The sequence below is a fragment of the Halobacillus litoralis genome (genome assembly GCF_009856445.1).
GTDB lineage: Bacteria > Bacillota > Bacilli > Bacillales > Halobacillaceae > Halobacillus > Halobacillus litoralis.
Genome location: NZ_WMFA01000001.1, coordinates 230,687 through 1,094,658, shown reverse-complemented (window position 1 = coordinate 1,094,658; position 863,972 = coordinate 230,687). Strand labels below are relative to the sequence as shown.

Sequence of the window (863,972 nt, the reverse complement as noted above, 5' to 3'; positions counted from 1 at the left end):
CGCTCGACTTGCATGTATTAGGCACGCCGCCAGCGTTCGTCCTGAGCCAGGATCAAACTCTCCATAAAAGTTAAGTTTGACTTGCTCATTTGCACACCGAATGTGCTTTGTTTCAAATCTCTTCTATAAAGAAGAAATGTTTTGACGTACTGGTTGGTTCGTTCAGTTTTCAAAGATCAACTACTGCCTTACCCGACAGTAATCAAATTCTAGCATAATCAACTATATATCGTCAATAGCTTTAATAGAATTTGTTGAATTAAATCTCTAAAAGAGATGTTTTGCGTGCTGCCAAATAAGCAACGTTACCTATAATACATCGTGAGCTTCCTAACGTCAATAGTTTCATAGAATTTTTTTAATGTAATTGCGAAAACCAGGAAGAGTAATGAATAAAAGCCCCTCCTCTATAGAAGGGGCACATGATAGGTGTGCAGGATCATTTGACGTCCCATAATAACGAGGAGCGTGTGCAATCATAGAAAATAGCCAATCAAACAAGACCTCTCATTTTAAAAAACAAGCTCACCTTGCCATTTCAACATTCCGCCTTCCATGTTCTGTACGTTACCGAAACCTCTTTCTTTCATGAATTCAGCAGCGTTCATACTCCGGCGCCCGGAACGGCAGATCATCACATACTCTTGATCTTTAGGCAAATCTTCAATCTTCTCAGGAATATCACCGAGGCGTATATGCTTTGCGTTCGGCACCATACCTTGTGAAACCTCTTCATCTTCTCTGACATCAATTATAGTAAAATCATCATTATTGTTCATTTTCTCTTCCACTTGTTGAGGTGTGATTTCTTTAATTTGGCTCATTTTTATCCCTCCATATTAATCGTCACATTAATTTTAATTTACTGTTCATTAAAGTCAAGGCATACGGCCACTCATAAAAAAGCACCCTGCTTACAAAAACAGGGTGCTTATAACTCATTTAATTGGCTACAATATTAACTAACTTTCCTGGTACGGCAATGACTTTTCTAACTGTCTTTCCTTCCAGCCACTGCATTACATCGGCATTTTCAAGTGCCTGTTTTTCAAGATCTTCTTTGGATGCTTCCTTATTAACCATCATTTTCGCTCGCACTTTACCCATAACCTGGACTACGATTTCTACTTCATCTTCTACAAGTTTGGATTCGTCATACTCCGGCCACGGCTGATAGCTGATCGTTTCAGAGTGCCCAAGTTTCTGCCATAGTTCTTCTGCAAGGTGTGGAGCGACAGGAGATAGAAGTTTAACAAAACCTTCTACATACTCTTTCGGTAAAACGTCTGCTTTATAACCATCGTTAATAAAGACCATCATTTGAGAGATTCCCGTATTGAAACGAAGGGCTTCAAAGTTTTCGGTCACTTTTTTAACGGTTTCATGGTAGACCTTCTCTAACGAAGTATCCCCTGCATTCTCTTTAATTGCTTCAGACAATTTGTCTTCCACAACAAATAGTCGCCATACACGATCAAGGAAACGACGAGCCCCGTCCAAGCCGTTCTCAGACCATGCTACTGAAGCATCAAGCGGCCCCATAAACATTTCATAAAGTCTCAAAGTGTCTGCTCCGTGAGAGTAGACGATGTCATCAGGATTGACTACATTCCCTTTAGACTTACTCATTTTTTCATTATTTTCTCCAAGAATCATGCCTTGGTTGAATAGCTTTTGGAATGGTTCTTTGGTTGGAACGACTCCTGCATCATAAAGGACTTTGTGCCAGAAACGTGCATACAACAGGTGAAGAACTGCGTGCTCTGCACCACCAATATACACATCAACCGGAAGCCACTTTTTCAAGGCTTCATAATCAGCAAACGTTTCCTCATTGTTCGCATCAATATAACGAAGGTAATACCAGCAGCTACCTGCCCATTGTGGCATTGTATTCGTTTCCCTGCGTCCCTTCATCCCTGTTTCAGGATCTACAACATTAACCCATTCATCAATATTAGCAAGCGGGGATTCCCCGGTGCCGGATGGTTTGATTTCCGTCGTTTTCGGAAGTTTAACAGGAAGCTCTTCTTCCTTGACTGCGGTAATTGATCCATCTTCCCAATGGATGACAGGAATCGGCTCACCCCAATAACGCTGACGGCTGAAGAGCCAATCACGAAGGCGGTAAGTCGTTTGCTTCTTACCTTTCCCGTTTTCTTCAAGCCATTGGATCGCTTTTTCAATCGCTTCATCTTTCCCAAGTCCGTTCAAGAAGTCAGAGTTGATGTGCGGTCCATCTCCAGTGTACGCTTCTTCCTCGACACTTTCTCCCTCTACGACTGGTATAATGGGAAGGTCAAATTTCTGAGCGAATTCAAAATCTCTTTCATCGTGTGCAGGGACCGCCATAATGGCACCGCTGCCGTAGCTCATCAATACGTAATCAGCCACCCAGATGGGAAGTTTTTCTCCATTAATCGGATTGATCGCATACGAACCAGTGAAGACACCTGATTTATCCTTAGCCAAGTCTGTACGCTCAAGATCACTCTTGTTTTGTGCTTTTTCGATATACGTGGATACGGCATTCTTCTGTTCTGATGTGACGATTTCATCGACCAGCGGATGTTCTGGCGCGACAACGGCATAAGTTGCACCAAATAACGTATCCGGACGAGTGGTAAACACGTCAAAAGATTGGTCAAACCCATCAATTTCAAAAGTGACTTCTGCCCCTTCTGACTTGCCGATCCAATTTCTCTGCATATCTTTAATGCTTTCCGGCCAATCCAATTCTTCCAGATCTTCTAGAAGACGATCCGCATAAGCTGTGATCTTCAGCATCCACTGTTTCATCGGGCGACGTTCAACAGGGTGATCTCCTCGTTCACTACGACCATCGATAACTTCTTCGTTCGCAAGTACCGTCCCAAGAGCCGGACACCAGTTCACGGCTACTTCGTCAATATAGGCCAGACCCTTTTCATAAAGCTTCAAAAAGATCCATTGCGTCCATTTATAGTAATCAGGGTCTGTCGTGTTTACTTCTCGATCCCAATCATAGGAAAACCCAAGTTCCTGAATTTGCCTGCGGAAGGTATCTATGTTTTGTTTTGTGAATTCCTCAGGGTCATTTCCTGTATCCAGTGCATATTGTTCTGCCGGAAGTCCAAAAGCATCCCAACCAATTGGATGAAGCACTTCATACCCCTGCATACGCTTCATACGGGACAGGATGTCTGTAGCTGTGTATCCTTCCGGGTGCCCAACGTGTAGGCCTGCACCTGATGGGTATGGGAACATATCCAATGCATAGAATTTCTTTTTGTCTGAATAACTGTCTGTCTTGAACGTCTTTTCTTCAAGCCAGTATTTCTGCCATTTCTTTTCAATGGTCTTATGATCAAAAGCCATTTCATTGCCTCCTCATAATCTCTCTAAAAATATAAAAAGCCCCTCATCCCAGTATGGGACGAGAGGCTTGATTCCCGCGGTACCACCCAAATTAACACATCTGTGTTCAACTTGACGTCAATAACGGCGACCACACCGGCAGAAACTACTTGGTTTCACTTCTGCGACATCCAAGGCGAGTTCATGAATTTCAAGGACAGCTTCCACCAGCCGCTGCCTCTCTATCACTTGAAAGAATCACTACTACTCCTTTTCAACGTCATGCTACTATTATAACCGTATATTAATGAATGAAAACAGCTTTGTCAAGCGGGCCCTGCCTACCCGATCGTTCTTCTACAGGAAAGGGATGTTCGTGCTACAATACTAAAGAACAATACAATTGGAGGATGTTACATGACGATTGAACGAATTTTAGACTATGCCCATTCTTTGATAAAAAAAACGATAGAACCAGGAGATGCCGTAATAGATGGCACCTGCGGCAACGGTCACGATACTGCTTTTCTAGCTGAACTTGTAGGAGAGGAAGGACATGTATATGCCTTTGATGTGCAGGAAAAAGCCATCTCCAACACCAAGGAGCGTTTAGCAGAACACGGACTTGCAAACCATACAAGCCTTATCCATGATTCCCATGCAAATGTACAAAACTACCTAAAAGACAAACACCAACACAACATATCCGCTGCCATTTACAATCTAGGTTATTTGCCAGGCAGTGATAAAAGTGTGGTAACCAAGCCTGAAGGGACCATCCAGTCGGTCGAAAACGTACTGGAGACTTTAAAAAAAGGTGGACTGGTGGTTTTAGTCGTCTATCATGGACACCCCGGGGGTGCTGAAGAGAAAGAAGCCATCCTGGATTATGTTTCAGGGTTAGATTCAAAGCACTATCAAGTCCTCCATTACGGGTTTATCAATAAGAAGAGAACGCCACCCTTTATCTTAGCCATCGAGAAACTCTCATAATCCTATGTTTTCATCTTAGAAGTCTTAGTTTACCTATAAGAGAAAAAAGCCTGGTCGGTTAAATTTCACGACCAGGCTTTAATTTATGGTACATCTTTGTATTGTAATAAAAGAACGTCGCTTTCTTACCACTTACTTTTAACATTTCTTTCACGAAGCTTTTAGCATTTGAAAGTCTGCCCACTTTACGATCAGCTAGATACATGCCAACGAGCCCTTCATGTATCATTTGGTGAAAGGATGCATCTGGAAGCCTTTGAATTTCCTCATGTGTCCTTTCGACAAAATACCGGAAACGTGTCTTCATTTCTTCTTCATGATCGTAGTAAGCACAGAAATTCAAATCTCCCTCTTTTTCATCTTCTTCCTGATCAATATAATAATCAAGTAAGATATGTAATCCCTGCATATATGGAAAGTAACTTCTTTCAATTTGACGGGATAACGATGCATCCATCTTTCCACTCAACGTATAGGACACGAGGCAGAAAATTCCTAAAGTAGACCCTGTACACGCTGAAAATTCATACCAGCTAAGCTCTGGCCACTCTTTTTGATAATCCTTGAACCAATTCTGCAGTCTGGGAATCCTCTCATTTTCGATAACATGTTTATGAACTTGCAGATCACCATATAACTTACCTAACTTTATCGCCTGTTCCTTAACGGTTGGATAGTCGTCCGCTTGGGAAAGGACTTGCTGGCACGTTTTCACAAGTTCATGAAGGTATCCTCCATCATCCCGCTCCTCACGATAGATATAATAATCTTTTAATGAATTTCCTGGTGTCAGGGCATCGATCATAGATTCATGTAGCATTCTGAAATCGTCAGGGTTCATGGAGGTGCTCCGGTCACATAGGTTGTCCAGATAGTCACTGATGGTTTGGTAAGCAACAATGAAACGAATAGCCTGTTTATCGTTACCTCGGGAGAGAACCGAGTAAATAGATCCACCTTCACAGTGAAACGTCTTTTCTTCAATACTTGCTAAAGCTTGACTTCTAAGTTCTTCGTCAGGAATCGATTTCGCTCTTTGAATCCAATAAGACAATTCATCATGAACAGCAGGAAAAATATTTCGATACACCCTGTACATTAAAAGGATGGCGTTGCCTGGGACTGCACGTGTCAAAAGAAATCCTCCTTGCCGATTTACTTTATATGGTCTTCTAAAAAGGATTGCGTATGTTGATAGACATCTTTCCATTCAGGCTCATTAAAAATTTCATGATAAAGACCAGGCCACTGTTTGTACCTTTTTTCTTTCACCTGTACGCGGTCAAACCATTCCACTGTCTTCTCTATTCTCACCATATAATCATCTTCAGCCTGCATCAGTAATAAAGGGATATCAGGAAAGCGTTGAATATCAGAGAACGCTTCTCTCGTCGCTTTTTGAAATTCACGATACCAGCGAACAGAGACTTTATCAATAATCATAGGATCTTGTTGAAACTCTATAATTTTATCCTTATTACGTGTGATATATTCAGGATCTTGAGGTGCCTTGAGTCTTAATGATGGGACAAAAGTGTTTAAAATATACGACACCATTTCCAAAGGCAGACTCGCTTTTTTTAAAAGTCCCAGTGCAGGGGAAGAGAGAATGACGCCATCCACCTTTGGTTGAGCAACCTCCATTGTTCTTACAACCGCAAGACCTCCCATACTGTGACCCATTAAAAATATCTTTTTATCGGGGTCTGCCTCTTGGATCCACATCATTATGGTATTGACATAATCCTGAAAAGAACAGATATGTCCACTTTTCCCTGAAGAACGCCCCTGACCTGGAAGATCGCCGTAAATAACAGAGTATCCATCCTTTTGAAGTTGGTCGACCAGTTCATGGTACCGCCCTGAATGTTCAAAGGCTCCATGAACGAGCACAACCGTAGCGCGATCATTGACTGATTCTATTTTCTTCACAGCATCCCCCTCTTTTCTTCTGCTATACTATCAATAGTATTAGTATAAGGGGGTTTTTCATGATTTGCGAATATAAAGGAAAGATACCTGATATTCACCCAAGCGCCTATGTAGCTGAGGATGCTGTGATTACAGGGGATGTAACTATTCAAGAAAACGCCAGTGTTTGGTTTAAGACCGTAATTAGAGGAGATGTTGCTCCTGTACATATTGGTAAGAACTCAAATATTCAAGATTTGAGCCTTTTACATCAAAGCCCGGACAAACCTTTAATTATTGAAGATGGAGTTACCATCGGTCACCAAGTCACTCTTCATTCCGCCCATATAAAAGAAAATGCATTAATCGGCATGGGGTCGCTTATTCTGGATGGCGCTGTTATTGGTGAACAAGCTTTTATCGGCGCAGGGAGTCTTGTCCCCCCCGGGAAAGTGATTCCACCGAATACACTCGCTTTCGGACGTCCAGCCAAAGTCATAAGAGAACTGAATGAAGAAGACATAAAAGAACTCAATCGGATAAGGAAAAGTTACGTGGAAAAAGGGCAGTATTATAAAAAAATACGAGAATCATAATTCCATAAGTTATCTGAACAATAAAAAAGCCGTTCCAACAATGTTGGAACGGTTTTTTCTTATTGACAGCGTGCCTTCAATTCTTCCGCTTTATCTGTGCGCTCCCATGGGAACTCCACATCCGTACGTCCGAAATGACCATATGCGGCCGTTTGTCGGTAAATAGGGCGGCGCAAGTCTAACATCTTAATGATGCCAGCTGGACGCAGGTCGAATAGTTCACGTACAGCTTCAACTAACTTCTCCTCAGAAACTGTACCTGTTCCATTTGTGTTAATGGCAATGGAAACAGGTTGTGCTACTCCGATAGCATAAGCAAGCTGAACCTCTACTGAATCCGCAAGTCCAGCAGCTACGATGTTTTTTGCAACATAACGAGCAGCATAAGCAGCAGAACGGTCAACTTTCGTAGCGTCTTTACCACTGAAAGCTCCCCCTCCATGACGAGCATATCCACCATAGGTGTCGACGATAATTTTTCTTCCAGTCAGTCCGGCGTCCCCTTGTGGGCCTCCAATGACGAAGCGTCCGGTCGGGTTAATAAAATATTTCGTCTGTTCATCAATGTATCCTTCAGGTACGATCGGCTGGATCACGTGTTTTTTCAAGTCTTCCTGGATTTGTTGAAGCGTCACTTCTTCCGCATGCTGGGTAGAAATAACGATCGTGTCCACGCGCACTGGCTGGTCGTTTTCATCGTACTCTACCGTCACCTGCGTTTTTCCGTCTGGACGAAGATACTCAAGTGTACCATCATTTCTAACATCAGATAGACGCTTAGATAGTTTATGAGCCAGGGAGATTGGCAAAGGCATCAGTTCTTTGGTTTCATTATTAGCAAAGCCAAACATTAATCCCTGGTCTCCTGCACCTATCGATTCGATTTCATCATCGCTCATTTTCCCTTCACGGGATTCAAGAGCTACATCCACGCCTCCGGCAATATCAGGAGATTGCTCATCAATTGCTGTCAGAACAGCACATGTATCCGCATCAAACCCATACTTCGCACGAGTATAACCGATATCTTTAATCGTCTGACGGACGATGGATGGAATATCTACATAAGTATTTGTACTAATTTCACCAGAAACTAATACAAGTCCCGTTGTCACTGTTGTCTCACATGCAACCCTAGCGTTAGGGTCGTTTTTTAAAATTTCATCTAAAATCGCATCAGAAATCTGATCACAAATTTTGTCCGGATGTCCCTCCGTAACGGATTCTGATGTGAATAACCGGCGGTTTGCAGGCATTCTTAAAAACTCCTCCTTCTGTAAGTACAAAGTATTAGACGGAACTCTTTACCAGTATGTGCAGAAACTTTTATAAGTTTCATATATGTTCTTGTTGCCTCTTTTCACAACCAATGAAGCATTTACATAGGAATATATACAGGTTTTCCTATTCGAATATTTCTTCATTAAAGGCTACAGGCGATCAGTTGTGCTCATCCCCTGTTTGGAAAAAGCCTTATAAAAAGAAAAAAACCTTTCCTATTCGAGGAAAGGGGCTGCTTCCTTTCGCTCTTATCGTCCAAGGAGCATGTACTCCTTGCTTCAGGTTAGCACCGTGTCATGTCGATGACGGTTGCTGGGTTTCAAAGGGCCTGTCCCTCCACCAACTCTGGATAAGAGAGTATCCGTTCTCCGTTATCGTATCGAAAACCTCATTTATTGTCAATTGAATTCCACCTCATTCTAACGTATTCGCATTTAGTAAACGTTTGAATGAAATTCACATATATTATTAGATACTTTTTTCAAAGTAAGAAATAATTCACTCTTCCATATAAGCTCCCGATTGTGGAAGACTCAGTTTCGAGATGTTCGTGGGATTCTAGAGGCTCCGGGAAAGGTTGAGGGAAGTGGATGATTCGAACAGCTGTATTCATAAGTAAGGTTCCAATTCTTCTCCCCTAGGTGGGCATAAAGTGCTTCGTATTAAATATTTGCGTATGCTAAACGTTAATTAGGATAGAGTTTATATCATTAACTTCTCATAACTACACAAGGTGATTTTCTAAGTAGTGGTATAGAGAACCTTACTTGGTTAAGGGGCGGAGGGGAATGGCGAGACTCCTGCGGGAAAAGAGTGCTTGGTGAGACCCCACAGGACGCAGTCCGAGGAGGCTCACCGCACTCCCGCGGAAAGCGAGCTATTCCCCGCAGCCCCCTCCACTCAACAAAAGTCTCGTAACTGAGTCTTCCACAATCCTGCCAGATTGTTGAACAAAAGAGCAGGTTTTTCGTTTGATAATTCAGAATAAATAAAATGTAAGCTTTTTCACGTATAGTATGGACTAAAGAATTCAATGTGTTATACTAATCTCACATTAGGTTGATCATAATTAAATGCAAAGGCGGGTCGACACATATGAGTACCATAAATCAAATGTCTGAACTGAATCTTTTACTTGCACAAGAACATGTCCATCATCAGCTATCTGTTCCACACTTAGTGGAAAAGATTTTATACCGTAATGAAGGTACCCTGACAGAAAAAGGGGCCATCCAGGCAACGACGGGTACTTATACTGGTAGATCTCCGAAAGATAAATTCATCGTCCAGGATGATGTAACACAAGATAAAGTCCACTGGGGAACTGTCAACCAGCCCATAGATGATCAAACGTTTGTAAAACTCTATCATAAAGTGTTGGATTATTTAAAAGAAAAGAATGAACTGTTTGTCTTTAAAGGCTATGCCGGAGCAGACGAAAAATACCGTCTTCCTCTTCAAGTACTTACAGAGTTCGCCTGGCACAACTTATTTGCACAGCAAATGTTCATTCGACCGGATGAGCAGGAAATAGAAGATCATGAGGCGGAGTTTACAGTGGTATCAGCTCCAACCTTCAAAGCTAATCCTCAAACTGATGGAACAAATTCAGAAGCTTTTATCATGATTTCTTTCAAACACCGTATCGTTTTAATCGGTGGTACGGAGTATGCAGGAGAAATTAAAAAGTCCATCTTCTCTGTCATGAACTATCTCCTCCCTGAAAAGAACGTACTGCCTATGCACTGTTCAGCCAACGTAGGGAAAGAAGGGGACGTGGCTTTATTCTTCGGTCTCTCAGGAACAGGAAAGACGACATTATCCGCCGATCCAAAACGTAGGTTGATTGGTGATGATGAACACGCATGGTCAAACTATGGGGTCTTTAATATTGAGGGCGGGTGTTACGCGAAATGTATCAACCTTTCTCAAGAAAAGGAACCACAAATCTTTGATGCCATTCACTTTGGCTCTGTACTGGAAAACGTAGTACTGGACCCACAAACCCATCAGCCCGATTACAATGACACAAGTCTCACTGAAAATACACGAGCAGCTTATCCCTTAGAGCATATAGACAATACTGTTCAACCGAGTATTGCTGGTCATCCGAATGCTATCATCTTCTTAACAGCTGATGCAACAGGTGTCCTACCACCTATCAGCAAGTTGACGAAAGAACAGGCGATGTATCATTTCTTGAGTGGATATACTAGTAAACTAGCAGGGACTGAACGAGGAATTACAGAACCACAAGCTACTTTTTCTGCCTGCTTCGGTTCACCATTCCTACCTCTCCCGCCGTCCACTTATGCAGAAATGCTAGGTGAAAAGATTGACCAGTTCAATGCGGACGTTTATCTGGTGAACACAGGCTGGTCAGGAGGATCTTATGGGGAAGGACAGCGAATTAAATTGTCCTATACAAGATCCATGATTCATGCCGCATTGGAGGGAGAGTTAAGCTCTGCTGACACTTATCAAGATCCATTTTTCGGCTTGAATATTCCTACACACTGCCCAGGGGTTCCGGATGAAGTGTTATCTCCGAGAAAAACATGGGCAGACGCTGATGCATATGATGAAAATGCCAAGTCCTTGGCCAACAAGTTTCATGAAAACTTCAAGAAATTCACTTATGCTAGCGAAGAAATCAAAAAAGCAGGACCGACCTACCACAGGTCATAACACATGTTTCCTCATCTCCTCATATAAAGGAAGGCGCCGTTGGATATCCAACGGCGCCTTCTCTATATCATCCACCTAACTCCACAAAATCTCCCTTTTCTTGAAGAATCAGTTTCGAGACGATTGTTCGGTAGGTTAGGGCTGCGGGACTCCAGCGGGAGAAAGGAGATCGGCGAGATCCGCAGGGCCTAGCCCGATGAAAGCGAGTAGCTTCCCAACCACTCCTGGCGCACAAGCCACGTAACGAACCACGGAAACACCTCGAAACTGAGCCTTCATCTATCCTGACAGATAGTTAAATAAACATAAGAAAAAAGGCAGAAAAGTTCAGTTAAACTTTTCTACCTTTTTTAAGCACTCGGGCAACACTTCATCTTTCATCATGAAGCTGAAACGATCATTCGATTTTAAATTGCGCGGAAGATGACGGAACAAGACTGGTCCGTGCGTCTCAAAGTAATGATCCTGATCATCGATGGAATCAATCATAGCAAAATACACGTTTTTAATGACCGTCCCCCCTTTACCTTCTACATGGTACTGACCAATATAGGATAAATGAGAAATAACGGCTCCTGTCTCTTCTTTGACTTCTCGAACAGCGGCGTCTTCCGCTGATTCTCCCTCTTCAACTTTTCCACCCGGAAATTCGAGACCACGATCTTTATGCTTGGTGAGCAGCCATTGATCCTTGTATCGGCATATCACCCACACGTGTTTCGGCGTCTCGGAAAAAGGATGATCCTCAAAAGATAACCGGACAGGGTTGTGGTAATAATCATAAAATGTTTTCATGTCTGCTCAACTGCCTTTAATCCTTGATATACGTTCTGTCTTTCACCTGTTTAAATCGTACCACAAGCCACGCTAAATACAAACCGGTCAGCAGACAAACTTCTCTCTTTTCTGTAAAAATTGTAAAAATATACAGAAACATGAATCAATTGGTCCTTATCATGCCTACAAGAAAAAAAGCAAAAGAAGGGGAAGCGAACCTATGTAACAATAATGAGTCTTTTTTAATCCTTTACCTAAGTGCTTGCTGCAGTGAAAAAGGGTGGTAAAATTGCAATTCGAAGCTTCTGAGGTTAACCAAAACTTACTAAGTTATGCTGTTAAAATGGAAAATGAACAAATCATCAAGATGGACGAACACGGATACAACGAGCTCCCAGACGGTGGCATCCCTATTCAATCAACCATTGCGGCTTTTCACCAGACCATTGAAACTATGGGACAGGAAGCAGAGCAATTCTATTCAAAGAAAGGCTTGTACATGACAAATCCTACAGGGGATGGATGGGTGAAACACCAGTGCAAAAAATTGTGAACCCTCGGGACATTTTTAATCAAGCAGAGGAAATGGAAGATATGACCGATTTATTCTGATGCAGCATAGAGAACCGCTTCTTGTTTAAGAAGCGGTTTAATTATTCATTCAATACACCCATCTCAGTGATATGATGTTTAGTCGTTTCATCTCCAAGGTCATAAATCTTTTGAAACGCTTTTTTCATATCAAGATCCGCTTCATCGTTTGCATGATCATTATGATAGGGGTTAAATGGTACGTGCGACCGCCAGAAAGACTCTGCGTCTGCATTATAAATCTCATCAAAAACTTCTCTTAAAGCTTTCACTTCTTCTTCTGTCGCATAAATCGTGAAATCGTCATTGTTTGCATCATGATTAAGTGAGATTTCTCTAGTTCCAATGTTGATGTAATACTTATCCTTATCCATCGTTCACCCTCCTCTTCCCTAGTGTGAACCACAGAGAGGAAACCTATTACAAATAGGTGGATCAAGAAAACGTCTGGTATGTGAGCGTTACTTCATCCAAATATTCTACATCCACATTTAAACCCATCCCCGCTCTCTTAGGAACTTCGATGGTGCCTTCATGCATAACAATTTCAGGGTAAACAAGATCTTTATGAAAATACCTGGTAGAACCGGACAAATCGCCGGGAATCGTGAAATTTGGAAGGGAAGCCAAAGCAAGGTTATGCGCTTTGGATATACCGGATTCCACCATCCCTCCGCACCATACAGGTACTCCCCGCGATTGACAGAAGTCATGGATTCGAATCGCTGCTGTCAACCCGCCGACGCGACTAATTTTTATGTTGATGATTTGGCAGCTTCCAAGTTCAACTGCTTGGATGGCATCTTGATAGGACATGATGGACTCATCCAAACAAATGGGTGTCTTCATTTCCTTCTGCAACTTTCTGTGCCAGTAAAAATCTCCTGCCCTAAAAGGCTGCTCAATCATTGTTAACCCATAATCATCGATCGAACGCAAATGACTCATATCTTCGGGATTGTATTGACCGTTAGCATCAATCATGATTGGAAGTTCCGAATCGATTTGTCGAACTCTTTCTATCGCTTCCTTCTCTTTTCCTTTAACCACTTTCAATTTATACCTTTGAAAGCCATCTTCCTTCAGCCTGGCTACATCCTTTTCTAACGAATCCCCCAAGCTGATGACTGCCCCCGCCCTTACAGATGAGCGCGTCCCCCCAAGTAAATCGCCCATACTTCTGTCTGCTTGTTTCCCATACAAATCCCACAAAGCTGCTTCCAGACCTGCTTTTGCCATCGGATGACCTTTCACCCCGTCATTTTGTTCTGCAAAATTAGAAGGGTGGTCCGCTCCATTTTTCAAGAGAGATGGAATCAGGAAGTCTTCAAGAATATGCCAGGCTGTATTAATCGTTTCATAAGTGTAAAAAGGTTCCGGAAAGGCTGTTACTTCTCCATAACCTATGCGGCCTGCATCATCCTTCACCTCCACAATGATAAGTGGACGTTCTTTTAATTTAGCCTGGTGAGTGATGAAGGGAGTTTTGAGTGGTAAAGAAACTCTCCTTAAACGAACGGTATGGATTCTCATTCGTCTTCTCCTTGCATGGGGGAGGATGACAAGCGTCTACGTAATAGTTTGTTCGAAGCGTTTCTCGGAAGTTCATCGATCCAATGGATCTCTTTCGGGCATTTATATTTTGCCAAACGTTCTCTGCACCAGTCCAGCACTTCTGTTTCAGTCAAGCTGATTCCCTCTTCAGTTACAATGTATGCTGCAGGAACTTCTCCCCAATGTTCATCGGGGTGTCCGGCTACACCTGCTTCCCTTACGCCTGGCATGGAGGATAATACGCTTTCTACCTCTGCCGGATAAATGTTTTCCCCTCCTGAAATGATGACGTCTTTCACCCGATCCACGACATACAAAAATCCATCTTCATCTTCAAATCCGAGATCGCCCGTCCGCAAGTACTCGCCTTCCCTTTTCTTACGGTTGTAATACCCTTTCGACACCATGGGACCTCGAACGATGATTTCACCAACTTCTCCCCTCTCGTTACAGTCTATATAAAGGTGCGCAGAGCTTAAAGCCTTACCTGCTGATCCAAGCTTGGAGAAAGCGAATTCCGGGCTGAGGGTGGCAATTTGTGAGGAAGTTTCTGTCATTCCATAGGTTTGGAAAACAGGTATTCCTTTTGCTGATGTCTTTTCCAATATTCCCTTTGGAACAGGACCACCTCCAAGAAGCATACAGCGGAAGTGGTCTGGATATGTACCATGATCAAGCGTTTCTAGTAAACGCTGCAGCATGACCGTTACGACTGACACATGCGTAATCCCTTTATTCAGAATAGCCTCATGAACCATGCGGTCATCAAACTTTTCTAATAGCATGATCGGCATGCCGTAAATGACACTTTTCATCAGAATTGAAAAGCCACCCACATGAAATAAAGGTAAACAGTTCAGCCATTTGTCCTTCTCATAGACTCCTAAATTCAATGCCGACGCAACCGCACTGTGCCAATGATTACCGTACGTATGCATGACTGCTTTCGGCTTCCCTGTCGTCCCTGATGTGAACATCATGGTGTAAACGTCATCGAGATCAAGGTCCGTCTGAAGTTCTTGAAGTCCTTCTTTTTCCGTTTTTACATGCTCAAGGCTGTGGACGTCAAGATTCAGATCTTTTACCGCTTCTACAGCAATCGGCATATGGCTTCCTTCAGAATATAAGTGTGAAACATGAGCATCCGTAAGCTGGTACTCAATTTCAGCGGGCGTCAGCCTCGTATTCAAAAGAACAGCTACCGCTCCGATATAGCTTAACGCGTGAATGAAAACCGCGTACATCGTACTGTTGCTTGCTAATAAGGCTACGTGGTCATTCTGCTTCACCCCGCTTTCCATAAGAGCAAAGGCCATCCCCCGACTTTTTTCCCTTAGTTCGGAAAAACTGATGGTTCTACCGTTCGGTGTTTCTATCGCCGGACGCTGTGGATTTAATGACGCCTGTTTATCTAACCAATGTGGGATACGTTCGCCCATTTCAACCCTTCCTTTACTTTGTTCTGTTATCGTGACCCTTCAATCACAAAAGGGGCAATCCTTTCTACAGGATGCCCCTTCTTACATGATTTCATATATTTAGACGAATCAAGGGAAGCGAGGGAACTGATCGAAGTCAGGCTTTCTTTTCTCCTTGAAGGCGTCGCGTCCTTCTTTGGCTTCCTCTGTTGTGTAATACAACAAAGTAGCGTCTCCACCCATTTGTTGAAGACCAGCTAAACCATCTGTATCGGCATTGAAAGAAGCCTTCAGGAAACGCAAAGCCGTCGGTGACTTCTCAAGCATTTCACGACCCCATTGTACAGTCTCAGCTTCAAGATCTTCCAATGGTACTACTGTGTTGACTAGTCCCATTTCTTCCGCTTCTCTCGCAGAGTACTGACGGCACAAGTACCAAATTTCTCGGGCTTTCTTATGACCGACGATACGAGCAAGTAATCCTGCGCCATAACCAGCATCAAAGCTTCCTACTTTAGGACCTGTTTGTCCGAAGATGGCATTATCAGCAGCAATCGTTAGATCGCAGACGATATGTAAGACATGTCCACCACCGATTGCGTAACCGGAAACCATCGCTACTACTGGTTTCGGAATGACACGGATCAAACGTTGCAAATCAAGTACATTCAAACGAGGGATATGGTCATCACCCACATAACCACCATGGCCACGTACTTTCTGGTCTCCACCAGCACAGAAAGCGTCATCACCAGCTCCTGCAAGAACAATAACTCCGATTCGGGAGTCATCACGAGCATAAGCAAATGCATCAATTAACTCATGTACCGTTTGCGGACGGAAGGCATTACGAACTTCCGGACGGTTAATCGTAATCTTGGCAATTCCTTCAAATCTTTCATACATAATATCTTCGTATTCGCGTTCACTAACCCAATCAAAAGACATAGTATTTCCTCCTTTTTCTACATTCAGTTCGTATATTCCTCATGAAAAAACGCTTTCCTACAATTTTCATTTTATCATGAAGCCATCTACAATTTTAGCAAAAATCCCAGGATTCTCAAGGTGGACGGTGTGACCAGCATCTTTCACGACTCGATGAGAGGCATGAGCGAAACGTTGAGCCATTTCCTCATTGATGCTTCGGAACTTCTCATCTTCTTCCCCTGTGATTAATAAAACCGGGCAAATGAGCGAAGATAACTGATCCCACCATGATGGCTGGTGACCTGTCCCCATACCTAGAAGCGACTCAGATAGTCCTTTAGGCGTCTGATCCAGGCGTTCTTTTCTCAACCCTTCTTTCACATCATCCGAAAGATTCCGTTGTGAATTGAACAGGGAGAGGCTTTCCCAGAAGTCTACAAACGATTCGATTCCTTCTTCCATCAATTTTTCCGAGATTCCTTTATCTTTTGCTTGCCTAGACAATTGTTCATCGGTTGTAGGTAAACCTGGAGAAGCACTTTCGAGTATTAGCCGCTCGACATATTCCGGATAGAGCATAGCAAAGGATAGAGCTGTTCTACCTCCCAAGGAATACCCTAGCAAGGACACCTTTTCTAACCCCATATGATCCAGTATCACTTTAAGATCCCGGCAAAAGCGCTCCATTGTTACCAAACCGATGGCCCCTGTCTTTCCATGACCAGGCAAATCCACTTTTATTAACCGATAGGATCCTTCATAACGGGAGGTGACGGAGTCAAAAGTTGAAGTGCTGCCAGTAAAACCATGCAGCATAAGGAGTGCCTGTCCTTCCCCCTCATCCTCGACCCAGTATTCTCTATCGTTCACCCGCATTCTCATAAACTCTCGCTCCAATTCAAAACCGCTTTTTCTACATTAGCCCATCGCTCTCTGTGAAACGCTACGTGGTCCTCACGATTCGTGATCACTTCAACAATATTCAGTGCTGGATTGGCATAACTTTCAGCCAGAGCACGTTTATAAGACTCCCAGGTTGTTACTTTTCTGTGTGTGCCCCCATACATGTCGATGACTGGACCGAGATCCAGACCTAAAGGAGTGCCAAAGAGCTCTTCAAAGTGAGCGGTATGTTTGGATTGAGGGAGGTAAGAAAATATGCCACCTCCATCATTGTTAATCACAACGATGGTCAACGGGATTTTCTTATTCTTTGCCATCCATAGGCCGTTCAAGTCATGAAAGAAAGAGATATCCCCTAACAATAACGTCGTATGTTTGCCTGTGGCTGCTGTTCCAATTGCTGTACTCACCACACCATCAATTCCATTAGCTCCTCTGTTCGCCATTAGCTGAACATTCTTTGGTGAAGACATGAAGAAACTGTCAACATCCCTGATCGGCATACTATTACCTACAAAAAGGTTAGAATCATCCGGCATGGTTTCTGCCAAATAAACGACTGCATGCCCTTCATTGAGCGAATGCTCAGGATCGAGCAGCATTTCATTCTTTGCTAAAACGTTCATCCGCTGCCATCTTGAAAGCCACGATGTCTCCACGTTCCCGTCTGGCATAAAACTGGATAAGCTTTCACACAAATTAACGGGTTCACTCCAAATGAAAGTCGCTCCTATGCCTGCAGGCTCACGAAAACCCCGCTGATCATCAACCACATAGTGATCGATTTGTTCTTTATATTCCTTGATCCATTTCAAATAAGCTTTGGAAACAGGCATAGCTCCAAACCGAACGATGTAGTCGGGGACCACTTGACCTTTAATTGAAGGAGATTTAAGTAAAGCATCATAATTTTCAATGATATTCCTCTTATCATGACTCCCTGTACGAAGCTGTGATAAAGGATCGGCAAATACAGGAACACCTAGACGAGAGGCGAGTTCCGTAACGGCCTCAGCTAAGTGGGGATCCGTTTGCGGCCCTACAACAAGTAACCCCTTCTCCCCTTTAGCCAGATGTTCAAATAATTGCTTAACCTGATGGTCCGGCATCGCTAAACTTCCCCTTTGAGCTTTCGGAATTGGCCGGAGGCTACCACGCCAAGCCTCTTCCAGCTCGAAGTCCGGGATTAAGGGTTCCCGGAATGGAATATTCAGATGGACAGGACCTTGCCCGGAAACCGCCTCTTCCATTGCTCTAGCGGCTTGTTGCCTTGCATAAGGAAAGTTGTTCTCCTCTGGCAATGCTAAATCCTGGTACCATTTAACATAGTTGCCATACATCTGTATCTGATTAATGGCTTGAGGCGCCCCCACCTCTCTCAGCTCATGCGGCCTGTCAGCCGTTAACACAACGAGGGGGATCCGACTATAATAAGCTTCCACGATCGCTGGATAGTAGTTTGCAGCTGCCGTCCCAGACGTACAGACAAGCGCGACAGGCTTTCGTTCTTGCTTAGCGATTCCCAAAGCAAAAAAAGCAGCTGAGCGTTCATCAAGGTGAACCCAGTGATTCACCTCGGAATGCTCAGCGAAAGTCATGGCTAATGGAGTAGACCTGGAACCTGGTGATATAACGACATGCTCGACACCCGAGAACACGAGCTGGTCTACAAAATGAGTCACATATTTCGATAGAGCTTCTACATGTCCCATTCTGACCCTCCCAGTACATCCATCATGGGTTTTAGTTTAACAGCTGTTTCTGCATATTCTGCTTCAGGGTCTGAGTCTTCGACTACACCACACCCAGCAAACAAAGAAGCTTCCTTTTGCTGAATCAGAGCGGACCGGATCGCTACAGCAAACTCACCGTTATCCTGTGCGTCAAACCAACCGATCGGCCCCGCATACCATCCTCTGTTCAAGGTTTCATTTGTACGAATATACTCTACCGAAACTTGCTGGGGCATTCCCCCGAGAGCAGGAGTCGGATGCAGCCTTTCAATCACATCAAGCAAAGTATAGCCTTGATCCAATACGGCTTTCACTGGTGTGTACAAATGCTGCAGGTTCCGGAGCGGGTAAAGCACAGGTCTGCTAGGTACTTCTACATGGCTGCTACAGGCTTCTACCGCTTCTTTGATCATCTCCACTACAAATTGATGCTCTTGACGGTTTTTAGGGTCACCAAGCAATTCTTCACCTAGTTTTAGATCTTCTTGCTGGTTCTTACCACGTGGGACCGTCCCTGCGAGACATGTGGATACAAGTTCTCTGTCTTCGACTTTGGCAAGCCTTTCAGGGGTCGCCCCAATGAAGTAATCCCCTTCACTTTCATAACAGAAAATATAACTGTTTGGCTGGGTATCAGCCAAAGCTTTTAAAACAGCGGTGATATGAACGTCCTCTTTGAACGTAACGCGAAGCTCTCTTGCGAGGACAACTTTTTCCATCAAGCCTGCTGAAATATCATCCGTCGCTTTTTTCACTGATTCTTTCCAAGCCTCAGGAGCAACCTCAAAGGTCTGGTCGACGACAGGCAGCGAACCCGCCAACTCACCTTCCTTTAGAAGGTGGTCCCGATGCTCTTGTATTTGAGTAGTGATCTGTTGTTGATGATCTTCAGGAAAAATCAGGGCATTGATCGTTAAATAAGACTCTCCATCTACTTTCGTGAGGAGAAAAGCAGGAATCGTCATTTGGCTATCAGGAAAAGCTTCCCATGGTGTGGCCTCTTTTTGTTCAGGGTCAAAACTGAACCCACCCAGAGCGACCATTCCTGTGCCTTTTTTATTGTAATCATCATGCAGCATCGCATTTTCCTGCAGATGGTTCCACAAGGATTGGACTTCACGAAACCGTTGTTTACTTTTTGCATACAATTGACTGGCCTTGCCTATTCCGACCATAGTCAGATCATTTTCAGCACTCTGCCAAAATGAGCGGTGCTGAGCGATATGCAGACCCGTTTCAAAAAATTGAAAGGGATCTTGTTCATCTATATGTTCAACTATACTAATAAATAGAGGTTCCCCAAGATGATGTGCTTTCTGAAGAGCTTCCCCTATCATTTCTTCTATATGAGGGGCCTTCGTATGAAGCATATATATTCCTCCCATTCTTTAAGGGACGTTTTCTACTCTCTCCACACACAGCAAATTGACGCCTTTCTGTGCATGCATCACTCTCTATTTTATTCTCTTTTTTCTCTTGACTCAAGGAATCTTGCTTTAAAACCAACATTTTCTTACATTGATTGACACTCCAGGACGGTTTCCCTAAAATTAAACTGTTATAATAACGAGAGTATAGTGACAAGGGAGAGAACACCAATGAGCTCTGTTCAGAACCAAAACATAAAAGCTTCCTTGAATGAACGTGAAGGTTTCCAAGTATGGTGGCGCCTGTTGCGCCCCCACACACTGACGGCTGCCTTTGTCCCAGTTTTTGTCGGGACAATGCTTGCGGCTATGGAACAAACAATCAACTTCTGGTTGTTTGCCGCCATGTTGCTCGCCTCCATCCTCATTCAAGCAGCTACGAATATGTTTAATGAGTATTATGATTATAAACGCGGATTAGATAATGAACGTTCAGTGGGAATCGGCGGTACCATTGTCCGAGACGGTATTAACCCTAAGACGGTACTTTCATTAGCTTATCTTTTCTTTATAGTTGCAGGAGTACTAGGCGTTTATATTTGTGCCTCTTCAAGCTGGTGGATTGCTGTCATCGGATTGGTTTCCATGCTGTTCGGCTATCTTTACACTGGAGGGCCATTACCTATCGCCTATACGCCATTTGGTGAAATAACCGCAGGATTTTTCATGGGAACGATCATTATTGGAATCAGTTATTTCATTCAAACTTTATCGATTACCGCTGAAGTGATTATCGTTTCAGTTCCTGTAGCCATTTTTGTGGGGACCATCTTGTTAGCCAACAATATCAGAGACCGCGTTGGAGATGCCGAAAACGGAAGAAAAACGCTGGCCATTCTTTTCGGCCACAAAGGATCCATCATTTTCATGAGTTCACTTTTCCTTACAGCCTTTATCTGGACAGGTGTGTTGATCATTTTGGGCACACTGCCTTTATGGTCGATCATTACCTTCTTTAGTGTAATAAAAGCAACGAAAGCCATTCAGGGATTTATAGGAAAAACACAACCACTGGAAATGATGCCTGCCATGAAGGCAACGGCGCAGACGAACACCATTTATGGTTTTCTCCTGGGTCTATCCTTACTATTACACCTTAACTTCCCTCTTTCTTAAAAGAGAGAACCAAGAAAAACACATCAGGAGCAACAAAAAAGGATGGTCCCTACCATCCTTTTTTTATTTTTACTAAAGCTCCCTAGACTTGATGACTCAGTTTCGAGACTTTTGTGTGATTCTAGGGGCTCCGGGAAAAGGTTCGCTTTCCATGGGATGGGCGGTGAGTCTCCTCAGGTTACGCCTACTGGGGTCTCACCTGTCCCACACGTCCCATAGGAGTCTCACCGTTTCCCTCCGCCCCTTTACCTTATAAGTGTCTCGAAACCCCTTCTAAAAAGGGCAGCTTGAATGGTTGAAGGAAGTGGATGATTAGAACACCTGTAAGGTTCCAACCCTTCTCCCCTAGACTGGCATTTAGTGCGTTGTTTCAAGTATTTGCGTACGCTAAACGTCAACGGGGTAAAGTTTATATCATTCACTTCTCATAACCATACAAGGTGATTACTTAAGTAGTGGTTTCAAGACTCTGATATAGCAAAGGGGCGGAGGGGAATGGCGAGACTCCTGCGGGAAAAGAGTGCTAGGTGAGACCCCGGAAGGCGTCAGCCTGAGGAGGCTCATCGCGCTCCCGCGGAAAGCGAGCTATTCCCCGTAGCCCCATCCACTCAACAAACTTCTCGAAATTGAGTCTTCAAGAAACCTGCCAGATTGTTGAACAAGTCATTTATATTTTCAGTGTGTAACATGAAGGTTTGACCATTTTTACAATGGGAATAATACAAAAAGGACGGGATGAAAAATGAATCAATCTATGATGAAGAATACATTGATGGAAGCACTAGGGATGGAAGTTGTGACAGCAGATGCGACGAAGGTGCAGATTCGTATGCCTGTCGATCACCGTACTCATCAACCTATGGGGTTTCTACATGGTGGAGCAAGTGTGGCATTAGCCGAGAGCGCTGCCAGCATCGGGGCATTTCTGAACATTGATCCTGATCAACAGCAAGTATTCGGAGTAGAAATCAATGCCAACCATATAAAAAGTGCCCGCGATGGATATGTAACTGGAACAGCTACACCTGCTCATATCGGGAAAAATACGATGGTATGGGAAATACAAATTGTTAATGAAGCTGAAGAATTATTGTGTTTATCCCGATGTACTGTAGGAGTCGTCCCTAAAAAATAACCGAACAGTCCCGAAAGGAGTCACGTTACAATGTTGAATGATAAACAAAAACAAAAATTCAAGGACCGCCTTTTAGAAATGAAAGAAGAAGCAGAATCACAAATGGAAGAATACAGGGAAGACCAGGCTAAAGAAGATTACGAAAACGATCGAACCGGTGAAATATCAAGCGTGGCTGATCACCCTGGCGATCAGGGAACGGATCAATTCGAGAGAGCGAAAGAACAAACGTTTTATGAGCAGGCACGGGAAAAATTAATGGAAGTAGAAGATGCCTTGCAGCGTATGGAAGAGGGTCGGTACGGTCTGAGTGAAAAGTCAGGAGAACCCATTCCAGTTGAGCGTTTAGAAGCTATGCCGACAGCACGTTATAAAGTGGAAGAAATAGAAGACCAAAAAAATAGGTAAAAAAAAGCGAGGGGGTGATCCCCTCGCTTTTCTATGCGGCTGACTGTCTTCGCACAGTTTTTTGTTCAATCCAATCCTTCATTTTGACGAATAACATGATAAACAAGGAACCAGCTATAGCACCTTTAATTACATTAAAAGGAAGGATTCCTGCTACAATTGTCATCCACTTCACATCTGCGCTCATTGTTTCCCACCCCATAAACCAGCTGTACGCAGGAAGAATAAGGAAATAATTGAGTGCACTCATTGTAAGGGCCATAAAGACGGAACCAAAAATTAAACCGATCAGGAGTGATTTCATAGTCTTTCCTCTACGATAGATAACGGCAACCGGAACAATGAACAGGACTCCGGCCAGGAAATTCGCTCCGACCCCGATGGGATCAGAAACTCCTGTGAAAATCATATATAGACCATTTTTCAACGCTTCCACAACAATACCTGCGAGCGGCGAAAATAATATCGCAGCTAGAAGAGCAGGAATGTCACTGACATCCACTTTTAAATACGGTGGTAAAAAAGGAAGCGGAAATTTCAAAAACATTAATACCATGGATATCGTACCAAGTAACGCTAAAATGACTAACTTCTGCAGCTTAGATGATTGCCCTGTGTAAGAGTTCATCATCAATCTCCCCCTTCATCTGTACATCGATTCACATCCCAGATGAAGGTAAACGGCCTAAAAAACACATAAAAATAACCCTGTAGCACTTTTTTGGGCTAAGAGGGTCGTGTCCATAGGAAATAGAGGTAGTGTTTAAGCTACCAGTTCCGTTCGACATCTTCTCCCATCCAGACTTTAACTGTCGGTCCCGGACTTTCACCGGGTCCACCGCATGGCCAAACCATACGGGTCACGGACTTAAAGAATTCACTTCTTCTTACCGTCGGTCGGGAATTGCACCCTGCCCCGAAGATGGAATCGATATGTTATTGTAATTTCATTCTATACAAAACGTTATGAACGCGCAAGTTTAATGTTTAGTGACTGATTGTTGTTGATAGAGTTCACTCTGGTTTTTCTTAAAGAATAATGACAAAAAATAAACAAGGCGCAGTAATGCGCCTTGTTATTTAAGCTGAGGAGACTGCATTTTATCTGTAGCATCTATAAACAGACGGAGCGTTGAAGAAACCGTGGATACATCGACAAGACCATCTTCACTATCTTTCACCTTATCAAGCTGCATGAGCAGGTATTCATCATACCCATGCAATTGTAGCTGCCCAGCACAAATTTTCCCCTTCAACATCATAATTTGTTGATGCAGTAATTCCCGATCCATGCAGATCACTCCTTAATATAGAAGATTATATCTGCTATTCTTTCCAATTATGCGTTAAATAAACAAAACACCGAGGAGACTCCCCGGTGCTGTTAAGATTATTCTTCTAGCGGATTCAAACTTTCGTTTCCTGTCATGTTCTTAATCATTTCTACCATCAAGGAGATCTCTTCTTCGATGTCCTTTACACTAACCGTTTCTACAGGAGAATGCATATAGCGGAGCGGCAGAGAAACAAGACTGACCGGAACACCTTTACCAGTAAGCCTCATTTTATCCGCATCCGTCCCTGTCATTCGAGGCGTCAGCTCATACTGCACGTCCATATCAAGAGATTTGGCTGTGCTTTCGAGAAGCTTATTAATCTTCCTGTTGATCGGTGCACCTTTTGCCAGGACAGGCCCTCCATCTAAACGTACATCGCCATGTTTATTTTTATTGACCCCTGGATAATCAGTAGCAAACGTCACATCACATGCAATGGCCATCGTCGGCTCAAGGCCCGCTGCAGCGAAATAAGCCCCTCCCATGTTCGTCTCTTCATTAACGGTGCTTGCGGCATAGACCCCAACTTGAATATCCTCTTTAGAAAGCTTTCTCAATACTTCACCTACGATGAATTGTCCCGTACGGTTATCCAGACCACGTCCGGCTATGTATCGATCCATCAGCAGCTCAGGCTCTCTTTTATAAACAGCGAGATCGCCAATCTGGACAAACTGCTCCATCTCTTCCTTAGATTTAGCTCCACAATCAATAAAAAGTTCGTCTAAACCAAAATCACCTTTCAATCCACCATGGTGTTGAGCGTTCACTCCAATAACTCCGGTCAATTCCTTTGCATAGCCAAGGATGTTAACCTTCATTCCCACGGCTGCTTTCGGATTGATGCCTCCCATTTTGTCAAAATGAAGATACCCTTGCTCATCAATACGGTTGATGACGAGAGCAATTTCATCACAGTGCCCGGCTAACAGGATCTTGAATTCCGCTTCAGGATTCAATACAGCGATCGCATTCCCGGCATGGTCGGTTTTGATTTCATCCGCATATGGACGCATCTCTTTGATCCATCTTTTTTGTATCTCCATCTCCATGCTTGATGGAGAAGGTGTGTTCAGCAATTCCATTAAAAAATTCAATCGTTCTTTTTCCATAATCATCCCCCTTTTCTTTTATCATACCAAAAAAGAGGAATACCATTATAATTAGACGCTTATTCTAAGCCTAATGAGGGAACATGATCTTGTACGGAGTTTGTAGAGGAGGAATACGAATGAACTTAGAAAACTGGTTTAATAAGGGAATGACAGCACAGACCTACGTCGATCACATGCAAACACACCAAAAGGACTTTATTTATATATATGAAAATTTCCCGGTCCCCGTTGAAGATCAGCCCCTGTTTGAGAAAGTGCAAAACAAAAAATTACGTGCCATTGTCCTTACTGAGGACTGGTGTGGGGATGCGATGCTGAACCTGCCAATTTTCTTAAAAATTGCAGAGCAGGGTCACATTCCCGTTCACTTCCTTTTGCGGGATGAAAATTTAGAGTTGATGGATCAATATTTAACAAACGGACGATCAAGATCTATCCCTATCATTATTTTCATCGACACAAATGGGAATGAGGTGGGGACTTGGGGACCACGCGCTCCTGAGATCCAAGCGTTTATAGATGACTCATTAGCGAATCTGCCTGATCATAATACCGAAGATTTTAATGAAAAACGAAAGGAAATGCTTACATTCATTACTAAAGCTTATCGTGACAATCGTGATTTCTGGTCCTGTGTTTATAAAGATTTGAAAGAAAAAATTTCATAGCCCCATTTCCTAAGGATTTCCTTATACTAAGGAAGTCCTTTTATGTTTGAGGAAGGAGGGGAAGAGCCATACTGAAGATAAAAAAGGGGCGTATAGCATGCAATCCTTAATCCGCCTATACTTCCAAATGCCGCTGTTTTTACGGTTATTGACTACCGTTTTGTTTACCATGTCATTATTCGGTTTGATTATCCATATGATAGAGCCGCAGAACTTCCCTACTTTCTTTGATGGTCTCTGGTGGGCATTTGTAACAGGTGCTACCGTGGGTTATGGTGATTATGTCCCATTAAGTGCAACAGGTAAAATCATCGCAATCCTTCTCATTCTATCAGGGGGAGGCCTTGTGACCTTCTATATGGCAACACTTTCAGCCTCTACAGTTAAACATGAAACAGACTTAACAGAAGGAAAGGTCCCCTATAAAGGGAACAATCACTTAATCCTTGTTGGTTGGAATGAACGGACCCGCCACTTGCTGGACATGTTGGAAGAACAAAACCTTCAAGAAAGAATCGTTTTGATTGACCGGACGATGAACCAATTTTATCAGCGTTTATGCAGTGTTCATTTTATTAACGGGAGTGCCACAAATGAAGAAACGCTTGAACAAGCAAATGTAAGAGAAGCAAGAATGGCGATTATAACCGCTGATCCATCTATGGAAGAAGAACAGTCTGATCAGACCGTCATTCATCAGATTGTTTCACTGAAAGGACACCACCCAGGATTGTTCATCATCGCAGAAGTACTCACCGATAAGCAAAAGATTAATGCAGAACGGGCAGGAGCCAATACCATCATTCGTTCTAATGACTTTATGAGCAGCCTCTTTTACCAGGAGCTCTATCGCAACGATCCTGTCAAACCTTTTGAACTTCTTCTTCATTTGTTGACTGAACGACAATTTCATGAAGAGACCATTCGTGGTGAACTGATTGGGCAACCTATGCTCAAAGCTTTTGAACATTACTTGAAAGAACATTATCAAATTATCGGCATAATAAAAGGCGAAGATCTCTCTTTCGACCTTCACCCTGATATTGTATTGGAGGAAGGGGATGTCCTTGTCGTTTTTTCACCCCTTCGAAAGTAACACTTGTTCAACCTGAGCAAGCAGCTCTCTTCCCCTATTGATGTGTTCTTCAGGAAAAGAAGCGTCTTTATCCACCGGCTCCTGGAACTGATCGAAAATCGCACGAAAGTTCCCTTCTTTCACATTATCATCCAATCCTGGATTATATTTATGAGAAAGCAGGAAAGGTTCTTTCATTTCAATCATGGCATAATCACCAGGAGCATCCAACGAGCCAGATGTTACAACAAATGGAAGGCGGATAAATTGGTACCCTACATGGTCGTCAATTTTATAATCAAAATATCCATGTTCATAATCCCAGTTATCGGAAAGTTTAAAACCGAGAGCTTTCAGTTCACTCTCCACATCATTATAGGTGTACACTTGCCCTGTAATTGGTGAAGATAATGGTATCACTGTCATCACTCCTTTATTCCTTACTATGCCCAAACAAAAAAAGCTCAGGTCATCCATTTTTTGGAGGACCCGAGCTTTTCTTTTTATTTCAAACGTTTTTCAAGTTCTTCTTTTTCTTTTTCAAAACCTGGTTTACCAAGCAGGGCAAACATATTGACTTTATATGCCTCAACCCCTGGCTGATCGAAAGGATTCACACCCAATAGGTACCCACTGATGGCGCATGCTTTTTCGAAGAAGTACACGAGATAACCGAACGTATAAGCATCGCGTTTCGGCAGGTGCAAGATCAGGTTCGGCACATCCCCATCTGTGTGGGCAAGCATTGTTCCAAGGTAAGCTTTTTCATTTACCTCGTCCACTGTTGATCCAGCAAGGTAATTGAGTCCGTCCAAGTTCTGGCTGTCTTCCTCAATCGTAATGTCAGAAGACGGTGTTTCTACGTTCAAGACCGTTTCAAACAAATCACGGCGCCCTTCCTGTACATACTGTCCAAGAGAGTGCAAATCTGTAGAGAAATTCGCAGAAGCAGGGAAAATTCCTTTTTGGTCTTTTCCTTCACTTTCTCCAAACAATTGCTTCCACCACTCAGCAAAATATTGAAGAGATGGCTCGTAGTTCACAAGCATTTCAATCGTTTTTCCTTTGTTATAAAGGACGTTTCTGACAGCCGCATACTGATACGCCGGGTTATCAGATAGCTTATCCGTGCTCAACTCACTTTGAGCAGCCTGAGCACCTTTCATCATTTCATCAATGTCGATTCCACTTGCGGCAATAGGAAGAAGACCTACCGCAGTCAAAACAGAGTAACGCCCACCGACATCATCAGGAACGACGAAGGACTCATAGCCTTGTTCACTAGCCAGTGTCTTTAAAGCCCCTTTTTGCTTGTCTGTTGTCGCATAGATGCGTTTACGTGCTTCTTCTACGCCATACTTCTCTTCTAGGAACTTACGGAAGATACGGAAAGCAATCGCTGGTTCTGTCGTCGTTCCACTCTTAGAGATGACATTGACAGAAACATCTTTGTCTTTAAGTACATCAAATAGTTCATTCATGTATGGTGCGCTGATGCTGTTACCAACGAAGAACACTTGAGGGGTGTTTCGGTCTTCAGAAGATAACTCGTTGTAAAAACTGTGATTCAACATTTCAAGCGCAGCACGTGCTCCTAAGTATGATCCACCGATTCCGATGACCAACAAGACATCAGAGTCCGATTTTATCTTTTCAGCAGATTTTTTAATGCGGGCAAATTCCTCTTTATCGTAACCTTCAGGTAAATCCAACCACCCTAAGAAGTCACTTCCTGCTCCTGATTTTTCGTGCAGGGATTTATGTGCAAGAGATACTGCTCCTTGCATGTATTCAAGTTCATGCTCACCAAAGAAAGGCAAAGCTTTTTCGTAATCAAAACGAACATGTGTCATTTATGACCCTCCAAATCGTCATTTTTTGCTTGACCAATTTCACTTTATCGAAACCTTACCTTCAAATCAAGCAATCGCGAAATTGTAAACGGATACATGCGAAAGTTTCATACATCTGTAAAAATTCCGGAACATCATTCACCCAATAATAACCAATCAGCTAAACAAACACTCCTTTTACTTGAAGACTCAGTTTTAAGATGTTTTAGGGGACGTTACCCAGGTGGAGCGTTAGGTGCGGAGGGGAATGGCGAGACTCCTCGGGAAAAAGTGCAGGGTGAGACCCCACAGGATGCAGTCCGATGAGCCTCACCGCGCTCCGCGGAAAGCGATCTATTCCCGCAGCCCCCCACTCAATAAAATTCTCGAAACTGATTCTTCAAGTATCCTGGCATTCAGCTGAATAAATAGATAAAAAAATCGGAGGGGATCCCCTCCGATTTTTCACATCTTTTATTTGGACATCTCCAAGATTTTCTGAACGTCTTGTTCATGCAATTGATTGAAGTTTCCGAATGGTCCTCGTTTCATTGCACGGTCGACGATGATATCGAATTTATCGTCACCAATATCATAATCAGCCAATGTTTCAGGAGCTCCGATTGAACTCCAGAAGGCACGTAGAGCTTTAATTCCCTCTTCAGCGACTTCTTTATCTCCTTTTCCATCAGGATTTACACCGAAGACTTTCGTAGCCAAGCGAGCAAAACGTTCTTCGTTGACTTCCAAGTTGTGTTTCATCCAGTTCGGGAATAGGATAGCGAGGCCTCCTGCGTGTGGAATGTCATAAACAGCAGATACTGCATGTTCAATATTATGACTGGCCCAATCGCCTCGATATCCCATTTGAAGCATGCCATTGAGTGCAACGGTACCGGCATACAAAATGGTTTCTCTATGCTCAAGCGATTCTAAGTCCTCAAGCAGTTTAGGAGCTGTTTCCATGACAGCTCTCAATACCCCCTCCACCATCTCGTCTTGCACCGGAGACTGTGTTGGGTTGTGGAAGTACTGTTCAAACATGTGTGTCATCATATCCACAATTCCATAAATGGTTTGATCTCTCGGAACACTCACCGTGTAGGCAGGATCAAGAATAGAGAAAGTCGGGTTTGTTAGAGGCGCCGCTCCCCAACCATACTTTTCATTCGTTTCCCAATTCGTTATGACTGCACCTGCATTCATTTCGGACCCTGTAGCTGCCAGGGTCAGCACGGTTCCGAATGGAAGAGCTGATTCAGGCTTTGCTTCTCTTGTAACAAGATCCCATGGAGCTCCATCGTATTTCGCTCCGGCTGCAATGGTCTTGGTACAATCAATGACACTTCCTCCACCTACAGCAAGAAGGAAATCGATGTTATCTTCTTTGCAGATCTTGACTCCCTTTTCCACAGTGGTCAATTTCGGGTTAGGTTCTACACCAGATAGTTCCTGGATATCCACACCTGCCTCATTCAATTGACCCATGACTTGGTCATAGAGACCGTTCTTCTTTATACTTCCTCCACCATACACAACAAGTACTTTTTTAGTACCCGCTGGTAACTGGGAGGGTAACTGATTCAGTTGATCTTTACCGAAAATCAATTTCGTCGGATTATGAAACGTAAAAGCATCCATAATGAAATTCCCCTTTCTAAACTGAGCATACGTTGGTATTATCCCCGAAATCCAGTGGATTCTCAAAAGATATGCAATTCGTATAATATTTTTCCCCTGTGTTCAAGCTAATAAACAATAACGGAAAGGAGGTGTTTAGGATGAATTGGTTAAATCGTGTAGCACTTCTTTTAGTCATTGTTGGAGCAATCAACTGGGGATTGATTGGGTTGTTTCAATACGATCTTGTTGCTGGTCTTTTCGGAGGTGGTGAACAAGGAGCATGGCTGGCACGAGTAATCTATACACTTGTTGGTATTAGCGGACTTATCGTCATATCTCTTTATTTTTCACCGGTTGCCGAGCATGAAGACGCCCCGGCCTCTGATCCGGCGGAATAACCTTCAAATGGTATCTACAAAAAAAGGATCAGCCTTCTTAGGGCTGATCCTTTAAAACGTTCTTATTTACGGAATTTCTCGCGGTCGTCAGATTGTTTGATCCAATCTTCCAACTTGTCTTTCAGCGTGTTGAAACCAGCTGTTGACTCTTCTTGTTTAGGTGCTGCTTGCTTACGCGGACGGCGTGTAGCTGCTTTTGGAGCTTCTTGCGTCGCACGGATAGAAAGAGAATACTTATTGCTCTTTTCATCAATGTTCAAAATTTTAACTTGCACTTCATCGCCTTCAGAAAGATGCTCGTTGATATCCTTTACATAACCGTGAGTTACTTCTGAAATGTGTACAAGACCTTGTACTTTCTCATCTAGAGCAACGAACGCACCGTATGGCTGGATTCCTGTAACTTTACCTTCTAATACTTGACCTTCTTGAAACTTATCTGACATGCTATACAACTCCTGATTTATTTATTATTCGCTTCTTTTCACGCAATAAATGATTTTACCATAAAAGAGGCTATTTAGCAAAGTAAACTTAAACTTCTCAAAACGTTTGAAATTTCACCCTCATTAAAGTGGTATAATATAGGAAAGAACAGAGGAGGTATGTTTATGTCCACTGGTAACAATATCCGCAAATACCGCGAGTTGAAAAACTTCACAAAGGAAGAACTGGCAATGAAAGCAAGAATCGGGGTCCATACTCTCGAAAGTTATGAAACTGACGAACGTATTCCAGAATTGGATACCATCCTTAAGATTTCAACTGTCCTTGATATCCCTGCCTCTGAATTGTTGGAGAATCATGAGGAAAACTCATCTGAAATGGATGAAGAATTAATTAGCCTCATTCAGGAAATTGGCGTGAAACGTTCCAAGCTCTTACTGAAAAAGGCCCGTGACTTCTCAGAACAGGACGTCCTTCACGCAATGAACCTCCTCTATGATTTAAATCAACAAAAAAATTAAAGAAATAGGTTTATAATCTATGAAAGATGGTTATATTAAATAACGTAAGACTTTCTCGTATTCCCCCTGTGTAAGCAGAGCGAACGTTCGCTTTGCTTTTTTTTTGGATTTTTTTAGATTCTTTCCTTATTTATACAGTGAGTCTGAGTAATTACATACAAACAACATATTTTCATTCAACCTAATAATTCGGGTAAGATAGATAACAAAATGGAGTATTGGAGGAAAACGCTATGGAACGTTTTGAAGAAGTCGTTTCAAGAAAAGGAACAAGATCCGTCAAATGGGATATGGCGGAAGATCTTTACCAAGATAAAGAAGTACTGCCGATGTGGGTCGCCGATATGGACTTCAAGACTCCATCAGCCGTAACGAATGCAATAAAAGAAAGAGCAGAACACGGCATTTTTGGATATACAGTCCCTGATGATAAAGTCAAAGAAACGATCAAGCAATGGCTCGAAAACCGTCATCAATGGAAAATCGATCCAGAGTGGATCACTTATAGCCCTGGAGTTATTCCATCCTTGCACATGATTATCCAATCGCTCACTGAAATTGGGGATCACGTCATTATACAGACCCCTGTCTATCCTCCTTTTTACAGTGTCATTAAAGATCATGGAAGACATGTGGTGAAAAACCCTCTTCAAATGAACGAAGAGCAATACGAGATTGATTTCGCGGATTTTGAGCAGAAAATCAAAGATCATAACGTCTCCATGTTCATTCTCTGTAATCCTCATAACCCCGTAGGACGCGTGTGGAAAAAAGAAGAACTGCAAAGAATGATGGATATCTGCTTAAAATACGATGTCAAAGTGGTGGCGGATGAGATTCATGCAGATTTGATCTACCATGGAAACGTCCATGTTCCTATGGCGAGTTTGTCAGAAGATGCATCCAGCCAAACGATCACCTGCTTATCTCCAACTAAGACCTTCAACTTAGCAGGACTACAGGCTTCCTACGTCGTTATACCTGATGAATCAGCCAAGAAAAAAGTCGACCGTCACTTTAAAAACCAAGGGATGTTGATGCTGAATACTTTAGGTCTGACAGCCATGGAAGCGGCTTATGAACACGGGGAAGAATGGTTGGAAGAATTAATGGATGTTTTGGGAAATCACCGCGACTACGTCACCCAACGCTTTCATAACGAAACATCTTCAATACAGGTGTTTCCAGCAGAAGGCACCTATCTTCTATGGTTGGACTGCAGGAAGTTGAAGATGAGCCAAACAGAATTGAAGCGTTTTATGCAGAAAGAAGCGAAAGTGGGCTTGAATGATGGTGCTTCCTTCGGCGATGAAGGGGAAGGATTCATGCGCCTGAATATAGCTGCTCCAGAATCGATTATCGAAGACGGCGTCACACGCATCATCAATGCTGTGAAGGCCCTTGAACAATAAAAAAAAGTCTCCCTCTGAGGGAGACTTTTTTTATTCCTGCTTCTTATCCGGTTCTGTAGGATCACTCGTTTCATCTTCATCCGCTTTCAAAGTAATTTTCCCACAAGCGATACGTTCCCCTGAATCTCCTGCCGGCTGTGTCATTCCATCATCCTGACCGCTGTGAATCACGATGGATGTCCCCTCATCTCTAAGTAAAGACTTCTGACCTTCTTTCAGTTTGGCTTCAGGCAACATTAGTGTAGTATCCACCATACCACTTTGGTCTGCTTCTACATTCGGCATATCTCCTACGTGTGCTCCCTTCGGATTCATCAACCCATGATCTTTAGAGAGGGGGTTGAAGTGATTTCCGGCACTCTTGAAGTCAGGGGCTTCACATTTTGGAAACTCATGTATATGGACAGCATGCATGCCCGGCTCAAGACCTTCCACTTTTAATTGGACCTCCACCCCTTCAGGCTGCTCGGTCAGTGTGGCTGTGCCAATTTTATCGTTATCGGCATTATAAATCGACGTATTCAAAGGAGAACGTTCTTCCCCTGAACACCCAGCAAGAATGAACACTATGGCAATCGACAACCCGACTATCATTCTCATATTAATCCTCCGTTCCATGGAATACTCCATGGATAGTATCTCCTTCGATTTATAAAAATATAACAAAAGCCACGTAAGGCTCAGGCCCTAACGCGGCTTTTCAGTCTTTTTATCGGAAGATTCCTCTAATTTGTAGGCTTGATCTACTTTCTTTTCTTCTTTTTGGGAAATCTTAATGAACCAAATCATGGTGACCGCGGCAAATACAATAAAAAGCATCAGCATAATGATTGCTGGAATATACTCTGATTTATCCTGAGGAAAATATAGAAATTCCATCATAGGGCAACACATCCTTCTAACTAGCAGTATATCAAAAATTCACCTCCTCCATGAAGAGCTTCACGATATCTTCACAATTTCAATTTTTGTTACAATAGATGGAGAAAGTGAGAGGAGTGAGACTATGTCAGAGTTTCCAAACGGTTCAATCGTGAAAGCCCATTATAAGACAGGTATTTATATCGGGGAAGTCGTCGAAGACCGCAATCGCTTTTACCTTGTAAAAGTACTGGCCGTTGATAAACACCCGATGCAAGGAGATCTTCATAACCCCGGAAAGACAGAGGAAGTCTTTTTTCATCAGCGGAAAGCTTTAAGCTACAATGAAAAAGCGAATGTACAAAAAGAAGCGGTCAAGACTTTTGATGGAGAAATCCCTTCCTATGAAGACTCTTTAAGGGAAGCGGTGGATGTCCTTAAAACGAAGCTTGTAAGAAGAGAGACAGAATTCAATCAAAGTGCGAAGAAACAGTTGGAAGACCTAGAAAAGCAATACTTCGGATAACTGGAGGATGACAGCGCTTTTTTTCGTATTTGTTTTCTAATCGAGGGTATGGTAATTTTATATAGTCAAAAGTAATGGAGGAGGTCATATCCATGACAACACATATTGGAGCGAAACCTGGAGACATTGCAGACAAGATCCTTCTTCCTGGTGATCCGCTACGAGCGAAATACATTGCAGAAAACTTTTTAGAAGATGCGACATGCTATAACGAAGTGCGAGGCATGTACGGCTATACAGGTACTTATAAAGGTGAAAGAGTTTCCGTTCAGGGAACAGGCATGGGCGTTCCATCCATCTCGATTTATATCAATGAATTAATGGAAAGCTACGGCGTTCAAAAACTGATTCGTGTCGGTTCTTGCGGCGCATTGCAAAGCGACGTAAAAGTGCGTGACGTTATCCTTGCCTCTACTTCCACAACGGATTCACAGATGAACCGTATGGTCTTTGGTGGCATTGACTTTGCACCTACAGCAGACTTCAATCTCTTGAAAAATGCGTATGATGCGGGAACAGATAAAGGCTTGAAGCTAAAAGTCGGTAACGTATTTACCAGCGACAGCTTCTACCGTGATCAAGCGATGGACCTTTTCAACCTGCTCGCGAAATACAATGTGCTGGCAGTAGAAATGGAAACAACGGCGTTGTACACCCTGGCAGCAAAATACAATCGTCAGGCTCTATCCGTATTGACCGTAAGTGACCATATCCTTACAGGGGAAGAAACGACGGCAGAAGAACGCCAAACGACATTCAACGAAATGATCGAAGTCGCCCTGGAAGCAGCAATTCAAGACTAATGAATAAGCACCCCTACAGTGAATGTAGTGGGTGCTTTTATTTTGGTGCAATTTTCTCTATTTCATTAATATGGACCACATAGATTCGGTCACTAATACTGATAAGAACGGTCTCGCCCCACACTCTCTCCACTTTTCCAAAATAAGTACCATTCACCGTATGAACGATAAGGAAAGTCCCTAGATTCTTTTTTATCATTTTTAGGACTGTACGTCTGCGTGACGAGGGACGGATTTTCCGCCACAATGATGTGAGTTGGAACATCTTTAAGCCTCCCCGCTCATCTCCCTCCCTATATGTTATACGCTTGTGATCTTCGAGGTGCGAGGTCTGAACTTATAAACACATAAAAAACCTCCCGTTTCCGGGAGGTTTAAAGTTAATTCAAAATATACTGGGCTAACGTTTTGGACATCACACCTGTCGGACCTTTAGGACCCAGTTCGTGAGGACCTTCAGCAATGGATGTACCAGCAATATCTAAATGAACCCACGGTACCTTTTCCACGAAGGCACCGACAAACGCTCCACCCATGATGGGGTGGGCTTTTCTCGTAGGCGAGTTATTCAGATCAGCAATCGCACTTTTTCTCACTTGCGCTTTATAATCATCATTGTATGGTAAAAGCCAAATCGGCTCTCCTACAGTTTTCCCTGCTCCCTCAACATCTTTGTAAAAATGTTCATCATTTGTCATAGCGCCTGTCATCCAGGAACCTAATGCTGTTACGACACCTCCAGTTAAAGTAGCGACATCAATCACTCGATCCGCTCCCTGGCTTTGAGCATAAGTGACCCCATCAGCAAGAGCAAGGCGGCCTTCTGCATCTGTATTCAACACTTCAATCGTTAAGCCACTCATAGATGTAATCACATCATCCGGCTTGAAAGCATCCCCTGAAATCATATTGTCGGACGATGGGATTACAGCGATGACATTCTTTTTCGGCTTCAGTTGACCTATGGTTTCCATTGCGCCCAGAACAGCTGCCGCTCCTCCCATGTCCCCCTTCATACCTGGCATTCCGGTCTTCGGTTTAATCGAATAGCCACCTGTGTCATAAGTGATCCCTTTTCCAACGAGAGCTGTAACATCTTTCCATTCTTCGAGTCCCTGATATTTCAGCACAATCATTTTGGGTGGTTCTACAGATCCCTGATTAACGGCCAGTAAAGCTCCCATACCCAGCTCTTCCATGTCTTCTTTTTCAAGGATGCTCCATTCGAACTGGTAGTCTTCCGCCATCGTTGTAGCGAACTCTGCCATTTCAGATGCTGTCAGAATATTCGCAGGCAGATGAACCAAATACCTTGCCGTATTCACTCCATCCGCAAAAGCCTGCCCTCTATTTAAAGCTTCAAGTACAGTGTTTTCCTCTTGTTTTGTCCAAACCGTGAGTTCATCAATGTCCACCGGTTCTTTTTGATTGGTTTTAAAAGAAGGAAGACGATACGTGGATGTCAGCATAGCTTCTGAAAGAAGAGCCGAGTATCGTTCTACATCTTCCCCTCCAGGAATAAGACTCTCAAGTAAAATAGTTACAGACGAAACTTTGTCTTTAATTAAACTTTGAAATACACGACCAAATGTCTTACGATATTTGTCTTCATTTAGTTCTTGTGTTGATCCAAGACCAATGACATATATGTTCTTTAAATCACTTTCATTCATAACCAGGACCTTATCAAGTTTTTTACTTTCCGTAGACAAATGTCCAGCTTCTATGTACGCTTCAAGGTCAACTCCACATGAATTCTTCACCTTATCGATGGTATGCTTGTTAATCTCTTCTTCCTCAAAAAGACCAACAAGTAAAGATTTCGAATCTTTCCATTCATTTGTTACAGTAAACATATTGACGCACCTCCATATTAAGTATACACAATTTCACTATGTTTTCCTTCCTAAATGAGACTCCTCCTATTTTAACTTAACATGAATATAACTATCTCGCTGCATCGAACATATGGTATAATATCTTTGCTCCATCACCCTAGAAACACTTCAAAATGAATCTGCCCTTAAGCACTTGATTTGTTCACCCATTCTCTACTGTATGAATGAACAACTACATAGATTGTCGTTTCCATTCCCCGAAAGATAAGAAAGGATGTCAGCATGCTATTAGACTTAGTGCAAAACTTCCCCCTTTGGGCGTCGATTGCTGCTATTTTTTTCGCCCAAGTCATAAAAATTCCTATTCAATTCATAGCCTCCCGACAATTAAACACCAGCCTTGCCTTCAGTACAGGCGGCATGCCCAGCAGTCACTCCGCAGCTGTAACCGCGCTGGCTACAGGTGTCGGCATTGAACAAGGGTTCGGCTCATCCGTTTTCGCTATTGCCTGTGTTTTCAGCATCATCGTCATGTTCGACAGTACAGGAGTCAGGCGGCAAACCGGTGAACAAGCCATAATGTTGAACATCTTACTCAACGACTTCAACCGCTTCGTAAGTGAAGCCAAAAGCTGGCAACAAAAAGAAGGCTATCAAAAGAAAGAAGAACTTAAAGAACTGTTAGGCCACCAGCCGATAGAAGTGTTCTTCGGAGGATTGACAGGTATTCTGCTCACCTTCCTTCTCCATGCCTTGATTTACTAAAAAAAATCTCTTCCGCTATATATTTACGGAAGAGATTTTTTATTGACTCATTTGTGAACGGAAGACTTGTAAGGATTCATCCTCATTCAAGGTATTCAAATCTTCCTCAGAGAGTTGACCGCTGCCCTCTTCAACAACATATACATCAAGCGTTTGTTTTCCCCAATAATTGTAAACATCATTTACGGTTGGAAAATAGAGATCGAGCTTATTCCCTTTAATAGCTCCCCCAATATCTGCAACCACTCCATAACCATAGCCAGGAATAAACAGGACAGTCCCTAACGGAAACATTTCCAGATCAGCAGCAATGGTAGAATATAAATCACGCTTCACATTTACACCCGAATACGTAATGCCATACTCAGGGTGCTCCGGAGTTTTACCTGTTGACTCATAGCCCGCTGTATAACCTGTCGCAACAACTTCATGGCTTGGGTATTGACTGAAATCAATGGTGTCTTCCAACAATTCAACCGCTTCTATGACCGCACTGGACACATAGGTCTGTGGAGCGTTTTTCACTTTTAAGCTCTTCTCAGAAAAATCCCGCTCTTTTTGCAGAAGAGCCTCCCCATCTAGAGATTCCCCTCTAAATTTAGATGCCATCCATTCGTCAAAGTCTGAGAGCGATAGGTTTGTTACATTCGTAAAAGTACTATAAAGAGCAAAGCTGAACAATAGAATAAAAAAGATAGACTTCGTCCGCTTGTTCATGAAATCACCTCTAGGTGTAATCATGTCCAAGCTCCATTTTTTTATTCAACCGAGTCATCCGCAGCTTTTAACCAATATTAGAAAAAAAGACTGATGGCACATGGTGCCGTCAGTCTTTCCGTTTTAAAACATTTGGTAGCCACTTTTCCGTAATTTCCGAATCACCATTCCAGCCACTATGGTACCGACAAATCCACTCGCTAAGATGACGATATCCACTAATTTCAGGTTCATTAATTGTTCAAATACTGTAGGGAAGGCGTTTCCCGGATCTGAAAAATATTTTGTCCATGGGAAGTCATCAACGATGAATAGAACGATGATCGGATAAACAAAAGCCATCAACCATGAAGAGCGTAAAATCATATTCAATAAGAAAGAAATTCCGAAGAATAATACAAAAAATAACAACATTGACACGATGAACTGTACGATATTCACTAACGTTTCCCCCTATGTATGTTCAACGAAACACAAACAAATCCAAACCTCATTTTATAACGGTTACATAAAAAGCGCAAGAGCTCCTCCACCACGATACCGTTTGTTATTAAACAAACGGGCAGGGTTGTGAAAGGCTTGATTTCGAGACTTTTTTTGTGTTTAAGGACTCCGGGAAAAGGTTCGCTTTCCGTGGGCGACTAGAGCTAACGCTGAAGTGACCCCGTATCCATGGCCAGGTATGTTCATTCATTATTTCAACCAGACATCAGCCCATCCACACAACAAAAGTTTCGAAACTGTGTCTTAAAAAATAGAGAGCTATTCTAGGAGAAGGAAAGTTATTTTTTACAAAAAAGCGAAAGCAGTGGTTCTGCTTTCGCTTTTAATTATGATTATTGGAAGAAGTTTAGTTTTCCTTTTTTGAGAACCAGGGGTACGCCGCCTAGTTTTAGCAGATAGCGGTTATCGATGATTTTCTTCATTGCCGTTGCTGACCATCCGAACAATTTTTTATCATCAAACACTACGCCTATCGCGTCATTATGACCCAAGGAGGCTACAGTACCTTTCAAGTCCGGCTCGAATGGCTCAAGGTGGTCCTCTCCTCTAATAAGGCGGGTGAGGTTCGCCGCAGTCTGCTCAGCTTGCTGAATAGCGATTTGCGCCGTAGGAGGATAAGGACGGCCAGTCTCCTCGTTCATAATCAAGGCACAGTCACCTACGATGAAGACGTCCTCATATCCCTCTGGACGCAAGTCATCCCCAACTGGAATGCGTCCACGGTTTGCTTCGAACCCTGCTTTTTCAACAAGAGAGTTTCCACGTACACCAGCTGCCCAAACAACCGTATTCGTCTCGATTTCTTCACGCTGCTCATCTTTTTCGAAAACGAGCTTGTTTTCAGTAACTTCTTTGATCATCGCGCCGATTTTGAATTCGACACCTCGTGATTCCAGAGAGTTCATCGCGTACTCTACAAGCTCAGGATCGAACCCTGGGAGTGCCGTAGGAGCAGCTTCAACGTTGATGATACGGACTTTTTCCCGTGGAATGTCGTATTCTTTGCACAGTTCCGGTATACGATTAGCAAGCTCACCTACGAACTCCATACCTGTAAATCCAGCACCGCCGACGACGATGTTCAATCGCTCCTGCTTTTTCTCCATTTCATTATTATATTTTGCGAAGTTATATTCAATATGCTGACGAATCAAGCGCGCACTGTTAATGCTGTTAATAGTGAAAGCATTCTCTTTCAAGCCGGAAATTCCGAAAGTGGCAGCCTCAAACCCAAGTCCGATGACAAGGTAATCGTAGGAAAGCTCACCGTTCTCGAGCAATACTTTCTTATCTTCAGGTTTGATTTCAATTACGGTATCCTGTACGAAATTCACCTGACTCGTATTGATGACATCACTGATTTGAATGCGTGTGCGGTCATGATGTAAAGTTCCCGCAGCATTTTCATGCAGCCAAGTCGTTTGGTAATGGTAACTATGTTTATTCACCAGTGTCACGTTCGCATCATTTGCACCTAGGCTTTTCTGTAATTTCACTGCTGTCATGATTCCGCCATATCCGGCACCGAGAATCACAATGTTAGGGTTTCTCATGATTTAATCACTTCCATCTCGTAATAATGATCCGTTGACTAATACTTGTGACTAATTTCACACAAGAAAACATGAAAAAAACCTGAGTGGTTTCAGGTGAAAATTGTCACAAATTCTTACTATTTGATCTGATTTCATCTTAGACCTTTTCCAGTCCATTTTCAAGGCAAAAGACATTTATCGGAATTATTGATCAATTATCCATCTGTAAAGGTTTACATCCCCTCTTTGTTCCCATCAGAAATTTTTTTATGATAGAATGTACTTTAGTGAAATTTTCATCAGGAGGTTTATTATGAGTGAAAAAATATACGATATAACAGTAATCGGTGGTGGTCCAGTCGGTTTATTTACTGCATTCTATGGCGGAATGCGTGAAGCAAGTGTAAATATCATTGAAAGCCTTCCCCATCTTGGAGGCCAGCTGACTGCTCTCTACCCTGAAAAATACATTTTTGACGTAGCCGGATTTCCGAAAGTACGAGCACAAGAACTAGTAGACAACCTTGAGGAACAAGCAATGATGTTCAATCCTACCATTTCCTTGAACCAGGAAGTCGTTTCTGTAGAAAGAATGGAAGATGAAACCATCAAGCTGACTACAGACAAGGATGTCCATTATACAAAAACCATTATTATTACAGCAGGTAACGGAGCCTTCCAACCAAGAAAGTTGAAGATTGAAGATACCGAACGTTTTGAAGAAACAAACCTTCATTACCACGTCAGCAATATGGACAAGTTCCGTGACAAAAAAGTCATGATCGCTGGTGGCGGGGACTCTGCTGTCGACTGGGCCCTTATGCTCGAGCCAATCGCTGAACAAGTGACACTCGTCCATAGAAGAGATAATTTCAGAGCCCATGAACATAGTGTGTCACAGCTTAATGAATCCAACGTCCGAATTATGACTCCATTCACTCCTGAAAAAATGATTGGCGAAGAGCGTATTGAACAGGTGGAATTGAAAGAAGTCAAAGGAGATCGTGTAGAAACCATCGATGTGGATGATGTGATCGTGAATTACGGCTTTATCTCATCCCTTGGCCCGATCAAAAATTGGGAACTGGAAATTGAAAAGAACAGTATCGTTGTTAATTCCAAAATGGAAACCAACATCACAGGCATTTATGCAGCTGGTGATATTTGCACCTACCCTGGGAAAGTGAAGCTGATTGCTTCTGGTTTCGGTGAAGGTCCAACAGCCGTTAACAATGCGAAAGCCTATATCGATCCTGGTGCTCGTGTCCAACCTAAACACTCGACCAGCATGTTTTCATAAACACAAGGAAGAAGCCATCATCATGGCTTCTTCCTTTTTACTTTCAAAATAAAAAAACCTTTCTGTATAAACAGAAAGGTTTGTTATTAACAATTTGGATCTGGGGTTCCAGCATTGGTTGCTGTTTTGAATGAGGATCCACACCCACAGGAAACAATAGCGTTTGGGTTATCTATGGTAAATCCCCCGCCCATCATATTCTGTTTGAAGTCGATGGTCGTACCTTCAACAATAGCAGCGTCTTGACGGTTAATGACTACGGGTATTCCACTGGACTCCTCTACAAGATCAAGTTCCTCATTGATGTCATCTTCGAAGCCCATGGCATAAGACAATCCACTGCAGCCCCCACCTTTGACACCGAAGCGAAGGCGAACTTCTCCTTCTTCCTCTTTCATCATCTCTTTGATTTGGTGACTTGCGGCTTCTGTGATATTCAGAATCATACCAAGCCTCTCCTTTCTCTTCTTATCGTCAGTATACTAAATCGCAGAACTTTTTATCAAACATCCCGTATCCGCAAATCAAAAGGCACCCTTCTTCAAAGGATACCTTTTTTACTTTCATGGCTACACCAATCTATAGGGTTTCGTCCAGATGTTCATAAATCTTATCGACTAATTCATCAGGTGTATCAGCCATGACACGATCTCCTTCTACAACTGCATATAACGTCTGGGAACATAGTCCACAGTTTCTTAAACACCCATATTCGACAACATCAAGATCAGGATCCTTCTCAAGCCTTTCTTTTGCTTCCTGAGATCCACTGATCAAGTTATTGATACAAAATTCAATTAATGGATTCATCCGCTTCACCTCTATCTTGGATGAAACCCTATCTAATCCTAATCATATCATACCGTTATCAAAACCTGCTATGAATTTTCCTTAGCCTGAAGTCCATTCTTATCCAAGGCTTTATACACTTTTTTCAATCTAGGATCTCCCTCGCCTACAATTTCATTCTCTACGAGGACAAGAGGATAAAAAAGTTCGTCATCCAACAATTGTTGAATAATTGAAGGATCAGCACCATCCTGACCTTCTTCATGAATATCATAATAATTGTAACGAACCATTGAATCATTATACTTCCTTCCAATAGCCGCTTGCAGCCACTCATATGTTTCCCTTGATCCAGGTGCATTGACACAACTCGCACATTTTACATCAGCTCCATAGACCGCTACACTAACTGTTTGGTGTTCCCCCATCCTACTCTCTCCCTTTGCGTTACGTTTTTTCTATTTTACAAAAGAAAAGAAAAAAGATAAAATGATAATAGTTCTCAATATTAATGTACAGAGACTCAGACAACCATAGATTTTTTAGACGTTTCGTTTTATAATGATACTTAAGAAAGGGGAAGATTGAACATGCATGAACAGGTTCAAGAGGTACTCAATAAACTTCGCCCATTTTTACTACGTGACGGTGGGGACGTCGAGCTTGTCGATGTAGAAGACGGGATCGTCCGCCTGCGACTCATGGGTGCTTGCGGAAACTGCCCTAGTTCCACAATTACTTTGAAAGCAGGAATCGAAAGAGCTCTTGCACAAGAAGTACCGGGAATTTACGAAGTCGAGCAAGTATTTTAATACACCTAACCAAAAGAGCCACTCCATATGGAGCGGCTCTTTTTTTGTAATCCTTATCCCTATTTATATTCCACATAGGCTCCCTTTAGTTGAAGACTCAGTTTCGAGATGTTTGTGTGATTCTAGGGGCTCCGGGAAAAGGTTCGCTTTCCATGGGGCGGGCGGTGAGCCTCCTCAGGCTACGCCTTCCGGGGTCTCACCTGTCCCACACGTCCCATAGGAGTCTCACCGTTTCCCTCCGCCCCTTTACCTTATAAGTGTCTCGAAACTAATTCTAAAAGGGGTAGCATGAATGGTTGAGGGAAGTGGATGATTAGAACACCTGTATTCATTAGGAAGGTTCCAATTCTTCCCCCCTAGGCAGGCGTATAGTGTGTTGTATCAAGCATTTGCGTTTGCTAAACGTCAATGGGATAGAGTTTACATCATTCACTTCTCATAACCACACAAGCTGATTTTTCCAGTAGTGGTTTCGAGACTCTGATATAGCAAAGGGCGGAGGGGAATGGCGAGACTCCTGCGGGAAGAAAGTGCTTGGTGAGACCCCACAGGACGCAGTCCGAGGAGGCTCATCGCGCTCCCGCGGAAAGCGAGTTATTCCCCGCAGCCCCCATCCACTCAAAAAACATCTCGAAACTGAGTCTTCAAGAAACCTGCCATATACTTTAATAATCTGGCTGAGGATTAAAGATAAACAGGACTTTATGGAACAGGTGTGAGTAATGGCTTGCCTTGAAAATGATTGACGAGGTTATCGAGACTAAGCTTCATCATTTTATATCTTGTTTCTTTCGTTGCTGAACCGATATGGGGTAAACAGACCACTTCAGGTCGTGAAAGCAATGGATGCTGGGAGGAGATTGGTTCTTTTTCAAATACATCAAGACCGGCCCCTGCAATTTCTTTCTTTATGATTGCTTCATAAAGCGCTTGTTCATCTACCGTAGCCCCTCTGGATGCATTGATGAAAAAAGCTTCCGGTTTCATCCTTTGGAAAGCATCCTTATTAAACATATGTTTGGTTTCCTCTGTCAAAGGGGTCAAGCACACGACATAATCCGCTTGTGCAAGCAGTTCTTCGAAACCTTCGTATCTCACACCAAGGGTGTCTTCCACCTCAGATTTACGAGATCGATTATAATACAGCACACTCATACCGAAGCCTATCGCTCTTTTAGCAACTGCTTCTCCGATTCTCCCCATCCCGACAATTCCTATTGTTTTCCCGTGAATATCCGTACCGGCTAACATCAACGGAGACCAATGCTCCCACTTGTTTTGTTTTATGTATTGGCTTGCCTCCATCATCCTCCTCGCCGTGGCCATTAATAGTCCGAATGTGAGGTCTGCTGTTGTCTCTGTAAGCACATCTGGTGTATTTGTGACTGCAATACCTAGACGTTCCGCCGCTTTCACATCGATATTGTCATAACCGACTGCCATATTCGCAACGATAGAAAGGTTATCAGATTGCTTGAGGATTTGGTCATCTACGTTTTCCGTTAACATGGTCATTAAACCCTGAGACGATTGTGCTTGTTCTATCAAAACTTTGCGCTCTACTGGTTCATCTTCCTTTGACCACATCTCTATATCCAAGTACTCTTTATAAGCATTCACGACTTCATCAGGGAGACGACGAGTAATATAAACTTTTGGTTTTCTCAATGATCGAACCTCCATCCATTTTTTATCATTTTATCATAGCCAATGACTGTTAAGGCGATCCAACCTTCTACACATTTGCACCTTCAGGAAGAAGTTTTGATATAATGAACATAACACCACTCGTTTGTGCAATAATAAACGCGGGTATGGTACAGTGCAAGTCATGATGAGCAGGGAGGTTTTTCACTATGGCAGAAGAAAGAAAAGTATCCACTCTTGAAAAAACCGCAAGAGATTGGCTGGTGGAAAGAGGGGTCACCGTTGATGACATTGCTGATCTTGTCTATTACTTACAATCCAAATATCACGATGAATTATCCATGGACGACTGTCGCTTCAATGTAAATAAAGTCCTGACAAAGCGGGAAGTACAGAATGCAGTCATTACCGGGATTCAAATGGATCGTCTGGCAGAAAAGAAAATGCTTGAAGAGCCGTTACAATCGACCATTGAGGTAGACGAAAGTCTTTATGGAATTGATGAAATCATTGCCTTTTCCATCGTAAACGTTTATGGATCCATCGGTTTTACCAATTATGGTTATATCGATAAGCAGAAACCAGGAATCCTACAAAAACTGAATGATAAATCCTCAGGTGAATGCCACACATTCTTAGACGACATTGTCGGGGCCATTGCAGCCGCAGCATCCAGCAGACTCGCGCACACCATCGCTGGAGACAATGAAGTTTAATCAAGATGAATAATTCAAGGTTAAAGTAGTTCAATGAAGTGTACGATGTATCCGTACCTTCTCATTGAGCTGCTTTTTATTTTCCTCCATCTTCTTCAATAAAACTCCCGATTATAGAAGCGTAGGGCTGTGGGGCTCCCGCGGGAATGAACTGGCTGGCAAGCCCCCACGGGACGATAGCTGAGGAAACTTGCCGTCATCCCCGCAGGAAAGCGATTAGCTTCCCAGACACCCCTGACGCCCCCCAGGAAATGAAGCACAAAAGTCTCTATATTAATTCTTACACACTCCTCCATAAAGCTTACTAAGGTACATAAATAATAATTTGCTATGATTTTTCAGACTATTTTTCATATCGTATTTTTATTTTTCTGAAACCTTTATAATCTTAACTACGTACTACAAGAAGAGACAGAAAAAGGAAGGGGATACAATAGATGAAAAGTTGGAGAGGAAAGTTAATTTGGCTGCTTCCTACGATCATTGTTCTGGTCGCTGTAAGCTTGCTGTTTTCTCATAATTATCAAAAAGTCACAGAGCCTCCGGATGAGAATTGGAGCCGCGCTCTTGATATTGGGACCACGCCTGTTTTACGGACCCCCAATGTAGGCCTTTACGAAGGAAAACCCTCCGTTTCCTTTCTTACCGAAGATGGTATCCAACAAAACATTTACAATGAGCAATATGAAATACAGGAACAAAATTCTTATGATATTCCTGTCGATAAATTCACGCAATTCTACATAGGTGAAAACAAGGTAATTTACGCTGATTATTACAGTATGTATGATCAGGAGACAGGGGATAAGCTCTCTGACATTCAAGCCTTCTTCCCTCTTGAAAACAGTGTATTTTACAGAAGTGAGGATAAAATTTTTAATTTGGACGTCTCTGAATCCACTAGTGAAGAGCTTATATCATTGGATAATCCGAAAGCCTCTGTACATATGGCAGAGACAAACAGTGGTACTTATCTACTGACAGATGAAGTGACCTCATCAGGTAATTTACTGAAATACTACCAGGTGGAAAAAAACAGCATAAACCCACTCGGTGAAATCACCTTCTCAGTCAAACAATCCGAACAAGTCAATGATATTCAGTTTACGACCAAAGAAAACAGTTACCAGCTGCTTGTTACAACGATACAAAAACAAAGCCAATCCGGTAAAATCCAAAATCATTATTACTATGCTGAAGCTCCTTTTGGAGAAAAGCCTAATCTGAACAGAGTGAATTTTCAAGATCCTTTCTCTGCAAATGAGCTGAAAGAAGTAACAGACCTCAGTATTCATAATACAGAGAGTGGGTCAGTTCTCCTTTTTAAAGCAAACGGTTGGACTGAAACGCTTTTCCGGCCAGGGCCGCAATTTAACATATACCAGGCGACCATCAGTGATCGCAGCACGACAACAGTAACACGATTAAGCAATACGCCGTCTTTTTCTAACTTTCCGATTAGGATTAATGAACAAACAGTTGTGTGGGTAGACAATGGAGGAGAAGATCATAATTTATTATTAGCTTCAAGCAAACCTGAAGTCATCGAGCGGGCTGACAAGATCACAAAGGAAGCTTTACTCCTTGCTTCAGGAAAGACGATGGGGATGCTTTCTTCAGGATTATTCGCCCTAATCATCTCTATATTCTGGTTTTTATGGCCTTTGCTATTCATGATTTTTATCATGTTCTCCAAAGCCGAAGCTCTGGACCAGGACCGCTCCTGGGTTCTATATACAGGCATACTCATCTATCTGGTAGCAGCCATTGTGGTAAGAGACCCGATGTTTTCAGAAGCGCTTCTTGCGAGAGCTCCAGATTATTTAAGTTTTCCAGGCAGTCCGATTTTGTTCCTTCTTGGCTTTGCAGGCATTGCTTATGGAATATTACGGGCAGGAGCACGTTCAAAAGATTGGTCCAATCCCATTCAATTGACCTATTTCATAGGAATGCATGTCCTTTTCATCGCTGTATTTTTCGGACCCTACATGATGTAAAAAAACGACCAGAGAATTCTCTGGTCGTTCTTCTATTTCTTTTCATTTGCATTCAGCTGCATCCAATGGAAAAGATCATTACATTTGTAAGTGGGCTGATGTTCTTTATCCTTGATTTCATCAAAAGTACTCAATCCGGTTTCTACCATCAGAGTATCCATGCCAGCTGTCATTCCTGCTTTGATATCGGTATTGTAGTTGTCTCCAACCATTAATACATCTTCTTTACTATGTCCTAACCTTTTGAGTGCCCTCGCCATAATCAATGGCTCGGGTTTACCTACAAACACTGGATTCACCCCTGTACTCACAGAGATCACAGATGTCAAAGCTCCATTACCTGGCACAAGGCCACGCTCTGTAGGAATAGCAATGTCTCCATTGGTACTTATGAAAGCAGCTCCATTCCTCACTTCCAAACAAGCCAAAGCGAGCTTCTCATAATTAATTTCCCGGTCAATACCAATCACCACGTAGTCGGCGCCTTCTTCCACCAATTCCAAACCTTCTTGGCGCAATGCATCGAATAACCCTTCTTCCCCGATGGCAAATACGCGGACTTTTTGTTTTTGGCTGCTTATATATTCCGCTGTTGCCAGACTGCTCGTATAAACTTGCTCCGGCTTAGCATGGACTCCAATTTGATTGAGTTTCTCTGCAATTTGACCAACGGTTTTTGAAGAGTTATTTGTCAAATACATAAAGGGCAGGTCCTGTGATTTTAAATGTTCGACGAATTCTGATGCTCCTTCAATTCGTTCAGCACCTTTGTACATGGTTCCATCAAGATCAATAAGATAGCCTTTGTATTCCTTCTTACTCATACCTACACACACTCCTCAGCTTTTGGAAAAGGCAGAAACAGGGCCAAGCTCATTATCCAAGTAACGACGGACGCGACTTGGAAAGGTTTGTAATGAATGTTTTCGTTCCTGCCACACGTTAACGATTTTTTCATGATCGACGTTCGTATATTGTTGTACAATCATTTTTCTAAGCTGGATAAACTGCTTATAAGCTTCCTGCTCACTCTCAGGCAGTACTTTTTCATCTGTAAGGATATCGATTACGTCTTCATAACTTCCCGGGTCTCTCATGATAAAACCATCAATCATCATGTTCCCAACATCAATGATGGCTTCGATGTTCAATTGAGTCATTCGCTCTAAGAGAAGTTGGTTTGAAAAACGTTCATAAGAGTGTTCTGTCATTTCCTCTTGTATCTTTTCCATATATGATAAAATCTCTTCAATTTTCTCTCGATTCACAAAATACATTTGGTTAACCTCCCACAAAAAATGACCTTTTCCATTCATGATACCATAAAAGACGAATTCTCATGTTTCCTGATTTTCAGTTGTCTTATTTCCTAGAAATCGGGCATACTAATGCTAAAGTTTTTCGCAGCGGAATAGAAAATACAACGAACGGGAGATGATCACACCATGGCACAACGTCCGCTTCTTGAAGACGTCACCCAAAATACAAGCACTCGATTTGTTTCATTTACAGCAGGTAGTCACCGCTTTGAACTTGCACTCATGAAGGCTGATTATTTTCAAAACCAAACGATGGTCATCAATTTACCAAAAAATCGACAAGCTTTACTTGATCATGAAAATATCAACGAAATTGGTCATCTGGAACATATGTTTCAACTTAGTGCAATGGAAGCAGAAGAATTAAGGAATTACCTTCCTGATCTTCTTTGAGAAAGGGCATAAAAAAACCTCCTTCGACAAAAAATAATCAGGAAGGAGGTTTTTAATATGGGTAAAGAAAAACGTAAGTATTCGGATTTTGCCAATGTCGAAGCCCAGCGTAATTACTTGACTCCCGAACAACTTCCTGAAGGGCCTTACGGAGCACCTAGAAACAAATATGAGCCTGTTACGAATGATAAAAGTGCACCATGGACAGAAGAGCAGCGTTATTACAGCGCTTTTAACTATGAAAACAAGGGGTTACACCAGGATCTCCCTCGTCAAGAGGACGGTGCTCACCCTACGCATGATGAACCAGGCGAAAATGTAAAGCCCTCTGAAGAAACTCATTAAAAACGTAAAAAAACGGCGTGCGATCATTTGCGCGCCGTTTCTTATTGACGAATTCTTTTCAGTACAAAATAGGAACATCCGAAATTGCAGTATTCATACAAATAATCTTCCAGCGTACTGATTTTGGTATCAAACGTGGCTTTGGAATTTTGGTCATCATAAAATCCTTTTAAACGTAATTGACCATAACCCCAATCTCCAACGATAAAATCATATTTATTCAGGATATCACTAAATCGACTTTCCACCTCTTCTTGTTGAAAGCCTTCCTGATAGTCCTCCAGGATATCATATGTTTTCCCTGCCAGCTCAATCATTTGTATCACCTCTATCCATATTCAGTGTATCACATTTTTTCACATCTTAGGAAATACAACAAATGCAAAAAGTATGTTTCCTGCAAAACTGCTCAATCTAATATTAATAAACAGTATCATTAAGGAGGAACTATATTGAAACAAATCTGGAGAGTATTCACCCTTCTAGCTCTGGTTACACTCATGGTGGCCGGATGTCAGGAAACAAAGGAAGAACAAGCGAAAAATATGATGGATGATGACACATTGAATGGCAATGCCATGGATGGATATAACGAAAGTCCGAAAGATGGGCAAGTCGGTTATGTACGCTTTAACAAGGATCAATTAAATCAGGATACGGAAGAGCATCGTGAAATCAAAGTCAACCGTGAAGAAATGGCCGATATGATTTCCAGGATGATCCTACGGTATGATCAATTCGATGATGTAGCTACAGTAGTTACGGATAATGAGGTTCTCGTTGCCTACAAAAAAACAGATGACATAGATCGAGAGTTAGCTGCGGATATGGTCCAGAAGACAGCGTATTCTTTAGTCCCAAGCTTCTACCATGTGTATGTATCTGACAACCCCGCTTCCTTTGGAGATATCCAGAGTTTAAGTAATTCCACTGTGTATGATCAAGGGTATAACGATACCATCGACAGTATTATTAAAAAAATGAAGAAGTCACCACAAGGAAAAGTCGATGAATCCAATCCTAATCAACCGGATGTTGGGCCCAATATGAATACAGAAGAAGAAACAGGAATGGAAAACTGACCTCACCCCTATTTTTCCATTCATAACAAAAGCATGCCTGCCTCATGCTAAAGATATCAAAACATTGAAGGTGAGTTTATGAAATACATCGGTTCAATGATCGTATGTCTTAGTATGTGCGTACTTTTCTCTGCCGGGTTCATACATGCAGATGAAGAGAGCGATGCGCGAATGGCATTATATAAGAAAACCTCAGCCATCACCGATATTCCCTGGGAGTATCTGGCTGCTATCGATCAATATGAGAGACAAGTTCACGACGACCCTAAAGATGGACGTGTCACTGCAATTGAAGCGGATCCGATGTTTTGGACCGGTTCAGCTGGAGAAATGCCCTCAACATTTTTCCCTGACGGTTGGGGATTAGATGGAAATGGCGATCAAAAGGTTCAGTTGGAAAATGATGAAGATGTTTTATATTCAATAGGCACATACATGAAGTCCTATGGTACGACAAAGGATGACATTAAAATTGCCTTGTGGAATTATTACAAGAGAGACCTTACCGTACAAACCATTATGAACACAGCGAGAGTATTTAAGAAATTTGAAACCGTTAACCTTACCAACCGCGACTTTCCGCTCCCCCTTCAGGCGAATTACAGTTATAGAAGTACATGGGGAGACGCCCGGGGTTTTGGAGGAAGACGGGTCCATGAAGGCACGGACATTTTCGCTAACTATGGCGTTCCTGTTAAATCTACAACATACGGTGTTGTAGAAATGAAAGGCTGGAACAAGTTCGGTGGCTGGCGGATTGGAATTCGGGATATTTATAACATTTACCACTATTACGCCCATTTACACAGTTTCTCAGAAGATATAAAAGTGGGTGACATCGTACAGCCTGGTGATGTGATTGGTTCGGTCGGGGCTTCTGGGTATGGACCTCCAGGTACATCCGGAAAGTTTCCTCCCCACCTTCATTACGGCATGTATCAAGATAATGGAAAAAATGAATGGTCCTTTGATCCTTACCCATTCCTTAGGAAGTGGGAAAGGATGACAAAAAATTAAAAGCGCCGCACATTATTGTGCGACGCTTTTCCTATGATTTTGACTTTTTGACGGCATTCGTAATACTGGCAGCCAGGCCACCCCATATAACGACTATTCCGATAACCATCATTGTTACTGCACCAGCTGACATATTAGCTTACCTCCTTCTTAACTTCTTCAACGGCTTTGGAATCCCAGCGTTTCAAAGTCATCAAGAAGCCGGCTACAATGGCAAACGCAGCTACAAACCAGCCCCCGAATAAAATGAAACCATCTGTATACCCTTCATAGTTCCCTGTTGCTGTATCAAATTGTTTAAGAAGGTTCGTCTTAAATAGATCGAACATCATAAAACCAAGCACGATCGGCGTGATCACACCAAGACAAATCTTCCACCATCCTCCAAGATGGATATCAGAAATACCGTTAGCATGAGCCTGGAAATCATTAAGATTGCGTAAGAACCATGCTATGACAAGGACTTCTACAAGTCCGACAAATGCTACACCGAACTGGTTAATGAAGTAATCAGCCGCATCTAGGAGATAAAGTCCACCCTGCGTTGCGAAAAGCAGGGAAATGACGGCAGCAAGTCCTCCACCCAGCCCTACAGCAGCTTTCCTTGAAATACCAAATTTCTCACTCAAGGCAGCTACATAAGTTTCTGAAATGGAAATTAACGACGATAGTCCGGCTAAAACTAACGATGCAAAGAATAAGAAACCAAATAATCCATTCAATGCTGGAAACTCATTTATGATTTGTGGGAATACGACAAACGCAAGCCCCACTCCACCACTAACTACTTCATTCACTGGTACACCGCTTTGAGAAGCCATGAATCCTAAAGCCCCGAAAACACCGATACCAGCAAGTAGTTCGAAACTTGAGTTACCAAATCCAGCGATAAAAGCATTGTTCGTTAAGTCCGACTTCTTCGGTAGGTAGCTGGAGTACGTAATCATAATGGCAAAGGCAATGGATAAACTGAAGAAAATTTGCCCATAAGCGGCTACCCAGACAGAACTATCGGTAATAGCACTAAAGTCTGGAGCAAAGAACGTTTGCAGACCTTCAGCCGCACCCGGAAGAGTAATCGCCCGGATAACAATAATCATGAAAAGGACAATCAATGTTGGGATAAAGATTTTATTGGCTGCTTCAATCCCTTTCTTGACTCCTTTGAAAAGGACACCTAGTGTAATCAACCAAACGATGAGAAGCGGAATAAGGACACCAGGTACAAGGCTTCCTGTCTGACCAGGATCTACGGATAATTGCAAATAATCACTAAACAAAAAGCCTTCTGTGTCATCGCCCCATGAAAGATTGAATGCGAAGATACTGTATGAAATTGCCCAGGCAATAATGACAGCATAATATGTCGAAATAACAAATGATACAAGTACAGCCCACCAGCCCAGCCATTCTGTCTTACGATTCATTCTGAAGAATGAAAGTGGCGCTGAACCTCTGAATTTATGGCCGATGGTGAATTCCATAACAAGTAGCGGAATACCCGCTGTTAATAGAGCAAATAAATAAGGAATAAAAAATGCCCCACCACCATTTTCATAAGCTACTGCCGGGAAACGCCAGATGTTACCTAAACCGATGGCTGAACCGACGGCTGCCAGTATGAAACCAGCTCGTGTTCCCCATTGTGCACGATTTTCCATGCGAAAGACCTCCCTGAGTTAAACATCTTTAAAAGACGTTTTTCAATTTTTATTTTTCTGATTATTCTGCTTTAAATTATAACGAGCAACACACAGCTTGTCAAAATAATTTTTTAATTTTCAGAAATTGGAAGGTGAGTGAAAAGGCTTAAGCAAAAAGAACTACCATATTATTCCTTTGAGGCATCTTCAAACAACGGGTAGGCGCGACAGCCATATTCACTATGTCTTTTTTGAGACTTTGGTTAAGTGAATCGGCTCAAAATAAAAAGAGAGCAGAAACGGTGACCGTTCCCTGCTCTTCAATTAAAACAACTTTTTTTATTATTACTCCGTTGGTTGACCATGATTAAATTTGTGAATGATGAAAGCTGCAACTGTAACTATAATTAGCGTGAGCAACAGCGGAAGCCAAACTCCACCGGACAGTCCTAAAATGACATAACCTATGGAAGCAGCTCCTGCAGCGATAAGGGCATAAGGTAGCTGTGTGAGTACATGATCGATGTGGTTCGATCCTGCCCCAGTTGAGGAAAGAATCGTCGTATCGGATATCGGTGAACAGTGGTCACCAAACACAGATCCCGCAAGTACTGCTGACAGTGCCGGAAGAATCAGTGTAGGATCGGATACTGCTGCAATTTCCCCTGCAATTGGAAGCATAATGCCAAATGTTCCCCAGGATGTTCCTGTAGATAATGCCATGAAACCGGACAGTAAGAAAATAATCAAAGGCAGATAAGCAAGATTTATATCTGCTTGAGTGAACTGCTGTGCTAAATATTCTCCGGTTTGCAGCTGGCCGATGATATCACCGATCATCCAGGCGAAAACCAAGATGTAAATCGCTGGTAACATTGCTTTCATGCCTTGACCAAACACTAAAGGGGTTCCTGATTTAGGCTTTGGTTGACTGATATACAGCACAAGAGCAACCAGAACAGAAACAACTCCACCTGTGAACAAGGAGATGTTCACATTTGTGTTGGCAAAGATAGAGAGAAGGTCCACATTGCCTTCCGTGTTACGCATTCCTGTGATAATCATTGTTAGCACAGTTCCGACAACGAGTGCTACAATCGGCCAGATTAGATGAGAGATCTTCCCATGGTTATGCTCTTTGAATTCGTCATTCAAATCACCAGGTACATCCCCTTTTTCAGGATTGTTCAATTCTCCCGTTTCCAAGGCCCGCTTTTCGTGTACTTTCATTGGACCAAAATCCAATCTTAAGTAAATCGTCAGGAATACGAGCAATAGTGCTGCGAACACATATAAATTTGCAGGAATCATAAGGACGAATGCTTCAAAAGCCTGGTATTGCGTAATTTCATTAGCAGCCAGAATACTGCCAATTGTTCCAATTATATAAGCTCCCCAACTGGAAATCGGTGATATGACAGTAATCGGAGCTGACGTGGAATCAATATAATAAGCCAATTTAGCCCGTGATACTTTATATCGATCCGTTACAGGGCGCGCCACTTGTCCTACGGCCAGTGCATTGAAATAATCATCAATAAAAATGATGATGCCAAGCACAGCAGGGACGAGTGTCGCTCCTTTTCTCGTACGAATACGCTCAACAGCCCAGCGGCCAAAAGCCCTGCTTCCCCCAGAGGCTGTCATGAAGGCGGTCGTAATTCCTAATAAGAATAGAAATGATAACAAATAAATATTTCCCATATTCAGTGCGCCTTCACTGACAAAGATGTTTGCGAAAATTGACCAGATTAACGACAATCCTCCGCCAATATCCATTTGTGTGATCAGGAATGCTCCTACGATGATGCCAATTCCTAAAGATAGGATGACTTTCCTTGTCAATAGGACAAGGATTAACATTAATACTGCTGGAATTAAAGAATAGATGGTTCCTTCCATAATCGTTCCCCTCCGTAAATCTTGATGTAACGGGATTGGAAGGCTACTGCGGATAAAAATGAGGAATAAAAAAAGACAATGATAGAAAATAACCTACCATTGCCTTTGTAAGTGGCAATTTGATTATCCTCCATTTCGATCAGTAGCGCCCCATGCACCCAAAAGCATGCATGACAGTGTATCTCTTGTTCAGATATACACCAGCGTCGTATAGCTTGACGAACTACAAGACACTTCGGCAAACATCCCCTTCCACCAATTATCGTCGCTTGTCTGGCTCCAATTGATTACTGATGGTGTTTGCACCTCTACCTCACCGATCTGATAAGGTCACGCATATTCAATTCTCAGTAATTCTAACAATTCCAAGCATTTATTGCAAGGGGTCCATCGGATAGGAAAATGATGGATCTCCCTCTCCTCCCATACCACCATAAAAATTAGGAACTTTACCAAGAATGGTAGCTTGATCAATGGGAATGTTATTGGTTACCACCGTTGTTTCTGTAGAAAACGGAATAACAATACGGACATTTACTTCAAAATGAATCGTCAATTCAAACAGTGCAGCGTTAATTCCGTACTCAGTCATCTTGATATCGACTTCAGATTGAACGTCTCCAATTACTCTAAGTTGAACAGGAACCTTCGGCCCGAGGTTTGCAAGTAAACTATTGTTTGTCGCTACCCCAATAGGGAGTTCAATGAGTGTCGCTGGCTGTTCCCCTAACTCTTCCTGTGTACGGTCAGGGTCAATATTTGGCTCCAGAGAAGTATCCTCCATAGGAAGCTCGCCAAGCTCCATCCTCTTTAAAAAGTTTTGAACACGTATCGTCGTGTCACGCAGTGCACGGTTAACGACGACAGAGTTCCAACCCATATAAACGATGTTACCTTGGTTATCCTTCTCCATATTGACAAGGTCATTAAATTGTAGATCTTCTGCAATCGTTTTACTGACTGCTTCATTAATGGCATCCCTAGCCAGCTGTTGAGCTTTTGTTTCAGCAATTTCTACGAGAGCCGGTGTCACACCTCGGTTAATGAACCATAGACTTAACGCTGTGAAAAGGGCGAAAAACAGCAGACTAAGCACAATCCTTTTTCCGATCGTGGAACCAGTAGTCGCACTCTTTTTTGGCATAGAACAACCCTCCTCATCTATCTATATGAAAGAAAAGAAGGGTTTAAGCATCAACTTACCGAGGTCAGATGACAATTCGCTATCATAATATTTAATTCTTTAGACAAGTCGATGTCCCGCCCCCTTGTTCCATCTCTTTTAATTTCCCTTATTACCGGGCGATCACATAAGTATGAGTTCTGTTTTACAACGATCGCTTCACGTCCATCATCCAATTGAACAGATACCCCGTTGAGATAGACCGCAATACAACCATCCTAGGTGTAAAAGCGACACCTTGTTGGAGAAGTGCTCGACTATTTTCATTGTAAATGGTTTTAGCTAAAACAGCACCTGGTACTAGGGAATTTGTAGCAACGACTCTCATAATAAGCTCCTAACGATCCATTATGTAAGAGAGCTACCTATAAAGGTAGCTCTCAGTGTTATGATTTAAGTGCTTCAGACAAAAGATCACGCAATAGTTCAGGCATAAAGTATTTTTTTGACTTAGCATAGGCGATTTCAGGAAAGAACCGGCCAAATGTAAATGTGTCCGCTGTAGCAAATTGATAGGTCCGCTCGTAATCAATTGGTTCCCCTTCAAAGGTGACACGCTTTACATGTTCACCTCCATCATCATCTATCCCTATTTCTATCTCAATTCCCGCAAAAACCATCTTTCCGATTACTTCGCCCCTGAACCCAAAGCCTTTCAGCCTTATTTCTGTCAGTTCTTTCGTATGAGCCGCTCGAATCACTTCCAGAAGTTCATCCCCTTTCAATTCCACAAGACAGGGATTCATCGGGTGGGGACAAATACGATGAATATCTTCATAAGTAATTTCTCCAGCAGATAAATGATCTAAAAGGACCCCCGCATTTAACATCGCTATATCCGCCGATGTCCATAAGCGTAATTGCTCAGTCAAGCGGTTCATAAGAGGGGTGTCCTGAAACCATGCAATGTGGAGCGGTTCACGGAGATATGCCACGGGAGTTCCCAGTTCATGAACGGCCTTAGAACGAATCTCTTTCACTTTTTTTGTTACTCCATCATCTTTTTTCAACTGCTCCGTTGGTATAGCATAAGCCTCTTTCTTTTCCAGATGGCGAGTGTCGATGTTCCATTCCACAGAGACTTCACCGAGATGCGTCCCGTGTTTACCTGCTGCAGTCAACAAAGCGCCCTCAATATACTCCCCGTTCTTGAAAAGGTGGTGAGTGTGCCCGCCGATGATAATATCGATGTCCGAATAACGCCTCGCAATTTCTTCGTCTTCATTTATCCCAAGGTGTGATAATAAGATTATGATATCCGTTTGGTTTCTCAACTCTTCAATAATCCCATCCAAAATTTCAAAAGGAGAAAGCACATCCCATCCCAGCTGTCGGTAAAACGCTTGAAACGGGGCGGTCAAACCTAATACTCCGATTTTCGTCCCATATTTGGACTCCAGAATGTGATAGGGTTTTAACCAGGCAGGTGAAGAGGAGCTCTTACAATCCAAATTGGCACAAACGACACGAAAATTCGCATGATCGTATAAGGAATGAAGATCTTCACTCGCTAAAGTGATGCCCTCATTATTTCCGATCGTTGCCACATCATATCCAGCGTCATTCAACAGTTCAACATTGCCTTTTCCCATCAAACCTTCTGCAATAGGATGGAAACGATCAACATGGTCGCCATTATCGAAAAGCCAGCATTCTTCGCCCTTTTCTTCATGTTTCCTCTTCTGTTCATTAAAGTACCCGACGATTTGTGGCCAATTTTCAAAGTGACTGTGCAGATCGCTTGTATAGTAAAAGTATAATTTTTCCTTCATCATCAGTCTCCTCACCCTAAACCTTGCCAAATTAAACGAATGCCAATCAATACGAGCAGCACTCTCAGGAATCTTTCCACCACTTGTCCATCAAGTCGTCGATTCACCCATGCCCCAAGCGTTCCACCTAAATAAGCTCCTGGAATAAACCAGAGCGTATGACTCCATTCCACATGACCTAAAAGTACATGTGTCGCAGAACTTGTTATACTTGCAAAAAAAATCATGAACATAGAAGTTGCTGTCGCTATGTGAGGGGGAATGTTTAATAATAAAATCATGGCTGGGACCATTAAAGATCCTCCACCTATGCCTAATAAACCAGATAACATTCCTACGCAAAACGATAAGAAAAACCCAACCCAAAAAGGCATCCGGTACTTATAAACTTTCCCATCCACTGTTTTTTCTCTGGACATCCCTGTTTTAAACAAGGAATGACCTGATGGTCTTCTTGGTATGAAAAACAACAAAGAAACTGCAATCATCACAATCCCGAAGAAAAGCGAAAAACCATCCGTTTCAAAAAATTGGTTTAACCAAGATCCTAAAATACCTCCCGGAATACTGCCACTTAAAAAAACCAGTCCAATTTTTTTGTCCACTCGTTGGTGTTTCATGTAAGAAATGGCTGAAGACATTCCTGTAAAAATCATCACAACTAAAGATATTCCCACAATTGTCTGCGGGGTAACCCAATTGAAGGAAGCAAAATGATCACCTAAAAATAGGAGAACAGGAACTAAAATAACGCCTCCACCAAGACCTGCGACACTGCCGACCAGGGCTGTGATTAAACCGATAACAAACATAATCAAAAACATATCGAATCTTCCTTAACTCTTAATAGATAATATTATAGTATCATGTTTTGTATTCATAAAACATCTTGCCTACAATGGAGTACCAAACATCCCCTTTAATTATAGATAAGCTCCCTTTAGTAAGATTCAGTTTCGAGACTTTTGTTGAGTGACGGGGGCTGCGGGGAATAGCTCGCTTTCCGCGGGAGCGCGGTGAGCCTCCTCGGACTGCGTCCTGTGGGGTCTCACCAAGCACTTTTTTCCCGCAGGAGTCTCGCCATTCCCCTCCGCCCCTTTGCCAAGGAAGATTCTCGAAACCACTACTTGGAAAGTTAGCTTATATGTTTATAGGAAATGGATAATATGCACTCTATCCAGTGGACGTTTAGAAAGCGTAATTGCTTGATACAAAGCCCTTTATGCCTGCCTAGGTGGGAAGGATTAGAACCTCACTTATAAGTGTAGGGGTTCTATAATCTGCCTATCAAAATCATAAGAGCTGCCTTTTAGTGTTGGTTTCGAGAATCTATTCCATGGTAAAGGGGCGGAGGGAAACGGTGAGACTCCTATGGGACGTGTGGGACAGGTGAGACCCCGGAAGGCGTAGCCTGAGGAGGCTCACCGCCCACCCCATGGAAAGCGAACCTTTTCCCGGAGCCCTAAACTCTCACAAAAATCTCGAAACTGAGTCTTCAAGAAACCTGCCATATACTTTAATATCCATTAATCACCATCAGTTTACCAGATGACGATGAAAAAGCCGTGCAGATGATATCTGCACGGCTTTATATCTTTTATTAACCGATGGAACCTTCCATTTCAAATTTAATGAGACGGTTCATTTCTACGGCATACTCCATTGGGAGCTCTTTAGTGAACGGTTCAATGAAGCCCATGACGATCATTTCTGTAGCTTCTTCTTCAGAAAGACCACGACTCATCAGGTAGAACAACTGCTCTTCGGAGACTTTAGAAACTTTCGCTTCGTGCTCTAGAGAGATGTTCTCGTTCATGATTTCGTTATAAGGGATCGTATCGGATGTGGACTCATTATCCATGATAAGCGTATCACACTCAACATTGGAACGAGCACCTTCAGCTTTACGTCCGAATTGAACAATTCCGCGATACGTTACTTTACCACCATGTTTAGAGATGGATTTAGAAACGATTGTAGAAGATGTGTTCGGCGCAAGGTGGTGCATTTTAGCACCGGCATCCTGGTGCTGCCCTTTACCAGCGAGAGCGATGGAAAGTGTCATACCACGCGCTCCTTCACCTTTAAGAAGAACAGCAGGATACTTCATCGTCAGTTTGGAACCTAGGTTTCCATCAACCCATTCCATCGTAGCGTTTGACTCTGCAACCGCACGCTTCGTTACAAGGTTATACACGTTGTTCGCCCAGTTTTGGATCGTTGTATAACGGCAATAAGCGTTATCTTTAACGAAGATTTCTACAACGGCACTGTGCAGAGAGCTGGAAGAATAGGTTGGTGCTGTACAGCCTTCTACGTAGTGAACAGAAGATCCTTCGTCAGCAATGATCAACGTACGCTCGAATTGACCCATGTTCTCAGAGTTAATACGGAAGTATGCTTGCAAAGGCGTTTCTACTTTCGTATCTTTCGGTACATAGATGAAGGAACCTCCGGACCAAACCGCAGAGTTCAACGCTGCGAATTTGTTATCAGACGGTGGAATAACTTTACCGAAATACTCTTTGAAAAGATCTTCATTCTCTTTAAGCGCAGAGTCCGTGTCCTTGAAAATAACACCTAAATCTTCAAGGTCTTTTTCCATATTGTGATAAACGACCTCGGACTCATACTGAGCGGATACACCAGCAAGGTACTTCTGCTCGGCTTCCGGAATTCCAAGACGGTCGAATGTGTTCTTAATTTCTTCAGGGACTTCATCCCATGAACGCTCTGAACGTTCAGATGGCTTCACATAATACGTGATATCATCGAAATTAAGCTCAGATAGATCGCCGCCCCACTGAGGCATCGGCATTTTATAGAATTGTTCCAAGGATTTCAAACGGAAATCCAGCATCCATTTCGGTTCTTCTTTATAGTTGGAGATTTGTTCAACGACTTCTTTCGTCAAACCTTTTTGCGTACGGAAAATCGAAACATCTTTTTCGTGGAAACCGTATTGATACTCTCCCACTTCTGGCGCTTTTTTAGCCATGTTATATACCTCCTTTTGGTATAGAAAAGCTTAGTCTTCCTTCTCTACATCTACACCCTTTTCCATTGCTTTCCAAGCGAGCGTCGCACATTTAATACGAGCAGGGAACTTGGAAACTCCCTGCAGGGCTTCAATATCTCCAAGGTCTATATCTTCCTCGTCAATATCTTTTCCCTGCATCAGGTCAGAAAAGAGCTCAGACATCTTCAGTGCTTCGTCAACTGGCTTTCCTTTGATTGCCTGTGTCATCATGGAGGCTGAGGATAGACTGATAGAACAGCCTTCACCATCGAATTTTGCATCCTTCACAACGCCATCGTCGACCAGCAATTGCAGCTGAATGCGGTCCCCGCATGTAGGATTGTTCATATCTACAGTCATAGGGTTTCCTTCGATGGAACCACGGTTGCGCGGATTTTTATAATGATCCATGATGACTTGACGATAAAGTGTATCCAGGTTATTAAAAGACATCGCCAAAATACTCCTTTGTTGTTTTTAATCCTGCAACAAGTTTATCAATATCTTCTTCAGTATTATACAAGTAAAAGCTTGCTCTTGCCGTCGCTGAAACTTCCAGCCAACGCATCAATGGCTGAGCACAATGGTGTCCTGCACGCACAGCGATTCCCTCAGCGTCTAAAACCGTCGCAAGATCGTGAGGATGGACATCTGAGAGGTTGAAAGTAACAAGACCCGCCCGATGCTCTGGACCATAAATGGTCATGCCATCGACTTTATTCATTTCCTTCATTGCGTAGGAAGCAAGTTTTTCTTCATGCTCTTTGATTTCATCCAAACCGATATCTGTGAGGAAATCAATGGCTGCACCTAAGCCGACCGCTCCACCGATGATGGGGGTACCGCCTTCAAACTTCCAGGGCAGTTCTTTCCACGTCGAATCATAAAGGTTAACGAAATCAATCATTTCCCCACCAAACTCGACAGGCTCCATTTTTTCAAGAAGCGCCTTTTTACCGTACAGGACTCCGATTCCAGTCGGGCCACACATCTTATGCCCTGAAAACGCATAAAAATCAGCATCCAAATCTTGAACATCAATCTTCATGTGAGGAGCACTTTGCGCACCATCAACAAGCATAACAGCTCCTTGCTTATGAGCTATCTGTGCAATTTCTTTCACTGGATTGATCGTTCCAAGCACATTAGAAACATGCATGACGGCAACAATCTTGGTTTTCGATGTGACTGTCTTCTGCACATCTTCTAAAAGAATCGTGCCATCAGACTGCAATGGAATATACTTCAGAGTAGCTCCTGTTTCCTTAACAATCTGCTGCCATGGAATAATGTTACTGTGGTGTTCCATTGGAGTGATGACAACTTCATCACCTTCACTCAAATTAGCCCGGCCGTAGCTTGCTGCAACGGTATTAATCGCCGTTGTTGTCCCACGCGTAAAGATGACTTCCTGGGTACTGGACGCATGAATAAAGCGTCTTACTTTCTCCCGTGCGCCTTCATACTCGTCAGTAGCTTTCGTACCAAGCGTGTGTACACCTCTATGGACATTAGAGTTGTATCCTCGATAGTATTCATCAAGCTTTTCAATCACCTTAATCGGCTTTTGAGATGTCGCTGATGAATCCAAATACACGAGCGGATGTCCATTTACTTCCTGATGCAGAATAGGAAATTCGTCGCGTACCGCTTTTACATCCATTAATATACTTTCCTTTCAATCACTTGCTGCAACTGTCGTTTTACAGCTTCAACAGGCAATTGATTTACTACAGGAGCTAAGAATCCATGGATGATTAAACGCTCAGCTTCAAACTTGGAAATTCCACGGCTCATCAGGTAATACAATTGGATCGGATCTACACGTCCAACGGAAGCAGCGTGTCCCGCTGTTACGTCATCTTCATCAATGAGAAGGATCGGGTTCGCGTCACCGCGTGCGTCGCTGCTCAGCATAAGAACTCGTGATTCCTGTTCGGCATTAGACTTGCTTGCGCCATGTTCAATTTTACCGATTCCGTTGAAAATAGCAGATGCTTTATCCTTCATCACCCCGTGTTGAAGAATGTACCCGTCGGAGCCTTTTCCGAAGTGAGTGATGTTAGCTGTAAAGTTCTGCTTCTGTTTTCCACGTCCAATAGCAACTGTTTTCGCATTGGAGTGTGAATTATCACCAATCAAGTGTGTGATGTTTTCAGAAACCGTGTCGCCTTCGTTCATTTGTCCAAGAGCCCACTCAATGACGGAATCACGGTATGCAACTCCACGGCGATTGGCATAAACAGTTGTGCCTGCTTCAAAGTTGTCCACTGCACCGAAAGATACTTTTGCTCCATCTTTAGCGATGACTTCTGTCACGATGTTCGCGGAAGTTTTCTCTTCTTTATTGTGAGAAATATAGTTCTCTACGTATGTGACAGAACTATTCTCTTCAGCTACTACTAAGATGTGGTTGATCAAGGAAGCTTTCGGATCTTCCTGCCAGAAAATCGCTTGGATCGGATCTTCTATCTGAACGTTTTTTGGAATGTAAAGGAAAATTCCTCCGTTCATGAGAGCGGCGTGAAGAGCAGTCAAACGATGCTCATCCATGTGAACCGCATCGTTCATGTAATACTTCTCTACCAATTCACTGTGCTCTCTTAGAGCCGTCCCGATGTCTGTGAAAATAACACCTTGATCTTTCAGTTTCTGATCAATCGTTCCGTATGCCACTGTATGGTTACGCTGAATGACCAGGTTTTGCTGTTCTTTTTCTTCATCTAAGAAATCTTTGATTTCACCTGGAAGTTCATCAAGAGAATCAATGCGATCACCGGTTACATGGTGGTCGAACTCTGTGAAGTTCCATTTGGAAATATTCGTTTTATCTGGTTTCGGAAGTGGTAAAGATTCCGATTTCTCCAGGGCGCTAAGACGAAGGTTCTTCATCCATTCAGGCTCGTTCTGCCCTTGGGAGAATTGTGAGATGTACTCTTTGTCATATGGTAGTGAGACTTCTACTGTCATGATTACCCTCCTATCTTAATTACGCGTTAACGGTTTCGTCTTCGATGCCAAGTTCCTGTTTAATCCAGTCATAACCTTCCTCTTCCAGACGCTGGGAAAGTTCTGGCCCACCGGATTTGACAACACGTCCTTGCATCATAACGTGTACTTTATCAGGAGTGATGTAGTTCAATAGACGCTGGTAGTGAGTAATGATCAAGCAGCCGAAAGCGTCGTTGCGCATTTCGTTGATTCCTTTAGCAACTACTTTCAGGGCATCAATATCAAGTCCTGAATCAATTTCATCCAAAATGGCAATCGCCGGTTGGATCATCATCAATTGTAGGATTTCATTACGTTTTTTCTCACCGCCGGAGAAACCTTCATTAAGGTAACGCTGAGCCATGTTTTTATCCATATCAAGTGTGTCCATCTTCGCGTCCATCTCTTTAATAAATTTCATAAGAGAGATTTCGTCGCCTTCTTCACGGTGAGCGTTAACGGAAGAACGAAGGAAATCAGAATTTGTCACACCACTGATTTCACTAGGGTATTGCATTGCAAGGAATAGACCTGCTTGAGCTCGCTCGTCCACTTCCATTTCAAGAACGTTTTCGCCGTCAAGTAATACTTCACCTTTTGTCACTTCATATTTAGGGTGACCCATGATTGCGGAAGCCAGCGTGGATTTACCGGTTCCGTTCGGTCCCATAACAGCGTGGAATTCCCCACCGTTGATTGTTAAATTAACACCTTTAAGGATTTCCTGACCTTCAATTTCTACGTGAAGATCTTTGATTTCTAAAGTTGATCCTGCCATAAATGAATACCTCCAGTATCTATTTTTATCGAATGTCCAAGTTAATCGGAAACAAAGAACTATTCTCAATTTATTCTCATTATAATCTTATATCATTTAGTGCTTGTTATCAACTTTTTCCCATTAGTTGAAAACGTGGAAACGGACATATAACAAACAAATTTCTACAATTTTCATCTGTATTATAACATGAAAAAATCAGGTGGCTAAACACACCTGATTTTTTCATCTACTGTCATGAATTATCTATGCAATTGACGGTCGACTTGGGCAATCATTTTCTGACTCTCTTCGAATTCACGTTGGCGTTTCTCTTCTACTTTCAAGCGTGTATCCAACTTCCTGCTGTACTCCGCATAACTCATGTTATGAGACTGGTGCATGGCTTTTTCCATATCAGCAGTGTAATTCAAATTCAGATCGTCATTGATAACGAATCAATCCTTTCAGATTATTTACACAATTTAAAGTACCACAAATAATATACCCAAACAAAGCCCTTTGAAACTCTAAAATACACCAAATCAAACTCTTTTCTCTAATGTAAGCGGTTACTACGGGTGAGTGTTTAGAATACATCCGATTTTCTCGAATTTTCTAATAAGTGGATCAATTGACCGTTGACGTCAAGTCCATGTATGCATCCTGTACAAGTGTTACAGCCTGGCTCAAAGCTGCTCCTCCTCCAAATGCCGCAGCCACACCACAAGCTTCTAATATTTCCTTCTCTGTTGCTCCCTGATCGACACAGCCCTTCGTGTGGTAAATCATGCAATACACATCCTGTGCAACGATGCTGATTCCTAATGCCATCAATTGCTTATCTTTTTTAGATAATTCCCCTTCTTTAAAGCATTCTTGTGTAAATTCATCGAACTTATGAGAAACTTCCGGCATGTGCTCTCTGAAGGCTCCCATTCCTTCTTTATAATCATGTAAATACGTTTGCGTCCACGTCATATTTTGTTCCTGCATACGAAAACCTCCCAATAAAAATAAGTGACTGCGGTTAGTATAAACCGCAGCCACCCATTTTATCCGTTATTCAGCATCACTTGATACCGGCACAACAGCACCGTCATATTCTTCTTTTATGAAGTTTACGATCTCATCAGAACGAAGAACTTCTACAAGGGTATTCAATGCTTCATTGTCTTTATCTTCACTATTAGCAGCAACAACGTTTACATATGGAGAGTCAGATTCCTCGAGAATAATTGAATCTTCACTTGGAGACAAGTCAGCTTCAATCGCATAATTTGTATTAATAGCTACAAGCACGTTTTCTTCACGTTGATAAACCTGGGGAAGGTTTGCTGCATCTACACCTGTATCAAATTCGATGTTTTTAGGGTTTTCTACAATATCCTGTACCGTAGCTTCTACTTTTTCAACACTTTCATCCAATTTGATCAGCCCCTCTTTTTCTAAGAGAGAAAGAACTCGTCCGTGAGTGGATACGGAACGACTCATGACTAACGTCGTGCCCTCTTCCACATCTTCCAGGTTTTCATACTTTTGAGAATAAACTCCGATCGGCTCAATATGGATCCCGCCAAGGTTTGCAAAGTCATATCCTTTCTCTTCTTCTTGAGTCTCCATATAAGGAATCGTTTGGAAATAGTTTGCATCGATTCGACCTTCATCTAAGTCTTGGTTCGGTAAAATATAATCCTGATATTCTTCAATCTCTAATGTGATTCCTTTTTCTTCGAGCATAGGTTTTGCTTTTTCAAGAACTTCAGCGTGAGGAACACTAGTAGCTCCTACCTTAATCTCTTTGGCATCACCTTCACCTTCAGATCCTGATGAAGTTTCCTCCTCATTCGATGACCCGCAAGCTGCGAGCACTAGGATAAACAATACAGCGATTAAACTCGTCCAGATTTTTTTCATTTTTCATTCTCTCCCTTTTCTTTATTTTATCTTTATCTTTTATCCAATTTCCGTGAGATCGCATCTCCGATGAATTGGAATATAAACACAATCAAAATGATTAAAATGGTACAGATAAATACAACATCAAAATTACTTCTTTGGAAGCCGTAGAAATAAGCGAAGTCGCCAAGTCCACCTGATCCAATTGCACCTGCTACTGCGGTGTATCCAATCAATGCGATCGCTGTTACGGTAATCCCTGATATCAGAGCTGGCATCGATTCCGGAAGCAATACTTTGAAAACGATGGTCGAATACTTAGCTCCCATAGATTTTGCGGCTTCCACGACACCTTTATCGACTTCTTTCAAAGCAATTTCCACTAAACGGGCATAGAATGGAGCTCCACCAATAATTAGTGCAGGTAGCGCTGCTTGAGGCCCTCGAATAGTTCCAATCAGAAAATCAGTAAACGGGAACAACAATAAAATGAGAATGATAAAAGGAATCGCTCTAAATATGTTAACGATAGAGGCAGTGATCCAATTCAATGTTTTGTTTGCCCAAAGACCCCCAGGGCCGGTCAAATAAAGAAGTAGTCCCAATAGCAAACCTAAAACAAACGTACCCGCGACAGAAACCAGAGTCATGTAGAGGGTTTCATTTGTAGCTGTAATCATGTCTTCCATTCTTACGTTCGGGAACCATTCATTAAACATGTGGATTCACCTCCACTTCTACAGATGTTGACCCAATATAATCAATGGCACGCTCGACTTCTTTTTGATTTCCATCAAACTGTACAAACATTGTTCCATACGCACCCTTTTGCGTCTGGGTGATTTTCCCATGCAGAATGTTGACATCTACTTCAAACTTCCTGGATAAATCGCTGATGAGTGCTTGATTTGTACTATCTCCGACAAAATGAAGACGGATAATTTCTCCAGATCGGTAATTATCTTTGATCAACTGCAGGGAGGTCTCTTTTTCCGGATCTCCCATCACCTGATCCACAAACTTCTTCGTTACCGGTTTTTGAGGATGGAGAAAGACATCCAACACTTCCCCTTGCTCCACAATCTTCCCTTCTTCCATAACCGCCACCTGATGACAAATTTTGCGTATTACATGCATTTCATGTGTAATCAGAACGATTGTAAGGCCGAGTTTTTCATTAATATCCACAAGGAGATCAAGAATCGAATCAGTGGTCTCTGGGTCCAAGGCGGATGTAGCTTCATCACACAAAAGAACTTTAGGGTTGTTTGCAAGTGCTCTGGCTATCCCCACCCTCTGCTTTTGTCCGCCACTCAATTGGGATGGATAAGAACCTCCACGTCCTTTCAATCCCACCAATTCAATCAATTCATCGACTCGTTTCTGCCTTTCAGCTTTAGGGATACCGGCAATTTCCAATGGAAAAGCGATATTATCATGAACGGTTCGCGACCAAAGCAAGTTGAAATGTTGGAAGATCATTCCAATTTCTTGTCTTGCCAACCTTAATTTTCCTTTACTCAAAGAAGTGAGTTCCTGATCATCGACAAGAATGCTTCCTTCTGTGGGGTCTTCCAACCGGTTTAGTAAACGAATAAATGTACTTTTACCGGCACCGCTATAGCCGATCACCCCATAAATTTCCCCTTTGTTAATGTTAAGACTTAAGTCATCCACAGCTCGTACATCCTGATCTTTCGTGTGGAATATCTTTGATAGTCCTTTAATTGTAATCATGATGATTTCCCTCCACTTCCAAAAAAACGCCGCTCTGTTATGAGAACAGAGCGGCGTTTTTAATCATACCTAAAAATCTGTTCTCTCATCTGTCAAAGTTTTTTACTTTGCAGGAATTGGCACCTGAGCAAAATAGTTCTGCCGGTTGCCGGGCATCATCGGGCCAGTCCCTCCGCCACTCTGGATAAGAGATTTTAGTCTATTAAATTATTATTACTTTAACTCGTTTAAGTAGCACAAAGAGGATTGTAGCACCGTACGAATTTTGTGTCAACTCCAAAACAGATTGTTCAGAAAATAAAGTCGATCAATTATATACCAAAACAGCAAATATTCACGCGATTTACACAATAAAAAAATCCCTTCTTTAATAGAAGAGATTGATCGAGTTTACATTTCTCATCTATCAAAGTCAAAGACTTCGCAGGATTTAGCACCGTGCAGTCTACCTGCCGGTTGCCGGGCATCGTCGGGCCAGTCCCTCCGCCACTCTGGATAAGTGAAGATGTCGATATGAAATTAATAATTATGTTAGCATGGGACATAGATTAGCGTCAATCCATAACTTCGCCAGATACAAAGGAGAATGACATTGAGTGAACAAGCCCCTTTATTTGAACTGCCTTATATTAACAATCAATCTTCAATCTATAAACTGGAAGACGACCTAGGGAAAGTTATTGTCTTGACCTTCTGGGTCTCCTGGTGTCCAGATTGCGGGAAAGATTTACCTATGAAAGAACAACTGTTCAAAACGATGGATCATGAAAAAGTAACGATGCTGACGATCAATGTTTCTGGAAGAGAACGGAAGATAGAGGAAGGTCTCGAATTCACCGAAAAGTTTTTAACGCAGCCTACTCTTTCTGACGAAGGACGTTCCGTTTATGACATGTACAATTGTGATGGCGTTCCTTCCACCATCATCATCGATCAACAAGGTAATATCCATGCGAATTTTGGTGATCAGTCCTCCTTCTTAGATATTGTAAGCAAACTAGGAGAAATTGTATGATATTCAAGACTAGAAAAAACAGGGAAGACTCTGGAGAGTCTTCCCTGTTTTTTATTATAGAATAACTTCAAAACCATATTTAATAAGAGAAGTTTTCAATTCTACAGTAGTGGTCATTTCCTGGGAAATACATACACTATTCAACAAAACCAACGACTTTCTCATACATATAGGAGACAGATTGAAAAGCATATATCTTTTCCTCTACCTCCCCATCCCTCGTCACTAGCAGACACGGGACACTTTTAATCTTATAATACTGCATCCATTCAGGGTGCAGAGAAGCATTCATTTCCTTAAAAACTCCCCGATCAAAGACCGCTTCAAGTGTTGTAAGCATTTGACGTGCTAAATGACACGTTGCGCAAAAAGGGCTGTGAACGAAGGTGAGGGTCGTTTGTGGAGCATCAAAGTGCTTCTTTACTTCTGGTGATGTTTTTATTTCCTCCACAGCCATCCTCCTATATTAAATAAATCGATTTTACGTTGAAATGTCTACTAAGTAAGGCTCTTGCTAATTCAGCTTCCGGCGTAGCTGCTACTTCTCTGAAAGCCTTATCTATATAGATATGTTCGGCGTGAGGAAGCTCTTCCGTCAATTGTTTTCTTAATTTGTAGCCAGAGTCATCTTCGTCCACGAGAATATACACGGTCCGATCATCTAAATTGTGATCAAAAATCATTTCTTCCATCCGCTCGATTCCTAAAGTCCCATGGGTGCAGATGATTTCAATATCTTCATCAAGGACCTTGTTCAACTTCTTTTTATCCGTGATTCCTTCAACAATGACGATTCGTTCTCCATCCATCTTCATCACCTACTATATAGAAACAGACCATGCCTCTCAGGCATGGTCTGAACATGATTAAGATCAAACGTGATCATGTCAGACAAGGATTCTTAAAGCCCTGCCTGTCCAATGCACTATCCTTAGTCTTCATCAATCATTGCTTCATATTCTTCCGCAGTCATCAAATCATTGACCTTGGAGTTGTCACTTGGTTCAACAACAACCATCCAGGCTTTATCGTAAGGAGATTCATTAACAAATTCCGGACTGTCTTCCAAGTCTTCATTAACTTCGACAACCTTACCACTAAGAGGAGCATAAAGTTCAGAAACTGTCTTCACAGACTCTACACTGCCAAACGGCTCATCTGCTTCCAGCTCATCCCCGACTTCTGGAAGTTCTACGAATACGATATCTCCAAGTTCTGATTGCGCGAATTCAGTAATACCGACTCTAACTTTTTCCCCTTCTTCTTTCACCCATTCATGTTCTTCAGAATAACGCAGGTCTTTAGGTACGCTCATGTTAATTACCTCCAAAATAATAATTATAGTTCAACAACTAATATAAACATAAAAGCTATAGGCTTCTATTCCCAATAATGTGCTCACTGAGCCCAAACATTTTCAAACTCATCCTGCTTAAACCCTACGGTTGTTTTTTCACCATCAGTTAGGATAGGCCGCTTTATAAGCATTCCATCAGATGCCAACCACTCAATCATCTGTGCTTCATCTGCTTCTTTTAGCTTTTCCTTCATATTCAGTTCTCTATACTTTTTCCCACTAGTGTTAAAGAATTTCTTTGCAGGTTTGTCACTAGTAGAAATAAAGCTCTTCAACTGCTCTTCTGAAGGGGGATGATTGACAATATGTACAGATTCGTAGTCAATCCCTTCCTCATCCAACCACTTTTTAGCTTTTTTACATGTACCGCAATTTGGGTACCAATAGAAGGTTAAAGACATCTTCACACCCTCCTTCATTCTTGTTGTCTAATATTTTATCACAACGAAGGCGAAGATTTCATTTATTTCTAAGATTGTCTTCATATTCACCTCATGCTCTTCCATAATCCTCCCTTTAGTTGAAGACTCAGTTTCGAGGTGTTTGTGTGAGTTTAGGGGCTCCGGGAAAAGGTTCGTCTTGCTCCATCGTCCAGACACACGCGTCATAAGTCTCGAAACTGAGTCCTCCACAATCCTGCCATATTGTTTAAGATGAATAGAGCAAAACGAAGGCCTGCACCTTCGCGTTTCGAAAGTGCAGGCCCTGTGTGACATTCAATCTTATTTTTTAAACCGTGTACTTTTCAGCTTCAATCAATGCTTTTGCAATCTCACGCTTCTTAGGAATAACATTTGTAGGTGTATGACGTGTCAGTTTACGCATAGCACCAAGCATCATTCTTAAAGAATCCCCGGATTCCGCTGCAATCAATGTTTCTTTCGCATGTCCTTCGATTCGATTGAAGGCTTCCTGCACATACACTTGTGTATAGAGGAGTTTCTGTTTGTTCTTCTCTTCACCTGATTTATTGATTGCTTTTTCCGTACGAAGAACGGCAGATTCCATGTTATAAATCTCGCCTACTATATCCGCGATATTTACAAGAAGTTCTTGCTCATTTTCCAGTTTCTCTCCGTATTTCTGTGCGGCAAGACCAGCAGCAAGGAGACCAATCTTCTTCGCATTTTTCAATAAATATTTCTCTTGTTCCAGAACTTCCACACCCGGTTCTTCCGGCATCATCATCATAATTTCTTCTTGAAGGGCTTGTGCTTGCTGAAGGAGAGGCAACTCGCCTTTCATTGCTTTCTTCAACAGTGTACCTGGGACGATCATACGATTGATTTCGTTCGTACCTTCAAAGATTCTGTTGATGCGGGAATCACGGTACATTCTTTCTACTTCGTATTCGGCCATAAAACCGTATCCACCATGTATTTGTACAGCTTCGTCCACAGCAAAGTCCAGAAGTTCTGTTCCAAACACTTTGTTCAATGAACATTCAATTGCATATTCTGCAATGACTTTAGCAACGGCAGCGCCATCTTTCAGCTCTTCGTCAGACAATTTACCCATGCTTTGTTCGAATAAACCTACCGTACGATACACGGAGCTCTCATTTGCATAAGTGTTGGCTGCTACGGAACCGATCTTTTCCTGAATCAATGGAAAGCTTGCGATCGGAGTCTTGAACTGTTTGCGGTCCTTGGCATACTTGACCGAAAGCTCAATTGCTCGCTTAGAACCACCTACTCCACCAATCGCCAGTTTGTAGCGACCGACATTTAGAATGTTGAATGCAATGACATGCCCGCGGCCAACTTCTCCAAGAACATTCTCCACAGGGACTTCCGCATCTTCTAATATCAATGTACGAGTGGAAGAACTCTTAATTCCCATCTTTTTCTCTTCTGGACCTGTAGATACGCCTGGGTAGTCACGCTCCACTATAAACGCCGTGAACTTATCTCCATCGATCTTGGCGTATACGACGAACACATCAGCGAAGGCAGAGTTCGTAATCCACTGCTTTTCTCCATTTAATACATAATGAGTACCAGCATCATTTAACTTTGCTGTCGTTTTTGCTCCAAGAGCATCGGATCCTGAACCTGGCTCTGTTAAAGCATACGCAGCAATTTTCTCCCCTGTAGCAAGCAATGGAAGGTATTTTTGTTTCTGTTCTTCATTACCGAAGAAAACAATCGGTAGAGAGCCGATGCCCACGTGAGCACCATGGGTAACGGAAAAGCCTCCAGCACGGGAAAACTTTTCAGTAATCAATGAAGAGCTGATCTTATCTAACTGAAGTCCACCGTACTCTTCAGGTACATCAGCACCTAACAATCCCAACTCTCCCGCTTGCTTCAAAAGGGCTACGGAATGTTCAAATTCGTGGTTTTCAAGGTTGTCAATTTTTGGAACAACCTCGCCAAGAACAAAATCTTCCGCTGTTTTAGCAATCATTAAATGTTCATCTGTAAAATCTTCCGGTGTAATCACATCTTCTGCTGCCAAATCTTCGACAATGAATCCTCCGCCTTTAATCATCTCTTTCAAATCGCTCATCTTTCTGTTCCTCCCCGAGTTAAATTAATTCAAATACTCCAGCGGCTCCCATACCGCCACCAATACACATAGTCACAACACCGAATTGCTCATTCCGTCGTTTCATTTCATGGATCAAACTTAATGTAAGCTTTGTTCCTGTACATCCCAGCGGGTGACCCAAAGCGATCGCCCCACCGTTTACGTTTACTTTATCTTCATCTAATCCAAGTTCACGAATGACGCGAAGGGATTGAGATGCAAAGGCCTCATTCAATTCAAAGAGACCGATGTCGGATAAAGAAAGACCAGCCATCCGCAAAGCCTTTGGTACAGCTTCAATCGGTCCAACTCCCATGATCTCCGGCTCGACTCCGGCTACTGCGAAGGAGCGGAATTTGACTAGAGGTGTAAGACCCTCAGCTTCTGCTTTTTCGCGGTCCATAACCATAACAGCTGCTGCACCGTCACTCATCTGTGAAGAGTTTCCCGCTGTTACAGAACCTGTTGTTGAGAACGCCGGCTTCAACTTGCCAAGTACATCTTGTGTAGTACCCGCGCGAACTCCTTCATCCATAGAGAAGAAGCTTTTTCTTTCTTTTACTTTATTGTCTTCTCCAAGCTCACGGTTCGTCACTTCAACTGGAACGATTTCATCCTCAAATTTCCCTTCCTGAATCGCTCTCGCTGCACGTTCATGACTCTGTACCGCAAATGCATCCTGATCTGCTCTTGATATTTCAAAACGATTCGCCACTTCTTCAGCGGTATGCCCCATAGACATATAATACTCAGGAGCATTCTCGACCAATTGAATATTCGGCTTAATCACGTGACCTCCCATAGGGATGAGGCTCATAGACTCCGCACCACCTGCAATGGCTGTGTCACTGTGACCAAGCATGATTTTTTCTGCGGCATAAGCGATACTCTGCAAACCAGAGGAACAATATCGGTTAACTGTAATCGCCGGCACTTTATGATGAAGTCCGGCAAGGCCTGCGATATTCCTCGCCATGTTCATTCCTTGTTCTGCTTCAGGCATCGCACATCCAATGATGACATCATCGATGTTGCCCTCATAATTGTTGGCTCTTTTCAATGTTTCCCTAATTGTCAAAGCGGCCAGATCATCGGGACGTGTATGTGCAAGTGACCCTTTCTTCGCCCGACCGACTGGTGTACGAGCTCCTGATACGATAACTGCTTCTTTCACGGCTCTTCCCCCTCTTTTTATTAACTTAATTACGTAGCGGCTTGCCTTTCATAAGCATGTGCTGCATACGAGCTTGAGACTTCGGCTCCCCTACAAGACTTAAAAAGGCTTCACGTTCCAGATCTAATAGATACTGCTCATCTACGAGCGTTCCCTCTTTCAACTTTCCGCCTGATAGAACAAAAGCTAGTTTTTCTGCAATTTTAAGATCATGTTCACTGGCATATCCACTTAGCGCTAGTGATTTGGCACCTAGAAGCATTGTGGCATAGCCCTGCTCACCAACTACCGGTATTTTCGTACGTTTAGGTGCCTGGTAGCCTGACCTCGCCAGCCCGAGCACTTTTTGTTTCGCATCATGGAGGAGATGGTCGCCGTTGACACTAATGGCATCCTGCTGGTCTAAGAAACCATTCTCTTTCGCTTCCTCTCCTGAAGTAGAGACTTTAGCCATAGCTATTTTTTCAAACACACTGTTGGCAACCTTCTGCAGATCAAAATCAATGCCATTAGGTATGTTTCTTAAGTGCTTCATGTAGAGTTCTTTATTTCCACCACCACCAGGAATTAGACCGACACCAGCTTCCACGAGACCCATATAGGTTTCCTGTGAAGCCTGGATAGCATCAGCAGGCAGACAAACTTCCGCTCCCCCGCCAAGAGTCATTCCAAATGGCGCTGCAACAACAGGCTTATCTGAATATTTCATTTTCATCATACTGTCCTGGAAACTCTTTACGACCATTTCGATTTCAAAGAAGTTGTAATCCTGCGCTTCCATGAGAATCATTCCAAGGTTGGCACCAACACAGAAGTTTTTTGCCTGGTTGCCGATGACAAGGCCTTCGAAGTTCTCATCTACATGATCAACCGCAAAATTGATCATCTGAATAATATCAAGTCCAATGGCATTGCTTCTGGAATGAAACTCCAAACCAGCGACCCCATCGCCAAGATCAATTAAACTGGCACCAGCATTTTTCTTTATGACTTCACGCTCTTCTTTCAGGCGTTTAAGGTTGATGACTTTTTCATTAAAGGACTGCTGTTTGTATTCTCCTTCATGATAGAAGTAAACGTTTCCATTTTCCTTCTTATAAAATGTTTCGATTCCATCATCCAGCATCTTCTCTACCCACGTTGGAATCGTCTCTCCTTCTTTCTTCATACGCTCCACAGATGCTTTAAGGCCGATACTGTCCCACATTTCAAATGGACCAAGTTCCCAGCCGAATCCCCAGCGCATAGCTTCATCAATAGACGGTACATCATCAGCAATTTCACCATACAATTCTGCTGAATAGAGAAGGACTGGTTTTACAACGGACCACACTAAGTCGCCAGCACGGTCACCTTCTGCATGTACGAGCGTTTTCAATTTTCGCTGTGGACCTTTTTCCTGTTTCGCCATTTCAGTGGCTTTGGTCTTCAACTTGCCACGTTTTTCGTATTCAAGGGTTTCAGGGTTAAGCTGCAGGATTTCACTTCCCTTTTCGCCTTTCTGCTTAAGGAAGAAACCTTGCCCACTCTTCGATCCCAGCCAACCTTTATCAAGCATTTCTTTCATGAAGGAAGGAATTTCGAAAGCTTTTTTCTCTTTTCCTTCTACTTGGTCGTACACATTGTTGGCTACATGGATGAACGTATCTAAACCAACAACATCAAGCGTACGGAAGGTTGCGCTTTTTGGCCTTCCTATCATCGGTCCGGTGACTGAATCCACTTCACCGACGGAGTATCCTTTTTCAAGCATTTGCTGAACGGTCACTAATAGACCGTACGTTCCAATTCGGTTAGCAATGAAGTTAGGCGTGTCTTTCGCTTCAACAACACCTTTGCCAAGAACATCTTCTCCAAACTCTTTCATGAATTGAAGCACATCTGGACTTGTATGCTTCGTAGGAATCACTTCTAATAACTTCAAATAACGTGGCGGGTTGAAGAAGTGTGTACCTAGGAAATGAGATTTAAAATCCTCACTGCAATCTTCGGACATGGCTTCAATTGAAATTCCAGAAGTATTGGAACTGACAAACGAGCCTTTCTTACGGTGACGGTCTACGTCAGCTAATACTTTTTTCTTGATATCAAGGTTCTCCACGACTACTTCAATGACCCAGTCGACTTCTGATAAACGTTCCATATCATCTGTGAAGTTTCCGACTTCAATTAGATTAAGATTTTGTTTACTTGTTAGTGGTGAAGGTTTTTGTTTAAGCAGTCCTTTTTTATTTTCAGCAGCAATCCGGTTTCTCACGGCTGGATCTTCCAGCGTAAGCCCCTTTTTTGCCTCTGCATCAGTTAGTTCGCGAGGGGCGATATCCATCATCAATGTAGGAATACCTACATTCGCTAAATGGGCGGCGATTCCTGCGCCCATTACTCCAGATCCAAGGACGGCTGCCCGCTTGATTTTGTGATTCATTACATTTCCCCCTATCTCATTTGAATGAATGCTCATTCATTTTAAAGCCAAAAAAATAAGTACGGCTAATTCGTATCTATGTATAATATAAAATATTTTCAGACATTTCGCAATCCTTTTCTCCATAATTCTGTAAAATCTTCTCTTGAAATTCATTTGTTCCTGTATTTTATGCACAACCTCATAAAAGGATGCCCGCAAATATGCGGGCATCGAATTACTTTCCAAATACACCTTTTAGTACAAAGGCGACGTTCGCCGGTCTCTCAGCGAGCCTTCTCATAAAATACCCATACCAGTCATTTCCATAAGGAACATACACTCGCATTTTATACCCTTCTTTTACTAACTCTTCCTGTCTTTCCACTCTGATTCCATAGAGCATTTGAAATTCAAATTGTTCTTTTGAGATATCCTTTTCTTCTACAAGCGATTTCGTGTATTCGATCATTCGATCATCATGACTGGCCACAGCTGTGTAGTTCCCGTTCAGCAAATGAATCCGGATGATCTTCTTCAAATTCTCATCTACGTCTTTCTTCTCGGGAAAAGCGACTTTCGGTGACTCTTTATAAGCGCCTTTAACTAGTCGTAGATTCGGATGGTATTTGTCGAGTTCTTTTATATCATCAACGGTTCGGTATAAATATGACTGTAATACGGTTCCTATATGCTCATAATCCTCTCGCAGCTTTTTGAAGATTTCAAGTGTCTTTTCACATCTTTCATAATCCTCCATGTCTATGGTAACAAACACATCTTTTTCTTCAGCGACATCCAGAATCCTGCGCATATTCTCCATCACAAGGTCTTCCGATATATCAAGACCCATAGAAGTTAATTTTAAAGAAAGCTGTGAATCCAACTGATGGTCGGCAATTGCCTCGATTGCTTTTATACAGCCTTCCGCTGCTTCCCGTGCTTCGGATTCACTATCAATAAATTCCCCTAGATGGTCAATGGTTACAGCCATCCCCTTTTCGTTCAATTCTTTGATTGTTTTAACCGCATCCGGTACAGTTTCTCCCGCTACAAACTTCCCTGCCCCAAAGCGAAGTCCATATTTCTTTGCCAACTTGGTAAAAAAGCGGTTTTTTGATAAAAAAAGAAAAAAGTTTCTGAGTATACGTTCCATTCTCCAACCCCCTAAACCTTGTTCCCGTTTACAAAATCCGTTCTGATTTTTCTGTCATGTAATCGTTAACATACTACTATTTTATCATTTATTAGATGGAATGGGTAAAAATTATGTTTCCTTCGACAAACCCCCACCTTTTTCCACAAGTTATGACTACTAGTGGCTACTGTAATGATTTTTCTTATAGAAATGGCGATGAAGGTCATAATAAAAAATGAAAAAAGAAGGAGGAAACGTGATGCAACAACAAAATCAATCCATGCAGCAGTCCCAGCCCATGTCTCAAGTACCTAATATCGTGAGTACAAAAGATCAGCTTTATCTAGCTGACATGCTGTCCTGGAATTTGAATGCCTGTAAAAAAGCTCATTTCTTTGCACAAAATTGTCAAACACCAGAAATACAGGCCGCTTTAGAAGAGGCTGGCCAAATGCACCAGCGCCACTATGATAAGCTGCTTAATCATTTGAATTCTCAATCCCAAACAACCAACTGAGGAGGTATATCATGAATCAGACTCAAAAGATACAGAACCCTGAAACAAATGTTCCTAAAACTCCACAAATGAATGAGAGAGATTTTGTTAATGATCAGCTGACAACTGAAAAGTATATGACCGCTTCTTATAACATCGCCTTAAACGAAGCTAGCAATCAAAACCTTTATCAGGATCTTGCTACGATTTTCAAGGAAACCCAGGACTGCCAACGCAACTTATACAATCTCATGTTTAAAAATGGGTGGTATGCACTTGAACAGGCAGAGAAGCAGAAAATCGATCAGACGTATCAACAATTCACAGGTTATAAGACCCAATTGCCTTACAATGTCCAATAATTTTTAACGATCACAGAGCTAAAAAAGAAGCCCGTTTCCGGGCTTCTTTTTGTTTATCCTACAGGTTCATACCCTTGAGCCTCTACGGCTTCTTTCATCATTTTCTTACTTACAAAAGCTTCATCGTACGTGATGTTTACATTCCCGCTGTCCAGATCAACTTCTACACCATGTACCCCTTCCAATTCTTGAAGAGCGCCCTTTACGGATTGCTCGCAGTGATTACACGTCATTCCATTTACTTCTAATGTCATTTCCATAATTTCACAACCTTTCTCAAACTTAGCTCTTGGTAAACTATTCCACAAAAGATTCATTCTTTAACGTTTTTTTATGAAAGAATGATCTTTGCACATATAAAAACCCGCTTCCTATATATAGGAGCGGGTCATTCTAGTCATTGCAATATTTTTTTAAAGCCTGATGCAGAGAGTTCATAAACGTAATTTCTGATGAAAAATGAATCGACTGGATACGTTTCACCTGCTCCGGGCGAACCCCGGTGATAATGACTTCAGAACCCATATAACATAAAGATGTCATTAAGTTTTTCAATAATTGAGCTCCATCCCCGTCGATTTGGCCTACTGCCGTAAAATCAAAAAGAATTCTCTCAATATCCCCGTGTTGGGTAGCTTGCAGCAATGGCTCTTCAACTGTGTACATTTTATCAGCTGTAATATGGCCAAAGAGCGGAATTAATGCGGTTTCTTCTGTTAAGCGGATAAACGGAGCGGAAAGTCGGTTTCCATGCTGGATCGCATCTTCCAATTTCTCTTTTTCTTCAAGCAGCTGAAAGTTAGTATCGTTCAACCGGGACCGCAATTGATCCATGGTTTTAGTCACTTTTGATAGCTGTTCATCTTTTGGAATGATCAACACTTCTGCATACAAATCATTTTTCCACTTCACATGCATATCGCATGTGATTGGATTCTGCCCTTCACCTGAAGGTTTAATTGCGATTTCTATTGAGAGTTTATGAACATCAGGGGTGACCCATTTTTTAATCTTAGACAGGCTCCCTTCATCCATAACATCTAAAAGGTTGTCCACTTCGCCGAACATCTCAACAGCTTCATCCGATATGGATTCAACTTTAAAATTTTTATTGATTATGACGTGTGGCAAAGGAAAGCTGCGTTCAACTCGTTTCATTGATCGTTTCTTCCCTTCCTTCATTGAACCAACGTTTCAGATGATCCAGATCCTTAACCACCATCACTTGTTCAGATTCAAATTCTTTCAAGTCGTATTTTTTTACTATTCTGCCGCCAATCATAATCAGCGGATTCCATTCTAATTGAGAAAAACGTTCCAACAACCTCTTGATTGTTTTTAAGCGATAAGGCAATGCCGCTGATATCCCGATGACATCAGGCCGGTACCTTTCTATTTGAGTGAAAGAGTGGTCCAAAGGGAGGTCCGGTCCCAGATAACGCACTCTCCACCCATGGTCTTTAAACGTATCTGCCACCATTTTCAAACCTATATAATGCTGTTCTTCTTCTACACCGAATAACATAGCTTTGAAGTTCTTTTGGTGTCTTCTACTTACAGGACCACTTTCCGAGTCGATTTTCGAGAGCACGAAGTCGCAAATGGCTGTAGCCAGATGTTCGTCCGCAACGGATATTTCATTTCTCTCCCACAGTTCTCCAACATAATACATGGCGGGAGTAATAATATCTTCATACAAATAAGCCCTCGGATGCTTTTCTAATAAAGTTTTTATATAATCTTCTGCCCCTTGTTCATCTCCTTGAAGGAAATAATGAGCTAAAATTTCGTGTTGCACGTCCAAAGTATTCACCTCTTTGAAAGTGTATGCAAATGTTGTAAAGCCTCGTCCAAATATTTGATATAACACTGTTTTTCGTCCTCGTCCACAACTTCCATGTTTTTAAGAAGGCGCACGAGCCGTTCATAATTATCAATAATCAGTGAAGTAGGTACTTCCCTTGATGTAAGCACCGTATTCAGCCATTTCGTGTAATCCATAAAAAAATCGACACTATCCATCTCATAGGCCGCTTGTAAATGATCTAAATGATGGAAGTTATCTTCTTCGGTTCGATCTCTTCCGTTCTGACCGAATTTTTCCCAAAGGTATGGGTAAGCCTCATAAATTTCATCTGCTACTAATTGAACCAAGCGACTCTGCTCAGACTTATTCACGTGGCGACCACCTCATATTTAGATACCTTCGGCACGATCCCTTGAAGTTCCTGATCGGGATATTGCTTCTCTAATTCATGGATTTTCTTGAACTGCTCACTGCGAGCCCATTTGAGATAAGCTTCTTTAGACTCCCATTCCAAGTGCACCGTCAGTTCACCAGGTTTCCTGTCGTTCTGCAGCAATTGAAAGGAAATAAAACCATCCGCCTGGTCTACAAGACGGGATCGTTTTCTATATATATCAATTAAATCATCTGCTTTATGATCTGGTACCTTCACCATAGAATCTACGACGAACATGTGTCATTCCCCAATCTGATTTATTTTCATTAAATAATATTTTATCATACCTATTTCTTATATGTATAATGTTAAGATTCTCCTTGGATATGAAGAGAGATAAGGGATAGGTACACCGTAAGAGACCCCGTCTCATAAGAAAGCTCTAAGCAGTGAAGCCGGAGACATAAAAAAGGTGCCGGTCTTAAACCAGCACCCTTCTTTCTCATGCTATTGTACAACTTCTTCAAGAACATGCATCTCTTCATGGTCTAGAAGGTTTTTGTTAATCATTTCTTCCGCTTCTTTATTCATATGGTCCTGCAGGTCTTTCAGCTCCTCTTTATCACCCACAAGATAGAAGCGCTCCCAACCGTAATCTTTAGCTAGTTTATCAATCTTAGGAGCTACACTCTTGTACCAACGATAACGGTTGGCTTCGAAACGCTCTTGGAATTGATCTCTCTTGGAAGTTTTGGCTCCACCAGATCCCATGGAAGGCTGAGCACGGTGTGGACCTTGGTGCTGTCTCCAATCTTCCGTATCCAGATCAAGTTCAAACAATTGTGTATCATTCAACGACCCAAGTTGTGCATCAATCAATTTGATTTGGTTTTTCTGGGTTAGAACGATTCCTGTTTTAGGAAACTTGTTCTGCATCTCTTTCAGTTGATCCAGGACAGGGGTTTCTTCCCAGTAAAATTCTGTTTTTACAGGCATTTGGAAACGTTCAGCAAACCATACCGTTTCATCACCGGTAGCGAATAAAACAACACTTTTAGCAAAGTTTTGTTCATTTTCTTCTATGAATTGCTCAACTTTTTCTTTTACTGCCCAATAGTTTCTCTTTTCGTCAGAATCTCCATCCTTCTGAAGATAGGATTCAAAATTATTCAAACCGTTTTTCAAATGGATCTTCCATTCTCCCCCTTGTTGATCAGGGTCGGAAGGGTCGGTGTTTAGATACATCGTAAATACTTTTTGTGGTTTTTCTAAATGTACTGCCTCTAGTTTCTTTATTTCTTTATTTAAGTCCATAAAACAGCGACTCCTTTCAAGAATTGTAAATCGAATCTATACTGTATGTTTCCTGAAAAAGAAGTGCTTAAACTCATTTCCTGAAGGTCATTGCTTTTTCTCAATGATTTTTTGTCTTAGTTCTTTCAACTCAAGCTCAAATTGCTCTTTTTCATCGCCCGTTAACGATTGACCGCCATACCGCACTTTTTGATAAAGAACCGTAGACTCTATCTCAAGCCCAATTCTATGAAACCAGTCCTCCAGGGATTCGTTTGAATATCTGCCATATCCATTTCGTTCAGCAAAATGTTCAAATATGCGAAACTGCTTTCTTACCCATCCTTCTGTCCGGGATCTATGAAAAGGAAAGGAAGAGAAAGTTTTCTTTTTATCTCCTTCCTTATGCGCATAATACTGATAGTTGAGAGCATCAGAGCTCGTTTCCATATCCATAGCCGCCCTTTTTCTTAAGAAGAAAAAGATGACAATGGCTATTAGAAGGGCAACAACAATCAGGACAATGGATCCTGTTTCAATAGCACCAGCTACTTTTTGAATCGTTTCTTGGTTGCTGTCATTCATTCGCTGGAGGTCTTCCTGCCTTTCTTGAGAAGAAGTCTCGATTTCCGGCAGAGAACCTTCCTCCCTAGGCTCTATCTTGGAAACATCAAGACCTATTTTGGCAAGGAGTGTCAAAATCCCGTTGACCCCTACAAGAAAGGTGTACGAGATTCCACTCCAAAGCGCTCCCATCCATGATCGTAGAAAGGGAAAAAGAAGCAGTACAACGGAGGTACCGGAGATTAATGAGAGGAAGAGGACAAAGAGACTTTTCCCCGCTCCTTTTCTCTCCCTTTTGTCTACGTTGTAATAGTGGGAAAAAGCATACCCTACCCACGTGACAACATATAAGGTAATCAACGCGTAGACAAGGTCCCAGGACCGGAAGAAAAAAATCATAATAAAAGTAAGAATCGACGTGTACAAAATTAATGAGAGTTCATGATTCAAACCAGGATCAGTTTCGTGACGGTAATACCTCCAAGCTAGAAATGATCCGACAATGAAACCTAGTAATAAACTTGCTCCCCCCAAATAAGCAATGGCTACAATTGCAGTTATACTAATAAGATAAGGGGAAAAGCCTGGCGTCCACTTTCTAATAAGAAAAAACAGAACGATGCTAACGATCACATAGATGCAATAAAGAATATAGGAGAGAGATACAGACGTCCACTGAATCAAAGGAAAAAGTAGCACGAAGAAAAGCATGGATTCCCCAAAAGTCTGATATACAAAAATGATATTCCTTTTACCTTCTACCATATTCAAGCCCCCTTCCTTGTAATGCAGGGCGTAAATAGGCCGACGATCCATGCATCTGTACTTGAAGTACTTCAGTGCCTTTAGATTTCCAGTCTTTTAACTGATCTATGGCTCCATCGGGGATTTCTCCCACTATGAGAACAACTTTACTACTTAAGCCACGCGGCCCGAACCAATGGAAAAATTGGTCCATGGGCAGGAGCCGTTGTTCTTTATCAATCCGTGCCAACATTTCCAGGGATTGACGTAAATGAACGTTGCCCTCCCCTTTTTCTTGATAAAAATAAGGATGCCTTTGAGGTTTGCGCATGTTAATAAACATTTCATAGGGGTAACCTCGCTCTGTAGCTGTATAGCACAAGTAGCACGCGTAGGATAATAATGACTCAAGGCGGGTAGACAAGTGTTCATTGCCCAGTCTCGTTTGTTCAACTACGTTGACGATGATCGTCCAACTCGCATCCACCTGACGCTCCAAAACTTTCGTCTTCAAAGTTTGTGTTTTCGCACTCGCTTTCCAGTGAATTTTATGAAAGGGATCTCCTTGTTCATAATCACGTGTTCCAACAGGGGTAAGAACATCTTCATAGGGAGAAAAATTTGCACGTTGTTCCCCAATAGAAGGATGAATATATTCGTTGACACCGTGGACAACTTCCGGTGATGGATAAACGATAAACTCGGTGCGATGCGTTTTTTTATACCACATTTTGATAGGAGTGAAATTCAGTAAGTGGGGAAATCGGAACGAGATATTCCTTGCCTTAGTGACCCCGCGTGTTTCAGCTCTCATTGGAATCTGAATGATGGACTCTCCACCACTCATTAAGGAAAAGGGTAATTTATAAGAATAGGTATGATTCAATTCATTCATCCTTCCCCCTCTACTACTTACCATTTTTCCTGTTTCAAAGGACAACGTTCCGTTTAACATAGGAATCTTTGAATAATTGTTCACATGGATCTCCCATTCTGCCTCATCTCCCGGAAACAACCGAACGGAATGTTTAACGTTGTGCAGCTCAAAATTCGAACCACTGTAACGGTCGAAGATCTTACTCCCAAGTATAAATATAATGAGAAGCCCTGTAGGGAAATAAAAAATCGGCTGATTGATGATGAAGCCCACCAATCCGGTGAGGATTACCGCTGCCCAGACACCATCATAAAACCGTCTTCCCAATCCTAGTCGCTTTTCCCAATCAATCACTGGACCGAACCTTCTTCTACCGGAACAGGGACCTCCTGGATCACTTCCCGGACCACCTGGCTTTTAGTTTTTCGGATAGCTCCCTCCATGGAGAGAACAACACGGTGCTCTAATACATAAGGGGCCAAGAATTTCACATCTTCGGGGCGGACAAAATGATTCCCTAACAGTAACGCCCGGGCCTGACTCGCTCTCATGAAAGCGAGAGCTCCCCTCGTACTGACCCCTAAATCAATATTCTCATTTTCACGTGTCAAACGTACAAGATCCAAAAGGTAATTCAGAGTATCTTCAGCAATAGAGATATCTTTTGCTTGTTCACGGAGTTGTAAAATTTCTCCTAAGGTGATTTGCGGCGTGAGTGTTTCGAACGGTTCATCTTTTTGATAGGTTCTTAATATGTTTTTTTCTTCTTGCTGCGCCGGGTATCCCATATCAATTTTGAATAAAAATCGATCCAATTGGGCCTCTGGGAGAGGAAAAGTCCCATGGTTTCCTTCCACAGGGTTCTGAGTGGCAATAACAAAAAGTGGTGGGGCAATTTTTAACGTTTCTCCATCCACCGTCGTCTGCTTTTCCTCCATGACCTCAAGCAAACTGGACTGAGTCTTCGGAGTCGCTCGGTTAATCTCATCTGCGAGTAGAACATTCGTCATTACCGGACCTTCTCGCAGTTCGAATTCTTGTGTTTTAGGATTGAAAAATTTGATGCCTGTGACATCACTCGGGAGGACATCCGGCGTGAATTGGATCCTTGAAAATCGCCCATCCATCACTTTAGCGAAACTTTTAGCTAACTTCGTTTTCCCAGATCCAGGTACACTTTCGAGAAGTGCGTGTCCATCTGCAATAATAGAGACAAACAATAGTTCCAGAACCTCATCTTTACCGAGGATCACCCGGCCTATCGTTTCCTTCGCTTTTCTTATTTTCTCTATACTCATTATGTAAAGGGCTCCTTTGTACTAAAACTTCAGTTACCCATTATACCAAATTGTGTTAGATAATTCTTTCAATTCAGATGATTCCCTTTTCCTCTGTCTTTTCCAACTCGAGGATTGTGTTGCGAGGCTGATTCATGAGTCGCTGATCAATCTGGGTAGCTAAAAAAGCCCCACTCTTAGAGGAGCGGGGCTTTGGTGTATTATTCTTTTGTCCATTCATCGATAACGTCCTGGTGCTCATCAATCCACTTCTGCGCACCTTCCTGGGCATCGCCAGCTTCATTGATGCTGGCCATGAGACTGCCCAGTTCATCATCATTCAACATAAAGTTGTCAAACCACTTGACCACTTGAGGCTGATCCTCTTCCAACCCTTTACGGGCAGCATAAGAGATATTTTCGGAATCCCCATAAACGTTTTTAGGATCTTCAAGGAACTTCAGGTCCATTTCAGAGAATACCCAATGTGGCTTCCATAGAGTCGCAACGATTGGTTCTTCACTCTCAAGAGAACTCTTCAACTCTGTGATCATCGTCGGCTCTGAAGATGCTGCCAGCGTATAATCCAAATCATATTCGTTAATCGCGTCTTCTGTTAAAGACATAATACTTGCGCCTGCATCAATCCCTACGATCTGTTTGTCAGGAAATGCATCGGAACCTTTCAAATCTTCAATGGAATTAACATCTTCCATATAACTGGGTACAGCCAGGCCTAATTTTGTACCTTCATACCATGTTTCGCGCCAGTCGATATCTTCTTTATATTTTTCGTAAAACGCCTTGTCTGTGTTCGGGAGCCAGATTTCCATACCGATATCAAGATCTCCACTGGATAAGGCTTCATAAAGGAAACCTTTTTCTACTTGCTCCAGCTCAACAGTGTATCCTTTCTCTTCAAGTACAAGTTTCCACATATTCGATACGGCAACGTTCTCCGCCCAATTGTTCATACCAATTCTTACTGTTCCTTTTTCTTCAGATGTTTCAGCATTTTCTCCTTCGTCACCATTCGATGCATCTTCACCGGATTCTCCGCCACAAGCAGCTAATGTCAACAGAATTCCAAGAAATACAGCTGGTAACCATTTACGCCATTGTTTCATAACCAAATGACCTCCTCTAAGTATTTATACATTCAACTATGTGATTCCTGTTATAAGCACAACTCAGAATTATACCATGTAGTAATTTTAGTTCAAACATTTTAAACTGTACAAAATGTATTTATGCATGAATATTCCACACCAGGTCTTCCAAATTATGGATGACCTGGTGTGGCTATTTTTACCAATTATTGTTTTTTGTGAGCTCGGCGGTCTGCAGCTTCCGCTCTTTCTTGAGCGATTTTATCTTCACGATCCGCTAATTCTTCAGAGAACTCTACATCAATGTTCTTCTGATTTTTAGGAGTTTGAGGTAACTTACGCTTTTGTTTCCCTTTGTTCTTACGGTGTTCGTCTCTACCCATGTCATTCCCCTCCTTTTTAGTTGGAACAATGATAGTATTTTTCTATTCGCCCAAAAATATTCTTCAGATAAACCATCAGAATCCTTTTGTTCTTTCTAATCAACACATTTATGAGGTTCACACACTTTTTACAAAAAGTTACCACAAAGGAAATGAAACTCGGATAAACAAAAATCCCACCGTGTCCGGCGGGATTTTGTATTATTGTTATTATTGCTGCATGGCTTCCTGTTCATACGTTTGCCGCCCACGTGTAATGGAAAAATAGGCGGTGGCCAGTGCGACAAGCACGAAGAATCCTCCAACTGTAGCGTTATGAATAACGGAACTCTGCTCAATGACAATTCCACCGATGGAAGAACCAAAAGCAATTCCGAAATGTAACGCAGAATTGTTCAGGCTTTGCTGAATATCTGACGTTTCAGGCGCAGAGGAAATCAGATAGTTTTGTTGTGCAGGTGTTACTGCCCAGCTCAATGCACTCCAAATCACCATCACCATTAAGAATAAGGGAAGGGAGAAGGTAACATGTGGAATGGTGAAAATAGCGACCGCAAAGACGAGGATAATGCCTAGAATGCTTCTTTCAGATCCGAATTTGTCTGATAAGAAACCTCCGACTCCTCCCCCCATCACCGCAGCAACACCGAAGATGAAGTAAACGATACTCACCCAGGTCCCGTTCATCCCCATTTCCGATTTAAGAAATGGAGTCAGGTAAGCATACAAGGCAAGATGTCCGGTCAAAAATAAGAACGAGGTCAGCTGTGCAGAAAAGATTTTTTTATCTTTCAACGTCCGTAATTGCTCTTTCAAAGAAATAACGGGTTTTGGAGCAATATTCCCCAGAGAAAACCATACAGCTACAAAGGAGAGCATACTAAGTACACTAATCAGTAGAAAAGGAGCTCTCCAGCCAAAGCTATTGCCTATCGTCAGTCCAATGGGAACTCCAAGTACAAGAGAACCACTGATGCCCATAAAGATGGTACCTATCGCTCTCCCTCTATACTCTTTAGTCACAATGGCAGAAGCAATCGTCACAGCGAGAACCACAAGCAACGATCCGCTCGCTGCAGTTAAAACCCTAGCTAGCATGATTGTGGCATAATTCGGACTCAAGTAGGCAAGCATGTTTCCAAAAAAGAAAATAACCAGTGTGATCAGCATTAATTTTTTCCGGTCAAACCGAGCGGTAGCCGTAAGTAAAATCGGCGACGCCACCCCAAATACCAGAGAAAAAATAGTGATCAGCAGTCCTGCTTGACCAAGGGTAATACCAAGATCATCAGCCACAAGGTCTAAAATCCCACCGATAATCAATTCTACGGTTCCGACAACAAACGCAACAAGTGCTAACAAATATACTTTTTTATTCATAATTGCATGACCCTTTCTATTAGGTTACCACTATAATGGTAACCTAATAGAAAGGGATAAAACAAGAGGAAATGTTTACGTTTTTCATTCCTCCATGTATTCTAAATCTAAAGCATCAATAAAATGATTCCATTACACCATAGCTCCCATTTCTTGAAGACTCAGTTTCGAGATGTTCGTGTGATTCTAGGGGCTACGGCAAAAGGTTCGCTTTCCATAGCCCCATCCACTCAACAAACTTCTCGAAACTGAGTTTTCAACAATCCTGCCGTTATATTGAATAAGGTTATTTTACAACTAACCTAAAATCGTTCACAAAAAGCGAGGTACATGATGTTACAGAAATTCGGATTTACTCAGTATGAAAGCCAAGTTTTTGAAGTCCTTACAGCAAGTGAGGAACCGATGGATGCTACATCCATCGTCAAATACTCGCAAGTCCCTAAATCGAAGATCTATGAAGTCCTTCAGCGCCTTGTAGAAAAAGGGTTGATTCTCACTTCATTTCAAGAAAGGAAAAAACTCTACACGGCCCTCTCACTGGAAACGACGATCGAGAAGCTGACCACTGAATTTCAAGCCAACATCGACGAAATTAGAAATACGAACTTTAAACTTCACGATTCGGATGAACGGGTATGGACCATTCAGAATGATGCTTCCATCAAAGCTTTATTAAAAGAACGGATTCAAACCGCAAAGAAGGAAATACTCGTTACCGGATGGAGCGATGAATTAGCTTCCTTTCTCCCTCTCCTGGAAGAAAAAAAGAAAGAAGGCATCAAAGTAGAGCTTCTTTCTGTCGGTGAACTGGATTCAGGAAAGCTGCATGCCCATGTCCTTCTTCCTGATGAAAAACACGATGCCCTTGAAAGGCACAAGCTCATGATCATTGACCACGAGGAAATTTTATTTGCGGGCGTGGAGGGGGATGCGTTTCAAGGCATTCATACCTTGTCCAAACCATTAGTAAAATTCTTTACGGAATTCTTCTATCATGATGTCGCCTTGACTGAAATTACGAAGAAATACGAGAAAGTACTTATGGCCGATAAGGAAATCAAGGAAATCCTCATGAAACTAAGATACTGATTTTCCAACATAAAAAAGGCGCCCATCCTGGACGCCTTTTTTCTATACCTTTTCTACCACATAGGCTTTCTTTTCACGGAAATACTTCTCTCCGTCTTCAGAGGAATGTTCAAAAAAACCTTCAAATGCATCGACAACTTTATACTCCCTTTCAGGTTCTGTGAACAGTTGTGAATCATTGTTGGAAAGAACAAGTACATCAGTTGTGGATACAAAACTGTCTAACTCTTTTGCCTTGTAATTTTTACCGACTTCTACATCACTTAAACGATGTTGGGTCATGATTACATTCCACCTTTCTAGTTCAGGGTTTTCCCAGAAAAATGGATGATCAAACAACAGACCCTTCTAAATCGGCAACAACCGTTTGCGGTACAAACGGATGATGAACTCTATAAAAAATCTCGGGAATTTTTTCGGTACATAGCGGCGCTGGTAAAAAGTCTCATAAGCTTTTTTTAAGTCACGCCAATGCGGACAATCAAACTCCTGCGTGAAACGGACCACATCAATTACTTTCACTTCACCGTCAGTAGTGAGAAGGATGTTCTTCAAATGGGTATCAGATGGGTTAAAGCCTAAGCGGCAGGCAAATTCCAGCGCCTCATCTACACGTTGGACCATCTCTTCTGTGATAGCCACTCCATTGACGAGGCAGTCATAAAAAGTGATTCCTTCCACGTACTGCATGGTCAAATACCCTTCTCCTTTTTCATAAAAAGCTGGAAAAAACTCATGGTTATTCAGCTTCTCGTATACTTCCCCTTCAATGTGTGCCAGCTCTTCGTAACCAGGATAAAAAATTTTTATCGCTAAGTCTGTTCCTTTCAACCGGTAGACCACGGCACTTCTTCCCTGACCAATCCACAGGAACTCTGGGGGAACACCGATGACACGGTCCCCGTCAAACTGCACTTTTCCAACCAAATCTTTGATATTCCCCATAAAGATTCTCCTCTATGAAAAAGCCATTTTATTTATATCATTATACCAAAATTTCAGAAAAAGAAGCGTATTTTTGTTTGACATTGATAATCATTATCAATTATTATTGTTTTATCACCTTGAAAGGAGAATGGCTATGGAGAATACCTTAACCGTTCTACAAACGTTCACTTACGAAAAAGGCAATCAAGAATGCACGTGCCACGAAATTATTGAATTCAACCAAGGCGATCACCTTCACATCCTGGAGGATCCCTTTTATGTAGACCATGCAGGCTGGTATATCGCGGTTAAAAAAAATGATGCCGATCCTTTTTACATGTCCATTCCTTTTATCGATGAAAAATATGAAGACCGTTCCCTTTATACAGAAATGGACATGGAATTAGCGATTCTTGTGCATCAATACCAGATTGACCAGTCTCTTATAAATAAAAATAAATCTGCATTCCTAACCCATAAAAAAGAACTTGATCAATTAATGATGATGCATCCAAAACACCTATTAGCCAATAGATAATAACGAGTGTGAAAAAAGAGGCGCTGTTCGGCGCCTCTTACTTTTGATCTTGTTCCATTTGTTGTTGAGCTCTGCGAATCAATTCTTTTACCATACGGCCGCCAATCTGTCCTCCGATTTTACCTGCATCCCTCGTAGATAAATCACCATTGTCACCTTTTTTCAAAGGTATTCCTTGTTCCTCTGCTACTTCATATTTCGTTTGTTCTGGAGAGGATGAGTGTAGGAGATCGGCTTTCAGCTGATCGAGTCCTGCCCTTGCTTCTGGAACAAGCAGTTTATTTCTTCGGGCCATCATCAGTCACGCTTCTTTCCTTTTTTAATACCTTCACCCTTATGGCTGATCAACTGACCATTTTCATCCACTTCATCAATTTTAGCATCGTACGTACCCTCTGTGAGCGTGTCGGATACTTGCTCCTGGGTAATGGATAAGCCCTCGGAACTGAAGTCGTCGCTATTTTGATTACGATTACGTTTCATTTGATTTTTCTTCATACCTGAATCCTCCTTTTCGCTTAGCCTTTGCATGTTTGATCAGCCCATTCGTTGTAAGCTTTTGCCTGTTGAAAACATGGATAAAAACCGGGCTTTACTGCAAAATAAGCGTTAGGAGGTGTGCTTATGAGTAAGAAAAGCAATGCATTCAAACGAAATGCCGGCAACACAGTAAACCCACAGGGACTTTCTGAAGATGTGGCAGATCAGCAACCTCGCTCTCAGTTAGAACAAAAAGCAAAAAAAGCGAATGCTAAACGATAAAAAGCTGACATTTATTTGTCAGCTTTTTTTGTTAAGAAAGGTTGGATGGTTTCTAGTGCTTTGGTGTCATCATAAAGTTGATAAATGGTTTGCGAAAGCCGTACAGGATCACCGAAGAAGAATCGTTCATACAAGGTTTGCCTCGAACCAAAACTGCTCATCGTCAAATCCCAGGCTAACCGAAAAAGGGAGACACGGTCTTCTCCTTTCACTTCGACCCCTTGCAGATAATGATTAAGCTGTTCTCCGACTTCTCCTTCAAAATCCGCTTTTTGTGGAATGGACATCATGCCGCTGGCTCCAAGAACCTGAAGGATCTCAGCAAACCTTGGATACGATTCTTGAAATTGATTAACAGCCACATATAACGATTGTTTTGCAGGAACCATAATTCCTGAAGCATCAACGGCCGCTTCTTGTTCTGATTTGATGACAAGTGCCTTCATGACTTCTAACCCTTTGACTATTTCCACAACTTTACTTTGAACATGTTGGTAATCCCCAATTTGGATGGTATCAACAATTCCTTGAGCGATTCCTAAAAGAAATTCCGTTTTTATAATTTGCCGTGAAACAATTTGATGTAAGGTAAAAGGAACAAATTTCCCCTGCACATACATACGGGTAGCTGCCCTTATATTATCGTGTATGAAAACACGGTCCCATGGTACGAGAACATCATCAAAAATGACGATGGTATCCATCTCTTCGAAACGTGACGATAAAGGATAATCATAAGATGACCCTTGATTAGCAAAGGACTCTCTGCATACAAACTTTAATCCTTTCGTGTTGCTGGGGATAGAAAAGCAGTAGGCGTGTGCATTATCCTGAGCACCAGGAGCGGAAAAGACAATGATCTCATCCGTTATTCCTCCTTGCGTTGCCAGAAGTTTGGCTCCTTTAATGATCAGGCCTTGATCGGTCCGGTCCATGATCCGAGCATTGGTGACATCCTCTTCCAGGAACGCTAATTTCGACCGGTTGCTTTGAGGGTTAACAAAAGTATGGGTGAACGACAGATCCTTCTCTCGAGCATATTCATAAAATTGAAGAAGCCGCTCCGGATGACAATTCTCTTCTCCATCCAATACATCTATAGATGCAGCGAAAGCAGCAAGCACCGTGTTCATATAATCCGGGCTTCTTCCCATTACACCTCCTGAGTGAAGGGCCCACCGTTGAATCATTTTCCTCCTTCTTTCCAAATCACCCTTCGTTTTTGGAATTAAGTAAGACAACCCTAATCGGTTTCCTGTCGTTTCAGAGGAAAAAGTCATATCCTTTTGATTATCATATTGAAGATCGTAGAGTTCTGCCTGACTGCGGATAGCCCCTTTGAAAGCGGGATGTTCAGAAATATTGCCCGTCACTTTATTTCCACCCACCCAGACTTCCGCATTCATTGCATCCATTCGTTTTTTATATTCTTTTCCTGAAATCACCGGCATGATATCACTCCTGATTTTCACAATCACTGAAAATAACTGATATCATACCATATTAATTTGGTGGAGAATTGTGATTTATGGACAAAAAAAGAAACCCCCGGAGAGTCACACTCCAGACGTTTCTCCCTAGCATGCACGCTTTTTTTATGAAGGGCTGGCGGTTTCAGAATTGAATTGTTCAGTTTCTGTGGAACCTTTCAATGCCGTGGTTGATGATGTTCCACCTGAAATTACTTGAGCGACTTCATCAAAATATCCTGTTCCAACCTCACGCTGATGTCGTGTTGCTGAATACCCGTGAATTTCACTTGCGAACTCTGCCTGCTGAAGTTCCGAATAAGCTTCCATCCCACGATCTTTATATTGACGAGCAAGTTCGAACATGCCGTGATTCAAGGCATGGAACCCTGCCAATGTAACGAATTGGAACTTGTAGCCCATTTCCCCAAGCTCCCGCTGGAAATTTGCAATGGTCTCATCATCCAACTTCTTTTTCCAGTTGAAAGAAGGAGAGCAGTTGTAAGCCAGGAGCTTTCCAGGATATTGCTCATGAATGGCTTCCGCAAAACGACGAGCTTCATCCAGGTTAGGTTCTGATGTTTCACACCAAACAAGATCAGCATATGGCGCATAAGCCAAGCCACGTGCAATCGCCTGATCCAATCCAGACCTTGTTTTGAAGAAACCTTCAGCTGTTCTCTCTCCAGTAATGAATGGCGCGTCGTATGGGTCCACATCACTCGTGATAAGATCGGCTGCATTCGCATCGGTTCTTGCTATGATAATCGTTGGAGTGCCCATCACATCCGCAGCAAACCTTGCGGAAATCAAATTTCTAACCGCCGTCTGTGTCGGCAAAAGGACTTTTCCTCCTAGGTGACCACATTTTTTCTCTGAAGAAAGTTGATCTTCAAAGTGAACGGCTGCAGCACCCGCTTCAATCATTCCTTTCATCAACTCGAACACATTCAGCTGCCCGCCAAAGCCTGCTTCAGCGTCTGCAACTATAGGCGCAAACCAGTCAATGTCCTCTTTTCCTTCCATATGATGAATTTGATCCGCTCTTTGCAAGGCTTGATTAATCCTTTTCACCACTTGAGGTACGCTATTTGCCGGATATAAGCTTTGATCAGGATACATATGTCCTGAGAGGTTGGCATCAGCAGCCACTTGCCATCCACTCAAATAGATGGCTTTTAATCCTGCTTTCACCTGCTGCATCGCCTGGTTTCCTGTCAAAGCACCCAGCGCGTGGACATAATCTTCCTCGTTCATTAACTTCCACAGTTTTTCGGCACCTTTCTCCGCTAAGGTATGCTGAATATCCATGGACCCTCTTAACCGAATGACTTCTTCGGCTTCATATGGTCTTTGCACTCCGCTCCATCGACTCTCATCCTGCCACTGGTGATGCAACTTTTCTACACGCTCATTCATGTGAAATCCCCCTTAAGATATATGGTTATAGGCTTCTAATGTTAAAAATTCAGTAAAATCATCGTTACGGATCAATCGATCGAATAATTGTGCGGCCTCCATATAGGAACCGTTTTCGAAAACACTTTCTCCAACTTCCCAGCGAATCGCTTCGAGCTCTTCTTCTTTCAATGATGCGTAAAGCTCCATCGTAATCTCCCGACCATCTTTTAATATTCCTTTTGGGTGTCTGATCCATTGCCAAACTTGCGCTCTCGAGATTTCCGCTGTAGCTGCATCCTCCATCAAATGATGAATAGGTGCTGCTCCTCTTCCATCCAGCCAAGAGGCGATATACTGGATCCCTACGTTTATATTTGTTCTTAACCCCTGCTCTGTAATTGATCCATCAGGTACTTCAAGCAATTGCTCTGCACGATAGGAGACAGACGTTTGATCTCTTTGTATCTGATTCTCGTCAGGCATATGTTTGTTAAAAATCTCCATGGCTGTCTCTACCATGCCCGGGTGGGCGACCCACGTCCCGTCGTGGCCATCTTTCACTTCACCCTCCTTATCTGCACGGACCTTTTCAAAAGCAGCGTCGTTTTTCTCTTTATCGTTTTTTACAGGTATTTGGGCTGCCATTCCTCCCATGGCATGAGCCTTTCGTTTATGACAGGTTTGAATGGTTAACCGCGAATAAGCTCTCATAAATGGGACAGTCATCGTCACATCCGCCCGGTCAGGCAATAAAAAACGTTCATCATGACGGAATTTTTTCAAGTAGCTGAAGATATAATCCCAACGGCCACAATTCAATCCAGCCGAGTGATTTCTTAATTCATAAAGGATTTCATCCATCTCAAAGGCGGCTAAAATCGTTTCTATTAAGACTGTCGCTTTCACCGTTCCTTGTGGAATATCCAAATAATCTTGAGCAAAGACAAATACATCGTTCCACAGCTTCGCCTCTCGATGGTTTTCAAGCTTTGGTAAGTAAAAATAAGGTCCCGAACCATTTTCTATAAGCTTTTTAGCATTATGGAAAAAATAGAGCCCAAAGTCCACAAGACTGCCTGAAAGCCGCTCCTGATTGTAAGTCATGTGTTTTTCTTCTAAATGCCATCCACGAGGTCGTACTTTAAGGACAGCCGTCTTTTCATTTAACTTGTAGACCTTTCCGTTTGAATTCTCAAATCGAATGTTCCTTCTCACAGCATCCCTCAAGTTAATCTGGCCATGAATAGTGTTCAGCCATGTCGGAGCGTTCGCATCCTCAAAATCAGCCATGAATACCTTCGCTCCGGAATTGAGACCATTGATGACCATCTTCCGATCTACTGGGCCTGTAATTTCTACCCGACGATCCTTAAGATCGTCAGGTATAGGGGATATCGTCCAATCAGTATTTCTGATGTGCTCCGTCTCTTTCAGGAAATCCGGCCGCTCTCCTTGATCCAGTTTCTTCTGCGTCATTATTCGATCTGAAAGCAACTGTTTTCTTCTATCATTAAATTCTTCATGTAATTCAACAATGAACGATAAAGCTTCATCTGTTAGAATCTCTGCAAATCCTTCGTGCATTGTTCCATGAATTTGTATTCCAGACAATTTTGTTTCCATTGAATCGCCACCCTCTGTTGTATACTAACTACCAACAAATAAATTTGTTATATAACAGTTACCACAAAATTTATTCATCTTTTTTGGAAAGGCAACGATCACATTCCATCATGTAATTGTAAGTATGACCTTCGATTTGTGAACCACACTGCGGGCAAGGGACGTTTTGTTGTTTTTTCATACTAGCTCCTCCTTTGTTATAACAGAATTCATTTTGTTTATCTGTTATGGTACAGTTTACTGTGGAGGAAGGGGAATTGCAACCATTTTCTGAAAGTTTTTTAAATTTAGGCGGATGTTGGATACTAAAAAGGCGCTGTTAAAGGGTTTAGCGCCTTTTTTATTTTCCATTTCATTCTATCCCTTACAAATCCTAACCGTACTGTTCCAATACAGTTTACGCCGTTTTCATCTTCGCTCATAAAGTAATTGGATAAACTTTTCCAGCGATGGAGACAGCCACTTCTTTTGATGATGAATAATTTGAATGTATAATGCTAAGCCTTGATGGTCAAAGTCCAAAGCACGAAGACTCCCATTCTCAAGCTCCCCTGCTACCGTCATTTCCGGGAGCATCGCTATTCCCAGCTCGTCAATGACACATTGTTTGATCGCTTCAAGACTTGTAAATGAAATCACTGAGCGGGGTTCGACTGCTCTTTTCTTTAATATCCCCTCCAACATATTCCTATATGAACAATCTTTCTCTGTAAGAATGAGCGTTTCATCCTCTATCCGCCGTATATTAATCTGCTCCTGGCCAACAAGCGGGTGTTCATTAGCAGCAACAATGACCATTTTTTCCTTTCGTAAAAGTAAAGTTTCCAGAAGAGGGTGCTTCACTTCTTCATCGAGAACAACAGCGAGATCATAATGGCTTTCTAGCACACCTTCTTTAAGATTGGGACAGAGTCCGGATTCCAACTGGATTCGAAGGTCAGGATTCTGCTCTTTAAAAGCTTTCAAAGACTTGGATATAAAATAAGCAGCCAAGGATTCAACTGCTCCAATCCTAACAGTTCCCCGCATTTGTACATTTTTCGAAACCTTACTTTCCGCTTCTTCAAGTAAATCAATGACCTGGTCAACATAATGTAAAAGCTGTTCGCCAGACTGAGTTAAACGCATCGTCTGTCCAGCACGTTCAACAAGTCTCACCCCATAGTAATCTTCAAGCTTTTTGATTTGTGTTGTCACACTGGACTGAGCATAACCGAGTTCTTCCCCCGTACGGGTATAACTCCCCCACTTGGCCACTTCTTTAAATGTGTAAAAATAGGATATGTCCATACGTACACCTCTATCATTTTTTACAATAGTTAGTATCGATAAGTATAGATAACAATGATGAGATGTTCAATGATATACTTTTTGAAGAAGTAAAGGAGGCGGATACAATGAAAATATTGACGATCTTAGGGAGTTCAAGAGAGAACGGTAATTCTGAATACCTCGTCAACCAGGCCCTTGAAGGAATTGAACATAAACAAATACGTCTAAGTGATTATAAAATTAACCCTATCTCTGACAGGCGGCATACAGAAGGCGGGTTTCGCCGTGTCGATGACGATTATGAAACTGTACTGTCTGATTTCTTAACACATGATCTTATCATTTTTGTCACTCCTATCTATTGGTTTGGAATGACTTCTCATATGAAGTTGTTCTTCGACCGCTGGTCCCAATATATGCGTGATGATCGATTTGATTTTAAGAATCAGGTAAAAGGAAAGAGAGCCTATGTCATTACTACAGGTGGAAGCAACCCTTATGTCACGGGCCTGCCACTAATTCAACAGTTCGGCCATATCTTCGATTTTGTAGGGATGTCATTTGAAGATTATGTAATAGGAAATGCCGTCAAACCTGGAGAAATTAAAGAGGATTTGCTTGCCTTGGACAAAATGAGTGCCTGGAATCGCACCTTGAAGAAATGACGAACAAATGTTCTTGTTTTATTTCTCCCAACAGCTTATAATGATGGTGGATCAAAAAATTTCCAAAAGGAGTGTTTCACGGCTATGAAGCATCAAGCTACCCCTTATTTCACGTTCAACGGTAACGCAGGAGAAGCCCTGGACTATTACAAACAAATTTTTCATGGTGAGGTTATCAATTTACAAACCTTTGGCGAGGCAGATTTTGAAACCCCTGAGGAAATGGACCAGCGAGTCATGCATGCACAATTCAAAAAAGATGCTTTGTTCTTTATGGTTTCAGACTCATTCACAGATCAAAATGTTAAGACCGGGAGCAATATCGCCCTCGTATTAGAATGTGAAAGTACTGATGAAATTCAAACGTATTATGACCGTTTAAAAAATGATGGAAACGTCTTGATGGAACTTCAGGATACCTTTTGGGGTGCTACGTATGCCAAAGTGAAAGACCCTTATGGAATAACCTGGGATCTGAACTACACAAAAGAGCAATAAATAAAGCGGCTCATCCCTGAGCCGCTTCTCTCAATCCAAATGGATCGTACAATTAAAACGATCACAAAACCATTGTTCCTCTCTAAGATGAACTTCTGATAAAGAAGTATTTTTCATATGTTCATCTCTTACATTTTGACTATCCAGTTCCCTTAATAGGTGACTAATTAGAGCACCGTGACTAACTACGATTACTTTCTTCCCTGCATGTTTCTTTAAAACATCATCCATAAACGCCTTCCCCCTGGAAACAACACTGTGAGGCGTTTCAATACCCAAGTCCAAAGACCGCCAATCCTCTCCCCATTTTTCAATTCTTTCTGGTTCTGTCGTTCCTTCGATCTGGCCACCACTGGCTTCTTCTATTCGTGTATCAAATTGGATAGCCAATCCTACTTTTTCACTAATGATTTTCGCTGTCTGCTTTGCCCTCTTCAAAGGACTTGAATAAAGAATATCCCATGTTTCTTTATGTAAGCGCTCAGCTAATTTCAGAGCATCTGCCTTACCTTCTTCATCTAATGGAATATCAGAACTTCCCTGCGCTCTTTTTTCTTTATTCCACCGTGTACTTCCATGTCTAATCAATGCTACCTTTGTCATTTCCAACCAACCTCCCTCCTTCTTTTTCTATAAAAAGGTAACCATATCCTTTAATACAATACTTATTACACATAATGGCAAGATTGTGGAAGACTCAGTTTCGAGATGTTTGGGGGCTTCGTTTGCCATATTTGGAGTCAAGGGTGGCTGGGAAGCTACTCGCTTTTCTGTGGGGGAGTGCCGAGCTTCCTCGGGCTACGCCCTGCGGGATGTCGCCGATCTCCTTTCTCCCACGGGAGTCTCGCAGCTTCCCAGCCACCCCATACGATAAAAGTGAGAAACGAACCCCTTTGCCCAGTATGAGTGTCTTTCACAGATCCTGAATCTATAGTGATAAAGGGAGAATGGCGAGACTCCTGCGGGAAAAAAGTGCTTGGTGAGACCCCACAGGACGCAGTCCGAGGAGGCGCACCGCGCTCCCGCGGAAAGCGAGCTATTCCCCGCAGCCCCCGTAACTCAACAAAAGTCTCGAAACTGAGTCTTCCACTAAAGGGAGCTTTTGTGAAATATTGTTGGGACTACATAGAAAAGCCCGGAATGTAGTCCGGGCTTTAGTGGAATTTATTTTTATTCATCAAGATCCAAGTCGGTAACGGCACCTTTGGATGAGGAAGATACGAGTCTCGCATACTTCGCCAGTACGCCTCGTTTATGCTTAAGCTCAGGGCGTTTCCACTCGCTTTTTCTACGCTCATATTCTTCATCACTAACTTCAAAATTAATTTGCTGCGTATCACTGTCGATCGTGATGGTGTCCCCTTCTTTCAGCAGTCCGATGGGACCTCCAACGACTGCTTCAGGAGCAACGTGGCCGATTACGAATCCGTGGGATCCACCTGAGAAACGACCATCTGTAAGTAGAGCAACCTTTCCACCCAGTCCTTTTCCTACAATCATAGCTGTAATCGAAAGCATTTCCGGCATGCCAGGTCCTCCTTTTGGACCGACATTTCGTATGACCAGAACGTCTCCTTCTTTAATCTCATCGTTGACAATCGCTTCCGTCGCTTCATCTTCACTATTGTACACACGTGCAGGTCCTTCAAAACGGCTGATTTTCTGTCCGGACATTTTAGCAACGGCACCTTCTGGCGCCAGGTTTCCTTTCAGAACGACGAGTGGCCCTTTTTCTTTGATGGGCTGGTCAAACGGAACAATGACCTTCTGACCTTCTTTTAGAGAAGGAACTTCTGCCAAGTTTTCAGCGACCGTTTTCCCGGTAACGGTCAGGCAGTCCCCATGCAATAAACCTTCTTCAAGAAGTAATTTCATAACAGCTGGAACACCGCCGCTTTCATACAAGTCCTGCATGACATATTTACCACTAGGCTTCATATCTGCAATATGAGGGACTTCCTGTCTGATGCGCTCAAAGTCATCCAGAGTCAAATCCACTCCAGCAGAATGGGCCATGGCAAGGAGGTGAAGGAATGCATTCGTAGATCCACCAAGAGCCATTACTACGGTGATGGCATTTTCAAATGCTTCTTTTGTCATGATATCGCGAGGATAGATCTCTTTTTCCAGCAACTCGATGACGAGCTCACCCGCTTGTTTACATTCCGTTTCTTTGTAATCATTAATCGCTGGTGTAGAGGAAGAACCAGGAATACTCATCCCTAAAGCTTCCACAGCAGAAGCCATTGTGTTAGCAGTATACATTCCACCACAAGCACCTGCTCCAGGACATGCATGACATTCAACTCTGTGCAGCTGTTCGTCGTCGATCTGTCCTTCATGGTACTTTCCTACAGCTTCAAAAGACGAAACAATATCAATATCCTCTCCATCAAGCTTTCCTGGTTGAATCGTTCCTCCATATACGTACACCGAAGGAATGTTCAAACGTCCAATAGATATTAAGCAGCCAGGTGTCGTTTTGTCGCAGCCGCCGATGGCGACCAGACCATCCAGTCTTTCCGCATTTGTGACGGTTTCAATGGAGTCTGCAATCACTTCACGGCTTGGAAGGGAATAAAACATCCCCTCGTGGCCCATCGCAATTCCGTCAGCTACTGTAATTGTATTGAAAATCATAGGAGCTCCGCCATTTTCACCGGCTCCATTTTTCGCTTCTTGTGCTAGCTTATCGATATGTACATTACAAGGGGTAACCTCACTCCATGTACTCGCAATTCCAATCATAGGTTTTTGGAAATCTTCATCTGTAAATCCAACAGCTCTCAACATCGAGCGGTTCGGGACTCGATTGACGCCTTCACTGATGTCTTTACTTCTTATTCTTAAATCTTTTTTCGTTTTCTCCATCCCTAACACTCCTTTTATAAATGGCCGAATCATTTTGTAAATGAAATAACTTACCATGATGATACTAACAACTAAGAAGCATAGCAATGATTTTTCTGAATATAATAAACATTCCTTACAATTAAAACGCTTTCATTAAGAGAAAAAAATGAAAAAAAGGCCTGCTGAAAAGCAGACCCATATATATAGGGGGGACCTTATACATTTGCAGGTTCAAATGTTTTACAATCCGTTTCTTCGCTGTTGCTCGCTTTTTTACCTTTATGACTGACTACGAAAATTTCATCTGCTCCGCAGGAAATCCCGTCATTGTTATGAACACAGTTTCGGACTTCACATTTTACATCCAGCGCCACATCTAACACCTCCCTATAGCTGTTATTTTCTGCTGTCATGGCTTTGAATATTCTTTCCAGTCCTCCCCATAAAGGCCTGAGGCAAAATCACCCACAATGACATCTTCGATTTGTGATAGAATAGGAAGCGTGATTGTATAAGGTCAAAATGAAACTTTTCCCCCGTTATTTCATAAATTGTATGAAAGAGGTCGCTGGAAAAACTGATTGAGGTCCAATCAGATTATAATCAACTTAAAATAGGACTGGTGTTTATGGATAAGAAGCAAAAGATCTATAATAAATTGTTGGAAGTCGTGAAAGAGGAAAATGTTAAAGTGGATGAAATGTTGAAAGACCACTTGTACACAAAGCTTGGAGGAAAAGCCGATTTTTTCATTACTCCAACATCCTACGAAGAAATCCAAAATGTCGTTAAGCTTTCGAATGAAGACAACATTCCTTTCACTCTGCTTGGCAATGGATCAAACTTAATTATTAAAGACGGTGGTATACGTGGAATCGTCATCAACTTAAAACATCTGGATACCATCTATTCTGAAGGCAACACAGTGGTCGCCCAAAGTGGTGCCCGTATCATTGATACCTCCCGTTATGCTCTTGATAAGCATTTATCCGGATTAGAGTTCGCCTGTGGAATCCCCGGAACTGTCGGCGGTGCTTTATACATGAATGCAGGAGCTTATGGTGGAGAAATCAAAGATGTGCTTGATTATGCCTATGTGGTAGATAAACATGGAAACCTTGTAAAGCGGCTCGCTGCTGAACTTGATCTTGATTATCGAACCAGTAACATTTCAGCTAATGGAGATATCGTCGTAGAAGCCACCTTCCATCTGAAGCCTGCTAAGTATGAGGAAATTAGAGAAGTGATGGATGACTTGACGTACAAGCGTGAATCTAAACAACCACTGGAATACCCTTCATGTGGAAGTGTCTTTAAACGACCACCTGGATATTTTGCCGGTAAGCTGATACAGGACAGCGATCTTCAAGGAACCAATATCGGTGGTGCCGAAGTTTCTAAAAAGCATGCTGGGTTTATCGTCAATAAAGATAATGCAACAACTTCTGATTACATCTCTTTGATTGAACATGTTCAAAAAACAGTGAAAGAAAAATTCGGCGTCGATTTGGAAAGAGAAGTACGAATCATCGGTGATGACAAAGACTAAAAAAGAGCCTGCGCTAAGCGCAGGCTCTTTCTATTATCTCGCCAATATTTTTGTTTCTCAGTAAGCCCCACTGGAATAGGTCAATTCGTAACTGTGGGTGTAAATTTCGAAAACATTACCAAAAGGATCTTCTACGTAAACCATCTTATATGGTTTCTCACCAGGGTAATATTCGCGAATAGGCATGCGTTGTTTCCCACCCTTAGCCTTTACTTTCTCGACAACTTCTTCGATATTCGGGTCTTGAATACAGAAATGGAATATGCCTGTCTTCCAATATTCAAAGTTGTTTTCCGGCTCTTCCTGATGCGGGAATTCAAAAAGTTCAATCCCTATCTTATCTCCGGTGGATAGGTGAGCAATTCTGAATGTGTCCCAATCATTGCCGAAAACGTCCCGGCACATCTGACCGACTGGTGTATCATCGTTATGGACATCTGACGGTTCCATAATGACATACCACCCGAATAATTCTGTATAAAACTCAATCGCTTTTTCTAAATTTGGAACTGACAAACCGATGTGTGAAAAACTTCTTGGGTATGGGTACATAATAAAAAACTCCTTCTTTATGATTTTATTTTCGCTACGATTTTACCTTTCACATGACGTTCAGACAGACGCTCAAGGGCCTGCGGAACTTCCTCTAATGAGATGGTCTCTTCCAGTAGGGAAGAAAGTTTACCATCAGCCATCATTTCGAGTATTTCGTCTCCGATAACACCAAGGTCTTTTTGGGATTCTATATCCGCTCTATGGGCCGCTGCAAGGGCTATTTCGTGATACGACACAACGGTAGTAAAGGGTTTTATTTTAGTGAAATCAGGTGCACCAGCGATATATACCAAATGACCCATAAAGGCAAGGTAGTCGAGTGATGCTGTCGCATTATCACGGCTTACTGCATCCACGACTGCGTCCACCCCTTTACCTTCCGTGATTTCCTTGACCCTTTGATGTACATCTTCATTACGGTAATCAATAACGAAGTCTGCGCCTAACTGACGGACATGATCATGGTTATGAGCAGAAGCTGTGGTTATGACCGTCTTTCCTGCCGCTTTTGCAAGTTGAATAACGAAGCCTCCGACTCCTCCTGCTCCTGCATGAATTAGAATGGTGTCCACTTGATCGAGCGGAAGCTTACGATGAATGGCTTGATAAGCGGTATAGCCAGCTGTCGGGAGGGCCGCCGCCTCTTCGAAGGTGATTTTATCAGGGATTCGCGAAATCGTATGGGCCGTCGTTACTGCATATTGAGCATAAGCCCCACTTTTCAATAGATCACCATGGTAGACTACTCGATCCCCTTTTTCCCACTCGGTCACATCCTCCCCGAGCTCTACAACTGTTCCTGCACCATCCAGTCCCAGAATATGAGGATACGTCCAATTCGGGTTGCCATTCGTTGCGGTCTTATAATCAACAGGGTTCAATCCTGCCGCATGTACTTCAATTAGAACTTCTCCTTTTTGGGGGTGAGGTCTCTCTACTTCCTCTACTTTCATTTCTTTCCATTTATTTTTATCATGTAAAAGCAGTGCTTTCATCCGTCTTCATCTCCTTATTAAACAGTTTCCTTCAATTAGTGAAACGATATACTATATACTAACGAGAGGCACAGATAGAAACAAGAAGGCACTTTTCAGTAACTGAGTTACTAAAGGGTAACCTATCATTGGATAGAAATGAGGGACACACAATGAAACAGCTGCAATCGGAATACCAGTGTGCCATTAATTTAGTGATCGATTTAATCGGTGGCAAAGGGACATGGACTTGTAAAGCGGACGGTTTTTGAAGAAGTTCCTCCAAAAGTGGTTTATTCTACTACGGATTACGGACGCAATCTCCAGCCGGTTCTTTATGGAATGTGTCAATGGGGCGATGATTACGCTGAAAATGAAGGGATTCAGATGAACAGCTGTTGGACAGGCCGGGATTTTATGCAAAAATAAAAGCGACCTGTTATAAGGTCGCTTTCTTTGTTAGGACATCCACTTCGGTGGTGTGTTTTTTTCCCAATATATCTCGCCAAGTTCATGGTGTTTCATGAAGTTGTCCTCCTGCAAATGATAATGGAAGTTGAACCAGTATCCTTCACCCGGCCGCTTATCCCTGCGGACATGAAAACGGGCAACTTCTTCGTCTGTATGCTTGTTATGGATATTAAAAATTCTTTCACCGTATCCAGGGGACGGATCTTCAGTAATTTCATAATAAGGAACTTCGTTTTCATCAGCAGATGTAAGAATCTCTCCCATTACCTCTTCGATCTTAGGTAAAATCGTTGTAGTCATGTCTTCATCTACTTTTTCAATAATTCGTGGCCCCATCTTTGTAAGCGTCTGTGTTTTCGCTTGCTCCGTTATGGTTTCAATCCAATCATCAGTGGTCAAAGGTGCTGCAGATGATGGAGGTGCTATGTGTAATTCTTCTGTTTTTGTGGAATGAGGTGTTTCTTGCACATGCCGATCAGCCGACAGCTCTTTTTTATCAGCAGCATCTGTGTCGATCTGCATCGGTGGAACGTAAAGGCCTAAAGTCATGACAGATATAAGTACAACAAATACTTTTCTCATTAACGGCTTCATTACAGACAATCTCCCTCTACTTCAGGATGACTTCATTTTATCATTTTCTACGAAGTTGTCCATAAGTAAAAAGAAACCGTTTCCATATTGTCACATTTTTGTTGAATAATCATCGCATACCATTCGGGTCTTTAAAAATGCCTATAATACCCGGTCTTCCAGAATGCCAGCCAACTTTCCCCACTTATGAAAATCCCATATTCAAACCATACCTTTGAAATTCCTCATCTGCTTTTAAACAAGTTAACCATCTGGTTGGAGTCATCAGCTACCTTCATATCGACATCCTAGTACTTTTATCTGCCTGTCTTCTTTTTCTTCTGTTTTTTTACCATGTGGGATGTGGTTTTCTTTCCCTGTACATGAAACAAGAAAATAAGGAAAACTTAAAGGATGAAAAAGGAGGAGGAAAAGATATGAATCCCAATCAAGGACAAAATCAAAACCAGCAAGGTCAGCAAATGCCTCAAAACATGGTGAATAAAAACCACGGCGGTCATGAGTTATTTGATGCTCATGAAGTCATCGCAAGTTTAATCAATATGCTTGATCAGTACCAAATGTATGCCCAGCATATCCAGGACCCAGAGCTTCAAAGCATTCAGCAGCGCCAACATGCGTTTGTGACCCAAATGTACAATACTATTGTTCAGAGTTTCAGTACAGGGCAGGATCCTGCTCAAGAAACACAACAATACAAAATGCAGCAAAGTAACGAAGTCGTATACGGCATCAAACCCGGCCAACCAAAGAAACCGAACCAGTCCGTCAATGAACTTGCGGATAAAGGGCTTTCTGCTTATATGCTCGGACAAACAAAGACACTTGCAACTTTATTGTCCATGACTGCTCTGGAAATGACGAACCCTGTCTTGCGCCGAGTGGTTGCAGACAGTGTTCCGAACTTCATCGAGATGAGTTATGAGATTTTCCTTTATCAGAATAAGCATGGGTACTACCAGGTTCCTCAGTTGCAACAACAAGACATGAACCAAATGCTGCAAAGCTATACAACTGCTCCACAAGGAAATATGCCGCACTAAACAAACAAGGACGCCCGCTTCTCAGCAGGCGTCCTTGTTTAATACGTATACGATTCAACCTTAAACTTTATGGCAGGATTGTGGAAGACTCAGTTTCGAGACTTTCCAGGGTTCGTTGCCCGGGTTGAGCGTCAGGGGTGGCTGGGAAGCTACTCGCTTTCCTGTGGGGGAGCGCCGAGCTTCCTCGGACTGCGTCCTGCAGGATCTCGCCTATCTCCTTCTCCCACGGGAGTCTCGCAGCTTCCCAACCACCCCATTCGACGAAGGGGGAAAACGAACCCTTATACCAAGTTAGAAGGTCTCCCACTATCCTGATTGTTGTAGGCAGAAAACGCTGTGTATCAAGCTTTCAGGTTTCAAGTACCTCGACTTGGGAGTATTATCTTTATGCTCTCCTCACCCTGAATAGCTGATTATTCAGGAAGTGGTTTCGAGAACCTTCCACGGTAAAGGGGCGGAGGGGAATGGCGAGACTCCTGCGGGAAAAAAGTGCTTGGTGAGACCCCACAGGACGCAGTCCGAGGAGGCTCACCGCGCTCCCGCGGAAAGCGAGCTATTCCCCGCAGCCCCATCCACCCAACAGAAGTCTCGAAACTGAGTCTTCAAGTATAGGGAGCTATAGTGGAATTAGGGAATTTAGGATTTTATTAATACAAGGAGCAACGTTTTAATATAGTATAGGGACATGCACCTATAAAGGAGGCAGCTCATCTTGCTTTTCAGTTATATTCTTCTCGGCCTATCATTATCTGCTCCCATTGGTCCCATCAATGCTGCCCAGTTTGACAAGGGGATTCGGTATGGTTTTTGGCATGCCTGGCTTGTGGGAGTAGGAGCGATGTGTGCAGATGCCTTATTTATGCTCCTGATTTACTTTGGACTTGCTCAATACGTAGAACTGCCTTTAGTAAAAACGTTCCTTTGGTCTTTCGGTGCTTTCGTACTGATTTATACAGGCATAGAAAGTATGACTGCCTCCCATACAGAAGAAACGGATCGTTCCCTTTCTTCCACAAAAAAGAAAGCTTTTCGGACAGGGTTTCTTATGGCGTTATCCAATCCTTTGAATATTCTTTTCTGGATCGGTATTTATGGTTCCATTTTAGCTCAAATCTCTTCTCAATATGAACAAGCTCAACTTCTTGTTTACAGCGGGGGAATTTTTATTGGAATCATGTTGTGGGACCTGACAATGGCTGGAGCCGCTTCAGGTGCTAGAAGATGGATGACATCAAGATTGCTCCGAGGCGTTTCTGTACTTTCAGGACTTATGCTGATTGGCTTTGGGCTTTATTTTGGATATCAGGCAATCAAGATGTTTGTTGGATAGACAGTCACCTATATATGCTCTCTCCAATAGGATATGGATGTATCCTAGGAGGGAGATTTCTTATGTTGTACACCAAAGAAGATATAGAGAACCACGTGATCGATTTGAACCTTTGGCAGTATGAAGTTTACGAACAATTTTCGAGCATGATGAATCAGCGGGAAACCCCTTATCCGTGTGTACCCGGCATACAAGGGTTCATGAAAAATATGCTGCGTTTCGGATTCTTGGACGATCCACGTACAGATAATAGTACTGATCAGTTGGCTCGTTTATTAAAAGATTATGGGGAAGTTTCAAGAGACACAGGGAATTATGCTTCTCTTGTCATCTTTTGTGATACCCGAGCCTTGTTGGATGAACAAACAACCATCGATGGATATGAAGAGCTTTTCTGGACCATACTCAATGAAATACACAAAAAAGATCCTGCCCCCTGGCCTGAAGACATCCCGCGAGACCCTGAAGACCCTGCTTGGGAATTTTGTTTCAATGGGGAACCTTACTTCGCTTTCTGTGCAACACCTGTTCATGAAATAAGAAACAGCCGCCGCTTTCCTTGTCTGCTCCTCGCTTTCCAACCCCGTTGGGTTTTTGAGGAAATCAATGACTCTACTCCGTTTGGGAGAAAAATTAAAAAGGTGATTCGGAAGCGCCTGGTCGAGTATGACGGCGTCCCTTCACACCCTGCCTTAAAGTGGTATGGACAAAAAGATAACCATGAGTGGAAGCAGTACTTCTTAAAAGACGATGAGTCGACTTTGCCCCAATGTCCTTTTACAGCTTTGAAAAAAAAGTGGAAAAGTTTACGCCCCTGAATGGGGTGTTTTCTTTTGCTTCACCCATGTAGCTATTGCGATGAGGACCAAGAATGAAAGGCTTACTAAAAATCCGATTCGTGTCATGGCGTCCATCCATGTTCCCGTAATGGCAGCACCGATCAGGCCGATACCGAAGAATACGAGCGTCACTCCCTTTTTCCCTTTCACCATCAATTTCCGGTAAGACAATAGGATAAATACCCAGTTGTATAAGAGCATCAACCCTGCTGCAGTCGTTACATATTCAAAAATACGATCAGGAAGGAATACGGCAAGTAAAATAGAAAGAATGACGACGACAATCGTCAGAAGAAACGCAGGCTTTGAGACTTTCCCCTCTTCTTTTTCTGCAAATACCCCTGGTGCGTCCCCTTCCTCACTCAACGTCATCAACATCGTCGTCACAGCATAAAGGGAAGCGACCATCGTGGAGAATCCGGCAATAATTAAAACGCTGTTGAAAACATGTGGCACCCATGGAAGAGAATATTCCGTTAAGGCTGTGAGGAAAGGACTTTCGTCTGTAGATATGTTCTTCCATGAAGTGAGCTTAATCACAAAATAAAAGGCGGTCACGTAAACCACGGTGAGGACCATCAACATCAGTGTCCCTGATTTGGGTGCATCTTTTGGATCTTTCAATTCATTAGACATCAACCCCATGACTTCTATCCCTCCAAATGCATAAAACGCATAGAGCAGAGCGACCCAAAGACCAGACCAATCGCCATCAAAAAAAGAAGCCAGCGGACTTGTCAAAGGCCTCGGTGTTCCTCCACCGATATTTCCAGTCATAGCGAGGATCGCAATGATAATGAACATGATGATCGCAGAAATTTTTATCAGTCCGAAAACATTCTCCATCCGCTCTACTTGTCTCACACCTAGCCAAAGCACTAAGAGACCAAGAACGGCAAAAACACAAGCCAGCATCCACAGTGGGACCTTAGAAAACCAGAACTGCGCAAATATGGCGAGGGCTGTCAGCTGGCTCCCCATGATTAACATTTCCGAGGACCAGTAAACCCAGCCGTTACTAAATCCAGCCCATGGTCCAAAGGCTTGTTTGGCATAAGTACGAAATGACCCTTTTTCAGGATGGTTCGCCGTCATAGCTGCGAGCGAACGGAAAACAATATAAGTCCCAATCCCCGCCAATAAATAAGCTAACAGCACAGCAGGTCCTGCTTTTTCGATAGCAATGCTCGATCCTAGAAAGAAGCCTGTTCCAATAATGCACCCAATTCCAATGAATGAGAGCTGCCACCAGGATAGCTTTCCTTTTTTATGTACGTCCGTCATTCCCACCCCTCCTCCTGCAATTAGTTTGAAATGAATCGTCAGGATTATGTGCGGGAGAGCAAGAATGTTTTTTCGTGATGAGGAGAAAGTATCAAGAGATGAAAAAAGGAGCGTGATATTCATGATCTCATTGACCCCTCATTGCTGGAATGAATTCGACGAACTTAAAAGTGTCGTCGTTTGTAAACCTTCCGTCCTCCATGTCCCTGATAAACAAACGGCAACAGATCTTCGTTGGGAGAAGACAGCTGACAGCGATAAAACCAGACATTGTTTTAACAAAATGGTGGACGCCATGAGTAACGAAGGTGTGCAAGTCATTGATTATTCCACTTTTCTTAAGAGTGAGGAACGGGCGTTCCATGAACAATTGATTAACCGCGTTTTTGTCCGTGACCTCGCTTGCGTGTTCGGGAATCAGGTAATTCCCGGGGAAGCTGGTACTACCATGAGAAGGCCTGAGTACATTCATGCCCATAAAGTTTTTGAGCAGTGGTTTGATGAAAGACATTTCTCCATCCACCAAAATGATACAGTAAATGCACTTGAGAACGGGGATGTTTTCGTTTTAAACAAGGATGCGGTCTTTATCAATGTAGGAATGCGGTCAAGCTACGAGAGCGCAAAGGCATTAAAAGAGAAATTAATCCCTCTCGGTTTTTCTGAAGTGGGGATCATCGACCTTCCCCGTCGTGGAGATACGATGCACCTTGATATGAACTTCAATATTGCAGGATATGGACTAGCTTTGGCCAAAAGTTATATGCGCTATTTTCCTGTCGAGGTTTTATCTGCAAACGGATCCTCCTATGTCATGATGCACGAATTCCTTCACCGTCATGGGTTTGAAATCATTTGGACCGATGAAGTGAAACATACCGTGGCTGATATCAACTTTTTGAATTTGAATCCTGAAACGTTATTAATCAGCACGAAAGCCCATAAAAAGATTTTCCACAATGAACAATTGAAAAAGAAACGGCTGATTGAAGTGGATGTTGATGAATTAGAAGCGGGCGGAGGCGGAATTCGATGTATGACCTTGCCTATTGAACGACGATAGAAAGTGTTCTGAAGCAGGGTCAAAAGCTTACATGAAAGAGCTTTTCATTTAAATAGGAATGATGGACGATGGAGTGAGAAAGGATAGGACCAAGGAGGTGTGCATTTGGAACATGTAAAACTATTCGCAATGAAATTCATCATGACATTTGTCATCCTTTTCCTCATTTTAGGTGGAGGATTTAAGGTTTCGTTTGGAGATGTTTTTCTGATCAGCTTTGTCCTAAGTCTGGTGGGTTATGCCACCGGGGATCGTATCGTTCTTGACCGCGCAAAAAACATCACAACGACATTATTTGATCTTGTGTTCATTTTCATTTTCATTTACTTTATGACTGGCGCCATTTCCACAAGCCTGGACGTGTTCACGGCCTCCATTCTTTCCACTGTTTCTTTAGCCATATTTGAATACTTTTTCCATCAATCTGTCGTTAGAACCTTGGAAAGTGATGATGACCCAGAAGGCGAAGCATCGGTACCGAATGGAAATTTACGAACAGAAGCCTCTCAAGAACTAACGCCATATAAAAATAAAGATAGGAATTAATGTAAGACCTAGTCCCAACATCAAGGGGGCCAGGTCTTCTTTTTTTATGGACATTTGCTTGTCTTCTTCCTGTTTTGAATTATTTAACCATTGTGACTGGACAGGTAGCTACATGCAAAACATTAAAACTAACACTGCCCACAATCTTACTTTTGATTGCACCTAATCCTCGAGACCCCATAACGATACTATAGACATTTGATTCTTTTGCTTCTTTAGCAATTTCAAAGTCGGGTGAACCAATTCTCATTTTTGTGTGTACGGGAATCTCAGAATTACCGAATGCTTTTAAGGCTTCATCAATTACTTCTTTAGCGTTTTCCTGCTGGTATTGACGCACTTCTTCTCTGCTTACAAACCGATTAATATTAGGGGAATTATAATTATATTGAACATTTAAGAGAATAATCTCAGCCCCCATTGCTTTTGCTATCTCCATTGCATGTTGTAAAGCTCTAATCGAAAAATCCGAACCATCAATCGGCACTAGAATTTTTTCTGCCATTTACATTCTCTCCTTCATAGAAAATAATGAATAGATAGCTTCACCATAAAAAAGAAATCGCTTTCATTTTATGAAAAAAGCTCCTCAACCTTAGACGACTTTTGATGATTCAAGCGTTAGGCTAAAGGTTTACTTATAACTATTTTATCAAATCTACTCTCTTATAAATACAAAAAATTCATTGCTAAGGAATCCCTTTTTCTTAAGGAGTCTATTATGAATGAGAGGTGAAGAGGGCGCGAAAAACCCCTGTGGGGAAAATGAAGCATAAAAAAACCACCAATATATGTATTGGTGGAGACGGTGGGAGTCGAACCCACGTCCGGAGATATCGGCACTCGGGCTTCTACGGGCGTAGTTGATATATTATATTTCACTGCCTCTTCAGCCTACCAACAGGCTTCCGAGGAGCTAGCCTGATTGTTCTCTTCGTTTTTCCTCAGGCGGTGGAAAAACGCGTAGCCCACTTTAGTTTGAGACCCTTCATCTAGCACATGGGCGATACCAGGAAGGATCAGCTATAGACTACTTACGCAGCTACAGCTAGGTTTTCGTTAGATTCGCCAGTTATATTTAGGCAAATGACGGTTTTACGAGGCGTCGCTCGACTCGCAACCCGAGCTCGACCTATCCCCGTCGAATCCGTAACGTCCCCGTTAGGATTAAGGGATAACAGTCAAGCTGTTTATCCATGTCGTGTTGACGACAAATATTATTATAGCAGAAATATAATATTTTTCAAGGGGTAGGCGTCATCGAAGACTGTCCTTGATCGCACGGTCGATTTCACGCTTCTGCTGTTTACGTTTCAGATCTTCCCGCTTATCATATTTCTTCTTGCCTCGACCAACTCCAACCAGCACTTTAGCCACACCATTCTTTATATAGACCTTCAATGGAACTAAAGAATAGCCTTTCTGTTGTGTTTGGCCGATCAGTTGATTGATTTCCTTTCGGTGCAGCAACAGCTTACGTGCCCGAGTGGGTTCATGGTTGTAAATATTCCCCTGCTCGTATGGAGAAATGTGCATGTTGTGCAGATACACTTCACCTTTATTGATGCGGGCAAAGCTGTCTTTCAAGTTCAAACGGCCATTACGGATCGATTTGATTTCTGTGCCCTGTAAAACGATTCCTGCTTCAAACGTTTCTTCAATGGCAAAATCGTGACGGGCTTTTTTATTTTGAGCTAACGTTTTTCCATGTCCTCTTGGCATACCTTTTCCTCCTCTGTTGCGTCCCTTCATTGTACCAAATCTCTTAGTCATTTCCAATTGATAGCTTACGGATGAATTTTGACCTTTCTGAATAGACTTTTTCTGTCAGCGTGTGAGAATATAAAGTTGCATATGCTTGATAAAGGAGATACAACGTATGGAACAAGTCATGAATGTAAAACCCTTAACAATAGAAGACTACACGGCTCTCAAAGAAATGGAGACAGGCATTGAAGACGACTATGTGGTACGGATTTTCGATCGACTCGTCACGTCTGACAGTCACGAGCTCTTCGGGCTTTTTCAGCATGGACACATGCTCGCTGTCGGCGGTTACAGCCTCTTTGGTCAGGACAAATTCGCTATGCTTGGCAGGCTTCGAAGTGACCGCCGCTTTCATATGAAAGGGCACGCCACAGAACTGCTAAAACCTGTCGTAGATCAATTGAATAAAGACCCAAGAGTCAGCTGGATCGGGGCGAATACACACCTTGGCAATTTACCAGCAAGGCGCGTCCTTGAAAAACTCGAAATCAACCAAGGACCAATCATCCACTACCTCACTTTAAAACGCCCTGACTTGTTGACAGGCCACACGCCAGGAGCTGTATGGAAGCCTGTTCACACTCTAAAAAGGAAGCGCAGCCTGCTGAACAGTTTGCAAGAAAACGCCTTAGAAACATTCCCATACGAATGCTACTATCCATTTCCTTTTGACGAAGCTCTTTTTACCGATGATTATTTACAGGCTTGTTCCTTTTTTGAAAATGATGACCAAAGTCGGTTCGTCATTATTAAAAACGATACAAAAAAATACGATTATTCCCATGTTAAGTACTTCTGGGACGATCATTACAATCAACCAGGTTTTTTTGAAACCATTCTTGATCATTGGAAGAACAATTCGGATAATGTCGGCTGCTGGATCGATTTTTCAGACCAGGGATTTAAGAACATTCCTGAACTGACCGCCTATGATGTCCAGGAACCTTGGATCCTTTATGGCTCTTGGAAAAAGCCACAATTATGAAAATACTCCCGCATATATTGACAAGCTCCTTCATAGTATTTAGAATCCTCTAAGGAAAAATTTTAACGCAAGAAAGGATTAAAGACTATGAACTTTATGCAAGCCGTACAGCTGTTAGATGAAGGTCATGCTTTGGAACGTCATACATGGAAGAATTCTGGATATATTGTAAAAGATGGAAAAGGAAAAATTGTTTTCTTTGATCATAATGAACCTGCTTTTTATTCTTTAACAACAGAGGATGCTCTCGCTTCTGATTGGGAGAAAACAGACAAAGATCAGTGGACGATTGTTTCTGTCTCCCATGACCGCGAATTGATGCAGGGTAAACTTTTTGTTTCTTATCACATTTGCTCTGAAAACAAAGGCAGCATCATGAACAACCACCTCGTAGAAGAAGATGAATTGTCACAGTGGTCCCGTTTCGTAGATTTGGACCTTACCAATTCCGCACGCTATTTAAATGCACAGGATGTAGCCACTGTTCAAAGTACGATCAGTGCATAAAACGCCACTAAAAAACGCGCGAAATGATTTCGCGCGTTTTTCTTATTTCTTCTTTTTGCTTCCTTTTTTAGGAACACCTTTGTTCCTGTAAAAAGGTTTGTTCCCTTTTTGTTTGTTTTTCTTCTTCTCTTTTTTCCGGTCAGGACCCTTAGATTTAATCTGTTTCGGACGCTCTGGACGTTTCCGTTCTTTTCTCGGTTTCATGCCATCAATTTCAAAATCAACGACGCGCTCTTCAATATTGACATTGGTCACCTTGATGGTTACTTCATCACCGATTCGATAAACATTCCCTGTGCGTTCCCCGATCATGGCATACTGTTTTTCATGATAATGATAATAATCGTCGGTCAATGTACTGACGTGCACCAGGCCTTCTACCGTGTTCGGAAGTTCCACGAACATTCCGAAACTGGTCACAGAGCTGATGACACCCTCATATTCTTCTCCGATCTTATCCTGCATGAATTCTGCCTTTTTCAGGTCATCCGTTTCTCGTTCCGCATCCACAGCCGCACGTTCCATCTCAGAAGAATGGCGGGCAATTTCCGGCATTTGATCTTTCCAATGTTTCCGTGTCTTATAATCCAGTTTTTCTTCGACCAGGTAAGTCCGGATCAGACGGTGGACGATCAAGTCAGGGTATCGGCGGATCGGAGAAGTAAAGTGGGTATAGAAATCCGTTGCCAAACCGAAGTGACCTAGACCTTGAGGATCATACTTCGCCTGCTGCATGGAGCGCAGCATCAGCTTCGAGATAATCATATCTTCCTGTGTACCCTTCACTTCTTCTAACACCTTCTGCAAAGCCTGTGGATGAACATTGTCAGCTGTTCCTTTGACGGAATATCCCATATTAGCAACGAACTCAAAGAAGTTCTGCAGCTTATCTTCATCCGGATCCTGGTGAATACGGTGAATGAACGGAACATCCATCCAATGGAAGTGTTCTGCTACAGTTTCGTTTGCAGCCAGCATGAATTCTTCAATCAAACGCTCTGCCACAGAACGCTCACGCAGGCGGACGTCGACAGCTTTTCCTTCCTCGTCAACGACAACGCCGGCTTCTTTAAAGTCAAAATCAATGGCCCCGCGTCCCATTCTTTTTCCTCTCAAAATACTCGCAAGCTTCTCCATGTCTTTGAACATCGGCACAAGCTCTTCATATTTTTTCATCAATTCAAGATCTTCGTCCTGTAAAATGCTGTTCACATCTTTATAAGTCATTCGTTCATTGGTCTTGATTACACTTTGGAAAATTTCGTGGTTCACGACTTCTCCGCTACGGTTGATTTCCATTTCACATGTCAATGTAAGACGATCCACTTGCGGATTCAAGGAACAGATCCCGTTGGATAAACGGTGTGGAATCATAGGGATAACTCGATCCACCAGATACACACTCGTCGCGCGTTCTCTCGCTTCCTGATCAATAGGCGAACCTTCTTTTACATAATAGGTGACGTCGGCAATGGAAACACCCAGCTTGTAGTTTCCGTTTTCAAGCTTCTTGACCATGACAGCATCATCAAGGTCTTTAGCATCCGCTCCATCGATTGTCACAATCATTTCATCACGCAGATCGCGGCGGTTCTTGATTTCATCCGGGTGGATTTCATCCGGCGTGTCTGCCGCTTGCTGCAACACTTCCTCAGGAAAGTCCACTTTGATCCCATGCTTATAAATGATGGAGATGATATCAATGCCAGGATCATTTTTATGTCCAAGGATTTCTACGATTTCCCCTTCAGCGCTCATACGGTCTTCAGGGAACTTCGTAATATTCACGATAACTTTGTGTCCATCGATGGCGCCATTGTTCTGACTCTTCGGAATGAAGATATCATTAGGAATCCGCTTATCATCGGCAATAACAAAACCGAAATTGCGGCTGGATTCATATGTTCCAACAACACGTGTCGTAGCTCTTTCCAGTATACGGATGACCGTACCTTCCGGCCGCGTCCCATCCTCTTTCCGTTTCTCAATGCGAACAAGGACTTTATCATTGTTCATGGCCGAATGAAGGTCGGAATGGTGAATGTACACATCATCCTTATCCTCTTCATCAGGGATCAGAAAAGCGAACCCTTTCGCATGCATTTGAATACGTCCGCGAATTAGATTCATCTTCTCTGGAAGACCGAAGCGGTTTTTGCGCGTCCGCACAAGCTCTCCCTCTTCCTCAAGTTCATTCAGTACCTTCATGAGGTCCTTGAATTCATCAGAACTCCCAAGTTCCAATGTCTCTTCAAGCTCTTGTACAGATAGTGGTTTTGATGCTGTTTCTTTGAAAAAGTCTAAGATTTGTTGTTTTAACTCTATACTCAATTGTCTTACCTCCTTTTAAATGAAGGACAAGACTCCGGTATCATGACCAGTCCAGAGACTCCAGGAAAGCGAGGATATCTTCGTGCAGCTGCTCTTTTTCCTTATCCATCGTGATCACATGACCAGAGTTTTTGTACCATTTAATATCTTTTTGATCGGCTTCTACTTGTTCATAAATATAGTTTGCACTTTCTGTGTTAATCATTTCATCATTTTCTGCTTGTACAACAAAAGTAGGTGTGTAGATTTGATCGACTTCATCATGAACTTCCGTAATGAACCCGCCTAACTGCTTGAACATCTCTTCCGAGTCATTAAGAAGTTCCTGTACTTCACGATCAATGGTTTCTTTATCTTTTCCTTCGAGTTGCTTATACTGTCTCGCTTTGAATTCGAACCCTTGGGTCAATTGCTTCTCATTATCAAAGAACATCGGCGAGCACATGGTAATGATTCCTTTGATAGGCTCTGAATAAGCAAGCTTCAGGCCAAGTACACCTCCAAGGGATAATCCCGCGACAGCAATTTTCTTATAGCCGAGTCCGCGCAAATGGTTCAAGGCGTCCTGGACATCCGCCCACCAGTCCTCGGGTCTTGCTTCGATCAATGCTTCAAGCTCTTTACCATGCCCTGCATAAATGGGAGCATGTGAGGTATAGCCGTGCTTTTGCAAAAACCGGCCAAGCATCCGCACATCAGCAGAATGGCCAGTAAATCCATGTAGTAATAATACCGCACGTTCTCCTTCCTCAAACGTGAATGGCTGAGGTTGTTTAATTTTCATGTCATTCTCTCCTTACTTCATCTATGTCCTGTTTTTAAGATTTCATTCTAAAGGGCAATGTATTCTATTTTACCAAAATTAAGTTCCCCTGGCACATTTTGAACCTCAACAAGCTTTTCCCGCTGTTATTCAGCTATATGGCAGGATTGTGGAAGACTCGATTTCGAGATGTTTGTGTGGATTTAGGGGCTCCGGGAAAAGGTTCGCTTTCCGTGGGCGAGTGATGAGCCTCCTCGAGCTAACGCTCTGTGGGGTCTCATCTACCACGCACTTCCCACAGGACGTAGTCCGAGGAGGCTCACCGCGCTCCCGCGGAAAGCGAGTCATTCCCCGCAGCCCGATCCACTCAACAAAAGTCTCGAAACTGAGTCTTCAAGAAAAGGGAGCTATTGTGAAGGATTAAACTTGAAAAGGAGAACATAAAAAAACTGCGCTTCGTGTTCATGAAGCGCAGTTTTTGTTAATTAACCGAGGATATATGCAGTTAAGAAAGCTAATACAAAGAAAAGCACGCCTGTTACTACCGTTGCTTTGTGCAACACTGCGTCAATTCCTCGTGCTTTCTGCTTCCCAAATAATTGTTCCGCTCCGCCAGAAATCGCTCCTGAAAGACCGGCACTCTTTCCGGATTGCAATAGTACAAGGACGATCATTGCTATCGTGTTAATGGTTAATAAAGTAATTGCAAGTGTTTCCATGATGTGCCCACACCTCCTAAAAACGTACAGATAACTAGTTTAAATGTAGCATAAAAGCCTTACATCAGCAAGCTTATTCTAGATTCATTAAAAGTATGGACACGCGTATAGGAAAAGCTATAAGAAAGAGAATATCGATTATATAAAACTAAAGATGTCTATTGAAACAGAGGACAGTATTTTGGGTGGGCAACCACTTAGGCACGTAACGCTTTTTCATCGTGAGGTACAAAAAGCTGAACCTGCTCTCCACTCTTCCTTGAACAGTTTTGATTGTTTTTGAACGTTTTTGAAAGTTTATGGTTGATTTTTGTAAGGGTTTTCTTTTATTATAAATATAGATAACAAGCAGGGAGTGTAGGAACATGCTTACACCAGAACGCCATCAACTTATAATAAAAACAGTCAAAAACGATCATACATCAAAAATCAAACGTCTAGTTGAAGTAACAGGGGCGTCAGAATCAACCATCCGTCGTGATTTAGATCAGTTGGAAGACCAAGGACTCTTAAGGCGGGTGCATGGCGGAGCTTCATTAAGTAGCTCTGCAAGTGAAGAGCCGACTATGGTGGAAAAAGTCACAAAATTTCACAGTGAAAAACAAGCCATTGCTCAATACGCAGCCTCGCTCGTCCAGGAGGGGGATTGCATTTTCATTGATGCTGGTTCCACTACTTATGAGATGATTCCCTTCTTGAAAGAGAAAAACATCATTGTTGTAACGAACGGATTAAGTCACTTAGACGCGCTGAATAATCATCAAATTAAAACCTATGTCCTCGGTGGTCTTGTTAAACACCAGACAGGCGCCGTCGTCGGTTCAGGTGCGATTCAAAACCTTCAACAATACCGCTTCGACCAGTGTTTCATGGGAGCAAACGGAGTAACCCTCAAAGATGGATACACCACCCCCGACCCTGAAGAAGCGGCAATTAAAGAGATGACCTTGAATTTATCAAAGAATCGTTTTGTACTTGCTGACCATTCTAAATTTGAGAAAGTCGCTTTCATGAAATTCTCTGATCTTTCAGAAGCAGAAATCATTACCGATTTTAACGGAGCATCCATCGAAGAATACCGTAAGAAAACGAATATAAAGGTTGTGACAACATGATTTACACGTGTACATTAAACCCTTCCATCGACTACATCATGAACGTCGATGCGTTTGAGGCAGGAGCTTTGAACCGAGCCAGGGAAACCTTCTATTACCCAGGAGGAAAAGGCATCAACGTTTCCCGTGTTATGGGCCGGCTTGGTGTTAAAACAAAAGCACTTGGATATATTGGTGGCTTCACAGGTGCTTATGTCCAGCAGTTTTTAGACAGGGAAGCAGTTGATCACGCTTTTATTGAAACGTCTCAAACGACAAGAGTGAACGTCAAGCTGAAAAGTGACATGGAAACAGAGATCAACGGGCCTGGAGCTGAAATATCAAAACCATTACAAGAAGAGCTGTTGGAACAAGTGAGAAACCTTTCTACCAGTGACACCCTTGTTCTTGCTGGAAGTCTACCTTCTTCCCTGCCGTCCGACTTTTATATAACCATGGCGGCCATCTGCGCTGAAAATGGATCAAAAGTCGTGGCTGACACATCCGGCAAAGCATTGGAACAATTGCTCGGTCACCCGCTCTTCCTACTGAAGCCAAACCATCATGAGCTGGGCGAACTTTTCAATGTGGAGATTGATACAAAAGAATTAGCAGCTCACTACGGAAAGCGGTTGATTGATCAAGGTGTTGAACACGTCATTGTATCTATGGGCGGTAAAGGCGCTGTATATGTAGGCAGAGAACACGAAATGTTTGCCAATGTTCCTCGAGGTCACGTGAAAAACTCAGTCGGAGCAGGAGATTCCGTAGTCTCTGGTTTTCTAGCCGCTCTGGAAAATGAGGAATCCATCCAGGAAGCTTTCCGTTATGGAGTGGCATCAGGAAGTGCCACCGCTTTTCAGGATGACCTTTGTCAAAAAGAAGATGTTGAACGTTTACTGACAGAAATACACGTTTCCAATATAAACTAAGGGGAGTGAATCACCATGAAAATTACAGATTTACTGACGAAAGAAACCATCGTATTGAATATGTCTGCCTCTTCCAAGCCAGAGGCGATTGATGAGCTTGTTGGGCAATTGGACCATGCCGGTAAGCTGAATGATCGCGATGATTTCAAGCAAGCCATTGAAGCACGTGAACAGCAGAGTACCACAGGAATTGGGGACGGAATCGCCATCCCGCACGCAAAAACTTCTGCCGTAAAGGATCCTGCCATTGCTTTCGGAAGGTCACAGGATGGATTAGATTATGAATCCCTGGACGGTCAGCCGACGAATCTATTTTTTATGATTGCCGCTTCTGAAGGCGCTAACAATACACATTTAGAAACACTTTCCCGTCTTTCTTCCTTTTTAATGGATAACAACTTCCGCCAGCAGCTGGAAGAAGCGAAGACAGAAGCTGACGTGATTGAAGCGATCAATGCCAAAGAAGCCGAAGAAGACGATGAGGAAGAAACAGAAGAAACAAACACAGGTAAAATCCTTGCGGTTACTGCGTGCCCGACCGGTATTGCTCATACGTATATGGCAGCCGACAAACTTAAAGCTACAGCGAAAGAAATGGGTGTGAACATCAAAGTTCAGACCAATGGTTCCAGCGGAGTCAAAAACCGCCTGACAAGTGAGGATATTGCTGAGGCTGATGCGATTATCGTTGCCGCGGATACAAAAGTTGAAATGGAACCTTTCCAAGGAAAGCCGGTCATTGAGGTACCCGTCGCTAAGGCCATTCATGAACCGAAAGAATTGATTGAAAAAGCAACCAGGAAAGATGCGCCTATCTACCAAGGTACTGGAGAGAAAAAAGAAGGTTCTCAGGATAAAGGACAGCGCACAGGTTTTTACAAACATCTGATGAATGGTGTATCAAACATGCTGCCTTTCGTTGTTGGAGGAGGAATTTTAATTGCCCTTTCCTTCTTCTGGGGAATCAATTCTGCAGATCCATCAAATGAGGAATACAACCGCTTCGCAGAAATGTTGAATATCATAGGTGGCGGAAATGCTTTCTTCCTGCTTGTGCCAGTCCTTGCCGGTTTTATTGCTTCCAGTATTGCGGATCGACCTGGTTTTGCACCGGGAATGGTCGGTGGATTGATCGCTATCACGCAAACGGCCAATGAAAATGCAACGAACGGTTCTGGTTTCCTTGGCGGATTGATTGCAGGTTTCTTAGCCGGTTATTTGACACTCCTTGTTAAAAAGTGGCTGGAAGGTTTACCTGCTATATTGGATGGGATGAAGACCGTACTCTTCTATCCTGTTATCACGATCTTTGCTACTGGTATGATAATGTTACTGATCAACCCTACGCTGACAAGCGTTTATACAGCGTTATTCGGATTTCTTGAAAATATGAGTGGATCGAACCTCGCTCTTCTTGGTCTCATTGTCGGAGGTATGATGGCAGTCGATATGGGAGGCCCCGTGAACAAAGCGGCCTACACATTCGGAATTGCAGCCCTCGATGCAGGGAACTATACATTTATAGCAGCAGCGATGGCTGGTGGCATGGTTCCACCTCTTGCGATGGGCTTAGCTACGACCCTTTTCAAAAACAAATTCACGAAACAGGAGCGCGAAACAGGGAAAGCCGCTTATCCACTTGGAGCTTTCTTCATCACCGAAGGAGCCATCCCATTCGCAGCAGCTGACCCGGCCCGTGTGATTCCTTCAATGGTCGCAGGCAGTGCTTTGACAGGTATGCTGACGATGTTGTTCGGGATCGGTCTGCGCGCCCCGCACGGCGGTATTATCGTTGCCCCGCTCGTAGAAGGTGGGTTCATGCAGATCCTCCTTTATCTAGTGGCAATCATTGCCGGTACAATTCTTGCAGCAATTGTTGTAGGATTCTTGAAAAAAGACATCCAAAAGGCTTAAAATAATAAAGTTAGGGTAAGTCATAAACAATAGCATGTTTAAGGAGGAATTATAATGGTAGAGAAATCTTTTAAAATTACATCGTCTGACGGTGTTCACGCTCGTCCAGCAACAGTACTTGTACAAAATGCAGGAAAGTACGAGTCTGATATCAACCTACATTACAAAGAAAAATCCGTAAATCTTAAATCCATCATGGGAATCATGAGCCTTGGGATCCCTGCAAACGCTGAAGTTAAAATTACAGCGGAAGGCAGTGACGAACAGGAAGCGATTGACCATATGGAAACAACAATGAAGAACGAAGGCTTGGGGGAATAACAGCATGACACAGCTTCAAGGTATTGCAGCTTCCAGCGGAATTGCTATTGCAAAAGTTTACCGCTTGGAAGCTCCGGATCTTTCTTTCAATAAGAAAGATATTGAACAGCCGGAACAAGAAGTCAAGCGCCTGCATGAGGCTCTGGATATTTCAAAATCAGAGCTTGAGAAAATTAAAGAACATACAAGAAAATCTTTAGGTGACGAACACGCGGAAATCTTTTCTGCCCACCTATTGGTCTTAAGCGACCCAGAATTGATTCAACCGATTGAAGATAAAATCAAAAGCGAGAATGTTAACGCAGAAGCCGCTCTTTCTGAGACGGCCAACATGTTCATCGACATGTTCAAAGGCATGGATAATGAATACATGCGTGAACGAGCAGCAGACATCAATGATGTTACCAAGCGTGTAATGGCACACCTTTTAGGTGTAACATTCCCGGACCCTGCGTTGATTAACGAAGAAGTGGTCATCGTCGCAGACGATTTAACACCTTCGGATACCGCGCAATTGAACAAACAATACGTAAAAGGCTTCACGACAGATATCGGGGGCCGTACTTCTCACTCAGCGATCATGGCTCGTTCTCTTGAAATTCCAGCCGTTGTTGGAACGAAAAATATCACTTCCCAAGCTGGAAAGGATACCATGATTATTGTCGACGGAATCAGTGGGGATGTCATCATTGATCCAAGTGACGATCAGATTGCGGAGTATAAGCAGAAGCAGGACGATTTCGAGAAACAGAAACAAGAGTGGGCGAAGCTTAAGGATGAAGCCACTGTTACTTCTGAAGGCGACCACGTAGAGCTTGTTGCTAATATCGGAACCCCTGACGACGTTGAAGGTGTCTTGAACAACGGCGGCGAAGGTGTCGGCCTTTACCGTACAGAGTTCCTTTATATGGGCAAAAGCCAGCTGCCAACAGAGGAAGAGCAGTTTGATGCATACTCTTCAGTACTGAAGCAAATGGGAGACAAGCCTGTCGTCGTACGTACACTGGATATCGGTGGAGACAAAGAGCTTGACTACTTGGATCTTCCTGAAGAAATGAACCCATTCCTTGGATACCGTGCCATCCGCCTTTGCCTGGAGCGCGACGATATTTTCCGCGTTCAGCTTCGTGCATTGCTGCGTGCCAGCGTCCACGGAAACTTGAAGATCATGTTCCCAATGATCGCTACATTGGAAGAATTCCGTCAAGCGAAGGCAATTCTTGATGAAGAGCGCGCAAACCTTAAGGAAGAAGGTCAGGATGTTTCAGATGATATCGAAGTCGGAATGATGGTTGAAATTCCTGCAACAGCAGTAATTGCCCGTCAGTTCGCTAAAGAAGTCGATTTCTTCAGTATCGGTACCAATGACCTGATTCAATATACAATGGCCGCTGACCGTATGAACGAGCGCGTGTCATACTTGTACCAGCCTTACAACCCAGCGATTCTGAACCTGGTCAATAATGTGATTGAAGCCGCTCACGCCGAAGGTAAATGGGCTGGCATGTGTGGGGAAATGGCTGGCGATGAAATTGCTATCCCTCTCCTACTCGGACTTGGTTTGGATGAATTCAGTATGAGTGCAACATCTATTCTTCCTGCCCGTACACAGATCAGAGAACTATCCAGGAAGGAATGGACTTCTTATAAAGAAGAAATCCTTTCTATGGGTACAGCAGAAGAAGTTGTCGCATTTGTCAAAGAAAAAACACAAACGAAGTAGTATTTGTTGAATGAGTGTGGGACAATAGGTGTGTGCCGGTCTACATCCGGTTCTAGTTATAAACGAGAAAGAGATGTGTTTCCATGACATTTACTGTGATCATGATTGTATGTATCGCAATTGTTCTGGGGATTGCCGCCATGTTCGGCATGGCTGTCTCTAAAGGATACGATTACGAGCACACCGTTGACCCCTTACCAGACGACAAACGTCATAAAGATGAACATAAAAAAGCTGACGCTTAACAAGAGCGTCAGCTTTTTTCATTTCCATCATATAAATCGAGTTTATGGTGAATAGGTGTTCGCATTTTAGGCTTCGGAATTCGTTTTGGATAGCCCATCTGCAGTACAGATACCAATTTAAAGTGCTGGTTATCGAGCCCTATAGCTTCAGAAAATTGAACATCGTGTAAGTATGGGCTCGTGGTCCAAAGAACACCAACTCCCGCTTCCCACGCTAGTAGCTGCACATTTTGTATATAGGCACATACAGCAGCATAATCTTCTTCATATTTACGCACATCCTCATCCTTTTCCATATAGATCAAGGCATGATGTGGGATATTCATTAAAAAATCGCGAATTCCTTCCTGAAGTCGATTCGTCTTGTCTTCCTCATAACCATCAAAGAACCCCTGCCTTTGATAGCTTTCCATAACAGCCTGAGCATACCCTATCTTCCCATTATCCTGGTACAATCGTATCTGCCATGGTTCTTTCATCCGGTGGTTAGGTGCCCATGCGGATTCAGCGAAGATACGCTCCAGTACTCCCTTATCCACTTTCTCCTCTTTATACTCATGAACCGAACGTCGGCTTCTCATCGCTTCCAACAATTCCATCAGGTACACCTCACAACATAATCAACTTAGTTACAGGCTGCACCATCCAATAGCCCCATTCACGCAAGAAAAAAGGAACTTTCGTTTCCATGCTTTTATAAGCCGAATACTGCGTGGGCACACCTTCAACCTTCATACCCAGGTGCTTGGCCATAGCTACAGCCCTTTTTAAATGAAACTGGTCACTGACGATGAAAAAGGACCGAATTCCTTTTTCATCACTGACTTCTTTCGCGTTACTCAAGTTATCTTCTGTGATGAGTGATTGGTCCTCAAACAGAATATCTTCTTCATTTACTCCATGCTCCATCGCATATCCTTTCCCTACTTCTGCTTCGGAGGAGGCGGCTTGTTCACTTTTACCACCCGTAAGTATCAGGTATTCGACGTGTCCTTCTTTATATAATTCAATCCCCTGCTTCAAACGCCCCTCAAAGACAGGGCTTGGCTTTCCATTCCATTGTGCGGCCCCGAGAACGATAGCTGCATCCGCTTCTGATACTTTTTCATCCCCATAGGTCCACACAGAATAGCCCGTGTATAAGGCATAACTGATCATCAATAACAAAATGATTTGAACGAATCGTTTCATATCTCCTGGTTCTCCTACTCCCTGAATATATGTTCCATCATATCATAGAAAAAAGCCTCTCTGAATCATCAGAGAGGCTCATTTTAGAACTTATTTATTCAAGTTGTAGAATGCTTTCTCGCCAGCGTATGTCGCTGTTCCAAGCAGCTGGTCTTCAATACGAAGAAGCTGGTTGTACTTCGCAACACGGTCTGTACGGGAAGGAGCACCTGTTTTAATTTGACCTGCATTTGTAGCAACAGCGATGTCTGCGATTGTTGCATCTTCTGTTTCACCAGAACGGTGAGAGATGACAGCAGTATAACCGGCGCGCTTCGCCATTTCGATTGCTTCAAATGTTTCAGTCAGTGTACCGATTTGGTTCACTTTGATCAAGATGGAGTTACCCACGCCTTCTTCAATCGCGCGACCTAACTTCTCTGTGTTTGTTACGAACAAGTCGTCACCGACAAGCTGTACACGGTCTCCGATACGGTCTGTAAGAAGTTTCGTACCTTCCCAGTCGTTTTCATCAAGACCATCTTCAATAGAAACGATTGGATACTTGTTTACAAGCTCTTCGTACCAGTCAACCATTTCTTCAGACGTACGTACCACACCTTCACCTTTCAGGTTGTACTTACCGTCTTCATAAATTTCAGAAGAGGCAACGTCCATTGCAAGCTTCACTTCAGCGTCAGGCTTGTAGCCAGCAGCTTCGATTGCTTCGATGATTGTAGATAGAGCTTCTTCGTTAGAACCTAAGTCTGGAGCGAAGCCACCTTCATCACCTACACCAGTGTTGTAGCCTTTGCTGCCAAGAACTTTTTTCAGAGAGTGGAAAATTTCCGCACCCATACGTAGAGCTTCTTTGAATGTTGGCGCACCAACTGGCATAATCATGAATTCCTGAATATCTACGTTGTTATCTGCGTGCTCTCCACCGTTAAGGATGTTCATCATCGGTGTTGGAAGCGTAGCTGCTGTGAAGCCACCAAGATATTTGTAAAGTGGAAGACCAACAACGTCTGCAGCAGCGTGTGCTACAGCCATGGATACGCCAAGAATAGCGTTTGCACCTAGGTTACCTTTGTTTTCTGTACCATCAAGTTCTCTCATCATTTGGTCGATGATTACTTGTTGCGTTACGTCCATACCCAGAAGGTTTGGAGCAATCTTTTCGTTTACGTTATCTACAGCGTTTTGTACGCCTTTGCCAAGGTAACGTTCTTTGTCACCATCACGAAGTTCTACGGCTTCGTATTCACCAGTAGAAGCACCACTTGGAACAAGAGCTGTACCGAAAGCTCCGGATTCTGTATAAACTTCTACTTCAACAGTTGGGTTACCACGAGAGTCAAGGACTTCACGTGCATATACGTCAGTAATGTAAGGCATGAATATCTCTCCCTTATTTTTTAATTAGTGATTTACCTGTCATTTCTTCAGGTTGTTCAACGTTCAAGAGTTCTAACAATGTTGGTGATAGATCACCAAGAATTCCACCATCACGGAGTTCTGCCCCATCTTTTGTCACGATGACAGGTACAGGGTTTGTCGTATGAGCTGTCATAGCGTCTCCATCCAAGGTCGTCACCTCATCAGAGTTCCCATGGTCAGCTGTAATGATGGCATGTCCACCTTTTTCGTGGATCTTATCTACAATTTTACCTAGGCATTCATCTACGGCTTCAATCGCTTTAATCGTCGGCTCAAGCATTCCTGAGTGTCCAACCATATCAGGATTGGCGAAGTTTAGAATGATAGCATTGTGTTTCTCGGAGTCAATCGCCTCAAGAAGAGCATCTGTAACTTCATACGCACTCATCTCTGGCTTCTGATCATATGTCGCAACTTTAGGAGAATCGATGAGGATGCGCTCTTCCCCTTCGAATTCTTTCTCACGACCACCACTCATGAAGAAGGTCACGTGTGGATACTTCTCCGTTTCGGCGATGCGCAGCTGCTTCATATCATTGTCAGCAAGGACTTCTCCAACGGTATTTTTCAAGTCGTTCGGAGGGAAAGCAATCTTGCTTCGCACCTGATCGCTGTATTGCGTCATCCCTACAAAGTGTAGATTCTTCGGTGCGTTCTCTCCGCGCTCATAACCATCAAAGTCATCGTTTGCGAATGTACGGGAGAGTTGGATCGCACGGTCCGGACGGAAATTGAAGAAAATGATGCTATCTTCATCTTCCACTGATCCAATCGGGTTGTTGTCCTCATCTGTTAAAACGACAGGCTCAACAAACTCATCGTACACTTCCTGCTCATAAGAATCGTCGATGGCTTTAATTGGATCCTTGTACGTCGGGCCCTCACCATAAGCGATGGCATCATAAGCTTTCTTCACACGTTCCCAGCGATTGTCACGATCCATCGCATAGTAACGTCCGGAGAGAGTAGCGATTTGCCCTATGCCGACTTCTTCAATCGCTTCCTGAGTCTGTTTGATATAGGTCTTAGCTGATTGCTGACCAACATCACGTCCATCCAGGAAAGCGTGAATGAGAACTTTTTCGATTCCTTCTTCTTTCGCCAGCTTCAAGGTAGCGATCATATGGTCGATATGACTATGAATCCCGCCATCAGATAACAGGCCGAAAATGTGAAGAGCTTTATCTTTAGTCTTCGCCTCACGAACTGCGTTTAGCAGCACTTCATTCTCAAAGAAGTCCCCTTCACGAATGGAAAGGTTAATTCTCGTCAGACTTTGGTAAACGACACGGCCTGCGCCGATGTTCAAGTGCCCAACTTCTGAGTTCCCCATTTGACCTTCCGGCAGTCCGACAGCTTCCCCGCATGCCATTAATTGAGAATGCGGAAATTGGTTCCAGTAACGATCAAAGTTCGGCGTGTTCGCTTGTTTGACAGCATTACCTTTCTCTTCATCACGAAGAGCGTAGCCGTCAAGGATGATTAAGGCAGCCAGGTTTTTATTACTCATTCTTACCTGCCTCCACTAGTTTTAGGAAAGAATCAGCTTCAAGGCTGGCTCCTCCTACTAGAGCACCATCAATGTCGGACTGGGATAGGAGTTCATCAACGTTTGCAGGCTTCACGCTGCCTCCGTATTGAATGCGGACAGCTTCTGCTGCATCTGCACTTACGTATTCACTGACAACTTTACGGATGTGAGTACAAACTTCATTGGCTTGTTCAGATGTCGCTGTACGACCTGTGCCAATCGCCCAGATCGGCTCATAAGCAATGATTGTCTCTGCACATTGATCATTTGTCAGACCGTCCAATGCTTTTTTCACTTGTGTCTCTACAACGTTCATCGTTTCGTTCGCTTCCCGTTGTTCAAGAGATTCCCCTACACAAATGATCGGTGTCAAGCCATGGTTAAATGCAGCATGAACTTTCTTGTTCACCTCTTCATCGGTTTCCTTGAAAATTTCACGACGTTCGGAGTGACCAAGTACGACGTAAGATACGCCAAGCTCTTTCAGCATGACCGGGCTTACTTCACCTGTAAACGCACCATTTTCTTCAAAGTGCATGTTTTGAGCACCGATTTTAAGACTTGTACCTTCTGTTTCCTCTACGAGTTTTTGTAGAAAAGGAAATGGAGCACAAACAACCGACTCTACCTGCTCAGAGGAAGGAACTTCGTTCTTAGCTGTTTGAATAAAATCTTCCGCTTCACGGTGGTTTTTATTCATTTTCCAGTTACCAGCGATTACTTTTTTACGCATATGGTTTCACCTCTCCTTTTTATTTATCGTTCAACAAGGATACCCCTGGAAGATCTTTACCTTCCATGAATTCCAAGGAAGCACCGCCACCAGTGGAAACGTGGTCCATATCATTGGCATATCCGAATTTTTCTACGGCTGCTGCAGAGTCTCCTCCACCGATGACCGTGTAACCCTTTGTTTCAGAAAGAGCATTCGCTACGGCTTTTGTACCGTTAGCAAAAGATTCGATTTCAAAGACGCCCATTGGTCCGTTCCAGATGACCAATTTAGAATCTTTAATCACTTCTGCATATTTTTCTCTCGTCTTCGGACCGATATCCAGCGCTTCCCAGTCAGCTGGGATGCTATCGATTCCTACTTCTTCTTTGTTAGCAGAATCAGAGAAATCATCAGCAACGACGACATCATCTGGCATAAGGAAGTTTACGCCTTTCTCTTCTGCTTTTTTCATATATTCTTTAGCTAGATCAATTTTATCTTCTTCCAGCAGCGATTTACCGATCTCATGACCTTGGGCTTTTACGAATGTGTAAGCAAGACCTCCACCGATAATCAAGTTATCGACTTTATCGATCAAGTTGTCGATGACACCGATCTTATCTTTCACTTTCGCACCACCAATGATGGCTGTGAATGGACGCTCTGGATTAGACAGGGCTTTACCTAGAACATTGATTTCTTTTTCCATCAGGAAACCAGCAACAGCAGGAATATACTCTGCAATACCTGCTGTGGAAGCATGCGCACGGTGGGCAGCACCGAAAGCATCGTTTACGTAGAGGTCAGCCATGTCTGCAAATGCTTTGGCTAGTTCCGCATCATTCTTTTCTTCACCAGGATGGAAGCGCACGTTTTCAATTAGAAGAACATCGCCGTTTTCCATTTCAGAGATGGCTTTGTTCACTTCAGCTCCGTGTACTTCATCCGTTTTTGTAACCGTTTGTCCAAGAACATCACTTAGACGGTTGGCTACAGGATCAAGACGAAGATCTTCGACAACTTCCCCTTTAGGACGTCCAAGGTGACTGGCAAGAATGACTTTCGCACCGTTTCCAGTCAGGTGCTTGATTGTTGGGAGGGCAGCTTTGATTCGAGTGTCGTCTGTGACCTCTCCCTCACTCATCGGTACGTTGAAGTCAACACGACAGAAAACGGTTTTCCCGTTCACTTCAACATCGCGGATTGTTTTCTTATTCATAGAATGACAACCTCCTTGGTTTGTGGTCAGGTTCATCGCCTGCCCTTATGTACGTTTCCACAGAATCATGTTGCAGAAACGCCGATAAGCAGGATGCGAAAAAACATGGATAAAGGAGGAGGACCTGAGACCTCCTCCTTTCCAGCTTTTTCATAGTATTTTCTAAAACGGCTCAGATATTACAAGCCTTGGTTCTTAAGGTATACAGCCAAGTCTACACAACGGTTGGAGTAACCAGTTTCGTTGTCATACCAAGAAACGATTTTAACCATGTTGTTTTCAAGGATAAGTGTAGAAAGACCATCAATGATAGAAGAGTGAGTGTTGCCATTGTAGTCTGTAGAAACAAGTGGCTCGTCACTGTATCCAAGGATTCCTTTAAGGTTTCCTTCAGCTTCTGCGCGAAGTGCTTCGTTCACTTCTTCTGCAGTTACGTCTTTATCAAGCTCAGCAACCAAGTCTACGATGGATACGTTAGACGTTGGTACACGCATAGCCATACCGCTAAGCTTACCATCAAGGTGTGGAAGTACTTTTGCAACAGCTTGTGCCGCACCAGTTGTTGTTGGGATGATGTTTTCAGCAGCTGCACGAGCACGACGGTAATCTTTGTGTGGAAGATCAAGGATCTGCTGGTCGTTCGTGTAAGAGTGAACAGTTGTCATCATACCGCGCTTAAGACCGAATTTCTCGTCAAGAACTTTTGCGTATGGAGCAAGGCAGTTCGTTGTGCAAGACGCGTTTGAGATAACGTGGTGAGAATCTTTGTCATACTGATCTTCGTTTACACCCATAACGACTGTAAGGTCTTCTTGTTTCGCTGGAGCAGAGATGACTACTTTCTTAGCACCTGCATCCAAGTGTTTCTTAGCATCGTCACGCTGAGTGAAGCGACCTGTAGATTCGATCACGATATCTACGCCAAGATCTCCCCAACCAAGTTGAGCTGGATCTTTTTCAGAAAGTACTTTAACTTCTTTACCGCCGACAATCAGGTTGTCACCGTTTGTTGTCACTTCTTGATCAAGCTTGCCATGTACTGTATCGTATTGAAGCAAGTGTGCCAGCATGTTTGCATCTGTCAAATCGTTAACCGCTACTACCTCAACTTCATTGTTGTTCAAAGCAGCACGGAAAACATTACGTCCAATACGTCCAAATCCGTTAATACCAATTCTTACTGTCATGCAAAATTCCTCCTTAGGATGATTGAAATCATATTTATTTAAAGGGATAAACCCCTTATTAACTCTTGGGCTGCACCTTCATCAGTGATCAGGACATTACTCTGGCCCGGTTGGAAATAAGATGAGATGGCTTGCGCTTTCGAGCGACCTCCAGCAACAGCAATGACATGTTTCGCACGCTTAAGATCTTCTAACTGCAGACCTACCGTACGAACTTTGTGAACGATCTCACCCTCAACATTGAAATAATAACCAAAAGCCTCGCCTACAGCGTTGTGCTTTTTGATTAATTCCAACTGTTCAGGAGAAGTCTTTCTTCGTTCTGCCATCGTGAGTGCATCCCCGACACCGTGAATAACGATTTCAGCGTTACGGATGATATCCAACACTTCTTTAATTGAAGGTTCTTCTTTTATCGTCTGATACGATTCCTCACTGAGAGGATCGGGTACATATAAAAGACGATAGTCACCCCTGGCTTTTTTCGCCATTTCCGCGCAGATCGTGTTGGCCTGGTTTTCAACTCTTTCACCTAAACCTCCACGTGCAGGCACGTATAAGCATTGATCAGCTCCAGACAGCGGCGTCATCACTTGTGCGACGGATGCCATCGTTGTTCCGCCGGTAATGGCAATCACCTGATCCGGCGACATATGTTCTTTCAAATATTGGACACATGCTTTTCCCATCTCTTGTTTTACCCAATTAAGCTCATCACTATCACCCGGAACAACAACGACATAGTCTAAATTTAATTTATCCTTTAATTGTTGTTCTAAAACCTTTATCCCAGAGACCTCTTTAATAAATTCGGCTAACTGCTCAAGAATGTTCTGTCCCTCATAACTTAAATGCATACCTCGTGAGGTAATCTCTACAGCTCCTTGTTTATTCAGAAAGTCCACTTCACTTCGAACCGTGCGTTCAGCCAGCTCAACACTTTCAGCTAACGCTCTTCGGCCCACAGGCTGCATGATCTGGATATAATACAACAGCTGATAACGGCGCTGTATAACGTCCAGGACATCCGGGAATAATTTTTTTTGTAAGTCGATGAACGCTCTCATGGAAAAAGCCCCTTCTTTGAAATGGTACCAACCGGGATGTATTACGTCCCAGCTAGTCATATTATGTCCCGCTCGGAGCAAAAAAATATCTTATTTCAGTTTTATATTAACAGTGGGGTAGTCCTCGTGCAAGTGAAAACCTAGACGTTTTTCATTGTAAACGCTTCATTAGTTCGAAGTAATCAATATTCCGATAATCCAGCTCTTCCTCACCAATTTTCAATACCGGCACCTCAAGCATATACTTATCCAGCAGGACAGGGTCAGTACCAATATCCACCAATACCACTGCGACGTCAAAGAGAGACAAAAGACCCTTAACTTCCTCACATAACCCGCAGTTTTCTTTAACGTATAAAATAACTTCAGACATATACAGGCCTCCCTGAACTTCCTCTTCATCATACCAAAGGAAACCTGCCCCATCCATCCCTCACTATTGCTTATTCACAAAAAAGGACACGCTGTTAGGAAGCGTGTCCTTTTTTATCATAAAAACCATTATCGATTTTCAACTTCCGTTTATCCAAGAAATGTGCTAACTCTTCGCCTACATAACTTTCGGGTGTCCGTTTCAATAACTTATAGTTGAAGGATAACTTTTGCTGTTCCTGCATGTCGAACACGTGAATCCGCCTGTCTTCAGAAACCTCTTCAGTCGACAACATTTTGTAACGGATTAGGTTTGTCATAAATACCCCTCTTCTAAATAAAGCGAAAAGTCTGACTTTATTTCTTCAATAGTAACATAGAAAAACCCCGAAATAAACTACATTGCGATAATATACCCAAATAAACGTTCGTATAATTTCTGTGAGATTTCTGTTCAAATAATATTTAAATAACATTAATGTAACTGTTAGTGATTCGACAACATCACTATACTAATATAATGAATTTCTTGTAAAAAAAGGACCTTCCTTACATCTGAGGAAGGTCCATCTAGTTTAGCGCGCCCGAGAGGATTCGAACCCCCGACTGACGTAGAACCGGAATCTACCGCTCTATCCAACTGAGCTACGGGCGCAAAAGCGACATGCATTTAATATTATAAGTAGAATCAACAAAAAACGCAACCCATTTTTTGATCTTCAAGAAAAGCTTCCTATTTTGGAAGGCTTAGTTACCTGACATTTGCGTGAACGGTTCAAGGCGTCCACGGGAAGCGCAAGGTAGATGTGCCCCCCAGAACGTTAGCCCGAGGAGACTCACCAATCGCCTCGGAAAGCGAACCTTTTCCCGCAGTCCCTGAAATCCTACAAACATCTCGAAATAGAGTTTTCCACAGTCCTGTCATATCGCTAAAATGTATGTATGGACGTTTATATAGGTAAATTTAGGGTATGATGGTAGAAGGAATTGGAACACATCACATAGAACGAATAATAATAACCGTTTTTCATACTTAAAAGGCGCAGCAACCCTTGCTGAAATAAAGAATAAAAGGTCGATTGTTTTTGTTTGACCTTTATTGACCTTATAGGTATGATGAATGTATTCCATCATTATTAATTTGATGTTAAGGAGGAATTTCAAATGAATTTAGTCCCTACAGTTATTGAACAAACAAACCGCGGAGAACGTGCTTATGATATTTACTCCCGCTTACTTAAAGACCGCATCATCATGCTGGGAAGCCCGATTGATGATAACATCTCAAACTCTGTTGTTGCACAGCTGCTTTTCCTTGCTGCTGACGACCCAGACAAAGATATTTCCCTATACATCAACTCCCCTGGTGGATCGATCACAGCAGGTATGGCAATTTATGATACGATGCAGTTCATCAAACCGAACGTATCTACAATCTGCACAGGTATGGCCGCGTCAATGGGTGCATTCTTGCTGAACGCCGGTGAGCCTGGCAAACGTTATGCACTACCTAACAGTGAAGTCATGATTCACCAACCACTTGGAGGAACACAAGGTCAGGCTTCTGACATCGAAATCCACGCTAAGCGTATCATCAAAATGCGTGAGAAGCTGAATAAGATTCTTGCTGAGCGTACGGGACAACCGATGGAAGTCATCGAACGCGACACAGATCGTGATAACTTCATGTCTGCCCATGAAGCTGTAGACTATGGCTTGATTGACAAAGTCATGGAGAAAAACGAACAATAATAAAACACAAAATCCGCTGTGGAATCCACAGCGGATTTTTTTGTTCTGTATGAGAACGTTCCCTCACTGGAGAACGTTCATTTTTTCACATAAATACAGATTACTCATTCTTTACGAAGTCTGTCAGCACCTGCATCGCTTCTTCCTCATCAGAACCATCTGCAATCAATTTGATTTCTTCATCAGTTCCGACAGCAAGACTCATTAACCCCATTATACTTTTGGCATTCACCCGTTTTTCACCTTTTTCAATAAAAACGTCTGCGGTAAATTTGTTCGCTTCTTGTACGAATTGTGCCGCCGGCCTTGCCTGTAAACCTGTCTCTAACTCAATTACGATCGTCCTTTCAATCACCTGTCATTCTCCTCTCATTCTATATTTCAACTTCTTTGTAAGCGGATTCAATACTTAGAAAAAAGAACGCTCTCTTTTCGAAAGCGTTTATAATTGTATTTCATTATAGCATGAATTTGTTAAGGAAACATTAATTTCTTGTGTTTTCTGTCACTTCGCCTTTTCTAACTTTTTCGGCGAACTCATCGATTTTACGCAGCCGGTGATTGATGCCGGATTTACTTATCGACCCGCCGGAAACATACTCACCAAGCTCTTTCAAGGAAACTTCCTGGTGCTGCAATCTTAAGGATGCAATCTCCTGCAATTTATCTGGCAGCGCTTCTAAACCTACTGTCCGTTTAATGAATTTTATGTTCTCCACTTGGCGGAAAGCGGCCCCGATCGTTTTATTCAAATTCGCCGTCTCACAGTTGACGAGACGATTGACAGAGTTCCTCATATCCCGGACGATCCTTACATCCTCAAACTTGAAAAGCGCCTGGTGTGCTCCAATATTGCTAATGAGCTCCGTAATTTTATCCGCTTCTTTCAAATAAGTGATGAATCCTTTTTTACGGCTGAGTGTCCTTGCGTGCAACCCGAAACTATTCATAAGCTTACACAACGCCTCGTTGTGTTCCTCATCCGAAGAGTAAACCTCAAGATGATAGGAAGAGGTTTCCGGGTTATTGACGGAACCGCCTGCAAGAAATGCCCCTCGTAAATAAGCCCTTTTACAACACGTATCGTTCAAATACTTTTGAGGGATATCTGGATTAATGGATAGAGGACCTTTCAGAATTTCAAGATCTTCAAGAACGACTTTCGCTTTCTCCGTCATCCTCACAATATAAACATTGTTCTTTTTTAACCTCATTTTTTTCCGGACAAGGAGTTCTACCGGGTAGGGATAAAGCTTTTTGATTAACGTGTAGATCCTTCTGGCAATCGCTGCATTCTCTGTTTGTACATCCAGAATATATTCACGATTGGAAAGGGAAAAGGTTCCGTTCATGCGCACAAGGGCAGCCAGTTCTGATTCCATGCAGCAGGTATCTGCTTCTACGTTCGTTAATTCTTTTTTGATCTCTGATGCAAATGACATGATGTACACCCCCTTCTACCTACCAAGCAACACCTAAAGCATAGAGTGCAGTAACTTTGCTAATTTATCTGTGTCATGACGTAACATAGGCTTGCTATGGTCGATGATATCTTCTTCTATGACTTTCAATCCCATGGATTTAATTCTTTCAATATCGTAAACGACGGGTTCTGCATTTTCTTCTGCATACGCAGCCCTTACCCCTTGATCAATGGGTTGATTATGCACAATCACTGACTGTAACACACCCTCTCCAATATGATCAAATAAGGCCTGTATATGATCAGCAGCCGTGTAACCGGAAGTCTCCCCCTCCTGTGTCATCACGTTGCATATATAAGTGACCGTCGCTTTCGTTTCTTTCAATGCCTGACCGATTTCCGGAATGATGATATTCGGCAATATGCTGGTGTACAGACTTCCGGGTGAAATCACTATTAAATCTGCAGACTTAATGGCCTCTACGGCTTCTGGCAAAGGCTGAATCGGCGTAGGACTTACATACACCCTTTTTATTTTCTTGTTCTGTTTTGGAATACTTGACTCACCGGTAACGACCGTTCCATCCTCCATCTCCGCATGGAGGTTCATGGAATGATTGGCAATCGGATAAATATGACCACGCACATTCAGGACTCTGGAGATTTCCTTAATCCCTTTATAAAAGTCCCCCGTCATGGATGCCATCGCAGCCAGCAGAAGATTCCCCATAGAATGACCGGACAGGCCATTCCCTGCTGCAAACCGGTGTTGAAAAAGCTCCAGGAGCATAGGTTCAGCATCAGATAGGGCAGCAACGACATTCCGGATATCCCCCGGGGCGGGGATGGCCATCTCGTCCCGCAGGCGGCCGGAACTTCCACCGTCATCAGCAACCGTGACAATGGCTGAGAGGTCAATCGGTAAATTTTTTAATCCGCGCAACAGCACAGGCATTCCGGTCCCGCCACCTACAACGACGACACGCGGCTTGGTCTTATGATCCATCCGTTACAAACCCTTTCTTTTATCAATGTCTCTATGCGTGACATGGGTCACGAAGTCTGTAGAGAAGTATTCCGATAAATGCTCAGCAAGAGCTACAGAGCGGTGTTGACCGCCTGTACAACCGATAGCAATGACAAGCTGACTTTTTCCTTCTCGTTTATACTGAGGAAGCATGAAATGCAGCAGGTCCTTCAGTTTTTCAAGAAACTTCTGTGTATCTGTCCATTTAAAAACATAGGAGGAGACTTCTGTATTCAACCCTGTCAACGGCCGCATATGTTCAACATAGTGCGGGTTCGGCAGGAAACGCACATCAAACATTAAGTCTGCATCAATCGGAACGCCATACTTGAAACCGAAGGATACCATCTGAATGGAGAACACCTGTTGTTCCTGTTGACGGTACTTTTCAATGATCCGCTCTCTCAGTTCTTTCGGTTTCAACGATGTCGTATCAATAATCGTCTGCGAACGGCCTCTCAGCTCATCCAGCATTTTTCTCTCTCTACGAATACCTTCAAGGGGCAACCCTTCTTTTGCAAGTGGGTGAGATCTTCGTGTTTCTTTATAGCGGGAAACAAGCGCCTGATCTTCTGAATCAAGGAATAGAATGTGTTCCTGCAGCCATTCTTCTTTTCCAAGACGGTCAAGAGAATCAAAAAGCGCATCAAAGAATTCCCGCCCACGCAAATCCATCACTAGTGCTACATTTTGGATATTGTTGCTGGAATCTTTCATCAGTTCAAGAAATTTCGGAAGCAGGGCCGGTGGTAAGTTATCGACACAAAAAAAACCGAGATCTTCAAAACTCTGAACAGCTACGGTTTTTCCTGCTCCTGACATTCCTGTGATGATTACTAACTGAGTATCGTTGGCATTTACTGGCATCTTTCATCGCTCCCCATTAGTCAGGTCGTGACGGATCCAAATCTTCATCGATCAAGCGGAAGTCCGTCGTATATACAAATGTTCCATATACTTGCTCTTCACTGCTTAAGATGTGCTTGAAAATTCTCCGATCTCCCTCTGCCATCGGCTTTTGAAGAACTTCACTAACCGGAACCCACTCCAGTTCACCCTCTTCACTTTCATCAAGCAGATCTCCAGAATAGCTCGTACTGTAAAATGTAAACATCATCCATTCCTGAGCGGTTTTCTCCTCTTCCCGCATGACGAATGTAAAGGAACCACGAAGCTCTGGGTTTTCGATGGAAAGACCCGTTTCCTCTTTAAACTCACGGACGACAGAATCTTTAATATTCTCTCCGGCTTCCATCTTTCCGCCAGGGGCAACATACCAGCCTCTGCGTGGTTTTTTTAACATCAATACGGAACCATCAACTTTCAAAATACAATTCGCTACACGCTGCATCGTTATGGTCACCTCAATTTCTTTCTAGAGGGCATCTCCACCCATTATACAATGAATACACAGGTTGCTACAATATTATGTTCCACAGCCTGAATTGAAAACTATTTCCTTATACTTATCATGAATCTGAACAGGTCGCCCCGGAAGATCCGGTTTCAAATTTTATGTGGGAACGGATGCTTGCGGCGGGAAGGCGAGTCATACCCCGCCACACCTTTCCCATTCCTTCTCGAAATCAACCCATTAAAGTCCTTCTATTAAACATACCGATAACAGACCAAAACAAAAAAAGACACAGATGACGAGCACCTGTGCCTCATAGAGATTAATCTATTAAAAGGGGGTCAATTAATCATTCCCATCGTAACAGGAAAATATTTCATAGGTATTACACCCGAGTTAAGATGGTGTTTCTTTTTAATTGACGACCTTTAATTCCTCTAAAAGATTTTCAATATAGTGCTGGGCTGATTGTGCGGCGATACTTCCATCACCAGTTGCTGTCACAATTTGACGCAATTCTTTTTCACGGATATCCCCGGCAGCGAATACACCAGGTACTTTCGTTTCCATGTTTTCATCTGTTTCGATATATCCTTGTTCATTTGTAATGCCCAGGCTTTCGAAAGGTGTGGACAATGGAATCATACCGATATAAATGAACGTACCATTGGTATCGAAATCATATTCTTCATCTGTTTTTTTATTGTGAAGCGTGACGCTTCCTACTTTGCCATCTTTTTCATTGATGGTTTTGACAACGGTATCCCAGATGAAGTCGATCTTGTCGTTATCAAATGCGCGATCCTGAAGAATCTTCTGGGCGCGTAATTCATCACGACGGTGAACGATTGTCACTTTGCTTGCAAAGCGTGTAAGGTAGACCCCTTCTTCTACTGCAGAATCTCCTCCGCCTACAACAACCAGTTCTTTATCACGGAAGAATGCGCCATCACAAACCGCGCAATAGGAAACTCCGCGGCCTCCGAGTTCTTTTTCACCCTGTACACCAAGTTCTTTATATTGAGCACCTGTCGTTACGATGACAGCACGTGCTTTATATTCTTTATTACCAGCTTTGACTGTCTTGTATTCCTTGCCATCTACGACCTCTTTGATGTCGCCGTACGCATATTCTGCACCGAATTTCTTCGCGTGATCGAACATCTTGTTGGATAAGTCTGGTCCAAGAATACTTTCAAAGCCCGGATAGTTTTCAACATCTTCCGTATTAGCCATCTGACCACCCGGAATTCCACGCTCAATCATAAGCGTATCCAAGTTGGCACGGGAAGTGTAAACAGCTGCTGTCATACCAGCAGGACCTGCCCCGGCAATGATGACATCATAAATGCGATCTTCACTCATCAATCTTCACTCCTTATGAATCCGAATAATCTCAGTTGCATTTCCTGTACATATCATAGTAAATCATACGAAAACCGTCCATTAATGTGCTTACAGAGAAAAGAAATGCATGTTCACCTATTCCTGTTCCCAGGGTCCGCCTTCTTTTCCCATCTTCTGGAACTGTTTGCATCCCTGTTCCCAAAGCTGCAAGGCTTTAGATGGGTTACCTGTATGATAAACAGAGATGCTGTACCATTTGTAATACACTCTGCGTCGAGTGACCTGCTTATCGCGAAGCGACTTGAACCGTTCGACCGCTTCTTTATAATAGCCAGCTCTCGCTAGAGTCTCAGCTACGGCTAGTTTTTGCTGTTCATGCATGGGAAATACATTACGGAGCCGTTCAATGTGAAAATCCGCTTCTTCCTTCATGCCCTGTTTCAAATAAAAGGCAGCCAAATTCACGTCACAGTGGATGTTCGCTGGTTCCTTCTCCAGGGTCTCTTTTTCAAATTGAATCGCTTCGTCACGGTTTCCGTTCATGAATAACGCGTAGGCGTATCGGTGTTTGGCGATTTTAAATTCCGGGAAGAGCTCCATCATTTCATCAAGAACACTTAGAGCCTGACCCCATTCTTCGTGCTCTAAATGGTAAAAGGCGGTTTCCTGATAGATGATGAGCTCATCTTCATCCTCAAACGCCCAATCATCGTCTTCATCTTCTTCCTCTAAAGAATCCAGCATATCCCTCAATTGCTTAGCCGCTTCTTCAAATTCGCCGTCTCCGGGTTGTTCTAAATAGGTGTCTACATATTTTTTGGCATCATTAAGAAGACCGAGGTGTGCGTAATTATTTGCCATCAGATAGTAACAATCAACGTATTCTTTTCCGTGTTCAGCCAATACCTCAGTCAGTACCTGATTGGCGGCATGATAAGAGCCAACTTCTGTGTAAACAACAGAAAGTTGGCATGGATACAATGGTTCCTCGGGAGAAGCTTCAACCGCCTTTTTCAGCCACTTGACAGCAGCACTGAAACGACGCTTTTGAAAAGCCTGAATCCCATGAGAAAAATAAAATGAACCTGTAGGTACAAATGGGATGATGTTCGTATCCTGTTGTGCTGTAGTTCCTTTAAGTGTAGTCGTCATGACTGTCCCCCTGTTTCCGTTTCAAATCTCACTAATTATGCAGTATAACATAAATGTTTACAGAGAAATAGGAGAAAAATGTAATCCGTTTAGGAATGGCGTTTTTCAAGAACAGCGAGAACATCATCCAACGGAACTTGACGATCCGTAAGAATTAATAAGAGGTGGAACAATAGATCAGCAGATTCCAGAGCGATTTCTTCCGGATCATCATTTTTTGCAGCAATGATGACTTCCCCTGCTTCTTCACCGATTTTTTTAGCAATCCGGTCGACACCTTCCTGAAACAGAGTGGATGTGTAAGATCCTTCAGGAAGGGTCGCTTTTCGATCAGCCAGAACAGTTTGAAGTTCGTCCAGAATGTGATAACGATTTTCTTTCAGCTTCGTTTCCGAATCTGTGAGCTCTTCTGAGAAGCAGCTGTAATTCCCTTTGTGACAAGCTGGCCCCGATGGTACCACTTGAACAAGCAAAGCATCCTGATCACAATCGTAATGAATGCTTCTTACTTCCTGTGTATTTCCGGAAGTTTCCCCTTTGTGCCACAATTCCTGACGGGAACGGCTGTAAAATACCGTTTCACCGATCTCCAATGTTTTTTTCAAAGATTCTTCATTCATGTAGGCTAAGGTCAGTACAGCTTTCGACTTGGCATCTTGCACAATCGCCGGAACCAGACCTTGTTCATCAAATTGAATTTCATCGATATTCATCGCACAGGCACTCCCTTTTCCTTCAAATACGCTTTCACGTTTTGCACAGACGTTTCTTTATAGTGGAAAATCGATGCAGCAAGCGCAGCATCTGCATCAGCTTCCGTAAATACGTCATAAAAATGATCACTCGATCCTGCCCCTCCGGAAGCGATGACAGGAACATTCACAACTTCCTGCACGGCTTTTAATAAAGGAAGGTCAAAACCGGATTTTTCGCCATCTTTATTCATGGAGGTCAGCAGAATCTCTCCTGCTCCGAGCTTCACGGCTTCTTTTGCCCAGTCCGTTACAAGCCAATCGGTGGGTGTGCGCCCCCCATGCGTATAAACGCGCCAGTTCGCTGTCTCTTCATCATACTTGGCATCTATGGCCACCACGATGCACTGACTTCCGAAGTAATCCGCTCCTTCCGTAATCAGAGCCGGCCTTTTCACAGCGGAAGAATTCAAGGATACTTTATCTGCTCCATTTCGGAGAGTTTCCTTGATGTCTTCAAGTGTCCTTATGCCGCCCCCAACTGTAAAGGGAATTGCAAGTTCAGAAGCAACAGAACGGACGACATCGATCATCGTTTTCTTTCCCTCGTGACTGGCGGAGATATCGAGAAACACAAGCTCATCTGCCCCTTGTTCGTCATACACTTTCGCAAGTTCAACAGGGTCGCCGGCGTCACGGATATCAACAAACTGTATGCCTTTTACCACACGGCCTTCCTTTACATCCAGGCAGGGAATGATTCGTTTTGACAGCATTCAGTCCACCTCCACATTGAGGGCTTCTTTTAAGGTGAACTGGTTCGTGTATAAAGCTTTCCCAACAATCGAACCAATCACATTTCGATCCTTATACTCTTTCAGTTCGTTAAGGTCATCCAAACCTTTAATGCCTCCAGATGCAATCACGTCCACACCTGTTTCTTCAGCCAGGCGGACGATTTCCTTCGTATTCGGACCTGAAAGCATGCCATCTTTCGCAATATCTGTATATATGAACGTTTTCGCTCCAGCAGAAGCCAGGTCTTTCCCTAAATCCACCGCCTTCACTTCCGATTGTTCCAGCCATCCAGCTGTCGAAACAAAACCGTCACGCGCATCCAATCCAATGGCAATCCGTTCCCCATACTTGGATAGAAGCTGTTTGGTTGTTTCCACATCGCGGACAGCAAGAGAACCGATGATGACACGGTCGACACCTGCGTCCAAGTAAAAGCGGACATCTTCTTCTGATCGAATTCCTCCGCCAATCTGCACACGACAGCCCAGTTCCTTCGCCACTCGCAGCACATGCTCCGCATTTTGCTTGGAACCTTGTTTCGCACCATCAAGATCCACCATATGGATCCATGAGGCCCCTGCGTCTACAAATTCCTTTGCCACTTCAAAAGGGTTCTCCCCATAAACGGTTTCTTTATCAAAGTCACCTTGCTCAAGACGCACACACTTTCCGTCACGCATATCAATTGCAGGATAGATCGTAAAGCTCATCGTTAAAACTCCTCACTGTTTACACATTACTTTACAAAAGTTCTCTAATAGCTGCATGCCGGCTCTCCCGCTTTTTTCCGGGTGGAACTGACTCGCTACAAGGTTGCCTTTTCCAATGATTGCAGGCACTTCCATATGATAATCAGAGGTCGCATATAAAATAGAAGGATTGTTCGTCTTCACAACAAAAGAGTGAACGAAGTAAACATGGTCTTCCTTTACGTCTGTCATCAAAGGCTTGTCCGGCTGATGGATCTCAAGTTCGTTCCAGCCCATATGCGGAACTTTATAAGAACGTCCTTGGTCATCCATTCCTGGAAAACGGGAAATGGTGCCTGGGAACAATCCTAACCCTTCCGTAAGTCCACCTTCTTCACTACTCTCGAACAGCAGCTGCATGCCGAGACATATGCCGTAGACCGGTGTCCCCTCGGCCACTTTATCTTTTATAAAATCTATGAATCCATGCTCCTGAAGTGCTCTCATGGCATCCGGAAATGCGCCTACACCAGGGAGGATGTACCCATCACATTCTCCCAACGACTGGGGGCGGTCCCCGATTTTGTAATCCACGCCGAGTCGTTCAAGCGCTTTTGAAACACTGAATAAATTGCCCATTCCATAATCGATGATGCCTATCATTATAAACTTCCTTTCGTACTCGGAACTCCTTTGACGCGTGGATCGATTTGAGTCGCTTCATCCAAAGCACGTGCAAAGGCTTTGAACATCGCCTCAATAATGTGATGGGTGTTCTGCCCATGATGTAAGACGATATGTAAGTTCATCCGAGCTTCTACTGCAAGTTTCCAGAAGAATTCATGAACATTTTCCGTATCAAAGGTGCCGACACGATCCTTGGGAAGCTCTGCCCGCCATTCCAGGTGAGGACGGTCACTCAAATCTACGGCTACCGTGACAAGCGTCTCGTCCATCGGCAGAGTCATGGAGCCGTAACGTTTCATGCCATATTTATCGCCGACCGCTTCTCGTAACGCCTGTCCAAGACAAATCCCGATATCTTCCGTTAAGTGATGATCATCTACTTCCACATCGCCTCGACCGACAACGGATAAATCAAAGAGACCGTGTTTTGTGAACAATTCCAGCATGTGAGAAAGAAAAGGCACCTGAACATCCAAGTCCGCTTTTCCTCCTCCATCAATTCCAAGTTCAAGCTGAATATCTGTTTCTCTCGTTTTTCGTTCAATTCTAGCTGCTCTCGTTTCTGTCATTTCCATCGCTCCTTACGTGTCTCTACTGCGCGTGCGTGGGCTTCCAACCCTTCCAGCCGGGCGAACCGGGCAATTTTGTCGACGTTCGTTTCAAGAGCCTGTCTGCTGTATGAAATGACGCTCGATTTTTTTACGAAGTCATCGACATTGAGAGGACTTGAAAAACGCGCTGTTCCATTCGTAGGCAGTACATGATTAGGTCCTGCAAAATAGTCCCCGACAGGCTCACTGCTGTAAGGCCCTAGAAAAATCGCTCCCGCGTGCTTGATTTTCCCCAGTTCCTGAAAAGGATCTTCCGTCACAATTTCCAGGTGTTCGGGCGCTATTTCATTGATGGTGCTAATTACTTCTGCCCAAGTATCACACAGCACAATCATTCCATAGTCTTCCACGCTCTTTCTAGCGATATCAGCACGAGGCAGGGAATCCAGCTGTACCTGCACTTCTTTTTCCACTGCCTTCGCAAGACGCTCACTTGTTGTCACAAGGACGCTTGAAGAACGGGCGTCGTGCTCTGCCTGAGAAAGAAGATCGGCAGCGATTTCTTCCGCACGGGCGGTTTCATCAGCAAGAATGGCAATCTCACTTGGTCCGGCGATCATATCAATATCGACATCCCCGAACACTTCACGCTTTGCAAGCGCAACGAAAACATTTCCAGGACCTGTTATTTTATCCACAGAGGGAATCGTTTCTGTACCATAAGCAAGAGCGGCAATGGCCTGCGCTCCCCCTACTTTGAACACATCTTCCACGCCCAGGATCTGGGCAGCAAGAAGGACCCCGTCAGGTACTTTTCCATCCTCCCCTGGAGGAGTCACCATGACGACCCGCTCTACACCTGCCACTTGTGCCGGAATCACATTCATAAAAACAGAAGAAGGGTAAGCGGCCGTTCCGCCCGGCACGTAAACCCCTGCGGCATCAATCGGGGTGATTTTTTGTCCTAAGATGGTCCCGTCTTCCGAACTATCAAACCAGGAAGCGGTCTTCTGCTTTTCGTGAAAAGCACGGATGTTGTCCGCGGCCTCCTGCAGAATTTGGACAAACTCCCCATCGAGAGAGGCATACGCTTGTTCAAACTCTTCTTTTGTAACTTTGAACGTTTCCATAGTGGTCCTGTCAAAACGCTCGGTGTATTCTTTGACCGCTTCGTCTCCCCGGCTCTTCACCTGTGCAATAATCTCCTGAACAGATTTTCGCTGTTCCTCTGTTCCTTGGTCGACGGAACGCTTCAATGACTGTAAATCAGACTTGTTTATGATCTTCATCAGCGCTCCCCTTCCATCACTTCACTTAGTTTGCTTACCATTTCCTCAATTTCGTTACTCTTCAATCGGTAACTGACCGGGTTCACGATCAAACGCGACGTAATCTCTGTAATCTTCTCATACTCCACCAGCCCGTTTTCTTTCAACGTACGTCCTGTCGAGACGATGTCGACAATACGGTCTGCCAATCCGATCAAAGGCGCAAGTTCAATGGATCCATTCAATGGAATGATTTCAATCTGTTCGCCCTGCTCACGGAAATAATCAGAAGCGACTTTCGGATATTTCGTGGCGATCTTTGGTGCAATCCGGCTCAATGGCTGGTCAGGCAGTCCAGCTACAGCTACATAGCAGGGGCTGATTTTCAAATCAAGCACTTCATAAACATCCCGATCCTGTTCAAGCAGAACGTCTTTCCCGGCGATCCCGATATCCGCCGCTCCATACTCTACATAAGTGACGACATCCATCGGTTTGGCCATCATGACGCGGATGTTCTGTTCAGGAAATTCCAGGATTAACTTTCTTGACTCATCCATGTCCGCTTCCAGCTCATAGCCCGCTCTTTTCATCAGTTCCGCCGCTTCTTCGTATATACGGCCCTTCGGCATGGCAATGGTCAACGGCTTACTCATCACGCTCACCTCCGCCTTTCGTGAAATCGATCGTTTCTGATAATTCCGCTTTAAAAGCCTGCAAATCCGGGATTTGGTCCACGTGTTGTAAAAGAACCGCCTGACCATCCTCACGGTAGCGCTTCGCTTCCTTCAACCCTTGTCCGTAACTATCATCGTCAACGATGACACCTATACGCCCGTCACCTGACTCCTGCTCGTTCAATGCTTCTACCAGACGTTCCAGATGGACGGCAAATCCAGTTGCCGAGGCACTGAGCTGGAAAGAAGGAAGTAAGGTGTCATAGCGGCCTCCGTTACAAAGAAGGGCCCCAAGGTTCGGCGCATAGCCTTCAAACAAAATTCCCGTGTAATAGTCCATGTGACTGATTAAATTTAAATCAAAGTGAATGTATTTTTCGACCTCGTACTGCTGTAGCAGACGATACAACTGCTTCAGTTCATTTACAGCCTGCATGCAGGCTTGATTCCGAGCAAGTGAACGACTGCTCTCAAAGATTTCTTCGCCGCCTTTCAGAGCGAGGAGCTGAAGAAGGGCCTCTTTTTTATCTTTCGAAACAGAAAGCTCTTTTACCGCTTCCCTGTACCCGACGTAATTCTTTCGATATAAGTAATTTAAAAGGTATTCAATCGTATCCTCATCATCGCCAAGTAAATCTGTGAAAAAGGCTTTCACATAGCCAATGTGACCGACTGTAATCACAAAATCATCGAGTCCAGTCTGCTTTAAAGATTCAACGAGGAGAGCGATGACTTCTGCGTCTCCATAAGAGGAGTGGTCCCCAATCAATTCCGTTCCGACCTGCTCAAATTGAGCCGGTTTCCCTCCTTCGGTCTGTTGGGCACGGAATACCGGGCCTTCATAAGCCAGACGAAGCGGAAACTCAGCATCTTTCAGTTGAGACGCTGCCACCCTTGCGATCGGTGCAGTCATGTCCGGTCTCAATACAAGTGTGTGTCCCTGTTGATCCAAAAGCTTGAACAATTGCTGATCAAGTGTTGCACTTACTTTTCCTACCGTTTCGTGATATTCCATGATCGGAGTATCCATGAACGAATATCCGAACGAAAGAATGGCATTCGATAATTGTTGGCGCGCTTTCGATTTTTGGTTATAAAAAAAGGGAAGCGTGTCCCGCATTCCCAATGGCTTTTCAAACATCAGGCGTTTAACCAATGGTATTCATCCTTTCCCCAAATCCTTTAGCTTGCTAATATGCTAACATGATAAAGATAGAGCGTCAATGAAGAAACTCCTTAGCTTTGTTCCCCTTCTTATCATAGCAGAAACCGTTTCATAAATACGGGGCCTTGCTGGTAGAGTTCGCGGTTTTTCATGTAAAGGACGTTATACACCTGAACCATAATAAAACAGACGCACAAAACTGTGCGTCTGTTCATTCAGGAGAAAGCTTTATTCAAATGGAGGATTTCATCAGCGTAACGAAGAGCAAGTGGTTCTGCATTCGGTGACTCTTTCTGCATCTGTTGGTGTATGAAGAGTTTCCCAACCCTTTCAAACCTTGCTCCCTTTTCCATCATCTCAAGAGCAATGACGGATTCATAAAGCAAAGCCATTTTTCCGGCAAGAGATTTGCTGTAATAGGTTTGTACTTCCCCCGGCTGTTTTAATACCTCGTCTACATAAGCGATAAAATTCAGAATCGACTCCTTCACCAGCGTATACTCTTTCCCCTTATGGGCAACTTTGTCCAAGCGTTCTTGAATATGTTGGACAAACAACTCGTGTCCCTGGTATTTATTGAAAAGTTTTAAGACTTCCAGGCCGAGAATATTCGCTGTTCCTTCCCATACTGTCAATACTTGAGCATCACGCAAAAGACGAGGCGTAACAAAGTCTTCAATGTATCCATTACCTCCATGCATCTCAATCGCTTCATGTGTAAAATCCACCGCCTGTTCAGCTGTTTCTTTTTTCATGATCGCAATGCGGACACGGTTCAGGATATGTTCTTCTATTCTTGCATCTTCAGGCGCACGAGCCACTTTTTCAAAGGATTGGATTAAATCGAAAACCGCTCTCGTTTCCACTTCCTGCTTAACCGTCATAGAAACGAGAGTATCTTTCACCATCGGATATTCAATCAGCGAGTGCCCGAATGCATTTCTCTTACTGGCGTAATCCTGCGCTTCTGTTAAAGAACGACGCATAATACCAATAGAAGCGATTGCATTACAAACGCGGGAAAGGTTCAAGGCTTCCATCATATAATAGAATCCCCGCTCCGCTTCTCCGACCATAAATGCTTTCGCACCGGTAAATTCAACTTCAGCGGACGGTACAGCACGGACACCTAGTTTATCTTTCAGTCTTCGGATCTGAATACCATTCAATTCTCCATTTTCATTCCTCCAGGGAACAAGAAAAAGACTGAGACCTCTCGTCCCGGATGGTGCGCCTTCTGTCCGCGCAAGAATCATAGCCACCCCGCAGGCTCCCGCGTTGCTGGCAAAATATTTTTCCCCATGGATCCTGTAATGCCCGCCTTCTTTAATGGCTTTCACTTCGTTAGCACCCACATCTGACCCACCCTGGCGCTCCGTTAGAAAAGTCGCACCTTCATACAATTCAACCTCTCCCGTTGATAGCACGTGCGGTAAATATGTGGCTTTCAACTGTTCATCTGCGTAATGATCGATCAAATAAGCGGTAGCCATCGTCAACGTCACTGGACAGTAAAAACCAGGTTCTGCCTGAGAGAGAAGGTAACCTTGCGCGTACGAATACATGTAGTCACCTTTTTTTCCAAGCTCAGGAATATCCTTATGAAGATAACCAACGATTCCTTCCCCATACGTTTCTTCTATAGTTTTTTTGTACCCTTCATTTAACCATACTTCTGAAATATCGTTGCCCATCTTGTCATATTTGATCAATTTCGGCTGACCCTCACGATCAGTGTGAACCGCCCGTTCATCAATCTCCTGGGCACACTTCTCACCGAAAAACCGGAGTCGCTCATCAGCCCACTGATAAAAAGGTTCATCCCACGTTTCCTTCAGGAGATCCTGGAGGTTCTCGTCTCTTTCGTAAAAGTTCATTTCACAACCCCCTTAGGCTTGACGCGCCTGTTCTCGCAATCGATGTTTCAATAATTTACCCGTCGCGTTCCTCGGAAGCTCTTCCATTTCCTCATAGAGCTTAGGAATCTTGTAATCCGCCAATTGAACCTCCAAAAAGCGTCGGCATTCATTTTCCACATCTGTCATTTGCCCGTTTTGAACAATGTGCGCTTTGACCGTCTCGCCCCAGTCAGGATGAGGGACGCCTACGACAGCCACATCCTCAATGTGTGGATGCTGCAACAAGAGCTCTTCTACTTCACGCGGATAAACATTGACCCCACCCGAGATGATCATATCCTTTTTACGGTCAATGACCCACAAGTAGCCGTCTTCATCCTTTTCACCCATATCCCCTGTAAGGAGCCATCCGTCACGGAAGGTTGCGGCCGTTTTTTCCTCATCTTTATAGTAGCCTTTCATAATTCCTTCACCTTTAAGAGCGATTTCGCCCACCCGGCCGTATTCTACTTCATAGCCATCTTCATCTACTAGACACATTTCACAATGAAGGGCCGCACGTTTCCCGACACTGCCCGCTTTTTCATCATGCTCCTGTGGAAGCAGCAACGTTCCGCTAGGCCCTGCTTCCGTTAAGCCATACAAACAGCAAAGACTGTCCGTTTCAAACTGCTCTCTCACAAACTCCACTTCTTTTTTAGACAAAGGTGCGCCGCCATAAGTCCAATATTTTACCCAGCTCAAATCCGTTTCCCTCACTTTTGGATGCTTGGCTGTCATTAAATAAGCAACAGGTGCTCCGAAAAAGTGTGACGCCCGTTCAGTCGAAACAAGCTCAAGTAATAAGTCCGGAGTAAAAGTAGGAGCGATGATGTGTGTGGCACCGACAAACGTCCCCCCTGCTAAAAAGAGATGCAATGGTGCGGAATGACTGAAGGGCATCATATGAAGCAAACGGCTCGATGGTTTCATTTCCAGTTCTACGGCCATCATTGAAGAGACCGTCAAAATATTTTTATGGGTAAAGACAACCCCCTTCGGCTGCCCTGTTGTCCCTGAGGTATATAAAATCGAAGCTTCTTCATCTTCATGGGCTTCATTTACCATTTCCAGTGGCTCTTCTTTTACAAGCATATCCGAAAACGAGTGCCAGGCTCCGTCAGCCTCTCCAGTTTTGATAAATGTTCCCTGTCTTTCATCAGCAAGTCCTCTCACCTGATCGATGAGCAAATCATGAGTGAGCAAAGCGACTGCATCACTGTGATCGTATATATAAGTAATTTCTCCCTGTACCAAACGTGCATTAATAGGAACGACAATAGCCCCCAGTCGGTGGATCGCAAAGTAACTGATGACAAACTCTTTAGTATTCGGCATATGGATGATGACCTTGTCACCCGCCTGAATTCCTAACCTCATCAAACCTCTGGCACACTGATTGACCTGACTGTTCCACTCCTGATATGTCAAACGTTCTTCAGGTGTGACAATCCCTTCTTTTTCCGGATACTTACGAGACTGGTAAGCTAATAATTCAGAAAGATTCATACAGGATCTCCTCTCCGTTCCTTTAATTCTACTTCGAATTTGTCGAGCCACTGTCCCATTTCCGCTTTTAACTGTTCCAACTCCCGGATCCGATCGTCCACCTCCTGCATTTTTTCTTTTCCATAGGTAAGCGTCCGTTCAAGCTGACGGACCCCGGAAGGATCCTGGTCGAAAAGATGAATCATTTCTTTGATTTCTTCAAGCTGGAAACCATACTTTTTCCCACGAAAAACAAGCCCAAGACGTGTTAAATCCTTCGGAGAAAAAGAACGGTGCCCTCCCGAGCTGCGGGAAGGTTTGATCAGACCAAGCTCTTCATAGTATCGGATGGTCCGCTGAGTCACATCATATTTGTCGGCCACTTGCTGGATAGATAAACGTCCTTCCATTCGATCCCCTCTCATTGAATGAAAATTCTAACAATTCCACTATACCATTAACGTTAACGTTAAGTTCAACTATAAAAATTTGGAAATTACCAATAGAAAAAGCACCTTACTCAGAAGGTGCTTTCATAAAGTATAGCTCCCTTTAGTGGAAGACTCAGTTTCGAGTCTTTTGTTGGGTGGATGGGGCTACAGGGAATAGCTCGCTTTCCGCGGGAGCGCGGTGAGCCTCCTCGGACTGCGTCCTGTGGGGTCTCACCAAGCACTTTTATCCCGCAGGAGTCTCGCCATTCCCCTCCGCCCCTTTACCATAGAAGGTTCTCGAAACCACTTCTTTTATAATCAGCTATTCTGTGTGAAGAGAGTATAAGGATAATACTCCCAAGTCGAGGTACTTGAACCATGAAAGCTTGATACATAGCGTTTTCTGCCTACAACAAACAGGAAAGTGGGAGACCTTCCAACTTGGTATAAGGGTTCGCTATCCCCTTCATCGAATGGGGTGGTTGGGAAGCTGCGAGACTCCCGTGGGAGAAAGGAGATCGGCGAGATCCCGCAGGGCGTAGCCCGAGGAAGCTCGCCACTCCCCCACAGGAAAGCGAGTAGCTTCCCAGCCACCCCTGACGCTCAACCCGGGCAACGAACCCTGGAAAGTCTCGAAGCTGAGTCTTCAACAATCTTGCCATATTCTTTAGTAAGGCAAATGATTATCTTTCTTTAGATTGGAGGAGGAACAGGAAGGCGAGGAGAGAAGCTGGGATGTTGTCGCGGATGTTCCATTCGACCAAGTAACCAGGCATCTTTTCGAAACGCTCGGCCGCTTCGCGGGGGATGGCCCCTCTTTTAATGACAGCCCATACTCTTCCTTCATGATCCTTGATTTTATAATGTCCGATGAAGTCATCGCCTTCTGCACTCCAGCGGCATTGGTCCATTTCTATATAACGAGTGATGCGCTGGCCTGTCCCTTTATTTTTTGTTTGCTTCGTATAAGCGACATACCCTCCATCTTTGCGTTGGATATATCCTCTCCACTGAAAACCACCCTTCTTTTCTATCTGGTAGAGCGATTGACCACGCTGATTTTTAAATGTGTACACAGCTGGTCTTAACTGGTCATAGGAAAACATGGCTGTAAACATCGTTAAAATTTTATGTTTCCATTGGATCTTTTCTTGGATTTCACCGTAACTTTCACCTTCCATATCAAATAATCCAGCTTGGAAGGATTTGAGTGCTTTTTGCCCCATATACATACGCGCGGGTACTCTTGTTAATAAGTCCTGTGTACGATCCGATTCAAAATCCAATACGGTTTTGGATTTTTGAAGATCGGCATAACCGCCTTTTAAAAGCGCAGCTCCCGTGATGGCAAAAATCGCTGCATAAACCACAGAAATAATAAAACTACTCGGATTAACGGTGACCATCCCAAGGATAAAAACCATGGATATGAATGAAAGAAGGGTCCCAGTCCGTAGTTGCCTTCTTGCATCTTGGTAAATCATGTTCTGAACAAGCGACATCTTAGATCCTCCTTAAAAAAAGAAGCTTTATTATAAGTACGGATGAGAACGATGAAAGTTACAAAAATATGTAAAAAAAAGACTCCTCCGTGGAGGAGAAGTCTTTATGATTTATACGTATTCAATAGGTGTGACAGCTTCTTCTAATAATTGATCAAGCTCTTCCGTGTATTCTTGCTTTTGCTGTTCACTGTAATTCAAGGCTTTCGCCATATAATTGATGACGGATGTTTTATGATCACGTACCCATTGAATGTTAAAGAATAAGGCTGCTGTTCGGCGAATAAAGAAATCCACAGGCTTGTACGTCATTTCGTCTTCTAATGCATACACGAGCTGGGCAAAGACCACGGGGTCCACCCCTTCCTGTGCTGCTTCTTCTTTACGGTCCTTGAAGTTGTTGAAGACTTTGTCGACATTTGAACCATAGAGCTGGATCAATTTTTCTGCGTCTTCTTTCGTCACTCCCAGAGATTCACCGATTTGAACGCGCTCTTCTTTATATTTCTTGAACCCTTTGGAACCTCCGACATCGCCACCAGAGATCGGCATGTTTTTCGTTTCAGAGTCTGAATAACGAATGCCCTGCTCTTCCATCAATTGATCACGAACAAGATCGACGGCCGTTTGTGCCATTTTACGATATCCTGTAAGTTTTCCACCAGCCATGGAAATCAACCCAGAGTCTGAAACGAAGATTTCGTCTTTCCGAGAAATCTCAGACGGATCTTTCCCTTCTTCGTGGACCAGTGGACGCAGTCCTGCCCAGCTTGATTCTACATCGTCTGCTGTGACATCAACTGTTGGGAACATCGTCTTCATCGCATCAAGAATATAATCACGATCATCTTCCGTCATTGTGGGATGAGCGATTTCCTGATCATACGTCGTATCTGTCGTACCGACATAAGTTTTGCCGTCACGTGGAATGGCGAAGATCATGCGACCGTCCGGACTATCAAAATAGATCGCCTGTCTTAAAGGAAAGACCGATTGATCGAAAACGAGGTGGACGCCTTTCGTGAGCTGCAGGGTTTTCCCTTTTTTAGAGCCATCGATTTCACGCAATTCATCGACCCACGGCCCACCTGCATTGATGATTTTTTTCGCTTTGACATGATACTGCTCACCTGAAACGGTATCTTCTACTTTCGCTCCAACCATAGATCCATTGTCATCGTAAATGAAGTCTACGACCCTTGCGTAGTTCGTAGAACATGCACCGAACTCTACGGCTTTTTTCATCACTTCAAGTGTAAGACGCGCGTCATCGGTTTTATATTCTACATAGTACCCTGCGCCTTTCAATCCTTCTTTTTTCACAAGTGGTTCACGTTCAAGGGCTTCTTCTGCGCTCATCATCGTTCGACGCTCCGATTTTTTCACGCCGGCAAGGTAGTCATATACGCGAAGTCCGACATTTGTAGAAAACGGTCCAAAGTTTCCGCCTTCATGGAATGGTAGCATCATCCATTCAGGTGTCGTCACATGGGGGCCATTTTCATAAACGATTTCTCTTTCTTTCCCTACCTCGGCGACCATTTTCACTTCGAACTGTTTTAAGTATCTTAAACCGCCGTGCACCAATTTTGTGGAACGACTGGACGTACCCGCTGCATAATCCTGCATTTCGACGACTGCTGTTTTCATGCCACGGCTCGCAGCATCGAGAGCGATTCCAGAACCTGTGATTCCTCCACCTATAACGAGGACATCCCATTCTTCCTGAGTTAAACGGTTAAACTGATCTTGTCTTTCGTAACTAGAAAATGATTGCATACTATCTCTCCTTCTTCCGTTGTCTTCAAATTCATGGTCTGATACGGGTATTCCCTTTTTCAGCAAAGAATATGTGTCGGATTGCTCATCGAGTGCCCATTCAAAACATAAAAAAAAGAGACCACGAAAACACTTATGCGGATTGCATAAAGCTTCGTGGTCTCTCCGTATCTCCGACCGTTATCATTAACTTATAGCTTCATTATATCAGAGAGGGAGATGTTTTCAAGGAATTATTCTTCTTGTTTGAACACCCTTGTTGCTTCCACAGCTTTTTGCCAGCCTTTGTATAGTTTCTTACTTTTCTCTTCATTCATACTCGGCTCGAACTCTCTTTCTACTTTCCATTGGTTGGCAATATCTTTGCGGTCCTCCCAGAACCCTACAGCAAGACCGGCAAGGTAAGCCGCACCAAGAGCTGTCGTTTCATTAACCTCTGGACGCTCGACCGTCACATCAAGCAGATCACTTTGGAACTGCATTAACAGGTTGTTTTTAACTGCCCCTCCGTCAACTCGAAGTTTTTTCACTTCAATGCCTGAATCTTCAACCATCGCATCCACGACATCCTTCGTCTGATACGCAAGAGATTCAAGCGTTGCTCGTACAAAGTGTGCTTTCGTCGTGCCACGTGTAATACCGAAGACAGCTCCTCGTGCTTCGCTGTCCCAATAAGGCGTACCAAGACCAACAAAGGCAGGAACAACATAAACGCCGTCCGTGGATTTCACCTGACCAGCAATCTCTTCACTCTGCGGGGAGGATTCTACCATTTTTAAGCCGTCACGAAGCCATTGAATGGCTGACCCGGAAACGAAAATGCTTCCTTCCAGCGCGTATTCTACTTTTCCATCTAGCCCCCAGGCAATCGTTGTTAACAGACCATTTTCGGATTTGACTGCTTCTTCTCCGGTATTCAACAACATGAATCCACCAGTTCCGTAGGTGTTCTTACCCATCCCTTTATCGAAACATGCTTGTCCGAATAGAGCCGCCTGTTGATCTCCGGCGATCCCGGCAATTGGAACTTCTTTCCCATAAAAATGATAATCTACAGTATTCGCATAGACCTCTGAGGAAGGTTTCACTTCCGGCAGCATGCTCTTCGGTACACCTAAGATGTCAAGGAGTTCATCATCCCATTTCAAGTCGTGGATGTTGTACATCAATGTACGAGAAGCATTGGAATAGTCAGTCACATGCGTTTTTTGTCCAGAAAGCTTGTAAACAAGCCACGTATCAATCGTTCCAAACATGAGGTCACCGTTTTCGGCTTTTTCTCTCGCTCCGTCAACATTGTCTAAAATCCATTTCACCTTCGTTCCGGCAAAGTATGGATCAAGCAGGAGACCTGTTTTGTCCCGGAATGTTTCTTCCAATCCTTGTTTTTTCAACTCATTACAGATGCTTTGCGTTTGACGAGACTGCCAGACAATCGCTTTATAAATCGGTTTGCCCGTGTTTTTGTCCCAAACGACTGTAGTTTCACGTTGGTTTGTGATACCAATACCGGCAACCTGACTCGCTTCGATATCGGATTTTCTTAGAACATCCGCAATACAAGCTAGGACAGATGTCCAAATTTCGTTTGCATCATGCTCTACCCAGCCCGGCTTTGGAAAATGCTGTTCAAATTCTTTTTGAGCGGTTTCTACGATCTGTCCTTCGTGATTGAACAAAATCGCTCTTGAACTTGTTGTACCCTGATCGATTGATAAAATGTACTGTTTCATGATTCCACTCCTTCTTCAGATTGATGCACTTTTTTCAGCTCCACACGCATGGAGGAAAGTAAAATAAGTAAAATGATAATGGTGCCAACCCAGAACCAGCCGTTCGCATTTGCTTGGAATATGGCCTGATAAAACAATCCGCCATACACACCACCGATGATTGGACCAAGAACAGGGATCCAGGAATATCCCCAATCCGATCCCCCTTTTCCTGGAATCGGTAAGATAGCATGAGCCAGTCGAGGACCCAAATCACGGGCTGGATTGATTGCATACCCTGTTGTCGCACCGAGAGACATCCCGATGGCTACAATCAGCAAACCAACAATAAGAGGATTTAACCCCTGTGTGAAATCATTGGCTCCAATAAACAAGATGCCCATCACTAATACGAATGTTCCAATGATCTCACTGACAAGGTTTGAAATCGGGCTGCGGATGGCAGGGTCTGTACAAAAAATCGACTTGATCGCCAACTGATCTTCTGTATCCTTCCAGTGAGGAAGGTAGTGAAAGAAGACAATGACAGCTCCCATAAATGCACCCGCCATCTGGGCGGTAATATACATCGGGACTTTGCTCCAGGGGAAATCTCCGACCGTTGCCAGTCCAAGTGTAACGGCAGGGTTAATATGAGCCCCTGTTACTCTCCCTACAGCGTAAACACCCATAGCTACAGCAAGTCCCCAGGCGATGGTAATCAGCACCCAGTTTCCTTCTGCTTTTGTTGCTTTTAAATTTGCACCTGCGATGACGCCTCCCCCGAAAATGATGAGGATCATGGTGCCTATCAGCTCGCCCATGAATTCAGTCATGCTGTGATCTCCTTTCTGTGTACCACGATTGACGTACAAAAAACCACACAACATTAGTATGATCTAATTATTGTGTGGATCGTCAGCCTCTTCACGAAAGGTGTTATGTATTCTCGCTGTTAAAACGCCATAATTCAGAACGTGAAGTAGAGACTGCAGAAGCACCCGAAGCAAGCGCTTGATCCACTTCTTCCATAGAACGAATCAAGCCTCCTGCAATGACAGGAATGCCGATATGCTCCTTGATCTCTTTTATCATTCCCGGTAAGACCCCTGGTAAAACTTCAACAAAATCGGGAGCCGTTTTACGGATGATCTTCACATTATGTTCAATCGCCTGACTGTCTATTAAAAACAACCGCTGCACAGAAATAAGATGATACTTTTTTGCCTGCTGAATGACATGAGCTCTCGTAGAAATGACCCCATCCGGCTTCACTTCCTGCCCTATGTATTCCATGCCATAATCATCCGCTTTCAAACCTTGAATCAAGTCTACATGCACAAAAACTTTTTTTCCAGCTTTCTGCCCGATTTTGACAAGTTTTCGTAAAAGACCCAACCGGCTTTCCAAAAGGATGATATAATCGGTTTCACTCTCCAACAAAGCTTCAAATTCTTTGATTTTCTTTACTGCAGGCAGAACCGACTGTGTCAACGTCATTTTTCTCCCCCGTTCTGTGTCCGTTCTTCCATCTGTTCTTTCGTATAGATGAGCTGCATCGGGTTTCCTCCGACGAAAGCACCTGCGGGCACATCTTTATGCACCAGCGTACCAGCAGAAACAACGGCGCGGTCGCCGATGGTGACACCAGGAAGAATCGTCGTATTCGCTCCAATCAAAACTTCATCCCCGATCACAACATTACCGAGGCGGTACTCTTCAATCAAATATTCATGAGCAAGAATTGTGGTGTTGTAACCAATGACCGAATTCCGCCCGATCATAATTTTTTCAGGAAACATAATATCGACCATAACCATCAAGGCAAAAGCCGTTTGATCTCCGACCTTCATATGGAGAAAAGTCCGGTACAACCAATTTTTCATAGAAAGAAAAGGGGTGTACCGGGCCATTTGTATAATGATGAAGTTTTTGACCACTTTGAAAAACGGGACCGTCTTATAAATGTGCCAAAGTGAATTGGCTCCTTTGACTGGATAGCGTTCCGTTTTCCTCATAGAGTCATCCTCCTGTGATTTTTAATAGATCGCGCATATTATCAAGCATGTAATCAGGATTCAAGTCATCGAGTACTTTTCTACCTTTAACCGTCCAGGCGACCCCGGCCGTTTTCGTTCCGGCATTCTGCCCTGCTTCAATATCATGCGTATTGTCTCCGACCATCATCGCTTCCGATGCCTGCGAATCCAATTGGTTTAAAGCCTTCACAATCGGCTCCGGATGAGGTTTCGCATTCGTCACATCATCCAATGTAATGATTGTTTCGAATAATCCGTCCAAGTTTGTCAGTTCAAGTCCCATATGAACGGTATTCCTCATTTTGGTTGTCACAATACCTAATTTGTAACCTTGATCCTTCAGCGTCTCAATCGTTTCCACAACGCCCTCGTAGGCTTTCACGTAACGATTATGGTTTTCAATGTTATGTTTGCGATAGGTCTCGACCATTTCTTCCACTTTGTCAGGGTTCACTTTGTGCAGGCTCTCCCGTAAAGGCGGGCCGATAAAGTCGAGAATTTCTTCACGGTCATAAGAACGATCAGAATATTGTTCAATCGTATGGGTAAAGGAAGCGATGATCAATTCGTTGGTATCAATCAATGTTCCATCTAAATCAAAGAGAATGGTACGTATGCTCATTGGATGGGTCCTTTCTTTTCTGTTGTAGTCTGTTCCAAACGAAGCCGACGGCAGCGGTTAACACAATCGCCGTCAATAGACGGATCAAAAGCAGCGGCCATACAGGAATACCGAGCGGAATGAAAATCAGTGTATCCTCAACGACCGCGTGACAGGAAACAAGAAAGAGAATGGCTAAGTACATATCTTTTTTTGAAACGCCGTCCTCTTCCACAGCCTGAATCATTAAGCCGGCACCGTAAGCGAGCCCAATCGTCAGTCCTGCAACCAGGGTCATCGATGTGTTGCGTTCCATCCCAAGAAATCTAGTCGCAGGAGCGACCCAGCCTGAAAAGCGGTCAAGCCAGCCTCTTTCACGTAAATACTGCATGAAAATCATTAATGGAATGACAATCAACGCCAGCTGCACAATTCCCATGAAGGCGGTCTGTACGCCTTGGAAAATAATCTCTGACCATCCATTCGGATCGACTGTCTTCTCGGGAGCAAATCCATATTTCGCCGTTTCTCCTCCGCCTTTCCAAAAAACATTAATGATGGCGGCGGAAACCAAAGCGAGACTTAAGCGGACGCCAGCTACAAACCACCAGCTCACGCCTACCCTTTTAGCCACCGTCGATTCAATCAATAAGTTATGGGAAAAGGAAAGCATCACGGCAAGGATGAACACTTCTTTTACCGTAAACTGAAAAGAGATGATGGCCGCAATGCCCGCGTAAAGATTTAGAAAGTTACCTAAAACAAGAGGAACAGCAGCTTCACCGGAAAGTCCAAGCCACCCCATCAAAGGTTCCAACTTTTCCATAACCCAAGGGAGAACCGGCGTATACTGAAGGATTGTGACAATTAACGTTACGGGAAAAATGACTTTTCCGAGCGTCCACGTCAACTCCAGTCCCTTTTTACTTCCACGCTTTAGAATCCCTTTCATGCTACCTGCTCCCTTATTTTACTTTCTTTCCGTTATAATATTTATTCGCCATGCCATTCTTTCTCCGGTAAATAATCGCAATAACCGCACCAATGACAAGCACGATGGAGATAAATTGTGCTGTACGAATCTCACCGAATAGATAAAGGCTGTCTGTTCTCATGCCCTCAACAAAGAAACGTCCGACAGAATACCAGATGACATAACTTAAGAACACTTCTCCACGACGTGGATTAAATTTGTGGCGCAACACTAACAGCAAAACAAATCCGATGATGTTCCACACAGATTCATATAAGAATGTCGGATGATAGACTGTACCATCGATGCACATTTGCTGGTTGATGAACCCGGGCAAATACTGCATAAAGTTATTATAAAATGATTCGGATACCGGGCCGCCGTGGGCTTCCTGGTTCATAAAGTTTCCCCAGCGTCCAATCGCCTGTCCGAGAATAATACTCGGCGCAGCTATATCCGCCATCATCCAGAAGGACAATCCTTTAATTTTCGTATAAATATAGGCAGTCAGCACGGAACCAATCAGTGCCCCGTGAATGGCGATTCCGCCTTCCCACACGGCAAAAACTTTCCACCATGGTCCACCAACGTAACGATCCCATTCGAAAATGACATAATAAATCCTGGCACACACGATGGCTGCCGGAATTGCAAATACAACGATATCGACCATATAGTCTTTTTTCAAACCGAGACGTTCTGTCTCTCGTGTAGCAATCCAAAGCCCCAGAAAAGCTCCTGTGGCAATAATCAAGCCATACCAGTAAATCGAAAGCGGACCTAATTGGAGGAAGACCGGGTTCAACGGTTCAGGTGTACATGTCATCAGCGGTTCCCTCCTTTATTCTTGCGTTTGGTCTTGATCGATGACTTTTGTCAGACGCTCTGAAAATTCTTCAGCAGCATTGACGCCCATGCGTTTCAAACGGAAGTTCATCGCAGCCACTTCAATAATGACGGCAAGGTTACGACCAGGACGAACAGGAATCGTTGCTTTCGGAACTTGAACATCCATGATCTTCATCGTTTCTTCTTCCAAACCAAGACGGTCGTATTGTTTGTTCTTTTCCCACAATTCAAGGTTGATGACGAGTGTGATCCGTTTATAGCTTCGAACAGCACCCGCACCGAACAATGTCATCACATTGATAATGCCCAGTCCACGAATTTCCAACAGGTGCTCAATCAGCGGAGGGCTGTTTCCGATTAATGTATCATAATCCTCTTGTCGAATCTCCACACTATCATCAGCCACAAGACGATGCCCGCGCTTCACAAGCTCTAGGGCTGTCTCACTTTTACCGACACCACTTTGACCGGTGATCAACACACCAATTCCGTAAATGTCGACAAGCACACCATGGATGGCCGTAAACGGAGCAAACTTGGATTCCAAATAATTCGTCAGCCGACTAATCACTCTCGTCGTTTTATATGGGGACAACATGAGTGGAACGCCCGCCTCATTGGCTGCTTCACTAAGTTCATCAGGGATATCCATTCCCCGGGTAATAACAATTCCAGGTGTCACATCTGTACAAAGCTTTTCCGCTCGCTCTCTTCTTTGTTCTTTTGCCAGTTCATTAAAGTAAGAGAGTTCTGTCTTACCGAGCAGCTGCAGGCGATCTTTCGGATAAAACTTGAAATACCCTGTCATTTCTACGCCAGGACGAGAAATATCACTCATATGTATTTCACGGTGGACGCCGTCAGCACCGGCAACGAGTTCAAGTGCAAATTGTTCTAACAAATCTTGTGTACGGACCTTGCTCATTGTCCATCAACCTCCTCTTTCATCAATCACTGTCCCCTATTGTAGCATGTTTTCAATAAATCTTGGATAGGGAGGTTTTTTAGCAGTATTTCCCTTAAGTGCTCCTCCCTTATCATAGCGGAGTTATTCAACTATCTGGCAGAATTGTGGTATCGAGACTTTTGTTGAGTGGATGGGGCTGCGGGGAATAACTCGCTTTCCGCGGGAGCGCGATGAGCCTCCTCAGGCTTACGCCTTGCGGGGTCTCACCTAGCACTCTTTTCCCGCAGGAGTCTCGCCATTCCCCTCCGCCCCTTTGCTATATCAGAGTCTCGAAACCACTATTTAAAAAATCATCTTGTATGGTTATGAGAAGTGAATGATATAAACTCTACCCCCTTGACGTTTAGCATACGCATATGTTTGATACAACGCACTATATCCGCGCCTAGGGGATAAGAATTGAAACCTTACTTATTAATACAAGTGTTCTAATCACCCATTTCCCGCTACCATTTAAGCTGCCCCTTTAGTAAGGTTTCGAGACACTTATAAGGTAAAGGGGCGGAGGGAAACGGTGAGACTCCTATCCTTTAGTGTGGAGGTGCCTTGATCAGCGGCGTATAGACTGGACTGAGCTGGCGGAGATAAAGGAAACACGGCGAGCGTACCGATTCGATGTTGACTTATCGTACAGAAGCGAGGGAAGTCTCACTAGGCGCTGGAACCGGATAACCAAAAGGATGTGTGGGACAGGTGAGACCCCGGAAGGCATAGCCTGAGGAGGCTCACCGCCCGCCCCATGGAAAGCTTTCAAATGCGGAATCGTCCTGGTAGACACGACTGGCATAAGCAGAACAGCAAAGGAATGAGTTTTTCATTCCTTTGCTGTTCTGCTTATGACGCGAGTGTCTGGACGATGGAGCAAGACGAATCTTTTCCCGGAGCCCCTAGAATCACACGAACATCTCGAACCTGAGTCTTCCTCAATCGGGACCGTTTGTGAGGTAAGGGATGCAATAAAAATACCGTATGAGAAAACTCATACGGTAAAGGGGGGGTTATTTTTTCATATCCTTGATTAAGCTGTTCAACACAAGGTTGATCAGAGATATGATTATAGCGGCGATGATGGTCATACCGAAGCCGTCAATTTCAAAAGTACTGCCCAGGAAAGCATCGGTCAGCCACAAGGTAATGGCGTTGATGATGAACAGGAATAGACCGAGCGATAAAATTGTAATCGGTAAAGTGAGGATCACTAAGACCGGCCTCACGATAGCATTGAGTATCGATAAAATGAATGCCGCCAGCAATGCGCCTCCCACCCCGTCAATGATTACGGAATCAAAGAGTGCTCCAACCGCAATAATGGCGATGGCGTTGACGACAATATGGATCAACCAATTCTTCATAGTTTCATCCTGCCTTTCATGTGTCGTTCATTTTTCAAAGTTTCACAGGAGATTGTACAGTAACTGCCCCTGTCTTCGTCTCCGCTTCTATATGATATGCTTCTTCGAATTGTTCGTACGCTTCGAATTCCAACATTTTGTTGGCAACATCATTTCGGTCTTTCAAAATTTTATAATTATCCAACTCACATTTAATTTGACCGAATTTCGTTCTCAGGACGCCATCCACTTTCTTTTCTGTTGGTAGAGATACTTGTATTCTGCCAGTTGTTGTTTTGTAAAAGCCTGTGTGCGCTTTCGTACCTTTGTGATCGACCGTTATAGCGCTGCTGACTGAAGAAGCATCCGCTTTTCCAATATCTCCTGAAAGTGTAATGGCTCCATTGATCGTATCTGTTTCGCACTCATCAAAAGTGCCTTCCTGCAGGTGGACCTCTCCGTTGCCGGTCTGTATTTTACATGTCATTCCAGAGAGCTGCTTCGCTTGGACGGCTCCATTTGACGTTTTCATCTGGAAGTGATCACTCTTGATATTCTCAAAATCCAAATGACCATTCGTTAATTGTGATTTGATAAATTCATATTTTTTATTCGGAATGTATAAATCTACATTCATTTTTATCTTTTTCGAAGGGCTGGCTATGCGAAGGAGACCATTTTTAATCTCCACCTGGGTTTCATCATGAAATCTTTTCCTCGCCTCTTCCTCTGTTTCCACTTGATAGACTTTGACTTGATAAGAAGCTTTCACATCTTCCTGGTCCCAGGTATGGACTTTTAAAGAGCCGTTGGATATAGAAAGGTCGGCATCATGAAAAGTCTCATTAGGAAGAACCGTATCATCACTGAATTCAACGTATTCTCCAAAAGTTAAATCGAAGTCTGCATTTTTAATTTTCTCCATGGCGTCATCCAGGAAATTTCTAATTCCATACTTCGAAGATTTCTCGCGCTGCTCTGATTCCTTCGAAGAAGGTTCTTCTACAGCTTCTAATAATTTCGCACCTTCTTCTGCGGAAATAGTGCCTTTTTCAATCATTTGTAGAATTTTCATACGTTCTTCGTTCATAAGATCAGCTCCTTTTTATCTCTTACGTTTTTCCCTATTGAAAGGGTTCAAAAACTAAAAAACACCTGAGAAAACTTGGTTCGTTTCTCAGGTGTCCGGTCTCATTGGAAGTTATACTTGTAAAATCGTTCTGTTTTCAACCGCTCTAATTGCTCAGCAGTCTGATCATTATTTTCAATCAAGCTCATCATCCCATCAGCCTGAGAGAGGTGGGCTTTGATAGCCGCCAATTTCCTTTCCCAGTAAGGGCGTACATCTGTGATGATCTCCGGCTTTCCTAAATCTTGTTCGGCATCATTGGAAATCGCATGCATCCACACTTGCGGACGTTTCTCCTCCGAAATGTTTGTAACAGCCTCAATCACTGCTGCTCCGAGCGCATCATGATCCGGATGAACAGCATATCCAGGATAATGCGTAATAACAATGGTAGCTCCTAATGATTCGATACGTTCCTGCAAATGCTCAGCCACTTGCTGCCTAGGCTCAAATTCCAATGTTTTATCCCTATAGCCAAGCATTTCAACATCTATATCCAACTGTTTCGCTGCTTCAGCCAACTCCTTTTTCCGAAAAGAAGAGAGCGTCTCACGATTAGCGAATACAGGATTCCCCATGTTTCGGCCCATCTCCCCAAGCGTACCGCACAGGTAAGTTACCGGTACGCCTTCGTCACGGAACTTAGATATCGTTCCGGAGGCTCCGAACGATTCATCATCCGGATGCGGGAAGATGACCACCACTTTTTCATTACTCATCAGGATCCGCCTCATGTGAAAAAGGGGTCTCGCTGATTTCAAGAGCAACCATTAAACGGCCTTCACGGTCATGACCGGCCATGAGCAGGCGATCCTTCTCATCCACTTCGAAATCTGTCAAACCTTCGGCATAAACCCAGCCCAGGTCAAGTTTGAGACCTACGCGGTAGGACCCTCCCGTGCTGACAATTTTTCCGTGTTGATAAGTGACTTGTGCGTTTCGGATGAAAGCTCCTACGTTGTAGGCATTTTCATCGAAGTGACTTGCATAAGCCCCGTTTGTCGTTTCTAAGTGTACATAAACTTCTTTATTCGCTAGTTGGTCAATTTTTTCTTGAACAACTTTTTGTTGAATGGCATCCACTCGTATTCCTCCCGTCAAACGATTCTTGTTTAACGATACTCAATTTAGAGACAAGCGTCAAAACATCTACTTGTTCCCTACGGTTTCACGCGCGTTCATTTTCTTATCCATCCGCGCTCTGTCGCGTTCAAGAACCGGTTTTAAATAGCGTCCCGTGTAAGAAATCTCCTGCTCTGATACATGTTCCGGAGTGCCGCTTGCAATAATGCGTCCTCCGTTTTCTCCACCTTCTGGTCCGAGGTCAATGATATGATCGGCTTCTTTAATGACATCAAGATTATGCTCAATGATCAAGACCGAATCCCCATTGTCTACAAGTCGTTGCAACACCTTCAATAACCTTGATATGTCATCGACATGCAGTCCGGTTGTCGGCTCGTCCAAAATGTAAAAGGACTTTCCATTCGAGCGGCGGTGAAGTTCACTTGCGAGCTTCACACGCTGGGCCTCTCCTCCCGACAAAGTAGTGGCGGGCTGGCCGAGTTTGATATATTCCAGGCCTACATCAGCGACCGTTTGCAGCTTGCGTTTGATCTTAGGAATGTTAGCAAAGAAATCAAGCGCTTCTTCAATCGTCATTCCCAAAACATCGGCAATGCTCTTGCCCTTATACTTCACTTCCAGGGTTTCACGGTTATATCTTTTCCCATCACAAACTTCACAAGGGACATAAACGTCTGGGAGGAAGTGCATTTCAATCTTGATGATTCCATCCCCACGGCAGGCTTCACATCGCCCACCTTTTACGTTGAAACTGAACCGGCCTTTTTTATATCCTCTGATTTTCGCTTCGTTCGTTTGCGCGAATACGTCACGGATATCATCAAACACACCCGTATAAGTAGCCGGGTTGGAACGTGGAGTACGGCCGATCGGAGATTGATCGATATCAATCACTTTATCCAGATGTTCCATACCTTCAATCGTCTGATGCTTTCCTGGTTTTTGCTTGCCATTGTGAAGCTTCATAGAAAGGGACTTGTACAAGATCTCGTTAATAAGTGTACTTTTACCGGAACCGGAAACTCCTGTTACGGCAGTGAACACTCCAAGCGGGATTTCTGCATCCACTTTTTTAAGGTTGTTCTCTTCGGCTCCTTTAATTCGCAGGAAGCGGTCATCGGCCTTCCGGCGTTCCGCTGGAAGAGGAATGAACTTTTTGCCTGAAAGATATTGACCTGTCAAAGATTTACGACTTTTCATCACCTGTTTAGGAGTTCCCTGAGTGACTATATCTCCCCCGTGAGCCCCGGCTCCCGGGCCGATGTCAATCAAATAATCCGCTGCCAGCATCGTATCTTCATCATGCTCGACGACAATCAACGTATTATCAAGATCGCGCATCCGCTTCAGTGTATTGATTAATCGGTCATTGTCCCGCTGGTGAAGACCGATGGAAGGCTCATCGAGTACATATAAAACGCCGGTAAGGGCTGAACCGATTTGAGTGGCCAGACGAATACGCTGAGCCTCACCACCGGATAGGGTCCCTGCCGACCGAGAAAGGGTTAAATAATCAAGCCCCACATTCGCGAGGAAGCTGAGGCGTTCACAGATTTCTTTCAGGATCATCCGGGCAATCGTTTCTTCTTTCTCCGTCAACTCAAGAGCTTCGAAGAACTCTTTCGCTTCAGTCACAGAATAATCAGTCGTGATCCCGATATGCTTTCCATCGATTAAGACCGCGAGCGCTTCTTCATTCAGACGATTTCCTTTACATTTTGGACACGGCTTTTGAGCCATGTATTTTTCCATCTGTTCACGGATGTAATCCGAGCTCGTTTCACGGCATCGACGAGCAATGTTCGGAATGACACCCTCGAAGAAAATATCGTTCTCACGTACTTTTCCGAAGTCATTTTCATAGCGGAAGTAGATTTTATCTTCCCCGCTGCCATAAAGTACTTTTTCTTTATGTTCTTCCGGCAGGTCACGGAATGGTTTATCCATATCAATGCCGTAATGATCGGAAACACTTTTCAGAAGCTGTGGATAGTATTGAGAACTTTGTGGCTCCCATGCAGCAATCGCATGCTCATTCAAAGAGCGGCCCCAATCCGGGATAACCAGGTCAATGTCCACTTCAAGCTGTGTTCCTAAACCGTCACACCGGTTACAAGCTCCATAAGGGCTGTTGAATGAAAACATTCTTGGCTCTAATTCACTGACAGAGAACCCACAGATTGGACAAGCATGGTGTTCACTGAACATCAGCTCTTCTTCTCCGATTACATCCACAATGGTATGGCCGCCGCCAAGTTTAAGCGCTGTTTCAATAGAGTCAGATAGTCGGCCTTCCACACCATCTTTCACGACGATTCGGTCGATGACGACCTCAATCGAGTGCTTTTTATTTTTTTCGAGATTTATTTCCTCGGAAATTTCGCGCATTTCCCCATTGACACGAAGGCGGATATAACCTTCCTTCTGGAGCTGCTCAAAGACTTTGGCGTGTTCACCTTTCCTACCAGAAACCACAGGGGCAAGGATTTGGAGTTTCGTCCTTTCTGGATACTCCATCACCCGGTCAACCATCTGCTGAACCGTTTGTGAACTGATTTCCACGCCATGCTTCGGACAGGTCGGACGACCTATACGTGCGAACAACAAGCGCAGGTAGTCATAGATTTCTGTTACCGTACCTACGGTTGAACGGGGGTTTCGACTCGTTGTTTTTTGATCGATCGAGATTGCCGGGGACAAGCCTTCGATGGAATCCACATCGGGCTTGTCCATTTGGCCTAAAAATTGTCGGGCATAGGCACTTAATGATTCAACGTACCGTCTTTGTCCTTCCGCATAAATCGTATCGAAGGCCAAAGAAGACTTCCCCGAACCGGACAAACCGGTCATGACGACCAGTTTGTTTTTCGGGATGTCGATATCGATATTTTTCAAGTTGTGAGCACGTGCTCCTCTAATACTGATATGTTTGCTGACCATACTCTTCTCATCCCTCCGCTTTTAATTCCAACAGCACATCACGCAGTTCGGCTGCCCGTTCGAAATCGAGGTCGCGTGCGGCTTGTTTCATTTCGGTTTCCAAATTGTCGATCATTTCCAGACGTTCTTTCTTCGTCATTTCTGAAGGCTTCTTACCTGTATCATATCCAGCTTCGTCTTCGGCAACGTTCGTCGCTTTAATGACGTCACGCACTTCCTTCTTGATCGTTTTTGGTGTGACACCATGCTCTTCGTTATAAGCGATTTGTTTTTCACGGCGTCGGTAAGTTTCATCAATCGCAAACTGCATGGATTTTGTCATCTTATCCGCATACATAATCACTCGACCGTTTTCATTACGTGCCGCTCGACCAATCGTCTGGATAAGGGAGCGATCGGAACGTAGGAATCCTTCTTTGTCCGCATCCAGGATGGTGACGAGGGAAACTTCCGGAATGTCCAGCCCTTCACGAAGCAGGTTAATTCCTACAATAACATCGTATTTACCGACCCTGAGGTCACGTATGATTTCAATGCGTTCCAGTGTCTTGATTTCCGAGTGTAAATAAGCAACCTTAATCCCTAAGTCTTTAAGGTAAGCGGTCAGATCCTCAGACATTTTCTTCGTTAATGTCGTCACGAGGACGCGTTCATTCTTATCTTTTCGTTTATTGATTTCCCCGACAAGGTCATCAATCTGACCATGAATCGGACGGACGTCAATTTCAGGATCCAGCAGTCCGGTCGGTCGAATGATTTGTTCAATCATTTTCGGTGTATGCTCGATTTCATAAGGACCCGGGGTCGCAGAAACATAAGCAATCTGATTGATATGTTTTTCGAATTCAGGAAACATGAGCGGCCGGTTATCCATGGCTGAAGGCAGTCGGAAACCATGGTCCACCAGTACTTGTTTCCGTGCTCGGTCCCCGTTGTACATCCCCCTTACCTGAGGAAGAGTAACGTGTGACTCATCCACCATCATGAGGAAATCATCAGGAAAATAATCAAGCAGGGTATAAGGTGTGGCCCCTTCTTCTCTGAATGTCAGGTGTCTCGAATAGTTTTCGATTCCGGAACAGAAGCCCATTTCATTCATCATTTCGAGATCATAATTCGTCCGTTGTTCAAGGCGCTGGGCTTCCAGTAATTTATCTTGATCACGCAATTCCTTCAGACGGAATTCCAATTCTTTTTCTATATTTTTAATCGCTTTTTTCAATTTTTCTTCACGGGTGACGAAGTGTGATGCCGGGAATATCGCGACGTGGTCCCGATCACCGATCACTTCTCCAGTCAAAACATCGACTTCGCGGATGCGGTCGATTTCGTCTCCGAAAAATTCTACACGCATGGCATGTTCTTCTCTCGAGGCGGGGATGATTTCAACTGAATCCCCACGAACCCGGAATGTACCGCGCTGAAAATCGATATCATTCCTTGCATACTGGATATCTACAAGATTTCTTAATAACTCGTCACGGTCTTTTTCCATTCCCGATCTTATAGATAGCACCTGACTGCGGTATTCGTCGGGAGAACCGAGACCATAGATACAAGAAACACTAGCAACGATGATGACATCGTTCCGCTCAAAAAGAGCAGAGGTCGCTGAGTGACGTAATTTATCAATCTCATCATTGATGCTCGCATCTTTTTCGATAAACGTATCTGACGAAGGCACATAAGCTTCCGGCTGATAATAGTCATAGTAACTGACGAAATACTCGACAGCATTGTTCGGGAAAAACTCTTTGAACTCACTATATAACTGTCCAGCAAGCGTTTTGTTATGGGCGATGATCAGTGTCGGTTTATTCACCCGCTCAATGACATTGGACATCGTAAATGTCTTACCTGTACCTGTGGCCCCGAGCAATGTCTGATGCTTATCTCCTCGTTCAATTCCTTGAACAAGTTCTTCAATCGCTCGCGGTTGATCCCCTTGAGGTGAATACTGTGAAACTAATTCAAACTTCTCCTCCACGACGAAAACCTCCGTTCATTGTCTATACTCGTACTTTTTAGTTTACCACAACAGTTTACCATTCTAACATCGAACGAACAAACATTCGCATCCAAGTCGGCGCTGACAATTAATGGATGACCTGGTGTGGAATTATATTCCACACCAGGTCATCCAGTTTATCCCATTTCAATAATAAAAAGAAGCACTTTGCTTTTACGCAAAGTGCTTCGCTTATTAGGAATTCAACGTTTGGTTGTATTCGTTCACTTCGAACAGGTCGGTCAGTTCGATATCTGGATTTTTATCTTTGAACCAACGTAGAGAGAAGTCGTTTTTAAAGAGGACAAGCGGGTTGCCTTCGCGATCTTCTGCAAGCATGTTTCGTTCATCAAACAGCGATTCATCGACCTGGTCTTCCTGCAGCCAGCGAGGAATACGCTCACCTAGAGGTGTCAACTCAATGTCTACGTTGTACTCGTTCTTCATACGGTATTCAAAGACTTCGTATTGAAGCTCACCAACCGCTCCGATGATATAGTCTTCGAAACGATAGCGTTTGAACAACTGGATGGCGCCCTCTTGCACAAGCTGTTCCAACCCTTTTCTGAACTGCTTGGATTTCATGACGTTCTTCGCCGTTACTTTCTTAAATAGTTCAGGTGGGAATTGTGGAAGCTCATCGTACTCGAAGTTGGATTTACCAGTTACGATCGTATCTCCGATTCGGTAGACGTTCGGATCATAGATTCCGATAATATCCCCGGCATACCCTTCCTCTACGGTTCCACGGGAAGAAGCCACAAATTGCTGGGATTGAGCAAGCTTGAACGTTTTTCCTGTACGGGAGAGCGTCACGTTCATCCCACGCTCAAACTTTCCGGAGCATATTCTAACAAAAGCAATCCGGTCGCGGTGCTGCGGATTCATGTTCGCCTGAATTTTAAAGATGAAACCAGAGAATTCTTCATGATCTGGAGAAACAATACCTTCTGTCGATTTTCTTGGTGCCGGTTCAGGGGCCATATCAATGAATGAATTGAAGAAAGTTTCCACCCCGAATGGAGCAAGAGCACTTCCGAAGAAGACAGGCGTCTGATCGCCGCGCATCACTTTTTCCATATCGAAGGTATCTCCAGCTTCAGCGACCATTTCCATTTCCTCTTCCGATTCCTGGAACGTGGCATTCTCCGTCAACTCAGGGTGCTGGTCAAGTTCGCTGTAAGGAATATATTCTTCTGCCTCGTTCCCTGTGTAATGAACAAATTGTTCATTTTCACGGTCGAAAACGCCTAAGAAGCGCTTGCCCATACCTGCCGGCCAGGTCATTGGATACGTTTCGATGTTTAGGGTTTCTTCAATTTCTTCCATCAATTCCAACGGCTCACGGCCTTCGCGGTCCATTTTGTTGATAAAAGTGAAGATCGGGATGCCGCGCATTTTACAAACTTTAAAGAGCTTGAGCGTCTGCGCCTCAATCCCTTTTGTGCCATCAATAACCATGACAACACTGTCGACAGCCGTCAATGTGCGGTACGTGTCTTCACTGAAGTCTTCGTGTCCGGGTGTATCTAAAATATTTACTTGGTAATCTTTGTAAGGGAAGTTCATCACACTGGACGTGACAGAAATTCCACGCTGTTTTTCAATTTCCATCCAGTCGGATGTGGCAAACTTACCAGACTTTTTCCCTTTGACCGTACCTGCAGAGCGGATCAAGTTTCCGAATAACAGCATTTTCTCCGTCATCGTTGTTTTACCGGCGTCCGGGTGGGAGATAATAGCAAACGTACGGCGCTTTTTCATTTCATCTTGTATTTGACTCATCGTGATATCCTCCGTTTATTAAGAATTTCAATACATTAGGCTGGGTAGGATATACGTTTTACATTGGCAGATTCACTCCATAAAAAAAGCGCTCACACACTCAAGCGCCTTCGTCGAATTTTTTGATTATACTTTGAAAGTTAGCATAACCCACCTGTAAAATCAATCACAAATACGAACACCTTCCAAATATTGGTGTACCAGGTCATCCAGATTATGGATAACCCAGCCTTCCACTTCTTCCTAAACCCTCTCATTCTCTTTGGGTGTTGAAACCTGTTATAATAGGAAAAAAACGATAGTAAGGATGCCAGTTATGCAGAGTTACTTATTACAACCGAACGATATAAAGAAAATCACTGGTCAGACTTTTTACACACGCGGAAAGCAATATTTCGACCGGGGGAAAGTGTACGGCCTTTCTCATAATAGCGCGATCCGTTCATGGCGGGCGGTCGTTGCAGGTACACACGACTATGAAGTGCGTGTCTTCTTTTTTGAGGACGAAGATGTGGAAGCGACGTGCGAATGTGCGGCTTATTCCACCTATTATACCTGCAAACATATTGCTGCCGTCCTGATTGCCATCCGGGAAAAGACATTAGAGGATCTGGCACCGAAACTAGCAGAAAAGGGGCGGAAATCGCAGTCCGGTTTGACGAACCAGGACCGGATGTTTGCGGTCAGCTTGTTCGAAGCGTTCAGACAGCGTCAGGAAAATCGTGGCGGGGAGGATTTGAAGAAGCCTCTTCAAATCCAATATTACCTTCACCTTCAATCCATTCTCGGTTCTAAGAGTCTCGGCTTGGAAATGAAGCTCGGGGAAAACTATCCCTATGTGATTAAAAATATTCGCGAGCTGCTTGATCATATCCGCAAAAATCAAGCGTACCGCATTACTAAGAAGTTCACGTACGACCCGGCAGAACACTCCTTTTCTGCTGATGACAAAGAAATTTTAAGGCTTTTACAGCTTGCCTACGAACAAGAGCAATTTTATGAGCAGCAGTGGAATTCGGCCGAACCAAAAGTATTAAAAATTTCTCCCACACTTGCTGACCAACTGCTCCCTCTTTTAGAAAAGCAGCAGACAGAGGTCATGGAACGCGGGGAAAACGTGGGAATCATCCGTTTCGAAGAGGAGTTCCCTGACCTTTCTTTTTACGTTTCTGAAGAACGAGGCCACTTTCATATGCACATGAACCATTTGAAAGATTACGATTACCTGTCGGATTACCACCTTCTTTATAAGCAAGGAACTTTTTATCCCGTCGATGCTAAGCAGGAGGAAGTTATTCAAACGCTTTACACCATCCTTCCTTACAATTCCAATGGCAGCCACACCGTAAGCCATCATGATATGGAAGGGATTGTATCGTATGTCCTTCCTGAACTTGAAACCATAGCAGATGTCCAGCTTGATCGCTCCGCTCAGGAAAAAATTGTGCAGGAGTCGCTCGTTGCTAAAACCTATTTGGATTTTCAACAGTGGACACTCACGCTTGATGTGAACTTTCAATATGGTGACTTGACCATCGATCCCTTCAATGAACAGCCATTGAGCAATCAAACCATTGTCAGACGGGATCGACAGACAGAGCAGGAAATCATGCAGATCATTGAACTTGCCGAGTTCAAATTTGATGGAGAAATGGTCTATATAGAGGACGAAGACAAGCTTGATCAATTCCTTTATCACTACTTACCAAAGCTGAAAGAACATAGTGACGTTTACTTGTCGTCTTCGGTCCGTTCTCTTGTAGAAGATCGCCCCCTTGAACTGCAGACGTCGGTTGAACTGGAGAGCGACGGCAATTGGCTCGATATCAATTTTACTATCGAGGGCATTAGTGATGACGATGTTACAGAAGCACTTAAAGCCGTCATTGAACGGAAAAAGTATTACCGCCTGTCTGATGGTGCGCTCATGGCTTTAACCAGTGAATCCTTCGATCGTTTTCAAAAACTCGTCGATGATCTTGACTTAAGCACGAAAGATTTAGAAGACAACCATTTTCAAGTCTCAACAGCACGAAGCTTGCAGGTGGAAGATGCGCTGAATCCAAGTGAAGCAGAAAGAAATCAGCTTTTCCAAGAGCTTGTCGATCGGCTGAAATCACCTCAATCCTTTGAAATTGATCCACCGGAAGGTCTGCAGGCTGACTTACGCCCCTACCAATTGACCGGCTTCCGCTGGATGAAGATGCTCAGCCATTACGGCTTAGGCGGGGTACTCGCGGATGATATGGGGTTAGGGAAAACCATTCAAACGATTACTTTCCTGCTGGATGAAAAGTTGAAAGGGAAGATGACTGACCCAGCCATCATCATTGCTCCTGCCTCTCTTGTGTACAACTGGAAAAAGGAACTCGAGAAATTTGCTCCGCAATTGTCAGTGCAGATTTTGACCGGAGATCCTTCAGCGAGGCAGGAAGCGCTGAACGAAGCGGCAGCTAAGGATGTTTGGATTACCTCTTATCCATTGCTCAGGCAGGACATCACTTCCTATGAAGAGCAAAAGTTTCACGCGATGGTCCTTGATGAATCCCAGGCGATTAAAAATGAAACGACGAAAACAGCTGTAGCCGTTCGATCAATTAAATCGAGACACCGTTTCGCCTTAAGTGGCACACCTATTGAGAATTCGCTGCAGGAACTCTGGTCACTGTTCCGTACAATCATGCCAGGATTTTTCACCAGTAAGAAAAAGTTTTTGCAGTTGAAGCCGGAAAAAATCTCTCTGATGACGCGACCTTTCATCTTACGCCGGATGAAAACAGAAGTGCTCGATGAGCTGCCAGATAAGATTGATACGGTCCAATATTCAGAGCTGACACGGGAACAGAAAGAAGTGTACCTAGCGTACTTGGAGCGGATTCAAAACGACATCCAGGAGACGATTGCAACGAAGGGAATCCAGCGAGGCAAGCTTGAAATTCTTGCTGGGCTTACGAGACTGCGTCAAATTTGCTGTCACCCCGGTCTGTTCCTTGAGAACTACGAAGGACAGTCCGGAAAGCTTGAACAGTTGAAAGAACTGACGCGTGAGCTGAAAGAAAGTGGGCACCGACTGCTGATCTTCTCTCAGTTTTCAAGCATGCTGACCAAGATGCACGATGAACTGGCCAAAGATGGCTTACAGGCCTTCTACTTAGATGGCAGCACCAAATCAGAAAAACGAATGGAGATGGTCGAAGCTTTCAACGAAGGGGAAAAAGATGCGTTTTTCATCTCCCTGAAAGCGGGAGGAACCGGTCTGAACCTCACAGGCGCAGACACCGTCATCCTCTACGACCTCTGGTGGAACCCGGCCATCGAAGAACAGGCGGCCGGCCGTGCACACCGTATCGGCCAGGAAAAAGTCGTGCAGGTCATCCGAATGATATCCGAAGGGACAATCGAAGAGCGTATTTATCAACTTCAACAAAAGAAACGCGATCTCGTTGACCAAATTATCCAACCGGGCGAATCCATGCTGACTTCCCTGAGCGAAGAAGAAATCAAACAACTCTTCCAATAAAGAGCCGTTCCCAAACGGCTCTTTTTCTTTTGCTTATTTTTCAATTGGTATTTTCTGTATGACCTGGTCTGGAACAAAGTTCCAGACCAGGTCATACAGAAATTTCCATACAAACTCAAAAAAGAAAGCTGCCTTACACGGCAGCTTCCTTTTATGCTTTCATTGATTTCTTTTGCAGTTTGAACCAGTATCCTCCGAGGATGCACGCTCCGATGACCATTGTCACTGTGGAAATGAGCATGTGCATGGATGAAGCGAGGACGACGTTTCCTGTAACGACAATAATAAATCCTACCACTGCATTCAGCAGAAGTGAGATCAAATAGGCCCAGGATAACGCGATATGGTATTTGAACCTTGATGCATAAATGACGAACCAAATCGCTGCGACAATGACCACAAAGGTAGCCACCCAGTGTAAGGAATACACGGCATTCGCCACAGATTCACTTGTGATCAAGTACTCCATCGCTGGAATGTCCATCATGACGTTACTTGCACGACTGTGCTTAAAGAATGCTCCGAGAATGACTTGAGCAATATAGGCGATATAGCCGATCAAGAAAGCGCGGTAACTCATGGATACCGATGCCCAGCTCGTCCGGTTCAGCTCGATCTTCTTTTCATGCAGACTGTAACTCAACAAAACTAGAACGATTAACAGCAGCTGACTGAAAGTAACATCAAACGTCGTAAACCCAGGTGGTGTGCCAAGAAGGACGTTTAAACCACCTACGATAGACTGAAATATAAGCAGTGCCAAACTTAGAATAGCTAAAATAAATACAGATTTATTTTTGCGGTATTTATAGATCGCACCAACAGCGTTGAGGCCGGTTAGCATGATAAGCAATGGGACCATCAAACGGTGTGAATACTCTATAATGACGTGATAGTCCGTAATATCAGGAAAGATCTTTCCATTACAGACCGGCCACGTCGTCCCACACGAGTCCCCTGAATCTGTCGCAACGACCAGGTTTCCGAGGATCAACGCGAGAAACGTAACGAATGTTGTTAGAATTGAAAATTTCTTCATCGTCTTACCCTTTCTCTATCTATGATCATGGTGTTTATGAATATTGTTTGTTTCCTAAGTAAATCATATCATGAATTTTAGATGATAGAGAAAGGAAAGCGCCGTCATGAGTCATGAACTTTTTGTGAACGGCGTTTCTTCCTGATTTTACTAAAGAGCAAATAGAGGAGAGAAACCGCAATCAGCATGGTATTGACCATTGAAAAAACGTTCGCATAATGATCATCATCCCAGTAGGAAACAGGGCTTTTAAACGTATAGCTGCTAATCGGATAAAACATAGGAACCGCATCATCATGGTGGGTAAGAATATCAAGGATCACATGCCCAAGCCACCCATAAGAAAAAGCGGTCCACACCGAGAGACTTCTTCCTTTCCAAATTAAAACAAGTACAAAAAAGATTCCCCATATAAACAACGAATGCCCAGCATGACGCAAAATAAAAACGACCGGATGCTCAAACAAATCATGAACTAAACCAAATAAAGACCGCATCGGATCGGCGTCGTCCATCACCTGCCAGGCCTGTCTTCTTACACTTAAATAAAGGAACATGACATAATACACGATATCCGGTGATAGGCTCCCGAAAATAAACCAACCGGTGTACCTTTGTTTTCTTGTTGCAAAAAATGTCCAGTAGCCATGGTGCAGTGTATTCATTCTTCTCCCTCCCCTAACTTCTTGTTTACCCTGATTCACCAGGGGGAATCTAATCCATGGAAAGGAGTCTGAACCTATGACTTATAAAGCCTATGTTTTCGATGCGTATGGAACGTTGTTTGACGTTCATAGCGTCATGAAAAAGATCCATCAATTTTTCCCTGACCAAGGTCCCAAGGTGAGTGAAGAGTGGCGCAGCCGGCAGGTGCACTATTTCCTCGTCCGGCAGTTGATCCAAGGATACAAGCCATTCACCGACATTACCAGGTGGGCGCTTTTAGATGCCCTCGCTTATAGTAATGTGGATGTGAAACCCGATGTCGTGGAAGATCTGATGCACGAATATGAACAACTTCAGCCTTACGATGAGGTCCCTTCTTTGAAGCAAAATCATCAAGAGAAAGCCTTTACCATTTTCTCTAACGGGACACGTTCGATGTTAGAGCCTCTCTTAGAGAACAACCAGTTGAAAGACGACTTTGATTTACTCAGCGCTGATGATATTGAAGTGTTCAAGCCTCACCCGAATGCCTACAGCTACGCCCACGAACAGCTGGGATTTGAAAAAGAAGAGATCCTTTTCTTTTCAAGTAATCCATGGGACATTACGGGAGCAGCGTCCTACGGCTTCCATACGGCCTGGGTGAACCGAAAGCAGCAAAAATGGCCGGAACTAGGAATCAACCCAACGCACACCATTAACAACCTTAATGAAATTCCAGAATAAAAAAGACGGAGCCTCAAGGGGCTCCGCTTTTTATCGATGATTCTCATATAAACGCACCTGATTTTTTCCGTCCCGCTTCCCTTTATAAAGAGCCTTGTCTGCTGACCGGAAAAGGTCATCCAAGGTTTGTCCGCCTTCTGGATAACAGGCAACGCCTATGGAGAAAGAGGAACGGATTTCCTCTCCTTTAACCATATACGGTTCTCTCAATTTCTCGAGAGCTCTCATAGAGACTTCATACATTTGATCACGATCCGCCATGTCTTCCAGTAGAATCGCAAATTCATCGCCGCCGATTCGTCCGACCGAATCTCCCGACCGGATGCACTCTTTCATCCGCTGGCCGACACGGCACAAAAATTCGTCTCCGATTTCATGGCCGAATTCATCGTTGATGCACTTGAACCCGTCCCCATCTAAATAAAGGAGGGCGAATGACTCTCCCGACCGTTCTGCTTTTGCAATGGCCTGCTCGACCCGGTCTTCAAAAAGTCGCCGGTTCGGCAAACCTGTTAAATAGTCGTAAAAAGCAAAACGCTCAAGTTTCTCCTCATAATTTTTCTGCTCGGAAATATCCCGCGCCACAATGACGAAATGGCTGACATGATTCTGTTCACTGACTACCGGCGTCCCCCTGCATTCAAACCAGACAGGCTCTCCATTCTGACTTTTCAATGTCAGGGAAACCGTAAACGCTTCTTTGCTCTTCTCACTCCATTTAAAGGCATGAGTAAGGTTAGTTAAATCAGCAGGCTCGAGCTGCTGCTGCAGTTCTGTTGAAGTCATTTCATTCGGGGCCCTGCCTAAGAATTTCTCTTGTGATGGAGACGCGTAAACCAGTTCTCCCATCGGTGAGAAAACCGAGATTAAATCATTGGAATGATCCGCTATCAGACGGAACTTTTCCTCACTCTGCCTTAAAGCTTCATCGGCCCTCTCTTGTTCCGTCCGGTCCTCAAGAATGGCGTAAATTCCTTCTTTCTGCCCCTCGTTAATAATCGGAACGAGAGAGACTCTTAGAATACGTTCTTCACCATCCATCCAAAAACTCGTTTCAAACCGGGTTCCTTTATGGAAAAAGGATTCTAACAACTGCTTTCTCAACCAACTTCGCTGCTCTTCTGGCACCCATTCGATAATAGACGTTTGCGCCAGAGTTTCCTCCTTTGTTTTCAAAAGGCTCAATGTGGCACGGTTTGCTTTTTTAATCAGCCCCTGGAATGTAAGCGTCATAATAGGCTGCGGGTTATGTTTGAACAACGATCGATAGCGCGATCTGCTCGCTTCCAGCTTCCGCTGAGCGGCCTTATCTTTGGAAATGTCTCTTACAATGGAACTGAGTCCGATCGCCTCCCCGTCCTCGTTCTGAATCGGAGAAATGCTGATGGAAACATCCACGAGTGTCCCGTCTTTTCTTTGACGGACCGTTTCGTACCGGGCGATCGCTCTTTCCTTCCCTTTACGAACAAGTTCCTGCGCTTCTTCTCTCCTGTTCGAGGGTATAAAAGGAAAAGAAGAGGTTTGCATCTCTTCTTTCGTATATCCGTACAGTTCTTCTAATGCATGGTTCGCTTCCAAAATATTTCCCGCCGTATCGACAATTAAAATCGCATCTGTCGTATCCTTCATTAAGGAACGATACATGGCATTGATCCGGCTGAGGTCGCGCTCTTTTTCAATCACATCTGTAATGTTTCTCGTGATCGACACAATGTGCGTCACTTCTCCCGACTCGTCCATGGTCGGCGTCAGCACAGAATGCCCTCTGAACAGTTTTCCATTGACCAGAATTTCATCTTCGTAAGTCAGCGGCTCTTTTTTTCTGACGACCGCTTCATAGGCCTCAATTAAATCTTCGGCTTGTTCCTCACCTAGGAGGTCTTCTATGTATTTACCTTCCCATCCCGCACCTTTAATCGGGGAATGGTTTTTCGCAGAATCATTCATATATACATATTTAAACCGTCTCTCACCGACGACTTCCATAAAAAAGATATAGTCGGATATTCCATCCATAAGCATATGCAACAAGTGTTCATGGGGAATGCGGTCAGCAATCCCTGCTATGATCCCCTGATCCATCCAATCTTTCACCCGTTCCATGGATTATCCCCTCAATCATAAAATCGTATTTACACATGTATACCATGTTATCATGTTAGGTTCCTGCTTCTCTATGTATCTTTCTACCAAAAAAGTCAGAAATCCTTTCCAGATAAGAAAAAAAGCAATGTGCAGCGCACATTGCTTTTGATAGTTATACCGTTTGTTTTTGTTGAGCCTGAGCTTCCGCCTGCGCTTGTTTGATCAAACAGCGCCCTTTGCCATGGGGAATGCACATCGGTGTACCGAAAAGAGGATCCTCTCTTACATCACATAGCATTTCGAATACATGCTGCATCATGTCGCAAGTTACAACATCCTCAGGCTTTCCTTGTGCGAAGACCGTTTTATCTTTCACGGCGATGATATGATCGGCATAACGGCAGGCCAGGTTAATATCATGAAGCACCATAACTACTGTACGTCCATTGTCCTGATTCAAATCAAAGAGCAAATCAAGAATATCAATCTGGTGCGTCATATCTAAATAAGTCGTCGGTTCATCCAATAGAAGAATATCTGTATCCTGAGCAAGAGTCATCGCGATCCACGCACGTTGACGCTGACCGCCGGATAGAGAATCAACCGTTCTGTCTTTCAACTCCATCAAGTTTGTATCTTCAAGCGCACGCGTGACAGCTTTCTCATCTTCGTCCGACCAGCGTTTGGCGAACCCTTGATAAGGATAACGGCCTTGCTTTACAAGCTGATAGACGCTGAGACCTTCAGGAGTTGTCGGACTTTGCGGAAGAATGGCCATCTTTTTCGCCACATCTTTCGTACGCATTTTGGAAATATCTGCGCTATCCAGTACGACTTCTCCTGATTTTGGACGCAATAAACGAGCCATCGAACGAAGCAATGTGGACTTGCCGCAACCGTTTCCACCGATGAGTACAGTGACTTTGCCTTTCGGGATCGTAATATCTAATGAATCTATGATGATGGAATCTCCATAGCCTAAAGTTAAATTATTCGCCAACAGGGTATCCATAATCTGACCTCTCCTTTATGTCTCACGAAATCTATCGCTGTTGGAGCTACACGAAAAATCACGAATTCTATATTTTATCTACTATCTAGTTTATGGGCTCGTTTCCACTCTGTCAATGAATTTGAGAATCATTTTCATCACTGAACTGTGGAAATTGTATGCACGTCACCAGTAAATGAGAACATCTTCCTTCAATCAAAAAGAGGCTCCTTCACCGCTCAGAAGCTCTTACATTTCGGATCAACTGCATGTACTGGACGTCTCCCAGTCCAAATTCCTCAAAAGTTTCAATCATCCGATCTACAAGCTTATCCTCGGATAAATCAGGATGATGTTCGATGAATCTGACAAGCTCATTATCTCTGCCCTTGTATTTCAAGTACAATTCGATGCCCTTGCTAAGCGGGGGAAGAGAAACTTCAGCCGGAGTCGACCGGTTTATAAGGACCTGTTTATACATTGATAGATATCCATTTACATGAAGAGTATAGGTGGCGAGAGGATCGAACTGCTGAGTGACTATACGAAGTTCGACTTTTCCTTCATAACCGATTTGATCAAGCCAGGCCAGGAGAGTAAGAAGATTGATCTGGCAGAACATATCTTCATCAAACCATAACTGAAGATGATCTCGTCCTTCATGGAACACAGCCTCCAGTTTTTCTACAGTGATCCGTCTGTAGTCACTTTCAGAAACGCCATGAGTCAAAGCCCTTGTTTTTATAAATCGGTCTGAGAATATGGTTTCACAGGTCTCACCCGCACACATCGCTTCATTGAAAGGAATCATTGGGTCACCTTCTACAAGTCCCTTGCGTTGAAAAGCCTTTTCCATTTCTTCTCCATTCAAAATATGTAACGTCTGCACCGAAACTCCCCCTTTAAAAATAGAACGGTTATCTTCGAGGCCCAGATAACCGTTCCGATTCCAATTATTTAGAAAATGCCCAAAGATGCTTCATGGGTGGCAGGTTCCACAAACACAAGTCCAAGTTCATAGTGTTCACCTTCATACATCGCACGCTGCACGTAGCGGTTTTCTCCCCATTCATCGCGTACTTCCATTTTTGTAAACGCCCCTGAATTTTGCAGGGCTTCATAAAATTGATTTTCTGTCCTTACAGGGATTGCATTCACTCGTTCGATGACTTCCCCAGGTGTGAGTCCCATCTGATCAGCAGGACTCCTCGGTATGACACCCAGAATACGAATGCCCTTTTTCGTAGAAGAAAAGAACGGGGTTCTCTCTTCGCGCATACGGTGCAACACGAATATAAATTCACGGCCAATCAAGCCGATCATTACAGCTGCAAGGGACAGCACACCTATGAAAAAGCTTCCAATAGCTAGTCCAAGCACGAGGAGCGAGAGTAAGAAAACATGCCGCCCCATCGTTTTTGCCGCGACCACAGGAGACTGCCCGCGAGCTTTCCATTCCCATCCCATAACAAATGGAATAAGAATCAACCCATACGTTTCTCCACCAAATGAAACAAGCGGCCACCACGGGGCAAAAGGTTCAATCATGCCCCCTGGAAACAACGCGAGAAACGGAACGATCGTCATCCTTCTTGACCTGTGCTGGCCAATCCACATTCCACGCGTCCCTTTCAACCGTTCGGGATACGTAAGAGAGGCTGTTGTACGCAGCATCAGGATCGATTCGGTTAATAAAAGGACGGCCATTAAAACCGCCAATGTGTGAAGAGGCGTTTCCTGGAGAACACCGATCCATTCGTAACTACGCACAGATTCAGGGAGATAGGGGATGACAAGTAAGACCAGGTAACTTAACCCCAGCGTATAAGCAGACGAGTACCAGCTCAATCGTCCAGTTAAACTGACAAGGAGCAGAATCCCGGCTATGAGAAGAAGCAACGGGTAACTGAATACCACACCTCCACCAACCGCCAACACGGATAAAACCAAGCCGCTTATGAGGGCCGTTCCCCACGTTCCTTTCCATTCGGTAAAGCGGTCAAAGATTCGTGTGCCAAAAGCCGCTCGTTCCTCTTTGACTCGTTTTCCGGATACGATGAAAATCATCGCTAGTGCTATGTATAAAAATGGGAGAGTGACCATCATCCCCATCCCTTTTGCAAATTCCATCAACCAAACGTCCAACATGATTCTCCTTTCAGTCGTGCCGCACTCTGTTGTCTCTACCCAATAACGAAAAAATCCGCAGTCACAGACTACGGATATAATTCGTCATCCAGCGGCAAATTCCTGCCTATTGAAACAAGACCTCGACCGCTCTCTGCATTTGTTTGTCGTTTTTCTCGTCCCGCACTTCTTTTATAATCGCTTCTTCAAGCTTGCCGCCGGTCTTCTCATCAACAACACCGGTCGCTTCAAGTCCCGCTTCTTCCTGGAAGGCCTGGACAGCAGCTTCTGTATCTTTGCTGTAGTATCCATCTGTGCGGCCCGGATCATGCCCTAGACCTTTCAGCATAATTTGGATGTTTTTCACTTTTTCATCATTGTCATTGTATTGAAGGGATTCTTCCACTTCTACGGGATTCGTGTAAAAGTATTCCGGTTGTTTTACTTTCACTGTCGGTTCGATCCCTTTTTCATGAATCCAATTGCCATCAGGCGTCAACCACTTAAACAAGGTCAGTTTGATGGTACTGCCATCGCCCATCGGTAACGCCTGCTGAACGGTACCCTTACCGAAACTCTTCGTTCCGACAAGATCATAACCGCCCGCTTCCTGCATCGTCGCAGCTAAAATCTCCGAAGCGGATGCACTGCCTTCGTCCATTAAGACGGTAATGGGGTACGGCTTTTTCTCCTCGTTTTCAGAGAAATAACGCGTTTTCTCACCTTTACGGTCTTCCACCTGAACAATCGGCTTATCTTTCGGAATGAACTCTTTCAAAATTTCCTGAACGTCCGTGAACAAGCCTCCAGGATTTCCACGCACATCAATGACCAGCCCGTCCATGTCATCCTTTTCAAGCTTCTCTAAAGCTTCATGGAATTCATCCGAAGTTTTCTCAGAGAAGGAAGTGATTTCAATAATACCGGCTTTTTTGCCATTGATCTCCTTCGTATCGGTGTACACGGTTTCTAATGGAATATCATCACGGGTGATGTCGATGTTCAATGGTTCACTGACTCCTGGACGGTCAATTTGCAGCGTCACTTCTGACCCTTTTTCCCCGCGGATCTTCAGAACCGCTTCATAAAGGTCAAGGCCTTCCACACTGTCGCCATCCACTTTCAAGATCTGATCGTTCGGCTTCAAGCCGGCCTCTTCAGCGGGTGACCCTTTGATAGGTGCGACAATTGTCACCTTATCATTGACCATGCTCACTTCTGCACCAATCCCCTGGAAAGAGGATTCGATCGTCTGGTTGAACTGCTCCATCGTTTCTGGATCCATATACACGCTGTATGGATCCTCGAGCGTATCGAGCATCCCCTGAATCGCCCCTTCAACAAGGGTGTTTTTATCTACTTCTTCTACATAATTTTCCTGAATTGTACTAAATGCCTGTTCCACCTTTTTCAAATCGGCGTTCCCGGACATATTTTGTATGAATGCCTTTTGTTCCTCTTTGGACAAACTCCCGAAGTTCTCCGCATCTTTATCTGCATACTGTTCAGATTGTGCCTGTTCGTTCGTGCCGTCAGCGAAGTATTCTATTCCTATATACGAGCCTGCCGCTCCAAATAGGACCGCTAGCGCCATCAACAGCGCAACGTAGCGCGGTTTTATATTCATCGCATTCACCCTTCTATTGTGGATTTCATGTTCCCTCTATACTAGCAAAAAAGCGCCTTCAACGTAAATCAAGGATTGTTCTCTGAGTTAACATATGCCAAAAATAACGATAGCATGTCCATTTCATTATAGGACATCCCCACCTATCTATCTACCAGTAATTAAACCAGAAACGAGAATCATAGAAATTCGTGTGTGTTTTCAGCTACATAATTTAAAAGTGGGGTACCTGTTATCGGTGATTCATCGTTCGGTGCCAGGTTTGGAATAGGCTTTGTTTGGTGCCTGTCACCTTCTATCACTTTTTGGTGCCTGGCACCACAATCACCTTTCTAGTGCCTGGCACTAAAAAGAAGGAAGCAGGTGCCACACTTCCCAAAAAACAAAAGAAAAAGACCGTCTCCAAACTGAGACAGTCTCTATGCCTTTACATTTCGTAGCCATATTCTCCGTTGCTCTGGTCACGAACGACCATCCCGTCCTCAATGGCAATGACACGCTTACGAATCGTGTTCACAATTTCCTGGCTGTGGGTCGCCATCAATACAGTTGTCCCTGCTTCATTGATTTCTTCAAGGATGTGCATGATCTCCCAGGATGTCTCCGGGTCCAGGTTACCGGTCGGCTCATCAGCGATCAGCACTTTCGGATGGTTCACGATCGCACGGGCAATGGATACACGCTGCTGCTCTCCTCCAGAAAGTTCATCCGGAAGGAAGCGTGCTTTGTTTTTCAAACGCACCTGATCGAGCACGTCCATGACACGGCGACGGATGTTTTGTGGATTTTCTTCAATCACTTCAAGCGCAAAAGCAACGTTCTCATAAACCGTAAGTGTCGGCAACAGACGGAAATCCTGATACACGACACCAATTTGCCGGCGCAATGCCGGAATGCGGCGCTGTTTCATTGTGGAGGTGTCCATGTCGTTCACAAGAACTGTTCCTGTCGTTGGCTTTTCTTCCCTGTAGATCAGCTTCGTAAATGTTGATTTACCGGCACCACTTGGACCTACGACATAGACGAATTCTCCCTGGTCGATACGGATATCCAGTCCGTTCAACGCTGTGACTCCATTCGGATATGTTTTATATACTCCTTGCATATGAATCATGTTAAATCACCTGTATCTCTCATAATGTTAAGTCAGTTGTCTTCTCTCTTGTCTACAAACACATTTATTATAACATTAATTTTCGATTTATTTAGACATGAAATTATTACATTTGTTTTTCATAAGACAGTGATTCGCCTATAGAGCTATTTTTTATAATGAAATTTTTTGCTGCAGCAGACTTAGTTAAAAGCGTACAAAAAAAGTCTGGTGGATGACCAGACTTTTTCACCAGAATCTTATTTCATTGTCGCAAGCCAGCTTGCTACAAGCTGCGCATCGTCATCAGATACTTGCCCTTGAGCAGGCATGCCGCCTTTACCATTTTTAATGATGTCTACGATTTCATCCGCTGAATACTTGGTACCTACTTCAGTCAAGGCTGGTCCCATTCCACCGCCAAGCTCACCACCGTGGCAGGTGGCACAGTTGCTTTCGTACACTTTTTCTGCAGCTGCTGTGTCGACCGTCTCGCCGTCACCACTGTCTGCCGTTCCTTCATCTGTACCTTCACCGGATTCTTCACCAGTTTGTTCTTCTGTCGTTTCATCGTTCGCACTTTCATCTGACGTTCCTTCGTCTCCGCCGCCCCCACAGGCACTTAAGACGAGGATCAGCCCTAAAATTAAGGCAGATAATAGTTTTTTCATTCCAGTATCCCCTCTCGTATTTTGATGAGATATAGAGATATTATAACCGAGTCAGGAGGTTTTGAAACCCTCTCCAAGTACTTCAGTGGCATTCATGGCAACGACAAATGCCCCCGGGTCAACCGTTTTTACGGTTTGTGTCAATTTGATGAATTCATTCTGCTGGACGACACACATGACGACCCGGCGTTCCCGGTCTGTGTAGCCGCCAGCTCCACTTAGTACAGTAACACCGCGATCGATTTGTTCAAAAATAGCCGAACGCACTTCATCGACATCCTCCGTAATGATCATCACGTTCTTCGAAGTATTCAGTCCCACTTGGACAAAGTCGATGGTCCGACTGGTTGCGAATAACCCTATGAGTGCATACAAACCTTCTTCCAGTGAGAAGACAATTGCCGATGTCAGGACAATCATCCCGTCCAGTAAAGCGACACTGATGCCCAGCGGTAAATGTGTGAATTTGTGCAGGACTTGAGCAGCTAAGTCGATCCCGCCTGTTGAGGCCCGTCCTCGGAAAACGATGCCAAGTCCTAGTCCAACGCCCATTCCACCGAAAATCGCGCCAAGTAAAGGATTGGGTGTTGCCGGCGCCATCTCGCTCGTCATTAAGACGAAGAGCGGCAGGGTAACGGTCCCGACGAACGACTTCAGACCAAAGTTCTTTCCTAAGATGACAACGCCCATAATGAAAAGAGGGATATTCAACACCCACTGGACGACACCCGGTTCCCAGCCGAATACACCTTTCGTAATCGTACTGACGCCTGCTACTCCTCCAGAGGCGATGTTGTTCGGTAATAAAAATAAATTGAAGGCTAACGCTACAAAAAATGATCCAAGAATAACTAACCCGTAATCGAGTGCTTGTCTAAGTGCCGGTGGCATCGGCTCCCGACGATATTTTTTTGCCATCATCATCATGCTGTTCGACTCTCCCTATGTATCGTTCTCCATAAACCGTAAGGAGTATAACACTAGGGCATCCTCCTGTAAATGAGAGCAGAATAACGTGTTAACACGGTAAAGGAGCAAGATGTCGTATTCCTGTTAGTTTTTGCTTCCTCTCCCCTTCTATACAAAAAGCGACGGGCCTCAAGACCCGCCGCCTGCTTTTATGAATTCATCGATTCCTGTTTTTCCATAATCTCTGCTAGTAAGGCAAGAACATCGTCGCGCATGTTGTCCCTTTCCATTGCAATGGCGAGGGTCGTTTTTATAAAACCAAGCTGGTCCCCGACATCATACCGCTCACCTTCAAACTCATACCCGTACACAGGCTGATCAAGGTTCAAACGCTCAATGGCATCGGTTAACTGGATCTCTCCACCTCTTCCCTCTTCCTGAGTGGCAAGCAGATCCATGATTTCAGGCGCGAACACATAACGGCCGATGATTGCCAAGTTTGACGGCGCTTCACCGACAGCCGGCTTTTCAACAAAGTGCTTCACTTGATAGCGTCGGCCCTCTTGTTTTTCAGGCGCAATGATCCCGTAGCGATCGGTTTCATCTTCCGGCACTTGTTTGACACCGATGACTGATGATTGCGTTTCTTCATACTGGTCGATCAACTGCTTCAGGCAAGGTTCATCCGAACGGACGATGTCGTCTCCAAGCAGGACGGCAAACGGTTCGTCTCCGATAAACTTGCGGGCACACCAGACGGCATGTCCCAGCCCTTTCGGTTCTTTCTGGCGAATATAATGAATGTCAACTTCAGCCGATTGCTGAACTTCCTCAAGGAGATCAAGCTTTCCTTTTTTATAAAGATTATCCTCAAGTTCAAACGCATGATCGAAGTGATCCTCAATCGCACGCTTCCCTTTTCCTGTTACGATGATAATATCCTCAATACCTGACTGGATCGCTTCTTCTACGATATATTGAATCGTCGGCTTATCGACGACCGGAAGCATCTCTTTCGGCATCGCCTTTGTTGCGGGTAAAAAACGTGTGCCGAGTCCAGCTGCAGGAATGATTGCTTTTTTCACCTTCATTCTTTATTCGCTCCTTCGTATGTAAGATAACTTCATAGTAGCAAAAATAGTCATAGGTGAACAGAAAAAAGACGCTCACTATTGTGAGCGTCTTCCATATTAAGCATCCATTTTAGAACGGAGGTAAGAGTTGATGAATTTATCAAGGTCACCATCCATGACGCCTTGCGTGTTTCCGACCTCTTCATTCGTACGATGGTCTTTGACCATGGAATAAGGGTGGAACACGTAGGAACGGATTTGGCTTCCCCAACCGATTTCTTTTTGTTCGCCGCGGATATCATCAAGCTGCTGCTGTTGGCGCTCGATCTCAAGCTGATAAAGCTTCGCCTTCAACATCTTCATCGCTTGGTCACGGTTTTTGATTTGCGAACGTTCCGATTGACACGTCACGACTGTATTTGTAGGCAGGTGCGTGATACGAACGGCAGAGTCTGTCGTGTTGACGTGCTGTCCACCGGCACCACTGGAACGGTACGTATCGATCTTCAAATCTTCTGTACGGACATCAATTTCGATTTCATCGTTGAACTCAGGCATCACTTCACAAGACACGAAGGACGTGTGACGACGGCCGGAGGAATCGAAAGGAGAAATTCGGACAAGACGGTGTACGCCTTTTTCCGCTTTCAAATATCCGTACGCATTGTGCCCTTTGATCAGAAGGGTCACACTCTTCACGCCTGCTTCATCCCCAGGGAGATAGTCCATCGTGGAAACAGAAAAACCTTTCTTCTCTGCCCAGCGTGTGTACATACGAAGAAGCATGCTTGCCCAGTCCTGGGACTCCGTACCACCCGCACCCGGGTGAAGCTCAAGAATCGCGTTGTTCTTATCGTAGGGCTCACTCAAAAGAATGTTCAGTTCGAATTGGTCAAGGTCTTTCTTCAGCTGCTGGACTTCCTGTTCGAGGTCCTCGCGCAATTCTTCATCATCTTCTTCTTTGACAAGCTCATAAGAAACTTCCAGATTCTCATGCGTTTCTTCATGGTCTTCAAGTGTGTGGACAAGACCCTTCAGTCCGTTCACTTCATCAATGACTTTCTGCGCCGTGTTCTGGTCGTCCCAGAAGCCTGGTTCTGTCATTTGTTCTTCTAGTTCTGCAATCCGGGTTTTTCTTTGATCGACGTCAAAGAGACCCCCTGAAGTCCGCTAATCGCTTAGCTGTATTATCCAATGCATGGCGGATTTCTGCCATATCCATATCCATCACTCCTATATGATTCTTAAAACAAGGGAAGACACCCTCTAGAAAGAGAGTGCCTCAACCTCTTATTTTCCGTGACAATTTTTATATTTCTTCCCGCTTCCACAAGGACATGGGTCGTTACGACGGATATGATCCTTCTTCACGACCGGGGATTTTTTCTTCGGCTCTTTACTTTCACTGCCGCCGGAGACGGCCTGTGCCCCTTGAGCAACTTCCTGACGCTGCAGGTTGTTGCGGATCTGAGCCTTCATGACATAGCGGGAAACTTCTTCATCAATATTGGCAACCATCTGTTCAAACATACGGAAGCCTTCGAAATTATATTCACGAAGCGGATCGTTTTGACCGTAAGCGCGCAGGTGGATTCCCTGACGCAGCTGGTCCATCTGATCGATGTGATCCATCCACTTCTGGTCTACCGTACGCAGCAGAATGACTTTTTCGAACTCACGCATCTGATCTGGCGTCAATTCTTCTTCTTTCTCGTCATAACGCTGTTTCACTTTTTCAAGGATAAGCTCCTCCATTTCCTGAGGATCTTTTCCTTTCAAGTCATCCACCGTTACATCACCTTCATGCAGCAAGTTCGCACGCAGGTATTCTACAAGGCTTTCAAGCTCCCAGTTTTCCTCTTCTTCCTCACTTGTGTGAGTCGCCACCGTTTGGGAAACAGTACGCTGAATCATTTGTTCAATGATATCACGTAAGTTTTCGGAAGTGAGTACATCATAACGCTGCTTGTAGATGACTTCACGCTGCTGACGAAGGACATCATCATAAGAAAGAATCGTCTTACGCGCATCGAAGTTGTTTCCTTCCACACGTTTCTGTGCGGATTCGACTGCACGGGAGATCATCTTACTTTCAATCGGCTGAGAATCGTCCATTCCAAGACGATCCATCATGCTGCGAATATTGTCAGAAGCGAAACGGCGCATCAGTTCGTCATCTGTCGCCAGGTAGAACTGGGACATTCCCGGGTCTCCTTGACGACCGGAACGACCACGAAGCTGGTTATCGATTCGGCGGGATTCGTGACGTTCTGTACCGATAACCGCCAGCCCTCCAGCTTCTCTCACACCATCTCCAAGCTTGATGTCCGTACCACGACCGGCCATGTTCGTCGCGATCGTTACGGCGCCCTTCTGACCAGCGTTTTCTATGATTTCCGCTTCACGGAAGTGGTTTTTCGCGTTCAAGACGTTATGCGGAACTCCTGCTTTCGTCAAGTAACGGGAAATGATTTCGGACGTTTCAACCGCTACTGTACCGACAAGCACCGGCTGACCATTTTCATGGCGTTCCTTAATATCCTCAACCACCGCTTTGAACTTCCCGTCCATCGTCTTGTAAACAAGATCGGCCTTGTCATCACGAATGATGTCACGGTTCGTCGGAATCACGATAACACGCATGTTGTAGATGTTCAGGAATTCCTCTTCCTCGGTCTTCGCTGTACCGGTCATACCGGAAAGCTTTTCATACATACGGAAAAGGTTCTGGAACGTAATAGAAGCCAACGTCTGGCTCTCGTTCTGAATCTCGAGTCCTTCTTTCGCTTCAATGGCCTGGTGCAGTCCGTCACTATAACGGCGGCCTTTCATCAAACGCCCGGTGAACTGGTCGACGATGACCACTTCGCCCTCATCGACAACATAATCGGTATCCTTCTGCATCGACGTATGCGCCTTGAGCGCCTGGTTAATGTGGTGAATCAAGGATACGTTAGAAAGGTCGAACAAGTTTTCAATTTTGAAAAAGCGCTCGGCTTTGTTGATTCCTTCTTCTGTCAGCTGAACGTTCTTTGTTTTTTCGTCATAGGTATAATCTTCTTCATTCGCAAGCAAACGAACAAAAGAGTTTGCTCCCTGATAAAGATCTGCGGATTTAGAAGCAGAACCACTGATGATCAACGGTGTACGCGCTTCGTCAATCAGGATCGAGTCGACCTCGTCAATGATGGCGAAGTGAAGCGGACGCTGAACCATCTGCTCCTTGTAAAGCACCATGTTGTCACGTAGGTAGTCAAATCCGAACTCGTTGTTCGTACCATACGTAATATCCGCCAGGTACGCTTCACGCTTTTCATCCTTCGACATGCCGTTCGAGTTCAAGCCCACAGTCAGTCCAAGGAATTGGAAAAGTTCGCCCATCTCTGTCGCATCACGGCTCGCCAAATAATCGTTGACCGTGATGATGTGCACGCCTTTACCAGTAATCGCGTTCAAGTATGCCGGCATCGTAGACGCCAGTGTTTTACCTTCACCGGTTTTCATCTCTGCAATGTTACCTTCGTGAAGGGCAATCGCACCCAAGAGCTGTACACGGAACGGGCGCATTTCAAGCACACGTTTAGAAGCTTCACGTACAACCGCGAAAGCTTCAACCAGCATATTATCTAGATCTTCGCCATTTTGATAGCGTTCTTTAAATTCTTCTGTCTTATTTTTTAACTCATCATCAGACATTTTTTCGATTTGCGATTCCATCGCTTCGATGTCATCGGCGATTTTCTCCAATCGCTTCAATTGACGTGTATTCCCATCGCCAAAGATCTTCTTTAAAGTACCAAGCATCGCAACCGCTCCTCTGTTGATTTCCGAACTTCGGTTGAATAGTTTAATCCTCTATTATCATAACACTAAGAGAAGCGGCCTGACAATCAACTACATAGGACGAGAGACACCGATGAAAGATTTATGTAGAGGGAGTAAAAGAGAGGGGACGTTCGCGGATGATCTGGTGTTCAACGCCGAGCTGCCTGCGGTCCAGATCCGTAATGCGGCGATTAGTCGCACCGATGATCTCCACAAGCTGAGCGATCGTTTCTTCCTGCTGGTTCAAGCGCTTATAAATGTACTCAAACTCCTTGCCATTCATGCCTTCACCTCCTGTTGTATCCTTTATACTACTTTTCCTGAGAATGAGCGAACGCACAAAACTCCATTTTATGTTCCAAATAATGAGAAAAAATTGATTCTCTCTAGAGAAATATCTTTTTTTTAACCCATATACTTGTAAAAACAAAAAAACGCCCCTGCTGAAGCAGAGGCGTTTACTCTATGAAGCTATCAAGTTTCGATCAAACCATAACGGCCATCACGACGTTTATAAACAATGTTCGTTTCATCTGTATTTGCGTTTGTAAAGACGAAGAAGTTGTGACCAAGCATATCCATCTGCAATGCTGCTTCTTCACTATCCATCGGTTTCAAATCAAAACGCTTTGTTTTTACAATTTCAACATCAAATTCATCATCAATCGTTTGTGTTTGGTATTGCTGCGCCTCGCGTTCCAGCTCGGCAAAGACGTGTTTCGGAGCACCCTCTTGTCGGAACTTACGATTCACTTTCGTTTTATGCTTGCGAATTTGTCGTTCCAATTTATCTACCACAAGGTCGATGGCAGCGTATAGATCTGTGTTGTGTTCCTCAGCGCGAAGAAGTAGATTCTTCATCGGAATTGTGACCTCGATTGTCTGCTCATCATTATAGACACTTAAATTAACGTGTACCTCGGAAGACGGCGGAGTATCAAAGTAGCGTTCGAGCTTGCTCACCTTTTTCTCCACATATTCTTTAATAGAATCCGTCACTTCCAAGTTTTCACCACGAATGTTGTATTGTAGCATTAGAAGTGTCCTCCTTTCATCCTTATGTGATATATATTCTATCATACCCACACCCTTTCCTGCATAAACTTTCGAAATATTTTGTCTAATTTGTGTCAGTAATTGTTGGAAGATGTACCTTTGTATAAGAATACAGCCTTTATCTGGTTATTATTTTGTCATTTTACTAGATAAAAAAGGAGCCTATGTAGAATAGGCTCCTTCAACTTTATTCATATATGGACCAAATATCTTCTTCTACACCCTCACCAACGGCAGCTTCCCCGCCAAAGATTTGGAAGTAGGTTGTTTGATGATCGATAAAATACTGCTTCACTTCTTCATCCAGCTTACTTTTTGGTGTCAGCAGCAATGGCTCTTTCACTGCATGTACAGACCCGGCTAACGCATCTGCGAAGTTCGAGCCTGTGGCAAGACTTACGGACTGTGTCTCCATATCAAAGTACTTCGCAACGGCTAAGGAAGTGGCATAGCGATCTTTCCCTGATATACGATCCGCATCTGGAAGCTGACGGTACACCTGATCACTAACGACACCTGTCCCGCCAACGACATACGTCTGGTTGTAATTGTCGAGAACGTTCTCTGTCGCAGCTGGTATGCTTTCTTTCTTCGTTAAAAGAATCGGCATCGCTTTTCCGGCCGCTGCAGGAGCGATCGATAGAGCATCTGGAAAATTCCCACCATAAGCAACGACTGCTTCATCGGATGGAGGGAGATGTTCAGCAATGGCTACCGACGTTTCGTAACGATTCTTTCCAGAAATCCGTTCAACATCAAGGTTCAGTTCATCCTTGATATAATCTTCTACGTCTCCGGAAATCGCTCCTGTGCCTCCAAGGATGGTGACATGTTCAGCATCCAATGTCGATAAAACCTGTTCTGTTATATCCGGCAATCGTTCTTTTCGCGTTAACAAAATTGGAGCATCCAGGTGTTCCGCAAGTGGAGCACCTGCCAGTGCATCAGGGAAGTCCTGTCCGGTTGCCAGAACGACATTTTCAGAAGGGACCCGACTGCTATCCTGTCTCGCAATATTCGCAGCCGTCCAATAGCGGTCTACTCCCCAATAACGATTGATTCTTGGATATTTATCAGCCACATCGGAAGCTAACGTATAAGGAATCCCATTATCCACATTGGCTTCGTCAATAACTTTCACATAATAGATTCCTGGATCTAAAAAGAATGCACCATTATATCCATATTCACTGTTATATTCTGAGTAGCCAGCGACTACCTTTCCATTGGCATCATACAATTCCGCGTCTAAATCCATCTCTGTGTTATAAGCACCATCCACCATAGAATATAACATTAACTGGAATTCTATTCGATGATCCCCTTCTATTTCGAATGTGAAATAGTCTTCATCTTCATCAGTCAAATATCCCCGCGCCCACCTATTCTGTGCCAATGAATTTGCTGCATCGATAGAGTCATTGGGCTCTTCCTCCTCAAGATCTTCCATGTTACTCGCCTGTAAAGATACACGATCATTATGTATAGAACGCTTAGAATCATCGTCCACCTCTGCCGAAATTTCTCCTACAGGATTCATAAGTACACCAGCCGATAACAATAAGGTCGCGGCCATCCCTGTCACTTTCCACATCTATTCGTACCCCTTTCTTATGTAAAGACGGAGGGTAAACCTATCATCGATTCATTCACCCATCCACTGTGGGATTATATAGGAGATTTATCTCAAAATCTACCATAAAAAAGAAGCATCCGTCATGGATACTTCTTTTAATGAGCCGTATAGGGTTTCACAAATGCTTCCATACGCGTCCGCCAGCTTTCAAATGCTGGGACCACATGCTCCACTAACAAATGATGTTTTTCTTGTGCCGTGTCATGCTCGAACCACCCTTGCAGATGATTAACGATTCCGTGAAAATCAATAACTAAAGCCTGAAGCTCCTCGTTCCCTTTAAAAAAGACCTCCATTTGATCATGTGAACGGCTGATTTGTTCCAAGCTAAGGAGCACGTCCTGAAACACTTGCTGTGCCATTGGAGTCTCTTCTGTTTTCATATGGTCCTCTAAATATTTGAACCCTTCACTGATGGTACTTAACAGCTCATCATACCGCTCCAGCATTTCATGTTGTTCTGCTGTTAGTTCTGACAAAAAATCACCTATTCTATTTTTTATGGTCTAAATACATACCGTCATAGCCGGAAACACTTTGATAGGGATTGACGTAGCGCTGTTTGCTGGACTTTTGTTTTTTTGCATTACGTATGTCCCGCTTCAATCCGTCAAAGAGGCACTCGAGCTGTTGATTGATTTTTAAATCGCGTTTTTGCACTTCACTTACCAGTTGCTTCTCTTCTTGAGAAGGTTCTGATAATTGTTCAAGGAGGACTCCCCGCTTATTCAAAAGAGTCTCCACTTCCTCTATAACAGCTGTTCGGTTCATCTCATGCACCGGTTGATGGACGACCTCATCCAGGTTCGCTGTAATGGAGGCAAACTCAGTCCATACACCCATTAGGCATTTCCACCTTGACCAAATTGCGTTTTTCTCGACTCTAAAATGACCTGCTTCCAAGTGTCGCGAAACTCTACCACAAGTCCCTCGACTTCGTCCAAAATCCCGACATCATTCTTCGTGTTCGCTTCCACCAAACGACGGTTCATATAATCATACAGTGGCAAAATTTCCTGCGTCACTGTATATTGCTGGTCCATCGTAATCATAAGCTCTTGAATGATCTTTTGTGATTTTTGGATATTTGTATTTTTCTTCTCAATTTCATTATTCTCCATTGCTTTTCGAGCGATTCTAATGAACTTTATACATCCATTATAAAGCATTAAAGTGAGTTCCCCAGGGGAAGCTGTTTCTACTGAGTTATTTTGATAGGCTTGAATAGACATCTAGCCAGCACTCCTTTTATTGTTACATTCCACCGCTGAAGTTCTGCATAATAAAAGCGGATTGCGAATTCATTTTTTGTATAGCTTTTTCCATGGCCCCAAATTCACGCCAGTATCGATTCTCAATAGCATTCAAGCGATCCTGAAAGGAATCCATTTCATCATTAATACTTTCAATCTGCCTCCCTAACAGGAAGTTGTTATCTAAACTAGTTGGCTTGCCAGCTTTTCGCTCTATGGATTTGGTCGCGTTTTCTATAGAGGTCTCAAGGCGACGGGCAATGCCAGGATTGGCGTCTGACCCCGAAAAAAGTTTGGCTACAGAATTAGGATTGTCTCTCAATGCTTGACGCAATTGATCCTCATCGACTTCTAGCTTTCCGCCCTCACGGTAATTGGATGTGGTGGTAATTCCTATCTGAGAGGCCATGCTATATTCCCCATCATTCTCAACTGGAGTGTACCAATTTTGACGCATGCTGCTCAGGACACCACTGACTACTGAATCGCCTTTGAGCATACCACTTTTAGACTTTTCTTCCCAAAGCTCAATTTCTTCTTCTTCCATATCCTTTTTCTGTTCCGCAGTCAATGGTTGGAAGTCACGGTACCGTTTCTCTTCCGTTTTTCCATTCAAATCTTCAATTACTTCATTATATTTTTCTACGAACTTCATCACTTTTTCAAAGGAATCATCAACATTGTTTGAGACAGTGACAGTGGAAGTGCCGACTTCATTAAACGTAAAGTTCATACCGTTCAGGGAATAGTCATTGGTATGGGAGGTCATCTCGAAAGAATTGTTGTAAGTGAAACGGGCATCCGTCCCACCCTTTTCATTCAGTACCCAGCCTGTTCCATCATTCTTACCATTTTTTATATCGAGTGTATCAGCTAAGAAAGACGCTGATGTTCCATTGAAGCCAATCTCCGCTCCGAGAAATTTACTTTCATCTGTATTAAAATCCCCTGTTTCCGTACGTTCGAGCATCACTTTATCTGCTCCTTTATCATAGAAAGCACGGACACCTAGTTCAGAGTCGTTAATCTCACCCAGAATGTCATTAAGAGATTTATTACCAGTAACATTGAAAGAGACGGTTGTTTCTTCTCCTCCCTCACCATACGTGGTAAGGGAAAAAGTATCATCAAGAGTTATTCCATTAATTAGATTATCTTTCTGATTAGCCAGAGTATCATCCGGATCGAACTCACCGTTACTAATGCCATTTTGACTATAATTATAAGCAGCCTCTGCAAGTTCTAAAACTTCCATCTTGTAGCTGCCTTCATCAGAACTAGACAGCGCCGTCGCAGATACAGCTGCACCTGAAGAGCTGACATCTTTTGAGTTATAAGAACGCTCTAGTTTCATGTCAAAAGCAATCTTATCCAACTCTGCAAGTTGTTTATTTACATCACGGTAAGCGTCTCTTTTATATGTAAGCCATTCACGATCCTGCTCCATTTTATTTAGAGGTTGCTTCTCAGCATTCATCAAATCTTTAATAATCTGATCCGTATTCATACCTGAAGCAAGACCACCAATGCGCATATCACTCATTCTATCACCTGCTTATATTTTTTCATCAACAATAAATCCAAGTCGTTCCGCAATCGATGCATACATATCCAGCATCTTCTTTGGAGGAATTTCTTTCACAATTTCTTCTGTATCACTATCTACGATGGTTACATAGTATTCTTCTAATTTATCATGAAACTGAAATAGCAACGAGGTATTTACAGCTTTGAAAAACTCATTCATATCTTCTGTAGCCTGTTTCAGTTTTTCTTTTTGCTTATCGGTCGTGTCTTCTTTAAAGTATTCATTCATTCTCTCAGTCTTTTTTAATTCATTCTTCTGAACAGTTGAACGGACACCAGGTTGTAAGTTATTTCTCTGCAGAAGTTGTGATTGGGTAATAAGATTTCTTACATCCACCTTCAACAACTCCCTAACGCTATGTAGTTTCTTTTTATATCGGTTAGAGGTGACAATAATTAAACGTAATAATACAATTTACCTCTTATTATGGACCCAGTTTAATATGGGGGGGGACAATAGCACATACAGAACATCAGGTCTCATTGATATTCTTAGCTCATTAAGCTAATAAATCTAGACATAAAAAAAGACCCTCAGAAATGAGGGCCTTTTTATCTTTATTAACGTAGAAGTTGAAGAACTCCTTGTGGTTGTTGATTCGCTTTTGCAAGCATAGCTTGTGAAGCTTGAGAAAGAATACTTTGTTTCGTTTGGTTCATCATTTCCTTCGCCATCGTGCGAACATTTACTTTCATAAATGACCAGACTATATCTTCACCCTTTTACAGAAAGGGGTCGGGCACTTCGGATTCACAATGCTGATGACCATTGTTTCACCTACGGATTTCATCACCTTAAACGGTGGTCTATCCTAGTCGTTGAACCTTCTCCACTTTTTCAAGACAGGAGCTTGGCTGCTGATTGCCCAATCTCTTCTTTTTTTCAACCTTCACGCTTGTCGTTTCCAACTACGTTTTGGCAAGAAAAGTTCTAAGGGGTTTCCAGCAATTCACCCGATTATTATCGCTAGCCGTTACCAGCCAGGACGACTGCGCTTAGCTTATGCAGCTAAAGCATAATCAACGTCACGGATACGAGATTCCGCAGCAGTAAGGTTTTCAGACGATGCGCTTAAATTATTGATAGTGTGGTCTAAACGATTTTGCCAAGCACCCATTTTACTTCTTTCCTCAGAAACCTGTGTGATGGCATCATCAATTGCAGCTAAATCTGTATCAAACTGTGCTGAATCCCAATCTGCAGCCCCAACATCAATAGCATCTATTTTATGAGATGCACTTCCAAGAGCAGATGCCTGCATATCATTAATAGTAAGGCTCATTTGCTGCCCCCCGTTAGCACCCACCTGTAAATCGACACCGCCAGCACTCACTTCAAAACCATTAGAAGCAGAAATTGATGCATAATCACCATCAACTTTAGCCTCTAGTTTTATTCCAATCTTATCAAAATTAAAAGTATCTCCTTCTGATAGGGAAGCGATATCAGTTGCATCAATAGTTTGAGATACACCTAAGCTAGTACTACTAATTGTAATACCATGAGCACCGGAACCTGCTTCTGTAGTAATAGTATAATCAGTGGCAGCTGCTGCTCCATCATAACTCACTTTAAAATCACTTATATTAGTACCTTCATTTTCAACTTTAGCACCAAATGTACCTTTTAACAAATCTTGCTTATTAAACTGAGTTCTTTCAGCTGTTTTAGTAACTTCCGTTTGTAGGTTACTAATCTCATCTTGAATTTTTTCTCTATCATCCTGAGTGTTTGTACCATTATTAGCCTGTACTGTAAGTTCCCTCATGCGTTGTAGCATACTGTGAGTTTCATTTAAAGCACCTTCAGCCGTTTGAATCAAGGAAATCCCATCTTGAGCATTCGTTTGTGCTTGTTCAAGTCCACGAATTTGGCCACGCATTTTCTCAGAAATAGCTAAACCTGCAGCATCATCAGAAGCATTATTAATACGAAGACCTGAAGAAAGTTTCTCCATTGAATTTTGGTTTGCTTGGTTCGCTTGATTTAGTTGACGGTGCGTATTAAGCGCCGCGATATTGTGATTAATTCTCATTTAAAAAATTCCTCCTTGAAATAAGTAATCCCACATCCTTGTGCGATCCTCTAGTTACAAAACAAAAAGTCGGCCGACTTATGTAATGTTTTACATTACTTATATCGACCGACTTCCCATTCTTTTTAATCTTTTTTTGCATTTTTTAATAGATTCAACAAATCTCCAGACACATTAGCTGCTTCCTCATTCTCTTTTTCAATCGCCACATAAACTTCCTGGCGATGAATCCCCACATTTTTAGGGGCTTCTATCCCCAGTTTCACCTGTCCACCTTCGACACCGACGACGGTAATGGTGATATCATCTCCTACTCTAACAGTTTCTCCTTCTTTGCGATTAAGGACGAGCATGAGACTCACCACCTTTCCCGGAAGGAATCAACGGATGCTTCGTGTTGTATTCTGGTTGATTTAGAATCAACTGCTTGGCTTTCCCTACAGCCGTGTTCATAACTATGGGTGCCTGTAAATTCAACGTCGACGCATCAAATGGGTCTCGCAATGTCACCACATTATATACCGCGACATCTTCTGGACGTTTAATTTCCAACTTTTCTTCATTGATATCAAATTCATAGTCTTTATAAAAATGATAAGGGTTTGTAACAACGAGCGACAGACCTGCTTCTTCCACAGACTGTAACGCAAAATATGTACCTAGCTCATCCACAGGTAAAAGAACAAAAGTATGATAGCTTTCAAACCCTGGTAAACCCGCAGGGAATTCAATACAATCCTTCTTCTCGATCTCAATCTCACCAAAGTATTTCGTTTCAATCATCATGATTACACCTTCCAATCTATCTTCAAGTCTGGCATCTGTTCCATACTTACATTAACATTGCCGGGACGGTAGTGGTGTTCAGGCTCGCGTATCTTATTTTCGATCATTGGTTCACGACGTTGGATATCAATTTTTGCTTTTCCTGGTTGATAGTTCATTTGAATGAGTTCATATGTGGGACGGCCCCCTGGTGAAAAGGTAAAATCAAACACTGAATTCCGCTTCGCCTGGGTAGCAATGGGATTTCCTCCATTTTCGATGCGCATGAGCTCATCACCTTCACGGGAGACACGGGCAAGACCTTCCATCCATAGGTCTCTCGCAATCCCGACAAGTTCTTCTGTACGTACCAATACATTTTTTAAGTCAAGGTTATGCCAGGCTTTTGTCTGGTCTATCGTTAGCTTCCCAGGCTTTTGTTCAATTTTCATATCCGCTTTTGGTTGTTGAATCGATTGTTCTACTTGATGCTGCTTGATCGTTTGCTCTGGCTTATTAATCCTCAGCCCAATCCGTCCTGGAGTGGACTGCATCTGAAGCTTAGGAATATTCATCCTTGTCCCTCCTCATGAAGGTGCCTTGCAATGAAAGGCTTATTCAAAAAACAAGACTGTCTCAAATCGAGACAGCCTTATCTTAGAAAATCCATCAACGTGGGCTGGATGATTCGGGCCCCGACGCCCATCGCCGCTCTATGGACACTTTCCTGTGTTTTTAAATCCGTGATTACTTTTTCAATATCTGCATCCTCGTTGTCGGACATCATTCTTGTCGCACTTACTTTTTGTGATTCCAAACGATCCTCAATCAATTCCACACGGTTCATGCGGGCCCCCAAATCGGCACGTTCGTTAACGATATTTCCGATATGACCGTCGAATGATTCAATGAAATCCCCGAGCTCTCCCTGGGTTGTATCCCCTTCAAGTGCAGATGCGAAATTCTCGAGGTCTTCAAAAAGTTTTTGATTGAACACATTCCCAGGGGTAATATTCGTCTGAAGCTTAACGCCAGATGAAACCTCGATATTGACCGGATCGTTCCCAGGTGGTACAGAACCTTCTAAATCTTCCATATCAAAAGGAGCTTCCGTTGTATTCGATCCATTGAAAATATATTTATCATTCACTTTCGTATTAGCGATTGATCCGATATGTTCCTTCAGCTGACGAATTTCCTTAGCAATATTCTCACGTTGGCCTTCATCGTATGTATCATTGCTCGCCTGAACGGTCAGTTCACGAACTCGCTGCATTGCCTGTGTAGCTTTATCAAGAGCTGCATCACTATTGTCCATCCAATTATGGACTTCACCGATATTACGCTGGAATTGCTCCACTTCGGTTACTTGCTGGCGATAGTTGATCCCTTTCATAGCTACCACGGGATCCTGGGAAGGACGGGAAATTTTCTTCCCTGTCGATAATTGCTCCTGATAATTCCCCATGTTCCTATAACTATCGCTCAAGTTTCGCAGCATATTATTCGAAAGCATACTTTGAGTTACACGCATCAGTCATTCACCTACCTTCCTACTCGTCCCATTTGGTTGATGACACGGTCAAGCATTTCATCGACGACAGTAATGTTTCTCGCCGCTGCATTATACGCATGTTGGAACTTGATCATGTTCGACATTTCTTCATCCAATGACACAGAACTGACGGACTGCCTTTGTTCATCTACAGAGCTTTTAAGTGTACCTGCGTTTCTTGACATCCGTTCTGCTTCCTGTGTCTCAACAGCCATCGTACCAATCATCGATTCATAAAAGCTGTCCATAGAAGTTTCTTCACCAAATACTGCATTCGGTTCACTTTGGACATCTGCTAATTTCGAAGCATTCCCTCCGTCACCAGCTTTATCTGTTACAGCTGCGGCAATATTGTCTCCATCCGCTTTAATTTCGTCAGTCAGACCAATAGTACCCGCTACACCTTCAATGACTCCTTCTGCTTCCATATCAATATTGAAAAAGTTAGGAACCTCATCCCCGTTTTCAATACTATTTAAAGATCTTCCTTGAGTATGGACAGTGTTAAACTCGCGCGCAAATCCTGTCGCCATCTTATCTAGGTCCGAAAGCATTTGCGAATAGCTCCCTTTTTCCTCGTTGCCTTGCATGTAGCCTCCGGAATCAAGCAAGCCTTTCAATTTACCTTGGGATGAGAAGTCTTCTATAGTATAGGAAGCACTACCACCGACCTGGATACTACCGGCATGAACTTCATCTTCGTCATAATTGACTTTTAGAGGGTTCACTTCATTCGCAGCTCCATCTACAAGTTTGGCGGGTGGACTTAGAGGCTGCCCATTGTTACCCACAATTGAGATACTCGCCTTCCCCATAGCCAGTGGCTCAGCGGAAGAAGGTGTATCCTCGTATTTCACTTCGATATTCACATGTTGGGATAATTGATCGACCAATCGATCACGTTCATCATACAAATCGTTCGGAACCATGCCGTGTGGTTCCACTTCAGCGATTTGCTGATTAATGTTATTGATTTGGTTCGCCAATGAATTGATTTCTTTTTCTGTGACACCAATCTCTGTTTTAACATCTTTCTGCATCGATTGAATCGTGTTTGAAAGGTAGTTGAATGTTTCCGCTACAGCTTGCCCACGTTGACGCACAACAGAGCGCGCACCAGAGTCTTCCGGATTAACGGACAAGTCTTGTAAAGATTGCCAAAAACGGTCCATCGTCTTCGCGAGGCCATCTTCAGAAGGTTCGTTCATTACATTTTCCAACCTTCCTAATGCACCAGAGCGAGTATCATAATAGCCGGACTTGCTGCTTTCACCACGATACTGCTGATCAAGGAACCCGACTCTTACACGTTCGATTGATCCTGCTTCTACACCACTTCCGACCTGACCAGGAATCTCCGGGCGGTTTCGCGAAGCCGGTGGAAAGGGCCCTGTCTGTTCAAAATTGACACGCTGCCTCGTATATCCTTCTGTATTCGCATTAGCAATATTATGTCCTGTCGTATATAAAGCGGATTGTTGAGTGAAAAGCCCGCGCTTTGCTACTTCCAATCCGTGAAACGTTGATCCCATGATGGTTACTCCTCTGCTTTATGCTTTTGAATCAAAGATGGAACGTTTAGCTGTGCTCCCATCTTTTATTTCTTTTCCTCCATAATTCACAGACTGAAGGGAGGGTTGGAGAAGGTCGAGCGACATGTTGATGAACTGCAGAGATTGCTGTGTCAGTTCTGTGTTCAACTTTTCCTGTTGCTTCAAATCAGCTAAAACGAGGATGAGAGCTTCATAAACGTTCTGAAGCCTCTCTCTTTCTTCTCCATTAAGGATTTCAATAAGTTCGGATACGGTCTGTCTATGTGTAGCAAGCCCCTCTTCCGAAGCCCACTGAGCTACTGACCGTTCTCTTTGTTTTTCGATTTTTTCAATCGCCTGAACATGCTTCTTCTCCTGAATCAGCAGCTGTTGAATACCAGTGACATCGTTCGTTTTCAGTGCCTCTGTTTTCTTTTGCGACAAAGACAAAAGGCTTTCATGCAACTGCTGAAGCTGTTTCATATGATTGATGACCGGATCGATCGTCATGATGATTCTCCTCTATAATTACTTCGACCAAAAATCAAGCATCTTTTTAGCGGTCGCCTTGGCGTCCACCTGGTAATTTCCCTGCTGTACATCTGCTTTCACTTGTTCAACCAGTTTTTCACGTACAGAATCGTTCTTCCCGGATTCCTGCATCTGTTTGGCAGTTTCAGAAATTTCGATTTTGTCGGTCGCTTGCTTCTTCTGTCCGATTTCTGCCTGCTTGTTCATCTGCTTTTGATATGGATTTAAATTCGTATGATTCGGGCCATTAATTTTCAATTCTGTCACCTCATTTCTATCCGACTGTCTATTACTATTTATATCGACAACAGTCATGAAGATATAAATCATGCTTATGATTCATTTCACCATGAATAATAAGTCCTGTTTGCTTTTTCCCGTTCCTTCTCTTCTTTTCTAGCTTCCAAAGATTCATTACGTTCTTGTACATCGAGTCCTTTTTGGATCGATTCTTTACAGGCAGCACATAAACGGTCTTCTCGAATGGACGCTCCGCACTTTTCACAAGGATAGTTTACATTTGGAAAATGGGCGGGGTGAAGCCGCTTCTCTTTGACAAACTTACGGATCTGCCGTTCAGAAACCCCTGTCCCTGCCTCAATTTCATCTACCGTTGCTGTCCGGTTTTGTTTTCTTCTCAGAAAAGCGTAGACGGTTTGAAAGTCCTTTTCTTCCTGCTTCTTACACTCAGGACAAACGTTGCTCGATCCTTTCAAAAAAAGCCCATTACAACGTGAGCAATTCGCTAATTCCCCCATCTTCATCGTCCTCCATGTTCTCTATTTATCTATTATATCGGCACAGATGGAGAGATTCAAAAGTCCTATAGCCCATTCAGCGAAAAATAGTAAAAGATGATACGGATGGACATCCATGTTTTTTCAATAACGAAGCCATATGCCGGACCGTTCTCCCTGTCGTGTAAATATCATCAACAATAACTGCAGGGTCTGTAATTGGATGCAGAAGCCGGAAGGGGTTTACGGCTTGCATGCGGTCCCTCCGGCCTCTTTTGGACTGCTTCTCACTGTGGGACCGTTCAAATATAGATAAAGGCTCTTGCTCCAACGACTGGATAATCGCTTCTGATTGATTGAAACCACGCTCATCGAGACGCTTGCGACTAAGGGGCACATTCAATACCTGTCTCCCTTTAAATCCAGAAGCTAACCACGCATTTTGCAGATCTTCCTTAAAAGCACCCAAAACCGCATAGTCTCCCCTGTATTTCCAGCGTGCCACAAGGTCTTTATTGAAATCATTGTATGGGAAAGCTGCAACATTTCGTTCTAATAAACCAGGATTTGTTTTCTCCCATTTTTCACAGTCGTGACACACTCCCTCATGCCCTGGACGATGACATCGAGGGCATGAAGGAGCCGTTATTTTATCCATTTGTTCCTCACAATCCCGGCATATCTTTTTCTGAACAGGGGGCTTCCAGAACGTGCCCCACGTAACAGCAGGGATGGTTTCAGCATGACAGATGAGACACCTCATAGCTTCCGCCCCAGTTTATTCATATAACGAATCGACTCCACAGCATCCAGCATTTCATCCGTTTTCCCAATATGATAAAAAATCACATTTCCTTTAGGATCGTCCGGACTTCTTCCTGCTCTTCCTGAAATCTGAACGAGCGCGGCTTCATCGAAAACCACGTGCCCTGCGTCAATGACATAAACATCAACAGACGGAAACGTCACTCCCCTCTCCAAAATCGTCGTTGTAATGAGTACACGGTATTCTTTTTTCCGGAACGCCTGGATCTTCTCTGCCCGCTGACTGTCCTCCGCATGAACCGATCGCACCTCATAGTTCCGTTCCTTTAAGTGTTCAGCTATTTGTTCAGCCATTTTGATCGAAGGAAGAAAGAGAAGCAGTTGTCTCGGTGTCTGTTGCTGATGAACGATTTGCTGGAGAACCTTTGGTGGAAGCTCACCTTTTTGTAAATAACGGTGAAGTGTAGGAGTAAGTTTAAGTTGGGGAACAGGAAGAGGATGGCCGTGGAAACGTTGAGGGATGAATACGACAGGAAGGTCTTTGGAACGAATCCTTCGCTTCTGCTCCTTTCTTGGTGTGGCCGTTAAATAGATGATAGAAGCGTGCGGTTTGGACGCTCGTTCACTGGCATAATGGAGAGATGGATCATTATGAAAAGGGAAAGCATCGACTTCATCGATGATCATAACATCAAACGCATGAGCAAAGCGGAGCAACTGATGTGTAGTAGCGATAATAAAAGGGGCATCACCAGCTTTATCCGGACTATCGCCGTATAGAGCGTGGATGTTCACATCAGGAAATGACTTTTTTAAGCGAGGGAGCAGCTCTCGGACAACATCGGTTCTAGGTGTAGCCAGACAAATGCGCTTCCCCTTTTCCAGCGCTTCCGCCAAAGCAGGAAAGAGAATCTCTGTCTTTCCGGCTCCACAAACCGCCCATACTAGTTTTTCTCCGAATCCTGTTCGGACAAGTGCCACCAGTTCATCTGCCGCTTTTTGTTGATGTCGCGTCAATTCCCCATCCCACTGGCAGGGGTGTTCATGGACGGACCATTCATAACCAGAACTTCCATAGTATAAAGGTTCACAGTCTATCACTCTTCCCATTTGAATACAGGAGCGGCAGTACACACAAGTTTGACCACATGTCGCATGAGGCATTTTCGCAAAAAGGTAGGATTTCGTGTTTCCGCAACGCCTGCAGCGATAACCCCAAGGACAAGTCTCAATGCTTGTTACTTTTGTAAGGATCGATTGCGCTACTAAGTGATCTACTTTTTCATCTTCATAAGGGATTTCGTGACGAAGAAGGAGTTTTCCGGAGAGAGAAGAGAAGCTGTGGGTGGGATTTTCAGGAGGAATCCAGGAGAAGTCTTTTTGAAGATATTTCTTAACCGCTTTGAACATTTAACCACCATCCTATAGAAAATAGAGCCTGTTTGAGTCTCACAAACAGGCTCTATTTATTAGGATTGACGGTACCATCCAAGGCCCATCGCGCCTTCACCAAGGTGCGTGCCGATGACGGGACCGAAGTAACTGAGGACGACTTCGACGTTATCATGTTTTTCTTCCAATTCTTTTTTCAACTCTGCCGCCTCTTCCGGTCGATTGGCATGAATCAGGCAGGCTTTGTACGTTCCGCCTTCTTCTACCTTTTCTTCAAAAAGGGAAACAATCTTCTTAATCGCTTTTTTCCGTGTACGGATTTTTTCAAACGGCACGATTTTAGTATCCACAAAATGGAGAACAGGCTTTACTTGGAGAAGGCTGCCTACAAAGGCCTGGGCTCCATTCAGGCGGCCGCCTCTCTGCAGGTGACTGAGATCATCGACCATGAAGTAAGCGCTCATTGATTGCTTCATTTCATTTAATCGATGGATAATTTGATCAGGCGTTGCCCCGTTGTCTGCCAATTCAGCAGCTTCCAGTGCATAAAAGCCTTGCATGTGACAGCTGATTTCTGAATCAAACACGTGAACATCGATCTCTTCGACCATTTCGCCTGCGGTGACCATCGCTTGGTACGTGCCACTGATGCCGCTGGATAAGTGAATAGAGATGACCGCATCATAGTCTTGAGAAAGCTCCTCAAGTTTCTGTGTCATGATCCCGATCGAAGGCTGAGAAGTTTTCGGGAGTTCTCCTCCTTCTTTCACCATATCGTAAAAGTCATCTGCGTTGATATCTACTTCTTCCTGATAGGATTCATGACCAAAAATCACGTTCAACGGAACCATATGTATGTGGTTGGCTTTACGTACATCTCTCGGAAGGTAAGCTGTGCTGTCTGTAATTACGGCTGTTTTCATCCGATCCAACTCCTTGTATGCTTAGTCTTTTCTATGAATATATGTAAAATAATTTCCGATGTTCTCTCTATCTATTTTACATGAACCCCACCCACAATGCACCAACTAATACGAAAACAGTCATCCGTATGTCTATATTTGGTGTACCAGGTCATCCAGAATCTGGATGACCTGGTACACCAAATAATTCCAAATAACCTCTAATCAACCCCCAATTAAAAGCCAAATCTACACATCAAAAAGGACTGTTTTTTCAGGTATACATTTCTGCACCTTAAAAAAACAGCCCTAACAATTTTGTATATTCTTTTATTTAGATAACTTCGACCCAGCCGTTTTTAATGGCTGTGACGACAGCCTGCGTACGGTCGTTGACGTTCATTTTCTGCAGAATGTTACTTACGTGGTTTTTAACGGTTTTCTCACTGATATAGAGAGCTTCCGCTACGCCACGGTTGCTGTTTCCGTCCGCCAACAGTTGCAGCACTTCACATTCACGGCGTGTGAGAAGGTGCAATGGCTTACGATATTCGATCGTTCGATAAGCACTGCCGCCTTTGCTATCTGCCAGACGACGATATTCAGCGACTAGGTTGTGTGTGACTTTCGGATGCAGGTAAGAACCTCCAGCACCTACAACTTTGATGGCATCGATCAATGCATCAGAATCCATCTCTTTGAGAAGGTAACCTTGCGCCCCTGTCTTCAGTGCGTGTGTCACATAGTTCTCATCATCGTGAATCGACAGAATGATCACTTTCATTTCGGGATAGCGTTTCGTAATTTCAGCTGTCGCTTCAACCCCGTTCATGCTTGGCATGTTGATATCCATCAGAACAACATCAGGCATGTGCTCTTCAATAAGGTTCACCGCTGTATCCCCATCATCACCTTCGGCTACAACTTCGAAGCTCGTTTCAAAATCTAAAATTCTTTTTACGCCTTCACGGAATAATTTATGATCATCAATTAGGACTATTCTGGTCGTCATGGTCATTTCCTCCTGTTTCTCACACATAGAATGGTTTTTGGTTCCCCTAACCTATTCTTTATCTCTCTCTATCTTTGTTTTTGTCTATTTTTTAGAAGATTGAATCTACCCTAATCCTATTCCCTATTATAAACGATTCACGTCCATTTACATAGTTTTTCGAAAAATTATCAATTTATTGGTAAATGAATCGTGACAATCGTCCCTTCTCCAATACTTGAATCGATATTGAGCTCGCCATCGAGCATGTCGACGCGTTCCCTCATTCCGACCAAGCCGAAAGATTTCTCTTTTTTCTTCGTGGTGTCAAAACCTTTCCCATCATCCTTCACGATGATCAGAGCTGCGTTTGACTTCATTTCAACTTTCACTTTGATTTCAGATGGCTCTGCATGCTTCAATGCATTTTGCACGGCTTCTTGAACTAGGCGGAAGAGAGCTACTTCATACTTGGTCTCCAGACGTTTCTCTTCTCCAAAGGAGGCAAAAGAAAACTGGACATTTTTGTTGTAGTCCTCAATGGTGGCCAAATACTTCTTCAATGTAGGGATAAGCCCAAGGTCATCCAACGCCATCGGTCGAAGATCATAGATGATTCTCCGGACCTCATATAGCGCAGACCGTACTAAAGATCGTACGCTTTTAACCTCTTCCATGGCTTCCTCAATCCCACGCTCGCGATAAGTCCGGCCGACAAGGTCGGAACGTAACATGACATTTGCGAGCATTTGCGCAGGGCCATCATGGATTTCCCTGGACAAACGACGCCGCTCTTCTTCCTGAGCCTCAATGATCTGCAAGCCGAACTCCTGCTTTTCCTTCGCATCTTCAAGAGCATCACTGACATGCTTGAAATCTTCGGTCAAATAATTAAGCACGACCGAAATTTTCCCACTGAGCGCTTCCGCACGGCCAATCGTTTCTTCTAAGTTACGGAGACGGATCTCTATATCGTCCCGCCGTTCGCGGAGTTGTTTTTCCTTTTCACGCTTCATGGACAAATCCATTTGCAGTTCGTGGGTTTGTTCATAAACTTTTCGAATTTCTTCCTCTGAATACTTCTGGAAGTGCTTACTGACTTCTGATAAGCGCGTCCGTGAAAAACGGACTCTTTGTTCAAGCTTGTCCCCTTCATCGATATGAGACAACACTTGTTTCTTCGTTTCTGTCAGTTCTTTGTTCAGTTTTTCAAATTCACTTCGGGACTCTTCACCAATTTGAAAGATTTCATCTTTGCTATTCGTGACGGTCTCAACCATCTCATTGATGATATGGTCAAGGGCGATGTCCCCAGTTTTTTTAAAACTCATCATAAGTCCCTCCATCAATATTCACATACTCATTCGTAAGACCTATGTCCATTTATGGGGGTGATTCTCAGTAAAAATGTATAATAATGAACAATAGTCGAACCATTTGCCGATTTTTTTCCCCATCGATATAATTAAACCTCAGGAGGTTTTTGAGACGATGTTAGAAAGCTATTATACCGTAAAACCAGAAGGTTCAGAAGAAGTGACAATCCAGAAATCGCGTTTCATTGGTTATGTCAAACGCTGTGAAACCGAAGAGGAAGCGCAGGCCTTTATTTCGCAGATCAAAAAGAAACACCATGATGCCACCCATAACTGCTCGGCCTATATGATTGGTGAGCAGGACCTTATACAAAAGGCGAACGATGATGGAGAGCCAAGCGGCACGGCCGGCGTTCCCATTCTTGAAGTGTTGAAGAAAAGAGGGCTGAAAGACACAGCTGTCGTTGTGACTCGTTATTTCGGCGGGATTAAACTTGGCGCTGGAGGGCTCATTCGTGCTTATGGATCAACCGCTTCCGAAGCGATCAACACAACAGGGGTCGTCAGGCGGCAGCTCATGAAGGAAATGAAGGTCACCATTGATTATCATCTTCTCGGTAAAGTGGAAAATGAAGTAAGGAACTCAGATTACACATTAGAAAGGATTAATTACCTAGAAAATGTGGAATTAATAGTATATGTAGAAAGCGGACTGGAAAAGGAATGTGAAGACTGGATGACTAATCTGACAAGTGGTCAGGCATCCATCGAACAAGGAGACGCTTCCTATGTAGAATTTGATGTCACACCTGAGTAAAGGAGCTTATGGATATGAAGCGCCGGAAAAGATATGTCTTCATCTGGTCCTTCCTGTTTGTTTTTCTCGTTGGTGTTGGAGCGGCAACCGGTTATGCCGCCTACTTGACGGACCAAGTGAAACAAACAGCCCTAAATTCCCACCAAGGACTTGACCGTGGTGAGAAATCAGACAAACGAACAAAAGAAGTGACCCCAGCTAAAGATCACACCTCTGTCTTATTTGTAGGAATCGATGACAGTGACAAACGCGAAAGTTCACCTTCAAGATCTGATGCATTGGTCCTCGCCACTTTCAATGAGGATGATAAATCCATTAAGATGCTGAACATTCCTAGAGATTCTCTCACGTATATCCCTGAAGTTGGTTATGAAGATAAAATTGCTCACGCCCATGCTTTCGGCGGAATCGATGGAACGGTAGAAACGGTCGAACGGATGTTGGATGTGCCCGTTGATTATTATGTACGGCTGAATTTTAACTCATTCGTTGAAATTGTTGATTCGATCGGCGGAATTACTTATGATGTCCCTTTTGACATGCAGGAACAAAATAGTTCTGATCAGGCAGGAGCCATTGAATTAACGGAAGGAAAACAGCTAATTAACGGTGAAGAAGCCCTCGCTTTAGCCAGAACGAGAAAGTATGACAGCGACTTGGCTCGCGGGGAGCGACAGATGGAAATTATCCAACAGATTTTCAGGGAGACCGTCTCTGCTAAAGGGCTGAATAATATGGATGAGATTTTATCGTCCGTAAGTGCGAACATGAAAACCAACTTAACCTTTAGTGAAATGATTCAGTTTAAAGATTATTTCCTTCAAAAAGAGAATTTCACCTTTGACAAAATGCAACTGGAAGGTGAAGGTGGTTTCACAGGCCATGGATGGTACTATCAGCTCGCGAAGGACGATTTAACAGCTACGTCTGATGAACTGAAGAATCATCTTGAATTGCAGAATCCAATAGCCAGTGAAAATGAAGAAGAAAATTCCATGTAAAAAGCTGCTCCAAATCTGGAGCAGCTTTTTTTTTATTGCTTCGACTTTGTGCCGTTAATCATATTCAATAAAGGTCTGTACTCTTTCCCTACAAGTCCGGTTATCTCAACGATTAACTCAATCATAACCGCAAGTAGTGCAATAACCGATATAGCTCCGAAGATGGTGGCTTGTGAGAAAATCACCGCTGCTAAACTAAACAAGGCACTAACAGCATAAATCATGAGAACCGCTTCAGGATGACTGTAGCCAAGATTAATCAAGCAATGATGCAGGTGAGATTTATCAGGAGCAGATAAAGGTTTCCTTTGAATCACTCGGCGGACAATCGCAAATAACGTGTCCGATATAGGAACACCAAGAATAATGATCGGAATGACGAAAGAAAATAACGTGACGTTTTTAAAACCAAGCAGGGCAAGCACACTAATCATGAACCCTAAAAACAAGGCCCCTGTATCACCCATGAAGATCTTAGCAGGATAGAAGTTATACACCAGAAAACCAAGGGTACTTCCTAACATCATTAATCCTGCGAAAACAACGAATACATTCCCCATTGTAATCGCCATACCGGAAATCGTTAACAAAGCAATCGCCGAAACGCCTGCGGCCAATCCATCCAGTCCATCAATAAGGTTGATGGCATTCGTAATAGCAATGATCCACAAAATTGTAATCGGTATGCTTAAATACCCTAAGTCGAGCTGACCACCAAAAGGTAAATTGATGAAATCAACCTGAACTCCACCCATAACAACAATGACAGCGGCCAGTAACTGGCCAAAAAGTTTAAGTTTCGCTGATAGCTCCGTAAGATCATCGAGTACCCCGGTGATGATAATGACAGTAGCGCCTATAAGAACAGGCCAGGTGTAGTTACTTTCGGGAAAGAAAAATAAAATACCGAGAGCAAAGCTTATATAAATCGCCAGCCCACCAAGGCGTGGCATGATAATTTTGTGTACTTTACGGTGGTTCGGTTGATCCGTTGCACCGATTTTAATTGCTAATTTCTTGACTAACGGTGTGATGATGACCGCAACGATCAAGCAAAATAGCAAGGCCTTATACTCCATAAAGACCCTCCTCAGGTTTATTATATCCTCTCCGAATGAAATAACAGCTGATATTAAATACCATTTTCCCATGCATAGTTCTTATGGAAAAGCACCATATTAACCCTGAAAAATTATATCACATGAACAGCCAATTTCATGTAACGATTTGATTACTTTTTATTAGCCTTTTTTTAATAAGGTGAAACCTTTAAATGTAAAAAGATGGAGGGAGGAGAAGGATATGGCGGAAAGAGAAAGAAAAAAATTAGAAAAGTCATTAAAGCCTCACTGGGTATGGGCGATTGCGTTCGGTTCGGCTATTGGTTGGGGAGCTTTTGTCCTTCCCACCGATTGGATTGCTCAAGCAGGCCCTTTGGGTGTCGTTATAGGTTTATCGCTTGGAGCTGTATTGATGATGATCATTGGCGTCAGTTACGGGTTCTTGATTGAAAAGTTCCCCGTTACAGGCGGTGAATTCGCCTATGCCTATATCGGTTTTGGACGAATGTATGCATTTGTTGCCGGCTGGTTCCTTACGTTAGGTTACATCTGCATTGTTGCTTTAAACGCCTCCGCCCTGGCATTACTTGCTAAGTTTTTATTCCCTTCTTTTATCAAAATAGGAAATATGTATAACGTTGCCGGGTATGATGTTTCCATTATTCAAGTAGCGATTGCAAGCGCCGCCTTAATTGTCATCGCTTTATTAAACGTTCGAGGGGCGAGTTTTTCAGGACAAACACAATTTGTGTTCAGCATCATTTTAATTTTCGGGATTGTATTATTAGCGCTGGGAGCCTTATGGGCAGAAGGGCCAAGCCTTACCCATACCATACCTCCTTTTTCACCTGAAAAATCAGCCATCGCATCGATCGTCACCATATTAGCCATTGCACCATTCGCATATGTCGGCTTTGACAACATCCCCCAAGCCGCTGAAGAGTTCGATTTTGCTCCAAAAAAAGCCTTCCGCTTGATTATTTGGTCTCTTTTAGCAGCAGGCTTGGCATATAGCGCTATGATTCTGATTACTGCAAGCACTATGCCCTGGCAGGAGTTGTTGCAGCAGATTGAACGAACGCAATCGGTGTGGGGAACGGGGGATGCCATTCAAAGTTACATGGGGAGAATCGGTGTTTGGCTCATCGCTCTATCTGTTTGTATGGGCATTTTCACAGGCTTGAATGGCTTTTATATCTCGGCAAGTCGATTAACGTTTGCGATGGGCAGGGCTCGCATTCTTCCAGATATATTCAGGAAACTCCACCCTAAATACAAAACACCGTATGTCGGAATTCTATTTACGATGGGCGTCTGCCTGATCGCTCCGTGGTTCGGTCGGGAAGCTTTGCTATGGGTTGTCGATATGTCTTCTACAGGCGTAGCCATTGCTTACTTCTTCTGCACCGCTACCGCTTATAAGTTCTTTCACTGGAAGGAGAATTCGTCCACCTCTCAGAAAAGAGCAACCATCGATCCCTTAAGAAAACTTTTATCACTGATCGGGATGCTCAGCTCTTTGTGTTTCTTAGCTCTCCTCTTAATCCCTTGGTCCCCTGCTTCGCTCGGGAGAGAATCCTACATTGCTTTGGCTTTTTGGATTCTCATCGGTTTGGTTTTTTACCTTTTCAACTATAAGCGGTACCGCCATATTGATCGTAAAGAAATGAATTATCTGATTCTCGAAAAAGAAGAAATATAACCGATCCTTACGAGAGTGATACATGATACGTTTATGTCAATCGTTTTACATTTTCCACAACAAAAGAACGGGGTCCTTCGATTGTTTTCAAATGTGGTAGAATGAAAAGCTGAGAGGTTAAAATAGAGGTGACATACATTGGCAAAACGTATCATTCGCGTTCGCAGACGCAAAAAGAAACAGAAACGACGCATCGCACTGACGCTTTTTCTTTTGTTCGCAATGACCATAGGCGGAATTTTCTACTATGTGTCGCAAGTATATACAGCTTCATATGAAGATCTGGACCGAGGAAATAAATCTGATTTACGGGAGGAAGCGGTGGATATTGGAGATGAACCGATTTCCATACTTTTGCTCGGCGTTGAAGATTATTCTTCTGATGGGCAAGCAGGTAGAGCGGATACTCAAATTGTGCTGACCATCGACCCGGAAACGCAGGATATGACGATGACCAGTATTCCCAGGGACTTAAAAGTGGACATCCCTGCCAGTAAAGTCGGGGAAAAATATGGAGGAAGTCATAAAATTAACGCTGCCTACACGATCGGTGAAATTAGTGGGTATGGTGCTGAAAAATTGACGATTGAAACGGTGGAGGATTATTTAGACATCCCCATTGATAAATACGCTTCGGTCAACTTTGAAGGTTTCGCTGAAATCGTAGATGTGTTAGGCGGAGTAACCGTAGACGTCAAACAAGGTTTCTGGGAACGAAGCCACTTACAACACGATAAAAGAATTGAATTCACAGAAGGCGAAACGAAAATGGATGGAGAAGAAGCTCTTGCCTTTGTAAGAATGAGAAAAAGAGACGTTGCCATTGAATATCCAAGAGATGAAAGACAGCGTCAATTTATAAAAGCAAGTATTGAGGAAGCTCTCTCTCCAGGAAATATTTTCAAAGCCGATGAATTAGCGGATGCGGTCAGCAGCAACGTTCAAACCAACCTTTCCGTGAAAGAAGCTTTCGCACTCCAAAAAGCTTTTTCATCGAAAGATCCTTCAACAGAGACGTTTACACTTGAAGGACAAAATACACGCTTGGAAGACGGACTCTTTTACTTCGTCCCTTATGACGGAAGTGTCAGTGAACTGTCGAATAAAATAAGAACAGCTTTAAAAATTAACGAAGAACCATCGGAGGAGAGCTCCTATTCTTCTTCTGCATCTAAACAAGACACTCAGGAATCTAATTAAGAAAACACCAGCTTCCATGTGACACGGGAGCTGGTGTTTTATCATTGTTTAAGCTTTTTTATCAATTTCAATATGAACAGAGTGTAAAGATTAGCAGACCATTCATCCTTTCAAACTTATAGGGGCCTTCATAAGTTAAAAGAGATGGGGAGTCTGGATTATGTATGGAGATACAATCAATGACAGGTTTGTCATAAAAAAACCGGTTAAATGTATCTTCTGTAATTCGAATCAATGGCTCTACAACAATGGTTTTATCTATTCTAACACTATAACGTGCCTTAATGGAAAACTCCAGATGGTCTAAAATAATTTTAGTCAATCCCACGTAAATGCACCCTTTCTAAAATACCCACCCTGATCCTGTATACCTTTTCTTTTTCTTTCATGGTATAAGAAAAAAGAGTCACCGAAAACAGCATATCGGACTAGGTAGAAAGTAAAAAGCCCCTTTCGCAGTAGAAAGAGGCTTTACATTCATTCTTCAATAATACGATAATTGGTATGAGCCACAACCGTTCTGTCGTATTCGAAATCGATCTCATCTAAGTTGTCCATAATGGTCAAATCTACGATTACGGATTGTTGACATTGACTCGGAATGACTTTGCCCTTGAAAATGATGTCATTTCTCTCAAAAGTTACGATTTGCCCTGGAGTGGCAATGCGATCATCAGGTTGTACCATATCTCTCTACCCTTTCTCTTCCTCGTATTTTGAATAACCTTACAATAAATTAACAAACAATTCAAACAAAACTTTTACAATATATGTTACTAAATTCGACAAGATTATACAAGTAAAACAAAAGTGGGTTTATTAAATTTCTCAGGAGATATATACTAGATAGCAAAGGTATCCAAAATTTGGGGGTTTTTTATGGCGTCTCATATTACTAAAGCAAAAAAGATTATGCTTCTATCCTTCTTAGTATTTATTCTATTCCTTTCGGCAGCAGTGATAACCCCCCTTCTCTTAGGTCCAGAGTTTTTAATGGCAGAAGATTCCCTGGAACCCTCTAAAAAGTACGATGCGATTATCGTTTTAAGCGGAGGTGAAGAGCGTCTCGACCATGCGGCTGAACTCTATAACGAAGGATTGACGAGTCATATGATTTTGACCAATTCGACAGAGGACAGCACCACGCCTGAGAAAGCCATGGAACGAGGCATACCTCAAAGCGCCATTTACGAAGAACCTTCTGCCACCAGTACATATGAAAATGCCACACGATCAAAAGAAATTATGGAAGAAGAAGGTTTCGAATCTGCCCTTGTAGTCACGAGCGATTTCCATTCCCGGCGGACGAAAATGACATTTGACGATATTTACAACAGCCAAATAAAGCTTGACTACTCCTTCGCTTCAAATTTTTTTGATCCTTCTGATGGAATGACAGAAAATGAAAAAAGAATAACGTTCGGCGAATATGTAAAAATGAGTGTCTACTGGTTCCGTTTACTCTTCGAGTGAATGGAACTTTTCTTTGTTTTCTGACATTTAATTCTATTGCACTATAGACAATCCAAGTTGCTTCCTATATTATGAAAGCGGTTTCACTTATAAATTTGAAAGGACGGGATTCATTTGATTCAAAAACGTTGGATTTGGCTGATCGGTATCACGCTTTTATTTTTGTCATATGCGCAACCGGTTGCATCAACCTATGCAGATGCGAAAACGTATAATGATGTTGTATTGCGTGGTAGCGCGGAAACCTTAGATTGGAGTTCGAATAACAACCCCCTTACTTACAATGCCGAAGAAGGAGTCTGGCTCAGTCAGCCCATTTCTTTGGAAGGAGGAAAAGTGACAGAGTTCAAGTTTGTTTATGACGGAAATTGGATGCCTGGTGCAAACTTGACGTACACAGCCCCTCAAGATGCTGCGTACATTTTCGCTTTTCACCCGGAAGCCGAACGCAAAGTGGACATCCGCCTCGCTGATACTTATGAAGCAAGTGTAGAACTTGTACTCACCGTCCCTGAAGGAACGCCGGAATGGGTGACGCCGACAGTCGCTTCAAGCAAAAATGATTTCCATTATACAGCCGCACCTATGACGAAAACCTCTGAAAATACGTACACAACTAAGATTGTAGGACAAGCAGGCGAAGAAGTTTCCTATTTTTACAGCCTTGCAGGAGAATCTTACAAGGAAGATATTGAAGAACCACGGACAGTGACATTATCCACATCCGGCGGTACCAAAGAAGATTCGGTTTCCCAGTGGAAGAAAGTCCCTGTCGCTCAATCAGTCACTCACGACTATAACCATACCCCATACGTTCCCAATCATCGTGATGATGTAACGGTGAAAGTCGAAGTGCAGCACTTTGGCCCGATCGACAAAGGAGCTATTTATTACACGACAGATGGCACTACTCCTGATGGAAAACGAGGAGAAGCTGCAAATGGACAAACCGTTCCTTTACAGGTGACAGATACAACTGAAAATGCCGATGGACTGAAAACATCCATCATGGAAGGGGTTATTCCCTCTCAGAAAAAAGAAACACGCGTGAAATATAAACTCGATGTTTGGAACTCCAACAGTGAAGGTTCTCAATTTGCCGATAACAATGTGTTGAGTTCTGAAGATGCCACAGAGTTCGCTTATTATGTAGATACGTATGAATCTCCAGAGTGGGCGAAAGAAGCGGTCATTTATCAGGTGTTTGTCGATCGTTTCCGTGATGGCAGTTCAGAGAACAATACATCTGTAAACCCTGAACAGCCCTATGATGAACAGTTGAAAGGCTGGATGGGCGGCGATCTTCAAGGAGTGCTTGAAAAGATTGATTACATCGAGGATCTTGGTGTGAATACTCTATGGATTTCACCGATCTATGAAGGTCCCTATTCTCACGGGTATCACCCGACAGACTTCATGAACATCGACCCTCGTTTCGGCAGCAACCAGTTGATGAAGGAACTAGTCGAGGAAGCCCACAAACGTGATATGAAAGTCGTTTATGACCTGGTGCCTAACCACACATCCGACCAGCACGACTTTTTCCAGGATGCATTAGAAAAAGGGCCGGACAGTCCTTACTATGATTGGTACACATTTACGGATTATCCGAATGAATATGATACGTTTTATGGCATTCAAGAGCTTCCTGAGTTAAACAACGACAATCCGGAAACGCGCGCCTATATGCTTGATGAAGTCGTTCCGTTCTGGATGAATGAAATCGGCGTCGACGGCTTCCGCCTGGATTATGCCAAAGGTCCAAGTCAAAGCTTCTGGGTTGATTTCCGTCATCAAGTAAAATCACTTGATGACGATGCGTTCATCTTCGGAGAAGTGTGGGACAACCTTGATACCATCTCTTCCTACAAAGGGAAATTGGATGGAGCGATCGATTTTGAAACACATTCAGCGATTACGAATGCCTTCATTCAGGATGGTTCGGTAAACGCACTAGCCTCCTCTCTTGAGGAGACCTTCAGAACTTATGGCGATGAATTCGTTGCGGCTACCTTTTTAGACAGCCATGACATGCCGCGCTTTTTGTTTGAAGCTGATGGAAACGAAGAAACGTTGATGAACGCAGCAGCGTTACAGTTTACGTTACCTGGCGCACCGATCATTTACTATGGTGATGAGGTCGGCTTGTCTCAGAGTGGTGACCATAACCTTGTAGACGAGTGGAAAGACCGCTACTACCGTGAAATGATGATTTGGGAGGTAGAAGAGCAGAACGAGGAGATTCTCTCTCATTACAAAACGTTGATTGATGCAAGGAATGACCAGCCAGCCTTAACGCACGGCGATTTTAACATCATTTACTCGGATGATGACGTCCTCGTCTTTGAACGATCCGTGCCAAAGGATAAGGTTCTTGTCGTCATGAACCTGGGCGAAGAGGGCCGCAACCTGGATATCATTGACCTTTACAACCAGCAGACACCAAACAAAGTACAGCTCACTTCCCTTCTTGACAAGGAAAAGCTGAAGAGTCACAAAGGCGAACTTGAAATGACGAGCGAAGCGGGTTCTGTTGCGATTTATGATGTCAAAGGGAAACTGCGTTATGAAGCTCCATCGGAAGAAAAGAAATACAACAAAGTCGTGGTGCGTGGATCTGCTCCGTTCGACTGGTCCAGTGATGCCAACATGCTGATCTTCGATGAAAAAGATGCTTTTTGGAAGAGCCAACCGATTGAATTGACGGCAGGAGAAACCGTGGAATATAAATTTGTCCGTGACGGTGAATGGCTGGAAGGCGATAACCTCCGTTTCACACCAGAGACAGATGGAGAATACATCTTTATTTTTGACCCCCAAAATGAATTTCAAGTGACGGTGGAACGGATGCAAGCCATGAACGAAGCCGCCTGACAAAAAAGCTTCCTACTCTTAAGTAGGAAGCTTTTTGTTATTTATGATAATCCCATAGGATCTTCCACTCCCCTTTTTCTTCTGCCACATAAATATCCTGATGAAGGCGGAAAAGGCCGTACTTTCCTTTGTACGTTTGAATCACAGTCGTTTGGTAAACGGGCGAAAGAGGTTTCGATCCTTTTTCCATCGTCCATTGATCGAGCTTCTTCAAATCTCCTATCACAAATTCAAAACTCTCCACACCGAAGTGGTTCATAAACACGTGTGCACGATCTTGTATGTAAGCCCCTTTTGTAAACTTCTCTTTCATTTGAGAATGAAAAAGTTCCCACGATTCGGAAAACTTCCCTTGTTGTTCATGCACATAAAATCGCTCGATGGTACTTTCTGCACGCTGACCCGGTCGAGTCATGAAGAAAATGGTGAGGACAACCGCAAGGATAAGAACCACAATCAAAACAAAGATGAAGATCATAGGTGAACGGCTGCGCTTCATTATCATCCCTCCCCTACTTACCTTATGCATGGGGGGAGAAAAAAAGAAAAGCCTGACTCTTATTCGAGTCAAGCTTACACTATCAATACGGATCCGCTTCGTGTCCTTTATCCTGCGCTTGATCTACGGCATCCGCAGCTCCTGCACTTCCAATCGGAGAGCCTCCCCTTTTCGGAAGCTTTCCTTTAGTCGGAATGATTTCACTGGCTATTTCTTCGTTCATGTCCCCTGCATTCATGCCGAGTCCTTCCGCTACTCGTTTGCCATAATCCTCATCACATTGGGAGAAAAGAGAAATCATTTTCTTCTGGATGTGAGGGTGACAGGGTTTCAGGGAAGTAACGAGGTTCATGATTAAATCGTCCCGCTCCCAGTCTTTGAAAAGACGGTAGCGCTCGCCGGCTTGCTTGAAATTGTTTTCTCGATCGATCGGCTCTTTCTTCAACTTACCTTCTGTATAAGGCTGATGCGGTTTCGTTTTCGGTGTGGCTTCTTCCAAACCATTCAAAGTCGAAGGTTCATAGTTCACATGTGGATTCGCGTCTTTCGGGCGGTCTGTAAAGTAAGACATGCTGCCGCCTTCGTAGTTGGTCGCCACATGTTTTTTCGGTGCGTTTACCGGCAGCTGCTGATAGTTCGCACCAACCCGGTAACGCTGTGTATCGGAATAAGAGAACGTACGCCCTTGAAGCATTTTGTCATCGGAAAAGTCGAGCCCGTCCACAAGCACCCCTGTCCCGAAGGCTGCCTGCTCGATTTCGTTGAAGTGGTTGTCCGGATTTTTATTAAGCACCATTTTTCCTACTTTCAAAAATGGAAACTGATCTTCGGGCCAAATTTTCGTATCATCAAGTGGATCAAAATCGAGTTCCGGATGCTCATGATCCTCCATGATTTGAACACAAAGCTCCCACTCTGGGTAGTCACCACTTTCAATCGCTTCATACAAATCCTGTGTGGCATGATTGAAATTTTCACCCTGGATTTCGTTCGCCTCTTCCTGCGTCAAATTTTTGATTCCGTGCTTTAAAGGCTCCCAGTGGTATTTGACGAGCACCGCTTTCCCTTCTTCATTCACCCAGCGATACGTATTGACGCCAGATCCTTGCATCTGCCGGTAATTTGCCGGAATTCCCCACGGGGAGAAAAGGAATGTCACCATATGCATCGCCTCAGGTGTCTGACTGATGAAGTCAAAGATCCGCTCACTATCCTGGATGTTTGTGACAGGGTCCGGCTTGAAGGAGTGAATCAAATCAGGAAACTTCATCGCATCACGGATGAAGAACACCTTCAAGTTGTTTCCAACCAGATCCCAATTCCCGTCTTCTGTATAAAATTTCACCGCAAACCCGCGCGGGTCACGCAATGTCTCCGGAGACCCAGCTGAATGCGTCACAGTGGAAAAACGCACGAGGACAGGGGTTTGTTTTCCGGCACCAGAAAACACCTTCGCCCGCGTATATTTTTCCACTGGTTCCTCTCCTACTTTTCCATATGTCTCAAAATACCCGTGCGCCCCGGTACCACGTGCGTGGACCACACGTTCAGGAACCCGTTCACGGTCAAAGTGTGAAATCTTTTCTATAAAATCATAGTTCTCAAGTGTCGCCGGCCCGCGATTGCCGACCGTACGCAAATTTTGGTTGGTGCGGACAGGATGGCCCTGTCTTGTCGTTAGGGTCTTTTCATTCTCATCTTCAGAAAAGCGCTGATCCTCCGCTCCTCCTGGTCCTTGTTCCTGTTTATCCATACTCTTTCCTCCTCTTTTATATAGGAAGAGTGTTTGCTGAGTTCAGGCTTTTTATTCCAATGGAGGAAATGGAACTTTGGTGGAAGGATATTAGCAGCTTTCGAGGATTTATTGGCAGGTTTAGTGATTTTATAATTTATCGGTGACTTCTGGACTTTTATCAGTGGGTTTCAGTATTTTATCAGTAACTTTCAGACTTTTATCCCTACCCCTACAAAAGAAAGACTTAGAGCACTAAGCTCTAAGTCTTTAAATGATTAACCTTCGATATAATCCTTCAACTGAGTAATTCGTTTACTCATACTGCTCGGGCTAACATCATATTTCGTCGCTACGGCTTTCTTCGTCACCTTCTCAGGCTCTGTACGGAACTCTTCAGAAGTACGATAAATGTGTTCCAGCGCAGCAGAAACCACTTCCGGTTTACGGAATGTCGGATCTTCCGACTGTTTATAAGAGAGCCAAGCTTCACGGAGTCTCTCGAAAGTTGGTTCGGTTTTAAGGTTATCGTCGACAAGGTCGAGCACTTCATCTTCCCCGGTTCCTTGCGTTTCTTTTTCAAGTGACCCTTGTTCTTCTGAGGATTCTTCAGCAACATTCATATACATCCAGGTTCTCAACTGTTCAATAAGAGTTGCCTGCATGTAAGCATGAATCGATTCATATCCAGCCTGCTGGGATTTTTCCTCTACTGCCTGCTTGAAAGTTTGATAGGATTCCTCATAGTTTGGGATCGCAAGCGGGACGAAATTGTAGATCGGTCCCCATTTCAGAACAACTCCAATCGCATACGGCATGTGAGAATAATTTTCTTCCTTCAATGGAATACCGTCACGCTTCACTTCATATCTTAGACCGCTCCACACGTCTTCAACCGTGACGGTTTGGTCGTTCTGAACCTCCTGGATATGGAAAACACTAGCGAGTGGTGATTTCCACGCTTCCATTGATGCCAGGGTCGCTGGACGGACGATTTTGTCTTGTTTCTTTTCAAAGAATTCGTCGTAAAGCGTTGTGCCATCTTCCTGCTTTTCCATGAATACACCTTGAACCATACGGAAAGCCGCTTCTACTTCTTCCTCCTGTGTTTCACGCTCTTCGTTAGGCGTAACATTTGGATAGTTACGGTTCACATAGGCCATAAAGTGACTATAGTGGCTTTTCAGCTCTTCATGAAGGCTTGTGGATCCCACACCTTCCTCTGTTTTATTCATACAGCATTTCTTATATTTCTTCCCACTTCCACATGGACATGGGTCGTTTCTTTTTACCTTACTCATAAATATCCCTCTCTTAACTCTTAAACGTTCAACTCTACTAGAGTACCGAAGATTGAGCCAACATGCAAAAAATCAAGGAAAAAAGAAGGAGGAAATTATATACAGACCAGGTCATCCAGTATTTGGATGACCTGGTCTTACAGTATTTGGATATATATCCCCAACTTAAACATCTCTTCTTAATGCGCTTAGTACATCGATGCGCGTGGCTTTTTTGGCTGGTTTGAGCCCGGAGAGCATGGCTACACCGATACTGAGGGCTACACATATGAGCGCTAAGTAAGGAGGGATGTAAGACAATTGGATGGCTTCTTCAATCGTCTGGTCGAAAACTTGTTGAATAACGAAAGGAAGCAGCATGTTAATTCCTACGCTTACTAGATAGGCAATGACAACTCCAACAAACGCCCCCATTAACCCAATATAGCCACTTTCCATCAGGAAGATGCTGCGTATCATTTTAGGATGGCCACCGATAGCTTTCATGATGCCGATATCCTGCGTTCTTTCTGTAACTGCCATGGACATCGTATTGTAAATGCCAATCGAGGCAATCAATAAAGCGATTGTACCTACGACGATCAACCCGACTTTGACAACAGCAAATACAACATTGATCTGATCGAGTTCTTCCGTCACGGAGTAAATATGGTAGCCTTCATCTTTCAAGTTCTGGGAGAGCTGCTCCACCTGTTCCATGTTCCCTGCTATGACCTGGACATCACTATACACCCTGTCTTGGCCCTCGGACTGTAAGGTTGCCACCTCGTCTGTTTTCATATCGGGGTGGATGGCAGCACCATAAGCCGTTCCTGTAAAAGCTTCAATATCACCCAACACAGCTTCAGAAATGTAGACATCGTTACTCACCTGCCAATCCCTCGCAGGTTCTTCCATGATCCCCACCACTTCCACAGCAAAGGTTTCGGTCACCCATTCATCATCCTTGTATTGTTCCACTTCAATTTCAATCGTTTTATTTAGTAATTCCTCATCCATCCTGTACTCTTCTTTGACAAGACCATTTTGATTAAAGATCTGGTCCTCGGCTTCTTCCTCACTCTTTTTATATAAAAGTTGATCCAGGTGGTATCCGATCAGCACTTCATTCTCTTCCTGCGGCATTCGGCCGGAGGATAAGTTCAACCCGGCTTCTTTTTCTGATTGGAAATCTACAACACTAACTGTTGAACCGCCTGCGTAGGCATCATAAAGAATATCTGCTTCTGTCCTCAGCTGAATTTTGTGAGAGACAGCTTTGACGTTTTCCATCGATTGAAAAGTTTCAAGGTCCTCCTTAGTGATTTCAGGACTCTCCCCTTCATCCGCTGACTGTTTTCCATAAACCGTTACTTCCGTGATGGCCCGGTCCTGCATAAGGTCGTTAACAATGAACCGTTGGGCGCCGAATCCAACAGATGCAAGGACGATAAGAAAGGCACATCCGATCGCTGTAGCAAGAATCGTCATAAATACGCGCGATTTATTCTTCTTCATGTTCTGTCTTATAAAATTGAACCGGTCTTTCCACTTCATCGAAACGCCACCTCTCGATCTGCAGCTAAACGCCCATCCTCGAGACGGATCGTCCGATCAGCTATCTGCGCCACTTCTTCATCGTGAGTAATGATGACAAAGGTGATGTTCTCTTCTTTGTTCAATTTTTGAATAAAATCAAGCAGCTCCTTCTCTGTTTCCTGATCCAGGCTCCCCGTCGGTTCATCCGCTAGAATGATCGGTGGTTGGACAATGAGCGCTCTGGCAACGGATACACGCTGCTGCTGCCCGCCGGATAGTTCTGAGGGGTAGTGCTCCTGATATTCGTCCAGTCCGACTTTGATGAGCATTTCATGCACTCGTTTCTCCCGCTCCTTTTCAGAAACACCTTTCATAACCAGCGGAAGTTCGATATTTTGATAGGCGGTCATACTCGGAATCAGTTGAAAACTTTGAAAAATGAACCCCAGGTGATCGGATCGAAACTCTGCCCACTCAGACTCCTTGTATTCTGTCACCCTCTCATCAGCTATAAAAATATCGCCCTCCGTCGGTTTAATATAACCACTCATCAAGTTCAATAATGTCGATTTACCTGAACCACTGCGGCCTACAACCGATACAATCTCACCCTCTCTTACTTCAAGATTGATATCTCTTAATACCGATACTTCCTGTCTATTATTCTTTTTTCCTACAAAGAACGAATGAGACAACCTCTCCACTTTAATCATGATCATTTCTCCCTTCATGCTAACCTTTTACATACAAGACGAAAGAAACGCCCTAAACATTTCATCTTTTTTAATAGTAAGGAGAAAACCTGAAAGTCAGTCTCCCATTTTAGATCTTTCTATTAATAGGAAGACGGATGTGACTCTCAGTCACATGTTAAAAAATGTAAGACCTGGTCACCCATAAAATGGGTGACCAGGTCTTACATTTTCTTACACATCCTCACACTCCTGACACAAAAAAATCACAGCAGGAAGGTTAGCCTTCGAGCTGTGGTTTGATTTCTTTGGTGGAAGAGCGATATTTGATATCGAACGGGACGATGATCCGTTTCGCCGGTTCCTCTTTGTTTTTTACTTTTTCAATCAGACATTTGGCCGCCTGACTGCCGAGTCCATGAATGTGAATATCCACAGTGGTCAGTGGAGGGCGGGTGATCTCCGATAAGTACACATTGTTGAAACTAACGATCGAGATGTCGTCAGGTACACGTTTCCCGAATTCCTCCAGCATGTTCACCACACCGATACTCATGAGATCATCGGCGATCACAATGCCAGTCGGTGGTTTCGGAAGGGTGAACAATTCATGCACCGCCTGTCGACCGCCGGACTTTAAGAATTCTGTATGAATCCGGTACTCATCCAAGTATGGCAATTCAGCTTCTTGCAGCGCCAACTCATACCCGCGCATACGATCAATGGTTACAATACGATCCTCGGAACCGCCGATGAACGCAATGCATTCGTGTCCAATATCAATCAGGTGATTGGTGATTTCTTTGCCGGCCCGGATATTATCATTATCCACATGTGTAATTTCATCCACACGTGTCGCAGGTTTACCGACGATGACAAAAGGAAAATTCTGTTCCAGCAAGAATTCCATAATCGGGTCGTCCACCTGTGAATAAAGAAGGATGATGCCATCTGTCCGGTTGCTGTACACCATGCGTTTGACAGCCTCAAGCATTTCTTCATCGGTTTCTCCTGTACATAAAAGCATAGAGTAATCAAGTTCATGAGCAACCGCACTGATTCCCCGCAAAACCTCAGGGAAGAATGGGTTTTGGAGCGCTTTGTCTGCACTGGAGGGCATGACAACACCGAGCGATTGTGTCGAACGGTTCGCCAGGTTCCTCGCATTGGCATTCGGATGATACCCCATCTCTTTCATGGCTTTCTTTACTCGCTTTTTCGTAGCCGGGCTGATTCTGGGATGGTCTGCAATCACACGGGACACGGTGGAAGGAGCTACCCCTGCCGCTTTGGCCACTTCTTTAATGGTTACCGCCATAACTTTCACCTTCTATTTCCATACTATGATCATTGTATCATGAGCACGCTTTCATCGATCTTTTATTAAAAAAGGAGAACCGGAGGGCTGCTCCGCTTCTCCTTCCATACATATGTCTTCAAGGTTATCCCTTCGTACCCCCTGCTGTCAATCCAGTAACAAAATATTTCTGCAAGGATAAGAACAGCAAAGAAATCGGTACCGCAATCAATACAGAACCGGCAGCGAACAATGTAAATTCATTTCCGAACTGATCGGCAATCATTTCATAAAGTCCTACCGCAAGTGTGAATTTATCTTCCGAACGCAGCAGGATGCGGGCAAGGATAAAGTCTGTGAACGGTGTAATGAAGGTAAACAGGCAGATAACCGCAATCATCGGCTTGGCGAGAGGCATAACAATCTGCCAGAAAATACGGAAGTTTCCTGCACCGTCCATACGAGCGGACTCGTCCAGCTCTTTCGGAATAGTATCCAAATACCCTTTCATCAAATACGTATTCATCGGAATCGCTCCACCTGTGTAAACGAGAATCAACGCAAGGTGGGTATCGAGCAGACCCGTCAAGTTCGCTAGTGCATAAATGGCGATCAAGGCAGCAAAGTTCGGGATCATTTGCAGAATCAAGAAGGTCATCAAACCATTTTTACGTCCTACAAAACGGAACCTTGAAAAAGAATACGCCGTCATACACACGAGCGCGACAGAGAAGAGCATGGTCAGAACACAGATTTTAATCGTGTTCCAATACCAAATCAGATAGTCACTCTGGGCCGGGTCGAATAACTCTTTATAGTGTTTCAAAGTAGCATTTTCAGGAATGATCGAGGAACCTGATAAACTGTTCCCCGGGTTAAAGGAAGATCCGACAATCCATAGAATCGGGTATAGGATGATCGTGATCATGGCCAAAATCACAATGTACGAAAATGTCAGCTGTAACACGCGTTTATTATTTTTCATATTACATCATATCCTCTTCTTGGAATGATTTCGTTCTTCTGAACTGCCACAAGGCTACGGTAATGACGATCAAGGACAGGATCATCGTAATCGCTGCTGCTTTTCCGTACTGGGCAGAGGTCATCGTCAAGTTGTAGATCCAGGAAATCAAGATATCTGTTCCTCCCGCGTTCTGGTTAGGAACAGCTGGACCGCCTCCATTGAAGAGGAAGATGACATTAAAATTGTTGAAGTTGAATGTGTACTGCGTGATCATAATTGGTGCAGTTGCATACAGAACCAGCGGAAGTGTAATACCTCTGAACTTCTGGAAAATCGAAGCGCCATCGACATCCGCCGCTTCATACAATTCATTAGGAATCGACTGAAGCACACCGGTCACCATTGCAAAAATGAATGGGAACCCAAGCCACGTCTGGATCATGATCAAAGCGATTTTTGTATACGTCGGGTTTGTCAGCCATGGAATATCCCCAAGACCAAAGGCAGCCAGGATATCGCGGTTGATGGTTCCGAACGTTTCGTTGAACATTCCGGCAAAAACAAGAATGGAAACGAACGCCGGTACCGCCCAAGGTAAAATGAAAATGGTACGGATCGTTTTTTGAAGGATAATTCCCTTCTGGTTCATCAATACAGCTAGGAAAATGCCGAGGGCGATTTGCAGTGTGGTAGCTCCAAACGTCCAAATAACCGTCCAGGCCAGTACACTGAAGAACGTATCCCGCCAGATTGGGATATTGAAGATCTCAATAAAGTTCTGGAAACCGACCCAGTCAACAAGGTTTGCAGGCGGTGAGTGATACAAGTCGTAGTTTGTAAATGATAATAAAACAACGAATAAGATCGGAAAAATAACGACGAAGACAAGCAGTAGGAATCCTGGTGTCATCATCAGGTAAGGGAATCCTCCACCTATCAGATTTTGATACTGCTGCCTGACAGAGTTTGGTGCTTCGTTCAGGTCTCTTTGTTTTCCCACTTTAAAAGCATCTCTTAAGTTAAAGGCATAGACGCCTAATCCCAAGATCGTCACGATCAGAGTTAATATTCCTTCTACAAGCAACACGATGGAATGATCGTAATTGGGATCGGTTCCAAGCGTAAATAAACCCCAAAATCCGAACTGTAACAAGTCGGAAAAGGCTATGAAAAAAGAGGCCATTAAAATGAAAAAAGCAGAACCTTTCAGCCACTGTTTGTTATAGAACTGTCCAAAACCAGGAATGATCGAGAGCGCTAAAGCAATCTTACGATGGTTGGTCATCCCATGAGGATCTTGTTTCTTATTTTTCTTCGATGGACGATGGTTTCCCTCATAGTTGGACTTCGGTTGACGTTCCCCCATGTTCAATCTCCTTTCTAACTATCCAGCACTTAATAAGGAAAAGCCATACCCGACAGACGGGTATGGCTCTGCCCGATCTTAGTTACCTGAGTGATTCAACTCAATTTGTGTTTTGATGGTTTCCTGTGCTTCTGTCAACGCATCTTCCGGCTGAGCTTTACCCGTCGCTACAACTTGCAAGGCTTGTGCCATCGGCTCCCAAACTTCTCCCATTTGTGGAATGTTCGGCATTGGAACCGCGCGCTCAGATTGAACAGCAACCGCACGTGCTTTTTCGTTATCTGCAATGATTGGATCCTCAATCAATGATTTGACTGGAGGAATTTCATTGGTTTCTTCATAACGGATTTTCGCGTTTTCTTCGTTTGTGATCCACTCGATCAACTTTGTCGCCCACTCTTTATTTTCAGAAGCCGCAGACAAGTGCCAACCTTTCACACCTACAAATGTTTGTGGATATTCCCCATTCGGAAGCTTAGGTAGTGGAGCCACACCATAGTCGATTCCCGCTTCGTTCAATGCCTGGTACGCCCAAGGGCCGTCCATCATGGCAGCCACGTTACCTTCTTGGAAAAGACCGTCTTTCGCAGAACCGCCACTTTCACCAATGATTCCGGATGGGAAGACTTCCTCATACCATTTTTGGATGTACTGGGCACCTTCAACAGCGCCTTCGTTACTCAAACCAAGGTCTTGAGGATTCAAAGCTCCACCTTCTTCACCGAATACATATCCGCCGTAACCAGCCAGGATGGAGTTTCCGAAGTAGAAGTTATCCCATAGTGCTAAGAAACCGTATTGGTCACCATTATTGAATTCTTTCGAGAACTCGAATAGTTCATCAAAGTTTTCAGGTACTTCTGTCATATGTTCTTTGTTATAAATGAAAACCGGAGTTTCTGTAGATTTTGGAAGTCCGTAAAGGCTTCCGTCGTATGTTTGTGCCTGAATGGAAGCTTCTGTGTAAAGATCTGTCACAGAACTGTCCACTTCAATCGGAGAAAGTAGTCCTTCAATAGCCATTTGACCGATCTGATCATGTGGCAGTGTCAATACGTCTGGGCCTGTCCCAGCTGGTCCATCAAGACGAAGCTGTTCACCCATTTTTGTCGCCATATCCAACTCTTTGAATTCTACTTCAATGCCATGTTCCTCTTCGAAACTAGCAATCGCAGGCTCAAGACCGACACCTTTTTCTTTATCTTCCCAAACGACCAGCTTTTCAGGTTTTTCAGGCATGCCGTCTTCTGAGGATTCAGAAGATGTATCATCACTGCCAGATTCCCCTCCACTCGCTTCTTCTTCACGATCCGGCGCACACGCAGCCAGCATCGCAACCGTAAGAAAAGCGATAAACAATAAGCTCAACCACTTTTTCATACTTAACTCCCCCTAATAGTTTCCTAATGGATATGTTACGCAACCACAGTGAAACCGATTGCACACATCTTGATTCTAATTATACAAACTAGAAATAGATTTGCAAGCGTTTTCTTATAAAATATTAAAAATATGTTTCACTATCTATAATAGTAAGTTAACGCTTTCACATTTTCATTGACTTCCCTCTATTTCTTCTATAGTTTTATTTAATAGAAACGCATATTTAAGTGCAAACGATTGTTCAGAAAGGATGTAAAAACATGTTCAAAGAAGCTGTCTATCACAGACCGAAGAATAACTATGCATACGCTTATGATGAGAAGACCATCCACATACGTTTACGAACGAAGAAAGAAGATGTGGAGTCTGTCCAACTCATTCACGGAGACCCGTACAACTGGGCGGATGGACACTGGCAGGCCGAACAGAAACCGATGGAAAAGTCCGGTTCTGATGAACTTTTTGACTATTGGTTTGTAACGTTAGAGCCTCCCTATCGCAGACTCCGCTACTCCTTTTTACTAGAAGATGGAAAAGAGCAAACCGTCTTTACTGAAAAAGGCTTTTATGATGACGTTCCATTAGACGATACAGCCTACCACTTCTGCTTCCCGTTCCTGAACAGCATCGACGTCTTTCAAGCGCCTTCATGGGTGAAGGATACGATATGGTATCAAATTTTCTCCGAACGGTTTGCTAACGGAGATTCCTCTCTGGATCCTGAAGGGACCTTAGCATGGGGGAGCACAAAACCAACCCCAACAAACTTTTTCGGTGGAGATTTCCAAGGAGTGATCGATCACCTGGATCATCTGGAGAAGCTCGGTATCAACGGCATTTATTTCACTCCGATATTCAAAGCTCATTCCAACCATAAATATGACACGATCGATTATATGGAGATCGACCCCCAATTCGGTGATAAAGAAACCTTCCGTGAGCTCGTGAAAGAGTGTCACAAACGCGGCATCCGGGTCATGCTGGACGCTGTCTTCAATCACAGCGGTTATTACTTTGAACCCTTTCAGGACGTCTTGAAAAATGGGATCGATTCCGAGTATGCCGACTGGTTCCATTTAAGAGAAGACAAAGTCGTCACAGAGCCGCTCCCGAATTACGATACGTTCGCTTATGTATCAAGCATGCCGAAGCTCAATACGGAGAACCCTGAAGTCAAAGATTACCTCCTGAAAGTCGCTCGCTATTGGATTGAAGAGTTTGATATTGATGGATGGCGGCTTGATGTTGCGAATGAAGTGGATCATGCCTTTTGGAGAGAGTTCCGTCAAACCGTCAAGGAAGCAAAAGCGGATGCTTATATTCTTGGGGAAATATGGCACGACTCCATGCCATGGCTTCAGGGAGATCAGTTCGATGCCGTCATGAACTACCCGTTCACCAACGCCGTCATCGACTTTTTTGCCAAGAAGAAAATAGGAATGGAGCAATTCAAGAATGTGTTGTCCCATGTGCAGCATATGTATCCTGTATCGGTCAACGAAGTCGCGTTCAACCTGCTGGACAGCCACGACACCCCTAGAGTCCTGACCTATGCCGATGGAGATAAACAAGCGGCTCAATTGATGTATCTTTTCCAGCTCTCTTATGAAGGAACTCCATGCATCTATTATGGAGATGAAATCGGCATGACGGGCGGCGAAGATCCTGGCTGTCGTAAATGTATGATCTGGGATGAAGAGGATCAGGATGAGGAGTTGTTTGCCTTTATTCAGAAGTTGATCAGGCTTCGAAAATCCGAGCCTGCCTTTGGAAATGACGGGCGCTTTTCTTTTGTCGATTACGGAAAGAATCTCCTGGCTTACGAAAAGCATTCAGATGAGCAGTCCTTATTGTTCCTGATCAACCCTACAACCGATTCCATTTCGATAGAGTCTTCATCATCCAGAGTCGTAGACCAGGACCAGCAGACAACGGTAACTGCTGAAAAAGCCATGGTAAGTCCGTACGGTTATTTAATTGTAGAGAAAAAGTAATGTAGAGGAGTCTATTCATGACTCAAACTAAAAAAATGACGCTGTTCGCTCTCACATGGCCGATCTTCATTGAAGTTTTGCTTCATATGTTAATGGGCAACGCGGATACACTCATGCTCAGTCAGTACTCCGACGATGCTGTTGCGGCTGTCGGAGTTTCCAACCAAATCCTATCTGTCGTCATTGTCATGTTCGGATTCGTCGCGACGGGGGCCGCCATCTTAGTGGCACAAAATCTTGGTGCTGAACAAAAGAAAGAAGCAGGGAGTATATCCGTCACTTCCCTCAGTGTCAACTTATGGTTTTCTCTTTTTCTGAGCTTCGGCCTGTTTTTATTCAGTGAACAGATTTTGAATGTGATGGATTTGCCTCCCTCTTTGATGGGAGACGCCACTGAATACATGAACATTGTTGGCGGACTTATTTTTGTCCAGGCGATGCTGATGACGATTGGAGCCCTTTTAAGAAGTTATGGCCACACGAAAGACCCCATGTATGTCACGATTGGCATGAATATCTTAAATGTCATCGGCAACTACTTTGTCATTTTCGGCCCGTTCGGTCTTCCCGTATTTGGAGTAGAGGGTGTCGCCTATGTAACGGCGATTTCGAGAGCATTCGGCTTTCTCGTTCTCCTATTACTTCTCATTAAGCGTGTATCCGGTGACCTGCCATGGCGATCTCTTTATCACTATGAAAAAGCACATATAAAGAACCTGCTTCATATCGGTGTCCCGTCCGCCGGTGAACAGCTTTCCTACAATGCCAGTCAGATGGTCATCACCTATTTTGTTGCCCAAATGGGAGCGACTGCGATTACGACGAAAGTCTATGCTCAAAACCTGATGATGTTCATTTTTTTATGCTCCATTGCCATCGGGCAGGGAACGCAGATACTGATCGGCCATCATATCGGAGCTAAAGAGACGGAGAAAGCTTACCGGCAATGTATTCGGAGCTTGCAGTTAGCCATTGTCATCTCTCTATCCGTTGCGGTGGTCTTCTATTTTTCCAGTGACTTTTTGCTTGGGCTCTTTACTGAAGACAGAACCATTTTGGCTACAGGCGGAACCTTACTGCTGCTGACTGTTCTGCTGGAGCCTGGACGAGCCTTCAACCTCGTTGTCATCAACTCCCTAAGAGCTGCCGGCGACGTGCGCTTCCCTGTCATCGTCGGTATTTTATCCATGTGGGGCATTCAGGTGACGATTGCCTGGATTTTCGGCCTCCACTTTTCTTACGGACTGATTGGAATTTGGGTCGGGTTCATCGTCGATGAATGGTTGCGCGGTGTCCTTATGCTGCGAAGGTGGAAATCGAGAGTATGGCTGAAAAAATCTTTTGTCACACCAAATGAAAAAGCGCACAGTCAGGCCAATACAAGCTGACTGTGCGCTTTCTTATTTCTTAATTCATATAAATGGATATAATTGGTGTACCAGGTCATACATAAAATGGAAGTTCAGTTCATCTCGGTGCCTTTACTCCTTCACTCAGGTTGTTTGAGAAGGTTTTTAGTTTGTTCATATCGGAGACGTCTTCTTCAAATAGTGGGATTTGAATTAACTGCTGCTCTTTGAATTTATCTCTAATCTCCTCAAGATAGGTCCCTTCCTGTTTTCGCCTCTTTGCAAGAAATTCCCCGTCTGCGTAATCGGGCAGCACTTTATTGATGATGAGTGTTTGAACCATCAAGTCGTGCTGTTTCAATTTACGAATCGCCTGTTCGGTCTCAAGGATCGGAAGCCGCTCTGGAATCAAGACAAATACAAATCCCGTTTGAGCAGGATCGAGGATCACTTTCCTTACGGCAGCAAATTTCTCCTTCCTTCGCTGCAGCACATCGTAAATCGGGTCATCGACCGGATCGCCATCATTCAACAACTGCGTGTAGTTGTCGTTAATCTTTTTCCTACGTTCAAGCATTCCATCAATCCATACACTCATGAGCTCTGGCAGCGTCAATAGACGGATCGTATGCCCTGTTGGAGCTGTATCAAATACAATCTTGTCAAAATGCACGGATTCTTCAAGAATAATAGATATGAGGCGGTCAAACAGCGCGGCTTCATCCGCCCCCGGTGATGCACTCGCCATATCGATCTGCCTGTGAACCTCTTCTACCATTTTTGATTTCACAAGCCCTTCCAAATTGTCCTTCACACCTTTAATATATTGTTTGGACTCCCGAGCGGGATCGATTTCAATCCCCCAGAGGTTTTCTATTAAGGGTGTCTTCTCATGATTGACTTTCTCATGAAAGATATCCCCAAGGTTATGGGCAGGATCTGTAGATACCACAAGGGTGCGATAACCTTCTTTCGCAAATGCCACAGCCAGTGCAGCGGAGGAGGTTGACTTCCCTACTCCCCCTTTTCCTCCTACAAAAATCACTTTGTTCTTATGCAATCCTTCCATTCTACTTCCTCCTAACAACAACGAATGCCATCGAGCGGAGACTTTTCCATCCCCATACGCAAATGCCAGTCGTGGAACTTTTCAATGATGTGCGGGTATAACTCTAACGTATAATAAAAAGCTGGATTAGGGATCCCTAGCATATCTGAGTACACAAGGAGTAAGAAGAGATCATCCTCATCCCTCAGTTCCCTGGCAATTTCCTGTTTATGAGGGAGGCTTAACACTTCATCATAAAACTCAAATAACCGCTTTAACGAAAACTTTTTCTCCATGCCTCTCCCTCCTTATTTTCGATCCATTCTCCATTAATGAACAAGCTGTTGTATCGCATTCGAAAAAAGATCGACCGTAACGCACTCCAAATGGATACATGTCCCCGTTTTACGTGTTTCATAAAATAAACAAGAATGGCCAGGAGATTCCTTGGATCTACATAATCCACATGCACCCCTTCGCTCTGGTTCTCTCTATACCACTCCCCTAACTTTTCCCGGTCCGGGTCGTGGTGTTTAAACTCATCCTTCATGTTAATGAAACCATCGTCATCGCTGCATATCCCTCCGCAGCATCCCATACCAATTTCTTTTTCAGGACGAATGATCATGATTTCTTTCATGATGTTGATGCTCCTTTCAAGGAAAAAGAAAGCCGACAAATGCCGGCTTCCTTTTATGATTACGCACTTTTCTCAATAGAATCGTCACGATTCCCTGCTATGGCAGAAAACGCTGTAATGAGAATCCAGAAGGTAAAGACAAGAATGATGGCACCGAAAGTAAACAGCATCCAGTCACTTCCTTCATTCCATGGGGCCCACTCGGTCACCACCTGATCAATCATGGCCCACAACGTCATAAACATGAGGAATACCATCGGAATGATCGTTGGCAGATAGTTTCGTCCTTGACGTTTCAGCCAAATGGAAACGAGCAGCAAACTGATTCCTGCCAGAAGCTGGTTTGACGTCCCGAATAAAGGCCAAAGCAAGTATCCACCAGAACCGAACCCTTTAGGGCCCTGAGGAATTAACGTCAAAGCCGCACTGGAAACCACAGCGACTGTTGTTGCCACATGGGTTTTCGTAAGAGGCGTGACTTTATATTCCGTACCAAGTTCCGCGATGATATAACGCATTAAACGAACAGAAGAGTCTAAGGTCGTTGCGGCAAAACTGACGACGATGACGGAAACAATCGTTGCTGCGACAGATGCCGGAATACCAAGTCCGGAAGCAAGCTGGCCTGCGCCCTGGATAAAGACGCCCAGTCCCGCACCACTCGCCGCAGTAAACCCACTGTACGTCGCTGAAAATTCACCGGCTGTAGGGAAAAAGGTGACAACAGCGATAATCGCAACCAGCGCCAAAGCCCCTTCACCGACTGACCCTAAATAACCGACAAAACGCGCGTCTGTTTCCTTATTCAATTGTTTAGAAGACGTTCCTGACGACACAAGACCGTGAAAACCGGAGATCGCTCCACAGGCAATCGTAATGAAAAGTAACGGGAACCAGGACGTATCCGCCGAAGCGTTCGTCACAGGTGCCGTAATTTCAGGGTTTGTGAAAAGCAGTCCCAAGTATAGAAGACCAAGTCCAACAATTAGCTGATGCGAGTTGATATAGTCTCTCGGCTGCAACAGCTTCCAAACCGGCAAAGTGGACGCGATATACACGTACACCATCAGCACGACAATCCATACGAAGAAAGCCATGGACGTTGCATTCAAACCAAATAATGTCGATGCACCTTCGCCGCCAAAATAACGGACAAGGTCGATTTGCAGGGCAGGCACATAGCTCGCAACAATGGCTGCTAAGTACATGACCGCAAGCGCCACAATGGAAGGAAGCAGCATATTGCCCTGCTTTTTATACACACTGTAGCCGATCCAAACAGCCAGAGGAATTTGAATGAAAACAGATAATACACTCGCAGGGAATGAAATGAATAGATTCGCAATGACCCAGGCAAAGACCGCGTTTACCATTAAAACAAGAAGTAAAATGATAAATAAAAACAAGACTTTCGCTTTTTGACCGATCAACTTACTGGCGAGCGTTCCGATGGATTGTCCTTTATTTCTCACTGACAATACAAGTGTTCCGAAGTCATGAACTCCAGCAGCAAATACCGTTCCCAGCAATACCCAAAGCACAGCCGGCAGCCAGCCCCAGTAGACAGCAATCGCTGGTCCGACAATCGGAGCCGCTCCTGCGACAGAAGTGAAATGGTGTCCCCATAATACAAACTTATTCGTTGGGACAAAATCGACACCGTCCTTATACTGATGGGCGGGTGTGACATAATTCGGATCGAGACGATAGATCTTTTCGGCAATGAATTTTGAATAATACCGATAACCTAGAAAAAAGACGAGACCTCCAACAACAGCTAACCAAATCCCACTCACAAAAACCCTCCTCAATCTACAAAAATATGTATGCGTTTACATTTAAATGTATTATATATTACTTTCTATTCCGAATTCAATGCGATATACAGATTTTTCTGAAAATAATAAATATGAATGAGGTACGTACGCCCATTCTTTTTCTTACTATATATAGAAGAAATGAGGCAGGAGTATTAGTTGGATTAATGGTAAATATCCTCTTATTCCATTCGAATGCCCATTTTTATCCATTAAAGAAGGTCTAAATACCTTTTCAACACAAGGACTTGGGAATATCCGTTCGTAAAACCTCCTTAACAAGCCTCAAATCATAGCAACTATCCCAACCCGCATTTTGAAGGAAAACAGCAAAAATGACAGAATTATTAGAATATAAACTTTTAAGGAGGAATACATTTGAAGTTCAAAAAACTAGCAACATTATCACTGGCCGCTACACTGGCCTTCCTGCCAACAACAGGGCAGGTATTCGCTGATTCCCAGCCGGAGTCATTGAATAAAATCAACGTACAGGAAGACAAAGGGGAGTTCGTAAAAGGAGAAATTGTGGTTAAGTTTAAAAATGGGAAGTCTTTGAACAAGCAACAAATGAAGACGTTCGGAGCAAAAGAAGTGACAGCAGAGCGCTCTTTTGTAGATTCCAAAGTAAAAGTACTTAAAGTCGGAAACGTAGAAGCTGTAGCAAAAGCACTGAGCAAAAACCCAAACGTGGAATATGCAGAACCCAACTACGTTTTCGAAGCAACATGGACGCCAAATGATACTTACTATCGTGGATACCAGTATGGTCCGCAGAATACAGACACAGAAGCTGCATGGGATATTACCCGCGGAAGCAGCAGCCAGGAAATTGCCATCATCGATTCCGGTGTCGACTACAATCACCCGGACCTTGATGGAAAAACGATTAAAGGCTATGATTTCGTTGATAACGATTATGATCCAATGGACTTGAACAACCACGGAACACACGTGGCAGGAACGGCAGCTGCAGAAACGAATAACGGTTCAGGTGTTGCAGGTATGGCACCAAACACGAAAATCCTTGCCGTTCGTGCCCTTGATGCAAGTGGTAATGGATCCCTTTATGATATCGCTGATGCCATCCGCTACTCTGCTGATGTAGGTGCTGAAGTCATCAACCTCTCTCTTGGTTGTAACTGTGACACGCAAACACTTGAAGATGCCGTAAACTACGCCTGGAACAAAGGATCAGTAGTCATCGCCGCTGCAGGTAACGATGGCGTATCCACAACTTTCGAACCTGCATCCTATGACAACGTCATCGCTGTTGGTGCAGTAAATAGCAATAACAACAAGGCTTCCTTCTCAAACTATGGAACATGGGTCGATGTGACAGCTCCTGGTGTCAACATCGCTTCCACTGTACCTAACAGAGGATATGCCTACATGTCCGGTACATCCATGGCTTCCCCTCACGTAGCCGGACTAGCTGGATTGCTTGCGGCTCAAGGACGATCCAACAGCAACATCCGTGCAGCTATCGAACAAACAGCTGATCCTATTTCTGGTACAGGCTACTACTTCGAACACGGTGTCATCAACTCTTATGATGCTGTAAACTATTAATCTAAAAAAAAGCGGCCCCCGGCCGCTTTTTTGTTTTACAATAGCTCCCTTTAGTTGAAGACTCAGTTTCGAGATGTTTGTGTGATTCTATGGGCTCCGGGAAAAGGTTCGCTTTCCATGGGGCGGGCGGTGAGCCTCCTCAGGCTACGCCTTCCGGGGTCTCACCTGTCCCACACGTCCCATAGGAGTCTCACCGTTTCCCTCCGCCCCTTGACCTTATAAGTGTCTCGAAACCACTTCTGAAAGGGTCAGCTTGAATGGTTGAGGGAAGTGGATAATTCGAACACCTGTATTCATAAATAAGGTTCCAAACCTTCTCCCCTATTCGGCCATATAGTGCGTTCTATAAAGCATTTGCGTATGCTAAACGTCAACGAGGTAGAGTTTAAATCATTCACTTCTCATATCCATACAAGCTGATTTTAAAGTAGTGGTTTCGAGAGCCATACTTGGTTAAGGGGCGAAGGGGAATGGCGAGACTCCTGCGGGAAAAAAGTGCTTGGTGAGACCCCACAGGACGCAGTCCGAGGAGGCTCACCGCGCTCCCGCGGAAAGCGAGTCATTCCCCGCAGCCCCCCATCCACTCAACAAACGTCTCGAAAATGAGTCTTCAAGAAACCTGCCATATAGTTGAAGATCATTGTCATAGGTAAGAGACTATTTTATTGACGTTTTCACAGGAATTAGCTATATTAATAGTAACAAGGGGAGTAGCGACCGTATAATGCGGTTGGTGAATCGTCATTTCAGTGTGCAGACACTCGGTTCACCAAACTATGACCATAGTACGCAAGACCTTGGCCTGAACGAAACTAGGGCCAAGGTCTTTTTTTATTGGCTCAAAATCAAGGAGGAATACAATGAACTTTTTAATTTTCGCCATCTCAGCCGTTGTGGTCGTACTCGCTGCCGTACAGCTGAACCGTTATGGAGATGTCATCAGTCAAAAATCGAAATTGAGCGGAGCTGTTGTGGGAACCTTCCTTATAGCGGGGGCTACATCCTTACCGGAATTGACTACGAGTTTAACGGCCGTATATATCGACAACCCGGACATTGCCGTAGGGAATATGCTTGGTAGTAACGTATTTAATGTATTGATTCTGGCAGCGGTTGATCTTATGTATCGCAAACAGAAAATGTTCAACAGCATCGTGCCAAAGCATCACCTCCCTTCTGCCATTGCAGGGATTATCTTTACGCTGGTTGTTGTTTTCTCGCTATTGATGGGTTCAACACTCTCGCTTTTTAATATAGGAATCGAAATGTTCATTCTCGTCGGCTTGTATATCCTGACCGTCCGATTTTTCGAAAATGATGAAGCAGAAGAGATGGACGAAGCAGCAGCCACTGGCAAAACGGTTTCCTTAAAAGGGGCAAGCATCGGTTTTGCCATCAGCGCTATTGTCGTTTTCGCTGCCGGAAGTGCGCTTTCGATATCCGGGGATCAACTGGCCCAGCAAACGGGAATGAGCTCAAGCTTTGTTGGAAGCTTCTTGATTGCTGCTTCCACCTCTCTGCCTGAACTCGTCACCGTTCTTGTGGCATTCAAGATGGGAAATTACGATATGGCGGTAGGCTCGATTTTAGGGAGTAACTTGTTTAACCTGCAGCTTCTTGCCATCACAGACCTTTTCTATCAAAAAGGCCCGATCCTGAATGCGACATCAGGCAGCAACCTCCCGATTGCCCTTTTATTCATTGGCATGATGGTGCTGACGATCTTCATGATGGTAAGGAAAAATGTGGAGAGCTTCACGCGCTATGCCGCTCCTTCTCTCCTTATCGTAGTGACGTACTTCGTCTCTTCTTACTTCCTTTTCTAATTAAAAAATCCGCAGACTTCAATGTCTGCGGATTTTCTCTATAATACTTTACTTAAGAACTCCTGTGTTCTAGGATTTTGTGGATTCCCGAAAATATTATCAGGTACATCCTCTTCCATGATGATCCCTTCATCCATAAACAGAACCCGGTCGCCGACTTCGCGGGCAAATCCCATCTCGTGGGTGACGACCACCATCGTCATCCCTTCCTGCGCTAATTCCTTCATAACCGCAAGCACGTCCCCGACAAGTTCAGGGTCTAGCGCGGAGGTGGGCTCATCAAACAACATGATGCTTGGTTCCATCGCTAGCGAACGAGCGATGGCTACACGTTGTTTCTGACCGCCGGAAAGGCTTTCCGGGTAAGCGTCCGCTTTGTCACTCAGGCCGACTTTCTCAAGAAGCGGGCGGGCCACTTTTTCAGCTTCTGCTTTCTTCATTTTCTTCACTTTGATTGGACCGATCGTAATGTTATCAAGCACGGTTTTGTGCGGGAAAAGGTTAAAGTGCTGGAACACCATTCCGACACGGGAGCGGACATCATTGATATTGATTTTAGGGTCAGTCAAATTGTCTCCCTGAATGATGACCTCTCCGGAGGTGACTTCCTCAAGCAGGTTCAAACACCGTAAAAAAGTACTTTTACCGGAACCTGAGGGCCCGATCACACAGACCACTTCTTTTTCTTTGATTTCTGCATTGATTCCTTTCAACACTTCGTTGGAACCGAATGATTTATGCAAATCTTTGACGGTAATCATTACACATCCAGTCTCCTTTCAACTCGTCTCAAGTACACCGCTGTCGGTACCGTGATGATCAAGTACATCACACAAACCATCGTCAGTGCCTGGAAGGCCTGGAACGTCATTCCGTAATACTGTTGTCCCATATAAAGCAATTCCCCTACAGCAATGACGGAGAAAAGCGAGGTATCCTTCAAGCTGATGACAAATTGGTTTCCAAGCGGCGGAATCATCCTTCTGAACGCCTGTGGCCAGATAATGTACCGCATCGTCTGATTACGTGTGAGACCGATGGAGCGCCCAGCCTCTTCCTGTCCTTTATCAATCGAGTAAACCGCTCCCCTTACGATTTCCGCTATGTAAGCACCGGCATTAATGGCAATCGCTATGATGGAGGCCGTAATTTTATCAATGTTGATTCCGGTCAGGTCGGACAGACCAAAATAGATAAACAAAATTTGAGCAAGAATCGGGGTACCGCGGACCGCTTCTACATAGACCGTTGCAAGTCCGTATATGATCTTGTTTTTCGACAGTCGCGCAAAGCCAAAGACCGCCCCGAGCACAAATCCAAAAATCAATCCAACAAAGGTGATGAGTAGTGTCCATACCAATCCTTCAAGCAAAAAAGGCATGACACGAAAATAGTGCGATTCTGTAATGAACTCCATATATGTATTCGCTCCTTGTATTATGAATGGTGTGTGGGTTCATGCCAAGTATTCAATTCAAAAAGCGTAACAAGCCAATCACTTGCTACGCTTTTATGATCAGCTGCTTTATTACTCGGAAGATTCTGTGCCGTATTTACGCTCACCGAACCATTCTTCGTAGATATCATCGTACGTACCATTATCAATCAATGTCTTTAACGCTTCGTTCACATCACTTAAAAGTTCAGAATCCTTAGGAAAAGCAATACCATACTGCTCCCCCTGCAAAATGTCTCCCGCTGTTTTTAATCCTTCAGAATCATTGGCTACATAGTACTGGACGTTAGGAACGTCATACATCACCGCATCCAAACGACCAGACTCAAGGTCCATATAAGCTTCAACGATTCCAGGGAAAGTAATCAATTCGGCATCCGGGTGGTTTTCTCTGATATACGTTTCACTTGTCGTACCAGAACGAGTCCCCACTTTCTTACCTGCAAGATCATCTTCGGATTCAATTTCATCATTATCTGCGCTGACCGCAAGCATCAGACCAGCATCATAATAAGGATCAGAAAAATCGATGGTTTCTTTACGCTCATCCGTAATTGTCATACCAGCAATTCCGATGTCATAGCGGCCGGACTGCATACCAGCAACAACACCGTCAAACTTCATCGATTCGATCTCAATATTGAATCCTGCTTCATCAGCAATCGCCTTGATCAAATCAATATCAAAGCCTTCCATTTCTCCCGTTTCTTCGTTCATAAACTCAAATGGGACAAAGTTATTATCCGTTGCCACCGTGTAAGTTTCTCCACCTGAATCACCGGAGTCTCCTGATGAGCCTGTCTCACTATCACTGCCACAGGCAGCAAGAAACAGAGTTAAAGACATGACCATAATGAATAAGTACCATTTCGCTTTCATCCATTTTCCCCCTTTTATTCTATGGCCTCTATTATCTCAAATTTTACTACTCTTGCAAATTTTCTGAATAATTCTTTTGAAGGTCTTTTCAGCTGAAATCTGCTATTCTATTCAACTTTCCTATCGATTGCTCAAAATTTCATTGTTTTTCACCAATTAACTCGCGATTATGACTCATTTTTCTTAAAAAATAGGATTAACCTCAGATTCAAAGGGAAATAGGGTATAATAGGGTAAAGCTCCTAATTTTGTGAAAAGGAAGGTTTTTCATGTCTGAAGAACATCTCATGGACTCAGAAGGATATTATTCTTTAAAGTCAGCCGCTCAGAAAATGTTTGATGTGGTGACCCAAAGGTTAAATGTCCAGACCGCTTATGTAACGATGAGAGGTAAGAACGCGATGACCGTACTGAGTTCCTTAAATAAGAAAGAGGAAATCGTCCCTGAAGGGTTTACTATTGACTACGAGGAAAGCCACTGCCGCCTCATTATAAATGATCAAAACCATGTACTTAGAACAACCAACTTAATGGACGACCCACTCACTAACGAAATGAAAGCCTCAGCCCAACTGGAAGTTAAAGGGTACCTCGGTGTCACATTAAAAGATTTACGAGGGAATGTGTTCGGAACCCTCTGTGTGATGGACAAAGAAGAAAAACAATTCACCGATGAAGACATAGAATTTCTACAAACGATTGCAGCTGTACTTTCTCATATGATTGACCTTGATCAAACCCACTACAACATGAGATTAATGAATGTGCCGATCATACCAATCACAGAAGGTGTATCCGTCGTCCCTATCCAGGGGATCGTGGATGAAGAACGTGCGGACAAACTGATGCGGGACGTCCTTTTATACGGAAAAGAGCAGGATATTGATCATTTTGTATTAGATCTATCCGGTTTAGTAGTGCGCGATCAATTTTTCTCCGAAATGCTGCCTAAGCTCATTCACGCCTTGCAAGTAATGGGGATCAATACGATTTTAACAGGGATTACTCCGGAAGTTGCTCATAAAGAAATAGAAACGAATGTACTGTCCCCACACAAACCTAAAACGGTTTCTAATTTAAAGACAGCTCTTTCTACGATCGGTTTTCAATTAGTGGAAAGTCGTTAATCTTTTTCTTCATTCTATAAAAGTTTTCATAAGAAAAGCTCCACCATCTGTTGGCGGAGCTTTTTATTGTTTATTTCAACTTTTCTTTTTGAGAATCGGTGACTTCCCCTGTTTGACCATCAACCGTGATTTCGTATTCAAAGGAATCATCTTGAAATTCAAACTCGTAGTGCCCATCTTCGATTTCCATATTTTTCATTTCACTGCCCGAAGCTTCCTCTTTAGCAGCTTTCTCAGCTTCTTCTTCTGTAACTTTCATATCTTCAGCTGACGTTTCATTGGAATCGTCATCGCCACGCTCTACTTGTAAGACTTCTCCTGTGTTTGCGTCCACTTCCACTTCTGCCTCTTTGCCATCTTCTGTCTGGCCTTCAAACTCATAGACGGATACACCGTCTTCTTTATCTTTTTCTACTTTATCAATCGTCAAACCATCTACTTCTTTTTTAGCGGTAGTTTCTGCTTCTTTTTGGGAAATCTCTACTTCACTTTCAGAAAACTGATCATCTCCGGAGACAGCACTCACACCGAAAGCTCCGCCGCCCAATACAACAATACTCGCAATACCGCCGATCAACCATTTTTTCTTCATTTTATTTCCTCCTCTTTGTTGTTCTACTATGACTATATCCACCAGAGATGAGAACAAAGAAAGAGGAAAATGAGAATTTGATGAGAAGTCAATCGTCCCATGTGACGGACATGATTTCACCTGTAAGGGCATGGACTTGGACCGTGGCTTCCGCTCCACCCGATCGCTCAACTTCTACGAGGTAAAAGGCTGAATCTTCTTCTGATTCAAAATCGATATCATCCACTTCCCCCTCAATTTCATTCAGGGCCACAGCCTTTGCCTTTTCTTCAGTAATCGGCTCGGTTTGCGCGCTCTCAGACTTATCTTCCGGTGGTGAAGGTGAATCGTTGTCTTTGAAACTTTCAAGCGGCCTAATTTCAGAAATCCGGCCATCCGTTTTTATAACAACCACTTCATAAACACCTTCGTCCAATGCTATCGTTGCCAAGTAATGATCTTCCATCGAAGTGACATCCGTAATTTCACCATTGTATTGGGTTTGTATTTTTTCACGAACATCTGACTCTGATAATGGCTCAGCACTTAAGCTCTGGTGAACCCACTGCCAACCGAGGATAATCAAGAGAGTGAGCAAACCTATGGAAATCAACACCTTAAAACGGTTAGCCATAAAACTCCCTCCTTCGTATCATCCTACTCTCTAAAAATGAGAACCCTCTGAGAGTGGCATAAGAATCGTGGCCGTGGTCCCTTTCCCTTTCTCACTGGAAAGTTGAATGTCAGCCTTGAGAACATGAGCCAACTCTTCAGCCAGCGAAAGACCTAATCCATATCCTTCGGTCCTCGATTCCTCCACTTGGTAAAAGCGATCAAAGACTTTTTCAAGATCTTTTTGCGACATCCCCATTCCCCTGTCAATGACAAGGATAACCACGTGATCGTCTTTACTCTCTACGTTCACCTCGATCGGATCTACACTGTACTTTCGAGCATTATCCATAAAAATATAAAGCAGCTGCTTCAATTTCTGTTCATCGGTGGTTATATAAATTCCTTGCGGGCAGAAAAGATCAACTTTTCGCTGATAAGCTTTTTCAAAAGAAGAGACGGAGGTCTGTAGTAGATAAGGCAAGTCAACGGACTCAAACTGAACATCCCAGTGTTCCTCTTTTCTTGCAAGGAGAAGCAGCTGTTCCGTAAGTCCACGCATTCGCTTCGCCTCTGAATGAATGGCTTCCACAGATTCTTGAAAAAGTTCCTCATCCTGTGTGCCTCTTCTCTTTAAAAGGCTTGCATAAGACTCAATGACCGTTAAAGGAGTCTTCAACTCATGAGAAGCATTGGAAACAAACTGCTCCTGCTTCTGATAGTTTTCTTCGAGCTGCACCATCATCTTGTTGAACGTATGGGCCATTTGAGCTAACTCATCTTTAGACTCCCTTTCATAAGGAATATGTTTAAACTGGCCACTGCCTCTGATTTGCTGCATCGTCTGAATCAATGAGCGGATCGGATGAACAATTAACCGGCTTAAAAGTCTGGAAGACAGGAAAAATGGGATCATCGCAAGAAGAGCGACGCTCATAAGCACAATTCTAAGAATATTTAAATTCTGTGCCGTCGCCTCCAAACTTCTCGTCAACTGAAAAGAGACGACCTCACCATTCGTCCATATGATCGGGATAGATACAAAAGCATAAGGAACACCTTCGTACCTACGAACCTCCGTTTTTTCCCCTGCTTCATATGGATACGCTTGTTCAATGAGGTTCTCCTGGCTCCCTCCCGTCAAGCTGACCTCCGAAGTTCCATCAGGAAGGACCAGCCGGATCATGCCATTGGCAGGAACATACGCTCTCAGAACGTCTGTGGACAGGGCATCAGAACGCTCATTAACGCCCGTCACAATCCGCTCTGCTTCCATTCTGGTTTGGTCCACATCACTATCGTAAACAATTTTACTGAAAGAGAAATAAACGGCTGCACTGATCAGCACTAGAAGAAGAATAAACAGACCTGTGGTGTAAACTTGAATCCGATTCCCAAGCTTCATCGTGGATCCTTCAAGACGTAGCCGACTCCTCTGACGGTATGAATCAGCTTCGTCTCGTATCCTTTATCCAGTTTGTTTCGCAAATAACGGATATACACATCAACGATATTCGTATCTCCGTAATAGTCAAACCCCCATACCCCTTCTAAGAGCTGTTCACGGTTCAGCACTTGCCGCTTATTTTTCATTAAATAGACAAGAAGCGAGAACTCCTTGGCCGTCAACTCTATGGAATGTCCACCCCGGTGCACTTCATGAGTACCTACGTTCACGGTCAAATCTTCCATGCTCATGACTTGTTGGTCAGACTTTGTCCGTAAAGCTGCTCGTATCCTTGCAAGCAGCTCCTCAATCTCAAAAGGCTTCGTTACATAATCATTCGCCCCAAGATCCAGCCCTGTCACCTTATCACTCACAGCATCCTTCGCTGTCAGCATAATGACCGGGGTATCCCCATCACCAGAACGGATCCTTTTGAGGAGATCCGTGCCGCTTAAGCCAGGAAGCATAATATCAAGAAGAAGCAAGTCCCATTCTTGTTCGCGATAAAGACGTAATCCTTCCATACCATCATGAGCTTTCGTCACTTGATAACCTTCAAATTCGAGTTCCAACTCTAGTACACGAGCGATTTTTGTTTCATCTTCAACGACTAAAATATGTGGTTTACTCAATGCTCATCCCTCATTTGTTTTGTTGCATTCATTCTAGCATACGAAGGTCTTAGGAGTTGAAATATTTGCTAGGCTAGTGAACACCTTTTATCGTATGATTAAAAATAAAAAGGACGAATGCCATGATCATTAAGCAGCGAACATTTCCCCGAGACATCGAACAACTGCAAGCCATAGAACGGCGGCTCCCTGAAACCCACGCCCAAGTGCCAAAAGTCAAAGAACACCTCAAAACCCGCCTCTCCGGTCACAAAGGAGAACTCGCCCTCAACTTCCCTCTCACCTATATCCCCGAACACTACCACATCTTCCATCACCTGCGTCTCTATGACGGCACCCATTACTTTCAAATCGATTGCCTGATTTTAACGAGTCAATGGATATTGATTGTTGAAGCGAAGAACATTGGAGGAGAGTTGTTTTATAACCAAAGGTTCAACTTCCTCTCCAGAACATGGGATGAAGGACCACAAACATTTTCTGATCCTGTCCTTCAAGTGAGGAGGCATCGAAGACAGTTGCAGCAATGGCTTCATTTAAAAAGTTTTCCCGACATACCTATTTACTGCCTCGTGGCCAACAGTCATCCTGGAACTTCGATAAACACAGATGACCCTTCTCTCGATATTGTTATCCGTACGGAAGCTCTTCCGGAAAAGGTGGAAGTTATTCAAAATAATCATACAGGTGAAAGACTTTCGGCTTCTCTAACTGATAGGATCAGTAAAGAAATCTTAGAATCCGATTCACCCCGCAATTATGATTATATGAAAGACTTTTCTATTAAAAATTTAGAGATTAGAAATGGCGTATTCTGTACGAATTGTAACCGTTTAGGGATGGTTTGGAATTATGGTAAATGGATATGCTCTTGGTGCGGGCAAAAGGATAAGGAAGCTCATCACCCTGCTTTACGAGATTACTGTTTGTTGTACGGCCCTAAGATTACAAATAAAAGCATAAGAGATTTTCTTTTCATTGAATCCCCGACAGTCGCTCAAAGGATACTCAAAAAAGTGTGTTTGAGGTATGAAGGTACCAAAAAGTCTAGAGTCTATTTTTTAAGATACTGATAAATAAGCATAACCGACTGATAAATGCTCTAAAGTCACCGATAAAACACTAAAACCCGCCGATAAATCCTCCAAAGCCACTGATAAAATAGCCAAACCAACCGATAACCAAACAAAAAAGACGACCTCATCACGAGATCGCCTTACCACTTCGGCCCAGGATCAGCCTCCATCAGTAAATCTACCAAATGCACAGCTTCCATACCCAATCCTTCACGCTCTACCCCAAGCTTCATCTGAAGCTGACAACCAGGATTGGATGTCACCACACCACCAGCACCGGTACCACACACATCCTGCATTTTCACGTCCAGAATATCCATTGCATCTTCATAGTTTGTGATATTATAAACCCCAGCCGATCCGCAGCAAAACTCCGGCCGATCCAACTCGCGCAATTCCACCCCAGGAATGCGGCGAATTAGATCCAGCGGTTCACTCGTCACCTTCTGTACGTTGCGTAAATGACAGGAAGGTTGATAGGTAACAGTCCTCGACAATTCTTTTTCAAAAACAAGCCCGTCCATCTCAACCAGCACTTCAGAAATATCACGCACTCGTTCAACAAACCGTTCCGCACGCTCGTACCACTCTGTTCCCTCTTCAAACAAATGCGCATACTCGACCAACCGTGCACCACAGCCACCGGCATTGTTCACGATATAATCAAAGCCTTCTTCTTCAAAAGCTTCAATATTCTGCTTCGCAAGTTCCACCGACTGATCCACTTTGCCTGTATGCGCGTGAAGAGCCCCACAGCACGTCTGGGCTTCTGGAAAAACAACTTCCGCTCCACTCCGAAGCAAAAGCTCGACGGTATTTTGATTCGTTTCAAAAAAGACGCTGTCCATTACGCATCCTTTAAAAAATCCGATCTTCGCCACAGCCGGCCGCTTACGCACGTAACGATCCACTCGCTCCCGACGGCGATTACTCGGCGCAGGCATGTTCGGTAAAGCCGCTTCGAATTCGTGAATATGAAGCGGCGCTCTTTTCGTCAAACCAAAGCGTTGGGATACCTTCTGCAAACCGCTCTTCTGATAAAGCCAAGTGGCATTTCCCAACGTATTCATCCACTTCGAAGAAGGAAAGAATGACTGGAACAAGAAATCCTCCACGATCCCGCGCGGCCTCTCTTCATCAATCACCCGTTTCGCTCCTTCAAAGATTTCTCCATACTGGACGTTCGTTGGACACACCGTCGTACACGCCATGCAGCCAAGACACTTCTCAATTGGCTCCTTTAAATCCTCAACAGAAGCTTTCCCTTCCGCCACCATCCTCACGAGATTGATCCGCCCTCTCGGCGAATGGGTCTCTTTTTCCATCGTTTCATACGTTGGACAGGCCGGAAGACAGTAGCCGCACTGGACACAGTCGAACGTTTTGTCATAGTTCAATCGTTCCTTCAGTGAACTAGTCATGGTGCAGCACCAACTTCTGTCCTTTTTCAGGAAAAACTTTGCCCGGGTTCAAGATGCCGTTTGGGTCCCAGCTGTCTTTGATGCGCTTCATCATATCCAGTCCGACTTCTCCGAGTTCAAGCTCCATGAACGGGGCCTTCATCGTACCGATCCCGTGCTCACCGGATAGCGTGCCACCGAGATCAAGGGCCGCCTGGAACATGTCCTCCACCGCTTTTTCAACAAGCTTCATCTCTTCCACATTCCGCTTGTCACACAAAATATTCGGGTGCAGATTGCCGTCTCCCGCATGACCAAAAGCGACGACGTCGAGGCCGTACTTCTCTTTGATGAGTTCTAACCGGTCCATAAAGTCCGGGATTTTGCTTCTTGGAACGGTCGCGTCTTCGGAGACTTTCGTCGGCTTAATCTTCGCAATCGCAGGTGACACTTGCTTGCGCGCATGCCAGAGCTTAGCCGCTTCCTCATCACTTTTCGGAATGATGATTTCCTTAGCGCCCATATCTTCCATAATCTCCTCGATCAGACCCCGCTCCACACGCAGCGTTTCCGGATGTCCATCGAGTTCAATGATGATGACAGCAGCGGCATCGACAGGCAGACCGACCGGCTGAAAGTTTTCGACGGCGACGATACACGCTTGATCCATAAATTCCATTTTCGCTGGTAAAATTCCTGAAGTCAGCGTCTGGGAGATGGCTTCCCCTGCTTTTCGCACTTCGTCAAAAGCGACCATGATCGTTTGCACAGCGGGCGGCTTCGGCATCAGCTTCAACGTAGCTCCGACGATGACGCCTAGCGTTCCTTCCGATCCGACAATCAGCTTCGTCAGATCAATGCCTGTGACATTCTTAATCGTCTGACCACCCGTCTTAATGATTTCACCTTCAGGCGTCACGACTTCCAACCCGAGTACGTGGTCCTTGGTTACTCCATACTTCAACCCGCGGGGGCCGCCGGAGTTCTCGGCAAGGTTACCTCCGATCGTAGCCACATGGGCACTGCTAGGATCCGGGGCATACATCAGCCCGTGTTGTTCGGCCGCTTTATTGATGTTTCCGGTCAAGACACTCGGTGTCACTTTTACCGTCAAGTCGCGCGGACTAAGGTTGATGACTGCTGGATATTGAGACATATCCAAAACAATCCCGCCGTGAACGGGAAGGGGACCGCCGCTCAGGCAGGTGCCCGAACCGCGCGGATGAACCGGTACTTTATAACGATTGGCAAGCTTCAAAACATCAGCAACTTCCTGTTTTTCTTTCACCTGCACCACAGCATCCGGCAGGTGTTCCCCAAAAGAAGCATCAAAACTGTAACTGTGACGGTCGGCCAAGGATGTTAATACGTGTCCTTCCGGAAGCAAAGACTGCAGCTCTTCCAACCACTTTTCCATACGATGATTCCTCCTTATCCCTTTGTTTTCTTCCCTTTCAACAAATCCATCACGTCGGTAATTTCATGAAAGTACTCAGAAGCCTTGTCCCACTGTTCGGTGACGACATTGACGAACAAAATGTCGATCATATGTAACTGGGCAAGACGGGAAGATGTCGCTCCACTTCGGAACGGAGCAGGAATCTCCCTTGAGGCAGAAATGTACAGCGAAACATCGGCATGTTCTGTAACGGGAGACTGTCCATAACGGGTTAAACTGATGGTCCGCGCTCCCTTTTTCTTTGCAATCTCCATGATTTTTGCTGTTTCATAGGTTTCACCGGAAAAAGAGATGCCGAAGACCACATCATTTTCTGTGACGTTGGCAATGTTCATCGCCGCATTATGCATATCAGTAAAAGCAGAGGTCGGTTTGTTCATCCGTAAAAATTTCTGTTGAGCGTCCTGAGCAATAATCCCGGACGCACCCACACCGAAAAAGTGGATCGATCCTGCTTCATTTAACAGCTTCACCGCTTCCGACAGCGTCCGGTAGTCGACCATTTCCGTCGTTTCGCGAATCGCCTGCAGACTGTTGCTTGTTATTTTTTCTACGATTGAATCGGAAGGCTCTCCCGGTTGGATATCGCGGTACCGCGCCTCCGGTTTCTTTTGTAAATCACCGGAGATCCTCAATTTCAATTCCTGCAAACCTTTCAGACCAAGAGACTTGCATAAGCGAATGACAGCGGCACTGCTCGTCGAGCTCAGTTCACCGAGCTGTGTCGCTGTACAGTGGATCGCTTCATGAGGCTGATCCAGTATAAATTCGGCAATCTTTTTTTCAGAAGGCGGTAACTTATCTTTCATTTCATTAAGAATGACAAGTCCGCCGGTTAGAGAATTCTTCATTTGTTTCACCACACTTATCCTTTAATGGCTCCTTCAGTCATTCCTTTAACGATACGGCGTTGGAAAATCGCATACAACACGATGACAGGAACGATCGCAATGACAAGGCTCGCAAACAGCGTCCCCCATGCATTCGTGTACTGTGTTTCATTACTAATATAATCAATTGCGAGAGCAAGCGTATAGTTTTCCTCTGTTTGCAGGAAGATGAGCGCCATAAAATACTCATTCCAAAACTGGATCATATTCATAATCGTAACGGTAATAATCCCAGTTGTCGAAAGTGGCGTAATGATTTTCCACAGGATGCCATACGGCGACATCCCATCAATCGCTGCCGCTTCTTCCAATGATTTTGGAATCGTTGCCATGAAACTCGTCAAAACGAAAATGCTGAACGGTAACTGGCTGACCGCATACACGATACTGAGTCCGAAGATGTTATCCAGGAGATTCAATTGCATCAATAGGAAAAACAACGGAATCCAGCCAAGGACCATCGGAATCATCATCGCGGAAATATAAAGCGTGAACAACAGACGGTTTCCGCGGAAACGCATCCGCTCTAACGCATAAGACGTCGGAATCGCCATCGCAAGCGTCAGTGTCGCGCCAAGACCGGTGACGATAAAACTGTTGAATACACTTGCATCGATGTTGTAGTTGCTCCACGCATCGACGAAGTTACTGAAACTAAAGGATTCCGGCAGCCCCCATGGATTGGCGTAGATTTCCGCATTGGACTTGAATGCCCCAAGCACCATCCAGAAAATTGGATATAAGACGGCCAGAGACCAGATGATCAGTGGGATACGTACGATCGTTCTTGAAAAAATACTCCCTTTTTGCACTCTATTCCCCTCCTGTCTTTTAATACTCCACTTTCTCTCTTCTCATCAGGAATTGCATAATCAGTACGGTCACGAGAGACAGAATTAAAATCATAACCCCAATCGTTGCCCCGTATCCGAAGTTGTATTTAACGAAGGCCTGTTCATATAAGTAGGAACCCATCACGTGTGTGGAATTATTCGGTCCACCTTTGGTCATGACCTGGACGATAATGAAGGACCCATTCAACGTCGTAATAATAATGTACAAAATAGATATCTTGATTTGCGGCCAGATCAGCGGTAAGGTCACCTTCCAAAACTGCTGCCACTCGGTGGCCCCGTCGATTTCAGCTGCTTCATAATAACTCTTCGAAATGTTCGAAATCCCGCCCATCAGCATGAGCATAAACAATCCGATCCCTGCCCATACCGAGGGAAGCACTAAGCTTGGTAAAGCCCAGTCTTCACTCCCAAGCCACGGCTGCGTCCAGCTTTCAAGACCAATCAGTTCAAGACCTGAGTTCACAAGCCCGAGACTTGGATTATAGATGAACATCCACAAAATCCCGATGACGACGACGGACATGATATTCGGAAAGAAGAAGACAATCCGGTAAAAGGGAGCTTCTTTGATTTTCATTTGCGTTAAGGCTACCGCAAAAAAGGTCGACAGAATCATGATGCCGAACACTTTTGTAATGACAAGAAAGTAATCGTGCCAGATGGTTCTCGGGATAATATCATCGCTGAATAACCGGCGGTAATTATCAAAACCTACGAACTCGGCGAGTGAAGATGCCCCTGACCATTTGAAAAAGGAATAATAAAGACCATTGAACAAGGGGTACAACGTGAACACGGCAAACAAAATGAATGTCGGAACAAGACAAAAGGCAAGGAACAAGTTCCGCTGTCGTTTGGACTGGACCATTTACAACCACCTCTTTTTCTAGTTTGAATATGTTTGACAAGCATAAGTCAAGCAACAGCAGGATGGTTTTCCCGCGGTTGATTGGCTTATGCCTTTAAGAAAAATGGAATGTGAAGACGTCCGCCTCCACATTCCACTTGTCCTTTACTCCAAACTGCTGCGGTATTCCGCTGCCGCTTGTTCAGCTTCCTCGACGAACTCTTCGGCTGTAATGTTACCGAGCATCAGAGAAACGAGCGAGTTGCTGATCGGCGTCTCAAGCTCTGAACTCATCGGGTGAGGCTTTTGATAGATCTGGACCTGTTCAGGGTCATTGATCATCTCGTTGGCATCAATCAAGAAAGAAGGCACTTCCTCACTTGAAGCAAGATCCACCCCTTGCAAGTTCATGATGGCTCCCGTATGTTCAGAAAAACTCTTCGCATATTCTTTTGTGAACACGAACTCCACAAAAGCTTTCGCTGCTTCCGGGTTTTCTGCTTTTTCAGCAATCGCTAATGGACGAAGGTCTGGAACAATCGCCGCAGGTTCGCCTTCATCCTGCATAGGAGAAGGAATGAATCCATATTCGAAGTCTTCCGGCGTATCATTCGCCATTTCATTCGGCAGCCAGAAACCAACTGGAATGAACGCATTGTCATGAAGCAGGAAGTTCATTTGGGACTGCGTATGATTCAACGCACCAAAACCGGAATCAATCATACCTTCTTGCTGCATCTGTTCCACTTTTTTCATGACATTAAGGACAGGTTCACTCGTCCAGGCACCCTCTGCACCTGTAATCACATCATTAAGTAACTCGTCTCCACCGGCTGCACCAAAGGCAGGGTAAAGCATTCCGCGAAGGAAGTAATATGGATATTGTCCTGTCGTAACGAAAGGTTCAATGCCTTCATCTTCCTTAATCTGACTCATCGTATCCATGAAACTAGGGAAGTCTTTCGGTACATCCCAATTGTTTTCTTCGAACCAGGCATTGTCATACCATGTGCCCCATGTATCGAAGACAAGTGGTAAGCTGTAAATTTCTCCATCGTACTTAGCAGGATCAACAATGAAACTTTCACCTAAAGCGGAGCCATCCTCAAGCTCAACGCCGCTTAACCATTCCGACAAGTTCATAAGCTGACCATCTTCAACCATCTGGGTTTCACTGGAACCTGCACCATCAATGTAAACGACATCAGGTGGATCATCGGATACCCAGCGTGAACGCATTTCTTCATTAATATTAGGCCCCGCGTGTTCAGTGATTGAGACATCCGGATATTCTTCCTGGAAATCAGCAATGACTTCTTTCCACCAGGAATCACCATAACCACCGACAAAGTACTGAATTTCAAGCTCTCCCGAAACTTCACCGGATTCACCAGACTCTGAAGACCCTTCAGAACTAGACTCTTCTTCTGTGCCCTCGCTGTCTGTTTCTTCCGTCCCCGCTCCTGGTGCACAACCAACCAACAACAAGAAAGCGAACAAAACCGCCATCATCAACCAAGCAGATGTTTTCCGCCACATGCTCAACATAAGCTCCCCCTTTTTGATTGAAAAATTTATTTGAAACCATGCAAGATGGTCTTCAAATCATTAAGATTCATTCATGGCCTTGCGTAAATTCCCCTCATTCTCCTGAAGCATTTTCACTGCTTGTTCATAAGAAACATTTCGCTTCAGCATGACAATCGCCGGCTTCACTTGCAGCTTTGCTTTTTCCAACGTTTCCTCAGCTTCCTCGTAAGTCGCTGAGGTACACTCCATCAAAATGCTCTTCGCGCGTTCCCGCAGCTTGTGATTGCTTGCATGGACGTCCACCATCAAATTCTCATAAACCTTCCCGAGTTTGACCATGACAGTCGTACTCATCATGTTCAACACCATTTTGTGGGCGGTCGCTGCTTTCAAGCGCGTCGAACCTGTCAAAACTTCCGGCCCGACAACCACCTCGATCGGGCACTCGGCATAATCACTGATTTCGGAATGATTGTTGCAGGATAGAGAAATCGTATAAGCACCAATGGAACCTGCATGTTTGAGCGCACCAATCGGGTAAGGCGTCCGGCCACTGGCCGTAATTCCGACCACGACATCGTTTGAAGTGAGTGTTTTTGCTTTCAGATCGGCTTCCCCTTGAGCGGCATCATCTTCCGAATTCTCTTTCGCCTTTGTAAAGGCGTTGCCGCCCCCAGCCATGACCGCTTGAACAAGGTCGGGATCCACAAGGAAGGTCGGTGGACATTCGGACGCATCCAGAATGCCGAGCCTTCCGCTTGTCCCTGCTCCTACATAAAAAAGTCGGCCACCCTTTTTCAAAGAAGTGGAAATATGATCGACAGCTTTCGTAATCGCCGGCAAAACCTGTTTGACGGCTTCTGCGACTTTGTGATCCTCTTCATTCATGACTTTCAGTATTTCAGCAGTCGTCATTTCATCCATGTTTTTCGTTCGTTCATTTCGTTTCTCTGTTGTTAGGAACGTCAAGGAATTCGTCACTTTTGGCACCACCTTTTATTAATTATCCGGAATTGCTAACAGAGCTGCTCCAAACTCAGGTGGAGCATAGGGCTCTTTATATACGCCTAACTCTTTCGTTTCGATTTCTTGGATGAAATGCTGTTTCAGAATTTTAGAATGCTTGAAAATAGACCCTGCCGCTGTAATCACTGCATCTTTTCCAAAGCCGTGACAAGCGATACTTTCCACGTGTGAAACGAGCTGATCTGCAGCTTCTTTCAATATTTTCACTGCGACTTCATCCTGTCGTTCCGACGCTTCGATCACGCATGTCGCAAGCTTCGCTATTTCTTGTTTCTCATGAGTCCTGCCATAGATGTGACGGACAAGATCTTCAGGCTTATGTAGATTTAATTTCTCTAAGATAAAAGGAGTGAGGAGCGTTTCCTCTCCACGTCCATCGGCTGCTTTCGCCACTGATGATAACGCTTTCAAAGATAGATAATATCCACTTCCTTCATCACCAATTAAATGGCCCCAACCGCCACATTTATGAATTTCCCCTTCAAGGTTTACTCCAATAGCATTCGACCCCGTCCCTGAGATGACGAGAATCCCAGACTTGTCTGTCAGGGAAAGTGCCCCTTTCAAAGCGGCTAAGCTATCAGATCCAATAAATGAGTTTAAATTTTCAGATAATGATAGATTCCAAAAAATATTCCGCACAATCCCCCTCATTTGCTCTTCGTCCTCTGGTCTTCCAATACCAGCCAGTCCGAAGCCAATGCCTATGATCTGTGCAGAATCTACGTTGAATGTTTGTAATCCTTTTTTGATAAGAGCCGTTAAGCGGTGACCCGCTTCCTCAAAACCAATCTGATGAGGGTTGGTCCCTGGCCCCTGGATGACTTTTGGTTGTTCCGGGTATGTACATTGATTTGCTTCAAGGAACAGGCACGTCGTTTTCGTCCCGCCTCCATCTATTCCAATCACATAGTTCATGGACATCCTCCAAATCTTTGTTGGCTCTATTATAAAATTTATGAATTTTTATGTCAACATATGTTTTAAAATATTGTAATTATATTTCAAAAAGCTTTCTAATAGTCAAGCATTCTAAAAAAGGTCATCCAATATCTGGATGACCTGGTGTGGTTATTATTTCCATTATAGTTTATATACTGTTCCTTCATAAGGAGCTAATCTTCCGCGATTCGATGATTCTGTTTCATTTGTAATCACGACAGGCTTTCCTTCTATCTCTTTTACAATTTCCTCTTCTAACGCCACTTCTTCTTCCGAAAAGTTACAGACGATAAGAAGACATCCTTCATCACTTACACGCTTATAGGCAAAAACATTTGGATCTTCTCTCATCACTAGTTCAAAACGACCATCGGTGATAATATTGATTTCTTTTCTCAAGCGGATCAACTGTTGATAGAAATAGAATACAGAGTTTCTATCTTCCAACGCGCGCTCCGCATTAATTTCTTTATAATTCGGATTCACTTGTATCCATGGGGTTCCGTCCGTAAATCCGCCATTTTCCTTATCGTTCCACTGAATCGGCGTACGGGCATTGTCACGCCCTTTTACGTAGATGGCTTTCATAAGATCTTCATGAGACCATCCTTGTTCCTTTTTCTCTTTATACATATTCAGTAGTTCAATATCCTTGTATTCTTCGAGCGTTTCAAAGTGGACGTTCGTCATCCCCAGCTCTTCACCCTGGTAAATATAAGGCGTCCCCTGCATCATGTGCAGGCAGATCGCGAGCATTTTCGCCGACTTCTCTCGGTACTCTCCATCATCACCGAACCGGGAAACAATACGCGGCTGGTCATGATTGTTCCAGTATAAACTGTTCCAACCCACACCATGGAGCGCCGTCTGCCATTTTTCAAAGTTCTCCTTCAAGTCTACGAGGTTCAGATTCGTCCAGTTCCACTTATCCCCGTTCGAATCCAAATCCATGTGCTCAAATGTGAAAATCATGTTCAACTCTTCATTCTCTGGATCTGTGTATCGCTTGGCATCTTCCGGAGAAGCCCCTGGCATTTCCCCGACGGTCATCACATCATAGTTTGATAGAACTTCCTGATTCATCTCCTGCAAAAATTCGTGAACACGAGGGCCGTTCATAAAATAAGGACTGCCATCCCCATTGTCTCCATCTGGATAGTCAGGATCTTTAGAGATAAAGTTGATGACATCCATCCGGAACCCATCCATCCCCTTATCTAGCCAAAACTTCATCATATCGTACACATCTTCTCGAAGCTTCGGGTTTTCCCAGTTTAAATCAGGCTGCTTCTTCGCAAAAATGTGCAAGTAATATTGACCTGTCCTTTCATCATAAGTCCAAGCCGGGCCACTGAAAACAGAGCCCCAGTTTGTCGGTGGCTCTCCGTTTTCTTTGCCATCTTTCCATATGTAATAATCACGATACGGATTGTCCTTGCTTTTCGAAGACTCCACAAACCATGGGTGTTCATCAGAAGTGTGATTAACGACGAGGTCCATGACCAGCTTCAAGTCTCTCTTATGAACCTCTTCCAACAGTCGTTCCAAGTCTTCCATCTTTCCAAAAAGACTATCCACTTCCCGGTAGTTCCGAATATCATAGCCATTATCTGCTTGTGGAGAATCATAAATGGGGGACAGCCAAAGAACGTCCACACCAAGCTCCTTCAAGTAATCCAACTTCTCTATAATCCCAGGGATATCCCCTATTCCATCCCCATTTGTATCATTAAAGCTCTTCGGATAAATTTGATAGACGACACTCTTTTTCCACCATTCCTGATTACTCATCTCATCCACTCCCTTATGAAAACCTTCTCATATAACCATAACGCATAACCGCCGTGCACTTCCATTATTTGTTGTACCAGGTCATACAGATAATGGAAAAAAGACCACCTCTCAAAGGTGGTCTTTTGGTTTATGCGGACAGGCGTTCTGCATTTTTGTGTTCTTTTTTCAGTCGGAATGGTGCTGTGACCAGTGCAAGGATTAGGAACAGTCCCATATAGCCGATCAGTGGGTAGAAAAATGCGACAAGTTCTGTAAATCCTACGAAGCTGAGCCCGAAAGCGACGACTCCTGTAATGAGAACGAATTTCTTATGCTGGCTTGTCCCAACTTTCGTGTAACGGGCAGCAAAGGAGAAGAACATGCTGACGGCTGTATTGAAGACCATACCGAACAAAACAATCGAATAAAACGTTCCTAATACCGGAGACAGACCATCGACAAGCGCAAGAAGCGGCATGTCATACGAAGCAACAGTATCGACTTTTGAGAAAATGGCCAGATGGCTGATGACGATCATAATTCCGAGCCCTAATCCTCCAAGGAGCCCGCCGAGTGCGGACGTCCGTTCATCTTTCTCATTTCCTCCCATCAGCAAGGACATCGACGCCCCTACCGCCACGTTAAAGGAAACGTAATTGATGGCGGAAAGGAACCAGTTGGATAAAGCGGATGGCTGATCAACGGCAACAGCGTTCAAATCACTGAAGGGCTGGTCCATCGTAAACAAGCTGTAGCCGGATATAATTAAAACAGTAATGATTAAAAACGGTGTAATACTGCCAATGACATTGACGACTTTGTCCACATTCATCATTATTGTCGCCACCACGATCACACTCATGAGAATGACTCCGAGGACCGGAGGCAGACCGAATTGCTGACTTGGAATCGAACCAGCTCCAGCAATCATCACGACACCAACACCAAACAACGTCAGAATAATGACATAATCCACAATCAGTCCAAGCCATTTGTTTCCACTGACTTTATAGACCGCTCCCTTATGTGAAGTCGCCTGCGTTCTCGTTCCAAGCTTCACAAGCATCATCCCCATATAGGCGAACAATGCGGTCGATATGATGGTTCCGATCGTTCCTAAATAGCCGAAACTCGTAAAGTATTGAAGAATCTCCTGGCCGGAGGCAAAGCCCGCACCAACGATGATCCCTATAAAAGCGCTTGCAATTTTAAGTACTTTTTTCACGGAAAATCCTCCTTTAATCTAAGATGTCTCGTTCCTTCCCGGCATGATAAAACGCTTACACACCAAAGGGATAGGCCCAGTTTATCATGAATGCGCTTTCCATGATTGGGCAAAATCCACAAATCCCCTCATCTATATTCGTTCAATTTAACAAATACTTCAATAGGAAAATGGATGTTTCTCTAAGAGAATCAATGATAATATAAAGGTATTCACACCATAAGGAGTACCGCTATGAACCATTCATCACACATGAACTATTCATATAAAGATTACATCGATTCCCCCGAGGGGCTTGCTGACAGCATCGCGGAAACCTTAGGATGTCCGGTGACCATTGAGGATGCCAACCACCGTATCGTCTCTTACAGCAAACATGAGAAAAACGTGGATGAAGCAAGAACGGCAACCATCATGAGACGGAAAGTGCCCGAACATGTCATCAACGGGTTATGGAAACAAGGCATCATGGCCAAGCTTTTCGAAAGCGATCAGCCGCTCATTGTCAAAACGATTGATTCCATTGGACTCGGTCACAGGTTAGCTGTCTCTGTCCGCAAGAACAACGAAATCCTCGGTTTTATCTGGGCTCAGACGAACGATCTATCCGTAACTGCTGAGCATTTGGATGAGATGAAAGAAGCCGCCCAGTGGGTCAGCCATCATTTATTGAGACAACAGGCGAAAAAGAAAAAGACCGAAGAAAACCGGAAAGAGTTTTTCTGGCAGCTGCTGACAGGCTCTCTACAAAATCAGGCGGAAATCAAACGACTGGCGAAGAAGTTTCATATGAATCTGCAGGGGCAGCTTTGTGTAGCTGTGTTCGAATTCACCGAAGAAATGAGTCAGGCCGTGGAACGCCACGCCTATTACTTAACCGAAACCCTTCATCAAACCCGGATTGTAAACCGGATTTTCGATGACCAGCAGCTCATTCTTCTTGTCCGTACAGATAATAAGGAAGATGCGAATGAAATGAATCAGGCGTTCATTCGTGAATTCACACAAAAGATGAAGGAACGTCTTGATTTTGAGGATTTAAAAGGGGCTTTCGGTCTAATCTATGACTCCCCGACATTAATCAGCGACAGTTATAAGCAGGCCTTAAAAGTCCTTGAATTAAAAGAACAGTATTCCGCAGGGCTTGAGAACGTCGACAACTACCAGGATCTTGGGGTCTATCAATTCCTTAATGAACTGTCGGTCCTACAAAAACGGGAAAACTACAAAAACGCTGCCTTGACCAAGATCAAAGCTTACGATGAACGGAACAACTCTATGCTGCTTGAAACATTGAAGGTTTTTCTTGAGAAAAACAGTAACGTCCACCAGGCAGCCGCTCATATGCACATTCATACCAATACATTGAATTATCGACTGAAGCGGATTAAAGAGATCGGCAACGTCGACTTCAAAGATATGAACCAGAAGACAATGCTCTACCTGGATTTGCTGATTTATGAGAACGAACAGGAGGATTTGTGATTTTACACAAATCCTCCTGTTTATTTTTTCACTTTCACCTAAACAAAAATATCCGCAGGCGGGCTATACTTTGTTTACATTCAATTTGAAAGGTGGACGTTCCCCATGATTATCGGAATTCCAAAAGAAATTAAAAATAATGAAAACCGCGTAGCGATTACGCCTTCAGGTGTCATCAATCTCATGAAAGCCGGACACACGATCCGCATCGAAACTCAAGCCGGTACAGGAAGTAATTTTACCGACGAAGAATATCGTGATGCAGGTGCTGAGATTGTTGAAACCGCTTCCGATATTTGGTCGAATTCAGAAATGGTGATGAAAGTAAAAGAACCACTACCATCTGAATATGGATACTTCCGTAAAGGTCTTATTCTGTTCACATACCTTCACCTTGCAGCGGAACCTGAACTGACAAAAGCATTAGTTGAAAACGAAGTCACATCCATTGCTTATGAGACAGTGGCTGTTGATAACAAACTCCCTCTTCTTACTCCAATGAGTGAAGTAGCCGGACGTATGGCAACACAAGTCGGAGCTCAATACCTTGAGAAATCCTTCGGTGGAAAAGGAATCCTGTTGAGCGGCGTCCCTGGCGTTTCCCGCGGTAAAGTCGTCATCATTGGCGGAGGTATCGTTGGTACGAACGCAGCGAAAATTGCCATCGGCCTTGGTGCACATGTAACCGTACTGGACTTGAATCCTAACCGCCTTCGCGAGCTGGATGATCAGTTCGGCAAAGACATCCAAACCATGATGTCCAATCCATTCAACATTGCGGAAGCGGTCAAAGAAGCAGATCTTGTCATCGGAGCTGTTCTGATTCCGGGAGCAAAAGCACCGAAATTAGTAACCGAGGACATGGTCAAAGAAATGAAAGACGGCTCTGTCATCGTTGACGTCGCCATCGACCAGGGTGGAAACTTCGAAACGGTCGACCACATTACGACACACGATGATCCGATTTACGAAAAACACGGCGTCCTTCATTATGCGGTCGCAAACATCCCAGGAGCTGTTCCACGTACATCTACGATCGCTCTTACAAACGTAACGATTCCTTACGCTTTGCAAATCGCTTCCAAAGGGGTCAACAAAGCAGTCGAAGAGAATAAAGCGATTGAAGCAGGTGTGAACACAGCCAACGGCCACTTGACTTATGAAGCCGTTGCTCGTGATCTAGGCTATGATTACAAGCCTGTACAAGAAGCTCTTCAGTCTTTGGCACGGGTATAAAACAACAGGCTCCTCCACATTGATGGGGGAGCTTTTTTCATAGAAAGGAGAGAATCATCATGACCAACTATCGTCCGACATGGGCAGAAGTTTCCCTGCAAGCACTCAGAAATAATGTGCATGCTTTTAAAAACCATATCGATAAAAACTGTGAATTGATGGCAGTCGTCAAAGCGGATGCTTACGGCCATGGGCTTTTGGAATGTGCAGAAGTTATGATTGAAGCTGGAGCGGATCGGTTAGGTGTTGCCATTATTGAAGAAGCCCTGGAATTGCGAAAAGCAGGAATCACACTCCCGATCCTTGTTTTTGGCTACACGCCTAAAGAAGCCGTCCCGGATGCCATTGATCATGACCTTACATTGACCGTATTTACAGAAGCAGTCTTGGAAAAAATCAACCAAGAAGCCGAGCAGCGTCAGCGGTCTACAAATATTCATATCAAAGTCGATAGCGGGATGCATCGGATTGGTCTCAAAAAAGCTGAAGATATCATCCAGCTCTTAGAGCAAAATGTCTCGCCATTTGTCCATGTAGAAGGGATCTTCACTCACTTCTCTGACGCAGATAATGAAGACCCTGACTATACAGAGCAACAATTTGATCATTTTTTATCTGTTGTAGAAGCGGTGGAAAAGGCTCACGGGATGATTCCAACCAAGCACTGCTGCAACAGTGCGGCCACCATCAACTTTCCGCATATGCACATGGATATGGTGCGGGTGGGGGTAAGCTTGTACGGACTTTATCCAGCTGATTATATGCGGGAATCGATTTCACTTCACCAAGTGATGCGTTTAAAAACAAAACCTGTCATGGTGAAAACCGTCCATCCCGGCGAACCTATCAGTTATGGAAGATCATACGAACCAGCGGAACCAATACAAGTAGCCACAGTCCCCATCGGATATGGAGACGGCCTCCCCCGCGCCCTTTCAAATAAAGGGAATGTGGTCGTCCAAGGGAAGAGAGCGCCGATCGTAGGGAAAGTGTGTATGGACCAAACCATGGTGGATATCACAGCAGTCGGAGAAACGGGCGAAGAGACGGAATTCACGTTCTTCGGAGAGCGGACAGAAGGTCACATCCCTCTTCAGGAAATCGCCGATCAGCTCAACACCATCCACTACGAAATCACCTGCCAAATCGGCAGACGCGTTCCAAGGAAGTATGTTTGAGCACTTCTTACATTCCAGTTATCACCACACTAAGTTATACATTTATTGGAAATAGAGCGAAAAAAGCGAAAAGCCAACTTAGGCTCTTCGCTTTTTTCTTCTCAGGACTTATAAGGAAAGAATGATTTCCTTTACAGCACTCGTTAAATCCTCCTGCGACCAACTCGGTAAATTCCCATGCTGGACAGCTAAGTCATGAGAGGCCGGCAAGTGAATGAATCCTGAAGGAATTTCCATATTCTTTTTCTTAAAATGATTCAGCCCTCTGTACATCACATGATTACATAAGTACGTACCGGCAGTGTTAGAGACTTCAGCAGGATATTCCTTCTCATTCAACACCTCAACGAAGGTTCGAATAGGCAAAGAAGAAAACAATCCATCCGCGCCTTCCGCATCAATCAAATCTCCTTCAGGCTGATTCCCTTCATTATCTTCTTCCTTACTTTCATTACAGTTGATCGCAATTCTCTCCGGTGTCACTTTGTACCTTCCTGCAGCAAGACCAAGTGAAAGAACAGAATCGGGTCGAACTTCTTCAATCAAGGACACCAATTGATCGCCGGATTTGTTATAGTCGACGGGTAAGACTTTGGCGACAATTGTATAATTGTTGATCGTCTCTCCATCTAATGCACGGGCAATTTCCTCGGTCGGGTTCAATGAATAATTCAAAAAAGGTTCAAACCCAGTAAGCAGTAATTTTTTCATGTTTCCTCCCCCTCTTCTTTATAGCGCAGAATTCCCTCTATAAAACTTCCTTATCCTTTATTCTAAACTCTATGGAATAACTTCTCATCTCCCTTTAGGGAATCTCCCCATGTCCAATCTGATAGAATGATAAAAAAAGGAGTGATCCAACATGGAACTTACTGATCACCTGGGACAGGAAATCATCCATCGCCTCTCTAAATACATCGATGTAGCCATCAACCTAATGGATCCGACTGGAAAAATTGTGGCCAGCACAGACCACGCCCGCATCAATCAAGTCCATGGTGGAGCACAAAGAGTGATAGAAACGCTGGAAGCCCAGCAAATAACCAAAGACATCTCATCCCAATATTCCAATACAAAACCTGGGGTTAATCTGCCTATTTTTCATAGAGGAGAACTTGCAGGTGTCGTGGGTTTGACAGGAGATCCAGATCAAGTGTACCAAGCGGCTGGAATGACCCAAGGATCGGTCGAGATTGCGCTCGAACAACTCTATATCCAGAAACAGAGTTTCTATCAGGAAAGACAATGGAACCACTGGTTTCATCGGCTCATTTCAGATGAAGATATGGAAGAGCTGGAAAAAGAAGCCCGCTATTCTTTACGCGCAGACCTTAAAAAAGCATGGCAGGTGCTCGTTTTCCAGACAACCTCACCTTTTGATTTTACAGAGAGACTCCGAAGACAGGCAGAACAGCTACAATTACGTCCTCTTTTCATCCTCCCTTTTCAGGAAAATTCAGTGGTCATGCCTCTTCCATTCCAAGAGCATATTCCACCCTTCCAAACAGAAGGACCCGCCGCTGTTGGTGAACCAGGGTACAGTGCCAAAGGTATTTATACATCTTTCCAACAAGCATCACAGTCGATAGAGATTGCAGGAAAAGCTGGAGAGATGATTTACAGCGGAGCGTTTAAGGTTGAACGGCTACTTTCAAGCATTACAAAAGAGACGTACATAGAGATCACGGAACCTTTCGCCAATCGTTTGAACCGATTAGAAGCACCTTATTTAGAAACACTTGATTCTTTTTTCAAAAACGACTTAAAAATGAACCGGACTGCTGATGAATTGCATATCCACAGAAACACACTCCATTACCGTCTGGATCAAGTTCATAAAAAAGTAGGGTTGGATGCACGGTGTTTCAAAGATGCGATGATCTTACAAGCGATTTTAATCAACCGATGATTTGTGCATTTGCACAAGAATACGTTTACAATTTTCTGATATTTTGTAGATCCCATCAATTGTTATGGTTTCTTATTTCCTGTTGAATAGAAAGTAAGCAAATATAGTAAAGGAGGGTGAATGATGAAGGTCGTTTTTGCCCCTGATTCGTACAAAGGAAGTTTGTCTTCCATTCAAGTCGCCGAAATCATGGAAAAGGCTTTTCATTCGGTAAATCCAAATATAGAAACCATCAAGAAGCCAATGGCAGATGGCGGAGAAGGTACCTTAAACGTATTTTCCACTTCTGTGCGGCACGAAAAAGTTCAATTTTCATGCAAAGGACCTTTAGGAGAAGAGAGGGAAAGCTGGTATGTAAAACTGGACAATGATCGAGCGGTCATCGAGGGAGCAGAAATTGCCGGCTTACCACTCGTCCCGACAGAAAAACGTAATCCCGATTACACAACGAGCTATGGGATCGGCCAGGCAATCACGCATGCGTTGGATGAAGGATGCACGGACTTGATTGTCGCTATCGGGGGGAGCTCTACGAATGACGGTGGTCTCGGAATGTTACAGGCCCTGGGGATGAAAACCTATGATGAAAGCGGTCAGATAACGGGCATTCACGGGAAAGATCTACATACTGTGAAAAAAGTAGAATTGTCCGGATTAGACTCCCGCCTGAAGAATATTAAGATTCGTGTTGCTTCTGATGTAGACAATCCACTGACGGGAAATCGAGGAGCCAGTCATGTCTATGGCCCACAAAAAGGAGCGACCGAGCAGCAGGTCTATACTTATGACCAATCTCTAGACCACTATGGAAAACTCGTGGAAGAGGTGCTTGATAAAAACATCATGAACACGCCCGGTGCTGGTGCAGCCGGTGGTCTTGGTTTTGCTTTTCTCACCATTGGTGCGCAACTTGAATCTGGCGCAAAGTTAGTCGGTGAAGCCATCCAGCTCCAAGAGACCATCCGCGGGGCTGATTACGTCATCACTGGCGAAGGTCAAAGCGATGAACAGACTCTTTATGGGAAAGCACCCGGTTATGTAGCTGAACTTGCAAAAGAAAACCATACGCCTGTCCTGCTCATTTCAGGAAGTTTAGGCAATGACTACGGAGCATTAAATGAAAGGTTTACGAGTTGTTTTTCCATAACTCCAGGTCCTTCCTCACTAGAGGACTGCCTGAAGAACGCAGAAGAATATTTATTTGAGACAACAAGACAAATCGCAAGGTTGATCAACAAACAATAAAAAGGAGTGAGAAGTATATGGAAGGTTTCGGACTTGTACTTATTATTTTACTTGGTGTTTTATTTGTCATTGTAGCCACAGCGAAATTCAACCTCCACCCTTTCCTTTCTCTTTTGATTTCTGCTTTCGCTATCGGAATATTATCCGGTATGCCACTTGGAGATGTCGTAGAGGCCGTCAATGGCGGTTTCGGAGGATTGATGGGAGGAATCGGACTCGTCATTGTATTTGGTACAATCATCGGTGTCATTTTAGAAAAATCAGGCGCTGCCTTACGTATGGCTGAAGTCGTCTTACGAATCGTCGGGGAAAAAAGACCACAGCTTGCCATGAGCGCCATCGGCAGTATTGTCAGTATCCCGGTATTCTGTGATTCAGGCTATGTTATTTTATCCTCTTTAAAGAAAGCGCTTGCAAATAAAACAAAGGTGACCGTTGCATCCATGGCGATCGCTTTGTCAACAGGTCTGTTCGCCACGCACACTTTAGTCCCACCGACACCTGGACCTATCGCAGCGGCAGGGAATATCGGTGCGCAGAATTATCTAGGAACGGTCATTTTATTCGGTATCATCGTCGCGATCCCAGCTATCCTGGTTGGATACATCTGGGCGGTTAAAGCTGGTACTAAAATCCACATTGAACAAAGTGAAGATGATGCGCTGTATGATTACGACGAGGTCGTCAGCAGCTTTGGTGATATGCCTTCAGCTACTAAATCATTTGCTCCCATTTTAATTCCGATTCTTCTCATTGGATTCAGCTCTGTCATCACTTTCGCTGGATGGGAAGGTCCGCTATTTTCATTTTTCCTATTCCTAGGTTCACCTGTAGTCGCTCTTCTCGTCGGCGTCTTATTCGCTTTCACTCTTCTTCCAAAATATGATGAAGAAACGCTTACCCAATGGGTCGGAATCGGAATTAAGGAAGCTGCTCCTATCCTGTTGATTACAGGAGCAGGTGGCGCTTTCGGTTCTGTGATCAGCTCCACAAGTATCGCTGATCTTATTAAGGGGATTGCTGGAAATGAAGTAGCAGTCGGAGCGGTATTTATCTTCATCCCATTCATTATCGCAGCTGCATTAAAAAGTGCTCAAGGTTCATCTACTGCTGCGATCGTCATCACATCAACCTTAATCGCTCCCCTTCTTCCGCAAATCGGAATCGAAGGAGCAGTACCGCTGGCACTCGTTGTCATGTCCGTAGGTGCCGGTGCCATGGTCGTCTCCCACGTGAACGACAGCTATTTCTGGGTCGTTAAGGAATTCAGTGGGATGTCCATCACGCAAGCCTACAAGGCTCAAACGATGGGCACACTATTACAAGGAATAACGGCTATTATTGTCACATCATTTCTTTGGTTCATATTGGTATAACAAGAAGGGAGACTTCCATATTGGAAGTCTCCCTTTTTAACTTTTCCCTGCTTGCCCGTTGAAGTTTACCAAATGAAATAAACTCCTAAAGCAATCATTCCCCAAATCGGCAGAGACAGCAATCCAGCCCAGAATAATCCTTTGAAAAAGTTCCCCTCATCATGCTCCATACCATCACCTCTTTAGAAACAGTATGGACAACACCAATCGGATTCTTACTTTAAATGTTCTGCAAAGACCGATCCACTTTCAATCCAGGGTGAAGAAAAGACACCTCGGTTCAAATGGACTGTACTAGCATTATGTGGCTAAAAAAATTACAATAGGAATCGTAACTAAACTGAGCACTGTGGTTGCTAAAGTCGCACTCGTAACGGTTTGGGGTTCGGTTTGAAACTGAATGGCATACATCGTCGTATTTGCAGCTGTAGGTGTGGCCGCCATAATGATCATAATTTGCTTCATCAACGGATCGACAGGCATCGCCCACACTATAGCGGCCGCGATGGCAGGTGCAGCTACCAGTTTAATCATTAAGGCGATGGATACTTTTTTATATTCGAACCCCTTGACCTTGATGTTCGCGAGTTGCATGCCAAGAGTAAGCATGATCAAAGGAATCGCGGCACTTGCAATTAAATCTACGCCTCCTTTAAGCTCTCCGATAGATATGCCGAACGTTTGGAAAAGAAACCCGGCTATAGCCCCATAAACCATCGGCATCCGACGGACGGAGCGCAGGGCAGCTTTCATTCCATCTCCCTTGTCTCCTCCCCCTTTAGCCGCATAGTAAACGCCTAAGGTACTCATCAGCAGCTGTTGTAATACCATAAGGACAATCGCTGTTTCCATTCCTGCTGTTCCGAATAAGAACAATACGAGTGGTGTGCCGTAGTTTCCGTTATTAGTGAAAGCACAGGACAAGACCATCCCGCATCTTTCCTTTTCGGTATAGTTCTGTATCTTGGAAAGGATCGAAACGATGCCAATGATAATGATGCACAATCCCAGCATATAGATTGAAATATAAACATAGGAAAAGGTGATCTTTTCTTCGTAAAACGTCTGGAAGACAAGGAAAGGAACGAGAATATAAAGAGCTAGTTTTGAAAACGTAGAGGTATCGAATTGAAAGATCTTCTGAGCTCCATAACCAATACCAAATACTAAGAAAATTGGCAGTAAAATCGTGATAAACTCCATATGCTTTCTCCTATAAGTTAAATTAAGAAAAGGGAGCCGTATGGACTCCCTTCCTAGTTACAAGTTGAATACAACAATTTTCTCTTCTGTCATTTCCTCAATCGCATAGCGTGGACCTTCTTTTCCTGTTCCACTCTTCTTCACACCGCCATATGGCATATGATCGACTCTATAACCGGATGTATCGTTGACGATCAAGCCGCCAACATGGATCTGATCCATGGCTTTCATCGCAAACGCCAGGCTGTTGGTGAACAACCCTGCTTGAAGTCCATACTCAGAGTCATTGACGTAAGAAATGACTTCATCTTCATCAGCATAGGAATCAACCGCTACGACAGGTCCAAATACTTCCTGCTTGCAAACTTTCATTTCTGCGTTCACGTTTGTAAGAACGGTAGGCTGGTAGAAAACACCGTCACGCTTTCCTCCGGTTTCAATAACCGCCCCTTCTGCAACCGCTTCTTTAACCCATTCTTCCACTCGAACCGCTTCTTCTTCTGCAATCATTGGTCCCATTTGTGTGGAAGGATCCATAGGGTCTCCTAATTTGATTTGGGATGTCGCTTCTCTTACTTTTTCAAGAAACTGGTCATACACAGCATCGTGAACGTAGACGCGCTGGACGGAAATACATACCTGCCCTGCATTGTTAAAACTTTTTTGTGCGACCAATTGTGCCGCTTGTTCCACATCGGCATCTTTGTGAACAATCGTTGCCGAATTGTTGCCCAGCTCCAACGCGACATCACGTAGGCCTGCTTCTTTTCGAATCCGTTCTCCGACCTGCGGGCTCCCGGTAAATGTAAACATATTCACATCAGGATTGGATGTCAGCAGTGGCCCTACCTCATGACCTTCTCCAGTAAGTACATTCAGTCTCCCTTTTGGAAGTCCTGCTTCTTCAAACAGCTTCGTCAGTAACAAAGCCGTAAGCGGAGTCTGCTCAGCGGGTTTTAAAACAACACTGTTTCCAGCTGCAAGCGCTGGGCCAACTTTGTGGCAGACAAGGTTCAACGGGACATTGAACGGCGTAATGGCTGCAACCACACCGACAGGATAACGCCGTGTGAAAGCTTTACGATTTTCAGATCCCGGGGCTGCTTCGACAGGGATTTCTTCGCCGTGGATTCGTTTTGCTTCCTCCGCTGAATTCTCTAAAGTTAAAGCAGAACGACCTACTTCTCCTCTTGCTTCATTAATCGGTTTTCCGACTTCCTGCGCAATCACCGCTGCAAACTCTTCGGTGTTGTCTCTCAATAATTGAGCGACTTTCAGTAAAACTTGATAACGATCATATAAAGAGAAAGGCACTTTAAAAGCTTCTTTGGCGCTTTCCACAGCTTCCTTAACATCAGATTCATTGGTTACGGCTGTTTCACCAATTTTTTCTTGATTGTATTTGTTCAAGACAGGAGAGGTGTCTTCTTTTGTGCTCCATTCGCCATTGATAAATAAACCGAAAGAATAGTCTGTTGCTACTTTATTCATTACAACAACCTCCTTATATATTATAACGTTACGACCTTTTGGTCATTGCTAAATGCTTCCGACCGTCCAGCACTTCCGAAGACATCAATCTTCTCTTTGACTTTTTCCTTCATTCGCTCACGACCTGCACCTAAGGTATTAGCCAAAACAATGTCTTCTGGATTTGAAGCCAAATAATCCTGCAAGCCTTGCGTATAGGCCTGGCGAAGTTCTGTGTCTACATTGATTTTGGAGATCCCCAGTTTAATAGCTTCCTGTACTTGTTTATCCGGCACATCTGAACCGCCATGCAGAACGATTGGTCGAGCCACAGCTTCAGAGATTTCTTTCAACCTTTCGAAACGCAGGTTTGGTGTCTGTTTGTAAATGCCATGGGCGGTTCCTATGGATACCGCTAAATAGTCGACATCCGTTTCATTCACAAAGTCGACTGCTTCCTCAGTGGTCGTAATCAATGCATCTTTTTCGTCTACCGTAATATCATCTTCGGTTCCACCAATTTTACCGATTTCCCCTTCACTGCCGATGCCAAGTGCCCGGGCAGCATTGACCACCTGTTTCGTAATTCGTGTATTCTCTTCAAACGAATATCCCGAACCGTCAAACATCACGGATTGAAAACCGGACTGAATGGCTGCCATTGTCTGCTCATACTGGCGGCTATGGTCGAGATGGATACACACAGGGACTGTGAAATCCTTCGAAAAAGAATCGACCATATCTTTCATCGGCTGCAAGCCCAGCGTTTGAATCACCTTTTGTCCAATCTGGATCATCACAGGGGCTTGCTTTTCTTCCGCAGCTTCTAATATAGCTAAAATGGTTTCCGCATTATGAGCACTAAAGGCTCCGACTCCGTACTTGTTCTCATAAGCATGGGTTAGCAATGTTTTTCCATCCACAAATGGCATAGAGGACCTCTCCTTTTATCGTTTAAGTTCAAGACTATAATGGTATTGATCGTTACGGTATTTCGTTTTCGTGTATTCAATCGGTCGTTCATTGACACCGAAGCTCAGCCTCGTCATTTCAAGAAGAGCTTCGCCTCCCCGTATTCCGAGAGCATCTGCTTCATCAATGGTTGCATTAATGGCGGCGATCTTTTCGCTGGCTCTATTCAAATAAATGTTGTAGTTTTCAAGAATTTCGTAGTAACGCGCTTCATCTAAATTGTGCTTCATCAGGATTTCGCCGATCTCTTTCGGCCAGCATGTACGCTCAAGGGCCACCGGTACTTCATCCGCTAAACGAATCCGTTCGATTAACAAAATGGGTTCATCGTCTTTGACCTCAAGCATGGACTTTTCATGATGGAGATTGGATTTAAACTCTGCCCGGATCAACTTGCTTCGAGGAACTTGCCCGCGTTCCAGAACCTCTTCAGCGAACCCTTTCAATTGACTTAAGTTTCCGCTCAATTTTCTAGGTTTCACGATAGTTCCGCGCCCTTGTTTCTTTTCTACCAATCCTTCCTGCACGAGAATGGAAATGGCCTGACGGATCGTTGTGCGGCTGACGTCGAATTCCTTCATAAGTTCCTGCTCGGTCGGAATCAATTTATCTGCTTCCCATTGTCCATTATGGATACGATCAATGAATAATTCTTTCAATTGTAAGTAAAGGGCTAAATCTTTGTTGGGGTTCACTTTAGTGTTCACTATATTCGACTCTCCTTCTCGAAAGCGGAGGATAAGAAGGCCGGTCACCTCCTAACAGTGGAGTCAACCATTGGTAATAAGCCTTTAGATCTGTGATGAATTGAGCTGGTAACAGCCGTTCTCCCTCAGCAATCACTTTTTCAAGTTTTACAGGTTTTATCTCCATTGTATAATAGTTTGATGCTTTTCGCCCAACAGCGACCATTACTTCATCATACCCTTCCATCACCCATCGACCACCTTCTCTGCCAATTTGATAAGCTTCATAGGTATCGATGGGGGATAAAGCCGATGTGTCCGCCCGTTGATTCATCCCCAACAGTTCCGCCCTTGTATTTACATTTAATTCTTCCTTGATAAATTCACTGACTTCCTTGGAAATACCCCCAAGAATGGAGCGTCCGCCTACTTGATTGAGTTCAATTTGAGATCCTTGTTCCCACTGAACCCCTTCACTGACCACAACGATCGCGTAACCATAGGAACTCAAAGCTTCTTTGACTGTTGTTAACAAAGTTTCCTTATTCAATGGCTGTTCAGGAAGAGCTATATAATGGGGGCCTTCCTCCGCATACTCTCTCCAGGCTCCTGCAGCGGCAGCTAACCACCCGGCATTCCTGCCCATCGTTTCCAATATGCGGACCTGCTCAAAATTTTTCATTGAATATAAATCACGACTCAAATCCTTCGTCGTCTGCGCAATCGATCTTGCTGCACTTGCGAAACCAGGAGCGTGATCTGTGCCTCCCAAATCATTATCCACCGTTTTTGGAAGTCCGAGTACCTGTAGAGAATACCCCTGACGTTCGGCTTCTTTCTTCACCTTTAATAAAGCTTCCATCGTTCCATTCCCACCGATAAATACAAGGGTATCGATTTGGTGCTTCTTCAGGGAATGAACCGCTTCAACAATTGCCTGATCATTAAAAGGGTAACGCCCGGATTGTAAGCAGGCCCCTGGCACTGACTGATTTTCAAGAATCCAATCAATGACTTCCGAATCACCGTAAAGAAAGTTCTCTTCTACCAGACCTTGATAACCTCCTTCAACGAAGGTCAATTGACACTGTTCTTTTACACTTTCAACAAAACCAGCCAGGGTAGCGTTGATGACAGCTGTCGGTCCTCCTGCCTGCCCTACTGCGACATGTTTCATCAGGTGTCCTCCTTCAATCAATCTTTCGTATAAACGATGGTTTCAAGGTCCAGTTGACGCCCAAGTTCCACAAGCTCTTCAACGACATCTTCATAAACAAGAGCATAGTGAGGCTCAAACCCTTCTTCCATTAAACTGTAAAGCGTGTCATTGATCTCCGTCTCAAGTTCCACTTCTACAGACGTCCCGTTGAAACGTTTCGGAGTATCCAATGCGTTTCCTCTCATAACAAGCAGACGATACCCATCTGGTGTATAGCTGACGCGGAACATCGTCACCTGCCCTGGCTTAAGACCGAATTCCATCGTAAATCCGAGCTTACGGTTCGGGTGGACGCCAGGCTTCGCTCCCTGATCAGGGTGAGCCAGAGAATAGGCACCCGCACCGCAATGCCAGAAGACGACTGAATTACTAGCTTCATTCACATGAACCATATCTCCTAAGTAAGGGGCTTTTCCTCCACTCATCTGCTGCAAAATAAACATGGAAACAGAACCATGGATATCCGACTCACAAGAAGAGACGATCCCATCTTCGGTAAATTGGGAAAGGGTTGAACAGGCGGCTGCTCCTAATTCATTGAAAAACTCCGGCCAGCAACGGATGGCAAGTCCCGAAAGGTTTTCTTTATTAACGACAGACTCGACATAAGTCGTGAACTGAGCAAAGCGCTGGACTGTTTCATCATTTCTGTTCAAACCGATCACCTGCTGCTGAGCTCGGTCAATCGCATGTTCCCATTCTCCTTCTGATAGTTTCTTAGACTCTTCGAAGGCTTTCATCAAGTCCACACTTTTCACTTCAACCCCCAGTTGCTTGTGAAGCATCTCTTCGTCTGTTCCTGAGAAAAAGAAGCCAGGAGGGTGTTCCCCGATGACGCCAATTTTGAATTGCTTTAAATCTTGAATCATCTGCTGAACTTTTAAATATTTTTTTAAACGCCCGCGAATTTGAGCCTCTTCCGGATTCCCGAAAAGGAAGGAATAAGGATGCTTCGCACATTTCAACACGTGGCTGGTGCTGTTCCCACCCGTTAAGGAGTTTAAGCGCAAACGTCCGTTAATGCTCGGTTCACGAATGGACCACACCATGACAGGCGCTTCCACCTGCTTGATCAGTGTTTCAACAAATTCACCATCCGCGAACGTGACACTTTGATAAATGGAAACGCCGATGTCATCCTTAGCAATCGCTTTCAAAAAGTCGTTCAAGTCATCTGGTGAAGTAAGGATGCCCTCAGGTTCAATCACTTCAATGCCTAACTCGTTCAACATCTCCGAACTCTTTTTCCTTTGGATTTCTCCTGCTTCTAAATCAAATGTTTTTCTCCCAATTGGAAGATACAATACTTTCATACTCATTGATCCGTCCCACCTTTTTTCTTCATTTGAAAACATCATACCATACATACCTACCTTTTAACAAAGGTTATTACCTTTTTATTTTATAGGCATATGTTTTTCCCGAATCTTCTCAAAGAGATCGGAGTAGGCGGATTCTTTTTTATAAAAAACAGGAGGCTGACCGATAGGAGCGGAAACTTCTACATGGCCGCCGACAAATTCTTCACCGCTCCAGAGGTGAACCCATGTTTCATTCGGAAGATAAACATTCCACTGGCTCGCTGCTTCCTCGTAGACAGGTGCAACAAGCACATCGTCTCCCAACATGTATTGGTATTGAAGGTCATACGTCTGTGCGTCATCTTCAAATTCCATAAACAACGGTCTTTGAACCGGAACCCCTTTTTCCGCATTTTCTTTCACAAGATCTTTCAAATAAGGAGTCAATGTCACATGGACATCTGTCATTCTAATAAATGCATTCATCGTGTCTTCATCATGATCATACTGGTGACTATCGGTCGGGCGATTTCCTTCATGACTTCTCATTACTGGCGTGAAAGCAGCGAGTTCTACCCAGCGAAGTAGCAATTCTTTGGAACGCTTGTTTCCATGCAAACTCGTGTATCCACCGATGTCACTGTGGTGAAGCCCATTTCCGACAAGGCCCGCAGACAGTGCAGCAGGGATGACAGACGCGATCCCATCATCAAGATCCCAGTTGACGCTCTGATCTCCCGCCCACAACAAACGGCAGTACTTTTGGCTTCCTGTGTAGCCTGCACGCATGAAATAGACTATGTCATCTGTTTTACCAGCTTCATCAACAGCTTCGAAATTCACTTTTGCCCACAGCATCGGCCACGCATTGTGCATAAGCATCGCCGGCTCACCATTGTGGAGTTTGGCATCGGTCGGTAAGTATTCTCCGAAATCAGCCATCCAGCCATCTAGACCGAAATCAATCATGTACTTTTGAATGACGCGCTTATACCATTCAAAGGCTGCCGGATTTGTAAGATCGACAATTCCGCAGTCAAACTCACCGAAGTCAACTAAATAAACGTCTTCTTGTTGATTGAGGACAAAATAATGATTCGCCGCAGCTTCTTTATACAATGCTCCATCTAAAATCAAATATGGATTAATATAGCCTAAGAAACGGATGCCTTGTTCTTTCCATTCTTTCAATTTTTGGTCCAGTTCAGGATATTCATTCTCATCCCACTGCCAGTTCCAGTTCAAACGGCGGCCAAAAGAGGTCACTCTTTTCCCTTGCCAATCCTGAGCCCAGACAGCCCCTACCTTCATGCCTTTATCACGCGCAGCATCGATTTTCTTTTGAACCTCATCCGTGCCGCCTTGCATACCGAGCCAGATGCCATCATACGTCCATTCGGGAAGCTCCGGCTGTCTCCCTAGATGATGAGTCAGTCGAGACACTACCTCTTTGATGCTCGCTCCCGTTTCAAACATGATTTGCGACGGGACTTCCCACACTTGAAGTTCATGATAATGATCTTTTCGAAAATCAAAGTCGGCATAGGCAGTGGTATCGACATGACAGAAATACTTCTTCGAGGACAGGAATGTTGGCTGAGGGTAATTGGTATGATAATAGTCGCCCCCCGCCTTATCATGAAGGTCTGCTAGAAAAGTGGTGTACGTGTTTTTGTTCCGGCCAACACCTGGCTCAGAGGTCCAAAGTGGGAAATGCTTGCCCCGCAAATTCAGGTGAGACATCTGCTCCCCGCATCCGTACACCTTTTCTGTGGAATCAGCAGGGATACGAACCCAAAAACGATTGAAGACCTTTCGATCTCCTGAAAAATCCAGTTTCAGATTTTGATTTTCATAGCTGAAGGCTACAGATAGAGTTTCAGAATCCATGGAAGTCCGCTTAAAATCAATACGGAAACCCTGTGCGCTTTCTTCAATAACTTCAAAACTTCTCAGTCCGAAGCGTTCCACCACATAATCTTCGATCTCATAATTTCCACGGTACATCTCAATTTTTTCTTCTCCTTGACCGACAAATAAACACGGGGACGTCGGTGTATGTTCAAGGATCTTACGTCCATCGAGTACAACTTCGAACGTATTTCCCTGATATTGAATGGATAGCCCTTGTTTTTGTTTCGTCTGCATAGATGAAATCCTCCTTGAAAATTATAGATTAGCCGCTTTTTTCATTTGTTTTTCTACGACACGGTCATATTTCTTTTCCCATTTCTTCATAGCAAAGACCAGTGCTACAGAAGTTAAACCAATCAACACACCAGAAGCGATCCAGAACGACTGGGAAACCACCGCGTCCGGATATGCAAGCCCGATTGGAGAGAAGACGATGTAAGTAAATACAATCAAACTCAACAAAATAATCGCTGTCGGAATCGCATACTTCCACGGGACCATGTCCACTTTTGGAGCATGCTTGAACGAATAAGGTTTGGACAGTGGGCGAATATATCCGACTGCCAACATAATACCGACTTCGATAACAAAAAGGATGGCAGAAATATGGATGAAGTTCATCGTGATTTCAATGCCGAACATCTGGTTCAATCCCCATACAAGCATGTAGTACGTAATGACGTGAAAAATCACTGCAATCTTCGCGCCCAGTGGCGGAACAAACTTGGATGCAATTCCTACGAGCACAATCGCGATGATTGGGATGTTAAAGAATCCAGTAAACTTACGAATGATGTCCCAAAGGCCATCCGGTGCACTCATGAGCATCGGGGAAATAAAGAATGAAACGAGTGCCAAAATCGTACCGAAATATTTACTTACCCGAATCAACTGTTCATCAGAAGCATCGGGCTTAAAACCAGGCTTGTACACATCTAAAGCAAACATCGTTGCCGCTGAGTTCAAAAGTGAGTTAAAGCTTGAGAACACCGCTCCCAGAAGAACAGCTAAAAACAATCCAGAGAAGATCGTAGGCATCAAATTGGTCACCATGGTTGGATAAGCCAAATCGACCGTTTGGAACCCTGACCCATATAGATGGAAAGCAATAACTCCTGGAATCATCATGAGAATAGGTACAACAAGCTTATAAAAACCGGAGAACAAGACCCCTTTTTGACCTTCCGCCAGGTTCTTTGCTCCCAGGGCACGCTGAATCACGTACTGGTTCGTCCCCCAATAGAACATGTTCATGAAGATCATACCCGTGAATATAGCGGAAAATGGAACAGAATCATCTTTTCCACCAATCGCATTCAACTTGTCTGCATTATCAGTAGCCATCGTCTTGAACCCTTGAAAGAAGTTTCCGTCCCCTAGTACGAAAAGTCCGATCACAGGAATCATTAAACCAATCAACAGCAAACCAATTCCATTTAACGTATCAGATACTGCAACCGCTTTCAATCCGCCGAAAATCGCATAAATGGCACCGATAATACCAATCACCCAGATAACGAGCCAGACCGATGATTCGAAAGAAATACCTAAGAGACCTGGAACATCAAAGAGCTTCAGCACCGCTAGTGCGCCGGAATAAAGAACGGATGGTATGGTGACAAACGCATACCCGAGCATAAACAGGACCACTATGTAACGTCTGACACCATCATCAAATCGTGTACTTAAAAATTCCGGAAGAGTGGAAAATGCCCCACCTAAGTATTTAGGAAGCAGGATCAATGCCATAATGATGACAGCAATTGGTGCTGTCACTTCCCAAGCCATGTTGGACAAGTTCGTGCGATAAGCCTGTCCATTTAGACCAATCAATTGTTCTGCAGATAAGTTCGTCAGCAGCAAACTACCAGCAATAAACCCACCTGTTAATCCACGACCGGCCAGAAAATACCCATCAGAATCATTGACCTGCCCTTTCGCCTTCCGGTAAGACACCCATCCGACCAATCCCATAAACAAGATACACGTGACCAGTGTATATAGAATACTCATGATTGACTTCCTCCTTCTTTATCGTTCAAATATTGTACAAATACATTGGGACCTTTAATCCCGACATGTGCCCCTTGAGAGACAAACCTTTGATGTTCTTCATGGGCAATCAGCCATTTATTTCTCATAAAAAGTAAGGAGTCTTCCCCTTTTTCTTCATCCTTTAATGGAGTATTGGAACCTTCAGGTAAAATGACGATACATTTGAATCCTTCACCGGTCACTTTACAAGGAGCGAGGTGAAGGGTCGTTTGGAACATTTCGATCGCATACCCTTTCGGAATATAAAACGCTTTCAAATGATTTGTAGAAAAAGTACTCTCCTCCATGTCATTCAAATGCCCTAAAAGCAGGACCATATCCGTTGCAGCCACATTAATTTCACTGCCTTTATGATATTCCAGTCCACCTAAATTGGAATTGTTCCCATTACAGTAGCCAATTTGAATATCCATCCCACCGTAGTACCTTTTCTGAATGGTGCTTTTCAAACCTTTTAACTCCAAAGCAGGTTCAGAAGGGACATATACATTCCCACTCTCGGGAACCGGAAGATCTTCAATCAATGGAATGAGATCTTCATCAGGAAACCTTTCAAGTATTCGTCCGAAATTCTTAAAGGAACTATCCTCCACGTGTCGAATATTTAGAGAAACATTCATCTTTTGCAATTGGTCCAGCATATCATCCCTCCACATTAAAGATATCTACCTTTTATTAAACGTAGGTATCTTTGTTGTTATTCATTGTACTGGAAGCGCATTCAATCTGGCAAGAGGAAATTTTAATTACCTTCCACGAAACTGCATGAAACAGCGATTTAATCATATTTATACCTGATATAAAATTTTTAATTTTCTAAAAAGTGTTGAAATATTCAGGGTCTGTCCATATAATATTAGACAATGAAAGCGTTATCAATAGAGGAGGTGCGGAATTAAAGGTTGTAACGTTATTAATTAAGGTAGCAACGTTAGTATGTAAAACAAAAGGGGGACGAATTAGTGAATGTTAAGCATGTAATGCTTGCCGTTTTTATTCTAATGACAATGGTTCTAGGCGCTTGTTCATCGGAAAGCTCTGGTGAATCTGATAATGCTGATGGAAGTAAAACGATCAGTTTCATTCATTGGCGTGGGGAAGATAAAGAGGTTTTCGATCAGCTCATTGAAAAGTTTGAAAAGGAAAATGAAGGAATTAAAGTGGATATGACCATTTATCCATCCGAACAATATCAATCCACAGCACAGACACTCATTCGAGATGGGGAAGTCGGCGATGTATTCACATCCTTTCCAGGTTCTCAATTCGAAATTATGGATAAAGCAGGATTGATGACAGATCTATCTGGAGAAGAATTACTATCCAATTTTAATGAGAGTTTACTGGAAGCTGGTCAGAAAGACGGGAAACAGTGGGCCGTTCCTTATCAGTTGGTGTTCAACCAGCCCGTCTACAACAAAGGGATATTCGAGGAGTTGGGAATTGAAATCCCTGAGAGTTGGGAAGAGTTTTTAGCTATGAATGAAACGTTGAAGGAAAATGGATACGCCCCAATGGCCTTCCCTGGTGCAGACATTGGTCCAGGACAATTAATGAACAGTATGATGATGAATAATGCAACAGATGAAGATATCTTTACACAATTGGAAAATGGAGAAACAAAATTGACGGACGAGTGGTGGGTCAAAACACTAAGTCAATTCAAGGAACTAGCCGACAAAGGGTATTTCCAGGATGATTCCCTTGGAACAAAACACGACGGAGCGATCGCACTAATGGCTCAAGAAAAAGCAGCGATGCTCGGAAGTGGTTCGTATGCCATGGCTAGTATTAAAGAACAGAACCCAGACATGAAGCTTGGCCTTCTGGCACCGATCACGGTTCCTGCAGATGAAGCCGTCTATGAAGGGATTCACACCACGACATTCATGATGGCTGTTAATAAGAACTCTGACACACAAGACGAAGCGAAGAAATTCATTGAGTTCTTAAGCCAGCCTGAGAATGCCAGTACTTATGCAAACGAAACGGGACAGCACCTAACCGTAAACGATGTGAATTATGAGTCTGAAGTATTGAAAAACACGGCCGATTGGATGGATAAAGACACACGCTTCCAACCTCGCTACTTAATCAATAGTGCGGATATTGAAAAAGCGGTCATCGCTTCCATACAATCCGTCATCGGAGGAACAGACCCAGAAGAAGCTGCAGCTGAAGCACAAAAAGTGGTCGATCAATTTGTAAAATAACCAAGATTCCTTATAGGGGAAGAAAGCGCGGTTCATGAAAACAGACGCTTTCTTCTTCTATTTATGACTAAGGAGGCACTTATGAAAGCTGGAAAATCCATTTACCTATTTGTTGTTCCAGGATTGATCTTGTATTTGATCTTTTTTATTTACCCTACAATAAGTGCTCTTTTCTATTCCTTCACAAACTGGGATGGATTATCTACAGAGTACGATTTTGTAGGAGTCAGCAATTACGTGGAAATCTTCACGGCTGATGCTATTTTTCGTAAATCATTAGTGAATAATATTGAATTCATGCTGTTTGTCGTAATCTTTCAAACCTTGTTTTCTTTAGTTTTCGCCCTGTTTTTAACGAAGAACTCGAAACGCAGTGTGTTTTTAAGGGCGCTTTACTTCTTTCCAACGATTTTATCTTCCGTTTCTGTTGCTTTTATTTGGTCCTATATGTATGACCCGAACCTCGGACTGATCAACACGGTCATGCAGGCTATTAACCTGGATTCACTCGCATTGAATTGGATAGGCAATGAAGATATCGCTATTTACTCCATTTCCGCTGTTCAAGTCTGGTTCCATACGGGGCAGATGCTGATTATCTTCGTCGCTGGCCTGCAGGGGATTCCGAAAGATTTATATGAGGTGGCCAAAATGGAAGGAGCAAACAAATGGCAGACGTTCAAGAAAGTCACCTGGCCTCTGGTGGCACCTGCGGCTACGATTGTTGTGGCTTATACAACAATTCAATCGTTTAAGGCCTTCGATTTGATCTTTGCCATGACAAGGGGTGGCCCGAACTACTCGACAGAAATTTTAGCCACGCTAATTTACAATACGGCTTTTCGGAGCTACCGCTTTGGATATGCATCCGCTGAATCTGTCATTTTCATGATTGTCATTGCGATTATCACGATCGTTCAAATGAGAGTCTTAAGATCAAGAGCTACGTAAAAAGGAGGGAAAGAATTCATGGATCGATTAGGAAAAAGAGTGCTGCTCTTCATTTACGCAGCCATCATCATCATTCCCATGTTGACCGTCTTCTTCTCTACATTTAAAACCACATCGCAAATGTATGAGAATCCCATAGGCCTGCCTGAATCATTCAACTTCTCCAACTATGTACAAATATTTAATGAAACAGCGATGGCTACATATTTCAAGAACAGTGTCATCGTGACCCTTGTATCCGTAACGTTCACCTTGTTCTTTGCCAGTTTAATTGCCTATGCCATTACAAGAATGAACAAGTGGATGGGAGGATTACTTTTCGGCTTATTCACCCTAGGAATGATGGTCCCAGCCCAAGTAAATATGATTCCACTCTACTCATTGATTTACCGGTTGGACTTAACCAATACGCTCAGTGGGTTAATGATCGTCAATATATCCGTGACCTTACCCGTTGCGGTGTTCATTTTGACCGGATTCATGAAAACCATTCCGAAAGAATTATTTGAAGCCTGTACCATTGATGGAGCGAACAATTGGCAGGTGTACCGTAGAATTGCCCTGCCGTTATCTTTGCCTTCGATATCCGCAACGGCCATCTTTCTTTTTGTCATGCATTGGAATGACTTGTTATATCCTTTGCTGTTCATCACGAAAGACGAATATAAAACATTGCCGCTCGCTTTATTAGAATTCCAAGGGCAGTATATGACAAACTTCCCGATGCTGTTTACGGGTGTCATGATTGCTTCAGCACCCATGATAATTGCCTATGTGTTCCTGCAGAGATACTTCATAGCTGGAATGACAGCAGGATCAGTAAAAGGATAAGGAGCTGTGGAGATGACCATTTCGATTGGATTGATCGGTGCTGGGAATCGTTCAAAATCCTTACTTAAAGCCATGAAACATACCAACGAATTTTCAGTGGTAGGTTATGTCGATAAAGAATCAAAGGCGTTTGTTGAACACCTCTACCCGGAGGCTCATTTTTTTCACAACGAAGAAGAACTGTATAGGAATAAGAGGGTCGATGCTGTCGTCATTGCTACACCTAACGACCTCCACGCAAAAAATATTATTACAGCGATGAAAAACCAAGTAGCTATTTTCGCAGAAAAGCCTATGGTTGCTAGGTATGACCAATTCATAGACCTATATAAAAAAATAAAGGCGTACGAGAAAACTTTTATCATTGGAACAGAACTAAGACATGACCCTGGTTTCACTCGCTTAAAAAAACATGTGAACACAAGCACCCTTCTATCCATTTGGTGCCATGAGTTCAGACCTCCCTTTCGTTCTGGGAGTGAAAGTTGGCGACTGGAACGAACCCGGTCCGGTGGTACATTCTTAGAGAAAAACATCCACCATTTTGATCTTATGGTCAATCTCATAAAGTCCCCTCCTCGTTCTGTATTCGCTAAAGGAGACCATACTGAAGGAATGATCGAAAACGGCTGGGTCATTGTGGAATTTGAGGATGGAACCTTTGGAAACTTAGGGGTTTCCCTATCCTGTGAGCAACACCATCTTGAAGTGGGCGTCCTTCAAAAAGACAATCAATTTACGTACTATCCTAACCAGCAAAAACTGATGTCAGAGAACATAGAAAACCCTCCCCTCTTTGACCTTGGAGGAATTGACCAGACAGGTTTTGATCATCCAGGTGAAGTTGAACAAATGAAAGAATTCGCACGTCTTATCAAATCAGAAAAAACATTGGATGGGGTTCTTGAGGAAGCCTATTGGAGTCATAAGATTGCCTTTGCCGCTGAAAAGTCGGTTCGGTCAGGAAAAGAAGTTCTTTTAAATGACTTCACTCTTTCTTAAAGGAGGAAAAGTATGAGTGTCATTGATATGCACCACCACATTCTCAACGTCCCAAATTATATGGAGAGCTTAATAAAACAGATGGATGAGATCGGTATTGAGCGTGTCTGCTTAAGCGGTCTCGGTCTCCCCTCAGATAACTGGCTTGGAGACCTTTCACCTACAAATGAAGATGTCAGGAAAGCGATGAAAGAGTATCCTGACCGTGTGATTGGATTTGGGGTTATCCGTTTAGGGGAGTCGACAGTAGAAGACGTCGAACGCTTATATACCCAGGGTTTTAGAGGAATTAAAACGACGCGGCCTTTGCACAATTATGATGACCCCCGCTATGATCCCATCTATGCGAAGATTGAAGAACTGGGCATGCCTGTCCTTTTCCATACAGGCTTCATTCTGCAAACGAAAGTGGATCAGCAGGATGATGTTTCATCTGCCCGTATGCGTCCGGTGATGTTAGACCGTGTGGCGCGATCCTTCCCTAACTTGATTATGTTTATCGCTCATTTAGGAATGCCATGGCACGAGGAGGCAGCTATGATGGCTCGCTTTCATCCCAATGCTTATGTCGACCTATCCGGATCACCCATGGGTTGGAGGAACCGGAAATCTCCTTCTTTCTTTCAGGATCTATTCTATTGGGAGGGAGCTTTTGAAAAAATCTTGTTCGGTTCAGATGTTCATTACGATGACTTGCAATCTTCTTATAACGACCATAAAAAGCTATTTCAGCTCCTTAATCTGGACGAAAAGACTCAGCACCGTATTTTTTCTGAGAATATGAAATCTATCCTAAAATTGTAATTGGAGGGAAATGATGAAAAAACGAGACGTTTCCTACACTTTGACAGAAGGTCCAGAAGAATCAGCCCATCACTTCGCCCGTTATTTGGCTGATTTTATCCAGGAGCGTAATAGACAAAACTTACTTACCAGACTGATTTTGCCCGTAGGACCTGTTCGCCCGTACCCCATCCTAGCCCGCATCACGAATGACGAAGAAATTTCTTGGAAGAACGTTCATATCTTCAACATGGATGAATACCTGGATTGGCAGGGGCGTCCCATTGACGAAGATCACGCATACAGCTTCAAAAAGTTCATGAACGAATTTTACGAAAGCCTCCATCCTTCTCTCAGGCCCCCGAAAGATCAGCGTCATTTTCCTGATGTGTACAATATCGATGATATAAGCATCCAAATGGAGCAGGTTGGAGGCATTGATTTATGTTTGGGAGGAGTAGGGGTGCACGGGCATGTCGCTTTTAATGAACCTGTCATCTCCCGCTTCCATCAAGTGACCATCGAAGAATTCAGAAACTCCAAAACTCGAATTCTATCCTTAGCTCCCGAAACACAGGTGATGAATAGTATTCGGAACAATGGCGGAAGTTTTGATGAATTCCCCCCGATGGCCATTACCTTAGGAATGAAAGATATTATGAATGCAAGGAAAATCCGACTTTATTGTGATGGAGGAGCGTGGCAGCAAGAAGCCTTTTACCAAGCCACCTGCGGGAAAGAAGATGTCCGATATCCAGTCACCTTACTTCAAAACCATGCAGACCTGAAGTTTATAGCTACGAAAGAAACGGCCCGTAAAGTGATCAATTAGCCTTAGCAAGCCAAGGCCATTAAGAGTTAAAGACCTGAAGCGTGAAGGACTCCCCAGTCACGCTTCAGGTCTTTTCTAATTGAACCCCCCCCCATTCTTTTGCATTTCTTAATGAAAAATAGACAATAATTTCCCGGGTAATATTTATTTCGCCATTATTCTATTACCAAATCTAAGCAAAGAAAAAAAGCCGCTCTTATAAGAGCAGCTTTTAAAACTTATGAATTGTAATCCAGAATCATTTCCCGAACTTCCTGGACTTCCTGATCAGGCACTTCTAAATAATAGATTCCATTAATTTTGGTCCCACTACCTGTCATCTGGTAGGTAGAAAGATTTTCTCTCGCCCCACTATAGTTCTTCATTAAATCCTGCATCGTACTGAAGTCCATATTTGTGGAGACATTCTTTCCAAGTACGTCCATGACGTTACCGATTTTATTGATGGATCCGACATTCATCCCTTTATCAACAATCCCTTGAATAACTTTACGTTGACGTTCGTTACGACCAAGGTCACCTTTAGGATCGTCATAGCGCATACGCACATAGCCGAGAGCTTCTTCGCCATCCATGGTCAATTCACCTTTTTTATAATGGAAGTTATTCTTCCCGTACCATTCGATATCGTTTTGGATGGTGATTCCACCAACGGCATCCACCATTTCTTCCAAACCTTCCATGTTCACTTGGACATAATAGTCCAGGTTGATCTCCAGGAAGTTCTCTACCGTTTGGATAGCCATATCTGCTCCACCAAAGGCGTAAGCATGATTGATTTTATCCTGTTTTCCAGAATGAGAAGAATTGCCCACCATCTCTGTCCGTGTGTCACGTGGAATGCTGATGATTTGGCTGCGATTGTCATTTGGATCGACAGACAATACCATTAAAGCATCAGAACGCCCGGAATCTCCGGCTCTTTCATCGACGCCCATCAGCAAAATGTTAAGTGGTTCCTTTTCCTTACGCTTTTTCTCTGTCAGTTCATGATCGATGGATGCGACTTCTTTGTGCATTTTTGAATCCACCGTGTTTTTGGCCCCACTGTAAAGGGAGTAACTATATACTCCTGCCGGAATTAATAACATTACTAATAATACAAGGGAAACTTTCCACCATCGGCCTTTTTTCTTCTCGTGTTTTTTTGAACGACTCATCTTTCATTTCACTCCATCTTTATAGCAATCTAAACCTATTATATAATTTTCCAACTAAGATTACTAACCTTTTTTCAAGGTAATCAAATTGATTTCCGGAGTGTTAAACAAACGAAAGTTCAGAAGATTTATAGCATCACTACTACCTAAGCCCGCACTTACATATTGTTTTGTCCCTCTATATTCCCAAAGTCCTTTCACACGATTTCTTGGAGGGATAAACCCTCCATTTCTATAAAAAGGTTCCGGAATAAAAAGCGCACCCAAAAAAGGTAAGCGGATTTGTCCACCATGATAGTGGCCAGCAATAATTAGATCGTATTTCCCAAAACTATAATAAGAAGTCTTATTAATCTGATCGACTCGTGGGTCAGACACGGGATAGTGATTGAGCGCTATTGTAATCCCTTCATCATTCATTTGAGTTAATTCTTGCAATAATTGATTATGGTATTGGATATAAGGCTCTGTTTGAGAATACTTTGGCTTCACTCTCCCATTTGCTACAACAAACCCATTCTCAGGCTTCAGAATAGAAAGTTCGAAATCAAGGAGGTTCAGTCGTTCCCCTTTGTGCTCAATGATTTCAATTGACTCAAGGAGTTTCACCCCGCGTTTTTCCATTTTCTCAATAAAATCACTTTTAACCAATTGCCCTTGATCTATATCATAATTGGACGGGTCTGTATTACCAGCAACATAGTAAGCATATTCCTTATTTTTAACTCCTTCGATAAGTCTAAAATATGGTGCTGTATTTTCACTGTTTACACCATCCATCATGTCTCCAGTAAATAGAATCAGATCATACTCCAAGGAATTTATTTGATCTATTAATTTTTTTTGATTTTTACCAAACGACTTTTCATGAAGGTCAGACACCTGTAATATTTTAAAATCATGAAGTCCATCTGGTAATTCTTTTACAACAATTGCTTCATTAACTATTTTTACCCTCTTGTTATCCCAAATAGTATAAGGAATGACTAAAATGATTAAAAGTATAGTGGCTATCATAAATAAGATGATCATTCTTTTCACCCGTCATTCCCTCCGAAACTATAACTTAATGGCCTTAATCATATTGCGTACCTGCTGCTTCTGCCTTATATATAAGTAAATCAACCTACTCTTTATTTTTTTGAGTTTCAATTGACCATATTTCCTGCTTTCAGGAGAGAAAAACAACCTTCCTGTTTCTGTTATTCGGTGTTTCAACGAATCATAGCTTAACACTTGATAGTCGAAAAAAATCATTGCTTTACTCCAGTTGAATTTCTCGATTTTATGAAACCAAAGAGCTTTAACCTGAGGAGACGGATATCTTTCACGAAGAATAGGATAGCGTTCGTATAAAATGGCTAACGTCCGGGTTAGACGTTTATAGGTTTGATGACGTTTGGCTAATTGTAATACCGCTGCTAGATTCCTAGGCATATGTTTCATAGTCTGAATAACATCCAGGTCATGTTTTATTGAATCGAGATTGTGTCTCCAAGCATGGAGGCACATAAAATAAAAAGTGTGTGTAGGAGATAGCTTTTTTATATTGTCGTAACTTTTAAATGGTACAGATCGAGACCACAAAAAATCTGTATCCACAGAAGAAGTATCAGGTCTCATCAATTCCCAGTGAAGCTCTACCGTCAAAGGAATAGCTGAATGGGGCAGAGGTTTACTGAAAGAGCGATGAAAATGACCCGAAATATGGGTTTCTTCTTCCACGAATCCTAAATCTTTCACTAATTGAATAACATCATCCAGTCGTTCTTTTCTTATTAAAATGTCAATATCACTAGTCGTACGGTGGGAATAATCACCATAATAGTCTTCAGCAAAGTAAATACCCTTCAATGGAATGACCTCATATTGCTGTTTATCACACTCAGTAAGAATCCTGTCTGTTTCACATTTAATAAACACAGATGAATATCGATTATGTTTTACTTTCTCTAGCAAACGCACTTGAAAGAAATGAGGGGTTTCTTCCAGCCTCCCCTGTTCAACCAACAGTGCATAGATTTGAGGAGATACACCATCCTTATCAACCTCTTCAATTAAGATTCTAAAATCCACCCCACTAAAGGAGCAATTAGAATAAAGTTGGTTAACGAATGTGTAAATCACACCCATATCCCTCCTTATGCATGAACTTTCAAGGCATGGCCCTCTTTTAAGAAAAACTGCTTCTCATACAAATCCCGGTACAACCCGTCCTCATTAATCAATTGCTCATGATTTCCTTGCTGGATTACTTCCCCTTTGTCCATAACCACCATGTGAACAGCATGTCTTATCGTAGACAATCGATGGGCAATGACTAGAGTAGTTCTCCCTACCATCAAACGATCAAGAGCTTCTTTCACCAAAAACTCAGTTTCGTGATCTAATGACGATGTAGCTTCATCTAAAAGAAGAATAGGGGAATTTTTCAAAAAAGCTCTGGCAATGGCAACTCTCTGTTTTTGTCCACCAGAGAGTTTAACTCCCCGCTCACCTATCTCTGTGTCGTACCCATGGGGTAACGATTCTATGAAATCATGTATATTCGCAGCTTTAGCCGCCTGAATTATTTCCGTATGTGTTATAGCTGGACGGGCGTACATTAGATTCTCCTTTAGAGACCCACTAAATAAGAAGGATTCCTGGGGAACATAGGCGATCAATTGTCTCCTCGCTGCTAAATTCATCTGATTAATGGATTGTCCATTAAAAATTATGGATCCTGTAGTCGGTTTATAAAAACCTTGAAGAAGCTGAAACAATGTAGACTTCCCCGCTCCGCTTGGTCCGACAATCGCTGTCATTTTTCCCGTAGGTAAATCTAGATTCATATCTTTAATCACGTTCGACTTCCCATCATAACTGAAGACAACGTTATGAAAAGAAATAGGAGGAAGAGTTGAATGATTTATTAAAGGTTCGGCAGTTCCTGGAGTTTCTTGTGCCCGATCAAGCAGGTGAAAGACTCGTTCTAATGCTGATGCAGAGCGTTGATAACCAGCCCACGGCCGGCAAGCCCTGTCAAAGGATAAACTAAATGGTTCACCAAATTGATGAATGTTAGCAATGCACCAACCGTTAAGACTTGATCCGTCACAAAAAAAGCTCCTACAAGTACACTGACTAAAAATGTGATCGTTCCTACAGCTTCTCCTCCCGTGTAGAACCAACCTCGTAACTTAGCATCTTTCATTTCAAGGTCGTATAACTCATCATTTTTCTTTTTATAATTCTTCATAAATAAATGCTCCAAAGTAAATGAGCGTATAACCGTCATTCCTTGAAACGTTTCGTTTAAGCTTTTTGTGATTCCACCGATCAGTTCATGGATTTTACGGCTGTTATTTTTTAATAAGAACCCGAATAAAGCGCCTCCTATGAGGGCCAGAGGAACTACTAAAAGCACGAGCAGTGAAAGAATCCAATTAATATATAGAATATAAATAAGAGCGGCACAGGCAATTAAGGGAAGTCGAACAAGATTGATTAACCCTCTCCCTATGACACCGTCAATCTGGTGAAGGTTATTCGTAAAATGAGACATCAACTCACCTGAATGATAATGAGAAAAGTCTTTTCCATTCATTTTTAAAACATGGCTGTATAGGTCCACATTTAAATCTCTCTTCACCGCATTCAAGGCCTTCGTTTCAAATAAAGTATCAATGAAATTCACACTCATACTTACTACTGAGATTCCGATACCTGCAAGAACCATCGTTTGAAGGCGACTGAAATCACTTTGTACCGCAGCGTCTATGATATTCCCGAAGAACCAGGCGAAGGCTATTACAAGAGCAATATCTATGAACATCAGAATAAATAACCCAAGATAAGGACCTTTATGCCTTTTAATATAAGGAGCTAATAAATAAAACGTCCGCTTGATTTCGTATAATGAAAAGTATGATTTCAAATCCGTGATATTCAACATACTCACCGCTTCATCATGTAATTTGATTTCAATGCTAAGAACCTTTTCAATACTTTAGAAACTGAAGGAAATGTAAGGATAGACCAAGTCCATGTTTTCCCTAATAATCCGTTGAGGTGAATAACTTTATAGCTTTTACAAATGTACAACATTTTTCCTAAAAGCTGATCTGAATACACCCAATCATCCTTACCAAGATTAGAATCTCCTTTAAAAAGATAGGCATCGCCCGCCTTATGAATCAAACGATGAGCAGTCAACTGCCCATGGTTCGATTGATAAAGCAGAATATCACCTTTTTTAAGATTTTCACAATCTAAGGGTACAAAACGGCATACATCACCTTCACGGATTAAGGGATACATGCTAGTACCCGTAGCAGGCAGATCGATCCCACCTTTTGATAAAAGCACCTCCGCAATAACTAAACGGGTTGGAGAATCAAGAGACATGTTCAATCAATCCAACGTGCTTCATTTTGTTTATAAAGAGAGTTACATCATGTTCCACATCTCTTGGTTCCATTCGATACTCTTCGGCAACCATTTCAACCATATCTTCTAAGGATTTATCCTCATGAAGTATAGACCAACAAAAACTCCCTACTTCATTTAGAGTCGTGATGGTGTAAGCTTCTAAATCTAAAACCATCCACTCTTTGTCCATTTCCACTACTTCATACTGTTTTTTTCGTTTTAATAAAGGTCTCATGAAATCAACTCCCAAAACGTAGGATCTTTCTTAAAATAAAGGTTATATGCAGGAACCTGATTTACAGTTAACTTGATAAGTCTGATTAACGTTATTGTATAAATTGGGTCGGAATACCAAGAAAAAACTTTATCCATTAATCCCAAGAAGGACTCTCTCTCTTTAAGTGATTCCCTATGATTCGATTGAGCCTGAATCAAGAAGTCAATACTTGCTAATGGGAAAGATCTGCCCAGACCAGTCGATGGTTGATCACTTCTGAATGGTGAATCAAATACTTTGATTCCTGTCTCCTCTACTTTCAAAATTGCGGCTTCATCTGAAAGCAGGACTCTAGGAGATGACAAATGAGCAACCGTTGATTTGCCTGCTCCCGATTCCCCTGCAAATAGGTGAGCCGCCTCCCCCTCTGCCATACACGAAGAATGAACCAATAATCCCCATTCTATTTCTGTTATAAATGTGCTGTATAATGTCATAAAAGCGTGCTTCAAAGCTAATTCATCGAAGTATTGAATTTTGGCTGTTTTTAACTTTAGACTGAACTCTATGAGAAAATCTGTCCGCTTAAGATAATTCCAACCATTTTCCATGAAATGGGTGACTTCATAACTATCAAAGGATTTACCATAACCAGTCTCTAAAAGAACACCCATGTCATTTATGTGTGATTCTTTATGGATGAACGACCCATATAGCTTTTCTACCGTCTCCATATCTCCATAGAATTCAAATGTATGTTCGCCAACCTTAGTAAGCATACTCTCCATAAATATCACTCACTTATGCTTGTGTGGCTTTTTAGGTTGATATGGATCATGGGGATATTTTTGGCCATTACTGTTGCCGTTATCTCCGGATACAGGACCATGTCCTTTGTTCCAACTTTGAGATGTTTCAAATTTAATCGGGCGGTGGTCCAGAACTTTCGGTGCTTCATACACTTTTTTCATTTCTCTTCCTCCTTGTAATTCTTAATAAAGAACATACATGAAAAAATTTTTTAATGAACAACTTTCATCTGGTGGTTCAACAAATGACTGAAGACATTTTTCTTATCTTTAGCCAGTTGATGAAAATCCCCTTTTTGAACCACTTCTCCTTCTTCCAAAACGATAACCTGATCCGCATTTCGAATCGTCGACAACCGGTGCGCAATGACTATAATGGTCATTCTACCTTTCAACTGCTCGATTGCTTCTTGTATTTTTTTCTCATTTTCTGAATCCAACGCACTCGTAGCTTCATCCAAGATGAGAATGGAAGGTTTCCTCAAAATGGCGCGGGCTAACACTAAACGCTGTCTTTCTCCTCCAGACAACTTAATTCCTCGGTCGCCAATAAGCGTATCAAGTCCTTGAGGGAGCTCTCGAACAAATTCTGCTGCTGATGAAAATTCTAAGGCTTCCCAAATTGCTTCTTCATTCGCTTCAGGATCCACCAACAATAAATTGTCACGAATGCTCTCATTGAAAAGAAAAGGATCTTGAGGAACATAACTGATCGCTTTTCGTAGAGACCGAATCTTCTCTTCGGATATAGAATCACCATCAATAAGAACTTCTCCCTGGTCTGGATAATTTAATCCCATCAACATATCAATCAATGTACTCTTCCCTGCCCCGGAACGTCCAACGATAGCCGTCATCTGCTGAGAAGGAATAGTAATATTAATATTCTTCAGAGCATAACGACTTTCCTTTTTATATTGAAAAGAAAGATTATGACATTCGATGGCTTCATTAACCTTCAAGGGCTCATTCCGTTGACTTTCTTCCATAAATTCACGGTCCAGTTCACTTTCATGCCTTACACTGTTCACAGCTTCTAAAGAAGGTATGACTTTTGCAATTTGTTCCATAGACGCTTGAATGCCTGTCACTCGCGGCCACAACCTGGAAAAGATTACAATGACCAGCATCAATTGACCTGCTTGAGCATTGAATAACTGAATGGCAATGAATATAAAAGCGGCAATCAGAATAGACGAAGCAATTTTATAATAGAGCCTTGATGTAGCTTTTAATTTTGTGTATTCAACCTGCTCATCCTGCATCCCTTTTGTAATCGTGGCATGCCAATGGCCTCTGGATCCTTCCAGTGTATTGCTCTTTAAGTCTTTCATTCCATTCAACTGATCCGTGACCCCAGAAAGATACCTTCGATTCAGACTATAACTGCGATTGCCTAATTCAAGCGACCTCTTTAAGAACTTCCGATTAAAAAGAATAAGAATAAATCCGCATATAATAACGAAGGTCGTAATGTTTGGAGACAAAACAAAAGCGAGACCAACCTGGATCAAAGTAAAAACTAAGGATGCTGCAAACTGTAAGAAAGACTGTGTACCACTGGCTGCACGGGCAATTTCCCCGGTCATAATATTCACTAAATCTGACTTTCTCTTGTTCAAATAAAACTCCCACTTCGCGTGAAGGAGAGAATCGTACGTATTCATTCGTAAATGCCTCATAAATCCCTGATGAATGACTGCATTTCTTACTGTAATCCTCCGTTGAAGTAAATTTTGTGCAATAACAATTCCTACATAAAATAAAAGAATTGATGGAAGCCCGATTTCAGGTGGAATTTGCTCAACGAATTGAAAAGCCTCCATGAAAGGTAAACCCTGAGTTCCTAAATCCACGATTCCACTTAAGCTAATCAAAGGGACTAGCAATAGGATTCCGACCCCTTCCAGGAGCCCGATTACGGTCATGGCAAACAAATTGATATACAAGACTTTTCCTGAATAACTATTAATCTCTTTCAAAAAATAAAGGACATGCTTCATAACTTCGCGTCCCCCTATGTGATTGCGTGCTTTCTAGTCTTTCTCCACCCCCACAGAAAAGGGCGTAGAGGAAAATATAAAAAGTGAAGTCTTTTAGGCAATGGCAAAAGCTCCGCATCCTCCGGATAAGGATACAAAAAGCTCAGGATAAAAAAGAACTTTTGATTCCATGACATCAGAGAAAATAAATGACGTTTATGATAGTCCGCAACCTCCTGCGGCAAAGGCTCTGAGTGGAGGTTAATCATAGACTCTAAATAGAATATCGCTTGTTGTGCCAAAACACGGGACCTTTTATTAACTGGCATTTCCAATGGAACAGGCGTTTCCAAAAGGACAGAAGATAAGTAAAGAGCTTGAGCTCCAGCGAGGTGGAAGTGATTGTGAATCAATAATCGCTTAAGGGTCTTCCAATCAATGGACTGATCCACCAAACGGTCTACATCTACCAACCATCGTAACCTGGACCATCCGTGCCTCGCTCCATGTGCAGCTAAGAACAAAAATAAATCCTCTTTCCCCAGCATGTAGATAGGGGTTTTTGAAATTGAGCTAACCTCTTTTCGCTTCCATAAGTGCTCAAATCCTGGCTCTTTGCACGGACCGGGGTTCAAACGCCAATGCAGCTCGATTTTCACTTTCTTCCGGGGATGATAGTAAGTCACATGATGATGCCTCCACTTCCAATCTTCTAATACGGTTTCGATGTAATCATCTTTTTGATATCCGTGACTTGCTAGTAGATGTTCAGCTTTCTGCAGATCTTCAATCGAAATCATCACATCCAAATCACCCGAGGTTCTCAATGAAACATCGCCATAAAGTTCATGTGATAGCATGGGTCCTTTCAAAAAAAGCAACCGAATTTCATTAGAGGAGAACAAACGACTCATCCAATCCATCTCTCCACTCAATTGCAACATTTGAAAGGTATTACGCTTATATTCAAAACAAAGTTTTTCTTTGACAAACTTGGGAATTCGTCCGCTTTCGACCATTTTCACTTTGGAGTAGAGCAATGGGTAAACACGGTGATGTAACGATTGTTTAATAAACAAATTCCAGTCAATGTCCTCAAACGAACTTCTTGAAAGTGCATGAATATCTTGTTGTTTATCTGACTTCAGCAACTGAAGTATCAAGTGAACCTCTTTAGGTACGTTCGCTAATTGCAGGGTTGTAGCTCTGCTCATGTAACTCACCTCCTACAGGATACGCAAAGGTACTGACAACAGTAAACCTCTCCATTCCTTTAGCTCCAGTAACAATATAAGGACCGCTTCTCAACCAGGCATGAGCAACCATTTCACCGTTATCCTCTTTTGCCGTCCCAAAGTAAAGCGTATTTTCAACCTCTCGTTTTTCAAGCATCTTCTTTGCAGCAAGAGCCTGAACAAGGCAACGACTTTCCCAGAACGTGTATTTATTCATGATTTGAATAGCCTGAGAAACTTTCGCCACTATGCTACGATCTGTACATTCATCGTCCATCCCTGTTTCCTGCATATGTTTCCCTAACGAAGGAGCTAAATTAGAAAAAGGACGGCGCTTTTGAATTCTCGCCCAACCCAAATAAAAAAAAGACTCCAACAACAATCTTTTTGATTCCCTACTCAAGGTCAAAAAAGTCATCAACTTCCTCATGAGCTTAATTCCTTTCCAAGACTGTTCTTCTGAAGTCTATTTCTTCACTTCTATTAAATTCTCATCACGAAGGTGCTTAAGAAACGCTTGAACCTGGTCTTCACAAACATCCCGTTCCACTTCATAGACCTCAAGCAACTCATCAATCAATTCACTTACAGGCTTCGGGTTTTCGATCTTGTCCCATATCTCCCCGCCAAGCTCTCCTAAATTATAATACTTCCCATTTTCAATACTGAGCATCACACGCTCCCCATCCATATCACTCACAATATGTCCTTCTTTCTGCTGAACCATTTGTACTAAAGCTACCGATTGACTCATACTACAGATTCCTCCTTACCAATGGCCTGAAGAACCTTGTCTACTAACTCATTGGCTGTAAATTGTGAAACTGGTCTCCTCATGTGAAACATATCCACATGGGGCAAGATCTTTGTTGAAGTATTAAAATGCCAATCCATCAGCCCGGCACGTCGAATAATAAAATTCCGATACGTATGCTTGAATAAAGTGCTGAAACGATATAAATCCTGTATTGGTTCGATATGAACCTGTTCGTCATCTGTTTTTGTTAATTCAATGATGCCCGCTAAAGGTAACTGACGTTCTTCGAATTGGTCACCGACTGGAACTTTGAATTTAGTTTCACGATCAATGATTGGTTCGAACTCCCTTGATTCCAACCCAAAGTGATCGATGCTTTCCTGCCATAGTTTCTGTTGCGGATACGCTGGTGTCACCATCGGAACTCCTTCATCGGAAAATGAGACGGGGATGACGTCATCGCTTAATAGTTTGTAACCTCGTTTTAGGAATGCTGAGGCTAAGGTTGATTTTCCTGCTCCTGAATCTCCGACGATGGCATAGGCTTTTCCGTCGATGGAAATGGCGCTGCCATGTAAGGGGAGTATTCTTCTTTGCATGAGGATAATGCCCATGCAACTTCCTAAAATATACAACCGAACATGGCTTATAACAGAACCAGGAAGAGGAGTGAATAATATTTCATTGCCATTTCTAATGAGGCAAACACACACTTCTGTAACTTTAAACATACATAAATTCTCTTCTATATAAAAGGACTTGCCTTTGCCAGAGACCTTTTTCCATTGATCTTCTAAGTTTACTTGTCTAATAGTTACATCAGCATAAGTATTAGACAAGTTTATTTGAGGAACTTCAGGTAATGACATCTCACTAATTACATGTAACCCAAAAACATGGTAACCTTCTTTAAAATTTTTTCTCATACTCCACCTCTTCACCACTGAATGAACCTTGGAATATATTAGAGTCTAAAATTCCTAAACAAGGAATTTTAGACTCTTTCTAAGTACTTGCTTAGGAGACGTGATGATAACCAGTCTGACCATCATGAGGTAAATTTTCATTATAGCCTTCATCAAATTCACCCCATGCACCACTAGCCATTGTTTGATCTACATCCAAAGTTGACAATTCCGGTGTACTCCATTCCTTTTTCATTCGATTCACCTCCTTTCAATTGAACTTTTTAATAAACCGATATGAAATAATGCTTCTCATTAATATCCAGAAATCTGGGTCTAACGCTAATTCAGGATTTGGACCTTGATTTCTAATAGATAGAAGGGATGCATCAAGTTGTAGAATATTAAAAAAGGAGGGTGAAAGTGAGTCTCTTGAAATGGTTTCTACCTCTTCAAGGAAAGAATTCCAATAAGGTTTCATTCGATGAATAAATTCCACACCTTGTGCTCCCCTCACACGATTATTAAGTCTAACCTTATCTGGCAAGTATTCTTTTGTACCGTTTCTAATTAGTGCTCTATCCATACCATTTTTAACATACTGATCTTCAGGCAAAGATAAGCAGAATTCGATTACCCGCAAGTCATTTGTAGGATCTCTTTTCCAAAGCGAATGTCGAAGAGAAAGTTTCGTGCCCAGAGTTCCAGTTGCATTCCATGAGAACATTTCCTTAAAGTGCTGATTTCTGACTTTAATATCTGTCAGGTTGTATTTGCTTTTTGTAGTTTTGATACCATGCTTATTTAAGGAGTGATAGACATTTGTTCTTTTTGCTAATTCAGGACTTATTAACTCGGGAAAGTTGTAAACCTGGTCTGAATGTAATAGCTTATTTATAGTGGGAAAAGCCATCCGACTTAATAAAGGTAATAGCCGCATTCTATTTCCGTGTGTAATTTTACTGTAAGCATCCAACTCTGAAAGTAACTTAAATAACTTTATTTTTCTTAATAATGATGCGTAATAATTGATGGTTGCCCCCCATGAAATGCTCAAATTACCTCTTCCACCGTTTAATAAGATTCCTATATCTCTTGAATGAGCTTCTTCATATATCCCTTTAATCCAATTGGATGTCCCGAAAAATTTGTAAGGCATTTCCATGATGTCTAACCATTCGTCTATTTCATCAAGGGGTGAGACACTACCAAAATCCAAGTAGTAATCAGATACATTTCCAAGATGTTTTACAGTCGATTGAATGTAAGGCCTCTCATCTGCCACTCTGTTTGTAGGTGTCCAATCTTCAAAGTCCTTAGGCGGAACATGACTGAAGGTGTACAACTTACTAGACTTTTTTTTCAAAGAGTGAGAGGCAAAACTTGCCACGGCCCCTGAATCTAATCCTCCACTTAAGTGAGCTCCAATATTTTTATGGGTTCTTAAACGATCGTTTACAGCCCTCCCAAATATACTTTGGAATGCTTCTATATAATCTTGATCAGATTTATAATTAATGATTCTTCGTGGTGTTATCGTACAATATCTAGTTGTTTTCACTTTATTTTTTGAGACTGAAACCATATGAGATGGCGGAAGTTGATAGATTTCATAAAATGGGGTGATTGACATATCCACCGCCTCATTCATTCCTGGTATGGCCAAATATTCAGCCAGCCATCTTTCATCTAATTTTTTCTCTACCAAAGGTAAGGTTAGAAGAGATTGTATAGTTGTAGAGAAGGAGAATATCGAATGGTCTTTATAGTAATAGAGAGTGCGGCTTCCTGAAAAATCTCGAGCACCAAATAACTTATTATTTCTCTCATCCCATATCATATAAGCAAATTCACCGACTAAATATTTGGGGGACTCTTCTCCCCATTTTCTATATGCCATCAGAATCAACTGACTGTCTGGAATATATTCCCTCTTTTTCTTTGCTATTTGCAATTGGTCAAAAAGCTCTTTCCGGTTATCTATAATCGCATCAGCTGTTATGGTAAGTTGCCTTTCGGAGTCATAATACGGTAAAGGTTCATTTATAGATTCAGGTGTGATCCACTGCGCGTGAACACCTAATAAAACATTAGTATTCCTCCAAACACCGATGTCATCAGCCGGGTAATTTTCAAAACTATTCATCATATTAGTAAAGTATGTTTCTTCATCATGACAACTATCCAGTTGGTAAATTCCTGCTATCGCACTTATGGTTATCACCCCGCCCCACTCATATTCTTAATAAAGAACAATAAAATAAAAAATATAGATACCCTTTAAATTTACTGTTTTCCTATCTCGGTTGTTCTTTATATAGAACGTACTATATTTAACTACTCATTGCAAGGATATTCTATAATTTTATGATGATACGTTTGTACTACTTGTAGATATTTGAGTATTTTATCTCAGGAACGTTTTTATCATAAACGGTTTGTAGTATGAGAAACTTTAATTGTTCTAAATTTATAGAAAACCCTTTTACTTATAGAAAATATATACTTAAACTCATCAGACTTACAAAAAATCACCGTGTAAATTAGGCTCGGTATAATAATACAAAGTAAACCTTTCAGGAATAATGAAAAGTAACTATCAGCCAAAATAGTACTTGTAGAATATCTTGTTATAAAGTAGGCTACTACACCGATTAAAATATACAGTCCATATACAAAATAATATTTGAGGATATTAAGTTTGAAGACCTTTTTATAAACTAAATAAGGGGTTGTCCAAAAAGGAACGACTAGAGAACTTATTAAGGTTCCCAAAAACACACCAGCAATACCCCAAAATTGAACGAATGTAATAGACAACGTCAAATTTATAGCGGCCTGAATTAGCGGAGCATAACGATCCGGATGAAATATACCTGAAGTAGTCTTTACCGTTGTAATTGCATTTCTTATCCCTTTCTCGTAAAACAATAACATTAGCAAAAGCAAAACGGATTTATCCATAATAAAATCACTCCCTATCCAAAGAGTGATAAATGGTTCCAGCATAATATAAATGGCTATTGTGAATGTAGAATAAATCCAGAAATTTATGAGTCTGTACACTTTGTAAATCGAATAAATTTTTTCTTTGCTCTCATTGGCTACTAAATTTCCCACACTATGATAGATATTGTTGAAAATTTGGTTTATAAAAGTCCGGCTAATATCTATTAGCATTTTATAATTAGAGTAAATGCCAACAGCTGCAAGACCTATAAATGACGAAATAATAATATTATCAGTCCCTAATACGAGGTAGGCACCTATATTCTGTAGAACAATCGCTTTCACATTCTTAAAAATCCCTTTTTTCGTTTCAGGATCAAGATCTGTTGCGGGTTTATCTTTTAAAAATGGGTACATTTTATTAACAACTAACGCTAAGACAATGCTAGTGATGATTGTTATACTACTCTCAATGAGTAAATAAAGAATAAAGTTTTGAGTGTAATATAAAATAGCGATTTTCAATGTTGTTGTTAAAATCGAAGATACAGAATAAATTCCGGTCACTATATAGCCTTTTTGACAAACGTTTAAAAATGAATTCTTGTGCATGTAAAGGTACGGAGCCACTGTATTTAATAGGAAAATAAGATAGATGATGTGCACATGATCTATACTAGTATCACTAACAATGAATGAAAGAAAAGGTAATAAAGATAAGCCTAGTACCAGTACAACTCCGGCTATAATTAGATAGGCATTACGATACAACCTCATTAAGGCATTCATTTTATTTTTGTCATCTTCAGCCACTGGTTTATATAAGCTATACATAATACTGGCACCAATACCCGCTTCTGCTAGTGAGAGCATAGCTAAAATACTAGTGAATAAGCCATTTAAGCCTAAATATTCCACCCCAAGGTATGTGATAAAAACGGTCCTGGAAACAAAACTCAATAGTGTGATAATAAGTTGGTTCCCTAGTCCAGCCCCTATATTGAGAAGTGAGTGTTTTATTCTCATTTTATCCTCGTCCAAATATAATTTTTGGTTTGAAAGATTCCAACGGCTAATAGTAATGTAAGAGATTTAATTTCTAGTAATTTTGCAGCTTTATTGATTCCTAAAGTATCTTTCACATAACTATAATAAAGGTTATAATTAGCTAACCTTCCCTTTAAATTGTAATTATAGAACTTAATTTGTTGCCGAATGTAGTAGGCTGTTCCCTTAGGATTACTTGAGAATATTTTTATTTGGTTTCTAGTTAATCCATCCTCTAAATAATTACAAAGATAAATAACTTCATTGAACCATCTAATCTTATAGCCATCATGAGCCATCTTTTCCCACACAGTAGCTTCGGTTAAAAACTTCTCCCCTTCAAATTCCTTGAATTTGTAGTTCCGAAGAATACCCGTATAAAAAACCTCTGCTTTATCTCCCTTGATATTTTTATCATTTCTCTGTAAGGAAGTAGCATCAACGAACTCTCCATCAAATGTCTCCCCAATTAAGTTATTAATTTCTTTCCCTCTATTTCCTGACACACCACAAAATCCCTCTTTATCACTGATGCTCTCTTCCCAACCCACAATAGTTTGAAGAGCATTCGAAGTAAGGGTGTCATCCGAATCTACGATAAAAAATAATTCTCCCTTTGCTAAATCTGTGGCTTTATTTATAGCTCTATGCTTTCCGCCATTATCCACCTTATAATACCTAATAGTGATTTCATTTTCTTCCTTCCAGTTTTCAACTAACTCCTCTGTATGATCTGATGAACCATCATCAATAATTAACCATTCAAAGTTTCTGTAAGCCTGAATTACTAATGAATGATAAAGCTTTCCTAAAATATAAGCTCGGTTATAGGTAGGGGTGAACACTGTAATTTTCAAAATCATTCCTCCTTTCCTAATATTAGTAGATTTTGTTTTACATAACCGATATCATTGATTAGTTCATAAAACATTTGATCTTTTTTATGATGATTAATATTCCCCGAAATGGTATAGTCTTTTCATAAATTTTCTTTGTATTCATAAAATGTTCCTTCCTAACTGCTTCATATTGGGCAAGCGTTCCGATTTTTTTTGCTTGGATTCCACCGACGATGGTGTTTGGAGGCACGGATTTGGTGACTACACTTCCTCCAGCTACAATGGAGTTTTTTCCAATCGTTACCCCAGGCATAATTAAGGATCTCACTCCAATAAAGGCATTATCTTCTATCTTTATACTTCCTACCTTTGTATACTCAAAATCTTTCAGCCTTTTCGTACTAGCATCGTGTGCTAATAACATTACCTGATTAGTTATCGATACATTGTCGCCTATTTCTATCAACCAACAATGCGAGTAGTCTATGACAACCCCAGGTCCTATCTGACTATTCTTACCTACCTCAACCCCATTTTTTATAACCTTCCAACCAGAGTTCTTGAAGAAGAGCCTTTCTTAACCTTGAGACAGAAAAGTTATATAGCTTTTTCAACATGAATATTCACCTCTTTTTCTTTATTCAAAGTTCTAACACAAAAGCCTTGAGTGAAAGGAAGGATATTAAATTGAGTAGAATAGACTCCCAAATCCTTTGTATCCCCTTGAGAAAAGTCGATCTCCCCATTTCTTCGGGTCACTAACTTCAAATATTCCATGCCTTTATTCGAAGCACTTACATAAGCTTCGGAAGACCCGTTAATATTTGAAGCATTTTTCATAAACCATGCAAAGGTGGCGGTTGTCGAGGAGTCTGATGTGGCTTCACTTCTCAATAAAGACCATGTCCAGCTTCCATTGTTTTGTTGATAAGGTAAGATTGAATCAGCAAACCTCACGATAATTTTTTCTAAACTCGATTTATATTCATTTCCGTTTGGTAATTCAGCCCAAGTATCAATGACACCTATTGCAAACCAACCCGCTCCTCTTCCCCAGCCCCATAAACCCAGTGGTAACTTATTTTTTATGTGATAGGCATGAAACGGAATCATGGTTTTATGAAGCATTCCATATTGTTCGTAATGTTCAATCTGTTTTATGGAAAGTTCAATACATTCAGATTTATTAAATTCTGCTCCATACTTTACGAGGAAAGGACAAATAAAACCTATCGTATCCACGTACCGGTACTGCTCCATATTCTTTCTATATTTCACTGTTCCATCTTCACCAATGTGCTGTTTAATTAAGTTTTCGGTATAGTCCAGGGCAGACTTATATTGTTTGAAATCAATAAAGTCTAACTTCATGAGGGCGTATGCCAAAATAGCTGCATCAATATTGTGTGGCCTTTCCCTCCATTGTCCCTGTTCATCGAATTTATACTTCAGGAAATCTTCCACACTCTTTTTCGCTATTTTATCATTGCTATTTTTTATATACTCACCGACCCCTAATAAAAGAGAAGCCTCCTGCCAGTATTGAATAGTATCCTTTGAATAATTTCCTTTCAGCATATCCAAAAAAATCAATCTAGTATTGTCCGTGACTTTGATTTTTGGGGTTTTTCCTATCCATTGAAGACTCTTACGAATGATTAATTGATTCCACTGTGATTGAGTTTTACAACGCCCCATATGGATCCGTTTATACCAGTCGCTACACTTTGGAATTATGTCAATAAATACAATTGTGATAATCAATAATATAAATGAAGCCATTACATATTGAGCAATCATATAAAACTCCTTTCTGTAAAAAAAAGAGAAAGGCTCAATAAATATTTAAGCCCTTCCCTCATGCTAATATTTGATATAATTTATCAACTTCTCGTTCGTTACCTAAACTCTCTTTATTTAAATTCTTGATATACTCTTCTCTTAACTGTTCATCTTTGAACAATCTATATATCCCCTGAGCGATGTCATTTCCTGTCACATCCACCACCATCCCATTATAACCATTTTTAATTTGGTCTCTGGAAGAGTTAAAATTGGTTATAAGGATAGGCTTTGCTAATATTTTAGCTTCCTCAATAGCAATAGATTTCCCTTCATACCTTGAAGGTTGAACATAAATGTCAGCCATTCTTAAGTATGGATACGGATTTTCTTTTATTCCTAAAAAGACAAATGAGTCCTCTAGATTCAATTCTTTTACCATCTTTTCATACTCTACATTTTCCTCCATCGATCCTGTACCAATAACGTGCCACTTGATACTGACCCCTTTTTCCACTAACCGTTTACAAGCTTCTATGGCTAAATCAATACCCTTCACATGACAAAGTCTTGCTACAGTTATTATATTTAGAGTTGATTTATTAATTTGCAAATCTTTAAATGATTCGCTTGCCATCTTTTTTATAATATCCGGGGAAACAATGTTGTTAATAACAGTTATCTTAGATAATAATGGATTAAACTGTAAAGCTAATGAATTCTTGCACTCATCGGAAACAGTGACAATGTGGTCTAATTCCTTGAAGTACGGATGATCAATCATTTTATCCATTCCAGAATTAGTATAATGGGTATGAATCCACCCAATTTTCTTATGAGCATTCACCTTTTCAATAATAAAATAAATAGGTGAACGTTCTAAATAACCAATAGCTGCATCATACTCTTTATCCAATGTACCTAAAGCCTTCGATAAGTGCGGCCAAACTTTCTGGTCACATCTAGCACGATTTTTCTCAGTTTTAAACAAGTAACCCGCATGGATTCTGGGAAATATAAGGTGGAATTTGTTCTCCTTCAAGAAACTTTGTAACGCTCTTTTTATGGGCATATCAAAATAGGTGTAATCTTGTGGTGCTTCCAATATATTTATTTCGCTAGGTACCTTACTTAAAAAGGCCCCTTCACGTTTAAATAATAGTAAATCCACATCATACTTTGAGTAATCCAGACTTTCCAACAATGAAATTAATGACTTTTCTGCTCCACCACAATGCATGGATGGCATGACAAATAATAGTTTACTTTTCATGTTTATCACCTAATCACATAAGGCATAAATTTTATTAATCTCTGATTCAGTACCAAGGTTTTCATAGGATAAATTATACTGTAAACGGCTTTTCAACTCTTCATTAGTCAAAAGTTTTTCTAGTCCGCTTGCGATGTCTTCAGGTTTTTTGGCAACGATTATTCCTGTCACACCATTTTCAATTTGATCCCTGGCAGTACTGAAGTCAGTCACTACAATAGGTTTATTTAAAATCTTCGCTTCATCAATTGCTATAGATTTCCCTTCAAACATAGATGTTTGAACATAAATATCCGCTTGCTTCATATAAGGGTACGGATTTGATTTCAGTCCTAACAACTTGAAGTGATTCTCTAAATTATTTTCATGGATTAAATCTGTTAATCTTCCTCTCTCTTCACCTTCACCAATTATATGCCAGCAAATTGGGTAACCTTTGTCCACCAATCGCCTGCAGGCCTTTATAGATAAATCAAATCCCTTTTGATGGTGCAGCCTACCCACAGACAAAATATTTATTTTTTTGTATGGTCCATTTTCTAATACATCCTCTTCCATATCCGCCATCTTGGTAATGAGCTTTGGAGAAACAATATTATATATAACTTCAATTTTATTTTCATGAGTAGGAAACCTTCTCTTTAAAATAGCAGCACATTCTTCTGAGACTGTAACGATATGATCTAAACTTGCAAAATAACCGTTATCAAATTCGGGGTCCATTCCTAAATGGTCATAATCAATATGAATCCACCCTATTTTCTTTTTTGCCTTTACTTTATCCACACAAAAATAGGTAGAAGTTTTTTCTAAGAAACCTATAGCCACATCATACTCTTTGTCCAAAACCGGAATGGATTCTGATAAATGTCTCCAGTTCATTTGTTCTTTCACTGACGTGTTCTTAAACCCTCTGTTTTGCAAGGCATATTTGAATCTGTTGTACAATAAAGAGTAATTCCTATTTATACTCAAAGTACTTAACGATCGAAACAAGGGAAGGCTGAATTTTTCCAATGTATCGTTGATTGGCAAAATGTTAACTTTTTCTGGCAAAAGCTCAAGAAAAATCCCGTCATGATTAAACAAAAATAAATCAATCTCATATTTTTCATAATCCATTCGGGACAATAAATTGATTAGACTTTTTTCTCCACCACCAGCAGCTAAACTTGGCATAATAAAAAGTAAACGTTTCTTCATTTTATCCCACCTAAACTAAGGCGAACATATTTCTCAAATGTTCTGCCGCTTGATATGACATTTTTTTCAGTTCTGGAATATTTTGATTAAGTGTACTTTTTATCCATTCTTCCTGCTTTACCATTTGATCGAAAGAATTGTTTAATTTAACTGAGTTAGATAGATCTTTGATATCCATAACAAAATCTTGATTTCCAAAGATGTCTTTAGATATCCCCTTTGATTTCACACTATATCCTAGTACCATTGTAGGAACTAGACTGGAATAGGCAGCAATAGTTGCATGTGTTCTAGCCCCAATAAAAAATCTCATTCGGGAGATATACCCTTTGTATTCTATAGCATTTAAGTTATCAGGTAGCAAAAGCACCCGTCCTGTATCTTGAAATGTATGATAAATTTCTTTTAACACTTCATAATCATTGTTTCCATTCGCGATTACATGGGGAGTAAGTGCAATGGTGCTTTCTGTGGTTCCTAAGATATGAGAAACGAGTTCATGAATCGAACTCATAGAATCCTGATTCCTTTCTAATACTAAGGGGCTGAAGTTCAATCCAATCGTATCACCAATTTTCCAACCTTCAGGTAACGGTAACTCTTTCTTCTTTAACGTAAAGGCAGGATCTGCGCACATTTCTACGTTCTGCAACCCTTGGTTCCTTAAAAGATCATAAGTGATAGATTCCCTTGCGAGGATCAAATCGAATCTCTCTAAATCTTGCAGTTTTTCTTCTGACAAGTCCTCTTCACCAATGGAACATCCCCAAAGAACAAGTTTCTTCCCTTCAGATTTAATGACTTTATCCACTTCATAAATTCCTGGTTGTTCACCATAGCAATAATTATCTCCCCCGATGGATAAGCAGACATCGACATCTTTGATATGCTTAATAATATTGCCATGAATTTTTTGATAGGCATAGGATTCATCATTCATTAACTTCACTTTAAAAGAAGAAATAAACCATTTATAAGAATATTTATTTATCAAACGATTGGATCCATCATATATAGCATCCAATCCCTCAATTACTTTGTCTGTCTCAGGTTCTTTCGATACAAGATAAACCGATGCATCATGAATCGTATCTTTAATGATGTCTTTTGTCGTCCTGACGATTGCTTCACAACCGCGATTACGACTCCCTCCATGAAAAAAAAGTAAACATTTCATAAGTCATCCTCCTACATTTGATTGTTTTTCTTTAGACTATAGGTCATTAATACGTAAATCCCTATTATCGATTTAATTTTAATCATTATTAGTAATGCTTTTTCATATTTACTGACTTCTTTAAAATAGGAAGGAAAGCTTTTCGCTATTGCTTTTCTAACCCCTGGATGGGTAATCATTTGATATACATACTTATTCTTCTCTTTGAATCCATCAGTCTTAAAGAAGGAATAATAGAGATAAGTATAGGAAATCACGCTTTTAATCAGCTTTTTCGATTGGAGTAATTCCACCTGTGATTTACTAATGATATGAAAACACTTCTCTGGGACCGCATGGTGATATATGGATAATGCTTTCTTGAAATAATCATTGTGAACCATGTTTCTCGTTGCACTTCCTGGAACATCTCTGTAAAGGTATCCAGAAAAGTTGATATATTCAATAGCCACAGAATAGAGGGAAACATTTAAATTAAAAAAGCCATCTTCTCCATGTGAAAGATGACTTGGAAATTTAATATTGTATTCTTTAAGAAGGCTTCGTTTATAAAGTTTGTTACATACGGAGTTGCAATCTTCTTTTTCCAATAAGTAAGACACAACCATATGTTTACTTAACGGAACGGACTCAGGAAATGCATATTTCACGCATTTCATTGGGTTACTTAAATCTTCCCCACTTTCAAAATTTGATATTAGTAAATCAATGTCTCCAGTAACAGCTTTATTATATAGAGTTTCAAACATGCTATCTTTAACTTCGTCATCAGCGTCTACAAACCCGACATACTCCCCTCTGCATAAGGATAACCCTACGTTTCTTGCTGCACTTACCCCCTTATTGCTTTGGTTAATCAATAATATTCTCGAATCCAGTTTCTTATATCTATCTATTATTTGTTTACTTCTGTCGGTTGACCCATCGTTAATAAAAATAAATTCGCAATGATAAAGTTGTTGATTTAGCAGGGATTGGATACAACGTTCAATATAATTTTCCGAATTATAAACTGGGATTACTACACTTACCTTAACAGTCATTCTGTCACCTGCCTTATTTTAACCTTTCATCATCAATAAATCATTTTGATACGAAGATTTATCTTCTATAATTGCGTACAACTTTTCAACTTCGCTGGTATTTCCATAAGTGGTCGGGTCTATATTATTCTTTAACCTTATTCTTAAATAATCATCTTCGAATAAAAGTTGAATGCTATCTGCAATTTCCTCAGGAGTTTGACCGCAAATGATTCCATTGTAACCATCTATTACTTGACTGTTGGCTGTAGGATAATTTGTAAGGAGGATAGGCTTTTGCAAAATCATGGCTTCTGTAACAGTTACTGCTTTACCTTCGTATCTGGATGGTTGAACGTATAAATCGCAAAGTTTCATATAAGGATAAGGATTTATTTTTTTATCTAACAAAACAAAATGATTTTCTAGGTTATGTTCTTTTATGAGGTCCACCAGTTCTTTCCGATAACCTCCATAGCCAACAACATACCATTTAATTGTTGTGTAACCTCTGTCGTGAAGTATTTTCAAGGCTTTTACTGCTCGATCGTAGCCTTTCACGAATGATAACCTTCCTACTGATAGAATACTAAAATTACCTGAGTCCCATTCATTTATGGTGGCCTCAGCTCTTTTCATGATAAAGGATGGGGATGAAATATTCTCCATCAAGTGAACTCTTTTTTCTAAACTGGGATATTGGTCTATAAAAGTTCTTGTCACATCTTCAGATATGGATATGATGTGATCAAATTTAGCCCACTGTAATAAATCAAGTCTATGGTCAATTTCCAACTTGCTGTAATCTGTATGGATCCAGGCAATTTTCAAGTCAGCTGGAACCCTTTCTGCCACAATTTCATGAGGCCAAGCGTAACTAATAGCTACATCATATTTCGCCTTTAGTTTAGGCAGAAAATGAACGGCATTCTTCATTGCAAGCTGCATTTGGATATATCCTGATCCCTCAATTAACTTCATTCTTCTAGCCTTTATACCAGCCTGAAACTTACTTACTACCCTAATAAATGACGTGATCACATGACCTTCTTTCACACAATCCTTTATCGGTCTGCGAAAGACGGAATAACTCTTGATTTCAGGCAATACACGAACCTGTTCTGGAATTAGATCCATAAATTCCCCAGTATGTTCAAATACCAATAAATCAACTTCAAAGCGATTATAGTCGAAACTTTCCAATAAATTAATCAGACTACGTTCAATCCCACCTATTTCCATATTGTACACAGTAATCAATATACTCTTTTTCATAAAGCATCACGCATACCCGTTGGCTTAAGAATATTTTTATATTCATTTTCCCTTTTATTTATGAAAACCGTATTTTCTGGAACATGACCTTTAACAACACTCCCAGCCGCTATAACTGAATGATCTCCAATGAAAGTATCCTTTAAAATAACAACATTCGAACCAATCCAGACATTCTTTCCAATATGCACTTCACCAACCAAAAGATGATTACCTTCCGTTTTAAAGTTATGATCATGATCATTGATTGAAACACCGGAAGCTATTTTTGTTTTTTCGCCAATGGTTATTTTATTTACACAATTAATATTACAATTATCATTGAGGAATACTTTGTCTCCTATAGATAACTCACCCTTTAGGTCTACACGTAAACTTGCGTTTTTCCTTACATATACAAATTTACCTATTTTTATTTTAGCTTCTTTGTTATAAACTTCGAGTCTGCTGTTAGATTGAAGAGAGAATATCGTAGACTGTATATTTCTTAAATATATGAGCTTATAAAATAAAGCCCGTAAAATCCCCCAAGCATGGGAAATATTCATTAATAGTGCATAATATCCACCACGACTTCTTGAATCCTTTACTAATGTAGAAATTACTTTTTTTATCATGGTAAGATGACTCCTTAATTCTTTTGGATTAATTTCCTCACCCTATAAACATTCTCCCCACCAATTACTCTTGATAATGTTTTCTTAATATTCTTCTTTATTCGAGTGGATTTAGGCAACCAACTTTGATAAAACAAGTGCATCGCGTAGGTGTCGTTACTTTTTATTTCTCTACAATTGATATAGTCATATGGTGAAAAGTATTCCTGGGTATAAATAGTTCCTACTCCTTCAATACATTGTTTTTTACCATTACGAACAAGGCCTCTATCTGTCAGAAGTTTTGTAACCTTTGCTACGTTCGTGACATCATCAAATTCCCCATTGCTTTTAAGAAAATACCGCTGATGATAATCTTCCATGAATTCTTTAATAAATGGATGACCCTTTCTTGCACCAAAAGTACTGGTCGCAATATATTCTTCTTGTTCGAATCCCCAAAAAGCTTCACCTAGTAGCAGATCATCAAATGGTTTATAGACCATTACATCCGTATCTAAATAAATCCCACCTACATGGTAAAGAGCATAGAGTCTTACATAATCACTGACAAATGCAAACTTTTCAGCTTCATATGCCTCTTTAATATACTGGTTAGAATGGACATCGAAATTTGTTTCATTCCACTCTATGATTTTGTATTCAGAAAGGTGCGTTTGCCAACTATCTATACACTCTTTCACTATATAAGGTTTCTCTTTACCACCAAACCAGCAATAATGAATCACCTTAGGAATCTTTTTTGTAGTCTTCATTGCCCACCTCTATTTTTTGATAGGATCTCCTTTGGACCTCGTGTTGCCAATTGATAAAATCAATTAACAACTTGTACTCTTTTATTCTTTCTTTATCCACTCCAATTCTTTTTAATTCATGTATAAAATCCAACCATTCAGGTTCAATCTCATTTTCTTGTTCGAGTCCAAGAAGTTCTAAAGGGCTGACTTCTAATACGTCAGCGATTTTACCAACCATGTGCACGGATGGATTTTTGTTTAAATTCCTTTCAATATTGCTTAAATAAGACTTGGATATATCTGCGTATTCTGCTAATACCGTTAAGGACATCCCTCTTTGTTTTCGCAAGTTCTGTATGTTTTCCCCAATCATAAGGCATACCTCAATTTTCTATACAATTTCTTCGATCAAACTTTCTTTTCTTAGATTCTTAAGTAAGATATCAATAATTTTCCCTTGGTCTTCCTTAGATAAGTTCGATCCAGAAGGAAGGCACAAGCCAGAACGGAAAATTTCTTCTGATACGTTTTCTGAAATAGAGTGGGTATAATACATACATTTTTCAAACAAAGGTTGGAGGTGAAGAGGTTTCCAAATGGGCCGTGCTTCTATATTTTGCTCCCTTAAATGCTCTATGATTTCAAGCGGTTCTACACTATCAACACAAGTGAATGCTGTTAACCATCGATTTTCTCTACAAAGATTCCTTTCACTTTGGTAATTACATTGAAAGTCAACATATTCTGATAGTGCTCTTTTGTAGGATTCAAAAACTTCTTTTCGGCTTTGGACTCGGTCTTCAATTACCTCCATTTGCGCACGGCCAATGCCAGCCAGGATATTACTCAAACGGTAGTTAAACCCCAGTTGACTATGTTGATAATAAATAGCCGGGTCACGAGCTTGTGTGGCTAAAAATCTAGCACGGTCCAACGCTTCTAAATCGTCTGATACTAATGCTCCACCACCTGATGTGGTAATAATTTTATTCCCATTAAAAGAAAAAACTCCAAATTTTCCAAACGATCCGGTCATTTGATTCTGATAGGTAGAACCTAAGCTTTCCGCTGCATCTTCGACCACCGGAACATCATAAGCTTCACTCAACTCCATGATTTCCTCCATCTTTGCTGGCTGCCCATAAAGGTGAACGACAATGATTGCTTTGGGTAGTTTGCCTTTTTTCTTTGCTTCTACTAATGCTCGATTTAATGCTTGAGGGGACATATTCCAAGATTCTGGTTCTGAATCAATGAAAACAGGATCAGCACTTTGATAAAGGATAGGGTTGGCACTTGCCACGAACGTTAAACTTGAACAGAACACTGTATCTCCTTTTTTTACCCCTAATAAAGAAAGAGCTAAGTGAATCGCAGCTGTTCCTGAACTGACAGCGACAGCTCCCTTAGCTCCTACATAATGAGCGATATCCTGTTCAAATAAATCAATATTTCTCCCTACAGGGGCAATCCAATTTGAATCGAATGCCTCATTGATATACTTCTGTTCATTTCCAGTCATGTGTGGCGGCGACAAATATATTTTAGAATGACTCATTAACACACATCCTTTTAATTTACTGAAGCTTTTGAAATGACTTTTGCAGGGCATCCCACTGCCGTCTGGTTTGCATCAATATCTTCAACTACTGTCGCTCCCGCTCCAATAATTGACCAACTTCCAACTTTCAATCCTGGGATGATGGTGGCCGCAGCTCCTATGTCTACACCCTCTCCAAGGTACACCTGACCAGTCAATGTAGCCGATGGAGAAACATGTGTAAAATGATTAACAAAACAATTGTGTTCTACCGTTGACCCGGTATTTAAAATGCAGTGATCGCTAACTATTGCATTTGCATTAACCACGACTTTAGGCATAACAACAGTTCCTCGACCTATTGTGGCTGAAGGACTCACGATAGCTGTAGGATGAATCACCGAGATAAAACGCGTGGTATTGATTTGTAATTGTTCAACCAGATTTTTACGGATTCTATTATTCCCTATAGCTAGAACAAACCCTGCATTTTCTTGCATTCGTTCAAATACTGAATGGACAGGGCCACTTAATACCCCCTTCCTTATGGCTTCACTTTTATATTTATCATCGAACACCCCAATAACTTTATGCTTACCTTCGGCATGGATAATATCTTGAATAACTTTACTATGACCGCCATCACCAATCAAAAAGATGTCCACTCACATCACACCCCGGGTGCCTTTAAATTTTTCCATAGTCGCATGGCTATCCTGATGAATACCTTCTCTTTTTATTACTTTGAAAAATGTTATAAATAAAATTTTAAAATCAAGAAAAAGCGTTTGATTATTCACATACCAAACATCTAATTTAAATTTCTCTTCCCAGCTGATGGCATTCCTTCCATTGATTTGAGCCCATCCTGTAATTCCTGGTCTAACAAGATTCCTCAATATTTGTTCGTCATTGTATAAAGGTAGATATTCCAGCAATAATGGTCTTGGCCCGACGATACTCATCTCTCCCTTGATTACATTTAGCAGTTGTGGAATTTCATCTAAAGAATACCTTCTTAAGAAAAGACCAGTGGATGTCAATCGTTGTTTGTCGGAAAGTAAATTTCCACTATCATCTCTTCGATTATTCATCGTTCGAAATTTATAGAGTTCGAATGGTATTCCATCCAGCCCAATTCTTTTTTGTTTAAATAAGATAGGGGATCCCATTTTCACTCTCACTATTAAACTAACTAATAGGAAAATGAAAACTAGTAAGATAATTAATATCAAGGAAATGAGCAAATCTAATATCCTTTTCATCATATTTTTCACCCCTTTTATTTACATGATATGAAAGTCTCTTTATCATCTCTTTACTTGTTTAGGTCATCTACTTCAATTTATTTAAGAACCTTCTCTTGGTGTGGCTTAACAAAAAACTTCGTAGACTCTTTCTCCAACGAACTTTGGTGATCTGATTCTATAGGATTATAGCCTTCTGGATTTTTCCATTGCCATCTCCATGCGTCTTTACACATTTCACTAATACCTCTTTCTGCTCTCCAACTAAGTTCTTCAAAAGCTTTTCTCGTATCTGCAAAGCATACGGGAATATCACCTGGACGCCTTCCTAAAACGGTATAGGGAATTTCTTGACCAGAGGCTTTTTCAAACGCTTCAACCATCTCTAGAACGCTATATCCTCTACCTGTCCCTAAATTATAAGTATGAACCCCTCTTTCACTCTCTACCTTTTCTAAAGCTTTCACATGACCAATAGATAAGTCCACGACATGTATGTAGTCGCGCACCCCTGTCCCGTCTTGGGTTTCATAATCATTCCCAAAGACCTTTAATTCATTTAACTTCCCAACAGCAACTTGAGAAATATAAGGGAGTAAATTATTCGGTGTTCCTTGAGGTGCTTCTCCAATTTTCCCACTTATGTGAGCACCTATTGGATTGAAGTATCTTAACCGAGCTATGCTCCATTCAGGATCTGCGACATAAACATCCATAAGAATATCTTCTATCATATGCTTTGTTCTCCCATAAGGGTTGGTCGTTTCTAATAACGAATCCTCAGGTATAGGTACAGTATCTGGCTTACCATATACAGTTGCTGACGAACTAAATACTAGGTTCTTCACGTCATTTTTCTTCATCACTTCACATAAAATGATTGTTCCAATGACGTTGTTCCTATAGTACCAAAGAGGTTCCGAGACGGACTCGCCTACAGCTTTTAACCCAGCAAAATGAATGACAGAGGATATTTTATGCTCTAAGAAGATGCTTTCCAGCCCTTCCTTGTCCAATAAATCTATGGGGTACGTGTGAAAATTTTTCCCAGTAATTTCTTTTACTCTTCTCAGTGCTTCTGGATAACTATTAGAGAAATTATCAACTACTACGATCTCATAACCAGCCCTCAACAACTCCACACAGGTGTGACTACCAATGTAGCCCGCCCCCCCTGTAATAAGAACAGTCATTTATAATCCTCCTAACCGTACTACCAAACAAGATAGTCGCTTTCATATTGGAGATTCATGTTTAAGTCGTTTTCAAAATAAAAATAACCAAAATATAAAACAATAAGCGCAAAATAAATAAGCTTTTCATCCCTTGGGCGAAAAAGCTTAACAATCCACGATATGAGAATTAACTGATATAGTGTGAAATAAATAGAGAATCTAGCAAAAATCCAATTTTGAGTTGAAACAATCATAAAAACTAAACCAACTAGAGTTAAATTTACCATGTAATCACTATTTGGAAAGATCTCTCTCAATTTATCTTTACCAAAGAATGCCACAATTAAAGGAGCGCCATAAACGACAACTCGTAAGAAATTAGCTCCTCCTTCTTGAAAATCTTTATATTCTTCATACTGTGTCCCTTCGATAGTATTGAATAATAGATTTGAGAACTGCTCAAACCCCACTACGATTACAACAGAAAGAAGTAATAAAGCTACTGTAGCTTTAGACCAAGCTTTAAAGCGAACTAGAAAGTAAATGGGAATTAATATGAGGGCACTTTGATGGAACAGTGATGCTACCAGCACAACAGCTATATATCGTTTCATGTTTCCATTCATAATGTACTTTATTGCTGTGAAAGCTATTGCCGCAGCAAGAACTTGCCTAATCCCATTCATAGAAACAATAAATAACCCACCTGTAATATAAACATATAAACTCAATTCAAATAACTTGGAATAATTGTACAATACTAAAACAATTAATGTATTTGTTATTAGTGCAGTTGTAAACACTAACAACTGTGGATCACCTGAAATATTTTTAAGAAACATCTGCAACAGGCCGAAACCTATATCACTTTGAGCTTGAACTTGACTCCAAGTATATGTGGTTATCTCATACGAGTGCATATAGAAAAAAGTATCACCTATGTTTTTCCTTAGACCGCTGACACAAACAAAGACGACAATTGCTAAAAAGACTGCTACCCTCGCTGGTACAAGATAAGACACCCTTATTGAAGAGGATTGGACTTTTCTTGCAAACATAGAGAGCATATACACTAACCCTAAGTTCATATAGAGAATGGACATATTTCTTCCTCCCCAGCCATTACCGCCTAGCTTTCATGACAGTTGCTTTGTCTGTATTTTGAATATACAAATACAAAAGAAAACCAGCTGGTGTCATTAACATAGTCGTGACCTTACAGGGAGATTGCTTTATGAAAGAAAGGTTTTTTGCCATCAAACTGCTTGATACATAATGGATAGATTCTCTCAACCGATCTTTCAGACTAGGTGCATATTCCATTGCTACCTTTCTAAAGAAAGAAAACCCTTGAGGATTCTTTCTATATTGATGAATCATATTTAAGCTTGATCCATCTTCCCTATATTCCACATGGCAAATAACTTCATCCATAATTAACAAAGGGTATGCTTTATCTATCAATACATATTTATAACTTAGTGGACAATATTTTTCTCCTTTAAACAAAGGATAAGGAGGCACCTCTTTTGTGATCTCAGAACGATAGACTAGCTTTTTATCTCCTTTTACTTTATGTTTACTGTATAAATTAGTAAGAGTGGATTCTTTCAAATGAGGAGGAAAACCCGTCCCAATTACTCGTCCTTCTGGATCAGCATCGAGTCCAACGAGGCCTGCATAGTGAACTCCTCCATTATTTTTCCAAAATTTAATTATATTTTCCACCGCGTTATTTGCTAAGTAGTCATCCGAGTCAATGCAAACGTTCAACTCTGTCTCGATCAACTCATAGGCTTTATTATGAGCCCCATGCATCCCTTGGTTCTCTTGGAAGTGATATTTAATATTCATCGTACTGGAATTCATCCACTCTTGTACTAATTCGTGTGTATCATCATCAGAACCATCGTCAATAATCAACCATATAAAGTCTTTACATGTTTGCCTTTCAAGACTTTGAAAACACAAATGTAAAGTATGCGCCCTATTAAAGGTAGGAGTGAAGATTGTCAGTAATGGCTTCATTAATTTCCTCCTCACTTGGCCACGTAATATTTTTTATAATAGTCTGTCAGCCAGCCTGCCATGGACTCCGTATCATACCCTTTAGAACTGAGTTCTTCGGTTGTATCGACACGGGGTACATCCAAATCTAATATTTTCTCAGCCCATAGAGAGGGTGAACTTTCCAAACCCTCATATAAAAGTGTATCCGTAATTTTCGCCTCTGTCGTGATTGTGTCTGCCACTACACATGGCAAACCGGCTGCTTGTGCCTCAACTAAAACTACGGGCAGCCCTTCGTATAAAGAAGGAAATAGAAATAAGTCAAACCCTTGCATTAGGTTCGGTACATCTTTCCTGACTCCTAAGAATTTCACAAATGGTGTTAATCCAAGTTCCTCCACTTTCCTTTCAATTCTTCGCCTTAACACACCATCACCAGCTAAGATTAATACCGAATCCGGTCTCCTACGATGGACTTCTTGGAAAATGTCAATTAAGTACTCATGGTTTTTTTGAGGATTAAACCTTCCGATATGACCAATAACTAATTGATTTTCTTTGAGTCCTAGTTCTTTTCTTATTTTTGTCCTCCTTTTAAGGTCAAATCTAAATTCCTCTGTGTTTACAGCATTATTTAATACATGAACCCTGTCAGATTTCAATACATTTTTTCCGAATAACCATTCTCCCGCTTTATTTGAACAAGCAAAGTAGTGCGTCGGTTGATTCTTCATTGCTGTCTTAGCATAGATGCGGAAAGGGAATTTATAGTCTAAAGACAAATCACTTAGGTGACTGTGAGCAATTCTACAAGGGATATATGCTCGCTTTGCAGCTCTTAAAACAAAGCTACTGTTTTCATTAATGTGTGAATGTATAACTTTGTATTCCTTATGATCAATAAAAAACTGATCTAGAAGCTTGAAATACTTTCTATAATTGCCTGGCTTTATTTGTGGCATTCGATAGATCTTTCCACCTAAACTTCTAATTTCTTCATCATAATGTCCCTCTTCTCCCCTATGAACCATAAAATCAAATTGAATCTTACTTCTATCCATTTGTCGATAATAATTCATTAACATGGTCTCCAGACCACCACGATTCATAATTGTTGCTACTTGGAGAACTCTTATAGGCTTCACAATTTTCCCTTCACCTTACCTTCCTTAGGAAATTGATGGCTATTAATAAGGAATAGACCCCTGTCGCATGACGTTTCTTTGCTAGAAAATAAAAAAGCTTCCATACAATTGGGAAGTGTGTTAATTCGAAATGTTTAAAAGCATTCCTTATTCGAAAATCTTCTAAAGAATCTTTTATTGTTAGAATTTTTTTCATTATGGATTGTGGATTGTCTTTCCCTATGACATTTAAACCCAGGCCCAATGTATTAAGACAAATCCTATTCTTTAATGCTGTCTGATATACAGAATCATCATTCGTTCCTTCTGCCATTAATTGATATAAATAAAACCATTTTTCCAGTAAATCGGGTTTATATGTGGATGTAATTGAATTTTCATTTTCCCGCCAGTAATGGTAGAAAGGTTGATTTAAAAAAATGAATTTGCTCGTATATTTTAGGAATTGTATATTAAATAAGGAATCCTCATTTGTACCAATTTTATCCAGATCTTGAAACCTCACAGCATATTTTTGTAATATTTCATTTTTATACAATTTAGACCAAACGGTCCCCCAAGCATCTAATAATTCTGGTCGAGCTAACTCTTTATCTAAAGGACCGATCAGCTTTCTTTGAATGTGTTTATGCACTTCTTCCTTCTCATAACTAACCTTCCTGGGTAAATGGAAATCCTTTATTTTAGAATGAGTCCCAAACTCCCTTACATAAGAGCACATGACTACATCTGCTCGTTCTTCCATAGCTGCCTCATACATTTCTTTATACATCGTACTTTCTATCCAATCATCGGGATCGACAAAACCTACAAATTCGCCAGTGGCAATTTCAATACCGGCATTTCTAGCAGAAGAGACACCACCATTTTTCTTATGAAGTACTTTTACTCTCACGTCTCTTTCTTCATATTCATTTAAAATAAATTCCGAGGTGTCTGTCGATCCATCATTGACTAAAACTAGTTCTATGTCTTTTAAAGATTGAACTAAAATGCTATCTAAGCACCGATGGATATATTTTTCCATATTATATATAGGCACGATTATACTTACTTTTGCTACCATTTTGCTCCTCCATCATGTAGCTAAGATAAATTCTATTTAAGGATTTCTCTACTTGATTAATCGAGTATTTATTTACCCTGTTTAAACTTTCCTTGCTCATTGCTTTATAGGTCTCTCTAGACTGGTATATATCCAAGAGATGTCTCGAGAAACCCTCTATATCATGAACAGGAACAATATAACCGTTTCTATGATTCACTACCAATTCCGCATGCCCTCTGTTAAATGTAGCAACTACTGGTAGGCCACATGCCATTGCCTCCATAATATTGACAGGTAAACCTTCCCGTAAGCTTGACCCTACAGCTACATCACATACCGAGACAATTTTCTTAATATCCTTAACATAGCCAAGAAACCTAACATTCTCCCTTACTCCCAATTCTTCAGCTAGCTGTTTACACTTATCTTGAAGCTTACCTTTACCTGCTAATAAAAGCTTAATGTTCTGTCCGCTATTATTGATTCTTGCAAGTGCTTCTATTAAGAGTTTTTGGTTCTTATTTTTATTGAATTCTGCTGCATAAAACAATAGAAAGTCATCCGGTTTATAACCGTATGACTTTCTAGCTTTCGTCTTCTCATTAATGGATAACGGTTTAAATTCATCCGTATTCACGCCGACACCATTTACATGTTCAATATGTTTAGTTTTAAATCTTTTCTTCGCCAACTGAAAATCTTCCTGATTGATTGTAATCAGGCAATCCGTATACGAAGCCAACTTCCTTTCAATTGGATAATACAATAACCAATTAGGGAGGGGAGCTCCTTTGCAAAAATGAAAACCGTGAGCGGTATAGATCACTTTGGTGCCTCTTTTTCTAGCAGAGCGTGCTGCCAGCCGTGCCAATGTTCCCCCCATTGGTGTATGACAGTGAACGATTTGGTACTGGTTTTCCCTTATTAAATATCTTAATATTCTATATGCCTCTATGTTTTTATGGGCGAACGGAGAACGCTGAATCGGGATATCATACTTCACATCTACATAAGGGAGCTCCATATTTCCATTTGCTGCGACATGAACTTCCCATCCTTGTTTCTTAAACCACTGCATATATGGGATGTGAAACAGTTTAAAGTGGTAATCAACAGTAGCGCAAAAAAGAACTTTGTTTGACATGATTTTTTCCACCTTTATCAACTTGTAATAGATACCGGAGATTCAGGTCTGGACAACCCTTTTTTATTCGCTAAAAACAACAACTGCTTTCTTAACGTGTCTTTATCAAGGTGCTGATATTTATCTATCATTTCCTCGATATCATCCATGACTATATCCGCCGCTCTTCCCAAGTGAATTTTTGGATAGACTTGCTCCTTTTCGATTTCTTCATCTTTTAAAAGCTCTTCATATAATTTCTCTCCGGGACGAATGCCTGTAAATTCAACACCAATCTCGTCAATGCTATGCCCTGAAAGTTTAATTAAATTTTCAGCAAGGTCGACAATTTTTACAGGTTCACCCATATCAAGCACGAAAATTTCTCCACCTTTGGTCAGAGCACCTGCTTGTATAACGAGACTGGATGCCTCAGGGATAGTCATGAAAAAACGAACCATGTCAGGGTGGGTAACTTTTACTGGTCCCCCTTTTTCAATTTGTTTTGTGAAAATAGGAATTACACTTCCTCTACTTCCTAGCACATTACCAAAGCGCACAGCAACAAACTTCGTTTCACTCACTTTATTCATGTTTTGAATGATAATTTCAGCCAAGCGTTTAGTTGCTCCCATCACACTTGTTGGATTCACCGCTTTATCTGAAGAAATCATGACGAATCTTTCCGTATTACTCCAACTAGCTGCTTTAGCCAAATTAAAAGTACCAATGATATTATTCTTTACAGCTTCTTGTGGATTACGTTCCATTAGAGGTACGTGTTTATGTGCAGCAGCATGGTAGACGACATCAGGACGATAGAAATTAAAAATATCAATCATTCTTTGGTCATCTTGAATATCGGCAATTTCCGTTCGAATATCGATTCCTAGGTCCTTGTAGTTTTCCTTAAGTTCCATTTCAATGGCATGAATACTATTTTCTCCATGCCCAAGCAAGATCAACTGATTAGGTTTAAACTTAACGATCTGTCTGGAAATCTCGGAACCAATTGAACCACCTGCTCCTGTCACAAGAACCACCTGATTATTGACATAATCTGAAATTTGATTGATATCCAAATCAACAGGATCGCGACCTAATAAATCTTCCACATTCACATCTCGAAACTGTGTGACTGAGACCTTTCCTGTCACCAAATCCTCTAACATAGGTAAAATTTGCGTTTTGGCGTCAGTTTTAGCACATTCTTTAGAAATGTTTTGGATTCCTCTTCGACTTAATGATGGAATAGCAATAATGATGTTGTCGATGTCAAGTTTTTTTACATACTTTTGAATTTCATTCGTGCCTGCTACAACGGGAATACCAAGAATATCTAAGCGCTGCTTCTTAGCACTATCATCAATGAAAGCAACAGGCAATAGGTCCGTATCACGATTGTTTTGAAGCTGCCTTGCTATCATAGTTCCAGCAGCTCCTGCTCCTATTATCAATGTCCTTTTACTTATTTCTGATTGATTTAAATAATTGTCGCGATATATTCTCCAAACAAACCGCGAACCTCCAATGACCAGGAGGTTCATCATCCAAATAACCATCATCAACCTCGGATATATCGTCTGAAAAAAGAAGTAGTGGATCCCAGCTGTCGTCAGTGATGAATATGTTACAGTTTTTAAAATAAGGATTAATTCTCCGATACTGGCGTATTCCCATGCTTTTCGATAAAGATTCAGACGGTAAGAATAGAACAGATGACTGGTCATAATAGCCGACACCATTATTAAGGTTGGATATACTGGCACATTTATAGCTGAAGCAACCAATGACTGACCAATAAAAATTGAGCTTAGAATAATGCAAGAATCAATGAATATAAATAAAGACAACCTCTGTCGATAGGTCATACACTCACTCCCTTCGTTATTTTAAAATCCATTAGATGTACGCAATCATATTTAAGGGTTTTAAAATTTTTAGGAATAGGACCCAATCGTCCTACTCCTAAAAATTTTAAAAATGGGCATTCAACCCGCCCTCACGCCACACCATCGACGACTAGCGTCTAAGGTTACGCTTCTCGCACAACCCACAGCATGACCGAGTGCCTCCATTGATAATGGCAAGGAGACATCACCACGTTTTAACGAATTAATATTCTTTATTAAGAACGATAAATCATACGTTATTTATTATCATTCAATAAGAGTCCTAATACATTGGCATGAGCGAGATTCATGATTTTCTTTGATTCTTCCGCTTCCTCTATCTTCGTCTTGCCACGGTTCAAAAGGATAAAAACACCATCACAGAGGCTGGCCAAGATTCTTGTTTCCGTTGATTTTAAAACAGAAGGCGTGTCAATTAGGACAAGATCATAAATCCCTCCGACTTTCTCAAGTAATTCCTCCATCCGATAATCACCAAGAACATCTGACGGGTTAGGAGAAATGGTTCCGCTTGTCAATAAATGAAGTTGAGCAATTCCAGTTTGGTCTATGGCTTCATTTAATTCTGAACTTCCATTTATGACGTTAGTTAGACCAATATTATTAGAAGATTTAAATATTTGATGTAACGTAGGGCTTCTTAAGTTCGCGTCTATTAAGAGTACTTTTTCTCGATTTTGGGCCATTGAAACAGCTAAGTTTGCAATCGCTGTGGATGTTCCTTCTTGTTTATTGGGGGAAGTTATTAAGAACACTTTACGCTTATTCTGATCGGTTAAAAAATGTATATTTGTCCGAATAGTACGGAACTGTTCGGATATTATAGAGTTAGGATTCATGTACGTTACCAATGGTTTCTTATTTTTAGTTGACAGGTTCCTAATTTTGCTTAACATCGATGGATTCACCTCTGATCTCACTATTTTCTGAACCTTTTTTCACTTTTTTTGTTACTGAATTCCGCCGATTCATATAAGAAATCTCACCCAGAACAGGGAGTTCAAAGATATCTTCAATGTCTCTCCTGGATTTAACTGCTCCATCAATTGAGTCCAATAAATATGCGAGACCAATGCCGGTAATTAGCCCAAAAACAAAGGCAATGAAAATTGGTCGATTTTGGTTGCCGCTGATAGAAACAGGATTAACACTTGCCTCTGATAGGAGTTGAACTTGTTTATAATTCAAGATGTCGACAATTTTTTCTTTATAGACACTAGCTGTCATGTTCGCTATTTGCGCAGCACGTTCAGCTTCTGTATCAGTAACTGAAATTAATACGACTTGAGATTCATCAATTCTGGAAACTTGTATCCGGTTAGCTAACGCTTCAGGAGATCCTTCCAATCCTAAATTATTCTGGACTTCACCCATTATAAGAGGATCTTTTATCATAACCATCAAGGTATTCATATCCATATCTTGTTCACCGGCTCCAAGGATAATTCTCGTTGACGTTTGGTAGAGGGACATGCTATTCATCTGACCGTACCCGTATCCTAAAGCCGTCGACAACACAGTAATGATAAAGATAAGCCAAAAGCGGTCTCTCAATACATCGAAATACTCTTTGATGTTGATATCTTTGGACATTTGATCATCATAAATCATAGTTTTCTTTCTCATGAGACCCACCTTTTCTTATTAAGAATGAAAGTACTATATAACGAACGATACTCCAAAAAAATGCCTTAAATATTGAGCTTATGTTACTACACATTATAGTTCTGTATAAAGAACAAGTCAACATAATATTCGCAGAAACACGGACTTTATTCTCCAAGAAAATATATAAAATTCCTGAACTTAAATGTCTACTACATCATATGTATTATGAACAAATTTTTTAGTAACGATTTTTTCTTACACTAAGCATGAATCATTTCTTATTCCATATTGTATTTGAACCGACAATACTCGGTTATAACATTGGATGAGATCGTAAACCTTAAGTTCTTTTATAGTTTTTGTGTTTTTACACAGTCATTCTACTCCTCTTCTTCATTCCTTTGCATAAAGAGACAAATTTAATAGCTACTTGTCTATCTACTTGTCCTTCCCTCCCACAAATTCCAAAGAACTCTTGCCCCTCATACTCCACCATTTATGGCTTCAGTATCGTCCAGAACCTTTAACGTGTGGGGTGTTTCCAATCTTTTTCATAATTATCCTTCTCAATAAACGAAGTTGAGTACATAATGTCCTTACATCATTTATCCATTTTTTATATGTACAATCCTACTTTGTCCCTGGTAGTAATCGGTTTCAATGCATTTCAATAAATCCTCCAACCTCTCTCCGGTATATGTGAATATTCACTCTTCATCACCGTATATATAAAAGGGAACATCACCCAATTTAATTCCATCTTCCTACCCCAATTGAGGAAAAGTGCTCCCCTCTTTACACCATGAAATAAGGAGGATTATTTTGACGATTAATCTTGAAGAAACGTTTACCATTAGCAATAATCTTGTCCAACTTAGCGAAATACCTTTAAGTGACTCCCCCCTTATAGTCATTGAAGTAATAGATGGTAAAAGGCTTACCGAAGTCTTTACTGAACCAGGAGAAAATGAATTTTCCGTCAATTATGAGACAGGATCGATAACATTTAATCCAATCATGAACCAAAATGAAGTAAAAGTCAGGTACACATCAGACCCTGATCAGTATTTTCACTTTCAAAATATTGTTACAAAGTATGTGAACGGGGCAGCTTCCGAATCTTTCACTTACCAATACAACTATCCTGTTACTGATGAATCCCGTGACTCCATCCAGGAAAATTTCAATCCGTTTGGTGAACCACTACATCAGCACGAAATTGAAGATATTATTAACCTTCAAGAAGTACTAAACCAAAAATCCGACAAAAATCATGCCCATTTTGAGTACTATACTAAAGAAGAAGTGGACCAAAGAATCCTCGATGCAATCGGTAATCCCCCACCTAAAGAAGTTCCAGTAATAGGAATAAGTTTTAAAACCACAGATTTTTACCTGCAAGTGGGAAATACGATTAAACTTGAAGCAATTGTCCTTCCTGAGAATGCAGACAACAAAGCGGTAGAGTGGAATTCAAGTAATACAACCATTGCAACTGTCACAAGTGATGGTGAAGTAAAGGCAATAGTGGAAGGGCAAGTTACGATTACCGCAACAACTGTAGACGGAGGCTTTACAGCATCAGCAAACATTATTATTGAGTCTTCGCTATTGTATTATAATTTTAGAAACCGCAACGGATCTGTAGATAATATCATTCTTGATGAATATATGCAGTTACCAGCAACATTGAATAACGTAGCACATGATGAACAGAGTGGATTCGTTAATGACTTAGGAGTGATGCTTACTTCAAATAGTTTTGTCACCATCCCAACTTCAGACTCTTCCTTACCGTTTGATATAAATAATGGAGGCCTTACTCTCGTTGTAAGTCTTCACAATCCTATCGGGGCCTTTTATAAAACAAACTCCGGAAAAGTTGTTTCGTTCTTTCTGAACGGTATTATTTACGCTTATTTTAAGTATATCGATGGAACAGGTACAGAGAAGTCATTGTCTATGGCGGATGATACAGGTAAAAAGCTGAATAGCAACTTCACGGATGGCTATAGGGATGTCATTCTTGATGGTGAAGAGAATGTATTTATTGTTACGTTAAAAGAAAATGGTGAAGGACAGATGTACCTAAATGGGTATGTGTCTGAAATCTATAAAGCTAATGATTTTGTTGAATGGGTCAACACTCTTAAAAATGAAGATTTATTGTTAAGAAGAAACCATTTAAATGCAAACACTCCAATGACAATCCTTTCAAGTTTTGAAATGTACGATCGTGCGTTTACTGAAGAAGAAATGTTAAGAAAAGATCACGCAATTAAAATCGCCGAACCGTTCAGAAGATTCCAAGTCCTCCCGATTGATGTTTTACTACAAGTGGGAGAAAGTCAGGCTCTTGCTGTTCAAACGTATCCAGCCTATTATAAAGAACACGTTACCTTATCTTATGAAAGCGGAAACGAAGGATTCGTGAAAGTTAGTGAATCAGGTACTCTAACAGGAATATCATCAGGAGAAACTCAAGTCACAGTTAAACTTGAATATGATGGGGAAACTTATTACGAATATATCAATGTCAAAGTGGGTGGAAATACAGCTGAACCTCCCCAACCCAATAGGAGTATAAATGGAATATCATTGAACCGTCAGACTGAATCCCTTGACGTTGGGGAGGAGTTTCCACTAATGGCAACGACCTTACCCTTTGATGTTTACGATAGTAACTACATCATTTGGGAAACCTCGGATGCAACTGTTGCCACAGTACCTTATGGAGTACTGACTGGAAGAGGGGCAGGTACAGCTACGATTACAGCATACGATTCTTCAAAGGCATATTCAGCAAGTTTTGAAGTTACCGTAAAGGATGGACCTGAAGAAACCATAAGTGAAGAAGACACGTACATGATTGACATCCAGCAATTCCAAATCTATGCAGACAGGAGTAATCCAGTACAAACGACAAATGGCATTCAGGCGGTCTTTGATTACGCCATAGACCAAGAATTTAAAAAAATCGTTTTTCCAAAGGGGGATTACAGTATTACCCCGGATGCCCGTACCATTCTTCCCCCATCGCGTATGGTTGTAGATTGGAGCGAATCTAAGATATACATTGAACCCAGCACAAAGACTGCTTCTGGTTATACAATGTTTTATTATGATGGGGATGTCGAACAATGCATGTTTGAAAATGGACATTTTTTTGGAGAAGCGAAAAGCACAACCATTGAACAATCAAGTGAAGGTTGTTTAACCTTTGAAATTAAGGAGTCGTATAAATGTACTTGGAAAAACTGCACTTTTAATGAGTCCCCCGGGTTTAATGTCATCACCGGCACCAACTTAGTGAAGAAAGAAACCCGCTCCATTAGCGTCGGATTGAACTGGGAAGATGGATCCATTGGAGAAGACGGCCTTAACAATAATGACTCAACAAATGGGGTATGGAGGTATCAGGATTATCTGGATGTAAGAGGACTTGGGGATTATTACATGCTCGGATATAACCAAGGGTACTATTCCTACCCTCATCTCCGTTCAAGGTTATATTCCATTTATTTTTATGATATTAATAAAAATTTCATCAAACAACATGCCTATAACCTACAATTTTTCAATTATACTAAGCCATCGAACGCGTCCTTCGCTCGTGTAGTTATATATCAAGAAAACAAACCAAGTACGATGGATACAGACTTCAACGCATGTGCTTTCATTAGAACTGTTGGTATGCCCCGGTATTGTAAGTTCCTAAATTGTAAATTCGAAAATAATCTCAGTACGGGTTTAGCTTTAACCGGCGGCGAAGGATGGCTTGTAGATGGGTGCTCCTTTCGGGAAAACTCAAATGGAAGGACACCCGCTTGTGATGTAGATTGGGAAGATGGATGGGAGACGATGCAAGGAGATGTTTTTCGGAACAATACCGTTGCGTCGAGAAACGGCTTAATCATTAGTGCCGGAAACAGTTTAGCTATCCATGACAACATCATCGACCAATCACACCTACAAGTCTATAGCCGAACGAACAATTTTAGAATTTACAACAATACTTTTTACGGACGCGGGAACCGAAGGCACTTCTTAGCCGCACAAGCAGAATCTTATTTTGCTCGAAACATTCTTTTAAATGGGGCAAGTTTTACAACTTCTCTTCACCACCCTGAGGCTCACTATCGGGTGAATTCAGAGAACAATCTCATGATTTAAAGATTTAGTCATATCTAACATAGGTGGAACATTATATAAAATCCCAACAGCAAAAAAGGTCTATAGGCTATTCGCTATTAGACCTTTTTTTGCTGTTATATACTTCACAACATATTCCCACATCGTTAAAGGTTTGTTAGAAGAGTTATAATATCAACAACTGAATTATTTACATTTTTTCTAATAATTCAAATAAATTTGATATGCTAATGTCGAAAAGAAACATATAAAATATTTAACTTAGTTAATTTTACTTATTTTTCTGAATATTTTGTAGAAAGAATTGATTATTCCTTCTATTTTGATAAATTAGAAAATGTAGGATAAAAAAGGTTTCTAAAGGAAGGGGTCATTTTATTGAAGAAAACGTCAAAGATTGTAACATCTGCTTTAGCTCTAGCACTCGCTGTGGGTCCAATGAGCGCCAGTGCTTTCGAAATGCCGACGACCGGTCATGAGAACGTACATAAAACTCATTCACATTCTCATGGGGGCATGCCATTTGACGGAGCAATCGCCAATGACGAGCGGTTGATTGAGATGTTGAAAGAAAGTGGAAAAATCGCGAAAGATGCTTCACCTGCCGAGGCAGAGAAAGGCTTGAAGAAGTTCCTTGATTCTAAACAGGCTTCAGCTGAAAAAGCGAAAGGCCAGTTAGATAATGAAAAATCAGATACCAAAGCAAAATTAAAAGAAGCTATGGATAATAACAGCTTGACGAAAGGAAAAGGAAACAAACTTGGACAAGCGGACACTCCTGATGGTGCCGAGGAAGAAGCTTATGATGGGGAAATGCGTACCGACAAAGTTCTAGTTCTTCTGGTCGACTATCCTGATAAACCTCATAATTCTATGACTGCTGATGAGACAGATATGTATTATGAAGGTGAAGATCCCTACTCCCGTGAACATTACCAGGATATGCTGTTTGGTGAAGGCGGCTGGACAGGTCCGGACGGAGAAACCTATGTATCTATGAAACAATATTATGAGCAACAATCGGGTGGAAGTTATTCTGTGGAAGGTGATGTTGCCGGCTGGTACACAGCTAGTAAACCTGCTGCTGCCTATGGCGGGAACTATCCGACAGAAGATGGTAGTGATGTTAATGCTCGTGGTCTAGTTAAAGAAGCTCTTAAAGCTGCTGCAGCTGACCCTACCGTAAACATTGCTGACTATGACCAATGGGACCGCTATGACCTGGATGGTGATGGTGACTACTTAGAGCCTGACGGATTAGTCGACCACTTGATGGTCATCCACTCCGGTGTAGGTGAAGAAGCTGGTGGAGGATCTCTTGGTTCTGATGCGATTTGGTCTCACCGTTGGAATCTTGGAGGAGTAACACCAATCTCCGGAACAGAAGCCACTGTTGGCTACTGGGGCGGATCGATGGCAGCCTACGATTACACAATTGAGCCTGAAGATGGTGCTGTTGGAGTCATGGCCCACGAATTCGGACATGACCTTGGGCTTCCGGATGAGTATGATACTCAGTATACAGGTGCTGGTGAGCCAGTCAGCTACTGGTCCATCATGTCGAGCGGAAGCTGGGCTGGAGATATTCCTGGTACCATGCCTACAGGATTCAGTCCTTATATGAAAGAAATGCTACAAGCTTCAGCAGTAGTAGATAACGAAGGAACAGAAGGAAACTGGCTATCAGGTTCAGAAATTGATGTTGAAGATGTTGACGGGAATGGAATGGAGTTCCTTTTAGACGAAGCCATTACAAAAGGTACGAACAATGATGTCGTAAAGGTCAACTTGCCAGAGAAAGAAACGGTTATCAATGAACCGGCTAGTGGTGATTATCAATACTTCTCTGGAAGCGCTGATGATTTACACAACTACCTAACCAAAACAGTCGACTTGACCGATGCAACAAGTGCTGAATTCAATTTCAAGGCTTGGTATGACATTGAAAAAGACTGGGATTATGCATACGTAACAGTTAATGGTGAGCCAGTCGCAAGTCATATTACTACGAACACTAATCCTTATGACTCTAACCTCGGTAATGGAATCACTGGAAGCTCAGACGGTTGGATTGACGCTTCCTTCGATCTTTCTGCATACGCAGGACAAGAAGTTGAAGTAGCCATCGAATATGTAACAGATGGTGCTGTATCGAACCCAGGCCTTTACGCAGACGACCTTTCCATCGTCGTTGATGGAGAAGAAGTTGTCTTTGATGATGCAGAAGGTGATGCTAAATTTAATCTCGATGGTTTTACAAAGAATGATGGAATTAAACGTTCCGACCACTACTACCTCCTTGAATGGAGAAGTCACAATGGGGTCGATGAAGGTTTAGCAAACATCCGCCGTGGGGACAGCCTTATGACATTCGATGATGGACTTGTCGTCTGGTACGTGGATAAGCAATACTCTGAGAACTGGACAGGTATCCACCCAGGAGATGGTTTTGTAGGAGTCGTTGATGCAGACCAGCATATAAACAAGTGGAGCGATGGCAGCATTGGAGCCACTCGTTTCCAAGTACATGATGCCGCATTCAGCCTTGATAAAACCGAAAAAATGTATTTAGATTATACAAACCTTTTAGGTGTAACGATGAAAGATAATTACACGAAACGCACACCACTTTTTGATGACAGTGCAGATTACTCGAACAAAGGTCTTGTAGATGCGGGACGAAATGTTCCTGAGTATGGACTGAAGTTCAGAGTCACTGGTCAGAGTGAAGATGGTACAGTTGGTAAAGTGTTGATCTTTAAATAAGAGCTTCGAACTAAAAAAGTCATGGAAGAGGTATCTCTTCCATGACTTTTTTTTGCTGGATATACCTTATGTTAGCCTCCCTAATCATGAAGGGACTATTAAACAAAAGATTAACTGCAATACTATCAATCTACCATAGTGGGGCCTCATGGAGAGAAGCTTACAGATGAATCATTACCGAAAGATTAACATAGTAAGAGCGCAAGCCTAAAGTAGGCTTGCGCTCTTATTTTCAAAGGTTTTTTACAATCTGAGAGTGACTATCAACCTTAATTATTCAGTTACTTTCTTCTGAAGAGCTTCTCTCACTTCTGGGCTGACAGCTCCGTCGCCACCAAGTACAGTCACAGAAGAAATATCATTCGTGTACACGTACTTCGTAAGGTAAGCATCTACTTCTTTTGGAAGTCTTTCGTCATCTACCAATAGAAGTAGACCGTCATTTGCTGTTACCAGTGGGGCAGCAGCTAAGGCATCTGGATAGTTAGCTCCACTCGCTGCATAAAGTTGATCTGTGCTGTGACCAAACTCTTTGAGCAAGGCTACAAGCGTGCCGTAACGGTTGGCACCAGATAGTCTTTCCACAGACAAGGCTACTTCATCGGCCTGAGCTAAGACTTCATCAGATACGACTCCCGTACCACCAGCGACATAAACGTCTTCATTTTCCAGTATTTCAAGAGCTTCTTCAGAAAGTTCTTCACCATTTGTAAGAACAATCGGCATTCCGTTGGCACCAGCGATAGAAGCTGCACTCAACGCATCTGCATAGTTCTTACCTGTGGCTAAGAAAACGCCATTTCCTTCAAAGCCATATTCACTTTGCAATTCTTTGACAATCTTAAGGTTTGTTCCGTAACGTGTATCGTCGGACAAACGCTCGATATTATCGGAAGCGATACTGATGGTATTCAATTGAGAGAATACTTCCTTATCAACAGCACCTGTTCCACCTAATACATAAACATTCTTAGCTCCAAGTCGTTCAATTTCTTCAAGAGCTTTTTCATCTAAAGTACCTTTACTATTAACTGGGATGATTGGGGCATTGGTTGCAGACGCTAGTGGTCCAGCAGACAATGCATCCGGGAAGTCATATCCAGTTGTGACGATAACTGTATCCGCTCCACCATCAGGGTAAAGGTCTTTGGAAATTTCAATGGCTGTTTCTGTACGGGTCGCACCAGATAGCACATCTACTACATCGGCATCCGTTGTAACTGGTACAAGATCCAGTACTTCATCTGTATTCGCATCCAGCATATACAATGCTGCATATCCTTTAATCGGTTCATCCGGTGTCGTAATAGACACTGGAACATCTACAGATTCCCCTACACCGAGAGTCGTCGTGCCTGCATCAGTAGAAACAGAGCCCTTCGTTTCCTCAGTTGTATCATAGGACAACACTTTTTCTTCCGTCATGTTCAACGTGTAATTTACAGTACTTGAACCATCACCGAAATTATCAACAGCGATCTGATAGTTTCCATCTGGAAGACCTGTCACAGAGAATGCTTCGCTATCTGAACCTGTTGCACTTGAAGCAACAATATCCCCTTCTTCATTTAAAAGGAACAGATCCAAATCAGCAGGAGTTTCTGGGGAAACATCCACACTCAAGGAAACATTGTTCTCAATCTCGATATCAATTAAATCGCCATCATCTACAGCTTCAGCAAGGTTTTGTGTCACTTCACCTGTGATAGTTTTCGAAATAGGTCCAGAGAACCCGACTGTCTCGAATTTAACCTCAGCAGAATCCTTCAAGTAGTTCGTAAATGTAACCTCTTCGTTGAATTCCTGAGAAGTAGACACCTTACCAAGGTCAATACGTCCAGGACTTGCCACTACATCCTGCGCTACAGCTTCAAGGGTGTATTCATGGACTTCTTTACCTTCTTCTGGAGCGGTTGTTCCATAAACGTGAACTTCCCACACACCAGGTTCAGGAGATGGAACAACGAAGTCTTCTACATCCAGTCCACCTGATCCATATCCGGCATATCCAACGTACTCATTGACTTGTGTACCATTCGGATTAAAGATCATCATCCGGACGCGGCCTTCATAATCTCCACCTTCAGTAAGCGCGTTTAAAGAGAAACGCAATTCACTCAAGCCAGACTCAACATCAAATGTATAGCCTTTGGTTTGAGAAGACTGTACTTCATCATTGGCACGGAAGCGGTGTTTATTGTCTTCTGTGAACTCATACCCAGTCATAATCGTCTGAGCACTTCTTGCTTCCACATAATGAGTGGATGGGTCATTGAAGATCAGATTACCTGCGTTGACCCCTGTTTCCAATTTCGACGCATCATAGCTGACCGTGATGTATTCATGTTCACCCGCACCTAGTGTAAGTTCACTAACTGACGGTGTGAACCAATCGTGAGTCGCTGTGATTTCTAAGTTCTTCTCTTCATCAGAAGGATTCTCTACAAGAACTTCGACCGTTTCAGGAATGTCCTTGTTACGAACATATAGGCCAGGACCACCGGCTACTTTCTCACCATGGTAGACCGTTACGTCAACATCCTTAACTTCATTGACGAAATGTTCGCGCATATATTCGTAGGCTGCTGGTACATTGATCAGTCCAGCTCCCTGTTGAGCACGGTTATAACCATCAAGTTCTCTTGATGTTTGGACCAATGCTTCTTTAGCCAGTTCATAATCAAATGGCAGGCGGTCTTTCAAGGCCGCAGATTTCAACAGTGCTACTGCACCGGCGACATATGGAGCAGACATACTCGTTCCCTGCTTCACCCCATAGGCTGAATCTAAACCACCATGCTGATGGACAGGCTCAGCAGCAAATGCGGATCCTGGAGCTACAAGGTCCGGCTTCTGATCTCCTATTTCGTTAGGACCTACAGATGAGAAGTACCATAGACCTTCTCCAGGCAGAGGATTGCCTTCTGCATCCTTACCATACGGATAATCTCCGTACTCTTTGGCCCACATTTCAGAGTTGATATAGGCACCGACAGATATAACGCTTCCTACATCACCAGGGGATCCAACCGAATCTATACCAGGTCCATCGTTACCTGCAGATGTAACGAAGACGATGTCATAGTCATCGCTAAGAAGAGTCATAAGCTCTCCATAGCTTCCTTCACCGATATTCAAGTCTGGTAGAGAACCTAGACTCAAGTTGGCTACGTCTGCATCAAATCCGCCCATATCTTCAGGAAGAGCTGCATCGATCATGGCTTTCTGAATGCTCCAAGTGTAAGCTCCACCTGACTCCTCGAATACACGCATTCCAACAAGATCAGCTTCAGGTGCGACACCTTCTCCAGCTACGGCTCCCGTCTCACTATCACGTAACGGACCATTCGCAGCCGTAATACCTGCTACGTGTGAACCATGGCCATTGAAATCAGTGAACAAGTTGACTGTACGGATTCCAAACCGATCCTCAAGGTAATCAAGGTCATTGACACGGAAGTTCGCTCCTACCGTCTCATCGGTCACATCGACATCAAATGTCCCAGCTTCCTCATTTTCGTAAGCTGTCTCATCAGAGAAGTCTCCATCCATATCCGTATCGATATACAACTCATCCCCAATAAGAAGCACACCAAAGTTATCGGGATCCCCTTCGATTTCACCATCTACTTCTTCCGGGTGTTCCCCATCACCATTCAAATCTGCCAAAGCATTGAAGTGAGTCTGGCCATAGTAAACATCACCTTCTTCGGTGATTCCCATGTCATTTTTCTGGTCTTCATCTAAAGGCATGAAAACGACATCACCCTCGGAGAAATAATCGTATTCCACACCTTCTACAAATTTCTTATAGCGGTCTTCTACTGGAAATACCCCTGTTTCAGCGCGGTGATAATTCGAGACCGTATAATCTCTAACATTCACAATCTTAGAATCTCCGTATTTTCTCGTTTCCGCGAAAACTTCCTCAGCATCTTCTCCGTCTTCTACTTCAGGAAGATCTGTAAAAGATTCATGCCCAGGGTCTGGACCAGAGTCAATGATCGCAACGGTGGTGCCTTCCCCATCAAATTTACCGTGAAAATCGTCTACGCCAGCAGCCGGGTGAGTTTCCAGCTGATCCGGGCTTACGCTATCCTCTTTATTTACATCACTATTCCCTTTAGACTCAGAGTCTTCTGGAGTTGGTGCTAGTTGTACCTCGGCATTATCTCCTACCGTACGCACAGCATCCAGTTTTACAACATCAAAGATTTTATTTGTAGGAACATCAGCCAGGTAACCATAATTTCTATGGTTTTGTTTGACTTTGACTCCAAGCTTTTCAAGCTGCTTGGTAGCGTCAACTTTCCCGTTACCAATAATGACAAGTTCCTGTACATTCTCTTCATTATTAGCAAGAGAAACGACTTCCTTATAGTTTAATAGAGTATTAAATGTCTTCACTTCACTGGTTTCTGCTTGCACGGCTCCTGGATTGTATGTAGTTACTCCAGCGAAAGAAGAAGCTACAATAGCTGCACTGGCGAAAACACTTAAGGCTTTTTTCTTAGCATTCTTTTTGTTTGACACCAAAGTGTATAACCTCCCAAATTTTTCTGTGAATCGGTGTAAATCTACCTAATACTCCCCTCCCTTTATTAACAAACAATTTCAAAAAATTACAATTTTCATTGTAATGTAAAGAAGTGTATACGTCAATGAATATTCACTCAATTTTGATAATTGTAAACACATAGGCTGAAAATCCTGTTCGTAGGTTTTTAAACAAAACAAAGGTAGAAAGCCCTGTATCTATCAAGCTCTTTCTACCTTTCTCCTAGTTTTGCATTTTTTTTAAAGTATGCTTAAGTCCTGTCCTTAAACCAGGCTTAGAAATCAGGCTGTATTTCACCGGTAAAAAGTCTCATCAATCTCCCATGCGTACGGAGCCGGAATAGGGACCGTTCCCCCTACGATATGGTAATCTTCCCTATAGTCGAAGAGCTGTATATTTTTGCTTGTGATGACTTTTTGATTTTCGTGGGTGATCATCACAGGACTTTCCGATTGAACCGCAAGAGGAGCTGCTGCCATCGCATCCGGGAAGTTACGCCCCGTTACAAAATAAATAGTCCTGGCATCGTCATTTCCAAAGATACGATGCATTTGATAGTTTGTTTCGTAACGGTCATCTCCTGCTATCCTGAGAGGATTATCATCTGGCAGCTGATTTTCCACGTCTTCAGAAACAGGAACAGACCCGCCTACAATGTAGTTTTTCGTGATATTTTCAGCTTTCATATAATCGTTCACGACACCCGGGATACGGTCATGGCGCACATAAAGAACAGGGTATCCATTCATCGCACTATATCCGGAAGCAGAGAGAGCATCAGGGAATTCTTGTCCAGAAACAATGAAAGCTTTATTGGTATCAAAAGGTATCAACTGATTGACAGCCACAGCTGTCTTGTAGCGATCTTTCCCGGATATGCGGTGAGTGTTGTACCCATTTGATTTCAAAGAAGACTCCACTTCTGTCGACAAAGCGTTCGTCCCTCCAATTAGAAGCACATCAGACGCATCTAATCTTTTCAGTTCTTTTAATATCGAAGGTGAAATGTCCTTCTTCAATTCAAGCAGAACAGGACTGTTCAAATAAGAAGCGAGCGGAGACGCAGCTAAGCTGTCAGGGAAATCTCTTGCTGTGGCCAGGATCACAAATTTCCCTTTGATAGTTTGTCCATTGATGGTAAGCTCTTTTTCCTCTAAACGCTCCCATCCTTCATGAGAAACTTCCACAGAAGTTTCAACGGAGGTTGAACCTGATATTCGTTGATACTGTTTTACATTTTTCAAAGTATCGCCTGCATGAATCATTCCATTCCCTAACAAAAACTCGCCACTAAGCTTTGTAGAGGATGTTTGTATTAATTTCCCTACTTGTTTTCCTGTTAAATAGGGAGAGTTTTCCATCAACAAAGCAGCAAGAGAACTCACATGGCCTGTCGACATGCTGGTCCCATCCATAGCTTCGTATCCATTTTCTTTATATGTACTCCAGATGCCATCGCCCGGTGTCACTACATCTATCCCTGAACCGTAATTAGAGAAGGAGGACTTGGATTGTGTCTCCGGATTAATACTCCCAACAGCCAGAACCCCTTCGAGGGCCGCAGGATAAAGGGTTTCATTGCGATTATCATTCCCCGCAGCTGACACCACGAGCACTCCCTGATCCTGTGCATATTGAATGGCATCAGCTAATGCAAACTTATAGTTATATGTACCAAGGCTCAAATTAATAACATCCGCTCCCTGCTCAACGGCATAGGTAATGCCATCGATCAGATCTGATACATTCCCTTCGTTTTCTTCCATAATTTTCACAGGAAGGATCTTCGTTTTGCCGAGGGATACGGAAGCCACGCCTACATCATTATTTGTCAGTGCACTGATCAAACCAGCCACATGGGTGCCATGGCCATAATGATCTTCAGGCGACTGATCAGGGTTTACAAAGTTTTCTCCTTCCAACAGTTGTCCCTTCAGGTCCGGGTGATTCAATTGAACCCCGGAATCAATAACGGCTACCACTGTGTCTTCATCAAGCTTTTTCTCTTGGAATGCTCCCCAGCCTTCAGGTGCATGGATAGCTTCTAGCGTATCTTCTTGTTTATCGTAATAATTGTCGTTAGGTATTTCTCCTTGTGAGTAAACCTTCGTATCCATTTCTATGTATTCAATGTCAGGGTCATTTTTTAATGCAGCCACTTTATTTGCGACCTCTTCTTTTGGCGTCGAAATAATTTCTACAGGAAAAGAAGATGGTTTTGATGCTGCTGTAACTTTATCTTTATGTTTCACGATAATTTTAACTTCATTTGCCTCCGCTTGTGCCGTTTCAGCATGAGAGAAAAAAATAGATCCTATAAGGATCATCAGGATCGCTGTGTACTGATAATACTTCATGTTGTTTCTGCTCCTTTATCGTTCTTTGGACCTTCGACTTCAAATTTAACGATTTTTTTAAATTTGTTCTTATACTTCGATACAGACTCCACTTCTAATACATATAATCCTGGCGGTAGTGGTAAAAGTGTTATTTTTTCTGTGTACGTTTCTCCAGGATCAATGACCTTCTGCGTTACTTCCTGTGTAAACATTTTTCCTTTTGAATACGTCTCGATCAGTTCACCTTTACCGTTCCTTACATAGTACTCATATCTCTGACCTGATCGAAAAGGTAGAGTGACCGGCTCCGCCGTCTCGTTATGAATGGTGTATTCAAAATGGTTGGATTGTAATTCCGTCCCCTTCCGTTCAAGGGTTGCATAAACTTCTTGCTTACGATCCTTAGATACCACGGTCTCACTCCCTGATGTTTCTGTACTGGTGCGCGGTTGGTGATTAAAATAAGAGGCATTTACCCACCAGATCACTCCACCAAGCAATAGAAGGAGAGATAAAACACTCCAGAACTTTGCCAAGTTTCTTCCCCCTCTCATTTTCTTACAGTTTACACGCAATTCCATCAATTTTAAATATAGGAATCTACTTTTGTTACAAACTTCTAAGATCCCGCGGCTCCCTACCTCTAACTATAGTGGGGACATGATCATGAAAGACCACCCCTTATCAGGTGGTAAATACTTTTAATATAAATGTTCAACCGATAATCAATTATATTAAATTACTAAAAATAGGTTGGAATTTTATGTATACAGGGGAATATACTTTATAGGCTGACCAATCCCAATAGAAGAGAGGACGTAACGATGAAAAATCTTTTAAAGATCCTTGTCACAATGTTCTTCCTTTCCAGTCTCTCTATATTCCTTGATCCTTTCTATGTTTTGGCTGAAAAAGAACCTAAGAAAATTAAAAGCTTTCAACAAGAGGAAAATCAAGTAAGGTCACAATTTAAGCCTAAGATAGTTACGTCACAAACAAAAAAGTCCATTCCGCTGAACAAGATTAATGATAGACAAATCGTCATTAAAAAGAAAGATGGTGGGGATACTCTCAACTTACATAAATACGAGATTATAGACAACGATGTCTTAGAGAAGCTCGCCCCGGGAATATGGATGACCGTTCGTGTCCCTGAGTCGCTTCATTATGATGATGAACTTTCTTCTATTCATAAGCTGCCAGAAGTGGAGTCTGCCTCTCCTGATTTAATCTATCAACCTAGTTACATCCCGGGGGACCCCTATTATAAAAGTCAGCAGAATTACTTAAATAAAATCGATATGGAAAAAGCATGGGAAATCACTCAAGGAGCAAGTCAGGTAAAAGTAGCTGTTATCGACTCTGGGATTACAGCCTCTCACGAAGATTTGACCTCACGCTTAACCGATGGATTAGATGTCATCAATTCTGGGCCTGTACGGTCCGATGAAGTGGGGCATGGTACTCACGTAACAGGAATTATTGCTGCAAATGCGAACACAAAAGGAGTGATCGGTGTTTCTCCTAAAGTAAAGGTCGAACCGATCAAAGCCGGCACAACAAGAGGTATGTCGACAACTGCCATTATACGTGGCGTTCAACATGCGATCGATGAAGAGGTGGATGTTATAAATATGAGCTTTGGGGGATACACGGCCGATCCTCTTCTCCAGGATGTTCTATGGCAGGCCTATCAGGAAGGCATCGTTCTAGTTGCTGCATCAGGAAATGATGGGACGTCTGCCTTCTCCTTCCCTGCAGGTTATCCATGGGTGATTGCCGTAGGTGCAACCGATACGACCAGAAGCTCAACAACTGCCGCCTCCTTCAGTAATTATGGTCCCCATATTGATGTTGCAGCACCAGGTGTGGATATTGTAAGCACAGACCATTTTGGAGGTTATGGGAGTGGAGATGGAACTTCCTTCTCTGCACCAATTGTAAGTGGCCTTGCCGCACTACTCAAATCAAAATACCCGGAATGGGACCCAAGCCAGGTAGAATTCGCCCTGCAAAATGGTGCAGAACAGCTCTACGGGCAGGAGTCCCACCCCTATGTGGGCTTTGGCCAGGTCAATGGTTATCAGTCACTGACCACTTCTCTTTCCGTTATGGGACGAGATACTTCCACATGGTCGATGGATGGAGCAATGAATATTACGGCAGGAACTTATAACGAAAAGTTCAATTTTCCAAATGACAATGATCTGTATGCTTTTACGATGGAATATCCAGGAGAGCTTTCCCTCAACCTATCTCATCGCGGGAACCATATCGACCATGTGATGAACGTATATCAGGAAGTAAATGGTGTCATCTATGAACTTTACTCCATTGACAGCCGTTATGAAGGTCAACCAGAAACACTTTCCTTTTACGCTGAAAGAGGAAACTATTACATTGGTGTAAGTGATTATTATGCAAACTGGTCAAAAAATCCCTATGTGCTCGAGGTAAAACAAAAGTTGGATCAGCCTGAAAGAATCTATGGAGAAAACCGCTACGAAACAGCGGTTCAAATATCCAGAGAAGGCTTTAAAGATGGAACAGATACCATTGTACTCGCACAGGGTCAGGACTTCCCTGACGCCCTCTCAGGGTCTCCTCTCGCCTATGAGATGAATGCTCCGATATTATTGACACGTTCTCATACACTTGGAGATGAGACGAAAAACGAGATTGAAAGACTAGGAGCAAACGAAGTCTATATTCTAGGAGGAACTGTAGCCATCCATACAGATGTAGAAAAAGAACTAAAACAGATGGGGTTACAGGTGACAAGGATATCGGGGGAGAACCGGTATCAAACCTCAGCCGAAATAGCTAGAGAGCTTCTCCGCATTCAGGATCGATCGTCGTTTGATAAAGCTTTTGTATCGTACGGACACAATTTCCCCGACGCTCTTGCTTCCGCACCTTATGCGGCTCAAAATGGCTACCCAATTTTACTAACAAAACAGAAGGCCTTACCAGAAGAAATCCGTTCCATTGCAAGAGATGTGAATCAACCGTTTGTGGTCGGGGGACAAAATGTAGTCAGTGATCAAATCCTTCGGGACTTACCGAATGGCGTCCGTTTCTCTGGTAACAACCGTTATGCAACGGCTGTTGAAATCATTGAAGGATTAGATATGGATACTAATGAGGTTTTTGTAGTGACCGGTCAATCCTTTGCTGATGCCTTAACGGGTTCTGTTCTTGCAGCCATTCGTCAACAACCCATCCTCCTTGTCCGTACAAACGCAATCCCTGAAGAGATGGAAGCATTGATTCATCGAAACCAGCCAAAGGCCTACACCATCCTGGGTGGGTTTGGAGCGGTTAATGAGGAAGTCGGCGCCCGATTATTGCAATTGACCCTGGAATAATCTAGAGCTATGAGCTATTTACCCACCTCCTGCGTTTTAATTTAAATAAAAAAACAGCCCCAGCTCTATGAGCTGGGGCTGTTTACTTTCATTCTACACTCTTCTTATTCAAGCTCTTTCGCAACCTCTTCACTGACGGCTCCTGTTCCACCAAGTACATGGAAGTTACTAAGGCCCATCTCTTCAATCACATCTTTGGTAACTTGAGGAAGCTGGTCTTCTTTTACAAGAAGCATGGATGCATCGTGCTTCGCTGCAAGAACAGATCCTGCAAGTGCATCAGCAAAGTTTGTTCCCGTAGCAACAAAAGCATTCTCTTCACTTGCCATCAAATCTTTCGCAATCACAGCAGCTGTTTCGTAACGCGTCGCGCCTTTATACCTTGTAGGTTCAGGCAGCATAGATTCTACATTTTCTGAAATGGCATTCGTGCCACCGACCACGATACTCTGATCAAATCCACCAAGAGCAGTCTTTGTAATTCCAGGTAGTTTATCCGTTTGGGAAAGAAGAATCGGATATCCTTCTTTAGCCGCGTAGGAAGCTACAGCCAAAGCATCTGGATAATTACGCCCATCGGCAACAATTACGTTATCCGGATTACCGCCAAGACGTGCCGCGATACTTGCAGCTGTGGAGTAACGGTTCTTACCAGAAATACGTTCCACATCCAGGTCTAAACCTTCCAATTGATACTTCACATAGGAAGAAATTGCTCCCGTTCCACCTAGGATAATCGCATTTGTAGCACCAAGACGTTCAATTTCTTCTTTCACTCTTGAATCCAGTTTATTCGACTTCGTCAAGAGAATTGGCGCATCTTCTTTATAAGCTAAAGGTGCACCAGCAAGGGCATCTGCAAACTGATCTCCTCTCGCGATGACAACAGTATCCGCCTGATCCCAGCCTTTCTTAGAGATTTCAATAGCTGTTTCATAACGATCTTGTCCCTGAATTCGTTCCACATCATTCGTTTCTTCTGCTACTTGATCGATTATACGTCCTTCTACTTCTGGAGAAACGGTTCCCTGTTCCTCAAGGTATTCATTGAAAACTTCATAGTCAACAAAGAAAAGCTCTTTCATCTTTCCGTCAGCTTTCGCTTCAGCAAAGGATGTGTATCCGTCTCCGCCATCAGCAATGAAGGCGTTCGTTGCGACCGTGTAAGTGCCGTTCATATCCAAAGCTTTATAACCATCGTCTGTCTTTGTTTGAACTTCCACAACGCGGTCACCTGCAGGCTGGTTGCGGTCAAACGTGTACTTCAAACCAGAGACCTGAGCAAAACGTCCGCCCATATTTTCCAAATCGCTCACACCATTTTCAAGAGCTGCCATAAGCTGCTCACCCGTCAATTCTAGAGTGACAAGCTGGTTACCAAAAGGCATGGTTGTCAATACTTCGCCCATGGTAATCTCACCTTCATCAATGGACGCACGAATACCTCCACCATTCTGAATAGCAATCGTTGTTTCAGGAACGGCTTTTTGTGCTTTAGCAAGCATAGAATCCGTAATTAAGTTTCCAAGGTTTGTTTCTCCCTGGCGGACATCACTACGCTCTCCATTTAGGGCCACAGTCGTTTCACCGACCACTTGCTTCTTAAGGTCTTCAAGAGGCTCTTGATATTTTTCAAGCAATGCTTGCGCTTCTGCATTCGGTTCTACGTCAGAAGCCTCGATGTCAATCAGCTGGCCATCCCATTCTTGTAAGACACCTTGATCATCGAAAGTCACTTGAAGATCTCCTAAGTATTCGTTGTATTCTCCTGCCTGTACAACAAGGGTAGGTTCATCACCATCTCCATTATTGAAAACCTCAGTTTCTTCTACTGTAGTATGACTGTGAGCTCCTACAACGACATCAATGCCATCTACTGATTCAGCCAATGTCCGATCGTAAGTGACACCGATATGAGTAAGAGCCACAACCTTATTGACTCCTTCCCCTTCAAGCATCGTCACTGTATCTTCCGCTTTTTGTAAGTAATCCTGGAATTCAATGTCGTCTCCCGGGTTTGAAAGAAAAGCCGTTTCTTCTGTAGTTAATCCAAATACACCGATTTTCTCCCCATCAACTTCCAGAATAGTAGCAGGATAGATGTTGCCACCTTCTCCAGGCATTCCTATTTCGTTCTTGAACAAATCCTTCAGGTTCACATCTTGGCTATAGTCGATGTTTGCACTGACAATTGGGAACTCTGCATCGTTAATAAAATCAGCCAAAGGCTCGGTACCATCATCAAACTCGTGGTTTCCTGGAACCATGGCATCATATTCCATCATGTTCATGAATTGAAGGTCCGCAAGACCTTTGAACTCATTATAGAAAAGCGTGCCTGAAAATACGTCACCTGCATCCAGCAATACTGAATTTTCACGATCTGCACGCAATTGTTCCACCAAAGAAACTTTTTTAGGTACCTGATCCAAGTGAGCGTGTGTATCATTGCTGTGCATGATTGTCAGATCAAAATCTCCTTCAGCTGCTTTGACTTCCCCGGAAGGGAAAGCCAAAGTACCAAGAGCAATCGCCCCTGATGCAGCTACAGTTACAAGTGGTTTTACCATTTTCATTAAAATACATCCTTTCAAAGTTTCACAGTTTTTTATTTGTCATCAAGCTCATTCTTCACTTCATCACTCACGGCATTTGTTCCACCAAGAACATGGAAGTTTGTGTAATCCTTTTCCTGGATTAGTGCTTCGATTTCATCTGGAAGATCATCCGGCTTCACAAGAAGCATCGGCGCTTTCAATTTCGCTGCAAGTACAGATCCTGTTAATGCATCCGCAAAATCCCGTCCTGTCGCAACTAAAGCAGAGTCCGTATCGCCAACTAATTCCGCTGCAATCTCTGCAGATGTTCCGTAACGATCAGATCCTTTGTAGCGCATTGGATTTGGTAGATTTTCAAGTACTTTATCACTGACAGCATTTGTTCCACCAAGAACTACGGTTTCATCAATGTCAGACAAAGCCAATTTTGTTTCTGATGGCAGCTTTTTCGTTTTCGTCAATAAAACAGGATAGCCATGCTCTGCTGCATAAGAAGCACCGGACAACGCATCTGGATAGTTTCTTCCATCCGCAATGATTGCTTTTTCTGGTGATCCATCCAGGCGAGCAGCAATGTTAGCCGCCGTTTCATAACGGTCCTCTCCAGAAATACGTTCCACAGACAAGCCTTCTCCTTCTAATTGGTAACTGACATAATTAGAGATCGCTCCATCGCCACCAAGAATGACGGCATGTTTCGCTCCTAATCTATCAATCTCAGCTTTGACCTCGGATTTAAGCGTGTTGGTTTTCGTCAATAGGATGGGTGCATCAAGTTTATAAGCAAGAGGGGCCCCAGCCAAAGCATCCGGGAAGGAGTCTCCTCTGGCAATAACCACAGTATCTGCCTGATCCCAGCCTTTCTTAGAAACTTCGATGGCCGTTTCATAACGATTGACTCCTGAAATACGTTCCACATCTGTTCCAAATTCAATTTGAGCAAGCATCGGGTCGTGGTCACTTGCACGTCCATCTGCTTCTGAGAAGTCAGCATTGATATTGACACTATCAATCTTCGTCTGTTCGGCCAGAGAGTTATTGACCAAAATATGATCGAGAACCTGAGAATTCCCTTGATAGTTGTAGGAATAACGCTCTTCCAACGGAAGTTCTTCCGTCATGTTCGTCAGAACGTCCCCTTTCAATGTTTCGAGAGGATCAGAGAATTCAAAATCATTCAAGTCCCCTAAGACGACGATGTTCGCTCCATCCACGTTTTCTTCGTATTCATCGACAAAGTCATTAAGGACTTGTGCTTGTTTCAGGCGCTGGACCTGACTCCCCAGTTCTATTGGGTGACTGGCACCAAAGAGTGCATCATCTCCGCCTTTGGAATTGAAGTGGTTGGTTACGACAAGGACCTTTTGTCCTTTGAATTCAAATTCTGCAGCCAACGATTTACGTGAATCATCGAAAGCTTCATTCGTTGGATCGATACGCCCTGGGTTAAGGTTAAGCCCTTCTGCTGAAACTTCCACACCCGTAGTTGCATCACCGCTAGGCTTATCGACCATGGACACACGTTCAGGGTTGTAAATAAACCCGACACGAATGTTTCCTCCCGGCTGGCCTCCGTCCGTTTTATCCAAAGGGGCAATTTCTGCAAATTCATAAGTTGGTCCGCCCTGGTCTTCAATCGCAGCAATGAGCTTCTTATAAGACTCATCCGCCTTGACGGTGCCATCGTCTGTCGGACCATTATTGTCTTGAACCTCTACCAATCCGATGATATCCGGCTGCTTCAAGTTGTTCACCATAGATTCAGCAATACGATTAACTTTGTCCATAGAAGTTTCTGCTGAGAAGTTTTCCATGTTGTACGTAGCTACATTCAACTTTCCTTCTTCAACGGCAAGGTCAGTCGTTTCTCTTTCCGTACCACCATCAATAATGGCAGGGAAATCGCCGGTGGTGCGGACCTTGAAGTTGCTGTAGTCATAGCTGACGATACCCGTGACAGACCCATCAAGCTGATCTCCAACTTTGACATTGACGTCATATCCATCAACATCCAGCAGCACACGCTCAGGGTTCGCGTCTTCTTCTGTCAACAACAGGCCGCCGGCATCGGTCATGGCCTGATCCTCATTGGTATCTACGTAAACAGCGACTTCCTCATACTTCGGAGGAGATGTGACGTGAGCATCTTTCATCTCAATCCGCATGCCTTCAAGACTTTCATAGAAATCCAGCCCGTCCGTCTCAGGGTCAAAGCTTTCCATTCCATCGTCCTCGATGTTCACTTTCGGCTGGATACGATCTTCGACGATAACGACTGTGTCTGGTAAGGCATTGTCAGATGATAGAATCGTAGAATCAGAAGCTGTGATTTGTGTGGTTAGAAGATCATCCGCATCATCGTATCCATCTTCACGCCACTCTTTAACTTCACCATTCACCGAAACTTCATCTCCGACACTCACACCAGAGTTTCGATCATAAACATAGATCCCCTCTGATGTTGCGATATCTTCATCAGGGTTTGTCCCTTGAATATAATAGCCATAAGTACCATCCAGAGCTGTGACAACCCCGGTGACATTTTCTACATTCATATCGACGTATGGCGATGTATGGGAAGACCCTTGGATATCATGAATCTCCAATGAATCAACAGCCTTCAGCACTTCATAGGAGTAAGTAAATACCTCACTCGTTTCTCCACCCTCTTTGACTACGACCGCTTTGATCGTCATATCTTGATTGATGGTGATAGGAGAATCGTAAACTTGACTTTCCTTCGTAGGTTCCGATCCATCCGTTGTATAATGAATGGTTGCATCAGGTTGAGCCGTGGTGAGAGTGACGTCGGATCCTTCAGGAATGTTGCCGGAGTCCTTAGAAGCTATAACTGAGAAAATCTTTTCAATCACGTCACTCTGATTGCGTGGGATTAAACGATACTCATCAAAACTGTAGGTGACCACTCCGCGTAACAACTCATAGGTCTTCCCTACTTCAAAATCAACACTTCCCTCGTTTTGAGAGATAAGAAATTCATTACCGCTTTCCTCTGCTAAATAATCTCCGCCGTCACCTTCACCAACGATTTTCACATCGGTGAGTTCAACATATTCCCCTTCGAATTCTTCGCCTGACTCCTTACTGAAATCAGCTCCTTCTACTTGGAGAGCTGCGGGTACACCTTTCATTTCTTCTATAATTTCTATATTATCTGTCTGAATTTGTTCAAGACCATAATAAGAACCCAAAGGGCCCTCTGCTGTAAGTTCATCACCGATTGCGACTTTCTCGCCTGTACGAACGACAATGCCACCTGTTTCATCTTGTATGTACACGTTCGTTTTGTCACCAGCTACAAAGGTTGCAGTCGCAATTCCCTTCACTTTGACATCCGTACCCTCATCGGAGTTTCTGGCATCATATATACTGGATAGTTCAACGGGGTCTTCTGGTGCAGGGGGTTCTTCTGAGCCTTCGTCCGGGAATTGACCGAGATAGGAAAATACATCTTTCCCTTGATTGATATAGGAGTCTGTTGGATTAAACGCGTCCTCAAGATTCGTATCTCCTGCAAGGTCATCAGCTTTTCTCGTCAGGGTCACGTCTTTAGCAAAATCCGCATCGGTACCTATCTTACCAATCGAATCAATGACTTGTTCTCCTTTTTGCAGAACAATGACATCATTTCCATTAAAGCCGACCACTCTGTCTCCTGTGCTTAAATCTGCAGCATCCAGAATAGCCTGGTCTGCATTTTGGTTAGCCACTACGAATGTCTCACCATCTGCAAGTGTTCCTTCCAAAGGCAGCGTGTAAGTAGGTTCTGTACTTCCGTTGTTGTACTGAACAAGAGAGTACTGGGACAAGTCTAATGAACTCCCGGTACCATTGTATAATTCCAAAGCTTTATTATTAGAGCTTCCTTCAATGTACTCAGAAATGAGCATGGAATCGGCAGATGTTGACTCTGCATTTACTGGAAAAGCAGGGGCCGAATACATCCCAAGAACCAATGAACCAACCACGACAGAGCTGACTCCACGTACAAAGTTTTTCTTTCTCAAAAGAGATAACCTCCCAATATTGTTTATATTTCTACAAAACTCCTCAACAACCTCCATTATATAGGAAAATTTGTTCAATTTGTGTTAATTGTGTAAATCTTTGATAAACAGTTTGTAATCGCTTACAATTATAGATTAATAACTTCTTCATTTTTAATGCTTGAAAGCGACCCAGGTCCTTATACACCAACAGATAGAGATGAAAATTCATATAAAAGAACCCCGATACCGATCAACGGTTGTCGGGGTCATTCATCTTATTTTCTTTAGCAAAATTATCCTCAAATCTTCTTACTGTAAGACTTCCAATATATAAAATGAGCACTAGCCCAACATATCCATCAATAGAATAAAAAAACCGATCGATTAAATAGCATAACAGGAGAAATACAGAAGCAATGATCGTATTGATGATCACATGTTTTTTGTAAGAAATTGTAGATCTTCCTTTCACCGCTAATGACTCCGTCCGTGTTGCAAGACAGTCTCAACGATAATTTCTGAGGCTTCTCCTAATACACTTCGATCAAAGGTCATATCCGGATGATGCAAACCCGGCTGCAAATCGCAGCCAACAGCCAGCATTGTCGCTTTAAGGTCCGGCTGCATAATGGAATAGAAATGAAAGTCATCTCCACCTGTCGTTTCAATGACAGGTTTCAAATGCTCTTCACCTTTCACTTCTCTAATGGCATGTTCCATGTGCCTGACAGATACTTCATCCATAACTGCTGCTGGGACATCCGAAGTGATCTTCACTTTTATTCCAGAACCATGCAGCTTGGATATACAATCGGCAATGGCTTCAATTTTCGAAAACAGCTCTGACATCGCTTCGTTCGTCTGTGCCCGTAGATCGATCGAAAAAGCAGCGTTGCCCGGAATGATATTCGCACTGCTCCCACCACTCTGAAATGATGTCATTTTTGCCGAATGAGGGATCTTGGGATCTAAATGAATGGCATTCATCATGTGAACAAATACCGCCCCCAGCTCAATCGCATTTTTGTTAAGGTGCGGGCGTGCCCCGTGGGCATCTTCCCCCTTGATCTCCCCTTTTAAAAACCGGACCGCTCCATGCTGAATACCTGGAGCGAACTGACCAGTACGAAGCTCCTGCATCAGTCTGAGGTGCAGGCCATAAAGATATTCCACCGATTCGATGACACCTTCCTCCACCATTTTTAAGGCACCTTGAATCTTTTCTTCGGCCGGTTGGAAGATGAAGCGAATCGTCCCGTTCCATGAATCTTTTCGCTCTTCTAATTTATAAAGAGCATCCAGGACAATCGCCATATGGGCATCGTGACCGCAGGAGTGATTCGCTTGAAACGTTCCATCCACTTCCTGCCAAAGGGCATCTATATCCGCACGTACAGCAATCACCGGGGCTCCTTGGCCCAAATCAGCGATCAAGCCTGTACAATCATTGAATCGCCGGATTCTCGCATTTGTTTTCTCCAGCAAAGAGGCAATATAATCTGTTGTTTTTGTTTCCTTCCAGCTGACCTCTGGATTTTGATGAAGGTGATCAAAGATCTCTTGTACCGTCGGTCGAACATTCTTCTTCATAGCCACACTCCTGTACACAATAGATTGTATTACACACTTCCCTTTTTCCCTGTCTTTTCCTCCTGGGATTGTGAAATTTTCTAGTAGAAGTGATTTTCAAATAGGAACGAAAAAATGCACCATTAACTGGTGCACTTTTTTTAAACTTCCCTTATCTTTTTCGAATTTATTTGATAATGCTGAGTGAAAACTGTGAGAACAAGACTAAAGCCTATAATTGTGTACTTTAAAACAAAGAGGAGGGGACCATAAAATAAACAAACGTGTAGACCACCTCCCAGACTAGAAAAACACTCATGCTAATGAGGTTTTTCCATGTCCACGCCTATATTTAACGTTGATTGATGAATCCATTAACGGTAGACATTCACGAAAACACCTTGTCAATCTTCATCCATTCCTCTTTTGATAACTTAACATCCAACGTCTTCAAATTATCTACGACCTGTTCCGTGCGTTTAGCTCCAGGAATTACGGCGTCAATGGAGGGCTGGTTCAAGTACCACGCTAAAACAATGTGAGGGATTGCCACATTTTTCTCTTCCGCTATCGGTCTGAGCTGCTCCACCTTTTCTAAATTCCGCTTAAAATTCTCCCCCTGGAAAAGAGGGTTCTTCGCACGGAAGTCATCAAAGGTCGTGTTTTCATTATACTTTCCTGCGAGGAGACCAGAGGCAAATGGAAAGTACGGAATGAAAGAGATCTCATTTTCAGCTGTGTAAGGAAGCATCTCCTTCTCCGCTTCACGTTTGAACAGGTTATATTCACTCTGAATGACATCTACGTATCCGTCTTTATCCGCTTCTTTCAGTTGATCGACCGAAAAGTTCGATACACCGATGGATCGAATTTTCCCTTCGTCTTTCAACTCTTTCAAGGCACCTACGGCTTCATCTTTTGGTGTGGATTCATCAGGAAAATGAATGTAAAACAAATCAATATAATCCGTGCGGAGACGCTGCAGGCTATCCTCTACGGATTTTTTCAGAAAGTCCGGGGAGTTGTTGAAGACGACATCTTCGCCTTTGAACTGATGAGCACCTTTTGTAGCAAGAATAATATCTTCACGCTTGTATTCCTTCATCACTTCTCCGACCAGCTCTTCCGATCGTTCAGGACCATAGATAAACGCTGTATCCAGAAAGTTCATTCCATGATTCAAGGCTGTACGTACGACATCTTTTCCAGCTTCTTCATCAAGGTTCGGGTAAATATTGTGACCACCGACGGCATTGGTTCCCAGACCGATGGGATTAACATAGAGCTCTGATTTCCCTAGTCGTGTTTGTCTATCCATATAAACATGTCTCCTTTTAGTTGTTGGTGTTATGGTTATTTACATTCCACAACTTAGGAAGGAAGAAACCAAACAGTCGATCTCTAATGAGGGGAATCCACTCCCGTACTCTTACCACATTCATATAAAAAAAGATAAAAAACGTAATCAAGAAATTGTAAGCGGGAGGGTAATATTCGATATAATAGAAGTACTCTATGAATCAAAGGTGATGACTACCTATGCAGCCGAAATGGAAACAGCTTCTACAATTGATACGGGCGACCCACCCGCCCAAGCTCATTTTCTCGATCGCATTATTCTTAAGTTTACTTACAACGGTGGCAGGCCTTGCTATTCCTTTACTTGCCAGTCAGTTAATCGACAATTTTGATCTGAACGATTTAAATACAACTGTGATAGCAGGCATAGTTATTGCTTTCTTTGTCCAGGCCGTAGCTGGAGGTGTGTCTGTCTATTTCCTTGCCAAAGTCGGACAGCATATCATTGCTTCATTGCGGGAGCAGTTGTGGCAGAAACTCCTCGTCCTTCCGGTTTCCTACTATGATGAACATGAAACTGGAGATGCCGTCAGTCGTATGACAAACGATACAGGTGTTATCAAAAACCTGATTACCGAGCATTTCACCGGCTTCATTACTGGGATCATTTCTGTCGTCGGGGCGATTATCATCCTTTTTTATTTGGATTGGCCGTTGACGCTCGTCATGTTTTCCATTATTCCGTTAGCTCTCCTTTTTCTTATTCCCATTGGAAAGAAAATGGCTAATATCTCTCGGAACCTTCAAAAGGAAACCGCCGGATTTTCTGCTCATTTGACCCGGGTCATCTCAGAAATACGCCTCGTGAAAGCTTCCAATGCTGAAGATCGGGAATGGAACAAAGGGAAATCAGGAATTAAGAAATTGTATTCCTTAGGATTACGTGAAGGGGTCATCCAGTCTTTAATGTCGCCCCTTGTTTCTTCACTCATCATTGTTGTCCTTGTTCTAATCATCGGCTTCGGTGGTGTCCGGGTAACTTCAGGAGCCATGACACCAGGAGAGCTCGCTGCTTTCTTCATATATTTGTTCCAAATCATCATGCCAATCACACAAATTGTCGTATTCACCACCCAATTCCAAAAGACAGTAGGGGCGACAGAAAAAGTGCTATCGATTTTATCGTTGGACGGTGAAGATTTGCAGGATGGAACGGAGGTGAAGTCTTTTGACCACAACCTCGCCGTTCAGGGGATTTCTTTTGGCTACCAGCCTGAAGAACCTATTTTAGAAGATGTATCCTTTACAGCAAAAAAAGGTGCCGTAACAGCGATCGTCGGACCTAGTGGAAGTGGGAAAACAACGATGTTTTCTCTGATCGAACAGTTTTATTCCCCTTCTAAGGGGACGATTCTTTATGGCAAAGAACCGATTTCAACCTATAATCTTAAATCCTGGCGCACCATGATTGGATACGTTTCTCAGGAAAGTCCCCTTTATGCAGGTACGATCATGGACAACTTAACCTACGGCTTGGAAGGGGACATTCCTATAGAAAAAGTACACGCCGCCGCAGAAATGGCTTATGCGAATACGTTTATTCAATCATTGTCACACGGATACGATACAGAAGTCGGCGAACGAGGAATTAAATTATCAGGTGGGCAAAGACAGCGCATCGCAATTGCCCGCGCCCTTCTCAGGGATCCTGAAATTCTTATGCTGGACGAAGCCACTTCCAGTCTCGACAGTCAATCAGAAATCGTGGTTCAACAAGCGTTGAAAAACTTGATGAAAGGACGGACGACACTCGTCATCGCTCATCGTCTATCTACCATTGTCGATGCTGATCAAATTGTTTTCTTAGAGAAAGGAAAAGTGACAGGAATCGGCACTCATGAAGAGTTATTCCAAAAGCATAGGCTCTATCGTGATTTTGCAAGACAACAACTGAAAATTGATGCTTAAAAGCCACGCATATGTGGCTTTTTTCATAGGACACAAAAGATGACGGTGGTGGTTTCACTGCTTCTTTTTTAACGAAATGTGAAGTTAGAAAAAGAAATTAAGTGCATTCTCTTGAAGAGGGGGCCACAGGCTGAAAATAAACAAAAACTCAAACGAGGAAGATTCAATCATCACCGTTTGAGTTCGTATAACACTTATTCATTTAGGCACCCATTGTAGAAAGGGAGCGCTCTCTATCTTGATGTTCTTGTTCTTTCATCAACTGCTGCAGCTTGTTTCTCTCTGCTTCCAACTCTTCCTGAAGCCTCTGGTTTTCTTTAACGAGAAAATCTCTTTGGTCCAACACTCTCAGCATATCTTCTCTCATTTTCATTCTCCTTTCATAACATAGAAGATTTTATGGAAAATTGTTGAAAAATGACGTTTCATAATTATATAGGATATAAGTACCCACCCGTTTAATATCTCAAACATTGAATTCTAAGAAATTATAAAACTCACGACTCCTCTTTCAGCCGCAACAAATAGAAAAGCGCTCCAAATATAGGAATGATCCCCATCCAGTGTCGCTGGTTAGCTCTCCCTCTTCTATGTTCTTTCCAGTAGATGACGAAAATAGACAATCCAGTTAATACAATAAAATCAATGGTCATTACATGAACAAAATTAGATATTTGGAAGGCCTGACTATAGGAGATAAAATCCCCGTAGACGATTCCGTACCATAATAAAACGACAGTAACGATTATAAGAATAAAAATGAAAAAACGAGTATGAAAGACTTTCACCAACCAGCCCGGAACCCTTCCTTCTCTCATATTCCTTGCGTTTGATAAGAAAAAATAGGGCATTAGTGCAAAGGCACCAAGCATGAACATTCCCAAAAGAAATGGCCATAACGGTAGACGGCTGCGATCTTCTCCAATAAGCAGAGAAACGAAAACGAGTGGATAGATGCCAAGAAAGCTGAAAATCATCAATAGGAAAGGATCAGGATCATCCATGGTCATTAATTGTTGGAGGTATCCGTGACTACCTTCAGGAGCTAGAAAAATGGCGTACAATACAAAAGCAATCCAACCGATTACAAATATTCTTTGGCGCAAGCTCATTCACCTTCACCCGTCCTTCTTTTTAATGGAAAGAGCATTGAAATTTGTTCCCATACTTAGAAGTTAAAACAATTACTCTACGCATTACCCCGCTACAAAAATTCCAAAAAATGCGCAGCACCCATCTGCGAATGCTGCGCTGTTCTCTAATTATCCTAATAAGCGTTGGTTTGATCATCTTATCCGAAAAACAGGAGCCAACAGGTTCTGCTCGAAACCTGACTCCCTGCTAATTCTGCCAAGGCTCTCATCTAGTGTCTGAATCCATCTAAATAACTTTCTCCTAAGACGGATTTAGTATTTCAAATAAACTTTACACAAACAGGTTCCGGAACATGAACATCCGATTGAACGAGGGAAAGCTTCCCTGTCTCTTTGTCTCTTTCAAACAATGTCATCGTGTTTGATTTCTGATTCGTAGCAATTAAGAATTCTTCCGTAGGATCCAGCACAAAGTCACGCGGCCAGTTCCCTTCCGTGGACGTCCATTCAACAAAGGTCAACTGACCCGTGTCTTGATCGACTTTATAGGAAGCAATGGAGTTATGTCCGCGATTTCCGGCATACACGAATTGTCCATCTGAAGAAATATGGATGGCACTTCCGTCATTGGTTTCGTTAAAGCCATCCGGAATCGTTTTAATCGCCTGATGTTCTGTAAAGCTACCATCTTTCTCGTCATAATGAAGCACAAGCACTTCTGAACTCAGCTCGGTAATCACATAAGCGTATTTTTGATTCGGGTGGAACGTGATATGTCTAGGTCCACTTCCAGGAGCTGTGTTGAACACTTGGACTTGAGTTAAATCCCCTTGATCAGCGGCGTATGTGATGACGCGGTCACTTCCAAGGTCAATCGCGATCACATATTTTCCATCAGGCGTAAAACCTGCGTAATGCATGTGTGGTTTCTCCTGTCGTTCATGTGGGCCCGTACCCTCATGTTCCACTAAGGCAGTTGCTGGATTCAGAGATCCATCTTCCTTTGTTAAGTAAGAGACAATATTCGTTGTATGATAATTCGCTGTTACTACTGTGTTGTTCTCGTGATCGACACTGACATGACATGGAGGAGATCCTGCAGCCGTTTGCGTGTTTAATTTCGTTAACTCTCCCGTTGCCTCTTGAATGGAAAAAGCCGTCACGCCGCCATTTTCTCCTTCTTTGGTCACCGCATATAGCTTCTTATGATCGTCACTCACGGTTACGTATGTCGGGTTGCCCAGCTCAGCCGCTAATTTCACATCTTGCAATTCTTTGTTATCCGTATCCAGCGTAAATTGATAGACGCCTTTACTATCCTGTTTGGTATAGGTTCCTACATATCCAACAAACTTTGTCATTAAGAAAACTCCTTTATATCGGTTGTAGTAGACGGTCCTAACAGACCGCCGCTTCCTTTCATTATCTCATAAACGGCTTTGCTTCTAAATCACTGTCATCTCCCTCTTTTCTATACCCGGATTCTCATCCCTTTAATGATACATCCATATCTTGTCATTCCAGTAACGGGAACGTATGATGAACATACAAAGGTTCAACTGAACAACCAGGGAGGTTAGGAGCATGAGATATAAAAGGAAAGATTACTTCCGCTATGAGTTCAAAAAACCGATCGAGGCTTTCTTCCGCATACATAGAATAGGAAGAAAAGAGGTGCATACATCAAAAGGTGAAGCCCACATCATAGATATCAGCCCCCAGGGAATGAAGTTGAGCACAAACCTGGATCTTCCTCACCAGGATGGACACGAGGTCAAATTGTCCATCAGTTTCTACCTGAATAGCCAGCATTTCCTCCTACCTGGGACCATCGTTTGGAAGAAAAAAGTTGCCAAGTTTAATTATGGGATCTATATGGACTTGGATGAAACGGAAAGTAAAGGGCTGGTGGAAGCACTCAAAGTTTACGCCAACAATCATGATCATAGGAATGAAGTATAAATGATGACCACTTGGCCGAACAAAGTCCCCCCGTCTCAAGGGGACCATACCATTTCCTATCACACAGAATATCTTTCCCTACTCACTTTGAACAATCGTGAGAAACTCAAAAAAATCGAATGATAACTAGGACGAATAAGCGAAGGGCAAACGGATTACCGTTACCCTTCGTTTTTTATACCTTACATACAGGTAGACGTACGCTCATTTTAAATCACTACCCATTTATGTACAATTTTTGAACAAGAAATCGCTTACTTCTTATGTAAAATATTCTTTTGTGAAATATTTCACAAAAACTATTGCTTCTACTTCGGATATATTGCACAATAAATATGTGAAATGATTCACAAACATAATGCGATTGTATGGAGGAATTCAAATGACTACAAACCGTGTAAACCGTGTGGCCTTAATTGGAGCTGGAGCTGTGGGAAGCAGTTATGCTTTTGCAATGTTGAACCAATCTGTGACGCAGGAATTCGTCATTATCGATTTGGATGAAAACAAAGCCATGGGAGATGCCATGGACCTGAATCACGGAAAAGTATTTGCTCCAAACCCAACAAAAACCTGGTACGGAAATTATGAAGATTGTAAAGATGCAGATATTGTTTGTCTATGTGCAGGCGACAACCAAAAGCCCGGCGAAACTCGTTTGGACCTTGTGAAAAAGAACTTATCTATTTTTAAAACGATTGTGGATCAAGTGATGGCGAGTGGATTCAACGGCATTTTCCTTGTCGCAACGAACCCCGTGGATATTCTTACTTATGCAACATGGAAGTTCAGTGGACTTCCGAAAGAACGTGTGATTGGAAGTGGAACGATCCTTGATTCCGGAAGGTTCCGCTATTTGTTAGGTGAATATTTTGATGTCAATCCGACAAACGTTCATGCCAATATCATAGGAGAGCATGGAGACACAGAACTCCCTGTATGGAGTCAAGCGACGATCGGTGGAGTACCGGTACTTGAACTGGTCCGGCGCCACGAACCTTACACTATGGATGACCTTGAGGACATTTTCACAAATGTAAGGGATGCCGCGTATCAAATCATTGAGAAAAAAGGTGCCACTTATTATGGCATAGCTATGGGTCTGACACGGATTACGAAAGCCATCCTCCGTAATGAAAACAGTGTGATGACCGTCAGTGCTCACTTGAATGGGGAGTACAATCTTCAAGATGTTTATATCGGTGTCCCAGCCATCATCAATCGCCAGGGCATCCGTAATATCGTGGAGCTCAACTTAAGTGAAAAAGAACAAACGCAGCTGGAATACAGCGCGGATGTACTCCAGAATATCCTGGCCGATCATTTCGAAGTGAAACCTACTTACTAGACTGTACAGAAAGAGTGATAACGGATGTGGTTACAACAATATGATCCATTTTCAAACGTATGGCTGAGCGCTTTGGTCGCTGCGCTGCCGATTATTTTCTTCTTTTTAGCCTTGACGCGTTTCCAGATGAAGGGCATTCTCGCTGCCCTTCTCACCCTTATCTTAAGCGTCCTGTCTTCTGTACTATTCTTTGAGATGCCGGTTGGGAACGCGATAGCTGCTTCTTTTCATGGAATCGCCAATGGGCTGTGGCCCATCGGTTACATCGTCATCATGGCCGTTTGGTTATACAAAATCGCAGTGCGCACCGGAAAATTCACGGTCATCCGTTCAAGTATAGCCAACATCTCTCAGGACCAGCGCCTGCAGCTTTTGCTCATCGGATTCAGCTTTAATGCCTTTTTGGAAGGTGCAGCCGGGTTCGGTGTCCCTATTGCCATCAGTGCCGCTCTCCTTGTCGAGTTAGGTTTCCGACCTTTGAAAGCCGCCGCTTTATGTTTGATTGCAAACGCAGCTTCAGGAGCATTCGGAGCCATAGGTATTCCTGTCATTGTTGGTGCACAGATGGGGAACCTCGAAACGATGGAATTGTCCCGCACTCTTGCTTATCTTTTACCTTTGATTTCTTTCATCATTCCTTTTTTACTCGTGTTCCTTCTTAATGGAAGAAAAGGTGTCAAAGAAACCTTACCTGCCCTTTTCGTCGTGAGCGGAATTTACACAGGCGTTCAGATTTTTACCATCCTGTTCCTCGGCCCTGAACTTGCCAACATTCTTGCCGCTCTTGCAAGTATGGCTGGACTCGCCTTGTTCTTACGGAAATGGCAGCCGAAAAACATTCACAGAGAAGAGAATGCTCCAGCTGTCCAGCAGACGGAAACTTACAGTATCAAAGAGATCATTAAAGCCTGGTCTCCTTTTTATATTTTAACGGCTGTCATTACAGTTTGGAGCCTTCCTGCCTTTAAAGCCTTATTCAGTGAAGGCGGGTTACTGGCAAAAACAACACTCATGATTCCCGTTCCTTTTTTACATGAGGAAATCCAGAAGGCACCTCCGATTTCACCTGAAATCGTTCCCTTAGATGCCATCTTCCAATTAAATTTACTCTCTGCAACAGGAACGGCGATATTGGTTGCTGTTCTGCTTACCGGATGGTTCAGTTCCGCAATCACACTGCCGGAAGGAATGGATTCTCTAAGAACGACCATCCAAGAACTATGGATTCCTATCCTGACGATTTGCTTCGTGATGGGATTTGCCAATCTATCCAACTTTGCCGGCTTAAGCTCTTCTATTGGACTCGCATTAGCAAAAACCGGAGATTTATTTCCTCTTGTCAGCCCGGTCCTCGGCTGGCTGGGCGTGTTCATTACAGGATCTGTCGTCAGTAACAATGCTTTGTTCGGACATTTGCAAGTAGTGACAGCGAACCAGATTATGGCGAACCCAGCTCTCCTGCTTGCTGCGAACACCGCTGGCGGCGTGATGGCCAAACTCATTTCTCCGCAGTCCATCGCCATTGCGACAGCGGCTGTTAAACAGACTGGACAAGAGTCCGCTTTATTCAAAATGACATTGAAATACAGTTTGTGGTTATTGGCCTTCGTCTGCCTCGCTACCTTCGTATTATCTTTGTTTGGAATATAAGGTACGGCCATGAAGTGTTCACTTTATTTAACATACCTGACCTCCTATCGTTATGGGAGGTCAGGACAAAAAATGCCAGTGGGTCCAGCACTCTTAAATCCCCTTCTACAAAACTCCTAATGTCCGTTTATTAACATGTAAATCATTACCAAACATATATAAAAATTACTAAAAACTATTTAAATCGAACATTTAAGTGTATTTTCTTAATTAATGTTCGCTTTTTGCTTGTATGTTTAAAGCGTCTTTGTTATAGTTACACCACAACCAATTACATACCGTACTCGTATATTCTCAGTAATAAGGTCTGAGCGTTTCTACCTGGTTCCCATTGAAAGAACTGGACTACGAGTTGAAGCAAGTCCATCTGCACCTGAAATGCAACATTTTTTAGTGATGCCGTTCGCCCTTGTTTTAACTTTTTGTAGTCTGGAAGGTAGCCCGTTACTTTCCAGGCTTTTTTATTTGGAATCAACGATGTACAACTTGTGATTGAGTACTACATCAAGGGAGAGCTACTCATGAAAAACATTCGCAACTTCGCAATCTTACTATTCATCACTCTAACCTTTTCTCTTCTGGCAGGATGCCAGAGTTCAGCAGAGGGAGAAGCATCTGCTGAAGAAAACGAACAGCAGCCCATTCTCATCCAGGGCCCAATGCCTATTGAAGCCGAAAACTTCGCAGCAAAGCTTGAGGATGTAGAAGAAGAAACTTCCGGGAACTTCGTTTTTTATAAAGGGAAAGTCGATGATTATCCTGTGATTGTCATGAAAACAGGAAAAGGCATGGAAAATACAGCTGCCGCTACGGCCATTGCTATAGAAAAGTTTGAGCCAGCTGCCATCATCAACCAGGGAACATCCGGCGGTCACGACCCTGACTTGCATGTATTTGATATCGTCCTCGGAGAAAGAACGGTCAACATCGGTTCCATGAAAACAGGACATCTGGAAGATGGAGAAGGCATCGCTCCGAAAGAATGGATTCCTATGGATCTGATGGCTTCAGAAGGAAGTGCCGGAGAAGACCCTGATGCTGAAAACATCCGTTATTTTGAAGGAGACAAAGACCTGCTGAAAGCTGCCAAAGCCGTCAAAGATACGCATGAAGAAGGAAAAGTCGTCGAAGGTACGATTGGTTCTGCCGACGTCTGGAACAATGAAGTCGACCGCATCCAGTGGTTCCATGAAAACTTCGGAACTTCTGTCGAGGAGATGGAAGGCGCAGCCGGTGCGCAGATCGCCAAAGCCTACGATGTTCCTTACCTAGGCATTCGTACGTTATCGAATAATAAAACGAATGGTGGAGAGTATAATCCTGACACAGCTGAAGCGAACCAGGAGTATGTCTATGAAGTGGTGAAAGAGTATATTTCCAAATAAAAACTAAACACATTTATTGCCCTTAAAAAAGCGAAGCATCTCCGATTTAAATGGATGCTTCGCTTTTCTATCGTCTTTCATTATTTCTTTATGAAAGCACTGTCAAGACTCACATGGATATTCATGAACCATGGGTTTTCTCATACTGCTTTCCATATTCCTTCCTCATATGAAAATAATGAACAAGCCGGATCGTTGGACGAATGAGCAATTGAATACTTCCGAGGACAAAGAGCGTCACACCCCAGGTTTTCAAATGTTCAAAGTAAAAGAAGATACTACCGATCAAGAACCATAGTCCAAGCAACACATCATTGATGGTATAAAGAATATCGTATGTTTTCTTAAAAAGACATCATGTTTCCCTAAATGAAGATCGATGTATTTCTGTTTATCTGACTTTTGGTTAGACATCTTCACACCTCCTACTAAACCCCTTCCCCCTCCCTACTTGTGTTATAACGGAAAAATCCTGCATTTGTTCATTACACACAAATGTAAGCGCTTATATTTTGTTGTTTCAACGAATGTTTATGATTGAAAACGTGATAGGGTAGAACATGGACATTATCAAAGACCGCCCTACATAGACGGTTGCAACAGGATTAGGAGGGTAATCATGCTAGAGATATTGAACCAGATCAATGATGTTCTATGGGGAACTCCCAGTTTGGTCCTGTTATTCGGGACAGGGTTGTTTTTAACCATTATGTTAAAAGGGCTGCAGTTCAGTAAGCTGTTTTATGCCTTTAAACTCGCATTTACGAAAGAGGATAAAACCGAAACCTCCCAGGATTCCCAGGGGGATATCAGTAATTTCAAAACTTTAATGACAGCGCTATCAGCGACAATCGGAAACGGAAATATCGCAGGTGTCGCTACAGCTTTGACGCTTGGTGGACCCGGGGCGATTTTCTGGATGTGGATCGTCGGCTTGTTAGGAATGGCTACTAAATATTCCGAAGCCCTTCTTGCGATGAAATATCGAGTGAAAAATGAAAACGGAGAATATTCCGGTGGCCCGATGTATTACGTGGAACGAGGGATCGGCAAGAAGTGGAAGTGGCTTGCGGTCGCCTTCGCGTTATTCGGTGCCTTTGCTGCTTTAGGAATCGGAAACAGTGTGCAGTCCAATACCATCTCAGATGTTATGACGGAAAGCTTCCATATTAATGGTTGGTTTACAGGAGCTGTGCTCGCGATCTTAACGGGGTTGATTATTTTCGGGGGCATCCAGAGGATCAGTACAGTGGCCGGATTTTTTGTTCCGATCATGGCTTTTCTTTATATTGGTGGTGCTCTATTCATCATCATCGCCAATTACGAAGCGATCGTCCCTGCTTTTGAAATGATCTTCCAATACGCATTCAGCCCGGTTTCCGCCGCTGGTGGATTTGCCGGTGTTGTCGTGATGGAAGCCGTCAGAAGTGGTGTATCACGAGGGATTTTCTCAAACGAAGCTGGTTTAGGTACAGCCGCATTGATTGCTGGAAACGCTAAAACCGATCACCCAGTAAAACAAGCGCTCGTAGCCATGACAGGTACGTTCATCGTGACGATCGTCGTTTGTACTATGACCGGGCTTGTCCTGATTATGACAGGATTCTGGGATCCATCCGGTGGAGCGATCTCAGGTGTCCAACATGCAACTGGCCTTGACGGCGGTGCGCTGACAAGTGCAGCATTCGGACATGCGTTAGGAACCGTAGGCGAATATATCGTCGCCTTTTCCGTCATCTTCTTCGGCTTTTCAACAATTGTCGGCTGGTACATGTACGGAGAAAAGTGTTTCGAATATCTATTAGGTTTGCGCTACATCGTTCCCTATCGTTTTATCTACATTACCGCAACCTTTATGGGGGCCGTTATGCAGCTTGACCTTGTATGGGCGTTTGCGAATATGGCGAATGCCTTGATGATGATTCCGAACTTAATTGCGTTATTGCTTCTTTATAAAGTGATTGTGAGTGAAACAAATAATTACTTTAATGATTATATTCATCAGCACCACTACACGCGCTCGAAAGCGAGTTAATTTGTTTATGGAAACAACCTGTCTCAAGGCAGGTTGTTTTTTCACTAAATTAGACCAGGTTGTCCTTTCTTTTAGACCACAATAATGTGATAAATCATTACGCTTCCTTCTTAGCTGTAGAAGGAGTCGAAGCTTGCCCTCCAATATCTATCTCCCTGTTTTCGGCACCCTTCATGTAAAGTTCGAACCTTTTGGGATCGAGCGTCAACTCTTCCTTATAAAAATGTACCTTCCCTAAGACATCCACCACTTCTAAAAGCAGATCCGCGTTCGATTTCATCTCTGTCCTTAGTCCAGCAATGCTATAAAACAGAAGTACGTCCGCTCTACTTTTAGGTTTTTCTATTATTTTTCTTATCTGCAGCAATTCAGGACGTTGAAAGGGTGAACCTAAGTACCCTAAATCACTGAACCTTTTGAGGACATTTAATTTATTGGATGAACAGTAATCAAACAACACTTTATCCTGGTGGACAATGCGCTGGACTGGAGTCCATGAGTTTCCAAAGTTCATAGACTTCCTGTAATAGCAGAAAACACTTTTCATTATTCTCCACATCCCAAATAAACATATTTAATAGAAAACAAAAAAAGCATATGCATCCATTGATCTGGATTCATATGCTAGTATGGCCTCATTAGCCTCTAGCGTATTCATTTCAAACGGGGGTCACTGGAACCTATTTCTTTTGGAGATTCCCCTCTTTATAAATACATAACAAAGCAAACATAATAGATGCTTTAATCATTTCCTTGTGTTTTAACAATAAACTCCTAATGAATGTTAAACTGCTAAAAGACCAGCAGAAGAGGTGTATATATGAAAAAATACATATTAGGTACCCTTTTAGTGATAGCTTCACTAGGTTTGTCATCCATTTTCTTCTTAAATGAGGGGGAGGGAGAAGGAACTCAGGAGGGAGTCGATTGGAAGTGGTTAGTGCCTGAAGGTTTTAGTGGATGCGCGGTTATCCGCTATAATGTTGAGGGTGCGGAGCCTCTAACGATTAACGAAAACAACGAATTCGTTTTTGAAGTTCCTAGAGATCGAGTTATTGAGACATCCTCACCTCAGGATTACGGATGGGTCAACGAAGACCACGCAGGACCCTTCCAGATTTCTGCCTATTATGTGGATGAGGATGGCAAAATCATCGAGGAAATCCCATGGGAAGACATCGGGCCAGGTTCTAACGGTACATTTGTAGATGCTGATGGCACTGAATATCATCATGCCACCCAATATTTTAATGCGGATCGAAGTCCATTCACAAAGTGCCCGAAGATTGCACAGTAGAACGTAACCAATATAAAGAAGCAGAGGTAATTACCTCTGCTTCTTTATATTGTGTATTCAGATTACTTTGACGTGCTTGTTTTGTTCATAAACTTAAGTAAGTCTGTCAACAACGTACTGAACGTAGACAAATGCTCCTGAACGCGGCCAGGGAATTCCTCTTCAATAAAAGCCAGCGTATCTTTCTCTGTATGCCATATTTCCCCGTGTTTTACAGTCTGCTGATAACCGTCTAGATCTCCAATCTCCCAATTGGTCGCTTCCAGGTACCCATAAGGAATGCCCTTCGCCTTAAATGGGGCATGATCGCTCCAATCCCCTGTCGTACCCGCTGGGTAATAAGGATTCAAACCCGGGTTGGTTTCTACGTCTAATTTTTTCTTATCTGCTATAGCCAAAGCCTGATCACGGATGAATCCATCTTCTCCGGTATTGCCATACACATACATTTGATCACCCGCAGCCAGGCTGTCCAAGTTAATCATTCCAATCGTATTCTCAATCTCTTTTTCCGTCATCTGATCGGCGTAATAATTAGATCCTTGTAATCCCACTTCTTCCGCACCAAAAGCAATATATACGATGGAATACGGCGTTTTTATGTTCTTTAACACTTCAGCTGTTTCCAACAGGACACCTACACCTGACGCGTTATCATCCACTCCAACCCCAGTAGAGACGGAATCATAGTGGGCGCCTACAATGATCTGTTTTGTGGATTTTCCTTCTTTATAAGCGACCACATTAGACGAAGCCTTCGAACGAGAATAGTTAAACTCCTGAATGTCTGACTCTAAGCCCATCCGTTCAAACTGCCCTTGAATATATCGAGCCGCTTCTCTTTCATTTTCTGTCCCCGCCACTCTTGGGCCAATTTCATCAGCCAGGTACTGCATATGTTCATAAGCCATGGCCCCGTCCTTATGTACGAGTGAAGGATGGTAGGTAACTGGATCGGCCGATACACTCCCTACGAATGGAACCAACCCAAAGACGAATGCCATCATAATAAGTGAAATTTTCTTTTTCATTGCAAAACTCCTTTAGCCAAATTGGTTTATTTTGTCATATATTAATAGATGATCAGTGATAAAGGAATAGATTCGACAAAAACACAGAAAACTTTCACGGACTGATGTCGTTTAGATCATTAAAAAAAGAGCGCGATATCCAAACATGGATACCACGCTCACCTATTAATCTCGCATTGAAGGACGCTTAAAAAAGTAACTCTCCACGCCCTCCGTATCTTTATTTTACTTGTTCGAGCAATTCCTCTGAAACAGACTCATCAATGGCTCCTGTACCACCTAATAATGTGAAGTGGCGCACACCCAACATGTCCGCTGCGTCAGAAATAGAGTCATCTACTTTAGTAGGAGGAACCAGCAGGAACGTGCTCTTCGTTTTCGCTGCAAGGACGGATCCTGTAAGAGCATCAGCAAAATCTGCCCCTGTCGCGATAAATGCTTTGTCTGCAGGGTTTAACGTTGTCGCAACTTCCGAAGAAGTCTCGTAACGGTTCTTACCACTATAGCGAACAGCCTCGGGTAGTTGATCAAGAACTCCATCGGACACAACGCTGCTTCCGCCAACGACTATACTTGAATGGAAGTCAGATAAAACGGTCTCTGTAACTTCAGGAAGTTCGTTTGGACGGGTTAATAAAATGGGATAACCTTTCTCCGCAGCATGTGAAGCCATGGATAGAGCATCCGGGAAATTCAACCCGTTTGCGACAACCGCTTTCGCCGGATCTCCATCTAAAACCGCTGCAATGTAGGCGGCTGTCTCAAAGCGGTCTTTTCCGCCTATCCTCTCTGTTTTAAGACCCATGCCTTTTAGTTGGTCCGCCACATATGGGGTTACTGCCCCTTCTTCTCCCAGAATAACTGCCTTTTTCGCATTTAATCTATGAATCTCTTCTTTCACAGTTGAAGGAAGCGTAGAACCTGTTAGTAAGATCGGTGCATCCAACTTATAGGCTAGTGGCGCTCCTGCAAGCGCGTCAGGGAAGTTGTCTCCAACAGCGATGATGACTGTTTCGGCACTCTCCCATCCATGAGCGGATACTTTTACTGCGGTTTCGTATCGGTCCATGCCTGCAATCCGTTCAGATGAGATCGGAAGGATCGGTTTAATCGTTTGCCAGAACTCTTCCGCAATTCTCCTATAACCTTCTTGTCCCGGATGGACGTTCTCAGGATTCGGCAGGTATTCTGAATAGTTCTCAGCAATGGCATCGAATGTCGGGACATAACTGCTCCCAGACTGATTAGCAATCTTCTCAATGATCTGGTTTAAAGATTTCATCAACTGTACAAAAACTGTTTGCTGCTCTGCGGGGTAAGCATAGAAAGGGTTGTAATACCCCATCACAACAACTTTGGCTTCAGGATTCAAGGTATGTATAGCACCCATGATCCCAATATAATTATCTTTCACGCCTTCAAGCTTATCTTTAACAAATTCAGGATTCTGCAAATTCTCAGGGTTATTCCTAAGCACTTCGAGAAGGTCATTGGCTCCTACGCTCAACGTTATGAGGTCTCCGTTACTAACTGCAGCTTGTGTCTCTGTATCGTTTTGCAGCTGTGTCAATAAACCTTCGGATGTTAAACCCGGCACTGCGAACTCTTTCGTAAACGACGCTAGCCGATAAACGTTCTCTAAATCATCCGCAACGAAATCAGCATAGCCTAAACCTGCCGTATTATCCGATTGAATACCAAAAGCTAACGAGTCTCCAAGCGCGACATAGTTCCAATCTTTTACGGAATGATCATTTTCTTCTGCAAAAGCGAACGACGGGGCTAACATTATGAAAACGAGTGACAGAATAGCAAATAACTTTACCTTATTCCTCCACATAACTCTTTGATCCAACATGTCCCCTCCTTTTTGTGTTCTTTAACAAACACAAACAAAACCCAATAAAGAACACTACCTTATATAATTAGACCTTTTCTTGTTTATTCCTGCAAATTACTCATGATCAATCTCCTAATCTTTTTATTTTTAAGGATCCTACGATAATCCTTAAACCACAGCATTTGGTGGATAACCAAGCAGGCGAGGGGGTATAGGTTTATACATGATTCAACCCAAAACTTATTAGGATGTGTGAATATGGATAAACGTTCCATGAAGGAAAAGCTGAAATGGTACATCCCACCTCTATCCTTTGTGTCGTTTTTGGTGATTTTATGGTTTATAAACTATAAAATGGAAAGTAATCCATGGAGTTTTGTCTTATGGATTATTGCTTTTATAGTCCTCCTTCCGGCATACATGGATATAAACAAAGCAATGAGAAGAAATAAAGAAAAGTGAGCAGGCTCATTTAAGCCTTGCTACTTTCACAAGAAGAATTAAGAGGAAACATCTCGATGAATTTATGGAAGAGGGATTCTTTCTCCTATCTCCAGAGAAGAGCTACGACGCAAAGGGGCGATAAGCTAGTTTTTCTATAAAACAAAAGTTAAGAAAAGGAACAGGTGCTTTCATTTAAAAAAGCAATCATCAAAATAAGACTTCCATGGATGTGAAAGCCTTATTCCTTCGATACATATCAAAAGTAAACGTAAACAGTTTCTATACATTCAAAGGCGTTACAACAAGCACCATTCTTTCACTGTACTTCCTGCACTCATCGCTCTTCTCTTTTATTTCGTGCTTCTTTCAGAACATGCAATGCTTCATTGTAGTGATAGTTAATTTCTGCTTTTGATTTTGCTTTTTTCATTTTTTCTACGTGCATTTGGAATTTCAGAATAGCATCATCAAGCTTTTTATTTCCAGTCCGTCGAAAAGGAATTAAATCCCCCATATCACTCTCTCCCATCGTATTGGTTTACCTTCTACAATACGAATCGATATGGAAAAGGTGTGGATGCGGGCAATTGTACTCGGGAAAGAAGGACATAAGCTGAGAGATGGTTGAGTTTACCACGCGTAAAGGTTTTGTAGTCTGGCGTGTGTACACCTACGGACATTCACTCCCTTATACTTTACCCACTACAAGGAGAAAGAATTATTTACAACCTCTAAGACTAACTTTCTTCCCTTCATCCACCGCAGTTGAGATAATATGAGAACATCAAATAGAAAAATGAGGGGAAGTCTATGGATTTTCAAATATTACGAAAAACTATAATTAGAAAACTACTTAGCAGTTTATTTGTTTTTTTCTCTATACATGTGTATTTAGTAATGGCGTTCTTCTTATTTCATGGTCCACAGAGCGTCCATGATTATGTCATTGTTTTTTTAGGAATCAGTATCCCATCCATATTCATCTATGCTCCCCTATGGTCTTTACTAAGTGACTACTTCACATCTTTAGTTACAACACAAAGCAAAACCTCTGTAAGATCTCGGGGTTATTCCCTTTTATTTCACCTGTTAGGAGGTTTAGTCGTACTATTTTTTATCAGTCCAGTTTTCATCGTGTTTTCAATCATTGGTGCTCTTATTTTCTGGATTTTTGATTCCTATTTATTAGAGAGTACAAAAAAACGCTGTAATCCTGAGACTTGAAATTCCATCAAAAAAGCCTGGTAACAAACGTTAACCGTTGTTACCAGGCTATCTTTCCTGCACTGACCGACCGTGGGCAGGCACACCATATACTAAAGTATATAAAATAGACAAACTTAGGATAGGTTCGAACTAAACCCATATAAATACGCGACCAACTTATTAAATTCTTCATCAGAGGAACACTCAATCTGCAAATCAATAAAGGTCATCACGACTTCTTCATCCTCAAACGGAAAATGGCTATTATCTACATTAGTCAAGATCTGCCGCTTGGATAGCCCTTTTTGTAGTAATACATCTACAGCCTGCTTCATTGAAGATACTTCTGCCATTTGTGTATGCCCCCTTCATTTAAATCATCCATTTCTTATACTCACTCGTTGAAACGGTTTACACAGGACTCGTGACATGAACTAAAAGATATAGATTCCTATATGTATTTAATACTACACAACCCTATTAATTTCCTGCTTTTCTTACATAGAGCAACCACATGAAATACATTGGACACGCGAGCAAGCCCAGAAACAGATGAGAGGTCATCAATAAAAACAGCGCAACACCAATGGAATACCCTTGGTGTTGCGCTGCTTTTCATCTTTACAGAGGCCGTTCATATAAACTCAGACAGAAAACCTAAGGTTACCAATAGACTGATCACGCCGAAAAAACCAGAGGCAACTGAGAAAAACAGCGGCCGCTCCCTTCTCATCCAAAAGCTGAGACAATAAGCGAAGGCTGGAAATGGAAATAGAATGCTGGCAATCTCCCAACCGGTGAATAAAAAGGTAATAGCAAGAAACAAGGACAGGTATCCAGAAACTTTCCTAAGATCCAACAGTCCTTTTAGTTTATCGGCTTCCTTCACTTCCCAGGAACCAAGTGCTTCTTCTGTACGCTTCAACTTGTGTGGTTTTTCTGCTTGATAATAGAAATACATCGGCTGGAAGTAAGGAATGGTGCCATGAAGTGAGCTTTTCCCCCACGCAAACGATTCTCCAGCAAGTGGGAATGTTTCGTATGGATGACTCCCCTTCGTCTCGTCCTTTGGATAGAAAGGTGTCGGTACGTGCTCAGTATCAATGGAAAAAACAATTCGTTGGTTTTCCGTTTGCCCAAAGTATTTGCGCCAGCGTAAGGTTCGAATGGAGGAGAAAAAAAAGCGCCACAGTTGTTTACGTACCGTGTAAGCCATACTCGTATCAACAGGAATCCACCCTTCCCCTTCCAAGTAAACCTCATTCCAAACGTGCGCCTGATGTTTTCCCATCGCAAATGCACCCACCATTACGCGGCAGGGAATGTTTAAGGAGCGGCAAAGGGAAGCATACAGGAAAGAGTACTCGCCACAATCGCCTTTCTTCGCTTGAAGAAAATGAGCGACCCCACGGGCTTTGACTGGGAATTTGTATGTATAATGCTTGATCATGTGCTGGAACAATAACCAGGCTTTCTCTTTATCGTCAGAGGATTTTTTCGTGATACCCCATGCCATTTTCTCCATATCCTCATTCACAGGAATCATGGCTGTTGAGCGTGTGTACCTTTCTTTTTCCTCATTCGTCAAAGGGGAGCTTGCAGCTGCCCCTTCCTGTAACCCAACATGATAAGAAGCGTGGATCTCTTCACCCGGGGCTAACTCATAATAACTGATCCGGTTGCCGATATCATCCTTGAATTCCTGCTCAGGTGTCCGCTTCTCTTCAGAAAGGAGGGATTGTGCATATGTTTCAGGGGGATTGGCCAACCACACCTGGACATTGTCTGATGTTTGATTTTCGTATTTAAAAGAATAATGAACCTTTTTCACCACTTCACCTACTTTTCTGCTTTGGAATAGAACAGGAGTCTCCGTCGCAACCTCCAATCGGAAGAATCGTCCTGCGGTCAGCTAACCAGTCATAAAGCCCAGGCCCCGCTCCTGCCCAGATCGAAAGCTGGATAAAAGGGACCAAAACCCAGAAGAAAGGGATCTGTTTCATAATTCTTAGAACACTGAAGATCCCTGTTTCCATTTTTCGATCCTTGAGACGGATGGTGTGCATCCTTTTTTCAGCTTCCTCTTTATTTATATGATACCGCTCCAGGATTTGATTGTCTCTAATCGTTTCATACTGGAACTTATCTCCTGTATCGAGCTTTGCGAGGATCCGCATGCTTTTCGAACATACCGGACAATAGGAATCATAAAAAATTATGACTTTCGGCCGCTTACTGGACTTGTTTAGTCTCATAACTTTTCACCTTCCCGCCCTGGAATTTCGCTCTGACTTTAGTTGCTGTGCGCCCTACATAAGCAAAGACCTTTTCGTATTCCCGATCACTCAACATGAGGAACTGCATGGTGATCATAGCAGCTGAAAAAGTGAAGAGCCCCATAACGACAGCAATGCCTACATGTAATGCGACGATATTGAACATGGCCAAATACTTTGTGTATCGATTGAGCAGCAAAAATGGAAAAGACAGTTGAATAATAATGGCACTATACGCACCAATCATTAAAATAATGTCAGAAGATGAGATGATTGATTGGAACAATGGATGGGTGTACTCTCCGACTTGCAGGATATAGTAGAGTGCCGTACCATTCGTCCACATCTCCCCCATGACCTTGTGCAGGCCGGATGATAAATACATCAAGCATAATTGGAGGATAGATGCGAGAACGGCAAGGTTATGTAGCGCATTCGATAAGGGTTTGGGTTTCGATGATTTTCCTGCTTTGAGCTTGGAATCGATAGAAAAGTAACTTGCTGTATGCGCAAAAATCAAATACAACAGAACGATCCTCATGATGTTATCTCCACCGTCCAGAATGAGCACATTGGCATGCTGCAAAGACCATAAGAAAATGAAATTCAGTATAGACACCGTCCGGTTCATGAAGCCTACTGTAAACAAAAGCGCAAATAGGATTCCTAAATGGAAGATGATTTCAAAATAAACGGCGGAATTGGAAACCTGGTACAAAGAAAAGTTGCTTGTAAGCGTCATTTGGTCCAGCAAATTTTCGTGACTCTGCATGCCATTCGGGCCCCATAGGAATCTCCTCTGTGCATAATGAATCAGATACATATACAGGATTAATAATCCAAACGAAATTCTCAGGATACTTGTTCCAATCAACATGTATTTTTTATTTGTCAGTTTATTAAATAACAGATTCATGGACCTTCCCTCCTTGAAGTCATTAATCAAAGACAGGCGAAACGGCAGTGTAATTTTCCCACTCGAATTTGTGGAGGTTCACTTCTCTTTCATAATCTTCATTATCCTTTTTTGAGAAAGGCTTTGCCTTTGTTTCCTGCATGATGATTTGTGTTTTCTTAATATCCCGATTCGGATAGACGCTTCGGACATAAGACTGTGCATATCGATTCAATGCGTCCATGGCATATTCATCCTGTTTCTTCGTGCGTTCATTCTCAAGCATGTGTTCGTAATCTTCACGGTCTAAATTCTTCTCTTCGATCGTTTCAGAGATTTTCAATGTCACTTCGTCCGTCTGGTAGAGAGAAGTAAACGCGCCTCTTTGGATTCTTACTAAACGATTATATGGAGTGAATCGATTATCCTGGTTTTTTTCAATCATGAATGTCGTTAAATCAAGCCAGTCGGTCTTTTCTCCACCCTTGAATTCAGCCCGCACTAGGAATTTATTATTCGTCGAGGCAGGGTTCGGAGCAAACAACCGCCAGTTTTGTGAAAATACCGGCTCCATGTAACCATTAATGGCGAAACTGTATTTTGCTTTGACTGGGTTAAAAGGCGTGAGATAAAGGACGGTAAACATCAAATGCCCCGCAAACAGGAAAAGAGATAAGATAATGAGAACTTTTTTTATCATAAGGTCACCTCTTAAAAGGCCAAGCAACCCGCCCTCAAGGAGGGCGGTGCATGGCTTGCTTTATTTGTGAACATCTAAGTATGGATGATTATTGATCAAAGACGACCTTCACGTCTTCATAATTTTCATGAGAAGACTGGACTGAACTTCCTCCCAATTGAGCTTTAGCCCAATCGTAAGCATCTGCCCCAGCTTTAGCTGTGACACCAGCGACAAAGGCACCACCTGCAACCGCTGCCCCTTTCAGTGCGTATGCTCCGACTACCGCTGGAATCGCTTCAGGATTAGCGCCCTCTTCTGTTACCTGCTCTACGTCAATGGTAGACTGGGACTTGATATCATCTGTACTAGCCAGAGCTGATGTAGCGGTTGTTCCTCCTGTAAATAACCCCAACGCTAATGTACCTGCAATCAATTGTTTTTTCATAATGATTCTCCTCCTTCATTAATCTTCAAATAGCCTGGTTATCCCTAAACGACAAACACCATTCTTTTCCATCCATCCCCCCTTCCAAGTTGTCCTAATTTTTCAACATTTATTTCTAAATCAATGGTATCATTGAACTGTTAAAACCTGTATTTCGCATGTCACTGAATTTTTTTGACGATTTGTGCTTTCATTTTCTATATCTTGCGCAATATGAATGAAGGAAGTGAATGACTATGGAAATGGGAAAAATATTAAAATACTACCGATTGAAAAAGGGAATGAGTCAGGAGGAAACAGCCGAATCCATTGTTTCCCCGTCCTATCTTTCAAGGATCGAGAACAATAAAACCACTGTAGAAAAGGAAACACTTATCCTGCTGTTGCAAAGAGTAGGGGTAGATTATGAGGAAATTCAGGCAGATGAAGGAAGAATAAAAAAGCTCCTCCACCAATGGGAAGAGCCTCTGTTAGATAATAAAAAAGATGAATGCGAACGCATATATAAAGAATTACAGCCACTGATCCATCCCGTCACCCATACCCAGCTCCAAGCAGAGTTTCATATTAAAAAAATCCGAGCAGCCATCATTCTGGACTTCATAGACGAGGTCGATCATTCCCTCAGATTCATAGACGATTTCTTCGAGACATTATCATCAAGAAACCGCTTCTTTTACTATAAACATCTTGGAAACTACTATTGGGTTGTAAACGAACCAGATAAGGCTAAAGGCTACTTTGAGAAAGGTTTAGCCGAGTATTCTTCCATCCACCTTAGTGAGTTGGAACAAGCCGATCTATATTTCCTGTATGCCTTATCCTTATACGTGCATCAAAAAGAAACTGTAAGCTTTTCCTATGCGCAGTCCGCCCTTACGGTTTTTCAAAACAACTATAAACCCAGGCAGTGTTTGAAAATCCACATCCACATCGGGATCTGCTTCAGCAGCATCGGGGATGTGCATTCGGCCCTCTCCAACTTTGAAAAAGCGAAAACATTAGCAGAAGAAATCGATGATCGTGATCACCTCGGGGTCATCTACCATAATTTAGCGACCATGCATTTACGTAAAAAGGAAAGGGATCTTTCCATCACCCATTTAAAGAAAGCCATGTACTATAAAGAACAGACCAGCCTCAGTTACTTCAAATCGCTCGTGCTGTTGTTATTCGTATACATACAGGAGAAGAAAAATGAGGAATGCCTGCACGAACTAGACAGTCATACAAAGATTGCAGAACAACTCCCCAGTGACAATGTCTTAACCAAAGAGTTCTGGTTTTTCTATTCCTTTTTTAAGGCAGAGGAAAAGAAATGGGAGGAATATGTCAAAAAAGAGTTCATGCCGACACTAAAAAAATATCGAAAAATCCAGGAAGTGGAAAGGTATTCGAGATTTTTAGGAGAATACTATGAGGCGAAGGGAGGTTATAAAAAAGCAGCAAGCTATTACAAATTAGCGTTGGACTATACCAATGCCGTCGATCATTGACCAATACTATGAATTCTAAGAGGGGGATTATAGAATGAAAAAATGTGTCATCATGTTTGGTTTAGTTTTCTTAATATTGGGAGGTTCCGCTTCCGTTGTGGCCGCAGATGCAGGGAATAATAACAGTCAGAATGGAAAGGGAAATAGTGAGGAAGCCCAAAACGATCACCCGGCACCTCCTGCCACCAATCCGCACGGTGATGAATTACCTTTCAGTAACTAATACTTACAACGTCTTCCGGACTTCAAATAACACATAGATTCGAAGAAAGCAAATCGAATAGACAATTGATTATGAATCACTTGTTCTTAGACTCCCATTGATGACCTCGGTAATGGACCGGGGTCATTTTATTTGGACATTAAAAAAGGGGTTATAAATCATAAAGCTTTTGAAGTCGATATTTGTCATAAAAAATAGATAGCTTTACTTCGAGGACTGATTTATAATCCTTTTAGTGAACTCGAATGGAAGGTGATGAGAGAAGTATAGTAAGCGGTTGCACTGTTGCTTAAGTCCTAATGAAGTTAAAAGTAAAGGGGAAAATGAAACGAGTGAAAAAATTTGTTGGTTTTACAGTTGCTGCTCTATTAACGTCTACTTTATTCACTACTCCCGCCCTTGCAACAAGCGAAACACCATTTAAGAGTTTGGAAGATTTCAAGAAGCAGAAGCAGGTTCCCAATGCACAGGAAGTAGAATTGCTCGGTTACAATGATTGGGGTGCCTTTGAAGAAGAAGAACCGAATAACACCATGGCTCAAGCCAATCATATAACCACGGAGGATCTCGCCGTAGGTACATTCACTAAGGGTGATAAGGATTATTACAAGATTGAAATCAATGGAGATGAAGAAGTGGATCTCTCTGTCTCTCTCTTCTCTATGGATGTAGATGAAACCAACATGCAGCTGAATGTAAATGTTTATAACTCCACTGGTGAAGAAATGGATAGCTATTTTAAAGATAGCGACGAGTATGGATTTGCGGGTGGGTTTTATTTGAACCCGGGAGTCTATTATCTTGAGGTTTCTGATTTAGCTGACTTGAATAATGGGGAAACGTATATGTTGAGTCCTTTTGTTATTGAAGAGGAACCATACATTGACCGTATCGCCGGAGAAGACCGCTATCATACCGCAGCAGCGATCGCTGTACGTCGAAGTGGTGGGTATCCAAACGATCATATCATCCTGGCAACAGGAGCCGATTTCCCTGATGCGCTTGCAGGTGCACCACTGGCTTTCTACTATGATGCTCCGATTCTATTAACGAGGAAAAACGCTCTTCCGCAGATTACGAAATCAACGATTGATGTGTTAGGTGCCAAGCATGTCACGATCCTTGGTGGAACAGGGGCTATTTCCAAAGATGTTGAAAACTCCCTTGTGAAATTAGGATTGGATGTCGAAAGAATTTCAGGAGCTGACCGGTATGAAACCGCAACGGCCATTGCTGAAGTGCTTCCACCTAGTGAGGGAGCCGTGGTCGCATACGGAAGAAACTTCCCTGATGCCCTTTCCATTGCACCTGTAGCTGCGAGCAACATGATGCCGATTCTTTTAACAGAAAAAAGTAAACTTCCGGAAGCTACGAAGCAGGCCATGAATGATTACGACTTCACCTATGTCGTAGGAGGTTCCGGGGTTGTCGATCAAAAGGTTTTCTCTCAACTTCCTGATCCTGAGCGAATTTCAGGGAAGAACAGATACAGCACATCGATTGCTATCGCTGAGCATTTCGAACTGGAACCGCAGTTTGTGAATATCGCAACTGGAGCGGACTTTGCAGACGCTCTTGCAGGAGCAACTTATACGTATGGTGAACCGTTATTGTTGACTCCTACCAATTACCTCTCCCCTGAGGTGAAAGATTATTTTGTTAAGAACGAAACCTTCTACTTCACTATTTTTGGCGGCACGGCAGCTGTCAGTGAAAATGTTGAGGAAGAGATTCTGGAGTTATTTGAATAGTTAACGCTAAACACCCCTAAGTAGTCGATCACTTAGGGGTGTTTTTCTGTGGGGAACTTTTCAGTAGCCCCTTCGAACTCATTCGTAGTACGCCTTTTTCTTGCTGGGTCAGTAGTGGAACCGATTTTTTTATTTGTGTTCAACAAAAGAAACAGGTGAGATCAGAAAATACCTTTCTGATCTCACCATCTAATTCCTATAACTTTATGAACCTATTTCCTTAAAAAAGGTTTGGATTGATCATTTCTGGAACGAAAAATGCAACACTTGGGATAAATGCTACCACGATCAACACAACGACAACGACGGTGATGTAGGGAATAACCGCTTTAAAGGAGCGTTCAATAGGCAGCTTTCCTATCTTCGCTGCCAGGAGTAAACACAATCCGTAAGGCGGTGTAACGAGACCGACAGCAAGAGTCATGATCGTAATGATTCCAAGAAGAATTGGGCTGATGTCAAACGTAATCGCTACAGGCAGGACGACTGGAATGAATAAAATCATCGCCGGGATGGCATCCATGAACGTCCCTACAAATAAGAAGAAGGCTATGATAATCAATAAGAAAACCCACTTGCTATTGATGTTATTAGCAAAGAATTGTTCCGCCCATACAGACAGTTGGTAGTAACTCATCAGTTCGCCCAAGGCATTGGCAGCGGCTAGAGCGAAAAGGGAAAGGGAGCTCAATGTCAACGTATCAACAAGGATCTTTGGGAAGTCCTTCAGTTTCAGTGTTTTGTAATAGAACATACCGACAATGACTGTATAGATTGAGGCAAAGGCAGCAGCTTCAGTCGCAGTGAAGATGCCTGTAATGATTCCACCAATTAAGATGATCGGCGTGAACATAGCTGGAATAGTATCCAGGAACTTCTTAATGAAATTTGACATGGAGGCTTTTTGATAGACAGGGTAGCCTCGTTTCAAAGCGAGAATATAGACAATCACCATCATACTTAAACCGATCAGCACGCCGGGAATAATACCGACGAGGAACAGGGCTCCGACGGAAACATTGGTCAGTCCTGCATAGATGATCATCGGGATACTTGGCGGGATGATGACACCAATCGTTGAAGAAGCAGCGGTTACTCCGACAGCCGTACCCGTGTCATAGCCCTGCTTTTTCATGTTAGGGATCAAAATTTTCCCCACCCCAGCTGTATCTGCTTGAGAGGCCCCGGATACACCAGCGAACAACATCGAGACGAGAATGTTCGCATGAGCGAGTCCACCACGGATGTGGCCGACCATCGACAAGGCGAAGTCGATCAGTTTCTGCGAAATCTGCCCACTATTCATCAGGTTTGCGGCAAGGATGAATAACGGAACAGCCAGCAGGACGAATGAATCCAGTCCATTAAGCATTTTTACAGGAACGGTGACTTCCGGGATATAAGGAACATTGATAATACCAACCATTGCGATGATTCCTATGACAAATGCGATCGGAATGCCGATGAACATAAGCAGGACGAACATGATGACTAACAGTGGACCAATCATTCGGTGACCTCCTCGCTATTGAAGTTTTTGATATTACGGAAAATGTGGGCAATCGTGTAGATGGACATGGTCGCGCCCATAATAGGGATGGAGATCCAAACGTAACCCATTTTCATTTGCTCGAGGGAAGTCCAGGTGTAGCTCCAGAAATTCTGTACGGCTTGAATGCCGAAATAAAAGATAGCTAAGCTGAAGGCTAACAACAGGAGATCATTGAAGAGAAAGAGACTGTTTTTACTCTTTCCTTTCAGCTTTTTCAACAAGAAATCAAATTGAAAGTGTTCGCGGCGGTTCAGCATGACAGCTGCGCCCATGAAGACCGACCATATGAAGGAATAGGTGGCGACTTCCTCTGTCCAAATAGCGGAGACACCTGAGATACGGGTGATGACTTGAATCACGATCGTAACAAAAAAAGTGAGCAGGAACAGGACTCCGATGGTCAGCTGGATTCTTTCTAGCCATTTAATCATTGGTTGGTTACCTCCTTCTCAAAGAAGATATAAGGGAAGGGCATCCGTGAGATGCCCGCATCCTTCTATCTTTATTTCATATCATTGATTTTTTCCAGTAGATCCGTTGCTCCGATTTCTTCCGCGCGTTCTTGAAGAATCGGTTCAGCAAGGTCGATGAATGGCTGACGGTCAATTTCATTCACTTCCGCTCCATCTTCAATCGCTTGCTGCTTGTACTCTTCTTCCTGTGCATATACAGCTTCGCGTTCTTTTTCCACAGACGCTTCAGCGGCTTCAAGAATCGCTTGTTTCTGTTCCTCAGAATAGTTCTCAAACTTCTTCCCATTAATCAATAAGAAACGAGTAGTGTAATCGTGAGCCGTTTCGGTTACATATTTTCCGTTATCGGTTTTGTGATGGTTTTCTTGAACGAAGTATGGGTAAGAGTTTTCAGAAGCATCGACAACTCCCTGCTGGAGGCCTTGATACAGTTCACCCCAGGCCACAGATGTCGGTACAGCTCCCGTTTGTTCCCAATAGTTGGCGACCGCGCCAGACGTTTGGGTACGGAATTTCAGACCTTTCAAATCATCCATGGATTCCAATGGTTTCTTCCCGTAATAATGACGGACGCCAGCAGACCAGTAACCAAGCAGTTTGAAATCATTGTTGGATTCTTCCTTGACGATCTCCGCCATCTCTTCTCCGACTTCACCATCCACGACACTTTCCCAGTGGTCATAGCTGTCGAATACGTATGGAAGGGCGAACAGGTCGATGGGTTTGATTCCCGTACCAGACATGAACCCTGGGGATACAAGTACAACGTCAGCGGCTCCCAGTTTCAGCTTTTCAACAAGTTCAGATTCGCTGGTACCCAGTGTTCCGGCATGGACTTCGACTTCAATGTTAGCATCAGAGCTTTCTGCTGATTCTTTGAAGGCTTCCATACCAATCTGATATGGGTTTTCTGGTGACGTTTGATTATGTGCGGCAACAATTTTTAATTTACCATCCCCTGATTCTCCATTTGCCTCTTCTTCCCCGCTGCAACCGGCCAGTACGAATACCCCTGCAAACAACATAAACAATAAAAGTGATAGAGACTTCTTCATGTTCTGTTCCTCCTTCATTTGAATCCGCTTACAAATGCGCGGCAAGTTTCTCATTGATTCTTTCTGTTTTCTGGACATACGACATTGCCAATGACTGCAAAGCTGAGTAATCGGCTTCGGTTTTGAGAGCTTCCGGCTTGACCAACTGACTGCCGATCCCTACGACCTCAGCCCCTTTTTTAAAATAGTCCATCATATTATCCAAGTGGATTCCACCGGTGGCCATGATGGACGCCTGTGGCAGGGGACCGTGAACATTTTTAATATAATCAGGTCCGAGAATGCCTGCTGGGAACAGTTTTACCATTTGAGCTCCAGCATCAAGAGCTGTCTGGATTTCCGTTGGTGTAAAAACCCCGGGGATGCATGGCACTCCGTAACGATTGGAAAGTTGAATCGTTTCTACATTGAGCGTTGGAGCGACGATGAAGTCTGCGCCCGCTTCGATCATGTGTTTTGCGGTTTGAGAATCAAGAACGGTTCCTGCTCCAATAAGCGCTCTCCCTTGAACTTGTTCAGAAGCTTTAGAGATGAGTTCCGCTGCTTTTGGTGTTTCTGCGGTGATTTCAATGGCCTTGATCCCTCCGTCTACGAGTGCTTCAGTGATACAGAGAATATTGGCTTCATCTGCTTTCCGGATAACCGGAACGATGCGTGCCTGTTGAATGCGAGCTAATCTATTCATTGGCTTCCCCCTATTCTAAATTTGCATGACGCTCAACCATTTCGTTATTCGTCAACCCATTTTTCTGATCTAATGTATGGATGATGACAGCATCCAACAGGAGATGGACGGATTGGTCGAACTGATTGCCAAGCGGCTGAATGGTGGACGGCTCTCCTGGCAGCCTCTTTTTAGTCGCTGCAGGTACGGCGAGCACCCGATCGCTCAACTCAGCAATCGTTGAGGAGGGGTTTGTCGTGATCGCAGCGACAACCGCTCCGACCTCTTTTGCCTTTTCTGTAAAATGTTTGAGCGACTGTGTCGATCCTGAACCGGAAATTACAACAAGCAAATCTTCCGCTTCGATGCTCGGTGTGATTGTTTCACCTAATACAAAAACCTGGAAATCCGCATGCATGAGTCTCATAGCGAATGCTTTTCCCATCAATCCGGAACGTCCTTCTCCTGCTATAAAGATGCGTTTTGCTTGGATCAGCTGATTCGATAAAGCTTCTGCCTCGTTGACATTCACCTGTTTAAGCACATGGCTGATTTCATCGCTGACGGTTTGAATGGTCTGCTTCATGGTCCATCATCATTCCTTTCATTTGTAGTGCGGCGCTCCGTCGATCGTTCTGCTTGGTTATCGCGCTCCCGACAATCAGCGTGTCCGGGTTATTCTTCAGGATAGAAGGCAGGGTACCCGGGTTGATTCCTCCGGCAACCGCCACTTCCACATGCGATCCCTGAACCAGAGAGAAAAGGTCGTCACTCTGAATTTCCCCTGACGCCTGCATATCCTTCCCGAAATGAAGACTTACGAGGTCGACGCCTAAGGCGCACAATTCTTTGATCCGCTGTTCTTCCTGCACTCCCAACAGATCGATCATGACTCTTCTCTCATAGCGACGCGCAACTTCCAATGTATCCTTGATCGTCTGATCAGCTGAAAAAGCCATCACCGTTGTAATGTCCGCTCCTGCTTCAAAGGCCTGGGCGGCTTCATGCTTTCCTGCATCACATGTTTTCATATCCGCAACTAGTGTTTGATCCGGAAACGCTTTCTTTATTTCTCTGATCAACGACACCCCATATTCCTTGATGACCCCGGTGCCTATTTCAATCCAGTCAATGGCGCCTTTTGTATCTTCAAGGGCTTGGAAACACTCTTCTTTAGTCATGCGATCTAACGCCAGCTGAAGGTTCAAGATTCTCACCTTACCTTTCAATCAGTTCTTTTTCGCCAAGCTGGATAAGAACTTCCTCAAGCTCCGGCAGCCCTTCATTATCCCCGTAAACGCTGACGACCATTGACCCGATGGTATTGGCGAATTGTAAAATCCTTTCAAGTGACCATCCTTGCAGCACCCCATAAATAAATCCTGCATCAAACCCATCTCCTGCTCCAACCGTATCCACGACCTTCTTCACGGGAGCCGATGGCATGGTCACTGATAGGCCATCCATAAATCCGAATGACCCCTTCTCTCCTTGTTTGATAGCGACAGTCGAGATTCCATAACGTTCACATGCTTCTACAATTCGATTCGGCTGGCTGACTCCGAAAAGGAGTTCCGCTTCTTCTACACCTGTCAGCATGATGTCGACATAAGGGAGGAGCTGAGTAAGAGACTCGCGTGCTTTCTCCTTATTCCAAAGTTTAAGCCGGATGTTCGGATCGAAGGAAACGAGGGCGCCATGGTCTTTAGCAATCGTCACCGCCCGTTTTAATAACCGCAAATTCTTCTCCGGGTCGATCGCTGCGAAGACACCAGTAATGTGAAGGATCTTCGTCCGCATAATCGCTTCCACATCCAATGTCTGTTCAGTCAGTGTCTTCGTTGGTGATTGAGAACGATAATAAAACGTGCTCCCGCTCCCATCTTCCCGTATTTCTTTAAAATTGAGAGAGGTAGGATAGCCCTCAATCAGCTTGACAGTGGAAACATCCACCCCTTCTCCTCTGGCAAAGTTTCGTATGTATTTGCCGAATTCATCTTTACCAAGGCGGCTGATCCAGCCAGTATCAAGACCCAGACGAGAACAACCAATGGCAAAGTTTAGTTCTGCACCTCCCGCTTTACGTTCAAATGAGTGGACATTACGGAGTGGTCCAGTTTTCGTTGGATCGAATGTAATCATGGCATCTCCAATAGTCATGACGTCTTTCATTTCTTTTCCTCCTTTCTTCAAACCTCTTAAACAGAGTCCCGCACCATCAAGGTCGGTTGAAATCGATTGGGTTGATCGTCCGTATTTTCCTTAATTTTTTTCAGAAGAAGTTCTGCCCCTTTCTTTCCCATTTGGAAAGTCGGCTGAGCAACCGTTGTTAGCGTCGGTGTGTAAAAACTCGCAAATGAAACATCATCAATTCCGATAATAGCGAGGTCTTCCGGCACCCTAAGTCCCTTTTGTTTCACATATTTGAGAATTTCGATAAGAACTAAATCGTTCCCCGCAAGGATCGCTTCAGGGGGCGTGTCCAGTCTCAGCAGATCATCGAGTTCCTGTTGAAGGTCCTCGGTTTCGGAGCTGATGATCAAAGTCTCATCAATAGGGATTTCATGCTTCTTCAATGCCTGCTCATATCCTTGAATCCGTTCCATCCTTGGTGTTACATGATTTAGGATTGATGTCGTCATCATAGCGATTCTGCGCCGCCCTCTGTCAATGAAGTGGTCAACCGCCAGTTCAGATGCTTTCTCATTATCCAGCATGACAGCCGGTACGTTCATTCCTTTTACATCTCTGTCAAGAAAAACGACAGGGTAAGAACTGTCGATCATCTTTTGGTATAGATCCCGGTTATCCCCAGTCGGGAAAATGATTAATCCATCCACCTGCTTGGCTCGAAGCATTTCTATATAATGCTTCTCTTTAAGGGGATCATCATCCGCATTACAAATGATGGTATGAAAATCTGATTCATGACACACATCTTCAATAGCTCGTGTGACTTCGGTGGTGAAATTGTGCAAAATATTAGCGACAATCACCCCAATGGTTTTCGTTGATTTTTGTTTTAAGCTTCTCGCGACGATGTTCGGCTGGTAGCCTAGGACATCGATAGCTTCCTGAACGCGCTGTTTTGTTTTTTCTCCCATATAGTCATATCGTTTATTCAAATATTGGGAAACCGTACTCTTGGAAACTTGTGCTTGTTTGGCTACGTCAGCGATGGTTACGTTTTTCATAAATAATCTCCACATTTCTTTTTACTAAACCGATTTAGTAAAACGATTTAGTTGTATTGTAGATCAAGTGAAAGCGTTTTACAACAGGTTTTTAAAATTTTTAGATTTTTCTTCTTCACACATAAAAATATCTGTGCTTCATCACTATATCTAAAGGACTCAAATAAAATAAATTTTCACACTTTTCTACAAAATTCATTGACACCGATCCTTTCCCTTGCTAACATGGCACTTAACCAAATAACGAAAGAACATCTTATCCAGAGAGGTGGAGGGACTGGCCCTGTGAAACCCGGCAACCGCTATTTATATAGCATGGTGCCAAATCCTACTGAGTGAACGCTCAGGAAGATAAGAGATTCACATAATCTCTAACCTCTCTATCAGTGATAGAGAGGTTTTCTATTTTCCAACTGAATATTTATTTCTTATCCAGAGAGGCAGAGGGACTGGCCCGTTGACGCCCGGCAACCATCAAGCAGCCGCTTGAAAAGGTGCTAATTCCTGCAGGAGATGATCCTGGAAGATAAGAAGAGCCAAGAGCCCTCTTCTTATTTTTTTGTAAAGAGGGCTCTTTCTATTTCACAAAAAGGAGTGGCTACATAGATGAGTACTGTACTTTTAGATGGCATTCGTACCCCGTTCGGAAAATGGAAAGGGGCTTTGAAAAAGAAATCCGCAGCAGAACTCGGATCTCACGCGTTAAACGCTTTAATAAAGAGAAATCCAATAGCCAAACAGGCAGATGGCGCGCTGCTTGCCCAAGTCATCCAGGCTGGGGGTGGTCAAAATCCTGCCAGACAAGTCGCTTATAAAGCAGGGGTGGAGATCCATACACCTGCCATCACATTGAACAATGTCTGTTTAGGTGGAATCGCTACAATCGCGGATGCCTCCCGAAGACTGCAACTGAACGAAGGAGAGTTATACATCGTCGGTGGCTTCGACTCGATGACGAACGCTCCTCATACTGCTCCTGTAAGAGCTTCTTCAGGACTCGGCCATACCATCCTGAAAGACACCTTACTGAACGATGGTTTGTGGTGCGCCTTAACGGATGTATCGATGGGAGCTCTTACCGATGAGAAAAACCGCTCATTCGAAATTAGTCGAGAGGAGCAGGATGAATACGCCGCCCTTTCTCAACAACGAGCATCTCTTGCTCAGGAAAAAGGATGGTTTCAACCTGAACTCGCACCTTTTTCTGGATTACTCGAGGAAGATGAAGGCATCCGTAAAGGAACGACAGTTGAAAAGTTAGCCAACCTCTCCACCGCCTTTTCCAACGAAGGCACGATTACGGCAGGCAATGCGTCTCAAATGACAGACGGGGCGAGCGTTGGGATCGTTACCACGAAAGAGAAAGCAGAATCACTTGGACAGAACCCGCTCGCAGAAATTATCGATTGGTCAGAGATTGCCGGGCCGGATCCGAGCTTACAAACCAAACCATCGCAAGCGATCCAGGAACTATTAGATAGACACCAATTGACTACTGACGATATTGATCTGTTTGAAATCAACGAGGCTTTTGCCAGTGTGGTCATAGCCAGCTGCCGCGATCTTGGCATCGATTATGACCGGGTCAATGTGAACGGTGGAGCGGTTTCTCTTGGTCATCCTCTCGGAGGGACAGGATTCCGGCTCGTTTTGACCCTTGCCCATGAACTGAAACGGCGCGGCGGTGGAAAAGGCATAGCGTCCCTTTGTGGCGGTGGCGGACAGGGAATGGCCCTGTTGATTGAAGTTCCTCATACATAACTCGAAAGGAGATAAATCCAATGAATACAACAATTACAGCTCAGCGTTCCCCGTATCTTTGGGAGCCATCGAGCGAAAGAATAGAACAGTCGCATATCAAAGCTTTTGCCGAATCTACCGGCCAGCCGCTCTTTCCGTATGAACGGTTCCACCGTTGGTCCGTTTCTCACCTGGCTGTATTTTGGTCAGCCGTTTGGGATTATGCAGGAATTATCGGAGATAAAGGCGACCGTGTTTTTGTCCCTGGCCCGTCGATGCCGGATAGTACATGGTTTCCGGAAGCACGGTTGAATTTCGCTGAAAACCTGCTGCGCGGTTCTCTTGATCGGATCGCTGCCTATGAAGCGAATGAGACAGGCGTTCAAGGAAGCATCACTTTACAAGAGCTAAAACAATCCGTTGCCAAAGCCCAGGAAGGTTTAAAACAATTAGGTGTTCAAAAAGGCGATTGTGTCGCCGGGGTCACGAAGAACGATATCCAGGGATTAGTGGCCTTGATTGCGACCACTTCACTGGGGGCGACATGGACCTCCTGTTCCCCTGACTTCGGAACGAAAGGAATCGTCGACCGCATTGGTCAGGTGAAACCGAAAGTATTGATCGCTACTCTCTCTTATCAATATAAGCAGAAGCCATTCCAAATCGAGGACAAAATCAAGCAGACGACGGAACACCTGGAAGGACTATCCGCACTCGTCACGTTCGGAGGGGAAACGGATATTGAAGGGATCGAATCTCTTTCATGGAGCGAGCTTTGTAACAATGAAGCAGAAGAGCCCACGTTCGAACCCGTTCCTTTTAACCACCCTTTATATATTTTATATACATCCGGAACGACGGGACTGCCGAAAGCGATCGTTCACTCAGTCGGCGGGACACTCCTGCAACATGTGAAAGAGCATCAGCTCCATTGCGATGTCCAGCAAGGTGACGTGTTGTTCTGGTACACCAATACCGCCTGGATGATGTATCCATGGCTCGTTTCAGGGTTAGCCAGTGAAGCGGCGATTCTATTGTATGACGGCTCTCCCGTAAGACAGGATTCCCTTACCCATTTGTGGGACATTGCGGATGAAGTCGGCATCACCCATTTTGGTACAAGTCCTAAATACCTCGATACATTGATGAAAGCAGGCGTCGATCTGAAAAACACTCATTCACTCGACTCTTTGAAAAGTCTGCTCTCCTGCGGGGCTCCCTTAGCGCCTGAGCAATACAACTGGATCTATCAAACCATCAAACAAGATCTGTTTCTGGCTTCCATTTCCGGCGGAACAGAAATCATCGGCTGTTTTGTCATGGGATCACCGGTTCACCCTCTGAAGCAAGGCGAAATCGCATGCAAAGCGTTAGGTATGGCGGTCGATGTATTGGATGAGCGAGGAGCATCGGTCTACGAAGAAAAGGGCGACCTTGTTTGTACGAAACCATTCCCTAGCATGCCGCTCACATTCTTTGGCGAAGGTGGAGAGGAACGTTACCGGAAGAGCTACTTTTCCAAACGACCAGGGATCTGGACACATGGGGACTTGGCTGAACAGACCATCGACCAATCATTCATCATTTATGGACGTGCCGATACGACCTTGAATCCAGGTGGTGTCCGCATCGGTACGGCTGAAATATACGGTGTCGTCGATCATATCAAAGAAATCAAAGACAGCGTCGTATTCGGAGCACCAAAAGACCATGATGAAGAAATTGTCCTCTGTATCGTCACGGAACAACTGACGGAAGACTTAGCAAAAGAAATACGGCGACAGATCCGCACGAAAGCTTCTCCTCGTCATGTACCGAAGCGGATTTATCAAGTGGAGGAAATCCCTCATACCATCAATGGAAAAAGAGTCGAAGGAGCAGCGAAAACAGCCGCTTTAGGAAAAGAAGTGAAAAACGAAGCGTCCTTACGTAATCCATCCAGCTTACAAGCATTTCGTCAGCTTTCAGAAAAGGAGTTCGTGTAATGGCCAGCCAAATTCAAGGAGCGATCACCGGAATCGGTGAGCTGAAGCCCGTCCGTTATTCAGAAGGAAAAACCACATTAAGTTTGATTGCAGAATCCGTCCGCCTCGCCATCCAGGATGCCGGCATCTCCAAGGAAGACGTCGACGGTCTGCTCGTCGGACCCCAAGTCGGGGAGACGCCCCAACATGTGCCGGCGACGGTTTCTGAGTATCTAGGAATCGATCCCACGATGTCCAATACGGTTGATCTCGGCGGAGCGACCGGACCGGGGATGATCTGGAGAGCCGCCGCAGCCATTCAGGCAGGCATGTGCGAAACCGTCGTCTGTGTCCTAGCAAACAAAAATGAAAAAGGCGAAACATTACGATCCCCGAACCGTAATCCGATCCGCGAGTTTGATGTGCCTTTCGGTGCCTCTGGAGCGAATACTTCCTATGCCCTCTTAAAAAGACAGCACATGGAAGAACACGGATCCACCCAGGAAGACTTTGCAAGGATCGCCTACTGGCACAGGAAAAATGCCCAGTTGAACCCGGATGCGATTTTCTATGGAAAACCCGTGGAAGTCGAAGATATTCTCGCCTCTCCTTTGATCGCTGATCCGCTTCACCTTCTTGAGATCGTCATGCCTGTAGCCGGTGGAGCAGCCGTCGTCGTTACATCTGCGGAAAAAGCAGCACAAGGTAAGCATAAAGCGGTCTACCTGAAAGGAGCTGGAGAAAAGATCACCCACCGGGCGGTCAGCCAGGCGCCAAGTATAGACACCTTGCCATTTACCTATTCGATCCCAAGAGCGCTTGAACAAGCAGAGACGGACGTGGAAGACATCGACCTTTTCTCCCTGTATGACTGTTATACAAGTGTCGTTGCCACAACACTTGAGAGTGCGGGTCTTTGTAAGCCTGGAAAGTTCGGAGAGTTTGTTAAAAACCACAGCTTTGGCCATGACGGTGATTATCCATTGAACACGCATGGCGGCCAGTTAGGGTTCGGCCAGGCAGACTTGGCAGGCGGCATGTCGCATGTGGTGGAAGCCGTCCATCAATTGAGAGGCGAAGCTGGAAACCGACAAATCCCTGATGCTAAAAAAGCACTCGTGACAGGGAACGGAGCCACATTAAGCGAAACAACGGCGCTTGTGTTAGGAGGAGAACAATGAGCCAACAACCAAACATTTCTTTACCAGGTCCGACGATCACACCAATAAGTCATCCTTTTTGGGAAAGCATCCAAGCCGGTCATCTCAGTCTTCAACAATGTGACAAGTGTGAGCAATGGATCTTTTACCCTCGCGAACACTGTCCCCATTGTTTTAATGATTCGTTAACATGGAAAAAAGCCTCCGGTAAAGGAAGGCTGAAAACATGGAGCGTGATCCATCGTGCGGGACATCCCGTGTGGCAGGAACATACACCCTATGTGGTCGGCGTCGTCGCTCTTGAAGAAGGACCTTCTCTATTGACGCACGTATTGATAGACGAAACAGACTTAACTTATAACATGAAAGTCGAAATGGAAATCAGTGAAATCGGACCACACCCTTTGCCATTCTTCAAAAAAAAGGAGGAAACGATATGATCCTTACTTATTTCATCGCTGTCGCTTTATTCTGGTTGCTCGGACTATTCATATGGAAGAATTTTTACACGACGAAGAAAGGAGAACGATAAACGATGCTTACAAGTTCCGGTGTATTACTATGGACCGTCATCCTTTTATTAGCTGTATACTTTGCCGCTGTAACGTGGGTGGGTGAAAAAGGGCGGGCGCACAGCCAGTCGATGGCCGGCTTTGCTACGGCCCGGGGAAAAGTGAGCCCCTGGCTTGTCGGGGCAAGTTTCGCCACCTCTTACGCCAGTGCCAATCTTTTCATCGGGGTCCCAGGACTGGCCTACGAACACGGAACCGCTGTGCTCTGGTACACCCTTGGCTGCTTTGGCGTCTCCTGGGTAGGACTTCTTCTCTTCGCCAAAACGTTTTGGCGTTACGGTAAGAAATTCGGCCATGTGTCGACCCTTCCAGAGTGGCTTGGCAAGCGTTATAACTCGAAAGCCCTGCAAGCGATCGTCTCTTTACTGATCTTATTCAACGTCTACTATATCGTCGGGCAGAATGTCGGGCTTGCCACCATTTTTGAAACCGTCATCGGGATTCCCTATTTCTGGGGCATCATCATTGGTGTAGCCATCACGATTCTTTACATCGGTCTAGGCGGAGCCTTCGCACAAATCATTACCGACGGAATCCAAGGAGTTCTGATGGCGATCACCTCGATTTTCATCGTTGTCTCCTTTTTCTGGACCATCGGTGGAGGCTGGAACGTCTTCGGTGTGCTGACTGATCGCCTGCATAGCATCGACCCGAACCTGACCGCTGCCATTGCCGACGGTGGTCCGTACAATAGTGCGCTCGCCATCATGGCCGTTCAGTTCCTTCTATTCAGTTTCGTATTGATGCCACACCTGTTGAACAAAGTGCTGTCGATTGAAAAAGAGGAAGACCTGGCTCCATTCACATTGTCAGCAGGGTTGGTGCTATGTATCATTTCCACTCTAATGGTGCTCGGTGGACTCGCTGCCCGTGTCCTTTTCCCAAGCTTGCAAAGTGCTGATGCGGCCATTCCAACCTATGTCATTGAGGCTTTCCCAAGTGTAATCGCGGCCATCATGATCGTCGGAATCATCTCTGCGATCTTATCCAGTACGGACAGCTTATACTTAGGAATTACGACAAGTATCGGGAACGACTTGTACCGTGTTGTCGCACCGTTCCTTACTTCAAGGAAAATGTCTACGCAAGAACTGGACAATAAATCTTTGAAAGTCGCGAAAGGATCACTGATTATCGTCGGACTCCTGTCCCTCTACTTCTCGTTAGAACGACCAGAGTCGCTGGCCTTCCTGATCCAATTCAGCTTTTCCGCAATTATATCCGGGATCATCGCACCCATCACCCTCGGGTATTTCTGGAACCGGGCGAATCAATATGGTGGCATCGCCGCAGTCGTTACGGGTGCTTCCTTATATGTCGCCTTCACCTCACTCAACTTGATAGGAAATATCTTTATTGCGATGTTCTTTAGTGCAGCTGCAGCCTTTGTGATCATGGGCATTGTGAGTGTACTGACTGCTAGAACGAAGCAAGAGAATTTGGTGTTGGAAAAATCCAGTTAAACAAAGATACTAGACTTTAAACTTCACATTTATGTAATAGGTGTACGTGGATATGTTCGAGTAGTAAGTGCGTCATACCAGAGATCCCACTGGTATGACGCACTTTTTTTAATTTATTGCTTGTAGTAATAACGTAGATAAGGACAATACTTTTCAACCGTTGAACTTACAATCAGGGCGCCTTTCCCACTTGGTTTGTGTAGACACCTAAATTCCAGGAAATACAATATAAATCAATATATGCTCCCTTCATCCCCTGTAAATTCCAATAAAAGATCTATGGTTCGGAGATATTTAAAATATAAAAAATATATAATACCCTTTTCCTACAAAACTTACAAATTTGAAAAAATGAGATATTTATACCAATTACGTTCTATATATAGAATTGTTGTTCTTAAATACTAATTTTTGGATTTTTTGCCGGTTTTCAAACATTTACTTTTGTTCTTTATAAAGAATATAATCATCTTTGGAAAGAACAACATGCAAAAAAAGTCCTGAATCTAGGTTGAGTGTTCCGCCTCCACTAAGAGAAACAAACTACCTACATAGAAAAATTTGCTTGTTGGTCTTAACATCAAAAAAATGAATAGTAAAACGGAGGAATGTAAAATGGGTTTTTTATCAGCAAAAGCAACAATTGCAGGAGTCGTGGGAGCGTCTGCCATCGCTGGCGGCGTGATGTTTACAGGTGGGGAAACAGTCGATAACGTCAAAGATCAACTTGTTGATCTCAAGAATAAGGTCGTCCAGTATGAGGCAAATGAAGACAGTTTACTTCATAAAATAGGACTAATTAAAGCAGATGCAACGGCAAAATTGACAGATGCAAACGGAAAGATCGTCGATGCGAAAACAAAAATCAATGATCTGGAAGCAGAAAAAAGCTTCTTGCAAAAACAAGTGGAAAAACTGAGCGGTGAGGTTGCTCAATTGGAAGCTGATAACGAACAGCTTAGTTCAGACCTTGCAGATAAGATTGCTGAACTGGAAGCTAAACAAGCTCAACTTGATGCTGTAAATGCTGACCTGGAAATGACAAAAGCTGAGCTTGATCAATTACAAAAAGAGTACAATGCACTCGCCGAGCAAAATGCAGCCAATGAAAGTGAAATCAACCGCCTGACTGCTGAAGTGGAAAAGGCTAACAGTAAAGTAGCGGAACTTAAAGATGTCTCTGATAAAGTGAGTGAAGCTACAGAAGGTTCTGAACCACTTTCTCAAGAGGAGCTGGATGGTCTCGGTACAGATGTAGAACCCGATGTATTCACTGAAGAATTGGTTGTTGAAAATCTGAAGCTCACTTACATTCAAAACGGGCAATCAGAAGAATTCAAGTCCGAGCATCCTGAATTAGACATCAAAGAGGGAGACAGGGTTTGGAGAATCACAAACAACAATACTTTCAAAGTTTATGTAGAGTATAGAATGGCTGGCGGTGGAACTTCCGGGGAAGTCGTAGCTGAACCGGACAAGACGTTCTACATGACCGGTCAAGGTGGTACGATGATCATCAAGTGGCAGGATGAAAATGGTGAATGGCATCAATCAACAAAGGCCGGAGCATAATCCTATTCTATAATTAGATAAAGTAAGGCTGTCGAGACTTTCTCGGCAGTCTTATTTCATACTATGTTATTGTTCATTATATAAATTACTTCAAGGCTAGACTTGATGTTTTAACGTAGGAAATCAAAAAAGCGCTTTCTTTCACCACGTTACTATTTTATTAGAGTGGTTTAAGCACTAATCTGTTTTTCCCTGCCATGCTCATTTTTAATAAGATAACAAATAAGTTCGTAACACCAGAAGTCTAGGCTCTCTAACCTAGGTCATACCCTCCAAACCATCCTATTAGTTATTACTTTAAAGAATGAGCACAAGTTATTATGCTCATTCTAAAACAAGAAATTCACCGATTGCTTGTCAATCTATAGCAATTATCGTTTTTCCCTTGGCTGTTTCTCTTCTTTACGGTCATGAATTTTTGCATTTTTATTTGAAAGCTTTTTGTTTCCTTGTGCCATGATTAACCCTCCCTTCGCTTTTATTATTTCGAAAGGTAAATGTTTTATTAATGGAACGGAGAGACGGTTTTAACAAAGCTCGAGGGATAAGTAACTATTCAGCTGACGGCTGATGATCACTCTTCCCGATTCAAACGTCTCTCTTAACATGTCCAAGATTTTTCGGAAACTCACCATTTCATCGAGCCACCTCATAAGAGAGTTAAAAAAGTAGAGCCCTGGAACCATTAGATCCAGGGCTCTACTTTTTATGAGTTCAAGAAATTCAAAGCGGCTTGTCTATAGATTTCTGTCGTTTCTGCAAGTTCATCGAGATCCACATATTCATCAATCTGATGTGGTACTTCACGATCCCCTGCTCCAATTGTTACGATCGGCACGCCAGCTACATGTAAAAACGTACCATCTGTTGCACCTGGGACGCCGTTATACACCGGTTCTTTTTCCAAAACAGTACGTACCGCATCTGAAATGGCTTTTACCACAGGTTCATCTTTCTCGGTTGAGGTCCAAGGACGATCTTCAATAACAGAAAAATCTGCTTTGAAATCAGGATCATCCTTGGCAAGTCGATCAAGTATTTGCTGTAGTTCTTCTTTCAATACCTCATGGTCCTGACCAGGGACGGTCCGTATATCCAGTGTGGTCATGCACTGTTCTGGGATGACATTGATCTGGGCATCCCCTTTGGCCGGAGATTGTAAGATGGTTGGGGTGATACTGGGCCATCCCAAGGTTGAATGCTTTCCAAGTCGCTCCTGCTCCCGTTTCTCCAGTTTTTCTAATTCGACGATGATTTTCGCCATACGCCAGTTCGGGTTGATGCCACTCCATGAGATTGCTCCGTGTGCCATTTTTCCATAGGCATTCATAACCACTCTCATGGCTCCGCGCTGAGCGATGCACACCTGATTCTCTTCAGGTTCACAAATAATGGCTCCATCTACGTCATCTGCCCACCCCTGCTTGATAAAGTGTTTGATGCCAATCATCATTCCTTCTTCATCACAAGGGATACATAAAATCACCTTCCCGGACCATACCTCTTGATCTTCTAAAAGAGATTGGACAGCAGTAATCATGCAGGAAAGATTCCCTTTTGTATCGTTTGTTCCTCTCCCGTACATCCGGTTACCGGCAATCTCGGCTCCAAAAGGATCGTATGTCCATGATCCATGGTCTCCTTCCGTCACGACATCCGTATGTCCTTCAAACAAAAGCGTTGGTCCTGGCTTTCCAGAATCTATGACACCGATAACATTCGGACGCCCCGACTCCACTTCCTCCACATGAACTTCGATGCCAAGTTTTCCTAGATAGTCAGCAACGTAATGAGCCGCTTTTTCCTCATTACCACCCTCCACTCCAGGTCTGTAAACACTCGGGATACGAACAAGTTCTTGAGTCAAAGAAATGACGCGTTTGCGGTCACGAATTTTCCTTGTTTCGATTTGTGTATGGGACATAATTTACATGCTCCTCTCTAATTGGTCATGAGAAATGGATTGATTTTGAATGAGTGATTTGGTCAATAAACTAATGGTGACAAAGGCGACAAAGGAAAGGAGAATTGGGACGACCACGTTATGCATGCCGAGTATACTCGGGAAAAACTGGTCGACGATGATATAGGAAACAATACCGACAACCATCGAAGCCAAAGCCCCGTATTTATTTCCACCATCCCAATAAAGTCCAAGAACTACTGGCCAAATAAAGGTCGCTTCAAGTCCACCGAAGGCAAATAGGTTCAGCCAAATGAGTAAATCCGGTGGACTTAAGGCCATTAGAAAAACTAAAATCCCGAGAATTGCTGTAACACTAAAGCTCATCCGCTTCACTCGTGTATGCGAAGCATCCGGCTTAATATAATTTAAATACACATCCTTCACAACAGCAGAGCTGACAAGGAGCAGCAAGGAATCCACAGTGGACATGATGGCGGCCATCGGAGCAGCTAAAACAATGCCGGCAAGCCATGGCGTCAGCACTTCCTGAGCAATTAAAGGCATCACTTTGTCTCCCACTTCAATACCAGGAAGAATCGGACGTGCGAATACACCGATCAAATGCATGTTCAACATGATGAAACCTACAACAATCGTACCGATAATGAGCGCACGGTGCATGGAACGAGAGTTTTTATAGGCCATGGCACGAACGGTTACTTGAGGTAAACCGACGACAGCGACACCCACAAGAATCCAGAAGGAGGATACATAAGTCGGACTTAACCCACCATCCGCACCGTACGGAGTAACGAGGTTCGGGTTCTCTGCCGTAAGATCTGCCATAATGTTGTCGATTCCCCCACCTGCCATGATGGTCGCAATCAGCAAGATAAGTGTGCCTCCGAACATGACTACTCCCTGAACCGTATCGGTAAGAGCGACCGCTTTGAACCCACCGATGATGACGTAGACGAGAACGGAAACGGCAAAGATAAACAAGGCCGTCGTATAATTCAATCCAGTCAAAGATTCAATCAGACGCGCTCCACCGACCCACTGGGCAGCCATAGCGGAAAAAAGGAACACAATAATGCTGAAAGCAGCGGTCAATACGACCCACTTACTCTGGTAGCGACCTTTCAAATAATCGATGAGCGTGACCGCTTTATATCGACGGGCCATGATGGCAAACTTTTTACCGAGAATCATTAGTACAAAGTAACCGGTAGCTACCTGAGACATGGAAAGGAGCACCCAGCCGAAGCCTTGAGTATAGGCTACACCCGGACCGCCGATGAAACTGCTCGCACTTCCATATGTAGCGATCATCGTCATGGCGAGGATAAATCCCCCGAGCTGCCTGCCTCCGAGGAAGTACTCCTGAAGGAAAGAATCTCCCGTTGCATTCTTAAGAGAACGACTCGACCAAAAGCCAATGGCAAAAATCAAAACAAGGAAAATAGCGAGTGAAATGACGACTGGTGTGTTCATGTTCGTTCACCTTCCTCTTCATCGAAAGGAACTTCCACAAACCAGACCTTCACAACAAAAATGACGAGTATAGTCATGATGATGAATCCTAACACACAACTGTAAAAGAACCAGGAAGGTAACCCGAAGACGTATGAATAGTCTTCCGGTGTTCGATCTCCGAGACCATAAGCAAACGCAAACCACCAGATGAAGTTGAACACCGCAAGAGCGACTCCAATCAGGGCTTCCCTGTTGGCAATCCTGAACCGGTCATCCTGTTTTTTCTTCCTTTCTTTTTCCAAGACCCCATCTCCTTTTTTTTATAGAGTGGAAAACTTCAAGATAAAAGTTTTCATTAATTCATAGGGTGATCAAAGAAAAGTGCGATTACATCTTGACCGCGACATTTTTCAAAATCGTATAGTTTTTCAGCGCTTCAAGCCCTTTCTCTCTCCCAAAGCCACTTTTCTTGTATCCACCAAAAGGCATCTGGATGCCTCCTCCAGCGCCATAGTTATTGATGAATACCTGTCCGGCTCTTATTTTCCTGGCTAGACGGTGAGCGCGTCCGATGTTTTCTGTCCACACACCTGTCACCAATCCATAAGGAGTATCATTGGCAAGTTGTATGGCTTCTTGTTCTTCTTTAAAAGTGAACACGCTGAGCACTGGTCCGAATATTTCTTCCTGCGCCACTTCACTATGGGGGTCGAGTCCATCAATAATTGTCGGAGCAAGAAAATAACCATTTTCACATCCATCAACATGGACAAGTTCGCCCCCTGTTAAGAACGATGTGTTTTCCTTCTTCGCAATGTCCAAAAACATTTCTATCCGCTCGTATTGCTTCTGCGACAAAACAGGGCCCAAGTCAGGATCGTCCAACCCTCTACCCAGGCTTAAGCTCTCCATTTGTTTCTGAATTCGTTGTAAAAATTCTTCTTTTACCTCTTCTTCAATGAGAAGGCGTGAACCCGCCGAACACGTCTGGCCGGCATTCTGAACAATCGATTTGACGACCCACTTCGCAGCCTCGTCCAACTTGGCATCAGCAAAAACGATATTCGGGGACTTGCCGCCAAGTTCCAACGTGACAGGAACGATATTCTTTGAACCTGCTTCCATGACAAGTCTTCCCGTCTGGACAGATCCGGTGAAGGTGATATGGTTGACTTCGGGATGATGAATCAACGCATCCCCGGCTTCTTTTCCGTAGCCCGTAACGACATTGAAGACCCCTTTAGGCAAAGAAGTTTCATCAAAGAGTTCTGCAAGTTTAAGGGCTGTCAGAGGCGTATCCTCCGCCGGCTTAACGACAACGGTGTTCCCTGTCGCAATGGCAGCGGCCGTACTTCGTGAAGTGATCTGGATCGGATAGTTCCACGGGATGATATGGGCCGTCACTCCGACCGGTTCCCTCACCGTGTAATCCAATACATCCGCCTGGACAGGGATGGTTTCACCAAAAATTTTGTCAGCCATGCCTGCGTAATATTCAAAATAACGCGCGGCCGCTTCCACATCTCCTTGAGCTTGAGAAATCGGCTTTCCTGTATCCTTCGTTTCCAGTTGAGCCAACTCTTCAGCCGCCTCTCTTATTCTCCCTGCCATGTCAAAAAGAATCCTTCCGCGCTCTTCAGCGGCAAAGTCCTGCCATTCGTCCGATTCAAAGGTCTTCCGTGCGGTCAGCACAGCTCGATGAACATCCTCTTTGCCGCCTCTTGGTACTTCTGCAATGACTTCTTGTGTCGCTGGATCTTTCGTGGCTACCGTTCTTTGATCCTCACTCTCTATCCATTCACCACCAACATACATGTGCTTCATCCCTTCACCCCTCCCTCTTTATTAAAGGCCTCTTCCTCCGTCAACGTTCAAGACACTTCCCGTCACCATCCGTGCACCGTCAGAGCTTAAATACATTGCGGCTTCTGCGATATCTTCAGGTGTCACCAACTCACCTAGAGGAACACTTTTCTTAAAGGTATCTTCTTTCACCTGATCGACATCTCCACCTTCTGGACTGAATTTCCCCAGCATACTTGTATCCGATGGACCTGGGTTGATGGCATTCACGCGAATTTTATATTCGGCCACTTCAATGGCGAGCGCTTTTGTAAAAGCTAACGCGCCTCCTTTTGATGTAACATAGGCATTCAAACCCGGCCGCGGGCGCTCAGCAGCAATGGAAGCAACATTGGTGATCACACCACCAGCACGCTGCTCTTTCATTCCTTTTACCACTTCTTTGTTTATAAGGAATAAAGAAGTCGTGTTCACTGCCAATAAACGGTCCCAGTCGGCAACTTCCACTTCATCAATCGGTGTCGCAGGCTGAGCGATCCCCAAGGTATTCACTAATATGGAGATAGGCCCCAGAAATTCCGTCGCTTTCTCGATAGCTTCCCTCACTTCTATTTCCTCTGTAAGGTTAGCCGAAATGACTTCCAATTGATCGCCGTATTCGTTTCGCCACTTCTCCACCTCATCGACATTTAGATCAAGAGCCGCTACTTTCGCTCCTTCTTCTAAAAACCGCTTCGTAATAACTTGCCCCATTCCACCATTGGCCCCTGTCACGACAACATTCTTATTTCGAAAATTCATCGATTCCCCTCCTACATCTGATGGTAGATTTGTTTGACAATGGCCTCGCCGGTTTCAAACGTTTTCGCATTCCCTCCCATGTCAGGTGTCAAGAATTTGCCAGTTTCTATTACTTTTTCAATAGCAGTCATCACGATCAAAGCAAGATCCTCTCTCCCTAGATGTTCAAGCATCAAAGCTGCCGACCAAACTTGTGCAATCGGGTTCGCCATTTGTTTTCCAGTAATATCAGGAGCTGAACCATGAATTGGCTCAAACATGGATGGGTAATCCCCTTCCGGATTTAAGTTCGCGGACGGGGATAACCCTAATCCACCGACAAGCGCCGCTCCAAGGTCTGTTAGAATATCACCGAATAAATTAGAAGCGACGATGACGTCAAAGGATTCCGGACGCTGGACTAGATGGGCAACCAAGGCGTCAATGTAGACATCTTCTACGGCTATCCCTTCGTAATGCATGGCCATCTCTTTGACCGATTCGTCCCACAACCTCATTGAATGGACGATGGCATTAGACTTCGTTGCGTTCACGATGCTTTTCACATCGTTCTTCTGCGCGTAGTCGAACGCATAGCGAGCCAGGCGCTGAACCCCTTTCTTCGTAATCACTGTATTTTGTATCGCCAGTTCATCGGAAGTTTCCTGATACAACCGGCCACCGATGTTGGAGTACTCCCCTTCCGCGTTCTCTCTGAAAACGTAGAAGTCTATGGGCCCATCCGCTTGAATGGGACTCTGGACTCCAGGCAATTGCTTGATCGGGCGGAGGTTCACATATTGATGAAAATTTTTCCGAATCGGCATGATCAAGTCCCAGATGGGGATGTGTTCGGGAACACGACGGTCACCGATGGCTCCAAAGAAGATGGCATCATACTTTTTTAAAGTCAACAGACCGTCTTCCGGCATCATGCGGTTATGCTCTAGGTAATATTCAGAATTCCAGTTGAAGGTTCTGGTCTCTAATTGAAAGGACGAATCCGCTTTGGTTAAAGCATCCAAGACTTTCATCCCTTCGTCCACGACTTCAGGACCAATGCCGTCTCCTGGCAGTACAGCTAATCGATAAGTCTTCACATAATCCCTCCTCGTCTTTATTGAATAAACCATAGGCTTAAGAATGGTAAAAAGGAAACGATGAGAACATCGATCATTATAATAATGATGAACGGAATGACCATACAGACCAGCTTTTCAAATTTGGTCCCTGCAATATTCTCAGCGACGAACAAGTTGACGCTAACAGGAGACGTAATAAATTCGATCGCTAAATAGACAATCATAACGATGCCGAAATGCGTAGGGTCGATGCCTATTCAGACCCCTATAACCTGTAGAAAATCCTTCTTGGGTTCATGATTTGATTCGGAACAAGCACCAATTTAATTTGCCGCATCACTTCAATTGAATCTCCATGTTCCAACTTGCTGCTATTTCATTTTCCCGACTCCTACGCCATGTTCTCCCGTACATGCCCCTCCCCTTTGAAGGGCATGCTGGCCGATTGCTTCATTGAATAGATCCGCTTTCCATCTCTCTCCCACATTGTCAGGATCAATCATAAGTAACGCATGATAATTCCCATCCCCAACATAACGTCAAAGCACCACCTAGTGAAAGCGCCTTCATTTGTTCGCGTAAATGTTGCATTCCAAGGGGTAACTGAGAGATCTGCAGACAGACATCAGTGACCATCATTTTCTACCCGGGGTGTGCGTGAACGAAAGAATAAGCAAGGTTATGACGCGCTTCCCGCAACTCAATTCTTCCTTTCACACCTTTTTGAAACTCTATATCCATTCCATTTGCATCAGCTAATAACTATTTCAGCAAAAGAATTGTCAAGCTGTACACTCAATTCGATGAATAAAGTCGGCGCTTCCTTGTAATTCTTATCATTCGACTGGTTCACTTTTTTTGATCGATACTTCGTCAACGAGCTGCACCCTTGCAAGCTCAAACCCACCTTATAACAAGTGAATAACGTCCTCCATCGCTTGATTCAAATCACTGAAAGATACCGGCCAGCGACGATCGTTTCAGGAATTCCGTACACATGAAGCGTGAGTTTGGTGATGCAGCCGACGGTTCCTTCTGCCCCTTCAAACAGACTGTTCAAGTGATACCCAGAAGAAGACTTCGCGGCTTGTGTACCCGTATGGAAGATATTCCTATTCGGAAGCGCCACCTCTAAGCTCGTCACCTGTTCTTTCATCACTCCATACTTCACAGCGGGCGTTCCACTTGTATTCGTAGCCGCCATTCCACCAAGGGTAGCGTCCGCACCTGGATTAACAGAAAAGAAAAGACCATAAGACTTTAACTTCTTATTCAGCTGCGACCATGTAACACCAGGAATCATCCGGTCTAACTTCGATACGCTAGTTCATCGATGAAAAATCAAGGCTGATTCCACCATCATAAGGAGTCACATGTCCTTCCAGGCTTGTCCCCGATCCAAATGGAACAAGCGGAACTTGAAAATCGTTGACTATCTTGATGATTTCAAAAACTTCCTCACTTGATTCTGGAAAACGACTAAATCAGGGTTCTTTGGTTCCAAGTAGGCCTAATATTTACTTTGCTGAGCCAAAATTGTCTAATTGAGTGACACGATCTTTTGAAGTTATTGAATCAGTGCTTCACAAACTTCTATCACCTTTCTCCTCCTTTCCTGAATTTCTCCTGAACTTCAATGAAGATCGTCTTCCATACATGACCGAAAAAATAAAAGCTATTGACGTGTACATCATATGTATGATGTATTATATATAGTATATTATCTGAATATTTTAACGATGTAAACGGCTTTCTGTGAAAAATTCTGAAATATTAAAATACTTTTACGTGAGGATGTTTTTATTGAATCTTACATTTAACAGAATTCACCCGAATCAAACAAAGACAATGGGGATTGTTTCCTTGATTAAGGACTATTTAATTGAAGGGAAGCTGAAACCTGGAGATAAATTACCGACGGAAATGGAACTTATTGAACAATTAGGAGTGAGCCGGACACCTGTCCGGGAAGCAATCAAAATCCTTGAGTCGATCGGTGTTATTCAAATTAAACGTGGGGAGGGTATGTTCATCACGGATAACTCTTCCAAGCTGACGATGAACCCGCTGATCTTCAGTTTGATCATGCATAGTCATAACCTCGAGCAGCTCATCGAATTTCGCCAACATTTTGAAATGTTGCTGATGAACATGGTTATAACGAAAGAAAACAAAGATCTGGAGAAAATCGAAGCCGTTTATCACTCTCAAGTGGAAAGGATGACACCAGATTTGAGTCCGGAAGAGCTTGTCGATATCGATTTAGAATTCCACTATGCCATTTTAGAAGAAACAGAAAATCCATTCACAATGGAAATTGGACGCACCATCTATGAATTGATCCGTCCGAAAATGGTGCATTTCAAGGATCCAGAAGGGATTGAAAGAACCTTGGCTACCCATAAAGAACACTTGGAATTTTTGAAAGGAGAAAAACTTTTCGATCCGAAGGAAGCGGTCACTCAGATGATTAAGAATAATGAGGACATGATTAAAGACTAAAGAAAACATCTGTCTTTATGTCAAGGAGGGGATTGAAGGAAATAAATATACTTAAAAGACCTTTTTGAATAAATCATTATTCCTTAATCATCAATAACGCAACTTAAAGCTTGATTTAACAAATTATATGATAATCAACAGTAATGAAAAATTATGTAGTGAATTTCCTGATTCAATTAGTCATCTCAAATTACTTATTCTACAGAATTTTAAGGCCTCTATATAATACGGTAGTAATTAACAATGGAACAAATCTTAAAAAAATGCTTTTAATTTTATGTAATTGGCTAATATCTATCAAATTAGAGTATTAAAGTATAGCGGACGGTTGAGCGTGATACTACACTTAAGGAGATTGGAAATTCAATATATGCACACATGCACATGTAACGTGTTAAAAGAGACGCAACTTTTATTACAAAGTTGCGTCTCCTACAGCACGTCAGCGGAACAGGCTTTTTAATTATTTCTTATCATAATATTTAACGTACCAATCAGCAAATTTCCTTAATCCTTCTTGGATAGAAGTTTCAGGTTTGAAACCTACTGCTTCTTGCAGTTGATCTGTAGAAGCATACGTTGCAGGAACATCCCCTGGTTTAATCGGTTCATACTCTTTATTAAACTCTACTTCTCTTCCAAGTGCATCGGTTAGGGCAGCTTCAAGCGATTCAATGAACGTCATGAGTTTCTCAGGACTGTTATTGCCGATATTGAAAACTCTGTGAGGCGCCCCTTCTGTTTCCGGTTGATTACTCAACAGTCTTTCAATCCCGATAACTATGTCGTCAATATAAGTGAAGTCACGATACAAATCATTCTCAAAATCACCATTATTGAAGATCTTGATTGCATCGCCAGCAAAGTACTTATCAGTAAAACCGAAGTATGCCATATCTGGTCTTCCCATTGGTCCATACACCGTGAAGAATCGTAATCCTGTCGCAGGTATATCATACAAGTGGCTATAAGTGTGAGCCATTAACTCATTCGATTTCTTGGTTGAAGCATAGAGAGATACTGGATGATCTACAAAGTCAGACTCTTCAAATGGTACTTTCTTGTTTGCCCCATAGACTGAACTTGAAGATGCATACACAAGATGATCAACAGGATAATGACGACAAGCTTCTAATATATTATAGAAACCAATCATATTGCTCTGGATATATGCGTCTGGATTCTCTATTGAGTAACGAACTCCAGCCTGGGCAGCGAGGTTTACGACAATCTCGGGCTTATATTCTTCGAAAATACGTATTACTTCTTCCTTGTCAGAAATATCCCCTTTAATAAAAATGAAATTCTCATACGGCTCAAGCAACCCTAAACGCGTATGTTTAAGGTTAATATCATAATAATCATTAACGTTATCAATACCAATAACATAACATCCTTGGTCTAATAACTTTTTTGCAAGGTAATATCCGACAAAACCTGCTGCACCAGTAATCAAATATGTTTTTTCCGTATTAAGAGTTTTGTAGCTCATAAACAGGCTCCCTTGTTACTTCAACTTTTCCTTGTTCCCTACCGATTGAGTGATATTCTACTCTAGCCTCTTTCATTTCCTTGATATCGTAAACATTACGTCCATCATAGACAAGTGGCGTCCTCATCAGGTTTTTGTATTGCTTAGGTGTTAGTGCTTTCACTTCTCCCCATTCTGTGAACACGAAACAAACATTCGCTTCCTTTAGAGCATCCTCGACATTATTCACATAAGTAATCGTTCCTTGACGATTAGGCCCTTCCGGGTAAAGTTTCGCAAAATTATCAGCACCTACTGGATCGTAAGCATAAATATCTGCTCCCTGATCTAGTAACAAAGGAATATTGTCCAGAGAAGGAGACTCTCTCAAATCGTCCGTACCTGGTTTAAACGTAAGTCCAAGAACAGCCACTTTCAATCCACTAAAGGTAATTAATCGATTACTTGCTTTTTTATACAATACGGTCTTCTGATTTTTGTTTACGTCTATGGCTGCTTTGACTGTTTTCAAATCATAGCCGTTTTGTTTTGCTAAATAGTCGAGAGCTTGGGTATCTTTAGGGAAACAAGAACCTCCAAAACCAATTCCTGCATTTAAGAACTTAGATCCAATACGTTCATCGTAGCTCATTCCTTTTGCTACATCTTGAACATCAGCTCCTACGAGCTCACAAAGATTTGCAATATCGTTCATATACGAAATCTTCAAGGCAAGAAAATCGTTGGAAGCATATTTAATCATTTCCGCTGATCTTCTATTAACTGAAACTACAGGAAGATTAAAAGGCTCATAAATTCCCTTAAGGATATTCTCAGCCCATTGAGTTTCCGTACCAAGAATAATGCGCTCTGCATAAAGCGTATCACGGACAGCAGATCCTTGAGCAAGGAATTCTGGGTTAGAAGCTACTTCCACATTCACATCATTTACTAGGAAATCCTGAATAAATTGTTCAACTTTATCATTTGTCCCTACAGGTACAGTAGATTTAACTACTACCAAACAATCTTTCTCTACCGATTCAGCAATTTGTCTAGCAACTGTAGCTATGTATGAAAGGTTCGCGGAACCATCTGGTTTCTCTGGTGTCCCGACTCCAAGGAAGATAGCATCTGCATCCTTATACGCATCTTCATAATCTGTTGTGTAATCAATACGCCCTTCTGCATAGTTCTTTTTCATGAGCTCTTCTAATCCATCTTCATAGATTGGAGAGACCCCGGATTTCATAAGGTCTACTTTACTATCGTCAATGTCTACACAGGTTACCTGGTGTCCCATTTCGGCGAAGCACACACCTGCGACTAAACCAACATATCCTGTTCCTGCTACCGCTATTTTAAACATTAATCTACCTCCTATTATAATCAATCGATTTTTCTATTGCCTCCTCGCGAATTAATGAGGCGGCGCCATTCCGACTTTTGAGAGTTTTATTCATTTTAACTAATTTTAGGTAGAAGTTAAGTTACTTTGTTCAAATTGCTTATCCTTCATTTGCATAACTATATTGTGCACCTATTTTCAAAGTGCTTTTAGCTCTATATATAAGCGCAATTCGAATTAATTCGGCCGTAACTGTTGATATGATAGCCCCGTATATTCCAATGATAGGAATTAATAAAAAGTTTATTACTAAATTAATAACAGCTGCTACTGAACTGCTGGTTGCTATTGATTTAGTTTCTTTTATATAAAATAATCCTGCTACTGGCACATAATATAGCCCTTTTATTATTTGAGCAATTATTAGAAAAGGAATTAACCAAATCGCTCTATTATACGCATCACTAGAAAGTAAATATGCTCCTAACATCGCAATTGGTATAGAGAGGACACCGAAAGAGATTATGACAATAAGAAAGATCTTTAATAGTTTTTCAGCTTCCTTTTCTTTATTTTCTTTTCTTAACATTGTGTACCGAGGAACTAATGCGTTATTTACACTTTGATAAAATAAAGCTAGAACCATCGATACTTGTGCAGCAAGAGCATAGACACCAAGTTCTTCAAGCGCTACAAACTTCTCTAAAATAATTCTGTCCGATGATTTTATAATCCACCCACTAGCTACATGGGGTAACAAAGGCAAACTAAATAACAGACTATACTTTATATGTTTGACTTTCAAAGAAATCTTCAAATATTGGCTTTGTTTGATAAATAAAAATAATACAACTAGGGCCGTTACAATTAATTGAGAAAGTAATGCACTCTCTGCACCTAAACCTTTAAAAACTATTAAGTAAATACTTAGCAACATTATTAATACAGCTTTAGCAATATTCACTGTTACAAAAAAACCAGCTTTTTCTTGTGCTCTTATCAAAGCCATTGGTAATGCGAATAATGCACTTAACCAAGATAAACCTATCATATAAAAATAAAATGGATAGGTAGGAATTTCATTAAATAGCATTGCTCCTATGAATTGATTAAAAAGCAATAGTATTGACGCAGCTAATGTGGAAAAAAAAACGACAAATAGAAATATTGACCCTAAATATTCTTTTTGTTGTTTAAGATCTTCTAAATAATCATAATAGAATCTAGTAACTGCTCCATGGAGCGATAATAATAGAAAAACTTGTAACATACCTACGAGTGTTTGAACTGTGGTCATAACACCATATTCTGATGGAGATAAATAATTTGTATAGACTGGCAACATGATAAACCCTAATAAAGGTGTCATCATTGAACCAACTGTATATAAAACTGAGTTTTTAAGGAATTTATTTTTTTTAAACTTATAGAGCATACACTAGTGCTCCTTTATCTTGTATGTTCGACAATCAATTTTGCAAATTTGAAATCTAATTCATCATCAATGTCTATTGACTTTTTTTTGGACATCAAATATGCAAAGCTTTTCTCATTATATAGTGAATTTCCACTATAAAGATTTTTAACCTGCACAATATAAATAGCTCCATTTATACGATAATGTTTTGGTAATTCTTGACGTCTTGCTTGGAATAAGTCATTTTTAACAAAATTGTTCAGGGATAGACTAGGCGGTAAGGTATTAGTGAATAAAGGCGAATGGTCTACTTCACACACCGAAACCACCGTCTCTGCATCTTTCTTTTCCATTAGATTAAAAGCCCCTATGATTTCTTCTGCATCTCTCAAAGGGGAAGTTGGTTGAAGCAAAGTAACCTTATCAAAAATTTTCCCTTGTTTAGAATATTGATTGAGAACATCACGAACAGCATCCCATGAGGATGCCGTGTCACTTGCAAATTTATCATCTCTTAGAAAAGGGACATCGGCCCCCCATTTTTTTGCTGTTTCTGCATATTTAGGTGAATCAGTTGAAACCATAACCTCGTCAAACACCTTTGAATTAATAGCAGCTTCAATTGTATAAGCAATAAGAGGCTTCCCATTCAACAATTTAACGTTTTTATCTACTAACCCTTTTGAACCACTTCTTGCTGGAATGATTGCCAAGCAACTCATCACTTAACCTCCATAGTCGTAAAACTTTTTCTTTAGTGTAATTTCACTTTCTTTTAACTGTTCTTTTACTACGTCTAAGATTTTGATTGACGTATTTCCATCCCCATAAGGGTTAATTGTTTTCTCCGCAATGACCTTGAATTCTTCGCTTAATGCTAGTTCCATAGCTCTATTAATATCAGAGGTAGTAGGATAGCAATTTATGACACTAGCAGCTTGTATTCTCCCCTTTTGACGATCTCCTATGTTAATAGTTGGAATCCCGAAACTAGGGGCTTCTAATAATCCGCTGGACGAGTTACCTATAACACATGCAGCGTATTTCAGTCCACTTAAATAACGTTTTAACCCTAAAGAAGTAAATGCAACTGCATGGTCATGATCTTGAACATATTTATCAATCATTTGATTTATTATTCTTCCATGAGCATCAGCATTTGCCTTTGTGAATATAAATTTCATCTGAGGATATAATTTACATACATTTAAAAGCTCTTGAAATTGAATTTCTGCTTGATTATCTTCTAGAGTAACTGGGTGAAACGTAACCATAGCAAAAGGTTTATCAAGCTTAAAATTTATAGACTCTGCTAGATCATCTTTAGATAGGAACTTTGATTGCAATATGTTCTCTACGCCTAATCCACCAACAGTATGAACACGTTCAGGATGCTCTCCTAATTGAATAACACGGTTACGGTACTCTTCTGTACTTGTAAAATGTAAATAGCTTAACTTAGTAATAGCGTGGCGGACAGATTCATCAACAGCACCTTCAGTAGTCTCTCCTCCATATAAATGAGCAATAGGGATTCTTTCGTTCATAGCCGCAGTACATACCGCAAGGGTTTCGTATCGATCCCCTAATACAATAAGTAGATCAGGCTTTGACCTTGCAAAGTAGTCCGCAAAACTGATCATAGCTAAACCCATTGATTTCGAGATGGATGAAGGAGTATCAGCACTAACTAGTATTTCAATTTTTTCATCAATATCGAAGCCATCCGACTCAATGTCTTTATAAGTAAGTCCAAATTCCGGTGATAAATGTGCTCCAGTTACTACAATATTTTCTTTCACGAATGAATCGTTACTAATTCGAGATATCAAAGGTTTTAAAAGCCCATATTCTGCCCTGGTGGCTGTTAATACACAAACTTTTTTCACTGGTCAATCATCTCATCTTCCTGATAATCTCTGTTTGCTACTTCCCCAATTATCTCATACCATTTCATAGGGCTTACTCCATTACCAGGGCGTTTAACTGTAAGGTTATCATTATCGAAGTATTCTCCCTTTTGTATAGCCTTTTTAGCAACAATACTCTTTCTAGCAACACTCATATTTTTCATCTCTGACGGGGACGGAGCCTTGGTACCTGTGCCCATAGCTACTTCTATGTTTCGTATTGATTGAACCATCGCTTTTAATTCTTCCGGTTCTAAACTTGCATTATGGTCTGGACCTTCCATATTACGATCTAATGTGAAATGCTTTTCAATGACTTTCGCTCCAAGTGATACTGCCGCAATAGGTACTTCAATCCCCATAGTGTGATCTGAGTACCCTACTGGTACATTAAAAGTTTCCTTTAACGTTAACATAGCTCGTAAGTTCACTTCTTCAAACGGAGTTGGGTACTCTGTAGTACAGTGAAGAATTGTAAGATCATTTACATTATTATCAAGTAATACTTTAGTCGCATCTTGGATGTCCTTCATGGTAGCCATACCCGTTGAGAGGATTACAGGTTTACCTAAGGAGGACACTTTTTCTAGATATGGAAGATTAGTCAACTCTCCGGACGGCACTTTCCAAGTATCCATCCCCAAGCTATCAAGAAAATCTATACTATCAAAATCAAAACCTGTTGAGAGAAACTTAATCTCTTTTGAATGACAATAATCATACAGTTCTAAGAACTCTTCAAAGGATAGTTCCAATTTCTCCAACATTGATAATTGTTCTTCATCTGCATTAGATGTTTTTTGATACTTTGCTTTCTTGGCGTTCTTAGAAGCTAGGTTTTTGGAAACAAAAGTCTGAAATTTTATACAATCTGCTCCAGATTCTTTAGCCTTATCCACAAGCTTTTTAGCTGTTTGGAGACAACCATTATGATTTACTCCAGCTTCGGCTATAATAAATACACTCATTTTTGCTGTACTCCTTTACATGGGTTTCCAAATGCTATTACATTGGAATCAATATCTTCCAATACTACACTCCCCATACCTATAGTAGTATTTTTACCGATCGATATACCTTGCTTAATAACACTACTTGCACCTATATGAGAATTTGCTGAGACAGTTACTCCTCCACATACAACTGCGCCTGGAGAAATATGTACATAAGCTCCTATATTAGAGTCGTGCTCAACTGTGGAGTTAGTATTTAGTATAGTAGCTTTTCCTATATTAACGCCTGCATTTAAAATTGTTCTTTTCCCAACAAATATACCCTCAGCCAAGTTACTATAGTTACTAACAATAGCTGAAGGGTCAATTATATTTGGAAGTTTAAACCCTATATCTTCTACAAGGTGTGTTAATTTAACACGTAAACTAGAATCTCCTATACTACCTAATGTTATAAATGCTTCTTTATAACCTTGGTTAAGGAGGGTGTGCAAATCGGTATCTGAACCAATAATAGGAGTAGATAAAATGTATTTTCCAATATTTTCTTTTTTGTCAATTATACCAATACTATCATACTCATTTAGTTCATAAAGACTGTCTAATACTGACTTACAGTGGCCACCTCCACCAATAAGTAATAATTTACGCTTCATTTCTTTCTAGCCTTTTACGCATTTTTTCCATCTCATCTAGTTGCCCCATATCGAGCCACGAATTCTCACTAATAGGAAATACACCTACTTTTTCACCAGCTTTTTGATATTTTTCAATAATATCTGGAAAGCCTATTTCCTGATTATCTTCAAGCTCTTCAATTACTTTAGGTTCAACGATGTACATTCCTGTATTAGTGAAAAATGAAAATTCTGGTTTTTCCTTCATAGCTTCAATTTCGCCTTGATCTCCAATTTCAATTACACCATATGGAATTTTAACATTTTTTAATGAACAAACCATTGTCACTAAGTTGTTTTCTTTTTTATGGTATTCGTAAATTTTCTCGTAATCTTCTTCAATTAATATGTCACAATTAGTTAACACGAATGTGGAATCTATTTTACCTTTTAATAGACTTAATCCCCCACCAGTACCAAGTGGTTCATCTTCATCAGCATAATATACTTTATAATCACTATCTATTTCATTAAAATAAGCTTTAATCATATTTTTTTTGTGATTAACAATCAAATGAAATTCTTTACTTCCCATACTGTGAAACCTACTAATTATATGCTCAGCAATTGGAAGGTCACCTATAGGTATAAGAGGTTTAGGTAGTATTCTAGTATACGGATATAGACGAGTGCCGAACCCCCCTGCCATCATGACTACGGGGACAGGTAACTCTTTCTTAACAGTTATTTCATCATCGTTCCATAACACTACTGAAACGAGCTCTTCTTCTTTTGATAATATAGGTAATGCCTCAATTGATAATTCCCGCATCAAATTGTGGGCATTTTTTTTGTCTTTTTCGTATATATACTTTGGGTTATAATTTGCAAGTTCACTTACTTTTGCATCTAAGTCTCCCTTATTAAGGATCCAACGCCGAATGTCTCCATCTGTAAGAGAAGCGACTAACCTACCTTCTCTTTTCACAAATAAAACTTTTTTAGCTACTTTATCTAATAATGCCATAGCATCGAGCATACTTACGTTCTCATCTATTAAAAACTCTTTTACATCCATATAAGTAACCTCCCTTTTATTGCTTCTTAAGTGATTCAACAATATAGTGAACATCTTCACTAGATAGATTTGAACTACATGGAACATTTACAATTTTGTTTAAATAAACTTTAGCTTGATCGATTTCGTAAGCTTGGTTATCTCGATATGGTTTTTGTTGATGGATTAAATCCCATATTGGACGTGCTTGAATTTTTTTATTACCTAAGGATTCAATAAGTTGATGGCGATGCAACCCGTATGATTCTTTTATCGCTATACCATAAAACCAATAATTCGGTCTTGTTCCCTTTCGGAAGTTTAATAACTCTAGCCCATTAATTTCTTTAAGTTCTTGTTTATAGATATTATAGTTTTTAGATTTCGTTGCTATAAAGTTCTCTAATTGTTCTAATTGCGCTAAACCTAATGCCGCTTGCAAGTTAGTCATACGATAATTGTAACCAACTTCATCATGTATATAGTAAAGCGGATCACTCTTTGCTTGTGTAGTTAAATAACGGGCACGGTCGAGCAGGTTTGTATCATGTGAAACAATCATCCCCCCGCCACCAGTTGTCATTATTTTATTCCCATTGAATGAGTAGACACCGATGTTCCCTATGGTCCCTGCATATCTACCTTCAAAAATACCCTCTGTATAATAGGTGCCAATTGCTTCTGTAGCATCTTCAATAACAGGAACCTGATATTTCTCAGCAATTTCCATTATACTTTCCATATCAGCCATATTTCCGAAGACATGTACCACCACTATAGCTTTTATTGGTTTTAGAGTAACTTTATTTCTTAAAGCGCCATTAACGTTTTCACACTCTTCTTCAAAAAACTTCTTTAATTTGGATGGATCCATACCTAAAGAATCATCACAATCCATAAAAACAGGCTCAGCATTACAGTATTTAACTGGGTTGACCGCTGCAATAAATGTTAGAGTAGGGACAATTACTTCGTCCCCATCTGATACGTCCATAAGCTTCAAAGCAATGTGCAATCCAGATGATCCATTTTGAACTGCCACTGCTCCTCTAGCACCTACGTAATTCATTGTGTTTTCTTCAAATTCCTGTATATAAGATCCTGCTGATGATACCCATTCTGTTTCTATAGCCTGACTAACGTATTTTAGTTCATTTCCACGGAGGCTAGGAACAGAGAGGGGAATAAATCTTTCACTCATTCTACCCCTCCTAAATGTTGTAAATATCTGTCTTATATTTTTCTAAATTTTGTCTAAAGAATTCTATTGTTTCAGCTAAACCTTCCTCAAAAGAGTAACTAGGTTCCCAATTTGTCAATTCTTTTATTTTTCCATTTGAACCTAGAAGCCTGTTCACTTCACTATTCTCAGGGCGAAGGCGCTGTTCATCACAAATTATTCTAGCTTCAGGATTAATCTGACGAATTAATTCTTCAGCTAATTGTCCTATAGATATTTCATCTTGAGTAGCAATATTTATTTCTTCACCAATCGTTTTTTTAGTGTTAGCAATATCAATAAAACCATTTGCAGTATCTTTAACAAAGTTGAAATCTCTTGTAGGTGTCAAAGACCCTAATTCAATTTCCGTTTTACCTGCTAATAACTGAGTAATAATAGTAGGAATGACAGCACGAGCAGACTGCCGTGGACCATATGTATTAAACGGCCTTACAATTGAAATCGGCATATCAAAACTACGATAAAAGGATTCTGCTAATCGATCGGCCCCAATTTTTGTTGCTGAATAAGGTGACTGACCCTGATAAGGGTGATTTTCATCAATTGGGACATACTGAGCTGTTCCGTATACTTCGGAGGTAGAAGTCATTAATAAACGTTCAGTATTCAAATCTCTTCCAGCTTGTAACACATTTAAAGTTCCTTTTATGTTAGTGTCCACATAAGTATCAGGAGAGTGATAGCTAAAAGGAATCGCTATTAATGCAGCTAAATGATATACCTCATCTATTCCTTTCATTGCTTCTTTTACACCATTTGGATCGCGAATGTCTCCCGTAAAAACATCTACGCAGTCTATTGTTTCTTTGGAAAGGGTGTCCAACCACCCCCATGAATTAAATGAATTATAATAAGCAAAAGCCCTAACTTCATGCCCTTGTTTCACTAACTCCTCTGTTAGATGACTTCCTATAAACCCATCTGCTCCTGTAACTAAAACTTTTTTCATATTAAAATCTCCTTATTTTAAGTATTTTTTAATTTATATACTCTAAGTCAATGTATTTCTTTATTTCGGATAAATTATATAACATATCCATATTATACATTTTTTCTAATTTTTCTTTCAGTGATTCTTCCGGAAACACATCGAAAAACACCTTATATAGCGAGATTGCATTTATCCCATACCACTGATTAATGTAATAACAAGATGAAGAGTGAACTGTTAACACTAAGTCAATATTTACTTTAGCTGGAATAAGTTCTGCTGGTAAATAATAGTCTTCAATTAAGTGCACTCTATTATTACGTAGTAGTCGTTTATATTTTTTGATATCTTCGCTTGGGTGAGGTTTAATTATAACCTGTAAATTCTTAAACTTAGTCAACGCTTCAAATAGGCCTTCTATCTTAGCATTTTCCCTTTCAATAGAAATATAATTAAACTCTGAGAAGGGTTGCCCCATATAAAGTATTGTGTACAAACCATTATCATTTGGAAAATTAAAGTCAATGTCACTGACATTAAAATACCGATACAATTCATTTAAATCTCTAATATTCAAGTCATTAAAACTTAACACATTAATTCTTTTATTCTTCTTTTTTTCTTCGGGCAAGAATCCAGGTGAACTCGCTAGTATCTCATTTATATTTGGGCTCATACCTATATCTTTATATGTCTGCTTTGGGTATGAAAACAAGAACCTTTTTAATAAACTATGTTTTTTTACGGTTGGTTTACTTGGTGAATTATAAAGCCCCAAACCTTCTTCAATTAACGTAATCTTTATATCCTTTTGAGTAGCGCATCTGATTAAAGTTTGATTAATTAAATCATTATCTTTAAATATATATAAGTGATCACTCTCATTTTCCATAAAATATCTTTTTGCTTTTTGTATCTGCCTTTTATTTTTTTTTCCAATTTCTAATTTACTACTTGGGAATTCGCTTCGTTCAATAATAAGGACATCATATAAATCTGAATCCTTAGCAATAATTTCAGCAATAATTGAATTGATTGAGAAACAGATTATAATAGGTTTTTTTATATTGTGTTTTTTAATGAATAGTTTACAAATCATCAAATGAAAAATTGTATTTACAGAAAAAAAAGTTGGCTTCAATATAAATCAACTCTCTCTATTATGGCTTTGCTCTTAGACTCTTTCTTTAACTTATGTGAGATTTGTTTCAGTGAATCATACCTTTGATAAAAGATATAAGAATATAATAAAATCGCAATATATACATAATCAAACCTACCTGAAAATATTACTGTATCCGTCATACCTCTTAATAGGAATATTAAAAATAAAATTACAATGAAATATTTTTTTCTAATTGTTAATTTAATAAGAGATCCAATTATCAGCAAATATACTATTAACATAAAGAAACCAAAATTAAAAAGACCGTCTAAAAAACTATTATGTAAATTATGAAATCCAAAAAAGGATATATTGTTACTATCAAATCCTAAAAAGAATGATTTTACATCTAATTTATTAAAATAGTCTTTCCAAATTTCCAAACGTACATTGTTCGTAAAACCCTCTCTTGTCCCTCCCCTAGTAGCAAGATTTACTCTAAAAATCTCAATGTTCTTTAAGAGTGTATCAGTATAAAATAGAAGGATAGAGCCACAGATTATTAAAGAGATATACTTTATTTTAAAGTTAAGTTTAAAAATCAGTATTGTAATTAGAAGTAAAAGCGATGCTATAATACCAGCTCTCCCTGTAGTCCAAAAACTTACAATAGTGCTTATAATGGCTGGATGAACTAGGAACTTCTTCCCTTTTAGGTATCTTACTAAATATACGGAGATAGACAGAGAGAAAATAATGAAACTGACTATATTCTCACTCCAAATTATGACATTTGAAGGATTAACTCCCTTTTGGTATTGAATCAATAAATATAAAGAAGCTATATAAAATAAAATCAGCAATAACTTATCACTATGAGTTCCCCTAATTACAAAAAAGGCTAAACCTAATTGTGAGATCAGTATTAATGTTGAATATATCAGACTTATTGATATATCATTTATTACCAACATTCTAATACATATATACAAAATTAGAATACTATACATAAATAACAATCCTGTGAAATTATTATACTTTACAAAAACGTATCTAATTAGTATAGCTATACCCATTGAAATAGAGATATTCAGAAATATGTTGTTTTCTTCAATATAATAAACTAATAGTGACAAAATTGATATGAAGAACATAGCATGGTTCAATGTCTCATGAATTTTAATTTCTTTTTTCATTCAAATCACTACTTTATTTTAGATTCTTTTATCATCTAAAAATTTCTTAGAATTCCATTTAACCTTTTTGCAGATTTCCCCCAGTTATTTCTTTTTAAGAAGATTTTTGCATTATCGTCATTCCATTCTGTAAGACTTGCATACAATTCATTCAGATCATTGTAGTCGAATATTGTATATCCTAAACTGTACTCATGAACCATTTGTCCTAAAAAACCAATGTTCTTTGTTAAAACAGGTTTCCTAAGAGTAGCGGCATTGTAAACAGTGAAGGGTACAGATTGATCACTATAAACACGCCAGTAAAAATCGATGTAGGGAGCTAACTCCTCTTCATTAAGGGGGATCTTTTTATTTACTAGAAATACATCTGGATGGTTTTCTAATAATTTATATTTCTCCTCATCTCTTTCCCTCATACTTTCACTAATTTCACCAACGAATATCAAGACTATCTTATAATTCGATTCACTAGTGTTCGTTAACAAATCGATAGCTTCTTCATATGATAAATTTTTTTCATTTGGGGATGATACACATAATCCTACTAGTGTTTTCTCAGAACTTTCCTCTCTAATCCTTGCTATAAAATTCTTTATATTTAGAGTAATATCATCGTTACTTTTTTTTTGAGTATTAGGCAAATTAGGACCAAATGTAATATAATCAATCTTATTGGCATGCTTCGGAAACTGCTTACTTGCTGTTTTTATTAATAATTTATCGGTAACCAATATCTTTCTTGAAACTCTTGCGAAAAGGCCTCTTCTAAACTTTGTAATTATTGGATAATTTTCTTTCGACTCCTTATCAACATTATGACATATCCAAATAAGGTTTATATTAAAAACTTTAATTAGGAATACAGACATTATTTCAGATATTGCTCTTAAGAAAGTTTTAAATAAAGAGGGATAATCATTTAAATAACGATATATAACAGAATTAGGTTTACCCTTCTTTATTATATATAAAAATATTTTGACATGTGTTGTTAGTGGAGAGCCTTCAATAAATAAAAGAGTATTATTTTCCGTTTTAAATTCATGTGAAATTTTCTTTGACTTTATATCATTATATTGAATTAAGTTATATGACACGTTTTCATCCACTTCCAATTTTTATATTCATTCTATAAGTTTTTACATTTTAACTAAATTTTTTAACGACCTTAATTTTAATACAGTTTCAAACTTCAAAAAAGATAAGCCGAAAAAAGATATTGCAAAAAAACTTGGCTTTTGTCTAAAGTGTGCTAGAAGATACTTTCTTGCTTTTTTTGGTTCATTATTACGTAACGCTTTAGTAATAAGAATTTTATAACTAGCTTGATTATGGTCTCTTCTTATCTTTTCACTTGTATCTTTGTAAAGTTCCTTATACTTTAAGGATATATAATCTATTGATTCCTCATATTTCTTAAGGCTATCAGATATTTGTGTATTGTTTCCGTAATTATGATATATAAGCAATGGTTCCGACACAGCACCTACCATGAAGTTTTGGCAAACCCTTATCCATAAATCATAATCCTGTTGTGCTTTTAATTCCTCATCAAATCCTCCCACTTCTTCTAAAACACTTTTTTTCACCATTACACTCGAAGTGGATCCAATACAATTTGAAATAAGAATATCATCGGATAAGTCTCCAGTTTTTTGGGGAGTTGAAATGTAATTTATTCCTTTATCATCATATAAGATTTTAGCACCGGTATAAACTAACCCATACCTTGAATCTTTATTGAATTCTTGAACCTGTAGCTCTATCTTATTATAAACCCATTCATCATCATCATCTATAAAGGCAATATAATCTCCCTCGGCAGCTTTAATCCCTGTGTTCCTTGCATGGTTCCCACCTTTAGCCGGTTGATACGATATGTATTTAATTCTGCTATCCTTTTTTTCATATTCTTCTAAAAGAGAATCCGTGTTGTCAGTAGAACCATCGGACACTACAAGAACCTCTAAATTTTGATAGCTTTGTTTTAACACACTCTCTACCGCTTTAGTAAGTAGACTTGCTCTATTATGAGTCGGGATAACAACGCTTACTTTCATGTGAACTAACCTCCTTTATTGCAATTAGATATTAAAACTTTAGTTAAGTCTCTCCCGCAAGAAAGAGTTGGAAATCCATTTCAAAAGTTTCATAGGGGCTAAAAACATCACTATTTGTCCTATAGTTACTATGATTAAATCTAGAGTTGAACAATGCCCTCTTTTCCAAATAGTGTATATGACTTTTATATAGCTTTTACAGTTATCCCAACTTTTCCGTCGTTTAAAGCTATTCTCATTAGACCGAAACAATAATAACGATTTATTAATATTTGAAGCTTTACATCCACTATTAAGCATTCTCGAAAATAAATCGAGGTCTTGTTTTCTTCTTAGGAATCCATAACCTCCACTTTGCAGAACCTTAGACTTTTTAAACATCACGGTAGGATGATTGAATGGGCTTCTTCTTTTTATAAACCTCTTTATATCCTTATGCTTAGTAGGTACAATTCTAGACGAAACGACGTTAGTTGGCTCATCATAAAATTCATCTATATTGGTACCTATTATGCAAAGTTCAGGGTCATTTTGAAATACTTTAACTTGTTCTTTACATCTATCATGTAAAGAAATATCATCTGAATCCATCCTAGCTATCAGTTCATTCTTACAGTTTTCTAACCCAATATCCAACGCTTTGCCTAGACCAAGGTTATTATCTAGTTCTACAATATTAAATAACCCAGGGTGATTACTGGAAAAGTTTTCAATTACTATATTTAATTCTTTATTTAGCTCACCATCTTTTACAATCACAATTTCATCTGGTTTAAGTGTTTGTCGAACCATACTTTCAATACTTTCCTTTAAAAAATGAGGTGATTCTTTATAATAAACTGACATTAAAACGCTGTATTTTGCTTCCATTCTAATTCCCCCTTTCTGTTAGTGAGATTGATTGTTTAAAGTCCCTTACTCTATAGTTTTGTTTATATTCGCTAAGGTTCTTATCATATATAAGATTACCGAATACTTTATTTATCAACTTCACTCTAGGACATAAGAGCCGAATAAATGGATTGAACGCTTTAGTAAACCATATTTTATTTCCATGTACTTCAGCAATTTGAGATATCATTTTTCTAACCTGTACATATTTAGCGTTTTGAGGGAAAAAGACACCATTTTCATTATTAACTATTATAAGTCGAATAAGTTCACAAAGATTGTCTATATGAAGCATACTTCTTTGATTTATTATATTAGGAAAAACAGGAGTTTTTCTTGCTATTTTTGCTAATTTAGGGTAATTTCCTTTTGAATCTTTTCCATAAATCATTGGGGGTCTGATAACAACTACTTTAAAAGATTCATTTTCCAGTCGTTTAATCCCATTTTCTGCTTGAAGCTTACTATCTCCATAAAAGTTACTTGGGCTGGGGACAGTATTTAAGTCAATAACTTTCTCCACACTACTGCTGTCACCATAAACAATGATACTACTCATAAAGATAAATTGTTTTACACCTTCACTCTTAGCTTTTTCAGCCAATTTAATAGTAAGATCACGATTTACTTTGTAATATTTCTCTTTCATTCTAGGGTCAGTAGAAACGTGGGCAATGCCTGCTAAGTGAAGGATAACATCATATTTAGAGAAATCTAATTTATTCCAATCTTTATTCCTAACACTAATAGTATCTGTATCGTAAACTTCGGAACTATTTGCTAACCACTTCACTACATTTTCACCGATGTAACTAGTTGAACCTGTTATAAGTATTTTCTTCATTTAGACAAAAACTCCTGAGACCTTTTTTCTTCGTTACTCGGTACTTTTTTCCCCTCTACTACTCCATCACTCTTTATAACACTTAGTATGGTTCCTATGAAACAATTTATATCCATCCACAGGCCAAGCTTATTTACATATTCTCCATCAAGTTTTGCCTTAACATCTATAGGTAGTTCATCTCTGCCATTAATTTGAGCCCATCCTGTTAGGCCAGGGAGGATGTCATTTGCACCATATTTTTCTCGCTCCTTTATTAAATCATATTGATTCCATAAAGCAGGCCTAGGACCAATGATACTCATTTGTCCCGTGAAGATATTCCAAATCTGTGGAAGTTCATCTAAGCTTGTTTTCCTCAAGAATTTCCCCATACGAGTAATATACTGGTCAGGGTTCTCTAAAAGGTGGGTAGGTGTATCCTTGGGTGTATTAATTTTCATAGTCCTAAATTTCAGCATGTTAAAGTGTGAGGTGTGAACTCCTATACGTTTCTGTTTAAATAGAATCGGCCCCTTAGAATCTATCTTTATTGCGAAAATGAGACCAATAAATAAAGGAGTTAAAGCTATTAAACTTACTGCAGACAAAATAATGTCTACTGAGCGCTTTAATTTTAAATACATGTTTTCCCCCTAATTTCTCTTTTATATTATTGTGGGTTACTACATATTTTTGATAAATAAGTAACTGAATTGAAAAGCACCATCCAACTGAGAAGATGCTACTTGAATTCGCTTGAACATTGGACTTACTAATGAACTTGCACATAAGATTATTTTCTTATTATGAAAGGCTCATTTTGTATAATAGGATACGATCTATAATACAGAACCTCCTCTCTCTTTTCCCCACTATATTCGCTCCAACTAACAATTACCTATTTTTTTAGTTGAATTTGAATAAATCATATGGTCATCTTTCTTTTAACAAGTGATTCTAACAATTTTCCTACGTCTTCACCAATCTCATCATTCTTCAAAGCGAATTCTATTGTTGTTTTTACAAATCCATATTTTTCTCCAACGTCGTAACGATCACCTGCAAAATCATAAGCATACACATTTTGTAATTCATTTAACTCTTGAATAGCATCTGTTAATTGAATTTCTCCACCAGCTCCAGTTTTATGTTGATCTAACGAACCGAAAATTTCAGGATTTAATACATATCGTCCCATAATTGCTAAATTTGAAGGTGCTGTACCCTGCTTAGGTTTTTCCACAAAACGATTAACCTGATAAAGACGTTCATTTTTATCAGAGGGGTCAATAATTCCATATCTGTGGGTCTGGTTATCTTCGACTTGCTGTACCCCTATAATAGAAGATCCTGTAGCTTCATACTGTTCTATGAGTTGCTTTAAACACGGGGTATCAGACTCTACAATGTCATCCCCAAGCAATACAGCGAACGGTTCATTACCGATAAATTTACGAGCGCTCCAAACGGCGTGTCCTAGACCTTTAGGTTCCTTTTGACGAATATAATGTATATCCACTTTTGAGGTTTCATTTACTTTTTCTAGTAAGTCAAACTTTTCTTTCTTTTGAAGGTTATCTTCTAATTCAAAATTATTGTCAAAATGATCTTCAATTGCTCTTTTCCCTTTTCCTGTAACTATAATAATATCTTCAATTCCAGATTCAATTGCCTCTTCTATTATGTACTGAATAGTAGGTTTATCAACAATCGGTAACATTTCTTTCGGCATGGCTTTAGTAGCAGGAAGAAAACGGGTTCCTAATCCTGCAGCTGGAATAATGGCTTTTTTCACTTTTTTCATGTGAGTTCCCCCTATAATCTAGTTAACGTATTGAATTTCTTTCATTTTCTGAGGCAAACGATTATTTGCAAGATCAATAACATAATCACGCAATTCGTCATCATTACTTTCCGAATGATAGTCAACAATATGTTGTACGAGTTGATAATCAAATTGTACTGTTTTTCCTATAAATATTTTAGGAAAGACGGGCTCTTTATTCACTTCATTTTCACTTAGTAACTCTTCATACATTTTCTCGCCTGGACGAATGCCGTTAAAATGAATGGGAATCTGTTCTTCTGTAAATCCTGACAAATGAATCAAGTTCTTCGCAAGATCGACAATTCTTACAGGTTCACCCATATCAAGCACAAATACCTCTCCACCACGAGCAAGAGCCCCTGCTTGGAGCACCAGCCTCGAAGCTTCTGGAATCGTCATAAAGTAACGCGTCATATCTGGGTGAGTAACGGTAACCGGTCCACCTGCAGCAATTTGCGTCTTAAACAGTGGAATCACACTACCACGGCTTCCGAGCACATTACCAAAACGGACAGCAACAAACTTCGTCTGGCTTTTTCTGCCAAGATTCTGTACAACCATTTCTGCAATTCGTTTTGTGGAACCCATCACGTTAGGTGGGTTGACCGCTTTGTCTGTAGAAACGAGCACAAATGCTTTCACCCCTGAATGGTGGGCAGCTTCAGCAACATTCTTCGTTCCAATGACGTTGTTCTTCACAGCTTCTTTCGGATTCGCTTCCATTAATGGCACATGCTTGTGAGCGGCTGCGTGGTAAATGTAGGACGGTGCATAGTCTTGGATCACTTGAAAAATGCGCTCTTGATCCTGAACGTCGGCAATGACAGTCACAAGTTCGGTATCAATGTCGAACTTTTTTAATTCCAAATGGATCGTATAAATGCTGTTTTCTCCGTGACCAAGCAAAATAAGACGTTCTGGACCGAACTTAACAAGCTGGCGGCAAATTTCTGAACCTATACTTCCACCGGCCCCCGTAACCATGACTGTTCGTCCTTTAATTTCAGATTCTATGGAATCGATATCGAGTTCAACAGGCTCGCGACCGAGAAGGTCTTCAATTTGGACATCACGGATTTGATTGACTGATACATTCCCTAGTGCAATATCTTCAATCATCGGCAAGGTTTGAACATTTTTGACGGTTTTTTTCGACATTTGAATTAAATCTTTAATAACCTCTTGCTTGACAGATGGCATCGCCATGACGATATGATTAACTTGATGTTTAGCCGCTAATTCTTCTATGTTTTTTGTACTGCCCAACACAGGAAGTCCTGAGACGGTTAAATGGTGTAAAGTAAAGTCGTCATCAACAAAACCGACGAGGTCACCTTTGAATTCTTTGGAGTCCTTCATTTGTCTTGCAAGCATACGTCCAGCAGCTCCTGCACCCACAATTAATGTCCGCTGGCGGCTTGGGTCATTGACTTTAATTTTTGCTTTTTTCAGTTTAGGCTTCAGTGTCATGCCATAATTCCTATAATACTGCCACGCAAATCGCACCCCACCAATAAGCAATATATGTAACATCCACGTGATTGTTAAAGCCCGTTCATAAACGTTCCCGAATACGATGGCTTGAATCAACACAGCAGCAATAATTGATAAGGTCACCACACCGAAAATCCCTATAAGTTCTTCGGTACTTGCGTAGCGCCACTTCTTCTTATACATACCCGTCAGACTGGAAAATAGATGATGACTGATGAGTAATGTAGCTGAAAGTACGATCATGACATTGTCAAAGACAGCAACGTAAGGATTTAAAAAAAAGTGGGACATATAAACAGAAAAGAAAACGATGACGGAATCAACGAAAACTAATAAAAACAGCCGTTTCTTATATGCGGTGGTCACTTAGATTCCTCCTCTTTCTTTGATCAATGGCTTTATGTAATTCCTTTTCCAATACTGTAACTTTCCATTCGGGTGCTTGATACTTTATGTATCGAATGGTTTTGATTGCTGACTTTGGTAATTGCTTTTCTTCCTCCATTCATACATCTCCTTAATATCACTTGCGTTTTGTAACTTTTTTGTAACAATCCACATTGTACCAATATCTATGAATGCTTAAAAGGGAAAAATAGTAGAATTTTGAAGATTTATTATATTTTTTGCAAAAAAATATAATAAAGCGTTTTCTTTTGAAGAAACTAATATATTCATATAAAGAGGTAATCACAGTTTTTGATGATTACCTCTTTATACCTATTAGAACAAACCGAATATTTTCCTCTTTTTCACATGATGCGGTGGCTCTGCCTGCAAGGCTCTTCCAACCAGTACATCTTCCGCATTCTCTGATAAGAGGTAAACAAAATCAAGACCGAATGTACCCCTTATTTCACTATAAGCTTCTGTCATACAGAAGCCCCGGGAACCCGTATTATGAGCATCACTGGCAATCAGATGTGCCAGGTTCGCTTCCAGCAGCTGCTCCGAAAACTTTTTAATTTTCTTTCCAAACTTTCCGCATACACTAGCTGCTGTCAGCTGGACATAAGCTCCATGTTTGACGAACGAATACAGTAGATCCGGATTCTCCATGATGGCCTTGTTCCGCTCAGGATGAACAATGATCGGCGAATAACCGGATACCTGCAAATCAAAGAATAGTTGATTCGCATAACGGGGGACGCTGCCTGATGGAAATTCAATAAAGACGTAATTGCTTTCCTTATTTAATGATAAGACTTCTTCCTGTTGCAAGCCTTCAATCATCTCGCCATAGATTCTTGTTTCCTGGCCAGGCAGAACTTCGAGGTCAATGCCCCGCTCCTGAAACGTTCGATTCAATTCATTGACTTGGATGAGGATGTCGTTCTTATAGTTATCGTAAGCCCCATTTTTATGATGAGGGGTAGCTATGATGGTACGTATGCCGTCAGCGACCGCCGCTTCGGCCATTTGGATACTTTCTTCAATTGTTTGGGCCCCATCATCCACACCAGGTAAGATATGACTATGAATATCTATCAAAAGACCTATCCCCTTTCTATTATTTTACAGACAGTTTTTTTAATACTAAGCTGAATTATAGCAATATCTGACACATTTTTAAACACTAGCTTACTAGTTTTTTTAAATTTTACAGCTTGTTTTCATTTTTTTAACAAATTAGATAATTATTTTGAATATCAAAAAGAAGAGTCCGAAGACTCTTCTTTTTCTATTGACCGTAATAATAATAATAGTTGCTTGAAGATGTGACCTCCTGGTCGTTCAACACGACTCCAAGTACATTGGCTTTTGCCTGGTCCAGTTTTTCTTTGGCTTTCGCAGCCGCTTCTTTTTCGGTCTGCTTGCTTCGCACTACAAGGAGGACACCATCGACGTAGTTGGATAACACCTGTGAATCTGTTACAGCTAGAACCGGTGGTGTATCAAAAATAATCATGTCGTAATGCTGTTTCGCTTCTTTAATGAACTGCTCTATCTTATGAGAGCCCAGTAATTCCGACGGGTTCGGCGGGACCGGACCACTCGTAATGACATCCAGGTAATCCACGTGGGTCGTGTTGACGAGGTCTTTCACCCGCTGTGTTCCGGCTAGATAATTACTCAGCCCCAGCATATTTTGAATACGGAACGTGTACTGAACCGTCGGTTTCCGCATGTCTGCATCGACCAGCAGCGTTCTTTTCTGTTGTTGAGCAAATACAGCAGCTGTATTTGCCGTTGTCATGGACTTACCTTCAGAAGGTCCGGCGGAAGTCACGAGCATGGTTTCTAACTCGTTATCTACCGATGTGAATTGTAAGTTTGTACGGATTGTTCGATACTGCTCAGCAATCGGTGATTTGGGATTGTCTTCAGCAATCAAGTTTCTGGCTTTTGTATTCATGGTGTTCTTTTTCTTACGTACCAACGGATTCACCTCTGATTTCTGACACTTTCGCTCTTCCTCGTACCGGACTCTTATTCGGGAGATCTTTTTCAGAAATGGTTGAGACAACACCCAGAACTGGAAGCCCAAGGGTTTCTTCAATGTCTTCTTCTTGCTTGATCGTATTGTCCAAGTATTCCAATAGGAAGGCAAGACCGACACCGATCATTGTACCGATAACAAGGGCGATTGCAATATTAAGTACAGTGTTCGGACTTACAGGTGCTGGATTAGGACCTAACTCAGCTTCTGTTAAGATATTAATGTTGTCAACCCCATTCATAAGCTGAGGAACTTCCCCTTTGAATACATTGACAACGGTATTGGCAATGTCTACAGCGCGCTGTGGATTCGTATCGGTAGCGGTCACATTCACTACCTGGGATTCCTGCTCATTGCCTACTTGGATTTTGTCAGCCAGCTGCCCGGCTGTCATATTCAACCCTAATTCATCAGAGACTTCTGTCAAAATGCGTGGGCTCTTGATGATCACGTTATATGTATTGATCAATTCCACGTTTGTGCGGATATCGTTGATATCATAAGCGGCATTCTGCGACTGATCCTGGGACTGATTAACAATGAACTGAGAGGATGCTTCATAGGACGGGGTAAGAACAAAGAATGTAATAAGTGCACTAAGTGCAGCTGCCCCGACAGCTAGACTGATAATCATCCAGATTCGTTTCTTAAGGACCTCGAAAATTTCTTTCAAGGAAATCGTTTCTTCCATAGGTGTACCTCCATTTTTGTCGAAATTTACACAATAAGCACATTATAGCATAATGCTCTCTTTCGTTAAGGGGAAACATGACATTTTTTTCAATTGCTTTACAAAAAACAGTTCCATACTCCCCTTTTTCAAACATCGGATAATCTTGGAATCTATGAATAGTATAAAGTTTTTTTGATTCGAATGAACTACAAAAATAGGAGTAACCAACAAAATTCAACAGAAAATTATGGATTACGACCCAAATCATTCTCGGGACGTTGTATAATGATGGATGATAATCAAGATGAGAAAGGGATGTGGTCCATGAATAAAAAAGCGATCGCTATATTTGTGCTTGCTCTAGTCATCATAGGAGCAGGGACGTTTTTTACAATGAAAGCCGTTGGAGCGAACACACTGAATAGCTTATACTCGGAGGCGAAAGAAGCCTATGAAGCGAAAGACTACAAAAAAAGCATACCCCTCTATGAACAAGTGCTCCGAAAAGACGCAGGTCACACAGCAGCCATAACAGAATTGGCGCAGTCCCATGCAGCGCTTGAGCAGACAGAGCAAGCGATCAAAACTTTGCAGCAGGGAATCTACCAAAATCCAGAGGAATCTTCTCTCTACCTGTTCTTAACTGATCTTTTCTTAGAAATTGAAGATGTAGAAAATTCCTACGAAACGTTGGAAAAAGGAAAGTCCTATGCGGGGTCAGAAGGAATCAATGATGCTTTCCAGCAATTGACGGACAAGATTTACTTACATATGGAAAGAAGCCGAGTACAAAAGGAATTCGATCAAGAATTGTCACTGGTGTGGGAGAACGAAGAAGGTGACCGTGTCCCTCTTCAAGCTGATTATGATATAGAAGATGAGGCAGTAGGCACCCTCTCCAAGTTAGAGGATTCTCCTGCCGTGTTATTTACCGGAGAACAGTTGGGAGAAACTTCGGTCAAAGTGGAATGGAAAGCCATTGAAGAGAACGTGACGATGGAAGTCGTCGACCAGCTTCTTTCTGAAGTGGAACTCACCCCCGGCGATTTGGAACCGCTCGCCATTGGAGAAACATTGAATCTTGAAGTGACGGGTAAGGATGCTTCAGGAGAGGATATGAGTTTTGAGCCCGAATGGTCCACGAAAGAAGGAAATGTCGCCGTACAATTCACCGATGACCAAAAAGTAACTCTTGAAGCAACTGAAGCCGGCAAAGATGTCTTGACCCTTTCCTTTGAGGACTTTACTCAAGAATGGGAGATCATTGTCGAAGGAGATGGAGAGTCTTACGTTCAGACCAATGTTGAGGGAGAAGGCCGCATCCAGATATCTCCTGATAAAGAGGAATATGAGGAAGGCGAGGACATCCAATTAGAAGCGATTGGCGAAGAAGGCTGGGAGTTCGTCCGATGGGAAGGTGACCTTCAAGGAAGTGAGAACCCGGTCCAGCATACGATGGACGGGCACTTGAACGTAACCGCCGTCTTCGAATCCGGTACTCACGACCTCCGTCTGAGTATATCCGGAGAAGGGGAAGTTTATCGAGATTCCCTTGCTACCTCTTTCGCTCATAACGAAACGATTTCTCTACGAGCACGCCCGGAATCAGGCTGGACGTTTGAAGGCTGGGAAGGCGATGTTACGAGTTCACAAGAGGATATTGAACTGAAGATGGATGAGGAAAAGTCGTTACGTGCGATTTTTGTTAAAGATGAAGAGGATGAAGAACCAACAGAAGAGGAAACGGAAGAAGAATCATCTTCTGAAGCTGCCACCTATCGATTGAGCGTCCAGAAAAGCGGACAAGGCTCTGTTCAAAAAAGTAAATCCAGCAGCCGCTTCGACGAAGGAACCCTTGTCAACTTATCAGCCACACCTGCGGATGGTTATACTTTTGCAGGATGGAAAGGGGATGTGAGTGGCTCTTCAAGAAACATCACCCTAAGGATGAATAGCAACTATTCGGTACGGGCGGTCTTCGAGAAAAAAGCGTCTCCAGAGCCCGAACCAGAACCTGAGCCGACTCCTGAACCAGATCCCGAGCCGGAACCTGATCCTGAACCTGAGCCTAAACCAGAACCAGAGCCGGAAACATATTCTATAACGGTAGGAAAAACGGGGGAAGGAAGTTTACAAGTATCGAACAAGACGGTACAAGCTGGTCAGACGATTACGGTTACCGCGGTGCCAGCAGAGGGGTGGATATTCGCTCGTTGGGCCGGAGATGCCTCCGGAACAAGCCCAAGCACTTCCGTCACTATGAACCGCAATAAGTCTGTGACCGCCATTTTTAAAAAAGCATCTGAAGAATAAAGATGTTTTAAAATACGTAAAAAATCGCAAGCCCCGCCGGGTTTGCGATTTTTTAGTTTAGGCGTGCTCACCTTCCATGACCTGTTTTGAAGATGTCTCAGGAGCTTGATGCGTCACATAAGTACCCGCAATAAAATCGTGAATCGCCCGTTTATCCTCACGAATACCGACCATGAACGCACTGACGATAAGCGCAATTCCTAATGTAATGGCATAAACGAGTGCCCCGATAAGCTCTCTCAACAGCATCTGCTTGATCCCTACCTCTGAACCATCCTTCTTCACGATACGAACTCCGGCCGCTTTCTTCCCTACCGTATACCCGTACCATGCAATGGGAAGAACAATAAAATATACCGTACTCAGAGTATCCAAAGGGTTGGATTGTCTTAAGAATTCTCCGTAAATGACATAAGTAATCAGAGTAAAAATCACACCTAAAATAACGCCATCGAGTAACCGGGCAGCAAAGCGCGCCCAAAATCCTGCCGGTTGTTTAATATCCATACTTCCATCTCCTTTCGTTGTTATGTACTATATACCACATTTTGGAATTTGTAGTCCTTTGGATGCGGTCACTTTATAATGCCCCATAGGTATGGATTTTTTTATCGTCTAAGCCAGACCGTCGAGTCACTCTTGGCTCCCGTTCTTTCCTCAGACACATATTCTTTCGCACGATCTTCATTCTCTTATGTAGTCACTCTCCTTATGCGTACTACTAAAAAGAGCGCAAGCCATTTTATAGGCTTGCGCTCTTTCTTATAATCTTTAACCGTTAATCCAATCGGTATGGAACGTACCTTCTTTATCGACACGCTGATATGTGTGCGCACCGAAGTAGTCACGCTGTGCTTGCAGCAGGTTTGCTGGAAGCTTGGCTGTACGGTAGCTGTCGTAGTAAGCTAGGGCGCTTGAGAACGCAGGTACCGGTACCCCGTTTTGAATCGCAAGAGCGAGTGTTTCACGAAGCTCTTTTTGATAAGAAACCGCGATATCCTGGAAATAAGGATCTAGAAGCAGGTTCGTCAGATTCTCGTCTTTGTCGTAAGCGTCTTTGATCTTCTGCAGGAACTGGGCACGGATGATGCAGCCGCCGCGGAAGTTCATGGCGATGTCGCCGTACTGAAGGTCCCAGCCTTTTTCTTCGGACTGTGCACGCATCTGCGCGAAACCTTGCGCGTAAGAACAGATTTTACTCATGTACAACGCCTTACGAAGAGACTCGATCACTTCTTCTTTGTTTCCGTCAAAAGTAACTTCCGGGCCAGTCAGGTATTGGCTCGCTTTCTCGCGCTCTTCTTTCATTGCAGAGATGAAACGTGAGAACACAGATTCTGTGATGATTGGAAGAGGAACACCAAGATCAAGAGCACTCTTACTTGTCCATTTTCCTGTTCCTTTTTGACCGGCTGTATCAAGAATCACTTCAACAAGCGGCTTGCCTGTTTCTTCATCCATTTTTGTGAAGATGTCGGCAGTAATCTCAATCAGGTAGCTGTCGAGTTCGCCTTCGTTCCACTCTTTGAATACTTCGTGAAGCTCTTGTGCAGATAGGCCAAGAACATTTTTCATGATGAAGTAGGCTTCACAGATCAACTGCATATCACCATACTCGATGCCGTTGTGTACCATTTTCACGTAGTGGCCGGCACCGCCGCGGCCCATGTAAGCAGCACATGGTGTACCTTCAACGTTCGCTGCGATCGCATCAAAGATCGGCTTCACTTCTGCATAAGCTTCACTAGGTCCACCTGGCATGATGGAAGGTCCTTTACGCGCCCCTTCTTCACCGCCGGAGAATCCTGTACCGATGAAGTGAACACCTTTTTCTTCTAAGTAAGCGGCACGGCGTTCTGTATCTTCATAGTACGTGTTACCACCGTCGATCAGCATGTCGCCTTCTTCCAAGTGAGGGACAAGGCTTTCGATGACTTTGTCTGTTGTGTCGCCTGCTTTGACCATCATCAGGATTTTGCGTGGCTTTTCAAGGGAAGCGACGAATTCTTCGGCACTGTAGACACCAGAAATATTTCCTGTATTCTCATAATTTCCAACCAGTTCGTCTACACGGTCTGTCCAGTAATCATAAACAGACACGGTATAGCCGTTATCTTGAATGTTCAGGGCAAGATTCGCCCCCATAACTCCTAAACCGATGACTCCAATATTCTGCTGCTTATCCATGTTCCGATCAAATCCTTTCCATTCTATCTGTAAAAAGTTTTTACCACCATGTATAGCCGTCTTCGTTCAAGAGCTTCTCAGCTGCTTCCGGTCCTTCAGATCCTGCTTGATAGCCGTGAAGAGGAAGAGCGTCGTTTTCGAATGCTTCCAAGATCGGCTGGACCCACTTCCAGGATAGCTCCACCTCGCTCCAGTGAGCGAAATACGTGGAGTGCCCCTGCATGGCATCTTCCAATAGGTTTTCATAAGCCTCTGGCTGGGCATCCAGGTTTTTAGAAAAGTTGATGTACGCTGGTTCGAACTTCTCATTGGAATCATCTTTCAAGTTGATGCGAAGCCCAACGCTTTCGTTCGGATTGATTTCGATCATCAACAGGTTGGAAACAGCACCTGCTGCATCTTCATCATCTGCGACATCGTTTTTGAATTCGATGATGATCCGTGTCGATTTTTTCTCAAGGCGCTTCCCTGTACGGATGTAAAAAGGAATGCCTTTCCAGTAATCGTTGTCGATGTACAAACGAGCAGCGAAGTACGTGTCGTTATTCGAGTTTTCCGCCACACCGTCTTCTTCTAAGTAACCAGGAATCGGCTCAGCATTCATTTCACCCGCTTCGTATTGTCCACGCACGACATGCTGGGAGATTTCATTTTCCTCCACAGGGCGCAGCGATTCCATAATCGCTTTTTTCTTTTCTTCAATCTGTTTCGGTGTCAGTTTTTCCGGGTGATGAAGGGCAGTCATCATCACGAGCTGAAGCAAGTGGTTCTGCACCATATCACGAATGGCTCCAGCCTTATCATAATAACCCGCTCTCGTTCCAACACCGACGGTCTCACTCGCTGTAATCTGAACGTTCGCAATCTGTTCATGATTCCACAGGGCCTTCAAAATCGGGTTCGGACGAATCAACGATTCAAGATTCTGCACCATTGGTTTTCCGAGGTAGTGGTCGATACGGAAAATCTCATCCTCCTGGAACACTTTCGTCAGCTCTGCATTCAAATGACGCGCTGAGTGCAAGTCACTTCCGAATGGCTTTTCAACGATCAGACGCTTCCAGCCGTTCGTGTCCGTGATTCCATTTTCGTGAAGAGAGGCCGCGATCGGCTCAATCAACTTCGGTGCAACCGAAAGATAGAACAGACGATTTTCCGGAATGGAAAGCTCGCTTTCTCTTTCTTCAATAAAGGCTTTCAACCCTTGATACGATTCATCCTTCATCGCATCAAAAATGAAGTAACGGAAAGAAGCAAGGAACTCGTCCAGGTTCGATTCGTCTACATCTCTCCGTGAGAAAGATTCCAGAGACTCTTTAATGATGTTGTGGAAATCTTCCTGCGTATACGGTCTGCGTCCAAGGCCTACGACGGAAAGGGAATTCGGCATTTTCCCCTCGATATATAAATTATAGAGAGCGGGATAGATTTTACGTTTCGCCAAATCGCCGCTTGCTCCGAATAAAACAAAGGTCATGTCGTCCATCATTTCTGCGGTATCGATTCCATGACTTTTCGTGTTGAATTGGTCCATGATTCGTGTTACCTCCTGTACTTTTGCGCTTTTATTAGTATAAAGCATGAGTACCAAATATGTAAGTGAACAGGCTTACGCCAGGAACACTATTTTATTGTTTACCTCATCCATGACATTTATGAAACATGTCTTATATGTATGGTTTGCCATGAAAATTATTTTACTGAAAATTCGGCTGTTTTTAAAGAGGCAACAGGAGGCACACAGTCCGCATCAGGCTTAATTTCAGCGATGTGAGAAACGTGACGCTTTGTATGTCGGCTATACTCTTAGTGTGAGCGTTTTCACTCCGATTTGCAATAGATTGAAAAAAATTTTCATAAAATATTTCATTTATAAGTCCGTTTTCACTCTGAATGAGAGAGTGTTTTTCCTCTACTATTAGAGACAATCTTTACGATAAAAAGAAAAAAGCCGAACACTCCTTTTCAGGAAGCATTCGACTCTTCTTCTGTTTGATCCGCTTGCGAATTTTTTCGATTACGAATGATTGGAACAACGAACGATAGAATACTTACAATGTAAAGTCCGATGGATACCGAATCAGAAATAAGAATCATCATGTCTCCACCGGCCGCCGTCAGCGACTGTCTTAGTGACTGTTCCATCATGCCACCTAGGATGAAAGCTAAGATGAACGGAGCTGCCGGAAAGCTGAATAATCTCATTAGATAACCGACAAAACCAAAGATCAGCAATAAGTATAAATCGAATGTACTGAAGCTGATGGCATAAACACCGATCAAACTGAAAATGGCAACTAGCGAGATGAGCATCGGTCGTGCGATCTTCAATATTTTTGCGATGTATGGAATGAGTGGTAAATTCAGAATCAATAAAAAGATATTTCCGATATACATACTCGCGATGATCCCCCAGAAAACTTCCGGACGATCGGCCATCAGAAGTGGCCCGGGTTGAATTCCGAGAACGAGAAAAGCTCCTAACATGACGGCTGTCGTTCCGGACCCTGGTATACCAAGGCTGAGTAATGGAACGAAGGCACCACTAGTCGCTGCATTGTTGGCCGTTTCTGGAGCCGATAATCCTTTGATCGATCCTTTTCCGAATTCTTTTGGATTTTTAGCGATTTTCTTTTCTGAAATATAACCGATGAAAGAAGCAATTGTCGCACCTGCACCTGGTAGAACACCAAGAATGAAACCGAGGAATGACTGTCTGCTCATCGGGCCGCGCATCTCTTTAAAATCAGCTTTGCTGAGCTTCAAGCTTCCGATGTCCCCCTGATTTTGAAGCGATTGATCTTTTCTTTTTTTAACGAGAAAACAAATTTCAGCAAGTGCAAAGAGTCCGAGAGCGATGACTAGAAAATCAATGCCTTCCAATAAGTTTGGGTTGTTGAACGTAAAACGGCTCGTTCCCGTCTGCCCGTCGATTCCTATCGTCGCCACCATAAAACCGACGGTAGCTGTAATCAAAGCTTTGATCGTTGAGCCATCTGAGAGACTTGCGATGGCCGTCAGACCTAAAAACATGAGGGCAAAATATTGAGGCGGACCGAATGAAACAGCGACGGCAGATAAGGCGGGAGCGAACAACATCAGAAGAACGACGGAAACCGTTCCTCCGACAAATGAGGAAATCGCAGCTATCGCCAATGCTTTCCCTGCTTCTCCCCGCTGCGCCATCGGATAGCCGTCAAAGGATGTAGCGACCGTGCCTGATATTCCTGGTGCGTTCAAGAGAATCGAAGACGTCGATCCACCGAATACCGCCCCGTAATAGACACCCGCCATCATCACTAAAGCGACAGAGGGGTCCATCCCATATGTGATCGGAATCATGATCGCAATTGCACTGATTGGTCCAAGGCCCGGCATCATCCCGATAAGCGTGCCGGCAACAACACCGATCAGAACGAACAAAATCCCCTGCCAGCTAAATGCGACCTGAATTCCTTGCATTAATCCATCCATTGCACCCATGGTGACTCACCTCCTTTTAAAATGGTAAAACTCCTTGTGGTAGTCGGATTTGTAGTAAATAATTGAACGAAAGGTACATGATTAAAGGAAATAAAACCGCAACGAGGATGGTTGTGACGAGTTTTCTATACCCTAGGAACCAGGAGCAGGCAAAAATAAATAACATGGAACTCAAAACAAAACCGAGGATTTCTAATAGGAAGATGTAAAGAAAAATCATCCCACCTACCGCGAGTAGAACCAGCATTTCTTTTTTCGGTACCTGACGTTTTTCCTTTTCCTCTTTCGTTTCTGATGATTTATCGAAGAATAAAAAGACGGCCAGAATGATTAGTAAATAGCCGAGGATTTTTGGAACAAAATCCGAATCGACCGGAACATAAGGGTACTCCTTTAAGTTATAGCTCAAATAAAGATAACCAGCAGCGAACAAAATCAAAAAGATACTCACTTTCTGGTTCAACGTTTTCAGCAAAAACATCACCTTCGATCTAATAGAAAAGGGTCTGCGTACAGACCCTTCCTATCTATTATTGATTCAAACCAAGCTCTTCCATCAAGCTTCCGAGTTGATCCCTTTGTTCATCAAGGAACTGGCTGTACTCTTCACTATCCATGTACATTTCATCCCAGCCATAATTGGTACGAATCTCCGCAAATGCTTCTGAATCACTGACTTCTTTCAGTTTTTCCTCATAATAAGCGACTTGTCCTTCGGTCATATCTCCAGGTCCGAAGAATCCTCTCCAGTTCACGAATGTCGCATCAATGCCCTGCTCTTTCGCTGTCGGGAAGTCTTCCAGTACTTCACCTTCCAAGCGTTCTTCTGCTGTAATTCCGAGGACACGAACTTTTCCTGCTTTCACTTGTTCGACGGTTTCAGCGATCCCAGTAGAATAAACATCTGCACTTCCGTTCAGGATTTGTGTCATCCCACCGCCATCCTGAGCAGAAACGTACTTGATCTTCTGAATATCGACACCCGCTTCTTTAGCGATCGTCACGAACTGCATGTGGTCCATGGAACCAGGAGAAGACGTTCCCACGACCCTTACGCTGGAAGGATCATTCTTCATATCTTCAAAAAGCTCATTCAAATCCTGCCACTTGGCATCATCGGCGACAGCAAAAGCTGCATAGTCCGCAATCATGTTGGAAAGTGGAGTGAAGTCTTCATGAGACAGATCCGACTGTCCGTTCAATGGGACGAAGATCAATGGTGGTGAAGAAACGAAAATGTTGTGCGGGTTGTTCGTACTGTTGATGTAGGACCAGCCGACAGCTCCACCGCCCCCTTCTTTGTTGACAACCCCGACGTTCTGTTCCGTGATCTCTTCTTCTTCAAGGATCTTTCCAACAGAGCGAGCGGTCGTATCCCAGCCACCGCCAGCACCAGCAGGAGCGACAATCTCAATATTTTTATCCGGCGTCCATTCTCCATCGCCGCCATCCCCGCTCGTTTCCGAAGAGTCACCGCCACAAGCAGCTAAGAACAAAACAATCAATAAACTACCCATCATCCATAAATGCTTCTTCATAAGTATGAATCCCCTCTCTTCTTGCTATTTGATGATAGTTTATAAGATAGAACCCAAAATGTAACCGTTTTCAAAATAATCAAAATTAAAAGCATAAAATCAATTAACCAAATAAAATTTATGAGCGTTATAATGGATAAAACTGTAAGACCTGGTCACCCAAGAATTGGGTGACCAGGTCTTACAGTTTCTTACATTTGATCCTTTCCTCCATTCAAACCAAAAGAAGACTCGTCATTTCGACGAGTCTTCTCCGCGCTCTATCATTTATCTTTTATAGTATTTTCTCTGCGGGCGGCCGACTTTTCCGTAGTTCATCTCCGCCTTGCCTTTTCCTATGCTGATCAAATACTCCATGTACCTGCGTGCGGTGGTTTTTGATGCTCCCATCTGCCCGCTTGCCTGTTCTGCCGTCAATCCATGCTCCCCAGCATCTGAAAGCATCCGTTCCACTTTCTCAAGCGTCAGTGGGTCGATGCCTTTAGGTACCGACAGAGAAGCAGTAGAAGTTGTTTCGTTGGAGGATTTAATCAACTGGTCGACAGCCGCCTGGTCAAAGGTTTCAATCTGAGCCATCTGTTTTTTTCGTTCCTGATAGTTTTCAATCGTCTCCTGGAAACGCTCCATCGTAATCGGTTTAATGATATAGTCGAACACTCCATACTTCAGCGCTTTTTCCACGATTTCTTTTTCTCTCGCCGCCGTAACCATGATGACATCCGTTTGTGGCGCAATTGAACGAATGTCATGCAGGAGATCGACACCGAGTTGATCTGGCATATAGACATCTAACAGAAGAAGATCCGGCTGTTGTTCTTCAAGCATCCTTAAAGTCTCTTCGCCATTCAAAGCCTTCCCGACAACTTCGACTCCATCCACCACTCGTAGAAATTGTGCATGCAGTTCTGCCACCCTGAAATCATCTTCACTGACCATGACCTTCATCCGGTCCACCTCCTGTGTATTTCGGTAAAAAGATCGAAAATACAGCGCCGCCACCCTCGCTATTGTCCACTTCCATTGTGCCTGAGAGACCCTCGACAATCTCCCTCACATTGTGAAGACCGTATCCCCGATGATCTCCTTCTTTCGTAGAGAAACCTCGCACGAATAAAGATTTGTACACATCTTCAGGAATGCCCGGTCCGTTATCTGATACTTCAAAAACGATGTCATGTCCCACATCCGTCACAAAAAACTCGACTTTCTTCTCCTTTTGGCCACTCACCGCTTCGAAAGCATTATCAATCATGTTGCCTAACATGGTGATTAATTCCGTCCTTGTGATATGTCCGGGAACCCTTTGCAGTTCTGAATCTTCCTGAATGATGAAGTCCACTTTCTGCTCAGAAGCCGTACTCATTTTCCCCGTCAAAATGGCCTGGACCGTTTCATCTTGAATCCGGTCGAAAATCAAAGCTTGATGCTTTTGGGACATCTGGAAATCTTCTTCAATCATTCCCATCGCTTCTTCCTGTTTCCCTAACTGCAAAAGCCCGAGCAGCACATACATCTTGTTGGCGTGCTCATGCGTCTGGGAGCGCAGACTTTCCGAATGACTTTTCACTTCGGATAACGTCTGGACCATGTTCCTGACTTCTGTTTTATCACGAAAGCTGGAAACGACCCCGGCGACCTCCCCATCGTGGATGATCGGCGTTCGATTGACGATCACGACCTTATCCAGCAGAATCATCTCTTCATCTCTGATGGCTTTTCCTGTCTCCAACACCTTCAGCATTTGCGTGTTAGGAAAGACATCCGTAATGAACTGCCCCTCTGCTCCGCCGGATAAGTTTAACAACTCAATTGCCGACTGGTTGATCATCGTCACCCGGCCGTCGGCATCAATAGATATGATCCCTTCTTTAATCGAAGAAAGAATGGCTTCACGAGTTTGATAAAAAGAGGTAATCTCATAAGGTTCCAGCCCAAGTGTATCTTTCCTTATACTCCGCGCCAGTAAAAGGCTTCCGACAGCCCCGACCACTAATACTAGGACGGCGACACCAAAAACGTTCTCAAGCTTATTCCACACGATTGATCGGACGTCCTCTAACAAGAAACCTACCGAAACGATCCCTATAATATCCCCGTTCTCCCCGATAATCGGGGCTTTACCTCTTAAGGAAGGACCAAGTGTCCCTTCTGCTTTCGATATGTAATATTCGCCGTTCTTCAGGGCCTGCTCATTGTCACCACCGACCATCCGCCGGCCGATTTTCCACTCATCGGGATGGGCATACCGGATGCTGTCCTTATTTCCGATCACGACAAATTCAGCCCCGGACTCTTCCTGCACACTCAAAGCAATCGGCTGAATGACTTCAGACGGGTTCTCTGTGTCAAACGCTTCCTTGATGGAAGGCATAAACGAGACCGTACTCGCGACTTGAAGGGCGAGCTGACCCATTTGGTCTTCCACATCCTTCTTTTCCATATAAGCAAAAACGCCAGCCAGCAGTCCGATGACCAGAACAAGCAATGATAAAATCAGCACCATGATTTTTGTACGCAGGGAAACTTTCACCATCATCTCCACCTATGAAAACGTTATCTCCATTTATCGTAACATAGGAGAAGATTTAAGAGTTTGGTAATATCTGAATTTTTCATCATCGGATGTATAAAAAACACCTCCACAGGAGTCATTACAACTGTGAAGGTGTTCCTTTGGTTTCGTCTCTTTTTCACTTTTCATAAAGGGTAACAATGCGCTCAAGGAGGACGTGGCTATCATTCTCTTTCGCTGCCGCTTCCCCTTTTTCAATCATTGCTTCTCGTAAACCTGGTTCTGTGAGAACACGCTGAATGCCATCTCTTAATGAATCGGCGTCTTTTGGTTCAACAAGGACGCCTCTCCCATCATCAAGCAGGTAGGACAGGCCTCCCACATCTGATCCAACAACGGGTGTATGACAGGACATCGCCTCGAGAGCGACGAGTCCAAAGCCTTCAATATGAGAAGGCAGGACGAAAACGTCAGCCGCTGCTACCCATGTAGCCAGCTGTTCTTGATCTTTCGTCCCGTGGAAATGCACAGCTTCCTTATACTCGGGCTGAATGGACTGCTTCAACTCATGTAGGAAGCTTTCATCTTTCACACTGCCAATAAAATGAAGCTCGGCTTTCTCTACATTCAAGTCCTGAAACGCTTGTAAGAGTTCCTGAAGACCTTTGGCTTTAATGTGGTTCCCAACGAAAAGAATGTGCTTCTTTTCTGTGGAAAGCTGCAACTCTTTTTTCGCTTCATCGGCATTTCGCGGTTGGAAGACACTACGGTCGACTCCCATATTGATGACCGACACTTTTTTTTCTGGGATACCGAATTCACCTGTGACTTCAGATTTCAAGGCTTCTCCGACCACAATCACAGCGTCTGCTTCATGAAGAATCTTTTCTGTCGCTTTCCGGATCAGCCCGCCCTTTTTAGCCATTTGGTCCAAGTCACCACCGTGGGAAGTGACAATCAGCTTGGTTCCGAACAACTTTTTGAAAAAGAGGGCTGGAAGACCGCTTGGAAAAATATAATGCGCATGAACAACGTCATATTTCTTCCCTTTCGTAAGGAGAGCGAACAGGATCTTCACAAACCATAAACCGTATTTTCTTAAAAGGTTCAGCTTGCCTGATCGGTTGTCTTTATTCATCGCGATATCGATGTGAAGGCCTTTCTGTCTTAAAGCCTCGACCTGGTTCTTTACGAAAATGCCGTAGGTCGGTGTTCTCCTGCTTGGATACATGTTGCTTATGACCAGCACGCGTTTACTCATCTTCCTCCCCCTTACATGTCATGTTCATGCTCGGATCTCATGTTCAACAGATAGCCCAGCATAGCGAAGTAGAAGATCGTAAAGGAATCGCCTTCCCAAATGTTATACACCATTCCGGCTGCATACGCTCCGATGAGGACGGCAAGTAAAAATGGAGCAAGCAGCGTATCATTTTTGCGTTTCCAAATCAGATACAGCATGTTCAATAGGAAGGTCGCGAACAGAATGACACCTACGATTCCCGTTTGAGTGATGACCTGGATATATTGGTTGTCGGAATAAAATTCTCTGTCGATTCCGTATTCATCATAGATCGGAGAACCAAAGCTTAGCGTCGCCCCATCACCGAACGTGGCGAATCCGGTTCCGATAATCGGGTGATCAAGGAAGATTTCAAATCCTTTGCTTACAATCCATAACCTTCCGGACTGACTGCTTTGTTCACGTGTTTCTTTATCAAACGTCGATCCCATCCGATCACGGAAACTACCTTCACTATCATCATACTGAGACTGACGTTCCTTGCTTTCCTGGCCAAAGTTCGTATCTTCGACCATCGCTGTACCGACACTTACGGGTACGGCAACCAGCAGAATCCCTGCTACAAGTGCGAGGATCATCGGTTTCAGGAAGTACCATGTCCTTGTTGCCAGCAAGTAAATGAGCAAAGCGACACCGAAGGCAATCCACGTGCCTCGTGAGTATGTGAGAGACCACACGCCGAACATAAGCGCAATACACACGTACAGGAAGGTGCGCCATTTTCCTGTGAAAATCTTACGGAAATAAAGAATAAGAACCACGGCAAAACTCAAGTAATAAGAAAGAACGTTCGGGTTGCCGATCATGCCGTAGATACGGATTCTGTTTTTCGAAGACAGCGGCATGTTCTCCCAGCTCTCTGGAAGGAGCCAGCTTCTTAATGAAAGTTTCTCAATGATTCCGTGAATACTGACCATCACAGCGACAATCAAGGTCGTGAAGATGAACTTACGAATATCTTCCCTTGTGATGTGCAGTCTTCTTACAATATAGAAAACAAGATAGAATAAAAGAATTCCACGAATTTGGAAGATGATGGCGATTGGCGATACGCCTGTGATCAAGGCAGATACGGCTCCAACCGCGCAAAATGCGAAAAAGGCATATTCAAACCAGTAAAAGTCGAACAGCTTCTTCCAATCTTTCCGGTACATAATTAAAATCCGGAATAATAGAGCGAAAATAATGATGTCGCCGATTCCTTTCAATGTCGGGTTGAATTCCAATAAGAAAGGACGAATCGGGAAATACATGAATAAAATGATTAATGAATTCTTCGGCTTAAAGATCGCATAGGCGGCAAAAGCCAGCATAATCACTAGATCGAGAATCGTCACATCCACATAGGCGCCTCCGAGAAGGAGCAATAACGTCAATGGAACGAAATAAAGTTTTTTTATATCAATTGGCATGCTGTGCACCTCTTTTCTATGTTGAAGGAATTTTATGATTTTCTGTACAAATCTTTCTTCATGGCGTAATTTTTAAAAATCGCCCATAATAATGTATCGGTCCTGTTGACCTGCTTGAAGCTGCGCGGGAAATTGTACTCCATTTTCTCCAATGTTTCACAATGGTTGATGAAACCATTGCGGTCCCATTCGACAAAACCTTCCGCTGTTTGGACTTTCGGTTCAGCCAGCTTTCCTTTATATTCATTCAACCGGAGAAAACCGTCGAAAGCGATCGCTTGAGAGTCAAAGACCTCTGTTGCTTCGACTTTTTTCGCATGTTGGGCCGACGTATCGACAAGCACATTGATCGCACTGGGTGGGAACGCACAGTTGATTTCGTACATGCGGACCTTCCCGTGGAAGTCTTCCATCTCTTGAAGCGTATCGCTCAGCAGTTTTGCTGTTGCGGTATGATCCACATGCGCATCTATATAAGGAGTACAGTAGATCAAATCTGGCTGGATCGCGTTGATTTTTTCTTTCAACATTTCGATGCTTTCTCTCGTACTCTTCACCTGTCCGTCAGGCTGGTTCATGTAGGTGACACTCGATAGACCAAGGATTTCTTTGACCTTGTCGATTTCATCGCGTCTTAGCGCCATCAACTCTTCGGAACTATGGTCTGATACACTGCTTCCTCCATCAGTGATGAACAGGCAGTGGATGTTCGCTCCTTGTTCCGCATGCTGTCTAAGCGTCCCTCCAGGTCCGATAGTCTCATCATCCATGTGAGGAGCGAGGACAAGTACATTGTTCACTTTTTCATTCTTCACGGCTTCCATGTCCCCACTGTAATGCCGGCCGAGAATCACGTTCGTGACCGGAGCATTGACGGGGCGTACGGCGTTCATGAGAAGCTCTTTTTTATTCATGAGGCTCCTCCTTTCTTTTTGCGTCTTCGGACTTGATTTAATAAGAACAGAAAGGCATCGGCTTTTAATAGGAAAGCCGTTCCTGCAAAAGCGGCTGCACCAACGATAGCTACGAGGATGATCTGAACAAGGTTCGGCAGGTTGCCAATTCCTTGCTGCAGTCCGAGAACCGCACCGCTCATAACAAGTGCTGCTGCTGTAATTTTGGCATAATCGATGGTGATGTACTTAAAGTCGAGTCCACCCACAAGTTTTACAAACACAATCAGGCAGGCCCCTGTATAGAAAAGAGCCATCAGAGAAGCAGCAAGCGGAATACCTAAGTACCCGAGCCACTCAGCGAAAATAAAGTTGAACACGATGTTCAAAAGAATCGAACCGAGGCTGATCATCAGAATCAAGTGACCTTTTTTCATCGTATAAAAACCTTTGTTAATGATGTTATTCAAGCTGAAGAACAATACCGAACCAAAGTAAAAGTATGCCACCTGAGAAGTAGCCGCTGTCGCTGAATTGTTAAAGGCTCCTCGTTCATAGAAAAGCTCAATCAAATTCGGCATCAAAAGCATCATGCCGATAATGGCAGGCAGCAGAACGAGGTACATCGTCGTGAGACCTTTCTCAATCCCTTTTTTAAACTGCCCTGTATCGTTAGTCGTAATCGCTTTGGATAACATAGGGAAGATGATCGTCGCAATCGTCACGCCAAAGATCCCTTGAGGCATATGCACAAGGTTCTTCGCATAGTTGATGTACGTGACCGCCCCTTCGCCCTGGTAACTGGCGAATATCGAACCTACCATCAAGTTCACCTGGCCGACCGCAACCGTCAGTCCGACGGGAAGGAACACCCAGTAAAATTTCCTGACCTCAGGCCAATCCATCTTTGGTTTCAGTGACAGCGCCCTCTGCGGGATGACAATGAAGGACTTGAAGATCAAAGAAAAAATCGTTCCGGCCAGGTACCCGAAGGCCAGCGAATAAGCTCCGATTTGATTGGCAAATAAGAAAGCTCCGAGAATGGAACTTAAAATAACGATAATCTGAGAGACAATCGACAAGGCAAACCTGTTTTCCGCATCGAAAAAAGCTTCTAAAACGGAGTTCATCCCCACAAAAGCAATACAGGAGAAGAAAATTACGGTTACCCATGTCGCGATTTCAGTCGCCGGCTCACTGAAATCAGGGTAGAACAGACGGATCATGAGTGGAGCAAGGAGCATTCCGAGAATGGAAAAGACCAAGGCTAATCCAGCTGTTCCTTTAAACACTTGTCCCAAATGGGATTTGCCGCGCTTTTCGTCCTTGGCATCGATGTAACTTGGCACGAGCGCATTCTTCATACCGTTCTGCATGAACAAAATCAGCATATTCGGTATGATGAAGGCAGCCAAATACGCATCGGCGATGTAACTGTCACCGAAGTAATAGGCGATGACCATGTCACGGAGAAGTCCGGACACTTTCAGGATCAAGGTCGCACCGATAAATAGTATGCTTGCTAAGCCTAATTTAGATTTCAATTTCTAACCCTCTCTTAATGCATGTCAACTGGAGTAGAATGCTATGTATAACTATAGTCCATACTTTTCGATTTTACCATAACCTTAATAGAATCGTAATCGTTCGGTCATATCTTTTCCATTATCATACAAAACCACCACAACCTTGCACCCACTCCCTATTCCCAGCCCGATCTTTTCTTAACCTTCTATTCAATATTCTCCTTGTTAATTTCGCTAACAAGACTGGCATTTAATTTAATAAGAAAGAATCCCCAATCATTTACCACATCATCTATTAGAACAGCAAAACATAAGGAGATAATAAAAAACGGCCTTCGTGAGGAAGGCCGTTTTTGGTTCGTTAGCGGATTTTTAGGAGCTCAAAGGCTGTTTCATCTGAAATAGCTGCATCTCCGCCTAGGTAATATTGTTTCGGACTGATGGGCAGTCCTTGCATATACTTGCGAACACTTGATGGTACATTGTCCGTTCTTGTCAAAATAATCGGGGACTCATAGGAAGCTGCCATTGGAGAAGCTGCCAGGGCGTCTACGATCACTTGACCTCTTGCGAAAAAGACATCTTCAATCCTGCGGTTGTTGAAGTAACGTTCCGCAATTTGAACACTCGTGCTGTAGCGATCGTCGCCGGAGACACGTTCGACTTGGTTTACTACGGATTTCAGCTGTTCTTCCACTTTGTGATGGACAGCTCCTGTTCCACCGATAATCGTCGCTTTCTCCACTCCATGTTCCTGAATGAACTTCACGATGTTGTCCTCCAGTCGATATGGGAGTGTCAATAGGATCGGTGTATGCTCCTGCCCTGCGTAGGATGCAATGGACAACGCATCTGGAGATGTCTCTTCAGATGTCGTGATGAAAATTTCATCCACATCGATATTGCTGCTCAACTCATCAGCGACTTCATACGCTGTCTCGAATCGAGTTTGACCTGAAAGACGCACAACATTCCCTGCACCGTATTCATTCTCCAACTCTGTTTGGACAGTAGAGGACACGGCTGCCTCACTTCCAAGCAGGTAGATCTTCGAAGGGTCCATCCGCTTCAATTCTTTGTTCACCGTCTCAGGCAGTTCATCTGTCTGAGTCAAAAGAAGTGGGGCATCGTGATAAGATGCAAGCACGCTTCCTGTTAATGAATCAATCGGTAGATCCCCACGTCCGATGACGGCCACATCAGGGTTGTTCCAGTGCCACCCAAAGTTTGAAAGAGCTGCACTCGTTTCGTATCGATTGATGCCTGACAGGCGGTACGCGTTCGGTTCCTGTTTTTTGGACAAGTAGCTGGAAGCGACATACCCTTTCACGCCACCTGCGGTTTCAACCGGGTACCACATCCAGTGTTGGGTATTACTGTCTGACCCTACGGGAACGTCGGTGACGGTTAATGCATCACCCTGGGACAATCCGGTAAGAACCAGACCATTCGGAGATTGACGCAGGTTTAAACTACCGGCTGTTACATAGACCTTCTCTCCTGGACGAAAATAATGCTTGGATGTGTGCACAGGTCCATCTGTGTCTACATTCTCTACACCAAAAGAAAGGAGACCATCTGAATCAGGGTTCAGCTTGTGTGTCGGGAAAGGTGTCAGATTCAGCAATCCATAGCTCTTGATCCGGTTGAATATTTTCTCTTGATACGCAATATATCCGTTCGCAATCGGGTCGTTCCTTTGAGATAGACCATTATAAGCAAGAATGGCAAAGTACCAGTTCTCAATCGCCTCTCGATCTCCACTGTTTACGGTTGGAATTAAATCATGATCGGCATAATTCCACTTCGTTTCAAGAATTTTTAACCCTTCACGGATATTGTAACGAATGTCTGTGGCTAATTTCGTAATTTCTTCCTGACGTTCTTGGTCATCCGTGATGAAACGGTAATCAGACACCTGCATGATCCCGATACCGATGCAATCATAGCCAAGTTTCAGGTTGGTTCCATCCCAGGCCATGCCTCGTGTTTTCTCTTCGGTACACTGGTTTTCGTAATGGTCGACAGGTGTACGTCCTGTATCCCAATATTGCTGCCATCCGCTTTCCTGGAAGGCAATCGCTTTGACGATTTCAGGAGGGATATCGAAGTTCTTCGCTTCTTCCGTGAGCATACGATTGATCTCTGCATAGCTCGGGTTCTCATACTTTTCATCGACTTCTGTAGTGCTTTGGGTAGTGATGAGACTTTGCGCAGTCAACTTCTCCTGCGCTTCCTGCTTCGTCACCTCACCAGTTTCAATAGTAAAAACATCATTCAGCATGGCCGATGGCTCCGTACTGATGTCATCCTCATCATATTCTGGATAGGAGATATCCAGTTGGTCCTCCTGGATATCGATCGTTGCTCGATCATAGTTTTGAGACTCATAGACTTTTTCTATTCCATCCTGCTTGACTTGATAGACATCAAAATACAAGCTGCTGGCTGACCCTCCGGCTCTATAGATAACAACGAGAGATTCTTCACCGACATAATGCACATCAGTAACTTCTGCCAATTGTTCCGTTTCTTTTATTACCGGTTGTCCATTTTGTTCAATTTCGATCGACGTCTCCAGTTCATTCCTGACGACATTTACTTCCGTCGTTTCATTCAACTGGATAGATTTATTGCTCTCCTCTACGATCCATGTCTCCGATTGTTCTGCACTGATCGCAGCAGGAAGCAAAAGACTCGTGGCTAACAACGCTGATGTTGAAGTAATAAATTTTTTTAACATCCATACCGTCCTTTGCAATTTTACTTAATATCAATCAACTTGGAGTTCATGGTGTACCCATTCTCTCCTTTGTCCTCAATCTTTTCTTTAATCAGTCCATAGTCCGGGGCATAGTGGAACGTAGATCGGACTTCGGCTCCAGATGAATCCGCTTTTTCTATCTTCTGTACAACTAATACGTTCTCAAAGTCACGGACTGGTGTTGACGTTGTCTGTTTGTCATCAATGAGCTTAAATGAACTTTCGGATTGGCTTGATTGTGTGACATCGATGAGAACATCTACCGTTTCTACCGGCTTGAATCCATCCAGCATGCTTGCTGTATCTTCTGGGTTGAACTCCTCATAAACAACCGATACCGTACCTTCCGTCCACTGGAGCACTTGAAGTGTGACCATATCCCCGAATGTGATGACTTGCTGAACATAATTACCCTGGATATCTACAATCTCATAAACGGCTTCATATTCATCATTCTGCATAAATGTCTTCGTCATCGGCTTTTTAGGCATATAGGCTTTCAAACCGACGTTTGACGTTTGTTCCTCTTTTGTTTCTTCTTCAGAAACACCTTCATTCGCTGAAGCTTCAACCGTGTCTTCCTCTGGTTCTTCTGCTTCCACAGCTGGATCTTCGCTCGCTGCTTCTTCACCGGAGTCTGTGTTATCTTCCTCATCCTCTGGCTCTGTAGTAACCGCGCTCTCTTCTTCTTGTTCCTTACTTTCGCTTTCATTTTCTACGCTTTCAGGATCCTCGGTTTTCTCAGCCTCTGCCGGTTGTTCTTCAGACTCTGCAGACGCTTCAGATGTACCCTGATCGGCCTGGTCATTTTCCAAGCTTTCCGGATCCACATCTGCTGCACAGGCGCTTAAAATAAAAGCGACGGACAGCATGATGGTTAACAGTTTCTTCATCGACACCTCTCCTTTGCTGTATCCAGGATGCATTCTTATTTGAGGTAACCAGCGATTTCATCACGTTGAGCGTTGTCAACGACTCCTCCAATGACGCGGAGATCTTGAACAACATTTTCAGTTCCATACCAGCTCAATGTTTTTTGAAGCTCTGGGTTCAAGTCGTTTCCTACTAATACAAGTGGTGCTTTCGTGCGGGCTGAAATGGCGGATGCCGTCAAAGCATCAGGATAATTACGGCCAGTAGCTACAAGCATGGTGCCAGAACGCATATCATCCTTGAAGTAGTCAATCGTTGCCGCTACTGTTTCGTAACGGTTTATGCCGGACAGGCGGACCACGCGATCTCCACCGTTACGTTCAATCAATGTCTCTTCCACTTCTTCAGAAACAACCGCCGTTCCACCAAGAATGGCTACTTCTTTTCCATGAAGGAACTGTAGACTTTCTTCCGTGATTTTCTCCTGATCTGTCAAAACAATCGCCCATCCGTTGGCTGCTGCTACAGAAGATGCTTCAAGTGCATCAGGGAAGCTTGTACTTGAGGCCACAAATACTCCCTCTACATCAGACAAACGATTGTTGATTTCTAAATTGGACTGAATTCGATCCTTACCTGAAATACGTTCGACAGAAAAGAGATTGTTTAATTCATCTTGAACTTTTTCAGAGATGGCATTAGTTCCACCAAGAATGACCACTTTGTTTGCGTTCAGTCGTTTCAGTTCTTCCACGACAGCAGGATCGAGACGGTCGTCACGATTTAACAGGATAGGCGCATTGCCAAGTTCAGCTGCCAGCGGCCCTGCAGAAAGGGCGTCCGCAAACTCAAACGCAGTCGCTAGAACAACGGTCCGCTCTCCATCTTTATCAAAACCATTCGGGTAAAGGCTCTTAGAGACTTCAATAGCCGTCTTTATACGATCTTTCCCGGCGAGTTCCGTTGTGTTGAACATATACTGATAGTCTTTAGAGCTGTTGTCCCATAGAACTTCTTCTGTAGTCCGGTTTATGACCTTCGTATTCTTCCATTCTTTCGCATAGGCGATCGCTTTTTCCTCACGATAGAAAGTGTTCAGCACACCTTTTTCTGAGTGAACGACTTCGAAGTCTTCACTTAAATAATTACTCCAAATGACTTCATCGTTTTCTTTATCGATAACCGCTGTATTTCTCCAATCCCCCGCGTAATCCAGGGCTCCTTCTAAGCTGTGGGTCTCTTTCAATACTCCTTGAGAAGAGTGCTTGACCTCATAAGCTTTGGCTAAGTAATCCGACCAGATCACTTCTCCTTGTTCGTTATCTACAACTCTCACATCACTTGAATTCTTTGCAAACGCGACCGCTTCGTCTCGAGACATAAATAAACGGTCTTTCGATTGGTCCGTCTTATGGTAGACGCCATATCGTTTACTCGTATTTTCATAGATGACTTTTTGCTGATACTTGTCAAAAACATAAGCGTACTCCATGTTTTTCGCATGGCTGATCGCTTCTTCTTTTTCGCTTGTCAGTTTAACTTTCTCACCTTCGTGGTTGAATACTTCATAGACGCTGAAATAGCTATCGACCGCTTCAGTCACGGATTGGACTGCTTTTTCCTGAAAGCTATCCGTTTTGATGAGCTTTTCTTCTGTTGGGTTCGACATGTAGCCAAACTCCAACAAAGCTGCCGGCATGACAGCATTTCTTGTTACGTATAGGTTACTTGGAACCATACCACGACCTTCTCCCAGTGGCGTTCCGTCCAGAATATGCCGGTGCATCGTTTGTGCCAGACGTTTACTTTCCGGTGCATATTCAATTTGTTCTGGAGATGGTGCGTAGGTCGTGCTTATGTTGTTCATATCGAAGTAATAGGTTTCATACCCTCTCATGTAAGGGTTTGATGGTAGAGCATTTGAATGAAGAGAGAGAAATATCGCATTATCATGATCACCATTTGCCGATTGATCCGCGAAATCCACTCTTGCCTGCAGGTCATCATGCAAACCATAGGCGAAATGGCTGTCACTTGTGCGTGTTATATGTACGTTGTAACCTCTCGCTTCTAAAGCATCATATAGCTTTTTTCCGACTTCCAAGTTGAAGTGCTTTTCATAATAACCAGTAGATCCTCCAGAATAACCCGTTGTACCTGAGAATCTTCCACCGTGCCCCGGGTCAATAACAACAGTCTTCTCCGCACTCGCTTCCGCCGCCGGGTAAAGAACAAAAAGAGTAAAAAGCGCAAAAAACAGCAACATATACAGTCTTTTCATAATAGCCTCCTAATAGGGTTATATTTTCATAGTTTTCCTTGAAAACGATTAATCTGGAAAGTCATTTCCTTTAATTTTTCTTTTGCTAATCACCTCATCTTTTTTAAAGCATGCGATCGATGTTCTTCTCGGGTTGTTTTATGTAAGTTTTAGTTTACTTTAAATCGGGTAGTGTAATTGTAGGATAAGTATAGACAGGTATAGTTATAGATGAAATTGAACAAGCACCCAATGGAAACATCATAGATTCTTATCAAACGATCTCAAAGATTAGAAGAATCTCTTCCTATATGTAATATCGGACGATTCAAGAAGATTGTTGAACACACCCGGAAATTTTTATCAATTTATAAATGATTTGGGATAATTATGTCGAAATTAGTCATTCTAATTACAATATGTAATTATATATAACGCAAATGTAACTAACAACCGTTGCTTTGCCAACTTTTCCACTTTTTCCTTTATTCCGTACAAAAGTATCAGGTCTTTCCTGGAAAGATTGTACTAGATGTAGGAGGGATAAGGTCTAAAGATGTGGAGAGGAAGCAAGGGTGACTAGTAAATGTCTACACAAAAAAGAGCAGCTGCTTTTGCAGCTGCTCTTTTTTATTTATCTCGCCATACTTTCAATAGGAAGGCAGGAAGTTTAATCTGCCTTTTTATCCGCCACGGTTCAGCAATGAGCCTGTACAACCACTCCAAACCAAAGCGCAGGAAGAAATCCGGTGCTCTCTTGATTCTTCCTGAAATGACATCAAATGATCCACCCACACCCTGAAAGATGCTTACATTCAACTCATTCATATGATCCACAATCCAATATTCCTGCTTTGGACTGCCGAGGGCTACGAATAGAATATCCGCCTGTGATTCATTGATCGTCTGTATGACTTTTTGTTCATCTTTCTCATATCCGTCCAATACCCCGGCGATTTTCAACCCTGGGTATTTGCGAACCAGTTCGTCTTTCGCTTCTTCTGCGATCCCAGGCTTCGCCCCGTAAAGGAAAACTGATTTATCATGCTCCTTCGCCTGTTCACAAAGCGTCAACAGCATATCAATCCCCGTTACGCGTTCTTTAATGTTCCCTTTTTTCAAGCGGGAAGCAACAAGCACCCCAACACCATCAGGAATCTGGTAAGTCGCTTTGTTTAAGAGGTTCTTTAAACTCTCATCCTCCTGAGCTTTCAAAATCTTCTCCGGATTGATGGCTACGATGAATGACTGTCTTTTATGATTGATGTCATCTATGACATTTTTCTTTAACTGTTCGTATGAATGACTACTGACATCCACACCTAAAAACTGTTCCTTCATATCGTCACCTTTTTACACATTCTTGGAATCGCCGAGACGCTTCGTCACAAACCCGGCTTCTTTCCAGTGGTCAAGATTCAGGCAATTTTTTGTATCGAGCACGACGCGATTGCTCATTTTCTCCTTGATCGAGGCAGGGGTGAGAGCTTTGAATTCATCATGATCCGTCAACACTACAAGAATGTCGGCTCCTTCCAATGCTTCTTCCATATCCTGCGTCTGATTGGATGCGATGTTCTCTTTAATGTGAGGATCATAGGTTGTAAAGCTGATTCCCCGCTCTACCAGTTCCAGAATCACCTTCAAGGAAGGACTCTCACGATGATCATCAATGTTCGCTTTGAAAGACAGTCCGAAAAGGGCCACCTTCGGACCCTGGATGAATTGATCTTTCATCAATTTCTCCACTTGATCCGCTGTGTAGACAGGCATGTTATCGTTCGTATTGCGGGACAGTTGGATGATTTGTGAAAGATCGGGCTGAAGCTCTGCAAGGAACCAAGGATCAACGGCAATACAGTGTCCCCCTACACCAGGTCCAGGTGTATGAATATTGACACGCGGGTGATAATTGGCAAGCTTAATCGCTTCCCAGGAGTTCACTCCGATGCGGTCGCTGATCATCGCAAGCTCATTGGCAAAAGCAATATTCACATCGCGGTACGTGTTTTCAATCACCTTCGCCATTTCAGCCGTTGTAGCATCCGTCAAATGGATATTTCCTTTTACAAAGGACTCGTACAACTCTTTGGTCATTTGAGAGGACTCTTCATTAATACCGCCGACGATCCGGTCGTTATCTACGAGCTCCTGAAAGACCTTCCCTGGAATGACACGCTCCGGTGAATGCGAAACGAACAGCTGCTTCCCGATTTCAAGGCCGGTTTTCTCAAGTACAGGAAGCATTACGTCTTCAACGGTACGCGGAGGCACTGTGGATTCAAGAATAACTAAGTTCCCTTCTTTCACAAAAGGAACAATGGCTTCTGTTGCTTTGCGGACATAATCAAGGTTGGCTGTTTTATCTTCCTTGATCGGGGATGGAACAGCAATGACGAAAACATCCGCTTCCGTCGGTTCCATAGATGCTTTGAAATTCCCGGCATCCACCGCTTCCTCCAAGCGCTCCTGCAGTCCGTTCTCTTCTATATGAAGCTGTTTCGCATTGATCATTTCCACAGCTCTTTGATTGACATCCACTCCATGGACTTTATGACCGTGAATGGCAAACATGACGGAAGTCGGAAGACCGATATAGCCTAATCCAACCACACAAAGTGACTTTTTCATACAACATAACTCCCTTTCTCTTCCACCTACAACTTCGTAGACATCTATTTTCATAAAAGTTTTATTTATACATCTTTCCGTTCGTACTTTTCTTTATATCATTCGTTAAAATTGAAGCTTTATGACGTTTTGTTCCATTTATGATAGACCACGACAATTTTCATCCCTTTCCCTCTTCCCGTCCTGCTTGTTCCTTTAAACGTCATTTCAAGTAAAACAAGCAAACATAACTCGAACAGGAGAAGGCCTTCATTTCCCCTTCATGTAGGAATATCCGGAGGCATTGGGCGGGTATTGTCATCGTGGACCATTGAACGAATTAATGACATGGTCGACAAAGAAAGCCAATACTCTCCAACATTCATTATATCTGATTCATTTCAAGTGCGCTATTCCTGCGTTCAATCTTAAATGAAAAGTCAAAAACTTGTAATGAATTGGTCATGCGCGGGTGATCATTTTTTTTGATATACTCTTATGAAGTATGCTTTAACAAAGAAAGGACGACACATGATGACAGTTCGACGCTATCATAAGGGAGACGAAGACCAAATTCAGACCCTTTTCAGGAAAACATTCAACCATCCACGGCCATTGGCTGTGTGGAAATGGAAATTCATAGAGAATCCTAAACAGGAGCGCCCCTTTATTCTTGTATTCGAGGAAGACAATCAAATCCTCGGTCATATCAGCTTGTGGGTGACAGATGCTTACTTGAACGGTGAAAAGAAAAAGGTAGGCCTTCGTGTGGATACAATGGTAGACCCGGATGCGCGCGGAAAAGGAATTTATAAAAAGCTGAATGATGCGCTGTTAGTAGAAGCGAAGCAAGATGGAATTGACTATTTATATGGATTCCCAGCTCCCAAAGCGAAGGAGCTATTTTTACGATACACAGGGGCGAGTCATCTGACAGACATGCCACGCTGGATGTTGATCCAGAGACCGATCCATTTGCTCGCATCCAAGTTCTCCCCTCTTTCCATCTTTAAACCTTTGGACCGGATCTTTCAATCGTTTAAAAAATCGAAATATCATACAGATGGGTATGAAATGAAAGAAGTGAAGCGTTGCGAGCAAGAATTTGATCAGTTAGCTGAGAGGTCAAAGCACGCCGAACAAGGCTTGGTTGTCAGGGATGCCGCATATTTAAATTACCGTTACTTTGACCATCCCGAGCACCAGTACAAAATGATGGGAATCTATGAAGACCGCCGATTGGTCGGTTATGTGGTCACGCACCAAATTTCCGGTTCCTTTGAAAATGGTATGCTGGTGGATTGGCTCGCTGAAGATGAAAAGTTATGGCCGGTCCTTTTAGCTGCGGCCCGGACTGAATTAAAAGATACAGACGTGATTCAATCCTGGGCGTTGCCACACACGCTTGCCGCCAGCACTTTAAAACAAGACGGATTCATTCATAAAGATAGTCCTATGCCACTCGTCGGAAAGGCAATCAATCCTTCTCTAAGTTCGATGGACGATGCCGACCAATGGTTCATCACCCCGGGGGATGTGGACTCCTATTAAAAAAGAAGCTCGCTGACAATCCGCGTCAGCGAGCTTCTTTTTTTATGATTTATCTCGATCTTTCTCTCTTTGCGTCTTAGAAAACAGCCCGATCACAGGACGTTTCCCTCGATATACGACTCCTGTCATCTCCGCAAACAGATGGAGTAAGAAAAGAATGACAAAGGTAATAATCAACGAGATCCCAAACGATGTCAGCGAGAACAATAACGCAAGCAGGCCGAAAACGGCACTGAACGCATAGATGATCAAGACCGTAGCTCTATGACTGAATCCTGCTTCCAAGATTTGATAATGGATGTGTTTATTGTCCGGCATCATAATTTTCTGCTTATTGATCAGTCTCCTCACAATCGAGAACAACGTATCAAAAACAGGGATGGCTAACACAATGATTGGAATGACAAAACTGAATAAGGTCACATTTTTAAACAATCCGACCATCGAAATGACGGCCATGGAGTAACCGAGAAACAATGAACCCGTATCCCCCATATAAATAGAGGCAGGGTGAAAGTTGTGGAATAAGAAACCGATATTGCTTCCGATTAAAACAACGCACAAATATACAATGGCTACTTGAGGCTCAATCGCCAGTGCCATCACGGCAATACTAATTAATGAGATGGTGGAAACACCTGCAGCGAGCCCATCCAATCCATCAATCAGATTAATAGCGTTGGTGATTCCAATAATCCAAAGGAACGTAAAAATGATACTGATCGGATCACTGAAGGACACCATTCCGATAAACGGAATACTCAGCACATCAATCTTCAGGCCAGAAAAGATAAGAACACCTGCAGCCGAAACTTGACCCAAAAGTTTAAATAAAGGCCGGATCTGATAGCGGTCATCAAGAAGACCCGTCAGAACGATAATGAATGCACCAATACAAATAGGGACCAGATAAGGAAGGTCCGGGCGAATATAAAGCATACCAGCCGCAGCTCCTCCAAAGATGGCAAGACCACCCATCCGCGGAGTAATTTCCTTGTGGATCTTCCTCATTTCAGGGTAATCCATCATCTTCCATTTCACCGCAAGTTTCATAACTGGAAATACAAGAATGAAACTCACAGCCATTGATAATACGATTGCAATGATTATGTCTATATAAATATTCATATTAATCCTCACTTACATCTTAAGTTTCCTCTAGGCGGTTAAAATTATAACATAGATAGGTGGAGGTTAAGAGTTCCCTTATGTACATGTGCACACAAAAAACACCGCTCACCTTGTCCAATGTGGCGATGCTTTTCTTCTATTGCTGAAGTTGTTCAATCAAATGATCGATAACATCCCTTGAAGTAAGCAGTTCGGCGTCTTCCGTCTTTTGAATAATGTTCTGCAAAACATCCTTTAAATTATCCATGCTCCCCACCTTTTCTAATTGATTCTTTATATCTTCTATTTACTTAAATGTTCGTCACTAAACGACTTTTTCTGGCTGTACATCTATGTATCTCTTATCCTATTAGACGTTTCAGCATCAAAAAAGTTTCAAAATATGATTATTTCCGGGGAAATATGTTAAATAATTCAATCTTTCTCTTATACTATACTATTTTTCTACAAAATAAAATAAAATTTGTCAGAATATAATATGATTTACTCCTAACACCCGTGTGGGTAGTTGTACAGGAAGCGATAATACACAAAGAAAAACCTGACGGGCCGGGATCAGACGCTCGTCAGGTTCTGTTTTTCCTTATTCATTTGTCATCCATGTCTTGTGAAGAACTTTAAGTCTATAACTGCGTTTGCTGAAACGATGAATATGCTTTTGCAGGAACCTCTTTCCTTCCCGGTGAAAAGTAAAGAAAATCACAGCGGGATGATCCAGAGAGTCATAGAAAAAGATGGGGTTGAGACTTCTTTTGATGTCCCCGAAGTCCCATTGTCCAAGTAGATCCAAGCCCCTCACGTAGGCGTCATCTATGATTGCTTCTTCAATCACTGATGTTTTATGGATGCTGTATTCATTGAGATGATGATCGCATACAGCCGCCTGCAGATAAAAAAGCGGTGAATCATCCCCTATAATTCCATCCGTCCATTCCGCTCCTGCGATTTCTTTTTCCTGATTTTCTACGTATATATGACCCTCTTTTCTCAGCAAGTTCCACCCGGGTTTTAGACGTAGCTGTGAATAGTGAGATACGACGGCATTCAAATTCAGCCATTCATCAGACTGAGCGTGCAAAGGTGGAAGAGGAATGGAATAAATGTTCCTTCGAGCAGCTTCTCTTGTGAACATGATCTTATTTCTCACCATCCTCCTCCTCTCTTATCCATCCACTGGGTGGTTCTTTTATAAAAATGGAATCGCACTCTACTCACTTCACACCTTTTCCTCATCATCTTCCACACGGGCATACTTATGAGTTAATAATTCTTCCAATGAAACGTCAAGAGTTTTCGCCAGTTTCCCCATCACAATAAGCGAAGGATTGGCTTGGACGCCGCGCTCAATATTGCTAATGTAGGATTTCGACACCCCGGACTTTTTTGCAAACTCATTGACTGATAGATTTTTCCCCATTCTTAGCATGCGTATCTTCTCACCGATAGGGGTCATTGCTTTACCTCGCTTTCCTGGCCAATAATTGGTTTCCTATACCACAATTGTTCTCTATTAAGAATATTATAATGCTTTTATTCATTAAAAGAAACAGTTATATTTCCTTACCTTTATATTTTCTAATGAAACCTCTGTTACTCAAGCCTCATCTTTTCTTTAATGAGAACGTTCAAACAATGGGTTTAAGTAATAAGAAACCATCCTTGGAGCTTGCTGCCCTTCCTTGGCAGCAAACGAACATAAAAAAAAGACGAATGATGATCCGTCTTTTTATTCCTCATAAACTCTGTATTTATTTCTAAACTCTTTCGGCCCGATGCCTTCGATACTTTTAAACACTCGTGTAAAATAGCTCTGACTGTTATATCCGAGTAACGTACTGATATCCATAAGGGAATGATGAGTGATACATAGTAATTCTTTCGCCTCTTTTATCCGTTGTTGATTAATAAACTGAGTAATAGAAATCCCTTTTTCTTTTGTAAAGACTCCAGAGAGATAATTCGGATTAACATTAAGAGCTTCAGCGATTCCTTTCAAGGTCAAATCTTTGGTTAAGTTTTGGAAAATGTATTTCTGCGTTCTTTCCACCAAGGGAGAATACATCCTTCGTTCACCATTCTTCTGTATCCGCTCCAAAAACGATTTAAGGATGTTCATTTCTAAGGCTTTCAGATCTTCTTCTGTTCCCTGAGATTCTAAGAAATTGATATAAAAATCACTTAGAGAATCCACTTCATCCTGCTGGGCACCTTTTTCCATGCATACATGCCCTAGTTCAGAAATCCAACGAATCATTTGATTTTTATGATGGCGGAGGTCTTTTCCGTTTAATGTTTTCTCTCGGAGCTTTTCGTAAACTTCGATGGCTTCATCTTGACCATTTTTAAATAACTCGAAGAATTTTTGTTTGGTTGCTATCGTCTCAGGATACGAAGATAGCGTTTGGGTGAAGGACTGATACTGCTTATGGATTTTCGCCTGTTCCATACTCCCCGTCACCTTTTTTCTCTGCTTCGGTAATAGTTGGTTCATCAATCGTTTAAGCGCGCTTACCTGTGATTGATTCAGCATCGGAAGTTGAGCAAGATACTCGACAAATGGTTCCTCCAACCCAGCATCCAAATCGTTCATAATAAGGTTCATCCTTACATGTTTATGGCTTACTTCCTGTTGAACAAAGGGACCAATGCCAATCACCAGGCTCTTTTTATTTTCATCTACATAAGGGTATAAGAGAAGATGTTGATAATAATGATCTGTGTACACTTGCATGGTAAAGGGATGCTTTCTACACTCATTGATATAGGTTTTATGTATACTCCTAAGAGCTTTGGGTGGCTTTTGAAAATGTTCCGGATAATGGTAGATCATCTTATTTCTTTCATTAAACATTAACACAGGGATGTTCATAGTGATCGAACAATCTTTCAACAAGTTCATTAACTCATATTTTGTCATAAGGACCTCTCTTCCTGCCCCTTCTTTATGCTTAGTACTTCTCTATCATGGCAAAAAAAGAACACCCTTTCAAGTAAAGGATGTCAGACCGTTTTGGCTGATTTAGATTGTTGTTTTAAAAAGTTTTTAACCTCATCTTTACTTAACCCCATGGCTTTCGCTTCTTTCAATAAAAACACCCATTCTTCATCCAACTTCCGTTCTCTAGGCAGCGTTTCCATCCGGTCAACCTCCCCTAATGGTCAATTCGATGAGCAGAGCTTGAGGAATGGCCTTCGCCAGTACAATCAATGCTCGTAGAACTTTGTCCTTGTTATATGTATTATTATAATGGATAAATCTAGAATTCAATTGAACTATTATCACTTAAATTTCACATTTTTCAGATAGTTTTTGATAAGCCGAATAAAGATGTTGTATTTTTTTGACGAATAAAGTATAGAAATAAATACCCAGGCATGATTGAATTCACACCTGGGTGTTTTCATGTGTACATGTTATTCCATTTTTCAGTGAGAAGACGGAAGGCGTCTTCATCATGTTGATCGATCGCCTTGTCGATGAGGCGTCGAAGGTTATCTTTTTCTAATTCACGGATGATTTCCTTCACTTCTTTAGATGATTGCTGACTAATTTCGATCCCCTCTTCATAATACGGCGACACAATCGAATGAAGGTGCGAGATAAACTCAGGCAGTTGCAGTAAATCGGAGACAGAAACATAAACCATTTTCTTGCCCCGCTGGAAGACGAATATATCGAAAACGTTATGCACCCGTTGACGATTGCGGTCGATTATAATTTCTCTTGATTCCATCGGGATGAACTGATACAACTCGTTATCAATGAGTAGCGAAAAGTACTGGTAGGCTAGAACGACTCGAATGAAGCGTTTGTCTTCTTTAACATAGTATGGCTTAAGCATTTTTATGTTCAACATGGGCCCACCCCTTTTTCATTAAATCTGAATTTTCAGTATTTTATTCTATTATCGCGTATTTGTCAACAAAATGAAAGCGATTAATATGGAATGGGCTTTGGGGTTCGGCTTTTTGAAAGGTATTATTGCGGAGCGATTGTTCCTGGATGGATAACGACCCAGCTGAGCACAATGGCGACTTCATTTAAACCCATAATAAAAAACTCCATCCCGCAGGATGGAGTTTCAACAATTTAGATAAGCGCATGCAAGCGTTCGTTAACGGTTGCTTTTACAGCGGCCAGCAGCTCTTCACTTTCTTTTCTTGTACCGGATTTTACACCGTAATAAAACTTGATTTTCGGTTCTGTACCTGACGGGCGCAGGCAGAACCAGCAGTCGTCCTCAAGGATGAACTTGACGACATTGGACGTCGGAAGGTCGATTTCCTCTTCGGTTCCGTCCTGGACATGTTTACGAAGGGTCGTTGCATAATCTTCAATAGCCACGACTTTCTTTCCACCTGCTTCTTTAATTTCAGCGTTACGGAAGTCGTCCATAATTGCCTTGATTTGTTCAGTTCCTGACTTTCCTTCCAGCTTCATGGACTGAAGATCTTCAAGGAAGTAGCCGTGTTTTTCATATAACTCATCAAGGGCATCCAGTAACGTTTTGCCTTGATTCTTCCAGTGTGCGCCAACTTCTGCTGCAAGGACAGCCGCCTGGACAGCGTCTTTGTCACGAGCAAAGTCTTTAACCAGATACCCGTAACTTTCCTCATAACCGAACATGAACGTGTGCTCTCCACTTTGTTCATATTCACGGATTTTTTCCCCGATGAACTTGAAGCCTGTCAGCGTGTCGAGGGAACGGATGCCGTAGGAGTTAGCGATGACCCGGCCGAATTCAGAGGTTACGATCGTTTTGATCAAAAGTCCGTTTTTTGGCAGTTGTTCGGATTGACCAAGAATGTAATCCAATAAAAGGGCACCTGTCTGGTTCCCTGTGAGGACGACATATTCCCCTTTCTCGTTAGGGACAGCAATTCCGAGGCGGTCGGCATCCGGGTCTGTCGCCATCAGCAAGTCAGCTCCAATAGCTTTTCCTTGATCAATCGCCATCTCAAAAGCCTGATGCTCCTCAGGGTTCGGAGAGGCAACGGTAGAAAATTCAGGATCCGGCTTCGCTTGTTCCTCAACGATGTGAATGGACGTGAACCCACTCTGCTGCAGCCCTTTTTCAACAAGATCACGAGCCGTACCGTGCAGTGGCGTGAACACGAGGGATAGATCCTTTTGAATATCCGGCTGGACTGTAACACCTTTCAATGCTTCAAGATAAGCCTCATCGACTTCCTCATCAATCCAGCGAAGCAGTCCCTGTTCTTCCAGCTCTTGTTGATCAGCCGCTTCGACCTTCAATTCGTTTTCCACTTTGTTTACAAAATCGATCATGATTTCCGCCTGCTCAGGAGGAAGTTGACCGCCGTCTTCGTTGTAGGCTTTGAAACCATTGTATTCCGGAGGGTTGTGGCTCGCCGTTACGACAACGCCTGCTGCTGCGTTCAAGTGGCGGACAGCAAAGGATAATTCCGGCGTCGGTCTTAGGGACGTGAATACGTAAGAAGGAATGCCGTGGTGGCCAAGGACACGAGCAGTCTCTACTGCGAACTCCTTGGACATATAACGGGAGTCATAAGCAATCGCTACGCCCCTGTTGGACAAGCCCTGGTCATTGACATAGGTGGCCAGGCCTTCGGCCGCTTTTCTCACGGTGTAGATGTTCATGCGGTTTGTTCCTGGTCCGAGCTTTCCGCGCATTCCACCTGTCCCGAATTCCAGGTTCTTGTAGAAAGCATCTTCCAAAGATTGTTCATCTGATGTTAGTTCTTCCAGCTTTGATGCAAGATCAGCATCAAGTTCGGTAAATTCTTTCCAACGGTTGTAATCATTTTTCCACATGCACAACACTCCTTCGTGATTATTTTTCTCTAGCGATTTAGGGAAGCCATTTTGTATGAGTAGAAGTCTATCATTCACATTCCAACTCGTTCTTCTCTAGTTCTTTTCATTCGCCATTATTTGGTGGAAATCCTGTTTTTTCGGCGCATTTAGATAGAAATCTTTTACTTTTCTTCCCTTTTTACACCGAAAGCAAATAAACTATGTAACTTCATCTAATATTGTAACATTTAAGTAGGATGTTTCTATTATGGAAATATCTGTATGACCTGGTACACCTTTTATTTCCAATAAATGAATTCCACTTTTAATACTGTTCTCTTGCGGACTGTATGTTGGGAATATTTGTATGACCTGGTCATCCTATCACTTCCAAAAGAAAGAAGGCCGCTGTGGAAGCTAGCGGCCTTCTTTCTTTTGTTCCTTATAATGAGTTAATCTGAGGGAAAAAATTTTAGCAGATCTTTTCTTATCTCTATACATATATCTATATCCATCGTCTCTTTCTTCTCTTTATGGATGCGGTAGACGGTTTCTCTTCCTTCTCTTATAAATTCATCTTCGCGTCCATATATTCCCCATTCTTTCATAAGTCTCCTTACGTATTCATCATAGACTTCAAGATTCTTGGATAATAATAACACTCCTTGCATTCCCTGTTGTGTAAGAATAGTCACTGACTGTTTCACCTCCTCATCTGTCCCATTTAGTTATAATGTACCTTCCATTATTAGTCAATATATCCTATATTTTTCGCTTGTTTGCATTTCTATTTTTTTACAATGAATAGTTCGAAGAAAACGATTTTCCACTCAAAAGGTTTATAAAAACGCCCTTTTCTTTGTGAAAACAGCTTACAAAATGATTTTTTCTAGTTTTGTTAATTTATTGTAAAAGTTCATCTACTAACTGAAGAATCACGACTTTATCTATCCATTCAGCCGGTGGATTCTTTTAGATAGGAGGAATATTCAAAATACACCTTCCATTTTCTGGTGTACCAGGTCATACATTATATGGAAGGTTAAATCGTCGGATAATTCGGTCTTGTGCTTCAATTTCCTTTCCGTTACAATGTCCTTTATACAAAGAATAATGTTTATTTCAAGTAGACAAGGAGTGTGAACGATGAATAAAGCCATTACCGTAGGACTACTAGGACTTGGAACGGTCGGAAGTGGAGTGATTGAGATCCTCCGCGATCATAAAGAACGCATTGAACATAAGACAGGGTGTAATGTCACGATTAAGTCTGTGCTTGTCAGTGACATGTCAAAAACCCGCGAGGTTCCGGCTGAAACCCAGTTGACGGATCAGTACCAGGATATTACGAGAGATCCGGAGATTGATGTCATCGTAGAGGTGATGGGTGGGATCGATCACACGCTTACTATATTATTAGAAGCCATTGAACACGGAAAACACATCGTCACGGCGAACAAGGATCTTGTCGCCCAGCATGGTGAGCAGCTTTTCGAAGCGTGCCAGAAGCATAACTGTGACTTGTACTACGAAGCGAGTGTGGCCGGTGGTATTCCAATCATCCGCTCGATCATGGATGGCCTGTCCTCCGATCGTATTACAAAGATGATGGGAATCGTTAACGGCACGACAAACTATATTATGACGAAGATGGCCCAGGACGGGGTGGACTTTGACAGCGTCTTGAAGGAAGCACAGGATCTTGGTTTCGCAGAAGCCGACCCGACGGCTGACGTGGACGGTCTGGATGCGGCTAGAAAGATGACGATTCTATCAATCTTAGGTTTCTCTATGCCTTACAGTCTGGAAGATGTTGATATTAAAGGAATACGCGGCATTTCTTCTGATGATATTACCTACGCGGAAGAGCTGGGGTATCGCATCAAGCTGATCGGGATTGCGGAAAATAACCACAACGGTGTTTCGGTCAGTGTCGAGCCGACATTGCTTCCGATTCAACACCCGCTTTCTTCTGTTAATGATGAATTTAATGCCGTTTATGTGTACGGAGATGCCGTCGGCGAAACGATGTTTTACGGACCGGGTGCCGGTAAACTTCCGACAGCCACAGCCGTTGTTGCCGACTTGATCGCCGTATTGAAAAACATCCGCCTCGGGACAACAGGTACAGCCTATGTGCAGCCGCAGTTCCCTAAGCAAGTGAAAGCGAAAAAAGATCAGCTGACGAAGAAGTATATTCGTCTCCATGTTGATGACAAGGCAGGCATGTTGAACGACCTGACGAACATTTTTGCCCAATACGACCTCTCTTTCGATCAATTCACCCAGCGTTCGACTGATCAGGAAGGCGAACGTGAATTGATGATGGTCACTCATCAAGTAAGCGAGGAAGACTTTGAAAAAGCGATTCAGGACATTGAGTCGCTCGATTCTGTAAGAAATATCGACAGCATATTCCGTGTAGAAGGAGGAAACTGACATGTGGCGTGGATTGATTCATGAATATGGAGAGTTTTTACCCGTTTCCGAAAAAACACCAAAACTGACGTTGCATGAGGGGAATACTCCTCTCCTTCCGATTCCATCCATCTCCCAGGACCTTGGAATTGAGGGGTATGTCAAAATTGAAGGAGCGAACCCGACAGGCTCTTTCAAAGACCGCGGCATGGTGATGGCGATGGCAAAAGCGATTGAAGAAGGTTCAGAGGCTGTGATCTGTGCTTCTACAGGAAACACGTCCGCTTCTGCAGCTGCGTTTGCAGCACGCGCAGGCCTTCGTTGCATCGTCGTCATCCCTGACGGAAAAATTGCGGAAGGGAAATTAGCGCAGGCGGTTATGTACGGCGCGGAAATTTTTGCAATCAAAGGGAACTTCGATGACGCTCTTCGTATGGTACGGAAAATGGCGGAGAATGAGCCGGTCACTCTCGTAAACTCCGTGAACCCTTACCGTATCGAGGGACAGAAGACGGCTGCCTTTGAAGTTTGTGATGCGCTTGGCACTGCACCCGATATCTTAAGTATTCCTGTCGGTAATGCCGGAAACATTACGGCGTATTGGAAAGGGTTCAAAGAATACAACGAGCGACATGGTTCCGGACTTCCCCAGATGATGGGCTTTGAGGCGAGCGGTTCTGCCGCGATCGTCCGCAATCAGGTTATCGAAGATCCGGAAACATTGGCGACAGCGATCAGGATCGGGAACCCGGCAAGCTGGGATAAAGCGTTAAGCGTGCGTGCCGAATCGAATGGCCTGATTGATGAAGTGACAGATGAAGAAATCGTTGAAGCCTATCAGTATCTCGCGCAAAAAGAAGGCGTGTTCGCTGAGCCTGCCTCTTGTGCTTCCATCGCAGGTATGATTAAAAAAGTGAAAGACGGTACGATTCCACAAGGTTCTAAAATCGTTCATGTGTTAACAGGAAACGGGTTGAAGGATCCGACGACAGCCATGGACCAGAGCCCAGTCAAACCGACACGCATCGAAAATGATTACAACATCTTCGCTTCTGCTGTGACAGGTGTTCAATCATGAGCCGGTTTCAAATCCGAGTGCCTGCGACATCCGCGAACCTCGGCCCGGGATTTGATTCCGTCGGTATTGCACTATCGAAATATGTGACGCTTGACTGCCAGCCGGCCGATGAATGGTTTTTTTCCGTTCCTGAAGAAGACCAGCCTTATATCCCTTCGGGTAAAAACAATCTGATTTACAAGACGGCGTTATTCACAGCCGAAGCCATGGGGCATGAAGACCTCCCCCCCACCTATGTGCAGCTTGAGAATGATGTGCCAATCGCCCGAGGGCTTGGAAGTTCATCAACCGCAGTAGTTGGAGGGATTGAACTGGCTGATCATCTCCTTGACCTTGGCTTAAGTCGTTATGAAAAATTTAAAATCGCCTGCGAGATTGAGGGGCATCCTGACAATGTAGGACCGGCGATTTTCGGCGGTATTATGGTTTCTAATTATGATGGGGAGCATTTGGACTATGTCCATTTTACAGAAGGAATGGATGATTTGACCTGGCTCGCCATCATTCCCGACTATCATTTGGAAACGGAAAAAGCACGTGGATTGCTGCCTGTGGAAATAGAATACAAACAGGCGGTGAACAATAGCGGGAGCGCCAATGTGCTCGTCGCTGCCTTAGCTACAAAAAATTGGGCGCTTGCCGGAAAAATGATGCAGAGCGACCGCTGGCATCAGCCTTACCGGCAGATTCTCATTCCTGGATTCTCTTCTTTTAAAGATATTCTGGAAAAAGAACATTCGCTCGGCCACTACATCAGCGGGGCAGGACCGACCACTGTGGCCCTTTTTGATGAATGGGATGAAGATAAACGAGAACGACTTGAAGTAGCTCTTGAAGATTACCAGGTCGAACCGCTTCAGGTGAACCTGAGTGGTGCAGAAACATTGGTTTTGACCCCTGAAAAATGACAAAGAGAACCAGTACATGAAGTGCTGGTTCTCTTTTTGTTTTGGTGTGAATGGGCAAGCCTTTGGCGCGACTTGGCCCCTCTTTGGTGCGACTCGCTCTCCCTTTGGCGCGACTCGGCCCCTCTTTGGCGCGATTCGGCTTCCCTTTGGCGCGATTCGCTCTCCCTTTGGCGCGATTCGGCACCTCTTTGGCGCGATCCGGCACCTCTTTGGTGCGCTACTATAAAATATGGAGTCCAGGATCAACGTTTCTCCGTGCTTTTTCTAACATAAAAGAGGAGAATGAGTAAAACTCCCACCAAGCCTCCAATGCTGTCTAAAACGACATCCCCGGCATAAGGCGTACGGTTGGGGGTTAGCGACTGGTGATATTCATCCAAACAAGCATAGAGGACGGTGATCATGTAAGATACGATCAATTTTCCTTTTAATCCCCACCCCGTGTTGTGATGGAAAGCGAGAAATGTCGTGATCATGAGGAAGAAAAAAACGGTCAGGTGGGCTGCTTTACGAATAAGAAACTCCAGCATGCCATCAACCCCACGGCTTTCTATATTGATCGTCTCCCCGTAGTAAGTAAATTCGATGAGGGATAACACGGGTTTGATAAAATCTAAATTCATATAAAGATTCATCGTTGGACGCAGGTCCTGTTGTTCATAGGGCTGGGAAGAAAAGAAGAAAATTAAACCCATTACACCCAGGGGTAATAAACCATAAATAACTTTTTTACACAAAATCAGTCACACTTTCCTATTATCTTTTCATTTGCATATTTAATAGTTTACAACAACTGTAAATGATTTTAAAAGATTTAAAGAATTACTAACTCAGACTATTATTAAGGAGAAAATTTGTATACAATATTATTAGAAAATCAAAAGGGGGATTCGAAATGGCGAAGAAGAGTAAACAATACGACTATGACCTCAGCGAAGTAAAACGTCTAATCGGCGAGACAGATAAAAACTACCGAGAAATTGCTGCAGAGACAGGATGCCCGTATGCGAGCGTCGTGTATCACGGTCGTAAGATTCGCGGACGTGTCAATCGTATGCGTCAGGAAGAAATGATGGAAGAACAACCACAATCGTTTTTATCGATTAAAGAGGATCAACATACATCAGAGGAAGCGACGATGTTGTCTGGCGGGACGACGTTGAGCATTTCCAGAAATGACGTGCAAATCCAGGATGCAGAGCAAGAGGCGGCTAAGATGATTAAAGCTGCACGCGCGCTTGGATTGAGCAAAATAAATATAACCATTAATAAATAAGCGCACAGTCTCGGGGTCCCCTCCGAGGCTTTTTATATGGTCTTACCAAGTTCCTTCAGTTTCTTCCTTGCGTGTCTCCCCCAGTTTTTCACAGCATCCTGACTTACCCCTTCCAGACGAGCAATCTGTGAAATGGACCGGTCCCTAATGATATAGTGATAGACCCATTTCCACTGATTCGGTGTGAGCGCCTCTTTTACCTGGTTCCATAGGAGTTCGTCGGTAATTTTGTCCTCCCATTGATCGCGTCCCTCCTGTACCATCTGCTCGGCGATCCCCTCCTCCTGCTCATAGGTTCTTGAATCTTTACGGATTTTATCAATTAACGCATTGCGGACTTTCCAGTGCATGTATGAATGCAAGGTTCCCGCCTCAGGGTCATATGTACGGTAGGCATTCCACAGAGCGAAAAGACCTTCGGCATAGAAATCGCCGTTTCGATCTCTAATATTCAGCTTATGAATATGATAATGAATCAACTCTTCACTTTATGCTACTAATTTTTCAAACATATCATCGGTAACCATAAGACACCCTCCCTAAATAATCCTTCATACTATAATCGATAGAAAAAGGGATTTTGGTGTCATGTTTTTGCGAATTTTTCAATTTTATGTAGAAGAAAATTGAATTTTTCTTTTCATTCGTTAGGAAATACAGGATAATAGATGCATAGAAAGGAGTGTGTCATGAAAGATCATATTCTTGATTTCCCCGCTTATCAACGCCTTATCCATTCCTGCCTCCGCCGTTGGAAGCTCCCGGAGCCTTACGAAGACTGCCTGCAGGAGAGCTACCTCATTTATGTACGTTGTGTAGAAAAGTATGACTACAAACGCAGCAAGTTCTCCACGTTTTTCATTCAATCCTTGTACAGACACTTCCAAACGATGAACAGAAGAAACCATCAAAACAGGGAAGCCATTCACTTTTTCTCCATCCAACAAAACCCACACGAAAAAGACCCGCTGCACGAACCTCTTCTTCTTCTTGACATCTATCACTTTTCCTCTCTCACCCTTATAGAACAAGCCGTTTTTGAAAGATGTTATACCGGGTACACCGTGAATCAAATTTCTTCATTGATAGGAAAGAGCCCTTCTACTATTCTAAGAGCCCGAAGACAGATCAGGAGAAAAACAGCCGACTGTTTACCCACGTAGTAAATAGGGAAGATACAATTATCCCAATAAAAACGGAGGAATCCTCTTTGGAACAAACGTCCCGGTCCTTGTTCCCTCTTGCGAATATATGGCTCGATGATGCACCAACCACGTTCACCCATGCATTCCTCGAGCGTCTGGCTTACGAATGGATGGTTGAAATCGTCAACCCTTTTCCGCTGCCACTGTTAGAAGATCGAGAACTTGTACTCGACATCTCCATTGAACAAACCGACGGCACTCTATTTGCCCACCTCCCCATCCAGTCCTACAGCATCGAAGCCGGCAATGAATTCAGCGTCTATCGGTTTCACATGTACCCACCGGAGTAATCATGATTTTCCTCCACGTTCCTTAGAATGTTATAATGTCAGGGACGTTTTATGGAAAGGAAGAGACGATGCTCTATCTCGGATTTGCCGGATTTTTTCTCATTTATTTAATTCTGGGATGGTTCACGAATGTCGTCGAAATGTCGACCTTCAGCGCCATCTTCAGTGTCGCGTTTCTATGCCTGAACCTTTATATGTTCTGGAAAGATAAGAAAAACCAAAGCTCCACATAAAAAAAAGATCCGTCTATAGAGGCGGATCTTTTTTGTGTGGAGGCTTTTCTATAGTCGGCGGTGTTGTTGGAATTATTTGTATGACCTGGTACACCAGAAACTGTAAGACGTGGTACAACAATATTTGGAAATGGTGCAGGAGTTTGGACGCTTTTGTCGAATAAAGGAGAGGTGTGATTATTGAAGGAGAAAGGATTGATGTTATGCGTAAGCGTCGATGGTTTCCGAAGGCCTGGTACCATATAACGGCTAGAGGAAACCGAAAAGTAGATATTTTTTATGATGAGAAAGACAGGTATAAGTATTTAACCCTTTTACAGGAAGCAAAGCTTTCCCACCCGTTCCACCTTCACTCTTTTTGCCTCATGTCCAACCACGTACACCTCCTTATCGAAACCATTGAACTCCCACCAGGCACTTTCATGAAGGATCTTCACTCCCAATACGCGATGTATTTCAACAAGAAATACGGCTATGCTGGTCATCTCTTTGAAGGACCCTATAAAGCGAAGCTCGAGGATGATGTGAATGCCGTGCTCCAGGTCAGTCGTTATATTCACTTGAACCCTTGCCGGGCACTCATCACCTTTCAGCCTGAAGATTACAAATGGAGCAGTTACGCTCATTACTTATCCCCCTCTCCTTATTACTCCGAGTTCGTTTCCACCTCTACGATTCTTTCTTATTTCAAAGACGTGAAGCAGTATGAGTTTTTTGTTCAAATGGAAAATAAAGTAAGACCTAGTCATCCAAATAATGGGTAACCAGGTCTTACATAAAATCCCACACAGAACCTCTATCCTCTCACAATTTATGATAACTTAAGTTTATAATGATTATTCGACATCATATCTTTTTCTAAGGAAGTGCATAGGTATATGACTGAGAATATGTATTTAAGAAAGTTCTTGGTGGGCATGATTTTTTATTTCATTTTTCTCTTATTCATCCTTTTTTCGAGTTTCATCCTAGGATGGGAGGTCGTAGAGTTGGTGACTGCGGTTACGAACATCCATTTCCTTTTTGCATTTTTTGTTTACGCCCCGTTCTGGTCGCTCATTAGTGAAGGGTTAAGTGATGCACTTAGGAAAAAAGGAAGAATTAAATCAAAGAACGTACGAAACGTTTCTCTACTCTTCCATCTCGTAGTGGGACCTCTTTTTCTATTCTTTTTTCCGCTGCTTGAAAACAATCTAGAAGGTTTATTCACCAGGTTTTACCCGACGATACTTTTTCTATTTTTATCATCCATTCCGGCATTTTTTTACTGGTGTATAGAGGAAAGTTTGATGCGATATAGATTGGATTCCAAAGCTTAAAAGCCCTGCTAAAAAAAGACCTGGTCACCCATATAATGGGTGACCAGGTCTTACATAAAATCCCAATTAAGGCTGAAGGAAGGTTTCTACTTCTTCGAGGGCTTGGGCGGCGTCGGGGCCGATGCAGGTGACTTCGATTTCGTCGCCTTCGTGCAGTCTTAAGTTGATCAGTCCGAGAAAGCTTTTCAGGTTGGCTTCGTGTACGCTTCCCTGGACCACTTTCTTCAGAATGATTTCTGAATCATAGCTTTGGATGATCTGGGACAGTTCCATGATTGTTTGTGTTTCTTTCATGTGTACCTTCACATCTTTCGATACTTTTTCGCTCATTTCAATCTTCCTCCTTTATATGAATAAGTTCAATAGTATAGGGATGGTGACGATACTGAATAACGTCGTCACTAAAGTAATGCTTGAAACAAGGTCCGGCTTCGAATTGAACTGGACGGCATAAATCGTTGTCGTTGCTGCTGAAGGCATGGCCGCGGAAACGATCAGCACAGCAGCCATCATGTCACTCATCGGCAGCACTAATGTCAGAACGAAGGCGATAAGTGGTGAACCAATCAGACGAAGGGTCGTGGCATAGGAAACTTTCGGCCATTCCAGGTTTCTCAATGGGATGCCGGCAAGCTGCATGCCAAGTACGACCATTACCATCGGAACTGTTGCGGCAGCCAGCAAGTCGATGCTGTTCATAAGATTCTCCGGGACGGGTACTCCTCCAAGATTCATGGGAAGTGCCACAAGTACCGCATACGTCGGTGGCATTTTCAAAACAGAAAGCAGGGCCATTTTAAGTCCGGAAGTTCCTTTAGCCGCATAGTACACGCCGAAAAAGTTCATAATGATCGCCTGCAGAACCATGAAGGACACGGAGTAGACAAATCCTTCTTCCCCGAAAGCAAAAAGAATGATCGGTACGCCGTAGTTCCCGGAATTCATGAACGCTGTTGATAAAATCAACCCGCTCTCCATGCTCTGGTCGTAGTTTTTCACCTTACTGACAATCTTGTTGATTCCAAGAATGCTGAAAAGCAACAGTCCGGAGAAGACGAGCATCATCAAATATTCCCCGTTCAAATCCGCTTCGTAAAATGTCTGGAAAACTAAACAGGGCAGCATCACATACAGAGCGATCGTCGATACAGATTTCACATCTAATTTAGCGATTTTTTGTATGGTAAAGCCGGCTCCGAAAATGAGAATAACCGGCAATACGACTTGAATAAATACACTCATAACACATTTACCGTTCGGCTGCGTCCCGCCATCCAATAGACGGCGTCCGCACCGCCTTTCCTTTTAAACTGAGGGGTGTAACGCTTAAAACCGAAAAACCCCTTGCCTAAAAGCAAGGGATTCCGGGTGACGTACAAGGAGGGTCAGTCCTTTTTTCATCATTCAGCGAAGCTGATCAACCATAGAGATAATTCTGGAATAAACGTAATCATCAGTAACGAGAAGATCATCGCGAAAAAGTAAGGGATGATCGCACGGGACAGCTGCTCGATGGAGAGCCCGGATATTCCGGATCCGACGAACAAGTTGACGCCGAGTGGCGGTGTAATGAATCCGATCGCCAGGTTCACGACCATGATGATTCCGAAGTGGATCGGATCGTAACCAAGGTTTACGGCAATTGGTAGCAGGATCGGTGTCAAAATGATGATCGCTGCCAGTGTATCCATGAAACACCCGACGATAAGCAGAAGCAATGTGATCAATAGAATCAGAATGATCTCATTTTCTGATATGGACAACATGAAGTTGGCCACTTGCGTAGGGATCTGCTCGATCGTAAGTAGACGGCCGAAAGCTGTTGCGGAACCAACGATGATCAGGACGGTCGCCGTCGTCAAAGCTGAATCTGCGAAAATTTTCGGCATGTCTTTGATGCTGAGTTCACCGTAAAGGAACAAGCCGGCGATCATACCGTACACGACAGCAATAACGGCTGCTTCTGTCGGCGTGAAAATTCCGCCGTAAATCCCACCTAAGATAATGACAGGAATGACAAGGGCCCATTTGGCTTCCCAGAGTGTTTTTCCGATGTTTGCGAGGGACGTTTTTTCTGCCAGACCTTTATACCCTTGTTGTCTTGAATAAATGTACGCCCAAGCAAGAAGTGCTCCACCGACGATAAATCCTGGGATAATTCCTGCGATGAACATGTCTCCGATGGAGGCTCCACCAACGACACCGTAGATGACCATTGGAATACTTGGAGGGATGATGACACCAATGGAACCCGCTGCAGCTACCGTAGCTGTCGCGAATTTCTTGTCATATCCTTGTCTCACCATGGCAGGAATCATAATGCCACCAATGGCTGCAACGGTGGCTGGTCCTGAACCGGAAATCGCTGCAAAGAACATACATGTGACGATGGTCGCCATCGCAAATCCACCCGTTTTGTTACCAACAAGAGCGTTTGCGAAGTTGAACAATCTCTCGGATATGCCGCCTTTCCCCATGATTTCACCGGCTAGGATGAAAAAGGGAACGGCCATCAATGGGAATGAATCGACAGATGTGACGAGTTCCTTCATTAAAAACTGCACCGGAATGGCGCCCGTATAGAAGATGGTCGCAAGTGTCGATAATCCGAGAGCGATCCCGATCGGTACACTAAGCAATAGGAAGAGGGCGAATGTCCCGAATAATACGATTGTTGTCATGATTCATCCTCTCCTTCCTGCTGCTGCATACGATCGCGTTCATCGTCGACGTCGAGTTCTTTTTTACCAATTAGCATTTTGATCTGAACGATCAAGTTTTGTACGAGACGGATTGCTGTCAAAGCAAATCCGACTGGTGTCGCCATGTAAACAAGCCCCATCGGTATATGTAAGGCCGGTGACTGTTGGCCGAACGATAGCAACTGGGAAGCGATGCTGTATCCATTGACGACCACATACAAACTGAAAACTAAGAATAGTAGATTCGCAATGATGGCGAGCATCAATTTCGCTTTTCCTTTAAGTAACAGCAGCATGACGTCCACTTTGATGTGGCGCTGCTTCTTCACTCCGTAACTGATTCCGATATACACTAACCAAATGAAGCAGTACCGTCCGAGTTCCTCTGACCAGGACAATGAATTTCCCGACACACGCATCGCGACTTGCAGGAAAATGACACTGACCATGATGGTCGAGAAAATGACGAGCAATACTTCTTCAAATCTTCGGTCGATCGCTCGAATGATGTTCATTTTCTTCACCTCAACTGACCCTGAATGGAGAAGAATACGCTGCAGAACCGCTACAGCGTACCCTTTTGCATTCTATTATTTTTGCGCGTCTTCAATCGCTTTGTACACTTTGTCTACCGTTTCTTCACCAATCTTACTCTTGTAATCTTCAATGACAGGAGCTACCGCATCGACCATTTCCTGGCGAGCTTCATCTGAGATTTCTGTGTACTCCATGCCTTCTTCTTGAAGCTGTTTCAAATACTTTTCGTTCGCTTCACGGTTCAACTTACGCTCATGCTTACCTGCTTCTACTGCTGCATCTTTCACAATCTTCTGCTGATCTTCAGTCAATCCATCATAGAAAGATTTGCTCATCAAGAATACGAATGGGCTGTAGATGTGGTGCGTGTTGGATACGTGATCCTGAACTTCATAGAACTTTTGAAGATAGATTGTTGCATAAGGGTTTTCCTGACCGTCCACTGTACCTTGCTGCATTGCTGTGAATAATTCTGTGAATGCCATAGGTGTAGGGTTTGCTCCCAGTGCTTTGAAAGCATCCAGGTGCAGATCGTTTTCCATTGTACGGATTTTCAAACCATCGAAGTCATCAACAGATGCTACCGCACGCTCACTGTTTGTAAGGTCACGGAAACCATTTTCCCAATAAGCAAGGCCTACAAGGTTCTGTTCTTCTAGTTTCCCAAGCAATTCTTGTCCAACTTCACCGTCTAACACTTCGTCCGCCACTTGTTCGTTAGGGAAAAGGAACGGAATGTCGAAAACGCTGAATTCTGGTACGAAGTTCGCTAGTGGTGCTGTAGAAGGAACAACCACTTCCTGTGTACCAAGCTGAAGCGCTTCTGTCATGGAACGGTCGTCACCAAGCTGACCACTGTGATAGGTATCCACTTTGATCGCGCCATCAGTTTTCTCTTCCACAATTTCCTTAAACTTCAATAGACCTTTGTACTGAGGGTGGTCACTGTTCAGACCGATACCCGCTTTAATCGTTTTTGTTTCGCCGCTGTCGCCTGAAGCGCTTTCACCTTCACCACTGCTGGACTCTGCATCGCCGTTACCACAAGCGGCAAGGACCGTAATCAAAAGAACGATGGACAATAAACCAAATAATTTCTTCATGTTCAACCTCTCTCCTTTTATATGTAAAATTTTTTTCACAAAGCTTACGTACTATTCCTAAAACGGTAACCGCTTTCAATGAAGGGCCAACGAAACAGGAATCGATTCCATAGAAAATAGTTTCCGTATGTACATCTCCCTCTGCGTCTTGATTAGAAGCGCTTTCAAAGAACCTCTAAAAAAAAGCGTGTTGAAAAATGTGAAAATTATTTTCTGTAATTTCGATTATACAATAAATCTTTTTTAGTTCAATAGTTTTTCAGAAAAAAATTTCAACGAACCCAAACTTTCTTTTGAAATTAATTTCATATACAATAAGAGAAAGTGGAAATTCGAAGGAGGAATCCCTATGATTGAAGCTCCCACGAAACACGTCATCAGTCGAATCCGTTCTTCTTATACGCAGTTCAGTGAAAAAGAAAAACTGATCGCTGATTACATTTTAGAAAATACAGAAGAAATCGTTCACTCTACCATTAACCAGGTCGCTGATGATCTTATGGTCGCGGATGCAACCGTTTTCAGATTTTGTAAGCGCTTAGGTTTTAAAGGCTACCAAGCCATGAAAATTGCTTTAGCCTCAGAAATCGTCAATCCGATCCAGGATATCCATGAAAAGATATCTGAAGAAGATACCGATTTTGAAATTACTGAAAAAGTTTTTCAAGCGAATATCCGGGCACTCGAAACATCCCGGGATGTCCAGAACCCGCTTTCTTTGAAAAAAGCGATGGAATACTTGGTCGAAGCCGACCGGGTGTTCTTTTTCGGAAGTGGTGGATCCAATATCCTAGCCATGGACGCTCAGCACAAGTTTATGAGGACCGGAATGGAAGCGTATGCTTACCCGGATACACACTTACAGCTGATGTCCGCTTCGCAAATGAGAGAAACGGATGTAGCGGTCGTTATTTCCCATACCGGTTCGAATCAGGATATTCTCGATATTGTGGATGTCGCGAAAGAGAACCATGTGAAGATTATCGCTATAACGAACTTCGCTAAATCTCCACTGACAAAAGTGGTCGATTTGTCTTTGTATACCGTCGCAGAAGAAACGGAATTCCGTTCAGAAGCGCTCGCTTCAAGAATCGCCGGACTTTCGCTGATCGATTCTCTTTTTGTCAATTATAGTGTAAAAATGAAGGAACAAGCGCAGACCGCTACGCAGCGCATGCGTGATGCGATCTCAAGAAAGCGTGTGTAGAAAGGAAATTTAAGATGAGTTATGTGATTGGATTAGATCTTGGAACGACGAGCGCGAAATCCGTCGTTTTTCATAAAAATGGAGAGGTAGCCGCTGAATACGAAGTGGCTTACCCCCTCTCCCACCCTGTCGTCGGTCACGCCGAACAGGATCCGCTTCAAATGGAGCAGGCCGCACTAGAAGCGTTGGACTTAAGTACAGAAACCATTGAACGTCATGAGATTTTGGGGGTCGGAATCTCTGCTGCTATGCACTCCCTGATTTGTATGGATGAAAAAGGGGCTCCTCTTTCCCCGTCGATCATTTGGGCAGACGCGCGCAGTGCAGAGGAAGCGAACACCTTGAAGGAAAGCCACCCCGATGTGTATAGGCGCACAGGTACACCGCTGCATCCAATGTCTCCGTTATCGAAACTGTTATGGATGAAAAACAACGACTATGAACCATGGCAGAAAGCCGACTACTTTGTATCGGTGAAAGAATTTTTATTGTATCGCTGGTTCGGGGAAAAAGTGGTCGATTATTCGATTGCTGCAGCCACGGGGCTTTTCAACATTCTTGAACATACTTGGGATGAAGAAACGCTCACTATTGCAGGCATTGGTCGTGAACAGCTTTTCCAACCTGTGGAGCCTACGTATGCAATGAAAGGCATGAGTGCAGAAGCCGCTGAAAAGGCTGGTCTCGATGCAGGAACGCCATTTGTCATCGGTGGAAGTGATGGGCCTTTGGCGAACCTTGGAATTGGCGCGATTCAGCCTGGTGAGACAGCCATCACCATTGGTACAAGTGGAGCGATCCGACAATTTTCCAGTGAACCGCTTCTGGATGATCAACAGGAGGTGTTCTCCTATAGCTTTACCGATGATTTATGGATTACCGGCGGACCGTCCAATAACGGGGGCCTTGTGCTGCAATGGGTGCAGCGGCTCTTTTCCGGTGAGGAAGAAGTTTCAGTTGAAGAGTTGACTCGTCTAGCCAGTGAACTAGAAGCGGGTGCGGGAAATTTGATTTTCCTTCCTTATCTAAACGGGGAGCGCGCGCCGTTCTGGAACGCGGAAGCGAAAGGGTCTTTCATTGGACTGACACCTGCCCACGGCAAGGAACATATGACGAGAGCCGCGATGGAAGGCGTACTGTTTTCCATTTTACATATTGGAAGTGCCCTGGAGCGTCTTGGCAACAAGCATGACAAAATTTATGCGAGCGGCGGATTTGCCAGGTCAGAGACATGGGTCCAAATGCTTGCTGACATTTTCAACAAGCGCATCGATATTCCGGTAAGCCATCAAAGTTCCGCCTGGGGAGCGGCCTGGGTAGCCTTGTACAGTCTTGGTCACGTGGACAGCTTAGCATCGATTAAATATTCGATTCCTATGAAGGAACATTATGAACCGAATTCCGAGAACCATCAAAAATATAAAGCCCTCTTTGAAGTCTACGAATCCGTATCAGCCAAACTGCAAACCGACTTCGAAAAACTTCATCGTATGTAAGATGTAAATAAATGGTGTACCAGGTCATCCAAATATTGGATGACCTGGTACACCTATTTTTTCCATTTTTATTTGACGTTTTCTTTGAGCCAGTATTCTCCGTCTTTGTATTCGATTTGTTCAGGATAACGGAGATCTGTAACTTCGTCCTGGGTTTGTTTGGATGGTGGTGCGGTCGCGAGAGAGACAACGACGTTCGCTATGATAGCGGCTGATGCCCCGAAAACGCCGGCACCGGTATCAATGATTCCAAGGATTGTGAACCCTCCGTATTTCGCTGCAAAAATGTATCCGAGGGTCACGGAAAGGCCGACAAGCAAACCGGCAATAACCCCAGGTCCATTGGCCCGCTTCCACCATACGCCGAGAAGCAGGGCCGGGAAGAACGAGCCGGATGCTAAAGCAAAGGCCCAGGCGACGATTTGCGTGATGGCCCCTGGCGGATTCAAGGCAATCAAACCTGCGGCGACAGTAGCAAGGACGATCGACCAGCGTCCGACAGCCAGACGTTTTTTCTCACTCGCATTCGGATTGATGGAGCGGTAATAAATGTCGTGGGACAAGGCTGCGGAAATCGCGATCATCAATCCACCGGCTGTTGATAAGGCAGCCGCCATTGCACCGGCAGCCATCAAACCGATGACGAAGATGCCAAGATTTGCGATCTCTGGTGTTGCCATAACGACGATATCATTACTGATGACAAGTTCAGACCACTGAAGGACCCCGTCACTATTATTGTCCGCAAGGGAAAGCCGTCCGGTATCCACCCAGGCTTGTGTCCATGCGGGAAGATTATTCAATTGCGAACCTGCCACTTCCGTCATCAGGATGAAGCGGGAAAAAGCGGCGTACGCAGGAGCAGATAAATAGAGTAAACCGATGAATAGCAAAGCCCAGGCTCCACTCCAGCGAGCAGCTTTCATCGTCGCAACCGTATAGAATCGGACGATGACGTGTGGCAGACCGGCTGTTCCCGCTGTCAGTGTGAACATCAGAGCGATGAACTGCCATTTCGATCCTTCTGTAAATGGAATGATGTATTCAGAAATGCCCAACTCCTGATCGATCGTACGCATCTCCGAAATGACGTCCCCGTATGAAATCCAAGGGACAGGATTCTGCGTCAGCTGCAGCGACATGAAAATGACCGGAATCAAATACGCGATAATCAATACCAAGTACTGGGCGACCTGTGTCCAGGTGATTCCTTTCATTCCACCCATCGCTGAGTAAAAGGCGATCAGCACGACGCCAATCAACGTCCCAGTGACCGTGTTTATTTCAAACAGACGTCCAATAACAACCCCTGACCCAGATAATTGTCCGACCGAGTAGGTGAAGCTTATAATGATGGTTGCTACAGCAGCAATTAACCTGGCCGTATTGCTGCGATAGCGGTCTCCAATGAATTCCGGCACGGTGTACCGGCCATATTTTCTTAACTGTGGTGCTAAAAGGAACGTAAGCAGCAAATATCCGCCTGTCCATCCCATAATGTATGCGAGTCCATCGTATCCAAGAATCATGACCGTACCGGCGAGTCCGATGAATGAAGCTGCACTCATCCAATCTGCTCCAATGGCCATGCCATTGTAAACAGGCGGCACCCCGCGGCCGGCAACGTAGAAATCTGAAGTAGCCCTTGCTTTATTGTAGACAGCGATACCTATGTACAGAGCAAAAGTAGCGACAATCAAAGCAAGGGAGACTATAAACTGTGCGTCCATATTTCTCCCCCTATCCTATTGGTTAACCACTTGATTTTGATCGGAATCTTCTTTTGGTACCAGCCCGAATTTCTTATCGACGACGTCACTGATGATGGCATTAAAGAAAAGCAGTGCAATAAACGTAATAATAGCTCCCTGTGCTCCCATGTAATAGGGAAGAGGTATCCCCATCACTGTAAAGGACTGAAGACTTTCGGCAAAAAGAACAACTCCAAAAGATACGATTGCCCCGATAGCGAGATAGATGATGATCAAAGTCGTACGCAAACGGAAATACGCTTTCGCCTTCTGTGGATCCATTTTTTTCACAACGATTCACCTCCCTTTGCATTATCCTCTTAGGTTAAAAATGAACTGTACGGTTTCCCAGAACGGCATCGGCACCATGATGATCTTAGTAAGGGCGACACCGAAGAGCGCAATGAATGGTACAGCCAGTAGGAACGGCCGCTTCTTTTTCAGTGCGAAAACAACAGAAAGTACGGTTATAACGGAAAGAATAATCGGAATCAGCAACGAATCTACCCTCCTTTTGTGTAAGCGTTAACATAACAAGGTAAAAATTTTTGTGTGAATATTTAGATTTAACTGAATATTACAACTTTTATTATTATAAAATTCTCATAATTTGTCAACAGGTACGATATGACTAGACAAGTTTCGAGGATTTATGTAATTTCCTCTTATGCATCAGTGCGATTCTATTAAAAACCAGCATCCTATGAGGGATGCCGGTTTCCAAACATCTTCCGCCACGTCCGTGGTCCGACAACACCATCAACTTCAAGCCGGTGCTGTTGCTGGAATGTACATACAGCCGCTTCAGTTAATGGCCCGAAATGGCCGTCGTCTGCTATTCCGACTGCCCGCTGGATCCGTTTGACCACGGACCCTTTAGCGCCGAAGTAAATGGGATTTCCCGGATAGGTACGAGCGTTGAGCCTGTTTTTCGTCAACGGGCCGGCACTCCCATCCACTTCCAACCCTTCCTGGTGTTGAAAAGTTATAACTGCTTGTTTGGTCCGTGGCCCATACAGGCCATCGATGGGGCCTGGTTCGTAACCTAATCGGCGGAGCTTCGTTTGAAGATCACGGACATCCTGGGATTTTTCCGGCCATTCGAGATGGGCATAATCCTTGAAGCTAGACCAGTCTCCACCCCACTGAAAACCGAGTGACTTCGCAATATCCGCTACTTTACGCCAATCCTGATTCACCGTCCAGAGTGCTTTTCTCCCATCTGAACTGACCAGGAAAAAATCGACCGCGCGGCCGCTGTGGTGATTGCTTTTTCCAGGTGTGGCATAGGTGACGATGTTCCCGCTGTGGCCATATCTTTTCCCGTTCCAATAATAGTCCGGCCGTCCCTGTCCATACAAGCGGGCCTGCTCTTCATGCGTGCGATGTCCGGAGGAAATTTGTACAAATATTCCCTCTGTGTAGGATTGCTCGATCATTTTCCAAACCTTTTCTTGTACGATTGTTTGGACGTTCCCCATTTTATCCAGACTGCGCTGCTTCAAGGTTTCTATTGTAATCATAAAATCCCTCCCTGCTTCTATAATCGAAGCGGAGAGGGATTGGGTGTCAGGCTGCTTTCAAATTTTTCAACACATTGAACACGAAGAAGAAGATGCCGAGCGATGTGATGGTTGCGCCTGTCGCGACAAGGGGAAGCCACACGTCATTTTCGTAAAGGACGACTAAAAATAAGCCGAGTATCATGATCGGTAGACCGATGTTATGAAGCCAGAAATGAATTTTTCCAGATAAAGATTTCGCAAGGTCGGGAAAGAGATGATATAAAATACCCGCGAGTGTGAGGGCGGTCCACCCGAGCACATTGATATGGACGTGCACAGGTGTGAGTGCATAGTCGTGTGCACTCGACATGTAATATCCAATTGCAATGCCGATGGCAAAATAGACAGTTGAAATTTTAACCAACGTAATCCCCATAAAGTCCAACCTCCTTTTTCCCATATATACGTGGGACAGCTTCCAAACAGAATCATGGAATTCCGGTGATCAGCATCGTAAAATGGAGGAGAATCTAATGAAGAGGTGAACGCAATGAAAATAGAAATTTGGTCAGATTTCGTCTGTCCTTTTTGTTATATCGGAAAACGCAGACTAGAAGAAGCGCTGGAACATTTTCCAGGCAAACAAGTGGATGTCGTTTATAAGAGCTTTGAACTTGATCCGAATGCCGAGCGCAACACGGGAAGAAACATGCATGAGAAACTCGCGGCTAAATATGGCCGGTCAATGGAAGAAGCGCGTGAGATGACGCAGAACATGACCGAGCAGGCGAAGATGGTCGGCCTTGATTTCCACTTTGATTCGGTGGTACCGACAAACACGTTTGATGCCCATCGTGTCTCTCAATTGGCTAATGAAAAAGGATTAGGCAAAGCTTTTGCTGAACGCTTTTTCAAAGCCGTTCTGACAGATGGCAAAGATGTCGGGGATCATGAAACGATCACGGAGCTAGCCGTTGAGGTCGGACTTGATCGTGATGCGGTGGTTTCTGTTCTTGAAGGATCCGATTATACGGAAGCGGTTCGCCGTGAAGAAGCCGAAGCCCAGCAGATTGGTGTCCAGGGTGTACCGTTTTTCGTCATCAACCGGAAGTATGCCGTCTCTGGCGCACAGCCGACGGAGGTCTTCGTTCAGGGGCTTGAAAAAGCTTTTGCCGAAGAGGAACAGACGCCTGCATTTGAAGATTTATCAAGCGAGAGCGGAGCGGCTTGTAACGAAGATGGCTGTGAAGTACCTGGGGAAGAAAAGAAATAGGATGAGAGCCGTGGGGGATCCCACGGCTTTTTTTGTGCATTTATGTTCGTGGGGTGGCGATATCCACTACCGTTAGGACGCTATCCTTTTTTATAGAGAAGATTCCCCTTTCTCACCTCTCCCTGTATTGGTGAATAGCCTATATAAAAAAGAGGAGGCATTTTGATGGAATTGACAATGTCTCATTGGATTTATGGGCTGTTCACATTTCTCATCATCTTAACGATGATTTTCCGTAAAGGGGTCGTACTCCCCACTTTGCTTGGTACTTTTGTGGTCGCATGGATGTTTAATGGGAATTTAATCAGTGGCTTTGTGGGTGTCTTCAATGCCAACCTTGTGGCTGCGAAAGAATTGTTCAATATTTTCTTGATCATTACTTTTATGGTTGCCTTGTTACGTTCCTTAAAAGATCTCGGTGCGGATACCCGCATGATCCAGCCGATTCAAAAAGTGATGATCAACAGTCATGTATCGTTTTTTATTCTTGTCGGAGTCACCTATGTCGTGTCTCTTTTCTTCTGGCCGACTCCTGCTGTTCCGCTCATCTGCGCCCTTCTTGTCCCTGCGGCCATCCGTACGGGCCTGCCTGCGATGGTGGCGGCGATGACAGTGGCGCTTGCCGGCCAGGGGATGGCGTTATCGTCGGACTATATCATCCAGGTAGCACCAGAATTATCCGCAAAATCGGCAGGGATCGATACAGCGGGCGTCATGGATCAGGCTTTGATTTTATCGGTGGTTACAGGGATCGTTGCGATCGGTCTCGCTTATCTCTTCAATAGAAAAAGTTTCCGCTCCAAGGATGACCCTCATAACGAGCAGGAAATTGTTCAAATGCAGGGGCTCAAAGAACCAGGAGGAACGCCAAGTTCACGTGTTCATCTCTGGAGTAAAGTCTTTGCCATCCTCGTTCCTCTCTCCATGCTGGCTGTTATGATTTATATGGTTTCGACCAAGATTGGCTCGGGACGGATGGGTGGATTTGAAGGAGGAAGCGGAGCGGCTTTTATCGGAGGCGTTGCTGTCGTTTTATTGTTGCTTTCCAGTGTGGCCTTCGGAAAACATAAAGCACTCGATGATGTGAGTGAGCATATTACCGAAGGATTCGTTTTTGCCTTTAAAGCGATGGGACCTGTCATTCCGATTGCCGGTTTCTTCTTTCTCGGCAGTGGGGATTTTGCCAAAGATATTCTTGTGCTGCCTGCTGAAGCGGCCCCATCCTTTCTTTTCGACCTCGTCCAATCGAGCCAGGATTATCTGCCACAAAGCGCCTTTTTGACCGCTTTTAGCATTTTGATCATCGGAATCATTACAGGATTGGACGGCTCAGGTTTCTCAGGACTTCCGCTTACTGGTGCGCTATCCGCCTCACTCGCCAACGGAACGATTGACGCTTCAACCCTCGCTGCCATCGGACAGATGGGATCCATCTGGACAGGAGGCGGGACCATCATCGCCTGGTCGTCCTTGATTGCGATCGCAGGATTCTGCGGCGTCCCCGTCATGGAACTCGTCCGGAAAAACTTCATCCCCGTCATCCTAGGACTAATCATCTCCACCATCGTCGCATTACTCCTGTTTTAGTTTCCTTTATTTGGTGTACCAGGTCATCCATAATATGGATGACCTGGTACACCATTTTTTGGGAGGCTTTTATCAACCAAAAATCTCTTATATCAATTAAATTTTTGATATATCAATTAAATCTTTAATTTATCAATTAAATCTCGAATATATCAATCAAATCAACAATAGATCAAACAAACAAAAAAGTGCAGGAGCTTTCTCCTGCACTTTCCTTATCCCTTCACAATTCTACTTTCAAATGGCCCCAGCTTCTCCTTACCATACGACTTTTCCTTATCACTGTGATTCATCAAGAATAAATAGTAATCTCCACCGATATGACGGCGATACACTTCCACATCGCTCTCGGATTCGATTGTTTGAATGCCCTGGTCACTCGTCACATCAGAAGCAATTTTCTCCAAAGCCTCTTCACTCAAACCTCCACCGATGTAGTAGACGCTTCCTTTTCCAAACGTGTTCTTCGTCACGGCTGCATAGTCTTTGTAAAACTGATCCTGATACGAATAGAGGGTCTGTGCTTGTTCTGGTACAAGGAGGTCGCGCCAGACAGAAATAGACGCTGGTACCTCAGCAAACGCACCTTCCCCTTGCAATTCAAGCTGATGAGCGGCTGTCAGTGATTCGATTTCCTCTACTCGTGCACCGATCAAGTCGCGGACAGGTCCAGGCAGGACTTCTCCTATTCGCATGTTGTTGTCCTTGCCTTTCAGTCCGGCACGGTAGGAAAAGATGACCGTGCCGCCTTCTTCTGCAAAGGTACGAAGACGACTGGCAAGCGCATCGTCCATCAGCTGCATGACTGGGACCAGTACGACTTTGTATGTACTGAGATCACGGCTTGCCGGGATGACGTCGATGTTCGTATTCTTCCGGTAAAACGGGCGGTACAAACGCAGCAATTCTTCGTTGAAGTCGAAGTCTTTGCTCTGGATTTGTGAACGCCAGGACCAGATGTTGTCATAATCATAGAGTACCGCAACATCAGACTTGATTTCCGCATTCAACAGCTCTTCATGTTCTTTGATCTCGCTGAATAAGGATTGAACCTCTTTATATTTGCGGCCGTAGACGTTGTCATGATCAACGACACCGTAACAGAACTGTTCGGCGCCCTTCGTCATGCCGCGCCAGCGGAAGTAGAGCAGGTTGGAACAGCCGTGTGCGAATGCTTGATACGACCACATCTTCGCCTGATTCGGTCGTGGCAGATAACCGATGACATCGTGCCCCTGGGCTCCCATCAGTTCTTCGACGATCCAATAGTTTTGATCGAGCAAGCCACGATTGAAATCATGCGTCATCGCAATGGCCTCTGGAGGGATCGGTTTTTCGAGTCCGCCCCACACCGGATAGTTATCATACGAAACGAAGTCCATCGGCTTCACATTTTCTTCATGGTCAAACCATTTATCGAAAAATCCACCGGACACGTTGGTCGTAACGGTTTGATGGCTTCCCTTATGCTTCTTCACAATCTCGGTCATTTCGTGAGTGAATCCGTTGACGGAAGCAGAACGGAAGCGCGCCCACTCCAGTTTCAATGTCGGATTGTGAGTCGTTACCGTCGGTTTCGGAATCGGAATTTCTGAAAAGTCATTGTACGTCTGTCCCCAGAAAATCGTGCCCCATTCATCATTCAATTGCTCCACACTGTCGTATTTGTTTTCCAAATACTCATGAAACGCGGAATGACACTGATGACAGAAACACATGTCGCTTCCTTCATGGCCGAATTCGTTGTCAATCTGCCAGGAGACGATGGCTTCTTCGTCTTTATAGTGCTGGACGAGTTTTTCCGTGATCCCTGCCGCGTACTGACGGTACTTGTCCGAGTTGAAGCAGTACTGACGGCGGCCGCCGAATACTCTTGTGTTACCGTTTTCATTTTCAGACAAAATCGAAGGGTGTTTTTGGGCGAGCCAGGCTGGAAATGTCGCGGTCGGTGTCCCGAACATAACATCGAGGCCCTGCTGTTTCACTTTTTCAATCACACGGTCAAAGTAGGAAAAGTCGAACGCTCCTTCCTCTTTCTCCATGAGATGCCATGCAAATTCTCCGATCCGGACGATGTTTGCGCCCATGTCTTTGATGCCTTGAATATCTTCATCGATCATTTCTTCCGGCCAGTGTTCCGGATAGTAATCGACACCTAAATACGTCATTTATAAGCCTCCTGTCTCGATGTTCAACGTCCACGTGTACGAGCCGTGTGCTGGGATGTAGGAAACTTTGCCGATTTTTTCAGCAAGATACACATCATCGTAGACGCCTGTGCAAGGTTCCAATGCAATATTATGCTCTCCCCGGTAGCCGCCGCGCGTTTTCCAGACCCCAAGGTAAGGCACTTTCGTTTCAGGAAAGCGATACGTCAATTTTCTGTTTACGTCCGGTTGTACGAGCGAGCACCATCCTTTGGAAAGCGGCTCTGTGAAATAAAATTTCTCTGCCGTTCCCTCTTCCATAGGCTCGAGCTGACTCAGGTCAATCGTGTTTCCTGTTTTCGCTGACTTTGTCTCAGGATAAGCGTGTGGCGTTCCCCAGTCACCCAAATGCTGTGATCCTTTTTCCACATTCATTACTTGATTCAAATCTTCAGGTACTTCGATGGCTGTGTGTTCATTAAGATTGAGCAGTGCATGCGGCGTCCATATGAACGGAAACGGCTCATCACTCTTGTTGATCGCTTCATACTTGATTGTCACACCATGGCCGTGCAGGCAGATTTTCTTTTTCAAAGCATAAGGAAATTCAGGACTGTGAACCTCAAGCGAAACCCCATCGTGGGTCGCTTTATATTCCCACGGGAGCGTCCATACTTCTCCATGGTCGGGAATCTCCTTCCAGTCTGTCGGGTGAGGACCCTTGTCGATTCCAGGAAACATCTCGTCAAAACCGCTGGAATCATAGTTGGAAAAATCCGCTCCGTACGTGGGAATTTCGAGATTTGGACGATCGGTCTGATACAGCCATTCATAATCGGCTTCTTTATCAAAAAAACTGACCATTTTCCCTCCGTATCCCGGGAGGATCACCGCTCTTACACTCTCATTTTCCAATACAACGGCATCCAGACTCTTGAATTTTGTCTTCTGGTACGTACATACATCGACCATCGGTCACCGCCTCCTTAACCTAATTGTTTCATGAAACGCTGGAATGCTTCCTTCCCTTCTTCTGTACGTTTGAACACCCCTGCATGTTCCAAAACAGTGGAAAATCGTTTGCCGATTTCTTTCTGCATCTGTTCCCAGAGGGCTTGTTCTGATGTTGTGGTCCACTCGATCTGCTTCGCCCACGGCACATGTTTTCCGACCAATCCATCATTCACCGCAGCATCTAATTTTCCTTCTTTTATAAAACGGATCAACTGCTCCATTTCATCAACCAATCGTCCTGGTAGCACGGCAAGCCCCATCACTTCAATCAGACCGATGTTTTCTTTTTTAATATGATGGACTTCTTCATGAGGGTGGAAAATTCCCATCGGATGAGCTTCGTTCGTACGGTTATTCCTAAGGACGAGGTCAAGCTCATAGTGTCCCTTTCTATAACGGGCGATCGGCGTCACTGTGTTATGAGGTTCGCCCTCGGTTTCTGAGAAAACTTCTACTTTTTCATCCGAATACGTCCGCCACGATCGTAAAATGATGTCTCCGAGTTCAGATACACGGTCACGATCCTCGCCTTTCAGCCGAATCACGGACATCGGCCAGCGAACAATACCTGTCTCAACATCTTTGAATCGAGGAATCACAAACATTTCTTCCACTGGTGCTTTTGCCATCGGAAATTCATGGTGACCACCCTGGAAATGATCATGACTCAAAATGGACCCGCCGACGATCGGTAAATCAGCGTTGGATCCGACGAAATAGTGAGGCAGCTGATCTGTGAAATCGAGGAGGCGATCAAAGCCTTCTTTGGAGATCTTCATTGCCCGGTGTTCCCGTGATAAAACGATCGCATGCTCGTTGTAGTACACATACGGCGAATACTGCAGGAACCAGTGCTCCCCTTCGAGATCGACCGGGATGATGCGGTGGTTGTCTCTTGCTGGATGATCGAGCCTGCCTGCGTAGCCGACATTCTCTTTACAAAGTAAACACGCTGGATAAGAGGTTTGCTTTTTGGTTTTCGCCGCTGCAATGGCTTTAGGGTCTTTTTCCGGTTTTGATAGATTGATCGTAATCTCTAAATCTCCATATTCCGTCGGGCTGAACCAGTGCTTGTTTTTAGCGATACGGTCTGTACGGATGTAGTGGGAATCTTTCGATAGTTGATAAAAATGATCCGTAGCTGCCTGCGGTCCTTCTCTTTCAAACTTGTAATAAAAATCTCGTGTGATCTCCGATGGGCGCGGGACGAGGGTATCCATAATTTTCGCATCAAAAAGGTCCCGGTCCGTGATCGTATCTTCTTCGATGATCTTTTTTTCAACCGCATAGGAAAGCATGCGGTGTAAAATTACGACAGGAGTGGTGTAGTCCTCATCTTCAGGAGACACTTCTACGAAAGCGCCTTCAAGTTTGAACAAATGAAATAAACGGTTGCGGACATAATCCACATCCCATACCGAAATCATGCGTTTATGGAGTCCATAATGAATGAGATGTTCAATGTCTTGATAGATCGTCATATCCTCACCACCCTTTTAATCTTCGTACCCATTTGGGTGTTCCTGAAACCACTTCCATGCGGATTCAATCATCTTTTCGACCTCTGGATATTGTGGAGACCATCCGAGCTCTTTTCTCGCTTTTTCAGATGATGCGACAAGCTGCGCCGGATCTCCCGCTCGTTTCGGAGCGACTTCGGCAGGAATGCGGTGTCCCGTTACTTTGCGGACCGCGTCGATGATTTCTTTCACACTGAAACCCTGGCCGTTGCCGAGGTTGTAGATGGCGCTTGTGCCTCCTTTTTCCAAGCGATCGATTGCTTGCAGATGGGCAGCTACCAAATCTTCGACGTGAATATAATCGCGGATACATGTGCCGTCGGCGGTCGGATAGTCGTCTCCGAAAATCATGATTTTCTCCCTTTTATCGAGGGCGACTTGTAAAACAATCGGAATGAGATGCGTTTCCGGACGGTGATCCTCCCCGATCCGCCCTTTGATGTCTGCTCCGGCCACATTGAAATAACGGAGGACGGTGTACTGGATGCCGTACGCCTCTTCGGCCCACTTCAACATTTTTTCAATCGCGAGCTTCGTCTCCCCGTAAGGATTTGTCGGAAGTGTTGGATCGTTTTCCTGAATCGGAATCTGCTCAGGCTCTCCATAAACAGCGGCTGTTGAAGAAAACACAATCCGTTTTACGTCATGGGCAGCCATCGCTTTCAAAAGAGATATCGCCCCTCCAACGTTGTTATCATAATATTGAAGAGGTTTCTCTACACTTTCCCCGACCAGAGAGTCGGCGGCAAAATGGAGCACAGAGTCGATCTCATTTTCCTGGAAGATGTTGTGCAGGAAACTCTCATTCCGCAAGTCTCCGTCATAGAGTTTCGCTCCATCCAGTACAGCGGGATGATGACCTGTCTGGAGATTATCGACGACGATGACGCTCTCTCCCCTGTCCAGAAGCTGTGCGACAGCGTGACTTCCGATGTATCCTGCTCCTCCACATACGAGAACGGTCATATTCTCTCCCCCTCCAAACGTTTCGCTCCATCTCCAATTTCTACGACGTAAAAATCAGCTTCCAATCCTGTTTGTTCCTGGTAACGTCGTCCAACGGCTTCAATGAAGCCATCCACGTGCGTTCGTTTGACGATGCTGATCGTGCACCCACCAAATCCGGCTCCGGTCATGCGCGATCCGACAGCTCCTTTGTTCCAGGCTGCTTCCACGAGAGCATCCAGCTCTTTTCCTGTCACCTCGTAATCATCTCTCAGTGATACGTGGGAGGCATTCATCAACTTTCCAAACCCTTCAATATCACCGGCATTCAATTGATGGACCGCTTCGATCGTGCGTTCGTTTTCATAAACGGCATGTTTTGCGCGCTTCCGGACGGTCGCATCTTCTATGCTCGATTGGTGTGTTTCAAAATCTTCCACACTCAAATCTCCTAAACTATGAATAGAAACGACTTGTTTCAGCTGTGTCAGCGCTTGTTCGCATTCCTCTCTACGCTCGTTATACTTGGAATCAGCAAGACCGCGTCGTTTATTCGTATTCGCAATAATTAATGCATGGTTTTTGAGCTGGAGAGGTGTGTACTGATAGTCCAAGGTGTCACAGTTCAAAAGCATAGCGTGATCACTTTTCCCCAAGCCGATGGCAAACTGATCCATAATGCCGCAGTTGACGCCGACGAATTCGTTTTCCGCCTGTTGAGCAAGCTGAATCATCTTTACACGGTCCATCGATAAATCGAACAGTTCATCCAGCACGACCCCTGTGACAAGTTCAATGGATGCAGATGACGAGAGTCCGGCACCATTCGGGATATTGCCATAGAAAGCAAGATCAAGTCCTGTATCGATGTCATAGCCCGCTTTCCTGAAAACGTCCATGACGCCTTTCGGATAATTGGCCCAGTCATCCTCTACCTCATATACCAGTCCTTCCAGATGAGATTCGACAATTCCTTTGTCCGGAAAATTCATAGAGTAAAACCGGAGCTTCTGATCGTTTCTTTTTCTTGCAGCCACATACGTTCCTACACTTAACGCACATGGAAAAACATGTCCTCCGTTATAGTCCGTATGCTCCCCGATCAAATTCACCCGGCCTGGTGCAAAGAACATTTGCGCATCCTGTTCTCCGTTGAATTTCTCGTGAAAAACGGAAAGTAAATCTTCCATTTCGATTCCCTCCTTCTTCATTTTTTCTCTTTAATGACGAAAAGCTGAGACTGGTGGTCTCCGCTGCGCTCTGATTTTTCATGATTAGCCCCATTGAACTCCACACCAAGCGGCAGTCCGTGATACATGAGTTCGTCGCCATAAAACGTCCGCTCTGCTCCCTCTATTTCATACCGTTTCTCAGGATCCAGACCACGTAGTTTCACGACCTGGTCGTTCTTCGGATTCGGGAAATAGTGAGCCCGGTACCAGCCGACGACCGCATGATCTTTTTCCTCTGAGACGACTATCCAGGAGGTATCCTGATGTTTGAATGGGTTGGTCAGGCGATGAAATGTACCGGAATGAATCAAACCTCGGAGTGATTGAAACTGCTTGATTTGTTCTCTTATGATGACCTTTTCTTCCGCCGTTAACTGACTGGGATCGAATTCATACCCGAACGTGCCAAAATAGGCGACATCAGCACGGAACTTCAAAGGCGTGTTCCGGTACGTCTGGTGGTTGGGTACCGCGGAGACGTGCGATCCCATGCTGCATAACGGATACGCAAGGGAGGTGCCGTATTGAATCTTCAGCCGTTCTACAGCATCGGTATCATCACTCGTCCATGCCTGTGGAGCATAGTAGAGCAGGCCGGCATCAAACCGTCCACCTCCACCCGCACAGGATTCGAACAAGACATCCGGATACTTCGTCGTCAAACGCTCATACAACTCATAGACGCCGAGGATGTACTGGTGAAAAAAGTTGACCTGGTCATACAGATATTGGGAATAAGGTTCTGTGATGTTGCGGTTCATATCCCATTTGATGTAGTCGAGTCCGGTTTCTTCTATGAGAGAGCTCATGCGTTCGAACAAGTAGTCGACCACCTGAGGGTTGGCGAAGTCGAGCACCTTTTGATTCCGTTCGAGCGTCTGATGTCTGTGCGGTGGACCAACGGCCCATTCAGGATGCTGTTTGATCAGTTCACTTTCAGGACTGATCATTTCCGGTTCAAACCAGAGTCCGAACTGAAGTCCTTTATCTTTCACCGTTTTCGCAAGCGTCCCCATCCCGTTCGGCAGTTTCTTGCGGTCAACAAACCAGTCGCCAAGCGAAGTGGTATCATCATTGCGTTTTCCGAACCAGCCGTCATCGAGGACGAACAATTCGACTCCCAAATCCCTCGCTTCATCTGTAAAACGATCCAATTTTTCTTCATTGAAATCAAAATACGTCGCTTCCCAATTGTTAATCAGAATCGGACGTTCTTTTTCCATCCACCTTGGTGCAATTAAATGTTTGCGGTGCAAGTCATGAAACGTCTGACTCATTTCGTTCAGGCCGTTTTCCGTATATGTCAGAATCACTTCCGGGTTTTGAAAGCTTTCCTTATGTGCCAGTTTCCATTGAAAAGCCTGGGGATGGATTCCCATCGACAAGCGTGTCGCATCATAATGATCGACTTCAGCCTGAGCGAGGAAATTCCCACTGTAGACGAACTGCATCGCAATCGCCTCCCCGCTGTCTTCGGTCGTCTCTTCCCTTTTCAAAGCAAGAAAAGGGTTGTGCTGATGAGAGCTCGCCCCGCGCACGCTTCCGATGGACGAAATGCCGGGAGCGAGTGTTCTCGTTTCGATGTGACGTTCCCGGGCCCATGCGCCGGAAAGATGAATCATTTCATAATCCGCGTCAGGGAGGTCGATGGATGAAGACATCGAATGCTTCAACGTAACAGAACGTTCCCCGTTATTTGTGACCCGGTTACTTCTTGTGAGAACAGGCAGATCACGGAAGATCGTGTATAGGAGCTCCCACTCCACCTGCGCCTGGTCGTCTACGAGTGTGATCACGAGCGTTTCTGCTTCTGAATCTTCCGCAAAAGTCGCCGGTAGACCTTCTAGTTTTGGCTTTCCTTTTATAACCTGGTGATTTTTATATTGAAAATCAGAGACAGCTGCACCCTCTTGTTCTTCCAAAATGAGTGCTGGCGTACGGAAGTCTCCTTTTCCATAAACCGGAGCTTCCTGCCTGACCGTTTCTAATGAAAAACCAGGGTCCCCTTCGAACGGATGTGTCGTCGAAGGATTGGTATTTTCATAGTCTTGCAAATGACGGAAGTCCCGGTCACGGAGAGCTTTTCCATAGTAGAGATGACCGAGCTGCCCGTTTTTCATGACGTGGAAAATGTAGCTGATTTGTCCATTGGTGAGATGAAACTGTTGTGTTTTTTCATTAATAAAGATCAACGGCTGCGCCTCCTTCTACTCTTTGACAGACCCGCCAAGAATTCCGGAAATGAACTGCTTTTGCAGCAATAGGAAGAAAATCATGATCGGCAGGGTAGACAACGTCGTTCCCATCATGACCTGTCCATAGTCAATCCGTGACATCCCGACAAGACTGGAGAGAGCGACCGGCAACGTGTACATTTCCTGTGACTGCAGGACGACGAGTGGCCAAATGAAGTTGTTCCACTGGAACATGAACAAGAAAATCGCGACTGCGGCAAGCGCCGGACGCATGACGGGAAGTACGATGCGGAAGAAGATATGAAACTCTCCGGCACCATCGACACGCGCAGCTTCAAGCAGGGAATCCGGAATCGACTGCATGTTCTGTCTCATAAGGAAAATCGCGAATGGATAAGCGACTTGTGGAAGGATGACCGCCTGGAACGTGTTCAACCAACCGACATTTCCGAAGATTTCAAACAAAGGAATCAACGTTACGTGATATGGAATCATGATCGCTACCAGCAGCATGAAGAAAATCGCGTTCCGTCCTTTGAATTTGAACTTCGCAAACGCATAGCCCGCTGCCGTACAAACAATAGCGGAAATGGCTGTAAACGTGAGTGTAATGAATAAGGAGTTCCCCATGACGCGGATAATCCCGACGTTTTCATTCAGGTTCTTAAAGTTCTCCCAGCCATAGTCGCCTGGCAGGAAGTTCGGTGGAACCTTAAAAATTTCTCCGGACGGGTTCGTTGCCCCGACAAACATCCAATAGAACGGGAAGACGGAGATGATGACTCCAATGAATAAGAAAGCGTATAAAAGTGTTTTTTTAAGCGGACTGACCTGTTGATTCATTTATCTTCACCTGCCCATTTCATTTGTGCCCAGGAAAGGACCCCGATGATTAATACAAGAACGTATGCAATCGCGGATGCGTAACCGAAGTCAAAGTAACGGAAACCATTTTGATACAAGTAAAGGGTAATGGTCAGTGTGGCATTGTTCGGACCACCCTGCGTTAAAATGTAAGGCTCATCAAACAACTGCAGCGTCCCGATGGTTGATAATACGAATGTGAACAAGAAAATAGGCTTCAACTGAGGCACGGTAATGTAAAAGAACTGACGAACCTTTCCTGCCCCGTCCATCTCAGCCGCTTCATAAAGCGAGCCGGGAATGTTTTGGAGACCGGCAAGGAAAATGACCATGTTGTACCCGGTCCAGCGCCACGTGATTGCCGCCATCAAAGCGACTTTAGCCCAGAATGGATCGGACAACCAGGCAATCGCCTCAATACCGAAAAGGGAAAGCACATAGTTTGCAAGGCCGTAGTTTTCATCAAGAATGATCATGAAGATGATGGAAGAGGCGACCAATGCCGTAATGGCTGGCATGAAGAAAGCCACCCGGAAGAAGCTCTTCATTTTGACCAGTTGAGAATTAAGAGCCACCGCAATGACGACAGCTAGGAACAACTGGATCGGTACTTGAATGAGCAAAATGAGGAACGTATTCCCGAGCGCTTTGTAGAATAACGTGTCCTGGAACAATCGAATGTAATTATCCAGGCCGACAAATTCATACCCTGATCCTGCACGCGTCTGGAAACTTAATAATAATGACGAAATGACTGGATAAACGGTAAAGATCAAGAAGAAGGTAACGGCTGGAAGAATAAATAAGTACGGCACCGTTTTCGGTGTAATCCACTTCTTACGGGATTTAGGTTTTTGGCTGGACGGACCTGGTTTCTTAGATGGCTGCTTGTTCGTTTCGTGGTTGTCGTTTGCCATCTGTTCAGCATTCGTTTGACTCACAATGTTCTACCCCCTCAAAGATATTGGTCGATTCTAAAAGCGCTTACAAAATAGAGCGCTTAGACTTTGTTAATTAATTTAATTTACTTAATAGTAACATAGCCTCCTTCGTTTGTCTGCTCCATTTTCAGAAAAATCGCATTCATTTTTCCTTCTATAAATGCTCTTATTCTTAAAGGGCTTAGTTTGGAGACTTTTTTTTGGGGGGGATGGGGTGTTCGGGGAGCTGCAAAACTCCCGCGAGAAAGCGAGTAGCTTCCCAAGCACCCATGAGCTCAACCCTGGCAACGAACCCCGTAAAGTCTCGAGACTGAGTCTTTTCCAACCCTGCCATATACTTTAATAAAGACATGAAACAAAAAAGGTCGATCTCTGAAAGTGGAGATCGACCTTTTTTTCATTCTATTTCATATAGGGAGATCAGGGGGACGGATTAGTTCGTACTGCGTCCTGTCTCACTTTCCAGCTTGTCAGCAGCGTTTTGAAGCGCCTCCTCAATTGGCGTGCCATCAAGCAGGATGGATGCTTGAGTATCAGACATCGTATCGAACGCACGTGCATAATCAGCCGTGTAATTCGCTACAGGAATATCAGATACTTCATCCGCAAACAGTTGGAAAACAGGCTGATTGTTAAAGAATTCGGATTCCTGACTGAAGTAATCTTCTTCATATGTTGTTTCCAAGGATGGGAAGATTCCTTTTTCTTTAAGAGCCTTCATCTGCGGTTCTACTTCTGTAGTGAAGTACTCAACAAATGCATACGCTGTGCTTTGGTTATCTGTTGAAGATGGAATCATTAGATCAGATCCACCAAGGTTGGCTGCACGGTTGCCGCCTTCCTCAAACGCCGGCAGGTAGAAGACATCCCAGTTGCCGCTTTGGTCAGGAGCCTGGTCCATGATTGTACCGGAATACCATACGCCGAATGGAACAGTGGCCACTTCGCCGTTAACCGTTGCAGAAACGACACCGTCCCAACCGTTGTTGTTCAGGACAAGATCTTCATCATGCAAACGCTGGATTACATCAAAAGCTTTTTGTGATTCTTCAGAAGCGACATCAATGTTCCCTTCCTCGTCGAAGTAAAACGCTCCTTGTTGGTTCATCATCATACGGTAAAGCGCATCGTCCGCTGCCACATCGATAGGAACCATTTTAGTTCCTGTTGCTTCTTGAATGGTTTTACCTGCTTCAATGTAGTCATCCCACGTTTTGATATCATCCGGGTTGACGCCTGCTTCTTCGAAAATGTCTGTACGATAGAAGACACCGGCAGGTCCTACGTCCCAAGGAGCGGCAAAGAATTCACCGTCTTCATTTTGTGTGACGGACTTCTTATATTCCCCAAATTTATCTGCGTGCTCATCGTAACCGAGTTCGGAAAGATTAGCGATCGCATCCGGGAATTGATCCTGATAGTTGGCTAGACGATCGGACTCGACCATCACGACGTCCGGCAGTCCATTCCCACCGGAAGCTAGTCCTACAGTTAACTTTTCATAAACATCCAAACGTCCGATATCTTCCACGTTCACTTCCACATCCGGGTATTGTTCTTTAAACCCGTCAACAGCAAGTTCCATCGATTCAGCAGCTACGTTCCAGCCCCAAACGGTAATTTCACCGGCGGGCTCTCCACCTTCTCCACTTTCACTTGAGGATTCTCCTCCTGTTTCACCGGAACAAGCAGCCAGTCCACCAGCCACAAGGCCTACCAAAAGAAAACTCTTCAACCAATTTTTCATTCTGTCTTCCTCCCCCTTTTAATGATAGCGTTTTCAAAACTTAATAAAATAAATTAACTAACTAGTTATAAGGTAGCACAGAACCATATAAATGAAAAGAGTTTTTTCAAAATTAACTCTTTTAAAGGGAGGGCTGTTCTATAATAGATGCAGCGGAGACAGCATTTAAGCGAGTAACTTAGTAAAATAAATTTAATAAGTTACTTTTTGTGGTAAAATGGAAATAGTACAGCATAGTTGGAGGAATCGTATGAGCACGCACTATACTAGAGGCAGTTTTCAGTTGATGAAATCGATGAACCGCTCAATTATTTTAAATATGATTCGCGAGCATGGTCCGATCTCACGGGCGGATATCGCGAAGCAGTCGAGATTGACTCCACCTACAGTGAGCAATATCGTCAAAGAACTCATCCAGACACAATTTGTGATTGAAACGACCCAGGGCCAGTCCAAAGGTGGACGGAAACCGACATTACTTGAAATCAACGCCGATCATTTTTACATCATTGGTGTCGATGTAGGCACCTTTCATATGAACTTTGTCGTGACGAACTTATACGGAGAACTGAAGGATGTTGCGAAAAAAGACATCCCTCCTTATCCGTCAAAAGAAGATATTCTAGAAACGATGAAGAGCGGCATACGCGAATTTTTCACCTCCGGAAAGTGTGATCCGAAGAAATTCCTCGGCATTGGCATTGGGATGCACGGAATTGTGGATCCCGTGGAAGGAGTCTCTCGTTTCGCTCCATCTTTCCAGCTTTACGATATTCCCATTAAAGCAGAGCTTGAACACGAGTTTGATATGATTGTCAAAGTGGAAAACGACGCGAAAACAATGACGCTTGGGGAATATTGGTTCGGCAGTGGGAACGACGCCGATAACATGGTCGGCGTCAACGTCGGGAACGGGATCGGCGCTGGGATGATGATCAAAGGGCAGCTTTTTCATGGGGAAAACAATATCGCCGGAGAGATCGGTCACATCACGATTGACCTTTCCGGCCCGAAATGTACGTGTGGCAATTACGGCTGCCTGCAGACGCTTGCTGCCGGGCCGGCCATTGCGGAAAGAGCCCGCAAAGAATTGAAAACAGGGAAACCATCGATGATTCGCGACCTTGTGGATCACGATTTTGAGAAAGTGGATGGAAGGCTTGTCTATGATGCGGCCTGCGAGGGGGACGAGTTCAGCATTGAACTGCTGAATCAGACAGGAAGGTTCCTCGGCATCGGCTTGACCAACTTAATTCATACATTGAACCCGAAGCGGATCATTATCGGTGGAGGGGTTTCAAAGGCGGGGGACTTTCTGATGGATGGAATCAAAGAAACGATCCACTCCCGCGGGCTGACGAGTAAAGCAAAGGAAACACCGATCGTCTTATCCAAATTGGAAGAGCACGCATCAGCGATCGGGGCGTGTGTATTGATATTAGAAGAATTTTTCTCGAGGTAAGAAAAAGGGCCTCCCGGCAGTGTGAAGTTGTCGGCAGGCTTTTTTCATGGATTCGCTTGCATCTGCAGGACCATTCCTTCCAACACATGAATGTTCCTTGCGTTATACCGAATCCCTTTGTAATCAAAAACAAGAATCTGGCTATCTTTCACATCGAGAAGTTCCTGATAATTTTTTTCGGCCACGATCTTTTGATAGCTGATTGTGGCGATGACGTTCTTCCGGGCTAAATACACCTTCATTCCGTTCAATTGAGAGCGGATTTTTTTGTCTGGTGGTTCTTCATCATAAAAATAAACAAAATGCAGTTCATTCTCCATAGAAGATGTAAACTGTTGGATTGACCTCTCTGTCGCATTCTGTGCACATCCAACTAAAAGACCCAAAACGAGCAACAGCCCCAACCACTTTCTCAATTTACATTCCTCCAAAAGAATAGCTTATGCCACTATATGCCGAACCCCTCCCTCGTACCACACCTTCCAGAAAATAACGCACCAGGTCATCCATATTCTGGATGACCTGGTGCGTTAAAATTTACCAAAACCACCCTCTCTTTCTTTATGTATCAGTGTGTTTTTACATATATCTACAAAAATCGTATAATAGGATAGTAGTTTATAGAAAGAGGTGGGTGAATGGAACGCAGGGAACTGAAGAAAAAGAAAAGGCGTAAACGCAGACGTTGGAAAGTCCTCCTATTTGTAGTTGCACTCATATTTTTAATCGGAGGCGTTTATTTATATACCATCTATAATGAAGTACGTACCACAGTGAACCAGGATTTACACGAGGATGTAACGTCCATCGATACAGATCAAACGAAAGAAAAAGTAGATAATAAGGAACCGTTGAACATTCTCCTTCTCGGTGTGGATGAACGGGAGAACGATGTCGGCCGTTCTGATACGATGATTGTCATGACTCTTGATCCGAACAATGACCAAATGCAGATGGTCAGTATTCCGAGGGATACGTATGCAGAAATTGCAGGGGACGGACGTATGACACGAATCAACCATGCCTACGCCTATGGTGGGAGTGACATGGCTGTGAATACAGTCGAAAACTTCCTTGATATTGAACTGGATTATTACATCAGGGTCAATATGGAAGGGTTATCTCAAGTTGTTGATGCTGTGAATGGCATCACCGTCAATAACGACCGTGCGTTCACCTCAGGTAATTTCAATTTCGAAAAAGGTGAAATTAAACTGGATGGTCGTGAAGCGCTTGCTTTCGTGCGCATGCGTAAGAATGACCCGAATGGAGACTTAGGACGTAATGAACGACAACGCCAGGTCATCCAGGGAATCATTGATAAAGGCGCGCGTCTCGACGCTGTGAACAAAGTTGGTGACGTCATGGATGTACTCGGTGACAATGTAAGCACAAACATGCAGTTTGCAGATATGCGCAGACTCGTCACCAATTACAGCAGTGCCCGTAAAAATTCGACCACGTATCAAATGGAGGGCGACAACTTCCGGGAGAACGGCATGTATTTAATCGACATGTCTGATGAAGAAGTTCAAAAAACACATGACATGATTGTTAATTTCGGTTCTGAATAAAACGAAGCCCCCTTCTCTTCATGAGAAGGGGGCTTTTCATTTCAAAGACCAGCCGCCTGCTTAAGCCGCATCCTGGTCTTCCTTTTTAATAGCTGTATATTTTTTTATGGCTCTGATGATTCCAATGAAAACAAAATAAATGCCGCAAAACAGGAAAAAACCAAGGACACTGACAAGGGCATCCGCAAACTCCATGTTTCCACTGCCGGTTATTTTCTGCTGAATTTCCACCGCAAAAACAAACACAAGCACCATCGCAAACGTAAATAGAAACGAAATGGCGGTTATGCTCCATTTCGCTATGGCATGGAAAAGGATATCCACGAAAATAAGCCCGATGAGTCCCAGTACACCAATGACCCAAAAGTGAAGGTCCTTATCTGTAAGGTTCCACCCCATCATTTGCGTGAACTTCAAAATTACGTCATGCCAGACATTGACTACATCAGCCAATAATAAAATAACTTCTCTCATGGCTAATCTCTCATTCTCCCATCTCAAAAGCTAAAAACACATCACAAGATTAAACTAAAAATACCATAAGGAAGAACACTTGTATATGGTTTCTTACAAATACTGTTAGACCTGGTCATCCATTTCATGGATGACCAGGTCTAACAGTTATTTCCATATCACACATACATGTACCGCATCATAACATGAGCCGCAAGCCTGCTCGTCATATCCCTGAAATCTTTGGTTGGATCGACTTCTACGATATCCATGCCTTTGACTAGAGGGTGTCTGGAAGCAATAGATACACTGTTTAGCAGTTCTCTCGCCGTCAATCCTCCTGGTCCTATCGCTGGACAACCAGGTGCATACGCCTGATCCACCGAATCCATATCGACAGACAAATAGATGCAGTCACATTTGGTTTCCAATATCTGTATGACCTGGTCTGTTAGATTATGGATGCCTTTCTCCTCAACATCAGCCATGGTGTAGGTGTGGATGTTGTGGTTTCGGGCGTAATCGGCGTAGGCTTTGGCGTTGGAGAAGTCCCGGATGCCGATTTGGACGAGATCTTCACCACGGAGGACTCCTTCTTCGATTAAACTTCGAAAAGGGGTGCCGTTGGTCCGACCGCCATCATCCACGTTTCGCAGATCATGATGAGCGTCCCATTGGATGACTCCAACTCTCCCGTATTTTTCTTGAAAGGCGGAGATGCTGGGGAAACTCACGCCATGATCCCCACCAAGCATGACATACTTGGAACAAGCTTCGGTGTCGATCATTTCTTTCACACTCGTTCTAAGCCGCTTCCGCGTTTCTTCGTTATCCGTTGGATGCACCGGGACGTCCCCAAAGTCCAACACCTGCACATCCTCAAAACTCTTCTCTTTCTCCCCTGAATACGTACTGTAAGCCCCCAGCGCCTTTCTAATCGACCCAGGTGCTTCTGATGCGCCTGACAATGATATAGAAGTTTTAGATAAAGGCAGGCCGATGAGCCCTATATCCCCGGTTTTCCCAGGCTCGTAATACGAAACTGTTTCATCAACTTTCGTCGTATAACGATCTTTGAATCTAGCATCCCTGCCCGGGTTGAGGTACTGAAAAGACATGGGCGCCCCTCCTCTCCCATACCTTTCTTCCACTCTTCCATACCGCCTTCGCATGATTCGCCGCATAGTGATACGGGATGTATTTGTAATTCGGAACGTCCCACAAAACGACATCCGCTTTTCTTCCAACGCTCAAACACCCGGCCACATCCCCTCTTCCGATCGCATGCGCGGCATTCACTGTCACACTATTCCATATCTCTTCCGGGGTCATTTTCATTTTCAGCGCTGCGAGCGACATGATCATCTGCAGGTTGTAGGTGACACAACTTCCAGGGTTGAAATCAGTAGCCAAAGCGACGGCCGCTCCACGGTCGATCATTTTTCTGGCCTTTGCATAATGGTCTTTTCCTAAGTAAAAGGTCGTTCCCGGAAGTAGCACAGCCACCGTATCTCCCTCGGCAAGGTTGTCGATCCCTTCCTCAGAAGCGGCAACAAGATGATCCGCCGATGCGGCTCCCATAGAAACGGCGAGCTCTGTTCCTCCGAGTGGATCGATTTCATCGGCATGAATCTTCGTTTGGAATCCAAGTTCCTGTGAGGCTTTCATAAAACGACGGGACTGTTCAATGGTAAAGACCCCTGTTTCACAAAAAATATCCGTAAACTCTGCCAATCCTTCCGCACTGATTACAGGAAGCAGGCGGATCATTTCCTCAAGAAACGCTCCCTCCTTTCCCTTATACTCCGGCGGAATCGCATGAGGACCTAAAAAAGTCGACACTAAATCGAGGAGGCTTTCTTCATTCAATCGTTTGACGACACGAAGCTGCTTCAACTCTGCTTCCCGCTCAAGTCCGTAACCGCTCTTCGCTTCAAGCGTCGTCACTCCATGGGCAGCTATCTGTTCCAGCGTCTGTTTTGCTTTTTCGTAAAGGCCATCCTCACTCTCTGCCCTAGTGGCTTCCACCGTTGATAAAATCCCGCCTCCCTGCTTCAGAATCTCCAAATAAGGGACACCGGCCTGCTTCAACGCCAGCTCATTTTCCCGTGAACCTCCGAAAACGAGGTGGGTGTGCGGATCGACGAGACCAGGTGTTACAGTTTTTTCCATCGCATCGACTCGCTCGCTGGCTTTGAGTTTTTGCGCTTCTTCATTTGTGCCTATCCAGGCTACTTTACCCTCATGAAAAGCAATCGCCATGTTTTCCTTCACTTCCAACTGCTTCATCGCATCCCCTTTTAAAGGACCTTCTGCAGGCAGGATCAGCTGTCCGATATTTTCAATCAGCGTGTCGTACATCACTGTCCCCTCCTTTTCATCGGGATATCAATCTCATGCTTATCCGCTTCTTCGACCGCCTTCTCATAACCGGCGTCCGCGTGACGGAGTATGCCCATGCCTGGATCTGTCGTGAGGACACGTTCCAGTCTTTCTTTCGCAAGGTCGGTGCCATCGGCCACAACGACCATCCCCGCATGTAGCGAGTACCCCATACCAACACCGCCACCATGATGGAACGAAATCCATGAACCGCCGGCTGCTGTATTAATGAGTGCGTTCAGCACCGCCCAGTCCCCGACCGCATCACTGCCATCCAGCATCGATTCGGTTTCTCTGTTCGGTGAAGCGACGGATCCACAATCGAGATGATCCCTGCCGATGACCACCGGGGCACTCAACTCCCCTTTTTTCACAAGCTCATTGATCGCCAGCCCCATCTTCTTCCGCTCCCCGTATCCGAGCCAGCAAATCCTTGATGGAAGTCCTTGAAACTGGACTTTTTCCTGTGCCATGTCGATCCATCTCAACAGCTTCTCATTTTCAGGAAAAAGCTCTTTGATAAGCTGGTCGGTGCGGTAGATATCTTTCGGATCTCCAGACAAAGCGGCCCATCGGAACGGCCCTTTCCCTTCGCAGAACAACGGCCGGATGTAGGCGGGAACGAAACCGGGGAAATCGAACGCATCGTCTACCCCTTCTTCCAGTGCGACTTGACGGATGTTGTTGCCATAGTCAAAAACGACGCTGCCTTTTCTTTGAAACTGAAGCATGATCTCTACGTGTCTGGCCATGGATTTCGATGAGAGACGCACATATTCGTCTGGATCTTTTTTTCTCAAAACAGCTGCTTCTTCCAGCGAATATCCTACAGGTACATAGCCATTCAGGGGATCATGGGCAGATGTTTGGTCTGTGACAATATCGATCTCCAACCCACTTTGCAAAAGTCGTTCATGCATTTCTGCCGCATTACCTAAAAGAGCGATTGAAAGAGCCTCTCCGTTCGCCTTCGCTTCCTTCGCCCACATAACTGCCTCATCCATAGACGCTGTACTCACATCGCAGTAGCCGGAATCCAGGCGCTTGGAAATCCGGTCGGGATCCACTTCGACAGCGATGACGACTCCGCCGTTCATCGTGACTGCAAGCGGTTGAGCTCCTCCCATACCTCCAAGACCTGCCGTTAATGTAATCGTTCCTTTCATTGACCCTCCAAAATGTTTTTCAGCAAGGGATGCGAACGTTTCATACGTTCCTTGTAAAATGCCCTGGGATCCAATGTAGATCCAGCTGCCTGCCGTCATTTGACCGTACATCATCAGCCCCTTTTGATCGAGCTCATGGAAATGCTGCCAATTCGCCCACTTCGGAACCAGCACGGAATTTGAGAGCAGCACTCTCGGCGCGTTCTCATGCGTTTTAAAAATACCCACAGGTTTCCCGGATTGGACGAGCATTGTTTCATCTTTTTCCAAACGCTTCAATGTTGCTACGAGCGCATCAAAAGCTTCCCAATTCCTTGCCGCTTTACCGATACCCCCGTAGACAACAAGTTCCTCCGGGATTTCTGCGACCTCCGGATCAAGGTTGTTGCAGAGCATCCTTAAGACCGCTTCCTGTTCCCATCCTTTACATTCCAACTGAATGCCTGTTTTGGCTTTCACTTTACGTGTAATCGACATACGTTTCTCCTCCTTCATGAACGGATCTCCACTTTTTCCAGTCAAAAGCACTCTCCTTCAACCATTGCTCCACGTTTTCGATATCTTTGGAAAACACGCGGTCCTGCGTGACTTTCGGTACGACAGTCCTTGCCGATTTCCAAAGGTCCTGGGCCAGTACCGATGCGCGCTCAATCCCTCTCAGCTCCAGTGCCTGCAGACTGCAGATCAACTCGATCGCTACCACTTTTGTCGCGTTGTCGATGACCATGGCCGCGTGCCGGGCTGCCGTTGTCCCCATGCTCACATGATCTTCCTGATTCGCAGACGATGGAATCGAGTCGACACTTGCCGGATGGGCGAGCGTTTTATTTTCAGAAACTAACGATGCGGCCACATACTGTACGATCATCAACCCTGACTCCAATCCTGGATTCGCGCTGAGAAACGGGGGAAAGTCGTTTAACTGCGGATTGACAAGACGTTCGATCCGGCGCTCCGAAATATTGGCCAGTTCACTCATTGCTATTTTTAAAAAGTCCATCGCAAAAGCAATCGGCTGGCCATGGAAATTGCCACCGGATACGACCACTTTTCCACCCTCCAAAAGCAGCGGATTGTCTGTCGCAGCATTCATCTCAATCGTCAACTTTTCCCGTACGTAATGCAGCGTCTGCCACGTGGCTCCGTGCACTTGTGGAATGCATCGTAAAGAATAAGCGTCCTGCACCCTTTTTTCTCCTTGAAAAGTGACAAGATGACTGCCGTTGATCAAATGGCGCATACGCTCGGCGACAGCCATTTGTTCCGGGTAACCGCGCGCTTCATGGATGCTTGGATGAAAGGCGTCCCGAATGCCTTCGAGCGCTTGCAGTGTAAGACTTGCCACCCAGTCACACTGTAAGGCCAGCCGCTCCGCTTCGATGTAACTGATGACTCCGACTGCTGTCATCGCCTGGGTTCCGTTAATGAGCGCAAGGCCTTCTTTCGCCTTCAACGATAACGGCTTCAACGAAAGCCTCTGCAAAATATCTTTCGTTGCATGCCGGCCTCCTTCATAAAAAACTTCTCCTTCTCCCATAAGTACGAGCGCCAAATGGGCGAGTGGAGCCAAGTCGCCGGAAGCCCCGAGTGATCCTTGTGAGGGAATGACCGGGTGGACGTTAAGATTAACGAGCTCACACAGTCTCTGTACAAGCACTTCCCGGACGCCCGAATAACCTTTCATAAGAGCATTCAACCGGAGCACCATCATGGCGCGACTCACTTTTTCAGAAAAAGGTGCTCCCACCCCGCACGCATGTGAACGGATCAGGTGTTGCTGCAGGCTGTCAACGTCTTCAGCAGCAATTCGGACATCACTCAATTTTCCGAACCCTGTGTTGATGCCGTAGACCGAATGCCCTCTGGTCACGATTTCTTCGACGGTTTCCCTGCTTGCTCTGACGTCAATCAGACTCGTTTTTGCTAAGCTGATTTTGGCGTTTTCAAAACAAATCTCTTTCATCTGTTCAATCGATAAGTCTCTTCCATTTAATTCGATCATCCACAATCCCCCTTTCACACGAAAAGATTCTGGTGGATTTTCTACAAAAAGAGGCGACAATGGCATAGGAAATACCATTGTCGCCCCCTCATCGCTCATGACTATAGGCCACCTATTCTTTATATATGATTGATCCCGAGTCCAAATGTCTCATGTTCCAAACCTTTTACCGGCGCCCCGATCGTTCCGTAAAAAGCGACGGCGATCCATTCGCCTTCTTCTGATCGGTCATAAGGCTTTCCACGCACGACGGCAAAACGCAGTCCAACGGTCCGCATCATATTGCCGACACCGATCTGTCCCCGCGTCACGCCCTGCAAGGATTCTAAGATCGCATGATAAAGGGCATGCGTTTCCCTGTAGACGTTTTCTGCGATGATGCCATTCCGTTTAGCCGCTGTTTCGACGGCTGCAATCACTTTTTGAACTTCCATCGAACCCGCTTTCCCCTGGCAGTACTCCACCTGTTCGAAGGCGTCTGTAAAAAGCTCCCTCTCGCTCTCATCCAGAGATGCAAGCAGCATCGCAAGCTTTCCTATTTTCACCGTTTGGGTCATACCATCTCCACCCTGCTCATCACTAATAACTACTTAAATTGTAACCGCTTTCTTAAATGTCCGCAATACAAAAAAGATGACCTCATCCAAATGGACCAGGTCATACAGTATTTTCCATGTTATTCAGTTTCAAATAAAGCCTGTAGTAGGCGGAGAAGGCGAGAAAGGCAATGATGGATCCGGTGAAGATCGGGATGATCAGCGGAAAAATGTACAGACTGACGGCCAGGATGAATCCTGAGCTGATGGCGACTGTCAAAAACAGAACCGGACTGACAAACGTAAGCATAAACGCTTTTTTCAGCGCCGCTCCTACTTTTAAATCAAAATGAACAAGCGTACTGAACGTGTTAATGGTGTACACGAATAATAAGATTCCCAAGATGAGAAACAGATTCATGAGCAGCGAGCTCGTCGTTGAAAAATAATAGAGATCAGCGGCAAGTACACTCCACAAAATTGTAAGAACGATCCCAGCCTTCAGACTGTTTTTGTAATTCTCTTTGTAATAGCTGAGGTAAGACCGATCCGCCGTTTCTTTATGATCCTTCCTCACCCAGTCACGCGCTTTTGCAAACATGGCGGTCGTGGCAGGGAAGAAGATGAAAGGCAGCAAAAGGACAAGCGGCGGCAGCAAATACCACAATTCCTGTATATCTCCCACGTTCAATAAGCTCAACAATAATAGTGCGACGGGCAGATTGAACAACGCCCACTGAAGGTTGGTTAGAGCGAATTTACTGATCCACTCGCTGACGGCGTATAAACCGCCCCTGATTCCTGATGACTGTTTCATAATCTTCCCCTTCCTCAATAAAAAACCCCTCAATAGTCTGAGGGGTTTTGTCATTTCCTAGTTACGCCCACCACATCTCCGTTGCCGGTTCTTCAATCAGCACAGATTTCAAGTTTTTCACGGCTTGATTGAATCCTTCGTTGATCGACATGATCGGATCTTCGTGCTCGATACTGACGACATGATCATAGCCGTACGTACGGAGTGCACTGATGATGTTGGACCATTCTTCAATTCCGTGACCGTATCCGACGGAGCGGAAACTCCATGCGCGCGTCTGTACGTTTCCGTAATTCTGCATGTCTGTCAGACCGTACATGTTGACGTTATCCTGATCGATGTACGTGTCTTTCGCATGGAAATGGTGGATCGCATTTTCTTTACCCAAAATCTTGATAGCTGCAACAGGATCGATGCCCTGCCACCATAAGTGGCTTGGGTCAAGGTTCGCCCCGATGGCGTCGCTCGTCGCTTCACGAAGCTTCAACATTGTGTAAGGCGTGTGGACAAGGAACCCTGCGTGCAGTTCAAGACCGACTTTGACATTATGTTCTTCCGCAAACTTCCCTTGTTCTTTCCAATAAGGGATCAGTTTTTCGTTCCACTGCCATTCTAACACATCTGAATACTCCGGTGGCCATGGAGTAACCGGCCAGTTCGGAGCCGTATCGTTTTCGTGTCCACCTGGTGTACCTGAGAAGGTATTTACGACAGGTACATCCATCAAGCTTGCCAGTCTTACCGATTTTACAAACGCTTCATGTGACTCTTCGGCAAAAGCTTTATCCGGTGAGACCGGGTTGCCGTGACAGCTGAATGCACTGATGGTAAGCCCTCGGTCATGGACTTTCTTTAAGTACTCGTTTCGTTTCTCTTCACTTTCCAAAAGTTCATCAACGTTACAGTGAGCGTTGCCAGGGTAGCCGCCAGTTCCGATTTCGACCGCTTTCAAGCCTGCTTCTTTGGCATGGTCCAGCATTTCTTCAAAGGATTTATCGGAAAATAATACAGCAAAAACGCCTAATTTCATGAACAATCTCCTCCTGCTAAGTTTATAGTTTCACACTCGTACCTGTTTCACTGCTTTGATAGATCGCTTCCATCAGCTTCGTCACTTTCAACGCCTGTTCAGGCTTCACGACCAATTCGTCATTTCCTAAACAGCTGTCGATGAAGTTCTCTGCCTGAGCGAGACCAGGGGTCGGCTCGCCTTCACGGATTTTTGCTGTACTATCGAGCAGCGCTCCGTATTTGGCTTGATAAAGCTCAAAAGGATAGACGCTTAGACCACCGTCGACGCCAGAAATCGACAGCGATGTGTGGTCTTCCTTGATATTCGCTGCCCAGGAACATTCAAACTGCAAGGACTCTCCGTTTTCAAACGTAATGTAACTTGTCACATGGTCGTCGACGTTGAACGTTTCATGATCGAACGCTCCCCAGTCGTTTACCTGTCCTGGCGTTTTGCTCAATCGGTCGTAGGTGCGTCCCATCACCTCTACAGGTTTTGGATTATCCAGAAGCCAAAGCGCAAGATCAAGCAAGTGACATCCGAAATCAATCAAACTTCCGCCGCCCTGCAGATCTTTATTCGTGAATACGCCCCAGCCCGGAACCTTCCGGCGTCGCATCGCCTGGACCCTTGTTACGAGAGGATCGCCAATTTCATGATTAAGAATCGCTTTTTTAGCCAGCTGCGCTTCCGGTGTGTAGCGATAATGATAAGCAATGGACAAAAGACGCTCATTTTTCTCTGCCGCTTCCATCATCGCTTCGCATTCCTCTGTCGTAATCGCCATCGGCTTTTCACATAACACGTGCACGCCAGCTTCAAGAGCGGCAATGGAAATTTCCGCATGAAACTTATTCGGCGTACAAATCGTGACCGCATCGACTTCTGCGAACATATCCTTATAATCTTTGAAAACGTAGGGAATCTGATGGGCTTCGGCTACTTCTTCCGCTCGTTCTTCATTCACATCCTGAACAGCCGTCAGCTCCACTTTTTCTTTTAAATCAAGGAAAGAGGGAATATGCCGTCCCTGGGCAATTCCCCCTACTCCGATGATTCCCATTTTCAATCGTGTCATTTCGTGACTTTCTCCAGGCTGCTGATTTGTCTCGTTTCGCCTGAGCGGAGGGCACCGAGGATGACTTCCAATGATTTCATACCTTCTTCTCCAGTGATGAGCGGTTCGGTATCATTTAGAATGCTGTCAACGAAGTGGTCGATGACGTGGGAATTGCTTTGTCCGCCTTCTTCGTTGGATTGGATTTTTCCAAGTTGATAATTGACGATATCGCCATTTGTGTATTGAGCAATCAAGGAGTATTCAGGATCGTCTTCTAGACGAAGCGTTCCTTTTTCCCCATAGATCACGGTAGAGTTATCTTCGTTCGGGTTATACGCCCAGCTTGCTGCCATTGTGCCAACAACTCCGGATTGAGAACGTAGAATGCAGACCGCATTATCATCGACCGTGATGTCTTTCTTCGCATTGTTCTCGACAAAACCTGCGACATCCACGAATTCTTCACCAAGGATGTAGCGGAGCAAGTCTGCTTTATGTACTCCTAAATCACCCATGGCACCGATGAACGCCTGATCTTTCTTAAAGAACCAGCTGTCTTCTCCTTCTGCACTCCATCCTTCCGGTCCACCGTGGCCGAAAGCGGTACGGAAGCTGTACACCTTACCAATGGCGCCTGACTCGATCAGTTCTTTCGCCTTCACATGGGACGGTACGAAGCGCTGGTTGTGAGCGATCATCAATTTCTTGCCGTTCTTTTCAGCTGCCTGAATCATTTCCTCTGCTTCTTCTTTTGTAGTCGCCATCGGCTTTTCACAAAGAACATGTGCACCGGCATTCAGCGCAGCAATCGAAACGGGTGCATGCAGATAGTTCGGCAGGCAGACGCTCACCGCGTCCACTTCTTCGTTCTTCAATAGTTCTTCATAGTCTGTGTAAAGAGTCGCGCCTTGTACCTGTGCCACTTCTCTCGCACGTTCTTCAACAATGTCACAAACTGCTTTAACTTCTACATTTTTGTTAGCTTCGTATTCCGGCAGGTGTCGATTTTGAGCAATACTTCCGCATCCAATTATCGCGATTTTCAATTGTGTCATAGTGAAAGCTCCTTTATGATTTAGTTGAAATTTCTTCTAAAGGTTGAGCATTTCCGTAAACAGGTGTCGGCGTTTCTGTGTTGTTCACCCATTTCACACCATTACGGATGACGGTTTGTACTTCTTTGTTGTAGTAGGTCGGATACGTTTCATGTCCCGGGCGGAAGTAAAAGACTTTTCCTCTGCCACGACGGAAAGTGGCGCCGCTGCGGAACACTTCTCCACCTTCAAACCAGCTGACAAAAATCAATTCTTCAGGTGTTGGGATATCAAAGTGTTCGCCGTACATCTCTTCTTTTTCGATTTCAATGAATTCGCCGATGCCTTCCGTGATCGGGTGACTTGGATCAACGACCCAGATGCGCTCTTTCTCATCTGCTTCACGCCATTTCAAGTCACAGGACGTGCCCATCAATTTTTTGAACGGCTTCGAAAAGTGGGCAGAGTGAAGAACGACCAGTCCCATGCCTTCAAGGACGCGCTGCTTGACCTTCTCAGCAATTTCATCCTGCACTTCGTCATGAGCTTTGTGTCCCCACCAGACGAGTACGTCCGTTTCTGCAAGGACTTCATCGGTCAAACCATGCTCTTCCTCGTCCAATGTCGCTGTTTTCACATTTTCATGGTCTTCACCGAGAAAATCCGCGATCGCACTATGAATCCCCTCTGGATAAATATCAGCAACAACCTGGTTCTCTTTTTCATGGCGGTTTTCATTCCATACTAGTACGTTCATGTTCATTCCCCTTTTCTATAAAAATAAGCGCTCTCTTTCTGTGGAAAAAAATTAATCCGTTTGTTTGATTGTGTTTTTTGGGTGACAGGAATCCCTTTCAACGATGACCGTCGGGATGATCACACTTTTTTTGATCATGTCCGGCCGGTTCAATAAATCGATCAAGCTCCTGGCTGATTCATGACCCAATTGAAACGACTGGGTATCTACCGTTGTTAATGCAGGGTTTGATAAACGGGCAATCATGGTGTTGTTGAACCCGACGATACTCATATCCTCCGGCAGTTTCAAACCTTTGGAAGTCAACGCTCTCATCACGGTCAATGCATTATAATCATCAGTGATGACAAGGCCCGTGGGCGGGTCCTTTACCTGCAGGAGCTCCTCCACCACTTGATCGGCATCCGCCAGTCCGGATTGGATATTTTTTTGTAGGTTCTTGTCTTCCTCTATTTGACCATTCGCCAAAGCTTGTCGAAATCCTTCTAAACGGTCCCTGGCTACTTCGAAATGATAGTCTCCTCCGATAAAGCCGATCCTCTCATGACCAAGTTGAATCAAATAATCCGTCACTTCTTTACTTGCGAGGATATTGTCATTATCTACAAACATCGTTTCACCTGCCCGATTGACAGGTTTTCCGATCATCACGAAAGGAAAGTTGCATTCCCTTAGGTACGGGACGACTTGATCGTCTTCCCGAGAGTACAAGACGATCACCCCATCGACCCGCTTTCCCTGTACCATTTTGACGACTTCTTTGAAAATCGCTTCTTCTGTATTGCCTGTCGTCAAATAAATGCTGTAATCCTCTTCATGACATGCATCGCTGATTCCCCTCAACAATTCTGAGAAAAAGGGATTATCAAATGAGTGGACGGTAGAAACTTTCGTAACAATACCGATCGTCTGCGTCGATTGGCTGACGAGGACGCGGCCATTGTAATTGATGTGATAACCAAGTTCCTCCATCACTTTTCTCACTTTCCGTTTTGTCCGTTCACTGATCCGCGGACTATCGGAAATGACCCTGGATACCGTAGAAGGAGCGACATTCGCAACTCTCGCCACATCTTTAATCGTGACAGACACGCGCATCGACTCCTTTCTTCTATTTATCTTTTATTCTCTATTGATTCTTCATAAATGTACTGAAGCTAACCCCTATTTCACGGCCCCTTCAGATACACCGTTAATGATTTGTTTTTGAGCGAAGAAGTAGCCGATAATGACTGGCAGGATCGCGATGGTCAGACCCGCTAGTGCCAGGTGCCATTGTTTGGTGTATTGGCCAAAGAAGTAGAACATCTTCAATGGAATCGTCGCATTGGATTCACTCAACACAAGAGAAGGAAGGAGGTAATCGTTCCAAATCCAAATGACGTTCAGAATGGCTACGGTTACAGAAATCGGCTTCAACAATGGGAAAATGATGTACCAAAACGTTTGGAAACGGTTCGCTCCATCAATGATGGCCGCTTCGTCCATGGACTTCGAAATCCCTGTCATTGCTCCGTGATAAAGGAAGATCGACAAACTACAGCCGAAACCAAGGTACATGAAGATCAATCCACCAGCGTTCAGCATGTCCGCCTGCCCGAAAATAGAGACGAGTGGAATCATGACCGACTGGAACGGGATCAACATCGCTGCAACGAAAATGAAGAAGATGATGCCGCTGAGTTTACTTTTGTTCCTTGCTAAAGCGTATCCTGCCATGGAAGAGAACAGGATGATAATGGCGATACTCAAGCCTGTAATCAAAACTGAGTTGAACAGCGACTTCAGGAAGGCCAAATCAATAAATGCTTCGACAAAGTTCGAGAATACAGCTTCTTCAGGAAAACCGAGAACGCCGGAAAAGATGTCACGCTTGGTTTTGAACGCATTGACGATCATCAAATAGAAAGGCGCAATCCAGATCAGACCAAGCAGAAGGCCGAGAATTTCAATGGAAATTAAATTCCGTTTTTCTTTATTCTTTTTCATTACATCTCAACCTCCCGTTTCTTGTTGTAATACACTTGCGTCAATGCGATGACAGCAACGATCAAGAAGAAGATAACGGCTTTGGCCTGAGCGTAAGCCATTTGATTATCAGAGAACGCGGTACGGACAATTTCCATCGCTACCATTTGTGTGGAGTTGAACGGTCCGCCGTTTGTCAGGGACAAGTTCTGGTCATAGATCTTGAAGGCCATGGAAAGCGTCAAGAACATACTGACCGTGAATGCCGGTGCAACGAGCGGGAACGTAATGTTTTTGAAGCGTTGGAAGCTGCTTGCTCCGTCAATTTTCGCTGCTTCAATCAATTCTTTTGGAATGTTTTCAAGATAAGCAATGTAAATAATCATGATATACCCGGCCATTTGCCATGCGGTCAGGATAACAAGGCCCCAGAAACCGGTGTTCGTCGTAGACAGCCAGCCGTTTAAGCCTTCAATTCCAGTAAGACCAGCGATATCTCCAAACACACTAATGAAGATAAACTGCCAGATGAATCCCAAAATCAGACCACCGATCAAGTTCGGCATAAAGAATACGGTACGCAGAAGGTTGCCTGACTTGATGTTACGTGTAACTAGAAGAGCCAGTCCAAGCCCCATGATGTTCAACAGGATGACGGTTACAACAGCGAATTTAACCGTAAACCAGATCGAATCCATGAATTCACTTTCCTGGAAAAGGTTAATGTAATTCTCAAAACCTATGAATGCATTAGCTGTAATCCCGTTCCAATCCGTGAAGGAATAGAAGAGACCATATAAGAAAGGAATGACAACGACTATTCCAAGACCCATAATCACCGGCGTCAGGAACAGCCAGAAAGATAAACTTCGATTCTGCATGTATTACTCCTCCAATGCTTTAAGCGGTCTGAACCGCACATTATGATATCGATTTCATACGATTGGATAAAACATCCCATCTATTAACATACTTATCTATTTAAATATCCTAATAGAGGGGATCTTTTATAGTACCAGTAAGGGCCCAAAGCCCTTACTGGTTCCAATTCCACTAATTATTGACGAGCATCTTCCCAAGCTTTCGTTGCTCTTTGTTCGACTTCTTCCCAGCTGATGTCTCCAGCAAGGTATTCTTGTACAGCAACTCCGAATGCGTCTTCCGTCCAGCCAGTCGGCGCACCAAGGAATACCCATCCAAGAGTGTTGCCTTCATTTGCATACTCATAGATTTCCTGAGAAATCGGATCTGCGATTTCCTGATCTTCGTACCCTTCGTATGCAGGAATGAACTTAAATTCTTCGGTTACGAATTTCTTACCTTGATCAGACGTGTACATCCAATCTAGGAAATCTTTACTTGCTTGTACGACTTCATCATCAGACTCTTTGTTTACAACCCAGTAGTTTGGTACACCAACAGGGATGCTTCCTTCATAACCTTCTACAGGAATTGGAAGAAGGCCGACGTTGTTTTCAGCAAATTCGGGATCCATGGATTCAACTGTGTTATAAACCCAGTTACCCTGCTGAATCATAGCAACTTTTCCAAGAGAGAAGTTTTCCTCTACCTGTTGAGAATAGTCAAGGCTCAGTGTCGGCTGTACAGAGTACTCATTTTGAAGGTCGACGAAACGCTTCATCTGGTCACCCATCTGGAATTCAATCGTGTCCGCTTCATAAGCTTCCATGATGTCATTGTTGAATTCATCTGCGATATACGCATTAGCCAAGTGGTTACCGATGACCCATTTTTCTTTAGCAGGGAATGCAAATGGTGCTTCAATTCCAAGTTCGCCTTTTTGATCTTCCAACGTTTGGACAGCTTCTTCTAAAGCTTCAAATGTCGTAATTTCTTCAGCATTGATTCCTGCTTCTTCAAAAACTTTTTTGTTATAAAGGAGGCCGTATCCTTCCTGGTTGAAAGGGAGACCTAGCACTTGATCATTACGAGATACGCCGGAAAGTGTACCTTCAAGAGCTGCGTTTGCTGCATCTGTATCAGAAAGGTCAGCTAAGTATTTTTCATACTCATCGACGTCCGTCGGTCCACCGACGTTGAAGATATCAGGCTCTTCTCCAGAAGAGAATGATGTTTTCAAGGAAGCCCCGTAGTCGTTACCTCCACCAACGGTTTTTACATTGATGTTTACGTCCGGGTTTTCCTCTTCGTACATGGAAACAAGCTCTTCAAACTGGTCCTTGAACTCTACTTTAAACTGAAAGACATCGACGGTAACGGCATCGCCTGAAGCACTGTCATCTGAACTGCCGCTGTCGTCGGATCCAAATGAACAACCAGAAAGAGCTACCGTGGACGCCAACAATGCTGTGGCAATACCAGAATAAAATTTGTTTCTTTTCATCTCATCCACCCCTATTTTTTTATCAATCTTTGAATCCGCTTACATACCACACCTAAGAAAAGAGTTTTTCAACTTATGAAACCCTAAGCGCATACGTTTGCGCAAATGGTAGTTAAAAAACTCATCAGCTTGTCCACAATGAGTCGTAAAAGTGCTATTGATTATGATGTGAATACGTTTGCACAAAATTCATTGATTAATGAAGTTGAGTAAATCATAACATGGGGGTCATACAAATACAACACCATTTTTCAAATAATTCTCCAAATAGACAGCGTTTACATTTATTCGTTTCTATCCGTCTTTCAGCTGGCATGTCATGAACACACGCCCTTCCACATACTTTGTAAGAGTGAGGTGAAAGAAATGATGAAAAAGAACGGTCCGATAAATTGGGACGCCTTCTCAGAAAATGTGGAAAAGGTGCTAGGGGAGGATTTCTGGAACGACATGCATCATGTGATTCCAAAGCGCGGTCCTTCTTACGACTTTTTTGAAACAGAAGATCAGGCTGTCCTTGTGATTGAACTGCCAGGTTTAACGAAGAATGACCCGGTCTATCTGACCCAGGAGGGCACGTCCATTATTGTCAGGGGGGAGATTACTCCCGATTACCCCGTAGCACAAGAAGATTTAATCCATAACGAACGCATGAAGGGAAACTTTAAACGTGTGATTCCTGTCCCCTTCCATTTTACTGCGGAAGATATCGCGACGGCCTACAAAGATGGCTTGTTGATTGTCACTATTTTAAAACGTCAGAAAAACAGAGAAATCCCGATTGACCTCGAGGACCTTTAATAGTGCAGGAAGATCTCTTTTTCATCGGAGCTCTTTTTTTGTAAACGAACTTCAATTGCCCCATCCTGGTATTGGGCATACCCATTTCTTCTGCTCGTCTGAGCAGGCAGCGCAATCTCCATCCTTTCCACCCATATTCCGCTTACAAACAATTTCCCGCTTCCTACACTCAACCGGATCCCTTCTACATCTACATCCAATGGAACGGGGATGATAACGACAACTTCCTTCATCAGCTCCATCACTTTATAATCCCCGTTCGAATGTTTCGGTTTTTGTTGCTCTTTTGGCATCATAGCTTCCTGAATCGACTGTTGTACGAAGTCATTCATCTTCCCCATATCCATTAAATCGTCAGGAAGAAAAGAGCTGCTCTTTCCTAAAGGATTGAACCAATTCATAATGTCTTTCATGCTTATCTTTTCCTTTCATACATTAGTCATAGGAGGTGATGATATGAGTCACATTCAGTTTAAAAATTTGTCCGTGGACCAAATCAGTGCCACATCGGGGATCTTTTCAGGAACCAACCTCCAGTCCGGATTTAAGGCGGTGCAGCAGAGTTGGGAAGGAAACGGAAGAATCATCGGTGATAAAAACACCCTCCAGCACAGTAAACACCTAGTCATCAAACGGCCTTCTAAAAGAGTGTAGACGATATGTTCTTTAAAAAACGTCGCCAAAAGCAAACGGATATCGATGATCTTGTAAAAGAGATCCATGCACTAAAACAAGTGATCCAGGGAATGCAGGGGAAGCATGTGGAATACCATATCCATTTTGACCAGGTGGATATTCATGACCCCAATCTTGAACAGCTGACGTTCCAGTTGGACCATTTAGATATCGATGAATTAAGCGGAGCCCTCAACATGGGCAACAACTTCGGTGTGAACGTCAAACCTAAACCCTCTTCCCGTCCTGAATTGAGTCGAACGGACAACGGATTGAAGTTCAGCTTCAAATCAAAGGAGGATTCCTAATATGGCCGGTCTGTCTCCTTACTTTTTCATAGGAAACATTAGGATTGGAACGATTGAAAATGCCTCATGTTTGAACATGGGCAACAATATCCCCACAGGATTTGAGAGCCACCAGAAGCATAACCAGGGGTTCGGGAACGTTTTTGGTGATGGGAATACCCTGGAAGGGTTACGTTCTATTTTAAGTGACTCTGCCATCCTTGACCTGATGTCCCAGGAGAATGGCCAGGAAATTCCCGAGTGGGTTCAAAAACTCATGGAAAAGAAAATGGAGGATCATCCAGTAGAATGATCCGCTCCATTCTCCTTTTTTGATGGGCATGTAACTTTTGTAATCGGCATATCCACTTCATCGTTATCATGAATGACATTAACATTATGAGAAATGATGTTTCCATCCCCTACAACCGTACCAAGAGCTGCATTCTGCTTTTCCTGCGACTCCCAGTGGGTCTGCGTGTTCGGCCCTACGAATATACCTGAGTTACTTGTCATGTGATTGACATAGATGGAGTCAAATTTGATATCGATTGGAACTCCCCCTATACCTGGACGTTTGGTTGAGGGTTGTTGACGGTAGGCGTAATAATTGGTGTATCAGTGACATCATTATCAATAATGGTATTCACATTGTTGGTCGCGATGAAAAAGCCGACGGGAATTCCTGCAGCATTGTTATTCTTTCCTTGCCAGGACCAATCCGGCTGATTATTCTGCCCTGTGGATATCATTCCGTTTTCCGTAATGGAGTTGACAGCAATTTGATTGAAGACGACAGATACGGGCATTCTTATTCACCTCACCTTTTCTTCTGATATCCTATTCTAGAACACTTGGAATGTGTCTTTCTCGGACAAACCTGCATCTGCCCCTTGCATCCCATAACACTCAAAACACAAGTCAATATCAAGATTGCTTCCATCTGTAACCTTGCACACTTCATAGTCACGAAGCTCTTTTTTACAAATCCAGCAGAGGGTGTAAATTTCATTCAATTGCAGCATCATTTCTTTCAAATCCATTCGTATTCCACCTTTATATGTTTAGTTATAGCGTTATCTTAAGCGGTATCCAAGCTCTTTCAAAGTCGGCATAATGGAATGGATCCACCACTTTCGGCTTTCATTTTTCTACTTTCTTCAGGTTATTTTTCAATTTCGGAAGGGAATTCGACAATGGAAATCTAATTTTGATAAGTGTAGTAGAAAATGAAAAGGAAAGGAACGGGATCGATATGAATACACCTATACCTATCGCAGTGCAGCTTTATACCCTGCGAAATGAAACAGCAGCAGACTTTGCGGGAACATTAAAGAAAGTAGCAGACCTTGGCTTTGATGCTGTAGAGTTCGCCGGATTTGGCGACTTAACAGCTTCAGAAGTCAAAACATTGTTGGATGAACTTGGTTTGAAAGCCGCTTCCAGCCATGTCCCTTTGGAGCAACTGAAGAACAATCTTCCGCAGGTCATTGAAGATCAAAAAACAATTGGCAGCGAATATGTGGTCTGTCCGTACATCGAGGATCGAAGTGAAGCCGATTATATGAATTTAATTGAGGATTTGAAAGAAATCGGTGATGAATGCCGAGAACATGGCCTTACATTGTGTTATCATAATCATGATTTTGAATTAGAGCCGCTGCCGGATGGGAGAAAACCTCTGGATGCGATTCTAGAGGAAACAGATGAGAAACAGGTTCAGGCGGAGTTTGATATCTACTGGCTTCAAAAAGCAGGCGATCAACCCTCTGCATGGATCGACCGCTACCAGGGACGTACACCATTGATCCATTTGAAGGACATGACCCTTGACGAAGAACAATATTTCGCCGAGCTCGGAACTGGTGGAGTTGATTTAGATACCGTATTTGTTCTTGGAGAGAAGGCTGGGGTGAAGTACTGGATTGTCGAGCAGGATGAAAGCCGGCGCACACCTTTAGAAAGTCTGGAGATCAGTATGAATTACTTAAAAGAAAAGTTTCCACAGTTGAATAAATAAATGGAAGGGCGTGATGTTCTCACGCTCCTTCTTCAGGTGATGGCTCTCTTTTTGTCACCAACAACAAATTATTCAACCGCAAGCCGCGTTTCCCGCTGGAAAAAGAAAAAAGCCTGACCTCTTAAAAAAGAGTCAGGCTTTTATTTATTCTGGTGGATTCTCCATTTATTAAACTCCAGATATTCACGGAATTGTTCTTTAGAGATCCCTGAATTCATCGCTTCCTGAACTAAATTCATCCAATCCTTATCCAGCGTTTCATCATGAGGTTCGTTTTCTCCGTGGAGTAAAAAGTTGATTGAAACGTCTAATTCCTGAGAGATTTTAGTCAAGAACTGAATGGATGGATTGGTCTGGATATTACGCTCAATCGAACTCAAATAAGATTTTGCGACTCCTGCCCTTTCGGCCAATTCAGATAGCGACATATGTCGGTCTTTACGAATTTTTTGAATGCGCTCACCGATCATGATCTCACCTTCTTTCTTGTTGATATGAGTATAGCACAGATTGAACAACCGTTCTATTTAAAGCACGAAAAATCAGTACGGAGTCCTATGTATGCTTTCTTTTCTCTTCTGTGTATACTTCGTATTCCCCATCTTTTATATCGTACAATCATACAAATTATTTAGTAAAAAATATTACTTTAACGAACGTTTTTTAGCTATTGTTCAAGTATATGGCAGGATTGTGGAAGACTCAGTTTCGAGACTTTTGTGTGTTTCTAGGAGCTCCGGGAAAAGGTTCGCTTTCCATGGGGCGGGCGGTGAGCCTCCTCAGGCTAAGCCTTCCGGGGTCTCACCTGTCCCACACGTCCCATAGGAGTCTCACCGTTTCCCTCCGCCCCTTTGCCATGGATAGATTCTCAAAACCAATACTAAAAGGGCAGCTCTTATGATTTTGATAGGTGGATTATAGAACCCCTGCACTTATAAGTAAGGTTTAAATTTTTCTCACATAGGCAGGCGTAAAGGGCTTTGTATCAGTATTTACGTTTTCTAAACGACCATTGGGTAGAGTTTTAGGTCATCCACTTCCCCTAACCATACGAACTGATTTTTTAAGTAGTGGTTTCGAGATACTTATATGGCAAAGGGGCGGAGTGGAATGGCGAGACTCCTATTTTAAGTGTGGAGGCGCCTCGATCAGCGGCGTATGGACTGGACTGAGCTGGCGGAGATAAAGGAAACACGGAGAACGAAGTGATTCGATGTTGACTTATCGTACAGAAGCGAGGGAAGTCTCACTAGCCGCTAGGCGCCGGAACCGGATATCTAAGAGAAAAAAAGTGCTTGGTGAGACCCCACAGGACGCAGTCCGAGTTATCATGAACGAAACTAGCCCCTTACTCGTAAAATCGTAGGTTGACTTGGGTAGACTGTTTATTGTTAAAAACACTACCCAAATCAGAGCTACATTACGGAAGGAGCTAATTACTATGAAGGATACCATTAAATACGTAGGTTTAGACGTATCAAAAGAAAAAATTGCTGTTGCTATTGCGGAAGAAGGTCGAGAGAACCCAAGGAGGCTCACCGCGCTCCCGCGGAAAGCGAGTCATCCCCCGCAGCCCCAACCCACTGCACAAACGTCGAAACTGTGTCTTCAAGAAAAGGGAGCTATTCTTAAATATAAACCTTCTTCATTAAATTCCATATCGAATTGAGGTTAAGATGAATCACTTTTGTGCAGGATTCACACACTAACTGTAAAAACGAGTGAGAATGCTTAGGAAAAGGTGAATAAGATGAATGACATTGTGGAGCAGTTTGAAGTTACATTCAACCAGATCCATCAACATTTGAAAGAACTGAATGGTTTCCCGAAAAATGATAATTTTGTGGAGCTTCTTCAGCGTTCCAAACTGAAACATAGCGTCATCCGTATCCACTTCGATCAGTTGAAGCAGTATGCGAAACTCAGAAATGCCATCGTCCACGAAAGAATCAGTGGAGACTATTTCATCGCCACTCCTCATGAAGACGTTGTAATGGCCTTGAAACGAATTAAACGAACGCTTGACCAACCACCGGAAGCCCTGGAATTCGCCACTCGTCCCGTCCTCTATTTTAAAGAAGATACAGCGCTCAGCCATGTGATGGAGGCTTTCGACCAACACGGGATTTCACAATTCCCTATTTATACTAAGGACCGCGCTTTCTCCGGTTTACTTACGAATGACGGGATCGTCCGCTGGTTATCGCAAAATCATCCGAATGGAAGAATCGTTCTCGAAAATATTTGCGCTTCTGACGTCCTCCCCGTTGAAAAGGATCGTAGTGTAGAATTTTTAAAAGCGGGTGCGACTGTATTTGACTTGGAAGAGCGGTTCGAGAGAAGTTTAAATGAAAATCGTAAACTGAAAGCCGTTATTTTGACCGAAACGGGAAGCCCAGATGATATGCCGATGGGAATTGTAACAACATGGGATTTAATTAAAGTTGACAGACGTGAAACGGACGATGATTGAATTTTTTCGAAATGAAAAAGCTAATATTATTGAACGTTCCCCTTTGAGAGGATATGATTAAACTATCCTAGTTAAGGAAGAGGGATGTAAGCATGAATGAACGCAGACATGAACCCTTCCGATATCCATTCCAAACACCTCTCCCGGGTTTTTACAACAAGAAATTCACCAGCCATGTTTCAGGGCCTATGGAAGTGAAAGACATCAGTATGCACGGATTACGCTTTTCCTGTGATTCTCAACCTGGATTGTCGATGAAAGATGAGTTGATTCTCACCTTCATTTTTGAAAATAAGACCTTCACAGCTGAAGGCCGGCTCATTTGGATGAAAACGGAAGAGCAGCAGATGACGTGTGGTGTACACGTATTTGAATTTCCAGATCAACTAAAAGAGATCATTGAGGAGCTAGGGGATTCCCTTGAAGCTGTTCAAGATGATCCCATGGAAACAAAGTCTCCGTAAAGGAGGCTTTTTTATTTTGCCTCGAGTTGTACGTATTCTTCACTTTCACCAAAGAATAAGTTAAAGATTATATGTAAAAAAATGGTGTACCAGGCCATCCAATATCTGGATGACATGGTACACCAAAAAATGTAAGTTATTCTTTTTGGGCTCTTTTTTGGAAGAAGCCTGTGATTTTATTGGACAGGTCGTCAAAGTATGTGTAGACGACAGGAATGAGTACAAGCGTGAAGAAGCTCGATACGGTCAGGCCGAAAATGATGGTGACCGCCAGTGGCTGTTGCGCTTCAGCACCTCTGCCTATTCCAATCGCTAATGGGACCATTCCGAGCACTGTCGTCAAGGTCGTCATCAGGATGGGACGCAGACGGTTAGGTCCTGCCTCTAAAATGGCTTCGTAACGATCATACGATTTCCGTCTCAGGATGTTGATGTAGTCGACCAGTACGATGGCGTTGTTTACAACAATCCCTGCGAGCATAATGATTCCTACAAAGGCCGGCAAGCTGAATGGCAAACCGGTCACAAATAGACCCCCTGAAATTCCGATGATGGTTGCCGGTAAGGAGAACATGATGATAAATGGGAACAAAAAGTTCTCAAATTGTATCGCCATGACGGCGTAGACAAGGAAGATCGAGAAAATCAAAGCAAGAGACAAGTCGCCGAAAGCTTCCTGCATATCCTGCGCCTGTCCTCCAATGGTATAAGAGTAGCCATCAGGAAAGTTCAGACGCTCAAGCTCTGCCCGCACTTCTTCTGTTGCCGTACCCAAATCAATATTCGAAATCTCCGCTTCCACATTCACTTGCGGCTGTTGATTTTGACGGAGCAGAGATACAGGCCCCTGAACTTGGTTCAACTCTGCAATGGTGGCGAGTGGAATCAGTGTGCCATTCGGGGCCTGGACCGACATTCCTTCTAAATCTGCAATCGTCTGCCGCTCATCTTCCGGAAGGATAAAACGGACATCAATTTCATCTGTTCCATTTCGATACCGGGTCGCAACTTGACCACTGAAACCGATCTGCACCTGACTGATCACTTGTTGCTCGGTCAGGCCGTATTGAGATGCTTTGTCCTGGTCCACTTCAATCTGCATTTCAGGACGTCCTTCATCCGTCGATGACGTCGCATTCTGCACCCCGTCGATTTCATTCATCAAATAAGCGACTTGGCCAGCCAGTTCATCTAATACTTCATATTCTCCACCATTGATTTGCACTTGCAATGGTGCTCCCGTTCCAAGACCTGCATCCAACTCACTTACTTCTATTTCAGCACCTGGTATGCCCGAGAGGGAATCACTTAATTCCTCCATGACGGTCTGGGTCGTTTTTTCCCGCTTCGAAGGTTCGACAAGCTGAATCGTATAGGAAGCAAAGTCAGACGAGCCGTTTCCGATGCTCCCCATCGAACCTCCGCCAATAGAAAGATAGCTGACATCTATAATCTCACTATAGTCTTCAATCTTGACATCAATCTCTTCAGTGAGGGCTTCCGTTTCTTCAAGTGATGTCCCTTCAGGCATGTTCACTCGAACTTCCACCTGTCCTTGATCGGAAGGGGGAATGAACTCTGTTCCAATCAAAGGAATGAGGGCTACACTTCCTGCGATGAGGGCGAATGTTATGGCGATGGTCGTTTTTCTGAATTTCAATACCCATCTCAATATTGAGCGGTAGCCATCATTCACTTTTTCTAAAAAGCGGTTAAACCAGTACCGGCGTCCCTCTTCTTTCAAGGATTTCGTTAACAGTTTCGAAGAAAGCATAGGAATCAAAGTCACAGACACTGCTAAGGAAGCAATGAGCGCGAACATGATCGTCAACGCAAGCGGTGTGAACAATTCAGATGCGATACCTTCTACGAATATGATTGGTAGAAAGACGACGAGTGTCGTTGTTGCAGAGGCTACAACAGCTGGCGCCAGCTCTGACGCCCCCTGTTTAGCCGCTTCGACCATCGAATATCCCCGTTGTCGGTAGCTGACGATGTTTTCCAGAATGACGATAGAGCTGTCCACCATCATTCCAATCCCGAGAGCAAGTCCTCCCATCGTCAGGACATTCAATGTTTCACCGGTGAAGTACATGAGAGTAAATGTCGATATGATGGCAATCGGTATCGACAACCCGATCACGAGCGTCGCACGAATGCTTTTCAAAAACAGCAATAGGATCAAGACGGAAAAAATACCGCCGAGGATAATGTTCAATACGACACTGTTTATCGAGATTTTGATAAATTCTGATGTATCCAGAACGATGTTTGTGCCAACACCTTCCGGGAGGTCGGCATCCAGCTCATCCATCGCTTCCCGTACGTTATCGGCGGTTTCAACGGTATTCGCATCCGTCTTTTTCAAGATGGAAAGTACAACGGAAGATGAACCGTTGACCTTGCTGATCGTGTTGGAATTGGCAAGCGTTTCGTTCACCTCAGCAATTTGTCCAAGCGTCACCTGGGCACCTGTAGGAGATTGAATTCTTGTCTCTCTCACATCTTCCACAGAATTGAATTCTCCATCAATCCGGATTTGAAGATCCTTCTGTCCTTTCTCGATGGTTCCTGCTGAGGCTGACTGATTGGCTGCATTCAGCGCCTGAATCAACGTTTGAGAATCCAAGCCGTATGTAGCCATCTGTGCCCGATCCACCAGGACTTGAACTTCTTTTGTCTGACCGCCTTCTATGCTGACAGAGGCGACTCCTTCCTGCCGTTCAAGAAAAGGAACCAGCCGGTTTTCTGCTACTTTTTGGAGTTCATCCGGTGTATCTCCTGACAAGCCTACCGTCATGATCGGCAGCTGCTGCGGATCAAAACGGAGGACACTGGGATCAGAGGCGCCTTCTGGTAAAAGTCCGGTCACCTGATCGACATTTTCCCTGACCTGTAAAAGCGTACTGTCAAGGTTTACCCCTGTATTGAACTGCATAAGAACGAGCGAGGCCCCAGCCTGTGATTGAGACTGGAGCACTTCGAGCCCTTCAATACTGCTGACGGAAGACTCCACTGGCCGGCTGACGAGTTTTTCGACCTCCTGCGGGGCTGCTCCTTCATAGGACGTCGAGACCACTGCGATCGGCAGGTCAATTTCCGGATACAAATCAATGGTCAAACTGCGGAGGGATACAAACCCGAGACCAAGAATGGCAGCAACAATCATAATGACTCCCACAGGTCGTTTGACGGAAAGGTTAACAAGCTTCATCAGGAATCCTCCTCCATGATGGTCACTTGATCCCCGTCTTCCAAGGTGAGCTGTCCTGTCGTAATGACCGTCGCATCTTCAGGAAGGTTTCCAGACACTGCTGTGAAATCCGACTGAGACTCTAAAACGGAAACGAGAACCTGGACGGCTTTTTCATCCACTACTTGATAAACGAATGTTTCATCATTTTGTTCGATGAGGCTGTCTGTCGGGACAATGAGCGTATCTTCTACAACGTTTTCAGGAAGTAAGAACGTCGCCATCATCCCTGGTTTAATCTTTTCATCCCCATTACTAACGGTCGCTTCAACGGGGTAGAGTCCTGTATCATCCGGAACGGATGAAACGTAACTTACGGTTGAGGCGACCTGTTCTTCCAGGTAAGGAAGATCGACGGTCAGCTCCGCTCCTTTTTCAAAAAGGGAAAGTTGATCGGCCGTGACGGAAGCGGTAATCGTCATGGGATCAAGACTGACGATCGTGGCAAGTGGTTGTTGATTGCTGACCATGTCCCCTTCACTTGCATTCACTGTCGACACTTCGCCGGATGTAGGTGCAGTAATTGCTTCATTTTCGGCTTGTTCCTGAGCCTGGTTCAATTGAACATTGGCTTGTTCTACCTGAAGCTCTGCCTGCTCCACCGCTACACGGGCCTGCTCCAATTGTTGTTCTGCCTGATCGACTTGCGCTTCTGCTTGTGCTACTGCAGATGAAGACTGAGGCTGCTGCCCATTTAACTGCTGGTATTGCGCATACGCTTGATCTGCACGATTCTTCGCTTGCTGATAGAGCGCATCGGGAATCGTGCCTTCATCGGCTAATTTTTTCGTTTCATCCGCCAGTTGCTTGGCTTGTTCATATTGTTGCTTCGCTGCTTCCGCTGCCTGAGCCGTTTGACTTGCCTGCGATTGTGAGGCTTGTTTGGCCAGGTCAACCTGCTCCTTCGCATTTTCAACACCTTCAGATGCCTGCTCTTTGGATACTTGCGCATTTTCAAGCTGCGTTTGAGCTTGGCGAACGGCGATCTGCTGCAATTCCACCTGATTATCTACATTGCCTCCCGGACGAACGACGGCTACGGTTTCACCTTTTTCTACTCTGTCCCCTTTAGCAACATTCAAGGTCGCCAATTCTCCAGGGGTTTCAGGTAAAACAGGTGAAGTATCAGCAGCCGTTGCACGGGCCACCAGTTTACGTTCCACGACAAAATCCTCTTTTTTCACAGACTCCACTTTGACCGGTGTGATCCGCTCCTCTATTTCTTCATTGGCTTCTTCCTGATTACAAGCGGTTACAAAGAAGAGCACCATGAACATGAAAATCAAACGTTTCATCTAAGACTTCCTCTCCATATCAGACTCTCGTAAATCTCCCGGACTTTTATCTACTTCTATTATTTTTCCCCTTCGCGATCAAGAGGATACCCATTAAAAACGCACTGACCATGTAGTCATAATTACGATTAATGTTACTAAATCGCGATTTGTAATGCAACTTGTAGTATTCCTACGAAATTGACAAAATTGTGACTAATTTTGGTAATGAATTCATTTCATACTTGCCCCCGTCCTTGCTTTATCACAATAAACGAATGCATAAAAAAGTTCACAAAAAAAGCTGAACCTATGCAAGAGGTTCAGCTTTCTATTTTTCACTGCAGGTTATTACCAAGCTGGGCAACAATCAAATCCAGCTTTTTGACTTTCGGAAGCTCATAGCCTGGAAAACGTTCATCAAAGTGAGCAAAAACAGGCTCCAGTGCTTCATCTTCAAGTAGTTCTTCATAAGTCCGGAATGTATGTTGATACTGTCCGATATAACGCTTCATCTTTTTATCGAAGCCTGATAAATGGTATGTGGATGAGTAATCAAAGGCTTTCACGATATCACTATCATAGGTTGGGAAACTTGGATTAATGGTATGCAGCATAGAAGCAGCTAATGGAAACTGCATCGTTGGGTTCCCCTTGTGATTCTTCACCTCGTAAAGGCTTTTCGTAATGTGGACGATGTTCGGGCGTTCATATCCACGTTGTTCTTCCATCAGTTTGAAATAGTACGTCTCAAACTCCTTCGTCAGACTTGGGTTGTCCAGCCGGAAGAAATGCCGGAAGATGAATTGATATAGCGTGTCGTCAGGTACATAAGTATCCTGAAAGACGGAGTGCAGGTAAAGATACACATCCAGTTTTTCCAGTGGAATCCGGTTCACCACTTTTTCATAGTCTTCCAAGATCAAATCTTTCAGGTCGCTTGCCGTTCTGTATTTCATCAATAATCACCTCTATTCGCTTATTCCACACATGAGAAACCTGAAAACTCCTGATTGTAAAGTTTTTATGAATATTTCTACTTCTATTCTACATAAGATTTTAACGTTTTCCAAAGGTTTTCAAAGATCCGGACTAAGATCCAGTTCGTCCGTAATCTTGCTTGAGTTTATGAAGAACCGACCGATGGTATAAGAAAAGGAGGGATAAGATGGACATCGCCGCAATATCCATGGCTATGAGTACAGCAAGCCTTAAGCAACAATCCAGTCTGGCTTTGATGGATAAAGTAAAAGGGGATACCGAAGAGAAAGGGAACCAATTGGTCGAAATGCTTAAACAATCCGTTCCCCACCCTCACCTAGGCAGACAGATTGATTTGAAAGGATAAAAAGTGGAGAGAGTAAGGGAATTCTACTATCTTCACTTTAAGGAGTGGTTTACATCGAAAAACGCCTGGCTTTAAGCGGATTCACCTTATTTATGATTGGAGTAGGTCTCTACCTTCTCCAACCCATAGCCATTTTAAGGTTTCTCATCCCTACTTTTACCATTGGAGGAGTATGTATTATAGCCATTTCCACCTTTCTTTCCATGAAAAAAAGCCGCTGAATGCGGCTTTCTTTTATTCGTTATTATTTTCTTCGTCTGTTGTTGCTCCATCATCAGTCATGCCGTCTTCCCCATTTTCACCATCTGTCATATCATCTTGTTCTTTGTCTTTTTCTTTTTCTTCTTCATTCATGTCGCCTTCTTCATCCATACCGTCATCCATGTTGTCTTCTTCATCCATGTCGCCCTCTTCATCCATACCGTCATCCATATTGTCCTCTTCGTTGTTGTTTTCTTCTTCCATGTTGTTGTCTTCTTGAGGCTCTTCTTCAGAAGCACAAGCTCCTAATAGGGATACGGCAAAAAACGCGACCAAAAGTTTCATAAGTAATGCTTTCATCGGTGTTTCCTCCTTTTAATGATTTCCCAAACTAGTATGTCCATATTCTGTAAGTTCATCCATATAACTAATTTTTTTCTATCTTCTTATTCCAGTAAGGCTCCCGTTTGTGGAAGACTCAGTTTCGAGACGTTTGTGCGGTGGGTTGGGGCTGCGGGGGATGAATCGCTTTCCGCGGGAGCGCGCTGAGCCTCCTCGGACTGCGTCCTGTGGGGTCTCACCAAGCACTTTTTTCCCGCAGGAGTCTCGCCATTCCCCTCCGCCCTCTTGCTGGAAGAAACTCTCGAAACTACCTTCCAGCAAGAGGAGCTTTTATGGTTGAGAATCCTATATCAATGCGGTTTAAACAGGATTTATAACATTTTAGGCAAGGTAATATAAGAGGGGTTTCGAGAACCTCGTATGGCAAAGGGGCGGAGGGAAACGGTGAGACTCCTGTGGGAAGTGCGTGGTAGATGAGACCCCGCAGAGCGTCAGCTCGAGGAGGCTCATCACTCGCCCACGGAAAGCGAACCTTTTCCCGGAGCCCCTAAACTCCAACGAAAGTCTCGAAATCAAGTCTTCCACAATCCTGCCATATACTAAAAAAGAACGCAGCCGGCGCTGCGTTCTTTTTTATGATTATTTTAAAGCAAACATGATTTCCGCTTCACATGCAATTTCTCCATCGACAGAAGCTGTTGCTTTTCCTTTTCCTACAGGACCTTTCAAACGGACGATTTCTACTTCCAATTTCAAACGGTCACCAGGCTTGACTTGACGTTTGAAGCGGCATTTATCAATTCCTGTGAAAAATGCGAGTTTCCCCTGGTTTTCTTCTTTTTTCAGCATGGCCACAGCCCCCATTTGGGCCATCGCTTCTGTGATCAACACACCCGGCATGACAGGGTAGTCGGGGAAGTGCCCCTGGAAGAAGGGTTCGTTCATTGTGACATTCTTGTATCCGACCGCACGCTCACCTTCTACAATCTCTTCTACTTGGTCAATTAGTAGAAAGGGATAACGGTGTGGGATGATTTCTTTGATTTGTTGTATGTCTAGCATCATCAGGCTCCTTTCCTATCCATGCTTTTATTATAAAAGAAGCACAAGCCAGGAACAAAGTTTTTCTGAGTGCTCGTTTTAAATCAACCATTTAGGGAAAATATACAACTAAGTTCACCTATTACAAAGAGGAGGCCGATACAATGCTTTGGACGATATTAATTATCATCCTCGTTCTATGGCTATTGGGCTTACTCGGGGGTATCGCTGGAAATTTGATTCATATTTTACTTGTGGTCGCCCTCGTTGTACTCATCGTCCGTCTTGTGCAAGGCCGTGGGCGATTATAGCCAAATGAAAGAAACCGCTATGGACGTATCTGGAGTGACACAGTTAAATAAGACTCAATAAAACACCTAGGCTGCCATCACTCTGAATTCTATTGGAGTATGGCAGTTTAGTTTTTTAAAAGGTCGACAATAATTGTAGTAATACATGTACGTTTCTACTTTGTCACGTACTGTATGATTATCTAACTTCCCTCGATCTAGAGGGTTGAATTCTTCCGATTTTAACACGGAGTGGAAGGATTCAATGACGGCATTATCAAAGCAGTTCCCCCGCCGGGACATGCTTGTGATAATGCCTCTTTTTTTGGTCTCCTCCTGAAATTCATAAGAAGTGTACTGGGACCCTTGATCACTGTGAAGGATCACTTCATACACATCACGCCCTTCACACGCTTTCCTTAATGTATCCATTACCAAAGATTTCTCTTGGTTGTCACTGATGGAATAAGCAATAACCTCATTATTATACAGATCCATAATCGTTGATAAATATAACATCTTCTCTCCATAGGGAAGGTAGGTAATATCTGTCACCCACTTTTCATTAGGTTTGGATGCATGGAAATTTCGTTCTAAATAATTGGGGACGACAACTTTACTTTCACCGGCAATATAGGACTGTCTCTTCGGTTTCACACGACATTGAACTTGATATTTCTGCATTATTTTTTGAACTGTATTTCGATTCACCTTTATTTGATGTTCTTTACGTAAGAGATCTCGGACCATACGGTGACCTATTCGAAATTTTAATCCTTCACATATCTCAAGGATCTTGTCTTCTAACACCGTTGGTCCCCATTCCTTTCCCCGCCAACGGTAATACGTAGCTTTAGCTACGCCGAAACACTCACAAATATCTTTAATCTTGTACTTATGCTTAAAGACTTCTACGACTTGGATGAATACTTCTGGAACCACTTCCTTTCGATTTCCTGGTACTTTCCCAATAACTCTTCTCTCATTTCATAATAAGCAACCTTCTTCTTCAACAATGTTACTTCATTATCATCTTCCGGACCTAACCCGTTCGAATATTGTTTGCCTATGGGTTGAGCGAAACGATGACTCTCCCCGTTTTTGAACCATTTCATCCAAGTTTTAATTTGAGATTTATTCTTAATACCAAACATATCCATCAACTCTTGATTTGAATGATTTCCCTCTGACTTTAATTTTACAACTTTCTTCTTTACCTCTTCAGGATAATGAACTTTTTTACCCATAAGAAAAACACCTCCAAGTGTAAGTAGTATTACAACTTTGAAGGTGTTTTATTAAGTCTCATTTTATTAGGTCACTCTATATCCATAGCGGTTTTATTTATGAGCTCCGTGTCAGTTCATTTGTTGAGGAAGAGTTGGTAGAAAGAGTTTGTTCGCTGCTTCCTGCCATTTGCGTATGTTTCATTTCCCTTACTGGGCTCGTCGGGCTCAACCAAAAGGTGTACCACGAACCTTCTTTAATTATCGGATCAAGGTCGAACAGTTCATATTCACAGCTTTGAGAAATCTCTTTCAATTCTCCTTTGTTAGGCAAGGCAAAAAGGTTGGAGTGAGCGACAAAGAAGCTGTTAAAGGCTGAAGAAAATGCTTCTCCATGCTCCGTTTCATTGATTGGTGTAATAACTGAGATCAGCCCTTGATTACTCACGTAAGTGTGGAGGTGATTCAATAGACGCCTGCGATCTTCCGGATGAATATAGTGGAAGATGTTATGCAGGAGGACGACATCCACATTTTCCTCCTCACGAGGTTTCCACTCATTAATATCACCGACTTCAAAGGTGATGTTCGGATAACCTTCAGATAAGGTACGCGCTTTTTCAATGACCTTCTGATTGATGTCTACTCCGATCATTTCCAAATGCGGATATTCCATAGCCAGTTTTCTTAGGTATCCTCCATGTCCACAGCCTAAATCTACGACAGAAGTTACTTTTTTATCTTTGATCATCCGCTTAATCTTCTTAATAGCGAAATGCTCAAGCAGAGCAGACGTTTCTGCGACTACTTCTCCATGTCGCTCATGGTTGAATTCTGCTCTTTCGTGGGATTTCATGATGTCTGGGTACTTTAATAGTGTCGGCAGGTGCAATTCCATCATTTCTTTCAGTAAGGCTTTAACTCCAGGTGACTGGTCATCTCCCATCAAGCTGGCACATTTTCTTTTTGATGTTCGAAAGCGGTTGTTTGGGCGTTTTTTCATATGCTTAACCGCTACTCCCACATTCACCCAGGAAGCGAGCAGGTCATAGGGATAACCCGTTTTCTCACTGATTGCTTCAACTGTCCTCGCTGTCCTGAATTCATCAAAAAGACCGAGTTCTGATCCCACATAAGCGTGCCAGCTAGGCAGGAACGATTCGTTCTTTTTCATCCATTTCCTTGCCTGCATCGCCGTTACCCATTCATTCATGATATCCTTCCTTTCTCGTTTCTTTTCCAAGGATAATCTTCTTCTTCAGAAAAGAGATACTGACGCTGTTTTTGATCTGATACCCTTTTTTGTCTTGATGGAAGCATACTGCCTTGGACGGCTCTGTCCACCAAACTGAAATCCCATTTTCCAAGTCCTGATATATTCAGCATTTGTTTGACGTGAAGCTGATCATCATCATAGATTCTCTGGACGGCTTTCAAACGGAATTTCCTCCACCATTCGTATTGGAACGAATAAACAAGAGCCGACAAATGACTTAAGTTGAGTAAGAATTCTACACGAGGTCTGCGCACATCCTCATAATAATGAAGATAGTCCGTGTAGGTTTTCCCCTCTTCCTTACACCAGGCCAGAAGCTCACCTAATACATCAGCATCCTGGATGGCGAGATTCATCCCCTCCCCGGCCATGGGGTGAACGGTGTGCGCGGCGTCCCCCAGGATTGCTATATTTCCGGAATAATAACGGTCGACATGATACGTAAATGGAATCATCAATTGAACCGTTTTCCAATCTTCTATGGTCCGAACCCCCTCTGCAAGCTCTGGTTCCAGTTCACTGTAAGCTTGATAGAGGGACTCCAGCCCTTTTTCCTGAATGCGTTTATACTCTCCGGCTTTGATTAAAAACACAGTCCGTACTTCGTTATCCGGGAGAGGGAATAATCCTAGAAAGCAGCTGGATGTCGTAATGATTTTTCCTTTTGTAAATGATGCTGGACGGGGAATGGTCACCGTCAGAAAATGATGATTGTAGTCTTTCCTTTTCACATGGACATTCATGGCATCACGGGTAGGTGAGCTTCGTCCTTCTGCTCCTATGTACACTTGAGCCTGGACGTAGAATGTCTCCTTCTTGTGCTTCACCTTTGCCATCCCTTTTTCAAAACCCATGAACCTTGCCCCTGGAAGGTAATGAAAAAATTCATCATATTCTTTCCCCTTATTCCTTAGGATTTCTTTTGTTTTTTCATGGGGCACCATTAAAGCATGATCGTAAATGCTGGCGACACGACTGTAACTCAACTCTGTCAGGTTGATCTCTTCAGGAGTACTGCCACGGTTACGTTGAACTTCCTGAAAACGCAGTTGGTCGATAACATGACCGTTCTCTTCCACTTCGTCCAATACGCCCAACCTTTCGAGAATAGCCAGTGTCTTGGGTTGCAGAAGTTCACCTTTATATACAGGAGATTCTCTTTTGAGCTGCTCCGCTATGACCACATGAACACCACGGCTGGCAAGCTTCGCCGCAAGAGCAAGTCCTCCTACACCGCCGCCTGCAATAAATACATCTGTCTTCAAGATTATGATCCCTCCCCGCTTCTTTGTCCTCTGTACGGTTGTAATTCCCTATTCCATGGCTTGAAAACATCTGATGCGCCGCTTCATTGGTACGGAAAAGGAAGAGATACGTAACTGGAACCCTATAAGCCGTGAGCGGTGCCAGGCACCCTCAGCCATATACGCGGGGCCAGGCTTTGTGTTCAAAAAATCACAATTGGAACAAAAAGAACACGAGTCGTAACGACTCGTGTTCTGCATATTGAATAAGCTTATCTCATAGAATGAAGTACAAGCTAACGATTATTCTGTTTTTGTCACGATATCCCAAATATGGCGCCATGTATCCATTTCAAGCGCGTCTGTGGGGTTACCATCACCAATAACTCCATATCCGACCATTAATCCAATCAGTAAGGCCGCCGCACTGAAAAGAAGGACAAGGATGATCCGCAGCCATATCGGCAGGACTCGCCGTCGCCCTTTTCTCGGAGCTTTCTCTTCGGCTTCCGACTTCTGTTTGTTGGACGATGCTTTCGTCGGCTTCTGCTTCGTGGCTTCATCTAAAGCTTGACGCTTTTTTTCTCTTTCCTGATCTTTATTTAGCTTTTTGCCAGTTGATTTAGGATCTGTTGCCATGGTCCGTCAAACTCCTTACGTTTATGATCTCAGTTGACTCACAAGCCCCATCATTTGATCACCTGTGGATATGGATTTGGCGTTGAATTGATAGGCACGTTGAGACATCAGCATTTCTGTCATCTGCTTGGCTACATCCACATTCGATGTTTCAAGCGTCTGGGACTGCATTTTCACATCTCCAGAAAGCACATCTCCCATAATTCCATCCTCTTCTACATTGTCTGGAATACGGAAACGATTCGCCCCAATCGATTCTAACATACGTGGCCGGACAGCTTCACTAACATCCAACGTGCCTTCCACCACTTGGTTTTGATTTCTTGTGACTAGAATTCTTCCATTCGGATCGATATTGATGGCTTGAAAATTGTCTTCAAGGATAATATTTTCACCGTCCGCACCGATGACTGGGTGGCCATCCGCATCTGTCAGAAGCAATTGACCATCATCGATCGGATTCAAATAGAAGTTTCCTGCGCGGGTATAGTGAATTTCCTGGCCTTGTTCCGTCGTAACTCGGAGGCCGAACATATGGTGGTCTTCCAATAAAGCCACATCCAGTTCCCGGCCCGTATTTTTCAGGCTTCCCTGAGTCAGATCAAGGTTCGTGTGACCAAGCTTTGCACCTGAACCAACCCGGATGCCTTCCGGTGTCAGCCGGCCGACCTCTGCTTCAGAGTAAGACTGGTTGTCGATCTGTTGATACAGTAATGAAGAAAAATCGGCGTTGCGGCTTTTGTATCCTGTCGTTTCACTGTTAGACAAGTTGTTTCCGACAAGATCCAGCTTTTTCTGCAGCTGCCCCATCGTTACAGCCGATTGGATCATTGAACGATTCATGAACGTTGCCACACTCCTTAACTAATTCTTCCGATTTCCGTCACTGCTTTTTGCATGCTCTGATCATAAGCTTTTAAGACACGCTGGTTCATTTCGAATGAACGGTATGTATTCATCATTTCTGTCATGGTCTTGTTCGGATCGACATTTGATTGCTCCAGATGGTATTGATGAATAGAGAAACCGACTCCTTCTTCCATTCCGGGATTCAATAAAATGGTCCCCTCATCAGAAAGACGATAGAGATCGTTTCCTTCTTTAACCATTTGAGAAGCATCCGGTGTATAAGACACTCCGAGTGTGAGGGCCTGTCCATCTACGGTAAGCTCTCCATTTTGTGAGACATCAAATTCCATGCCGCCCGTATTGATTGGCTCTCCGTTTTCGTCCAAAACATAATACCCGAGATTTGTCGTCAAGAAACCTTCCCCATCTACAGTGAAGTTCCCATTACGTGTGTACCGCTCTTCTCCACCTTCATTCTGGACACGAAAGAAAAGAGAACCGGACTCCTCCGGCACCTCATTTTGTACAAGGGCAAGGTCTGTCCCCACCCCTGTTTCTTTCAGGTCTCCTTGAGCAAAAGAAGGAATCGCTTCCTGCATATAAACACCTGTGTTAAGGGATCCTACATGTCCGCCACCAGGTATTTTGAATCCATTCTTCGTCGGGATCGTTTTGCTTCCCATCCGCTCGATCAATAGCTCTGGAAAAGCACGCATCGTTCCCTGATCTGCTTTGTACCCGGGTGTGTACGCGTTCGCCATGTTATTCGACAACGTTTCCTGCATCCTCTGGTTGGCCATCATACCTGCTGCTGCTGTGTAAAATCCCCTTAACAAGGTGTCCTCACTCCTTCCGTCCCATCTAAACTATAGTTTCGTGGAAATACGCTTATCAATATTTTCAAGCATGATGCCTGTACCTGTAGCGACACAATCCATCGGAGATTCAGCTACAAGAACAGGAACCTTCAACTCTTCGGCGAGCAGTTGGTCAATGCCATGCAGAAGAGCTCCGCCGCCTGTCATGATCACTCCACGATCAATGATATCAGCAGATAGTTCAGGTGGTGTACGTTCCAGCACTTGTTTCGCTGCTTGAACGATGACCTGCACAGACTCGCGCAAAGATCTTTCAATTTCTTCAGAATTGACGGAGATCGTTCGTGGTAATCCGGACACCATGTCTCGCCCGCGAATTTCGATTTCCTCGTTTCTTGAACCGGGGAACACCGTAGCCACACTGATCTTAATATCTTCAGCTGTGCGCTCACCAATCAACAGTTTATATTCTTTTTTAATGTATTGTAGAATCTCATGGTCAAACTTGTCACCGGCCATTTTAATTGAAGAAGCCGTGACAATATCACCCATGGATAAAACAGCGACATCCGTTGTGCCACCTCCGATATCGACCACCATGTTTCCGCTTGGCTGGAAGATATCCATACCGGCACCAATCGCTGCTACCTTAGGCTCTTCTTCTAAATATACTTTTTTACCACCGGATTTCTCAGCCGCTTCTTTGATCGCTTTCTGCTCCACTTTCGTAATGTTCGTCGGGCAACAGATCAACATGCGCGGTTTTGATAAGAATCCTCTCACGTTTGTTTTTTGGATAAAGTGCTTCAGCATCGCCTCAGTAACGTCAAAATCTGCAATGACACCGTCCTTAAGCGGCCGGATAGCTTCAATGTTGCCTGGCGTACGTCCGACCATCCGGCGGGCTTCTTCACCTACCTCAAGCACTTTCCCAGTGTTACGGTCCATGGCAACCACAGACGGTTCGTTCAATACAATTCCTTTACCTTTTACGTGGATGAGTACGTTCGCTGTACCCAGGTCAATTCCTATATCTCTCGCAAACATGTTCTGTAGATCCTCCCTATTGTAAAAAACATAATCCAAGTAACGTGCAAGACCCTCGTAATCCGTTACGTTACACCGGCAATGGAGATCAATCTCCTTCAACTTATATTTCCCTATTGTTTCAAGTTCTATTTTCGATTTAAATCATGCACATCTAGTTCTTTATTCTATCACAAAATTACGACATCCGTCTCTTGAGAGATGAAAAAAGTTACCAAATATCGAGGAAATATGACAAAGGGAGGAGAACAGCGTTCAGGCGAGAGGTTGAACAGGTTGATCATCCACGAATTGAGACTTGTATTTTCTGCGGGTCGCTTCTCCACCTCTGAGATGGCGGATTTCTTTATGGTGATCAAGTATCTTCTTCACTTCCTTGGCAAGTTCAGGATTTACTTCCGGAAGCCTTTCGGTCAAGTCTTTGTGGACCGTACTTTTAGAAACTCCAAACTCTTTGGCAATCACTCTTACCGTTTTTTTCGTTTCAATAATGTGCTCACCGATCTTGATAGTCCTCTCTTTGATGTAATCATGCACTCCACTCGCCTCCTGTGATTGACTATCCAAGGGGGTGGGATTCTTAGGAAAGCGGTTCAATTGTTTGGTTAAGGGTGTTTACTCTGGAAGTTAAATCATGCTGGATCACCCTGGATGTTACCGAGTGCTCGGTTATCCTCATTGTATTAATAAAAGTTCTAAGATATGCCAGATGATGCATGGGGTGATGTGATTTCTTGTAATTTCATGCTTGATCTCAAACATTGAAAATCCGTGTCTTCATCTTATGTAACTCAAAAAGCTTCATACATGCTTAAACGCACTGCAGAAACAAATAGACACCAGCTTAGAAATAAACACAAAAAAAACGAGGGCAGAACCCTCATTTTTTAAGCTTGTGTGGTAGAGATGGAAGAGGCACTATCTTCATCTGGTGTTTGCTCTTCATCTTCAGAACCAGCTGGATCTTCATCCGTATTCAATTCTTCATCCGTAGACTGCTCGGCATCATCAGAAGATTGCTCTGTACCTTCAGAAGGCTCTTCGCCGTCTCCTTGTGGCTCTTCAGCAGGAGCTTCATCTTCTTTTTGAGCTTCTTCTCCTGCATTTTCAATGATTTTACTCATTGGCTGACCGAAAAACTCTTCAGGATTAACAGGCTGGCCATCACTGCGCACTTCAAAGTGTACATGGACACCACTTGCTTGACCGAAGGAGTTCTTACCTGCAGAACCAAGGACATCACCTTGTGCTACATCTGATCCTGCTAAAACATCGACATCTTCTAAACTAGCATACACAGTAGAAATGTTTTCATCATGTGTGATTTCAATTACATTGCCGTATAGCGGATCCTCTTTAACTTCTGTGACTGTTCCTGACAAAGCTGCTGTAACTTCGAAAGCTTCTCCATCTTCTCTAGTAATGTCTACGCCTTCGCTTTGGTAATACTTATTGTTGTATAGGACCAGTGCACTTTCTTGATCTTGCTCGGAAGCGTCGTAATCATAGAATTTAGTGACAATGGATGCTGTCTTTTCATCTGCTACAGGCATTTCCAAGTTTTCCTGGTGTTCCATGACTGGCACAGTATCTTTCTCATTATCTGCCGTCAAAAATTCGTCCTGGACTTTGGAATCCGGCTGCTCCGCGATTTGATCTTCCAAATCACTAGCTCCCTGCTGATACCAGAACACTCCGACAAGTACTAATGCAGCCACTGACAAATACAATGCTGGATACAACCACTTCTTGCGCATCAAGCGTTTGAACTTTAATTTAGTCACGCTTTTTTTACCTTCCTCTTTCATGTTCATCACCTCAAAAACCATTCTGAACACTTATTTGGAATTATATACATTCACAAGAAAAAATTTATATTTCATAGAGTACTTATACAAGATTGGCTCCCATTCTTAAAGACAATAAGTTAAAACAACGAAAAAAAGAGCTGCACAGGGCAGCTCTTTAGTTTACGGTGTCTTCTTTTTCAATGGTCAATGAAGCCGTTTGGGTACTGAGTGGAGCAATTTCTGTATCCTGGTAATAGTGGTGAATGATTTCTTTATAATCCTTGCCTGATTTGGCCATGCCATTGGCCCCATACTGACTCATTCCTACGCCGTGGCCATAGCCTTTCGTTGTGAAGATGACATGATCCCCTTTTTGTTTGATAGCAAAGTCACTGGATGGCAGCCCGATTTTTTCACGGATTTCTCTTCCAGAAAACGATTGATCCCCGAAATGAACTTCATCTACCCTGTTTCCTTCTGTCTTTGTCATCGTAGTCTGCTGGATCCCTGCCCCTATGCTAACTCCCAAGGCTTGCTCAAGCTCTGCAACGGTAATGATTTTTTGATCCACGAATTTCGGTGATTCCTGATCCCATGGACTTTCTACACTTTGAAGGTATGGAATGTCATGCTCCCAATAATCTCCTGCGTTTTCTGTGTAGCCGTTACTCGTTGAGAAGAAAGCGGCCGTTATGGGCTGTTGGTCATACGTAATAATTTCACCTTTCGTAGCGTTGACAGCCTCTGTGATTTTCTTCATGTTCTCTTCATAATTATCTTTCCATTGACTCCTTAGTTGGTCTTCATCCTTATACACTTGGTGACTGACTGTATCGGTAACATCTGCTTCTGAAGAAACCTTCTCCCCTTGGACCAGGTGGCGCGTAATATAAGTTCTGGCTGCAAGGGCCTGCGCTTTCAAAGCTTCCATTTCGAAATTCACGGGCATTTCAGAAGCGACGACTCGAGCAACATAACTTTCTAACGGAACCTCTTCCACCTCTTTTGTCGTGCTGCGTAATACTTTGACTGCAAAAGGTGAGTCCTCTACGCTCGCTACTTCTTCTGTTTGCGGAGTTTCCTTCACTTCTTCCGTACCCCCGGAATTCGTAAATGGAACGACAATCATCGTTGGTAAGATGAGTATTATTGTGAATAAACCACATACAGCAAGTATTCCAATTCCATTGTTTTTTTTCATCCGCATCCTCCTGGTTACATAGTAAATCCCTCTACTAAAAATGTATCCAGAAATAGAAGATGATAGAACTAAAAAAGCTTACCTATTTCAAAAATATTGAAACAGGCAAGCTATAAAGATGTATATATTATAATGTCGATACTGATTCGCTTGGTTCGTGATCTTCTGAATAAACTTCTTCTTCTCTAACACGCTCGATATCAGCGCCGAGTGTAGCTAATTTCTCAGCAAAATCCACATATCCGCGATCCAAGTGCTTAAGCTCCGTTACCCGTGTATATCCATCGGCAACTAAACCTGCCAGGATCAACGCTGCTCCCGCTCTAAGATCGGTTGCTGCAACTTCTGCACCCTGTAAGGATGACGGTCCTTCTACAATGACACTGCGACCCTCAATTTTCAAATTCGCGTTCATACGACGGAATTCTTCGACGTGCATGAAACGATTTTCAAAAACGGTTTCTGTAATGACGCTTGTGCCTGCTGCATTCAGCATCAGAGCCATCATTTGAGATTGCATGTCTGTCGGGAAACCAGGGTGTGGCATTGTTTTAATGTCGGTGGCTTGAAGAATATCCGGTCCAATTACACGTAGACCACTTTCTTCTTCTTGAATGGTGACGCCCATTTCCTCCATCTTGGAAACAAGAGGACGTAAATGTTCGTGCATGGCACCTTGTACGAGAACATTCCCTCCAGTAATTGCTGCAGCTACCATAAATGTACCTGCTTCAATACGGTCAGGGATGATTGTATGAGTCGTACCAACAAGCTTCTCTACACCTTCGATGCGAATGGTTTCTGTTCCTGCACCGACGATGTGTGCGCCCATTTTATTCAAATAGTTTGCCAGGTCGACAATTTCTGGTTCTTTCGCACAATTTTCAAGAATTGTCTTTCCTTCTGCAAGAGCTGCAGCCATCATGACGTTTTCTGTCGCACCAACACTTGGTACATCGAAGTAAATTTTCGCACCTTTCAGGCGGCCGTTAACTTCAGCTTCAACATAGCCATTACCAACGGTTACTTCAGCTCCCATTGCTTCAAAGCCTTTTAAGTGCTGATCAATCGGGCGTGAACCAATGGCACATCCTCCAGGCATAGCTACCTTAGCATGGCCATACCGGGCCAAAAGTGGTCCCAATACAAGAACAGAGGCGCGCATTTTCCTTACATATTCAATTGGTGCTTCCGTTTCCAGTTCACTAGAAGCATCTACCGTGACTGTGTTACCCACCATATTTACATCTGCATTCATATGTCGGATCACTTCATTGATCGTATATACATCAGCTAGTGCGGGTACTTCATGCAGTACGCTTTTTCCTTCACTTGCAATAATACTTGCTGCGATGACAGGCAGTACGGCATTCTTGGCACCTTCTGCTTTAACGGTACCATTCAGCTGCCTCCCACCACGGACGATGATTTTTTCCAAGGTTCATTCTCCTCCGCGTCCATATTCATTATTATTAATATTCAGCAGTTATTATGGGTGTGCCAATCGTGATGTTTGTCTCCCCGCCCAAAGTTCGGGTCGCGAATTGAACGTTCATCATTCGATCCCCAGCATCAATGGCCTGATCCCACTTTTGGGTGTATCCGGTCCTGCTCGTCCAACCGTTTTCGTCGATTTCATCTATTGTTGTTATGTCGAAAGCTTGTTTGAATTTTTTATACACTAAAACATCATCAATAATACCACTAAATTTGGTCTTAATACAAGAGAAATTAGTGACATTTTTTGAGAAAAATCGACGAGATATTTCATTCATGCTTGTTTGATTAATGTTTGTTAATGAAGGTGTTCCCTGTCCTTCTGTGGTATAAACCACTTCCACGTCGCTCCACGCATTTTTTGGAACAATCATGCTAAAACTTTCGATGATTTCTTCGTTTTTATGACTGTTTTTGACGTTATACTTCACGGCGTTCATCGTAATCTCTTCTGTTACGACAGAATCAGACCAGAACTCCAGGAGATCCACTTTCAAACGATCTGCCTTTTTTCTAGATACTTTTTCTTTCATCGTGATCGTCCAGCCATTCACTTCAAGCTGCTTATCCGCAGCAAATGACGAAAACTCCATGAGGGTTTCTTGAGCTCCTGTCATTTCCTGTGGATAAGCACCTGTTCCTATAATTAATAGAGCAATGATTCCAGCCAAAACACTTTTCATTTTGAATGCCTCCCCAAGCATTTTCTTACTATAAGTTTGACCTGAGAAGAGGACATTCATACGAAACATTTCCTAACAACTTTAGACATTTGTCCAACATCTTTAAAATAAATAAATCAGGCTGTTTGACCACTTAATAAAATCAAGAAAGAAGTTGCTGACCGTTGTTCCTAGTGCGATGGTTACTAAAATAAGCAAGGCCCTTGCTTCAAAGACTTTGTTTTTCCTGAAGAATGCATCAAAATTGATCGACTGCAAGACCCTCCAGGTGATGATGATGAAAATCAAGTGCGAAGTCATGCTGAGAATTGCTTCTTCTGCAAAGTATTGTTCCATAGGTGCTGCTCCTTCCCTGAGGAATGTCGAGATCTCTCATCTCTCCATCAATGGTTCAAGATAAACTGACAAAAGAGGGAATATTCCACTCCATTTCCCGGGCAATAATAGACATTTTACATCGTTTTGACGGGACTATCCAAAATTCGCTGGCGAAAAAAAGCTGTATAACTCACAAAAAAACTGCTCTCGTAAAGAAAGCAGTTTAGAAGTTGTTCTCATAAACATTCAAGCGATTCAAGGCACGCTTGAGTGCCATTTCAGCCCGTTGGAAATCAATGTCGGCTTGTTTGTCCTGAAGGCGACGTTCGGCACGTTCTTTAGCCATACGGGCACGATCGATATCAATATCCGCTGGTTTTTCAGCAGATTGAGCAAGAATCGTGACTTTATCTGGACGAACTTCCAAGAAACCGCCACTTACCGCGATACGATCTGATTTGCCTTCCCCTTTAAGACGAACAGCGCTGATCGTCAAAGGCGCGACCATCGGAATGTGACCTGGAAGGATCCCAAGTTCACCACTTTCCGCCTTACAGCTGACCATTTCAAATGCATCTTCCAACACCGGGCCATCAGGAGTGACTACACTCACCGTCAGTGTGCTCATTCGTATTCCTCCTTGGCTGATCATGAAGAGGAAGAGGAACTTTACTCAAGCCCCTCTATCCACCAGACCTGTTTATTGCATTTGTTTTGATTTTTCAACGACTTCTTCGATTCGTCCAACTAGACGGAACGCATCTTCCGGAATATCGTCGTATTTGCCGTCAAGGATTTCCTTGAAGCCTTTCACTGTTTCTGAAACAGGCACATAAGAACCAGGTTGGCCCGTGAACTGTTCTGCCACGTGGAAGTTCTGAGAAAGGAAGAACTGTACCCGACGTGCACGGGATACTGTCAATTTATCCTCATCAGAAAGTTCATCCATACCCAGGATTGCTATGATATCCTGAAGCTCTTTATAGCGTTGAAGTGTACGCTGAACTTCGCGGGCGATTTCGTAGTGCTCTTCGCCGACGATTTCAGGGTCAAGAGCGCGAGAAGTGGAAGCAAGCGGGTCCACGGCTGGGTAGATTCCTTGCTCAGATAGCTTACGCTCAAGGTTTGTCGTTGCATCCAAGTGGGCGAAAGTTGTGGCAGGAGCAGGGTCCGTATAGTCATCGGCAGGGACATAAATCGCCTGGATAGAAGTAACGGATCCTTTGTCTGTCGATGTGATTCGCTCCTGAAGCTGACCCATCTCTGTAGCAAGCGTCGGCTGATAACCAACAGCTGATGGCATACGTCCAAGCAGGGCAGAAACTTCAAGACCACCTTGGGTGAAACGGAATATGTTATCGATAAAGAATAGAACATCCTGTCCTTCTTCATCACGGAAGTATTCGGCCATCGTTAGTCCAGATAGGGCCACACGCATACGTGCACCAGGTGGCTCGTTCATCTGTCCGAATACCATGGCTGTCTTCTTGATAACTCCGGAATCAGTCATTTCATAGTAAAGGTCGTTTCCTTCACGTGTACGCTCACCAACACCTGCGAATACGGAAATACCACCGTGCTCTTGGGCGATGTTGTTGATCAATTCCTGGATCAGAACGGTTTTACCTACACCGGCACCACCGAACAAACCGATCTTACCACCTTTTACATAAGGGGCCAGAAGGTCTACTACTTTAATCCCTGTTTCAAGAATTTCAGTTTCTGTAGCCAGGTTTTCAAATTTAGGAGCTTCGCGGTGTATTGGGTCACGACGGACATCACCAAGTGGCTCATCAAGGTCGATCGTGTCGCCTTCTACGTTAAATACACGTCCAAGAGTTACTTCCCCTACAGGTACAGAAATCGGCTTACCTGTGTCCGTAACTGTCGTACCACGCATGACACCATCCGTAGATGACATGGCAACGGTACGAACGGTATTGTCACCCAGGTGAAGGGCAACTTCCAATGTAAGATCGACGCTCTTTTCGTTTTCGTTTTTCGCTTCGTAACTTACGTGCAATGCGTTATTAAGATCAGGGAGATGTCCATCATCGAACGTTACGTCAACAACGGGTCCCATGATTTGGGTCACGCGTCCATTACTCATCGATTTCCCTCCTAACTTACTGTTCAAAAATCCGAGAGATCCTATTCGAGGGCAGCTGCACCGCCGACAATTTCGGTGATCTCCTGGGTAATAGCAGCCTGACGGGCACGGTTGTAAGAAAGAGTAAGATCTCCGATCAAATCATCAGCATTATCTGTCGCACTCTTCATTGCCGTCATACGTGCTGCATGCTCACTGGCCTTACTGTCGAGTAAAGCACCATAAATCAAGCTCTCAGCGTATTGAGGAAGCAAGACTTCCAAAATCTCTTCTTGGTTCGGCTCATACTCATACGAACTTTGGTTGGCTTTACCCTCTTTATTCAAGTCTGTCAGTGGAAGAATTTTCTTCTCTGTCACTTCTTGAGTGATGGCACTGACATAATGGTTGTAATAGATAAACAGCTGATCGATTCTTTCATCTGTGTACAGCTGTACGGTATCTGAAGCAATATCTTTGATATCAGTGAAATCTGGTTGATCAGATATTCCCGTGATATCCATATCGACAGGCATGTTCCGTTTACGGAAAAAGTCACGCCCGATCCGTCCGATGGTAATAAGGGTGTATTCATCCGCTGACGTATGCTTGCTTCGGATTTGCTGGTACACCTTACGAAGAACGCTGCTGTTGAATGCTCCAGCGAGTCCACGATCGGAAGTGATGACGAGATACCCAGTCTTTTTGACATCACGGGCCTCAAGCATCGGGTGACTTGCATCTCCGCCACCTTGGGCGATGCTTGCCACAACTTCCTGGATCTTCTCACTATAAGGTACAAACTTCTTCGCATTCTGCTCGGCACGGTTCAGCTTGGAGGCAGATACCATCTCCATCGCTTTCGTGATTTGCTTCGTCTTTTTCGTTGACGTAATCCGACCTTTAATATCTCTAAGGGATGCCACGCTGTTTCACCACCCTTTCCAGCTATGATTCATTTATTCAGAAACGACAAACGTTTTCTTGAATTCTTTCACAGCACCACTCATATCTTCATCTTCTGCAAGCTTGCCTGTCTCACGGATTTGAGTCAGAAGCTCTTTACGGTTGTTATCCAACCAGTTATGGAACTCAGATTCGAAGCGAGTGATATCTTCGACTGGAATTTCATCTAAGAATCCTTTTGTCAGTGCGTAAATGATCATGACTTGCTTTTCGACGGCTAGTGGTTGGTGAAGACCTTGTTTCAAGACTTCAACTGTACGGGCACCACGGTTCAACTTGGCCTGAGTGGATTTATCCAGATCAGAACCGAACTGAGCGAATGCTTCCAACTCACGATAAGAAGCCAAGTCAAGTCTCAGTGTACCGGCAACCTTCTTCATCGCTTTGATTTGTGCGGAACCACCAACACGAGATACGGAAAGACCCGCGTTAATCGCTGGACGTACACCAGAGAAGAATAAATCAGACTGCAGGAATATTTGACCGTCGGTAATGGAAATTACGTTTGTCGGAATATATGCAGAGATATCTCCTGCTTGTGTTTCTACGAAAGGAAGAGCAGTCAAAGACCCGCCGCCTTTAGCATCACTAAGCTTCGCTGCACGCTCTAGCAAACGAGAGTGTAGGTAGAATACGTCTCCCGGGAAGGCTTCACGGCCTGGAGGACGACGTAGAAGTAGAGAAAGTTCACGGTAGGCAGCCGCCTGTTTAGAAAGATCATCATAAACGACCAATACGTGCTTGCCGTTGTACATGAAATCTTCACCCATGGATACACCTGCATATGGTGCAAGGTATAATAATGGTGCAGGCTGAGAAGCACTTGCGGTTACAACAATTGTGTAATCCAGTGCACCATGACGACGTAGAGTTTCTACTGTGCCACGAACGGTTGACTCTTTTTGACCGATCGCTACATAAATACAAACCATATCCTGATCGTGCTGGTTTATAATCGCATCAATGGCGACAGATGTTTTACCTGTCTGACGGTCACCGATGATCAATTCACGTTGTCCACGTCCAATTGGTACAAGAGCATCGATGGCTTTGATACCTGTTTGAAGTGGCTCATCAACGGATTTACGATCCATAACTCCTGGTGCCGGTGATTCGATTGGGCGTGTTTTTGTCGTTTCAATCGGACCGCGTCCATCGACTGGTTGTCCGAGTGGGTTTACGACACGACCAAGCATTTCTTCCCCGACGGGTACTTGCATGATTCGTCCTGTACGACGTACTTCGTCGCCTTCTTTAATATCTGTATATGGCCCTAGAATGACAAGACCAACGTTACTTTCTTCCAAGTTTTGTGCCAATCCCATGACACCATTAGAGAATTCAACGAGCTCACCAGCCATGACATTATCAAGACCATGAGCACGGGCAATACCGTCACCAACTTCGATTACGGTTCCCACATCATTGACTTCTATATCTGATTCATAGTTTTCAATTTGCTGCTTAATCAGCGCACTGATTTCTTCAGCTTTGATGCTCATGCCATTTCACCCCTATCATCTATTGTTCGCAGAAACTAACTTCCGCTCTATGCGGCGAAGTTTTCCACTGACAGAACCATCAAATATGCGATTACCGACTCTCAGGCGAAGCCCGCCAAGGATAGAAGGATCGACGATATTCGTAAGGTTCAAGGACCGTTTACCTACTTTCGGTGCAAATGTTTCTGATATGCGCTGTTTTTCAGCTTCAGAAAGTTCCCTCACAGAGTAAACATCCGCATCTGCAATGCCTTTAGCATCGTTCATCATTTCAATGTAAAAACCGATCATATCCACAATGATTTCTTCACGATGTCTTTCCACCAACAGCTTTAAAGTATTAACGATCTCGTCAGAAAAAGACTGAAAAGAATCGCCAACAAACTTTTCCTTCTGCTCCATGGAGAACCGTGGATGGTTCAGGAATGAGATGATTTCCTTATTGCCGCGAAAAACATCACGTAAAGTTACCAGTTCGGATTCAAATTGTTCTAGTTTCGACTTTTCTTTTCCAAGTTGGAAAAGGGCATCAGCATAACGTTTAGCAATGATGGATTGACTCATCGCTCTTCGCCTGCCTCATCGATATATTGGTTGATCAGCGCCTCTTGATCCTTTTGTGAAAGTTCTTTTTCAATGACTTTCGAAGCAATCATGACAGACATGGTAGCCACTTGATCTTTGAGGGCTTGGACAGCTTTTTCTTTCTCCTGCTCGATTTCTTGACGAGCAGATTCCTTGATGCGTTCAGCCTCAGCACGTGCTGACTCAAGAATATCTCTTTCTTGCTGGCCTGCTGTTTTACGAGCATCCTCAATAATACTCTGTGCATCCTGGCGTGTCGCTTTCAACTCTTCAGAAGCTTCACGCTGCATGCGCTGCGCTTCTTCACGGCTTTTCTCGGCCGTGTTTATTTCATTTGCTACATAATCTTCACGTTCTTTCATCATGTTCATCAATGGTCCCCATGCGAACTTACCTAAAAGAGCAAGTAAACCAAGGAAGAAAACAAGTTGAATGATCATGTCACCTATATTAAGCCCTCCAGCTCCGAGGACCAGACTCTCTGTGAATCCTTGCACAGTTTTCACTCCTCTCCACACCATCTCGTAACAGGTTTACACTTCAATAATTTCCGCAAGCCCTTTCATGATGCTAGGGCTAGACAAGCGAAAAACCCGGCTTCCGCTGTACATACAGCTTCCGTCGAAGTTTTCTTACCGTGACTTTCGGGTATAAAGTTTTCGTAAGGTATAAAGGAAAGGCGAAGATCGATGGAGTTGAACTTCGCCATAAGCGTATATGCTCGTCCTAATTATTGTCCCATTACGATGAATGCAATAACAACGCCGATGATAGGAATCGCCTCTACTAGGGCAACACCGATGAACATTGTTGTTTGAAGTGCACTGCGCAATTCTGGCTGACGCGCAATCCCTTCTACTGTACGACTAACAATCAAACCGTTACCAATACCAGCACCTAGTGCCGCTAAACCTACTGCAATTGCAGCTGCTAAAAGACCCATAATGAAAATCCTCCTCAATATTTTTAAAAAAGTTAATATAATGCTTTATATTAATGGTCTTCGCTCACCTTGTGAGACAAGTAAACCATCGTTAACATAACGAAAATAAACGCCTGGATAAAACCAATAAAAGTACTAAAGCCCATCCATGCAATCATCGGAACGGTCGCTCCGATAAACCCTCCAACGCCTGTCGCTGCTAATCCAACGAGCAAGCTTAGCAGAATTTCACCTGCGTAAATGTTCCCGTAAAGACGTAGACCAAGAGTCAACGTATTTGAGAACTCTTCAATAATTTTGAATGGTAGCAAGAATGGCAATGGACGTACAAATCCTTTTGCATATTCTCTACCGCCCCGCAGTTTCACTCCATAATAATGGGACAAGACGACAACTAAAGTCGCAAGTGTCAAAGTGATTCCCGGATCAGCTGTCGGTGATTTCCACCATAGTGTGTGTCCAACCACACCGTTGGTGACTACCCCGAGCATGTTCGCTACGAAAATGTAGGCGAATAATGTCAGTCCCAGCGGTAAAAAGAGCCTACCTGTTCTCCAATCCATGTTGGAACCGATAATTCCTTTAATGAAATCAATCAGCCATTCCATGAAATTTTGAAAACCTGTCGGATATCGCTGCATGTTTCTTGTCGCCGCTACGCCGAGGATGAATACGATCAATGACGCGACAAACATCATCAATACGTTTGACAAATTGAAATCCAACCAAGAGAGTCCAAACGCATCCTCCCACATCGGTGCTTCGTGATTCAAACTGTTCACCTACCTTCCATCATGCTAAACTGTTGATTTATTGAACAGATAATCTATTAAAATGACAATATAGGCTGCCATTAAGCCCAATACTACTGCAATCAAATGGAAATATTCTTCAAACTGAAGGGCTATGACTACGGCTAAAGCACCGGAAGCCAATCGCGTAAACGTACCTATTCCTCTAACGGAGCGGTTATCTGCGGAAGCTTCGCCAAGCTTGCGGATCTTTCTTTGCATGAGCCAGAGGTTGTAGAAGCTCAATGCACTTCCTAACAGAAGTCCGAGGAAAATCGGTTGCCAAGGGGTGATGCCCCAACCAAGTACAAATAAAGCCAGAAGGTAGAACATCCATTTTCGCTGACGGGTCATCATCTGTTGATATCCTTGCATGTCAATCGTCTCCCGTGTACGTGCGTACTAAATGAATGGTCCCATATGTACCTGCCCCTAACCCTAGGAGCAATCCTATGATTAAGAAAATGGGTTCTGTGGAATAGTGACTATCAATCCATTTCCCGAGGAAAACGCCGGCTAAAGGTCCGCCTGCGAGTTGGGATGTGATCATGCTGGTTAAAGCCATTGCTTTGAAGGGTGGTTCGGTCTGTTTCATCCGCTCTTCCTCCACAATTTTCTAGTGGCTGAAAACCTTGTATGTCACCTATGAAAACCTTATCATTCCACACTATGTAAGAATACAATAGGGGTGGTTTGATGTCAATGAGTTTGTGAGTAAAAGTACAAATGACAGACAAAATTCGATCACATTTTCGTCACATTTATGTCGTATTTACACAGCATTCAAATATATGGAACACAATACAAAAATTATCTATTTCAGCTCCCATTTACATAGCCCCCTCATCATCATTACAAAAGACGCTGCGCTTCAGTGCGCAGCGTCTTTTTACCGATTTCCTTCTATATAAATAGGAAACGGATAGATCGACTCTTTTTTATCTGTTACAACGGTTACTATGGCAAGATAACTACCATCCAAGTTCAAGTCATCTATATCCACTTCACCTTCAATCAGTCCGGATTTTAAATCTTTTATCTCCAATAGAGTACCTGCTGTTAACATTGTACCTGCACGATATAAATCCACTCTCAATTCATCCACATCTTCCGCTATGTGGAAACGATAATCACCCACTCGATCGTTTTGCCAGGACGTCTCCAGTTCAAAACCTGACACAATTTCATAACCTGAGGTCTCTTTCACAAACACATATGGGAGGGTATAAACTTTTTCTTTCTCTTTAACTTTAAGAAATCCTTCATGAACCCCATCTTCTAAAAATGCGGCAGACACACGCAATTCAACAGACAATTCCTTCGTTTGTCCGGGTTCTATGTTTTGTGACATGGGCACTGTCCATGAAACCCCACGTTGCGTACTCGGCTTTTCAATGGAAATAGTAACCGTTTCATCTTTTAAATTCTTTATCTTTAAAGGTAATTGTTTTCGATAGATCTGGTCATCGATTTTCCCAAAAGACAATGAACTTTGCCCAATGAGCAGATCAGGTTCAAGAGCTTCGTTGAGGTCTACATAACCTGCTCCTTGTTCAGTGGGTGGGAAAGGCTGTTTTCCTGTACCAATTAAATCTGCTGTAGTTGTCAGCGCCTGTTTGACTTCTGCTGGGCTCCAATCCGGATGCGCCTCTTTCATCAATGCTGCCATCCCGGCCACATGAGGGGCTGCCATACTTGTTCCTTGCAACGATTGATAACCTCCAGGAACAGTACTGTATATATCCACCCCTGGGGCGAGTATATCCGGTTTAATCTCCCAATTCGTAGTGACGGGTCCGCGCGAGCTAAAGGGTGCAACCTGGTCACCTAGCGAAACATTCACCGTTTCCACCCATTGATTTTGCCGGATGACCTTTTCCTTCAGCCATTCCCCAGCTTCGTTTGATAGAGACGCTACGGGAATGGGCAGTTTCACTCCATCCAATCCTCCTTGAAAGTTCCCTTCTTCGTTGTTGTAGATGAGTACAGCGACCGCGCCTTTTTGGTAGGCCTTGAGAGCTTTGTGACTAAAAGGAATGCCGCCTCTTTCAAACAAAACGATTCTTCCACGTACATTCCCATACTCAGCTTCACCTGTCCCCGCAAAAACGAGGGGATATTTTTTTGCTAATTCCCAAGGAACAGATCCAGACATTTTCTGAACCAGTACCGTTTCCCTTTCACCCGGGACTTTCAGCACAGGGGCCTTCATAGATAAAGCAGAAGCCCCTACCGTGATGGCATCAGAGGAAGTAGCTGGAGAACCGATCGTCCAGCCGTCCGGGCCAGAATTACCGGCCGCTACGACAACCACTGTCCCTAACTCTACGGCTTTATTGACAGCATGGGTCGTTGGCCAGTCCGGACCATTCACATCATTCCCTAAAGAAAGATTGATGACATCCATACCGTCATTCACAGCTTCTTCAATCGCTGCAATTACTTGCACAGACGAACCTACTCCTCCAGGTCCCAAAGCCCGGTACGCATAGAGGTCAGCATCTGGGGCAATGCCTTTCATTTCCCCATTCGCACCTACAACACCAGCGACATGCGTGCCATGAATTGTTGCGCCCTCCTCCTCTGTTTCCATAGGATCGTCGTCAAAGTCAACGGTGTCATAGCCACCTTTGAAATTGTCTTTTAAATCCGGGTGGTGGTAGTCCATGCCTGTATCTATAATCCCAACTTTAACGCCTTTCCCTGTCTGCGGCTTACTCAGTTGATTACGAATAAATTCCGTTGAAAAATCAGGAACTTCCTTTACCTCTAATGCTTCATAAGTACGTACGGGATGTTGATTTTTCACAGCTTCCATTCTTGCCACTTTTTCCAACTCTGCTGCCGTCCCTTTAATCGCTACTCCATAAAAAATCGTATCGTAACTCGTCACCACTTCAAGCCTCGGTAGTCTTCGTTCTAGTTCTTTTAAGAAACTCTCAGGTGGTTCATCTAATTCGACAATGATGGTTACTTCATCGTTCGGTTCAGGAGCACTGAATCCGGTCAATATAAATAGGCAAGTGAAAAAGACAATCCCATATCGCATAAGCTTGTGCTCCTTTTTCCATAGCATTTGTTTTAGCTGAACGTTTATGCGGAAGCATTTAAGGATCTTAAACAAAATCAACGCCTATTGTGTTTTCAAATACCTCTATATTTACATAAGAGAACGCCATATGATCCGTTACGAAATTTATCAGTGGATTCTAAGCTTTTATCGGTAGGTCCCTGGGGTTTATCGGTGACTTTTGCTCTTTTATCGGTGTCTTTCACATTTTTATCAGTGACTTTAATGATTTCACCAATCCCGGACCTCTAGGCGCTGACAAACAATAAGAAGCGCTATTAGGGGAGTATGTTCGTGGAGAATAAACAAAAGGGCGAGGTCTTGGTGACCTCGCCCTTTCATGTTCATCTTATTCGATTTCAAATGGTGCAGGTTTATCTTCACGATGTTTGAAGAAATAACGAATCGCCTCTGCGATACGGGCAGAAGCTTGTCCGTCTCCATACGGGTTGGAAGCTTTGGACATCGCTTCATGTTTTTTGTCATCCGATAACAATTCATGAGCGAGATGGAAGATGTGATCCTCTTCCGTTCCTGCAAGCTTCAATGTGCCTGCATCAATCCCCTCCGGACGTTCTGTCGTGTCACGAAGGACAAGGACAGGAACACCCAGTGAAGGTGCTTCTTCCTGTACGCCGCCTGAATCAGTCAAAATGAGGTGTGCTCTTGAAGCGAAATTGTGAAAGTCGATGACATCAAGCGGTTCGATCAGCTTGATTCGATCGTCATTCCCTAAGATTTCGTCCGCTGTTTCTTTAACCACCGGATTCAGGTGAACCGGATAGACGACTTGAATATCGTCGTGCTCCTGAACAAGACGCTTGATGGCGCGGAACATTTGCTTCATGTTGTTTCCGAGGTTTTCACGCCGGTGTGCTGTCATCAGAACAAGGCGTTTATCCCCTACTTCATCAAGCACTTCAGAGGCATAGTCTTCCGCTACCGTCGTCTGTAAAGCATCAATAGCTGTATTCCCGGTAACAAAGATATTGTCTTCCGACTTATTTTCAGCAAGAAGATTGTCTCTTGATTTATTCGTCGGTGCAAAATGAAGATCCGCCATAACACCGGTCAACTGGCGATTCATTTCTTCAGGAAACGGTGAGTACTTGTTCCAGGTACGAAGCCCAGCTTCCACATGCCCGACAGGAATTTGGTTATAGTAAGCAGCCAAGGAAGCGGCAAATGTTGTTGTTGTATCCCCATGGACAAGCACAACATCAGGCTTCGTTTCCTTCATCACTTCATCTAAACCTTCCAAAGCACGTGTCGTCACTTGAGCAAGTGACTGGCGGGCTTTCATGATATCAAGATCAAAATCCGGTTCAATATCAAATATACTCAACACCTGGTCCAGCATCTCTCTATGCTGAGCGGTTACTGCAACGATTGGTTCAAACTGTTCTGAACGTTTTTTCAACTCAAGGACGAGCGGTGCCATTTTTATAGCTTCCGGTCTTGTCCCAAATATCGTCATTACTTTAATGCGTTCTGTCATGAGTGCTCCTCCTTTAATGAGGAAGTGGTTTTATTTGGTTCCGTACAAACGGTCTCCCGCATCTCCTAAACCAGGTACAATGTATCCTTTTTCGTTCAATTTCTCATCAAGAGCTGCAAGGTAAATGTCCACGTCCGGATGTTCTTCCTGCACAGCTTCTACACCTTCAGGCGCAGCTACGAGACACATTAAACGAATTTGTTTTGCTCCACGTTTCTTCAAGGAGTGGATTGCTTCGTTGGCTGATCCGCCTGTCGCAAGCATCGGATCGATGACAATCAATTCACGTTCTTCAATATCACTTGGAAGCTTCACATAATATTCGACGGGCTGCAATGTTTCTGGATCGCGGTAAAGTCCGACGTGCCCAATTTTCGCAGCTGGAATCAATTGGATAATTCCATCTACCATACCAAGCCCAGCTCTTAGAATAGGAACAAGTCCGATCTTTTTACCTGTCAGTACTTTTGCCTTCGCATCCTGTACGACTGGTGTATCGATAGACACTTCTTCCAGCGGAAGATCTCGGGTGATTTCAAAGGCCATAAGTGCTGCTACTTCATCTACTAATTCACGGAAGTCTTTCGTCCCTGTCTCTTTTTTACGTATGTACGTCAACTTATGTTGAATCAATGGGTGATCCAGTACATAAACGTTTGCCATTGCCATTCACTCCTTCTGAAAATTTACATCCTTTAAATTGTACAGAAAAAGAAACCTCTCTGCAACCTATGATCAGATTACGAATTATTACAAAAATGCTCCTTACTCTGGAAGATTCAGTTTCAAGATGTTTGTTGGATTTTAGGGGCTCCGGGAAACAGTTCGCTTTCCACGGGGCGGGCGGTGAGCCTCCTCAGGCTACGCCTTCCGGGGTCTCACCTGTCCCGCACATCCCAAGAAAAGAACCGCGAAACATCCCGCTATCGAGTTTTCCATAATCCTGCCAGATTCTTAAATAAGAGCCACTAGATCAATCTAGTGGCTCTTGGTAGTTTCATTCATTAAATGGAAGAAAAGTTGAGTGTCTGGTATAACGGGAAGCGGGATGTTAATTCACGTACACGTTTTTCCGCTTCTTTCATTTTCGCCTCATCCTCGTGATTGTCCAGAGTGAAGGCGATCAGATCTGCAATTTCTTCCATTTCCGCTTCCTTGAAGCCACGGCTCGTAACAGCTGCTGTACCGATACGGATACCACTTGTCACAAACGGGCTTTCAGGATCGAACGGAATCGTATTTTTATTTGTCGTAATACCGATTTCATCTAAAGCTTTTTCGACTACTTTGCCGGTCAAGCCTTTGCTGCGTAAGTCAAGTAAAAGCAGGTGATTGTCTGTCCCATCAGAAACTAGATCTACCCCTTTTTCAATAAGGGATGCACCTAGTTGCTTTGCGTTGGCGATAATTTGCCGGGAATATTCTTTGAACTCTGGCTGCAAAGCTTCCTTGAAGGATACAGCTTTAGCTGCAATGATGTGCATTAAGGGACCGCCCTGCATTCCCGGGAACACTGTTTTATCGATCTTTTTAGCAAAAGATTCTTCACAAAGAATCATTCCACCACGAGGGCCACGCAATGTTTTATGGGTTGTGGTCGTAACGAAGTGAGCGTGTGGTACAGGGTTCGGATGTAGACCTGTAGCAACCAGCCCCGCGATATGGGCCATATCGACCATGAGGTAAGCTCCTACCTCATCAGCAATTTCACGGAATTTAGCAAAATCAATTTCTCGCGGATAGGCGCTGGCACCTGCAACAATCAGTTTAGGTTGCACTTCTTTGGCTTTCTGAAGCACAGCCTCATAATCAATTGTTTCATCGTTTTCGTCTACACCGTACTCCTCAAAATTATACAACTTCCCACTAAAGTTGACGGGGCTGCCATGGGTCAAGTGACCACCGTGATTCAAATTCATACCGAGGACTGTGTCTCCATGCTCAAGCACAGTGAAATACACGGCCATGTTCGCTTGCGCACCAGAGTGCGGCTGAACATTAGCGTGATCGGCTCCAAACAGTTCTTTCGCGCGGTCGCGGGCTAAGTTTTCCACAACGTCTACGTGTTCACAACCACCATAGTAACGACGGCCCGGATAGCCTTCCGCATATTTATTCGTAAGCACAGAACCCATCGTTTCCATAACGGCTTCTGAAACGAAGTTTTCTGAAGCAATCAATTCAATATTATCCTGCTGGCGTTGTCTTTCATCCTGGACGGCTGCAAAAATTTCTGCATCTGCTGATTTTACATGATTCATGGTCTAGCTTCCCCTTTCCATTCCTAATGATCACAAGAACCTGCTTCTTCTTGACTTACATAAACCGCACGTGCCCCACCGATGAGAGGAGGTCGGGTTTTCGCTGCCGTAATGTGGGCGTGACCGATGCTTTTTTGAGCGATACGAAGCGGTACGGCTACACGTTTTAAATGCATCCCGATGAGGGTGTCACCGATATCAAGCCCACCCTTAGCTTCAATCCTCTCCACAAGCACAGGATCTTTCATATGCTTATAAGCGAAGGATGCCATCGATCCGCCTGCTGCGGGCACAGGAATAGCCGATACTTCTGTTAAACGCTGATCTTCCATTACTGCACGGTCGACAACTAATGAACGATTCAAATGTTCACAGCACTGGAACGCAAGTGAAACGCCGGAGCGCTCTGAAAGATTTTGCAGCTCACTGAAAACTACTTCAGCAATAGCTTCACTTCCTGAAGTGCCGATTCTTTCCCCTGCAATCTCGCTTGTTGAACAGCCAATGACAAAAACACCTGGTTGTAGGCTGTCTGTTTCCATAAGCTGATCGACCACAGCGCGAACATCCGCTTGAATCCTTTTCACATCCGTCACTTTCCTACCTCCTCTATGTGTCAGCACAAATAGGGGAATAACTCCCTATAAGCGGTTTATTTACAAAAAAAGGAGAAGCATCAGGCTCCTCCTTCAATTGTCAGCATCAGCTATTAAAAAAGCTTCAGCTTTTCTATATCCCATTGTATTACTTATTTTCATATTCGGCAATCTTACTTACACGTCTTTTGTGACGACCTGCTTCGAAGTCAGTAGACACCCATGTTCTAGCAATTTCACGCGCTAAACCTGGGCCGATGATGCGTTCACCCATACATAACACATTCGAATCGTTATGTTCGCGAGTAACTTTGGCTGTGAAAAGGTCATGCACCAATGCGGCACGAATTCCCTTTACTTTATTAGCGGAGATCGACATCCCGATTCCTGTTCCACAGATGAGGATCGCTTTATCAAATTCTCCATTCGCTACACGTTCTGCTGCAGGGATTGCGTAGTCAGGATAGTCGACGGAATCTTCACAATCACAACCGATGTCTTCGAATTCTACTTCAAGTTCATTCAAAACGTCTGTTACTTCTTTTCGTAAGTTCACTCCGCCATGGTCGGAGGCAAGGATCACTTTCATCTATAGACACTCCCGTCTTCTAATATCAACCTTATCGTGACAGTTTCCCTCTCCCCTGTCAATGCTCTCCATCCGACTCCTTTCATCTAGTAGCCCTTCTGTATTTATTAAAAAATTTGGCAGGATTGCGGAAGTCTCCGTTTCGAGATGTTTGTTGAGTGGATGGGGGCTGCGGGGAATGACTCGCTTTCCGCGGGAGCGCGGTGAGCCTCCTCGGACTGCGTCCTGTGGGGTCTCACCAAGCACTTTTTTCCCGAAGGAGTCTCGCCATTCCCCTTTGCCCCTTAACCAAGTATGGTTCTCGAAACCACTACTTAAAAATCAGCTTGTATGGATATGAGAAGTGAATGATTTAAACTCTACCTCGTTGACGTTTAGCATACGCAAATGCTTGATAGAACGCACTATATGCCCGCATAGGGGAGAAGATTTGGAACCTTGCTTATGAATACAGGTGTTCGAATCATCCACTTCCCTTAATCATTCAAGCTGATCCTTTTAGAAGTGGTTTCGAGACACTTATAAGGTAAAGGGGCGGAGGGAAACGGTGAGACTCCTATGGGACGTGTGGGACAGGTGAGACCCCGGAAGGTGTAGCCTGAGGAGGCTCACCGCCCGCCCCATGGAAAGCGAACCTTTTCCCGGAGCCCCTAGAACCACACAATCGTCTCGAAACTGAGTCTTCAACTAAAGGGAGCTTTTCTGAAATAGGAGAAATAAAAAATCCCGGAGGGGGGTCTCTGGGATTTTTAGATATGTATAAATGTTGCCATAAAAACAGCGAGACGACGAGGATGGTACGTCTGATAGAAACCGGTTTATTCCTCGTCGCGAAGTTTTTCTACGAGACGTTCAATATAGTGATTGAGCTCATCACGGGTATTCCGGTAGATGGTGATGTTCCCGCCAAAGGGATCTATGATATTCAAATCAGGCAATTCTTTCTCCCGCTGATCGATTTCTTTAATTTCATCCTCTAGTTCATCGAACAATTTTTGCTCAAGATCCTGGTCATCGATCTTGCCTTTATATTCATTCAGGATAGACAAACGCTTCTCTTCAAAGGCTGCATAAAGGCTCTTTAAATGTCGCCATTGATTTTCATCAATGAGTACATATTCCTTCAGCGTATAGTATTTTCCTTGAGCGTCCGGGTACTGAAGAGCGAGGGTTTGTTTATGGCGGTCTGTCATGGTGAGCACAAGATCCGCCCATTCCAGAAGGTCACGATCGATAGGTTTGGTCTGGTGGTCCAGGTCCAAATCGATCTCCTTAAGAACAAGTTCTGAATTCTCTGCCAGAGGTTCCCCTTTCCCTGCGAAAATTCCTGCGGATTGAACATTTCCTTCTTCATACTTCGATTTTAGCAATGCTTCTGCCATCGGACTTCGGCATGTATTTCCTGTACAGACAAATAATATATTCATAGCCACTCTTCCCCTCATCAATAGTCCGTTTTCTCTATAGTACCATAGGTACAGATCGGGTGAAAAACATGTCAAAAAATAGCATTTAACCCTAAGGCACACAATATGCTTCCTCCAAGAAGTTCACTATATATACCCAGTAAACCTCCTGCCCGGCGACCTATGATGAAGCCTGTCCATGTCAAAGCCATACTGAATACTCCGAAAGATAGGACGGATATGAACATTTCCGCTTCTCTTAAGCCTAAGCTGAAACCCACGGGGAAACTGTCTATGCTGACGCTTAGTGCGAATAACCACAAGCCGATGCCCGTCATTCGATATGAAATCGAGTGCTTTTCCGTGAACGACGCAAAGACCGCATAAGCACCTAAGCCGAACAACATTACTCCTCCAGCCAATTCAGCCCATTCAGCTGCACTATCAGACAGCCATTTACCAAGCAGGATGCCCAACCCCGGCATGACCATATGAAAAACCCCGATGACAATCCCGGCAAAAAAAGCGTGCTTTAACCTAATTGCCTGTAATCCCATTCCTAATGAAACAGAGAATGCATCAAGACCTAAAGCAATCGATAACAAAATTAGTGAAGTCATATGCTCCAACTGAATCTTCCCCTCCCCGGACATGCTATATCATCGTATGCATGAGTGGAGGGGCGTATGTCAGAAGGTCTGGATTCTTTTTACAGCGGCTTTATTCAATCGGTTCATAATGGCCGCTCCTACACCTTCTTCAGAAAAAGTTTCACATAAAATAAGATCTACATCCGACTCTTTAAATTCTCTTAAGGCACCGTAAAGTTTTTCTGCTACTTGATGAAGCTGTGATCTTGAACCACAACGTATAAGAGGATAGTGATCAAGTTTTTCTGCTAGTTCATCACTTGCAATGACCCCGACTCTGTTTCCATCCTTCTTCAATTCATGAAGTTGCCTGGAAAAGAAGTCATCATTACCCTCCACCAGCCAAAGCGGCGATTCCGGTGCATAGTGGGTGTATTTCATCCCGGGTGATTTAGGCTTCTGCTTTTCATCAGCGAGAGCAGGATCCATCATGACTTGCTTTAGAACCCGTTCTAAATCTTCTTTCGTTACCCCGCCCGGTCTTAAAATAACAGGCATTTCCGTCGTGCAGTCCACAACAGTAGACTCCACACCAACACCTGTGGGGCCTCCGTCAAGTATGCCGGCAATTTTACCGTCCAGGTCCTGATAGACGTGCTCGGCCGTTGTAGGGCTGGGTCGACCTGAACGATTGGCACTTGGAGCTGCTAATGGTTTTCCTGTCTCCCGAAGCAAGGTTAGAGCAAGTGGATGATCAGGCATTCGAATGCCAATTGTGGATAATCCCGCCGTCACATTAACAGCAGCTGTTCCATTGCTCTTCAGAACAAGCGTCAACGGACCGGGCCAGAATTCGTCCATCAGTTTCCGCGCAACAGGGGGAATCTCTGCAACTAATTGACCCACCTGCTCCTCATCTGCCACATGAACAATTAAAGGATTGTCTGCTGGCCGGCCTTTGGCTTCAAAAATCCGCTGTACCGCTTCTTCTTCGGTTGCATCCGCACCTAAACCGTAGACCGTTTCGGTAGGAAAAGCGACAACCTGTTTATCTTTCAGAAGAGTCGAGGCTTCCTGGACTTGAGCATCCAAATCCCTTGTGTTTTCCGTTTGTTTCCACCATTTCGTTTCCATACTCATCGTACGAACCCCTTTATTCCGTATCTGCTGTCATTTTTATTATGATTAATTCTACAAAATATCGCAAATTTAGACATTATTCACAAGATGTCCTCAAGTTATCCACAATTTTACCCACATATCCAAAGAATCCGTTAGTAAATATGCGAATGAAATTTTTCTATTCACAACTTATTAACAATTAATACCCGTTTTGTGAATAACTAAGCGACTTATGCACAATTAACTGTGATTAACTTCATAAATCCACAACCTTTTTTCGACATCCTTTTTCTTGAACTGTTGATGCTGCAAAAGAAAGTCGAGTGTATCGGAATGACTTTCCACATGAAGCTCTCTTAAACCTACTTTCTCCACATAGGTCTGAATCACTTCAAACACCTCTAAAATTCTACCGGGAGAAATATGGTCTTTCACTTGGAGTTGTTCAAGCTTCCCCGCCCCCTTTGATAATCGGATCAGACGGAAGGATCCGATCGGCTGGTCGGCTTTTTTCAACTGATACAACTCATCTTCTATTTGTTCGATATACATAATAGAATCCACACCCCTTTGTTCTACTCTATGAAAAGGGGGGTGGATTCTATGCTAGGAAAAGATGCTTTCCCATATTTTCACGACAAAGAACTGTACTTCCTCTTCCTCTTCTTTCTCTACTTCTTCTTCTGTTACTTCTTCCGCTTCTGCTACACTCGTCCCATTAGAGAAATCAAGGAAACATAGTGGCGGGAACAGGACGCACCACCAGTTATCGCCCTCACCTTCTCCCAGGGTGATGAGAATGGCTTCATATTCCCCGGCTGGATAGATAAAGGAACCATACAACTTCGTCGGAAATTGAACATTGGAGTCGTAGTCGACCGTGTAATCCTGTTGGATCCCTTCCTTTTCAAGGGTTTGCCCTACAATCTCCTGAAGCTCGGGAAGACGCCCCTGAATCAATTCCCTAGCCGCTTCAATCGAAGTCAATTCAGCTACCCATTCGGTAATTTCAGCATTGACCTCGTCTCTTACCATACGTTTAACTTTCTGATCCGCTTGATCATTACTATCTGCTAATATGCGAAGACGAATGGCTTCATCCGGAATGACTTGAAATTCAGGTTGTGCTTGCGATTGTTGTCCCCATGGGAGGACCGCAATAATAATAGATAAGGATAAAAATAAGAGCCAACTGTTTTTCATTTTCATTTCCTCCCTGTCACTCTACTAGTCGCTAGTATGGACAGGGTGCCTACACTTTAAACCATAAATCTATCAATCTTCTATTTGGTTACTTAACAAAGGCAAAGACCATGCGGTCCTTCCCGTTTATATCTGGACGTATCTCCGTATGACATTCCGGCAGCATCTCTTGAATGAGCGTCGAAACCGAGCGTCCTTGCTCATGACCAATTTCGAATGCGATGCATTTGGGTTTTTGTTTCATATGTGAGATTTGAGTAAGGATGGTTTTGTAGGCAGCCAACCCTTCCTCCTCAGCAAATAGAGCAAGCGCCGGATCGAAATCCACCACAGTATCGTCCATTTTATCTTTTTCTGAAAAAGCAATATAAGGGGGATTGGAAACAATGATGTCGAACGGCTCTTCAAGCAGTGATTCCAGGAAGTTCCCTCGATAAAAGCGAACATCGGCCCCATGCTGAGCAGCATTTTTTTCAGCTATTTCAAGAGCTTCCTCTGAGAGATCTACACCACTAACCTCACTCCCCGGAAGTTCGGTAGCAAGGGTAATCGCAATGACACCACTACCTGTGCCAAGGTCAATAATTCTTGGTGTCTGCAAATTTTCATCACGGACATAATCCATAACGCCAAGGACCAGCTCTTCCGTCTCAGGCCTTGGAATCAGCACGTTTTCATTGACTTGAAATTCCCGTCCATAAAAGTGACCGACTCCTGTAAGGTGCTGGACAGGGATCCCTGTCTCCGCATGCTGTCTGACTGCCTGGGCGAAATCCTTCTCTGCTTCATCAGGTAACCGTTGATCGTCAAAAGCAAGAAGTTGGGAGGGTGTCCATTTCAAAAAATGTTCGAGTAATAAATCAGCCACCCTCGGTTCCCGTTGATGTTGTTGTAAAAAAAGAGAAGCCCAGCGGCGGGCTTCCCGAATCGACGTAAAAGTAGGCTGCATACTATTCACCAATCTGCTCCATTTTTTTCGTTTGCTCTTCAATCAATAGAGCATCAATGATTTCATCCATATTTCCCTGGAGAATCTGATCAAGCTTTTGTAACGTTAGACCGATTCGGTGATCCGTCACACGTGTTTGCGGGAAGTTGTACGTACGTATCCGCTCGGAACGGTCCCCTGTACCTACAGCAGACTTACGATTTTCATCGTATTCTGCCTGGGCTTCCTGTTGGAACTTATCATAAACACGAGCCCGAAGAACTTTCATCGCCTTTTCTTTGTTCTTAATTTGTGATTTTTCGTCCTGACACGATACAACGGTACCCGTCGGTTCGTGGGTCAGGCGTACAGCGGACATGGTCGTGTTGACACTCTGCCCTCCTGGTCCACTGGAAGCAAAGGTATCGACTCGAATATCCTTATCATGCAATTCCACCTCAACTTCTTCAGCTTCAGGCATGACAACGACAGTCGCAGTAGACGTATGAATACGTCCCCCCGATTCTGTTTCCGGTACACGTTGGACACGGTGAGCGCCATTTTCAAACTTCAGCTTGGAATAAGCCATATTCCCAGACACCATAAAGATGATTTCTTTATAACCACCGACGTCACTGGCATTCGCTTCAATGACTTCTGTTTTCCAGCCTTGCGCCTCAGCATACCGTGCGTACATCCGATATAGGTCACCAGCGAATAAAGCAGCTTCATCTCCGCCCGCTGCTCCGCGCACTTCCATGATGACGTTCTTATCATCATTCGGGTCTTTCGGAAGCATAAGAACCTTCAACCGTTCTTCAAGGTCTTGTTTGCGTGTGGAAAGTTCATGAATCTCTTCTTTGACCATTTCCACCATATCCGCATCCATTTTGTCGTCAAGCATCGCCTTCGCATCATCCAGCTGCTCTGCCACTTCTTTATACTCACGATAAGCTGTCACTGTTTCCTGCAGGCCGGATTGTTCTTTGGAATACTCACGCAGTTTATTCGTATCAGAAATAATTTCAGGATCACTAAGTAATTCGTTCAATTTTTCATAACGATCTTCTAATGTTTGTAAACGTTCGATCAATGGTATGCACCTCTTTCTCCATAACATTCTAATTATATTATAGAGAGGTCATGGATACAACCGCCCACCCCATTCCTCAAAAAAGATGTCTTCACGTACTTTACTTTGGTAACCGTATCTCCATAGAGGAAGAAAAAGGGAAACAACTTTGTTCCACGGAATTTCACGCAGACACTTAGTCATTCCCCTACCTAAAGGAAGGAAACCATCCAAAAGTTATTTGATTCTTACATGAATGTCATAGCGGGGAACAGCCTGGTAAACAGCTTCTTGAACTTGAGCTTTCCATTCGGCTTTTTCTTCTTTGGAAAGATCTTCATCCCCTTCGATGTGTACCGTCACCCATGCTTGGTTTGCTTCAAGCGTAACCCTCTTCACTTCGACTCCGGGTAGTTGTTGGGCTGCTGCTTTCATATTCTCCCTGTCCTGTTTCAGCCCCCATGTATATCCGACTTTGTTCATGGAACGCGGGCTCTCTTCTCCTCGAGTCACTTCATTATTGTAGCCCATGTTCTCTACATCATCACGACTGGTCATCCCTTGGTATTTATCTCCCTGCAACCCACATGCACTCAACAAAACGGCAGCCATTGCGGCCATTAGTAAGAAACTTCTCATCTCTAGCACCTCTTCTCTTTTTACCGTTATTGTCTCCGAAACCACCCCACTTATGCCCCATTCGTTATTCAATATAATGGCAGGTTTCTTTAAGACTCAGTTTCGAGATGTTTTTTGAGTGGATGGGGGCTGCGGGGAATGACTCGCTTTCCGCGGGAGCGCGGTGAGCCTCCTCGGACTGCGTCCTGTGGGGTCTCACCAAGCACTTTTTTCCCTCAGGAGTCTCGCCATTCCCCTCCTCCCCTTAACCAAGTATGATTCTCGAAACCACTTCTAAAAGATCAGCTTGAATAATGAAGCGAAATGAATCATATAAAATTTTCTACTGCTGGATGGCAGAACTTAAGGCTTGATATAGAGCGTTTTATGCCTACTTAGGATAGAGGAATAAGAGACACTCACTTTCTGTATAGGGGTTCGTTCCACTTCTCCACAAATGGGGTGGTTGGGAAGCTGCGAGACTCCCGTGGGAGAAAGGAGATCGGCGAGATCCCGCAGGACGTAGTCCGAGGAAGCTCGCCACTCCCCCACAGGAAAGCGAGTTGCTTCCCAGCCACCCCTAACGCTTAACCAGGCAACGAACCCTGGAAACATCTCGAAACTGAGTCTTCAACTAAAGGGAGCTTTAGTGAAAGAAGTATAAAAAAACCAAGCGGTAGGACCGCTTGGTTTGGTGGTTACTCCTGGATGAGTAACTGATATTTATTAGGAATGATATTTTCCTGTTTAATTTTCTTCAAATACTCTTCAGCATCTGCATATTTTTCAAAAACCAAATCCTTGTCATCTTTTCTAAACTCAATAACGACACGGTGGCTATCAAATCCAACTATACGATACAGAGCGCATACTCCTTTCGTTGAGCATAATCAGCTCAAAAAACGCAAAAAAGCCGAAAAGTATCTACTTGTGGAAAGAAAGATACTTTTCGGCTTTTGTCCAGCTCTATTGTCCAGATCAGTGTTACCGAATAATATATTAACATGTTATCAAAATTCAATGGTTAAGCACGAGTAAGGATCAAACGTCTTCGTTTCATCCCAAATACTATTATAGTACAGATTGGACGATATGAAAACAGGTCTGCCTAAACTGATTTCTTCATGTCCTCTTGTTCAATCCTTTGATACTTTTCAAGCTCTTCACACAACTGGACATATTCTAAACACATGAGGTAGATTTTGTCGTTTTCCATGGTACCGAGAGTCAAGCATTCTTCTGCAGCCTTTTTACAAACTTCCGCACATGAAGCAGCCATGTCCTCCACTAGCAGGCTTTTTTTCTGTGCAGTTTCTACAGCATACTTATAAGCATTCATGCATTCTTCGAGTAATAATGTCTTCTCCAGCAAGGTGGTATCCTTTTCGCCGATCATTCTATGTCCCCCTCTTTAAGGTTTCAATATCAGAACCATGTAACTACGGTCTTTATCGAAATCCCAGTCTATAAAGACATCTTCTATGCTTGTACCAAGGATTGTTTCGAAAGAGGCATGATTTAGAAGACGCTTTTCTAACCTTCTTTTGGAAATTTTCAAAGGCTGTTCATATCCTGCACTGATCATTTCTTTTTCAATAGCGACCAATATTCCATTACGCTCAATCAATAATGTTCGATTGTTCAGCAAAAACGACCGAATGGAGGCAGGTGCTTTTTCCGCTTTCTGGCTCAGTTTTTCCACTTCTTCGTGTACCGCATCTTTGTGTTCATAAGATATTAATTCTTCACCTTCATCAGGGGCATCCGTTGTAATGACTCCGACAAGCACACCCGTCCGCCTGGATAGAGACCAGTCATAATACAAATGGTCCACATGGATACCCGAAGTGGCCCGAAAGGTTGCTTTTATATCAGGAATTAATTCTCTCATCATGAGGTCCCGCGTTTCTTCTACTTTTTTATCATTTCTCTGACCGACTAAAACACGTTCCATGGGTGCAAGAAAATCTTTCAAATAGATGGTAAGAAATTTCCCTTCGATGGAGACGAAAACAGAGGAGGGTCCTTTTCCAAAGTGGTCACGTAACAGCTTACCAATATAGCTCGACATATCTGACTGAATGGAACGCTTATCCACTTCTATCCCTCCATACCAAACGTTGTTTATCTATATTTAAAGTATCACAAAATACAGGTATTTAAACGAAACCAAGCACATCGAGTATAAAAGAGAGCACATTCATTCAACTAACTGGCAGGTTTCTTGAAGACTCAGTTTCGAGAAGTTTGTTGAGTGGATGGGGCTATGGGGAATAGCTCGCTTTCCGCGGGAGCGCGATGAGCCTCCTCAGGCTGACGCCTTCCGGGGTCTCACCTAGCACTCTTTTCCCGCAGGAGTCTCGCCATTCCCCTCCGCCCCTTTATCATAGTAGGTTCTCGAAACCACTACTTAGAAAATTAGCTTATATGTTTATAGGAAATGGATAATATGTACTCTATCCAATGGATGTTTAGAAAGCGTAATCGCTTGATACAAAGCCTTTTTTGCCTGTGTGGGTGGGAAGGATTAGAACCTTACTTATAAGTGCAGGGGTTCTAAAATCCGCCTATCAAAATCATAAGAGCTGCCCTTTTAGTGTAGGTTTCGAGAATCTATTCCATGGTAAAGGGGCGGAGGGAAACGGTGAGACTCCTATGGGACGTGTGGGACAGGTGAGACCCCGGAAGGCGTAGCCTGAGGAGGCTCACCGCCCGCCCATGGAAAGTGTTCAAATGCGGAATCGTCCTGGTAGACACGACTGGCATAAGCAGAACAGCAACGGAATGAAAAGCACATTCCGTTGCTGTTCTGCTTATGACGCGAGTGTCTGGACGATGGAGCAAGACGAACCTTTTCCCAGAGCCCCTAGAATCACACAAACGTCTCGAAACTGAGTCTTCCACAAACGGGAGCTTCTATTTAAGAATAGTGAAAAAGAAAAAGACAGCTGGGGATCAGCTGTCTGAGTAGTGGTTTATGTTGTTTTTTCAGCGTAAACCTTTTTCACTTCGTGTTGCCTGGGCTTGTTAGGTACTTCGTGATGATGGCGGCAACGCGGTTCGTATGATTCCGATGCACCGACTAAGATGATTGGATCGTCATAGGAAGCGGGTGCTCCATCGATCAAGCGTTGAGTACGGCTGGCCGGTGAACCACAAATAGGGCAGATGGCGTTTAACTTTGTAACACTTTCACTTAATGCCATCATTTCCGGCATTTTGCCAAAAGGCTCACCTCTGAAGTCGGTATCCAGTCCAGCGACGATGACGCGTATGCCTTTGTCTGCCAAACACTCGACGACCTCTACGATATGCTCGTCAAAAAACTGCAATTCATCGATTCCTACGACATCCACTTCATCCGTCACATGCTGAAGGATATCCAACGAGCTTTTTACAGGACGAGCCATTACAGAAGTGCCGTTATGAGATACAACTGCATCTTCTTTGTACCGGTCATCAATCGCAGGTTTATAGACACGGACCGTCAAATTACCAAAAGTCGCACGCCTGACACGGCGGATCAACTCCTCTGATTTCCCGCTGAACATACTTCCGCAGATGAGTTCGACCCATCCACTCTGTTTCATTACATACACGTCTACTGTCGCTCCCTTCTCACTCAATCAAGCTTCAAAATACGGGGGGATCATCCGGTATCCTCCCCTTTATTTCAACAAAAAAGAGCTCCCTTGATGACGCCGGTATAACGGCGGCTTCAATCACCAAGGACAGCTCCCCTTATTGATAAGTCCTTTGAAGAGTATAATTAGCACCTTTCCAACAAAGGCTTTTATACCCCTATTTTTTGACAAAAAAACAGGCAAACATCTGAGACAATTTGCCTGTTTTTGTTCAAAATGATGAAGTTCCTCTCAGGAGAGAGGGTATCATAATTATGAAAGGTTATATTTCTTCTTGAAGCGATCCACACGGCCGCCAGCTTTGTCAGCTTTCTGCTTACCTGTGTAGAACGGGTGAGACGCAGAACTAATCTCTACGCGGATCAATGGATACGTGTTTCCATCTTCCCACTCGATTGTTTCTTCAGAAGACTGAGTAGACCCTGTTAGAAACTTGAAATTAGAACTTGTGTCTAGGAATACAACTTTACGGTATTCTGGATGAATTCCTGCTTTCATGTTCTTCCACTCCTTTTTGCCCTGAATCCTTTGGAAACAGAGTTATTGTAAGAGCCGTCGAAGGTTCGTGATAACACCTTGTACTGAAACTCACATAGAATGATTATAACAGGGGCTCCCCCCTGATGCAACATCCAGTTTCAAGAAACATACAATCGTTAAAACCATTTCCCCTTTTTAACGACGGGCGGCTGTTGCCTTCCCTTTCATATCTTTATCCATTAGATCGAAAAACTCTTCATTATTTTTCGATGCCCTCAAGCGACGCAGGAATCTGTCTGTGAAGTCCTGCGAATCAGACATCGATTTCCGAATGGCCCAGATTTTATCCAGGTGGGTTTGAGGAAGAAGCAATTCTTCTTTCCTTGTTCCTGAACGAAGAATATCAATCGCAGGGAAGATTCGACGCTCAGCAAGACTACGGTCAAGATGAAGCTCCATGTTTCCGGTTCCCTTGAACTCCTCATAAATGACGTCATCCATACGTGAACCTGTATCCACAAGGGCGGTAGCAAGAATCGTCAAGCTTCCTCCTTCTTCAATGTTACGAGCAGCACCGAAGAATCGTTTCGGACGGTGGAAGGCAGCCGGGTCGATTCCTCCTGATAATGTACGGCCACTTGGAGGAATGACGAGGTTGTAAGCGCGAGCTAAACGAGTGATGCTGTCCATGAGAACAATCACATCACGTTTATGTTCAACAAGACGCATCGCTCTTTCAAGCACCAGTTCAGAAACCTTGATGTGATTTTCAGGAACTTCATCAAACGTGGAACTGACAACATCCACATCTGGTGCTACTGAGCGCTCAATATCTGTTACCTCTTCCGGACGTTCATCAACAAGTAAAATGATGAGTTTCGCGTCTGGATGGTTTGTTGAGATGCTGTTGGCCATCTGTTTTAAAAGCATCGTCTTTCCTGCTTTTGGTGGAGCAACAATCAAACCACGCTGACCATAACCGACGGGCGCCATCAAATCCATGATTCTTGTAGAAAGCTTTTTCGTGTCCGTCTCAAGCTTCATTTGACGATCCGGATACAACGGGGTCAATGCCGGGAAGTGGACTCTTTCCTTTGCTGAGTCTGGATCTTCTCCGTTTACGGCATCGACGTGCAAGAGACCATAATAACGTTCGTTCTCTTTAGGCGGACGTACCTTACCAGATACCTTGTCCCCATTTCTCAAGTCAAAACGACGGATTTGAGAGGCAGAAATATAAATATCTTCTGCACTTGGAGAATAATTGATTGGTCTTAAAAAGCCGAAACCTTCTGAAGGAATAATTTCAAGGATTCCGTCCATGAACAGAAAACCATCTTTTTCAGCCTGAGCTTTCAAAATCGCAAATATTAATTCGCGCTTTGTCAGTTTTGCATAATAAGAGACTTTATATTGTCTCGCTTTCGCATAAAGCCCTTTCAATGTCATTGTCTCTAAATTGGAGATTGTTAAATCCGCCACGTGATCACCACTTTTTATTAGTTTTCTTTATTTTTTAAGTCATTCAGAGGCACGCATGAAAATCTTGGTGAGATATTTTTTCCCATTCTTAAAGATGGAAAGGCTGAAAAAACACCGCACATAACGCCCTTTTACATATAGAATTAAAAACTTCTCTAAAGGATTAATTGAATAGATCTGCTTGAATAGAAGATCTGCTCCCTCACAAAGGAGGCCTTTTCTTCAGCAGAACTTTTTTTGTTAGAAGGTTGAGAAGAAGTTAAGTTAAATGAAGTCAATAAATAGAAGCATTTGGAGACGTGTGTCATGATCTTCTATCCTAATCAAACAATCTTTATTGTACTCCTGTCTTTCTTTAGTTTCAATGTTAATTTGAGAAATGTTTAAGAAGGTGGGTTATTGTAGATGAAGAGGAAGCTGATTTTACTGCAGCTTCCTCTCTCTTTGATGAAGGATGTTTTCATTATGGTTTCATGACTAAGTTTGGCTTTTTCTTCAGGCTGTGGTCCCCGTCAATGAAACGGACGGTTCCGGATTTAGCTCTCATAACTAACGTTTGAGTTGTCGCTTTCTGTCCTTTAAATTGCACGCCTTTGAGGAGTTCGCCATCAGTGACACCGGTAGCGGCGAAAATGGCATCGTCCCCTCCACAGAAATCTTCCATATAAAGGACTTTGTCGACATCTTCAATCCCCATCTGTTCACAACGGAGACGTTCCTCGTCATTTGCAGGAAGAAGTTTGCCCTGGATTTCACCACCAAGACACTTCAGGGCGACGGCTGCGAGCACCCCCTCAGGGGCACCACCTATTCCGAACAGAATATCGACACCTGTATGATCGAAGGCTGTATTGATAGCAGCGGCGACATCACCGTCAGGGATCAGCTTGATTCTTGCACCAGCCTCGCGGATCTCCTCAATGATCCTTTGGTGGCGGTCACGATTCAAGACAACGGCAACGACATCTGCCACATCTTTCTCTTTGGCCTCAGCGACGGCCTGCAGGTTTTCAGCAATGGAGGCGTTGATATCCACTTTCCCTACAGCCTCTGGACCGACAGCTATTTTATTCATATACATGTCAGGGGCATGTAAAAGCTGCTTATGATCAGCAATTGCTAAGACAGCAAGGGCATTCCACGTTCCTTGAGCCACGATGTTTGTACCTTCGAGCGGATCGACAGCTACATCCACCCTGGCTCCGTACCCATTGCCGAGTTTCTCACCGATATAAAGCATAGGTGCTTCATCCATTTCCCCTTCTCCGATCACGACAGTCCCTTTCATCGGGATCGTATCAAACACATCGCGCATGGCTGAGGTTGCCGCATCATCGGCTTCCTCTTTCTTTCCTCTCCCCATCCAACGCGCTGATGATAATGCTGCTGCTTCTGTGACTCTAACTAATTCCATCGATAGACTTCTTTCCATGGTGATCTCCCCGATCAATCAAAGATTTTTCCTCATCTCCCCATGGAAATCATGAACTTACGAATTTTGGAATTGCTCAATCTCTTCGTCTGACATCTCCTCATACCAGACTTTTGCACCTAAATCGATCAGCTTGTTTGTAATATTTTCATACCCTCGTTCAATGTGATCGACTCCTGTGATCTCAGTCACACCATCAGCCATCAATCCAGCAATGACAAGGGCAGCCCCGGCACGAAGGTCTGTTGCTTTCACTTTTGCTCCCTGCAGCTTAGAAGGGCCTGTCACAATAGCAGAACCACCTTCGACTTTGATCGAAGCATTCATACGTCTCAATTCATCGACATGCTTGAAACGAGCCTGATAGATGGTATCTGTGACAACACCTGTACCCTGGGTCTGTGTAAGCAAGGAAGTGAACGGCTGTTGTAAATCTGTCGGGAAGCCTGGATAAACGAGTGTCTTAATATCAACACTCCTCAACTCTTTCCCTGGTTTGACGTACAACTGCTCATCATTTTCTTCAATCGTGACACCCATCTCTCTCAGTTTCGCTAACAGAGACTCCAAGTGTTGCGGGATGACGTTATCAATGATCATCTCCTCACCTTGTGCAGCAGCCATAATTGTGTAAGTGCCTGCTTCTATCCGGTCAGGGATAATCGTGTGAAGACAGCCTTTCAGTGTATCCACACCTTCAATACGGATGACGTCTGTTCCTGCCCCTTTGATTTTTGCTCCCATACTTGTCAAAAGGGTAGCCACATCAATGATTTCAGGTTCTTTCGCTGCATTTTCAATGACTGTCTTCCCTTTTGCACGAACGGCAGCCAGCATGATATTGATTGTAGCTCCAACACTGACAACGTCTAAATAGATGCGGGCACCCTTCAGTTCTTTGGCGCGAAGGTAAATCGCCCCCTGTTCATTTGTCACTTTAGCACCAAGAGCTTCGAACCCTTTAATGTGCTGATCGATTGGCCTCGGACCTAAGTGACAGCCTCCAGGCAAACCGATGACAGCTTTATTAAAGCGGCCTAGCATCGCCCCCATAAAATAATAGGAAGCTCTCAACTTTTTAACTTTCCCATTCGGCAAAGGCATGTCTACCATTTCAGAAGGATCGATATGTACGGTTCTTCCGTCTTTACGCACCGAGCCACCGATCTCTTCTAATAAGTCCGACAAGATCCCAACATCAGAAATGTCCGGAAGACCTTCAATCGTTACAGGGGTTTCCGCCAAGATTGCCGCCGGCAGCAGGGCTACAGCACTGTTTTTAGCACCACTCACCCGAACCTGTCCACGTAATGGTCTTCCGCCTTCCACTAATAGTTTATGCATGTGAAACTCCTCGCTTTAAGGTGAAGATTATGGTTTTTAGTATGTGCAATATTTTCCAAAACACACAACTATTTTTGATTATTCCAGTCATTCAGGAATTTTTCAATCCCCTGATCCGTCAACGGGTGTTTAACAATCTGGCTCAGAACTTTGAAAGGAATCGTAGCAATGTGCGCTCCGTGAATAGCCGCTTCCGTTACGTGAACAGGATGACGGACAGAAGCTGCGATGATTTCCGTGTCAATGGCATGACGGTCAAAGATTTCTGAAATCTGTGCCACGAGTTCCATTCCGTTATGACCGATATCATCCAGTCTACCAAGGAATGGTGATACGTAGGAGGCACCGGCACGGGCTGCCATCAACGCCTGATTGGCTGAGAAAACCAAGGTTACATTTGTTTTGATATTCAAATCACTGAAAGCTTTCACTGCTTTCAGGCCTTCCAGTGTCATCGGAACTTTCACTGTAATGTTCGGCGCAATCGCAGCAAGTTCCTTCCCTTCCCGAATCATTCCTTCTGAATCTTCAGAGATGACTTCTGCACTGACTGAACCATCCACTTCATCTGTGATTTCTTTCAGACGGTCATGGAAGGATACTCCTTCTTTCGCTACAAGGCTCGGGTTTGTCGTTACCCCAGCTAAAAGCCCTAGTGCATTTGCTTCCCGAATGTCTTCTATGTTTGCCGTATCAATAAAAAATTTCATATCCCCACTCCTCTTCGCTTCATTTTGTTGCTCCAAGTTGATGAAAATAGTCGAATGATGGCGTTTTCATACATGATGAAAAGGAAACCGCTACAGTGTAGCGGCTTCCTTCAAACTATTATTACGCTTTTTGAGAAGATCCGAATTCACGCATCTTGCCAATAACTGTTTCCTTGATCGCATCACGACCAGGTCCAAGATATTTACGTGGATCGTACTGCTCAGGTTGTTCAGCAAGAACCTGGCGAACGGCTTTACCTTGTGCCATTTGGTTCTCAGTGTTTACATTGATTTTAGCTGTACCGAAAGAAATTGCTTTCTTGATATCAGCTGTAGGGATGCCTGTACCACCGTGAAGAACAAGTGGCTTGTCAACAAGTCCCATGATTTCTTCCATGCGGTCAAAGCCAAGGTTCGGCTCACCTTTGTAAGGTCCGTGTACAGAACCAAGGGCTGGTGCGAATACATCAACGTTTGTTTCGTCAACCAATTGCTTACACTCAGATGGGATCGCGTATGCTGCTTCCGCATCGTCAACGATGATGTCATCTTCTTGTCCACCTACACGGCCAAGCTCTGCTTCAACAGATACACCGTGGATATGTGCAAGTTCAACAACTTTACGAGTGACTGCAATGTTGTCTTCAAGTGGATCGTGGGAAGCATCGATCATTACAGAAGTGAATCCAGCGTGGATCGCTTCTGCACATTTTTCAAAGCTTGAACCATGGTCCAAGTGAATCGCAACAGGTACCGTTGTACCATAAGACTTCATCAGTGCTTTTACCATGTCGACAACAACGTTGAAGCCGCCCATGTAACGTCCTGCACCTTCAGATACACCCAGGATTACTGGAGACTGCTCTTCTTCAGCAGCCTGAAGAATCGCTTGAGCATATTCTAAGTTATTAAGGTTGAACTGACCTACGCCGTAGCGTTCTTCCTTAGCTTTTTCTAGCATTTCTTTCATTGATACTAGTGGCATGAAAGAATCCTCCTTTAGTTAGCGTACTGCATTGTATTTACAAGTCTGTTTCCATACGAAAACACACCATGTAAGTTTGGTTACAGTATTAGAATACCAATACCCTTTCTATGGTGCAACAGCAGGAGGATTATATAGCGCTTACATCAAGAAAAAAGTCATGAACGGCTGTGAACAAGGGTTCCATTAACCATTTCTTTCAATTTATGGATGTCAAATGGCTTAGATATGATATCTGTGACAAAAGGAAAATCTGCTTCCTTTTCAATTGATTCCTTAGATGCCCCTGTAATGATGATGACAGGTGAATCAAAGTGCATTTCTTCTAAGTAGAGCAACACTTCTTTGCCGTGCATGACAGGAAGATTATAATCCATAATAATAAGATCCATGTCCTGTTCTTCCACAAGGTCACATGCTTCACGGCCGGTTTTTGCACTTACGGTTTCGTATCCTTCTGTTTTGAGAATCTCTTCTAACAGGAGTCGTATCCCTGGCTGGTCGTCCACGATGAGGATTCGATTTGCCATGCTTTTTACCTTCCCTTCTATCATCTTTAAAATTTTAATTTTTTAAATTCCTCTCACTATCTCTCTATCCCTGTATTTTCTATACCTTAACGATGTATTCCTGCGCACGTACGTTCTATTTGTCAAAATTTCTGTAAAAATTTCTCTTCCCACTAAAGCTCCCTTTAGTGGAAGACTCAGTTTCGAGACTATTATTGAGTGGATGGGGCTACGGGGAATAGCTCGCTTTCCGCGGGAGCGCGGTGAGCCACCTCGGACTGCGTCCTGTGGGGTCTCACCAAGCACTTTTTTCCCGCAGGAGTCTCGCCATTCCCCTCCGCCCACTTGCCGGAAGAAACTCTCGAAACTACCTTTCAGCAATAGGAGCATTTATGGTTGAGAATCCTATATCAACGCGGTTTAAGCAGGATTTATAACAGTTTTAGGCAGGTAATATAAGAGGGATTTCTAGAACCTCATATGGCAAAGGGGCGAAGGGAAACGGTGAGACTCCTGTGGGAAGTGCGTGGTAGATGAGACCCCGCAGAGCGTTAGCTCGAGGAGGCTCATCACTCGCCCACGGAAAGCGAACCTTTTCTCGGAGCCCCTAAATCCACACAAACATCTCGAAATCAAGTCTTCCACAATCCTGCCATATACTTAAAGAACTCTTAAAAAAAGAGCCGATCCCCCTTTCAGGGACATCGGCTCTTTTTTATTTATTATTGATTGGTTTTCATTGCTGCGCCGACGAAGCCGTGGAATAGTTCCTGTGGGCGGGTCGGGCGTGACTTGAATTCCGGGTGGAACTGGCTGGCTACGAACCATGGGTGATCTTCCACCTCGATGATTTCAACAAGACGGCCGTCCGGGCTTGTACCGGAGAATTTGAATCCTGCCGCTTCCATTTGTTCACGGTAATGGTTGTTGAATTCGAAACGGTGACGGTGACGCTCGTATACGACTTCTTCTCCGTATGCTTCCATCGCTTTGGTACCTGGCTGCAGGCGGGATGGATAGATTCCAAGACGAAGGGTACCACCAAGATCAGACACTTCTTTTTGTTCTGGAAGAAGGTCGATGATCGGGTGCTCCGTGGACGGATCGATTTCTGCTGAATGCGCACCTTTCAGGCCTAGGACGTTACGGGCAAATTCGACGGTTGCGAGCTGCATACCAAGGCAGATTCCAAGGAAAGGCACATGGTTTTCACGCGCATAACGAATCGCATCGATTTTCCCTTCGATTCCTCGGTCTCCAAAGCCTCCAGGAACAAGGATTCCATCTACACCCTGAAGTGCATCTGCAACATTTTGGGCGTTCAAGTGTTCAGAGTTCACCCATTTCACGTCTACATCGGAATCGTAGCTGTAACCGGCATGTTTTAATGCTTCTACTACGGAGATGTAAGCATCCGGAAGCTCTACATACTTACCGACAAGCGCAATGGTTGTTTTGTGCTGAAGGTTTTTCACTTGGTCAATCAGCTTGTTCCACTCTGTCATGTCCGCTGGTGGTAAATCTAAACCGAAGTGCTGACATGTCAGCTCATCCAGTTTTTGTTCCTGCAAAGTAATCGGTACATTGTATAGGGTATCAGCATCTCGAGCTTCAATCACTGCATCTTTATTAATGTCGCAGAACAGAGCGATTTTTTCTTTCATATCTTCAGAAATCGCCATTTCTGTACGAAGGACGATGACATCCGGCTGGATGCCCAGGGAGCGAAGTTCCTTCACACTATGCTGCGTCGGTTTTGTCTTCATTTCCCCTGCTGCATTCAAGTAAGGAACAAGCGTACAGTGCAGGTACATGACATGTTCACGGCCAATGTCACTTTTGATTTGGCGAATCGCTTCAAGGAATGGAAGGGACTCGATATCCCCGACCGTACCACCGATTTCCGTGATGACGACATCTGCGTTCGTTTCGTGACCCGCACGGAAGACACGTTCTTTGATTTCGTTCGTAATGTGAGGGATGACTTGGACCGTCCCTCCTAAATAATCACCACGACGCTCTTTTTTAATTACGTTGGAATAGACTTTACCTGTCGTCACGTTGCTGAATTTATTCAGATTGATATCAATGAAACGCTCATAGTGACCAAGGTCAAGGTCTGTTTCAGCTCCATCATCAGTTACGAATACTTCACCGTGTTGATAAGGGCTCATGGTCCCCGGGTCTACGTTGATGTACGGGTCGAATTTTTGGATCGTTACCTTCATGCCCCGATTTTTTAATAAACGACCTAGAGATGCTGCCGTAATTCCTTTACCCAAAGATGATACGACACCGCCAGTTACGAAAATGTATTTTGTTGCCACGTTGAATCCCTCTTTCTCTATTTGTCTTATTTAGTTATTCACTAATCCTTGCGATTTGATAAGGGGCATTTACATAAAACCACAAGCGCCCAGGATGAGCTCCATGGCGAAACTTCATGCCAGAAGGAGGAGCTTGGACGCTGAATGATACAAAAGCACAGGCGCCTTAGCCATAACCAAGGCGCCTCTTGTGATATCGTATATAAAAAACAAAAAACGCTCCCCTCTCTCGGGGAGCGTTTGGAAATTTCGTTTAAGGAAATTAAAGAGCCCAAATAAGATTCTACTGATTTGACTTTTAAAAGTCAACCACCTTATTTATCTTCTTCTTCTTCGTCGTCATCTCCGATGAAACTGATGTCATCTTCTACGATTTCTTCCTCTTCTTCATCCAGGTCATCCTCTTCATAATCACCTTCGAAGTCATCGTCATCATCAAGATCTAAATCTTCATCTGTCAGCTCAAGGTCATCCTCAAGCTCGTCCTCTTCTGCATCATCGAATTCGGATACACCCAACTCATCTTCAAGCAGCTTGGAAGGCTTTTTCTTCTTTTTCTTCTTCTTTTTACGTTTTTGTGGAAGGTTGGCAATCTCTTCTTCCATTTGCTCTACCGGGTACCACTTCTTCAAGCCCCAACGGTTCGTCCCGATAGTCATGAATTGACCGTCGATATTCATGTCCGTATAGAACTGGGCGATGTATTGTTCTCTCTGCGCATCAGTAAAACCTTTCATGTCTGCAATGCGCTTGAAGATTTCATTAAAGTCAATCGCTTCACGTTCTTCTTCTAGGATTTTAGTAGCCAGTACAATCATGGAAGTTTCTTCAATTTGCTCTCGGCTCATTTCTTTTAAGCTCACGGTCCAGCACTCCTTTATATAAACAAAATAGAATAAGTGACCTCATGGGCATACGAATCACATTTAATCATACCATCCATTATATGATTTGGCCTTATAAAAATCAAATAGAGTCTTCCTTACCTTTTCTAGCCAAACCTACATGAATTTAAACTTTCGATATAAAATAGAGGATAGACATATAGGTTGGTGTTCCAGCTATTTTAATTTAAAATAAAAGTAGAATTGATCGAGAGAAGGAGAGACGAACTGTGCAAAATCATCCTTTTAACTGGGTGGCCTCCATTATCGCCGCCTTAGCCATAGGCATTTGGCTATTTACAAGCTTCGGTATGATCCATGAGGAACATAAAGAAGAAGCAGAAATCACATCTAAAACTCATAATGATGAAGGTTATTTTGTAGAAGTGGATGACAAGAAAATCCACGTCAAAGATACGAGTACTTGGATGCTGTTAAAAGAAGGCGAAACATATAACCTTACTTATGAATGGTATGGAATGAAAAAACCTTATGTAACCGAAGTGAATCAGGCTCATGACGATGATCAGGTCGGTGGTCACTAAAAGAATGGCCCTCGCTAGCATTTTAGCGAGGGCTAATTTTTTTATTAGCAGGTTCAGACAATATATTAGCGACCTTCTACTATATATTAACTGGCTTCATCATTATTTTAGCGATTTCGCTACATATATTAGCAATCGCTACATATTCCTTCTGTACTGACCGCCAACTTCATAAAGTGCGTTCGTAATTTGACCAAGGCTCGCGACTTTGACGGTTTCCATTAATTCTTCAAAAATGTTTCCTCCACCTGAAGCCACTTGTTTCAAACGATTCAATGCTTCCCCGGCTTCACTTTCATGTGACGATTGGAAGTTGCGTAATTCTGTAATCTGGTGCTCTTTTTCTTCTTTGGATGCACGTGCAAGTTCCATGGAGTCGATTTCCTCTTCAGAAGGCGGGTTCGGATTCAAGTATGTGTTCACGCCGATGATCGGAAGTTCACCCGAATGCTTTTTCCCTTCATAATAAAGAGATTCTTCCTGGATTTTGCCTCTTTGATACTGGCGTTCCATCGCACCGAGAACGCCGCCGCGGTCATTGATGCGTTCAAACTCCTGCAATACCGCTTCTTCAACAAGATCGGTCAGCTCTCTAATGATATAGGAACCTTGCAGAGAGTTTTCGTTTTTCGTCAGCCCGAACTCTTTGCTGATAATCATCTGAATCGCCATCGCTCTTCGAACAGATTCCTCTGTCGGTGTCGTAATCGCTTCATCGTAGGAGTTCGTATGCAAGGAGTTACAGTTATCCTGGATGGCGATCAGCGCCTGCAATGTTGTACGGATGTCGTTAAAGTCAATTTCCTGCGCGTGCAGGGAACGGCCGGAGGTTTGAATGTGATACTTCAACTTCTGGCTTCGCTCGTTAGCTCCGTATTTATCCCGCATCACGATCGCCCAAATACGGCGTGCTACACGACCGAGGACCGTATATTCTGGATCCAAACCGTTGGAGAAGAAAAACGACAGGTTCGGTGCGAACTTGTTGATGTCCATACCTCGGCTCAAGTAATACTCGACATACGTGAACCCGTTGGCTAATGTGAAGGCCAACTGTGTAATCGGATTGGCACCTGCTTCCGCGATATGATAGCCGGAAATGGATACGGAATAATAGTTGCGTACTTCGTTGTCGATGAAGTACTGTTGAATATCGCCCATCATGCGAAGCGCGAACTCAGTGGAAAAGATGCATGTGTTCTGTCCTTGATCTTCTTTTAAAATATCTGCCTGTACCGTACCGCGGACAACATTGATGGTCTGATTCTTGATGGACGCCGCTTCTTCAGCATTCGGCTCACGGCCGTTTTCTTCCTTGAACTTTTCAAGTTGCTGATCGATGGCAGTATTGAAGAACATAGCAAGAATGATCGGTGCCGGACCGTTGATCGTCATGGAAACAGATGTGGAAGGGTCGACAAGGTCAAATCCGTCGTACAGTTTCTTCATATCTTCCAGCGTACAAATGTTGACACCGCTCTCTCCGACTTTTCCGTAGATATCCGGGCGCTCATCCGGATCCTCTCCATATAAGGTGACAGAATCGAAAGCTGTACTCAGACGTTTCGCTTCGTCTCCTTCCGATAAATAATGGAAGCGTCGGTTGGTCCGTTCCGGCGTTCCTTCCCCAGCGAACTGTCGCTTCGGATCTTCCCCTTTGCGCTTGAATGGAAAGACTCCGGCGGTAAACGGGAACGCACCTGGAACATTTTCACGTAGCAGCCACGACAGACGGTCGCCCCAGTCGGTATATTTCGGAAGCGCGACTTTCGGAACCTTCGTTCCACTCAGGCTCTCTGTCGTAATATCCATAGTAATTTCTTTATCACGCACTTTGAAGGTGTACGTATCTCCGCTATAACGCTCGTGAAGGGCATCCCAGTCTTCCAACTTTTCTTTTGCATCACGGGAAAGGTGGCGTTCGTAATCTTCAATCAAGCGCTGCAGACTTTCTTTTGTTGCCTCATCCTCTACGAGCTCAACCGTACCTTTCAGCTGATAGAGTTTGCGCGCTTTTTCTGCCTGGTCTTCTGTTTCGTTATGGTAATTGCGGACGGCCAAGGCAATATCCCGTAAATATTGTTTGCGCTCATTGGGAATGATGACGTTCTGCTTTTCTACCTTCTCAAGGCCGGAAAAAGAGGTTTCATCTTCCCAGGAGAATCTTTCGTTCAACTGATCGACGATCGCCGCAAACAATGTATTGGTTCCAGGGTCATTGAACTGGCTTGCAATCGTCCCATAAACCGGGAACTTGCTGTCGTCTTCATGGAAAAGCATATGGCTGCGCTGATACTGCTTTTTCACTTGATTAAAAGCGTCTTCCGATCCTTTTTGTTCAAATTTATTGATGACAATAAAATCAGCAAAGTCGATCATATCAATTTTCTCAAGCTGTGATGGCGCACCGAATTCTGCTGTCATGACATACATTGATAAGTCGGTGATGTCAGTAATCGCTGCATCCCCCTGGCCAATCCCGCTTGTTTCAACGATGATGAAATCGACACCAGCCGCTTTAACGACTTGAATCGCTTCTTCAACCGCTGTTGAAAGTTCGGAACGGGCATCTCTGGTTGCCAAAGAGCGCATATAAACGCGCGGGTTGAAGATCGCGTTCATACGGATACGGTCACCGAGTAAGGCCCCGCCTGTTTTCTTTTTCGTAGGATCGACAGATAAAATCGCGATTTTCTTATCGGGAATTTCATTGATGAAGCGGCGGATCAATTCATCTGTAAGTGAGCTCTTTCCTGCTCCCCCTGTACCTGTGATTCCAAGAACAGGAATCGTTTTTTCCTGTATTTTCTCAACAGCCGTCTCGAATGCCGCTACGGCTTCCCTTTCTTTCTTCGGCGTATTCTCAACATAGGTAATGAAACGGGCGATGGACTGATGATCTCCAGAGGAGAGGCCTTCCACACCTTTTTCTACATCAAGAGGTGGCAGGAAATCGCATTCTTCGATCATTAAATTGATCATGCCCTGAAGGCCTAGTGTACGACCATCTTCAGGCGAGAACACGCGCGCTACGCCGTACTCATGAAGTTCTTTAATTTCACGAGGGATGATGACACCTCCGCCACCACCGTAAACGCGAATGTGTCCTGCCCCCTTCTGCTCCAACAGGTCGACCATGTATTTAAAGTATTCCACATGTCCTCCCTGATACGAAGAGATCGCAATCCCTTGGGCGTCTTCCTGAATGGCCGCATTGACTACTTCCTCAACGGAACGGTTGTGACCAAGGTGAATGACCTCTGCCCCTGTCGCTTGAAGAATCCGCCTCATGATATTGATAGATGCATCATGACCGTCAAAGAGACTCGAGGACGTCACGAAACGGACAGGGTTTTTCGGCTTATAGACTGTCGGTTGTTCCATATCCGATCTTCCTTTCTATTGGAGTGTTTCTTCTTTATCGAGACCTTTTAACAACAATTGAATCTGTGTATCGGTGTAGCTTTCAATGGTGAACGTGCGTTGAAGAATCCAGCGGCGGAATCCCCACATCTGCCCTTGGACAAAGATATTGTTGGCGATCAGCTTGATTTCTTCCTCCGGGTGTTCTCCCGGAAGACTGTTGATGATGACTTGTTCGAGCATCGCCACCATATCGCGCTCTTTTTGCAACACGTAATCCTGAGCATCCCGTGGCAGGGACTTGACTTCCTGATACATGACGAGTACTTCATCCTGCATATCATCCATCAATTGAAAGTAGGAGCGAATGGCATGGACCAGGCTTTGTACGCTCGTCTGGTGAGGATCAATGGCATCCTCCATCCGCTCTTTGACCCGCTGATAAATGGAGTCACAGACGAGAAACAGAACATCCTCTTTCTTTCGAATGTATTCATAGAGGGTTCCGATACTGAATCCAGAAGCCTTGGCGATTTCGCGGGTCGTCGTCTTATGGAACCCTTTTTCTATAAAAAGAGTGACCGCACCCTTGATCATCTGGTTTCTACGCTTAGAAACGAGCGCTTCATCTTTAATGGTTGAAGGTACTTGTTTTTCAGCCAAACTTACTCCCCCTTCCTTACCCATTCACGAAACCAGGACCGGGCCAATTCATAAGGATCCGCATCCGGGTTTTGAAAAACTTCGAGCTTCTGTTCATCTTTTTCTATCTCACCCTTGACGTCCCGCCAGATCTCTTCCCGAATCAAATCATACACTTCGAGCTGAAGCTGCTGTTTGCGTCGTTCCGCCCCTTTGTTCGTCTCATACAGAAACTCACGGTGGTTTTTCATGCTTTCATAGAGTTCTTCCATCCCTTTGGCTTCGGTCGAAATCGTTTGAACGATGGGCGGTTCCCATCCTTCTGGTTGAACGATCATCATGTATTCTTCAAGGGTGGACTTAAGCTTCCTCACTCCTGGCAAGTCTGCTTTGTTGATGATGAAGAGGTCCGCGATTTCCATGATTCCCGCCTTGAAAATCTGAAGGACGTCTCCACTATTAGGAGTCAGCACCAGCCCTGTCGTATCCACAACTTTCATAATATCGAGCTCAGACTGACCGACACCGACCGTTTCAACGAGAACGACATCAAAACCGTAAGCATCACACACACGAATGCTGTCTTTAGTCGCCCGGGCTAAACCACCGAGGCTCCCTCTTGTCGCCATGCTTCTTATGAAGATGCCGGGGTCGAGGAAATGCTGGTTCATCCTCGTACGATCTCCAAGCAGTGCCCCTCCACTGAATGGACTGGTCGGATCGACCGCTATGACAGCGACGGTGAGATTCTGCTTTCTTAAAAAGGTGAGCAATTGATTGATCAGCGAGCTCTTACCTGCTCCCGGTGAACCTGTTATGCCAATGTAATGCGCTTGTTTTTGTATAGAAAAAACATCACTCATCAGTGAAAGTTTTTCTTCATCTTCGTTCTCGATCAACGTAATCGCTCGGGCAAGCGCCCTCATATCCTGCTTTTGGATTCGTTCAGCCAGTGGATGCATAACGCTGACCTTCTATTGAGTAACCATGCGGCCGACAACGAGCCTTTGGATTTCCTGTGTTCCTTCATAGATTTGGGTGATTTTCGCATCACGCATGTAACGCTCGACAGGATAATCTTTCGTGTAGCCATAACCTCCGTGGACCTGTACGGCTTCTGTCGTCACTTTCATCGCTGTGTCTCCAGCAAACAATTTAGCCATGGCCGATGCTTTTGAGTAAGGCAGTCCCTCTGATTCTAAATAAGCCGCCTGATAAGTAAGCAAACGAGAGGCTTCAATTTCTGTTGCCATATCGGCGAGCTTGAAAGAAATCCCCTGCAAATGAGCAATCGGCTTCCCGAACTGTTCACGCTCTTTCGCATAGTTTACAGATTCATCCAGCGCTCCTTGAGCAATTCCAACGGCCTGAGCAGCGATTCCGTTACGACCTCCATCGAGGGTCATCATCGCTACTTTGAATCCTTTACCTTCTTCACCGAGCAAGTTCTCTTTCGGAATCTTACAATCTTCGAAGATTAGTTCTGTCGTTGGTGACGAACGAATGCCGAGCTTTTTCTCTTTCTTGCCGGTCGTGAATCCTGGTGTATCTTTCTCTACGATAAACGCACTGATGCCACGATTGCCCTCATTCGGGTCTGTTTTTGCAAAGACGACATAGATGTCCGCGACTCCTCCATTGGTGATCCACACTTTACTTCCGTTCAGCACATAATGGTCTCCATCAAGTTTCGCTTGTGTCCTCATGGAAGAAACATCACTTCCTGCTCCTGGTTCAGACAAGGCATAAGCTCCAAGAGCTTCACCTGAAGCGAGTTGAGTCAAATACTTCTGCTTCTGTTCTTCTGTTCCGAATTTATAAATTGGCCAGCTCGCTAGAGAAATGTGCGCAGAAAGAGTGACCCCCGTGGAAGCACACACGCGTGAAAGTTCTTCAACCGCGATGACATAGCTGACAAAATCCGATCCAATACCGCCATATTCTTCAGGCCATGGAATTCCCGTCAAACCAAGCTCCGCCATCTTATCGAAAATTTCACGATCGAAGCGTTCCTCTTCATCCCTTTCTGCAGCTGTTGGTTCCACTTCATTTTTAGCAAAATCACGTACCATTTTTCTGAGCATTTCCTGTTCTTCTGTTAAAGTAAAATTCATTCTGTCATCCTCCTAGTCTCTGATCAGATGATTGCCTATGACGATTTTCTGGATCTCACTTGTACCTTCATAAATTTCACAAACTTTGGCGTCCCTGAAAAAGCGCTCGACGGCATAATCTTCGGTATAACCGTATCCGCCATGGACCTGCACAGCTTCAATCGACGCTTTCACTGCTGTTTTGGAAGCCATCAGTTTGGCCATTGACACTTCTTTCCCACACTTTTTCCCGGCCGCCTGAAGGGAAGCTGCGTTGTAGACGAGAAGCTTCGAAGCTTCTACTTCCGTCGCCATATCGGCGAGTTTGAAAGAAACACCTTGCAAATGCGCAATCGGACGCCCGAACTGCTCGCGCTCTTTGGCATAAGAGACCGCATGTTCAAGCGCTGCTTCCGCGATACCAAGGGACTGGGCGGCAATACCGATTCGTCCGATGTTCAAATTGGCAAGCGCAATTTTATATCCTTCCCCCTCTTCTCCAAGCCGCTGCGAAGCAGGAACCTTACATTGGTCAAAATTCAGGGAAACGGTACTGGACCCGTGAAGCCCCATCTTTTTCTCTGCCTTCCCTACGGAAAATCCGGGGGTCTCCCGCTCTACAATAAACGCACTCAATCCTCTCTTTGTTTCCACATCCGGATTCGTACGGGCGAAAACGATGAATGTATCTGCATTTCCTCCGTTGGTGATGAACACTTTAGAACCGTTGAGAATATAATGGTCCCCTTGCTTTACTGCTCGTGTTTTCAGACTGCTTGCATCAGAACCCGCACTGGGTTCTGTCAGGGCGAATGCTCCTAAATATTCACCTGATGCCAGTTTCGGAATGTATTTGTTTTTCTGTTCTTCTGTACCGAAGTATAAGATAGGGTTCGTACCGACAGATGTGTGGACAGATAAAATGACACCAAGCGTCGCACTCACCTTAGAAAGTTCGTGAATCGCGATGATATAGGAGATGTAATCCATCTCAGCTCCGCCATATTTTTCCGGAATCGGTACACCCATCAACCCGAGTTCGCCCATTTTCGGTAACAGCTCGGAAGGGAACCGATCCTCCCTCTCCATACGCTCAACAGCAGGAGCCACCTCTTTTTCCGCAAAATCGCGAACCATTTTTCTCATCATTTCCTGTTCATCCGTGAACTGCAAATTCATTCTCGTTCTCCCCTTTACACGTTAATCGTAGGTGTAAAAACCACGTCCAGATTTCTTCCCAAGCCATCCTGCTTTGACATACTTACGTAACAGCGGACATGGGCGGTATTTACTGTCACCAAATCCTTCATGAAGGACTTCCATAATGTATAAACACGTATCAAGTCCGATAAAGTCAGCAAGCGTAAGTGGTCCCATCGGGTGATTCATCCCGAGTTTCATGACCGCATCCACATCTTCAGGCGATGCTACTCCTTCGTGAACCGTATAGATTGCCTCGTTGATCATCGGCATTAAAATACGATTGGAGACAAACCCTGGAAAGTCCTCGACTTCGACAGGCGTTTTCTCAAGTTTCTTCGTCATATCTTCAATCGCCTGATATGTTTCATCACTCGTTTGGATGGCACGAATGATTTCCACTAACTTCATGACCGGTACAGGGTTCATAAAGTGCATACCGATGACCTGATCTGGACGTTTGGTCGCCGCAGCAATCTCTGTAATCGGTAAAGATGATGTATTCGTTGCCAAAATGGCATGTGAAGGGGTAATTTCATCTAGTTGTTGGAAAACGCTCACCTTCACATCCATGTTCTCAACGACAGCCTCCACAACTAGGTCACAGTCCGAGGCGTCCTTCAAGTTGGTCGTTGTCTCTAAGCGTCCATATGCTGCCTTTTGATCTTCTTCGGTCATCTTTCCTTTTTCAACCGCCCGCTTCAGGCGTTTTTCAATGCCTGCAAGGCCTTGATCCAAGGTATCCTGGCTCATGTCATTCATTTTTACGTGCAATCCGGCCTGAGCAAAAACCTGGGAAATCCCAGCCCCCATCTGGCCTGCTCCTATGACCATGACTTGATTGATTGTCATCCCGCATTCCCCCTTATTGTTTCGGTACTTCGATCAATACAGCGTCTCCTTGACCTCCACCTGAACAAATCGCTGCGATTCCAAGTCCACCGCCGCGGCGTTTTAATTCGTGAGCAAGGGTGAGAAGGATACGCGCACCACTGGCTCCAATCGGGTGTCCCAGCGCTACAGCTCCACCGTTGACGTTCACTTTCTCATGATCCAGCCCTGCAATTTTGCCACTGGCTAAGGAAACCGCAGCAAACGCTTCGTTTACTTCAAATAGATCGATTTCTTCAATGTCTTTCCCTGCTTTTTTCAGCAATTTATTAATGACAAGGCCAGGCGTCTGCGGGAAATCCTGAGCTTCAACAGCAATTTCATCGTGTGCAAGAATCGTAGCCAGTGTCTCCGCACCTAATTCTTGCGCTTTTTCATCAGACATGAGCAGCATGGCACAAGCTCCGTCGTTGACTCCTGGAGCATTTCCTGCCGTGATCGTTCCCGTCTTGTCGAAAACAGGACGAAGTTTTGCCAATGCTTCCACCGTTGTACCTTTACGTGGAGCCTCATCTGTATCAACGACTTTCGGATCGCCTTTTCTTTGTGGCACTTCGACTGCTGTAATTTCTTCACCAAGTGTTCCTTCTTCTATGGCTTTCACGGCTCTCTGATGGCTGCGATAAGCCCATTCATCCTGCGCTTCTCTTGTTAATTCAAATTCTTCAGCCGTCCGGTTACCGTAATTGCCCATATGGACATTCTCAAACGAACATGTCAACCCATCATGCACCATCATATCCTTGACGGCACCATCACCCATGCGAAATCCAAAGCGTGCTTTCGGCATGAAATAAGGAGCATTGCTCATGCTCTCCATACCACCTGCAACGATGATATCCTCTTCACCTAAACGGATGAACTGATCACCCATCGTCACACTTCGCATACCAGAGGCACAAACTTTATTGACGGTTTCTGTTTTTACATCCCAAGGGATACCTGCTTCTCTGGAGGCCTGTCGGGAAGGAAGCTGTCCCTGCCCGCCTTGAAGAACGGTCCCCATAATGACTTCATCCACATCTTCTGCTTTCACATTCGCACGTTCCAAAGCTGCCTTAATGGCGATTCCCCCAAGCTGTGCAGCTGTCAAAGGTGCAAGGGATCCTCCGAGTTTTCCAAAAGGGGTACGGGCTCCAGCAACAATTACAGTTTTACGCATGTTTATTCCTCCTCTAATTGATAACGCTTTCAAAATTGACGATTGAACGCTCGCTCAAAATCGTCCCATAAGGAAAGTGTACATAAAATGCTGTACACTTTCCACAATTTTCATACTATTATTTCTTTTAACGGGAGACTTCGACGGTCAAAATATTGGTCAAACGTTTGATTAAGCGGTTTTCTCTTCTGTTTTATCAAACATGGATTTTGCGAGGATTTCGGCGATGTCCATTGTGCTGACTTCCTCTTCCACTTCTTTCGCTTTCGTTCCATCGGAAAGCATCGTCAGACAGAACGGACATCCACTTGAGATCATTGTTGGCTCCACTTCTAGCGCCTGTTCGGTCCGGGCGACGTTGACACGGTTTCCGGATTTCTCTTCCATCCACATCATACCGCCTCCGGCTCCACAGCACATGCCGTTGGAACGGTTACGCTTCATTTCCACCACTTCGACACCAGGAATCATTTCAAGTACTTCACGCGGCGGCTGATACACTTCGTTGTAGCGGCCGAGGTAGCAGCTGTCGTGATAGGTGATCTTCTCTTTCACGACTCCTTCTGGTTTCAAGCGTCCCTCTTTCAACCATTCGGCAAGCATTTCCGTATGGTGATAAACCTCTGCTTCAAGTCCGAAGTCCGGGTACTCATTTTTGAAAATATTGTAGGCGTGTGGATCAATCGTAATGATTTTCTTCACGTTATGTTTTTCGAATTCTTTCATGTTCTTTTCAGCAAGCTCCTGGAAAAGGAATTCGTTCCCCATACGGCGAGCCGTGTCTCCGGAGTTTTGCTCTTTGTTACCAAGAATCGCGAATTTGATACCCGCGGCATTCATTAATTTCGCAAAAGCCATGGCGATTTTCTGGCTGCGGTTATCGTAAGAGCCCATCGAGCTGACCCAGAATAAGTATTCGAATTCTTCACCTGATTTTTTCAATTCTTTTACAGTAGGGATTTGAACATCCTCATCCAACTGTCTCCAGTCTTCACGTTCTTTCTTAGAAAGTCCCCACGGATTTCCTTGACGTTCGATGTTCATCATCGCACGCTGTCCATCGGCATCCATTTTTCCTTCTGTCAAAACCAAGTAACGGCGAAGGTCGATGATTTTATCGACGTGTTCGTTCATGACCGGGCAGGCATCTTCACAGTTACGACAAGTGGTACAAGCCCAAAGTTCTTCTTCTGTGATGACATCTCCAATCAAACTCTTATTGTTGACTGCATCAAGTGTAGCTGCCGCTTCATCTGACCCTTGGGAGCGTGACATCTGGGCGAGCGTATTTCCTTCTGTACCAGAAAACGCATAAGCAGGCACCCATGGAGATTGGCCGGTCACAGCCGCCCCTTTTTCCGTCAGATGATCTCTCAACTTAACGATCAAATCCATCGGTGAAAGCATTTTACCGGAGCCTGAAGCAGGACAAACATTCGTACAACGTCCACATTCGACACAGGCATAAAAATCAATCATCTGTAGTTGGTTGAAGTCTTCGATTTTTCCAACTCCGAAAGATACGTCTTCTTCATCCGCATCTTCGTCCATTTCAAAATCAATCGGTTTCAGTTTCCCTGGTGGTTCTTCACGGCTCAGAAACACGTTGACCGGTGCAGCAATCAGGTGTGCGTGCTTCGATTGAGGCACATAAACCATGAATGTAAGCAGGATGAGCAGGTGAATCCACCACATGATGAAGAACACAGTCGCTGCAGCTGCAGGCGGCAGCCAACCGAAAGCGCTTGCAATTCCGGACGCAACAGGTTCTGTCCATGCTCCTTCATGGCCATGCCAGATGAGACCCATACCATTTCCTACAAGTACAGTAACCATCAATGTTCCGATAAAAATAAGGACAAGTCCTGCTTTAAAGCCACGCTTCAAGCGAACCAATTTTTCAATGTAACGGCGGTAGAACGCCCATATGACAGCGACAAGGATGGTCAGTGTCACAATTTCCTGGAAGAATGTAAAACCTGGATAGAAAGGTCCTAAAGGCAGATGAGAATCTGGGGCCAGTCCCTTCCAAATAAAGTCGATCGCCCCGAATTGGACGAGGATGAAACCATAAAACATCATGACGTGAATGATGCCCGACTTCTTATCTTTCAATAGCTTTTTTTGTCCGAATACGTAAATCCAAATCTTCTGCAAACGCCTCTTCAGCTGTCTGTCATACTCGAATTTTTTCCCCAGTTTAATGTAAGCGACGCGGGTCTGAACGACACGGACGAATAAGTACAGGCCGTAGACAAGGACGCCAAGGAATAAAATCCAGTTTGCCACCAACAACGGATTCATTGGTTCTCCCCCTCTTTGTTGTTGTCGCTCGATGGCGACTTCCCTTTTCTCCGATCAGAAAATCGACAATTAATCTTATAATTTTCTGAATCTTATAGCTTTACTATAAATTATGAATGAGCATTCAGTCAACATCTTTTCTTGTTTTTCCTTTTGAAACCTGTAAAAACGGGGAAACTATCAGGAAGATATTTTTAGGAGGGAAGAAAGATGCTCGTCACAATCATTCTATTCATCATTTTGTTTATCTTATTCCTGTATATCGACTTCAAAATGGGACGGGCAAACCACGAAAAAAACCATAGGCCCCTACCTTTGCCGGAAACCAGCGGCAACTATAAATTATATAAAAATGGTTCGGTCTTGTATGAGCAGATGTTCCAGGAAATTTCTGAAGCGAAAGAACAGGTCGACGTTTATTTCTACTTAATCGATAACGATTATATTAGTGAAAACTTTTTAGATGTGTTGAAGAACAAGGCTCGAAACGGTGTTCCTGTCCGTCTGCTTGTCGACAGGCTCGGAGGGTACAAAATAAATAAGTCAGCCAGAAAGAAATTGAAGGATGCAGGTGTTGACTTCTATTTCGCCGAAACTCCCGGATTCCCCTTCTTTTTTTATCGATTAAATAGGAGAAACCATCGAAAAATTACAGTTATTGACGGAAAAATTGGTTATGTAGGTGGATTCAACATCGGAAAGAATTACATTGGAGAGTCAGCAAAATTCGGCGATTGGAGAGATTATCACCTCCGTCTGACGGGACCTGTCGTTTGTGAAATCCATAAAGTGATGCTGGATGACTGGTACCTGGCTTCAGGAGAAACACTGCCTCCTTGTGAGCCTTCCGGTGAAGGAGATTATAAGATGAACATGATGGCGACGGACGGGGTTGAGCTGGAAGAGGAATTTGCAAAAATGATCGATTCAGCTGGAAAAGAAATTTTGATCGGAACGCCTTATTTCATCCCGACAGAAAAGTTACAAACAGGCTTAAAACAGGCGATCGCAAGAGGGGTCGATCTTCACATTATGGTACCGATGAAGGCGGACCATCCATTTGTAAAACCAGCAGCCATTCCTTATTTAAAAGAATTATACGACTTGGGAGCTTCCGTTCGATTGTTTGATGCAGGATTTTACCATTCGAAGGTCGTCATGGTTGATGGAACATTTGCCGATATCGGCACCGCCAATTTCGACCGACGCAGCTTCTTCTTGAACAAAGAAATCAACACTTATGTGTATGATGAGGAGTTCATTGGTGATTTGAGAACGGCTTACTTTGAGGATGCCGCGGATGCCATTCCCTTCGATGACCACTGGTTAAAAAGGCGGTCATTCACTACCCGTCTGAATCAGAGAATCGCCGTATGGTTGAGGCCTTTCTTATAATGTATTCACTTGAAAAATTCAGCAAGCATCGGGCCCGCCCATGCCATGACTTTAAAACCAAGGTAGATCCCGATGATCCCTGCCACTCCGGCAAAAGCAGGCGGAGCTGGAATTGGTAACTTGAACCCTGCAAAAACAAGACCTACAATGAATCCTGTCATCAATGCGAAAATGACTTCTTTCATTTTTCCCACAACCTTTCAATATGTATGATACAGAAATAGTTTTTGCTTGCATGCGTCTTGTCATGCAAGCTTCTTTTTATGTTACGATACCCCTCCTCTATTAATTCACCTAAAAAGCCAACCGATTCTCATATAAGCTCCCTTTAGTGGAAGACTCAGTTTCGAGACTTTTGTTGTGTGGATGGGGGCTGCGGGGAATAGCTCGCTTTCCGCGGGAGCGCGGTGAGCCTCCTCGGACTGCGCCCTGCGGGGTCTCACCCTGCACTTTTTTCCTCGTAGATATCCGGTTCCGGTGCCTAGCGGCTAGTGAGACTTCCCTCGCTTCTGTACGATAAGTCAACATCGGATCACTTCGTTCTCCGTGTTTCCTTTATCTCCGCCAGCTCAGTCCAGTCCATACGCCGCTGATCGAGGCGCCTCCACACTTAAAATAGGAGTCTCGCCATTCCCCTCCGCCCCTTTGCCATATAAGTATCTCGAAACCACTACTTAAAAAATCAGCTCGTATGGTTATAGGAAGTGGATGAACTAAACTCTACCCAATGGACGTTTAGAAAACGTAAATACTTGATACAAAGCCCTTTACGCCTGCCTAGGTGGGAAGGATGAGATCCTTACTTATAAGTGCAGGGGTTCTATAATCCACCTATCAAAATCATAAGATCTGCCCTTTTAGTGTTGGTTTCGAGAATCTATTTCATGGGAAAGGGGCGGAGGGAAACGGTGAGACTCCTATGGGACGTGTGGGACAGGTGAGACCCCGGAAGGCGTAGCCTGAGGAGGCTCACCGCCCGCCCCATGGAAAGCGAACCTTTTCCCGGAGCTCCTAGAACCACACAAAAGTCTCGAAACTGAGTCTTCAAGAAACCTTCCATATACTTCAATAATATACTACCTCTATATCTAAATATAAAAAAAGAGCGCCCCTGCTCTATTAGCAAAGACACCCTTTTCCTAGTATATGGAATTACATTTGGTTTGGTGCAGAAACTCCGATCAATCGAAGTGCATTATTCAGCGTGATACGGACCGCTTTCATCAAGGCGATTCTCGCTGCTGTCCGCTCTGGATTTTCATCGTCAAGCACTTTGACAGCATTGTAAAAGCTGTGCAGGTTAGATGCGAGATCGAACGCATATTGTGTCACACGGTGTGGCGTGCGTTTTTCTGCAGCATCTGCTACCACTTGCGGGAATTCTCCAAGACGCTTGAGGAGGTCCTCTTCTTTCTCAGCTGTGAGATGGCTTCCGTCATAAGAATCATTTACCAGACCCTTTTCTTCTGCCTGCTTAAGCATCGTACAAATGCGGGCATGCGCGTACTGCACGTAATACACAGGGTTTTCATTCGACTCTGAACGGGCAAGGTCCATGTCAAAGTCCAGGTGGGAATCACTGGAACGCATGGAGAAGAAATAACGCATGGCGTCGATTCCGACCTCTTCCATCAGTTCACGAAGGGTGACCGCTTTACCTGTACGTTTACTCATCTTCACCTTTTCGCCGTCCTGGAACAGGTTCACCATTTGGATGATTTCTACTTCAAGTGTATCTTTCTCATAACCAAGTGCCTGGATGGCCGCTTTCATACGTGGAATATAACCATGGTGATCGGCTCCCCAGATGTTGATCAGCGTATCAAATCCACGGTCCAATTTATTTTTATGGTAAGCGATATCCGGCGTCAAGTACGTGTACGTACCGTCATTTTTTATGAGGACGCGATCCTTGTCGTCTCCGAACTTCGTCGTTTCAAACCATGTCGCATCATCTTTGTCGAATACATAGCCCTGATCTTTCAATACGGCAAGAGCGTCTGTAATCTGGTCGTCGTTATAAAGAGAAGTTTCAGAGAACCATTCATCAAATGGAACGCGGAATTCTTCCAGGTCTGTTTTGATTTTATCCAAAAGGAACTTCAATCCATACTCACGGAAGAACTGAAGGCGCTCTTCTTCCGCAACATCGACCCATTTCTCGCCATCTTCACTGACGAGCTTTTCAGCTAAACCGATAATATCCTGACCATGGTAGCCATCTTCCGGCATGCTCCACTCTTTTCCGAGATTCTGCATATAGCGGGCTTCCAAAGATTTCGCAAGGTTCGCCATTTGGTTACCGGCATCATTAATGTAATATTCACGGGAAACATCGTACCCTGCCGCATCCAAGACGTTGCATAGGGAATCCCCGACAGCGGCGCCTCGTGCATGACCTAGGTGAAGAGTCCCTGTCGGATTGGCAGATACGAACTCCACCTGGATTTTGTGGTCTTGCCCACTATTGCTGCGGCCATATTTTTCTCCCGTGTTCAGAATCGTGGGTACCAATTCGGTCAAATACTGATTGTTCATGTAAAAGTTTATGAATCCTGGTCCGGCAATTTCAATTTTCTCGATGGATGCTTTGGACTTATCGAACTGCTCCACGAGGTCTGTTGCAATGGCCCGTGGATTCTTCTTGGCTACACGCGCCAACTGCATCGCCATGTTTGTGGCATAATCTCCGTGCGCCTTGTCTTTTGGCTGCTCAAGGATCACTTCAGGCATTTCTTCTTCTGATGCCAGTTCGGCAGCAAGAACTGAGCGTACGATTTCATCCTTCAGTTTCTGTTCCATTTGTTCAACGATATTCATGAATCGCTCTCCTCCTCAAACGTCAACGTCAAGCGGTGGGCTTGAGTCACTTCATGGTTTAAAGTCATGGTATAACTCACATACAGTCGGCCTTGTGTGGATTCTTCCAAAGAACGGAATTCCACTTTATCTGTTTTTGTCTTCATATGAAAATCACCATACGTATGATGATACAAATTTTCCGTTTCCGTGGATGTCTGGAAAACCTGGCGCATTTCAACGCCTCCGCTTCGCTTGATGCTGACATGTTCCGGTTTGATTGTCACCATCGTACTGACCGGTTCACCATCTTCCGGGTGCTCGATAAAGGTGAGCACTTGCGTATCGCCTCGTTTAAAAAACTGTCCCGGTTCCTGGATCTTCATCGTCTCTTTACGATCCCCATCCTGTATTTCCGTTACAAGCTGCACCTGGACATCTTTTGCGTGACTCGGCATCTTTCCCCCACCTTTTCTATCGCCAATTTTACGTACAAGATATAACTAATATATTATAAGAATTCAAACAGAAAAACGCAAGCATCATTGTAGAAGAAGGTTGACGTACTCATGGACTTCCTTCACTTGAACGGCGTGATTCGGAATGGAATAAGCCGCGTATAGAACTAGGATAGCCAAAACAATCGTCAAGTACCACTTGAATGATAGATTTTTTTTGAACGGACGACGGTCCGGAACAATCGCGAAAAGTAAAAACGGCAGGAGAAGACCGATCGCCCATACGTCTGTCCTCCACTGTTTGTTTTCCATAGAGACAGCCAGAGTGAATTGCAGAAGGTCATTCATGCGGTCTTCCACATTCACTTCAGCCACCTCTTCTTTCCCTATCCCTTCAAGTATGACGAGTGTATCTCCATTCAGCTCATACGAGATGTTGGAAGGGTTCCAATTGGCTCCGTAAGTGAGAAGCAGCAGAGGAAGCATAATCAACACATAAATCCCCGCTACTCCCATGGTTTTTTTATTCAAAACAAAAGCTCCTTTGTATCTTGTCTTTTTTTATATCGCTCGATCCATATAGAAAAGCCACTATGAAGACCTCTCACAGTGGCTGGCTCTATTCTATCATTTATTTGACGAACCCTAAAAGCATTTCGCGGATAAACTTGCTCGCAGCAATCTGCGTCTTCTCTGTCGGGTCATACGCAGGAGCAACTTCAACGAGGTCCGCTCCTACGATATTTAACTCACTGCCGGCTATGGCGTGGATGCTTGCAAGCAGTTCTTTCGACGAGATGCCGCCCGCTTCTGCTGTGCCTGTTCCAGGTGCAAAGGCAGGATCGAGTACATCGATATCAATCGTGACATAGACCGGACGGCCGGCAAGCTCAGGCAGCACTTTTTTCAAAGGTTCCAACACTTCAAACCTCGACATATGCATACCGGATTCTTTGGCATATTGAAATTCTTCACGCATGCCCGAGCGGATGCCGAATGAAAAGACATTTTCTGCTCCCAGCAGTTCACACGATTTACGAATCGGTGTCGAGTGAGACAACACCTCTCCTTCATATTCCTCACGTAGATCTGCATGGGCATCGATATGAATAATGGCGAGGTCAGGATGTTTTTTGTACATGGCCTGAATGACCGGCCATGTGACGAGGTGCTCCCCTCCAAGACCGAGGGGGAATTTACCTTTTTCCAGCAATTCATCCAAATACCCTTCAATAATATCCAGACTCCGAGCTGCATTTCCAAAAGGCAGCATCAAGTCGCCAGCATCATGATAGTTCACTTCTTCCAGGTGACGGTCCAAGTATGGGCTGTACTCTTCCAGTCCGATGGAAGCTTCACGAATACGGTTCGGCCCGAAGCGCGATCCTGGGCGGAAGCTCACTGTCCAGTCCATCGGCATGCCGTAAATGACAGCATCCGCTTCCTCCTCCGTCGCACGGCTCATGATAAATACTTTTCCAGAGTAGGATTCATCAAAACGCATACGGGTCACTCCTTCGTGAGATCTTTGACGAATTTCGGCAAGGCAAAGCATGCCCGATGGATGTCGTCTGTGTAATATTTCGTATCGATATCCGTAAAGCGGTCCTCCGCGACTTGCAGGGGATCATGAACTTTACTTCCCATCGTGAAGGTCCACAGCCCACTTGGATAAGTCGGGATGTTCGCTGTATATACCTTTGTAATAGGGAATGTTTCTTTTACGTCGCTATACACTTGACGAATGAGATCTGCCTTAAACCATGGGTTATCCGTCTGGGCTACGAAGATGCCATCTTCTTTCAGAGCTTTAGCAATGCCTTCGTAGAACCCTTTTGAAAACAGATTGACAGCCGGCCCTACGGGTTCGGTGGAATCCACCATGATGACATCATACTCATTTTCACTCTGAGCGATGTGCATGAAACCGTCGTCCACCTTCACTTCCACTCGTTCATCTTCCAGCGCCCCTGCAATGGAAGGCAGGTACTTCTTCGAATACTCGATGACTTTTCCGTCGATCTCTACAAGTGTTGCTTTCTCAACACTGTCATGTTTCAAAACTTCACGAATGACCCCACCGTCACCGCCACCGACAACAAGAACGTTTTTCGGATCCGGGTGGGTAAACAATGGAACATGGGCTACCATTTCGTGATAGACGAATTCATCCTTCTCTGTTGTCATGACCATGTCATCAAGAACGAGCATATTCCCCCACTCCGCTGTTTCCAGCATCTCTAAATCTTGAAAGTCTGTTTTCTCACTATGCAGGGAGCGATTGACCTTCGCCGTAATCCCGAAATGATCGGTCTGTTTCTCCGTAAACCATGTACCCATGTTGCATTTCTCCTTTTTCATCTATGAAATATCTTTCCGCACATATGCGTTTGTTTTACTCAAGAAGTTTATTTTACTACGTATTCTCACATAATAATAGCAGTCTTTATACATTCGTAACAGTTAGGAGTATAAAAGAATGCGATCATTTTTCAGAACCACTTATAGATGGACGATCCGCGGGATGAAGCTCGCCGTCTTTGGCACAATCGTAGGGATTGTCGGAATAATCGGCGTGCTGATCTTCGCCATCACTCAAGGACCTCCATCGTTGATGACTGAACAGAATACCGTCTTTTATGGCACGGACGGAGAAATCATAGGTGAAGAACAAGGGGCGGAAGAACGCTACTGGATTAATATAGAGGAAATGCCCGAATCTATTAAAGACGCCACACTTGCCATTGAAGACAGGCGTTTCTACAACCACTTCGGTTTTGACTTAAAACGTATCGGGGCAGCTGTGCTTACGGACCTTAAGCAGATGCGAATGGCTGAAGGCGCCAGCACCATCACCCAACAGTATGCAAGAAACTTATACCTTTCCCATGATAAAACATGGAAGAGGAAACTCAACGAAGCACTCTATGCCTTACGGTTGGAGATTTTTTATAACAAAGATGAAATATTAGAAGGTTACTTGAACACGATCTACTATGGCCACGGGGCCTATGGAATTGAAGCGGCAAGCCGGCAGTATTTCAATAAACATGCAGGGGACCTCACTTTGACAGAAGCCTCCATGTTAGCCGGAATCCCAAAAGGACCCACCTATTACTCGCCTCTCGCCAATGCTGAACGAGCAGAAGCAAGACAACAGCAGATTTTAGTTGAAATGGAAGAGAACGGCTATATTACTTCCTCTGAAAAGAGAGCAGCCGTAGAAGCGAGCATCTCTTATGCAGACGATGAAGAAGAAGAAACCCAGGAGGTTGCTCCTTATTTCCAGGACCAAGTTGTTACAGAAGCCGCTCAACTGCTTGATGTAGACAGAGAAAGTATCCAGACAGGCGGCTACCATATTCACACTACTTTGATTGAAGAGCATCAACGGATTTTAGAAGAGCAAGTAAAGAGGAATATTCCAGCGAGTGAAGAGATCCAAGTCGCATCTGCTGTAATGGATGGCCATTCTGGCGCAATTACGGCTCTTGTCGGTGGTAAAGATTATCGGGAAAGCCCGTTCAATAGAGCTACACAAGCGAAACGCTCCGTCGGTTCAACCATCAAACCTTTTCTGTATTATGCAGCGCTCGCGGAAGGATACTCGCCTGTCACGATGAAAGAGACACAGCCTATTGAAATTGAAGTAAAAGGAAAAGCAGAACCATATATACCATCCAATTTCAACGACCAATATTCTGAAGAACCGATTACCATGGCTCAAGCGCTTGCTGTTTCCGATAATATTTATGCGGTGCAGACCCACATGGATATCGGACCAGAAAAACTAGGAAAAACGATGAAGACGTTCGGCGTTGAAGAAACCTTCAAACCTCATCCTTCCCTGGCTCTCGGGTACTCCTCCATATCCCTTTTCGATATGGTGAGTGCCTATGGAAAAATGGTGAAAGGAACGGAGTCCATTGAAGGCCATACAATCGCTAAAATCACAGATCGGCATGGGAATGTCTTGTATGAATACCAACCGGCATACAATGAAGACGATGCTGTCGATCGAGTACGAGCGTTCACCGTTACCCACATGATGACAGGGATGTTCGATCCGGTCTTAGATGCCGATTATGCCTCTGTCACAGGTACTCCGATTAAAGGAAAGCTGACACGCATGTATGGAGGAAAATCCGGAACCACTGACAACGACAGCTGGATGATCGGATTCAGCCCTCAATATGTCTCCGGGGTATGGGTCGGATATGATGAAGGCAGTAAGCCACTCGCAGATTTCAACGACCACCGGTATGCCAAAGCCATATGGGCCGATACGATGGAGAAAATACATGAGAATGAGCCTACCGCAGCCTTCATACCACCTCCAGGTGTGAAAGGGGTCTACATCGACCCGGAAACCGGCTATGTCGCAGGTCCCAACTGCCCACAGGAACGATTAGTGTACATGGAGGAATCCGATATTCCTAAGGATGTGTGCGGCGGCGACGAAAGCAAAGATGTTGATGATGAATTCAAAGATGATCCATGGTTCAAAGATGTAGTGGACTGGTTCTTCTAATGCATTATTGGTGGCCTTGGCGTGACTTCGGCTTCCTTTGGCGCGACTCACGTCTCCTTTGGCGCGAAAGGTCATCCTCACAACGGATGACCTTTCGCTTTTTCTTTACCAAACTATGGCCCCATTTTCAAAATAAAAAAAGACAGAGAAAACGACCGGGGGAACCGGTCGCTTTCTCTGTCCTAGTAAACATGTATAACCCATGTGTTACTTAATATATTACCCTTATCGCTGATTCGTCAAGATTGGGCGTCTGAATTCTTACACTTTTTTCATGAACATTTTGTGAACAAAAAGTGAACACCTTATAAAATGGCAAGGTCAGCGATGTCATCCAAAGGGATGCGGACCTTCTCCTTCGTCTGTCCATCAACCCCTGCTACCGTATGATTGCTTCGATTCACATGGGTCACCTTCATCCTTATGTCTTCATATTCGAAACCATTGTAAACCCTAACCTGGACAGTAAGATTGTCTGTTAGCGCCCTCTGCAAAAGAAAGTCAATTTCGACAGCTTTCTGTTCATCCATGATTCCCTTTTCTACCCGCTGATCTTCTTTCCAAAGTTTTTTCACCATCTCTACATGCTCCGGTAACATGAGCGATGTCCATTTGATCGTCCCGCGATCACGATTCCGGTTATCCATCATTGGTTCCCCCCACCACGAACATTTGTTCTTATTCTATCATAAAAGAGGAAATCGTAAACTGGAATTTTCATACTTAGTTAAACCGTCCCATATCCACATGCGTCTCTCTTATCCAGGTGAGCAGGGGGGTACGCTTCACCTACTCCTTTTCTTTGTTTCCTGCATTCGCCTTTTTTTGATTTCCGAATACGAATATACAACTCACATAGATCACGAAAGCACCTGAAACAAACCATAGACCTGATGTTAAATACTCATGATCTGCATAAAAAGACCATTTAAACAGGAAATGCAGAATTCCTGACACCAATCCCACAAGGGCAATCACAAAATGAAACACCACATCATCTTCTAAAATCCTTTTCATATGATCCCCTCCTTTCTTCTACAAAAAATCAAATGAGAAAGAGGGAAACCCTGCAGATTCCCCTCTCTCTGTAACGACGCTATAAACTTGCAAACATCAATTATTGTACATCTAGAGAGTCTTTCAATTCCTGAGCCGTGTTCTCCCATAACTCTGGTTTAAAGTCACGTAAATATCCACCGAGCAGCTTCTTCGACTTCTCATCAAGGTGATCGACCGCAAAGCGTCCCTTCAAGGACTTATCCATGTGGTTCACATGTTCAGGCATCGATTTATACCCGCGCTTGATGGACCTGTCCACGACAATCTCACTGGCAGCTACGCCATAATAACACGGTTTTCCTTCATGGTGACCGACCGTTACCCAAGCGATCCAATATTTCAGTCCGTTTTTAACGACTTCACGATCGGTAATGAATTTGATGCGTTTTTCCACTTTACTACGCGCGTGAAGAGCCCCCATATCGACATAGGCTTCGTCTTCATTAGGGTCCACAATAACCGGGGTCATATTCTCCAAACTGATGGAACCGACACCATAACCCCCGTGTCCATCCGTGGAATTATCTTTAATGATTGTGAATTGGTTCTTCTTTTTATCGCTGCTTTCGCCTTTGTTTTTAAATTGATCGAATTCTCTCATAAAGCGATCCTCCTCTTCAATCGTCCTCTTATTTTGTCCCATTTTAACATACAAAACAGTTCTTGTTAGAACAGACGCTTCATGATTGATCAAACGTTTGTTTAATCTTCTCATATTCCCTTTTCAACATGGAAAACACCACGGTATCCTGGAAGCTCTCCCCATCAAAATCTGTTTCCCTTAATACTCCCTCTTCCCGGAACCCAAATTTATTCAAGAGCCTTCGTGATCCCTCATTTTCAGCAAACATGTCTCCGACAATCCGATTGAGGTTCAGCGAATCAAATCCATAAGGGAGAAGTGTAAGAAGGACTTGTGTCATAACTCCTTTCTTTTGGTAATCCGGGTGAATGACGGCCCCCATTTCTGCTTTCCTATGCCAATGATTCAGTTTATGAAAACGGAACAGGCCCACACATTTCCCTCTTTCAGCCTCAATCACCCATGGAATTTCTTCTTGCTTATGAAACCCATCCAGTCTTTCTTCTATATAAGCTTCCATCTCCTCCAAAGACAACACAGGGCAGGGAGTGATGTACTTCATCGTATCCTGCCGGCTCATGAACTGGAACAAAGAAGGAGCGTCGGAAGTTTTCAGTTCTCGTAACTTTATCTTTTCCATTTTAAAGACAGGAATATGATTCATATCGACTTTCTCCTATACCCATGGTCATCCCGCGATTCATCAACTCTCTTCTGTTCTGGTACAAACTCAAAATCCGCTTCCTTAAGGGATGCAGGCTTTCCTCCGATCGTTTCTTTTCTACGGAAAATTTTCTTAAGCCATGTATTCTGCTCTACCGGTACACCGACACGCCGCTGTTGAACTTCCTTAATTCCCTGTACAATTAGCTGCATCGCGACAATCATCGCCATGAAACAGAAAAGTGTAGGGATTATGAGCCACCAACGCCCTGTCATCAACGAATCTTTGGCGGCCCCAATCATCCCGGACCATTCATAGGTGGTACTTGTTGGTGGGTCTGCCACAAAATCATAGCTTACTTTTGTCCCTCCAAAATATAGATCAAACACGCCCAGGTGGATGAAAATAAGCAGCGTTTGGATAAACTGCTGACCAAAAATAATCCCCATACGTGCACTTAAGTGCGGCATTAAGTGCTTCCACAACAAATGAACAGAGCTGCCACCAAGCACTTTTGTACTCGTTACGAATTCTTCTTTTATAATCAGCTTCATCTCGTTGCCGAACAATGTTATGACAAGCGGAACAGCTAAAAGTGTCAAAATGATCCCCTGATAAAGGATTCTCTCTGTTTCCGTCGTCGTAAACCCGCCAGGAGGCATCCATAACACCGGCTTCAATAGTAAAAACGCAATGATCGTCATCGGTAGAAAGTGCATGCTGTCCACCAGTTTTTCAAACACAAGCTGCACCTTTTTCGGAAGAAAGAAAGCATAGGGAATAGCTAAAAGGAACCCGAGAGCCATTCGCAGGAAAGCAATAACAAGACCGAAAATGATCGTGTATTTCGCACCGACAAGGATTTGGTCGATTACGCTAAAACCGAGAGCATCGGTCCCCAGAAACACATACTCAGGGGTGTGAGGCATCGAACTGACTAATTTCCCTTCATCATTATAGATCAGTCGAAACTGGTCGATCAGCGGCTCTGCGGTCATCGTATAAATGATACTTACGATAAGGGCTCCTGCAATAACCGTAAAACCTAAGAGAAACTTTATGTTCTTAAAATGAGCACCGATTTCTGATATTGCATGAGCAAGCCATCCACCGCCCCCTTTTAAGGAGACAGATCCTATAAAGCTGTTCATGCGGGTAGCGACTTCTTCCGACTTCTTCTCATCCTTAAACAGGAACAGTTCTGTTCCTTGATAGATGACATAAAAAGGGGTGAACAGCATGAGAAGAATAAAGCTTGACACAATCGGTCGAAAATCATTAAGAAAGGCTGTTGTAATCCCATTCATATTGAAAATATATTCAATGATCAACAGACTCGACAACGCGCCCCAAACAATGATTTTGGAATGGTAAAACGTGCTTTTTCCAATGTTCCGAAAGATATGTACACACAATATTCCGATTTTCTCCAACCCTTTCCCCCTGGCCATCTGTACATACGACTTCGTCCATTCTTCTTCAATCAAAGCGAGTAGGATTTTGTACATCGTCACCATAGGCAGGACAGCGATTGCCAACATTGGAAGCAGATAGACTTGATCACCCTGCCCAAGGGAAGCAAAGGAAATAAGCAGAATTTCCGTTTGTTTATAGAACCAAACAATGAACAACTGGATAGAGAAAGCCAGCAATAAATCAGGTACGCTCTCGAGCACTCCAAGAGTACGGTCAACGACCGACCGCAGCCACTTCGGTAAAAATACGGTAAAGAAGGCGCCTGCGAATGCAAGAACGAAACCTAATAAAATGCCACCAAAGAAAACAGTCATGGAGTATTGGTAAGGGTCCCACAGATGTTCAAAAATCGGCACAGGACGTCCTTTGTATAAGTAGTTCCAATCTCCCGGGTTCACGACAGACCCAAGCAGTTGACTCAACTCTTTTATGTAATTTCCTACATCTAAAAATGCTCCTCCCCTGAACAACGCGGGAGAAGTGCTGATCAATAGAATACCGACTATCCCGAACAGATAATAAGCAAAAAATTTAAGGACCCTCATATCTGTAGACCTCCACTCTACTTTCGGATTATGTTTTTTCAATTATCTGACATCACTACGCAATAAAAAAGGTGTACATCATCGTACACCTACTTTTTATCTTAATGAATGGAACGTAAATGTTCAATAAATTTCCATCCTTCATCGATATCATCCTGTGTGTAATTTTGAGCACTTTTTACCGTAAATACTTTTTCAGTAATTTCATCTTTCGGTAAATGTTCAAAGAAAAGCATGGTGGAAACAAGCTCAAGAAAACGCGAGCTGCGCCCGTTCATTTCTTCGATATGCAGATTCAATGGCGGTAGATCCATCTCATAGTGGGTCAGAAAATCTCTGCCGCTATCAGTCAATTGATAACGGTATTGATAATAATTCTTCTTTTCTTCTCTCGTTTCACTAATAAAACCAAGATTACACATTTCTTCGACTCTCAGTGTCAATTCCTCCGAATAAGGGCCGTAAAAATGGAACTGGTAACGCTCTTCAAAAGGGATTTCACACTTTTTCAGTATGTAAATCATCTTTTGCAACTTCTTTCGACCTACAACTTCATGGGTGCTTGAGAAAAACTGCATCAACTTCGCATGATTCTCCAACATGGAGGTTCACTCCTTATCCAAACAAAATTTCCATAATCCGCTTCTTCGTTTTACTTCGATTCGACATTTCCTCCAGCCGATCCAGAGGGATGTACAATTTATGATCCGTCCTTTTTTTACCAGAAATTGATTCGACAATATCAGAAAGCCTGGATAGTTCCTTCAGCTCGTCATTTGGCTGCAGCAGATGAATCGGCAGCCTCTCCCCTTCTTCACCCGGGCGGTAAAAGTCATAAGGAAGGTCTGAACTTGAATCAACGACTAAATAATAATCAGGATTCAAACCGGCTTTTGTGAACAGTTTATATAGCTCCATCCATTCATTCATCTGGGAATTCGGATTGAACTCGATGTATTTAAAAAGTTTACGGTTCACGAAACGGTGGCATAAATCACTCAACACCTCGTCTTCCTCTTTCATCCACGTTTGGAAGTAATAAAGGACGACCGCTTCATCCAGCGCCAAATATTCTTCAAGTGACGGCTCACCGGAAAAGAAGGACAAGAAATGCACTGGTTTCAACTTGAAGCTGTATCCTTCTTCGTACAATTCCTTGGCACGGTGAAGGATTTTAGTTAAGATGACTTCTGCACTTCGCGTTACAGGATGAAAATAGACCTGCCAGTACATTTGATAACGACTCATAATATAATCTTCGATGGCATGCATGCCGCTTTCTTTAACCACGACCTGATCTTCCATCGGCCGCATAACCCGAAGAATCCGTTCCATATCAAAATGTCCATAGCTGACCCCTGTAAAATAAGCATCCCTTTGCAGATAATCCATTCGATCTGCATCAATTTGACTAGAAATCAAGCTGACGACGAGCTTGTTTTCGTACGTCTTGTTGATGACGTCGGCTACTTTCTTAGGAAAGCCTTTTTCAACTTTACTGAGGACCTTGTTCACTTCAGTATCACCTAGCAAAATCGCCTGGGTGAAATCTTCATGATCAAGCTTGTACACTTTTTCAAAGGAATGCGAAAAAGGTCCATGACCAAGATCATGCAAAAGTGCAGCACAAAGACAAAGCAGTCGCTCCTCCTGATTCCAGTTCGGACGGTCTTTGAAGTTCTCGATGATCCTTCTTACAATCTCATAAACACCTAAGGAGTGGTTGAAGCGGCTGTGTTCAGCTCCATGAAACGTCAAATAAGAGGTGCCGAGCTGTTTGATTCTACGGAGCCTCTGAAATTCGGCCGTTCCGATCAAATCCCAAATCACCCGTTCTCGAACATGGACATAACGATGTACGGGGTCTTTAAAAACCTTTTCTTCACTTAACTTCTCATCACGATAGGCCATCATTTTGTCCTTTCTACACGACATTTTTATCTATTATATACCTTAAATTACGACAAAAAAACATCTTGACAGACAGAAATTGACAGGTACCCAATTTAAAACCTGTCTATAGCGCTCTAACATTTCCTATGAATTTTTTTATCCAACAGAGAATTTTACAAGCGATCCTCCATTCATGCAAGAGGCGAGTTTTGGTATAATGGACGTTGCTACCCAAAAAGGAGAACGAATGCTATGAATGAACTACATCCATTATTAAAACCAGATACGTATCGCTTCATAGACCAAAGCAATTTAGGTCCAGGTTTTTCTGCTCTACAGTCTTTTGCTATGGACGATGCGTTATCCATAAGTGTCGGTGAACGTATGAGCCCGACAACAGCCAGGCTCTGGGTCCACCACGATACGATCGTACTCGGAATTCCCGATGCCCGCCTTCCTTATATAAAAGAAGCCATCCAACATTTGAAATCGAACGGATATGATGTGATCGTCCGTAATTCCGGCGGGCTTGCCGTTGTGTTGGATGACGGCGTTTTGAACCTTTCCCTGATTTTCCCTGATTCTAAACAGGTAAACATCCATGACGGCTATGAAGCGATGGTTTCGTTTATACGCCAACTTTTTTCCGATTTGACGGACGGGATTGAAGCTTATGAAATCACGCAATCCTATTGTCCCGGAACCTATGATTTGAGTATTGATGGTAAAAAGTTCGCAGGTATTTCCCAACGCCGTGTCAAAAACGGCTCCGCAGTCCAAATTTATCTTGACGTAAGTGGCAGCGGGGCAGAACGCGCCGCTCTTTTGAAACGGTTCTATGAACTCGGCAGGCGCGGGGAAGAAACACGCTTCAGCTACCCTGATATCGATCCAGGCGTCATGGCATCTTTAAATGAATTACTGGGGACCAACCTCAGCGTTGCCGATGTACGTGACCGTATCCTGATAAAATTACATGAACTCTCCGGTCACCTTGTCACCCACGCTTTAGAAGGAGACGAAATCGACTGGTTTCATAAGCGGTTTGAGCAAATGATCAAACGAAACGAAAAAGCGCTCGACAACCTGGAATAAGGATGTCGAGCGCTTTTTTCTTTTAAATGGAACAGAAAAGCTTGCGGGTATTGTCCAGCGAGCTTTTTCAACTTTTATAGAGCTTGGGCAGCAGTAATGATGGCGAGCTTGTACACATCGTCAGAATTACAGCCGCGGGATAGATCATTCACCGGCTGGTTCAATCCTTGCAGAACCGGCCCAACGGCATCAAAGTTACCCAGACGCTGAGCAATTTTATAACCGATGTTTCCTGCTTCAAGGCTAGGGAAAACAAACGTGTTCGCTTCACCCATTAGTGGAGAATCCGGCGCTTTTTTCTCGGCTACTGATGGAACGAACGCCGCGTCAAATTGGAACTCGCCGTCTATTAATAAATCTTTGTTTTGCTCTTTGGCTATTTCAAGTGCTTGTGTCACTTTCTCTGTTTCAGGGGACTGAGCAGACCCTTTTGTTGAGAAACTCAACATGGCGACTTTTGGATGAATATCAAATAGCTGAGCCGTTTCTGCACTTGCCAATGCGATTTCTGCTAAGTCCTGGCTGTCAGGGTTAATGTTGATGGCACAGTCAGCAAAAACATATTTCTCTTCGTCACGAACCATGATGAATACACCGGACGTTTTCTTAATACCAGGCTTCGTTTTAATGATTTGAAGAGCTGGACGAACAGTATCTGCTGTTGAGTGAGCGGCACCACTGACCAGCCCGTCCGCTTTGCCCATGTAGACAAGCATAGTACCGAAGTAATTTCCACCTTGAAGAATTTCACGTGCTTTTTCTTCTGTTGCTTTTCCTTTACGGCGCTCAACAAAGCTTGCGACCATTTCATCAAACTCATCGTAGTTTGCAGGGTCGAGAATTTCCGCTGCAGAAATATCCAAACTTAATTCGGAAGCTTTCTGTTCTACTTTTTCTTTATTACCGACTAATACAGGTGTCAACATACCGTCAGCACCCAATTGACTTACTGCTGTCAGGATTCTTTCATCTAAGGCTTCTGGAAATACGACTTTCTTGCCTTTTCCATCAATTTTAGATTTCAACGTATCAAATAGGTTACTCATGATTAACCCTCCAATTTTTCATTCTGTTATACATGATAAGACCTTTTGTGTTTAAATGAAAGTGGTTCGAACCAAGTTTTCCGTGTGAAGCGATTTCATTTTATAACTTTACCCTATTTCTCAATAGATGATACTTCTTAAGCTGTTCACTCTTTTGTCATACCCGCATCGTTATCTATCCAAATGTAAATGTGTTATATTTATGGAGGATGTTTTATTAGTACAATACTTCAATGTAAAAGGAGCGATCGATCCCATGCCAGAAGCAGTAGTTACCATGGACGGCTGGTATTGTCTGCATGATTTTCGTTCTGTCGACTGGACAGCATGGAAGTATGCATCAACCGAAGACCGTGAAGAAGCGATCAATGAATTCAAAGAATTGATCGGTCTATGGGAAGAAACAGAACGCAGCAAAGAAGGTAGTCATGCTTTATATACAATTGTCGGTCAAAAAGCAGATTTCATGATGATGATTCTACGTCCGACAATGGAAGAGCTGAATGAAATCGAAACGGCCTTCAATAAATCTAAACTGGCAGAATTCACAAAGCCTTCCTATTCGTACGTCTCTGTCGTAGAGCTTTCCAATTACATGGGAAATGCGAACGAGGATGATCCTGAAATTCAAGCGCGTCTGCGCCCTACCCTTCCGAAGTGGAATCACATTTGTTTCTACCCTATGGACAAGCGCCGTCAGGGAAATGACAACTGGTATGTCCTCGAAAAAGATGAACGTGCCAAACTCATGTACGCCCACGGAATGACAGGCCGCCAATACGCTGGGAAAATCCGTCAGATCATTACCGGTTCCATCGGTTTTGATGACTGGGAATGGGGCGTTACATTATTTGCTCATGATATGCTTCAATTCAAAAAGCTCGTATACGAAATGCGCTTTGATGAAGTAACTTCACGTTATGGTGATTTTGGATCTTTCTATATCGGAAACATCCTCAAGCCAGACGCTGTCGAACAATTTTTACAAGTATAAAGAAGAAAGCTGCCAGCTCATCTGGCAGCTTTTTTTGTGCCCAATATCCCCCCCACTAACGCTCCCTTTAGTTGAAGACTCAGTTTCGAGATGTTTGTGTGACTCTAGAGGCTCCGGGAAACGGTTCGCTTTCCATGGGGCGGGCGGTGAGCCTCCTCAGGCTATGCCTTCCGGGGTCTCACCTGTCCCACACGTCCTTTGGGTTATCCAGTTCCGGCGCCTAGCGGCTAGTGAGACTTCCCTCGCTTCTGTACGATAAGTCAACATCGAATCGCTACGCTCTCCGTGTTTCCTTTATCTCCGCCAGCTCAGTCCAGTCCATACGCCCGCTGACCGAGGCACCTCCACACTAAAGGATAGGAGTCTCACCGTTTCCCTCCGCCCCTTGACCTTATAAGTGTCTCAAAACCACTTCTAAAAGGGTCAGCTTGAATGGTTGAAGGAAGTGGATAATTCGAACACTTGTATTCATAAGTAAGGTTCCAATTCTTTTCCCCTAGGCGGGTATATAGTGCGTTGTATCAAGCAATTGCGTTTGCTAAACGTCAATGGGGTAGCGTTTATATCATTCACTTCTCATAACCATACGAGCTGATTTTTTAAGTAGTGGTTTCGAGAATCATCCTTGGTAAGTGGGCGGAGGGGAATGGCGAGACTCCTGCGGGAAAAGAGTGCTAGGTGAGACCCCGGAAGGCGTCAGCCTGAGGAGGCTCAACGCGCTCCCGCGGAAAGCGAGTCATTCCCCGCAGCCCCATCCACTCAATAGAAGTCTCGAAACTGAGTCTTCCATAATCCTTCCATATTGTTGAAGAACAGTAAGAGGACGTCCCTTCTAGGGAGGTCCTTTTTTGTTGTCCATCAGAATATTTTTTTAATCATATCTCCCCGGGCGTCCAACATATAGTGTTAAAGAACATGCAATCATGCCTTTATTAAAGTGAGGTGACCGCATGGCTGTTGTCCCCTTCGAGCAGGCCGATGGGAGATTATTATCGATACTTATGAGGACAAAGGCTGAAGGAGAAGGTAAACGAGGCATGCTTATGGTCGGAAATACAGAAGTCAACCGTGTGCGAGGAGATGGCACTGCTTTTACGGAAATCGATACGGTTCGTAAGATGGCGTTCCAGATTCCCGGCTGCTTTAAGGCTGCTCACTAGGGCTAGTTCTACCACAGGGCACAGGAAAAAGACAAACGGCTTGCAAGAAGGACGATCAACGGGGAGCGGTTCCACCCTGCCACGAATTCACTTTGGTTTGTCAAGTCTTCTCTAGACTGCCGAGCTCAGTGGTTTGGGTCCAATCAATGGAATACGGGCAGGTTCAAACCCCACTGCTTCTATTCTCCGTCTCGGTCTGTCTGTCCTACTGTTTATTAATTCCAATAAGGAGTGATTGAATTGGCACAAAAGAAACCGCAAATGGGCGGGCAAGGTCAGGGACAGCCGATGTACGGCGGCCAATCTTCCCCCTATTACGGCCAAAACCCGTATATGAATTACTATCCGGTTTCACCAATGCAAGGACAGGGAACCCAGCCTCCGAGTCAACAAGGTGGCTTTCAATTTCCGCAAATGCAGCAAGGACAATCTAAAGGGGGCGTTAATCCTCCGAATATGTTACCTTCTGAAGAATCCTACATTGAGAATATTTTACGGCTGAATGCAGGAAAACCTGCAACCGTATATATGACTTTTGAAAACAATGACCAGTGGAACGCTAAGGTTTTCAAAGGCATTATCGAAGCCGCTGGAAGAGACCACATCATACTTAGCGATCCTCAAACCGGGAAACGTTATTTACTCTTGATGGTTTACCTTGATTACATTACATTCGACGAGGAAATCAACTACAATTACCCCTTTGGCACCGGCCAGGGTATGACCAATCCTCAATCCCGTTAATGAAGCAAAAAAACTCGCTATTTCGGTAGCGAGTTTTTCATTTCCATATTCATAATTAATGGCTAAACGCCAAAAGAAAAGGGTGTACAAATGCGACCTCCATATGAGAGTTACCAAAGAGCCCAGTTAGGTGCCCTTTTGTTAGCTGTAATCCTTGCCGTGGTCGGTTTATTTCAGCTCGAACACCAATGGATCATCTTACTCATGTTCTATGTTCTAGCCGGGAGCTTCGCCTTGGAGGGGATGCTCGAGATGAAACGCCAGCAAAAAGTAAATGCCATCATTCAACTTTTGAGGGCGGTTATTCTTCTATTTTTCACGACCATCCTTTACTTCTAGTATTAATGATTCTTAATAATCGCATACCCCAGCAAAATCCAGCCGATCAAAAATGAAAGGCCACCGAACGGAGTTATCATAGCAAATACTTTAATTCCAGATGTCGCATAGATGTAAAGACTTCCGGAAAACAGCAGAATTCCGATGAAAAAAAACCAACCTGCACCCGTCATAGCACCGGCCTGGATTTTGCTCATCAATAAAGCTGTGACAAACAAAGCCATCGTATGGAACATTTGGTAATCAACGGCTTTCCCCCATTGATCCAATCCCTTTTCGGAGACTTTCCCTTCGAGTCCATGAGCCCCGAAGGCACCTAAAGCGACGGCTAAAAATCCATTAATAACGGCTAAAATTAAAAATATCTTCATTTCTTCTCCCCCTTAAAAATCGAAAATGGAAGAGCCATTGGCCTCGTCATGGTCGATTTTTGTTTCTTTATTCTCTTTCTGGACGGGCTCAGGACTGCCTGCTCCCATCATCTTGCGTATTTCTTCAACGGTTGGTTCCTGGACTGCAGCCGGTGAACTTTGTGTACTTGCCTCTTCCTCTAATAGTAAGTCTGCAAGCAATTTCACCGAACGCACATGCTCCCTCACTTTTTGCTCATCTCCATGCTGGAGCATCGCTTCCTGTATCTCACTGGACATCTTTTTCAAGACCGTTTTGTTGGTGATTGCCATAAATCGTTTTCTCCTTTTCCATAAAAGATGGTTCTCTGTCGTAGTTTAACATGTTCCCCTCCCCCCTGTCCTTTTCTCTCCAGCAGTTTCATCAAATGTTAAAAAGTTACCTTCCAAAATCCCTCTAACCAATATTCCAAATAAGCTCCCTATAGTTGAAGACTCAGTTTCGAGATGTTTCCAGGGTTCGTTGCCTAGTTAAGCGTTAGGGGTGGCTGGGAAGCAACTCGCTTTCCTGTGGGGAGCGCCGAGCTTGCTCGGACTGCGTACTGCGGGAAAAAAGTGCTTGGTGAGCAGTCCGAGGAGGCTCACCGCGCTCCCGCGGAAAGCGAGCTATTCCCCGTAGACCCCGTCCACTCAGCATAAGTCTCGAAACTGAGTCTTCAGAAAACCTGCCATATTCTTTAGTAAGTAGCTATGATAATTCAAGCATGTAAAAAAGAACCCCGACGAGTGGTCGAGGTTCCTGGGTTTTGGAATTATAGGGAGATGACTCCGATTTGGTTTAAGAAGATGACAATGATCATGATGGGAGCAATGAACTTGATGATCGTAAACCATAGGTTGCCAAGCAGCCCATTTTTCATATCCGTAGCTTCCAATGCTTCGGATTTTTTGAAGTACCAGCCTACAAGAAGGGCCATGGATAGACCTCCAAGAGGAAGCAGGATGTTGGAGGCGATATAATCCATCGAGTCGAGGATATTCAAGTCTCCAATAGGGGTGACGCCGGACCATAAGCCAAAGCCTAGGGATACGCCAATTCCGAGCACAAACATAATCGAGCCTACCAACACACTCGTAGCAAACCGTGTCCAACCAAAAGCTCTCATAAAGTAAGCGGTCGGTACTTCCAGAATAGAGACAGATGATGATAAGGAGGCTAAAATCAAAGCGAAGAAGAACACCAGCCCGATAATTCCGCCAAACGGCATCTGCTCAAAAATACTTGGTAGTGTAATAAATACAAGCGGCGGGCCTGAACTTGGGTCAATTCCAAAAGCAAATACAGCTGGAAAAATCACCACACCTGATATCACGGCAAAAAATGTATCCATGATGCCGATGCCAAGCGTCGCACTTGGTAACTTGTTTTCTTTTTTTAAATAACTGCCATACGTCAGCATAGCTCCCATTCCAAGGCTTAAGGAGAAAAAAGCCTGCCCCAAAGCCGCTATATAAATGGAAGGATTACTAAACGCAGTCCAGTCCGGCTGGAATAAGAATTTCAAACCTTCTGATGCCCCATCCAAAGAAAGGCTGAAGAACGCAAGACCAATCAAAATGATAGCCAGTAAAGGCATGAAAATTTTGTTCGCCGCTTCGATCCCTTTCTTAACACCACTCAATACAATGACAATCGTCAGAATCATGAAGAGTGCCGTCCAGGCAATCGGATGCCATGAGTGGCTGATAAATTGACCAAAAGCGCCATCATAACCGACTTCAGGCGAAGTAAAGAATGAACCATTGATATAATTCCAGAAATAAAAGATCGCCCATCCAGCTACTACAGCATAAAATCCTAAAATCAAGAAAGCACTGGCTATACCAAAGAACCCAGTCAAATACCAGGGAGTCTTAGGTGCAAGCTTTTGGAATGAGCCGACAACGTCGCTCTCTGCTTTCCTTCCAATACTAACTTCAGTCAATAACAGGGGTACACCAATTAAGAGTACAAATAATAAATACAAGATTAAAAAGGCGCCTCCGCCATTATTTCCTGCTACGAAGGAGAATCTCCATATATTTCCGAGTCCGACAGCTGACCCCATCGCGGCAAGCATAAAGCCCAGCTTCGTCCCCCATTGTTCTCTCGCCATACTTTCTACACTCCTCTCACTCATTCACCTTTTTCAGCCGCTCTCTATTTTATTCGGCTTAGTGAAATATTCATCAGCATACCATAGAATAAGCGAGTGTACATACATATTCTGAAATTTCATTTAATTTACAGTCGGTAATCAATCATGGAGGGGTTCCCGGCTTTATTATTCTTCTTTTTTTGGTTCTTTTCAGCAAATTGCAAGCATTCGGATCCAGTCGATTTCAAAACAAATGCGGATGGCATTTCTTTCGTTTTGAAACCGTAAGCCTCGCAAGCTCTCGGAAATGCCGGGTTCCATGTTGTACGAAAGTGCTTGCAGCGAAAGCAATTGATCTTTTTCATATCGACCCTCTCTTCAGCCAAATGATATGGTAGAATCATAGCACAGCTAAAGCCCGTTCTCTAGGAGGCTATTATGGAAGCATGGTTCAGTGAACGAATTGACCAAACCTTTATTACATTCGGAACCAGCCATACATGGATGCTCTCCATTTACTTGGTGGTTTCTATCGGTATCCTTGTGATGCATCGATCTTTAAAGAATTCCAATGTACTACACAACCTTGTGCGTTTCAGTCTATTATTGTTGTTAATCCTTTCTGAGATCAGCTATCAAACCTGGACGATCATACACGGTCTCTGGATGGAAGGAAGCCATCTCCCCCTGCATTTATGCGGAATTGCATCTTTATTGGGGGTGGCCGCACTCCTTACCTATCACCCGAAACTTATTAAAATCACTTTTTTCATAGGTATTCTGCCAGCAGCCATTGCCTTAATCACTCCCGATATTCCTCATGGATATGAGCACTTCCGGTTTTGGAAGTTCTTTGTGCATCACATGGCTATCTCCTGGACCAGTCTATTTTTGATTGTATCGACAAAAGTCACGATCAGGGGTAAAGACTTGTTGGAAACCTTCTTCTACTTAATCATATACAGTGTATTCATCTTCATTTTCAATACTTTTTTCCAAACCAATTATCTGTACTTGAAGGGTCCTCCCATTGCCGGTACTCCTCTTGATTGGATGGGAGATGGGGTCCTGTATTATATCAGCCTGGTTTTAACAGCCTTCTTTGTTTTTTCCCTTATGTATTTCCTTTACAAGCTCATCAAAAAAAACAGATAGCCCCCACCATTCAATATAATGGCAGGATTGTGGAAGACTCAGCTTCGAGACTTTCCAGGTTTCGTTGCCCGGGTTGAGCGTCAGGGGCGGAGGGGAATGGCGAGACTCCTGCGGGATAAAAGTGCTTGGTGAGACCCCACAGGACGCAGTCCGAGGAGGCTCACCGCGCTCCCGCGGAAAGCGAGCTATTCCCCGCAGCCCCCATCCACCCAACAGAAGTCTCGAAACTGAGTCTTCAACTAAAGGGAGCTTATCTGTAAAAACACTTTAATATTAGAAAAGGTAAGGTGCGTAGACGATAAGGATGATGAGTACCCAGATGACATCGACGAAATGCCAGTAATAGTTGAAGATCTTGTGTTTTTCTTTGAACAAAGACTTCGGCATCGTCTGCTTGAGCTGGACCATTAAAAGAATCATCCATACCAGCCCAAATGCAACGTGTGACGCATGAAGCCCAACGAGTACATAAAAGGAAGCAAGGAAGTTGTTCATCGTAAGGGTGTAGCCTTCACTCCAGTACTTGTAAAATTCATGGATTTCCAACCCCATAAAAATGCTCCCGAGCAGAAAGGTCGTCCCCAGTCCAATCCAAATCTTAAGCCGGTTCCAATTTTCCAATCCACTCTCCGCTATTAGTAATGTACCGCTGCTTGAAAGGAGGAAAACGGATGTCAATATGACGGTTCGAAGCTCGTACACTTCTGTAGGATCCGCTCCCCTGGATGAAGGGGTGTAAAGGATATAGGTAGCGAACAATGTTGCAAACATGATGGCTTCGACAACTAAGTAGAGGAAAAAACCGAGTCGTTTGTCATTGAATAACACCTCCGACGTCTGTTTCATGACTCTTCCTCCTTTCGATACACAGCTTTTCTTTCATCATTAAACACACGGTAGATAAAGAAACCCAGTGCAGCGATTCCACCTATGATCTGCATCCAAACCCATCCATATATAAAACCGACGCTCATGACAATCAAAACACCTGCAAGCAGAACAGGAGCCACCGTTTGGATAGCGATCGGAGAAGGTCTGGCCTCTTCGGATTCTGGCAGCCTCTTTCTTTCTACTTTGCTGTACCAGTAAGCATCGATAGAATTGATTTGCGGAACAGGTTGAAACGGATGTTCAGGCGCTGGTGATCCGACGGTCCATTCCAATGTCCGGCCGTCCCACGGATCCGCACCCACAGGGTCAGTAAGTCGATGAGTCTTGTACAAATTCCATGCAACAAACAGCATACTCGCCCCCATCAAAAACGCTCCGATCGTACTGACGAAATTCAATAGGAATACACCATCTTCCCACGTATAGGTATATACGCGGCGCGGCATTCCATTTAAGCCTGCAAAGTGCTGAGGCATAAATGTTAAATGAAATCCGATGATAAAGAGCCAGAAATGCCATTTTCCCAGTTTTTCATCAAGCATCTTCCCGGTCATTTTCGGATACCAATAATAAATGCCTGCAAATGCCCCGAGAATCGTGCCGCCTATCATCGTATAGTGAAAATGGGCAACAACGAAATACGAATCATGATACTGGTAGTCTGCCGCTGCAACGGCCAGCATGACCCCTGTCACTCCTCCAATGACGAATGTAGGGATAAATCCTAATGAAAACAGCATAGGAGTCGTTATTCTCACCACGCCTTTTCGCATCGTAAACAACCAGTTGAATACTTTGATGCCGGTGGGAACGGCAATTAACATCGTTGTGATGGCAAAAATAGAATTGGCCAAAGCACCAAGTCCCACTGTAAACATGTGGTGTGCCCATACCATAAATCCTAGTAATCCAATCAACGCAATTGCAACCACCATGGATGTGTACCCATACACTCTTTTTCTTGAAAAAGTTGAGATGACATCCGAAAAGATTCCGAAGGCAGGCAGAATCAAAATATACACTTCCGGATGACCAAAAATCCAGAACAAGTGCTGCCAGTACACAGGATCTCCGTATTCCCCAAGAAAGAAGCTCGTTCCGTAAATCCGATCAAACATCAATAACAACAGCGCTATTGTTAAAACCGGGAAAGCAATCATGATAAGAAAGGATGTGATGAGGGTGGCCCACGAAAATAAGGGCATCCTTGTCATCTTCATCCCTGGTGCACGGAGACGGAAGATGGTGACAATCATATTGATGGCTGTAAAAATCGTACCCAAGCCTGAGACTTGAAGGCCGAATATGTAGTAGTTGTTATTAGGACCCGTCGTGAACGTATCCGTCGCGAGAGGCGCATAGGAAGTCCAACCCGCATTTGGGGCAGCATTAAAGAAGAAAGCCATATTGAAAATGACCCCGCCGGCCACAAACAACCAAAAACTGATCGCATTCAAATAAGGGAAAGCAAGATCATTGGCCCCCAATTGAAGAGGCACTGCGATATTCATTAAACCGATCAACAAAGGCATGGAGACGAAAAAAATCATGACTGTCCCATGCGTCGTAAAAACTTCGTTATACTTTTGAGATTGGAAGACCCAAAAATCATTTTCCGGTATAGCCAGCTGGGTCCGGATAAACATGGCATCAATGCCCCCACGGATAAAGAAAACCATGGAAAGCAAAATGTACATCGTTCCAATTTTCCGGTTGTCCGTCGTCGTCATATAATCCCAAACCAATGGCCATTTCCTTCTCGTCGTCAACCACCAAAACAAGGCTGCGCCCAAAAGAATGGTTACAATCCAGGACACCACGATATCTGAAGGAACTTCCCCTATAAAAGGTACGTTCATCCCATTCACCCCACCCTCTCCTATTTACTCTTCCTGCACCCAGTTCTCAAACGATTGCTGACTCATCACTTTCGTCTCAAACCTCATCAGCGTATGTTCCGCCCCGCAAAACTCTGCACATTTCCCCTGATACGTCCCCTCTTCGCGTGGCTCAAACGATAATTTCGTCATTTCACCCGGGAGAACATCGATTTTCCCTGATAAGTTCGGAATCCAGAAGGAGTGGATGACATCATTTGAGGTAAGACGGAACTGAACTTCCTGATCTACAGGTAAAACGAGTTCATCATAAGATTCTTTACCGTTCTCATAAGTGAATTTCCAATTGTATTGCTGGCCGACCACTTCGACAATCATAGCGTCGCCCTTTGACCCTCCCGCTGAACCTGACACTTTCGAGGTTAGGTCATATGTAGCCTTTACCGTTGGAACGGCTAAGATGGCAAGCAATAAAACAGGAACAATGGTCCATGTGATCTCCAGCCACTTGTTCTCCTTTTCATCTGGTGGAATATTAAATTTCGCCTTCCCTCTTTCCCGGAATTTCCTAAGAAAGTAGACGAATAAAACAAATACGACGATCAGCACAAGCATCATAATGCCAAAGCTCAGGTAGATTAAGTTCGTCAATGTATCAGCAGTATCACTTTTTGGATTGAGTACTCTCATTTGACACCCAGTTAAGAAAGCGATTACGAAAAAGGACAACACTCGTTTATTCACCGACTCTTCCCTCCCCTTCGGTTGGAAATCCGCATATATAGAACTGTCTAGTTATGCTCTATTACCTAATCTTTACAGAACAAAACTCCCCTCTCTGAAAAAACAGCTTCTCCCTTCAAGACTTCGTTTAAATAGGTGTATGAGAAGATAGTGGTCCGTAAAGCGAGTCACTCGTCAGAATCCTTTTTTCTATAAAGATAAGTTATCGCTGCGCTACAACCCTGCTATCATCCGTATTTACATAACCAAAAAGCCTCCGCATCTGATGAATTCAGAAACGGAGGCTTTTTGGTTATCTTCCATGAAGATTTTCAAGTCTTTCGATGCGGGCTTCCAGTTTTTCATACTCTTCTTTTGAGACAAAGCCCAGTTCCTTCATCTGATCCTGAAACCTGGCTTTCGCCTGTTCATTCCACTCTTTATCTTTGCTCTGACCTTTTGCAATCCACTGGTTCATCCAATTATTGACCATGGTCTTCGCTTGTGAAGGGCTGATTTCTCCGCGCTTCACCATTTCATTGACCATCTTTTCAAAACGTTCCTTGCCACTGATGGCAGCACCTAAACCAAGATGAAACCCTTTCTTCAATAAATCACTCATCCTTCATTCCTCCTATTATGATGGATGCGCTTCAACATCCTCAAATGATTGAACGAACTTACGAGAAACCCAAGTACACCTACTCCTGATACGATACTCCCGATCCATATCGTCGGGAGGACAGGAACAATCAGTGTGTAATATAAAGAAGCAGCACCGATTCCTGCAATCACGAGCGAAAGGAAAGTATAAAATAGATAATATTGATGGAATAAATGGTTTTTTTGATGATAACTCTTCCATTCCCTTTCTTTATCTCCATCCTCGAGATATTCCACCAGAGCTCGCGGCAGGGATAGAAGCGGCCGGGCTGTCTCTTTCGCGATTTCTTTGTATAAAGAAAAACTGGAAGCTTCCCCTGACATCCATTCCTTAATTACCGGTCTACCCCACTTAATTAAATCGATTTGAGGATACACACTTGTTAAAACTCCAACGATGATTGAAGTCGCACGTCCTAAAAAGGCATAATCAGCAGGAAGCTGAATCGGCTGTTCTTTCACAAACTCTTGTAAATCGCCCAGCATATCATTCATCATATGCGCATCCAACTTGTCAAAGTTCCCATCCAGGTACATGTCGGTTGTCTGCTTCAAGAGTTTTTTCACTTTCTCTGTGTCCGCATCAGGAAGCAGGAAGTCCATTTCCTGCAGCGATTCAATAACTCTGTCATAGTCATCTAATATGAAGCCTTGAATCATTTTACGAATCGAATTCGCATCTTCGTTCTTAATTTCCCCGACCATCCCGAAGTCAATGACAACCACTGTACCGTCTTCTTTTAACATCAAGTTTCCAGGGTGAGGATCGGAGTGAAACATTCCCGCATACAGAAACTGTTCCACACACAAATCGAACAGCGTCCGAGCAATCTTTTCCCGGTCAATGTTATTTTTCTTAATAAAAGATAAGTCCGTGATTTTTGTTCCTTCAATCCATTCCATGACAAGCACACGCTTTGTCGATAGATCGGAATAATAATCAGGGATGTAAACATCCTCAAAATCTGCAAATCTCTTTTTGAAATGATTGCCGTTCTGAAGTTCCATGGTGAAATCCAATTCGTTGCTGATCACTCGGACGACTTCCCGGTATAAAGCCGGCAGGTCCGCTTTCTTCCCATAAACGGTAAATTTATTGAGCATCCAGAAGACGATTTTCAATGCTTTGAAGTCCATCCGGAACGTGTCGCGAACCCGGTACCGCTGGACCTTAACCGCAACGGGGGTGCCGTCTTTCAAATGAGCTTTATAAACCTCGCCGATCGAAGCTGAAGCAATGGAATCTTCCTTGATGTTTGAAAGGTATTCATCAAGAGGTGCATTCCAATCCTCTTCCATGGTCTGTTTCGAATACTTAAATGGAACCGGTTCGACTCTGTCAACGAGCCCCTCTAATTCTTTAATGAAAGATTGCGGTAATAAATCTCCTCTGGAGCTTAAGAACTGGCCGAATTTAATGAGCAGACCACCTAATAGCACCGCCTTCCTGCGGTATTCTTCTGCTTGCTTTGCCAGCATTTCCTCCCATTTCCGTTTTGTGTCCTGATCCCAGATCCGGTGTCTTTTTTCAAACCAGAAGATTTGTATAAGAAATTTCAACGCCATCCAGACGATGATGGATATTCTATATATGGATATGTATTTCAACCGTTTTCCCATTTTCCTCCCCCTCCATACTTCTGTTCTTCATTCTTCCCTTCTCTTATTCTCGTCAATCATGAAAATCTCATATTCAAAAGGGATCATAGACCTAAAACTTATTTCTCATTGAATTTGTTTCGTGTTGCGAAATTCAATACAAAATAACTATTCTAATTTTTTTAGAATATTCTTCATAATAAAATATAGATATTTTTACAATTTTTTCATTAGGGGGATCTTATTTTGAAGAATAAGAAACTAACAGCTTTACTGTCAGCGGGTGCCTTGACCCTGTCATTGCTCTCTCCGGCTGCGGTAACAGAAGTAAGTGCAAGCAAAGTACAGGAAAATTGGAACGTCGAACGGTATAGCGAAAAAATAGATATCGATGGTCAATTGCAGCGCTTGGACGAAAGCGAAAGCTTCCAGCGAGAAGCGAAACAGACGATCAAGGATAATGCATCCAAAGTAAATTTTAATGGGGAAGAAGGAAGCGGATCAGAATCAAATGCAGAAGCTTCAAGAACTTCTGCCGCAGGTGAAACGAAACAATTCCTCACTCGGGATTTAGCATTTAAAGAGTTTACTCTTCAAAGTGTGGGAGATCATGCAGAAGTATGGGTGGCCAATGACCTTTCCTTCCCTGAAGGGGACGATCGTCCAGCTCATGTGGTCACACAAGAGCAAGCGGACATAATGGCCAATGAATTCGATGAAAACATGTATCCAGTAGCTACTGATTTCTTTGGTTCCCCCGATACATTGGACGGAACAAATGCTCAACTGGAGGACTTAGGAATTGTTCCGGAGGGTTACTATCAAGGGGATGGAGACAAAGTCATCATCCTTGTCGATAACGTTCAGGATGACAATTATGAAGACCCGACCTATCCTTTCTTTGTTGCTGGCTTCTTCTGGCAGACACTTGAAAACTATATGGATCGTAACATCATCACGATCGATTCAAGAGACTGGGATACACGTCTGGAAAGCACGTTCTTTGGAACGACAATACACGAATTACAGCACCTCATTCATGCGGATAATGACGGGGATGAGACTTCCTGGTTGAATGAAGGAATGTCCACTTTCTCTGAATACCTAGGTGGATACGGAATGGATTCCGGGTCTATCAACTTCCTGCTCGATCACCCGGAAAACTCGTTAACAAACTGGGACGAGCATGTAGACGCTGAAACCGGTCCTGAAACCATTGCTGACTATGGCCTGGTTCAACTTTTCACCCTATACAACTACGAGAGATTTGGACAAGAGTTCATCCGCCATGTGGCGAAAGATGAATTGAATAGTATTGAAAGTTTCGAAAGCGCCTATCAAGACTTTGGGTTTAACGTAACATTCAATGAAGTTTACCAAGACTTCTCTACAGCCTTAGTTGTGGATGATCCGAAGTTCAAAGGTGGAAAATATGGTTTTGAAAACATCGATCTACGTGAGCTTCCTGTTGGAGATGGAGAAACACGCGGGAAAACGGTCAATTTTGAAAAAGCGAAAGACTATGAAAAAGAGGGTGTCCCTGCTTGGGGTACAGACTTTAAAGAGTTCAACTTTGAACCAGGTGAAAACGTAGAGTCCTTCAAGTTTAATGGCGTAGATTTTGAAGATAACACGTGGGAAAGCGTAACGGATCCTTTAGGAAGCGATAATGAAGTGCTTTCTGCCGGCACAGGTGACGAATTGGACAACAATTTGATTTTCAAAGCGGACTTAACAGATGTTGAGAACGCCACATTGAATTTCGATCACTTTGTGGACATCGAAGAGAGCTGGGACTATGGTGTCGTACAAGTTTCCACAGACAATGGACAAACATGGACATCCCTCGAAAACGAAAACACGCGTTCAGATGTCGTTGACGAAGGTTATCCGAAAATCAAAGAAAATGTTCCTGGATTCACAGGACACTTTGAGGATTACCAGTCTGAAAGCTTCGATCTATCTGAGTTTGCAGGAGAGGAAGTCCACATCTCATTCCGTTACTTGACGGATTGGGGACACAATGACACGGGATGGTTCATTGATAACATCGAAATTCCAGAAGTCGGAATAAGTTATGATGGCACGACAAAAGAACCATTCATGTCTAAAGCGGAACTTCTCGGAAATTATGTAGACTATGGTGTTACATTCATTAAAGAGAAAAACAACGGGAAGTATCAAGTGGTTGAAGTCGACCCATTCAATGTTACAGATGAAGAGGCATTGGAGCTTCAACAAGTCTTCCGCCCTGGTAAGACGTACATGACGACTTACTACGCGGCTCCACAGGATAGCTTGAACCCTGTTGAATTCGAATATGAAGTGGATTACAAAGAAAAAGGTCCTGAAAAGAATAAGTAAGACTCTTTCCCCCAATCGGATGATTGGGGGTTTCTTTAATGATGTAATTAAGTGAAGTTTGACCGGTTTCCAACTGAATGGATGGGATCAACCGAAAGCCCCTCCCCTATTTCATCGATTTACCCTCACCTCTCCCTAACAGTTGCGCCTTCTATACCAACTGTGTGAAAATTTACTATACAAAGGAGTGTTGCTGATGCATATTCGTGAATTGGAAGTCAAAGAGTTACATACCGTTGCCGAATGGTTGTTCAAAATGAACGAACAAGACCACCATTACGTTGCCTGGATGGCTTCAGAACAAAATGAAATATTTGAACAGATTTGGACGTTGACCCAGTTCAAAGAACCTCTCGCCTATGTCGCCTGGGAAGGAGAAGAAATCATCGGATTCCTCGGCATCCTTCCTTTTTTTGAGCAGAAACTATGCCGGCTGCTGGGCCCTTTCGCTATTAAGGATCAGGAAGAGGTCATCGAACAATTATGGGACAAAGCTTCTCTAACGGCGCAGCTGCACTTTGATGTTGTAAAGGTAGCCTGTTTTGCTGCCAATCAGGCACTCGTTTCCTTTGCAGAAAGGCATCAGTTTCAGATGTACAACATTGAACGTACGTTAGCCGCTTTTAAAGCTTCCTATGAAACGAGTGAGAAAAAAAACACCTCTATCGTCGGGCTTAGTCAGGAAGACTACGCAACCTTGGATGACATTCACCCTTCGGCAGCTTACTACACGACAAAGGAAATGCTGCATTTATCCGGGGATAAGGGCAATTACCTTTGGGGTTACCAGCAAAACGGAGAGCTGATCGGGTACATTTATTTCGAAACCATTATCTCAGGACATGAAGGAGAAATTTGCTTTGTAAATGTAGCTGCTGATCACCGAAGCAGCGGTGTTGGCTCAGAGCTCATTCATCATGCGTTACAGTATGCCTTCTTTGCTCTTGAACTGGATGTGGTCACAATCTCGGTCAGAACAGAGAATCAGCAGGCAGAAGCCTTATATCAACAATTCGGGTTCAAAGAAATCCATACCATTTATGCGTATCAAAAAGAAATGAAACCAGAGCCACCTCTTTCCACTACCATTCATTAAAAGGAGGGATTCCATGGAACGTTTTATTCGGGAGACATTAGAAAAAGTCAACGACACTTCAACCGTACACTCCATCCAACCTGTAAGTGGAGGAGACATCAATCAGTCATTTTATGTAGAGACGGATCGTCGTCCTTATTTTATTAAAGTCAACGAAAAAGTTGCGAGTCATTTTTTCCAAGCAGAGGCAGAGGGCTTACGCCTTATAAAGGAAACAGAAGCTGTACGAGTGCCTGATGTCTATCATTACGACATCCCTGATGGTGATGAAAAAGCTGCACTTGTGATGGAATGGATCGAAAAAGGGGCTTCAGATGCTTCCCATTCCCTCGGAAAGAGCATAGCTCACATGCATCAGCATACATCAGAGAAGTACGGATATGGAAAGCCGACCTTTGTTGGTGAGCTAAATCAGACCAATGAGTGGTGCACAGCCTGGACAGATTATTACCGCCGTTATCGTTTAGGAGGACAGTTGGAAATAGGAGCGGCAAAAGGTTCAATCTCAGGTCTTCGTGAAGAACGCTTGATAAAACTGATGGACAGGGTCGATGAATTTATTCCCCAAAAACCAAAAGCCTCTCTCCTGCACGGCGATTTATGGGGTGGAAATTGGATGACCACAAGTGAGGGCGAACCTGTTTTAATCGATCCGTCCGTCCTATACGGAGACCACGCATTTGAACTTGCCTTCACTGAGCTGTTCGGGGGATTCCCGCCAAACTTTTTAAATCAGTACAACACACATTTCGAGCTACCCGAGAACTATCAGGATACAAAACCCATCTACCAGCTTTTTTATCTGCTCGTCCATCTGAATATCTTTGGGGAAATGTATGGATCACAGGTGGACCGGATTCTGAAACATTATGTCGGGTGATTCAGGAATAGGCCCTTCCCTTTCCTGAATCCGATATTTCAACCAGCTCCAGCGGATAGGGTTCAAAATAAGTCTGTTGCTTCAGGTATTCACTTTGGAAACGGGCGACCCAGCAATTTAATACACTCAACACAGCACTCAAGGGTACTTTCTCTTCTTTATATTGTTCCAGAAGGCTTTGAAAGCTTTCTTTCTCTTCTTTAGACAAATCCTTTTTGAAGTATCCTGCAATATGCTGGCATACGTTCACGTGGGCACTCGGTTTTGCCGGCTTCTCCATAAGTTCATGAAGCAAAGGTTCATAGCTTTCTATGACCTGTTCAAAATCAAGGTGATTATGATTCGCAACCGTTTGCCCCATTTTCTTGAGCGTTCCAGGGTGATAAGCCATGAAGAGATATTTGTTACGTGCGTGGAATTGCTGCAACCCTTTCATTCCATCAAACTTCTTCACCTCACGAAAGTCAGCGAGCGTAAACAATTTCGTTAAAAAATGGTGTCTTAGTGTATAGTTCTTAAGTCTCCCCTCTTCTTCAATCGCAAGCCCTCCATGACGATGAAGGATTTCCTTGGCAAAAAATCCTGATGTTTTTCCGACAACTTGAGAGTTTCCTTCACTGTGATAAACTTTCACATCATGCATGCCGCACGTTGGTGATCGGTTTTTCAATAAAAATCCATCCACGTCGGTCAAATGATCCAGAAAACCTTCGGAGAACTCTTTCATTGTATCCGTTAGATTTTCTCCCGTTTTCGGCTGGACGAGCTGTTCTTCTTCGCCATCAATAATACGAATGACTTCGCGTGGTACGCCGAGCCCGATTTCAACCTCTGGACATACGGGTATGAATTCCACATGCGCCTGCATACGCTGAACGGCCTTATCTGGGATCACGGCTCCATTATAGCGGACTTCTGCAAATTCCAAACAACGGCTGACCACGACTTTCGGTGTAGGGAAATGCCGCATTTTCTTCTCCCCTTTCTGACAAATACAAGTACTAGCAAACGTTCCTCAATTTCTACTTCCATAAACACAAACCGCATATCATCTACAAATTTCCTATTGGTTTTTGACGGAAAACGTAATAGAATAAATAGTGTTGCATAATTATTCTCAAGCATTTATAAATAAAAAAATCAGACAAGTCAGGAGAGATTTTGGATGAGAGCGAAAGACTTCCATGCATCATCACACTTAAAGTTCATAATTCCATCCTTGATCGGAATTTTCCTATTCATGTTTCCGATCTTCGGGGATGACGGCGCCGTCACCATTCCAATCGCGATTCTTGCCGGTTGGGTGGAAACGTGGCTTGCCGACTATTTATCCTTGATCATGACGATCATTATCACCATTACAGCTATAGGGACGGTTATAGCTAAGGCAGCAGGCAAAGAAGCCCTCAATGGATCACCATTTTTCCAGTCTTTATTTAATGTTCCACGGGTATGGGTCGTTACTCGCCTTTTAGGTATGATTTTCGCCATCATGGTTTACTTTCAAATTGGACCTGAGGCAATCACAAGTGAAAATACAGGCGGTTTGCTTCTTGATTCCCTTCTGCATGTTCTTTTCGCCGTTTTTCTATTTGCAGGACTGTTTTTACCACTGCTCTTGAACTACGGACTCCTTGAACTGTTCGGGGTAGTCTTAACAAAAATCATGCGTCCACTCTTCCGTTTGCCTGGGCGTTCTTCTATTGATTCCTTAGCCTCCTGGTTAGGAGATGGGACCATCGGTGTCCTTCTCACGAGTAAACAATATGAAGAAGGTTATTATACGAAGCGTGAAGCGGCTGTCATCGGGACAACCTTCTCTGTCGTATCCATCACCTTCAGCCTTGTAGTCATTCAGGAAGTGGGTCTTGGCGATATGTTCGGCCAGTTTTACTTAACTGTAGCTATTGCAGGTTTCATCGCTGCTTTGATCATGCCGAGAATTCCACCTCTTTCTAGGAAACCAGATACGTATGTAACAGAAGAGCCAAGCGATCAAAAAGAAGAAGTTCCGGAAAATCACAACTTGATTACCTACGGTTATACAAAAGCCGTAGAACGAGGCAGCAAAGCAAGCGGAATCGGCAATTTTCTGAAGCAGGGTACTCAGAACATCCTGGATATGTGGATGGGTGTAGCTCCGATTGTTATGGCGCTTGGTACTATTGCACTCGTAATTGCCGAATTCACTCCATTTTTCACATGGATCGGTATGCCGTTCATTCCACTTCTTGAGCTGATGCAGGTTCCTTATGCACAGGAAGCGTCTGAGACCATCCTTGTTGGTTTCGCGGACATGTTCCTTCCTGCGATTATCGGATCCTCTATTGAAAGTGAAATGACCCGATTTATCATCGCATCTCTATCTGTAACGCAGCTGATCTATATGTCTGAAGTTGGTGGTCTATTGCTCGGCTCTAAAGTTCCGGTCAACATCAAAGACCTATTCATTATCTTCCTTCTAAGGACTATCATTACGCTGCCAATCATCACTCTTATTGCTCATTTATTATTCTAAAACCAAAGCACTTCCTCCAACGAGGAAGTGCTTTTTTGTATCCTACTCCTTATTGAAGTAAATGGCAGGTTTCTTGAGAACTCAGTTTCGAGACGTTTGTGGAGTGGATGGGGGCTCCGGGGAATGACTCGCTTTCCGCGGGAGCGCGGTGAGCCTCCTCGGACTGCGTCCTGTGGGGTCTCACCAAGCACTTTTTTCCCGCAGGAGTCTCGCCATTCCCCTTCGCCCCTTAACCAAGTATGGTTCTCGAAACCACTACTTAAAAATCAGCTTGTATGGATATGAGAAGTGAATGATGTAAACTCTACCTCGTTGACGTTTAGCATGCGCAAATGCCTGATAGAACGCATTATATGCCCGCATAGGGGAGAAGATTTGGAACCTTACTTATGAATACAGGTGTTCGAATCATCCAATTCCCTCAACCATTCAAGCTGCCCCTTTTAGAAGTGGTTTCGAGACACTTATAAGGTCAAGGGGCGGGGGGAAACGGTGAGACTCCTATTCTTTAGTGTGGAGGTGCCTCGGTCAGCGGCGTATGGACTGGACTGAGCTGGCGGAGATAAAGGAAACACGGAGAGCGTAGCGATTCGATGTTGACTTATCGTACAGAAGCGAGGGAAGTCTCACTAGCCGCTAGGCGTCGGAACCGGATAACCAAAAGGACGTGTGGGACAGGTGAGACCCCGGAAGGCATAGCCTGAGGAGGCTCACCGCCCGCCCCATGGAAAGTGTACAAATGCGGAATCGTCCTGGTAGACACGACTGGCATAAGCAGAACAGCAACGGAATGTGTACTTTCATTCCGTTGCTGTTCTGCTTATGCCGCGAGTGTCTGGACGATGGAGCAAGACGAACCTTTTCCCGGAGCCCCTAGAACCACACAATCGTCTCGAAACTGAGTCTTCAACTAAAGGGAGCTTATATGAAAAAACCGCTAAGCTATTGGGGGCTTAGCGATTTTTTAGAAGTTCGAGCATTTTTTGTGCTGTTGAGAGGCTTGACTGTGGATTTTGTCCGGTGACGAAGGGATCATCACTGACGACGTGATCCGAGAAGGCACCGCCAGAGTCAAACTCTGCGCCCGCTTCCTTTAAGCGGTCCTCCAGCATAAAAGAAACAACGGAATCGAGACCCGTCTCTTTTTCTTCCTCATTCGTAAATCCGGTAATCGTTTTACCTTCTACGAGTGGCTGTCCATTATGATCCTCCACTCCTACAAATCCTGCAGGCCCATGACATACAGCCCCGATGACTTTACCTTCTGTCAGGAAGTGCCGGAGCAATTCTTCAAGCTCATCATTTTCCGGGAAGTCGACCATCGTTCCATGTCCTCCGCAAAGAAAGATACCGGCGAATTCTGTCGGGTCTACTTCGGCCAGCGGAACGGTTTTATCGATGGGCTTCATGACTCCGTCCCAAACTTTTGGCAGTCTATTGCTATAGCTGTTCGGGTCGATAGGTGGGCGCCCACCTTTGGGACTCGCCGCTACGACTTCATAACCCGCTTCCTGAAATTCTGTTGCAGGCTCGACAAATTCCTGAAGCCACAATCCTGTTTCATGTTTTCCGCCCAATTGGTCCGCATTCGTCACAATCATTAATATCTTTTGATCCATGATCAGCAACCTCCTTGTCCATATCCCTCCTATTATTTACAAAGGATAGCATTTCAATCACAATAGTTTTTTCATCCAAACCTGCTGCAATCGTGTTTCGAATCCTTCTTCCTTCAATGCTCTATAAGCTGGGCTTTTTTCAGGTATGTTGAAAGCAGTGATGACTGCATCCGGATATGTGGAACGAAGAGTTTTCAGGCACTCCTTTCCCTTGTTTTCAGAGTGTACCTGAAATAATGTAAGGTGTTCGTTATCATGTCGGGTGAAGAACACATGCCCAATGGTTGCTTCTCCATCTGTGACTTTGAAAAACTCTCCCTTCTCTATGGAGAAGGGTTGATTCTGCCATGGGTAATCCCCGTTGGACATTCGCTCCTTCCAATCGCCTTCATCCATGGACTCTAAATGGGGCATATTTTTTACTGTGTAACCTACGGGAGTGGATTTCATGATATGTAAATGATCCATAACCTGATATCCATATCGTTCGTACAAAGCGATCGCGCCGTGGTTATCTGAGATCGCTTCTAATGTAGCTACAGAGGCCTTTTCTTTTTCATACATAGATAAAGAGGAGTGAACAAGCAAGCGTCCCACTCCTCTTTTACGATACGAAGGATGTACAGCTGTCCCTCCGTTATAGGCTGTTTTTATTCCGTCTATTTCTTGAATACCATTTAGAACGATTCCTACAGGCTTCTCCCCATCATAAGCGAGAAATGAAAAAGCAGGAGACAGCCGTTTTGAACTCATCATTTGAATCAAACCATCCAAATCAAACTGCATCTGGACTTGATAATCTTGAAAACCTTCGTTTAAAGATGTCAGGGCATCCTTGAACGGACAGTCCTTCATGGGCAAAATTTTCATAACCATTCCCTCCTCTACCTTTCATAACTTTCTATACAAAGGAGGGAATCCCTGCTTAGGACTGAAAAGAAGAATCTTTATGATTTACCCGGTGCCACCATTTTTTTAAAAGCTGAATGCGTCCTTCAATAAAGGGCTGAGTAAGGGTGCGGATGATGCCGCTCGATAACACGTACACAATGGAAGCGGCTACGATAGCTAGACCTAAGACATCAAATACGTGGTCGACTTTGAACCAGTCGGCTTGACGGAAGAATTGAATGAAGAACCCGTGCAGCAAGTAAACGTATAACGTCCTTCCACCAAGGTAAGTCAAACGGTACTGCGTATTCGGGACCCACGCAAAGACACTGATGGTCATGACAGCAGCCAGTACATAGACACCTAATCGGAACACGCCGCCCATTTCGGGGCTTCCAAGCACTTCATACGATTTAGAGCCTAGCAGCCAGCCTGAACTGAACTCCGGAAATAGTGCGATGACGGAGGCAACGACAGCCATCACGACAAGGCTTGCTTCTTTCACTCGGCGAGTTCTCCATTTGTGGACATGCTCTTTCGTCAACCAATACCCCGCAAGGAAGAAGGGGAAGAAAACGAACGTCCGGGACAAGCTGAAATGATGCCCGATATCATTGAAATACCCGACAAGGACACCAATTTGCACGGCAATTGCCACTCCAAGGAATGGAGGGATTTTTTTGAACCAGTAAAGCAGGATGTGCCAGCAGAACAAACTGAACAAGAACCACAGAGACCAGTGAGGGTAGAAAATCCCACTTAAGGTCGCTCCTTTTCCAATGAAGAAGTAGTATCCTGTGTAAACAAGCTGAAAAATGAGATAAGGCAGGATCAATTTTTTAGCTAATTGTAAGATGTAGTCTTTTTCTCCAGACCCTTTCGCAAAGAACCCGGCAAGAAAAATAAATGCAGGCATGTGGAACGTATAAATCCAAGTATATAATGTGTACATCGGCCTTGATCCGTCTGTAAACGGCTGAATGATATGACCAAAGACGACGAGAAAAATAAGAACGAGTTTGGCATTATCAAAAAAGGCATCACGTTTCATGTTGTCTCACCCTTCTTTATCGATTAATCCTCTACCTCATGTTTACCACATTCCTGTACTTTTTAAGGCACTTTTATTCATTTTTAAACCATATGTAAACCAATTGTTATCTTCTGTTATGAATTGTTATGTCTAAAAAAGAGACACCCTCTACGGATGCCTCGCTGGAATCACTCAAAGTCGATGGCCCATGAGCCTTTACGGAAAATCGCTTCAAACTCCCCTTCTTTTGTTTCACCATCAATATCCAACTCCTCGGAACCCATCATGAAATCTTCATGAATCAAGCTGTCATTGACTCCATGGGAATCCATTTGATCTTTGTTAAAGGATGATCCTCCGCGGATATTGGTCGGGTAGGCTTTTCCTAAAGCCAGGTGACAGGAAGCATTTTCATCATAAAGCGTGTTATAGAAAATGTGCCCTGATTTAGAGATTGGAGATTCGTTTGGAACAAGTGCAACCTCTCCCAGACGTTTGGCTCCATCATCACTTTCAAGCAGATGTTTTAACGTCTCTTCTCCAGATTCCGCTTGATAATCAACGACTTTCCCATTTTCGAACGTCAGCGTGAAGTTCTCGATCAGGTTTCCGCCATAATTGAGAGGTTTCGTACTTGTGACTTTGCCTTGCACCCCTGTTTTGTGAGGCATGGTGAACACTTCTTCTGTAGGAATGTTCGGGTTGAATTCCGTCCCTTTCTCTGAAGTCGTTGAACCGCCATGCCAAATGTGGTTCTGGACGAGCTCGATCGACAACTCGGTGCCCGGGGCTTTATAGTGAAGTTTTTTATATTGCTTTTGATTCAAATACTCTCGAGCCTGACGAAGTTTTTCGTTATGCTCTTCCCATGCTTTAATCGGGTCTTCCTGATCGATTCGTGTAATTTGGAAAATTTGTTCCCACAACTTGTCCTGTGCTTTCTCAGGAGAATCGTCCGGAAATACCTTTTGAGCCCAGGCTTCCTGAGGATAGGCAATAATCGACCATGTGGTTTTATCATTCATTATATAGTCTCTATATTTGGTGAGAGCTTCGCCGCTTGCTTTATTCGCCTTGGCGATCCTTTCCGAATCGATGCCCTTGAATAAATCAGGATTAGGTCCGTAAATGGATAAAAGCGCATACCCATCTTTGACCATCTCTTCCAAGCCTTCCGCTTTCCATTTAGGGAAATTCTCGAGCACATCCATCGGAGCATTCTTCATCTTCATGTAACTGAGAACTTCATCATTCCATTCCAAGTGAACATTCTTCGCGCCCCTGCCATAAGCTTTCGCTGAAATCGTACGTACAAGCTCAGCCGCTTCAATTGGCGCATTGATAATCAGGCCCTGCCCTCTTTGTAGATTCACACCTTTTTTCAAAGCCAGATCTGCATACTTTTCCATTTGTTTCTGATGTTTATTCAATATCCAAACCTCCAACTTCTTCATTCTCTATCTATTATTTCATATCCCGACCATGTTTCCTAGAACGAACGCTGTTATGTTTTATCTTTGAACATTTCAATCGCTCGTTCTCTCATCGTTTTATGGTCGACAATCGGTTCAGGGTAGTCTTCCCCGATGATACACCCTGCTTCCTTCTGCTCTTCTTCTGTCATTTTGGATGGTTCATGAATGCGCTTCTTTTTCACATTTTCAAGTTCAGGAAGCCATTCTTTTATGAAACGGCCGTGGGGATCAAACCGCTCGGACTGCCGTATCGGATTGAAAACACGGAAGTACGGGACAGGATCGGTGCCTGTAGAGGCCGCCCATTGCCATCCCCCGATGTTTGAAGCAGGATCATAATCCACCAGCCGTTCAGAAAAGTACCTTTCCCCTTCACGCCAATCCATAAGCAGATCTTTCGTCAAGAAGGAAGCGACCGCCATGCGCAGTCGGTTATGCATCCACCCTGTTTCATTCAGCTGGCGCATCGCTGCATCAATCAGCGGAAACCCTGTCTGACCTTCTTTCCATTTCCCAAGTAAGTCGTCATCATTGTTCCACGGAATCCCTCGGTATTTTTCCACCATTTCTGTTGTATTAGCATCCGGGTAAAAATGATAAATCATGTTATAAAAATCCCGCCAGGCAAGCTCAGAAATGTACGTATCGACTCCAGAGGTGTTTTTTCTGAAATCGACATCCTCTTCAATTTTATGGTAGATGGTTCTGATGGATATCGCTCCTGTACGAAGAAAACGGGACATTAGACTCGTCCCATCGAGAGCAGGGAAATCCCGCCGATCATCGTAGTCATAAATATCCTCATCAAGAAAATGATTCAGTCGCTCCAGTGCATCTTTTTCTCCGACACCTTCATACGTGCCACCGGTTTTCTTGATCAAATCATCATATGCTCGCTGGCCATCAGAAAATGCCTTCCTCTCATCCAGGGCAGCAGAAGATAACAGATCCACATCGACTCTTTGAATGGCCGGCTTCTGAAGCTGCTTCCACTTCTTAAGATAGGGAGAGAAAACCTTGTAAAATCCACCGTCGTTCTTCTGCACTTCATCAGCCCCATGAAGATGGTGGTCGATGTAGGAATAGACGTCTACATCTTGACCGCTTAAGTACTCGATAATCGAAGCATCGCGCTCTTTCCCAAATCCGACTTCATCTCTGTTGAAATAAACCATCTCCACATTTAACTCCTCGATCAGATGCTGAAAAGCTTTTTCCGTTTCTCCATGAATGAAATGGACAGGGGCCTTTAATTCTTCCGCCCTGTCTACGACACTCTTTAATGTTTGGAAAAAATAATCATGCCTTGGTGTAAATGATTCATTTAATGATGGGTGGATATGGAAGAACAGTACGATTTGATCCTCGTTTTTTGTATCTTCTAACGCTTTAGCTAAAGCGGTGTGGTCGTTCAACCTTAAATCACGCCTAAACCATACAGCTCTCCTTGTCATCCTTCCCCCTCCTTCCTCCTTTACCCTTCCTTTTTACTTGTGGATATAAACTACGGAAAGCCACTTATCCACATGTGGACACTTCTTAATAATAGTTTTTCCTTTCATCAAGGAATTTTCATCGTCCAATAACAAAAAAAGAGCTGACCTGTACATGGTCAGCTCTTTATCATTATTCGAAGTTTTTAAGCAGGGTTGCCATTTCAATGGCCGCCGTAGCTGCTTCCCAGCCTTTGTTTCCTGCCTTTGTACCCGCGCGCTCAATCGCCTGTTCAATAGTATCTGTCGTAATGACGCCGAAGATGACCGGAATGCCGCTTTGTTGAGAGGCGTTCGATACACCTTTAGCCGCTTCACTACATACATAGTCGAAGTGAGGAGTAGAACCGCGAATAACCGCTCCAAGTGTAACGACAGCATCGTATTTTCCTGAGTTCGCCATTTTGCTTGCCACCAGTGGGATTTCAAAAGCTCCTGGTACATAAGCCACTTCAACGTCATTCAATTCAATGCCATGACGCTTGAACGCATCAACCGCGCCTTCATATAACTTTCCTGTAATGAAATCGTTGAAACGACCGACAACGATCCCGACTTTCAATCCTGTGCCTACGAGATTACCTTCTAACGTTTTTACCATGTTTCTTTCATCCCTTCTAATAGTGAAATAAGTGTCCCATTTTCGATTGTTTTGTTTTTAGGTATCTTTCGTTTTCTTCTCTTGATTCCATTTGGATCGGAACGCGATCAACAACTTCCAGCCCAAAACCTCCAAGACCTGAGATCTTTTTCGGATTGTTCGTAAGAAGTCGCAATTTAGTAATGCCGAGATCTTTAAGGATTTGGGCACCTACTCCGTAATCTCTTAAATCAGGCCCGAACCCAAGCTTCTCATTCGCTTCTACTGTATCCAAACCTTCTTCTTGAAGTTTGTATGCTTGAAGTTTATTCATGAGTCCGATTCCACGGCCTTCCTGTCTCATATAGAGAAGGACGCCGCTTCCGTTCTCCGAAATCTGTCTCAGCGCATTATGCAGCTGTGGACCACAGTCACAGCGGTAAGAACCGAACACATCTCCTGTCAAACACTCAGAGTGAACACGGACTAGCGTCGGTTCATCCGGATTGATTTCCCCTTTGACCAACGCGATGTGATCTTTGAAATCAATATCATTGGAAAATCCGATCGCACGGAAATCTCCGTATTCTGTCGGCATTTTCACTTCCACTTCGCGTTTGACGTGATTCTCCTTTTTATGACGGTATTGGATAAGATCTGCAATCGTGATCATAGGGAGGTCAAACTCATCCGCCATTTTTCTTAGGTCAGGCACACGCGCCATCGTTCCATCGTCTTTAATGATCTCGCAAATGACACCAGCCGGGCGTGCTCCAGCAAGCTCGGCAAGGTCTACAGATGCTTCCGTATGCCCTGCCCGGCGCAGGACGCCGCCTTCTTTCGCAATTAAAGGAAAAATATGCCCCGGCTTCTGGAAGTCTGCTGCTGTCGTTTCCGGGTTCAACATTTCCTTAATCGTCAATGCCCGTTCATCCGCAGATATTCCCGTCGTTGTATCTTTGTGATCGATACTTACAGTAAAGGCCGTCTGATTGGGATCCGAATTGTTATCGACCATCGGCGCAAGTTCTAAATTCTGAGCCAGATCATTCGTGATCGGGGCGCAGACAAGTCCGCGTCCGTGCTTGATCATGAAATTGATCATTTCAGAAGAAGCATACTCAGCAATCCCAATTAAATCTCCTTCATTTTCACGATCTTCGTCATCACATACAATGACAAGTTTCCCCTTTTTTAAATCTTCAATGGCTTTTTCAACTGAATCAAACATCATTTCACCCTCTTATGCAAAGCCGTTGTCAGAAAGAAACTGTTTGGACAGCCTCGACTTCGGCTCTTCTTTGTTTTGTCCGCTCAAAAAATGAGCCACATATTTTCCGATCATGTCGCACTCAATATTGACACTGTCACCAGGTCCCTTTGCGCCGAGCACCGTGTGCTCCATCGTATGAGGAATAAGGGAAATCGTCACTTTGGAGTCATCGACACCAAAAACCGTCAGAGAAGTCCCGTCCACAGCAATGGACCCTTTATATACGAAATATTGGATAAGTTCATCAGGTAGTTCAATTTCATAATAAACGGCATTGGATTCAGGCTTTTTCGAAACGATTTTACCCGTTCCATCAATATGTCCGGAAACTAAATGTCCTCCGAAACGTCCGCCTGCAGCCATCGCCCTTTCCAGGTTCACCGGGTCGCCCTGCTGAAGTTCATGAATGTTCGTAGCTCGGTATGTTTCAGGCATGACGTCAAAAGAAACCGTCTGCTCCGAAAAGTTTGTTACAGTCAGACACACGCCATTGACGGATATGCTGTCGCCTAATTTGACGTCTGTTAAAATTTCTTTGGCTGAAAGGTTCACTTCGAGTGCTTCGGTTTTATTTTTTACTGATTTTAATGTTCCTATTTCTTCAACGATCCCCGTAAACATTAAGATTCTCCTTTTCTAACGGAAACAATTTTAATGTCATCCCCTATTTTTTCAGTCGAAACGATTTCAAAGGAGCTTACATTCTTTAATTGTTGAATGCCTTTTCCGCCCACAGGTGTTAAGGCTTCTTTTCCTCCGATTAACTTCGGTGCCATATACGTCACGGTTTCATCCACTTTTCCCGCACGTACGAAGGCATCCGCAATCGTCGCTCCTCCTTCAACAAGCAAAGAAGTGACTTTTCGTTCTCCTAAATACCGCAGGACTTCTTCTATGGAAACCTCTTCACCGTGAAGTGGGATGATGGTGACATGTTCATAGTTTTCAAAGGTATCCATCGCTTCTTTTTTCACATGATTCCCTGTGAACACCCATGTTGGCGCTGAGTCGTCCTGGATCAACTGAGAGGAAGGCGGTATCCTGAGATGGGTATCAAGGACGATCCTTTTTGGATGACGGCCTTCTCCCTCTATTCGCGTTGTCAGCTTAGGGTTATCCATCAGCACTGTATTGATTCCAACTAAGATGCCATCAGAGCGATGGCGATAGTGGTGGCCATCACGGCGCGCTTCTTCACCCGTAATCCACTGGCTTTCTCCTGTGGATGTGGCGATCTTTCCATCCAAACTCATAGCCGTCTTCAAACGGACATAAGGTTCTTTCTTTTGGATGAAGTGAAAAAAGGAAGCATTGATTTCATCTGCCTCTTCTTTCAGCACCTCTGTCTTCACCTCAAGACCATGCTCTCTCATCATCCGAATACCTCTGCCGGATACTTTAGGATTGGGATCATTCGATGCAACCACCACTCTTTTTATGCCAGCTTCCATGATGGCTTCTACACATGGGGGGGTCTGCCCATAGTGGCTGCACGGTTCAAGTGTGACATAAATTTCTGCATCTCTCGCCTTCTCTCCTGCCATGCGGAGTGCATGAACTTCGGCATGAGGCTCTCCTGCCTTGACATGAACGCCTACGCCCACCATCTGATTATGCTTAACGACAATCGCAGCGACGGAGGGATTCGGACTTGTCTGACCAACCGTTTCCCGCGCCATATCTACAGCCATTCTCATATACCTTTCATCCCGATCCAAGACCTTCACCACCTTTTCCAACCGGCATGCTTTGCCGAAAAAATAAAAAAACCCTGAAGAAGACAGACTTCTCCAGGGTCGTTGAACGTAAATCGCATACACTTAAAAAAGGGTACCCGTATTGCTTTGATTTTAGTACCTTTACGTTTCTACAACCTTCTCCCATCCAGACTATAACTGTCGGCTTTGGAGTTTCACCAAATCAGGGAGAACCGTGCCTAACACTGATTCTCCGTCGCGGGCTCGGAGCATATGCTCATTACCGCCGGCTGGGATTTTCACCCGACCCCGAAGGTTTACGTTATTCAATTTTCCGTTACAATATAAATCATATCGGATTTATTTATAAAGTGCAATTCAAATGAACTCCTCTATTTTCATTTTTCACTACAATTCCTATTGTAAAAACAGATAAAATCGGATAAGATAGATTACATTAAGAAAACGTTTGCACAAAACTTGGAAGAATTTATAAAAATATTAATTCAGTAAAAGCTTGGAATGTGATCAGGTTTTTATTTTTTCACAAAATGCGCAATCGGTTGCATATAACTGTAATGAAATGAGGGGAATACTATGGAACGTGTATGGTGGAAGGAAGCGGTTGGATACCAAGTCTATCCTCGCAGTTTCCAAGATTCGAACGGTGACGGAATCGGGGATTTGCAAGGTATGATTGACAGGCTTGATTATTTGAAAGAAATGGGCATTGATTTTATTTGGATCTGCCCGATGTACAAGTCTCCCAAAGATGACAATGGCTACGATATCTCTGATTATCAGGACATTCTAGAAGAATTCGGAACGATGGCAGATTTCGATCGATTGCTTCAGGAAGTACACAAACGGGACATGAAACTGATCATTGATCTTGTGCTCAACCACACAAGCGATGAGCACCCATGGTTCATTGAATCTAGAAGATCCAAAGACAATCCGAAGCGTGACTGGTACATTTGGCGGGACGGAAAAAAAGGTGCCGAACCAAACAACTGGGAAAGTATCTTTGATGGTTCTGCCTGGCAGTACGATGAAAAAACAGAGCAATATTATTTGCACGTATTCTCCACCAAACAGCCGGATCTGAACTGGGAAAACCCCAAAGTTCGTGAAGCGTTATATGATACGGTCAACTGGTGGCTGGAAAAAGGGATTGATGGCTTCCGCATTGATGCCATCAGTCACATTAAAAAACGCCCGGACTTCCCTGATATGCCAAATCCGAAGAAAGAGAAATACGTATCTTCCTTTGATATGCATATGAATCAGGAAGGCATCCATAAATTTTTACAAGAATTCAAAGACGAAACGTACAGCAATTATGACGTCATGACCGTCGGCGAAGCGAATGGTGTTAGTGCCGACGAAGCCGATCTATGGGTTGGAGACAACGGGAAAATGGATATGATTTTCCAATTTGAACATTTGGATCTCTGGGATCAGGATGCAGAGCAACAGCTCGATATCCCAGGGTTGAAAGAAGTACTTACACGCTGGCAGAAAGCTTTGGAAGGTGACGGATGGAATGCTCTATTCGTAGAAAACCACGATAAAGCCCGTGTTGTATCTACGTGGGGAGACGACGAAGTCTACTGGCGGGAAAGTGCAACATCCATTGCAACGATGTATTTCTTCATGCAAGGAACACCGTACATCTATCAGGGACAGGAAATCGGTATGACAAATGTGGCCTTCCCTTCTATTGAAGATTATGATGATGTCGCAGCGAAGAATTTATACAAGGCGAAAAAAGAAAAAGGCATGTCTCACGAAGAAATCATACAGATTCTTTGGAATACCTCCAGGGATAACAGTCGGACCCCTATGCAATGGAGTCATGAGGAAAATGCTGGATTCACAAGCGGAACGCCTTGGATGAAAATCAATCCGAACTACAAGGTCATCAATGTCGCAGACCAGCAAGACGACCCCCATTCAATTCTGAATCACTATAAAGAAATGATTCGTCTAAAGAAACAATATGACCTCTTCACCTATGGGACGTATGAGTTGATTCTTCCAGACGACAAACAGATTTATGCTTATACGAGAACACTTGGCGATCAGACAGCTCTAGTGATTTCGAACCTGACGAAAAAGACAGCAGCATTTAAGTCTTCTTATACACTAAATTCGGACGACTTAATCCTCTCAAACCTGATTGTTGATAAACATGTGGATGAAAATAGTTTTACACTTAAACCTTTCGAAGCACGTGTCTATTTATTAACCCAATAACTCCTGGTCCTCCATCAGCTTGAGGAAAACAAAAAGGACGGCCTGTAAGGGGCCGTCCTTTTTGTCATTCAGCAATTCTTGTGTCTGCTTCCATTTCAAGTTCAACATTCCCTTGAATGGCTTTTGAGATCATACAGCTCTTTTCAGCCTTTTCAATGAGGCGGTTCAGTTTGGATAAATCTTTTTCGTCCGCTTCCGGGCGCAGGACTACTCTCGGTCTGTGAATGATCTTTTGATAGGTGAAAATTCCATCGGTCACATCCACGATCCCTTCGGACTCCATATCCATTTCTTCTAGAGGTAATTCCGCCCTTTCAATCAAAGCTGCGAGGCTGATGATGTAACAAGTGGACGCCGCTCCCAGAAGCATCTCGTCTGGGTTAGTTCCTACATCCGGTCCATCCATTTCTTTTGGTATGGATATTTTTGTTTTCAGCTTTTCGGATTCAATGTAGCCGACTTCATTCCTGCCTCCCGGCCAGTCGGCTTTCAAATGAAAATGATGCAAAGCCATGATGCCACTCTCCTTGTTTATTTCTCCATCGAAAGGAACTCATAATGTCCCCCATTTGTTGCCTGCGTAAACGTGTGCTTCTTTTTGAAGCCTAGACGTTCGTAAACAGAAATCGCACGTTCATTGAATGTAGCAACAGAAAGTGTGAAAGCTGTGGCTTCATACCTTTTTGCTGCAAATTCGAGACAGGCTTGCACGAAGCTTTCCCCTTCTCCTTTACCTGTTTCATCCGGGTGCATACCTAAACCAAGATCAACAGTGGGGTGGTTTTCTAAATCCACCGTCAGGAAACCGGTCAACTCTCCGTCCTTGTGACCACTAAACGTATGAGGACTCCGCTTTTCAGGATTAATGAACAGCTCTAAATCTTCTTCATCAGCCGTCATATCATAAAAATTATAGGGCTCAGGATATTTCCATGCTGCAATTTCTTCTGCGTCTTGCTGAGTGATAGGTGTCCAATGAATGTTCATGATTCCTGCTCCCAATCTTTTTTAAAGCGGGACATTTTCACCTGGAGCTGCTCAATCATATCCAAAACACGATTGAAATCCTGGATGTCCACATTTTCTGCATCCATACTGGATACGACCTGGTTGAGCATTTGTATCCTATTCTTTATATAATGAAACTGTTGTGAAGGATGCTGAGCTGCTTTGCCCATTAGTTAGCCCTCCTTTGTCTCCCTTTTCTTTATCTTAACTTTCTCATAAGGAAAGTAAAAGAATTTGCCCATAAGAAAAGCTGCGGCGAAGGCCACAGCTTTTTAGTTATTCTTCTTCCACTTCTTTTTTCTCTGATAAGAACCATCCCAATGCTGCGATCAGGACAAGGATAGAATAGAAAATAATTTTCCATAAGGTCGAATGAGCGAAGTGCTCATCCAAAATTTGTATGTTCGGGTGAGCAAGCGTAGAGACAACTAATTTGACACCGACCCAGCCGACAATAACAAATGCCGCTACTTCTAAACCTGGACGGGACTTCAGAAGTTTCACAAAGTAACCGGCCGCAAAACGCATGATGATAATACCGATCATACCACCGGTGAGGATGACGGCGAATTGTGCACCGTCCAAGCTTCCGACTTCCGGTAGATCTGTTTCAGGCAAAGCGACAGCAAGAGCGACGGCAGCTAATATAGAGTCCACGGCAAAAGCGAGGTCGGCAAGCTCTACTTTAAGGACAGTCGCCCAAAAGCCTTTACCACGCTGATCCCCTGCATCTTCTTCCATTTCTTCTTCATAATCATCCCCTTTGGTCCGCCACCGGTCAAAGAGGTGTTTTCCTGAAATGAAAAGTAAGTAAGCAGCTCCCAATGCTTGAACCTGCCACACGTCGACAAGGAAGGAAATGATAAATAGAGATCCGAATCTAAGTATAAATGCACCCGCTAAACCGTAAAATAAAGCCTTTTTCCTTTTTTCTTCCGGCAGGTGTTTGACCATGATTGCTAGTACAAGGGCGTTGTCAGCTGCAAGAATCCCTTCCAATCCGACAAGCACAATCAAAACCCAACCGTATTCAATCAATAATTGAGCATCCAATTCTATTCTCTCCTTTTCCATAAAAAATGGTCCCCACCACTATGGTAAGGACCAAAAGAATAGACCTTTACCACAGTGGGTAAAGGTCTCGCTAACAACTTCCGTTGCCAATAAAGCCGGGGAATGTTTCCCGAAATGACGACTTTATTGTCCCAGCTACTCCCCTTTAGGAATGCTACATCTACCCATAATCATAGCACGCAACCTTGTTTTGTCAACGACTTTCCTGCCCACTGTATAGAATAATTCTAGTATGAGGACAGGAAGGTTTCCTTATGCACTATTGAACGAACGTTTGAGCTATTCGCGTCTTCTCTTACTTATCTGCCTGATCTTCAAATAACCGGGCAATCTCGACAATGACCTCGGTCGCTTTTTCCATACTTTCAAGCGAAATATATTCATACTTCCCATGAAAATTCTCTCCACCTGTGAATAGGTTTGGAGTCGGCAGTCCCATATAGGAAAGTTGAGAGCCATCCGTTCCTCCCCTGATCGGTTTCACAAGGGGTTCCACACCTTTATTCAACATAGCAGCGTGAGCAATATCCACAATATGTTTCACCGGTTTGATTTTATCCCCCATGTTGTAATACTGGTCTTCGATGGTCAGTTCCACTCGTTTCCTGCCATGTTGTTCACGGATGGTTTCTGCTGTTTGCTCCATCTTTTCTTTTTTCTGTTGAAACGCATCTTTGTCATGGTCACGAATCAAATATGTCAATTCAGCTTTCTCAACGTCTCCCTGTATCGAGTGAAGGTGGAAAAAGCCTTCATATTCTTCCGTATGCTCAGGAGCTTCTTGTTCGGGTAAGGAATGGTGAAAAGCCATCGCAAGCTTCGCTGCATTCACCATTTTATTCTTGGCTGTCCCCGGGTGAACGCTATGACCATGGAAAACCACTTTAGCTGTTGCCGCATTGAAGCTTTCATATTGAAGTTCACCCAGCGGACCACCATCGACCGTATAAGCATAAGCCGCACCAAACCGCTCCACGTCAAATTTATGTGGGCCTCTTCCAATTTCCTCGTCCGGAGTAAAAGCTACCCGGATTTTCCCATGCTTAATATCCGGGTTCTTAATCAAATGATTCAGGGCTGTCATGATTTCCGAAATCCCCGCTTTGTTATCTGCTCCAAGAAGTGTCGTACCGTCTGTTGTAATTAAAGTCTGCCCTTTATATGTAGGTAGTTCCGGGAATTCATCTGGTGACAGCACCACATCCTTGTTCAATACAATCGTCCCACCGTCATAATCCTCGACGACTTGCGGGCTCACTCCAGCCCCTGTAAAGTCGGTGGCTGTATCGATGTGCGCAAGAAAACCGATGACCGGGACTTCTTTATCCGTATTGGCCGGGAGTGTTGCCATTACATACGCGTGATCATCCACTGTGACCTCCTGCATCCCAATCCCCTTCAGTTCATTCACCAGTTTATCAGCGAGCTCCCATTGTTTTTCGGTGGAAGGAGTGGCCGGGCTGTTTTCATTCGATTGCGTATCGATTTTCACATAAGAAGTAAAGCGTTCCAGTAGTTCATTCTTCATTCAAGTTCCTCCTTCAAATTCTTGCTTCTTTTTTCAGTTTATTCTTACTAAGATTAAAAGTAAATGTATTGCTTCACCGGCAAACTTTGGTATTCTTAACATAGTGATTAAACTCTTACAAAAAGGTGTGTCCGCTTTTGATTCATAAACGTTGGTTCCAAGTCATTGTAACCGCCATCCTTCTCTCCCTGTTGGTTTTATTATTAAACCAAATCCATTTTTTCTTTGAACCCATTCTGACCTATATTGCAGCCATCGCTGTTCCTCTCATTGGCGGAGGGATTCTTTTTTATATTTCCCGTCCGATGCTGCAGCTATTAGAAAAATACCGGGTGCCGCGTATTCTAGGAATACTGATCATCTTTCTTTTCTACATATTCATTGGATTCCTGATCACCCGTTTCATTGCTCCAATTGCGCAGGAGCAGTTCACAAAACTTGTGGATAACATCCCTGAGATGGCGGATATGCTGAGTGAAACCGTCACGTACTGGCAGCAAAATCAGGACATTATTCCAAGTGAATTCAACAGCACCATTGATAGTGTAGTCAATAACTTAGAAACCTCTTTACAAGGAGCACCAACGGTCATTATCAATGTCGTCAGTCAGCTGATTGGTTTTGTCTTTGCGCTTGTGCTTATTCCTTTCTTCCTTTTCTTCATGTTAAAAGATGGAGATAAGCTTGTACCCTTCATTAAGCAGTTTTTAAGTGATCGTGCTGCTAAGAGCTTCGAGAAGCTTGCCCGTTCTGTGGATTACACGCTGAATGCTTTCATCCTGGGTCAAATGACAGTCAGTATCGTCGTTGGCCTCCTGCTTTTGATCGGCTACATGATCATAGATTTAAGGTACGCCCTCACCCTGGCCTTATTCGCCATGGTCATGAATGTCATTCCATTTGTCGGTCCATTTTTAGCTGTGATTCCAGCCCTGCTCGTAGGACTGTTCCAGGACCCGATCCTTGCTGTCTGGGTAGCCGTAATCACAATTATCGCGCAACAGCTGGAAGGAAACTTTGTCTCCCCGAACGTCATGGGGAAAGCACTCAGCATCCACCCACTGACCATCATCACTTTAATTCTGGCAGCAGGAAGTCTCGCCGGATTCCTGGGATTGCTGTTCGCGATTCCGACCTATGCGGTACTGAAAGCCATCATCAGTCATTTTTACGAAGAATGGCTGGAAAGAAGAGAAACCACGAATCCAGAATAATAGTAGAGGAAACCCGCTATTTATAGTGGGTTTCCTTTTTTGGACATATGACGAATCATACTTGATATGAAAGCGGGGAAAAGAAATGCCAAAACCAAAACTTTGGACATGGCCGTTCATATTTTTGATCTTAGCCAACCTCTTCACATTCATGAGCTTTCAAATGCTTCTTCCAAACCTCCCTCCCTATATAGAATCCATTGGAGGGTCGGGTTTACAAGTAGGACTGATTACGACGACGTTTGCTTTTGCAGCCATCGCCATACGACCCTTCATCGGCCACCTGTTGATGACTCGTCCACGCAAAATCCTTGTATTGATCGGAGCCGTTTCCTTACTCGTCATGACCGCCCTTTACCCGATTACCCAAGTGGTTGTCATTCTCTTAATCATTCGTTTCATTCACGGGATCGCGTGGGGCTGGTCAACAACGGTAAACGGAACGGCTGCTGTCGATCTCGTTCCCAGAAGACGTGTTGGCGAAGGTATGGGGTATTTCGGCCTTTCCGTAACGGTCGGGATGATTATGGCCCCGAGCCTCGGTATCTACCTTTACCAGAATTATTCCTTCGACCTACTCGTTGGCATTGCTGCTGGCTTAGGTATGATTGCCATTGTACTCTTCTCTGTAACAAGTTTTGTAACACCGGATCAGGTATATAAGAACCAAGAAGATCCTCCACGCTTCTCTTTTACAGGTTCGCTCATTGAAAAAAGAAGCTGGTATCCGGCACTCGTTACGATTTTGAATACCTTCGGCTACGGTTCTGTCGTCACCTACATCGTCATTTTCGGTAATGAACAGGGACTTTCCGGAACCTTCCTTTTCTACTTTTTCAATGCTGTATTTGCAACCATAACGAGACCCATCACGGGCCGCTACTTTGATAAACACGGCCCGTGGAAATTGATCATGATTTGTTCTGTTCTTTCGTTTAGCGCGATGTGGGTGCTTGCTCTAGCCAGTTCGAACGTCCACCTGGTCATTGCAGGTGCTATATTCGGGATTGGGTTCGGGTCGATGATGCCGGCTCTTCAAGCATGGGTCATCTCTAAAACAACGACAGAGCGAAGCGGGATTGCTAACGGGATGTATTATTCATCCATTGATCTTGGTATCGGTTCAAGCGCATTCATTCTCGGGTTTATTTATCAATTCGTCGAAACAGCTACGTTATTCAAGCTGTCCAGCTTCCTTTTCCTACTTGTCCTACTACTCACGATTTTGGACTACAAAAAACAAACCGAACCCTGGTCAGCTCCCGAATAAGGTTTTACCCAACGTTTATTAAACACTATGGCAGGTTTCTTGAAGACTTAGTTTCGAGACTTTTGTTGAGTGGATGGGGGCTGCGGGGAATAGCTCGCTTTCCGCGGGAGCGCGATGAGCCTCCTCAGGCTGACGCCTTCCGGGGTCTCACCTAGCACTCTTTTCCCGCAGGAGTCTCGCCATTCCCCTCCGCCCCTTAACAAAGGAAGGTTCTCGAAACCACTACTTAAAAAATCAGCTTGTATGGTTAAGAGAAGTGAATGATATAATCTCTACCCCATTGACGTTTAGCATATACAAATGCTTGATACTACGCACTATATGCCCGCCTAGGGGAGAAGAATTGGAAACTTACTAATGAATACAGGTGTTCTAATCATACGCTTCCCTCAACCATTCAAGCTCACCCTTTTTAAAAGTGGTTTCGAGACACTTATAAGGTAAAGGGGCGGAGGGAAACGGTGAGACTCCTATCCTTTAGTGTGGAGGTGCCTTGGTCAGCGGCGTATGGACTGGACTGAGCTGGCGGAGATAAAGGAAACACGGAGAGCGTAGCGATTCGATGCTGACTTATCGTACAGAAGCGAGGGAAGTCTCACTAGCCGCTAGGCGCCGGAACTGGATAACCAAAAGGACGTGTGGGACAGGTGAGACCCCGGAAGGCAAAGCCTGAGGAGGCTCACCGCCCGCCCCATGGAAAGTGTTCAAATGCGGAACCGTCCTGGTAGACACGACTGGCATAAGCAGAACAGCAACGGAATGTGTTTTTCATTCCTTTGCTGTTCTGCTTATGACGCGAGTGTCTGGACGATGGAGCTAGACGAACCTTTTCCCGGAGCCCCTAGAACCACACAATCGTCTCGAAACTGAGTATTCAAAAAAAGGGAGCTTTAGTTGGAGTAAAGTGATTAAGAGCATAAAAAATGTCCAGAGCGCTAGGCTCTGGACATTTTTATGTTGATTATTCTCCTGATGCTTCGATTTCTTCAAGAAGCTTATCAAGGACTTGTCCGTCTACTGTAGATACATCACTACGGTAGAAGTCGCGGACAGGGAGCGCTTTTTCTTTGAACGCTTCGCGCTGTTCGTCAGTCAATTCGATAATTTCTGTTGGGGTTTCCTTATCATTCTTGATCGTTTCCAGGTACTCTTCATTTTGTTTCTTCTGTTCGTCGAATACCCAGTCCTGCATTTCTTTAACGGTCTCATCCACCATTGTTTTCATTTCTTCGTCGAGCTCAGCATACCAGTCTGTGTTGACTGTCGTCATGGCTACATAATTGTTGTGTTTAGACAGTGTCATGTAATCCTGTACCTCATTGAAAGATGCATCCCCAATGAAGAAGATCGGGTTTTCCTGCCCTTCCACTGTACCTCTATCCAATGCCGTATAAAGCTCTGACCAACTCATTGGAGTAGGATCTGCTCCGTACGCCTCGTAGGATTTAAGGATCAAAGGAGACGTTTGTGTACGCATTTTAAAGTTTTCAAAGTCTGCAGGTTTTTCAATCGGCTTGCTGGATGTCCACTGCATCGCACCCTCGGTCCAGTAAGCTAATGGCGAAATGCTGTGTTCTTCATACAATTCGCGTAGATCTGTATTCAGGGCTTCACTATCATTTAAGATTTGTTGTGTCTTTTCTACACTGTCAGGAAAAAGGAAATGCAAAGCAAAGATTTGCCCCTCTTTTACCATGTTCCCTGTAAAACCAGGAGACATAATCGCCATCTGTACGGTTCCGTTTTGAAGCTGCTCTACTTGGTCTGTCTCACTCCCAAGTCCACCAAATTCATAAACATCAATGTTTACGGCACCATCAGATTTTTCGTTCATACGTTTAGCGAATTCTTCTGCGTATTCATATTGGACCTGTCCATCCACTTCTTCCGTTACGAACTTCCAATTGTAGGTTTCTCCACCATCACCATCCGCACTGCCGTCATCACTTCCACCACAGGCAGCAAGAATCAGACTGAGCATGATTAGCGATAGGATTGTTAGTAAACTATTTTTTCTAAAGATAACAATGACCTCCCCTATTTTTGTATATCTGCTTCCACTCTCACTTTAAAGAAGGATGAGTGAAAGTTCCTCAAAGAATATTAATAATACTGAAATGGCAAACATCATCAGAATATATGGCGGTGTTCCTTTGATGACCTCTAAATACGGTTTGTTGAATACCGCACTGGCTGTGAAAATATCCACTCCGAATGGAGGCGTAGCTGAACCTAAAGCCGCTTGGAATGTAATTACAACACCCAAATGGATAGGGTCTACTCCGGCGCTCATAGCTGCAGGGTAGAAAATCGGAGTCAATATCAAAATAACCACGATAGGATCCACAAACATACATCCAATGAAGAAAAAGATCGTTACCATCAGGAGAACATAAACAGCACTAGGATCTGAGCCAAGAACTGTTTCTGTAATCATTTGCGGAATTCGCGCGAATGATATGACCCACGTAAAAGCTTGTCCACCGGCAACAAGTACAAAGACGGCAGATGTTACTAAACCAGTAGATCGAGCAATTTTGGGCAGTTCTTTTATATGTACAGAACGGTAAACCAGCACTTCCAGAACAAAAGCATAAAGTACAGACATACCCGCTGCCTCTGTCGGGCTAAATAAGCCCGTATAGATTCCACCGATAATTAAAACAGGGAACCCCAATGGAAGCAGGGCTTTTTTAGTCATTTGCAGCCTCTCGCTCCATGAGGCTTTGTTAGCCAGTGGAATATCCGCCATCTTTGCATAGATGACACTGTAGATGGAAAAACACAAGAAGACGATTACGCCCGGGATAATTCCTGCGATAAACAAATCCCCAACGGACGTTCCGGATACCAATCCGTATATAATCATCCCGATACTCGGGGGGACTAGTAAAGCGACATCACTGGAATTGATGATCAACGCCATCGCTGTCGGGTCTTTGTAGCCGATTTTCAGCAGGCGCTCTCTCATCGGTTTACCGATGGCTACCACAGTCGCCTGTGTAGATCCGGATATCGCACCGAACAGGGTACATGCAGCTGCCGTTGTAACTGCATAACCCCCTCGTATATGGCCAATAAAAGATCCGATAAAATCCAACAATCGATTGGAAGTTTTTCCTGTCGTCATAATATCCGCTGCAAAAATGAACAACGGTACTGCAAGAAGTACATAAGGTTCTATTCCTGTAGAAAACTGTTGCATTAAAATCATAGGATCCAAATTCGGAAAGTATATGAACATTATGACCAATGGTGCCACCATCAATGGAATCATCATTGGAAAGTTCAATAAAAGAAGGATCACCATAATTATGAGCATTGTCGCTATCATATCGTTACCCTTTCTTCATCATAATTTTTATTACAAGTGCGTTCCTTCTAGTTCATTTGTTTTTTCATCGTTATAATCCTTTGCATCCGTTCCTAAATACACTTCATCCCGGTGCTTAATATTGATCCATGCATTTCTCAGAAACTGAATGCCCCCAAGTAAAAATCCGATGGGGATGAAAAGATACAAATAATAAGCAGGCATTTCCAATGCCGATGTCACTCTGCCAGATTCATAGACATCGATGACGTACAACCCTGAATAATAGGCAAGTACAAATAGTACCGCTGCGGTCCCTAAAGGAATAAACACAGCTAATACCTTTCTCACTTTGAAAGGGGCCAGATCATAGAAAGCGGACATGCTTATATGGCGTCCTTTCCTTGCTGCGTAACTGATCCCCATGAATGTTGCTACTACAATCGCAATTTGACTTACTTCGTCTGCGAAAGGGGGTGAATAGCTGAACAGCGCCCTGCTCAACGCTTTCCCTACGACCATTAAAGCAATGATGATGACCGCATAACTTAATATAAATTCTTCGATTTTCAGAATGATTTTGTCTACTACCTTTAATACATTCAACTATGTAATCCTCCTAAATGATTGATGTAGTAGTTTTTGGGTCAATTACTAAACATAATACCGAAATCGACCCCTTTCACTCAAATCAGTTTACACAGAATTTTTCGTCTATTTTATGTAAATTTTACATTCTAAGGAAGTTGCAATAGCAGGATGCTTATATCTTCCATATAGCTCACTATTGATGCTGAATGCTCCAATTTCACTATTACATTTTCCTTATTTTGTAAAATTATATACAATCGAATCCCCGATTCTTTCATATCCAATTTTTTTATAAATCGAATTCGATGTAGAATTGGCGAGATCCGTGTACAAAGAACAAAAAGAGTAGCCACTCTTCAACAGTCGATCTGTCAGATGCCAAACTGCCTGGGAGGCATATCCATTCCTTTTGTACTGATCCGGTGTAAACACAGCATTGATTGTGGCTCCATTTTTCGTTGTTCGTGCCCGGCTTGCCATGGAAACAGCTTCTCCATCAACGATCCATAAGTGAAGACGTTGATCCTCAATCAGACTCTCAGCCAATTCTTTCGCGCGGCCGCCCACATGGGCCTCTCCTGTTTCCTTTCCATACTGCTCCAACCATTTTTCTACAAGAAACTGATGAGAGGCATCGGCTTCAATCAAGTGACCCCTTTGTCTTCGGATCATCTTCAACTGATCCAACCTGAATATTCCCTGCTCCATCTGCAGTTCCGCTTCCTGTCCAGTAAGTCGCTTCCATTCTCTTATGAAAAATTCCACCGCCTTCCGTTCGCCAAGTACTCCAGGGACCTCATGCCCTTCTTTAAGCAAATAACGGACAAAGGTAACAATATGATCAGGCTCCCAATGGTCGATCGAAGGAATAATCCATAAATGCGGCGGTGTTCTCATGGACATGAACGCAGGCTTTCCATTCTCCTGAAAGCTGATTAAATGACAAGCTTCTTTCCCTTGAGAATTTTTCAGGCGATCTAAAATTCCTAAAGGCAGGTTGTTTTCCGCCTCCTTTGCCAATAGCAATGGCTCCACTCGTTCAAGGAACTTGCCTGGGTCGTGTTCATACATTATAGTCATCTAAGAGTCCCCTTTTCTTTTTTGCTTCAAAACCTTTTTTTGATAAAATTCTGAATAAGATGAAATTTTCTTAACATTATACGTCTTTGGGACAAGGAGAACAACATAAAGAAAGGAAGATGGAACCATGACTAAAAAAGAAATCCAAGACCAAATTGCCTTCTTAAAATCTGATTATATTCGTATTCAAGGAGATTTAGATAAGCTTGAAGCTGCAGGAGGTAATATTCAAAATGCCGAGAAACAGCTGGCTAGGATGGAAGAAGAGTTAAAAGAACTAAATAAGCAATTAGCTCAGGCAGAGCAATAAAAAAGACGGAGGAAACTGTTTTCCTCCGTCTTTTCTTATTTAGATTTCTTTTGATTTTCTTTGTTTTCTTTATCTTTCCGCTGCCCTTCCAGTTTTTCCTGAATTTTTTCAAATTCTTTACTTGGAGGCATTAAAGAAACAATGACATCCCCGTTTTCAGCCTTATACTCCATGTCCGGAGTGAAAAACTCTACTTTTCCTGAGGCTCTTTTCGCAAATAGAAGCATCGCGTGTTGATCCATATTCTTCATATAGTCTTTAAAAGTGTACTGTTCTGTGATCGTCGTCTTTCGGAATACGTAGCCATTTTCTACTCTGGCGTTCAATTCTTCCCAGGAGGCCCCTTCTTCAAATAGGACCCTCCCTCCGATCGTATGCACAAGATCCTCCAAATCATCCCCTTCTCTATTACTTAAACTAAGTTGGAAGGAGTTGTTTCGCCCGAATTCCGGTACGAAAGTCGTGCAAACGAGAGCATTGTATGAATCTAATTCTGTAGCGGCAACGAGATACTCATAAGGTGTCATATCCAAATAATACTCGGTCTGTTCAGATAAGATTTCCCCGTGATAGGATTCAATGCCTCGGGAACGAGCACGAGAGAGTCTTTCCCAGGAAGAGTCCGTAAGAAGCACGGGAATTTTAAGCTCCTCCAAAGTCTTGGCAAGGCCTGTGGTGAACACACTTCCGCCTGCGATGAGGACTCCCGGCGGCCCCTCCATGGATAGTCCTAACTTTTTCGCCAGCCAGCCAATAGAGAAACCATGAGCCACAACGGTAGTGAATACAAGCGCGAAGGTCAATGAGATGAGAATTGAAGCATCCTCGAACCCTTCCTCCAAAAGCACACTCGCGAAATAACTGGCAACCGTAAGCGCGACAATCCCTCTTGGTGCAATCCATCCAACCAGAAGCTTCTCTGATTTAGATAAATCCGTTCCCATAGTGGATAGAAAAATCGACAATGGGCGAACGATAAACAGCATTAAAGCTACAAACCCTATAATTTGTATGTTGAAAATTTCTACCAAGGTCTCGACTGTCAGGGAAGCGGTCAACATGACAAAAATGGTAGAGATCAATAATAAGGATATATTCTCTTTAAAGTGTCGCATATCTGCAATGGACGAGATATGCATATTCGCAAGCGTCATCCCCATCGCTGTTACAGATAACAGACCTGTTTCATGCATAATTTCATCAGCAATCGTAAAACAAGCAATAACCACAGCAAAGACGGCTGGTGATTTAAGGAACTCAGGGATGTACCCTGTTTCGAACATCCAGCCAACGCCTTTTCCGCAAACCCACCCCAGGAATACAGCAAAGGCAGAAGCGGCAAAGAACATCAATAAAGCAGAAGGATCATTGTTAGTCAGGAACAGGATAATCTCGAATGCAAAAACTGCCAGCAAGGCGCCAATCGGATCGACAATAATCCCTTCCCATTTCAGGATTTTAGCTGGGCGCGGTTTTAACTTTGCCTGACGTAATAAAGGCAAAATCACTGTCGGACCGGTAACAATGAATAATCCCCCGATTGTAAAAGCCACAGCCCAGGACAAACCCGCCACATAATGAGCGGCCAACGAACCTAATATCCAGCTTAAAAATGCACCGAATGTGACAATCCTGAACACTGGCCGACCTAAGCCTTTCACTTCCTTCATATCCAGATTCAAACTTCCTTCAAAAAGGATGACGGCAACAGCTAGTGATATTATTGGTTTATAAAGTTCCCCGAAGTCCTGCTCAGGGTTCATGAGGCCAAGTACCGGTCCAGCTAAGAGACCGGCGATGGACATGACTACAATCGCAGGCAGTCGAAAGCGCCAGGCGACCCATTGAGAACCTACGCCGAGAAACCCCACTAACATCAGTTGTAATAGTAACGAATCTATCATTAAACAGTCTCCTTCTGTAAGGTGTATGTACGACCCTCAAGTAATATAGACATATTCTATATGCCTCTCCCTCATCTGTAAACTAAATTGTCTGTAAAATATTACCCTTACATTAAACCTTCTACCCATTTGCTCCTAATTGTGGAAGTGTCTGATTCAAGATATCTGGTTTTCGTCACCCGGGTGAGCGCAGGGGGGCCGGGAAGTTACTCGCTTACCTACCACCCCATTCGATATCGTGAGAAACGAACGCCTATACTAAAGTGGATTTTTTCCACCATTCAAGTATTAGAGCTAAAAACGCTGCATCAAGCTTTTACGTACTCTGGAGAAGTATGGTTTCGATAATCTTCCATAGCAAAGGGACGGAAGCCGAGGAGGATCAAAAGAATAAAGGAAGTTCGATTAAGTTCGACACGTCCTGTGCCAACATCGAACGACCTCACTTCCTGTTTCCCCGCGGAAAGCGAATTATTCCCTGAACCACCCATCCACATAACAAAAGTCTCGAAACCGGACCGTCAATAACCCCGCCATAGTGTTGAATAAATCCTTATTTTGTAAGGGAATCACACAAAAAATGGGATGGTAATCATAACCTTTTAAATTTTCTAAAAAAATAATTGACAGAAAGGTGTGACATTGATAGTATTACGGCGGTGCGTTAATCTCATTCACTTTTTAACAATGAAAATCATGCAAAATCCTAGATTATTGCCGCTCACCTTTTGGATAAGAGCGCTTTTTTTACGCAAAATATACAGACATCTATGAGGAGGAGCCAGTATGAAAGCAAGAGACACCATCTTTATTGGATTCACGTTGTTCGCTTTGTTTTTCGGTGCTGGAAACTTGATCTATCCTGTTTCCCTCGGTATTGAATCAGGAACATCCTACTTTCCTGCTATTTTCGGTTTTGTCATTACTGGTGTAGGGTTACCTATTGTAACAGTAGCAGCTATATCACTTGTACGTAACGGTGCTGTACAATTAGCTGGACGTGTACACCCGATGTTCGGAATATTATTTACATCGATGGTCTACCTTGTCATTGGACCTTTCTTTGCCATCCCAAGGGCAGCGAACGTCGCCTTTGAAACAGGCATCGTTCCATTTACGAACGGCAAATCGTTGACATTATTCATTTTTACGGTCTTATTTTTCATACTCGTTTATTGGCTCAGCCGCAATCCATCTAAACTCGTGGATCGCGTAGGACAAATTTTGACCCCAACTTTGTTCCTGGCTATCCTTGGTCTTGTCATTGGAAGCTTCTTTCTGCTTGATGGCCCCATCCAACCTGCAGGAGAAAAGTATCAGACACAACCTTTCTTTACGGGATTTATTGAAGGTTACTTGACCATGGACGCCATTGCTTCTCTTGCTTTCGGTATTATCGTTGTTTCATCCTTCCGTGATCGCGGAGTTACGGATCCTAAAACGTTAACCGCCCGCACATTAAAAGCAGGGTTAGTGACAGCTATCGGCCTGACCACTGTCTATGTAGCGATTGGTTGGATCGGTGCTAGAATGGCAACAGAAGGGTCTTATGATAATGGGAGTGCCATCCTTGCCGGCGCTGCACAAATCATGTATGGAGATATAGGTACGCTCTTACTTGGTTTAATTGTAGGACTTGCCTGTTTGACGACCTGTATCGGTTTGACTGTCGCCTGTGGGCAGTTCTTTTCAAAACGTGTACCAGGGCTTACTTATAAGCACGTCACCATTATAGTTACGCTGATCAGTTTCGCTATATCCAATATCGGATTGAATCAAATCATTGCTTATTCCGTCCCAGTGCTAGTGTTCGTTTATCCAATCACGATTGTTCTCGTTGCCCTTACTTTCATGAGCCCACTCTTTAACCACTCGCCTTATGTGTATAGAGGAGCTATTTTGTTGACTGCGGTCATAGGGGTATATGACGGACTCGTTGCTTTTGGAGCCGATGTTTCTGCCATCGAACCATTGATTAGTCAACTTCCTTTATTCGAATTGAATTTAAGCTGGATCCTCCCTGCCTTTATCGGAGGAGTCATTGGACTTCTTTTTGATTATTTTAAAGGACAGCCTCGTCATAAAGAAAGCTTTCAGAACGGTTAACGTATGAAAATCCCTCTCCAAGGTGGAGAGGGATTTTTTTAATGGTCCAGAAGCGTCACACTGACTTTCACATCAAGGTTCTGGCCACCGCCTCGATAGACTCCTTGAAGTGGACTGACATCAGCATAATCTCTTCCAGTACCAATTCTAATATGCTGTTCTAATGCTTCGACATTGTTGGTAGGGTCCAAACCAATCCATCCGATTCCGGGCACCATCACTTCCACCCACGCGTGCGTGGCCGCATCTCCAACAAGAGCTGAATCTTCCCCAACATAAAGATAACCACTCACATAACGTGCAGGTACTCCCTGCGACCTTAAGACCCCAATCATAATATGGGCAAAGTCCTGGCACACCCCAGACCTTAATGGCCATGATTCGTAGGCCTTAGTATTGACCTGGGTCGTGGTTGTATCATAGCGGATCAATTGATTGATATACTCCATCAACCTTAAAGAAAAGCGGATAGGGTCCTTTGCGTCTCCGACTTCATTGATAATCTCCTCATGTTGTTCTTTATACAGGAAAGTGTACGGGGTTTCGTTTAAGTAAGCCAGATAGTGATGACGAAAAAGCTCAGAATGAAAGATTGTCTGCATTTCCTCCGAACATTCAATCATACGAATAAATGGACTTTTTTGTATACTGACCGTCGATATTGTTTTTAATGTTAAATGTTCATGCTTCTCCGGTATAAAGAAGGTTTCCACATGGTTCCCCCAGAGATCAATATGTTCCTTCGTCATCGACCCTGGAGTAATTTCAGTCCGGTAAGCCAGGAGCCTCTGACATTCATCCGTCCTTGGTTTCAGGCGAATATGATTCATGCTCTGATCGACAAAATTTTCATAATAAAACGTATTCGTGTGCTCAATTTGAAATTTCACTGCTTATTCCTCCTGGATAGCCTTTACTTGACGTGAACAGGTTCAATCAAATAGTACGTTTGGGAGAACATGCGGCTGAGCGTCATGCACCGATCCTGGAAATGATCGAGAAATGACATCAGCTCATTCATATCCATTTCCTCTATATTCGTGCTCGTAATTTCATCTTGGATGAGCTCAAGCATTTGAAAAAGATCTTCAGAATAATGGGATATTTTCCCACTTTCCAGTTTGTTGACCGCTTCAAGTACATGGTTCATGCAATAACGAATGGACCTTGGGAACGTCCCTTCTTTAATCAAAAAGCTCAGGACGTGCTTGGATTCCATCGTAGGCGGGTGTTCCTTAATATAGGCATCATAACCGTTTAAGAACTGTAGAGCTGTCAGCCAATAATAATAGTGATCTGTTGGAACATCCGCCTCTTTTCTGTTTTTCTCACACGTCACATTCAATATTCTGGCCGTTTTTTCAGCTCGCTCCAGCCATTTCCCCACTTTAATGAACGTGTAGGGAGTGCCACGGCTCATACTGGACTCAATGACTCCTTGGGATGTCATCGAAGTTTTGATGACACGATCCAGGTAGTCCTGCGTATGCTGCCTCGTATTCGGAAGCTCCTGCCATTCTTTTTGATCCAAATGAAAAGCATTTAACACTTCCCAAAGTTCTTCAGGAAGAATATCTCTTGTCGAACGGGCATTTTCACGGGCAAAGTTCATGCAATTCATCAGAGAATTCACGTTAAATGGACTAATGGTCAAGTACTGAATCAAGGTCTCCCTGTCCATACGATCATACAGATTGTAGTAATCTTTTGCAGAAGCACACACTTCCACAATCTCTTCCCAATCACGATCTGCGGACTCCTGATTTTGAGCCTCCAGCATATGGATGAGCTGCACACGTAGTACCCTGGCATTGTTTTCGGCTCTTTCTATGTTTCGCGACATCCAGTAAAGAGAATCGGCTACACGACTAAGCATGTTGATCACCACTTTCTGTCAAAATCCACGTATCTTTTCCTCCTCCTCCTTGAGAGGAGTTCACTACAAGAGAGCCTTCTTTGAGGGCTACTCGGGATAATCCTCCAGGAAGGACATTCGTCTTTTCTCCATTCATTACAAACACACGTAAATCCACATGGCATGGATAAAATCTACCTTCCTGATAAGCAGGAGCCCTTGATAGTTTAATGGTCGGTTGAGCGATATATTGATGAGGGTTCTCTATGATTTTCTTTTTGAACGCCTCCCGTTCACTTTCGTCCGATTGTGGACCAATCAGCATATCATATCCACCTGAAGCACCAACATTTTTCACAACCAGTTCATGGATGTGCTCCAGCACATAATCCAGCCTTTCAGGATCACTGAGGAAGTAAGTTTCAACGTTCGGAATGATCGGATCCTCGTCAAGGTAGAAGCGAATCATGTCTGGAACATACACATACATCGCTTTATCATCCGCCACACCATTGCCTATCCCGTTAAGTATTGATACATTTCCTTTTCGATAAGCCCTTAGCAAACCCGAAACTCCGAGAGCAGAGTCAGGGCGGAACGCTTCCGGATCAAGGAAATCATCGTCGATTCTTCTATAAATGATATCTACCCGTTTCAACCCTTTGATGGTTTTCATGTAGACAACATCATCTTTAACAATTAAATCTCTTCCTTCTACCAGTTCAATCCCCATTTGTTGAGCAAGAAAGACATGATCATAATATGCAGAATTATAAATCCCCGGCGTTAATAAAACGGCCGTCGGCGACTTATGAGGGTCTGCGTTGTCCGGCAAGTGGCTGGTGACTGCCTGGTGAAGTTCTGACAACTGGTGCTCCAATGTCTCAATGGAGTGTTGGAAGAACAATTCCGGGTACACTTGTCTCATGACATAACGATTCTGAAAAACATAGGACATCCCTGATGGATTACGCAAATTATCTTCCAGAACACGATACTGACCTTTTTCATCTCTAATTAAATCGACTCCTGCTAGGAAAATATGATTCCTTAGAGGGATGTCTATCCCACTGACCTGCCTGTTGTAGTAATAAGGATTATTTTCAATCAACTCTCTTGGGATGATTCCCGCTTCTACAATTTCTTGGTCATGATAAATATCCTCTAAAAAATGATTGAGTGCAGTCATTCGCTGCTTCATCCCTTTTTCAATCTCATCCCAATCCTGTCTTGGGATAATGATCGGAACGAAGTCAAATGGCATCGTTCTCTCTGTGCCTCCTGTGTGGTTGTACACAGTAAATGTAATCCCTTGCCTAAGAAAATTCAGTTGAGCTGTTTCATGCTTATTCATCAAATCACGTTCTGTAAATTGATTGACCAGCTGATAAAACCATTGGTAGTGCCTTTTCGGAGCACCATCCTGTTTCATCATTTCATCAAAATAAACTCCCGTTTGATAATTAGTTAGCACGACCTCTCCTCCATTTCCTCTTACTACAAATCCTTTACCCTTAGTTTACTCCACTCACTCATAAATTGTAAGAAAATTTACACAACAATTGTCGATTCTTATGAGAGTTACTAAAGTAACTGGCAGGTTTCTTGAAGACTCAGTTTCGAGATGTTTGGGGGCTTCGTTTGCCATATTTGGAGTCAGGGGTGGCTGGGAAGCTACTCGCTTTCCTGTGGGGGAGTGCCGAGCTTCCTCGGGCTACGCCCTGCGGAATCTCGCCGATCTCCTTTCTCCCACGGGAGTCTCGCAGCTTCCCAGCCACCCCATACGATAAAAGTGAGAAACGAACCCCTTTGCCCAGTATGAGTGTCTTTCACAGATCCTGAGTCTATAGTGATAAAGCGCTCTATAACAGGCTTTATCATTCAAAATGTTGTAGGAGAATCCATGTTGCTTCACTTTCCTGGAAGTGGTTTCGAGATACTTATATGGCAAAGGGCGGAGGGGAATGGCGAGACTCCTGCGGGAAAAAAGTGCTTGGTGAGACCCCACAGGACGCAGTCCGAGGAGGCTCACCGCGCTCCCGCGGAAAGCGAGTCATCCCCCGCAGCCCCAACCCACTGCACAAACGTCTCGAAACCGAGTCTTCCACAAACGGGAGCTTTTGTGAAGGTCGTATTTGGGTAAAAAAAACGGACCAGGTCATCCTGTTTGGGGTGACCTGGTCCTGTGTGAAGGTGTAAATCCTATTTAATGTTGATGACAATTTTACCTTTGGCATGGTGAGTTTCGCTGACGCTGTGAGCTTCTTTCAATCCTTCTTCACTAAGGTCAAAGCGGTGTCCGATGACAGATACCAAATCTCCATCCTCCATCATGGAAGCAAGCTTGGCTAATTGATCTCCGCTCGGCTCAAGCCAGACAAATCCGCCTTTTACTCCATGTTTGGCAGCGAGGTCTTCATCCGGTGGCTGAACGATAGATGGAAGACGTCCGCCTTCTTTCAAGACAGAAAAGCTTTTTTCCTGGATTTCTCCACCAAGGGTATCGAGGACAATATCGTAGTCACTCAATACTTCTGAGAAATCCTCTTCTTTATAGTTGATAAAACGGTCAACACCCAGCTTCTCTACCCACTCCTGGTTCTTGCCGCTGGCTGTCGCTGCCACATAAGCCCCTTTTTGTTTTGCAATTTGAATGGCATAGTGGCCGACGCCTCCTGATCCTGCATGGATAAGTACATGATCCCCTTCTTGAATGTCACTAAAGTCCACTAAGCATTGCCATGCAGTAAGACCTGCCAATGGCACGGCAGCCGCTTCCTCAAAAGAGACATTCTCAGGAAGATGGGCCAGCAGGTGTTCATCCACTGCTGTGTATTCTGCATACGTTCCTTCTCGTGTTGTATCGGGACGGGCAAAAACACGATCGCCTACTTTGAATTTATCCACGGAGGAACCAACCTCTGCGACGATCCCTGCAGCATCCCATCCTAAAATGATAGGAAATTCAAAGTCCAGCATTTCTTTCAAGTAACCTTCCCGAAGCTTCCAGTCAATCGGGTTGATGGATGTGGCGTGCAATTCCACAATGACCTGGCTCTCCTTTGGAACCGGGCGCTTCACATCTTTTTCTACTAATTGTTCTTTATCTCCATATTGCTCAATAACAATGGCCTTCATCTTACAATCGCTCCTTTATTTAGAGGTATGACTTCTATAGTTTTCCCCACAGTTTTCACGTGAAACATGATAAGATGTGGGAGAAAGAAGATTATGTATAAAAGGATGATCACGATGATTCAACAGGCCGAAAAAATTCTCCAACAATACTACGGTTATCCCTCCTTCCGTCCTGGTCAAAAAGAGGCCATCACTCATGTGTTAGATCAAAAAAATACGTTGGCTGTCATGCCGACAGGAGGCGGAAAATCCCTCTGTTACCAAATCCCCGGACTCACTCTGCAAGGAACAGCGATCATCATATCCCCATTGATCTCTTTGATGAAAGACCAAGTGGATGCCCTCCTTTCCTATGGGGTAGCCGCTACTTATATCAACAGCTCCCTTTCTCATACAGAGCAGCAACAAAGGCTCAGAGATATGGAAAAAGGCCGCTATTCCTTCGTGTATGTCGCTCCTGAGCGGTTCGACTCACCTAATTTCCTGGCGGCAATCAACAGCATATCTCTTTCCTTAATTGCTTTTGATGAAGCCCATTGTATTTCCCAATGGGGGCATGACTTTCGTCCAAGCTACCGGTCGATTGTCCCTACCCTGAAGAAGGTCGCAAACCTCCCTGTCCTTATGGCACTAACGGCTACAGCCACCCAGGAGGTAATCAGAGACATTAAAGAGTTGATTGATGTCGAAGATGAAAATGTCATTAATACAGGTTTCGCAAGGGACAACTTGTCTTTCCGTATTATTAAAGGCCGTGACAAACGAGAATTCATCAGCGAATACTTGACCCAGATTCCCAATGAATCCGGCATTATTTATACGGCTACACGAAAAGATGCCGACCAGCTTCATTATCTTTTAACCAAAAAAGGGTTTGCGGCTGGAAAATATCACGCAGGGATGACAGAGAATCAAAGAAAACAGGCCCAGATGGATTTCGTTCAAGATGAAGTGACCACGATGATTGCCACCAATGCATTCGGGATGGGCATTGATAAATCAAACGTCCGTTACGTCATCCACTATTCCATGCCAATGAATATTGAGTCTTATTACCAGGAAGCTGGTCGTGCCGGCCGTGATGGAGAGCCTGGTGATTGCGTATTGCTTTTCTCCAGTCAGGATATCAACCTGCAACGTTTTTTGATCGACCAGTCACCCAATGAAGAAAAGAAAAAGGATGAGTACACAAAGCTACAGGCCATGGTGAATTACTGCCATACTCACTCCTGCCTGCAGCAATACATCCTCGACTACTTTGATGATCCGACAGACACTGAGCCATGTGGAAAGTGTACGAACTGCACCCACGATGGTGAAGAACAGGATATGACAAAAGAAGCGCAAATGGTATTGTCCTGTGTAAAACGTATGGGCGAAAGATTCGGAGCCGGTCTAACAGCTAAGGTGCTCAAAGGATCTGCTGATCAAAAGGTGAAGCAGTTCCGTTTCCAACAATTATCCACCTATGGCATTATGCCGAATTATACAGAAAAAGAATTGACTCGCTTCATTCAGTTTTTAACCGCAGAAGGCTATCTATCTACAGGCGAAGGACGTTATCCTTCATTAAAGCTGACAAATGAAGCCATTTCTGTCATTAAAGGGAGTCAGCCTGTCCTTATGCTTGTTGAATCCACAACGAAAAAACAGAAAACAGAATATAATGAACAATACTTCGAAGAGTTGCGACAGTTACGTAAAACGATTGCCGATGAAAGCAACCTTCCCCCTTACGTCATCTTTTCGGATGCCACACTTAAAGACTTGACCATCTATCTCCCGGAAAGCAAAGAAGAAATGATGAACATCAAAGGAATTGGAGAGCAGAAATTCGAGAAGTATGGGGAACCTTTCCTGGAGAAATTACGGCCGTGGGCCCAGGAAACAGAAAGAAAACCTAAGCCGGTTCGTTCGACCGAACCTTCTATTCAACAAAAGGATCCGTTTGATGACCGCCCCAGCCACATCATTTCTTACGACCTTTGGAAACAAGGACATGATGTACAAGACATCTCTAAAAAAAGAGGCATAGGCAAACAAACGATTGAGAACCATATATTCCGAGCTGGAAAAGAAGGAAATGAAATTGATTGGAATCGTTGGTTTGATGAAGAACAGGAAGGTAACATTTTGAAAGTCTATGATCAAATGGAGGAGCATAAATTGAAACCCTTGAAAGAGGCTCTCCCAGAAGGGTATTCCTACTCTATGATCAAGGCTGTCCTTGTGAAGCATAACTTAATTGATGAATGAGAGTTGAGGAGGAAGATTCATGACTAAACCTGTAATCTCAAGAGAAGATGTAAGAGCAATGGACCAGCAAGACACGCTTCAAGCGTTCAAACGTGAATTTTACCAGGAAGGTTTTTACTATATGGATGGAAATTCCCTCGGTTTGCTTTCAAGACGTTCCGAGGAAACGCTCTCCACGTCCCTGAACGATTGGAAAAAACATGCGATCGGCGGATGGACCGAAGGAAAAGAACCCTGGTTTTACATGTCAGAGAAAATCGGAGCTTTGACCGCTCCTCTCATCGGTGCGAAACCGGAAGAAGTGATTAATACCGGTTCTATTACATCAAATATCCACCAGTTGTTGGCAACCTTCTATAAGCCAGAAGGAAAACGCACGAAAATCCTTGCAGATGAACTAAACTTCCCGTCTGATATTCATGCGATCAAGAGCCAGATTCAGTGGCACGGGTTAGCGCCTGAAGAACACTTGATCCGTGTGCAAAGTGAAGATGGCTATACATTATCAGAAGATACCATCATTAAAGAAATGGACGAAGACATCGCTGTTCTTCTCCTGCCTTCCGTTTTGTATCGCAGTGGTCAACTACTCGATATTGAAAAAATAACAAAGGCCGCTCACGAATTTGGCATCATCGTCGGCTTTGATCTTGCCCACTCGATCGGTGCTCTTCCTCACCGTTTGAATGAATGGGGCGTCGACTTTGCCGTCTGGTGTACGTATAAGTATTTAAACAGTGGACCTGGAGGCGTCGGCGGACTGTATGTGAACGAAAAGCATCTCGGCAAGAGTCCAGGTCTTGCGGGGTGGTTCAGCTCAGACAAAGACAAACAGTTCGATATGAGCCATGAACTAACACCAGCAGAATCCGCAGGTGCTTTTCAAATCGGCACCCCTCATGTACTCAGTTCTGCACCTCTCTTAGGATCACTTGAGCTTTTTGAAGAAGCAGGGATCGAACGAATTAGAGAAAAATCATTGCAGCTTACCCGTTTGTTGATGGACCTTGTTCACCAGGAACTATCAGGGTACGGCTTCAAAATCGGTAATCCTTTGAATGATGAACACCGAGGTGGCCATATCTGTCTCATCCATGACGAGGCCGCAAGCATCTGTAAGGCTTTAAAACAAGAAACCATCATCCCGGACTTCCGTTCACCGAACGTCATCCGCCTTGCACCGATTGCTTTTTATACGTCATATGAAGATGTATATGAGGTGGTTTCACGCTTGAAAGACATCCTGGAGAATGACAAACAAAAGCAGTTTAAAAATGAAAGAGATACCATCGCCTAAGGAGGTTTTTTAATGATGAAATTCATTGATATTACCATGATATTGAACAACGAAACGCCTCCCTGGCCGGGAGACGAGCCCTTTGAATACAAGCTGACGTGGTCTATGGAGGATACGGGCTCTGTTAATGTTGGCCAATTCAAAGGCAGTAATCATATTGGAACCCATGTGGATGCCCCTTATCACTATGATTCCGCCGGCTTAAAAATTGCAGACCTACCCGTCGATCGATTTTCGGGCCAAGCGCTGGTTGTTCACCTAAAAGATAAACCGGCCATCACGAAAGAGCTCCTGGAAGGCGTCGACTTGAGTAAGGTAAGTAAAGTGTTATTCCGAACAGACAGTTGGACAGACCGTACCCGCTTCCCTGATCCATACACGGTCATCGGTGATGATATCGGTCCATTTTTAAAACAACATGGCATAGACCTCATCGGCATCGATACTCCTTCTGTTGACCCTGAAACGAGTAAAGAGTTAAAAGGACACCACACCCTGTACCGAAATGACATCTTGATTCTTGAAGGGATCGACCTTTCTGAAGTGTCATCAGGAGTTTATGAGCTTTTTGCTTTTCCATTGAAAATGGAGCAGGCTGATGGTAGCCCCGTCCGTGCCGTTCTGCGAACTGTTGAGGCTATCTAATCCCCCACTCCACTTGTGGGGCGGTTGTTTGGTTCTATATATAAAAAAATGCCCGGGAGGCTTTCCCGGGCATTTTTTTATGAGAAAATATTTATTTTTTGGTGATTCGTTGGTCAATAGCCATCTTCTTCGCTACTTTTGGTGCAAGCCAGATCATTGGCAGTAGAAGAATGGATACTGGAACAGCTGTAACAACAATGAAGTTTTGCAGCTGAGTAATACCACTGTCGCCTGTGATTAACAGAATGACAGCGATCGCGCCCATCAATACGGCCCAGAACACTCTAAGCCAGCTTTGCGGGTTCCCTTCTCCTGTGACGGCCATGGCAATCGTGTAAGACATGGAGTCACTCGTCGTTACAACGAAAAGAATCGTTAATAACAGGAATAACGGAGAAATGATACTTGCTAACGGGAATTGTTCAGTAATGGCGAACATCGCTGCTGGATTACCTGCTTCATTCAATGCGTTGGATACAGATCCAGGGTTGTTCAATTCAAAGAAGATTCCTGATCCGCCAAGGACCGTAAACCAAAACGTAGAAATAACTGGTGCAAAGACAGATACAGCAATGATAATCTCTCTGATCGTCCGACCTCTTGAAATACGGCTGACAAGAATCGCCATCATCGGTCCATACCCGATGAACCATCCCCAGAAGAATACTGTCCATAGAGACAGCCAGCCTTCATCGCCTCGATACGTACTCATCGGAATGAATTGATCGACATAATATCCGAAGCCTGCTAGGAAGTGGTCAATGATGAAACCACCAGGTCCAAAGATGACGATAAACGCCATCAACGCAATCGCCATTCGGACGTTGAAGCTACTTAAAATCTGAATTCCCTTATATAAACCTGTAACTGCTGAAATCGTCGATATAACTACAACAGCAAAAATAATGGAAAACTGTGTGCTGAACTGATTAGGGATTCCGAAAATTTCCTGAAGTCCGTAACTAGCCTGAAGACCAAGGAAGCCAATCGGTCCGATCGTCCCTGCTGCTACAGCAATAACAGAGAAAGCATCAATAATCGTACCTAACCAGCTGTGACGCAATTTTTCACCGAAGATCGGATAAAGCAAGGTTCTAGGTTTCATCGGCATGCCTTTATGATAGTGACCATACATCATGACGACCGCACTGATTGTGCCAAGAATGGCCCAAGCCAGGAAGCCCCAGTGCATAAAACTTTGTGCCAATGCCGGATTAATCGCTGCTTCTGTCCCAGCTTCAATTCCACCCGACTGGGATGGGGGCACAGTCAGGAAGTGCCACATCGGTTCAGCAGCAGCCCAGAAAACGCCTCCGCCGGCCAAGAGGGTTGCCATAATGATGGATAGCCATTTGTATAACCCTATTTCTGGCTTCTCCATATCCCCCATTCTGATTTTTCCATAACGTGAAAAAGCTAAATATAAACCAACAACGAACGTAGCAAGCATGAGCACTTGCCAGAAAGCACCGAAGTACTTGGCTGACCATGCAAAGCTGTCACTGACGATCATTTCAATCAAATCAATATCAATAAGTGCAAGAATAACGAAAAGGACCAATAATCCTCCGCTTATTACAAATACCGGCCAGTCGATACGGCCTGTGTTTTTATTTTCCATAGTTGTCTCCTTTAATTCATAGTGTGTTGGAATGCACAATGTACAACTTTATCACTCTTATTATTATGGTGTAAAGCTATATCCTTTATCCTTTAGTGTATTGTTTTTTAAAAGAAACGCATGAAAAAGGCGACCCCTTGAAAGAGATCGCTTCTCTTTAATCTTCTTTGGACTCGACTTTATGATCTTCCTGTCTGTTCTGGCATTCCTTGCAAAGATTGATCTCTCTCTCTTCTTTGATTTGAAGCGGTTTGCCACAGCGCTGACACTCATCGTAGTTATTCGGGTTGGCTTGGAATCCCGGCATTTCATTACTTCCATCGTTATACATACAATTTCATCTCCTTTATCTTTCACCTTTTCTTTTCTTATTCCCTAATCACTTTACATTAATCATCTCGTCATTTCCTTTGCGGCTGTCATCCCTGACAAGGTTACTCCAAGTGTTCCGGCCCCTGGAAAAACCGTATCCCCGCATTGATAAACGTCCGGAATGCCGGTGCGGATGGAGTAGCTGTTCAGCCAGCTATATTTCCCCGTCGGTGTGTACCCTCCTACTTTTCCACCTTTTCTTCTCAACCACTTTTGAAAAGTAACCGGCGTACCAGGAAGAACGATGTCTAACTTTTCTTCAAATCCCGGGAAGTAAAAATCCACTGTGTTGAGAAGGCGGTTTTTCATGTGTTCCTTATCCGCTTCATATTGATCAGAGTTCCACCAGTTAGAAAGAGAGGTGTGAGTAGAAATGGTCAATGACCGCTTTCCATAAGGCGCCATCTTCAAATCCTCGGGATGGGATAAGGACATTAAAAACTGTCCCCCATTATGGAGTTCGTCCGGGTGGTCAGGGTCAATAAACTGATGATACAAAACCTCAGACTCTTCAAAAACCGTCCCATCCACACCTCCATGAATGATAAAAGCTCCCCAAGTATCCCTTTTTTCTTCTTTTAATGATTGTATATAGGATTGTTCACCTAACTCGTCTGATACCGTATCATGGAAATTATGAACAGAATTGTTTAACAGCACCTTTTGAGCTCGAAAGACTTGATCACGCTTCGTATGAAATTCAAAATGCCTGCCGCTTTTCTCTACTTTGTGGATAGGGTGACGCATATAAATATCGTTCCCTGAATCCTTGATGAATGACGCCAAACGCTCGGCAACAGAAGCAAGACTTCCATGTACAGCATAAGCGCCTTTATGAAACGTTTGTAACGCAGCATAGCCTAAAAATGCAGGGCAATATTCAACGCTTGTTTGAACACTATCCATTAACTCCCCATTCAGAAACACTCGAAAAAGACGATGATTATGAAGCCCATACTTCTTCAGACGATCTTCTATCGTCTGGTTCATGAAGGGAAGAAGTTGCAATGAATTCTTGTTTATTAAAGGGACGACACGCGTCATGTCTTTTATTGTTCGTGGAGGAAATACTGGAAGGTCTTCCGTTAAACGATCAACCATTGCTCCCACTTTATACACTTCATCATAGAACGATTGGATGGCAGAAGATTGATCTGGAAAAATTCGTTGGATCTCTTCATACCAACGGCTTCGCTCACGATAATAATGGATGGTGCGGTCTGGCATGTGGATATCCATGATGGTATCTAACAAGGTCATGTCAGGAGGATCAATTTTTAATTGATCGAAGAGTTTGCGAAGAATCCCTCCTTCTTCAAATCCCATACCAAGGGTGGCACCGGACTGAAAACGGTACCCGTTTCGTTCAAATTTTCCTGCACTACCCCCAAGTTCATTAGAGGCTTCAAAGACGGCCACTTTCATTCCTTTTTCCGCGAGGGAAGCTGCAGCTGCCAGCCCTCCGAAGCCTGCACCTACAACTCCAACATCATAAATCATCCGCACACCTCCCTCCTCTTCTTTTCCCCCATCTCCATGATTTTAGGCGTGGCTGATGTTCTTGAAGTATATGGCGGGATTGTTGAAGACTCCGTTTCGAGATTTTTTTAAGTGGATGAGAGCAGCGGGATTGAAAAAGAGGTGCACTTCCACGAAGAAGAAATTCAGCTCGCTTATGCATAAGAAAACCGGCAGTTTCTTAGAAGCTGCCGGTTTTTGCTGTTTTATTCAAATGTAATAGCCCAGCTTCCTTGGCGCATGACGGGTTCTGTCGTTCCGTCAGCTCGTACACCATCGATGTCAAGCTCACCGGATCCCATCATGAAATCTACGTGAGATAGACTGTCATTTACACCATTCTGATCAAGTTCCTTGGCGCTCATGTCTGACCCGCCTGTCATGTTATTCGGATACGCTTTTCCGAGGGCAAGGTGACAAGAAGCATTTTCATCATAAAGGGTGTTATAAAAAATCAATCCGGATTGAGAAATCGGTGACTCATGCGGCACAAGTGCCAATTCTCCAAGTCTGCGAGAACCTTCGTCTGTTTCCAGAAGGTGCTTCAGCGTTTCTTCGCCTTCTTCTGCTGTGAAATCAACAACTTTCCCTTCTTTAAATGTCAACGTGAAGTTGTCGATGACGTTTCCCCCGTAGTTCAACGGTTTCGTACTGGAAACTTTCCCATCTACTCCATATTTATGAGGAGCTGTAAATACTTCTTCCGTCGGCATGTTCGGGTTGAATTGGATTTTTCCTTCAACGGTCTTCGAAGGTCCACCCTTCCAAATGTGTCCTTCAGGCAGCGCCACTTCAAGGTCCGTACCTGGAGCTTTATAAATCAACTTCTGGTACTGTTTTTCATTCAAGTATTCACGAGCTTTAATCAGCGTTTGATTATGCTCTTCCCATGCAGCAACCGGGTCTTCACGGTCGACACGGACGATGCTGAAGATTTGCTCCCAAAGCTTTTCAACCGCTGTATCTTCCTCTTCTCCAGGGAAGATCTTTTGTGCCCACTTAGGAATCGGGATGCTGACAATCGACCATTGGATGCGGTCATTCATCGTATAATCACGGAACTTGGACATCGCTTCTGATCTCGCTTTTGTAGCAGCTGCCACTTTGCTTGCATCGATACCTTTCAGAAGATCAGGGTCTGTGGAGCGAATGGAAAGAATGGCTGCCCCTTGCTCAGCAAAGTACGTGTATTGCTGTTTCTGCCATTCAGGGACGTCCGATAATGTCTCCTGATCTGCATGTTCATATTTCATGCGGGTCAGTTCATCGTCACCCCAGTTAATATGTACATCTTTCGCTCCCATTTCGAAAGCTTTTCGTGCGACAATGCGTGTGAATTCCGCTCCAGCAATCGTACAATTAATCATTAACAATTGATCCTTCTGCAAATTGACGCCTGTGCGCAAGGCTAACTCTGCGTATTTTTCCAAGTTTTCTTTGCTTGGCATTTTCATGATTACATTCCTCCTGTCAATGCTTGTATCCGTATTCATTATTCCATAAAACGCACGGGACTACAAAAATAAGGCGGTGATCTTTATATAAAAAAGAGTGGAAAGCAAACGCTCCCCACTCTCCTCGTCATTATTCATCCTCTACTCCCTCAACAATCAAGGAAAGCTCTTCCCACCGCTCCATTTTCGTTTCTAATTCTGTCTCAGCTTCTTGTTTTTCTTTAGAAAGTTCCTGGACACGGTCGTAGTTGGTCGCTTCTGCCGCAAGCTGTTCATCAAGAAGCTCTACCTTTTCCTCCAAAGCAGAAATTTCATCTTCAATCGTCTCCCATTCCTGCTTTTCCCGATAAGATAACTTTCGCTTTCGATTAGCACGCCGAGTATCTTCCTGAGTGGATGGCTTTTTGTTCACCTGGACCTCTTTTTTCTCATCTTTTCTCTTTTCAAGATATTCCGTGTAATTGCCGTAAAACTTCCGGACGTCTCCATCTCCTTCAAAGGCTATCAGGCGGTCAACTACACGATCCAGGAAATAACGGTCGTGGGAAACCGTGATGACCACACCTGGGAACTGATCCAAGTAGTCTTCCAACACACTAAGCGTCTCTGTGTCGAGGTCGTTGGTCGGTTCATCTAAGAAAAGAACATTCGGTTCACTCATGAGAACTCTAAGCAAATATAAACGACGGCGCTCTCCACCAGAAAGACGCTTAATATACGTCCACTGCTGCGGGCGTGGGAATAAGAAACGCTCCAGCATCTGTTCCGCAGTAATTTCATCTCCATCCGCTGTCGTGATGACTTCCGCTACTTCTTTAATATATTCAATGACTTTCAAATTCTCATCAAGCTCTCCATGATCCTGCGTGTAATAGCCTATTTTAACAGTGGAACCGATGTGGACATTTCCGGTATCCGGTTGAATACGTTCAGCCATAATGTTCAGCAACGTCGTTTTACCAGAGCCATTCGGGCCGATGATCCCGAGTCTTTCTCCCGGCACGACAAGATGATCCAGATGATCGATCAGCGGTTGATCCCCAAAACCGTGGGTAATCCCCTCTAACTCTATGACCTGATTTCCTAATCTTGTAGAACCGATCGCCATATCCACGTTTTCCTTCTTCGTATCAAAGGTCTCTTCCTTCATGGATTCCACACGTTGTTTACGAGCCTTCTGCTTTGTCGTTCTCGCTTTCACACCAGCCTTCAACCAGGCAAGCTCTCTACGGAGAGTATTTTGATGTTTTTGTTCAGCTTGACGCTCCCACTCTTCTCTTTCTGCTTTTTTCTCGAGGAATGTTTCATAGTTTCCTTCATAGATATACAAGCGGCTTTTATCCAGTTCATAGATCAAATTCGTCACACGATTCAGGAAGTACCTGTCGTGCGTGACGATGACGAGTGATCCTCTATAGGATGCCAAATATTCTTCCAGCCACTCAATGGTTTCATTGTCCAGATGGTTCGTTGGCTCATCCAGTAAAAGCAAATCCGCCGGCTGAATGAGAGCTTTAGCAATAGCGACCCTTTTTTTCTGTCCTCCAGAAAGTTCACTGATCTTCTTATCAAAAAACTCGATCCCTAACTTGGACAGAATCGTTTTGGCAACTGTGTTTGCTTCCCAGGCCCCTTTTTCATCCATCTTTTGCTGAAGGTCCAGCATACGTTCCTGGACTTTTGGATCCTCAGGGCGAGCAGCTAAGTCCAATAGAACTTTTTCATAGGCTCTCATAACGACCATAATCTCTGCGTCCCCATGGTAAATTTGCTCAAGAACGGTATTTCTCTCGTCTAATTCCGGTTCCTGCGGCAAATATTCCACCGTAAAGTCCTTCGCATGATCCATATCTCCTGAATCACCACTCTCTATGCCTGCGAGAATCTTCATAAGCGTGGATTTCCCCGTACCATTCACTCCAATCAGGCCGATTCGCTGTTGATTGGATATCGTGAAAGTAAGGTCATCGAACAGATCTTTATCTCCATAACTTTTACTCAATTGATTGACTGATAGTAAACTCATTCCGCTCATTCCTTTTACTAAATATCTCTGTCCATCATATCACATATGAAAGAGTGAGAACTGATGCAGCGATTCTGGCCTCGTTTGGCGCGATTCTGGCCTCGTTTGGCGCGATTCTGGCCTCGTTTGGCGCGATTCTGGCCTCGTTTGGCGCGATTCTGGCCTCGTTTGGCGCGATTCTGGCCTCGTTTGGCGCGAACGGCATCCTATAAATGGATGCCGTTCGCGCATAAAAGAAAAAACAGCCTCTGGAACGAAATCCTGAGGCTGTTTATGTTTGTTAACCATGTTCCTTTTCTGAAGTCTGATCTCTTCTCCAGTATTCCATCCCGTCGACACCCGGGAGGTGGTCTTGATAAAAGACCGGATCTTTCCCTGCTTTCTTCTGCTTACGATAGTCTTGCAGTGCAGCATATGCCACAGATGATAATCGGAAAATCGCATATAAGTTGATCAATGCCATGATCCCCATCGTCAAGTCGGCCAGTGACCATACAAGACCAAACTCAGCAATCGCACCGAACATGACCATAAACAGTACAGCTACTCTGTAAATAAAGATCGCTGGTTTACTTGTTTTGATGAATTCGATGTTCGTCTCTCCATAGTAATAGTTCCCGATGATTGAGCTGAATGCGAAAAGGAAGATAGCTATGGCAATGAAAACGGCCGCCCATGCGCCGAGTTCAGATTCAAATGCCTCCTGAGTCAGCTGAATTCCATCAAGGTCTGTTCCTACATAGTCTCCGGCAAAGAGAATAATGACAGCAGTCGCACTACAAATAAGCAAAGTATCTGTGAATACGCCCAATGTTTGAATCAACCCTTGTTTGACAGGGTGCGTGACCTCAGATGTAGCAGCTGCGTTTGGCGCACTCCCCATTCCTGCTTCGTTGGAGAATAATCCACGCTTAATCCCGATAAGAATCATACCGCCGAACGTACCCCCGGCAACTTCACGAAAGCCGAAAGCACCAGCGAAAATTTGTCCAAACATCGTCGGCACCTGTCCGATGTTCACAACCAATACGTAAGCTGCAAGAATGATATAGAAAATAGCCATAATCGGAATGATGAACTGGGTCACCTGAGCGATTCGTTTTAACCCACCAAAAATAATAATAGCTACAATAAAAGTAAGAATGCCGCCAAGCAACCATTTATCCATATCAAAGGAATTTTCAAAAGCTAGACGAATCGTATTGGATTGAACAGAACTGAAAACTAACCCGTACGTAAATGTAATGGTGATTGCGAAAACAATCCCAAGTCCTCTGTTCTTCAACCCTTTTTCAATATAATAGGCTGGACCGCCTCGATACTGTTTTTCTTCAGGGACTTTATAGATTTGTGCAAGTGTACTTTCAATAAAGCTTGAGGCTCCGCCAAGAATGGCTACAATCCACATCCAGAAAACAGCGCCGGGACCCCCGACCGTAATCGCAGCGGCTACTCCTGCTAAGTTACCCGTACCAACACGGGAGGCGGTACTAATAGCAAATGCCTGGAACGGAGACGTTCCTTTTTTGCCCTCTGCAGAAATGGATCGCTTATCAAAAAGGACCCGGAACATTTCTGGTATGTATGTAAACTGGGCAAAATTCAGTTTAATCGAAAACCATAAGCCTAAGCCGAGCAAGGCAGCAACGAGTATGGTTCCCCACATCCAGTCGTTGAGAAAAGTAAGTATATCTTCCACCATAACCTTCACCTCTTTAAGTTATATTTTCCATATAAAGTCAGTTCCCATAATTGCTTACAAACAAACCAACAACTATAAGAACTCAACTATTTTACCATACGTGCTCCCCACCCTCTACTCCTTATCCATCAAACAACCCAACCCCACTAACGCTCCCTTTAGTTGAAGACTCAGTTTCGAGACTTTTGTTGAGTGACGGGGGCTGCGGGGAATAGCTCGCTTTCCGCGGGAGCGCGGTGAGCCTCCTCGGACTGCGTCCTGTGGGGTCTCACCAAGCACTTTTTTCCCGCAGGAGTCTCGCCATTCCCTCCGCCCATTTGACATAGAAGTATCTCGAAACCACTTCCCGAATCATCAGCTATTCAGTTTGATAGAGTATCATTATAAAATCCCATGCAGAGACACTTGAACCCTGAAAGCTTGATACAGAGCGTTTTATGGTTACAACAATCGAGGTAGCGAGATACCATCCTACTTGGGAAAGGGGTTCGTTAGCCCCTTCATCTGATGGGGTGGTTGGGAAGCTGCGAGACTCCCGTGGGAGAAAGGAGATCGGCGAGATCCCGCAGGGCGTAGCCCGAGGAAGCTCGCCACTCCCCCCACTGGAAAGCGAGTAGCTTCCCAGCCACCCCTGACGCTCAACCCGGGCAACGGACCCTGGAAAGTCTCGAAGCTGAGTCTTCAACAATCCTGCCATATAGCGTAATAGAATATGAAACCTTATCATCATCTAAATGAAAAAAATTCTCAATATTCACTTGACTTCTTTCCTAAATCTATTAAAATTGAATCCGGAATGAAAATCATTATCAATGGTTGATAAAATTTTACATAAGAGGTGGAAAGAACATGAGAAACAAATGGTTTTTAATGAGCTTTATCCTTATCCTTTCTATGTTCGTACTTGCTGCTTGCGGCGGAGACGATCAGGAAGAAGCAACGGAATCGAATGAAGAAGAAACAACGAACACAGAAGAAAACAGCGAAGAGAACGCTTCAGAAGAAACTGGTGGAGAGGTGAACCTTTACACTGGGCGTCACTATGATACTGACCAGGAGCTTTACGACAAGTTCGAGGAAGAAACAGGCATTAAAGTCAACGTCATTGAAGGAAAAGACGATGAGTTGATTGCACGTCTTGACCGTGAAGGTGAAGCTTCGGAAGCCGATCTTTTAATCACAGCGGATGCTGGCCGCCTGCACCGTGCGAAGTCCCAAGAGCTTCTGCAGCCCATTGAAAGTGATGTATTAAGTGAAAACATTCCGGAGAAATTCCGCGATGAAGATAACAACTGGTTCGGATTGACGAAACGTGCTCGTGTCATTGCTTACCATAAAGAACGCGTAAATGAAGAAGACGTTCAAACTTATATGGACCTGACAAAAGATGAGTTCCAGGATAAAGTCCTGATCCGTTCATCTTCTAACATTTACAACCAGTCCCTTGTCGCTTCTATGATTGCTACTGAAGGTGAAGAAGCTGCGAAAGAATGGGCACAAGGCATTGTGGACAACATGGCCCGTGACCCTCAAGGTGGAGACCGTGACCAGGCAAAAGCTGTAGCTGCCGGTGAAGGTGATGTAGCCGTTATGAATACCTACTACATGGGTAAAATGTTGAATTCTGAAGATGAAGAAGAAGTTAAAGTTGCGGAACAGCTAGAAATCATGTTCCCGAACCAGGATACAACAGGTACTCACGTAAACATCAGTGGTGTTGGTGTGACAGCAAGCAGCCAAAACACGGAAAACGCGAAGAAGTTCATTGAGTTCCTTTCTAAAGAGGAAGCACAAAAACAATTTGCTGAAGCAAACTATGAATACCCGGTCAACCCTAATGTAGAGCCTTCTGAGCTTCTGCAAAGCTGGGGTGAGTTCAAAGAGCAGGACATTCGTCTGAATGAACTTGGAGAGAACAACGATCGTGCAATTCAAATCATGAATGAAGTTGGCTGGAAATAATAAGAGCCCACTCCCCGCATCATGCCTTCCATGATGCGGTTTTTTCTATACAAAACAGTTGAGAACTGTTATCATTAAAGCGGACTCAACCTTGAATGAAGAAAGTTCTCCGGCTTTTTTCATTCAAGGCTGAGCGATTGGTAGGATAAAGGACGTGTCACGCTTGAATTTGTTACGTAAGCTTCCTGGGTACATGAACATTTGGTCGATCCTCAGCCTGGCGATTGTCATTTTGATTCTCATTCCCAACATGACGATCCTCTTCAACTTCTTTACACAAAAGGCTGAAAACTGGAATCACATCCAGGAATACATCTTGCCGGATTTATTAAAAAATACCGGTTTGCTTATTGTTTTCACAGGATTTTTAACCATCATCATCGGTACGAGTTTAGCATGGATCGTGTCAGCCTATGAGTTTCCTATGAAAAAGTTCTTTAAATGGGCGCTGATCCTGCCACTGGCCATCCCGCCCTATATTGCGGGGTACACATATAACGGGATTTTGAATTATACAGGCGTCATCCAAACAACATTACGAAACAATTGGGGCATTGAGGTGGATCAAGTCTATTTCAATATTCTCAATCTGCCGGGGGCCGTCTTTATATTCACGCTCTTTCTCTTTCCCTATGTGTACACGATCACAAGAGCTTTTCTAGCGAATCAGTCCGCATCACTCATTGAAAATGCCAGAATCCTCGGCCGCTCTCCAGTAGATATCTTTTTCAGAGTAGTACTCCCTATATCACGTGGAGCGATTGTCGGTGGCGTAAGTCTTGTGCTTTTGGAAGTATTAAATGACTACGGAGTGGTTCAATATTTCGGTGTGCCGACGTTCAGTACAGCGATTTTCCAAACATGGTTCGGGATGAATGATCTCAATTCAGCCATCAAACTTTCGGCGACACTTATGTTTATTGTGTTTGCCATCCTTACTTTAGAAAAAGTGCTCCGTGGCCGTAAAAAATATGCATCCACAACAGCTAAAGCTCGACCCCTCCACCCTACTCAGTTAAAAGGATGGAAGGCATGGGGGGCTTTTGGATACTGTTTGTTTATTTTCTTATTAGGATTTCTCATTCCATTCGTACAGCTCGTCGACTGGATGTTATTGACTTTTGAAAAAATCGCATCTCCCGAATTTACGACACTCATTTGGAATTCACTTCTTGTCTCTTTCGTTGGTGCCTTATTGATTCTTTTGTTTGCTGTGATTATCGCCAACTTTTCCAGAATGCATCAGAGCGCCTTATCAAAGTCGGCAGCAAAAGTGACGATCTTAGGATATTCCATTCCGGGAGCCGTCATCGCTGTCGGGATCAGTACCGTTTTTATTGGTTTGGATAATGGTCTTTCTAACTTTTATGAAACTACTGGTATGGAAAGCCGCCTATTCCTGAGTACGAGTTTAGTCATCTTAATCTCTGCCTATATCATTCGCTTCCTTGCCATCGGGTATAATTCCATCGAATCCGGTTTTGATAAAATCGGCAATAAGTATACGGAAGCTTCAAGAATGCTGGGCATGAACATGACGCGTACCTTTTTCAAAGTCGATTTAAGAATGATCAAAGCTCCGCTCATCAGCGGGTTTCTGCTTGCTTTTATCGAAATCATAAAAGAACTGCCTCTCACCTTGATTTTGAGACCGTTTAACTTTGGAACGCTATCGACGAATGCTTTTAAATACGCGAGTGATGAACAAATTCATGAGGCGGCTCTCGCCTCCATCATTATCGTTGTCATCAGTGCCATTGCTGTTTTTGTTTTTCATCAAGTTTTAGAAAAGGAGTCGAATTGATATGTACGTTCAAATCAAAGATCTCTGTTTTGGATATAAAAACGCAAAGAATTTGACGATCCACCATTTCAACCTTGATATCGAACAAGGAGAGATCATCTCCATTCTTGGTGAAAGTGGCAGTGGAAAGAGTACCGTACTGCGTCTTCTCTGTGGTCTTGAAACACCTTCCAAGGGAACGATAAAAATTGGAAATCAGACGATGACCGATGAACGGACGTTTGTCCTACCTGAAAGAAGAGGAATTGGCATGGTCTTTCAAGATTATGCTCTATTCCCTCATATGACGGTTTATGAGAATGTGCAGTTCGGATTAAAGAATTGGAAACGGAAAGAACGGAAGAATCGCGTACACGAAGTACTGGAACTGGTGAACATGAGCAGCTATGCAAAGAGATACCCTCATGAATTAAGTGGCGGACAGCAGCAGCGAATAGCTCTGGCTCGTTCCCTGGCTCCTGAGCCTTCCCTTCTTCTTTTGGATGAACCATTTAGTAATTTGGATGCAGACCTGCAAATCAAAATCAGAAGTGAATTGAAAGACATCATCAAACAAACAGGCACGACTTCTATTTTCGTCACCCACGACCGCGAGGACTCGAGAGCGATCGCTGATCGCATCATTACTATGAGAGACGGAGCAGCCCACGATTGGGATTCTCTTTGTACAACGACCCGTCATGAAGAAGAACAGCGTCAACCTGAGCTCGTTCGGCTCAAATAAAAGAAAGCTCGGCTGCCGTTATAGGCAGCCGAGCTTTTTTTAACAGTCGCGTTTCCAAGGAAGGCTCGTACCAAACTTCTCAGCCAACTCCTTCGATTCTTTCCTTCTGTTTTTCCTGTGTTCATGACGCTTCTGCGCATTTTCATGCAGCCACTTTTCTTCATCAGATTCAGGGTAAACCCCTGGTACCGGGGATGGTTCGTTCTTTTCGTCCACGGCTACCATGGATAAGAAAGCGGTTGTGCAAACCTTTCTTTCTCCAGTCAGAAGGTTCTCTGTCGTTGCTTTGACGAACACTTCCATGGACGTATTATGTGTCCATGTGACGAATGCCTCCAGACAAATGGTATCTCCCTCAAAAACCGGCTGCAGAAAGTCGACGGAATCTGTAGATGCCGTCACCACCGGCTTTCTGGCATGTCTGACTGCTGCAATCGCTGCTACATCATCAATATGTGCCATCAGCTTTCCACCGAATAACGTTCCGTGACTATTCGTATCCGGAGGTAAAACGTGTGAACTTTTTACTGTTAATGAATCGATACAAGGTTTTGCTTCCATTGTGTATTTCCTCACTTCCATATGGAATCGTTCTCTGCCTTCTATTATACCATGTTTGGTATATCTCACTCTTTTTGACTGAATACAATTTCAAAAACTGCACCAGACGTGTCTTCCCTGTTGTAGGCATGGATCTCTCCACCACTCCGTTCAATGATTGCTCTGGATATGGCAAGCCCAAGCCCTGTTTCCCCTTCTTTTCCTTTAATAAAACGTTCGAAAAGCTGAGGTAGAAGTTCCTCTGGAATACCAGGACCATCGTCGATTACTTTTACTCGATACTGATCCTGCCCTTTCTCTGTAGTCATGATCACTGTACTCTCTGCATGTCTGACCCCATTGCTTAATATATTGATCATCGCCTGAAGGACTCGTTCCCTGTCAACGAATGTATGGTAAGAATGAATATCTTTCGTTCGCAATGCAATCCCTTTTTCCTTGGCAAGTGGATACAGCCTATCCCTCGCTTGACTAACCACTTCAGATATTTCCGTTCCTTCCGGGTTATACACATCTTCGCTGCTGTCAAGCTTGGCTAACAGGATCATTTCATTCACGATCTTTTTCAAGCGTTCGGTCTCACTCACCATGACATTCAAACCTTTTTCTGCCGCTTCTCCTTCAAACACTCCATCCCTGATCCCTTCTGCATACCCTTGAATCGACATCAAAGGCGTTTTAAGTTCATGGGATGCATTTTGAAAGAACTGCTTTTGGGAGTGGATATACCTGGAGAGCTCTGCAGCCATGTGCCTGAGGCTTTGCTCTACTTCACCAATTTCTCCGGAAGCATGAACTTTTTTCACATCAGAGAACTGACGCTTTTCGATCTTTTTCACTTCTTCCTTCAATTTTGTAAGAGGGGTTACGAGACGCCAGGTCAACACATAACTCACAAGGATCGCAAGGAATAAGCCGATGAGAAAAACAACAATCATACGTGAGGCAAATACGGATTGGACGGCTTGCAGGTCATTGAGCGGGGTTGCCATGACGAGGACTTGACGCTCATCTGCGCTCACAGGAAAGTCATAAGCTACGTATTTCTCCCCCATCGTTTCCCAAACTTCCTGATCGATCAGTTCCTCTTCATAACGTTCCACCCAGGCATACGCTACGACAGCAGGCATCGTACGGAATAATATCTCATCACTTTCCCTATCGAATAATACGATCGGATAATTTCTGTCCTGCAACAGTTGGGAGAGTTCAGGGCTCCGCTCAGGATCCTGATCATTGATAATGTCTACCAGAAGATCTGCTCTCCCCTTAAGTTGGCGCTGTTCATCCTGAATAAGCATGTCCATGAGCAGCGAGTAGATAAAAAATGCGGTGATCGACATAATGACGATAATTAACGTCGCAAAAGCGGCATTCAATTGATACAAAAGCTTCATGTACGCTTCTCCTTCAATCGATAGCCGTGTCCCCACACCGTTTCAATCGGCAGGTCTTTCATCTTCTTACGTAATCGCTTGATCAGGTCATCGACCGCACGATCACTGCCGTAATAATCCTCTCCCCATACTTTGATCAACAGTTCTTCACGGGCAAAGGCACGATTCTCTTGAGAAGCCAGGATTTTCAGCATCTCAAACTCTTTTGTTGTCACTTCGATCTCTTCACCTTGAAAATAGGCTTGTCTCTCCGCATCATTCAATTCAAGTTCACCAGCTACGATGGTTTCCTGTGCCTCATCTTCACTCGGCTTCATGGCTTGCCAACGTTTCAAGTGGCGCTTAGCCCTTGCCACTAACTCCCTCGGACTGAAAGGTTTGGTTAAGTAATCATCCCCACCCAGTTCCAGGCCGAGAATTTTATCTACCTCTTCATCTTTGGCTGATATAATAATTATCGGAACTTCTGAAATCTGACGTATTTTTTTACAAAACTCATAGCCATCCATTCCAGGAAGCATGATGTCCAGCACCCAAAGGTCAGGGGTCTGTTCCTGAAAAATATCCCAGGCCTTCTCTGCCGTATCTACAGCGATCACCTGATACCCTTCTTTATTTAAATAACCTTCTACAATATCTCGAATATTCGGATCGTCTTCTACCAGTCCAATCATCTGATTCATAGATGGCATCCTCCTCTATCCACATCTGCTCTTGCTTTATTCTCTCATATTTTTTTAGTTTACTCCTACATTCCACACTTTTTCCACATTTACACCAAAGTCATTCCATAACTCTGTCGTAGAATAAAAATTGTCAGAGGGAAACACCAAAGATCAACAGCGAATCTTATTGAAAGGGGCGTCGTTTCTCTAATGTTTGATGAACAGAAGCGAAATGATAAGAAACAATACAAACGTTCCGGTATAGCTTTCAGTGTTTTAGGAGCCATTGCAGCTGTTTTTCTAGTTACCACCGTTTTTCAGTGGCAGGGCATTTCTATAGATATCAATACAGAAAAGCCGACAGCACAAGCCAATGAACTGAATCTCGGGAAAAACCAGGAGGAAGTGACTCAAGCAGTCAACGAAGCTTCCGAAGCGGTTGTCGGTATTAGTAATGTCCAGAATACAGGACAAGGCGCTAAAAAAGCCGGTACAGGTTCCGGGGTCATTTATAAGGAAGAAGGCGGAAAAGCTTTTGTTGCCACCAACCATCACGTCATCGAAAATGCTTCCGAACTTGAAGTTATTCTGAGTGATGGAACAAAAGTGAAAGCCGAACTAAAAGGTAGTGACCCTTTAACAGACCTGGCCGTTTTACAAATAGATAGCGAACATGTGCAAAAGGTTGCTGAATTAGGTAAAGCCAGTGACGTAGAGGTCGGGCAAACAGCCATTGCCATCGGTAACCCGCTAGGCATGGAGTTCGCAGGATCCGTGACGAAAGGAATTGTCAGTGGATTGAACCGTAATATTCCAGTCGATATTAACGGTGATCAACAACCAGATTGGCAGACCGAAGTCCTTCAAACCGATGCAGCCATCAACCCAGGTAACAGTGGAGGTGCGCTCATCAATCTGCAAGGCGAAGTCATTGGAATCAACTCTATGAAAATCGCAAAAGCAGAAGTTGAAGGAATTGGCTTCTCTATCCCTATGGACGTTGCTAAACCTGTCATCGAAGACTTAGAGACAAACGGCGAAGTTGAACGTCCTTACATGGGAGTTTCCCTGCAAGACTTGAACCAAATCCCTAACCCTGTGTTACAACGTGAGCTAGGGTTGCCAGAAGAAGTAACCGAAGGCGTCCTTGTCCAAGGCGTCGAAAAAGGCTCCCCTGCTGATGAAGCAGGACTCGAAAAATACGATGTGATCACCGCCATCGACGGCAATGAAATCGAGTCTCTCATCAGCCTGCGACAATATCTCTACAACCAAGCACAAGACGGAGATACAGCAGAGCTTGAAGTTTACCGTGACGGCAAACCAACCACCGTCCAAATCACGCTAACCTCTCAATAATTGAACAGATATGAAGAATACGTGATGAAGAAAGATTGAAAAGTAGAAACGCTGATGGGGATTCGACATCCAATAGATACGATCGATCCCCCCTCCAGATAGCTATTAGATAAAAGAATTCCCTTCAGCCTTTCTCGTGCTACAAAGGAAAACCAATACCAAAACAACCTCTCTCAAAAAGCCCTGCGCAAGATGCGCAGGGCTTTTTAATTTATTCAATTACTTGGCAGGAAGACTTGATTTCGAGACTTTTGTTGAGTGGATGGGGACTACGGGTGATGACTCGCTTTCCGTGGGAGCTTGGTGAGCCTCCTCATCCCCCTCCGCCCCTTTGCTATATCAAGGTCTCGAAACCACTTATAGAAACCCCTCATTCCAACTTGGTTGAGGCGAGTAATTGAAACGCCCTGGGGCAGGTGTTTGTCATCCAACTGCTTGATATATAGCAAATTCTACGTACAGCCCAGGGTTAGTGGAGGACAGTCCTTGTGGGCGAAGGGGTTCGTTTCTCCCTTACATAGAAAGGGTGGTTGGAAAGCGAGTGGCTTCCCAACCACCCCTGGCGCTAAACTAAGTAACGAACCCCGAAAACGCCTCGAAACTGTGTCTTCTACCTTCTTGAAGAGTAAAATAATTATAGGATTGGTGATAATAGCCTTGAGATGGCTTCTTTAAAGCGGATCCATTTCGTCCTGGCATGATAAAGCTTAAATGTAAGCTCAGTCGACTCGACAATGTCCTCATGGAAACGGTCGGCTAATGACTGCGCCACTTCTGGATGATATAAAAAGGCGTTCACTTCAAAGTTCAGACGGAAGCTCCGCACATCAATGTTCGCTGTACCTACCGAAGCTATTTTTCCATCAACGACAATTGTCTTGGCGTGTAAGAATCCTTTTTGGTAGACGTAAATGCTTGCACCTGCTTTTAACATATCTCCAATGTTTGAAAATGTTGCCCAGTACACGAATGGATGATCCGGCTTATTAGGAATCATGATTCTCACATCCACTCCTGACAGGACCGCTACACGGAGCGCATCCAGTAAGCTGTCGTCAGGGATGAAGTATGGGGTTTGAATGTACACATACTTTTTCGCTGAAAGGATCATTTTCAAGTAGCCATGCTTGATTTGCTCCCACTCCGAATCAGGACCACTGGATACGATCTGCATGCCCACATCGCCTTTGGGTTTAGCCTGGTAATACCGCTGCTCATACACAATATCTCTGCGTGAAGCGTGATTCCAGTCGAGGATGAAGCGTGTCTGCATGTTGTTCACTGCTTCTCCTTCCACGCGCAAATGGGTGTCCCGCCAATATCCAAACCTTTTATTAAAGCCCAAATATTCGTCTCCGATGTTGAAACCACCAATATACCCGATTTCACCGTCGATAATTGCGAGTTTTCTGTGGTTTCGGTAATTGATTTTCATATTCACTTTAGGGATAAAGGAAGGGAAAAACGATTCCACTTGCACGCCCGCTTCTTTCAAGCTCCGTATATAGGAACGCTTCAATAATCTTGAACCCATGTCATCATACAAAAGCTTGACTTCCACACCTTCCATGGCTTTCCGCTTCAACACATCTGCCAGGCGGTGCCCTAAGTTATCATCTCTTAAAATATAATAGAGCAAATGAATATGATCTTCTGCTTTTTCAAGATCTTCAATAAGTGCATGAAACTTCTTTTGACCATCTGTAAAAATTTCAACTTGGTTGTTTTGCGATAATAGTGCATCGTTGTTTTTTAGATGCATATAAATTAAATCTTCATATGGAATGATATCTTCATGCTGGACTTTCAACTCGTTATTCTTAATGGCTGTCAATTGTTCCTGGACAGCGGCAAGAAGTCCAAGACGACTTTTTTTGTCCCAGGTGAATATTTCTTTATTGCTGAGCCGGCGCCCGAAGATCAAATAAAGAAAGAAACCTGCGACAGGGATAAATAGTAAAACCATCAACCACGCCCATGTTGCACTCGCATCTCTTCGTTCAAGGAAGATGATGGCTAAGGCAAGCAACACGTTCAAGGTAAGAATGATACTCACAAAAATCGGCAGGATGTTCAACGTGGCCACCTTCCTTTTTCTAACAAGAAATCATGATATAAATATATCATATTCCTTTCGTTCATTGATTAAGACATGCTTCCCATGTCGTCTTTATATGAAATAAGTAAAAAGAGATAAGCTTCCTTTTCAGAATGCCTATCTCTTCTCAAGATATCCCTGTTATTTCGTCATCAATATACCTGCTTCTTCCAATGCCGTCTCTGCCTCATCAAGGGCTTCCTGGCTGTCCGCTGCAATGGTATGCGTATGGATGCCGCCTGTCAATTCGAGTAAGTAAGAGGCTTTGGTGCTGTTCACTTTCTCGATGAATTTCTTTACATCACGGCGATTCGAAATGGTAAGTCTGGATGTTAAATCACCATAAATAGGGTGTTCGACAACGACATCCTGGACATGAACACCATGATCAACCAGAATATTGAGTTCCTGTTCTGTTTCGTCCCCCTGGTGCTTGCATACAATCGTACGTTGATAGGGCAGGTCATCTTTTCCATCCATCATATACATGTACCCTTGACTCGTGGCGACAATCGGCTCATTCTTTGCTTTCAGCAGGGAGACATCACCGACAATGACTTGCCGGGTCACGTTCATTTCCTCGGCAAGAGAACTACCTGTGACAGGCGCACCTTTTTGTTTTAATAAAGCGAGAATAAACTCTCTTCGTTCATTCGCTTTCATCTTTTTTGGAGATTGACTCATAAACATGACCCCTTCGTGCGATTTACATAAAGTTATCTTACCACAATAATAAGGAATTCAAAAAGCGAGCCCCTTTTCCTATTAAGAATACTCATACCCTTTCAAATTCCACTTTTCAACAGAGAAAGTAGTGGATCCTAATGAGGTAAAGAGAATATGCTCTTCCTCTGCTTGAGGATAAATCCTGGAAGTCAGTACCTCTTCCCCTCCATTAATGAAAATTTCCAGTGAAGACTGATCAATAAATAAACGGAGGTTCTTTAATCCGTCCTTCAGTTTCACGCGACGGAACTCTGTTTTGGAACGGTCTTCTAAATGCGGTCTTGATAATGTTATGACATGATCTTTGTAACTCAAAGAAGCATACTGAAAAAGTTCGATGGCGAACATATCCTCCAATGATTCAATATCGAGGTTCAGCTCAATCGATCTCCCCTGTACCCCTCTCACGCCTTTTTGATCATTTTCAATTGTAATGGATGAATGCATTAAAACTGGTCCTCGCATTGAGGCAAGCTCAGGCAGAGGGGTTTGTATGATTCTTTCGCCATCCCACTTCAATTCACGCGGGATCGTCAAGCAATGGACCCATCCATGTTCAACCGTGGGATGTGCTTGTTCATATTGCTCCGGGACCCCCATCCAGCCGACAAGGATCCTTCTTCCTTTTTCATCCGTTGTCGTTTGAGGAGCATAAAACTCGAAGCCTCGATCAAGCTCACGAAAATCTCCGTGTTGGAATGTTTCAGAGCTTTCATCCCATTGCCCAATAAAACACCCGCTCTGATATGTATTTGCATAGTTCATACCATCAGCCTCAAGTCCCTGGGGGCAGACCATAAGCACGTCTGCACCATCCAGTTCGAATAAATCCGGACACTCCCACATATACCCAAACTCACCCAGCTCCCCTTCATTACTTCCGGCAATAGGGCCTACGTGTTCCCATGAATGAAGGTCAGTCGAACGGAACAATACAGCCTTCCCCTGCTTATCCCCTGTTTGAGCTCCAACCACCATGTACCATAGGTCACCCTTCTTCCATACTTTCGGGTCTCTGAAATGAGCTGTGTACCCTTTTGGCGTTTCAATGATGACGCCTTTTTTCTCAAAATGGACACCATCCCTAGATACAGCAAGACATTGATATTCTGCCTCAGGTCCATGTTCCCCTTCCACATTTCCCGTATAGAAAAGGTGCAATTGATCATCATGCACGACAGCGCTTCCCGAATAGACCCCATCCTTGTCATACCATTCGGATGGAGTCAAAGCCACAGCCTCATGCTTCCATTTCACAAGATCTGCAGAAGTGTAATGTCCCCAGTATTTTGCCCCATGAGCTGTATCGAAAGGCATCCACTGATAAAAGAGATGATATGTCCCTTTCCATTGTATGAATCCATTTGGATCGTTCATCAGACCGACAGGCGGCATATGATGATAATTCTGACGGTACATATCCGCTTCTACGGTTTGTTTGTAATTTTGTACTTCTGTCTCCACTTTGTTTCGCAGCTCTGTATCACGCTTAGACATCACGCTTCTCCTCCCTTTTCTACTTATCCGTCTTCCTTCTTGCCCCATTATAAAACATCCCACTCTCCTCCGCCATGAAAACTCCCTTTTTCTGGATCATACATCCAGAAAAAGCCTGATGTACACGTTTGGTACATCAGGCCTTGGTCGTCTTTTATTTCGTTTTCAGTGTAGCGATGGTAGATTCACCGGCGTTTGCGCCATCGCTATAGGATGGATCGAAGTTTTCGACTACATCATCATAGTTTGTAATGACTACAGGTGTAATCGTGCTTTTCGCTTTTTCTTTAACAAGATCCATATCAAACGTAATCAAATGATCACCTGCGTTTACTTTGTCTCCAGTGGTGATATGCCCTTCAAAGCCTTCCCCTTCCATCGAAACCGTTTCAAGGCCGATGTGTACAAGGACTTCCACACCTGACTTCGTTTTTATCCCTACGGCATGGTTAGTAGGGAAGAGCTGGACGATTTCACCGGATACCGGGCTTACTACTTTTCCATCGGTCGGTTCAATAGCTACGCCGTCCCCCATCATTCGCTGACTAAATACAGGGTCGTCCACTTCATCAAGGGGAACCACTTTTCCATTTACCGGAGCGACAATTTGTTCCTCCACACTTTTGTTATTACCAAATAGTTTTTTTAACATAACTCCATCGTCCCTTCTATATTTTTTATGCGGCATGCTTGAACTTTTACTTCTCTTCACACTGGTATTACTTTTCCCGATGTGATGATGGATAAACACATATCCACTACCTATTGTTCCAATAAAATGTGCGGAAAGGGAAAGACAGCCAGGACGATGGAGCAAGACAAGTCAATACTCACAGCCTCTTAAAAACCACCATCCGCTTTAAAATGTGATAATCAAAAGAGCCCTATGTACCCATAGAGCTCTGGATGATGTATAGGCTCTTATCCTTCTTCCAAAGACTGATTCAGATCTTCCCAAATGTCCTCAACGGATTCAAGGCCGGCGGATAGGCGGATGAGTGTATCGGTAATGCCCATTTCCTGCCTCTTTTCTTCTGGAACGACTGCATGAGTCATGGTGGCCGGATGTTGGATGAGGGTTTCGGCATCCCCAAGGCTGACCGCAATTTGAATTAGATGGAGGCGGTCCATGAATTGCTGGGCTTCTTTTTTACCTCCTTCTATTTCAAAAGCAAGCACACCTCCGCCTGTTTTCATTTGCTTTTCAACGATGTTGAATTGCTCGTTCCCTTCCATTCCTGGGTAATATACGTGTTTTACTTTTGGGTGGTTATCCAGCCTTTTAGCCAGATCAAGAGCATTTATGCTGTGGCGATCCATACGTACATGAAGAGTCTTTAAGCCCCTGAGTAAAAGCCAGGCATCAAAGGGGGACAGGACACCGCCGATATCTTTCTGTTGAGCCATAGCCAAGTCATCCATAAATTCTTTTTTTCCTACGACCAGGCCTGCAATGACATCTCCGTGACCACCGATGTATTTGGTGGCACTGTGCAAAACAATATCACACCCAAGATCCAATGGTCGCTGGAGGTATGGTGTGCAGAAAGTGTTATCGACAACGACCGGGATGCCATGTTCTTTCGCCACCCGTGCCACCATAGCAAGATCGATGATTTTCATCGTCGGATTGATCGGCGTCTCAATAAAGATACAGCGGGTATCCGGAGTGATCTTCGCCTTCACATCTTCCTCTGTTTCCATATAGCTGAAATCATGAGTGATCGCATATTTTTCTTCAAACATCTTCAGTAAACCATAAGTACAACCATATAGACCGTTCGAACATAATACATGGTCACCAGCTTTAGTGAGTGCTATTAATACGGCAGATACAGCAGCCATGCCTGAAGCGAAAGCCAAACCACGATCGCCACCCTCAAGAGTGGCGATGCGGTTTTCCAACGTCCGCACTGTCGGGTTCCCGAGTCTCGTATAAATGTATCCTTCCTCTTCACCAGCGAACCTTCTTTCACCTTCCGCTGCAGAAGAAAAAGAAAAGGTGGAGGTTTGAAAAATCGGTGTCGTCAAGCTGCCGTCATACTTTCCTGTTTTTTCATCATTATGAATCATTGCTGTTTCTATCCGTTTCTCTTTATTTTTCAAAACGGCCTTCCCCCTTCATTTTGTAAGCGTTTTCAATTAATTGTAACAAAAGAAGGAGAAAAAGACCTCCTTCTTAACTACTATATTCAATCTTATGTTCAGCGTTCGAGCGGACCTTTCTTCCATGCAGAAGAATATAAAGGAAAACCGCACCCAATACGACAAAAGAACTATTGAAATAGAGCGAGGAAAATCCAATACCTGTAGCAACTGCTCCAACAACATAGGATCCTACTCCAATGCCAATATCAAAAATCGTAAAGAAAGTGGCTGTAGCTGAACCTGCTCTTTCCGGTACTTTTTTCAAAGCGATGGTCTGCATACTCGGAACGAGCGTACCCCACCCGAGACCGATCAATCCGCCAGCCAAAAGCAATACAAAAGCCGTGCTGGCAAAACTTAAAACCATCATCCCTGCACCAAAAACAAGAATCGATGGTATCACAATCACATTTTCACCATATTGATCAAACCACCTTCCGGTAAATGGTCGGGAGACAAGCAGTACAAGTGCATAGACGACGAAGAAATAACTAGCCGCCTCTGCAAGGCCGAGCTGGTTTGCATAGACGGAAACAAACGATAACACTCCCGCGTACGCAAGCGCCATAACGGCGCCGGTCAACGCAATAGGAAGCACAGGTTTTTCTAAAAGATTGTGCATGTTCGGGACTATACTTCTCTTCGCTGGTACAGGAAGAGGGTCGACACGAATCACAAGCCCAGTAAGCAAAGCCAGGACGGCCAGGGCGACACAAACGTAGAACATCACGGTGAACCCGGCCGTTTGAATTAAAGTAAGACCCAGGAAAGGACCAATCACCATCGCGAAATTCATCGACATCGCAAAATAACCGAGCCCCTCCCCCTTTCTTTGATCTGGAACAACATCGGCAGCAATAGCCCCTAGAGCTGTCGTTCCCATCCCGAAACCGATCCCTTGTATGAAACGAATGGTTAAAAGGGCAGAAAAAGAGTCGAACCATAGATACAAAAAGGAACTTCCTAAAAAAATGCTTAAAGCGATTACGACCACAGGCTTGCGTCCAAAGGATTCCACCCACTGCCCTGAAAGTGGACGTATAAGAATGGCTGCCAGCAGGAAGACCGTAATAATTAAGCCGGCTTCCCCTTCGGCCACTCCAATGGATTCCATCGAATAGATCGGCATCGTCACGAACAAAAGATAAAACACTAAAAAGACGAGAAAATTGCTCGCACAAACATTAAGAAAACTGGATGTCCATAAACGGGGTTCCCTTTTCATTCGCTTCTCCCCCTTTCCTCTTCAATCAGCCGGGAGAGTGTAAGGACATGCTCTTCCAATACCGCTTCCCTTTGACCACCGTAACGTTCTAATAAACGCGCTTCTGCTTTTTGTATGGCCTGCTGCCAAACTGGATAGCGCTCTCTTCCTGATTTCGTTAACGTTATATCATTCGTGCGTTGATCGATGCTCTTGTTTTTCGCGATATACCCAAGAGCCTCCAGTTTAGCGATGACCCTTGATAAAGGAGGTGCTTCGATATTCAAGCGGTCTTTGAGATCTGCCTGTGTCATCGATCCTCCATGGCTGTGCAATTGGAACAATACGGCCCAGTGAGACATATAAATATCTTCATCCCGCAATCCTTCATTCAAAAATTGATTCACATTTCTCGACAGTTGTTGGATATGGTGAAAAATTAAACTCATGATGTGTGCTCCTTTTCGTTACCTAGGTAACAATATTGACAAAAAAAGGGCTCTCTTGACGAGAGCATCTTCAGAAATCATAACATGGATTCAACCGTTCCGCTATCTTTCTACCTTCTCGGTGAAATGCTCATGATAGAGCTGTTCAGACCAGGCAATGGCCTGGCCGTACACTTCAAATACTTCCGAATAGGATAAATTCCATTCAGCCAAGTGTTTTTCAAGCCATTCAAAATCTGCCTTTTCCATCGCTACAGCCAAATCCAACACGAGCCGGTACGTATTCTGCTGTCCCTCTAATGCATTCTTTATCTCTTCATCAAGGGGCAGTGAGCCCACCACTTCATGCGAAGGTCGTTGGGTGATTACATCAATCAGCGACATGAATCCGGTCAGGAAATAACCGTCCGCCTTCTTTTCCGCCCTGATTCTGACGGCCATCTGTTCACAAAGTTTGGCACGGACAAGACTCGTTTTGATCACAAGCTGGGATTGGGTCGAGGTAACCGCCGTGGTTTGTTCCACTGATAATACGTACAGCCACTTTTTCAGGCCTTCGGTCCCTAACAGCATGACGGCTTGTCTGATGGATTGGATCGGTACTCTTGTCCGTTGCTGGGATGAATTGATCAAGCGGAGCAATTTGTAAGTAAGGGCTAGATCCTGTTCCATAATTTCCGTTACTTTTTCAATATTAATGTCGTCATTCGTAGCTGTAAGCTCTTGGATCATTTGAAAATAGGTCGAGGAAAGAAAAGGGATATCCGTCCCTTTTACGATCACCGGCTTACTGAAATAAAACCCCTGGAAGAGGGAGAAACCTTCTTCTATGCACCGTTGATGCTCTTCATGGGTTTCCACTTTTTCCGCTAACAACGTCACCCCATACTCTTTCCCTAACTGAATGATCCGGGCCCGGTTCTCGTCTGTCACTTCCCGAATGTCCACTTTTAAAATGTCCACATAATGAAGGAGTTCATACACCGAAGGCCTGTCGATATCGATGACATCATCCAGCGCGATTAAATATCCTTTTTCCTTCAAGGTTCTGCACACTCGGATAAGGTCAAGGCTGAAAGAAACGTGTTCAAGGATTTCCACGACCAGTTGTTCAGAATTAAAGTATTCAGGGACTTGTTCCAGCAGAAGATCCTCCGTGAAATTGATAAAACATGGCTTGTTTTGTGACAAACGCTCTAAGCCGATCGTAACGAAACTGTTCATCAATACTTCTGAGGTTGCCTGACTTCCATCCATAGGAACGAACCGGTTTTCTTCACTGTTCCGATACAGTAGTTCATAGGCAAATATATCATTCTCAACTGTCAAAATCGGCTGCCGCGCCACGAATACTTCCATCCTGCTTACCACCTTCATACGTTTCTTCCCATCTTGTTCAAGTATACTACAAAGCCTAAATGTTGTTAATTTTTCCATGGAAAAATACATGAAACCTTCAGACAGGGAAAGACTGAAAGAAACGAGTCACTCAGGAGGGAAAGTCATGGAACAACACGAGAAATGGACTCAGCCAGAACCCTTATGGCGTGAAAATATGTCACTGCCCACTTTTGAAGCTCTGAAAGAAGATACAACGACAGAGGTGGCTGTCGTTGGTGGAGGGATCACCGGGATTACGACCGCTTACCTTCTAGCGAAAGCAGGGAAAAAAGTAACTCTTATCGAAGCGGATGAGTTATTGAATGGTACGACAGGTCATACCACCGCAAAAGTAACTGCTCAACACGGATTGATCTACCACGAATTATTGAATCACTTTGGTGAAGAGGAGGCATCCCTCTATTACCAGGCCCAAATGAGTGCCTTGCAGTCCATGGAAGAATGGATTGATAAATATCAGATTGACTGCAACTGGGTGAAAGAGGATGCCTACCTTTTCTCAACCACTAAGCAAGGTGCGCGCAAATTGAAAAATGAGTATGAAGCTTATCAAAAGCTGGGCATTCCAGGCGGCACCATTGACGCCCTTCCTTTTGAAATGGAAGCTACCAAAGCGCTAAGCATGAAGGATCAGGCCCGCTTCCACCCGATCAAGTACTTAGCTGCTCTCATTGACGAATTTGTTAAAATGGGCGGGGAAATCTTTGAACATACCAAAGCGACAGATGTGAAAGAAAAAGACCGCATAGAGATTCAAACGGGGGATGGGCATACACTTGCCTGTGAGAAATTAGTTTCATGCAGCCACTTCCCTTTTTACGATGGAAAAGGGCTCTATTTCAGCCGCATGTATGCCGAACGTTCCTACCTTCTTGCCATAGAACCTGAGAAAGAAGTGCCTGAGGGGATGTACTTGTCGATCGATGAACCGAAACGTTCCATCCGTACGGCTGAATACAATGGGAAGCCGGTGTTGTTGATTGGTGGAGAAAGCCATAAGACAGGGCAAGGTGTGGATACATCATTCCATTACCATGCTCTCGAGGAATTTGCCGCTCAGACGTTCGGTATTAAAGAGAAACTGTTCCAATGGTCAGCTCAGGATCTAACCACACTTGATAAAGTCCCTTATATCGGACCGATTACACGGAACAACGATCGGGTATTCATCGCTACAGGTTTCCGTAAATGGGGCATGACGAACGGGACACTTGCAGCTAAACTGATTTGCGATTATGTCCTTGGTGAGGAATCTCTTTTTCACGAACTATTCAAACCTACACGCTTCAAATCAGACCCTAGCATGAAGCAGTTTTTATCCCAAAACTTCGATGTCGCTGTCCACTTGGTCGAAGGGAAACTGGAACTTGTAGCCGAGCGCCCGAATTCTCTCAAAAAAGGAGAAGGAATGGTCGTCCAGTGGCGCGGTGAAAGAGCCGGTGCGTACAGAGATGATGAAGGCAAGCTCCATGTCCTCGACACGACCTGCACACATCTGGGGTGTGAAGTCGAATGGAATAGTGGCGAACATACATGGGACTGTCCTTGCCACGGATCCCGTTTTTCCTATGATGGAACGGTGGTCGAAGGACCTGCCGACAAGCCTCTAATGAAGATTGCATTGGAAGGGGAACCGGATCACCACGCGCCACTAGGAGAAAGCAGTGAGGAAGAACACGGCGAACAACCTTAATGTGCATGGCCCCTCATACGGGCCATGCATTTTTCAAGCTTCCCCTTTCGAACGGTGATATAATGAATCGGATGAACAAATATCCCGATTTACGAAAGGGTCCTCACCATGATCAATGAACAAAAACTCGGTGTTACCTATACGGCCGGAGCCTACATATTGTGGGGAGTGCTCCCCATTTACTGGAAGATGATTCAAGAGATTCCTGCTTTTGAAATCCTGGCTCACCGCATCGTCTGGTCCTTCCTCTTCATGGGAATCATAATCATGATCACAAGAAAACAGAAAGAATTTATACGGGAATGCCGACAAATCGTAAAAAATAAAAAACAATTGATCGGCATCACCCTCGCCTCCATCACCATCAGCATCAACTGGGTTACCTATATCCTTGCGGTCAATACGGATCACGTCGTTGAAGCGAGTCTTGGTTATTACATCAATCCACTCGTGAGTATTCTACTCGGAATGATTGTCTTAAAAGAAAAATTTTCAAAAGCTCAATGGCTTGCTTTCTTACTAGCTGCACTCGGCGTCATTTATATGACGGTCAACTTTGGTTCTGTGCCGTGGCTTGCTCTGTTGCTTGCCTTCAGCTTTGGATCGTACGGACTCTTGAAAAAACTTGTTCCTTTAAATGCCATGTTCGGTTTGACGATCGAAACGTTGATTGTCACGCCAATCGCTATGGGCTTTCTTTTTCAGCAACAATCAGGCCAATGGTCCACCATAGAATTTTGGTCATGGACGACTGCCATAGTGTTCGGCGCCGGAATCGTTACTGCCATCCCCCTCCTTTTATTTTCAGCAGGGGCAAAAAGAATTCCCTTATCCATGGTAGGGTTCCTTCAGTATTTCGCGCCCACCATCATGCTCATCATAGGGATCTTCCTATATGATGAACCATTTACAGATGTACACGCTGTATCTTTCACCTTTATATGGGCAGGACTGGCGGTTTATACCGTCACGAGAGTGAAACGATTGAAAAGATACGAAGCAAAAGCAAGCTAAAAAAGGTTGGGCGGCATGTTACGAATGCCGCCCAACCTTTTTCTCGAATGTTTCGGGGCTCCTTTGGCGCGATTCGGGGCTCCTTTGGCGCGATTCGGGGCTCCTTTGGCGCGATTCGGGGCTCCTTTGGCGCGATTCGGGGCTCCTTTGGCGCGATTCGGGGCTCCTTTGGCGCGATTCGGGGCTCCTTTGGCGCGATTCGGGGCTCCTTTGGCGCGATTCGGGGCTCCTTTGGCGCGAAAGGTCATCCTCGAAACGGATGACCTTTCGCTTTGTTATGCGAGCTCACCAACTCAAGTAGGCTGCCGCATCTTTCCCAGATAGGTAGGCACTTTCAAACCGCGTGCGCCCCGCTTCATCATTCAGCCTTAAGAACGCGTCACCGGCAACCACCAGGCGTCCATCACCTGAAAGATCGACATAAGGCTGCCGCATCACTTTTTTGGCCTGCGCGTATCTCCAACGTTTCAATTGTTCGGACTCTAACTGCTTCCAATTCAAATGCCCTGCTGCTTTTTCTTTGATTAAAGACATCACGTAATCTTCACCATAATGCTTACGTGACCACTCTGCTTCCATATAGACACTCACAACCGTATCATCCGATATTCCTTTTTTCCGATGATCCACCATCCGTTCCATCCCTTCAGGAAGGCCCACATCTACATGGCCATCTTCCGGCAAATCCGTCTCTTCTCTGAAATGAAAAATGCCCACATACGTTGGTTCGAAATAAATGTCCTTCAGCTGCTTCAGTTCTTCTTCATCAACCTCCACTTCACTATTCTTCAATAGTTCAATGATTTGCGGAGAAGGCATCGTGAGCAGGACTTTATCTGACTGCCATTCCTTCCCGTCTTCGCTGTAAAGACGGTATCCTCCCTCTACTTCAAGCATTTTGACTACTTTCGTATGTAGGGCAGTTGGAAGGTCTGAGGCTAACTGCTTCGCAAGGCCGTTCATTCCTTGCACAGCGGTGTAACGAGGATACTTTTCCCCGAACCATTGTTTAATCCAGCCTTGTTCTAACCATTCCTGCACCTCATCTTCTAATTCATCTGTTCGTACAGTGAAAAATTGCGCCCCATGATCGGCCCGTCCATCTGCAACTCTCCTCGTTGCCAGCCGGCCACCGACACTTTTACTTTTATCTGTTAACAACAGGCTGCTTCTTCCCTGTTTCTTTAATCTCCTTGCTGCTGTTATGCCGGCCAGTCCAGCTCCTATGATCGTAATTTCATAATGCTCCATCCAAACCCCTCCATTAAGCGATTTATAGTCCATTCCCACAGCCATATAATTAAAAACGATAAACTTTCTACTAATGTATAAAAAAAGAACATCCCCGCCATGTGAGGATGTTCTTATTCTACCAAAATCTATTTCGTAGTTTGTGTCTTTTTCTGTCTACGGAACTTCATTAATATTTCGTACGCGAGCGGTACGATGAGTAGTGTTAGGAGTGTAGAACTCGCTAACCCTCCGATAACCGTAACTCCAAGACCTTTACTGATGATCGAACCACCTTCAAACCCAAGAGCCAGCGGAAGCAGAGCTCCAATAGTGGCAAGAGCTGTCATCAATATTGGACGAAGTCTTGTCATTCCTGCATCAAGTAAAGCTTCGCGTGTAGAGAAGCCTTCTTTTTCTCTATATATGACACGGTCGATGAGAACAATCGCATTGGTTACAACAATTCCGATCAGCATCAAGGCACCGATCATGGCAGAAATACTTAGGGTTTCTCCACTGATCAATAGTCCAAGAACCGCTCCGATAATGGTAAACGGCAAGGAGAATAGAATGGCTAATGGCGCCAGTCCTCCGCCGAAGAATACGACTAGGATCAAGTACACGATTGCGATTGCCGCAAGCATTGCAATACCTAATTGAGAGAAGGATTCATTGATATCCTCTGCCACCCCTCCTTGAGTAATTTCTACACCGGAAGGCGTATCAATCTCCTGTGCTTTTTCATTGATTTCCTGAGAGACAGCACCTACATCATCGACTGTAATCTCTGCACTGACACTTGCATACACGCGTCCATTTCTTCGTGTAATCGTATCAGCTGTTGTCCCCTCTTCAACTTCGACAAGTTCACTGATCGCCACTGTCTGACCCGTTGGAGAAGTGATTTCTTTCTCTGTTAAGTCCTCAATTCCAGCAATATCTTCTTTTTCTACTTCGAGATAGACATTCAATTCCTCTCCATCCCGTTCAATCGTCGTAATCACTGGCTCCTGACGATTTTGTCCAAGCTCCATACCGATTTGTGCAGCCGTTAGGCCTAGCTCACTTAAGCGTTCATGGTCGGCTACAAGCGTGTACTCTTCGTAGGATTCTGAAAGACTGGAATCGACGTTTCTCAACTTCTCTTCTTCTGCAAGAAGTTCTTCTAATTCAGTAACGACCGGTTTGATTTCGTCTGTATTATCTCCGTACACCCGCAGTTCAAGACCACTGCTTGATCCTGCTCCAGAGAAATCCTGACTCATCCATTCGCCATTTTCCGTTTGTTCATTCAGGCTGTCTATGACAGCTTGCGTTTCTTCCGAAAATTCTTCGGTATCATCCGCATATTCCACGTAGAACATCGCCTGGTTGGAAGCCCCAGGGTTCATCGGGTTTTCGCCTCCAACAGAGTATTGAACCGTTTCGGCTCCATCACGGTCCATAAAGAACTGCTGCGCATCTTCAGCAATACGTTCCACGTCTTCTGACGTCTGTCCCGGCTCAGGGCTGAAAGTTGCAATGACCATCTTCTGTTCTTGTTCAGGAAGGAAACTCGTTCCCACAAATGGGAGAAGAGCAATACTCCCGACCAGAACCAAGACAGCCACGATGCTTGAAATGACTTTATGATTCAACGTGCTGTTTAGGATTTTTTTGTAGAAGAGAGCGAGTTTCCCTGCCCCTTCTTCATGTGTACGTCCTTTTATTTTCGACTCTTTTAGTAGAGAGTGGGACAGCATCGGAACTATGGTAACAGCCACAAGTAGAGATGCTAACAAGGCAAAAACAACCGTTAGTGCAAACGGTAGGAATATTTGACCCACTGTACCTTCAACAAGGCCAAGCGGCAGGAATACAGCGATGGTTACAAGCGTCGAAGAAAGGATCGGCATGAACATTTCTCTCGTCGATTCACGAATCAGTGCTTTTCCTTTTAACTTCTCTTCCGATAACGACATCCGCCTGTATATATTCTCCACAACGACAATCGAGTCATCCACCACACGTCCAATCGCAACTGTCATGGCACCAAGGGTCATGATATTCAACGTGATGTCCATCCAGTTCAAGAATAGAATAGCGATCAATAAGGATAGCGGAATGGAAATGACCGAGATCAATGTCGTCTTGATGTTACGTAAGAACAACAAGATGACTAGGACAGCGAAAATCCCACCAAACAATGCCTTATTAAGCATCGTACTGACAGACTCTTCAATCGGCTCGCCCTGGTCGAAAGAATACACAAATTCTATCCCATCCAGGTCTTCCTGGAAAGAATCTGTTTCTTCTTTTACAAGATTTACAACATCAACGGTATTGGCTTCCTGAGATTTGACAATTTGCAGGGATATGGAATCTTCCCCATTCGTACGGGAGATGGATTCAGCTTCTCCAACGACCTCTACATCAGCAATTTCGCCAAGGGTAACCGTCGGGATTCCATCCATGGCCGGCATGTCAGCGGTCGCAGATCCCTGCCCTTGACCTCCTTGCTGAGCTTCAGGAGGAATTTGACCCGGTCCTTGTGAAGGCATTTGTTGACCAGGTTGACTTCCTCCCGCTGAAGGAATAGCAGGAATCTGCAATTCTCTCAACTCTTCCACACTTGTAAGGTTGCCATCAATGACGACAGATTTTTGAGTATCATCAAAAGTGTATAAGCCTAATGGGAAGGAAACGTCCGATCCTTGAATGAAACTCGTAATGGTTTCTTTATCAAGACCCCGCTCATTCAATACTTCTTCATTCAAATCAATGCGGATTTCTTCAAGCTGCTGCCCGGAAACCTGCACATCCGCGACACCTTCAAGACCCTCAAGAGATGGCACGATCTCTTCTTCTACTGTTTTCGTTAATTGTTCAAGTGATCCATCTCCATTGATGGCACTTAAACTCACGACAGGAAAGGCGTTAAAGTTCAAACGTGATACAGAAGGCTCTTCTGCTCCGTCCGGCAAAGCAACCTCATCGACTGCTTCTTGCAATTCATCCTCTGCTTCATCTAAACTTTTATCAAAGCTATATTCCAACTGAAGTGAGGAAGCATTTTGAAAAGAGGAAGAACTGACCGTTTTCACTCCACTCAAATTGCTTACTTGCTTTTCAAGTGGTTCTGATATTTGATCAGCCACCTCTTCTGGTGTAGCCCCTGGATACGTCGTGGTCACCGTAATGATCGGTGGCTCAATATCCGGTATGGTTTCAAGCTTCATATTCAATCCTGCATATAAACCTGCTGCGGTAATGAGGATTGTCATAAGCCAAATCGCAAATTTGTTATTCATCGAAAAATCGATGATTCGTTTCATACTCAACTCTCCCCTTTATTGACCAGTTAGTCACAACACTATAAAATATAAATGACCAACTGGTCAGAGGTCAAGGGAAAACATCAACTTCTCCAACTTTGAAGGAGCGACAACCATGGAACAAAAATCAATATATATTATCGAACAGTCCATCAAGCTGTTTGCTAAAAAAGGATTCAGCTCTACTTCCGTCCAGGAAATCGCAAGCGCATGCGGAATATCAAAAGGAGCTTTCTACCTCCATTTTAAATCGAAAGATGCTCTGCTGTTAGACATATTCAACTATTATTATCAACGGATTCAAACGCGCATTGATGAAATTCAAAAGCTCGATGCGGATGATCGTACGAAGTTTAAGAAACAACTGCAAGTCACTTTTGAAGAACTGGCCAACCACAGAGAATTCATTATTATGCAAATCCGGGAACAAGCCATCCCCTTCAATGAGAATATCGAACAATTTCTTACTCAAATGCGGGTGAACTCTTACCTTTTCTACAAAAGTCACTTGCAAAACATCTATCAGCATCAGGTGGATGAAACCGTATGGGAGGTCAGTCTGATTCTACAGGGGATGTTCAAAGGGTACATGGATCTCATTATTATCGAGGGGGCTGATTTAGACCTCGAGTCGCTGGCAGTCGCCATGTTACGTAGAACGGACTATATTGTAGAAGGTTTTCAAAAGAGTGGTGACCAACCAGTCATAACGGGAAGAACCATGCGGCAGCTCTTACCACCCATGTTCTACGGAGAAGAAAAAGAACAGTTGCTATTAAACTTAGAAGAACTAGCCAATGATGGGGATCAGGAAATGAAAGATACGGTGCATGTCCTGACGGAAGAAATGAAAAGGGACCAGCCCAGGTCTGCTATTCTAAAGGGAATGATGGCAAACCTTGAAGGGGAACCGCTTTTCAAAGAAACCATCGAAAGCATAAAAAAATACTACCAGTTATAAAATCATTTAATAATCATAGTAAAAAGCTCAGGCATAGCCTGAGCTTTTTTATTATACACGCTCTGCTTCCAGTACTTCATCGAGAATTGGATAGACAGCTTCTACGCCTTCTTCTGCTACTAAGCATGCTACACCAAGCGGAGTTTCCCAAAAGGAATCAGGAATATAAGGGTTTTTAAGCCCTGCCGGCTGATAAAGCGAACGATAGATGCGGTTCAAATGCTGTCTGGTTTCTTCAGGGTCTCTTTCTTTTTCACCCCGGGCAATTAAGAACACGTAACGCATGGACTGAAACAAGTTGTCTCCTGGCATGAACGTATATTCCTTGAAGAATTTCAGCTGTTCCTGCGCTTTTTCCTTCAGCCCAGATTGGACCGCAAGATCATCGAGATGCTGTTGTAAATGATTGTACACTTGTTGGAAGACTCTTCGTTTTTCATCCTGCATGACTTTATCATTATAGATTTCCTGCAATTTAGTAAATGCGGTTTCTTTCGTCCATTCCACCTTGATCACCTCATTACCTACATTCGACTTTTCTCCCTAAGATTCCTTTTTAAATCCGAACTGTTCTGCTTCCATTTGCATCGCTGTATGAAGAAGAGGAAAATCAGCCGCATCTTTTTCTAAATGACGGGATAAATTCGGAACAAGTTTGTTCCATACCATTGGATTTGCTGCCATCGATTGAAACAGTGCCACTTCATTATCTGACCACTTTCTTAGGGACTCGACGTAATGAAGAGTCATTTGAAAACCAGGGAGAAGCTGCTCGTCCCTTTTCCGTGCAAACTCTTTCATTGCCTCATCTCTCGGGACTCCCTCATCCATTTTCAAGCAGGCATCGGCAAGTAAAAATGACTGCATAAAGGCATCATTGATCCCCAACCCTGTACTCGGGTCTTTGCTGTGACCAGCGTCCCCGATTAATGCCCAGCCATCTCCATAGGCCGTTCGGAAGAAATTCGGCATGCCTGGTGTTCCTATCATCTTTCCTTGAAGCTTGGCACCTTTCATTCTTTCTCTCATTCTATACATTTGATCAAACGTTTGTTTAAACGAATCTTCCGGATTTTTCATCATCGTTTTGAATTCTTCTGGATGGATTTCGATGCCCAGGCAGTCCCGGTTGGGCTCCATCGGGAAAACAAAACCGATACGGCCTTCATGAAGGAAAATCTCTGTAGCAGGTTCTGATAAGGGGTCTACCCCCTCAAAGTAACCGTAGATGACCGGGCGCAATGGTTTCGTTTCTTCATACTTTTCTGAACCGGCCCAGTGAGCGATGTTTGAGTTTTTCCCATCCGCGCCAACGATCAAATCAGCATAGACATTCTGCGATGCCCCTTTTTCTATTAGACTGAGGCCGACGACCTTCCCTTCTTCCCATATCAACTCTCGTGCTGCCGTTTCAGGTTTAAATTGGACGGATGGGAAAGTAAGCGCTCGTTCAATCAACATGGAGTCGAGTTTGTCTCTTCTTGGAATGATAGTATAGGATGTTCGCGGTCCTTCTACGAAGCTGCTACCAATATGGGTCCGCATCCTTGTTACTTTTCTCAACCCCGACTCCTCCAGTTGCTTAAGCACGCCCAATTTTTCTAAAAACCCTGTGTGGGACATAAAATGAGTAGACAGTGTATCACTTGGAAAACTGGCTTTATCGACAAGGAGGACTTTCTTCCCCATCTCTCCTAGTAAAATAGCTAAACTTGCGCCGGCTACACGTGCACCGACGATAATGACATCATAATGATGTTTCATGATTGCACACACCTTCACGTAACGTATACCTCCATCATAACTGGAGCACCACAAAAACTCTAGAGTGGTTTGTTGTAGATAAGCTCCCTTTAGTGGAAGACTCAGTTTCGAGACTTCTGTTGGGTAGATGGGGCTGCGGGGAATAGCTCGCTTTCCGCGGGAGCGCGGTGAGCCTCCTCGGACTGCGTCCTGTGGGGTCTCACCCTGCACTTTTTTCCCGCAGGAGTCTCGCCATTCCCCTCCGCCCCTTTGCCATATAAGTATCTCGAAACCATTTCCAAAAAAACAAGCTTTTATCTTGCATGGAAAGTGAAGCATTACGCATATTCTTACCTCTTTTATGAATGGAAAAGCTTGTTATAGGCGAGTTATGACTATAGATCAGGATTTGTGAAGAGCACTCATACTTGGCAAAAGGGGTTCGTTATACCCTTTATGGGATGGGGTGGTTGGGAAGCTGCGAGACTCCCGCGGGAATGGATTGGCTGGCAAGACCCCACAGTGCGTAGCACGAGGAGGCTTGCCGTCATCCCCGCAGGAAAGCGAGTAGCTTCCCAGCCACCCCTGACGCCAAATACCGTAACGAACCCAAAAAACATCTCGGAACTGAGTCTTCCACAATCCTGCTATATACTTTAACAACTGATCATAGATAATTGCACATAAAAAAACTCCCGCGGTGGGGAGTTTTAATTAGTAAGTGCGCTCTTCTTCAACTTCATGGTTTTGATCCAAGATTTGAAGTTTGCTCGGTTTGTTTTCTTTTGCGATTTCCTCTGCTTTGGCAACCGCAGTATCACGCTCATCATAAAGGTCTGTTGGAGCGACATCTTCGATTTTTACAAACCAGCCAGTTACATCTTTATTAGGTACAACACTATATTGTTTCATGAACTTCACTCCTATCTCATAGACTTAATTATCCATTCCCACAGCTGGGAGGGTTCAAACGTATCAAAATTGTTTGACAATATGAAAAGACGCCTTTATAATTTCAAACAAGTCAGAAAAATTGAATAAAAACAACTCTTATCGAGAGCGGCAGAGGGACTAGGCCCTACGACGCCCGGCAACCTTCAAGGCAAAAACCTTGAAAAGGTGCTACATCCTACAGATCACATGATCTGAAAGATAAGGGGAGGTATGAGATACATAAAGCCCTCTTCTTACTTAAAGAAGAGGGCTTTTCTTTTTCACTCTTCAACAAAGTGAATGCCCTAGGAAAAAAATAGAGGAGGAATTTTCCCATGAGTTTACCATTCCACACGTTTGGTCCTGAAACAAATTTGCTTCACGGTGGTCAGGAACCTGACCCCACTACAGGTTCACGTGCTGTACCGATTTATCAGACGACATCGTATGTTTTTAATGATACGGAACACGCTCAAAATCTTTTTGCACTTGCCGAGCCCGGCAACATTTATTCACGAATCGGTAACCCAACCGTGGATGTATTCGAACAGCGCATCGCTCTTCTGGAGGACGGTGCCGCAGCGGTGGCGACAGCATCAGGCATGTCCGCGATTACGATGGCTATTCTGAACGTCGCTAAAGCTGGAGATGACATTGTGACTTCCACGAACCTTTATGGAGGAACGTACAATTTATTTGTCCACACCCTCCCTCGTTATGGAATCAATGTCCACTTTGTAGAAGGAGATGATCCTGAATCATTCGCCAAGGCGATTACTCCTCATACAAAAGCGATTTTTGCCGAGACCATTGGGAACCCTAGTTTGAATGTACTGGATATTGAAGCGATCGCAGATGTCGCGCATGATCACCACATCCCTTTCATCATCGATAACACATTCGCTACTCCTTATGTGTGCAGACCAATCGATTGGGGAGCAGACATCGTTGTGCACTCTGCCACGAAATGGATTGGCGGACATGGAACGGCCATTGGAGGTGTGGTGGTTGATAGTGGACGTTTTGACTGGAATCATGAGAAATTCCCAGGGTTCACTGAACCGGATGAAAGCTATAACGGGATTCGATTCGGGGTGGATGCCGGCCCTGCTGCTTTTGCCATAAAACTACGCGTACAGCTGCTTCGAGATATTGGGGCCTGTCTTAGCCCACAAAACGCATTCTTACTTTTGCAAGGTCTGGAAACTTTACACTTGCGAGTGAAAACACACGCGGATCAAGCTTTGGAAATCGCCGAATACTTAAAGGACCACGATGGTGTTGAATGGGTGAATTATCCAGGGTTGAAAGACCACCCTACTTATTCTTTAGCCCAAAAATATTTTCACTATGGGCATGGATCCATTGTTGTCTTTGGAATTAAAGGCGGGCGTGATGAAGGTCGTAAACTCATTGATCAAAGTACCATCTGGTCGCATGTAGCCAATGTCGGGGATGCCAAATCTTTAATCATCCATCCAGCTTCTACGACCCACCAGCAATTAAGCGACGAAAATTTGAGTAAATCGGGTGTAACAGAAGAACTTGTCCGCTTGTCTGTTGGCTTAGAGTCTGTAAAAGATTTAATCCAGGATCTGGACAATGCCATCTTCCACGCCACTGGATATAAGAAATCCTATGGTAAGAGCAAACATGTGGCAGAGCCTGTTTTATCATCATCCCTGGACCGTTCGAACGGGGAATTGAGGAAAAGAGTGATCGGGATCGCAGGCACAAGTACTCTTCTTATGGAGCAAAACAAGTTGGAAAGGTTAGGGTTTGAAGTTCTTACCTTCTCTCATCTTGAGGATCTGCGCAAAGAAACGAATGTCAACTGGGATATCGTCTATGTTGAAGAAGCCGATGAAGATGTCTTGAACATAGCAAAAGAAATAAAGCCAACATTACTCTGGTCAAGGAAACCGATCACTCACGAAGATGCAGCCATCATTTCCGGGGTAAGCCTTTATGAGGCTGTCGTGAATATCCGGTCAGGGAAAGATTTTTCTACTTCCCTCGTATCGGTCTAGTGAAAGAAAGGAGAATGAAAAGCATGTCATTAAGAAACCCCGCCAGCCACCCACGAACCAATCAATCGATCTCGATCGGCACTTTCACCTTTGAGTCTGGTGAAGTGCTATCAGATGTCGAACTTGCTTACGAAAGATACGGGCCGACGAATGCCCCCGTTATTCTCGTATGCCACGCATTAACGGGCAACCAGCTCGCCGTCGGTTCAAGGGATGAACGTGGCTGGTGGGCCGGTTTAATTGGGGAAGATTGTCCAATTGATACCAATCGCTATCAAGTGATCACCTTCAATGTTCTAGGTGGATGTCACGGATCAACAGGACCCGCAAGCGTTAACCCGGACACAGGCAAACCATACCGGCAAACCTTTCCAAAAGTCACGATTCGGGATATGGTGCATGCTCAATATGAGGCTTTACAACATTTAGGTATCACTCATGTCCATGCGATTGCAGGTGGATCACTTGGCGGTATGCAGACGTATGAATGGGGACTTCTTTACCCTGATTTCATGAAAAAACTATTCATTCTCGCCGCTACCCCTTATTTAAGTGATTATGGCATCGCATTTAACCATATCGGTGCCAGAGCCATAAAGAGTGACCCCCATTTCCTAAACGGGGACTATCATTCAAATGAGGACCTCAGGGGATTCGAAATTGCCCGTATGACCGGAATGGTCACGTACCGAAGCAGTACATTATTTGAAAAAAGGTTCGACCGGTCCTATAACACTGATACGTCGTATGAAATTCAATCCTATTTGGACTACCACGGGGATAAGATCAAAGAGCGCTTTGATGCCAACAGCTACCTTTACCTTCTTGAGGCGATGAACAATCATGACATTGGGCGAGGGAGAAATGGTTGGGCACAAGCAGCGAAGCAATACAAAGCAGAGGTCCACACCTTCAGTTTCGAACACGACCTCCTTTACCCAGAAGCCCTGATTCAACCATTCTCTACCTTCTGTAAAAAAGGAAAGCATCATCACATCCCCACTGACTATGGTCATGATGGATTTCTCGTAGAATTCGACCGTTGGGGCAAATGGGTGGAAGATCAATTAATCTAATATCCCACCAGGTACTTTCCCCTTGTACAAATCAAATAAAAAACCCGTTCCGTTTTAAATTTACAACGGAACGGGTTTTTTAATGATCACTCAAATGACTGACAGGAACGACTTTATACCCTTTAGCATACAGGTTTTCCAATAAAAGCTCTACGGTTTCCACTGTAGAAAGTTGAAGGTCATGAAGCAGAATAATGGAATCTCCTTCTACTTTTGAAAGAATATCCTCTGCTACTGCTTCCGGCGGGAGATCTTCCCACTTCTCAGAATAAATGGTCCACGGAACAACATGACCTTCTTCTTGATAGTTGGCAGAAGGCAGGTTTCCAAAAGGCAATCGCAGCAGGTCCACCTTTTGTCCGGTCACTTGTTCCAGAATCGTTTGAGTCGATGAGATCTGCTGATTGATCTGTTCGTCTGACATGCGACCCAAGCGAGGGTGATTCCATGTATGATTTCCAATTTCATGCCCGCGCTCACTCACTTCCCGAACCACCTCAGGATAGTAACCTACGCGCTTGCCAATCATGAAGAAAGAGGCCTTCGCTTCATACTGGTCCAGTACGTCAAGGATTTGCCTGGTGACTTCAGGATGAGGACCATCATCGAAGGTTAAAGCCACTTCTTTCCCCTCCTCATGTAAATGGTCATCTAAAGTAAAGTCCTGATATTTATTGTCACTTCCTTGATCCTCTGAATTTAGATTAGTCACTGCTTCAGGAGCCTCTTGGAAGGCTCCTTTATATTCTGAACGAAGAAGCTTAGATACTTTGCTTTTCTCGATTATCACACGGACCGGTTCCTCATTAGCTGGATCGTCTATAAATACAAGGACCCCTTCACCCGTCAAAGCGATGTCTTCGTAAAATTCAATTTTAGCCTCAAGCTTATCTATAAGCTTCGAGTTTTCTTCACCTGCATCAATCATTTTTTCTTTCGTCCAATCGTGAAGACGATCGACATAATAGATGTCTTCCTTGAATAATTCTTCCATCGACAAAGCTTTGCCATTTTTCTTATCGAAATTCATAATGGTTTGATTGGTAATGACTCCACCCCTACCAAGATCAATCGTTTCGATAAACCTCACAACAAAAAAACGTTGGTTTTGATGGATGACTTCAAAATCAATGTGCAGCTCGTGCGCCTGATCTCCATTATTTTTTTGTTTACTCTTATAACTTTCTTGTTTAAACAAAGCTTTCTGCTGATTCACATAATCTATAATAGTCTGGTCAATTTGGTTATTCGGTGTTTGTGGATAATGAGCGGTCATATGATACTCTTCAAATTCATTAATCTCTGTTTCTATACTTACGTCATACATTGCCGCCTGCTTACCCTTTTTCTTCCCCGACTCTTCATTAGCATTTGCAATGAAAGAACAGCCGGACGCCGTCAACAAAACAAACAAAATGGTATATATAATCGGTTGTCTCATGCTTTTCCCTCTTTATCTCATAGTCACACAATCTATTGTAACACAAATGTAACAATGACTTAATAACTTCGATATATTCAGTAAATTAAATTAATTCAACAAACCCTTTTTTCGTAAACACTCCTTATTCTTGAAGGTTCAGTTTCGAGACGTTTGTGTAGTGGGTTGGGGCTGCGGAGGATAATATAGCGGAATAAAAAAAGAACTTTCCCATAAGGAAAGTTCTAAATGTTGGTGCGGACGTCCCATAGCTCTGGAAAGAAGCGGTGGTCGAGTACTTTTTTTAAGTAGCCGACGCCCGAGGAGCCACCTGTGCCTTTTTTATGTCCTATGATTCGTTCGACTGTTTTCATATGACGGAAACGCCATTGTTGGAGACTGTCCTCGATGTCCACAAGCTTCTCCCCTAATTGGTACAGGTCCCAATACTGTTCCACATTTTTATAGACATTCGTCCAGGCAGCTTCTACGCTGGAGTCTTTTTCATACAGTTGTGTGTAATCCCGGTCCAACAGGTTTTCAGATATATGAAAACCTGAATCGGATAGCTTCTCAATAGCAGCATCGTAAAGGCTTGGTGCACGATAAGCCGTTTCAAGCCGCTGGTGCAGCTCAGGGTCTTTTTCGTAGATCTTCAACACGTGAGGCGTTTTATACCCCAGTGCAAATTCAATCATCCTATACTGATAGGATTGGAAGCCGGAAGCCTGTCCAAGCTGATCACGGAATTCCATATATTCGGACGGGGTCAATGTTGATAGCACATCCCACGCTTGAATGATTTGTTTCTGTATGCTTGAAACGCGTGCCAGCATCTTAAATGCCGACTGCATTTGATTTTCTCTGATGGCTTCTATCGCTGCGTGAAGTTCGTGTAAAGTTAATTTCATCCACAGTTCACTGACTTGATGAATGATAATAAAGAGCATTTCATCATGATGTGAGGATAGACGATTTTGCGCAGATAGCAGCTCATTCAAGTTCAAATATTCCCCGTAGGTCATCCGGCTTGAGAAATCAGTATGGATGTTCTCGTTGCCATCTTTTTTATGGTTAGTCACTGATGTCCCTCCTTCAGTCCAAAACGCCGCGTTCAGGAATGTTGTTAAAAGTCATCGGTAAAAATTCCGTATGAACTGTTCCTTCATACATAAGAAGCGTTCCTAAGAGTGGATGCTCTGCATGTACATGAACCCGAAAAGCACCTTCCTCTTCATCATAATGTTCGTACACGCTGGTTGTCGGATTCGTCATGGACAAGAGTCCATCTACATTCATTGCTTTTGACTCCATATAGAGCCCGCCTTCCGCTGTGACATGGAGATCCAGCTCGGTTTGTAAGAGGCCTGACTTTCCAAGATCATCAACGATACAACCTTTCTCTTCATCAAATCGCATCGCTGCATCAAAACCTCGAATAGAGTAAGGAAAGAAGAACCTCCGAATCCAACTGATCGTCTCACGTCCTCTTTCATCTTCATAGATATAATTCTCAAGAGTGAACGGCACGTCCTTTCCTCGTTCTGCGAACACAAGATGATCTTTTGTTCCCACTTGAAGAAAAGGGCGCAGCAATGGATGGGTTCCTCTGATTTCAGTCATTCTTCCTTGTCCAAGAATCATTAGATTTTGTTTGCTCGTCAATCCGTACTTCTTTTGAAGCTCCGGCTGAAGATTATGGAATTGCTCACCTAGCGCGCGATGAAAAATCGATTTCATGAAAAAAACTCCTCTCCAAAACAGGTTTCCATCCTTGCTTCATTGTGGATGGTTATGAATGTTTGTCCTTTACTCTTTATGTAATACTCCATATTTAAACAGGATTAATAAAAAAGGTATGAAATGTTCCAAAACAGAATATGGTTTTATTTAGTAACCTATTTCCTTTGATGTATGTAATGGCATTATAGCATAAGTAACCGCTTTCTATGATACCTAAAAGAAATAAGACCTGCCCTTCAGCAGGTCTTTATGATTGTATGTGTGAAATCGAGAGGAAGTTGCATAAGCTTTTGTCACCTTTTATTTGTGTTATGCCCGGGTGTATTCTTTTGACATCCCCCGCTAAAAGGTTCACTTACAAAAGTCAATTACATGACTTCTTCTGCATAGTCGCTAATGGAATAGCCTTTTTGCTGTTTCATCAGCCATCCTTGTTTTTCAAGCTGGTTGAAAAGTTTTTGAATATGTTTTTCAGGCCAACTTGAAAGAATACCAAACCAACGTGTTTCATGCAGGCGGAGCTGTCTAAGCTTATTAGTCGCCTTTCCAGCAAGCACTTGTACCAAGGTATGAGCCGGGTAATCTGTTCCGTAATAATAGATCAAGTCAAGCACTTGTTGAGTTTCTGCATACGTCAGCGATCTTCCTTTGACAGTAATGATCACATCATTCTCTTCATACCGAACCTCACTCAACTTATTTTTCAACTCTTCCAATACATGGCTTGTCATCGGGTAAACATTTTCCGGAACAATCTTTTGCCAATCACGTAGTTCTTTCAACATGCGAACGTCATCGAGCTCTATCTCGGAAAGCCACAACAGCTCCGATTCCGTCGTACGTTCCGGAATCCTGCTCCGATTTAATTTATCATACATGTAGAGGAGTGGATGCGATTCCATATCATCTGCTTTACGCTGATAACGGTGAATCTGTTTAACAACCTCCAGACTTTCATCCAACGTTTTTCTGGCGACAGTCAATTGTTTTTTCAATCCCCGTAATTGAAGCAGCTGTTCCAGGAGGCGCTGGTTCTGATCTGCAATTTCATTGAATTGCTTCTCAATCGTTATGACTCGTTTCGTCGCTCGCTCCACATCGAACTCCTCTTCAAGAGCCACTCGATCTTCATCCAGATAATAAAGCAGAGTATAGTCACATCTTTCGCAAGAACAGCAGATGCATCGCTCCTTTGAAAGAAAGGTGAGTGATTTTTGGTGTGAACAGCTTCCTTCCCTGCCTTCCAGCCAATCAGCAGGTAAAGTTCGGAATGGACGCATGACGATGCTGACTCTGTGGCGCCAATATGCCACATCCTCAGGGTAATTAAGAACCGAGATGAGAGCGGATTGATTCATGACTTCAACCGCATCGATGACCTCCCTTTTTTCATGGAATAATCGTACGAACGGGTGATTATGAAAAGCAGCCGATATTTTATCGATCCAGTGCTTACGGTCGTATTCACTTATATGTGATAAAAACAGATAATCCTCAAGTACTTCCCCGACATGTTCATAAAGTTGTTCCGAGGTGAGTTGAGTAAAATCTGTACTGTATAAATACTCTTCTTTTAAAGGTAGTCCATGTTCTTCAGACAAGGACCTCCATAAAAACAATTCTGGGCGCAACAAATGTGGGTGGATCGTTTCTTCTTTTTCAAAAGAAACCGGCAGGACAGCTCTTCCTGATAACCCCAGGTAGGGGCGAATATTCGCTACATCAAGAGCTTTGTCGTTGATTTGGTCCACGATTGCGTCATTAAGCCTGGATAATAACCCCCGTTCAAATTTATGTCCGATCGACCGGATTTGTTTGTTCTTCTTTCCGATCGGCGCAAGTACTACATACGGGTATCGTTGATCCTGGTAAGCAATCCTGTTTGGCAGTCCCATAATGATTCCCCTTTGAATAAGGATTTACTACTATTATAGAAAAAGTATTACGATGTACCAATAAATATAAGTAAAATGGGCGTCATACTGTTAAAATTTCCACGGAATACCCAATGAAAAGCCCTGTTTCTATGACACCTGGAATCGCACTCAACTCTTTTTCCAACGTATCGTGTATATCATGAAACCTTACGTCTATGAGCACATTGCCAGCTTCGGTCAGAACCGGGCCGTCCTTCGCTGCCGCCATACGCAGCTGGATGTCATGACACTCAAAATGTTGAAGAGCTGTTTCTACAAGATGAATGGCTCGCGGGTCCACTTCCAATGGAACGGCAAACTTCTCCCCAAGCCTTTCCACATGCTTGCTTTCGTCTACTAAAATATACGTTTTTGCAGCGCTTGCCATTACGAGCTTCTCGGCAAAAAGAGCGCCCCCTCTTCCTTTAATGAGGCGTTGTGCTCCATCCACCTCATCTGCCCCATCAAACCCCCAATCGGGTTGATGATTAAGAAGAGAAGTTGTGGTCAGTCCATAATAGCTGCAGTTCATTTCTGCCTCTTTAGAAGTAGGAACAGCGAGAATCTCCAGCTTTTCCTTTTCCACTCTTTCCGCAATCTTTTCGAGGGCAAGAAAAGATGTCGACCCTGAGCCGATGCCGATGACATCTCCGTCTTTCACATAGCGACTTACTTGTTGAGCGACTTTTTCTTTTCGGTCGCGATTTGAAATTTCTCCTGACCAGACCGGCTGACCAGCTAGATTATTCTTCCACTTCACAGATATCACCTCTTCCTTTGGTATTCCCGAATGATAAAAAAACAAGCATGGGTGGTAAACAAAGTGTATCAGATGAAGAAGCCGCTTCCTTTTCCCACAACAAAACTTTGTCATTCTTAACGTTCTCTTCACATAAATATAAGGTAATCCATTGTTCCACAGAAAGAAGGGGATGGCATTGAAACAAGTGTACTGGAAGTTGTTCATCTTCTATCTCATCCTCATCACCGCCATCGTACTCGTCACATTAAACCAATAAACCCGAAGACACTTCTCCATATTAGCTCTCTATTCTTAAAGACTGCGTTTCGAGTTCGTTTTCTATGAGTTGGTTGGGAAGCTGCGAGACTCCCGTGGTGGATAAGAGATCGGCAAGATCCCGCAGGACGTAGCCCGAGGAAGTTCCACACTCCCCACAGGAAAGTGAGTAACTTCACAGCACCCTAAGCAAACGAACACCGGTGAGTCTAGAACTGGGTATTCAACAACCCTGCCATAGTTGAACAAGCATTTAATTCATATGAGGGAATCAACAATATATCCAAAAAACCTCGACCGTTTTATGGTCGAGGTTTTATTGAATTAAATCATGTTTGAAGGCATAGATTACTGCCTGTGTACGGTCAGAAACTTGGAGTTTCCCAAGGATATTGCTTACGTGTACTTTTACGGTTTTCAGAGCAATGAACAATTGATCTGAGATTTCCTGGTTAGTCTTGCCTTCCGCCATTAGAAGAAGAACTTCTTTCTCCCTTCCTGTCAGCTGATCGTGAAGTTCTGCTCCATCCGGAGTACGCATTTTTGTCATGATTTTACCTGTCACTTCAGGTTCTAGGATGGACTGGCCTGCGTATGTAGAACGAATGGCTTTGGCAATTTCTTCGGCTTTTGACGTTTTGAGCATATAACTCGTCGCTCCGGCTTCGAGTGCCGGGTACACTTTTTCATCATCCAGAAAACTCGTGACGATAATGACTTTTGCCTCCGGCCATTCTCCAGTTATTCGTTTTGTTGCTTCGATACCATCCATTTCATCCATGACTAAGTCCATCAAGATAATATCAGGACGATGTTCCAATGCAAGGTCTACGGCTGCCTTTCCATCGTCTGCTTCCGCAACAACTTCGATATCCGGCTGTGCCGACAAATAGGCTGAGACGCCGATGCGCACCATTTCATGGTCGTCAGCAAATAATACAGTAATCATCCCTCTTCGCCTCCTTTAATCCGATGGGGAACTTTCACCTCTAACCGGGTGCCCTGTTCCTTCACGCTTACAATCTTTAATGTTCCTCCAACTTCAAACGCCCGCTCCTGCATGTTCTGCAAGCCATATGAACTGGTCTTCGCTTCTTCTACATCAAAACCGATGCCATCATCCACGATACGCAGGATGACGTTATGGTCCCTTTCAATCAGCATGACATTCAGCGAATGAGCCTTCGCATGTCTTAAGGTGTTTGATACCGATTCTTGGAGTATCCGGAAAAGCTGATCTTCAATCCCTTTTTCAAGATTCAAAGGTTCTACAGACCACTCAATTTCCATTGGTACTTTTTGTGTGAGTTCATAAAGCAGTTCCTCTGCTCCTTCTGACAAGGACTTATCCTTGAGAGCTACAGGTCTTAAATGAAGGAGCAGCGCTCTCATTTCAAGCTGAGACTGATGAATCATGCGTTCGACCATCTGCATTTGTTTTCTGGTGGCCTGCCAATCATCCGAATCGGTTTCATTTATCGCAGACATCATCATCGAAGCTGCAAATAATTGCTGACTGACGGAATCATGAAGCTCTCTTGCAAGCCGGTTCCTTTCCTGAATTACTACTTCCTGCAGACTTTTCTCACGTTCTTCAGCTCTTTCTGTAACCATTCGTTGAGCAAGCTCTGTTTGTTTGGTCATTTTTTCTTCCAATTGTTTAAGAGCTAGGTCGATCTGCTCCATCTCTTTCAAATCAACCTCTTCTTCCGAAAGCTCATTCCCCTTCGTCAACTCAGAGACACGGTGTTCGATAGTGTATAGCTGTCTCCTCCAAAACCATCCCTGGATGACGCCGAATACAAACCCAAAAGATAAAGAAATGAACAAAACAAAGAAAATATAAGGAAGATCAAAAACCTCTCTTTCCAGGAGATCCCCCCACGAGCCGAAAGGAAAGGCATAGAACGTAATGGCCAACAACAGAATGGTGAATCCCATAAAAGTCAGCGTACCTGACAACAATTGTCTCTGCCATACATTCATACGCGCTTCACCTCAAGCTCTCCGGACACCATGGACGTGATAATTTTCACGCGTGGCTTTTGTTTTCGGTATCCTTCGGTTTGATAGGAGAGAACCTGGTTGAGCACGTTCGATTTCTTATATTGGAAGATAGAAGCACGTCCAATGAGAGCACTATGATGAATGCTTACCTCTACTTCATAAGGGATGTAAACGGTGAGATTACCAATCCACTGGCGTATAGAAATGACGGCCTCATCGTGAGGAAGAACCGTTTGGCTCAAATCCACGATTCTGTCTCCGAACCCCCCATGAATGTTGATATCCTTCCATTCATAAGAAGTTTTCGGTGTAGCATCATCCCCAAAAAACTTCTGTCTTAGCAATGGTTCCTGATCAGGCATTTCCTGGTGGTAATCAATGATCTCAGGTTGGATGTGTTCCGGCTTTTCTCTTGATTTGAAGTAATCTCTTAAGAACATGAGAATGAGTGCTATGACGAGAAACCTCACAGCAATCATACTTAATACGGTGAAGATTAAACTGATCAATCCAATCCAGAAAAGGATTTTCCTCCATAATGGACGATAGTTTTTCCACCCGATATAGATAAGGACTCCGGAGAATACGAGAGAAAACACAAGTCCCCCGTTGAAGAAGACGATTTCTACAACGAGGAGGATCACCCCAATGATTAAAATCGTGTTGATCGTATCAGTCGAAAGCTTTTTAAGCATAAAGGTCATCCCCCTCTCTTGAATCGATAAAGACGCAGAAATCTACGCCTTTATCATACCATGTTTTCTATTTAGCGGGTACTTCCTCCCGCTTCTCCATTTCTTTTTCCAGGTGGGCCATTTTGCTGTCAAACGTATTATGGTAATAGGCACTGTTCACTTTGTACTCAAGATCCTCGATGTAGCGGTCCATTGCTGAAAATCTGGAATAAGGCTTGTCCGCTGTGTCCTCCATCACACGATTCATGCGGTGATGAGCACGAGCGGTATTTTCACGCCCCATCAATTCCATCCGCTTCAAATGCATGTCCTTCAATTTATGTTTCATTTCTTCATATTTGCGTTCAAGTGCCTCCAGCTGTTCGATGCTGTCTCTTCTCGATGCTTGAAGGCGTTCGGCTCTCGCCTCATATTCCTGCTGCTCTTTGAGGGCGAATTCATACATGTTGGACTCCCCTGCTTTTTCAGCAACTTCAGCCTGGCGCCTGCGCTTGTCTGCCATATCCTGTGCCTTTTGAAACTCACGGGAAAACTCATCTTTCAATCGGTACTGCCGTTCCACAAGCTGTCTAACCTTCTCCGTTTCTTTTTCACTTTCACGCAAATACTGATTCAACATCGCGATCGGATTCTTTTGTTCTTTTTGATCTAACGCCTCATGTAAGTCTGCGGTAATGGAATCTTTCAATCTTGTAAATAAATTAGCCATAAGTGTGTATCTCTCCTTTAGTTTATTTGTTCATTTCTGCCCATTGACGTTCGAAGTTTGTAAAAGGATCGTCGGACTTGGTAGAATGTACCGATCCGCTTTTGCTTGTCCAATTCTTATAGATCCAGTAAAGGGCAAAAGCAGCAGCGACACCAATGACGGCATAGACATTTGAGACGGCTATACTGAGGATGATCAATCCAACAACCACCCATCCGATTTTTCCGGCCGTAGAGTCACTTTTCATGAACTGTTTGAACACTACGTACAACAGCCAGACACTTACACCCAGGAGGATCATCGGTCCTAAATTGACAAGCAATACAGTAAGAGCGACTAATCCAGCCAGGAACAGTAAAAATTTCTTCATCGTTTTTTCCCTCCTTGCTGTTTTCTTGTCTTTATCATATCGAGAATAAAAGGGTGGCGTAATGAGCCAGAGATATATTTTCAACTAAGACCAGAGGCGTATGTGAAGGATACAGTGGAGACACAACACTTGCTTGAGGCTATGAGATACAGAAAAGGCCGCCCAAATAAGGCGGCCTTCCTTTTAGTCTATAATACGCAGTTCTTTCGGGGTTTTCGTCAATGTTACGTATCCGTCTTCTGTAACGAGCACATCATCTTCCAAGCGGACACCGCCCACTTCAGGGTCATAGATTCCAGGCTCTATCGTGTACGTCATCCCCTTTTTCAAGACGCCATCATTCAAATGGCTCATGGAAGGAAATTCGTGTACGTTGATTCCAAGACCGTGACCGATGCGGTGTGGGAACTTGTCTCCGTATCCTGCATCTGTGATGACGTCACGTGCGACTTGATCAAGATCACCGATCCGCGTTCCCGGCTTACTGATGGCAAGCGAAGCGTCCAGGGCTTCCTTTACTTTATTGTAAATTGCCTTTTGTTCTTCACTCACCGAACGGTAAGCAAACGTGCGGGTAATATCGGATGTATATCCTTTCCATACAACGCCAAGGTCAAATAAAACAAAGTCTCCCGGCTTCAAGCGACGGTCACCAGGGTTTCCATGAGGTTGACCGGATTTTTCACCGAACAGGACCATTGTGGAGAAGGACATTTCCGCAACGCCTTTTTTCTTCAGTTCATATTCAATCTTAGCGAGAACTTCCATTTCGGTAATTCCCTCTTCCAGGGCTTCAACTCCCACACTCACACCGAAATCTGCAAGCTCGGCCGCTTCTTTCATAATGCTGACTTCATTGTCGTCTTTGACGACACGCATGTTGTTCAATCGCCCTTCGATGTCCTCTACTTTCACATCTTCAAAGAGTTCGAAAAAGGATTCACTACGTCCATAAGAAAGGACTTGTTTTTCTATGCCTACCGTCTTCACATTCGCGATGCCCTTTTCTTTCATACTGTCCGCCATCATCTGCCACGGGTTTTCGTGATCGGCATAACCAATCACTTCCTTCGTCCACCCAGCATCACGGATTTGACCTTTTTCCATCCCTGGCAGGACAGCAATAGGATCCGCTTCAGGAAAAACGAGCAATCCTAAAAGCCTTTCATGAGGGTCGGTATGAAATCCGGTTAAATAAAAAAAGTTCTCTGTTGAATTAATAAACGCTGCATCCACGTTTGTATCTTTTAGGTATTGAGAAAATTGTTCCAATCGTTGTTCCAACATTCATCACTCCTCTTTGCTTCTTTTTTCATCATAGCTCAAACGATCGAGCAATCCAAATCACACAAAAGTCCGAAAACGGGAGTGAACGTTTAGCGACACTTTTACCTTTTCCATTCTCATTATGAGGAGCATTCGATATAATGGCGAAAGGTGATGAAAAAATTAGGAGGTGAACGATTATGGACCGTACTCGTTTTTTTGTGCGGGTAGCTGCGATTTACGCATTGATCGGCGCATTTATGGGTTCCCATATGGCCGGCGGAGGAGGACTGCAATTGAGCGCGATTCACGCTCACATCCTCGTTGTTGGATGGCTTTCTCTTTTCGCTTTCGGTGTTTATTATAGAGTATTCTCCATACCCAAAGATTCTAAGCTGGCGACAGCGCACGTGTGGACATCTTTCTTCGGTGTGTTCGGCTTAACTGTGGGTATGTGGCTGTATTATACCCAGCCGCTTCCGGGTTTGAATACATTTAACACAATCTTCTTCATCGTCGGAGGGACCGTTCTTCTTGTCGCTTTCGTCCTATTTGCGATTATGACTTTCGTTCATGGAAGACAAATTTCCGAAAACGTATAAAAAGAGATCCGCTGCTCATAGCGGATCTCTTTTCTTATGCAGCTTGTCTTAGCGGTGTACGCTGCAGCAATGTTTTCTCTAATCGTATCGCAAAATATGCGGCTACAATAGCTAAAGCTATATCTTTAATTAAAAATGGTACCATGCTTGACCAAGCCACAACGAATCCAATGCCTTCCCCTCCAACCCAAAAGTTCAGAGCGAGATAAAAAAGATTGACACCGATAAAATAATTCAACACAATGCCGACAAGAGCTGCGGTGATATAGGTCGGCAGGTTTCGGTTAGACTCCGCGATCTTGCCAACAAAGAAGGCTAAGATTACGTATGAAACAATAAACCCAAAAGTCGGGGATACCAAAACCGAAATCCCCCCAGAAAATCCAGCAAAAATCGGTGCACCTGCCAGCCCTAAAAGAGCATAAACAAGAACAGAGAATGAACCTAATCTGCTACCCAGAACAAGTCCTGCCAGGATAGCAAAGAATGTTTGAAGTGTGAGCGGTACGCCCATCACCTGTAAAAATGGCATGAAAGCGGTGATATTGGCTCCGATTGCCATGAGTGCAACGAATAAGCTTCCCAAAGTAATGTCGTAAGCCGAGAAACGAGATGACTTCATTACGGTGTCCCCCTACATATAAAATCTCTTTGACTACTATTAAGATACGAAAGTTCACCCAATAATGTCAACTTATTTTTTTAAGAGTTAACAAAAAGGAGTGCCGTATGAAGCGGCACTCCTTTTTGGGGTTTATAATCCCAACCCCATTGAGAGTTGGTTCGTATAACTTGTATAAGCAATGGTCTGATTCAACGCTGCTATTTTTTGGGCATCATAACCATGATCTTTCAGCCGTTCCACGTCTTCCTTCGTCACTTTTACTGGCTTATCAATCAAATGTTCCGCATACATGAGCACTGCTTTCCATTCCTCATTCATGTCAGATTCTTTATAATTGCTGACCCAATCCAGTACATCCTCTTTATCTACCAGTTCTTCTAGTAATTTGGAGTGACTATCCGTACAGTATTTACACCCATTCTTCATAGAAACGAACGTGATGACCGCTTCTCTTAAATCGTCAGGCATATTGGTCTCTTTTATAGCTTTTTGTAATGGAAGAAAAGCTTCATACAACTTTTCGTCATTCGCAAGAAGACGATCGAACAAAGGGGCTGGATGGGGAGCGTGGCTTTGAACATTTAGTTCCTTCATTTCTTTTTGTTTGACAGGTTTTATCCATGGCATTTTCACACCACTCCTTATAATTCTTTTTAACTAGTACATAATAACCCATTATATGGTGACTTTTTCCTATAATTGTAGTAGTATAGACTCAAAAAAGTAGGAGGGGGAGTATATGTTTTCTCCTCAAAGAAAGATGGGGCAATATACGACCCCGCAAGAAACCGTGCAATATATGACTCAGAAGCTTCTATTAGAACTTCCAAAAAAGAGCGGAGTGAAGATCCTCGACCCAGCCACTGGAGACGGTATTTTCATCCATACATTGTTGGAAGAAGGCTTCTCAGCAAATAGCCTCTATGCCTTGGATATCGATCGGAACATAGCGCCACCACACCCTGACGTTCACTTTTACTATGAAGATTTTTTAAAGGTAAATCAAAATGAACAATATGATGCAATCATAGGTAATCCTCCCTATAAATCTAAACGTCAAAGCCCTTACTTTTCCGAAAACCGAGAAAGAATCCAACGCGAGTTTGGTAAAATCGGCATTCATAACTTATACTCCCTCTTCATTCACAAAGGCATACAATGTCTAAAGCCCGGCGGAGTAATGACAATGATTGTACAAGACTCCTTTCTTACCAACGTCTACTACAAAAACTTTCGTGAATTCCTACTGAAAGAGACCGAAATTAAAGAAATCGTGCTTGCTCCCAGACGCCTTTTCCATAAAGGGAAAGCTGATGTACGTACAGCCATCATTACTCTTAAGAAAAGAAACAGCGAAAGACCCGCCTCCGAACAAATGAGGTTGGTAGATCGTTTAAAAGTCCAGGACTACGACCATCCACCAGAGGACACGGTCCAGTTTCTATCACAGCAAACATTTTGGCAGATGCCCTCATATAACTTTGCAATCAATGTCCCTGAAGATATCCTGAGGCATTTCGAGGCTTCTTATGAGCCGCTGGGAAATGTCCTTAAAGGGGGGACAGGCATATCTACCGGAGATGATCGTTCTTTCTTGCGAACATTCGAGGAGGGGCCTGTTCCTCCTGACTGGATCCCTTTTTATAAGAATGGCGGGAGAAAAGATGCTTGGTACTATGAACCAAAATACTACATCCATCAAGATTGGCCGGCCTATGTAGAGAGAGAGGGGAACTTCACGGTAAGGAACCGGGCCTATTTCTATAAAAGAGGGATTACCTGCTCTTCCATGGGAGTGGACTTCTCAGCTGCCTTACTTCCGGAGGGTTCCTTGTTCGGTGTGAACGCTAACCTTTTTCCAGAACATGAGGGAGATTTATACTATTTTCTTGGGCTGTTAAATAGTAAGCTGATCAAATACATGGTTAGAAAAGTCCTCAACCGCACCAACATGATCACGTCAGGCTACATCAAGAAGATCCCCTACATAGAACCTGATCCTTTTCAAAAGCAGGTAATGATTGAAACAGCGCGGAGTATCGTGGAAAAGAAGAAAGAAGACCCCTCTTTCCCTACCAGCGATTGGCAGACAATCGTTGACCAAACCGTGTATGACATTTATGGAATATCAAGTTCCAGTCGTTCAAAAGTCCATGATTTCTGCCATAATATTATGGAGAAGATTTGACTCTTCTCCACCTCCCCCCTCATTTTCCGGCACAATATTTCCTGGGAAATCAAATCATTTAAGAATTCGATAATTTCCCCAATCATCAGGAAGAAGCTGCAAATATTTCCTCGAAAGAAAGCGGTCATCGACAAGTTGGATCGATCCGTGATCTTCTTCTGAACGGATCAACCGTCCACCTGCCTGCAACACCTTATTCATACCCGGATAAACATAGGCGTAATCATAGCCGTTTCTTCCTTTTTGATTAAAGTATTCTTTGATCAATTCCTTTTCAAAGCTTCTGGGAGCAAGCCCTATACCTACCACCGCTACACCGTTCAAACGATCCCCGCGGAGATCTACACCTTCTGAGAATATTCCTCCCAGTACAGCGAAGCCGACGAGTCTCCCTCCTTCCTCGAATTGAGTAAGAAAATCTTCTCTTCTTTCTTCATCCATTCCCCGCTCCTGCATGACCGCATCCACAGAAGAGACGTTCTTGAATTCACGATAGACCATTGCCATATAGTGATAGGAAGGGAAAAAGAAAAGGTGATTCCCTTCATGAAGTTCGACCTGATCATTAAGGCGTTTAGTCAGCTCACCAACCGTCTTCTCCCTGCTCTTATACCTCGTAGACAAAGGAGTGATCATGACATCAATTTGCGAAGAGTCGTAAGGGGAAGGTAAATGTAAGATATAATCGTCTTTGGTTCCCCCAAGCATCTCTTTATAATAAGCAAACGGAGAAAGAGTCGCTGAAAAAAACACCCCTGACCTGAACGTTTTCGTCGTTTCCCGCAGGACATGTGATGGATCGAGACAAAACAGCTTCAATACGAAGTCTCCCTCTCTCGTACTCTCCCCCAACAAACGATAGTGTTCATCCACATATTCGAGTATTTTCAAAAACCTCTGAGACTGAAAATATACATCCACCAGCCGTTCAGATCTTTCCCCTTCCGTATTCTCTTGTAAAAGCGATTCTGCCTCTGACAGGAAGCGTTCTATGTTTTCTTCCAACTCTCCCGGCACCTGCTCCAGTTGGATGAATTCCTCCGTGGGAGAATAAAAACGCTCTAAATCTTTTCCAATTGCCTCAGCCACTTTAACTAAATGATCTTCTTCCCCCTCCCATTCAGCCGCAACGCTTTCGTAGGATCGCTTGGCAATGGAGGCTGAATACATCTCGCGAGCACGCTCGACAAGGTTATGGCTTTCATCCACGAGCAGCGCTGTTTTTTTCTTTCGATCAGGCATCAGCCGCTTCAACGAAACCCGAGGGTCAAAGATGTAATTGTAGTCACCGATGATCACATCAGACACATCGGTAAGGTCCAGTGAAAATTCAAAGGGGCAAACTTTATGTTTTCTTGCATAGGATTCAATAACCGCACGTGTCATTTGTGTTTCATGAAGCAGAATATCGACTATTGCTCCATTGATTCGGTCATAGTAGCCGTCAGCAAATTCGCAGTAGTCCGGCTGGCATATCGTTTCATCCTGAAAACAGATTTTATCTTTTGCTGTCAATGTAACCGATCGGAGCTTCAGTCCTGTCTCCCCCATCTTCAGTAAAGCTTCTTCTGCCGTCGCTCTTGTTATTGTCTTTGCCGTTAAATAATAAATTCTCTCCAAACCATCCAACTGTAAGGCTTTAATAGCTGGAAAAAGTGTGGATATCGTCTTACCAATCCCTGTCGGAGCTTGAGCAAACAGATTTCTCTTTTCCTCCATTGTGCGGTAAACACTTCCTGCCAATTTTCGCTGACCGTCACGATAACTAGGAAATGGAAAGTTCAAATCAGGGACTGTCTTTTCTTTTTGCTCTCGTATGTGAAGAAGAATCCGCGCATATGATGCGTATTCTCTTACTGTTTCTTCCATGAATTGATGCAATTCCTCGTATGTAAACGTACGTAGGATCTGCTTCTTGTCTTTTGTTCTTTTCTGCACATACGTCAACTGCACCTGGATATTGGGAAGCTTTTCTTGTGCTGCATAGATAAAGGCATATCCTTTGGCTTGAGCCCAATAAAGGGGATAAGTGGTATCATCAATTTCATCAAGATCCCTTGAAGTGGATTTGATTTCATCAATCACTGGGCCTTCTTCCGTGTCCAATAATCCATCGCACCGCCCTTGAACCTTAAGGTTTACACCTTCTTGATCAAACTCATATTCCAGGAATACTTCGGATTCGTCCTTTTCTTTATATTTCTTCTGAACTTCTTGATGGATGGCCGTTCCTTCTACAAGCGCTGTATTCGTTTGAAAACGTTCGTCAATACTCCCCGTCCTGTACACATAGGAGACAAGGTCTCGAACGGAAATCGTCATTTGTGTGTCCATCGATTCCCCTCCTGCTTAGCGGTTTTATTTTCTTACCCTCATCTTCTTACACTCTTTTCCGTATGTCTATTGTATAGGACCATGATATAATTGTGGTTAAAACTTTTCATTTCCCATTAGATGGGAAGCACATATAATAGAAGTGAGATTACCCTTCAGGAGGGATTCAGCCTTGAAAAAATGGAGATGGATGGCAGCCGTCGCACTCTCCTTCTTGATCGCCTTTTTTATCATAGCAGCTTTTATATATACCCCGGAAGAAGAACCGTCGACTGAATCGAAAGACTCACAGAACACCGCGGAAACCATCCCCGCTCAAGAAGAACAACGAGAAGCCGAAGAAGATGAACAGGAAAGTGAAGCAGAAGAAGGGAAACTTAGTGAAGGATTACGTGAGGTCTTTACTAGTGTGATTGAAAGTGCCCGGGATGTTTTTATTAAAGATGACCTGGACATCGTAGCAATTGGTGACTCTTTGACACAAGGTGTTGGAGACTCCACGGAAAACGGTGGATATATTGGAATTCTTGAAGAAACATTCAATGCCAATCCGAATACAGAAACCCTGAATATAACAAACTACGGAAAACGTGGAAATCGGACAGACCAGATGCTGGAACGGATGGAAGACGAAGAAATTGCCAATTCCCTGCGAGAAGCGGACTTGATTCTGATTACCATAGGGGCGAACGATGTTATGAAAGTGGTGAAGAATAACTTTACAAACTTGAATTATCAGGACTTTGTTGAGGAACAAGATGGGTATGAAAACCGGATGCGCGACATATTCAGTCGGATCCAGGAATTGAACCCAGATGCACCGGTGTACCTGGTGGGCCTCTATAACCCTTTCAACCAATACTTCACGAACATTCCTGAACTTGGGAAAATTATGGGGGATTGGAATGAGATCAGTCGTCGAGTAACTGACGATTACGAACAAGCCACCTTCATCCCTATCCGGGACCTGTTTGAAGGAAACGAAGAAGAACTCCTTTGGGAAGAAGACCTTTTCCATCCGAACGAAAGAGGTTATAAGAAGATGGCTGAGCGCGTGTTACAATACATTAGAGAAGACATCGAACAATAACAGGTGGAATGTATAAGATGAAACGACTATTGTTGAATAATAAATGGAGAACATCCTTTTGGCTTTTGGCTTTAATTAATATGGGGATTGTCATTTGGCTTGTCGCTTTAGTTTTCTTACCAAGCTCTTATACCATCGTAAATGTGGATCAGGAGAAAGAAAGCCCGGATGCAGAGTTCACCATCGTTTCTACAAAAGAAAATATGGAGCAGCTCGCCAATGAATACCTCTCAGAACTCTCAACCCAGACAGTTTTCGACTATTCGATCTCCTTAGATCGAAACGTTACGTTATCAGGGAACATCAAGGCCTTCGATCAGGTCATCCCGATTAATGTTGAGCTGCATCCTGAAGTGCAGAAAAATGGAGACCTCATTCTAAGACAAGAGAAAATCTCCTTAGGGAAACTCCCTCTCCCAAATAAAAAGGTATTGGAATTTGTGAAAGACAACTACAACTTACCAGAATGGGTCATAGTAAATCCAAATGAAGAAAATATTTATGTTGCTGTCACTCAAATGGACACGGCAAGTAACTTTAATGTGAAGGTCGACCGCTTCAATTTAAATTCCAATCAACTGGCTTTTAAAATTGCCGTACCAAGCAATACTTTCCAATTCGCTCAACGAGTTGTGAACGATCATATGCAGTAATAAGCAAAGCAGATGAATGCACACCTCCTACTATGATAAAATTGGACTATCATTCCCAACGATAAGGAAGTGACAAATATGCGTGTCGTTAACAATATAGCCGATCTCATCGGAGATACACCCTTAGTGAAGCTGAATCGTATTGCTCCTGAAGGCGGAGCCGATATTTATATGAAGCTGGAAAAATACAATCCAAGTGGAAGTGTCAAAGACCGCGCTGCTTTCAATATGATGGAACAGGCTGAGAAGGATGGACACCTTAAAAAAGGGGCAACGATCATTGAACCGACCAGCGGAAATACAGGCATCGGAATTGCAATGAACGCTGCTGCAAGAGGCTACAAAGCCATTCTTGTCATGCCGGATACGATGACTCAAGAACGGATTAACTTATTGAAAGCCTACGGGGCGGAGATCGTTCTCACACCTGGGGATGAAAAAATGCCAGGAGCTATCGCAAAAGCGAAAGAACTGGTTAACGAAATTGAAGGAAGCTTTATGCCTATGCAGTTTGAAAACATGGCTAACCCAGACGCCCACCGTCATACAACGGCTGCAGAAATTATAGAAGCTATGGAGGAACTCGGTAAACCTCTATCCGCTTTCGTATCTACTGCTGGGACAGGCGGTACCATAACAGGTACAGGGGAAGAGCTGAAAAAGCGTTACGAGGATTTGACCATCCATGTAGCAGAACCCGCGGGTTCCCCTGTACTTTCCGGTGGAAAGCCAGGGAAGCATAAGCTTGTAGGGACAAGCCCAGGTTTCGTTCCTTCCATCTTGAATCAGGAAGTGTATGACGAGATTTTCCAAGTGACAGATGAAGATGCCTATGAAATCACTCGCAGGCTTGCTCGTGAAGAGGGCTTGCTCCTAGGCACTTCCTGTGGAGCCGCCTGCTGGGCTGCCATTCAGGTCGCCAAAAAGAAAAAGCCGGGAGAAGTAATCGTATGTATCGCTCCCGACACCGGGGAACGTTATCTCTCAGGAGACTTATTCCGCTACTAAAAAAAAGCACTCAGAGTTCCCAAACTCTGAGTGCTTTTTTATATCCTTCTTTCACTATAGCTCTCTTTTCTTGAAGACTCAGTTTCGAGATGTTTGTGTGATTCTTGGGGCTCCAGGAAAAGGTTCGCTTTCCATGGGGCGGGCGGTGAGCCTCCTCAGGCTACACCTTACGGGGTCTCACCTGTCCCACACGTCCCATAGGAGTCTCACCGTTTCCCTCCGCCCCTTGACCTTATAAGTGTTTCGAAACCACTTCTAAAAGGGTCAGCTTGAATGGTTGAGGGAATTGGATGATTCGAACACCTGTATTCATAAGTAAGGTTCCAAATCTTCTCCCCTATGCGGGCATATAGTACGTTCTATCAAGCATTTGCGCATGCTAGAGGTCAACGAGGTAGAGTTTAAATCATTCACTTCTCATATCCATACAAGCTGATTTTTAAGTAGTGGTTTCGAGAACCATACTTGGTTAAGGGGCGAAGGGGAATGGCGAGACTACTGCGGGAAAAAAGTGCAGGGTGAGACCCCACAGGACGCAGTCCGAGGAGGCTCACCGCGCTCCCGCGGAAAGCGAGCTATTCCCCGCAGCCCCCATCCACTTAACAAAAGTCTCGAAACTGAGTCTTCAAGAAACCTGCCATTTAGCTTAAGACATACTTTAATGCTTTATAGGCGGTATAGGTCTCTGAAACGTAAATGCCAGCCAAGGTGGAAGGAGGCGACACGGCAGATGATGACGAGAAGGAAAATCATATAAGTTTGCCAGGCGCTTCCAATATCAATCCACCCCAGCCCTATAAGGAGCCCTGCCATCAATGCCCAAACGGCGTAAATTTCCTGGTGCATGACCATAGGACGCCGCTGAGCAAGGACATCCCTTGTCACCCCTCCCCCGACACCAGTCAGGATAGCAGCGAATATAATTCCTCCAAGAGGAAAATTATTTTCAATAGCAAAAGACGCACCTTGAAGAGCAAAAGCAGACAAGCCGACGGCATCGGGGTATATGTTCCACCGGTCCCAGGTCATGACCCACGTCTTAGGGAAGAAGTAAACAATGGCAATTGTACCGAGAGCTACATAAAAAAGGTAACCTTGTTCCCATACGTGGACGACAGGTACATCCAAGGCAATATTCCTGATGATCCCTCCAGCAAATGGTGTCGCAATACCAAGAATAAAGGTTCCAAAAATATCATACCTCTCATTTAAAGCTACAATCGCTCCACTAAAAGCAAAGGCTGAAACGGCTAGTATGTTCAATATTTCCCAAGTCATTGACTGCCTCCTCCCGATGTTCTTTTTCTGTGTGAATGTTATGTTTATCGCGGACTGATTGATTATAACAAATTCTTACTAGGTAATAGGATTTTTTTTATATTTTTGATAGAATGCCAGGGCAAAAAAGAGAATAGGTGAGGATCTGTTCCATGGCTGTGTTGCAATCTGCCACAAGGAATATCGCTAAGAAAATCGAACTAGTTATATGAAAAAGAAATCGGGATGTGAAAAAAATGAGGAGATGGCTAATCCAATTAAGAAAAGAACAACAATTAACTCAACAGGAAGTCGCATCAGGAGCGCATATTGATCGTGCCTATTATGCTCAAATTGAAAATGGCACGCGCAATCCCAGCATGACAGTCGCTTCTCGTATTGCTTACCATCTACATATTAACCCTTCACTTTTCTTTTCTGAGCAGTTGAGTGACCCCTTCGAAACAGCACTCACAGGGTCCCCGATTACGATTGCTCATTGCGATTTAGAACATCGCTATACTTGGCTTTTTAATAACCATTCTAACTTTATGCTGAAAAAAGTTATTGGGAAAAGGTTGGATGAAATCTTTAAGGATGAAACCTCAACTAAACTATTAGACATAAAGAAAACAGTGGTTTCAGAAAAGAAACCAGTAAGAAAAGTGGTATCATTCAAGCTTTCCGATGGAGCGATTGACTATGATATTTTTTGTAAACCGATCTATGATTCCAATAATAATGTCATAGGAACAGCAAGTGTTTCAATGGAAGGACAGAAACCGTTCCTGTAAGGGGAAAAAACATGATTATCGAAAAGCTCTCTTCATTACTGCTGAAAGATTCACTTCAAAAAGCCTTAGAATTAAAACTGGAAGAGGAGTTTATCTGCTTGTTAAAAGAAGAAATTACTAAGAGAGAGAAACTAAAAAAACTTAACAACAACATATAGAATGACTTCTTCCCCATCACCACATAGAGATGTATGATTCAATGATCCTAAGGGTAAACCATGACAGAGGTGATACACATGGAACGAAATCATTGGATTATGCATCAAGAGTGGAATGACCTGATTTTCATGCATTGGCCTGTACCTGCAGAAGTATTACGCCCTTTCATTCCGACTGCTTTTACAATCGACGAATACGACAATTCTGCCTGGATTGCCATCGTTCCCTTCCGCATGCAAAATATCCGCTTTCGCGCCCTCCCCTCTCTCCCATTCGGAAATCAACTTCTTGAATTAAATGTCCGTACATACGTGACGTTCAATGGAGAACCAGGAGTTTATTTCATCACTCTGGATGCCGATCATCCGCTTGGAGTATTTATAGCGCGCACGCTGTTTGGACTGCCTTATGTTCATGCAAAAATGAGACTGGACCAAACAGAGACGGGATATCAATTCAGCAGCAGACGCATTCATGGAGGATATCCTGAATCTCATTTTCACGCAAGCTTTCATACGGTATCAGAACCGATCCACGCGCAACCTGGCTCTCTTTTATATTGGTTAACAGAAAGATATGCCTTGTGGGTGATGAAAGGCCATTCTAAGGTTTACAAAGGCCCTATTCTCCATAAAAATTGGAGGCTGCAAAAGGCGGAAGCAGATATTCAAATCAATCAACTGGTAGATTTCCTTCCCCCTTCTGTTATAGAAGCCAAGCCGATTACTTATTTCTCAAAATCCCTGGAAACAAGAATATTCCCTTTTGAAAGAAAAGCGTAAAACAGAAGCTTTGACAGTTTTATGTAATGATTATATAATTATCTTGAATTCAAGATAATTGAACATAAGGAGGAATGACCATGCAACTGAAGGGCATTCATCACGTTTCAGCGATAACCGCCAATGCAAAAAACAATTATGATTTTTATACGAATATTATGGGCATGCGCTTAGTCAAAAAGACAGTAAACCAAGATTCACCATCAATGTACCATCTTTTCTATGCGGATGAGAAAGGGAGCCCGGGCACAGACTTAACTTTTTTCGAAATTCACCGAGCAGGTCACACGTATCCCGGCACACGAAGCATCTCCACAACATCACTTCGTGTAAAAAATGATGAAGCTCTAGAGTATTGGAAGAAACGCTTTGAAGAATATTCCGTTGAACAAGAGGATATAAAAGAAAGACTTGGCCGAAAGACCCTCTCTTTCCGAGACCCTGAAGGACAACGATTGATTCTCATATCTGATGAGAACAATAGCGGAGTGGAAGCCGGCCATCCATGGGAACATTCTTCCGTACCTCAGGAATACGGAGTTATCGGACTTGGACCCATTCATCTTACTGTGAACGAAGCAGCTAAAACAGAAAAAGTCCTTACTGACATCCTGGGTTTTCGAAAAAAAGGATCCTATGAACAATGGGTGGTTTATGAAACCGGTGAAGGAGGAACAGGTGCAGAAGTTCATGTGCAAGAAAAGCCTGATGGACAGCCCGAAAAACCCGGTCGCGGAAGCGTTCACCATGTAGCGTTCCGTGTAAATGATGAAGACGAACTACAGAAATGGCAGGAGGTTATCCAAGCCGCAGGTTATCCTAACTCAGGACTTGTGGATCGCTATTATTTCAAATCCCTTTATTTCCGGGAAGCCAATCACATCCTTTTTGAACTGGCTACAGATGGACCTGGATTCGCTACAGATGAGGAAGAAGATCATCTTGGAGAGAGTCTCGCTCTTCCCCCTTTCCTGGAACACAAGCGTCAGGATATTGAAGAAAGCCTGACTCCACTGGACACATCACAATCATAAATAGTTATATTAAAAAACTCCGGCGGGATAAACCCAGCCGGAGTTTTCTTATGATTCCAATCTATTTTTCACCCAGTTGATTAAACCGCCCATTTGCATGATTTCAATCTGCCGATCAGACAGAGCATGCTCAAGCTTGAGAGTTTTATCTTTTCCTTTCACTTCAACTTCCACTTGAGAAGACTGCTTGATCTTATCCCTCAGACCTTTGAAGACAAGGACGTCTCCTTGCTCTAAATCATTGAGGTCGGAAGGATCAGTAAAGGTCAATGGCAATACTCCAAAGTTGGCAAGGTTCTGCCAGTGGATACGTGCAAAGTCTTCGACAATAGCAACTTTCAAACCAAGATATTTAGGTGCAAGAGCCGCATGCTCACGACTGGATCCCTGCCCGTAGTTTGCACCGGCGACAACAGCGTGACCACCGTCCTCTCTTGATTCCATTGCTCGATCATAGTACGTTTCATCAACTATTTCGAACGTGAATTTACTGATTTCCGGTAAGTTGCTTCGATAAGGAAGCACCCGGGCACCACCTGCTAGAATTTCATCGGTGGAGATATCGTTCCCCATCTTCAATAAGATCGGTAGTTCCATGTCATCAGGGAGTTCACCCATCTCTGGGATGGAAGCTACATTCGGACCTTTGACTAATTCTACATCCTTCGCTTCCTCAAAAGGTAAAGGTTCATCAAGTAATCGTGTGTCCACCGTTGGTTTTTCCAAATCCTTCACCTTTGGAAAATCGAAGCCTGACTTTCTTGGGTCCGTAATTTTCCCTGTCAGAGCTGAAACGGCAGCTGTTTCAGGACTGGATAAAAATACACTATCCTCTTTTGTCCCGGATCGTCCCGGGAAGTTCCTTGGGGTGGTACGTAAACTGTTCCTGCCCGTCGCTGGTGCCTGCCCCATCCCTATACAACCGTTACAACCGGCCTGGTGCAATCGTCCTCCTGCTTGAAGGAAATTAGCAATATGACCTTCCTGAGACAAGTCGATGAGCATTTGACGTGAAGTAGGATTCAAGTCAAAAGATACCCCATCTGCAATGTGCCGTCCTTCTACAATTTTTGAAGCAATCGCAAAATCCCGATACCCAGGGTTCGCTGACGAACCGATATATGATTGGTAAATCGGTTCTCCTTCTACTTCCTCTACAGGAACAACATTACCCGGGCTGGATGGCTTGGCAACCATTGGACCCAATGCAGACAGATCAAGCTCATCATGAACATCATACGTCGCATCATCATCTGCAACTAGTTCCATCCACTCATCTTCTCGTCCTTGAAGCTTCATAAAACGCTTCGTTTCTTCGTCTGATGGAAAAACCGTGCCCGTGGCTCCAAGCTCAGCTCCCATGTTTGCAATCACGTGACGATCCATGGCTGTCAAGTTTTTCAAACCAGGACCATAATATTCAAAGACATGGTTGACGCCACCTTTCACCCCATGTCTTTTCAGCATTTCTAAAATGGCATCTTTTGCACTGACCCAGTCCGGGAGCTCTCCTGTTACTTTCACTCCCCAAACTTTCGGCATTTTCACGTAAAAAGGTTCACCCGCAATAGCCATAGCTACATCAATTCCGCCAGCACCCATAGCAAGCATTCCCATGCAGCCATTCGCGCATGTATGACTGTCCGAACCTAGTAATGTCTTCCCCGGCTTCGCTAATCGCTGCATATGAACAGGGTGACTCACACCATTTCCCGGCCTGCTGAAATGCAGTCCGAATCGCTTCGCGGCACTCTCAAGGAACAGGTGATCATCCGGATTCTTACTATCTTCCTGGATTAAGTTATGATCCACATATTGCGCGGAAGCTTCCGTTTTCGCCCGATCAATCCCCATCGCTTCCAGTTCGAGCATAACCATAGTACCGGTCGCATCCTGTGTAAGCGTTTGATCAATTTTCAATCCAATTTCCGATCCAGGGTTCATCTCCCCCTCTACCAAGTGATCCTTAATTAACTTTTGTGTGACATTATATCCCACATTTATTCCTCCTTCTCACTTGTAGTTGATGACGGTCCTGATGAAACTTTTTATAAATTTCCTATACCTTTTATACCCTTATTGTTGTATGATTACTCATAGGTTCCAAAAAGTTCCTTTATAAAAATCAACAACAGCCATTAAATGGTAATCTATGAAAGTCCCCCTTCCAAAGTCCCCTTAAAGCCACAAAATTTTCCCGACTTGGGAAACTAGTGAATTTTGTTGAAAATCCCAGAACGAACATGTATTCTAAATATAGATTTGAAAGAGCAAACACTCTGAAAAATCAACAGTTGATCAACTAGGTGTGAGAAAAAATGGAATATGGTAAAGTGCTTCGATTTCATCGCGTGAAGCAGGGTCTAACACAGAACCAGCTCGCAGATGGAATAATCTCGCCGGCGTATTTGTCTAAGATTGAGAACGATCAAACCGTTCCCGCGTTCGAGGTACTTGAACACCTCTACGAACGTTTAGGACTCGATTTCCACGACAATTCTTATCACCATCCTTCCAAGGAAAAGTTGAAGGAATGGTATGAGATGATCGTCTTCAAGCGGATCGAAGAGTCCAGGGAATTAAAAGAAAAACTCAAACAACAAAAAGATACGCTGAATAATCATCATTTGTATATATTTTTCGAGCTGTTCCGCATTCGCCATCTGCTGTTAGAAAACGAGGTGGAGGAGGCTTACGAAGTATGGAAAAATATTCGTCAGCATGAGGATACATTTGATGAGGAGATGAGGTATTACTTCCATTTAAACACAGGGTTATTAAAGTATTATCGCGGGGATTACGAAGAATCCTTTCAGCAACTAATGGAAGCAAAAAATTATAGTGTTTCTGTTGAAGTTAATGAGTGGGAAGAAAGCGATTTATACTATTTGCTGGCACTAAGTTCATCCCAATCCCATCATATTTCAGCATCTATATTTTACGCAGACCAGGCACTTTCCCTTTACCAAAAACAATATAATCTTGGTAAAAGTGCAGATTGCCATATCCTATTGGGAATTAATTATGGTCGATTAAAGAATTATGCAAAATCATTGGAGAATTATCACCTAGTTAGCAAAATAGCTACCCAAACTAATAACCACTATCAATTAGGTGTAATATACCACAATATTGGTGTAATAGAGGCGCGTAGAGGACAATATGAAACAGCTCTTTTAAACTATAAAAGAAGTCTACCCTATCGTGCTGACACAGCCTCTGATTTAGAAATCTTTGAAACTATCCACTGTTTAATCTTAGAAAATTTCAAATTACGCAATTATGAAGATTGTAAAGAGTGGATTCAAAAAGGATATACACATTTAAAATCCTCAGCTTTAGATACTAAGACGGATGAAATTCATCTCAACGTATATTCGAAGCTGATTGATAAAGACAATAATACCATTGATTATCTAGAAAACATTGTTATCCCTCACTTTCAAAATAAGAAATTGCCTAGATTTGTAATTAGATATTCAATCATAGTTTCTGAACTCCTAGAAGGAGAGAGGAGCTATAAGAAATCAACAAAATACCTAAGGTTAGCAATTGATTTGTTAAATAAATATTCTAATTTAGGAGGGACTGTTTTATGAAGAAGCTTCTAAGCTTAATTGCTATAGTTAGCCTTGCTGTTTCTATTTCAGCAGGTGTAAGCTACACTGATAGTGCTATGGATGAAACTTATCCTCGCCCACTAGTTGTGGATCAAATTTAAATTTTGTAACATTGTTTTTTAGTTTTAAGTTTTTTAATTTTGTGTGTTAATTCAATTTTTATATAATTAACACCTCCCCTAATCCTATACCTATACAAACTTTTGCCTCTATCTTTATGGTAGAGGTCTTTTTTTGCCTAAAAAACCTGCCCTTCATGTCTGGGCAGGTTTTTGCGTAATTAGGCGTTCACTTTTTCTTTATGCTCTTTCCAGGCTGAGAACCCGCCTTTCAAGTTCAACACATCCTTATATCCATAAGCCTGTAATAAACTTGCGGCGATCGCTGATCTCATGCCGGACTGACAATGGACAATCGGTGTTTTATCGGAAGGCACATCTTCCATACTTTCTTTTAGCTTCCCAAGCATGATGTGCTGGGCTTCTTCGATATGGTCATCGTCCCATTCGCTATCATTTCTTACATCGATGATGACATAATCTTCGTGTCCTCTGAATTTATTTTCGAGCTCTTCCGGTGTAATGCTTGTGTACGTTTCTAAACCACCATAGCCATTGATCTCAGCTTCCTCTACATAACCAACAAGGTCATCCAATCCGATCGATTCTAAGGATCGCTTAATCCCCGGGATGGAGTCTTTAGAGGCAATTACTACGATCTTTTGATCGTATTCAATTAACCAACCCGCCCAATTGGTAAAGGACTTATTAAATGGGATGTTGATGGTTCCTTTTAAATGACCGTTTGAGAATTCAGAGGATGGCCTTGTATCCACCACCATATATTCATCAGACATGTAACGGTCCATATCTGATACTGAAATTTCCGTAACCTCTCTTTCCTTTTGAAGAGACGGACCTTCTTTGTTTAGTTTTTTCATCATAGCGAAATATTTCGGTGGTTCAGGTTGACCATCCAGTAATTCTTCGGTAAATGCTTTTTCATCGGTGTGTTTTAACGCCCAGTTGTTTTCTTTTTCATAGCCTATCGTAGAAGAAGGGACGGCTCCTAATGACTTTCCGCAGGCACTACCTGCCCCGTGTCCCGGCCATACTTGTACGTAATCAGGAAGTTCTTTGAAGCGTTGGACGGACTGATACATTTCCGCCGCTCCCTTACTGGCCGTTCCTTCTGCCCCAGCCGCTTTTTCAAGTAAATCCGGACGCCCTACATCACCAACGAAGACAAAGTCCCCTGTAAAGATTCCCATAGGTACAGACGAACCTCCCCCTTCATCCGTCAATAAGAAAGAAAGACTTTCAGGGGTGTGTCCAGGGGTGTGGATCACATCGAGTCTAACATTCCCTACATAAATTTCATCGCCATCTTTTACAAGTGTATGGTTGATTTCGTTCAGGTACTGATACTTCCAATCATCATCACCTTCATCGGAAAGGTACAACCTTAATTCCTTTTCATTTGCCAGTTCTCTTGCACCTGAGAGGAAATCTGCGTGAATATGAGTTTCAGCAGCTGCAGACAGATGGAACCCTTCTTTTTCAGCCGTTTCATAATAAGGAGATAGGTTCCGGGCTGGATCGATGATCATGGCCTCCCCTGTCTTTTGACATCCAATCATGTAAGACATTTGTGCTAACTCTTCATCAAAAAAAGATTTAAAAAACATTTGATAACCCTCCATTTTATGAAATCCTTGTTATGTAATATACCCTCATGTGTATAAAAGAAACATACCCCCTCCCTATTATTATCCACATAAGATATAAAATCCTCCTTACACGAAACGCATGTAAAATATATGAATGAAAGTTTTTGAAAAAAGCAGCAGCGCCTGAGCACTACTGCTTTTCGAAGTAACGAATAAATTCTTTATAAGGAGTGATTTGATCCAAATTAGAAAATACAAGTTCTTTATTATTAAATTCATTGATTTCAGCAGCATCTATATCTTCATAAGCTTTGCCTGCTGCCTTATCCTCTGAGAAGAATTTAATCTCATTCAACATGCCGAGAACTTTCCGGCTTGTGGTTTTTGTATAAACGATTTCATCAGTTGCATCCAGCATTTGGTCGGCAATTTTTTTCTCTATCCCTAACAGTTGAAACAATTGCTTTAGTGAGCCTTTAATGACATTGTCGAGATGTTCAAATTGCTGCTTTCTCAATCCGAACAACGTCAAATTCAGGCCTGTTGCATTGTTCATAAGCAAGAGACATTTTCTTCGATTAATCGTGACGATGTTTGCATGCCATTGGTATATCTCGGGTACCTCCGTATATTCTTCTACCTTTTCAATCGGTTGACCGATTTCGTTTTGTAATTTTTTTGTTGCTCCAATTACGAACAATTTACCCACCTCGTCCTTACTATTCGATTATTTTCATTTTAACGTGTAACGATAAAAAAACAAAGAGGGACCACCACCTGGTCCCCCTTTCCCTTATACCTTTGTTCTCCGTGCAAAATCGACGAATTGAAATTTATCTGGTCTGTGTCTGGATTCTGTAAATTGAAGGGCCGTCGTATCTCCTAAATAGACATAACTGCGGATGACCACAACTTGATCATGTCCATTCAAATCCAGAAATTCTTCATCTTCAGCCGTTACCGGTTCGACGACGATTTCCTTCTTCGCAAAGCTGATATCAAGACCCAATTCATTTTCTATATACTGATAGAGCGATGTTTGAGCAATTTCTTTGGTAAGGTCATGCACAAGATCCTGTCTCAGAAAGTCTCGATCTAATATGATACGCTCGCCGCCAATTTCCCTTGAACGAACCACTTTCCAAAGATGAGAACCTTCCCTGCAATTAAGCTGCCGGCAGACTTCAGCCTCTTTTACAAGAGTAAGCTCATGCACATGCGTTTGGAAACTTTGCCCCAATCGCTCAGAGAGCTCCTTAAAACTCGTCAAACCGGATACAGGGAACTCGAATTTATCACGGTCAAGAACAACAGACCCTTTTCCTCGTACTTTCTGAATATAACCATTTTGGGAAAGTAGGTTTAAAGCTTTCCGAATCGTCTCCCTGGATGTCTCGAATCGTGCACACAGGTCATGTTCAGAAGGGAGAGTGTCCCCTGCTCTGTAATCGCCTTTGTGAATATCTTTGACCAGTTTATGATAAATTTCAACGTATTTATTCTTCATGCTGCGCCCCCTTACCTATTGATCGGTAAGATGATAAACGACCGACTCGTATGGGCGAAGGTTGATTTCTTGGTCATCCACTATAGAATCATCATAGTTGCTTAAAAGGATGTCCGCCTTACTAGAGAACTGGACGTCCTCTGGTAATGTGAATGTCGTTTCTTTGCCATAGAAGTTATTCACAACAAGCAAATATTCTCCATTCCATTCACGAAGATAAGCAAATACCTGATCGTGGTCTGGTGTCAACAAACGGTAATCACCATGGGTGATGATGTCGTGAGACTTACGTAATTCAATCAATTTCTGATAGTGATTAAAGATGGAATCTTCTTTGTTCATCACCACTTCTGCATTGATTTCTTTATAGTTGTCTGCTACATCAATCCAAGGGGTTCCTTCAGTAAAGCCGGCATTTTCTTCCCCATTCCATTGTACAGGAGTACGAGAGTTATCACGAGACTTCTGTTTTAATATCTCGATAATTTCCTCTTCACTGAACCCTTTTGCTTTGAATTCTTCATACATATTGAGGGATTCAACATCCCGGTAACGTTCAATGCTTTCGAACTTAGGGTTCGTCATCCCAAATTCTTCTCCTTGATAAATGTATGGAGTCCCCTGCATCATATGGATGGTAGTAGCAAGCATTTTACCGGATTTCTCCGGATAGTTCTCATCATCCCCGAATCGTGACAATACACGAGGCTGGTCGTGGTTGCACCAGAATAAAGCGTTCCAGCCATTTCCTTTATTCATTTCGCGCTGCCATTTCGAAAGGATCTGCTTTAACTCATGGAAATTAAAATCAGCGACTGTCCATTTTTCACCGTTTGGATAATCCACTTTAAGATGGTGGAAGTTGAACGTCATACTAAGTTCATCGCGCTCAGGAGCTGTGTACTTTATACAATGTTCAATGCTCGTCGAGGACATTTCACCGACAGTCATAAGATCATAAGGTTTAAAAACTTCACGATTCATTTCCTGCATGAATTCATGCACGCGTGGTCCATCTGTATAGTACTTACGCCCGTCTCCAGGTGCCACACTCCCATCGTCATTCGGGAACTCCTGATTTTTGGAAATCAGATTAATGACATCGAGACGGAAGCCATCCACACCTTTTTCACCCCAGAAACGCATCATTTCATAGATATCTTCACGCATCTGTTCGTTTTCCCAGTTTAAATCGGCTTGAGTGACGTCGAACAAGTGCAAGTAATACTGCCCTGTTTGTTCATCGTACTTCCACGCATTGCCCCCGAATTTAGACTGCCAATTCGTCGGCTCTTCCCCATTCACTGGGTCACGCCAGATATAATAATCACGATAAGGATTGTCTTTGGACTTTTTAGCCTCCTGGAACCATTGGTGTTCCGTAGACGTGTGATTGACAACGATGTCCATGATGAGCTTCATGCCACGGTTATGCGTTTCTTCAAGAAGCTTTTCGAAGTCCTGCATCGTCCCGTATTCATCATGGATATCGTAGTAGTCACTAATGTCATATCCATTATCGTTTTGAGGAGATTTATACATCGGGGTCAGCCAAAGGACATCGACCCCGAGTTCATGCAAGTAATCCAATTTCTGTATAATTCCCTGAATATCACCGACACCGTTTCCTGTCGTGTCATTAAAGCTTTTCGGATAAATTTGATAAACGACAGCTTTTTTCCACCAAGGTTGTTCAATCATTGTAGCACCACCGTTTTGAAATTTTTATACGTCTTTTTTACGCTTCGCATATAGATACGTTCCTACAAGCGGAAGGACAATGACAATCACCATACCGATCGTAAAGTCAAGCCAGTACTCCGCAACAATGGAGAAGATCCCCGGTACACCACCGACTCCAATGGAACTTGCCAATACACCTTGTGCAGAGATATAGAGACCTGCAAGGGCGGAAGAGCTGATCGCTATAATGAATGGATACTTAAAGCGCAGGTTCACCCCGAATAAGGCTGGTTCTGTAATCCCTAACCATGCAGAAATACCGGAAGAAACACTCAAACCTTTAAGTTTATCATCTTTAGAAGCTAACCAGATGGCGAATGCGGCGGAACCTTGAGCAATGTTGGATAGAGCAAGCATCGGCCACAAGAATGTTGTTCCTGTGCTCCCGACCAGCTGAATATCAACAGCAAGGAATGTATGGTGCATCCCAGTGATGACGAGCACACCATATAAACCACCGTAAATAAGACCGCCTAACCAAGCGAAAGTATCAAAAGTAGCAACAAGGCCATCTGTGATCCAGTTACCAATCGCAAATGTGATCGGTCCAATGATGATGAACGTCAAGAAACCTGTCACTAACAAGGAAATCGGACCGACAAACAATAGTTGTATGTTATCAGGGATACGGTTACGTAAAAACAGTTCAATTTTCGTCAATAAATAAGAAGCAACAAGGACAGGAAGTACTTGGCCCTGGTAACCGATTTTCTCAACGGTTAACCCGAATAAGTCCCAGGTTGGTACAGACCCTTCAGCTACGGCATCACCGTAAGACCAGGCGTTCAATAGGTCAGGGTGTACAAGCACGAGTCCTATGACAATACCTAATATCGGACTACCCCCGAACTTCTTAACCGCTGACCAACCAATGAGTCCGGGTAAGAACACGAAGGCGGTATTGGCTATAATAATGATCATGTTCGCTATTCCCGACCACTGTGGATACACATCAATGATGGACTGTTTGTCCCAGAAGATTCCTTCCGCTGTCAAAATATTATTGATACCAAGCAGCAGACCAGCGGTTACGATCGCTGGCAGAATCGGAATGAAAATATCAGCTAGCGTTTTAATTGCTCTTTGAAGAGGGTTCATGTTTCCTTTGGAAGCCTCTTTCACTTCTTCTTTAGAAGATTCACCGACACCAGCAAGAGCTACGAACTCTTTATAAACTTTATCAACAGTCCCTTGTCCAACAACGATTTGAAACTGACCATTGGTTGAAAAAGATCCTTTCACAGCATCAATATTGTTCAGTTTTTCCTGATCCACTATACCTTCATCATGTAACGCCAAACGCAGACGTGTGACACAGTGGGTAGCAGCAGACAAGTTTTCCTTTCCGCCGATGGCTTCTAAAATCTGCTCCGCCTGTTTTTTATGATCCATATTCTTTACCTCCCGGCGTGTGTTTTATTTTTTCTTCACAATCAATAAAGGGGTAGAACCAGCGTCCAAGTCGACATCGTCAGCCACTTCCACATCAAAGACGTCGCTGTTCGTGACAATAATTGGTGTTACTGTACTTTTTGCCTTTTCTTTTACTAGATCCAAGTCGAAGGAAATCAGTTTATCTCCTACTTTCACCTTGTCCCCTTGGGAGACAAAAGCTTCGAAGCCTTCTCCATCCATGGCTACGGTTTCAAGACCAATGTGAATCAGAATTTCCGCACCACTTTTCGTTTCCAAACCTACCGCATGCTTCGTTGGGAACAGTTGAACAATCGTTCCTTCTACAGGGCTGAGAACTTCGCCGTCCTTTGGTTCCACGGCAATCCCTCCCCCCATCATTTTCTGGGAAAACACCGGGTCCGGTACTTCCTCCAAAGCTACTTTCTTTCCAGTTAGTGGTGAAGCCACTCTTAAATCTGTCTCTTTATTTCCAAACAACTTCTTAAACATAAATTTCTCCTCCTCAAGCGCTTACATGAAAGCAAGCAAAACTTGTATATACATCAGTTACTTTTGATTATAATTTGTATATACAAGTTTTGCAACCGTTAACAACGAGGCGATATAATTGGAATTCCCTTCCTTAACAATAAAAAACTTATAAATGTAAAAAATTGTTGGAATGAAGTCATTTACGGTTCCCCTATTAATAAAACTGTGTTATATATTTAGGGTGTCGAAATAAATAGGAAGAAGGGATATTATCCTTACCAACGAATCTCAGGCCAAACGAAACCTGTGGATCATGTGGTTTGCCAATTTCTTTATCGCCGGAAGTATTACGATGGTTCTGCCGTTTTTATCCTTATATATAGAAGAACTCGGAAATTATACAGAGGCTTATGTCCAGACGTGGTCTGGCTGGGTTTTCGGCATCACGTTCGTATCTGCTTTTCTATGTTCGCCAATCTGGGGGAAAATTGGAGATAAATATGGAAGAAAGAATATTTTGATCATCTCTGCTACCGGTCTCGCGCTCTCCGTTTTTCTTATGGGGTTCGTCACCTCGGTGTGGCAGCTCTTTCTTCTACGATTATTCATGGGAATCTTCACAGGATTTATCCCCATGTCCCAGGCATTAATTTCTACCCAGACGCCTAAAAACATAGCCGGTCAAGTGCTCGGTTCTTTACAAACCGGCAGCATTACCGGAAGTTTAATGGGGCCGATGCTGGGAGGTTGGATTGCAGATTCTATTGGCTATGCGACCACTTTTCAATATGTATCTATTACAATCGTCCTGTCTGCGCTCATTGTCTTCTTTGGCATTCATGAACAACGAATAAAAAAAGAAGGGGACCATGAAAAAACAAGCTATCAATCCAAAGAGGTGCTTGCACATATCTTTAAACATCCTGTCTTATTAATGGTCATGATTGTTTCATTGTTTGTGCAAATCGCCCACTTCAGTATTCAACCCATTCTTTCGTTATTCGTCGGTGATTTACATGGGCCGGAAAATTTAGCCCTTTTCTCAGGAATCGCCTTTTCAGCTGCAGGGCTCGGGAACTTGATGATGGCGAAGCAATGGGGGAAAATCGCTGACCGACTCGGCTATGTGAAGATTCTCGTTTTCCTGTTGTTCATGGCAGGAATCGTCTACCTTCCTGCCGCCTTCGTTACGAACATTTGGCAGCTGGTTGTTCTTCGCTTTTTACTAGGTGTATCCATTGGGGGCATTATCCCTGTCCGGACCGCCTATATCCGTCAAGAGGCTCCGGTCGCTATGCAAGGTGAGGTACTGGGTTACAATACGAGCATACGTTTTCTGGGGAATATCATCGGTCCAGCTATGGGCGGAATGATTGCAGGGGCTTATGGCTTCTCTATGGTATTTTTCGTTACAAGTGCCCTCCTTGTTATCTCTGGATCCCTATTGTTCATGGCTGTAAATAAAAGCGTGACGTCCACGAAGCATATTCCCGGCTATTAATGGCGCGTTTCTGCTTTGCATCTGTTAAGATAAGTGTAAAGACACCGGGAGGGGATAGAATGAAACGTGCTTTAATCATCATTGACTATACGAACGACTTCGTAAAAAATGATGGGGCTTTGACCTGTGGACCACCTGCTCAAGCTCTGGAAAAGGACATTCACTATGTAACGGAAACATTCATAAATGAGGAAGACCTTGTCGTGTTCGGGGTGGACGTTCACGAAGAAGGAGATCCCTACCATCCCGAGACAGAGCTTTTTCCTCCCCATAACATCAGGGGAACGAAAGGACGGGAGTTGTACGGATCTCTGAAACAAATTTATGAAGAGAATAAGCATAAGCCTAACGTCCTTTACATGGATAAAACCCGTTACAGTGCTTTCGCAGGCACAGACTTGGACTTGAAACTTAGAGAACGCGGGGTTACTGACCTTCACCTTGTCGGAGTTTGTACCGATATCTGTGTCCTCCATACAGCCATCGATGCTTATAATCTTGGTTACTCCATCCATGTCCACAAGAATGGAGTCGCAAGCTTTAATGAAGCGGGCCACAAATGGGCTCTTTCACACTTCGAGTCCTCCCTGGGAGCGAACATCTTATAACTGCCTATGTCCTGACTGAATATCTAACAGGAAGTTGTCCAATTTTATACAATTATTTCAAAGGCCACAAATAAACTCCCGTTGATACGATCAACGGGAGTTCTTATGCTTGTCATTTTTCTCTCTAGTAAACTTGTGGTATAGTATTTCGAGTGTCTAATGAAATCACAGAAAGGAAGAAGAGACGATATGCCACTCACTTCTCGTCCTTCACAGGAACATTTTCGTACGGTATTCATTTTATCTGCAACGATTTTAATTGTTGTCATGAACACAACGATGTTCAACATCGCTTTACCAAATATATTAAGAGATTTTTCGCTTGCACCTTCTGAAGGCGCCTGGATCGTATCCGGCTATTCGATTGTCTTAGCGATTTTCACGATTACTTTTACACGCTTGTCTGACTACATGCCAATCCGGACATTATTAACTATAGGAATCTGCATTTTCAGCCTATCTTCCATCATCGGATTTTTAGCGGATAGTTATTTCTGGTTATTGCTTGCACGTCTATGTCAGGCGGCCGGCGCGGCAGCAATCCCCGGTTTATCTATGGTCTTCGCCGGCAGATACATTCCGATGGAAAGACGCGGAAGTGCCTATGCACTGATTGCTTCAGCCACCTCCTTAGGCTTTGGGCTTGGACCTGTTATCGGCGGAGTTATTACCGATTACCTTAGCTGGAACTACTTGTTCATTGTGACCATCATGGTTTTTATCGTCATCCCGATCCTGTACAAGTTTATGCCTGTTGAAAAAGCGGAGAAAGGGCGTTTTGATGTCATTGGGGCTCTGTTATCCGGCATCAGCGCCACCATGTTTTTGCTTTACATTTCATCATTGACTTCCTACTACTTGCTGGCCGGTCTCCTGTCTGCTTCTCTCCTATGGTGGAGAGTCAATCGGACAAGCGCTCCTTTCATACAACCTGAACTTGTAAAAAACAGCCATTATAGAAGAATTGTCTTTACAAGCTATATTGGCTTTACTTTGCATTTCGCTGTTCTGTTTTTAATGCCGATCATGTTAGAACAAGTGTATGGACGCGGCGCGGCCGCCATCGGATTTATCATTTTCCCTGGCGCTATGTTGTCAGCCGCAGCCGCGATTTACGTAGGACGCCTGATTGATGCCTATGGCAACATTAAAATTCTATTCTTATCTCAAGCTTTACTAATGATCTCAGCTTTTATCTTCTTTTTCCTGGCTGGAAAGAGTCCGTATATGATTATGATTGCTTATATGTTTACAAGTTTCGGGTTCTCAAGTTTATCTTCGAGTTCGACCAATGAAGTTTCACGAATACTGCCTAATGAGCAGATCGGTGCCGGAATCGGCCTCAAACAACAGATGCAATTCATCGGAAGTGCGACTGGTTCTGTTCTTGCAGGTATATTATTAGAGTTTAGTTCACAACCTTATACCGCCGGGAACTTTATCCTGCCGTTCGGTTCACTGATCGTTTTAATGACGGCTTCCATCCTGGTCTTATGGCTTTATTCATACAAGATCAGACGTGTGGAATTTGTTCAAAAAAATGACATTTGAAATCCGAATATAAATCGAATATGATGGAGTATGGACATTTCTGTTATTTACTACTGTATAGATATAAATATTAGGAGGAATCACTTATGAGCTCAAAAGATTACCGAGTTCTGCTGTATTATAAGTATGTCGACCTTCCTGACTATGAAGAATATTGCCAAAATCACCTGGAATTCTGTAAAAACCTTGGTTTGAAGGGACGAATCATCGTTTCTCACGAAGGGATGAACGGAACGGTTTCAGGTACTGTTGAACAAGTAGAAGAATATATGGATTATGTACGCTCTGATGAGCGTTTTGCAGATATCCACTTCAAAATTGATGAGCATGAAGGACACGCATTCAAGAAAATGCATTGCCGCGTGAAGCCTGAGCTTGTTAACTGGAGCATCGAAGAAGATGATATTGATCCGAAAACGTTCGGTGGTAAACATTTGAAACCAAAAGAATTTAATGAAATGCTGAAAGATGAAGATACCATCATTATTGACGGCCGTAATGAATATGAATACCGCATCGGTCATTTCCGTAATGCGATTCAGCCGGATGTCAACCACTCCCGTGAGTTCCCTGAATGGGTGGCTGAAAATGCCGATCAGTGGAAGGATAAGAAAGTCCTCACCTACTGCACAGGCGGAATCCGCTGTGAGAAACTGACAGGGATTCTTAAGAAAAATGGAGTCGAAGATGTCTATCAGCTTGAAGGTGGAATTACCACTTATGGCAAAGATCCAGAAGTCAAAGGTGAGCTCTTCGATGGAAAAATGTATGTATTTGACGAGCGTATCTCTGTTCCGATCAACCAAGTGGAAGAAAAGGTCATTGCCAAGTGCGAACATTGTGGGAAAGCAGAAGATCGTATGATCAACTGTAGTAACCCAGTATGTAACCGTCAGTATGTATGCTGTAAAGAGTGTGAAGAAGAGCAACATGCCGCATGTACAGCAGAATGTAAAGAACACCCAGAAAACCGCTGGGACGTTGTCCGCAAGAAGCAAATCGATAAATACGACCGTGTGAACGGTTAACACTTATCCCCTCTCTCACCATCCGTGAAGAGGGGATTTCTTATATCATACCTATGTTCTCTTTTATTCACAGGGAAAGTGGAGCAGTATGAATTTTCCAAACCACTATTCCGGATAGAAAAATCTTGCTATAGAGCGCATTATGACTATAGATCAGAAATTGGGAAAGGCATATACTTTAATCACTGATCATTCTATGAGCAGCGTGGTAAGTGGAGCCTATGCCACGGTCGAAGGATATAGCGTGGCGGATGGCACTGGTTACGAATGACTTTGCCCGTCTGACCGCGTCTTCGACAGAATACCCATTGGCAAGTTCTGCAGCGATGGCGGCAGAATACGTACAACCCGCCCCGCTCGTATGAATCGTATCTATTCTCTCGGTTTCAAGTTCTGTGATACTTGATCCGTCATAAAGCATGTCGACCGCCGGGTATCCTTTTAAACTGCCTCCTTTCACAAGCACATATTCCGCTCCAAGGGAATACAGGTCCCTGGCCACTACTTTCATATCTTCAGGAGTTTCAGGAACCTCACAACGAAGCATCCTGGCTGCTTCATGTAAATTTGGGGTTACGACTTTTGCCAGTGGGACAAGTTCTTTTGTCAGGGTTTCAATCGCCTCATCTTTTAATAACTGTGAACCCATTTTTCCAACCATGACAGGGTCGACCACTACATTCGTGACTTCAGATGCTTTAATAAGACCGGCCACTTTTTTTATAATATCCTCAGTGAACAGCATGCCCGTTTTAAGAGCATCAACTCCTACATGTTCAAATGATGCATAGATTTGGGCTTCTATGGCATCGAGTGGCTGTGTAAAAATCCCTCGTTCTGTTTGGTTATTATTCGCTACAATGGCAGTAACAGCACTCATGCCATAAACATTGAACTCTTGGAACGTTTTAAGATCTGCTTGAATTCCTGCACTCCCTTGTGCAGCAGAACCAGCAATTGTTAATACTTTTGATATGCTCATCCTAGTCGTCTCCTCTCTGTCATCTATAGAAATTGTATCAGTAATAGAGGATGGCTTCTAATCACAAAACCCTGCGATCTTGTAAAATTTAAGTAAGGAGGCCGATTTATGCAACCATTCACTGAACGCATTCTTCAAATCATCCATAGTATTCCAAAAGGTCGCGTCATGTCATACGGTCAAATTGCAGCTTGTGCTGGGAACCCCCGGGCGGCAAGACAAGTAGCCAGGGCGCTTCACAGTATGAGTGAAAAACATGACCTCCCCTGGCATCGTGTAGTCAATGCAAAAGGCCAAATTGCTGTGAAGGACCCTTCCAGGCAACGAGAACTTTTAGAAAACGAGGGTGTTATTGTGATTCATGATAAAATATCAATGAAAGATTACCAACACGATGACCCCCTCTGTTTTGAAGAATAGAGATTAGAAATGGAACATTAAATCTATGAAACTAACGAAGGATGTTACTCATGTTTGAAGTGAAACCCTACCCGGAACTATCCTGGTCTTTGTCCAGACATAAAACAATGTTAACCTGCTCAAGGAAATATGCATACGACTATTATGTATCCCATAATGGATGGCTCCGTTCAGCTGATACGTTAGCCAAACAAGCGTACCGATTGAAAAAAATGACCAACCTTGAAATGCATTTCGGAAGCGTAGTCCACGATTTAATTTATCAAACCATCCAACGCGTATTAAAAAACGAGTCGGTTATGACTGAACAAGAGTTCACGGATGAAGTACGCCATCATTTAAACCGAGGGTTCATCGAATCAACGAAGAAAGAACATTTATGGATGAACCGCCCGAAGCACTATACGATGCTTCACGAAATTTATTACAGTCAGACAGACACTCTCCCGGAAGCAAAAGTACGCAAAATAACGGACCGCCTCCAAAAAACGGTCGGCAATTTTTATTCCAGTAAAACTTTCAATGATGTACGTAACAAAGAACAGATGAAGTTTATGGAATCTGAGACCTTCCGCTTCCTAAAGACGGACGAAGCGAAAGTTTTTATTGTGATGGACCTCGTCTATAAAGACCTCGACAATGATCAATGGATTATTGTCGACTGGAAAACAGGAAAATCATCCGAAGAGGACAGAAACCAACTTGCCCTATACGCCCTTTATCTACAGCATAAGCACGGTATAGAGTCTCTTGATGATATCATCATTCGAAACGAATATCTGGTTGATGGCACGCATGTCGAACATCAGTTAACCGATCAGGACCTAATCAACGTCCAACACCTCTACCAGATCAGTATGGAACAGATGAAACTTTATTTAGAAGATACGGAAAAAAACAAACCCCTTCCTGTAGAGCAATTCCCGATGCAGGATGACCCAAGGGTCTGTGCGCGCTGTAACTACCAGGAGCTTTGTTTCCCTCCTTCCTAGCAGGTCCGTATGTTTATTACGTACGAAAACCGGCTAAATATGTACTGTAATCTTATTTCCCAGAAGGAGTCGTGATTATAGATGAAAGTACTCGTAGCAGGAGCTAACGGAAATACAGGACGACTACTTATCAAAAATTTAAAAGCCGATGGTCATGAGCCGTACGGCATGGTTCGTAAAGAAGAACAAAAAGCGAACGTTGAGAAATTAGGCGGCACCCCGGTACTTGCTGATCTAACCAAAGATGTCGGTTATGCGGTCAAAGGTATGGACGCAGTCATGTTCGCTGCCGGATCAGGCTCCAGCACAGGTGCTGAGCAAACAGAAGCCGTTGATCGTGATGGAGCCATCAACCTTGCTAAAGCTACTGAAAACCTTGGCATAAAGAAATTCATTATGTTGAGCGGCATGGGTGCTGGTGATCCAGAACGAGGACCTGAAGAATTAAAGCATTACCTTGAAATGAAAGGTGAAGCGGATGATTATCTGAAGACGACCGAGCTTGATTATACGATTGTACGTCCTGGTGGTTTAACGGACGACGAAGGGACAAGCAAAATCCAGGTCGGTGAAACGGTTGAAAGAGGCACAATTCCTCGCGAAGACGTGGCTAAGGCAATGATCGCTGCTCTTCAAGAACCAAACGCTTATCATAAAACATTCGAAATGATATCAGGGGATACTCAAATCGAAGAAGCCCTGAAGACATTATCTTGAACCATCAGCTCAACCACTTCGTGTGGTTGAGCTTTTTACATACACCCCCTTTCTATTCCTATAAAAACCTTAAAAGGGAATCATATACATTGAACAAACCGATATTTTGATATAATGTAAGTAATTGGCGCTTTAAAGGAGTAGTGAATATGAAAGGTTCCTTAATTAAACAACACCGCAAATTTAAGAGTATGACCTTAGAAGAACTTGCATCAGGAATTTGCTCTGTTTCTTATTTGAGTAAAATTGAACATGATACCATTAACGCCAGTGACGAAATATACCGTCTGCTAGGAGAACGGTTGAATATCAAGTTGACGGATATTAACCAGGAATTCGATGAATCTATTCACCAGCAACTGTTGGAATGGCATGAGGTCATTCAACGCCGGGACCTTCAATTAATGGAGGAATACTTCCGGAAATGTACAGATGCATTAAAATCCAATCAAAATACAGAACTCAACCATTTATATACCATCGTTAAAGCTCGCCACACCATGAAGTTGAATGAAGGACCTCTCTCCGATGAAGACTTCAAGGAAATCGATGATTTATATCCATATACGAAGGATGAATATAAATTTTTCTACCATAAAACGGTCGGAATCCATTTTCTATTGAAAAACCACCAACTAAAAAATGCCCTTCATCATTTCCACAAAACAGAAGAGCTATTAAAAAAACTTCCCTTCACCGACAGTGAAACCTACTTTCACTTAGCCCTTACTTATTCGCAGTCAAGAGCAGCGGTCGAGTCCAATTATTATGCTCAAACGGCTTTAGAGGGATATATTAAAGATTTTGATTACGAACGAATTGTGGATACGTATATGATTATTGCGCTAAATTACAGAGCTTTAGAAATCTATCCCATTGCTGAAGAATATTTCAAGAAACTAAAAAAGATTTCAAAGTATCACTTGAAATCCATGGATGAAAGAAGAATTTATCATAATCTCGGCTATATCTATGCAAACCAAGAAAAATATGAAGCCGCTCTCGAATTCTCCGAGAAAGCTCATAGCATGACCCTTGAAATCAAAGACCATTATTTTTACGTCAACACGATTTACTCTCTTGCCTCAACCCACTACTACGCAGGGAATACAGACAAAGCCTGGGAGTTTATCGAAAAAGGAGAAAAAAGCGCAGAAGAATACGAGATTCAATTCTTTAAATATAAATTTTTCGTACTCAGGAATACCGTTCTAGATAAGACATTGGAGGATTCTTTCATAGATACATTAGAAAATGAAATCATCCCCTATTTCAGAGAGCATAATGAATACGGAAGTTACAAAAATTATTGCGAAATGTTAGGCAACCTGTATTATGAAAAGCGTATGTACAAAAAAGCAGCCATCTACTTTAAAGAGGTAAACAACTATCGCAAAACCCAAAAAAAGGATTTATTATAAAGGAAGGTCGGAGGAATAATGCCTCCGACCTTTTTACATTCGTACGATATTTTTTTCCCAATTTTTAAATTCAAGTTCATCAAATTTTGCGCTCATCTTTTGATCATCAATATAAAATAGAGCCTCTTCTAACGAACAATCTACATCTGCTTCACAATGGATGGCAGCAAGCCTTCTGGATAGATACAGCATATCCAGGCTGTCCTCAATTTTCGTGCGCTGCCCCTTCGTCAGTTCTTCCATATTTTCAAGAATTCCCTCGATGGAGCCGTATTTAAGGAGCAGCTTAAGAGCGGTTTTCTCTCCGATTCCTTTCACACCAGGGTAGTTATCACTAGAATCTCCCATGAGGGCTTTCAAATCAATCATCTGTTGTGGCGTAATCCCTTTTTCTTCTGTAAAGGTCTCCTCCTGGTACTCCGCATAATTGCCATATCCTTTCTTTAATAAAACGACATGCACGTTCGGCTGTAACAGTTGAAGAAGATCCTGGTCCCCTGTTAGAAGGAAGACTTGGGAATGCTCACTGTACGCCCGACTCAGCGTCCCCATGCAATCATCCGCTTCATACCCCACTTGCCCAACGTTCGGAATATCTAGGGCCTCCACCACTTCTTTAGCTAAATCAAATTGAGGGATCAATTCTTCCGGAGGAGCACCCCGGTTGGCTTTATAGTCTGGAAAAAGATCATTACGGAACGTCTTACTCCCCATATCCCAACAGCAAATCACGTGCGTGGGCTGGTAGGTTTCTATAGCCGTAAACATGTGTTTCATCATGCCATAGACCCCATTAGTGGGAATACCTTTACTATTGATCATATAATAATTGCTCATCGCTGTGGCGTAAAACGCACGGAAAAGCAGCGCCATGCCATCAACGAGCATCACTCGATTAGTTGTTGTCATTAGTTAATAACTCCTTTTGCCTATGAATAGTTACATTATAACAATCTTTGTCCTTTGTTCGTACTAGAAATTTTCACATATTTATCTGTAAATTGACAATATTCTGTACAAGTGATAATTTAAAAAGTAAGCGCGCCTACTTACATATTCTTTTTTGTAAGCGGTTGCAAAAGAAAATTACTAGGAGGATGTTTTTATGGTATATGCTTTTCCTAATACGGAAGGATCTAACGTTCAGTTCAAGGAACGCTATAACAACTTCATTGGCGGAGAATGGACAGCACCAGTCAAAGGCCAATATTTCGATAATGTAACTCCCGTAACGGGGCAGACTTTTTGTCAGGTTGCACGCTCGACGGAGGAAGATATTGAGCTTGCCCTTGATGCCGCCCATAAAGCGAAAGACGCCTGGGGCAAAACATCCGTGGCGGAACGTTCTTTGGTCCTTAACCGCATTGCAGACCGCATGGAGGAGAACCTCGAGAATCTTGCCATTGCGGAAACGTGGGAAAACGGGAAAGCTGTCCGTGAAACTCTGAATGCTGACCTTCCGCTTGCTGTTGATCACTTCCGCTATTTCGCTTCAGTTATCCGTTCTCAAGAGGGATCGATTGGGGAAATTGATAACGATACAATTGCTTACCACTTTAACGAGCCCCTGGGAGTGGTCGGTCAAATCATTCCATGGAACTTCCCGCTGTTGATGGCAACGTGGAAGATAGCTCCTGCGCTCGCAGCTGGGAATGCGATTGTTCTGAAGCCCGCAGAACAGACACCTGCATCCATCATGTACTTGCTGGAATTAATCGAAGACTTGCTTCCTGCAGGGGTGTTGAATGTCGTGAACGGTTTTGGATTAGAAGCTGGGAAGCCGTTAGCACAAAGTCCTCGTATCAGTAAAATCGCTTTTACTGGAGAAACGACTACTGGACGGATGATCATGCAATATGCGTCTCAAAATATCATCCCTGTTACGCTCGAGCTTGGTGGGAAATCACCGAACATTATATTTGAGGATGTCATGCGTGAAGATGATGATTTCTTAGATAAGACCATTGAAGGAATGGTTATGTTTGCTCTAAACCAGGGTGAAGTATGTACATGCCCTTCTCGCGCCCTCATCCAGGAATCAATCTATGACGAGTTCATGGAACGTGCGATTAAACGCATCAAAGAAATCAAGACGGGTAATCCACTTGATCCTGAAGTGATGATGGGTGCTCAAGCTTCCTCCGAACAATTGGAGAAAATCTTGTCTTACCTTGAAGTCGGTAAAGAAGAAGGAGCTGAGTGCCTTACTGGAGGAGCGCGTAATCAAATGGAAGGCGACTTCAAAGATGGGTATTACGTGCAGCCGACGGTATTCAAAGGTGATAACAGCATGAGGATTTTCCAGGAAGAAATCTTTGGTCCTGTGCTATCTGTAACAACGTTCAAAGATAAAGAAGAAGCGATGGAGATCGCTAATGATACCCTTTATGGATTAGGCGCCGGTGTGTGGACACGTGATATGAATACAGCCTACCGCTTCGGGCGCGGAATCGAAGCCGGACGCGTTTGGACCAATTGTTATCACACCTACCCTGCTCATGCAGCCTTCGGCGGATACAAAATGTCCGGGGTTGGCCGCGAGAACCATAAGATGATGCTGAGCCATTATCAACAAACGAAAAATATGCTCGTCAGCTACAGCCCGCAGAAACTTGGATTCTTTTAATAGGAGAAGCTAAAAACTCCTTGATTTCGGCCATATGAAAGGAGCTGAAAAGATGGTTGAACGTGTAGAAGCGACGGACGCTGCTCTTGATCTCATTGAAATGCTGAAGGAAAAGCACGGTCCTCTTCTTTTCCACCAATCAGGCGGGTGCTGTGATGGGAGCTCTCCGATGTGTTACGAGGAGGGTGACCTTATGATCGGCAGTCAAGATGTGCTACTTGGAAAAATCGGCGAAACCCCTTTTTACATCAATAAAAAGCAATATGATTATTGGAAACATACACAGCTGATTATTGATGTCGTTGACGGCCGCGGAGGAATGTTTTCACTTGAAGGAGTCGAAGGAAAAAGATTTCTCACCCGCTCCCGCGCATTTACCAAGGAGGAGTACGAAGAATTAAAAGCAAGTATTGATTCCTAACTAAAAAACGTCCAGGCCTGTGCCTGGGCGTTTTCTTTTTTTTGCATGACCCTTAGCGAGGAGTTGGTTCATATCTGCCTATTTTAACTAAGAACAATATACCCCGTGACTGACATCCTGTCTTGTTTGTCGAGCTCCTCCACCTTCCCCTTACTATCAAATAAGCTTTGGTGATTGATATGGGTCCTGTGAATATTTATAGATCCCCACTTTTTCCGTCATGGCACAACCGCATTTCTCGAACACTTTCAACATTGGTTTGTTATGGATACTTGTGGCTCCAATACTATAGGTTGCTTTAAAATAATTTTTCAGTAAGTACAATCCCTCTTCATACAAAGCCGTGCTTTTATTTTTACCTCTTTCTTCCGGAACCAAACCAAAGTAAAAAATTCTCCCTTCGTTTTTCGTCCCCGGTTCAATGTGCGGCATGATCACTCCTATAGGGGTCCCATTTTCATAAACAGTCAAGCATGAATCCACATAGCCTGGACCTAATTCTTTTTTGACGCTTTTCATTTGTTCGTCCATGTTCAGGGACTGGGGAGCGTTCAAGGATCCTTCCATTGACCGGCGCCACGTCTCCTTAAAAACACCCTCCTCGCCCTGCTTTAGCGAAATGAGTTCAAAGGGTTGTGCTTCTCTTTTCCCCCTATCCTCCCCGAACAAGCGACAACGTACAAAATAAACATCGTCGTGATGCTTGAAACCGAGGTCTTTTATGTATTCGGTCGTCTCTTCTTTAAAGGTAGAAGGAACAAGGATTGTCCGATTTTTCACTCCAGCAAACTTAGAATCTTTTAAAAAAATGAGAGACAATGACTGAAGCTCTTCATCTGTAAGATGGCGGGTGTCTTCAATAGTCACGAAATTTTCTCCCTCCACGAATTTCACCTTTTCATAAAGCCTTTCCATCATACTTCCACCTCCTTTGTTCTATCGTACCTTACATCCACAAACATATCATTTCCCAATAAAGGATGAGACCCGTTATGATACAAGAAAGGAGAGTGATAAAAATGAACAAAGAAATTCAATTAGTCAAACGTCCAGAAGCCGCTCCTACACATGAGCATATTAAAATGGCAGAAACCGAGCGCCCTGTTCCATCTCAGGGGGAAGTACTCGTCAAATTGCTTTATGTTTCCGTGGATCCTTACATGAGAGGCAGAATGAGCGCCGCTAAATCGTATATCGCTCCCTTCCAATTGAACGAACCTATGGAAGGCGGAATCGTTGGGGAAGTTGTGGAATCGAAAGCAGATGCTTTACAAGAAGGTGACATTGTCACAGGCATGCTGCCGTGGAAAGAGTATGCAGCAGCTCCCGCAGACACGCTCAGAAAAGTTGATCCAAGTCTTGGCCCCGTCACTACATCTTTAGGAATCCTCGGCATGCCAGGATTGACAGCATATTTCGGCCTGATGGATATTGGACAGCCTAAAGAAGGCGAAACATTAGTCGTTTCCGGAGCTGCCGGTGCCGTCGGCTCCGCTGTTGTCCAAATCGGTAAGATCTCAGGCTGTCATGTGGTCGGCATTGCCGGTTCAGATGAAAAATTATCGTATTTGAAAAATGAACTTGGTGTTGACGAAGTCATCAACTACAAAACTGAAAATGTTCCTGCCCGCCTAGAAGAAACTTGTCCAAATGGCGTAGACGTCTACTTTGATAATGTCGGAGGTGACATTTCAGACGCGGTCTATCCATTGCTGAACAAATTCGCGCGCATCGCTCAGTGCGGAGCCATTGCATCCTACAACGTTCCAAACGATCAAGGACCAAGGATGCAGATGCATTTAATTAAATCCAGCGCACTTATTAAAGGATTCACAGTAGGGGATTATCAGGATCGATTCCAGGAAGGATTCTCCCACTTAGCTCAATGGCTTCAGGAAGGCCGTTTGAAATATGAGGAAACAATCACCGAAGGTTTTGAAAACATCCCGGATGCATTCTTTGGGTTATTTGAAGGAGCGAACCTTGGCAAACAGCTTGTCAAAGTTGCTGAACCTTCCCAAAAATAATCACAGGTAAAAAATCATACTAAAAAAGGACGGGAAATAAGAATTCCCCGTCCTTTTTTATTTCTATGATGTTACTCTTCACCATGATGAATGTAAATGCCGATCTCTTCTAAAGCCTGATGCAATCCAGCCTTCGTATGGACTTGAGTGAAATCTACACCCATGTCTACCAGGGATTTGGCTGTTTCCGGCCTCAATCCTGTGAGGGTCGCGTGAACACCAACCAGCTCAAGGGCATGAACAACCTGATAAATGTAATGAGCGATGACCGTGTCAATTACTGGGACACCAGATACATCAATAAAAATATAATCCAATTCATATTCAGAACTCTTATTTAAGGAGGTTTCCATGATTTGTTGAGCCCGATTGGTATCCACTTCTCCAATCAATGGAAGTACAGCCACTCCTTTTGTAATCGGTACAACAGGGACAGACAGTTCAGCCATCCGCAGTTCTTTTCTTTCCCACTCCCTGCGAATGTTTCTGGAGTACGTCTGACTAAAGTGTTTCGTAATTTCATCTAATACTTCATTAATGGTTTTACAGATATGCACAACCGTAGAAGAAGCGAATTCATCGTTGGACAATTCATCAGAAAATATCCCCCAGATAGCTCGACGAACAAAGTTCATCGTTCGAAGAGATTGATCCAGCTCGACTTCCGCCTCTACTTTCTGTTCCCCTTCACGATTGGCCCACATTTCAATGTGCTCCATCGAAGAAACACCGTCACCGGTAATCACTTCACCAATATAGGAGAATAGCTCCTCCCAATTCGCTGTCCGAATGGTAGCCTCTCCGAATTCCTCTGTTTTCAACTCACGTACTGTATTAGCTAATTGATTCGAGTTTTTCGAGATTTTTTCACCGATATATGTAATTTCTTCTCTCATCCTGGATACCCCTCAAGTCAAATTATTATCCAATAATAATGTAACACAGAACACTAGATAAAACGAACATCCTCCGGTATGATAAAGGAAGTTTACGCATAGGAGGTCACTATGAATAAAGTATCGTTGGTCCTATTTCTGATTTTATGTTTATTGTTTCTTTCTCATGGTATTTATCAAGGCGTCGCGAACGACCAGTGGACATCCCTGCCCTTCGCCATCATCGTCATCGCTCTTGGTTCCTACAGCATGCTAAGAAAAAAACGGAAATAACCCTTCCCCAGGAAAGCTTTCTTTAGTTGACGACTCGGCTTCGAGATGTCCGTTAGGTATGTTGGGGCTGCGGGGGATGACTCGCTTTCCGCGGGAGCGCGGTGACCCTCCTCAGACTGCGTCCTGTGGGGTCTCACCATGCACTTTTTTCCCGCAGGAGTCTCGCCATCCCCCTCCACCCCTTTAGCAGATAAGTATCTCGAAACCACTTCCAGGAAAGTGAAGCAACATGGATTCTCCAACCGCATTTTGAATGATAAAGACTGTTATAGTCCGCTTTATCACTATAGATTCAGGATTTGTGAAAGACACTCATACTGGGCAAAGGGGTTCGTTTCTCACCTTTATCGTATGGGGTGGTTGGGAAGCTGCGAGACTCCCGTGGGAGATAGGAGATAGGTGAGATCCCGCAGGACGTAAGTCCGAGGAAGCTCACCACTCCCCCACAGGAAAGCGAGTAGCTTCCCGGCCACCCCTGACGCTCATCCCAAGTAACGAACCCCGGAAACATCTCGAAACTGAGTCTTCAAGAAACCCTGCCATATAACGTAATAAAGACCCTCGCTGAGGAGGGTCTTTTATGCGTATCTGGGAAGGTCGTAGCGGCCGAACCATTGGTGTCTGTGATCAGAAAACCAGCGGTATAACGGAGATCCTACCCTGTCAACGCCCGGGAAGGAGAGAAGAATGCCGATAACAGTAAATAAAGGCAGAGAAAGCAGCAGTTTACGAATGGTTTCAAACCCTTCTTTTACCTCTCCTTCTTTTGTCAGCATATGAATTTCATCCAGCGTATTGCGTCCCTCCAGGTAAGGGTATTTGCCTGTCCCCTCTGTTTCCTGAACAGCCACCCATTTAATTTGATGAAGCCAGTCAAATGTTCGGAACGTTTTCTTCACATAAAAACAAAACGGACACTGGGCATCATAAAAAACGATATGTTTCTTCATAAACAAGACACTCCTTCACATCATTGAACGTTCTCCTGTAATTCAACTCTTACCCAGCCTCTTACGGCGTTAATCATCCATACTTCATCGAACTTGTGGATATCCTCTTTATAGAGAACCTTTTCTTTCAGTTTTCCACACCTTAATAAATCTTTCCTATACGTCCCAGCCAATAATCCACAATGAACGGGCGGGGTATAGTAGTGCCCGTCAATGTTTACGACGAGATTGGCTATTGTGAACTCCGTCAATTCACCTCTTCGATTCCAGAGCAGCGTCGATTCCGCTTCGGGGGATTGATGACGCTGATAAACATCCCGATGAGTGGTTTTATGAAAGAGAAAAGGATCCTCTTCGTTCACAGGATCTTCAGATAAGATGCCGCTTACACAAGAGGCGGGTGTCGATAAATCATACACTTCAATATCAGCTTTCCCTTCTTCGTCAACGAGCATGCGAGTTTTATAGAGACCTTCGGGATAAGCATTGGTTACTTGAGAGCATGTTTTTTCTAAATCACTTCTTTTGATGGGAAAAGCGAAATAAGAAGCCGATGCCATGATTCGATCCAGGTGATCGTCTATTAAATCAATCGATCCATTTTCAAGTTTCATCGTCTCTAAAAGTTGAAATTTTGGTCGATCCTCTGTCAGGAGTCGCGCCTTGGTCTTCAACTCCTCATATTCCCCTTCCGAAGTTGAATCCCATGTAATACCTCCGCCTGTGCCATAAACGGCTTTTTCCTGCTTTTGATCCACCATGACTGTACGAATAGGAACATTGAAAATGGCCTCTTTATCCGGAGTCATATAACCGATGGCCCCGCAATACACTTCACGTGGAGAGTCTTCTAATCGTTGAATGTATTCCATGGTTCTCACTTTAGGAGCTCCTGTAATTGAACCACACGGAAACAAGGATTGAAACAATTGATACATGGTGTAATTTTCAGGCAACCGGCCTTCCACAGTCGAAGTCATCTGGTGAACCGTTGGATAGGTTTCCACTTCGAATAGGTGGGGGACATGGACACTCCCGGGTACGGCGATTCTACCTAAATCATTTCTCAACAAATCAACAATCATAAGGTTCTCTGAGCGTTCCTTTTCTGATGTCTGAAGATGCCGGCGCTTGGACTCATCCTCTATGCCATCTCGCCCTCTTGCTGCCGTACCTTTCATTGGCTTTGTTTTCAATTGCTGGTTATCGACCCTGAAAAACAATTCCGGGGAAGCAGATAAAATCCGCCGTTCTCCCATATTCAAGTAGGCACTATAGGAAGACTGCTGATTCCTGACAAGCCTTCTGTAGAAAGTGTAATCATCACCAGAGAAAGAGGCTGCCATTCTGGTCGTAAAATTCACCTGATACGTATCGCCCCTTTCAATCCCGGCTTTGACTTCTTCTATTCCTTTCTGATAAGAAGCATAATCTCCACGCAAATCCCAGTCCGACACCTGAAAAGGATCAGAGTCTGAAAACTTCCCCGCTGTTTGATAACCATCGAACACTCCGAACCAAACTAGCGGCCATTCGGGACGAGAGTGAACGCGAAAGGCTTGATCAAAAGCAGGGGCTGCCTCGTAGGATACATAACCTGCTACATAGAGCCCCTCCTCAAGCCTCTTTTCCACTCGATCGAAGATTGTTTTCACCTCGTTCAAATCATCGGTCATGAGAATCTCCAGCGGCTGCTGAAATATTTTAGGGGACGGTTCCCCTTGCGCATTTGCGAATTCAAACTGTAAAAATGGTGAGGTTGTCATACGCCTACCCCCTCCTTTCTACTTGCCCTGTAGCGAACTGCCCGGTCATAAAAGTTACGAAGCAGATCATACCCGTGCTCTGTCAAAATGGATTCCGGATGGAATTGGATCCCTTCCATCATCTTATACCGGTGGCGGACACCCATCAGAACGCCATCTTCAGAGAGAGCGGTGACTTCAAGATCTTCCGGCAATGAAGCTAAATCTACCTGTAGAGAGTGATAACGGGTGACTCGGAAAGATCCAGGGAGCTTGTGAAACATGGTCCGGCCATCATTCGTAATCGTCGTTACTTTCCCGTGCATCGGCTGCCTTCCGTTGACGACCCTTCCACCAAAATATTCAACCATCAACTGATGGCCTAGGCATATACCTAATAGTGGAATATCTCCACCAAAGTGGTGCAGGACATCCTTGCATATCCCTGATTCTTCCGGCCTCCCGGGTCCTGGAGAAATCACGATAAGGCTCGGTTCGAGGGAACGAATCTCTTCCATTTGCCACTCATCGTTTCTTTTCACGATCACTTCCGGATCCATCTGTTTAAAATATTGAGCTAGATTATATGTGAATGAATCATAGTTATCAATGATTAAAATCATAGTTGCGGACACCTTTCATCCTTAAATATATGTCTATTATACTACCGCTTGCTGCGTTTTCCATAGAAGATAAGAATGGAAACTCAACACTTTGTAGTGCTTCAAAGGAAAAAAGCATCGAAAATATCAGTCTCATATATTAGAATATATAGAAAGATCTCGTCGTTAGGGTGACTGCCATGAAATCAGAATTGCTGAAGTCGAAGAGTATATGGATTAAAATCGTTCTCATATTGATTGGCATGACTATGCCGCTCTGGCTGAGTGTGGAGAGGTCCGGCCTGGCAGCTGTCATCGAGAGGCTTCAAGCTGCTCCCTCAGGTGCCACATTAATGATGGCTGCGTTCGGACTGGTCATGTTAAATACAGTTCGCGCCCTCCCTCATTACATTGGTGCTCTGCTGCTCGGAGATGAGCTCGGGGTAAAGTTGAACCGGCCCTGGTTGAAGGTTGCTGTCCCACTGATCATCATCCCATTGGTTTACGCCTTGATTAATGGGTACAACTCCATCAACTACCATTTCGGAGGTCCTGCGATTTTTCTTTTATTATCGATCGCTGTCCTTCACTTTTTAGGAAATGGGCAATTACGCCCTGTATTCAAAGCTTTCATTCTCGCCCAATTGCTATTCGGGTTCCAATGGCTGGATACGGTCCTTTTCCTAAGCGCTTTCGGGTTTGGTGGCGGACAAATTTCCATGGAAGTGAAAAGTATGGCTGCGGAGCTGGGTTTCGGGAGTACGTTAAGCTTTTACAGCCTCGTCTTTTTTGCGGTATTTATCGTAAATGCCACATTCCTCGCGGTGTACTTAACTGTTGCTGAACAAAAAGCAAAAATGAGACAGGACTTGGACATTGCCCGGCTCGACATGGTGGAATCACGTTCTGGAAGAGAGGCCTTACACCTCGTTCACGACTTGAAAACTCCATTATCCCTGATGGAGGGGCTGAACAGCCTCATCCAAATGAAAACGAAGGACGACGAAATCCTTCAGTACACCAATAAAATTTCCTCGTCCATTCAAGCAACCAGCGATATGGTATCTGAAATCTTGTATCACGAGAAGAAAAATTGGTGTACCTTAAAAACATTCATCGAATATGTACGCGCGAATAAATTATCAGATTCAGCCACCATTTATGCATTTGATTTAAGCGCTGATGAAAATATTGAAATTTATATTAATAAAATCAGAATGACACGAGCGCTGGTCAATTTGATTGATAATGCCAGCGATGCTGTTGAAGGAAAAAAAGACGCCAAAGTGACCATCGCTACCAAAGTAGAACAATCAGGCATTCTTATTGGTGTGAAAGACAATGGCCATGGCATCAGCCAATCCAATATCAATAAAATTTGGAATGCAGGATACAGTACGAAGTCCCATCCTGGTGTAGGACTGACATTCGTCAAAAACGTCGTCAATGAACACGGCGCGGAGCTATCCATTGAAAGCGAGCAAGGAGTCGGAACGACATTTTGGATCCATTTACCGAAGGAGAGAGTGCGAGATGAAAATACTGATCATGGATAATGATGAATCTTTACGTTACATGCTGACAGAGTTTTGTAAACATGCCGGGTGGGAATCAGACACGGCAGTGAACGGTCGCGAAGGGACCGATATGTTTCTAAAAGGAACGTATGATGTCATCCTTGTCGATTATCATATGCCGGAGATGGATGGACTCCAGACCGTCAGGGAAATCCGCAAACACAATACGGTCGTCCCCATTCTCGTGCTCACGGTAGATGAACGGCAGGAAGTGGCTGATCGCTTCCTGGAAGAAGGCGCCACCGACTTTGCCTTGAAACCAGTGAAGGCTCCTGATCTCATTTCCAGAATCAAGCTTCATGCACAGATTGCCAACATGAAAAACAAGCAGGAAGATGATGATGATGTGTTCACCGCTAAAGGAATCAGCAAAGGTACATTAGGTTCCATCTCCAGCTACTTGCAGGAAAATCGTGACGCCTATCCCGTAGACGTTATCTCAAAAGACATCGGCCTTGCCTACCCGACCGTGTACCGATACCTCATGCATTTACTAGAAGAAGGCAAAGTCAAACAAGTGGTGAGTCACCAGAAAATCGGACGACCGAAAAAGCTTTACAAATGGTATGCCCATTAAGTGTCTCTCGTGTTCACGAAGGGTATACCTTAAAGGAGATGCATAAAGAAGGAGTGGTACGATGAGATCGGGAAACCCCGTTTTAAAAGACGATACATTTCAGCGTTCTGCAGCAACTGGAAAGACGATGACTCTGGGTGGGACAACAGCAAAAATATCCCTCCTCTTTTTATTTTTACTAGGAACTGCGGCATACACATGGTACCAGTACTCATTGGGAGTCGATGTGACCCTCATGATGATCATTGGGGCTATTGGAGGTCTTATTTTCGCTTTGATCACCACCTTTTTCCCTAAAGCTGCACCCGTCACTGCCCCTATATACGCAGCACTGGAAGGCTTTTTCATCGGTGGTATTTCGGCCTTCGTCGAGGGAGCTTATTCCGGGATTGTCATTCAGGCTGTCAGCCTGACGCTAGCAGTGATGGGAGCTTTGTTGATTCTCTATGCAACAAGAGTCATTAAAGTCACAAGGAACTTCCGACTGATGGTTGTTTCAGCTACGTTAGGCATCTTCCTTGTGTATCTGGTAAATTTCATCTTGAACTTTTTCGGCATGACTGTTCCCTATCTCCATTCCAGTGGGCCTGTAGGGATCGGAATCAGCCTTTTCATCGTGGCCATTGCCGCCCTGAACCTCGTTCTTGATTTTGATTTCATTGAGAAAGGCGTCAACCGAGGTGCGCCCAAGCACATGGAATGGTACGGAGCATTCGGCTTGATTGTAACTCTTGTCTGGTTATACATTGAAATTCTCCGCCTTCTCCAAAAACTCAGACGCTAAACGAACTAAAAAGAGAGGGATTTCCTTTGTCAGGAAATCCCTCTCTTTTCTTTCTATTCAAGTTTCCTTATTACTAGAATAATTGTCCCTTGATGAGCACCTAATGAAAACCGTGCTGGTTCAGGAAATCGATGATACCCTCGACAAGTCCATCCGCAAGAGGCAGGTCAGGGTTCGTATAAGTCGCTAAGTTCTCATCCCTATTCTCAGGAGCTTCCTTGAGCACATGATTCATCCCTTCCACAAGCATCAGTTCCGCCTCCGGCTCTGCCTCTTTCAAAAGCTGTGCTTCTGACTCCGGCACCTGTATGTCATGCGTTCCATTTACAATTAATGTCGGGACATCAAGCTCACTTAACTGCTCGGAAGGGTCGTAAGCCATCCATGAAAGAAGAAAGGATTGAACATCCGGAGCAAACACACCTTGGAGAGACTGGCTGACGTCAGGAACCGTCTTACCTTCCCGCATCTGTCCAAGAATCGTTTGACTTTCTTCAAACAAATCTGCCGGTAAACTGTCACCGAGCTGCTTTTCTAAAACATAATCAATGGTTTGGCCGGCACCTGCTAAGGAAATGAATGCTTCTGTCGTTTCAGCACCTGCAGCCATCATTCCGACAAGGGACCCTTGACTGTGGCCAATCACTGCTATATCCGTAAAACGGTCATCATCCTCTAATGTTTCCAGCCATTGCTTGGCATCATCAATAAAGATTTCAAATCGCATCTCACTTTGATCCGTGACAGCATTTATATTTTTGCCTGCGCCTCGTTTATCGTATCTTAGGGAAGCAATCCCTTTGTCTGCTAAAGACTCTGCCAAAAGCTTGAGACTGTTGTTGTTTCCCGCACCTCCCTGAGAGTTCCCATTTCGATCGGTAGGTCCTGAGCCTGGGATAATTAATGCGACGGGATAGGGACCTTTTTTCTTAGGGAGCAACAACTCACCATATAATTGGCCTGTCGATGTTTCAATAGATAAGAAATCTCCCTCGTCATCCCCCTTATCCTCTTTCACGCCTTTTCTCAGTGAAAATGGGAACGTTTGTCCATTCTGTGTAAAAGTACCGCTCAATTGCTCTCCTTCCAGTTTTCCATCAAATTGAACAGACTGCCCAGGAAGAGGCATCTGAAAAGAGACACTTTCTTCATTGGCAACGATCTCGGTTAACGAAAAATCCGTAACATTTTGAGCAGGAATGGCGATTGTCCCTGTCCATTCTTCTCCAGACTGAAAATCGACCAGAATGTTCAAAGGTTGATTGGGGATTTGAATTTCACCCTCCCAGTGACCTTCCAACTCTTTATATTCTTTTCCTTCGGTTTCCTCATTCTTCTCGTTACAACCTGTAATAATAAAAAGTACGATTGCCAGCAAAAATAGCTTTTTCATCGTCACCCTCCCTCATATCTACCATTTTACAAGAGATGAAGGAAATTTATAACAAGATGTTAGGAAACCATTTCATTTGCGTTAGATCATCGCAGCTCACAAAAACACTCCGTCAAAAAAAGACGGAGTGCTTACATTTATGCTTGAGCTTGCGTTGACTTCTTACTATTGAGGAAGAATGTTGTGATAAACATAAGAGCAAGGAATACAATAACGATACTGAAACCACCGGCCATTCCGAAAACTTCAGAAGCTAGTCCGACGATGTAACCAGCAATACCGCCACCAATTCCTGCCGCGATATAAATGAGTCCAAGGGCTGAACCACCTGTTTTAGACAGCTGGGTACCAAAGGCGGTGGCAGTAGGGAACAATGTGGAGAAGAACAACCCTGCCCCTGCGAACAGGTAAGGGAAATTCTCAGCGACTAAGAAGCTGGCCCCTACCATTAACAAAGCCCCGGCAGAAAATGTAATTAAGATGATGCGCTCATTGATCCAATTGGTCAAATAGGCCACACCTAGACGTCCTGCCATGAAGAAGATGGAGAAGACAGAGAGGATGGTGGCCACCATGTCCTCTTTATTAGCCGTTGACATTCCGCCAAGATCCAGCGACTTCAAGTACGTCGGGAAGAAATTCATGAACGAGACTTCTGCCGATACTTGGAAGACGAGAAAGATCATGAGAAAAACAAACTGAGCGTCTTTCAGCATAGGAATGAATGCTTTTAAATCCATTTTTTCTGCTTTCCCTGATGGAAAAGCTACGCTGGTAATATAGATGATTACAGCTAGTAAACTGACGGCAATCCCTATATAAAAATAACGCCAGGAGGCAAATTGGAACATGTAGTTTAGAAATTGTGGAAATAGCACCATTCCTAACCCATACACTCCCATCGCAAGGTTGAACATCTGATTTTGTTTTTTCGGATAAGCGGCGGGAACGATCGCGTTGGAAGCGACACCGAGCGCTCCTAATCCGAACCCTACGATCATATAGAAACCTAAGAAGAACATGATATTAGGCGCAAGTCCCGTACCCAGAAATCCAAGACCCATAATGATGGAACCGATGATGGTCATCGTCCGCAAGCCTTTCTTATCGGTGTAGTAACCGATAACGGCACTGGCAAGCGTAAAGCCAAGTTGGAAAATGAGAACTACAAGACCGAATTGGCTCATATCCAACCCCAGGTCCTTCTCTACTTGATCCAGTACAATCCCCTTTGTATTGGTTACACCACCCGAAATGAATTGGGTAAACATAAGAATAATTAATGCATGTATACTTTTTCCCTTTGTCATGTGGGGTACCTCCTGAAAATGATTTGAAACGGAACATTTTCAGGAAATTCCCCGCTGAATCCAGGTTAAAACTGTATTTTTTCATGTAAACGTTTTTTTATGAAAATTTTTTTCTTCCTGTTGTTTAACCTAAAGAAACTGGCAGATCACCCCCATTTGAGGTCAGTCCAGGGTGCCGATCATGCCGAATTCTTCAACCTTTCTGTGGTCGTAGCTCCCATCTGTAATTTTCCTTACGTCTATTAGCATTGTTTTCATTGGAACATGAGTGCCTTTCATACCTGTAAAGGCTTCGGCTACAAAAAATGGTTGAGTTAAATAGGACTCCAATTTCTCTCCCCGCTTGAACAGCAGCGTGTCCGCCTCTGACAAGGGGTCCATCCCACTCGCCCGGACGATAGACTTCAGCTCACGATAACGGCGCAACAGCTTTTGTGCTCTTTGTTGGGTTAAAAGATGCTCCTGATCCAGGTTTGCCCCCTCTAAAACGGAAGATGTGGAATAGATCGGATGGATAGCCGGATACATATGTCGTGCAGATAAATCCATATCAAACTGCCATAAAGTCTCAAGAGGTCCATATGGCAAATCTTCGTCCACAGCTTCTCCTTTCAAATCGACGAGAAATGTAGTGACAGAAGCCTCCCCTACCCATTTTTCCTGCAGCTGATAGATACTTCCATTCTGCACATGAGAACGATCCGATACAAAAATGACTTCTTGCGTTTTCGATGCTTCAACAACAGCCTTTTCTGCTTCGTCTATGGTGAGGTGTATGGAATCTACATCACCTGTAATGTCCGAAACCTCCGGATGATCTCCTTCCGGCTGAAGCATGACGATGAAGTATCCTTCTTTTTTCAAACGATAAAAGATTTCCGCTAAAACGACCAGCTGTCCCATCCCTGGTCTTGCTACCAGGCCGGCTGTTCCACCTTTAGCCAATGGAGCAAACAAGTCGATCGTCTTAATTCCTGTTTCAATCATTTCGAATTTCTCCCCTCTGATAATCAGTTCATCTACACTGCATTCTGCCAAGCTCGCCAAAGCGACTAACGTTCGTACTTCCGTTCTTCCGAGCGCAATCTTACCAGTACAAAGATTCGAAACTGTTGCAGGTCGTAAACCGACCGATCTTGCTGCTTTCGTTAAGTTCGGCACACGCCTTCTTAAAAGTGCGACATTCAAGTGAATAGATTCCATCATCACCCTCCTTATTACCTTATATAGTAATCTTAATTACTTTCAAAAGCAATAATTTTTACTTTAAAAAGAAATTTAAATTACGTTTAAATTTAAAACCTTCACCCTCCATATTATGGTAGGCTAGTAGAATAAGCTTAGGGGGGAAGGCAATGGAAAGGATTACTTTTCGTAATATACAAGGATTGAAGATAAGAGGCGTCCTTCAGAAAGGGACAAATGACAAACTGATCATCATGTGCCACGGATTTCGTTCCAATCGCTCATCGCACGGTCGATTCGATCGATTTGCAGATTGCTTCCAAAACCTCGGGTACAATGTGATGCGATTCGATTTCGGGGGGTGTGGGGAAAGTGAAAACCGACCATTAAGCCTTGAAGATGAAGTGAACGACCTTATAGCTGCCATGGATCATGCTGTTTCCAAAGGGTTTACTCAGATTGCCCTTTACGGACACAGTTTAGGAGCACGCGTCTGCCTCGAAAGCTATCAACCCAATTACATTAAGACCATGATCCTTACAGGAGCAGGGACCGGCCCTGTTACATACGATTGGACAGAAGAATTCACTTCCGCTCAATTAAAGGAACTAAAAGAAACCGGTTATCTGAAACAACCCGTACAAGACCCTTACCGTAAAGAGATTGTGATATCAAAACAAATGTTAGTAGACTTTGAACAACTAGATCAGGAGAAGTTGCTGTCCTCCATCCAATGCCCTGTCTTGATTGTCCATGGTGATCAAGGAGAAGAAGAGATATTACTGCCTTTAACTGAAAAAGGAATGAAATGGCTCTCGCCTTCCTCACAATTGACTGTCATTAAGGGCGCACCCCACAGCTTTGAGGGATACCTGAACCACGTAGAAAAAACAGCCATAGATTGGCTCCACAAACACTTCTAAGTAACGTTCCTGATTGTGGAAGACTCCCACAATGTTCCATAAGGGACTTAGATAAACAACCCGTTGTCCCTTTGCGGGGACTACGGGTTCTCTTTAGACGATCTCGTTATATTTGTGCCACCATGGTCGTGCTTCTTCGAGCTGGGCGGCTAACTTTAACAGTGTACGTTCATCCCCAAACCTCCCAGTGAAGTGAGAACCAATTGGGATATTCTCTTCATTCCAGTAAAGAGGAACACTCATGGCAGGCTGGCCAGTTACGTTCGCCACTGGGGAAAGGTGAGCATATTGGGCAGATACAGCCAATATCTCATCAATTGTTTTTTCTTCTCCGTTATAGCATCCTAAAGGTAAAGCAGACTTAGAATTAACCGGGTGCAACAGCACATCATACTGATCAAAGAACGAGTGAAATTTCACACTCTCCGTCGCCAAAAACATGCGTGCCTGCTCGTATTCCATTGCGGTGTAGCCTTCCGCTTTTTTTATCAATGTCGAAAGCATTTTCTCCAAATGCTGATCATCAGGATTGACCCCATTCATTTTTGCTGCCCCTTTAACAGCTAAAGCGCCACCGACGACCCATACTGTAACAAACGCATCCATGAAACGATGGAGATCAAAATCGGGATAGGCGACTTCTACCTCATGCCCGAGCGATTCACAGAGATCCGCCGTATGACGAATGGCTTGTTGAACATCTTGCTGGATAGGCATCATTTCTCCAAAGTCTGCCATATACGCAATTTTCAATGACCCGAGATCTTCGTGAGAAATCCGATCATAAGGCTTCCCTTTGGCCGGGGTTGCAAAGAGATCTCCTTTTTGTGGTCCTTCCAGCAGGTCAAGGAGTGCAGCGCTGTCTCTTACTGATTTTGTTACCCCGTGACTGACGGCAAGGCTGTTCAGATGCATAGAAAAAGGCGTCCTCCCCCTCGTCGGTTTCAACCCGAACAAACCACAGTTGGAAGCAGGGATGCGGATCGATCCCCCTCCGTCACTGGCATGTGCAAAAGGGACCATACCGGATGCAACAGCTGCAGCTGCTCCTCCACTTGAACCTCCAGGTGAATATTTATTGTTCCATGGATTTTTCGTGAATCCCAAGTGAACAGACTCCGTAGCAGGCGTGAAGCCGAATTCAGGTGTATTACTTTTCCCAATAAAGGTAAGACCGCCCCTTCTGAAGCGTTTCACTATTTCATCATCCCCATTGGCTTCAAAACCTTTCATTATTTTTGACCCGTAGGATAACGGCTGCCCTTGGACAGCATTTAAATCTTTGATAAGAAAAGGAAGGCCCCGAAAATATCCGCCTTTATTAACAGGTTCATCTATGTAGTGCACCACAGCATTCAATTCAGGGTTCTTACGTTCCATGACTGATTTATAGTGATGAATCACATCTGATATGTTCAATTCTTTACTTTCTATTTTCTCTTTTAATGCGATGGCATCGAACTGATGAAGCTCTTGGATTTCCATGACTGTTTCTCCTTTCATGAACCATGAGTATAAACCGATACACAACTTCTTCCATTTTCTTTCGCTTTGTAGAGCGCCCGGTCAGCGTTTGTGAGAAGTTCTCCCTCATCTACCCCATGTTCAGGATAAATAGACACTCCAATCGACACACTGATTTCAATCTCACATCCCTGCAAGTGGATCGGGCGGAGTACACGATCCAGCATTCGATCGGCTACTTGACGCGGGTGGTTGATGTCAGCTAACCCTGATAAAAGAATAACAAATTCATCGCCACCCAGGCGAGAAAGCGTGTCCGTTTTTCTTAACCCACGGCTGAGCCGTTTCGTGAAGATGACAAGCAGTTCGTCACCGATTTGATGTCCATAGCGATCATTGATCTGTTTGAAATTATCCAAATCAAAGAATAGTAAGGCAAAGATCGAATCTCGGTGGTCCATCCGTTTCAGCTCATCCTCCAACTTTTCAAAAAAATACCGCCGGTTCGGGATTTTTGTCAGCTGGTCATGATAAGCCATTTCCTCTAGTTGATGCTGCTGCTTTCTTCGTTCCGATATGTTACGGCAAATCGTCTGGACCGCCTTGACTTGGTGGTATTCGACAAGACCTCCATGCAGCTCAACATCAATGATCGACCCATCCATTCTTTTAACTTGACGTTCAATCGGTCCTTTTACATATCCCCCTGACAATAAAGTATTCAGGCGGTGACGTACATCTTCAAGGGATTCATTGTAGAGGAAATTCTTTATATCCTGACCAAGTAATTCTATAGCTTTGTCCGCCCCAAGCAAGTCTATTCCTGCTCGGTTCACATAAATGATACGGTCTTCTTTATCATGGAGAAATATCGAGTCCGGCGATGCTTCGACTACCGATTCATAACGACTCTCACTCTCTATGCGTTGACGTTCTTTCTCTTCAATCAGTTCCCATGTTTGGGCATACCCCGACTTTATGTATAGAAGATAAGCATCCTCCACCTTTATCGATTGTATCCCGTATGAGATTTGAAATGGGTTTGGAGGACGGTCAGAGCTCTCAACGATCGTTTCAGGGAATTTATCCGCCTTTTCCATCGTCTCCGCGATATGTTTCCACTCAGCCTCACAATAAAGGTCATGTAATGCATCTCCCTGAAGATCCCCATACACCCGCTGCATCGTTGCATTGATATAGGTGAAGATCATCCTCCCTTTTACATTTTGTATAATAGCTACGGCATCACTTAAATGCTGAAATAAATTTTTAAATATCGATGGTTTTCGAATCAAGGACTGGATAGCATTCATATGTAAGCACTTCTTTCCTGTTGATAATAATGGGAAAAGAACGAAAAACTAATGTTTTAACTTCAAAATTATAACACTAGTTCATCTTTGCCTTCCATTTATATACAGACTTTTTCCATTTTTCTTAATTATTCACCATGTCCTGATCAGCGAATAATACTTTAACATTCTTAAATGGAATTATTTTTCTACATAGGTTTATTTGAAAATGGGGAGGGTAAATAAATCGAAAGCTTTCAGGAGATGAATTCCAATGAAGGTCTATAAAAATTCCATCCTCACACTTCTTCTTTATTCGCTGTTTATTATTACTGCTCTGGCCATCCACCACCTTTTATCATCCACTCCTTTTCAATATGTCAGGAGTACCATCTGCTTTGGACTAGCCCCTGCTTTCATTCTCTATGCTAATCACAAACAACTTTGGTTCCGTTCCAGCCTTCGCTGGATAATTAAATTAAGCCGCCGCCCCCTTTTAAGTTCAACCATCTTTGTGATGAGTGCACTCGTAAGCTTCGATTTAACCTTTCACTTTCCTATCCACGAGTTTGTTCACCTGTTTCTTTTAGGATTCGGGTCTTTTATTTACTGGGCCCCTCTACTGTTGCAATGTTCCTTCATCAAGCTCCAAAATTACATGAGACGTTTTTTATACTTAATGCTGACCTCTATATTATTTGTGCTCTATCATGAATCCTCTTTCTATTTCCGTGAAGGTACGGATACGGAGGCCTTTTTGTACACGGGTGTAATGATCATGATCATCCAGTTGTTTTCCTTGATTATAGAGTGGGCTGAGTCCGAGAGAGATACAGACCCTGTTAATGTCAAAGGGTATTTCAAATCCGTCTCCAAAAACTAATGAACTCCTACATCCTTCCTGCATCCCGGTATTTTAAAATCCTGCCTACACATTTAAAAAAAGCCGGATTCCTGTGCGTCGGAATCCGGCTTTCATTAATTAACGAGGGGTCATGAATAGTTGTGTCCAGTATCTTTTATATGGTCCTTCACCTTCCATGTACCCTACACCAATATGAGTGAAGTCTTCGTGTAGAATGTTGGCTCTATGGCCGTCACTGTTCATCCATCCCTCTACAACTTCTTCAGGTGACCGTTGGCCAGCGGCTATGTTTTCACCTGCTGCCCGATAACGGAAGTCGAATTCGTCCATCATATCAAAGGGCGAGCCGTAGGTTGGTGAAGTATGGCTGAAGTAGCGTTTGTCAGCCATGTCCTGCGACTTTACGTTGGCTAATGCGCTCAAACGATTATGGGTTTGTAATGGCTCAAGTCCCCGCTCTTCCCGTTCTTTATTGACCAGAGCCACAACCTCCTGTTCGAAATCTTTCAATTCATAGCCGGAGAGTGAATCCTCTGACACCCGTTCAGTCGTGCGATCTGAGGATTCTTGCTCTTCTGGAGGTGCATCCGGGTATTTCCATTCCACATCTTCAAGGAACTTAAAGAAAGACTGGACATCTACTGCAAAATTCTGAAACTCATTTTTTATATCTGTATTCTCTACTAAGCCCTGCACATGTTGCGATACCCTCTCATAGGAAGCCCGTGGACCTTCTTTCCAAAAATCCTGGGCAGAAACTGGTGTCGCAATGACGATGATGACAAACAAGGCCACAAGAAAGAGAAAGAACTTTTTAATCATGGCGATTCTCTCCTCACTTCAGGCTAGAAGTACTCTCTCCCAGTATTCCATGGCATCGCTTCAAAGGCAAACGGCAATATTTAACGCTTGGCGACTCTTAATTTCCCTTTATAAATCTCCGCTTTATGGAGGGGCAGCTCTAATTCACGCGCAAACTTCTTCAAACGTTTCTCTTCTACAGGATTCACAAGGGAAACAACGGTTCCTTCTTGAGAACCGATTCGTCCGGTTCGACCTGCACGATGGATATAGGATGTCATATCTTTAGGAACATCCAGGTTGATGATATGGTTAATTTCGATAATATCCAGTCCTCTGGCTGCCACATCTGTAGCAAGTAGTAATGGATATTCCCCTTTTCGGAATTCCTTAATCGCCTTCGCCCGTTGTTCTTTTTTCGCATCACTGTGTAACAATCCGATATCCAGGTGTTTGTATGTTAGTTTCTCAGCCATGACGTTCAGCTTGGCAATATCCTGCATGAAGGCAAGACCTTTGAATGCTTCCATCCGGGCCAGTTTTCTTAATGTCTCTATTTTATCTCTGTCTTCACAAACAATATACGTGTGAGTCACGTCTGGTTTCTTCAGTTCTTCTGTAACCCGAATCACCTCTGCCTCTTCATCCATGAATGTTTGAGCTATTTCAATAACCTCATCAGGCAGTGTGGCTGAAAACAACAACGTTTGCGTATCACGCATCGTACTTTTCAACACATCTTCAACCGTATGGATATGTTCTGGAACAAGCAGTTGATCGGCTTCGTCCATAATCACTGCTTTGATTTCATGTGCCTTCAGTTTTTTCTTCTGTATCAATTCGTACACACGGCCTGGTGTACCCACAACGATGTGCGGCTTTTTCTTCAACTTATCCATTTGGCGCTTAATATTCGCACCGCCAATCATCGTCATACTGGTAATGCCGCTTCCTTTTGTCCAAGTCTGGACCTCCTGATGAATTTGCATCACTAATTCATGAGAAGATGCCATAATCAACACTTGTGTATGTTTCTGTTCGGGATCCACCTTTTCAATCAGTGGTAGTAAATATGCCAAAGTTTTCCCGCTGCCTGTAGGAGCTTCCGCCACTACATCTTTGTCTTCTAAAATGAAAGGAATGGCCTGTTCTTGAACTTTCGTCAAGCTCTCATATCCTGAAACCTGCCATGCCTCTTTCGTAGAAGGGGCTAATTCCCCAAACCACGATGGATTACTATCTGTCATCTATAATCTTTCCTTTCCGTATATCATTAGATTCCCAATATTCTTCTATTACCCACCCCACCCTTCCACTAAAGCTCCCGTTTGTGGAAGGCTCAGTTTCGAGACGTTTGTGCGGTGGGTTGGGGCTGCGGGGGATGACTCGCTTTCCGCGGGAGCGCGGTGAGCCTCCTCGGACTGCGTCCTGTGGGGTCTCACCAAGCACTTTTTTCCCGCAGGAGTCTCGCCATTCCCCTCCGCCTCTTTGACATAGAAGTATCTCGAAACCACTTCCCGAATCATCAGCTATTCAGTTTGATGGAGTATCATTATAAACTCCCATGCAGAGACACTTGAACCCTGAAAGCTTGATACAGAGCGTTTTATGGTTACAACAATCGAGGTAGCGGGATACCATCCTACTTGGGAAAGGGGTTCGTTAGCCCCTTCATCTGATGGGGTGGTTGGGAAGCTGCGAGACTCCCGTGGGAGAAAGGAGATCGGCGAGATCCCGCAGGGCGTAGCCCGAGGAAGCTCGCCACTCCCCCACAGGAAAGCGAGTAGCTTCCCAGCCATCCCCGACGCCCAATAAGGTAACGAAACCCGAAAACATCTCGAAACTGAGTCTTCAAGAAACCTACCATTTAGTTGAAGAGGGATTTTTTTATATAAAAAATAGACCTCTTTCCATATTGGATAATGGAGAGGCCTTTCATACATGATCCATAGCTTATTCTTATTATACCACCTTTATGAAGAAGATTCGATAAACTTCTTCAAATGTTGTAGGTGGTCTTGATCTTCCTTTTTGATGATCTGCTTTATAAGTGGTTTCATCAATTTGTTTCGGAAGCCTTCCGTATAAAGCTCCCCTTGGAAGTCTACTCTCGTCCCTTCTGACGTTTGTACGAATTCATAATGGTACCGTAAGTCCAATCCATGCTGATGACTGCGGACAGAGTATTTTCGATTGGGGTCAAAGTCGGTAACCTCAATGATTGAACGAGCTTTTCTGCCTCTGATTTCCCGAGTTTCCTGGAACCTATATCCTTCCGTGACAGGTCCCTCACTCAATATTTGTACATCGATGACTGTTTCCATAATTTCAGGGCTGTTGTTGAAATCTGTCGCCATTTTAAAAACTTCTTCTACAGGTTTTTTGATGATGACGGACTGACTCATAAAAGACATAAGTATCCTCCTCTGTTAAATGCTCTACCCCCTATATTCGCTTTTCACGTCCAGAGTCCTTTTTCAAATGACAAGAATATCCTGGCAAAACACACACAAGATAAAGGAAGCACTCAAGAAAAGCGAGGGATCTGTTTATGGGTTGGCTTTCCGTCATTCCTTTCATCGTGGTCATTGTTACGGCTATATGGACCAAACAAGTCATTCCAAGTTTACTATTCGCTGTTGTCGTGGCCGGTTACATCATCGACCCACATTGGCTGGGAGGAATGATGACAGCCTTAGGTTTCATCATTGAAGGTTTGAGGGATGAAGCCAATTTGAAGATCATCCTCTTTCTATATGCCTTCTCCGCTTTAATAGGACTTGTAAAAATGTCGGGAGGTATCAAAGGATTCGTTAAAGAAGCAACGGAGAGGATTGACCACAAAAAGGGGGCGTTCATCCTCACCTGGTTGTCTTCATTAGGGACTTTCAGTGCACCGAGCTTCCGGATCGTTACCATCGGGCCTGTAATGAAAGCATTGAGAAGGAACATTCCAATGACCAAACAGGAGCTGGGTTTCGTCATCGAAACGACAGCCTCACCACTCGTCGTCTTGATTCCTATTGCGACAGCATTTGTTGGATATATGACTTCGGTCATTGAACTGTCCTTGCAGCAGGCAGGCACGGAAGGGGACGCATATTCCTTATATATCAGCAGCATTCCGTTCAATTTCTTCGCCTTTTCCATGCTAGCCGTCGGCTTTTATATGAGTTTTTTCCATAAGAACAAAAAGCCTGCGACTGACGCAGAGAACATGGATCAAGAAAAAAAAGAAGATGATGACCAATGGGAAGACTGTCATCCAGCTGTTACGAAAAACCTGCCAGCACAGCCTTGGCACTTGATTATTCCATTGTTCAGTGTGATCCTCCTTACTTTCTTCCTCATGTATATGGTCGGCGTCAGAGATGGAAAGTCCGGATTTGACGCCCTGATTAATGCCAATGTACTTGATGCTATGGTACTGGCCGTCGTACTTACCCTCATCGGTTTCGTCGTTTATTTGAAGTTCCGTAATGAGAAACTCAAGAAAATGATGGACACCCTGATTGATGGAGGAAACGAGATGATGAGTGTCATTGTTCTTCTGGCCATGGTATGGGGATTGAGCAGCGGATCCGAAGCATTGAATTTCGCGGATACCATTTCCAAGTCTTTTGACTGGATCCCTTCCGGATTTGTTGCCGTCATTTTATTCGTTGTTGGCTGCGGCCTCTCCTATTTCATCGGCTCTTCCTGGGGGACATGGGGGATTCTCATGCCTGTCGGGATATCGATTGCAACCGTAGCAGGAAGTTCCCTGCCCATTGTCATCGGAGCCGTTTTTGCCAGCGGTACATTCGGTGCTTTTGCATCCCCCTTGAGTGATGATACGAATACGACGGCCGGCATTCTAAATTTGAATCCGATTAAATATGCTCGGTTCAAATTGAAGCCCGCCCTTATTGCTGCTTCCTTTGCTGCTCTTCTTTACTTCGGTATGTCTTTCTTTTTATAGTTCAAACAAAAAGCCCCCTTCCTTATTTGGGGCTTTTTTCTTTTGTTTGTTTTTATTTCCTTAAATATTACAACTGTTCATTTTTGCAAATTTACGTTTTACAAAAACCATACACTGAAACCCCTTACATAACCCCTCATAAGCGTATATACTAGTCCCATAAGATGATCATCAATCAAAAGAATGTTTATATTTTTGCAAAAATGCACCAATAAAGTTGAACAAGGGGGACCCCGATGGTATTGGATAATAGACGTGCACACTTATTATCAATGATACAACAATCAACCAATCCCATTCCCACGAAGGATTTAGTCGACAGAATGAAAGTGTCCCAACGGACCATTTACTATGATATCGATCAAATCAATAGCTGGTTGCTTGCCAATCATCTTGAACCTATTCAAAGCGAGCATGGAGAGGGATTATTCTTACCTTCTTCATCTAAAGCGCATTTGAAGGATAACCAAGACAAGAGTTTTGATGACTGGCAGTATCAATTGTCCAGACAGGAACGCGAAATTCTCATCAAAGCTAAAATCCTATTGGAAGAAGAAAAAGCTTCTATGCAGCATTTCATAGACCTGACGAGCATGAGCCGAGGCACAATCGCTAAAATGATTAAAATGATCAAGCAGGAGTTTCGAGAGATGGGACTCGAGCTTTATTACAAGAAAAATATCGGCTACCGATTAAACGGGCCTGAGGATATGAAGAGAACCGTTCTTTCTAATATTCTGGCTACAATCTTTTCACAACCTGATTGGCAAAACGTCAGAAATAAAGTTCATCAGATGATTCAGCCCGAATCCGACACATGGTCACAGGAAACGGAACAGAGGCGCAAAGTGAAGAAAATTCTCTTTGAAGCTGAAAAGGAATTAGGGCTGACACTGACAGATGAAATGGTGGAAATCCTATCCTTCCAAGTGTTAATGATTACAAAACGGATCGCGGATGGGAAGTACATCACTGTCCAACCCGCAGAAAAGCATGTTCTTAAGCAGACCAAAGCTCACCAGGGATCTTTACTCATTACCACTGCCCTTGAAGAATGGTGGGAGATCGAATTCCCTGAGGATGAAGTTTGCTTCATTACCATGAACCTGCTGGGATCGAAAGTTCAACATGATGACTTCAGCCGCTATTCTGAACGGGAATTGTCCGGGTTGAAAGAAGTCGTCCATCAGATGATTGATGATTTCCAACTCTATTCCTGCGTTGTGTTTGACGATAAAGAAGGACTTTCAGAAAACCTGATCTCTCATATCAAGCCAACCTATTACCGGTTGAAATATGGAGTGAAAATCGCTAATGACTTAGCGGGCACGATTCAAGAAACCTATCCTGATATTTTTCACCTGACCAAACGGGTGATGAAGCACCTGGAGCTTTATGTCGGGAATAAGATTCCCGATGAGGAAGCCGCTTATATCACTTTACATTTCGGGGGATGGCTCAAGAAAGAAAAGAAGCAGGTAGAAACAAAACTTACCGCTGTCATCGTCTGCGAAAATGGGATTGGTACATCCAATATGTTGCGCACCCAACTCGAAAATTTAATTGCCGGATTGAACATCAAAGATACCCTCTCCATGAGAGAGTATCAAAGGAACAACCACAAGGCGGATGTCATTTTTTCAACAAAGTTCATAAAAACGAAAGATATACCCGTTGTCCATGTTCCCGCGATTTTAACGAATGTTGAAAAGGAGCGTGTCATTCAACGGATGAATGAACTTTTTGGTTCGAGTACGACAGAGCTCGATGCAGGCGACCCATTTATTCAAGTCATCGAACGCTACGCGACAATTCATCGTAAGGACGAATTGAAAAGAGAATTGTCATACCTTCTCGAACAAAAGACTCCGCATACAAAGGAGATGAGAAAGCCCATGCTCAACGAATTATTAACAGAACAAACGATACAGTTGAAAGACAAGGTCCAGAATTGGGAAGAAGCCATCAAAGTGGCATCCCAGCCACTCATTGATCAACAGGTTATTCGTCCGGATTACGTTCAGGCGATGATTGATAACGTAAACGAGTTAGGTCCTTATATTGTGATTGCGCCTGGCATTGCCATCCCCCACGCACGACCTGAAGCAGGCGTGGAACAACTTGGGATGAGCTTACTAAGACTAAAAGACTCTGTTTATTTTTCAGATAAAGAAAAACATAGGGCTCAACTTGTCATCGTACTGGCAGCTATTGATAACGAAACCCATTTGAAAGCCCTGGCACAACTCACAGAACTGTTGTCAGATGAAAAACATGTGGAGCGTTTGATCTCTGCAGAAGAAACTGAACAGGTCATTGACCTGATTAATCAAGCAGTAGAAGTTTAAAATCAAAGAGGAGGAATTAGAAATGAAAAAAGTATTAGTTGTATGTGGAAACGGTTTAGGAAGCAGCATGATTGTGGAGATGAATATTAAAGCAGCATTGAATGATATGGGGAAAGAAGCAGAAGTTTCTCACACGGATTTAACAACAGCCAAGACAGAACAAGCGGATGTCTATCTAGGATCTGAAGATATCGTAGAGAGCCTGGAAGACGGACAGAAAAATGTCGTGAAATTAAGGAACCTTATGGATAAAAACGAACTTCGTGCAGCGTTGGAAGAGCAGAATCTATAAAGTTTAGTCACCCAATTAAACTACAAAGGAGCGTCTCCCATGATTGATTTAATAATGAAAGACATCTTAGGTACACCTGCGATCCTTGTTGGTTTATTTGCTCTGATCGGACTCCTGGTACAGCGCAAAAATACAGGGGATGTTGTTTCTGGAACGCTTAAAACGGTAATGGGCTTTGTCATCCTCGGGGCTGGTGCGAATGTTCTCGTACAGTCCCTGGGCCAATTCAGCAGTATGTTCAATGAAGCCTTTGCTGTAGATGGAGTTATCCCAAATAATGAGGCCATTGTTGCCCTTGCTCAGGAAAGCTTTGGGACAGAAACGGCGATGATCATGTTATTCGGAATGGTCGTCAATATTATTCTTGCAAGAATCAGCCCTTTTAAGTATATCTTTCTAACCGGACACCATACGATGTTCATGGCCTGCCTGATTTCTGTCATTTTATCCACGGGTGGTTTCTCAGGCATCTCCCTGATTATCCTGGGTTCTATTATCCTTGGAGGATTAATGGTCCTTTTCCCTGCCATGCTTCAGCCTTTCACAAGAAAAGTCACCGGTTCCGATGATTTCGCCATCGGCCACTTCGGCTCCATCGGTTACCTGGTCGCTTCTTTCGTAGGGAAACGCGTTGGTAAAGGGTCAAAATCAACAGAAGAAATTAAGGTACCAAAATCACTCGGTTTTCTGAGAGACACCTCCGTTTCTGTGTCGCTAACAATGATCATTCTGTTCTTCGTTGTTGCAGGTGCAGCTGGGCCTGCGTTTGTTGAAGGTGAATTGAGTGCCGGCCAGAACTTTTTAGTCTTCGCATTCATGCAGGGACTTACGTTCGCAGCTGGGGTTTATATTATTTTAGCCGGGGTTCGCATGCTCCTTGGTGAAATCGTTCCTGCTTTCAAAGGGATTGCGGATAAAGTTGTCCCTAATGCTAAACCCGCTCTTGATGCTCCAGCCATCTTTCCTTTTGCAGGGAACGCCGTCATTATCGGATTTCTATCCAGCTTCATTGCCGGACTTGTAAGTATGTTATTCTTACCTTTACTCGGTTTGAAAGTCATCGTTCCAGGATTGGTCCCCCACTTCTTCACCGGGGCCGCTGCCGGAGTCTTCGGTAATGCTACCGGTGGTCGAAGAGGAGCAGTAATCGGTTCGATGGCCAATGGTGTCATGATCAGCTTCCTGCCGGCTCTATTGCTGCCGGTACTAGGATCTTTAGGCTTCCAGGGAACAACGTTTGGAGATGCTGACTTTAGTGTAGTTGGAGTCGTCTTAGGGAACATCATCAATCTTATTGATTCCAATATTGCTGTTTTTGCAGTCATCATTCTTCTCCTGGCCATTCCTTTCTTATGGGGCCTCAGGTCAAAGACAAGCGAGAAAAACTCTAATACAAATGTGGCTTAAACACAACGAAACACTCCCTGCCGAAGCAGGGAGTGTTTTTTTTCATCCACACCTTATTCCCACCCATAAACTATGATAGAGTTTGGCCGGAGGGTTCAAAAATGAAAGACTACTTTATATATCTTGGGTGTACGGTGTTTCTCAGTTCAATCATCAGCTGGATTCTATTCCATTTAGTAGGGGCCGGGGCTTTTGTCATACCTGTCATCGCTCTTTTAATCTTTATCTCTTATCAATTGAATCGATTGGAAGGTAAATGGGAGCAAGAGTAATTAATCATCCGCCTATTAAAAGCAGAAACATCCTAAAAACACTTAATCGGAGACCACAAAAAAAGGAGACACCATGAGGTGCCTCCTTTTTTTCATTATTTAATAGGCAGGAATAGACGGTAACTCGTTTCAGCACCTGTATAGGGTTTGTATTCTTCAAAACCGAATCCTTCCACCTCCTGATAACCTTCATCCTTTATCCACTTATGCAAGTAAGCGTACGGATTGAAGTCATGAACGGAAGGGTCATATTCAAGCATGGCATACGTATGAGCAGGGATGGTCTTTGTAATCATGTTTGGCGGAATTTTCTCGAAGCTATCGACCTCTACAGCAGCAATCCAATAAAAAGCATCAGTCATCTCATTCCAATTTGGCGGATCAACGAACATTCCGATGGAACGTGGTGCGTTGACTCTGTTTCTAACTTTCGGCAGATTGGTCGTATGGAACTGCTCCATCAACCTCGGAATTTTAATTTCCCGTTCATCCATCATAGTTTGACAAGAGACGCCGACGACCTTGATATTGGACCTGCGAACAACCTGGGGTTCCACAGCGGTTGTCAATTGCTTACTCATTGCATGGCCACTCCTTTTGGTTTTGAATATTCTCCCTAACTACTTCCACATCGATCCTAGATTTCCTTGTGAAATTTGTGTGTTCGATGAAATTCGTAGCCTTTCGACCTTCTTTTTGCATGATTTTATTTATGAGGTCCTATTCCTATATCCTATTGTTTGTTCGGGCTGAATTATGCTCATAAATTCACTTCCAACCGACGACCGCTTGTAATATGGCTTTTTGTACATGCATACGATTTTCAGCCTGCTGAAAAACTGCCGAATGGCTGCCGTCAATGACACCTGCTGTCACCTCTTCCCCTCGATGAGCTGGAAGACAGTGTAAAAAGGAGACATTTGACTGAGCTTTGTTTAATAAAGCTTCATTTACTTGATACCCTTTAAAATCCAACAGTCGTTTTTCACTCTCTTCCTCCTGGCCCATACTCGTCCAAACATCTGTGTAAATGACGTCCGCATGCTTCACAGCGTTTTCCGGGTTCTCTTCCAGTACAACCGATCCACCATATCGTTTTGCAAGCGCTTGTGACTTTTCGGTAATCAGAGGGTCGGGTTGATAGCCGTCCGGTGCAGATACGACCATATCCATTCCCATCATCGCGGCTAATATCATCAGCGAATGAGCGACATTGTTTCCGTCACCGATATAGACGACCTTCACCCCACACAAGCGCCCCTTCAACTCTAAAATGGTGAAGATATCAGCCAAAGCCTGACACGGGTGGTAAATATCACATAATCCATTGATCACAGGCACAGAGGCGTATTCAGCAAGCTCCTTCAACTTCCCATGCGATGTGGTTCTGAACATGATTGCATCAACGTATCCGGAAAGTACCTGAGCCGTATCGGCAATGGTTTCACCACGGCCAATCTGGATATCTCTCGTGTTTAAATATAGGGCATGGCCGCCCATTTGTACCATGCCAACCTCAAAAGAAACGCGGGTTCTTGTAGAAGATTTTTCAAAAATCATCGCCAGGTTTTTGCCTTTTAATGATTGAGAATAAGGATTTTCTTTTAAATGTTGTGCCTGCGCTAATAATTGAGAAACCTCGCCCTGATTATAATCAAGCCAAGTCAAGACGTCCTTTCCATGCATTGAACCATCTGTTGTGTACATTTGTTCCATCAAATTCATTACGATTGCACTCCTTCTCGTTTATTACCCGGCAGAGGGGCAGGATTGAAATCTTCACAGGATAACGATGCAATATAGGCGTTGAACGTTGCTTTCTCACTGAATACAGTCAATCCATTCTTAACCGCCTGTATTCTGCGTTCACTCGCTTGAGGACTGGAGTCCTCATTGACATAAATGGAAGCTTCCTCTACTTTGAGCCACTCCTTAAAATCCTTAGCTGAAAAAGTAGAATCCGATTCGACAAAACAAGAATTACTCACCTCATGCGCATTCGGTAAATGGGAGAAGACTTTCCGCAGGGCTTCCTCTGTTGTTCTTCCAAGGCACATTCCCTCCCCCGTCGATTTCATATTCGGGCCAAGCTTATGATCAACTTCCGTCAACGCATAGGAGGAAAATACAGGATACTTCACGGCCGTTTGGTCAAACTCAGGTTTTGGAATGGACAGTAAATCGACTTCATCTGAGGCCAATATACGAACGGCTAAATCCACAAGGGGAATGTCTGCCACTTTACTCACAATCGGCACTGTACGACTAGCTCTTGGGTTCACTTCCAGCACATACACGTTTTCTCCGCTCAGTAAAAACTGGATATTCATGATCCCTTTATAGCTAAAGTGACGTACGATTTTCCGTCCATAAAATTCAATGGTCTCTTTGACTTCACTTCCAAGATTCGAAGGAAAAAGCGCCATACTGTCCCCGGAATGAACGCCTCCCGGTTCTATATGTTCAATAATGTCAGGAAGGTAGAGATTTTCTCCATCCGCCACAAGGTCCACCTCTACCTCCTTCCCTTCCATAAAAGTATCCAGAACAATCGGGTAGTGATGATCATCTGCTTCCTGAAGCGACTGCTTCAACTCGTTCATATTTTTGACAATAACCATACCTTGGCCGCCAATGACATACGACGGACGACAAAGAATGGGAAATGAATAATGTTCCGCCGCTTTTAGTGCTTCATTTTTGGTATGGCAAGTGGTCCCTGACACATAAGGAATGTCCAAATCATTTAAAGCCGCATAGAATTTATCTCTGTCCTCCAGCGCATCCAGAACATCCGTACCGACTCCTGCAAGCGGCACCCCTTCTGCCTCTAGCTCAGCAGCTAAATTGATGGCTGTCTGCCCGCCAAATGATGTGAATACAAGGTCAATGTCTTCGTGATCAACGATGGATGTTATGATTTCTTTTTGAATCGGTTCGAAGTAGAGACGGTCCGCTGTTTCATAGTCCGTACTCACCGTTTCCGGGTTGTTGTTCACCATGATCGTCGTCCATCCTTGTTTTTGGAGACTTTGGATGGCTTTCACCGCACTATAATCAAATTCAACACCCTGCCCGATTCGTATCGGGCCGGATCCGAGGATCAACGCTTTCTTCTTCCCTGGCAGGGGAGAAATTTCATTCACACCTGCAAATGTGCTGTACACATAGTTCGTGGCCGCTTCGAATTCAGCTGCACATGTATCGACGAGCTTGAATTGACGAAGAATCCCAAGATCCTCTCTTCTTTTTTGTATTTCTTTTTCAGATACACCAACTAGATGAGCAATCTCCTGATCTGAAAACCCACAGACTTTGACTTTTCTCAAAAGCGCTTCATCCAAAGGGTCTGTTTGCAAACACTTCTCTAACTCCACAAGGTTTTTCAGTACCTGTAAAAAGAAACGATCAATCTTCGTATTACCGTGAATCACTTCAAGACTTTCTCCTTCTCTTAAAAGGTGGAGAATCGCGAAATACCGCAAGTCTGTTGGTTTCTCCAGGTGATCCCATGGATTCTGAATGTCAGGAATTTTTGTATCCAGGGAATGCACAGCTTTTTGAAAAGCCCCTTCCAACGTTCGATCGATAGCCATGACTTCCCCTGTTGCCCGCATCTTCGTCCCAAGCTTTCGATCGGCTTCTGAAAACTTATCGAACGGCCAGCGCGGGAATTTAACAACGACATAATCAAGCGCCGGTTCGAAGCTTGCGTACGTATATCCAGTAAGGGGATTTTCAAGCTGATCGAGCGTATAGCCGAGAGCCACCTTGGTCGCCATTTTTGCAATCGGATACCCCGTGGCTTTCGAAGCCAGGGCTGATGAACGACTGACGCGCGGATTAATCTCAATTACATAGTATTGGCGGCTATCTGTATCAAGCGCGAATTGAACATTACACCCTCCGATGACATCGAGTTCAGATACAATTTTGAACGCTGCTGTCCGAAGCATTTGGTAATCGTTATCCGACAGTGTCTGGGAAGGGGCCACGACAATCGAGTCTCCGGTATGCACCCCTACAGGATCGAAATTTTCCATATTACAAACAGAAATGCATGTTCCGTTGTGATCCCGCATGATTTCATACTCAATTTCCTTGAAACCTGCGATACTCTTTTCTACGATGACCTGATGGATCGGACTAGCTTTCAGTCCTGTCGCAATCAGTTCTCCCAGTTCCTCTGGTCTGTGAACGATTCCACCCCCGCGTCCTCCAAGCGTATAAGCAGGTCGACTGATGATCGGATACCCGACTTTTTCAGCAAAAGCTTCTGCCTGCTCGATCGTCGTAATCACTTCACTTTCAGGGACTGGCTGGGATAATTCATGCATCAACCCGCGGAACAATTCTCTGTCCTCCCCTTTTTGAATGGAATGCACACTGGTCCCCAATAACTCCAGGCCATACTCCTGCAAGACGCCTTCTCTTTCCAGTTCAACAGCTAGATTAAGAGCGGTCTGTCCCCCGAGCCCGGCAAGGAGTGCATCCGGTTTTTCCAAATCTATGATTTTTGTTAAGCTTTCTACCGTCAATGGCTCACAATACACGACATCCGCGACGTCATGGTCGGTCATGATGGTTGCCGGATTGTTATTGACGAGAACAACCTCACACCCTTCTTCTTTCAGCGCGAGACAACCTTGCGTCCCTGAGTAATCAAATTCTGCTGCCTGCCCAATCATGATCGGACCTGATCCGATGACTAATACTTTACGAGACATGTGTCTTCACTCCTTTGTTCTTCACCAGTGTAAGAAAATGATCAAACAACCATTCCGCATCTTTCGGCCCGGGATGTGCTTCCGGATGGAATTGAGCGGACAAGATCAGTTTCGAGTCATGCATCAAACCTTCAATGGAACCGTCATTAACGTTGTAAAACCTTGTTACGAGCGGCGTTCCATTCAGGCTGTCTTCTTTGACCACATAGTTATGATTTTGCGAGGACAGAAATACTTTCCCTGATACCACGTCTTTGACTGGATGGTTGGCACCTCGATGACCAAATGTCAACTTCGTCGTATCTCCTCCAAAAGCAAGAGCAATGACCTGATGTCCCATACAGATTCCAAAAGACGGGAACTTTTCTAAAGCCTTTTTCAAAAGGGGTAAAACGTCCACGGTATCCTTCGGGTCCCCCGGACCATTCGATAGGACGATAGCATCCGGTTGAAGCTTATCCAGCGTTTCAATTTTTGAAAAAGGAAGAACTGAAACCTCCACCCCTCTTTCCAGAAGGGCATTCAAAATCGATTTCTTCCAACCGAAGTCGATGAGCGCCACATGCACGTCCCCTTCTCCATACGTATGAATGTCATGACCACTCACCTGTTGAATTTGATGGGTCTTCGTCGGCTTGAATCGATAATCAGTCTCGAGAGAAAGGGCGGCTTGCTGGGTCCCTTCTGAGCGAATGGCCTTGGTCACTTCTCTCGTATCTACCTCTGTCATGTATGGAATGTTTTGTTCGTTCAAGTAAGTGCCTAAAGACTTCTTGCACTGAAAATGAGAAGGAATTTCTGCACATTGATACATGACCACCCCGCTCACTTGGATTTCGCGGCTTTCTCCGTCCTCATTGTTGACCCCGTAATTTCCTATCAATGGATACGTAAATACAACGATCTGCCCTTTATAAGAAGGATCGGTCAGCACTTCCTGGTATCCTGTCATGCCGGTGAAAAAAACGACCTCCCCCTGGACGCTGTGGTCAAAGGAAGGTGAAGCCTTCCCTTCAAATGTTGTTCCGTCTTGTAAACATAAATATCCTTTCATTCCATCACCCCATAAAATGAATAATTATTACTTAATACGTATTTTTATACATTAAACTTTTGAGAAAGACGGTGCTGAACACCACTGTGAACATCACCGCCTATACATTTTTTATGCTTTTTGCAAACTATCTTCATGCTGTTGGATGGCTTCGGTAATTAAAGCGACCGCCTGGTCCATCTCCTCATATCCCACGGTTAATGGAGGGAGCAGCCTCAAAACATTTGGACCAGCTACCACAGCCAGAAGTCCTTTTTCCCTTAATGAGTGAACGATTTGAATCGCTTCACTGGATATGGAAATCCCTAACATCAAACCTTTTCCACGTACTTCTTTCACACTTTTAAATCGGGCCAATGAATCTTCAAGCTTATCTTTGAATACCGTCCCTTTCTCCGTAACAGAAGCGAGGAAATCAGAAACAAAGATTTTTTCAAGGGTCGATTTCACTGCTGCTGAAGCTAACGGATTCCCACCGAACGTAGAACCGTGAGATCCAGCAGTGAAGGAATCTTTTAATTCAGCTTTCCCCACCATAGCCCCGACAGGGAACCCACTTCCTAATCCTTTAGCAGCTGTCACGATATCTGGGTCCAGTCCATGGTGTTGATAGGCGAAAGCTTTTCCTGTACGCCCGATTCCGGTTTGAACTTCATCGATAATCAAAAGGGCACCTAATTCCCGGCATTTATCTTCCACAGTCTTCAGAAATTCTTTGGTTCCCGGTACGACTCCACCCTCTCCCTGGATGACTTCGACCATGATTGCAGCCACATGACCGTCATGAACTTCCTCTATACTTTTCACATCGTTATAAGGGAAGTATTCAAACGTCGGAAGCAGGGAACCGAATCCATCATGAATCTTTTCCTGCCCTGTTGCACTCATCGTAGCAAAGGTCCGTCCATGGAAAGACTGCTTGAATGTAATGATTTTCTCTCTTCCTGTATGTTTACGGGCAAGTTTGATTGCCGCTTCATTCGCTTCTGCCCCGCTGTTACAGAAAAAAGCATACGGTAGTCCAGAGGCTTCACACAACAATTCCGCTGCCTCTTCCTGGACGGGAATTTGGTACAAGTTGGATACATGCCATACCTGATTCAACTGTTCTTCCAGTGCTTTCTGAACTTCTGGAGGTCGATGACCGAGATTACATACAGCAATCCCTGATACAAAGTCCAAATATTCTTTCCCTTGATCGTCGGTCACTGTCGTACCCTTTCCAGATACAATCGTTAAAGGAAAGCGGTTATACGTAGGAAATAAGCTCACTATACCGTCTCCTTTCTTTTTGCTCTAATGGAGGTGCCATTCAATGAATCGCCTTCCATCAAGGCTTGCTCTCCACTCACAATTAGCACTTCTTCTAAGTCTTCGGATAAGGCCTCCGTAGCAGAATGAACTTTCGGGATCATTCCACCATAGATAATTCCTTGATCGATCATCCCGTCGATTTCTTCGGGGGTTGTGTACGCCAGGACTTCACCTTCAACGAGGATGCCTGGGACATCCGTAACATAAAGAAGCTTTTCAGCACCGACAGCTGTAGCAATAGCTCCTGCAGCCACGTCGGCGTTAATATTCACCGTTTGATGATCATCGGTCCTCCCAAAAGGTGCAACCACTGGGAGGTATCCTTCGTCCAGAAGCTTATGAAGCAGCACCGGATTCACATCTCTTACCTCTCCTACAAGACCGAGATTTTCTTTATCCAGATAATTGGCTTGCAGCAACTCGGCTTCAGACCCTTTCACTCCAACGGCTGGGATTCCCTTTTCCATCAGGTGACCTGTAATCTTACCATTCACAGATCCCCCAAGAACCATTTCTACAACCTCGAGCGTCTCTGGAGGCGTCTTTCGTAATCCATCATAAAATTCACCATCAATATTCAATTGTTCCAGCAACTTTGTAATGGCAGGGCCTCCACCATGAACAATAATGATTTGATAGTGTTCCTTAAGGTTTTGGAAGCTGCTGTAAAAGTCTGCAGTGAGTTGATCAAGCATACTTCCACCGAGTTTTATGACAATATGAGGTTTAGGTTCTGTAACTTGCATTGATTTTGACATAGTCATAAGTCAAGTCGCACCCCCACGCCGTACCTTCCCCATCTCCTTCATGAAGGTGGATGGTCATTTTTACTTTTTCATTGTCAAGGTCTTCGGTTGCTTGTTCTTCAGAAAATGGACACGGTGTGCCGTTACTGAATACAAGTTGATCTTCAATGTAGATATCACACTGATTCGGATCTACTTCTGCATCACTATGGCCGATGGCGCCAACAATCCTTCCCCAGTTGGCATCCAACCCGTAGACAGCTGTCTTCACCAGGCTCGAACCGACCACTTTCTTTCCGATGACTCGCGCTTCTTCATTCGTGCGGGCACCAGTGACCTCGACTTCAATCAGCTTGGTAGCCCCTTCCCCATCTTTAGCGATTTGTTTGGCAAGATCTTCACAAACAAGTTGAAGAGCGGTTTGAAAAGCTTCCCAATCCGGGTGATCCTCTGTCAGTGGTTCGTGATCTATTTCTCCATTCGCAAGCGTCAGTACCATATCATTCGTTGAAGTCTCTCCATCAACGGTAATCTGATTGAAGGAATTATCAATAGATGGGCTTAATGCACGTTTTAAATCATCAGGTTCGATGTTGGCATCAGTCGTGATAAAACCAAGCATGGTCGCCATATTCGGATGAATCATCCCTGAGCCTTTTGCTGCTCCACCGATGGTGACAACTTTCCCTTCCACCTGTACCTGGTAGCACGCGTGCTTTTGACAAGTATCTGTCGTAAGGATCGCTTGCTGAAAATCTATATACCCTGCTTCTGTCGGTTCTACATTTTCGCAGCCGTGAGCGATTTTTTCCATCGGAAGCTGTTGTCCTATGACGCCCGTAGAGGCTACGGCTACGTATTCGTCCGGCATCCCGAACCTTTTTGCAATCATACGGCGCATCTCGTATGCATTAGCCAACCCTTCTTCTCCTGTGCATGCATTAGCGACTGCACTATTGATTACGACACTTTGAATTTTCCCCTGTTCCGCAATGCTTTCCTGCGTCACCTTTAGAGGAGGGGCCTGGAAATGGCTTTGAGTGTATACAGCCGCTGCAGAAGCCGGTCGGTCACTCATGAGCAGAGCGAAGTCCTTTTTTCGGTATCTTAATCCACTATGAATTCCACCTGCCTTGTACCCTTTCGGCGTAAGAATGGAACCATCCGCTACTTTTTCGATTGTTTGTGTGTTCTTCGCTTGTATCAAACCATCTCTCCCTCTCTTCTTTAAGGATAAACAGGCAGTGGTGCAAGCCCTGTTCTCTGTTCATATTGGAATACAAGATTCATATTTTGGACCGCCTGGCTGGCTGCCCCCTTCATTAAATTATCAATGACACTTACGATGGTGACCCGCTTTGTCCGGGCATCGATGGTAAGGCCGATGTCACAGTAATTAGAGCCGTACACATCTTTCGTGCAAGGAAACCCACCTGGCTCCCTGATCCTGACGAAAGGCTGCGCCTCATAATAGCTCTTAAACTTCTGCCGTAAATCTTCTTCACTCATCTCTTCTTTTAGATGAAGATAAATGGTCGCCATGATTCCTCTCGTCATCGGAACAAGATGAGTGGAAAAGGTGACAGCTCCCATTTGATCGTCCCAAATGGACAATTGTTGTTCAATTTCCGGAATGTGCTGGTGTTGATTCACTTTATAGATTTGAAAATTTTCCTGGGCATGAGCAAAATGGGTGATGGGATTTGGGTTTTTCCCTGCCCCTGAGACTCCTGACTTGGCGTCTATCACGATGGAGTCCGGCTTCGCCAACCCTTCTTTGATTACTGGTCCCAAACCAAGTAATGTCGCGGTTGGATAACACCCAGGATTGGCTATAAGATCCGCTTCCTGTATCCGCTCTTGATTCCACTCGGGAAGACCATAGACGGCTTTCTCCAACGTTTCCTCAGGAGCTGCTTCTTTTTTATACCACTGCTCATAAGATTCGGGATCGTTAATCCTTAAATCACCAGAAAGGTCTATGACTATGGCATGGCCACCCTGCAATTGAGGTGTCAATTTACTTGAAACCCCAGACGGCGTCGCTAAGAAAACGACGTCCAAGTCCTCCCTCATCTTCTCTGGCACTAAATCTTGTAACACATAGGATTCTGATCCTTGAAATTGAGGGTAAATGTCGTCAAATTTCTCCCCAGCCTGGGAAGATGAATATAAGGTTATCGCCTCTACTTGTGGATGATTTGTTAATAAGCGGAGCAATTCAATCCCGCCGTACCCGGTCGCGCCTACGATCCCTGCTTTCACTCTGAATCCACCTCTATGTATAATTATTATTTCATCTGTATATTTACAATATTATTAACCCTTAGCGACCAGATGTCAATAGATTACCATCACAATTTGTTAGTTTTACAGATTCTTAATGGTAACACTGCATAATCTCAATAATTCCTAATGAGATCGGATTGATTAATCTTTTAAAAAGGTCATTGTTTATACACATGTGGATAAGTGGTAATCCCTTCTCTTAATGTCTCTTCTTATTCACATATGCACAATTTTATACACATTATCAACAGTACCCTTACTCTATTACCTCCCAAATAAGCTCCTTGTTCTTGAAGACTCAACTTCGAGATGTTTGTTGAGTGGATGAGGTTGCAGGACTGTCCCCCTTTCCGAGTGAGCGCAATAAGCAAATACCGCGTATTCTTAAAGAAAGCCCTGCCTAGTTGAACGGCCATGGATACGGGATCAGTACACAGCTTGAGGAGGCTCATTACTAGTCCACAGTGCGCGAACCGTTTTCCGGAGCCCCTAAACACCCACAAAATTCTAAAAATCAAGTCTTCTACAAGATTGTAATGTTATTTAATAAAACCATGCAAAACACCCCAGCCATTAGTGGCTGGGGTGTGGATGATTAGACGTCGAAGGACTGGAATATGCTTTTTTCGTTCATTGAGAAAACTTCGCGTCCCACGAGGTGGTTGATGATCACTTTATTTCGATGGATCGACAGCCCAAGGTTGGTGGAACCGACACCGTGGGTATGGGAAATCCCACTATGCACATAGATTTCATTCGCTGTCTCCTCGGTTGTAACAAGCCGATAATCTGCAGTCACCTTGTACCTTCCTTCTTCATCCCATTCAAGAAAATCTTCCAAGTGGTGGATAAAGTCCGGAACAAAAGGCTTATAACCCGTGGCTGCAATGACAAGGTCCGTTTCGTGAGTGAACGTTTCCTTTTTCTGATAATGGTAACATTCGAGCTCATACCCCCCCGCTGCTTTTGGACGGACATCCTTCACTTCACTAAGTACCTGCAGTCCAACATTCAGGTCTTCCTGCCCGACTGAATATTCATAAAGAAGGTTATAGATATCATTGATTGTATGATTGCTGATACCTTTGTAATACAGTCCTTGATTAGCGAAGATCTCATCTTTCTGGTTTTGCGGAAGTTGATAGAAATATTTCACGTAATCCGGTGAAAAGTGCTCAAGGCTAAGCTTAGATTCTTCCATTGATTCAAAACTCGCCGACCGTGTAATCCAATCGAGTCGATAGCCGCAATCGCGCTGCTCTTTCAAAAGTTCGCGAAAAGTCTCAGCAGCACTTTGGCCGGAGCCTACAACGGTAATCGAGTCCGCTTTACGACAGCGGTCCTGATTCGGAAGGAAGTCCGCCGTATGGAAAACGTCCTCTGAAGAGGTATCTTGGAAAGATCGTGGCATGACAGGTACGCTGCCTGTTCCCATGACTAAATTCCTCGTGTGATAAATCTCCTTCTTCCCACTTTCCTCATTCGTCACTTCAACTTTGAAAAGTTCTTCATTATCCTTGTAATGCTTTATATTCGTAACTTTTCTCCCGAATCGGCAGCTATCCAGCTGATGGGCGGCCCACTGGCAGTAATCATTGTATTCTCTTCTCGGGATATCCAGCCGCTGCAAAAAGTAAAATTGATACATGCGCTCATTTTTACTGATGTAGTTCAAGAAACTATATTTGTTCGTAGGGTCTGCCATTGTTACCAAATCAGCGATAAAAGGGACTTGCATCTTTGTCCCTTCGATCAACATTCCCGGGTGCCAGTCGAAAGCCTCCTTCTGCTCAAAAAACAGGGATTCAACTTCGTCTATTTCATCCAGCAAAGCAGCCAAACTTAAATTGAAAGGTCCCACACCTACTCCAATCAAATCGTAAATCTTTTCTCTTTGTTCCATCATCGACGACTCCTTTATGTTACGTTGCTCAAATGTTAGGGAAAGGGTCTCCTCTTCCCGCATAAACCACCCTGAGCCTTCCACTCAATAGATGATATCTTTTCAGAAAAATGACCGATTTCTGAAAAAGATGTACTGACCTTATGTTATCATAACCACATCGTTACGATAATAGCCGAACACGAAGAGGAGGATCTTATGAACCCCATCCACTTAATGGAATCGAACAACCGCCGCCGTTTCATGGCAGACCTTCTGTTAGCCGATGAATCTGAAAGCATAATCGAAAGCTATATCGATGATGGTGTCTTCTATACCATTGATCTCGATGGTGTACATATTGGTGTCTGTTTGTTCGTTTTTCCTGAAGAGTACACGGTAGAAATTAAAAATATCGCCATACAGGAAGCCTTCCAAGGAAAAGGATTTGGGAAAAAAGTGATCCAGGCGTCCTGCACGCTTTTTCAAAAGCAAGGATACAAAGAAATGCGCGTCGGAACTTCTAATTCCAGTATTGAAAATATAGCCTTCTACCAGAAAGCAGGTTTCCGGTTCTACGAGATTCATCATGACTTCTTCTTACAATACTCAGATCCTTTTTATGAAAATGGGATAAGAGGGATGGACATGATCTATTTCCGCAAACCTTTAACCCCTTGATATAAAAGCTTCCACCTCCTACCACCAAGGTTAGCGCTTTTACTGCTCGCACGTCTGCAGACGATTCCCCTCCTTCCTATATGAAGCTGCATCCATTGACGGTGGGAGCAAATGGATGCAGTTTACGACCATTTCCCCAATCTATGATGCAGACCTATTTCCGTATCATCCTGCCGCTTGCGGTACCTGGTATTTTCACAACAGCATTCTTGTATTTATCGCCGCGTGGAATGAATTTCTTTTCGCACTCACTATCAATACCGAAGCCACAAAACCGTACCCGTCGGCATTGCGATGTTCCAGGGCCAGTACACCATTCCATGGGGAGAGATATCGGCCGCTACCGTCATTGTTACGGTCCCTCTTGTCATCATGGTGTTATTGTTCCAGCGCAGATATGTACCGGGACTGAATTCCGGTGCTGTAAAAGAATAAACCATAGCAAAAAGACTGCTCTTCTTTCGAGCAGTCTTTTTTTCAACCACATTTCTTTTACTCCATATTCCCCCCTACAGTCCCTGCCACTCAAAAAATCCTTTTGCAAAATGGATGTAGCACTAAAAAAGTTAATATACCTTTCATAAATTTCCAATATATGAACATGCTAATGAAAAACAACGGAGGTGTGAGCTTTTGAAGGGTAACAAAACAAATCATATAACTCCCCCTGATGCTCAGCCTCTTCATTCGTCATTGGATGATAATGTGAACGATCTCCGCACAACACTTGGAAACAGCTCAGACTTTGTGACCCGTCTTTTTTCCATTCATAAGACATCTGCCGCCATTCTTTATATGGATGGTCTCGTAGATAAGAATACCGTGCAAAACTTCATCTTGGAATCTCTTATGCTTGAGATCCCTGCAAAACGTCCTATAACACACCATCTATATGAGTCCATTAAAAAGGCTAACCTTCCCATTGGTGAATTGTCGGAAGTAGAAGACAAGCACGATCTATTGAAGAAGTTACTTTCTGGTGACACCATTCTGCTTCTGGATAAAGAAACAAAAGCTTTATCTATAAGTACAAAAGGATGGAGTGACAGGGGGGTTCAGGAGGCAACCTCAGAAAGCGTCATCCGCGGCCCGAAAGAAGCTTTCACTGAAACGATCCGGACCAATACGGCTCTGTTACGACGAAAAATCAAGGACCCTGACCTCAGAGTCGAAGCAAAAACCATCGGAAGGAAAACATGTACGGATGTTGCCATGGTTTATTTAGAAGGTACAGCTGAAAAAGAAGTCATTGAACAAGTGAATGAACGACTGGATCAAATTGATATCGATGCCGTTTTAGAAAGTGGTTATATAGAGGAATTCATTCAGGATGCACAATATTCCCCGTTTCCTACAGTCTATAATTCAGAAAAACCGGATGCCATTGCTGGGGGGATATTGGAAGGCAGAGTGGCTATCCTGATTGATGGTACGCCGAATGTCCTTTTAGTGCCTGCTCTCTTTGTGAATTTCATGCAGTCCAGTGAGGACTATTACCAAAGAGCAGATATCGGAACACTTGTGAGATTACTTCGATTGTTTTGTTTTTCAGTGGCCTTGTTTATGCCATCGTTATATATTGCATTTACAACGTTCCACCAGGAAATGATCCCCCCTCCTCTTTTGATCAGTCTTGCTTCTCAAAGGGAAGGGGTTCCTTTTCCAGCCTTTGTAGAAGCTTTAATGATGGAGTTGACCTTTGAAGTCCTTCGGGAAGCCGGGATCCGGCTGCCAAAACCCGTCGGTTCAGCTGTCTCTATTGTTGGGGCACTCGTACTCGGTCAATCAGCTGTCCAGGCGGGGCTTGTTTCTCCTGCCATGGTCATCGTAGTAGCCATCACAGCAATCAGCAGTTTCGTGTTCCCCGCTTACAATATGGCGATTTCGATCAGAATTCTTCGTTTTCCAATGATGATTCTGGCGGCTACTTTTGGGCTATTCGGTATCATATTAGGTATGATTGCCATCGTTTTTCATTTAAGCAGCTTAAAATCATTCGGAAAGCCTTATATGGCCCCTCTCGCACCTATGATAGGGAAAGACCAAAAAGATGTGTTGATCCGTTTACCCCATTGGGGCCTTCTTTCCCGACCAAGTTTCTTTACGAAAAGCGACCAAAAACGTGTCGATTCCACTTCAAAAGAGAGGTAGGAATGTAGATGAACCTATATAGTAAAGCGATCTTCCTGGCGGTTTGCCTCCTGCTTCTTTCAGGGTGTTGGAATAGTAAGGAGTTAGATGACCTTGGAATTGTCGTCGCTGTCGGAATCGATAAAACAGAAGATGACCAGTTCCTATTGGTCACGCAAGTCATCAACCCGTCAGAAATAGCGACTGATGCCCCGACAACAAGGCCGCCTGTTTCCATTTATGAATCTACAGGAGATTCCCTCTTCGAAGCTTTTCGGAATATGACAGAAAAGTCTCCGAGGAAAATGTATCTGTCACAACTACGCCTGCTTGTGATCGGAAGAGGATTGGCAGAGGAAGGCATCCTCCCATCTCTTGATGCTTTTTATAGAGACCATGAATTCCGTACCGCATTTTTTGTGACCATTGCCAAGGATACAGGAGTGAAAGATCTTTTGAAGGTCCTCACTCCATATGAAAAAATTCCTGCCAACAAACTCATGCATTCGATGGAAGCCGTACAAAGAAGTCTAGGAAGTTCAAAAGGGGTTGTCATTGATGAACTGATTGGTCAAATCCTTAGTAAAGGACAAAGCCCCGTTCTCCCAGGTCTGCTCATTGATGGGGATTCTGATATTGGTACTGCGATTGAGAATATAGAAAAAATAGACGCCCCTACACAATTACGCATTGATAACCTTGCCGTTATGGAAGAGGATCGATTGATCGGCTGGTTAACACCCGAGGAAAGCAAAGGCTTGAACTATATTACAGGCGACATGAAAAGTACAACCGTTTCATACCCTTGCGGTGATGAAGGACTTATTAGTGTAGAAGTGCTTCGGACAGACAAAAGTTCAAAAGCTAAGTTCGAGGATGGGGACCCTACCATATCCATTGAATTAGAATTGGAAGGTAATGTAGGAGAATTGGACTGCCCCATCGACCTTACGAAGGCAGAATCCATTGAAACCATTAATGGAGAAGTTGAAAAAAGGGTCAAGCAGAAGATGGAAGCTGCAATCAAGGCAGCGCAAGAAGACTTCGGGAGTGATATTTTCGGGTTCGGTAATCTCATCCACCGAAAAAATCCTGCCTACTGGAAGACCGTTGAAAAAAGTTGGAATAGCAAGTTCAAAGAGTTAAAGATCGACATTCAAGTCAAAGCCCAGATTCGAAGGAAAGGAAATTCCACCCAACCCATCACAAAAGAAGAATAGGTGTGATCAACATGTGGTCTATGGTCTCCATCATCGTTCTCGCCCTGGGTATTTTCTCCCTTGAATTTCCCAGGCTGCAAAAGAAAAACAGAAAAAAAGAGGCATGGTTTTTTACGATTTTCCTTCTTTCCTTCACAATCATTAGTGTGTTGGAAAGCTCGGAGGTTAATCTTCCGAACCCGCTCGACTTCATTCAAAGTTTCTATAAAATGATTGGATTCTAAACGATAAGAGGTGTAGATATGGATAATCAGACGATCAGCCCACGACAGTTTATGTTCTTAGTCATCTTGTTTTCTGTGGGAAGTTCCATTTTGATCGTCCCTACCCCGCTTACGGCGAACGCGAAACAGGATGCCTGGATGTCCATTTCCATTTCGGTTGCTGTTGGATTGATCCTTGTCGTTCTATACAATCACATCGCTACACTGATGAAAGGACAAACATTCGTCCAGGCCACAATTTCTGTTTTTGGAAACTGGCTGGGCCGGGTGTTGCTTTTTTTCTATCTCTCTTTCCTGTATATACTTGCCTCCCTTGTTTTAAGAAACATCGGCGATTTCATGACCACCCAAATCATTCCGGAAACACCCTTGCAGTTTACTCATATCCTTTTTCTGATCGTCGTCATATGGGGCGCTTATCTTGGACTAGAAGCCATTGGACGATCTTCAGAAATGTTTATGCCCTGGGTGGTACTTCTGTTGGTCTTTTTCACGATCTCATTGTCCCCGCAAATAAAAATGGAGAATTTACAACCGGTTCTTAGCAATGGAATCGTTCCTGTCCTGGAAACTTCTACATTTGTGATCGGCACACCATTATTAGAAATGGTCACTTTTCTTATGATCATCCCTTATGTCAAAGACGGGAAAACAAAGAAAAGAGCCTGGTTATTAGGTACTTTCATTGGTGGCGCTGTCTTAACGTTAATTACTCTCTTATGCATCCTCATTTTAGGCAGTGATTTGACGGCGTTGAACACCTATCCAAGCTACAAGTTAGCTCAAAAAATCAACATTGCCGGTTTTTTAGAAGGATTGGAGATTATCATCGCCATCATTTGGATGATTACAATCTTCTTCAAGATGGTCATCCTTTATTATTCAACCACTGTAGGAATTGCTCAATTTCTAACTATGGAAGACCACCGTCCTTTGTTGCTTCCCTTAGGCATGGGAATGGTTGTATTATCCATCATCGCCTACCCGGATGTTGCTTATTTTGAGACATTTATCAATGAAACATGGTTCCCCTATGCCATGACGCACGGCTTGATTATACCTTTAATTGTTTGGGCAGGATTGTTAGTCAAATCCAAGAAACAAACGAAACCCCAACATGACCGTTCGTAAAAAGCACCAAATCGAAATTCTGTTAAATGAAGAGCACAAATAAAAAAGCACAGGCATTTTTGCTGTGCTTTTTCGACGATCTTCTTAGCCGATTCAGTTCAAGGCCGCGAAGCCCTAAGCGTAAATTTGTATTCATCACTCTTGAAATAGTTTTCACTGTACTCAAAAATCGTTCCATCCACAAAGACACTATACAACTGAATCTTTAAAATCGGCATGGAATCCTCGACCGTAAGTGCTTCTGCAATATCCTTAGAAGGCAGAACCGGGATGACTTCCTGAAAGCTGTCTTTAATCTTCATCCCAACCTCCTCCTCAATATAATCATATTTCGACCCGGTCATAATCCCATAGGAAAGGTTCGGAAACATGGAAACAGGTAAATACGTATCCTCAACGACATAAGGAATATCATCGACAAGTCTCTGACGGCGGACGTAAAACACTTTATCCCCGTCCCCAAGCTTGAGCATTCGTTTCACATGATCATCCGCTTCTTTCAATTCAAAGTGAAGGATTTTGTTTACGGGTTCTTTATTTAAACGTCTCATTTCTTCTGTGAAACTCAACAGTTCGAAAATGTTGTGTTCAATCTTCTGCTCTTTCACATACGTACCGCTCCCCTGTACCTTCTCAAGAAGCCCCTCTTCGACAAGACCTTTGATGGCCTGTCTCACTGTTACACGGGAGGCTTCGTATCTTTCTGAAAGATGCATTTCTGTTGGGATTGCTTCTCCTTCTTTCCATATTCCCGATTGGATTTCCTCTTTGATTTGTTGAGCAATTCTACGATACAAAGGCGCAGCCATTTTTATTCCTCCTATAACTAGTGACCTGTGTGATGTGGGAATGTGGCGCCCCAACCCCACATTTCAAACCAGGCCAACACCTATCTCTACCATCATTATAACGAAATGTTGCAAAAAATACGATACAAATGTTGACGCTTTCAGTAATATGTATTATATTCATATTAAGTTAAAAATAAAACAAATATAATACCTTTATTGGAGGTCTAAAATATGAAAAAACAAAACCTTGTCGTCGTCGGTGGCGGCAGCACCTACACTATCGGGATGATCATGAGTCTTGTTGCAGAAAAAGAACAGTTTCCATTGAAAACGATTACTTTTTACGACACCAATGCTGAACGTCAAGAGAAGATTGCAAAAGCATCAGAAATCATCCTTCGTGAAAAGTACCCTGAACTGGAAAGCTTCCACTACACAACAGATAAAGAAGATGCTCTGACAAACGCAGATTTTGTTTTCGTTCAAATTCGGACAGGCGGTCTCGCGATGCGTGAGCAGGATGAGCAAATTCCTTTGAACCATGGAGCCGTCGGCCAGGAAACGTGCGGACCAGGTGGAATGGCATACGGACTGCGTTCCATCGGGGACATGATCGATCTTGTCAACGACATTCGTCATTATTCTCCTGATGCCTGGATTTTAAACTACACGAACCCGGCAGCGATTGTTGCAGAAGCACTTCGTCGCGAGTTCCCAGAAGATAAAAAGCTTTTGAACATTTGCGATATGCCTGCAGCGATCATGGTCAGTTACGCAGGGATCCTTGGAAAAGACGTCTTCGACCTTGTTCCTGAATACTTCGGCCTGAACCACTTCGGCTGGTTCACGAAAATTCTCGATAAGGATGGAAACGATCACACGGACACGATCAAACGTGCCATCACGGAGGACGGCTTTATTCCTGAAGATGCAGAGATCGCCAACGACCCTTCCTGGATCAAAACGTTCAAACAGGTAGAGCAAATGGTGACAGACTTCCCTGAATACCTGCCGAACACGTATTTGCAATATTATCTCTATCCTTCTCAAATGGTTGAAAAAGAAGACGTGGCCAATACACGTGCCCGCCAAGTCATCAATGGTCGTGAAAAACGCGTGCACACCCTCGCTGATCAAATCATTGCAGATGATACAACGGCTAACGTTGAACTTGAAGTGGACATTCATGGACGTTACATGATTCGTGTAGCCGCATCTATGGCTTACAATAACGGAGACATTTTTATCGTCATGGTTGAAAACAATGGTACAATCGCCAACCTTCCAGACGATGCGATGGTAGAAGTTCCTGCGATGATTACCAACCGCGGACCAAAGCCATTTGCCGTCGGAAACATTTCTACTTTCTATAAAGGGTTGATCGAAGGGCAGCTAGCATACGAGAAACTGGTCGTTGATGCCTACTATGAAAATAGCTATGAAAAAGCGCTGCAGGCGCTGACCTTGAACCGTACAGTTGTAGATGCACCTCGCGCCCGCAAAATTTTGGATGACATGATTGAAGCGAACCAACAGTACTGGCCTGAATTGCATGCCAACAAACAGCTTGTGACATCGAAATAAACCATAGGAACCCCGGCCCATTCCGGGGTCTCCTCTCCATCAAATAAGAAAGCGTTTCCCTATAAAGGAGGATCAGAAGTGAAGAAATACTTTGGAAGCTTACAGAAGTTCGGCAAATCACTGATGGTTCCCGTCGCCTTGCTCCCCGCCGCCGGTATATTGCTGGGATTCGGAGCTGCGTTGACAGGACCACTCGCTGATTCACTCACTTTTCTACAGAATGACATCATTCAACTCATTGGTAACGGAATGTCAGATATCGGAATCAGTATCTTTAACAACCTGGCTGTCATATTCGCTATCGGTGTGGCCATTGGTTTAACAGGGGGTTCGGGTATTGCTGCCTTAGCTGCCCTGCTCGGTTATATCATTATGAACAAAACGATTTCTTTCGCCTTAGGGATCACACCTGAAATGGTCAGTGAAAGTGGAGAATATGGCATGGCACTCGGTATTCCGACACTGGAAACAGGTGTCCTTGGCGGAATTGTCGTCGGGCTCTTAGCCGTTTGGATTTATAACAAGTTCCATGAGTTTGATCCTCCAGAAGTACTCGGCTTTTTTGCCGGTGACCGTTCTGTTGGGATCGCCATGGTCTTCTCGTCCATTTTCCTTGCACTGGCCATGATGATTGTATGGCCACCGATTCAAGGGGGCATCAACGCTGTTGCCAACGTCATCGCCAACGGGGCGACAAACCCCTTATACATCGGTCTATACGGTTTCTTAGAACGTGCATTGATCCCAACAGGCCTGCACCACATCTGGTATGCTCCCTTCCTATGGACCTCTCTAGGCGGGACGGCAGAAGTAGCTGGCAGTGCCGTGTCCGGTGACCAGTACATCTTCCTTGCACAGATTGCGGAAGGGGTCGAAGTTACAGCCGGCCGCTTCATGGCAGGTAAATTCCCTGTCATCATGTTCGGACTATTAGGAGCTGCGCTCGCGATGTACCGCCGCGCAGATAAGAAGAATCAGCCTGTCGTGAAAGGGATGCTCATTGCTGCTGCAGGTACTGCCTTTTTGACAGGAATCACAGAGCCGATCGAATTCACATTCTTATTCGTTGCACCATTGCTGTTCGTCTTTCACGCATTTCTTGCCGGGATTTCGTTTGCCGTGATGTACATGCTTGATGTTCACCTCGGCTGGGCAGGCGGTTCTGGATTGATCGACTTTATCCTCGTCAATGCGCTTCCGGGTACCGGAAACTGGTGGATAAACCTTGTTGCAGGTGCTGTATTCTTCGTCATCTATTATTTCTCTTTCTCCTTTGCTATTAAAAAGTGGGACCTCGCTACACCAGGTCGTGGAGGACAAGAGAACAAGCTTTACACACGTAAAGATTTCAACGAGCAGAAGAAAGGCGGCAAAGGTAGTCAAACAAAAGAGACAGCTGCTGCCATCATGGAAGCTCTTGGTGGAGAATCAAACTTGAAGCACGTCGACGCTTGCTTTACAAGATTGCGTGTGGAAGTTTCTGAAGTAGGTCAAATTAATGAAGACCGCTTAAAGGAACTTGGAGCGGCAGGGGTTGTTAAAGTAGACCACAATATCCAAGCTATCTTCGGAGGGCGCTCCGACCTTTACAAGAATGAAATCAATAGAATTATAAAAGAGTCGAATGCATCTTAGGTCTTTGATTAATATCCTGTGATTTTATTAATATATGACTCAAGCGACCATCGCCAATTTACATTCACTACTAAAAAAGGAGTCCCTAACTAGTTAGGGACTCCTTTTTCAACCTTACATTTATCCTTTTTCACATAATCTCCCGATTGTTGAAGACTCAGTTTCGAGACTTTTGTTAGGTGGATGGGGGCTGCGGGGAATAGCTCGCTTTCCGCGGGAGCGCGGTGAGCCTCCTCGGACTGCGTCCTGTGGGGTCTCACCAAGCACTTTTTTCCCGCAGGAGTCTCGCCATCCCCCTCCGCCCCTTTGCTATATAACTATCTCGAAACCACTTTCCAATCTTCAGCTTTTCAGTTTAATGGGAGTATAAGGATGAAACTCCCATGCTGAGGGGATTAAACCCTGTACGCTTGATACAGACCATTTTATGCCTACCACAATCGGGATAGAGGAAGACCTTCCAACTTGGCAAAGGGGTTCGTTATCACCTTTTATCGAATGGGGTGGTTGGGAAGCTGCGAGACTCCCGTGGGAGAAAGGAGATCGGCGAGATCCCACAGGGCGTAGCCCGAGGAAGCTTGCCACTCCCCCACAGGAAAGCGAGTTGCTTCCCAGCCACCCCTGGCGCACAATCCACGTAACGAACCCTGGAAAGTCTCGAAACTGAGTCTTCAACTTTCCTACCATTTTGTTTATTAAATTAGTAGTGGGTATTGTGTCTATTACATAGCTAAGCTTTTAAAAAGGACATTTACTCCAATCCAGCCGAATTTGAGTCCGTAATAGATAAGAATCAGGCTCGCTATCCCCTGGATCCATTTCAATAGTGAAGAATTTACGAGGTACCTCCCAAAATGAACAAAAAATGCTAAATTGGCATTCCACAAACCAATTCCAAGAAAAACCATGGAACTGATGATGAACGATCGAAACATGTTATCCTCCTGCAGAGCACCACTCAACACGGATCCATAGATACTGATCCAAAACAAAAGATTCATTGGATTCGTTCCTGCAATAATTACTCCTCTAACATAGGAGAGTAGAGCTTGACCTTTATGGCGACGTTCATAGTCTTCCTCCACTCTCCATTCTTCTCTAGCGGACAGGCTCGTCCAACCTGCATGAACCAAGACGATACAGCCAACGAGCATTAAAGCAACCTGCACCCATGTCCACGTCAAAAATATACCCATTCCAAAAAACATAGCCGCCATGAGCAACAAATCGGAAGACATTCCTCCAAGTCCTACACAAAAAGCAGACCAGAACCCATAGGTAAGACCTCTTCTCATGATTTCTATATTGATCGGCCCGACAGGTGCTGCTATGGATAGTCCTAGTAGAATAGAGCTTGCAATTAACCCAACCAAATCCTCCCCCCTTTTAATAACGAGTCTCAAAAAAGAGGAACGATAAGCTCGTCCCTCTGTGCTATTTTAATCAACAACAATATAGGCAATCATTGGACCATCCGAAGCGATTTCAGAATGAGTTGTGCAGATCAGACGATAAATGCCTTCTTTTTTGAATTGAAGATCTACGACCGTCTCTTTCCCTTGCTCCACCACGCCTTTGACATCCGTACCTTCAATGTAAAAAGGATGCTCTTTTCCATTCACTCCATAGATACTCAGTTTAAAAGGTTCATCTTTTTCCACAAAGATCGTTCCCGGATCCCAACGGTAAGCTTCAATTTCTTTTCCATCAGCCGTCTCCGCCTTAAATTCACCTGTCACCAGGTTGATGACCCTGGGTTCTCCATTCACAGGCTCTGTGGAGGTCGAGATGGCTCCTTTCCAGAAAAAGCTCCCAATAAAATAAGCAGCAAAAGCGATAATAATGGCACCTAAAAGCAGGCCGACTTTTCGTGCAGACAAAATCCACGCATCCATGCCATACCCCTCCTATCTTTCGTTAGTTCATTTATATGCAAAGGGACACCGAAAACTTGTCTACTTTTTAAAGAAAAGCTCCCGTTTGTGGAAAACTCATTTTCGAGATTTTTGTTGAGTGTATGGGGGCTGCGGGGAATGACTCGCTTTCCGCGGGAGCGCGGTGAGCCTCCTCGGACTACGTCCTGTGGGGTCTCACCATGCACTTTTTTCCCGCAGGAGTCTCGCCATTCCCCTCCGTCCCTTTGCCATGAAAGATTCTCAAAACCACTATTAAAAAGTCAGCTCGTATGATTATGGGAAGTGGATTATAGAATATCTCCATAGCACTTAAAAGCTGATCCAGAGCGCTTGATACCTCTAACAGTTGGACGGTGGAAGACCATCCAACTTTGTACAGGGGTTCGTTTCTCTCTTACATCGAAAGGGGTGGTTGGGAAGCTGCGAGACTCCCGTGGGAGAAAGGAGATCGGCGAGATCCCGCAGGGCGGTAGCCCGAGGAAGCTCGGCACTCCCCCACAGGAAAGCGAGTAGCTTCCCAACCACCCCTGACGCTCAACTTGGGCAACGAGCCCCGGAAAGTCTCGAAACTAAGTATTTTACAATCCTGCCATTATACAGAATAAAAGAACCACACCTGAGGCGTGGTTCTTTTGGTTAATAGAATATTTTCGGGTCGATCCATTCCGTGTAAGGCGAAGATTCTTCAGGGGTCGTTGAGTCAAGTAGTAAGGATCCGCATTTTTGGTCAAATTTAAAAGGGATAGCCTGCCTATAGTCGGAAGGGTGGATATCTGCATTTCGATATTCTGTAAACGGACGGTCAAGCGGTTGGTCTTCGATATAATCTTTCTTTAACTCTTCTATAACGATACGGCCGACTTGCCTGCCCAAGCGCAACCCCTCGTCATTGTCCACAGGGTAGTGTACGCCGGCGTATAGCCTTGAGCGAGCATTTTCTTCAGCAATTTCCCGTAGTTTTCTTCTTTCCGCAGGAAAGAAATAACTGAGGATAATTTCTGCAGCCCCGGAAATCGTTGCGTGGCCTGATGGATAAGAAGGATGTTTCGGTGTACAAATAACAGTCCGTAATTGAGGGTCCAACTGATTGGGGCGCGGTACCAGCCAGCGGTATTTCAATGACCAGCACACAACGAAGGCATCATTCATTCCGCTGAAAACAGCCCCTAAAATGCGAGCGGCTCTTGGGGCTTCTACACCATAAGTATCAATCAGACGGTCAACGATAGGGAGCCACTGTTTTGATGCTGCCCCCTCTCCCCAGTACATAGCTATTTTCCTTTGATCCGCTGTCAAATGAGCTAAAGTTTCTTTGACTACCTTCAGCTCCCTATGCCAGTCAATGGTTTCTGGATCTTTGATAGCTAACCGTATCGGAGTCCCATCCAACGTTTTAAACCCGTACCTGCGGCTGTGTTCAATAAAATAGGTCTTCCATTTCCCGGCTTCAAACTCCACCCCTTCGTTCGTTAATGGTGGGTGGCTTTCGCCCGCATAAGGCAGATCGGTCCAGTAAGGATACGGTTGATTTAGTGACATGGTCACCCCTCCCTTTTCCTCATCTTATGCGACTGGATGGGCGAAGGTGTGAGACTTAACCGTACCCTCTTTGATTTTTATCCGATGTTTGAGCTCGAATGAGAGCTGCATATTCTCCGCCATGCGCCATAAGTGTCCGATGGTCTCCTTTTTCAACGATCTTTCCACTCTTAAGTACGAGAATAACATCTGCTGAGCGTATGGTATGCAGACGGTGAGCAATGACAAAACTCGTCCGCCCTTTCATTAAATTGGTGAGTCCGGCATTTATCTTCATTTCTGTAACTGTATCGATGCTGCTTGTCGCTTCATCTAATATCAACAAGGAGGGGTCTGCAATCATGGCCCGAGCAATGGAAAGCAACTGTCTTTGTCCATGACTTACCCCTTTTCCATCTGAATCAAGGATCGTATCGTATCCGTTTGGTAGCTGAGTTATGAATTCATGGGCCATAGCAGACTTGGCAGCCTGTTCAACCTCAGCATCTGTAGCATCCAGTCGACCGTAACGGATGTTTTCCCTTATAGTCGTATGAAACATAGTGGCATCCTGCAGGACTACCCCCATCCTGCTCCTCAGACTGTCTCTTTTCACGCTTTTCAGGTCAACGCCATCCAGCAGGATCTTACCCGAGTCCGGGTCGTAGAACCGTGACAGCAATGAAATGATTGTCGTTTTCCCTGCACCTGTAGGGCCTACGAGTGCTACCGTTTGTCCAGCTCTTGCTTCAAAAGTGATATCCGAAAGCGTCTTCTGATCTTCTTCATAAGAAAAATCGACATGCTCAAACCGGATATTACCCTGGATATCTGAAACGTCTTGTGCCTTGTCTTCGTCCAGCCTCTCTTCTTTTTCATCAAGGACCTGAAATACTCTGTCTGCCCCGGCTACGGCTGATAAAATCATATTGAACTGGTTGGCAAGATCGTTTAACGGGCGTGTGAATTGGCGGGAATAGGTGGTAAACGTGACGATGATCCCTATGGATATCGAGCCATTGAGAGCAAGAATCCCACCTGCTCCGACGATGATCGCAAAACTTACATTATTCAACATGTTCATCAGCTTTGGAATAAAACCTGTGTACACTTGTGCATAGTATCCAGACGTTCGTAATGCTTTATTTTTTTCTCCGAACTCACTAATGACATCTTCTTCTTTGGAAAACATTTTTATGATGGACTGCCCAGAGAACATTTCCTCTACATAGCCATTCACTTCACCGAGGTCCTTTTGTTGCTTTTTAAAATAGGGACCCGTTCGGTTTGTAATCCATTTCATCCCAAAGTACATAACAGGAATGATGGTCAAGGTCAGCAGTGTAAGCATAGGACTTAACCAAAGCATAATGATCAATGTACCGGTAATCGTCAATAAACTCGTGAAGAATTGAACGATTGCTGTATTTAAGGTCCGACTTACGTTTTCAATATCGTTCGTAAGCCTGCTCATCAACTCCCCTTGCTGCATTTTTTGAAAGAAAAGAACAGGGAGCAGCTGAACATGCGAAAAAAGCTGCGACCTCATTGACTGGACCGCGTTTTGAGCAATCCCGATCATCCAATAGTTTTGCAGCCAGAGGAAAAGAGAATGAAACAAGTAGACAATCAATAAGCTCCCCAGCATGATAAGAAGGGTATCTGATTCAGGACTTTCTATGACCATGTCAACGGTAAGTCCCAGAAGATAAGGACCCAATAAAGACAAAGAGGAACTGATCAGGATCGCAGCCAATACGATGATAAACCTTACTCTTTCCTCCGCCATGTAAAACCAGATTCTCCTAAGTGTACCCCCGAGGTTTTCAACTTTCGGAGGTTTTGAACCAAGTCCGTGAGGATGGCCCATTTTCGGTTTAGAATGTCTACTCATGACGTAACCCCCTCTTGTTGGGATTGATGGATTTCAGCGTAATATTCACTTTGCTGAAGCAGTTCGTCATGCGTACCCTGGGCGATGATTTCCCCTTGGTGAAGGATTAGAATGAGATCTGCTTTTTGGATTGAACTGACTTTTTGAGCAACAAGAAACACGGTACATGGCTGGTCGTCCAAACTGCGTAAAAGCCTTTTTTCGGTATGAGCATCCAGAGCACTCGTACTATCGTCCAAGATCAAAATCCGCGGCTGGCGCACAAGGGCTCGTGCGATCGAGAGACGCTGTTTCTGTCCCCCAGAGAAGACGACCCCTTTTTGTCCGATTTGTGTCTCATAACCGTTTGGTAAGGCGGCGATGAAATCATGAATCTGCGCCTGCTTAGCCGCTTTCACAACCTCAGCGTATGTTGCATCCCGTTTTCCCCAGGAAATATTTTCCTTTACCGTCCCTGAAAACAAATGAACTTCTTGGGGGACAAGACTGATTTGCTTTCTTATCTTTTTCACATGGAGATTCTCGATATCCACTCCATCCAAAAAGAGTTGGCCTGCATTTTTTTCATACAATCGGGGTATTAAATGAAGCAAAGATGTTTTTCCGGCACCCGTTTCTCCGATAATACCGACAGTGGTTCCCGGCAACGCATGGAAGTTCAGATCTCTAAGTACAGTGTAACCACCTCTTTGAAGAGAGACATTGCGGAAGCGCACCGCGCCCTCCAACTCTTTGTCTTCGCCTGATGTATCCTCATCTGTGTGTTGATGCAGCACCTCTGTGATTCTCTCAGCAGAGGCCTGCCCCCGTGAGATGACCATGATCAAGAATGTAAAAACAGAAAAAGTAAACAGTATTCTTGTCGCGTAGTTAATGATGGCGACCAGTTCACCAGCATCCAAGCCTGCGTTCCTCAGTATTTGTGAGCCAGCAAAAAGGAGAACAAGGATGACGATATTCATTCCGAACATGACCACAGGCATAGCCACTTCCATGAGCCATAATGCTTTTTTATTTTGAAGAACCAACGATTCATTCGCCTGTTGAAATCTCTTCTCTTCCTGCTCTTTTCTATTGAAGCCTTTAATCAAGCGAATTCCAGCGATATTTTCCCGAATGATCGTATTGAGCCCATCGAGTCTCTGCTGAACTACCTTAAACCACTTGATTCCTTTTGTAAGAAGGAAGAATAAAAACAATAAAAACACAGGTACACTACTCAGTAGAAGGAGTGCAAGTTCTACATCAATTGTAAAGGCCATTACTAAAGCAAAAATGATAAAAAGCGGAGCCCTGAGCCCAATCCTCACAAACATGAACAGTAAATTTTGAATTTGGATCACATCATTGGTGATCCTTGTGACCAGGCTCGGAGTCGTAACGTTTTGGAAATGACGGGCTGAAAACTCCTGGACTTTAGCAAATAGATCGTTTCTCAAATCATAACCAACCCCCTGACTCAGGTCGGCAGCAAAGAAAGAATTGGTCACACCGGCGGTAAAAGCGATCAATGATAAACCTAAAAGCACGCAGCCCCATATTAAAACGGCATTAAAGTCTTCGGCTATGATTCCTTCATCAATGATTTTAGCCATGAGTATGGGCTGAGCCAGTTCAACCAATAATTCTATGAACATAAGAAGAAGGGCGATTGATGCAGACCTTTTATAAGGAAAGGTATAAGAAAAAATCGTACGCATACAAAATCCTCCAAACGTGGATCAAATCTATAGACCTGTTATACAGATCCAGAATGTCTTTCATTTATTAAAATGTGATGTTCTTGCATGGTTTGAGACTCTGGAAAGATTTCGTTATACAAAAAATAACAAGTCCAGCTATTTCAGTATAACTTTTGTATAATACTAACCCTTCTGCTGATGTGCGCCACTGAGCCAAAAACACGGACTTACATGTTGATTATTCACAATCGGTTAAGTCATAATAGGCAATGTACACGCACATTTATGTAAGTACTTGTTACCCGTATAAAAAGCAAATAGAATTATAGTAATAGTATTTTCCCGAACAAACAGGAAGGTGATCCATTAATGGACAACATAAAACCGATTTTCCCCATTTCTGAAGAATTGTTAGAACTCGTGGACTTGTTAAATCAAGTCTCGGAATCGGAAGAAGAAAACGTCATCCCTCAGACCATGACGGTATTGAACAAAGTTTATGCCCAGGGGATATTGGAAGGCTACGAAAAAGCCATGCAAAAACAAGGACAAATAACAAAAAAATAACGTGAGGTGAAAACAGATGAAGGAAGATGGGATCGGCCTTGATGTTACTCTTGAAGTGGTATGCGGAAAGTGGAAAGGGTTAATTCTTTGGAAACTCATCCACGAAAATCATCTGCGTTTTAATGCACTGCGGCGGTCCCTTGATGGAAACATCTCTTCCCGAATTCTTGCCAGAGAGTTAAAGAAGCTCATCCATGATGGCTTGGTCGAACGTATCGATTATGAAACCGTGCCTCCCAGAGTAGAGTATCGTGTGACACCTTATGGGCGGACAACAGCCTCTTTCCTGGAGAAGATGAACGAATGGGGCATCCACCATAAGCGAAGGGCGGACCAGCAAGAAAGTCTACCTGACGTAACGAATCAATTAAAAGAACAATAGAAAAAAGAGGCACATATGCCGGTGAGTGCCTCTTTCCGCAGGACCCTAAGAGCGGTCATTAGGATAAACCAGGCCGATTTGCCTCCGGGCTTCCTCCATGACTTTCGCTGTAATCAGCGTATGCTCCAACGAATTATTCTCCGACCGACTTTTTTCCTTCTTCACCAGACTAATAAATTCAGCCGCTTCATAATACATAGGTGAAAACTCATCTTCGAAAATAAGCTCTTCTATGGATCCATCTCTATACATGATTTTTATATCTTTCGGCTCCGAAATATTGGGAATGAGCATCGTACCTTTTTCCCCTTGAATTTCAGAAGGAGCATGAGAATCCACGATTTTGGAGTGCACCACCACTCCCTCCATGTCATCATACGCTGCAACCACACTCCCTTGACCATCAACACCAGAATCCAAAAACACGGCACTGGCCTGGACATGATTGGGCGCACCAAAAAGAGCGACCATCGGATAAATTCCATAAATACCAAGATCCATCAAGGAACCGTTCGACAGTTCAGGTTTAAAGGCATTCAAAACCTCACCTCTTTTGTATGCATCATAACGAGAGGAATACTTACTGAAGTTTCCTACAAAACGTCTCACTTTGCCGATTTTATGTAGATGTTCCTGTATGCTTAAAAAACCCGGCATGAGTGTAGACTTCACTGCTTCCATTAACACAACGCCTTCTTCTTTGGCTACTTCAATCATTGAAGCAATTTCCTGTTGATTAGAAGCCATCGGTTTTTCACATAAGATGTGCGTTCCTTTCCTCATGATCGTCTTCGCCTGCTCCGCATGAAAGGCATTCGGGCTCGCAATATAAATCGCATCCACATTCGAACTTGAGGCCATCTTTTCTATATCTGTATAAGTCTCCCGTGCATCGTGTTTGGATGCAAAAGCGGCTGCTTTGTCTTCTGTACGAGAATATACGGCCTGTAATATGAAATGGTCATGCTGTTTCGCTGCTTCTATGAATTTTTCTGTAATGGTATTGGTTCCTATAATTCCAAACTTAACCATGTAAGACACCTCCAAAATAACCTATCCTCATTATACATGAAATCGGTTAGAAACACCCACACCCAGCATTGGCTTAATCCATGTGTTTCAAGGCGATTTTAGCCAGTACCTGCTGACCTTTTGCTGTTGGATGGACATCCCCCTTAATGATGTACTCAGGGTGACCATGATAGGCTTTATAAGCATCAATAAGTGTAACGGAAGCAAAGTGTTTCAGCAGCTTGATTAAGGAAGCGTACTGTTGGTTAATATAAGCGAGCGGCGTGTTCAACTGATCACCGGCAGCTGGATAAGGATTGTAGATGTTGTAAACGAGGACCTTCCCGCTCGTTAATTCGTCAATCTCAAGAATGGTCGAATAGACATTATAAATGAGATCTCGAATAACCGGGGCAGCCTCCTCCATTTTTAAGCCATCCAGCCCCCCATTCTTTTTTACGACATTCAATAAATCGTTGCCACCGATATACACAATGACATAATCGGCGTTCTTAATACTCTTTCTGAAGATATCATTGGATTGCACAGCAGTTAACAATTCAGCAGATGTCAGGCCGGGAATGCTCAAATTGGTCACTTCTATATCCTTTTTCACTCCTATTAAAGATGGAAACGACTCTTTTGGAGGATTATTATTATCTTCATCCAAGTTGTAACCAAATGGAATAGAATCTCCGATGGCGACCAATCTCTTTTCTTTAAAAGCTGCTAGGTCCGAAGGTGCCAGAATGACAGCGAACACCATGACCAGGATCCAAATATTCTTCATTCTCTATCCCTGCCTTGATTTATATGTAAAACATGACGCCTGATGATAACCAAGCGTCACATCTACTTATTTTGCTATAAACATTTGTACCCAATAGTTGCCGTCTTTCGCATATCCAACCCCAATGTGCGTCACATTCTTATTCATAATGTTTTTACGGTGACCTGAACTGTTCAACCAGCCATCGACAACTGATTGCGGAGACTGCTGGCCTGCAGCAATGTTCTCAGCTGCTGTGGAGTAATCCACTCCAAATTCCCTCAGCATATCAAAAGGACTTCCGTAAGTTGGAGAAGTATGGGAAAAATAATCGTTCTTCGCCATATCTTCAGATTTCGTTTGAGCTACTTCTTCAACTTCATTGCTATTTTTAAGAGGTTTCAGGCCATTTTTCTCACGAGCTTTGTTCGTCAAATCAATGACCTGTTGTTGAAAGTCACCCGTTGCCTCATCGCTCTCTCGTGCAGTATTATCACGATTTTGCTCAGCTTGATCAGGGTTTTGTCGTTGCGCCTGGTCTCCACCTTGTGGATCTTGAGTGTAACGGCCCTCATGGTCAAAAAAGTATGGACCTTGAATGGATCTGTTTGTTCCACTTGGGTTCATGCCTTCAAAAGGAATGTTGGCATCAAAGCGGTTTTGACCGTATGCCCCTGGTTCCATTTCTCCCGGTTGATTTCCGTTCCCTTGCATGCCTTGGTCTTCTGGACCAAAACTGACTTGATTCAAGTTGTTACGCTGACTTTCACGCGCACGTTCTTCCGATGTATTACAAGCAGCTAACATGGCAATCATCATGAGCGCTGCGAATAGAATAAACCACTTTTTCTTCATCATGCATCCTCCTCAGGATTAATCTTCACGTTTACTATTTGCATCAAAGCAAACAATATCCCTGAGAAGAAGTACCAGTTCAGCACACCAATTCCTCTCTTTATTTCACATAAGCTCCTTTTAGTTGAAGACTCAGTTTCGAGACTTTTGTTAAGTGGATGGTGCAGCGGGGAGTAGCTCGCTTTCCGCGGGAACGCAAGGAGCACATACCGCGCCTCGTCCAAGGAAGCCTTATCTAGTTGAGATCATGAATGACAATTCCTGGACATGGATACAGGGTCAGTGAAACGACAATTTACAGTGCTCTGAATCGATCCGTAGAAAAACACACACGTCGTGTCCCCATTCGCTTATCATGCGGAGAGCTTTATTACAGAGCTCGGCAGGTTACTGGTAGACGGATTTCGAGAACCTCGTATGGTAAAGGGGCGGAGGGAAACGGTGAGACTCCTGTGGGAAGTGCGTGGTGGATGAGACCCCGCAGAGTGTTAGCTCGAGGAGGCTCATCACTCGCCCACGGAAAGCGAACCTTTTCCCGGAGCCCCTTAACTCCGACAAAAGTCTCGAAATCGAGTCTTCCACAATCCTGTCATATAGTGAAATCAATAAAAAACCTGAAGGTTCCTTTAAGGACCGTTCAGGTTTTGAGAAGGTTATTTGGTGTGACAGTCGGGGCAGCAATGTTTGCAGCCATTGACATCATCGTAAGTATTTCTGGCAACCTCAAGTGCGTTTGCGCAATCGTCGTGGCCGCCCAATTCCAATAAATTCTGCTCAAAAGGCATAAAATCACAGCCTTCAACATGCACTTCATGTTCGCCACCAGTCTGTTGGTTCTGATTCACGTAAAATTGTGCCATTCCATGACCTCCTTTGTGGAGGCATTCCCCTACCAGATGAATGACAAACACAAATGGACGGTCTCAAGCGGCTTTTCTAGTCATCAAGATGGAAGCATACGACTTTTTGTTCAGTCATGGATTCTATGCTGAAACGTACGCCCTCTCGTCCGATACCGGATCCCTTCGTACCTCCAAATGGCATTTCATCAATTCGATAATCGCTGCTGTCATTGATCATAATTCCGCCTACATCCATTTTTCTTATGGCTTTAAAAGCCTGATTGATATCGTTTGTAAAAATTCCTGCATGGAGACCATAATTAACAGCATTGGATTGATCAATGGCTTCCTCTAGATCAGCGACAGGGTTTACAATCACCACAGGGCCGAAGATTTCTTCTGTCATCACTTTCGCTTCTGACGGAACATGGCTAAGAATCGTTGGAGAATAGTATGCTCCATCACGGACCCCGCCTGTTTCTATTTGTGCTCCCTTTGCTAAAGCTTCTTCGACCCATTCGGATACACGGACCGCTTCTTTTTCATTAATCATCGGACCTATATCAGTTCTTTCATCCATTTTATCGCCGACCTTCAGTGCTTCAGCGGCTTCCACAAGTCCTTCGAGGAAACTTGCATAAAGTTCTCTTCCCACAAAGATTCTTTGAACACCGATGCAATTCTGCCCTGCCGCTGAAAAAGCACCCGAACAGCACGCATGAACAGCCTTGGAAAGGTCTGCATCATTAAGGACGATGACTGGTGAGTTCGATCCTAACTCCATGCTTATTTTCTTCGTTCCTGCTTTTCTCGTGATAGCTTCTCCGGCATCAGAGCCTCCCGTAAAAGAAACCATTTTGACGGCGGGGTGGGTAACCAGTGGATCTCCGACTTCCTTCCCTGCCCCAGTAACCACGGATAGATAACCTCCAGGTAATCCAGCCTCTACGAATGATTCCGCTAACTTCAACGCACTTAAAGGCGTAGCTGAGGCTGGTTTGACGACGATCGCATTCCCTGCAGCAATAGCTGGACCTATTTTATGTGCGACTAAATTGAGCGGATCATTAAAAGGAGTGATGGCTCCTACAACACCTACAGGAAAACGTTGATAATACCCGACTCGTTTTTCACTGCCTGGATTTTGATCGAAATTGATGGTCTCTCCTTTCAAACGTCTCGCTTCCTCGGCACTGATCCGAATGGTTTGAATGGCTCGTGAGACCTCTGAACGTGCTTCGGTAATTGTTTTACTTCCCTCACGTGCGATGGTTGCTGCAAACGCTTCGTGATCCCTCTCCATAAACTCAGATACTCTATTAAGTATATGGATGCGTTCATGGGTAGGGATGGGGTCTCTCATGCGAAAAGTGCGGTCTGCGGTTTCAATAGCTTCGATCATGTCCTCTTCCGTGGCAGAGGGGACCGTGGCCAGCACTTCACCGTTCTGCGGATTGCTTACTTCAAAACTGTGTAACCCTTCCCGCCATTCTCCCCCGATCAGCATTTTATAGCTTTTAACCTTCGTCGTCATGAGTGGCTCCCTCCTCCGATTTTGGCTACCTGCTTCTGTTTGTGGCAATGAATCAGATCGATTAACAAAGAAAACCCTGTTTCCTTCAACCCTGCTCCTGCACCTGTGAGCATGATGGGACCGGAAAGATCACATTCATAAACAATTGCATTGGTTGCACCATTCACACGAGCTAAGAGATCATCCTTTTTCACACGCTCTGGTCGGACAATCGCCTTCACTGATCCGTTATCCTGAGAAATCCGGGCAAGCAGCTTCCATTTTTCACCGGCCTTTTCCGCTTCTTTGATATCTTCTACTGTTAAACCGGTAATCCCGGCACAGAAAATGTCATCCGGGTCCAGATGAACCCCATACACATGGTTCGATAATATAGCCGCTTTATACCTGACATCGTAAGCTTCAATGTCACTCGTCGGATCGGCTTCGGCATAACCGAGTGCTTGTGCTTTTTCAAGCGCTTGATTCAATGTCATTCCACTTTCCATAGCGGTAAGGATATAGTTGGTTGTGCCATTCAATATCCCTCTGATTTCCTTGATTTCATTGCCAGCCAGAGTTTCCAGTGGGAGCCTTAGCGCAGGTGTTCCGCTCATAACCGTTCCTTCGAATCCGAAAAACACCTCATGTTCGTTTGCCTTTTCGGTCAATTCCTGATAGGCGAGAGCCACAGGACCTTTGTTAGTCGTTATGACACTTTTACCGGTTTCAAAAGCACGATGACAGTGAGTAAGCGCAGGTTCACCGGTTTTGACATCGGTATAAGTGACTTCAATGATGACATCCGCCTGTGATTTCTCTATTGTTTCGACACTGTTCCACCCTTTAACCGTTTGACTGGATGACGGATAAGTTTCTACAGAACCCGTTTGTTTCACACACTCCAGTACCTTTGTAATATTCAGTCCATCCGGCTGAAAAATGGATCCTTTCATGACATCCGAAATGGCCACGATTTCCACATCAAGTCCGTAGTTCTGCTGAAGTTCCTGATGCTTTTCCTCTACAATTTCCGCAAATGCCTGACCTACGCCTCCAAATCCAATCATAGCTATTTTCATACTCAATGGACCCCTCCTCGCACAAGTATTAAGTAAGCACTCTCCAAAAGCACACGCACACCCATCGTCATTGAACGTTCATCGATATCAAAATCCGATTGATGGAGGCTCCTTTCCCTTTTCAGACCGCAACCGAGAAAAAACATCGCCCCTGGTATCTTTCTAGTGAAATGACTGAAGTCTTCACTCCCCATACCAAAGGGCTCTTCATGCATATGGAGCCCGGATGCAGCTTCGTTTATGATCCGGTTTATTCTAGGATCGTTGATCAATGAGGGTTCGCCGTGATGGATGCGAAGGGAATATTTCCCGCCGAGCGCTGAGACGATTTTAGCCGCCTGACGGATTTCATTGCCTAACATTTCCCTTACATCATCTTTATAGGATCTTAGGGTTCCTTGGATCTCTACAATGCCTGGAATAACATTGCTGGCCTCTCCGGCATGCACCTGCCCAACACTGATGGTGCCGACGTCCATGGGGTTCACTTTCCGGCCATTTATGCTGTATAACGCCTGCAACACATAAGTCGACATCCATATTGGGTCTTTCACGTGCTGCGGATATCCCGCATGGCCGCCGCTTCCCTCAATTCTCAAATGAAATTCATCATTGTTCGCCATGCTTGGTCCATCATTCCATTGAATCTCTCCGAATTTCCTCCAAGGGCACATATGAAGGGACAAAATGGCGTCCATGTGTTGAAATTTTCCGGAAGCCAGCATTTTTAACGCTCCCGTTTCCCCTGCTTCATCACAACTTTCTTCTGCAGGCTGAAAAATCAGTTTGACCGTTCCTTGAAAACGGCCTGCCTTTGCATCCTCCGCCAACAACTTTGCAATGCCGAGCAAGATGGCCATATGTGCATCATGCCCGCACGCATGCATGACTCCAGGGTTATGTGAAGCCCAGGAAACACCCGTTGTTTCTGTGATCGGAAGGGCGTCCATATCTGCACGAATCCCGACAACAGGGCCCTCCCCGTGGCTGACGGTGGCAATGATCCCGTAGCCTCCGACATTCTTTTCGATCTCAAATTCCTGGAAGCTTTCTAATATTTCTTCTAACTTTTCACTTGTTCGCTTTTCTTGAAAGCTGAGTTCAGGGAAGCGGTGGAAGTCCCTCCGCCACCCCACCAAATCATCAAAAATCTGGTCTGAGCGCAAGGTGAGATCCGACTTTTCGGTCTTCACATCTTCCCTCCTCACTTCTTCACATAAGTGTGTAACGATTGGAAAGCCTGTGAAAGGTCATTTTTCAAGTCATCAATATCTTCAATGCCAGCGGAGTAACGAATCAAGCCTTCTGGAATGCCCATAGCTGCACGCTCTGCCGGGGTACATTCCACATGACTTGTCGTTCTTGAAGGTCCGACAACGGTTTCCACTGACCCTAGATTGGCAGCGCGGTTAGCGAACTGCAGCTTCGGTAAAAGGTCCCGTACAGTGGTTACTCCGCCTTTCACAGCAAAGCTGAGCATCCCTCCAAACCCTTTCATTTGTTGTTTTGCGATTTGATGATGCGGGTGAGAAGGCAGTCCTGGGTAAAAAACTTCTTCTACCAGGTCGAAGGTTTGTAAATGTTCTGCAATGGCTGCGGCATTTTGGTTTTGCTGTTCCACACGAAGCTTCAGTGTCTTCATGCCTCTCAAAAGCAAATAGGCAGCCATTGGATCGAGGGTGGCTCCGTTAATTTCCCTGTAGTGGTATACCGCGTCGACTAAGCTCTTTCTGCCACATAACGCCCCGCCTAAAGCATCGGCATGCCCGCCTAAAAATTTCGTTGCGCTATGGATCACAAGGTCCGCTCCAAGATCCAATGGGTTTTGATTCACGGGCGTAGCAAATGTATTATCAACAACAACCGTTGCCCCTACCGCTTTGCCGGCAGCAGCCATCCGCCTGATATCCGTAATTTTCACCGTCGGGTTCGTCGGGCTTTCCAAATAAAGCACTTTGCACCCTTTAGCCACCTCAGCTTCCAGCGCCTCATGATCTCCGGTTTCACACAATACGACTTCCACTTGCTGTTTGGGAAGGAATTCTGTAAAGATTTTATTGGTTCCTCCGTACGTATCCTTAATGGTTACCACCCGGTCACCAGGGAATAGCAACGTGCCAAGCGTATTACTGATTGCCGCCATCCCAGTGGAAAAGCTTGTAGCCGCTTCTGCATTTTCTAAAATGCGAATTTTTTCTTCGAACGCCTGAACGGTCGGATTTGTGTTCCGTCCATAAATATGGCCCGGCTTATTGCCAACCGCTACTTCATACCATTCATCCATGTCGTCATAACCAAAAGAAACACTATGGACGACAGGCACTTGCGTCGCTCCAAAAGCGAGTTGTTCTTTTTCACCGGCCCAAATTGATTTGGTACTAAACTTTGCGTCTTTCATCCGTAACGCCCTCCCGAACTAATAGTTGATGGTATACGTGTCTTGCAATAGCTGTATCCTGCACCCCCGTGCCTGTCAGATCACAAATCGTAATGTCCTCATCTGCTTGGCGGAACGATTGTTTTCCACTTGTGACTTCCCCAAGCTCTATCGCACGATCCAGTTGATTCGGTGACGCTCGCAGCTCTCCCAAACGGGCGGACTGAGCTTTCACATCACAGACGATGACATCCGCTCTTTCCAAAACTGTGGCATCCAGCTCCCGCTTTTGTTCTGCATCCGAACCCATAGCGGTGATGTGAAGTCCCGGTCTTATCCAATCGCCATAAATTAATGGTTCTTTGGACGGTGTCGTTGTTACCACGAGATCGCTTTTTCCTACCACTTGCTCCACTGAATCACAAACGATCAAATTAATTCCCAGTTTCTGCTCCATTTCTTGTTTATACTGCAGAGTTTTTTCAGGGCTCCTCCCATAAACGAACACATGCTCAATCGGACGAACCAGCATAAGTGCTTGGAGCTGGAGACGAGCTTGAGCTCCAGTACCAAGGATCCCTGCAATCCGGCTGTCTTTCCTGCTTCCATATTTTGCAGCCACAGCTCCCGCAGCTGCCGTTCGCAAATCTGTCAACCAGCCTTTATCGGCCAAGACCGCCAGTGGTTCTCCTGTATGACTATTGATGAGAATCATCAGCCCATTCGCACTCGGAAGTCCTAATGCAGGGTTATTAAAAAAACCAGAAGACAGCTTCACAGCAAAACTGTCTTCACCTTTAATATAGGCGGACTTAATATCTACTTCGCCATTATGGTCCGGCACATCCACACGCATGATGGGCGGCATCGTTGTTTCTTTTTCCACTAGTGAAGTGAAGGCTGTTTCGATTCTGTCTATAAGTTCGGTATCCAGACGAATCACTTTTTCAATGTCCTTCCGTTCATAGAGTCTAATTTCCCATCACTCCTTCAGCTGATTTGACCGCTCAAATCCATATGATCACGAATGATTAACTCCTGCGGATAGGTGGTGAACCGTTCACTGCCAGATTCCGTGACTCTAAAGGTTTCACTGATCTCAATTCCATCCGTATCGAACCATAGCGCCGGAATCAAATGGAACGTCATATTGGGTTCCAGGATCGTCGAATCTCCTTTACGAATGCTTGCTGTATGCTCTCCCCAATCCGGTGGATAATTGAGGCCAACGGAATAACCTAAGCGCGCCTCTTTTTCATACCCATGTTTCTTAATGCTCTTCCTCCACACTTCTTCCAATTCTCCACAAGTCACTCCAGGCTTTGCAAAGTCGAGGACATTCTGTATCCCTTCCAAAACGACCGGGGCGACTTGTTTCATTTTTTCATTCGGTTCTCCTATGGAAACCGTACGGGCAAGAGGGACATGGTAGCGCTTGTAGCACCCGGCCAGTTCGACGATGACAGCATTGCCTTTGACAAAAGGTCGGTCTGACCAGGTCAAATGAGGAATGGACGTATGATCCCCGGTCGGTAGCAGTGGAACAATCGCTGGGTATTCACCACCAAACTCCGGTGTCCCCCTTACCAGGTGATAGTAAATTTCGGCTGCCGTATCACACTCCCTGACGCCCGGATCAATGCTTTCCACCCCTTTGGTCATCGCTACGTCCGCAATTTGCGCTGCCCGTCTCATATACTCGATTTCCTGATCCGACTTGACGATACGGACGCTGTTCACAAGTAATGTCGCATCCTGAAAGGTCGCATTCGGCAGTCCTCTTTCCAATCTTTCAAAAGCCTTCGCTGTAAAATAGTAATGATCCTTCTCAACGCCTATTTTCCTATTTCCTTGACCGATTTGAAGCAGAATATCTGCCATAAAGTCCATCGGGTGATAAACATTTGAATGGACATAGTAATCCGGATAGGCAATGACATTCTCATCATAGATCCACGTCGTCACCCGAGCCCCATTCGCATCCTGGTAACGGCCGATCCACAGCGGTTGTGGTTCATCAATGATAACCACAAGCATTTGGTGTACATAAAAAGACCAGGCATCATAACCAGAAAGGTAATTCATGTTTGCCGGGTCTGTAATCAAAAGCACGTCAATTCCTTGGTCAGCCATTCGTTTCTTCGTTTTCTGCAAACGCTGCTGATACTCTAAAATGTCAAAAGGAAGAACCATTTCATCCCCTCCGCGCTATTTGTCTGAATATTTAAATTACTGTATATTCATTGTATTCAAAGAATTTTTTTCTTGTAATGTAAAAAGTGTATGAAGTTTTGGAGATGTCCTTAATACAATGTCGTCACAAACCTTTCCACTAACTTCTTATGTTAAGATACGAATAACCAGATAGAAGGAGGATAATGATGACATACAGTTACTTATCTCATTTGTACTGCCCGAAATGTGAGGAAACCTATAAAGCAGACGAACCTCAGCATCTATGTACATGCGGATCTCCTTTACTCGTAAGCTATGATTTAGACAAATTGAAAGAGTCGTGGTCTCCTGAGCAGTTGAAAGAAAGAGCCCCTGACCTTTGGCGTTACCATGAACTATTACCACTCCAGGACCCTACATACAAAACTTCTTTGGGGGAAGGCATGAGTCCGTTGATCCCCCTTCCTACTCTTCAGGCCGATATGAATATCCGCAAACTGCATATGAAAGATGAAGGGATTATCCCTACTGGATCGTTCAAAGCAAGAGGAGCTGCGGTCGGCGTATCAAAAGCGAAAGAACTGGGAGTGAAAGAACTTGCCATGCCGACCAATGGCAATGCCGGTGCCGCCTGGTCTTTATACGCTTCAAGAGCATCGATGGAATCAACTATCGTCATGCCCGTCGACGCACCGAAAATTACCAGGAACGAATGTGCCTTATCCGGCGCCAACCTCTTTCTCGTCGACGGCCTCATCAGCGATGCAGGTAAAATCGTGGCGGAAGCTGTAGAAAAATCAGGGCTCTATGATGTGTCCACACTAAAGGAACCATACAGAATTGAAGGAAAGAAAACGATGGGGCTTGAAATTGCCGAACAATTAGGATGGAACGTTCCAGATGTTATCCTCTATCCTACAGGTGGGGGTGTCGGATTGATCGGCATTCATAAAGCACTGAGAGAATTGCAGGAGCTTGGGTGGATTACCGAAGACCGGATGCCGAGACTGGTAGCTGTCCAATCCGAAGGCTGTGCGCCGATTGTGGAAGCATGGCAGCAAGGTCAAAAAGAATCATCCTTCTGGGAGGATTCTGAAACGATTGCATTCGGCATCAATGTCCCAAAAGCAATTGGAGATTTCCTTGTCCTCGACGCCCTTTATGATACAGAAGGGTGTGCGGTAGCCGTCAGCGACACTGAACTATTAGAGGAACAGAAAAGAATCGCTCAAAAAGAAGGGGCCTTCGTCTGCCCAGAAGGAGCTGCAGCATTTGCTGCTGCCAGAAAGTTAAGAGCAGAAAATTGGATTGCCGCAGAGGATGAAGTGGTCGTACTTAATACGGGTGCTGGCATTAAATATCCGGATACCGTTCAGATCGAAATTCCGGTTCTTCAACCAGGGGAAAGTTTAGGAATCACGAAAACCATCAGATAACAAAAAAGGAACTCATGACACGCATGAGTTCCTTTCTATTTTATAAGGATTTCACGGCAGAGGAAATGTCAGCTGCTTGTGTAATGGCTGATATGACGGCGACCCCGTCCGCTCCCGCTTCCATTACTTCCCCAGCATTTTCTGGATGAATGCCTCCGATCCCGACTACGGGCATGTCAGGAAACGCTTTTTTGACGACCTTCACCCATTCAGGCCCTGCTACAGGGCTGGCGTCTTTCTTCGTCATTGTCCTGAACATCGGACCTACACCTAAATAGTCGACAAGATGGACAGGACTCTCTTCTAATTCTGTCCGATCGGATACCGATAACCCTATGATTGTATCAGGGTATTTTGAACGAATTTCTTTCACACTTCGATCACTCTGCCCCACGTGTATTCCATCGGCTTGAAGCACATCAAAAAGTTCGATGTCATCGTTGACGATAAATAAAATACCCGCTTCAGCACAACGTTGGCGCAGCTTATGACCGAGACTGTACATCGCCTCTCCAGTTAGAGCGCCTTCTCCTTTTTCTCTATATTGAAAGCACGTGATTCCAGCTCCAATCGCTTCATCCAAAATACTCAAAGGATCTTTGGCACAGTTTTGGCTTCCCATGACGAAGTATTTTCGAAGGGTAGAAGCTTTCATGTCTCTTCACCCTTTGCTAAAGCATCGACAAACCGCGGTATGAATGTCCCTGGTCCTTTGACATCAGGTTGCCCTGCTGCTTGTTCCGCCGCCCGTCCATAATGGCTTAATGTTGCCAGCACCTTTTCTTTAGGATTGCCTTCTACTGCTAAGCTTGCTGTAAGCAAAGAACCAAGTAAACAGCCGGAACCCGTAATTTGAGCAAGGTGAGGGTGTCCTGTTTCATTAACAAAAACATCCCCATCCATACATCCGACATCCTGTTCTCCTGTACAGACGGCTCCAGTCTGATATTTCTCCGCTACTAAGCGGACGATGGCTTCGGAATCAGCTGCTCCTGTGGAGTCTACGCCTTGCGTTTCCACATTTAGACCGATGAGATGGGCAAGTTCTCCGGCATTCCCTTTCATAACCGTCGGAGTCACCTCCTGCAAGATCCTCTGACATGCCTCTGAACGATAACGAGTAGCAGGAGCGCCGACAGGATCGAAGACGATAGGAATGCCGATTTCATTGGCAGCTTTACCAGCAAGGATCATCGCTTTCACCTGTTCTTCATGAAGCGTTCCTATATTCAATAACAGTCCTTGAGACAATCGGGTAACATCCGCCACTTCCTGCGTGGCATTGGCCATGATTGGCGATCCTCCAAAAGCTAAAAGACCGTTCGCTGTAAAATTCATCACCACTGAATTCGTGATGTGATGAATCAGTGGGCGTTGTGTTCTTACTCTTTCGATAACACTTACAGCCATTTGTTGAAAACCTCCTCACGTAAAGCAAAATGATTGGTCGGTCCGCTTCCTTTTCCTAAGTCGAAGGAGTGGCGAATCGCTTCTGTTACGAAGTATTTGGCTTCTTTAACAGCTTGTGGCAAAGCGTGTCCCTGGCTCAGGTAAGCCGTAATGGCTGCTGAATATGTGCACCCTGTGCCATGCGTATTTGGAGAATCAATCCTTTCAGATTCAAATTCATAGACACGTCCACCATCATATAGAAAATCAACCGCTCTTCCATGTAGATGGCCCCCTTTGACAAGAGACGCTCCCGCACCTAAATCTTTCACAATCATTTCGGCTGCTTCTTTCATATCTGCTTCTGTTTTAATTTTTCCTCCGACAAGGACTTCAGTTTCAGGGATGTTCGGAGTGACGAGTGATGTCCTGGGCACAAGGTATTCTTTTAAATACCGTTGATCTTCTTTTTCAATCAAAGGGTCTCCGCTCTGGGCAACCATGACAGGGTCCATGATGTAAGGAGCAGCCACTTCATCCAACCATTCACTGATGACTCTCATCATCCCCTTATTGGTAATCATCCCAGTTTTCAGTGCATGAACAGGCATATCCTCAGAAATAGCTTCCAGTTGACTCTTAATGAAGTTTTCCGGGAGGTGATGAACATCCTTCACACCTGTCGTGTTTTGGGAAACGACTGAAGTTACAACACTCATCCCGTAACTCTTCAATTCCTGGAACGTCTTCAAGTCTGCCTGTATACCCGCGCCACCACTCGGATCAGTCCCTGCAATTGTCAGCGCACATGATACTTGTCTCATCTCACAACCTCCTTTTCACAAGGCCATTGTTCTTGTGTGTAAGCCATATCCCAAAAAGCATATTCCAACTGACAGCTTTTACGAAAAGCTTCTCTCATCCGCTGTTTTTCTAGTTCAGACGCTTGTACAGCATACTGATCAAGCCGCTCACATAACACCGCCGTCAGACTGTTCACCTCTGCATCGGCATAAAAATCGATCCAAGGGAGAAAAGGATGGTCAACCCCTGGCTGGTAGTGGTTCTTAAGCTCGACCCCGATTTCATAGTAGGTCCACGGGCATGGAAGCAAGGCCGCTAATATTTCACCGATCCCCCCATTATGGGCATGAAATAGCATATGCTTTATATAGTGATCAGCAGTCGGCGGCAACGGATACCCTTGAAGCTCTTCATAGGAAACGCCAATCTGTTCACAAAAATTGTTATGAGGATGGACCTCGCTGTTCAACACAAAATCGATTTGCTTATTAAACAGTTGAATGTCTTCTCTACAAGGGGACTTGGAAATAGCGATTCCATACACATGCATAAAAGCATTCAGATATTCATAATCAGCCTTGATATAATGAATCAACGCTTCTTTCGGGACCTCTCCTTTCCCGATCCCCTGGACAAAGGGATGAGTGAAGATTTCTTGATAAATATCCTGATTTTCATTTCTTAATTGTTTGGAAAAAGACATGATAGAGCCTCCTATTATTCTTGGAAGCTACTAGAGGACAGAAGGGGATTCTTACTACTTCCCTCCGCCGGCATGACCCGGATCAGGTATTGAGGGACCAAGGAATGTTTCCTTATCTCAGCGAATACTCGCGCCCCTAGCAGTTTCCGTGTATTATGGTTGTAAGATCATGTTTTCAACTTTCACTCGTGATAAAATGAAGGCAGCAATGAAAGCCCCCGAGACACTGCTTACGACAAAAGAAGGAACAAACGCAAAAACACCAGCTGAACTTCCCATCAAGACGTGTGCGATCGGGACAGATGCCAAAGCTCCGATGACTCCAGTGCCGAGCACTTCACCAATCACCGCAGAACTTTTTCTTTCAAACATCCGATAAAAAATCCCTGCCAATAATGCACCAAACATCCCGCCTGGGAAAGCAAGAAAGGTGCCGAGCCCTAATAAGAAACGTAAAAGCCCGATAACAAAAGCAATCATGACCGCCGGCACGGGGCCAAGCACCACCGCCGCAATCACATTAACCGCATGCTGGACAGGATAAGCTTTCGCAATACCGGCCGGGAACCAAAGGAATTGCGCCCCGAGCGTCCCGATTGCCACAAGCACAGCCATCGTTGTGAGTAACTTTGTGTTTTTCATATTTCACCACCTTTCTGAACGGGAGTAGAATGGAGGTAAATAAAAAAGCCAGATCCTTAGAGGACCTGGCCTGGTATGCAGTAAGCCGATACACGTATCGTCAGACTACTTCCCTCCGCTGGTATTAACCAGATCAGGTTTGTAAGAGTCAGAAAGCTCGCTCGCTTTCCTCTCAGCCCATTCAGGCTCCCCTAGTAGTTTCATAAACTTATTCGCTTGGTGATTTTCATCATAACAAAATTGGATGTTTCTGTCATGTGAAACTTTTGCTCCCGTTCAAACGTCATCATTAAGAAGATAAGGAGTGTGTGAATGATGAAAATGAGATGGATGCTTGGTATGTTCATGGTTTTATCTTTATGCCTTAGTGGATGTGGGCTGTCAGAAACGGAGGAAGTAGACCAGAAGGAAGTGGAAGCAGAAGTACCCGACCCGGACATAAGCGGGTTTGTCATGGATCAGGATGAGGACAGTATCCTTGTTGTCACACCGATGGATGATGGGTCAGGGGAGGAAGGAAGGGCTATGTGGGTGGCTGGAGCTCCTAAAGGTTTATGGGTCGGCAAACAGGTCGAGGTCTGGGTAGACGGGGATATCGCTGAATCCTACCCTGAACAAGCCACCGCTGAAAAAGTCCAGGAGCTTGAAATGAGTGAAGTAGAGGGAGCAGACTTAAAAGCTTCTGAAGCTCTTTCTACTGCATTATCTGAAAAAGAACCGGAAAAGTCCGATGTGCTGATTGTTTCTCTGCTTTCTTTTGACAAGGAATCCGACCAGTGGACTGTCGAGCTGGATCGACGCGGGACCAATCAGGGCGAATGGAAAACGACCGTCAAAGATAAAAAATAGAGCGCTACCCGAGGTAGCGCTCTATGCATCGACTTTTTTCAAAAGCCATAACCTTACGCTGAGCTCTAGCAAAAAGAGGTCATCGGCATTGAGAAGTGAAAGCCCGGTCAAATGTTCAATGTTTCTCAATCTGTGCAGCAAAGATTGGCGGTGCAAATTCAGCGCACGGGCCGTTTGGCTGACATTGCTGTTGTATTTATTGTAGACCATAAACGTATGAATCAGTTCTGTCTGCCGCTTCTGATCATAATCAATCAGCTTTTCTAATGTATCTGAAACAATCGCTCCGATTTCTTCTTCGTGGGACAGTGCCATGAGCAGGCGATTCATTCTTGTATCACTGAAAAATGTCCGCTCCCCTTCTTCATGCTGCTGACCGATTTTCAGTGCGGTTTCCGCCTCTTCATAACTTTTATGAAAAACCTGATAGCCCCCTTTATGGCAGGAGATCCCCCAGCTGATCGTAATCCCCTTCAACAACTCATGAAGTCTCCGCTCAATCAGGTCAAGAAACTGATTCGCGGTTTCTCCGTAGTCCGGCCGGTCTGTTTCCAAATAAACGATGACCTCCCCTTCATCAAAAGTGGTCATCGTCCTCCTATGCAGGGCATCACCCGCATGTGTGACTTCCTTCTGGATGTAATAATTCCGACTGTTGATTGATGACGACTTGACCTGAGGCATCGTTAAAGAGGTGCGCTCCTCCTCCGGCTGAACGAACCGGATGTGGCCGACGAGACAAATATAAGGCTTCTCCAGGTCATAACCAAGCAGCTGTGCTTTTGATAAAAGAGCTCTGTCCATCTCCCTCTCCCGCTTAGCTAAGTCCAGCAGGAAGTTGTCCTTAAGTCTGATTTCAGTCATTTCAATGGCATTCTCTTTTACGAAATATAAGGCACATGCGGTAAGCGCATGCTCAAGGATATGAAGGTTCACCCAGGTTAACTCCTTTTCTTCCTTCGGCTTAAAGAGAATATATCCTTGTTTTTTATAGTTCGATAAAATGGTAAGCTGGTAGCATTTCTGATCACCGATTTCATAGGTTTCAATGTAATGGCGGAGCGGGTGCTCACTGTCCATTTCGGTTTCTACCAGGATGCCTTCCTGCGACAGTTCGTGTCCATTCAAGACATCGATGAAATATCGATCAAAATACTGATTCGCCCGGATTTGTTTGTTGTGGTCACTGATCGCGGTTGGAATACCTGTGTTCTGATAGATGATGGATGTGATCTCCTGCAGCCCTTTTCCGTTCAGAACACAGTTGATCAACTCTTGGCGAATTTCTTCCGTCCTTTGCTGCTCCTGGCGGCTCTCCTCATTAATCAATCGTAAAACGTCCTGTAAAATATCTCCAAAACGGACCTCCCATGGAATTTCCATTACAATCAACTCATGTTTCTCCGCAAGTTTTAACACCCGGTCCGGGATTTTATAAAGATGCCGTCCTGTGGCAAACGCCAGCACAGATGCTTCCGAACGGATGACATCTCTCACATATTCTTCTAGTGCCAGCACATCTTCTCCGCACCCAACCCCTGTACTTAACACAAATTCATTGTTTCTTACAAAGTTCTCCACAGGTGTTTCAATTACGGAGATCCAGTCTACCTGGCGATGATACATCTCTGTCTGCACTTTCGCTTTTTCGAGAACGGAAAGTTTTAAGACTTCCTCCACGGCAACCCCCATCTCCACTCCTCCCCCACTTACGATTTAGCCAAAAGATCTGTAACCGCTTGATGATCGATATTGTTTCCTGTCATGACGACAACAACATTTTTACCTTGTAGATCATTACAATGAAGCAAGTGGCCAATCCCTGTGGCCGCTGCTCCTTCCACAACCATCTTATGGTGTTCGAGAGTGAAGATCAGCCCTTCTTCAATATGCGTCTCTTCCACAAGCACTCCTTTATCCATAAAAGCTTTCGTCATGGGAAAAGTGTAACGATTCTCTGTCCCGATTCCTCCAAGCAGACTGTCAGCCAGGGTATAAGACTCCTCGAGGATGACAGGTTTCCCCTTGGCGAGGCTTTCCTGCATGACCGCCCCCTTCTGCATCGTCACACCCGTTACGAGTATGGAAGGTTCAATAGATTTCATAACAAAAGCAACCCCGGACAGCAGTCCTCCTCCAGACAAGGGAATGATGACCTCATCGACATCCGGACACTGTTCCATAATCTCAAGCGCAATCGTGCCCTGGCCGGCGATAATTTCCCGATCGTCAAAAGGCTTGATCACGGTCATCCCTTCGTCTCTTTCCAACTCCGTACACCTTGCTTCTGCGTCATCTTGACTTTTCCCCACGATTTCAACCCCAGCTTGCAGCTTTTTCAACCGATTAACCTTAGCCTCCGGAACACGATTCGAAATACAAACTGTACAAGGAATCCCTAATTGTGCTGCTATATAGGCAACAGAGATCCCATGATTACCCGTTGAAAAGGTAGTTACCCCTTTCTTTAAGTCCTCCTCGGGAAGAGATAGAATTTTGTTAGCTGCTCCTCTGAGCTTGAATGACCCCGTAGGATGGGTATGTTCAAGTTTCAAGTGAACACGTGCGCCGGTACGCTCAGAAAGAGGCTCTGAATAAAGGATAGGAGTGGATTGGACAAACGAAGCTATGCGACTCTTCGCTTCCCATACCTCTCTGAAGGAAAGGCTGGTCATCATAACGTCCTCCTTCTAGAATTTAGATGAATCTAGGTTTTGAATTTTCAGTTATTTTTATTATAGTGGAACAACCTCTTATATTTAAAGAGATAAAATACTAGTTGGGTTCAAAGCCGTATTCTTTTGGTAAAAGGCCGCCGTTCTTTGGCGCGCGGCGTCCTCAATAAAAGATTAAACAAGTCAGATGGGTAAGCCACTATCCCCGATCCCTCAAAGACCACTTCCTATTCGAATCGTAGATCCAACTTTTAGCCCGGCTGTACTTTTTTTATTCAAGTGGACTCCTTTTCTTCATAAAAAAACCTTCAGCCTCGTTTCAGGCTGAAGGTTTCTGGTAGTTGGTTAAGGATTGACTGATAACCTGAGCAAGAGCGCTTACATCTTTGACAGATTGGACACTCGCTTTAAAGATGGCTTCTGGTGGTACTACGGACCAATCCAAACGATATCCTGCTTCCAAAGCTACGCATCGAATAAACTCTCGTAAACTTCTCCCGTTTCCTTCTCTAAAAGGATGGAGCACATTAATTTCTGACATGTAATAGACCAATTTCTCTACAATCAAAACCCTGTTCATACTTTTCCAATCTTCTCTCATCATCTGTTGAAATATAGGCTCTGCCGCATCGAGTATGAACCTGGCTTGAGCAAAAGAAAATCCGTCCTTTGTAATATTCTCTGTTCGAATTTCTCCAGCAAAAGGATAAAGATCTGAAAATAGGCGCGCATGGATCTTCTGTAAGTGGCGCAAGTCAAATTCCCCAGTAATCGGGGTTGATTGAAGCTCAGCAAGCCTTTGCGCCGTAAACATCGACTCCAAGGCTGCCAGTTGTTTCTCGTCCTTAATGTCAAAATGGTTGATTAATACATTTGACCCAGGATAACAATACTTCGACTTTTCATTCCCATACCTAGTGTTAGGCATGACGAGCCAGTTCCAACGCCCGGGTTACGAATTCCTCGTGAGAGATCTCCCCTGTCAGGCACTTTTTCACAAGCAGTTTCTGATTCTTGCTCAAGCGGTCCCCCTCGACAGCAAGAGAAGCCAGGGCCGGACGCATAAGTAATTCCACTTCTTCCTCAGAACGTACGGTCATCATATCCCTCCGATCTTTAATCCTATCCTCTACATTATACTACAGAAGGAGGTTTTATAGACGGTAAAACCCTGTCAGGACGTCTTTTTCTTACCGGATGTGGTCGTCTTTTTCTTCGTTGGTTTCTTCTTCTTGGAGCCTTTTGTTTTCTCCAACGATTTTTCCAATGCATCCATTAAATTCGTTACGTTATCCGGCTTCGGTTTGTCTTTGGCTGTTGTGACCTCTTCATTGTTTTTCTTCGCTTCAATCAGTTCCATCAGAGCCGTTCGGTATTCATCTTTATATTTCTCAGGGTCGAATTCTTCCGTCAACTGATCGATCAATGTCACCGCCGTACTCAACTCTTTTTTACTCAACTCTGTTTCTTCAGGAACATTCGGCACATCCTGGACAGACCTGACCTCATCAGGATAATGAATGGTTTCCATGACAAGTGTATTCTCATACACACGAACAATCGCCAGTTGTTCCTTGGAGCGGATGATGATTTTAGCAATTCCAATCTTCTCCGTATCACCAAGTGCCTGACGAAGGAGGCTGTATGCTTTTGATCCTCCCTCGCTTGGAGAAATAAAATAACTCCGCTCAAAATAAATCGGATCGATTTCTTCCAATTTAACAAAATCAATGATTTCGACCGCTTTATCTTCCTGTTCTTTCTTCAACTGTTCCAGGTCTTCTTTATCTAAAACGACAAATTTGTTCTTCGCATATTCATAAGCTTTGACAATCTCTTCACTCTCAATATCCCGATCACATACCGGGCAGCGTTTCTCATATTCGACTGGTGATTTACATTCTTCATGCAGCTGGCGCAGTTTGATGTCCTTATTCTCTGTTGCTGCATGCAGTTTCACCGGAATATTCACAAGTCCGAAGCTGATGGTCCCTTTCCACATCGTGTGCATCCCGCTCACTCCTTTTTCCTATAGGTTTCACGAGATCCATGAAAAATATGTTTCTTCTCTATGGATAAACTACATAAAAAACCTAACCTATTCAACTAAATGGCAGGGTTGTGAAAGAAAAGTGAATAGAAAGGAGATATGGAAATGAAGCCGATGCTTTTGACAGGGACGGCAGAACTCCCTGAGGGAGATGAGTGGGTATATGAAGTGAAGTATGATGGTTTCAGAGCTATTCTCGAAGCAAGCGTAGAAGGGGTCAAGCTTTGGAGCCGGAATGGAAAAGATATGAGCGAAAGATTTCCAGAAATCGTTCAGATGGACATTCCCAAAAACCTTCTCCCTTTTATTCTTGATGGCGAGTTAGTGATTTTGAACACTCCTTTTCAGGCAAACTTCGAAGCCTTACAAACAAGGGGAAGAATGCGTAATAAAGAAAAGATACAAACTTCTTCTAAACGAAGGCCTGCTACCTTCATAGCTTTTGACAAAATTGAAAAACGTGCTATTCCTCTATTAACAAGAAAAGAAAACTTGAAGAAGCTTATCGGAAAGCTAAGGCACCCCCAAATTAAATGTATTGATGTATATGAGGAAATAGAGGACATCCTATCCATCGCTGAGCTGCACTTAGCTGAGGGGATCATTGCAAAAATGAAAAAGAGCAAGTATCAGCCTGGTGACCGAGTAAGACAGTGGTTGAAATGGAAACAATGGAGGACAGTCTCTGGCTTTTTACAACAGTACGACTCTGAGAATGGAATTTACGATATAGGATTATATAAAGACGAGAGCCTTCTCCCTCTTGGAAAGTTTAAACATGGCCTGACAGATGAAGAGAGTGAGACACTTCGTATGTTCTTCAAAGAACATGGAAGAAAGAAAAAAGACACATGGCATTTAGACCCCGGCACGTGTGTAGATGTTCATTGTCTAAATGCAGAGGAAGGGGAACTTCGTGAACCCCTCTTCCACAAATTCCGGTTTGATCTTACTCCTGAAGATTGCACAGAAGCTAAGAAGCAGTGGGATCTATCCTTGTTTCCTGCTGATTTTGAGCCGACCAATCTGGATAAACCTTTATGGAAGGGTATTGCTAAACAGGATTTTCTCGTTTACATCCGTCAATTAGCACCTCACATGATCCCGTTCCTAGAGGAAAAGAAGTTAACATTGATCCGTTACCCTGATGGAATTTACGAAGAATCCTTTTACCAAAAACATTACCCCGACTATGCCCCGGATTTTCTGAAAATGTGGATGGAGGATGGAGAGCCGTTTATCATTTGCGACCACCTCCACTCTCTTCTTTGGCTTGCCAACCAGGGTGCACTGGAATACCATCTCCCCTTTGAAAAGGCTGGTGGTCAAAAGCCCGATGAAATAGTTCTGGATTTGGATCCAAAAGATCGAAGTCATTTCAGTAAGGCCATTACGGCTGCTCAATTATTAAAGCATCTCTTAGACGAGCTTGAAGTCAAAAGCTTTGTGAAAACTTCAGGAAATAAAGGGATGCAGATTCATATCCCTATTCGCGAGGGGGATTTAAGCTATGAGGAGACTAGGAAAATCACTGAAACGTTGGCGAAACTTCTTGTTAACGAAAACCCCGATCTTTTTACAATAGAACGGTTGAAGAAAAATCGCGGAGATCGTTTGTATATTGACTATGTTCAACATGCAGAAGGAAAAACGATCATTGCCCCGTATTCAACAAGAGCTACAGAAGCCGCAACTGTCGCTACCCCGCTTCATTGGAGAGAGGTGGGGGAAGGTTTGCAACCAGAATCGTTTACGATTCAAACAATACCTGACCGAATAGCTGAATATGGGTGCCCTTTTTCTATGTATGAACAGGCCAGAGACGAGCAGCCCATTCAAAAATTGAGACAATTGCTTCGATAGCTTGTCGAATATTGCCCGGGAAATGGTGAAATTAAAAAGCCAGTCAACTACAAATGAAAGGCTGCCGGTCGTCACCAGCAGCCTTTCTTAATATTTCTATTCGGATAATGTTTTACTTCGCTCACGCAGTTTGAACTTTTGTAATTTCCCACTCGCGTTACGAGGGAGTTCATCTACAAATTCATAACGTCTCGGCCGTTTGTAGCGGGCAAGCCTGTTTCCTGAAGTACAGAACTCATCCAGTTCTTGCTCGGTGACGCCACTGTCCTTTTTGACAATGTAGGCGACCACCCTTTCTCCCCACAAGTCATCTGGTTCACCAACAACGGCTGCATCCATGACTGCAGGATGATCGAACAAAGCATCTTCGACTTCTCTTGAGTAGATATTTTCACCGCCTGATATAATCATGTCTTTCACACGGTCACTGACCCAGAGGTATCCATCTTCATCGAACGATCCAATGTCACCTGTATGATACCAACCTTTGTACATAGCTTCTTCTGTCGCTTCCGGCCTATTGTAATATCCCTTCATCATGCTGGGCCCTCGTACAATAATTTCCCCGAGTTCTCGAGGTTTACATATCTCTTCGGGCTCGGCAGGACCATGCTCATTCGTTCTCACCACGCGCACTTCATGGTTCAGCAACGCTCTTCCTGCCGACCCTGCTTTCGTAACCTGTTCTTCTTCCGTAAGGGCGGTAATTGCCGGTCCCATCTCCGTCATACCATAGGCCTGTAAAAGTTGAACACCTAAAGACTCATGCAACTTCAACGTCAAAGCAGGGGCCATAGGTGCTCCTCCATAGAGACCTTGCCTCAACGTCTGGAAATCCTCTTTCGTGAATTCCTCTTGCAGCATCATGTTCCACATCGTCGGAGCTGCAAAGAACGAGGTAATCTGCTCCTCCCTGACCGTTCCAATCACTTCAGGCGCATCGAAGTGGTGCATCAGGACGTTTGTCGCTCCAATCATTACTCTCGGAAAGAACGCGCAATGGAGCTCAGCACAGTGGAAAATCGGGGCGACCGTCAGTCCCCGGTCTTCTTCTGTCAGTCTCAAACAAGCGGTCATGATGAGCGCTTGGTCGACCATATTTCTATGCGTATGGATGACCCCTTTCGGAAGCCCCGTCGTTCCGGAAGTGTACATGATGGCATAAGCGTCGTTCTCATCCAGTTCACACACAGGTCGTTCAGTTGTCACTCCATCAATTCGTTCATAATAGTTCATCGCATAAGGCAGGTTTTCTTCATCGATAGACCAGAACTCAATACTCGGCATCTCTTTTGCAACTGGAGCGATTTGAGCAGCCGTCGCTTTTTCAAACACAACCACCTTCGGATCAGCGTCTTTCAAAATGAACTCGATTTCCTTTTCCATAAGACGGAAGTTCACCGGATTAAATACCGCCCCAATCTTCATACAGGCAAACAGCACCGTCGCATATTCAGCTGTGTTAAAAAGGACCGTCGATACTTTATCCCCTTTTCCCACCCCCGAGGCCTTCAGCGCATTCGCAGTGCGGTTGACTTCCTGGTCCCATTCTCCGTATGTCCAGCGTGTACCAAGCCGTAGATCCACCAATCCTTCCTTATCTGCGTACTTCGCCACCGTATGCTCAAACATACTCTTAAGTGTTGGTCCCATTCCTCATCGACTCCTTTTGATTTTTAATAAAATCCTATTTGCCAACGTGCTCGATCCACCATGAGCTTCCTGAACGATCAACTATTGGAGTGCTTCATCCAGATTTTTCTGTGTAAAAATTAAAGCGTCCTTTCCTCACCTTCTAAGTACGGGAACCTTACCTGCCTGGGTAACATTTACTTGGGTTGTAACCGAATCGCTCCGTCTAGACGGATCACCTCCCCATTAAGCATCGGATTATCTAAAATGCTTAAAGCTAATTTCGCATACTCATAAGGCTTTCCTAATCGAGAGGGGAACGGTGTAGCTTTACCCAGGGTATCCCTCGCTTCTTCAGGGAGCTGTTCAAACATTGGAGTTTCAAACAACCCTGGTGCAATAGCCATTACGCGGATGCCATGACGGGCAAGTTCCCTTGAGAGCGGCATCGTCATCGCGGCGACGCCACCCTTAGACGCACTATAAGCCGCCTGACCGATTTGACCTTCATAAGCCGCAATCGATGCTGTGTTAATGATGACACCCCGCTCACCATATTCATTTGGCTCATTTTGCTGCATTTTTTCAGCAGCCAGACGGATGACATTGAATGTACCAATCAGGTTCACTTCAATGATCTTAGAAAAAGACTCCAGGCGGTGCGGGCCATTCCTTCCAACCACTTTTTCACCTGTTACGATGCCAGCACAGTTGATGACGGTGTTTACCTGACCAAAGGTTTCGACAGCCGTTTGGAGCATGTGTTCAATTTCATCAGCGGAAGTAACATCCACTTTGGCAAAGAGTACAGAAGAGCCTAATTCTTCTGCAAGTACCTCGCCTTTGTCTGTGTTTTGGTCTGCAACCACCACTTTCCCGCCACTTCTTGCAATCTTCCTCACCGTCGCTTCTCCAAGGCCCGATGCCCCGCCTGTCACAATGCCTATCACATTTTTAGCATCCATCGCTATCCCTCCAGCCTTTCAATGACCGTGCCGTTCGCCATTCCGTGTCCTTCACAGATGGCAAGCAGGCCGTACTTACCTGCTGTCCTTTCTAATTCATGAACGAGGGTGGTCATAAGCTTGGCTCCTGTAGCACCTAACGGGTGACCAAGCGCAATGGCTCCACCATTCACATTCAGCTTTTCATGTGACACACCCGTCTCTTTCATCCAAAACATAGGCACAGGGGCAAAGGCTTCATTCACTTCAAAAAGATCGATATCTTCAAGACTCAGCCCGGCTTTTTGTAAAGCTTTATATGTAGCAGGAACCGGACCTGTGAGCATTAATGTCGGGTCGGAACCAACGACAGCTCTCGAGACAATACGAAAGCGAGGCTTCAATCCAAGTTCTTCTGCTTTCTTCCGTGACATTAAAAGCACAGCTGCAGCTCCATCACTAATTTGACTCGCATTTCCTGCGGTGATTTTTCCGTTTTCCTGAAAAACGGTTTTCAGAGTGGCGAGGGTTTCAACTGACGTACCTGCTCTTGGCCCTTCATCTGTTTTGATGACATTGGAATCACCTGCGGTCACAGGCATGATTTCTTTTTCAAACCGGCCTTCATCGATGGCCATTAGCGCCCTACGATGACTTTCCGCTGCATAAGCATCAAGCTCTTCCTTACTCAACTGCCACTTGTCTGCAATTCTTTCTGCTGAATGACCTTGATTAATCATCTCGTACTTTGACGTCAACCGTTCGTTAAAAGATGTCCCTTGCATGTTTGAGAACATCGGCACTCGTGACATGCTTTCCACGCCGCCTGCAATGACGACATCCATGTCCCCACACGCAATAGCTTGTGAAGCGAAATGGATCGCCTGTTGACTCGATCCGCATTGTCGATCGAGTGTTACTCCAGGGACTTCCATTGGGAATCCAGCAGTCAAGGCAGCAATTCTTGCGATATCTCCCGCCTGCTCCCCCACCTGACTCACACAGCCAGCGATAACATCTTCCACCTCTACAGGGTCGAGAGAAGCTCGTTCTACCAGTTCTTTAAGTACATCTGCTAAAAGGATATCCGGCCTGATTTCGCTGAGACCTCCATTCCTTTTCCCCACAGGGGTTCTTACTGCTTCTACGATAACGACTTCATTCATATCTTTTCCTCCTATGCTAAGCCCATCTTTTTGGCGATAATTGTTTTCATAATTTCATTGGATCCTGCATAAATCGCAGTGACCGGTGCATCACGGAACCTTCTCGCAATTTCATACTCTTCCATATACCCATAGCCACCGTGAAGGTGCATACATTCCATTGCTACCTTTTTCACCAGGTCGGTCGTCCACCACTTGGACATCGACACCTCTTTGACAACGTCCTCCCCGTTCATATGCGCCTCGATTGTACGGTCCAGAAATGTCCTTCCAATCTCAACTTCCGTTTGTAGTTCAGCTAGTTTGAATTGAGTATTTTGAAAAGAGGCAATAGACTTCCCAAAAGCTTTGCGCTCCTTTACATAAGCAACCGTCAACTCAAGCATCCGTTCACATGCTGCAATGGCACCAATACCTACGATCAAGCGCTCCTGTTGCAGCTGGTTCATTAAATAATAGAAACCTTCGCCTTTTTTACCAAGAAGGTTATCCTTGGAAACGGCCGCATCTTCAAAGATTAATTCTGAAGTATCCTGACTGTTCAGGCCGATCTTGTCGAGCTTCCTCCCTCGTGAAAAACCGGAAGTGTCTCTCTCAACGACCATCAGACTGATTCCCTTATACGCTGGAGACGCATGGGGATCCGTTTTACACACCACCACTACCAAATCCGCATGAATTCCATTGGTAATGAACGTTTTTTCCCCATTCATTGTAAATCCTTGGTCAGATTCTATTGCTGTCGTCTTTATTGAAGCAAGATCCGATCCTGCTCCCGGTTCTGTCATCGCGATTGCGGTAATACATTCTCCTGTTGTACATTTTGGCAGCCATTTTTTCTTTTGTTCTTCTGTTCCATAAGCTTCCAAATAAGGAACGACTATATCGTTGTGTAAACCAACCCCAATCAATCCCGTCCCTACTTTTTCCATCTCTTCGTTGATGACAACGGAATAGCCGAAGTCTGCTCCAAAACCGCCATATTCCTCGTCGAGCCAAGGACATAGATACCCCTGTTCTCCAAGCTTTCTCCAGAAATCCCGGGGAACTTCTCCTGCCTTTTCCCAGTCATCATAATAGGGGTACGCTTCTTTTTCTAAAAACTTCCTTAAAGACTGACGGAGTATTTCATGTTCTTCTGTTATGTAAGATGCCTTCATTATCTTCCTCCCTGAACATTCTTCGCTCTATTGGATGTAATTCTCTCTTTATTCCTCCCTTTCCTGCCACAAACAGAAAACGCTTACATTTTTATGTATTTAGAAGGATTTCGACACTCTCTCTTACTGGTACTATTTATTACGGCGCGAAAAGTGGATAATAAACGATATCGTAGGGGGTTGAAAACTATCACTGGGGTTTATTTTCGTGACAGGAATGAGGGTTGGTTAGGAAGTCCAATTACAATACAAAACTTTTATCGGTGGGTTTTATACTCTTATCAGTAGGTTTCGGCTTTTTATCAGTGACTTAGGAGCTTTTATCGGTGAGTTTTGCACTTTTATCAGTGACTTCAGTGATTTTATCAGTATTTACGTAAAGCAGAGTGTTGAACAGTAGACGCAAAAAACCAGCCCGGTTCGGACTGGTTCTTTTTAAAATTAGTCTATGACTTTTTCAATGGCAAAAGCGACGCCGTCTTCTTTATTAGACGCTGTTACAAAGTCTGCTTCTTTTTTTACTGGCTCCTGGGCATTCCCCATCGCGACGCCGAAACCTGCTTCGCGAATCATTGCGATATCGTTCATGCTGTCGCCTACAGCCATCACCTGATCCATATCTAAATCAAGCCACTGGCAGACTTTCATGAGAGCCGCTGCTTTATTTACACCTACAGGATTGATTTCTATGTTAGTTGGACTGGAGTTGGTGACTTCCAGGTTTTCATTCGCATTGACTTCATCGAGAATGACTTGTCTTACTTCATCATCTTGTATATCAAAGCCGAACTTCAACCAATCGTAATCTACAACCTCTTGGTCGAATGGATTTTGGCTGTTGTACAAGCCTTGAACGGTTGAGGACCAAAAATAGAGGCCATGCTCTTTCTTCAATTCCCATAGACGTTCCACATGTTTATGTTCGAGCTTATTTTGCTCCACGAGGTTAAACTCGTGATCATAAATCTCTCCACCATTGATCGTAACGATATAGGAAGAACGGCCGAGGTCTTCAGCGATTTTACGGCATCGGGATAAAGATCTTCCTGTACTCAATACAACGTGGATGCCTTTTTCCTTCGCTTTTTTTATAGCTTCTTTATTTGCCTCGGATACTTCGCCTTCATGATTGACAGTGGTACCATCTAAGTCCAGAGCAATCAATTTGATGTCTTTTGTCATGTGATTCACGTCCTCTCTCTAATGTACCCATTTTAATATAAGGAACTTCCATACACAATTCAAAAGAATACCTGTGGAGGCTCGAGTAGTTTTACATTCAAAAACCTGTTTTTCCCCTCTTCCTCATAAAGGAAAAGAGCACTACGATCCGATGATTATTTTCATACCTTAATGGGTATGGATAAGAAGAACTTATTTTCAAGGAGGTATTTCATGTTTCACTACACGGTAGAAACGGACAAAGGTATGGATGAAGCGATCGAAAGCCTTGAGGCTAATTTGAAAGAGGCAAAGTTTGGCGTGTTATGGAACTTTGACATCAAAGATAAGCTTCATGAAAAAGGACTGGAATTTGAAAAAGAATTTAAAGTCTTGGAAGTCTGTAACCCTAAAGAGGCGCAGCGCGTGTTAAATGAAAACATTATGGCTGGCTATTTCCTCCCGTGTAAAATGGTTGTCTATCAAGATGGAAGCAAAACGAAAATCGGTATGCCTAAACCTACCTCTCTTACTCAAATGGTTGAGGATGATCATATCCAGGAGATGGCAAGTGACATCGAAGACCGTTTGAAAAAATGCATGGATCAAAGCGTGTAACCATCTCAAAGAGCTGCTCATTATAGCAGCTCTTTCTTAATTTTAATTAACAAGGATTCCGTTTAACCTTCATACCCAAAGTCTATCAATGTTCTATGGGAGGTAAAGGCTCTGTCTGTTTACCCTTTAATGTGAAATGGAATTCCCCCTGGCTCGTAAGCGCGCCATAAAAGACATCCGATACATTATGGGTACCCAGGTTCGTATGTAACCACTCCATGTCCCGACCTGTTCGAGTTAAAAGGTCTGGTTGCAGTTGACCATCCAAAATTAAAGGGATATCATAACCCCCGCCCCTATATGGTAAACCCATATCTGCACGAGTTACGGCTTCATTAGCGTTTTTTAGTTTAACGGATAGCTGTCCATTCGGTTCGATGATTCCAAGCTCGACACTACTAAGAGCAAATACTTTCTGTTCTCTGAGCATGTGAGTTATGTTATCAAGAGAATAATGGATACGAGAGATGTTCTCTTCCACCATTTCCCCTTCAAAAATTACAATTGTCGGCTCAAACGTCAGCATCTTTCCTATTTGTCTGTTCCAAAGCTTCAGCCATACAATGAACTTTTGTAAAAGCGCAATGGCAATAATTGCTGTAACCGTATGTATATGATTAATCTTTGGATCGGCAATATCTGCCCCGACAACAGAACCTAAAACAAGCACAACTAAAAAATCGAAGACAGGCAATTCTCCAATCGATCTTTTCCCCATGAACAGGCCAACCCCTAATAGTAAGGGCAAGATGGTCAATATCCTTCCCATCACTCTGAGTGTATCCATCCACATCTCCATATTCTTCACCTCCCACTTAGCTTTACACGGGATAGAGCCCCTTATCCAAAAAAATACGTGCCGGGGTGTTGACATTATACCTAATGGGGTATATTATTAGTCATGTACTGTTCAACAGCGACAGAAAAAAACTTCACAAGGGAGGTCAATTCGATGGAATACAATGACGCAATGAAGAACAGAGTGAAACGTCTAGAAGGTCAGTTGCGAGGCGTTTTAAAAATGATGGAAGAAAATAAAGACTGCAAAGATGTCATTACGCAGCTTTCCGCTTCCAGAAGCGCGATTGACCGTGCGATCGGGCTCGTGGTAAGCTCCAACCTTGTGGAGTGCATCCAGGATGCCGACGATCAAGAAAACAAAGAAGCTTCGATTAACGAAGCTGTTCAGTTGCTTGTCAAAAGCAGATAAATTTTTTTACAATATAATATACACATACGCGTATAACTATATACTATTAGGAGGATGAAACATGTCTGAAACAAAAAAGACGAATATTATTTTATTCAGCGGGGATTATGATAAAGCAATGGCTGCCTATATCATTGCAAACGGAGCAGCCGCCTACGATCACGAAGTTACGATTTTCCACACGTTCTGGGGGCTGAATGCTCTACGTAAGGATGAAAGCATTCAAGTAAAGAAAGGCTTCATGGAGAAAATGTTTGGTAAAATGATGCCGCGTGGAGCAGATAAGATGGGCATATCAAAAATGAACTTTGCAGGATTTGGTCCTAAGATGATCAAAGACGTCATGAAAAAACACAATGCGATGCCGTTGCCTGATCTTATTGATATGGCTCAAGAGCAGGAAATCAACTTGGTCGCATGTACAATGACGATGGACCTACTAGGATTGCAAAAAGAAGAATTGCTTGATGACATTCAATACGCAGGCGTTGCTGCCTACCTTGCAGATGCGGAAGACGGCAATGTTAACCTGTTTATCTAATTAGGAGGTATCATTTATGAAAACAATGACAGCTAAAGAAGTAGAAGAAAGACTATCTGAAGGTAAAGAACTAAACATTATCGATGTCCGTGAAGACGAGGAAGTCGCTGAAGGAATGATTCCTGGTGCGAAACACATCGCTCTAGGGACTGTCGAAGAGCGCGCAGATGAATTGGATAAGGATAAATCTTATATCATGGTTTGTCGTTCCGGTGGCCGCAGTGGCCGTGCATCACAAATTCTTGAAGATAAAGGTTTCGATGTGACGAACATGGAAGGCGGCATGATGAGCTGGGAAGGTCCAACGAAATAAATCCCCCTATAAGGGTAGAGGAGGAATGTAAGAATGGAACTGAAAACAGATCTTACGTTAGATGCCAAAGGATTAGCATGTCCTATGCCAATTGTGAAGACAAAGAAAACAATGAAGGACATTGAAGCTGGGCAGGTCCTTGAAATTCAAGCCACTGATAAAGGATCTAAAGCAGACCTTGAAGCATGGACGAAAAGTGCAGGTCATCAGTACTTGGGTACGATTGAAGAGGGAGATGTACTCAAGCACTATGTCCGCAAATCAAGCGGTGAAGAAGAACAGGAGAAGAAACATCCGAATGTTGCAAACAACGAAGATTTGAATAGTCTTCGCAAAAACGAGAACGTCCTTATCCTGGATGTGCGCGAATCTGCGGAATATGCGTTTGAGCATATCCCTGAAGCCACGTCTATCCCTCTTGGTGAACTTGAAGAACGTGCAGATGAACTGGATCGTACGAAAAACATTTATATCGTCTGCCGTACAGGAAGCAGAAGTGATCTTGCTGCACAGAAACTGACAGAAAAAGGTTTTGAGAATGTTTACAATGTTGTTCCAGGCATGAGTGGCTGGAATGGCGAAACGACGAAGCTTTAATTCTATATTTTTTTACTAAAATTAATACCCTGGGAGGTAATAAGATGACTGTTAAAAACATGACGGTAAAAGAAATTACTAATAAAGTGTTGAACAATGAAGAGCTATTCCTTCTTGATGTCCGAACAGAAGATGCGTACCAAGACTGGAAAATCGAAGGTGAAAACTTTTCTTACTTGAACGTTCCTTATTTCGATCTCCTTGATGGTGTCGAAGAGATCGCAGATCAGCTGCCAAAAGATAAAGAAATTGCTGTCGTTTGTGCCAAAGGCGGTTCTTCTCAAATGGTTGCTGAAATGCTTGTAGAAGAAGGATTCGAAAATGTTTACTCCGTAGAAGGCGGAATGAAAGCCTGGAGTGAGCACTTGGAGCCGATCAAAGTCAATGACCTGAAAGATGGCTGCGAGCTTTATCAGTTCGTACGTATCGGTAAAGGCTGCCTTTCCTACATGGTTGTATCTAACGGGGAAGCAGCAATCATTGACTCTACAAGAATGACAGATGTGTATGTTGATTTCGCTAAAGAAATAGGTGTAAAAATCACAAACGTTTTTGATACGCACTTGCATGCCGACCACATTTCTGGTGGACGCAAGATTGCAGAACAAACAGGTGCCACGTACTGGCTCCCTCCAGAAGATGCTGGTGAAGTGACATTCGATTACCAACCCCTTCGTGATGGAGACCATGTCACTGTAGGAAATACAAACATTGATATTCATGCGTTGTATTCTCCTGGCCACACGAAAGGATCTACTTCTTTCGTCGTGGATGATCAATACTTGATGACAGGTGACATCCTGTTCATCGACTCTATCGGACGTCCAGATCTTGCCGGGAAAGCCGATGACTGGGTCATGGACCTGAGAGAAACCCTTTATACACGTTATAAAGAGCTTTCTGACGAACTGATCGTCCTTCCAGCTCACTTCATGATCATGGATGAGTTGAACGAAGACGGTACCGTTGCCGAAAAACTAGGTACCCTATTTGAAAAGAACCACGGCTTGAACATCGATGATCAAGAAGAGTTTAGAAAATTGGTTACAGAGAATCTGCCCCCTCAACCAAACGCTTATCAGGAAATCCGTGAAACAAACATGGGTAAAATCAGCCCCGACAATGAAGAACAGCGTGAAATGGAAATCGGCCCAAACCGTTGTGCCGTAAGATAAAAACTCATGAGCCCGGGGAATGCGGGCTCTCCCTAATCAATCATTATTAACATTTGGAGGTATTCAATTATGAACGTAACAAAAACACTTGATGCAAAAGGACTGGCTTGCCCAATGCCAATCGTGAAAACAAAGAAAGCGATGAAAGACATCGAAGCTGGAGAAGTTCTTGAAATCCACGCAACAGACCAAGGAGCAAAAGCAGACTTGACCGCATGGGCGAAGTCCGGTGGCCATGAACTTCTACAAACAGAAGAAGACAATGGCGTATTCAAGTTCTGGATTAAAAAGGGCGAATAATCAAGAATCACCTGAAGAACATTATGGAATAAAGGGAACCTAGGACGGTTCCCTTTTTTATAGGAGGTAAACTAGACTATGGAATTCGGATTAATCATCACGATCTTTCTTATCGGCTTCATAGGATCTTATATATCCGGAATGCTCGGCATCGGGGGTTCCATCATCAAATATCCAATGCTGCTTTATATACCGCCGCTTGTTGGTTTTACAGCCTTCACCGCCCATGAAGTATCCGGCATCAGTGCCGTGCAGGTCTTTTTCGCGACCATCGGTGGTGTTTGGGCCTACCGTAAAGGCGGTTTCCTGAACAAAGAGCTCATTTTATATATGGGTGTCAGTATTTTGATCGGTAGCTTCATAGGTGGTTATGGATCAAGGTTCATGGCTGAAGACGGCATTAATATTGTTTACGGTGTTCTTGCTTTAATTGCGACGGTTATGATGTTCGTACCGAAAAAAGGTATTGATGACAAGCCATTGGATGAAGTCACCTTTAACAAACCTCTAGCTGCCATTCTCGCACTAATTGTAGGAATAGGAGCAGGGATTGTGGGTGCCGCAGGAGCTTTCTTATTGGTACCGATCATGCTTGTTGTGCTTAAGATCCCGACACGGATGACGATCGCATCATCTCTTGCTATTACGTTGATTTCATCCATCGGAGCGACAGTCGGAAAGGTGACGACAGGGCAGGTCGAATACTTCCCTGCAGCGATTATGGTTGTGGCAAGTTTAATTGCTGCACCACTTGGAGCGATGGCTGGTAAAAAAGTAAATACAAAGATTCTACAGACTGTACTCGCGCTATTGATTTTAGGAACAACAATCAAAGTATGGATGGATATCTTCTAATACTGAGTACACAGAAAGAGCAGGACCTTAAAGGGTCGCTGCTCTTTCTTTAGGTACATGCCTGTATGTTCCCCTTTTTAGATTGCCTGACTATCCTCCTGCTTTTCAGTCGATCCACACTTCTAATTACTTCCCATGACCTGGATTATTTTATAGGGGGAGGGTACCAATCAAAGAGTTAAGGGCTTCAGAACTGACAAATTCAACGTGGTCATCTTCACGAAAAGTGAAATGGACTGGATCCGTTTTGTCATGGGGGGTTAATCCTCATAGAAACATCTATGTATCATCCCATCAAAAAAACCTCTCTCCTTTTATCAGGAGAGAGGTTTTTGCTTATTTTTCTTGTTTATTTTGATTTGGTTCAGTACTCTCGCTTTGGACCATCTCTGTTTCATCCAGGTAACGCAGCAAGTCACCATAGATGATTGAATCAGACATCTCCAATTCCTCCTGGGCCTTCTCGAACCCTTCATTACAAAGGTCAGCTTCCAGCTCTTCCCCTGTCTCGCGATCATAACAGGTTCCTTGAATACCTACATATTCCTCGCTTGCAAAGTTACCATCACGAGTGATCATCAATTGACGGCGATCCTTATCAAGAAGGTCGTGTCCGAATTGTATAGGGTTATCATCTTGAATACCCAGCAAATTGGTCAATGTTGGGCGCAGGTCAACTTGACCCCCAACCGTATGGTTTTTCTCAGCGTCAATTCCTTTTCCGTAAATCAACATCGGAACACGCTGCAACTGGAATTGTTCGTAGTCGTTAATCTCTTTATCCAGGTACTCACCCATCGCTTCTTGGTGGTTTTCAGAAATTCCGAAGTGGTCCCCATACATGACGAGTATGGTATCATCATAAAGCTCTGAATTCTTGAATTCTTCAACGAACTTCTTCAAAGCTTCATCCTGATAACGGATGGTTTGGAAGTAACGGTTCAACGTACCACTCCCTGTCTCCCCTTCTTCGATGAACTTTTGCTCTTCAGGAAGTGTGAATGGATAATGGTTCGTCAACGTAATCATCTTCGAGTAGAAAGGTTTATCCATTTCTTTCATCATATTCAAAGAATCCTCGAAGAAATATTCATCCAAATAACCCCAGCCGTGTGATTTTTCCGGAGTGACAGCGTAATCTTCCTTGGAGAAATATTCATCATAGCCTAGCGAATCATACATCACATTACGGTTCCAGAACGTTTTATCATTCGCGTGCATGGAGCTGGTAAAATAGCCATTCTCGCCAAGTAAACTTGGAAGCCCTTCATATTCATTTGATGAATGAGTGAAGAAAACCGCACCACGGTTTAATGGATACATAGAGTTCGCAAGTAAAAACTCGGAGTCTGACGTACGTCCCTGCTTCACTTGGTGATAGAAGTTATCAAAGTAGATGCCTTCTTCTTTCAGGTCATTGAAGTAAGGAGTCAATTCTTCTCCGTGCAACGTATTGTCGACAACGAAGGTCTGTGTACTTTCCAGAGAAAGTACTATGACGTTTTTACCTTCTGCGACACCTTCTAAACGATCGCTGTCTTCCGATTTATTTTCGTTCAAGTAGTTGATGACCGGTACAAGTTCGTTACTGTCCGCCAGCGTCTTTTTCATCTCGGTTTTACCCTGCAACACCACATCATAGACATGGTAATTGATAACACCAATATACTTAACGAGCATATTACGATCAAACGTACGCTCTAAGAGATCTGTTCGTTCCTGCTCTGCCCACTGCAGGTTAATCATGAACAAAGGAATGGCAACAATAGCTAGAACGATACCTTCCCAGCGCTTTGGCTTGAATACCTGGAAGCGTGAGGGTTTCAAGTAGAATAATAGAAAAGCTGCAATGAGAACATCGACAAACAGCAAGGCATCGACCGGACTCATAATCGTCGTGATACTGCCTCCGAGGTCCGCGAGGTTTGCTACCTGGTTTAACATCGGGATCGTAATGAAATCATTGTATTCTCTATAAAAGAGAACATTTACGTATAAAAGAATGGAGCCTAAGATATAGGAAAAGAACATACCCCGACGTCCGGCAAGCAAAATCCCCAGTCCAAAGATGAGAAAGATACTGCTCAGTGGATTGAATGCCAGAATGTTTGCTTCATTAGAATTCTCCACATTCAGTGAAAAGATGCTTGTTTGTATATAATTCATTTTCAACCAAAAAAGACCGATTACAAATAAGTAGACTAGTAGTTTTAAACCAGTTTTTTTATTAATATATTTATTGTTTGTAAACATTGTAAAACCTCCGTTAATTTTACATTACCCTATTCTACCTCATCTCAAATCTTTTTTGTACCACCTTAGAGATAGTTTAAAAACTCTGACACATTTGGACCGTTTATATCAAGGAATAGTTAAGTGAAAATGAAGCTCAATACCTATGCTTCCGCCATTTTTACTATTATAAGGAAAAATGTTTCGAATTTTCTAATATACTCACCCGTTTTATGTTAACTTATATGTATAAAAGGTTAACGAAGGAGTGTAAAATATGTCACCAGAAAGTAAAAAATTGAGATTCATTGTAAACGGAGCATTATTTGCGGCACTGACAGCCATTATGGCTCAAATCGAAATCCCCCTTCCGGTTGTACCCATCAGTGGACAAACATTAGCTGTCGGGCTCACCGCTACCATTCTAGGAAGCAGGCAGGGAGCAGTTGCGATGGTTGGGTATGCAGCTTTAGGGGCTGTCGGACTTCCTGTTTTCGCAGGATTCAGTGGCGGAGCTCAAGTTTTGGCTGGGCCGACCGGGGGGTACATATTCGGTTTCATTTTAACAGCTTTCATCACCGGTTATATCTTAGAAAAGACGTCTTTCAACTTACCCATGGCGATTGTTGCAAATGTGACAGGTATGATCATTACTTTAATATGTGGAACAATTCAGTTGAGGTTTGTCCTCGATATGACTTGGGGGCAGGCGCTTGCCGCCGGCGTCTATCCGTTTATCGCTGTCGGACTCATTAAAGCATTTCTTGCGAGCTGGATTGGCATCATCGTCAGAAAACGACTGATTCAGGCAAGATACATTAAAGAAGACCGGCACCCAGTAGCTTCGTAATTTCATATTTCCTGGGAAATGAAAAGAACGCCGTGAGTAGTCACGACGTTCTCTTTTTATTCCTCCGTTTGTAAATCTACAAGAATCGTACTAACAATAATGAACAGCGGGATGCACGCGACTGTAAATGCAAATGCGAATGACATGGTATTCCCCCCCTCTCCTACCAGGTTTGGAATCTTCCTGAACCCGGTGGTGCATGTTGGATGAGATCCGCTAAAGGAATCGTGTAAGCAACAGCGATGAGTACAAAAGCGATTCCGATCCAAAGCTTCCAGTTTTCCAAAAATCTTGGTGTAGCCGTAGCATCGCTGGGTGCTAAAGGAAACGATTCTGCTTGATGAGCGTCAGCCTTAGGTGCTACCCACCACAATTGAATGACAATGAATATTAGCAGCGAGGCCGACAAGAAGAGAATAGATCCGCCGACAGCCATCGTCACATGATTGGATAAAATACCATCAAACCACGCAAGTGCATCATCATGAGCATAGCCTGTATAGGCGGTACGTCTCGGAGCGCCCATCAACCCCAATACATGCTGGGCTGTACTCATGAGAAGCATCCCCACTGACCATGAAATGATTTGAATAAAAGCGAGCTTTTGAAGAGCTTTCGTAAAACGTCTTCCAGTCAAGTACGGGATCAGCCAAAACGTCAGACCAAAGAATGTCATGGCTACAGGTGTCCCGACCGTGATATGAAAGTGGCCCACGACCCATAGTGTGTTGTGGATCACTTCATTCATCTGGAAACTTGCATTAATGATTCCGCCTGCTCCACCAGGAATAAAGAAAGCCATGGCGATAAAGATAGAGGTGAACCGAACATCCTTCCATGGCAGCTTCCGGAACCATCCAAACAAACCTTTTCCTCCAAGCTCCCTGCCCCGTAACTCAAACGTGGCAAACATAGAGAAGGCTGTCATCAAAGAAGGAATGATGACCATAAACGTCAATACTGTTTGTAGAAACTTCCAAAAACTTGCGATCCCTGGCTCTGTCAACTGATGGTGAAAACCGACAGGAATGGAGAAAAGAATAAACAGAACGAACGATAACCGTACAAGCGAATCACTGAAAACCTTCGTTCCGAGAATTTTCGGTACAATTACATACCATGCCATATACGCAGGAAGTAACCAGAAGTAAACGAGTGGATGACCGAAATACCAGAACAAAGAACGGCTCAATTCGACGTTGATTCCGTCCACCATCCCGAAGGCCCATGGGATAAACTGAAAGAGAACAGATGCTACAACCCCAAGACAGGCGATGACCCACAGAATAATCGTAGCCACCGTCATGAATGCAAATAACGGACTGAGTTCTCCTTTATTTTGCTTTCTCCATACCCGGTAGTGACCGATTAAAGCAAACCCCTGGATCCACGTACCGATGACAAATAAGGCAAGGCCTACATAAAACAGGCCGTGAGCCTGCAAAGGAGCATAAAAGGTATAGAGGACTGAAGCCTGGCCTCCGATCACCATGATGACAACTAAAAGGGTTCCTAATGACGTTACAACAAAACCAATCCAATTCCACAAAAGGACTTTAGGACCGAATGACCCAATTGACCGGCTCATCCCGGCCTGAAAAAAGGCAAAAATGAAGAATGTCGTAAAGACGATAGCAAGCAATAGTCCATGAGCCGTTAACACTTGGTAATAATCCAGCCACCCAGGCAACGTTAGAGCGTCATTTCTTATAAACACCTGAAGAAGACCACAAAGTGTCCCAATTAAGAAAGCCGCATAAGCGAAACCTAAGTTCGCAAGAGCCAGTTTCCGTTCTCCCTTTGCTATTTGTCCCATTATCATTGTTCAACCACCTCGATTTCTGTGCTCATAAAATGGTGGCCGGATCCACAATACTCATTACAAATGACCAGATACGTACCAGGCTCTTGGAACGTATGCTTTTTATGGTTGATCTCCCCCGGAACCACCATCATGTTCACATTTGTTCCGACGACGGAAAAGCTGTGAACGACATCTGAACTTGTAACGGTAAACATGACCTCTTTCCCTGCAGGTACTTGAATTTTCCCAGGGTCGTACCCGAAAGCTTTCCCCACCATTACCACTTCATAGGTACCATCTTCTTTCTCGTGCACCCCCGGCTGATCGAAGGGAGCTGTTTCAGAAACCTTATCGGGATCGATTTTCATATGACCTCCCGAAGGTGTATGTCCCTGATGGAAGGCGCTTACGCCAACGACAGATAAAAAGATAATGAGTGCCGTAATCCCGAAAATAAGCCAGATTTTTTCATATTTGTGTAAATGCATGACCTTCCCCTCCTATAACCTCTGGATATATAAAAAGTAGATGCTCACCCACATGACTATAATGATGGCCCCAACGGCCAGAACACTCACAAGGGTCCCCCTCAAATCTGTTTGATCCTCCTGTTTTTTCATAACCATTCCGCCCCCTCTTCCCTTCATTTGATCTAGTTCTATTGTATCGATCGGATGGGAAATAAAATATCGGGGAATCCCCTCATCTTAAAAAGCAAAATCCCCTATTCCATCTTTTTATGCTCAATAAAACGGAATTCAAAAAACGCTCCCTTTAGTGGAAAACTCAGTTTCGAGACTAGTGTGTGGTTCTAGGGGCTGCGGGAAAAGGTTCGTCTTGCTCCATCGTCCAGACACTCGCGTCATAAGCAGAACAGCAAAGGAATGAAAAGCACATTCCGTTGCTGTTCTGCTTATGCCAGTCGTGTCTACCAGGACGATTCCGCATTTGAACACTTTCCATGGGGCGGGCGGTGAGCCTCCTCAGGCTATGCCTTCCGGGGTCTCACCTGTCCCACACGTCCCATAGGAGTCTCACCGTTTCCCTCCGCCCCTTTACCTTATAAGTGTCTCGAAACCACTTCTAACAGGGGCAGTTTAAATGGTTGAGGGAAGTGGATGATTAGAACACCTGTATTCATAAGGAAGGTTCCAATTCATCTCCCCTAGGCTGGCATAAAGTGCCTTGTATCAAGCATTTGCCTATGCTAAACGTCAATTGGGCTAGAGTTTATATCATTCACTTCTCATAACCATACAAGTGATTTTTAAGTAGTAGTTTCGAGAACCTTCCTTGGTTAGGGGGCGTAGGGGAATGGCGAGACTCCTGCGGGAAAAAAGTGCAGGGTGAGACCCCACAGGACGCAGTCCGAGGAGGCTCACCGCGCTCCCGCGGAAAGCGAGTTATTCCCCGCAGCCCCATCCAATCAAAAAACATCTCGAAAATGAGTCTTCAAGAAACCTGCCAATGAGTTGAATAACTCATTAAAAGGAGCAGTATTAATAAAAAACTTAAAGGAAATAGACATAAAAAAAGAAGCCTGGTTTATTATCAGGCTTCTAAAGGGATTTTCACTTTGATTGTAGTTCCATTGTTTTCGGCAGATGTGATCGAGAGTGAGCCTCCGACGGCTCGAGCTCTTTCTTCCATGCTGAACAGTCCCACACCTTTATTGGAGCGCCCAACCGTGAATCCGTTTCCTTCATCCGATACCTCAATAAAAAGAACACCTCTTTCCTCTTTGATTGAAGCCTTCGCTTCCTCTACATCCGCGTATTTCCTTACATTAGTCAGCGCTTCCTGGATGATGCGGTAAATACTTGTTTCCACATCAGGCGATAACCGGCAGCGGACGTCTGACTGAAATGTCACATTCAAACCATACGATTTTTCTAGTCGATTAATAAACGAGCGTAATGCCGGCATTAACCCGAGTTCATCCAAAGCGGACGGCCTGAGTTCCCAGGACATATCCCTTACATTTTGAATCAATTGACTGATGTCTGTATTCATCTGGTCAATTAATGGGTGTGTGTATTCTTTTTCAAGTCTTTGAACAGTAATAAGCAGGCTATACAGCTCTTGGCCAATACCATCATGCAATTCTCTCGATACATGCTTCCGCTCATTTTCCTGCACATCAATGATTTTTGTCATCATATGTTGGAGCTCTTGTTCTACACGCTTGCGTTCCGTAATTTCATTACGTATGGCCAGATATTGATAGGGTTTTCCTTTTTCATCCAGAAAAGGAACAATGGTTGTATCTACCCAGTAAAAGGATCCATCCTTTGCTTTGTTTTGGATTTCCCCTTTCCAAACGGAGCCGGTGCCGATTGTACGCCACAGCTCTTTGAAAAAATCCTTTGAGTGATATCCGGAGTTTAAGATACGGTGGTCCTGCCCAATTAATTCTTCGACATTGTACTTCGATATCTCTGAAAATTTCTTGTTCACATGCCTTATTCTTCCCCTTTTGTCGGTAAGAGCGACAATGGAAGATTCGTCTAACGCATACTTAATATCAAGCAGCTCTTTGAATGGTTCATAACTTTCACGATCAAAGGTACTTCTTTCCGCAAGGTTTTGAATCGTAATATAAAAATAGCGGATTCCTGACACGACCGAATCGTGAACAACTAAGAAAACGGGCGAAGGGTTCTCCCCCTGAGGGGTGATGTAATGTTCAAGAAGAACACCTTTTTCACAATTATGTAGATCCTCGAGGGACAGGTGAAGAAACAAATCTTCCAGCACTGCCTCCTCCTGGTTCCGTTGAAATAAAACCTCCGCACGACCATTGAAAGACGTAACAACGCCGTCTTCCCTTACAATCAAAAATCCTTCCTTTCGGCCAGGCAGAATAGGTGAGAGCGTTTCTTTTTTCATTCCACCGCCTCCCTTTCTTGAAAATAAGCTTGTATAGTAGATGCCGACCGGTCACACAACTTCTTGTCTGGTAAAGGGTGGGATGAACGATAGGCGATGAAAAGAACGGCGCCAAAAAGAGAAGGGGTGATGACCGGAATGGCTACAAAAGCACGAATTCTCTCAGATAATACAATAGGATACTCTCTGAGCGGCAGAGGAAGATCTTCAACATTTTCACATCTGAAAACTGTGCCTGTTTGTAAAACCCTGCCTGCTACCCCTTTCCCGTACATGACACTCATCCGCTTATACCTTTCATTTACCGGGCGATCAGCATACGTCCACCTGATTCCCTTAGAAGGTGAATGAAACTCGGCAATAGCCACTAAGGACGCGTCTGTATCTGCAGAAACTTTTGCACATAGTTCTTCTAAAGATCGCCTCACACGTTCAGCCCCTTTATAGAGAATATCCAAGCAACCCTTTCTTCCATGCATACTCTACCAACTCAGGCCGGGTCTTAAGTTGTAATTTTTCCATCACATGCGCCTTATGAGCTTCGACCGTTTTGACACTGATGACCAGCTTTTCAGCGATGTCCTTATTAGCGAACCCTTTCGCAACCAATGCCAGCACTTCCCGTTCCCTATCCGTCAGTAAACGATAAGAGTCAGACGTTTTACCATTTTTCAGTGTGTTCATATAGTCTTCCATCAACCGCTTTGTGGCTGATGGATAAAGGTAAGCATCTCCTTCCGCTACTTGGCGGATGGCTTTTAAGAGTTCTTCATGAGGGGCATTCTTTAAAATACAACCGGATGCACCTAGTTCAATCGCCCGAAACAAATACTCTTCATCATCATGCATCGTTAAAATAAGGATATGTGTATCAGGGAATTGTTTCTTTATTTCTGAAGTCGCTGATAATCCGTCTTTTCCATGTGGCATCGACAAATCCATCAAGACGACGTTCGGATGTTTTTCCTCTACTTGAGCAAAAGCTTCATCCCCTTCTGAAGCTTCACCTGCGACTTCAAAGTCATCCACCGCATTCAAAAGCATCCGTAATCCAGAACGGACGACGGCATGGTCATCCACGATTACAATGGAGATCATCCTCATTCCCCCTCTTCTTGAAATAAATCCAGAACCACTGCCCTGACCTTTGTTCGATTTTTAATTCCATACCTGTTCTTTTCTGTATAAGACGCAGAAAACCCTTTTCATCCGCATCGATCCGGTCATGGGGGGACAGGAATTGGAAGGTTACCGACTCCTCTTCCATATGAATGTCGATGGTATCTGTATCCGCATTCTCAACAATTAAAAGGATGGTTTGTTGAATCAATCGGAATAAAATCCGATGATCTATAGAAAATAAGCTTCTTTCAGTCACAAGTCTTACCGTTACACCAAAACGATTTTCTATTTCTTTACTAAATTGCTTTATCGCAGGAACCACACCCCTTTTAGCAAGAGATAGAGGGGTGGACTCATTCGATTTACTTCTCATATCATCTATGATGTGAGTTAGTAAAAGCGCAGATTTTGATGAGCCTCCCTCCTGGTCCATTTGATGGAGCAGACCTGTTAAAAGGTGACTATACCTTTCATGAAGGTCATAAGATAAATCATATAACATCGTTTCATACATATGGATGATTTCATCCGCCGGAATTTTCATTGTCTTCTTCATCCTATTCCACCTCAATCACACGTAATCTTAGTATCATCATACCTTCAAAAGGACAGAACGGATATTAGGGCATTCCCTGATTTTCAGGGGGCCTGTTCATAATTCTTGAAAACATGGGAAACGTAAAAATGGAGGTGGACAAACATGCAGCCTTATTTATGTCCCAACTGTAAAACGAATCGTTCTCGTTTTAATTTGATTGAACAGGAAGCGAAAGCTGTAAAAATGAATCCAAGAACAGGTGAACAAGATGAGGGCTACTCCTCAGAAAACATGGACCCTTTTCATATGGCCTACAAAGGTCCTCATGTAAAAGTCCAATGCGGAGCTTGCGGATTAATTGAAGATGAAAAATCTTTTATTGCGTTCGCAGAGCATAACCGCTTGGATTGATCCTCTGTTATGAATCAGAGGATCTTTTTTATGAAATGATTGCTTTTCGAATCAATCTTCCCCGCTTTAATACAACAAGCGGAACTCCGATTAAGAACAAAGGGTGATAGACACCGGCCCCCAGGAATACCAAACCTGCCACTCTTCTCCAATCTTCACGGTAGAAGTTTTCTTTTTGGACCATCATCAAGCGTTCGCTGATCACCCGTCGAAGGTCTACATATACGAACAAGAGGATGGCGATCCATTGCATTCCCATCACCACCAATGATTCACCAAGAAGGATTTGGACACTGCCAAAGGAGATGAACACAGGCAGGAACCCGACATACGCCCATTTCACATAGCTGTTCTTACAGCTATCCTCCTCCAGCGGCAGGGAATGGAAAACATTTTCCACATCAGAAAAAAGTCCCCCAGCTACTTCATGGTAAACAACAATTGCTATAGGAAGCGTAAACACTAACATCCAATCGACCCTCAGCGGAATTACAAGAATAATCAAACAGACAGTCGGGACCGTTTTCCAGATTATATCTGCAGACTTTTGAAGATACCCGGTCCATATCCGTCCATACAGATGCTGTACAGAATAATGGCGCCCTCTCTTCTTTCTCCAAATCGACTTGGTGATCCCGAATCTTTTTGGTGGCTTAATATTCACCTCAGTGAAATAGCCGACCAACCACATATTCCACACGTGCGCATCATTAATATCAATGACTCTCCCCCAGTCCACCTCTTCTTTACGTATGATAATTACTAAAACCAGCACGGATAAGCCTAAGTAGAGGAACGGGGTAGGAAAGCCCAGCAAAAGTAAAATGGACAAAGCTGCACTGAATAAGAAAACGCTCATTTTATAAACGGAAGACATGGAAAACAGTTTCCACTGCATCCATAAAGACAATGGATAACTGAAAAGTAGAAGGGATAACCATAGAACGGCAGATTCCCACGACATTAATATAAGTGCAAATGGTAGAGGGACAACCATGATAATCAGGAGTTGAAAGATGTTCTTTTCTAAAAACAAATAGGTGAGCATCCACTTTCTTGAGTGAGGCAAGAAACTAAGCTGAAGTTCTGAAGATGTAAAACGGAGACCAGGATCTGTAAAAGAAGTAACAGACGCACTAATGATTGCCAAAAAAGGAAGAAAGAAAGCGTAAGGACCTATGAACGTCCCCCTTCCATCTAAAAGAGGGATTAACTGTTGCAGCCACTCATAACCGATGAACAAACAAAAAATGACGAACAATCCGCTATAAAAAACCATGACGGGATCAACAATCATATGGTAGGTCTGTTTATACAGATCGAACTTCTTCTTCCTTCTTTTCTTTCTCAGCCATTTATACACTGAATATGTCGTCATAGGCTCCATCATGTCGACCTTCTTTCCAACTCGTGAAATTCCGACACATCCCCTGAAGAAGAGACCTCCCCCTCGACCAGCATGACATAGCGGTCGGCAAGTTCAGACACCTTTTCCAGTTGATGAGTGGTCAATACGATACTGGCCCCCTGTGTTTTTTTTCTTACTAACTCTTCCTCAAGGAAGTGCCCTGCATAAACATCGAGGCCCATGAACGGCTCATCTATGAATAAGACAGGAACATCAGGGAGGAGAGCACAAATCGTCTGGACTTTCTGCCGCATCCCCTTGGATAATGCTTCTGGGTATTCATCCAACTTGTCCTCCAATTCAAACCCTTTTGTATAAGTGCGCACACGGTTCTCAAAGACGTCTTCAGGAACAGAATAACTCTTTTGATAAAGTTTAAAATGATGATAGACAGTTAATTCGTTGAACAAAAGCGGTTCTTCAGGTATGTATGTAAAATTCCTCTTATACGCTTTATAGTGCTTATCCTGATCATTTCCAGTTATAGATAAAGTACCAGAAAGTTTATCCCGCGAGCCGATCATCGTTTTCATCAATGTTGATTTTCCAGCCCCATTATGACCGACCAATGCCACAATTTCTTTTCTTCTCACATGAAAACTGATATCCTTCAATATTCTTTCTTTCTGGATATCGACACTGCAGTTTTTGACTTCCAGTACCATTTCCATACAAACACCCCCGGCTGTTTGGCTACATATACGATCAAAGCCAGGGAATCGTTTCAATTTTTATCCAATTAAATAGACCTTCGGAAATTTATCCAATAAAAATAAGCCCTCTCCGCTTATACGAGGGGCTTATGATCATTTATTCATTCTGGATAAAAAGTCACCAAGCAGATCATCGTCATCTTCTTCCTGAACCTCTTCTTCTCGTTGTTCCTGAAAATCAGCTTGGAGATTGTCCAAATCCAAATCATCCAGGTCATCATCTCCATCCAAATCGAGTGGGGTTTCAGGCAACACAGCTTTTTCCTTCTCAGGTTCAACCTCTGTTGGAAACTCTACTTCCTGAGGTTCTTCCTGTGTAGCCGCCTCTTCTTGAAGATATAGTGCATCATCAATGTGATAGGCATTGCTGTTTAGCGATGCAAGTAAAGTTGTTGCTCTGACAGGGTCCATCATAAGTTGATAAAGGATGCTGCCGATGAGAGCTTCTGAGTGCTCGTGCTTAATCCAATTTTTCTGCTCTTTCGTAAGTGCTTTCGGGAGTGGGATGGTTACGGTTTCCTTGTCTTTCGTTAAGGACTGATTGACGCCCTCAAGGACAAACTGAGCAATCTTACTTGAAAAATTTCTTCGTTCCTTCTCTTTTAACTGGGACAGCTGTTTTAATAAATGATCAGGTGTGTCCGAGGGGACCCGGAACGTAATCGACTGGCCCCTCTCCACACTTTTTCTAGAAGAACTCATCTAATCACCTTACTTAGAAGATCCAGCTTTTTGTTCTACTTTTTTATTAGACTTGTCTTCTAACTTCGAATTCTTACGAATGTAGTCAGAAATGAGCTTATAATAAGCATTGGCCATCATCCAGATGCTCTCATTCTCATCCTCAAAGAATTCAATGTTAAAGCCATCCAGTTTATTATTCAATGTCTTAATATAATCTTTCAAGACAGCAGAACCGCCACCTACGAAATAGCAGATTTCGGACTGGGAATTTTTCTGCCAGACATTTCTTAAATAGCGATATTGTTTTTTCGCCAGTTCAAGTAGAATACGGTCTGTAATATCGTGGACATTTGTACGGCTTCCCCGGACCATAATATGATGGCGATCATTCTTGCGCGTAATAATATCGACAACATCACGGCGACTGTCCAATTCTACTCCGTGCTTCGTAAGAATTTCGTCACGAATCATCTCCAAGGACTCAGATACTCCCAGGTTGAATCCCTGAGCTTTGTCATCATCCACGTTACGGTTTCTAATAACAGCGATATCCGTAGAAAGACCACCAATGTCCTGGATCAGAATTTGTTTATCCACTAACTCTTTATTAATAATGTTCAAATCATTGTCCATGACAAGGTTCACATACGCAGCAAATCCTTCTGGATAAACTTTGACCTCATCAAACTTGATGTTCACTTTCATCCCTTGATACTTAGGTGTGACTAAAAATTCAACCTGGTGTACTGAACCAAGAAGTTGAGAGCGGTAGCCCACATCCTTGCCTTCTTTTACTTCACGTAAAGGTAAACCTGTACCAAGTGTATAGTTTGCTTCGATCACATTGTTTTTTGCTGATTGCGCATCTTTTCCAGTAACAGCATCCATAGCAAGAGATGCAAACAGCATAATCAAAGTTTGATCTTCTTCTGATTTATAACTTCCAGGATCCAACTCCGCAGAGTTTGTCGTTTTCGTAGCTAAATTCCCTACACGATAGATAGCATTGTTCTCCCGTAAAGCGGGGGAATGCACTCGAATATGTAGATTATCGAGTGGATCCTTATCATCTAAGTCTTCAATCCCAATAACTGGACGGTCCTCAAGGTCTCTAGCGACCACGTTAGGAATATATAGAGAAGATTCCAATTTTCCAAAGTTCGCCTTCACGGCATCGTTACCAACATCAACAGCTGCAATTCTAGAGTTCGTCATTACACAGCTCTCCTTTTCTTTTGCTAGATTTGACCTCACCTTCCTTTAAATCTATTAAACAATCAGAAAATAGTCAATGCGCCTTTTTACGTGTTCATAATTGTGTACTTGCCTTTATTTTTGTATACATGCACACAATATTGCACACATCTTTATATGACGGTATATGTACATGTTTGTGTACATGAATACATAATTGCAAACATATTGTATTCAATTTTGTGTACAAATAAACATATATGTACACTTGTATTCATAATTGTACACATGTGATTTTCCAACATAAATATGCACAGTTTGACACAATATCACGGACTTAGTTTATTGCCGGTTTTCTACATAGTGGACTTAGGTTGCATAAAAAAAGAAGAGAGGTTTAGAACCTCTCTTCTGATCATAGGATTACGTGATATAGGAACTGAATAATTTTTCTAATTTCTTAGTTAGTGACAAGGTCATCAGGCCATTTCCTTCAGCGACTTTAGAATAGCCCAATGGAGTTGTCCGCTTTATAAGCTGTGAAAAGATTTCTGCTTCGGTCATCTTTCTCTGAAATTGTTTTTCTACTAAAGGGATGATTAAAGAAAGACCACCAGAAACATGAGGAGTTGCCATGGATGTGCCTGATAATCGGGCATATTTACCTTCAAGATAGGTAGAGAGGATGTTAACTCCAGGAGCCACAAGATCAATTTGGTCATTCGTGTTTGTAAATGAGGCTAAGCGACGTGATTCATTAACAGCTCCCACTTGGATGACTTCATTATAGGCACCAGGATAAGCATATTCCATCGTATCTTCACGTCCATCACCTTCATTACCTGCTGCACATACAACAGAAACCCCTTGAGAAACAGCATTCAAAATCGAATTCCTAAGGTCTGGTGTATCATCAGGTCCTCCAAGGGACATGGAGATTACTCGAACACGCTCGTTGTTTTCCCCTCTCCATTGAACAGCATAGTCAATGGCTTCTGTAATCCACTGATATTGCCCACTCCCCTCCTCTGAGAGCACCTTGAGGATAAGTAACTTCGCCTGAGGCGCAACGCCAACAACACCTTTGCCATCTTCTTTTGCAGCAATGGTACCTGCAACGTGAGTCCCGTGACCATTATTGTCCTCAAAATTTTCCGGATCTCCATCATGATCATTCGTAAAGTTGCGACCCCCGATTACTTGCCCCTGTAAGTCTGGATGATTACACTGACAGCCTGTATCAATAACAGCTACCACGCTGCCCTTCCCCTGGTCGGTCTCATCCCATAAACTTTGAGCCTCCACCATATGCACACCTTTGGGGACCTCATTAGTCGTGTCCAGAATTGCATCCATTCTGTAAGGAATCAGCTTCATTCTATTCATCCTCTTCCTCCTTCATATATATACGATAAACTGGAAGACTGGTCATGAAGAATGATCTTCTTTAATTATAACACCGAACGTATGTTACGGTCATGATATCAAAAAAAAGAGGACTAATATACGATATTTCGTAATCTATAATGAACAATTGTTCTTAATAGTACTTGTTATATAACATATAAGCAGTATAATAGAGTATATGAATTCTTTATAAAGAACAAAAGGCCTAGTAAAGGAGACCTCTTCATGATAAAAAAGTTGTGCATTCGATGTCATAGATCCTCATTCAGCAGTAGTAGTAATGGAACATGGCATTGTCCTCTATGCAACGAAGACCTCACACATTCAGCTCCTCTTCCCATACACACAAGAGACCCTAACTTACACAAAAAAAAGATGATTCAAACGTATATTAAATATAAGTCAACCTTATGAAGTAATGCACTGGCTTTCTCACTCTCACCCGGTCAGCTTTCTACTTCATGCTTTGTATATCTCCTACCAACCAGAAAAAAATGATAGAAAGCTTTAAGAGAAGAAAAACTGCGGATATAATCTCCGGTCAAATTTTAAAGAGTTATACACATGTGAATAACTCTTTAAAAAAAGCACTCCATATTCGCTATAAACAAGATTTCCACGAACCTACCACCTTTGGAATTCATGAGGTCCAACTTGTGCTTCCCGTGTCTGCAGGAAGCAAGAAAATCTGTCTTAAGGTGTTAAAATGATAAACAAATCAGTTTAGTTAACCTTAGGACATGGCAACACAGCTCTTACAGCTCACAGGGGCTAGAGAAGGCATTGGACTTAGATTAGAGGGAGATATTCCTTAGAAGCTACTTTTCATCATACATTTCCTGTAACGCATGAAACTCGTTCCATGGCTACACCAATTAACTGGGAGCAGATCTAATTTTCCATCCATCGAATAGAATTCCTGCTGTACCTCCATAGATTCTCTTTTGAATAAATCCATGATCAACGATTTAGGAAATTTGTTAAGGGTAGACATACAAAAGACCGATGGAAAATCCTAAGGATTCTCCATCGGTCTTTCTTACGCTTTATTTTTATGGCAAGTATTTACGCGGGTTTACGGAATTAGAACGTGCTCCGTTCCAGCTTCCTTCATGGATCTCAAAGTGAAGATGCTGTCCGGTCGATGCCCCTGTAGTACCCATATTACCAAGGAATTGACCTCTTGAAACAGACTGTCCTGCAGAAACGGCAGGCGTACTTCTCAAATGGGCATATACCGTCGTGAAGGTTTGTCCATTGATACGGTGGGAAATCATTACCACATTCCCGTAGCTAGATGAGTAATTGGCACGGATGACCGTTCCATCTGCTGCGGCGCTAATTGGAACCGTACCTCCGGCAGCCAAATCAATTCCAGAGTGCAACTTTGGAACACCTGTAATTGGGTGGATACGGTTACGGTCAAATTCAGATGTGACTGGAGCACTTGACGGCCAACTGAATAAGGATCCACCACTATTGGAAGAGGATGACTCGTTGGACGAGCTTGTGTTAGAACTTGATTTAGAACTAGAACTTGAGTCACTGCTGCTTGTGTTTGAAACACTCGCTTCCTTCTCAGCAGCTGCTTTTTCAGCGGCTGCTTTTTCAGCGGCTCTCCTTCTAGCTTCTTCTTCCGCTTTACGTTTTCTCTCACGCTCACGTTCAATTTCTTTCTGGATGGCAGCTTCCTGCGCAGCAAGTGTATCCTGCTCTTCTTCAATATCCATTACATGGTTATGCGCAAGTTCTTCGTCTCGTTCAAGACTTTCCATCAATTCATTTTTCTTTTGCTTCTTCTGATCGAGTTCCTGTTTCAACGCTTCTAATTCTTGGAGCTTATCCTCAAGAGAAGCTAATTCTTCTTCAACTTGTGCTTTTTTCTTTTCTACTTCTTCTTTATCGGCTTTATGCTGTTCCAAAATTTCTTTATCCTGAGTAGCGATGGTGTTCAAGCTCATAACACGCTCTAAAAAGTTTCCGAAACTTTCAGCGCCCATAAGAACATCCAGGTAATCAATCGCTCCACCGTTTTGGTGCATGGATTTAACGCGGTCCTTTAATAGTTCATCTCGTTCAGCAATTCTTTTTTCAAGTTCTGCAATATCAGCTTTTAATTGCTCGATGTTTTCTCTCGTTGTGGCAATTTCCTTCTCTTTCGTTTCGATCTTATTCATCGCTTCCATCACTTGCTTGTCCAACTGTGCGATTTCTGCGTTGACTTTTTCCTGCTGTTGTTTAAGCTTTTCAATTTCTTCCTGCTTTTCTTGTTTCTCTTTTTCAATTTCTTCCTGCTTGGAACGGTTCTCCTCTAATTTCTCCTGATTTGTTTCTGCGTTAACTGTTTGAGAATAGAGTGGAAAACCGGATAGAATAAGACTGACGGTCAGAGTGGCTACTAAAACTCTCAACTTCAAACTTTCTTCCTCCCCCGAATCCTTACCTGTTTATTTTTGGCAGTTCAATAGATTTATACTTTCAAATACTTACGAATGGACGTAAAGCTTCCCCATAAACCGATGACAATCCCCATCAGTATTAATAGTGCGGATACTTTCAGCACGAATGGATAGACGGGCAACAATTCAATGAACAATGTTGGGTATCTTGTAGTCACTTCTGTGTAAAGGTAATCATACCCAAACACAACGATGGCAATCGGAATGAGTGAACCAAGAAGACCAATCAGCAAGCCTTCAAAAAGGAAAGGCCAGCGGATAAACCAATTTGTCGCTCCGACCATTTTCATGATTTCAATTTCTTTCTTACGAGCAACAATTGTAATGCGAATCGTATTTGCAATTAAAAACATGGCGGTGAATAGGAGACCAGCGATAATCGCAAGGCCTACATTACGAGCCACATCCATAACACTAAAGAGACGCTGAACGGTTTCTTTGGCGTATTCAACTTTGGCTACACTATCAAAATCATTTATCGTCTGTGCCACTGTTATTGTATCTTCAGGTTCAGCTGTTTTGACGATATAAACATCATTCAGAGGGTTTTCATCCTTCAAGGATTCAAATACTTCTCCATCATCGCCGAGACTGTCGATCAGTTTGTCCAACCCTTCCTCTTTGGATTGAAACTTTACTGATGAAACAGCTGATACCTCTTCAATTTTGTCTTTTAATGCTTCACGACTCTCATCTTCTGCCGTGACATCTATAAAGACGCGAACTTCTACGTCTTCTTCAATCTGAGATGCAAAATCATTTAAATTCAATAGCAGTGTGGCAAAAACTCCAACGAGCAACAAGGTTACTGTCACAGCTGAAATAGAGGCTATGGACATCCACCTGTTTCTAGCTAGGCTTTTAACGCCTTCTTTTCCGTGGCGACCAAATGTCTTAAATTTCATAGTGCTGGTCACCCCGTGTTAACCGTTCAATCTCTATACTGTATAGAACGGTATCCCTCAGAACATAAGGTGCTGGACTGCGGTGATGCAGATCGAACAATTTATATCACTTCCTACTAAACTCTCATTTTGTGAATCTATGTTGTCTGTTGTATGTACTTTAAGTCGTCTGTTGCATTTTCCTACCTCATTATATCAAAGATATTCGCTAAATAAAGACAAATTATTATTACATTTATGTTTCAAATCATAACAAAACACACGTATGTTTGACTTTTTCTTCGACAAAATACACATACGAAAAGAAATCTAATGGTTATAAAGTTGTAGGTTTATAGAACCAAACATTATAGTTTTTCTTTGATTTTGCGTGGGCCATTCTTATATGGAAAACATTACTATTTTTACACCTGCTTATCTAAGTTCAAAATATTGAAACTGTGTACACTTCCACAGGCAATACACCTAACCTTGACCCCAAAAATAGACAAAAAAATAAGACAATCCTTTTAGAATTGTCTTATTGTGCTTAGTTTTTCATTTTCTTCAGGGTTTCCAACTCACGTTTGAGACGGATATTTTCTTGACGTATGGAGTCCAAATTTTCAGGTTTTCTATGCATCGGTGATAAATGGACTTCATACCAGGATTTCTTTAATGCATCGTTGACTTCACTCGTTCTTCTAATAATGGCTGAAGGATAATGAGACATCAAATCAGATACTTCTTTTTCAGAAAGCCTTAATTCTCTGAAGGTAATCCCCTCTTTGAAGGAATCTGACAAAAATTTCTCAAACTCGCTTTTGGACATGATCTGCCCCCTCCTGAAAAATGGTTCTTGTTACAAATATAAGAAGGAGGGACACTTTTCATGACTTTTGATAAACAGTTTCTTTTACGACTACGTTTGCGACGACTTCCATAGGATCGATCAGCGGAACAGGCAGGTGATAAGGCTTTAATACGAGACCGATCTCTGTACAGCCTGAAATAATCAACTCTGCCCCATTGTCAAAGAGTTCCTGGGATGCTTCTTTTAGTAGTTGAAGGGGTTCCCCATCCGTATTCCCACTTTTAATCCCGTTTTCACCGTAAATGGCACGCATCACTTTTTCATTTTGTGTATAAGGTGTAGGATTAATCACTTCCAGATGATCGAAATACTTCTTGAATAGTCCAGTTTCCAAAGTACCGGTTGTGGCAAGCACTCCAATTTTATGAGCAGCTGGATAGTGTTCCTGAATGAATTTCTTCAATTCCAAGAAAGCATTCAATAATGGGAACGACACGAACTTCTGAACTTCTTCGATGAAATAGTGTGCGGTCATACAAGGAATACACGCAACATCCACTTCGAGTTTTTCTAAATTTTTAGCCGCGTGGACCATTTCAGGAACAGGGTTTTCCCCTTTTCCTGAAATGGCTTCAGTGCGGTCCGGAATCTTCGCATTGCTGTCTATGATCACTCGATAATGCTCTTGATCTTTACTTGCATTCGTCGCTCTTATGATCTTCATATAACATTCGGCCGTTGCTTCAGGTCCCATTCCCCCGAGTATGCCGATAATTTTATCATTCACTGTTATGCCTCCTAACGAAAGACCAGGCTCTTGCTGTATCGGTTTAATCAGAGGATTCCTGCTACTCTGTTTTGCAATGGCTTGAACAATTTCTCTTCATCCATTCCCGGACGTGTCTTGTTCAACTGCTCCAGGGCGATTTTTGCTCCTGGGTCCATCCCCTGGCATCCTGCTAACAAGACAACATCGTCTTTTTCAGCTTCTGAGAGCGCATGGTGGATAGCATCATCCAACTCTTTATACAAGTCTACATGAATGCCTGCTTCCTCCATCATTTCCTGAAAGACACGCAGCTCTTCTTCTGTCACCCGGTCTTTTTCATCCACATGCGAATGGCTGAGGGTCGCAATTACTTCAGTCAGCCCCAACTTAGGCGCCCATTCCACAATCGCTTTTGCATTTTCTCTATTGACTGTAACTCCACGACTTCCACGAATAGAGTAGACGAGCTTTAGGCTTGAATAATCCATTTGCTGCAAAGTGTTCAAGGTGACGTTGATATTTCCATAGTTGGCAAAATGGTCGTCCAAAATTTTAATATCATCCTCAAACACCATTTCAAAACGTCTCTCTACACCACCGAAGCTTTTGAGTCCGGCTTGAATGGTTGAAATCGGTATTTCATTCAACAATCCTGCAGCAATGGCTACCATGGAATTATAAACGGAGTGATACCCCGGCGTCGAAAGCTCAATAGAGAACTCCTGCGGCTCATATGTTGTACCTTCAACAGTAAATGGCTTACGGATTTCAACCGTGAATTTCGCGCGGCCTGTGGTAAGATCAAGATCTTTACACACCAGGTCGCCATCACCTGTTTCTACACTGAATGTGAGCAAATTGGCTTTCGTTTCTTCGATCAACGACGCAGAATAGGGGTCATCAAGGTTCAGGATAGCCCATTTATCTTCACCCGCATTGCGAATGAGGCTTGCTTTACAATTGAAGTATTCTTCAAAAGACCCATGCAGGTCGATATGCTCCCGACTGATATTGTTTAATGTAACAATATCAAAGTCCACACTACCCACTCTGCTTAAATCCAGCGCTGAGGAGGAAACTTCCATTGTCACATGGGAAACATCCTGGTCTCTCATTTGGGCAAAATAATGATGAAGGTCGAGCGACTCCGGTGTCGTAAGCTTTGTAGGCTCGGAGTAGTCACCGAACTTGACCACGACTGTTCCGATCAAGCCTGTTTTAAGTCCATGCTCTTCAAGAATAGCATTCGTCATAAATGAAGTGGACGTTTTCCCATTAGTCGCTGTAATTCCAATCGTTTTCATAGCCTTTGAAGGGTGATTATAAAATGCATCGCTCAGGGCAGCCAGAGCACGACGGCTATCTTTAACCTGATATTGTGGAAGGTCATCCCACCCGGACTGATAATCCTCGACCACAATGGCGGCCGCTCCATTTTTCACTGCTTCCGCCACATAACGGTGTCCATCTGTCTTGAAGCCTTTAATACAGACAAACACATCCCCCTGTTCTACATTTCTTGAATTGTATGCAAGTCCTCGGACGTCCAGGTCCCTGTCATTCCATGACTCCAGTATATGGATGAATGATAATAATTCTTTCAATTTAGCCATTCTTATCTACCTTCCCTGCATTGTATTAGCCTGTTCAATGGAATTCAATTTCGTTCCGTCCATATTGTTCGTTTATTGGTTAGCATTTCCTACTGTCCGCCATCTGTATTCTCAGCAGCATGACGAAAAAAGGTTACTTGTTTTTCTTTGTTACTTTATTTACAACGAGATTCGCCAACTTCTTCCCAAAGGAGAATGCTGGTTTTGGATCTTTAGGGTCCCAGATAGCATGAGCTTTCGGTCTGAAATAAGATTTCAAAACCTTTTGGGGAGAGAGTTGTCCTGTTTTGATGTATTCTCTGACTGCCAGAAGGTCCTCATAGGCATACCAGAAAACGAGATTCTGATCCTCTTCCACTGCTTTCGGCTCCACCGGGTCCCCGGTCAACTCTTTGTAAGTGATATAAGGGATGTTGATACCCGTTTTTTGTAATAGATGGTTCAAATTCGTAATACGAACATTAATTTCAATCAAATAGTACTGGCCGGTTTCAGCGTCTTTCTTGAATTCTATTTCCGCGAAACCTTTATATCCAATTCCCTCTAAAAACTTCGCCCCCAGTTCATAAAGCTCCGGCACATATTTTTGCTGAGTGTAAACAGATGCACCGTAATTCACTGGAAATTGACGAAGCTTTTGGCACGTAACCCAATGCGTAACTTTAGAATTTTGATCCAGATATGCATCAAACGTGTACATATGGTCATCAAAACCTGGAATAATGCGCTGGACGATGACTTCAATATTCGCTTCTTTTGCTTGCCCCACTTTTTCTATTAACTCTTCTTGATTATGAACCTTAAAAAGCTTCCTTCTGAACTTGGATACAAAAGCTGGTGAATCCACCGGCTTTACGA

General features: G+C 43.6%; 814 protein-coding genes, 1 tRNA gene, 1 rRNA gene, 1 other RNA gene, 4 pseudogenes, 12 riboswitches and 1 other annotated feature (1 of these 834 cut by a window edge). Of the genes and pseudogenes, 204 read left to right on the top strand and 617 right to left on the bottom strand.

Annotation, left to right across the window (positions count from 1 at the left end):
* The 3 genes from GLW00_RS05110 to leuS form a co-directional block, all read right to left on the bottom strand.
* Positions 1-68, bottom strand: a 16S ribosomal RNA gene (locus GLW00_RS05110); the annotation flags it as partial.
* A gap of 444 nt (positions 69-512) precedes the next feature.
* Positions 513-824, bottom strand: a complete 312-nt coding sequence (locus tag GLW00_RS05105; protein WP_160911781.1) for a rhodanese-like domain-containing protein — start codon at positions 822-824, stop codon at positions 513-515.
* A gap of 118 nt (positions 825-942) precedes the next feature.
* Positions 943-3,357, bottom strand: a complete 2,415-nt coding sequence (leuS, locus tag GLW00_RS05100) for a leucine--tRNA ligase (RefSeq protein WP_160911779.1) — start codon at positions 3,355-3,357, stop codon at positions 943-945.
* A gap of 51 nt (positions 3,358-3,408) precedes the next feature.
* Positions 3,409-3,623: a binding site (T-box leader), on the bottom strand.
* 130 nt (positions 3,624-3,753) lie between these two features.
* Here leuS and mnmM point away from each other — a divergent pair.
* The gene (gene mnmM, locus GLW00_RS05095) at positions 3,754-4,329 is read left to right on the top strand and encodes a tRNA 5-(aminomethyl)-2-thiouridylate-methyltransferase MnmM (RefSeq protein ID WP_160911777.1); all 576 of its coding nucleotides are present in this window, start codon (positions 3,754-3,756) and stop codon (positions 4,327-4,329) included.
* 58 nt (positions 4,330-4,387) lie between these two features.
* Here mnmM and tbcS read toward each other — a convergent pair whose 3' ends face one another.
* The gene (gene tbcS / locus GLW00_RS05090) at positions 4,388-5,464 is read right to left on the bottom strand and encodes a tetraprenyl-beta-curcumene synthase (RefSeq protein WP_500683503.1); all 1,077 of its coding nucleotides are present in this window, start codon (positions 5,462-5,464) and stop codon (positions 4,388-4,390) included.
* Between the two features lie 20 nt (positions 5,465-5,484).
* Complete coding sequence (locus tag GLW00_RS05085) at positions 5,485-6,261, bottom strand: alpha/beta hydrolase (protein ID WP_160911773.1); 777 nt, start codon at positions 6,259-6,261, stop codon at positions 5,485-5,487.
* Positions 6,262-6,320: 59 nt separating this feature from the next.
* On the opposite strand from GLW00_RS05085, the gene GLW00_RS05080 reads away from it, so the two are divergent.
* The gene (locus GLW00_RS05080; RefSeq protein ID WP_160911771.1) at positions 6,321-6,836 is read left to right on the top strand and encodes a gamma carbonic anhydrase; all 516 of its coding nucleotides are present in this window, start codon (positions 6,321-6,323) and stop codon (positions 6,834-6,836) included.
* A gap of 59 nt (positions 6,837-6,895) precedes the next feature.
* Here GLW00_RS05080 and metK read toward each other — a convergent pair whose 3' ends face one another.
* The gene (metK, locus tag GLW00_RS05075; protein ID WP_160911769.1) at positions 6,896-8,092 is read right to left on the bottom strand and encodes a methionine adenosyltransferase; all 1,197 of its coding nucleotides are present in this window, start codon (positions 8,090-8,092) and stop codon (positions 6,896-6,898) included.
* Between the two features lie 270 nt (positions 8,093-8,362).
* A riboswitch (SAM riboswitch) is annotated at positions 8,363-8,473 on the bottom strand.
* A gap of 739 nt (positions 8,474-9,212) precedes the next feature.
* Between metK and pckA the strand changes: the two genes are divergently transcribed.
* Entirely contained in the window at positions 9,213-10,805 is a 1,593-nt protein-coding gene (gene pckA / locus GLW00_RS05070) for a phosphoenolpyruvate carboxykinase (ATP) (RefSeq protein ID WP_160911767.1), read from the top strand.
* 327 nt (positions 10,806-11,132) lie between these two features.
* Here the strand turns inward: pckA and ytkD are convergent, their stop codons facing one another.
* The gene (gene ytkD / locus GLW00_RS05065; protein ID WP_160911765.1) at positions 11,133-11,600 is read right to left on the bottom strand and encodes an RNA deprotection pyrophosphohydrolase; all 468 of its coding nucleotides are present in this window, start codon (positions 11,598-11,600) and stop codon (positions 11,133-11,135) included.
* A gap of 271 nt (positions 11,601-11,871) precedes the next feature.
* On the opposite strand from ytkD, the gene GLW00_RS05060 reads away from it, so the two are divergent.
* Positions 11,872-12,135: a DUF6612 family protein gene (locus GLW00_RS05060; RefSeq protein ID WP_160911764.1), complete on the top strand. Its 264-nt coding sequence runs from the start codon at positions 11,872-11,874 to the stop codon at positions 12,133-12,135.
* Positions 12,136-12,235: 100 nt separating this feature from the next.
* Here GLW00_RS05060 and GLW00_RS05055 read toward each other — a convergent pair whose 3' ends face one another.
* From GLW00_RS05055 to GLW00_RS05025, 7 genes are all read right to left on the bottom strand, one after another.
* Positions 12,236-12,547, bottom strand: coding sequence for a hydrolase (locus tag GLW00_RS05055; protein WP_160911762.1), 312 nt, complete (start codon positions 12,545-12,547; stop codon positions 12,236-12,238).
* A gap of 61 nt (positions 12,548-12,608) precedes the next feature.
* On the bottom strand, positions 12,609-13,706 hold the full coding sequence (menC, locus tag GLW00_RS05050) for an o-succinylbenzoate synthase (RefSeq protein WP_160911760.1): 1,098 nt from the start codon (positions 13,704-13,706) through the stop codon (positions 12,609-12,611).
* Positions 13,703-15,166, bottom strand: a complete 1,464-nt coding sequence (locus tag GLW00_RS05045) for an o-succinylbenzoate--CoA ligase (RefSeq protein ID WP_160911758.1) — start codon at positions 15,164-15,166, stop codon at positions 13,703-13,705. Before GLW00_RS05045 ends, menC begins: the two co-directional genes overlap by 4 nt.
* 108 nt (positions 15,167-15,274) lie before the next feature.
* Positions 15,275-16,093, bottom strand: a complete 819-nt coding sequence (gene menB / locus GLW00_RS05040) for a 1,4-dihydroxy-2-naphthoyl-CoA synthase (protein ID WP_089654878.1) — start codon at positions 16,091-16,093, stop codon at positions 15,275-15,277.
* Between the two features lie 66 nt (positions 16,094-16,159).
* Positions 16,160-16,951 carry a 2-succinyl-6-hydroxy-2,4-cyclohexadiene-1-carboxylate synthase gene (gene menH / locus GLW00_RS05035; RefSeq protein WP_237417440.1) on the bottom strand — a complete coding sequence of 264 codons (792 nt, stop codon included), beginning with the start codon at positions 16,949-16,951 and terminating at the stop codon, positions 16,160-16,162.
* Positions 16,952-16,953: 2 nt separating this feature from the next.
* A complete protein-coding gene (gene menD / locus GLW00_RS05030) occupies positions 16,954-18,690 on the bottom strand; it encodes a 2-succinyl-5-enolpyruvyl-6-hydroxy-3-cyclohexene-1-carboxylic-acid synthase (protein ID WP_160911754.1) in 1,737 nt (578 codons plus the stop codon).
* Positions 18,678-20,081 (bottom strand): isochorismate synthase, encoded by a 1,404-nt coding sequence (locus GLW00_RS05025; RefSeq protein ID WP_160911752.1) that lies wholly within the window; start codon positions 20,079-20,081, stop codon positions 18,678-18,680. Before GLW00_RS05025 ends, menD begins: the two co-directional genes overlap by 13 nt.
* 228 nt (positions 20,082-20,309) lie before the next feature.
* Between GLW00_RS05025 and GLW00_RS05020 the strand changes: the two genes are divergently transcribed.
* The 3 genes from GLW00_RS05020 (at position 20,310) to GLW00_RS05010 (ending at position 22,797) form a co-directional block, all read left to right on the top strand.
* A complete protein-coding gene (locus tag GLW00_RS05020) occupies positions 20,310-21,254 on the top strand; it encodes a 1,4-dihydroxy-2-naphthoate polyprenyltransferase (protein ID WP_160911750.1) in 945 nt (314 codons plus the stop codon).
* A gap of 742 nt (positions 21,255-21,996) precedes the next feature.
* On the top strand, positions 21,997-22,389 hold the full coding sequence (locus GLW00_RS05015; protein ID WP_160911748.1) for a hotdog fold thioesterase: 393 nt from the start codon (positions 21,997-21,999) through the stop codon (positions 22,387-22,389).
* A gap of 30 nt (positions 22,390-22,419) precedes the next feature.
* Positions 22,420-22,797 carry a TraR/DksA C4-type zinc finger protein gene (locus GLW00_RS05010; protein ID WP_160911746.1) on the top strand — a complete coding sequence of 126 codons (378 nt, stop codon included), beginning with the start codon at positions 22,420-22,422 and terminating at the stop codon, positions 22,795-22,797.
* Positions 22,798-22,828: 31 nt separating this feature from the next.
* On the opposite strand, the gene GLW00_RS05005 is transcribed toward GLW00_RS05010, so the two are convergent.
* The 3 genes from GLW00_RS05005 to GLW00_RS04995 form a co-directional block, all read right to left on the bottom strand.
* Positions 22,829-23,425 (bottom strand): ECF transporter S component, encoded by a 597-nt coding sequence (locus GLW00_RS05005; RefSeq protein WP_160911893.1) that lies wholly within the window; start codon positions 23,423-23,425, stop codon positions 22,829-22,831.
* 154 nt (positions 23,426-23,579) lie between these two features.
* A riboswitch (FMN riboswitch) is annotated at positions 23,580-23,725 on the bottom strand.
* A 148-nt stretch (positions 23,726-23,873) separates the two neighbouring features.
* Positions 23,874-24,089 carry a hypothetical protein gene (locus GLW00_RS05000; RefSeq protein ID WP_160911745.1) on the bottom strand — a complete coding sequence of 72 codons (216 nt, stop codon included), beginning with the start codon at positions 24,087-24,089 and terminating at the stop codon, positions 23,874-23,876.
* A gap of 98 nt (positions 24,090-24,187) precedes the next feature.
* Positions 24,188-25,246, bottom strand: coding sequence for a M20/M25/M40 family metallo-hydrolase (locus GLW00_RS04995; RefSeq protein ID WP_160911743.1), 1,059 nt, complete (start codon positions 25,244-25,246; stop codon positions 24,188-24,190).
* A gap of 119 nt (positions 25,247-25,365) precedes the next feature.
* On the opposite strand from GLW00_RS04995, the gene GLW00_RS04990 reads away from it, so the two are divergent.
* Positions 25,366-25,917, top strand: coding sequence for a thioredoxin family protein (locus tag GLW00_RS04990; RefSeq protein ID WP_160911741.1), 552 nt, complete (start codon positions 25,366-25,368; stop codon positions 25,915-25,917).
* 97 nt (positions 25,918-26,014) lie between these two features.
* The gene (locus GLW00_RS04985; RefSeq protein WP_160911739.1) at positions 26,015-27,013 is read left to right on the top strand and encodes a potassium channel family protein; all 999 of its coding nucleotides are present in this window, start codon (positions 26,015-26,017) and stop codon (positions 27,011-27,013) included.
* Here GLW00_RS04985 and GLW00_RS04980 read toward each other — a convergent pair.
* From GLW00_RS04980 to GLW00_RS04970, 3 genes are all read right to left on the bottom strand, one after another.
* Positions 26,996-27,412, bottom strand: a complete 417-nt coding sequence (locus tag GLW00_RS04980) for a YugN-like family protein (protein ID WP_206947711.1) — start codon at positions 27,410-27,412, stop codon at positions 26,996-26,998. The two genes, GLW00_RS04985 and GLW00_RS04980, sit on opposite strands and share 18 nt — an antisense overlap.
* A gap of 83 nt (positions 27,413-27,495) precedes the next feature.
* The gene (locus GLW00_RS04975; protein WP_160911737.1) at positions 27,496-28,845 is read right to left on the bottom strand and encodes a glucose-6-phosphate isomerase; all 1,350 of its coding nucleotides are present in this window, start codon (positions 28,843-28,845) and stop codon (positions 27,496-27,498) included.
* A 453-nt stretch (positions 28,846-29,298) separates the two neighbouring features.
* Positions 29,299-30,465, bottom strand: coding sequence for an iron-containing alcohol dehydrogenase (locus tag GLW00_RS04970; protein ID WP_160911736.1), 1,167 nt, complete (start codon positions 30,463-30,465; stop codon positions 29,299-29,301).
* A gap of 140 nt (positions 30,466-30,605) precedes the next feature.
* Between GLW00_RS04970 and GLW00_RS04965 the strand changes: the two genes are divergently transcribed.
* Positions 30,606-30,845: a DUF378 domain-containing protein gene (locus tag GLW00_RS04965; protein WP_160911734.1), complete on the top strand. Its 240-nt coding sequence runs from the start codon at positions 30,606-30,608 to the stop codon at positions 30,843-30,845.
* 62 nt (positions 30,846-30,907) lie between these two features.
* Here the strand turns inward: GLW00_RS04965 and yugI are convergent, their stop codons facing one another.
* Positions 30,908-31,291, bottom strand: a complete 384-nt coding sequence (yugI, locus tag GLW00_RS04960; protein ID WP_160911732.1) for a S1 domain-containing post-transcriptional regulator GSP13 — start codon at positions 31,289-31,291, stop codon at positions 30,908-30,910.
* 165 nt (positions 31,292-31,456) lie between these two features.
* On the opposite strand from yugI, the gene GLW00_RS04955 reads away from it, so the two are divergent.
* Complete coding sequence (locus GLW00_RS04955) at positions 31,457-31,813, top strand: helix-turn-helix domain-containing protein (RefSeq protein ID WP_160911730.1); 357 nt, start codon at positions 31,457-31,459, stop codon at positions 31,811-31,813.
* 233 nt (positions 31,814-32,046) lie between these two features.
* Positions 32,047-33,225 carry a MalY/PatB family protein gene (locus tag GLW00_RS04950; protein ID WP_160911728.1) on the top strand — a complete coding sequence of 393 codons (1,179 nt, stop codon included), beginning with the start codon at positions 32,047-32,049 and terminating at the stop codon, positions 33,223-33,225.
* Between the two features lie 30 nt (positions 33,226-33,255).
* On the opposite strand, the gene GLW00_RS04945 is transcribed toward GLW00_RS04950, so the two are convergent.
* Together GLW00_RS04945 and GLW00_RS04940 are read right to left on the bottom strand one after the other, a co-directional pair.
* Entirely contained in the window at positions 33,256-33,825 is a 570-nt protein-coding gene (locus tag GLW00_RS04945; protein ID WP_160911727.1) for a superoxide dismutase family protein, read from the bottom strand.
* A gap of 87 nt (positions 33,826-33,912) precedes the next feature.
* Positions 33,913-34,107: a hypothetical protein gene (locus tag GLW00_RS04940; RefSeq protein WP_160911725.1), complete on the bottom strand. Its 195-nt coding sequence runs from the start codon at positions 34,105-34,107 to the stop codon at positions 33,913-33,915.
* A 124-nt stretch (positions 34,108-34,231) separates the two neighbouring features.
* On the opposite strand from GLW00_RS04940, the gene kapB reads away from it, so the two are divergent.
* Positions 34,232-34,612 (top strand): kinase-associated lipoprotein KapB, encoded by a 381-nt coding sequence (gene kapB / locus GLW00_RS04935; protein WP_160911723.1) that lies wholly within the window; start codon positions 34,232-34,234, stop codon positions 34,610-34,612.
* A 92-nt stretch (positions 34,613-34,704) separates the two neighbouring features.
* Positions 34,705-35,415 carry a purine-nucleoside phosphorylase gene (gene deoD, locus GLW00_RS04930; RefSeq protein ID WP_160911721.1) on the top strand — a complete coding sequence of 237 codons (711 nt, stop codon included), beginning with the start codon at positions 34,705-34,707 and terminating at the stop codon, positions 35,413-35,415.
* Positions 35,416-35,452: 37 nt separating this feature from the next.
* Here deoD and GLW00_RS04925 read toward each other — a convergent pair whose 3' ends face one another.
* The gene (locus tag GLW00_RS04925; RefSeq protein ID WP_160911719.1) at positions 35,453-35,680 is read right to left on the bottom strand and encodes a hypothetical protein; all 228 of its coding nucleotides are present in this window, start codon (positions 35,678-35,680) and stop codon (positions 35,453-35,455) included.
* Positions 35,681-35,795: 115 nt separating this feature from the next.
* Entirely contained in the window at positions 35,796-37,271 is a 1,476-nt protein-coding gene (locus GLW00_RS04920; protein WP_160911718.1) for a leucyl aminopeptidase, read from the bottom strand.
* Positions 37,272-37,535: 264 nt separating this feature from the next.
* Between GLW00_RS04920 and GLW00_RS04915 the strand changes: the two genes are divergently transcribed.
* A complete protein-coding gene (locus tag GLW00_RS04915; RefSeq protein ID WP_160911716.1) occupies positions 37,536-38,018 on the top strand; it encodes a divergent PAP2 family protein in 483 nt (160 codons plus the stop codon).
* Between the two features lie 39 nt (positions 38,019-38,057).
* Here GLW00_RS04915 and spsC read toward each other — a convergent pair whose 3' ends face one another.
* The 3 genes from spsC to GLW00_RS04900 form a co-directional block, all read right to left on the bottom strand.
* A complete protein-coding gene (spsC, locus tag GLW00_RS04910) occupies positions 38,058-38,759 on the bottom strand; it encodes a stationary phase survival protein SpsC (protein ID WP_237417415.1) in 702 nt (233 codons plus the stop codon).
* Positions 38,760-38,858: 99 nt separating this feature from the next.
* Positions 38,859-39,176 carry a YuiB family protein gene (locus GLW00_RS04905; protein ID WP_335808436.1) on the bottom strand — a complete coding sequence of 106 codons (318 nt, stop codon included), beginning with the start codon at positions 39,174-39,176 and terminating at the stop codon, positions 38,859-38,861.
* Between the two features lie 395 nt (positions 39,177-39,571).
* Entirely contained in the window at positions 39,572-40,792 is a 1,221-nt protein-coding gene (locus tag GLW00_RS04900) for an NAD(P)/FAD-dependent oxidoreductase (protein WP_160911714.1), read from the bottom strand.
* Between the two features lie 295 nt (positions 40,793-41,087).
* Here GLW00_RS04900 and GLW00_RS04895 point away from each other — a divergent pair, with 295 nt between their 5' ends.
* Entirely contained in the window at positions 41,088-42,074 is a 987-nt protein-coding gene (locus GLW00_RS04895) for an NAD(P)/FAD-dependent oxidoreductase (protein WP_160911712.1), read from the top strand.
* 86 nt (positions 42,075-42,160) lie between these two features.
* Here the strand turns inward: GLW00_RS04895 and GLW00_RS04890 are convergent, their stop codons facing one another.
* The 3 genes from GLW00_RS04890 to GLW00_RS04880 all read right to left on the bottom strand — a co-directional run bounded on the left by GLW00_RS04890 (position 42,161) and on the right by GLW00_RS04880 (position 43,291).
* Positions 42,161-42,520 carry a HesB/IscA family protein gene (locus GLW00_RS04890; RefSeq protein WP_160911710.1) on the bottom strand — a complete coding sequence of 120 codons (360 nt, stop codon included), beginning with the start codon at positions 42,518-42,520 and terminating at the stop codon, positions 42,161-42,163.
* Positions 42,521-42,653: 133 nt separating this feature from the next.
* Positions 42,654-42,884 (bottom strand): YuzB family protein, encoded by a 231-nt coding sequence (locus GLW00_RS04885; RefSeq protein WP_160911708.1) that lies wholly within the window; start codon positions 42,882-42,884, stop codon positions 42,654-42,656.
* 68 nt (positions 42,885-42,952) lie between these two features.
* Positions 42,953-43,291, bottom strand: a complete 339-nt coding sequence (locus GLW00_RS04880) for a YuzD family protein (RefSeq protein ID WP_160911706.1) — start codon at positions 43,289-43,291, stop codon at positions 42,953-42,955.
* A gap of 162 nt (positions 43,292-43,453) precedes the next feature.
* On the opposite strand from GLW00_RS04880, the gene GLW00_RS04875 reads away from it, so the two are divergent.
* Positions 43,454-43,675 (top strand): NifU family protein, encoded by a 222-nt coding sequence (locus tag GLW00_RS04875; protein WP_035511544.1) that lies wholly within the window; start codon positions 43,454-43,456, stop codon positions 43,673-43,675.
* A gap of 702 nt (positions 43,676-44,377) precedes the next feature.
* Here GLW00_RS04875 and GLW00_RS04870 read toward each other — a convergent pair.
* The gene (locus GLW00_RS04870; RefSeq protein ID WP_160911704.1) at positions 44,378-45,343 is read right to left on the bottom strand and encodes a 2-hydroxyacid dehydrogenase; all 966 of its coding nucleotides are present in this window, start codon (positions 45,341-45,343) and stop codon (positions 44,378-44,380) included.
* A 188-nt stretch (positions 45,344-45,531) separates the two neighbouring features.
* Here GLW00_RS04870 and GLW00_RS04865 point away from each other — a divergent pair, with 188 nt between their 5' ends.
* Positions 45,532-46,038, top strand: coding sequence for a phosphatidylglycerophosphatase A family protein (locus GLW00_RS04865; RefSeq protein ID WP_160911702.1), 507 nt, complete (start codon positions 45,532-45,534; stop codon positions 46,036-46,038).
* 437 nt (positions 46,039-46,475) lie between these two features.
* Positions 46,476-48,035 (top strand): DUF998 domain-containing protein, encoded by a 1,560-nt coding sequence (locus GLW00_RS04860; protein ID WP_160911700.1) that lies wholly within the window; start codon positions 46,476-46,478, stop codon positions 48,033-48,035.
* A 32-nt stretch (positions 48,036-48,067) separates the two neighbouring features.
* Here the strand turns inward: GLW00_RS04860 and nucF are convergent, their stop codons facing one another.
* Both nucF and hepT read right to left on the bottom strand, forming a co-directional pair.
* Complete coding sequence (gene nucF, locus GLW00_RS04855) at positions 48,068-48,859, bottom strand: 5' nucleotidase NucF (RefSeq protein ID WP_160911698.1); 792 nt, start codon at positions 48,857-48,859, stop codon at positions 48,068-48,070.
* Between the two features lie 15 nt (positions 48,860-48,874).
* A complete protein-coding gene (gene hepT, locus GLW00_RS04850) occupies positions 48,875-49,312 on the bottom strand; it encodes a type VII toxin-antitoxin system HepT family RNase toxin (RefSeq protein ID WP_160911696.1) in 438 nt (145 codons plus the stop codon).
* Positions 49,313-49,480: 168 nt separating this feature from the next.
* On the opposite strand from hepT, the gene GLW00_RS04845 reads away from it, so the two are divergent.
* Both GLW00_RS04845 and GLW00_RS04840 read left to right on the top strand, forming a co-directional pair.
* Positions 49,481-49,747, top strand: a complete 267-nt coding sequence (locus GLW00_RS04845) for a DUF3055 domain-containing protein (RefSeq protein WP_160911694.1) — start codon at positions 49,481-49,483, stop codon at positions 49,745-49,747.
* A 57-nt stretch (positions 49,748-49,804) separates the two neighbouring features.
* Positions 49,805-50,092, top strand: coding sequence for a cytosolic protein (locus tag GLW00_RS04840; RefSeq protein WP_160911692.1), 288 nt, complete (start codon positions 49,805-49,807; stop codon positions 50,090-50,092).
* Between the two features lie 41 nt (positions 50,093-50,133).
* Here GLW00_RS04840 and GLW00_RS04835 read toward each other — a convergent pair whose 3' ends face one another.
* A complete protein-coding gene (locus tag GLW00_RS04835; protein WP_160911690.1) occupies positions 50,134-50,409 on the bottom strand; it encodes a YutD family protein in 276 nt (91 codons plus the stop codon).
* 135 nt (positions 50,410-50,544) lie between these two features.
* Between GLW00_RS04835 and GLW00_RS04830 the strand changes: the two genes are divergently transcribed.
* A complete protein-coding gene (locus GLW00_RS04830; protein ID WP_237417414.1) occupies positions 50,545-51,174 on the top strand; it encodes a YhcN/YlaJ family sporulation lipoprotein in 630 nt (209 codons plus the stop codon).
* A 78-nt stretch (positions 51,175-51,252) separates the two neighbouring features.
* On the top strand, positions 51,253-52,191 hold the full coding sequence (locus GLW00_RS04825) for a M23 family metallopeptidase (protein WP_160911688.1): 939 nt from the start codon (positions 51,253-51,255) through the stop codon (positions 52,189-52,191).
* A gap of 31 nt (positions 52,192-52,222) precedes the next feature.
* Here GLW00_RS04825 and GLW00_RS04820 read toward each other — a convergent pair whose 3' ends face one another.
* The 17 genes from GLW00_RS04820 to GLW00_RS04745 all read right to left on the bottom strand — a co-directional run bounded on the left by GLW00_RS04820 (position 52,223) and on the right by GLW00_RS04745 (position 69,094).
* Complete coding sequence (locus tag GLW00_RS04820) at positions 52,223-52,324, bottom strand: methionine/alanine import family NSS transporter small subunit (RefSeq protein WP_160911687.1); 102 nt, start codon at positions 52,322-52,324, stop codon at positions 52,223-52,225.
* 1 nt (position 52,325) lies between these two features.
* Positions 52,326-53,852 (bottom strand): sodium-dependent transporter, encoded by a 1,527-nt coding sequence (locus GLW00_RS04815; protein WP_160911685.1) that lies wholly within the window; start codon positions 53,850-53,852, stop codon positions 52,326-52,328.
* A 327-nt stretch (positions 53,853-54,179) separates the two neighbouring features.
* Entirely contained in the window at positions 54,180-55,736 is a 1,557-nt protein-coding gene (locus GLW00_RS04810) for a Na+/H+ antiporter NhaC family protein (protein WP_160911683.1), read from the bottom strand.
* A 135-nt stretch (positions 55,737-55,871) separates the two neighbouring features.
* Positions 55,872-56,055, bottom strand: a riboswitch (Lysine riboswitch).
* Between the two features lie 54 nt (positions 56,056-56,109).
* Positions 56,110-56,880, bottom strand: a complete 771-nt coding sequence (yunB, locus tag GLW00_RS04805; protein ID WP_146816690.1) for a sporulation protein YunB — start codon at positions 56,878-56,880, stop codon at positions 56,110-56,112.
* 184 nt (positions 56,881-57,064) lie between these two features.
* Positions 57,065-57,247, bottom strand: coding sequence for a hypothetical protein (locus tag GLW00_RS04800; RefSeq protein WP_160911681.1), 183 nt, complete (start codon positions 57,245-57,247; stop codon positions 57,065-57,067).
* 58 nt (positions 57,248-57,305) lie between these two features.
* Entirely contained in the window at positions 57,306-58,691 is a 1,386-nt protein-coding gene (locus tag GLW00_RS04795; RefSeq protein ID WP_202412355.1) for a bifunctional metallophosphatase/5'-nucleotidase, read from the bottom strand.
* 11 nt (positions 58,692-58,702) lie between these two features.
* Positions 58,703-59,515 (bottom strand): sulfite exporter TauE/SafE family protein, encoded by an 813-nt coding sequence (locus GLW00_RS04790; protein ID WP_160911677.1) that lies wholly within the window; start codon positions 59,513-59,515, stop codon positions 58,703-58,705.
* 776 nt (positions 59,516-60,291) lie between these two features.
* Positions 60,292-61,689 (bottom strand): Fe-S cluster assembly protein SufB, encoded by a 1,398-nt coding sequence (gene sufB, locus GLW00_RS04785; RefSeq protein WP_146816698.1) that lies wholly within the window; start codon positions 61,687-61,689, stop codon positions 60,292-60,294.
* A 30-nt stretch (positions 61,690-61,719) separates the two neighbouring features.
* Positions 61,720-62,163, bottom strand: coding sequence for a Fe-S cluster assembly sulfur transfer protein SufU (sufU, locus tag GLW00_RS04780; RefSeq protein WP_160911676.1), 444 nt, complete (start codon positions 62,161-62,163; stop codon positions 61,720-61,722).
* Complete coding sequence (locus GLW00_RS04775; protein ID WP_160911674.1) at positions 62,153-63,373, bottom strand: cysteine desulfurase; 1,221 nt, start codon at positions 63,371-63,373, stop codon at positions 62,153-62,155. Before GLW00_RS04775 ends, sufU begins: the two co-directional genes overlap by 11 nt.
* Entirely contained in the window at positions 63,373-64,680 is a 1,308-nt protein-coding gene (sufD, locus tag GLW00_RS04770; protein ID WP_160911672.1) for a Fe-S cluster assembly protein SufD, read from the bottom strand. The genes GLW00_RS04775 and sufD overlap by 1 nt, the downstream gene beginning before the upstream one ends.
* Positions 64,681-64,699: 19 nt before the next feature.
* Positions 64,700-65,479, bottom strand: a complete 780-nt coding sequence (gene sufC, locus GLW00_RS04765; RefSeq protein WP_160911670.1) for a Fe-S cluster assembly ATPase SufC — start codon at positions 65,477-65,479, stop codon at positions 64,700-64,702.
* Between the two features lie 242 nt (positions 65,480-65,721).
* Positions 65,722-65,892 carry a YuzK family famiily protein gene (locus tag GLW00_RS20450; RefSeq protein WP_202412393.1) on the bottom strand — a complete coding sequence of 57 codons (171 nt, stop codon included), beginning with the start codon at positions 65,890-65,892 and terminating at the stop codon, positions 65,722-65,724.
* A 196-nt stretch (positions 65,893-66,088) separates the two neighbouring features.
* Complete coding sequence (locus GLW00_RS04760) at positions 66,089-66,454, bottom strand: carboxymuconolactone decarboxylase family protein (RefSeq protein WP_160911668.1); 366 nt, start codon at positions 66,452-66,454, stop codon at positions 66,089-66,091.
* Positions 66,455-66,520: 66 nt separating this feature from the next.
* Positions 66,521-67,375, bottom strand: coding sequence for a MetQ/NlpA family ABC transporter substrate-binding protein (locus GLW00_RS04755; RefSeq protein WP_160911667.1), 855 nt, complete (start codon positions 67,373-67,375; stop codon positions 66,521-66,523).
* A gap of 32 nt (positions 67,376-67,407) precedes the next feature.
* Positions 67,408-68,076, bottom strand: coding sequence for a methionine ABC transporter permease (locus GLW00_RS04750; RefSeq protein ID WP_160911665.1), 669 nt, complete (start codon positions 68,074-68,076; stop codon positions 67,408-67,410).
* Positions 68,069-69,094, bottom strand: a complete 1,026-nt coding sequence (locus GLW00_RS04745; protein WP_160911663.1) for a methionine ABC transporter ATP-binding protein — start codon at positions 69,092-69,094, stop codon at positions 68,069-68,071. The genes GLW00_RS04750 and GLW00_RS04745 overlap by 8 nt, the downstream gene beginning before the upstream one ends.
* 82 nt (positions 69,095-69,176) lie before the next feature.
* A riboswitch (SAM riboswitch) is annotated at positions 69,177-69,285 on the bottom strand.
* A 205-nt stretch (positions 69,286-69,490) separates the two neighbouring features.
* Positions 69,491-69,596, bottom strand: a riboswitch (SAM riboswitch).
* 90 nt (positions 69,597-69,686) lie between these two features.
* Between GLW00_RS04745 and GLW00_RS04740 the strand changes: the two genes are divergently transcribed.
* Positions 69,687-70,109, top strand: a complete 423-nt coding sequence (locus GLW00_RS04740; protein WP_237417413.1) for a TlpA family protein disulfide reductase — start codon at positions 69,687-69,689, stop codon at positions 70,107-70,109.
* Between the two features lie 136 nt (positions 70,110-70,245).
* Here the strand turns inward: GLW00_RS04740 and GLW00_RS04735 are convergent, their stop codons facing one another.
* The 8 genes from GLW00_RS04735 to GLW00_RS04700 form a co-directional block, all read right to left on the bottom strand.
* Complete coding sequence (locus tag GLW00_RS04735; RefSeq protein ID WP_237417412.1) at positions 70,246-70,560, bottom strand: thioredoxin family protein; 315 nt, start codon at positions 70,558-70,560, stop codon at positions 70,246-70,248.
* 10 nt (positions 70,561-70,570) lie between these two features.
* On the bottom strand, positions 70,571-70,918 hold the full coding sequence (locus GLW00_RS04730; protein ID WP_160911659.1) for a toprim domain-containing protein: 348 nt from the start codon (positions 70,916-70,918) through the stop codon (positions 70,571-70,573).
* A 122-nt stretch (positions 70,919-71,040) separates the two neighbouring features.
* On the bottom strand, positions 71,041-71,424 hold the full coding sequence (gene gcvH, locus GLW00_RS04725) for a glycine cleavage system protein GcvH (protein ID WP_160911657.1): 384 nt from the start codon (positions 71,422-71,424) through the stop codon (positions 71,041-71,043).
* An 83-nt stretch (positions 71,425-71,507) separates the two neighbouring features.
* Positions 71,508-71,867, bottom strand: coding sequence for an arsenate reductase family protein (locus GLW00_RS04720; protein WP_160911655.1), 360 nt, complete (start codon positions 71,865-71,867; stop codon positions 71,508-71,510).
* A gap of 328 nt (positions 71,868-72,195) precedes the next feature.
* Positions 72,196-73,977 carry an acyl-CoA dehydrogenase FadE gene (locus tag GLW00_RS04715; protein WP_160911654.1) on the bottom strand — a complete coding sequence of 594 codons (1,782 nt, stop codon included), beginning with the start codon at positions 73,975-73,977 and terminating at the stop codon, positions 72,196-72,198.
* Between the two features lie 19 nt (positions 73,978-73,996).
* Complete coding sequence (locus GLW00_RS04710; RefSeq protein WP_160911652.1) at positions 73,997-75,172, bottom strand: acetyl-CoA C-acetyltransferase; 1,176 nt, start codon at positions 75,170-75,172, stop codon at positions 73,997-73,999.
* 25 nt (positions 75,173-75,197) lie between these two features.
* Positions 75,198-77,597, bottom strand: coding sequence for a 3-hydroxyacyl-CoA dehydrogenase/enoyl-CoA hydratase family protein (locus GLW00_RS04705; RefSeq protein ID WP_160911650.1), 2,400 nt, complete (start codon positions 77,595-77,597; stop codon positions 75,198-75,200).
* A 217-nt stretch (positions 77,598-77,814) separates the two neighbouring features.
* Positions 77,815-78,732, bottom strand: coding sequence for a proline dehydrogenase family protein (locus tag GLW00_RS04700; protein WP_160911648.1), 918 nt, complete (start codon positions 78,730-78,732; stop codon positions 77,815-77,817).
* Positions 78,733-78,973: 241 nt separating this feature from the next.
* Here GLW00_RS04700 and GLW00_RS04695 point away from each other — a divergent pair, with 241 nt between their 5' ends.
* Together GLW00_RS04695 and GLW00_RS04690 are read left to right on the top strand one after the other, a co-directional pair.
* Positions 78,974-79,231: a hypothetical protein gene (locus GLW00_RS04695; RefSeq protein ID WP_146816734.1), complete on the top strand. Its 258-nt coding sequence runs from the start codon at positions 78,974-78,976 to the stop codon at positions 79,229-79,231.
* Positions 79,232-79,242: 11 nt separating this feature from the next.
* A complete protein-coding gene (locus GLW00_RS04690) occupies positions 79,243-79,572 on the top strand; it encodes a spore coat protein (protein WP_146816736.1) in 330 nt (109 codons plus the stop codon).
* A gap of 53 nt (positions 79,573-79,625) precedes the next feature.
* On the opposite strand, the gene copZ is transcribed toward GLW00_RS04690, so the two are convergent.
* The 12 genes from copZ to GLW00_RS04630 all read right to left on the bottom strand — a co-directional run bounded on the left by copZ (position 79,626) and on the right by GLW00_RS04630 (position 89,382).
* Positions 79,626-79,832, bottom strand: coding sequence for a copper chaperone CopZ (copZ, locus tag GLW00_RS04685; protein WP_160911647.1), 207 nt, complete (start codon positions 79,830-79,832; stop codon positions 79,626-79,628).
* 133 nt (positions 79,833-79,965) lie between these two features.
* Positions 79,966-80,730, bottom strand: a complete 765-nt coding sequence (locus tag GLW00_RS04680; RefSeq protein ID WP_160911645.1) for an STAS domain-containing protein — start codon at positions 80,728-80,730, stop codon at positions 79,966-79,968.
* Positions 80,717-81,370, bottom strand: a complete 654-nt coding sequence (locus tag GLW00_RS04675) for a cobalamin B12-binding domain-containing protein (protein WP_335808442.1) — start codon at positions 81,368-81,370, stop codon at positions 80,717-80,719. The genes GLW00_RS04680 and GLW00_RS04675 overlap by 14 nt, the downstream gene beginning before the upstream one ends.
* A gap of 11 nt (positions 81,371-81,381) precedes the next feature.
* Positions 81,382-81,750, bottom strand: a complete 369-nt coding sequence (locus GLW00_RS04670) for a hypothetical protein (protein ID WP_160911642.1) — start codon at positions 81,748-81,750, stop codon at positions 81,382-81,384.
* Positions 81,747-82,052, bottom strand: a complete 306-nt coding sequence (locus tag GLW00_RS04665) for an antibiotic biosynthesis monooxygenase family protein (RefSeq protein ID WP_160911640.1) — start codon at positions 82,050-82,052, stop codon at positions 81,747-81,749. Before GLW00_RS04665 ends, GLW00_RS04670 begins: the two co-directional genes overlap by 4 nt.
* 210 nt (positions 82,053-82,262) lie before the next feature.
* A complete protein-coding gene (locus GLW00_RS04660) occupies positions 82,263-83,069 on the bottom strand; it encodes a VLRF1 family aeRF1-type release factor (RefSeq protein WP_160911638.1) in 807 nt (268 codons plus the stop codon).
* A gap of 87 nt (positions 83,070-83,156) precedes the next feature.
* Positions 83,157-84,377 (bottom strand): hypothetical protein, encoded by a 1,221-nt coding sequence (locus GLW00_RS04655; RefSeq protein ID WP_160911636.1) that lies wholly within the window; start codon positions 84,375-84,377, stop codon positions 83,157-83,159.
* Complete coding sequence (locus tag GLW00_RS20880) at positions 84,364-85,587, bottom strand: DUF58 domain-containing protein (protein WP_160911635.1); 1,224 nt, start codon at positions 85,585-85,587, stop codon at positions 84,364-84,366. The genes GLW00_RS04655 and GLW00_RS20880 overlap by 14 nt, the downstream gene beginning before the upstream one ends.
* On the bottom strand, positions 85,584-86,531 hold the full coding sequence (locus GLW00_RS04645) for an AAA family ATPase (protein WP_202412353.1): 948 nt from the start codon (positions 86,529-86,531) through the stop codon (positions 85,584-85,586). The genes GLW00_RS20880 and GLW00_RS04645 overlap by 4 nt, the downstream gene beginning before the upstream one ends.
* A gap of 200 nt (positions 86,532-86,731) precedes the next feature.
* Positions 86,732-87,637, bottom strand: a complete 906-nt coding sequence (locus tag GLW00_RS04640; RefSeq protein WP_160911633.1) for a glycine betaine ABC transporter substrate-binding protein — start codon at positions 87,635-87,637, stop codon at positions 86,732-86,734.
* A 188-nt stretch (positions 87,638-87,825) separates the two neighbouring features.
* Positions 87,826-88,002, bottom strand: coding sequence for a YfhD family protein (locus GLW00_RS04635; protein WP_160911631.1), 177 nt, complete (start codon positions 88,000-88,002; stop codon positions 87,826-87,828).
* Between the two features lie 210 nt (positions 88,003-88,212).
* Complete coding sequence (locus GLW00_RS04630; RefSeq protein ID WP_160911629.1) at positions 88,213-89,382, bottom strand: MFS transporter; 1,170 nt, start codon at positions 89,380-89,382, stop codon at positions 88,213-88,215.
* A gap of 333 nt (positions 89,383-89,715) precedes the next feature.
* Between GLW00_RS04630 and GLW00_RS04625 the strand changes: the two genes are divergently transcribed.
* The gene (locus GLW00_RS04625) at positions 89,716-90,474 is read left to right on the top strand and encodes a TrmB family transcriptional regulator (RefSeq protein WP_160911627.1); all 759 of its coding nucleotides are present in this window, start codon (positions 89,716-89,718) and stop codon (positions 90,472-90,474) included.
* 42 nt (positions 90,475-90,516) lie between these two features.
* Here the strand turns inward: GLW00_RS04625 and GLW00_RS04620 are convergent, their stop codons facing one another.
* Both GLW00_RS04620 and GLW00_RS04615 read right to left on the bottom strand, forming a co-directional pair.
* The gene (locus GLW00_RS04620; protein ID WP_089651410.1) at positions 90,517-90,756 is read right to left on the bottom strand and encodes a hypothetical protein; all 240 of its coding nucleotides are present in this window, start codon (positions 90,754-90,756) and stop codon (positions 90,517-90,519) included.
* 66 nt (positions 90,757-90,822) lie between these two features.
* A complete protein-coding gene (locus tag GLW00_RS04615) occupies positions 90,823-91,419 on the bottom strand; it encodes a serine/threonine-protein kinase (RefSeq protein WP_160911625.1) in 597 nt (198 codons plus the stop codon).
* A gap of 136 nt (positions 91,420-91,555) precedes the next feature.
* Between GLW00_RS04615 and GLW00_RS04610 the strand changes: the two genes are divergently transcribed.
* The gene (locus tag GLW00_RS04610; RefSeq protein ID WP_160911623.1) at positions 91,556-91,939 is read left to right on the top strand and encodes a hypothetical protein; all 384 of its coding nucleotides are present in this window, start codon (positions 91,556-91,558) and stop codon (positions 91,937-91,939) included.
* Between the two features lie 37 nt (positions 91,940-91,976).
* Here the strand turns inward: GLW00_RS04610 and GLW00_RS04605 are convergent, their stop codons facing one another.
* Both GLW00_RS04605 and GLW00_RS04600 read right to left on the bottom strand, forming a co-directional pair.
* The gene (locus GLW00_RS04605) at positions 91,977-92,237 is read right to left on the bottom strand and encodes an alpha/beta-type small acid-soluble spore protein (protein WP_335808435.1); all 261 of its coding nucleotides are present in this window, start codon (positions 92,235-92,237) and stop codon (positions 91,977-91,979) included.
* Positions 92,237-92,437 (bottom strand): YozQ family protein, encoded by a 201-nt coding sequence (locus GLW00_RS04600; protein WP_237417411.1) that lies wholly within the window; start codon positions 92,435-92,437, stop codon positions 92,237-92,239. Before GLW00_RS04600 ends, GLW00_RS04605 begins: the two co-directional genes overlap by 1 nt.
* A gap of 126 nt (positions 92,438-92,563) precedes the next feature.
* On the opposite strand from GLW00_RS04600, the gene GLW00_RS20445 reads away from it, so the two are divergent.
* Positions 92,564-92,701, top strand: coding sequence for a hypothetical protein (locus tag GLW00_RS20445; protein WP_167356006.1), 138 nt, complete (start codon positions 92,564-92,566; stop codon positions 92,699-92,701).
* A gap of 11 nt (positions 92,702-92,712) precedes the next feature.
* On the opposite strand, the gene hpaB is transcribed toward GLW00_RS20445, so the two are convergent.
* The 5 genes from hpaB to GLW00_RS04575 form a co-directional block, all read right to left on the bottom strand.
* Positions 92,713-94,152 (bottom strand): 4-hydroxyphenylacetate 3-monooxygenase, oxygenase component, encoded by a 1,440-nt coding sequence (hpaB, locus tag GLW00_RS04595; RefSeq protein ID WP_160911620.1) that lies wholly within the window; start codon positions 94,150-94,152, stop codon positions 92,713-92,715.
* 144 nt (positions 94,153-94,296) lie between these two features.
* Positions 94,297-95,589 (bottom strand): isocitrate lyase, encoded by a 1,293-nt coding sequence (gene aceA / locus GLW00_RS04590; protein WP_160911618.1) that lies wholly within the window; start codon positions 95,587-95,589, stop codon positions 94,297-94,299.
* A 12-nt stretch (positions 95,590-95,601) separates the two neighbouring features.
* Positions 95,602-97,194 carry a malate synthase A gene (aceB, locus tag GLW00_RS04585; protein ID WP_160911616.1) on the bottom strand — a complete coding sequence of 531 codons (1,593 nt, stop codon included), beginning with the start codon at positions 97,192-97,194 and terminating at the stop codon, positions 95,602-95,604.
* A 70-nt stretch (positions 97,195-97,264) separates the two neighbouring features.
* A complete protein-coding gene (locus GLW00_RS04580; RefSeq protein ID WP_160911614.1) occupies positions 97,265-97,375 on the bottom strand; it encodes a YhfH family protein in 111 nt (36 codons plus the stop codon).
* Between the two features lie 227 nt (positions 97,376-97,602).
* Positions 97,603-98,484 carry a LysR family transcriptional regulator gene (locus tag GLW00_RS04575; RefSeq protein WP_160911612.1) on the bottom strand — a complete coding sequence of 294 codons (882 nt, stop codon included), beginning with the start codon at positions 98,482-98,484 and terminating at the stop codon, positions 97,603-97,605.
* Positions 98,485-98,591: 107 nt separating this feature from the next.
* On the opposite strand from GLW00_RS04575, the gene GLW00_RS04570 reads away from it, so the two are divergent.
* Together GLW00_RS04570 and GLW00_RS04565 are read left to right on the top strand one after the other, a co-directional pair.
* Positions 98,592-99,131, top strand: a complete 540-nt coding sequence (locus GLW00_RS04570) for a flavodoxin family protein (protein WP_160911610.1) — start codon at positions 98,592-98,594, stop codon at positions 99,129-99,131.
* A gap of 84 nt (positions 99,132-99,215) precedes the next feature.
* The gene (locus GLW00_RS04565) at positions 99,216-99,629 is read left to right on the top strand and encodes a VOC family protein (RefSeq protein WP_160911608.1); all 414 of its coding nucleotides are present in this window, start codon (positions 99,216-99,218) and stop codon (positions 99,627-99,629) included.
* A gap of 30 nt (positions 99,630-99,659) precedes the next feature.
* Here the strand turns inward: GLW00_RS04565 and GLW00_RS04560 are convergent, their stop codons facing one another.
* The 3 genes from GLW00_RS04560 to GLW00_RS04550 all read right to left on the bottom strand — a co-directional run bounded on the left by GLW00_RS04560 (position 99,660) and on the right by GLW00_RS04550 (position 102,856).
* The gene (locus GLW00_RS04560) at positions 99,660-100,232 is read right to left on the bottom strand and encodes a histidine phosphatase family protein (RefSeq protein WP_160911878.1); all 573 of its coding nucleotides are present in this window, start codon (positions 100,230-100,232) and stop codon (positions 99,660-99,662) included.
* Between the two features lie 567 nt (positions 100,233-100,799).
* Positions 100,800-102,500: a dihydroxy-acid dehydratase gene (gene ilvD / locus GLW00_RS04555; RefSeq protein ID WP_160911606.1), complete on the bottom strand. Its 1,701-nt coding sequence runs from the start codon at positions 102,498-102,500 to the stop codon at positions 100,800-100,802.
* A 197-nt stretch (positions 102,501-102,697) separates the two neighbouring features.
* Entirely contained in the window at positions 102,698-102,856 is a 159-nt protein-coding gene (locus tag GLW00_RS04550) for a DUF1540 domain-containing protein (protein ID WP_160911604.1), read from the bottom strand.
* A gap of 254 nt (positions 102,857-103,110) precedes the next feature.
* Here GLW00_RS04550 and murB point away from each other — a divergent pair, with 254 nt between their 5' ends.
* Entirely contained in the window at positions 103,111-104,031 is a 921-nt protein-coding gene (gene murB / locus GLW00_RS04545; protein ID WP_160911602.1) for a UDP-N-acetylmuramate dehydrogenase, read from the top strand.
* Between the two features lie 57 nt (positions 104,032-104,088).
* Here the strand turns inward: murB and GLW00_RS04540 are convergent, their stop codons facing one another.
* Entirely contained in the window at positions 104,089-104,583 is a 495-nt protein-coding gene (locus GLW00_RS04540) for a lactoylglutathione lyase family protein (RefSeq protein WP_160911600.1), read from the bottom strand.
* A 17-nt stretch (positions 104,584-104,600) separates the two neighbouring features.
* A complete protein-coding gene (locus tag GLW00_RS04535) occupies positions 104,601-105,581 on the bottom strand; it encodes a zinc-binding dehydrogenase (RefSeq protein ID WP_160911598.1) in 981 nt (326 codons plus the stop codon).
* 210 nt (positions 105,582-105,791) lie between these two features.
* Here GLW00_RS04535 and GLW00_RS20875 point away from each other — a divergent pair, with 210 nt between their 5' ends.
* On the top strand, positions 105,792-105,989 hold the full coding sequence (locus tag GLW00_RS20875; protein WP_160911596.1) for a winged helix-turn-helix transcriptional regulator: 198 nt from the start codon (positions 105,792-105,794) through the stop codon (positions 105,987-105,989).
* Positions 105,990-106,019: 30 nt separating this feature from the next.
* On the opposite strand, the gene GLW00_RS04525 is transcribed toward GLW00_RS20875, so the two are convergent.
* A complete protein-coding gene (locus GLW00_RS04525) occupies positions 106,020-106,625 on the bottom strand; it encodes a YpjP family protein (RefSeq protein ID WP_160911594.1) in 606 nt (201 codons plus the stop codon).
* Between the two features lie 416 nt (positions 106,626-107,041).
* On the opposite strand from GLW00_RS04525, the gene GLW00_RS04520 reads away from it, so the two are divergent.
* From GLW00_RS04520 to GLW00_RS04510, 3 genes are all read left to right on the top strand, one after another.
* Positions 107,042-107,668, top strand: coding sequence for a spore coat protein (locus tag GLW00_RS04520; RefSeq protein ID WP_160911592.1), 627 nt, complete (start codon positions 107,042-107,044; stop codon positions 107,666-107,668).
* Between the two features lie 712 nt (positions 107,669-108,380).
* On the top strand, positions 108,381-108,998 hold the full coding sequence (locus GLW00_RS04515) for a LysE family translocator (RefSeq protein WP_160911590.1): 618 nt from the start codon (positions 108,381-108,383) through the stop codon (positions 108,996-108,998).
* Between the two features lie 62 nt (positions 108,999-109,060).
* On the top strand, positions 109,061-109,816 hold the full coding sequence (locus GLW00_RS04510; protein ID WP_160911588.1) for a YqcI/YcgG family protein: 756 nt from the start codon (positions 109,061-109,063) through the stop codon (positions 109,814-109,816).
* Here GLW00_RS04510 and GLW00_RS04505 read toward each other — a convergent pair.
* Entirely contained in the window at positions 109,805-111,121 is a 1,317-nt protein-coding gene (locus GLW00_RS04505; protein WP_160911586.1) for an amino acid permease, read from the bottom strand. The two genes, GLW00_RS04510 and GLW00_RS04505, sit on opposite strands and share 12 nt — an antisense overlap.
* A 64-nt stretch (positions 111,122-111,185) precedes the next feature.
* Between GLW00_RS04505 and GLW00_RS04500 the strand changes: the two genes are divergently transcribed.
* The gene (locus GLW00_RS04500) at positions 111,186-112,184 is read left to right on the top strand and encodes an arginine deiminase family protein (RefSeq protein WP_237417410.1); all 999 of its coding nucleotides are present in this window, start codon (positions 111,186-111,188) and stop codon (positions 112,182-112,184) included.
* 105 nt (positions 112,185-112,289) lie between these two features.
* Positions 112,290-112,730 carry a DUF2512 family protein gene (locus GLW00_RS04495; RefSeq protein ID WP_160911584.1) on the top strand — a complete coding sequence of 147 codons (441 nt, stop codon included), beginning with the start codon at positions 112,290-112,292 and terminating at the stop codon, positions 112,728-112,730.
* Between the two features lie 79 nt (positions 112,731-112,809).
* Here GLW00_RS04495 and GLW00_RS04490 read toward each other — a convergent pair whose 3' ends face one another.
* The 3 genes from GLW00_RS04490 to smpB form a co-directional block, all read right to left on the bottom strand.
* Entirely contained in the window at positions 112,810-113,235 is a 426-nt protein-coding gene (locus tag GLW00_RS04490) for a universal stress protein (RefSeq protein WP_160911582.1), read from the bottom strand.
* Positions 113,236-113,527: 292 nt separating this feature from the next.
* Positions 113,528-113,890: a transfer-messenger RNA gene (gene ssrA / locus GLW00_RS04485) on the bottom strand.
* Positions 113,891-113,987: 97 nt separating this feature from the next.
* On the bottom strand, positions 113,988-114,452 hold the full coding sequence (gene smpB, locus GLW00_RS04480) for an SsrA-binding protein SmpB (RefSeq protein WP_089651385.1): 465 nt from the start codon (positions 114,450-114,452) through the stop codon (positions 113,988-113,990).
* 157 nt (positions 114,453-114,609) lie between these two features.
* On the opposite strand from smpB, the gene GLW00_RS04475 reads away from it, so the two are divergent.
* Positions 114,610-115,482: a GNAT family N-acetyltransferase gene (locus tag GLW00_RS04475; RefSeq protein WP_160911580.1), complete on the top strand. Its 873-nt coding sequence runs from the start codon at positions 114,610-114,612 to the stop codon at positions 115,480-115,482.
* Between the two features lie 87 nt (positions 115,483-115,569).
* Positions 115,570-115,989: a Thoeris anti-defense Tad2 family protein gene (locus GLW00_RS04470; protein ID WP_160911579.1), complete on the top strand. Its 420-nt coding sequence runs from the start codon at positions 115,570-115,572 to the stop codon at positions 115,987-115,989.
* A 42-nt stretch (positions 115,990-116,031) separates the two neighbouring features.
* Here the strand turns inward: GLW00_RS04470 and rnr are convergent, their stop codons facing one another.
* The 3 genes from rnr to secG all read right to left on the bottom strand — a co-directional run bounded on the left by rnr (position 116,032) and on the right by secG (position 119,802).
* Positions 116,032-118,320 (bottom strand): ribonuclease R, encoded by a 2,289-nt coding sequence (gene rnr / locus GLW00_RS04465; protein WP_160911577.1) that lies wholly within the window; start codon positions 118,318-118,320, stop codon positions 116,032-116,034.
* A 40-nt stretch (positions 118,321-118,360) separates the two neighbouring features.
* A complete protein-coding gene (locus tag GLW00_RS04460; protein ID WP_160911575.1) occupies positions 118,361-119,104 on the bottom strand; it encodes an alpha/beta hydrolase in 744 nt (247 codons plus the stop codon).
* 464 nt (positions 119,105-119,568) lie between these two features.
* Complete coding sequence (gene secG / locus GLW00_RS04455; protein WP_089651380.1) at positions 119,569-119,802, bottom strand: preprotein translocase subunit SecG; 234 nt, start codon at positions 119,800-119,802, stop codon at positions 119,569-119,571.
* A gap of 365 nt (positions 119,803-120,167) precedes the next feature.
* Here secG and GLW00_RS04450 point away from each other — a divergent pair, with 365 nt between their 5' ends.
* The 6 genes from GLW00_RS04450 to ytzI all read left to right on the top strand — a co-directional run bounded on the left by GLW00_RS04450 (position 120,168) and on the right by ytzI (position 126,031).
* Entirely contained in the window at positions 120,168-120,917 is a 750-nt protein-coding gene (locus tag GLW00_RS04450; RefSeq protein WP_160911573.1) for a DeoR/GlpR family DNA-binding transcription regulator, read from the top strand.
* Positions 120,914-121,828 carry a 1-phosphofructokinase gene (pfkB, locus tag GLW00_RS04445; protein WP_160911571.1) on the top strand — a complete coding sequence of 305 codons (915 nt, stop codon included), beginning with the start codon at positions 120,914-120,916 and terminating at the stop codon, positions 121,826-121,828. Before GLW00_RS04450 ends, pfkB begins: the two co-directional genes overlap by 4 nt.
* A 15-nt stretch (positions 121,829-121,843) precedes the next feature.
* Entirely contained in the window at positions 121,844-123,742 is a 1,899-nt protein-coding gene (locus tag GLW00_RS04440; RefSeq protein WP_160911569.1) for a PTS fructose transporter subunit IIABC, read from the top strand.
* Positions 123,743-123,796: 54 nt separating this feature from the next.
* On the top strand, positions 123,797-124,063 hold the full coding sequence (locus tag GLW00_RS04435; protein WP_115894425.1) for a phosphocarrier protein HPr: 267 nt from the start codon (positions 123,797-123,799) through the stop codon (positions 124,061-124,063).
* A 4-nt stretch (positions 124,064-124,067) separates the two neighbouring features.
* Positions 124,068-125,786: a phosphoenolpyruvate--protein phosphotransferase gene (ptsP, locus tag GLW00_RS04430; RefSeq protein WP_160911567.1), complete on the top strand. Its 1,719-nt coding sequence runs from the start codon at positions 124,068-124,070 to the stop codon at positions 125,784-125,786.
* Between the two features lie 83 nt (positions 125,787-125,869).
* Positions 125,870-126,031 (top strand): YtzI protein, encoded by a 162-nt coding sequence (gene ytzI / locus GLW00_RS04425; RefSeq protein WP_115894427.1) that lies wholly within the window; start codon positions 125,870-125,872, stop codon positions 126,029-126,031.
* Positions 126,032-126,039: 8 nt separating this feature from the next.
* Here ytzI and GLW00_RS04420 read toward each other — a convergent pair whose 3' ends face one another.
* The 11 genes from GLW00_RS04420 to GLW00_RS04370 all read right to left on the bottom strand — a co-directional run bounded on the left by GLW00_RS04420 (position 126,040) and on the right by GLW00_RS04370 (position 135,387).
* Positions 126,040-126,630, bottom strand: a complete 591-nt coding sequence (locus GLW00_RS04420) for a nitroreductase family protein (protein WP_160911565.1) — start codon at positions 126,628-126,630, stop codon at positions 126,040-126,042.
* A gap of 10 nt (positions 126,631-126,640) precedes the next feature.
* Positions 126,641-127,222: a YdcF family protein gene (locus GLW00_RS04415; protein ID WP_160911563.1), complete on the bottom strand. Its 582-nt coding sequence runs from the start codon at positions 127,220-127,222 to the stop codon at positions 126,641-126,643.
* A 90-nt stretch (positions 127,223-127,312) separates the two neighbouring features.
* The gene (gene eno / locus GLW00_RS04410) at positions 127,313-128,599 is read right to left on the bottom strand and encodes a phosphopyruvate hydratase (RefSeq protein WP_089651372.1); all 1,287 of its coding nucleotides are present in this window, start codon (positions 128,597-128,599) and stop codon (positions 127,313-127,315) included.
* A 13-nt stretch (positions 128,600-128,612) separates the two neighbouring features.
* Positions 128,613-130,151, bottom strand: a complete 1,539-nt coding sequence (gene gpmI, locus GLW00_RS04405; protein ID WP_160911561.1) for a 2,3-bisphosphoglycerate-independent phosphoglycerate mutase — start codon at positions 130,149-130,151, stop codon at positions 128,613-128,615.
* Positions 130,144-130,905 (bottom strand): triose-phosphate isomerase, encoded by a 762-nt coding sequence (tpiA, locus tag GLW00_RS04400; protein ID WP_160911559.1) that lies wholly within the window; start codon positions 130,903-130,905, stop codon positions 130,144-130,146. The genes gpmI and tpiA overlap by 8 nt, the downstream gene beginning before the upstream one ends.
* A 19-nt stretch (positions 130,906-130,924) precedes the next feature.
* A complete protein-coding gene (locus tag GLW00_RS04395; RefSeq protein WP_160911557.1) occupies positions 130,925-132,106 on the bottom strand; it encodes a phosphoglycerate kinase in 1,182 nt (393 codons plus the stop codon).
* A gap of 179 nt (positions 132,107-132,285) precedes the next feature.
* Positions 132,286-133,293: a type I glyceraldehyde-3-phosphate dehydrogenase gene (gene gap, locus GLW00_RS04390; protein ID WP_160911555.1), complete on the bottom strand. Its 1,008-nt coding sequence runs from the start codon at positions 133,291-133,293 to the stop codon at positions 132,286-132,288.
* Positions 133,294-133,331: 38 nt separating this feature from the next.
* On the bottom strand, positions 133,332-134,360 hold the full coding sequence (locus tag GLW00_RS04385) for a sugar-binding transcriptional regulator (protein ID WP_160911553.1): 1,029 nt from the start codon (positions 134,358-134,360) through the stop codon (positions 133,332-133,334).
* A 151-nt stretch (positions 134,361-134,511) separates the two neighbouring features.
* Entirely contained in the window at positions 134,512-134,733 is a 222-nt protein-coding gene (locus GLW00_RS04380) for a glutaredoxin family protein (RefSeq protein ID WP_160911551.1), read from the bottom strand.
* Positions 134,734-134,827: 94 nt separating this feature from the next.
* Positions 134,828-135,052: a hypothetical protein gene (locus tag GLW00_RS04375; protein WP_160911549.1), complete on the bottom strand. Its 225-nt coding sequence runs from the start codon at positions 135,050-135,052 to the stop codon at positions 134,828-134,830.
* Between the two features lie 259 nt (positions 135,053-135,311).
* Positions 135,312-135,387: transfer RNA gene (locus tag GLW00_RS04370), tRNA-Arg, on the bottom strand.
* A 509-nt stretch (positions 135,388-135,896) separates the two neighbouring features.
* Here GLW00_RS04370 and clpP point away from each other — a divergent pair.
* Positions 135,897-136,484: an ATP-dependent Clp endopeptidase proteolytic subunit ClpP gene (clpP, locus tag GLW00_RS04365; RefSeq protein ID WP_160911547.1), complete on the top strand. Its 588-nt coding sequence runs from the start codon at positions 135,897-135,899 to the stop codon at positions 136,482-136,484.
* Between the two features lie 100 nt (positions 136,485-136,584).
* Here the strand turns inward: clpP and GLW00_RS04360 are convergent, their stop codons facing one another.
* The 35 genes from GLW00_RS04360 to GLW00_RS04190 form a co-directional block, all read right to left on the bottom strand.
* Positions 136,585-136,839 carry an HPr family phosphocarrier protein gene (locus tag GLW00_RS04360; RefSeq protein ID WP_160911545.1) on the bottom strand — a complete coding sequence of 85 codons (255 nt, stop codon included), beginning with the start codon at positions 136,837-136,839 and terminating at the stop codon, positions 136,585-136,587.
* Positions 136,840-136,969: 130 nt separating this feature from the next.
* Complete coding sequence (gene whiA, locus GLW00_RS04355; RefSeq protein WP_160911543.1) at positions 136,970-137,926, bottom strand: DNA-binding protein WhiA; 957 nt, start codon at positions 137,924-137,926, stop codon at positions 136,970-136,972.
* Between the two features lie 33 nt (positions 137,927-137,959).
* On the bottom strand, positions 137,960-138,913 hold the full coding sequence (gene mgfK, locus GLW00_RS04350; protein ID WP_160911541.1) for a gluconeogenesis morphogenetic factor MgfK: 954 nt from the start codon (positions 138,911-138,913) through the stop codon (positions 137,960-137,962).
* Positions 138,914-138,916: 3 nt separating this feature from the next.
* The gene (gene rapZ, locus GLW00_RS04345) at positions 138,917-139,801 is read right to left on the bottom strand and encodes an RNase adapter RapZ (RefSeq protein ID WP_160911539.1); all 885 of its coding nucleotides are present in this window, start codon (positions 139,799-139,801) and stop codon (positions 138,917-138,919) included.
* A gap of 16 nt (positions 139,802-139,817) precedes the next feature.
* Positions 139,818-140,285 (bottom strand): 8-oxo-dGTP diphosphatase, encoded by a 468-nt coding sequence (locus tag GLW00_RS04340; protein ID WP_160911537.1) that lies wholly within the window; start codon positions 140,283-140,285, stop codon positions 139,818-139,820.
* Between the two features lie 417 nt (positions 140,286-140,702).
* Positions 140,703-141,653: a thioredoxin-disulfide reductase gene (trxB, locus tag GLW00_RS04335; RefSeq protein ID WP_160911535.1), complete on the bottom strand. Its 951-nt coding sequence runs from the start codon at positions 141,651-141,653 to the stop codon at positions 140,703-140,705.
* Positions 141,654-141,770: 117 nt separating this feature from the next.
* Positions 141,771-142,787 (bottom strand): tetratricopeptide repeat protein, encoded by a 1,017-nt coding sequence (locus tag GLW00_RS04330; protein WP_160911533.1) that lies wholly within the window; start codon positions 142,785-142,787, stop codon positions 141,771-141,773.
* A gap of 89 nt (positions 142,788-142,876) precedes the next feature.
* A complete protein-coding gene (hisIE, locus tag GLW00_RS04325; RefSeq protein WP_160911531.1) occupies positions 142,877-143,500 on the bottom strand; it encodes a bifunctional phosphoribosyl-AMP cyclohydrolase/phosphoribosyl-ATP diphosphatase HisIE in 624 nt (207 codons plus the stop codon).
* Entirely contained in the window at positions 143,497-144,255 is a 759-nt protein-coding gene (gene hisF, locus GLW00_RS04320) for an imidazole glycerol phosphate synthase subunit HisF (protein ID WP_160911529.1), read from the bottom strand. Before hisF ends, hisIE begins: the two co-directional genes overlap by 4 nt.
* Positions 144,256-144,987 carry a 1-(5-phosphoribosyl)-5-[(5-phosphoribosylamino)methylideneamino]imidazole-4-carboxamide isomerase gene (gene hisA, locus GLW00_RS04315; RefSeq protein ID WP_160911527.1) on the bottom strand — a complete coding sequence of 244 codons (732 nt, stop codon included), beginning with the start codon at positions 144,985-144,987 and terminating at the stop codon, positions 144,256-144,258. It abuts the gene before it with no gap.
* A gap of 12 nt (positions 144,988-144,999) precedes the next feature.
* Positions 145,000-145,629 (bottom strand): imidazole glycerol phosphate synthase subunit HisH, encoded by a 630-nt coding sequence (gene hisH, locus GLW00_RS04310; RefSeq protein ID WP_160911525.1) that lies wholly within the window; start codon positions 145,627-145,629, stop codon positions 145,000-145,002.
* The gene (gene hisB, locus GLW00_RS04305) at positions 145,629-146,222 is read right to left on the bottom strand and encodes an imidazoleglycerol-phosphate dehydratase HisB (RefSeq protein WP_160911523.1); all 594 of its coding nucleotides are present in this window, start codon (positions 146,220-146,222) and stop codon (positions 145,629-145,631) included. Before hisB ends, hisH begins: the two co-directional genes overlap by 1 nt.
* Positions 146,219-147,493 (bottom strand): histidinol dehydrogenase, encoded by a 1,275-nt coding sequence (gene hisD / locus GLW00_RS04300; RefSeq protein WP_160911521.1) that lies wholly within the window; start codon positions 147,491-147,493, stop codon positions 146,219-146,221. The genes hisB and hisD overlap by 4 nt, the downstream gene beginning before the upstream one ends.
* On the bottom strand, positions 147,493-148,128 hold the full coding sequence (hisG, locus tag GLW00_RS04295; RefSeq protein WP_160911519.1) for an ATP phosphoribosyltransferase: 636 nt from the start codon (positions 148,126-148,128) through the stop codon (positions 147,493-147,495). The genes hisD and hisG overlap by 1 nt, the downstream gene beginning before the upstream one ends.
* Positions 148,121-149,305, bottom strand: coding sequence for an ATP phosphoribosyltransferase regulatory subunit (locus GLW00_RS04290; protein WP_160911517.1), 1,185 nt, complete (start codon positions 149,303-149,305; stop codon positions 148,121-148,123). The genes hisG and GLW00_RS04290 overlap by 8 nt, the downstream gene beginning before the upstream one ends.
* A 224-nt stretch (positions 149,306-149,529) precedes the next feature.
* Complete coding sequence (locus GLW00_RS04285; protein ID WP_160911515.1) at positions 149,530-151,191, bottom strand: acyl-CoA dehydrogenase family protein; 1,662 nt, start codon at positions 151,189-151,191, stop codon at positions 149,530-149,532.
* A gap of 12 nt (positions 151,192-151,203) precedes the next feature.
* Positions 151,204-152,721, bottom strand: coding sequence for a class I adenylate-forming enzyme family protein (locus tag GLW00_RS04280; protein ID WP_160911513.1), 1,518 nt, complete (start codon positions 152,719-152,721; stop codon positions 151,204-151,206).
* Positions 152,718-153,110 carry a MerR family transcriptional regulator gene (locus GLW00_RS04275; RefSeq protein ID WP_160911511.1) on the bottom strand — a complete coding sequence of 131 codons (393 nt, stop codon included), beginning with the start codon at positions 153,108-153,110 and terminating at the stop codon, positions 152,718-152,720. The genes GLW00_RS04280 and GLW00_RS04275 overlap by 4 nt, the downstream gene beginning before the upstream one ends.
* 704 nt (positions 153,111-153,814) lie before the next feature.
* Positions 153,815-154,633, bottom strand: a complete 819-nt coding sequence (locus GLW00_RS04270) for a hypothetical protein (RefSeq protein WP_160911509.1) — start codon at positions 154,631-154,633, stop codon at positions 153,815-153,817.
* A 111-nt stretch (positions 154,634-154,744) separates the two neighbouring features.
* Positions 154,745-156,412 (bottom strand): glycerol-3-phosphate dehydrogenase/oxidase, encoded by a 1,668-nt coding sequence (locus GLW00_RS04265; protein WP_160911507.1) that lies wholly within the window; start codon positions 156,410-156,412, stop codon positions 154,745-154,747.
* A 233-nt stretch (positions 156,413-156,645) separates the two neighbouring features.
* Positions 156,646-158,145, bottom strand: coding sequence for a glycerol kinase GlpK (gene glpK / locus GLW00_RS04260; protein WP_160911505.1), 1,500 nt, complete (start codon positions 158,143-158,145; stop codon positions 156,646-156,648).
* Entirely contained in the window at positions 158,142-158,960 is an 819-nt protein-coding gene (locus GLW00_RS04255) for an MIP/aquaporin family protein (RefSeq protein WP_160911503.1), read from the bottom strand. Before GLW00_RS04255 ends, glpK begins: the two co-directional genes overlap by 4 nt.
* A 103-nt stretch (positions 158,961-159,063) precedes the next feature.
* On the bottom strand, positions 159,064-159,624 hold the full coding sequence (locus GLW00_RS04250; RefSeq protein WP_160911501.1) for a glycerol-3-phosphate responsive antiterminator: 561 nt from the start codon (positions 159,622-159,624) through the stop codon (positions 159,064-159,066).
* Positions 159,621-160,142 carry an acyltransferase gene (locus GLW00_RS04245; RefSeq protein WP_160911499.1) on the bottom strand — a complete coding sequence of 174 codons (522 nt, stop codon included), beginning with the start codon at positions 160,140-160,142 and terminating at the stop codon, positions 159,621-159,623. Before GLW00_RS04245 ends, GLW00_RS04250 begins: the two co-directional genes overlap by 4 nt.
* Before the next feature lie 4 nt (positions 160,143-160,146).
* Positions 160,147-160,785: a pyrophosphatase PpaX gene (gene ppaX, locus GLW00_RS04240; protein WP_160911497.1), complete on the bottom strand. Its 639-nt coding sequence runs from the start codon at positions 160,783-160,785 to the stop codon at positions 160,147-160,149.
* Positions 160,760-161,716 carry a nucleoside recognition domain-containing protein gene (locus GLW00_RS04235; protein ID WP_160911495.1) on the bottom strand — a complete coding sequence of 319 codons (957 nt, stop codon included), beginning with the start codon at positions 161,714-161,716 and terminating at the stop codon, positions 160,760-160,762. Before GLW00_RS04235 ends, ppaX begins: the two co-directional genes overlap by 26 nt.
* A 13-nt stretch (positions 161,717-161,729) precedes the next feature.
* Complete coding sequence (lgt, locus tag GLW00_RS04230) at positions 161,730-162,563, bottom strand: prolipoprotein diacylglyceryl transferase (RefSeq protein WP_160911493.1); 834 nt, start codon at positions 162,561-162,563, stop codon at positions 161,730-161,732.
* 15 nt (positions 162,564-162,578) lie between these two features.
* Complete coding sequence (gene hprK, locus GLW00_RS04225; protein WP_160911491.1) at positions 162,579-163,511, bottom strand: HPr(Ser) kinase/phosphatase; 933 nt, start codon at positions 163,509-163,511, stop codon at positions 162,579-162,581.
* 1,040 nt (positions 163,512-164,551) lie between these two features.
* Entirely contained in the window at positions 164,552-164,905 is a 354-nt protein-coding gene (locus GLW00_RS04220; protein WP_160911489.1) for a phage holin family protein, read from the bottom strand.
* Positions 164,906-164,939: 34 nt separating this feature from the next.
* Positions 164,940-165,974: a DUF4097 family beta strand repeat-containing protein gene (locus tag GLW00_RS04215; RefSeq protein WP_160911487.1), complete on the bottom strand. Its 1,035-nt coding sequence runs from the start codon at positions 165,972-165,974 to the stop codon at positions 164,940-164,942.
* A 101-nt stretch (positions 165,975-166,075) separates the two neighbouring features.
* Positions 166,076-166,732: a bacillithiol biosynthesis deacetylase BshB2 gene (gene bshB2, locus GLW00_RS04210; RefSeq protein WP_160911485.1), complete on the bottom strand. Its 657-nt coding sequence runs from the start codon at positions 166,730-166,732 to the stop codon at positions 166,076-166,078.
* A complete protein-coding gene (locus GLW00_RS04205) occupies positions 166,725-167,096 on the bottom strand; it encodes a YojF family protein (protein WP_160911483.1) in 372 nt (123 codons plus the stop codon). The genes bshB2 and GLW00_RS04205 overlap by 8 nt, the downstream gene beginning before the upstream one ends.
* Positions 167,097-167,162: 66 nt before the next feature.
* Positions 167,163-170,039, bottom strand: coding sequence for an excinuclease ABC subunit UvrA (gene uvrA / locus GLW00_RS04200; protein ID WP_160911481.1), 2,877 nt, complete (start codon positions 170,037-170,039; stop codon positions 167,163-167,165).
* 7 nt (positions 170,040-170,046) lie between these two features.
* Entirely contained in the window at positions 170,047-172,026 is a 1,980-nt protein-coding gene (gene uvrB, locus GLW00_RS04195) for an excinuclease ABC subunit UvrB (RefSeq protein ID WP_160911479.1), read from the bottom strand.
* Positions 172,027-172,242: 216 nt separating this feature from the next.
* Complete coding sequence (locus tag GLW00_RS04190) at positions 172,243-173,832, bottom strand: peptide chain release factor 3 (protein ID WP_160911478.1); 1,590 nt, start codon at positions 173,830-173,832, stop codon at positions 172,243-172,245.
* A gap of 316 nt (positions 173,833-174,148) precedes the next feature.
* On the opposite strand from GLW00_RS04190, the gene GLW00_RS04185 reads away from it, so the two are divergent.
* Positions 174,149-177,352: a DEAD/DEAH box helicase gene (locus tag GLW00_RS04185; protein ID WP_160911476.1), complete on the top strand. Its 3,204-nt coding sequence runs from the start codon at positions 174,149-174,151 to the stop codon at positions 177,350-177,352.
* A gap of 151 nt (positions 177,353-177,503) precedes the next feature.
* On the opposite strand, the gene GLW00_RS04180 is transcribed toward GLW00_RS04185, so the two are convergent.
* Both GLW00_RS04180 and GLW00_RS04175 read right to left on the bottom strand, forming a co-directional pair.
* Complete coding sequence (locus GLW00_RS04180; RefSeq protein ID WP_160911474.1) at positions 177,504-178,391, bottom strand: COX15/CtaA family protein; 888 nt, start codon at positions 178,389-178,391, stop codon at positions 177,504-177,506.
* Between the two features lie 104 nt (positions 178,392-178,495).
* Positions 178,496-179,056 (bottom strand): zinc dependent phospholipase C family protein, encoded by a 561-nt coding sequence (locus GLW00_RS04175; protein ID WP_160911472.1) that lies wholly within the window; start codon positions 179,054-179,056, stop codon positions 178,496-178,498.
* A 76-nt stretch (positions 179,057-179,132) separates the two neighbouring features.
* Between GLW00_RS04175 and GLW00_RS04170 the strand changes: the two genes are divergently transcribed.
* The gene (locus GLW00_RS04170) at positions 179,133-179,783 is read left to right on the top strand and encodes a haloacid dehalogenase type II (RefSeq protein ID WP_160911470.1); all 651 of its coding nucleotides are present in this window, start codon (positions 179,133-179,135) and stop codon (positions 179,781-179,783) included.
* A 30-nt stretch (positions 179,784-179,813) separates the two neighbouring features.
* Here GLW00_RS04170 and GLW00_RS04165 read toward each other — a convergent pair whose 3' ends face one another.
* The 34 genes from GLW00_RS04165 to GLW00_RS04000 all read right to left on the bottom strand — a co-directional run bounded on the left by GLW00_RS04165 (position 179,814) and on the right by GLW00_RS04000 (position 212,253).
* Entirely contained in the window at positions 179,814-181,886 is a 2,073-nt protein-coding gene (locus GLW00_RS04165; RefSeq protein ID WP_160911468.1) for a sensor domain-containing diguanylate cyclase, read from the bottom strand.
* A 154-nt stretch (positions 181,887-182,040) separates the two neighbouring features.
* Positions 182,041-182,880: an ABC transporter ATP-binding protein gene (locus GLW00_RS04160; RefSeq protein ID WP_146816949.1), complete on the bottom strand. Its 840-nt coding sequence runs from the start codon at positions 182,878-182,880 to the stop codon at positions 182,041-182,043.
* A gap of 211 nt (positions 182,881-183,091) precedes the next feature.
* Entirely contained in the window at positions 183,092-183,748 is a 657-nt protein-coding gene (locus GLW00_RS04155; protein ID WP_160911466.1) for an AraC family transcriptional regulator, read from the bottom strand.
* Between the two features lie 68 nt (positions 183,749-183,816).
* Entirely contained in the window at positions 183,817-185,007 is a 1,191-nt protein-coding gene (locus GLW00_RS04150) for a PDZ domain-containing protein (protein WP_237417409.1), read from the bottom strand.
* 106 nt (positions 185,008-185,113) lie between these two features.
* Positions 185,114-186,613: a S41 family peptidase gene (locus tag GLW00_RS04145; protein ID WP_160911463.1), complete on the bottom strand. Its 1,500-nt coding sequence runs from the start codon at positions 186,611-186,613 to the stop codon at positions 185,114-185,116.
* Between the two features lie 427 nt (positions 186,614-187,040).
* Positions 187,041-187,727: a cell division ATP-binding protein FtsE gene (gene ftsE / locus GLW00_RS04140; RefSeq protein ID WP_160911461.1), complete on the bottom strand. Its 687-nt coding sequence runs from the start codon at positions 187,725-187,727 to the stop codon at positions 187,041-187,043.
* Positions 187,728-187,966: 239 nt separating this feature from the next.
* Complete coding sequence (locus GLW00_RS04135) at positions 187,967-188,377, bottom strand: c-type cytochrome (RefSeq protein ID WP_160911459.1); 411 nt, start codon at positions 188,375-188,377, stop codon at positions 187,967-187,969.
* A gap of 51 nt (positions 188,378-188,428) precedes the next feature.
* Positions 188,429-189,268, bottom strand: a complete 840-nt coding sequence (locus GLW00_RS04130) for a YitT family protein (protein WP_439108889.1) — start codon at positions 189,266-189,268, stop codon at positions 188,429-188,431.
* Positions 189,269-189,495: 227 nt separating this feature from the next.
* The gene (gene galU / locus GLW00_RS04125; RefSeq protein WP_160911455.1) at positions 189,496-190,377 is read right to left on the bottom strand and encodes a UTP--glucose-1-phosphate uridylyltransferase GalU; all 882 of its coding nucleotides are present in this window, start codon (positions 190,375-190,377) and stop codon (positions 189,496-189,498) included.
* 99 nt (positions 190,378-190,476) lie between these two features.
* Positions 190,477-191,581, bottom strand: a protein-coding gene (gene prfB / locus GLW00_RS04120) for a peptide chain release factor 2 (protein ID WP_160911454.1) whose coding sequence is annotated in 2 segments (ribosomal slippage) — positions 190,477-191,508 and positions 191,510-191,581 — 1,104 coding nt in all. Because the reading frame shifts where the segments join, the coding sequence is not laid out codon by codon here.
* Positions 191,582-191,649: 68 nt separating this feature from the next.
* Complete coding sequence (gene secA, locus GLW00_RS04115; protein ID WP_160911452.1) at positions 191,650-194,163, bottom strand: preprotein translocase subunit SecA; 2,514 nt, start codon at positions 194,161-194,163, stop codon at positions 191,650-191,652.
* A 121-nt stretch (positions 194,164-194,284) separates the two neighbouring features.
* A complete protein-coding gene (locus tag GLW00_RS04110; protein ID WP_160911450.1) occupies positions 194,285-194,467 on the bottom strand; it encodes a hypothetical protein in 183 nt (60 codons plus the stop codon).
* Between the two features lie 191 nt (positions 194,468-194,658).
* Positions 194,659-195,219, bottom strand: coding sequence for a ribosome hibernation-promoting factor, HPF/YfiA family (gene hpf, locus GLW00_RS04105; protein ID WP_146816972.1), 561 nt, complete (start codon positions 195,217-195,219; stop codon positions 194,659-194,661).
* A gap of 208 nt (positions 195,220-195,427) precedes the next feature.
* Positions 195,428-196,834: a cell wall-binding repeat-containing protein gene (locus tag GLW00_RS04100; RefSeq protein WP_160911448.1), complete on the bottom strand. Its 1,407-nt coding sequence runs from the start codon at positions 196,832-196,834 to the stop codon at positions 195,428-195,430.
* A gap of 137 nt (positions 196,835-196,971) precedes the next feature.
* The gene (locus GLW00_RS04095; protein ID WP_160911446.1) at positions 196,972-197,355 is read right to left on the bottom strand and encodes a DUF8042 domain-containing protein; all 384 of its coding nucleotides are present in this window, start codon (positions 197,353-197,355) and stop codon (positions 196,972-196,974) included.
* A gap of 13 nt (positions 197,356-197,368) precedes the next feature.
* Positions 197,369-197,719 carry a flagellar protein FliT gene (fliT, locus tag GLW00_RS04090; RefSeq protein ID WP_160911444.1) on the bottom strand — a complete coding sequence of 117 codons (351 nt, stop codon included), beginning with the start codon at positions 197,717-197,719 and terminating at the stop codon, positions 197,369-197,371.
* The gene (fliS, locus tag GLW00_RS04085) at positions 197,719-198,108 is read right to left on the bottom strand and encodes a flagellar export chaperone FliS (protein ID WP_160911442.1); all 390 of its coding nucleotides are present in this window, start codon (positions 198,106-198,108) and stop codon (positions 197,719-197,721) included. Before fliS ends, fliT begins: the two co-directional genes overlap by 1 nt.
* A gap of 22 nt (positions 198,109-198,130) precedes the next feature.
* Positions 198,131-199,672 carry a flagellar hook-associated protein 2 gene (locus GLW00_RS04080; protein WP_160911440.1) on the bottom strand — a complete coding sequence of 514 codons (1,542 nt, stop codon included), beginning with the start codon at positions 199,670-199,672 and terminating at the stop codon, positions 198,131-198,133.
* A gap of 12 nt (positions 199,673-199,684) precedes the next feature.
* Positions 199,685-200,053 (bottom strand): flagellar protein FlaG, encoded by a 369-nt coding sequence (gene flaG / locus GLW00_RS04075; protein WP_335808434.1) that lies wholly within the window; start codon positions 200,051-200,053, stop codon positions 199,685-199,687.
* Positions 200,054-200,277: 224 nt separating this feature from the next.
* The gene (locus GLW00_RS04070) at positions 200,278-200,379 is read right to left on the bottom strand and encodes a flagellin (RefSeq protein WP_272482804.1); all 102 of its coding nucleotides are present in this window, start codon (positions 200,377-200,379) and stop codon (positions 200,278-200,280) included.
* Between the two features lie 338 nt (positions 200,380-200,717).
* Positions 200,718-201,752: a flagellin N-terminal helical domain-containing protein gene (locus GLW00_RS04065; RefSeq protein WP_160911438.1), complete on the bottom strand. Its 1,035-nt coding sequence runs from the start codon at positions 201,750-201,752 to the stop codon at positions 200,718-200,720.
* Positions 201,753-201,877: 125 nt separating this feature from the next.
* The gene (gene csrA / locus GLW00_RS04060; RefSeq protein WP_160911437.1) at positions 201,878-202,105 is read right to left on the bottom strand and encodes a carbon storage regulator CsrA; all 228 of its coding nucleotides are present in this window, start codon (positions 202,103-202,105) and stop codon (positions 201,878-201,880) included.
* Positions 202,092-202,535, bottom strand: coding sequence for a flagellar assembly protein FliW (gene fliW / locus GLW00_RS04055; protein WP_237417408.1), 444 nt, complete (start codon positions 202,533-202,535; stop codon positions 202,092-202,094). The genes csrA and fliW overlap by 14 nt, the downstream gene beginning before the upstream one ends.
* Positions 202,536-202,540: 5 nt before the next feature.
* Positions 202,541-203,092, bottom strand: coding sequence for a DUF6470 family protein (locus GLW00_RS04050; protein WP_160911435.1), 552 nt, complete (start codon positions 203,090-203,092; stop codon positions 202,541-202,543).
* 77 nt (positions 203,093-203,169) lie between these two features.
* Positions 203,170-204,051: a flagellar hook-associated protein FlgL gene (gene flgL / locus GLW00_RS04045; protein ID WP_160911433.1), complete on the bottom strand. Its 882-nt coding sequence runs from the start codon at positions 204,049-204,051 to the stop codon at positions 203,170-203,172.
* An 11-nt stretch (positions 204,052-204,062) separates the two neighbouring features.
* Entirely contained in the window at positions 204,063-205,604 is a 1,542-nt protein-coding gene (gene flgK, locus GLW00_RS04040) for a flagellar hook-associated protein FlgK (protein ID WP_160911431.1), read from the bottom strand.
* 18 nt (positions 205,605-205,622) lie between these two features.
* Positions 205,623-206,114 (bottom strand): flagellar protein FlgN, encoded by a 492-nt coding sequence (locus GLW00_RS04035; RefSeq protein ID WP_160911429.1) that lies wholly within the window; start codon positions 206,112-206,114, stop codon positions 205,623-205,625.
* A gap of 18 nt (positions 206,115-206,132) precedes the next feature.
* The gene (gene flgM, locus GLW00_RS04030; protein WP_237417407.1) at positions 206,133-206,465 is read right to left on the bottom strand and encodes a flagellar biosynthesis anti-sigma factor FlgM; all 333 of its coding nucleotides are present in this window, start codon (positions 206,463-206,465) and stop codon (positions 206,133-206,135) included.
* Positions 206,466-206,479: 14 nt separating this feature from the next.
* The gene (locus GLW00_RS04025; protein WP_160911428.1) at positions 206,480-206,893 is read right to left on the bottom strand and encodes a TIGR03826 family flagellar region protein; all 414 of its coding nucleotides are present in this window, start codon (positions 206,891-206,893) and stop codon (positions 206,480-206,482) included.
* Positions 206,894-206,969: 76 nt separating this feature from the next.
* On the bottom strand, positions 206,970-207,635 hold the full coding sequence (locus GLW00_RS04020; RefSeq protein ID WP_160911426.1) for a ComFC family protein: 666 nt from the start codon (positions 207,633-207,635) through the stop codon (positions 206,970-206,972).
* A complete protein-coding gene (locus GLW00_RS04015) occupies positions 207,632-209,047 on the bottom strand; it encodes an ATP-dependent helicase ComFA (RefSeq protein ID WP_160911424.1) in 1,416 nt (471 codons plus the stop codon). The genes GLW00_RS04020 and GLW00_RS04015 overlap by 4 nt, the downstream gene beginning before the upstream one ends.
* 59 nt (positions 209,048-209,106) lie before the next feature.
* Positions 209,107-209,952 carry a DegV family protein gene (locus tag GLW00_RS04010; protein ID WP_160911422.1) on the bottom strand — a complete coding sequence of 282 codons (846 nt, stop codon included), beginning with the start codon at positions 209,950-209,952 and terminating at the stop codon, positions 209,107-209,109.
* Between the two features lie 313 nt (positions 209,953-210,265).
* The gene (locus tag GLW00_RS04005; protein WP_160911420.1) at positions 210,266-210,943 is read right to left on the bottom strand and encodes a response regulator; all 678 of its coding nucleotides are present in this window, start codon (positions 210,941-210,943) and stop codon (positions 210,266-210,268) included.
* 170 nt (positions 210,944-211,113) lie between these two features.
* On the bottom strand, positions 211,114-212,253 hold the full coding sequence (locus tag GLW00_RS04000) for a sensor histidine kinase (protein WP_160911418.1): 1,140 nt from the start codon (positions 212,251-212,253) through the stop codon (positions 211,114-211,116).
* 160 nt (positions 212,254-212,413) lie between these two features.
* On the opposite strand from GLW00_RS04000, the gene GLW00_RS03995 reads away from it, so the two are divergent.
* Positions 212,414-213,055: a YigZ family protein gene (locus tag GLW00_RS03995; protein ID WP_160911416.1), complete on the top strand. Its 642-nt coding sequence runs from the start codon at positions 212,414-212,416 to the stop codon at positions 213,053-213,055.
* 14 nt (positions 213,056-213,069) lie between these two features.
* On the top strand, positions 213,070-214,056 hold the full coding sequence (locus GLW00_RS03990) for an LCP family protein (RefSeq protein WP_160911414.1): 987 nt from the start codon (positions 213,070-213,072) through the stop codon (positions 214,054-214,056).
* A 32-nt stretch (positions 214,057-214,088) separates the two neighbouring features.
* On the opposite strand, the gene GLW00_RS03985 is transcribed toward GLW00_RS03990, so the two are convergent.
* Positions 214,089-215,135 carry a glycosyltransferase family 4 protein gene (locus GLW00_RS03985; RefSeq protein WP_160911413.1) on the bottom strand — a complete coding sequence of 349 codons (1,047 nt, stop codon included), beginning with the start codon at positions 215,133-215,135 and terminating at the stop codon, positions 214,089-214,091.
* Between the two features lie 223 nt (positions 215,136-215,358).
* Between GLW00_RS03985 and GLW00_RS03980 the strand changes: the two genes are divergently transcribed.
* Both GLW00_RS03980 and GLW00_RS03975 read left to right on the top strand, forming a co-directional pair.
* Positions 215,359-216,819 (top strand): APC family permease, encoded by a 1,461-nt coding sequence (locus GLW00_RS03980; RefSeq protein ID WP_160911411.1) that lies wholly within the window; start codon positions 215,359-215,361, stop codon positions 216,817-216,819.
* A 138-nt stretch (positions 216,820-216,957) separates the two neighbouring features.
* Positions 216,958-218,019 carry an LCP family protein gene (locus tag GLW00_RS03975; protein ID WP_202412348.1) on the top strand — a complete coding sequence of 354 codons (1,062 nt, stop codon included), beginning with the start codon at positions 216,958-216,960 and terminating at the stop codon, positions 218,017-218,019.
* 477 nt (positions 218,020-218,496) lie between these two features.
* On the opposite strand, the gene GLW00_RS03970 is transcribed toward GLW00_RS03975, so the two are convergent.
* On the bottom strand, positions 218,497-218,706 hold the full coding sequence (locus tag GLW00_RS03970) for a YkvS family protein (RefSeq protein WP_115822794.1): 210 nt from the start codon (positions 218,704-218,706) through the stop codon (positions 218,497-218,499).
* Positions 218,707-218,898: 192 nt separating this feature from the next.
* Between GLW00_RS03970 and GLW00_RS03965 the strand changes: the two genes are divergently transcribed.
* Entirely contained in the window at positions 218,899-219,492 is a 594-nt protein-coding gene (locus GLW00_RS03965; RefSeq protein WP_160911409.1) for a YdcF family protein, read from the top strand.
* A 114-nt stretch (positions 219,493-219,606) separates the two neighbouring features.
* Positions 219,607-222,366, top strand: a complete 2,760-nt coding sequence (locus GLW00_RS03960; RefSeq protein WP_202412347.1) for a glycoside hydrolase family 13 protein — start codon at positions 219,607-219,609, stop codon at positions 222,364-222,366.
* Positions 222,367-222,403: 37 nt separating this feature from the next.
* Here the strand turns inward: GLW00_RS03960 and GLW00_RS03955 are convergent, their stop codons facing one another.
* The 9 genes from GLW00_RS03955 to GLW00_RS03915 all read right to left on the bottom strand — a co-directional run bounded on the left by GLW00_RS03955 (position 222,404) and on the right by GLW00_RS03915 (position 233,118).
* Positions 222,404-222,865, bottom strand: coding sequence for a hypothetical protein (locus GLW00_RS03955; RefSeq protein ID WP_160911407.1), 462 nt, complete (start codon positions 222,863-222,865; stop codon positions 222,404-222,406).
* A gap of 82 nt (positions 222,866-222,947) precedes the next feature.
* Positions 222,948-224,618, bottom strand: a complete 1,671-nt coding sequence (locus GLW00_RS03950; protein WP_160911405.1) for a catalase — start codon at positions 224,616-224,618, stop codon at positions 222,948-222,950.
* Positions 224,619-224,875: 257 nt separating this feature from the next.
* Positions 224,876-225,898, bottom strand: a complete 1,023-nt coding sequence (locus tag GLW00_RS03945; RefSeq protein ID WP_160911404.1) for an SEC-C metal-binding domain-containing protein — start codon at positions 225,896-225,898, stop codon at positions 224,876-224,878.
* A gap of 165 nt (positions 225,899-226,063) precedes the next feature.
* Positions 226,064-227,434 carry an ABC transporter permease gene (locus tag GLW00_RS03940; RefSeq protein WP_160911402.1) on the bottom strand — a complete coding sequence of 457 codons (1,371 nt, stop codon included), beginning with the start codon at positions 227,432-227,434 and terminating at the stop codon, positions 226,064-226,066.
* Positions 227,431-228,129: an ABC transporter ATP-binding protein gene (locus tag GLW00_RS03935; RefSeq protein ID WP_160911400.1), complete on the bottom strand. Its 699-nt coding sequence runs from the start codon at positions 228,127-228,129 to the stop codon at positions 227,431-227,433. The genes GLW00_RS03940 and GLW00_RS03935 overlap by 4 nt, the downstream gene beginning before the upstream one ends.
* A 259-nt stretch (positions 228,130-228,388) precedes the next feature.
* Entirely contained in the window at positions 228,389-229,426 is a 1,038-nt protein-coding gene (locus GLW00_RS03930; protein WP_160911398.1) for a LacI family DNA-binding transcriptional regulator, read from the bottom strand.
* Positions 229,427-229,550: 124 nt separating this feature from the next.
* Positions 229,551-230,390 (bottom strand): sugar ABC transporter permease, encoded by an 840-nt coding sequence (locus tag GLW00_RS03925; protein WP_160911396.1) that lies wholly within the window; start codon positions 230,388-230,390, stop codon positions 229,551-229,553.
* A 1-nt stretch (position 230,391) separates the two neighbouring features.
* Positions 230,392-231,657, bottom strand: coding sequence for a carbohydrate ABC transporter permease (locus GLW00_RS03920; RefSeq protein ID WP_160911864.1), 1,266 nt, complete (start codon positions 231,655-231,657; stop codon positions 230,392-230,394).
* 159 nt (positions 231,658-231,816) lie between these two features.
* Entirely contained in the window at positions 231,817-233,118 is a 1,302-nt protein-coding gene (locus GLW00_RS03915) for an extracellular solute-binding protein (protein ID WP_160911394.1), read from the bottom strand.
* A 263-nt stretch (positions 233,119-233,381) separates the two neighbouring features.
* Here GLW00_RS03915 and GLW00_RS03910 point away from each other — a divergent pair, with 263 nt between their 5' ends.
* Complete coding sequence (locus GLW00_RS03910; protein WP_160911393.1) at positions 233,382-235,115, top strand: glycoside hydrolase family 13 protein; 1,734 nt, start codon at positions 233,382-233,384, stop codon at positions 235,113-235,115.
* A gap of 17 nt (positions 235,116-235,132) precedes the next feature.
* The gene (locus tag GLW00_RS03905; RefSeq protein ID WP_160911391.1) at positions 235,133-236,503 is read left to right on the top strand and encodes an MATE family efflux transporter; all 1,371 of its coding nucleotides are present in this window, start codon (positions 235,133-235,135) and stop codon (positions 236,501-236,503) included.
* Between the two features lie 79 nt (positions 236,504-236,582).
* On the opposite strand, the gene GLW00_RS03900 is transcribed toward GLW00_RS03905, so the two are convergent.
* From GLW00_RS03900 to GLW00_RS03885, 4 genes are read right to left on the bottom strand one after another with little or no spacing between them, the layout of a single operon-like run.
* On the bottom strand, positions 236,583-237,533 hold the full coding sequence (locus GLW00_RS03900) for an ArsA family ATPase (RefSeq protein ID WP_160911389.1): 951 nt from the start codon (positions 237,531-237,533) through the stop codon (positions 236,583-236,585).
* Between the two features lie 11 nt (positions 237,534-237,544).
* Positions 237,545-237,808: a cory-CC-star protein gene (locus tag GLW00_RS03895; protein ID WP_089651275.1), complete on the bottom strand. Its 264-nt coding sequence runs from the start codon at positions 237,806-237,808 to the stop codon at positions 237,545-237,547.
* The gene (locus GLW00_RS03890; RefSeq protein ID WP_160911387.1) at positions 237,787-238,152 is read right to left on the bottom strand and encodes a hypothetical protein; all 366 of its coding nucleotides are present in this window, start codon (positions 238,150-238,152) and stop codon (positions 237,787-237,789) included. The genes GLW00_RS03895 and GLW00_RS03890 overlap by 22 nt, the downstream gene beginning before the upstream one ends.
* A gap of 59 nt (positions 238,153-238,211) precedes the next feature.
* Entirely contained in the window at positions 238,212-239,948 is a 1,737-nt protein-coding gene (locus tag GLW00_RS03885; protein ID WP_160911385.1) for a carbon starvation CstA family protein, read from the bottom strand.
* A gap of 399 nt (positions 239,949-240,347) precedes the next feature.
* Between GLW00_RS03885 and GLW00_RS03880 the strand changes: the two genes are divergently transcribed.
* Both GLW00_RS03880 and GLW00_RS03875 read left to right on the top strand, forming a co-directional pair.
* Positions 240,348-241,541 carry a S8 family peptidase gene (locus tag GLW00_RS03880; RefSeq protein WP_202412345.1) on the top strand — a complete coding sequence of 398 codons (1,194 nt, stop codon included), beginning with the start codon at positions 240,348-240,350 and terminating at the stop codon, positions 241,539-241,541.
* An 860-nt stretch (positions 241,542-242,401) separates the two neighbouring features.
* Positions 242,402-243,367, top strand: a complete 966-nt coding sequence (locus GLW00_RS03875; protein ID WP_160911384.1) for a sodium:calcium antiporter — start codon at positions 242,402-242,404, stop codon at positions 243,365-243,367.
* Between the two features lie 38 nt (positions 243,368-243,405).
* Here the strand turns inward: GLW00_RS03875 and GLW00_RS03870 are convergent, their stop codons facing one another.
* The 3 genes from GLW00_RS03870 to GLW00_RS03860 form a co-directional block, all read right to left on the bottom strand.
* A complete protein-coding gene (locus GLW00_RS03870; protein WP_160911382.1) occupies positions 243,406-244,128 on the bottom strand; it encodes an amino acid ABC transporter ATP-binding protein in 723 nt (240 codons plus the stop codon).
* The gene (locus GLW00_RS03865; RefSeq protein ID WP_115822824.1) at positions 244,128-244,784 is read right to left on the bottom strand and encodes an amino acid ABC transporter permease; all 657 of its coding nucleotides are present in this window, start codon (positions 244,782-244,784) and stop codon (positions 244,128-244,130) included. The genes GLW00_RS03870 and GLW00_RS03865 overlap by 1 nt, the downstream gene beginning before the upstream one ends.
* A 111-nt stretch (positions 244,785-244,895) precedes the next feature.
* Positions 244,896-245,702: a glutamine ABC transporter substrate-binding protein gene (locus GLW00_RS03860; protein ID WP_160911380.1), complete on the bottom strand. Its 807-nt coding sequence runs from the start codon at positions 245,700-245,702 to the stop codon at positions 244,896-244,898.
* 269 nt (positions 245,703-245,971) lie between these two features.
* On the opposite strand from GLW00_RS03860, the gene GLW00_RS03855 reads away from it, so the two are divergent.
* Entirely contained in the window at positions 245,972-246,829 is an 858-nt protein-coding gene (locus GLW00_RS03855; protein WP_160911378.1) for a GAF domain-containing protein, read from the top strand.
* 70 nt (positions 246,830-246,899) lie between these two features.
* Here the strand turns inward: GLW00_RS03855 and GLW00_RS03850 are convergent, their stop codons facing one another.
* The 4 genes from GLW00_RS03850 to GLW00_RS03835 form a co-directional block, all read right to left on the bottom strand.
* Positions 246,900-247,421, bottom strand: a complete 522-nt coding sequence (locus GLW00_RS03850; RefSeq protein ID WP_160911376.1) for a PepSY domain-containing protein — start codon at positions 247,419-247,421, stop codon at positions 246,900-246,902.
* Between the two features lie 88 nt (positions 247,422-247,509).
* Complete coding sequence (locus GLW00_RS03845; RefSeq protein ID WP_160911375.1) at positions 247,510-248,034, bottom strand: PepSY domain-containing protein; 525 nt, start codon at positions 248,032-248,034, stop codon at positions 247,510-247,512.
* 30 nt (positions 248,035-248,064) lie between these two features.
* The gene (locus tag GLW00_RS03840; protein WP_160911373.1) at positions 248,065-249,417 is read right to left on the bottom strand and encodes a sensor histidine kinase; all 1,353 of its coding nucleotides are present in this window, start codon (positions 249,415-249,417) and stop codon (positions 248,065-248,067) included.
* A complete protein-coding gene (locus GLW00_RS03835) occupies positions 249,414-250,091 on the bottom strand; it encodes a response regulator transcription factor (RefSeq protein WP_160911371.1) in 678 nt (225 codons plus the stop codon). Before GLW00_RS03835 ends, GLW00_RS03840 begins: the two co-directional genes overlap by 4 nt.
* A 122-nt stretch (positions 250,092-250,213) precedes the next feature.
* Here GLW00_RS03835 and GLW00_RS03830 point away from each other — a divergent pair, with 122 nt between their 5' ends.
* Entirely contained in the window at positions 250,214-251,164 is a 951-nt protein-coding gene (locus GLW00_RS03830) for a nuclease-related domain-containing protein (protein ID WP_160911369.1), read from the top strand.
* Between the two features lie 143 nt (positions 251,165-251,307).
* Here GLW00_RS03830 and GLW00_RS03825 read toward each other — a convergent pair whose 3' ends face one another.
* From GLW00_RS03825 to GLW00_RS03780, 10 genes are all read right to left on the bottom strand, one after another.
* A complete protein-coding gene (locus GLW00_RS03825) occupies positions 251,308-252,588 on the bottom strand; it encodes a (Fe-S)-binding protein (protein ID WP_160911367.1) in 1,281 nt (426 codons plus the stop codon).
* Positions 252,581-253,984, bottom strand: a complete 1,404-nt coding sequence (locus GLW00_RS03820) for an FAD-binding oxidoreductase (protein ID WP_160911365.1) — start codon at positions 253,982-253,984, stop codon at positions 252,581-252,583. Before GLW00_RS03820 ends, GLW00_RS03825 begins: the two co-directional genes overlap by 8 nt.
* 14 nt (positions 253,985-253,998) lie before the next feature.
* Positions 253,999-254,877: a MurR/RpiR family transcriptional regulator gene (locus GLW00_RS03815; protein WP_115893795.1), complete on the bottom strand. Its 879-nt coding sequence runs from the start codon at positions 254,875-254,877 to the stop codon at positions 253,999-254,001.
* A 14-nt stretch (positions 254,878-254,891) separates the two neighbouring features.
* A complete protein-coding gene (locus GLW00_RS03810) occupies positions 254,892-255,728 on the bottom strand; it encodes a carbohydrate ABC transporter permease (protein ID WP_089651246.1) in 837 nt (278 codons plus the stop codon).
* 19 nt (positions 255,729-255,747) lie between these two features.
* Positions 255,748-256,641, bottom strand: coding sequence for a carbohydrate ABC transporter permease (locus tag GLW00_RS03805; protein WP_160911363.1), 894 nt, complete (start codon positions 256,639-256,641; stop codon positions 255,748-255,750).
* A 144-nt stretch (positions 256,642-256,785) separates the two neighbouring features.
* Complete coding sequence (locus GLW00_RS03800) at positions 256,786-258,168, bottom strand: ABC transporter substrate-binding protein (RefSeq protein WP_160911361.1); 1,383 nt, start codon at positions 258,166-258,168, stop codon at positions 256,786-256,788.
* A 60-nt stretch (positions 258,169-258,228) separates the two neighbouring features.
* Positions 258,229-259,131 carry an N-acetylmuramic acid 6-phosphate etherase gene (gene murQ / locus GLW00_RS03795; RefSeq protein ID WP_160911359.1) on the bottom strand — a complete coding sequence of 301 codons (903 nt, stop codon included), beginning with the start codon at positions 259,129-259,131 and terminating at the stop codon, positions 258,229-258,231.
* Between the two features lie 18 nt (positions 259,132-259,149).
* Entirely contained in the window at positions 259,150-260,094 is a 945-nt protein-coding gene (locus GLW00_RS03790; protein ID WP_160911357.1) for an N-acetylglucosamine kinase, read from the bottom strand.
* A 165-nt stretch (positions 260,095-260,259) separates the two neighbouring features.
* Positions 260,260-261,909, bottom strand: a complete 1,650-nt coding sequence (locus GLW00_RS03785; RefSeq protein ID WP_160911356.1) for an alpha-glucosidase — start codon at positions 261,907-261,909, stop codon at positions 260,260-260,262.
* Positions 261,910-262,039: 130 nt separating this feature from the next.
* Entirely contained in the window at positions 262,040-263,116 is a 1,077-nt protein-coding gene (locus GLW00_RS03780; RefSeq protein WP_160911354.1) for a YkvI family membrane protein, read from the bottom strand.
* A gap of 234 nt (positions 263,117-263,350) precedes the next feature.
* On the opposite strand from GLW00_RS03780, the gene GLW00_RS03775 reads away from it, so the two are divergent.
* From GLW00_RS03775 to alr, 3 genes are all read left to right on the top strand, one after another.
* Positions 263,351-264,601: a PucR family transcriptional regulator gene (locus GLW00_RS03775; protein ID WP_160911352.1), complete on the top strand. Its 1,251-nt coding sequence runs from the start codon at positions 263,351-263,353 to the stop codon at positions 264,599-264,601.
* Between the two features lie 105 nt (positions 264,602-264,706).
* A complete protein-coding gene (gene ald / locus GLW00_RS03770) occupies positions 264,707-265,837 on the top strand; it encodes an alanine dehydrogenase (protein WP_160911350.1) in 1,131 nt (376 codons plus the stop codon).
* A 59-nt stretch (positions 265,838-265,896) separates the two neighbouring features.
* Positions 265,897-267,015, top strand: coding sequence for an alanine racemase (gene alr, locus GLW00_RS03765; protein WP_160911348.1), 1,119 nt, complete (start codon positions 265,897-265,899; stop codon positions 267,013-267,015).
* A 108-nt stretch (positions 267,016-267,123) separates the two neighbouring features.
* Here alr and GLW00_RS03760 read toward each other — a convergent pair whose 3' ends face one another.
* Positions 267,124-267,726 (bottom strand): pyroglutamyl-peptidase I, encoded by a 603-nt coding sequence (locus GLW00_RS03760; RefSeq protein ID WP_160911346.1) that lies wholly within the window; start codon positions 267,724-267,726, stop codon positions 267,124-267,126.
* A 151-nt stretch (positions 267,727-267,877) separates the two neighbouring features.
* Here GLW00_RS03760 and GLW00_RS03755 point away from each other — a divergent pair, with 151 nt between their 5' ends.
* The 3 genes from GLW00_RS03755 to GLW00_RS03745 all read left to right on the top strand — a co-directional run bounded on the left by GLW00_RS03755 (position 267,878) and on the right by GLW00_RS03745 (position 271,545).
* Positions 267,878-268,924 carry a CdaR family transcriptional regulator gene (locus GLW00_RS03755; RefSeq protein ID WP_160911344.1) on the top strand — a complete coding sequence of 349 codons (1,047 nt, stop codon included), beginning with the start codon at positions 267,878-267,880 and terminating at the stop codon, positions 268,922-268,924.
* A 123-nt stretch (positions 268,925-269,047) separates the two neighbouring features.
* Positions 269,048-270,169: a glycerate kinase gene (locus GLW00_RS03750; protein ID WP_160911342.1), complete on the top strand. Its 1,122-nt coding sequence runs from the start codon at positions 269,048-269,050 to the stop codon at positions 270,167-270,169.
* Positions 270,170-270,186: 17 nt separating this feature from the next.
* Positions 270,187-271,545, top strand: coding sequence for a GntP family permease (locus GLW00_RS03745; protein WP_160911340.1), 1,359 nt, complete (start codon positions 270,187-270,189; stop codon positions 271,543-271,545).
* 300 nt (positions 271,546-271,845) lie between these two features.
* Here the strand turns inward: GLW00_RS03745 and GLW00_RS03740 are convergent, their stop codons facing one another.
* The 9 genes from GLW00_RS03740 to GLW00_RS03700 all read right to left on the bottom strand — a co-directional run bounded on the left by GLW00_RS03740 (position 271,846) and on the right by GLW00_RS03700 (position 283,006).
* Entirely contained in the window at positions 271,846-272,748 is a 903-nt protein-coding gene (locus GLW00_RS03740; RefSeq protein ID WP_160911338.1) for an AEC family transporter, read from the bottom strand.
* Positions 272,749-272,805: 57 nt separating this feature from the next.
* On the bottom strand, positions 272,806-274,239 hold the full coding sequence (locus tag GLW00_RS03735) for an aldehyde dehydrogenase family protein (RefSeq protein WP_160911336.1): 1,434 nt from the start codon (positions 274,237-274,239) through the stop codon (positions 272,806-272,808).
* Positions 274,240-274,259: 20 nt separating this feature from the next.
* The gene (locus GLW00_RS03730) at positions 274,260-275,150 is read right to left on the bottom strand and encodes a class II fructose-bisphosphate aldolase (RefSeq protein WP_160911334.1); all 891 of its coding nucleotides are present in this window, start codon (positions 275,148-275,150) and stop codon (positions 274,260-274,262) included.
* A 15-nt stretch (positions 275,151-275,165) separates the two neighbouring features.
* Positions 275,166-275,897 carry a GntR family transcriptional regulator gene (locus GLW00_RS03725; protein ID WP_089651227.1) on the bottom strand — a complete coding sequence of 244 codons (732 nt, stop codon included), beginning with the start codon at positions 275,895-275,897 and terminating at the stop codon, positions 275,166-275,168.
* On the bottom strand, positions 275,887-277,053 hold the full coding sequence (locus GLW00_RS03720) for a diphosphate--fructose-6-phosphate 1-phosphotransferase (protein ID WP_160911332.1): 1,167 nt from the start codon (positions 277,051-277,053) through the stop codon (positions 275,887-275,889). Before GLW00_RS03720 ends, GLW00_RS03725 begins: the two co-directional genes overlap by 11 nt.
* A 17-nt stretch (positions 277,054-277,070) precedes the next feature.
* Positions 277,071-278,414 carry a sulfoquinovose isomerase gene (gene sftI, locus GLW00_RS03715; RefSeq protein ID WP_160911330.1) on the bottom strand — a complete coding sequence of 448 codons (1,344 nt, stop codon included), beginning with the start codon at positions 278,412-278,414 and terminating at the stop codon, positions 277,071-277,073.
* 78 nt (positions 278,415-278,492) lie between these two features.
* Positions 278,493-280,544 (bottom strand): alpha-glucosidase, encoded by a 2,052-nt coding sequence (locus GLW00_RS03710; protein ID WP_160911328.1) that lies wholly within the window; start codon positions 280,542-280,544, stop codon positions 278,493-278,495.
* Between the two features lie 21 nt (positions 280,545-280,565).
* On the bottom strand, positions 280,566-282,323 hold the full coding sequence (locus tag GLW00_RS03705) for a solute:sodium symporter family transporter (RefSeq protein WP_160911326.1): 1,758 nt from the start codon (positions 282,321-282,323) through the stop codon (positions 280,566-280,568).
* A complete protein-coding gene (locus tag GLW00_RS03700; RefSeq protein ID WP_160911324.1) occupies positions 282,320-283,006 on the bottom strand; it encodes a DUF4867 family protein in 687 nt (228 codons plus the stop codon). The genes GLW00_RS03705 and GLW00_RS03700 overlap by 4 nt, the downstream gene beginning before the upstream one ends.
* A gap of 339 nt (positions 283,007-283,345) precedes the next feature.
* Between GLW00_RS03700 and GLW00_RS03695 the strand changes: the two genes are divergently transcribed.
* The 6 genes from GLW00_RS03695 to GLW00_RS03670 all read left to right on the top strand — a co-directional run bounded on the left by GLW00_RS03695 (position 283,346) and on the right by GLW00_RS03670 (position 288,977).
* Entirely contained in the window at positions 283,346-284,578 is a 1,233-nt protein-coding gene (locus tag GLW00_RS03695; protein ID WP_160911860.1) for an ABC transporter substrate-binding protein, read from the top strand.
* Between the two features lie 81 nt (positions 284,579-284,659).
* A complete protein-coding gene (locus tag GLW00_RS03690) occupies positions 284,660-285,529 on the top strand; it encodes a carbohydrate ABC transporter permease (protein ID WP_160911322.1) in 870 nt (289 codons plus the stop codon).
* Positions 285,530-285,547: 18 nt separating this feature from the next.
* Positions 285,548-286,360, top strand: coding sequence for a carbohydrate ABC transporter permease (locus GLW00_RS03685; protein WP_160911320.1), 813 nt, complete (start codon positions 285,548-285,550; stop codon positions 286,358-286,360).
* 12 nt (positions 286,361-286,372) lie between these two features.
* Entirely contained in the window at positions 286,373-287,362 is a 990-nt protein-coding gene (locus GLW00_RS03680) for a Gfo/Idh/MocA family protein (protein ID WP_160911318.1), read from the top strand.
* Positions 287,363-287,374: 12 nt separating this feature from the next.
* A complete protein-coding gene (locus GLW00_RS03675; RefSeq protein WP_160911316.1) occupies positions 287,375-288,166 on the top strand; it encodes an amidohydrolase family protein in 792 nt (263 codons plus the stop codon).
* Positions 288,167-288,179: 13 nt separating this feature from the next.
* Positions 288,180-288,977, top strand: a complete 798-nt coding sequence (locus GLW00_RS03670) for a sugar phosphate isomerase family (protein WP_160911314.1) — start codon at positions 288,180-288,182, stop codon at positions 288,975-288,977.
* 218 nt (positions 288,978-289,195) lie between these two features.
* On the opposite strand, the gene GLW00_RS03665 is transcribed toward GLW00_RS03670, so the two are convergent.
* From GLW00_RS03665 to GLW00_RS03475, 40 genes are all read right to left on the bottom strand, one after another.
* On the bottom strand, positions 289,196-290,137 hold the full coding sequence (locus GLW00_RS03665) for an LCP family glycopolymer transferase (protein ID WP_160911312.1): 942 nt from the start codon (positions 290,135-290,137) through the stop codon (positions 289,196-289,198).
* Between the two features lie 63 nt (positions 290,138-290,200).
* Positions 290,201-291,169, bottom strand: coding sequence for a metallophosphoesterase (locus tag GLW00_RS03660; protein WP_237417435.1), 969 nt, complete (start codon positions 291,167-291,169; stop codon positions 290,201-290,203).
* Positions 291,170-291,196: 27 nt separating this feature from the next.
* On the bottom strand, positions 291,197-292,264 hold the full coding sequence (locus GLW00_RS03655) for a nucleotidyltransferase family protein (RefSeq protein ID WP_160911309.1): 1,068 nt from the start codon (positions 292,262-292,264) through the stop codon (positions 291,197-291,199).
* 14 nt (positions 292,265-292,278) lie between these two features.
* A complete protein-coding gene (locus GLW00_RS20635) occupies positions 292,279-292,983 on the bottom strand; it encodes an ABC transporter ATP-binding protein (RefSeq protein WP_335808433.1) in 705 nt (234 codons plus the stop codon).
* Between the two features lie 128 nt (positions 292,984-293,111).
* Positions 293,112-294,074: an ABC transporter transmembrane domain-containing protein gene (locus tag GLW00_RS20630; RefSeq protein ID WP_237417405.1), complete on the bottom strand. Its 963-nt coding sequence runs from the start codon at positions 294,072-294,074 to the stop codon at positions 293,112-293,114.
* A gap of 2 nt (positions 294,075-294,076) precedes the next feature.
* Positions 294,077-294,526: a signal peptidase I gene (locus tag GLW00_RS03645; protein ID WP_160911307.1), complete on the bottom strand. Its 450-nt coding sequence runs from the start codon at positions 294,524-294,526 to the stop codon at positions 294,077-294,079.
* Positions 294,516-294,785: a PqqD family protein gene (locus GLW00_RS03640; RefSeq protein ID WP_160911305.1), complete on the bottom strand. Its 270-nt coding sequence runs from the start codon at positions 294,783-294,785 to the stop codon at positions 294,516-294,518. The genes GLW00_RS03645 and GLW00_RS03640 overlap by 11 nt, the downstream gene beginning before the upstream one ends.
* Positions 294,782-295,555 (bottom strand): hypothetical protein, encoded by a 774-nt coding sequence (locus tag GLW00_RS03635; protein ID WP_160911303.1) that lies wholly within the window; start codon positions 295,553-295,555, stop codon positions 294,782-294,784. The genes GLW00_RS03640 and GLW00_RS03635 overlap by 4 nt, the downstream gene beginning before the upstream one ends.
* A 9-nt stretch (positions 295,556-295,564) precedes the next feature.
* The gene (locus GLW00_RS03630; RefSeq protein ID WP_160911301.1) at positions 295,565-295,738 is read right to left on the bottom strand and encodes a hypothetical protein; all 174 of its coding nucleotides are present in this window, start codon (positions 295,736-295,738) and stop codon (positions 295,565-295,567) included.
* Positions 295,739-295,788: 50 nt separating this feature from the next.
* The gene (locus GLW00_RS03625) at positions 295,789-297,579 is read right to left on the bottom strand and encodes an ABC transporter ATP-binding protein (RefSeq protein ID WP_160911299.1); all 1,791 of its coding nucleotides are present in this window, start codon (positions 297,577-297,579) and stop codon (positions 295,789-295,791) included.
* A 14-nt stretch (positions 297,580-297,593) separates the two neighbouring features.
* Complete coding sequence (locus GLW00_RS03620) at positions 297,594-298,772, bottom strand: nucleotidyltransferase domain-containing protein (RefSeq protein WP_160911297.1); 1,179 nt, start codon at positions 298,770-298,772, stop codon at positions 297,594-297,596.
* Entirely contained in the window at positions 298,732-299,232 is a 501-nt protein-coding gene (locus GLW00_RS03615; protein WP_160911858.1) for a lasso peptide biosynthesis B2 protein, read from the bottom strand. The genes GLW00_RS03620 and GLW00_RS03615 overlap by 41 nt, the downstream gene beginning before the upstream one ends.
* 27 nt (positions 299,233-299,259) lie before the next feature.
* Complete coding sequence (locus GLW00_RS03610) at positions 299,260-299,547, bottom strand: lasso peptide biosynthesis PqqD family chaperone (RefSeq protein ID WP_160911295.1); 288 nt, start codon at positions 299,545-299,547, stop codon at positions 299,260-299,262.
* Entirely contained in the window at positions 299,544-300,476 is a 933-nt protein-coding gene (locus tag GLW00_RS03605) for an HPr kinase/phosphorylase (RefSeq protein WP_160911294.1), read from the bottom strand. The genes GLW00_RS03610 and GLW00_RS03605 overlap by 4 nt, the downstream gene beginning before the upstream one ends.
* A gap of 91 nt (positions 300,477-300,567) precedes the next feature.
* Positions 300,568-300,711, bottom strand: coding sequence for a paeninodin family lasso peptide (locus GLW00_RS03600; RefSeq protein WP_160911292.1), 144 nt, complete (start codon positions 300,709-300,711; stop codon positions 300,568-300,570).
* 15 nt (positions 300,712-300,726) lie between these two features.
* Positions 300,727-302,670 (bottom strand): asparagine synthase-related protein, encoded by a 1,944-nt coding sequence (locus GLW00_RS03595; RefSeq protein WP_439108888.1) that lies wholly within the window; start codon positions 302,668-302,670, stop codon positions 300,727-300,729.
* A 212-nt stretch (positions 302,671-302,882) separates the two neighbouring features.
* Positions 302,883-304,430 (bottom strand): lipopolysaccharide biosynthesis protein, encoded by a 1,548-nt coding sequence (locus GLW00_RS03590; protein WP_160911290.1) that lies wholly within the window; start codon positions 304,428-304,430, stop codon positions 302,883-302,885.
* Positions 304,427-305,308 carry a glycosyltransferase family 2 protein gene (locus GLW00_RS03585; RefSeq protein WP_160911288.1) on the bottom strand — a complete coding sequence of 294 codons (882 nt, stop codon included), beginning with the start codon at positions 305,306-305,308 and terminating at the stop codon, positions 304,427-304,429. The genes GLW00_RS03590 and GLW00_RS03585 overlap by 4 nt, the downstream gene beginning before the upstream one ends.
* 58 nt (positions 305,309-305,366) lie before the next feature.
* The gene (locus GLW00_RS20625) at positions 305,367-305,714 is read right to left on the bottom strand and encodes an acyltransferase (RefSeq protein ID WP_237417404.1); all 348 of its coding nucleotides are present in this window, start codon (positions 305,712-305,714) and stop codon (positions 305,367-305,369) included.
* Positions 305,715-305,887: 173 nt separating this feature from the next.
* Entirely contained in the window at positions 305,888-307,090 is a 1,203-nt protein-coding gene (locus GLW00_RS03575) for a glycoside hydrolase family 88 protein (protein ID WP_160911286.1), read from the bottom strand.
* A gap of 58 nt (positions 307,091-307,148) precedes the next feature.
* Positions 307,149-308,345: a glycosyltransferase gene (locus tag GLW00_RS03570; RefSeq protein ID WP_160911284.1), complete on the bottom strand. Its 1,197-nt coding sequence runs from the start codon at positions 308,343-308,345 to the stop codon at positions 307,149-307,151.
* Positions 308,346-308,354: 9 nt separating this feature from the next.
* Positions 308,355-309,548 carry a glycosyltransferase gene (locus tag GLW00_RS03565; RefSeq protein ID WP_160911283.1) on the bottom strand — a complete coding sequence of 398 codons (1,194 nt, stop codon included), beginning with the start codon at positions 309,546-309,548 and terminating at the stop codon, positions 308,355-308,357.
* 10 nt (positions 309,549-309,558) lie between these two features.
* Positions 309,559-310,725 (bottom strand): polysaccharide pyruvyl transferase family protein, encoded by a 1,167-nt coding sequence (locus GLW00_RS03560; protein ID WP_160911281.1) that lies wholly within the window; start codon positions 310,723-310,725, stop codon positions 309,559-309,561.
* 11 nt (positions 310,726-310,736) lie between these two features.
* Positions 310,737-311,768 carry a glycosyltransferase family 2 protein gene (locus GLW00_RS03555; protein ID WP_160911279.1) on the bottom strand — a complete coding sequence of 344 codons (1,032 nt, stop codon included), beginning with the start codon at positions 311,766-311,768 and terminating at the stop codon, positions 310,737-310,739.
* Between the two features lie 18 nt (positions 311,769-311,786).
* On the bottom strand, positions 311,787-313,022 hold the full coding sequence (locus tag GLW00_RS03550) for a glycosyltransferase (RefSeq protein WP_160911277.1): 1,236 nt from the start codon (positions 313,020-313,022) through the stop codon (positions 311,787-311,789).
* Positions 313,019-313,639: an acyltransferase gene (locus tag GLW00_RS03545; protein ID WP_237417403.1), complete on the bottom strand. Its 621-nt coding sequence runs from the start codon at positions 313,637-313,639 to the stop codon at positions 313,019-313,021. Before GLW00_RS03545 ends, GLW00_RS03550 begins: the two co-directional genes overlap by 4 nt.
* 14 nt (positions 313,640-313,653) lie before the next feature.
* Entirely contained in the window at positions 313,654-314,394 is a 741-nt protein-coding gene (locus GLW00_RS03540; protein WP_160911276.1) for a capsular polysaccharide synthesis protein, read from the bottom strand.
* Positions 314,369-314,749 carry a helix-turn-helix domain-containing protein gene (locus tag GLW00_RS03535; RefSeq protein WP_160911274.1) on the bottom strand — a complete coding sequence of 127 codons (381 nt, stop codon included), beginning with the start codon at positions 314,747-314,749 and terminating at the stop codon, positions 314,369-314,371. The genes GLW00_RS03540 and GLW00_RS03535 overlap by 26 nt, the downstream gene beginning before the upstream one ends.
* A gap of 18 nt (positions 314,750-314,767) precedes the next feature.
* Positions 314,768-315,934 carry an aminotransferase class I/II-fold pyridoxal phosphate-dependent enzyme gene (locus GLW00_RS03530; protein WP_160911272.1) on the bottom strand — a complete coding sequence of 389 codons (1,167 nt, stop codon included), beginning with the start codon at positions 315,932-315,934 and terminating at the stop codon, positions 314,768-314,770.
* A 14-nt stretch (positions 315,935-315,948) separates the two neighbouring features.
* Positions 315,949-316,581 (bottom strand): acetyltransferase, encoded by a 633-nt coding sequence (locus tag GLW00_RS03525; protein ID WP_160911270.1) that lies wholly within the window; start codon positions 316,579-316,581, stop codon positions 315,949-315,951.
* Positions 316,582-317,181, bottom strand: a complete 600-nt coding sequence (locus tag GLW00_RS03520) for a sugar transferase (protein WP_160911852.1) — start codon at positions 317,179-317,181, stop codon at positions 316,582-316,584. It lies immediately after the preceding gene.
* An 80-nt stretch (positions 317,182-317,261) separates the two neighbouring features.
* Entirely contained in the window at positions 317,262-318,356 is a 1,095-nt protein-coding gene (gene galE, locus GLW00_RS03515; RefSeq protein ID WP_160911268.1) for a UDP-glucose 4-epimerase GalE, read from the bottom strand.
* A gap of 20 nt (positions 318,357-318,376) precedes the next feature.
* A complete protein-coding gene (locus tag GLW00_RS03510; RefSeq protein ID WP_160911267.1) occupies positions 318,377-319,441 on the bottom strand; it encodes an EpsG family protein in 1,065 nt (354 codons plus the stop codon).
* Positions 319,442-319,460: 19 nt separating this feature from the next.
* On the bottom strand, positions 319,461-320,366 hold the full coding sequence (locus tag GLW00_RS03505; protein ID WP_160911266.1) for a glycosyltransferase family 2 protein: 906 nt from the start codon (positions 320,364-320,366) through the stop codon (positions 319,461-319,463).
* An 11-nt stretch (positions 320,367-320,377) separates the two neighbouring features.
* The gene (locus tag GLW00_RS03500; protein WP_202412386.1) at positions 320,378-321,457 is read right to left on the bottom strand and encodes a glycosyltransferase family 1 protein; all 1,080 of its coding nucleotides are present in this window, start codon (positions 321,455-321,457) and stop codon (positions 320,378-320,380) included.
* Positions 321,458-321,503: 46 nt separating this feature from the next.
* A complete protein-coding gene (locus tag GLW00_RS03495) occupies positions 321,504-322,559 on the bottom strand; it encodes a glycosyltransferase family 2 protein (RefSeq protein ID WP_160911264.1) in 1,056 nt (351 codons plus the stop codon).
* Positions 322,522-323,685: a glycosyltransferase family 4 protein gene (locus GLW00_RS03490; RefSeq protein WP_160911263.1), complete on the bottom strand. Its 1,164-nt coding sequence runs from the start codon at positions 323,683-323,685 to the stop codon at positions 322,522-322,524. The genes GLW00_RS03495 and GLW00_RS03490 overlap by 38 nt, the downstream gene beginning before the upstream one ends.
* Positions 323,686-323,702: 17 nt before the next feature.
* Positions 323,703-325,535, bottom strand: a complete 1,833-nt coding sequence (locus GLW00_RS03485; protein WP_160911262.1) for a polysaccharide biosynthesis protein — start codon at positions 325,533-325,535, stop codon at positions 323,703-323,705.
* Positions 325,536-325,813: 278 nt separating this feature from the next.
* Positions 325,814-326,473, bottom strand: a complete 660-nt coding sequence (locus GLW00_RS03480; protein ID WP_160911261.1) for a CpsD/CapB family tyrosine-protein kinase — start codon at positions 326,471-326,473, stop codon at positions 325,814-325,816.
* Positions 326,457-327,203, bottom strand: coding sequence for a YveK family protein (locus GLW00_RS03475; protein ID WP_202412342.1), 747 nt, complete (start codon positions 327,201-327,203; stop codon positions 326,457-326,459). Before GLW00_RS03475 ends, GLW00_RS03480 begins: the two co-directional genes overlap by 17 nt.
* A gap of 804 nt (positions 327,204-328,007) precedes the next feature.
* On the opposite strand from GLW00_RS03475, the gene GLW00_RS03470 reads away from it, so the two are divergent.
* Together GLW00_RS03470 and GLW00_RS03465 are read left to right on the top strand one after the other, a co-directional pair.
* Positions 328,008-331,358 carry an Ig-like domain-containing protein gene (locus GLW00_RS03470; RefSeq protein ID WP_202412341.1) on the top strand — a complete coding sequence of 1,117 codons (3,351 nt, stop codon included), beginning with the start codon at positions 328,008-328,010 and terminating at the stop codon, positions 331,356-331,358.
* A gap of 417 nt (positions 331,359-331,775) precedes the next feature.
* Positions 331,776-334,103, top strand: coding sequence for an immune inhibitor A domain-containing protein (locus GLW00_RS03465; protein ID WP_160911848.1), 2,328 nt, complete (start codon positions 331,776-331,778; stop codon positions 334,101-334,103).
* Positions 334,104-334,376: 273 nt separating this feature from the next.
* Here GLW00_RS03465 and GLW00_RS03460 read toward each other — a convergent pair whose 3' ends face one another.
* The 3 genes from GLW00_RS03460 to GLW00_RS03450 all read right to left on the bottom strand — a co-directional run bounded on the left by GLW00_RS03460 (position 334,377) and on the right by GLW00_RS03450 (position 341,536).
* Positions 334,377-338,636, bottom strand: coding sequence for a cell wall-binding repeat-containing protein (locus tag GLW00_RS03460; protein ID WP_335808441.1), 4,260 nt, complete (start codon positions 338,634-338,636; stop codon positions 334,377-334,379).
* Between the two features lie 318 nt (positions 338,637-338,954).
* Positions 338,955-341,018 (bottom strand): S8 family serine peptidase, encoded by a 2,064-nt coding sequence (locus GLW00_RS03455; RefSeq protein WP_160911257.1) that lies wholly within the window; start codon positions 341,016-341,018, stop codon positions 338,955-338,957.
* Positions 341,015-341,536 (bottom strand): BsuPI-related putative proteinase inhibitor, encoded by a 522-nt coding sequence (locus tag GLW00_RS03450; protein ID WP_160911256.1) that lies wholly within the window; start codon positions 341,534-341,536, stop codon positions 341,015-341,017. The genes GLW00_RS03455 and GLW00_RS03450 overlap by 4 nt, the downstream gene beginning before the upstream one ends.
* A gap of 288 nt (positions 341,537-341,824) precedes the next feature.
* On the opposite strand from GLW00_RS03450, the gene GLW00_RS03445 reads away from it, so the two are divergent.
* Positions 341,825-344,368: a cell wall-binding repeat-containing protein gene (locus tag GLW00_RS03445; protein WP_160911254.1), complete on the top strand. Its 2,544-nt coding sequence runs from the start codon at positions 341,825-341,827 to the stop codon at positions 344,366-344,368.
* Positions 344,369-344,472: 104 nt separating this feature from the next.
* Here GLW00_RS03445 and GLW00_RS03440 read toward each other — a convergent pair whose 3' ends face one another.
* The 4 genes from GLW00_RS03440 to GLW00_RS03425 form a co-directional block, all read right to left on the bottom strand.
* On the bottom strand, positions 344,473-346,944 hold the full coding sequence (locus tag GLW00_RS03440; protein ID WP_160911252.1) for a cell wall-binding repeat-containing protein: 2,472 nt from the start codon (positions 346,942-346,944) through the stop codon (positions 344,473-344,475).
* Positions 346,945-346,976: 32 nt separating this feature from the next.
* On the bottom strand, positions 346,977-350,954 hold the full coding sequence (locus tag GLW00_RS03435; protein WP_160911250.1) for a cell wall-binding repeat-containing protein: 3,978 nt from the start codon (positions 350,952-350,954) through the stop codon (positions 346,977-346,979).
* Between the two features lie 456 nt (positions 350,955-351,410).
* A complete protein-coding gene (locus GLW00_RS03430; RefSeq protein WP_160911248.1) occupies positions 351,411-352,526 on the bottom strand; it encodes an amidohydrolase in 1,116 nt (371 codons plus the stop codon).
* Between the two features lie 367 nt (positions 352,527-352,893).
* A complete protein-coding gene (locus tag GLW00_RS03425) occupies positions 352,894-353,823 on the bottom strand; it encodes an aldo/keto reductase (protein ID WP_160911246.1) in 930 nt (309 codons plus the stop codon).
* A 221-nt stretch (positions 353,824-354,044) separates the two neighbouring features.
* Between GLW00_RS03425 and GLW00_RS03420 the strand changes: the two genes are divergently transcribed.
* Positions 354,045-355,772: an ABC transporter ATP-binding protein gene (locus GLW00_RS03420; protein WP_160911244.1), complete on the top strand. Its 1,728-nt coding sequence runs from the start codon at positions 354,045-354,047 to the stop codon at positions 355,770-355,772.
* Between the two features lie 202 nt (positions 355,773-355,974).
* Here GLW00_RS03420 and GLW00_RS03415 read toward each other — a convergent pair whose 3' ends face one another.
* The 3 genes from GLW00_RS03415 to GLW00_RS03405 form a co-directional block, all read right to left on the bottom strand.
* A complete protein-coding gene (locus GLW00_RS03415) occupies positions 355,975-356,139 on the bottom strand; it encodes a hypothetical protein (RefSeq protein WP_160911242.1) in 165 nt (54 codons plus the stop codon).
* Between the two features lie 130 nt (positions 356,140-356,269).
* Positions 356,270-356,884, bottom strand: coding sequence for a hypothetical protein (locus GLW00_RS03410; RefSeq protein ID WP_237417400.1), 615 nt, complete (start codon positions 356,882-356,884; stop codon positions 356,270-356,272).
* Between the two features lie 302 nt (positions 356,885-357,186).
* A complete protein-coding gene (locus tag GLW00_RS03405; protein WP_160911241.1) occupies positions 357,187-358,227 on the bottom strand; it encodes a lactonase family protein in 1,041 nt (346 codons plus the stop codon).
* Positions 358,228-358,450: 223 nt separating this feature from the next.
* Between GLW00_RS03405 and GLW00_RS03400 the strand changes: the two genes are divergently transcribed.
* The 4 genes from GLW00_RS03400 to GLW00_RS03385 all read left to right on the top strand — a co-directional run bounded on the left by GLW00_RS03400 (position 358,451) and on the right by GLW00_RS03385 (position 363,211).
* Positions 358,451-358,828 carry a PilZ domain-containing protein gene (locus GLW00_RS03400; RefSeq protein WP_160911239.1) on the top strand — a complete coding sequence of 126 codons (378 nt, stop codon included), beginning with the start codon at positions 358,451-358,453 and terminating at the stop codon, positions 358,826-358,828.
* A gap of 382 nt (positions 358,829-359,210) precedes the next feature.
* Positions 359,211-360,176, top strand: coding sequence for an L-lactate dehydrogenase (locus GLW00_RS03395; protein WP_160911237.1), 966 nt, complete (start codon positions 359,211-359,213; stop codon positions 360,174-360,176).
* A gap of 24 nt (positions 360,177-360,200) precedes the next feature.
* The gene (locus GLW00_RS03390) at positions 360,201-361,826 is read left to right on the top strand and encodes an L-lactate permease (RefSeq protein ID WP_160911235.1); all 1,626 of its coding nucleotides are present in this window, start codon (positions 360,201-360,203) and stop codon (positions 361,824-361,826) included.
* Between the two features lie 264 nt (positions 361,827-362,090).
* A riboswitch (purine riboswitch) is annotated at positions 362,091-362,194 on the top strand.
* A gap of 153 nt (positions 362,195-362,347) precedes the next feature.
* Positions 362,348-363,211 (top strand): 5'-methylthioadenosine/S-adenosylhomocysteine nucleosidase, encoded by an 864-nt coding sequence (locus GLW00_RS03385; RefSeq protein ID WP_160911233.1) that lies wholly within the window; start codon positions 362,348-362,350, stop codon positions 363,209-363,211.
* Positions 363,212-363,332: 121 nt separating this feature from the next.
* On the opposite strand, the gene GLW00_RS20955 is transcribed toward GLW00_RS03385, so the two are convergent.
* Together GLW00_RS20955 and GLW00_RS20950 are read right to left on the bottom strand one after the other, a co-directional pair.
* Complete coding sequence (locus GLW00_RS20955) at positions 363,333-363,521, bottom strand: YrhK family protein (RefSeq protein ID WP_439108884.1); 189 nt, start codon at positions 363,519-363,521, stop codon at positions 363,333-363,335.
* Entirely contained in the window at positions 363,497-363,625 is a 129-nt protein-coding gene (locus GLW00_RS20950) for a hypothetical protein (RefSeq protein ID WP_439108883.1), read from the bottom strand. Before GLW00_RS20950 ends, GLW00_RS20955 begins: the two co-directional genes overlap by 25 nt.
* 205 nt (positions 363,626-363,830) lie before the next feature.
* Between GLW00_RS20950 and GLW00_RS03375 the strand changes: the two genes are divergently transcribed.
* Positions 363,831-365,246: an alanine/glycine:cation symporter family protein gene (locus GLW00_RS03375; protein WP_160911231.1), complete on the top strand. Its 1,416-nt coding sequence runs from the start codon at positions 363,831-363,833 to the stop codon at positions 365,244-365,246.
* 97 nt (positions 365,247-365,343) lie between these two features.
* On the opposite strand, the gene GLW00_RS03370 is transcribed toward GLW00_RS03375, so the two are convergent.
* Positions 365,344-365,760 carry a serine integrase family protein gene (locus tag GLW00_RS03370; protein ID WP_160911229.1) on the bottom strand — a complete coding sequence of 139 codons (417 nt, stop codon included), beginning with the start codon at positions 365,758-365,760 and terminating at the stop codon, positions 365,344-365,346.
* A gap of 306 nt (positions 365,761-366,066) precedes the next feature.
* Between GLW00_RS03370 and GLW00_RS03365 the strand changes: the two genes are divergently transcribed.
* Positions 366,067-366,543, top strand: coding sequence for a DUF6843 domain-containing protein (locus GLW00_RS03365; protein WP_160911227.1), 477 nt, complete (start codon positions 366,067-366,069; stop codon positions 366,541-366,543).
* A 62-nt stretch (positions 366,544-366,605) separates the two neighbouring features.
* Here GLW00_RS03365 and GLW00_RS03360 read toward each other — a convergent pair whose 3' ends face one another.
* From GLW00_RS03360 to GLW00_RS03320, 9 genes are all read right to left on the bottom strand, one after another.
* A complete protein-coding gene (locus GLW00_RS03360) occupies positions 366,606-367,574 on the bottom strand; it encodes a M28 family peptidase (protein ID WP_160911225.1) in 969 nt (322 codons plus the stop codon).
* A gap of 220 nt (positions 367,575-367,794) precedes the next feature.
* Positions 367,795-369,429: a cell wall-binding repeat-containing protein gene (locus GLW00_RS03355; protein WP_160911224.1), complete on the bottom strand. Its 1,635-nt coding sequence runs from the start codon at positions 369,427-369,429 to the stop codon at positions 367,795-367,797.
* 763 nt (positions 369,430-370,192) lie between these two features.
* Positions 370,193-370,372 carry a hypothetical protein gene (locus tag GLW00_RS03350; protein WP_160911222.1) on the bottom strand — a complete coding sequence of 60 codons (180 nt, stop codon included), beginning with the start codon at positions 370,370-370,372 and terminating at the stop codon, positions 370,193-370,195.
* Positions 370,373-371,198: 826 nt separating this feature from the next.
* Positions 371,199-371,417, bottom strand: a complete 219-nt coding sequence (locus GLW00_RS03345) for a hypothetical protein (RefSeq protein ID WP_160911220.1) — start codon at positions 371,415-371,417, stop codon at positions 371,199-371,201.
* A 281-nt stretch (positions 371,418-371,698) separates the two neighbouring features.
* Positions 371,699-372,952: a transglutaminase-like domain-containing protein gene (locus tag GLW00_RS03340; RefSeq protein WP_160911218.1), complete on the bottom strand. Its 1,254-nt coding sequence runs from the start codon at positions 372,950-372,952 to the stop codon at positions 371,699-371,701.
* Entirely contained in the window at positions 372,900-373,319 is a 420-nt protein-coding gene (locus GLW00_RS03335) for a thiol-disulfide oxidoreductase DCC family protein (RefSeq protein WP_160911216.1), read from the bottom strand. The genes GLW00_RS03340 and GLW00_RS03335 overlap by 53 nt, the downstream gene beginning before the upstream one ends.
* Positions 373,297-374,256, bottom strand: coding sequence for an HTTM domain-containing protein (locus tag GLW00_RS03330; protein ID WP_160911214.1), 960 nt, complete (start codon positions 374,254-374,256; stop codon positions 373,297-373,299). The genes GLW00_RS03335 and GLW00_RS03330 overlap by 23 nt, the downstream gene beginning before the upstream one ends.
* A 22-nt stretch (positions 374,257-374,278) precedes the next feature.
* Positions 374,279-374,935 (bottom strand): DUF5819 family protein, encoded by a 657-nt coding sequence (locus GLW00_RS03325; protein ID WP_160911212.1) that lies wholly within the window; start codon positions 374,933-374,935, stop codon positions 374,279-374,281.
* A gap of 88 nt (positions 374,936-375,023) precedes the next feature.
* Complete coding sequence (locus tag GLW00_RS03320) at positions 375,024-375,362, bottom strand: hypothetical protein (protein WP_160911210.1); 339 nt, start codon at positions 375,360-375,362, stop codon at positions 375,024-375,026.
* 236 nt (positions 375,363-375,598) lie between these two features.
* Here GLW00_RS03320 and GLW00_RS03315 point away from each other — a divergent pair, with 236 nt between their 5' ends.
* The 3 genes from GLW00_RS03315 (at position 375,599) to GLW00_RS20870 (ending at position 378,832) form a co-directional block, all read left to right on the top strand.
* Entirely contained in the window at positions 375,599-376,858 is a 1,260-nt protein-coding gene (locus GLW00_RS03315) for a helix-turn-helix domain-containing protein (protein WP_160911208.1), read from the top strand.
* 34 nt (positions 376,859-376,892) lie between these two features.
* Positions 376,893-377,081 (top strand): hypothetical protein, encoded by a 189-nt coding sequence (locus GLW00_RS03310; protein WP_160911206.1) that lies wholly within the window; start codon positions 376,893-376,895, stop codon positions 377,079-377,081.
* Positions 377,082-377,413: 332 nt separating this feature from the next.
* Complete coding sequence (locus tag GLW00_RS20870) at positions 377,414-378,832, top strand: cell wall-binding repeat-containing protein (protein ID WP_160911204.1); 1,419 nt, start codon at positions 377,414-377,416, stop codon at positions 378,830-378,832.
* 220 nt (positions 378,833-379,052) lie between these two features.
* Here GLW00_RS20870 and GLW00_RS03300 read toward each other — a convergent pair whose 3' ends face one another.
* From GLW00_RS03300 to GLW00_RS03265, 8 genes are all read right to left on the bottom strand, one after another.
* Complete coding sequence (locus GLW00_RS03300; RefSeq protein ID WP_160911202.1) at positions 379,053-380,342, bottom strand: TRAP transporter large permease; 1,290 nt, start codon at positions 380,340-380,342, stop codon at positions 379,053-379,055.
* The gene (locus GLW00_RS03295) at positions 380,339-380,815 is read right to left on the bottom strand and encodes a TRAP transporter small permease (protein ID WP_160911200.1); all 477 of its coding nucleotides are present in this window, start codon (positions 380,813-380,815) and stop codon (positions 380,339-380,341) included. Before GLW00_RS03295 ends, GLW00_RS03300 begins: the two co-directional genes overlap by 4 nt.
* 71 nt (positions 380,816-380,886) lie before the next feature.
* The gene (locus GLW00_RS03290) at positions 380,887-381,912 is read right to left on the bottom strand and encodes a TRAP transporter substrate-binding protein (RefSeq protein WP_160911198.1); all 1,026 of its coding nucleotides are present in this window, start codon (positions 381,910-381,912) and stop codon (positions 380,887-380,889) included.
* Positions 381,913-381,940: 28 nt separating this feature from the next.
* Positions 381,941-382,597 (bottom strand): bifunctional 4-hydroxy-2-oxoglutarate aldolase/2-dehydro-3-deoxy-phosphogluconate aldolase, encoded by a 657-nt coding sequence (locus GLW00_RS03285; protein ID WP_160911196.1) that lies wholly within the window; start codon positions 382,595-382,597, stop codon positions 381,941-381,943.
* 10 nt (positions 382,598-382,607) lie between these two features.
* Positions 382,608-383,162 carry a 6-phospho-3-hexuloisomerase gene (hxlB, locus tag GLW00_RS03280; protein WP_160911194.1) on the bottom strand — a complete coding sequence of 185 codons (555 nt, stop codon included), beginning with the start codon at positions 383,160-383,162 and terminating at the stop codon, positions 382,608-382,610.
* The gene (gene hxlA, locus GLW00_RS03275) at positions 383,131-383,793 is read right to left on the bottom strand and encodes a 3-hexulose-6-phosphate synthase (RefSeq protein WP_335808431.1); all 663 of its coding nucleotides are present in this window, start codon (positions 383,791-383,793) and stop codon (positions 383,131-383,133) included. Before hxlA ends, hxlB begins: the two co-directional genes overlap by 32 nt.
* A 1-nt stretch (position 383,794) precedes the next feature.
* Positions 383,795-384,748 carry a sugar kinase gene (locus GLW00_RS03270; protein WP_160911190.1) on the bottom strand — a complete coding sequence of 318 codons (954 nt, stop codon included), beginning with the start codon at positions 384,746-384,748 and terminating at the stop codon, positions 383,795-383,797.
* A gap of 26 nt (positions 384,749-384,774) precedes the next feature.
* Positions 384,775-385,770 (bottom strand): LacI family DNA-binding transcriptional regulator, encoded by a 996-nt coding sequence (locus GLW00_RS03265; protein WP_160911188.1) that lies wholly within the window; start codon positions 385,768-385,770, stop codon positions 384,775-384,777.
* A gap of 253 nt (positions 385,771-386,023) precedes the next feature.
* Positions 386,024-386,128: riboswitch (SAM riboswitch) on the top strand.
* A 67-nt stretch (positions 386,129-386,195) separates the two neighbouring features.
* Positions 386,196-386,303: riboswitch (SAM riboswitch) on the top strand.
* 73 nt (positions 386,304-386,376) lie between these two features.
* Between GLW00_RS03265 and GLW00_RS03260 the strand changes: the two genes are divergently transcribed.
* From GLW00_RS03260 to GLW00_RS03235, 6 genes are all read left to right on the top strand, one after another.
* Positions 386,377-387,531: a thiolase family protein gene (locus tag GLW00_RS03260; RefSeq protein ID WP_160911177.1), complete on the top strand. Its 1,155-nt coding sequence runs from the start codon at positions 386,377-386,379 to the stop codon at positions 387,529-387,531.
* A 20-nt stretch (positions 387,532-387,551) separates the two neighbouring features.
* Positions 387,552-389,495 carry an acetoacetate--CoA ligase gene (locus GLW00_RS03255; protein WP_160911175.1) on the top strand — a complete coding sequence of 648 codons (1,944 nt, stop codon included), beginning with the start codon at positions 387,552-387,554 and terminating at the stop codon, positions 389,493-389,495.
* The gene (locus tag GLW00_RS03250; RefSeq protein WP_160911173.1) at positions 389,495-390,655 is read left to right on the top strand and encodes a thiolase family protein; all 1,161 of its coding nucleotides are present in this window, start codon (positions 389,495-389,497) and stop codon (positions 390,653-390,655) included. The genes GLW00_RS03255 and GLW00_RS03250 overlap by 1 nt, the downstream gene beginning before the upstream one ends.
* Positions 390,652-391,074 (top strand): Zn-ribbon domain-containing OB-fold protein, encoded by a 423-nt coding sequence (locus GLW00_RS03245; RefSeq protein WP_160911171.1) that lies wholly within the window; start codon positions 390,652-390,654, stop codon positions 391,072-391,074. Before GLW00_RS03250 ends, GLW00_RS03245 begins: the two co-directional genes overlap by 4 nt.
* A 95-nt stretch (positions 391,075-391,169) precedes the next feature.
* A complete protein-coding gene (locus tag GLW00_RS03240) occupies positions 391,170-392,669 on the top strand; it encodes a sodium:solute symporter family protein (protein ID WP_160911170.1) in 1,500 nt (499 codons plus the stop codon).
* A gap of 615 nt (positions 392,670-393,284) precedes the next feature.
* A complete protein-coding gene (locus tag GLW00_RS03235; protein ID WP_160911168.1) occupies positions 393,285-394,241 on the top strand; it encodes a hypothetical protein in 957 nt (318 codons plus the stop codon).
* Positions 394,242-394,947: 706 nt separating this feature from the next.
* Here the strand turns inward: GLW00_RS03235 and GLW00_RS03230 are convergent.
* From GLW00_RS03230 to GLW00_RS20850, 11 genes and pseudogenes are all read right to left on the bottom strand, one after another.
* Positions 394,948-396,165: a M20 family metallopeptidase gene (locus GLW00_RS03230; RefSeq protein ID WP_160911166.1), complete on the bottom strand. Its 1,218-nt coding sequence runs from the start codon at positions 396,163-396,165 to the stop codon at positions 394,948-394,950.
* Between the two features lie 3 nt (positions 396,166-396,168).
* Positions 396,169-397,641 carry a sodium/pantothenate symporter gene (gene panF / locus GLW00_RS03225; RefSeq protein WP_160911164.1) on the bottom strand — a complete coding sequence of 491 codons (1,473 nt, stop codon included), beginning with the start codon at positions 397,639-397,641 and terminating at the stop codon, positions 396,169-396,171.
* Positions 397,638-397,925 carry a YhdT family protein gene (locus GLW00_RS03220; protein WP_160911162.1) on the bottom strand — a complete coding sequence of 96 codons (288 nt, stop codon included), beginning with the start codon at positions 397,923-397,925 and terminating at the stop codon, positions 397,638-397,640. The genes panF and GLW00_RS03220 overlap by 4 nt, the downstream gene beginning before the upstream one ends.
* A gap of 85 nt (positions 397,926-398,010) precedes the next feature.
* Positions 398,011-399,447: an aldehyde dehydrogenase family protein gene (locus tag GLW00_RS03215; protein WP_160911161.1), complete on the bottom strand. Its 1,437-nt coding sequence runs from the start codon at positions 399,445-399,447 to the stop codon at positions 398,011-398,013.
* 21 nt (positions 399,448-399,468) lie between these two features.
* The gene (locus tag GLW00_RS03210) at positions 399,469-400,227 is read right to left on the bottom strand and encodes an SDR family NAD(P)-dependent oxidoreductase (RefSeq protein WP_160911159.1); all 759 of its coding nucleotides are present in this window, start codon (positions 400,225-400,227) and stop codon (positions 399,469-399,471) included.
* Positions 400,228-400,238: 11 nt separating this feature from the next.
* Complete coding sequence (locus tag GLW00_RS03205; RefSeq protein ID WP_160911157.1) at positions 400,239-401,306, bottom strand: tartrate dehydrogenase; 1,068 nt, start codon at positions 401,304-401,306, stop codon at positions 400,239-400,241.
* Positions 401,307-401,323: 17 nt separating this feature from the next.
* Positions 401,324-401,539, bottom strand: coding sequence for a TRAP transporter large permease subunit (locus GLW00_RS03200; protein WP_335808440.1), 216 nt, complete (start codon positions 401,537-401,539; stop codon positions 401,324-401,326).
* A 120-nt stretch (positions 401,540-401,659) separates the two neighbouring features.
* Positions 401,660-401,812, bottom strand: a pseudogene (locus GLW00_RS20865) (FAD-linked oxidase C-terminal domain-containing protein); the annotation flags it as partial.
* A gap of 227 nt (positions 401,813-402,039) precedes the next feature.
* Positions 402,040-402,165, bottom strand: a complete 126-nt coding sequence (locus GLW00_RS20860; RefSeq protein WP_335808429.1) for a hypothetical protein — start codon at positions 402,163-402,165, stop codon at positions 402,040-402,042.
* 66 nt (positions 402,166-402,231) lie between these two features.
* Positions 402,232-402,591 carry an FAD-binding oxidoreductase gene (locus GLW00_RS20855; RefSeq protein WP_335808428.1) on the bottom strand — a complete coding sequence of 120 codons (360 nt, stop codon included), beginning with the start codon at positions 402,589-402,591 and terminating at the stop codon, positions 402,232-402,234.
* 19 nt (positions 402,592-402,610) lie between these two features.
* A pseudogene (locus GLW00_RS20850) lies at positions 402,611-402,751 on the bottom strand (FAD-binding protein); the annotation flags it as partial.
* 340 nt (positions 402,752-403,091) lie between these two features.
* Between GLW00_RS20850 and GLW00_RS03190 the strand changes: the two are divergent.
* Positions 403,092-403,790 carry a FadR/GntR family transcriptional regulator gene (locus tag GLW00_RS03190; RefSeq protein WP_237417399.1) on the top strand — a complete coding sequence of 233 codons (699 nt, stop codon included), beginning with the start codon at positions 403,092-403,094 and terminating at the stop codon, positions 403,788-403,790.
* A 463-nt stretch (positions 403,791-404,253) separates the two neighbouring features.
* Here GLW00_RS03190 and GLW00_RS03185 read toward each other — a convergent pair whose 3' ends face one another.
* From GLW00_RS03185 to GLW00_RS03075, 23 genes are all read right to left on the bottom strand, one after another.
* A complete protein-coding gene (locus GLW00_RS03185; protein WP_160911151.1) occupies positions 404,254-405,282 on the bottom strand; it encodes a GDP-mannose 4,6-dehydratase in 1,029 nt (342 codons plus the stop codon).
* Positions 405,263-406,630, bottom strand: a complete 1,368-nt coding sequence (locus tag GLW00_RS03180; protein WP_160911149.1) for a UDP-glucose dehydrogenase family protein — start codon at positions 406,628-406,630, stop codon at positions 405,263-405,265. Before GLW00_RS03180 ends, GLW00_RS03185 begins: the two co-directional genes overlap by 20 nt.
* 139 nt (positions 406,631-406,769) lie before the next feature.
* On the bottom strand, positions 406,770-408,044 hold the full coding sequence (locus GLW00_RS03175; protein ID WP_160911148.1) for an oligosaccharide flippase family protein: 1,275 nt from the start codon (positions 408,042-408,044) through the stop codon (positions 406,770-406,772).
* Positions 408,045-408,058: 14 nt separating this feature from the next.
* The gene (locus GLW00_RS03170; protein WP_160911146.1) at positions 408,059-408,748 is read right to left on the bottom strand and encodes an acylneuraminate cytidylyltransferase family protein; all 690 of its coding nucleotides are present in this window, start codon (positions 408,746-408,748) and stop codon (positions 408,059-408,061) included.
* Positions 408,749-408,751: 3 nt separating this feature from the next.
* Positions 408,752-409,915, bottom strand: a complete 1,164-nt coding sequence (neuC, locus tag GLW00_RS03165; RefSeq protein ID WP_160911144.1) for a UDP-N-acetylglucosamine 2-epimerase — start codon at positions 409,913-409,915, stop codon at positions 408,752-408,754.
* Positions 409,912-410,904, bottom strand: a complete 993-nt coding sequence (gene neuB / locus GLW00_RS03160; protein ID WP_160911142.1) for an N-acetylneuraminate synthase — start codon at positions 410,902-410,904, stop codon at positions 409,912-409,914. Before neuB ends, neuC begins: the two co-directional genes overlap by 4 nt.
* On the bottom strand, positions 410,901-411,545 hold the full coding sequence (locus GLW00_RS03155; RefSeq protein WP_160911140.1) for an acetyltransferase: 645 nt from the start codon (positions 411,543-411,545) through the stop codon (positions 410,901-410,903). Before GLW00_RS03155 ends, neuB begins: the two co-directional genes overlap by 4 nt.
* Complete coding sequence (locus GLW00_RS03150) at positions 411,535-412,584, bottom strand: sugar phosphate nucleotidyltransferase (RefSeq protein WP_160911138.1); 1,050 nt, start codon at positions 412,582-412,584, stop codon at positions 411,535-411,537. The genes GLW00_RS03155 and GLW00_RS03150 overlap by 11 nt, the downstream gene beginning before the upstream one ends.
* A gap of 16 nt (positions 412,585-412,600) precedes the next feature.
* Positions 412,601-413,764, bottom strand: coding sequence for a LegC family aminotransferase (locus GLW00_RS03145; RefSeq protein WP_160911136.1), 1,164 nt, complete (start codon positions 413,762-413,764; stop codon positions 412,601-412,603).
* Positions 413,765-413,774: 10 nt separating this feature from the next.
* Positions 413,775-414,755, bottom strand: coding sequence for an NAD-dependent 4,6-dehydratase LegB (locus tag GLW00_RS03140; RefSeq protein ID WP_160911134.1), 981 nt, complete (start codon positions 414,753-414,755; stop codon positions 413,775-413,777).
* Positions 414,756-414,783: 28 nt separating this feature from the next.
* Positions 414,784-415,878, bottom strand: coding sequence for a polysialyltransferase family glycosyltransferase (locus GLW00_RS03135; RefSeq protein WP_160911132.1), 1,095 nt, complete (start codon positions 415,876-415,878; stop codon positions 414,784-414,786).
* Positions 415,875-417,038, bottom strand: coding sequence for an O-antigen ligase family protein (locus tag GLW00_RS03130; RefSeq protein WP_160911130.1), 1,164 nt, complete (start codon positions 417,036-417,038; stop codon positions 415,875-415,877). Before GLW00_RS03130 ends, GLW00_RS03135 begins: the two co-directional genes overlap by 4 nt.
* Positions 417,039-417,073: 35 nt before the next feature.
* On the bottom strand, positions 417,074-418,138 hold the full coding sequence (locus GLW00_RS03125; RefSeq protein WP_160911128.1) for a glycosyltransferase: 1,065 nt from the start codon (positions 418,136-418,138) through the stop codon (positions 417,074-417,076).
* A gap of 42 nt (positions 418,139-418,180) precedes the next feature.
* On the bottom strand, positions 418,181-419,101 hold the full coding sequence (locus GLW00_RS03120; RefSeq protein ID WP_160911126.1) for a glycosyltransferase family 2 protein: 921 nt from the start codon (positions 419,099-419,101) through the stop codon (positions 418,181-418,183).
* Positions 419,102-419,140: 39 nt separating this feature from the next.
* Complete coding sequence (locus GLW00_RS03115; protein ID WP_160911124.1) at positions 419,141-419,971, bottom strand: glycosyltransferase; 831 nt, start codon at positions 419,969-419,971, stop codon at positions 419,141-419,143.
* 1 nt (position 419,972) lies between these two features.
* Positions 419,973-420,836, bottom strand: coding sequence for an NAD-dependent epimerase/dehydratase family protein (locus tag GLW00_RS03110; protein WP_160911122.1), 864 nt, complete (start codon positions 420,834-420,836; stop codon positions 419,973-419,975).
* On the bottom strand, positions 420,833-421,462 hold the full coding sequence (locus tag GLW00_RS03105; RefSeq protein WP_160911121.1) for a sugar transferase: 630 nt from the start codon (positions 421,460-421,462) through the stop codon (positions 420,833-420,835). The genes GLW00_RS03110 and GLW00_RS03105 overlap by 4 nt, the downstream gene beginning before the upstream one ends.
* Before the next feature lie 281 nt (positions 421,463-421,743).
* Positions 421,744-422,622: a UTP--glucose-1-phosphate uridylyltransferase GalU gene (gene galU, locus GLW00_RS03100; RefSeq protein ID WP_160911119.1), complete on the bottom strand. Its 879-nt coding sequence runs from the start codon at positions 422,620-422,622 to the stop codon at positions 421,744-421,746.
* Between the two features lie 18 nt (positions 422,623-422,640).
* The gene (locus GLW00_RS03095) at positions 422,641-424,506 is read right to left on the bottom strand and encodes a polysaccharide biosynthesis protein (RefSeq protein WP_335808427.1); all 1,866 of its coding nucleotides are present in this window, start codon (positions 424,504-424,506) and stop codon (positions 422,641-422,643) included.
* Entirely contained in the window at positions 424,490-424,645 is a 156-nt protein-coding gene (locus tag GLW00_RS03090; RefSeq protein ID WP_160911117.1) for a hypothetical protein, read from the bottom strand. The genes GLW00_RS03095 and GLW00_RS03090 overlap by 17 nt, the downstream gene beginning before the upstream one ends.
* A 218-nt stretch (positions 424,646-424,863) precedes the next feature.
* The gene (locus tag GLW00_RS03085; protein ID WP_160911115.1) at positions 424,864-425,631 is read right to left on the bottom strand and encodes a tyrosine-protein phosphatase; all 768 of its coding nucleotides are present in this window, start codon (positions 425,629-425,631) and stop codon (positions 424,864-424,866) included.
* 190 nt (positions 425,632-425,821) lie between these two features.
* A complete protein-coding gene (locus GLW00_RS03080) occupies positions 425,822-426,520 on the bottom strand; it encodes a CpsD/CapB family tyrosine-protein kinase (RefSeq protein ID WP_160911113.1) in 699 nt (232 codons plus the stop codon).
* The gene (locus GLW00_RS03075) at positions 426,510-427,271 is read right to left on the bottom strand and encodes a YveK family protein (RefSeq protein WP_160911111.1); all 762 of its coding nucleotides are present in this window, start codon (positions 427,269-427,271) and stop codon (positions 426,510-426,512) included. Before GLW00_RS03075 ends, GLW00_RS03080 begins: the two co-directional genes overlap by 11 nt.
* Before the next feature lie 270 nt (positions 427,272-427,541).
* Between GLW00_RS03075 and GLW00_RS20440 the strand changes: the two genes are divergently transcribed.
* The gene (locus GLW00_RS20440; protein WP_202412338.1) at positions 427,542-429,566 is read left to right on the top strand and encodes an InlB B-repeat-containing protein; all 2,025 of its coding nucleotides are present in this window, start codon (positions 427,542-427,544) and stop codon (positions 429,564-429,566) included.
* Between the two features lie 57 nt (positions 429,567-429,623).
* Here GLW00_RS20440 and GLW00_RS03065 read toward each other — a convergent pair whose 3' ends face one another.
* From GLW00_RS03065 to GLW00_RS02985, 17 genes are all read right to left on the bottom strand, one after another.
* The gene (locus GLW00_RS03065; protein ID WP_160911109.1) at positions 429,624-430,073 is read right to left on the bottom strand and encodes an RDD family protein; all 450 of its coding nucleotides are present in this window, start codon (positions 430,071-430,073) and stop codon (positions 429,624-429,626) included.
* 264 nt (positions 430,074-430,337) lie between these two features.
* Complete coding sequence (gnd, locus tag GLW00_RS03060) at positions 430,338-431,753, bottom strand: NADP-dependent phosphogluconate dehydrogenase (protein WP_160911107.1); 1,416 nt, start codon at positions 431,751-431,753, stop codon at positions 430,338-430,340.
* A gap of 40 nt (positions 431,754-431,793) precedes the next feature.
* On the bottom strand, positions 431,794-433,239 hold the full coding sequence (zwf, locus tag GLW00_RS03055) for a glucose-6-phosphate dehydrogenase (RefSeq protein ID WP_160911840.1): 1,446 nt from the start codon (positions 433,237-433,239) through the stop codon (positions 431,794-431,796).
* Positions 433,240-433,718: 479 nt separating this feature from the next.
* Positions 433,719-435,236 carry a tripartite tricarboxylate transporter permease gene (locus tag GLW00_RS03050; protein ID WP_160911106.1) on the bottom strand — a complete coding sequence of 506 codons (1,518 nt, stop codon included), beginning with the start codon at positions 435,234-435,236 and terminating at the stop codon, positions 433,719-433,721.
* A 16-nt stretch (positions 435,237-435,252) separates the two neighbouring features.
* Positions 435,253-435,717, bottom strand: a complete 465-nt coding sequence (locus GLW00_RS03045) for a tripartite tricarboxylate transporter TctB family protein (RefSeq protein ID WP_439108882.1) — start codon at positions 435,715-435,717, stop codon at positions 435,253-435,255.
* Between the two features lie 49 nt (positions 435,718-435,766).
* Positions 435,767-436,774: a tripartite tricarboxylate transporter substrate binding protein gene (locus tag GLW00_RS03040; RefSeq protein WP_160911102.1), complete on the bottom strand. Its 1,008-nt coding sequence runs from the start codon at positions 436,772-436,774 to the stop codon at positions 435,767-435,769.
* Between the two features lie 267 nt (positions 436,775-437,041).
* Complete coding sequence (locus GLW00_RS03035) at positions 437,042-437,719, bottom strand: response regulator (RefSeq protein WP_160911100.1); 678 nt, start codon at positions 437,717-437,719, stop codon at positions 437,042-437,044.
* Positions 437,700-439,307, bottom strand: coding sequence for an ATP-binding protein (locus GLW00_RS03030; protein WP_202412337.1), 1,608 nt, complete (start codon positions 439,305-439,307; stop codon positions 437,700-437,702). The genes GLW00_RS03035 and GLW00_RS03030 overlap by 20 nt, the downstream gene beginning before the upstream one ends.
* A 157-nt stretch (positions 439,308-439,464) precedes the next feature.
* The gene (locus tag GLW00_RS03025; RefSeq protein ID WP_202412336.1) at positions 439,465-440,547 is read right to left on the bottom strand and encodes a glycosyltransferase; all 1,083 of its coding nucleotides are present in this window, start codon (positions 440,545-440,547) and stop codon (positions 439,465-439,467) included.
* Positions 440,548-440,558: 11 nt separating this feature from the next.
* On the bottom strand, positions 440,559-442,001 hold the full coding sequence (locus tag GLW00_RS03020; RefSeq protein ID WP_160911098.1) for an O-antigen ligase family protein: 1,443 nt from the start codon (positions 441,999-442,001) through the stop codon (positions 440,559-440,561).
* Between the two features lie 32 nt (positions 442,002-442,033).
* On the bottom strand, positions 442,034-442,915 hold the full coding sequence (locus tag GLW00_RS03015; protein ID WP_160911096.1) for a PIG-L deacetylase family protein: 882 nt from the start codon (positions 442,913-442,915) through the stop codon (positions 442,034-442,036).
* On the bottom strand, positions 442,912-444,438 hold the full coding sequence (murJ, locus tag GLW00_RS03010) for a murein biosynthesis integral membrane protein MurJ (RefSeq protein WP_160911094.1): 1,527 nt from the start codon (positions 444,436-444,438) through the stop codon (positions 442,912-442,914). Before murJ ends, GLW00_RS03015 begins: the two co-directional genes overlap by 4 nt.
* A gap of 343 nt (positions 444,439-444,781) precedes the next feature.
* Positions 444,782-447,163, bottom strand: a complete 2,382-nt coding sequence (locus tag GLW00_RS03005) for a cell wall-binding repeat-containing protein (RefSeq protein ID WP_160911092.1) — start codon at positions 447,161-447,163, stop codon at positions 444,782-444,784.
* A gap of 20 nt (positions 447,164-447,183) precedes the next feature.
* The gene (locus GLW00_RS03000) at positions 447,184-448,077 is read right to left on the bottom strand and encodes an ICP22 family protein (protein ID WP_160911091.1); all 894 of its coding nucleotides are present in this window, start codon (positions 448,075-448,077) and stop codon (positions 447,184-447,186) included.
* 35 nt (positions 448,078-448,112) lie between these two features.
* Positions 448,113-450,338, bottom strand: a complete 2,226-nt coding sequence (locus GLW00_RS02995) for a cell wall-binding repeat-containing protein (RefSeq protein WP_160911089.1) — start codon at positions 450,336-450,338, stop codon at positions 448,113-448,115.
* A gap of 609 nt (positions 450,339-450,947) precedes the next feature.
* Positions 450,948-451,658 (bottom strand): WecB/TagA/CpsF family glycosyltransferase, encoded by a 711-nt coding sequence (locus GLW00_RS02990; RefSeq protein WP_160911087.1) that lies wholly within the window; start codon positions 451,656-451,658, stop codon positions 450,948-450,950.
* Positions 451,659-451,670: 12 nt separating this feature from the next.
* A complete protein-coding gene (locus tag GLW00_RS02985) occupies positions 451,671-452,948 on the bottom strand; it encodes a nucleotide sugar dehydrogenase (protein WP_160911085.1) in 1,278 nt (425 codons plus the stop codon).
* Positions 452,949-453,461: 513 nt separating this feature from the next.
* On the opposite strand from GLW00_RS02985, the gene GLW00_RS02980 reads away from it, so the two are divergent.
* Positions 453,462-454,478, top strand: coding sequence for a GNAT family N-acetyltransferase (locus GLW00_RS02980; protein WP_160911083.1), 1,017 nt, complete (start codon positions 453,462-453,464; stop codon positions 454,476-454,478).
* A gap of 42 nt (positions 454,479-454,520) precedes the next feature.
* On the opposite strand, the gene GLW00_RS02975 is transcribed toward GLW00_RS02980, so the two are convergent.
* From GLW00_RS02975 to GLW00_RS02940, 8 genes are all read right to left on the bottom strand, one after another.
* Positions 454,521-455,606 carry an MraY family glycosyltransferase gene (locus GLW00_RS02975; RefSeq protein WP_160911081.1) on the bottom strand — a complete coding sequence of 362 codons (1,086 nt, stop codon included), beginning with the start codon at positions 455,604-455,606 and terminating at the stop codon, positions 454,521-454,523.
* A 586-nt stretch (positions 455,607-456,192) separates the two neighbouring features.
* On the bottom strand, positions 456,193-456,756 hold the full coding sequence (locus GLW00_RS02970; protein WP_160911079.1) for a hypothetical protein: 564 nt from the start codon (positions 456,754-456,756) through the stop codon (positions 456,193-456,195).
* Between the two features lie 69 nt (positions 456,757-456,825).
* Entirely contained in the window at positions 456,826-457,062 is a 237-nt protein-coding gene (locus GLW00_RS02965) for a helix-turn-helix domain-containing protein (protein ID WP_160911077.1), read from the bottom strand.
* 273 nt (positions 457,063-457,335) lie between these two features.
* On the bottom strand, positions 457,336-458,526 hold the full coding sequence (locus GLW00_RS02960; RefSeq protein ID WP_160911075.1) for a helix-turn-helix domain-containing protein: 1,191 nt from the start codon (positions 458,524-458,526) through the stop codon (positions 457,336-457,338).
* An 83-nt stretch (positions 458,527-458,609) separates the two neighbouring features.
* Positions 458,610-458,747, bottom strand: a complete 138-nt coding sequence (locus tag GLW00_RS02955; protein ID WP_160911073.1) for an anti-repressor SinI family protein — start codon at positions 458,745-458,747, stop codon at positions 458,610-458,612.
* 263 nt (positions 458,748-459,010) lie between these two features.
* Positions 459,011-459,466, bottom strand: a complete 456-nt coding sequence (locus GLW00_RS02950; protein WP_160911071.1) for an IDEAL domain-containing protein — start codon at positions 459,464-459,466, stop codon at positions 459,011-459,013.
* A gap of 233 nt (positions 459,467-459,699) precedes the next feature.
* Positions 459,700-461,406 carry a phospho-sugar mutase gene (locus GLW00_RS02945; RefSeq protein ID WP_160911069.1) on the bottom strand — a complete coding sequence of 569 codons (1,707 nt, stop codon included), beginning with the start codon at positions 461,404-461,406 and terminating at the stop codon, positions 459,700-459,702.
* A 434-nt stretch (positions 461,407-461,840) separates the two neighbouring features.
* Positions 461,841-462,083 (bottom strand): hypothetical protein, encoded by a 243-nt coding sequence (locus GLW00_RS02940; RefSeq protein ID WP_160911067.1) that lies wholly within the window; start codon positions 462,081-462,083, stop codon positions 461,841-461,843.
* A 451-nt stretch (positions 462,084-462,534) separates the two neighbouring features.
* On the opposite strand from GLW00_RS02940, the gene GLW00_RS02935 reads away from it, so the two are divergent.
* The 3 genes from GLW00_RS02935 to thrB are packed head-to-tail and all read left to right on the top strand — an operon-like array spanning position 462,535 to position 465,792.
* Complete coding sequence (locus GLW00_RS02935; RefSeq protein WP_160911066.1) at positions 462,535-463,827, top strand: homoserine dehydrogenase; 1,293 nt, start codon at positions 462,535-462,537, stop codon at positions 463,825-463,827.
* A gap of 1 nt (position 463,828) precedes the next feature.
* On the top strand, positions 463,829-464,884 hold the full coding sequence (gene thrC / locus GLW00_RS02930) for a threonine synthase (RefSeq protein WP_160911064.1): 1,056 nt from the start codon (positions 463,829-463,831) through the stop codon (positions 464,882-464,884).
* Complete coding sequence (thrB, locus tag GLW00_RS02925; protein WP_160911062.1) at positions 464,881-465,792, top strand: homoserine kinase; 912 nt, start codon at positions 464,881-464,883, stop codon at positions 465,790-465,792. The genes thrC and thrB overlap by 4 nt, the downstream gene beginning before the upstream one ends.
* Before the next feature lie 242 nt (positions 465,793-466,034).
* On the opposite strand, the gene GLW00_RS02920 is transcribed toward thrB, so the two are convergent.
* Positions 466,035-466,487, bottom strand: coding sequence for a VanZ family protein (locus GLW00_RS02920; RefSeq protein WP_160911060.1), 453 nt, complete (start codon positions 466,485-466,487; stop codon positions 466,035-466,037).
* Positions 466,488-466,687: 200 nt separating this feature from the next.
* Here GLW00_RS02920 and GLW00_RS02915 point away from each other — a divergent pair, with 200 nt between their 5' ends.
* Positions 466,688-467,068: a hypothetical protein gene (locus GLW00_RS02915; protein ID WP_160911058.1), complete on the top strand. Its 381-nt coding sequence runs from the start codon at positions 466,688-466,690 to the stop codon at positions 467,066-467,068.
* Between the two features lie 32 nt (positions 467,069-467,100).
* Here the strand turns inward: GLW00_RS02915 and GLW00_RS02910 are convergent, their stop codons facing one another.
* The gene (locus tag GLW00_RS02910; protein WP_237417398.1) at positions 467,101-467,547 is read right to left on the bottom strand and encodes a sigma-70 family RNA polymerase sigma factor; all 447 of its coding nucleotides are present in this window, start codon (positions 467,545-467,547) and stop codon (positions 467,101-467,103) included.
* A 189-nt stretch (positions 467,548-467,736) separates the two neighbouring features.
* Between GLW00_RS02910 and GLW00_RS20920 the strand changes: the two genes are divergently transcribed.
* The 4 genes from GLW00_RS20920 (at position 467,737) to GLW00_RS02890 (ending at position 469,560) form a co-directional block, all read left to right on the top strand.
* The gene (locus tag GLW00_RS20920; protein ID WP_369126781.1) at positions 467,737-468,231 is read left to right on the top strand and encodes a sigma-70 family RNA polymerase sigma factor; all 495 of its coding nucleotides are present in this window, start codon (positions 467,737-467,739) and stop codon (positions 468,229-468,231) included.
* A 47-nt stretch (positions 468,232-468,278) separates the two neighbouring features.
* Positions 468,279-468,563, top strand: coding sequence for a hypothetical protein (locus GLW00_RS02900; protein WP_160911054.1), 285 nt, complete (start codon positions 468,279-468,281; stop codon positions 468,561-468,563).
* 35 nt (positions 468,564-468,598) lie between these two features.
* Positions 468,599-468,796: a hypothetical protein gene (locus tag GLW00_RS02895; protein WP_160911053.1), complete on the top strand. Its 198-nt coding sequence runs from the start codon at positions 468,599-468,601 to the stop codon at positions 468,794-468,796.
* Between the two features lie 203 nt (positions 468,797-468,999).
* Positions 469,000-469,560, top strand: a complete 561-nt coding sequence (locus GLW00_RS02890; protein WP_160911051.1) for a transposase — start codon at positions 469,000-469,002, stop codon at positions 469,558-469,560.
* 621 nt (positions 469,561-470,181) lie between these two features.
* Here GLW00_RS02890 and GLW00_RS02885 read toward each other — a convergent pair.
* The 5 genes from GLW00_RS02885 to GLW00_RS02865 form a co-directional block, all read right to left on the bottom strand.
* On the bottom strand, positions 470,182-470,445 hold the full coding sequence (locus GLW00_RS02885) for an HPr family phosphocarrier protein (protein WP_160911049.1): 264 nt from the start codon (positions 470,443-470,445) through the stop codon (positions 470,182-470,184).
* A 15-nt stretch (positions 470,446-470,460) separates the two neighbouring features.
* Positions 470,461-471,357, bottom strand: a complete 897-nt coding sequence (locus GLW00_RS02880; protein ID WP_115823988.1) for an AEC family transporter — start codon at positions 471,355-471,357, stop codon at positions 470,461-470,463.
* A gap of 158 nt (positions 471,358-471,515) precedes the next feature.
* Positions 471,516-472,796: a TRAP transporter large permease gene (locus GLW00_RS02875; protein ID WP_160911047.1), complete on the bottom strand. Its 1,281-nt coding sequence runs from the start codon at positions 472,794-472,796 to the stop codon at positions 471,516-471,518.
* Positions 472,793-473,332 carry a TRAP transporter small permease gene (locus GLW00_RS02870; RefSeq protein WP_160911046.1) on the bottom strand — a complete coding sequence of 180 codons (540 nt, stop codon included), beginning with the start codon at positions 473,330-473,332 and terminating at the stop codon, positions 472,793-472,795. The genes GLW00_RS02875 and GLW00_RS02870 overlap by 4 nt, the downstream gene beginning before the upstream one ends.
* A 75-nt stretch (positions 473,333-473,407) precedes the next feature.
* Positions 473,408-474,457 carry a TRAP transporter substrate-binding protein gene (locus GLW00_RS02865; RefSeq protein WP_160911044.1) on the bottom strand — a complete coding sequence of 350 codons (1,050 nt, stop codon included), beginning with the start codon at positions 474,455-474,457 and terminating at the stop codon, positions 473,408-473,410.
* Between the two features lie 349 nt (positions 474,458-474,806).
* On the opposite strand from GLW00_RS02865, the gene GLW00_RS02860 reads away from it, so the two are divergent.
* Both GLW00_RS02860 and GLW00_RS02855 read left to right on the top strand, forming a co-directional pair.
* On the top strand, positions 474,807-475,664 hold the full coding sequence (locus GLW00_RS02860) for a MurR/RpiR family transcriptional regulator (protein WP_160911042.1): 858 nt from the start codon (positions 474,807-474,809) through the stop codon (positions 475,662-475,664).
* 14 nt (positions 475,665-475,678) lie between these two features.
* Positions 475,679-477,160 carry a gluconokinase gene (locus GLW00_RS02855; RefSeq protein ID WP_160911040.1) on the top strand — a complete coding sequence of 494 codons (1,482 nt, stop codon included), beginning with the start codon at positions 475,679-475,681 and terminating at the stop codon, positions 477,158-477,160.
* A gap of 68 nt (positions 477,161-477,228) precedes the next feature.
* Here the strand turns inward: GLW00_RS02855 and GLW00_RS02850 are convergent, their stop codons facing one another.
* The 5 genes from GLW00_RS02850 to GLW00_RS02830 form a co-directional block, all read right to left on the bottom strand.
* The gene (locus tag GLW00_RS02850; protein WP_160911038.1) at positions 477,229-478,890 is read right to left on the bottom strand and encodes a sodium:solute symporter family protein; all 1,662 of its coding nucleotides are present in this window, start codon (positions 478,888-478,890) and stop codon (positions 477,229-477,231) included.
* 15 nt (positions 478,891-478,905) lie between these two features.
* Positions 478,906-479,202: a DUF4212 domain-containing protein gene (locus GLW00_RS02845; RefSeq protein WP_160911036.1), complete on the bottom strand. Its 297-nt coding sequence runs from the start codon at positions 479,200-479,202 to the stop codon at positions 478,906-478,908.
* A 21-nt stretch (positions 479,203-479,223) separates the two neighbouring features.
* The gene (locus GLW00_RS02840) at positions 479,224-479,409 is read right to left on the bottom strand and encodes a hypothetical protein (protein WP_160911035.1); all 186 of its coding nucleotides are present in this window, start codon (positions 479,407-479,409) and stop codon (positions 479,224-479,226) included.
* Positions 479,410-479,612: 203 nt separating this feature from the next.
* Positions 479,613-480,434 carry a peptidoglycan-binding protein gene (locus tag GLW00_RS02835; RefSeq protein WP_160911033.1) on the bottom strand — a complete coding sequence of 274 codons (822 nt, stop codon included), beginning with the start codon at positions 480,432-480,434 and terminating at the stop codon, positions 479,613-479,615.
* Positions 480,435-480,480: 46 nt separating this feature from the next.
* On the bottom strand, positions 480,481-480,852 hold the full coding sequence (locus GLW00_RS02830) for a cbb3-type cytochrome c oxidase subunit I (RefSeq protein WP_160911031.1): 372 nt from the start codon (positions 480,850-480,852) through the stop codon (positions 480,481-480,483).
* A 114-nt stretch (positions 480,853-480,966) separates the two neighbouring features.
* Between GLW00_RS02830 and GLW00_RS02825 the strand changes: the two genes are divergently transcribed.
* A complete protein-coding gene (locus GLW00_RS02825) occupies positions 480,967-481,689 on the top strand; it encodes a DsbA family oxidoreductase (protein ID WP_160911029.1) in 723 nt (240 codons plus the stop codon).
* Between the two features lie 165 nt (positions 481,690-481,854).
* On the top strand, positions 481,855-483,276 hold the full coding sequence (locus GLW00_RS02820) for a hypothetical protein (RefSeq protein WP_160911027.1): 1,422 nt from the start codon (positions 481,855-481,857) through the stop codon (positions 483,274-483,276).
* A gap of 215 nt (positions 483,277-483,491) precedes the next feature.
* Here the strand turns inward: GLW00_RS02820 and GLW00_RS02815 are convergent, their stop codons facing one another.
* The 9 genes from GLW00_RS02815 to GLW00_RS02775 all read right to left on the bottom strand — a co-directional run bounded on the left by GLW00_RS02815 (position 483,492) and on the right by GLW00_RS02775 (position 495,881).
* On the bottom strand, positions 483,492-485,444 hold the full coding sequence (locus GLW00_RS02815) for a beta-galactosidase (RefSeq protein WP_160911025.1): 1,953 nt from the start codon (positions 485,442-485,444) through the stop codon (positions 483,492-483,494).
* Positions 485,445-486,395 (bottom strand): aldose epimerase family protein, encoded by a 951-nt coding sequence (locus GLW00_RS02810; protein ID WP_160911023.1) that lies wholly within the window; start codon positions 486,393-486,395, stop codon positions 485,445-485,447.
* A 14-nt stretch (positions 486,396-486,409) separates the two neighbouring features.
* The gene (gene galT, locus GLW00_RS02805) at positions 486,410-487,918 is read right to left on the bottom strand and encodes a UDP-glucose--hexose-1-phosphate uridylyltransferase (protein ID WP_160911021.1); all 1,509 of its coding nucleotides are present in this window, start codon (positions 487,916-487,918) and stop codon (positions 486,410-486,412) included.
* Positions 487,919-487,933: 15 nt separating this feature from the next.
* Positions 487,934-488,923: a UDP-glucose 4-epimerase GalE gene (gene galE / locus GLW00_RS02800; protein WP_160911019.1), complete on the bottom strand. Its 990-nt coding sequence runs from the start codon at positions 488,921-488,923 to the stop codon at positions 487,934-487,936.
* Positions 488,920-490,092, bottom strand: a complete 1,173-nt coding sequence (locus tag GLW00_RS02795; RefSeq protein WP_160911017.1) for a galactokinase — start codon at positions 490,090-490,092, stop codon at positions 488,920-488,922. Before GLW00_RS02795 ends, galE (GLW00_RS02800) begins: the two co-directional genes overlap by 4 nt.
* Positions 490,093-490,109: 17 nt before the next feature.
* Positions 490,110-492,326, bottom strand: a complete 2,217-nt coding sequence (locus tag GLW00_RS02790; RefSeq protein ID WP_237417396.1) for an alpha-galactosidase — start codon at positions 492,324-492,326, stop codon at positions 490,110-490,112.
* A 15-nt stretch (positions 492,327-492,341) separates the two neighbouring features.
* Entirely contained in the window at positions 492,342-493,172 is an 831-nt protein-coding gene (locus tag GLW00_RS02785; protein WP_160911015.1) for a carbohydrate ABC transporter permease, read from the bottom strand.
* Positions 493,169-494,134: a carbohydrate ABC transporter permease gene (locus tag GLW00_RS02780; protein WP_326315609.1), complete on the bottom strand. Its 966-nt coding sequence runs from the start codon at positions 494,132-494,134 to the stop codon at positions 493,169-493,171. The genes GLW00_RS02785 and GLW00_RS02780 overlap by 4 nt, the downstream gene beginning before the upstream one ends.
* A 433-nt stretch (positions 494,135-494,567) precedes the next feature.
* Complete coding sequence (locus tag GLW00_RS02775; protein WP_160911013.1) at positions 494,568-495,881, bottom strand: ABC transporter substrate-binding protein; 1,314 nt, start codon at positions 495,879-495,881, stop codon at positions 494,568-494,570.
* A 250-nt stretch (positions 495,882-496,131) separates the two neighbouring features.
* Between GLW00_RS02775 and GLW00_RS02770 the strand changes: the two genes are divergently transcribed.
* Complete coding sequence (locus GLW00_RS02770; protein WP_160911011.1) at positions 496,132-497,343, top strand: ROK family transcriptional regulator; 1,212 nt, start codon at positions 496,132-496,134, stop codon at positions 497,341-497,343.
* A 44-nt stretch (positions 497,344-497,387) separates the two neighbouring features.
* Here the strand turns inward: GLW00_RS02770 and GLW00_RS02765 are convergent, their stop codons facing one another.
* Positions 497,388-497,759: a hypothetical protein gene (locus GLW00_RS02765; protein ID WP_160911010.1), complete on the bottom strand. Its 372-nt coding sequence runs from the start codon at positions 497,757-497,759 to the stop codon at positions 497,388-497,390.
* 222 nt (positions 497,760-497,981) lie between these two features.
* On the opposite strand from GLW00_RS02765, the gene GLW00_RS02760 reads away from it, so the two are divergent.
* Positions 497,982-498,917 carry an LCP family glycopolymer transferase gene (locus tag GLW00_RS02760; protein WP_160911008.1) on the top strand — a complete coding sequence of 312 codons (936 nt, stop codon included), beginning with the start codon at positions 497,982-497,984 and terminating at the stop codon, positions 498,915-498,917.
* Between the two features lie 60 nt (positions 498,918-498,977).
* Here the strand turns inward: GLW00_RS02760 and GLW00_RS02755 are convergent, their stop codons facing one another.
* The 15 genes from GLW00_RS02755 to GLW00_RS02685 form a co-directional block, all read right to left on the bottom strand.
* On the bottom strand, positions 498,978-499,391 hold the full coding sequence (locus GLW00_RS02755) for a hypothetical protein (protein ID WP_160911006.1): 414 nt from the start codon (positions 499,389-499,391) through the stop codon (positions 498,978-498,980).
* 158 nt (positions 499,392-499,549) lie between these two features.
* Positions 499,550-500,488 (bottom strand): formimidoylglutamase, encoded by a 939-nt coding sequence (gene hutG, locus GLW00_RS02750; protein WP_160911004.1) that lies wholly within the window; start codon positions 500,486-500,488, stop codon positions 499,550-499,552.
* Positions 500,451-501,731, bottom strand: coding sequence for an imidazolonepropionase (hutI, locus tag GLW00_RS02745; RefSeq protein ID WP_160911002.1), 1,281 nt, complete (start codon positions 501,729-501,731; stop codon positions 500,451-500,453). The genes hutG and hutI overlap by 38 nt, the downstream gene beginning before the upstream one ends.
* Positions 501,731-503,395: a urocanate hydratase gene (gene hutU, locus GLW00_RS02740; RefSeq protein ID WP_237417395.1), complete on the bottom strand. Its 1,665-nt coding sequence runs from the start codon at positions 503,393-503,395 to the stop codon at positions 501,731-501,733. Before hutU ends, hutI begins: the two co-directional genes overlap by 1 nt.
* Positions 503,379-504,920 (bottom strand): histidine ammonia-lyase, encoded by a 1,542-nt coding sequence (gene hutH / locus GLW00_RS02735; RefSeq protein WP_160911000.1) that lies wholly within the window; start codon positions 504,918-504,920, stop codon positions 503,379-503,381. Before hutH ends, hutU begins: the two co-directional genes overlap by 17 nt.
* Before the next feature lie 119 nt (positions 504,921-505,039).
* Positions 505,040-505,477, bottom strand: a complete 438-nt coding sequence (hutP, locus tag GLW00_RS02730; protein WP_160910998.1) for a histidine utilization transcription antiterminator HutP — start codon at positions 505,475-505,477, stop codon at positions 505,040-505,042.
* 100 nt (positions 505,478-505,577) lie between these two features.
* Positions 505,578-506,273: a YesL family protein gene (locus GLW00_RS02725; protein ID WP_160910996.1), complete on the bottom strand. Its 696-nt coding sequence runs from the start codon at positions 506,271-506,273 to the stop codon at positions 505,578-505,580.
* A gap of 61 nt (positions 506,274-506,334) precedes the next feature.
* A complete protein-coding gene (locus GLW00_RS02720) occupies positions 506,335-507,303 on the bottom strand; it encodes a sugar phosphate isomerase/epimerase family protein (protein WP_160910995.1) in 969 nt (322 codons plus the stop codon).
* Between the two features lie 22 nt (positions 507,304-507,325).
* Positions 507,326-508,363: a Gfo/Idh/MocA family protein gene (locus GLW00_RS02715; RefSeq protein ID WP_160910993.1), complete on the bottom strand. Its 1,038-nt coding sequence runs from the start codon at positions 508,361-508,363 to the stop codon at positions 507,326-507,328.
* Positions 508,360-509,400 (bottom strand): Gfo/Idh/MocA family protein, encoded by a 1,041-nt coding sequence (locus tag GLW00_RS02710; RefSeq protein WP_160910991.1) that lies wholly within the window; start codon positions 509,398-509,400, stop codon positions 508,360-508,362. The genes GLW00_RS02715 and GLW00_RS02710 overlap by 4 nt, the downstream gene beginning before the upstream one ends.
* 13 nt (positions 509,401-509,413) lie before the next feature.
* On the bottom strand, positions 509,414-510,136 hold the full coding sequence (locus GLW00_RS02705; RefSeq protein ID WP_160910989.1) for a ThuA domain-containing protein: 723 nt from the start codon (positions 510,134-510,136) through the stop codon (positions 509,414-509,416).
* Between the two features lie 51 nt (positions 510,137-510,187).
* Positions 510,188-511,228, bottom strand: coding sequence for a LacI family DNA-binding transcriptional regulator (locus tag GLW00_RS02700; RefSeq protein ID WP_160910987.1), 1,041 nt, complete (start codon positions 511,226-511,228; stop codon positions 510,188-510,190).
* 72 nt (positions 511,229-511,300) lie between these two features.
* Positions 511,301-512,125, bottom strand: a complete 825-nt coding sequence (locus GLW00_RS02695; protein WP_160910985.1) for a carbohydrate ABC transporter permease — start codon at positions 512,123-512,125, stop codon at positions 511,301-511,303.
* Complete coding sequence (locus GLW00_RS02690; protein WP_089652024.1) at positions 512,125-512,985, bottom strand: carbohydrate ABC transporter permease; 861 nt, start codon at positions 512,983-512,985, stop codon at positions 512,125-512,127. Before GLW00_RS02690 ends, GLW00_RS02695 begins: the two co-directional genes overlap by 1 nt.
* Before the next feature lie 176 nt (positions 512,986-513,161).
* Positions 513,162-514,469, bottom strand: a complete 1,308-nt coding sequence (locus GLW00_RS02685) for an ABC transporter substrate-binding protein (RefSeq protein ID WP_160910983.1) — start codon at positions 514,467-514,469, stop codon at positions 513,162-513,164.
* A gap of 369 nt (positions 514,470-514,838) precedes the next feature.
* On the opposite strand from GLW00_RS02685, the gene GLW00_RS02680 reads away from it, so the two are divergent.
* Positions 514,839-515,270, top strand: a complete 432-nt coding sequence (locus tag GLW00_RS02680) for an Hsp20/alpha crystallin family protein (protein WP_237417394.1) — start codon at positions 514,839-514,841, stop codon at positions 515,268-515,270.
* On the opposite strand, the gene GLW00_RS02675 is transcribed toward GLW00_RS02680, so the two are convergent.
* Entirely contained in the window at positions 515,267-515,683 is a 417-nt protein-coding gene (locus GLW00_RS02675) for a hypothetical protein (protein WP_160910979.1), read from the bottom strand. The two genes, GLW00_RS02680 and GLW00_RS02675, sit on opposite strands and share 4 nt — an antisense overlap.
* Before the next feature lie 43 nt (positions 515,684-515,726).
* Between GLW00_RS02675 and GLW00_RS02670 the strand changes: the two genes are divergently transcribed.
* From GLW00_RS02670 to GLW00_RS02660, 3 genes are read left to right on the top strand one after another with little or no spacing between them, the layout of a single operon-like run.
* A complete protein-coding gene (locus tag GLW00_RS02670) occupies positions 515,727-515,924 on the top strand; it encodes a hypothetical protein (protein WP_160910977.1) in 198 nt (65 codons plus the stop codon).
* 5 nt (positions 515,925-515,929) lie between these two features.
* Positions 515,930-516,253 (top strand): hypothetical protein, encoded by a 324-nt coding sequence (locus GLW00_RS02665; RefSeq protein ID WP_160910975.1) that lies wholly within the window; start codon positions 515,930-515,932, stop codon positions 516,251-516,253.
* Position 516,254: 1 nt separating this feature from the next.
* A complete protein-coding gene (locus GLW00_RS02660) occupies positions 516,255-516,545 on the top strand; it encodes a hypothetical protein (protein ID WP_160910973.1) in 291 nt (96 codons plus the stop codon).
* Here the strand turns inward: GLW00_RS02660 and GLW00_RS02655 are convergent.
* From GLW00_RS02655 to GLW00_RS02645, 3 genes are read right to left on the bottom strand one after another with little or no spacing between them, the layout of a single operon-like run.
* Positions 516,530-516,748 carry a hypothetical protein gene (locus GLW00_RS02655; protein WP_160910971.1) on the bottom strand — a complete coding sequence of 73 codons (219 nt, stop codon included), beginning with the start codon at positions 516,746-516,748 and terminating at the stop codon, positions 516,530-516,532. The genes GLW00_RS02660 and GLW00_RS02655 overlap by 16 nt on opposite strands.
* 47 nt (positions 516,749-516,795) lie before the next feature.
* Positions 516,796-517,041, bottom strand: coding sequence for a hypothetical protein (locus tag GLW00_RS02650; protein WP_160910970.1), 246 nt, complete (start codon positions 517,039-517,041; stop codon positions 516,796-516,798).
* Between the two features lie 36 nt (positions 517,042-517,077).
* Positions 517,078-517,275 carry a hypothetical protein gene (locus tag GLW00_RS02645; RefSeq protein ID WP_160910968.1) on the bottom strand — a complete coding sequence of 66 codons (198 nt, stop codon included), beginning with the start codon at positions 517,273-517,275 and terminating at the stop codon, positions 517,078-517,080.
* Positions 517,276-517,487: 212 nt separating this feature from the next.
* Here GLW00_RS02645 and GLW00_RS02640 point away from each other — a divergent pair, with 212 nt between their 5' ends.
* Positions 517,488-518,252 carry a sugar phosphate isomerase/epimerase family protein gene (locus GLW00_RS02640; RefSeq protein ID WP_160910966.1) on the top strand — a complete coding sequence of 255 codons (765 nt, stop codon included), beginning with the start codon at positions 517,488-517,490 and terminating at the stop codon, positions 518,250-518,252.
* Positions 518,253-518,392: 140 nt separating this feature from the next.
* On the opposite strand, the gene GLW00_RS02635 is transcribed toward GLW00_RS02640, so the two are convergent.
* Positions 518,393-518,722: a helix-turn-helix domain-containing protein gene (locus GLW00_RS02635; protein ID WP_160910964.1), complete on the bottom strand. Its 330-nt coding sequence runs from the start codon at positions 518,720-518,722 to the stop codon at positions 518,393-518,395.
* A gap of 1,280 nt (positions 518,723-520,002) precedes the next feature.
* Between GLW00_RS02635 and GLW00_RS02630 the strand changes: the two genes are divergently transcribed.
* Together GLW00_RS02630 and GLW00_RS02625 are read left to right on the top strand one after the other, a co-directional pair.
* The gene (locus tag GLW00_RS02630; RefSeq protein ID WP_160910962.1) at positions 520,003-520,725 is read left to right on the top strand and encodes a CBS domain-containing protein; all 723 of its coding nucleotides are present in this window, start codon (positions 520,003-520,005) and stop codon (positions 520,723-520,725) included.
* A gap of 92 nt (positions 520,726-520,817) precedes the next feature.
* Positions 520,818-521,189 (top strand): PilZ domain-containing protein, encoded by a 372-nt coding sequence (locus GLW00_RS02625; protein WP_160910960.1) that lies wholly within the window; start codon positions 520,818-520,820, stop codon positions 521,187-521,189.
* A 136-nt stretch (positions 521,190-521,325) separates the two neighbouring features.
* Here the strand turns inward: GLW00_RS02625 and GLW00_RS02620 are convergent, their stop codons facing one another.
* The 3 genes from GLW00_RS02620 to GLW00_RS02610 all read right to left on the bottom strand — a co-directional run bounded on the left by GLW00_RS02620 (position 521,326) and on the right by GLW00_RS02610 (position 526,675).
* The gene (locus GLW00_RS02620; protein WP_160910958.1) at positions 521,326-524,403 is read right to left on the bottom strand and encodes an efflux RND transporter permease subunit; all 3,078 of its coding nucleotides are present in this window, start codon (positions 524,401-524,403) and stop codon (positions 521,326-521,328) included.
* Positions 524,403-525,737: an efflux RND transporter periplasmic adaptor subunit gene (locus tag GLW00_RS02615; protein WP_160910956.1), complete on the bottom strand. Its 1,335-nt coding sequence runs from the start codon at positions 525,735-525,737 to the stop codon at positions 524,403-524,405. Before GLW00_RS02615 ends, GLW00_RS02620 begins: the two co-directional genes overlap by 1 nt.
* 317 nt (positions 525,738-526,054) lie before the next feature.
* Complete coding sequence (locus tag GLW00_RS02610; RefSeq protein WP_160910955.1) at positions 526,055-526,675, bottom strand: hypothetical protein; 621 nt, start codon at positions 526,673-526,675, stop codon at positions 526,055-526,057.
* A 209-nt stretch (positions 526,676-526,884) separates the two neighbouring features.
* Here GLW00_RS02610 and GLW00_RS02605 point away from each other — a divergent pair, with 209 nt between their 5' ends.
* A complete protein-coding gene (locus GLW00_RS02605; RefSeq protein ID WP_160910953.1) occupies positions 526,885-527,064 on the top strand; it encodes a YjfB family protein in 180 nt (59 codons plus the stop codon).
* 234 nt (positions 527,065-527,298) lie between these two features.
* Here GLW00_RS02605 and GLW00_RS02600 read toward each other — a convergent pair whose 3' ends face one another.
* Entirely contained in the window at positions 527,299-527,625 is a 327-nt protein-coding gene (locus GLW00_RS02600; protein ID WP_160910951.1) for a hypothetical protein, read from the bottom strand.
* Positions 527,626-528,246: 621 nt separating this feature from the next.
* Entirely contained in the window at positions 528,247-528,669 is a 423-nt protein-coding gene (fabZ, locus tag GLW00_RS02595) for a 3-hydroxyacyl-ACP dehydratase FabZ (RefSeq protein ID WP_160910949.1), read from the bottom strand.
* Between the two features lie 143 nt (positions 528,670-528,812).
* On the opposite strand from fabZ, the gene GLW00_RS02590 reads away from it, so the two are divergent.
* Positions 528,813-528,959, top strand: a complete 147-nt coding sequence (locus GLW00_RS02590) for a lmo0937 family membrane protein (protein WP_115823967.1) — start codon at positions 528,813-528,815, stop codon at positions 528,957-528,959.
* A gap of 66 nt (positions 528,960-529,025) precedes the next feature.
* Here GLW00_RS02590 and GLW00_RS02585 read toward each other — a convergent pair.
* From GLW00_RS02585 to rpoE, 49 genes are all read right to left on the bottom strand, one after another.
* Positions 529,026-530,185 (bottom strand): IS3 family transposase gene (locus GLW00_RS02585; protein ID WP_160910947.1). Its coding sequence is split into 2 segments (ribosomal slippage): positions 529,026-529,906 and positions 529,906-530,185, totalling 1,161 coding nucleotides; the frame shifts between segments, so codons are not numbered across the junction.
* Between the two features lie 97 nt (positions 530,186-530,282).
* On the bottom strand, positions 530,283-531,377 hold the full coding sequence (locus GLW00_RS02580; RefSeq protein ID WP_160910945.1) for a class I SAM-dependent methyltransferase: 1,095 nt from the start codon (positions 531,375-531,377) through the stop codon (positions 530,283-530,285).
* Entirely contained in the window at positions 531,374-532,705 is a 1,332-nt protein-coding gene (locus GLW00_RS02575; RefSeq protein ID WP_160910943.1) for an FAD-dependent oxidoreductase, read from the bottom strand. The genes GLW00_RS02580 and GLW00_RS02575 overlap by 4 nt, the downstream gene beginning before the upstream one ends.
* A 282-nt stretch (positions 532,706-532,987) precedes the next feature.
* Positions 532,988-533,323, bottom strand: a complete 336-nt coding sequence (locus tag GLW00_RS02570; protein ID WP_160910941.1) for a DNA-directed RNA polymerase subunit beta — start codon at positions 533,321-533,323, stop codon at positions 532,988-532,990.
* 21 nt (positions 533,324-533,344) lie between these two features.
* Positions 533,345-534,166 carry a flagellar hook-basal body protein gene (locus tag GLW00_RS02565; RefSeq protein WP_160910939.1) on the bottom strand — a complete coding sequence of 274 codons (822 nt, stop codon included), beginning with the start codon at positions 534,164-534,166 and terminating at the stop codon, positions 533,345-533,347.
* A 17-nt stretch (positions 534,167-534,183) separates the two neighbouring features.
* Complete coding sequence (locus tag GLW00_RS02560) at positions 534,184-535,008, bottom strand: flagellar hook-basal body protein (RefSeq protein WP_160910938.1); 825 nt, start codon at positions 535,006-535,008, stop codon at positions 534,184-534,186.
* 30 nt (positions 535,009-535,038) lie between these two features.
* Entirely contained in the window at positions 535,039-536,037 is a 999-nt protein-coding gene (locus GLW00_RS02555; protein ID WP_089652050.1) for a rod shape-determining protein, read from the bottom strand.
* 255 nt (positions 536,038-536,292) lie between these two features.
* Entirely contained in the window at positions 536,293-536,574 is a 282-nt protein-coding gene (gene spoIIID, locus GLW00_RS02550) for a sporulation transcriptional regulator SpoIIID (protein WP_160910936.1), read from the bottom strand.
* Positions 536,575-536,924: 350 nt separating this feature from the next.
* A complete protein-coding gene (gene spoIIQ, locus GLW00_RS02545; protein WP_335808426.1) occupies positions 536,925-537,821 on the bottom strand; it encodes a stage II sporulation protein SpoIIQ in 897 nt (298 codons plus the stop codon).
* A gap of 181 nt (positions 537,822-538,002) precedes the next feature.
* A complete protein-coding gene (spoIID, locus tag GLW00_RS02540) occupies positions 538,003-539,028 on the bottom strand; it encodes a stage II sporulation protein D (RefSeq protein WP_160910932.1) in 1,026 nt (341 codons plus the stop codon).
* A 127-nt stretch (positions 539,029-539,155) separates the two neighbouring features.
* The gene (gene murA, locus GLW00_RS02535) at positions 539,156-540,466 is read right to left on the bottom strand and encodes a UDP-N-acetylglucosamine 1-carboxyvinyltransferase (protein WP_160910930.1); all 1,311 of its coding nucleotides are present in this window, start codon (positions 540,464-540,466) and stop codon (positions 539,156-539,158) included.
* Positions 540,467-540,500: 34 nt separating this feature from the next.
* Positions 540,501-541,208, bottom strand: coding sequence for a YwmB family TATA-box binding protein (locus tag GLW00_RS02530; protein WP_160910928.1), 708 nt, complete (start codon positions 541,206-541,208; stop codon positions 540,501-540,503).
* Between the two features lie 102 nt (positions 541,209-541,310).
* Positions 541,311-541,544: a DUF1146 family protein gene (locus GLW00_RS02525; RefSeq protein WP_089652055.1), complete on the bottom strand. Its 234-nt coding sequence runs from the start codon at positions 541,542-541,544 to the stop codon at positions 541,311-541,313.
* Between the two features lie 205 nt (positions 541,545-541,749).
* Positions 541,750-542,154 carry a F0F1 ATP synthase subunit epsilon gene (locus GLW00_RS02520; protein WP_089652057.1) on the bottom strand — a complete coding sequence of 135 codons (405 nt, stop codon included), beginning with the start codon at positions 542,152-542,154 and terminating at the stop codon, positions 541,750-541,752.
* A gap of 72 nt (positions 542,155-542,226) precedes the next feature.
* The gene (atpD, locus tag GLW00_RS02515; RefSeq protein WP_160910926.1) at positions 542,227-543,636 is read right to left on the bottom strand and encodes a F0F1 ATP synthase subunit beta; all 1,410 of its coding nucleotides are present in this window, start codon (positions 543,634-543,636) and stop codon (positions 542,227-542,229) included.
* Between the two features lie 41 nt (positions 543,637-543,677).
* Complete coding sequence (locus tag GLW00_RS02510; RefSeq protein ID WP_160910924.1) at positions 543,678-544,541, bottom strand: F0F1 ATP synthase subunit gamma; 864 nt, start codon at positions 544,539-544,541, stop codon at positions 543,678-543,680.
* Between the two features lie 33 nt (positions 544,542-544,574).
* Positions 544,575-546,083, bottom strand: a complete 1,509-nt coding sequence (atpA, locus tag GLW00_RS02505) for a F0F1 ATP synthase subunit alpha (RefSeq protein ID WP_160910923.1) — start codon at positions 546,081-546,083, stop codon at positions 544,575-544,577.
* Positions 546,084-546,098: 15 nt separating this feature from the next.
* Positions 546,099-546,647 carry a F0F1 ATP synthase subunit delta gene (locus GLW00_RS02500; RefSeq protein WP_160910921.1) on the bottom strand — a complete coding sequence of 183 codons (549 nt, stop codon included), beginning with the start codon at positions 546,645-546,647 and terminating at the stop codon, positions 546,099-546,101.
* Positions 546,644-547,165: a F0F1 ATP synthase subunit B gene (gene atpF / locus GLW00_RS02495; RefSeq protein ID WP_160910919.1), complete on the bottom strand. Its 522-nt coding sequence runs from the start codon at positions 547,163-547,165 to the stop codon at positions 546,644-546,646. Before atpF ends, GLW00_RS02500 begins: the two co-directional genes overlap by 4 nt.
* Positions 547,166-547,398: 233 nt before the next feature.
* On the bottom strand, positions 547,399-547,611 hold the full coding sequence (gene atpE, locus GLW00_RS02490; RefSeq protein WP_014644824.1) for a F0F1 ATP synthase subunit C: 213 nt from the start codon (positions 547,609-547,611) through the stop codon (positions 547,399-547,401).
* Positions 547,612-547,661: 50 nt separating this feature from the next.
* Complete coding sequence (atpB, locus tag GLW00_RS02485) at positions 547,662-548,384, bottom strand: F0F1 ATP synthase subunit A (protein ID WP_160910918.1); 723 nt, start codon at positions 548,382-548,384, stop codon at positions 547,662-547,664.
* 24 nt (positions 548,385-548,408) lie between these two features.
* Positions 548,409-548,777 (bottom strand): ATP synthase subunit I, encoded by a 369-nt coding sequence (locus GLW00_RS02480; protein WP_160910917.1) that lies wholly within the window; start codon positions 548,775-548,777, stop codon positions 548,409-548,411.
* 1 nt (position 548,778) lies between these two features.
* Positions 548,779-548,997 (bottom strand): AtpZ/AtpI family protein, encoded by a 219-nt coding sequence (locus GLW00_RS02475; RefSeq protein WP_160910916.1) that lies wholly within the window; start codon positions 548,995-548,997, stop codon positions 548,779-548,781.
* Between the two features lie 294 nt (positions 548,998-549,291).
* On the bottom strand, positions 549,292-551,451 hold the full coding sequence (locus GLW00_RS02470) for a S8 family serine peptidase (protein ID WP_160910915.1): 2,160 nt from the start codon (positions 551,449-551,451) through the stop codon (positions 549,292-549,294).
* 370 nt (positions 551,452-551,821) lie between these two features.
* Positions 551,822-552,970: a non-hydrolyzing UDP-N-acetylglucosamine 2-epimerase gene (gene wecB / locus GLW00_RS02465; RefSeq protein WP_160910914.1), complete on the bottom strand. Its 1,149-nt coding sequence runs from the start codon at positions 552,968-552,970 to the stop codon at positions 551,822-551,824.
* A 30-nt stretch (positions 552,971-553,000) separates the two neighbouring features.
* On the bottom strand, positions 553,001-553,633 hold the full coding sequence (upp, locus tag GLW00_RS02460; protein ID WP_160910913.1) for a uracil phosphoribosyltransferase: 633 nt from the start codon (positions 553,631-553,633) through the stop codon (positions 553,001-553,003).
* 341 nt (positions 553,634-553,974) lie between these two features.
* Positions 553,975-555,231 (bottom strand): serine hydroxymethyltransferase, encoded by a 1,257-nt coding sequence (gene glyA, locus GLW00_RS02455; RefSeq protein WP_160910912.1) that lies wholly within the window; start codon positions 555,229-555,231, stop codon positions 553,975-553,977.
* Positions 555,232-555,254: 23 nt separating this feature from the next.
* Positions 555,255-555,818 (bottom strand): TIGR01440 family protein, encoded by a 564-nt coding sequence (locus GLW00_RS02450; protein ID WP_160911828.1) that lies wholly within the window; start codon positions 555,816-555,818, stop codon positions 555,255-555,257.
* Positions 555,819-555,975: 157 nt separating this feature from the next.
* The gene (gene rpiB, locus GLW00_RS02445; RefSeq protein ID WP_160910911.1) at positions 555,976-556,416 is read right to left on the bottom strand and encodes a ribose 5-phosphate isomerase B; all 441 of its coding nucleotides are present in this window, start codon (positions 556,414-556,416) and stop codon (positions 555,976-555,978) included.
* Between the two features lie 818 nt (positions 556,417-557,234).
* A complete protein-coding gene (locus tag GLW00_RS02440) occupies positions 557,235-557,843 on the bottom strand; it encodes a low molecular weight protein arginine phosphatase (RefSeq protein ID WP_160910909.1) in 609 nt (202 codons plus the stop codon).
* Between the two features lie 71 nt (positions 557,844-557,914).
* Positions 557,915-558,442: a manganese efflux pump MntP gene (locus GLW00_RS02435; protein ID WP_237417425.1), complete on the bottom strand. Its 528-nt coding sequence runs from the start codon at positions 558,440-558,442 to the stop codon at positions 557,915-557,917.
* A 69-nt stretch (positions 558,443-558,511) separates the two neighbouring features.
* Entirely contained in the window at positions 558,512-559,552 is a 1,041-nt protein-coding gene (locus GLW00_RS02430) for an L-threonylcarbamoyladenylate synthase (RefSeq protein WP_160910905.1), read from the bottom strand.
* Positions 559,553-559,774: 222 nt separating this feature from the next.
* Positions 559,775-560,086 (bottom strand): hypothetical protein, encoded by a 312-nt coding sequence (locus GLW00_RS02425; protein ID WP_160910903.1) that lies wholly within the window; start codon positions 560,084-560,086, stop codon positions 559,775-559,777.
* Between the two features lie 54 nt (positions 560,087-560,140).
* Positions 560,141-560,737 (bottom strand): stage II sporulation protein R, encoded by a 597-nt coding sequence (gene spoIIR, locus GLW00_RS02420; protein ID WP_160910901.1) that lies wholly within the window; start codon positions 560,735-560,737, stop codon positions 560,141-560,143.
* Between the two features lie 88 nt (positions 560,738-560,825).
* A complete protein-coding gene (prmC, locus tag GLW00_RS02415; RefSeq protein ID WP_160911826.1) occupies positions 560,826-561,686 on the bottom strand; it encodes a peptide chain release factor N(5)-glutamine methyltransferase in 861 nt (286 codons plus the stop codon).
* Between the two features lies 1 nt (position 561,687).
* Positions 561,688-562,758: a peptide chain release factor 1 gene (prfA, locus tag GLW00_RS02410; RefSeq protein WP_160910899.1), complete on the bottom strand. Its 1,071-nt coding sequence runs from the start codon at positions 562,756-562,758 to the stop codon at positions 561,688-561,690.
* Between the two features lie 216 nt (positions 562,759-562,974).
* Positions 562,975-563,376 (bottom strand): lipoprotein, encoded by a 402-nt coding sequence (locus GLW00_RS02405; RefSeq protein WP_160910898.1) that lies wholly within the window; start codon positions 563,374-563,376, stop codon positions 562,975-562,977.
* A gap of 1,087 nt (positions 563,377-564,463) precedes the next feature.
* Complete coding sequence (locus tag GLW00_RS02400; RefSeq protein ID WP_160910896.1) at positions 564,464-564,751, bottom strand: four-helix bundle copper-binding protein; 288 nt, start codon at positions 564,749-564,751, stop codon at positions 564,464-564,466.
* Positions 564,752-564,766: 15 nt separating this feature from the next.
* Entirely contained in the window at positions 564,767-565,453 is a 687-nt protein-coding gene (locus tag GLW00_RS20845; RefSeq protein WP_160910894.1) for a Na-translocating system protein MpsC family protein, read from the bottom strand.
* An 877-nt stretch (positions 565,454-566,330) separates the two neighbouring features.
* Complete coding sequence (locus tag GLW00_RS02390) at positions 566,331-566,954, bottom strand: thymidine kinase (RefSeq protein WP_160910892.1); 624 nt, start codon at positions 566,952-566,954, stop codon at positions 566,331-566,333.
* A gap of 297 nt (positions 566,955-567,251) precedes the next feature.
* Positions 567,252-567,497, bottom strand: coding sequence for a type B 50S ribosomal protein L31 (locus GLW00_RS02385; protein WP_160910891.1), 246 nt, complete (start codon positions 567,495-567,497; stop codon positions 567,252-567,254).
* A 177-nt stretch (positions 567,498-567,674) separates the two neighbouring features.
* Complete coding sequence (rho, locus tag GLW00_RS02380; protein ID WP_160910889.1) at positions 567,675-568,961, bottom strand: transcription termination factor Rho; 1,287 nt, start codon at positions 568,959-568,961, stop codon at positions 567,675-567,677.
* Positions 568,962-569,424: 463 nt separating this feature from the next.
* The gene (glpX, locus tag GLW00_RS02375; RefSeq protein ID WP_160910887.1) at positions 569,425-570,393 is read right to left on the bottom strand and encodes a class II fructose-bisphosphatase; all 969 of its coding nucleotides are present in this window, start codon (positions 570,391-570,393) and stop codon (positions 569,425-569,427) included.
* Positions 570,394-570,450: 57 nt separating this feature from the next.
* A complete protein-coding gene (gene murA / locus GLW00_RS02370; RefSeq protein ID WP_160910886.1) occupies positions 570,451-571,737 on the bottom strand; it encodes a UDP-N-acetylglucosamine 1-carboxyvinyltransferase in 1,287 nt (428 codons plus the stop codon).
* Positions 571,738-571,805: 68 nt separating this feature from the next.
* Entirely contained in the window at positions 571,806-572,447 is a 642-nt protein-coding gene (gene fsa / locus GLW00_RS02365) for a fructose-6-phosphate aldolase (RefSeq protein ID WP_160910884.1), read from the bottom strand.
* Between the two features lie 121 nt (positions 572,448-572,568).
* Positions 572,569-573,432 carry a class II fructose-1,6-bisphosphate aldolase gene (gene fba, locus GLW00_RS02360; protein ID WP_115823376.1) on the bottom strand — a complete coding sequence of 288 codons (864 nt, stop codon included), beginning with the start codon at positions 573,430-573,432 and terminating at the stop codon, positions 572,569-572,571.
* A 158-nt stretch (positions 573,433-573,590) separates the two neighbouring features.
* Positions 573,591-573,962, bottom strand: coding sequence for a response regulator (locus GLW00_RS02355; RefSeq protein WP_160910882.1), 372 nt, complete (start codon positions 573,960-573,962; stop codon positions 573,591-573,593).
* Between the two features lie 701 nt (positions 573,963-574,663).
* Entirely contained in the window at positions 574,664-576,268 is a 1,605-nt protein-coding gene (pyrG, locus tag GLW00_RS02350) for a CTP synthase (RefSeq protein ID WP_160910880.1), read from the bottom strand.
* 314 nt (positions 576,269-576,582) lie between these two features.
* Complete coding sequence (gene rpoE / locus GLW00_RS02345; protein WP_160910878.1) at positions 576,583-577,131, bottom strand: DNA-directed RNA polymerase subunit delta; 549 nt, start codon at positions 577,129-577,131, stop codon at positions 576,583-576,585.
* A gap of 251 nt (positions 577,132-577,382) precedes the next feature.
* Between rpoE and GLW00_RS02340 the strand changes: the two genes are divergently transcribed.
* Positions 577,383-577,697 (top strand): hypothetical protein, encoded by a 315-nt coding sequence (locus GLW00_RS02340; protein ID WP_160910876.1) that lies wholly within the window; start codon positions 577,383-577,385, stop codon positions 577,695-577,697.
* A gap of 138 nt (positions 577,698-577,835) precedes the next feature.
* On the opposite strand, the gene icmF is transcribed toward GLW00_RS02340, so the two are convergent.
* From icmF to GLW00_RS02300, 8 genes are all read right to left on the bottom strand, one after another.
* On the bottom strand, positions 577,836-581,081 hold the full coding sequence (gene icmF, locus GLW00_RS02335) for a fused isobutyryl-CoA mutase/GTPase IcmF (RefSeq protein ID WP_160910874.1): 3,246 nt from the start codon (positions 581,079-581,081) through the stop codon (positions 577,836-577,838).
* A gap of 15 nt (positions 581,082-581,096) precedes the next feature.
* Entirely contained in the window at positions 581,097-581,723 is a 627-nt protein-coding gene (locus GLW00_RS02330; RefSeq protein ID WP_160910872.1) for a TetR/AcrR family transcriptional regulator, read from the bottom strand.
* A 2-nt stretch (positions 581,724-581,725) separates the two neighbouring features.
* Positions 581,726-582,664, bottom strand: coding sequence for a methylmalonyl Co-A mutase-associated GTPase MeaB (gene meaB / locus GLW00_RS02325; protein WP_160910870.1), 939 nt, complete (start codon positions 582,662-582,664; stop codon positions 581,726-581,728).
* 12 nt (positions 582,665-582,676) lie between these two features.
* Positions 582,677-583,816, bottom strand: a complete 1,140-nt coding sequence (locus GLW00_RS02320) for an acyl-CoA dehydrogenase (protein ID WP_089654847.1) — start codon at positions 583,814-583,816, stop codon at positions 582,677-582,679.
* A gap of 12 nt (positions 583,817-583,828) precedes the next feature.
* The gene (locus GLW00_RS02315; RefSeq protein ID WP_160910869.1) at positions 583,829-584,974 is read right to left on the bottom strand and encodes an acyl-CoA dehydrogenase; all 1,146 of its coding nucleotides are present in this window, start codon (positions 584,972-584,974) and stop codon (positions 583,829-583,831) included.
* 21 nt (positions 584,975-584,995) lie between these two features.
* Positions 584,996-585,847: a 3-hydroxybutyryl-CoA dehydrogenase gene (locus GLW00_RS02310; RefSeq protein WP_160910867.1), complete on the bottom strand. Its 852-nt coding sequence runs from the start codon at positions 585,845-585,847 to the stop codon at positions 584,996-584,998.
* Positions 585,848-585,860: 13 nt separating this feature from the next.
* Positions 585,861-587,048 carry an acetyl-CoA C-acetyltransferase gene (locus tag GLW00_RS02305; RefSeq protein ID WP_160910865.1) on the bottom strand — a complete coding sequence of 396 codons (1,188 nt, stop codon included), beginning with the start codon at positions 587,046-587,048 and terminating at the stop codon, positions 585,861-585,863.
* A gap of 171 nt (positions 587,049-587,219) precedes the next feature.
* Positions 587,220-589,352 carry a heterodisulfide reductase-related iron-sulfur binding cluster gene (locus GLW00_RS02300; RefSeq protein WP_160910863.1) on the bottom strand — a complete coding sequence of 711 codons (2,133 nt, stop codon included), beginning with the start codon at positions 589,350-589,352 and terminating at the stop codon, positions 587,220-587,222.
* A gap of 210 nt (positions 589,353-589,562) precedes the next feature.
* On the opposite strand from GLW00_RS02300, the gene cls (GLW00_RS02295) reads away from it, so the two are divergent.
* Positions 589,563-590,747: a cardiolipin synthase gene (gene cls / locus GLW00_RS02295; protein WP_160910861.1), complete on the top strand. Its 1,185-nt coding sequence runs from the start codon at positions 589,563-589,565 to the stop codon at positions 590,745-590,747.
* Between the two features lie 5 nt (positions 590,748-590,752).
* Here the strand turns inward: cls (GLW00_RS02295) and GLW00_RS02290 are convergent, their stop codons facing one another.
* From GLW00_RS02290 to speE, 6 genes are all read right to left on the bottom strand, one after another.
* Positions 590,753-590,932, bottom strand: a complete 180-nt coding sequence (locus GLW00_RS02290) for a XapX domain-containing protein (protein WP_160910859.1) — start codon at positions 590,930-590,932, stop codon at positions 590,753-590,755.
* A gap of 967 nt (positions 590,933-591,899) precedes the next feature.
* Positions 591,900-593,567 carry an arginine--tRNA ligase gene (argS, locus tag GLW00_RS02285; RefSeq protein WP_160910857.1) on the bottom strand — a complete coding sequence of 556 codons (1,668 nt, stop codon included), beginning with the start codon at positions 593,565-593,567 and terminating at the stop codon, positions 591,900-591,902.
* Positions 593,564-594,004, bottom strand: a complete 441-nt coding sequence (locus GLW00_RS02280; protein WP_160910855.1) for a YwiB family protein — start codon at positions 594,002-594,004, stop codon at positions 593,564-593,566. The genes argS and GLW00_RS02280 overlap by 4 nt, the downstream gene beginning before the upstream one ends.
* 84 nt (positions 594,005-594,088) lie before the next feature.
* The gene (locus GLW00_RS02275) at positions 594,089-594,535 is read right to left on the bottom strand and encodes a hypothetical protein (RefSeq protein ID WP_160910853.1); all 447 of its coding nucleotides are present in this window, start codon (positions 594,533-594,535) and stop codon (positions 594,089-594,091) included.
* A gap of 100 nt (positions 594,536-594,635) precedes the next feature.
* Positions 594,636-595,508, bottom strand: a complete 873-nt coding sequence (gene speB / locus GLW00_RS02270) for an agmatinase (protein WP_160910851.1) — start codon at positions 595,506-595,508, stop codon at positions 594,636-594,638.
* A gap of 5 nt (positions 595,509-595,513) precedes the next feature.
* The gene (gene speE, locus GLW00_RS02265) at positions 595,514-596,344 is read right to left on the bottom strand and encodes a spermidine synthase (protein ID WP_160910849.1); all 831 of its coding nucleotides are present in this window, start codon (positions 596,342-596,344) and stop codon (positions 595,514-595,516) included.
* A gap of 139 nt (positions 596,345-596,483) precedes the next feature.
* Here speE and GLW00_RS02260 point away from each other — a divergent pair, with 139 nt between their 5' ends.
* A complete protein-coding gene (locus GLW00_RS02260) occupies positions 596,484-598,535 on the top strand; it encodes a transglycosylase domain-containing protein (RefSeq protein ID WP_160910847.1) in 2,052 nt (683 codons plus the stop codon).
* Positions 598,536-598,840: 305 nt separating this feature from the next.
* Here GLW00_RS02260 and GLW00_RS02255 read toward each other — a convergent pair whose 3' ends face one another.
* The 7 genes from GLW00_RS02255 to GLW00_RS02225 all read right to left on the bottom strand — a co-directional run bounded on the left by GLW00_RS02255 (position 598,841) and on the right by GLW00_RS02225 (position 604,773).
* Positions 598,841-599,185, bottom strand: a complete 345-nt coding sequence (locus tag GLW00_RS02255) for a YolD-like family protein (protein WP_237417393.1) — start codon at positions 599,183-599,185, stop codon at positions 598,841-598,843.
* Between the two features lie 139 nt (positions 599,186-599,324).
* Positions 599,325-599,552: a hypothetical protein gene (locus GLW00_RS02250; RefSeq protein ID WP_160910845.1), complete on the bottom strand. Its 228-nt coding sequence runs from the start codon at positions 599,550-599,552 to the stop codon at positions 599,325-599,327.
* 100 nt (positions 599,553-599,652) lie between these two features.
* Entirely contained in the window at positions 599,653-600,195 is a 543-nt protein-coding gene (locus GLW00_RS02245) for a YwhD family protein (protein ID WP_160910844.1), read from the bottom strand.
* A 79-nt stretch (positions 600,196-600,274) separates the two neighbouring features.
* Positions 600,275-600,841 carry a GNAT family N-acetyltransferase gene (locus GLW00_RS02240; protein WP_160910843.1) on the bottom strand — a complete coding sequence of 189 codons (567 nt, stop codon included), beginning with the start codon at positions 600,839-600,841 and terminating at the stop codon, positions 600,275-600,277.
* Positions 600,838-602,862, bottom strand: a complete 2,025-nt coding sequence (locus GLW00_RS02235) for an ABC transporter permease subunit (RefSeq protein WP_160910842.1) — start codon at positions 602,860-602,862, stop codon at positions 600,838-600,840. Before GLW00_RS02235 ends, GLW00_RS02240 begins: the two co-directional genes overlap by 4 nt.
* Positions 602,863-602,963: 101 nt before the next feature.
* The gene (locus tag GLW00_RS02230) at positions 602,964-603,464 is read right to left on the bottom strand and encodes a YwgA family protein (RefSeq protein WP_160910841.1); all 501 of its coding nucleotides are present in this window, start codon (positions 603,462-603,464) and stop codon (positions 602,964-602,966) included.
* A gap of 13 nt (positions 603,465-603,477) precedes the next feature.
* Positions 603,478-604,773 (bottom strand): HD domain-containing protein, encoded by a 1,296-nt coding sequence (locus GLW00_RS02225; protein ID WP_160911822.1) that lies wholly within the window; start codon positions 604,771-604,773, stop codon positions 603,478-603,480.
* A 234-nt stretch (positions 604,774-605,007) separates the two neighbouring features.
* Between GLW00_RS02225 and lipL the strand changes: the two genes are divergently transcribed.
* Entirely contained in the window at positions 605,008-605,850 is an 843-nt protein-coding gene (gene lipL / locus GLW00_RS02220; RefSeq protein ID WP_160910840.1) for an octanoyl-[GcvH]:protein N-octanoyltransferase, read from the top strand.
* A 74-nt stretch (positions 605,851-605,924) separates the two neighbouring features.
* Here the strand turns inward: lipL and pta are convergent, their stop codons facing one another.
* The gene (gene pta, locus GLW00_RS02215) at positions 605,925-606,896 is read right to left on the bottom strand and encodes a phosphate acetyltransferase (RefSeq protein ID WP_160910839.1); all 972 of its coding nucleotides are present in this window, start codon (positions 606,894-606,896) and stop codon (positions 605,925-605,927) included.
* A gap of 256 nt (positions 606,897-607,152) precedes the next feature.
* On the opposite strand from pta, the gene hemQ reads away from it, so the two are divergent.
* From hemQ to GLW00_RS02195, 4 genes and pseudogenes are all read left to right on the top strand, one after another.
* The gene (gene hemQ, locus GLW00_RS02210; RefSeq protein ID WP_160911821.1) at positions 607,153-607,890 is read left to right on the top strand and encodes a hydrogen peroxide-dependent heme synthase; all 738 of its coding nucleotides are present in this window, start codon (positions 607,153-607,155) and stop codon (positions 607,888-607,890) included.
* A 950-nt stretch (positions 607,891-608,840) separates the two neighbouring features.
* Positions 608,841-609,269: pseudogene (locus GLW00_RS02205) on the top strand (cell wall hydrolase).
* Positions 609,270-609,311: 42 nt separating this feature from the next.
* Positions 609,312-609,794 (top strand): spore coat protein GerQ, encoded by a 483-nt coding sequence (gene gerQ, locus GLW00_RS02200; protein WP_439108887.1) that lies wholly within the window; start codon positions 609,312-609,314, stop codon positions 609,792-609,794.
* 90 nt (positions 609,795-609,884) lie between these two features.
* Positions 609,885-610,133, top strand: coding sequence for a hypothetical protein (locus GLW00_RS02195; protein ID WP_160910838.1), 249 nt, complete (start codon positions 609,885-609,887; stop codon positions 610,131-610,133).
* 2 nt (positions 610,134-610,135) lie between these two features.
* Here the strand turns inward: GLW00_RS02195 and GLW00_RS02190 are convergent, their stop codons facing one another.
* From GLW00_RS02190 to GLW00_RS02175, 4 genes are all read right to left on the bottom strand, one after another.
* Positions 610,136-610,504: a DUF423 domain-containing protein gene (locus GLW00_RS02190; RefSeq protein ID WP_160910837.1), complete on the bottom strand. Its 369-nt coding sequence runs from the start codon at positions 610,502-610,504 to the stop codon at positions 610,136-610,138.
* A gap of 12 nt (positions 610,505-610,516) precedes the next feature.
* Positions 610,517-610,816, bottom strand: coding sequence for a YwdI family protein (locus GLW00_RS02185; RefSeq protein WP_160910836.1), 300 nt, complete (start codon positions 610,814-610,816; stop codon positions 610,517-610,519).
* Between the two features lie 479 nt (positions 610,817-611,295).
* Positions 611,296-612,639, bottom strand: a complete 1,344-nt coding sequence (locus tag GLW00_RS02180; protein ID WP_160910835.1) for a sodium-dependent transporter — start codon at positions 612,637-612,639, stop codon at positions 611,296-611,298.
* 128 nt (positions 612,640-612,767) lie between these two features.
* Positions 612,768-612,986 (bottom strand): uracil-DNA glycosylase, encoded by a 219-nt coding sequence (locus GLW00_RS02175; RefSeq protein WP_160910834.1) that lies wholly within the window; start codon positions 612,984-612,986, stop codon positions 612,768-612,770.
* Positions 612,987-613,059: 73 nt separating this feature from the next.
* Here GLW00_RS02175 and GLW00_RS02170 point away from each other — a divergent pair, with 73 nt between their 5' ends.
* Complete coding sequence (locus tag GLW00_RS02170; protein WP_160910833.1) at positions 613,060-613,776, top strand: YwaF family protein; 717 nt, start codon at positions 613,060-613,062, stop codon at positions 613,774-613,776.
* 273 nt (positions 613,777-614,049) lie between these two features.
* Here the strand turns inward: GLW00_RS02170 and GLW00_RS02165 are convergent, their stop codons facing one another.
* From GLW00_RS02165 to GLW00_RS02145, 5 genes are all read right to left on the bottom strand, one after another.
* Positions 614,050-614,622 carry a cytochrome c oxidase subunit 3 gene (locus tag GLW00_RS02165; protein ID WP_160910832.1) on the bottom strand — a complete coding sequence of 191 codons (573 nt, stop codon included), beginning with the start codon at positions 614,620-614,622 and terminating at the stop codon, positions 614,050-614,052.
* Positions 614,619-616,526, bottom strand: a complete 1,908-nt coding sequence (ctaD, locus tag GLW00_RS02160; RefSeq protein ID WP_160911817.1) for a cytochrome c oxidase subunit I — start codon at positions 616,524-616,526, stop codon at positions 614,619-614,621. Before ctaD ends, GLW00_RS02165 begins: the two co-directional genes overlap by 4 nt.
* 24 nt (positions 616,527-616,550) lie before the next feature.
* Positions 616,551-617,249 carry a cytochrome c oxidase subunit II gene (gene coxB / locus GLW00_RS02155; RefSeq protein WP_160910831.1) on the bottom strand — a complete coding sequence of 233 codons (699 nt, stop codon included), beginning with the start codon at positions 617,247-617,249 and terminating at the stop codon, positions 616,551-616,553.
* A gap of 292 nt (positions 617,250-617,541) precedes the next feature.
* Positions 617,542-617,850: a phasin family protein gene (locus tag GLW00_RS02150; RefSeq protein WP_160910830.1), complete on the bottom strand. Its 309-nt coding sequence runs from the start codon at positions 617,848-617,850 to the stop codon at positions 617,542-617,544.
* Positions 617,847-619,511 carry an ABC1 kinase family protein gene (locus GLW00_RS02145; RefSeq protein ID WP_160910829.1) on the bottom strand — a complete coding sequence of 555 codons (1,665 nt, stop codon included), beginning with the start codon at positions 619,509-619,511 and terminating at the stop codon, positions 617,847-617,849. The genes GLW00_RS02150 and GLW00_RS02145 overlap by 4 nt, the downstream gene beginning before the upstream one ends.
* Before the next feature lie 225 nt (positions 619,512-619,736).
* Between GLW00_RS02145 and GLW00_RS02140 the strand changes: the two genes are divergently transcribed.
* The 3 genes from GLW00_RS02140 (at position 619,737) to GLW00_RS02130 (ending at position 623,830) form a co-directional block, all read left to right on the top strand.
* Positions 619,737-621,854, top strand: coding sequence for a M6 family metallopeptidase (locus tag GLW00_RS02140; RefSeq protein WP_160910828.1), 2,118 nt, complete (start codon positions 619,737-619,739; stop codon positions 621,852-621,854).
* A gap of 196 nt (positions 621,855-622,050) precedes the next feature.
* A complete protein-coding gene (locus GLW00_RS02135) occupies positions 622,051-622,950 on the top strand; it encodes a GNAT family N-acetyltransferase (RefSeq protein ID WP_160910827.1) in 900 nt (299 codons plus the stop codon).
* Positions 622,951-622,963: 13 nt separating this feature from the next.
* Positions 622,964-623,830: a fructosamine kinase family protein gene (locus tag GLW00_RS02130; protein ID WP_160910826.1), complete on the top strand. Its 867-nt coding sequence runs from the start codon at positions 622,964-622,966 to the stop codon at positions 623,828-623,830.
* A gap of 1 nt (position 623,831) precedes the next feature.
* Here GLW00_RS02130 and GLW00_RS02125 read toward each other — a convergent pair whose 3' ends face one another.
* On the bottom strand, positions 623,832-624,800 hold the full coding sequence (locus GLW00_RS02125) for a YbgA family protein (protein ID WP_160910825.1): 969 nt from the start codon (positions 624,798-624,800) through the stop codon (positions 623,832-623,834).
* 195 nt (positions 624,801-624,995) lie between these two features.
* Here GLW00_RS02125 and GLW00_RS02120 point away from each other — a divergent pair, with 195 nt between their 5' ends.
* Complete coding sequence (locus GLW00_RS02120; protein WP_160910824.1) at positions 624,996-626,348, top strand: YjiH family protein; 1,353 nt, start codon at positions 624,996-624,998, stop codon at positions 626,346-626,348.
* A 953-nt stretch (positions 626,349-627,301) separates the two neighbouring features.
* Here the strand turns inward: GLW00_RS02120 and GLW00_RS02115 are convergent.
* The 9 genes from GLW00_RS02115 to ribD form a co-directional block, all read right to left on the bottom strand.
* The gene (locus tag GLW00_RS02115; protein WP_202412333.1) at positions 627,302-627,967 is read right to left on the bottom strand and encodes a type 1 glutamine amidotransferase domain-containing protein; all 666 of its coding nucleotides are present in this window, start codon (positions 627,965-627,967) and stop codon (positions 627,302-627,304) included.
* Between the two features lie 57 nt (positions 627,968-628,024).
* Positions 628,025-628,837: a GNAT family N-acetyltransferase gene (locus GLW00_RS02110; RefSeq protein WP_160910823.1), complete on the bottom strand. Its 813-nt coding sequence runs from the start codon at positions 628,835-628,837 to the stop codon at positions 628,025-628,027.
* Positions 628,838-628,892: 55 nt separating this feature from the next.
* Positions 628,893-629,909: an acyltransferase family protein gene (locus GLW00_RS02105; RefSeq protein WP_160910822.1), complete on the bottom strand. Its 1,017-nt coding sequence runs from the start codon at positions 629,907-629,909 to the stop codon at positions 628,893-628,895.
* A 170-nt stretch (positions 629,910-630,079) separates the two neighbouring features.
* Positions 630,080-631,321 (bottom strand): aminopeptidase, encoded by a 1,242-nt coding sequence (locus GLW00_RS02100; protein WP_160910821.1) that lies wholly within the window; start codon positions 631,319-631,321, stop codon positions 630,080-630,082.
* A gap of 74 nt (positions 631,322-631,395) precedes the next feature.
* Positions 631,396-632,820: a cryptochrome/photolyase family protein gene (locus GLW00_RS02095; protein WP_160910820.1), complete on the bottom strand. Its 1,425-nt coding sequence runs from the start codon at positions 632,818-632,820 to the stop codon at positions 631,396-631,398.
* Positions 632,821-632,992: 172 nt separating this feature from the next.
* The gene (ribH, locus tag GLW00_RS02090) at positions 632,993-633,460 is read right to left on the bottom strand and encodes a 6,7-dimethyl-8-ribityllumazine synthase (RefSeq protein ID WP_160910819.1); all 468 of its coding nucleotides are present in this window, start codon (positions 633,458-633,460) and stop codon (positions 632,993-632,995) included.
* A gap of 16 nt (positions 633,461-633,476) precedes the next feature.
* Positions 633,477-634,670 carry a bifunctional 3,4-dihydroxy-2-butanone-4-phosphate synthase/GTP cyclohydrolase II gene (locus GLW00_RS02085; protein WP_160910818.1) on the bottom strand — a complete coding sequence of 398 codons (1,194 nt, stop codon included), beginning with the start codon at positions 634,668-634,670 and terminating at the stop codon, positions 633,477-633,479.
* A gap of 12 nt (positions 634,671-634,682) precedes the next feature.
* Entirely contained in the window at positions 634,683-635,333 is a 651-nt protein-coding gene (gene ribE, locus GLW00_RS02080; RefSeq protein WP_160910817.1) for a riboflavin synthase, read from the bottom strand.
* Complete coding sequence (gene ribD, locus GLW00_RS02075) at positions 635,333-636,409, bottom strand: bifunctional diaminohydroxyphosphoribosylaminopyrimidine deaminase/5-amino-6-(5-phosphoribosylamino)uracil reductase RibD (protein ID WP_160911813.1); 1,077 nt, start codon at positions 636,407-636,409, stop codon at positions 635,333-635,335. Before ribD ends, ribE begins: the two co-directional genes overlap by 1 nt.
* A 171-nt stretch (positions 636,410-636,580) precedes the next feature.
* Positions 636,581-636,730: riboswitch (FMN riboswitch) on the bottom strand.
* Between the two features lie 276 nt (positions 636,731-637,006).
* Between ribD and GLW00_RS02070 the strand changes: the two genes are divergently transcribed.
* The gene (locus tag GLW00_RS02070; RefSeq protein WP_160910816.1) at positions 637,007-638,668 is read left to right on the top strand and encodes a glycoside hydrolase family 13 protein; all 1,662 of its coding nucleotides are present in this window, start codon (positions 637,007-637,009) and stop codon (positions 638,666-638,668) included.
* Between the two features lie 64 nt (positions 638,669-638,732).
* On the opposite strand, the gene GLW00_RS02065 is transcribed toward GLW00_RS02070, so the two are convergent.
* From GLW00_RS02065 to pepT, 5 genes are all read right to left on the bottom strand, one after another.
* Positions 638,733-639,182, bottom strand: a complete 450-nt coding sequence (locus GLW00_RS02065; protein ID WP_160910815.1) for an OsmC family protein — start codon at positions 639,180-639,182, stop codon at positions 638,733-638,735.
* 17 nt (positions 639,183-639,199) lie between these two features.
* Complete coding sequence (locus tag GLW00_RS02060) at positions 639,200-639,655, bottom strand: GNAT family N-acetyltransferase (protein WP_160910814.1); 456 nt, start codon at positions 639,653-639,655, stop codon at positions 639,200-639,202.
* Positions 639,652-639,846, bottom strand: coding sequence for an SE1561 family protein (locus tag GLW00_RS02055; protein ID WP_160910813.1), 195 nt, complete (start codon positions 639,844-639,846; stop codon positions 639,652-639,654). The genes GLW00_RS02060 and GLW00_RS02055 overlap by 4 nt, the downstream gene beginning before the upstream one ends.
* A gap of 106 nt (positions 639,847-639,952) precedes the next feature.
* Positions 639,953-640,729, bottom strand: coding sequence for a TerC family protein (locus tag GLW00_RS02050; RefSeq protein ID WP_160910812.1), 777 nt, complete (start codon positions 640,727-640,729; stop codon positions 639,953-639,955).
* A 316-nt stretch (positions 640,730-641,045) separates the two neighbouring features.
* A complete protein-coding gene (pepT, locus tag GLW00_RS02045; protein WP_160910811.1) occupies positions 641,046-642,278 on the bottom strand; it encodes a peptidase T in 1,233 nt (410 codons plus the stop codon).
* Positions 642,279-642,415: 137 nt separating this feature from the next.
* Here pepT and GLW00_RS02040 point away from each other — a divergent pair, with 137 nt between their 5' ends.
* Entirely contained in the window at positions 642,416-643,492 is a 1,077-nt protein-coding gene (locus tag GLW00_RS02040; protein ID WP_160910810.1) for an AI-2E family transporter, read from the top strand.
* Between the two features lie 85 nt (positions 643,493-643,577).
* Positions 643,578-644,762: an MFS transporter gene (locus GLW00_RS02035; protein ID WP_160910809.1), complete on the top strand. Its 1,185-nt coding sequence runs from the start codon at positions 643,578-643,580 to the stop codon at positions 644,760-644,762.
* Between the two features lie 961 nt (positions 644,763-645,723).
* Here GLW00_RS02035 and GLW00_RS02030 read toward each other — a convergent pair.
* The 4 genes from GLW00_RS02030 to GLW00_RS02015 form a co-directional block, all read right to left on the bottom strand.
* Positions 645,724-646,743, bottom strand: coding sequence for a DctP family TRAP transporter solute-binding subunit (locus GLW00_RS02030; RefSeq protein WP_160910808.1), 1,020 nt, complete (start codon positions 646,741-646,743; stop codon positions 645,724-645,726).
* An 87-nt stretch (positions 646,744-646,830) separates the two neighbouring features.
* Positions 646,831-648,096, bottom strand: a complete 1,266-nt coding sequence (locus GLW00_RS02025; RefSeq protein ID WP_160910807.1) for a TRAP transporter large permease — start codon at positions 648,094-648,096, stop codon at positions 646,831-646,833.
* 30 nt (positions 648,097-648,126) lie between these two features.
* A complete protein-coding gene (locus GLW00_RS02020; RefSeq protein ID WP_160910806.1) occupies positions 648,127-648,681 on the bottom strand; it encodes a TRAP transporter small permease in 555 nt (184 codons plus the stop codon).
* 219 nt (positions 648,682-648,900) lie between these two features.
* Positions 648,901-649,746, bottom strand: a complete 846-nt coding sequence (locus GLW00_RS02015; protein WP_160910805.1) for a GNAT family N-acetyltransferase — start codon at positions 649,744-649,746, stop codon at positions 648,901-648,903.
* 127 nt (positions 649,747-649,873) lie between these two features.
* Here GLW00_RS02015 and GLW00_RS02010 point away from each other — a divergent pair, with 127 nt between their 5' ends.
* Entirely contained in the window at positions 649,874-650,056 is a 183-nt protein-coding gene (locus tag GLW00_RS02010; RefSeq protein ID WP_089653638.1) for an SE1832 family protein, read from the top strand.
* A 35-nt stretch (positions 650,057-650,091) separates the two neighbouring features.
* Here GLW00_RS02010 and GLW00_RS02005 read toward each other — a convergent pair whose 3' ends face one another.
* The gene (locus GLW00_RS02005) at positions 650,092-651,960 is read right to left on the bottom strand and encodes a cation:proton antiporter (protein ID WP_160910804.1); all 1,869 of its coding nucleotides are present in this window, start codon (positions 651,958-651,960) and stop codon (positions 650,092-650,094) included.
* Between the two features lie 786 nt (positions 651,961-652,746).
* On the opposite strand from GLW00_RS02005, the gene brnQ reads away from it, so the two are divergent.
* Entirely contained in the window at positions 652,747-654,066 is a 1,320-nt protein-coding gene (gene brnQ, locus GLW00_RS02000) for a branched-chain amino acid transport system II carrier protein (RefSeq protein WP_160910803.1), read from the top strand.
* A 38-nt stretch (positions 654,067-654,104) separates the two neighbouring features.
* On the opposite strand, the gene GLW00_RS01995 is transcribed toward brnQ, so the two are convergent.
* From GLW00_RS01995 to GLW00_RS01980, 4 genes are all read right to left on the bottom strand, one after another.
* On the bottom strand, positions 654,105-654,956 hold the full coding sequence (locus tag GLW00_RS01995) for a transglutaminase family protein (protein ID WP_160910802.1): 852 nt from the start codon (positions 654,954-654,956) through the stop codon (positions 654,105-654,107).
* Positions 654,957-654,979: 23 nt separating this feature from the next.
* Positions 654,980-655,942, bottom strand: a complete 963-nt coding sequence (locus GLW00_RS01990; protein WP_160910801.1) for an alpha-E domain-containing protein — start codon at positions 655,940-655,942, stop codon at positions 654,980-654,982.
* Positions 655,935-657,395: a circularly permuted type 2 ATP-grasp protein gene (locus GLW00_RS01985; protein WP_160910800.1), complete on the bottom strand. Its 1,461-nt coding sequence runs from the start codon at positions 657,393-657,395 to the stop codon at positions 655,935-655,937. The genes GLW00_RS01990 and GLW00_RS01985 overlap by 8 nt, the downstream gene beginning before the upstream one ends.
* A gap of 728 nt (positions 657,396-658,123) precedes the next feature.
* Complete coding sequence (locus GLW00_RS01980) at positions 658,124-659,059, bottom strand: NADP-dependent oxidoreductase (RefSeq protein ID WP_160910799.1); 936 nt, start codon at positions 659,057-659,059, stop codon at positions 658,124-658,126.
* 114 nt (positions 659,060-659,173) lie between these two features.
* On the opposite strand from GLW00_RS01980, the gene recQ reads away from it, so the two are divergent.
* The 3 genes from recQ to kynB are packed head-to-tail and all read left to right on the top strand — an operon-like array spanning position 659,174 to position 663,257.
* Positions 659,174-661,315, top strand: coding sequence for a DNA helicase RecQ (recQ, locus tag GLW00_RS01975; RefSeq protein ID WP_160910798.1), 2,142 nt, complete (start codon positions 659,174-659,176; stop codon positions 661,313-661,315).
* A gap of 19 nt (positions 661,316-661,334) precedes the next feature.
* Complete coding sequence (kynU, locus tag GLW00_RS01970; protein WP_160910797.1) at positions 661,335-662,612, top strand: kynureninase; 1,278 nt, start codon at positions 661,335-661,337, stop codon at positions 662,610-662,612.
* 12 nt (positions 662,613-662,624) lie between these two features.
* The gene (gene kynB, locus GLW00_RS01965; protein WP_335808425.1) at positions 662,625-663,257 is read left to right on the top strand and encodes an arylformamidase; all 633 of its coding nucleotides are present in this window, start codon (positions 662,625-662,627) and stop codon (positions 663,255-663,257) included.
* Between the two features lie 91 nt (positions 663,258-663,348).
* On the opposite strand, the gene GLW00_RS01960 is transcribed toward kynB, so the two are convergent.
* The 6 genes from GLW00_RS01960 to GLW00_RS01940 all read right to left on the bottom strand — a co-directional run bounded on the left by GLW00_RS01960 (position 663,349) and on the right by GLW00_RS01940 (position 671,950).
* On the bottom strand, positions 663,349-664,878 hold the full coding sequence (locus GLW00_RS01960; RefSeq protein WP_160910796.1) for a BCCT family transporter: 1,530 nt from the start codon (positions 664,876-664,878) through the stop codon (positions 663,349-663,351).
* 157 nt (positions 664,879-665,035) lie between these two features.
* A complete protein-coding gene (locus GLW00_RS20435) occupies positions 665,036-665,209 on the bottom strand; it encodes a hypothetical protein (protein WP_202412332.1) in 174 nt (57 codons plus the stop codon).
* A gap of 62 nt (positions 665,210-665,271) precedes the next feature.
* Positions 665,272-666,750, bottom strand: a complete 1,479-nt coding sequence (locus GLW00_RS01955; RefSeq protein WP_160910795.1) for a phytoene desaturase family protein — start codon at positions 666,748-666,750, stop codon at positions 665,272-665,274.
* Between the two features lie 224 nt (positions 666,751-666,974).
* Positions 666,975-668,222, bottom strand: a complete 1,248-nt coding sequence (locus GLW00_RS01950) for an aminopeptidase (protein WP_160910794.1) — start codon at positions 668,220-668,222, stop codon at positions 666,975-666,977.
* A gap of 130 nt (positions 668,223-668,352) precedes the next feature.
* The gene (locus GLW00_RS01945; protein WP_160910793.1) at positions 668,353-670,248 is read right to left on the bottom strand and encodes an ABC-F family ATP-binding cassette domain-containing protein; all 1,896 of its coding nucleotides are present in this window, start codon (positions 670,246-670,248) and stop codon (positions 668,353-668,355) included.
* A gap of 280 nt (positions 670,249-670,528) precedes the next feature.
* On the bottom strand, positions 670,529-671,950 hold the full coding sequence (locus GLW00_RS01940; protein WP_160910792.1) for an alanine/glycine:cation symporter family protein: 1,422 nt from the start codon (positions 671,948-671,950) through the stop codon (positions 670,529-670,531).
* An 849-nt stretch (positions 671,951-672,799) separates the two neighbouring features.
* On the opposite strand from GLW00_RS01940, the gene GLW00_RS01935 reads away from it, so the two are divergent.
* From GLW00_RS01935 to GLW00_RS01925, 3 genes are all read left to right on the top strand, one after another.
* Positions 672,800-673,912 carry a Fe(3+) ABC transporter substrate-binding protein gene (locus GLW00_RS01935; RefSeq protein WP_160910791.1) on the top strand — a complete coding sequence of 371 codons (1,113 nt, stop codon included), beginning with the start codon at positions 672,800-672,802 and terminating at the stop codon, positions 673,910-673,912.
* A 193-nt stretch (positions 673,913-674,105) separates the two neighbouring features.
* Positions 674,106-675,716 (top strand): ABC transporter permease, encoded by a 1,611-nt coding sequence (locus GLW00_RS01930; protein ID WP_160911810.1) that lies wholly within the window; start codon positions 674,106-674,108, stop codon positions 675,714-675,716.
* 1 nt (position 675,717) lies between these two features.
* The gene (locus GLW00_RS01925) at positions 675,718-676,440 is read left to right on the top strand and encodes an ABC transporter ATP-binding protein (RefSeq protein ID WP_160910790.1); all 723 of its coding nucleotides are present in this window, start codon (positions 675,718-675,720) and stop codon (positions 676,438-676,440) included.
* A 39-nt stretch (positions 676,441-676,479) separates the two neighbouring features.
* Here GLW00_RS01925 and GLW00_RS01920 read toward each other — a convergent pair whose 3' ends face one another.
* From GLW00_RS01920 to GLW00_RS01910, 3 genes are all read right to left on the bottom strand, one after another.
* Positions 676,480-677,001, bottom strand: coding sequence for an acyl-CoA thioesterase (locus GLW00_RS01920; RefSeq protein WP_089653695.1), 522 nt, complete (start codon positions 676,999-677,001; stop codon positions 676,480-676,482).
* 65 nt (positions 677,002-677,066) lie between these two features.
* Complete coding sequence (locus tag GLW00_RS01915) at positions 677,067-678,398, bottom strand: sensor histidine kinase (RefSeq protein WP_160910789.1); 1,332 nt, start codon at positions 678,396-678,398, stop codon at positions 677,067-677,069.
* Complete coding sequence (locus tag GLW00_RS01910) at positions 678,395-679,081, bottom strand: response regulator transcription factor (RefSeq protein WP_160910788.1); 687 nt, start codon at positions 679,079-679,081, stop codon at positions 678,395-678,397. Before GLW00_RS01910 ends, GLW00_RS01915 begins: the two co-directional genes overlap by 4 nt.
* A gap of 192 nt (positions 679,082-679,273) precedes the next feature.
* Between GLW00_RS01910 and GLW00_RS01905 the strand changes: the two genes are divergently transcribed.
* Positions 679,274-680,422: a S1C family serine protease gene (locus GLW00_RS01905; protein ID WP_160910787.1), complete on the top strand. Its 1,149-nt coding sequence runs from the start codon at positions 679,274-679,276 to the stop codon at positions 680,420-680,422.
* A gap of 634 nt (positions 680,423-681,056) precedes the next feature.
* Here the strand turns inward: GLW00_RS01905 and cls (GLW00_RS01900) are convergent.
* From cls (GLW00_RS01900) to GLW00_RS01865, 8 genes are all read right to left on the bottom strand, one after another.
* On the bottom strand, positions 681,057-682,499 hold the full coding sequence (gene cls / locus GLW00_RS01900; protein ID WP_160910786.1) for a cardiolipin synthase: 1,443 nt from the start codon (positions 682,497-682,499) through the stop codon (positions 681,057-681,059).
* A 162-nt stretch (positions 682,500-682,661) separates the two neighbouring features.
* Positions 682,662-683,204 carry a transcription repressor NadR gene (locus tag GLW00_RS01895; protein ID WP_160910785.1) on the bottom strand — a complete coding sequence of 181 codons (543 nt, stop codon included), beginning with the start codon at positions 683,202-683,204 and terminating at the stop codon, positions 682,662-682,664.
* A gap of 81 nt (positions 683,205-683,285) precedes the next feature.
* A complete protein-coding gene (locus GLW00_RS01890; protein WP_202412331.1) occupies positions 683,286-684,743 on the bottom strand; it encodes a glycoside hydrolase family 32 protein in 1,458 nt (485 codons plus the stop codon).
* A gap of 154 nt (positions 684,744-684,897) precedes the next feature.
* Entirely contained in the window at positions 684,898-685,395 is a 498-nt protein-coding gene (locus GLW00_RS01885; protein ID WP_160910783.1) for a PTS sugar transporter subunit IIA, read from the bottom strand.
* Positions 685,396-685,664: 269 nt separating this feature from the next.
* On the bottom strand, positions 685,665-686,849 hold the full coding sequence (gene megL / locus GLW00_RS01880; RefSeq protein ID WP_160910782.1) for a methionine gamma-lyase: 1,185 nt from the start codon (positions 686,847-686,849) through the stop codon (positions 685,665-685,667).
* A gap of 73 nt (positions 686,850-686,922) precedes the next feature.
* The gene (locus GLW00_RS01875; RefSeq protein WP_160910781.1) at positions 686,923-688,116 is read right to left on the bottom strand and encodes an MFS transporter; all 1,194 of its coding nucleotides are present in this window, start codon (positions 688,114-688,116) and stop codon (positions 686,923-686,925) included.
* Positions 688,113-688,544: a MarR family winged helix-turn-helix transcriptional regulator gene (locus GLW00_RS01870; protein WP_160910780.1), complete on the bottom strand. Its 432-nt coding sequence runs from the start codon at positions 688,542-688,544 to the stop codon at positions 688,113-688,115. The genes GLW00_RS01875 and GLW00_RS01870 overlap by 4 nt, the downstream gene beginning before the upstream one ends.
* A gap of 102 nt (positions 688,545-688,646) precedes the next feature.
* The gene (locus GLW00_RS01865; RefSeq protein ID WP_160910779.1) at positions 688,647-689,903 is read right to left on the bottom strand and encodes an EAL and HDOD domain-containing protein; all 1,257 of its coding nucleotides are present in this window, start codon (positions 689,901-689,903) and stop codon (positions 688,647-688,649) included.
* 145 nt (positions 689,904-690,048) lie between these two features.
* Here GLW00_RS01865 and GLW00_RS01860 point away from each other — a divergent pair, with 145 nt between their 5' ends.
* Together GLW00_RS01860 and rarD are read left to right on the top strand one after the other, a co-directional pair.
* The gene (locus tag GLW00_RS01860; protein WP_160910778.1) at positions 690,049-691,638 is read left to right on the top strand and encodes an FAD-dependent oxidoreductase; all 1,590 of its coding nucleotides are present in this window, start codon (positions 690,049-690,051) and stop codon (positions 691,636-691,638) included.
* Positions 691,639-691,746: 108 nt separating this feature from the next.
* Positions 691,747-692,652, top strand: a complete 906-nt coding sequence (gene rarD / locus GLW00_RS01855) for an EamA family transporter RarD (protein WP_160910777.1) — start codon at positions 691,747-691,749, stop codon at positions 692,650-692,652.
* 285 nt (positions 692,653-692,937) lie between these two features.
* Here rarD and GLW00_RS01850 read toward each other — a convergent pair whose 3' ends face one another.
* Both GLW00_RS01850 and GLW00_RS01845 read right to left on the bottom strand, forming a co-directional pair.
* Entirely contained in the window at positions 692,938-693,903 is a 966-nt protein-coding gene (locus GLW00_RS01850; protein WP_160910776.1) for an NAD(P)/FAD-dependent oxidoreductase, read from the bottom strand.
* Between the two features lie 128 nt (positions 693,904-694,031).
* Positions 694,032-697,199 (bottom strand): efflux RND transporter permease subunit, encoded by a 3,168-nt coding sequence (locus GLW00_RS01845; RefSeq protein ID WP_160910775.1) that lies wholly within the window; start codon positions 697,197-697,199, stop codon positions 694,032-694,034.
* 115 nt (positions 697,200-697,314) lie between these two features.
* On the opposite strand from GLW00_RS01845, the gene GLW00_RS01840 reads away from it, so the two are divergent.
* Positions 697,315-698,160, top strand: coding sequence for a TetR/AcrR family transcriptional regulator (locus GLW00_RS01840; RefSeq protein WP_160910774.1), 846 nt, complete (start codon positions 697,315-697,317; stop codon positions 698,158-698,160).
* A 51-nt stretch (positions 698,161-698,211) separates the two neighbouring features.
* Here the strand turns inward: GLW00_RS01840 and GLW00_RS01835 are convergent, their stop codons facing one another.
* From GLW00_RS01835 to GLW00_RS01825, 3 genes are all read right to left on the bottom strand, one after another.
* The gene (locus GLW00_RS01835) at positions 698,212-698,667 is read right to left on the bottom strand and encodes a hypothetical protein (protein ID WP_160910773.1); all 456 of its coding nucleotides are present in this window, start codon (positions 698,665-698,667) and stop codon (positions 698,212-698,214) included.
* A gap of 36 nt (positions 698,668-698,703) precedes the next feature.
* Entirely contained in the window at positions 698,704-699,924 is a 1,221-nt protein-coding gene (locus GLW00_RS01830) for an NAD(P)/FAD-dependent oxidoreductase (RefSeq protein ID WP_160910772.1), read from the bottom strand.
* Between the two features lie 693 nt (positions 699,925-700,617).
* Positions 700,618-700,815, bottom strand: coding sequence for a DUF2188 domain-containing protein (locus GLW00_RS01825; protein ID WP_089653746.1), 198 nt, complete (start codon positions 700,813-700,815; stop codon positions 700,618-700,620).
* Between the two features lie 135 nt (positions 700,816-700,950).
* Positions 700,951-701,062, top strand: a riboswitch (SAM riboswitch).
* A 109-nt stretch (positions 701,063-701,171) separates the two neighbouring features.
* Between GLW00_RS01825 and GLW00_RS01820 the strand changes: the two genes are divergently transcribed.
* Together GLW00_RS01820 and metX are read left to right on the top strand one after the other, a co-directional pair.
* Positions 701,172-702,866 (top strand): O-acetylhomoserine aminocarboxypropyltransferase/cysteine synthase family protein, encoded by a 1,695-nt coding sequence (locus GLW00_RS01820; RefSeq protein WP_160910771.1) that lies wholly within the window; start codon positions 701,172-701,174, stop codon positions 702,864-702,866.
* Between the two features lie 23 nt (positions 702,867-702,889).
* The gene (gene metX / locus GLW00_RS01815; RefSeq protein WP_160910770.1) at positions 702,890-703,942 is read left to right on the top strand and encodes a homoserine O-acetyltransferase MetX; all 1,053 of its coding nucleotides are present in this window, start codon (positions 702,890-702,892) and stop codon (positions 703,940-703,942) included.
* 79 nt (positions 703,943-704,021) lie between these two features.
* Here metX and GLW00_RS01810 read toward each other — a convergent pair whose 3' ends face one another.
* From GLW00_RS01810 to GLW00_RS01760, 11 genes are all read right to left on the bottom strand, one after another.
* A complete protein-coding gene (locus GLW00_RS01810) occupies positions 704,022-705,383 on the bottom strand; it encodes a polysaccharide deacetylase family protein (RefSeq protein ID WP_160910769.1) in 1,362 nt (453 codons plus the stop codon).
* A gap of 224 nt (positions 705,384-705,607) precedes the next feature.
* Positions 705,608-706,444 carry a tryptophan 2,3-dioxygenase gene (gene kynA, locus GLW00_RS01805; RefSeq protein WP_326315789.1) on the bottom strand — a complete coding sequence of 279 codons (837 nt, stop codon included), beginning with the start codon at positions 706,442-706,444 and terminating at the stop codon, positions 705,608-705,610.
* Between the two features lie 13 nt (positions 706,445-706,457).
* Entirely contained in the window at positions 706,458-707,102 is a 645-nt protein-coding gene (locus GLW00_RS01800) for a DUF4166 domain-containing protein (RefSeq protein WP_160910768.1), read from the bottom strand.
* Positions 707,103-707,473: 371 nt separating this feature from the next.
* A complete protein-coding gene (locus GLW00_RS01795) occupies positions 707,474-709,000 on the bottom strand; it encodes an RQC-minor-2 family DNA-binding protein (protein WP_160910767.1) in 1,527 nt (508 codons plus the stop codon).
* A gap of 82 nt (positions 709,001-709,082) precedes the next feature.
* On the bottom strand, positions 709,083-709,781 hold the full coding sequence (rpiA, locus tag GLW00_RS01790) for a ribose 5-phosphate isomerase A (protein WP_335808424.1): 699 nt from the start codon (positions 709,779-709,781) through the stop codon (positions 709,083-709,085).
* 574 nt (positions 709,782-710,355) lie between these two features.
* Entirely contained in the window at positions 710,356-710,988 is a 633-nt protein-coding gene (locus GLW00_RS01785) for a response regulator transcription factor (protein ID WP_160910765.1), read from the bottom strand.
* Complete coding sequence (locus GLW00_RS01780; protein ID WP_160910764.1) at positions 710,985-712,025, bottom strand: sensor histidine kinase; 1,041 nt, start codon at positions 712,023-712,025, stop codon at positions 710,985-710,987. Before GLW00_RS01780 ends, GLW00_RS01785 begins: the two co-directional genes overlap by 4 nt.
* Positions 712,022-712,741 carry a cell wall-active antibiotics response protein LiaF gene (liaF, locus tag GLW00_RS01775; RefSeq protein ID WP_160910763.1) on the bottom strand — a complete coding sequence of 240 codons (720 nt, stop codon included), beginning with the start codon at positions 712,739-712,741 and terminating at the stop codon, positions 712,022-712,024. Before liaF ends, GLW00_RS01780 begins: the two co-directional genes overlap by 4 nt.
* A 67-nt stretch (positions 712,742-712,808) precedes the next feature.
* A complete protein-coding gene (locus GLW00_RS01770) occupies positions 712,809-713,450 on the bottom strand; it encodes a PspA/IM30 family protein (protein ID WP_160910762.1) in 642 nt (213 codons plus the stop codon).
* 22 nt (positions 713,451-713,472) lie between these two features.
* Positions 713,473-713,820, bottom strand: coding sequence for a lmo0954 family membrane protein (locus tag GLW00_RS01765; RefSeq protein ID WP_160910761.1), 348 nt, complete (start codon positions 713,818-713,820; stop codon positions 713,473-713,475).
* Between the two features lie 183 nt (positions 713,821-714,003).
* Entirely contained in the window at positions 714,004-715,104 is a 1,101-nt protein-coding gene (locus GLW00_RS01760; protein ID WP_272482802.1) for a M24 family metallopeptidase, read from the bottom strand.
* Between the two features lie 182 nt (positions 715,105-715,286).
* Between GLW00_RS01760 and GLW00_RS01755 the strand changes: the two genes are divergently transcribed.
* A complete protein-coding gene (locus tag GLW00_RS01755; protein ID WP_160910759.1) occupies positions 715,287-715,688 on the top strand; it encodes a hypothetical protein in 402 nt (133 codons plus the stop codon).
* Positions 715,689-715,722: 34 nt separating this feature from the next.
* Here GLW00_RS01755 and GLW00_RS01750 read toward each other — a convergent pair whose 3' ends face one another.
* Together GLW00_RS01750 and GLW00_RS01745 are read right to left on the bottom strand one after the other, a co-directional pair.
* A complete protein-coding gene (locus tag GLW00_RS01750; RefSeq protein WP_160910758.1) occupies positions 715,723-716,310 on the bottom strand; it encodes a biotin transporter BioY in 588 nt (195 codons plus the stop codon).
* A 132-nt stretch (positions 716,311-716,442) separates the two neighbouring features.
* Entirely contained in the window at positions 716,443-716,940 is a 498-nt protein-coding gene (locus GLW00_RS01745; RefSeq protein ID WP_160910757.1) for a carboxymuconolactone decarboxylase family protein, read from the bottom strand.
* A 112-nt stretch (positions 716,941-717,052) separates the two neighbouring features.
* Here GLW00_RS01745 and GLW00_RS01740 point away from each other — a divergent pair, with 112 nt between their 5' ends.
* Positions 717,053-718,501: an HsdM family class I SAM-dependent methyltransferase gene (locus GLW00_RS01740; protein ID WP_160910756.1), complete on the top strand. Its 1,449-nt coding sequence runs from the start codon at positions 717,053-717,055 to the stop codon at positions 718,499-718,501.
* Positions 718,502-718,555: 54 nt separating this feature from the next.
* Here the strand turns inward: GLW00_RS01740 and GLW00_RS01735 are convergent, their stop codons facing one another.
* On the bottom strand, positions 718,556-720,835 hold the full coding sequence (locus GLW00_RS01735; RefSeq protein WP_160910755.1) for an ATP-dependent DNA helicase: 2,280 nt from the start codon (positions 720,833-720,835) through the stop codon (positions 718,556-718,558).
* A gap of 172 nt (positions 720,836-721,007) precedes the next feature.
* On the opposite strand from GLW00_RS01735, the gene GLW00_RS01730 reads away from it, so the two are divergent.
* The 3 genes from GLW00_RS01730 to cysK all read left to right on the top strand — a co-directional run bounded on the left by GLW00_RS01730 (position 721,008) and on the right by cysK (position 723,586).
* Positions 721,008-721,925: an SGNH/GDSL hydrolase family protein gene (locus tag GLW00_RS01730; RefSeq protein WP_160910754.1), complete on the top strand. Its 918-nt coding sequence runs from the start codon at positions 721,008-721,010 to the stop codon at positions 721,923-721,925.
* A gap of 17 nt (positions 721,926-721,942) precedes the next feature.
* Complete coding sequence (locus tag GLW00_RS01725) at positions 721,943-722,578, top strand: YpmS family protein (protein ID WP_160910753.1); 636 nt, start codon at positions 721,943-721,945, stop codon at positions 722,576-722,578.
* Between the two features lie 78 nt (positions 722,579-722,656).
* The gene (gene cysK / locus GLW00_RS01720; protein WP_160910752.1) at positions 722,657-723,586 is read left to right on the top strand and encodes a cysteine synthase A; all 930 of its coding nucleotides are present in this window, start codon (positions 722,657-722,659) and stop codon (positions 723,584-723,586) included.
* Positions 723,587-724,252: 666 nt separating this feature from the next.
* Here the strand turns inward: cysK and GLW00_RS01715 are convergent.
* The gene (locus GLW00_RS01715; RefSeq protein WP_160910751.1) at positions 724,253-724,864 is read right to left on the bottom strand and encodes a trimeric intracellular cation channel family protein; all 612 of its coding nucleotides are present in this window, start codon (positions 724,862-724,864) and stop codon (positions 724,253-724,255) included.
* A 236-nt stretch (positions 724,865-725,100) separates the two neighbouring features.
* Here GLW00_RS01715 and GLW00_RS01710 point away from each other — a divergent pair, with 236 nt between their 5' ends.
* The 4 genes from GLW00_RS01710 (at position 725,101) to GLW00_RS01695 (ending at position 727,612) form a co-directional block, all read left to right on the top strand.
* Positions 725,101-725,637 (top strand): helix-turn-helix domain-containing protein, encoded by a 537-nt coding sequence (locus tag GLW00_RS01710; RefSeq protein ID WP_160910750.1) that lies wholly within the window; start codon positions 725,101-725,103, stop codon positions 725,635-725,637.
* A gap of 11 nt (positions 725,638-725,648) precedes the next feature.
* Positions 725,649-725,795: a sporulation histidine kinase inhibitor Sda gene (gene sda / locus GLW00_RS01705; protein WP_202412330.1), complete on the top strand. Its 147-nt coding sequence runs from the start codon at positions 725,649-725,651 to the stop codon at positions 725,793-725,795.
* A 78-nt stretch (positions 725,796-725,873) separates the two neighbouring features.
* Complete coding sequence (locus GLW00_RS01700) at positions 725,874-726,578, top strand: YqjF family protein (protein WP_160910749.1); 705 nt, start codon at positions 725,874-725,876, stop codon at positions 726,576-726,578.
* An 80-nt stretch (positions 726,579-726,658) separates the two neighbouring features.
* Positions 726,659-727,612 (top strand): ring-cleaving dioxygenase, encoded by a 954-nt coding sequence (locus GLW00_RS01695; protein ID WP_160910748.1) that lies wholly within the window; start codon positions 726,659-726,661, stop codon positions 727,610-727,612.
* 48 nt (positions 727,613-727,660) lie between these two features.
* Here the strand turns inward: GLW00_RS01695 and GLW00_RS01690 are convergent, their stop codons facing one another.
* Positions 727,661-729,610, bottom strand: a complete 1,950-nt coding sequence (locus GLW00_RS01690; protein ID WP_160910747.1) for an aconitate hydratase — start codon at positions 729,608-729,610, stop codon at positions 727,661-727,663.
* A 320-nt stretch (positions 729,611-729,930) separates the two neighbouring features.
* Here GLW00_RS01690 and GLW00_RS01685 point away from each other — a divergent pair, with 320 nt between their 5' ends.
* Both GLW00_RS01685 and GLW00_RS20765 read left to right on the top strand, forming a co-directional pair.
* Complete coding sequence (locus GLW00_RS01685) at positions 729,931-731,211, top strand: helix-turn-helix transcriptional regulator (protein ID WP_160910746.1); 1,281 nt, start codon at positions 729,931-729,933, stop codon at positions 731,209-731,211.
* On the top strand, positions 731,208-731,333 hold the full coding sequence (locus tag GLW00_RS20765) for a hypothetical protein (RefSeq protein WP_272482798.1): 126 nt from the start codon (positions 731,208-731,210) through the stop codon (positions 731,331-731,333). Before GLW00_RS01685 ends, GLW00_RS20765 begins: the two co-directional genes overlap by 4 nt.
* Positions 731,334-731,512: 179 nt before the next feature.
* On the opposite strand, the gene GLW00_RS01680 is transcribed toward GLW00_RS20765, so the two are convergent.
* The 6 genes from GLW00_RS01680 to GLW00_RS01655 all read right to left on the bottom strand — a co-directional run bounded on the left by GLW00_RS01680 (position 731,513) and on the right by GLW00_RS01655 (position 738,056).
* A complete protein-coding gene (locus tag GLW00_RS01680; protein ID WP_160910745.1) occupies positions 731,513-732,919 on the bottom strand; it encodes an MBL fold metallo-hydrolase in 1,407 nt (468 codons plus the stop codon).
* A 172-nt stretch (positions 732,920-733,091) separates the two neighbouring features.
* Positions 733,092-733,610: a DUF6933 domain-containing protein gene (locus GLW00_RS01675; RefSeq protein WP_335808423.1), complete on the bottom strand. Its 519-nt coding sequence runs from the start codon at positions 733,608-733,610 to the stop codon at positions 733,092-733,094.
* A gap of 84 nt (positions 733,611-733,694) precedes the next feature.
* Positions 733,695-734,408: a trehalose operon repressor gene (gene treR / locus GLW00_RS01670; RefSeq protein WP_160910743.1), complete on the bottom strand. Its 714-nt coding sequence runs from the start codon at positions 734,406-734,408 to the stop codon at positions 733,695-733,697.
* 15 nt (positions 734,409-734,423) lie between these two features.
* On the bottom strand, positions 734,424-736,109 hold the full coding sequence (gene treC / locus GLW00_RS01665; RefSeq protein WP_202412329.1) for an alpha,alpha-phosphotrehalase: 1,686 nt from the start codon (positions 736,107-736,109) through the stop codon (positions 734,424-734,426).
* A 24-nt stretch (positions 736,110-736,133) separates the two neighbouring features.
* Positions 736,134-737,543, bottom strand: a complete 1,410-nt coding sequence (treP, locus tag GLW00_RS01660) for a PTS system trehalose-specific EIIBC component (RefSeq protein ID WP_160910742.1) — start codon at positions 737,541-737,543, stop codon at positions 736,134-736,136.
* A gap of 24 nt (positions 737,544-737,567) precedes the next feature.
* Positions 737,568-738,056: a PTS sugar transporter subunit IIA gene (locus tag GLW00_RS01655; protein ID WP_160910741.1), complete on the bottom strand. Its 489-nt coding sequence runs from the start codon at positions 738,054-738,056 to the stop codon at positions 737,568-737,570.
* Between the two features lie 295 nt (positions 738,057-738,351).
* On the opposite strand from GLW00_RS01655, the gene GLW00_RS01650 reads away from it, so the two are divergent.
* The 4 genes from GLW00_RS01650 (at position 738,352) to trhO (ending at position 742,726) form a co-directional block, all read left to right on the top strand.
* Positions 738,352-739,539, top strand: a complete 1,188-nt coding sequence (locus GLW00_RS01650) for an MFS transporter (protein WP_160910740.1) — start codon at positions 738,352-738,354, stop codon at positions 739,537-739,539.
* Between the two features lie 59 nt (positions 739,540-739,598).
* Positions 739,599-740,147, top strand: coding sequence for a cysteine hydrolase family protein (locus GLW00_RS01645; RefSeq protein ID WP_160910739.1), 549 nt, complete (start codon positions 739,599-739,601; stop codon positions 740,145-740,147).
* Between the two features lie 189 nt (positions 740,148-740,336).
* Positions 740,337-741,698: an MFS transporter gene (locus tag GLW00_RS01640; RefSeq protein WP_160910738.1), complete on the top strand. Its 1,362-nt coding sequence runs from the start codon at positions 740,337-740,339 to the stop codon at positions 741,696-741,698.
* Positions 741,699-741,784: 86 nt separating this feature from the next.
* Complete coding sequence (trhO, locus tag GLW00_RS01635; RefSeq protein WP_160910737.1) at positions 741,785-742,726, top strand: oxygen-dependent tRNA uridine(34) hydroxylase TrhO; 942 nt, start codon at positions 741,785-741,787, stop codon at positions 742,724-742,726.
* A 178-nt stretch (positions 742,727-742,904) separates the two neighbouring features.
* Here the strand turns inward: trhO and thiD (GLW00_RS01630) are convergent, their stop codons facing one another.
* Positions 742,905-743,708, bottom strand: a complete 804-nt coding sequence (gene thiD, locus GLW00_RS01630; protein WP_160910736.1) for a bifunctional hydroxymethylpyrimidine kinase/phosphomethylpyrimidine kinase — start codon at positions 743,706-743,708, stop codon at positions 742,905-742,907.
* Between the two features lie 108 nt (positions 743,709-743,816).
* Between thiD (GLW00_RS01630) and GLW00_RS01625 the strand changes: the two genes are divergently transcribed.
* The 4 genes from GLW00_RS01625 to GLW00_RS01610 all read left to right on the top strand — a co-directional run bounded on the left by GLW00_RS01625 (position 743,817) and on the right by GLW00_RS01610 (position 747,258).
* On the top strand, positions 743,817-744,128 hold the full coding sequence (locus GLW00_RS01625; protein ID WP_160910735.1) for an MGMT family protein: 312 nt from the start codon (positions 743,817-743,819) through the stop codon (positions 744,126-744,128).
* Positions 744,129-744,178: 50 nt separating this feature from the next.
* Complete coding sequence (locus GLW00_RS01620) at positions 744,179-745,120, top strand: PD-(D/E)XK nuclease family protein (protein ID WP_160910734.1); 942 nt, start codon at positions 744,179-744,181, stop codon at positions 745,118-745,120.
* An 81-nt stretch (positions 745,121-745,201) separates the two neighbouring features.
* Complete coding sequence (locus GLW00_RS01615; protein ID WP_160910733.1) at positions 745,202-745,837, top strand: SDR family oxidoreductase; 636 nt, start codon at positions 745,202-745,204, stop codon at positions 745,835-745,837.
* A 149-nt stretch (positions 745,838-745,986) separates the two neighbouring features.
* Positions 745,987-747,258 (top strand): tetratricopeptide repeat protein, encoded by a 1,272-nt coding sequence (locus GLW00_RS01610; RefSeq protein ID WP_160910732.1) that lies wholly within the window; start codon positions 745,987-745,989, stop codon positions 747,256-747,258.
* Between the two features lie 33 nt (positions 747,259-747,291).
* On the opposite strand, the gene GLW00_RS01605 is transcribed toward GLW00_RS01610, so the two are convergent.
* Positions 747,292-748,167: a 5'-3' exonuclease gene (locus GLW00_RS01605; protein WP_160910731.1), complete on the bottom strand. Its 876-nt coding sequence runs from the start codon at positions 748,165-748,167 to the stop codon at positions 747,292-747,294.
* A gap of 196 nt (positions 748,168-748,363) precedes the next feature.
* Between GLW00_RS01605 and adh the strand changes: the two genes are divergently transcribed.
* Complete coding sequence (adh, locus tag GLW00_RS01600) at positions 748,364-749,884, top strand: aldehyde dehydrogenase (RefSeq protein WP_160910730.1); 1,521 nt, start codon at positions 748,364-748,366, stop codon at positions 749,882-749,884.
* Positions 749,885-749,936: 52 nt separating this feature from the next.
* The gene (locus GLW00_RS01595) at positions 749,937-750,305 is read left to right on the top strand and encodes a DUF779 domain-containing protein (RefSeq protein ID WP_160910729.1); all 369 of its coding nucleotides are present in this window, start codon (positions 749,937-749,939) and stop codon (positions 750,303-750,305) included.
* 156 nt (positions 750,306-750,461) lie between these two features.
* Here GLW00_RS01595 and GLW00_RS01590 read toward each other — a convergent pair whose 3' ends face one another.
* Positions 750,462-751,223 carry a GNAT family N-acetyltransferase gene (locus GLW00_RS01590; RefSeq protein ID WP_160910728.1) on the bottom strand — a complete coding sequence of 254 codons (762 nt, stop codon included), beginning with the start codon at positions 751,221-751,223 and terminating at the stop codon, positions 750,462-750,464.
* 101 nt (positions 751,224-751,324) lie between these two features.
* Here GLW00_RS01590 and GLW00_RS01585 point away from each other — a divergent pair, with 101 nt between their 5' ends.
* Entirely contained in the window at positions 751,325-752,332 is a 1,008-nt protein-coding gene (locus GLW00_RS01585) for an NADP-dependent oxidoreductase (protein ID WP_160910727.1), read from the top strand.
* 71 nt (positions 752,333-752,403) lie between these two features.
* Here the strand turns inward: GLW00_RS01585 and GLW00_RS01580 are convergent, their stop codons facing one another.
* A complete protein-coding gene (locus GLW00_RS01580; RefSeq protein ID WP_160910726.1) occupies positions 752,404-753,228 on the bottom strand; it encodes an STAS domain-containing protein in 825 nt (274 codons plus the stop codon).
* 111 nt (positions 753,229-753,339) lie between these two features.
* Here GLW00_RS01580 and GLW00_RS01575 point away from each other — a divergent pair, with 111 nt between their 5' ends.
* On the top strand, positions 753,340-753,501 hold the full coding sequence (locus GLW00_RS01575) for a hypothetical protein (protein ID WP_160910725.1): 162 nt from the start codon (positions 753,340-753,342) through the stop codon (positions 753,499-753,501).
* Positions 753,502-754,079: 578 nt separating this feature from the next.
* Here the strand turns inward: GLW00_RS01575 and GLW00_RS01570 are convergent.
* From GLW00_RS01570 to GLW00_RS01560, 3 genes are read right to left on the bottom strand one after another with little or no spacing between them, the layout of a single operon-like run.
* Positions 754,080-754,451 (bottom strand): thiol-disulfide oxidoreductase DCC family protein, encoded by a 372-nt coding sequence (locus GLW00_RS01570; protein WP_160910724.1) that lies wholly within the window; start codon positions 754,449-754,451, stop codon positions 754,080-754,082.
* Between the two features lie 20 nt (positions 754,452-754,471).
* Complete coding sequence (gene pabB, locus GLW00_RS01565; RefSeq protein WP_160910723.1) at positions 754,472-756,217, bottom strand: aminodeoxychorismate synthase component I; 1,746 nt, start codon at positions 756,215-756,217, stop codon at positions 754,472-754,474.
* Positions 756,214-756,819 (bottom strand): anthranilate synthase component II, encoded by a 606-nt coding sequence (locus GLW00_RS01560; RefSeq protein ID WP_160910722.1) that lies wholly within the window; start codon positions 756,817-756,819, stop codon positions 756,214-756,216. The genes pabB and GLW00_RS01560 overlap by 4 nt, the downstream gene beginning before the upstream one ends.
* A gap of 179 nt (positions 756,820-756,998) precedes the next feature.
* Here GLW00_RS01560 and GLW00_RS01555 point away from each other — a divergent pair, with 179 nt between their 5' ends.
* From GLW00_RS01555 to GLW00_RS01545, 3 genes are all read left to right on the top strand, one after another.
* Positions 756,999-758,354, top strand: coding sequence for a sensor histidine kinase (locus tag GLW00_RS01555; protein ID WP_160910721.1), 1,356 nt, complete (start codon positions 756,999-757,001; stop codon positions 758,352-758,354).
* Positions 758,332-758,952, top strand: coding sequence for a response regulator (locus GLW00_RS01550; protein ID WP_160910720.1), 621 nt, complete (start codon positions 758,332-758,334; stop codon positions 758,950-758,952). The genes GLW00_RS01555 and GLW00_RS01550 overlap by 23 nt, the downstream gene beginning before the upstream one ends.
* Positions 758,953-759,013: 61 nt before the next feature.
* Positions 759,014-759,736: a Bax inhibitor-1/YccA family protein gene (locus GLW00_RS01545; protein ID WP_160910719.1), complete on the top strand. Its 723-nt coding sequence runs from the start codon at positions 759,014-759,016 to the stop codon at positions 759,734-759,736.
* Positions 759,737-759,836: 100 nt separating this feature from the next.
* On the opposite strand, the gene GLW00_RS01540 is transcribed toward GLW00_RS01545, so the two are convergent.
* The 3 genes from GLW00_RS01540 to GLW00_RS01530 form a co-directional block, all read right to left on the bottom strand.
* A complete protein-coding gene (locus GLW00_RS01540) occupies positions 759,837-761,129 on the bottom strand; it encodes an alpha/beta hydrolase family protein (protein ID WP_160910718.1) in 1,293 nt (430 codons plus the stop codon).
* Positions 761,130-761,266: 137 nt separating this feature from the next.
* Positions 761,267-762,439, bottom strand: coding sequence for an MFS transporter (locus GLW00_RS01535; protein WP_160910717.1), 1,173 nt, complete (start codon positions 762,437-762,439; stop codon positions 761,267-761,269).
* Between the two features lie 162 nt (positions 762,440-762,601).
* Positions 762,602-763,642, bottom strand: a complete 1,041-nt coding sequence (locus tag GLW00_RS01530; protein WP_160910716.1) for an ATP synthase beta subunit C-terminal domain-containing protein — start codon at positions 763,640-763,642, stop codon at positions 762,602-762,604.
* A 152-nt stretch (positions 763,643-763,794) separates the two neighbouring features.
* Between GLW00_RS01530 and GLW00_RS01525 the strand changes: the two genes are divergently transcribed.
* Positions 763,795-764,547, top strand: a complete 753-nt coding sequence (locus GLW00_RS01525) for an alpha/beta hydrolase family protein (protein ID WP_160910715.1) — start codon at positions 763,795-763,797, stop codon at positions 764,545-764,547.
* A gap of 93 nt (positions 764,548-764,640) precedes the next feature.
* Here GLW00_RS01525 and GLW00_RS01520 read toward each other — a convergent pair whose 3' ends face one another.
* Both GLW00_RS01520 and GLW00_RS01515 read right to left on the bottom strand, forming a co-directional pair.
* Positions 764,641-766,032: an amidase gene (locus GLW00_RS01520; protein ID WP_160910714.1), complete on the bottom strand. Its 1,392-nt coding sequence runs from the start codon at positions 766,030-766,032 to the stop codon at positions 764,641-764,643.
* 14 nt (positions 766,033-766,046) lie between these two features.
* Entirely contained in the window at positions 766,047-767,324 is a 1,278-nt protein-coding gene (locus tag GLW00_RS01515) for a sensor domain-containing diguanylate cyclase (RefSeq protein ID WP_160910713.1), read from the bottom strand.
* Between the two features lie 253 nt (positions 767,325-767,577).
* Between GLW00_RS01515 and GLW00_RS01510 the strand changes: the two genes are divergently transcribed.
* Positions 767,578-768,186: a hypothetical protein gene (locus tag GLW00_RS01510; RefSeq protein WP_160910712.1), complete on the top strand. Its 609-nt coding sequence runs from the start codon at positions 767,578-767,580 to the stop codon at positions 768,184-768,186.
* A gap of 99 nt (positions 768,187-768,285) precedes the next feature.
* On the opposite strand, the gene GLW00_RS01505 is transcribed toward GLW00_RS01510, so the two are convergent.
* The 3 genes from GLW00_RS01505 to GLW00_RS01495 form a co-directional block, all read right to left on the bottom strand.
* Positions 768,286-768,990, bottom strand: coding sequence for a CAP domain-containing protein (locus GLW00_RS01505; protein ID WP_160910711.1), 705 nt, complete (start codon positions 768,988-768,990; stop codon positions 768,286-768,288).
* A gap of 80 nt (positions 768,991-769,070) precedes the next feature.
* Entirely contained in the window at positions 769,071-770,216 is a 1,146-nt protein-coding gene (locus GLW00_RS01500) for a DEAD/DEAH box helicase (protein ID WP_160910710.1), read from the bottom strand.
* Positions 770,217-770,942: 726 nt separating this feature from the next.
* On the bottom strand, positions 770,943-771,383 hold the full coding sequence (locus GLW00_RS01495; protein WP_160910709.1) for an SRPBCC family protein: 441 nt from the start codon (positions 771,381-771,383) through the stop codon (positions 770,943-770,945).
* Between the two features lie 137 nt (positions 771,384-771,520).
* Here GLW00_RS01495 and GLW00_RS01490 point away from each other — a divergent pair, with 137 nt between their 5' ends.
* From GLW00_RS01490 to GLW00_RS01470, 5 genes are all read left to right on the top strand, one after another.
* The gene (locus GLW00_RS01490; RefSeq protein ID WP_160910708.1) at positions 771,521-772,930 is read left to right on the top strand and encodes a Na+/H+ antiporter NhaC family protein; all 1,410 of its coding nucleotides are present in this window, start codon (positions 771,521-771,523) and stop codon (positions 772,928-772,930) included.
* Between the two features lie 236 nt (positions 772,931-773,166).
* A complete protein-coding gene (locus GLW00_RS01485) occupies positions 773,167-775,278 on the top strand; it encodes a BglG family transcription antiterminator (protein ID WP_160910707.1) in 2,112 nt (703 codons plus the stop codon).
* A 22-nt stretch (positions 775,279-775,300) separates the two neighbouring features.
* On the top strand, positions 775,301-775,570 hold the full coding sequence (locus GLW00_RS01480; protein WP_160910706.1) for a PTS sugar transporter subunit IIB: 270 nt from the start codon (positions 775,301-775,303) through the stop codon (positions 775,568-775,570).
* 39 nt (positions 775,571-775,609) lie between these two features.
* Complete coding sequence (gene ulaA, locus GLW00_RS01475) at positions 775,610-776,977, top strand: PTS ascorbate transporter subunit IIC (protein ID WP_160910705.1); 1,368 nt, start codon at positions 775,610-775,612, stop codon at positions 776,975-776,977.
* 101 nt (positions 776,978-777,078) lie between these two features.
* Positions 777,079-777,249 carry a hypothetical protein gene (locus tag GLW00_RS01470; protein ID WP_160910704.1) on the top strand — a complete coding sequence of 57 codons (171 nt, stop codon included), beginning with the start codon at positions 777,079-777,081 and terminating at the stop codon, positions 777,247-777,249.
* Positions 777,250-777,344: 95 nt separating this feature from the next.
* On the opposite strand, the gene GLW00_RS01465 is transcribed toward GLW00_RS01470, so the two are convergent.
* From GLW00_RS01465 to GLW00_RS01425, 9 genes are all read right to left on the bottom strand, one after another.
* Positions 777,345-777,830 (bottom strand): GyrI-like domain-containing protein, encoded by a 486-nt coding sequence (locus GLW00_RS01465; protein ID WP_160910703.1) that lies wholly within the window; start codon positions 777,828-777,830, stop codon positions 777,345-777,347.
* Positions 777,831-778,017: 187 nt separating this feature from the next.
* Positions 778,018-778,974: an ornithine carbamoyltransferase gene (gene argF, locus GLW00_RS01460; RefSeq protein WP_160910702.1), complete on the bottom strand. Its 957-nt coding sequence runs from the start codon at positions 778,972-778,974 to the stop codon at positions 778,018-778,020.
* Positions 778,974-781,976 (bottom strand): carbamoyl-phosphate synthase (glutamine-hydrolyzing) large subunit, encoded by a 3,003-nt coding sequence (gene carB / locus GLW00_RS01455; protein WP_160910701.1) that lies wholly within the window; start codon positions 781,974-781,976, stop codon positions 778,974-778,976. Before carB ends, argF begins: the two co-directional genes overlap by 1 nt.
* Positions 781,966-783,030 carry a carbamoyl phosphate synthase small subunit gene (locus GLW00_RS01450; protein ID WP_160910700.1) on the bottom strand — a complete coding sequence of 355 codons (1,065 nt, stop codon included), beginning with the start codon at positions 783,028-783,030 and terminating at the stop codon, positions 781,966-781,968. The genes carB and GLW00_RS01450 overlap by 11 nt, the downstream gene beginning before the upstream one ends.
* 111 nt (positions 783,031-783,141) lie before the next feature.
* Positions 783,142-784,305: an acetylornithine transaminase gene (argD, locus tag GLW00_RS01445; protein ID WP_160911802.1), complete on the bottom strand. Its 1,164-nt coding sequence runs from the start codon at positions 784,303-784,305 to the stop codon at positions 783,142-783,144.
* Positions 784,302-785,108 carry an acetylglutamate kinase gene (gene argB, locus GLW00_RS01440; RefSeq protein ID WP_160910699.1) on the bottom strand — a complete coding sequence of 269 codons (807 nt, stop codon included), beginning with the start codon at positions 785,106-785,108 and terminating at the stop codon, positions 784,302-784,304. Before argB ends, argD begins: the two co-directional genes overlap by 4 nt.
* Positions 785,071-786,297 (bottom strand): bifunctional ornithine acetyltransferase/N-acetylglutamate synthase, encoded by a 1,227-nt coding sequence (gene argJ / locus GLW00_RS01435; protein WP_160910698.1) that lies wholly within the window; start codon positions 786,295-786,297, stop codon positions 785,071-785,073. Before argJ ends, argB begins: the two co-directional genes overlap by 38 nt.
* 20 nt (positions 786,298-786,317) lie before the next feature.
* The gene (gene argC / locus GLW00_RS01430; protein ID WP_160910697.1) at positions 786,318-787,355 is read right to left on the bottom strand and encodes an N-acetyl-gamma-glutamyl-phosphate reductase; all 1,038 of its coding nucleotides are present in this window, start codon (positions 787,353-787,355) and stop codon (positions 786,318-786,320) included.
* Between the two features lie 619 nt (positions 787,356-787,974).
* Positions 787,975-789,282 carry a lysine N(6)-hydroxylase/L-ornithine N(5)-oxygenase family protein gene (locus GLW00_RS01425; RefSeq protein WP_202412328.1) on the bottom strand — a complete coding sequence of 436 codons (1,308 nt, stop codon included), beginning with the start codon at positions 789,280-789,282 and terminating at the stop codon, positions 787,975-787,977.
* 117 nt (positions 789,283-789,399) lie between these two features.
* Between GLW00_RS01425 and GLW00_RS01420 the strand changes: the two genes are divergently transcribed.
* The 6 genes and pseudogenes from GLW00_RS01420 to GLW00_RS01395 all read left to right on the top strand — a co-directional run bounded on the left by GLW00_RS01420 (position 789,400) and on the right by GLW00_RS01395 (position 794,647).
* Positions 789,400-789,942 carry a GNAT family N-acetyltransferase gene (locus GLW00_RS01420; protein WP_335808438.1) on the top strand — a complete coding sequence of 181 codons (543 nt, stop codon included), beginning with the start codon at positions 789,400-789,402 and terminating at the stop codon, positions 789,940-789,942.
* A gap of 146 nt (positions 789,943-790,088) precedes the next feature.
* Positions 790,089-790,377 (top strand): annotated as a pseudogene (locus tag GLW00_RS20600) (ABC transporter permease subunit); the annotation flags it as partial.
* 198 nt (positions 790,378-790,575) lie between these two features.
* The gene (locus GLW00_RS01410; RefSeq protein WP_160910694.1) at positions 790,576-792,093 is read left to right on the top strand and encodes a spore germination protein; all 1,518 of its coding nucleotides are present in this window, start codon (positions 790,576-790,578) and stop codon (positions 792,091-792,093) included.
* Between the two features lie 8 nt (positions 792,094-792,101).
* Positions 792,102-793,292, top strand: a complete 1,191-nt coding sequence (locus tag GLW00_RS01405) for a Ger(x)C family spore germination protein (RefSeq protein WP_160910693.1) — start codon at positions 792,102-792,104, stop codon at positions 793,290-793,292.
* A gap of 11 nt (positions 793,293-793,303) precedes the next feature.
* Positions 793,304-793,516 carry a hypothetical protein gene (locus tag GLW00_RS01400; RefSeq protein WP_160910692.1) on the top strand — a complete coding sequence of 71 codons (213 nt, stop codon included), beginning with the start codon at positions 793,304-793,306 and terminating at the stop codon, positions 793,514-793,516.
* Between the two features lie 18 nt (positions 793,517-793,534).
* Positions 793,535-794,647 (top strand): GerAB/ArcD/ProY family transporter, encoded by a 1,113-nt coding sequence (locus tag GLW00_RS01395; RefSeq protein ID WP_160910691.1) that lies wholly within the window; start codon positions 793,535-793,537, stop codon positions 794,645-794,647.
* 98 nt (positions 794,648-794,745) lie between these two features.
* Here GLW00_RS01395 and GLW00_RS01390 read toward each other — a convergent pair whose 3' ends face one another.
* Positions 794,746-795,456 carry a GntR family transcriptional regulator gene (locus GLW00_RS01390; protein ID WP_160910690.1) on the bottom strand — a complete coding sequence of 237 codons (711 nt, stop codon included), beginning with the start codon at positions 795,454-795,456 and terminating at the stop codon, positions 794,746-794,748.
* Between the two features lie 213 nt (positions 795,457-795,669).
* Between GLW00_RS01390 and GLW00_RS01385 the strand changes: the two genes are divergently transcribed.
* Both GLW00_RS01385 and GLW00_RS01380 read left to right on the top strand, forming a co-directional pair.
* Positions 795,670-797,022, top strand: a complete 1,353-nt coding sequence (locus GLW00_RS01385) for a 6-phospho-alpha-glucosidase (RefSeq protein WP_160910689.1) — start codon at positions 795,670-795,672, stop codon at positions 797,020-797,022.
* Between the two features lie 78 nt (positions 797,023-797,100).
* Complete coding sequence (locus GLW00_RS01380; protein WP_160910688.1) at positions 797,101-798,657, top strand: PTS transporter subunit EIIC; 1,557 nt, start codon at positions 797,101-797,103, stop codon at positions 798,655-798,657.
* A 722-nt stretch (positions 798,658-799,379) separates the two neighbouring features.
* Here GLW00_RS01380 and GLW00_RS01375 read toward each other — a convergent pair.
* From GLW00_RS01375 to GLW00_RS01355, 5 genes are all read right to left on the bottom strand, one after another.
* The gene (locus GLW00_RS01375; protein WP_160910687.1) at positions 799,380-800,030 is read right to left on the bottom strand and encodes a LysE family translocator; all 651 of its coding nucleotides are present in this window, start codon (positions 800,028-800,030) and stop codon (positions 799,380-799,382) included.
* A gap of 66 nt (positions 800,031-800,096) precedes the next feature.
* Positions 800,097-800,552 (bottom strand): cupredoxin domain-containing protein, encoded by a 456-nt coding sequence (locus tag GLW00_RS01370; protein ID WP_160910686.1) that lies wholly within the window; start codon positions 800,550-800,552, stop codon positions 800,097-800,099.
* Positions 800,553-801,209: 657 nt separating this feature from the next.
* Positions 801,210-802,112 carry a phosphatase PAP2 family protein gene (locus tag GLW00_RS01365; RefSeq protein ID WP_160910685.1) on the bottom strand — a complete coding sequence of 301 codons (903 nt, stop codon included), beginning with the start codon at positions 802,110-802,112 and terminating at the stop codon, positions 801,210-801,212.
* 55 nt (positions 802,113-802,167) lie between these two features.
* The gene (locus tag GLW00_RS01360) at positions 802,168-803,985 is read right to left on the bottom strand and encodes an ABC transporter ATP-binding protein (protein WP_237417391.1); all 1,818 of its coding nucleotides are present in this window, start codon (positions 803,983-803,985) and stop codon (positions 802,168-802,170) included.
* A complete protein-coding gene (locus GLW00_RS01355) occupies positions 803,982-805,685 on the bottom strand; it encodes an ABC transporter ATP-binding protein (protein WP_160910684.1) in 1,704 nt (567 codons plus the stop codon). The genes GLW00_RS01360 and GLW00_RS01355 overlap by 4 nt, the downstream gene beginning before the upstream one ends.
* 351 nt (positions 805,686-806,036) lie before the next feature.
* Here GLW00_RS01355 and GLW00_RS01350 point away from each other — a divergent pair, with 351 nt between their 5' ends.
* Together GLW00_RS01350 and GLW00_RS01345 are read left to right on the top strand one after the other, a co-directional pair.
* Positions 806,037-806,234 (top strand): hypothetical protein, encoded by a 198-nt coding sequence (locus GLW00_RS01350; protein WP_160910683.1) that lies wholly within the window; start codon positions 806,037-806,039, stop codon positions 806,232-806,234.
* Positions 806,235-806,250: 16 nt separating this feature from the next.
* On the top strand, positions 806,251-806,616 hold the full coding sequence (locus GLW00_RS01345) for a winged helix-turn-helix transcriptional regulator (RefSeq protein ID WP_160910682.1): 366 nt from the start codon (positions 806,251-806,253) through the stop codon (positions 806,614-806,616).
* A gap of 45 nt (positions 806,617-806,661) precedes the next feature.
* On the opposite strand, the gene GLW00_RS01340 is transcribed toward GLW00_RS01345, so the two are convergent.
* The 10 genes from GLW00_RS01340 to GLW00_RS01295 form a co-directional block, all read right to left on the bottom strand.
* A complete protein-coding gene (locus GLW00_RS01340) occupies positions 806,662-807,648 on the bottom strand; it encodes a Gfo/Idh/MocA family protein (protein WP_160910681.1) in 987 nt (328 codons plus the stop codon).
* Between the two features lie 73 nt (positions 807,649-807,721).
* Positions 807,722-808,417 carry an SGNH/GDSL hydrolase family protein gene (locus GLW00_RS01335; protein WP_160910680.1) on the bottom strand — a complete coding sequence of 232 codons (696 nt, stop codon included), beginning with the start codon at positions 808,415-808,417 and terminating at the stop codon, positions 807,722-807,724.
* Positions 808,418-808,483: 66 nt separating this feature from the next.
* Positions 808,484-809,251 carry a CAP domain-containing protein gene (locus tag GLW00_RS01330; protein WP_439108881.1) on the bottom strand — a complete coding sequence of 256 codons (768 nt, stop codon included), beginning with the start codon at positions 809,249-809,251 and terminating at the stop codon, positions 808,484-808,486.
* A 653-nt stretch (positions 809,252-809,904) separates the two neighbouring features.
* Complete coding sequence (locus GLW00_RS01325) at positions 809,905-810,111, bottom strand: hypothetical protein (protein ID WP_160910678.1); 207 nt, start codon at positions 810,109-810,111, stop codon at positions 809,905-809,907.
* Positions 810,112-810,187: 76 nt separating this feature from the next.
* Entirely contained in the window at positions 810,188-811,627 is a 1,440-nt protein-coding gene (locus tag GLW00_RS01320; RefSeq protein WP_160910677.1) for an aldehyde dehydrogenase family protein, read from the bottom strand.
* Positions 811,624-812,694: a homoserine dehydrogenase gene (locus GLW00_RS01315; RefSeq protein WP_160910676.1), complete on the bottom strand. Its 1,071-nt coding sequence runs from the start codon at positions 812,692-812,694 to the stop codon at positions 811,624-811,626. Before GLW00_RS01315 ends, GLW00_RS01320 begins: the two co-directional genes overlap by 4 nt.
* Entirely contained in the window at positions 812,691-813,881 is a 1,191-nt protein-coding gene (locus GLW00_RS01310) for a M20 metallopeptidase family protein (protein WP_160910675.1), read from the bottom strand. The genes GLW00_RS01315 and GLW00_RS01310 overlap by 4 nt, the downstream gene beginning before the upstream one ends.
* Positions 813,882-813,892: 11 nt before the next feature.
* Positions 813,893-815,086, bottom strand: coding sequence for a cystathionine gamma-synthase family protein (locus tag GLW00_RS01305; protein WP_160910674.1), 1,194 nt, complete (start codon positions 815,084-815,086; stop codon positions 813,893-813,895).
* Entirely contained in the window at positions 815,067-816,041 is a 975-nt protein-coding gene (locus GLW00_RS01300) for a cyclodeaminase (protein ID WP_160911799.1), read from the bottom strand. The genes GLW00_RS01305 and GLW00_RS01300 overlap by 20 nt, the downstream gene beginning before the upstream one ends.
* A gap of 14 nt (positions 816,042-816,055) precedes the next feature.
* The gene (locus GLW00_RS01295; RefSeq protein WP_160910673.1) at positions 816,056-817,258 is read right to left on the bottom strand and encodes a M24 family metallopeptidase; all 1,203 of its coding nucleotides are present in this window, start codon (positions 817,256-817,258) and stop codon (positions 816,056-816,058) included.
* 188 nt (positions 817,259-817,446) lie between these two features.
* Between GLW00_RS01295 and GLW00_RS01290 the strand changes: the two genes are divergently transcribed.
* Positions 817,447-818,676, top strand: coding sequence for a threonine synthase (locus tag GLW00_RS01290; RefSeq protein ID WP_160910672.1), 1,230 nt, complete (start codon positions 817,447-817,449; stop codon positions 818,674-818,676).
* Positions 818,677-818,716: 40 nt separating this feature from the next.
* Here GLW00_RS01290 and thiE read toward each other — a convergent pair whose 3' ends face one another.
* The 5 genes from thiE to thiW form a co-directional block, all read right to left on the bottom strand.
* Positions 818,717-819,331 (bottom strand): thiamine phosphate synthase, encoded by a 615-nt coding sequence (gene thiE, locus GLW00_RS01285; protein ID WP_160910671.1) that lies wholly within the window; start codon positions 819,329-819,331, stop codon positions 818,717-818,719.
* A complete protein-coding gene (thiM, locus tag GLW00_RS01280) occupies positions 819,328-820,086 on the bottom strand; it encodes a hydroxyethylthiazole kinase (RefSeq protein ID WP_160910670.1) in 759 nt (252 codons plus the stop codon). The genes thiE and thiM overlap by 4 nt, the downstream gene beginning before the upstream one ends.
* Positions 820,077-820,889, bottom strand: coding sequence for a bifunctional hydroxymethylpyrimidine kinase/phosphomethylpyrimidine kinase (gene thiD / locus GLW00_RS01275; protein WP_160910669.1), 813 nt, complete (start codon positions 820,887-820,889; stop codon positions 820,077-820,079). Before thiD (GLW00_RS01275) ends, thiM begins: the two co-directional genes overlap by 10 nt.
* Complete coding sequence (gene tenA / locus GLW00_RS01270) at positions 820,886-821,572, bottom strand: thiaminase II (protein WP_160910668.1); 687 nt, start codon at positions 821,570-821,572, stop codon at positions 820,886-820,888. The genes thiD (GLW00_RS01275) and tenA overlap by 4 nt, the downstream gene beginning before the upstream one ends.
* Before the next feature lie 42 nt (positions 821,573-821,614).
* A riboswitch (TPP riboswitch) is annotated at positions 821,615-821,720 on the bottom strand.
* A 5-nt stretch (positions 821,721-821,725) separates the two neighbouring features.
* Entirely contained in the window at positions 821,726-822,214 is a 489-nt protein-coding gene (gene thiW, locus GLW00_RS01265) for an energy coupling factor transporter S component ThiW (protein ID WP_160910667.1), read from the bottom strand.
* Positions 822,215-822,307: 93 nt separating this feature from the next.
* Positions 822,308-822,417, bottom strand: a riboswitch (TPP riboswitch).
* A gap of 109 nt (positions 822,418-822,526) precedes the next feature.
* On the opposite strand from thiW, the gene GLW00_RS01260 reads away from it, so the two are divergent.
* On the top strand, positions 822,527-823,063 hold the full coding sequence (locus GLW00_RS01260; RefSeq protein WP_160910666.1) for a DUF3221 domain-containing protein: 537 nt from the start codon (positions 822,527-822,529) through the stop codon (positions 823,061-823,063).
* A gap of 21 nt (positions 823,064-823,084) precedes the next feature.
* Here GLW00_RS01260 and GLW00_RS01255 read toward each other — a convergent pair whose 3' ends face one another.
* From GLW00_RS01255 to ku, 5 genes are all read right to left on the bottom strand, one after another.
* Positions 823,085-824,755: a PucR family transcriptional regulator gene (locus tag GLW00_RS01255; protein ID WP_160910665.1), complete on the bottom strand. Its 1,671-nt coding sequence runs from the start codon at positions 824,753-824,755 to the stop codon at positions 823,085-823,087.
* Positions 824,756-824,772: 17 nt separating this feature from the next.
* Positions 824,773-825,741 (bottom strand): threonine/serine dehydratase, encoded by a 969-nt coding sequence (locus GLW00_RS01250; RefSeq protein WP_160910664.1) that lies wholly within the window; start codon positions 825,739-825,741, stop codon positions 824,773-824,775.
* 316 nt (positions 825,742-826,057) lie between these two features.
* Positions 826,058-826,666, bottom strand: coding sequence for a Fic/DOC family protein (locus GLW00_RS01245; RefSeq protein WP_160910663.1), 609 nt, complete (start codon positions 826,664-826,666; stop codon positions 826,058-826,060).
* Entirely contained in the window at positions 826,659-826,838 is a 180-nt protein-coding gene (locus tag GLW00_RS01240; RefSeq protein WP_160910662.1) for a hypothetical protein, read from the bottom strand. The genes GLW00_RS01245 and GLW00_RS01240 overlap by 8 nt, the downstream gene beginning before the upstream one ends.
* A 74-nt stretch (positions 826,839-826,912) precedes the next feature.
* Positions 826,913-827,749: a non-homologous end joining protein Ku gene (gene ku / locus GLW00_RS01235; protein ID WP_160910661.1), complete on the bottom strand. Its 837-nt coding sequence runs from the start codon at positions 827,747-827,749 to the stop codon at positions 826,913-826,915.
* A 144-nt stretch (positions 827,750-827,893) separates the two neighbouring features.
* On the opposite strand from ku, the gene ligD reads away from it, so the two are divergent.
* Positions 827,894-829,651, top strand: coding sequence for a DNA ligase D (gene ligD / locus GLW00_RS01230; RefSeq protein WP_160910660.1), 1,758 nt, complete (start codon positions 827,894-827,896; stop codon positions 829,649-829,651).
* A gap of 96 nt (positions 829,652-829,747) precedes the next feature.
* Here the strand turns inward: ligD and GLW00_RS01225 are convergent, their stop codons facing one another.
* The 5 genes from GLW00_RS01225 to GLW00_RS01205 form a co-directional block, all read right to left on the bottom strand.
* The gene (locus tag GLW00_RS01225) at positions 829,748-831,304 is read right to left on the bottom strand and encodes a fatty acid--CoA ligase (RefSeq protein WP_160910659.1); all 1,557 of its coding nucleotides are present in this window, start codon (positions 831,302-831,304) and stop codon (positions 829,748-829,750) included.
* Between the two features lie 176 nt (positions 831,305-831,480).
* Positions 831,481-832,248, bottom strand: coding sequence for a 3-hydroxyacyl-CoA dehydrogenase (locus GLW00_RS01220; protein WP_160910658.1), 768 nt, complete (start codon positions 832,246-832,248; stop codon positions 831,481-831,483).
* Between the two features lie 2 nt (positions 832,249-832,250).
* Positions 832,251-833,393 carry a thiolase family protein gene (locus tag GLW00_RS01215; RefSeq protein ID WP_160910657.1) on the bottom strand — a complete coding sequence of 381 codons (1,143 nt, stop codon included), beginning with the start codon at positions 833,391-833,393 and terminating at the stop codon, positions 832,251-832,253.
* An 11-nt stretch (positions 833,394-833,404) separates the two neighbouring features.
* On the bottom strand, positions 833,405-834,553 hold the full coding sequence (locus GLW00_RS01210) for an acyl-CoA dehydrogenase family protein (protein WP_160910656.1): 1,149 nt from the start codon (positions 834,551-834,553) through the stop codon (positions 833,405-833,407).
* A 441-nt stretch (positions 834,554-834,994) separates the two neighbouring features.
* Positions 834,995-835,735, bottom strand: coding sequence for a Cof-type HAD-IIB family hydrolase (locus GLW00_RS01205; protein WP_160910655.1), 741 nt, complete (start codon positions 835,733-835,735; stop codon positions 834,995-834,997).
* A gap of 213 nt (positions 835,736-835,948) precedes the next feature.
* Between GLW00_RS01205 and GLW00_RS01200 the strand changes: the two genes are divergently transcribed.
* Entirely contained in the window at positions 835,949-836,332 is a 384-nt protein-coding gene (locus GLW00_RS01200) for a DUF302 domain-containing protein (protein WP_160910654.1), read from the top strand.
* 85 nt (positions 836,333-836,417) lie between these two features.
* Here GLW00_RS01200 and GLW00_RS01195 read toward each other — a convergent pair whose 3' ends face one another.
* Positions 836,418-837,131 carry a DUF421 domain-containing protein gene (locus GLW00_RS01195; protein ID WP_237417390.1) on the bottom strand — a complete coding sequence of 238 codons (714 nt, stop codon included), beginning with the start codon at positions 837,129-837,131 and terminating at the stop codon, positions 836,418-836,420.
* A 153-nt stretch (positions 837,132-837,284) separates the two neighbouring features.
* Between GLW00_RS01195 and GLW00_RS01190 the strand changes: the two genes are divergently transcribed.
* From GLW00_RS01190 to GLW00_RS01160, 7 genes are all read left to right on the top strand, one after another.
* Complete coding sequence (locus tag GLW00_RS01190) at positions 837,285-837,542, top strand: metal-sensitive transcriptional regulator (protein ID WP_160910653.1); 258 nt, start codon at positions 837,285-837,287, stop codon at positions 837,540-837,542.
* A 61-nt stretch (positions 837,543-837,603) separates the two neighbouring features.
* Entirely contained in the window at positions 837,604-838,083 is a 480-nt protein-coding gene (locus tag GLW00_RS01185) for a DsrE/DsrF/DrsH-like family protein (RefSeq protein ID WP_160910652.1), read from the top strand.
* A 16-nt stretch (positions 838,084-838,099) separates the two neighbouring features.
* Entirely contained in the window at positions 838,100-838,396 is a 297-nt protein-coding gene (locus GLW00_RS01180; protein WP_160910651.1) for a rhodanese-like domain-containing protein, read from the top strand.
* Positions 838,397-838,429: 33 nt separating this feature from the next.
* Positions 838,430-838,993: a sulfurtransferase TusA family protein gene (locus GLW00_RS01175; RefSeq protein ID WP_160910650.1), complete on the top strand. Its 564-nt coding sequence runs from the start codon at positions 838,430-838,432 to the stop codon at positions 838,991-838,993.
* 44 nt (positions 838,994-839,037) lie between these two features.
* Entirely contained in the window at positions 839,038-840,168 is a 1,131-nt protein-coding gene (locus GLW00_RS01170; RefSeq protein WP_160910649.1) for an MBL fold metallo-hydrolase, read from the top strand.
* A 69-nt stretch (positions 840,169-840,237) separates the two neighbouring features.
* Entirely contained in the window at positions 840,238-840,468 is a 231-nt protein-coding gene (locus GLW00_RS01165) for a sulfurtransferase TusA family protein (protein WP_160910648.1), read from the top strand.
* Positions 840,469-840,546: 78 nt separating this feature from the next.
* The gene (locus tag GLW00_RS01160) at positions 840,547-841,323 is read left to right on the top strand and encodes a sulfite exporter TauE/SafE family protein (protein WP_160910647.1); all 777 of its coding nucleotides are present in this window, start codon (positions 840,547-840,549) and stop codon (positions 841,321-841,323) included.
* 336 nt (positions 841,324-841,659) lie between these two features.
* Here GLW00_RS01160 and GLW00_RS01155 read toward each other — a convergent pair whose 3' ends face one another.
* Positions 841,660-843,576: an LTA synthase family protein gene (locus tag GLW00_RS01155; RefSeq protein WP_160910646.1), complete on the bottom strand. Its 1,917-nt coding sequence runs from the start codon at positions 843,574-843,576 to the stop codon at positions 841,660-841,662.
* A gap of 256 nt (positions 843,577-843,832) precedes the next feature.
* Here GLW00_RS01155 and GLW00_RS01150 point away from each other — a divergent pair, with 256 nt between their 5' ends.
* On the top strand, positions 843,833-844,405 hold the full coding sequence (locus tag GLW00_RS01150; protein ID WP_160910645.1) for a biotin transporter BioY: 573 nt from the start codon (positions 843,833-843,835) through the stop codon (positions 844,403-844,405).
* A 163-nt stretch (positions 844,406-844,568) separates the two neighbouring features.
* Here the strand turns inward: GLW00_RS01150 and GLW00_RS01145 are convergent, their stop codons facing one another.
* From GLW00_RS01145 to GLW00_RS01115, 7 genes are all read right to left on the bottom strand, one after another.
* Positions 844,569-846,227: a b(o/a)3-type cytochrome-c oxidase subunit 1 gene (locus GLW00_RS01145; protein WP_160910644.1), complete on the bottom strand. Its 1,659-nt coding sequence runs from the start codon at positions 846,225-846,227 to the stop codon at positions 844,569-844,571.
* The gene (locus GLW00_RS01140; protein ID WP_160910643.1) at positions 846,224-846,697 is read right to left on the bottom strand and encodes a cytochrome c oxidase subunit II; all 474 of its coding nucleotides are present in this window, start codon (positions 846,695-846,697) and stop codon (positions 846,224-846,226) included. The genes GLW00_RS01145 and GLW00_RS01140 overlap by 4 nt, the downstream gene beginning before the upstream one ends.
* 12 nt (positions 846,698-846,709) lie before the next feature.
* Entirely contained in the window at positions 846,710-846,829 is a 120-nt protein-coding gene (locus GLW00_RS01135) for a cytochrome C oxidase subunit II (RefSeq protein ID WP_160910642.1), read from the bottom strand.
* A 931-nt stretch (positions 846,830-847,760) separates the two neighbouring features.
* On the bottom strand, positions 847,761-849,098 hold the full coding sequence (locus GLW00_RS01130) for a PAS domain-containing sensor histidine kinase (RefSeq protein ID WP_160910641.1): 1,338 nt from the start codon (positions 849,096-849,098) through the stop codon (positions 847,761-847,763).
* Entirely contained in the window at positions 849,095-849,526 is a 432-nt protein-coding gene (locus GLW00_RS01125; RefSeq protein ID WP_160910640.1) for a GAF domain-containing protein, read from the bottom strand. Before GLW00_RS01125 ends, GLW00_RS01130 begins: the two co-directional genes overlap by 4 nt.
* 13 nt (positions 849,527-849,539) lie before the next feature.
* Positions 849,540-850,196, bottom strand: a complete 657-nt coding sequence (locus tag GLW00_RS01120; RefSeq protein WP_160910639.1) for a response regulator transcription factor — start codon at positions 850,194-850,196, stop codon at positions 849,540-849,542.
* Entirely contained in the window at positions 850,171-850,776 is a 606-nt protein-coding gene (locus GLW00_RS01115; protein ID WP_160910638.1) for a hypothetical protein, read from the bottom strand. Before GLW00_RS01115 ends, GLW00_RS01120 begins: the two co-directional genes overlap by 26 nt.
* Before the next feature lie 144 nt (positions 850,777-850,920).
* Here GLW00_RS01115 and GLW00_RS01110 point away from each other — a divergent pair, with 144 nt between their 5' ends.
* Entirely contained in the window at positions 850,921-851,169 is a 249-nt protein-coding gene (locus GLW00_RS01110) for a DNA alkylation repair protein (protein ID WP_160910637.1), read from the top strand.
* A gap of 28 nt (positions 851,170-851,197) precedes the next feature.
* On the opposite strand, the gene GLW00_RS01105 is transcribed toward GLW00_RS01110, so the two are convergent.
* The 11 genes from GLW00_RS01105 to GLW00_RS01055 all read right to left on the bottom strand — a co-directional run.
* Complete coding sequence (locus GLW00_RS01105) at positions 851,198-852,559, bottom strand: hypothetical protein (protein ID WP_160910636.1); 1,362 nt, start codon at positions 852,557-852,559, stop codon at positions 851,198-851,200.
* Complete coding sequence (locus GLW00_RS01100; RefSeq protein ID WP_160910635.1) at positions 852,556-853,248, bottom strand: ABC transporter ATP-binding protein; 693 nt, start codon at positions 853,246-853,248, stop codon at positions 852,556-852,558. Before GLW00_RS01100 ends, GLW00_RS01105 begins: the two co-directional genes overlap by 4 nt.
* A gap of 135 nt (positions 853,249-853,383) precedes the next feature.
* Positions 853,384-853,992, bottom strand: coding sequence for a hypothetical protein (locus GLW00_RS01095; protein ID WP_160910634.1), 609 nt, complete (start codon positions 853,990-853,992; stop codon positions 853,384-853,386).
* 9 nt (positions 853,993-854,001) lie between these two features.
* Positions 854,002-855,189, bottom strand: a complete 1,188-nt coding sequence (locus GLW00_RS01090) for a ParM/StbA family protein (RefSeq protein WP_160910633.1) — start codon at positions 855,187-855,189, stop codon at positions 854,002-854,004.
* Positions 855,190-855,591: 402 nt separating this feature from the next.
* Positions 855,592-856,554, bottom strand: a complete 963-nt coding sequence (locus GLW00_RS01085) for a S8 family peptidase (protein WP_160910632.1) — start codon at positions 856,552-856,554, stop codon at positions 855,592-855,594.
* Between the two features lie 1,073 nt (positions 856,555-857,627).
* Positions 857,628-858,992, bottom strand: coding sequence for a murein hydrolase activator EnvC family protein (locus GLW00_RS01080; RefSeq protein ID WP_160910631.1), 1,365 nt, complete (start codon positions 858,990-858,992; stop codon positions 857,628-857,630).
* A 53-nt stretch (positions 858,993-859,045) separates the two neighbouring features.
* Positions 859,046-859,939 (bottom strand): permease-like cell division protein FtsX, encoded by an 894-nt coding sequence (ftsX, locus tag GLW00_RS01075; RefSeq protein WP_160910630.1) that lies wholly within the window; start codon positions 859,937-859,939, stop codon positions 859,046-859,048.
* A 529-nt stretch (positions 859,940-860,468) separates the two neighbouring features.
* The gene (locus GLW00_RS01070; protein WP_160910629.1) at positions 860,469-860,750 is read right to left on the bottom strand and encodes a hypothetical protein; all 282 of its coding nucleotides are present in this window, start codon (positions 860,748-860,750) and stop codon (positions 860,469-860,471) included.
* 58 nt (positions 860,751-860,808) lie between these two features.
* A complete protein-coding gene (gene cuyB, locus GLW00_RS01065; RefSeq protein ID WP_160910628.1) occupies positions 860,809-861,519 on the bottom strand; it encodes a cysteate racemase in 711 nt (236 codons plus the stop codon).
* A gap of 47 nt (positions 861,520-861,566) precedes the next feature.
* Positions 861,567-863,114: a Mur ligase family protein gene (locus GLW00_RS01060; protein ID WP_160910627.1), complete on the bottom strand. Its 1,548-nt coding sequence runs from the start codon at positions 863,112-863,114 to the stop codon at positions 861,567-861,569.
* A 133-nt stretch (positions 863,115-863,247) separates the two neighbouring features.
* Positions 863,248-863,972, bottom strand: partial view of a carboxylate--amine ligase gene (locus GLW00_RS01055; RefSeq protein WP_160910626.1) — the 3' portion only. The gene runs 466 nt beyond the window's last position; only the last 725 of its 1,191 coding nucleotides appear in the window; its start codon lies off the right edge, out of view; its stop codon occupies positions 863,248-863,250.

Excerpts from the sequence above, each read along its gene's own strand:
- GLW00_RS05105 (WP_160911781.1), bottom strand. The coding sequence starts at position 824 with ATGAGCCAAATTAAAGAAATCACACCTCAACAAGTGGAAGAGAAAATG.
- leuS (WP_160911779.1), bottom strand. The coding sequence starts at position 3,357 with ATGGCTTTTGATCATAAGACCATTGAAAAGAAATGGCAGAAATACTGG.
- mnmM (WP_160911777.1), top strand. The coding sequence starts at position 3,754 with ATGACGATTGAACGAATTTTAGACTATGCCCATTCTTTGATAAAAAAA.
- GLW00_RS05080 (WP_160911771.1), top strand. The coding sequence starts at position 6,321 with ATGATTTGCGAATATAAAGGAAAGATACCTGATATTCACCCAAGCGCC.
- metK (WP_160911769.1), bottom strand. The coding sequence starts at position 8,092 with ATGCCTGCAAACCGCCGGTTATTCACATCAGAATCCGTTACGGAGGGA.
- pckA (WP_160911767.1), top strand. The coding sequence starts at position 9,213 with ATGAGTACCATAAATCAAATGTCTGAACTGAATCTTTTACTTGCACAA.
- ytkD (WP_160911765.1), bottom strand. The coding sequence starts at position 11,600 with ATGAAAACATTTTATGATTATTACCACAACCCTGTCCGGTTATCTTTT.
- GLW00_RS05055 (WP_160911762.1), bottom strand. The coding sequence starts at position 12,547 with ATGGATAAGGATAAGTATTACATCAACATTGGAACTAGAGAAATCTCA.
- menC (WP_160911760.1), bottom strand. The coding sequence starts at position 13,706 with ATGAGAATCCATACCGTTCGTTTAAGGAGAGTTTCTTTACCACTCAAA.
- GLW00_RS05045 (WP_160911758.1), bottom strand. The coding sequence starts at position 15,166 with ATGGGCGAACGTATCCCACATTGGTTAGATAAACAGGCGTCATTAAAT.
- menB (WP_089654878.1), bottom strand. The coding sequence starts at position 16,093 with ATGTCTTTTGATTGGGTTAGTGAACGCGAATACGAAGATATTATGTAT.
- menH (WP_237417440.1), bottom strand. The coding sequence starts at position 16,951 with ATGCGGGTGAACGATAGAGAATACTGGGTCGAGGATGAGGGGGAAGGA.
- menD (WP_160911754.1), bottom strand. The coding sequence starts at position 18,690 with ATGGGACATGTAGAAGCTCTATCGAAATATGTGACTCATTTTGTAGAC.
- GLW00_RS05025 (WP_160911752.1), bottom strand. The coding sequence starts at position 20,081 with ATGCTTCATACGAAGGCCCCTCATATAGAAGAAATGATAGGGGAAGCT.
- GLW00_RS05020 (WP_160911750.1), top strand. The coding sequence starts at position 20,310 with ATGAGCTCTGTTCAGAACCAAAACATAAAAGCTTCCTTGAATGAACGT.
- GLW00_RS05015 (WP_160911748.1), top strand. The coding sequence starts at position 21,997 with ATGAATCAATCTATGATGAAGAATACATTGATGGAAGCACTAGGGATG.
- GLW00_RS05010 (WP_160911746.1), top strand. The coding sequence starts at position 22,420 with ATGTTGAATGATAAACAAAAACAAAAATTCAAGGACCGCCTTTTAGAA.
- GLW00_RS05005 (WP_160911893.1), bottom strand. The coding sequence starts at position 23,425 with ATGAACTCTTACACAGGGCAATCATCTAAGCTGCAGAAGTTAGTCATT.
- GLW00_RS05000 (WP_160911745.1), bottom strand. The coding sequence starts at position 24,089 with ATGGATCGGGAATTACTGCATCAACAAATTATGATGTTGAAGGGGAAA.
- GLW00_RS04995 (WP_160911743.1), bottom strand. The coding sequence starts at position 25,246 with ATGGAAAAAGAACGATTGAATTTTTTAATGGAATTGCTGAACACACCT.
- GLW00_RS04990 (WP_160911741.1), top strand. The coding sequence starts at position 25,366 with ATGAACTTAGAAAACTGGTTTAATAAGGGAATGACAGCACAGACCTAC.
- GLW00_RS04985 (WP_160911739.1), top strand. The coding sequence starts at position 26,015 with ATGCAATCCTTAATCCGCCTATACTTCCAAATGCCGCTGTTTTTACGG.
- GLW00_RS04975 (WP_160911737.1), bottom strand. The coding sequence starts at position 28,845 with ATGACACATGTTCGTTTTGATTACGAAAAAGCTTTGCCTTTCTTTGGT.
- GLW00_RS04970 (WP_160911736.1), bottom strand. The coding sequence starts at position 30,465 with ATGGATGCTTTTACGTTTCATAATCCGACGAAATTGATTTTCGGTAAA.
- GLW00_RS04965 (WP_160911734.1), top strand. The coding sequence starts at position 30,606 with ATGAATTGGTTAAATCGTGTAGCACTTCTTTTAGTCATTGTTGGAGCA.
- yugI (WP_160911732.1), bottom strand. The coding sequence starts at position 31,291 with ATGTCAGATAAGTTTCAAGAAGGTCAAGTATTAGAAGGTAAAGTTACA.
- GLW00_RS04955 (WP_160911730.1), top strand. The coding sequence starts at position 31,457 with ATGTCCACTGGTAACAATATCCGCAAATACCGCGAGTTGAAAAACTTC.
- GLW00_RS04950 (WP_160911728.1), top strand. The coding sequence starts at position 32,047 with ATGGAACGTTTTGAAGAAGTCGTTTCAAGAAAAGGAACAAGATCCGTC.
- GLW00_RS04945 (WP_160911727.1), bottom strand. The coding sequence starts at position 33,825 with ATGAGAATGATAGTCGGGTTGTCGATTGCCATAGTGTTCATTCTTGCT.
- GLW00_RS04940 (WP_160911725.1), bottom strand. The coding sequence starts at position 34,107 with ATGATGGAATTTCTATATTTTCCTCAGGATAAATCAGAGTATATTCCA.
- kapB (WP_160911723.1), top strand. The coding sequence starts at position 34,232 with ATGTCAGAGTTTCCAAACGGTTCAATCGTGAAAGCCCATTATAAGACA.
- deoD (WP_160911721.1), top strand. The coding sequence starts at position 34,705 with ATGACAACACATATTGGAGCGAAACCTGGAGACATTGCAGACAAGATC.
- GLW00_RS04925 (WP_160911719.1), bottom strand. The coding sequence starts at position 35,680 with ATGTTCCAACTCACATCATTGTGGCGGAAAATCCGTCCCTCGTCACGC.
- GLW00_RS04920 (WP_160911718.1), bottom strand. The coding sequence starts at position 37,271 with ATGTTTACTGTAACAAATGAATGGAAAGATTCGAAATCTTTACTTGTT.
- GLW00_RS04915 (WP_160911716.1), top strand. The coding sequence starts at position 37,536 with ATGCTATTAGACTTAGTGCAAAACTTCCCCCTTTGGGCGTCGATTGCT.
- spsC (WP_237417415.1), bottom strand. The coding sequence starts at position 38,759 with ATGATTACACCTAGAGGTGATTTCATGAACAAGCGGACGAAGTCTATC.
- GLW00_RS04900 (WP_160911714.1), bottom strand. The coding sequence starts at position 40,792 with ATGAGAAACCCTAACATTGTGATTCTCGGTGCCGGATATGGCGGAATC.
- GLW00_RS04895 (WP_160911712.1), top strand. The coding sequence starts at position 41,088 with ATGAGTGAAAAAATATACGATATAACAGTAATCGGTGGTGGTCCAGTC.
- GLW00_RS04890 (WP_160911710.1), bottom strand. The coding sequence starts at position 42,520 with ATGATTCTGAATATCACAGAAGCCGCAAGTCACCAAATCAAAGAGATG.
- GLW00_RS04885 (WP_160911708.1), bottom strand. The coding sequence starts at position 42,884 with ATGAATCCATTAATTGAATTTTGTATCAATAACTTGATCAGTGGATCT.
- GLW00_RS04880 (WP_160911706.1), bottom strand. The coding sequence starts at position 43,291 with ATGGGGGAACACCAAACAGTTAGTGTAGCGGTCTATGGAGCTGATGTA.
- GLW00_RS04875 (WP_035511544.1), top strand. The coding sequence starts at position 43,454 with ATGCATGAACAGGTTCAAGAGGTACTCAATAAACTTCGCCCATTTTTA.
- GLW00_RS04865 (WP_160911702.1), top strand. The coding sequence starts at position 45,532 with ATGGCAGAAGAAAGAAAAGTATCCACTCTTGAAAAAACCGCAAGAGAT.
- GLW00_RS04860 (WP_160911700.1), top strand. The coding sequence starts at position 46,476 with ATGAAAAGTTGGAGAGGAAAGTTAATTTGGCTGCTTCCTACGATCATT.
- nucF (WP_160911698.1), bottom strand. The coding sequence starts at position 48,859 with ATGAGTAAGAAGGAATACAAAGGCTATCTTATTGATCTTGATGGAACC.
- hepT (WP_160911696.1), bottom strand. The coding sequence starts at position 49,312 with ATGTATTTTGTGAATCGAGAGAAAATTGAAGAGATTTTATCATATATG.
- GLW00_RS04845 (WP_160911694.1), top strand. The coding sequence starts at position 49,481 with ATGGCACAACGTCCGCTTCTTGAAGACGTCACCCAAAATACAAGCACT.
- GLW00_RS04840 (WP_160911692.1), top strand. The coding sequence starts at position 49,805 with ATGGGTAAAGAAAAACGTAAGTATTCGGATTTTGCCAATGTCGAAGCC.
- GLW00_RS04835 (WP_160911690.1), bottom strand. The coding sequence starts at position 50,409 with ATGATTGAGCTGGCAGGGAAAACATATGATATCCTGGAGGACTATCAG.
- GLW00_RS04825 (WP_160911688.1), top strand. The coding sequence starts at position 51,253 with ATGAAATACATCGGTTCAATGATCGTATGTCTTAGTATGTGCGTACTT.
- GLW00_RS04820 (WP_160911687.1), bottom strand. The coding sequence starts at position 52,324 with ATGTCAGCTGGTGCAGTAACAATGATGGTTATCGGAATAGTCGTTATA.
- GLW00_RS04815 (WP_160911685.1), bottom strand. The coding sequence starts at position 53,852 with ATGGAAAATCGTGCACAATGGGGAACACGAGCTGGTTTCATACTGGCA.
- GLW00_RS04810 (WP_160911683.1), bottom strand. The coding sequence starts at position 55,736 with ATGGAAGGAACCATCTATTCTTTAATTCCAGCAGTATTAATGTTAATC.
- yunB (WP_146816690.1), bottom strand. The coding sequence starts at position 56,880 with ATGCCAAAAAAGAGTGCGACTACTGGTTCCACGATCGGAAAAAGGATT.
- GLW00_RS04800 (WP_160911681.1), bottom strand. The coding sequence starts at position 57,247 with ATGAGAGTCGTTGCTACAAATTCCCTAGTACCAGGTGCTGTTTTAGCT.
- GLW00_RS04795 (WP_202412355.1), bottom strand. The coding sequence starts at position 58,691 with ATGAAGGAAAAATTATACTTTTACTATACAAGCGATCTGCACAGTCAC.
- GLW00_RS04790 (WP_160911677.1), bottom strand. The coding sequence starts at position 59,515 with ATGTTTTTGATTATGTTTGTTATCGGTTTAATCACAGCCCTGGTCGGC.
- sufB (WP_146816698.1), bottom strand. The coding sequence starts at position 61,689 with ATGGCTAAAAAAGCGCCAGAAGTGGGAGAGTATCAATACGGTTTCCAC.
- sufU (WP_160911676.1), bottom strand. The coding sequence starts at position 62,163 with ATGTCTTTTAATAACCTGGATACACTTTATCGTCAAGTCATCATGGAT.
- GLW00_RS04775 (WP_160911674.1), bottom strand. The coding sequence starts at position 63,373 with ATGGATGTAAAAGCGGTACGCGACGAATTTCCTATTCTGCATCAGGAA.
- sufD (WP_160911672.1), bottom strand. The coding sequence starts at position 64,680 with ATGACAGTAGAAGTCTCACTACCATATGACAAAGAGTACATCTCACAA.
- sufC (WP_160911670.1), bottom strand. The coding sequence starts at position 65,479 with ATGGCAGGATCAACTTTAGAAATCAAAGATCTTCACGTAGAAATTGAA.
- GLW00_RS04760 (WP_160911668.1), bottom strand. The coding sequence starts at position 66,454 with ATGCAGGAACAAAATATGACGTGGACGCAAACGTATTTACATGATTAT.
- GLW00_RS04755 (WP_160911667.1), bottom strand. The coding sequence starts at position 67,375 with ATGAAAAAAATCTGGACGAGTTTAATCGCTGTATTGTTTATCCTAGTG.
- GLW00_RS04750 (WP_160911665.1), bottom strand. The coding sequence starts at position 68,076 with ATGTTTAATGAATGGTTCCCGAACGTAAGAATGGAAGACATGATTACA.
- GLW00_RS04745 (WP_160911663.1), bottom strand. The coding sequence starts at position 69,094 with ATGATTACAATTAAAGGACTATCAAAGATATTCCACACGAAAGATCAG.
- GLW00_RS04730 (WP_160911659.1), bottom strand. The coding sequence starts at position 70,918 with ATGGATGGAGAACGAATCGTCATTGTTGAAGGAATCACGGATAAAAAG.
- gcvH (WP_160911657.1), bottom strand. The coding sequence starts at position 71,424 with ATGAGCGTACCTAAAGACCTGCGTTATTCTGAAGAACATGAATGGGTG.
- GLW00_RS04720 (WP_160911655.1), bottom strand. The coding sequence starts at position 71,867 with ATGTCTTTAACCTTCTATTGGTACCCAAATTGCGGTACATGTAAAAAA.
- GLW00_RS04715 (WP_160911654.1), bottom strand. The coding sequence starts at position 73,977 with ATGAGCGATTTGAAAGAGATGATTAAAGGCGGAGGATTCATTGTCGAA.
- GLW00_RS04705 (WP_160911650.1), bottom strand. The coding sequence starts at position 77,597 with ATGAATCACAAAATCAAGCGGGCAGCCGTCCTTGGATCTGGAGTAATG.
- GLW00_RS04700 (WP_160911648.1), bottom strand. The coding sequence starts at position 78,732 with ATGGAACGTATACTCAGAAACTTTTTTCTTTTTTTATCAAAAAACCGC.
- GLW00_RS04695 (WP_146816734.1), top strand. The coding sequence starts at position 78,974 with ATGCAACAACAAAATCAATCCATGCAGCAGTCCCAGCCCATGTCTCAA.
- GLW00_RS04690 (WP_146816736.1), top strand. The coding sequence starts at position 79,243 with ATGAATCAGACTCAAAAGATACAGAACCCTGAAACAAATGTTCCTAAA.
- copZ (WP_160911647.1), bottom strand. The coding sequence starts at position 79,832 with ATGGAAATGACATTAGAAGTAAATGGAATGACGTGTAATCACTGCGAG.
- GLW00_RS04680 (WP_160911645.1), bottom strand. The coding sequence starts at position 80,730 with ATGAAACGAGTTGAACGCAGCTTTCCTTTGCCACACGTCATAATCAAT.
- GLW00_RS04665 (WP_160911640.1), bottom strand. The coding sequence starts at position 82,052 with ATGTTCGTCGTAGATTCTATGGTGAAGGTACCAGATCATAAAGCAGAT.
- GLW00_RS04660 (WP_160911638.1), bottom strand. The coding sequence starts at position 83,069 with ATGGACTTAAATAAAGAAATAAAGAAACTAGAGGCAGTACATTTAGAA.
- GLW00_RS04655 (WP_160911636.1), bottom strand. The coding sequence starts at position 84,377 with ATGGTAGAAGGTAAAAGGAATATCATTTTTGTATATCAGACTTTTGGG.
- GLW00_RS04645 (WP_202412353.1), bottom strand. The coding sequence starts at position 86,531 with ATGAGTATAGAGAAAATAAGAAAAGCGAAGGAAACGATAGGCCGGGTG.
- GLW00_RS04640 (WP_160911633.1), bottom strand. The coding sequence starts at position 87,637 with ATGAAACAATGGCGTAAATGGTTACCAGCTGTATTTCTTGGAATTCTG.
- GLW00_RS04635 (WP_160911631.1), bottom strand. The coding sequence starts at position 88,002 with ATGGGTAGAGACGAACACCGTAAGAACAAAGGGAAACAAAAGCGTAAG.
- GLW00_RS04630 (WP_160911629.1), bottom strand. The coding sequence starts at position 89,382 with ATGAATAAAAAAGTATATTTGTTAGCACTTGTTGCGTTTGTTGTCGGA.
- GLW00_RS04625 (WP_160911627.1), top strand. The coding sequence starts at position 89,716 with ATGTTACAGAAATTCGGATTTACTCAGTATGAAAGCCAAGTTTTTGAA.
- GLW00_RS04620 (WP_089651410.1), bottom strand. The coding sequence starts at position 90,756 with ATGACCCAACATCGTTTAAGTGATGTAGAAGTCGGTAAAAATTACAAG.
- GLW00_RS04615 (WP_160911625.1), bottom strand. The coding sequence starts at position 91,419 with ATGGGGAATATCAAAGATTTGGTTGGAAAAGTGCAGTTTGACGGGGAC.
- GLW00_RS04610 (WP_160911623.1), top strand. The coding sequence starts at position 91,556 with ATGGAGAATACCTTAACCGTTCTACAAACGTTCACTTACGAAAAAGGC.
- GLW00_RS04605 (WP_335808435.1), bottom strand. The coding sequence starts at position 92,237 with ATGATGGCCCGAAGAAATAAACTGCTTGTTCCAGAAGCAAGGGCAGGA.
- GLW00_RS04600 (WP_237417411.1), bottom strand. The coding sequence starts at position 92,437 with ATGAAGAAAAATCAAATGAAACGTAATCGTAATCAAAATAGCGACGAC.
- GLW00_RS20445 (WP_167356006.1), top strand. The coding sequence starts at position 92,564 with ATGAGTAAGAAAAGCAATGCATTCAAACGAAATGCCGGCAACACAGTA.
- hpaB (WP_160911620.1), bottom strand. The coding sequence starts at position 94,152 with ATGCCGGTGATTTCAGGAAAAGAATATAAAAAACGAATGGATGCAATG.
- aceA (WP_160911618.1), bottom strand. The coding sequence starts at position 95,589 with ATGAATGAGCGTGTAGAAAAGTTGCATCACCAGTGGCAGGATGAGAGT.
- aceB (WP_160911616.1), bottom strand. The coding sequence starts at position 97,194 with ATGGAAACAAAATTGTCTGGAATACAAATTCATGGAACAATGCACGAA.
- GLW00_RS04580 (WP_160911614.1), bottom strand. The coding sequence starts at position 97,375 with ATGAAAAAACAACAAAACGTCCCTTGCCCGCAGTGTGGTTCACAAATC.
- GLW00_RS04575 (WP_160911612.1), bottom strand. The coding sequence starts at position 98,484 with ATGGACATATCCTATTTTTACACATTTAAAGAAGTGGCCAAGTGGGGG.
- GLW00_RS04570 (WP_160911610.1), top strand. The coding sequence starts at position 98,592 with ATGAAAATATTGACGATCTTAGGGAGTTCAAGAGAGAACGGTAATTCT.
- GLW00_RS04565 (WP_160911608.1), top strand. The coding sequence starts at position 99,216 with ATGAAGCATCAAGCTACCCCTTATTTCACGTTCAACGGTAACGCAGGA.
- GLW00_RS04560 (WP_160911878.1), bottom strand. The coding sequence starts at position 100,232 with ATGACAAAGGTAGCATTGATTAGACATGGAAGTACACGGTGGAATAAA.
- ilvD (WP_160911606.1), bottom strand. The coding sequence starts at position 102,500 with ATGGAGAAAACGAAAAAAGATTTAAGAATAAGAAGTAAAGACATCAGT.
- murB (WP_160911602.1), top strand. The coding sequence starts at position 103,111 with ATGGATAAGAAGCAAAAGATCTATAATAAATTGTTGGAAGTCGTGAAA.
- GLW00_RS04540 (WP_160911600.1), bottom strand. The coding sequence starts at position 104,583 with ATGTACCCATACCCAAGAAGTTTTTCACACATCGGTTTGTCAGTTCCA.
- GLW00_RS04535 (WP_160911598.1), bottom strand. The coding sequence starts at position 105,581 with ATGAAAGCACTGCTTTTACATGATAAAAATAAATGGAAAGAAATGAAA.
- GLW00_RS04525 (WP_160911594.1), bottom strand. The coding sequence starts at position 106,625 with ATGAAGCCGTTAATGAGAAAAGTATTTGTTGTACTTATATCTGTCATG.
- GLW00_RS04520 (WP_160911592.1), top strand. The coding sequence starts at position 107,042 with ATGAATCCCAATCAAGGACAAAATCAAAACCAGCAAGGTCAGCAAATG.
- GLW00_RS04510 (WP_160911588.1), top strand. The coding sequence starts at position 109,061 with ATGTTGTACACCAAAGAAGATATAGAGAACCACGTGATCGATTTGAAC.
- GLW00_RS04505 (WP_160911586.1), bottom strand. The coding sequence starts at position 111,121 with ATGACGGACGTACATAAAAAAGGAAAGCTATCCTGGTGGCAGCTCTCA.
- GLW00_RS04500 (WP_237417410.1), top strand. The coding sequence starts at position 111,186 with ATGTTTTTTCGTGATGAGGAGAAAGTATCAAGAGATGAAAAAAGGAGC.
- GLW00_RS04490 (WP_160911582.1), bottom strand. The coding sequence starts at position 113,235 with ATGGCAGAAAAAATTCTAGTGCCGATTGATGGTTCGGATTTTTCGATT.
- smpB (WP_089651385.1), bottom strand. The coding sequence starts at position 114,452 with ATGCCAAGAGGACATGGAAAAACGTTAGCTCAAAATAAAAAAGCCCGT.
- GLW00_RS04475 (WP_160911580.1), top strand. The coding sequence starts at position 114,610 with ATGGAACAAGTCATGAATGTAAAACCCTTAACAATAGAAGACTACACG.
- GLW00_RS04470 (WP_160911579.1), top strand. The coding sequence starts at position 115,570 with ATGAACTTTATGCAAGCCGTACAGCTGTTAGATGAAGGTCATGCTTTG.
- GLW00_RS04460 (WP_160911575.1), bottom strand. The coding sequence starts at position 119,104 with ATGAAAATTAAACAACCTCAGCCATTCACGTTTGAGGAAGGAGAACGT.
- secG (WP_089651380.1), bottom strand. The coding sequence starts at position 119,802 with ATGGAAACACTTGCAATTACTTTATTAACCATTAACACGATAGCAATG.
- GLW00_RS04450 (WP_160911573.1), top strand. The coding sequence starts at position 120,168 with ATGCTTACACCAGAACGCCATCAACTTATAATAAAAACAGTCAAAAAC.
- pfkB (WP_160911571.1), top strand. The coding sequence starts at position 120,914 with ATGATTTACACGTGTACATTAAACCCTTCCATCGACTACATCATGAAC.
- GLW00_RS04440 (WP_160911569.1), top strand. The coding sequence starts at position 121,844 with ATGAAAATTACAGATTTACTGACGAAAGAAACCATCGTATTGAATATG.
- GLW00_RS04435 (WP_115894425.1), top strand. The coding sequence starts at position 123,797 with ATGGTAGAGAAATCTTTTAAAATTACATCGTCTGACGGTGTTCACGCT.
- ptsP (WP_160911567.1), top strand. The coding sequence starts at position 124,068 with ATGACACAGCTTCAAGGTATTGCAGCTTCCAGCGGAATTGCTATTGCA.
- ytzI (WP_115894427.1), top strand. The coding sequence starts at position 125,870 with ATGACATTTACTGTGATCATGATTGTATGTATCGCAATTGTTCTGGGG.
- GLW00_RS04420 (WP_160911565.1), bottom strand. The coding sequence starts at position 126,630 with ATGGAATTGTTGGAAGCGATGAGAAGCCGACGTTCGGTTCATGAGTAT.
- GLW00_RS04415 (WP_160911563.1), bottom strand. The coding sequence starts at position 127,222 with ATGAAACGATTCGTTCAAATCATTTTGTTATTGATGATCAGTTATGCC.
- eno (WP_089651372.1), bottom strand. The coding sequence starts at position 128,599 with ATGCCTTACATTACTGACGTATATGCACGTGAAGTCCTTGACTCTCGT.
- gpmI (WP_160911561.1), bottom strand. The coding sequence starts at position 130,151 with ATGAGTAATAAAAACCTGGCTGCCTTAATCATCCTTGACGGCTACGCT.
- tpiA (WP_160911559.1), bottom strand. The coding sequence starts at position 130,905 with ATGCGTAAAAAAGTAATCGCTGGTAACTGGAAAATGAATAAAAACCAC.
- GLW00_RS04395 (WP_160911557.1), bottom strand. The coding sequence starts at position 132,106 with ATGAATAAGAAAACAATCCGCGATGTTGAAGTGAACGGGAAAACCGTT.
- gap (WP_160911555.1), bottom strand. The coding sequence starts at position 133,293 with ATGACAGTAAGAATTGGTATTAACGGATTTGGACGTATTGGACGTAAT.
- GLW00_RS04385 (WP_160911553.1), bottom strand. The coding sequence starts at position 134,360 with ATGAGAGCGTTCATCGACTTACAAAAAAAATTATTCCCGGATGTCCTG.
- GLW00_RS04380 (WP_160911551.1), bottom strand. The coding sequence starts at position 134,733 with ATGTCTGAAGTTATTTTATACGTTAAAGAAAACTGCGGGTTATGTGAG.
- GLW00_RS04375 (WP_160911549.1), bottom strand. The coding sequence starts at position 135,052 with ATGACAAACCTAATCCGTTACAAAATGTTGTCGACTGAAGAGGTTTCT.
- clpP (WP_160911547.1), top strand. The coding sequence starts at position 135,897 with ATGAATTTAGTCCCTACAGTTATTGAACAAACAAACCGCGGAGAACGT.
- whiA (WP_160911543.1), bottom strand. The coding sequence starts at position 137,926 with ATGTCATTTGCATCAGAGATCAAAAAAGAATTAACGAACGTAGAAGCA.
- mgfK (WP_160911541.1), bottom strand. The coding sequence starts at position 138,913 with ATGGATCATAAGACCAAGCCGCGTGTCGTCGTTGTAGGTGGCGGGACC.
- rapZ (WP_160911539.1), bottom strand. The coding sequence starts at position 139,801 with ATGCCAGTAAATGCCAACGATACTCAGTTAGTAATCATCACAGGAATG.
- GLW00_RS04340 (WP_160911537.1), bottom strand. The coding sequence starts at position 140,285 with ATGCAGCGTGTAGCGAATTGTATTTTGAAAGTTGATGGTTCCGTATTG.
- trxB (WP_160911535.1), bottom strand. The coding sequence starts at position 141,653 with ATGAGTGAAGATCGCATTTATGATGTCATCATTGCCGGGGCAGGTCCT.
- GLW00_RS04330 (WP_160911533.1), bottom strand. The coding sequence starts at position 142,787 with ATGACGACTACACTTAAAGGAACTACAGCACAACAGGATACGAACATC.
- hisIE (WP_160911531.1), bottom strand. The coding sequence starts at position 143,500 with ATGAATATCGATGAAATTCAATTTGATGAACAAGGTCTGGTTCCGGCG.
- hisF (WP_160911529.1), bottom strand. The coding sequence starts at position 144,255 with ATGCTGTCAAAACGAATCATTCCCTGCCTGGATGTAAAGGAAGGCCGT.
- hisA (WP_160911527.1), bottom strand. The coding sequence starts at position 144,987 with ATGAGCTTTACGATCTATCCTGCAATTGATATGCGTGACGGAAAGTGT.
- hisH (WP_160911525.1), bottom strand. The coding sequence starts at position 145,629 with ATGATAGGCATCATCGATTATGGAATGGGCAATTTATTCAGTGTTTCA.
- hisB (WP_160911523.1), bottom strand. The coding sequence starts at position 146,222 with ATGACAGAAACGAGAGCAGCTAGAATTGAACGAAAAACGAGAGAAACA.
- hisD (WP_160911521.1), bottom strand. The coding sequence starts at position 147,493 with ATGAAGATCATAAACAAGTCTGATTTACAGTCATTGAAGCGTTCCGTC.
- hisG (WP_160911519.1), bottom strand. The coding sequence starts at position 148,128 with ATGAGTAAGCCGTTGACCATTGCCATGCCGAAGGGCCGTATATACGAA.
- GLW00_RS04285 (WP_160911515.1), bottom strand. The coding sequence starts at position 151,191 with ATGAACTTTTACGAAAGAGACGAGAACCTCCAGGATCTCCTGAAGGAA.
- GLW00_RS04280 (WP_160911513.1), bottom strand. The coding sequence starts at position 152,721 with ATGAATCTTTCTGAATTATTAGCTTACCAGTCTCGTAAGTATCCGGAA.
- GLW00_RS04275 (WP_160911511.1), bottom strand. The coding sequence starts at position 153,110 with ATGGAAGGACGTTTATCTATCCAGCAAGTGGCCGACAAATATGATGTG.
- GLW00_RS04270 (WP_160911509.1), bottom strand. The coding sequence starts at position 154,633 with ATGTCGCTTGTTCAGAACATGATTTACCAAGATGCAAGAAGGCAACTA.
- GLW00_RS04265 (WP_160911507.1), bottom strand. The coding sequence starts at position 156,412 with ATGCAATCATTTTCTAGTTACGAAAGACAAGATCAGTTTAACCGTTTA.
- glpK (WP_160911505.1), bottom strand. The coding sequence starts at position 158,145 with ATGAAACAGTACATTTTATCAATCGATCAGGGTACAACAAGTTCAAGA.
- GLW00_RS04255 (WP_160911503.1), bottom strand. The coding sequence starts at position 158,960 with ATGACTGAATTCATGGGCGAGCTGATAGGCACCATGATCCTCATCATT.
- GLW00_RS04250 (WP_160911501.1), bottom strand. The coding sequence starts at position 159,624 with ATGACGTTGACACAGTCGGTTCTGCCTGCAGTAAAGAAAATCAAAGAA.
- GLW00_RS04245 (WP_160911499.1), bottom strand. The coding sequence starts at position 160,142 with ATGAGGAAAACGGAACGCTATCCAGTCAAAGGAGCCAATTCACTTTGG.
- ppaX (WP_160911497.1), bottom strand. The coding sequence starts at position 160,785 with ATGAGCATACGTACCATTCTCTTTGATTTAGATGGAACATTGATTGAT.
- GLW00_RS04235 (WP_160911495.1), bottom strand. The coding sequence starts at position 161,716 with ATGAAAGGGATTCTAAAGCGTGGAAGTAAAAAGGGACTGGAGTTGACG.
- lgt (WP_160911493.1), bottom strand. The coding sequence starts at position 162,563 with ATGACATGTACACCTGAACCGTTGAACCCGGTCTTCCTCCAATTAGGT.
- hprK (WP_160911491.1), bottom strand. The coding sequence starts at position 163,511 with ATGAGCAAGGTCCGTACACAAGATTTGTTAGAACAATTTGCACTTGAA.
- GLW00_RS04220 (WP_160911489.1), bottom strand. The coding sequence starts at position 164,905 with ATGAAGAATTGGTTGATCCATATTGTCGTCAACGCCATCGCCATTATT.
- GLW00_RS04215 (WP_160911487.1), bottom strand. The coding sequence starts at position 165,974 with ATGAACGAAGAACGTATGAAAATTCTACAAATGATTGAAAAAGGCACT.
- bshB2 (WP_160911485.1), bottom strand. The coding sequence starts at position 166,732 with ATGAGTAATGAAAAAGTGGTGGTCATCTTCCCGCATCCGGATGATGAA.
- uvrA (WP_160911481.1), bottom strand. The coding sequence starts at position 170,039 with ATGGTCAGCAAACATATCAGTATTAGAGGAGCACGTGCTCACAACTTG.
- GLW00_RS04190 (WP_160911478.1), bottom strand. The coding sequence starts at position 173,832 with ATGAGTCAAATACAAGATGAAATGAAAAAGCGCCGTACGTTTGCTATT.
- GLW00_RS04185 (WP_160911476.1), top strand. The coding sequence starts at position 174,149 with ATGCAGAGTTACTTATTACAACCGAACGATATAAAGAAAATCACTGGT.
- GLW00_RS04180 (WP_160911474.1), bottom strand. The coding sequence starts at position 178,391 with ATGAAGAAATTTTCAATTCTAACAACATTCGTTACGTTTCTCGCGTTG.
- GLW00_RS04175 (WP_160911472.1), bottom strand. The coding sequence starts at position 179,056 with ATGAATACACTGCACCATGGCTACTGGACATTTTTTGCAACAAGAAAA.
- GLW00_RS04170 (WP_160911470.1), top strand. The coding sequence starts at position 179,133 with ATGACTTATAAAGCCTATGTTTTCGATGCGTATGGAACGTTGTTTGAC.
- GLW00_RS04165 (WP_160911468.1), bottom strand. The coding sequence starts at position 181,886 with ATGGAACGGGTGAAAGATTGGATGGATCAGGGGATCATAGCAGGGATT.
- GLW00_RS04160 (WP_146816949.1), bottom strand. The coding sequence starts at position 182,880 with ATGGATACCCTGTTGGCGAATAATTTAACTTTAGGCTATGGAGATTCC.
- GLW00_RS04150 (WP_237417409.1), bottom strand. The coding sequence starts at position 185,007 with ATGTTGGACGTTTGGTTGATGGAATTTGCAAAAGGGATGGGGATGATG.
- GLW00_RS04145 (WP_160911463.1), bottom strand. The coding sequence starts at position 186,613 with ATGAATATAAAACCGCGCTACGTTGCGCTGTTGATGGCGCTAGCGGTC.
- ftsE (WP_160911461.1), bottom strand. The coding sequence starts at position 187,727 with ATGATTCATATGCAAGGAGTATATAAAACATATCCGAATGGAGTCACA.
- GLW00_RS04135 (WP_160911459.1), bottom strand. The coding sequence starts at position 188,377 with ATGAAAAAACTATTATCTGCCTTAATTTTAGGGCTGATCCTCGTCTTA.
- GLW00_RS04130 (WP_439108889.1), bottom strand. The coding sequence starts at position 189,268 with ATGCCACCGGCACTTAGACAAGCACTCGATTACGGGTTAGTTATTCTT.
- galU (WP_160911455.1), bottom strand. The coding sequence starts at position 190,377 with ATGAAGGTGAAAAAAGCAATCATTCCTGCAGCTGGACTCGGCACACGT.
- secA (WP_160911452.1), bottom strand. The coding sequence starts at position 194,163 with ATGCTTGGTACTTTAAAGAAGATCTTTGGCGATGGGAATACACGTCAA.
- GLW00_RS04110 (WP_160911450.1), bottom strand. The coding sequence starts at position 194,467 with ATGAATGGCAAGGAGTTTGAGTACATTTATAAGCGCTTGAACCAGCAG.
- hpf (WP_146816972.1), bottom strand. The coding sequence starts at position 195,219 with ATGCTACAATACAACATTCGTGGTGAAAACTTGGAAGTGACGGATTCT.
- GLW00_RS04100 (WP_160911448.1), bottom strand. The coding sequence starts at position 196,834 with ATGTGGAAAGTGACAGGGATGGCCGCGACCTTATTGTTATCGGCTGGT.
- fliT (WP_160911444.1), bottom strand. The coding sequence starts at position 197,719 with ATGGGTGTATGGACTGAGTTTGCCTCCATTACAGCGAACCTGGATGAG.
- fliS (WP_160911442.1), bottom strand. The coding sequence starts at position 198,108 with ATGTCTATTCAAGCCTATCAAAATAACTCAGTAGAAACAGCTTCCCCT.
- GLW00_RS04080 (WP_160911440.1), bottom strand. The coding sequence starts at position 199,672 with ATGAGTGATATGCGCATTGGTGGTCTTGCTTCAGGTATGAATACGGAT.
- GLW00_RS04070 (WP_272482804.1), bottom strand. The coding sequence starts at position 200,379 with ATGATGAACCAAACGAAACAAAGTATTCTTTCTCAAGCTTCACAAGCT.
- GLW00_RS04065 (WP_160911438.1), bottom strand. The coding sequence starts at position 201,752 with ATGAGAATTAATCACAATATCGCGGCGCTTAATACGCACCGTCAACTA.
- csrA (WP_160911437.1), bottom strand. The coding sequence starts at position 202,105 with ATGCTCGTCCTTAATCGCAAAGAAGGAGAAACTGTTAGAGTAGGAGAT.
- fliW (WP_237417408.1), bottom strand. The coding sequence starts at position 202,535 with ATGATTGAAACGAAATACTTTGGTGAGATTGAGATCGAGAAGAAGGAT.
- GLW00_RS04050 (WP_160911435.1), bottom strand. The coding sequence starts at position 203,092 with ATGAATATTCCTAAGCTTCAGATGCAGTCCACTCCAGGACGGATTGGG.
- flgL (WP_160911433.1), bottom strand. The coding sequence starts at position 204,051 with ATGCGTGTAACTCAAAGTATGCTTTCGAATAATATGCTGCGAAACTTG.
- flgK (WP_160911431.1), bottom strand. The coding sequence starts at position 205,604 with ATGGGATCAACGTTTCACGGATTGGAAGTAGCAAAGCGCGGGCTTTTC.
- GLW00_RS04035 (WP_160911429.1), bottom strand. The coding sequence starts at position 206,114 with ATGACGATCGATCCGGTCATCAATCATATGAAACAGCTTCAGCAGTTG.
- flgM (WP_237417407.1), bottom strand. The coding sequence starts at position 206,465 with ATGATTTATATCTTCATGACTGTTGTCGATATAAATAGTAATAGACAG.
- GLW00_RS04025 (WP_160911428.1), bottom strand. The coding sequence starts at position 206,893 with ATGGGGGAATTAGCGAATTGCTCACGTTGTAATGGGCTTTTTTTGAAA.
- GLW00_RS04020 (WP_160911426.1), bottom strand. The coding sequence starts at position 207,635 with ATGAGGTGTCTCATCTGTCATGCTGAAACCATCCCTGCTGTTACGTGG.
- GLW00_RS04015 (WP_160911424.1), bottom strand. The coding sequence starts at position 209,047 with ATGTTCAAAGCGGTTAAGAAATATCTTCAAAAAGACTTCTCCTGGATT.
- GLW00_RS04010 (WP_160911422.1), bottom strand. The coding sequence starts at position 209,952 with ATGAAAACAGCCGTAATTACAGACAGCACAGCTTACCTTCCGAGAGAT.
- GLW00_RS04005 (WP_160911420.1), bottom strand. The coding sequence starts at position 210,943 with ATGACGACCAGAATAGTCCTAATTGATGATCATAAATTATTCCGTGAA.
- GLW00_RS04000 (WP_160911418.1), bottom strand. The coding sequence starts at position 212,253 with ATGAGTTTTAAAAAAACTGGGGACATCGCCCTTGACCATATCATCAAT.
- GLW00_RS03995 (WP_160911416.1), top strand. The coding sequence starts at position 212,414 with ATGTTAGAAAGCTATTATACCGTAAAACCAGAAGGTTCAGAAGAAGTG.
- GLW00_RS03990 (WP_160911414.1), top strand. The coding sequence starts at position 213,070 with ATGAAGCGCCGGAAAAGATATGTCTTCATCTGGTCCTTCCTGTTTGTT.
- GLW00_RS03985 (WP_160911413.1), bottom strand. The coding sequence starts at position 215,135 with ATGGAGTATAAGGCCTTGCTATTTTGCTTGATCGTTGCGGTCATCATC.
- GLW00_RS03980 (WP_160911411.1), top strand. The coding sequence starts at position 215,359 with ATGGCGGAAAGAGAAAGAAAAAAATTAGAAAAGTCATTAAAGCCTCAC.
- GLW00_RS03970 (WP_115822794.1), bottom strand. The coding sequence starts at position 218,706 with ATGGTACAACCTGATGATCGCATTGCCACTCCAGGGCAAATCGTAACT.
- GLW00_RS03965 (WP_160911409.1), top strand. The coding sequence starts at position 218,899 with ATGGCGTCTCATATTACTAAAGCAAAAAAGATTATGCTTCTATCCTTC.
- GLW00_RS03955 (WP_160911407.1), bottom strand. The coding sequence starts at position 222,865 with ATGAAGCGCAGCCGTTCACCTATGATCTTCATCTTTGTTTTGATTGTG.
- GLW00_RS03950 (WP_160911405.1), bottom strand. The coding sequence starts at position 224,618 with ATGGATAAACAGGAACAAGGACCAGGAGGAGCGGAGGATCAGCGCTTT.
- GLW00_RS03945 (WP_160911404.1), bottom strand. The coding sequence starts at position 225,898 with ATGAGTAAGGTAAAAAGAAACGACCCATGTCCATGTGGAAGTGGGAAG.
- GLW00_RS03940 (WP_160911402.1), bottom strand. The coding sequence starts at position 227,434 with ATGAAGTGGAAAGACCGGTTCAATTTTATAAGACAGAACATGAAGAAG.
- GLW00_RS03935 (WP_160911400.1), bottom strand. The coding sequence starts at position 228,129 with ATGATTAAAGTGGAGAGGTTGTCTCATTCGTTCTTTGTAGGAAAAAAG.
- GLW00_RS03930 (WP_160911398.1), bottom strand. The coding sequence starts at position 229,426 with ATGGCGGTAACCATTAAAGAAGTGGCCAAAGCGGCAGGGGTAGCTCCT.
- GLW00_RS03925 (WP_160911396.1), bottom strand. The coding sequence starts at position 230,390 with ATGAAAAATAATAAACGCGTGTTACAGCTGACATTTTCGTACATTGTG.
- GLW00_RS03920 (WP_160911864.1), bottom strand. The coding sequence starts at position 231,657 with ATGACCAACCATCGTAAGATTGCTTTAGCGCTCTCGATCATTCCTGGT.
- GLW00_RS03915 (WP_160911394.1), bottom strand. The coding sequence starts at position 233,118 with ATGAAAAAGTGGTTGAGCTTATTGTTTATCGCTTTTCTTACGGTTGCG.
- GLW00_RS03910 (WP_160911393.1), top strand. The coding sequence starts at position 233,382 with ATGTTCAAAGAAGCTGTCTATCACAGACCGAAGAATAACTATGCATAC.
- GLW00_RS03905 (WP_160911391.1), top strand. The coding sequence starts at position 235,133 with ATGACTCAAACTAAAAAAATGACGCTGTTCGCTCTCACATGGCCGATC.
- GLW00_RS03900 (WP_160911389.1), bottom strand. The coding sequence starts at position 237,533 with ATGGAAGGATTGCATAAGAACAAAGTGATTTTTGTAGGAGGAAAAGGG.
- GLW00_RS03895 (WP_089651275.1), bottom strand. The coding sequence starts at position 237,808 with ATGGAGAAAAAGTTTTCGTTAAAGCGGTTATTTGAGTTTTATGATGAA.
- GLW00_RS03890 (WP_160911387.1), bottom strand. The coding sequence starts at position 238,152 with ATGAAAGAAATCATGATCATTCGTCCTGAAAAAGAAATTGGTATGGGA.
- GLW00_RS03875 (WP_160911384.1), top strand. The coding sequence starts at position 242,402 with ATGAACTTTTTAATTTTCGCCATCTCAGCCGTTGTGGTCGTACTCGCT.
- GLW00_RS03870 (WP_160911382.1), bottom strand. The coding sequence starts at position 244,128 with ATGATTACCGTCAAAGATTTGCATAAATCATTCGGTTCCAACGAAGTG.
- GLW00_RS03865 (WP_115822824.1), bottom strand. The coding sequence starts at position 244,784 with ATGGAGTTCATTACAGAATCGCACTATTTTCGTGTCATGCCTTTTTTG.
- GLW00_RS03860 (WP_160911380.1), bottom strand. The coding sequence starts at position 245,702 with ATGAAAGCGAAATGGTACTTATTCATTATGGTCATGTCTTTAACTCTG.
- GLW00_RS03855 (WP_160911378.1), top strand. The coding sequence starts at position 245,972 with ATGTCTGAAGAACATCTCATGGACTCAGAAGGATATTATTCTTTAAAG.
- GLW00_RS03850 (WP_160911376.1), bottom strand. The coding sequence starts at position 247,421 with ATGAAGAAAAAATGGTTGATCGGCGGTATTGCGAGTATTGTTGTATTG.
- GLW00_RS03845 (WP_160911375.1), bottom strand. The coding sequence starts at position 248,034 with ATGGCTAACCGTTTTAAGGTGTTGATTTCCATAGGTTTGCTCACTCTC.
- GLW00_RS03840 (WP_160911373.1), bottom strand. The coding sequence starts at position 249,417 with ATGAAGCTTGGGAATCGGATTCAAGTTTACACCACAGGTCTGTTTATT.
- GLW00_RS03830 (WP_160911369.1), top strand. The coding sequence starts at position 250,214 with ATGATCATTAAGCAGCGAACATTTCCCCGAGACATCGAACAACTGCAA.
- GLW00_RS03825 (WP_160911367.1), bottom strand. The coding sequence starts at position 252,588 with ATGACTAGTTCACTGAAGGAACGATTGAACTATGACAAAACGTTCGAC.
- GLW00_RS03820 (WP_160911365.1), bottom strand. The coding sequence starts at position 253,984 with ATGGAAAAGTGGTTGGAAGAGCTGCAGTCTTTGCTTCCGGAAGGACAC.
- GLW00_RS03815 (WP_115893795.1), bottom strand. The coding sequence starts at position 254,877 with ATGAAGAATTCTCTAACCGGCGGACTTGTCATTCTTAATGAAATGAAA.
- GLW00_RS03805 (WP_160911363.1), bottom strand. The coding sequence starts at position 256,641 with ATGGTCCAGTCCAAACGACAGCGGAACTTGTTCCTTGCCTTTTGTCTT.
- GLW00_RS03800 (WP_160911361.1), bottom strand. The coding sequence starts at position 258,168 with ATGTTGAGCATGTGGCGGAAAACATCTGCTTGGTTGATGATGGCGGTT.
- GLW00_RS03790 (WP_160911357.1), bottom strand. The coding sequence starts at position 260,094 with ATGAACTATGTGATTGGAATAGATGGAGGCGGGACGAAAACGACGTGC.
- GLW00_RS03785 (WP_160911356.1), bottom strand. The coding sequence starts at position 261,909 with ATGAGTAATCAGGAATGGTGGAAAAAGAGTGTCGTCTATCAAATTTAT.
- GLW00_RS03775 (WP_160911352.1), top strand. The coding sequence starts at position 263,351 with ATGAACCATTCATCACACATGAACTATTCATATAAAGATTACATCGAT.
- ald (WP_160911350.1), top strand. The coding sequence starts at position 264,707 with ATGATTATCGGAATTCCAAAAGAAATTAAAAATAATGAAAACCGCGTA.
- alr (WP_160911348.1), top strand. The coding sequence starts at position 265,897 with ATGACCAACTATCGTCCGACATGGGCAGAAGTTTCCCTGCAAGCACTC.
- GLW00_RS03760 (WP_160911346.1), bottom strand. The coding sequence starts at position 267,726 with ATGAAAAAATTACTGCTTACTGGGTTTGAACCTTTTTTGAATTATTCA.
- GLW00_RS03755 (WP_160911344.1), top strand. The coding sequence starts at position 267,878 with ATGGAACTTACTGATCACCTGGGACAGGAAATCATCCATCGCCTCTCT.
- GLW00_RS03750 (WP_160911342.1), top strand. The coding sequence starts at position 269,048 with ATGAAGGTCGTTTTTGCCCCTGATTCGTACAAAGGAAGTTTGTCTTCC.
- GLW00_RS03745 (WP_160911340.1), top strand. The coding sequence starts at position 270,187 with ATGGAAGGTTTCGGACTTGTACTTATTATTTTACTTGGTGTTTTATTT.
- GLW00_RS03740 (WP_160911338.1), bottom strand. The coding sequence starts at position 272,748 with ATGGAGTTTATCACGATTTTACTGCCAATTTTCTTAGTATTTGGTATT.
- GLW00_RS03735 (WP_160911336.1), bottom strand. The coding sequence starts at position 274,239 with ATGAATAAAGTAGCAACAGACTATTCTTTCGGTTTATTTATCAATGGC.
- GLW00_RS03730 (WP_160911334.1), bottom strand. The coding sequence starts at position 275,150 with ATGCCATTTGTGGATGGAAAAACATTGCTAACCCATGCTTATGAGAAC.
- GLW00_RS03720 (WP_160911332.1), bottom strand. The coding sequence starts at position 277,053 with ATGAAACATGTCGCAGTAGGGCAGGCAGGAGGACCGACAGCTGTCATC.
- sftI (WP_160911330.1), bottom strand. The coding sequence starts at position 278,414 with ATGAGTATGAAAGTATTGTATCTTCCAATTGGGAGAAAAACATTTGAT.
- GLW00_RS03710 (WP_160911328.1), bottom strand. The coding sequence starts at position 280,544 with ATGCAGACGAAACAAAAACAAGGGCTATCCATTCAATATCAGGGAAAT.
- GLW00_RS03705 (WP_160911326.1), bottom strand. The coding sequence starts at position 282,323 with ATGAGTATTCTATATACACTGGTCACGTGTATCTTGTTTATGGGATTG.
- GLW00_RS03700 (WP_160911324.1), bottom strand. The coding sequence starts at position 283,006 with ATGCTGGACCAATTGCAAAAGATGAATGTTTCTCTAAATATTCGACAC.
- GLW00_RS03695 (WP_160911860.1), top strand. The coding sequence starts at position 283,346 with ATGCTTGCCGTTTTTATTCTAATGACAATGGTTCTAGGCGCTTGTTCA.
- GLW00_RS03690 (WP_160911322.1), top strand. The coding sequence starts at position 284,660 with ATGAAAGCTGGAAAATCCATTTACCTATTTGTTGTTCCAGGATTGATC.
- GLW00_RS03685 (WP_160911320.1), top strand. The coding sequence starts at position 285,548 with ATGGATCGATTAGGAAAAAGAGTGCTGCTCTTCATTTACGCAGCCATC.
- GLW00_RS03680 (WP_160911318.1), top strand. The coding sequence starts at position 286,373 with ATGACCATTTCGATTGGATTGATCGGTGCTGGGAATCGTTCAAAATCC.
- GLW00_RS03675 (WP_160911316.1), top strand. The coding sequence starts at position 287,375 with ATGAGTGTCATTGATATGCACCACCACATTCTCAACGTCCCAAATTAT.
- GLW00_RS03670 (WP_160911314.1), top strand. The coding sequence starts at position 288,180 with ATGAAAAAACGAGACGTTTCCTACACTTTGACAGAAGGTCCAGAAGAA.
- GLW00_RS03665 (WP_160911312.1), bottom strand. The coding sequence starts at position 290,137 with ATGAGTCGTTCAAAAAAACACGAGAAGAAAAAAGGCCGATGGTGGAAA.
- GLW00_RS03660 (WP_237417435.1), bottom strand. The coding sequence starts at position 291,169 with ATGATCATCTTATTTATGATAGCCACTATACTTTTAATCATTTTAGTC.
- GLW00_RS20630 (WP_237417405.1), bottom strand. The coding sequence starts at position 294,074 with ATGTTGAATATCACGGATTTGAAATCATACTTTTCATTATACGAAATC.
- GLW00_RS03645 (WP_160911307.1), bottom strand. The coding sequence starts at position 294,526 with ATGTCTCTTGATTCTCCAACCCGTTTAGTTATTGCGGAGGTGCTTTTA.
- GLW00_RS03640 (WP_160911305.1), bottom strand. The coding sequence starts at position 294,785 with ATGAGACCTTTATTAAAACGAAAAAAACAGTATGAAGTAGTGGAAATG.
- GLW00_RS03635 (WP_160911303.1), bottom strand. The coding sequence starts at position 295,555 with ATGGAGAGTATGCTTACTAAGGTTGGCGAACATACATTTGAATTCTAT.
- GLW00_RS03630 (WP_160911301.1), bottom strand. The coding sequence starts at position 295,738 with ATGAAAAAAGTGTATGAAGCACCGAAAGTTCTGGACCACCGCCCGATT.
- GLW00_RS03625 (WP_160911299.1), bottom strand. The coding sequence starts at position 297,579 with ATGAAGCATGTCCTTTATTTTTTGAAAGAGATTAATAGTTATTCAGGA.
- GLW00_RS03620 (WP_160911297.1), bottom strand. The coding sequence starts at position 298,772 with ATGAGCAGAGCTACAACCCTGCAATTAGCGAACGTACCTAAAGAGGTT.
- GLW00_RS03610 (WP_160911295.1), bottom strand. The coding sequence starts at position 299,547 with ATGAGTCAATCGGTAGCTTTAGTACAAATGGTTCAGCAGAAAGAAGGA.
- GLW00_RS03605 (WP_160911294.1), bottom strand. The coding sequence starts at position 300,476 with ATGAGAAAAAATTTTAAAGAAGGTTACCATGTTTTTGGGTTACATGTA.
- GLW00_RS03600 (WP_160911292.1), bottom strand. The coding sequence starts at position 300,711 with ATGAAAAAGGAATGGAGTACACCGGAATTGTCAACTTTGGATGTAGAT.
- GLW00_RS03590 (WP_160911290.1), bottom strand. The coding sequence starts at position 304,430 with ATGAGAATAAAACACTCACTTCTCAATATAGGGGCTGGACTAGGGAAC.
- GLW00_RS20625 (WP_237417404.1), bottom strand. The coding sequence starts at position 305,714 with ATGTTATTAGCACACGATGCTAGTACGAAAAGGCTGAAAGATTTTGAG.
- GLW00_RS03575 (WP_160911286.1), bottom strand. The coding sequence starts at position 307,090 with ATGATTGCTCAATATGTAATGGCTTCATTTATATTATTGATTATCACA.
- GLW00_RS03570 (WP_160911284.1), bottom strand. The coding sequence starts at position 308,345 with ATGAAAAGTAAACTATTATTTGTCATGCCATCCATGCATTGTGGTGGA.
- GLW00_RS03565 (WP_160911283.1), bottom strand. The coding sequence starts at position 309,548 with ATGAAGAAACGTTTACTTTTTATTATGCCAAGTTTAGCTGCTGGTGGT.
- GLW00_RS03560 (WP_160911281.1), bottom strand. The coding sequence starts at position 310,725 with ATGAAATGTTTACTTTTTTTTCATGGAGGGAGTCGTAATCGCGGTTGT.
- GLW00_RS03555 (WP_160911279.1), bottom strand. The coding sequence starts at position 311,768 with ATGACTGTTAAGGTAAGTGTAGTAATCCCAGTTTATAATTCGGAAAAT.
- GLW00_RS03550 (WP_160911277.1), bottom strand. The coding sequence starts at position 313,022 with ATGAAAAAGAGTATATTGATTACTGTGTACAATATGGAAATAGGTGGG.
- GLW00_RS03545 (WP_237417403.1), bottom strand. The coding sequence starts at position 313,639 with ATGATAAAAAAAGTAATTTCTACATTAGTAAAGGATTCAAGAAGTCGT.
- GLW00_RS03540 (WP_160911276.1), bottom strand. The coding sequence starts at position 314,394 with ATGAAGACTACAAAAAAGATTCCTAAGGTGATTCATTATTGCTGGTTT.
- GLW00_RS03535 (WP_160911274.1), bottom strand. The coding sequence starts at position 314,749 with ATGATTGGGGAAAACATACAGAACTTGCGAAAACAAAGAGGGATGTCC.
- GLW00_RS03530 (WP_160911272.1), bottom strand. The coding sequence starts at position 315,934 with ATGAGTCATTCTAAAATATATTTGTCGCCGCCACACATGACTGGAAAT.
- GLW00_RS03520 (WP_160911852.1), bottom strand. The coding sequence starts at position 317,181 with ATGAAAAGGATATTAGATTTGCTCATTTCCTTGATATTAATTATCTTA.
- galE (WP_160911268.1), bottom strand. The coding sequence starts at position 318,356 with ATGACTGTTCTTATTACAGGGGGGGCGGGCTACATTGGTAGTCACACC.
- GLW00_RS03510 (WP_160911267.1), bottom strand. The coding sequence starts at position 319,441 with ATGTCCATTCTCTATATGAACTTAGGGTTAGTGTATATGCTCTCTATG.
- GLW00_RS03505 (WP_160911266.1), bottom strand. The coding sequence starts at position 320,366 with ATGAAGCCATTACTGACAATCTTCACTCCTACCTTTAATAGGGCGCAT.
- GLW00_RS03500 (WP_202412386.1), bottom strand. The coding sequence starts at position 321,457 with ATGAATCGTGGTGGTCTGGAGACCATGTTAATGAATTATTATCGACAA.
- GLW00_RS03495 (WP_160911264.1), bottom strand. The coding sequence starts at position 322,559 with ATGGTAGCAAAAGTAAGTATAATCGTGCCTATATATAATATGGAAAAA.
- GLW00_RS03490 (WP_160911263.1), bottom strand. The coding sequence starts at position 323,685 with ATGTCAAACAAAGTTCTTTTTTGCGCTACTGTTGATTACCACTTTAAA.
- GLW00_RS03485 (WP_160911262.1), bottom strand. The coding sequence starts at position 325,535 with ATGACCTATCGACAGAGGTTGTCTTTATTTATATTCATTGATTCTTGC.
- GLW00_RS03480 (WP_160911261.1), bottom strand. The coding sequence starts at position 326,473 with ATGTTAAGCAAAATTAGGAACCTGTCAACTAAAAATAAGAAACCATTG.
- GLW00_RS03475 (WP_202412342.1), bottom strand. The coding sequence starts at position 327,203 with ATGAGAAAGAAAACTATGATTTATGATGATCAAATGTCCAAAGATATC.
- GLW00_RS03465 (WP_160911848.1), top strand. The coding sequence starts at position 331,776 with ATGAGCGCCAGTGCTTTCGAAATGCCGACGACCGGTCATGAGAACGTA.
- GLW00_RS03455 (WP_160911257.1), bottom strand. The coding sequence starts at position 341,018 with ATGAAGTATTATCAGTACACAGCGATCCTGATGATCCTTATAGGATCT.
- GLW00_RS03445 (WP_160911254.1), top strand. The coding sequence starts at position 341,825 with ATGAAAAATCTTTTAAAGATCCTTGTCACAATGTTCTTCCTTTCCAGT.
- GLW00_RS03440 (WP_160911252.1), bottom strand. The coding sequence starts at position 346,944 with ATGAAAATGGTAAAACCACTTGTAACTGTAGCTGCATCAGGGGCGATT.
- GLW00_RS03430 (WP_160911248.1), bottom strand. The coding sequence starts at position 352,526 with ATGAAGAAGAATGTTCGACCGACGGTACAAGAGATCTTTGATCACCTT.
- GLW00_RS03425 (WP_160911246.1), bottom strand. The coding sequence starts at position 353,823 with ATGGATAGACAAACACGACTAGGGAAATCAGAGCTCTATGTTAATCCC.
- GLW00_RS03420 (WP_160911244.1), top strand. The coding sequence starts at position 354,045 with ATGCAGCCGAAATGGAAACAGCTTCTACAATTGATACGGGCGACCCAC.
- GLW00_RS03415 (WP_160911242.1), bottom strand. The coding sequence starts at position 356,139 with ATGAGAGAAGATATGCTGAGAGTGTTGGACCAAAGAGATTTTCTCGTT.
- GLW00_RS03410 (WP_237417400.1), bottom strand. The coding sequence starts at position 356,884 with ATGAGCTTGCGCCAAAGAATATTTGTAATCGGTTGGATTGCTTTTGTA.
- GLW00_RS03405 (WP_160911241.1), bottom strand. The coding sequence starts at position 358,227 with ATGACAAAGTTTGTTGGATATGTAGGAACCTATACCAAACAGGATAGT.
- GLW00_RS03400 (WP_160911239.1), top strand. The coding sequence starts at position 358,451 with ATGAGATATAAAAGGAAAGATTACTTCCGCTATGAGTTCAAAAAACCG.
- GLW00_RS03395 (WP_160911237.1), top strand. The coding sequence starts at position 359,211 with ATGACTACAAACCGTGTAAACCGTGTGGCCTTAATTGGAGCTGGAGCT.
- GLW00_RS03390 (WP_160911235.1), top strand. The coding sequence starts at position 360,201 with ATGTGGTTACAACAATATGATCCATTTTCAAACGTATGGCTGAGCGCT.
- GLW00_RS03385 (WP_160911233.1), top strand. The coding sequence starts at position 362,348 with ATGAAAAACATTCGCAACTTCGCAATCTTACTATTCATCACTCTAACC.
- GLW00_RS20950 (WP_439108883.1), bottom strand. The coding sequence starts at position 363,625 with ATGTCTAACCAAAAGTCAGATAAACAGAAATACATCGATCTTCATTTA.
- GLW00_RS03375 (WP_160911231.1), top strand. The coding sequence starts at position 363,831 with ATGCTAGAGATATTGAACCAGATCAATGATGTTCTATGGGGAACTCCC.
- GLW00_RS03370 (WP_160911229.1), bottom strand. The coding sequence starts at position 365,760 with ATGAACTTTGGAAACTCATGGACTCCAGTCCAGCGCATTGTCCACCAG.
- GLW00_RS03365 (WP_160911227.1), top strand. The coding sequence starts at position 366,067 with ATGAAAAAATACATATTAGGTACCCTTTTAGTGATAGCTTCACTAGGT.
- GLW00_RS03360 (WP_160911225.1), bottom strand. The coding sequence starts at position 367,574 with ATGAAAAAGAAAATTTCACTTATTATGATGGCATTCGTCTTTGGGTTG.
- GLW00_RS03350 (WP_160911222.1), bottom strand. The coding sequence starts at position 370,372 with ATGGGGGATTTAATTCCTTTTCGACGGACTGGAAATAAAAAGCTTGAT.
- GLW00_RS03345 (WP_160911220.1), bottom strand. The coding sequence starts at position 371,417 with ATGGCAGAAGTATCTTCAATGAAGCAGGCTGTAGATGTATTACTACAA.
- GLW00_RS03335 (WP_160911216.1), bottom strand. The coding sequence starts at position 373,319 with ATGAGACTAAACAAGTCCAGTAAGCGGCCGAAAGTCATAATTTTTTAT.
- GLW00_RS03330 (WP_160911214.1), bottom strand. The coding sequence starts at position 374,256 with ATGAATCTGTTATTTAATAAACTGACAAATAAAAAATACATGTTGATT.
- GLW00_RS03325 (WP_160911212.1), bottom strand. The coding sequence starts at position 374,935 with ATGATAAAAAAAGTTCTCATTATCTTATCTCTTTTCCTGTTTGCGGGG.
- GLW00_RS03320 (WP_160911210.1), bottom strand. The coding sequence starts at position 375,362 with ATGAAAAAACAATTGATTGCAGGTACATTAGCGTTGGGGTTATTTACA.
- GLW00_RS03315 (WP_160911208.1), top strand. The coding sequence starts at position 375,599 with ATGGAAATGGGAAAAATATTAAAATACTACCGATTGAAAAAGGGAATG.
- GLW00_RS03310 (WP_160911206.1), top strand. The coding sequence starts at position 376,893 with ATGAAAAAATGTGTCATCATGTTTGGTTTAGTTTTCTTAATATTGGGA.
- GLW00_RS03300 (WP_160911202.1), bottom strand. The coding sequence starts at position 380,342 with ATGATTGGTCCACTGTTAGTCATCATGTTCGTCCTGCTTATGTTCATC.
- GLW00_RS03295 (WP_160911200.1), bottom strand. The coding sequence starts at position 380,815 with ATGATTAAATGGCTAGAAAGAATCCAGCTGACCATCGGAGTCCTGTTC.
- GLW00_RS03290 (WP_160911198.1), bottom strand. The coding sequence starts at position 381,912 with ATGAAGAAGTCTCTATCACTTTTATTGTTTATGTTGTTTGCAGGGGTA.
- GLW00_RS03285 (WP_160911196.1), bottom strand. The coding sequence starts at position 382,597 with ATGAATAGATTAGCTCGCATTCAACAGGCACGCATCGTTCCGGTTATC.
- hxlB (WP_160911194.1), bottom strand. The coding sequence starts at position 383,162 with ATGAAGCAGACCATTCAAACCGTCAGCGATGAAATCAGCCATGTGCTT.
- GLW00_RS03270 (WP_160911190.1), bottom strand. The coding sequence starts at position 384,748 with ATGAAAGACGTCATGACTATTGGAGATGCCATGATTACATTCGATCCA.
- GLW00_RS03265 (WP_160911188.1), bottom strand. The coding sequence starts at position 385,770 with ATGAAAAACGTAACCATCGCTGACGTAGCCAAACAAGCACAAGTTTCC.
- GLW00_RS03260 (WP_160911177.1), top strand. The coding sequence starts at position 386,377 with ATGAGTACTGTACTTTTAGATGGCATTCGTACCCCGTTCGGAAAATGG.
- GLW00_RS03255 (WP_160911175.1), top strand. The coding sequence starts at position 387,552 with ATGAATACAACAATTACAGCTCAGCGTTCCCCGTATCTTTGGGAGCCA.
- GLW00_RS03250 (WP_160911173.1), top strand. The coding sequence starts at position 389,495 with ATGGCCAGCCAAATTCAAGGAGCGATCACCGGAATCGGTGAGCTGAAG.
- GLW00_RS03245 (WP_160911171.1), top strand. The coding sequence starts at position 390,652 with ATGAGCCAACAACCAAACATTTCTTTACCAGGTCCGACGATCACACCA.
- GLW00_RS03240 (WP_160911170.1), top strand. The coding sequence starts at position 391,170 with ATGCTTACAAGTTCCGGTGTATTACTATGGACCGTCATCCTTTTATTA.
- GLW00_RS03235 (WP_160911168.1), top strand. The coding sequence starts at position 393,285 with ATGGGTTTTTTATCAGCAAAAGCAACAATTGCAGGAGTCGTGGGAGCG.
- GLW00_RS03230 (WP_160911166.1), bottom strand. The coding sequence starts at position 396,165 with ATGTCCCATACACAAATCGAAACAAGGAAAATTCGTGACCGCAAACGC.
- panF (WP_160911164.1), bottom strand. The coding sequence starts at position 397,641 with ATGAACACACCAGTCGTCATTTCACTCGCTATTTTCCTTGTTTTGATT.
- GLW00_RS03215 (WP_160911161.1), bottom strand. The coding sequence starts at position 399,447 with ATGAAGCACATGTATGTTGGTGGTGAATGGATAGAGAGTGAGGATCAA.
- GLW00_RS03210 (WP_160911159.1), bottom strand. The coding sequence starts at position 400,227 with ATGAATTTTCGAAATAAGAATGTTGTCGTGACAGGGGCCAATGGTGGA.
- GLW00_RS20855 (WP_335808428.1), bottom strand. The coding sequence starts at position 402,591 with ATGATTCCTGGTGTTACATGGTCGCAGCTGAATAAGAAGTTAAAGTCT.
- GLW00_RS03185 (WP_160911151.1), bottom strand. The coding sequence starts at position 405,282 with ATGAGCTACAAAACTCTTAATACGGAAAAAACATATTTGATTACTGGT.
- GLW00_RS03180 (WP_160911149.1), bottom strand. The coding sequence starts at position 406,630 with ATGTTTAAAATAGCGGTAGCAGGAACAGGATATGTTGGTTTAGTCGCA.
- GLW00_RS03175 (WP_160911148.1), bottom strand. The coding sequence starts at position 408,044 with ATGCTCTATAAGTTTAAAAAAAATAAATTCCTTAAAAACTCAGTTTTA.
- GLW00_RS03170 (WP_160911146.1), bottom strand. The coding sequence starts at position 408,748 with ATGAGTTGCTTGGCAATCATTCCAGCAAGAAGTGGTTCAAAAGGGTTA.
- neuB (WP_160911142.1), bottom strand. The coding sequence starts at position 410,904 with ATGAGTGTATTTATTATAGCCGAAGCTGGAGTAAATCATAATGGTTGT.
- GLW00_RS03155 (WP_160911140.1), bottom strand. The coding sequence starts at position 411,545 with ATGAAGCGTAAATTATTACTTATTGGTGGAGGTGGCCACTGTAAGTCA.
- GLW00_RS03150 (WP_160911138.1), bottom strand. The coding sequence starts at position 412,584 with ATGGATGTAAAAGAGTTTTTAATAGATGAGAACGTAAGTATGCTCGAT.
- GLW00_RS03145 (WP_160911136.1), bottom strand. The coding sequence starts at position 413,764 with ATGAGTGAAAGATTTATTCCCCTCTCTGTTCCTAGCCTCCGTGGAAAT.
- GLW00_RS03140 (WP_160911134.1), bottom strand. The coding sequence starts at position 414,755 with ATGAAAAAAGTTTTAGTTACAGGAGCAGATGGGTTTATAGGAAGTCAT.
- GLW00_RS03130 (WP_160911130.1), bottom strand. The coding sequence starts at position 417,038 with ATGAAAAAAGAAATTAAAATTCATGAGACATTGAACCATGCTATGTTC.
- GLW00_RS03120 (WP_160911126.1), bottom strand. The coding sequence starts at position 419,101 with ATGAAAGTAAGCGTTGTTATCCCGACTCATAATAGAGCAAGTCTACTT.
- GLW00_RS03115 (WP_160911124.1), bottom strand. The coding sequence starts at position 419,971 with ATGGAAGCAAAATACAGCGTTTTAATGTCAGTTTATTATAAAGAATCA.
- GLW00_RS03110 (WP_160911122.1), bottom strand. The coding sequence starts at position 420,836 with ATGAAGAAAATACTTATAACAGGTTCAACTAGTTACATCGGTGAAAAT.
- GLW00_RS03105 (WP_160911121.1), bottom strand. The coding sequence starts at position 421,462 with ATGTATTTAAAATTAAAGCGCTCAGTAGACATTATTTTGTCTGCAGTA.
- galU (WP_160911119.1), bottom strand. The coding sequence starts at position 422,622 with ATGAAAAAAGTGAAAAAAGCCATTATTCCAGCTGCAGGATTAGGAACC.
- GLW00_RS03090 (WP_160911117.1), bottom strand. The coding sequence starts at position 424,645 with ATGGAGGAAGAAAAGCAATTACCAAAGTCAGCAATCAAAACCATTCGA.
- GLW00_RS03075 (WP_160911111.1), bottom strand. The coding sequence starts at position 427,271 with ATGGAAGAAACGATTTCCTTGAAAGAAATTTTCGAGGTCCTTAAGAAA.
- GLW00_RS20440 (WP_202412338.1), top strand. The coding sequence starts at position 427,542 with ATGGATGATAATCAAGATGAGAAAGGGATGTGGTCCATGAATAAAAAA.
- GLW00_RS03065 (WP_160911109.1), bottom strand. The coding sequence starts at position 430,073 with ATGGATATTAAACAACCGGCAGGATTTTGGGCGCGCTTTGCTGCCCGG.
- gnd (WP_160911107.1), bottom strand. The coding sequence starts at position 431,753 with ATGGATAAGCAGCAGAATATTGGAGTCATCGGTTTAGGAGTTATGGGG.
- zwf (WP_160911840.1), bottom strand. The coding sequence starts at position 433,239 with ATGGACGACATGACCTTTGTTTTATTCGGAGCAAGCGGCGATTTGGCG.
- GLW00_RS03050 (WP_160911106.1), bottom strand. The coding sequence starts at position 435,236 with ATGGGTGCAATGGATGGATTAATGCAAGGAATTCAGGTCGCATTTAGC.
- GLW00_RS03045 (WP_439108882.1), bottom strand. The coding sequence starts at position 435,717 with ATGTTTTTGCTGAAAACGTTGAACCAGAAAGTGAGTATCTTTTTGATT.
- GLW00_RS03040 (WP_160911102.1), bottom strand. The coding sequence starts at position 436,774 with ATGAAGAAGCATTTATGGATGATGGGTAGTTTATTGATTGTTTTGTTC.
- GLW00_RS03035 (WP_160911100.1), bottom strand. The coding sequence starts at position 437,719 with ATGAAGGTCATGGTCAGTGAAGATGATTTCAGGGTGGCAGAACTGCAT.
- GLW00_RS03030 (WP_202412337.1), bottom strand. The coding sequence starts at position 439,307 with ATGGTGAAAGTTTCCCTGCGTACAAAAATCATGGTGCTGATTTTATCA.
- GLW00_RS03025 (WP_202412336.1), bottom strand. The coding sequence starts at position 440,547 with ATGAGTAAACGCGTGCTGGTCATAAGCAACATGTATCCAAGCAGGAGA.
- GLW00_RS03020 (WP_160911098.1), bottom strand. The coding sequence starts at position 442,001 with ATGCCAATTGATATAAAAAAACTTTATTTCGTTCCATTGACGTTATTG.
- GLW00_RS03015 (WP_160911096.1), bottom strand. The coding sequence starts at position 442,915 with ATGAATAAAAAAGAGCTTCTCATGAACGCCGTACGCCCCGTCAATGCT.
- GLW00_RS03005 (WP_160911092.1), bottom strand. The coding sequence starts at position 447,163 with ATGTTAAAAAAATTTATTACTTCAACATCAGCGTTGTTAGCCACGAGT.
- GLW00_RS03000 (WP_160911091.1), bottom strand. The coding sequence starts at position 448,077 with ATGAAGAAACTGTTAACCATCATGCTGTCCGTCGCTTTTATTTTAAGC.
- GLW00_RS02995 (WP_160911089.1), bottom strand. The coding sequence starts at position 450,338 with ATGAAAAGACTGTATATGTTGCTGTTTTTTGCGCTTTTTACTCTTTTT.
- GLW00_RS02990 (WP_160911087.1), bottom strand. The coding sequence starts at position 451,658 with ATGAAGGAACAGTTTTTAGGTGTGGATGTCAGTAGTCATTCATACGAA.
- GLW00_RS02985 (WP_160911085.1), bottom strand. The coding sequence starts at position 452,948 with ATGAAAAAGTCACTTTGTGTGGTTGGATTAGGCTATATCGGTCTTCCG.
- GLW00_RS02980 (WP_160911083.1), top strand. The coding sequence starts at position 453,462 with ATGACAGTTCGACGCTATCATAAGGGAGACGAAGACCAAATTCAGACC.
- GLW00_RS02975 (WP_160911081.1), bottom strand. The coding sequence starts at position 455,606 with ATGAATATTTATATAGACATAATCATTGCAATCGTATTATCAATGGCT.
- GLW00_RS02965 (WP_160911077.1), bottom strand. The coding sequence starts at position 457,062 with ATGACCCCTATCGGTGAGAAGATACGCATGCTAAGAATGGGGAAAAAT.
- GLW00_RS02960 (WP_160911075.1), bottom strand. The coding sequence starts at position 458,526 with ATGACAAAATATGAGTTAATGAACTTGTTGAAAGATTGTTCGATCACT.
- GLW00_RS02955 (WP_160911073.1), bottom strand. The coding sequence starts at position 458,747 with ATGGAAACGCTGCCTAGAGAACGGAAGTTGGATGAAGAATGGGTGTTT.
- GLW00_RS02950 (WP_160911071.1), bottom strand. The coding sequence starts at position 459,466 with ATGTTGAACATAAAAATGCTTAAGCCATACTATGTTAAAGAAGACAAA.
- GLW00_RS02945 (WP_160911069.1), bottom strand. The coding sequence starts at position 461,406 with ATGTGGAAAAATGATTACAACCGTTGGAAAGAATTTACCGAACTTGAT.
- GLW00_RS02935 (WP_160911066.1), top strand. The coding sequence starts at position 462,535 with ATGAATAAAGCCATTACCGTAGGACTACTAGGACTTGGAACGGTCGGA.
- thrC (WP_160911064.1), top strand. The coding sequence starts at position 463,829 with ATGTGGCGTGGATTGATTCATGAATATGGAGAGTTTTTACCCGTTTCC.
- thrB (WP_160911062.1), top strand. The coding sequence starts at position 464,881 with ATGAGCCGGTTTCAAATCCGAGTGCCTGCGACATCCGCGAACCTCGGC.
- GLW00_RS02920 (WP_160911060.1), bottom strand. The coding sequence starts at position 466,487 with ATGGGTTTAATTTTCTTCTTTTCTTCCCAGCCCTATGAACAACAGGAC.
- GLW00_RS02915 (WP_160911058.1), top strand. The coding sequence starts at position 466,688 with ATGGCGAAGAAGAGTAAACAATACGACTATGACCTCAGCGAAGTAAAA.
- GLW00_RS20920 (WP_369126781.1), top strand. The coding sequence starts at position 467,737 with ATGCATAGAAAGGAGTGTGTCATGAAAGATCATATTCTTGATTTCCCC.
- GLW00_RS02895 (WP_160911053.1), top strand. The coding sequence starts at position 468,599 with ATGTCAGGGACGTTTTATGGAAAGGAAGAGACGATGCTCTATCTCGGA.
- GLW00_RS02890 (WP_160911051.1), top strand. The coding sequence starts at position 469,000 with ATGCGTAAGCGTCGATGGTTTCCGAAGGCCTGGTACCATATAACGGCT.
- GLW00_RS02885 (WP_160911049.1), bottom strand. The coding sequence starts at position 470,445 with ATGAGCGAAAAAGTATCGAAAGATGTGAAGGTACACATGAAAGAAACA.
- GLW00_RS02880 (WP_115823988.1), bottom strand. The coding sequence starts at position 471,357 with ATGAGTGTATTTATTCAAGTCGTATTGCCGGTTATTCTCATTTTCGGA.
- GLW00_RS02875 (WP_160911047.1), bottom strand. The coding sequence starts at position 472,796 with ATGACAACAATCGTATTATTCGGGACATTCGCCCTCTTCCTATTGCTT.
- GLW00_RS02870 (WP_160911046.1), bottom strand. The coding sequence starts at position 473,332 with ATGAACATCATTCGAGCGATCGACCGAAGATTTGAAGAAGTATTGCTC.
- GLW00_RS02865 (WP_160911044.1), bottom strand. The coding sequence starts at position 474,457 with ATGAAGAAATTATTTGGTTTATTGTCCATCGTTCTTTTGATTACGGTC.
- GLW00_RS02860 (WP_160911042.1), top strand. The coding sequence starts at position 474,807 with ATGATTGAAGCTCCCACGAAACACGTCATCAGTCGAATCCGTTCTTCT.
- GLW00_RS02855 (WP_160911040.1), top strand. The coding sequence starts at position 475,679 with ATGAGTTATGTGATTGGATTAGATCTTGGAACGACGAGCGCGAAATCC.
- GLW00_RS02850 (WP_160911038.1), bottom strand. The coding sequence starts at position 478,890 with ATGGACGCACAGTTTATAGTCTCCCTTGCTTTGATTGTCGCTACTTTT.
- GLW00_RS02835 (WP_160911033.1), bottom strand. The coding sequence starts at position 480,434 with ATGATTACAATAGAAACCTTGAAGCAGCGCAGTCTGGATAAAATGGGG.
- GLW00_RS02830 (WP_160911031.1), bottom strand. The coding sequence starts at position 480,852 with ATGGGGATTACGTTGGTTAAAATTTCAACTGTCTATTTTGCCATCGGC.
- GLW00_RS02825 (WP_160911029.1), top strand. The coding sequence starts at position 480,967 with ATGAAAATAGAAATTTGGTCAGATTTCGTCTGTCCTTTTTGTTATATC.
- GLW00_RS02820 (WP_160911027.1), top strand. The coding sequence starts at position 481,855 with ATGGAATTGACAATGTCTCATTGGATTTATGGGCTGTTCACATTTCTC.
- GLW00_RS02815 (WP_160911025.1), bottom strand. The coding sequence starts at position 485,444 with ATGACGTATTTAGGTGTCGATTACTATCCGGAACACTGGCCGGAAGAA.
- GLW00_RS02810 (WP_160911023.1), bottom strand. The coding sequence starts at position 486,395 with ATGGTCGATGTATGTACGTACCAGAAGACAAAATTCAAGAGTCTGGAT.
- galT (WP_160911021.1), bottom strand. The coding sequence starts at position 487,918 with ATGACGATCTATCAAGACATTGAACATCTCATTCATTATGGACTCCAT.
- galE (WP_160911019.1), bottom strand. The coding sequence starts at position 488,923 with ATGACCGTTCTCGTATGTGGAGGAGCAGGATACATCGGAAGTCACGCT.
- GLW00_RS02795 (WP_160911017.1), bottom strand. The coding sequence starts at position 490,092 with ATGGAAGATTTACTTTCCGTTTTTCACGAGAAATTCAACGGAGAACAG.
- GLW00_RS02785 (WP_160911015.1), bottom strand. The coding sequence starts at position 493,172 with ATGAATCAACAGGTCAGTCCGCTTAAAAAAACACTTTTATACGCTTTC.
- GLW00_RS02775 (WP_160911013.1), bottom strand. The coding sequence starts at position 495,881 with ATGAAAAATTGGTTGAAGAGTTTTCTTTTGGTAGGCCTTGTGGCTGGT.
- GLW00_RS02770 (WP_160911011.1), top strand. The coding sequence starts at position 496,132 with ATGAGCACGCACTATACTAGAGGCAGTTTTCAGTTGATGAAATCGATG.
- GLW00_RS02760 (WP_160911008.1), top strand. The coding sequence starts at position 497,982 with ATGGAACGCAGGGAACTGAAGAAAAAGAAAAGGCGTAAACGCAGACGT.
- GLW00_RS02755 (WP_160911006.1), bottom strand. The coding sequence starts at position 499,391 with ATGAGAGAAGTTATTTTATTATTGGCTGATGTAGTCAATGTCTGGCAT.
- hutG (WP_160911004.1), bottom strand. The coding sequence starts at position 500,488 with ATGTCTTTTCAGTACCTCAACCCGGGCAGGGATGCTAGATTCAAAGAT.
- hutI (WP_160911002.1), bottom strand. The coding sequence starts at position 501,731 with ATGTACGACACGCTGATTGAAAATATCGGACAGCTGATCCTGCCTGCA.
- hutU (WP_237417395.1), bottom strand. The coding sequence starts at position 503,395 with ATGTCGATTACACGTAAAGTGAAAGCCAAAACAGGCATTCAGTTGGAA.
- hutH (WP_160911000.1), bottom strand. The coding sequence starts at position 504,920 with ATGATCGAATTAAATGGAAGAGACTTATCGATTGAACAGATGAAAGAG.
- hutP (WP_160910998.1), bottom strand. The coding sequence starts at position 505,477 with ATGACCCAAACGGTGAAAATAGGAAAGCTTGCGATGCTGCTTGCATCT.
- GLW00_RS02725 (WP_160910996.1), bottom strand. The coding sequence starts at position 506,273 with ATGAAACAGTCATCAGGAATCAGGGGCGGTTTATACGCCGTCAGCGAG.
- GLW00_RS02720 (WP_160910995.1), bottom strand. The coding sequence starts at position 507,303 with ATGAAATTAGGCGTTTTTGCTGTATTATTTTCCGATAAATCCTTTGAA.
- GLW00_RS02715 (WP_160910993.1), bottom strand. The coding sequence starts at position 508,363 with ATGACACGATTGAAAATGGGAATCATCGGAGTAGGGGGAATTGCCCAG.
- GLW00_RS02710 (WP_160910991.1), bottom strand. The coding sequence starts at position 509,400 with ATGACACAATTGAAAATCGCGATAATTGGATGCGGAAGTATTGCTCAA.
- GLW00_RS02705 (WP_160910989.1), bottom strand. The coding sequence starts at position 510,136 with ATGAACGTACTAGTATGGAATGAAAACCGCCATGAAAAAGAGAACCAG.
- GLW00_RS02695 (WP_160910985.1), bottom strand. The coding sequence starts at position 512,125 with ATGAAAAAGAATAAAGAAAAACGGAATTTAATTTCCATTGAAATTCTC.
- GLW00_RS02690 (WP_089652024.1), bottom strand. The coding sequence starts at position 512,985 with ATGCAGAATCGAAGTTTATCTTTCTGGCTGTTCCTGACGCCGGTGATT.
- GLW00_RS02685 (WP_160910983.1), bottom strand. The coding sequence starts at position 514,469 with ATGAAAAGAAACAAATTTTATTCTGGTATTGCCACAGCATTGTTGGCG.
- GLW00_RS02680 (WP_237417394.1), top strand. The coding sequence starts at position 514,839 with ATGAAAAAGAACGGTCCGATAAATTGGGACGCCTTCTCAGAAAATGTG.
- GLW00_RS02675 (WP_160910979.1), bottom strand. The coding sequence starts at position 515,683 with ATGAAAGACATTATGAATTGGTTCAATCCTTTAGGAAAGAGCAGCTCT.
- GLW00_RS02670 (WP_160910977.1), top strand. The coding sequence starts at position 515,727 with ATGAGTCACATTCAGTTTAAAAATTTGTCCGTGGACCAAATCAGTGCC.
- GLW00_RS02665 (WP_160910975.1), top strand. The coding sequence starts at position 515,930 with ATGTTCTTTAAAAAACGTCGCCAAAAGCAAACGGATATCGATGATCTT.
- GLW00_RS02660 (WP_160910973.1), top strand. The coding sequence starts at position 516,255 with ATGGCCGGTCTGTCTCCTTACTTTTTCATAGGAAACATTAGGATTGGA.
- GLW00_RS02655 (WP_160910971.1), bottom strand. The coding sequence starts at position 516,748 with ATGACAAGTAACTCAGGTATATTCGTAGGGCCGAACACGCAGACCCAC.
- GLW00_RS02650 (WP_160910970.1), bottom strand. The coding sequence starts at position 517,041 with ATGCCCGTATCTGTCGTCTTCAATCAAATTGCTGTCAACTCCATTACG.
- GLW00_RS02645 (WP_160910968.1), bottom strand. The coding sequence starts at position 517,275 with ATGGATTTGAAAGAAATGATGCTGCAATTGAATGAAATTTACACCCTC.
- GLW00_RS02640 (WP_160910966.1), top strand. The coding sequence starts at position 517,488 with ATGAATACACCTATACCTATCGCAGTGCAGCTTTATACCCTGCGAAAT.
- GLW00_RS02635 (WP_160910964.1), bottom strand. The coding sequence starts at position 518,722 with ATGATCGGTGAGCGCATTCAAAAAATTCGTAAAGACCGACATATGTCG.
- GLW00_RS02630 (WP_160910962.1), top strand. The coding sequence starts at position 520,003 with ATGAATGACATTGTGGAGCAGTTTGAAGTTACATTCAACCAGATCCAT.
- GLW00_RS02625 (WP_160910960.1), top strand. The coding sequence starts at position 520,818 with ATGAATGAACGCAGACATGAACCCTTCCGATATCCATTCCAAACACCT.
- GLW00_RS02620 (WP_160910958.1), bottom strand. The coding sequence starts at position 524,403 with ATGAAGCTTGTTAACCTTTCCGTCAAACGACCTGTGGGAGTCATTATG.
- GLW00_RS02615 (WP_160910956.1), bottom strand. The coding sequence starts at position 525,737 with ATGAAACGTTTGATTTTCATGTTCATGGTGCTCTTCTTTGTAACCGCT.
- GLW00_RS02610 (WP_160910955.1), bottom strand. The coding sequence starts at position 526,675 with ATGAAATACAGAACGGCAAGCGACCTGAAAGATTTGATCTTGGAAGAC.
- GLW00_RS02605 (WP_160910953.1), top strand. The coding sequence starts at position 526,885 with ATGGACATCGCCGCAATATCCATGGCTATGAGTACAGCAAGCCTTAAG.
- GLW00_RS02600 (WP_160910951.1), bottom strand. The coding sequence starts at position 527,625 with ATGAAAGCATTACTTATGAAACTTTTGGTCGCGTTTTTTGCCGTATCC.
- fabZ (WP_160910949.1), bottom strand. The coding sequence starts at position 528,669 with ATGCTAGACATACAACAAATCAAAGAAATCATCCCACACCGTTATCCC.
- GLW00_RS02590 (WP_115823967.1), top strand. The coding sequence starts at position 528,813 with ATGCTTTGGACGATATTAATTATCATCCTCGTTCTATGGCTATTGGGC.
- GLW00_RS02580 (WP_160910945.1), bottom strand. The coding sequence starts at position 531,377 with ATGAATGAATGGGTAACGGCGATGCAGGCAAGGAAATGGATGAAAAAG.
- GLW00_RS02570 (WP_160910941.1), bottom strand. The coding sequence starts at position 533,323 with ATGGCAACAGATCCTAAATCAACTGGCAAAAAGCTAAATAAAGATCAG.
- GLW00_RS02565 (WP_160910939.1), bottom strand. The coding sequence starts at position 534,166 with ATGAATCGTTCAATGATCCAATCGGCTGTAACGATGGGGCAGCTGCAG.
- GLW00_RS02555 (WP_089652050.1), bottom strand. The coding sequence starts at position 536,037 with ATGTTTGCGAGAGATATAGGAATTGACCTGGGTACAGCGAACGTACTC.
- spoIID (WP_160910932.1), bottom strand. The coding sequence starts at position 539,028 with ATGAAAAAAAACAATGGAATTGGAATACTTGCTGTATGTGGTTTATTC.
- GLW00_RS02530 (WP_160910928.1), bottom strand. The coding sequence starts at position 541,208 with ATGAAAAGTGTTTTGGCTGGAATCATTGCTCTATTAATTATAGGAACA.
- GLW00_RS02525 (WP_089652055.1), bottom strand. The coding sequence starts at position 541,544 with ATGGAACAATACTTTGCAGAAGAAGCAATTCTCAGCATGACTTCGCAC.
- GLW00_RS02520 (WP_089652057.1), bottom strand. The coding sequence starts at position 542,154 with ATGAGCACACTGACGGTGAGTGTAGTCACTCCTGATGGCCCGGTGTTG.
- atpD (WP_160910926.1), bottom strand. The coding sequence starts at position 543,636 with ATGAGTAATGGACGCGTGACCCAAATCATGGGACCCGTTGTTGACGTA.
- atpA (WP_160910923.1), bottom strand. The coding sequence starts at position 546,083 with ATGAGCATCAAAGCTGAAGAAATCAGTGCGCTGATTAAGCAGCAAATT.
- GLW00_RS02500 (WP_160910921.1), bottom strand. The coding sequence starts at position 546,647 with ATGAGTCAATCCATCATTGCTAAACGTTATGCTGATGCCCTTTTCCAA.
- atpE (WP_014644824.1), bottom strand. The coding sequence starts at position 547,611 with ATGGGTCTTTTAGCAGCTGCAATTGCAGTAGGTTTAGCGGCACTAGGT.
- GLW00_RS02480 (WP_160910917.1), bottom strand. The coding sequence starts at position 548,777 with ATGCAAGGATATCAACAGATGATGACCCGTCAGCGAAAATGGATGTTC.
- GLW00_RS02475 (WP_160910916.1), bottom strand. The coding sequence starts at position 548,997 with ATGAAACAGACCGAACCACCCTTCAAAGCAATGGCTTTAACCAGCATG.
- GLW00_RS02470 (WP_160910915.1), bottom strand. The coding sequence starts at position 551,451 with ATGCGATATGGGATTGTCTTTTTCACTTGCCTATTTATATTGACCGGA.
- wecB (WP_160910914.1), bottom strand. The coding sequence starts at position 552,970 with ATGACAGAACGCATTAAAGTAATGACGATATTTGGGACAAGACCGGAA.
- upp (WP_160910913.1), bottom strand. The coding sequence starts at position 553,633 with ATGGCAAACGTTTATGTACTGGATCACCCATTGATTCAACATAAGTTG.
- glyA (WP_160910912.1), bottom strand. The coding sequence starts at position 555,231 with ATGAATCATGTAAAATCAGCAGATGCAGAAATTTTTGCAGCCGTCCAG.
- rpiB (WP_160910911.1), bottom strand. The coding sequence starts at position 556,416 with ATGAAAGTGATCCTTGCCTCCGACCATGGCGGAGTGAACTTACGAAAA.
- GLW00_RS02440 (WP_160910909.1), bottom strand. The coding sequence starts at position 557,843 with ATGAATATATTATTTGTCTGTACAGGAAATACATGCCGAAGTCCGATG.
- GLW00_RS02435 (WP_237417425.1), bottom strand. The coding sequence starts at position 558,442 with ATGACTTCACTAATTTTGTTATCGATTGCTTTAGGTCTTGATGCATTC.
- GLW00_RS02430 (WP_160910905.1), bottom strand. The coding sequence starts at position 559,552 with ATGAGTATGGAAACGAAATGGTGGAAACAAACGGAAAACACAAGGGAT.
- GLW00_RS02425 (WP_160910903.1), bottom strand. The coding sequence starts at position 560,086 with ATGTATATCGAACAAATAGAAGATGAGTTGTATCAGTTGAAAAAAGCC.
- spoIIR (WP_160910901.1), bottom strand. The coding sequence starts at position 560,737 with ATGAAAAACAGTTGGCTCTTATTTTTATCCTTATCTATTATTATTGCG.
- prmC (WP_160911826.1), bottom strand. The coding sequence starts at position 561,686 with ATGCAGCCTACTTTTACGTCGATTCGGGAAGCCCGCCGCTGGGCTTCT.
- GLW00_RS02405 (WP_160910898.1), bottom strand. The coding sequence starts at position 563,376 with ATGAGAAGTTTCTTACTAATGGCCGCAATGGCTGCCGTTTTGTTGAGT.
- GLW00_RS02400 (WP_160910896.1), bottom strand. The coding sequence starts at position 564,751 with ATGATCGGCGAAAAGGATACCACCTTGCTGGAGAAGACATTATTACTC.
- GLW00_RS02385 (WP_160910891.1), bottom strand. The coding sequence starts at position 567,497 with ATGAAAGCAGGAATTCATCCAGAATACCGTAAAGTTGTATTCCTAGAC.
- glpX (WP_160910887.1), bottom strand. The coding sequence starts at position 570,393 with ATGGAAAGAAGTCTATCGATGGAATTAGTTAGAGTCACAGAAGCAGCA.
- murA (WP_160910886.1), bottom strand. The coding sequence starts at position 571,737 with ATGCATAAACTATTAGTGGAAGGCGGAAGACCATTACGTGGACAGGTT.
- fsa (WP_160910884.1), bottom strand. The coding sequence starts at position 572,447 with ATGAAATTTTTTATTGATACGGCAAACATAGAAGACATTCGGGAAGCA.
- fba (WP_115823376.1), bottom strand. The coding sequence starts at position 573,432 with ATGCCACTAGTATCAATGAAAGAAATGCTAGAAAAAGCTAAGGAAGAA.
- GLW00_RS02355 (WP_160910882.1), bottom strand. The coding sequence starts at position 573,962 with ATGGCAAATCGAATCCTCATCGTGGACGACCAGCCAGGGATACGACTC.
- icmF (WP_160910874.1), bottom strand. The coding sequence starts at position 581,081 with ATGGAACAACCGACAGTCTATAAGCCGAAAAACCCTGTCCGTTTCGTG.
- meaB (WP_160910870.1), bottom strand. The coding sequence starts at position 582,664 with ATGCATCCACTGGCTGAACGAATCCAAAAGCAGGATATGAGGGCGCTT.
- GLW00_RS02320 (WP_089654847.1), bottom strand. The coding sequence starts at position 583,816 with ATGAATTTTACTTTAACAGAAGAACAGGAAATGCTCAGAAAAATGGTA.
- GLW00_RS02315 (WP_160910869.1), bottom strand. The coding sequence starts at position 584,974 with ATGAATTTGCAGTTCACGGATGAACAGGAAATGATGAGAAAAATGGTT.
- GLW00_RS02310 (WP_160910867.1), bottom strand. The coding sequence starts at position 585,847 with ATGACAATCAATCAAGTCATGGTCATAGGAGCAGGCCAGATGGGGGCT.
- GLW00_RS02305 (WP_160910865.1), bottom strand. The coding sequence starts at position 587,048 with ATGCGTAAAACTGTAATTGTTGCTGGAGCCCGTACCCCTTTTGGAAAA.
- GLW00_RS02300 (WP_160910863.1), bottom strand. The coding sequence starts at position 589,352 with ATGAATCCGTTGTTGGTGGCAAACTGGATTTTATTCCTTGGCGTCCTT.
- cls (WP_160910861.1), top strand. The coding sequence starts at position 589,563 with ATGCTCGTCACAATCATTCTATTCATCATTTTGTTTATCTTATTCCTG.
- GLW00_RS02290 (WP_160910859.1), bottom strand. The coding sequence starts at position 590,932 with ATGAAAGAAGTCATTTTCGCATTGATGACAGGATTCATTGTAGGTCTT.
- argS (WP_160910857.1), bottom strand. The coding sequence starts at position 593,567 with ATGAATATCGTTGAACAAATGGAACAGAAACTGAAGGATGAAATCGTA.
- GLW00_RS02280 (WP_160910855.1), bottom strand. The coding sequence starts at position 594,004 with ATGCCGAGTCACGCAAAAGATGTCCAGGTGCAGCTTGTAACGGAAATA.
- speB (WP_160910851.1), bottom strand. The coding sequence starts at position 595,508 with ATGCGTTTTGATGAATCCTACTCTGGAAAAGTATTTATCATGAGCCGT.
- speE (WP_160910849.1), bottom strand. The coding sequence starts at position 596,344 with ATGGGTACATGGTTTACGGAGAAACAGACCGATCATTTCGGGATTACG.
- GLW00_RS02260 (WP_160910847.1), top strand. The coding sequence starts at position 596,484 with ATGCGATCATTTTTCAGAACCACTTATAGATGGACGATCCGCGGGATG.
- GLW00_RS02255 (WP_237417393.1), bottom strand. The coding sequence starts at position 599,185 with ATGATGGATAACCGGAATCGTGATCGCGGGACGATCAAATGGACATCG.
- GLW00_RS02250 (WP_160910845.1), bottom strand. The coding sequence starts at position 599,552 with ATGAAAAGGATTTTAGAAGATGATGTGGTGTTTCATTTTGTGATTGCC.
- GLW00_RS02245 (WP_160910844.1), bottom strand. The coding sequence starts at position 600,195 with ATGAGAGAATTCGATCAATTTAAAAACAAAGGCGAAAGCAGCGATAAA.
- GLW00_RS02240 (WP_160910843.1), bottom strand. The coding sequence starts at position 600,841 with ATGAATCATATTCCTGTCTTTAAAATGGAAAAGATAAAGTTACGAGAA.
- GLW00_RS02235 (WP_160910842.1), bottom strand. The coding sequence starts at position 602,862 with ATGAGGGTCCTTAAATTTTTTGCTTATTATCTGTTCGGGATAGTCGGT.
- GLW00_RS02230 (WP_160910841.1), bottom strand. The coding sequence starts at position 603,464 with ATGTTGGAGAATCATGCGAAGTTGATGCAGTTTTTCTCAAGCACCCAT.
- GLW00_RS02225 (WP_160911822.1), bottom strand. The coding sequence starts at position 604,773 with ATGGCCTATCGTGATGAGAAGTTAAGTGAAGAAAAGGTTTTTAAAGAC.
- lipL (WP_160910840.1), top strand. The coding sequence starts at position 605,008 with ATGAATGAACTACATCCATTATTAAAACCAGATACGTATCGCTTCATA.
- pta (WP_160910839.1), bottom strand. The coding sequence starts at position 606,896 with ATGAGTAACCTATTTGATACGTTGAAATCTAAAATTGATGGAAAAGGC.
- hemQ (WP_160911821.1), top strand. The coding sequence starts at position 607,153 with ATGCCAGAAGCAGTAGTTACCATGGACGGCTGGTATTGTCTGCATGAT.
- gerQ (WP_439108887.1), top strand. The coding sequence starts at position 609,312 with ATGGGCGGGCAAGGTCAGGGACAGCCGATGTACGGCGGCCAATCTTCC.
- GLW00_RS02195 (WP_160910838.1), top strand. The coding sequence starts at position 609,885 with ATGCGACCTCCATATGAGAGTTACCAAAGAGCCCAGTTAGGTGCCCTT.
- GLW00_RS02190 (WP_160910837.1), bottom strand. The coding sequence starts at position 610,504 with ATGAAGATATTTTTAATTTTAGCCGTTATTAATGGATTTTTAGCCGTC.
- GLW00_RS02185 (WP_160910836.1), bottom strand. The coding sequence starts at position 610,816 with ATGGCAATCACCAACAAAACGGTCTTGAAAAAGATGTCCAGTGAGATA.
- GLW00_RS02180 (WP_160910835.1), bottom strand. The coding sequence starts at position 612,639 with ATGGCGAGAGAACAATGGGGGACGAAGCTGGGCTTTATGCTTGCCGCG.
- GLW00_RS02175 (WP_160910834.1), bottom strand. The coding sequence starts at position 612,986 with ATGAAAAAGATCAATTGCTTTCGCTGCAAGCACTTTCGTACAACATGG.
- GLW00_RS02170 (WP_160910833.1), top strand. The coding sequence starts at position 613,060 with ATGGAAGCATGGTTCAGTGAACGAATTGACCAAACCTTTATTACATTC.
- GLW00_RS02165 (WP_160910832.1), bottom strand. The coding sequence starts at position 614,622 with ATGAAACAGACGTCGGAGGTGTTATTCAATGACAAACGACTCGGTTTT.
- ctaD (WP_160911817.1), bottom strand. The coding sequence starts at position 616,526 with ATGAACGTACCTTTTATAGGGGAAGTTCCTTCAGATATCGTGGTGTCC.
- GLW00_RS02150 (WP_160910830.1), bottom strand. The coding sequence starts at position 617,850 with ATGAGTGATTTATTGAAGAAAGGGTTTCATCTTGGTTTAGGTGCTGCC.
- GLW00_RS02145 (WP_160910829.1), bottom strand. The coding sequence starts at position 619,511 with ATGGGAAAACGGTTGAAATACATATCCATATATAGAATATCCATCATC.
- GLW00_RS02135 (WP_160910827.1), top strand. The coding sequence starts at position 622,051 with ATGCATATTCGTGAATTGGAAGTCAAAGAGTTACATACCGTTGCCGAA.
- GLW00_RS02130 (WP_160910826.1), top strand. The coding sequence starts at position 622,964 with ATGGAACGTTTTATTCGGGAGACATTAGAAAAAGTCAACGACACTTCA.
- GLW00_RS02125 (WP_160910825.1), bottom strand. The coding sequence starts at position 624,800 with ATGCGGCATTTCCCTACACCGAAAGTCGTGGTCAGCCGTTGTTTGGAA.
- GLW00_RS02120 (WP_160910824.1), top strand. The coding sequence starts at position 624,996 with ATGAGAGCGAAAGACTTCCATGCATCATCACACTTAAAGTTCATAATT.
- GLW00_RS02115 (WP_202412333.1), bottom strand. The coding sequence starts at position 627,967 with ATGGATCAAAAGATATTAATGATTGTGACGAATGCGGACCAATTGGGC.
- GLW00_RS02110 (WP_160910823.1), bottom strand. The coding sequence starts at position 628,837 with ATGAAAATTTTGCCCATGAAGGACTGTCCGTTCAAGGATGCCCTGACA.
- GLW00_RS02105 (WP_160910822.1), bottom strand. The coding sequence starts at position 629,909 with ATGAAACGTGATGCCTTTTTTGATAATGCCAAACTCGTTCTTATTTTT.
- GLW00_RS02095 (WP_160910820.1), bottom strand. The coding sequence starts at position 632,820 with ATGACAAGGAGAGCTGTATGGTTTAGGCGTGATTTAAGGTTGAACGAC.
- ribH (WP_160910819.1), bottom strand. The coding sequence starts at position 633,460 with ATGGTAAAAACGTTAGAAGGTAATCTCGTAGGCACAGGATTGAAAGTC.
- GLW00_RS02085 (WP_160910818.1), bottom strand. The coding sequence starts at position 634,670 with ATGTTTGATTCAGTTGAAAAAGCCATTGAAGATTTAAAAAAGGGGAAA.
- ribE (WP_160910817.1), bottom strand. The coding sequence starts at position 635,333 with ATGTTTACGGGGATCGTTGAAGAAATAGGAACATTAAAATCAGTAAAA.
- ribD (WP_160911813.1), bottom strand. The coding sequence starts at position 636,409 with ATGAGAATGGCTGTAGATATGGCGCGGGAAACGGTTGGTCAGACAAGT.
- GLW00_RS02070 (WP_160910816.1), top strand. The coding sequence starts at position 637,007 with ATGGAACGTGTATGGTGGAAGGAAGCGGTTGGATACCAAGTCTATCCT.
- GLW00_RS02065 (WP_160910815.1), bottom strand. The coding sequence starts at position 639,182 with ATGGCTTTGCATCATTTTCATTTGAAAGCCGACTGGCCGGGAGGCAGG.
- GLW00_RS02060 (WP_160910814.1), bottom strand. The coding sequence starts at position 639,655 with ATGAACATTCATTGGACACCTATCACTCAGCAAGACGCAGAAGAAATT.
- GLW00_RS02055 (WP_160910813.1), bottom strand. The coding sequence starts at position 639,846 with ATGGGCAAAGCAGCTCAGCATCCTTCACAACAGTTTCATTATATAAAG.
- pepT (WP_160910811.1), bottom strand. The coding sequence starts at position 642,278 with ATGAAGAATGAACTACTGGAACGCTTTACTTCTTATGTGAAAATCGAT.
- GLW00_RS02035 (WP_160910809.1), top strand. The coding sequence starts at position 643,578 with ATGCCAAAACCAAAACTTTGGACATGGCCGTTCATATTTTTGATCTTA.
- GLW00_RS02030 (WP_160910808.1), bottom strand. The coding sequence starts at position 646,743 with ATGCTCAGTCTGATTCTTGCTGCCTGTGGTGGAAGTGATGACGGCAGT.
- GLW00_RS02025 (WP_160910807.1), bottom strand. The coding sequence starts at position 648,096 with ATGATAGCGACAATGCTCATAATTATGGTGATCCTTCTTTTATTGAAC.
- GLW00_RS02015 (WP_160910805.1), bottom strand. The coding sequence starts at position 649,746 with ATGACTATAATGTATGAACACGACCCAGGCAAGTTCCTTGAACGAGTG.
- GLW00_RS02010 (WP_089653638.1), top strand. The coding sequence starts at position 649,874 with ATGACTAAAAAAGAAATCCAAGACCAAATTGCCTTCTTAAAATCTGAT.
- GLW00_RS02005 (WP_160910804.1), bottom strand. The coding sequence starts at position 651,960 with ATGATAGATTCGTTACTATTACAACTGATGTTAGTGGGGTTTCTCGGC.
- brnQ (WP_160910803.1), top strand. The coding sequence starts at position 652,747 with ATGAAAGCAAGAGACACCATCTTTATTGGATTCACGTTGTTCGCTTTG.
- GLW00_RS01990 (WP_160910801.1), bottom strand. The coding sequence starts at position 655,942 with ATGCTTAGTCGTGTAGCCGATTCTCTTTACTGGATGTCGCGAAACATA.
- GLW00_RS01980 (WP_160910799.1), bottom strand. The coding sequence starts at position 659,059 with ATGAAGGCCATTGTTATTGAGCAATATGGAGATAAAGAACAATTAGTA.
- recQ (WP_160910798.1), top strand. The coding sequence starts at position 659,174 with ATGATTCAACAGGCCGAAAAAATTCTCCAACAATACTACGGTTATCCC.
- kynU (WP_160910797.1), top strand. The coding sequence starts at position 661,335 with ATGACTAAACCTGTAATCTCAAGAGAAGATGTAAGAGCAATGGACCAG.
- kynB (WP_335808425.1), top strand. The coding sequence starts at position 662,625 with ATGATGAAATTCATTGATATTACCATGATATTGAACAACGAAACGCCT.
- GLW00_RS01960 (WP_160910796.1), bottom strand. The coding sequence starts at position 664,878 with ATGGAAAATAAAAACACAGGCCGTATCGACTGGCCGGTATTTGTAATA.
- GLW00_RS20435 (WP_202412332.1), bottom strand. The coding sequence starts at position 665,209 with ATGTATAACGATGGAAGTAATGAAATGCCGGGATTCCAAGCCAACCCG.
- GLW00_RS01955 (WP_160910795.1), bottom strand. The coding sequence starts at position 666,750 with ATGATTTATGATGTTGGAGTTGTAGGTGCAGGCTTCGGAGGGCTGGCA.
- GLW00_RS01950 (WP_160910794.1), bottom strand. The coding sequence starts at position 668,222 with ATGAAAATGCCAAGCAAAGAAAACTTGGAAAAATACGCAGAGTTAGCC.
- GLW00_RS01945 (WP_160910793.1), bottom strand. The coding sequence starts at position 670,248 with ATGAGTTTACTATCAGTCAATCAATTGAGTAAAAGTTATGGAGATAAA.
- GLW00_RS01940 (WP_160910792.1), bottom strand. The coding sequence starts at position 671,950 with ATGGTGGAAGATATACTTACTTTTCTCAACGACTGGATGTGGGGAACC.
- GLW00_RS01935 (WP_160910791.1), top strand. The coding sequence starts at position 672,800 with ATGAGAAACAAATGGTTTTTAATGAGCTTTATCCTTATCCTTTCTATG.
- GLW00_RS01930 (WP_160911810.1), top strand. The coding sequence starts at position 674,106 with ATGAACATTTGGTCGATCCTCAGCCTGGCGATTGTCATTTTGATTCTC.
- GLW00_RS01925 (WP_160910790.1), top strand. The coding sequence starts at position 675,718 with ATGTACGTTCAAATCAAAGATCTCTGTTTTGGATATAAAAACGCAAAG.
- GLW00_RS01920 (WP_089653695.1), bottom strand. The coding sequence starts at position 677,001 with ATGGAAGCAAAACCTTGTATCGATTCATTAACAGTAAAAAGTTCACAC.
- GLW00_RS01915 (WP_160910789.1), bottom strand. The coding sequence starts at position 678,398 with ATGAAGCTTTTGTATCAATTGAATGCCGCTTTTGCGACGTTAATTATC.
- GLW00_RS01910 (WP_160910788.1), bottom strand. The coding sequence starts at position 679,081 with ATGAATCAGATGATTGGACTGGTAGAAGACGATCCGAATATTCGAGAT.
- GLW00_RS01905 (WP_160910787.1), top strand. The coding sequence starts at position 679,274 with ATGTTTGATGAACAGAAGCGAAATGATAAGAAACAATACAAACGTTCC.
- GLW00_RS01895 (WP_160910785.1), bottom strand. The coding sequence starts at position 683,204 with ATGAGTCAATCTCCAAAAAAGATGAAAGCGAATGAACGAAGAGAGTTT.
- GLW00_RS01890 (WP_202412331.1), bottom strand. The coding sequence starts at position 684,743 with ATGTCTAAGCGTGATACAGAGCTGCGAAACAAAGTGGAGACAGAAGTA.
- GLW00_RS01885 (WP_160910783.1), bottom strand. The coding sequence starts at position 685,395 with ATGTTAAAAAAACTATTTGGTAATAACAAAAGTGTGGAGGAACAAATT.
- GLW00_RS01875 (WP_160910781.1), bottom strand. The coding sequence starts at position 688,116 with ATGAAAAGGGAACCCCGTTTATGGACATCCAGTTTTCTTAATGTTTGT.
- GLW00_RS01870 (WP_160910780.1), bottom strand. The coding sequence starts at position 688,544 with ATGAGTTTAATTTTTCACCATATCCAACAACTGTCGAGAAATGTGAAT.
- GLW00_RS01865 (WP_160910779.1), bottom strand. The coding sequence starts at position 689,903 with ATGGAAGTATTCGTGGCGCGGCAGCCGATTTTGACAGTTGAGAATGAT.
- GLW00_RS01860 (WP_160910778.1), top strand. The coding sequence starts at position 690,049 with ATGGAACAACACGAGAAATGGACTCAGCCAGAACCCTTATGGCGTGAA.
- rarD (WP_160910777.1), top strand. The coding sequence starts at position 691,747 with ATGATCAATGAACAAAAACTCGGTGTTACCTATACGGCCGGAGCCTAC.
- GLW00_RS01850 (WP_160910776.1), bottom strand. The coding sequence starts at position 693,903 with ATGGAGCATTATGAAATTACGATCATAGGAGCTGGACTGGCCGGCATA.
- GLW00_RS01845 (WP_160910775.1), bottom strand. The coding sequence starts at position 697,199 with ATGAAACGAATCATCGATTTTTCGATGAATAACAAATTTGCGATTTGG.
- GLW00_RS01840 (WP_160910774.1), top strand. The coding sequence starts at position 697,315 with ATGGAACAAAAATCAATATATATTATCGAACAGTCCATCAAGCTGTTT.
- GLW00_RS01830 (WP_160910772.1), bottom strand. The coding sequence starts at position 699,924 with ATGAAACATCATTATGATGTCATTATCGTCGGTGCACGTGTAGCCGGC.
- GLW00_RS01825 (WP_089653746.1), bottom strand. The coding sequence starts at position 700,815 with ATGAAACAATATAGTGTTGTACCTAATAAAGATGTAACTGGCTGGTTT.
- GLW00_RS01820 (WP_160910771.1), top strand. The coding sequence starts at position 701,172 with ATGAGTTTACCATTCCACACGTTTGGTCCTGAAACAAATTTGCTTCAC.
- metX (WP_160910770.1), top strand. The coding sequence starts at position 702,890 with ATGTCATTAAGAAACCCCGCCAGCCACCCACGAACCAATCAATCGATC.
- GLW00_RS01810 (WP_160910769.1), bottom strand. The coding sequence starts at position 705,383 with ATGAGACAACCGATTATATATACCATTTTGTTTGTTTTGTTGACGGCG.
- GLW00_RS01800 (WP_160910768.1), bottom strand. The coding sequence starts at position 707,102 with ATGAAATCGATTTTTCATCGCGCGCTAGGTGAGCAATTCCATAATCTT.
- GLW00_RS01795 (WP_160910767.1), bottom strand. The coding sequence starts at position 709,000 with ATGGGACTGCCAAACAGGATTGCTTACCAGGATCAACGATACCCGTAT.
- GLW00_RS01785 (WP_160910765.1), bottom strand. The coding sequence starts at position 710,988 with ATGATTACTGTATTATTTGCTGACGACCATGAAATGGTGCGCATCGGC.
- GLW00_RS01780 (WP_160910764.1), bottom strand. The coding sequence starts at position 712,025 with ATGAATGTATGGCAGAGACAATTGTTGTCAGGTACGCTGACTTTTATG.
- liaF (WP_160910763.1), bottom strand. The coding sequence starts at position 712,741 with ATGCTTAAAAAGCTTTCGACTGATACGATCAACACGATTTTAATCATT.
- GLW00_RS01770 (WP_160910762.1), bottom strand. The coding sequence starts at position 713,450 with ATGGCTAATTTATTTACAAGATTGAAAGATTCCATTACCGCAGACTTA.
- GLW00_RS01765 (WP_160910761.1), bottom strand. The coding sequence starts at position 713,820 with ATGAAGAAATTTTTACTGTTCCTGGCTGGATTAGTCGCTCTTACTGTA.
- GLW00_RS01755 (WP_160910759.1), top strand. The coding sequence starts at position 715,287 with ATGGACCGTACTCGTTTTTTTGTGCGGGTAGCTGCGATTTACGCATTG.
- GLW00_RS01750 (WP_160910758.1), bottom strand. The coding sequence starts at position 716,310 with ATGAAGTCATCTCGTTTCTCGGCTTACGACATTACTTTGGGAAGCTTA.
- GLW00_RS01745 (WP_160910757.1), bottom strand. The coding sequence starts at position 716,940 with ATGCCATGGATAAAACCTGTCAAACAAAAAGAAATGAAGGAACTAAAT.
- GLW00_RS01740 (WP_160910756.1), top strand. The coding sequence starts at position 717,053 with ATGTTTTCTCCTCAAAGAAAGATGGGGCAATATACGACCCCGCAAGAA.
- GLW00_RS01735 (WP_160910755.1), bottom strand. The coding sequence starts at position 720,835 with ATGGACACACAAATGACGATTTCCGTTCGAGACCTTGTCTCCTATGTG.
- GLW00_RS01725 (WP_160910753.1), top strand. The coding sequence starts at position 721,943 with ATGAAACGACTATTGTTGAATAATAAATGGAGAACATCCTTTTGGCTT.
- cysK (WP_160910752.1), top strand. The coding sequence starts at position 722,657 with ATGCGTGTCGTTAACAATATAGCCGATCTCATCGGAGATACACCCTTA.
- GLW00_RS01715 (WP_160910751.1), bottom strand. The coding sequence starts at position 724,864 with ATGACTTGGGAAATATTGAACATACTAGCCGTTTCAGCCTTTGCTTTT.
- GLW00_RS01710 (WP_160910750.1), top strand. The coding sequence starts at position 725,101 with ATGAGGAGATGGCTAATCCAATTAAGAAAAGAACAACAATTAACTCAA.
- sda (WP_202412330.1), top strand. The coding sequence starts at position 725,649 with ATGATTATCGAAAAGCTCTCTTCATTACTGCTGAAAGATTCACTTCAA.
- GLW00_RS01700 (WP_160910749.1), top strand. The coding sequence starts at position 725,874 with ATGGAACGAAATCATTGGATTATGCATCAAGAGTGGAATGACCTGATT.
- GLW00_RS01695 (WP_160910748.1), top strand. The coding sequence starts at position 726,659 with ATGCAACTGAAGGGCATTCATCACGTTTCAGCGATAACCGCCAATGCA.
- GLW00_RS01685 (WP_160910746.1), top strand. The coding sequence starts at position 729,931 with ATGGAATATGGTAAAGTGCTTCGATTTCATCGCGTGAAGCAGGGTCTA.
- GLW00_RS20765 (WP_272482798.1), top strand. The coding sequence starts at position 731,208 with ATGAAGAAGCTTCTAAGCTTAATTGCTATAGTTAGCCTTGCTGTTTCT.
- GLW00_RS01680 (WP_160910745.1), bottom strand. The coding sequence starts at position 732,919 with ATGTTTTTTAAATCTTTTTTTGATGAAGAGTTAGCACAAATGTCTTAC.
- treR (WP_160910743.1), bottom strand. The coding sequence starts at position 734,408 with ATGAAGAATAAATACGTTGAAATTTATCATAAACTGGTCAAAGATATT.
- treC (WP_202412329.1), bottom strand. The coding sequence starts at position 736,109 with ATGATTGAACAACCTTGGTGGAAAAAAGCTGTCGTTTATCAAATTTAT.
- treP (WP_160910742.1), bottom strand. The coding sequence starts at position 737,543 with ATGGATCATAAAAAACAGGCGGAGCAGATTTTAGAAGCCATCGGCGGA.
- GLW00_RS01655 (WP_160910741.1), bottom strand. The coding sequence starts at position 738,056 with ATGTTTAAGAAGTTGTTTGGAAATAAAGAGACAGATTTAAGAGTGGCT.
- GLW00_RS01650 (WP_160910740.1), top strand. The coding sequence starts at position 738,352 with ATGTGGTTTGCCAATTTCTTTATCGCCGGAAGTATTACGATGGTTCTG.
- GLW00_RS01645 (WP_160910739.1), top strand. The coding sequence starts at position 739,599 with ATGAAACGTGCTTTAATCATCATTGACTATACGAACGACTTCGTAAAA.
- GLW00_RS01640 (WP_160910738.1), top strand. The coding sequence starts at position 740,337 with ATGCCACTCACTTCTCGTCCTTCACAGGAACATTTTCGTACGGTATTC.
- trhO (WP_160910737.1), top strand. The coding sequence starts at position 741,785 with ATGAGCTCAAAAGATTACCGAGTTCTGCTGTATTATAAGTATGTCGAC.
- thiD (WP_160910736.1), bottom strand. The coding sequence starts at position 743,708 with ATGAGCATATCAAAAGTATTAACAATTGCTGGTTCTGCTGCACAAGGG.
- GLW00_RS01625 (WP_160910735.1), top strand. The coding sequence starts at position 743,817 with ATGCAACCATTCACTGAACGCATTCTTCAAATCATCCATAGTATTCCA.
- GLW00_RS01620 (WP_160910734.1), top strand. The coding sequence starts at position 744,179 with ATGTTTGAAGTGAAACCCTACCCGGAACTATCCTGGTCTTTGTCCAGA.
- GLW00_RS01615 (WP_160910733.1), top strand. The coding sequence starts at position 745,202 with ATGAAAGTACTCGTAGCAGGAGCTAACGGAAATACAGGACGACTACTT.
- GLW00_RS01610 (WP_160910732.1), top strand. The coding sequence starts at position 745,987 with ATGAAAGGTTCCTTAATTAAACAACACCGCAAATTTAAGAGTATGACC.
- GLW00_RS01605 (WP_160910731.1), bottom strand. The coding sequence starts at position 748,167 with ATGACAACAACTAATCGAGTGATGCTCGTTGATGGCATGGCGCTGCTT.
- adh (WP_160910730.1), top strand. The coding sequence starts at position 748,364 with ATGGTATATGCTTTTCCTAATACGGAAGGATCTAACGTTCAGTTCAAG.
- GLW00_RS01595 (WP_160910729.1), top strand. The coding sequence starts at position 749,937 with ATGGTTGAACGTGTAGAAGCGACGGACGCTGCTCTTGATCTCATTGAA.
- GLW00_RS01590 (WP_160910728.1), bottom strand. The coding sequence starts at position 751,223 with ATGATGGAAAGGCTTTATGAAAAGGTGAAATTCGTGGAGGGAGAAAAT.
- GLW00_RS01585 (WP_160910727.1), top strand. The coding sequence starts at position 751,325 with ATGAACAAAGAAATTCAATTAGTCAAACGTCCAGAAGCCGCTCCTACA.
- GLW00_RS01580 (WP_160910726.1), bottom strand. The coding sequence starts at position 753,228 with ATGAGAGAAGAAATTACATATATCGGTGAAAAAATCTCGAAAAACTCG.
- GLW00_RS01575 (WP_160910725.1), top strand. The coding sequence starts at position 753,340 with ATGAATAAAGTATCGTTGGTCCTATTTCTGATTTTATGTTTATTGTTT.
- GLW00_RS01570 (WP_160910724.1), bottom strand. The coding sequence starts at position 754,451 with ATGAAGAAACATATCGTTTTTTATGATGCCCAGTGTCCGTTTTGTTTT.
- pabB (WP_160910723.1), bottom strand. The coding sequence starts at position 756,217 with ATGACAACCTCACCATTTTTACAGTTTGAATTCGCAAATGCGCAAGGG.
- GLW00_RS01560 (WP_160910722.1), bottom strand. The coding sequence starts at position 756,819 with ATGATTTTAATCATTGATAACTATGATTCATTCACATATAATCTAGCT.
- GLW00_RS01555 (WP_160910721.1), top strand. The coding sequence starts at position 756,999 with ATGAAATCAGAATTGCTGAAGTCGAAGAGTATATGGATTAAAATCGTT.
- GLW00_RS01550 (WP_160910720.1), top strand. The coding sequence starts at position 758,332 with ATGAAAATACTGATCATGGATAATGATGAATCTTTACGTTACATGCTG.
- GLW00_RS01545 (WP_160910719.1), top strand. The coding sequence starts at position 759,014 with ATGAGATCGGGAAACCCCGTTTTAAAAGACGATACATTTCAGCGTTCT.
- GLW00_RS01540 (WP_160910718.1), bottom strand. The coding sequence starts at position 761,129 with ATGAAAAAGCTATTTTTGCTGGCAATCGTACTTTTTATTATTACAGGT.
- GLW00_RS01535 (WP_160910717.1), bottom strand. The coding sequence starts at position 762,439 with ATGACAAAGGGAAAAAGTATACATGCATTAATTATTCTTATGTTTACC.
- GLW00_RS01530 (WP_160910716.1), bottom strand. The coding sequence starts at position 763,642 with ATGGAATCTATTCACTTGAATGTCGCACTTTTAAGAAGGCGTGTGCCG.
- GLW00_RS01525 (WP_160910715.1), top strand. The coding sequence starts at position 763,795 with ATGGAAAGGATTACTTTTCGTAATATACAAGGATTGAAGATAAGAGGC.
- GLW00_RS01520 (WP_160910714.1), bottom strand. The coding sequence starts at position 766,032 with ATGGAAATCCAAGAGCTTCATCAGTTCGATGCCATCGCATTAAAAGAG.
- GLW00_RS01515 (WP_160910713.1), bottom strand. The coding sequence starts at position 767,324 with ATGAATGCTATCCAGTCCTTGATTCGAAAACCATCGATATTTAAAAAT.
- GLW00_RS01510 (WP_160910712.1), top strand. The coding sequence starts at position 767,578 with ATGAAGGTCTATAAAAATTCCATCCTCACACTTCTTCTTTATTCGCTG.
- GLW00_RS01505 (WP_160910711.1), bottom strand. The coding sequence starts at position 768,990 with ATGATTAAAAAGTTCTTTCTCTTTCTTGTGGCCTTGTTTGTCATCATC.
- GLW00_RS01500 (WP_160910710.1), bottom strand. The coding sequence starts at position 770,216 with ATGACAGATAGTAATCCATCGTGGTTTGGGGAATTAGCCCCTTCTACG.
- GLW00_RS01495 (WP_160910709.1), bottom strand. The coding sequence starts at position 771,383 with ATGTCTTTTATGAGTCAGTCCGTCATCATCAAAAAACCTGTAGAAGAA.
- GLW00_RS01490 (WP_160910708.1), top strand. The coding sequence starts at position 771,521 with ATGGGTTGGCTTTCCGTCATTCCTTTCATCGTGGTCATTGTTACGGCT.
- GLW00_RS01485 (WP_160910707.1), top strand. The coding sequence starts at position 773,167 with ATGGTATTGGATAATAGACGTGCACACTTATTATCAATGATACAACAA.
- GLW00_RS01480 (WP_160910706.1), top strand. The coding sequence starts at position 775,301 with ATGAAAAAAGTATTAGTTGTATGTGGAAACGGTTTAGGAAGCAGCATG.
- ulaA (WP_160910705.1), top strand. The coding sequence starts at position 775,610 with ATGATTGATTTAATAATGAAAGACATCTTAGGTACACCTGCGATCCTT.
- GLW00_RS01470 (WP_160910704.1), top strand. The coding sequence starts at position 777,079 with ATGAAAGACTACTTTATATATCTTGGGTGTACGGTGTTTCTCAGTTCA.
- GLW00_RS01465 (WP_160910703.1), bottom strand. The coding sequence starts at position 777,830 with ATGAGTAAGCAATTGACAACCGCTGTGGAACCCCAGGTTGTTCGCAGG.
- argF (WP_160910702.1), bottom strand. The coding sequence starts at position 778,974 with ATGAATTTGATGGAACAAATGTACACAACAGATGGTTCAATGCATGGA.
- carB (WP_160910701.1), bottom strand. The coding sequence starts at position 781,976 with ATGTCTCGTAAAGTATTAGTCATCGGATCAGGTCCGATCATGATTGGG.
- GLW00_RS01450 (WP_160910700.1), bottom strand. The coding sequence starts at position 783,030 with ATGAAAGGATATTTATGTTTACAAGACGGAACAACATTTGAAGGGAAG.
- argB (WP_160910699.1), bottom strand. The coding sequence starts at position 785,108 with ATGACTATGTCAAAATCAATGCAAGTTACAGAACCTAAACCTCATATT.
- GLW00_RS01425 (WP_202412328.1), bottom strand. The coding sequence starts at position 789,282 with ATGGAACAAAGAGAAAAGATTTACGATTTGATTGGAGTAGGTGTGGGA.
- GLW00_RS01405 (WP_160910693.1), top strand. The coding sequence starts at position 792,102 with ATGAACCTATATAGTAAAGCGATCTTCCTGGCGGTTTGCCTCCTGCTT.
- GLW00_RS01400 (WP_160910692.1), top strand. The coding sequence starts at position 793,304 with ATGTGGTCTATGGTCTCCATCATCGTTCTCGCCCTGGGTATTTTCTCC.
- GLW00_RS01395 (WP_160910691.1), top strand. The coding sequence starts at position 793,535 with ATGGATAATCAGACGATCAGCCCACGACAGTTTATGTTCTTAGTCATC.
- GLW00_RS01390 (WP_160910690.1), bottom strand. The coding sequence starts at position 795,456 with ATGGCTGCGCCTTTGTATCGTAGAATTGCTCAACAAATCAAAGAGGAA.
- GLW00_RS01385 (WP_160910689.1), top strand. The coding sequence starts at position 795,670 with ATGAAAAAACAAAACCTTGTCGTCGTCGGTGGCGGCAGCACCTACACT.
- GLW00_RS01370 (WP_160910686.1), bottom strand. The coding sequence starts at position 800,552 with ATGGATGCGTGGATTTTGTCTGCACGAAAAGTCGGCCTGCTTTTAGGT.
- GLW00_RS01365 (WP_160910685.1), bottom strand. The coding sequence starts at position 802,112 with ATGTCACTAAATCAACCGTATCCTTACTGGACCGATCTGCCTTATGCG.
- GLW00_RS01360 (WP_237417391.1), bottom strand. The coding sequence starts at position 803,985 with ATGAGTAGACATTCTAAACCGAAAATGGGCCATCCTCACGGACTTGGT.
- GLW00_RS01355 (WP_160910684.1), bottom strand. The coding sequence starts at position 805,685 with ATGCGTACGATTTTTTCTTATACCTTTCCTTATAAAAGGTCTGCATCA.
- GLW00_RS01350 (WP_160910683.1), top strand. The coding sequence starts at position 806,037 with ATGGACAACATAAAACCGATTTTCCCCATTTCTGAAGAATTGTTAGAA.
- GLW00_RS01345 (WP_160910682.1), top strand. The coding sequence starts at position 806,251 with ATGAAGGAAGATGGGATCGGCCTTGATGTTACTCTTGAAGTGGTATGC.
- GLW00_RS01340 (WP_160910681.1), bottom strand. The coding sequence starts at position 807,648 with ATGGTTAAGTTTGGAATTATAGGAACCAATACCATTACAGAAAAATTC.
- GLW00_RS01335 (WP_160910680.1), bottom strand. The coding sequence starts at position 808,417 with ATGAAGAATATTTGGATCCTGGTCATGGTGTTCGCTGTCATTCTGGCA.
- GLW00_RS01330 (WP_439108881.1), bottom strand. The coding sequence starts at position 809,251 with ATGAAGAAAAAGTGGTTTATTCTATTCGCAGCGCTCATGATGATTGCC.
- GLW00_RS01325 (WP_160910678.1), bottom strand. The coding sequence starts at position 810,111 with ATGGCACAATTTTACGTGAATCAGAACCAACAGACTGGTGGCGAACAT.
- GLW00_RS01320 (WP_160910677.1), bottom strand. The coding sequence starts at position 811,627 with ATGACGACGAAGGTTAAAAGCTATAAAATGCTGATCGGGGGAGAATGG.
- GLW00_RS01305 (WP_160910674.1), bottom strand. The coding sequence starts at position 815,086 with ATGAAAGACGCAAAGTTTAGTACCAAATCAATTTGGGCCGGTGAAAAA.
- GLW00_RS01295 (WP_160910673.1), bottom strand. The coding sequence starts at position 817,258 with ATGGTTCTTCCTTTTGACATTTTAGAGTATCAGCAGCGTTTGCAGAAA.
- GLW00_RS01290 (WP_160910672.1), top strand. The coding sequence starts at position 817,447 with ATGACATACAGTTACTTATCTCATTTGTACTGCCCGAAATGTGAGGAA.
- thiE (WP_160910671.1), bottom strand. The coding sequence starts at position 819,331 with ATGAAAGCTTCTACCCTTCGAAAATACTTCGTCATGGGAAGCCAAAAC.
- thiM (WP_160910670.1), bottom strand. The coding sequence starts at position 820,086 with ATGGCTGTAAGTGTTATCGAAAGAGTAAGAACACAACGCCCACTGATT.
- thiD (WP_160910669.1), bottom strand. The coding sequence starts at position 820,889 with ATGAGACAAGTATCATGTGCGCTGACAATTGCAGGGACTGATCCGAGT.
- tenA (WP_160910668.1), bottom strand. The coding sequence starts at position 821,572 with ATGTCTTTTTCCAAACAATTAAGAAATGAAAATCAGGATATTTATCAA.
- thiW (WP_160910667.1), bottom strand. The coding sequence starts at position 822,214 with ATGAAAAACACAAAGTTACTCACAACGATGGCTGTGCTTGTGGCAATC.
- GLW00_RS01260 (WP_160910666.1), top strand. The coding sequence starts at position 822,527 with ATGATGAAAATGAGATGGATGCTTGGTATGTTCATGGTTTTATCTTTA.
- GLW00_RS01255 (WP_160910665.1), bottom strand. The coding sequence starts at position 824,755 with ATGGGGGTTGCCGTGGAGGAAGTCTTAAAACTTTCCGTTCTCGAAAAA.
- GLW00_RS01250 (WP_160910664.1), bottom strand. The coding sequence starts at position 825,741 with ATGATGACCAGCCTTTCCTTCAGAGAGGTATGGGAAGCGAAGAGTCGC.
- GLW00_RS01245 (WP_160910663.1), bottom strand. The coding sequence starts at position 826,666 with ATGCCTAACACTAGGTATGGGAATGAAAAGTCGAAGTATTGTTATCCT.
- GLW00_RS01240 (WP_160910662.1), bottom strand. The coding sequence starts at position 826,838 with ATGACCGTACGTTCTGAGGAAGAAGTGGAATTACTTATGCGTCCGGCC.
- ku (WP_160910661.1), bottom strand. The coding sequence starts at position 827,749 with ATGCACACGATGTGGAAAGGGACCATCAGCTTCGGACTTGTGAATATT.
- ligD (WP_160910660.1), top strand. The coding sequence starts at position 827,894 with ATGAAGCCGATGCTTTTGACAGGGACGGCAGAACTCCCTGAGGGAGAT.
- GLW00_RS01225 (WP_160910659.1), bottom strand. The coding sequence starts at position 831,304 with ATGGGACCAACACTTAAGAGTATGTTTGAGCATACGGTGGCGAAGTAC.
- GLW00_RS01220 (WP_160910658.1), bottom strand. The coding sequence starts at position 832,248 with ATGGATGCTAAAAATGTGATAGGCATTGTGACAGGCGGGGCATCGGGC.
- GLW00_RS01215 (WP_160910657.1), bottom strand. The coding sequence starts at position 833,393 with ATGAATGAAGTCGTTATCGTAGAAGCAGTAAGAACCCCTGTGGGGAAA.
- GLW00_RS01210 (WP_160910656.1), bottom strand. The coding sequence starts at position 834,553 with ATGAAGGCATCTTACATAACAGAAGAACATGAAATACTCCGTCAGTCT.
- GLW00_RS01205 (WP_160910655.1), bottom strand. The coding sequence starts at position 835,735 with ATGACAAAAGACATCAAATTGATTGCTCTGGACTTAGATGGTACCACT.
- GLW00_RS01200 (WP_160910654.1), top strand. The coding sequence starts at position 835,949 with ATGTTTCACTACACGGTAGAAACGGACAAAGGTATGGATGAAGCGATC.
- GLW00_RS01195 (WP_237417390.1), bottom strand. The coding sequence starts at position 837,131 with ATGGAGATGTGGATGGATACACTCAGAGTGATGGGAAGGATATTGACC.
- GLW00_RS01190 (WP_160910653.1), top strand. The coding sequence starts at position 837,285 with ATGGAATACAATGACGCAATGAAGAACAGAGTGAAACGTCTAGAAGGT.
- GLW00_RS01185 (WP_160910652.1), top strand. The coding sequence starts at position 837,604 with ATGTCTGAAACAAAAAAGACGAATATTATTTTATTCAGCGGGGATTAT.
- GLW00_RS01180 (WP_160910651.1), top strand. The coding sequence starts at position 838,100 with ATGAAAACAATGACAGCTAAAGAAGTAGAAGAAAGACTATCTGAAGGT.
- GLW00_RS01175 (WP_160910650.1), top strand. The coding sequence starts at position 838,430 with ATGGAACTGAAAACAGATCTTACGTTAGATGCCAAAGGATTAGCATGT.
- GLW00_RS01170 (WP_160910649.1), top strand. The coding sequence starts at position 839,038 with ATGACTGTTAAAAACATGACGGTAAAAGAAATTACTAATAAAGTGTTG.
- GLW00_RS01165 (WP_160910648.1), top strand. The coding sequence starts at position 840,238 with ATGAACGTAACAAAAACACTTGATGCAAAAGGACTGGCTTGCCCAATG.
- GLW00_RS01160 (WP_160910647.1), top strand. The coding sequence starts at position 840,547 with ATGGAATTCGGATTAATCATCACGATCTTTCTTATCGGCTTCATAGGA.
- GLW00_RS01155 (WP_160910646.1), bottom strand. The coding sequence starts at position 843,576 with ATGTTTACAAACAATAAATATATTAATAAAAAAACTGGTTTAAAACTA.
- GLW00_RS01150 (WP_160910645.1), top strand. The coding sequence starts at position 843,833 with ATGTCACCAGAAAGTAAAAAATTGAGATTCATTGTAAACGGAGCATTA.
- GLW00_RS01145 (WP_160910644.1), bottom strand. The coding sequence starts at position 846,227 with ATGATAATGGGACAAATAGCAAAGGGAGAACGGAAACTGGCTCTTGCG.
- GLW00_RS01140 (WP_160910643.1), bottom strand. The coding sequence starts at position 846,697 with ATGCATTTACACAAATATGAAAAAATCTGGCTTATTTTCGGGATTACG.
- GLW00_RS01135 (WP_160910642.1), bottom strand. The coding sequence starts at position 846,829 with ATGAAAAAACAGGAGGATCAAACAGATTTGAGGGGGACCCTTGTGAGT.
- GLW00_RS01130 (WP_160910641.1), bottom strand. The coding sequence starts at position 849,098 with ATGAAAAAAGAAACGCTCTCACCTATTCTGCCTGGCCGAAAGGAAGGA.
- GLW00_RS01120 (WP_160910639.1), bottom strand. The coding sequence starts at position 850,196 with ATGATCTCCATTGTAATCGTGGATGACCATGCCGTCGTCCGTTCTGGA.
- GLW00_RS01115 (WP_160910638.1), bottom strand. The coding sequence starts at position 850,776 with ATGAAGAAGACAATGAAAATTCCGGCGGATGAAATCATCCATATGTAT.
- GLW00_RS01110 (WP_160910637.1), top strand. The coding sequence starts at position 850,921 with ATGCAGCCTTATTTATGTCCCAACTGTAAAACGAATCGTTCTCGTTTT.
- GLW00_RS01105 (WP_160910636.1), bottom strand. The coding sequence starts at position 852,559 with ATGATGGAGCCTATGACGACATATTCAGTGTATAAATGGCTGAGAAAG.
- GLW00_RS01100 (WP_160910635.1), bottom strand. The coding sequence starts at position 853,248 with ATGGAAATGGTACTGGAAGTCAAAAACTGCAGTGTCGATATCCAGAAA.
- GLW00_RS01095 (WP_160910634.1), bottom strand. The coding sequence starts at position 853,992 with ATGAGTTCTTCTAGAAAAAGTGTGGAGAGGGGCCAGTCGATTACGTTC.
- GLW00_RS01090 (WP_160910633.1), bottom strand. The coding sequence starts at position 855,189 with ATGACGAACTCTAGAATTGCAGCTGTTGATGTTGGTAACGATGCCGTG.
- GLW00_RS01085 (WP_160910632.1), bottom strand. The coding sequence starts at position 856,554 with ATGAATAGAATGAAGCTGATTCCTTACAGAATGGATGCAATTCTGGAC.
- ftsX (WP_160910630.1), bottom strand. The coding sequence starts at position 859,939 with ATGAAATTTAAGACATTTGGTCGCCACGGAAAAGAAGGCGTTAAAAGC.
- GLW00_RS01070 (WP_160910629.1), bottom strand. The coding sequence starts at position 860,750 with ATGTCCAAAAGCGAGTTTGAGAAATTTTTGTCAGATTCCTTCAAAGAG.
- GLW00_RS01060 (WP_160910627.1), bottom strand. The coding sequence starts at position 863,114 with ATGGCTAAATTGAAAGAATTATTATCATTCATCCATATACTGGAGTCA.